The 922,746-nt window shown below is 63.1% G+C and carries 816 protein-coding genes, 3 tRNA genes, 3 rRNA genes, 3 pseudogenes and 2 riboswitches (2 of these 827 cut by a window edge); of the genes and pseudogenes, 508 read left to right on the top strand and 317 right to left on the bottom strand.

Translation table 11 applies throughout. From position 1 onward, the window contains the following. On the top strand, window positions 1-194 hold the end of the coding sequence (locus tag SJY18_RS07490) for an LLM class F420-dependent oxidoreductase (protein WP_396667099.1). The gene continues 793 nt to the left of window position 1, outside the view; the window shows 194 of its 987 coding nt (coding positions 794-987); the start codon falls outside the window, past its left edge; the stop codon is at window positions 192-194. A gap of 25 nt (window positions 195-219) precedes the next feature. On the opposite strand, the gene SJY18_RS07485 is transcribed toward SJY18_RS07490, so the two are convergent. Further along, window positions 220-579 (bottom strand): hypothetical protein, encoded by a 360-nt coding sequence (locus SJY18_RS07485; RefSeq protein WP_396667098.1) that lies wholly within the window; start codon window positions 577-579, stop codon window positions 220-222. 97 nt (window positions 580-676) lie between these two features. Then, window positions 677-1,297, bottom strand: a complete 621-nt coding sequence (locus tag SJY18_RS07480) for a TetR/AcrR family transcriptional regulator (protein ID WP_396667097.1) — start codon at window positions 1,295-1,297, stop codon at window positions 677-679. A gap of 101 nt (window positions 1,298-1,398) precedes the next feature. Between SJY18_RS07480 and SJY18_RS07475 the strand changes: the two genes are divergently transcribed. Together SJY18_RS07475 and SJY18_RS07470 are read left to right on the top strand one after the other, a co-directional pair. After that, window positions 1,399-3,669, top strand: coding sequence for a glycoside hydrolase family 3 C-terminal domain-containing protein (locus tag SJY18_RS07475; protein WP_337336438.1), 2,271 nt, complete (start codon window positions 1,399-1,401; stop codon window positions 3,667-3,669). Window positions 3,670-3,787: 118 nt separating this feature from the next. After that, entirely contained in the window at window positions 3,788-5,350 is a 1,563-nt protein-coding gene (locus tag SJY18_RS07470) for an SLC13 family permease (RefSeq protein ID WP_396667096.1), read from the top strand. Here SJY18_RS07470 and SJY18_RS07465 read toward each other — a convergent pair. Further along, the gene (locus SJY18_RS07465) at window positions 5,347-6,768 is read right to left on the bottom strand and encodes a DUF2252 domain-containing protein (protein ID WP_396667095.1); all 1,422 of its coding nucleotides are present in this window, start codon (window positions 6,766-6,768) and stop codon (window positions 5,347-5,349) included. The genes SJY18_RS07470 and SJY18_RS07465 overlap by 4 nt on opposite strands. A 54-nt stretch (window positions 6,769-6,822) precedes the next feature. Further along, window positions 6,823-7,293 carry an Lrp/AsnC family transcriptional regulator gene (locus SJY18_RS07460; RefSeq protein WP_337336435.1) on the bottom strand — a complete coding sequence of 157 codons (471 nt, stop codon included), beginning with the start codon at window positions 7,291-7,293 and terminating at the stop codon, window positions 6,823-6,825. A gap of 154 nt (window positions 7,294-7,447) precedes the next feature. Between SJY18_RS07460 and ald the strand changes: the two genes are divergently transcribed. Next, the gene (ald, locus tag SJY18_RS07455) at window positions 7,448-8,533 is read left to right on the top strand and encodes an alanine dehydrogenase (RefSeq protein WP_337336434.1); all 1,086 of its coding nucleotides are present in this window, start codon (window positions 7,448-7,450) and stop codon (window positions 8,531-8,533) included. A gap of 62 nt (window positions 8,534-8,595) precedes the next feature. Here ald and SJY18_RS07450 read toward each other — a convergent pair whose 3' ends face one another. Continuing rightward, window positions 8,596-9,999, bottom strand: a complete 1,404-nt coding sequence (locus tag SJY18_RS07450) for an aspartate aminotransferase family protein (protein ID WP_337336433.1) — start codon at window positions 9,997-9,999, stop codon at window positions 8,596-8,598. A 293-nt stretch (window positions 10,000-10,292) separates the two neighbouring features. Between SJY18_RS07450 and SJY18_RS07445 the strand changes: the two genes are divergently transcribed. The 4 genes from SJY18_RS07445 (at window position 10,293) to SJY18_RS07430 (ending at window position 19,693) form a co-directional block, all read left to right on the top strand. Beyond that, entirely contained in the window at window positions 10,293-12,008 is a 1,716-nt protein-coding gene (locus SJY18_RS07445; RefSeq protein ID WP_396667094.1) for a sensor histidine kinase, read from the top strand. Then, the gene (locus tag SJY18_RS07440) at window positions 11,996-12,643 is read left to right on the top strand and encodes a response regulator (RefSeq protein ID WP_396667093.1); all 648 of its coding nucleotides are present in this window, start codon (window positions 11,996-11,998) and stop codon (window positions 12,641-12,643) included. The genes SJY18_RS07445 and SJY18_RS07440 overlap by 13 nt, the downstream gene beginning before the upstream one ends. 277 nt (window positions 12,644-12,920) lie before the next feature. Beyond that, entirely contained in the window at window positions 12,921-19,049 is a 6,129-nt protein-coding gene (locus tag SJY18_RS07435) for a ThuA domain-containing protein (RefSeq protein ID WP_396667092.1), read from the top strand. Between the two features lie 77 nt (window positions 19,050-19,126). Next, window positions 19,127-19,693, top strand: coding sequence for a hypothetical protein (locus SJY18_RS07430; protein WP_396667091.1), 567 nt, complete (start codon window positions 19,127-19,129; stop codon window positions 19,691-19,693). 102 nt (window positions 19,694-19,795) lie between these two features. Here the strand turns inward: SJY18_RS07430 and SJY18_RS07425 are convergent, their stop codons facing one another. Both SJY18_RS07425 and SJY18_RS07420 read right to left on the bottom strand, forming a co-directional pair. Next, window positions 19,796-20,845 (bottom strand): ABC transporter permease, encoded by a 1,050-nt coding sequence (locus tag SJY18_RS07425; RefSeq protein ID WP_396667090.1) that lies wholly within the window; start codon window positions 20,843-20,845, stop codon window positions 19,796-19,798. Continuing rightward, window positions 20,842-22,359: a sugar ABC transporter ATP-binding protein gene (locus tag SJY18_RS07420; protein WP_396667089.1), complete on the bottom strand. Its 1,518-nt coding sequence runs from the start codon at window positions 22,357-22,359 to the stop codon at window positions 20,842-20,844. The genes SJY18_RS07425 and SJY18_RS07420 overlap by 4 nt, the downstream gene beginning before the upstream one ends. A 229-nt stretch (window positions 22,360-22,588) precedes the next feature. Between SJY18_RS07420 and SJY18_RS07415 the strand changes: the two genes are divergently transcribed. The 4 genes from SJY18_RS07415 (at window position 22,589) to SJY18_RS07400 (ending at window position 27,258) form a co-directional block, all read left to right on the top strand. Then, on the top strand, window positions 22,589-23,638 hold the full coding sequence (locus SJY18_RS07415; RefSeq protein WP_337338934.1) for a substrate-binding domain-containing protein: 1,050 nt from the start codon (window positions 22,589-22,591) through the stop codon (window positions 23,636-23,638). A gap of 117 nt (window positions 23,639-23,755) precedes the next feature. Then, window positions 23,756-24,913, top strand: coding sequence for a Gfo/Idh/MocA family protein (locus tag SJY18_RS07410; RefSeq protein WP_396668893.1), 1,158 nt, complete (start codon window positions 23,756-23,758; stop codon window positions 24,911-24,913). 48 nt (window positions 24,914-24,961) lie between these two features. After that, window positions 24,962-25,966, top strand: coding sequence for a sugar phosphate isomerase/epimerase family protein (locus tag SJY18_RS07405; protein ID WP_337338935.1), 1,005 nt, complete (start codon window positions 24,962-24,964; stop codon window positions 25,964-25,966). Between the two features lie 17 nt (window positions 25,967-25,983). Next, complete coding sequence (locus tag SJY18_RS07400) at window positions 25,984-27,258, top strand: ROK family protein (RefSeq protein WP_396667088.1); 1,275 nt, start codon at window positions 25,984-25,986, stop codon at window positions 27,256-27,258. On the opposite strand, the gene SJY18_RS07395 is transcribed toward SJY18_RS07400, so the two are convergent. Then, window positions 27,247-28,425, bottom strand: coding sequence for an ROK family protein (locus SJY18_RS07395; RefSeq protein WP_396667087.1), 1,179 nt, complete (start codon window positions 28,423-28,425; stop codon window positions 27,247-27,249). The genes SJY18_RS07400 and SJY18_RS07395 overlap by 12 nt on opposite strands. A gap of 110 nt (window positions 28,426-28,535) precedes the next feature. Here SJY18_RS07395 and xylA point away from each other — a divergent pair, with 110 nt between their 5' ends. From xylA to SJY18_RS07360, 7 genes are all read left to right on the top strand, one after another. Next, window positions 28,536-29,723 carry a xylose isomerase gene (gene xylA / locus SJY18_RS07390; RefSeq protein ID WP_396667086.1) on the top strand — a complete coding sequence of 396 codons (1,188 nt, stop codon included), beginning with the start codon at window positions 28,536-28,538 and terminating at the stop codon, window positions 29,721-29,723. Window positions 29,724-29,771: 48 nt separating this feature from the next. Continuing rightward, window positions 29,772-31,079 carry a xylulokinase gene (xylB, locus tag SJY18_RS07385; protein WP_396667085.1) on the top strand — a complete coding sequence of 436 codons (1,308 nt, stop codon included), beginning with the start codon at window positions 29,772-29,774 and terminating at the stop codon, window positions 31,077-31,079. 43 nt (window positions 31,080-31,122) lie between these two features. Continuing rightward, on the top strand, window positions 31,123-31,959 hold the full coding sequence (locus SJY18_RS07380) for a transposase (protein WP_396667084.1): 837 nt from the start codon (window positions 31,123-31,125) through the stop codon (window positions 31,957-31,959). Window positions 31,960-32,003: 44 nt separating this feature from the next. Further along, window positions 32,004-32,756 (top strand): GTP pyrophosphokinase family protein, encoded by a 753-nt coding sequence (locus SJY18_RS07375; protein ID WP_337338941.1) that lies wholly within the window; start codon window positions 32,004-32,006, stop codon window positions 32,754-32,756. A gap of 51 nt (window positions 32,757-32,807) precedes the next feature. After that, on the top strand, window positions 32,808-34,010 hold the full coding sequence (locus SJY18_RS07370; protein ID WP_396667083.1) for a cation:proton antiporter: 1,203 nt from the start codon (window positions 32,808-32,810) through the stop codon (window positions 34,008-34,010). A gap of 11 nt (window positions 34,011-34,021) precedes the next feature. After that, on the top strand, window positions 34,022-34,516 hold the full coding sequence (locus tag SJY18_RS07365; protein WP_396667082.1) for a glutaminase: 495 nt from the start codon (window positions 34,022-34,024) through the stop codon (window positions 34,514-34,516). Window positions 34,517-34,589: 73 nt separating this feature from the next. Further along, window positions 34,590-35,396 (top strand): TspO/MBR family protein, encoded by an 807-nt coding sequence (locus SJY18_RS07360; protein ID WP_396667081.1) that lies wholly within the window; start codon window positions 34,590-34,592, stop codon window positions 35,394-35,396. Here SJY18_RS07360 and SJY18_RS07355 read toward each other — a convergent pair. Next, the gene (locus tag SJY18_RS07355) at window positions 35,350-36,117 is read right to left on the bottom strand and encodes a GMP synthase (protein WP_337338945.1); all 768 of its coding nucleotides are present in this window, start codon (window positions 36,115-36,117) and stop codon (window positions 35,350-35,352) included. The two genes, SJY18_RS07360 and SJY18_RS07355, sit on opposite strands and share 47 nt — an antisense overlap. A gap of 97 nt (window positions 36,118-36,214) precedes the next feature. Here SJY18_RS07355 and SJY18_RS07350 point away from each other — a divergent pair, with 97 nt between their 5' ends. Genes SJY18_RS07350 through SJY18_RS07335 form a run of 4 tightly spaced genes read left to right on the top strand, consistent with a single transcriptional unit; the run spans window position 36,215 to window position 41,405 of the window. Further along, the gene (locus SJY18_RS07350; RefSeq protein ID WP_337338946.1) at window positions 36,215-36,826 is read left to right on the top strand and encodes a sigma-70 family RNA polymerase sigma factor; all 612 of its coding nucleotides are present in this window, start codon (window positions 36,215-36,217) and stop codon (window positions 36,824-36,826) included. After that, the gene (locus tag SJY18_RS07345; RefSeq protein ID WP_396667080.1) at window positions 36,816-37,277 is read left to right on the top strand and encodes a hypothetical protein; all 462 of its coding nucleotides are present in this window, start codon (window positions 36,816-36,818) and stop codon (window positions 37,275-37,277) included. The genes SJY18_RS07350 and SJY18_RS07345 overlap by 11 nt, the downstream gene beginning before the upstream one ends. 21 nt (window positions 37,278-37,298) lie before the next feature. Then, window positions 37,299-38,900 (top strand): S8/S53 family peptidase, encoded by a 1,602-nt coding sequence (locus SJY18_RS07340; protein ID WP_396667079.1) that lies wholly within the window; start codon window positions 37,299-37,301, stop codon window positions 38,898-38,900. Window positions 38,901-38,909: 9 nt separating this feature from the next. Next, window positions 38,910-41,405, top strand: coding sequence for a CHAT domain-containing protein (locus SJY18_RS07335; RefSeq protein WP_396667078.1), 2,496 nt, complete (start codon window positions 38,910-38,912; stop codon window positions 41,403-41,405). 194 nt (window positions 41,406-41,599) lie between these two features. On the opposite strand, the gene SJY18_RS07330 is transcribed toward SJY18_RS07335, so the two are convergent. Then, complete coding sequence (locus tag SJY18_RS07330; protein ID WP_396667077.1) at window positions 41,600-42,205, bottom strand: LysR family substrate-binding domain-containing protein; 606 nt, start codon at window positions 42,203-42,205, stop codon at window positions 41,600-41,602. Window positions 42,206-42,390: 185 nt separating this feature from the next. Here SJY18_RS07330 and SJY18_RS07325 point away from each other — a divergent pair, with 185 nt between their 5' ends. Further along, window positions 42,391-42,789 (top strand): DUF1304 domain-containing protein, encoded by a 399-nt coding sequence (locus SJY18_RS07325; protein WP_337338951.1) that lies wholly within the window; start codon window positions 42,391-42,393, stop codon window positions 42,787-42,789. Here SJY18_RS07325 and SJY18_RS07320 read toward each other — a convergent pair. The 4 genes from SJY18_RS07320 to SJY18_RS07305 form a co-directional block, all read right to left on the bottom strand. Further along, the gene (locus tag SJY18_RS07320; RefSeq protein ID WP_396667076.1) at window positions 42,786-43,391 is read right to left on the bottom strand and encodes a thermonuclease family protein; all 606 of its coding nucleotides are present in this window, start codon (window positions 43,389-43,391) and stop codon (window positions 42,786-42,788) included. The genes SJY18_RS07325 and SJY18_RS07320 overlap by 4 nt on opposite strands. Window positions 43,392-43,427: 36 nt before the next feature. Then, on the bottom strand, window positions 43,428-43,835 hold the full coding sequence (locus SJY18_RS07315; RefSeq protein WP_337338953.1) for a transferase: 408 nt from the start codon (window positions 43,833-43,835) through the stop codon (window positions 43,428-43,430). Between the two features lie 127 nt (window positions 43,836-43,962). After that, the gene (locus SJY18_RS07310) at window positions 43,963-45,321 is read right to left on the bottom strand and encodes an aspartate aminotransferase family protein (protein WP_396667075.1); all 1,359 of its coding nucleotides are present in this window, start codon (window positions 45,319-45,321) and stop codon (window positions 43,963-43,965) included. Between the two features lie 33 nt (window positions 45,322-45,354). Beyond that, window positions 45,355-46,842: a CoA-acylating methylmalonate-semialdehyde dehydrogenase gene (locus SJY18_RS07305; RefSeq protein WP_396667074.1), complete on the bottom strand. Its 1,488-nt coding sequence runs from the start codon at window positions 46,840-46,842 to the stop codon at window positions 45,355-45,357. An 89-nt stretch (window positions 46,843-46,931) separates the two neighbouring features. Here SJY18_RS07305 and SJY18_RS07300 point away from each other — a divergent pair, with 89 nt between their 5' ends. Next, window positions 46,932-48,596: a PucR family transcriptional regulator gene (locus SJY18_RS07300; RefSeq protein WP_337338956.1), complete on the top strand. Its 1,665-nt coding sequence runs from the start codon at window positions 46,932-46,934 to the stop codon at window positions 48,594-48,596. Between the two features lie 8 nt (window positions 48,597-48,604). Here the strand turns inward: SJY18_RS07300 and SJY18_RS07295 are convergent, their stop codons facing one another. The 11 genes from SJY18_RS07295 to SJY18_RS07245 form a co-directional block, all read right to left on the bottom strand. Continuing rightward, complete coding sequence (locus SJY18_RS07295; protein WP_396667073.1) at window positions 48,605-48,955, bottom strand: cupin domain-containing protein; 351 nt, start codon at window positions 48,953-48,955, stop codon at window positions 48,605-48,607. Further along, on the bottom strand, window positions 48,952-50,388 hold the full coding sequence (locus tag SJY18_RS07290) for an NAD(P)/FAD-dependent oxidoreductase (protein ID WP_396667072.1): 1,437 nt from the start codon (window positions 50,386-50,388) through the stop codon (window positions 48,952-48,954). The genes SJY18_RS07295 and SJY18_RS07290 overlap by 4 nt, the downstream gene beginning before the upstream one ends. 129 nt (window positions 50,389-50,517) lie before the next feature. Continuing rightward, entirely contained in the window at window positions 50,518-52,173 is a 1,656-nt protein-coding gene (locus tag SJY18_RS07285; RefSeq protein WP_396667071.1) for an amidohydrolase, read from the bottom strand. 78 nt (window positions 52,174-52,251) lie between these two features. Further along, window positions 52,252-53,160: an ABC transporter permease gene (locus SJY18_RS07280; protein WP_337338960.1), complete on the bottom strand. Its 909-nt coding sequence runs from the start codon at window positions 53,158-53,160 to the stop codon at window positions 52,252-52,254. Next, window positions 53,157-54,095, bottom strand: a complete 939-nt coding sequence (locus SJY18_RS07275) for an ABC transporter permease (protein ID WP_396668892.1) — start codon at window positions 54,093-54,095, stop codon at window positions 53,157-53,159. Before SJY18_RS07275 ends, SJY18_RS07280 begins: the two co-directional genes overlap by 4 nt. Further along, on the bottom strand, window positions 54,085-55,269 hold the full coding sequence (locus SJY18_RS07270) for an extracellular solute-binding protein (RefSeq protein ID WP_337338961.1): 1,185 nt from the start codon (window positions 55,267-55,269) through the stop codon (window positions 54,085-54,087). Before SJY18_RS07270 ends, SJY18_RS07275 begins: the two co-directional genes overlap by 11 nt. Window positions 55,270-55,318: 49 nt before the next feature. Further along, entirely contained in the window at window positions 55,319-56,485 is a 1,167-nt protein-coding gene (locus tag SJY18_RS07265) for an ABC transporter ATP-binding protein (protein WP_396667070.1), read from the bottom strand. Between the two features lie 272 nt (window positions 56,486-56,757). Beyond that, the gene (locus tag SJY18_RS07260) at window positions 56,758-57,573 is read right to left on the bottom strand and encodes a DNA-formamidopyrimidine glycosylase family protein (protein WP_396667069.1); all 816 of its coding nucleotides are present in this window, start codon (window positions 57,571-57,573) and stop codon (window positions 56,758-56,760) included. Continuing rightward, window positions 57,566-62,299, bottom strand: coding sequence for an ATP-dependent helicase (locus SJY18_RS07255; protein WP_396667068.1), 4,734 nt, complete (start codon window positions 62,297-62,299; stop codon window positions 57,566-57,568). The genes SJY18_RS07260 and SJY18_RS07255 overlap by 8 nt, the downstream gene beginning before the upstream one ends. 121 nt (window positions 62,300-62,420) lie before the next feature. Further along, entirely contained in the window at window positions 62,421-63,089 is a 669-nt protein-coding gene (locus SJY18_RS07250) for an alpha/beta hydrolase (protein WP_396667067.1), read from the bottom strand. A 40-nt stretch (window positions 63,090-63,129) separates the two neighbouring features. Then, window positions 63,130-63,756 carry a hypothetical protein gene (locus SJY18_RS07245; protein WP_396667066.1) on the bottom strand — a complete coding sequence of 209 codons (627 nt, stop codon included), beginning with the start codon at window positions 63,754-63,756 and terminating at the stop codon, window positions 63,130-63,132. A 95-nt stretch (window positions 63,757-63,851) separates the two neighbouring features. On the opposite strand from SJY18_RS07245, the gene SJY18_RS07240 reads away from it, so the two are divergent. Continuing rightward, a complete protein-coding gene (locus SJY18_RS07240) occupies window positions 63,852-64,436 on the top strand; it encodes an NUDIX hydrolase family protein (protein ID WP_337338968.1) in 585 nt (194 codons plus the stop codon). Between the two features lie 147 nt (window positions 64,437-64,583). Then, on the top strand, window positions 64,584-66,182 hold the full coding sequence (locus tag SJY18_RS07235; RefSeq protein ID WP_396667065.1) for a hypothetical protein: 1,599 nt from the start codon (window positions 64,584-64,586) through the stop codon (window positions 66,180-66,182). Here the strand turns inward: SJY18_RS07235 and SJY18_RS07230 are convergent. The 3 genes from SJY18_RS07230 to SJY18_RS07220 form a co-directional block, all read right to left on the bottom strand. After that, on the bottom strand, window positions 66,175-67,242 hold the full coding sequence (locus tag SJY18_RS07230; protein WP_337338970.1) for a low specificity L-threonine aldolase: 1,068 nt from the start codon (window positions 67,240-67,242) through the stop codon (window positions 66,175-66,177). The genes SJY18_RS07235 and SJY18_RS07230 overlap by 8 nt on opposite strands. Window positions 67,243-67,356: 114 nt before the next feature. Beyond that, a complete protein-coding gene (locus SJY18_RS07225) occupies window positions 67,357-68,025 on the bottom strand; it encodes an SDR family NAD(P)-dependent oxidoreductase (protein WP_396667064.1) in 669 nt (222 codons plus the stop codon). Continuing rightward, window positions 68,018-69,442: a DUF6421 family protein gene (locus SJY18_RS07220; RefSeq protein ID WP_396667063.1), complete on the bottom strand. Its 1,425-nt coding sequence runs from the start codon at window positions 69,440-69,442 to the stop codon at window positions 68,018-68,020. Before SJY18_RS07220 ends, SJY18_RS07225 begins: the two co-directional genes overlap by 8 nt. A 104-nt stretch (window positions 69,443-69,546) precedes the next feature. Between SJY18_RS07220 and SJY18_RS07215 the strand changes: the two genes are divergently transcribed. Beyond that, complete coding sequence (locus tag SJY18_RS07215) at window positions 69,547-70,026, top strand: Lrp/AsnC family transcriptional regulator (protein ID WP_337338973.1); 480 nt, start codon at window positions 69,547-69,549, stop codon at window positions 70,024-70,026. Between the two features lie 90 nt (window positions 70,027-70,116). On the opposite strand, the gene SJY18_RS07210 is transcribed toward SJY18_RS07215, so the two are convergent. The 8 genes from SJY18_RS07210 to SJY18_RS07175 form a co-directional block, all read right to left on the bottom strand. Further along, on the bottom strand, window positions 70,117-71,298 hold the full coding sequence (locus SJY18_RS07210) for an ABC transporter substrate-binding protein (protein ID WP_396667062.1): 1,182 nt from the start codon (window positions 71,296-71,298) through the stop codon (window positions 70,117-70,119). Window positions 71,299-71,350: 52 nt separating this feature from the next. Then, window positions 71,351-72,115, bottom strand: coding sequence for an ABC transporter permease (locus tag SJY18_RS07205; RefSeq protein ID WP_396667061.1), 765 nt, complete (start codon window positions 72,113-72,115; stop codon window positions 71,351-71,353). A gap of 17 nt (window positions 72,116-72,132) precedes the next feature. After that, window positions 72,133-72,939 (bottom strand): ABC transporter ATP-binding protein, encoded by an 807-nt coding sequence (locus SJY18_RS07200; protein ID WP_396667060.1) that lies wholly within the window; start codon window positions 72,937-72,939, stop codon window positions 72,133-72,135. Next, entirely contained in the window at window positions 72,936-73,907 is a 972-nt protein-coding gene (locus tag SJY18_RS07195) for an ABC transporter permease (RefSeq protein ID WP_396667059.1), read from the bottom strand. Before SJY18_RS07195 ends, SJY18_RS07200 begins: the two co-directional genes overlap by 4 nt. After that, window positions 73,904-74,920 (bottom strand): TIGR03842 family LLM class F420-dependent oxidoreductase, encoded by a 1,017-nt coding sequence (locus tag SJY18_RS07190; RefSeq protein ID WP_396667058.1) that lies wholly within the window; start codon window positions 74,918-74,920, stop codon window positions 73,904-73,906. Before SJY18_RS07190 ends, SJY18_RS07195 begins: the two co-directional genes overlap by 4 nt. 96 nt (window positions 74,921-75,016) lie before the next feature. Continuing rightward, window positions 75,017-76,453 carry a dihydropyrimidinase gene (gene hydA / locus SJY18_RS07185; RefSeq protein ID WP_337338978.1) on the bottom strand — a complete coding sequence of 479 codons (1,437 nt, stop codon included), beginning with the start codon at window positions 76,451-76,453 and terminating at the stop codon, window positions 75,017-75,019. Between the two features lie 17 nt (window positions 76,454-76,470). Next, the gene (locus SJY18_RS07180; protein ID WP_337338979.1) at window positions 76,471-77,319 is read right to left on the bottom strand and encodes a nitrilase-related carbon-nitrogen hydrolase; all 849 of its coding nucleotides are present in this window, start codon (window positions 77,317-77,319) and stop codon (window positions 76,471-76,473) included. Window positions 77,320-77,568: 249 nt separating this feature from the next. Continuing rightward, complete coding sequence (locus SJY18_RS07175; RefSeq protein ID WP_337338980.1) at window positions 77,569-78,078, bottom strand: hypothetical protein; 510 nt, start codon at window positions 78,076-78,078, stop codon at window positions 77,569-77,571. A gap of 65 nt (window positions 78,079-78,143) precedes the next feature. On the opposite strand from SJY18_RS07175, the gene SJY18_RS07170 reads away from it, so the two are divergent. Continuing rightward, the gene (locus tag SJY18_RS07170) at window positions 78,144-78,818 is read left to right on the top strand and encodes a 2-phosphosulfolactate phosphatase (protein WP_396667057.1); all 675 of its coding nucleotides are present in this window, start codon (window positions 78,144-78,146) and stop codon (window positions 78,816-78,818) included. Here SJY18_RS07170 and SJY18_RS07165 read toward each other — a convergent pair. The 3 genes from SJY18_RS07165 to SJY18_RS07155 form a co-directional block, all read right to left on the bottom strand. Next, window positions 78,815-79,303, bottom strand: a complete 489-nt coding sequence (locus SJY18_RS07165) for a SprT-like domain-containing protein (RefSeq protein WP_396667056.1) — start codon at window positions 79,301-79,303, stop codon at window positions 78,815-78,817. The genes SJY18_RS07170 and SJY18_RS07165 overlap by 4 nt on opposite strands. A gap of 61 nt (window positions 79,304-79,364) precedes the next feature. After that, entirely contained in the window at window positions 79,365-79,892 is a 528-nt protein-coding gene (locus SJY18_RS07160) for a hypothetical protein (RefSeq protein WP_337338983.1), read from the bottom strand. Between the two features lie 92 nt (window positions 79,893-79,984). Beyond that, the gene (locus SJY18_RS07155; protein WP_396667055.1) at window positions 79,985-80,851 is read right to left on the bottom strand and encodes a spermidine synthase; all 867 of its coding nucleotides are present in this window, start codon (window positions 80,849-80,851) and stop codon (window positions 79,985-79,987) included. Between the two features lie 61 nt (window positions 80,852-80,912). Here SJY18_RS07155 and SJY18_RS07150 point away from each other — a divergent pair, with 61 nt between their 5' ends. The 5 genes from SJY18_RS07150 (at window position 80,913) to SJY18_RS07130 (ending at window position 91,709) form a co-directional block, all read left to right on the top strand. Beyond that, entirely contained in the window at window positions 80,913-81,668 is a 756-nt protein-coding gene (locus SJY18_RS07150; RefSeq protein WP_396667054.1) for a 5-oxoprolinase subunit PxpA, read from the top strand. A 21-nt stretch (window positions 81,669-81,689) separates the two neighbouring features. Next, window positions 81,690-83,243, top strand: coding sequence for a 5-oxoprolinase/urea amidolyase family protein (locus SJY18_RS07145; protein ID WP_396667053.1), 1,554 nt, complete (start codon window positions 81,690-81,692; stop codon window positions 83,241-83,243). Between the two features lie 291 nt (window positions 83,244-83,534). Further along, a complete protein-coding gene (locus SJY18_RS07140) occupies window positions 83,535-87,029 on the top strand; it encodes a DNA-directed RNA polymerase subunit beta (protein ID WP_337338987.1) in 3,495 nt (1,164 codons plus the stop codon). 41 nt (window positions 87,030-87,070) lie between these two features. Then, a complete protein-coding gene (rpoC, locus tag SJY18_RS07135; protein WP_337338988.1) occupies window positions 87,071-90,937 on the top strand; it encodes a DNA-directed RNA polymerase subunit beta' in 3,867 nt (1,288 codons plus the stop codon). Window positions 90,938-91,067: 130 nt separating this feature from the next. After that, a complete protein-coding gene (locus SJY18_RS07130; protein WP_396667052.1) occupies window positions 91,068-91,709 on the top strand; it encodes a hypothetical protein in 642 nt (213 codons plus the stop codon). Between the two features lie 15 nt (window positions 91,710-91,724). Here SJY18_RS07130 and SJY18_RS07125 read toward each other — a convergent pair whose 3' ends face one another. Next, window positions 91,725-92,336, bottom strand: a complete 612-nt coding sequence (locus tag SJY18_RS07125; RefSeq protein ID WP_396667051.1) for a hypothetical protein — start codon at window positions 92,334-92,336, stop codon at window positions 91,725-91,727. 174 nt (window positions 92,337-92,510) lie between these two features. Between SJY18_RS07125 and SJY18_RS07120 the strand changes: the two genes are divergently transcribed. The 49 genes from SJY18_RS07120 (at window position 92,511) to SJY18_RS06880 (ending at window position 145,037) form a co-directional block, all read left to right on the top strand. Then, window positions 92,511-93,578, top strand: coding sequence for an ABC transporter (locus SJY18_RS07120; protein WP_396667050.1), 1,068 nt, complete (start codon window positions 92,511-92,513; stop codon window positions 93,576-93,578). 14 nt (window positions 93,579-93,592) lie between these two features. Next, window positions 93,593-94,087, top strand: a complete 495-nt coding sequence (locus tag SJY18_RS07115) for a hypothetical protein (protein WP_396667049.1) — start codon at window positions 93,593-93,595, stop codon at window positions 94,085-94,087. A 58-nt stretch (window positions 94,088-94,145) separates the two neighbouring features. After that, on the top strand, window positions 94,146-94,802 hold the full coding sequence (locus SJY18_RS07110; protein ID WP_337338993.1) for a spermidine/putrescine ABC transporter substrate-binding protein: 657 nt from the start codon (window positions 94,146-94,148) through the stop codon (window positions 94,800-94,802). A gap of 151 nt (window positions 94,803-94,953) precedes the next feature. Continuing rightward, window positions 94,954-96,093, top strand: a complete 1,140-nt coding sequence (locus tag SJY18_RS07105) for a serine/threonine-protein kinase (protein WP_396667048.1) — start codon at window positions 94,954-94,956, stop codon at window positions 96,091-96,093. Then, the gene (locus tag SJY18_RS07100) at window positions 96,093-102,047 is read left to right on the top strand and encodes an Ig-like domain-containing protein (protein WP_396667047.1); all 5,955 of its coding nucleotides are present in this window, start codon (window positions 96,093-96,095) and stop codon (window positions 102,045-102,047) included. The genes SJY18_RS07105 and SJY18_RS07100 overlap by 1 nt, the downstream gene beginning before the upstream one ends. Before the next feature lie 32 nt (window positions 102,048-102,079). Continuing rightward, window positions 102,080-103,045 (top strand): MoxR family ATPase, encoded by a 966-nt coding sequence (locus tag SJY18_RS07095; RefSeq protein WP_337338996.1) that lies wholly within the window; start codon window positions 102,080-102,082, stop codon window positions 103,043-103,045. Continuing rightward, a complete protein-coding gene (locus SJY18_RS07090; RefSeq protein WP_396667046.1) occupies window positions 103,042-104,415 on the top strand; it encodes a DUF58 domain-containing protein in 1,374 nt (457 codons plus the stop codon). The genes SJY18_RS07095 and SJY18_RS07090 overlap by 4 nt, the downstream gene beginning before the upstream one ends. After that, entirely contained in the window at window positions 104,412-106,919 is a 2,508-nt protein-coding gene (locus tag SJY18_RS07085) for a transglutaminaseTgpA domain-containing protein (protein WP_396667045.1), read from the top strand. Before SJY18_RS07090 ends, SJY18_RS07085 begins: the two co-directional genes overlap by 4 nt. Then, window positions 106,916-108,208 carry a DUF5684 domain-containing protein gene (locus tag SJY18_RS07080; protein ID WP_396667044.1) on the top strand — a complete coding sequence of 431 codons (1,293 nt, stop codon included), beginning with the start codon at window positions 106,916-106,918 and terminating at the stop codon, window positions 108,206-108,208. Before SJY18_RS07085 ends, SJY18_RS07080 begins: the two co-directional genes overlap by 4 nt. Beyond that, window positions 108,205-108,732 carry a hypothetical protein gene (locus SJY18_RS07075; RefSeq protein WP_396667043.1) on the top strand — a complete coding sequence of 176 codons (528 nt, stop codon included), beginning with the start codon at window positions 108,205-108,207 and terminating at the stop codon, window positions 108,730-108,732. The genes SJY18_RS07080 and SJY18_RS07075 overlap by 4 nt, the downstream gene beginning before the upstream one ends. A gap of 295 nt (window positions 108,733-109,027) precedes the next feature. After that, window positions 109,028-109,396, top strand: a complete 369-nt coding sequence (gene rpsL / locus SJY18_RS07070; RefSeq protein ID WP_017201609.1) for a 30S ribosomal protein S12 — start codon at window positions 109,028-109,030, stop codon at window positions 109,394-109,396. 5 nt (window positions 109,397-109,401) lie between these two features. Next, complete coding sequence (gene rpsG / locus SJY18_RS07065; RefSeq protein ID WP_337339001.1) at window positions 109,402-109,872, top strand: 30S ribosomal protein S7; 471 nt, start codon at window positions 109,402-109,404, stop codon at window positions 109,870-109,872. 107 nt (window positions 109,873-109,979) lie between these two features. Further along, entirely contained in the window at window positions 109,980-112,091 is a 2,112-nt protein-coding gene (gene fusA / locus SJY18_RS07060; RefSeq protein ID WP_337339002.1) for an elongation factor G, read from the top strand. 209 nt (window positions 112,092-112,300) lie between these two features. Next, window positions 112,301-113,494, top strand: coding sequence for an elongation factor Tu (gene tuf / locus SJY18_RS07055; RefSeq protein ID WP_337339003.1), 1,194 nt, complete (start codon window positions 112,301-112,303; stop codon window positions 113,492-113,494). Window positions 113,495-113,650: 156 nt separating this feature from the next. Continuing rightward, window positions 113,651-113,866: a hypothetical protein gene (locus SJY18_RS07050; RefSeq protein ID WP_337339004.1), complete on the top strand. Its 216-nt coding sequence runs from the start codon at window positions 113,651-113,653 to the stop codon at window positions 113,864-113,866. A 361-nt stretch (window positions 113,867-114,227) separates the two neighbouring features. Further along, entirely contained in the window at window positions 114,228-121,751 is a 7,524-nt protein-coding gene (locus SJY18_RS07045; protein ID WP_396668857.1) for a VWA domain-containing protein, read from the top strand. Window positions 121,752-122,056: 305 nt separating this feature from the next. Then, complete coding sequence (locus SJY18_RS07040; protein WP_396668856.1) at window positions 122,057-124,264, top strand: hypothetical protein; 2,208 nt, start codon at window positions 122,057-122,059, stop codon at window positions 124,262-124,264. A gap of 402 nt (window positions 124,265-124,666) precedes the next feature. Then, complete coding sequence (gene rpsJ / locus SJY18_RS07035) at window positions 124,667-124,975, top strand: 30S ribosomal protein S10 (protein ID WP_013584016.1); 309 nt, start codon at window positions 124,667-124,669, stop codon at window positions 124,973-124,975. Between the two features lie 8 nt (window positions 124,976-124,983). Then, entirely contained in the window at window positions 124,984-125,643 is a 660-nt protein-coding gene (gene rplC / locus SJY18_RS07030; protein ID WP_337339007.1) for a 50S ribosomal protein L3, read from the top strand. Between the two features lie 4 nt (window positions 125,644-125,647). Beyond that, window positions 125,648-126,310: a 50S ribosomal protein L4 gene (gene rplD, locus SJY18_RS07025; protein ID WP_337339008.1), complete on the top strand. Its 663-nt coding sequence runs from the start codon at window positions 125,648-125,650 to the stop codon at window positions 126,308-126,310. Beyond that, window positions 126,307-126,606: a 50S ribosomal protein L23 gene (rplW, locus tag SJY18_RS07020; RefSeq protein WP_337339009.1), complete on the top strand. Its 300-nt coding sequence runs from the start codon at window positions 126,307-126,309 to the stop codon at window positions 126,604-126,606. The genes rplD and rplW overlap by 4 nt, the downstream gene beginning before the upstream one ends. A gap of 24 nt (window positions 126,607-126,630) precedes the next feature. Then, window positions 126,631-127,470, top strand: a complete 840-nt coding sequence (gene rplB / locus SJY18_RS07015) for a 50S ribosomal protein L2 (RefSeq protein WP_337339010.1) — start codon at window positions 126,631-126,633, stop codon at window positions 127,468-127,470. Window positions 127,471-127,482: 12 nt separating this feature from the next. Beyond that, window positions 127,483-127,764 carry a 30S ribosomal protein S19 gene (gene rpsS / locus SJY18_RS07010; protein WP_396668855.1) on the top strand — a complete coding sequence of 94 codons (282 nt, stop codon included), beginning with the start codon at window positions 127,483-127,485 and terminating at the stop codon, window positions 127,762-127,764. Window positions 127,765-127,789: 25 nt separating this feature from the next. Beyond that, complete coding sequence (gene rplV / locus SJY18_RS07005; protein ID WP_337339012.1) at window positions 127,790-128,185, top strand: 50S ribosomal protein L22; 396 nt, start codon at window positions 127,790-127,792, stop codon at window positions 128,183-128,185. Further along, window positions 128,185-128,946: a 30S ribosomal protein S3 gene (gene rpsC / locus SJY18_RS07000; RefSeq protein ID WP_337339013.1), complete on the top strand. Its 762-nt coding sequence runs from the start codon at window positions 128,185-128,187 to the stop codon at window positions 128,944-128,946. The genes rplV and rpsC overlap by 1 nt, the downstream gene beginning before the upstream one ends. Continuing rightward, on the top strand, window positions 128,946-129,365 hold the full coding sequence (gene rplP, locus SJY18_RS06995) for a 50S ribosomal protein L16 (RefSeq protein WP_363585067.1): 420 nt from the start codon (window positions 128,946-128,948) through the stop codon (window positions 129,363-129,365). Before rpsC ends, rplP begins: the two co-directional genes overlap by 1 nt. Next, window positions 129,365-129,679: a 50S ribosomal protein L29 gene (rpmC, locus tag SJY18_RS06990; RefSeq protein ID WP_337339014.1), complete on the top strand. Its 315-nt coding sequence runs from the start codon at window positions 129,365-129,367 to the stop codon at window positions 129,677-129,679. Before rplP ends, rpmC begins: the two co-directional genes overlap by 1 nt. Continuing rightward, window positions 129,679-130,074, top strand: coding sequence for a 30S ribosomal protein S17 (gene rpsQ, locus SJY18_RS06985; RefSeq protein ID WP_396668854.1), 396 nt, complete (start codon window positions 129,679-129,681; stop codon window positions 130,072-130,074). The genes rpmC and rpsQ overlap by 1 nt, the downstream gene beginning before the upstream one ends. 34 nt (window positions 130,075-130,108) lie before the next feature. Continuing rightward, a complete protein-coding gene (gene rplN, locus SJY18_RS06980; protein ID WP_337339015.1) occupies window positions 130,109-130,477 on the top strand; it encodes a 50S ribosomal protein L14 in 369 nt (122 codons plus the stop codon). A 2-nt stretch (window positions 130,478-130,479) separates the two neighbouring features. Continuing rightward, window positions 130,480-130,839: a 50S ribosomal protein L24 gene (rplX, locus tag SJY18_RS06975; protein WP_337339016.1), complete on the top strand. Its 360-nt coding sequence runs from the start codon at window positions 130,480-130,482 to the stop codon at window positions 130,837-130,839. Continuing rightward, the gene (gene rplE, locus SJY18_RS06970) at window positions 130,839-131,429 is read left to right on the top strand and encodes a 50S ribosomal protein L5 (protein ID WP_337339017.1); all 591 of its coding nucleotides are present in this window, start codon (window positions 130,839-130,841) and stop codon (window positions 131,427-131,429) included. The genes rplX and rplE overlap by 1 nt, the downstream gene beginning before the upstream one ends. A 109-nt stretch (window positions 131,430-131,538) precedes the next feature. After that, a complete protein-coding gene (rpsH, locus tag SJY18_RS06965) occupies window positions 131,539-131,937 on the top strand; it encodes a 30S ribosomal protein S8 (protein WP_337339018.1) in 399 nt (132 codons plus the stop codon). A 6-nt stretch (window positions 131,938-131,943) separates the two neighbouring features. Then, window positions 131,944-132,480 carry a 50S ribosomal protein L6 gene (rplF, locus tag SJY18_RS06960; protein ID WP_396668853.1) on the top strand — a complete coding sequence of 179 codons (537 nt, stop codon included), beginning with the start codon at window positions 131,944-131,946 and terminating at the stop codon, window positions 132,478-132,480. 2 nt (window positions 132,481-132,482) lie between these two features. Next, the gene (rplR, locus tag SJY18_RS06955) at window positions 132,483-132,842 is read left to right on the top strand and encodes a 50S ribosomal protein L18 (protein ID WP_337339020.1); all 360 of its coding nucleotides are present in this window, start codon (window positions 132,483-132,485) and stop codon (window positions 132,840-132,842) included. 35 nt (window positions 132,843-132,877) lie between these two features. Continuing rightward, on the top strand, window positions 132,878-133,564 hold the full coding sequence (gene rpsE / locus SJY18_RS06950) for a 30S ribosomal protein S5 (RefSeq protein ID WP_396668852.1): 687 nt from the start codon (window positions 132,878-132,880) through the stop codon (window positions 133,562-133,564). Continuing rightward, a complete protein-coding gene (gene rpmD, locus SJY18_RS06945; RefSeq protein WP_337339022.1) occupies window positions 133,564-133,749 on the top strand; it encodes a 50S ribosomal protein L30 in 186 nt (61 codons plus the stop codon). The genes rpsE and rpmD overlap by 1 nt, the downstream gene beginning before the upstream one ends. Next, window positions 133,749-134,318 (top strand): 50S ribosomal protein L15, encoded by a 570-nt coding sequence (gene rplO / locus SJY18_RS06940; protein ID WP_337339023.1) that lies wholly within the window; start codon window positions 133,749-133,751, stop codon window positions 134,316-134,318. The genes rpmD and rplO overlap by 1 nt, the downstream gene beginning before the upstream one ends. A 101-nt stretch (window positions 134,319-134,419) precedes the next feature. Then, entirely contained in the window at window positions 134,420-135,742 is a 1,323-nt protein-coding gene (secY, locus tag SJY18_RS06935) for a preprotein translocase subunit SecY (RefSeq protein WP_337339024.1), read from the top strand. Next, window positions 135,739-136,332 (top strand): adenylate kinase, encoded by a 594-nt coding sequence (locus SJY18_RS06930; protein ID WP_396668851.1) that lies wholly within the window; start codon window positions 135,739-135,741, stop codon window positions 136,330-136,332. The genes secY and SJY18_RS06930 overlap by 4 nt, the downstream gene beginning before the upstream one ends. Window positions 136,333-136,338: 6 nt before the next feature. Beyond that, window positions 136,339-137,178, top strand: a complete 840-nt coding sequence (gene map, locus SJY18_RS06925) for a type I methionyl aminopeptidase (RefSeq protein WP_337339026.1) — start codon at window positions 136,339-136,341, stop codon at window positions 137,176-137,178. Window positions 137,179-137,196: 18 nt separating this feature from the next. Further along, window positions 137,197-137,880, top strand: coding sequence for a DsbA family protein (locus tag SJY18_RS06920; protein ID WP_396668850.1), 684 nt, complete (start codon window positions 137,197-137,199; stop codon window positions 137,878-137,880). Between the two features lie 158 nt (window positions 137,881-138,038). Then, window positions 138,039-138,260 carry a translation initiation factor IF-1 gene (infA, locus tag SJY18_RS06915; protein WP_017201569.1) on the top strand — a complete coding sequence of 74 codons (222 nt, stop codon included), beginning with the start codon at window positions 138,039-138,041 and terminating at the stop codon, window positions 138,258-138,260. A 74-nt stretch (window positions 138,261-138,334) separates the two neighbouring features. Further along, complete coding sequence (gene rpmJ, locus SJY18_RS06910; RefSeq protein ID WP_005050492.1) at window positions 138,335-138,451, top strand: 50S ribosomal protein L36; 117 nt, start codon at window positions 138,335-138,337, stop codon at window positions 138,449-138,451. A gap of 133 nt (window positions 138,452-138,584) precedes the next feature. Then, complete coding sequence (gene rpsM, locus SJY18_RS06905; protein ID WP_337339028.1) at window positions 138,585-138,959, top strand: 30S ribosomal protein S13; 375 nt, start codon at window positions 138,585-138,587, stop codon at window positions 138,957-138,959. Between the two features lie 37 nt (window positions 138,960-138,996). After that, a complete protein-coding gene (gene rpsK, locus SJY18_RS06900) occupies window positions 138,997-139,395 on the top strand; it encodes a 30S ribosomal protein S11 (protein ID WP_337339029.1) in 399 nt (132 codons plus the stop codon). A 151-nt stretch (window positions 139,396-139,546) separates the two neighbouring features. Then, a complete protein-coding gene (locus SJY18_RS06895) occupies window positions 139,547-140,539 on the top strand; it encodes a DNA-directed RNA polymerase subunit alpha (protein ID WP_337339030.1) in 993 nt (330 codons plus the stop codon). Between the two features lie 74 nt (window positions 140,540-140,613). Next, window positions 140,614-141,180 carry a 50S ribosomal protein L17 gene (gene rplQ / locus SJY18_RS06890; protein WP_396668849.1) on the top strand — a complete coding sequence of 189 codons (567 nt, stop codon included), beginning with the start codon at window positions 140,614-140,616 and terminating at the stop codon, window positions 141,178-141,180. 150 nt (window positions 141,181-141,330) lie between these two features. Beyond that, a complete protein-coding gene (locus SJY18_RS06885; protein ID WP_396668848.1) occupies window positions 141,331-142,407 on the top strand; it encodes a GNAT family N-acetyltransferase in 1,077 nt (358 codons plus the stop codon). Between the two features lie 170 nt (window positions 142,408-142,577). Then, window positions 142,578-145,037 (top strand): metallophosphoesterase, encoded by a 2,460-nt coding sequence (locus tag SJY18_RS06880; RefSeq protein WP_396668847.1) that lies wholly within the window; start codon window positions 142,578-142,580, stop codon window positions 145,035-145,037. A 215-nt stretch (window positions 145,038-145,252) separates the two neighbouring features. On the opposite strand, the gene SJY18_RS06875 is transcribed toward SJY18_RS06880, so the two are convergent. Beyond that, window positions 145,253-147,535, bottom strand: coding sequence for an acyltransferase family protein (locus SJY18_RS06875; RefSeq protein WP_396668846.1), 2,283 nt, complete (start codon window positions 147,533-147,535; stop codon window positions 145,253-145,255). A 135-nt stretch (window positions 147,536-147,670) separates the two neighbouring features. Here SJY18_RS06875 and SJY18_RS06870 point away from each other — a divergent pair, with 135 nt between their 5' ends. The 3 genes from SJY18_RS06870 to SJY18_RS06860 all read left to right on the top strand — a co-directional run bounded on the left by SJY18_RS06870 (window position 147,671) and on the right by SJY18_RS06860 (window position 150,456). Further along, window positions 147,671-148,687 (top strand): GNAT family N-acetyltransferase, encoded by a 1,017-nt coding sequence (locus SJY18_RS06870; protein WP_396668845.1) that lies wholly within the window; start codon window positions 147,671-147,673, stop codon window positions 148,685-148,687. 27 nt (window positions 148,688-148,714) lie between these two features. After that, entirely contained in the window at window positions 148,715-149,590 is an 876-nt protein-coding gene (gene truA / locus SJY18_RS06865) for a tRNA pseudouridine(38-40) synthase TruA (protein ID WP_396668844.1), read from the top strand. Between the two features lie 131 nt (window positions 149,591-149,721). Continuing rightward, a complete protein-coding gene (locus SJY18_RS06860; RefSeq protein WP_396668843.1) occupies window positions 149,722-150,456 on the top strand; it encodes an endonuclease/exonuclease/phosphatase family protein in 735 nt (244 codons plus the stop codon). An 81-nt stretch (window positions 150,457-150,537) separates the two neighbouring features. Here SJY18_RS06860 and SJY18_RS06855 read toward each other — a convergent pair whose 3' ends face one another. Both SJY18_RS06855 and SJY18_RS06850 read right to left on the bottom strand, forming a co-directional pair. Then, a complete protein-coding gene (locus SJY18_RS06855; protein ID WP_337339038.1) occupies window positions 150,538-151,098 on the bottom strand; it encodes a cell wall protein in 561 nt (186 codons plus the stop codon). 13 nt (window positions 151,099-151,111) lie between these two features. Continuing rightward, window positions 151,112-152,887 carry a DUF4012 domain-containing protein gene (locus tag SJY18_RS06850; protein WP_396668842.1) on the bottom strand — a complete coding sequence of 592 codons (1,776 nt, stop codon included), beginning with the start codon at window positions 152,885-152,887 and terminating at the stop codon, window positions 151,112-151,114. A gap of 471 nt (window positions 152,888-153,358) precedes the next feature. Between SJY18_RS06850 and SJY18_RS06845 the strand changes: the two genes are divergently transcribed. Further along, complete coding sequence (locus tag SJY18_RS06845) at window positions 153,359-153,742, top strand: VanZ family protein (RefSeq protein ID WP_396668841.1); 384 nt, start codon at window positions 153,359-153,361, stop codon at window positions 153,740-153,742. A gap of 37 nt (window positions 153,743-153,779) precedes the next feature. On the opposite strand, the gene SJY18_RS06840 is transcribed toward SJY18_RS06845, so the two are convergent. The 5 genes from SJY18_RS06840 to SJY18_RS06820 form a co-directional block, all read right to left on the bottom strand. Further along, a complete protein-coding gene (locus SJY18_RS06840; RefSeq protein WP_396668840.1) occupies window positions 153,780-154,676 on the bottom strand; it encodes a hypothetical protein in 897 nt (298 codons plus the stop codon). 109 nt (window positions 154,677-154,785) lie between these two features. Continuing rightward, on the bottom strand, window positions 154,786-155,706 hold the full coding sequence (locus tag SJY18_RS06835) for a sulfite exporter TauE/SafE family protein (protein WP_396668891.1): 921 nt from the start codon (window positions 155,704-155,706) through the stop codon (window positions 154,786-154,788). 156 nt (window positions 155,707-155,862) lie between these two features. After that, window positions 155,863-156,399, bottom strand: coding sequence for an RrF2 family transcriptional regulator (locus SJY18_RS06830; RefSeq protein WP_396668839.1), 537 nt, complete (start codon window positions 156,397-156,399; stop codon window positions 155,863-155,865). Between the two features lie 203 nt (window positions 156,400-156,602). Then, window positions 156,603-159,647 (bottom strand): hypothetical protein, encoded by a 3,045-nt coding sequence (locus tag SJY18_RS06825; protein ID WP_396668838.1) that lies wholly within the window; start codon window positions 159,645-159,647, stop codon window positions 156,603-156,605. 480 nt (window positions 159,648-160,127) lie between these two features. Continuing rightward, window positions 160,128-161,411, bottom strand: coding sequence for a DUF222 domain-containing protein (locus SJY18_RS06820; protein WP_396668837.1), 1,284 nt, complete (start codon window positions 161,409-161,411; stop codon window positions 160,128-160,130). A 150-nt stretch (window positions 161,412-161,561) separates the two neighbouring features. Between SJY18_RS06820 and SJY18_RS06815 the strand changes: the two genes are divergently transcribed. The 3 genes from SJY18_RS06815 to SJY18_RS06805 are packed head-to-tail and all read left to right on the top strand — an operon-like array spanning window position 161,562 to window position 164,613. Then, window positions 161,562-163,379 (top strand): thiamine pyrophosphate-requiring protein, encoded by a 1,818-nt coding sequence (locus SJY18_RS06815; protein ID WP_396668836.1) that lies wholly within the window; start codon window positions 161,562-161,564, stop codon window positions 163,377-163,379. After that, a complete protein-coding gene (locus SJY18_RS06810) occupies window positions 163,376-164,236 on the top strand; it encodes an alpha/beta fold hydrolase (protein WP_396668835.1) in 861 nt (286 codons plus the stop codon). Before SJY18_RS06815 ends, SJY18_RS06810 begins: the two co-directional genes overlap by 4 nt. Beyond that, window positions 164,233-164,613: a hypothetical protein gene (locus SJY18_RS06805; protein WP_396668834.1), complete on the top strand. Its 381-nt coding sequence runs from the start codon at window positions 164,233-164,235 to the stop codon at window positions 164,611-164,613. The genes SJY18_RS06810 and SJY18_RS06805 overlap by 4 nt, the downstream gene beginning before the upstream one ends. Here SJY18_RS06805 and SJY18_RS06800 read toward each other — a convergent pair. Beyond that, a complete protein-coding gene (locus tag SJY18_RS06800) occupies window positions 164,610-166,613 on the bottom strand; it encodes an ATP-binding protein (protein ID WP_396668833.1) in 2,004 nt (667 codons plus the stop codon). The genes SJY18_RS06805 and SJY18_RS06800 overlap by 4 nt on opposite strands. A gap of 91 nt (window positions 166,614-166,704) precedes the next feature. On the opposite strand from SJY18_RS06800, the gene SJY18_RS06795 reads away from it, so the two are divergent. After that, entirely contained in the window at window positions 166,705-167,070 is a 366-nt protein-coding gene (locus tag SJY18_RS06795) for a response regulator (protein WP_337339049.1), read from the top strand. Window positions 167,071-167,196: 126 nt separating this feature from the next. Here SJY18_RS06795 and SJY18_RS06790 read toward each other — a convergent pair whose 3' ends face one another. The 4 genes from SJY18_RS06790 to SJY18_RS06775 all read right to left on the bottom strand — a co-directional run bounded on the left by SJY18_RS06790 (window position 167,197) and on the right by SJY18_RS06775 (window position 172,736). Next, window positions 167,197-168,984, bottom strand: a complete 1,788-nt coding sequence (locus SJY18_RS06790; RefSeq protein ID WP_396668832.1) for a hypothetical protein — start codon at window positions 168,982-168,984, stop codon at window positions 167,197-167,199. A 188-nt stretch (window positions 168,985-169,172) separates the two neighbouring features. Continuing rightward, window positions 169,173-169,517: a hypothetical protein gene (locus SJY18_RS06785; RefSeq protein ID WP_337339051.1), complete on the bottom strand. Its 345-nt coding sequence runs from the start codon at window positions 169,515-169,517 to the stop codon at window positions 169,173-169,175. Between the two features lie 160 nt (window positions 169,518-169,677). Then, the gene (locus SJY18_RS06780) at window positions 169,678-170,988 is read right to left on the bottom strand and encodes a UDP-glucose dehydrogenase family protein (protein ID WP_396668831.1); all 1,311 of its coding nucleotides are present in this window, start codon (window positions 170,986-170,988) and stop codon (window positions 169,678-169,680) included. A 95-nt stretch (window positions 170,989-171,083) separates the two neighbouring features. After that, on the bottom strand, window positions 171,084-172,736 hold the full coding sequence (locus SJY18_RS06775; RefSeq protein ID WP_396668830.1) for a DUF222 domain-containing protein: 1,653 nt from the start codon (window positions 172,734-172,736) through the stop codon (window positions 171,084-171,086). Window positions 172,737-173,646: 910 nt separating this feature from the next. Between SJY18_RS06775 and SJY18_RS06770 the strand changes: the two genes are divergently transcribed. Together SJY18_RS06770 and SJY18_RS06765 are read left to right on the top strand one after the other, a co-directional pair. Next, a complete protein-coding gene (locus SJY18_RS06770; RefSeq protein ID WP_396668829.1) occupies window positions 173,647-173,802 on the top strand; it encodes a hypothetical protein in 156 nt (51 codons plus the stop codon). Beyond that, window positions 173,799-175,079: a hypothetical protein gene (locus tag SJY18_RS06765; protein WP_396668828.1), complete on the top strand. Its 1,281-nt coding sequence runs from the start codon at window positions 173,799-173,801 to the stop codon at window positions 175,077-175,079. The genes SJY18_RS06770 and SJY18_RS06765 overlap by 4 nt, the downstream gene beginning before the upstream one ends. Window positions 175,080-175,992: 913 nt before the next feature. Here the strand turns inward: SJY18_RS06765 and SJY18_RS06760 are convergent. From SJY18_RS06760 to SJY18_RS06695, 14 genes are all read right to left on the bottom strand, one after another. Next, entirely contained in the window at window positions 175,993-177,819 is a 1,827-nt protein-coding gene (locus SJY18_RS06760; RefSeq protein WP_396668827.1) for an amidase family protein, read from the bottom strand. A 53-nt stretch (window positions 177,820-177,872) separates the two neighbouring features. After that, window positions 177,873-178,625, bottom strand: coding sequence for a cohesin domain-containing protein (locus SJY18_RS06755; RefSeq protein ID WP_396668826.1), 753 nt, complete (start codon window positions 178,623-178,625; stop codon window positions 177,873-177,875). A 388-nt stretch (window positions 178,626-179,013) separates the two neighbouring features. Further along, on the bottom strand, window positions 179,014-180,450 hold the full coding sequence (locus SJY18_RS06750) for a sugar nucleotide-binding protein (protein ID WP_396668825.1): 1,437 nt from the start codon (window positions 180,448-180,450) through the stop codon (window positions 179,014-179,016). After that, window positions 180,447-181,445 (bottom strand): dTDP-glucose 4,6-dehydratase, encoded by a 999-nt coding sequence (gene rfbB / locus SJY18_RS06745; RefSeq protein WP_396668824.1) that lies wholly within the window; start codon window positions 181,443-181,445, stop codon window positions 180,447-180,449. The genes SJY18_RS06750 and rfbB (SJY18_RS06745) overlap by 4 nt, the downstream gene beginning before the upstream one ends. Next, entirely contained in the window at window positions 181,445-182,314 is an 870-nt protein-coding gene (gene rfbA / locus SJY18_RS06740) for a glucose-1-phosphate thymidylyltransferase RfbA (protein ID WP_396668823.1), read from the bottom strand. The genes rfbB (SJY18_RS06745) and rfbA (SJY18_RS06740) overlap by 1 nt, the downstream gene beginning before the upstream one ends. Before the next feature lie 551 nt (window positions 182,315-182,865). After that, window positions 182,866-184,152: a hypothetical protein gene (locus SJY18_RS06735; RefSeq protein WP_396668822.1), complete on the bottom strand. Its 1,287-nt coding sequence runs from the start codon at window positions 184,150-184,152 to the stop codon at window positions 182,866-182,868. Window positions 184,153-184,156: 4 nt separating this feature from the next. Then, on the bottom strand, window positions 184,157-185,371 hold the full coding sequence (locus SJY18_RS06730) for a polysaccharide pyruvyl transferase family protein (protein WP_396668821.1): 1,215 nt from the start codon (window positions 185,369-185,371) through the stop codon (window positions 184,157-184,159). After that, window positions 185,368-185,970 carry a nitroreductase family protein gene (locus SJY18_RS06725; RefSeq protein ID WP_396668820.1) on the bottom strand — a complete coding sequence of 201 codons (603 nt, stop codon included), beginning with the start codon at window positions 185,968-185,970 and terminating at the stop codon, window positions 185,368-185,370. Before SJY18_RS06725 ends, SJY18_RS06730 begins: the two co-directional genes overlap by 4 nt. Before the next feature lie 505 nt (window positions 185,971-186,475). After that, window positions 186,476-186,895 carry a hypothetical protein gene (locus SJY18_RS06720; RefSeq protein ID WP_396668819.1) on the bottom strand — a complete coding sequence of 140 codons (420 nt, stop codon included), beginning with the start codon at window positions 186,893-186,895 and terminating at the stop codon, window positions 186,476-186,478. Window positions 186,896-187,515: 620 nt separating this feature from the next. Next, window positions 187,516-188,619 carry a glycosyltransferase gene (locus SJY18_RS06715; RefSeq protein ID WP_396668818.1) on the bottom strand — a complete coding sequence of 368 codons (1,104 nt, stop codon included), beginning with the start codon at window positions 188,617-188,619 and terminating at the stop codon, window positions 187,516-187,518. Between the two features lie 52 nt (window positions 188,620-188,671). Next, complete coding sequence (locus SJY18_RS06710) at window positions 188,672-190,225, bottom strand: sugar transferase (RefSeq protein ID WP_396668817.1); 1,554 nt, start codon at window positions 190,223-190,225, stop codon at window positions 188,672-188,674. 180 nt (window positions 190,226-190,405) lie between these two features. Further along, complete coding sequence (locus SJY18_RS06705) at window positions 190,406-191,344, bottom strand: hypothetical protein (RefSeq protein WP_396668816.1); 939 nt, start codon at window positions 191,342-191,344, stop codon at window positions 190,406-190,408. Beyond that, entirely contained in the window at window positions 191,344-192,816 is a 1,473-nt protein-coding gene (locus tag SJY18_RS06700; RefSeq protein WP_396668815.1) for a polysaccharide biosynthesis tyrosine autokinase, read from the bottom strand. Before SJY18_RS06700 ends, SJY18_RS06705 begins: the two co-directional genes overlap by 1 nt. A 30-nt stretch (window positions 192,817-192,846) precedes the next feature. After that, window positions 192,847-193,461, bottom strand: coding sequence for a low molecular weight phosphatase family protein (locus SJY18_RS06695; protein WP_396668814.1), 615 nt, complete (start codon window positions 193,459-193,461; stop codon window positions 192,847-192,849). Window positions 193,462-193,495: 34 nt separating this feature from the next. On the opposite strand from SJY18_RS06695, the gene SJY18_RS06690 reads away from it, so the two are divergent. The 4 genes from SJY18_RS06690 to SJY18_RS06675 all read left to right on the top strand — a co-directional run bounded on the left by SJY18_RS06690 (window position 193,496) and on the right by SJY18_RS06675 (window position 196,553). Continuing rightward, window positions 193,496-194,320, top strand: coding sequence for a lysostaphin resistance A-like protein (locus SJY18_RS06690; protein WP_396668813.1), 825 nt, complete (start codon window positions 193,496-193,498; stop codon window positions 194,318-194,320). Between the two features lie 184 nt (window positions 194,321-194,504). Next, a complete protein-coding gene (locus tag SJY18_RS06685) occupies window positions 194,505-195,059 on the top strand; it encodes a hypothetical protein (protein ID WP_396668812.1) in 555 nt (184 codons plus the stop codon). Window positions 195,060-195,094: 35 nt separating this feature from the next. Continuing rightward, complete coding sequence (locus tag SJY18_RS06680; RefSeq protein WP_396668811.1) at window positions 195,095-195,847, top strand: type II CAAX prenyl endopeptidase Rce1 family protein; 753 nt, start codon at window positions 195,095-195,097, stop codon at window positions 195,845-195,847. A gap of 103 nt (window positions 195,848-195,950) precedes the next feature. After that, on the top strand, window positions 195,951-196,553 hold the full coding sequence (locus SJY18_RS06675) for a hypothetical protein (protein ID WP_337338459.1): 603 nt from the start codon (window positions 195,951-195,953) through the stop codon (window positions 196,551-196,553). On the opposite strand, the gene SJY18_RS06670 is transcribed toward SJY18_RS06675, so the two are convergent. From SJY18_RS06670 to SJY18_RS06660, 3 genes are read right to left on the bottom strand one after another with little or no spacing between them, the layout of a single operon-like run. Beyond that, window positions 196,540-197,736 (bottom strand): hypothetical protein, encoded by a 1,197-nt coding sequence (locus SJY18_RS06670; protein WP_396668810.1) that lies wholly within the window; start codon window positions 197,734-197,736, stop codon window positions 196,540-196,542. The two genes, SJY18_RS06675 and SJY18_RS06670, sit on opposite strands and share 14 nt — an antisense overlap. Continuing rightward, complete coding sequence (locus SJY18_RS06665) at window positions 197,729-199,369, bottom strand: sensor histidine kinase (RefSeq protein WP_396668809.1); 1,641 nt, start codon at window positions 199,367-199,369, stop codon at window positions 197,729-197,731. Before SJY18_RS06665 ends, SJY18_RS06670 begins: the two co-directional genes overlap by 8 nt. Then, window positions 199,369-200,460 carry a hypothetical protein gene (locus tag SJY18_RS06660; protein WP_396668808.1) on the bottom strand — a complete coding sequence of 364 codons (1,092 nt, stop codon included), beginning with the start codon at window positions 200,458-200,460 and terminating at the stop codon, window positions 199,369-199,371. The genes SJY18_RS06665 and SJY18_RS06660 overlap by 1 nt, the downstream gene beginning before the upstream one ends. A 209-nt stretch (window positions 200,461-200,669) precedes the next feature. Between SJY18_RS06660 and SJY18_RS06655 the strand changes: the two genes are divergently transcribed. Next, window positions 200,670-202,178: a glycosyltransferase gene (locus SJY18_RS06655; RefSeq protein WP_396668807.1), complete on the top strand. Its 1,509-nt coding sequence runs from the start codon at window positions 200,670-200,672 to the stop codon at window positions 202,176-202,178. On the opposite strand, the gene SJY18_RS06650 is transcribed toward SJY18_RS06655, so the two are convergent. Together SJY18_RS06650 and SJY18_RS06645 are read right to left on the bottom strand one after the other, a co-directional pair. Next, window positions 202,175-203,143 carry a response regulator transcription factor gene (locus tag SJY18_RS06650; protein ID WP_396668806.1) on the bottom strand — a complete coding sequence of 323 codons (969 nt, stop codon included), beginning with the start codon at window positions 203,141-203,143 and terminating at the stop codon, window positions 202,175-202,177. The genes SJY18_RS06655 and SJY18_RS06650 overlap by 4 nt on opposite strands. Window positions 203,144-203,248: 105 nt before the next feature. Further along, window positions 203,249-204,205 carry a glycoside hydrolase family 6 protein gene (locus SJY18_RS06645; RefSeq protein WP_396668805.1) on the bottom strand — a complete coding sequence of 319 codons (957 nt, stop codon included), beginning with the start codon at window positions 204,203-204,205 and terminating at the stop codon, window positions 203,249-203,251. A 196-nt stretch (window positions 204,206-204,401) separates the two neighbouring features. On the opposite strand from SJY18_RS06645, the gene rplM reads away from it, so the two are divergent. Genes rplM through glmM form a run of 3 tightly spaced genes read left to right on the top strand, consistent with a single transcriptional unit; the run spans window position 204,402 to window position 206,725 of the window. Continuing rightward, window positions 204,402-204,848, top strand: a complete 447-nt coding sequence (rplM, locus tag SJY18_RS06640; RefSeq protein WP_337338466.1) for a 50S ribosomal protein L13 — start codon at window positions 204,402-204,404, stop codon at window positions 204,846-204,848. Between the two features lie 28 nt (window positions 204,849-204,876). Next, entirely contained in the window at window positions 204,877-205,359 is a 483-nt protein-coding gene (rpsI, locus tag SJY18_RS06635; protein ID WP_337338467.1) for a 30S ribosomal protein S9, read from the top strand. Window positions 205,360-205,366: 7 nt separating this feature from the next. Next, window positions 205,367-206,725 (top strand): phosphoglucosamine mutase, encoded by a 1,359-nt coding sequence (gene glmM, locus SJY18_RS06630; RefSeq protein ID WP_396668804.1) that lies wholly within the window; start codon window positions 205,367-205,369, stop codon window positions 206,723-206,725. A 202-nt stretch (window positions 206,726-206,927) separates the two neighbouring features. Here the strand turns inward: glmM and SJY18_RS06625 are convergent, their stop codons facing one another. Further along, window positions 206,928-207,659 carry an LPXTG cell wall anchor domain-containing protein gene (locus SJY18_RS06625; RefSeq protein WP_396668803.1) on the bottom strand — a complete coding sequence of 244 codons (732 nt, stop codon included), beginning with the start codon at window positions 207,657-207,659 and terminating at the stop codon, window positions 206,928-206,930. A gap of 461 nt (window positions 207,660-208,120) precedes the next feature. Between SJY18_RS06625 and SJY18_RS06620 the strand changes: the two genes are divergently transcribed. Next, the gene (locus tag SJY18_RS06620; RefSeq protein ID WP_396668802.1) at window positions 208,121-213,976 is read left to right on the top strand and encodes an SdrD B-like domain-containing protein; all 5,856 of its coding nucleotides are present in this window, start codon (window positions 208,121-208,123) and stop codon (window positions 213,974-213,976) included. A gap of 192 nt (window positions 213,977-214,168) precedes the next feature. Here the strand turns inward: SJY18_RS06620 and SJY18_RS06615 are convergent, their stop codons facing one another. The 4 genes from SJY18_RS06615 to SJY18_RS06600 are packed head-to-tail and all read right to left on the bottom strand — an operon-like array spanning window position 214,169 to window position 218,453. Continuing rightward, on the bottom strand, window positions 214,169-215,410 hold the full coding sequence (locus tag SJY18_RS06615; protein WP_396668801.1) for a Dyp-type peroxidase: 1,242 nt from the start codon (window positions 215,408-215,410) through the stop codon (window positions 214,169-214,171). Further along, window positions 215,407-216,153: a hypothetical protein gene (locus SJY18_RS06610; RefSeq protein WP_396668800.1), complete on the bottom strand. Its 747-nt coding sequence runs from the start codon at window positions 216,151-216,153 to the stop codon at window positions 215,407-215,409. The genes SJY18_RS06615 and SJY18_RS06610 overlap by 4 nt, the downstream gene beginning before the upstream one ends. Then, window positions 216,150-217,460 carry a right-handed parallel beta-helix repeat-containing protein gene (locus tag SJY18_RS06605; protein ID WP_396668799.1) on the bottom strand — a complete coding sequence of 437 codons (1,311 nt, stop codon included), beginning with the start codon at window positions 217,458-217,460 and terminating at the stop codon, window positions 216,150-216,152. The genes SJY18_RS06610 and SJY18_RS06605 overlap by 4 nt, the downstream gene beginning before the upstream one ends. Before the next feature lie 48 nt (window positions 217,461-217,508). Then, window positions 217,509-218,453 (bottom strand): Ppx/GppA phosphatase family protein, encoded by a 945-nt coding sequence (locus SJY18_RS06600; protein ID WP_396668798.1) that lies wholly within the window; start codon window positions 218,451-218,453, stop codon window positions 217,509-217,511. Window positions 218,454-218,493: 40 nt separating this feature from the next. Here SJY18_RS06600 and coaA point away from each other — a divergent pair, with 40 nt between their 5' ends. The 6 genes from coaA (at window position 218,494) to tsaE (ending at window position 229,164) form a co-directional block, all read left to right on the top strand. Then, window positions 218,494-219,447, top strand: coding sequence for a type I pantothenate kinase (coaA, locus tag SJY18_RS06595; protein ID WP_337338475.1), 954 nt, complete (start codon window positions 218,494-218,496; stop codon window positions 219,445-219,447). A 53-nt stretch (window positions 219,448-219,500) separates the two neighbouring features. Beyond that, window positions 219,501-221,354, top strand: coding sequence for a glutamine--fructose-6-phosphate transaminase (isomerizing) (gene glmS / locus SJY18_RS06590; RefSeq protein ID WP_396668797.1), 1,854 nt, complete (start codon window positions 219,501-219,503; stop codon window positions 221,352-221,354). Window positions 221,355-221,563: 209 nt separating this feature from the next. Beyond that, window positions 221,564-226,891 carry a metallophosphoesterase gene (locus SJY18_RS06585; protein ID WP_396668796.1) on the top strand — a complete coding sequence of 1,776 codons (5,328 nt, stop codon included), beginning with the start codon at window positions 221,564-221,566 and terminating at the stop codon, window positions 226,889-226,891. A gap of 248 nt (window positions 226,892-227,139) precedes the next feature. Beyond that, entirely contained in the window at window positions 227,140-227,505 is a 366-nt protein-coding gene (locus SJY18_RS06580; protein ID WP_337338478.1) for a holo-ACP synthase, read from the top strand. Continuing rightward, complete coding sequence (gene alr / locus SJY18_RS06575; protein WP_396668795.1) at window positions 227,502-228,626, top strand: alanine racemase; 1,125 nt, start codon at window positions 227,502-227,504, stop codon at window positions 228,624-228,626. Before SJY18_RS06580 ends, alr begins: the two co-directional genes overlap by 4 nt. 34 nt (window positions 228,627-228,660) lie before the next feature. Continuing rightward, a complete protein-coding gene (gene tsaE, locus SJY18_RS06570; RefSeq protein WP_396668794.1) occupies window positions 228,661-229,164 on the top strand; it encodes a tRNA (adenosine(37)-N6)-threonylcarbamoyltransferase complex ATPase subunit type 1 TsaE in 504 nt (167 codons plus the stop codon). 190 nt (window positions 229,165-229,354) lie between these two features. Here the strand turns inward: tsaE and SJY18_RS06565 are convergent, their stop codons facing one another. After that, window positions 229,355-230,326, bottom strand: coding sequence for an alpha/beta fold hydrolase (locus tag SJY18_RS06565; protein ID WP_396668793.1), 972 nt, complete (start codon window positions 230,324-230,326; stop codon window positions 229,355-229,357). A gap of 65 nt (window positions 230,327-230,391) precedes the next feature. Here SJY18_RS06565 and tsaB point away from each other — a divergent pair, with 65 nt between their 5' ends. Genes tsaB through SJY18_RS06545 form a run of 4 tightly spaced genes read left to right on the top strand, consistent with a single transcriptional unit; the run spans window position 230,392 to window position 233,175 of the window. Next, window positions 230,392-231,072 carry a tRNA (adenosine(37)-N6)-threonylcarbamoyltransferase complex dimerization subunit type 1 TsaB gene (gene tsaB, locus SJY18_RS06560; RefSeq protein ID WP_337338482.1) on the top strand — a complete coding sequence of 227 codons (681 nt, stop codon included), beginning with the start codon at window positions 230,392-230,394 and terminating at the stop codon, window positions 231,070-231,072. Then, entirely contained in the window at window positions 231,069-231,560 is a 492-nt protein-coding gene (rimI, locus tag SJY18_RS06555; RefSeq protein WP_396668792.1) for a ribosomal protein S18-alanine N-acetyltransferase, read from the top strand. The genes tsaB and rimI overlap by 4 nt, the downstream gene beginning before the upstream one ends. Then, window positions 231,557-232,621: a tRNA (adenosine(37)-N6)-threonylcarbamoyltransferase complex transferase subunit TsaD gene (gene tsaD / locus SJY18_RS06550; protein ID WP_396668791.1), complete on the top strand. Its 1,065-nt coding sequence runs from the start codon at window positions 231,557-231,559 to the stop codon at window positions 232,619-232,621. The genes rimI and tsaD overlap by 4 nt, the downstream gene beginning before the upstream one ends. Further along, window positions 232,618-233,175 carry a hypothetical protein gene (locus SJY18_RS06545; RefSeq protein ID WP_396668790.1) on the top strand — a complete coding sequence of 186 codons (558 nt, stop codon included), beginning with the start codon at window positions 232,618-232,620 and terminating at the stop codon, window positions 233,173-233,175. The genes tsaD and SJY18_RS06545 overlap by 4 nt, the downstream gene beginning before the upstream one ends. A 9-nt stretch (window positions 233,176-233,184) precedes the next feature. On the opposite strand, the gene SJY18_RS06540 is transcribed toward SJY18_RS06545, so the two are convergent. Beyond that, window positions 233,185-234,381 carry an SAM-dependent methyltransferase gene (locus SJY18_RS06540; protein ID WP_396668789.1) on the bottom strand — a complete coding sequence of 399 codons (1,197 nt, stop codon included), beginning with the start codon at window positions 234,379-234,381 and terminating at the stop codon, window positions 233,185-233,187. A gap of 210 nt (window positions 234,382-234,591) precedes the next feature. On the opposite strand from SJY18_RS06540, the gene SJY18_RS06535 reads away from it, so the two are divergent. The 4 genes from SJY18_RS06535 to SJY18_RS06520 all read left to right on the top strand — a co-directional run bounded on the left by SJY18_RS06535 (window position 234,592) and on the right by SJY18_RS06520 (window position 239,859). Continuing rightward, window positions 234,592-236,016 carry a hypothetical protein gene (locus SJY18_RS06535; protein WP_396668788.1) on the top strand — a complete coding sequence of 475 codons (1,425 nt, stop codon included), beginning with the start codon at window positions 234,592-234,594 and terminating at the stop codon, window positions 236,014-236,016. A 115-nt stretch (window positions 236,017-236,131) separates the two neighbouring features. Beyond that, entirely contained in the window at window positions 236,132-236,395 is a 264-nt protein-coding gene (locus SJY18_RS06530) for a hypothetical protein (protein WP_337338488.1), read from the top strand. A gap of 60 nt (window positions 236,396-236,455) precedes the next feature. Further along, complete coding sequence (locus SJY18_RS06525; RefSeq protein WP_396668787.1) at window positions 236,456-238,354, top strand: dynamin family protein; 1,899 nt, start codon at window positions 236,456-236,458, stop codon at window positions 238,352-238,354. Continuing rightward, the gene (locus SJY18_RS06520) at window positions 238,351-239,859 is read left to right on the top strand and encodes a dynamin family protein (protein WP_396668786.1); all 1,509 of its coding nucleotides are present in this window, start codon (window positions 238,351-238,353) and stop codon (window positions 239,857-239,859) included. The genes SJY18_RS06525 and SJY18_RS06520 overlap by 4 nt, the downstream gene beginning before the upstream one ends. On the opposite strand, the gene SJY18_RS06515 is transcribed toward SJY18_RS06520, so the two are convergent. From SJY18_RS06515 to SJY18_RS06500, 4 genes are all read right to left on the bottom strand, one after another. Next, window positions 239,800-240,384, bottom strand: a complete 585-nt coding sequence (locus SJY18_RS06515; RefSeq protein WP_396668785.1) for a hypothetical protein — start codon at window positions 240,382-240,384, stop codon at window positions 239,800-239,802. The two genes, SJY18_RS06520 and SJY18_RS06515, sit on opposite strands and share 60 nt — an antisense overlap. Before the next feature lie 5 nt (window positions 240,385-240,389). Further along, complete coding sequence (locus SJY18_RS06510; protein WP_396668784.1) at window positions 240,390-241,331, bottom strand: IniB N-terminal domain-containing protein; 942 nt, start codon at window positions 241,329-241,331, stop codon at window positions 240,390-240,392. A gap of 97 nt (window positions 241,332-241,428) precedes the next feature. Further along, window positions 241,429-243,948 carry a LuxR C-terminal-related transcriptional regulator gene (locus SJY18_RS06505; RefSeq protein WP_396668783.1) on the bottom strand — a complete coding sequence of 840 codons (2,520 nt, stop codon included), beginning with the start codon at window positions 243,946-243,948 and terminating at the stop codon, window positions 241,429-241,431. A 30-nt stretch (window positions 243,949-243,978) separates the two neighbouring features. Next, entirely contained in the window at window positions 243,979-246,051 is a 2,073-nt protein-coding gene (locus SJY18_RS06500; protein WP_396668782.1) for an Hsp70 family protein, read from the bottom strand. 284 nt (window positions 246,052-246,335) lie between these two features. Here SJY18_RS06500 and groES point away from each other — a divergent pair, with 284 nt between their 5' ends. Next, entirely contained in the window at window positions 246,336-246,632 is a 297-nt protein-coding gene (groES, locus tag SJY18_RS06495; protein WP_337338495.1) for a co-chaperone GroES, read from the top strand. 860 nt (window positions 246,633-247,492) lie between these two features. Continuing rightward, window positions 247,493-248,431, top strand: coding sequence for an EamA family transporter RarD (gene rarD / locus SJY18_RS06490; RefSeq protein WP_396668781.1), 939 nt, complete (start codon window positions 247,493-247,495; stop codon window positions 248,429-248,431). A gap of 7 nt (window positions 248,432-248,438) precedes the next feature. Here the strand turns inward: rarD and SJY18_RS06485 are convergent, their stop codons facing one another. From SJY18_RS06485 to SJY18_RS06475, 3 genes are read right to left on the bottom strand one after another with little or no spacing between them, the layout of a single operon-like run. Beyond that, complete coding sequence (locus SJY18_RS06485) at window positions 248,439-248,753, bottom strand: metal-sensitive transcriptional regulator (RefSeq protein WP_396668780.1); 315 nt, start codon at window positions 248,751-248,753, stop codon at window positions 248,439-248,441. Continuing rightward, window positions 248,753-251,044, bottom strand: a complete 2,292-nt coding sequence (locus SJY18_RS06480) for a heavy metal translocating P-type ATPase (protein ID WP_396668779.1) — start codon at window positions 251,042-251,044, stop codon at window positions 248,753-248,755. The genes SJY18_RS06485 and SJY18_RS06480 overlap by 1 nt, the downstream gene beginning before the upstream one ends. After that, a complete protein-coding gene (locus SJY18_RS06475) occupies window positions 251,044-251,253 on the bottom strand; it encodes a heavy-metal-associated domain-containing protein (RefSeq protein WP_396668778.1) in 210 nt (69 codons plus the stop codon). The genes SJY18_RS06480 and SJY18_RS06475 overlap by 1 nt, the downstream gene beginning before the upstream one ends. A gap of 240 nt (window positions 251,254-251,493) precedes the next feature. Here SJY18_RS06475 and SJY18_RS06470 point away from each other — a divergent pair, with 240 nt between their 5' ends. Continuing rightward, entirely contained in the window at window positions 251,494-252,762 is a 1,269-nt protein-coding gene (locus SJY18_RS06470; protein WP_396668777.1) for an ABC transporter substrate-binding protein, read from the top strand. Window positions 252,763-252,888: 126 nt separating this feature from the next. Here the strand turns inward: SJY18_RS06470 and SJY18_RS06465 are convergent, their stop codons facing one another. Genes SJY18_RS06465 through SJY18_RS06450 form a run of 4 tightly spaced genes read right to left on the bottom strand, consistent with a single transcriptional unit; the run spans window position 252,889 to window position 257,004 of the window. After that, window positions 252,889-253,626 (bottom strand): ABC transporter ATP-binding protein, encoded by a 738-nt coding sequence (locus tag SJY18_RS06465; protein ID WP_337338501.1) that lies wholly within the window; start codon window positions 253,624-253,626, stop codon window positions 252,889-252,891. After that, window positions 253,623-254,639: an ABC transporter ATP-binding protein gene (locus tag SJY18_RS06460; protein ID WP_396668776.1), complete on the bottom strand. Its 1,017-nt coding sequence runs from the start codon at window positions 254,637-254,639 to the stop codon at window positions 253,623-253,625. Before SJY18_RS06460 ends, SJY18_RS06465 begins: the two co-directional genes overlap by 4 nt. A 49-nt stretch (window positions 254,640-254,688) precedes the next feature. Continuing rightward, entirely contained in the window at window positions 254,689-255,672 is a 984-nt protein-coding gene (locus SJY18_RS06455) for a branched-chain amino acid ABC transporter permease (protein WP_337338503.1), read from the bottom strand. Between the two features lie 9 nt (window positions 255,673-255,681). Continuing rightward, window positions 255,682-257,004: a branched-chain amino acid ABC transporter permease gene (locus tag SJY18_RS06450; RefSeq protein ID WP_396668775.1), complete on the bottom strand. Its 1,323-nt coding sequence runs from the start codon at window positions 257,002-257,004 to the stop codon at window positions 255,682-255,684. 262 nt (window positions 257,005-257,266) lie between these two features. Here SJY18_RS06450 and guaB point away from each other — a divergent pair, with 262 nt between their 5' ends. The 6 genes from guaB to SJY18_RS06420 all read left to right on the top strand — a co-directional run bounded on the left by guaB (window position 257,267) and on the right by SJY18_RS06420 (window position 266,898). Then, window positions 257,267-258,769, top strand: a complete 1,503-nt coding sequence (gene guaB, locus SJY18_RS06445) for an IMP dehydrogenase (RefSeq protein WP_396668774.1) — start codon at window positions 257,267-257,269, stop codon at window positions 258,767-258,769. Window positions 258,770-258,827: 58 nt separating this feature from the next. Further along, complete coding sequence (locus SJY18_RS06440; RefSeq protein WP_337338506.1) at window positions 258,828-259,106, top strand: DUF2277 domain-containing protein; 279 nt, start codon at window positions 258,828-258,830, stop codon at window positions 259,104-259,106. 72 nt (window positions 259,107-259,178) lie between these two features. Further along, window positions 259,179-260,297 carry a GuaB3 family IMP dehydrogenase-related protein gene (locus SJY18_RS06435; RefSeq protein ID WP_396668890.1) on the top strand — a complete coding sequence of 373 codons (1,119 nt, stop codon included), beginning with the start codon at window positions 259,179-259,181 and terminating at the stop codon, window positions 260,295-260,297. A 5-nt stretch (window positions 260,298-260,302) separates the two neighbouring features. Beyond that, window positions 260,303-261,355: an SURF1 family cytochrome oxidase biogenesis protein gene (locus tag SJY18_RS06430; protein WP_396668773.1), complete on the top strand. Its 1,053-nt coding sequence runs from the start codon at window positions 260,303-260,305 to the stop codon at window positions 261,353-261,355. Window positions 261,356-261,632: 277 nt separating this feature from the next. Next, window positions 261,633-263,618 carry a fibronectin type III domain-containing protein gene (locus tag SJY18_RS06425; RefSeq protein WP_396668772.1) on the top strand — a complete coding sequence of 662 codons (1,986 nt, stop codon included), beginning with the start codon at window positions 261,633-261,635 and terminating at the stop codon, window positions 263,616-263,618. 1 nt (window position 263,619) lies between these two features. Next, window positions 263,620-266,898 (top strand): metallophosphoesterase, encoded by a 3,279-nt coding sequence (locus SJY18_RS06420; protein WP_396668771.1) that lies wholly within the window; start codon window positions 263,620-263,622, stop codon window positions 266,896-266,898. Window positions 266,899-266,969: 71 nt separating this feature from the next. On the opposite strand, the gene SJY18_RS06415 is transcribed toward SJY18_RS06420, so the two are convergent. After that, the gene (locus tag SJY18_RS06415; RefSeq protein ID WP_396668770.1) at window positions 266,970-267,746 is read right to left on the bottom strand and encodes a siderophore-interacting protein; all 777 of its coding nucleotides are present in this window, start codon (window positions 267,744-267,746) and stop codon (window positions 266,970-266,972) included. Window positions 267,747-267,918: 172 nt separating this feature from the next. Between SJY18_RS06415 and SJY18_RS06410 the strand changes: the two genes are divergently transcribed. The 3 genes from SJY18_RS06410 (at window position 267,919) to SJY18_RS06400 (ending at window position 273,333) form a co-directional block, all read left to right on the top strand. Next, window positions 267,919-268,422 (top strand): DUF3817 domain-containing protein, encoded by a 504-nt coding sequence (locus SJY18_RS06410; protein ID WP_396668769.1) that lies wholly within the window; start codon window positions 267,919-267,921, stop codon window positions 268,420-268,422. Beyond that, a complete protein-coding gene (gene guaA / locus SJY18_RS06405) occupies window positions 268,419-270,002 on the top strand; it encodes a glutamine-hydrolyzing GMP synthase (RefSeq protein WP_396668768.1) in 1,584 nt (527 codons plus the stop codon). Before SJY18_RS06410 ends, guaA begins: the two co-directional genes overlap by 4 nt. A gap of 1,462 nt (window positions 270,003-271,464) precedes the next feature. Beyond that, window positions 271,465-273,333, top strand: coding sequence for a glycosyltransferase (locus tag SJY18_RS06400; protein WP_396668767.1), 1,869 nt, complete (start codon window positions 271,465-271,467; stop codon window positions 273,331-273,333). A 284-nt stretch (window positions 273,334-273,617) separates the two neighbouring features. On the opposite strand, the gene SJY18_RS06395 is transcribed toward SJY18_RS06400, so the two are convergent. Next, the gene (locus SJY18_RS06395) at window positions 273,618-274,535 is read right to left on the bottom strand and encodes a Bax inhibitor-1/YccA family protein (protein WP_396668766.1); all 918 of its coding nucleotides are present in this window, start codon (window positions 274,533-274,535) and stop codon (window positions 273,618-273,620) included. A gap of 155 nt (window positions 274,536-274,690) precedes the next feature. Between SJY18_RS06395 and SJY18_RS06390 the strand changes: the two genes are divergently transcribed. From SJY18_RS06390 to SJY18_RS06380, 3 genes are all read left to right on the top strand, one after another. Further along, window positions 274,691-275,701: a glycerophosphodiester phosphodiesterase family protein gene (locus tag SJY18_RS06390; protein ID WP_396668765.1), complete on the top strand. Its 1,011-nt coding sequence runs from the start codon at window positions 274,691-274,693 to the stop codon at window positions 275,699-275,701. A gap of 205 nt (window positions 275,702-275,906) precedes the next feature. After that, window positions 275,907-276,887 carry an ABC transporter ATP-binding protein gene (locus SJY18_RS06385; RefSeq protein ID WP_396668764.1) on the top strand — a complete coding sequence of 327 codons (981 nt, stop codon included), beginning with the start codon at window positions 275,907-275,909 and terminating at the stop codon, window positions 276,885-276,887. Further along, complete coding sequence (locus tag SJY18_RS06380) at window positions 276,884-277,981, top strand: ABC transporter permease (RefSeq protein ID WP_337338517.1); 1,098 nt, start codon at window positions 276,884-276,886, stop codon at window positions 277,979-277,981. Before SJY18_RS06385 ends, SJY18_RS06380 begins: the two co-directional genes overlap by 4 nt. Window positions 277,982-278,037: 56 nt before the next feature. Here the strand turns inward: SJY18_RS06380 and SJY18_RS06375 are convergent, their stop codons facing one another. The 6 genes from SJY18_RS06375 to SJY18_RS06350 are packed head-to-tail and all read right to left on the bottom strand — an operon-like array spanning window position 278,038 to window position 283,698. Further along, a complete protein-coding gene (locus SJY18_RS06375; RefSeq protein WP_396668763.1) occupies window positions 278,038-278,793 on the bottom strand; it encodes an ABC transporter ATP-binding protein in 756 nt (251 codons plus the stop codon). Next, entirely contained in the window at window positions 278,790-279,602 is an 813-nt protein-coding gene (locus SJY18_RS06370; RefSeq protein ID WP_396668762.1) for an ATP-binding cassette domain-containing protein, read from the bottom strand. Before SJY18_RS06370 ends, SJY18_RS06375 begins: the two co-directional genes overlap by 4 nt. Beyond that, a complete protein-coding gene (locus tag SJY18_RS06365) occupies window positions 279,599-280,390 on the bottom strand; it encodes an ABC transporter permease (protein WP_396668761.1) in 792 nt (263 codons plus the stop codon). Before SJY18_RS06365 ends, SJY18_RS06370 begins: the two co-directional genes overlap by 4 nt. 59 nt (window positions 280,391-280,449) lie before the next feature. Then, complete coding sequence (locus tag SJY18_RS06360) at window positions 280,450-281,412, bottom strand: ABC transporter permease (RefSeq protein ID WP_396668760.1); 963 nt, start codon at window positions 281,410-281,412, stop codon at window positions 280,450-280,452. 52 nt (window positions 281,413-281,464) lie between these two features. Then, a complete protein-coding gene (locus tag SJY18_RS06355; protein WP_396668759.1) occupies window positions 281,465-282,955 on the bottom strand; it encodes an ABC transporter substrate-binding protein in 1,491 nt (496 codons plus the stop codon). Window positions 282,956-283,002: 47 nt separating this feature from the next. Beyond that, the gene (locus tag SJY18_RS06350; RefSeq protein WP_396668758.1) at window positions 283,003-283,698 is read right to left on the bottom strand and encodes a DUF1684 domain-containing protein; all 696 of its coding nucleotides are present in this window, start codon (window positions 283,696-283,698) and stop codon (window positions 283,003-283,005) included. A 204-nt stretch (window positions 283,699-283,902) separates the two neighbouring features. Between SJY18_RS06350 and SJY18_RS06345 the strand changes: the two genes are divergently transcribed. The 3 genes from SJY18_RS06345 to SJY18_RS06335 all read left to right on the top strand — a co-directional run bounded on the left by SJY18_RS06345 (window position 283,903) and on the right by SJY18_RS06335 (window position 284,828). Continuing rightward, window positions 283,903-284,076, top strand: a complete 174-nt coding sequence (locus tag SJY18_RS06345; RefSeq protein ID WP_337338524.1) for a hypothetical protein — start codon at window positions 283,903-283,905, stop codon at window positions 284,074-284,076. A gap of 136 nt (window positions 284,077-284,212) precedes the next feature. Next, window positions 284,213-284,668 carry a DUF6325 family protein gene (locus SJY18_RS06340; protein WP_337338525.1) on the top strand — a complete coding sequence of 152 codons (456 nt, stop codon included), beginning with the start codon at window positions 284,213-284,215 and terminating at the stop codon, window positions 284,666-284,668. Window position 284,669: 1 nt separating this feature from the next. Next, window positions 284,670-284,828 (top strand): hypothetical protein, encoded by a 159-nt coding sequence (locus tag SJY18_RS06335; RefSeq protein ID WP_337338526.1) that lies wholly within the window; start codon window positions 284,670-284,672, stop codon window positions 284,826-284,828. A gap of 146 nt (window positions 284,829-284,974) precedes the next feature. Here the strand turns inward: SJY18_RS06335 and SJY18_RS06330 are convergent, their stop codons facing one another. The 4 genes from SJY18_RS06330 to SJY18_RS06315 form a co-directional block, all read right to left on the bottom strand. Beyond that, window positions 284,975-285,358: a YciI family protein gene (locus SJY18_RS06330; RefSeq protein ID WP_396668757.1), complete on the bottom strand. Its 384-nt coding sequence runs from the start codon at window positions 285,356-285,358 to the stop codon at window positions 284,975-284,977. A 111-nt stretch (window positions 285,359-285,469) separates the two neighbouring features. Further along, window positions 285,470-286,696 carry a type II toxin-antitoxin system HipA family toxin gene (locus tag SJY18_RS06325; RefSeq protein WP_396668756.1) on the bottom strand — a complete coding sequence of 409 codons (1,227 nt, stop codon included), beginning with the start codon at window positions 286,694-286,696 and terminating at the stop codon, window positions 285,470-285,472. After that, window positions 286,693-286,932: a helix-turn-helix domain-containing protein gene (locus SJY18_RS06320; RefSeq protein ID WP_396668755.1), complete on the bottom strand. Its 240-nt coding sequence runs from the start codon at window positions 286,930-286,932 to the stop codon at window positions 286,693-286,695. The genes SJY18_RS06325 and SJY18_RS06320 overlap by 4 nt, the downstream gene beginning before the upstream one ends. A 411-nt stretch (window positions 286,933-287,343) precedes the next feature. Continuing rightward, window positions 287,344-287,419 (bottom strand) — tRNA-Met (locus SJY18_RS06315). Between the two features lie 137 nt (window positions 287,420-287,556). Between SJY18_RS06315 and SJY18_RS06310 the strand changes: the two genes are divergently transcribed. Further along, a complete protein-coding gene (locus tag SJY18_RS06310; RefSeq protein WP_396668754.1) occupies window positions 287,557-290,580 on the top strand; it encodes a hypothetical protein in 3,024 nt (1,007 codons plus the stop codon). A gap of 108 nt (window positions 290,581-290,688) precedes the next feature. Here the strand turns inward: SJY18_RS06310 and SJY18_RS06305 are convergent, their stop codons facing one another. Both SJY18_RS06305 and SJY18_RS06300 read right to left on the bottom strand, forming a co-directional pair. Further along, window positions 290,689-291,696, bottom strand: a complete 1,008-nt coding sequence (locus tag SJY18_RS06305) for a LamG-like jellyroll fold domain-containing protein (protein ID WP_396668753.1) — start codon at window positions 291,694-291,696, stop codon at window positions 290,689-290,691. Between the two features lie 104 nt (window positions 291,697-291,800). Continuing rightward, on the bottom strand, window positions 291,801-292,193 hold the full coding sequence (locus tag SJY18_RS06300) for a YccF domain-containing protein (protein WP_337338562.1): 393 nt from the start codon (window positions 292,191-292,193) through the stop codon (window positions 291,801-291,803). A 111-nt stretch (window positions 292,194-292,304) separates the two neighbouring features. Here SJY18_RS06300 and SJY18_RS06295 point away from each other — a divergent pair, with 111 nt between their 5' ends. From SJY18_RS06295 to ligD, 3 genes are all read left to right on the top strand, one after another. Next, on the top strand, window positions 292,305-294,788 hold the full coding sequence (locus SJY18_RS06295; RefSeq protein ID WP_396668752.1) for an ATP-dependent helicase: 2,484 nt from the start codon (window positions 292,305-292,307) through the stop codon (window positions 294,786-294,788). An 89-nt stretch (window positions 294,789-294,877) separates the two neighbouring features. After that, entirely contained in the window at window positions 294,878-296,005 is a 1,128-nt protein-coding gene (locus tag SJY18_RS06290; RefSeq protein ID WP_396668751.1) for an SseB family protein, read from the top strand. A 47-nt stretch (window positions 296,006-296,052) separates the two neighbouring features. Beyond that, on the top strand, window positions 296,053-297,078 hold the full coding sequence (gene ligD, locus SJY18_RS06285) for a non-homologous end-joining DNA ligase (protein WP_396668750.1): 1,026 nt from the start codon (window positions 296,053-296,055) through the stop codon (window positions 297,076-297,078). Window positions 297,079-297,095: 17 nt separating this feature from the next. Here ligD and SJY18_RS06280 read toward each other — a convergent pair whose 3' ends face one another. Beyond that, window positions 297,096-298,139 carry an ATP-dependent DNA ligase gene (locus SJY18_RS06280; protein WP_396668749.1) on the bottom strand — a complete coding sequence of 348 codons (1,044 nt, stop codon included), beginning with the start codon at window positions 298,137-298,139 and terminating at the stop codon, window positions 297,096-297,098. 51 nt (window positions 298,140-298,190) lie between these two features. Continuing rightward, on the bottom strand, window positions 298,191-299,366 hold the full coding sequence (locus SJY18_RS06275) for an AI-2E family transporter (RefSeq protein WP_396668748.1): 1,176 nt from the start codon (window positions 299,364-299,366) through the stop codon (window positions 298,191-298,193). A 157-nt stretch (window positions 299,367-299,523) separates the two neighbouring features. Here SJY18_RS06275 and SJY18_RS06270 point away from each other — a divergent pair, with 157 nt between their 5' ends. Together SJY18_RS06270 and SJY18_RS06265 are read left to right on the top strand one after the other, a co-directional pair. Further along, window positions 299,524-300,294, top strand: a complete 771-nt coding sequence (locus tag SJY18_RS06270) for an SDR family oxidoreductase (RefSeq protein WP_396668747.1) — start codon at window positions 299,524-299,526, stop codon at window positions 300,292-300,294. A 27-nt stretch (window positions 300,295-300,321) separates the two neighbouring features. Further along, the gene (locus tag SJY18_RS06265) at window positions 300,322-300,906 is read left to right on the top strand and encodes a TetR/AcrR family transcriptional regulator (protein ID WP_396668746.1); all 585 of its coding nucleotides are present in this window, start codon (window positions 300,322-300,324) and stop codon (window positions 300,904-300,906) included. A gap of 44 nt (window positions 300,907-300,950) precedes the next feature. On the opposite strand, the gene SJY18_RS06260 is transcribed toward SJY18_RS06265, so the two are convergent. From SJY18_RS06260 to SJY18_RS06250, 3 genes are all read right to left on the bottom strand, one after another. After that, on the bottom strand, window positions 300,951-302,165 hold the full coding sequence (locus SJY18_RS06260) for an acyl-CoA dehydrogenase family protein (protein ID WP_396668745.1): 1,215 nt from the start codon (window positions 302,163-302,165) through the stop codon (window positions 300,951-300,953). Then, window positions 302,165-303,199, bottom strand: coding sequence for a phosphotransferase family protein (locus tag SJY18_RS06255; protein WP_396668744.1), 1,035 nt, complete (start codon window positions 303,197-303,199; stop codon window positions 302,165-302,167). Before SJY18_RS06255 ends, SJY18_RS06260 begins: the two co-directional genes overlap by 1 nt. Window positions 303,200-303,342: 143 nt before the next feature. After that, window positions 303,343-304,017, bottom strand: a complete 675-nt coding sequence (locus SJY18_RS06250; RefSeq protein WP_396668743.1) for a TetR family transcriptional regulator — start codon at window positions 304,015-304,017, stop codon at window positions 303,343-303,345. A gap of 163 nt (window positions 304,018-304,180) precedes the next feature. On the opposite strand from SJY18_RS06250, the gene sucC reads away from it, so the two are divergent. The 3 genes from sucC (at window position 304,181) to SJY18_RS06235 (ending at window position 306,811) form a co-directional block, all read left to right on the top strand. Further along, a complete protein-coding gene (sucC, locus tag SJY18_RS06245; RefSeq protein WP_396668742.1) occupies window positions 304,181-305,344 on the top strand; it encodes an ADP-forming succinate--CoA ligase subunit beta in 1,164 nt (387 codons plus the stop codon). Window positions 305,345-305,374: 30 nt separating this feature from the next. Then, window positions 305,375-306,277 carry a succinate--CoA ligase subunit alpha gene (gene sucD, locus SJY18_RS06240; protein ID WP_337338574.1) on the top strand — a complete coding sequence of 301 codons (903 nt, stop codon included), beginning with the start codon at window positions 305,375-305,377 and terminating at the stop codon, window positions 306,275-306,277. A gap of 93 nt (window positions 306,278-306,370) precedes the next feature. Beyond that, the gene (locus SJY18_RS06235) at window positions 306,371-306,811 is read left to right on the top strand and encodes a nitroreductase family deazaflavin-dependent oxidoreductase (RefSeq protein ID WP_337338575.1); all 441 of its coding nucleotides are present in this window, start codon (window positions 306,371-306,373) and stop codon (window positions 306,809-306,811) included. Between the two features lie 5 nt (window positions 306,812-306,816). Here the strand turns inward: SJY18_RS06235 and SJY18_RS06230 are convergent, their stop codons facing one another. Continuing rightward, on the bottom strand, window positions 306,817-308,292 hold the full coding sequence (locus SJY18_RS06230; protein WP_396668741.1) for an NCS2 family permease: 1,476 nt from the start codon (window positions 308,290-308,292) through the stop codon (window positions 306,817-306,819). 51 nt (window positions 308,293-308,343) lie between these two features. Between SJY18_RS06230 and SJY18_RS06225 the strand changes: the two genes are divergently transcribed. From SJY18_RS06225 to SJY18_RS06205, 5 genes are all read left to right on the top strand, one after another. Further along, window positions 308,344-309,621 carry a DUF6350 family protein gene (locus tag SJY18_RS06225; protein WP_396668740.1) on the top strand — a complete coding sequence of 426 codons (1,278 nt, stop codon included), beginning with the start codon at window positions 308,344-308,346 and terminating at the stop codon, window positions 309,619-309,621. A gap of 4 nt (window positions 309,622-309,625) precedes the next feature. After that, window positions 309,626-310,225 (top strand): phosphoribosylglycinamide formyltransferase, encoded by a 600-nt coding sequence (gene purN, locus SJY18_RS06220; protein WP_337338578.1) that lies wholly within the window; start codon window positions 309,626-309,628, stop codon window positions 310,223-310,225. A gap of 30 nt (window positions 310,226-310,255) precedes the next feature. Then, complete coding sequence (purH, locus tag SJY18_RS06215; RefSeq protein WP_396668739.1) at window positions 310,256-311,860, top strand: bifunctional phosphoribosylaminoimidazolecarboxamide formyltransferase/IMP cyclohydrolase; 1,605 nt, start codon at window positions 310,256-310,258, stop codon at window positions 311,858-311,860. Between the two features lie 114 nt (window positions 311,861-311,974). Next, window positions 311,975-313,480 (top strand): DNA-3-methyladenine glycosylase 2 family protein, encoded by a 1,506-nt coding sequence (locus SJY18_RS06210; protein WP_396668889.1) that lies wholly within the window; start codon window positions 311,975-311,977, stop codon window positions 313,478-313,480. Then, window positions 313,477-313,986: a methylated-DNA--[protein]-cysteine S-methyltransferase gene (locus SJY18_RS06205; RefSeq protein WP_396668738.1), complete on the top strand. Its 510-nt coding sequence runs from the start codon at window positions 313,477-313,479 to the stop codon at window positions 313,984-313,986. Before SJY18_RS06210 ends, SJY18_RS06205 begins: the two co-directional genes overlap by 4 nt. Here the strand turns inward: SJY18_RS06205 and SJY18_RS06200 are convergent. Then, window positions 313,983-315,401 carry a dihydrolipoyl dehydrogenase family protein gene (locus tag SJY18_RS06200; protein ID WP_396668737.1) on the bottom strand — a complete coding sequence of 473 codons (1,419 nt, stop codon included), beginning with the start codon at window positions 315,399-315,401 and terminating at the stop codon, window positions 313,983-313,985. The genes SJY18_RS06205 and SJY18_RS06200 overlap by 4 nt on opposite strands. Window positions 315,402-315,763: 362 nt before the next feature. Between SJY18_RS06200 and SJY18_RS06195 the strand changes: the two genes are divergently transcribed. Together SJY18_RS06195 and SJY18_RS06190 are read left to right on the top strand one after the other, a co-directional pair. Next, window positions 315,764-317,587, top strand: coding sequence for an ABC transporter ATP-binding protein (locus SJY18_RS06195; protein ID WP_396668736.1), 1,824 nt, complete (start codon window positions 315,764-315,766; stop codon window positions 317,585-317,587). After that, entirely contained in the window at window positions 317,584-319,398 is a 1,815-nt protein-coding gene (locus SJY18_RS06190) for an ABC transporter ATP-binding protein (protein WP_396668735.1), read from the top strand. The genes SJY18_RS06195 and SJY18_RS06190 overlap by 4 nt, the downstream gene beginning before the upstream one ends. 73 nt (window positions 319,399-319,471) lie before the next feature. Here SJY18_RS06190 and SJY18_RS06185 read toward each other — a convergent pair whose 3' ends face one another. After that, window positions 319,472-319,924, bottom strand: coding sequence for a GNAT family N-acetyltransferase (locus tag SJY18_RS06185; RefSeq protein ID WP_337338584.1), 453 nt, complete (start codon window positions 319,922-319,924; stop codon window positions 319,472-319,474). Between the two features lie 145 nt (window positions 319,925-320,069). Between SJY18_RS06185 and SJY18_RS06180 the strand changes: the two genes are divergently transcribed. Next, complete coding sequence (locus SJY18_RS06180; RefSeq protein ID WP_396668734.1) at window positions 320,070-322,289, top strand: NADP-dependent isocitrate dehydrogenase; 2,220 nt, start codon at window positions 320,070-320,072, stop codon at window positions 322,287-322,289. Between the two features lie 60 nt (window positions 322,290-322,349). Here SJY18_RS06180 and manA read toward each other — a convergent pair whose 3' ends face one another. The 3 genes from manA to SJY18_RS06165 all read right to left on the bottom strand — a co-directional run bounded on the left by manA (window position 322,350) and on the right by SJY18_RS06165 (window position 325,665). After that, the gene (gene manA / locus SJY18_RS06175; RefSeq protein WP_396668733.1) at window positions 322,350-323,552 is read right to left on the bottom strand and encodes a mannose-6-phosphate isomerase, class I; all 1,203 of its coding nucleotides are present in this window, start codon (window positions 323,550-323,552) and stop codon (window positions 322,350-322,352) included. Between the two features lie 63 nt (window positions 323,553-323,615). Continuing rightward, complete coding sequence (locus tag SJY18_RS06170; RefSeq protein ID WP_337338587.1) at window positions 323,616-325,064, bottom strand: L,D-transpeptidase family protein; 1,449 nt, start codon at window positions 325,062-325,064, stop codon at window positions 323,616-323,618. A gap of 109 nt (window positions 325,065-325,173) precedes the next feature. Beyond that, complete coding sequence (locus tag SJY18_RS06165) at window positions 325,174-325,665, bottom strand: hypothetical protein (RefSeq protein WP_396668732.1); 492 nt, start codon at window positions 325,663-325,665, stop codon at window positions 325,174-325,176. Between the two features lie 114 nt (window positions 325,666-325,779). Between SJY18_RS06165 and SJY18_RS06160 the strand changes: the two genes are divergently transcribed. The 6 genes from SJY18_RS06160 (at window position 325,780) to SJY18_RS06135 (ending at window position 332,197) form a co-directional block, all read left to right on the top strand. Beyond that, a complete protein-coding gene (locus SJY18_RS06160; protein WP_337338589.1) occupies window positions 325,780-326,973 on the top strand; it encodes an ROK family transcriptional regulator in 1,194 nt (397 codons plus the stop codon). Window positions 326,974-327,052: 79 nt separating this feature from the next. Then, window positions 327,053-328,333: an extracellular solute-binding protein gene (locus SJY18_RS06155; protein ID WP_337338590.1), complete on the top strand. Its 1,281-nt coding sequence runs from the start codon at window positions 327,053-327,055 to the stop codon at window positions 328,331-328,333. A gap of 188 nt (window positions 328,334-328,521) precedes the next feature. Beyond that, entirely contained in the window at window positions 328,522-329,487 is a 966-nt protein-coding gene (locus SJY18_RS06150; protein WP_396668731.1) for a carbohydrate ABC transporter permease, read from the top strand. Next, the gene (locus SJY18_RS06145; RefSeq protein ID WP_337338592.1) at window positions 329,484-330,455 is read left to right on the top strand and encodes a carbohydrate ABC transporter permease; all 972 of its coding nucleotides are present in this window, start codon (window positions 329,484-329,486) and stop codon (window positions 330,453-330,455) included. The genes SJY18_RS06150 and SJY18_RS06145 overlap by 4 nt, the downstream gene beginning before the upstream one ends. 43 nt (window positions 330,456-330,498) lie before the next feature. Then, on the top strand, window positions 330,499-331,425 hold the full coding sequence (locus SJY18_RS06140; protein WP_396668730.1) for an ROK family protein: 927 nt from the start codon (window positions 330,499-330,501) through the stop codon (window positions 331,423-331,425). After that, on the top strand, window positions 331,418-332,197 hold the full coding sequence (locus SJY18_RS06135; protein WP_396668729.1) for a glucosamine-6-phosphate deaminase: 780 nt from the start codon (window positions 331,418-331,420) through the stop codon (window positions 332,195-332,197). Before SJY18_RS06140 ends, SJY18_RS06135 begins: the two co-directional genes overlap by 8 nt. Window positions 332,198-332,933: 736 nt before the next feature. On the opposite strand, the gene SJY18_RS06130 is transcribed toward SJY18_RS06135, so the two are convergent. The 7 genes from SJY18_RS06130 to SJY18_RS06100 form a co-directional block, all read right to left on the bottom strand. Next, window positions 332,934-333,368, bottom strand: coding sequence for an NUDIX domain-containing protein (locus SJY18_RS06130; protein ID WP_337338595.1), 435 nt, complete (start codon window positions 333,366-333,368; stop codon window positions 332,934-332,936). Then, window positions 333,365-334,750 carry an FAD-binding oxidoreductase gene (locus tag SJY18_RS06125; RefSeq protein ID WP_396668728.1) on the bottom strand — a complete coding sequence of 462 codons (1,386 nt, stop codon included), beginning with the start codon at window positions 334,748-334,750 and terminating at the stop codon, window positions 333,365-333,367. The genes SJY18_RS06130 and SJY18_RS06125 overlap by 4 nt, the downstream gene beginning before the upstream one ends. Next, entirely contained in the window at window positions 334,747-335,133 is a 387-nt protein-coding gene (locus SJY18_RS06120) for a YrdB family protein (RefSeq protein ID WP_337338597.1), read from the bottom strand. The genes SJY18_RS06125 and SJY18_RS06120 overlap by 4 nt, the downstream gene beginning before the upstream one ends. A 57-nt stretch (window positions 335,134-335,190) precedes the next feature. Then, window positions 335,191-337,083, bottom strand: a complete 1,893-nt coding sequence (locus SJY18_RS06115; RefSeq protein WP_396668727.1) for a sigma-70 family RNA polymerase sigma factor — start codon at window positions 337,081-337,083, stop codon at window positions 335,191-335,193. Between the two features lie 376 nt (window positions 337,084-337,459). Then, window positions 337,460-338,593: an N-acetylglucosamine-6-phosphate deacetylase gene (nagA, locus tag SJY18_RS06110; protein ID WP_396668726.1), complete on the bottom strand. Its 1,134-nt coding sequence runs from the start codon at window positions 338,591-338,593 to the stop codon at window positions 337,460-337,462. Continuing rightward, window positions 338,590-340,140, bottom strand: a complete 1,551-nt coding sequence (locus tag SJY18_RS06105) for a beta-N-acetylhexosaminidase (protein ID WP_396668725.1) — start codon at window positions 340,138-340,140, stop codon at window positions 338,590-338,592. The genes nagA and SJY18_RS06105 overlap by 4 nt, the downstream gene beginning before the upstream one ends. A gap of 178 nt (window positions 340,141-340,318) precedes the next feature. Further along, a complete protein-coding gene (locus SJY18_RS06100; protein ID WP_396668724.1) occupies window positions 340,319-341,338 on the bottom strand; it encodes a LacI family DNA-binding transcriptional regulator in 1,020 nt (339 codons plus the stop codon). A 144-nt stretch (window positions 341,339-341,482) separates the two neighbouring features. Here SJY18_RS06100 and SJY18_RS06095 point away from each other — a divergent pair, with 144 nt between their 5' ends. The 7 genes from SJY18_RS06095 (at window position 341,483) to SJY18_RS06065 (ending at window position 351,139) form a co-directional block, all read left to right on the top strand. Continuing rightward, complete coding sequence (locus SJY18_RS06095; RefSeq protein ID WP_396668723.1) at window positions 341,483-343,501, top strand: beta-galactosidase; 2,019 nt, start codon at window positions 341,483-341,485, stop codon at window positions 343,499-343,501. Further along, entirely contained in the window at window positions 343,498-344,427 is a 930-nt protein-coding gene (locus SJY18_RS06090) for a sugar ABC transporter permease (RefSeq protein ID WP_337338603.1), read from the top strand. The genes SJY18_RS06095 and SJY18_RS06090 overlap by 4 nt, the downstream gene beginning before the upstream one ends. Next, window positions 344,424-345,320, top strand: a complete 897-nt coding sequence (locus tag SJY18_RS06085; RefSeq protein ID WP_337338604.1) for a carbohydrate ABC transporter permease — start codon at window positions 344,424-344,426, stop codon at window positions 345,318-345,320. Before SJY18_RS06090 ends, SJY18_RS06085 begins: the two co-directional genes overlap by 4 nt. 71 nt (window positions 345,321-345,391) lie before the next feature. Further along, window positions 345,392-346,732 carry an ABC transporter substrate-binding protein gene (locus SJY18_RS06080; protein WP_396668722.1) on the top strand — a complete coding sequence of 447 codons (1,341 nt, stop codon included), beginning with the start codon at window positions 345,392-345,394 and terminating at the stop codon, window positions 346,730-346,732. 7 nt (window positions 346,733-346,739) lie between these two features. After that, window positions 346,740-348,800: an alpha-galactosidase gene (locus tag SJY18_RS06075; RefSeq protein WP_396668721.1), complete on the top strand. Its 2,061-nt coding sequence runs from the start codon at window positions 346,740-346,742 to the stop codon at window positions 348,798-348,800. A gap of 47 nt (window positions 348,801-348,847) precedes the next feature. Next, window positions 348,848-348,932: riboswitch (ZMP/ZTP riboswitch) on the top strand. A 38-nt stretch (window positions 348,933-348,970) separates the two neighbouring features. Continuing rightward, window positions 348,971-350,245 carry a serine hydroxymethyltransferase gene (glyA, locus tag SJY18_RS06070; protein ID WP_337338607.1) on the top strand — a complete coding sequence of 425 codons (1,275 nt, stop codon included), beginning with the start codon at window positions 348,971-348,973 and terminating at the stop codon, window positions 350,243-350,245. Window positions 350,246-350,257: 12 nt separating this feature from the next. Beyond that, window positions 350,258-351,139, top strand: coding sequence for a bifunctional methylenetetrahydrofolate dehydrogenase/methenyltetrahydrofolate cyclohydrolase (locus SJY18_RS06065; RefSeq protein ID WP_396668720.1), 882 nt, complete (start codon window positions 350,258-350,260; stop codon window positions 351,137-351,139). Window positions 351,140-351,193: 54 nt separating this feature from the next. Here SJY18_RS06065 and SJY18_RS06060 read toward each other — a convergent pair whose 3' ends face one another. From SJY18_RS06060 to SJY18_RS06025, 8 genes are all read right to left on the bottom strand, one after another. Continuing rightward, a complete protein-coding gene (locus tag SJY18_RS06060; RefSeq protein WP_396668719.1) occupies window positions 351,194-351,745 on the bottom strand; it encodes a hypothetical protein in 552 nt (183 codons plus the stop codon). A 41-nt stretch (window positions 351,746-351,786) separates the two neighbouring features. Then, complete coding sequence (locus SJY18_RS06055; RefSeq protein WP_396668718.1) at window positions 351,787-352,584, bottom strand: transglutaminase family protein; 798 nt, start codon at window positions 352,582-352,584, stop codon at window positions 351,787-351,789. A 90-nt stretch (window positions 352,585-352,674) separates the two neighbouring features. Then, a complete protein-coding gene (locus SJY18_RS06050; RefSeq protein ID WP_396668717.1) occupies window positions 352,675-353,478 on the bottom strand; it encodes an HpcH/HpaI aldolase/citrate lyase family protein in 804 nt (267 codons plus the stop codon). A 33-nt stretch (window positions 353,479-353,511) separates the two neighbouring features. Further along, window positions 353,512-354,297: a 2-oxo-hept-4-ene-1,7-dioate hydratase gene (gene hpaH / locus SJY18_RS06045; protein ID WP_396668716.1), complete on the bottom strand. Its 786-nt coding sequence runs from the start codon at window positions 354,295-354,297 to the stop codon at window positions 353,512-353,514. A gap of 20 nt (window positions 354,298-354,317) precedes the next feature. Continuing rightward, window positions 354,318-355,469 carry a 3,4-dihydroxyphenylacetate 2,3-dioxygenase gene (hpaD, locus tag SJY18_RS06040; RefSeq protein ID WP_337338613.1) on the bottom strand — a complete coding sequence of 384 codons (1,152 nt, stop codon included), beginning with the start codon at window positions 355,467-355,469 and terminating at the stop codon, window positions 354,318-354,320. A gap of 81 nt (window positions 355,470-355,550) precedes the next feature. Further along, entirely contained in the window at window positions 355,551-357,071 is a 1,521-nt protein-coding gene (hpaE, locus tag SJY18_RS06035) for a 5-carboxymethyl-2-hydroxymuconate semialdehyde dehydrogenase (RefSeq protein ID WP_396668715.1), read from the bottom strand. Between the two features lie 21 nt (window positions 357,072-357,092). Then, window positions 357,093-357,776, bottom strand: coding sequence for a GntR family transcriptional regulator (locus tag SJY18_RS06030; protein ID WP_396668714.1), 684 nt, complete (start codon window positions 357,774-357,776; stop codon window positions 357,093-357,095). Then, on the bottom strand, window positions 357,773-359,272 hold the full coding sequence (locus tag SJY18_RS06025) for a fumarylacetoacetate hydrolase family protein (RefSeq protein WP_396668713.1): 1,500 nt from the start codon (window positions 359,270-359,272) through the stop codon (window positions 357,773-357,775). Before SJY18_RS06025 ends, SJY18_RS06030 begins: the two co-directional genes overlap by 4 nt. 116 nt (window positions 359,273-359,388) lie before the next feature. Between SJY18_RS06025 and SJY18_RS06020 the strand changes: the two genes are divergently transcribed. After that, complete coding sequence (locus SJY18_RS06020; protein WP_396668712.1) at window positions 359,389-360,777, top strand: MFS transporter; 1,389 nt, start codon at window positions 359,389-359,391, stop codon at window positions 360,775-360,777. Between the two features lie 38 nt (window positions 360,778-360,815). Continuing rightward, window positions 360,816-362,705 (top strand): FAD-dependent monooxygenase, encoded by a 1,890-nt coding sequence (locus SJY18_RS06015; RefSeq protein WP_396668711.1) that lies wholly within the window; start codon window positions 360,816-360,818, stop codon window positions 362,703-362,705. Between the two features lie 10 nt (window positions 362,706-362,715). Here the strand turns inward: SJY18_RS06015 and SJY18_RS06010 are convergent, their stop codons facing one another. Next, a complete protein-coding gene (locus SJY18_RS06010; RefSeq protein WP_396668888.1) occupies window positions 362,716-364,368 on the bottom strand; it encodes a thiamine pyrophosphate-binding protein in 1,653 nt (550 codons plus the stop codon). A gap of 180 nt (window positions 364,369-364,548) precedes the next feature. On the opposite strand from SJY18_RS06010, the gene SJY18_RS06005 reads away from it, so the two are divergent. Beyond that, the gene (locus SJY18_RS06005; protein ID WP_337338619.1) at window positions 364,549-364,848 is read left to right on the top strand and encodes a hypothetical protein; all 300 of its coding nucleotides are present in this window, start codon (window positions 364,549-364,551) and stop codon (window positions 364,846-364,848) included. A gap of 132 nt (window positions 364,849-364,980) precedes the next feature. Next, window positions 364,981-366,453: an NAD-dependent succinate-semialdehyde dehydrogenase gene (locus SJY18_RS06000; protein ID WP_396668710.1), complete on the top strand. Its 1,473-nt coding sequence runs from the start codon at window positions 364,981-364,983 to the stop codon at window positions 366,451-366,453. Window positions 366,454-366,515: 62 nt separating this feature from the next. On the opposite strand, the gene SJY18_RS05995 is transcribed toward SJY18_RS06000, so the two are convergent. After that, the gene (locus tag SJY18_RS05995; protein WP_396668709.1) at window positions 366,516-366,887 is read right to left on the bottom strand and encodes a DoxX family protein; all 372 of its coding nucleotides are present in this window, start codon (window positions 366,885-366,887) and stop codon (window positions 366,516-366,518) included. 104 nt (window positions 366,888-366,991) lie between these two features. Between SJY18_RS05995 and SJY18_RS05990 the strand changes: the two genes are divergently transcribed. After that, entirely contained in the window at window positions 366,992-367,405 is a 414-nt protein-coding gene (locus SJY18_RS05990) for a winged helix-turn-helix transcriptional regulator (RefSeq protein ID WP_396668708.1), read from the top strand. A 10-nt stretch (window positions 367,406-367,415) separates the two neighbouring features. Here the strand turns inward: SJY18_RS05990 and SJY18_RS05985 are convergent, their stop codons facing one another. Further along, window positions 367,416-368,852, bottom strand: coding sequence for a helix-turn-helix domain-containing protein (locus SJY18_RS05985; protein ID WP_396668707.1), 1,437 nt, complete (start codon window positions 368,850-368,852; stop codon window positions 367,416-367,418). Window positions 368,853-368,968: 116 nt separating this feature from the next. Here SJY18_RS05985 and SJY18_RS05980 point away from each other — a divergent pair, with 116 nt between their 5' ends. After that, window positions 368,969-370,840: a phosphoenolpyruvate carboxykinase (GTP) gene (locus SJY18_RS05980; RefSeq protein WP_396668706.1), complete on the top strand. Its 1,872-nt coding sequence runs from the start codon at window positions 368,969-368,971 to the stop codon at window positions 370,838-370,840. An 18-nt stretch (window positions 370,841-370,858) separates the two neighbouring features. Here the strand turns inward: SJY18_RS05980 and SJY18_RS05975 are convergent, their stop codons facing one another. The 8 genes from SJY18_RS05975 to SJY18_RS05940 all read right to left on the bottom strand — a co-directional run bounded on the left by SJY18_RS05975 (window position 370,859) and on the right by SJY18_RS05940 (window position 379,349). Beyond that, the gene (locus SJY18_RS05975) at window positions 370,859-372,787 is read right to left on the bottom strand and encodes an ABC transporter ATP-binding protein (RefSeq protein ID WP_396668705.1); all 1,929 of its coding nucleotides are present in this window, start codon (window positions 372,785-372,787) and stop codon (window positions 370,859-370,861) included. A 44-nt stretch (window positions 372,788-372,831) separates the two neighbouring features. Continuing rightward, entirely contained in the window at window positions 372,832-374,181 is a 1,350-nt protein-coding gene (locus SJY18_RS05970) for an ion channel protein (RefSeq protein WP_396668704.1), read from the bottom strand. A 78-nt stretch (window positions 374,182-374,259) separates the two neighbouring features. Further along, window positions 374,260-374,613: a Fe-S protein gene (locus SJY18_RS05965; protein ID WP_337338627.1), complete on the bottom strand. Its 354-nt coding sequence runs from the start codon at window positions 374,611-374,613 to the stop codon at window positions 374,260-374,262. 53 nt (window positions 374,614-374,666) lie between these two features. Then, window positions 374,667-375,149: a 6,7-dimethyl-8-ribityllumazine synthase gene (ribH, locus tag SJY18_RS05960; protein WP_396668703.1), complete on the bottom strand. Its 483-nt coding sequence runs from the start codon at window positions 375,147-375,149 to the stop codon at window positions 374,667-374,669. After that, window positions 375,146-376,423 (bottom strand): GTP cyclohydrolase II, encoded by a 1,278-nt coding sequence (gene ribA / locus SJY18_RS05955; protein WP_337338629.1) that lies wholly within the window; start codon window positions 376,421-376,423, stop codon window positions 375,146-375,148. The genes ribH and ribA overlap by 4 nt, the downstream gene beginning before the upstream one ends. Further along, the gene (locus tag SJY18_RS05950) at window positions 376,420-377,064 is read right to left on the bottom strand and encodes a riboflavin synthase (protein ID WP_396668702.1); all 645 of its coding nucleotides are present in this window, start codon (window positions 377,062-377,064) and stop codon (window positions 376,420-376,422) included. Before SJY18_RS05950 ends, ribA begins: the two co-directional genes overlap by 4 nt. Continuing rightward, a complete protein-coding gene (gene ribD / locus SJY18_RS05945) occupies window positions 377,064-378,086 on the bottom strand; it encodes a bifunctional diaminohydroxyphosphoribosylaminopyrimidine deaminase/5-amino-6-(5-phosphoribosylamino)uracil reductase RibD (protein WP_396668701.1) in 1,023 nt (340 codons plus the stop codon). Before ribD ends, SJY18_RS05950 begins: the two co-directional genes overlap by 1 nt. A gap of 309 nt (window positions 378,087-378,395) precedes the next feature. Further along, entirely contained in the window at window positions 378,396-379,349 is a 954-nt protein-coding gene (locus SJY18_RS05940; RefSeq protein ID WP_337338632.1) for a sugar-binding domain-containing protein, read from the bottom strand. A 182-nt stretch (window positions 379,350-379,531) separates the two neighbouring features. Here SJY18_RS05940 and SJY18_RS05935 point away from each other — a divergent pair, with 182 nt between their 5' ends. The 3 genes from SJY18_RS05935 (at window position 379,532) to glpK (ending at window position 383,689) form a co-directional block, all read left to right on the top strand. Further along, window positions 379,532-381,226, top strand: coding sequence for a glycerol-3-phosphate dehydrogenase/oxidase (locus SJY18_RS05935; RefSeq protein WP_337338684.1), 1,695 nt, complete (start codon window positions 379,532-379,534; stop codon window positions 381,224-381,226). A 123-nt stretch (window positions 381,227-381,349) separates the two neighbouring features. Next, the gene (locus SJY18_RS05930; protein ID WP_337338685.1) at window positions 381,350-382,081 is read left to right on the top strand and encodes an MIP/aquaporin family protein; all 732 of its coding nucleotides are present in this window, start codon (window positions 381,350-381,352) and stop codon (window positions 382,079-382,081) included. 93 nt (window positions 382,082-382,174) lie between these two features. Further along, a complete protein-coding gene (gene glpK / locus SJY18_RS05925; protein WP_337338633.1) occupies window positions 382,175-383,689 on the top strand; it encodes a glycerol kinase GlpK in 1,515 nt (504 codons plus the stop codon). Window positions 383,690-383,712: 23 nt separating this feature from the next. On the opposite strand, the gene SJY18_RS05920 is transcribed toward glpK, so the two are convergent. The 9 genes from SJY18_RS05920 to sdhC all read right to left on the bottom strand — a co-directional run bounded on the left by SJY18_RS05920 (window position 383,713) and on the right by sdhC (window position 392,033). Further along, entirely contained in the window at window positions 383,713-384,585 is an 873-nt protein-coding gene (locus SJY18_RS05920) for an Fpg/Nei family DNA glycosylase (protein ID WP_396668700.1), read from the bottom strand. Between the two features lie 37 nt (window positions 384,586-384,622). Beyond that, window positions 384,623-385,186 carry a GNAT family N-acetyltransferase gene (locus tag SJY18_RS05915; RefSeq protein WP_396668699.1) on the bottom strand — a complete coding sequence of 188 codons (564 nt, stop codon included), beginning with the start codon at window positions 385,184-385,186 and terminating at the stop codon, window positions 384,623-384,625. A gap of 34 nt (window positions 385,187-385,220) precedes the next feature. Further along, a complete protein-coding gene (trpS, locus tag SJY18_RS05910; RefSeq protein ID WP_337338636.1) occupies window positions 385,221-386,225 on the bottom strand; it encodes a tryptophan--tRNA ligase in 1,005 nt (334 codons plus the stop codon). A 73-nt stretch (window positions 386,226-386,298) separates the two neighbouring features. Further along, on the bottom strand, window positions 386,299-387,156 hold the full coding sequence (locus tag SJY18_RS05905; protein ID WP_396668698.1) for an exodeoxyribonuclease III: 858 nt from the start codon (window positions 387,154-387,156) through the stop codon (window positions 386,299-386,301). A gap of 43 nt (window positions 387,157-387,199) precedes the next feature. After that, window positions 387,200-388,441: a YihY/virulence factor BrkB family protein gene (locus SJY18_RS05900; protein ID WP_396668697.1), complete on the bottom strand. Its 1,242-nt coding sequence runs from the start codon at window positions 388,439-388,441 to the stop codon at window positions 387,200-387,202. Window positions 388,442-388,509: 68 nt separating this feature from the next. Beyond that, window positions 388,510-389,298, bottom strand: a complete 789-nt coding sequence (locus tag SJY18_RS05895; RefSeq protein WP_396668696.1) for a succinate dehydrogenase iron-sulfur subunit — start codon at window positions 389,296-389,298, stop codon at window positions 388,510-388,512. Beyond that, window positions 389,298-391,103, bottom strand: a complete 1,806-nt coding sequence (sdhA, locus tag SJY18_RS05890) for a succinate dehydrogenase flavoprotein subunit (protein WP_337338640.1) — start codon at window positions 391,101-391,103, stop codon at window positions 389,298-389,300. The genes SJY18_RS05895 and sdhA overlap by 1 nt, the downstream gene beginning before the upstream one ends. Before the next feature lie 46 nt (window positions 391,104-391,149). After that, window positions 391,150-391,599 carry a succinate dehydrogenase hydrophobic membrane anchor subunit gene (locus SJY18_RS05885; RefSeq protein ID WP_337338641.1) on the bottom strand — a complete coding sequence of 150 codons (450 nt, stop codon included), beginning with the start codon at window positions 391,597-391,599 and terminating at the stop codon, window positions 391,150-391,152. Continuing rightward, entirely contained in the window at window positions 391,599-392,033 is a 435-nt protein-coding gene (gene sdhC, locus SJY18_RS05880; protein ID WP_337338642.1) for a succinate dehydrogenase, cytochrome b556 subunit, read from the bottom strand. Before sdhC ends, SJY18_RS05885 begins: the two co-directional genes overlap by 1 nt. A 227-nt stretch (window positions 392,034-392,260) precedes the next feature. On the opposite strand from sdhC, the gene SJY18_RS05875 reads away from it, so the two are divergent. The 8 genes from SJY18_RS05875 (at window position 392,261) to SJY18_RS05840 (ending at window position 401,732) form a co-directional block, all read left to right on the top strand. After that, on the top strand, window positions 392,261-393,376 hold the full coding sequence (locus SJY18_RS05875; RefSeq protein WP_337338643.1) for a mannose-1-phosphate guanylyltransferase: 1,116 nt from the start codon (window positions 392,261-392,263) through the stop codon (window positions 393,374-393,376). A 214-nt stretch (window positions 393,377-393,590) separates the two neighbouring features. Then, window positions 393,591-394,646, top strand: a complete 1,056-nt coding sequence (locus tag SJY18_RS05870; RefSeq protein WP_337338686.1) for a BMP family ABC transporter substrate-binding protein — start codon at window positions 393,591-393,593, stop codon at window positions 394,644-394,646. Between the two features lie 130 nt (window positions 394,647-394,776). Next, window positions 394,777-396,294 carry an ABC transporter ATP-binding protein gene (locus SJY18_RS05865; protein ID WP_396668695.1) on the top strand — a complete coding sequence of 506 codons (1,518 nt, stop codon included), beginning with the start codon at window positions 394,777-394,779 and terminating at the stop codon, window positions 396,292-396,294. Continuing rightward, entirely contained in the window at window positions 396,291-397,601 is a 1,311-nt protein-coding gene (locus SJY18_RS05860) for an ABC transporter permease (protein WP_396668694.1), read from the top strand. The genes SJY18_RS05865 and SJY18_RS05860 overlap by 4 nt, the downstream gene beginning before the upstream one ends. A 20-nt stretch (window positions 397,602-397,621) precedes the next feature. Then, the gene (locus tag SJY18_RS05855) at window positions 397,622-398,878 is read left to right on the top strand and encodes an ABC transporter permease (protein ID WP_337338646.1); all 1,257 of its coding nucleotides are present in this window, start codon (window positions 397,622-397,624) and stop codon (window positions 398,876-398,878) included. Between the two features lie 3 nt (window positions 398,879-398,881). Then, window positions 398,882-399,283 (top strand): cytidine deaminase, encoded by a 402-nt coding sequence (locus SJY18_RS05850; protein ID WP_337338647.1) that lies wholly within the window; start codon window positions 398,882-398,884, stop codon window positions 399,281-399,283. After that, window positions 399,280-400,572: a thymidine phosphorylase gene (locus tag SJY18_RS05845; RefSeq protein ID WP_396668693.1), complete on the top strand. Its 1,293-nt coding sequence runs from the start codon at window positions 399,280-399,282 to the stop codon at window positions 400,570-400,572. The genes SJY18_RS05850 and SJY18_RS05845 overlap by 4 nt, the downstream gene beginning before the upstream one ends. Before the next feature lie 44 nt (window positions 400,573-400,616). Beyond that, on the top strand, window positions 400,617-401,732 hold the full coding sequence (locus SJY18_RS05840; RefSeq protein ID WP_337338649.1) for an adenosine deaminase: 1,116 nt from the start codon (window positions 400,617-400,619) through the stop codon (window positions 401,730-401,732). Window position 401,733: 1 nt separating this feature from the next. On the opposite strand, the gene SJY18_RS05835 is transcribed toward SJY18_RS05840, so the two are convergent. From SJY18_RS05835 to SJY18_RS05785, 11 genes are all read right to left on the bottom strand, one after another. Continuing rightward, window positions 401,734-402,693, bottom strand: a complete 960-nt coding sequence (locus tag SJY18_RS05835; protein ID WP_396668692.1) for an SDR family oxidoreductase — start codon at window positions 402,691-402,693, stop codon at window positions 401,734-401,736. Continuing rightward, the gene (locus SJY18_RS05830; RefSeq protein WP_396668691.1) at window positions 402,690-403,667 is read right to left on the bottom strand and encodes a bile acid:sodium symporter family protein; all 978 of its coding nucleotides are present in this window, start codon (window positions 403,665-403,667) and stop codon (window positions 402,690-402,692) included. The genes SJY18_RS05835 and SJY18_RS05830 overlap by 4 nt, the downstream gene beginning before the upstream one ends. Continuing rightward, window positions 403,664-405,016: a flavin-containing monooxygenase gene (locus SJY18_RS05825; RefSeq protein WP_396668690.1), complete on the bottom strand. Its 1,353-nt coding sequence runs from the start codon at window positions 405,014-405,016 to the stop codon at window positions 403,664-403,666. Before SJY18_RS05825 ends, SJY18_RS05830 begins: the two co-directional genes overlap by 4 nt. Before the next feature lie 105 nt (window positions 405,017-405,121). Then, a complete protein-coding gene (locus tag SJY18_RS05820) occupies window positions 405,122-405,844 on the bottom strand; it encodes a TSUP family transporter (RefSeq protein ID WP_396668689.1) in 723 nt (240 codons plus the stop codon). A gap of 60 nt (window positions 405,845-405,904) precedes the next feature. Then, a complete protein-coding gene (locus tag SJY18_RS05815; RefSeq protein WP_396668688.1) occupies window positions 405,905-406,696 on the bottom strand; it encodes an alpha/beta hydrolase in 792 nt (263 codons plus the stop codon). 21 nt (window positions 406,697-406,717) lie between these two features. Continuing rightward, entirely contained in the window at window positions 406,718-407,872 is a 1,155-nt protein-coding gene (locus SJY18_RS05810) for a mannitol-1-phosphate 5-dehydrogenase (RefSeq protein ID WP_396668687.1), read from the bottom strand. Then, entirely contained in the window at window positions 407,872-408,309 is a 438-nt protein-coding gene (locus tag SJY18_RS05805) for a PTS sugar transporter subunit IIA (RefSeq protein WP_396668686.1), read from the bottom strand. Before SJY18_RS05805 ends, SJY18_RS05810 begins: the two co-directional genes overlap by 1 nt. Window positions 408,310-408,394: 85 nt before the next feature. Next, window positions 408,395-410,077, bottom strand: a complete 1,683-nt coding sequence (locus tag SJY18_RS05800; RefSeq protein ID WP_337338657.1) for a PTS mannitol transporter subunit IICB — start codon at window positions 410,075-410,077, stop codon at window positions 408,395-408,397. Beyond that, a complete protein-coding gene (ptsP, locus tag SJY18_RS05795) occupies window positions 410,074-411,747 on the bottom strand; it encodes a phosphoenolpyruvate--protein phosphotransferase (protein WP_396668887.1) in 1,674 nt (557 codons plus the stop codon). The genes SJY18_RS05800 and ptsP overlap by 4 nt, the downstream gene beginning before the upstream one ends. Window positions 411,748-411,752: 5 nt before the next feature. Continuing rightward, window positions 411,753-412,028 (bottom strand): HPr family phosphocarrier protein, encoded by a 276-nt coding sequence (locus tag SJY18_RS05790; protein WP_396668685.1) that lies wholly within the window; start codon window positions 412,026-412,028, stop codon window positions 411,753-411,755. A 35-nt stretch (window positions 412,029-412,063) separates the two neighbouring features. Next, the gene (locus tag SJY18_RS05785) at window positions 412,064-412,429 is read right to left on the bottom strand and encodes a PTS sugar transporter subunit IIB (RefSeq protein WP_396668684.1); all 366 of its coding nucleotides are present in this window, start codon (window positions 412,427-412,429) and stop codon (window positions 412,064-412,066) included. A gap of 158 nt (window positions 412,430-412,587) precedes the next feature. Here SJY18_RS05785 and SJY18_RS05780 point away from each other — a divergent pair, with 158 nt between their 5' ends. After that, complete coding sequence (locus SJY18_RS05780; RefSeq protein WP_396668683.1) at window positions 412,588-414,507, top strand: BglG family transcription antiterminator; 1,920 nt, start codon at window positions 412,588-412,590, stop codon at window positions 414,505-414,507. A gap of 3 nt (window positions 414,508-414,510) precedes the next feature. Here the strand turns inward: SJY18_RS05780 and SJY18_RS05775 are convergent, their stop codons facing one another. From SJY18_RS05775 to SJY18_RS05760, 4 genes are all read right to left on the bottom strand, one after another. After that, window positions 414,511-415,095 carry a GNAT family N-acetyltransferase gene (locus SJY18_RS05775; protein WP_396668682.1) on the bottom strand — a complete coding sequence of 195 codons (585 nt, stop codon included), beginning with the start codon at window positions 415,093-415,095 and terminating at the stop codon, window positions 414,511-414,513. Window positions 415,096-415,132: 37 nt separating this feature from the next. Next, window positions 415,133-416,527, bottom strand: coding sequence for an MFS transporter (locus tag SJY18_RS05770; RefSeq protein ID WP_396668681.1), 1,395 nt, complete (start codon window positions 416,525-416,527; stop codon window positions 415,133-415,135). Window positions 416,528-416,634: 107 nt separating this feature from the next. Further along, a complete protein-coding gene (locus SJY18_RS05765) occupies window positions 416,635-418,356 on the bottom strand; it encodes a phospho-sugar mutase (RefSeq protein ID WP_396668680.1) in 1,722 nt (573 codons plus the stop codon). Then, window positions 418,353-419,186 carry a purine-nucleoside phosphorylase gene (locus SJY18_RS05760; RefSeq protein WP_337338663.1) on the bottom strand — a complete coding sequence of 278 codons (834 nt, stop codon included), beginning with the start codon at window positions 419,184-419,186 and terminating at the stop codon, window positions 418,353-418,355. Before SJY18_RS05760 ends, SJY18_RS05765 begins: the two co-directional genes overlap by 4 nt. Window positions 419,187-419,287: 101 nt before the next feature. Here SJY18_RS05760 and SJY18_RS05755 point away from each other — a divergent pair, with 101 nt between their 5' ends. Further along, a complete protein-coding gene (locus SJY18_RS05755) occupies window positions 419,288-420,736 on the top strand; it encodes an NAD(P)H-quinone dehydrogenase (protein ID WP_396668679.1) in 1,449 nt (482 codons plus the stop codon). A gap of 34 nt (window positions 420,737-420,770) precedes the next feature. Here the strand turns inward: SJY18_RS05755 and SJY18_RS05750 are convergent, their stop codons facing one another. Together SJY18_RS05750 and SJY18_RS05745 are read right to left on the bottom strand one after the other, a co-directional pair. Next, entirely contained in the window at window positions 420,771-422,537 is a 1,767-nt protein-coding gene (locus SJY18_RS05750) for a biotin carboxylase N-terminal domain-containing protein (protein ID WP_396668678.1), read from the bottom strand. Window positions 422,538-422,615: 78 nt separating this feature from the next. Continuing rightward, entirely contained in the window at window positions 422,616-423,296 is a 681-nt protein-coding gene (locus SJY18_RS05745) for a Maf family protein (RefSeq protein ID WP_396668677.1), read from the bottom strand. 23 nt (window positions 423,297-423,319) lie between these two features. Between SJY18_RS05745 and SJY18_RS05740 the strand changes: the two genes are divergently transcribed. Genes SJY18_RS05740 through SJY18_RS05725 form a run of 4 tightly spaced genes read left to right on the top strand, consistent with a single transcriptional unit; the run spans window position 423,320 to window position 427,609 of the window. Next, complete coding sequence (locus SJY18_RS05740) at window positions 423,320-424,657, top strand: class I SAM-dependent RNA methyltransferase (protein ID WP_396668676.1); 1,338 nt, start codon at window positions 423,320-423,322, stop codon at window positions 424,655-424,657. Window positions 424,658-424,666: 9 nt separating this feature from the next. Next, window positions 424,667-425,329 carry a response regulator transcription factor gene (locus SJY18_RS05735; RefSeq protein WP_337338668.1) on the top strand — a complete coding sequence of 221 codons (663 nt, stop codon included), beginning with the start codon at window positions 424,667-424,669 and terminating at the stop codon, window positions 425,327-425,329. Beyond that, window positions 425,319-426,566: a sensor histidine kinase gene (locus tag SJY18_RS05730; RefSeq protein ID WP_396668675.1), complete on the top strand. Its 1,248-nt coding sequence runs from the start codon at window positions 425,319-425,321 to the stop codon at window positions 426,564-426,566. The genes SJY18_RS05735 and SJY18_RS05730 overlap by 11 nt, the downstream gene beginning before the upstream one ends. Continuing rightward, window positions 426,563-427,609: a hypothetical protein gene (locus tag SJY18_RS05725; RefSeq protein WP_337338670.1), complete on the top strand. Its 1,047-nt coding sequence runs from the start codon at window positions 426,563-426,565 to the stop codon at window positions 427,607-427,609. Before SJY18_RS05730 ends, SJY18_RS05725 begins: the two co-directional genes overlap by 4 nt. 240 nt (window positions 427,610-427,849) lie before the next feature. Here the strand turns inward: SJY18_RS05725 and SJY18_RS05720 are convergent, their stop codons facing one another. Further along, a complete protein-coding gene (locus SJY18_RS05720; RefSeq protein ID WP_396668674.1) occupies window positions 427,850-428,077 on the bottom strand; it encodes an acyl-CoA carboxylase subunit epsilon in 228 nt (75 codons plus the stop codon). After that, window positions 428,074-429,663, bottom strand: coding sequence for an acyl-CoA carboxylase subunit beta (locus tag SJY18_RS05715; RefSeq protein ID WP_337338672.1), 1,590 nt, complete (start codon window positions 429,661-429,663; stop codon window positions 428,074-428,076). The genes SJY18_RS05720 and SJY18_RS05715 overlap by 4 nt, the downstream gene beginning before the upstream one ends. Window positions 429,664-429,766: 103 nt before the next feature. Between SJY18_RS05715 and SJY18_RS05710 the strand changes: the two genes are divergently transcribed. The 7 genes from SJY18_RS05710 (at window position 429,767) to SJY18_RS05680 (ending at window position 437,928) form a co-directional block, all read left to right on the top strand. Then, window positions 429,767-430,564: a biotin--[acetyl-CoA-carboxylase] ligase gene (locus SJY18_RS05710; protein WP_396668673.1), complete on the top strand. Its 798-nt coding sequence runs from the start codon at window positions 429,767-429,769 to the stop codon at window positions 430,562-430,564. 138 nt (window positions 430,565-430,702) lie between these two features. Continuing rightward, a complete protein-coding gene (locus SJY18_RS05705) occupies window positions 430,703-431,296 on the top strand; it encodes a PH domain-containing protein (RefSeq protein ID WP_396668672.1) in 594 nt (197 codons plus the stop codon). Window positions 431,297-431,344: 48 nt separating this feature from the next. Beyond that, entirely contained in the window at window positions 431,345-432,481 is a 1,137-nt protein-coding gene (locus SJY18_RS05700; protein WP_396668671.1) for a 5-(carboxyamino)imidazole ribonucleotide synthase, read from the top strand. A gap of 111 nt (window positions 432,482-432,592) precedes the next feature. Continuing rightward, window positions 432,593-433,060, top strand: a complete 468-nt coding sequence (gene purE, locus SJY18_RS05695) for a 5-(carboxyamino)imidazole ribonucleotide mutase (protein WP_337338688.1) — start codon at window positions 432,593-432,595, stop codon at window positions 433,058-433,060. After that, window positions 433,057-434,496 (top strand): LCP family protein, encoded by a 1,440-nt coding sequence (locus tag SJY18_RS05690; RefSeq protein WP_396668670.1) that lies wholly within the window; start codon window positions 433,057-433,059, stop codon window positions 434,494-434,496. The genes purE and SJY18_RS05690 overlap by 4 nt, the downstream gene beginning before the upstream one ends. Before the next feature lie 4 nt (window positions 434,497-434,500). Next, on the top strand, window positions 434,501-435,625 hold the full coding sequence (locus SJY18_RS05685; protein ID WP_396668669.1) for a glycosyltransferase: 1,125 nt from the start codon (window positions 434,501-434,503) through the stop codon (window positions 435,623-435,625). A 50-nt stretch (window positions 435,626-435,675) separates the two neighbouring features. Beyond that, on the top strand, window positions 435,676-437,928 hold the full coding sequence (locus tag SJY18_RS05680; RefSeq protein WP_396668668.1) for a cell wall-binding repeat-containing protein: 2,253 nt from the start codon (window positions 435,676-435,678) through the stop codon (window positions 437,926-437,928). Between the two features lie 83 nt (window positions 437,929-438,011). Here SJY18_RS05680 and SJY18_RS05675 read toward each other — a convergent pair whose 3' ends face one another. Continuing rightward, a complete protein-coding gene (locus SJY18_RS05675; protein WP_396668667.1) occupies window positions 438,012-439,448 on the bottom strand; it encodes a sugar nucleotide-binding protein in 1,437 nt (478 codons plus the stop codon). After that, window positions 439,445-440,443, bottom strand: a complete 999-nt coding sequence (rfbB, locus tag SJY18_RS05670) for a dTDP-glucose 4,6-dehydratase (protein ID WP_396668886.1) — start codon at window positions 440,441-440,443, stop codon at window positions 439,445-439,447. The genes SJY18_RS05675 and rfbB (SJY18_RS05670) overlap by 4 nt, the downstream gene beginning before the upstream one ends. Before the next feature lie 415 nt (window positions 440,444-440,858). Here rfbB (SJY18_RS05670) and SJY18_RS05665 point away from each other — a divergent pair, with 415 nt between their 5' ends. The 4 genes from SJY18_RS05665 (at window position 440,859) to SJY18_RS05650 (ending at window position 446,321) form a co-directional block, all read left to right on the top strand. After that, on the top strand, window positions 440,859-441,452 hold the full coding sequence (locus SJY18_RS05665) for a hypothetical protein (RefSeq protein ID WP_337339068.1): 594 nt from the start codon (window positions 440,859-440,861) through the stop codon (window positions 441,450-441,452). 24 nt (window positions 441,453-441,476) lie between these two features. Beyond that, entirely contained in the window at window positions 441,477-442,349 is an 873-nt protein-coding gene (gene rfbA / locus SJY18_RS05660; protein ID WP_337339069.1) for a glucose-1-phosphate thymidylyltransferase RfbA, read from the top strand. A 97-nt stretch (window positions 442,350-442,446) separates the two neighbouring features. Further along, window positions 442,447-444,402, top strand: coding sequence for a rhamnan synthesis F family protein (locus tag SJY18_RS05655; protein WP_396668666.1), 1,956 nt, complete (start codon window positions 442,447-442,449; stop codon window positions 444,400-444,402). Continuing rightward, a complete protein-coding gene (locus SJY18_RS05650; RefSeq protein ID WP_396668665.1) occupies window positions 444,399-446,321 on the top strand; it encodes a rhamnan synthesis F family protein in 1,923 nt (640 codons plus the stop codon). Before SJY18_RS05655 ends, SJY18_RS05650 begins: the two co-directional genes overlap by 4 nt. Here SJY18_RS05650 and SJY18_RS05645 read toward each other — a convergent pair. From SJY18_RS05645 to SJY18_RS05630, 4 genes are all read right to left on the bottom strand, one after another. Beyond that, window positions 446,318-447,322 carry a glycosyltransferase domain-containing protein gene (locus SJY18_RS05645; RefSeq protein ID WP_396668664.1) on the bottom strand — a complete coding sequence of 335 codons (1,005 nt, stop codon included), beginning with the start codon at window positions 447,320-447,322 and terminating at the stop codon, window positions 446,318-446,320. The two genes, SJY18_RS05650 and SJY18_RS05645, sit on opposite strands and share 4 nt — an antisense overlap. Before the next feature lie 76 nt (window positions 447,323-447,398). Beyond that, window positions 447,399-448,619 (bottom strand): ABC transporter ATP-binding protein, encoded by a 1,221-nt coding sequence (locus tag SJY18_RS05640; protein ID WP_396668663.1) that lies wholly within the window; start codon window positions 448,617-448,619, stop codon window positions 447,399-447,401. 1 nt (window position 448,620) lies between these two features. Further along, window positions 448,621-449,538 carry an ABC transporter permease gene (locus tag SJY18_RS05635; protein WP_337338916.1) on the bottom strand — a complete coding sequence of 306 codons (918 nt, stop codon included), beginning with the start codon at window positions 449,536-449,538 and terminating at the stop codon, window positions 448,621-448,623. Window positions 449,539-449,635: 97 nt separating this feature from the next. Continuing rightward, a complete protein-coding gene (locus SJY18_RS05630) occupies window positions 449,636-451,036 on the bottom strand; it encodes a glycosyltransferase family 4 protein (RefSeq protein ID WP_337338915.1) in 1,401 nt (466 codons plus the stop codon). 132 nt (window positions 451,037-451,168) lie between these two features. On the opposite strand from SJY18_RS05630, the gene SJY18_RS05625 reads away from it, so the two are divergent. Continuing rightward, the gene (locus SJY18_RS05625) at window positions 451,169-453,988 is read left to right on the top strand and encodes a hypothetical protein (RefSeq protein ID WP_396668662.1); all 2,820 of its coding nucleotides are present in this window, start codon (window positions 451,169-451,171) and stop codon (window positions 453,986-453,988) included. A 36-nt stretch (window positions 453,989-454,024) separates the two neighbouring features. On the opposite strand, the gene SJY18_RS05620 is transcribed toward SJY18_RS05625, so the two are convergent. Together SJY18_RS05620 and SJY18_RS05615 are read right to left on the bottom strand one after the other, a co-directional pair. Then, window positions 454,025-454,957, bottom strand: a complete 933-nt coding sequence (locus SJY18_RS05620) for a lysylphosphatidylglycerol synthase domain-containing protein (RefSeq protein ID WP_337338913.1) — start codon at window positions 454,955-454,957, stop codon at window positions 454,025-454,027. Further along, complete coding sequence (locus tag SJY18_RS05615) at window positions 454,954-456,048, bottom strand: glycosyltransferase (protein ID WP_396668661.1); 1,095 nt, start codon at window positions 456,046-456,048, stop codon at window positions 454,954-454,956. Before SJY18_RS05615 ends, SJY18_RS05620 begins: the two co-directional genes overlap by 4 nt. 228 nt (window positions 456,049-456,276) lie before the next feature. Here SJY18_RS05615 and SJY18_RS05610 point away from each other — a divergent pair, with 228 nt between their 5' ends. The 5 genes from SJY18_RS05610 to SJY18_RS05590 all read left to right on the top strand — a co-directional run bounded on the left by SJY18_RS05610 (window position 456,277) and on the right by SJY18_RS05590 (window position 462,039). Next, a complete protein-coding gene (locus tag SJY18_RS05610) occupies window positions 456,277-458,154 on the top strand; it encodes a glycosyltransferase (RefSeq protein WP_396668660.1) in 1,878 nt (625 codons plus the stop codon). 88 nt (window positions 458,155-458,242) lie between these two features. After that, the gene (locus SJY18_RS05605; protein WP_396668659.1) at window positions 458,243-459,346 is read left to right on the top strand and encodes a glycosyltransferase family 2 protein; all 1,104 of its coding nucleotides are present in this window, start codon (window positions 458,243-458,245) and stop codon (window positions 459,344-459,346) included. A gap of 2 nt (window positions 459,347-459,348) precedes the next feature. Next, the gene (gene glf / locus SJY18_RS05600) at window positions 459,349-460,485 is read left to right on the top strand and encodes a UDP-galactopyranose mutase (RefSeq protein WP_396668658.1); all 1,137 of its coding nucleotides are present in this window, start codon (window positions 459,349-459,351) and stop codon (window positions 460,483-460,485) included. Window positions 460,486-460,507: 22 nt separating this feature from the next. Beyond that, entirely contained in the window at window positions 460,508-461,299 is a 792-nt protein-coding gene (locus SJY18_RS05595; RefSeq protein ID WP_396668657.1) for an ABC transporter permease, read from the top strand. Beyond that, the gene (locus tag SJY18_RS05590) at window positions 461,299-462,039 is read left to right on the top strand and encodes an ABC transporter ATP-binding protein (RefSeq protein WP_396668656.1); all 741 of its coding nucleotides are present in this window, start codon (window positions 461,299-461,301) and stop codon (window positions 462,037-462,039) included. The genes SJY18_RS05595 and SJY18_RS05590 overlap by 1 nt, the downstream gene beginning before the upstream one ends. Before the next feature lie 26 nt (window positions 462,040-462,065). Here SJY18_RS05590 and SJY18_RS05585 read toward each other — a convergent pair whose 3' ends face one another. From SJY18_RS05585 to SJY18_RS05575, 3 genes are read right to left on the bottom strand one after another with little or no spacing between them, the layout of a single operon-like run. Beyond that, complete coding sequence (locus SJY18_RS05585; protein ID WP_396668655.1) at window positions 462,066-463,067, bottom strand: glycosyltransferase; 1,002 nt, start codon at window positions 463,065-463,067, stop codon at window positions 462,066-462,068. Between the two features lie 47 nt (window positions 463,068-463,114). Beyond that, a complete protein-coding gene (locus tag SJY18_RS05580; protein WP_396668654.1) occupies window positions 463,115-464,422 on the bottom strand; it encodes an O-antigen ligase family protein in 1,308 nt (435 codons plus the stop codon). Beyond that, a complete protein-coding gene (locus SJY18_RS05575; RefSeq protein ID WP_396668653.1) occupies window positions 464,419-465,819 on the bottom strand; it encodes an O-antigen ligase family protein in 1,401 nt (466 codons plus the stop codon). Before SJY18_RS05575 ends, SJY18_RS05580 begins: the two co-directional genes overlap by 4 nt. A gap of 190 nt (window positions 465,820-466,009) precedes the next feature. Here SJY18_RS05575 and SJY18_RS05570 point away from each other — a divergent pair, with 190 nt between their 5' ends. The 3 genes from SJY18_RS05570 to SJY18_RS05560 all read left to right on the top strand — a co-directional run bounded on the left by SJY18_RS05570 (window position 466,010) and on the right by SJY18_RS05560 (window position 470,681). Further along, window positions 466,010-466,336 carry a WhiB family transcriptional regulator gene (locus tag SJY18_RS05570; RefSeq protein ID WP_396668652.1) on the top strand — a complete coding sequence of 109 codons (327 nt, stop codon included), beginning with the start codon at window positions 466,010-466,012 and terminating at the stop codon, window positions 466,334-466,336. Between the two features lie 77 nt (window positions 466,337-466,413). Then, entirely contained in the window at window positions 466,414-469,266 is a 2,853-nt protein-coding gene (locus tag SJY18_RS05565) for a glycosyltransferase (RefSeq protein ID WP_396668651.1), read from the top strand. Continuing rightward, a complete protein-coding gene (locus SJY18_RS05560; RefSeq protein ID WP_396668650.1) occupies window positions 469,263-470,681 on the top strand; it encodes a DUF5719 family protein in 1,419 nt (472 codons plus the stop codon). Before SJY18_RS05565 ends, SJY18_RS05560 begins: the two co-directional genes overlap by 4 nt. A gap of 9 nt (window positions 470,682-470,690) precedes the next feature. Here SJY18_RS05560 and SJY18_RS05555 read toward each other — a convergent pair whose 3' ends face one another. Continuing rightward, window positions 470,691-471,128, bottom strand: a complete 438-nt coding sequence (locus SJY18_RS05555) for a metallopeptidase family protein (protein ID WP_337338900.1) — start codon at window positions 471,126-471,128, stop codon at window positions 470,691-470,693. Window positions 471,129-471,206: 78 nt separating this feature from the next. On the opposite strand from SJY18_RS05555, the gene SJY18_RS05550 reads away from it, so the two are divergent. Both SJY18_RS05550 and ahcY read left to right on the top strand, forming a co-directional pair. Continuing rightward, on the top strand, window positions 471,207-471,413 hold the full coding sequence (locus tag SJY18_RS05550; protein WP_337338899.1) for a DUF3499 family protein: 207 nt from the start codon (window positions 471,207-471,209) through the stop codon (window positions 471,411-471,413). Between the two features lie 73 nt (window positions 471,414-471,486). Continuing rightward, window positions 471,487-472,962 (top strand): adenosylhomocysteinase, encoded by a 1,476-nt coding sequence (ahcY, locus tag SJY18_RS05545; RefSeq protein WP_337338898.1) that lies wholly within the window; start codon window positions 471,487-471,489, stop codon window positions 472,960-472,962. 3 nt (window positions 472,963-472,965) lie between these two features. Here ahcY and SJY18_RS05540 read toward each other — a convergent pair whose 3' ends face one another. Then, a complete protein-coding gene (locus tag SJY18_RS05540) occupies window positions 472,966-473,808 on the bottom strand; it encodes an RDD family protein (protein WP_396668649.1) in 843 nt (280 codons plus the stop codon). A 16-nt stretch (window positions 473,809-473,824) separates the two neighbouring features. Here SJY18_RS05540 and SJY18_RS05535 point away from each other — a divergent pair, with 16 nt between their 5' ends. The 3 genes from SJY18_RS05535 to katG are packed head-to-tail and all read left to right on the top strand — an operon-like array spanning window position 473,825 to window position 477,647. Beyond that, the gene (locus tag SJY18_RS05535) at window positions 473,825-474,820 is read left to right on the top strand and encodes a stage II sporulation protein M (protein WP_396668648.1); all 996 of its coding nucleotides are present in this window, start codon (window positions 473,825-473,827) and stop codon (window positions 474,818-474,820) included. A gap of 52 nt (window positions 474,821-474,872) precedes the next feature. After that, on the top strand, window positions 474,873-475,301 hold the full coding sequence (locus SJY18_RS05530; RefSeq protein ID WP_337338895.1) for a Fur family transcriptional regulator: 429 nt from the start codon (window positions 474,873-474,875) through the stop codon (window positions 475,299-475,301). A gap of 30 nt (window positions 475,302-475,331) precedes the next feature. Then, the gene (gene katG / locus SJY18_RS05525) at window positions 475,332-477,647 is read left to right on the top strand and encodes a catalase/peroxidase HPI (RefSeq protein WP_396668647.1); all 2,316 of its coding nucleotides are present in this window, start codon (window positions 475,332-475,334) and stop codon (window positions 477,645-477,647) included. Window positions 477,648-477,708: 61 nt separating this feature from the next. On the opposite strand, the gene aqpZ is transcribed toward katG, so the two are convergent. The 6 genes from aqpZ to SJY18_RS05495 all read right to left on the bottom strand — a co-directional run bounded on the left by aqpZ (window position 477,709) and on the right by SJY18_RS05495 (window position 484,035). Further along, on the bottom strand, window positions 477,709-478,494 hold the full coding sequence (aqpZ, locus tag SJY18_RS05520; protein ID WP_337338893.1) for an aquaporin Z: 786 nt from the start codon (window positions 478,492-478,494) through the stop codon (window positions 477,709-477,711). 120 nt (window positions 478,495-478,614) lie between these two features. After that, a complete protein-coding gene (locus SJY18_RS05515) occupies window positions 478,615-479,916 on the bottom strand; it encodes a DUF58 domain-containing protein (protein WP_337338892.1) in 1,302 nt (433 codons plus the stop codon). Between the two features lie 3 nt (window positions 479,917-479,919). After that, window positions 479,920-480,912, bottom strand: a complete 993-nt coding sequence (locus tag SJY18_RS05510; RefSeq protein WP_337338891.1) for a MoxR family ATPase — start codon at window positions 480,910-480,912, stop codon at window positions 479,920-479,922. After that, window positions 480,909-482,081 carry a DUF4350 domain-containing protein gene (locus SJY18_RS05505; protein WP_396668646.1) on the bottom strand — a complete coding sequence of 391 codons (1,173 nt, stop codon included), beginning with the start codon at window positions 482,079-482,081 and terminating at the stop codon, window positions 480,909-480,911. Before SJY18_RS05505 ends, SJY18_RS05510 begins: the two co-directional genes overlap by 4 nt. Then, window positions 482,078-482,767, bottom strand: a complete 690-nt coding sequence (locus SJY18_RS05500; RefSeq protein WP_396668645.1) for a DUF4129 domain-containing protein — start codon at window positions 482,765-482,767, stop codon at window positions 482,078-482,080. Before SJY18_RS05500 ends, SJY18_RS05505 begins: the two co-directional genes overlap by 4 nt. Further along, window positions 482,758-484,035 (bottom strand): glycerophosphoryl diester phosphodiesterase membrane domain-containing protein, encoded by a 1,278-nt coding sequence (locus tag SJY18_RS05495; RefSeq protein WP_337338888.1) that lies wholly within the window; start codon window positions 484,033-484,035, stop codon window positions 482,758-482,760. The genes SJY18_RS05500 and SJY18_RS05495 overlap by 10 nt, the downstream gene beginning before the upstream one ends. A gap of 217 nt (window positions 484,036-484,252) precedes the next feature. On the opposite strand from SJY18_RS05495, the gene mtrA reads away from it, so the two are divergent. The 5 genes from mtrA (at window position 484,253) to hpf (ending at window position 489,910) form a co-directional block, all read left to right on the top strand. Continuing rightward, window positions 484,253-484,933 (top strand): MtrAB system response regulator MtrA, encoded by a 681-nt coding sequence (gene mtrA, locus SJY18_RS05490; protein ID WP_337338887.1) that lies wholly within the window; start codon window positions 484,253-484,255, stop codon window positions 484,931-484,933. Between the two features lie 7 nt (window positions 484,934-484,940). Then, window positions 484,941-486,674 carry an MtrAB system histidine kinase MtrB gene (gene mtrB / locus SJY18_RS05485; RefSeq protein WP_337338886.1) on the top strand — a complete coding sequence of 578 codons (1,734 nt, stop codon included), beginning with the start codon at window positions 484,941-484,943 and terminating at the stop codon, window positions 486,672-486,674. After that, complete coding sequence (locus SJY18_RS05480; RefSeq protein ID WP_396668644.1) at window positions 486,671-488,356, top strand: LpqB family beta-propeller domain-containing protein; 1,686 nt, start codon at window positions 486,671-486,673, stop codon at window positions 488,354-488,356. Before mtrB ends, SJY18_RS05480 begins: the two co-directional genes overlap by 4 nt. Before the next feature lie 95 nt (window positions 488,357-488,451). Continuing rightward, window positions 488,452-489,150, top strand: a complete 699-nt coding sequence (locus SJY18_RS05475; RefSeq protein WP_396668643.1) for a ComF family protein — start codon at window positions 488,452-488,454, stop codon at window positions 489,148-489,150. Window positions 489,151-489,250: 100 nt separating this feature from the next. Beyond that, the gene (gene hpf, locus SJY18_RS05470; protein WP_337338883.1) at window positions 489,251-489,910 is read left to right on the top strand and encodes a ribosome hibernation-promoting factor, HPF/YfiA family; all 660 of its coding nucleotides are present in this window, start codon (window positions 489,251-489,253) and stop codon (window positions 489,908-489,910) included. Window positions 489,911-489,968: 58 nt separating this feature from the next. Here hpf and SJY18_RS05465 read toward each other — a convergent pair whose 3' ends face one another. The 3 genes from SJY18_RS05465 to SJY18_RS05455 all read right to left on the bottom strand — a co-directional run bounded on the left by SJY18_RS05465 (window position 489,969) and on the right by SJY18_RS05455 (window position 493,854). Then, on the bottom strand, window positions 489,969-491,315 hold the full coding sequence (locus SJY18_RS05465; protein ID WP_337338882.1) for a hypothetical protein: 1,347 nt from the start codon (window positions 491,313-491,315) through the stop codon (window positions 489,969-489,971). A 133-nt stretch (window positions 491,316-491,448) separates the two neighbouring features. Further along, on the bottom strand, window positions 491,449-493,200 hold the full coding sequence (locus tag SJY18_RS05460; protein ID WP_396668642.1) for a DEAD/DEAH box helicase: 1,752 nt from the start codon (window positions 493,198-493,200) through the stop codon (window positions 491,449-491,451). 57 nt (window positions 493,201-493,257) lie between these two features. Continuing rightward, a complete protein-coding gene (locus tag SJY18_RS05455) occupies window positions 493,258-493,854 on the bottom strand; it encodes a PadR family transcriptional regulator (RefSeq protein ID WP_396668641.1) in 597 nt (198 codons plus the stop codon). A 189-nt stretch (window positions 493,855-494,043) separates the two neighbouring features. Here SJY18_RS05455 and secA point away from each other — a divergent pair, with 189 nt between their 5' ends. Then, window positions 494,044-496,863, top strand: a complete 2,820-nt coding sequence (secA, locus tag SJY18_RS05450) for a preprotein translocase subunit SecA (protein WP_396668640.1) — start codon at window positions 494,044-494,046, stop codon at window positions 496,861-496,863. A gap of 131 nt (window positions 496,864-496,994) precedes the next feature. Then, on the top strand, window positions 496,995-498,221 hold the full coding sequence (locus tag SJY18_RS05445) for a pyridoxal phosphate-dependent aminotransferase (RefSeq protein WP_396668639.1): 1,227 nt from the start codon (window positions 496,995-496,997) through the stop codon (window positions 498,219-498,221). Here the strand turns inward: SJY18_RS05445 and SJY18_RS05440 are convergent, their stop codons facing one another. Then, entirely contained in the window at window positions 498,222-498,662 is a 441-nt protein-coding gene (locus tag SJY18_RS05440) for an Rv3235 family protein (protein WP_337338877.1), read from the bottom strand. It abuts the gene before it with no gap. 132 nt (window positions 498,663-498,794) lie between these two features. Between SJY18_RS05440 and SJY18_RS05435 the strand changes: the two genes are divergently transcribed. After that, a complete protein-coding gene (locus SJY18_RS05435; RefSeq protein WP_396668638.1) occupies window positions 498,795-499,403 on the top strand; it encodes a hypothetical protein in 609 nt (202 codons plus the stop codon). A gap of 10 nt (window positions 499,404-499,413) precedes the next feature. Here SJY18_RS05435 and SJY18_RS05430 read toward each other — a convergent pair whose 3' ends face one another. Continuing rightward, window positions 499,414-499,695, bottom strand: a complete 282-nt coding sequence (locus tag SJY18_RS05430; protein ID WP_337338875.1) for a DNA-binding protein — start codon at window positions 499,693-499,695, stop codon at window positions 499,414-499,416. A gap of 99 nt (window positions 499,696-499,794) precedes the next feature. Here SJY18_RS05430 and SJY18_RS05425 point away from each other — a divergent pair, with 99 nt between their 5' ends. Genes SJY18_RS05425 through SJY18_RS05415 form a run of 3 tightly spaced genes read left to right on the top strand, consistent with a single transcriptional unit; the run spans window position 499,795 to window position 503,179 of the window. Next, window positions 499,795-500,421: an SAF domain-containing protein gene (locus SJY18_RS05425; RefSeq protein WP_396668637.1), complete on the top strand. Its 627-nt coding sequence runs from the start codon at window positions 499,795-499,797 to the stop codon at window positions 500,419-500,421. Next, window positions 500,418-501,674 carry a CpaE family protein gene (locus tag SJY18_RS05420; RefSeq protein ID WP_396668636.1) on the top strand — a complete coding sequence of 419 codons (1,257 nt, stop codon included), beginning with the start codon at window positions 500,418-500,420 and terminating at the stop codon, window positions 501,672-501,674. The genes SJY18_RS05425 and SJY18_RS05420 overlap by 4 nt, the downstream gene beginning before the upstream one ends. Window positions 501,675-501,697: 23 nt before the next feature. After that, on the top strand, window positions 501,698-503,179 hold the full coding sequence (locus SJY18_RS05415; RefSeq protein ID WP_337338872.1) for a histidine kinase N-terminal domain-containing protein: 1,482 nt from the start codon (window positions 501,698-501,700) through the stop codon (window positions 503,177-503,179). Between the two features lie 2 nt (window positions 503,180-503,181). On the opposite strand, the gene SJY18_RS05410 is transcribed toward SJY18_RS05415, so the two are convergent. Next, window positions 503,182-503,430 carry a WhiB family transcriptional regulator gene (locus SJY18_RS05410; RefSeq protein ID WP_337338871.1) on the bottom strand — a complete coding sequence of 83 codons (249 nt, stop codon included), beginning with the start codon at window positions 503,428-503,430 and terminating at the stop codon, window positions 503,182-503,184. Window positions 503,431-503,680: 250 nt separating this feature from the next. Here SJY18_RS05410 and SJY18_RS05405 point away from each other — a divergent pair, with 250 nt between their 5' ends. After that, window positions 503,681-504,073, top strand: coding sequence for a histidine kinase (locus SJY18_RS05405; protein WP_337338870.1), 393 nt, complete (start codon window positions 503,681-503,683; stop codon window positions 504,071-504,073). Here SJY18_RS05405 and bcp read toward each other — a convergent pair. Genes bcp through aroA form a run of 3 tightly spaced genes read right to left on the bottom strand, consistent with a single transcriptional unit; the run spans window position 504,070 to window position 506,966 of the window. Next, the gene (gene bcp, locus SJY18_RS05400) at window positions 504,070-504,537 is read right to left on the bottom strand and encodes a thioredoxin-dependent thiol peroxidase (protein WP_396668635.1); all 468 of its coding nucleotides are present in this window, start codon (window positions 504,535-504,537) and stop codon (window positions 504,070-504,072) included. The genes SJY18_RS05405 and bcp overlap by 4 nt on opposite strands. A gap of 9 nt (window positions 504,538-504,546) precedes the next feature. Then, window positions 504,547-505,596, bottom strand: a complete 1,050-nt coding sequence (gene rsgA, locus SJY18_RS05395) for a ribosome small subunit-dependent GTPase A (RefSeq protein WP_337338869.1) — start codon at window positions 505,594-505,596, stop codon at window positions 504,547-504,549. Further along, window positions 505,593-506,966 carry a 3-phosphoshikimate 1-carboxyvinyltransferase gene (aroA, locus tag SJY18_RS05390; protein ID WP_396668634.1) on the bottom strand — a complete coding sequence of 458 codons (1,374 nt, stop codon included), beginning with the start codon at window positions 506,964-506,966 and terminating at the stop codon, window positions 505,593-505,595. The genes rsgA and aroA overlap by 4 nt, the downstream gene beginning before the upstream one ends. A 154-nt stretch (window positions 506,967-507,120) precedes the next feature. On the opposite strand from aroA, the gene SJY18_RS05385 reads away from it, so the two are divergent. Both SJY18_RS05385 and SJY18_RS05380 read left to right on the top strand, forming a co-directional pair. Then, the gene (locus SJY18_RS05385) at window positions 507,121-507,717 is read left to right on the top strand and encodes a sigma-70 family RNA polymerase sigma factor (RefSeq protein WP_396668633.1); all 597 of its coding nucleotides are present in this window, start codon (window positions 507,121-507,123) and stop codon (window positions 507,715-507,717) included. Then, on the top strand, window positions 507,714-507,956 hold the full coding sequence (locus tag SJY18_RS05380; protein ID WP_337338866.1) for a zf-HC2 domain-containing protein: 243 nt from the start codon (window positions 507,714-507,716) through the stop codon (window positions 507,954-507,956). The genes SJY18_RS05385 and SJY18_RS05380 overlap by 4 nt, the downstream gene beginning before the upstream one ends. Window positions 507,957-508,046: 90 nt before the next feature. Here SJY18_RS05380 and SJY18_RS05375 read toward each other — a convergent pair whose 3' ends face one another. After that, on the bottom strand, window positions 508,047-511,721 hold the full coding sequence (locus tag SJY18_RS05375; protein WP_337338865.1) for a multifunctional oxoglutarate decarboxylase/oxoglutarate dehydrogenase thiamine pyrophosphate-binding subunit/dihydrolipoyllysine-residue succinyltransferase subunit: 3,675 nt from the start codon (window positions 511,719-511,721) through the stop codon (window positions 508,047-508,049). Window positions 511,722-511,893: 172 nt separating this feature from the next. On the opposite strand from SJY18_RS05375, the gene SJY18_RS05370 reads away from it, so the two are divergent. The 8 genes from SJY18_RS05370 to SJY18_RS05335 all read left to right on the top strand — a co-directional run bounded on the left by SJY18_RS05370 (window position 511,894) and on the right by SJY18_RS05335 (window position 520,462). Next, window positions 511,894-513,345, top strand: a complete 1,452-nt coding sequence (locus tag SJY18_RS05370) for a GuaB1 family IMP dehydrogenase-related protein (RefSeq protein ID WP_396668632.1) — start codon at window positions 511,894-511,896, stop codon at window positions 513,343-513,345. Window positions 513,346-513,463: 118 nt separating this feature from the next. Continuing rightward, a complete protein-coding gene (locus SJY18_RS05365) occupies window positions 513,464-514,792 on the top strand; it encodes a hemolysin family protein (RefSeq protein ID WP_396668631.1) in 1,329 nt (442 codons plus the stop codon). Beyond that, the gene (locus tag SJY18_RS05360) at window positions 514,789-515,850 is read left to right on the top strand and encodes a hemolysin family protein (protein WP_396668630.1); all 1,062 of its coding nucleotides are present in this window, start codon (window positions 514,789-514,791) and stop codon (window positions 515,848-515,850) included. Before SJY18_RS05365 ends, SJY18_RS05360 begins: the two co-directional genes overlap by 4 nt. 63 nt (window positions 515,851-515,913) lie before the next feature. Continuing rightward, window positions 515,914-516,744, top strand: coding sequence for an NAD(P)H-hydrate dehydratase (locus SJY18_RS05355; protein WP_396668629.1), 831 nt, complete (start codon window positions 515,914-515,916; stop codon window positions 516,742-516,744). Window positions 516,745-516,797: 53 nt separating this feature from the next. Beyond that, a complete protein-coding gene (locus SJY18_RS05350; protein WP_396668628.1) occupies window positions 516,798-518,018 on the top strand; it encodes a hypothetical protein in 1,221 nt (406 codons plus the stop codon). A gap of 14 nt (window positions 518,019-518,032) precedes the next feature. Beyond that, window positions 518,033-518,359, top strand: coding sequence for an MTH1187 family thiamine-binding protein (locus SJY18_RS05345; RefSeq protein ID WP_396668627.1), 327 nt, complete (start codon window positions 518,033-518,035; stop codon window positions 518,357-518,359). Window positions 518,360-518,461: 102 nt separating this feature from the next. Then, window positions 518,462-519,646, top strand: a complete 1,185-nt coding sequence (locus tag SJY18_RS05340; protein ID WP_396668885.1) for an MFS transporter — start codon at window positions 518,462-518,464, stop codon at window positions 519,644-519,646. A gap of 48 nt (window positions 519,647-519,694) precedes the next feature. Next, window positions 519,695-520,462: an NUDIX hydrolase gene (locus SJY18_RS05335; RefSeq protein WP_396668626.1), complete on the top strand. Its 768-nt coding sequence runs from the start codon at window positions 519,695-519,697 to the stop codon at window positions 520,460-520,462. Here SJY18_RS05335 and SJY18_RS05330 read toward each other — a convergent pair. The 3 genes from SJY18_RS05330 to SJY18_RS05320 form a co-directional block, all read right to left on the bottom strand. Further along, window positions 520,459-521,664 carry a homoserine O-acetyltransferase gene (locus SJY18_RS05330; protein WP_396668625.1) on the bottom strand — a complete coding sequence of 402 codons (1,206 nt, stop codon included), beginning with the start codon at window positions 521,662-521,664 and terminating at the stop codon, window positions 520,459-520,461. The two genes, SJY18_RS05335 and SJY18_RS05330, sit on opposite strands and share 4 nt — an antisense overlap. A 73-nt stretch (window positions 521,665-521,737) precedes the next feature. After that, entirely contained in the window at window positions 521,738-522,160 is a 423-nt protein-coding gene (locus SJY18_RS05325) for a hypothetical protein (protein WP_396668624.1), read from the bottom strand. A 170-nt stretch (window positions 522,161-522,330) separates the two neighbouring features. Beyond that, complete coding sequence (locus SJY18_RS05320) at window positions 522,331-523,653, bottom strand: bifunctional o-acetylhomoserine/o-acetylserine sulfhydrylase (RefSeq protein WP_337338855.1); 1,323 nt, start codon at window positions 523,651-523,653, stop codon at window positions 522,331-522,333. Window positions 523,654-523,799: 146 nt separating this feature from the next. Here SJY18_RS05320 and SJY18_RS05315 point away from each other — a divergent pair, with 146 nt between their 5' ends. Next, window positions 523,800-524,582 (top strand): SDR family oxidoreductase, encoded by a 783-nt coding sequence (locus tag SJY18_RS05315; protein WP_396668623.1) that lies wholly within the window; start codon window positions 523,800-523,802, stop codon window positions 524,580-524,582. 5 nt (window positions 524,583-524,587) lie between these two features. Here SJY18_RS05315 and SJY18_RS05310 read toward each other — a convergent pair whose 3' ends face one another. Further along, window positions 524,588-526,093: an MFS transporter gene (locus tag SJY18_RS05310; protein ID WP_337338853.1), complete on the bottom strand. Its 1,506-nt coding sequence runs from the start codon at window positions 526,091-526,093 to the stop codon at window positions 524,588-524,590. Window positions 526,094-526,157: 64 nt separating this feature from the next. Here SJY18_RS05310 and SJY18_RS05305 point away from each other — a divergent pair, with 64 nt between their 5' ends. The 3 genes from SJY18_RS05305 to SJY18_RS05295 are packed head-to-tail and all read left to right on the top strand — an operon-like array spanning window position 526,158 to window position 527,955. Next, window positions 526,158-526,640 carry a phosphoribosyltransferase gene (locus tag SJY18_RS05305; protein WP_337338852.1) on the top strand — a complete coding sequence of 161 codons (483 nt, stop codon included), beginning with the start codon at window positions 526,158-526,160 and terminating at the stop codon, window positions 526,638-526,640. A gap of 3 nt (window positions 526,641-526,643) precedes the next feature. Further along, complete coding sequence (locus tag SJY18_RS05300; protein ID WP_337338851.1) at window positions 526,644-527,336, top strand: uracil-DNA glycosylase; 693 nt, start codon at window positions 526,644-526,646, stop codon at window positions 527,334-527,336. A 10-nt stretch (window positions 527,337-527,346) separates the two neighbouring features. Further along, entirely contained in the window at window positions 527,347-527,955 is a 609-nt protein-coding gene (locus tag SJY18_RS05295) for an N-acetyltransferase family protein (protein WP_337338850.1), read from the top strand. Window positions 527,956-527,963: 8 nt separating this feature from the next. Here the strand turns inward: SJY18_RS05295 and SJY18_RS05290 are convergent, their stop codons facing one another. From SJY18_RS05290 to SJY18_RS05255, 8 genes and pseudogenes are all read right to left on the bottom strand, one after another. Then, on the bottom strand, window positions 527,964-528,299 hold the full coding sequence (locus SJY18_RS05290; protein ID WP_337338849.1) for a protealysin inhibitor emfourin: 336 nt from the start codon (window positions 528,297-528,299) through the stop codon (window positions 527,964-527,966). Beyond that, on the bottom strand, window positions 528,280-529,347 hold the full coding sequence (locus SJY18_RS05285) for a M4 family metallopeptidase (protein ID WP_396668622.1): 1,068 nt from the start codon (window positions 529,345-529,347) through the stop codon (window positions 528,280-528,282). Before SJY18_RS05285 ends, SJY18_RS05290 begins: the two co-directional genes overlap by 20 nt. Before the next feature lie 46 nt (window positions 529,348-529,393). Next, window positions 529,394-530,183: pseudogene (locus SJY18_RS05280) on the bottom strand (ABC transporter ATP-binding protein). A gap of 5 nt (window positions 530,184-530,188) precedes the next feature. Continuing rightward, on the bottom strand, window positions 530,189-530,977 hold the full coding sequence (locus SJY18_RS05275) for an ATP-binding cassette domain-containing protein (protein ID WP_396668621.1): 789 nt from the start codon (window positions 530,975-530,977) through the stop codon (window positions 530,189-530,191). Then, window positions 530,974-531,879 carry an ABC transporter permease gene (locus tag SJY18_RS05270; RefSeq protein WP_396668620.1) on the bottom strand — a complete coding sequence of 302 codons (906 nt, stop codon included), beginning with the start codon at window positions 531,877-531,879 and terminating at the stop codon, window positions 530,974-530,976. The genes SJY18_RS05275 and SJY18_RS05270 overlap by 4 nt, the downstream gene beginning before the upstream one ends. Then, window positions 531,879-532,829 (bottom strand): ABC transporter permease, encoded by a 951-nt coding sequence (locus SJY18_RS05265; protein ID WP_337338844.1) that lies wholly within the window; start codon window positions 532,827-532,829, stop codon window positions 531,879-531,881. The genes SJY18_RS05270 and SJY18_RS05265 overlap by 1 nt, the downstream gene beginning before the upstream one ends. Then, window positions 532,826-534,337 (bottom strand): ABC transporter substrate-binding protein, encoded by a 1,512-nt coding sequence (locus tag SJY18_RS05260; RefSeq protein ID WP_396668619.1) that lies wholly within the window; start codon window positions 534,335-534,337, stop codon window positions 532,826-532,828. Before SJY18_RS05260 ends, SJY18_RS05265 begins: the two co-directional genes overlap by 4 nt. A gap of 135 nt (window positions 534,338-534,472) precedes the next feature. Then, the gene (locus SJY18_RS05255; RefSeq protein ID WP_396668618.1) at window positions 534,473-535,435 is read right to left on the bottom strand and encodes an alpha/beta fold hydrolase; all 963 of its coding nucleotides are present in this window, start codon (window positions 535,433-535,435) and stop codon (window positions 534,473-534,475) included. Window positions 535,436-535,496: 61 nt separating this feature from the next. Between SJY18_RS05255 and SJY18_RS05250 the strand changes: the two genes are divergently transcribed. The 3 genes from SJY18_RS05250 to SJY18_RS05240 are packed head-to-tail and all read left to right on the top strand — an operon-like array spanning window position 535,497 to window position 537,235. After that, window positions 535,497-535,997: a carboxymuconolactone decarboxylase family protein gene (locus tag SJY18_RS05250; RefSeq protein WP_337338841.1), complete on the top strand. Its 501-nt coding sequence runs from the start codon at window positions 535,497-535,499 to the stop codon at window positions 535,995-535,997. Next, window positions 535,994-536,722: a tyrosine-protein phosphatase gene (locus SJY18_RS05245; protein ID WP_396668617.1), complete on the top strand. Its 729-nt coding sequence runs from the start codon at window positions 535,994-535,996 to the stop codon at window positions 536,720-536,722. Before SJY18_RS05250 ends, SJY18_RS05245 begins: the two co-directional genes overlap by 4 nt. Before the next feature lie 51 nt (window positions 536,723-536,773). After that, complete coding sequence (locus SJY18_RS05240; protein WP_337338839.1) at window positions 536,774-537,235, top strand: SIP domain-containing protein; 462 nt, start codon at window positions 536,774-536,776, stop codon at window positions 537,233-537,235. Between the two features lie 7 nt (window positions 537,236-537,242). Here the strand turns inward: SJY18_RS05240 and SJY18_RS05235 are convergent, their stop codons facing one another. The 4 genes from SJY18_RS05235 to SJY18_RS05220 form a co-directional block, all read right to left on the bottom strand. Beyond that, complete coding sequence (locus SJY18_RS05235) at window positions 537,243-537,701, bottom strand: Fe-S oxidoreductase (RefSeq protein WP_396668616.1); 459 nt, start codon at window positions 537,699-537,701, stop codon at window positions 537,243-537,245. Then, on the bottom strand, window positions 537,698-538,519 hold the full coding sequence (locus tag SJY18_RS05230; protein WP_396668615.1) for an arginase family protein: 822 nt from the start codon (window positions 538,517-538,519) through the stop codon (window positions 537,698-537,700). The genes SJY18_RS05235 and SJY18_RS05230 overlap by 4 nt, the downstream gene beginning before the upstream one ends. A gap of 68 nt (window positions 538,520-538,587) precedes the next feature. After that, window positions 538,588-539,349 carry a PspA/IM30 family protein gene (locus SJY18_RS05225; protein ID WP_337338836.1) on the bottom strand — a complete coding sequence of 254 codons (762 nt, stop codon included), beginning with the start codon at window positions 539,347-539,349 and terminating at the stop codon, window positions 538,588-538,590. Between the two features lie 56 nt (window positions 539,350-539,405). Continuing rightward, window positions 539,406-541,409 (bottom strand): TPM domain-containing protein, encoded by a 2,004-nt coding sequence (locus tag SJY18_RS05220; RefSeq protein WP_396668614.1) that lies wholly within the window; start codon window positions 541,407-541,409, stop codon window positions 539,406-539,408. Window positions 541,410-541,563: 154 nt separating this feature from the next. On the opposite strand from SJY18_RS05220, the gene SJY18_RS05215 reads away from it, so the two are divergent. The 10 genes and pseudogenes from SJY18_RS05215 to SJY18_RS05170 all read left to right on the top strand — a co-directional run bounded on the left by SJY18_RS05215 (window position 541,564) and on the right by SJY18_RS05170 (window position 549,321). Continuing rightward, window positions 541,564-542,403, top strand: coding sequence for a DUF3097 family protein (locus tag SJY18_RS05215; RefSeq protein WP_396668613.1), 840 nt, complete (start codon window positions 541,564-541,566; stop codon window positions 542,401-542,403). Window positions 542,404-542,493: 90 nt separating this feature from the next. Continuing rightward, entirely contained in the window at window positions 542,494-543,159 is a 666-nt protein-coding gene (trmB, locus tag SJY18_RS05210) for a tRNA (guanosine(46)-N7)-methyltransferase TrmB (protein ID WP_337338929.1), read from the top strand. 31 nt (window positions 543,160-543,190) lie between these two features. Next, window positions 543,191-544,087 carry a CPBP family intramembrane glutamic endopeptidase gene (locus SJY18_RS05205; RefSeq protein ID WP_396668612.1) on the top strand — a complete coding sequence of 299 codons (897 nt, stop codon included), beginning with the start codon at window positions 543,191-543,193 and terminating at the stop codon, window positions 544,085-544,087. A gap of 42 nt (window positions 544,088-544,129) precedes the next feature. After that, window positions 544,130-544,194, top strand: a riboswitch (guanidine-III (ykkC-III) riboswitch). A gap of 9 nt (window positions 544,195-544,203) precedes the next feature. Beyond that, entirely contained in the window at window positions 544,204-544,524 is a 321-nt protein-coding gene (locus SJY18_RS05200) for a DMT family transporter (RefSeq protein WP_396668611.1), read from the top strand. 236 nt (window positions 544,525-544,760) lie between these two features. Beyond that, a complete protein-coding gene (locus SJY18_RS05195) occupies window positions 544,761-546,320 on the top strand; it encodes a carbohydrate-binding domain-containing protein (protein WP_396668610.1) in 1,560 nt (519 codons plus the stop codon). A gap of 95 nt (window positions 546,321-546,415) precedes the next feature. Beyond that, window positions 546,416-547,270, top strand: coding sequence for a PhzF family phenazine biosynthesis protein (locus SJY18_RS05190; RefSeq protein WP_396668609.1), 855 nt, complete (start codon window positions 546,416-546,418; stop codon window positions 547,268-547,270). A 127-nt stretch (window positions 547,271-547,397) separates the two neighbouring features. Continuing rightward, window positions 547,398-547,490: pseudogene (locus SJY18_RS05185) on the top strand (alpha/beta hydrolase); the annotation flags it as partial. Between the two features lie 28 nt (window positions 547,491-547,518). After that, window positions 547,519-548,259 (top strand): EI24 domain-containing protein, encoded by a 741-nt coding sequence (locus SJY18_RS05180; RefSeq protein WP_396668608.1) that lies wholly within the window; start codon window positions 547,519-547,521, stop codon window positions 548,257-548,259. Window positions 548,260-548,297: 38 nt separating this feature from the next. Next, the gene (locus SJY18_RS05175; protein WP_396668607.1) at window positions 548,298-548,669 is read left to right on the top strand and encodes a hypothetical protein; all 372 of its coding nucleotides are present in this window, start codon (window positions 548,298-548,300) and stop codon (window positions 548,667-548,669) included. A gap of 115 nt (window positions 548,670-548,784) precedes the next feature. Beyond that, a complete protein-coding gene (locus SJY18_RS05170) occupies window positions 548,785-549,321 on the top strand; it encodes an RBBP9/YdeN family alpha/beta hydrolase (RefSeq protein WP_396668606.1) in 537 nt (178 codons plus the stop codon). 856 nt (window positions 549,322-550,177) lie between these two features. On the opposite strand, the gene SJY18_RS05165 is transcribed toward SJY18_RS05170, so the two are convergent. The 3 genes from SJY18_RS05165 to SJY18_RS05155 form a co-directional block, all read right to left on the bottom strand. Beyond that, complete coding sequence (locus SJY18_RS05165; protein WP_396668605.1) at window positions 550,178-550,735, bottom strand: type IV toxin-antitoxin system AbiEi family antitoxin domain-containing protein; 558 nt, start codon at window positions 550,733-550,735, stop codon at window positions 550,178-550,180. 820 nt (window positions 550,736-551,555) lie between these two features. Beyond that, on the bottom strand, window positions 551,556-552,182 hold the full coding sequence (locus SJY18_RS05160; RefSeq protein ID WP_396668604.1) for a LuxR C-terminal-related transcriptional regulator: 627 nt from the start codon (window positions 552,180-552,182) through the stop codon (window positions 551,556-551,558). Then, entirely contained in the window at window positions 552,179-553,366 is a 1,188-nt protein-coding gene (locus tag SJY18_RS05155) for a sensor histidine kinase (RefSeq protein WP_396668603.1), read from the bottom strand. The genes SJY18_RS05160 and SJY18_RS05155 overlap by 4 nt, the downstream gene beginning before the upstream one ends. Window positions 553,367-553,529: 163 nt before the next feature. Here SJY18_RS05155 and SJY18_RS05150 point away from each other — a divergent pair, with 163 nt between their 5' ends. The 3 genes from SJY18_RS05150 to SJY18_RS05140 all read left to right on the top strand — a co-directional run bounded on the left by SJY18_RS05150 (window position 553,530) and on the right by SJY18_RS05140 (window position 555,532). Beyond that, entirely contained in the window at window positions 553,530-554,600 is a 1,071-nt protein-coding gene (locus SJY18_RS05150) for an FtsX-like permease family protein (RefSeq protein ID WP_396668602.1), read from the top strand. After that, window positions 554,597-555,292 carry an ABC transporter ATP-binding protein gene (locus SJY18_RS05145; RefSeq protein WP_396668601.1) on the top strand — a complete coding sequence of 232 codons (696 nt, stop codon included), beginning with the start codon at window positions 554,597-554,599 and terminating at the stop codon, window positions 555,290-555,292. Before SJY18_RS05150 ends, SJY18_RS05145 begins: the two co-directional genes overlap by 4 nt. A gap of 81 nt (window positions 555,293-555,373) precedes the next feature. Continuing rightward, window positions 555,374-555,532, top strand: coding sequence for a hypothetical protein (locus tag SJY18_RS05140; protein ID WP_396668600.1), 159 nt, complete (start codon window positions 555,374-555,376; stop codon window positions 555,530-555,532). 1,371 nt (window positions 555,533-556,903) lie between these two features. On the opposite strand, the gene SJY18_RS05135 is transcribed toward SJY18_RS05140, so the two are convergent. Both SJY18_RS05135 and SJY18_RS05130 read right to left on the bottom strand, forming a co-directional pair. Further along, window positions 556,904-556,976 (bottom strand) — tRNA-Arg (locus SJY18_RS05135). 44 nt (window positions 556,977-557,020) lie between these two features. After that, on the bottom strand, window positions 557,021-557,833 hold the full coding sequence (locus tag SJY18_RS05130; protein WP_396668599.1) for an SGNH/GDSL hydrolase family protein: 813 nt from the start codon (window positions 557,831-557,833) through the stop codon (window positions 557,021-557,023). Window positions 557,834-557,956: 123 nt separating this feature from the next. Between SJY18_RS05130 and SJY18_RS05125 the strand changes: the two genes are divergently transcribed. The 10 genes from SJY18_RS05125 to SJY18_RS05080 all read left to right on the top strand — a co-directional run bounded on the left by SJY18_RS05125 (window position 557,957) and on the right by SJY18_RS05080 (window position 570,119). After that, window positions 557,957-558,802: a transglutaminase-like domain-containing protein gene (locus tag SJY18_RS05125; protein ID WP_337338819.1), complete on the top strand. Its 846-nt coding sequence runs from the start codon at window positions 557,957-557,959 to the stop codon at window positions 558,800-558,802. 49 nt (window positions 558,803-558,851) lie between these two features. Then, the gene (gene argS / locus SJY18_RS05120; protein WP_337338818.1) at window positions 558,852-560,519 is read left to right on the top strand and encodes an arginine--tRNA ligase; all 1,668 of its coding nucleotides are present in this window, start codon (window positions 558,852-558,854) and stop codon (window positions 560,517-560,519) included. A 6-nt stretch (window positions 560,520-560,525) separates the two neighbouring features. Further along, window positions 560,526-561,338: a DUF2993 domain-containing protein gene (locus SJY18_RS05115; RefSeq protein ID WP_337338817.1), complete on the top strand. Its 813-nt coding sequence runs from the start codon at window positions 560,526-560,528 to the stop codon at window positions 561,336-561,338. A 179-nt stretch (window positions 561,339-561,517) separates the two neighbouring features. After that, a complete protein-coding gene (gene lysA, locus SJY18_RS05110) occupies window positions 561,518-562,909 on the top strand; it encodes a diaminopimelate decarboxylase (protein ID WP_396668598.1) in 1,392 nt (463 codons plus the stop codon). Continuing rightward, window positions 562,906-564,222 carry a homoserine dehydrogenase gene (locus SJY18_RS05105; protein WP_337338815.1) on the top strand — a complete coding sequence of 439 codons (1,317 nt, stop codon included), beginning with the start codon at window positions 562,906-562,908 and terminating at the stop codon, window positions 564,220-564,222. The genes lysA and SJY18_RS05105 overlap by 4 nt, the downstream gene beginning before the upstream one ends. Before the next feature lie 2 nt (window positions 564,223-564,224). After that, complete coding sequence (gene thrC, locus SJY18_RS05100) at window positions 564,225-565,313, top strand: threonine synthase (RefSeq protein ID WP_337338814.1); 1,089 nt, start codon at window positions 564,225-564,227, stop codon at window positions 565,311-565,313. Continuing rightward, a complete protein-coding gene (gene thrB, locus SJY18_RS05095; protein ID WP_337338813.1) occupies window positions 565,310-566,266 on the top strand; it encodes a homoserine kinase in 957 nt (318 codons plus the stop codon). The genes thrC and thrB overlap by 4 nt, the downstream gene beginning before the upstream one ends. Window positions 566,267-566,425: 159 nt before the next feature. Next, window positions 566,426-568,531, top strand: coding sequence for a transcription termination factor Rho (gene rho / locus SJY18_RS05090; protein WP_396668597.1), 2,106 nt, complete (start codon window positions 566,426-566,428; stop codon window positions 568,529-568,531). 18 nt (window positions 568,532-568,549) lie between these two features. Next, window positions 568,550-569,629, top strand: coding sequence for a peptide chain release factor 1 (gene prfA, locus SJY18_RS05085; RefSeq protein ID WP_396668596.1), 1,080 nt, complete (start codon window positions 568,550-568,552; stop codon window positions 569,627-569,629). 85 nt (window positions 569,630-569,714) lie between these two features. Continuing rightward, a complete protein-coding gene (locus SJY18_RS05080; RefSeq protein WP_337338810.1) occupies window positions 569,715-570,119 on the top strand; it encodes a hypothetical protein in 405 nt (134 codons plus the stop codon). Between the two features lie 63 nt (window positions 570,120-570,182). Here SJY18_RS05080 and epsC read toward each other — a convergent pair whose 3' ends face one another. Further along, window positions 570,183-570,794, bottom strand: a complete 612-nt coding sequence (epsC, locus tag SJY18_RS05075) for a serine O-acetyltransferase EpsC (RefSeq protein WP_396668595.1) — start codon at window positions 570,792-570,794, stop codon at window positions 570,183-570,185. Window positions 570,795-570,799: 5 nt separating this feature from the next. Next, window positions 570,800-571,738, bottom strand: coding sequence for a cysteine synthase A (cysK, locus tag SJY18_RS05070; RefSeq protein WP_337338809.1), 939 nt, complete (start codon window positions 571,736-571,738; stop codon window positions 570,800-570,802). Window positions 571,739-571,868: 130 nt separating this feature from the next. Between cysK and prmC the strand changes: the two genes are divergently transcribed. From prmC to SJY18_RS04970, 20 genes are all read left to right on the top strand, one after another. Beyond that, window positions 571,869-572,747 (top strand): peptide chain release factor N(5)-glutamine methyltransferase, encoded by an 879-nt coding sequence (gene prmC, locus SJY18_RS05065; protein WP_396668594.1) that lies wholly within the window; start codon window positions 571,869-571,871, stop codon window positions 572,745-572,747. Window positions 572,748-572,800: 53 nt separating this feature from the next. Beyond that, window positions 572,801-573,472 carry an L-threonylcarbamoyladenylate synthase gene (locus SJY18_RS05060; RefSeq protein WP_396668593.1) on the top strand — a complete coding sequence of 224 codons (672 nt, stop codon included), beginning with the start codon at window positions 572,801-572,803 and terminating at the stop codon, window positions 573,470-573,472. Continuing rightward, window positions 573,469-574,623 (top strand): MraY family glycosyltransferase, encoded by a 1,155-nt coding sequence (locus SJY18_RS05055; RefSeq protein WP_337338806.1) that lies wholly within the window; start codon window positions 573,469-573,471, stop codon window positions 574,621-574,623. Before SJY18_RS05060 ends, SJY18_RS05055 begins: the two co-directional genes overlap by 4 nt. Next, the gene (locus tag SJY18_RS05050) at window positions 574,620-575,159 is read left to right on the top strand and encodes a hypothetical protein (RefSeq protein WP_337338805.1); all 540 of its coding nucleotides are present in this window, start codon (window positions 574,620-574,622) and stop codon (window positions 575,157-575,159) included. Before SJY18_RS05055 ends, SJY18_RS05050 begins: the two co-directional genes overlap by 4 nt. A 106-nt stretch (window positions 575,160-575,265) precedes the next feature. Beyond that, complete coding sequence (atpB, locus tag SJY18_RS05045; RefSeq protein WP_337338927.1) at window positions 575,266-576,081, top strand: F0F1 ATP synthase subunit A; 816 nt, start codon at window positions 575,266-575,268, stop codon at window positions 576,079-576,081. 45 nt (window positions 576,082-576,126) lie between these two features. Then, window positions 576,127-576,360 (top strand): ATP synthase F0 subunit C, encoded by a 234-nt coding sequence (gene atpE, locus SJY18_RS05040; protein WP_045274135.1) that lies wholly within the window; start codon window positions 576,127-576,129, stop codon window positions 576,358-576,360. 30 nt (window positions 576,361-576,390) lie between these two features. Continuing rightward, window positions 576,391-576,951: a F0F1 ATP synthase subunit B gene (locus SJY18_RS05035; protein WP_337338804.1), complete on the top strand. Its 561-nt coding sequence runs from the start codon at window positions 576,391-576,393 to the stop codon at window positions 576,949-576,951. Next, the gene (locus SJY18_RS05030) at window positions 576,951-577,742 is read left to right on the top strand and encodes a F0F1 ATP synthase subunit delta (RefSeq protein WP_337338803.1); all 792 of its coding nucleotides are present in this window, start codon (window positions 576,951-576,953) and stop codon (window positions 577,740-577,742) included. The genes SJY18_RS05035 and SJY18_RS05030 overlap by 1 nt, the downstream gene beginning before the upstream one ends. A 78-nt stretch (window positions 577,743-577,820) precedes the next feature. Beyond that, on the top strand, window positions 577,821-579,458 hold the full coding sequence (gene atpA, locus SJY18_RS05025; protein ID WP_337338802.1) for a F0F1 ATP synthase subunit alpha: 1,638 nt from the start codon (window positions 577,821-577,823) through the stop codon (window positions 579,456-579,458). A 20-nt stretch (window positions 579,459-579,478) separates the two neighbouring features. Continuing rightward, entirely contained in the window at window positions 579,479-580,375 is an 897-nt protein-coding gene (locus SJY18_RS05020) for a F0F1 ATP synthase subunit gamma (protein WP_337338801.1), read from the top strand. A gap of 21 nt (window positions 580,376-580,396) precedes the next feature. Continuing rightward, window positions 580,397-581,845 (top strand): F0F1 ATP synthase subunit beta, encoded by a 1,449-nt coding sequence (gene atpD, locus SJY18_RS05015; protein WP_337338800.1) that lies wholly within the window; start codon window positions 580,397-580,399, stop codon window positions 581,843-581,845. A 1-nt stretch (window position 581,846) separates the two neighbouring features. Beyond that, entirely contained in the window at window positions 581,847-582,107 is a 261-nt protein-coding gene (locus SJY18_RS05010) for a F0F1 ATP synthase subunit epsilon (RefSeq protein WP_337338926.1), read from the top strand. A gap of 68 nt (window positions 582,108-582,175) precedes the next feature. Continuing rightward, window positions 582,176-582,925, top strand: coding sequence for a YaaA family protein (locus SJY18_RS05005; RefSeq protein WP_396668592.1), 750 nt, complete (start codon window positions 582,176-582,178; stop codon window positions 582,923-582,925). 131 nt (window positions 582,926-583,056) lie between these two features. Beyond that, complete coding sequence (locus tag SJY18_RS05000) at window positions 583,057-583,803, top strand: large exoprotein (protein ID WP_337338798.1); 747 nt, start codon at window positions 583,057-583,059, stop codon at window positions 583,801-583,803. Between the two features lie 71 nt (window positions 583,804-583,874). Further along, on the top strand, window positions 583,875-584,867 hold the full coding sequence (locus tag SJY18_RS04995) for an aldo/keto reductase (RefSeq protein WP_396668591.1): 993 nt from the start codon (window positions 583,875-583,877) through the stop codon (window positions 584,865-584,867). 140 nt (window positions 584,868-585,007) lie between these two features. Next, the gene (locus SJY18_RS04990; RefSeq protein ID WP_396668590.1) at window positions 585,008-586,741 is read left to right on the top strand and encodes an ABC transporter ATP-binding protein; all 1,734 of its coding nucleotides are present in this window, start codon (window positions 585,008-585,010) and stop codon (window positions 586,739-586,741) included. Then, the gene (locus SJY18_RS04985; RefSeq protein WP_396668589.1) at window positions 586,738-588,771 is read left to right on the top strand and encodes an ABC transporter ATP-binding protein; all 2,034 of its coding nucleotides are present in this window, start codon (window positions 586,738-586,740) and stop codon (window positions 588,769-588,771) included. Before SJY18_RS04990 ends, SJY18_RS04985 begins: the two co-directional genes overlap by 4 nt. Before the next feature lie 54 nt (window positions 588,772-588,825). Next, window positions 588,826-589,617 carry a PP2C family protein-serine/threonine phosphatase gene (locus SJY18_RS04980; RefSeq protein ID WP_396668588.1) on the top strand — a complete coding sequence of 264 codons (792 nt, stop codon included), beginning with the start codon at window positions 588,826-588,828 and terminating at the stop codon, window positions 589,615-589,617. A 160-nt stretch (window positions 589,618-589,777) separates the two neighbouring features. Continuing rightward, the gene (locus SJY18_RS04975) at window positions 589,778-592,681 is read left to right on the top strand and encodes an FtsK/SpoIIIE domain-containing protein (protein ID WP_396668587.1); all 2,904 of its coding nucleotides are present in this window, start codon (window positions 589,778-589,780) and stop codon (window positions 592,679-592,681) included. Window positions 592,682-592,690: 9 nt separating this feature from the next. Further along, on the top strand, window positions 592,691-594,193 hold the full coding sequence (locus SJY18_RS04970) for an APC family permease (RefSeq protein WP_396668586.1): 1,503 nt from the start codon (window positions 592,691-592,693) through the stop codon (window positions 594,191-594,193). 48 nt (window positions 594,194-594,241) lie between these two features. Here the strand turns inward: SJY18_RS04970 and SJY18_RS04965 are convergent, their stop codons facing one another. After that, the gene (locus tag SJY18_RS04965; protein WP_396668585.1) at window positions 594,242-595,231 is read right to left on the bottom strand and encodes an asparaginase; all 990 of its coding nucleotides are present in this window, start codon (window positions 595,229-595,231) and stop codon (window positions 594,242-594,244) included. A 52-nt stretch (window positions 595,232-595,283) separates the two neighbouring features. Between SJY18_RS04965 and SJY18_RS04960 the strand changes: the two genes are divergently transcribed. After that, window positions 595,284-595,769 carry an OsmC family protein gene (locus SJY18_RS04960; protein ID WP_396668584.1) on the top strand — a complete coding sequence of 162 codons (486 nt, stop codon included), beginning with the start codon at window positions 595,284-595,286 and terminating at the stop codon, window positions 595,767-595,769. Here SJY18_RS04960 and SJY18_RS04955 read toward each other — a convergent pair. Then, window positions 595,738-596,454, bottom strand: a complete 717-nt coding sequence (locus tag SJY18_RS04955; protein ID WP_337338925.1) for a lysophospholipid acyltransferase family protein — start codon at window positions 596,452-596,454, stop codon at window positions 595,738-595,740. The genes SJY18_RS04960 and SJY18_RS04955 overlap by 32 nt on opposite strands. A gap of 236 nt (window positions 596,455-596,690) precedes the next feature. Here SJY18_RS04955 and SJY18_RS04950 point away from each other — a divergent pair, with 236 nt between their 5' ends. Next, on the top strand, window positions 596,691-597,635 hold the full coding sequence (locus SJY18_RS04950; RefSeq protein ID WP_337338789.1) for an FKBP-type peptidyl-prolyl cis-trans isomerase: 945 nt from the start codon (window positions 596,691-596,693) through the stop codon (window positions 597,633-597,635). Window positions 597,636-597,663: 28 nt separating this feature from the next. Beyond that, entirely contained in the window at window positions 597,664-598,755 is a 1,092-nt protein-coding gene (dxr, locus tag SJY18_RS04945; RefSeq protein WP_396668583.1) for a 1-deoxy-D-xylulose-5-phosphate reductoisomerase, read from the top strand. A 13-nt stretch (window positions 598,756-598,768) separates the two neighbouring features. Here the strand turns inward: dxr and SJY18_RS04940 are convergent, their stop codons facing one another. The 3 genes from SJY18_RS04940 to SJY18_RS04930 form a co-directional block, all read right to left on the bottom strand. Beyond that, window positions 598,769-600,424, bottom strand: coding sequence for a Mur ligase family protein (locus SJY18_RS04940; RefSeq protein ID WP_396668582.1), 1,656 nt, complete (start codon window positions 600,422-600,424; stop codon window positions 598,769-598,771). Window positions 600,425-600,523: 99 nt separating this feature from the next. Continuing rightward, a complete protein-coding gene (locus SJY18_RS04935; RefSeq protein ID WP_396668581.1) occupies window positions 600,524-601,276 on the bottom strand; it encodes a DUF1775 domain-containing protein in 753 nt (250 codons plus the stop codon). A gap of 77 nt (window positions 601,277-601,353) precedes the next feature. Further along, a complete protein-coding gene (locus tag SJY18_RS04930) occupies window positions 601,354-601,956 on the bottom strand; it encodes a hypothetical protein (RefSeq protein WP_337338785.1) in 603 nt (200 codons plus the stop codon). A gap of 75 nt (window positions 601,957-602,031) precedes the next feature. On the opposite strand from SJY18_RS04930, the gene SJY18_RS04925 reads away from it, so the two are divergent. Next, entirely contained in the window at window positions 602,032-603,351 is a 1,320-nt protein-coding gene (locus SJY18_RS04925; protein WP_396668580.1) for a M50 family metallopeptidase, read from the top strand. A gap of 19 nt (window positions 603,352-603,370) precedes the next feature. Here the strand turns inward: SJY18_RS04925 and SJY18_RS04920 are convergent, their stop codons facing one another. Further along, window positions 603,371-605,317, bottom strand: coding sequence for an anthranilate synthase family protein (locus SJY18_RS04920; protein ID WP_396668579.1), 1,947 nt, complete (start codon window positions 605,315-605,317; stop codon window positions 603,371-603,373). Between the two features lie 242 nt (window positions 605,318-605,559). Here SJY18_RS04920 and ispG point away from each other — a divergent pair, with 242 nt between their 5' ends. The 5 genes from ispG to SJY18_RS04895 all read left to right on the top strand — a co-directional run bounded on the left by ispG (window position 605,560) and on the right by SJY18_RS04895 (window position 611,741). Beyond that, window positions 605,560-606,690, top strand: coding sequence for a flavodoxin-dependent (E)-4-hydroxy-3-methylbut-2-enyl-diphosphate synthase (gene ispG / locus SJY18_RS04915; protein WP_396668578.1), 1,131 nt, complete (start codon window positions 605,560-605,562; stop codon window positions 606,688-606,690). A 4-nt stretch (window positions 606,691-606,694) separates the two neighbouring features. After that, complete coding sequence (locus SJY18_RS04910) at window positions 606,695-607,573, top strand: phosphotransferase (protein WP_396668577.1); 879 nt, start codon at window positions 606,695-606,697, stop codon at window positions 607,571-607,573. Between the two features lie 73 nt (window positions 607,574-607,646). Further along, the gene (locus tag SJY18_RS04905; protein ID WP_396668884.1) at window positions 607,647-608,804 is read left to right on the top strand and encodes a benzoate/H(+) symporter BenE family transporter; all 1,158 of its coding nucleotides are present in this window, start codon (window positions 607,647-607,649) and stop codon (window positions 608,802-608,804) included. A gap of 25 nt (window positions 608,805-608,829) precedes the next feature. Next, on the top strand, window positions 608,830-610,626 hold the full coding sequence (locus tag SJY18_RS04900; protein WP_396668576.1) for a proline--tRNA ligase: 1,797 nt from the start codon (window positions 608,830-608,832) through the stop codon (window positions 610,624-610,626). A gap of 59 nt (window positions 610,627-610,685) precedes the next feature. Next, a complete protein-coding gene (locus tag SJY18_RS04895) occupies window positions 610,686-611,741 on the top strand; it encodes a TIGR00730 family Rossman fold protein (protein ID WP_337338779.1) in 1,056 nt (351 codons plus the stop codon). 41 nt (window positions 611,742-611,782) lie between these two features. Here SJY18_RS04895 and SJY18_RS04890 read toward each other — a convergent pair whose 3' ends face one another. Beyond that, window positions 611,783-613,294 (bottom strand): alanine/glycine:cation symporter family protein, encoded by a 1,512-nt coding sequence (locus SJY18_RS04890; protein WP_396668575.1) that lies wholly within the window; start codon window positions 613,292-613,294, stop codon window positions 611,783-611,785. Window positions 613,295-613,449: 155 nt separating this feature from the next. On the opposite strand from SJY18_RS04890, the gene nusA reads away from it, so the two are divergent. From nusA to rbfA, 4 genes are all read left to right on the top strand, one after another. Beyond that, complete coding sequence (gene nusA, locus SJY18_RS04885; protein ID WP_337338777.1) at window positions 613,450-614,439, top strand: transcription termination factor NusA; 990 nt, start codon at window positions 613,450-613,452, stop codon at window positions 614,437-614,439. A 29-nt stretch (window positions 614,440-614,468) separates the two neighbouring features. After that, complete coding sequence (locus SJY18_RS04880) at window positions 614,469-614,741, top strand: YlxR family protein (protein ID WP_337338776.1); 273 nt, start codon at window positions 614,469-614,471, stop codon at window positions 614,739-614,741. Window positions 614,742-614,797: 56 nt separating this feature from the next. Beyond that, window positions 614,798-617,644 carry a translation initiation factor IF-2 gene (gene infB, locus SJY18_RS04875; RefSeq protein ID WP_337338775.1) on the top strand — a complete coding sequence of 949 codons (2,847 nt, stop codon included), beginning with the start codon at window positions 614,798-614,800 and terminating at the stop codon, window positions 617,642-617,644. A 92-nt stretch (window positions 617,645-617,736) separates the two neighbouring features. After that, window positions 617,737-618,252, top strand: a complete 516-nt coding sequence (gene rbfA, locus SJY18_RS04870) for a 30S ribosome-binding factor RbfA (RefSeq protein ID WP_396668574.1) — start codon at window positions 617,737-617,739, stop codon at window positions 618,250-618,252. 25 nt (window positions 618,253-618,277) lie between these two features. Here the strand turns inward: rbfA and pcp are convergent, their stop codons facing one another. After that, a complete protein-coding gene (pcp, locus tag SJY18_RS04865) occupies window positions 618,278-618,910 on the bottom strand; it encodes a pyroglutamyl-peptidase I (RefSeq protein ID WP_396668883.1) in 633 nt (210 codons plus the stop codon). A gap of 55 nt (window positions 618,911-618,965) precedes the next feature. Continuing rightward, window positions 618,966-619,826, bottom strand: coding sequence for an A/G-specific adenine glycosylase (locus tag SJY18_RS04860; protein WP_396668573.1), 861 nt, complete (start codon window positions 619,824-619,826; stop codon window positions 618,966-618,968). Window positions 619,827-619,898: 72 nt separating this feature from the next. Between SJY18_RS04860 and truB the strand changes: the two genes are divergently transcribed. From truB to SJY18_RS04825, 7 genes are all read left to right on the top strand, one after another. Further along, the gene (gene truB, locus SJY18_RS04855) at window positions 619,899-620,792 is read left to right on the top strand and encodes a tRNA pseudouridine(55) synthase TruB (protein ID WP_396668572.1); all 894 of its coding nucleotides are present in this window, start codon (window positions 619,899-619,901) and stop codon (window positions 620,790-620,792) included. Further along, window positions 620,789-621,157 carry a hypothetical protein gene (locus SJY18_RS04850; protein ID WP_337338772.1) on the top strand — a complete coding sequence of 123 codons (369 nt, stop codon included), beginning with the start codon at window positions 620,789-620,791 and terminating at the stop codon, window positions 621,155-621,157. The genes truB and SJY18_RS04850 overlap by 4 nt, the downstream gene beginning before the upstream one ends. A gap of 50 nt (window positions 621,158-621,207) precedes the next feature. Next, on the top strand, window positions 621,208-621,636 hold the full coding sequence (locus tag SJY18_RS04845; RefSeq protein WP_396668571.1) for a hypothetical protein: 429 nt from the start codon (window positions 621,208-621,210) through the stop codon (window positions 621,634-621,636). After that, on the top strand, window positions 621,633-622,607 hold the full coding sequence (locus tag SJY18_RS04840) for a bifunctional riboflavin kinase/FAD synthetase (protein WP_337338770.1): 975 nt from the start codon (window positions 621,633-621,635) through the stop codon (window positions 622,605-622,607). The genes SJY18_RS04845 and SJY18_RS04840 overlap by 4 nt, the downstream gene beginning before the upstream one ends. A gap of 122 nt (window positions 622,608-622,729) precedes the next feature. Next, window positions 622,730-623,761 (top strand): deoxyribose-phosphate aldolase, encoded by a 1,032-nt coding sequence (gene deoC / locus SJY18_RS04835; protein ID WP_396668570.1) that lies wholly within the window; start codon window positions 622,730-622,732, stop codon window positions 623,759-623,761. A gap of 11 nt (window positions 623,762-623,772) precedes the next feature. Further along, window positions 623,773-625,212: an aldehyde dehydrogenase family protein gene (locus SJY18_RS04830; RefSeq protein WP_396668569.1), complete on the top strand. Its 1,440-nt coding sequence runs from the start codon at window positions 623,773-623,775 to the stop codon at window positions 625,210-625,212. After that, on the top strand, window positions 625,209-626,066 hold the full coding sequence (locus tag SJY18_RS04825; RefSeq protein WP_337338767.1) for an aldehyde dehydrogenase family protein: 858 nt from the start codon (window positions 625,209-625,211) through the stop codon (window positions 626,064-626,066). Before SJY18_RS04830 ends, SJY18_RS04825 begins: the two co-directional genes overlap by 4 nt. Before the next feature lie 10 nt (window positions 626,067-626,076). On the opposite strand, the gene SJY18_RS04820 is transcribed toward SJY18_RS04825, so the two are convergent. Continuing rightward, window positions 626,077-626,796 carry an NRDE family protein gene (locus tag SJY18_RS04820; RefSeq protein WP_337338766.1) on the bottom strand — a complete coding sequence of 240 codons (720 nt, stop codon included), beginning with the start codon at window positions 626,794-626,796 and terminating at the stop codon, window positions 626,077-626,079. A gap of 50 nt (window positions 626,797-626,846) precedes the next feature. Here SJY18_RS04820 and coaBC point away from each other — a divergent pair, with 50 nt between their 5' ends. The 3 genes from coaBC to SJY18_RS04805 all read left to right on the top strand — a co-directional run bounded on the left by coaBC (window position 626,847) and on the right by SJY18_RS04805 (window position 631,645). Beyond that, window positions 626,847-628,064, top strand: coding sequence for a bifunctional phosphopantothenoylcysteine decarboxylase/phosphopantothenate--cysteine ligase CoaBC (coaBC, locus tag SJY18_RS04815; protein WP_396668568.1), 1,218 nt, complete (start codon window positions 626,847-626,849; stop codon window positions 628,062-628,064). Window positions 628,065-628,340: 276 nt separating this feature from the next. Then, complete coding sequence (locus SJY18_RS04810; RefSeq protein WP_396668567.1) at window positions 628,341-630,497, top strand: DEAD/DEAH box helicase; 2,157 nt, start codon at window positions 628,341-628,343, stop codon at window positions 630,495-630,497. Between the two features lie 119 nt (window positions 630,498-630,616). After that, a complete protein-coding gene (locus tag SJY18_RS04805; RefSeq protein ID WP_337338763.1) occupies window positions 630,617-631,645 on the top strand; it encodes an ATP-dependent 6-phosphofructokinase in 1,029 nt (342 codons plus the stop codon). 60 nt (window positions 631,646-631,705) lie between these two features. On the opposite strand, the gene SJY18_RS04800 is transcribed toward SJY18_RS04805, so the two are convergent. Continuing rightward, window positions 631,706-633,805, bottom strand: coding sequence for a S9 family peptidase (locus tag SJY18_RS04800; protein WP_396668882.1), 2,100 nt, complete (start codon window positions 633,803-633,805; stop codon window positions 631,706-631,708). A gap of 211 nt (window positions 633,806-634,016) precedes the next feature. On the opposite strand from SJY18_RS04800, the gene SJY18_RS04795 reads away from it, so the two are divergent. The 5 genes from SJY18_RS04795 (at window position 634,017) to SJY18_RS04775 (ending at window position 638,677) form a co-directional block, all read left to right on the top strand. Then, the gene (locus SJY18_RS04795; protein ID WP_363581048.1) at window positions 634,017-635,189 is read left to right on the top strand and encodes an inorganic phosphate transporter; all 1,173 of its coding nucleotides are present in this window, start codon (window positions 634,017-634,019) and stop codon (window positions 635,187-635,189) included. Between the two features lie 41 nt (window positions 635,190-635,230). Next, a complete protein-coding gene (locus SJY18_RS04790) occupies window positions 635,231-635,515 on the top strand; it encodes a peptidase (protein ID WP_396668881.1) in 285 nt (94 codons plus the stop codon). 35 nt (window positions 635,516-635,550) lie between these two features. Beyond that, window positions 635,551-636,459, top strand: a complete 909-nt coding sequence (locus SJY18_RS04785; RefSeq protein WP_396668566.1) for a phosphodiesterase — start codon at window positions 635,551-635,553, stop codon at window positions 636,457-636,459. 123 nt (window positions 636,460-636,582) lie between these two features. Further along, window positions 636,583-638,076: an aspartate ammonia-lyase gene (locus SJY18_RS04780; protein WP_337338760.1), complete on the top strand. Its 1,494-nt coding sequence runs from the start codon at window positions 636,583-636,585 to the stop codon at window positions 638,074-638,076. A 73-nt stretch (window positions 638,077-638,149) separates the two neighbouring features. Beyond that, window positions 638,150-638,677: a DUF4190 domain-containing protein gene (locus SJY18_RS04775; protein WP_337338759.1), complete on the top strand. Its 528-nt coding sequence runs from the start codon at window positions 638,150-638,152 to the stop codon at window positions 638,675-638,677. A gap of 52 nt (window positions 638,678-638,729) precedes the next feature. Here the strand turns inward: SJY18_RS04775 and SJY18_RS04770 are convergent, their stop codons facing one another. Next, window positions 638,730-639,596, bottom strand: a complete 867-nt coding sequence (locus SJY18_RS04770; protein WP_337338758.1) for a fumarylacetoacetate hydrolase family protein — start codon at window positions 639,594-639,596, stop codon at window positions 638,730-638,732. Between the two features lie 65 nt (window positions 639,597-639,661). On the opposite strand from SJY18_RS04770, the gene SJY18_RS04765 reads away from it, so the two are divergent. The 3 genes from SJY18_RS04765 (at window position 639,662) to SJY18_RS04755 (ending at window position 642,124) form a co-directional block, all read left to right on the top strand. Then, the gene (locus tag SJY18_RS04765; protein ID WP_337338757.1) at window positions 639,662-640,879 is read left to right on the top strand and encodes a PrsW family intramembrane metalloprotease; all 1,218 of its coding nucleotides are present in this window, start codon (window positions 639,662-639,664) and stop codon (window positions 640,877-640,879) included. A gap of 163 nt (window positions 640,880-641,042) precedes the next feature. Further along, complete coding sequence (locus SJY18_RS04760; RefSeq protein ID WP_337338756.1) at window positions 641,043-641,411, top strand: FKBP-type peptidyl-prolyl cis-trans isomerase; 369 nt, start codon at window positions 641,043-641,045, stop codon at window positions 641,409-641,411. Between the two features lie 152 nt (window positions 641,412-641,563). Then, window positions 641,564-642,124, top strand: coding sequence for a YceI family protein (locus tag SJY18_RS04755; RefSeq protein ID WP_396668565.1), 561 nt, complete (start codon window positions 641,564-641,566; stop codon window positions 642,122-642,124). 6 nt (window positions 642,125-642,130) lie between these two features. Here SJY18_RS04755 and SJY18_RS04750 read toward each other — a convergent pair whose 3' ends face one another. After that, window positions 642,131-643,129: a DMT family transporter gene (locus tag SJY18_RS04750; protein ID WP_337338754.1), complete on the bottom strand. Its 999-nt coding sequence runs from the start codon at window positions 643,127-643,129 to the stop codon at window positions 642,131-642,133. A gap of 207 nt (window positions 643,130-643,336) precedes the next feature. Here SJY18_RS04750 and rpsO point away from each other — a divergent pair, with 207 nt between their 5' ends. After that, window positions 643,337-643,606, top strand: a complete 270-nt coding sequence (gene rpsO / locus SJY18_RS04745; RefSeq protein ID WP_337338753.1) for a 30S ribosomal protein S15 — start codon at window positions 643,337-643,339, stop codon at window positions 643,604-643,606. A 91-nt stretch (window positions 643,607-643,697) separates the two neighbouring features. Here the strand turns inward: rpsO and SJY18_RS04740 are convergent, their stop codons facing one another. Next, window positions 643,698-645,821 carry a RecQ family ATP-dependent DNA helicase gene (locus tag SJY18_RS04740; protein ID WP_396668564.1) on the bottom strand — a complete coding sequence of 708 codons (2,124 nt, stop codon included), beginning with the start codon at window positions 645,819-645,821 and terminating at the stop codon, window positions 643,698-643,700. Continuing rightward, window positions 645,818-647,002 carry an acyltransferase family protein gene (locus tag SJY18_RS04735; RefSeq protein ID WP_396668563.1) on the bottom strand — a complete coding sequence of 395 codons (1,185 nt, stop codon included), beginning with the start codon at window positions 647,000-647,002 and terminating at the stop codon, window positions 645,818-645,820. The genes SJY18_RS04740 and SJY18_RS04735 overlap by 4 nt, the downstream gene beginning before the upstream one ends. A gap of 111 nt (window positions 647,003-647,113) precedes the next feature. Here SJY18_RS04735 and SJY18_RS04730 point away from each other — a divergent pair, with 111 nt between their 5' ends. The 4 genes from SJY18_RS04730 (at window position 647,114) to SJY18_RS04715 (ending at window position 652,195) form a co-directional block, all read left to right on the top strand. Beyond that, window positions 647,114-648,265, top strand: a complete 1,152-nt coding sequence (locus SJY18_RS04730) for a N(5)-(carboxyethyl)ornithine synthase (RefSeq protein ID WP_396668562.1) — start codon at window positions 647,114-647,116, stop codon at window positions 648,263-648,265. Window positions 648,266-648,342: 77 nt separating this feature from the next. Then, window positions 648,343-649,431 carry an LLM class flavin-dependent oxidoreductase gene (locus tag SJY18_RS04725; RefSeq protein WP_396668880.1) on the top strand — a complete coding sequence of 363 codons (1,089 nt, stop codon included), beginning with the start codon at window positions 648,343-648,345 and terminating at the stop codon, window positions 649,429-649,431. Further along, the gene (locus SJY18_RS04720) at window positions 649,428-650,072 is read left to right on the top strand and encodes a CE1759 family FMN reductase (protein WP_337338749.1); all 645 of its coding nucleotides are present in this window, start codon (window positions 649,428-649,430) and stop codon (window positions 650,070-650,072) included. The genes SJY18_RS04725 and SJY18_RS04720 overlap by 4 nt, the downstream gene beginning before the upstream one ends. Window positions 650,073-650,227: 155 nt before the next feature. After that, on the top strand, window positions 650,228-652,195 hold the full coding sequence (locus SJY18_RS04715) for a glycosyltransferase (RefSeq protein ID WP_396668561.1): 1,968 nt from the start codon (window positions 650,228-650,230) through the stop codon (window positions 652,193-652,195). Between the two features lie 7 nt (window positions 652,196-652,202). Here SJY18_RS04715 and SJY18_RS04710 read toward each other — a convergent pair whose 3' ends face one another. Together SJY18_RS04710 and SJY18_RS04705 are read right to left on the bottom strand one after the other, a co-directional pair. Then, complete coding sequence (locus SJY18_RS04710) at window positions 652,203-652,862, bottom strand: hypothetical protein (protein WP_396668560.1); 660 nt, start codon at window positions 652,860-652,862, stop codon at window positions 652,203-652,205. Window positions 652,863-652,875: 13 nt separating this feature from the next. Continuing rightward, entirely contained in the window at window positions 652,876-653,058 is a 183-nt protein-coding gene (locus SJY18_RS04705; RefSeq protein WP_337338746.1) for a DUF5302 domain-containing protein, read from the bottom strand. Window positions 653,059-653,361: 303 nt separating this feature from the next. Here SJY18_RS04705 and SJY18_RS04700 point away from each other — a divergent pair, with 303 nt between their 5' ends. The 3 genes from SJY18_RS04700 (at window position 653,362) to SJY18_RS04690 (ending at window position 657,647) form a co-directional block, all read left to right on the top strand. After that, window positions 653,362-655,653, top strand: coding sequence for a polyribonucleotide nucleotidyltransferase (locus tag SJY18_RS04700; RefSeq protein WP_396668559.1), 2,292 nt, complete (start codon window positions 653,362-653,364; stop codon window positions 655,651-655,653). Window positions 655,654-655,918: 265 nt separating this feature from the next. Then, a complete protein-coding gene (locus SJY18_RS04695) occupies window positions 655,919-656,959 on the top strand; it encodes an aldo/keto reductase (protein ID WP_396668558.1) in 1,041 nt (346 codons plus the stop codon). An 85-nt stretch (window positions 656,960-657,044) separates the two neighbouring features. Next, window positions 657,045-657,647, top strand: coding sequence for a histidine phosphatase family protein (locus SJY18_RS04690; protein WP_337338743.1), 603 nt, complete (start codon window positions 657,045-657,047; stop codon window positions 657,645-657,647). Here SJY18_RS04690 and SJY18_RS04685 read toward each other — a convergent pair. Continuing rightward, the gene (locus SJY18_RS04685) at window positions 657,644-658,123 is read right to left on the bottom strand and encodes a GNAT family N-acetyltransferase (protein ID WP_396668557.1); all 480 of its coding nucleotides are present in this window, start codon (window positions 658,121-658,123) and stop codon (window positions 657,644-657,646) included. The two genes, SJY18_RS04690 and SJY18_RS04685, sit on opposite strands and share 4 nt — an antisense overlap. A gap of 57 nt (window positions 658,124-658,180) precedes the next feature. Between SJY18_RS04685 and dapB the strand changes: the two genes are divergently transcribed. Together dapB and SJY18_RS04675 are read left to right on the top strand one after the other, a co-directional pair. After that, window positions 658,181-658,999 (top strand): 4-hydroxy-tetrahydrodipicolinate reductase, encoded by an 819-nt coding sequence (gene dapB / locus SJY18_RS04680; RefSeq protein ID WP_337338741.1) that lies wholly within the window; start codon window positions 658,181-658,183, stop codon window positions 658,997-658,999. Further along, the gene (locus tag SJY18_RS04675; RefSeq protein WP_337338740.1) at window positions 658,996-659,445 is read left to right on the top strand and encodes a tetratricopeptide repeat protein; all 450 of its coding nucleotides are present in this window, start codon (window positions 658,996-658,998) and stop codon (window positions 659,443-659,445) included. Before dapB ends, SJY18_RS04675 begins: the two co-directional genes overlap by 4 nt. An 8-nt stretch (window positions 659,446-659,453) precedes the next feature. Here SJY18_RS04675 and SJY18_RS04670 read toward each other — a convergent pair whose 3' ends face one another. From SJY18_RS04670 to SJY18_RS04660, 3 genes are all read right to left on the bottom strand, one after another. Next, window positions 659,454-660,368 (bottom strand): TIGR01777 family oxidoreductase, encoded by a 915-nt coding sequence (locus tag SJY18_RS04670; protein WP_396668556.1) that lies wholly within the window; start codon window positions 660,366-660,368, stop codon window positions 659,454-659,456. Further along, a complete protein-coding gene (locus SJY18_RS04665; protein WP_396668555.1) occupies window positions 660,361-660,786 on the bottom strand; it encodes an OsmC family peroxiredoxin in 426 nt (141 codons plus the stop codon). Before SJY18_RS04665 ends, SJY18_RS04670 begins: the two co-directional genes overlap by 8 nt. A 104-nt stretch (window positions 660,787-660,890) precedes the next feature. After that, window positions 660,891-661,328, bottom strand: a complete 438-nt coding sequence (locus SJY18_RS04660) for a thioredoxin family protein (RefSeq protein ID WP_337338737.1) — start codon at window positions 661,326-661,328, stop codon at window positions 660,891-660,893. A 71-nt stretch (window positions 661,329-661,399) separates the two neighbouring features. Between SJY18_RS04660 and SJY18_RS04655 the strand changes: the two genes are divergently transcribed. The 16 genes from SJY18_RS04655 (at window position 661,400) to dapF (ending at window position 676,822) form a co-directional block, all read left to right on the top strand. After that, window positions 661,400-662,209 (top strand): thymidylate synthase, encoded by an 810-nt coding sequence (locus tag SJY18_RS04655; protein ID WP_337338736.1) that lies wholly within the window; start codon window positions 661,400-661,402, stop codon window positions 662,207-662,209. Next, window positions 662,206-662,727: a dihydrofolate reductase gene (locus tag SJY18_RS04650; RefSeq protein WP_396668554.1), complete on the top strand. Its 522-nt coding sequence runs from the start codon at window positions 662,206-662,208 to the stop codon at window positions 662,725-662,727. The genes SJY18_RS04655 and SJY18_RS04650 overlap by 4 nt, the downstream gene beginning before the upstream one ends. After that, complete coding sequence (locus SJY18_RS04645; protein WP_396668553.1) at window positions 662,724-663,488, top strand: SDR family NAD(P)-dependent oxidoreductase; 765 nt, start codon at window positions 662,724-662,726, stop codon at window positions 663,486-663,488. The genes SJY18_RS04650 and SJY18_RS04645 overlap by 4 nt, the downstream gene beginning before the upstream one ends. Before the next feature lie 23 nt (window positions 663,489-663,511). Then, on the top strand, window positions 663,512-664,489 hold the full coding sequence (dapA, locus tag SJY18_RS04640) for a 4-hydroxy-tetrahydrodipicolinate synthase (RefSeq protein WP_337338733.1): 978 nt from the start codon (window positions 663,512-663,514) through the stop codon (window positions 664,487-664,489). Window positions 664,490-664,567: 78 nt separating this feature from the next. Next, on the top strand, window positions 664,568-666,244 hold the full coding sequence (locus tag SJY18_RS04635) for a ribonuclease J (RefSeq protein WP_337338732.1): 1,677 nt from the start codon (window positions 664,568-664,570) through the stop codon (window positions 666,242-666,244). A gap of 30 nt (window positions 666,245-666,274) precedes the next feature. Continuing rightward, entirely contained in the window at window positions 666,275-666,769 is a 495-nt protein-coding gene (locus SJY18_RS04630) for a GNAT family N-acetyltransferase (protein WP_396668552.1), read from the top strand. 85 nt (window positions 666,770-666,854) lie between these two features. Beyond that, window positions 666,855-669,557, top strand: a complete 2,703-nt coding sequence (locus SJY18_RS04625) for a DNA translocase FtsK (protein WP_396668551.1) — start codon at window positions 666,855-666,857, stop codon at window positions 669,555-669,557. Between the two features lie 21 nt (window positions 669,558-669,578). Beyond that, window positions 669,579-670,148 carry a CDP-diacylglycerol--glycerol-3-phosphate 3-phosphatidyltransferase gene (pgsA, locus tag SJY18_RS04620; RefSeq protein WP_337338730.1) on the top strand — a complete coding sequence of 190 codons (570 nt, stop codon included), beginning with the start codon at window positions 669,579-669,581 and terminating at the stop codon, window positions 670,146-670,148. Further along, complete coding sequence (locus tag SJY18_RS04615) at window positions 670,145-670,621, top strand: CinA family protein (RefSeq protein ID WP_396668550.1); 477 nt, start codon at window positions 670,145-670,147, stop codon at window positions 670,619-670,621. Before pgsA ends, SJY18_RS04615 begins: the two co-directional genes overlap by 4 nt. Window positions 670,622-670,805: 184 nt before the next feature. Next, complete coding sequence (locus tag SJY18_RS04610) at window positions 670,806-671,114, top strand: helix-turn-helix transcriptional regulator (protein ID WP_337338728.1); 309 nt, start codon at window positions 670,806-670,808, stop codon at window positions 671,112-671,114. A 12-nt stretch (window positions 671,115-671,126) separates the two neighbouring features. Continuing rightward, window positions 671,127-671,351: a DUF3046 domain-containing protein gene (locus SJY18_RS04605; protein ID WP_396668549.1), complete on the top strand. Its 225-nt coding sequence runs from the start codon at window positions 671,127-671,129 to the stop codon at window positions 671,349-671,351. A gap of 252 nt (window positions 671,352-671,603) precedes the next feature. Next, window positions 671,604-672,656: a recombinase RecA gene (gene recA, locus SJY18_RS04600; RefSeq protein ID WP_337338726.1), complete on the top strand. Its 1,053-nt coding sequence runs from the start codon at window positions 671,604-671,606 to the stop codon at window positions 672,654-672,656. A gap of 2 nt (window positions 672,657-672,658) precedes the next feature. After that, complete coding sequence (locus SJY18_RS04595; RefSeq protein WP_396668548.1) at window positions 672,659-673,285, top strand: regulatory protein RecX; 627 nt, start codon at window positions 672,659-672,661, stop codon at window positions 673,283-673,285. Between the two features lie 98 nt (window positions 673,286-673,383). Continuing rightward, on the top strand, window positions 673,384-674,934 hold the full coding sequence (gene miaB, locus SJY18_RS04590) for a tRNA (N6-isopentenyl adenosine(37)-C2)-methylthiotransferase MiaB (RefSeq protein WP_337338920.1): 1,551 nt from the start codon (window positions 673,384-673,386) through the stop codon (window positions 674,932-674,934). A gap of 5 nt (window positions 674,935-674,939) precedes the next feature. Then, complete coding sequence (gene miaA, locus SJY18_RS04585) at window positions 674,940-675,884, top strand: tRNA (adenosine(37)-N6)-dimethylallyltransferase MiaA (RefSeq protein ID WP_396668879.1); 945 nt, start codon at window positions 674,940-674,942, stop codon at window positions 675,882-675,884. 68 nt (window positions 675,885-675,952) lie between these two features. Next, on the top strand, window positions 675,953-676,822 hold the full coding sequence (gene dapF / locus SJY18_RS04580) for a diaminopimelate epimerase (RefSeq protein WP_396668547.1): 870 nt from the start codon (window positions 675,953-675,955) through the stop codon (window positions 676,820-676,822). A 7-nt stretch (window positions 676,823-676,829) separates the two neighbouring features. Here dapF and SJY18_RS04575 read toward each other — a convergent pair whose 3' ends face one another. After that, a complete protein-coding gene (locus tag SJY18_RS04575) occupies window positions 676,830-677,471 on the bottom strand; it encodes a class I SAM-dependent methyltransferase (RefSeq protein WP_396668546.1) in 642 nt (213 codons plus the stop codon). Between the two features lie 84 nt (window positions 677,472-677,555). Between SJY18_RS04575 and hflX the strand changes: the two genes are divergently transcribed. Further along, window positions 677,556-679,073, top strand: a complete 1,518-nt coding sequence (hflX, locus tag SJY18_RS04570) for a GTPase HflX (RefSeq protein ID WP_337338721.1) — start codon at window positions 677,556-677,558, stop codon at window positions 679,071-679,073. Window positions 679,074-679,085: 12 nt separating this feature from the next. On the opposite strand, the gene SJY18_RS04565 is transcribed toward hflX, so the two are convergent. Further along, the gene (locus SJY18_RS04565) at window positions 679,086-681,014 is read right to left on the bottom strand and encodes a prolyl oligopeptidase family serine peptidase (RefSeq protein WP_396668545.1); all 1,929 of its coding nucleotides are present in this window, start codon (window positions 681,012-681,014) and stop codon (window positions 679,086-679,088) included. 233 nt (window positions 681,015-681,247) lie between these two features. On the opposite strand from SJY18_RS04565, the gene SJY18_RS04560 reads away from it, so the two are divergent. After that, window positions 681,248-682,186, top strand: coding sequence for a methylenetetrahydrofolate reductase (locus tag SJY18_RS04560; protein ID WP_396668544.1), 939 nt, complete (start codon window positions 681,248-681,250; stop codon window positions 682,184-682,186). Window positions 682,187-682,248: 62 nt separating this feature from the next. On the opposite strand, the gene SJY18_RS04555 is transcribed toward SJY18_RS04560, so the two are convergent. Next, on the bottom strand, window positions 682,249-683,715 hold the full coding sequence (locus SJY18_RS04555; protein ID WP_396668543.1) for a hypothetical protein: 1,467 nt from the start codon (window positions 683,713-683,715) through the stop codon (window positions 682,249-682,251). Window positions 683,716-683,761: 46 nt separating this feature from the next. Beyond that, on the bottom strand, window positions 683,762-684,442 hold the full coding sequence (gene lexA / locus SJY18_RS04550) for a transcriptional repressor LexA (RefSeq protein WP_337338717.1): 681 nt from the start codon (window positions 684,440-684,442) through the stop codon (window positions 683,762-683,764). Between the two features lie 284 nt (window positions 684,443-684,726). Here lexA and SJY18_RS04545 point away from each other — a divergent pair, with 284 nt between their 5' ends. The 6 genes from SJY18_RS04545 to SJY18_RS04520 are packed head-to-tail and all read left to right on the top strand — an operon-like array spanning window position 684,727 to window position 689,077. Then, a complete protein-coding gene (locus SJY18_RS04545; RefSeq protein ID WP_396668542.1) occupies window positions 684,727-685,119 on the top strand; it encodes a LysM peptidoglycan-binding domain-containing protein in 393 nt (130 codons plus the stop codon). A 14-nt stretch (window positions 685,120-685,133) separates the two neighbouring features. Continuing rightward, window positions 685,134-686,228: a histidinol-phosphate transaminase gene (locus SJY18_RS04540; RefSeq protein ID WP_337338715.1), complete on the top strand. Its 1,095-nt coding sequence runs from the start codon at window positions 685,134-685,136 to the stop codon at window positions 686,226-686,228. After that, the gene (gene hisB, locus SJY18_RS04535; RefSeq protein ID WP_337338714.1) at window positions 686,225-686,845 is read left to right on the top strand and encodes an imidazoleglycerol-phosphate dehydratase HisB; all 621 of its coding nucleotides are present in this window, start codon (window positions 686,225-686,227) and stop codon (window positions 686,843-686,845) included. Before SJY18_RS04540 ends, hisB begins: the two co-directional genes overlap by 4 nt. Beyond that, window positions 686,842-687,492, top strand: coding sequence for an imidazole glycerol phosphate synthase subunit HisH (hisH, locus tag SJY18_RS04530; RefSeq protein WP_337338713.1), 651 nt, complete (start codon window positions 686,842-686,844; stop codon window positions 687,490-687,492). Before hisB ends, hisH begins: the two co-directional genes overlap by 4 nt. Window positions 687,493-687,546: 54 nt before the next feature. Beyond that, window positions 687,547-688,293 (top strand): bifunctional 1-(5-phosphoribosyl)-5-((5-phosphoribosylamino)methylideneamino)imidazole-4-carboxamide isomerase/phosphoribosylanthranilate isomerase PriA, encoded by a 747-nt coding sequence (gene priA / locus SJY18_RS04525; protein WP_363580947.1) that lies wholly within the window; start codon window positions 687,547-687,549, stop codon window positions 688,291-688,293. Next, window positions 688,277-689,077 carry an SseB family protein gene (locus tag SJY18_RS04520; RefSeq protein ID WP_396668541.1) on the top strand — a complete coding sequence of 267 codons (801 nt, stop codon included), beginning with the start codon at window positions 688,277-688,279 and terminating at the stop codon, window positions 689,075-689,077. Before priA ends, SJY18_RS04520 begins: the two co-directional genes overlap by 17 nt. Here the strand turns inward: SJY18_RS04520 and SJY18_RS04515 are convergent. Further along, window positions 689,070-689,471 (bottom strand): DUF1844 domain-containing protein, encoded by a 402-nt coding sequence (locus tag SJY18_RS04515; protein ID WP_396668878.1) that lies wholly within the window; start codon window positions 689,469-689,471, stop codon window positions 689,070-689,072. The two genes, SJY18_RS04520 and SJY18_RS04515, sit on opposite strands and share 8 nt — an antisense overlap. 263 nt (window positions 689,472-689,734) lie before the next feature. Here SJY18_RS04515 and infC point away from each other — a divergent pair, with 263 nt between their 5' ends. The 25 genes from infC (at window position 689,735) to SJY18_RS04390 (ending at window position 718,518) form a co-directional block, all read left to right on the top strand. Further along, window positions 689,735-690,385 (top strand): translation initiation factor IF-3, encoded by a 651-nt coding sequence (gene infC / locus SJY18_RS04510; RefSeq protein ID WP_337338709.1) that lies wholly within the window; start codon window positions 689,735-689,737, stop codon window positions 690,383-690,385. 70 nt (window positions 690,386-690,455) lie between these two features. Next, window positions 690,456-690,650, top strand: coding sequence for a 50S ribosomal protein L35 (gene rpmI, locus SJY18_RS04505; RefSeq protein ID WP_337338708.1), 195 nt, complete (start codon window positions 690,456-690,458; stop codon window positions 690,648-690,650). Between the two features lie 32 nt (window positions 690,651-690,682). Then, complete coding sequence (gene rplT / locus SJY18_RS04500) at window positions 690,683-691,063, top strand: 50S ribosomal protein L20 (RefSeq protein WP_337338707.1); 381 nt, start codon at window positions 690,683-690,685, stop codon at window positions 691,061-691,063. A gap of 76 nt (window positions 691,064-691,139) precedes the next feature. Next, window positions 691,140-691,940 carry a TrmH family RNA methyltransferase gene (locus tag SJY18_RS04495; RefSeq protein ID WP_396668540.1) on the top strand — a complete coding sequence of 267 codons (801 nt, stop codon included), beginning with the start codon at window positions 691,140-691,142 and terminating at the stop codon, window positions 691,938-691,940. Window positions 691,941-692,027: 87 nt separating this feature from the next. Next, a complete protein-coding gene (locus SJY18_RS04490) occupies window positions 692,028-692,825 on the top strand; it encodes an amino acid ABC transporter ATP-binding protein (RefSeq protein ID WP_337338705.1) in 798 nt (265 codons plus the stop codon). A gap of 78 nt (window positions 692,826-692,903) precedes the next feature. Continuing rightward, window positions 692,904-693,773: a glutamate ABC transporter substrate-binding protein gene (locus SJY18_RS04485; protein WP_337338704.1), complete on the top strand. Its 870-nt coding sequence runs from the start codon at window positions 692,904-692,906 to the stop codon at window positions 693,771-693,773. 72 nt (window positions 693,774-693,845) lie between these two features. Beyond that, entirely contained in the window at window positions 693,846-694,493 is a 648-nt protein-coding gene (locus SJY18_RS04480) for an amino acid ABC transporter permease (RefSeq protein WP_337338703.1), read from the top strand. Next, a complete protein-coding gene (locus SJY18_RS04475) occupies window positions 694,490-695,425 on the top strand; it encodes an amino acid ABC transporter permease (RefSeq protein WP_396668539.1) in 936 nt (311 codons plus the stop codon). The genes SJY18_RS04480 and SJY18_RS04475 overlap by 4 nt, the downstream gene beginning before the upstream one ends. A 45-nt stretch (window positions 695,426-695,470) precedes the next feature. Continuing rightward, entirely contained in the window at window positions 695,471-696,511 is a 1,041-nt protein-coding gene (gene pheS / locus SJY18_RS04470) for a phenylalanine--tRNA ligase subunit alpha (protein ID WP_396668538.1), read from the top strand. Next, complete coding sequence (gene pheT / locus SJY18_RS04465; RefSeq protein ID WP_396668537.1) at window positions 696,511-699,039, top strand: phenylalanine--tRNA ligase subunit beta; 2,529 nt, start codon at window positions 696,511-696,513, stop codon at window positions 699,037-699,039. Before pheS ends, pheT begins: the two co-directional genes overlap by 1 nt. Before the next feature lie 314 nt (window positions 699,040-699,353). Beyond that, window positions 699,354-700,406 carry an N-acetyl-gamma-glutamyl-phosphate reductase gene (gene argC, locus SJY18_RS04460; protein ID WP_396668536.1) on the top strand — a complete coding sequence of 351 codons (1,053 nt, stop codon included), beginning with the start codon at window positions 699,354-699,356 and terminating at the stop codon, window positions 700,404-700,406. After that, window positions 700,403-701,560, top strand: coding sequence for a bifunctional glutamate N-acetyltransferase/amino-acid acetyltransferase ArgJ (gene argJ, locus SJY18_RS04455; protein WP_396668535.1), 1,158 nt, complete (start codon window positions 700,403-700,405; stop codon window positions 701,558-701,560). Before argC ends, argJ begins: the two co-directional genes overlap by 4 nt. Beyond that, the gene (gene argB / locus SJY18_RS04450) at window positions 701,557-702,456 is read left to right on the top strand and encodes an acetylglutamate kinase (protein ID WP_337338697.1); all 900 of its coding nucleotides are present in this window, start codon (window positions 701,557-701,559) and stop codon (window positions 702,454-702,456) included. Before argJ ends, argB begins: the two co-directional genes overlap by 4 nt. Next, on the top strand, window positions 702,453-703,667 hold the full coding sequence (locus SJY18_RS04445) for an acetylornithine transaminase (RefSeq protein WP_396668534.1): 1,215 nt from the start codon (window positions 702,453-702,455) through the stop codon (window positions 703,665-703,667). The genes argB and SJY18_RS04445 overlap by 4 nt, the downstream gene beginning before the upstream one ends. Further along, the gene (gene argF / locus SJY18_RS04440; RefSeq protein WP_396668533.1) at window positions 703,664-704,587 is read left to right on the top strand and encodes an ornithine carbamoyltransferase; all 924 of its coding nucleotides are present in this window, start codon (window positions 703,664-703,666) and stop codon (window positions 704,585-704,587) included. The genes SJY18_RS04445 and argF overlap by 4 nt, the downstream gene beginning before the upstream one ends. After that, window positions 704,584-705,702, top strand: a complete 1,119-nt coding sequence (locus SJY18_RS04435; protein WP_396668532.1) for a heparan-alpha-glucosaminide N-acetyltransferase domain-containing protein — start codon at window positions 704,584-704,586, stop codon at window positions 705,700-705,702. The genes argF and SJY18_RS04435 overlap by 4 nt, the downstream gene beginning before the upstream one ends. A 48-nt stretch (window positions 705,703-705,750) precedes the next feature. After that, window positions 705,751-707,181: an argininosuccinate lyase gene (gene argH / locus SJY18_RS04430; protein WP_396668531.1), complete on the top strand. Its 1,431-nt coding sequence runs from the start codon at window positions 705,751-705,753 to the stop codon at window positions 707,179-707,181. Between the two features lie 57 nt (window positions 707,182-707,238). Continuing rightward, window positions 707,239-707,883 carry a SatD family protein gene (locus SJY18_RS04425; protein WP_396668530.1) on the top strand — a complete coding sequence of 215 codons (645 nt, stop codon included), beginning with the start codon at window positions 707,239-707,241 and terminating at the stop codon, window positions 707,881-707,883. Continuing rightward, window positions 707,880-708,614, top strand: coding sequence for a hypothetical protein (locus SJY18_RS04420; RefSeq protein ID WP_396668529.1), 735 nt, complete (start codon window positions 707,880-707,882; stop codon window positions 708,612-708,614). The genes SJY18_RS04425 and SJY18_RS04420 overlap by 4 nt, the downstream gene beginning before the upstream one ends. A 42-nt stretch (window positions 708,615-708,656) precedes the next feature. Then, on the top strand, window positions 708,657-709,961 hold the full coding sequence (gene tyrS, locus SJY18_RS04415) for a tyrosine--tRNA ligase (protein ID WP_396668528.1): 1,305 nt from the start codon (window positions 708,657-708,659) through the stop codon (window positions 709,959-709,961). 22 nt (window positions 709,962-709,983) lie between these two features. Further along, window positions 709,984-710,811, top strand: a complete 828-nt coding sequence (locus SJY18_RS04410) for a DUF4184 family protein (protein ID WP_396668527.1) — start codon at window positions 709,984-709,986, stop codon at window positions 710,809-710,811. A gap of 538 nt (window positions 710,812-711,349) precedes the next feature. Beyond that, window positions 711,350-712,871, top strand: a 16S ribosomal RNA gene (locus tag SJY18_RS04405). Between the two features lie 436 nt (window positions 712,872-713,307). Next, a 23S ribosomal RNA gene (locus SJY18_RS04400) occupies window positions 713,308-716,413 on the top strand. 98 nt (window positions 716,414-716,511) lie between these two features. Further along, window positions 716,512-716,628: ribosomal RNA gene (gene rrf, locus SJY18_RS04395) — 5S ribosomal RNA — on the top strand. The 16S, 23S and 5S rRNA genes sit together here, the layout of an rRNA operon. 90 nt (window positions 716,629-716,718) lie before the next feature. After that, window positions 716,719-718,518: a primosomal protein gene (locus SJY18_RS04390; protein WP_396668526.1), complete on the top strand. Its 1,800-nt coding sequence runs from the start codon at window positions 716,719-716,721 to the stop codon at window positions 718,516-718,518. A gap of 104 nt (window positions 718,519-718,622) precedes the next feature. Here the strand turns inward: SJY18_RS04390 and SJY18_RS04385 are convergent, their stop codons facing one another. Then, the gene (locus SJY18_RS04385; protein ID WP_396668525.1) at window positions 718,623-719,735 is read right to left on the bottom strand and encodes a hypothetical protein; all 1,113 of its coding nucleotides are present in this window, start codon (window positions 719,733-719,735) and stop codon (window positions 718,623-718,625) included. A 276-nt stretch (window positions 719,736-720,011) separates the two neighbouring features. Between SJY18_RS04385 and SJY18_RS04380 the strand changes: the two genes are divergently transcribed. The 17 genes from SJY18_RS04380 to SJY18_RS04300 all read left to right on the top strand — a co-directional run bounded on the left by SJY18_RS04380 (window position 720,012) and on the right by SJY18_RS04300 (window position 738,111). Then, complete coding sequence (locus SJY18_RS04380; protein WP_396668524.1) at window positions 720,012-721,052, top strand: HAD-IIA family hydrolase; 1,041 nt, start codon at window positions 720,012-720,014, stop codon at window positions 721,050-721,052. A gap of 42 nt (window positions 721,053-721,094) precedes the next feature. After that, window positions 721,095-721,262, top strand: a complete 168-nt coding sequence (locus tag SJY18_RS04375) for a hypothetical protein (protein WP_337337671.1) — start codon at window positions 721,095-721,097, stop codon at window positions 721,260-721,262. Continuing rightward, a complete protein-coding gene (locus SJY18_RS04370; RefSeq protein WP_396668523.1) occupies window positions 721,259-722,059 on the top strand; it encodes a TlyA family RNA methyltransferase in 801 nt (266 codons plus the stop codon). The genes SJY18_RS04375 and SJY18_RS04370 overlap by 4 nt, the downstream gene beginning before the upstream one ends. Beyond that, window positions 722,056-723,000, top strand: coding sequence for an NAD kinase (locus SJY18_RS04365; protein ID WP_396668522.1), 945 nt, complete (start codon window positions 722,056-722,058; stop codon window positions 722,998-723,000). The genes SJY18_RS04370 and SJY18_RS04365 overlap by 4 nt, the downstream gene beginning before the upstream one ends. Beyond that, window positions 722,997-724,694 (top strand): DNA repair protein RecN, encoded by a 1,698-nt coding sequence (recN, locus tag SJY18_RS04360; RefSeq protein WP_396668521.1) that lies wholly within the window; start codon window positions 722,997-722,999, stop codon window positions 724,692-724,694. The genes SJY18_RS04365 and recN overlap by 4 nt, the downstream gene beginning before the upstream one ends. A gap of 39 nt (window positions 724,695-724,733) precedes the next feature. Then, a complete protein-coding gene (locus tag SJY18_RS04355; protein WP_396668520.1) occupies window positions 724,734-726,425 on the top strand; it encodes a CTP synthase in 1,692 nt (563 codons plus the stop codon). Beyond that, window positions 726,418-727,053 (top strand): NUDIX domain-containing protein, encoded by a 636-nt coding sequence (locus SJY18_RS04350; protein WP_396668519.1) that lies wholly within the window; start codon window positions 726,418-726,420, stop codon window positions 727,051-727,053. Before SJY18_RS04355 ends, SJY18_RS04350 begins: the two co-directional genes overlap by 8 nt. Beyond that, the gene (xerD, locus tag SJY18_RS04345; protein ID WP_396668518.1) at window positions 727,050-727,988 is read left to right on the top strand and encodes a site-specific tyrosine recombinase XerD; all 939 of its coding nucleotides are present in this window, start codon (window positions 727,050-727,052) and stop codon (window positions 727,986-727,988) included. Before SJY18_RS04350 ends, xerD begins: the two co-directional genes overlap by 4 nt. A 123-nt stretch (window positions 727,989-728,111) precedes the next feature. Beyond that, complete coding sequence (locus SJY18_RS04340; protein ID WP_396668517.1) at window positions 728,112-728,996, top strand: ParA family protein; 885 nt, start codon at window positions 728,112-728,114, stop codon at window positions 728,994-728,996. After that, window positions 728,980-729,816: a segregation and condensation protein A gene (locus SJY18_RS04335; RefSeq protein ID WP_396668516.1), complete on the top strand. Its 837-nt coding sequence runs from the start codon at window positions 728,980-728,982 to the stop codon at window positions 729,814-729,816. The genes SJY18_RS04340 and SJY18_RS04335 overlap by 17 nt, the downstream gene beginning before the upstream one ends. Continuing rightward, entirely contained in the window at window positions 729,806-730,384 is a 579-nt protein-coding gene (scpB, locus tag SJY18_RS04330; RefSeq protein WP_337337680.1) for an SMC-Scp complex subunit ScpB, read from the top strand. The genes SJY18_RS04335 and scpB overlap by 11 nt, the downstream gene beginning before the upstream one ends. Then, a complete protein-coding gene (locus SJY18_RS04325; RefSeq protein WP_396668515.1) occupies window positions 730,381-731,178 on the top strand; it encodes a pseudouridine synthase in 798 nt (265 codons plus the stop codon). Before scpB ends, SJY18_RS04325 begins: the two co-directional genes overlap by 4 nt. After that, complete coding sequence (locus tag SJY18_RS04320; protein WP_396668514.1) at window positions 731,179-732,306, top strand: prephenate dehydrogenase; 1,128 nt, start codon at window positions 731,179-731,181, stop codon at window positions 732,304-732,306. Continuing rightward, window positions 732,299-733,000 carry a (d)CMP kinase gene (gene cmk / locus SJY18_RS04315; RefSeq protein WP_396668513.1) on the top strand — a complete coding sequence of 234 codons (702 nt, stop codon included), beginning with the start codon at window positions 732,299-732,301 and terminating at the stop codon, window positions 732,998-733,000. Before SJY18_RS04320 ends, cmk begins: the two co-directional genes overlap by 8 nt. Then, window positions 732,990-734,525: a ribosome biogenesis GTPase Der gene (gene der / locus SJY18_RS04310; RefSeq protein ID WP_396668512.1), complete on the top strand. Its 1,536-nt coding sequence runs from the start codon at window positions 732,990-732,992 to the stop codon at window positions 734,523-734,525. The genes cmk and der overlap by 11 nt, the downstream gene beginning before the upstream one ends. 151 nt (window positions 734,526-734,676) lie before the next feature. Continuing rightward, window positions 734,677-737,157 carry an FAD-dependent oxidoreductase gene (locus SJY18_RS04305; RefSeq protein WP_396668511.1) on the top strand — a complete coding sequence of 827 codons (2,481 nt, stop codon included), beginning with the start codon at window positions 734,677-734,679 and terminating at the stop codon, window positions 737,155-737,157. 48 nt (window positions 737,158-737,205) lie between these two features. After that, entirely contained in the window at window positions 737,206-738,111 is a 906-nt protein-coding gene (locus SJY18_RS04300) for an NUDIX domain-containing protein (protein ID WP_396668510.1), read from the top strand. Here the strand turns inward: SJY18_RS04300 and SJY18_RS04295 are convergent. Beyond that, complete coding sequence (locus SJY18_RS04295; RefSeq protein WP_337337686.1) at window positions 738,108-738,497, bottom strand: RNA-binding S4 domain-containing protein; 390 nt, start codon at window positions 738,495-738,497, stop codon at window positions 738,108-738,110. The two genes, SJY18_RS04300 and SJY18_RS04295, sit on opposite strands and share 4 nt — an antisense overlap. 12 nt (window positions 738,498-738,509) lie before the next feature. Next, window positions 738,510-739,232 carry a lysoplasmalogenase family protein gene (locus SJY18_RS04290; RefSeq protein ID WP_396668509.1) on the bottom strand — a complete coding sequence of 241 codons (723 nt, stop codon included), beginning with the start codon at window positions 739,230-739,232 and terminating at the stop codon, window positions 738,510-738,512. Window positions 739,233-739,374: 142 nt separating this feature from the next. Here SJY18_RS04290 and SJY18_RS04285 point away from each other — a divergent pair. Beyond that, a tRNA-Pro gene (locus SJY18_RS04285) sits at window positions 739,375-739,448 on the top strand. Window positions 739,449-739,700: 252 nt separating this feature from the next. On the opposite strand, the gene SJY18_RS04280 is transcribed toward SJY18_RS04285, so the two are convergent. From SJY18_RS04280 to SJY18_RS04270, 3 genes are all read right to left on the bottom strand, one after another. Next, on the bottom strand, window positions 739,701-741,641 hold the full coding sequence (locus SJY18_RS04280; RefSeq protein WP_396668508.1) for a hypothetical protein: 1,941 nt from the start codon (window positions 741,639-741,641) through the stop codon (window positions 739,701-739,703). Next, window positions 741,638-742,630, bottom strand: coding sequence for a tyrosine-type recombinase/integrase (locus tag SJY18_RS04275; RefSeq protein ID WP_396668507.1), 993 nt, complete (start codon window positions 742,628-742,630; stop codon window positions 741,638-741,640). The genes SJY18_RS04280 and SJY18_RS04275 overlap by 4 nt, the downstream gene beginning before the upstream one ends. Window positions 742,631-743,639: 1,009 nt before the next feature. Then, entirely contained in the window at window positions 743,640-743,990 is a 351-nt protein-coding gene (locus tag SJY18_RS04270; RefSeq protein ID WP_396668506.1) for a hypothetical protein, read from the bottom strand. Between the two features lie 959 nt (window positions 743,991-744,949). Between SJY18_RS04270 and SJY18_RS04265 the strand changes: the two genes are divergently transcribed. Further along, window positions 744,950-745,348 carry a VOC family protein gene (locus SJY18_RS04265; RefSeq protein ID WP_396668505.1) on the top strand — a complete coding sequence of 133 codons (399 nt, stop codon included), beginning with the start codon at window positions 744,950-744,952 and terminating at the stop codon, window positions 745,346-745,348. A 245-nt stretch (window positions 745,349-745,593) separates the two neighbouring features. Beyond that, window positions 745,594-746,175 carry a PH domain-containing protein gene (locus SJY18_RS04260; RefSeq protein WP_396668504.1) on the top strand — a complete coding sequence of 194 codons (582 nt, stop codon included), beginning with the start codon at window positions 745,594-745,596 and terminating at the stop codon, window positions 746,173-746,175. A 511-nt stretch (window positions 746,176-746,686) separates the two neighbouring features. Here SJY18_RS04260 and SJY18_RS04255 read toward each other — a convergent pair. Further along, on the bottom strand, window positions 746,687-747,118 hold the full coding sequence (locus tag SJY18_RS04255; protein WP_396668503.1) for a hypothetical protein: 432 nt from the start codon (window positions 747,116-747,118) through the stop codon (window positions 746,687-746,689). Window positions 747,119-747,336: 218 nt separating this feature from the next. Further along, on the bottom strand, window positions 747,337-747,801 hold the full coding sequence (locus SJY18_RS04250; RefSeq protein WP_396668502.1) for a peptidoglycan-binding protein: 465 nt from the start codon (window positions 747,799-747,801) through the stop codon (window positions 747,337-747,339). A 377-nt stretch (window positions 747,802-748,178) separates the two neighbouring features. Here SJY18_RS04250 and SJY18_RS04245 point away from each other — a divergent pair, with 377 nt between their 5' ends. Together SJY18_RS04245 and SJY18_RS04240 are read left to right on the top strand one after the other, a co-directional pair. Next, on the top strand, window positions 748,179-748,577 hold the full coding sequence (locus SJY18_RS04245) for a hypothetical protein (protein ID WP_396668501.1): 399 nt from the start codon (window positions 748,179-748,181) through the stop codon (window positions 748,575-748,577). 251 nt (window positions 748,578-748,828) lie between these two features. Continuing rightward, window positions 748,829-749,020 carry a hypothetical protein gene (locus SJY18_RS04240; protein WP_396668500.1) on the top strand — a complete coding sequence of 64 codons (192 nt, stop codon included), beginning with the start codon at window positions 748,829-748,831 and terminating at the stop codon, window positions 749,018-749,020. Between the two features lie 189 nt (window positions 749,021-749,209). On the opposite strand, the gene SJY18_RS04235 is transcribed toward SJY18_RS04240, so the two are convergent. Together SJY18_RS04235 and SJY18_RS04230 are read right to left on the bottom strand one after the other, a co-directional pair. Continuing rightward, window positions 749,210-749,863, bottom strand: coding sequence for a hypothetical protein (locus tag SJY18_RS04235; RefSeq protein WP_396668499.1), 654 nt, complete (start codon window positions 749,861-749,863; stop codon window positions 749,210-749,212). 280 nt (window positions 749,864-750,143) lie between these two features. Next, window positions 750,144-750,362 (bottom strand): hypothetical protein, encoded by a 219-nt coding sequence (locus tag SJY18_RS04230; protein ID WP_337338531.1) that lies wholly within the window; start codon window positions 750,360-750,362, stop codon window positions 750,144-750,146. Between SJY18_RS04230 and SJY18_RS04225 the strand changes: the two genes are divergently transcribed. Next, complete coding sequence (locus SJY18_RS04225; protein ID WP_396668498.1) at window positions 750,349-750,504, top strand: hypothetical protein; 156 nt, start codon at window positions 750,349-750,351, stop codon at window positions 750,502-750,504. The genes SJY18_RS04230 and SJY18_RS04225 overlap by 14 nt on opposite strands. Window positions 750,505-750,579: 75 nt before the next feature. Here the strand turns inward: SJY18_RS04225 and SJY18_RS04220 are convergent, their stop codons facing one another. Next, window positions 750,580-751,329 carry a hypothetical protein gene (locus SJY18_RS04220; RefSeq protein WP_396668497.1) on the bottom strand — a complete coding sequence of 250 codons (750 nt, stop codon included), beginning with the start codon at window positions 751,327-751,329 and terminating at the stop codon, window positions 750,580-750,582. Then, window positions 751,326-751,652, bottom strand: a complete 327-nt coding sequence (locus tag SJY18_RS04215; RefSeq protein WP_396668496.1) for a PadR family transcriptional regulator — start codon at window positions 751,650-751,652, stop codon at window positions 751,326-751,328. Before SJY18_RS04215 ends, SJY18_RS04220 begins: the two co-directional genes overlap by 4 nt. 131 nt (window positions 751,653-751,783) lie before the next feature. Here SJY18_RS04215 and SJY18_RS04210 point away from each other — a divergent pair, with 131 nt between their 5' ends. After that, on the top strand, window positions 751,784-752,731 hold the full coding sequence (locus tag SJY18_RS04210; RefSeq protein ID WP_396668495.1) for a hypothetical protein: 948 nt from the start codon (window positions 751,784-751,786) through the stop codon (window positions 752,729-752,731). 123 nt (window positions 752,732-752,854) lie between these two features. On the opposite strand, the gene SJY18_RS04205 is transcribed toward SJY18_RS04210, so the two are convergent. Continuing rightward, window positions 752,855-753,064 carry a hypothetical protein gene (locus SJY18_RS04205; RefSeq protein WP_396668494.1) on the bottom strand — a complete coding sequence of 70 codons (210 nt, stop codon included), beginning with the start codon at window positions 753,062-753,064 and terminating at the stop codon, window positions 752,855-752,857. A 242-nt stretch (window positions 753,065-753,306) separates the two neighbouring features. Between SJY18_RS04205 and SJY18_RS04200 the strand changes: the two genes are divergently transcribed. From SJY18_RS04200 to SJY18_RS04185, 4 genes are all read left to right on the top strand, one after another. Continuing rightward, entirely contained in the window at window positions 753,307-753,897 is a 591-nt protein-coding gene (locus SJY18_RS04200; protein ID WP_337338533.1) for a sigma-70 family RNA polymerase sigma factor, read from the top strand. Further along, the gene (locus SJY18_RS04195) at window positions 753,881-754,636 is read left to right on the top strand and encodes a hypothetical protein (RefSeq protein WP_337338534.1); all 756 of its coding nucleotides are present in this window, start codon (window positions 753,881-753,883) and stop codon (window positions 754,634-754,636) included. Before SJY18_RS04200 ends, SJY18_RS04195 begins: the two co-directional genes overlap by 17 nt. 170 nt (window positions 754,637-754,806) lie before the next feature. Next, a complete protein-coding gene (locus tag SJY18_RS04190; RefSeq protein ID WP_337338535.1) occupies window positions 754,807-755,268 on the top strand; it encodes a hypothetical protein in 462 nt (153 codons plus the stop codon). Between the two features lie 9 nt (window positions 755,269-755,277). Continuing rightward, complete coding sequence (locus SJY18_RS04185; protein ID WP_396668493.1) at window positions 755,278-755,727, top strand: hypothetical protein; 450 nt, start codon at window positions 755,278-755,280, stop codon at window positions 755,725-755,727. A gap of 493 nt (window positions 755,728-756,220) precedes the next feature. Here the strand turns inward: SJY18_RS04185 and SJY18_RS04180 are convergent, their stop codons facing one another. Beyond that, window positions 756,221-756,532, bottom strand: coding sequence for a CYTH domain-containing protein (locus tag SJY18_RS04180; RefSeq protein ID WP_396668492.1), 312 nt, complete (start codon window positions 756,530-756,532; stop codon window positions 756,221-756,223). A gap of 13 nt (window positions 756,533-756,545) precedes the next feature. Between SJY18_RS04180 and SJY18_RS04175 the strand changes: the two genes are divergently transcribed. Both SJY18_RS04175 and SJY18_RS04170 read left to right on the top strand, forming a co-directional pair. Then, window positions 756,546-757,031, top strand: coding sequence for a tetratricopeptide repeat protein (locus tag SJY18_RS04175; RefSeq protein WP_396668491.1), 486 nt, complete (start codon window positions 756,546-756,548; stop codon window positions 757,029-757,031). A gap of 70 nt (window positions 757,032-757,101) precedes the next feature. Next, window positions 757,102-757,767, top strand: coding sequence for an SDR family oxidoreductase (locus SJY18_RS04170; RefSeq protein ID WP_363581633.1), 666 nt, complete (start codon window positions 757,102-757,104; stop codon window positions 757,765-757,767). A gap of 685 nt (window positions 757,768-758,452) precedes the next feature. On the opposite strand, the gene SJY18_RS04165 is transcribed toward SJY18_RS04170, so the two are convergent. Next, a complete protein-coding gene (locus tag SJY18_RS04165; RefSeq protein ID WP_396668490.1) occupies window positions 758,453-759,061 on the bottom strand; it encodes a hypothetical protein in 609 nt (202 codons plus the stop codon). Between the two features lie 448 nt (window positions 759,062-759,509). Here SJY18_RS04165 and SJY18_RS04160 point away from each other — a divergent pair, with 448 nt between their 5' ends. Next, the gene (locus SJY18_RS04160) at window positions 759,510-760,289 is read left to right on the top strand and encodes a hypothetical protein (protein ID WP_396668489.1); all 780 of its coding nucleotides are present in this window, start codon (window positions 759,510-759,512) and stop codon (window positions 760,287-760,289) included. Window positions 760,290-761,349: 1,060 nt separating this feature from the next. On the opposite strand, the pseudogene SJY18_RS04155 reads toward SJY18_RS04160, so the two are convergent. After that, window positions 761,350-762,012: pseudogene (locus SJY18_RS04155) on the bottom strand (hypothetical protein). 2,348 nt (window positions 762,013-764,360) lie between these two features. Between SJY18_RS04155 and SJY18_RS04150 the strand changes: the two are divergent. From SJY18_RS04150 to SJY18_RS04140, 3 genes are read left to right on the top strand one after another with little or no spacing between them, the layout of a single operon-like run. Continuing rightward, the gene (locus SJY18_RS04150) at window positions 764,361-764,774 is read left to right on the top strand and encodes a TIR domain-containing protein (protein WP_396668488.1); all 414 of its coding nucleotides are present in this window, start codon (window positions 764,361-764,363) and stop codon (window positions 764,772-764,774) included. Continuing rightward, entirely contained in the window at window positions 764,767-765,726 is a 960-nt protein-coding gene (locus SJY18_RS04145; protein ID WP_396668487.1) for a caspase domain-containing protein, read from the top strand. Before SJY18_RS04150 ends, SJY18_RS04145 begins: the two co-directional genes overlap by 8 nt. Continuing rightward, complete coding sequence (locus SJY18_RS04140) at window positions 765,726-766,208, top strand: hypothetical protein (protein WP_396668486.1); 483 nt, start codon at window positions 765,726-765,728, stop codon at window positions 766,206-766,208. The genes SJY18_RS04145 and SJY18_RS04140 overlap by 1 nt, the downstream gene beginning before the upstream one ends. A gap of 284 nt (window positions 766,209-766,492) precedes the next feature. On the opposite strand, the gene SJY18_RS04135 is transcribed toward SJY18_RS04140, so the two are convergent. Next, entirely contained in the window at window positions 766,493-766,666 is a 174-nt protein-coding gene (locus SJY18_RS04135; protein WP_396668485.1) for a hypothetical protein, read from the bottom strand. Window positions 766,667-767,082: 416 nt separating this feature from the next. On the opposite strand from SJY18_RS04135, the gene SJY18_RS04130 reads away from it, so the two are divergent. Next, window positions 767,083-767,262 (top strand): hypothetical protein, encoded by a 180-nt coding sequence (locus SJY18_RS04130; protein WP_396668484.1) that lies wholly within the window; start codon window positions 767,083-767,085, stop codon window positions 767,260-767,262. Between the two features lie 171 nt (window positions 767,263-767,433). Here SJY18_RS04130 and SJY18_RS04125 read toward each other — a convergent pair whose 3' ends face one another. Then, window positions 767,434-767,877 carry an AAA family ATPase gene (locus SJY18_RS04125; protein ID WP_396668483.1) on the bottom strand — a complete coding sequence of 148 codons (444 nt, stop codon included), beginning with the start codon at window positions 767,875-767,877 and terminating at the stop codon, window positions 767,434-767,436. A 401-nt stretch (window positions 767,878-768,278) separates the two neighbouring features. Between SJY18_RS04125 and SJY18_RS04120 the strand changes: the two genes are divergently transcribed. Continuing rightward, a complete protein-coding gene (locus SJY18_RS04120; protein ID WP_396668482.1) occupies window positions 768,279-769,052 on the top strand; it encodes a hypothetical protein in 774 nt (257 codons plus the stop codon). A gap of 90 nt (window positions 769,053-769,142) precedes the next feature. Here SJY18_RS04120 and SJY18_RS04115 read toward each other — a convergent pair whose 3' ends face one another. Further along, window positions 769,143-769,784 carry a hypothetical protein gene (locus tag SJY18_RS04115; protein ID WP_396668481.1) on the bottom strand — a complete coding sequence of 214 codons (642 nt, stop codon included), beginning with the start codon at window positions 769,782-769,784 and terminating at the stop codon, window positions 769,143-769,145. A 227-nt stretch (window positions 769,785-770,011) separates the two neighbouring features. Between SJY18_RS04115 and SJY18_RS04110 the strand changes: the two genes are divergently transcribed. After that, window positions 770,012-770,920 carry a response regulator transcription factor gene (locus SJY18_RS04110; RefSeq protein ID WP_396668480.1) on the top strand — a complete coding sequence of 303 codons (909 nt, stop codon included), beginning with the start codon at window positions 770,012-770,014 and terminating at the stop codon, window positions 770,918-770,920. Window positions 770,921-770,935: 15 nt separating this feature from the next. On the opposite strand, the gene SJY18_RS04105 is transcribed toward SJY18_RS04110, so the two are convergent. Beyond that, a complete protein-coding gene (locus tag SJY18_RS04105) occupies window positions 770,936-771,511 on the bottom strand; it encodes a DUF4395 domain-containing protein (RefSeq protein ID WP_396668479.1) in 576 nt (191 codons plus the stop codon). A gap of 363 nt (window positions 771,512-771,874) precedes the next feature. Between SJY18_RS04105 and trxA the strand changes: the two genes are divergently transcribed. The 10 genes from trxA to SJY18_RS04055 all read left to right on the top strand — a co-directional run bounded on the left by trxA (window position 771,875) and on the right by SJY18_RS04055 (window position 781,524). After that, window positions 771,875-772,264 carry a thioredoxin gene (gene trxA, locus SJY18_RS04100; protein WP_396668478.1) on the top strand — a complete coding sequence of 130 codons (390 nt, stop codon included), beginning with the start codon at window positions 771,875-771,877 and terminating at the stop codon, window positions 772,262-772,264. A gap of 173 nt (window positions 772,265-772,437) precedes the next feature. Next, the gene (locus SJY18_RS04095) at window positions 772,438-773,850 is read left to right on the top strand and encodes a rhodanese-like domain-containing protein (protein ID WP_396668477.1); all 1,413 of its coding nucleotides are present in this window, start codon (window positions 772,438-772,440) and stop codon (window positions 773,848-773,850) included. A 21-nt stretch (window positions 773,851-773,871) separates the two neighbouring features. Further along, window positions 773,872-774,660 (top strand): sulfite exporter TauE/SafE family protein, encoded by a 789-nt coding sequence (locus SJY18_RS04090; protein ID WP_396668476.1) that lies wholly within the window; start codon window positions 773,872-773,874, stop codon window positions 774,658-774,660. A 46-nt stretch (window positions 774,661-774,706) separates the two neighbouring features. After that, window positions 774,707-775,081: a rhodanese-like domain-containing protein gene (locus SJY18_RS04085; protein ID WP_396668475.1), complete on the top strand. Its 375-nt coding sequence runs from the start codon at window positions 774,707-774,709 to the stop codon at window positions 775,079-775,081. A gap of 162 nt (window positions 775,082-775,243) precedes the next feature. Then, a complete protein-coding gene (locus SJY18_RS04080; RefSeq protein WP_396668474.1) occupies window positions 775,244-776,965 on the top strand; it encodes an AMP-binding protein in 1,722 nt (573 codons plus the stop codon). Window positions 776,966-777,086: 121 nt separating this feature from the next. Beyond that, window positions 777,087-777,893, top strand: a complete 807-nt coding sequence (locus SJY18_RS04075) for a universal stress protein (protein ID WP_396668473.1) — start codon at window positions 777,087-777,089, stop codon at window positions 777,891-777,893. Between the two features lie 58 nt (window positions 777,894-777,951). Beyond that, the gene (locus tag SJY18_RS04070) at window positions 777,952-779,613 is read left to right on the top strand and encodes a GAF domain-containing protein (RefSeq protein ID WP_396668472.1); all 1,662 of its coding nucleotides are present in this window, start codon (window positions 777,952-777,954) and stop codon (window positions 779,611-779,613) included. Next, window positions 779,610-780,254 (top strand): response regulator, encoded by a 645-nt coding sequence (locus SJY18_RS04065; RefSeq protein ID WP_396668471.1) that lies wholly within the window; start codon window positions 779,610-779,612, stop codon window positions 780,252-780,254. The genes SJY18_RS04070 and SJY18_RS04065 overlap by 4 nt, the downstream gene beginning before the upstream one ends. 110 nt (window positions 780,255-780,364) lie before the next feature. Further along, window positions 780,365-780,805, top strand: a complete 441-nt coding sequence (locus tag SJY18_RS04060) for a pyridoxamine 5'-phosphate oxidase family protein (protein ID WP_396668470.1) — start codon at window positions 780,365-780,367, stop codon at window positions 780,803-780,805. Between the two features lie 86 nt (window positions 780,806-780,891). After that, entirely contained in the window at window positions 780,892-781,524 is a 633-nt protein-coding gene (locus SJY18_RS04055) for a pyridoxamine 5'-phosphate oxidase family protein (protein ID WP_396668469.1), read from the top strand. Window positions 781,525-781,586: 62 nt separating this feature from the next. Here the strand turns inward: SJY18_RS04055 and SJY18_RS04050 are convergent, their stop codons facing one another. Genes SJY18_RS04050 through SJY18_RS04040 form a run of 3 tightly spaced genes read right to left on the bottom strand, consistent with a single transcriptional unit; the run spans window position 781,587 to window position 784,029 of the window. After that, on the bottom strand, window positions 781,587-781,979 hold the full coding sequence (locus tag SJY18_RS04050; protein WP_363583975.1) for an HsmA family protein: 393 nt from the start codon (window positions 781,977-781,979) through the stop codon (window positions 781,587-781,589). A 44-nt stretch (window positions 781,980-782,023) separates the two neighbouring features. Continuing rightward, the gene (locus SJY18_RS04045) at window positions 782,024-783,670 is read right to left on the bottom strand and encodes a SulP family inorganic anion transporter (protein WP_396668468.1); all 1,647 of its coding nucleotides are present in this window, start codon (window positions 783,668-783,670) and stop codon (window positions 782,024-782,026) included. Next, window positions 783,667-784,029, bottom strand: coding sequence for an ArsR/SmtB family transcription factor (locus SJY18_RS04040; protein WP_396668467.1), 363 nt, complete (start codon window positions 784,027-784,029; stop codon window positions 783,667-783,669). The genes SJY18_RS04045 and SJY18_RS04040 overlap by 4 nt, the downstream gene beginning before the upstream one ends. 110 nt (window positions 784,030-784,139) lie before the next feature. On the opposite strand from SJY18_RS04040, the gene SJY18_RS04035 reads away from it, so the two are divergent. From SJY18_RS04035 to SJY18_RS04000, 8 genes are all read left to right on the top strand, one after another. Further along, a complete protein-coding gene (locus SJY18_RS04035; RefSeq protein ID WP_396668466.1) occupies window positions 784,140-784,499 on the top strand; it encodes a DUF2200 domain-containing protein in 360 nt (119 codons plus the stop codon). A gap of 101 nt (window positions 784,500-784,600) precedes the next feature. Beyond that, window positions 784,601-785,512, top strand: coding sequence for a L,D-transpeptidase (locus SJY18_RS04030; RefSeq protein WP_396668465.1), 912 nt, complete (start codon window positions 784,601-784,603; stop codon window positions 785,510-785,512). A 19-nt stretch (window positions 785,513-785,531) separates the two neighbouring features. Beyond that, window positions 785,532-786,524, top strand: coding sequence for an aldo/keto reductase (locus SJY18_RS04025; protein ID WP_396668464.1), 993 nt, complete (start codon window positions 785,532-785,534; stop codon window positions 786,522-786,524). A gap of 97 nt (window positions 786,525-786,621) precedes the next feature. Next, window positions 786,622-786,921, top strand: a complete 300-nt coding sequence (locus SJY18_RS04020) for a DUF1905 domain-containing protein (RefSeq protein WP_396668463.1) — start codon at window positions 786,622-786,624, stop codon at window positions 786,919-786,921. Between the two features lie 60 nt (window positions 786,922-786,981). Continuing rightward, complete coding sequence (locus SJY18_RS04015; RefSeq protein WP_396668462.1) at window positions 786,982-787,722, top strand: prepilin peptidase; 741 nt, start codon at window positions 786,982-786,984, stop codon at window positions 787,720-787,722. Between the two features lie 120 nt (window positions 787,723-787,842). Beyond that, window positions 787,843-788,883 (top strand): YihY/virulence factor BrkB family protein, encoded by a 1,041-nt coding sequence (locus SJY18_RS04010; protein WP_396668461.1) that lies wholly within the window; start codon window positions 787,843-787,845, stop codon window positions 788,881-788,883. Then, the gene (locus SJY18_RS04005) at window positions 788,880-789,635 is read left to right on the top strand and encodes an NAD(P)H-hydrate epimerase (protein ID WP_396668460.1); all 756 of its coding nucleotides are present in this window, start codon (window positions 788,880-788,882) and stop codon (window positions 789,633-789,635) included. The genes SJY18_RS04010 and SJY18_RS04005 overlap by 4 nt, the downstream gene beginning before the upstream one ends. Before the next feature lie 99 nt (window positions 789,636-789,734). Continuing rightward, window positions 789,735-792,221 carry a glycogen/starch/alpha-glucan phosphorylase gene (locus SJY18_RS04000; protein ID WP_396668459.1) on the top strand — a complete coding sequence of 829 codons (2,487 nt, stop codon included), beginning with the start codon at window positions 789,735-789,737 and terminating at the stop codon, window positions 792,219-792,221. 15 nt (window positions 792,222-792,236) lie between these two features. On the opposite strand, the gene SJY18_RS03995 is transcribed toward SJY18_RS04000, so the two are convergent. Continuing rightward, a complete protein-coding gene (locus SJY18_RS03995; protein WP_396668458.1) occupies window positions 792,237-792,968 on the bottom strand; it encodes a glutamine amidotransferase in 732 nt (243 codons plus the stop codon). Between the two features lie 110 nt (window positions 792,969-793,078). Here SJY18_RS03995 and SJY18_RS03990 point away from each other — a divergent pair, with 110 nt between their 5' ends. Together SJY18_RS03990 and SJY18_RS03985 are read left to right on the top strand one after the other, a co-directional pair. Then, entirely contained in the window at window positions 793,079-793,312 is a 234-nt protein-coding gene (locus SJY18_RS03990) for a response regulator (RefSeq protein WP_337337709.1), read from the top strand. Then, the gene (locus tag SJY18_RS03985; protein WP_337337710.1) at window positions 793,299-793,943 is read left to right on the top strand and encodes a CYTH domain-containing protein; all 645 of its coding nucleotides are present in this window, start codon (window positions 793,299-793,301) and stop codon (window positions 793,941-793,943) included. Before SJY18_RS03990 ends, SJY18_RS03985 begins: the two co-directional genes overlap by 14 nt. A 69-nt stretch (window positions 793,944-794,012) precedes the next feature. On the opposite strand, the gene lpdA is transcribed toward SJY18_RS03985, so the two are convergent. After that, a complete protein-coding gene (gene lpdA, locus SJY18_RS03980; protein WP_396668457.1) occupies window positions 794,013-795,413 on the bottom strand; it encodes a dihydrolipoyl dehydrogenase in 1,401 nt (466 codons plus the stop codon). A gap of 10 nt (window positions 795,414-795,423) precedes the next feature. Beyond that, window positions 795,424-796,089, bottom strand: a complete 666-nt coding sequence (locus tag SJY18_RS03975) for a copper resistance CopC family protein (RefSeq protein ID WP_337337712.1) — start codon at window positions 796,087-796,089, stop codon at window positions 795,424-795,426. Between the two features lie 172 nt (window positions 796,090-796,261). On the opposite strand from SJY18_RS03975, the gene SJY18_RS03970 reads away from it, so the two are divergent. The 3 genes from SJY18_RS03970 to SJY18_RS03960 all read left to right on the top strand — a co-directional run bounded on the left by SJY18_RS03970 (window position 796,262) and on the right by SJY18_RS03960 (window position 798,056). Next, window positions 796,262-796,726: an FHA domain-containing protein gene (locus SJY18_RS03970; protein ID WP_337337713.1), complete on the top strand. Its 465-nt coding sequence runs from the start codon at window positions 796,262-796,264 to the stop codon at window positions 796,724-796,726. Further along, entirely contained in the window at window positions 796,726-797,415 is a 690-nt protein-coding gene (locus SJY18_RS03965) for a MerR family transcriptional regulator (protein WP_337337714.1), read from the top strand. Before SJY18_RS03970 ends, SJY18_RS03965 begins: the two co-directional genes overlap by 1 nt. A gap of 95 nt (window positions 797,416-797,510) precedes the next feature. Then, window positions 797,511-798,056 carry a MerR family transcriptional regulator gene (locus SJY18_RS03960; protein WP_337337715.1) on the top strand — a complete coding sequence of 182 codons (546 nt, stop codon included), beginning with the start codon at window positions 797,511-797,513 and terminating at the stop codon, window positions 798,054-798,056. Window positions 798,057-798,141: 85 nt separating this feature from the next. On the opposite strand, the gene SJY18_RS03955 is transcribed toward SJY18_RS03960, so the two are convergent. Continuing rightward, window positions 798,142-798,951 carry a ParA family protein gene (locus tag SJY18_RS03955; RefSeq protein ID WP_337337716.1) on the bottom strand — a complete coding sequence of 270 codons (810 nt, stop codon included), beginning with the start codon at window positions 798,949-798,951 and terminating at the stop codon, window positions 798,142-798,144. A 73-nt stretch (window positions 798,952-799,024) separates the two neighbouring features. On the opposite strand from SJY18_RS03955, the gene SJY18_RS03950 reads away from it, so the two are divergent. Genes SJY18_RS03950 through def form a run of 3 tightly spaced genes read left to right on the top strand, consistent with a single transcriptional unit; the run spans window position 799,025 to window position 804,409 of the window. After that, the gene (locus SJY18_RS03950) at window positions 799,025-802,432 is read left to right on the top strand and encodes a pyruvate carboxylase (RefSeq protein WP_337337717.1); all 3,408 of its coding nucleotides are present in this window, start codon (window positions 799,025-799,027) and stop codon (window positions 802,430-802,432) included. A 46-nt stretch (window positions 802,433-802,478) separates the two neighbouring features. After that, the gene (locus SJY18_RS03945; RefSeq protein ID WP_396668456.1) at window positions 802,479-803,912 is read left to right on the top strand and encodes a MinD/ParA family protein; all 1,434 of its coding nucleotides are present in this window, start codon (window positions 802,479-802,481) and stop codon (window positions 803,910-803,912) included. 5 nt (window positions 803,913-803,917) lie between these two features. Further along, window positions 803,918-804,409 (top strand): peptide deformylase, encoded by a 492-nt coding sequence (gene def, locus SJY18_RS03940; RefSeq protein ID WP_396668455.1) that lies wholly within the window; start codon window positions 803,918-803,920, stop codon window positions 804,407-804,409. Between the two features lie 105 nt (window positions 804,410-804,514). Here the strand turns inward: def and SJY18_RS03935 are convergent, their stop codons facing one another. Next, a complete protein-coding gene (locus SJY18_RS03935; RefSeq protein ID WP_396668454.1) occupies window positions 804,515-806,341 on the bottom strand; it encodes an AMP-dependent synthetase/ligase in 1,827 nt (608 codons plus the stop codon). Window positions 806,342-806,510: 169 nt separating this feature from the next. Between SJY18_RS03935 and SJY18_RS03930 the strand changes: the two genes are divergently transcribed. The 3 genes from SJY18_RS03930 to SJY18_RS03920 all read left to right on the top strand — a co-directional run bounded on the left by SJY18_RS03930 (window position 806,511) and on the right by SJY18_RS03920 (window position 809,542). Beyond that, window positions 806,511-807,446 carry an ROK family glucokinase gene (locus SJY18_RS03930; RefSeq protein WP_337337721.1) on the top strand — a complete coding sequence of 312 codons (936 nt, stop codon included), beginning with the start codon at window positions 806,511-806,513 and terminating at the stop codon, window positions 807,444-807,446. A gap of 3 nt (window positions 807,447-807,449) precedes the next feature. Continuing rightward, window positions 807,450-808,136 carry a lysophospholipid acyltransferase family protein gene (locus SJY18_RS03925; protein ID WP_337337722.1) on the top strand — a complete coding sequence of 229 codons (687 nt, stop codon included), beginning with the start codon at window positions 807,450-807,452 and terminating at the stop codon, window positions 808,134-808,136. Between the two features lie 68 nt (window positions 808,137-808,204). Then, entirely contained in the window at window positions 808,205-809,542 is a 1,338-nt protein-coding gene (locus SJY18_RS03920; protein WP_337337723.1) for a class II 3-deoxy-7-phosphoheptulonate synthase, read from the top strand. A 10-nt stretch (window positions 809,543-809,552) separates the two neighbouring features. Here the strand turns inward: SJY18_RS03920 and pknB are convergent, their stop codons facing one another. Continuing rightward, window positions 809,553-811,493, bottom strand: coding sequence for a Stk1 family PASTA domain-containing Ser/Thr kinase (gene pknB / locus SJY18_RS03915; RefSeq protein ID WP_396668453.1), 1,941 nt, complete (start codon window positions 811,491-811,493; stop codon window positions 809,553-809,555). Window positions 811,494-811,575: 82 nt separating this feature from the next. After that, the gene (locus SJY18_RS03910; protein WP_396668452.1) at window positions 811,576-812,613 is read right to left on the bottom strand and encodes a LysM peptidoglycan-binding domain-containing protein; all 1,038 of its coding nucleotides are present in this window, start codon (window positions 812,611-812,613) and stop codon (window positions 811,576-811,578) included. A 202-nt stretch (window positions 812,614-812,815) separates the two neighbouring features. On the opposite strand from SJY18_RS03910, the gene SJY18_RS03905 reads away from it, so the two are divergent. Further along, window positions 812,816-813,166, top strand: a complete 351-nt coding sequence (locus SJY18_RS03905) for an Rv2175c family DNA-binding protein (RefSeq protein WP_396668451.1) — start codon at window positions 812,816-812,818, stop codon at window positions 813,164-813,166. 33 nt (window positions 813,167-813,199) lie between these two features. On the opposite strand, the gene SJY18_RS03900 is transcribed toward SJY18_RS03905, so the two are convergent. Then, window positions 813,200-814,249, bottom strand: a complete 1,050-nt coding sequence (locus tag SJY18_RS03900; RefSeq protein WP_396668450.1) for a polyprenyl synthetase family protein — start codon at window positions 814,247-814,249, stop codon at window positions 813,200-813,202. Window positions 814,250-814,369: 120 nt separating this feature from the next. On the opposite strand from SJY18_RS03900, the gene SJY18_RS03895 reads away from it, so the two are divergent. The 10 genes from SJY18_RS03895 (at window position 814,370) to SJY18_RS03850 (ending at window position 825,192) form a co-directional block, all read left to right on the top strand. Continuing rightward, window positions 814,370-814,744 carry a DUF3040 domain-containing protein gene (locus tag SJY18_RS03895; RefSeq protein ID WP_337337728.1) on the top strand — a complete coding sequence of 125 codons (375 nt, stop codon included), beginning with the start codon at window positions 814,370-814,372 and terminating at the stop codon, window positions 814,742-814,744. A gap of 202 nt (window positions 814,745-814,946) precedes the next feature. Then, window positions 814,947-815,378, top strand: coding sequence for a division/cell wall cluster transcriptional repressor MraZ (gene mraZ, locus SJY18_RS03890; protein ID WP_337337729.1), 432 nt, complete (start codon window positions 814,947-814,949; stop codon window positions 815,376-815,378). Window positions 815,379-815,481: 103 nt separating this feature from the next. After that, window positions 815,482-816,435: a 16S rRNA (cytosine(1402)-N(4))-methyltransferase RsmH gene (rsmH, locus tag SJY18_RS03885; protein WP_337337730.1), complete on the top strand. Its 954-nt coding sequence runs from the start codon at window positions 815,482-815,484 to the stop codon at window positions 816,433-816,435. Next, window positions 816,432-817,025 carry a hypothetical protein gene (locus SJY18_RS03880; protein WP_396668449.1) on the top strand — a complete coding sequence of 198 codons (594 nt, stop codon included), beginning with the start codon at window positions 816,432-816,434 and terminating at the stop codon, window positions 817,023-817,025. The genes rsmH and SJY18_RS03880 overlap by 4 nt, the downstream gene beginning before the upstream one ends. Before the next feature lie 4 nt (window positions 817,026-817,029). Next, on the top strand, window positions 817,030-818,808 hold the full coding sequence (locus tag SJY18_RS03875; protein WP_396668448.1) for a peptidoglycan D,D-transpeptidase FtsI family protein: 1,779 nt from the start codon (window positions 817,030-817,032) through the stop codon (window positions 818,806-818,808). Window positions 818,809-818,833: 25 nt separating this feature from the next. Further along, entirely contained in the window at window positions 818,834-820,246 is a 1,413-nt protein-coding gene (gene murF / locus SJY18_RS03870) for a UDP-N-acetylmuramoyl-tripeptide--D-alanyl-D-alanine ligase (protein ID WP_396668447.1), read from the top strand. After that, a complete protein-coding gene (mraY, locus tag SJY18_RS03865; protein ID WP_396668446.1) occupies window positions 820,243-821,346 on the top strand; it encodes a phospho-N-acetylmuramoyl-pentapeptide-transferase in 1,104 nt (367 codons plus the stop codon). Before murF ends, mraY begins: the two co-directional genes overlap by 4 nt. After that, the gene (gene murD, locus SJY18_RS03860) at window positions 821,343-822,881 is read left to right on the top strand and encodes a UDP-N-acetylmuramoyl-L-alanine--D-glutamate ligase (protein ID WP_337337735.1); all 1,539 of its coding nucleotides are present in this window, start codon (window positions 821,343-821,345) and stop codon (window positions 822,879-822,881) included. Before mraY ends, murD begins: the two co-directional genes overlap by 4 nt. Then, the gene (gene ftsW / locus SJY18_RS03855; RefSeq protein ID WP_337337736.1) at window positions 822,847-824,097 is read left to right on the top strand and encodes a putative lipid II flippase FtsW; all 1,251 of its coding nucleotides are present in this window, start codon (window positions 822,847-822,849) and stop codon (window positions 824,095-824,097) included. The genes murD and ftsW overlap by 35 nt, the downstream gene beginning before the upstream one ends. 9 nt (window positions 824,098-824,106) lie before the next feature. Further along, window positions 824,107-825,192 carry a UDP-N-acetylglucosamine--N-acetylmuramyl-(pentapeptide) pyrophosphoryl-undecaprenol N-acetylglucosamine transferase gene (locus tag SJY18_RS03850; RefSeq protein WP_396668445.1) on the top strand — a complete coding sequence of 362 codons (1,086 nt, stop codon included), beginning with the start codon at window positions 824,107-824,109 and terminating at the stop codon, window positions 825,190-825,192. Between the two features lie 32 nt (window positions 825,193-825,224). Here SJY18_RS03850 and SJY18_RS03845 read toward each other — a convergent pair whose 3' ends face one another. Continuing rightward, complete coding sequence (locus tag SJY18_RS03845) at window positions 825,225-825,596, bottom strand: GntR family transcriptional regulator (protein WP_337337738.1); 372 nt, start codon at window positions 825,594-825,596, stop codon at window positions 825,225-825,227. Further along, complete coding sequence (locus tag SJY18_RS03840) at window positions 825,593-826,528, bottom strand: hypothetical protein (RefSeq protein WP_396668444.1); 936 nt, start codon at window positions 826,526-826,528, stop codon at window positions 825,593-825,595. The genes SJY18_RS03845 and SJY18_RS03840 overlap by 4 nt, the downstream gene beginning before the upstream one ends. Before the next feature lie 116 nt (window positions 826,529-826,644). Between SJY18_RS03840 and murC the strand changes: the two genes are divergently transcribed. The 9 genes from murC to SJY18_RS03795 all read left to right on the top strand — a co-directional run bounded on the left by murC (window position 826,645) and on the right by SJY18_RS03795 (window position 834,121). Continuing rightward, the gene (gene murC, locus SJY18_RS03835) at window positions 826,645-828,063 is read left to right on the top strand and encodes a UDP-N-acetylmuramate--L-alanine ligase (protein WP_396668443.1); all 1,419 of its coding nucleotides are present in this window, start codon (window positions 826,645-826,647) and stop codon (window positions 828,061-828,063) included. Window positions 828,064-828,069: 6 nt separating this feature from the next. After that, on the top strand, window positions 828,070-829,038 hold the full coding sequence (locus tag SJY18_RS03830; RefSeq protein WP_396668442.1) for an FtsQ-type POTRA domain-containing protein: 969 nt from the start codon (window positions 828,070-828,072) through the stop codon (window positions 829,036-829,038). 159 nt (window positions 829,039-829,197) lie between these two features. Beyond that, on the top strand, window positions 829,198-830,346 hold the full coding sequence (ftsZ, locus tag SJY18_RS03825; protein ID WP_337337742.1) for a cell division protein FtsZ: 1,149 nt from the start codon (window positions 829,198-829,200) through the stop codon (window positions 830,344-830,346). 1 nt (window position 830,347) lies between these two features. Beyond that, window positions 830,348-831,037 (top strand): YggS family pyridoxal phosphate-dependent enzyme, encoded by a 690-nt coding sequence (locus SJY18_RS03820; protein WP_396668441.1) that lies wholly within the window; start codon window positions 830,348-830,350, stop codon window positions 831,035-831,037. Between the two features lie 32 nt (window positions 831,038-831,069). Then, window positions 831,070-831,531, top strand: coding sequence for a cell division protein SepF (locus tag SJY18_RS03815; protein ID WP_337338398.1), 462 nt, complete (start codon window positions 831,070-831,072; stop codon window positions 831,529-831,531). Between the two features lie 3 nt (window positions 831,532-831,534). Continuing rightward, on the top strand, window positions 831,535-831,837 hold the full coding sequence (locus tag SJY18_RS03810) for a YggT family protein (RefSeq protein WP_337337744.1): 303 nt from the start codon (window positions 831,535-831,537) through the stop codon (window positions 831,835-831,837). 132 nt (window positions 831,838-831,969) lie between these two features. Further along, window positions 831,970-832,590, top strand: coding sequence for a DivIVA domain-containing protein (locus SJY18_RS03805; RefSeq protein WP_396668440.1), 621 nt, complete (start codon window positions 831,970-831,972; stop codon window positions 832,588-832,590). A 9-nt stretch (window positions 832,591-832,599) separates the two neighbouring features. Beyond that, window positions 832,600-833,196 carry a signal peptidase II gene (gene lspA, locus SJY18_RS03800; protein WP_337337746.1) on the top strand — a complete coding sequence of 199 codons (597 nt, stop codon included), beginning with the start codon at window positions 832,600-832,602 and terminating at the stop codon, window positions 833,194-833,196. Between the two features lies 1 nt (window position 833,197). Next, entirely contained in the window at window positions 833,198-834,121 is a 924-nt protein-coding gene (locus SJY18_RS03795) for an RluA family pseudouridine synthase (RefSeq protein WP_337338399.1), read from the top strand. Between the two features lie 2 nt (window positions 834,122-834,123). Here SJY18_RS03795 and SJY18_RS03790 read toward each other — a convergent pair whose 3' ends face one another. Beyond that, window positions 834,124-834,597: an NUDIX hydrolase gene (locus tag SJY18_RS03790; RefSeq protein WP_396668439.1), complete on the bottom strand. Its 474-nt coding sequence runs from the start codon at window positions 834,595-834,597 to the stop codon at window positions 834,124-834,126. 110 nt (window positions 834,598-834,707) lie between these two features. On the opposite strand from SJY18_RS03790, the gene dnaE reads away from it, so the two are divergent. The 5 genes from dnaE (at window position 834,708) to SJY18_RS03765 (ending at window position 842,182) form a co-directional block, all read left to right on the top strand. After that, complete coding sequence (gene dnaE, locus SJY18_RS03785) at window positions 834,708-838,178, top strand: DNA polymerase III subunit alpha (RefSeq protein ID WP_396668877.1); 3,471 nt, start codon at window positions 834,708-834,710, stop codon at window positions 838,176-838,178. An 88-nt stretch (window positions 838,179-838,266) separates the two neighbouring features. Further along, window positions 838,267-839,295, top strand: coding sequence for a hypothetical protein (locus SJY18_RS03780; protein WP_396668438.1), 1,029 nt, complete (start codon window positions 838,267-838,269; stop codon window positions 839,293-839,295). Further along, the gene (gene hisD / locus SJY18_RS03775; RefSeq protein WP_396668437.1) at window positions 839,295-840,596 is read left to right on the top strand and encodes a histidinol dehydrogenase; all 1,302 of its coding nucleotides are present in this window, start codon (window positions 839,295-839,297) and stop codon (window positions 840,594-840,596) included. The genes SJY18_RS03780 and hisD overlap by 1 nt, the downstream gene beginning before the upstream one ends. A gap of 12 nt (window positions 840,597-840,608) precedes the next feature. Next, entirely contained in the window at window positions 840,609-841,097 is a 489-nt protein-coding gene (gene nrdR, locus SJY18_RS03770; protein WP_337337751.1) for a transcriptional regulator NrdR, read from the top strand. A gap of 65 nt (window positions 841,098-841,162) precedes the next feature. Then, window positions 841,163-842,182 (top strand): quinone-dependent dihydroorotate dehydrogenase, encoded by a 1,020-nt coding sequence (locus SJY18_RS03765; protein ID WP_396668436.1) that lies wholly within the window; start codon window positions 841,163-841,165, stop codon window positions 842,180-842,182. A 48-nt stretch (window positions 842,183-842,230) separates the two neighbouring features. Here the strand turns inward: SJY18_RS03765 and SJY18_RS03760 are convergent, their stop codons facing one another. Further along, window positions 842,231-842,815, bottom strand: coding sequence for a DUF3043 domain-containing protein (locus SJY18_RS03760; RefSeq protein WP_337337753.1), 585 nt, complete (start codon window positions 842,813-842,815; stop codon window positions 842,231-842,233). Window positions 842,816-842,864: 49 nt separating this feature from the next. On the opposite strand from SJY18_RS03760, the gene SJY18_RS03755 reads away from it, so the two are divergent. The 5 genes from SJY18_RS03755 (at window position 842,865) to SJY18_RS03735 (ending at window position 847,984) form a co-directional block, all read left to right on the top strand. After that, on the top strand, window positions 842,865-844,256 hold the full coding sequence (locus tag SJY18_RS03755) for a dipeptidase (protein ID WP_396668435.1): 1,392 nt from the start codon (window positions 842,865-842,867) through the stop codon (window positions 844,254-844,256). A 118-nt stretch (window positions 844,257-844,374) separates the two neighbouring features. Continuing rightward, window positions 844,375-844,740, top strand: a complete 366-nt coding sequence (locus SJY18_RS03750; protein ID WP_337337755.1) for an iron-sulfur cluster assembly accessory protein — start codon at window positions 844,375-844,377, stop codon at window positions 844,738-844,740. Window positions 844,741-844,898: 158 nt separating this feature from the next. Next, entirely contained in the window at window positions 844,899-845,783 is an 885-nt protein-coding gene (coxB, locus tag SJY18_RS03745) for a cytochrome c oxidase subunit II (RefSeq protein WP_337337756.1), read from the top strand. A gap of 2 nt (window positions 845,784-845,785) precedes the next feature. After that, window positions 845,786-847,549 carry a cytochrome c oxidase subunit I gene (gene ctaD / locus SJY18_RS03740; protein WP_337337757.1) on the top strand — a complete coding sequence of 588 codons (1,764 nt, stop codon included), beginning with the start codon at window positions 845,786-845,788 and terminating at the stop codon, window positions 847,547-847,549. Then, window positions 847,550-847,984 (top strand): cytochrome c oxidase subunit 4, encoded by a 435-nt coding sequence (locus SJY18_RS03735; RefSeq protein ID WP_337337758.1) that lies wholly within the window; start codon window positions 847,550-847,552, stop codon window positions 847,982-847,984. A 79-nt stretch (window positions 847,985-848,063) separates the two neighbouring features. Here SJY18_RS03735 and SJY18_RS03730 read toward each other — a convergent pair whose 3' ends face one another. The 5 genes from SJY18_RS03730 to SJY18_RS03710 all read right to left on the bottom strand — a co-directional run bounded on the left by SJY18_RS03730 (window position 848,064) and on the right by SJY18_RS03710 (window position 852,995). Continuing rightward, a complete protein-coding gene (locus SJY18_RS03730; protein WP_396668434.1) occupies window positions 848,064-848,483 on the bottom strand; it encodes a rhodanese-like domain-containing protein in 420 nt (139 codons plus the stop codon). 151 nt (window positions 848,484-848,634) lie between these two features. Continuing rightward, on the bottom strand, window positions 848,635-850,461 hold the full coding sequence (locus tag SJY18_RS03725; RefSeq protein ID WP_337337760.1) for a ubiquinol-cytochrome c reductase cytochrome b subunit: 1,827 nt from the start codon (window positions 850,459-850,461) through the stop codon (window positions 848,635-848,637). Next, a complete protein-coding gene (locus SJY18_RS03720; protein WP_396668433.1) occupies window positions 850,461-851,540 on the bottom strand; it encodes a Rieske 2Fe-2S domain-containing protein in 1,080 nt (359 codons plus the stop codon). Before SJY18_RS03720 ends, SJY18_RS03725 begins: the two co-directional genes overlap by 1 nt. A 35-nt stretch (window positions 851,541-851,575) precedes the next feature. Then, window positions 851,576-852,376, bottom strand: coding sequence for a cytochrome c (locus SJY18_RS03715; protein ID WP_337337762.1), 801 nt, complete (start codon window positions 852,374-852,376; stop codon window positions 851,576-851,578). Window positions 852,377-852,395: 19 nt separating this feature from the next. Then, window positions 852,396-852,995 (bottom strand): heme-copper oxidase subunit III, encoded by a 600-nt coding sequence (locus tag SJY18_RS03710; protein ID WP_337338400.1) that lies wholly within the window; start codon window positions 852,993-852,995, stop codon window positions 852,396-852,398. 220 nt (window positions 852,996-853,215) lie between these two features. On the opposite strand from SJY18_RS03710, the gene trpD reads away from it, so the two are divergent. From trpD to SJY18_RS03690, 4 genes are all read left to right on the top strand, one after another. Continuing rightward, the gene (trpD, locus tag SJY18_RS03705; protein WP_396668432.1) at window positions 853,216-854,283 is read left to right on the top strand and encodes an anthranilate phosphoribosyltransferase; all 1,068 of its coding nucleotides are present in this window, start codon (window positions 853,216-853,218) and stop codon (window positions 854,281-854,283) included. Window positions 854,284-854,384: 101 nt separating this feature from the next. Further along, a complete protein-coding gene (locus SJY18_RS03700; RefSeq protein ID WP_396668431.1) occupies window positions 854,385-854,894 on the top strand; it encodes an aromatic ring-opening dioxygenase LigA in 510 nt (169 codons plus the stop codon). Window positions 854,895-854,914: 20 nt separating this feature from the next. Next, window positions 854,915-855,910 carry a PHP domain-containing protein gene (locus SJY18_RS03695; protein WP_396668430.1) on the top strand — a complete coding sequence of 332 codons (996 nt, stop codon included), beginning with the start codon at window positions 854,915-854,917 and terminating at the stop codon, window positions 855,908-855,910. A 40-nt stretch (window positions 855,911-855,950) separates the two neighbouring features. After that, complete coding sequence (locus SJY18_RS03690) at window positions 855,951-857,288, top strand: CynX/NimT family MFS transporter (RefSeq protein WP_396668429.1); 1,338 nt, start codon at window positions 855,951-855,953, stop codon at window positions 857,286-857,288. Here the strand turns inward: SJY18_RS03690 and SJY18_RS03685 are convergent. The 3 genes from SJY18_RS03685 to SJY18_RS03675 all read right to left on the bottom strand — a co-directional run bounded on the left by SJY18_RS03685 (window position 857,285) and on the right by SJY18_RS03675 (window position 859,540). Next, entirely contained in the window at window positions 857,285-858,208 is a 924-nt protein-coding gene (locus tag SJY18_RS03685; RefSeq protein ID WP_396668428.1) for a 5'-3' exonuclease H3TH domain-containing protein, read from the bottom strand. The two genes, SJY18_RS03690 and SJY18_RS03685, sit on opposite strands and share 4 nt — an antisense overlap. A gap of 61 nt (window positions 858,209-858,269) precedes the next feature. Then, window positions 858,270-858,965, bottom strand: coding sequence for a hypothetical protein (locus SJY18_RS03680; protein WP_396668427.1), 696 nt, complete (start codon window positions 858,963-858,965; stop codon window positions 858,270-858,272). A 101-nt stretch (window positions 858,966-859,066) separates the two neighbouring features. Continuing rightward, on the bottom strand, window positions 859,067-859,540 hold the full coding sequence (locus SJY18_RS03675; RefSeq protein WP_396668426.1) for a hypothetical protein: 474 nt from the start codon (window positions 859,538-859,540) through the stop codon (window positions 859,067-859,069). A 390-nt stretch (window positions 859,541-859,930) separates the two neighbouring features. Between SJY18_RS03675 and SJY18_RS03670 the strand changes: the two genes are divergently transcribed. Continuing rightward, a complete protein-coding gene (locus tag SJY18_RS03670; RefSeq protein WP_396668425.1) occupies window positions 859,931-860,359 on the top strand; it encodes a YchJ family protein in 429 nt (142 codons plus the stop codon). A 34-nt stretch (window positions 860,360-860,393) separates the two neighbouring features. Continuing rightward, the gene (locus SJY18_RS03665; protein WP_396668424.1) at window positions 860,394-861,443 is read left to right on the top strand and encodes a zinc-dependent alcohol dehydrogenase family protein; all 1,050 of its coding nucleotides are present in this window, start codon (window positions 860,394-860,396) and stop codon (window positions 861,441-861,443) included. Window positions 861,444-861,450: 7 nt separating this feature from the next. Here SJY18_RS03665 and SJY18_RS03660 read toward each other — a convergent pair whose 3' ends face one another. The 3 genes from SJY18_RS03660 to SJY18_RS03650 form a co-directional block, all read right to left on the bottom strand. Beyond that, a complete protein-coding gene (locus tag SJY18_RS03660) occupies window positions 861,451-862,485 on the bottom strand; it encodes an aromatic acid exporter family protein (RefSeq protein ID WP_396668423.1) in 1,035 nt (344 codons plus the stop codon). A gap of 37 nt (window positions 862,486-862,522) precedes the next feature. Then, window positions 862,523-862,942 (bottom strand): DUF3054 domain-containing protein, encoded by a 420-nt coding sequence (locus SJY18_RS03655; RefSeq protein WP_396668422.1) that lies wholly within the window; start codon window positions 862,940-862,942, stop codon window positions 862,523-862,525. Between the two features lie 78 nt (window positions 862,943-863,020). Then, the gene (locus tag SJY18_RS03650) at window positions 863,021-864,025 is read right to left on the bottom strand and encodes a lytic transglycosylase domain-containing protein (protein WP_396668421.1); all 1,005 of its coding nucleotides are present in this window, start codon (window positions 864,023-864,025) and stop codon (window positions 863,021-863,023) included. A gap of 167 nt (window positions 864,026-864,192) precedes the next feature. Between SJY18_RS03650 and SJY18_RS03645 the strand changes: the two genes are divergently transcribed. Both SJY18_RS03645 and rpsA read left to right on the top strand, forming a co-directional pair. Next, window positions 864,193-865,719: an MFS transporter gene (locus SJY18_RS03645; protein ID WP_396668420.1), complete on the top strand. Its 1,527-nt coding sequence runs from the start codon at window positions 864,193-864,195 to the stop codon at window positions 865,717-865,719. A gap of 198 nt (window positions 865,720-865,917) precedes the next feature. Beyond that, a complete protein-coding gene (rpsA, locus tag SJY18_RS03640) occupies window positions 865,918-867,378 on the top strand; it encodes a 30S ribosomal protein S1 (protein WP_337337775.1) in 1,461 nt (486 codons plus the stop codon). Window positions 867,379-867,596: 218 nt separating this feature from the next. Here rpsA and SJY18_RS03635 read toward each other — a convergent pair whose 3' ends face one another. Continuing rightward, window positions 867,597-868,370: a response regulator transcription factor gene (locus SJY18_RS03635; protein ID WP_396668419.1), complete on the bottom strand. Its 774-nt coding sequence runs from the start codon at window positions 868,368-868,370 to the stop codon at window positions 867,597-867,599. 403 nt (window positions 868,371-868,773) lie between these two features. Between SJY18_RS03635 and coaE the strand changes: the two genes are divergently transcribed. Next, window positions 868,774-869,376: a dephospho-CoA kinase gene (gene coaE, locus SJY18_RS03630; RefSeq protein WP_396668418.1), complete on the top strand. Its 603-nt coding sequence runs from the start codon at window positions 868,774-868,776 to the stop codon at window positions 869,374-869,376. A 48-nt stretch (window positions 869,377-869,424) separates the two neighbouring features. After that, window positions 869,425-871,506, top strand: coding sequence for an excinuclease ABC subunit UvrB (uvrB, locus tag SJY18_RS03625; RefSeq protein ID WP_396668417.1), 2,082 nt, complete (start codon window positions 869,425-869,427; stop codon window positions 871,504-871,506). A gap of 24 nt (window positions 871,507-871,530) precedes the next feature. Here the strand turns inward: uvrB and SJY18_RS03620 are convergent, their stop codons facing one another. Next, a complete protein-coding gene (locus SJY18_RS03620; RefSeq protein WP_396668416.1) occupies window positions 871,531-871,800 on the bottom strand; it encodes a hypothetical protein in 270 nt (89 codons plus the stop codon). Between the two features lie 96 nt (window positions 871,801-871,896). On the opposite strand from SJY18_RS03620, the gene uvrA reads away from it, so the two are divergent. From uvrA to SJY18_RS03570, 10 genes are all read left to right on the top strand, one after another. Then, entirely contained in the window at window positions 871,897-874,794 is a 2,898-nt protein-coding gene (uvrA, locus tag SJY18_RS03615) for an excinuclease ABC subunit UvrA (RefSeq protein WP_337337779.1), read from the top strand. 2 nt (window positions 874,795-874,796) lie between these two features. Beyond that, window positions 874,797-876,713: an excinuclease ABC subunit UvrC gene (uvrC, locus tag SJY18_RS03610; protein WP_396668415.1), complete on the top strand. Its 1,917-nt coding sequence runs from the start codon at window positions 874,797-874,799 to the stop codon at window positions 876,711-876,713. Between the two features lie 21 nt (window positions 876,714-876,734). Then, window positions 876,735-877,616: an RNase adapter RapZ gene (rapZ, locus tag SJY18_RS03605; RefSeq protein ID WP_396668414.1), complete on the top strand. Its 882-nt coding sequence runs from the start codon at window positions 876,735-876,737 to the stop codon at window positions 877,614-877,616. A 57-nt stretch (window positions 877,617-877,673) separates the two neighbouring features. Then, window positions 877,674-878,651, top strand: coding sequence for a DNA-binding protein WhiA (gene whiA, locus SJY18_RS03600; RefSeq protein ID WP_337337781.1), 978 nt, complete (start codon window positions 877,674-877,676; stop codon window positions 878,649-878,651). 120 nt (window positions 878,652-878,771) lie between these two features. Further along, the gene (locus tag SJY18_RS03595) at window positions 878,772-879,398 is read left to right on the top strand and encodes a superoxide dismutase (RefSeq protein ID WP_337337782.1); all 627 of its coding nucleotides are present in this window, start codon (window positions 878,772-878,774) and stop codon (window positions 879,396-879,398) included. 105 nt (window positions 879,399-879,503) lie between these two features. After that, window positions 879,504-880,514 carry a type I glyceraldehyde-3-phosphate dehydrogenase gene (gene gap / locus SJY18_RS03590; protein ID WP_396668413.1) on the top strand — a complete coding sequence of 337 codons (1,011 nt, stop codon included), beginning with the start codon at window positions 879,504-879,506 and terminating at the stop codon, window positions 880,512-880,514. 9 nt (window positions 880,515-880,523) lie between these two features. Then, window positions 880,524-881,738, top strand: a complete 1,215-nt coding sequence (locus SJY18_RS03585) for a phosphoglycerate kinase (protein WP_337337784.1) — start codon at window positions 880,524-880,526, stop codon at window positions 881,736-881,738. Further along, window positions 881,729-882,517, top strand: a complete 789-nt coding sequence (tpiA, locus tag SJY18_RS03580) for a triose-phosphate isomerase (protein WP_396668412.1) — start codon at window positions 881,729-881,731, stop codon at window positions 882,515-882,517. Before SJY18_RS03585 ends, tpiA begins: the two co-directional genes overlap by 10 nt. A gap of 105 nt (window positions 882,518-882,622) precedes the next feature. Next, window positions 882,623-882,868, top strand: coding sequence for a preprotein translocase subunit SecG (gene secG, locus SJY18_RS03575; RefSeq protein WP_337337786.1), 246 nt, complete (start codon window positions 882,623-882,625; stop codon window positions 882,866-882,868). Next, on the top strand, window positions 882,868-883,224 hold the full coding sequence (locus tag SJY18_RS03570; protein WP_337337787.1) for an RNA polymerase-binding protein RbpA: 357 nt from the start codon (window positions 882,868-882,870) through the stop codon (window positions 883,222-883,224). The genes secG and SJY18_RS03570 overlap by 1 nt, the downstream gene beginning before the upstream one ends. A gap of 72 nt (window positions 883,225-883,296) precedes the next feature. Here the strand turns inward: SJY18_RS03570 and pgl are convergent, their stop codons facing one another. From pgl to tkt, 6 genes are read right to left on the bottom strand one after another with little or no spacing between them, the layout of a single operon-like run. Then, window positions 883,297-884,076, bottom strand: coding sequence for a 6-phosphogluconolactonase (pgl, locus tag SJY18_RS03565; RefSeq protein WP_396668411.1), 780 nt, complete (start codon window positions 884,074-884,076; stop codon window positions 883,297-883,299). 6 nt (window positions 884,077-884,082) lie between these two features. Then, entirely contained in the window at window positions 884,083-885,048 is a 966-nt protein-coding gene (locus tag SJY18_RS03560; protein ID WP_337337789.1) for a glucose-6-phosphate dehydrogenase assembly protein OpcA, read from the bottom strand. Further along, a complete protein-coding gene (gene zwf, locus SJY18_RS03555; RefSeq protein WP_396668410.1) occupies window positions 885,045-886,595 on the bottom strand; it encodes a glucose-6-phosphate dehydrogenase in 1,551 nt (516 codons plus the stop codon). The genes SJY18_RS03560 and zwf overlap by 4 nt, the downstream gene beginning before the upstream one ends. A 13-nt stretch (window positions 886,596-886,608) precedes the next feature. After that, complete coding sequence (locus tag SJY18_RS03550; protein WP_396668409.1) at window positions 886,609-888,225, bottom strand: glucose-6-phosphate isomerase; 1,617 nt, start codon at window positions 888,223-888,225, stop codon at window positions 886,609-886,611. After that, window positions 888,222-889,337 carry a transaldolase gene (gene tal, locus SJY18_RS03545; protein WP_396668408.1) on the bottom strand — a complete coding sequence of 372 codons (1,116 nt, stop codon included), beginning with the start codon at window positions 889,335-889,337 and terminating at the stop codon, window positions 888,222-888,224. Before tal ends, SJY18_RS03550 begins: the two co-directional genes overlap by 4 nt. After that, entirely contained in the window at window positions 889,334-891,430 is a 2,097-nt protein-coding gene (gene tkt / locus SJY18_RS03540) for a transketolase (RefSeq protein ID WP_396668407.1), read from the bottom strand. Before tkt ends, tal begins: the two co-directional genes overlap by 4 nt. A 297-nt stretch (window positions 891,431-891,727) precedes the next feature. Between tkt and SJY18_RS03535 the strand changes: the two genes are divergently transcribed. After that, window positions 891,728-892,666, top strand: coding sequence for a heme o synthase (locus SJY18_RS03535; RefSeq protein WP_396668406.1), 939 nt, complete (start codon window positions 891,728-891,730; stop codon window positions 892,664-892,666). A 131-nt stretch (window positions 892,667-892,797) separates the two neighbouring features. Here SJY18_RS03535 and SJY18_RS03530 read toward each other — a convergent pair whose 3' ends face one another. Both SJY18_RS03530 and SJY18_RS03525 read right to left on the bottom strand, forming a co-directional pair. Then, entirely contained in the window at window positions 892,798-893,289 is a 492-nt protein-coding gene (locus tag SJY18_RS03530) for a dinucleotide-utilizing enzyme (RefSeq protein WP_396668405.1), read from the bottom strand. Between the two features lie 96 nt (window positions 893,290-893,385). Beyond that, a complete protein-coding gene (locus SJY18_RS03525) occupies window positions 893,386-894,327 on the bottom strand; it encodes a COX15/CtaA family protein (RefSeq protein ID WP_337337796.1) in 942 nt (313 codons plus the stop codon). Between the two features lie 261 nt (window positions 894,328-894,588). Between SJY18_RS03525 and sufB the strand changes: the two genes are divergently transcribed. The 6 genes from sufB to SJY18_RS03495 are packed head-to-tail and all read left to right on the top strand — an operon-like array spanning window position 894,589 to window position 899,842. Further along, a complete protein-coding gene (gene sufB, locus SJY18_RS03520) occupies window positions 894,589-896,007 on the top strand; it encodes a Fe-S cluster assembly protein SufB (RefSeq protein ID WP_337337797.1) in 1,419 nt (472 codons plus the stop codon). Beyond that, on the top strand, window positions 896,008-897,195 hold the full coding sequence (sufD, locus tag SJY18_RS03515) for a Fe-S cluster assembly protein SufD (RefSeq protein WP_396668404.1): 1,188 nt from the start codon (window positions 896,008-896,010) through the stop codon (window positions 897,193-897,195). Then, window positions 897,192-897,518: a non-heme iron oxygenase ferredoxin subunit gene (locus SJY18_RS03510; RefSeq protein ID WP_337337799.1), complete on the top strand. Its 327-nt coding sequence runs from the start codon at window positions 897,192-897,194 to the stop codon at window positions 897,516-897,518. The genes sufD and SJY18_RS03510 overlap by 4 nt, the downstream gene beginning before the upstream one ends. Then, complete coding sequence (gene sufC / locus SJY18_RS03505; RefSeq protein WP_396668403.1) at window positions 897,518-898,288, top strand: Fe-S cluster assembly ATPase SufC; 771 nt, start codon at window positions 897,518-897,520, stop codon at window positions 898,286-898,288. The genes SJY18_RS03510 and sufC overlap by 1 nt, the downstream gene beginning before the upstream one ends. 9 nt (window positions 898,289-898,297) lie before the next feature. Next, the gene (locus SJY18_RS03500) at window positions 898,298-898,627 is read left to right on the top strand and encodes a metal-sulfur cluster assembly factor (protein WP_337337801.1); all 330 of its coding nucleotides are present in this window, start codon (window positions 898,298-898,300) and stop codon (window positions 898,625-898,627) included. 54 nt (window positions 898,628-898,681) lie between these two features. Continuing rightward, complete coding sequence (locus SJY18_RS03495) at window positions 898,682-899,842, top strand: MalY/PatB family protein (protein WP_396668402.1); 1,161 nt, start codon at window positions 898,682-898,684, stop codon at window positions 899,840-899,842. 46 nt (window positions 899,843-899,888) lie between these two features. Here the strand turns inward: SJY18_RS03495 and SJY18_RS03490 are convergent, their stop codons facing one another. The 5 genes from SJY18_RS03490 to SJY18_RS03470 are packed head-to-tail and all read right to left on the bottom strand — an operon-like array spanning window position 899,889 to window position 904,743. Next, the gene (locus SJY18_RS03490; protein ID WP_396668401.1) at window positions 899,889-900,794 is read right to left on the bottom strand and encodes a siderophore-interacting protein; all 906 of its coding nucleotides are present in this window, start codon (window positions 900,792-900,794) and stop codon (window positions 899,889-899,891) included. After that, a complete protein-coding gene (locus SJY18_RS03485) occupies window positions 900,784-901,629 on the bottom strand; it encodes an ABC transporter ATP-binding protein (RefSeq protein ID WP_396668400.1) in 846 nt (281 codons plus the stop codon). The genes SJY18_RS03490 and SJY18_RS03485 overlap by 11 nt, the downstream gene beginning before the upstream one ends. Continuing rightward, window positions 901,626-902,651 carry an iron chelate uptake ABC transporter family permease subunit gene (locus tag SJY18_RS03480; RefSeq protein ID WP_337337805.1) on the bottom strand — a complete coding sequence of 342 codons (1,026 nt, stop codon included), beginning with the start codon at window positions 902,649-902,651 and terminating at the stop codon, window positions 901,626-901,628. Before SJY18_RS03480 ends, SJY18_RS03485 begins: the two co-directional genes overlap by 4 nt. Continuing rightward, a complete protein-coding gene (locus SJY18_RS03475; protein WP_396668399.1) occupies window positions 902,648-903,694 on the bottom strand; it encodes a FecCD family ABC transporter permease in 1,047 nt (348 codons plus the stop codon). Before SJY18_RS03475 ends, SJY18_RS03480 begins: the two co-directional genes overlap by 4 nt. After that, on the bottom strand, window positions 903,691-904,743 hold the full coding sequence (locus SJY18_RS03470; RefSeq protein WP_396668398.1) for an iron-siderophore ABC transporter substrate-binding protein: 1,053 nt from the start codon (window positions 904,741-904,743) through the stop codon (window positions 903,691-903,693). Before SJY18_RS03470 ends, SJY18_RS03475 begins: the two co-directional genes overlap by 4 nt. A gap of 200 nt (window positions 904,744-904,943) precedes the next feature. Here SJY18_RS03470 and SJY18_RS03465 point away from each other — a divergent pair, with 200 nt between their 5' ends. After that, complete coding sequence (locus SJY18_RS03465) at window positions 904,944-906,542, top strand: ABC-F family ATP-binding cassette domain-containing protein (RefSeq protein ID WP_363584193.1); 1,599 nt, start codon at window positions 904,944-904,946, stop codon at window positions 906,540-906,542. On the opposite strand, the gene SJY18_RS03460 is transcribed toward SJY18_RS03465, so the two are convergent. Genes SJY18_RS03460 through SJY18_RS03450 form a run of 3 tightly spaced genes read right to left on the bottom strand, consistent with a single transcriptional unit; the run spans window position 906,543 to window position 908,031 of the window. Then, window positions 906,543-907,415: an SURF1 family protein gene (locus tag SJY18_RS03460; RefSeq protein ID WP_396668876.1), complete on the bottom strand. Its 873-nt coding sequence runs from the start codon at window positions 907,413-907,415 to the stop codon at window positions 906,543-906,545. It abuts the gene before it with no gap. A gap of 23 nt (window positions 907,416-907,438) precedes the next feature. Continuing rightward, entirely contained in the window at window positions 907,439-907,657 is a 219-nt protein-coding gene (locus SJY18_RS03455; protein WP_337338406.1) for a hypothetical protein, read from the bottom strand. An 8-nt stretch (window positions 907,658-907,665) separates the two neighbouring features. Next, window positions 907,666-908,031, bottom strand: coding sequence for a DUF3099 domain-containing protein (locus SJY18_RS03450; RefSeq protein ID WP_396668397.1), 366 nt, complete (start codon window positions 908,029-908,031; stop codon window positions 907,666-907,668). Between the two features lie 87 nt (window positions 908,032-908,118). On the opposite strand from SJY18_RS03450, the gene fabG reads away from it, so the two are divergent. Next, the gene (gene fabG, locus SJY18_RS03445) at window positions 908,119-908,829 is read left to right on the top strand and encodes a 3-oxoacyl-ACP reductase FabG (RefSeq protein WP_337337809.1); all 711 of its coding nucleotides are present in this window, start codon (window positions 908,119-908,121) and stop codon (window positions 908,827-908,829) included. Here fabG and serB read toward each other — a convergent pair. Both serB and SJY18_RS03435 read right to left on the bottom strand, forming a co-directional pair. Further along, the gene (serB, locus tag SJY18_RS03440) at window positions 908,826-909,467 is read right to left on the bottom strand and encodes a phosphoserine phosphatase SerB (protein ID WP_337337810.1); all 642 of its coding nucleotides are present in this window, start codon (window positions 909,465-909,467) and stop codon (window positions 908,826-908,828) included. The genes fabG and serB overlap by 4 nt on opposite strands. A 40-nt stretch (window positions 909,468-909,507) precedes the next feature. After that, the gene (locus SJY18_RS03435; protein ID WP_396668396.1) at window positions 909,508-910,752 is read right to left on the bottom strand and encodes a glucose-1-phosphate adenylyltransferase; all 1,245 of its coding nucleotides are present in this window, start codon (window positions 910,750-910,752) and stop codon (window positions 909,508-909,510) included. Window positions 910,753-910,799: 47 nt separating this feature from the next. Between SJY18_RS03435 and glgA the strand changes: the two genes are divergently transcribed. From glgA to SJY18_RS03420, 3 genes are all read left to right on the top strand, one after another. Further along, window positions 910,800-912,014 (top strand): glycogen synthase, encoded by a 1,215-nt coding sequence (glgA, locus tag SJY18_RS03430; protein WP_337337812.1) that lies wholly within the window; start codon window positions 910,800-910,802, stop codon window positions 912,012-912,014. Window positions 912,015-912,024: 10 nt separating this feature from the next. Further along, a complete protein-coding gene (locus SJY18_RS03425) occupies window positions 912,025-912,810 on the top strand; it encodes an ABC transporter ATP-binding protein (RefSeq protein ID WP_337337813.1) in 786 nt (261 codons plus the stop codon). A gap of 124 nt (window positions 912,811-912,934) precedes the next feature. Next, window positions 912,935-913,183, top strand: a complete 249-nt coding sequence (locus tag SJY18_RS03420) for a type B 50S ribosomal protein L31 (protein ID WP_337337814.1) — start codon at window positions 912,935-912,937, stop codon at window positions 913,181-913,183. 74 nt (window positions 913,184-913,257) lie between these two features. Here the strand turns inward: SJY18_RS03420 and SJY18_RS03415 are convergent, their stop codons facing one another. Continuing rightward, window positions 913,258-913,989, bottom strand: a complete 732-nt coding sequence (locus SJY18_RS03415; protein ID WP_396668395.1) for a 3'-5' exonuclease — start codon at window positions 913,987-913,989, stop codon at window positions 913,258-913,260. A gap of 75 nt (window positions 913,990-914,064) precedes the next feature. Here SJY18_RS03415 and SJY18_RS03410 point away from each other — a divergent pair, with 75 nt between their 5' ends. Beyond that, window positions 914,065-914,964, top strand: a complete 900-nt coding sequence (locus SJY18_RS03410) for an alpha/beta hydrolase (RefSeq protein WP_337337816.1) — start codon at window positions 914,065-914,067, stop codon at window positions 914,962-914,964. On the opposite strand, the gene SJY18_RS03405 is transcribed toward SJY18_RS03410, so the two are convergent. Continuing rightward, complete coding sequence (locus SJY18_RS03405) at window positions 914,924-915,478, bottom strand: CGNR zinc finger domain-containing protein (protein ID WP_396668394.1); 555 nt, start codon at window positions 915,476-915,478, stop codon at window positions 914,924-914,926. The genes SJY18_RS03410 and SJY18_RS03405 overlap by 41 nt on opposite strands. 74 nt (window positions 915,479-915,552) lie before the next feature. Here SJY18_RS03405 and SJY18_RS03400 point away from each other — a divergent pair, with 74 nt between their 5' ends. Further along, window positions 915,553-916,560: an EamA family transporter gene (locus SJY18_RS03400; protein ID WP_396668393.1), complete on the top strand. Its 1,008-nt coding sequence runs from the start codon at window positions 915,553-915,555 to the stop codon at window positions 916,558-916,560. Here SJY18_RS03400 and SJY18_RS03395 read toward each other — a convergent pair. Continuing rightward, window positions 916,532-917,005, bottom strand: a complete 474-nt coding sequence (locus SJY18_RS03395; RefSeq protein WP_396668392.1) for an Lrp/AsnC family transcriptional regulator — start codon at window positions 917,003-917,005, stop codon at window positions 916,532-916,534. The genes SJY18_RS03400 and SJY18_RS03395 overlap by 29 nt on opposite strands. 172 nt (window positions 917,006-917,177) lie before the next feature. On the opposite strand from SJY18_RS03395, the gene pdhA reads away from it, so the two are divergent. The 3 genes from pdhA to SJY18_RS03380 are packed head-to-tail and all read left to right on the top strand — an operon-like array spanning window position 917,178 to window position 920,688. Then, window positions 917,178-918,302 (top strand): pyruvate dehydrogenase (acetyl-transferring) E1 component subunit alpha, encoded by a 1,125-nt coding sequence (gene pdhA / locus SJY18_RS03390; RefSeq protein ID WP_396668391.1) that lies wholly within the window; start codon window positions 917,178-917,180, stop codon window positions 918,300-918,302. Continuing rightward, window positions 918,299-919,309, top strand: coding sequence for an alpha-ketoacid dehydrogenase subunit beta (locus SJY18_RS03385; protein ID WP_396668390.1), 1,011 nt, complete (start codon window positions 918,299-918,301; stop codon window positions 919,307-919,309). Before pdhA ends, SJY18_RS03385 begins: the two co-directional genes overlap by 4 nt. Then, on the top strand, window positions 919,306-920,688 hold the full coding sequence (locus SJY18_RS03380) for a dihydrolipoamide acetyltransferase family protein (protein ID WP_396668389.1): 1,383 nt from the start codon (window positions 919,306-919,308) through the stop codon (window positions 920,686-920,688). The genes SJY18_RS03385 and SJY18_RS03380 overlap by 4 nt, the downstream gene beginning before the upstream one ends. Here the strand turns inward: SJY18_RS03380 and SJY18_RS03375 are convergent, their stop codons facing one another. Further along, window positions 920,689-921,285 (bottom strand): TetR/AcrR family transcriptional regulator, encoded by a 597-nt coding sequence (locus SJY18_RS03375; protein WP_396668388.1) that lies wholly within the window; start codon window positions 921,283-921,285, stop codon window positions 920,689-920,691. A gap of 104 nt (window positions 921,286-921,389) precedes the next feature. Between SJY18_RS03375 and SJY18_RS03370 the strand changes: the two genes are divergently transcribed. After that, on the top strand, window positions 921,390-922,746 hold the 5' portion of the coding sequence (locus SJY18_RS03370; RefSeq protein ID WP_396668387.1) for a carboxyl transferase domain-containing protein. The gene runs 218 nt beyond the window's last position; only the first 1,357 of its 1,575 coding nucleotides appear in the window; it begins with the start codon at window positions 921,390-921,392; its stop codon lies off the right edge, out of view.

Below are 922,746 nucleotides of genomic sequence, written 5' to 3'. Positions count from 1 at the left end.
AAGAGCGCGCGAACGACATCGAGCGTCAATACCTCGACTCCCCGGGATTCGGCGCGGTAGAGCAGGTCATCGAGCGTCTCGCCGAGCGAGAGCGCCGGGGCCTCGGCTATGCGATTCACTATTTTCCCGAAGCGGCCTACGACACCACTGGCATTCAGCTGTTCGAGCGCGAGGTCATCGGCGCGCTGGCGTGACGATGCCGCGGCGGTGAGCCGCGCGTTAGGGCTTTCGCGTGTCGCCTTTGCGCTCGGCGGCCAGACGCGTTCGCACGTCTCGCGTTGTGGACCCGCGGCCTCGCAGCATGTAGACGCCGGTGGTTGCAAGCGCAACCGGAATCAGGATCGCGGCGACGAGATAGCCGGCAGCCTGAGTGTCGCTGTACGCTCCCAGGCCGATCGGAACCCACATCGCGGCCATCGCGAGCACGAGGTAGCCCATCCATCCGGTGCCGAACGGAGCCGCGAAGCGGCGGCGTGCTGGGCGCTTGTCGCCTGACCACCGCGAACCATCCCAGTACTTTGATCCGCCCGTGCGGGTGTCTGCATACCAACCAGGGATCGTAGGGACGGGCTCGATCATCTTCTCCTCGTTTCGGCTCAGGTGAACGCCGCGGGCTCACCCTAGCGCGCGTGCCGCCCAGAATCGGAGGCGGTGATGCCGGACCCGAGATGGGGCATCATGAATTCTTGCTGCCCGCGCTGGCCAGCGCACCCAGCAGCTGCTCGATGATGTCAGCCATATCGATGTCGGGTTCGAGGAGCCATTGCAGCTGCAGACCGTCGGCGACTGCCTGCAGGATTCGAGCGAACGTCTCTGGGTCGAGGTGTTGAGTGACGCCGTCCAGCGTGGGGTTGTCAGCAGCCGCGTCGGCGACGCCCTCACGCAGCCCGCGGCTGCGCGTGAGAAAGTAGTCGTGTGCGGGATGGCTGGGGTCGGTCGCTTCGACAGAGAGACGCGCGTACAACTGCACCAGGCCAGGAACCTCGGCGTTGTGTTTCATCACTTCGATGAATCCGTCGCGGATGTCACCCGCACCACTGTCGGTTGCTTCGTGGCTGTACGTCGCCACATCGACGGCGTCGCGCTTGCGCAGAATTTCGACGAAGAGTTCTTCCTTGGAGTCGAAATAGTGAAGCAGACCGGCCTGGCTGAGCCCCACCGAATCGGCAATCACTTTCACAGACGCACCGCGGTAGCCCTCGCGAGCGATCACCTCTAGAGCGCTCTGAAGAATCTCTTCTCGCTTCGCGATGCCTTTTGCATAAGAGCCGCGGGGGGCTGCAGTTCGTTCTGCCATACATGAAGTAAACCCGATGACGCTTGTATCTCAAAACCAAATGACATAAGGTTTTGACATGCTCGGTGGAGAGCACAGGAAAAAACAGGCAAAGGAGCCCAATGAACGACGAGATCTCAGTCGCGGATCTGACCCTTGAAGAGAAGGCGTCGCTCACGAGCGGGTCGACCTTCTGGAACACCCAAGCGGTGGAGCGCGCTGGCGTTCCGGCCGTCATGGTGACCGATGGCCCCCACGGTCTTCGCAAGCAGCGCGAAGGCGGCGACCACCTGGGTATGGGTGACAGCGTGCTCGCTACCTGCTTCCCGCCCGCTGTCGGGCTCGGCTCGTCGTGGGATGTCGACCTTGTTGAGCGTGTCGGCGAGGCGCTCGGCACCGAAACCTCGATCGAGAACGTTGCGGTTCTGCTCGGACCGGGCATCAACATCAAGCGCTCCCCCTTGTGTGGCCGCAACTTCGAGTACGTCTCTGAAGACCCCATCGTCTCAGGGGTGATCGGTGCGGCGCTGGTTCGCGGCATTCAGTCGATGGGTGTTGGCACATCGCTCAAGCACTTCGCCGCGAACAACCAAGAAGATGACCGCATGCGCGCGTCGAGCGATGTTGACGAGCGTCCGCTGCGCGAGATCTATCTGCGAGGCTTCCAGCGCGTCGTCGAAGACGCCCAGCCGTGGACGGTCATGTGCTCGTACAACCGCATCAACGGCGTATACGCCTCGGAAGACCCGTGGCTGCTGACAAAGGTGCTGCGGGATGAGTGGGGCTTTGAGGGCCTCGTCGTTTCGGACTGGGGTGCGGTCAACGACCGCGTACCGGGGCTCGCAGCAGGTATGGATCTCGAAATGCCCGCCAATGGCGGTGTCACCGATGCTCAGATCGTCGCTGCGGTTCATGACGGCTCACTGGCTGAGAGTGTCGTCGACGTCGCGGCAGGCCGAGTGCTCGACCTCGTCGCCAAGTCGCAGGCGGGCGCGGGTGCGGCTAGCGGTCCGCTCGATGTTGAGGCGCATCACGCTCTGGCGCGTGAGGCCGCGGGTCGCTCGATCGTGCTGCTCAAGAACGACGACGCCGTGCTGCCGCTGAGCAAGGATTCGAACCTCGCCGTCATCGGCGCCTTCGCCGAGACCGCGCGCTACCAGGGTGCGGGTTCGTCGATGATCACGCCGACCAAACTCGACAACGCGCTCGATGAGATTCGCGCGCTTTCACACGCCGAGGTCGTATACGCCGCGGGCTTCAGCACCGCGGTCGACGTTTCGAGCGAACAGGCCGCAGCGCTGCGTGAAGAGGCCGTTGCCGCGGCATCCGCCGCCGACGTCGCCGTCGTGTTCGCGGGTCTGCCCGCACGACTCGAGTCAGAGGGGTATGACCGCGATGACCTAGATCTGCCCGCGGATCAGCTCGCACTGATCAATGCGGTGGTCGCCGCTAACCCGCAGACGGTAGTCGTGCTGTCGAACGGCGGCGTCGTGGCATTGCCGTTCGCTGATGCGGTGCCCGCGATTCTTGAGGGCTGGCTGCTCGGCCAGGCTGGTGGCGGCGCCACCGCCGATGTGCTGTTCGGCGACGTCAACCCGTCGGCCAAGCTGACCGAGACGATCCCGCACCGTCTCGAGGACACCCCGGCGTATCTCGATTTCCCCGGCGACTTCTCGCACGTTCGCTACAGCGAGGGCCTCTTCGTGGGCTACCGCTGGTACGACGCGCGCCGCTTCGACGTCGCCTACCCGTTCGGACACGGTCTCTCGTACACGACGTTCGAGTATGGGGATGCGACGGCGGCGGTCACGGCAGATGGCGACATCGAAGTGCGGGTGAGCGTCACCAACACCGGCGAGCGCGATGGGCGCGAGGTCGTGCAGGTTTACACCGGCCTTCCCGCGGGAGCCGTGCAGCGACCGGAACGCGAACTGAAGGCGTTTGCTGTGCTGAGCCTTGCCGCGGGCGAGAGCCAGCAAGCAGTCATCACGGTGCGCCGCCAAGACCTCGCCTATTGGGACATTCGCGTCGACCAGTGGATTGTCGAGGGCGGCGAATACGTCGTCGACGTGGCAGCGTCGAGCCGCGACATTCGCTCAACGGCGACGGTCACGCTGGAGGGCGACCCGGTCAGCTTGCCGCTGACGCGCACGACTTCGCTCAGCGAGGCGTTCGCGCACCCGGTCGCGGGGCCCATCTTGCAGGCCACGATGGCTCAGATGATGGGCGGCATGGAGGGTGCGTCCTCGGTTATGCCCGAGGGGGTAGACATGATGAAGATGATCGGCTCATTCCCGATCGGTCGCCTCGGAATGATGATGTCGATGGCCGGTGGTGAGGCAGACCCCTCGATGATCGATGGACTCATCGCGGCGGCCAACGCCCCGCAGTAGTCTTCACGGCACGAACGCCCCGATGCGAACGCTCGCACCGGGGCGTTCGTGCGTGTAGCGACTTCTCGGCCTCCGCTCGCGGCGGCCGACGCGCGAAGCTGCCGCTACGCTGGGCCGCGTGGACCCCGTCATAACGACACTCATCGTTCTCGTGATCGCGATCATCGCGTTCGTGAGCAACCGGGTGCCGTTGGAGATCGTCGCGGTCGGCGTTGCTCTCGCGCTGTGGGCAACGGGCATCCTCACGCTGCCCGAGGCACTATCAGGGTTCGGCGATCCCACCGTCATCTTCATCGCGACACTCTTCATCGTGAGCGAGTCCCTTGATTCTTCGGGGGTGATGGCCTGGGCCGGCCAATGGGTGATCGGACGAGCCGGAACGAAGCGCAGCAAGATCGTCGTCGTGATCAGTCTTCTGGTAGCCGTGGTTTCGGCGTTCATCAGCATCAACGGTGCCGTCGCCGCGCTGTTGCCTCTCGTTGTCGTTGTGGCTGCGCGGGCAGGGATCGCAGCATCCAAACTGCTCATTCCCCTTGCCTTTGCCGCGTCGGCGGGCTCGATGCTTACGCTCACGGGCACACCCGTCAACATCGTCGTGTCAGACCTTGCCGCATCGAGTGGTGGTCGAGCATTCGGCTACTTCGAGTTTGCGCTCGTCGGCATTCCGCTGCTGATGGGCACCATCGCTATCGTGCTGTTGCTCGGGCCACGGCTGCTGCCCGATCGCCCGGCGGTCGCCGTGCCGGTCGATCTTGTGCGTCACGCCCGACTGCTGCGCAGCCACTATGAAGTGACTCTCGACACCGCAGCGATCATCAATGCAACCGATGGCGTGAGCGAGATTGTGGTGCCTCCTCGTTCGCCGTTGATCGGTCAGCGGGTGGCGCCCGGAATGGCGGTGCCCGGCGAGGCACTGGTCGTGCTGGCGGTGCGGCGCGGAGACGACGTCATCAAAGACAAAGAGGTCGTCGTGCGCGCTGGGGATGCGTTGCTGATGCAGGGCACCTGGGATGAACTCGTGCGCAATTCAGAACAGCCAGGGGTTCTCAGCGTTGACCCACCGCGTGCGCTGCGCCGCTCGGTGCCGCTGGGCAGAGGTGCGCGCCGTGCTCTGCTGGTTCTTGCTGGCATGGTGCTGCTTCTTGCGACAGGTTGGGTGCCGCCAGCAGTGGCGGGCCTGCTCGCGGTGGGCATGCTGATCCTTACCCGCACCATCACGTTTCCCCAGGCATATCGCTCGGTGTCTTGGACCACGGTTGTGCTGATCGCCGGCATGATGCCACTTGCTGCCGCCGTCACGGTCACCGGCACGGCTGACCTCGTCGCTGACTCGCTCATCAGCTGGCTGGGCGGGGCCAACCCGTACCTGTCGCTGCTGGTGCTGTGTCTGCTGACTCTCGCGCTCGGTCAGCTGATCAGCAATATGGCGACGGTGCTGATCGTTGCGCCGATCGCGGTCGCGCTGGCGGGCATTCTCGACCTGTCGGTCATGCCCTACATGATGGCGCTCACGGTCGCGGGCGCGGCTGCGTTCTTCACGCCCATCGCCACCCCCGCGAACCTGATGGTGATGGAACCCGGCGGCTACCGCTTTGGTGACTACTGGAAGCTAGGGCTTCCACTCGCCATCTTCTTCATCGCGATGGCTGTGCTCTATGTGCCACTGATCTGGCCCTTCTAGCTGCTGTCTTCGCCTGTCGTCGGGTTCCACGCCTCACACGCGCTTTCGTAGTCACGCATCGAGAGATCTGCGTATGCCCGTGACCACGCCACGATTGCTGCGCTCGCCGACTCGGGGTTGCCGATATAGCCGACGACACGCCCCGCGGTGAAGCTCTGCGCGTGCGACCTGCCGAGCACGGCTGCGCAGCCGAGCACGTAGTCGTGAAACGCCTCGTACGAGAGCCCTTCAAGCTCGATGGAGCCTTTCATATCGTGAAACTGCCGCACGTAGTAGTCGCGATTCGGTCCGCCGAGATAGCCGAGGAACGGGTCGGAGACGGCCTGCAGAATGCGCTGCAGGCCGACGACGCGAAAGCCGTGCCCATGCGTCGCGACACCTCGGGTGAGGCGTTCGGGTTGCTTCATCAGGCCGTGCAGGCTCAGCACCGATTCGCCCGCCTCTTTGATCTGCAAGACGATCGCGTCATCGTCGGCGCCCACGAGAAGTTGCAGATAGCACCGTGTGCCGACGCTCCCCACGCCGACAACGCGGCGCGCGAGGTCTCGGGGAAGATACTGCGACAGCACGATGTCGATGTCGATCGGCACGCTTTCGCGGTACTGCCGAAACAGATAGCCGACTTCGTGGTCGGAGTGCGCGCTGCCTCCAGCAGCCTGTGCGTCGTCAAGACTGATTCGCTTCATCGTGGGTGGCTGATCGCGAAACCTCAGCGTGCCGTCTTCGGCGTGTTCGGTCAGTCGCTCCAGCGCCCGCGATCCGGTTCGCCGCTCGGCTGACGCAATGGCTGCCTTCGCCGCACGTTTGCCCTGTTTGCTCATGTGCTGGTTGGCGAACTCGCTGTTGAGGTGCATGAAATAGCGTTCCAGCGCACTCATGCTGTTGCTCGCGCGCAGCGAGCTGACGTAGGCGCGCACCGCGGCGTCTGCCGTGACTGTGATGAGTTGGTCGTCGTAGTTTGCGTGCCGGCCACCGATGACCACGCTCGTCACCAATCGCTTCACGTCCCATTCCCACGGCGCGATCGCTGCTTCGTCGAAATCGTTGAGATCGAATACCAGTCGCCGTTCGGGGGAGGCATAGAAACCAAAGTTGGTGATGTGCGCGTCTCCGCAGGCAGCAACCGGAATGTTCGAGCTGGGAGCATTGGCGAGGTCGGCGGCCATCAGAGCTGCCGTCCCCCGATAGAACGCGAAGGGGTTCGCGAGCATTCGTTGCATGCGCAGCGGAACGAGCTCTGCGACGCGATCAGCGTTCTGCTCACGAAGGTGGGCGACTGCGTCACGGCGGGGCAGATCAGTCAAGACGCCGAGCGATCGCCGTGGCACAGCTTTGCGCTGCTTTTGACCGAGTGCGCGAGCGTCAGCGCGCGAGACGATCGGCAGATCCCATGCGGGACGAAGATCATGAACGGCCATGATCAGATCATGGCCGACAACCGGTGGTTCCGCCACGCCTCGCCGAGAGGTCGACTACGAAAAGTCAGCGGCCACAGCGTTTCGGTGGTACTCGAAGATCATGCTCGTGCGGGTGGATGCGACACTCGCCCGCGCAGAAAGGTGATCGACGACGAAGCGACGCACCCCCGACGAGTCTTGTACCGCGATGTGCACCAAGAAGTCGTCGGTGCCGCCCACGAAAAAGAGTTGGATGACATCGGGGAGGCCTCGCACCTCGTCGGCAAACAGCCGAATGTTCTCTTGCCGAGCGCCAGGGCGAAGCGTCACGCCGATCATCGCCTGCAGCCCGCGACCGAGTGCCGCGTAATTCTGTGCCGCGTGTACTCCGGTGATGAGCTTTCTGTCGATCAACGCGCGCACGCGCGTGTGTGCGGTAGACGGCGCGATGTTGAGCGATGAAGCGATGTGGGCGATGGTCGCACGCCCGTCGGCTGACAAGATCTCGATGATCTGTTGATCTAGCTCGGTGAGCTCGGCAGGCATAGCGAAGATCCTTCATGCAGGGGCCTCGCGGTAGAGGCCGCAGTGACTATTCATTGGAGAAAAGACCTATTTGCCGATGAATCTATCAAGGTATGACGCACTAGCGAATGAATCTGGAAATGTGGGCCCTCTCAACACAATGAAAGAGTGCCCCATGCGTATTGGCGTCCCCACCGAGATCAAGAACAACGAGAATCGCGTCGGAATGACCCCCGCCGGAGTAGACACGCTCGTGCAGGCAGGCCATGAGCTGATCATTCAATCCGGTGCGGGGCTCGGCAGCAACATCACCGACGAGAGTTTTCGCCGCGCGGGGGCCGAGATTGTGACCACCGCAGACGAGACATGGGCGCGCGCCGAAATGGTGGTGAAGGTGAAAGAACCCATCGCCGCCGAGTACGCCCGACTGCGCTCAGATCTGACGCTCTTCACATACCTGCACCTGGCCGCAGACCGCCCGCTCACCGAGGCGCTGATGGCCGCGGGAACAACCGCGATCGCATATGAAACGGTGCAGACGCCCGACCGCGCGCTGCCGCTGCTCGCGCCGATGAGCGAGGTCGCCGGGCGCCTCTCGATCGTGGTCGGCTCACACGCGTTGCTGAAGGCGCAGGGCGGTCGCGGGATGCTCATGGGTGGCGTTCCCGGTACCCCGAAAGCCAAGGTGCTGGTGATCGGCGGCGGCGTTGCGGGAGAGCACGCTGCGGCAAACGCGCTGGGTCTGGGAGCAGACGTCGCAATCGTTGATGTGTCTCTGCCTCGCCTGCGTCAACTGGAGACTCGTTTTGCGGGCGCTGTGCAGACCCGAGCCTCAACCCGATACGAGATAGCCGAACAGCTCGCTGACGCTGACCTGGTGATCGGATCGGTACTCATCCCAGGGGCTGCTGCCCCCAAACTCGTTACGAAAGAGATGGTCGAAGCGATGAAGCCGGGTTCGGTTCTGGTCGATATCGCTATCGATCAGGGTGGATGCTTCGAAGGCTCGCGCCCGACAACGCACGATGACCCGACGTTCGCCGTGCACGACTCGCTGTACTACTGCGTCGCGAATATGCCTGGAGCCGTACCGCACACCTCAACCCGCGCGCTCAGCAACGCCACACTGCCTTACATCGCGTCGATCGCGAATCTGGGATGGGATGCCGCGGCCGAGGGCAACCCCGCGCTCGCCTCGGGGCTGAACGTTCGAGACGGTGTCGTGACCAACGCAGGTGTGAAAGCCGCACTCAGCCTGTAGAGACGATAAACGCGCGGGATCGCATGAGTAGTGCGATCCCGCGCGTGTGCCGTTGCGTGCGGCTACAGCTGGTTGGAGGCTTCGGTGAGGACGCTGCGGAGGATCTGTTCGATCTCGGTGAACTCGGCTGGTCCGATCGTCAGCGGGGGAGCGAGTTGGATGACGGGGTCGCCGCGGTCGTCGGCGCGGCAGTAGAGGCCAGCGTCGAACAGTGCCTTCGAAAGGAACCCACGCAGCAGTCGTTCGGCTTCGTCGTCGTTGAAGGTCTCTTTGGTCGACTTGTCTTTGACGAGTTCGATTCCGAAGAAGTACCCGTCGCCGCGAACATCGCCGACGATGGGAAGATCGGTGAGCTTCTCGAGTTCAGACCGGAAGATGGGCGAGTTCTCTTTCACACGTGCGAGCAGTCCCTCTTCTTCGAAGATGTCGAGGTTCTCGAGCGCGACGGCGGCAGAGACGGGGTGTCCGCCGAACGTGTAGCCGTGGTAGAACGCGGTGTCTCCGTGAGCGAACGGTTCGTAGATCTTGTCGCTGACGACGGTTCCACCCAGGGGGGAGTAACCGCTGGTGACAGCCTTCGCGAAAGTGATCATGTCGGGCTTATAGCCATATGCGTCGCAAGCGAACATGTGGCCTACGCGGCCGAATGCGCAGATGACCTCGTCAGAGACGAGCAGCACGTCATACTTGTCGCAGATCTCTCGTACCCGCTGAAAGTAGCCGGGGGGAGGGGGGAAACAGCCACCTGAGTTCTGCACCGGCTCGAGGAAGACCGCGGCGACAGTGTCGGGGCCCTCGAACTGGATCATCTCCTCGATGCGGTCGGCCGCCCAGACACCGAACTCCTCGAGGCTTTCGGTGGGGCCGCCCATTTCAGCCGCGCGGTAGAAGTTCGTATTCGGCACGCGAAACCCGCCGGGAGTGACCGGTTCGAACATCGACTTCATCGCGGGGATGCCGGTGATCGCCAGCGCGCCTTGCGGGGTGCCGTGGTACGCGACCGCGCGAGAGATGACCTTGTGCTTGGTCGGCTGCCCCTGAAGCTTCCAGTAGTACTTCGCAAGCTTGAACGCCGTCTCGACGGCTTCGCCGCCGCCGGTCGAGAAGAAGACCTTGTTCAAATCTCCTGGCGCATAGCTGGCGATGCGATCGGCGAGCTCAATGGCCGCGGGGTGCGCGTACGACCAGATCGGAAAAAACGCGAGCTGTTCAGCCTGCTTTGCCGCGGCCTGCGCGAGGCGCTTGCGGCCGTGGCCCGCGGCGACGACAAACAGCCCAGAGAGACCGTCGATGTATTTTTTGCCCTGTGAGTCCCAGATGTGGTGGCCTTCACCCTTGGTGATGATGGGCACTCCTGGCCCCTCTGTCATCACCGACTGGCGCGCGAAGTGCATCCACAGATGGTCTTTCGCCATCTCCTGCAGTTCAGTTTCGGTGCGCGCGGCGCGCTCGGACGATGTCGACATGGAAACTCCGCTCTAGGCCTTCTGATCGACATTACTCGCGAGACGCTCCGCCGAACCACGGCGGTTCGTCCGATTCAGCGGCCGCGAGCGCCGGACCGTCCGGAGCAGATGCGGGCGAAGGATACGTCCCCAGTTTTTCGCATCCTGCGCCCGCAGGATCAACCGGCGCCTCATGGCCCTGCTGCGGATCACATCCACTCTGTCTGAGCCGCCCGGTCCGCGCTATAGACCTAGGTCTATAGCCGCAACAAGACTGCGCGAAGATAGTGGTCACAACGGTGAAAGCGAGAGGCATGCGAGCGCAGCAACGGCAAGCAGCGCCGCGCGTTGCGCGTGCAGCATCCTTCGTTCGAGCTCTGTGGCTGATTGGCCTGATCGGCCTTTTCGGGGGGCTCATCGAGCTGGTACTGGTATTCCCAGGCGCTGAGTATCCCGGCGTGATGGTGCTCTACACCGCGGTGTTCTGGGTGTACCTCGCGGCGGGCCTGGTCGCCTGGTACCGCCGGCCCAGCAACCCGATGGCTGCCCTGATCCTGGCGGGTGCTCTGGTCGTGTACCTGTCAAACCTGGGCAACGCGTCGCAGCCGATACTGGTGGGGATCGGGTCAGTATTCGCCACCACGATCTTGGCGGTGATCGTTCACCTGCTGCTCGCCTTTCCCTCTGGGCGACTTGGGAACAACGTTGCTCGTGGGGTTGTCGCCGGCGCCTACTTCGTCGCGGTAGTGCTGCAGACGCCGCTGTACCTCGCGACGTCTGAGACGGTGCTCGAGACGGCCATCACTACGCAGCGCGTGTGCGGCTTCGCGGTGATGGGAGCAACGTCGTTGATGCTCGCATTGCGCGTGCGTGCGGCTGACCCCGCGCACCGCAGGGTGCTCTTGCCGCTGTTCTCCTACGGGATGTTCGTGGTGCTGGGCGTCCCGTTCGCGTCGCTGCTGTTCGACGCGTTTGCCCCGCCGACGCGCGAAGTGGTGCAACTCGTATTGCTGATGGGCCTCCCCGTCGCTTTTGTATTCGGGATGCTGCGCGGTGGTTTCACGCACACCGGTGAGCTCACCGACCTGGGGGCGTGGCTGAGCGTCGATGTGGCGACAGGATCGCTCCAAGACGCGCTGGCGCTGACTCTCGGCGATGACACCGTGCGCCTTGGGCTCCGCGGCGGCGCCCCAGGCGAGTTCGTTGATGAGACTGGCGCGGCAATGAACGTCGCCGCGCGAGCATCCGGCCGCGAAGTTGTTGAAGTGACGGTGGCGGGGGCGAGCATCGCCGTCATCGAATATGACTCCCGCATGAACGGCAACGCCGAGCACGTGCGCCGGGCGGGTCAGGTGCTCGCCGTCGCGCTGGATCGCACGCGGCTGTCAGCAGAACTTCTCAGCAGCCAGCGCAAGTTGCGCGAGTCCCGAACTCGCATCGTTGATGCGGCCGATCACGAACGACTGCGCATCGCTCAAGACTTGCACGATGGATTGCAGGTGCAATTGGTGCTGCTGGCCCTTGAAGCCCAACAGATCGCGGGCATTGCTGACTCCTCGCCAGCGACCAAGGCTGCCGCGACCACACTGCGAAAGCGCATCGACTCGGCGGCAGCTGATCTTCGGCGACTCGTGCACGACGTCTTGCCCCTTACTCTGACAGAGCGAGGCCTGAGCGATGCGGTCGAAGACCTGGTTGACCGCATGCCGATCCCGACCACCTTCGAGGTGCACCCGCCCGATCTGCACCTGTCAGAGCCGGTGAGCAACACCGCATACTTTGTCGTCGCTGAAGCTTTGGCCAATACCGTCAAGCATGCTGATGCAAGCTCGGCGCGGGTGACGCTTGTTCAGACTGCGCACGCACTGCACATTGACGTTACCGACAGTGGGCGCGGCGGTGCGATTGTTGCGGGTCGTGGGTTGCGGGGGCTTGCTGACCGCGTCGATGCGCTCGGTGGAACCATAGACCTGCGTTCACCCGATCGTGCAGGACTGACCCTTTCGGTGGAGTTGCCATGCGAGTCGTGATTGCAGAAGATGAAGCGCTGCTGAGGCAGGGTCTCGACCTGGTCTTGGCGCAGGATGGCTTCGACGTGGTAGCGGTCGTTGCCGACGCCGTGCAGCTTGACGCTGCCGTCGTTCAGCATGAGCCCGAACTGGTCGTCACCGACATTCGCATGCCACCGACGTTCACTGACGAGGGGCTTGCCGCCGCGGTGCGCATCAGGAAGCGCTGGCCCCAGACCGCGGTCGTGGTGCTCTCGCAGCATGTGCAACGTCGCTACGCCGAAGAGCTTCTCGGCGATGGGCGCGGAGGGGTGGGCTACCTGCTGAAACAGCGGATCGCCGATGTCGAAACCTTTACTCAGGATCTCTGGCGGGTCGCCGCCGGAGGCACCGCTCTCGATCCTGATGTGGTCGAGATCTTGGTTTCTCGTGCGCGGATGCTCGGAGGCGGCGTCGAGCGCCTCACGCAGCGGCAGCGAGAGGTGCTCGCGCTGATGGCCGAGGGTCGCAGCAACACCTGGATTGCTGCGAGCCTAGGCTGCTCAGATAAAGCAGTGGTGCAGCACACCTCTCGCATCTACGACGCCCTCGGGCTTCCTGTCGATGCCGATGATCACCGTCGGGTGCTTGCGGTGCTGCACTATCTCACTGAGTGATCCGCCTCACTGAGTGGTCCGCGCGGATCGACCGGCTCGGTCCGACAGTCAGCAGTGGCAGTTAGCGCTGCTGAGCAGGATATTTTGTGGCGCCTTCCCCCAAATATCCGGATCTTCGCGCTGCCGGGGGTAGTCAGGGTGAGAAATCCGGCAATTAAATCTTGACAAACAACAAACAGGGTCTCTACTCTCGCAAGAGTAGAGAACCGTCGCGACGAGGTGGCGGTTGTGCAATCCGAGCAAGGTCGCATAGTTGCGACGCGCCGAGAGGATTCCCGTGTACAAAGCAGTACGAAGCGGCCGATCGAAAGCCCTCGCGCTTTTGACCAGCGCCGCAATCGCCCTCCCCCTGACCATGATGTCGGTCGCGCCCGCACAGGCCGATGAGGTGACACTCGTGGGCGTAGGTGATGCGCTCACCGCCGCCGTCGAGGAAACGCCCGAATTCAGTGCGCTCCTCTTCACCAAGACCGCCGCCTTCCGGCACGGGAATATCCCGACGGCGGTTGCGGCGGTCGAGCAACTTGGAGTCGAGCACAATTTCACCGTTGAGGCCACCGAAGACGCGGCGGCCTTCACCGATGAGAACCTCGAGCAGTACGACGTCGTCATATGGCTCTCCACGACCGGAGACGTTCTCGACACGACCCAACAGGCCGCTTTCGAGCGCTACATTCAGGCGGGCGGTGGCTACGCGGGCATTCACGCGGCAAGCGACACCGAGTATGGCTGGGAGTGGTACGAGGGTCTCGTCGGCGCATACTTCGAAGGCCACCCCGCACAGCAGAATGGGGTCATCGAGGTCGAAGACCACGCGCACGAATCCACCTCTCACCTCGGAGACACCTGGGCGCGCTTCGATGAGTGGTACGACTTCCAGACCAACCCGCGCGACGACGTGCACGTGCTGCTCTCGCTGGACGAGTCGTCTTACAACAACGGTGGCATGGGAGATGATCACCCCATCGCGTGGTGCAACGTCTACGACGGCGGTCGATCCTGGTACACCGCCGGCGGTCACACCGACGCAGCCTTCGCGGAGCCGGACTTCCTCACGCACGTGCTCGAGGGCGTGCGCACCGCGGCCGGTGTCGTCGACTCAGACTGCAGCGCATCGCAGTCTGACAGCTATGAGCTGGTGACCCTTGCGGACGACACCGGAAACCCGATGTCACTTGAGATCGCAGACGACGGCACCGTGTTCTACGTCGAGCGCAACGGTCGCATTCAGCGGATTGACGCCGACACTCAGCAGCGCACCACAGCGCTGACCCTGAGCGTGACTCTCGGCAACGAAGATGGCCTGCTCGGCGCGGTGCTCGACCCCGACTTCGCCGAGAACGGCTGGATGTACGTCTACTGGTCGCCGTCTTCGGTGTCGGCAGAAGATGGCCCGCACAACCGTATCTCGCGCTTCACCTATGACGGTGCGATCGACGCTTTCGATCCCACCTCGGAGCAGACGCTGCTGAAGATCACGACGCAGCGCGACGAATGCTGCCACGCCGGTGGCGACATGGTCTTCGATCTCGACGGCAACCTCGTGCTGGCGACGGGCGACAACACCAACCCATTCGCTTCGAACGGCTTCTCGCCCATTGATGAGCGCGACGGGCGCTCGGCGTGGGATGCCCAGCGCACCTCGGGAAACACCAACGATCTTCGAGGCAAGGTCATCCGCATCACCCCGCAAGACAATGGAACCTACACGATTCCGGCGGGGAACCTGTTCGATGAGGCCGCTGATACCAACGATCAGACTCGCCCCGAGGTCTATGCGATGGGTTTCCGCAACCCGTTCCGCATCGGACTGGACCCCTTCAGCGGCAACATTCTCGTCGCTGACTATGGCCCCGACTCGGGCAGTTCGAACGCCAGCCGCGGGCCAGCTGCAACGACGGAATGGAACATTGTCGATGAGCCCGGCAACTATGGCTGGCCGTACTGCACCGGTGAGACCTGCTACATCGACTACGACTTTGAGACATCTACGTCTGGCGAACGGTTCGACCCCAACGCGCTCGTCAACGACAGCCCGGGCAACACTGGCCTCAGTGAGCTGCCCCCGGTGATCACCCCTGAGTACTGGGGTGTGCGCAACGCCAACGACAACCCGTTCCCCGAGATTGGCGCGGCCGGCTACACCGGTGCTCCCATGGGCGGACCGGTTTACGCCTACGATCCTGAGCTCGACTCCGACACGAAGTGGCCCGAGTACTGGGATGGCAAAGCATTCTTCGGCGACTGGAACCTCGGTGAGGCTTTCAGCATCACGATGAATGAAGACACCGCCGAAGCGCCGCTGCACTCCGAAATCGTCGGGGTCACGCGGATGCTTCCCGGGATCCTCGATCCTGACCACGGGTTCTATCGCGTCATGGACGCACAATGGGGACCCGACGGCTCGCTATACGTGATCGACTGGGGCCAGGGATTCGGCGGCAACAACTCGAGCTCGGGCGTGTACCGAATCGACTATGTCAAGGGCAACCCGTCGCCGATCGCTCGCGCAACGGCCGACAAGACAAACGGGTCGGAAGAGACGCTCACCGTGCAGTTCTCGTCGGAAGGCTCACGCCACCCCTCAGGTGAAGCGATCACATACCTCTGGGACTTTGGTGACGGAAGCGCCACGACTGACGAGCAGAACCCGCAGCACACCTACACCGGCTACGGCGAGTACACCGCGTCGCTGACAGTGTCGGATGCTGAAGGCCAGTCTGCGATCGCTTCGATCAACCTCGTGGTCGGGAACGTTGAACCGACGGTGAACATCGTGTTCCCCGAGAACGGCGGATTCTTCGAATGGGGCGACGAAGTCGCGTACCAGGTCGTCGTTGACGATCCTGACGGCAGTGGCGAGATCGACTGCTCGCAGATCGAAGTGCTGCCGGCACTGGGGCACGACTCTCACCAGCACCCGATGGGCCAGCTCAGCGGCTGTGAGGGAAGCATCCCGACAGGTCGCGATGGTGGCCACGGCATCACCGAGAAACTGTTCTGGGTCGTCGACGTGCGCTACACCGACGACGGTGGCGCAGCGAATGTTCCGCTGACCGGGTATGGCACCAACCTGCTGACGCCCAAGTACCTCGAGGCTGAGTTCTTCGCAGATACCGCAAACCTCGACGGCAGCGACGGTGTTCGTACCGAGACGACCGAAGATACCGGCGGCGGAATGAACCTTTCCTACGTCGATGTCGGCGACTGGTGGTCGTACGAGCCGATCAACTTCAAGGGCATTGACTCCGTGCGCGCACGGTTGGCTATTCCCAACGGTTCGGGCAGCATCTCGATGCGCTGGAACGCCCCTGATGGCGAAGAGCTCGCGACGATTCCGTTCACTTCGACAGGCGGATGGCAGAGCTACCGCTACTTCGACGTCGACCTTGAAGACCTGCCGACTGAGACGGGCACGCTGTACTTCGTGCTCACAGCAGGCAAGGTGAATGTCAACTACTTCGAGTGGGTGGGCGCTGGGGTTGACGCCAATGGTCTGCCCGTCATCACCCTTGACGCAGATCAGACCACCGGCAGTTCGCCGCTGACCGTCAATGCGACGGCTTCAGCGATTGACCCTGAAGGTGGTGAGGTCACGCTCGAGTGGAACGCAGGACTCGGCGACGGTTTCTTCGAAGGTGACGGCGAGCAGCAGTTCGTCTACACGCAGGCCGGACAGTACGTTCTGACCGTTCGGGCAACCGACGACACGGGGGCCACCAGCGAAGAGTCGGTGACGATCACCGTTGAGCAGCCTGCCGTGGGCGTATGTTTCTCGGGCCGCTCGGATGACTTCCTCGGTGAAGCGCTCGACACGGACCGGTGGGACAGCAACGTTCGCCTCAACCAGGAAGCGGTTGTTGAAGACGGGCACTTGGTCATCCCCGCGACGAAGACCGATATCAACGGGGCAGGCGGAGACGCATCGAACATCATCCTGCAGGAGCTGCCTGACGGCGCTTGGCAGGCGACCGCCAAGGTCACCTTCGAGGCTACGGCGCAGTACCAGCAGGCTGGCCTGATCGTCTACGGCGACGATGACAACTACGCGAAGATGGTGCTTCAAGCCCGAAACACCACCGGCACGCGCATCTTCCAGTTCATTCGGGAAGAGGCGGGCGTGACCAACGAGGTCGCAGCGTCCAACACAGGCAACCTTGGTGCGGCGTTCCCCGAGACCTACTTCGTGCGGTTCACGAGTGACGGCACCAGCCTTAACGCGTGGTACTCGGCAGACGGCATCGACTTCACGATGATGTCGCAGACGAAGCAGTTGGCGGGCATCGAGAATCCGCGCATCGGCCTCGCCGCGTTTGCAAACTCGAACTCGCCACGCGAGGTCGTCGACGCACACTTCGACTGGTTCCACATCACCCCCGACGACACCGCAAGCGCAGCCACACCGAACGACGAGTTCGACGGCGACGCACTTGACACGTGCCGCTGGACAGTGGTGGATCCGGAGCCCGAGGGGTTCCGAGTCTCGGATGGACACCTGGAGATCGACACCACGCCGGAAGACATCTACACCAGCGCAACCGGCGCGCCGAACTTCATCGTGCAGGATCAGCCGGGTGAGGAATGGACGGTTGAGACGAAGGTTGATGCTTCGGCACTCGACCGCCGGTATCAGCAGGCAGGATTGATCGTCCTCGGCGATGACGACAACTACGTCAAGATCGACCTCGTGTCGACCAACGCTGGTGGTTCGGCAGTCGTGCGCAATCTAGAGATGCGAAGCGAGATCGGCGGCGCGATTCAGACCCCGCAGGCTACTGTCACCGGCTTGTCCACTGACGGAAACGTGTGGCTTCGACTCTCGAAGGCAGGCGACACGTTCAGCGGCTCGTACAGCACCGACGGAGACACCTGGATCGAGATGTCAAATGTCATGACCAACGCTCCCGCAGCGGAAGGACAGGTCGGCGTATACGCGCTGGGCAACTCCAGCCAGGGGACAGTGTCGCGCACTGCACGCTTCGACTACTTCCACGTAGTCGAGGATGCTGCGATCGACCCGCTGGAGATCAGTTCGACGCTCGCGCCGGCTGAGGCTGGCGGCGCTGACGGATGGTACACCGGGCCCGTGACGGTTGAAGTATCTGTCACTGGCGGCGGCGAGAGCAGCGTCTACCGCGAGGTGAACGTCAACGGCTCGGGCTGGGTGGAATACACCGCTCCCATCGAGGTCACGGATGACGGCGAGCACACCGTCGAATACCGCGCATCGAGCCCCGAAGTCGACCCGGTCGACGATGAGGTCTCGTTCAAGATCGACGCGACGTCTCCCGAGATCGAAGCGTCAACGGATCTTGATGCGCAACCGCGCACTATCGGTCTCGTTGCTGAAGATGCCACCAGCGGCATCGCCTCGATCCAATACCGCCTCGACGATGGCGAATGGATCGAGTATGACGCAGTCGTGGAACTCAGCGATGACGCGCAGACGATCACCTACCGCGCCACGGACGAGGCTGGAAACACCTCAGACGAGGGCTCGATCGAGGTGCCAGAGGTCGCCGAGGTTGATACTGAGCGTCCGGTGGTGGTGTTGGTGTCGCCTTCGACGGCTGGTCCGTTCCAGGAGTTGTCGGTGAAGGTGGATGCGACCGATAACGCGGGGCTGCATCGTGTTGTCGCGAACATCTATAAGGATGGGTTGCTGGTGAAGAGCACGCAGTCTGTGGCGGATGGGGCGACGGAGTTCTCGCACTCGGCGACGGTGTCTTTGCCGGATGGTTCGTATTCGATGAAGTACAACGCGTCGGATGTGGCGGGGAATGTCTCGTCGACGGGTGTGGTGTCGTTCACGATTGATGCCACGGTGCCGACGGTGACGGTGAAGTCTGGTGATGCGTTCACGATCGGTGATGCGGCTTCGGGGTATGAGAAGTTGAGCCTGAAGTTGTTTGATGCGGGTCTGGTTGATCGGGTGGAGATCAACGGGACGGTGAAGGATCTCACTAACGCGAAGTGGTCGGATGTGAACGGTATTGTTCCGGGCGCGTTTGGTGCGGTGTTGGGTGAGAACACTGTGGTGGTGTTCGATGTGGCGGGCAACACCACCGAGTTGATGTTCACTCTGGTGGAGCCTGCTCCGGCAGCGCCGGTGTGGGATGCGAGCGTGGTCTACAACACCGGTGACGAAGTCACGTATAACGGGGCCACGTATGTGGCGCAGTGGTGGACGCGCAACAGTGAGCCGGGTACGTCAACGACGGGTTCGTGGATGCAACAGGGTGACCTGGTGCCGGCAGCAGGCACGGGTGTTCGTGAGTGGACCGCATCGTGGGTGTACACCGGCGGTGAGGTTGTTGCTCACAACGGTCACGTCTGGAAAGCGAAGTGGTGGACCCGCAACGCAACTCCCGGCGCGAGCGTCTGGCAAGACCTCGGCAGCTACTAACACCTGAACGCAGCGTATAGCCGGGTCGCATTATGCGACCCGGCTATACGCGTCAAAGAACCTATGGAGGACAGTCGATGACTCTATCCCTTTTCACACGACGCATCGCTCTTGTGCTGATCGCGGTGTTGATCATAGCAATCGCGGTGCTCCCCACCCGCGCTGCAGCCCACGGCGGGCCCTACGAGCTCAAGGTGTCTCATGATGGAGCTGGGGGCTTCACGGTATCTGCGCGTTACACGCGCGACGCGCATGTTGTCGAGGCCATCATGGACGCCGTGGTGACGGCCGTGGCTGCCGACGGTACGACGGTGGGGCCGGTATCACTCGTGTCATCCAGCGAAGGCATCGGGCGGTGGGTCACTCCTGAGCCAATCCTCGAAGAGGGCGAGTGGACCGTGACGGCAAAGACGACCACTCCCCAAGTGGCGCATGCCGTGATCGAGGTCAACGTCGAACCGCTGGCGGCACCGATTGGCGCCGAGCCGGCGGACGTCGAGACGAGTGCTCCTGTCGTCGAAGCCTCAGACAGTGCCGACGGCGCCGGCAACAACGCCCTGCTCATCATCTCGGTTCTCGGCGGCCTGCTGGTCGCTGGAGTCGCCGCTGTGCTGTTAATGGTGCGGGTGCGGCGGCGTCACTGAGAGCCGACCGCGCCCTGTTCAAACGGCCTGTAGCAAGTACGAGAAAGCGGCGCCGGTTGCGAGATGACTCTCGCAACCGGCGCCGCTTTCGTCGGCGCGAACCTATTCTCGAGCGCCCCGTGCTGCGAAGCGCTGCTGCAGCAGCACCGCCACGACGATGATGATGCCCTTCGCTACCGCCTGCACCGAAGACGACAGGTTGTTCTGAACGAACACGTTCGACAATGTGGCGAAGATGAGAACGCCGAACACCGTGCCGACGATGGTTCCGCGGCCGCCGATCAGCAGTGTTCCACCCACAACGACCGCAGCGATCGCGTCGAGTTCATAGAGCGTGCCATGGGTCGAGGTGCCAGCGGTCGTGCGTCCGAGGATCATGACCGCGGCGATGCCGGCGCTCAGACCCGCAATCGCATACAGCCATACGGTGTGACGCTTGACATTGATTCCTGCCAAACGCGCCGCCTCGCGGTTTCCTCCGATTGCCACCGTGCGCCGCCCGAAGGTGGTGCGGTTGAGAACAAGCCAACCCGCGAGCGCGACCAGCGCGAACATCCAGATGAGAATGTCGACGCCGAGGAAGTCAGCGTTCATGAAGTCGATGAAGTCACGGGAGTCAACAGTGAGCGTACGACGTTCCGCGAGAATCTCGGCGAGGCCGCGGGCGGCCACCAGCATGGCGAGCGTCGCCATGAACGCGACGACGTTGCCATAGGCGATCACCACTCCGTTGATGATGCCGGCAACGATGCCCACCGCGATAGCGACGACGACCATGAGGATCCAATGCGTCTGATCGACGAAGTGCTGCATCACGTCGAGGGTCGCCACCACCGAGGCCAAACCCATCACCGAGCCCACCGACAGATCGATGCCTCCCGAGATGATCACAAAGGTCATTCCGATGCTGATCACTCCGATGATGGAGGCTTGTCGAAGGATGACAAGAATGTTGTTCACGCTTGTGAAGCTGTCTCCTGCGGTGATTGCTCCCGTGACGAAGATGAGCGCGAGCGCCACGATCAGGCCGATGTTGCGGCCGGTGGAGCTTCCCAGCACCTTTCGCCAGATCGGTGTGTCCTCGGTTGTGGTGACCGTGGTGGTGGTCGCCGGGTCGGTGGACTCCACGCCCGGGGGTGTCTGCTGACTCACGCGGCAGTTCCTTTCATAACAAGGTCGAGCACTCCGTGCTCGTCGATTTGTGAAGCGGGGATCGTGTCGAGCACGCGCCCTTCGGCGACGACGAGCACGTTGTCGGCCAAGCCGAGCACCTCGTCGATCTCGCTCGAGATGACAACGATGGCGTTGCCTGCGGCTGCGAGGCGACGGATGAGTGCGTAGATCTCGGTGCGCGCACCCACGTCAACACCCCGGGTCGGTTCATCCAGCAGCAGCACTTCGGTGCCGTGGACGAGCCAGCGCGCCAACAAGATCTTCTGCTGGTTTCCACCCGACAGCGTGATCGCAGCGCGATCGGGGTCAGCGGGGCGCAAATCAAGCGCTTCGATCTGTTCGCGCGCCACGTTGCGTTCGGAATTTTCTCGCAGCCATCCGTTCTTGGCGAACCGGCTGATTGACGACAGCGTCACGTTGACATAGATGGGCTGTTCGAGCACAAGCCCCTGGCTCTTTCGCTCTTCGGGCGAGAGCCCGATTCCCGCGTTGACCGCGGCTACGACCGAACCGCGTCGAAGCTGCTTGCCTCCCACATGCACTGTTCCGGATGTCGCTCGCCGGGCCCCGTAGATGGTCTCGACAATCTCGGAGCGGCCTGATCCCACGAGCCCGGCGAGGCCGACGATCTCACCCGCTCGGACGCTGAATGACACATCTTCGAAGCATCCTTCGAGCGCGAGGTCGCGCACTTCCAGCACCACGGGCGCGTCAGCGGCGATCGGGGTGGCAGGGGGGAACACGTTCTCTACCGTGCGGCCGGTCATCAACCGGATGAGCTCTGTTGTGGGGGTATCTCCGACCGGCAATGATGTCGCTGTGGTTCGTCCGTCTTTGATGACTGTGATGCGGTCACCGATCTCGCGAATCTCTTCTAGCCGGTGCGTGATGTACACCACCGCGATTCCGGCGGAGGTCAGTTCGCGAACGACGCTGAAGAGATTCTGTACCTCCTCGCTGTCAAGCACCGCTGAAGGTTCGTCCATGATGATGAGCTTCACATCGTGAGAGAGCGCGCGCGCCATGCTGACGATCTGCTTGTTGGCCGCGCTCAGCGTTCCCACTTCGGTGTTGGGCGATAGTGAGCTGTGCCCGAGCCGCTTCATCAGCTCTTTGGCCAGCCGGTTGGCTTGGGCGCGCTTAGTGAACCCCGCGCGCTGCAGCTCGTGCCCCAGGAAGATGTTCTCCGCCACGGTCAGCCCGTCGACGACATCGAGCTCCTGGTACATCGTGGCGATGCCAAGGCCGAGAGCGTCGAGTGGAGACTCGATCTGCGTCTCTTTTCCCAGCCAGATGATCTCGCCGCTGGAAGGCTGATGCACGCCTGCCAGCGTCTTGATGATTGTGGACTTGCCCGCACCGTTCTGGCCGAGAATGCAATGCACTTCGCCAGCGCGTACTTCCAGGTCTACATGTTTCAGAGCGCGCACGCCTGCGAAGGACTTCGACAGCCCTCGGACGTTGAGGACTACCTCGTGGTCGACTTTGATCATTCCCGCAACATAACAGATTGGGGGCACATCCGCACCCGTTTCTTCGGGTTGTTGCCGCGTCGTTACGCGGATTGCGCGCAAACACGCGGCGGCGGAAAAACGCTAGACATGGCAACTGAAGTGATGTTATGTTGTGGCGAACGCCAATTCGAGTGAACCGTTCCCGACGGATCGCCGGCGACACAGCACCACACTCATGCAACATTGCATCACCTCAAAGGAGAGATTCATGGCAATCAAGAGTTCCCTCGCGCGACGAATGGTTTGGGGCGCCACAGCCTCGGTAGCGGCGATCGCTTTGCTGGCCGGCTGCACCGGTTCCACGGCCGAAGACGAGTCAGTCGTAGACCAGGGCACCACTACCGAAGAAAATGCTGAGGCCGGCGAGACCGTCACCATCGGCTTCTCGGGTCCGGCTGCCGACCACGGCTGGCTCGGCGCCATCAACTCTGGCGCCATCGCCGCAGCCGACAGCTACTCCGATGTAGAGCTGCAGCTCGCAGAAGGCACCAACGATGTGACGGCTCAGATTGCCGCTGTCGAAACGTTCATCAACGATGGCGTCGACGCAATCGTGCTGCTGCCCAGCGATGGCGCGGCGCTGACCGAGGTGGCCATCAAGGCGATGCACGCCGGTATTCCGGTGATCAACGTCGACCGTGAGTTCTCGAGTCCCTTCGCCGCTCGCACCACCGTGCTCGGCGACAACTACGGAATGGGAGTCAGCGCTGGCACCTACATCTGTGAGCAGCTCGGGGACGACCCCGACGCAATCGTTGCTGAAATCGCTGGCATCGACTCCCTGCCCCTGACCCAGGATCGCTCCGAAGGATTCGCAGCGGCTCTTGATGACTGCGGCCTTGAAGTCTCGGCTCGCGTTGCCGCAGACTTCACGGTTCAGGGTGGCGAAACTGTGACCTCTCAGCTGCTGTCGGCCAACCCCGAGATCGATGCCATCTGGAACCACGATGATGACCAGGGCATCGGCGTCCTCGCCGCGATCAACTCGGCAGGTCGTGACGAGTTCTTCATGGTCGGTGGTGCCGGCTCGCGCGACGCGATGGAACTCATCGAAGCCGATGACTCGGTCCTCAAGGCCACCATCATCTACCCCTCCACTCAGGCTGCTGACGGTATCGCCCTTGCGCGTCTGATCGCACAGGGCAAGACGATGAGCGATCTGATCACGCCGAGCGTGCCAAACCGCATCGTGCTCGACGCACCGGTCGTTACGAAGGAGAATGTCGACCAGTACATCGATCTCGCGTTCGCTTCCTGACCCGACGATAGTGGGGGCCGCGGTCAACGCGGCCCCCACTATGCTGGGCACTCGCCCAGTGCGATGAAACCCCAATACTCGATGGAGAGAAACGTGACTGAGAGACTTCGCGTCGCCATGATTGGCTACGGCTTCATGGGCGCCGCCCACTCCCAGGGGTGGCGAGTGGCGCCCCGATTCTTCGATCTGCCAGCGCAGCCCGAGATGGCCGTTCTGGTTGGGCGCAACGCTCAGGCCGCCCAGGCTGCCGCAGACAAGTGGGGGTGGAACGAGGCTGCCAGCGACTGGCGTGAGGTCATCACCCGCGACGATATCGACATCATTGATATCGTCACCCCGGGCGATTCGCACGCCGAGATCGCCATTGCCGCGCTCGATGCGGGCAAACACGTGATGTGCGAGAAACCGCTCGCCAACACCGTCGAGGAAGCGCTGGCGATGCGAGATGCCGCCGAGCGCGCCGCCGCGAAGGGCGTTCGGTCGATGGTCGGGTTCACCTATCGGCGCGTTCCTGCGACCACGTTCGCGCGCCAGCTTGTTGCAGACGGGCGGTTGGGAGATATTCGCCAGGTGCGGGCCGCCTATCGCCAAGACTGGCTGATGGATGCCGACGGGCCCATGACGTGGCGCCTGCAGAAAGACCGCGCCGGTTCCGGATCCCTCGGCGACATCGGGGCCCACGCAGTCGATCTCGCTGAGTACATCACGGGACTGAATGTGGAGAAGGTGTCGGGCCTGCTCGAGACCATCGTCACCGAACGGCCCCTGCTGGGCGAAGGCATCGGGCTGTCGGGCACCGCATCGACCGAGCGCGGCACCGTTGACGTCGACGACGTCGCCGTGTTCTCGGGGCGTTTCGCAGCTCCCGAGGGTGGCTTCTCTGCGGTTGGCAGCTTCGAGGCAACCCGTTTCGCCACCGGCCGCAAGAACTCGCTCACCATCGAAGTCTCTGGGTCGCTGGGCGCACTGGCTTTCGACCTCGAGCGCCTTAATGAGCTTGAGTTCTATGACGCGACCTTGCCCTCCACAGAGCAGGGTTTCCGCACGATTCTCGTCACTGAGAGCGAACACCCATATCTTGCGCCATGGTGGCCAGCCGGGCATATGCTCGGCTACGAGCACGGCTTCTCGCACCAGGTCGTCGACTTCGTGACAGCCGTTCACGATGGCGTGTCACCGTCGCCGTCGTTCGACGATGGACTTCACGTTCAGCACGTTCTTGACGCCGTGACGCGCAGCTCTGATGACTCCGGCCGTTGGACTTCCGTCGGCTGACCGCCGGCTACTCTCCTGTCACTGATTCGACGACGAAAGGCAAGCGACATGGCTCGACCGATTACTCTTCTTACCGCGCAATGGGCGGATCTTCCCTTCGAGGAGGTGGCTCGACTCGCTGGCGAGTGGGGTTACGACGGCCTCGAGATCGCGTGCTGGGGAGATCATCTTGATCCTTCGCGGTGGGATGATGACGAATACGTCCAGGGCAAGCTCGACACGCTCGCGCGAAACGGGCTTTCGGTGTACGCACTGGCCAACCACCTCCAGGGGCAAGCGGTCTGCGACGATCCGATTGATCAGCGCCACCGCGACATCCTGTCGGATGAAGTCTGGGGGGACGGCGACCCAGAAGGCGTTCGTCAGCGCGCAGCCGAGCAGATGAAGAACACCGCGAGGCTCGCCGCCAAGCTCGGAGCGAAGATTGTCACGGGTTTCACCGGATCGTCGATCTGGAAGTGCGTGGCGATGTTCCCACCCGCGTCTGATGCGATGATCGACGCCGGATACCAGGACTTCGCCGATCGGTGGAACCCCATTCTCGATGTGTTCGACGAGGTGGGAGTGCGATTCGCGCACGAGGTGCACCCGTCTGAAATCGCGTACGACTATTGGACGACTGTTCGCGCGCTCGAGGCGATCGGTCACCGGGAAGCATTCGGCCTCAACTGGGACCCCTCCCACATGGTTTGGCAGCAGATCGACCCCGTGGCCTTCCTCTGGGACTTCCGCGACAAGATCATCCACGTGCACTGCAAAGACACCAAGGTTCGCCTGAGCAACGGTCGCAACGGGCGACTTTCTTCGCACTTGCCGTGGGCCGACCCGAGGCGTGGGTGGGACTTCATCTCGACCGGGCACGGAGACGTGCCGTGGGAGGACTCCTTCCGCATGCTGAACGCGATCGGATACGAGGGCCCGCTTTCGGTTGAGTGGGAGGATGCTGGCATGGATCGACTGGTCGGAGCGCCAGAAGCACTCTCATTCATGCGCCGACTCTCGACGTACGTGCCTTCGGAAGCTGCTTTCGACGCAGCCTTCTCGCAAGCCTGACTTCGGTTCATCAGACAGTGCCCGAGCGTGATGCGGTGCATGAGGAGGGCAAAGTTCCCTCCGGCACCGCATCACGCACGATGGTCGACGAGATCCGGCGCCAGAACCTGCGGCAAGTGCTCCTTCTCGCGCACCGCTCTGGACCCCTCTCTCGCGCGGAGCTCACTCGTGCAACCGGTCTCAATCGCTCCACGATCGGCGGTCTGGTAGCAGAGCTTCAGGAGCGCGGACTGGTGCACGCGCACGCCGCCACACCGACCCGCAAAGTGGGACGTCCGAGCGCCGCGGTGTCTGCGTCGACACAGACCGTTGCGATCGCGGTCAACCCCGAAGTAGACACGATCGACGTGGCGCTCGTGTCGCTTGGCGGGCGCGTGGTGCATCGCGTGCGCTACGCAAACGACCACATCCCGACTCCTGCTGAGTTCGTGAACATCGTCGGCGCGATCATCGAGGGCATGCGGCCCGACCAGCTGGGATTGCGCTCGGTGGGCGTCGGCCTGGCAATTCCCGGCCTCGTGCGAGAAGCTGACGGGCGGGTGCTATTGGCACCACACCTCGACTGGCGCGACGTGCCCGTCGCCGCGATGCTCGAGGCGAAGATCGGTCTACCCGTGGTAGGGGCCAACGATGCAAACTGCGGCATCTTGGCTGAGGTGGCCTTCGGTGCGGCGAGCGGCACGGGCGTGATCGTCTACCTGAACGGCGGCGCGAGCGGCATCGGCAGCGGCATCGTCATCGACGGGCAGCTGATTCGCGGCAGTGGCGGGCACGCGGGAGAGTTCGGGCATACGCTCGTCAATTCGATGGGTTCGAGCTGCCACTGCGGTGCCGTGGGATGTCTCGAAACCGAAGTTCGACTGGACCGCCTTATCGCTGCCGCTGGCGCCAGACCCTCCACCGCAGCCGAGATGAACGCGCTCGTCTCTGACGCGTGGCACCATCCACAATCGGCGTGCGGGCGTGAGCTTCACCGCCAGCTTCCGTATCTCGCGACAGCGTTTCGCACCATCATCAATGCACTGAACCCGGTTCAACTGGTGCTCGGTGGATACCTGGCGGCGATTCTTCTTGCCGCGGGCGAGACGGCGCTGACCGACCGGATCGGTCCGTCATTGCCCGGGGCGCGCGAAGAGGTGAGTCTCGCGGCGACGCAACTTGGCGATGGGCTGTTGCTGATCGGTGCGGCGGAGTTGGTGTTCGCACCGCTCGTCGACGACCCCGCCAGTCAGCAGCGCGTGGACGGGGCGATTGCGTCGGACCTTGAGAGTCGGCCGGCTCTAAAGCTCTGAAGCTAGCGCGGCGGGGTCAGACAGCAAAGGTGCAAAGGCAGCTTCGGCAGCGCCGATGAGCAGACGATCCTCGCCGAGACCAGCAACTCTGAGCTCGAAATCGTCTCCGATCTCGTTCATCGCGTGGGAGCGCACCAACGTCGCCAGTCCCACGGTGTCGGTCGAAGCCAGCGTAGCCAGGAACCCGCCCAAGACGACCACTTGCGGGTCGAGCACGTTCACCGCGTTCGCCAGCGCGGTAGCCAGAATACGGCGTTGTCTTGCAATCTCATCGCCGGCCGCGTCGCCGATGGCGTGCGTGAGCACGTGTGCAAGCGTGGGTTCATCGGCGCTGCTGAGGCCGGCAACACTGAGCAGGCGGGCACGACTGACCTCGTCTTCGAGCACTCCGTTGGGTGCCCTTCGGTCGGCGTCGGCCAGAATGCCCGGTCGGTTCTGGCCGAACTCGCCCGCGTAGCCGCTCGCGCCGCGTACGGGCAGTCCGTGCACAACGATCCCACCACCGATACCACTCGCGCCGCCGTTGAGATATACGACGTGAGCCACGCCCTTGGCAGCGCCGAAGAGGTGTTCCGCGACGAGACCGAGGGTCGCGTCGTTGTCGATCACGGTCGGCAACTGTGTGAGCTCGCCGACGATATCGCGCAACGGCACGTCATGCCAGCCCAGGTGGGGCGCGTTTCTGACAAGTCCGTCATGGCTGCGAACGAGGCCTGGTACGGCGATGCCGATGCCGACGATTCGTGCGTCGGCGAGCGGCCCGGCCTTCCACAGCTCGATCTGCTCGTTGATCATGCGCGCGGTGGCTTCGGGTGTGGGTGCTCCTGCGACTTCGATACGCTCGCGAGCGATCACCACGCCGTTGAGCGCTACCGCACCAAAGGTCACAGCGTCGATCTCGGGGTTGACGGCGATCGCCATCCAGTTTCCGCGCGTACGCACGACGAGTGACGGACGACCCACGCGATGAGCACCCGTGGGTGCTTGCTCCTCCACCACGCCGCGGCGGCTCAGCTCGCCTACGAGGTCGGCGATGGTCGACCGATTGAGGCCGGTAGCTTCGGTCAACCGCGACCGCGAGGTCGGTCCCTCACGGTGCAGCAGTCGCACTAAATGCGCGAGATTCTGTCGGCGTACTTCCTCGCCGTTCAGCCCGATCTCGCTCATGATCTCACCATAGATGAACCGGCTGGGAGGATTTGTCGTTTGACTCGCGAATCTGGGGTTCGTACGATAGGTTGTATCGAACAACTTATTACGTTCAATGAGGAGCACCCATGAATCACCCCACTCGCGCCGACAGGTTCTCCTTCGGTCTATGGACGGTCGGCTACAACGGAACCGATCCCTTCGGCGGTCCCACGCGCCCAGCGCTTGATGTCGTGCACGCCGTCGAGAAACTGTCGGAGCTAGGTGCCTATGGTTTGACTTTCCACGACGACGACCTCTTCGCGTTCGGCTCAACCGACTCGGAGCGTCAAAAGCAGATCGATCGCCTCAAGGGAGCTCTCGCCGACACCGGCCTGGTTGTGCCGATGGTCACGACGAACCTGTTCTCGGCGCCGGTCTTCAAGGACGGTGGCTTCACTTCGAACGATCGCGACGTTCGCCGCTTCGCCCTGCGCAAGGTGCTTCGTCAGCTTGACCTCGGAGCCGAGCTGGGCGCCAAGACATTCGTGATGTGGGGAGGTCGTGAAGGCGCAGAGTACGACTCTGCGAAAGACGTCCGCCAGGCGCTGGAGCGCTACCGCGAAGCCGTCAACTTTCTCGGTGACTACGTCACCGAGAAGGGATACGACATTCGCTTCGCCATCGAGCCCAAGCCCAACGAGCCGCGCGGAGACATCCTGCTGCCGACCCTGGGACACGCGCTGGCTTTCATCGACTCGCTTGAGCGTCCCGAGCTCGTTGGCCTCAACCCCGAAGTCGGTCACGAACAGATGGCGGGACTCAACTTCGCGGCGGGCATCGCCCAGGCGCTCTATCACGGCAAGCTTTTCCACATCGATCTCAACGGTCAGCGCGGCATCAAGTATGACCAGGACCTCGTGTTCGGTCATGGTGACCTCTACAACGCGTTCGCCCTCGTGGATCTGCTTGAGCATGGCGGTCCTGACGGCGGACCGGCCTACGACGGACCGCGCCACTTCGACTACAAGCCCAGCCGCACCGAAGACGAGAAGGGTGTGTGGGAATCTGCAGCCGCGAACATGCGGATGTATCTTTTGCTCAAGGAACGGGCAGACGCCTTCCGCGCCGACCCCGAGGTGCAAGAAGCGCTGGAGGCAGCCAAGGTGTACGAGCTCTCTGTGCCGACTCTTGGCGAGGGTGAAACCTACGACGATTTCGTCGCGGATCGCTCCGCCTACGAAGACTTCAACGCAGACGAGTATGTCGGCGGCAAGGGCTTTGGCTTCGTGCGCCTGCAACAGCTCGCTGCAGAGCACCTGCTCGGCGCGCGCTAGCGGCACAACCAGGGCCTCGCACGCGCTACCGAAGTGAAAGAGAGAGCCATGGCGCTCGTATTGGGAGTAGATTCGTCGACCCAGTCCTGCAAGGTGCTTGTGACCGACACCGTGACGGGCGAGATCGTGCGCCACGGACGGGCTTCGCACCCTGACGGCACCGAGGTCGATCCATCAGCCTGGTGGGAGGCGCTCGGCTCGGCTGTCGCGGATGCGGGCGGTCTGGACGACATCGCCGCATGGTCGGTGGGCGGACAACAGCACGGCATGGTTGTTCTTGACCACGAGGGAAACGTCATCCGGCCTGCTCTGCTGTGGAATGACACGAGATCGGCAGACGCCGCTCGCGATCTGATCGCTGAATTTGGTGCCGACGCCCTGGCCCAACGCACCGGGTTGGTGCCGGTGGCGTCGTTCACCATCACGAAGCTGCGCTGGCTGCGTGATCATGAACCCGAGAACGCCGCCCGAGTGGCCGCCATCGCCTTGCCGCACGACTGGCTCACGTGGCGACTGCGAGGATACGGCCCGGCGGCGGAGTCAGAACTCGGCCCGGTGCTCGAAGAGCTTGTCACCGATCGCTCGGACGCCTCAGGAACCGGATATTGGAACCCGGTCACCGACGGATACGATCGCGAACTGTTGACGGCAGCGCTCGGACGCGACGCCGTGCTTCCTCGGGTGCTCGGCCCGAAAGAGTTCGTGGTGGATGCCGCGGGACGCCGGGTGGCTCCCGGCGCGGGAGACAACGCGGGCGCAGCGCTCGGTCTCGGCGCGGGCGTGGGCGACGTCATCGTATCGATCGGCACGAGCGGCACCGTCTTTGCGGTGAGCGAGCAACGCACGATCGATGCCACGGGCACCGTCGCGGGCTTCGCCGATTGCACCGGACACTTCTTGCCCCTCGTCGCAACGTTGAACGCGGCGCGCGTGCTGGATGCGATCGGTCGGCTGCTCGCCGTTGATCACGCTGAGCTCAGCCGGCTGGCTCTGCAGGCAGAGCCGGGCGCTGGCGGCTTGGCGCTCGTACCGTATTTCGAGGGGGAGCGGACTCCGAATCTTCCCGATGCGACAGCGCAGCTTTCTGGTATGACGCTGGCATCAACCACCCGCGAGAACCTCGCCCGCGCGGCCGTTGAGGGAATGCTCACGGGCCTGGCTGGCGGCTTGAATGCCCTGCGTGCACTCGGCGTGCCACTTGAACGCGCGCTTCTTGTCGGCGGAGGCGCACAGTCGGAGGCGGTACGGCAGATCGCACCGCTCGTGCTGGGCCTCGAAGTCGAGGTGCCCGATCCCGGCGAGTATGTCGCACTTGGTGCTGCGCGGCAGGCGGCCAACGTGTTGGCGTCCAGCTGAGACGCGCACCTTCTTGCGAGGCAGTTCGAGGCACAATAGGGCCATGTCATCCGACAGCGGCCTCGATGACGTCGCCGCAGAACTCTACGCGTTGCGGCCTGACCAGTTCACCGCTGAGCGAAACGCTCGCGCGCAGACGGCTCCGAGGGCGCTTGCGCGAGCAATCAAGGGGCTTCGCAAGCCCACGGTGGCCGCGTGGGCCGTCAATCTGCTCGTCGGAGCCGGCCAGCTCGATGAAGCGTTGGCACTCGCCACCGCCCTTCGAGAAGCTCAAGATGATCTGGATGCCGCCGAGCTTGCGCTGCTCGCTCCGCAGCGCCGTGCGCTGGTGGCTGCTCTGGCCCGCAGCGCGGTCAATCTGGCTCAGCAACAGGGAGTTTCGGTAAGCCCTGCTGCTCTTGCCGACATCGAGAAGACCATCAACGCCGCAGTTTTGGACGCCTCCGCCGCAGCTGCTGTGAGCACCGCGCGATTGGTCACGCCTCTTGAAGCAGGCGGCGCAGCACCCTCAGTCGATTCGGTGGGTGGTTCACTTCCCGGCACCGCGCCAGCAGCGTCGGCGGTCGTCGATGACCTCGCCGAGCGACGCGCGCGCAAAGCAGCAGAGAAAGCGGCACGAGATGCCGACCGGGTCGCGAACGAGGCCGCGCGAGCGCTCGGCCAGATTGGCGCGCGACGGGTTGAAGCGCGCCAGCGCGCCGATCATGTTCGCGAGCGAATCGACGACCTGCGTGCAGATATCGCGAAGCGGGAAGCAGAGGCCGGCCTGATCGCAAAGACGATCGAAGAGCTGGAGCACGAGTATGCGGCCGCCGCCGAAACCGCTCTCACCTCGAAGCGCATCGCAGACCGAGCCCGAGCGTCCCTCGACGATCTGTAGTCGACTCACAGCGCTCTCGTAAGCGCATTGCCTAGCGTTGCACCATGCCGATTCCCTCGACGCTGCCGCAGATTCCTCCTGAATCAGACGAGATCACCGTTTCGCCTGCTGCCCTGCGAAGCCTGCGCGACGACCTGCAGCGTTTTTTGCTCGAGTACCGTTTCGGGCTGCAGGAGATCGAGACGAAGATCAGCATTCTGCGCGACGAGTTTCAGCTGATGCATGACTACAACCCGATCGAACACGTCTCAAGCCGCGTGAAGTCTGCCGACAGCTTGGTCGAGAAGGTTGCCCGCAAGGGCATCGAAGCTGACTTCGACAGCATCCGTGATCATGTGCATGACGTGGCCGGGGTACGAATCACCTGCGCGTTCGTGGCTGACGTATACCGTCTGTTCGATCTGCTGACGGCGCAAGACGACATCCGATTGCTCTCGGTGAAGGACTACATCGCTGTGCCCAAGCCGAACGGATACAAGAGCCTGCACGCAATCGTCGAGGTGCCCGTTTTCTTGTCGACGGGGCGCATTGACGTGCCGGTCGAAGTGCAGTTTCGTACTATCGCGATGGACTTCTGGGCGAGTCTCGAGCACAAGATCTATTACAAATACGACAGCAACGTGCCCCAAGAACTTCTCGATAACCTGCGAGACGCTGCCACCACTGCCGCGGAACTCGACAACCGCATGGAGGGGCTCCATCATGAGATTCGAGGTGGTGGCATGCCGGCAGCGACCGAGGAGCCGCCGCCGATGACTTCTCCGCTTCGGATGTCGGCCCGCGCGACCCGCGTCTGAAAAACCGCTCGTACGCAAGCGCGCAGCGCACTCACCGGTACGCTGAACGGCGTGAATGACGTCGATACCTCGTTTGTGGTCGTAACCTTTCTTGCGGTCATGGCGCCCCTGATGGCACGAGGCCTGGGGCGGTGGGTGCGCATTCCATTGGTCGTTTTCGAACTGCTGCTCGGCATCCTGATGGGGCCGAGCCTGCTGGGCTGGATTCAGGAATCTGAGCTGATCTCGGCGCTGAGCAATTTCGGTCTCGCCATGCTCTTCTTCGTCGCGGGTACCGAAATACAGGCGGGAACTCTGCGTGGCAGAACGGGCCGAATGGCATGGCTGGGTTGGATTATGAGCCTTGCTGTGGGTTTCGGTCTTGGATGGGTTCTGATGCCCGGTGAGGGCGCGATGATCGTCGCGATCGCGCTGTCGACCACTGCGCTGGGCACACTACTGCCGATTCTGCGTGATGCTGGTGAGCTCAAGACGCCGTTTGGTATGGCGGCAAGCGCTCTCGGAACTGTCGGTGAGTTCGGCCCGCTGATCGCGATCTCCATTTTTCTCGGCGGCAGGGAGCCCGGGCTCTCGACCGTCGTTCTGCTCGGCTTCGCCATCATTGCGGCTCTCGCCGTGTGGTGGGCGATGAGGGTGCCGCAGGGCAGACTGCACGAGTTCGTGAGCTCGTCGCTGCACACATCCGGCCAGTTCGCAGTCAGGACGGTGCTGTTGATCCTCAGCGCCATGGTCGCACTGAGCATCGCACTAGACATCGACATGCTTCTCGGAGCCTTTACCGCGGGCGTGCTGTGGCGCCTCATCATGCGCGAAGCGAGTGAATCAGACCGCCATGCCGTGGAAAGCAAGATCGAGGGACTGGCCTTCGGCTTCCTGGTGCCCATCTTCTTCATCTACACAGGGGTCACGTTCGATCTGGAAGCGCTGATCGACGACCCCACACTCGCCCTGCTCGTGCCGGTCGCGCTGCTGGTGCTGTTTGCTATTCGCGGCCTGCCGTCGATGCTGGTGGCACCGAAGGGCGCCAAGTTCTCTGAGCGACTCTCGATCGCCCTGATGGGAGCGACAGGGTTGCCGATCATCGTCGCTGTCACGGCCATCGGCGTCGATGCCGAGATCTTGTCAAGCGGCGCAGCGTCGGTGCTCGTCGGCGCTGGCATGCTCTCTGTGCTGCTGTTCCCTCTTATCGCGATGACGATGCACGGCGACCGAGTGTCGCGCGACGCCGATGCCCCTGTTGAGAACGAAGCCTGAGAGCAGACGCGGTGAGTGCGACACCTGATGAGCTGCTCACCGGTGCACGCCGGGCTCTGATCGATGCTCCCAAGGAGGCTCTCGGCGAGATCGTCGTGCCGCGACGCATACTGGGTATCGCGCGCGCCCCCAAGGTCATCGCACGCGGAACCGCGTGGCACTTGGGGGTGCTGCTTCTGACCGACGATGCACTGCTGGCTACCGGCGAGATCGTGCGCTCACGCCACGACGCCCCCCGCGGCTACACAGCGGAGTCTCAGCGGCACCGCTCGGAGCTTGCTGCGGCCGCCTACCGCGGTGGATTCAGCGAGGGCACGCCGGTGCATCTCGGGTGGAGTGCGCTAGAACTCAACGCACCGACGGCTGAATCAGCATCCTCAATTCTCGCGCTGGTCGACGGCGTCATCAGCGTGCGATGGAATCCGCGCGGCGGGTGGATGCCACTGCACAGATACCTCGACGAAAGGGTCGATCTGCTGATCAACCCGCCGGGCGGAGCGACGTAGCGCGCGAATGCCACGCTCCACTCGGAGTGTCAAGCGGGTGGCATGCGGCCAGCGGCGTTTGTACGGTGTAGTCATGGAGAGTTCGGCGAAAGACCTTGTGCGGCAGATTTCCGTTATCAGCGCTGCTGTTTTCATGATCATCGCGGCCATGGTCGGGGTCGGCGTTTTCGGGGGCACCCCGGTGCAAGAGCTGCAAGACGGCGCGCTCGCCGCTGATGCGACGTATCTTGCTCCGGCGAGCTCCGCGTTCTCAATCTGGACGGCCGTGTACGTCGGTCTGTTCGCCTACACGGTGTGGCAGGCGCTGCCCTCGCAACGAGCGAATGAGCGCCAGCGAGTTCTCGGCTGGTGGATCGCTCTGACGATGGTGCTCAACGGAGTGTGGTTGGTGCTCGCCCAATTCACCACTCTTGTGCTCACCGTGATCGGAATCGTGGCGCTGCTGGCCGCGCTCGCGGTGACGTTTCGACGGGCGATTGTCTTGTCGCCTTCGACGGGTTGGGTGGATCGCATCCTGATCGATGGCGTCACCGGATTGCACCTGGGCTGGGTCACGCTCGCCACGGTCGCCAATGTCACCGCCTGGCTGACGGTGAACCTTCCGGCGAGTTGGGAAGACCACGCCGTGGTGTGGGGTATGACTGTTCTGGCCGTCGTCGCGGTGATCGGGGTGGCGATCTCATGGGCGGGCAAGCGCCTTGCACCGTCGCTCGCTCTGGCCTGGGGGCTTTCCTGGCTTGCGGTCGCCCGCATCACAGATCAGCCCGAAAGCCTCGCGATCGGCTACACCGCCGCGGTGGTTGCCGCAGTGATTCTCGTGGTGGGCATCGCGTTCACTGTTCGGGGTCTGCGAGAGCCGCGCTCGGTCCAAACTGCTTAGCGAAGGTTCGCAGCAAGCGCACCGGTTCGGTGATCGACGCTGACAGCACCCGTGCCGCGATTTCATCGAAGGCGCTGGCATCGAAGTAGCCATCATCGCGATATACGGCCATGCGTTCCGTGAATGCCTTTGACGTTGGCTCTGGGTGAAACTGTGTGGTGTACAGGCGTTCGCCGACGCGGTAGGCCTGTACAGGGCATGCGTCGTTCTGTGCCAACAGAACCGCCCCGCCTGGAGCCGCTGACGTGCCTTCTTTGTGCGCGGTGAGAGCGGTGAAGCGATTCGCCAGCCCGCCGAACACGGGGTCGGTTCGGCCTTCTGCGGTCAACTCGACAGAGACAGGTCCGGTGTCTTCAGGAAAAGCGCGAGTCACGTCGCCGCCCAACATGCGGGTGACGACACCTATGCCGTAGCAGGTGAACAAGGCGGCAGGGCCATCACCGGCGGCGGTATGAGCGGCGAGGTGCTCGAGGTCTTTCTCGAGCCGTAGCTGCACTTCGGTTTTCGTCGGCTCGGGATCAGCGACATTGAACGGGCTGCCACCGACGACAAAGCCGCTGTAGCGATCGAAGATGTCGTGCGAAAACGGAGTGCGCACCAGGTCATGCTGGTGAAGCTGCGAGGGAGCAAGTTGCATAGCGCTGCGAAAGGATTCGTATTCGGCGGCAGCGGCTCCCTGCTGCGGCCGGACACACACATACAGCAACGGCGCGGACGTCATGGGGGCCAGTCTAAAACGTCGAAGACCAATCCGTTTGCGCGTCATGTATCACGATGCCTCTTCCATGCTCATGCAAGGTGTGGACACAATGGGCGCTATGACACATCCCGACGTGCCCGTCGACGCCGCCGAGCCAGCGAGGTGGGAGCGTGCTGCGTCACTCTTTCTGCGGTGGCGCGGCGGTGACACGCGAGCGATGGACGAGCTGGTTCGGCTGATGACGCCGACCCTGTGGCACGTGGCGCGCGCATATGGGCTCGACTTCGCACTTGCTCAAGACGTCGTGCAGACAACGTGGATGACTCTGGTGCGCCGGCACGAATCGATCATGGATGCCCGCGCCGTCTCGGGATGGCTGACCATGTGCGCGCGTCGGGAGGCGTGGCGAGTCGGCAAACAGCACAGACAGGCCGACGCGACCGAGTCAGCCGCTCTTGAAACACAGCTTCCGGTTCACGAATCCGCCGAACACGATGCGGTAGCCGCAGACGAATCTCGCCGACTGTGGTCTGCCGTGACGATGCTCAACGAGCGCTGTCAGCGACTGTTGCGCGTGGTCGCCTTCGAAGAACGACCTGACTACGCACGAATCGCCGAAGACTTGGCTATGCCCGTGGGCTCGATTGGCCCCACGCGCCAACGCTGCCTCGGCAAACTCCGCGCCCTGCTTGAGGGTGCCGGATGGGAAGGAGCCCGTGATGGCCGCTGAAAGCTTCGGAGTGGATGCTGCACTCTTTGCGCGCTTGCGTGTGCTGTGGGCTGAGCACGACCCTATGCCGGCGGAGCTGATCGATCAGATGGTCGCCGCTGTTGCGTCGTCAGATCTGTCGCGTGAGTATGCGATGTTGACCCTGGTCGAAGGATCGCGCGCCGCCGTGCGCAGCGACACCGACACGGCGACGCTGCAGTTCAGCGATGGCGTCACCAGCGTGCTCGTGCACGTCAGCACGACCGAGAACGGTGGGCGCCGGGTTGACGGCTGGGTGGATGGCGCGGTGAAAACCATTCTGCTGGTGCAGAAAGACCGCCAGTGGGAGGCCGACCCGGGCGAGCAGGGTCGGTTTGCCTTCGGTGAAGTGCCGGCAGGGCTCTGTCATCTTCGCCTCGTCGTCGAGAGCGATCACAGCCACGATTACCGCACACCCCAGTTCGAGGTGTGACCCTACGGCAAGGAGAGCGCGATGGCACGACCGATCGACCAAGATGGCGAAGGCGACCACAAAGTGGAGCACGAGAGCGGAGCAAGCTGGCAGCGGCGAGAAGAGGCGATCAAACCCCTCGGAGTGGTGCTGAATCCGTCGGCTGACTCGGGCGACAAAGACGTGTTTCCCACGGTTTATGTTCCCGATCGCCTCTTGGTCGCTGCGGGTCGGGATCCCAAAGAAGTGGCCGAAGCACTCGGCGCGGTGATGAGTGACACCGGGGTGGAATTCGTGCCGCGGCTCGGTGTCGTGAGTTTTGCGCGGACCGCGCGCCGGCGTGCTGCGACGGACCAGCCCGCCGTAACCCGACTGGCGATTGTGGCGACCGGCAGCGCCGAAGCTCCCGATGCTTGGACGGTGCTGCGTGCCGCGGCGGCGGCGGGCGTAGACCTGAGCGGCGTGAGCCTTGACCACCTGCTTACCGTGGGCCCCATCGGCATGAACCCCTTCACGTCAACGAACCCGTTTACCTCGACGAACCCGTTCACGTCGACGAACCCGTTTACCTCGACGAATCCGTTCACGTCGACGAACCCGTTTACCTCGACGAATCCGGCCAGCACGGGGCTTGGCAGTTATTCGCTGCCCGGATACGGCGGGCGTCAGCCGGTCGCCTGGGTAGGGCAGCGCCCAGCACGTGCACGCTCGCGAAAAATCGCTCGCCCAACCGTCATGGTGCTCGACACCGGGTGCGGTGAGCACGACTGGTTCGAGGGCGGCGTCGTTGAGCGCCGGGTCGAGGTAGACGGCGTGGCCGTGGGAAAGACGGCTGCCGCCGATGACCCAGAGGTGAACGCCGACCTCGTCGGCCCCCTCGACGGTCAGATCGATCCGATCTCGGGCCACGGCACCTTCATTGCGGGAATCATCCTGCAGGCGTGCCCCGAAGCAACCATTCTCACCCCGCGCATCGCTGACAGTCTCGGACGCGTGATCGAGTCCGATCTCATTGACGCACTCGATCAAGTCGCCGAACTGGTACTGCGCGATGCCCAAGGCATCGCGGGAGGTCGCCGAATTGACGTGCTCAGCCTGTCGTTGGGGTATTACCACGAGACGCCCGACGACGTGCTGTTCAGCGATGGTCTGCGCGCGCTGCTGCTGGAGATCAACGCCGCGGGCTGTGCGGTGATCTGCAGCGCGGGCAATGACGCGACGGATCGTCCCATGTTCCCTGCGGCGTTTCCCGGCGAAACCGGGCTGGCGCCGCTCGTATCGGTCGGCGCATGCAACCCGAATAGGCGCACCGTTTCGCTGTTCAGCAACACCGCGAAGTGGGTCGACCTCTATGCGCGCGGCGCTGCGGTCATCTCGACATTCCCTGCTTTCAACGGCGGCGCGCAAGCGGTCACACGGCGAGACGCACACGGTCAGGAGCGGGAGTGCATCGATCCCGATGACTTCACGGGCGGGTTCGCCGTGTGGAGCGGCACTTCGTTCGCGGCACCGCTCGTGGCCGGAGCCTTGGCAGCTCGCCTCGACGCGATCGCGAGCACTTCGGGCTGGTCTGCGGATGCCACGGATCGCGCTGCGTTCGCCACGAAGACCATTGACGCGATAGCGGCGGAGAAGCCCTTGTAGATTCAACCTATGGGACTGAGCGCAACGCAGCTCTACACGCGCGGCGTCGAACACGGCAACGCGGGTCGCAACGCGGCAGCCCGCCGTGACCTGCGCCTCGCGCAGGCGCGCACCGTCGACCCCGACCTGCGCGCCAGGATCGCGGGAACTCTCGCCTACATTGCTTCGCGCACCGGCGATCCAGCAACCGCTGAGGCGTTGTGTCGCGAAGCAATGGACGACACCGGTGTGGGTGGTGAGACGCGGGCTATTCTCTTTGGTCAACTCGGCGTGCTCGCGTTGATGCGCGGCGAGAACAGTGAGGCGCGCGAGCTGCTCACCCAGGCGCTGGATGGCGTCGTCAACGTCACTCTCGAAGATCGTGCCCGCGCCGGACGCATGCACATCAACCGCAGCGTGGCGGCGATGCTCGGGGGCGACCTCACAATGGCCCGACACGATCTGAACCACGCGGCCGCGATCTTCGCTGACCTCGGCGAGCCGGTCGAGCGGGCGAAAGCGCTGCACAACCTCGGCTACGTCGAACTTCTCGCAGGAGACCTCATCGCCGCGCTTGCGCATATGGAGGCTGCTCGACCGACCTTTGAGCAGGAGTCGCCGGCGGCGGCGGCGCAATCGGATCTCGATCGTGCCGAGGTGCTGCGTGATGCCGGACTCACGACCGAAGCAGAGCAGCTACTGGCGAGAGTTGCTCGAGTGTTCGGTGCCCACCGCATGCGTCAAGCTCGCGCAGAAGCAGAACTCGGCTTGGCCAGATCGCGGCTCTTGCACGACCCGCGAGATGCGATGCGCCTGGCTCGCGCCGCGGCGAGGCGCTTTCATTCACTGGGAAGCCACACGTGGGCCCTGCGTGCCGAAGCCACCGAGGTGCGCGCTGCGCTCGCAGATGACGTCTATGGCGCCACCGGCGAGCGCCGAGTCGTTTCTCACCGCGCTACCGCGATGGCGCGCGTTCCTGCTCTTGTGGGAGGGCTGCAACGAGCGGGGCTTAACTCTGCGGCAACGGCGGTGAAACTCGCCGCACAACTGCGCTCTGACGACGGCGCCGTCGTGCCACCGGGCGCGCGGCGCGCGATCCGCGTGCCGCGAGACTCGTCGCTGGCAACCGTTCTGCTGGCCGAACAGGCGCGCGCTCGTCGCGCGGAAAGCGATGGCGATGCGGCTGCGGTGCGTCGCTACTGCGCCCGCGGCCTCGACGAACTCGTGCGCCGTCAAGCGGCTTTCGGAAGCCTCGACCTGCGCACGTCTGCGGCCGTGCATGCCACGCCATTGATGGTGGCGGGCTTGCGCGCTGCGGTGGCTTCGAGACGAGCGGACGTTCTGTTCGACTGGTCTGAACGTGCACGCCACCTCAATCAGAGCGTTGTGCCGCTGCGTCCACCGCCCGATGCCGCACTCGCCGCAGACCTGGCAGAACTCCGTCAGATTCGGCAGGATGCACTCGGCGACAGCTGGCTTGCCGACCCCCGGGCCGAGGTGCTGCGCGACCGCGTGCGCGAACGTCAATGGCGTGACACCCGCGGCATTGAGATCGAACAGCGCGCGACGCTGAGCGCCGTGCGGGCTGGACTCGATGGTGACACCGCGTTGCTGTCATATGTGTGGAGCGGCGACGATGTGCTCTGTGTCGTGGTCACTGCGACACGCACGCGCGTCATCGATGTGGCGAGTTGGCCGACGGTGAGCGCGCTGATGGCCGGTTTGCGAGCCGATCTCGACGTTTCAGCGTCGATGGTCTCCGGACCGATGGCGCGCATTGTTCGCAGGTCTCTAGACGAGCGTCTTGCCGCACTGTCCAAGGCGCTGCTTGACGTGCCCGCAGCGTGGGCTCGCGCGCGTCGCCTTGTGATCACGGCGCCCGGCGTGCTCAATGGCATTCCCTGGGGGATGCTTCCCGGAATGCGCGGGCGCGTGTTCACTCTTGCGACCTCAGCCACCAGCTGGGTGACCCGTCGCGGCGGCGCCGTTCGCTCGGGGGTCGGTTTCGTCGCGGGACCCCGAGTGCCGCGAGCGCGCGAAGAGGTGAATAGATCGGCTGCTTTCCGTCCCGCCGCGCATCTCGTCACGGGCGAAGCGGCAACCGTAGACGCGGTGACTGAGCTTGCAGGTCGATCGGGCACGCTTCACGTGGCCGCCCACGGTCGGCACGCGGTCGACAACCCCATGTTCTCGGGCCTCGAGCTCGCCAATGGCACCTTGTTCGGCTACGACATCGACCTCATTCCCCGGGTGCCCGACGTTGTGGTGCTCTCAGCCTGCGAGGTTGGCCGCTCGTCGGTGCGCTGGGGGGAAGAGGCGATCGGGATGACACGAATCTGGCTGCACGCGGGAGCCCGATGTGTGATCGCCGCACCGGTCATGGTCGCCGACGACGAGGCGTGTGAGCTGCTCGGCGCTATGCACGAGCAGCTCGCCGCAGGCTCGCAGCCCTCGGACGCGCTCGCCGCAGCATCCGAACAGACAGGAATCATCGCGCCGTTTCAAGTGCATGGCGCTGGATTTTGAGAAACTTCAAAAAAGCTTCGCCCGCGATGTATCACCGCGCTTCTGTCGTGCTCTTGATCATCGGAACGGGTGGCCACCAAACGGGCTGGGGGTTGTGACCAACGCGAAGACGTTTTCGGGCACGCATGGGGGCGTGGTCTTCGCACCCGAACCACGGGGGATGTCGCAGAGACCCAGGTTGGCGACATCCCCCGCTACGCGCGCGACGACTGAGCCGTGCGTCCGCGCACGATGCCGATGAAGGCGTTGATGGCGGGGTTGTCGGAGTCAGCGAGCCACGCGACGCCCACGGGCGAGGCAGGCCCGTCGCTCAGCACACGGTAGGCGGTGTCTTTGCGGCGATTCGCCCGTGCGATCGACATCGGAACGATGACGATGCCGACACCGGCGGCCACGGTTTGGATCGCCTCTTCGATGTCGGCAGGTGCTGCGAAACGCGGCGCCACCGCACCAGGAACGTCGAGGTCGAGCACATCGTCATCGGGCACGATGAGCACCTCGCCGCTCAAATCCTCGAGCGACAGTTGTTCCGCTGCCGTCAGGTGAGAGTCGATAGATGCGATGACGACCGGGTCTTCTTCGTAGAGCTCGATGACATGAAGCCGGTCTTTGCTGATCGGCAGGCGCACGATCGCCGCGTCTACCTCGCCGCTGGCCAGCGCCTGATACTGATCTGCTACGGAAAGGTGCACGAGATGAAGCGGGGTTCGAGGCATGCGGGAGTTCCACACGTCAATCCATTTTCCGGGCGTAGCGCCGGGAATGACTCCGAGCGTGAAGCGCGGCGGCAGATCCACCACGGGGGGCGCAATCTCGATGGCAGTTTTGGGTTTGCTCGGGCGAGGTGATTTCGGCGATCCTGCGCGACTAGTGGGCTTGCCTTGCCGCCGGGGTGCGGCATCGCGCCCGCTCTTGCGCGGGCGTCCGCGCGACCCGCCGCCCTTAACCATGACGCCAAGCGTAGCCGTGGCGCTAGGGTTCGAAGATGCTCGCCATCATTGCTACCGTCTTCGCCGCGCTCGCCGCGCTGCTTCACGTCTACATCTTTGTGATGGAGAGTGTGCAGTGGACGCAGCCGCGGGTGTGGAAGATCTTCGGAATTCGTTCTCAGGATGCCGCGGAGATCACCAAGCCGATGGCCTACAACCAGGGTTTTTACAATCTGTTCCTGGCGATCGGCGTGATTCTAGGCCTCGCGCTGTTCTGGGCGGGCGGTCCAGATACCACGGCCGATGTCGCAGGCCGCACGCTCGTGCTGTTCAGCCTGGGGTCGATGGCCGCGGCGGCAATGGTTTTGATCACCACGGGAGCGAAGTACCTGCGCCCGGCGCTCATTCAGGGAACTTTTCCGCTCGTCGGTTTCGTCGTGTTCCTCTTCGCCTAGAACACGCACGCGCCCCATTGACCGGAGCCGATTGCACGCGCATCAGTTTCGGCTCGTGCGAAGAGCTCAGCATGCAGATCGTTCGGTCGCACGACGAGGGAACGCGCATCACCGGCCGCCATCAACTCATAGTTGACGAAATCGCCTGACTCGTTCCACAGGTACATAAGGGCGCGGTCGTAGCGGTCGTACCATTCCTGGTCGGGCGCCACCCAGACGATAGAGCCCTCGGGCAGCAGCGCGCTGAGGTGATCGGTCGCCTCTTGTGACCAGCACTCCGGTTCGGGTCGCAGCTCGGGGGTGTCGATCCCAATCAGCCGCACCGAGACGCGTTCAGAAGTGGGCATTACGTCGTTGGCGTGAGTTGCCCGTGCCTTGACGGTGTCACCGTCGATGACGTATTCCACGGTCATGGCGAAGGCGTCGTCGGGACGCTCTGGGACGCCGCCCGCCGAGGTTTCGGCTCTTGAGTCGTCGTTCGAATCGGCGGTACCCAGGTTGTCGATCACGGGTGGCAACGCGAAGAAAGCCAGCGTCAAGACGATGCCGACGCCCACGGCAGCCACGCCCCATCGCGCTTGTCGCCCGGAACGATTGGTCACTGCGACAGGCTAGCGGCAACCCCCGACCGTCTGTTGCTAGGCGGCGAGGCGGAGTCCCCGCTGGTCGGTGGCGACACGCTCGCCATCGCTGATGGTCTCATCGTCGCCAATCAGCGATCCAATCGCCACGCGTGCACCCGTTCCCACTTGAGTGCGCACGCCGATTTTGGCGCCCGCACCGATCGCGGCACCTGAGCCGATATGAGCGTGCGGCTCAATGCGTGCTTCTGGTCCGATCACAGCATCTGTCTCAACCCACACGCCGCGACCCACATGGGCTCCCGCGGCGATCTGAACTCCGGGTTCGACATACGCTCCAGCTTCAACCACGGCGCTCGGGTGCACTTTCGCCCCGTGCGCGATCAGCCCTCGACCGTTGACGTGCTTGCGGTAGCGCAGTGTTTCGCCAAGATCGTTCTCGATGTCGATGTAGTTCTTACCCACGAGCCCCTCCTACGGCAATTTGCCGACTATCGACACCAACGACTCGGTGGGATCATTCATTCCCATACCCAGATGTTTGTGTCTCAGGAGTGATTCGTAGCCTGAAGCGAAGCGGATTGCTTCGCGTTCAGTTCACATATTCGTCAGCCTGCGACAGGGCACGGTCGATGATGCCGAGACCGCGCACCAGGTCGTCTTCGTCGATCACCAGCGGCGGCGCAACGTGCACTCGGTTGAAATGCACGAACGGCCACAGCCCGTCTCTCTTGCAGGCCGCTGCGACGGCTGACACGGGTGCGGCGTCGGCGCCTGCGGCGTTGAACGGAACGAGCGGTTCGCGGGTCTCACGGTCTTTGACCAGCTCGATAGCCCAAAACATGCCGATCCCGCGCACATCACCCACCGAAGGGTGACGCGATGCGATTTCATGCAGGCGCGGCGCGATCACGCGTGAGCCGAGATCGCGCACACGCTCGAGAATTCCGTCGCGATCGAACACTTCGAATGTCGCCAGGCCCGCTGCGCATGCCAGCGGATGACCCGAGTAGGTCAGACCGCCCGGGAACATCACGGTATCGAAGTGCGCGGCAATTCGCTCTGAGATCACGACGCCGCCGAGAGGCACATAACCGGAGTTGATTCCCTTTGCGAAGGTGATCAGATCGGGAACGACGTCGAACTCTTGGAACGCAAACCACTGACCGATGCGCCCGAACCCGACCATGACTTCGTCGGCAATGTACATGATGCCGTAGCGGTCGCATAGCTCGCGCACACCGTTGAGATAGCCGGGCGGCGGGATGAGCACGCCGTTGGTTCCGACGACCGTTTCGATGATGATCGCCGCGATTGTCGACGCACCCTCCAACACAATGGTCTGCTCAAGGTGTTCCAGGGCCCGTTGCGCCTCTTCTTCGGGTGAGGATGAGTGAAACGGTGAGCGGTAGGTGTACGGACCGAAGAACTTGGCCACCGACCCGTCACCGGGCTCGTTCGCCCACCGCCGGGGGTCGCCAGTGAGCGAAATCGCCGTCGAGGTGTTGCCGTGATAGCTGCGGTACATCGACAGCACCTTGCGCTTGCCTGTCACCAGTCGAGCCATGCGCACGGCATTCTCGTTCGCGTCTGCGCCGCCATTCGTGAAGAACACCTTCTCGAAGCCGTCTGGAGCGACCTCTGTGACGCGCCGAGCCAGCTCGCCACGAACATCATTGGCCATGGCAGGTGCGATCGTCGCGAGGCGACCGGCCTGCTCTTGTATGGCGGCGACCAGGTCAGGATGCTGATGGCCCAGGTTCAGATTGACCAGCTGCGAGCCGAAGTCAAGAAACGAGTTGCCCTGGTAGTCCCAGAATGTCGCTCCGCTTCCCCCGGCAACGGGCATGGGATCAATAAGCGCCTGTGCGCTCCACGAGTGGAACACATGTGCGCGATCATCAGCGCGTACCCGCGCTTCAGTGTCGAGATCGATCGAAACGTCAGTCATCGGTGTGTCCTTTCGGGTGCGCAGCGCTGAGGCTCAGTGGTTGCTCGGGAAGCCCAGGTTGACCTGGGTGGGGGTGTGGTCGGGCCAACGCGTCGTGACAGCCTTCGACCGGGTGTAGAAGTGGATCGACTCGGGGCCGTAGATGTGCGAGTCGCCGAACAGCGAGTTCTTCCACCCGCCGAACGAATACGCACCGACGGGCACCGGGATCGGAACATTGATGCCGACCATTCCGACCTCGATGTCGACCTCGAACTGGCGGGCGGTGCCGCCGTCGCGGGTGAACATCGCAACACCGTTCGCGAACTGGTTCGCGTTGATCAGCTCGACAGCCTCGGCATAGCTTTCGACGCGGACCACCGACAGCACCGGGCCGAAGATCTCATCGTCGTAGACGTTCATACCGGGCTTGACGTGGTCGATGAGGCTCACTCCGGTGAAGAAGCCGTCGCCGTCGAACTCCTGCTGAGTGCCGTCGACGACCACGGTCGCGCCCTCGCCCGCAGCGCCCGTCACGTACGACTCGACCTTGTCGCGGTGTTCGCGCGTGATGAGAGGTCCCATCTCAGACGCCGAATCGGTGCCATCGCCGATGATGAGCGACTTCATGCGGGAGGCGACCTTCTCGACGAGTGCGTCTGCGACGTCGTTGCCGACCGTGACAAGCACCGAGACAGCCATGCAGCGCTCGCCGGCCGAGCCGTAGGCGGCAGAAACCGCCGCGTCGGCAGCGCCGTCGAGATCAGCATCCGGCATAACGACCATGTGGTTCTTAGCACCGCCGAGTGCCTGCACGCGCTTACCCTGCTCACTGGAGCGCTGGTAGATGGAACGCGCAATCGGCGTGGAGCCGACGAAGCTCACGGCGCGCACATCGGGCGAGTCGATGATCGTGTCAACGGCAACCTTGTCGCCGTGCACGACGTTCAGAACTCCCGCGGGCAGTCCTGCTTCTTCGAACAGCTTCGCGAGGAAGATCGATGCGCTCGGGTCTTTCTCGCTGGGCTTGAGTACGACCGTATTGCCGCACGCGATTGCCGAGGCTGTCATCCACAACGGCACCATGACCGGAAAGTTGAACGGTGTGATGGCGCCGACGACGCCGACGGGCTGCTTGGTCGAATGAATATCGACTCCGCGGGCCACTTGCTCGCTGCGCTCGCCTTTGAGCAGGTGCACAAGCCCCGCGGCGAACTCCACGTTCTCGAGGCCGCGGCTGATCTCGCCCTTTGCGTCTGAAAGCACCTTGCCGTGCTCACTGGTGAGAATCGCGGCCAGTTCATCTTGGCGCTCAATCAACAGCGAACGCAGCCGGAAGAACACGTCTGCGCGTTTGATCAGACCGGTGGCGCGCCAGCCCGGAAGTGCGGCCTTTGCCGCGGCGATCGCTTCAGTGACCTCGTCGACGCTGGCGAATGCCACCTCGTGCTGGACGGCTCCGGTGGCGGGGTTGTAGACATTGCCGGTGCGCTCGGCCGCGCCCGTTGCCTGACCGTTGATGTGGTGCTGGATGAGGCTCATGAGATCTCCTTGCGCTGGTCGGACAAATCGACCGGGCATCATCTATGGTGGATTTGTCCCAGTTTGTCAGAGGAATAGAGGCGGCAAGAGTGGCCGAACGTCGCGAAGATCACTCCATTCGCACGGATCGTCCGACAGGTCGCTCCGCAAGTGAGACTCTTCCCACCGTGCGCGACGTGCTCGCTCTTGACGTGCTCGCACAGGGCGTGCCCGAGGTTCTCGTCGGCGATAGCGCCCTCGAGAAGCGGGTTCGCTGGGTCTACGCCTCTGACAGCGGTGACGTGGCACGATTGCTCAACGGCGGTGAACTGCTGTTGTCAACAGGATCATCGTGGCCGACCGATCCCGCCGACATGCGTCGGTTCATCGATGCGCTCGCCGACGCTGAAATCGCCGGGCTCGTGCTCGAGCTTGGCGCCCACTATCGCTACACGCCCGCCGTGGTGGCGCAGGCCGCCGAGGCACGCGGCCTGGCGCTCATCGTTCTTCACCGTGAAGTGAAGTTCGTGGCGGTCACCGAAAGCGTCCACAGCGTGATCATCACCGGGCAGCACGACGCGCTCCGAGCGCGAGACGAGGTGCGAGAGCGGTTTACTTCGCTCGTGCTGCGCGGCTCACCGGCCGACTTCATTGTGAAGCAACTGGCGCAGACGCTGAGCGCGCCGATCGTGCTCGAGAACCTCGCGCACGAGGTCGTTGCGGCAGAAGTGCCGCCCGCGATGGAGGAAGAGCTCTTCGTCGAGTGGGAGCTTCAGTCGAGGGCGGCGCAACGTCGCGCCGAGCATCGGTCGCAGCGCGGCGCTGCCCCGACGCTCGACGATTGGCTGGTGGTGCCGATCGAGGCGCGTGGAATTCGCTGGGGGAGCCTCATCGCACTTCCTGGGCCCGAGCATGCCGCTGGTCGATCCGCAGTCTTAGAGCAGGGTGCCATCGCTCTCGCGGTTGGCCGTCTGGCAGACGGTGACTCTGATGAGTGGGGGCGCATCGGACGGCGCCGACTCATCGATGGGTTGCTCACTGGAAGGTTCGCAGGCGCGAGAGGCGCAGCCGCGAGGCTTGAGGCCGCCGGACTGCCGGTGCACTCCGCGTCGGTGCATGGGGTCGTTTTCTCGGGAGCGCCAGTCACTCCTGAGAGGGTGGATGCTGCAGCCCGCGCGGTGGGCGGCAAGGTGCTCATGGGCTCGGCCCCCGAGGGTGCGGCTGGTCCCGCTGCGCTCATGCTGCTTTCTCTGCCTTTAGGCGCTGTGTTCGATGATGAGACCGCCCGCACCTTCGCGAGGGAAGCGGCAGACTCGCCGGCTGACGCTGAAAGACTCGTTGTCTCGATCGGGCGCGCAGCGGCAGGCCTTGATGATGCGCTGTCGTCGCTGCACGACGCGGTCGATCTGTCGCGGGGTCGTCGTCGGCGCGCGCTGAAAGGGCTGCAACTTCGCCGCGCGGACGACCGACCGCTCGTGCATCTGGTCACGTCGCTCCGCGACGACCGGCGCGTGCTCGAACACGGTGAGCGCATGTTGGCACCGTTGATCGACTACGACCTCGCGCGCGGCGGTGATCTGCTCGATGTTCTCGAAGCTATGCTCGCGCACCCGGGTAACCGCACGGCCGCGGCATCCGCCTCTCATCTATCCCGTTCGGTCTTCTACCAGCGCATCGCGCTCATCGAAGAACTCCTCGGTCTCGACCTCGATGACGGCGAGACGCAGACCGCACTGCACCTGGCGTTGCTGATTCGACGAAGCGCTGGGCGCTGAGACGGCGTCTAGCTGGCGAAATAGATCTTGCGCAGGGGTTCGCGAACAGTCCACACTGTCTTCATCCCCGCTGTCAGCCTGACCACCGACCCCGGCGCCAGCTCGATCGCCGGCAGCTCGGGATCGACAACCTCTAGCGTTGCTGCTCCGGCAATCACCACGAAGGTTTCGTCGACTTCCACGTCGCTCATCGCGCCGATCGACATCTCCCACACGCCGATCTCGAGCGCGTCCGATTCATCGATCGTGGCATAGCCGGTCGTGGGCATGCCGGCAACGACCTGCTCGAGCGGCACTGCTTCGTGGGTGAGCAACAGCGTCGCGGCATCGGCCAAAAGGCCAGCGGTCACTGAGCTCATGAGTCGAATCCCAGGCCCAGCGAGTCAAGCGTCTTCAGCAACAGGTTGCGCTTGCCGTTGTTGTGGTCGGCGCGGTTGAGTGACCAGCGAGTCGCGTTGATGCCGATAGCGGCAGCAGGCTCTGGCGGGAACGGCAACGGGCGCTTGCGCACCATTTCAAGCTCGGTGCGTTCAGTCTTCTCGCCCGAGAGCAGATCGAGCATGACATCGCCCGCGAACCTCGTTGCGGTGACTCCCAATCCGGTGAAACCGGCGGCGTACGCCACACGACCGCGACGAGCGGTGCCGAAGAAGGCGCAGAACTGTGTGGACGTATCGATCGCGCCCGCCCACTTGTGAGTGAACTTCACCTCTTCGAGCTGGGGGAAGGTCGTGTAGAAGTGGCTAGCGAGCGACTGCCAGGTTTCGGGTCGGTTCTCATACTGCGAGCGCACCTTGCGGCCGTAGTGGTAGACCGCGTCGTAGCCGCCGAACAAGATCCGATTGTCTTTGCTCATGCGGTAGTAATGGAACTGGTTCGCAAGGTCACCGATTCCCTGGCGGTCATTCCATCCGATCGCCTGCAGCTGCTCACTCGACAGAGGTTCCGTCATGAGTACGTAGTCGTACACCGGCACCGTCATCAGTCGAGCGCGCTTGAGCAGTGCAGGAAAGACGTTGGTGGCAAGCGCCACCTGCGATGCCACGATGCGGCCGCCAGCGGTCACCACGGCGATCGAGTCCGCGGCGTCGTCGAGCGACCTGACGGGCGACGACTCGTAGATGACGACGCCTGCTTCTTCTGCAGCGCGCGCGAGTCCGCTGGCCAGTTTTCCGGGGTGCACGAGCGCGGTCGTGCGGGTCTCCCACACCGCGCCCAGATACGTCGGTGATGCGACAGACGCCTGCACTCGCGTTTCGTCGAGCCGTACGAGAGACTCGTCGCCGCGCGAGCGCGCGTCTTGTTCCCATTCGTCGAGCCACTCGAGCTGGTGCGGCTCGGTCGCCACCGACAGCGCACCGACACGTTCCCAATCGGCATCAATGCCGTGCGAGGCGATGTCTTCGCCCATTCCGTCGAGGTTTGCAAGCCCCATTTCATCGAGCTGATCGATCTCGTCAGGCCAACGAGTCACTCCGTTCTCGCGACCGTGCGTGAGACTAGCTTCGCAAAAACCGCCGTTGCGGCCAGAAGCTGCCCAGCCGGCAGTGCGCGCTTCGACGACCACCACACGCTTTGACGGGTCGCGACGCTTGGCGAGCAGCGCAGTCCACAGCCCGGTGTAGCCGGCGCCGACGATCGCGAGGTCGGCGTGAACGACCCCCGATAGTGACGGGCGGGCGGGGGTGGCAGGCAGATCATCGAGCCAGAACACGCTGTGCTGCGTGTCTGCAAGGCCACGCTGGATTGCCGCGGCCGGTGGCCGACGTCGTTCGAAGACAGTCGTTCCCACGGGTATCACCCTTTCAGGGGTTTCGTTCATTCAATCTTCGTGTCATGGCGGTGTGCCCGCCACATCTTGGTGTCGCGAGTCCGGCCGCGCTCGTACGAGTTGTCCGAGCAGTCGCCATGGCGAAGGCGGCTATGCGTCGGAGGCCGCGTACACGCGCTCACCTTCGACAAAGGTCTGCAGCACTCTGGTGTGCCCGATCTCGTCGCTGGGCGCATCGAAGGGATCGCGATCGAGCACGGCGAGGTCTGCGTACTTGCCGACTTCGATGGTGCCGGCGTCAGCATCGAGATGGTTCACCCAGGCCGATCCGGCGGTGTACGCAGTGAGCGACGTTGCCAAGTCGATGGCTTGTTCTGGAAGGAACGGCTCGTAGTCGCCTTCTTCATAGCCGGGACCAGCCAGGCGGTTGACGGCCGTGTGGATGGCGGCAAGGGGATCCGGCGATGAAACGGACCAGTCGCTGCCCGCTGCCAGCACGGCGCCTGAGCGCAGCAGATCGCCGAACGGATACTGCCAGGCGCTGCGGGTGGCGCCGAGGAACGGCAGGGTGAGATCCACCATCTGCGGTTCAAGCGTTGCCCACAGCGACTGCATGTTGGCGGCCACATCGAGGCGCCGAAAGCGTGGGATGTCTTCGGGATGCACGACCTGTATGTGTGCGATGTGGTGTCGGTTGTGGCCGCGGCCGTTGCGGTTTATCGAGTGTTCGACAGCATCCAAGCATTCGCGCACGGCGCGGTCTCCGATGGCGTGAAAGTGAACTTGAAAGCCGGCGGCATCGAGCAACGGCACCGCTTCGTTGAGGATCTCGGGCGCTACAAACGAAATCCCGGAGTTGTCGGTGAAGTGGCCGTGGCCGTCGCAGTAAGGCTCGATCATGGCGGCGGTGAAGTTCTCGGCGACCCCGTCTTGCATCACCTTGATGCTGGTCGCCGCGAAGCGGCCGGCGCGAAAGCGTTCGCGTCGCTCGATGAGAGACGGAATCTGCTCGAGGCCTTTGGTCCGGTCCCACCAGAGCGCGCCGATCACCCGGGCAGTCAGAGTGCCGTCGGCGGCAGCTTTCATATACGCCGGCGCTGGATCACCGGCGTCACCATAGCTGCCTACGATCGCATCTTGCCACGCAGTGATGCCGTACGAATGCAGGTATCGCTGACCGACGAGAAGCGCTTCAGTGAGGCGATCAAGTGGCTCTTCGGGCAACAGGCGATTCACCAGACCCATGGCGCCTTCGTGGAGTGTGCCGGTGGGGGTGCCATCGGGGGCGCGCTCGATTCGCCCGTCCGAAGGATCCGGCGTATCGCGATCGATGCCTGCAAGTCGCAGCGCTGCCGAGTTCACCCAGGCGCCGTGACCATCGCGGTTCGGCAGAAACGCGGGACGATCGGCGACTGCAGAGTCGAGAGCGGTGGCCGTCGGCGTGCCACCCGCAAAGGCCGACATCTGCCACCCTCCGCCCAGAACCCACTCGTCGTCGGGGTTCGCCGCCGCGAAGCGAGAGATCGCGTCGAGGTAATCGGGGGCAGTGCTGTAGCCGGCCAGATCGCAACGCAGCATGTCGAGGCCACCCCACACCGGATGCACGTGCGCATCTTGAAAGCCCGGTGTCAGCATGCGCCCAGAGAGGTCGACTACCTCGGTCTTCGTGCCGATCAGTTCTCGCACTTCGTCGCCGCCGACGGCGATGATCCGCCCTCCTGAAACGGCAACCGAGTGTGCGCGTGAGCGAACGGCGTCAGCCGTGAACACAGCACCACCGGTGAAGACAAGCTCTGCGGAGGGCATGGGGATCCTTCTGATGGAACGAATGCGGACAGACGCTGGAGTGGATGCTGCGCCACGGCGAAGCATCCACTCCCAGAATCAGCCGCCGGTCATGGTGCGGGCGATCTCGGTAGCCGAATCGCCTGCGCGCTTGAGCACGAGCGCGACGAGCGCGAGTGCCACGAGGGTGAGCAGCAACATGATCGTCGATACCGCAGCGATCTCAGGGCGAAGGCCCGATCTCACCGCGCTCAGTACATACACCGGCCACGGCGTTGAGCCTGAGACCTGCACGAACGCCGCCACGATGGTGTTGTCGAGGCTCAGCGTGAACGCCAGCAGGAAGCCGGCGAGCACCGCGGGCATCGCCAGCGCGAGGGTGACTTTGCGGAAGGTCGTGAACGGCTTGGCGTACAAGTCGCTCGAGGCCTCTTCGAGGTTGGCGTCTTGGCCGATCAACCGTGCGCGCACGATGTACGAGACCACCGCCGTCGCGAACAGCGAAGACCCGACCGACAGGCGCACCAGGCCGTTGTTGAACATTCCGATGCCCATGTCTTGGCCAAGCCAGACGAACCACGGCAGCAGGGCAACGGCATCGACGATTTCGGGGGTGACCGAGACCATGAGCAGCAAGCCAAGGAACCACCAGGTCCATTTGCCCGGGTGGCGAGCCATCGCGATGCCGGCAAGCGTGCCGAGCGCGGTCGCGATCACAGCGGCGAACAGTGCGGTCTGCAACGAGACGACGACGGCACTCTGAATCGCTGGCTTCACCAGGATCGTGGCGAAGGCGTCGAAGCCGAAGCCGTCCCACGATACGAGCAGGCGCCCGGTGTTGAACGAGTAGATGACGATCACAATGATCGGCGCGAACAAGAAGAGCATCACGAGCACGCCCCACACGTTGAACGCGATGTCTGACCAGGTTCTCTTCAACTTGCGCTCACGAGGGGCGCCGGGAGCCTGCTGCGCGCGCAGCATGGTCTCAGTAACTGTCTGGGTCACGTCAGCACCTCCGTGCGCTCGGCAGGGGCAGCATCCGTCTTCTCGTCATCAACCGGGCCGAGCACCAACCGCGTGCGGTGGCGGTACGGCAGCGTGACCAGCCAGATGAGAGCGGCGCCCGCGGCGATCGTCAGTGTGATGACGAGCATCAACAGCACAGCCATGGCTGAGCCGAGCGCCCAGTTCTGCGCGGTTTGGAACTGACTCGCGACGAGCTGTCCGATCATGTTGCCTTTGGCCCCACCCAGCACCGTCGCCGTGATGTAGTCGCCCATCAGCGGGATGAACACCAGCAGCACGCCCGCGATGATTCCGGGCTGGGCGAGTGGAAGTGTGACGCGCGCGAACGTGCTCACCTTGCCCGCACCGAGATCTTTCGACGCCTCTCGCAGCGCCGGTCCGACGCGGTCGAAAGCGACGAACAGCGGCAGAATCATCAATGGCAGGTAGTTGTAGACCACACCGATGACCACCGCCGTTCGGGTATAGAGCAGATCAAGCGGGCCGTCGAGCAACCCCGCCGCCTGGAGGCCCGAAGACATCCAGCCTTCCGGTGACAGGATGATCTGCCAACCGATCGTGCGGACGAGAAAGTTCGTCCAGAACGGCACCAGCACCAGTGCGATGAGCAATCCACGCCGTGACGGCTTCACTTTGAACGCCATCCAGTACGCCACCGGCGCACCGATCAGAAAGCACAGCACTGTTCCGACGACGCCCACCCACAGGGTGTTGATGAACGTCGCCAAGAACGTCGGAGTCAGCGCTTCGACATAGCGATCGAACGACAGGATGTCATTCGCGTGGGTGCCGAAGATGCCTGGTTTGTAGCCGAAACTGAACCAGATGACCATCCCCACGGGGGCCACGAAGAAGACGAGGAACCACGCCCACGCAGGAACCGCGAGCGCGGCACCGGAGGTTTTACGCACCAGCGGCGGCCTTCATTTCGTTCCAGATCTCCACACGAACCGTCTGCGAGTCGTTGAGCACCTGTTCCTTCATGGTGGCGAGCTGCTCGTCGCTGAAGAAGATGAAGTCGGTCAGCTCGATGCCGCCGTCGATCGCTTCTTGTTCCATGTCTTTTCCGCCGACGTTGTAGCCGATGTAGTCAAGGTTCAAGAAGAGGTTCTCGGGGGTCATCGAGTCGTTGATGAACGCGTGGGCAGCCTCGGGGTTCGGCGCACCTTCGGCGATCGCCCAGTTGTCCATCCACAGCTCGGTGATCGGGCCAGGAAGAACCCACTGCCAGCGGTCGGGTTCGCTTGATTCCATCAGGCCCAGTCGAGCGTCGCCGTTCCACGCCTGCATGAGCGCTTGAGTGCCCTGCGGGATCGCGTTGGTGCCCGGGTACGAATCGAACGCCGAGATGTGGGGTGCGATGGTGTTCACGAGGTACTCGCGGCACGCCTCGAGCTGTTCGGGATCTTCGGTGTTCCAGTCAGTGTCGTTCGCCCAGAAATAGGCGCCAACGACACCGGCCGGGTCATCAGACATCGCTGTCTTTCCGCTGGCCTCGTTCTGCGCAGCGTCGAAGAAGTCGCCCCATGTCGTCAGCTCGCGGGTGATGATGTTCTTGTCGTAGACGAAGCCCGTGGTTCCCCAGGCCTTGCAGATCGAGTAGTCGTTGTTCGGATCCCACGCGCGGCCGAGGTAGGCCGGGTCCATGTTGGAGATGTTGGGCAGCAGGTCTTTGTTGAACTTCGTCAGCAGACCGTTCTCGATCATCTGTGGAATGAACACGCCCGTGGGCACGACGATGTCGTAGCCAGACGTACCCTTCGCGGCGATCAGCTTGGCGATGAGCTCTTCGTTCGACGAGTATGAGTCGAGCGTGACTGTTGGGCCCAGGTTGGCAGTGAACGACGCGATCACGTCAGGGGAGTCGTAGTCGCCCCAGGTGTACACCGACAGGCTCGATTCGAGTTCGCCGCCGGTCGCCTGGGTCGATGGGGTGCTGTCGCCGCTCGGGGAGCAGGCGGCGAGCACTGCTGCGCCGCCGGTGATCGCCGCAACGCTGAGAAAGCGTCGGCGCGAGATCTCGCGCGCGATCGTGGGCACGGCTTCTTGCGGGGCAAGAATGCGGAGCGGGTTGCTGGATTCGGTCATCAGAGACTCCTGGTTCGGGTTTGGCGCCGGTGGCTGGTGTGGCGACGGATCAGGCTGTAGGTGGAGCGACGTAGCCGCCCTCGGCGGCGGAGTCATCGGCGGGGAAGAGCAGAACGTGGCGGGCTTCCCAGGTGCAAAGAACCGAGTCGCCGATGCGAAGAGAGGGAGCGTCGGGTGTGGGACGGCGCACGACCAGGCTCTGGTCATCACCGAGGCTCACCAGGAACTGCATCGTGTCACCGAGGTGCGAGACGCCGAGAAGCTTGCCGCGCGCGGTGTTCGCATCGTCGGTGCTGCCAGCGGTGATGCCGTCCTTCTCGATCTTGATGAACTCGGGTCGCACAGCGGCCTCGCCCTGCGAAGCATCTGCCAACGACGCTGTCGCGCCGCGCACCAGCGCGTGAGCAGAGGTCACAGCAGCACCAGATTCGGTCACGCTGCCGCGAAAGAAGTTCTGCTGCCCGACGAAGGCGGCGACGTAGGCGGAGGCGGGGTGCGCATACACGGTGTCTGAGTCTGCGAGCTGCTCGATGCGGCCCGCGCGCATGATGGCGATGCGGTCACTCATCGACAGCGCTTCGCCCTGATCGTGCGTGACGAAGACAAACGTGATGCCGAGGCGCGCCTGGAGCAGCTTCAGCTCCATCTGCATCTCTTCACGCAACTGACGGTCGAGTGCGCCGAGCGGCTCATCGAGCAGCAGCACGGCGGGGCGGTTCACGAGCGCGCGAGCGAGCGCGATGCGCTGCTGCTGGCCACCCGAGAGCTGAGTGGGGCGGCGGTCGCCGAACGTGCGCATCTGCACCATGTCGAGAGCCGCGGTCACGCGCTCGCGCACATCGGACTTGGAGGTGCGTCGCTGGTGCAGCCCATAGGCGACGTTCTCGGCCACCGAGAGATGCGGGAACAGCGCGTAGGCCTGAAACACCGTGTTGACATCGCGGCGGTACGGCGGCGCGTTGAGCACCGAGGCTCCTGAGATGAGGATGTCGCCGGCATTGGGCGTTTCGAAGCCGGCGATCATGCGCAGGGTGGTCGTCTTGCCGCAACCCGAGGGGCCGAGGAAAGAGATGAACTCGCCAGGCTCAATGGTCAACGAGAGGTTGTCGACGGCGGTCTGATCGCCGTACCGCTTCGTGATGCCCTCAAGGCGGACGCCGCCGCGGCCGTCAGCCGCGCCAGAGTTTGTCGTTGCGGTCGAGTCCGCATCGGTCACCGTTGTCACCTGGTGGAGTCCTTCGGGTCGAGGGCTGCGCAACGCTGCGAAGCCGGTGTGATGTTTTGAGAATTACATATCGCCGAGCACGGGCGTGCAACGCACAGCGACGCGAACCGGACGATTAGGGACGAGAGGCGACGATGCCAAACACTATGTCCGGAGTTATGTAACAGGCAGAAAAACGCGGGTTTCGTAAGGGTAGCGGTCGGTGCGCATCACGGCAATGTCCGCTGGTGCTTACAGAACGTCCGTATCGATAACGATTTGGGTCAGCGCCCTCGCACGCTGCTGTCTCTCTCGGGCTGACAGCGCGGACACCAGAACACCAGGCGTTCGCTCGTCGCGGCGGCGCCCAAGGCGCCGCGCCGAAGGGTCTGGCCGCAGCGTCGGCACGGCTTTCCTTCGCGCCGGTAGACCCACGTGGTCTGACCGGGGCGGTTGTCTCCGGTGAAGGTGCGGTCTCGACGATCACGGTTCGCTCGGATCATGCGCGCGCCCAGATCTATGATCGCGGCGACGTCGGTCAACTGCGCTGGCGTCTCAGGATGCACACCGCGCACGAAGAGAATCTCGTTCACGTACTCGTTTCCGAAGCCAGCGATGTTTCGCTGATCTTGCAACGCCACGTGGATGCTGCGTGTGTCGGCCCCCAACCGAGTTGCCGCATCTGTCGGGTCCCAATCTGCGCTCAGCGGATCAGATCCGAGATAGTCGACGAGAGTGTGCTCGTCGCGTGCAGGAACGAGAGAGATATCGGCGAGGTCGAATCCGACACTCTCCCACCTCGTCGCATCGCTTGCGGTGACTCCGATCACCGCGCGAGCGGTGTAGCCAGGCTTTCGCCAGCGATCACCGCGCCCATAGACGTGCCACTGGCCCTCCATCTTCAGATGCGAATGCAAGGTGAAGTCGCCGATGCGATGCAGGATGTGTTTGCCACGAGCGGCAACCCCATGCACAACCTCACCGCGCAGATCGGCGGTCGCGGCTTGCGGCACGCGAAGCTCGAAGCGGGTTACCGTGCCGCCGGCGAGCGCGTCGTTGAGGCGCCGCGCGGTTCGAAAGACGGTATCGCCCTCAGGCACGAACGCTCGCCTTTCGCAGCGTCAGCCCCTTGGGAGATTCGACGAATCCGGCCGCCCGAAGCGCGCGTCCGACCGGCGTCGTGTAGACGAAGACGCCGTTCACCTGCTCGATGGTGAGGGTGTCGAGCCGGTGCCGCTTGCTGGTTTCGGCAAGGCCGGCGGCGGCCGCGGCCAGCCTCGCGTCGTCATCGACGAATGCCAGCGCTGACTTGCCGCCGCGTTCGAGATAGAGCGTCAGTTCGCCATCGACGAGCACGACCAGTGCCCCCGCTTTGCGACCGGGACGGTGTGCGACGCCTTCGAGCGCGGGCCACCCCAGGGCCGCGCCGTAGGGGTTGGCAGGGTCGGTTGCCGCGAGCGTCACCGCCCGCAGGGGCGGGGTATCGGGCACCGAGGCGAACTCGCGGAGTCGGTCGACCGTGGCGGACGCAGCGAACTGCGCGGCGCCGAGCTTCTCCACCACGTAGCCACGGCGGCAATGGCCGGCATCTTCGAACCCTGCGAGCACGCGATAGGTCTGCGCGAACCCGCCGGGAACGCCCTCGGCCTGCACCGAGCCGCGGGTCACGACTCCGTAGCGGTCGAGCAACAGGCTCGCGGCAGCGGTAGCGCGAAGAGTGGGATCGATTTCGGCAGGCGGCAGCAGCGACCAACGACCGCCGACCGAGGGTGAACGCGCGGGAACTGACGAGGCAACGGTGCGTGCTGCGGCCCCTCGATACATGCGAGCTCGCGGAGCCTTGCGCGCCACGCGGTGCGCCTGCGAGCCGCCGCTGACGAGCGTGCGCACGGGCGCAAAGGTGTCGTTGGTGACTCGGCCCGACCAGGTGAGACGCCAAAGGGCCTCAACGAGGGATTTTTCGTTCTCGGCGCCGGTGAGCGCGCGAAGCTGCGCGGCGAAGTAGGCCCCGCCACCGTCGAGCGTTGCGAGCAGCTGGGCGTCGAGGCTTCCGGGCGCTACCTCGTCTTCGGCGATCGGCAATGACAGGCTGACGGTGTCTGCCGGGTGCAACGCGATCCATCCGTCACGCCCGGCGAGGCTGCCGTGTCCCGACCAGACGATCTCGCCGGTTGAGCTGAGTTCGTCGAGCATGCTCGGACTGTAATCAGACACGCGTGCGGGCAGGATCAGCGACTCCCACGCGCTCGCCGGGATGGGCACACCTGCAAGCTGATCGATGACGGTCGCGACGCCGTCGATGCCCTCGAGCGGGCGAGCAACGTGTTGCCACACCGGCAGAAAGCGCGCGAACGCGTCTTGGGGCACCGGTTCGACGCTGCCGCGAATCGCCGCGAGTGAGCGCATGCGCAGCCGGCGCAGCACTTCGGTATCGCACCACTCCAGGTCTTCACCGCGGGCGCCGGTGCCTTCCGGCAAGAAGTAGCCGCTGGTGACCCGGCCTTGCGAATCGAGTCGTTGCAGCGTCAGCCGCGCAACGGCGATGCCGATGCCGAAGCGCTGAGCGACAGCATCTGAGGTGAAAGGGGCGTGAGTGCGAGAAAAGCGCGCAACGAGGTCGCCCAATGGGTCGGCGAGGGGCTCAAGGAAGGCGTTCGGGATGCCGACCGGCAGCGCGACTCCCACGGCATCGCGCAGCCGGCCGGCGTCTTCGATCGCGGCTACCCGGCGCACCCCCGCGATCGTCACTTCGATAGCGCGGCGAGCCTCTACGAGCGCGGCTAGATGCGACGCCGCCGCAGCAGCGTCTGCGGCGATCGTCGGGTCGTCGGCGGCTTGCAGTCGTGCCGCGACCTCGGCAGCGTCGAGCGGGCCGAGCACGCGCAACAGATCGGCAACCCCCTCGACCCCCTTAGCGCGGCGGTCGGCGTCGAGCCGCTGCGCTTCGCACTCGAACTGTGCGATGACCTCAGGATCGAGCAGCTCGCGCATCTCGATCTTGCCGAGAAGTTCGCTGAGCAACGCGGGATCGACGGCCAGTGCTGCTGCCCGGCGCTCGGCGAGAGGCGAGTCGCCCTCGTACATGAATGCGCCGACGTAGCCGAACAGCAGATCGCGCGCGAACGGCGACGGTTGCGCGGGAGCGGTCTCGACCAGGCGGATGCGGCGATCGGCGATCGAGCGGGAGACCCGCAGCAGAGCGGGCACGTCGTAAACGTCTTGCAGCACCTCGCGCAGCGTCTCGAGGATGATCGGGAAGGTCGGGTGACGGCGGGCGACTTCGAGCAATTGCGCCGATCGCTGGCGCTGCTGCCACAGCGGGCTGCGCTTGCCGGGGTTCAAACGGGGCATGAGCAGTGCGCGTGCTGCGCACTCACGAAAGCGCGAGGCGAACAGCGCTGAGCCGCCCACCTCTTCGGTGACGATCTGGTCGAGCTCATCCGCGTCGAAGATGAAGAGATCTGCGCCCGGCGGCTCGGCCGCAGCATCCGGAATTCTGGCAATGATGCCGTCGTCACTGGCTACCGCCGAGCCTTCGACGCCAAGGCGCTCACGAATGCGGGCATTCACGGCCAACGCCCACGGCGCATGCACCTTCATGCCGTAAGGGGAATGCAGGATCACACGCCAGTCGCCGACCTCGTCTCTGCCTCGTTCGACCGTGAGTTGGCGATCGGTGGGCAGCGTGCCGGTAGCCTCGCGCTGCTCGGTGAGATACGCGAGCAGATTGTCGCGGGCGTAGTCGTCGAGACCCGCAGCGCGCAGTCGCTGTTCTGCCTGCTCGGGCTGCGCCGCCGACAGTTCGCGCGAGAACTTTCCGAGGGCTTCGCCCAGTTCTGCGGGTCGGCCGAGACCATCACCATGCCAGAAGGGCACTTTGCCGGGCTGGCCGAAAGCCGGTGTGACGTTGACCCGGTCGTGGGTGATCTCGACGATGCGCCAGCTTGTGGTTCCGAGGGTGAAGACGTCATTGACGCGCGACTCGTAGACCATCTCTTCGTCGAGTTCTCCGACCCGAGCGTTCTGCGATTCGCCCGCGATGAAGACGCCGAACAAGCCGCGGTCTGGGATCGTGCCGCCGCTGGTGACGGCGATTCGCTGCGAGCCCGGCCGACCGGTCAGAGTGCCCGCGTCGCGATCCCAGATGAGACGGGGGCGAAGCTCTGCGAACTCATCGGAGGGAAAGCGGCCCGCGAGCAAATCGAGGGTCGCTTCATATGCTGATCGAGGCAGCGAGCGAAACGGTGCGCTGCGCTTGAGGGTTTCAAACCAACGCTCGACGTCGATTGCACCGAGCGCTGAGGCAGCAACGGTCTGCTGAGCGAGAATATCGAGCGGGTTCTGTGGCACCTTGATCGCCTCGATCTGGCCAGCCAACATGCGCTCGGTGACGATCGCGGTGTGAAGAACATCGCCGCGGTGCTTGGGAAACAGTGCGGCGCGGCTCACTTCACCCACTTGGTGGCCGGCGCGACCGATGCGCTGCAGCCCTGATGCGGCGCTTGGCGGTGCCTCGACCTGAATCACAAGGTCGACGGCGCCCATATCGATTCCGAGCTCGAGGCTGCTGGTGGCAACCACACAACGCAGCGTGCCTGATTTCAGTTCGTCTTCAACCTGCGCGCGCTGCTCCTTCGACACCGAACCATGGTGGGCTTTTGCGAGCACCGGATCGGCACCGCTGGTGGCTCCTGCCTGCGCCATCATCGCCGCGGGTGGCGCTTTCAGCTGCGCAGGTTCAGCACCGAGCCGCTCGGAGTAGATCTCATTGAGTCGTCCGGTGAGTCGCTCTGCCAACCGTCGGGAGTTGCAGAAGACGATGGTCGATCGGTGCTGCACGATGCGATCGACGATCGCCTCTTCGACGTGGGGCCACACCGAGCCGGTGATCTCGGTCGAGCTGTCGCTGTGGGGTCCGCGAGAACCGTCGGCGAACCAGTCTTCATCGATCGCAGGTTCTTCGTCAGGCGTTGCTGGCGTTGGAGGCGTCGCTGTTGGCGCGCTCGCATAGGCGCTCGGTGCTGCGGGCGGGTTCATCATGTCGTCGATCGGCACGACCACGTGCATATCGAACGCTTTGGTCGCGCGGGGCGCGACGATCTCGACGGGGAGTGCGCCACCCAAGAACCGGGCAACCTCGTCGATCGGCCGCACCGTGGCCGACAGACCGATTCGCTGTGCGGGCTTCGAGGTGGGCTCGAGCGTGGCGCGCAGGTCATCGAGCCGTTCGAGGCTCACCGCGAGGTGCGCGCCGCGCTTGGTGGCGGCAACGGCATGCACCTCATCGATGATCACCGTGTGAACGTCGCGAAGTGTTTCACCAGCCTGGCTGGTGAGCATGAGGTACAACGACTCGGGGGTGGTGATGAGAATGTCGGGCGGCGCCGACACGAGTTTGCGGCGGTCGCTCGAGGTGGTGTCTCCCGACCGCACGCCCACGGTCACCTCGGGCAGGGCGACTCCGAGTCTGCGTGCAGACTGCGCGATGCCGATCAGCGGAGAGCGCAGGTTGCGTTCGACATCGACGCCCAGGGCTTTCAGCGGCGAAATATAGAGGATGCGCGTGGTCGAGGCCGGGGTGCCACGCTTGCGCTTCGACGCCGCCGCGGCCGCGGGTTCAGGCAGCTTCTTCTCTCGGAACACCCGGTCGATCGCCCAGAGAAAGGCCGAGAGGGTTTTTCCCGACCCAGTCGGGGCCACGACAAGCGCGTGTTTTCCTGCTGAGATCGCGTCCCACGCGCCCAGCTGCGCGTTCGTGGCGCCCTCGAAGGCGCCACGAAACCAGTCCTGCGTGGCAGGACCGAATCGCTCAAGCACATCGGCCACCACTCCATCTTGGTGCGTACCGGCGACACTGGCGCTTTCAATGGTCGGCTATTGACACGGCGCGGACGCGCACCCACTACTTCACGCACAGCCCCACTGGCACCAAGCCATTCGGAGCGGGCTAGCTGTTGCGCTCTGCGAGACGCTCGCGCTGCTTGTCGATGAAGACGCGCAGATCGGCCAGTTCTGCCTCCGACACGCTGTGTGCCATGTCTTGATAAACGCGGCCACTCAGCTCGACTCGCTCGGGCAGCCACTGGGTCGTGTGCAAGACGAGTGCAGCAGGAATCACCTCGTCATGAGAGCCGCGTCCCCAGAACACCGGCGGCTTGAGCTCTGCGAGCTCTTCGTCTTTGGGGAGCGCACCGGGCGTCACATAGCCACTGAGATTGACGACGTAGTCGATGCGTTCGGGAGCGAGTCGCAGCGATTGCAGCGACACCGCGGCGCCCTGCGAAAAGCCCAGCAGTCCAATGGATGCTGCGCCTTGCGCGTGCTCATCGAGCCACGCCAGCACGGCTTCGGCTGCGGCGGTGATGCCGGCAGCATCCCGAGTATCGAGTCCTTCAATCGGGTACCACGAACGCCCGGGAGCTGGCCACGGCGGTGTCAGTGGTGCAGCGAGTGCCGCGACGACAAGATCTTGCGGAAAGTACGTGCGCAGCGCGAACAGGTCATGCTCATCGGAACCGTACCCGTGCAGCACCACAAGAAGATCATGGCCCTTCAGGTCGTTGCGCTCGGCAGACCAAAGCACGGCCTCGGCATCAAGAATCAGTGACTCAGGCATCTTCTTATCCTGCCATCGTGCACCGCCCAGCCCGATGCGGTCAGATGCGAACCGGCAGGGTCATCAGAATGCCGATGCCGACGATGGCTACGACGATCGCCATGCCCAGGAAGGCTCGACCGATCCAGGTCTTCACATCGCGTTGCGACATCGCGGTGAGGAACAGCACGAGGGCGAACAGCACGGTAAGCAGTGAATAATTGTCGCCGCGCTGATTGTTCTCTAGCGCCTCGGTGAACTTCTGGTCTGCTCTGGCTGAGAGATCCGCTGCTTCGAGTGCGGCTGGCAACACATACGCGTCGGTGGCGAATGGCCCGTTCTCTGCCATGCCGTCGGCTTGCCAGGCATCGAAGGCGACCGCGAACTCAGGCGCGAACCGCTCTTCGATGTAGTCGGCCAGCTGATCGTTGCCGTCAGCGACCGCAACGACCCACTGGCTGTAGATGGTGAGGTCGAACTGGCGCTGGTCACGCGCTTCGCCCTCAGCAGCCACCGACTGGATTCGCGCAGAAGATGCCTCGCTGAATGCGATGGACATCTCGCCGCCCCACTTCGAAGATTCGAAACCACACCACGCGGTGAGAACAGCTGTTATGGAGAGCACGAAGACGGCAACGACATCTTGAATAATGCTGATGCGGCTCTGGTGCTGGTCGGTTTCGGTCATGGCGAGGCCTTTCTGCGCTGAGATGAGAATACTTACTTCTGCGCATCCCGTCGGCCAGTCGGGCATCGACGCGCCCGAGAGGGTATACAGGAAGCATGTCCGTTCGCACTCCAGACCCAGAGCCCACCGGAGACGAGCCATTCGGCCAGAGCGCGGGAAGCTCCAACCCGGGCTGGCTGAGCGAAGTCGAATTAGCCGAAGCCCGGCGCCGCATGCCCATGCTGTACGTCGAAGGCGTGCCGGTGCGAGTTGATGGCATGGGTCAGGTCACCGAGATCGGGATTCTGCTGCGAGCTACTCCAATGGGGGAGATGACCCGCACGATCGTGTCGGGTCGAGTTCGCTACGGCGAAACTGTGCGCGACGCGCTGTTTCGCCACCTCGAGAACGACCTCGGACCCATGGCCTTTCCGCTGCTTCCCCCGCAACCGAGCCCGTTCACCGTCGCCGAGTACTTTCCCATCCCCGGCGTCAGCGCGTTTCACGACGACCGCCAGCACGCGGTGTCGCTTGCCTTCGTCGTGCCGGTCTCTGGCACGTGCGAGCCTCGGCAGGATGCGCTCGAAGTGACGTGGATGACGCCCGAGGAAGCAGCGACCGACGCGCTCGCCGACGAGATGGAAGGCGGCCGCGGAACACTCATTCGGCTAGCCCTCGCGAGCGTCGGTGCACTTCGCTGAAACAGCGTGCGCATCCTTGCGCAAGAGCGGTGTTTCGCCGCTGTGAATATCAGTTGAATCCGTGCTCATTCACATAGTGAGCCCGGGTAGTGTCGGGGTACCGACGCGCAGTTCTTCCGCTGCGCCTACCTCCGTGAAAGAGGCGCCATGGCTGATCGTGCCGATTCTGACAGCTCGAACGTCGATGAGAACGCGAAGTCGTTCGACGAACTGATCGTCGCGCCGATGCGCACGGCGAACGCGCCGACGTTCACGACCGCGTTCCGCGGCTATGACAAAGACGAAGTCGACACCAATGTCGCCGAACTCAACGAGCGACTGCGCGTGCAGGCCGAGCAGGTTGAGGTGCTCAAAGAGCGCCAGCGCCGTGCCGGGGCGATGAACGCGCAGAGCGAATCTGAGATTGAACGCTTGCAAACAGAATTGGATGCGGCGAACGAAGACAACCGCACGGTTGCAGAGCGCACCAAGCAAGAGGCCGACGACGCCGCCGCTGAGATTCGCGACCGCGTAGAGCAGCTTGAAGCCGAGCTGGCCGCCGCCCGAGCCCAGGTCACGGATTTTGAGAACCGCATCCAAGCGCTGAGCGATGAACTCGTGTCTGCGCCCGAAGACACCTCGAATCGGCACCAGTTCGAAGAAGTTCTGCGTGTGGCCGAAGACCAGGCCAGCGTGCTGCTGCGCAATGCGACCGTGCAGGGCGAGCGTCTGATCGCCGCCGCCCGCGAAGAGATTGAAAACCGCCAGAAAGAGACCAAAGCTGAGGCCGAGGCGCTCCTCTCGCACGCGCACCACGACGCTCAGCAGGTGCGGTTGCGCATCGACACCGAGTTCACCGCACACCAGACGCGCATAGAGCGAGAAGCCGCTCGTGCGGCCGAACAGGTATCGCAGGCCGAGCAAGAGGCGGCCGTGATTCGCACCGAGGCGGAAAAGGGTGCGGCTGCGTTGCGCTCGATGGTGGCTCGAGAGACCGCCGAGGCTCGAGCGGAAGCCGAAGACGCGGTGCGTGAGTTGCGGGTGCGTGCCCTTGAATTCGAAGAGTCATTGACCCGCCGCCAAGACGACGCGCAGCAGGAGTTTCTGCTGCTGCACAATCAAGCGGTGGCCCACGCTGATCGCATCACCCAAGACGCCAATGAACAGGTCGCCGCATCGCTGGAACACTCTCAGCGCGTCGCCTTGAAGGCTGACGATTTTGAACGACTGATGCGTGCGCAGGCTCAGCAGATCGAAGCTGATGCGCAAGTGCGTGCCCACGCGACGCTTGAGCGAGCGCACACGAAGGCTCAGAGCATCATCGACACCGTGACGGAGCACTCGCAGTCGGTGCTTCGCGACGCAGAAGATCGCACGCGCCAGCTGCGCTGGCAGCAGCACCAGCTGACGAGCTTCATGTCAGAGGTGAAAGAGCTGATTCGCCCGGAGGGAGCCTTCGGTGGCGCCGGCGACTCAGGGCCCGTGACTGACGAGTCGGCCGCCGAGAGCGCCGACCGCGCCGAGCGGACCGACGCCGAGCAAACCGACGCCGAGCAAACCGGCGCCGACCAGGCCGAGAGCGACGGCGAAGACGCGCAGCCCGAGGTCGTCGAGAACGAAGAGCACACCGAGGTGGAAGCCACCGAAGTGCACGGCGAAGACGACGAAGCCAGCGACGACGGCGACGAAGCCAGCGACGACGAAGACGACGAAGACGACGAAGCCAGCGACGACGGCGACGACGAAGAGGCGCGGCCGGCTAGCTAGTCGTTTCGCGGGCGATCGCGGCGATGAACGCGTCGATGTCGTCTTCGGTGGTGTCGAACGAGCACATCCAGCGCACTTCGTTGCGCGCAGCATCCCAGTCATAGAAACGGAACGACTCACGCAGGCGGTCGGCCACTCCCTCGGGAAGCGTCGCGAACACGCCGTTGGCCTGTGTCTGCTGGGTGAAAGCGACCCCGCGGATCGTGCCGTCGGCGAGTCCCGCTTCGACTCCAGAGCGCAGCCGCTGTGCCATGGCGTTCGAGTGTGCGGCGTTGCGAAGCCACAGGTCGCCCTCGAGCAACGCAATCAGCTGTGCCGACACGAATCGCATTTTGCTGGAGAGTTGCATGTTGAGCTTGCGCAGAAACAGCAGGCCCTCTGAGGCTGCCGGGTCAAGCACGACAACTGCCTCACCGAGCATGGCGCCGTTCTTGGTGCCGCCGAAGCTCAGCACGTCGACACCGGCATCGCGGGTGAACTCACGCACCCCGACCCCGAGCGCGGCTGCCGCGTTTGCGATGCGAGCACCGTCCATGTGCAGACGCATTCCGCGGGTGTGGGCGTGATCGGCGATGGTGCGCACTTCGTCGGGCGTGTACAGGGTGCCCAGCTCGCTCGACTGGGTAATCGATACAACGAGTGGTTGCGCACGGTGCTCGTCGCCCCAACCCCAAGCCTCACGGTCGATGAGATCGGTAGTGAGCTTGCCGTCGTCGGTCGGCACGGTCAGCAGTTTGATGCCGGCGACACGCTCGGGGGCGCCGCCCTCGTCGACGTTGATGTGAGCGGTGGATGCAGCAATGACCGCGCCCCAGCGGGGGAGCATCGACTGCAGTCCGATGACGTTCGCGCCGGTGCCGTTGAACACCGGGAACGCCTCGACGCCCTTGCCGAAGTGCTGCGTGAAGACGTCTTGCAGTCGTGCGGTGTAAACGTCTTCGCCGTAGGCGACCTGATGCCCCTGGTTCGCCGCGGTGATAGCGGCAAGCACCTCAGGGTGGATGCCGGAGTAGTTGTCGGAAGCGAATCCGCGGATGTTGGTGTCGTGGAGCGTGCTCACAAAGGTCCAATCTAGTGCTGATGATGCCTAATTCAGTCGGGGCGTACGAGTGCCGCAGCGCGAACTCGCGCGCCCTTGGGGCTGCGCCTCGGCTGGCCTTGCGCGCAGATCAAGTCAGGTGCGCGGAAGGGTGATGACGGTGTCGTTGATGTCGGCAGCGGGTGAGTCGAACAGCGAGACGACGGCATCGGCGAGGCCTTCTTCGAGGCCGGCGAGTGATTTGACCCTGAAGATCACCGATGCTGCGCTCAGGGGCACCTGCGCATCTCGTGCCGTCTTGGCGAACCCCTGTGCAACGGCGCGCGCCCATGCCTCGCTCGCGGCTTTGACGGCGGCGTAGTTTGCTCCGCCCGCGAGTGGTCGTGCCGTGGCAGTTGACGACACGATCGCAAGGCGACCGGCCGACGACGTGCGAAGGCTGTTGTCGAATGCCCGGCTCACATGGCGAAGTGCGGTGAGGCCAGCCTCGAGGAATCGATAGTCTGCGTCGTGCTGCCCCTCGAGGCCGCCGCCGCCGCGCCAGCCGCCGACGAGATTGACCACGCCGTCGATCGGGCCCACGCGCGCAGCCATAGCCATCACGGCTGCTTCGTCGGTGAGATCGCACGCCTCGGTCGAGACCCCCGGAATGTCGGTGGCCATCTGATCGAGCCGAGCCTGATCACGCCCGACAACGATCACAAGAGCACCGCCGCGAAGCAGGGCGCGCGACACCGCACGCCCTGCTTCGCTCGTGCCGCCAGCGATGACGACCGTGCGACCGGCCACCGCGGATTCAGGCATCCGACGCTCGGATGCCCTCGGTGGACTCGATCACCGGTCGCATCTTCTTCTCAAGAGCTTCGAAGAACATCGACAGCGGAAACTCATCGTCAAGCACCTGATCGGTGTAACCCTTGGGCGCGCCCGCGAGCACGTCGATGGGCAGTCCTCGAGCCCACGCAGAAGCAGGGTGTGGTGTGAGCGTGGTGCTGACCAGCTCGTACGCGGCGAGCCAATGGGCCACCTTCGGGCGGTCGATCGACTTCCAGTACAGCTCGTCGATCGCGTCGCCGAGCGCGACCACCGCGGCGGGGATCTCTGCCCAATCGAAGGTCAGCGCGGTGTCGGTCCAGTGCAGCACGTCGCGCTGATGAAGCCAGGCGAAGAGCAGCTGACCGCCGACAGCGTCGTAGTTGCGCACGCGAGTGCCGGTGATCGCGAAGCGGAAGATGCGGTCGAAGATGACGGCGTACTGCACGAGCACCGCCTGCTCAAGCGTCTCGGCTTCGGCAGCATCCAGCTCTTCGCCCGCCTCAACCCGTGCCCGCAATCGCTGGGTGATTGCGACGCACTCGCGGAACGCCGTCAGGTCGCAGCGCAACTCTTCGAGCGAGTACAGAAAGTACGGCATGCGCTGTTTGATCATGAACGGATCGAACGGCAGGTCGCCGCGCATGTGGGTGCGGTCGTGGATGATGTCCCACATCACGAAAGTGCGTTCGGTCAGCTGCTGATCGTCGAGCATGCGGGCGGCGTCTGCGGGCAAGTCGAGCTTCGTGATGTCAGCGGCAGCTCGCACTACGCGGCGGTAGCGTGCGGCCTCGCGGTCTTGGAAGATCGCTCCCCACGTGAACGTGGGAATCTCGCGCATCGCGACGGTTTCAGGAAACAGCACCGCCGAGTTGGTGTCATAGCCGGGCGTGAAGTCGATCAGACGCAGCGAGACGAACAGACGGTTGGTGTATTCGGTTTCGAGCTGCGCGATGAACTCGGGCCAGATGACCTCAACCAGCAGCGCCTCGACGAAGCGGTTGCGCGAGCCGTTCTGGGTGTACATCGGAAAGACGACCAGGTGTTGCAGGCCGTCGATGCGATGCTGCTGTGGTTGAAACGCGTTGAGCGAGTCGAGAAAGTCGGGTACGCCGAAGCCTTCTCGTGCCCAGCGGTCGAAGTCGACGATGGATGCTGCCAGGTACGCGGCATCGTGCTCGAACGACGGTGCCAGTGTGGCGATAGCCGAAGTGATGGCGCTGACGTGCTCGTGTGCGGCGGGGTGGTGCGCAGCATCCGGAATCGAACCGTCTTGGGTTTGCAGCGACTGCAGCGCGGTGGCGGCTTGCTTGAGGCTCTTCCACGCGGTGCTGCTTTCGATGGCGTCTTCGACGACCTCGGGTTCGCCGACGATTTCTTGCGTGGTGAGCGCGGTGATGCTGGGCATGCTGAACCTCCGTTCGTCTGAGTTGGGGGAAGTCTACGGGAAGTTATCTCGCCGCAACACCTTTTAGCAGGAAAGTATCCGGCCATGCCTGGTACTCTCAACTCATGACGTCGATCGAACGCCCGGGCGCATCCCGTCTCGAAGATCAGACCGACCTGCGCATTGTGCGAGAGGTGTCGAGTAACGGCCGTGCCACGCTTGCGGAGCTTTCGGAGGCGACCGGTTTGTCGACGTCGGCGGTGCAGGCGCGGCTGCGGCGGTTGGAATCCCGCGGAGTGATCACCGGCTATCGCGCGACGGTCGACGCCGAGGCGGTCGGGCGGCCGCTGTCGGCATTCATTGAGATCACGCCGCTTGATCCGGCACAGCCCGACAACGCGCCCGAGCTGCTTGAGCACCTGTCGGCCATCGAGGCGTGCCACTCGACGGCGGGTGACGCGAGCTACATGCTGTTCGTGCGGGTGCCGACTCCCCGCGACCTCGAGGTGCTGATTCGCGATATCCGCGTCGCCGCGTCGGTGAACACGCGCACCACCGTGGTGCTGCAGACCTTCTACGAGAACCGCCCCATCCTGGCGGAATAGCGGGCCGCGCCGCGCGCGAACGCAACCCTCCGCCCACGCAAACAGCGGGCCGGGCGCCCCGAAGGTGCCCAGCCCGCCGAAGGGATGCTGCTACTGGCCGCCCTCGGTGAGGGTGACCTCGATCGGGGTGAAGTCGGCACCCTCGACGTCGACACCGTCAGCGGCAAGCGCCTCGAGCGCCGCTTCGATGTAAGTGTTGTCGTATGCCGATGCCGGGGGCTCAGCGGTGATCAGGTTGAGACCGTCCTGGTTGGTGGCGGCAAGTGCGCCGGCAACCGTCTGGTCCCACGCGGCCGAGTCGATGACGCCGATGCCGGCGGCAGCGGGCCAGATCAGCTTGTTGGTCTCGTTGGTCTGCCACAGCTGGTGCGTCGGGCCGACCGGGAAGGCGGCTTCTGCGTTCGAGGCGACGTCCCAGACGAGGGATGCCGCGTCTTCGGTGTTGTCGCGGGCGTAGACCCATCCCTTGACGACAGCCTTCAAGAAGCGCTCGGCTGCGTCGGCGTATGCCGGGTCGCTTTCGAGACGCTCGGTGTCAGCCCAGATGGCGTCCTGCAACATGGCGCCCGCGGTGTCTTCATACGACACGATCGACAGGTCGTCCATCGTGTAGAGCTCGCCGGTATCGGGGTCAACCGTCTCGAGCACCTGAGCGAGCTCGTTGTAGGTCATCGCCTGCGCAGCATCCACATCTCCGTCAAGAAGAGCGTTCATCGAGAAGTCCTGCGTCGTGATCGACACGCTCTGCGAGTCGAGTCCTTCGTCGGCCATCGCCGCGAAGATCTCCCACTCGTTGCCGAAGCCCCACGAGCCGATGCGCTTGCCCTCGAAGTCAGCGACCGACGTGATGTCGTCGTCTGCCCACGACACCTGGAGCGTGCCCGAGCGCTGGAAGATCTGCGCGATGTTGGTCAGCTCGACACCGGTGGCTTCGATGGTTCCGAGAACCTTCGGCACCCACGCGACGGCGAAGTCGACGTCACCTGCGATGAGAGCATCCTGCGGCACGATGTCACCACCCGAGGGGATGATCTCGACCGAGTCGAAACCCTCTTCTTCGAAGTAGCCGAGCTCTTGGGCCGCGTAATAACCGGCGAACTGTGCCTGCGGCAACCACTGCAGCTGCAGCGAGAGGTCGGTGATCGGCTCGAAGTCACCCGAATCGGTGGAGTCGGTCGACTCGGAGGTTGATGCACTGCACGCCGATAGCGCGAGAACGGTTGCTGTTGCTGCTGAAGCGAGCAGGAGCCCGCGCCGTTTGCTGTGTCGCATGGTGTTTCCCTTCGTGATGGTGGGTGGTGCAGGGTGTACCGCTGTTTCCGGGTTACCCCGGGATCCGCCTAGCCGTCAGGCGCTCGAGCAGCACCGTGGCCAGGAAGAAGATGAGGCCGATCACAATGCCGGCAAACACGTAGGCCCACGCGAGTGCGGCATTGCCGCTTTTGGCCATGGTGGCGATCGCGGTGCCGATACCGTCAGCGGGGCCGCCGAAGTACTCGGCGACGAGAGCCGAGATGACGGCGAGCGAGCTCGCGATGCGAATGCCGATGGTCAGATACGGCAGTGACGTCGGCAGGGTGAGTTTGCGAAACGACTGCGATCCGCTCGCCGCGTACGCGCGAAACAGGTCGCGCTGCACGGGCCGGGCCTGCCGCAGTCCGCGCAGCATGTTCAGATACACCGGCACGAACGCCGCGATGCCGGCGATGGCCTGGCGGCCGAACTGGCTGGACGCTCCGAACATCGTGTTGAACAGGGGAGTGAGGGCAACAATGGGCACCACCGCGATCGCCGCAACTACAGGGGCCGCCATCGCATCGATCGGGCGCGCCCACGCGGCAATGCCCGCCGCGATGATGGCCAGGATGCTGCCGCACACCAGTCCGACGAGCGCGTTGCCGCCGGTGATGATCGCGTCTTCGAAGATGATGCCCCAGTGTGTGATGAGCGCGTCGACGATCGCTGTGGGGCTGGGGAGCATGCGCGGGGTCACCTGAGCGACTTCGACCAGCAGCTGCCAGAGGACGAGCACGAGCACGCCGAAGGTGATGGGCGCTGCGATGCGCAGCACCTGATCTCGCGTGCGCATCGGCGCTTGCTGCATGCTCACCGTTCGTTCGCCCGTTCAGTGGGTGCGCCGTGCAGCGCTTCGCGCACCGCGGTGACTCGTTCGAAGAATTCGGGTGCTTCGCGCAGCGACTCGGTGCGCGCTTCACCGAGAGGCACGTCGACGATCTCGGCGATGCGACCGGGTCGCGCCGACATGACGACGACACGCTCAGAGAGGAACACCGCCTCGGGAATGGAGTGCGTGACGAAGACGACGGCGGCGCCGGTGTCGGCGGCAATTCGGGCAAGCTCCGTCTGCATGCGCTCGCGTGTCATCTCGTCGAGTGCGCCAAAGGGCTCGTCCATCAGCAGCAACTTCGCGTCTTCAGCGAGCGCACGCGCAATCGCAACGCGCTGCTGCATTCCGCCAGAGAGCTGGTCGGGGTAGTGCTCGGTGAAGTCCGAGAGTCCGACCATTGCGGCAAGCTCTGCCACGCGCGCCTTGCGCTTTGCCGGAGCGATTCCATGCAATTCGAGGGGCAGCGCCATGTTCGCTTCCACTGTGCGCCAGGGCAGCAGACCCGCCTGCTGAAACGCGATGCCGTAGTCCTGATCGAGCCGGGCGCGAGCGGCTGGCTTTCCGAACACTTCGATGGTGCCCGCGGTCGGCTGGTCGAGGTCGGCGATCAGGCGCATCAGCGTCGACTTGCCGCATCCAGACGGGCCAATGAGCGAAATGAACTCACCCGCTGCCACATCGAGGTCGACCCCGGCGAGAGCGTGGACAGTGGCGGTCTTGGTGGCGAACTCACGTGTGACGCCCGCGACGTGAACGGCTGGTGCGGTAGCGATGGGGGAGGTCATGTGGTGGCTTCTCCTCTGCGGTATGGCGTCAGGCTCGCGCCGAGCAGGGCGACGGAGCCGGCGGCGATGAGTCCGAGAAGGACGGCGCCGAAAATGGGTGCCCACGGAATCGCGGGATCGCTCGAGGCTTGACCGGCGAACTGAATGAGCATGCGGCCAAGGCCGCCGCGCATACCGATCGAGACCTCTGCGACCACGGTGCCGACGACCGCGTTGGCAGCGGCAAGACGCAGAGCGGGCAACAGATAGGGAACGGACGCGGGCAGGCGCAGTGACGTCAATGTCGCGCGATAGCCCGCGCCGTAGCTGCGCATCAGGTCGACGTGAATCGCGTCGGGTGAGGTCAAGCCGCGCAGGGCACCGATCGCGACGGGGAAGAATGCCAGGTACGAGGCGATCACCGCGATCGAGAGCCATTGCGGCCACGGAAAACCGCCGCGATCGATCTGGGTGCCGATGCTCGCCACCAGCGGTGCGAAGGCGATGAGCGGCACGGTCTGCGACACGATGATCCAGGGCAGCAGCCCCCATTCCGCCAGGCGCCAGCGCTGCATGACGAGCGCGAGCGCGAGGCCGACCACGACCCCCATCAGCCAGCCGACCGCCGCGATTCCCAAGGTCACGAGGGCCGCGCCCGCGACGGCGAACCACAACGGCGGGGTATCGGTGCCGCCGGTGGGCTCAAACAGGCGTTCCCACATCGTCCAGATGTGGGGCATCGCCCGGTCATGGGTGCGGGGAAGAATGCGCAGACCGCTCTGGTCATCACCCGCGACCCCGAAGATGATCACACCGTCGTCGGGGCCGAGCCACTTGTAGAGCTCCCAGATCGCCATGACGGCGATGATGCCGAGCGCCCCCCATGCCCACCTCGACGCCGGAAAGGAACGCCTGGGCTTCGCCGGGCGCGCGATCGCGGTCGCGGATTCGGCGAGAACCGCGGTATCGCCCGGTGGGCCCGCCGTCATGCCTTGGCCGTCACGTGGCTCGAAAGAGCCGGAATCACGGTTTCGCCGTAGACCCGCATGGTCTCTTCTTTGTTGTCGTGCTGCAGATAGCCCGCGAATTGGGTGACTCCGAGCGCTTTGAGCTGCTCGAGCTTCGCGATGTGCTCTTCGGCGGTGCCGAGAATGCAGAAGCGGTCGATGATCTCGTCTGGCACGAAGTCGGTGTGCTCGTTGCCTGATTTGCCGTGCGAGTTGTAGTCATAGCCGGTGCGCCCGGCGATGTAGTTCGTCAGCGCTTCGGGAACGTCGCCGTGCATGCCGTACTTCGCGACGATGTCAGCGACGTGATTGCCGACCATTCCGCCGAACCAGCGGCACTGCTCGCGCATATGCTCGACGTCGTCGCCGATGTACATCGGGGCGGCCACGCAGAAGGCGATCGATTCGGGGTCACGCCCGGCGGCAGCCGCGGCATCTTTGACTGTCTTGATCATCCACGCCGCGATGTCGACGTCTGCCAATTGCAGAATGAAGCCGTCGCCGACTTCACCGGTGAGCTTGAGCGCCATCGGTCCGTACGCGGCGACCCACACCTCAAGCTCGGAACCGCGGCTCCACGGAAACTGCAGCGTTGCGCCCTTGTATTCCACGGAGCGAGAGTTGGCCAGCTCGCGAATGACGTGAATCGACTCACGCAGCTCGCTCATGGTGACCGGCTTGCCGTTGGTGACGCGAACGGCCGAGTCGCCGCGGCCGATGCCGCACACCGTGCGGTTGCCGTACATCTCGTTGAGGGTGGCGAAGATCGATGCCGTGACGGTCCAGTCACGCGTGGCGGGGTTCGTGACGAATGGGCCGACGGTGACGCGGTTCGTCTCGGCGAGGATTGCCGAGTAGATCACGTAGGGCTCCTGCCAGAGCAGGTGCGAGTCGAACGTCCAGACGTGGCTGAATCCGTGTGCTTCGGCGAGCTTCGCCAACTGCACGGTGCGTGCAGCGGGCGGGTTGGTTTGGAGGACGACTCCGAAATCCATGGTGTGTTCCTTAAAGGTCTGCAATGCGGATGCTGCGAGTGCCGCCGTGACGTGCACCGCTGGTCGAGTAGCGCCGAAGCGCGGTGGTGACGCGGTTTACGTCAGATACTGCGACAAGCCCCGCTTGAGGAACTGTCCATCGCCCTTCTGCCCCAGGTACTGGCCATCGTTGACGACGACCTTGCCTCGCGAGATGACCGTGTCGACGTGACCGTCGACCTCATAGCCCTCCCACGCGGAGTGATCCATGTTCATGTGGTGCGTCTTGCCGTAGCCGATCGAGGTGTGACCGTTCGGGTCGTAGACGACCACATCGCCGTCGGCGCCGGGGGCGATGACACCCTTCTTGCCGTACAGGCCGAACATGCGCGCGGGCGTGGTGGAGGTGAGTTCCACCCAGCGCTCGAGTGTGATCTTGCCGGTGACAACGCCCTGATACATCAGGTCCATGCGGTGCTCCACCGAGCCGATGCCGTTGGGGATCTTGCGAAAGTCGCCGAGCCCGAGCTCTTTCTGATCCTTCATGCAGAACGGGCAGTGGTCGGTGGAGACCATCTGCAGGTCGTTCGTGCGCAGCGCCTGCCACATGGCGTCTTGATGCCCCTCTTCGTGTGAGCGAAGCGGGGTCGAACAGACGAACTTGGCGCCCTCGAAGTGTCCGTACTTGTCGCTCGTAGCGCCGAGCTGGTCTTCCAATGACATGTACAGATACTGCGGGCAGGTCTCGGCGAAGACGTTTTGCCCGGCATCGCGAGCCCACGCCACCTGGCCGACCGCTTGTTTCGCGCTCACGTGCACGATGTACAGCGGCGCGCCGGTGAGTTTGGCCAGCATGATGGCGCGGTGGGTGGCTTCCTCTTCCATCTCCCAGGCGCGCGCGACCCCGTGGTAGAACGGGTCGGACTTGCCCTGTTCAATGAGCTGAGCGGCGAGCACGTCGATGGCTGGGCCATTCTCGGCGTGCATCATCGTCATCATGCCGGTGTCGCGAGACAGCTGCATGGCCTTGAGGATCTGCGCGTCGTCGGAGTAGAACACTCCGGGGTAGGCCATGAAGAGCTTGAAGCTCGAGATGCCTTCGTCGACGAGTGAGCGCATCGCCAGCAGCGACTCGTCGTTGACATCGCCGACGATCTGGTGAAAGCCGTAGTCGATCGCGCAGTTGCCCGCGGCCTTGTCGTGCCACGCGGCAAGCCCGTCTTGGATCTTCTGCCCGTACGTCTGAACGGCGAAGTCGATGATGCTCGTCGTGCCGCCCCACGCCGCAGCGCGGGTGCCGCTTTCGAAGGTGTCTGATGCCTCAGTGCCGCCAAACGGCAGCTGCATGTGCGTGTGTGCGTCGATGCCGCCGGGGATCACGTACTTTCCGGTGGCGTCGACGACCGTGTCGACCACCGCAGAAATATCGGTGCCGAGCAGGGCTGAGCCCGGCTGCAGCACCGCGATGATCTTCTCGCCGTCGATCAGAACGTCAGCGTCTCCGCGACCTGTCGCCGAAACGACCGTGCCGCCCTTGATGAGTGTGGTTGCCATGGTGTCTGCTCCCTTGTCTACAGCGCGCTGATCTCGCCGTAGCCGTCAGGTCGACGATCACGGTAGAACTGCCAGTCGTCGCGCATCTGGCGTACGAGGTCCATCTCAAGATCGCGAATGAGCAGCTCTTCGTGCTCACCCGAACCGAGCTCTCCGACGTAGTTGCCGCGAGGATCAACGATCTGGCTCTTGCCATAGAAGTTGACGGCCTCGTCGCCATACTCGTTGTCTTCGAGTCCTACGCGGTTGGGCGCGAGTACGAAGTAGCCGTTCGCGACCGCAGCTGCGGGCTGCTCGACTTCCCACAGGCGGTTGGATAGACCGGGCTTTGTTGCGTTCGGGTTGAACGCCAGGTGGGCACCGTTGAGTCCGAGCATGCGCCATGCCTCTGGAAAGTGGCGGTCGTAGCAGATGATCACGCCGACCTTGCCGACAGCGGTGTCGAAGACGGGGTAGCCGAGGTTGCCGGGCTTGAAGTAGAACTTCTCGTAGAACTTCTCCACCTGTGGAATGTGCTGCTTGCGATAGCTGCCAAGCACGGTGCCGTCAGCATCCACCACGACGGCTGTGTTGTAGTACACGCCGGTCTGCTGCTCTTCATAGATCGGCAACACCATCACCATGTTGAGCTCTTCAGCGAGGGCTGCGAAGCGGGTGACGGTCGGGCCATCGATGGGCTCGGCGTAGTCGTAGTACTTCTTGTCTTGGGTGATGCCGAAGTAGGGCCCGTAGAAGAGCTCTTGAAAGCAGATGACCTGTGCGCCTTGGGCGGCGGCATCCCGAGCGAACTGCTCGTGTTTGTCGAGCATCGACTGTTTGTCGCCAGTCCACTTTGTCTGCGTAATTGCCGCACGTACCGTCGTCATTGCGTCTCCGTCCATGCTCGAGCGAGCATTTGTATCTGCCGCCGAGAGGGAGGGTCGGGATTGCCTCTCTGCTACCCCGATCAAACAGCCCCCACATTTCACTGTGGTTTCGGCCTGTGTCGTGACAGTAAAGCCTGCAAGCAGGGCAGGGCAAGACCCCGGGTGTGATCGATACTCGAACGGATGCTGCGCCCGAAGACTCAATCCCGGGGGATGCTCACCGCGCTCGCCGCCGCCCCGGGCAAACGATCAGTCCTGTGGTGTGGGCGCCGGATCGTGAGCCCAGCTTGGTGCGAGGGCGCGAATGCGCGCGGCGCGCCACTGCCACGTTGCCCACAGCACCGGCCAAAGCAGAGGCGCAGACGCCCCGCCGATAACGAGGCGATCGCGCCACAGCGTTTTGGATGGATCGCCCGGAGCGGGCGAGATCGCCATCTGGTGATCCCACACATCGAGCGAGGCAAGAGGACCGGTGAGGGGAATGCCGGTGTCGCGGAAGATCCGCACCCGGCCCGCAGGCTCATCGACGAAGCGCTCGCTCACGCTGATGAACTGGCGGCCCATGGGAATCTCGCCGAAGGCGGCGAGTTGCACGGCAACGTCGGCGCCCGGTTCCCACGTCGTGGGGAGTCCCTGAGGCTCAAGCGGCGACATGTCGACCACGGGGCCATACAGTTCAGCCACCGCGCGCGGGGAGTGCAGCGCGCGCCATGCGGCATCTGCATCGCAATCGATGACGAGCTTGAGCATGATCCGCATGCGTCCAGTGTTGCACTTCGTTCACTGTCTTCGATCGCACGCACGCGACAGATTAGGCTCGGTAGGTGCAAGAGTCTGAGACGCCGGGGGCCGCTTGCGAGAGCTCCTTCTTCGATCAACATCGCTACCAGGTGCGGTTTGAGTGGGGTGTTGAGGGGCTCGCGCACCTCGACCCGGCGGATGTCGTCATCGTGGTCGACGTGTTGCGTTTCTCGACCACGACTACGCGCGCCATTGAGGCTGGTGACACCGTCTCGCTCTCCGCAGCCCGTGCCAACGCACTGCATGGTGTCGCGGTGGCGGATTTGGCAGCGGCAACCGGTGCCCTTGTCATTCTGGGCTGCCTTCGGAACGCATCGTCGGTCGCGCGCGAGGTCGCCGACGAACAGCTTCGTCGAGGGGCGCGCACGAGCATTGCGGTCATCGCCGCGGGTGAGCGAGTTGCTGGCGAGACCGGCTTGCGGTTCGCGGTCGAAGATCACCTCGGAGCAGGTGCGATCATCGGTGCGCTCACCGACCTGGGTCTTGACCATACGTCGCCCGAGGCGGCATGCGCAGCAGAGGCGTTCCGAGGCATGCGCGGGGCGACGCGGCACCTTCTTTCGGCATCGGGGTCAGGTCAGCAGCTCATCGCAGGGGGTTCGCGGGGCGACGTACTCGCCGCTGCTGACGTCGATGCGTCTACCGCGGTGCCCGTGTTGCGTGAGGGCGTTTTTGTCGGCGGCTCGGTTGCCGACTAGCGGGGTATTTGCGCCGCCAGCCGGGTTGCGGGCGTGATCTCTCGACGCGCCCACGCGAACAGGTAGCGCTCGTCGTATCGCGGCGCGCACTTCACGCACGACGCGGCTCTGGTGGGCTTGCGGTGGCGATACGCGACGTGCCCTGCCGGACAGGTGCCCACCCATGGCGCCAGATCGGTCGCCGTTTCGCCGTTGTGCGTGGTGCCGCCCACATAGCCCAGATCGCGCGCGACTCGCTTCCACGCGGCACCATGCCCGGCGCTCGGGCCGGCGAGCGCGTGAGCGACCTCGTGCAGCAGCGTCTGGTGATTGGTGTCGTCGTCGTAGCGCGCCGTGAGGTAGCGAGACAGGGTGATGCGTTTTCGCGTGTAATCGCAGAGCCCTGCTCGCCGTTTCGCATTGTCGAAACTGAACGACCACGAGTCATCCAGGTGAAGGGCAATCAGCGCCTCAGCCCAGTGGCGCACACGGTTTAGATCCGACATGGGGTGAGACTAGAACATACCTACGACACTCAGCGGGCGACCGGTGCGTGCGGGCGTCGAATCAGCTGGCGACCGACTCAGCGGCGCGGCGACGCTCTACCGTGTCGATGGCGAGCAAGGTCGATTCGAGTTGATCGTCGGGGGCGCCAGCGTCCTGGCGCAAGAAGAGCGCCCGCTTGAAGTCGTGGCGTGCCGACTCGAGGCTTCCCTCGTCGAAGTGCACCTTGCCGCGGTGCTGATACGCGAAGGCGGCGATGCCTGCCCACCCGTGCCCCTCAGCTTCTTCTGCGCAGGTGCCGAGCTCTTGTTCGGCAGCGGCATAGGCGCCGCGCACCTGCTGCACCGAGGCGTGCAGAATGCGTGCCCTCAGCAGATCTTTGCGCGTTCCGGCCATGCGAGCCACGCGAACAGACTGCTCAGAGATCACGAGAGCGTCGTCTGCTCGACCGAGAACCTTCAACAGCCACACTCGCTCGAGAAGAGCGGGCAGCGAGCGCTGCTCGCCGATTTCGTCAAGGCGTTCCTGGCACTGAGCGGGGTTGACCTTCTCGCGCAGGGTTTCTGGGTCGTACCCGAGGATGTAACTCACCCTGACCTCCTTTGCAGTGCTGTGAATCGCCATTCAAGTGTGACCCGTGGGTCACAAATTGCCGGCTCGGCACGCCGATCTGCAGCATCCGATCATCGTTCGAACAGCGTCGATGAGGGCTTCGGTGAGTCGGTCGCATCACCGTCAGCGGCAATGCGTGCACCCCGGGCGAACTCCTCGACCTCGCGTCCCTCGGCGACCTTGGCAGGATGCGGGCCCGCAGCCATGAGTCGTGGCAGCCACGCGGTGGGCAGCGCTGCGTGCGAGGCGGCAACAACGAGGTTTCCGAATCGGCGCCCCTTAAGGGTCTGCACCTCGGCGAGGATGATCACGTGTTCGAGCACGCGCGACACCGTCGCGACCTGACGCCGAGCGAACGCCAGACCGGCACCATCGGCGATGTTTATGAGCAGCACTCCGTCGGGCGCAAGAAAGCGTGCGGCCTCGGTGTAGAACTCCACGGTCGTCAGGTGCGCGGGCGTCTGCGCCCCCGAGTACACGTCAGACACCACCAGGTGTGCCGCGCCGATCATGCCCGCAGGCAGTCGCCCGAGCCCTTCACGCGCGTCGCCGATGCGTACGCGAATTGACGCGCCGCGGGGAAGGGGAAGGTTCTCACGCACGAGATCCCACAGAGCGGGCTCTAGTTCGATGACCTGCTGGCGTGACCCCGGCCGAGTGGTCTCGATGTAGCGCGGAATCGTCAGCGCGCCGGCGCCGAGGTGCACCGCGGTGATGGGCTGGCGCGGCATGCGCAGCTGATCGATCACGGCGCCCATGCGAGCGACATATTCGAAGTGCAGGTGTGTCGGGTCGTCAAGGTCAACGTGCGATTGTGGAGTGCCATTGACATCGAGTTCCCACCCGCCGGCGTATTGCGAAGGAATCACCCGTGCGATGGTGCCGTCGAGCAGCCGCGCCTCTGGCGGAGGAGGGGCGTTGTTTCTCGAACGGGCCATGACTCAACGGTAGCTGTGGCGTGCTCGCCCGCCACGCGCCTGACCCCGCTAGCGTGGAGGCATGATCGCGATCGACCTCAACGCCGACCTGGGTGAGACGGTCGACGGTCGACCGACCGCCGATGATGAGTCGATGTTCGCTGTCATCTCGAGCGCCAACATCGCCTGCGGGGGGCATGCCGGCGACACCGCATCGATGCGCGAAGCTGTCGAACGTGCCGCACGATTCGGGGTTGCTGTCGGCGCGCACCCCTCATTCCCTGACCGCGCCAACTTCGGGCGCAGCGCTCTGATCATCGAGCCCGCAGCGCTCGCCGCAAGTGTGGCGGCACAGCTGGCCGCGCTCGTCGCGGCGGGCGCCGAGATTCGCTACGTCAAACCGCACGGGGCCCTCTATCACGCGGTCATCTCCGACAGGGAAGTGGCGGATGCTGTCGCTCGCGCGATCAGCGACCTGTCATCCACGCTCGGGCGTGCCCTGCCTGTGCTCGGTCTCGACGGTGAGATTCGCGGCGCTGCAGAAGCAGCGGGACTTCCGTTCGTGCGTGAAGCCTTTCTTGACCGCGGGTACCGCGCCGACGGCTCGCTGGTGCCGCGCGGGGAGCCAGGGGCGCTGCTTGACGATCCCGTGCACGTCGCGGCTCGCGCGGTGAGACTAGCTCGCGAGGGTGTTGTCGAGACGGCAGGTGGCACGCTCATCGACGCAGACGCGGCATCGCTCTGCGTTCACGGCGATTCGCCGGCGGCGGTCGAGATGGCGCGTGCGGTGAGGGCGGCGCTTGACGCTGACGGCCTGGCAGTGCGTGCGCCATGGTGAGCGGGCCATGGTGACTGGGCCATGGTGACCGCGCGCGCCCTGCCGATGGGCGAGAGCGCTTTTCTGCTCGAAGTCTCGACGCTCGACGAGGTGCTCGCCACGCACGCGTCGCTCGCCGCCTCGCGCCCCGAGGGTGTCATCGACCTCGTGCCCGCGGCACGCACGGTGCTCGTGCGCGTAGACCCGCGCGTGCTGAGTGTTGCCGCCGCACGCGCGTGGGCGCTCGAGAGCGCCCAAGCGGCAGACACTGCCGCCGAAAAACGGGGCGAGCTGCAGCAGATTGACATCGTCTACAACGGCGCTGACCTCGCCGGCACCGCCATGCTGCTCGGTGTCACGGTGGAGCGGTTGATCGATGATCATCTGAGCGCCGAGTGGCGGGTGGCGTTCACCGGCTTCGCCCCGGGTTTTGGCTACCTGGTGAGTGCTGATTGGCCCCACGACGTGGCGCGCCTCGATGCGCCGCGCACCCGGGTGCCGGTAGGGGCTGTCGGGTTGGCAGGCGGTTTCTCGGGAGCGTATCCGCGTGAGACTCCCGGGGGGTGGCGGCTCATCGGCACCACCGATGCGCCGCTGTTCGCGCCCGAGGCCGAGCGCCCTGCGCTGCTTGCTCCCGGCATGCGCGTGCGCTTTCGCAGGGTCGACGATCTCGCGGGGGATGTTCTCAACCCTCCTGCGGGTGTCGCCACCGCGCGCGTCGACGATCCCGGCGCGGCCATTCGAATCGTTGAATCGGGATTGCTCGCAACCCTGCAGGATCTGGGGCGGCCGGGCGCGGCTTCTCTCGGCGTAGCCCCTTCAGGGGCGCTGGATCGCCGCGCCTTGCGCACCGCCAATCGGCTGCTCGGAAACGCCGAGACTGCCGCCGCGATCGAGGTCACGATGGGCGGGTTTCGCGCGACTGCCCATCGTGACCTGTGGATCGCGCTCACCGGCGCATCGGGCTCGGTGACACTCGACGGTCACCCCGTCGACCCCTATCGACCTGTGCAGTGGCGCCGTGGTCAGGAGCTATTTCTCGACTGGTTCACGCGCGGCGCGCGCGCCTATCTCGCCGTTCGTGGCGGCTGGGCTGGCCCCACCATTCTGGGTTCACGCTCGAGCGACGTGCTCGCTGGCCTGGGGCGACCGCCGCTGCGCGCCTCGCAACAGATGACAGTGAGCGAAGAGCATGCCGGCCCGATTCCGCCCGTCGACCTGAGCCCATGGGATGCGCCGCACGACGGCGACCTCGACATCGAGCTTGCGGAGGGGCCGCGCGCTGAGTGGTTCGGGGCGAGCGCACACGCTGCGTTCTTTGACACGGTGTGGACGGTGTCGAACAACGCCGACCGAGTCGGCATCCGCCTCGACGGACCCCCGCTCGAGCGGGAGCACGCCGGTGAGCTGCCGAGCGAGGGGATGGTGCCGGGCGCGATTCAGGTGCCGCCGAGCGGGCAGCCGACGGTGCTGATGGCTGACGGTCCGGTGACCGGCGGCTACCCGGTTATCGCTGTGGTGACGGATGCTGCGCTCTCGCTGCTCGGCCAAGCGCGGCCAGGCACCCGGATGCGGTTTCGGCATGCGCCGCACTGAGCCGCGATAATCCGGGGTTTTCGCGGCCGAAGGCGCGTCTTGCGCGCAGTTATACCGCAGCATCCCACCCTCGTCAAGAATCCGGCTGGACATGGCGCGTCTTCCCGCCTATAGTTGGTAGTTGCGCTCTTGGAATCCCCCTGCCCTCATATGGTGGTCGGCTGTGTCTGCGCGCCCCCCGCTTGATTTTCGGATCTGTTGCGGAGTGGGGCGAGTTGATTTTGGGGAAACAGAGCCTTCACCTGACGACAAGGAAACGAGCCCTTACCCGGGCCCACGGAGGTAATCCCCTTGGCTGCTGCGCGTAACGCATCCACCACCACCCTCAAGAACGGCCGCGGAGTATCGCGGCTTTCGTTCGCCAAGATCTCCGACACGCTGACGGTCCCTGACCTGCTCGCGTTGCAGACTGAGTCATTCGACTGGCTCGTCGGCAACGAAGCATGGACCGAACGTGTCGCGGAGGCCAAGCAGGCGGGACGCACCGACGTTCCCGAGATCAGCGGTCTGGAGGAGATCTTCGAGGAGATCTCGCCAATCGAGGATCTGAGCGAGACGATGCAACTCTCGTTCACCAACCCCTACCTTGAGCCCGAGAAATACTCGATCGAAGAGTGCAAGGAGCGCGGCAAGACGTACGCCGCCCCCCTCTACGTCGAGGCCGAGTTCATGAATCACCAGACCGGTGAGATCAAGACTCAGACCGTCTTCATGGGTGACTTCCCCCTGCAGACCGGCAAGGGCACATTCATCATCAACGGCACCGAGCGTGTCGTCGTCTCGCAGCTGGTGCGTTCGCCCGGTGTGTACTTCGACAAGACGCCCGACAAGACGAGTGACAAAGACATCGTCTCGGCACGCGTCATCCCCAGCCGTGGTGCATGGCTTGAGTTCGAGATCGACAAGCGCGACCAGGTCGGTGTTCGTATCGACCGCAAGCGCAAGCAGTCGGTCACCGTCTTCCTCAAGGCTCTCGGCCTGACCACCGAAGACATCCTCGCCGAGTTCGCTGGCTTCGACTCGATCGAAGAGACGCTGTCGAAAGACACCATCCTCACGAAGGAAGATGCGCTTCGCGACATCTACCGCAAGCTTCGTCCGGGCGAGCAGGTTGCTGCCGAGGCTGCGCGCGCGCTCCTTGACAACTTCTACTTCAACTCGAAGCGCTACGACCTGGCAAAGGTTGGTCGCTACAAGATCAACCACAAGCTGGGCATCGACAAGCAGCTGAGCGACTCGGTTCTGAGCGTCGAAGACATCGTCGCCACGATCAAGTACATGGTTCGCCTGCACCGCGGTGACTTCGCGTATGACGGCATTCGCAGCGGCAAGCCCGCCGAGATCCGTCTGGCTACCGACGACATCGACAACTTCGGCAACCGCCGTATTCGCGCCGTCGGCGAGCTCATCCAGAACCAGGTTCGCACCGGTCTTTCGCGCATGGAGCGCGTTGTGCGTGAGCGCATGACCACGCAGGACATCGAAGCGATCACCCCGCAGACCCTGATCAACGTGCGCCCCGTCGTCGCGGCGATCAAGGAATTCTTCGGCACCTCGCAGCTGTCGCAGTTCATGGACCAGAACAACCCGCTCGCGGGTCTGACGCACAAGCGTCGCCTTTCGGCGCTCGGGCCCGGCGGTCTGTCACGTGAGCGTGCCGGCGTTGAGGTTCGTGACGTTCACCCCTCGCACTACGGCCGTATGTGCCCGATCGAGACGCCTGAAGGCCCGAACATCGGTCTGATCGGCTCACTCGCATCGTTCGCGCGCATCAACTCGTTCGGTTTCATCGAGACGCCGTACCGCAAGGTCATTGACGGCAAGGTCAGCGAGCAGATCGACTACCTCACCGCCAGCGAAGAGAGCGACTTCATCGTTGCTCAGGCCGGTGTCGAGCTCAAGGCTGACGGCGCATTCGTCGACGAGCGTGTGCTTGCTCGTCGCGGTCAGGGTGGCGAGGTCGACCTCTTCCACGCGAGCGAGATCGGCTACATGGACGTCTCGCCGCGCCAGATGGTGTCGGTTGCTACGTCGCTGATCCCCTTCCTCGAGCACGACGATGCGAACCGCGCACTCATGGGCGCCAACATGCAGCGTCAGGCTGTGCCGCTGCTTCGCAGCGAGTCGCCTGTCGTCGGAACCGGTATGGAGGGCTACGCAGCCATCGATGCTGGTGACGTCATCACCGCTGAGAAGGCCGGTGTGGTCATGGAGGTGTCGGCAGACGTCGTCACCGTTCAGCTCGACGAGGGCGGCACGCAGGAGTACTACCTGCGCAAGTTCGACCGCTCCAACCAGGGCACCAGCTACAACCAGCGTGTGATCGTCTCTGCAGGCGACCGCGTTGATGTTGGCGAAGTTCTTGCCGATGGTCCCGCGACAGAGAATGGCGAGCTCGCGCTCGGCAAGAACCTGCTCGTGGCGTTCATGACGTGGGAAGGTCACAACTTCGAGGACGCGATCATCCTCAGCCAGAACCTCGTGAAAGACGACACCCTCTCTTCGATTCACATCGAGGAGTACGAGGTTGACGCCCGCGACACGAAGCTCGGCAAGGAAGAGATCACTCGCGACCTGCCTAACGTCAGCCCCGACCTGCTGAAGGACCTCGACGAGCGAGGCATCATCCGCATCGGTGCCGAGGTTCGCCCCGGCGACATCCTCGTCGGCAAGGTCACGCCCAAGGGTGAGACCGAGCTCAGCGCCGAGGAGCGTCTGCTCCGTGCCATCTTCAACGAGAAGAGCCGCGAAGTTCGCGACACCTCGCTGAAGGTTCCTCACGGCGAGCAGGGCACGATCATCGCCGTCAAGGAGTTCAACGCTGAAGACGGTGACGACGAGCTCGGCTCGGGTGTCAACCGCCGCGTTGTCGTCTACATCGCCCAGAAGCGCAAGATCACCGAAGGTGACAAGCTCGCTGGTCGTCACGGCAACAAGGGTGTCATCGCCAAGATCCTTCCGATCGAGGACATGCCCTTCCTGCCCGACGGCACACCCGTCGACGTCGTTCTCAACCCGCTCGGTATTCCGGGTCGAATGAACTTCGGCCAGGTGCTCGAACTTCACCTCGGCTGGATCGCCAAGCAGGGCTGGAAGGTCGAAGGCAACCCCGAGTGGGCGGCCAAGCTGCCAGAAGAGGCTCGCGAAGCTGCACCGAACACGAAGGTCGCCACTCCGGTGTTCGACGGCGCGTTCGAGCAGGAAATCGCCGGTCTTTTGGACTCGACCACGCTTACGCGTGACGGCGAGCGTCTGGTCGACTCCTCGGGTAAGACGATGCTGTTCGACGGCCGCTCCGGCGACCCGTTCCCGGCACCCGTCTCGGTGGGTTACATGTACATCCTGAAGCTGCACCACCTTGTCGACGACAAGATCCACGCACGCTCGACGGGCCCGTACTCGATGATCACCCAGCAGCCGCTCGGTGGTAAGGCTCAGTTCGGCGGACAGCGCTTCGGTGAGATGGAAGTGTGGGCGCTTGAGGCCTACGGTGCCGCATACGCGCTGCAGGAGCTCCTCACGATCAAGTCCGACGACATCCTCGGCCGCGTCAAGGTGTACGAGGCCATCGTCAAGGGCGAGAACATTCAGGAGCCCGGCATTCCCGAGTCCTTCAAGGTTCTCCTCAAGGAGATGCAGTCGCTGTGCTTGAACGTTGAAGCACTTTCGGCAGACGGCACCCCTGTCAACCTGCGCGACACCGACGACGAGGCCTTCCGCGCTGCGGAAGAGCTCGGCATCAACATCTCGAGCCGCTTCGAATCCTCGTCAATCGACGAGATCTGATCCGGCCAGGCAACGAACGAATTTCCGACACAGGAGAACTAGTGCTCGAATCAAACTCTTTCGACCAGCTTCGCATTGGCCTGGCCACCGCCGACGACATTCGTCGTTGGTCATTCGGTGAGGTCAAGAAGCCCGAAACAATCAACTACCGCACGCTCAAGCCCGAGAAGGACGGTCTCTTCGGAGAGCAGATCTTCGGACCCTCGCGTGACTGGGAGTGCGCGTGTGGCAAGTACAAGCGCGTGCGCTTCAAGGGAATCGTCTGCGAGCGCTGCGGCGTCGAGGTCACCAAGTCCTCGGTTCGTCGTGAGCGCATGGGCCACATTGAGCTCGCGGCTCCCGTCACCCACATCTGGTACTTCAAGGGCGTTCCCTCGCGCTTGGGATACCTGCTCGACATGGCGCCGAAGGACCTCGAGAAGGTCATCTACTTCGCCGCGTACATGGTCATCTCGGTCGACGAAGACGCTCGTCACCGCGACCTGGCCACGCAAGAGAACAACATTCGCCTTGAGCTGAAGACTCTCGGTGAGCGTCGCGACTCACGCGTTGCCAACCGTCTGCAGAAGCTGGAAGAGGAGCTTGCTGCTCTCGAAGCCGAAGGCGCCAAGGCTGACCAGAAGAAGAAGCTCAAGGATGCTGCCGAGAAAGAGATGGCAGCAACCCGCAAGAACTTCGACGAGCAGATCATTCGTCTCGAGAAGGTGTGGGAAGACTTCCGCACCCTCGAGGTCGGCCAGCTCAAGGGTGAAGACGAGATCTTCCACGAGCTTCAGGACCGTTTCGGTCAGTACTTCGAAGCTCACATGGGTGCGGAGTCGATCAAGCGTCGCCTGTTGACGTTCGATCTCGCTGCCGAAGCCGACAGCCTGCACCTGCAGATCTCTGAGGGCAAGGGCCAGCGCAAGATCCGTGCGATCAAGCGTCTGAAGGTCGTCAACTCGTTCCTGTCGACCGGTGCTTCGCCCGCGTCGATGGTGCTCGATGTCGTTCCGGTCATTCCGCCGGAGCTGCGCCCGATGGTTCAGCTCGACGGTGGCCGCTTCGCAACAAGCGACCTCAACGACCTGTACCGCCGTGTGATCAACCGCAACAACCGTCTTCGTCGTCTGATTGACCTCGGTGCCCCCGAGATCATCGTCAACAACGAGAAGCGCATGCTGCAGGAGGCCGTCGACGCACTGTTCGACAACGGTCGCCGCGGCCGCCCCGTTACCGGTACCGGCAACCGTGCCCTCAAGTCCCTCAGCGACATGCTGAAGGGTAAGCAGGGTCGATTCCGCCAGAACCTGCTCGGAAAGCGCGTTGACTACTCGGGCCGTTCGGTCATCATCGTCGGTCCCCAGCTGAAGCTGCACCAGTGTGGTCTGCCCAAGCAGATGGCTCTCGAGCTGTTCAAGCCGTTCGTGATCAAGCGTCTTATCGACCTTGGCCACTCGCAGAACATCAAGGCAGCCAAGCGTGCCGTCGAGCGCACGCGCCCCGAGGTGTGGGACGTTCTCGAAGAGATCATCCGCGAGCGTCCGGTGCTGCTCAACCGTGCACCTACGCTTCACCGTCTCGGCATCCAGGCGTTCGAGCCTCAGCTCGTTGAGGGCAAGGCAATCCAGCTTCACCCGCTCGTATGCGCAGCGTTCAACGCTGACTTCGACGGTGACCAGATGGCCGTGCACCTGCCGCTGTCGGTCGAGGCTCAGGCTGAAGCGCGCATTCTGATGCTCGCGTCGAACAACATCCTCAAGCCCTCTGACGGCCGTCCGGTCACCCTGCCTTCGCAGGACATGATCATCGGTCTTCACCACTTGACCACGGTCAAGGAAGGCGCAGCGGGAGAGGGGCGTGCATTCGGGTCGGTCAGCGAGGCGATCATGGCTAAGGACGAGGGTTCCCTCGACCTGCAGGCCAAGGTGCGCATTCGCGTTCCGGGCCTCACGTTCCTCGAGGGCGAAGCGCCCGAGGGCTACGAGAAGCACGGCCTGCTTGACGCATCACTTGGTCAGGCGATCTTCAACGACACCCTTCCCAAGGGCTACCCGTTCGTTCGCGAGCAGGCAGACAAGGGCAAGCTGTCGCAGATCGTCAACAAGCTCGCCGAGGAATACCCCAAGGTTGAGGTTGCTGCATCGCTCGACCGCATCAAGGACGCCGGCTTCTACTGGGCTACGCGTTCGGGTGTGACCGTTGCACTCAGCGACATCCTCACCCCGCCGAACAAGGCTGAGATCGTTGGCGGCTACGAGAAGCAGGCCGCGAAGGTTCAGGGTCAGTTCGAGAAGGGCCTCACGACAGACGCCGAGCGTCGTCAGGAGCTCATCAAGATCTGGACCGAGGCCACCGACGAGGTTCAGAAGGCGATGCGCGCCAACTTCCCGGCAGACAACACCATCAACCGCATGGTGTCGTCGGGTGCTCGTGGTAACTGGCTCCAGATCCGCAACATCGCGGGTATGCGAGGCTTGGTGAACAACCCGAAGGGTGAGATCATTCCTCGCCCGATCATCTCGTCGTACCGCGAGGGCCTGTCGGTTGCGGAGTACTTCATCGCAACCCACGGTGCTCGTAAGGGTCTGGCTGACACCGCCCTGCGTACGGCTGACTCGGGCTACCTCACGCGTCGTCTCGTCGATGTGTCGCAGGACGTCATCATTCGCGAAGAAGACTGTGGCACCCGCAAGGGCCTCGACTTCACGATCGCTGAAGTCGTTGATGGCGCGCTCGTCAAGGATGCCAACGTCGAGAACTCGGTGTTCGCACGTACGCTCGCCGCTGACGTGGTCGATGGCAAGGGCGAGGTTCTCGCCGCTGCTGGCGACGACGTGGGTGACGTTCTCATCAACAAGCTCGTCGAGGGTGGTATCGAGACCATCAAGGTGCGCTCGGTGCTCACCTGTGACTCGGCCGTCGGTGTGTGCGCGCGCTGCTACGGTCGTTCACTCGCGACCGGCAAGATCGTCGACATCGGTGAGGCCGTAGGCATCATCGCTGCGCAGTCGATCGGTGAGCCCGGAACCCAGCTGACGATGCGTACCTTCCACACCGGTGGTTCGGCGTCGGCAGATGACATCACCCAGGGTCTTCCCCGTGTGCAAGAGCTCTTCGAGGCGCGTACCCCCAAGGGCGCGTCGCCCATTGCCGAGTCCGCCGGTCGCATCACGATCGACGAGACCGACAAGGCGAAGAAGGTCATCCTCACGCCCGACAACGGCGACGAGCCGCACGTCTACCCCGTGCTCAAGCGCGCAACCCTCCTCGTTGAGGACGGCGACCGCGTTGAGGTCGGCCAGCCCCTTCTGGTCGGCACGCTCGACCCCAAGGAGGTCATGCGTGTCATGGGTGCCCGCGAGGTGCAGCAGTACCTCGTGAACGGTGTGCAGGGTGTCTACCGCTCGCAGGGTGTGCCGATTCACGACAAGCACATCGAGGTCATCGTTCGCCAGATGCTGCGCAAGGTCACCGTGGTCGACCACGGCGAGACCACGTTGCTGCCGGGTGAGCTTGTTGACTTCAAGCGCTACCAGATGATCAACCGCGAAGCGGTCGGTTCAGGCAAGCGTCCGGCTTCGGGTCGCCCCGAGCTCATGGGTATCACGAAGGCGTCGCTTGCGACCGAATCGTGGCTCTCGGCCGCATCGTTCCAGGAGACCACGCGAGTGCTCACCCAGGCAGCGATGGACGGCAAGAGCGACCCGTTGATGGGCCTCAAAGAGAACGTCATCATCGGAAAGCTCATTCCTGCCGGAACGGGACTCACCAAGTACCGCAACGTCACGGTCGAGGCAACCGAAGAAGCAAAGAGCGAGCGTTACCCGCACCGCATCTTCGCTTCCGACGGCGCGTACACCGATGCTGACCTGAGCTATGTCGATTTCGACAGCTTCACGACCGACGACTTCACGAGCTACAACTAGTCAACGTCTGAAGTGAGCGAAGTGCCCCGGGCCTCCCGGGGCACTTCGTCGTTTTCGCGGCCACTTGGGCACCCGATGCCGTGCCGTGGCAGGACATTCGCGAGATGCGATTAGCGTGGAGCTTGGAGGCATGACGATGGCACGAGTCGGTGGGCGCAACGCCTGGCTTGCCGTGCCCATCGGCTTGATCTGTGCGGCGATCGTGGCAGCCCTGGTCTGGCTTGCAGCGCCAATGACTCCCATTCTCAGCCAGTGGGGCGGCGACATGCTTCGCGAGGCCTCGACGGCAGAACCTGTGCCGTCCGAACAGCCCAGCCCGACCGAGCTGGCGGCGGAAGAAGGTGACTTCGACTGTCGCGCGATGTACCCCGACTCGTTGTGGGCAGTGATGGCGTGGCAGGCCGGTGCCTTGCTCTCGCAGACAACAGCCGCACCTGCCAGCGAAGCCACCGCGCTCACCGATGCCCTGCAGCCTGTCGTTCGGGTCACGTGCGACTGGAGGTGGCACGAGGGTCATACCGTGGTGTCAACCCTCTCGCGAGTGGGCGAAGACGCCGTCGCTATCGCCGAGGCGTCGCTCGAGGGCGAAGGCTTCACCTGCGCCGAGGTCGATGCGGGCGTGAACTGCACACGAACCAGCGGTGACGTGCGCGAGACGCAGACGGTACGCGATGGCTGGTGGCTCTCAAGCGTCGAGTCGGCGTGGCATCCTGAATCGTATGGCTCGCGTCTCAGTGCTTTCGTGTGGGGCGAGGCGGAACCAGCCGAATAGCGGCGAGAGGCGGGGCTATTCGTAGATGCTGGCGACGAGCGCGTCGGTGTAGCCACTCGGGGCAAGGTTCGAATAGCGAGTATCGATCAGCACGCCATCGCGCCAGAACACCGTTCGACCGTCGATGACCGGGTAAGTGGCGTTCTCCCATGTCTTCTCGCACCGCGTGCCGCCGCTCGGGGTGTAGCACGTGAAGTCTTGATCATCGACGAGCTCGTTGAGCATGTCGAGTGCGGGGCCACGTGACATATACGAGATCGTGGTGGTGAGATTTGTCGTGTCGGCCGCGGGGTCTGCCCAGATGCAGATCAAGCTGCCGTCGGGTTGCGACCCTGAGGCGCCGAAGGCGGGGTCGTTCAGCGGAACGCCATCGAGCTCCTGAGCCACCGCTGGCGTGAGCAGTCCGCCGCAGTCCTCAGGGATCTCAGCCTGCGCTTCTGCGGTGGCACTCGGCGTCGCATCCGGTGTGATGGTGGCTATCGGAGTGGGGCTCGGCACCAGCGTCGCGGTCGCCGAGTCGGTGGGTGAGGGGGTGGACTGAGACTCCGACGCGCACCCGGCGAAAACGGCCACGATGGCCAGAATGGATGCTGCCAGCGCGACCCGCGGCGAGGAGTGTCGTCCCATGCGGCAACCCTAATCGTCTTTGCCGACAGTCAGCGAGGACTCTCAGCGCACTTGCGGTGACAAAAAACACCGCGACGCGCCCACGCTCATCCACGGCACGCCTAAGGGAAACATTGCTTGCAGGACGTTATTGTCGGCAAGGCGGGGAAGAGCCCTGCGTGAGGAGTGCCTTCGATGAGTGATCCCAAGTCTTCATACGGCGAGCCGGTAGACGAACCGACGTCTGTCGACGATGTCGTCGGGCGCGCCAACGAGGGTCTTGCCGACGCGGAAGCCGCTCGCGGCGACGCCGTGAACGACGAGACCAGTGCCCCCGAACAAGCCCCGGCCTACGACGGCTCGCCGTCAGCCGCTGACGAGGTGCCGGCGCACGAAGCGCCGATCGACCCGGACGCCAATGTCGAAAAGGCGTGGGCGCAAGAGTATTCGTCGCTTGGCGGCGACCCGATCGCCGAGGCGGCGCCCGTTGCCGATGCGCCAGAGAGTGCGGTTTCGGCTGACGCCACGAATGGTGCCCCGGCCGCATCGGAGCCGGTAACCACGGCGTATGCGCCATCTGACGACGCCGTCACCACCGCCTACGCGCCCGCAGACGCCCCCACGCAAGTTGCCCCCGTCACGCCCAGCGAGCCAGCGATTGAATACGCAGCCCCCGCCGCGACGGCCTACGCGCAGCAGCCAATCTTCGTTCAGGCCCCCGACGCACCTCACCCTCGAGGCAATCGTGCCGCTGCCGGTGCGATCGGCCTGCTGGCAGCGATCGCGTTCGGAGTGCTGTATCTCGGGGCGTGGCTCGGCTTCGGCGCGATCACCGGAGCGGTGACCATTGACAACGTCGGTACGGCCGCGTTGGAGGCACTGGCTACCTGGTCGCTCTGGGTTCCCATCGTCGTCTTCTACGTCGCGTTCTGGCTGCTGGGAGCGATCATCAATCGCGGACGTTGGGGAGCGTGGGTCATCTTCGGCCTGCTCGTCGGCGTCGCATCCTATGCTGGCCACATTCTCGGCGCACTCTTCCAGGCGCCGTTTTGGACTCTCACCGCAAGCGAGGGTGCCGCGCTGGCGGAATCCGAGCTGCTTGCCCCGCTCGCCATCGCAGCGTTCGTGATCGGACGCGAGCTCACCATCTGGTTCGGTGCCTGGGTTGCCGCCCGCGGCAAGCGAGTAACCGAGCTCAACGTCGAGGCCCAGCGCGAGTACGAGCGCACGCTCGAGGCGGGCCCGCAGCTCACTCAGCAATAGCCCCGGCAACACACATGACGTCTGAACGCGGCGGTCAGGGCGGTTCCAACCGCTCGACCGCCGCGTTGGTGTTTGCGTCGATGGGCTACGTCGCGCTGGTGATCTTCGGCCTCGGCATGACGAGCCTGGTGCTCGACCAAGACGTCATCGCGGTGACAGGTCTCGGACAGGCGCCCGCTATCGTGGGGCTCTTGGCGTCGCTGGCAGCGTTTGCCCTCGTGCTGTGGGGAGCAGTCCGTCGAGAGCGCCCCTCGTATTGGGCGTCTGCGACGACAGCGGCGACGGCGTACGTTACCTACGTTGTCGTGCTCTGGCTGACGGCGCTCGTCACCAGCTCAGATGTCGCACGCGCGACGAGCGCGGCCACGTCGATTGCGACGACGTGGTTTGGTGCGGTGATCGCGGCTTCAGCGTTCGTGTGCGCATGGGCGGGTGTTGCGCTGGTGCGCACGCAGGCCTCGCAGCCTCGCTGGCCGTGGGAAGAAGAAGAGCGCGACGACGAAGAATAGTGCCGCGCAGAGGGCACGTCACCACCCATTTCGGCGATGCGGCGCTACCGTGGGGAGGGTGGAGCGGTCAATCGAGACCCAGGTGAGCCAGGCAGTCGACGCCTGGCTGCTTTGGCTGCCTCGATGGGAACCGGCAACGCATCGCGGCCGCGTCGCTCCGTGCCGGCGTTGCTTCGGGTCGCCGGTGCTGTCTGCGGCGGGACTGGGCGCAGATGTGCCGCACGGAGTGCAGCATGGGCTTTCGACGCGGATCAAGACAATCGTCGATCGCGCGGTTGCGGAGTACACCTCGGTGAACCTGCCGATGCTTCAGGCAGAGCTCGACCAGCAAGCCACGCGCAACAGAGCGCGCAGCTATCGGCCCGCCGAGGGACTCGAACCAGAGTTCGAAGGCCTGCCGCTGGATCCCGACCCGGTGCCAGGAGCGCCCTTCTTGTTCACGATCTCAGGCCTGGCCGAAGAGGTCGACTCAGCGGTGCCCGATCTTCCCCCGTTGAGCGCCGAGGCGAAGGCCGCGTTGCGTCAAGAAGTGGGCCTGGCTGACGACTACGCGAACATGGTCGGACGCGAAATCTGCGCGGTGATGTTGCACCATCGCCTTCGCATCCAAACCGCCATTCAGGAGTTCGTCGAGCCGCAGATCGAGGCGATGCTCGAAGAACTAACGCGGTCACTCGATGCCCCGTTCGACCCGAATGATCCGCTGAACGGCTGATCTCAGCATCCACTGTGTCTGATGGCTTTACACAGCCGAATCAAGAGGGTCAGGAACCCTCGGCGGAATTTGTTAGCATGACCGAGTTTGCGGTGCTTATGCAGCGCTCAGACATCACGAAGCGAACAGCGGAAACAGCGGGGGTTGGCGCATGGCAAGTCGTCTTCCTTCAGCGCCCCCGATCCTGCCTGGCCTCGCCTACATTCGGCCGCTCGGCTCGGGCGGATTCGCCGACGTGTTCTTGTACGAGCAGGACATGCCTCGACGAAGCGTTGCGGTGAAGGTGCTGCCGAGCGACGTGCGCGATGCAGACCTGCGTCGTATGTTCAATGCCGAAGCCGATGTGCTGGCCCGTCTGTCTGCGCACCCGTCGATCGTCACCGTCTACCAGGCGAGCATCTCTGCGGATGGCCGCCCCTACATCGTGATGGAGTACTGCCCGGGCTCACTCGCGCAGCGCTACCGACTGGAACGCATTCCGGTCGAGGAAGTGCTGGTCACGGGCGTTCGCATGGCCAGTGCGCTGGAATCGGCGCACCGTGCCGGTCTCGTGCACCGCGATGTGAAGCCCAGCAACATTCTCATCACGACCTTCGGCACCCCCGTGCTCGCGGACTTCGGCATCTCGTCGTCGTTGCTGAGCCGGAGCGCTGATGAGATGCTGGCGATGTCTATTCCTTGGAGCGCACCCGAGGTGATCTCGGAGTCGACCGCTGGCACCATCTCGAGCGAAGTGTGGAGCCTCGGCGCAACGGTCTATTCACTGCTGGCTGGCCACAGCCCATTCGAGCGCCGTGAGCGCGGCCAGAACACCAAAGAGCTGTTGCGTCGCCGCATCGCGCGAGCGAGCTACACCGAGATATCGCGCGATGATGTGCCCGCCTCGCTTCAGGCGGCGCTGGCCAAAGCAATGTCTCGAGACCCCGAGCGCAGGTACGCTTCTGCGCTCGACTTTGCGAACGCCTTGCGAATCGTGCAGGCCGAGATGGACCTCTCGCCCACGCCCGTTGAGGTTCCCAATGCAGAGTGGTCGCCCGCTTCTGCGCCGGTCGATTTCGCTGACGCTGAGCTGCGGGGCCCGGCGCGGTCGCGAATTGAGCGAGACGTGACACGCAAGCCCCGCGGCGAAACGGGCATGTCAATGCTGGCCCGTGATGAAGACACCGAGTTCTCGGCACCGTCAGGCTCATCGCGCCCACGCTGGCACTGGCTCGCGGGCGGTGTCGTGGGCGCCGTCGTCGCGGTCGCCATCGGCGTCGTCGCCACCCTGCTTGCAACAGGCGCACTCTGATGCGCCGCAGCACGACCGCGGGCATCATCGCCGCATCGGCGGTCGCGGCGGTGGTCATCGGCATCAGCGTGGTGTGGCCAGGTTTGGATGCGCAGGACACCCCCGAGGTCGACAACGCAGTGTGGGCATTGCAAACCGGCGAGGGGCGACGCTATGCGCGGGTGAACACCGCCATTGACGAGCTCGACACGGTGCGCGACATCAGCAACCCGGATCGCGTGGTGCAGACAGCAGACGCGGCCTATCTGTTCAGCGATAGCCTGAGCAGAGTCACACGAATCGACGAAGCGCAGCCGGTTGACCTCGATGAGACGGCGCTCGCGAGTGCCACTCCAACTCCGGCGGGCACCGTCGCCGTCGTCACGGCCGGTGACTATGTCGCCTACCGCACCGATGCGGGCAGCGTTTTCTTCGGCATGCTCTCAAGCGGCACCACGAGCCAACTCGACCCGCTATCAGACGACGAGAATGCCCAGCAATACGCGGCTGATGCGATCGCGATCGATGAGCGTGGCCGGCTGTTCGCGTATTCTCGCGCCGACGCGGCGGTGCTGACCTATGACATCCCCTCCGATGATGTGCGAGCGCGCGACGAGTTGACTGCCGAGGGGCTAGGCACCCCGACGATCACGGCGGCTGGCGATCAGTGGGCATTGGTTGACGTTGAAGACGGCGAAGTGTGGCTGGGCGACGGCGGGCGCGCGGTTGTCGCCACGACGGGAACCGTTGTCGTTTCTGCTCCAGATGCTGAGGCCGACGCCATCTATGTGGCCGACGAGACATCGCTCATCGCCGTGCCGACCGACGGATCAGAGGTGACCACGCTGGTGGGCGACGGCACCACAGTGAGGGGCGTGCCCGCCGCTCCCGTCAGCAGAGACGGTGCGCTGTACGCTGCCTGGCTCGGGCAGGCCGATACCGGGGGTGTGCTGTGGACTCGCGGCGCGGGCGACGTATTGCTCGACTACGGCGGCGAGAGCCTGCCCGATCAGCGTCGGCCAGTTTTGGTGCTGGGTGAGAGCACGGCCATCCTCAACGACACTCGCTCGGGTTGGGCGTGGAACGTGCCCACCGGCGAACTGCTGGCTTCGAGCCAGGATTGGTCGCTCGACGACCGCACAGATCCAGAAGCCGTGCCCAGCGACGAAGAACGCGAGGTGGTGCTCGAGCCGAAGCCGCCCATCGCCGAGCCGGATGCGTTCGGCGTGCGTGCCGATCAGTTGGTGACGCTCCCCGTGCTGATGAACGACCATGATCCGAACGAAGATGTGCTGACGATCGTTCCCGATTCGGTCACCGGGCTCGATGAGGCTTTCGGCACGGTTCGCATCACCGACGATGGCCAGCGGCTGGCTGTCTTCGTCGCCCCCGGAGCGAGCGGCAGTGCCGAGTTCGCCTACGCGGTGCAGGACGGCACGGCAACAGACGGACTTCGCTCGAAGTCGACATCCGTCATACTCACCGTGCACAGCGAGAGCGAGAACGCTGCGCCGCAGTGGTGCGGTGTTGAGGGCTGCTTGCTCGAGTGGCCTCAGCCCGAAGTTGCCCGCGGCGGCACGGTGACTGTGCCGGTGCTGCCGGGCTGGGTCGACCCCGACGGCGATCCGCTGCTGCTGCTCGCCGTACACAACCCCACGCAGATCGGCAGCGTTGCGGCCACGCCAGCGGGCGAAGTGGTCTACCAGCACAGCGACAGCGGTGGCGGCAGTGAAGAGCTCATTGAGCTCACGGTGACCGTGGCCGACACCGCCGGCGAGCAGACCGAACGCCCGCTTGCCATCAGAGTCTCTTCGCAGCCACAACTCACCGTGCAGTCGTTTTCGACCATCGACCTTGCTGGCGGACGTACCACGATCGATGTCGCTGGGCACGTCACCGGCACCACGGGTGCGCTGTCGCTCGAATCGGTGCGGGTGCTCGATGACGCGAGCGCGACAGCCACCGCCGTGGGCGGCACGACGCGGTTCGACTTCACTGCGACTGATCCTGGAACGTACCGCGTTGACTTCACCGTGACCGATGGCCTGAGCGATGAGACCGGCACGGCGCTCATCACACTGGTGCCCGCTGACGCCCCGGCACAGCTGTCGACGTCACCCGTCGTTGCATTCGTATACCCCCAAGAAGACGCCACTTTGGACGTATTCACCGCGGTGTCCAATCCCACGCGGCGCGTGTTGCTGCTGAGCGATGCGATCGCCACGGCAGAGCCGGGTGCACAGCTGTCGGTGGATGCTGTCGGGCAGAACAACCTTCGCATTTCAGGCACGACAGCAACCGGCGCGGCAGGCCGCCTCGGCACGGTGTCATACGTGGTGAGCGATGGAACCGAAGATTCCGGCGCACGGATCGAAGGCGAAGCGACGGTCTATCTGCTGCCGCCGGCACCTGAACTAGCGCCCATTGCCGTGGACGATTCTGTCGTCGTGCGGGCGGGTGGCCAGATAGACATCCCGGTGCTCGAGAACGATATCGCCCCTTCGGGCGGTGCACCCACGCTGAATCCTGCTTCGGTGGTGTCGTCGGCGTCTGATGCGCTCGCTTTCGCTTCGGCAGACACCCTGCGGTATCTGGCGCCCACGACGCCCGGCGACTACACGATCGACTATGAGGCCTACTCAACGGGAGCGCCCTCGCTTGCAGACAGCGCAACCGTGCGTGTGCGTGTGCTTTCGGCCGACACCAACCGCGCGCCAGTGCCCGAGACCCTTGAAGGTCGGGTGCTGAGCGGCCAGAGTGTGGCGATTGACTTCGACGACTTCGGCATGGACCCAGACGGCGATACCGTCACGCTGGAACGAATCGTGACCCAGCCTGAGCGAGGCGCGGCGACGGTAGCCGCTGACGGGCGCTCGATTCTCTACAGCAGCGTGCCGGGGGATCGCGGGCAGGCGACGTTCCGCTATCAGGTGGTAGATGAATTCGGCGAGCAAGCCGAGGCAATAGCGCGCGTCGGCGTGCTCGACGCTCAATCGAACCCGAGCCCGGTTACCTTCTCGGACTACGTGCAGGTGCAGGTGGGTGAAGCCAATCAGATCAGGATCAGCCCTCTCGCCAACGACATCGACCCGACCAACGGCTCACTCACGCTGACCGCGGTGCGCCCCGATCTTCCCGAACAGTTCGCCGATGGCACCGATAACCCTGAGTACGAGCGCCTCGCTGGCCTCATCGAGTCGATGGATGACTCGACGATCGTGATCAATGCGGGCGCTGACACCGGCACGAAGTCGTTCCTGTACGACCTCGAATCCGACTCCGGCAACACCGCGCGCGGACTCATCGTGGTGAGAGTCGTGCGCGACAGGGTTCCCGATTTTCCTATCGTGGACGACACCGTGTTGACCGTGGAAACTCGCGACGAGTTTGTGTCTGGAGTGGATGTTCTCGACGGCAAGGTTGCGTGGTCGGGGGGCGCTGTCGGTGATCTTGAGCTGTCACTGTGGCAAGACCCGACCGATGTCGAGGTCGAGGGGCGGATGCTGAGTGGTGACCTTCCCGCACAGAGCCGCCTCATCCCCTTCGCCGTCACGGGAGAGGGCGCGTCGGGCGAGGTGACGACGTACGCGTTCCTGCGCGTGCCAGGCGATGAGGATTTGGCGCTCGCGCTGCGCGCAGGCATGCCCGCGCTCGAGGTGACCGAGCTGGAGTCGGTCACCTTCGATATGGCGGAACTGGTCGCGATTCCTCGCGGCACAACGATGCAGGTGGGCAGCTCCGTGACCGTGTCAGGCGCGCGCAGCGAAGCGAGCTGTGCCCGAGACGGCGCGACGAGCGTCACCTATGTGGCAGGAGCGAGCGCGCCGTGGACTGACGCTTGCGTGGTTCCCGTGCGCCTTGAAGGACAAGAGGATTGGACGTACCTCTCTGTTCCGCTCGCCATTCAGGCTCTTGACCCTCAGCCGGTGCTCAGGGCCGGCTCGATGACGGTCGGACCGGGCGAGACCGCCAGTTTCGATCTTCGCGATCTGACGACATGGCAGCTGCGTGAAGACTGGAACAGCATCGAGTATTCGGTGGACTACTCGGGTGCGTCATTCATGGTGACCCAGAGCGGGTCAGAGGTCATCGTCACGGGTCGAGATGCCGCGGTGCCCGGCGCCGAAGAGGCTGCGGTCGTCGCAGTTGTGAGCCACCCGGCGGTGAGCGCAGTGCGGCTCATCATGCGCGTCGGCGCGGCGCCGTCGACGCTTCCGCAGGGCGGATCGATCACCCAACAGTGCTCGCAGTCGAATGGCTCCTCGTGCACGTTCGACGTCATCGGGGCATCCGGCGAGGTCAATCCACTGCCGGGCACACCGCTCGAGGTCGTCGCGGTGCGCGGCACTGGGGCGTGTGTGGGGGTGAGTTTCGCCGTGGCAGGGCCGACCTCGGTCACCGCGAGCTGGACGGATGAGGCGCCGGGCGCCACCTGTGCGGCGAGGTTCTCTGTGAGCGACGCGCAGCAGCGGGTGACGAGCGCGCAACGCGACGGCCGAATACTGCTCGACCTTCTCGGCTATCCCAAAGCTCCCGCCAGCGTCGTGCAGAGCGCATACGACAGTGGCAGTGTCACGCTGCGCGTCGACCCCGGCGACGCTCGTTCCGCGTATCCGGCTTTGACCGGCTTCATCGTGCGTGTCGACGGCGAAACGGTCGCGCGGTGCGCGGCAAACGGAGCGTGTGGTGCTATCCCCGCCCAGAGCGGCCAGAAGCGCACCTATGTCGTGACAGCCGTGAGCGATGTGGGCGAGTCGAAGTCGAGTGTGCGAATCGTTGCGTGGGCGTATGACCCGCCAGCGGCACCGACAAAGGTCGCAGCGACTCCGGTGATCACCTCGGGCGAGGGGGGAGTGGTATCGCTGGTGATCGATGGCATCGACGCCGACCAGACCGGCAGCCTCGAGATCACGAGTGCCGCCGGTGAAACGGTGCGCGTGCCCGTGGTGCGAAACCAGTCCACGATCGAGGTGGGCTCGTATCGAGTGGGCACCAATGTGGCCACGCCCGTGACCGTCACCCCGTACTCTCGGTTCGAGATTCCTAACGGCCTACCTGGCGATCCCTCCGGGGCGTCAGCCAGAGTGACGACAAATGGCATCGGCGCGCCGCGCAATGTGCAGCTCTCGTTGACGGCCACTTCTCACTCAGACGGTACGGCCAGCGTCGAGGCGCGGGTGTCGGCAACGGCGAACGGCACCGGTTCGACGTTGCGGTACGGCGTCGTTCGACAGGGTGAGCCCTGCACGGTCAGCACCGCCGGACCGGTCGTCGTCTTCGAGGGCTTGGCGACCGGCGACGCGTACTCTTTCACCGCGTGTGTGGAGTCGTATCGCAGTGACACCTCATTTGGGCGAAGCGAAGCGCAGCAGACTGTGCGCGCGTACCAGAACCGCACCGCGCCGCAGAACTGGACTTTCGTCGTTGACGCGACCCCCAATGTCGCCGGCCAGCGCGCCGAGTGGATTATTCGCAACCAGCCGACGACCACCGAAGACCTTCCCCGCCGCACTCACGCCGAATTCAGTGGCGGTCCCGCCACGAGCGTCTTCGGTCAAGATCCGGGAATGCGGGTGAGATACGTGCACGACGATTGGCAAGACTGGTCAACACCGTGGGCAGCGGTCAGTCCGCGCGCGGGCAGCGCTCCCTATCAGCTGCAGGTGAGCTGGAACATCTCCACGTGTGTGGGTGGAGCCGAGCTGGCGACCAGCTGGCAGTCGTCGAAGGCGCCCGACGGCTCGGGGGCCAACGTGACCTTCGGCAACAGCGCAGTGCGCTACTACGACGCCTCCGGCGCGCTGCTCGCCCATCCGGCGAACACGTGGACGGTTCCGGTGGGCGCAGTGCTGGTCGAGGGCGTCAGCGTATCGGCGGGCTGGAGTGCGCAAGGGTGGGGGCTTTCCCCCGCGTCGAGCACGCTTTCGGCTACGTGCGACCCCAACCTGCCGATCACACCCGAACCGACACCCTGAAGACGTGCGGCACCTATGACGAAGGAATCACAATGACGCTCACCCAAGAGCAAGCGACCTGGTTTGCGCAGACGTTCGATCAGATCGCCGACAACGTCGAGCGCGCGGTATTGGGCAAACGCCACGTGGTGGAGCTCGTGCTCACCGCGATGCTCAGCGACGGTCATGTGCTTCTCGAAGACGTTCCAGGCACCGGAAAGACATCGCTGGCTCGAGCGGTCGCCCAGTCGGTGAAGGGAACGAATACACGCATCCAGTTCACCCCCGACCTCCTGCCCAGCGACATCACCGGCGTGAGTGTCTATGACCAGAAACAGGGCGTGTTCGAGTTTCACTCCGGGCCGATCTTCGCGAACATCGTGCTCGCGGACGAGATCAACCGCGCCAGTCCCAAGACGCAGGCCGCGCTGCTGGAAGTCATGGAAGAAGGCAGCGTCACGATCGACGGTGTCTCGCGTCAAGTTGGCGTGCCGTTCCTGGTGCTTGCCACCCAGAACCCGGTGGAGCAAGCCGGCACCTATCGCCTGCCTGAGGCCCAGCTTGACCGTTTCATGATGCGCACCTCGCTCGGCTACCCCGACCATGCCGCGACGGTTCGCATTCTCGACGGAGCTGCCGTGGCAACCGATCAGCTCCCCCCGATCATCGCGCCCGAAGTCCTTGTCGGCATGGCTGATCTCGCTGCGTTGGCGTATGTCGATTCGCTTGTGCTGGATTACATAGCTCGACTCGTCGAGGCAACGCGCAACGCCGACGAGGTGCGCTTGGGCGTGAGCATTCGCGGCGCGCTCGCACTCACGAAGGCATCACGCTCGAGGGCGGTGTCGCAGGGGCGCACATACGTGACCCCCGACGACGTGAAGTCTCTCGCCGTGCCGGTGCTCTCGCACCGACTGATTCTGCATCCCGAAGCCGAATTCGACGGGGTCACTCAAGAAGCCGTGATCTCGCAAGTGCTTCTCGACGTGGTGCCACCCAGCAAACACGAGTCTGCATGAGCACGACCGAGTCGCGCCTCACCCGCACATCCGCTGCCACCAGCGCCGGGGGAGCGACCCATGTCACGTCGACGTCGGTGACGTCGTCGGGGCGCGGCCGCGCGTTGGTGCGCGTGGTGGTGTGGTGGTCTCGGTTCTGGCGCAACACGGGAGTGGCCGTTCGCCGCGCCGCGCAGTGGAGTGCGCGAACCGTGCGGCCCGCCGGCGTGGTTGTGGCTGTTGCAGCATCCATAGGTCTTGTGCTCGGCATCGCTTTCGGTTGGGTTGAGTGGATGGTCGCCGGCGTGATCGCGCTGGTGCTGCTGCTGGCCAGCATTCCGTTTCTCTTCGGCGGGCGTTCTTACCAGGTCGACCTGAAACTGCAGCACGAGCGCATTGTTGCCGGCAACGGGCTGATGGGCGAGATTCTGGTGCGCAACGACGGCAAGCGAACGGCGCTGCCCGGCCGGGTCGACATTCCCGTAGGCGCAGGCTTGGTGGAGTTCGGCGTGCCGCTGCTCAGACCGGGGCACTCGGTCGGGCAGCCCCTAGAGATTCCCGGGATGCGTCGAGGAATCGTGACAGTGGGCCCGGTCACAACAGTGCGCAACGACCCGGTCGGCCTGCTGCGGCGTGAACACGCATTCCGTGACGTGCATGAGGTCTTCGTGCACCCCCGCACGGTGACCCTCCCGTCGACGAGCGCAGGATTGATCCGCGACCTGGAAGGCAGCGCCACCAAGCGGGTGGTCGATGCAGACATCACCTTCCATGCCATTCGCGAGTATGTTCCCGGCGACTCGCGCCGCCAAATCCACTGGCGTTCAACGGCCAAGACCGGCCGCCTCATGGTGCGCCAATACGAAGAGTCTCGTCGCTCGCGCATGGCGATCGTGTTGGCGTCAGCGCAACAGGAGTTCGCAGACGCCGACGAGTTCGAGCTTGCCGTGGAATGCGCGGCATCGCTGGGGCTGCGTGCAGTGCGCGACGCTCGCGATGTGGTGATCGCAACCGGTTCTGAGGTGCCGCGTGCGGTGCGCGGTCGCCTGCGCTCGATTGCCCGCATTCCCGCTGCTTCGCCGCGTGTGCTGCTCGACGGCTTCAGCGGGGTGGAACGGATTGAGAACGCGTCGTCGCTTGCAGATACCTGCCGCCTCGCAGCGGAATCGGGCGCCCAGCTTTCGGTTGCGGTGATCGTTGCCGGCTCGTCGGTTCCGCTGGTACGGCTGCAACAGGCGGCGCTTGCGTTCTCGATCGACACCGCGGTGATCGCGGTGCGTTGCGACGAGCGCGCGCACCCGCGAGTTCAGCCCATCTCGGGCGTCACCGTGCTCACTGTGGGCACACTCGACGACCTGGCAGGACTGCTGTTGCGGGGTGCGACCGAATGAAGGCTCTTCGAGACGATGCTGCGCCGCGCACGCCGTGGGTCACGCGGCGCGTCGTGGCGGGATTGCTGTTCGCTCTGGCAACCGTGCTGATCTCGGCTGTGGCTGCGTGGCCCATCTACCGTTCGACGCAGTTCGTTCTGCTGGTGGCTGTGGCGCTCGCCGCTGCCACCCTGATCGCGGCGGTATCGTGGCGCCAGCAGTGGCGCGGCTGGCTGGTCACGGCGGTGCTGGTCGCCGCTCTGCTCGTACTGGGAGTGACACTCGCGGTTCCTGCGCAGCTGGGCGCGCCCTCGGGGTGGGGTGAGAGCCTAGCCGAGGTGGTGGCGGGGTTCTTCTTCGCCTGGAAAGATCTGGTCACCGTCGAATTGCCCGTCGGCTCGTATCGCAACCTGCTGGTGCCGGCACTGGTGTTGTTCCTCGTGGGGACGTGCGTGCTCTTGCGGCTGTCGTGGCGGCCGGACCGCCTGGCGTATCTGGCGGTTCCGCTGGCTATCGCGATGGCGTCTTTCGGACTGTTCTTCGGGCGCACCTCGGTGAGCATGCCGCTGCAACTCGGCCCGGTGGTGCTGTACGCGCCCGTCGAGACCGCGAGTGGTGCGGGCATTCTGGTGGTGTGTCTGGCGTGGCTCGCATGGCGCACGAGCGACGAGCGTGTGCGCGCGCTGCAACGGGCAGCCGACTCCAGTGGCATTCGCACACCGCGCCGTTTCTCGCAGGCAGATCGACGCCGCGCTTCGCTGGGGGCGGGCATGGTTGCCGTGGCGGTGCTGATTGGCATTGTCGTGGTGCCGCTGAGTACCCACGACGCTGATCGCCAGGTGCTGCGCTCGTCTGTCGGGCCCGACATCGATTTGGCTCAGGCGGCGAGTCCGCTGTCAGAGTATCGCGCCCTGTTCGCCGACGAACGAGCCACCGACATCATCTTCACGGTGACGTCTGACGGAGCGCTGCCCGCAAGAGTTCGCATCGCCACTCTCGACGCATATGACGGAGAGGTGTATCGAAGCGGTGGTGCGCAGCAATCGGCTGAAGCTGCGCAGTTTGTGCGCCTGCCATCGACGATTGATGCTGGCGAGGGCGCTCAGGTCGAGGCAGAGATCACAATCGGCGCTCTCGGCGGAATCTGGATGCCCACCTTGAGCGGACTCGAAGCGGTCGAGTTCGCCGGCGCTCGAAGCGCTGATCTCGCAGACAGCTTCTACTACAGCGTGGATGCGGCAGCAGGAGTGCAGACCGCTGGCGGCGGTCTCAGCGCGGGCGACACCTATACGGTCCGGGCGGTCGAGAAGCCGACGCCCGCACTCGCTGAGATCGAAGCGGCGGGCGCGGTCAACGACGGTGCAGCCGTTCCGGAGAATCTGACGAGGTGGGTCGAAGAACACGCGCAAGGCACCGAAGGTGCCGCGCTGCAATCGCTCATCACGCTGCTGCGCGAGCGGGGTTATCTGAGTCACGGGTTGGGTCTCGCCGACGAGGAAGAACCCGCCTGGGCGAGTGAGCTGGTTGACTACACCGTTCAGCCCAGCGCTTCTGGTCACTCACTCGCACGAATCGATACGCTTTTCGAGCGGCTGCTCGAACGAGAGAACGACCCGCGTGCGCAGCAGACGGGCAACTACGTCGCAGCGATCGGTGATGACGAACAGTTTGCAGTAGCCGCGGCGTTGATCGCGCGTGAGCTCGGGTTCTCTTCGCGTGTCGTCATGGGTGTGCGGATCGGTGACGCGCCCGCTGGACTAGCGGCGTGCGATAACGGCAACTGCGAAGCGCAGGACGTATCGGTGTGGACCGAGGTAGCGGCGGCTGACGGCGAATGGGTGCCCATCGACGTCACGCCACAGCACGCCAACACGCCCAGCCTCGATGTGACCGAACTGCGCGACCCCGAGAACGTGACCGAAGTTCGCCCCGACGCCGCCGAACCGGTGCTGCCCCCAGATCCCGTGCAACAAGACGCCGCCCTGCCCGATGACGACGGTGATTCGAACGGCGTCGATCTGGCCTGGCTCTGGGCAGCCCTGCGGGTTGTGGCAATTATCCTGCTGGTGCTGTTGATCGTTCTCGGCCCCTTCCTGGTGGTGGTCGCGGCCAAAGCAGTGCGGCGCCGTACACGTCGACGTGCCGCCACGCCCGCCGATCGTGTCGCGGGTGCGTGGGAGGAATACGTGGATGCAGCGGTTGATGCTCGTTTCGAAGCGCCCGCAAGACTCACCCGCCGCGAGCTCGCCGTCGCATTCGGCGCCCCCGAGGCTGTGCGTATCGCCGACGCCGCAGACCGCGCGGTATTCTCAGGAACGGCGGTCACCGACAGCGATGTCGAAGCGGTCTGGTCGCAGGTCGCGCGGCAGAGCGCTGCGCTTCGCGCTGATCTTTCTGCTGTCCGCCGACTGGCGGCATCCGTATCGTTGAGATCGTTCATTCGTCGGCTCGAGCCCAACAGGGGCACTCGCTCCCCGAACGTTCAGAAGGGACGGCGCGCCTCGCCCGCGCGCTCCACGCTATGACCCTCGAAGCATTCACGCTCGGGCTCTTCGGCCCGATTCCGCTCGTTGCCGCGATCGGCATTTACGTGTGGACGGCCCTCGCTCTGGGTGCCGTGTTTCGCAAGTCTGGTAACCACGCCTGGAAGGCATGGGTGCCGTTCTACAATCAGGCAGTCCTGTTTCGACTCGGCCACCTCTCGCCCTGGCTGCTGCTGCTCTGGCTTGTGCCGGTGCTCGGCTGGGCGGCGGTGTGGATCGCGCAGGTGCTTGCGTGCCACCGCATCAATCTTGCTTTCGGTGTGAACGCTGCGATGACGGCGCTGGCGGCGCTGCTGTTCCCGGTGTGGGCATCAGTGGTTGGCTTTGGCAGTGCTCGCTGGCTCGGAGCGAGTGAGCGTCGAGCGCTCGACCCCAGCGTGCCGCGACCCGCATACGCGCGACAGAGTTATGTGGATCATGAAGAACTATCCACTCAGCCCAGTTCAGTTGACAAATCCGTCACGGATGCGCACAGTTCAGTAGACTCACCACCTCCTACCCTCAGCTGGGCGCCCGAACCAGAGGACGCCAAGGAAGAACCTATGATCGACGACGAATCCGACTGGGAAGACGTTCATTCAACCTCTGACGCACCGGCTCCCATGCCGGCGATGAAGTTTGCGCCAACAGATCCCGCGAGCATTCCCGATGGTGTTCTGCGGGGTCGAGGGGGAGCGATCCTGCCCACGGGCGAGACCACCGATCAATCCACCCACCCGCCGGTTACCCGGGTGCCAGCGGCAACGGCCGACGCAGAGCGTGACCCTTGGGCGCCGAGCGATCCTGAGGCCTTCCCCGAGACATCGGGACCGGTCTCGGCGGTCGTGGGAGCGCCCGAAGCAGGCACGCCCCGCTCAGCACGCACCTCGGTGTCGTCGTTTCACACCCGCCCCGAGATTCCCGAAGATGTACTCGACGAGACGATCATCGCGCGCCGCAGGCGAACGAACTGGTCGCTGGTGCTGCCGACGGGTGAGCCGGTCGCGCTCGGCTCCACGACGGTGCTGCTGGGTCGGCGTCCCGCCGCCGACCCAGACCATCCGACGGCCCAGCTCGTCTCGGTCGACGATGGCACCGTTTCAAAGACCCACGCCCGGCTCGAGTTGAAGAACGATCGCTGGTACATCACCGACCTTGCCTCCACGAACGGTGTGGTGTTCGCCACGCTGGTCGGGCCCGAGATCGAAGCGACTCCGGGCGAAGAGACGGAGGCAGGCGACCGTTTTATGCTCGGCGATGCTGAGGTGCGGTTGGTGCGGACTGATCGGTGAGCGGATTCGACGACCCCGCTGAGCTTCCTGACGACGGCCCCGCTGAGCTTCTTGACGAGAGCACACTGCCCTCACGCCGTCAGAGCGCCAACGAACAACCCGCCCCGGCTGAGACCGCCGTCAGCGCGCGCCGCAGATCGGGCGCTGAAACGTCGCCGAGCATCGATCCCGATGACGGGTCGACGATCGTTGTGCGGCGGGGCGCGCGTCAGACCGCGCCGACCACCGGTTTTGCTGCCGAGCAGTCGAAGCTCACACCGACTGCGCAGCGCGAAGAAGCCGCACGCACCCTCAAAGCGCGCTCGAACGATGTGCAGATCTACGCCGTGCGAAATGCTCCCCCCGCCCGCATCGAACGGGCGGCTCCGGCCGCCCGCAGCGAGCATCGGCCGGTAGACGGCAACGCCGTCAGGCGGGCCGTCGGGCGCCGGCGTATGCGCGCAGCAATCGTGATCGTCGCAGCATCCCTCGGACTCGTGCTCGCCATTGCCGCTCTCACCGCACTGCTCTCGCTCAACGCTTGACCCTCGTTTGCCGCGACAGCCGATCCCGCGTATCATTGACCGGGTGTGTGCTAGTGCACGCCGTCTGCCGTGCCTCGGTGCGGACTCGGTGTGTCGCAACACACTTCAGGGAGAGGCCTGCGAACAGGTCGCCCCCACGGCATACCCACCACACAAATCGCGATGACTTTTGTTGCGCCGGTGGGTTTGTGGTGAAACCACGAAGCTGTCACCGTGCAGCACCTGTGCGGAACCAACAACACCGTGCAGCACCTGTGCGGAACTAAAGAACCGTGCAGCACAACAAGGAGAGAACGTGCCAACCATTCAGCAGTTGGTTCGCAAGGGTCGCTCGCCCAAGGTCACCAAGACCAAAGCGCCAGCACTTAAGTCGAACCCCCAGCAGGCAGGCGTCTGCACTCGCGTGTACACGACCACGCCTAAGAAGCCGAACTCGGCGATGCGCAAGGTCGCTCGTGTCAAGCTTCGCAACGGCACCGAGGTCACCGCGTACATTCCGGGTGAGGGTCACAACCTTCAGGAGCACTCGTTGGTGCTCGTCCGTGGTGGTCGTGTTAAGGACCTTCCCGGTGTTCGCTACAAGATCGTCCGCGGTGCACTTGACACCCAGGCAGTCAAGAACCGTAAGCAGGCTCGTAGCCGCTACGGCGCAAAGAAGGGTTGAGTTAGATGCCTCGTAAAGGACCAGCCCCGAAGCGCCCCGTCGTCAACGACCCGGTATACGGCGCACCTATCGTCACCCAGCTCGTCAACAAGATTCTTGTTGACGGCAAGAAGTCCATCGCCGAATCGATCGTGTACACCGCCCTTCGTGGCGTTGAGGCGAAGAACGGCCAGGACGCAGTCTCGACCCTCAAGAAGGCACTCGACAACGTGCGCCCCACCCTTGAGGTCAAGAGCCGCCGCGTTGGTGGCTCGACCTACCAGGTGCCGATTGAGGTCAAGCCTCACCGCGCCAACACGCTCGCTCTTCGCTGGCTCGTGAGCTACGCCAAGGGCCGTCGTGAAAAGACAATGACTGAGCGCCTCCAGAACGAGATTCTGGATGCCTCGAACGGCCTGGGTGCCGCGGTCAAGCGCCGCGAAGACACTCACAAGATGGCTGAGTCGAACCGCGCCTTCGCGCACTACCGCTGGTAAACAGCGGCGGTGGCGACTTCGCTGCTCACGCAGCGAAGTCGCCACCTCCCACACACGTCTGATCGACATAATCGATTTACCTGGATTCCAAAAGTAAGGAACACCCCGTGGCACAAGAAGTGCTCACCGACCTCACCAAGGTCCGCAACATCGGCATCATGGCGCACATCGATGCCGGCAAGACGACGACAACCGAGCGCATCCTGTTCTACACGGGTGTCAACCACAAGATCGGTGAAACGCACGATGGTGCGGCGACCACCGACTGGATGGAGCAGGAGCAGGAGCGTGGCATCACGATCACCTCCGCTGCTGTGACGTGCTTCTGGGACAAGAACCAGGTCAACATCATCGACACCCCCGGTCACGTTGACTTCACGGTCGAGGTGGAGCGTTCGCTCCGCGTGCTCGACGGTGCTGTTGCCGTCTTCGACGGCAAGGAGGGCGTCGAGCCCCAGTCCGAGACCGTGTGGCGTCAGGCTGACAAGTACGACGTTCCTCGCATCTGCTTCGTCAACAAGATGGACAAGCTCGGCGCGGACTTCTACTTCACCGTCGACACCATCATCAACAAGCTCAAGGCCAAGCCGCTCGTTCTGCAGCTGCCCATCGGCTCTGAGAGCGACTTCATCGGGGTCGTCGACCTCATTGAAATGCGCGCACTCGTGTGGCCCGGTGACTCAAAGGGTGACGTCACCATGGGCGCCAAGTACGAAGTTCAGGAGATTCCTGCTGACCTCGCCGACAAGGCTGCCGAATACCGCGAAATGCTGCTCGAGACGGTCGCCGAGTCCGACGAGGCGCTTCTTGAGAAGCACTTCAGCGGCGAAGGCCTGACAGTTGCCGAGATCAAGGGCGCCATCCGCAAGATGACGATCAACTCGGAGCTGTACCCCGTGCTTTGTGGCTCGGCGTTCAAGAACCGCGGCGTTCAGCCCATGCTTGACGCTGTTGTCGACTTCCTTCCCTCGCCCCTGGACGTGGCCGCTATCGAAGCGCACGACCCCAAGGACGAAGAGATCGTCATTCCCCGTCACGCTGACCGCGAAGAGCCGTTCGCGGCGCTCGCGTTCAAGATCGTGACGCACCCGTTCTTCGGTCGTTTGACCTACATCCGCGTCTACTCGGGTCACCTCGACTCGGGTGCCCAGGTGATCAACTCCACCAAGGGCAAGAAGGAGCGCATCGGAAAGATCTTCCAGATGCACGCCAACAAAGAGATGCCGGTTGATGCGGTTACCGCAGGTCACATCTACGCGGTTATCGGCCTCAAGGACACCACCACGGGTGACACTCTCTGCGACTCGCAGCACCAGGTTGTGCTTGAGTCGATGACGTTCCCCGAGCCGGTTATCGAGGTTGCCATCGAGCCCAAGACCAAGGCTGACCAGGAGAAGCTGGGTCTTGCGATCCAGAAGCTCGCCGAAGAAGACCCGACGTTCCGCGTCGAGCAGAACGGCGAGACCGGTCAGACCGTCATCAAGGGAATGGGTGAGCTTCACCTCGACATCCTCGTTGACCGCATGAAGCGCGAGTTCCGCGTCGAGGCCAACGTGGGCAAGCCCCAGGTCGCGTACCGCGAGACCATCAAGCGTGCCGTTGAGCGTCACGACTACACGCACAAGAAGCAGACCGGTGGTTCGGGTCAGTTCGCCAAGATCCAGTTTGCGATCGAGCCGCTCGAAGTCACCCCCGACAAGATCTACGAATTTGTCAACAAGGTGACCGGTGGTCGTATCCCGCGCGAGTACATCGCTCCGGTCGACCAGGGCTTCCAGGACGCCATGAACGTCGGCGTGCTCGCCGGCTACCCGATGGTGGGCGTGAAGGCCACCCTGATGGATGGTGCTTCGCACGATGTTGACTCGTCTGAAATGGCGTTCAAGATCGCTGGCTCGATCGGTTTCAAGGAAGCGATCCGCAAGGCGCAGCCCATCATCCTCGAGCCGATCATGGCCGTCGAGGTGCGTACTCCTGAGGAGTACATGGGCGACGTCATCGGCGACCTGAACTCGCGTCGTGGACAGATCCAGTCGATGGAAGACGCTGCCGGCGTCAAGGTGGTTCGCGCGAGCGTTCCGCTTTCCGAGATGTTCGGATACATTGGCGACTTGCGCTCGAAGACTTCGGGCCGTGCCGTCTACTCGATGGAATTCGACAGCTACGCCGAGGTTCCCAAGGCCGTCGCTGAAGAGATCGTCCAGAAAAAGGGCGAGTAATACTTCGGATGCCACACCCCGAGCAGCAGCGGAGGGTGTGGCATCCGGTCACAACTGCATATTGTGTGTGGAAGCTTGGTCGAAGGTGGCGTGAGCAGACACACAGTTTCATCTAACGCGTCTCTACTAAGGTGGAGACAATCCCTCGTAGAGAGCCGGTCGCAAACCAGCGCCCGGAACTTCTACACGACAGTCCTGAGGAGGACCCAGTGGCTAAGGCCAAGTTCGAGCGGACCAAGCCGCACGTAAACATCGGAACGATCGGTCACGTTGACCACGGTAAGACCACGCTTACCGCTGCCATCTCGAAGGTGCTCGCCGACAAGTACCCGTCGGCCACCAACGTGCAGCGCGACTTCTCGTCGATTGACTCGGCTCCTGAAGAGCGTCAGCGCGGCATCACGATCAACATCTCGCACGTCGAGTACGAGACCCCCAAGCGTCACTACGCACACGTTGACGCCCCGGGTCACGCCGACTACATCAAGAACATGATCACCGGTGCTGCCCAGATGGACGGCGCAATCCTCGTGGTTGCAGCGACCGACGGCCCGATGGCACAGACTCGCGAGCACGTTCTGCTCGCTAAGCAGGTTGGCGTTCCCTACCTGCTCGTCGCACTCAACAAGAGCGACATGGTCGACGACGAAGAGATCCTTGAGCTCGTTGAGCTCGAGGTTCGCGAACTTCTTTCGTCGCAGGACTTCGACGGTGACAACGCACCTGTCGTCCAGGTCTCGGGCCTCAAGGCTCTCGAGGGTGACGAGAAGTGGGTTGAGAAGATCGTCGAGCTCATGGACGCCGTTGACGAGTCGATCCCCGACCCGGTACGCGACAAGGACAAGCCGTTCCTGATGCCCGTTGAGGACGTCTTCACGATCACCGGTCGTGGAACCGTTGTCACGGGTCGCGCCGAGCGTGGCACCCTTGCTATCAACTCCGAGGTTGAGATCGTCGGCATCCGCCCGACGCAGAAGACCATCGTGACCGGTATCGAGATGTTCCACAAGCAGCTCGACGAGGCATGGGCCGGCGAGAACTGTGGTCTGCTTCTTCGCGGCACCAAGCGTGACGACGTTGAGCGTGGCCAGGTTGTTGTCAAGCCCGGCTCGGTTACCCCTCACACCAACTTCGAGGGCACCGCGTACATCCTTTCCAAGGAAGAGGGCGGCCGTCACAACCCGTTCTTCACGAACTACCGCCCGCAGTTCTACTTCCGCACCACCGACGTCACCGGCGTCATCACGTTGCCCGAGGGCACCGAGATGGTCATGCCCGGCGACACCACCGACATGTCGGTTGAGCTGATTCAGCCCATCGCCATGGAAGAGGGCCTCGGCTACGCGATTCGTGAGGGTGGCCGCACCGTCGGCGCCGGCACGGTCACGAAGGTGCTCAAGTAGCATCTGCCGCTTCAAGAGAGGCCCCCGGGGATTCCCGGGGGCCTTTTTGTGTGCGCAAGAATCGCCCAGGATTGGCCGGAGGTGCTGTTGCTGGTCTGCGAACGCCGCCACAATGGCTGTGACGGGCCGCACCGCGCGCCGGGAGGGAAGACAACTATGGGTTTCGGAGATCTCGTAAATCAGGGCAAAGGCCTCTACGAGCAGAACAAAGAGCACGTCGATGGGTTTGTGAAGTCTGAACAAGCAGAAGACATCAGCGACAGCCTGTTGGACGGAGCATCGAGTGCAGCCAAGAAGGTGGCGCCCGAGTCTCACCATGGCACCGTCGACGATGTGCGCGGCAAGATCGACAAGTCGGTAGGCGACGAGTAGTCAGTCTCACTAGCCCCGGGTGCTGCTGCCCGGGGCTTTGTCGTGCGATCGAGCAGCACACGAATCATCTCGATAACAACTAGCTCAGTTTTTGCTCAGTTCCACCATCACGTTGTCGGTTTCGATTGCCGCGCCGCTCCGCGCCGGGTTACGTTCGAGGTGGGACGAGACGTCCGCGACGATCAGCTTGGGGAAGCGTGATGACTGCGGAAGCTCGAACTGGGGAGTCCCAAAACTGGGGGACACCTGTCGTTGATGACAGAGGTGAAAAGCGGTGTTTGGCGTGCGCAATTTTGGGGAAAGCGGCCAGTCGGTAACGCGACGTAGTTTGCGAGCGAAGCGGGAGAATCAGCGAAAGCTGGTGACGCGTCACCGCTGGTATGCAGGCGGCATCGCAACGATTCTGTCGGCGGCACTGGTCTTTACGGGCATGACACCCGCGCTGGCTGAAGACGCGACACCGACAATGGCCCCGACACCCACAGCGACCAGCGAGGCGACTCCTGCGGCGACTCCCACCGCCACGCCCACGCCCACCCCCGCGACGAAGGCAACGGAAGAGGCGCTCGTTCCCGGCAATGCCGACGAGACCGAGATCCAACCGCTTGCGCTGATCGCCGAAGACTGCACCTCGAACTGCGCCGAGCTCACGCTCAGGGTCGTCGTTTCAGGCGGCAGCGCCACAGCCGCAGACTGGTCGCTGCTGGCCGTGCGCGACAACAACGCTGGCGATGAATACGCGTTCACGTCGGGCCAGAAGCGCGACGTGCCACGCAACTCCACGTACGCGCTCTCGGCCACGCCCGCTGGCGGTGTCACGGACGGCTATGAAACAGCGTTCAGTTGCACGACCAGCAACAACAACATCGACACCACCGGACTGCCCAACCCCTCGGTGGAGTTTCCCCAAAGCGACAACAGGTCTGCCACATGCACATTCACGCAGACAAAAGCAGAGCCTGGCGTGATCACAGTGCAAAAGGGCGGGTTTCGTACCGGCGACCAGGCGGTAGCGGGTCTCGGGGGAGCCACGTTCGAGATATACAGCGGTGGCACGAACAGCGCCCCTGACACAGCGCCTGCCAATCTGGTCGGCAGCTGCGAGACGGCTCCCGCAACCGGACGCTGCTCGGTAGACGTTCCTTCGGGGCAGCGCTACTGGATCGTTGAGAAGACCGCTCCAACAGGTTGGGCGCCCATCTCTGAGCTGAGCGCTGGGGATCCGGCATCCAACATCGCCTACAGCTTCCGTACCGCAGAGATCGGTTCGGGCTCCAACACCACCTACCCGCAGGTCGGCACGGGCGACGGTGCGAAAACGTCCTCGGGCTACTGGGCAGACATCTTCGACAACCCGGAAGCGCTGCAGGCTTGTGGCATCCGTGTCGGACTGCTGATCGATCTTTCGAATTCGATCAGTTCTGACGAGCTTCTGGAGCTGAAGACTGCCGCGAACGGCTTTGTGGATGCGCTCGAAGGCACGCCCTCGACACTCGCGCTGTGGACGTTCGCGACGAGCGCGCCGGCGCTCGGAGCAGACAACGGAGCACTTGGGTTGACGTCGGTCGCGACGGGTGCTGGCGCGACCACCGTGCGAAACAAGATCGACGGACTCACCCGTCCCGGTGGCGAGAACGGTGGCACGAACTGGGATCAGGGACTTTGGCAGGTCGCTGAAGACGCTGCGAATCAGGTTGACGTGCTGCTGATGCTTACCGATGGCACTCCGACCTTCTATGGTCCTAGCGCTGACGGCCCTGGCGACTACTCACGATTCCGCGAGGTTGAGAGTGCTGTCTTCTCGTCGAACGCGGTGAAGGATCTAGGCACACGGGTGATTCCGGTCGGCATCGGTGTCGACGCGGTAGCCAACATTCAGGCGATCTCAGGTCCGACTGCCGATAGCGACTACTTCCTTGTCGACAACTATGAAGCACTCGCCCTCTTCTTGGAAAACCTCGCGAAGGGGCAATGCGAGAGCACGATCAACGTGACAAAGCTGACGATTCCCGTGGGCGGAGACACTTCTGACGCCGTCGCAACGCCAGGGTGGGCTTTCGATGCGGAAAGCGCCAACACGGTGACCCCGGGCAGCGGCGTGACGAACGATTCTGGAGCAATCAGTTTCAAGGTTGACGCTCTGGCGGCTGGCCAGTCCGCCGAGGTCACGATCACAGAAGAAGACCGCACCGGGTACTCGCTGGTGCAGCAGAACGGCAAGAACGCTGTCTGTGAGAATGACCGCGGAAATGCGGTGAGCGTCACCAACGACGGCGCCTTCGGCTTCAAGGCCGACGCGACGGGCGGACAGATCGTTACGTGCACGGTGTACAACCAGGCGCCAAACCCGCAGGTCAAGTTGCAAGTCGTCAAGAAATGGGTGATCAACGGCGAGAACTACGACAATGATGACTCCAGCCGTCCCTTTGGCTCAGCGACACTGAAGCTCGATGGCAGCAATGCCGTCTTCGGAAACCAATACACCTACAACACGGGCGACACTGTCGCGATCACCGAGACGGTGACGGGCCTTCCGGCGTTCTGCACCAACGTGGCTACTGGCACTGGGCCACACACCATGACCGTAGACCCGAACCCGAATGTCGTGACAATCACGAACACAGTGACGTGCACCACGCAACTGCAGCTGTCGAAGAAGGTGCTGGGCGACGCGAGCCCTAGCTCGTGGACGCTCACGGGTACCGGTCCCGAGAGCGCATTGAGCGGGCCGACCGGCTCGGCGCCCACATCGCTCACAGATGTCACTCCCGGCGCTCGTTACGTGCTCGCAGAAAACGGCGGTAGCCCGTTGTACACGCAGGAGGTTGTCGACGGGGCCAATCCCGTCGATGGCTCGACAGGGTCATGGCACTGCTACATCCTCAACGAAGACGGCACTCGCGGCAGCGAAGGTGCGGGCGGACTCAACGGCTGGGTCGAGGTGCAGTTGGGCCAACACGTCGACTGTGAAGCAATCAATGAAACAGCCACGCTCGTATTGCGCAAGCACGTCGTCAACGACAACGGTGGCGACCTTTCTGCAAACGCTTGGCAGCTGACTGCAGACCCCGGCGACACCGTGACGGGACTGACGCCCACGACAGTCGATGGCAATGAGAACATGGTTCCCGCGAACACCATCGCGGTGCGACCGAACCATGACTACACGATTTCGGAATCGACATCGGAGGGCTACGAGCAGGTCAAACTCCAGCAGTTGATCGGCGGCGTATGGACCGATGTCGATGGCTGGACCGTGAGTGTTCCCGAGCGGTCAACGGTGAACTATCGAATCGTCAACGACGATATCGCGCCCACACTCACGCTCGTCAAACGGGTCGACAACAAGAACGGACTGGGTACCCAGCTGGCGACCGATTGGACGCTGACAGCTGCCGAGAACGGCGAGACCGCGGTCATCGACGCAACGGGAACTACTTCCGACGGCGGCGTCACCGCAACGACTGCTACGGTCGCCGTCGAAGCCGGCGTGGCCTATGAGCTGTCAGAAGCGGGCCCCGACGGTTACGACGCCAGCGAGTGGGTGTGCGACGGCGGAACATTTGCCGATGGCGCAGCGACGCTCGGGCTGGGCGAGGACGCCGTGTGCACGATCACCAACACCGCGAAGGAAGCGACGGGATACCACGAGAAAGAGGTCGTGAGTACGACTCAGGCGGCAGACGGCACATGGACGGTCGTCTACGACGTCACCGTGTACAACACATCTGAGGCGTCCACCCTCATCTACGATCTGGATGACACCCTTCGTTTCGGGTCGGGGATCGTGGTGACGAGCGCAAGCTGGGTCGGCCCCGCCGGTGGGGGTGCTGTGGACTTTGAGTCAGAGTGGGAGACGTCACTTGCCGCAAACGCGTCACTTCCGCAGAACGATGAAGGCAACGCGCAAGCGGTCTACACCGTAACGGCAACGGCGACGATCGCCGAGTTCCCTGCGGGCAACGACTCCTGGCAGTCATGTTCAGACCCAGTAGGCGACACTGATGGCGGCTTCCTTAATGAAGCTTCGCTGACGATCGGCGACTCTGAAAACGACGAATACGCCTGCTCGGAGCCTTCGTTCCCCACCATCGTGAAGACGGGGCAACAATCCGTCCAGGATGGAACTACGGGCGAGTGGACTGTGTCATGGGAGATTCTGGTTGCCAACCCGGGCGAAGTGCCGGTTGAAGCGTCTGTAACTGACGTGCTTCCTGAGGCTCCCGATGACTGGACGCTGACGGGGGGCGAGTGGACGGTGCTCAACGGCGCTGATACTCCGGCAGTGAACTTGTCGCTAGCTCCCAGCGCTTCGCCTCAGCTGATCTGGGAGTCGACGGACGGGGACTCCTTGATTCCCGCGGGCGAGACCTACACCTTCGTGGTGTCGGGAAAGCTGACGGCATCAGCACAGGCGACATCAATCGGCTCGTGTGACCCCCAAACCGGCACTGGCGGGCTGATCAATACGGTCACCGTCAGTTCCGGTGAGGCGACTGCGAGTGACACCGGGTGCGTCGAGACCGAAACCGTTCCCGCCACTGCGTCGAAGTCAGTACACAGCACTGAGCAGCTCGCCGACGGCACCTGGTCGATCACCTATCTCGTCACAGTTGAGAACGAGACCGATCTGGTCGCGACCTACGATCTGGCCGACGCGCCGTTGCTCGACGGCACGCTCATCGTGCCTGGCGCTGCCCGATGGGCGACCAGTGATAACGCTGGGGTGCCGACGAGCGCATGGACGAGCTTCGATGCGGCTAGCGGCACGGATCTCGCCACAGACAAAGTGCTGGTCGCGGGAGGCGTCGACTACTACGTCGTGGAGCTGAACGCGGAAGTCACCGAAGCCGCCTGGGAAGACGGCGCCATCACGATGTGCGCTGCCGAAGGCTCGCTCGAAGAAGGCGGATTCCTGAACTCGGTGACGCTGACCTCCAACGGAGAGAGCGACACAGCCGACGCGTGCTCGACCCCGGCGCTTCCGACAGTGGAGAAGACGGGCGTGAGCGCGATGCAGAACCCCGAGAACCCAGATGCATGGATCGTCACCTATGAAGTGACGGTGACCCCCAGCGGGTACGACACGTTCTACACGCTGAACGACGAGCCCGGATTTGCCAATGGTCTGAGCCTCGGCACGGGGACAGCCCAACGCGCAGGTGACGACACTGTGTACCCGATCACCGCGGGAGCTTCGTTCCCACCCGAGCCGGTGGCTCTTGGTGCAGCTGCTGAGCACAAGTGGACAGTGACGTGGAACGCCACAGTCACCGCGGACGTGCCCGCTTCAGACCGCGTGTGCAACAGCGATATCGGCGCGGGCAAGGGTCTGTACAACCACGTTGACCTTCTCGTCGGCGACAGCGTCGTTGACGAGAGCGATGCATGCATTCCGGTCACAGAGCGCGTGTATCCCTCGATCGACAAGACGGTGACGTCGAGTCAGCAGGATGCCGAGACCGGCAAATGGACCATCACATACAGCGTCGTCGCGACGCTGCCCGCCGACGGCGAATTGAACCCAGAGGGTCTTTCTGCCAGGTACGGCTTGAGCGACGAGCTCATGTTCGGCGGAGATATCTCGGTTGACAGTGCAACCTGGCGATTCGAAGATGGCGACGAGAATCCGTTTGCCGCAGACGGCACCGCGGTGCTCGCGGTTGCGAAGACCATACCGGCCGGCGCAACGCACACCTACACGGTGACCGTGGTGGCGGATGTTGCCGCTGAAGCTATCGAAGCTGGCACGACAGTGTGCTATCCGGATAGCTCAGATCCCGCAGGCGGCTTCTTGAACACGGCGACTCTGTCGACGATTGGTCAGACGACCATGGTCGACGCGTGCGCCGAGCCGGTCTTCCCTGAGATCTACAAGATCGGAAGCACCAGCACCCAGAACGAGAACGGTTCTTGGAACATCTCGTATGACGTGACGGTGAGCTATCCGCAAACGGATGCAGATCCGCTGCCCTCGCCGGTAGGTTTCACTCTCACCGACGAGCCCGTGCTTCCGGCCGGTGTCACGCTTGCTGACGGCGCGTCGTGGACAGCAACGGCGACCGACGGTGGTCCGCTCGACAACGCCACCTGGAACGGAGAGGGCACCTGGACGCTCGTAGAAGCGGGCGAACTGATTGTCGATGGCGATCAATTCCCCTCGTACACCTACGAGGTGAGCGCCGTCGTCGACGTGGTTACGTCTGACGAGCAGGTGCTTGAAGCCTGCGGCGATGTCTATGAGCACGGCATCGTGATCTGGAACGACGCGACCGTGACATCGGGTGCCTATAAAGACACCGACGACGGCTGCACGGTCGTTCACGTTGACGACGTGGGCATCGTGAAGACATCTGAGCTGCCTGAAGGCGAAACCTCGGTCGCACCCGGTGATGTGTTCGACTACGTGCTCACAGTCACGAACTACGGCACGCGAACCGCCTACGGTCTGCAGGTCACCGATGACGACCTCAATGACCGTCTCGAGATCGTCGGCTTGGACGTGGAGGGTGCCGGCTGGAGCCCGAGCCCCGGCTATGAAGGCAACGTCGTTGACCTCACGCTCGACGCCTTGGGAGTCGGCGAGTCAGCCACGATCACTCTGACGGTCGAGTTCCTTCCTTACGAAGTTGCGTCGCCGTTGCCGTACGTCATTCATGGCGAAGCGACGCCCACGGTGCCGACACCGCTCGAGTCGCTCGACAACACGGCGTGTGTGCAGCTGACCGGTCAGGTTGAAGACGAGCAGTTCAACGGCCCCGACAACAACGAGTCGAACAACTGTGACGATGAGAACATCCCGACACGAGACGTCGTGGCGTCTGTTTACACGAGCTGCTTGAACGACGCTGCGTTGCTGGGGTGGACCGTATCGAAGTCGGAGCTGCTCGTTTCAGAGCCGATCGACTTCGTGTGGATGCCGACCAATGGCGATGTGACTCCGGAAACATCGCCCTCGCAGGTCGCGATGACTCAGCCGGGCGGCACGGCAACCTGGTCAGACGAGATTCCGTGGCCGGGTGCGGAGTTCAATCCCGCGGGCATTTCAATCGACTACCCGGGATGGCGCGCCATCGAGCGATCTGATCTCGCCGGCGACGGGCAGTACTACCTGCCCGGAACGACGACGATCATGACGCCCGAAGAACAGGCCCAGAACGTGTTCAACGGATTGATTCTCGACCCGAGCGAGCTTGACTTCGCCTGGCGAGGACTGACCACGGGCACGTTCAGCGTGAACCCCGAAGTGACGTTCACCACCGAGTACCCGACGGCAACGCCCGAGTGCGCAGTGGCTCGTCACACCGAGGTGGAGGTGGACAAGACCGCCAGTGTTGACAAGAGTGAGCCCGGCGAGTCGTTCACGTACGACATCGCGGTAGCGAACGTCAGTACCGACTCGGCAGCGGAGGGCGTTGTGGTGACCGACTCGATCCCCGCAGACCTGAAGATCACTGATGTGAGCTGGCCAGGCGAAGACGACGACACGACCTTCCCATACTGGGAGACGTGTGAAGTCTCGGGTGCTGACAGCGCTGGCTACGGCGGTTCGCTCGAATGTGTGCTCACGGGGCCACTGCAGCCACTGGGCAGCGACAACGGCGGGCCGACGACCGCGCCGACGATCACGCTGACCGCTCTGGTCAACGCGTCGTCGACCGCGAGCGTCATCACCAACGTCGCCGTTGTGGACTACTACACCTTCGGCGACCCTGAGGACTCAGGACGTGACAGCGACGATGCGATCGTGCTGCTGTCGGCGCTGCCGGTGACAGGTGGTGGCCCGTTGGCCGCGATCGTGATGTTGGGCTTGTTGGCTGTGTTCGGCGGGGGTGTGACGGTTCTGGTGATTCGCCGTCGCCGCAACGCAAAGCTGCTGCTCTAATCGCGTGGAAGGAGCGTCGTCCCCGCGGTCGCTCCTTCCGCCCCGCGCCATGTGCGCAAAAACTCCCCTCGTGGCCGGCCGCGAGGGGAGTTTCTTCCGTGTCGATCGCGCGTCTGATCGCGCGCAAAACGCGCATCCTCAGAGCCATCAGCGGCATAGCCTCAGCTTCGGCCAAGCATTGACTTGATCAGCACTTTTGTGTGGTGAGCGCAGGAGGTTCTCTGGCTATCGTTGGCCGCGAACACTTGTTCACACGGCGACCCGAATCGTCGTGGAATCAGATGGGATGCCGCTGTGGCATGGGGATGCTGCAGCGAAAAAGCGACCCGTCGAGCCTGGTGCTTCGTGCACCGTCTGGGGAGGTCATCGTGCGATATTTGCGCACCGCGCTCGCAACCACACTTGCGTGCGCACTCGTTCTCGGTTCAAGCGCGGGTATCGCGACCGCCGCGTCTGCAGACCAGGGCGCGCAGCAAAGACAGACGACCTTCGTGTCGTCGGGCGCCGGCGCCGCGAATCCGATCCAGCACCTGTCCTGCGATGAGATCACCGTCGACTATCGTCGCAGCCTGGTGAACGGCGATCACATCAACCTGGAGTACCGCGCGAGCGGCGAAGCATCCACCACCCAAGTGAATGCCTACGTCGACCGGAACATCGCCGGGGGGTACAACACCCTCGGCCTGCGTTTCTCGAATGGCACCACGCGCCCGCTCACCGAAGTCGAAGTTGTCTCGGGCGTGATCACCTTCGACTACCCGGCATACATCGGCACGGTCACGGGCTTCACCGTGACCTTCGTGCAGACGAACTCGACCGACACCTGGCCGCTGCTCGAGTGCGAGCCCCCGACACCGACCCCGACCCCGACACCGACCCCAACCCCAACCCCGACCCCGACACCGACCCAAACCCCGACCCCGACCCCGACCCCGACCCCAACACCAACCCCGACTCCGACTCCGACTCCAACACCGACCCCCACCCCAAAACCGACGCCGACCCCGACCCCGACGCCGACCCCGACCCCGACACCGACGCCGACACCGACACCGACACCGACACCGACGCCGACTTTCGTCGATCTGGGCATCGAGAAGACCCACTCCGACCTCGGTGAACAAGACTCCGTCGAGTACGGCACCGAATTCAGCTACTTCCTCACCGTGACCAATTACGGCACGGCTGCAGTTGCCGACGGCGTCGTCACCGACGAGGTTCCCGAAGCTCTGATCGTGCAGTCGGTCATCGTGCCTGAGGGCTGGTCGTCTGAGGTTGACGGCAACCTGGTGACCGTTTCAGACGTCGCCCTCGCAACGCTGGCCAGTGGCACAGTCGAGGTGAAGGTGAAGGTCAGCGCCTCTCCCGACTACACCGCGGCGCAGGTCGATACCGGCGACGCTGATCCCGCACCTGCGCTCGCCCTATCGGGCACGCTGACGAATGAGGCCTGTGTTGATGCGCCGTTCGACGCGAACCCCGACAACGACTGCGACTCCGTCGACATCACTCGCGACGAACTTGTCGCCAACGTCTACGCGCGGTGCATCAATGACGCCCCATACCTCTACTACTCAGTCGAGACGAGCGATTCGCTCGTCGGGCAGCCGATTACGATGACCTGGTCACCTGATGCGCAGCCCGCGGTGCCCGCGTCTGAGACCAAGACGCTCGTATCGGGAGATTCTGGGCGCATCGCATGGCCGGGCGCCGCCTTCGCGAGCAACGGTGACAGCATCCAATGGCCTGGCTATCGTCCGCTCGCCGAGCAGGACTACAACAGCGATGGATCGCTCGCGGTGGATGCGTCTCTGGTCTACAACGGCCTCGTGCTCGATACCGAATACGAAACCTATCCGTGGCGGGGGTCGTCCACAGTCACGTTCACGGTGAACCCCACCCTCGTCGTCACTACGAGCTATCCGGCCGCGACGCCGAACTGCGCGGTTGAGCGAAGCGCCGACCTGCGGATCACCAAAACCGCGAGCGTCAATACCGTCGTCGCCGGCGACACCTTCGACTACTCGCTCGCAGTGCAGAACGTCAGTGTGAACTCGACAGCACAGCCGGTGGTGATCACCGACGTCATTCCCGCGAGCATCCGCGTAGATCAGGTCACCACAGATGCCACGGCCTTTCCCCGGTGGGAAGACTGCGCGGTGACCGGTGCTGACGCCGACGGATTCGGCGGAGTGCTCGAGTGCAGTCTGCTCGGCGCACTCGCGATCGGATCCGCAGCCCCTGACATCACTCTTGGTGTCACCGTTGCCAGTGATGTGACCGACAGCACCATCAGCAATACCGCAGAGGTCTGCTGGGGCGGTGCCGACGATGCAGGAGAGATCGCAGCCTGCAACGACGACAGCGCAACGGTTGCCGTCGCGCAGCCGCTCGCGGTCACAGGCGGCCAAACGCCGGCGATGATCGGCTTCGGTGCGATCGCTGCGCTGCTCGTGGGACTATCACTGCTGGCCTTGTCGAAGCCCCGTCGCCGCGTACCCGCGAGCGGCTAACTGGGAGTGGGCTGAGCAAGCAAGAATCCGACACGCCCGAGTTTGCGACACGCCCGGGCTGCACGTAGACTAGTGAGGTTCCACATTCCGGCGGGCCCTTTTGGGTGTGCGCTCGGATCACTACCAGGGCAGTGCATAGGCGGCGCCGACTTTTAGAAGGCGCAGGGTCCTAGGCCGCGGGTAGTTAGAACATCCAAACCAAAACCCACCCAGAAATGGGCAGCGCGTTCGCGTGCGCAGACTTTGGTTCCGGATGCTGAAGCATCCGGATTGACATGAGAACAGTGGTGCAGCAAAACCAGTGAGAACTGGTGGAAGTGCCCATGGCGCAACAGCGTCACCGGGCGTCCAATGCCCCCGGCACCCCGGGTAGGTAAGACGCGTTAGAGAGAGAGACAGACAATGGCGGGACAGAAAATCCGCATTCGCCTGAAGTCGTACGACCACGCCGGTCTTGATTCATCGGCGCGCAAGATCGTCGACACCGTGACCCGTGCGGGCGCGACGGTAGTAGGCCCCGTGCCGCTGCCGACCGAGAAGAACGTCGTGTGCGTTATCCGGTCGCCCCACAAGTACAAGGACAGCCGCGAGCACTTCGAGATGCGCACCCACAAGCGCCTGATCGACATCATCGACCCGACGCCCAAGGCTGTCGACTCGCTTATGCGTCTCGACCTGCCGGCAGACGTCAACATCGAGATCAAGCTCTGAGGTTCGACATGGCTGACATCAACAACAAGATTTCCAAGGGTCTGCTGGGCACCAAGCTCGGTATGACTCAGGTTTGGGACGAGAGCGGCAAGCTCATCCCCGTGACTGTGATCGAAGTGGCCCCCAACGTGGTCACCCAGGTTCGCACGCCCGAGAAGGACGGCTACCAGGCTGTTCAGATCGCGTACGGCCAGATCGATCCCCGCAAGGTCAACAAGCCCCTGACGGCTCACTTTGAGGCTGCAGGCGTGACCCCCCGTCGCCACGTCACCGAAATCCGCACCGCGGACGCCGGCGACTACTCCCTCGGCCAGGAGCTCACCGTTGACGGTGTGTTCGAGGCCGGCCAGCTGGTCGACGTTGTCGGCACCAGCAAGGGCAAGGGCACCGCGGGTGTTATGAAGCGTCACAACTTCAAGGGCATGGGCGCCTCGCACGGTGCTCACCGCAACCACCGCAAGCCTGGCTCGATCGGCGCATCGTCGACCCCGAGCCGCGTTTTCAAGGGCATGCGCATGGCCGGCCGTATGGGTGGCGAGCGCGTGACCGTTATGAACCTCAAGGTGCACGGCATCGACGTCGAGAAGGGTCTGCTGCTCGTCAAGGGCGCCGTCCCCGGCGCTCGTGGCCGCATCGTTTACGTCCGCAACGCAGTGAAGGGGGCTTGAGCACATGACTGACTCGACTCTCGCGCTCGACGTGCTGAAGGCAGATGGCAAGAAGGTTGGCTCGGTTGAGCTTCCCGCCGAAGTCTTCGACGTCAAGACGAACATTCCGCTGATCCACCAGGTCGTTGTCGCGCAGCTCGCGGCAGCTCGCCAGGGAACCCACTCGACCAAGCGTCGCGGTGAGGTCTCGGGTGCAGGTCGCAAGCCCTTCAAGCAGAAGGGCACCGGTAACGCCCGTCAGGGCTCGATCCGTGCGCCTCACATGACCGGTGGTGGCATCGTCCACGGCCCGAAGCCGCGCAACTACTCGCAGCGCACCCCCAAGAAGATGATCGCTGCTGCCCTTCTGGGTGCCATCAGCGACCGTGCTCGTGGTGGACGCCTGCACATCGTTGACTCCTTCGAGATCGACGGTGCGCCGTCGACCAAGGCCGCCGCAACCGTGCTTACCGGCTTCGGTGCTGTCAAGAACGTGCTCGTGGTCATCGACCGCGCAGACGAGCTGACCGTGAAGAGCGTGCGCAACCTTGCGTACGTGCACGTGCTGACGTCTGACCAGCTCAACGCATACGACGTGCTCGTCTCAGACGACATCGTCTTCACCAAGGCCGCTTACGACGCATTCGTTGCTTCGAAGGCTGGCGCTTCCGAGGAGGTCTCGGCATGACCGCCGTGAACAAGGACCCACGCGACATCATCCTGAAGCCGGTCGTTTCAGAGAAGAGCTACGGTCTCATCGACGAAGGCAAGTACACGTTCCTCGTGGACCCGCGTGCCTCCAAGACTGAGATCAAGCTTGCTATCGAGAAGATCTTCGACGTCAAGGTTGCAGCGGTCAACACGCTCAACCGCGTCGGCAAGGCCCGTCGCACCCGCTTCGGCACGGGAAAGCGCAAGGACACCAAGCGCGCCATCGTGACCCTGAAGTCGGGCACCATTGACATCTTCACGGCTGTCGGCTGACGGTCGGAATAGAGGACTAGAGATATGGCTATTCGCAAGTACAAGCCCACGACCCCGGGTCGCCGCGGCTCGTCGGTGGCCGACTTCGCCGAGATCACACGATCGACGCCTGAGAAGTCGCTCCTCCGCCCGCTGTCAAAGACCGGTGGTCGCAACAACCAGGGTCGCATCACGACCCGTCACATCGGTGGTGGCCACAAGCGCCAGTACCGCGTGATCGACTTCCGTCGCAACGACAAAGACGGCGTCAACGCCAAGGTCGCTCACATCGAGTACGACCCCAACCGCACCGCGCGCATTGCGCTCCTGCACTACTTCGACGGCGAGAAGCGATACATCATCGCGCCGAACAAGCTGGCTCAGGGCGACATCGTAGAGTCGGGCGCTGGCGCTGACATCAAGCCCGGCAACAACCTGCCGCTGCGCAACATCCCTACCGGTACCGTGATCCACGCGATCGAACTCCGCCCCGGCGGCGGTGCCAAGATGGCTCGTTCGGCTGGTACCTCGGTTCGCCTCGTAGCGAAAGAGGGCCCCTACGCTCAGCTGCGTCTCCCCTCGGGCGAGATCCGCAACGTTGATGCACGCTGCCGCGCGACGATCGGCGAGGTCGGCAACGCCGAGCAGTCGAACATCAACTGGGGCAAGGCCGGTCGCAACCGCTGGAAGGGCATCCGTCCGACCGTTCGTGGTGTTGCAATGAACCCCGTCGACCACCCGCACGGTGGTGGTGAGGGTAAGACCTCCGGTGGTCGTCACCCTGTTACGCCGTGGGGCCAGGCCGAAGGCCGCACCCGCCACGCGAACAAGGAAAGCGACAAGTACATCGTTCGCCGTCGCAACGCCGGCAAGAAGCGCAAGTAGGAGTAGAGGAAGATGCCACGCAAGCTTAAGAAGGGCCCCTTCGTCGACGAGCACCTGCTTCGCAAGGTTGTCTCGCAGAACGAATCCGGCTCGAAGAACGTCATCAAGACCTGGTCACGCCGCTCGATGATCGTCCCCGCAATGCTGGGTCACACGATCGCCGTGCACGACGGCCGCAAGCACATCCCCGTGTTTGTGTCCGAGACCATGGTCGGCCACAAATTGGGCGAATTCGCGCCCACCCGCACCTTCCGCGGCCACGTGAAGGACGACAAGAAGGGCCGTCGCCGCTAACGCGGGGACGATAGAGGAGAGAGAAATGGTGGAGTCCATCGCACGCGTGCGACACATCCGCGTGACCCCTCAGAAGGCTCGTCGTGTCGTTGCGCTCGTAAAGGGCAAGCAGGCTCAGGAGGCTTTGGCCATCCTGAAGTTCGCTCCCCAGTCCGCGAGTGAGCCGATTTACAAGCTGGTCGAAGCTGCTATCGCGAACGCTCGCGTCAAGGCAGACAAGGACGGCGAGTACCTCGCTGAGGCAGACCTCTACATTGCTAACGCATACGTAGACGAGGGCACGACGCTCAAGCGTTTCCGCCCCCGTGCACAGGGTCGCGCCTTCCAGATCAAGAAGCGCACCAGCCACATCACTGTTGTGCTGTCGACCCCCGAGGTTGCTGAGGCAGCCCCCGTCCAGACCAAGAAGGCGAGCAAGTAATGGGCCAGAAGGTAAACCCGTACGGCTTCCGCCTGGGAATCACCACCGACCACGTGTCGCGTTGGTTCTCGGACTCGACGAAGCCGGGTCAGCGTTACGCAGACTACGTAGCTGAGGACATCAAGATCCGCAAGCTGCTGCAGACCCAGCTCGACCGAGCCGGCGTCAGCAACATCGAAATCGAGCGCACCCGTGACCGCGTTCGCGTCGACATTCACACCGCCCGCCCGGGCATCGTGATCGGTCGCCGTGGCGCCGAGGCTGAGCGCATCCGCGCTGACCTCGAGAAGCTCTCGGGCAAGCAGATCCAGCTGAACATCCTCGAGGTCAAGAACCCCGAGGCTGACGCACAGCTCGTTGCACAGGGAATCGCCGAGCAGCTTTCTGCTCGTGTCGCCTTCCGTCGCGCAATGCGCAAGGGCCTGCAGGGCGCTCAGCGCGCTGGCGCCAAGGGTATTCGTATTCAGGTCTCCGGCCGCCTCGGCGGCGCCGAGATGAGCCGTTCGGAGTTCTACCGCGAAGGTCGTGTGCCCCTGCACACGCTCCGCGCGAACATCGACTACGGCTTCTACGAGGCAAAGACCACCTTCGGCCGCATCGGCGTGAAGGTTTGGATCTACAAGGGCGACCTCACCAACAAGGAACTCGCTCGCGAGCAGGCAAACGCTCCGAAGGCACCCCGTGGTCGCGATGACCGCGGTGGCGACCGTCGTCGCGCCCCTCGCACCGAGGCCCCCGTCGCAGAAGGAGCGTCAGCCTGATGCTTATTCCCCGTAAGGTCAAGTACCGCAAGCAGCACCACCCCGGCCGTTCCGGCCAGGCAAGTGGTGGCACCAAGGTCAGCTTTGGTGAGTACGGTATCCAGGCCCTCACCCCGGCATACGTGACCAACCGTCAGATCGAGTCCGCTCGTATCGCGATGACGCGTCACATCAAGCGTGGTGGAAAGGTGTGGATCAACATCTACCCCGACCGTCCGCTTACCAAGAAGCCTGCTGAAACCCGCATGGGTTCCGGTAAGGGTTCGCCGGAATGGTGGGTCGCAAACGTCAAGCCGGGTCGCGTTCTCTTCGAGGTCGCTGGCGTCGATGAGACACTCGCTCGCGAGGCTCTGACCCGTGCAATTCACAAGCTGCCCCTTAAGGCACGCATCATCAAGCGCGAGGAGGGCGACGCGTAATGGCGATCGGCACCAAGACGCTCGCACCGAGCGAGCTCGATACGTTCGAAGACCAGCGCCTCGTTGAGGAGCTGCGCAAGGCCAAGGAAGAGCTGTTCAACCTGCGCTTCCAATCGGCCACCGGCCAGCTCGAGAGCCACGGTCGCATTCGTGCGGTCAAGCGCGACATCGCGCGGCTCTACACCGTGATCCACGAGCGCGAGCTCGGCATTCGTGCCACGCCCGCTCCTGTTGAGGTTGCGACGAAGGCGAAGAAGACGAAGGCCAAGAAGGCGGATGCCGCTGACAAGGCCGTGAAGGAAGAGGCCGAGTAATGGCTGAGACCACTGAGAAGAAGGCCCCTGCCAAGAAGGCGGCGGCTAAGAAGCCTGCCGCTGCCAAGGCAGCCGAGGTCGAGACCCCCACGGTCGCTGCTGCAGGTCACGAGAGCAGCGAGCACGATGTGCGCGACGCTGAGGCTCGCGGCTACCGCAAGTCGCGTCGTGGCCTCGTCACCAGCGACAAGATGGACAAGACCATCGTTGTTGAGGTTGAAGACCGCGTGAAGCACCCGCTTTACGGCAAGGTCATCCGCCGCACCTCGAAGGTCAAGGTTCACGATGAGGCCAACTCGGCTGGCATCGGCGACCTCGTCCTGATCAACGAGACCCGTCCGCTCAGCGCTACGAAGCGCTGGCGCCTGGTCGAGATCCTCGAGAAGGCCAAGTAAGCCCTCGGCTTACTTGGAACCCAAGGAGTAACAAGTGATTCAGCAGGAATCCCGCATCAAGGTTGCCGATAACACCGGCGCCAAGGTCTTGCTCACGATCCGCGTGCTTGGTGGCTCGCAGCGTCGGTACGCCGGCATTGGAGACATCATCGTCGCAACGGTCAAGGACGCAATTCCGGGCGGAAACGTCAAGAAGGGCGACGTCGTCAAGGCGGTTGTCGTCCGTACCGTTAAAGAGACCCGTCGTCCCGACGGCTCCTACATCAAGTTCGACGAGAACGCCGCCGTCATCCTGAAGACCGACGGGGAGCCTCGCGGCACCCGCATCTTCGGACCGGTCGGTCGCGAGCTTCGTGACAAGAAGTTCATGAAGATCGTCTCGCTCGCCCCGGAGGTCATTTGATCATGGCGAACATTAAAAAGGGCGACCTGGTTCAGGTCATCACCGGTAAGAAGCAGGACAAGGGCGGCGACCGAGGCAAGCAGGGCAAAGTCCTGGATGTCTTGATCGAGCAGAACCGCGTGATTGTGGAGGGCGTGAACTACGTCACCAAGCACAACCGCGTGGGTCAGTCCCAGCGAGGCACCAAGACGGGCGGCATCGAAACGATGGAAGCCCCGATCCACATTTCCAACGTCGCAGTCGTAGACCCCTCGACCAAGAAGCCGACCCGTGTCGGTCACCGCGTCGAGGAGCAGACGAAGGACGGCGTGAAGCGCACCGTTCGGGTTCGCTACGCAAAGACGTCAGGTAAGGACCTCTGATGACCACCACCGCTGCCGCGCCGGCTGGCAAGATCCAGCCGCGCCTGAAGCAGAAGTACAAGTCCGAGATTCAGCAGGCAATGCAGGAAGAGTTCGGTTACACGAACGTCATGCAGATCCCTGGCCTGGTCAAGGTAGTCGTTAACACCGGTGTCGGCGAGGCAGCTCGCGACTCCAAGGTGATCGACGGTGCGGTCGAAGACCTCACCAAGATCACCGGTCAGAAGCCGGTCGTCACGAAGGCTCGCAAGTCCATCGCACAGTTCAAGCTGCGTGAAGGTCAGGCCATCGGCGCACACGTCACCCTCCGTGGTGACCGTGCGTGGGAATTCGTCGACCGTCTTGTCAACCTCGCTCTGCCCCGTATCCGCGACTTCCGCGGGCTCTCGGGCAAGCAGTTCGACGGCACCGGAAACTACACCTTCGGTCTTCAGGAGCAGTCAGTGTTCCACGAGATCGACCAGGACAAGATCGACCGTGTCCGCGGATTCGACATCACGATCGTGACGTCGGCGAAGACGGATGACGAGGGTCGCGCACTTCTGCGTCACCTCGGCTTCCCGTTCCGCTCCGAGGACGCACAGGCCTAGTCATACCCCGGTCCCTCACCTCGCTCAGGCGCGGTGAGGGACCACCCCACCACAGGTCGACGTCTGCGAAACAGGCGGCGAAACCTGGTGAACAAAGGAAACAATCCACATGACAATGACAGACCCGGTCGCAGACATGCTGACCCGTCTGCGCAACGCGAACTCGGCGCACCACGAATCTGTGTCGCTGCCGAGCTCCAAGCTCAAGACTCACATTGCAGAAATCCTCGAGCGCGAGGGCTACATCGGCAGCTGGGAGACCAGCGACGCACGCGTCGGTCAGACCCTCACGCTGACGCTGAAGTACGGCCCGAACCGCGAGCGGTCGATCGCCGGCATCAAGCGCGTCTCGAAGCCCGGCCTCCGTGTATACGCGAAGTCGAACGAGATCCCCACGGTTCTCGGTGGCCTCGGCGTTGCCATCCTTTCCACCTCCTCCGGTCTTCTCACTGACCGTCAGGCCGAGCAGAAAGGTGTAGGTGGGGAAGTCCTCGCCTACGTTTGGTGACCTGATATGTCGCGTATTGGACGTCTTCCCATCGACATTCCCGCCGGCGTGACCATTGAGGTCGTAGGCCAGGATGTCGCAGTAAAGGGCCCGAAGGGTGAGCTCAACCTCACCGTTGCGAACCCCATCCGTGTCAAGCTCGAAGAGGGACAGATCGTTGTCTCTCGCCCCGATGACGAGCGCGAATCGCGTTCGCTTCACGGCTTGACCCGCACGCTCATCAACAACAACATCATCGGCGTCACCCAGGGTTACACCAAGGGCCTCGAGGTTGTTGGTACGGGTTACCGCGTTGCTCAGAAGGGCAGCTCGGTCGAGTTCGCTCTTGGCTTCTCGCACCCCGTGCTGATCGAGCCACCCGCAGGCATCACCCTCACGGTTGAAGGCAACAACAAGCTCACCGTGAGCGGCATCGACAAGCAGGCCGTCGGTGAGGCAGCTGCCAACATCCGCAAGATCCGCAAGCCTGAGCCCTACAAGGGCAAGGGTGTGCGCTACGCCGGCGAAGTTGTACGGCGCAAGGCCGGAAAGGCTGGTAAGTAATCATGGCTGTGAAGTCGAAGTCAGTCGCACGTTCGCGTCGCCACGCCCGCCTTCGCAAGAAGGTCGTCGGCACCGCCGTGCGTCCCCGCCTGGTCGTAAACCGTTCCGCGCGTCACGTATTCGTGCAGCTTGTAGACGACAGCCAGGGCCACACCGTGGCCTCGGCGTCGACGCTTGAAGCCGATCTTCGTGATTTCGAGGGCGACAAGACCGCCAAGGCTCGCAAGGTTGGCGAACTCGTCGCCGAGCGCGCCAAGGCTGCTGGCGTCTCTGACGCCGTTTTCGACCGCGGTGGCAACCGCTACGCGGGACGTGTCGCGGCAATCGCCGACGGCGCCCGCGAGGGAGGTCTGAACCTGTGAGCGAAGCAACGAATAACAACAAGGTGGAGTCCGAAGTGACCGAGCAGGAAAAAACTGCCGCCGCTGAAGCACCTGCCGCTGCCGAGGCTACGGCTGTTGCCGAGGCACCGGCCGAGCGTGAGCGCGAGCCGCGTCGCGGTGGCCGTGAGCGCAACCAGAACCAGCGTGACCGTGGCGGTCGCGACGACAAGAGCCAGTTCCTGGAGCGCGTCGTTACGATCAACCGTGTGTCGAAGGTCGTCAAGGGTGGTCGTCGCTTCAGCTTCACCGCACTCGTCGTCGTCGGTGACGGTAACGGTTTGGTCGGTGTCGGCTACGGCAAGGCACGCGAAGTTCCCCTGGCGATCGCCAAGGGTGTTGAAGAGGCCAAGCGCAACTTCTTCCGCGTTCCCCGCGTCGGTGTGACCATTCCTCACCCCGTCCAGGGTGAAGCTGCTGCCGGTGTGGTGCTCTTGCGCCCCGCGTCGGGTGGTACCGGTGTTATCGCCGGTGGTCCCGTGCGTGCCGTGCTTGAGTGCGCTGGTATTCACGACGTGCTGTCGAAGTCGCTCGGTTCATCGAACACGATCAACATCGTCCACGCGACGGTTGCAGCCCTGAAGCAGCTTGAGGAGCCTCGTGCGGTTGCCGCGCGTCGTGGCCTCGAGTTCGACCAGGTTGCTCCTGCGCGTCTCGTCCGTGCCGAGGCTGACGCCGCGGCCGCTGCGAAGGTAGGTGCCTGATGGCCGCGCGTCTCAAGGTCACACAGATCAAGTCCAAGGTGAGCGAGAAGCAGTACCAGCGTGACACGCTGCGTTCGCTCGGGTTGAAGCGGATCAACGACTCTGTCGTTCGTCCCGACGACGCGCAGACGCGCGGTTACGTCAACACCGTCGCACACCTCGTCAAGGTTGAGGAGATCGACTAATGGCTGACAAGGCTGAAAAGAACGACGCCGTCGAAGCAGAGGCCAAGAAGGCTCCTGCAAAGAAGGCTCCCGCGAAGAAGGCTCCCGCGAAGAAGAAGGCTGCTCCGAAGGCAGATGCTCCGGCATCGCGCCCCGGTGTGCTGAAGGTTCACCACCTGCGTCCCGTACCGGGCTCGAACACGGCGAAGACCCGTGTCGGCCGTGGTGAGGGCTCGAAGGGTAAGACGGCAGGCCGTGGTACCAAGGGTCAGAAGGCTCGTTACCAGGTCAAGGCCGGCTTCGAGGGTGGGCAGATGCCTCTGCACATGCGCACCCCGAAGCTCCGTGGCTTCAAGAACCCGTTCCGCGTCGAGTACCAGGTTGTGAACCTGGAAAAGCTCGCGGAGCTCTACCCGAGTGGTGGCTCTGTCACCATCAGCGACCTGGTCGCCAAGGGTGCGGTTCGCAAGAACGAGAAGGTCAAGGTGCTTGGCACCGGCGACATCTCGGTGAAGCTCGAAGTGTCGGTCGACAAGGTCTCGGGTTCTGCCGAGCAGAAGATCGTCGCCGCAGGCGGTACCGTCAAGTAGCACTCACAATGGGGGCCGGAGCAATGCTCCGGCCCCCATTGGGTTACCCTGAATGCTGGTCGTCGTTTGCGCGACCGGCATCCCTTCTTGGAGGAATCCTTTTGTTCAGCGCCATTGCGCGGGTCTTCCGCACACCTGATCTACGTCGGAAGATCGGTTTCACGTTGGCGATTATCGCCTTGTACCGTCTCGGCGCACACGTGCCAGCTCCGTTCGTGGACTTCCCGAACGTGCAGTCCTGCCTCGATCAGTCGGCAGGCACAGACGGTCTGCTCTCGCTCGTCAACCTGTTCTCAGGTGGCGCGCTGCTGCAGCTGTCGATCTTCGCGCTCGGCGTCATGCCGTACATCACGGCGACGATCATCACCCAGCTTCTGCGCGTGGTCATTCCGCACTTTGAGACTCTCCACAAGGAGGGCCAGGCGGGCCAGGCCAAGCTCACTCAGTACACCCGTTACCTGACGATCGCTCTTGCACTGCTGCAGTCGACGACGCTGGTCACGGTAGCCCGCAGCGGACAGCTGTTCGGTGTCACCGGCATTCCCGAGTGCGAGCAGCTCCTCACCAACGACGTGTGGTGGGCACAGCTGCTCATGATCATCACGCTGACCGCCGGTACCGGCCTCATCATGTGGTTCGCCGAGCTCGTCACCGAGCGCGGCATCGGCAACGGCATGTCGCTGTTGATCTTCACCTCGATCGCCGCATCGTTCCCCTCGTCGCTCTGGGCCATCTGGCAGACACGCGGCTTCGAGGTGTTCCTGCTCGTGCTGGCCGTCGGTGTCGTCGTGATCGCGCTCGTCGTGTTCGTTGAGCAGTCGCAGCGTCGCGTTCCCGTGCAGTACGCCAAGCGCATGGTGGGCCGCCGCACCTACGGCGGTACCAACACGTACATTCCGATCAAGGTCAACATGGCCGGTGTGGTGCCCGTCATCTTCGCCTCGTCGCTGTTGTACATCCCCGCCCTGATCGCGCAGTTCAACCAGCCGCAGGCTGGCGAAGAAGTGCCGGCGTGGGTCGCGTGGATCCAGCTCTACCTCGTGACGGGCGACCACCCGTTCTACATGGCGCTGTACTTCTTCCTGATCGTGGGCTTCACGTACTTCTACGTCGCCATCACGTTCAACCCGGTCGAGGTTGCAGACAACATGAAGAAGTACGGCGGCTTCATTCCCGGCATCCGTGCTGGTCGACCGACTGCCGAATACCTCGACTACGTGCTTACCCGCATCACGCTCCCGGGCTCGATCTACCTCGGTCTGATCGCGCTCATTCCGCTCATCGCACTGGTGACGGTGGGTGCCAACCAGAACTTCCCGTTCGGTGGCGCATCGATCCTCATCATCGTCGGTGTCGGTCTTGAGACCGTGAAGCAGATCGACGCTCAGCTTCAGCAACGCCACTACGAAGGGCTGCTCCGATGACCCGTCTTCTGATCGTTGGCCCGCAGGGCTCAGGAAAGGGCACCCAGGGTGTGCGCATCGCCGAGGAGTTCGGTGTTCCTGCTATCTCCACCGGCGACATGTTCCGCGCCGCGGTCTCAGGCGATTCCGAACTCGGCCAGCAGGTCAAGTCGATCATCGAAGCCGGCGACCTGGTTCCCGACGAGGTCACCAGTGCGGTCGTTCGCGATCGTCTTTCGCAGGCGGATGCTGCGGGTGGCTTTCTGCTCGACGGCTACCCTCGCAACGTGGGCCAGGTTGCGCACCTCGACGAGTTTCTCGAGGATCGTGACGAGGCGCTCGACGCCGTGATCGAGCTGAGCGTGCCGCGCGAAGAGAGCATCGCTCGTCTGACGCTGCGTGCGCAGGAGCAGGGCCGCACCGACGACACCGAAGAAGTCATCGCGAACCGTCTTGCCATCTACGAGCGCGAGACCGCGCCGATCCTGGGCGTCTACCACGCACGTGGCATCGTCGACAAGATCGATGGCGTGGGCTCGCTTGACGAGATCGCCGCGCGCATCGTCGCTGCCCTTGAAGCGCGCGGTCTCACGCGCACCGCTGGCGTCTGATTCTCTGTGGCGTTTCGGCGATCCATCTATAAGACCCCCGCGCAGATGCGGGCGATGGTCGAACCGGGCCTGATCACCGCGGCTGCGCTAGAGGCGGCGCGCTCGCTCGCGGCTCCCGGGGTGACGACTCTCGAATTGGATGCTGCAGCATCCGCCGTCATCACTGGGCGAGGCGCGAAGTCGAACTTCCAGATGGTGCGCGGCTACCGCCACTCGATCTGCACCTCGGTGAACGAGCAGGTTGTTCACGGCATCCCCGGCGACCGAGTGCTCGAGGCGGGCGACATTCTGTCGGTTGACGCTGGCGCCGAGTTCAAGGGCTGGAACGGTGACTCGGCATTCTCGATCGTGATCCCCGATCCAACGCGGCCCGAGGTGGTCGCCGAGCGACAGCTGCTCTCTGACGTCACGCAGGGGTCGCTCTGGGCCGGTATTGCGGCGATGGCGTCTGCGGGCTATATCGCCGACATCGGCGCCGCCATTCAGGACTACATCGAAGCGAACGCTCCCGAGGGCGGTTACGGCATTCTGCGTGACTATGTCGGTCACGGCATCGGCCGCAAAATGCACGAGTCGCCGTCGGTGTTCAACTATCGGGTGAGCGATCCCGGAGCCGAGGTTCGCCCCGGTCTGGTGCTCGCGATTGAGCCGATGGTCGTCATCGGCGATCAAGAGACGCTCATCGAAGACGACGACTGGACCGTTTCGACGGTCGACGGCACCGCTGGTGCTCACTGGGAACACAGCATCGCGCTGCACGATGATGGCATATGGGTGCTCACGGCGCCCGACGGGGGAGCGGCCGGTCTCGCACCGTTCGGCATCACTCCCCAACCGATCGCATAGCAATCACAAGGAGTAACGGTGGCCAAGCAAGCACGAAAGACGAACTGGTTCGCGATCTGGATCAGCGTGGGCATCCTGATCGCCATCGGACTGCTGGCATGGCTGGTCGTCGCGATGAACAACCAAGCCAGCGCTCCGGGTGAACAGCCTGTCGCGGCGAACATCGAGACCGATACCGGTGCGATCCTCGTCGGTGACGCAGAGAACCGCTTGGACACCTACGTCGACTTCATGTGCCCGGTCTGCGGTCAGTTCGAATTGAGCTACGGTCCGTCGATCGAAACGCTCGTTGACGAAGGCACCGCGACCCTCGGCATCCACCCGATCTCGATCCTTGACCGTGCGTCGCAGGGCACCGAGTTCTCGACCCGCTCTGCCAACGCCATGTACTGCGTCGCCGTCGCCGACGCCGATGCGGCACTGCCGTTCATGCAGACGATGTTCACGAACCAGCCCGACGAGGGAACCACGGGGCTGACCGACGCAGACATGCTGTCGATCGCAGAGCTGGTCGGCGTCACCGGCATCGACTCATGCGTCAACGACGGCACGTATATGAAGTACGTTGCCGAGATCACCGAGCTGACTCCGATTCAGCCAGGATCGACCGGCATCGGCACGCCCACCGTGGCGGTCAACGGCGAAGCGATCTCGAACTCTGATCTGCCAGCACCCGACGAACTGGCCTCGCTCTTCAACTAGCGAGACCGAAGCTCGGGGCAGCGACACGCCCGAGTTGCCGCGAGGGCACATATCACCTATGATTGCTCTTTGGTGCGTTGCGCCTTCATTGGCGTGTCGAGGCACCAAAACCCCCATTCACCGCAGACCGACCGGTCTGCTGAAGCGATAGCGAGTATATGGCGAAGAAAGACGGCGTCATCGAGATCGAAGGCGTGATCTCCGAGGCTCTGCCCAACGCGATGTTCCGCGTTGAGCTCAGCAACGGGCACAAGGTTCTCGCAACGATCTCAGGCAAGATGCGGCAGAACTACATCCGCATCATCCCCGAAGACCGCGTGGTTGTGGAGCTTAGCCCCTACGACCTCACCCGCGGTCGCATCGTCTACCGCTACCGCTAGTCCGGTCGAGAAGTAACGGCTGTGTGCCGGGCTATGCCTGCGCGCAGCACGAAGACAGCGATAAGGAAAGAACCATGAAGGTCAACCCCTCAGTCAAGCCCATCTGTGACCACTGCAAGGTCATCCGCCGCCACGGCCGCGTGATGGTCATCTGCAAGTCGAACCCGCGTCACAAGCAGCGCCAGGGCTGAGTTTCACAACTCACAGTTTTACAACTTCACACGAAACGGCAGCGTCAGAACCCGTGAAAACGGGGGACACCTCGGGCTGGAGGCCCGGGCACCGACTCTGCTCCACACCTCCACCAACTCCTAGGAGATTCGCATGGCACGTCTTGCCGGCGTTGACATCCCGCGCGACAAGCGCGTGGTGATCGCCCTTACGTACATCTACGGTGTCGGCCGTACCCGCTCGGACGAGATTCTCGCCGCTACGGGCATCGACGAGAACATCCGTGTCAAGGACCTGAGCGACGAGCAGCTCGTTCAGCTTCGTGACTTCATCGAAGGCACTTACAAGGTAGAGGGCGACCTTCGCCGTGAGGTTGCCGCCGACATCCGCCGCAAGGTCGAGATCGGTTCATACGAGGGAATCCGCCACCGCCGCGGTCTCCCCGTGCGCGGTCAGCGCACCAAGACGAACGCACGTACCCGCAAGGGTCCGAAGCGCACCGTCGCCGGCAAGAAGAAGGCGCGCTAGGCCACCGCCGGCGTCACGGATTTAGGAGACTACGAACATGGCACAGGCCAAAACCGCAGCGCGCAAGCCGCGCCGCAAGGATAAGAAGAACATCGCGTTGGGCCAGGCCCACATCAAGTCGACGTTCAACAACACGATCGTTTCGATCACCGACCCCTCGGGCGCAGTCATCAGCTGGGCATCTTCGGGTGGCGTGGGCTTCAAGGGCTCGCGTAAGTCGACCCCGTACGCCGCCGGTATGGCTGCCGAGTCGGCAGCACGCCAGGCTCAGGAGCACGGTGTCAAGAAGGTCGACGTTTTCGTCAAGGGACCCGGCTCAGGCCGCGAGACCGCGATCCGTTCACTTCAGGCCGCTGGCCTCGAGGTCGGCTCGATCAACGACGTCACGCCCCAGGCTCACAACGGCTGCCGTCCGCCGAAGCGTCGCCGCGTCTGACTTTTGCAGCCGGGCCCCCTCAGGAAACTGGGGCGGGCTCGGCTACAGCAGGTTTACCGGGATGGTGCTTGGCAGCATCCCAAGAATAAAACTCAACACCTCATTCACCGCACGTGTCATATAGCGGTCACGTGATCGAAAGGAACACATAGTGCTCATTGCACAGCGTCCCACTCTTACCGAGGAGAAGATCGGGGAGTTCCGCAGTCGCTTCATCATCGAGCCGCTGGAGCCTGGCTTCGGCTACACGATCGGAAACGCCCTGCGTCGCAGCCTGCTTTCATCGATCCCCGGTGCAGCAGTAACGTCGATTCGCATCGACGGCGTTCTCCACGAGTTCAGCACCATTCCTGGTGTTAAAGAAGACGTCACCGAAATCATCTTGAACATCAAGCAGCTCGTTGTTTCGAGCGAGCGCGATGAGCCCATCACCGCTTACCTTCGTAAGACCGGTGCTGGCGAGGTTACGGCCGCCGACATCTCCGCTCCCGCGGGTGTTGAGGTTCACAACCCCGAGCTCGTCATCGCGACGCTCAACGACACCGCGAAGTTCGAGCTTGAACTCACCATCGAGCGTGGCCGTGGCTACGTGTCGGCGACCCAGAACCGCAACGAGTACGCAGAGGTCGGTCAGATTCCGATCGACTCGATCTACTCGCCCGTGCTCAAGGTCACCTACCGCGTCGAGGCAACTCGTGCCGGTGAGCGCACTGACTTCGACAAGCTCGTGCTTGACGTTGAGTCGAAGGCATCGATCGACCCTCGCGACGCAGTCGCGTCGGCTGGTCGCACGCTGACCGAACTCTTCGGCCTGGCTCGCGAGCTCAACGTCGAGGCTGAGGGCATCGAGATCGGCCCCGCGCCGGTTGAAGCTGTTCTCTCGAACGAGCTGTCGATGCCGATCGAAGACCTCGATCTGTCGGTTCGCTCGTACAACTGCCTCAAGCGCGAGGGCATCAACACCGTTTCGGAGCTTGTCGCCCTTTCGGAGACGCAGCTCATGAACATCCGCAACTTCGGTCAGAAGTCGGTTGACGAGGTGCGCGACAAGCTCATCTCGCTCGGCCTCTCGCTGAAGGACTCGGTTCCCGGGTTCGACGGTGCACACTTCTACGGCGGATACGAAGACGAGACCACCGTCTGAGCTGTGTCCGATGTTCGCACCGGCTTGAAGCCCGGCGCGACCCCGAATCGACCTTCACACTGGAGTAATTGACAATGCCTAAGCCCACTAAGGGTCCCCGCCTCGGAGGCGGCCCCGCACACGAGCGTTTGATGCTGGCAAACCTTGCCGCAGCGCTCTTCACACACAAGTCGATCAAGACGACCGAGACCAAGGCCAAGCGTCTTCGTCCGTACGCTGAGCGACTGATCACGTTCGCCAAGCGTGGCGACCTTCACGCACGCCGTCGCGTGCTGTCGGTCATCGGTGACAAAGAAGTTGTGCACGTTCTCTTCACCGAGATCGCACCGCTCGTCGCCGAGCGCGAGGGTGGCTACACCCGCATCACCAAGGTCGGCAACCGTAAGGGCGACAACGCTCCGATGGCTGTCATCGAGCTCGTACTCGAGCCGGTAACCCCGAAGAAGTCGAACAAGAAGGCTGCCGCCAAGGCTGCTGACGAGGCTCCTGCTGAAGAGGTTGTCGAAGAGACCGCAGCTGACGAGACTGCAGCTGACGACAGTGCCGCTGAGGCGGGCGCCGAGTCGCAGGCCGAAGGAGAAGCCGCTGAGGCTGCAGCCGAAGACGCTGTTGAAGCTCCTGCAGAGGAGAAAGCCGAGTAATCGGTTGCCGGGTTCTGCCCGGCAGGTCGCAGCATCCATTTGCTCGACCAACCTTGCACCGCGAGACCCGCGTGCTCCTTCGGGAGGCGCGGGTCTCGTTTGCGTTAACTGTTCTAGAGCGCAGGTGCGCGTCGCGCGTAGGGTGATGGTGTGACTGAGTCGATGGATGCTGCTGGGGCTGGGGCTGGGGCTGGGGCCGGTGCTTTGCCGCTGGCTGATCGTGTGCGGGCGGTGTGTGGTGATGTGCCAGCCGCGCAGCTGCCATCGCATGCCGATGTGGCTATGTGGCGGCATCCGACCGTTGACGATATCGACGGAATGCACCAGGCGCAGCGCGCGGCCGATCTGGCAGACCACCCCTCGTGGACGACGCCGCGCGAAGATATTGCGGATTCGTTCGACCTGCCCGAGATCGACCCGGAACGCGACATGGTTGTCGCACTCGGCGACGATGGGGCGGTGATCGCGCTGGGAACGACCATGCGGCATCCCGATTCTTCTGAGCGTGTGAAGGTGTACATGACGGGGGCCGTGCATCCGCACTGGCGTCGTCGCGGCATCGGCACGGCGCTCGCTAAGTGGCAGCACGCGCGGGCGCTTGAGCACCTGGTGTCGATCGACACGACTCTGCCCGGCGAGATCGACATGTATGCCGGTGAGGGCAGCGGCGCGGTCGTCATCGCGGAGCGCTATGGGCTGAAGACGGCGCGGTGGTTCATGAGCATGGTGCGCGACATGTCGATCGAGATTCCCGAGCTTGAGGTGCGCGACGGCATCGAGTTCGTCGCATACAGCGCCGACCGGGCCGAAGAGGCACGCCTCGCACGCAACGATGCCTTTCGCGATCACTGGGGCAGTTTGCCGTCGCAACCCGAGCGGTGGAAGCAGTTCGTCGGCGGCCCGTTCATTCGCCCAGACCTGTCGACTCTCGCCCTTGCGGATGGCCGCATCGTGGGGTTCTGCCTCGCGTCGGTCAACGAAGAAGACTGGGTGACGCTCGGCGCCAGCAACTCCTACATCGACCTGATCGGGGTGGTGCGGGATCATCGCGGCAAGGGGCTCGCGCCGCGAGTGATTGCCCGCACGCTGGCGGCGATCCGGGCAGCAGGGCTCGAAAAGGCGGTGCTCGACGTCGACACCGACAGCCCGACCGGCGCCAACACCCTGTATGAACGCCTAGGCTTCGTAGCCACCGAGCGCGAGCAGGCGTTGACTCGCGAGTTCTGAGCTGGCGCGGGCGCGCGGTGCGGGGGCAACTGTCTACATGGGTGAAAGCTATCGTTCAGCTAGGAGCCACCTGAACGCAGGCTGAGCTCGGGAGGCTGGGAGTCCGACATCCCCCGACGTGTGTGCGGCCGGATACGGCGTGCGCGCGGCTGATATGAAGGTTCCCCCAAATGCCTCGAAATCGAACGCGCTTCGCGATGGCCGCCACTGGCGTCGTCGTCTGCGCAAGTCTTGCGCTTCCTCTTCTACCTGCTTCTGCGGCGACCGCTCCTGCCGCGGTCGACCTCGCGGCCGCATCCACCGACAGCAGCGGAACCTTGCCACTGCTCAGCGACCCGTTCCTGCAACTGCCTGGCGCAGATGACGTATACGTCGTTTGGAATACCGAGTACGCCGGTACGGCCAACGTCACCTTGATCGGATCGGGCGTTGCAGCACTCACCGATGCCGAGGCGCGGGCGGCCGCGACCGGCACGCCATTCCCGAACGTGACTGCGTTCGCTGCGGCAACTGCCGCATACTCACGCATGGCTGAAGACAGCTCATCGCGTCTCGTCGACGCCCCGGCCGCCGAAGAGGGCATCGTCGCTCGCGACGTGTGGCGCCACGAGGCGCACGTCACCGGCCTCACGCCCGGTGAGACCGTGGCATACCGAGTTGTTTCGGTCGACGGTGCCGACATGGCAGTGTCTGGCACCTTCAGCCTCGCGCCCGCCCCGCAGGCTGGCGACGATCTGCGCGTGCTGCTGACCAGCGACCACCAGGCCATGGCGAACACAGCCGCCAACCTGCAGATGGCGGCCAAGACGATCGGCGACATCGACGCGGTGTTCCTCGCCGGCGATCTCGTCAACCACCCCGACCGTGCGTCCGAGTGGTTCGATGACACCCGCGGCAGCGCCTTCTTCGCAGCTCTGCAGGGCAACGGCGGTCGCTTCGACAACAACGGTGTGCAGGAGTACTACGGTGGCGAGATCGTGCAGAACGCACCGCTGTATCCCGCCGTCGGAAACCACGAGGTGCAGGGCCGTATCGACGGCATGACCAGCATCGGCACCAGCTTCAACTCGCCGGTGCCGGTTTCGGTCGCCGAAGCGGAGTACGAGAAAGTCGCCACCGAGGTCAACCCGTCTGCCGACCCCGAAGTGAAAGCGCAGTGGATCGAAGACAACTCGTTCAGCACGACCACCTATGAAGAGGTGTTCACGCTTCCTGAAGACTCACCGGGTGGCGAAACCTACTACGCAGTCTCGTTCGGTGACATCCGCCTCATCTCGCTGTACTCCACGCGAATCTGGCGCGGCACCACGGCTCAAGCAGATGCTGAAACACGCACCTCGAGCTCTCGCTACCAAGAGAGTGCGGCCAGCCTCGACGATCCGCTCATGCAGGGTTATGGCGAGCATGTCTTCGAGTCGTTGGCTGTGGGCTCAGAGCAGTATGACTGGCTGGCCGACGAGCTCGCCAGCGATGAGTACACCGACGCACGTTTTCGCATCGTGATGCTGCACGAGAGCCCCCAGGGTCTCGGCGACAACGTCATGCCCCAGTTCGGCGACCCGGTGCGCATCGAAGAGACCAACGACGCTGGCGAGGTCATCGGCGTGCGGTACGAGTATCCGACTGAGAACAACATGCTGCTGAACGACTTGAGCCCGTTGATGGAAGGCGCAGGCGTCGATCTGGTGCACAACGGTCACTCGCACCTGTGGAACCGCTTCGTCTCCGAAAACGGTGTCAACTACCTCGAAACCTCGAACACCGGCAACTCGTACGGTGCCTACCACGAGCTGAGCGGCCGCACCCGGCCGCTGCCGCCCGAGCCTTGGGATGCGTCAAACTACCTGTCGCAGGGCAACCCCGGCGGCCTTGAGCCGGTTGTTCCCAACGTCGCACCGTTCACTACCGAGGATGGCACCGCGCAACCCTTCGTGCAGAGCAACGACCTCGCCGTCTTCGCGATGCTCGACACCGGCGCCAACGAGGTCGTCTCGTACGCGTATGACGTGCGCACGCCCGAGGTTGACCCGTGGGTTATCGACCGCTTCGAGCTTGGACGTCTGGCGGACGAGACCGATGGTGGGACCGATGGTGGGACCGATGGTGGCACTGATGGTGGCACTGATGGTGGCACTGATGGTGGCACTGATGGTGGCACTGATGGTGGCACTGACGGCGGTACCGATGGTGGCACTGATGGCGGCACCGATGGTGGCACTGATGGCGGCACCGATGGCGGTGCGAGCGTGGCGATCTCGGCATCGACGGTCGCTGCCGGCGGATCTCTGACAGTTTCGGGCGAAGGGTTCGCGGCCGGCGAGTCGGTGTCAGTTGAGCTGCACTCCACGCCGGTGACGCTCGCGACGGCCACAGCGAGCGCGAGCGGCATGCTCGAGCTGACGGTGACCATTCCGGCAGACACCGAGGCCGGAGAGCACCAGATCGTGCTGACTAGCGCATCGGGGCTTGAGGCATCGGCGCCGATCACGGTGACTGCGGTGACCGATGGCGCGCTTGCTGTGACTGGTTCCGACGCTGCGCCGATCGTCGGGCTGAGCGTTCTCGCGCTGCTGGCCGCCGGTATCGGCGCCGCGGTGTTGTGGATGCGACGCCGCGCAGCACAGAGCTGATCTCGGAACGCCAGGCCCCGCATGCCTTCGGGCGTGTGGGGCCTGGCGTTCGCCGTTCACGGCCTGCTGTGCAGTGCGGTCAGACCCGACCCGCTGCGTCGAGACATGAGCTGGTGCGTGAAACGAGTGGTGGTGCGCCTTGTTTCGGGCACGAGGGCTTGTTTCGAGGGTGGGGCGGGCGGCCAGCGCGCACAGCGCAGCGGGCGGGCGGGCGGCTAGCCCAGCGGGGCGCGCGAAAGGGGCACCGGGGCGGGCGCCGGGCCGGCGTAGGGCGTGTCGCCCGCGAGCCACGTCATGATGCGCATCTGCAGGTCACGCTGAGCCTCGACCCGCGCCAGGCGCTCAGCCTCAACCTGCTCGATGACGCCAGCCACCGTGTCGGCGAAGACGCGTCCGCCCGGCTCGCCGGGGTGGATCTGGTCACCCGCCAGCATCCCCGTCTTGTCTTCAATCGCACTCGACCAGTCGGCAACCATCACGTTCGGACGTTCCTCCGCGACCTTCGCGAGGTCGGCGTTGACGCCCGGTATCCAGTCACGTGGAGCGAACGCGTTCACGAGAATCACGTGCCGATCGGGGCCAGCGATATCGAGCATCTCGTCGAGCGAACCGGCGTCGATAGGTCCGTTAGTGCCCAGCGCGAGCACCACGTAGTCGCGCAACTTGTGCTGCTTCGCCAGCTTCTGCAGAATTCCCGGCCCCGCCCACGTCGACCGCGACACCGCGGCGTCGATGTCGATGCCCGGCAGCCGCTCCAGCAGAGCGGGCGCCGAGGCCAGCATGACCGAGTCGCCTACGGCCGTGACGTTCGCGCCGTCGATCACCGGTTCAGCGGGATCAGACGTTGTGGTGGCGGATGCTGCTTCTCCCGACCCAGCAGCCCCTGCCCCGCCAGTGCCTGCTCCGCCAGCACCTGACGCACTGGAACCTGACGCGCCAGCAGAAACGGTCGCCGCAGCGTCGGCGGAACCAACGCCGCCACTCGCGCCCGCCAGCGAACTTGCGCTCTCTGTTGCCCGTCCACCGGACTGCGCCATGCGCTGCGAGGCATCGGGCATCGCTCCGCTCGGCCCAGGCGCCGGCGCGGACGACCCAGACGGGCCCATCGCGCTCGTGAGAGTGCCGTCGCTCGGGCGGTCCACCTCGGCACTAGAAGCACCAGCCCCCGAAGCACCCGCCCCCGAAGCCCCGGCCGCGGCGTCCTGCGCGGCTTTCAGCGCGGCGGCGCCGGCCTGCACGTACTCCTCAGCGCTCGAGCCCTGCGGCGCGGCTGCGATCGCCGCCGAGGTGCCGCCAAGCGCGATGCACACCGCAGCGGTAGCGCCGAGCGCGCGCATGCGCGAACGAGAGCTGGTGCCGAACGCCCGGCGCATGCGTGCCAACGCTCCGCGATACCCGAGCACCCGTATCGGCATCTCGATGTAGCGGTACGACAGTGCCGAGACGACGAGCGTGACGCCCAGCACCCACACGCTGATCCACAGTGGCACCCCGGCGCTCAGTCCCGTGCCCTGCGCCGCAGCGACGGCCAGCACGAGCAGCGGCCAGTGCCACAGATAGATGCCGTACGAACGGGCGCCGATCCATCGCAGCGGCGCGGCGTCGAGCCGGGGCCCCACCCACGATCGCGGCCACGCCCCAGCAATCACCACCGCGACGCTGCACAGGCTCGCGGCAAGAAGCGTTCCGGGAAAGGTCACCAGGTCTTCGGTCGGCGCCATCATCGCCAGCGCGACGATGCCCGCAAGCCCCAGAATCGCAGCCGCTGACGTCACGCCCAGCGCCCAGTTGGTGCGGGCCCACGCAGCATCCATTCGCCTCAACTGCGCCATGGCGAATGCGGCGGCGATTCCGATCAGCAGACCGAACGCGTGCGTATCGGTGCCGAAGTAGGCGCGGGTGAGCTCGCCTGCGCCAGACGACACCATGACGCCCATCCAGACCGCAGACGCGGCCGCCAGAACGAGCGCCATGCCCACGCGCGCCCACGTGCGCGGCAGCAGCAGAAACAGCGGCAGCACGAGGGGCCAGAGCAGGTAGAACTGCTCCTCGACGGCGAGCGACCAGAAGTTGCGAAAGAGTTCGGGGGTGGATGCTGCGAAGTATCCGCTGTCGCCGGCGAGCGATATCCAGTTGTAGCTGAAGGTCGCGGCTCCGAGCACCTGCGCGCCGAGGCGGGTGAGCACGTCGCCGCCGACCATCCACGCGAGGGTGGAACAGACCGTCACGACGACCGCGAGCGCTGGCAGCAGGCGTCGCGCGCGACGTTGCCAGAACGGCACGAGCGCGATCTTTCCGCTGCGCGAATGTTCTCGCAGCAGCAGACTGGTGATCAAGAAACCGCTGATCACGAAGAAAACGTCTACCCCGATGAACCCGCCAGGCAGGGCATCGGGGGGAAACAGGTGATACACCACCACCAGAATCACCGCGATCGCACGTAGCCCATCGAGCCCGGCGAACCGAGTAGGGGAGTGCGCGGGCGCGTGAGTAAACATGGAACTTTCGGTGATGACGGGCGAGCGCGAAACGTGGCAGAAAGCGCGGTCAAGTCTACGTCGCGCGCCTGAGGTTTGACCTTGGAATAGACCGCGAACTCGCACCGCATAGCCGCCGCGGCATAGCCTGGAGTAATGTCATCGCAGCTGTCTGACCGCATTAGTGCGCCTGAAACCGCTCCTGTCGCCCCCCATGAGGCCATCGCGGTGTGGCGATCGCCCACCCGTGACGATATCGACGCCATTCACGCGGTGGTGGCCGCGGCCGATCAGGTTGATCATCCGACGTGGGTGACGACCCGCGGATCGATCGCTGACCTGTTCGATATGCCCCACGTCAGCGCTGACGATGCGCTCGTGGGCGAGAATGCCGACGGACAGATCGTCGTGGTCGCAGCGGTCGTGCGCGAACAAGACGTCACCGTCGAGGTGCAGGTCTCGCTGCGCGGTGCGGTGCTGCCCGAGTATCGGCGCCGTGGCATCGGCACCAGCGTCGGTGCGTGGCAGTACGCGCGTGCCCTGCAGGTGCTGGCCGAAGTCGACGTTGAGGTAGAGGGCGTCATCGAGCAGTACGTGCACGAGGGCAACCCCGGTGCTGAGAAGATCGCCCTCGCGAACGGCCTCGCCGGCGAGCGGTGGTTCGTGGTGATGGAACGTGACCTCTCGGGCCCCGTCGAACAGCTCGACGTCGACGCCCATGTCACCCTGCAGGCGCTCACGCCCGACCGTGACAACGAAGCGCGACTTGCGCGCAACGACGCGTTTCGCGACCACTGGGGCAGCGTTCCCTACAGCCGCGAGACCTGGGGCAAGCTCACCGGTGGCGATAACTTTCGTCACGACCTGTGCACCGTCGCCGATGTTGACGGCCGCGTTGCGGCGTTCTGCCTCGTCAGCGTCAACGAAGCGAACTGGGTGCACCGCGGTGCGCGCTATGGCTACATCGAATACGTCGGTGTGGTGCGCGACCACCGCGGGCAGGGTCTTGCGCCGCGCGTGCTCACCAGCACGCTGGCATCGATGCGCGCAGCGGGTCTCGAGAAGGCACAGCTCGACGTCGACACCGCCAGCCCCACCGGCGCAAACTCGCTGTACTCGAGCCTGGGCTTCGTCGAGCGCGAGCGCGAGCAGGTGTTCACCCGCCGCTTCTGAGCGAGCGCTGCTCGATAGGATTGTCTGATGCGCATTCGGCTCGACATCGCCTACGACGGCACGCATTTTCGCGGCTGGGCCGTGCAGCCGGTGCTTCGCACGGTGCAGGGCACGCTTGAGTCTGCGCTCTCTCTCGTGCTGGGCGGCGAGCCGCGCCTGGTGGTCGCCGGTCGCACCGACGCGGGTGTGCACGCGACCGGTCAGGTCGCGCACATCGATCTTGACGAAGACCAGCAGCGTCGTCTGCGCAATGTGCGCGGTAGGGGAGTGAAGAACGCGACGGATGCTGAATCTCTCACCGACTACGCCGTGGGCGCGCTCGCCGCGCGGCTGACCGGTGCCGGCGGTGCCTACCCCGACGTGGTGGTGCGCCGCACCTCGCTCGCGCCCGAAGGCTTCGACGCTCGCTTCTCAGCGGTGTGGCGTCGGTACGAGTACCGCATCGCCGACCGCGTTGCCGGCTACAACCCGATGGAGCGGCTGCGCACCACGAGCGTTCGATCGACTCTTGACGTCGAGAAGATGGATGCTGCAGCGAGCAGCCTGATCGGCCTGCACGATTGGGCGGCGTACTGCCGGCCGAAAGAGCGGGCGACGACGATTCGCACGCTGCTCGAGTTCGACTGGCATCGCGATGAGCATGGCATTCTGATCGCCAACGTCAAGGCCGATGCGTTCTGCCACTCGATGGTGCGCGCCCTGGTGGGTGCCTGCGCTGCCGTGGGCGACGGGCGCCTCGATGTGGCAGATGTCGCCGAGATTCGCGATGAGCTGCAGCGGGTTCCCGAGACGAAGGTGCTCGCCGCGCGGGGACTTACGCTCACCGCGGTGGGCTACCCGAGCGACGAGCTGCTCGCCCTGCGCGCTGAGCAGACCCGGCGTCGCCGCAGCGACGAGCAGTGAGTATCGAGCAGTAGCAGCACCGGGTATCGAGCAGTGACGCGGCCGGGTATCGAGCTGTTCGCTATGAGTGTGCGCAGAGGTAGGACACAAGTCACCGCAGCGACACCCGACAGGAATATGCTGGCACCACCATGAAGGTCATCTCGTACAACCTGCGCAAGCACCAGGCCGCTGGAGAACTTCCCCGCCTGGTGGAGCAACACGAAGCCGACGTGCTGTGCCTGCAAGAGGCCGACACCACCGACATCCCTGACACGATCAACGGTCTCAGGCTCGCTGACTCGACACAGCGGAACCGGCTCGGGCTCGCGGTCTACTACCGCGAGAGCACTTTTCGCGCCGTTGACGTGCGCGCACTCGCGCTCAAGAAGTCACTGCACGACCGGGTGTTGAAGCCCGCAGAGGAACGTCTGCTCGGCGTGCGGCTGTATGACATCGACCACGGCCACGAAGTGATCGTCGCGTCGTTTCACGCGGCGCCGCTCACCGCGCTCAACTCGCTGCGGCGCCACCAGATCCGCACCGCTCTCACCGAACTGCAGCACCTGGGCGACGGCCTTCCCGCGCTCATGGTCGGCGACTACAACTACCCGGTCTTCAAAGAGAACCTGGGCCAGACGATTCGCGAGCACGGCTATGAGCTGAACCTCAGCGACTCACGCACGTATACGCGCTACAAGTTCTTCCGTGGTCACTACGACTTCGCCACATCAGTGGGCTTCGAGATCGACCGCGTGCGCACCCTGCCCCAGGGCTTGAGCGATCACCTGCCGATTCTGGTGACGGCACGCGTGCACGACACCACGGCGACGGCAGCAACCGCGGCGCCCGCAGAAGCTCCCGTTATCGCTGCGCCCGTAACCTAAGCGCCAGCAACCTAGGCGCCAACAACCTAGGCGCCAGCAAACTAGGCGCCAACCTGAGCGCCTATGAGCGAGGGCTGAGGTTCAGTCGTCGCTCTGGCGGCGACGGACCAGGGCGGTTATGCCGACCGCAGCGCCCGCGAGCACGAGGGCTCCGCCGCCGATCCACAAGCCGGTCAACGTGCCGCTGTCGAAACCGGTGACCGGTAGGCCGTCGGTGCCGGTGGTGACTGTCACGCTGGCGGTGGCGCCAGCAGATGTCGCCGAGACTGCGGCGATGTTGTAGATGCCCGAGGCATTCGTGGGAAGCGTGATGGTGACCGCGGGCAATGCGCCAGAGTCATCTGAGGTGACCTGGCCGCTCGCGGTGGTGACCGCTGTGCGCACCATGCCGATGCTGGCACCCGCGCCGTTTTCGCCGGTCACAGTGATCGTCACTGACTCGTTCGGCGAGAACGTGGCGCCGTTGCAGCCGAACTGAAAGCCCCCGCCTGCCTGCACTGTGCTGGTTGCAGTCGTGCATGACTCAGCGGGAGGGTAGATCGTCGATGCTTGGGCGGCCAGAGGCGCCGCAACCACCAGCGAAGCAGCGAGCATCGCTGCCGCGGATAGGCGGGCGATGCGAGGTGCGAGTGTCGTGGTCATAACACGCGCAAGTCTACGCGCAGAAATCTGCTTCGGAGTACGCGTCGCCAATCGTGGGAGTCTGTCTGACCAGGAGTTCTGCTCCGGTGGGCACCGTCGAGCGCGCGGTCACGGTGGCGGTGAAAGACTCGCCCGACGCGAGGTCCGTCGAAAACGACAACACGCGACGGCCGTCGTGGCTGGCTCCGCCGAAACCCTTCTCATTTGTGCTGACAGCATCCATCAGTTCGAAGTGTTCGGGAACGTAGAGATATCCGACCGTGCGGGCAATGCCTGCCGGCACCCCGAACGAGCCTCCGCCGGTGATGTAGTCGGGCAGTGAGGCGGCATCTGCCGGTGCATTGTTCGTGACGGTCAGCGTCATCGTGGCGGTGCCCGAGGCCAAGCCCGACTCGTCGAGCGTGCAGGAATCCCACTGCACGGCAACGTCGGTGTCGAGGTAGTAGTCCATCTTCGAGCCGGTGCCGTCGTTGACGTACGCACCAAAGGTGGTGGTGACCTCGTCGGTGATGGGCAGTCCGCCCGCCAGGGTGGTTTCGGCGATGAGAGTCTGCTCGGATTCGACGGCGCTCCACATGAGCAGACGGTTCTCGCTGCCAGCCTTGGTGAGCGCGGCAACCAGCTCGACCGGGTCGGAGCTGCCGTCTGAGAGTGCCTCGAAAACACTTGCGGCCGCGAGGGCGAAGAACGCGTCTTGCTCGGCAGGCACGGTGTAGCGAAGGTAGACGTCGTTGAGCAGCAGCTGCACGGCGTTCTCGCTCGTGAGCACATCGCCGGTGGGCAGCTCAATCGGCCCGGTCGCCTCAAGCAGATATGACAGGGCCACCGGGTCAAGGGCGATCACGCCATCCACCTCGTCGCCGTTGTGCTCGAGGGCCCACATCTGACGGGCAAGCTCACCCGAGATGCTGAAGTCGGCCACCTGGGTGACGTTCTGAATCCACTTGCCGGGATGGTCGGTGTAGATCGCCAACACATCGTCGTCGAGGGGAAGCACCGATTCTTCGTATTTGGGGTAATCGCTCGAAGACTCTTGCCCAGCCAGACTCATCTCGCCGTCGTCGGTGTGGATGAGGGCCATCGCACCGGGAATGCCCCCGAGCGAACGCCACTCGGCGTTGTTTTGAAACAGCACGAGGTAGTCGCGCGCGTCATCAGCGCCAAGCATCGAGGGCAGCAGCACCGTGGCGCGCGCGAGTGCGCTGGTCGCCTCGGTGGCTTCGGTGAGCACGTCGGCGACCTGCGTGACCGCGTCGCCGACGGGGGCGAGCAGCGGGGCGGTGTCGATGTTGTCGATGGATGCTGATGCCGCCGCAATACCCGCCGCGCTGATCGTGGCCGGTGCTTGCAGTTCTTCGAACAGCGCCAAGTCGATGCGTCCGTTCTCGGCACGCAGCGCGTCGAGTTCGAACGAGGAGGCCACTTCGGTCAGCGGGGTGAGCGAGGTGTTGACCACCTGGTTGGCGGCCGCGGCGACGGTAGATACTGCTTCGAGCTGCGGTCCCACCCACGGCAGCGACTCAGCGAGCTGCCAAATCGGGTCTGATGTCAACGACTCGGCTGCGCGGGTGTCGACCGAGATCTCGTCGATCGCCGTTGTCGCAGCCGCCGGGTCGGTCAGGTCATCGCGAACCGAGCTCGCTTCGGCCTGCACATCGCTGAGGTGGGTGTAGGCGAGCAGACCGCGAACGCCGACCCACGCGGTCATGGCGATAGCCGCGATCAGCACGGCGCCGAGCACCCAGGCGAAGGTGCGGCCCGCGACGCGGAAAGCAGTGGAGTTAGTCATAGGTCCGTGGGGAAGCTCGGGCGTGGGGCTCCAGTGCGCAGCCACCTCACAGCAAACAGTGAAGGCCAGGCTATCGAGAATTGCCGTACGTCTGCTGGTAGGCCGCGGAGTACACTCACTTCAACATGCGCGGCAATGTCGCAGCGCGCCAGGGGAGCGCGAAGGACAGCTTTGGTGCACGAGAATTCGACCACGGTCGCAGACACGACGGATGCTGCGGCGCCCATCACTGCTGTGCCCGCGGTCGATTCAGCGCCTCAACCCGGAAGCATCCCGCCGCCGCCGCCGCCCCCGCCCGCTCAGCCGTTGCCGGTAGCCCATACGCCCCCGCCGACTCCACCGCCCGGATACCTCTTGGTGCCCCCGCGCCCACCCCTTGCGTTGGCGCCCGAATGGCGCCCGAGGGCACCGCGAACCCGCCCCGCTCGTAATAGCTCCCCCGGGATCCCGCGCGACCCACGGGCCTCGCTCGTGCGCGACCCACGCGCCTGGCTTGTCGCCTATGGGGTGCTCCTCGCACTGATCGCGTTCTGGCCGACGCCGGTGGACCGCAACGCTGCCGGCCTGCTGCACGCGATCAGCGCCGCGATTCCGTGGCTGAGCTACAACCTGATCGAGTTCACCGCGAACATTGCGCTGTTTGTGCCGCTGGGAGCCCTGGGAGCCATGCTGTTGAGGCGCCGCCCGTGGCTGGTCATCGTCATCGCCCTCGGCGTCACGATCGTGATCGAGTCGGTGCAGGCGCTGCTGCTCGCCCAACGCACACCGAGCGGCCTCGACATCATCGCCAACACGCTCGGCGCGGCTGTGGGGCTGGCGATCGTATTGCTCGTGCGTCGCCGCCGCGAGAGCTGAGCCCGCGCTACGCCTGCGGCTACCCCTACCCCTACCCCTACGCCTGCGGCTGGGCCTGCGGCTGGGCCTGCGGTTGGGGCTGCACTCGCGACGCGGCGGGGTCGGGTTCGTCCCACAGCTCGACGCACTGCACGATCCAGAAGGCGCCGAACAGTGCGAGAGCGACGGTCTCAGCGATCAGCGCCACCGGAAAGTCGATGCGCTCGACATAGCCGTTCAGCTCGGCGTATACATACACGCCGAGCACGAGAACCAGCATGAAGGCGATCAGAATGTACGCAGCTTTGAACGTGCGCCGCGGCGGCGCACCAAGCCTCGGGAACGCTCCCCGCACAGCCACCGCGGCGAACAGTGAGAAGAACGCGACCGTTGCAATGGCGTGGCCCTGATCAAGCACGAAGTCGCGAAAGAAGATCCAGCCGATGGCGAGCGTCAACAGGACGATGATCGCGAAGGTCAGCGAAACCGACACGGCGCCCAGCGACACCTGCCGTCGCCGCGCCAGGATCAGCACCAGAATCACCGTCAGCACACCCATCACCAGGTAGGTGATGACGCCCGCCGCGGCTATCGCCTCGTATTCGGGCGGAAAGCACCGGAACTCGCACGGCACCACAATGCGCGCGATATTGCCCGGGCCGAGCGTCGTCGGAATGAAGGCGATCAGCGGGGCGAACAGCGCGGCCGCGTCGAGCAGAGCGCGCTCGACTCCGCGCCCAGACAGGGCAAAGAGGGCGAGGGATGCTGCAATCAGTGCACCGACGAACGCGTCACGCGCGGGCGTGAAGTAATAGTTGCTGAGCGACGGCAGCAGACCGACCTGCGTCGCTGAGATGCCCACGGAGACGAACAACGCGATGATCGTTCCCGCGATGCCGATGCGCAGATACCGGTAGGTGCGCATCAGCGACGTGGTGGGAGTCGCAGTTGCCATGCGGCTACGTTAGACCCCCGCGGGCATGGTGCGGCGCTCTTTTCTAGGTGTGGTAACTGGGTTTTCTAGGTGCGGTAGCCGGGATTTCTGGGTGTGGTAACTGGGTTTTCTAGGTGCGGTAGCTGGGCGCAGCATCCGACTCGTTTGAAATCTCTTCGCGGGCTGAAACTGCCTGTTCGCGGCGCCATGCGCGCCATGAGATGACCACCGCTGCCGCCCAGATCACCGCGATGGTGCTGAGCGTCCAGGCGACGACGAACCCCGGGGCCTCGAGCACGATCAGCAGCGTGCGGACGTTGGTGAAGATGATGATTCCGCCGACGAGTGAGCCGAGCAGGCGCGGGGGCAGTTTGCGCACCAGCCAGGCGGCGATCGGTGCAGCGATCACGCCGCCGATGAGGAGCGCGGCCACCCACGCGAAGTCGAAACCCTGGGTGCCGAGCGCGAGCAGAAAACCCACGCTTGCGGCGAGCGAGACGAGAAACTCGCTCGTGTCGATGGAGCCGATGACTTTGCGGGGTTCGATGCGTCCGCTGGCGAGCAGTGCGGGAGTGCCCACCGGACCCCAGCCGCCACCTCCGGTGGCGTCGAGGAATCCACCCGCGAGGCCAATCGGTGCGAGAAAGCGCAGCCGCAGTGGCTTCGAGCGGTCGACGCGCGGGAGTGAGCGAAACGTGAAGCGAATGAGGATGTAGATGCCGAGGCTCAGCAGAATGAGGCTCATCAACGGACGCGCCGCGTCGGTCGACAGGTTCGACAGCACGGTGGCTCCGGCGAAGGCGCCGATGGCTCCGGGAATGCCGATGCGCAACACGACCTTCCAGTCGACGTTGCCGAATCGCCAGTGCGAGAACCCCGAAGCCAGCGTCGTGCCGATCTCGGCGAGGTGCACTGACGCACTCGCCGCGGCGGGGTTCGCACCGATGGCAAGAAGCAGGGTGGTCGAGGTGACGCCGTAGGCCATACCCAGTGCTCCGTCGACGAGCTGCGCGCCGAGGCCCACGAGGGCGAGGAGTACGAGAGTGTGCATGGCCACCTATTCCGGCTAATTCCGACTGGATAGGTAGGTAATCAATCAGAGCCCGCGGGATGCCGCAATAAACGTGTCGCAATGTGTCGGGGGCAAGTCGGTCGCGGCCGTCAGGTGCAGCGGGCGGCCGCGGCGCGCGCAGCGGCGTTCAGGCGCTTAGCGCCCGCTGATCCAAGACGACGGGTCGTCGGCGAGCGCGCGAACTTCGGCGGGCAGGTCACCCGTCGCGAGCTGCTCGAGTGAGGTGTCGTCGAGCACGCGGCGCACGCTCGCGCGCAGCGCGACCCACAGCGTCACGAGGTCGCTATCGGCGGCGGGGTACTCGAGCTCGCTCGGTCGCTCGTCGCGCACGAACACCAGGGGGCCATCGACGGCTCGAATGACGTCGGCGACCGAGATCTCGCCGGCGGGTGCTGCCAGCCGGTATCCGCCACCCGCACCGCGTCGACTCTCGACGATGCCCGCTTTGCGCAGCGCCGACAAAATGCCCTCAAGAAAGCTCGCCGGAATGCCCTGTTCGCTGGCGATGCGCTCGCCGGAGATGCGTTGTGGGGGTACCTGCTTAGCCGAAACCCGCTCACCCGGCACCCGCGGGCCAGACCCCTGTTCGTCCGAACCACGCTCGTCGAGCGAGCCGCGCGCGAGAAAGACTGCTGCGCGAACGGCGTAGTCAGCTCGTGCCGAGATGCGCATAGAGTCCTTCGGTTGCGGTAGACGCAGTCAATAGTCGCGTGGCCAGCAGCTCGAGAAACGGTTGCTCGCGTTGATGGTTCGGATGCCTTCCATTCTGCCCGGCAAGCAGGATGTTCGAGGCCACAGACAAAACGAACGTCCCGCCCCCGATTGCTTGGGGACGGGACGTTCGTTGGGGAGGCGGCTAGCGCTGGGGAGGCGTGCTAGCCGACGTCGTGTCCTGCACGCTGACGACGAATCATCAGTGCGCCGACACCAACGGCGATCAGGATCGAGGCAAGAGCTGCCCAGCCCATCACGATGCCGGTGTCAAGACCCGTCACGGGCAGTGACGACACCGACGAACCATCCGACGCCGTTGCGCCGTCGGTGTCAGTGTCAGTGTCGGTGTCGGTCGAACCCGAATCGGTGCCTGAACCCGAGTCGGTGCCCGAGTCAGGGTCAACCGGGTCAGTCGGGTCGGTCGGGTCGACCGGGTCAGTCGGGTCGACAGGGTCAGTCGGGTCGACAGGCTCTTCTTCGATCGCCACGGTGAACGCGGAGGTCGATTCGGATCCTGAGCCGTAGCCGGCGGCGACGAACTCGTGCTCGCCCAGCTCGGCGTCGTCAGGAACAATGGCCGTGAACGATACCGAGCCGTCGTTCGAGACGACCGAGCCCAGGTCAACCGGGTCGGAGTACATCGTCAACGACACCGACTCGCCGGTGCGGAAGCCGCTGCCGGTCACCGTGACGGTGTCGCCGGGAGCCGCCGAAGCGGGGCTGACGGTCAGCGTGCCGGGTGCTCCGGTCGCTTCGAGGCAGGGGTCGCCCTGCACGCCAACCTCGGGCACCGGGGTGCCGTCGGTGACGCCGTCATCTTCGCGAAGCGTGATCCATGCGAACGAGTCGCCGATCGTGACGCCACCAGCGGTGGTTGCCACGTTCGCCGTGTAGTTCGTGGTCGCGCTGCTGCTCTCTTCGGTGTCTCCGGTGTAGGGAACTTCAACCGCGGTGCAGGTCTCGCCGGGAGCGAAGGTGACCTGCTGCACGACACCGGCGATCTTCGCGGAAGCGAAGCTGACGGCACTGAAGTACATGGTCGAGGTCTCTTCTGCGGGGCGCGACAGGTAGATCGGCACCTGCAGCGTTGACGGGCCAGCACCCTCATCGACGATCACGTCGCCAACCGAGACAACTGGTCGAGTCGATACCTCGGCGGTGCCGATGCTCGCGGGCTCAAGCAGAGCCAGGTCGCTCAGCATGACGCCACCGTCTTCGTCGGGAGCGATGAAACGCACCTGGCGAACGTCGGTGAGGTCGATGCCGGTGAAGTCGCCGACAGGAATGGTGATCTGCTGCAGCAGCACCTTGCGCAGCGGGTTGCCGCTGCCCGGAAGCACCGTGAGCGCGTCGCCGTACTCTGAAGCAACAACCGATGCCTTCGCACCTGAACCGTCGACCAGCTGGATCGTGATCTCGGTGCTGGTGGCTACGGTTTCGTCGGGCGAGATGCGCAGCGAGAGGTTCTCGAATGCGGTTGCGTCAACCGAACCGCCGGGCACCGTCACACCGAGCTCTGCCGGGTTCGACGAGCTGGTGTAGGTGAAGTGCATCGCGGTGGTCGACGGCACGCCAGGCGTCTTCGGGTTCGACGACGTGCGTGTCACGCTGCCCGCGTTGCCCCAGTCAGGAGCCTGCGCGAAGCCGAGCTCGTTGATGCAGTAAGGCAGCACTCCGGGTACCGGTGTTGACGAGATGCCCTCACAGGTGACGTAGGTGCCACTGCCGCGCAGGTCATAGGTCGTTCCCGGCACATCGAAGTTGTCGATGTCGAAACGAGTGGATGCTGGCTGGGTTGCGCTCACACGGATGTCAGCGAAGTCGAGGTCAGCCGGCTTCGCGTCGGTGCCATCGAACATCGGCAAGAACTCGTCAGCGCCACCGAGGGTGAGGCGGAAGAACGCAGCCATGTAGGCGTTGCCCACGGCGTACTGCTCTGCAGCATCCAATCGAGTGTCTGAGACGGTCGAGCCGCAGGTCGCGTCAGTCTGCGAGCGGTCGTAAATGCCCCAGTCATCGCTCACGTTGTAGGGGTACAGGCCCGGGGTCCAGATGGTGTTGAAGTAGTTGTGGTTGGTGCCCATGATCAGCACCGATGAACGAAGCACGTCGTCGTCGTACGAGTGACGCGAGTCGTTGATGTACTTCTGGCCCATCTGGTCTTCGACGTCGCCATCGCAGTAGGGAAGCAGGGTCGCGGTGATGACTCCGGGTACCGCGATGCGGCTGTAGGAGGTCGGCGCGATCGGGAGCACGGAGTTGATGCCGAAGGGCTCGTCTTGCTCAGCGTTCAGCACCGCTGCGCGCATGATTCCTTCGCCGCCGCGCGAGTGGCCCATGAGGCCCACGTTGTCGAGGTCGAGGCGGCCCGCGAGCGATGCCGAGACGGGAACAACAGCGTCGTCGGGGGAGACGAACGTGCCCGCGTTGGCGTCACGCAACAGGTCGAGGTGGTCGATGACGAGCTGGCCACGAGCAAGGGCACCGGTGTCGTCAGAGAGCGAACCGTCGAGCGCGTTGACCGCGTTGGCCGAAACCGACACAACCGCGTAGCCCTGGCTGGCGAGGATCTCTGCGGCGTCGTTGTAGCCGAGGTAGCTGGGGATCTCGTCTTGGTCTTCACCACACGGCCAGGCGAGCGGGTTGCGCGTGCCGTTGGCGCAGGTGGAGTGGCGACCGTGGAGGAAGACAACCACGGGCAGTTCGCCAGTAGCGCCCTCGGGCATGAACACGGCGGCGCGCATTTCGCCGAGACGGTCGAAGCCCGAAAGCTCTACAGCTTCGTCGCCGAGGTCGTAGTCGAGGCGCTCGACCGCATAGTCACCCATGGCGCTCGGGTCTGCGGCCAGTTCGGGTACCTCAGCGGCGAGCGGAGCGAGCAGCGACTTCATCGCGAAAGTATCGACGTCGACATCGACTGATTCGCTTGGGTTGCCCTGCCCTGCCCAGCCCTGCAGCACGTCGTCGGTGCTGACGACTTCGGGGTCGGCGGTGGTTGCCGAGAGCGTGAGGCCGTCGAGGGACTCGGTGGCAAACCCGAGGTCGAGGTCGTCGGCCCACAGGGTGGGGACGTCGGCCGTGATCTCGAGCGGCTCGTCGAGGGTTTTGACTACTTCGTAGCCACCGGCGACTTCGGTGATCGTCCAGTCGTCGCCTTCGGCGACGACGCCGGTCTCTGCCGCAGACGCGGGCAGGGCGACGAACATGGATGCAACGGTTGTACAGGCGGCAGCGGCAAGGACCGCTTTGGTTATTCGCGTGCGAAACACAGTTCTCCTGGGGGGAGGGATGGGAAGGGGGAGTGGAGCAAACCGACGTCTCGCCCGCCCAGTGCCAGCGGCGGTGAGCCTACGCTGGCTCGTCCAAGCTAGCGGCGCAAATGGTTCTCATCACGAGTGGAAACAAAATAGAAACGTTTCGCAACGATTGTGAAACGCACCCGGAATTACGGGTGGGATGCGCTTTCCGCCATGACGCTCGTGCCCTGCCGAGAATTACGCTGGTGAGGCGCGAAATTCGCCGCAGCGCGCGAATGAATCGATACAGCAGAACCCCTCTGCAACACCCGTGCACGCTGCGCCAGCCCGAACGGCTCAGCAGAAACGGCTCAGCGCGAGCTGGAAGCGACTCCGCGCCAGCCCGAACGACTCACCCCGACGACTCACCAACCGACGACCCTGCGCCCGCTAGAACGGTGCGGTGCCTTCGTCGCTCGGGCGGAACGCCACCACGCGGCGCTCGGGGTAGACGTCATACTCCCGCCCGGTGGGCGAGGTCCACTGCAGCGCGCCGCCACTGTCGGCGATCTGGGTGACCGTCCAGCCGCCATGATGCTTGACGCGATGATGCCCTCGGCAGATCGGACTCAGGTTGTCGAGTGAGGTGCCGCCGCCGTCTTCCCATGCGACCGTATGGTCGATTTCGCATCTGGCGGCGGTGAGTCCGCACCCCGGTGCCATGCATCTGTCGGCTCGCCACCTGACCAACCGCCTCAACGAAGCGGGTGGTCGGTATTGATCTCGCCCGACCGAGAGAACCATTCCGGTCTCTGGGTGGGTGAGCACCCGCATCCACCCGCCGTCTCCACCGCACAGCTGCTTCGCCCGCTCGAGTGGGATAGGCCCGATGCCCTCGACCTCGGCCGGTGCGAGCCCGGCGGCTGCGCGAGCGTCTTCGTCGTCGACCAGCAACGCGAGCGCGGGCACAGTCACCGTGACGTTCGCTCGAATGCCCCGCGTGACCGGTGAGCCATCAGTGACCTCGCCGTCAATGAGCAGGTCGCACAACACGTCGGACCGCAACTGATCAAGGGTGCGGTGTTCGCCCTCTGCCTCGAGCATCGCCTTGGCCATCGCGGTTGCGCGCCCGTATGCGGCGTGAACCTCAACGGCAGGAGCCAGAATTGCCAGCCAGGCCATGCCGTCATCGCCCGGCGACACGTACGCACGCCGTTGCTCAAGGGCTTCTTCGTGTCGCTGCGGCAACGTGACCGACCGCGCAACCTCAACCAGCCGGTTCACCTTGCGACGAAACGTTCCCACGGGCTCGGCCTCGGCGAGGGTGATCGCCCGCGGCAGCAGGTCATCGCGCAACTCGGGCTCTGCCTTGTCGACGGCGTCAACCAGAATCTCGGCGTGCTGCTGCGTCATGCGCGCTGCGCGCATCGAGTCGAGCACCGTCGGGTAACGCACTACGACCGCATCGGCGAGATGCAACAGGTTGCTGGCTGCCGTTTCGGTGACGCGCAATGCGGCAGCGAGTTCAAGCCGAATGCCACGCTCGACGACGTCGGTGAGTTCGCGGCCGTGCCGCGCAGCATCCGCCAATGAAACCTGATGCACTGTGACGAGAGCTTCGAGCTGAGCTGCCGCGATCTGCGTGATCTGCTGGGCGAAGCCGACCACGTCGTCGATGCCATCCGCAGCGCGCTCGGCGTCTTCGGGAGTGGGGCTCGAACTGTCGATCGACATAGCTAAAGACTAGAACATACCTACGACACTCGGCCTGGTGGCGTGGTCGCTGTGGACAGGAGCTCAAAGAGCCGAGTTGGGGAGGATAGCGCACCCCCAAGCGCTGTCAAGTGGCTTGGAATCGGCTCGCCATCGGCCTTGACTGGAGGCATGCCTACAGTCAGCGACTTCATCATCGATCGAGTGCAGGAATGGGGTGTCTCGCGGGTCTTCGGTTACCCCGGTGACGGCATCGGAGAGTTCGACGGGGCCCTCGGGCGCGCCGAGAAAGCGGGCGAGGGGCTGGAGTACATCCGCCCCACGCACGAAGAGCTCTGCTCACTCATGGCCACCGCGCATGCCAAGTTCACCGGAGAGGTGGGCGTGTGCATCGCCACCTCGAGCCCCGGGGCATTCCACCTGATGAACGGTCTTTATGACGCGCAGATGGACAACCAGCCCGTCGTTGCCATCGTCGGCCAGCAGGGTCTCGCCTCGGCCGGCACTGCCACACTGCAAGAGAACAACCTCGAGCGGGTGTTCGCCGACGTTGCCGCCTACGTGCAGACGGTGACCACTCCGCAACAGGCGCAGGTCGTCGTCGACACCGCGTTTCGAACCGCGATCGCGCGGCGCCAGCCCACGGTCATCGTGCTGCCCCACGACGTGCAGGCGCTTGACGCCGAGGCTCCGCAACCTGAGCACTGGGTCTCGCGCTCGAGCGCGAAGCCCGCATCTATCGAGATCACACCACCCGCAGATGAGATCGCACGCATGGCGAAGATCATCAACGAGGGTGAGCGTGTGACGTTCTTCGTGGGCGCGGGCGCGCAGGGCGCCACCGCAGAGGTGCTCGAGGCCGCCCGACTGGCGGGTGCCGGCATCATCACCGCGCTTCGCGGCAAAGACGTGATCAGCTCCGATGTTGCCCATCACACGCAGCAACTCGGGCTGCTGGGTTCGCTGCCGAGCCTGCATCAGATGCAGCGATGCGACACGCTCGTGATGCTCGGCACGAACTACCCCTACGGCGAGTTCATGCCCGAGACCGGCCAGGCGCGCGCGGTGCAGGTCGATCTGCGTCCCGAGCACCTGGGCACGCGGTACCCCACCGAACTCAACCTCTGGGGTGATGTCGCCTCGACCCTGCGCGCCGTGATTCCGCAGCTCACCGAGAAGACCGACCTGTCATGGCAAGAGAAGGTCGCCGAAGAGATGGTCGGCTGGGAGCGCGAGATGCAGGCGCAGGCGATGGTGGACTACTCCGACGGGGTGAACCCACGCCGGGTGTTTTACGAACTCAACGAGCGCCTGCCGCACGGCGCGATTGTCACGGCCGACGCGGGCACCTCGGCCGATTGGTATGGCCACCACATTCGGCTGCGCGAGGGCATGCGCGGAGATCTGTCGGGCCGCCTCGCCACGATGATGGCGGCGATGCCCTACGCGCTCGCCGCGAAGTTCGCCTACTCTGACCGCACCGTGGTGTGCACGATCGGCGACGGCGCCTTTCAGATGCTCGGCATGAACGAACTGATCACGATCAAGAAGTACATGCAGCAGTGGCAATCGCCGCAGCTGATCATCGTCGTGTTGCACAACGACGACCTTGCGCAGGTGTCGTGGGAGATGCGCACTGAAGACGCCAACCCGCTGTGGGAGGGCTCGCAGAACGTCGAGTCGGTCGACTATGCCGGCTGGGCCGAACTGGTCGGGTTTCAGGGCATTCGGGTGAAGAGCGACGATGAGGCCGCGACCGCGATGGAAGCGGCTCTCGCGCACCGCGGCGTCACGCTCATCGACGCCTACGTCAGCAAGAACGTTCCGCCGCTGCCGCCCCACATCACCGCGGAGTTCGCGAAGAATACCGGCATGGCGCTGCTGAAAGGCGACCCGTCGGCGGTGAACGTGATCCGCGATTCGGCTGAAGCGCTCGCCACCCAGACGGCGGAGCGGGTCAAAGGCGCACTGCATATTGGCGACCGATGACGGCGCGACAGGTCACGCTGCGCGACGGCCGCAGCCTGGGAATGTCAGATCTCGGCGACCCCGTCGCTCGGCGACTGGTGCTGCTGTGTCACCCCTCGCCCGGCGCGAGCGAGTTCGACCCCGATCCGCTCGTCACTACGCAGTGGGGAGTGCGCGTGATCGCGCCCGAGCGGCCGGGGTATGGCGCGAGCGACCCGTGGCGTCGCGATGCCGATGCCTCGTTCGCCCGTCACGCCGACGATATCTCGAGCTATCTGCACGGCGTCGAACGGCAGGCAGCGATGCTCGAAGGCGTCGACTACGGCTCGATCGGAGTGGTGGGATGGGGTGCCGGCGGTCTTGTGGCGCTCGCGCTGGCGGCGCAGCATCCTGAGCTTGTCGATCGGGCGGTGCTGGTTGATACGCCCGCTCCCGAGCATTTTCCTGACGAGGTGTCGGCCGATGAGCCGTTCACGCCGTCGATGTTGGGAATCTCAGAGAGCGAGCCCAGTTGGACCGCGGCGAGCAGTCGTGTTGAGCGGATGCTGACACTCGCCGCGCGGCAGGGCGGTGCCGGCGTTCGTGGTGATCAGCTCGCATTCGACCAGCGCGACTGGCTGGCTCGGCTCGACCGCGTGCGCGCCGAGACCCTGCTCGTGTATGGCGAGGATCACCCGGAGGTGAGCACCGACATCGACGGGCGCTGGTTTCGCCAACGGCTGCTCGACGCTCGCACGGTGCGAGCCGAGGGTGCGGGGCTTGCGATCGCGACGCACTGGCGCAAGATTCTTGCGCACGTCGCACCGCAACACGGAGACGTGCCGCGTTCGCTGCGGGGGCGCCGCCGAAAGGCGCGCTCCGCTACGCTCACCGCATGACCACTTCTGCGCCTGGATCCACACCGCCTTCTGCGAACGACGCCGCTTTCAGCGAGCAGACGGCTGCATCTCAGCCTGCTACGCGAGGGCGCTCAGGGCTCGGGCTGGCCGCCGTGATCGTCGCCGCGGTTGCGCTCTCGCCCGCTGTGCTGCTGGTGTTGATCTCGCTGATTCCGGGAATGAACGCGGTGCTGTGGCTGCTGATCGTCGTGCTGCCCGTTGTCGGGCTGCTCGGGTTGGTGGCGCTGATTCTCGGCATCATCGCCCTGGTGAAAGCACGCCCCGGCGTCTCGAAGACGCTGCCCATTGTCGGCACCGCACTCGGCGCGTTCGCCGTGCTCGCACCGGTGAGCCTGGTGTTCGGGTGGTGGGCTTAGGCGCCGATCACGTCGATCGTGGTGGTGGGCGTTCGAATCGGAAACCGCACCGTCGCGATCGTGCCGCGCTCTTCGGGTGATTCGAGCGAGACCGTGCCGCCATTGCGGTGCACGAGCTCTGCCGCGATCGCGAGACCCAAGCCGGTGCCGGGGGTGTTGTTGCGCTCAGCGTCGGGTGCGCGATAGAACCGCTCGAACACGTGCGCCAGCGCTTCTGCGGGAATGCCCGACCCGGTGTCGGTGACCTTGATCACGGTCGCGGCATCTGCGACGAACGATTCGATGGTGACCTGGCCGCCGTCGGGCGTGAACTTGATGCCGTTCGACACCAGGTTGCCGATCGCACGAGCAAGATCGCTGCGCACGCTCGTCACGCTGCCGTCGAGGGCGCCGACCTGCAGTGCCACGCCGCGGTTCGCGGCGAATGGCGACTGAATGCGCACGACGTCTTGAACGATCTCAGCGATCTGCACCTGCTCGCTGATGCCCTTCTCATAGGGCGCCTGCGCAGCACGGCTCAGTGACAACAGGCCCTCGACGAGCTCGATAAGACGGTCGGCGTTGCGGGCGATGATGTCGACCCACTCGCGTTCGGTGCCGCGCAGCTCGGTGGAATCTTGCAGCATCTCGGTGTAGCCGGCGACACTCACGATGGGGGTGCGCAGCTCGTGGCTGGTGGTCGCGACGAAGTCTTCGCGCTGGCGTTCGAGCTCGATCTTCGCCGCGAGCACGGCGCTTCGCTCGCGCTCGGCGGCGAGCTGTTCATCGGCTGCCCGCACGGCTTCGCTGACGTCAACGATCTGCACTGCGATGCGGCTGCCGTCACCATCGACCGCATTGGCGACGACGTTGATCGTCTCTCGACCCGCAATGCGTTGAAACGACACCACGTCGCCGCACTCGAGTGCTGCCTTCGCCTGGTCGGCCAGCTCGCCCTGCCAGCGGCTGTCGGCACTCACCTCGTCGGCGAGCACCGCGGCGGCAGCGCGGTTCGTCCAGCGCACGACCCACTCGTCGTCGACCACGTCGGCGAGCACCAGGGCTACCTGTGAGTCGACGAAGCCCGACGACAGCAACTGCGAGGCATTCTGGGCCGCGCGGCCGGCGAGAATCACCTCGGTGCGCCCGCCCGCCAACAACAGGGTGAACGCGGCCAGCACGAGCAAGAACGTCACGATGACGGCCGCCTGCTCGTCGGGATGCAACGAGTCGTCTACGAAGGGACCGAAGCCGGCCACACTGACCAAGATGACGATGATCGACGTGGTCAGCACCTGCGCGATCGCGATGCTCGCAGGAAAGCGGAACGCCGCCCACGAAAGAAATGCCAGCGGAACGAAGGCGAGGGGCAGCTGATTCTCGACGCCGAAAACAATCACGAGCGACAGCAACAGCAGCACTGATTGCAGCGCCACTTCGCCCCATGGAGCTCTCTCGCTGGTGAGAGGGGGGAGCACGGCGAACGGGGCGATCATCATGATCGCCGCCGAGTGCGACATCGCTGCATGGAGTCCGCTGGTGACGAATGATCCGCCGTCGAACGTCATGATGGCGAGGCCCGCGAGCACTCCGATCACGCAGCCGCCGACAACAGCAGCGATGATGAATCGCAGTGCATCTGAGACCGTGCGCAGCACGAACCGCCGGCGCCCTAGTTCGAGGATATATACGAACATTCCGGCTTCGGCGGCGTTGCCGATGCCGAAGACGAGAGAGATGTCGATGTCGCGGCCGCCGACCATATTGGCGAGTACCGTCGACACGAATATGAGGGTGATTGCACCCCAACGACGGTGGCGCGGATTGGCGAGCACGAACGCTGCCGAGAAGCCGGCGGCGGGCCACCACACCGCGATGTTGGTGCCCTCGGGGCGCAGATAAACGCCCAGGGTAGCGAGCCCGAAAACGGTGAGCGCGGCGCCCACCCAGATCCACCAAGAGGTGACCCAACCGGGGCCCTCGCCACCATCAAGCCGTTGCGATGGCAAGAGCGGTTGCATGATGCGACCGTAGTGCGGGAGTGGCTACTGTCGCAAAACGGGCTCAAGGTCGTATGATTACGCTACCCACTCTCCCCGAGGAAGGACCTCCATGGCCGCTATTCTCGTGGTTGAGGATGACCCCGATGTCGCCGGGCTCATTCAGATGAAGCTCTCACTCTCAGGTCACGATGTTCACGTGGCCGTTGACGGTGAGTTCGGGTTGCAAGCCGCCGCTGAACGACTGCCAGATCTGATCATTCTCGATTGGATGATGCCGCGAAAGAACGGGCTCGAAGTGTGCCTCGAATTGCGCGCAACAGAGCGGTACGCGCAGACGAAGATTCTCATGCTGACCGCGCGTTCTGAAGACATCGATCGTCAACGGGCGATGGATGCTGGCGCTGACGATTACTTCACGAAGCCGTTCTCGCCGCGTGCGCTCGCCGCCCGCGTCGATTCGCTCATCGCTGCCTGATCGCACAGTTAGCACCGGCCTCACCTCGCCCAGCCGCACAATTGACGCGGTCGAACGACTAGCCCAGTCCCACGACTAGCCCAGCCGCACAGTTGGCCCGGTCCCATGACTAGCCCGGTCCTATGACTAGCCCAGTCCTACGACGAACACGGCTCCGTCGACTGCGTCGCCGGTGACGGCGTTGCCGCTCAGCGTGATCAGGGCGGTGAGCCGGTCGACGTCGATGAGTATGCGCGCCTCGGTGTCGTCAGCGATGACCTCGAGAAAGTCGCGGACGAAGGTGTTGGGAATCGCGTCGATGATCTTGTCGAGCGCGACGGGAGTGGTTGCCTGCCAGCTGGGGCCGCCGATCCACCAGTTGTTCGCATCGAAGTCATCAGCGTTGTGGCCCTGACCGATGCACGTGGTGATGGGGTCGTTGTTGAAGCTGCCGCCCTGTGGGGTGAGGTCGCCGCACACCGCGAAGTTCAACTCAGACGGGCTGGCGGTTCCGTTCTGCGTGCCCGCACCGATCATGGCGCCGCTCGCGATTTCGCCGGTGAACCAGTCGGCGACGTCAGATGAGGCATTGCGGCCAGCGGTCGCGTTGATGCTCATGTTGTTCATCGCCAGGTTGTCGAGACCCGCGTTCCACAGCAGCCCGTCGTAGTCGGTGGTGGAGTGAAGCCCCGCCCACAGCTGACCAGAAGTGATCGAGTAGTCGTCGGTGTCGGTGCACGAGTCGGCGCAGCTGAACTCCCACGACGAGGGCGAGTTGAGCACGAGCGGCACGCCGGCTGGAACCTTCGCGTCGATTGCGTGAGTGATGGCCGTGGTCTGTGCGTTGGTGAGCACGCCGGCTGAGTTGAGCTTTTCGACCACGCTGTCGAGCGCGGTTTGCAGTTCGGTGTTGACGACGGTGAGCTGCTCGAAGCTGTAGAACGAGAGAAAGTTCGAGTGTGTGCCGCCCGAGTCGACGGCGAACGTGTCTGACGAAATGTCGGGATTGATGCACGCCACCGCACTCGCGCCCATCGCCCCGACCTCGTTGGGGTTGATGTAGCAGATCTCGCCGTCGTGAGTCTGGTAATCGCTGCCGCCGACCCACCAGTTGTTGTCGATGCCCCATTCGCCCTGACCGAAACAGGTGGAGGTGCTGGCGGCACCGAAGGCGGTGAAGTTGAGGTCGCCGCAGAACGCGTAGTGCAGCTCGTCTGGTTCGTCGCCGTCAGATGACAGGGTGTGCACCGTCTTCTGGTTCGTGTTCGTCGAGAAGTATGTTGCCGGAGTGGTTGAGCTGTCGTGGGTGGCACTCACGTCGAACTGCAGCTGATCTGAGTTGTTCCACGAGGTGCCCTGCCAGTCGAACGAGTCGCCGCTGCCGACCGAGTAGCTCTCGTAGTCGAAAGTAAGGGTGCCGACGCTCGAGTTGAGGTACACCGAGTCGTCGTGCGAGATCGCAAGCTCAGGGTCGACATCACTGTCGCTATCGGAACCGCCAGTAGCACCGGAGCCCCCACTGCCACTCGACGAACCGCTTCCACTACTACTGCCGCTCGAAGTACCGCCGCCACCCGTAGCAGTGCCGGCACCAGTGTCGCCCGACGCCTCGCCCGGCACCGCGTACGGCGCAGTGTAAGGCGCCGCATACGGAGCACTGTAAGGGGCGCTGTACGGCGCAGGAGCAGCCTCGGGATAGGTCGATGCGTCATTGGCCGCACCGTCGGTTTCATCGCTTTCAGCGCCGTCGGCCTGCGTGGTGTCGTCGTCACTCGGCGCGGGCGTAGCCGTCGCTGTCGCGGCGGCGCCGGTGTCGGTCGGTTCGGGGGCGCTTTCGGCCTCTGGAGTGGCAACAGTGCAACCGGCGAGCAGCAATACGGCAGCCGCCGCGACGGCGACGGCGCGCGTGCGCCTAGAGAGTGTCGTGGTCTGCATAAGAACCCCAGGTTCGTCGGCCAGCGATCATCGATGGTGTCGGCGTCAGCGCCGGGAATGCGCCGTTGTCGAGCGTTCGTTTCAGGCTATCGATCATGTGAGCGGCGGTCGCAATTTGTGAGGTGACAGTTGGGCGTCAGCATCCTATGAATCCCATGAACGACCACTGGCTGGGTGGGCACTCCCGCTTACTGCCAGGAGGCGAGGGGGATGCGGTCGATGGACGTCTGGGGTGCGTCGGGCTGCTGGCGTGTGCGGAGCAGGCGGGCGACGATCAGTCCGGCGACGATGGCGGTGCCTCCGGCGACAACGGCGGTGATCAGCTGCCACCACTCTTGGGCGGCGCCGCCGACGGTTGCGCCGAGCACGGCGAGAATGAGCAGTCCGGTGGGGCCGACGAGCTTGTCGGGGCGGTCGGCGGCCAGTGCGATGAACACGCCCACTGCGGCTACGAGGGCAAGGCAGAGCCCGACGGTAGCGATGCCTGAAGCGGTGACGTGCATCAGGGAGAGCAGTTCGAAATTGTTCAGCATGTGGCGGGATTCCTTGGTGACGTCTTGAGGGGTCTACTGAAGAGACGTCGAACCAAGTGATTCATTACGCGACTTGCCGAAATCAACCGGGTGAAGTTTTCACCCGGTTGATTCAGTAGCGCGGTGCCGCTGTGTGCACCGCGCGGATTGGTGGTGAAGGTTAGGGGCGGCCCATGCCGTAGTAGGTGAAGCCGGCGTCGCGGTAGGCGGCGGCGTCAAGGCAGTTGCGGCCGTCGACGATGACTTTGTTGGCGACGAGTTCGCCGACGTGGGCGGGGGTGAGTTCGCGGCGGTATTCGTCCCACTCGGTGACGACGATGACGACCTCGGCGCCCTGCAGGGCGTTGTCGCGTCCTTCGACGTAGGTGAGTTGGGGGTGCACGCGGGAGGCGTTTTCGATCGCGGCGGGGTCGGTGACGGTGACCTTGGCGCCGAGGCCGTGCAGGCGCACGGCGACGTCGAGGGCGGGCGAGTCGCGGATGTCGTCGCTGTGGGGTTTGAAGGCTGCGCCGAGCACGGTGATCTTCTTGTCGTAGACCGTGCCGCCGGCGGCGGTGACGGCGAGTTCGACGGCGCGTTCGCGGCGGCGCAGGTTGATGGCGTCTACTTCGCGGAGGAAGCCGACGGATTCGCCGCGGCCGAGTTCTTCGGCGCGTGCGGCGAAGGCGCGGATGTCTTTGGGTAGGCAGCCGCCGCCGAAGCCGATGCCGGCGCCGAGGAAGCGGCGGCCGATGCGGGCGTCGTGGCCGATGGCGTCGGCGAGTTGGGTGACGTCGGCTCCGGTGACCTCGGCGATTTCGGCCATGGCGTTGATGAACGAGATCTTGGTGGCGAGGAACGCGTTGGCTGAGACCTTGACCAGTTCGGCGGTGGCGAGGTCGGTGACGATGAAGGGGGTGCCCTTGGCGACCGCGGGGTGGTAGACCTCGCGCAGTACGTCGGTGGCGGTGGTACCGGCGTCGGTTGCGGGCACGCCGACGACGAGGCGGTCGGGGTCGATGGTGTCTTGCACGGCCCAGCCTTCGCGCAGGAACTCGGGGTTCCACACGAGGGTGGCGCCGGTGGCCTCGACGCGGGGGGTGAGGCTTGCGGCGGTGCCGACGGGCACGGTCGACTTGCCAGCGACGATGTCGCCTTCAGAGAGGTAGGGCACGAGGCCGTCGACGGCGGCGTTGACGTAGGTCATGTCGGCCGCGTAGCCGTCTTTTTGCTGCGGGGTGCCGACGCCGATGAAGTGCACTTTGGCGCCGGATGCTGCAGCCATGTCGGTCGTGAACGTGAGGCGCCCTGATTCGATGCCCGCGGTGAGGATCTCTTGCAGTCCGGGCTCGAAGAACGGCGCGACACCCTTGGAGAGTGAGGCGACCTTGCGCTCGTCAACGTCAATACCGACAACCTCGTGACCGATCGATGCCATCGCTGCCGCGTGAACGGCTCCGAGGTATCCGCAGCCGATAACCGAAAGACGCATGAAGCTCCAAAACTAAGGGGAGGGGCAAGTCGTGTGGCATCAATCGTATTCGCTATATACCAGGTTGATTTGCACACGAGTGGTCGGCACCGAATTCAACCGGCCGAACGCAGCCACGGGGGTTCGTCGTCGGGGTCGCAGGCGGTGGACCAGCCTTCGAGCTGAGTCGGTGTTGTGGGGTCAGCGTCGAGCGGTGCGTCAGCGTCGAGTGGGGCGTCAGTGTCAAGTGGGCGGTCGGGTGCATCGTCATGTGAAGCATTGGCGTCGAGCGGATGGTCCAGCGCATCGGCGAACCCGGGCGATTCACCCGAATGGTCATCGGGATGAACGTGGTCGTCTGGAGGTGATGGTGAGAACATCACTCCGGGTGGTTTGTCGGTGTAGATGCGGCCGGCGGGCGAGGTCCATTCGAGTACTCCGCCGGCATGCTGCACCACCCGCCAGGGTGTGGCGTGTTTCAGGGTGTGATGCCTCCGACACAGGTGAGCGAGGTTTCGCGCTTCGGTTGCTCCGCCGAGGGCCGCATCGATGGTGTGATCGATGTCGCATCGCACGGCCGCGGTGCGACACCCGGGAAAGCGGCAGTGCTGGTCGCGGGCACGCAAGTGGCGTTTGAGCGCATCGCTTGGGCGGTAGCGGTCGACGGTGAGCACTTCGCGAGTGATGGGGTGGGTGAATACGCGATCCCATCCGGAGGCGCCGCCAGCAAGTGTTCGCGCCGTCTCGGGATCGACGGGGCCGAACCCGGCGAGATCGGCGGGGATGTTTGCCGTGCCCGCGAGGGTTGCGGCAGGAACGGTCACCTGCACGACCGCGCGGATCGCGCCGAGCGTGCCGTCACCATCAGCTTCGTTGGGCTCAGCCGCGGGCACAGAGGTCAGCAGCATGTCGGCGAGAAGGTCTGCGCGAATCTGATCGATGGTGCGCACGTCGCGATCGGCGGCACCCGTCGCGCCGTCAAGCTCTGCGCCAGCGCGCGAGGCGTCAGGCGAGGTGTCGGATGGTGAATCGGCAGCGGGCGAGGCGCCAGGCGAGGCGTCGGTGGGCGAGGCGTCGGATGGGGCATTGGCGTCGGGGGAGGGCGCAGCATCCCGAACATTCTTGATCAGGCGTGCTTGTTGCGTGATGCGGTCGAAAATGCCGTGCGCGAGAATTCCCGGAAGGCGCGCCTCGAGTTGGGCCATGCCGTCGGGGAGCGCAAACACTCGCACCGAGCGCTCTTCGCGGGCGTCGAGGTGGCGTTCGTTGAGGGTGCGTGGTTGGGCTGTCTCGGCGAGGGCATCGGCAAAGCGGCGCAGACGCCCGGCGGTCTCGACTTCGGCGATCTTGACTACGTCGTGGTCGAACTGGGCTCGTGCTTCGGCGCCTTCGAGGGGTGCGCCCGCGTTGAGGATCGTGTTGACATGGCTGCGCGAGATGCGTCCCTCGTGCAGGGCGGTGAAGGTTTCTGGGTAGTCGTCGACGAGACTCATCGCGTCGTTGATCTGTGCTTGGGCCGTGCGGTCGGCGACGTGCATGGCGGTGCCGAACTCCGCGGCGATAGAGCGGATCGGCATTTCGCGTTCGAGGGTTGCGCGAGCAGACAATCGCGCCGAGCGGGCTGCTCCGATGTGGCCCGCCTGGGCGAGTGCGGCGGCTTCGATGGCCTGGTGCTGGGCAATCAGTCGGCGCGATTCGGTGACCGTGTCGAGCAGCTCGGTCAAGATCGCGGTCTCGCGAATCTCGAGCTCTATGTCGTTGTTGGTCATGCCTCTATTGTCGCTCATACCTCCGACATTGACAGTTGCGTGATCAGCATCTGTTAGAAACTATGAACGAGAGGATGCTGGGCAATTGCGCCGCTTTTGCTTGCAGGCTCAGGATTGTCTGCGGCTCTGCGCAGGTTGCCGATGCGGCCGATTTCGCGGGCTTAGGCTCGCTTTATCACTTTCGACGAGCTCCACATAAACGAACAGACCTGCTTCATGGATACCCTTTCTGCCCTCGCCCTGCTTCTGGGTGTTCCCGCGCTGTTGAGCGTGATCGCGCTCTGGCGCATTCGTCGCAACCCCCGCTGAGCGCGTTCGCCGACCCAACGAAAATTCGCCGACCCCACGAAAAAGGGCGTAAAAGAACCGGGGTGGTGCGGTGTTCAGTTGCCTGCTCGAAGGCGTAGGTGAGACCCAGCAGGGTTCCTTCGCTGAAGTCGCGCCCGAGGAATTCGAGGTTGACGCCGGCGCCGGTGGTGGTGTCGTCGGCTTCGACTGCCTGACCCATCGGCACGGTGACCGCCAACCAATGCTGCGAGGCTCTTCCTCCGGCGAGGATTCTGACGAATGACTTCTCCGCAATGGATCTAGTCGCCTTCATGCTCCTCCAGTCTTGGATACCAAATCCCGCGTTCTGATACGCGGCGAGCCCCGACCTCTGGCGTTCGTGGTGCGAAGCGTTGTTCTACCGAGTTTTTCTAAGGCTGGCTCGTGCCGCGATCGTCGCATTGGCCTCGCCGTTCACGCATCGAGGGCTTGTCCGATGGGTCGTTATGACCTCCCGCCTACGCGATTCCTTGAACTCCTCATCGGCGTCGTAGTGGGATTTCTTTTGGTGAGGTGGCGCAGGATCGGGATGCCTGCCTATCCACTAGCAGCGCTTGCGATATCCCGCGCTATGATCGCGGGTATGGATTGGGTAATTGCCGGACTCAGCGTCGTCGCGACTGTGGTCGTCTTCCGCTGGTGCGTGCAATCCGTCCCCACCGTCTGTGACATTCGCGGCCACGTCCCCAACGAGGTAGCCGGAATCGCTGACGCCGAGTGGGATCACGCGATCAAGTGACCACGCTGGCAGTCGCAGTTGCCTGGCTCGCAATCTGTTTCGCCCTGGTGCTCGGGCGCTCCTGGACTCTGCTCGCCGGATTCGCTGTGCTTTGCGGGTTCGCGCAGATGCCTTTGATTTCGCTATTCGAGTCGAACGCGGTTCAGTTCATCGATGACATCCCCGCGGCGGTTCTCATCCTTGTCGGCGTGGCTCGCCTCCTATCCAGCCGAGAGCGGCGCGACCACCTCGCCCTCACTGTTGTCGCCATCACACTGATGGTTGTGGCCTACGCTTTCGTGCGGTCCCCAGACCTGGTAGTTGGTGTCGCACAGGCCCGGCAGGTGCTCCTGCCGTTCGCTCTTGCCGTTGCGGGGTTCGCTCTTCGGGACATGATTCATTGGCGAAAGCTGTGGAACGTGGTGCTCGTTGTGGCTGTGCTTACGGCCATCTGGATGATCTTTGAGGAGATTCAACAGGCGCCGCTTGTTAGCCCAGTCTGGTACTACCTTGAGACAGTGGGCGGCACTCAAGTGTCCATGCGAAATGATCTCCCGCCCGCTTATTACGCCGATGTCGCGGGAGGCGTGGTGTTCCGCCCCGGTGGACCATTCATGAATCCACCCGTGGCGGGCTTCATTCTTGGAGCGGGTGCATACGCAGCCATGCGCAATACGCTTGGCTTCGCGCGTATCTCCCTGTTGCTGATCATCGCGGTTGCTCTTGCCTTCGCAACCGCTCGCGCGGGCATCGTTATCTTCACCGTGGTCACGGTGGTATTCCTGGCGTGGAACAAGCTGGGGAAGTTCGCGGCGGTGATCATCTCCGGAGCGTTTGGTGGCTATGCTCTGTCCATTTTCATCGAGCAAGGGAACACAGCGAGCCATACCGAGGGCCTCTTGAGCGGCGTGATGACGGCGCTCCGGGCGCCGCTCGGCGTCGGGTTCGGCGTGACCGGCTACCAAGCTTCCCTTGCGGGCGCGGAGGTCGGTGCCGGATCGGAGTCGCTGCTCGGCCTGTATTTCGCGTGGCTGGGTCTGCCAGCGCTGTTGGCAGTCATCGCGGTAGCGTTCGGGCTCATACGCGGGTTGACGAGGGTCCCGCGGGGAGAGTCGCTCGATATCTGGGTCGCGATCGCGATGATTACGACGGCGGCGGTTTCCGAGTCGGCGTCCTCCGCCGCGTCTACGACCGCACTATGGCTCGCGGTCGGGTACGCGCTCGCCCGTTGTGGAAAGATCGCTCAGCCCGCTCCGAACGACGTCCGTGCCAAACGTGGGAGTCTGGCAGCCCACTGAGGGTGGGATGCTCACCGCTCGTCGGATTGACGCTCTTCGCATGGCCGTTACCGCGGTGACGTAGCAGAGCTCCGACTGATGTCCGAAGAAGGCCAGACAACAGCCGATCGGTGCGTAGGAAACGCAAATGCTGACGTGTGCCGCGCGGCATGCGTGCTGGGCATGGGCGCTAGCCTCGCGCGAGACTCATTAGCTCCAACAGTCCAGTTCGACCACCGAGTCATCTTGAAGGGCGTCACCGGTTGCGAACATGCTCAGCGTTGCCTATTTTTTGCGGCATTTCGCCAACTGCGCGCGGAGACAATGCGCGAGATGTTCCCCGCCGTGGTTCCCGCCATTCGCGTACGCTCGCGACCGAGCGCGATGGCAACCGCTCGCAGGACGCTCTGCGTGAACGCACACAAACGTATTCTTGCTCGCCGCCCCACCCGCCCATCCGAAGGCGGCGGAGCTCTGTGGGAAGAACTCCGCCGCCGTTACGCTCGCGGCTTCGCCCTGGATCTTCTGCGAGTTGTAGTTCGTCGCTGTTGCCGTTTACTCGGAGCAGAAGGTCTTGTCCGCTGTCGCATGCGCCGATGAACCGTAGCTCGATCCGCCTCGCCTCCGACGGCACGGTCAACGTCGCAGACACAGGCCAGGAGCCGACGCTGATCGCTTTGCACGATCGAGGTGACGGCGCAGTTCAACGTGTGACGGAACAGTGCAGGCGTGGCCCCTAGCTTTCAATAGCAGGCGGGATGCGGGAGGGGCAACATTGCTGACGACTGCACGGTGTCACAGCATCGGTTGGCAGCGCAGCGGACGTGGCGTAGGGCCCGAGCGCGCCGGTCGTCCTTTCTGCCGTGCCCAACGGAAAAGGGCGGAAGCCCGCGGAGCCCTACTCCGCAAACTTCCGCCCTGACTAACCGGGGGATCAGTCGACCAGTGCTCCGTAAAGAACCGGGGTGGTGCGGTATTCAGTTGCCTGCTCGAAGGCGTAGGTGATGCCCAGCAGGGTTCCTTCGCTGAAGTCGCGCCCGAGGAACTCGAGGTTGACGCCGGCGCCGGTGGTGGTGTCGTCGGCTTCGATGGCCTGACCCATCGGCACGGTGACCGAAGGCATGCCCGTGTTGGGGCTCAGGCGCAGGTTGGTGCTCTGCGTGCGGTAGGGGTTTCCGCTCGGGTACACCAGGGTGTCGAGGTCGTAGTCGTCCATCATGTCGTGCACGAGCACCTTGCCGGCAGCGAGCTGCAGGGTGTGCGAGCCTTCTTCTCCGGCCCATGCGTCGTACGTTTCTTCGGTGACCGCGGCGCGACTCTCGTAGGTGCCCTGACGCGAGACCACGAAGTTGCCGGTTTCGACGATCTCTTCGATGGTGCGTGCTGTTACCTCGGGTGCGAGGTAGGCGTCAACGTACTCTTCGAGGTCGTGACGGAACTCGTTCGTGCTTCCCGAACCTTCGCCGAGAACGTCGCCGAAGCCTTCAGGAGCTTCAACCTCGACGACCGTGGCGCCAGCTGCTTCGAACGTGGCCACTGCGTCTGCCCAGAGGCGAAGCGTGGTGGTGTTCGAGCCGAGCATCGATGCGACGTATCCGATGCGAACGCCCTCAAGCGAGTCAGCATCCAGATAAGAGGTGTATGACTCGGGCACAAGACCGGCCTGGGTCGAGGTGATCGGGTCACCCGCGTCGACGCCAACAACAGCGTCGAGGGCTACGGCTGCGTCAAGAACGCTGCGAGCCATGGGGCCACCGGTGTCTTGCGACAGTGCGAGCGGAACGATTCCGTCGCGGCTGGCAAGACCGACCGTCGGACGAACGCCGACGAGCTGGTTGTATGACGAGGGAACACGGATCGAGCCACCGGTGTCGGTGCCGAAGCCGATGCCGGCGAGGTTGGCGGCGATTGCCGCACCCGTGCCACCACTCGAACCACCCGCGGTCTGCGTGGTGTTGTAGGGGCTGGCGATGTAGAGCGATTCGCCGACGGGCTGGAACGCCGAGAACTGCGACGTGAAGCCGTAGGCGAACTCGTCAAGACTGGCCTTGGCGAGAATGATCGCGCCGTCTGCGCGCAGACCCTCGACCATGGTGGCGTCGGTAGCGGTCTGGTTGAGGTTCCAGCAGCCACAACCGGCCGTGGTGACCATGTCGTAGGTGTTGTAGTTGTCTTTCAGCGCGATCGGCACACCGAGCAGCATGCTGGTCATGCCGTCGGCGGCGCGCACGGCGTCGGCCTCAGCGGCAGCGGCAAGTGCGGCGTCGCTGACGGTGATGATCGAGTTGAGCGGGCGACCGCCTTCTTGATCGTCAACCAGAGCGGTGTCGTAGAAGTCGATGCGATCCATGTATTCCTGCGTGATCTCGACCGAGGTCGTGACGCCGGCATTCATGGCGGCCTGCATGTCGATGGTCGACGCTTCGATCAGGTCGAACTCGCCGTCGTCATAGATCATGCGCTGGGCCAGGCCCGCGACGTCGCTGACGGTGATGTCGCCCGATGCGTCGAGGTCGATGACCGAAACGCTCGACCACGCGGCGTCATCTGCCGTGGTGCCAAGAGCGTCGGCGGCAACACCGAGGTCGTCGGTGGTGACCTGTGCGTCACCGGTGAGGTCGAGCTCGGTGTAGAACGGTGCGAGCATCGACGCGGTGGTCGGCTCAACTGTGTCGAGTGCGACGGCGGGAGTTGCCACTGCGCCAGCGGCGACTGTTCCCAGTACCGCGATGGTGGCGATGGCTCGCTTGGTGTTGGTCACCGGGAGTCTCCTTTGTGGACGAGCGAACGCTGATGTAGAAGGAACGGTGGCGGTCATGACTTCACCGCCTTGCGACGCAGCACGAGCACGGCGCCTGCGGCGAGTGCAACGAACGCGATGATGCCGAGAACGACCCAGACGGTTGCGTCTGAACCGGTGACAGCGAGGTCGCCGTCGGTGCTCGACGCGTCGGTCGAGTCAGAGATGTCGGTTGCGTCATCGGTGGGCGTGGCGGTTGCCGAGGCTGAAGCCGAAGCAGTGGGGGTTGCCGTCGGGGTGGTTGCGACTGCGTCGATGGTGGTGGTGACCGAGTCGACGTCGCTCAGCAACGTCGTGTCGCCAGCTGAGCCGACGAGCGTGAGGCTGCTGATGGCGATGTCTGCCGAGCCATCGGTCAATGCGGTGAAGCTGAAGCTGACGAGCGTCTGACCAGCTTCGAGACCCGGTGAGGTGCCGAGGCGGGTGCTGGTGAAGGTCACTTCGTCGGTGCCTTCGGTGACGGAGTCGAAGCCGCCATCGGGGAACGTGGAGGAGTCAGCGTCGAACTCGAGCAGGGTCGAGTCGTAAGAGACAGTGACGTCGTAGGCGAACAGGTCAGAGGTGGCTGAAGCGTCAATGCTGACCTCAACCGTGTCGCCGGCGGTGACCGACGAAGGCGCCGTGATGGCGACGTCGCCAGCCTCGGCGGCGTTTGCCGCGGGTGCCAGGGCGAGCGATCCGCCGAGCATTGCGGCGATCGCAGCCAGAGTCGCTAGCGCACGGCCGCGGGGGCGGCGTGCTCGCGATGTGGGTGTGAGCTGGGGCATGGGGGTGCCGGTTCCTTTCAGGGGAGACGGACCGCCAGCGCGAATGCCGTCGGCACCCACGCACCGACGCGTCCAAAGGGAGTGACGCCAACCTTTCACGGGTCAGATTTCGCAGATGTCTCGGATCGTTTCGAGTTTGTTTCGCACGCCTCGCAATAGCCGATCAAACACCAGAAAAAACATCAGAGGAATTGTGGATGCTGCTGAATGCGCGACCTGACGAACGCCAGATGATCGCTCGTGCGAGTGCAGAGGGCGCTCAGCTAACGATGGCCAGCAGCGGTCGCGAACGCACGGCTACTTCACTGGGTATGAGACTTCGCCATCGGGCGCGGACGCTACCTAGCAGCCGGACAAGGAAGGGCCTCTCCCGCGCGACGCTCCGACTCTAAGCGTGTGTGTTGCGGATGTAGTTTTCGAGCTGTGTGGCCTGTGCGGCGGGGGTGAAGCCGGTTGTGGTGAGTTTTTCGATCGCGAGTGTGCTGTTGGTGGGGCGGGGTGCGACCGCAGCGGTGGCGTTCGCGAAGTATTCAGCCGTGGTGGTTCCGGAGACTCTCTCGGGGTCGTGACCGGCAGCAGCGAAAGTCATGCGTGCGATGTCTGCCCAAGAAGCGGGTTCACCAGACGCGGTGAGGTTGTATGTCCCGTAGGGGGCGTTGGTGTTGATGAGGTGTTGGATGCCGGTGGCAAGGTCGGTGGTGAAGGTGAGGCGGCCGGTTTGGTCGTTGACGACGGCGGGGTTGATGCCGCGTTCGGCGAGTCGGAGCATGGTGCGTACGAAGTTTTTGCCTTCGCCGATGACCCATGAGGTGCGCAGGATGTAGTGGCGGGGCACGGTGGTGACGATCGCGTCGCCGGCGGCTTTCGTTTGTCCGTAGATGCCGAGGGGGCTGATCGGGTCAGTTTCGAGGTAGGCGCCGGTTTTGGTGCCGTCGAAGACGTAGTCGCTGGACACGTGTACGAGGGTGATGTCGTGTGCGGTGGCGATGCGGGCAAGCGAAGCAACGGCGGTCACGTTGACGTTCCACGCGGCTGCGCGTCCTTCGGGTGTTTCGGCGGTATCAACGGCGGTGTATGCGGCGGCGTTGATGATGGTGCCGTAATCGCGCCAGTGTTTCGCGGTGGCCAGGTCAGGATCGGTGAGATCTAGTGTGTGGCGGGTGGCGTATTCGACGTTGCTGTCGCCGAGCACGTCACGCAGCGCACGGCCGAGTTGGCCGTCTGCGCCGAGAACGAGTGTTTTGCGTGGTGGCATCGGCACCACAGCGTCCAAGCGGGGGTGGGCGAGGTCTTTCGCGGAGATCTCTACTTCGCTGAGCGGGATGGGCCAATCGATCGCGGCGGTCTCGTCAGCAAGGTTCAAGAAGGTGTAGCTCGCCGCGGGGGACCAGTGATCGTTCACCAAGTACACGTACGCGGTGTCTGCGGCGAGGGTTTGGTAGGCGTTGCCGACACCGCGGGGAACGAAGATCGCCCGGGACGGGTCGATCTCGGTCGTATACACGGCACCGAACGAGGGGCCCTCGCGCAGATCCACCCACGCGCCGAAGATCCGGCCGGTCGCGACCGACACCCATTTGTCCCACGGTTCGGCATGAATGCCGCGCGTGGTGCCGACGGCGTCGTTGAACGAAATGTTGTTTTGCACCGGGCCGAAATCAGGCAACCCGGCAGCGACCATCTTCTCGCGTTGCCAGTTCTCTTTGAACCACCCACGCGCATCACCATGCACGGGCAGATCCCACACCACCAACCCCGGAATCGCCGTCGTGGTCGCCGCGAGCGGCTTGCTGAACACGATCGCGGACTCGTCGGTCACGGTCACTGACCCTTCGATGCGTAAAACGCTTCGGTCGCGTCTTTCGCGGGAGCCCACCACGCCTCGTTATCGCGATACCACTGGATGGTCGCGGCGATCCCTGACTCAAAATCGCTGTACTGCGGCATCCACCCCAACTCATCACGCAACCGTGCTGAATCGATCGCGTAACGCATGTCATGACCGGGACGGTCCGTGACGTGATCGTACGCGTCGGCAGGTTGACCCATCGTCGACAAGATCAGCTCAACAACATCCTTGTTGTTCTTCTCACCATCCGCACCGATCAGATACGTCTCACCCATCACACCGCGATCCAAAATCGTCAACACCGCACTGGAATGATCATCCGCGTGAATCCAATCACGCACGTTCTCACCCGCACCATACAGTTTCGGGCGAATCCCGCGGATCACGTTCGTGATCTGACGCGGAATGAACTTCTCCACATGCTGATACGGACCATAGTTGTTCGAACAGTTCGAGATCGTCGCCTTCACACCAAACGAACGCACCCACGCCCGCACCAACAAATCCGAACCCGCCTTCGTCGACGAATACGGTGACGACGGGTTATACGGCGTCGACTCGGTGAAACGCTCCGGATCGTCCAACTCCAAATCCCCATACACCTCATCGGTCGAGATGTGATGAAAACGCCGGTCATGCTTACGCGCAGCCTCAAGCAACGTGTAAGTGCCGATGATGTTCGTATCCAAAAACGGACGCGGGTTATCCAAAGAATTGTCGTTATGCGACTCCGCAGCGTAATGCACCACCGCATCCACCTCAGCGAACAACCCGTCTACCAACCCGGCATCCGTGATGTCACCCTTCACGAACCGCACCCGGTCCTCAGGCAACCCAGCCAGGGACTGCACATTGCCCGCATACGTCAACTTATCCAGCACCGTGACATGGTCATCCGTGTGCTCAACCAAATGATGCACAAAGTTCGAACCAATGAACCCGGCACCGCCGGTAACGAGCAACTTACGCATCAGAGCCCGCGCTCCAAAATCTCGAGCAAATACGCGCCGTAGCCACTCTTGACCAGTTTTTCGCCGCGTTCTCGCAACTCGCCATCGGTGAGGAATCCTTGACGCCACGCGATCTCTTCGGGACTGCCGATCTTTAAACCAGTGCGCCGCTCGACGGTGCGCACGTACTCGCCGGCATCAGTCATTTGATCGAACGTCCCCGTGTCTAGCCACGCGGTCCCCCGTGGCAGCACCTCGACCTGTAGCGCGCCTCTTTCGAGGTAGGCCGAGTTGATATCGGTAATCTCGTATTCTCCGCGCGCGCTCGGGGCAAGCCCACGAGCGATCTCAACAACGTCATTGTCATAGAAGTACAGCCCGGGCACCGCGTAGTTGCTTTTCGGCGCGGATGGCTTCTCTTCCAGTGATACCGCTCGTCCTGCATCGTCGAACTCAACCACCCCGTAGGCTGTCGGCTCCCCGACCCAGTAGGCGAAGATCGCGCCGCCTTCAACATTCTCGTAGCGCTTTAGTTGAGAACCGAGACCTGGGCCGTAGAGAAGGTTGTCTCCAAGAACCAGTGCAACTTTGTCATCGCCAATGAAGTCGGCACCGATTGTGAACGCTTGCGCTAGGCCATCGGGCGAAGGCTGCTGTGCGAACGAGAGGTTCACACCAAACTGGGATCCGTCGCCCAACAGGCGCTCGAAAGATGGAGCGTCATGCGGGGTAGTGATCACCAAGATGTCGCGAATGCCCGCGAGCATCAATGTAGACAGAGGGTAGTAGATCATCGGCTTGTCATACACCGGCACTAGTTGCTTGGACACTCCCAGCGTGATGGGATGCAGCCTCGTGCCGGAACCGCCCGCAAGAATGATGCCTTTCAAGATTCTCCTTCTACCCAATGTGGCTCTTGAGCGATCGCCGACTGATTCGAATTCACCACGCGCAAGATACTGGTCCGTTGTCGAACCACGAGGCTTCAATGTTAGCGATGGCGGAAGACTGTCGACGCCAATGGAGTCAACCGAGACGGCATGCTTGCTGACCCCCACGGGAAAAGGCGCTTTGTGGCACTCCCAGGGCGAACGGATACTGCCAACTGTCCTGAAAGCCAGACATTGCAGTAGGAGCCATCAGAAAGAACGGCAGTTCGGCAACACGTTTGCGGGTACCAGCCCATATGCGACGAGGTCGCAACAAAGCACCCCCGGCGCGAGGTATGGCATTCCGGCCGACCCTGTCGCGGCGGACACAATGAATATGGCTAGAGTGGCAGAAAAGTAGATCCAGGTTTATGGGATTATTTCCACGTACCAAACTGCAGCCTCGTGGGAAACCCAGCCGTCTTGCCGTCGCTTCATTCGGGTACGACCGGTTCTACCGTCAATATCGTTTTTGGCATTCACCTCACGCATGCTCGAGGTTCGGACTCCGACTAGTTGCTCGCGACAGCTCCCAATATTGCGTCGGCGCCAAGTACCAGTCCACAAACGATCGTGGTTGACACGAGTGGCAGCATGACCATCCGTAGGTTGACCACTTCTCTAAGCCCCAACATCATGACCGACATCGAGAGAAGTTCGCGGAAGAGAGCAATCCAAACCGCGGCGGCAAGCGAATACTGGACCGCCCAGCCCACACCGATTGACAGCGCAAGTCCTGCGAGGCGCGGTGCGGTTGCCCATCTCATTCGCTCGTAGTACAGGAGCGCGGGAATCAAGCAATAGCAACAGAGGGAAGGTAGCGCTGTTGCACTCATGAGTGGTACAACTGCGAGCATAGTGTTCCACTCTTCGCCCAGTATGAGGGGGGCGATGAACCTAGCGGCTACCCAAACCACACCGACGGAGGCCGCACTCATCGCTAGGGCGTGTGGCATTGCGCCCATGATGACGGCGCGAATCTCGGCTGGGCTCTTTTGCCGAGCGTCGATCGTGCGGGACTGAATGACGCTGAGAGTGCTTGTTGACAGTGAGTCGGTGATGCTGCGGGATAGAGACCACCCGAGGTTGAAGGCGCCGAGCGCGGCTGGTCCGCCGAAGAATCCAACAGCCAGTCGGTCTAGCATGTACTGCCCTTGCATGCTGACGATAAACGTGCCCGCGGATCTGAATTGGCTAAAGTAATTTGCACCACTTGCTTTTTCCACCGCATTCACGCCGAGGACGGAATGAGCGATTCGGTGCACGCCGACCGCGAAGATGGCTTCAGTAAGGACGAGTTGGATCACCGAACCGAGCGCATTGTGCAGGGTCAGTACGAGCGGGAACCCTACCAACAGCGAGAACGCCGCCGCGGACCCGGACAGCAGCGACACCTGTTTCCACATGCCAGCCCGCTGAAGGCGGGCGAGCGGGACAACGGTCTGCCCCATGATTGCAGGAAGCACCAGTAGCGGCGTGAGGGTTGCGACGTCTGCGATTGGCGCGCCCCAAAGCCAGACCACGACGAGCACGATAAGCATGAATAGGGTGCCGCCGTACCCGTACCAAATTCGGTACTTCCTTAGGAACTCAATCCCGTCACCTGTAGCAACCGCTGACGTGGCTATCCGCTTCGCCGCCCCATCTGTTACCGCTTGTAGCACGGTATAGCCCGTCATAGCGGCGGCATAATATCCAACTGTCGTCGGGTCGCTTGTCGCGGCAAACGCGAGCATCAACAATGCAGTACCCGCGCGCGGTGCCATCCGCTCCATGAACGCCCAGATCAGGGTGATCATTGTTCTACTCTCCGATACGAGGCTGCCTGGATGCGCCAACGATGTCGTTGAGGTACTCGAGTCCGCTGGACCGCATGGCCTCGATCTTGTCTCTCACCATCTCGTAGCGGAGAGGCTCTAGCTGAGCGTAGCCGACTGAGTCTGGCATGAAAGCGCGTTCAAGCAATCCAGTCTGCGTCAGCAGTTCGTTTAGGCGCTGGGCAGTTTCCGGTTCCGTTGCTACTGCAAACTCACGCTCGAAGAGAAGCGAAAATACCGTGGCATGGAAAGAGTTGCTCACGACGAAACTGGATTCCGCTATGTACGAAATGAAAGCCCCCGGAGACAAGTTACTGGGGCGGGTAACTGGAAACGGCCACTGGGAGGGATCCAGGGAGAGATCGATGACCACGTATGACTGCTTTAGAAGCAGGCCCTGAACCAATCGCGCGACGACCGGAATCGTCGCTTTCGTCCGGACCGCGTAAATGACGATGTACGGGCGCTGCGGCCGATCAATCTGCGATCGATAGCGTGAAAAGTCGTCAGCGGTCATCAGGAGCACCGGATCTGCGACTATATCGATAGGTTTTTGGGAGATTACCCCAATTTCGGCCTTCAGATCAGATTCTCGCAATGAGACGGAATCCATGTTTCTGGTGAGGTTCTCGAGGTGTTGGCGGTGAAGAGCGACGTCTAGCTCGCAGGGGCTTGCTGCGTAGCTCGCTCGGTAAGTGTCTGATCGCCCAAATGCCAAGAAGTAGACGGGATCCACACCACCAGTGTTTCCGGGATTCCAGATTTGGTCGCTTCCTGATACGTACAAGTCTGCGGCCGGGGGATCGCTACGCAGCGCGCGGAGGGACGTGTAGCGTCGTGTCAAGGGGAGATGCTCAGTAACGTAGCGGGTGAAGAGATCGTCCCGCGTTCTCCGAGCTTCGTGGTCGCGCCACTGAAGGATAGACCGAAGGCCGCGAGACAGAGCGCGTTTGGCGGATGACACAATCCCGTGGCCGGTCGCGCGAGAACCGCGGTACTTCCACCATCCGCTCGCAATAGGGTCAGGGAAGACCGCGTACTGCTGGGCGTGCCCTCGCGGGCGATAGTCAATTGTGCGCACCGAGCACCCGAGTGCTTGCAGGCGGTCTTGAAGCGCCAATGCTTGAAGTACGGCGCCGTGATTGTGTGCGAAATGAAAATTTACTATCGCTACCGTGGTGGTGTCGTCGGTGCTATTCATGAAGTTTCTCGACTCTGCCCTTGCTGGGCTCTCTCGTCTCGAGACGCGTGCACGGTAGTGATCGCCTCAACACTCGCGCGCTTGGACAAGGGCACGGTTGCGCCCTGTGAAACTCGGCCTACCGCGATAAAGGTGACGAAGCATTCGGATGGCGGCACTAGGAGCAGATCTCTCACAGCCTTCTCATGCTTTCTCCAGAGCATGGCGGTAAGAGCACATGTACCTAGACCTTCGTCTTCGAGAGCGTAGATCAATGACATAGCGAAGAGCGCGCCATCGACGTACGGCTGGTTGCGTTCAGTCGCCTCAACATATGAAGAGGCGTCGCCGGTGATCAGAATCAGCATCGGAGGGCGCGGGTATCCGCCCAATCCCGCCTGGATTCGCAAGATCGAATCGATAATCTGCGGGTCCGTTACCAGATGAACACGCGCTGACTGTCTGTTGCAGGCGGATGGCGCGAGCGAAGCGATTCCGATCGCTTCGCGTACGTCGTCGTAGCTAACGGGTGCATCACTGAACTCACGGATGCTCACCCGCCTTGAAGCGACGTCGCGGAACGAGGCGGTGTGGGCTTCGTGCTTCGGCAGCGCCCTCACGCCACCTCCTTGAGGCGCGTCCATGATCTCTCGTTGAACTGCTCTAGAGAACTGGTTGAGTCTTGGGCTCACGTCAACCGCAAGTGCGCTGTGTCTGTCGAAGTAAGCTCTCATGGTTTCGCACGCTGCGACGAAAAACTCGTCCTGCACGTCGAGCCCGCGAACATGCCAATCGTTCATGGATCGGGCAAGCAAACCAATCGCACGCTCCCCGAAGCCAGGGCGAAAGTCGCGACGAGAGAGACCCTTCTCGACTGAGTGTGTGTAGTACATCACCAGCGCACGCAAATTTTGATCGCTCTGCGAATATCCCGCAGGAGCAGCGTAGCGCTGGTATCGGTGGTGATCCGCCCAGGCCAAGCCGAGCGCTCTCATACGGTGGACGCCCCTTCGAGCGGTCGCATATCCGCGCTGTCGAAAAGTGTGTTGTCGTGACATGCCTGATTCCTGTGCAGTAGCGGTCGTAGATTGTGCTCATATCGCCGAATGCCGACGGAGAATGTGGTCAGTTCCCGAGCGGCCCATGATTCGCCCAGGCTGCCCAATCCGCAATCGCGCGATCGTGCCACGATGACGCGATCTGCGCCATGGGCGCACGGCCCGTTTCAAGAGCGAATCGGACTGCGCTAGTCCACGGTTGCCCGGGGGCCACGAGCAACCGTGAAGTCTTGCCAAGGAGAGGATCCAGACTCGTATTTGTTGGACCGACGATCGGGGTACAGCTTTCGAGGGCTCGAATTGCGATACCGCTTTGGTAAAAGCGACGGTACGGAATCACTATGCAGTCGGCAGTGTCGATGAGCACGTCCAGCTCAGACTCGCTCACAAACTCGTCACGAACATTCCAGCCCTCAATCGGCGGCCAGCCGCGGCCGATCGCCTCGTAGCGCACATTCTCGAGTGGCAGAGCTGCGATTGATCGCATCGCATCTAGGTCGCGGTCAGGCTTGAATTGGCCAAGGACGCGAACAACCCGCTCCCCGCGGGTTGGGGGGTGGCTTGATCGGTTGGGCTCCAGCATGGGGTGCGGCAGGAGTACAGAGGACTTGCGCAGGCGAACGTCCGAAATGTCTGAGACAGCTTGTTCGGAGTGCAAGATAATCTGGCCAGGTACGCCCAGAACCCGCGCAAGACGCTGAGCGGTCGGCCCGTATCCTAGAGAGCGTACGAGTGGCACGGTGTCGTGAACGACGAGTGACAGCGAGCACCGTCGCACCATGAGGGCTGCAAGGGCTATATCTAGAAAACCAGCTATCGGCCAGGTCACAATAATCCGGCCGCCACTTTTCCTGGCACGCCGTGCGGAGCGAGCGAGGATCTTCGAGTACGACACGAGCCAAGCAACCTTGCCGCGCCCGCTTGCGGACGGTTCATCTATCGAAATCGATTCGACTCTACAACCCGCCCGTGCAAGCACCTCAGCAAGTTCCCTCGTGTAGTGATGGAGCGCCGCGCCGAGGGGGTTGACTAGATAGATGTCGCGTTCGGCGACTGCTTGCGCACCTTGCAAGCTACCCGACTCCCGGAATTTCCGCATGAGACGACTCACCGGCGCGCAAGAAGTTCGCCGAGGGACTCGTCATACTTAGCGTTGACCGAATCCCACGTATAAGTTCCGACTCGTCTAGCTAATGCATTCTGGGCGGCCTCTGTTTGCGAAGTCTGGCTAGCCAGCATGCCCAATAGCGAGCCGGCAATGTCGGCAGCGACTGGTTGGGCGTAGGTGCCCCCGGCTCCCAGGACCTCACGATTGTATATCGTGTCTCGCGCGACGATAGGTGCAGCGCAGGCCATAGCTTGAACCAACGCAGGATTCGTCCCGCCGACGCTATGCCCATGAAAGTAGGCTCCCGAGTGTTGCCAGAGGCTGTTAAGTCGGCGATCGTCACTGACGTGTCCCAACCAGTGAACACGAGGCTTTCGTGAAGCCAACTTTTGTACCTGGTCGTCCAGATCACCGCCGTACCCAGTTGAACCCACAATGACAACGTCGTGGGTTTCGCTGATCGCGTCAGCGGCGTCGAGGAACTCCGGCACAGTGTTCTCAGGAACGAATCTCGCTACCATAAGCGCGTATGAACGGTGAACGAGACCAGGTTCGACGGGGAGTGCCTCCTCCGGTACCTCGCCACCGTACGGGATGAATACTCCATCGCGGCTAAAGTCAACGGCCCACCTTCTCGCAATTTCCTCGGAATCGAACACAAGTCGGTCGCCATGTCGCGCGGTCCACGTCGCGCCTGTGCGAAAGACCCACTTCGCTACGCGGCCCCACTTTTCCCGATCCCACTCAATCCCGTCTACATTGACGAGCGTTGGGATTCCCGCTCTCTTCAGTATCGGCAGCCAATAGCCATTTGCAACATTCATGACGAGTGCAACGTCCGGTTTTGCCCGAGCCGCATGTAGTGCAGCTGTTAGCCCATAGGAAAGGGTGCTGATTGACTTGCGCTCAAAGCCTTTTGTCGTGACGACGTGCACGCGTTCGTCGCGGGTTGGATCGGACTTGTTCGTCGCACCCGGCCTGCTGTAGACCGTTACATCCCAACCCTGATCGACAAGATATGGGGCGAGCTTTCGAACTGCCGTCTCGAACCCGCCGTAGTAGCTAGGGTATCCGCGGGTTCCAATTATGGCGACAGAGGGCATTGATTGAGTCCTTGGTGAGAGAGTGCGCGGAAGCGGTGGAGGGCTGTGATTACTAGTGCGCGGCCGAGCCGGGCAAGAAAACAGCGCGAGCGGTCTTGATGAGAATGGCGATGTCACCTAGCAGGGACCAATTCTCGACGTACGAAAGATCCAGCCGTACCGAGTCATCCCAGGAAAGACTCGACCGGCCACCTACCTGCCAGGCCCCTGTCACGCCAGGCTTGACAAGAAACCTGCGGTGGACGTGGTCTGCGTACAGAGCGACTTCCGAGATCAGCGGGGGTCGAGGACCAACCAAGGACATCGAGCCGCCGACTACATTGAAAAGCTGCGGTAGCTCGTCCAGGCTGAAACGGCGCATGATGCGGCCGATTGAGGTAACGCGGGGATCGTCGCGGATCTTGAAAAGCACCTCGTTGCCAGCATCACGCTTGCCCTGCAAATCCGTCAGCATGGCTTCGGCATCGACAACCATCGAGCGAAACTTGAGCATAGTGAACTCTTTGCCGCGCAAGCCGACTCGTTTTTGTCTGAAGAGAATAGGCCCCGGCCCAGACAACCGCACGAGCAGCGCGAGCACCAAGAGAATCGGACTGATCAGTATGACGCCCACTAGCGATGCGATCACATCGACCCCGCGCTTAAGGAATCGCTGTCCCCCGCTAAAGCGCGGGGTCTCCACGTGCATCAGTGGCAGCCCCGAGACAGGGCGAATATGGATCCTTGGCCCCGCAATGTCGATGATACTCGGAGCTAACACGAGGTGCTGCTTGCCCCCTTCGAGCCCCCAAGAGATCTGTTTCACTTTCTGGGGCGGCAAGTCATCGGTACTAGTGATTGCGACGGTGTCAGCATTTGTCACAGCCATGGCTTGCTCAATAGCATCGACGTTGCCCATGATGGGAACTTCGGTGCCTGGGATGGTAGCAGCGACTATTCCGCTAGGCACACACGCCCCGACGACATGATAGCCGGCGCTAACGTTGCGGTGGAGTTCGGTTGCGATGAACGCTATAGAGGACTCTGAGCCGACGAGAAGCACCCGGGCGGAGTAGCCACCCATAGTTCGATGCGCGATAAGCCACTGGCGCCATAGCCAGCGCTCGAGAATCAGGACCAGTACCCCGACCGGCAACGCGATGAGAAGGTAGCCGCGCGCGATGTCGACCTGGAACAAGAATGCGAAGATCGCGAGAAACCCGAACAGGCGGAAACTGCCGGTTGCTACTCGCACGTACTCTGCGCTTCCCGCGCCGATGACGCGATAGTCGCGAGAGTCAGTGAACCGCAAGGCCCCGTGCCAGAGCAGTACGAGAACCGAGGAGACGATCCAGTAGGACAGTTCGGTGATGCGAACGTCACTACGCATGGCCAGGTCGGCGTTTCCCATACCGAACCAGGCGATCTGCGTTCCAAAGACCACCCAGACGAGAACTAGCAGGTCAGATATGTACAGGCGTAGCGCGTATCGCTTGCGCCAATCGCGCGCGGGAGCTGCAGTTGCATGGACGGTCGCGCCAGTCGGCGCACGGTCCACGGCACCAGTCTGCGACTTATCCGCTGAGAGCGACGTCGGTGTCGCGTCGATATTTAGATTCGACGTCACTTGTATTGCTCCTGTAGATCATGGCCCCGAAAAGAGATTAGCAGGCGGGGGGAGACGCTCTTGACCAGATCGGGAGGCATTTCGGGGCCGCGTTTCGGGAATGTTAAGTTGCTCGAAACGGACTGTTTCCAGAGAGCGTGACCCATCGCGACAGATGCTGCGTGACGCGCTATGGGCGTACTAGCCGACATTGACGGGTGAGTCTCCTGACCACAGTGTGTAACCCTCGGGTGAGTCGATGGTTAGCGCGGTCGGGATAGCAATATCTACGCCCGCGACGCACTGGCTCGGTTCGGTAGCGATGCCTTCGGCTGAGAAGTTTGTCACCGTCAAGCCGTCGCATGATTCAGTCACGTGCGCTACTGCGATGGAGCCTGATGAGGCGGCGATGGTGACGGCATAGTTCGCGTCGACGGCGAGCCAGTCATCTGGACCGGTCTCGCTTGGCCGGACGGCGCTATGCACGTAAACCGCGCCATCACAGATCAGCGCGGTGTTTCCGTCAGTCGTGCGCAACCCGCGAGGCTCGTCGCACGGTGCCTCGACCTCCACACCCGCGAGGACGATGACGCCAGAGTCGTTCGGTGAGATGTAGGTCGCGCTGGCCAGTGCTTCGGGATAGGGCTCCCAGAACTCGCCCTGAGTGAAGGTGCGGAGCGCCTGTGGCTCGCAGCCGGCGCCCACGAGGGCAACGGCTTCAGCCTGGCCGTCGGCGAATGGCTCGAGAGAGAGGAGCTGACCGATCTCGCGATAGGTCGGAGTGACATCGACCCAGGTCACTCCGACGTCGGTCGAGCGCTCGATGACCGGGGCGGTCGTTCCGCACTCACCAGCGACACCGCGCCACATCACACCGGAATCGACGGCGAGAAAGCGTTCTTCGGCGGGCGCGAACACCGGCACGGTTTGCGCCGTGGCGGAGGGAGGCGCCGTCGCGGCGTCAGCATTTACCCCGAGAGTGAACGTCGGCACCGGGTTGACGAGCGCCGTCGTGGGCTCTGGTTTGGACTGCGTCAGCGCCATCATCGCAAGCGCCGCAACGCCGATGGTGAGCACGATGACCGCGACAATCGCCGTGACCTGCGCGGCGCGGCTTCGGTGGTGCGTGCGCGCAGGCATCAGCCTTCTGCGCGACTCGCGGCGCGCGTGGGGGTTTCGCCCGTGTTGCTAGCAGGGGGAGCCTGGACAGGCGTGGAACCCTTCTTGCCCTTGGCTTTCTTCTCGGGCTTCTGGTCGGTGTAGCCGTACCCGTACCCGTAGCCGTAGGAGTAGTAGGAGTCAGGCCCGCGGGTCGGCACCATTGACAGCACGACACCGGCGATCTTTGCGTCGACCGTGTCGAGCGCGTCGACGGCGCCCGAGAGCTGGTGGGTCGTGGTCGAACCGGCAGACACCACGACGATTGCGCCGCTGGTTGCGCGGGCAAGGATTGCGCCGTCGGTCACCGGGAGCAGCGGGGGAGCGTCGCACAGCACAACATCGAAGTCGCGCTCAAGCACTTCGAGCAGCGTCTTCATCTGCGTCGAACCAAGCAGCTCGCTTGGGTTCGGCGGAATCTTGCCCGCAGGTAGCACAAACATGCTGCGCCCACCCCACGGCAGCATGACATCGCCGACGCGCGCGCGACCGATCAGTACGTCAGTAAGACCCGCACCACCCTCGATGCCGAGGTATTCAGCGACCTTGGGCTTGCGCAGATCGGCGTCGATCAGAGCCACGCGCTTGCCTGCATCGGCGAGTGCGATCGCGAGGTTGATCGCGGTGGTCGATTTGCCCTCACTTGGCAGGCTTGAGGTGACGACAAAGCTTGAGCGCCCTCCCATGTCGAGAAACTGCAAGTTGGTGCGCAGGGCGCGGAACGACTCGGCCCGCGGGCTCAGCGGGTCGGCATGCACAATCAGCGGTCGCGTCTTCGCCTTGGGATCGAATGCGACTGCACCGATGATCGGCGTATCAGTGACTGTTGCCACATCACGCGATGAGCGGATGCGGGTGTCGAGCACTGCGCGCAAAACGGCGATACCCACACCGACGGCGAGACCAACCAAGAAGCCGAGCGCGAGGTTGAGCGGCACGTTTGGGCTCGACGGCGAAAGCGGCGGAATCGCGTCTTCGACACGAGTCAGGCTTACTGGGCTGGTGTCGCTGCCCGCGGGGGTCTCGATCGACTCAACCGCGCTCGTCAGGCTGGCGCCGAGAGCGTTCGCGATGTCGGCGGCCTGTATGGGATCAGCATCCGTCACCGTGATCGTGATCAGGCTGGTGTTCAGCGGGGTCGAGGCCGAAACCTGACCAGAAAGCTGGGCGGCAGTCACATCAAGGCCGAGCTCAGCGATCACCGGGTTCATCACGATCGGCGTGGTGACGAGGTTGGTGTACGTCGTCACGCGCGACTCGGTGAAGCTAGAGCCTTGCTGCAGTTCGCTGATCGTGACGCCACCCTGTGACGACACGAACACCGTGCTCTGCGCTTCGTAGAGAGGAGTGCGGGTGAGTGAATACGCGGCAGCGGCACCGACCCCCACCAGGGTTGCCACAACGATCAGCAACCAGCTCTTGCGCAGAATGCGCAGGTAGTCAGAGAGTTCCATGGTGCCTTTCGGTGCCGGTAAGTCTGGGGACTATCTTGCCACGACAGAATTCGGTGCCAGAGCCACGGTGATCGCATCGACCACGGAGTCGATCGCTGGAACCAGCTGGTCGGCCGACAATTCGTAGGTCTTCCACGAGCGGCGGTAGGGATCGATCACGTCGTCGTCGGCAGGATCGTCGGGCGGAAAGGCCAGACCCCGTTGCCCAGCAACGTGCGCGGCCATCGCGCGAACGCGGTCGGACGCGGCCGGGCCGGCGGCGTCGGCAGCGGCGCGAATCTGCTCGGGCGTCGTCGATGCGTAGAGTCGCGCGAACTCACGCACGGTGAAGGTTGATCGCAGTCGCGACGGTGCCAGTTCGGCGATATCGCGGCGGTGTTCGCGGGTCATCGCGAGAATCAGGTCGGGGGAGATGAGGTGCTGTTCGGTGAGGAAGCGCGAGCGGTGCGCGGCAGCATCCACTTCGGGAACACCACGCTCTGTTGCAAGGCGCTGCGCCTCGGCGGTCATCTCGGCCGCTGAAAGGCCCCGCGTGCCGGCGCTCGTGACTTGCGGCGAAAAATCGGCGAGCCGGGTGCGCAGCAGTTGCTCTGCCAGGGGGGAGCGGCAGATGTTTCCCGTACAGACCGTCAAGATCTCAAACACGGCGGAACCTTTCGAAGATCGGTAGGTTGGGCGGGTGCCAGATCACTCTATCGACGTCGAGCAGCCCCTCACGCGCGCAGAACTGCGCGCGCAGGGAGGCGCTGCCGAGGCGGAAGCCGCGGCAATGGGCGGCGACTACCGCAGGGCGGCACGCACCGACTGGCGCGAAGGTGGGCGTTCGGTGCGCCGCTGGCGCGAAACCACGCTCGCCGTGGCGTTTCTGTCGTTGGGATTCTTCGCGCTCGGTGCCGCTGCCATCGACACCCTTGTCGACGCGCCGTGGGCGCCGCTCGCATCGGGCGTGCTGCTGTGGGTAGGCATGGCCGTGCCGATCGTGTGGACATTCAGTCGATCGCGGCCGGCGGGGCTGCTGCGCTTTCGTGCGGTCGATCTGCTGTATGCGGTGGTGCTGGGGGTTGCGCTGCGCGTGGTGGCTGGGTGGATCGAAGTGGCGCTCGGCGGCAGCGGGGCTTTTCCGCGCTATACGACCCTTGACGGGTCGCTGGGCAGCCAGTGGCTGGTGACCGATCTGCTGGGCCCGGTGCTCGTTGCGCCGTTGCTCGAAGAGTTCTTCTTTCGCGCGGTGCTGCTGGTGAGCGTCTACACGGTGTTGCGAAGGCCGGTCGGTCGGGTCGCCGCCGGGGTGACCGCCGTGATCGTGAGCAGCGCTGTGTTCATGCTCGTGCATGCGTTCACCGCGCAGCTGGGCACCGGCGTGATTTTGTCGATCGGACTCGTCGGACTGGTGTGTTCGCTGCTCGTAATGCTGACCGGACGCATCTGGGGCGCGGTGCTCGTTCACCTGGTGTTCAACGCGAGTTTCGTGGTTCTCGCGCTCGTGGGCACTTTCTGGACGTGATCTGCATATTCGCGTAGATTCGCGGTTGCGAGCCAAACCCCAAAACGTAACAATCTAGAAACCTTGGCGATTCGCTTTAGTCAGGGGTTTCTCTGTACAGTTGCACAGGAGATCCCCAAGGTCTTGATAGCAGCAGTCAACCCGCGCCGCACCCGGTTTTGCTGATCATTTGGAGCACACATACATGAAAAAATCACTCACCGCCCTGGCAATCGCCGGCGCCCTCGTCTTCTCTGGCGCAGCCGCAACCTCGGCTGCCGCTTACACCCCCGTTGGCCCCTCGGCCCCGGGAATCATCTCAGTCGGCTCTCCCGTCACCTTCACCTTTGACGGCCTGGCTGACTTCAACGGACAGACCCTGACCTTCGTCTTGACGGGTGAGAACGCCAGCGGTGCCACGCTCGCGTCGATGGTCTTCACCTCGACGACGTCGGCTGGTGTCGCCAAGACCGTCGTTGACGGCTCGGTCGACGTCACCGTCACCGTTGCAAGCGAAGGCTCGTACACCCTCACCGGCTATGACGCAGACGGCAACGCTGTTGCAGCCGCGTCGTTCGCTACTTCTGGCGTCGGAACCGACGGCTCAGAGCTGCCCGCAACCGGTGACGAAGACGCGCTGCCCGCAACGGGTGGCGACGCACCGCTCGGCGCTCTCTGGCTCGGCGCTGGCGCACTCGGCCTCGGCGGCATCGCCGTCGCAGCCGGTGTTGCACGTCGCCGTTCGGCTTCGCAGGTCTGAACATAACGAACCACCGAGAAACCCCGGGCACCCAGGTGCCCGGGGTTTCTCGCGTTCGTGCGGGTACTGCTGAGGCGGCGCACGCTGCGTATGCGCGACCGGCTCTCGCCCTGGCGATCGCCGTGGCCGGGTTCACGCTGACGGCGGCGCTGATCGCGTGGTGGCCGTCAGTGCGGCTGCGATGGCAGGTTGATGCCTCTCTTATAGCGATCGCCGACGTTGTTGTGCTGAGTGCGCCGATGATCGCGGCCGCGGTGCTCGCGGGGCGCGTTGCAGCATCCACCCTCTTGTCTGCTCTTGGCCTGCGCCAGTGGCGCGCGCTCGACCTCGTTATCGGCGCCGCGATCGCGTTGGCCGCGCGCGCGGCGGTAGAAATCGTGGCGCCGACCGTGCCCGGCTCATCGGGGTTCTTCAGCGCCGGGCCACTCGGCGCGCCCGTCAACGTGTTCGCTATTGTCGTTGCGCTGACGACAGCCGTGCTGATCTCGCCCGTGGTTGAAGAGGTCTTCTTTCGCGGCCTGCTGCAACGATCGCTCGGCGACCTGCTCGGGTCGCGCGGCGTGATCGCTGGTGTTGTGGTGGTTGCCGTCTCGACCGTCAGCTTCGTCGCGATTCACGCGATCGGGCCGATTGTCGCCGGCGCGACGATGCCGGTTGGAACACTCGTCGGCACCGCGGCGGTGGGAATCGGGTGCGCCACACTCGTGTTCGTCACCGGGCGACTGGGCGGAGCGCTGTGCGCGCACATACTCTTCAATACGCTCGGCGTGGCCATGCTGCTCGCCTGAGCGGCCGGCTCGTCAACGCGCCAGACCGTTGCACGTCTACTATGGCCAAGAGAAAGATCCCGGCTGTGACCCCCAAACCTCCCCACCGATCAAGGGCCCGCATATGACTCGCACGACCCGCGCCACCGTTCGAACCACCGCTGTGCTGGCGGCGCTCACGCTCGGACTGACCGGATGCAGCTCGTTCACCCCGCCCTGGTCTGAACCCACCGCCACGCCCACACCGACACCCACGGCAACAGCCGAGCAGCCGGTGCCGAACGATCTTTCTTCAGGCTCGACCGCGCGTGAAATGGTTGCCGGCCCGCTTGACGTCAGCATCGACTACTGGTCAACGCTGTCGATGGATCAGTGGAATGCGGGCGTGCTCAAGCCGGTGTCGGTGTCGCTCACGACAGAGATCACCCCCGACGACGGCCAGTCGGTGTATCTGCAGCGTGCCACCATGATCGCCACGCCCGCATCGGCCACCGAAACCTTCGACCCGCTCAGCGCACAGATCGACTCGGCCACGACCAGCCCCGGCTATCTCGTGATCGACCCCTACAGCTATACGCAGACCTTCATGGTCGGTGCGGTGCCCGAGGGCGCCACCTATGTGACCCTGCAGTTCACGTATGAGTTCTTGGTGCAGTCGACGCCGACCTCAAGCGACTATGCGAAGCAAACCGCCTCAGAGACGCTCACCGTCGCTATCGCGCCGTAGCGGGTGGCTGTATCGCAATCGTCGTCGTAGCGGGTGCCTGTCGGCTGTCGCGCGGGGGCAGGCGCACCCACCGGTCGCCACCCTGACCCTGCGCCTCGAGCACGGCGTCGTGAGCGAGCGCAGTGAGTTCGTCGTAGGTGTCTGTGCCGACCACCACCGGCACAATGCCAGCGCTGGCAGAGACACGCACGTTGGCGACGCCCGAGGCTTCTTCAGACAGCCGGTTGATCACCAGGCGCACGCGCTCGCGGGTCGACGCGGCCGACTCTGCCACCAGAATCTGCACCCGACCGGGCACCACGCGGCTGAGGTCAGCCTCGGCGCGCACCTCTTGGATGATGATCGTCTCGAAGGTCGAGACGAGTGCGCGGAATGACCAGCCGTTGCTCGCATCGCGCAGATCGTCAAGATCGTCAAGACACAGTTCGATGAAGGTCCAGTCGCTTTCGTCTCTGTGCCTGGCACGAGCCAACCGTTCACGCGCCACGCCCCGCATGAGCGGTTGGGGCATGAATGCGTCGAGCGCCTCGAGAGTGTCAAGCGCCCCAGGGCGCCGATTGGCGTAGAAGAGCAGCGTGACGGTCGCCGTGATGATGAACATCGTCCAGATCATCATGCTGACACGGGTGAATACGACGTCGCCCAGCTCGACGAGAGTGTTGCCCGTCACCAGCGGAAGCACGAAGCCGACAGTGGCAAGGAAAAAGACCAGCCCGCACGCCGCGACGAGAGGCGGAGTATAGAGCGAACCGCGGGTGTCGCCGCTCATCGCTTCGATGGCGAGCACGGCGAGCGCGATTCCGGTGGCGAAGAACGCCGTGCGGAAGGCGAATGCGCCGAACTCAGAGCCGGCGGTCGCCATCAGTACCGCGAAGGTCACAAGGGCTTGCGCGGGGCCCGCCCACGAATAAGCGCGTTTTCGATGCAGTGCGCGCAAACCCGACCACAACAGCAGCGGCATGCCACAGCCGAAGGCCTGGCCCATGGGCAAGACGACAGTATCGAGACCCAGAGCAGTGCCCGCGTACGAGGCATAGACGCCGAGCAGAGAGAAGAACAGCCCGAGCGTCCACAGCATGGTGGGGCGGCCAGAGCGACCGACCAGACCGAGCCAGGTCATCAGGATCACGCACGTCGTGACCACGGTGGTCTGCGCGATGGCAAATTCGCCAGAATTAAGCACTTTGCACACCTGCCTCAGTGGTTGCCGGTGCTGGTTTCAGTGATGCGGTCATCGTTGTGCCGCGCATGGGCTCACTCTCGATCGACAGGCTGCCGCCGTGCTGCTCAATCAGCGACTTGACGATGCCCATGCCCAAACCGGTGCCCTGTACTTCGCTCGTGACGGCTCCCGGCGCCCGGTAGTAGGGGTCGTAGATGCGGTCGACCTCTTCGGCGGTCATGCCCGAACCGGTATCGCTGATGCTCAGCAGCACCTCGTCGTCGGTGGTGGTCACGTAGAGCATCACCTTGCCGCCCTTCGGGGTGTACTTGATGGCGTTGCTCAGCAGGTTGTCGACCAACTGACGCAAGCGGAAGGCATCACCCAGCACGAAGGTCGTGGCGTGCGGGTACCACTCGACAGCGACCGCTTTCGACCCCGCCATCGGCTCGAACGAATCGACCGATTGCGTGACGACCTTCGACAGGTCGGTGGGCACCATCACCAACTCGTCTTTCTGCGCAGAGGCACCCGACTGCAGAATGGCCTCAGACAGCGTCAGCATGCGCTGGCCCGCCATGCTGATCTCGTTGATCTGCTTGTGCGCACGCGCTGGCAGGTCTTCGTCATCGAGCAGAATCTCTGAGAACCCGAGAACCGTGGTGAGTGGGTTGCGCAGTTCATGTGAGATGCGCGCCGTCAGCGTCTGTCGCAGGTTCTCGGCGCGCAGCATCGCGGTGATGTCGTGAGCGATCAGCAGGGCACCGTGTCGGGTGTCTGAGCCGTCATCGCTCGGCACCGAGCGCGCCGTGAGCGAGAGGGCGTGCCACACGCCTGACGCGGTGAACAGCCAGGTGCGGGCATCGTCGAACTGCTCGCCGCGCATCGCACGCTGCAGCGGACGGTTCGCCGCCGGCACGGGCGCACCCCGCAGCGCGTCGTATTCGACCGACGAGGGCGGGGCCGTCAGGTCGGAGGCACGAATGCCGTACAGCGAGCGGTAGGTGTCATTGAACTCGTCGACTTCGCCGTTAGCCGAGATTCGTGCGATGCCCACGTCGATGGTCTCGAGCATCTGTGAGGCATTGCGTTCTTGCCGCTTCGCGCGCGCCAGTGCGTCGTTGAGCTTGCTTGCCTCTCGCACCAGCAGCCTCTTGAACGCTCTGGTCTGCTGCGCCGCGAGGCGGGTGCTGATCGCGATGAACGTGAGCGTGAGGGTGATAACGCTCACCCGCAGCGTGGCATCGGCCGTGCCGGGGGAGCCGATCTCGCTCATCACGACGGTGATGGCGATCACGCCGAGGGCCGAGCCGATTGCGACGAATCCGTAGTGCGTCGCGATCCAGATCACCGGAAAAGCCCACAGGTAGGCGAGGTCGATCGTGGTCTGCGCCGACATCGTGCCTACGGCGATGATGTCGAGAAACGGAATGCTGAGCGCTGCCCACGAGGGCAGCAGACCCCACGGCACGATGAGCGCCAGCGCGGTGATGATCACCATCGCCGAGACGCCCACCGAGAACGTCCACTCGCCCATCGTCTCGGGTTCAACGGCTTGCACGAGCAGCACGATGACGACCACCACGACAGCGAGCAGCAGCTGCGACAGCCAGATGGAGTTGGTGCGTGACTCAAGACGCCGAATTTCTGCCACTATCGCGCTCTCTCAGAAGACATGGCGCGACGAGTGATGGCTCGTGACTGCCGGGCGAAGCGCCGCAACTCTGCAGACGACGAAAAGACCGCGCGCTCGACCACGAGCTCGGGTGGTCGTGTGGGGGCGGTGGGCGGCATCATCTCAGCGTAGGACTTCTGCAGCCGCTCTCTGATCACATCAACATCGAGTGTGGTGCCGCCGAAGTGCAAGACGACGAGCGTGTTCGGTGCCACTCGGCCGATGATCGCGCCCGAGGGCATGACCTCGAGCGTCGCGGTCGTCGCCGCGTGGGTGATGGCCAGCGCCCAGGGGCGGCCGAAAGCGGTGCGGTGCAGTTGGGCGTCAGGAATAGAGATGCCGATGGTGGTGACGGTCGGGCTCATCGCCAGCAGCGCCTCCATCCAATCCGTCAAGGCGCGCGTGTTGACGATGCGCGTTGCGTCGTCGGGGTTCACACCGCGAACGATGAGAATCATGCCCGCGGCCGAGACCGCGACCGTGATCGCAGCGACGATCGTCGCGGGCCCTTGCGTGAGCAGCAACTGCACGTAGAAGTCATCGTTGCCGACGTAGAGCGGCACGATGAGGCGGGCGGCGCAGTACACGCCGTAGACCGTGACCGTGATGCCCACCAGCAGTGCGCCAAGTCGCGGCAGGTGTTCTCGACCCTGATAGCAAGCCGTCGCCGCGATGAGGCTGAACGTCGACAGCGCGACCAGCTTGACGTAATAGCTGGCGTCGACCGAGACATAGACCGTCAGCGCACCGACGCCCAGCGAGACCAGCAGAAACCACATCGCCCAGGTGTGTGTCTTTGCGGTGGCGCGGCGCATGGCGGCGGCGAGCAGCCCGACCGAAAGCGGCATCGTCACGTCGGCAATCACGAGCGGCAGCAGATTCTGCGAGTTCTCGTCTGCCATGGCGTAGGCGAGCGTTGACAGCGTCGCCGACGTGCCGGCGAGCAGAGCGAGCGTGGAAACGCTGACCCACGATGAGCCGACGGGGCGGGCGCCACGCTCAGAAATGACCACCAGCGCCACCGCGGCGCAACAAGCCGCAGTGAGTGCGATCGTGTAGATCGTGACCATCGACGCCCCCGCGCGGTCTCAATTGGCGCCTGACCCGAAGCGCCTTGAGGAAACCTTGGGGGTTTGTTGGGGGCGTATCGGCGAAAAACGAATGCTACGTGCACGTCAGCATAGCAAGATCGTGGTCAGCGGCAATTTCTGCCGCGACACACTTTTCTGAACAGCTGGCTTCCCCAAGGCGCTGGCTTCTCTAACCGAAAGATCACGTCATGACTGACAACATCACCACGAATGCGGTTGCTCCGAAGAACGAGTTGGCGTTGCGTTCACGATCGAGCTCACGTCACAAGGCGACACCGCCGCCGCCGCCGGTCGAAGAAGACGATCACGCTTTTCCCGAAGACTTCGAATCAGTCTTCGATCACGCGTCGACGCAGCGCTCGACCATTGGCTGCGTGATTCCCGCGTACAACGAAGAAGAGTCAATCGCCGAGGTGATCGAAGGCCTGCTGGCGCAGACCCGCGTGCCCGACGTGATCCACGTGGTGGTCAACAACACCAGCGACCGCACGGTTGCCATCGCGGCTAAGTATGCGGGGCCCCACGAGGTCTCGACGCCGCTCGGTGAGCAGTTCACCGAGGTGTTCGTGCACGACATCGGAAAGAACCCCGACAAGAAGGTCGGTGCGCTCAACTACGGCTACGCGCTCGTCGAGGGTTACGACTACCTGCTCGGTGTCGACGGTGACACCATCGCCGAGATCCACGCGGTAGAAAACCTCGAGACCGAGATCATCGCAGACACCCGCATCGGCGGCATCTCGGCGATCTACAGCATCGACAACTCGAAGTTCAAAGGCCTCGCGTCGTTTCTGATCACCGGGCAGCGCTCGCAGTTCGCCGCGTTCAACCTGCAGAACCTGCTGCGCGGCCGCAACATGGCCGTTCTCGGCGGTCAGTTCTCGCTGTTCGCCACCCAAGCGCTGCGCGAGGTCATGGTCGAGAACCGCCAGTCGACACCGTGGGTGAAAGACAGTGAGGTCGAAGACTCGCTGCTCTCGCTGCAGATCAAGAGCGCGGGCTACCTCACGAAGATCAGCCCCGTGTCGCGCGCCGACGTGGGTGGCATGACCACGCTTCGCGGCCTCGACGCCCAGCAGGTGAAGTGGACGTACGGCGCAATCGAGCTGATGTGGCCGGGGCAGCGCGGCGACACCAAGGGACAGCCATTCCACCCCAACCTGCGCATTCGCTGGTTCGAGAACCTCGGCATGCTCACGAACATCTTCGTTCGCTTCGCGTTCGCGCTGCTGCTCGCTGGCTCGCTCTCACTGAACGCCTTCGTCTTCTCGCCAATCTGGCTGATTCCGGTGATCGTCGCGATTCTGCTCAACCTGCGCATGGCGATGACCATGTATTCGCGCACCTACAAAGACATACTCTTCGCGCTGCTGTTCGTGCCGGCCGAGATGTATATGTGGATCAGAATGGCGCACTTCATTCGCGCATGGACCAGGTTCTTGTCAAAGAAGAAGGTCGACAACTGGGCCATGCAGGCCAAGGCTGAGAAGGGCTCGGGCGGACTCGGGCACTGGATGCCGCTGTTCATCGCCATCGCCGTGCTGGCCGCCGTCGCCGCGGTGTGGATGATGCTCGGCCCGGCTGCGCAGTCGACCCTGCTATGGATCGGCTGGCCGATCGTCGGAGTAGTCACGGTGCTGCAGACGCTGCAGATGTTCCTGCGCCTGATCCGCCGCCAGCACGGCTACAAGGTCTAAGCGCCCAGTTGGCCGTCGCGCTGCGGTGATGCCTGTTCGGCCGTGAGCCGATAACCGACGCCCCGCACGGTCTCGATGTATCGAGGCTGTGTGGGGCTGTCGCCGATTTTGCGCCGCAGGTTGGTCATATGCGCTTCGATGGCGCGCTTATCAGCATCCCCCACGAAATACGACGTGACATAGGACTCACCGCGCAACAGCAGCGTGAGATCTGCTTTGCTGCGCACGCGGCGACGCGAATGAAGCAAAGCAGCCAGTAGATCGAACTCGGTGCGGGTGAGATCGATCTCTCGGTTGTCGATCAGGACGATGCGGCTATCGACGTCGAGCTGCAGATTGCGGTGCGTGAGCCAATCGCCCTCGGCCAGATGTGCGCCGTTGGCGTCAGCTGCTGGCGACTCATCGCCCTCCCACACGGCATCGGAGGAGTCTTCGGCAATCACCCACTCCGCGTTCTCGTTCGCCACCGGCGCGGCGGGTCGTGTGGGCGCTGGGGGTGCGGTCGGCGCAGTGCGTGGCGTGGGGAAAGACGGGCCAGCCGTCTCCTGGGTGCGAATCGACGGCGGCTGCACCGCAAGCGTCGCCCGCGGGCGACGCATGAGAGCCTCAACACGCGCGCGAAACTCACGTGGACGGAACGGCTTGATCAGGTACTCGTCAGCGCCAGCGGTGAGACCCATGACGATGTCGGCCTCGTCGCCAAGGCCCGAGATCATGATGATGTGCGTTTCGCTCTGCTCGCGAATGCGGCGGGCAGCCTCGATGCCGTCCATGCCGGGCATGTTCACGTCGAGCGTTGTGATCATCGGCTTGTACGAGAGCACGGCACGAATGCCGTCGATGCCGTTACCGACTGAGACGGTTGAGAACCCTGCGGCTTCGAGCACCTCACTCAATAGGTGGCGCAAGCCGGGATCATCTTCGATGATCACAGCTGTGCGTGTTTCTGAAGGAACTTCAGTCATTCGCGGGGGTCCTATCTCACCGTGGGGATCGGCAGAGTTTTCGAGAAACATGACAGTTGTTCGAGGTTGAATTGTTGCACAGACCAGGAACTGTCTGGGGCGTCATCATGGAACTACCTGGCGAGTCAGCTCGACGGCGGCTGCCGGCCACCAGTCTCCGGCGGCCGGGCCGCCGTTGCACGTGCCGTCGCTTTCGCCAGGGGGCTTCACCCACAGATTGGTGTCGACGACGTCGTCGCCGTAAGTCGCAGGCGCCTCGCCGATGAGCCGGCGGGGAGGGTTGCACCACGCGCCGGTCGATCCCGCTCCGCTTCGCGAGGTATCGACCACAGCGTGTGCGCCATCTAAGAGCGCCGACAATTCTGCGGCGTAGCGCACCTCGTCATCGAGGCTGTTGTAGTTGGAGACGTTCGTGGCGAACCCGCGCACGCCATCACTGCCGATCTGACTGATCATGGCTGCCATCTCAGACGCCGGCAGCCAATTGGAATGGCCCCCGTCGACATAGAGCCATACGTTCTCGCCGATGAGAACGTCGGTCGCGCCACTCAGCTGCTCGATGCGCTCGGCAACATTGCCACACTCGGGCGCGAGAGCCAGCGAATCGGGCTCGAGCACGATGATCGTCTTCACCTCGGGAGAGTCAGCCAGCGCGAGCGCGATCTGCTCGGTCCACAGTGCGTAGTCTTCGGGGTCGAGGCCGCCCGCCGAGTACTGACCGCAATCGCGCTCGGGCAAACCGTAGATGACCAGGGTGGCGGCAGCATCCGCCCGCTTTGCCTCGCCGAGTAGCTCTGAGGTGAGCTCGCGCACCGACTCGAGCGGATAGCTCTCGGGCGTGAGCCAGATCGCAGTGGGCACATCGGCAAGATAGGTGGCAGCCGCCACCGCATCAGGATCGCTCTCGAGCATCGACGCAGTTCGCGCTTTGCTGTCTTCGTCGACCAGCAGCGCTTCGCCCGGCGACGGTGGTGCGGGCTCAGTCAAGTTGGCCACGCTGATGCCCAATCCGATCAGCATCACGAGCACAGCGGCGATCACCGCGCCGATGATGATGCTCACGCGCGGGCGTCGCTCGCGTCGCGGTTTGGCCGTGGCGTGCATATAGCGTAAGCTCTCCCTTTGGTGCCTTTGTCATGCTGGCTAGGTGCCGCGAACGTGAGCCCTCCACTGGTGCGTTTACCCTCGTGCTTCGAGCGTAAACCCCCCGGAGTGGGATTCACGAACCTCTCCGTTCGATCAAGAAAGCAGCACTACTGTGACGCGCACTTATACCCCCAAGGCTGGCGAGATCCAGCGCGAATGGCTCATCATTGATGCACAGGACATCATTCTGGGCCGTCTCGCATCGCACGCCGCCACGCTTCTGCGTGGAAAGCACAAGCCCACCTTCGCAAACCACGTTGACACGGGTGACTTCGTCATCATCATCAACGCTGAGAAGGTCGCCATGTCGGGCCAGAAGCTCGAGCAGAAGAAGGCGTACCGCCACTCGGGTTACCCGGGCGGCCTCTCGTCGGTCACCTACGGTGAGCTTCTCGAGAAGAACCCGGTTCGCGCTGTGGAGAAGGCCGTTCGCGGCATGCTCCCCAAGAACAGCATCGGGCGCCAGCAGCTGACGAAGCTGAAGGTCTACCGCGGTGCTGAGCACCCTCACGCGGCTCAGCTGCCCAAGACGTACACCCTCGACCAGGTCGCCCAGTAAGCGCCGAAGACTGACTAAGGACTAACTCGTGGCGAAGATCGAAGAAACCACCGAAACCAACTACTCGACCGAGACCCCGGTTGACGAAACTGCCGAAGCAGCTGCAGCACGCCCCGTGCTCAGCGTTCCCGGTGCAGCCGTCGGCCGTCGCAAGCAGGCCATTGCCCGCGTGCGCATCGTTCCCGGCTCGGGCACCATCACCGTCAACGGGCGCACGCTCGAAGACTACTTTCCGAACAAGCTCCACCAGCAGCTGATCAACGACCCGTTCACGGTTCTGCAGCTCGGCGGCGCGTACGACGTGATCGCACGCATCTCGGGTGGTGGCCCCTCGGGTCAGGCCGGCGCACTGCGTCTTGGCATCGCCCGTTCGCTCAACGGAGTTGACGAAGAGAACAACCGCGCCACCCTCAAGAAGGCTGGCTTCCTCTCGCGTGACGCACGCGTCAAGGAGCGCAAGAAGGCTGGACTCAAGAAGGCGCGTAAGGCTCCTCAGTACTCGAAGCGCTAAGCGCTCGATGCCGCTGTTTGGCACGGACGGCGTGCGGGGGCTGGCCAACGGCCCCCTCACCGCCGAACTCGCGCTTTCCCTGGCCCAGGCGACTGCTGTCGTGCTGGGCCAGGGTCGTTCCGCCGACGCACGTCGCGCTGAAGGCAAACGCCTCACCGCCGTCGTCGCGCGCGACCCCCGCATTTCGGGCGAATTCATCTCTGCCGCAGTCGAAGCAGGGCTCGCCTCATCAGGTGTCGATGTGTTGGATGCTGGTGTCTTGCCGACCCCTGCCGCCGCGTACCTGATCGCAGACATCGACGCCGACTTCGGTGTGATGGTCTCTGCCTCGCACAACCCCGCCCCCGACAACGGGATCAAGATCTTTGCCCGCGGCGGTGTGAAGCTCCCCGACGTGGTTGAGCAGCGCATCGAAGCCGCCATGGGCGGCGACAAACTGCAGCCCACCGGCGCCGCAGTCGGACGCATTCGTCGCTTCGCTGACGCAGAAGACCGCTACGTCGTGCACCTGCTCGCATCGCTGCCACACAGCCTCGACGGGCTGCACGTCGTGCTTGACTGCGCGCACGGCGCCGCATCGGGAGTGTCACCCGAAACCTTCCGCGACGCAGGCGCCCGCGTGACCGTGATCGGTGCTGACCCCGACGGCCTCAACATCAACGACGGTGTCGGATCGACCTATTTGAATGTGCTCTCAGAAGCCGTCGTTGCCGCGGGAGCCGATGTCGGCATCGCCCACGACGGCGACGCCGACCGCTGCCTGGCCGTTGACGCTGCCGGCAACGTGGTCGACGGCGACCAGATCATGGCAATTCTCGCTGTCGCGATGAAAGAGCGCGGCGCGCTTGTCGAAGACACGCTCGTCACCACGGTGATGAGCAACCTCGGATTGCATCGCGCCATGCAGGCCCACGGCATTCGTGTCGAGACGACCGCGGTCGGTGACCGCTATGTGCTCGAGCGCATGAACGAAGGTGGCTACTCGCTGGGCGGCGAGCAGTCTGGGCACGTCATCATGAGCGAGTTCGCCACCACCGGCGACGGCCTGCTGACCGGGCTTCACCTGGTCGCAGAGATGGCCCGCACCGGCAAGACGATGGCAGAGCTCGCCTCGGTCATGACGGTGTTTCCGCAGGTGCTCATCAATGTGCGCGACGTCGACCGCGACGGAGTGAAGACAGATGAGGTCGTGCAAGACGCCGTAGCGCAAGCCACGGCACGCCTCGGGCTGACCGGCCGCGTGCTGTTGCGCGCTTCGGGCACCGAGCCACTGGTGCGCGTGATGGTCGAAGCAGAATCGGCTGAGGTTGCCGCCGAAATCGCCGAGGGCCTCGCCGCTATCGTGGCGGACCGACTCGCGCTGTAGGTCGGTCGCGCTGTGCGGCGCTGGTCGCTGTAGGTCGCTCGCGCTGTTGAGCGCTGGTCGCTGGGGGCGGGTGCTCTTTGGCCATGACTTGACGCTGTTGGGTTGTACGCCGTTCGGCGCGCGCTCGTGTCGGCGGTGTCGAGTAGCAACGACGAAGGGCACGCTCTCAGTAGAGAGCGTGCCCTTCGACTATCGCGTCAGACTATGCGCGGCGCTTGCGAGAGGTCACGAGCATCGAGCCGCCGGCGAACAGGCCGACCGCTGCCAGCGCGCCAAACGGCACCAGCCAGGCGTTGTCACTGCCCGTGGCGGGCAAAACGCCGCTGGTGGGCGTCGGCGTTGCGGTGGGCGTCACCGATGACGTCGGTGTCGGTGTGACCGTCGGGCTCACCGTCGGAGTCGGCGTGACCGTCGGGCTCACCGTCGGAGTCGGAGTCGGAGTCGGAGTCGGAGTCGGCGTGGGTGTCGGCGTCGGCGTGGGAGTCGGTGTTGGCGTCGGTGAGGGTGTCGGGCATCCGATCACGGTGATCGCCGGATTGGGGTAGGACACCAGACCAGAGGTCCACTCGGGCTCACCCTGCGGAGTTGTCGAGGCGTACGCGATTGCGCTCGCCAGGGGGAGGTCGTCGCAGTCGTAGCCCTGCAGGGTGGTGGAGTAGGTCCACGTCTCACCCGGGTAGTAGGTGCGCGGGCCGAAGTCGTAGGGAGTGCCATCGGGGGCATTCACCGTTGCCCAGCCATAGACAGTCACGTCAGAGGTGTTCTGGGTGTTTACCGTGACGTCAACCGAACCCGAGTTGGAGAAGTCAAGTCGCACGGTGGCAACACCGCTGACCTCGTCAATACCGGCTGCGAGAGCCGGAGCGGCGATAAGTGCGCCGACGCCAAGCGCAAGAGCGGCCGTTGCGGCAACGTATTTGACCCGAGTTTTCATGCGATCTCCCCAAAGATGATGACGGAGAAATCGTGATGGCTTGCAGGACTGCGCGGCAGGGCGCATCACGACGGCGACAGCGCCCTCTCCTGCCCACCACGCTAGCAGATAGCGGCACAGCAACTCGACGAAGGGCGCTGCGGAGGCAGTCGAGCGAACTTTAGCCCCTCGACCGGCGCGCACGAATCGCTTTGGCGCGGGTTTGTCCAAGGTTTCGCTCAGTTTGAGCACAATGCTCAGTAAAGATGGGGTGCAGGCGAACAATACAGTGTTTCGCTCGGTATTTTGGTTTGCATTCTGAGCAATTTGGCAAGTATTCTGCTCTGGTGGCAGTTCCAGGCCACCGGGGCGGGGGCGGGTCAGTCATGCAGCATGCAGCAGGCGACCGCGTTCACAACAGGATCGCTCGTGCCCGAACACGAGCGATCCGTTTCTATTCAGAGTGAACTAAGGGGATTTGCGTGAGCAATCAACGCGAGCAACAGACTTCAGCGATACGCAAGGTCGTCGCCACGAGCGCGGCTGCCGCGCTCGCGCTTACCGGCGTCGTGGCATCTGCTGCGCCCGCGCTCGCAGCGACCGGCGCCATCAGCGGTGTCGCATATCGCGACTTCAACGGAAACGGCGTGCGCGACATTGGCGCTCCCGAAGACGGCGAACAGACTGACGTCGGCATCGCAGGCGTCAGCGTCGTCGCTTACGACGTTTATGGCACCCAGCTCGGTGACACCGTCATCACTGATGATGCTGGTGAATACACGCTCGACACCTCAGCGGTCGCCGACGGCACCGCCGTGCGGGTTGAGTTCACCGAGCTGCCCGAGGGCTACGCTGCATCGTTCGCTGGTGACGACAACGGCACCACGGTGCAGATGACAGTGGCCGGCGCCGAAGACGTCGACCTGATGATCAACCACCCCGACGACTTCGCACAGGCGAACGCCCCCACATTCACCGCGATTCAGACCGCGGGCCTTTCCAGCGGCCAGACCTCAGGCGACGCGGCGATCGTCGGCTTGCCCTGGGGGGCGGCCAACAACAACGCTCCGAGCTACCCCGACCGCACGACGGTCGCCACCATCGGGCAAGTGGGATCAGTGTGGGGCTTGGCCTTTGACCAGACCGCGAACGAACTGTATGCCTCAGCGACATACAAGCGCCAGGCAGGTCTCGGACCGCTGGGTATTGACGGCATCTACAAGATGACGAACATCCTCACCGAATCGGGCGAGATGACCGGCGCCACCACGGTGGAAAACTGGCTCGAGCTTGCCGACCTCGGCATTGACGTAGGTGCCGTGTCGAGCGACAGCGATCGTGGCCTAGGGGAATCGAATCTGCCCAGCGCAGACGTCGACGCGTTCGCAAACGCTGGAAAGGTGGGCATTGGTGGCATCACCGTCGCCCCTGACAACAACAGCCTCGTGATCGTCAACCTTTACGATCGCGACCTCTATGTCTTGGATATCACCGACGGGTCGACTCCGACTTCGGCAGTTGCTGTGGACTTCTCGTCCGTTCTTGACGACGACCAGCGTCCCTGGGCGATTTCGTCCTATCGTGGCGACATCTATGTGGGGTACGTCGACACCACCGGCGACGCGCTCGGTCAGTCTGCAGCCGAAGCCGAGCTCAACGCGTATGTCGTGAAAGCGCCATTTGAAGACGTCGTCGCCGGAACCGCCACGTGGAGCAACGTGCTGACCGCTGACCTTGGGTACACCAAGGGCAACGTGGCAACGGGCTGGGGAGGCGGCGGCAGTTGGCCGACCACCGAGCCGCAGATCATGCGGTGGAACACCTGGACAGACCAGTGGACATGGGACGGAACGACGAACCCGACCGCTGACGCTTCAGTAGGGCTCACGAGCAACTGGGGCAACGTGCAGCTCTACCCGCAGGCTGTTCTGACCGGGCTGGCATTCGACACTGAAGGCTATCTCTCGCTCGGTTTCACGGACCGTACTGCGATCCAAAGTGGCAACCGCAACTATCCGGCCATCGATGGCGTTACCGGCCAGTACTTCGAGACGTTGGCGAGCGGTGACTTGTTGATCGCAGCACCAGAAGACGACGGAACCTTCACGCTCGAGGATGACGGATTCGTGGGCGACCGCGAATCCGTCACGCCTGACTCGAACACCGAAGGGCCGTCAGGTGACGACACCCGCGAGTTCTTCAACGACGGCCAAAACCTCGGTGCAGCCTCTTCGATCCACAAGGACGCTGCTCTCGGCGCTGTCGTTACCTACCCAGGTGTTGCTGAGGTGCAATCGACGATGTATGACCCGCTGGACGGCATCCGCCTGGCCGGCGTCACGTGGTTCGATGCGATTGACGGCAGCGCCGACCGCGGATACGAGCACACCGAAGACACCGCCTCAACGCGGACATCGAGCACATTCCAGAAGGGTGGCGGTCTTGGTGGACTCGCCATCGCTCTGCTGCCGCCGCCCGCTGAAATCGGCGACCGTGTGTGGTTTGACGCCGACCAGAACGGCCGCCAAGACGCTGACGAGCCCTCGATCGCCGGCGCTCCGGTATCGCTCTACCTCGCAGACGCCAACGGCAACCCGACCGGCGACGCGCTCTCGAGCACAACGACCGATGAGTTCGGCGAGTACTACTTCAACAGCGCACTGTGGGCAGACCGCTTCACCGACCCGGCAGCAGACCTCGTGGTCGTGTTCGGTCAATTGGACGCTGATGCTGACGTGGACTTCGTCTGGGGCGACGTGCCCGAGATCGACGCGATCACCGGGCTGACCTGGAGCGACCTGACGTTCACCGATCAGAGCACCGACGTCGCCACGACGTTGAACGACTCGAACGCCGACACCACGACCGGTGAAGCGCCGGTCAGCGTGCTGGGTGCAGGCATGAACGATCACACGATCGACGCCGGATTCGTCTCTGACGTGACGATCGGTGTCGCCAAGGAGCTTTCGGAAGACAGCGCTGCGGCAGCATCCGGTCAGACATTCGAGATCTCAGTGACCGTCGAGGACTTCCGCGGCGACGCACTGCCAGACAGCCCGTATGTGTTCGACCTTGCCGCCGATGGCTCGGATGAATTCAACATTCCGGCATTCGGAACCATCACGAAGGTCACCGAGACCAACGGTGCCGAGTTCGACTTCGCGGTGAGCCCCACCCTGCCCGCGGCGGGCGTCGATGGTCTCGACATCACGGTTACCAACACGATCACCACGTACGCCGTGGGTGACTATGTGTGGATTGACGAAGATCGCGACGGTCTGCAGGATGACGGCGAGGCGCCGCTTGCCGGCGTTGCCGTTCGCCTGCTCGATGGCGAGGGCAACCCCGTGCTCGATGCCGATGACGAACCCGTTGTCACCACGACCGACGCCGACGGTTTCTACCTGTTCGACGACCTCATGGCCGGCGACTACCAGGTGGAGTTCGCGCTGACCGAAGAGCAGTCGCAGAGCTACATCTTCACGCAGCCTGCCGCGGACGGCATCGCCGAGAACTCCGACGCGACGCCCACCGAAGCCAGCCGCTTCGTCGGCCGCAGTGACGTCTTCACGCTCGACGCTGACAACGAGCAGCTCGTGGCGTCGGACGACTACACCACCGCAACTGTGAACGCGACGGCTGGAATCGACCCGACGTGGGATGCCGGTGTGATCACCCGCACCTACGCCGTCGGTGACGTCGTATGGCTCGACAACGACCGCGATGGGTCACAGGGCGAGAGCGAAGCGCCGGTTGCCGGCGTGTCGGTTGCACTGCTTGACGGCGAAGGCGAGCCCGTGCTCGGCGCCGACGGCGAACCGCTGATCGCGGTCACCGACGACGACGGTCGCTACCTCTTCGACGAGCTTGAAGCGGGCGAGTACCAGGTGCAGTTCACGCTGACTGAACAGCAAGAGCAGACCTACCGCTTCACCACTCAAGACGCCGACGGCGTTGCCGACAGCGACAACAGCGACCCTGTGGTGAGCACCGGCCGCACCGCGCCGTTCACGCTGGGCCCCGACAGCACCCTGGTGCCTGCCGCGTCGTACGAGTTCGGTGACGTTCTTGCCACTGAGGGTATTGACCCGACGTGGGATGCGGGGTTGTTCTCGAAGACGTATGCCGTGGGTGATTACGTGTGGATTGATGAGAACCGTGATGGTGTGCAGGATGCTGATGAGCTGGTGCTCGAAGGTGTCACGGTCAACCTGTATGGCGTAGGCACTGAGGTGCTTGCCACGACGACCACCGACGAGAACGGTCTGTATCTGTTCGACGCGCTGGCGCCGGGTAGTTACCGGGTGGAGTTCGTGCTGACGAGTGATCAGGCTGCGATCTATACGTTCACCACTGATGTGGCGGGCGATGACGTAGCCGCAGACTCGAACGCGAATGACACGGCGGGTGCCGACTTTGGCTTCAGCACGTTGTTCACGCTCGGTGACGACAACGAGCAGCTGGTTGCCAGTGCTGCGTATGTCGATGCTGATCTCATCGCCACCGAGGGTATCGACCCGACGTGGGATGCGGGTGTGGTGCGCAAGAAGGTCTCGGTCGGCGACTACGTGTGGCTCGACGCTGACGGCGACGGCGTGCAGGGAACCAGCGACGCGGAGACCCCGATCGAGGGCGTCAAGCTCGTGCTGACCGGTCCTGACGGCAACCCTGTCGTCGACATCGACGGCAACGAGGTTGCGCCGGTGTTCACTGACGAGAACGGTTTCTATGAGTTCGTGAACCTGCCGGCATTGCCTGAGGGCGAGTCATACACGGTCACGATCGATCAGGACGACGCATCCACGATCGAGGCATTGACTGAGCTTCGCCCCGTACCGGCTGGTGCTGGTGACGATTCGGCGCTTGATTCGAGCACGTGGACCGAAGACTCGGGCGATCTGGTCAACAACGGTGATCGTGACAGCACGCTCGATTTCGGTTTCATGCCTCGCACCTATGCGATCGGTGATGTGGTGTGGATTGATGAGAACCGTGATGGTGCGCAGAGCGATGGTGAGCTGCCTCTTGCGGGTGTGACGGTGACGTTGCTTGATGCGATCGGCATGCCTGTCGAGGGTGTGGACCCGGTTGTGACTGACGAGAACGGTCTGTACCTGTTCGACGAGCTGGCTCCGGGCGAGTACCGCGTCGAGTTCACGCTGACCGACGACCAGAAGGCGCTCTACACGTTCACTGAACGTGAAGCAGCAGTCGGTGGCGTGGAAGGCGACTCGAACGCTGACGCAGAAGGACGCTCGTCGACCATCACCCTGGGTGAGGGTTCGGACGCACTCGACCCGCAGTACGGTGACCAGGAATTCGTCGCTACCGAGGGTGTTGACCCGACGTGGGATGCCGGTGTGATTCGCAAGAAGGTCTCAGTAGGTGACTACGTGTGGCTGGATGCTGACCGCGACGGCGTGCAGGGAAGCAGCCCACTCGAAACCCCCATTGAGGGTGTGAAGCTGGTGCTGACCGGTCCTGACGGCAACCCTGTTGTCGATATCGACGGCAACGAGGTTGCGCCGGTGTTCACCGACGAGAACGGTTTCTATGAGTTCGTGAACCTGCCGGCGCTGCCTGAGGGTGAGTCATACACAGTCACGATCGATCAGGAAGACGCATCCACCATCGAGGCGTTGACCGAGCTTCGCCCGGCACCGGCTGGTGCTGGCGATTCGGCCACGGACTCGAGTGACTGGACGGCAGCTTCGGGCGACCTCACCGACAACGGCGACCACGATGGCACGCTCGATTTCGGTTTCATGCCCCGTACCTACGCGATCGGTGACATCGTATGGATCGATGCCGATAAGGATGGCGAACAAGACAGCAACGAGCACACCCTTGATGGGGTGGGCGTGACGTTGTACAACTCCGAGGGCACGGTAGTGGCAACCACCACGACCGATGACAACGGGTTGTACATGTTCGACAACCTGATGGCTGGTGAGTACACGGTGAAGTTCACGCTGACCGATGCTCAGCAGAAGATCTACGCGTTCACCACGCAGGGCACCGGATCGGCAACGGACTCCGATGCTGATATCTCTTCGGGGCTGACTGCCACGATCGTGCTCGGTGAGGGCAACACCTCGCTGACGCTCGATTACGCAGCAGGTACCGTGATGGCCACCGAGGGTATCGACCCGACGTGGGATGCCGGAGTGATCGTGCTCGACGTCGCAGAAACGCCCGACACCCCGACGATCGGCGAACTGCCGCTGACAGGTTCAACGTTCGCAGCGTGGGGCCCGATCGCGCTGGCGCTGTCGATCCTGCTGTTCCTCGTCGGTGGATGGATGCTGCTGCTTCGCCGCCGCACCCACACCGCCTAGCCGGTGACAGCCGAGAGGCCGTGACGCAAAACCGGGCCCGTGCATCATGCACGGGCCCGGTTTGCTGTTGGTGCGGCGTGGTTCGTGTCTGGGAAAGTGCGCGAATGCTCGGCGAGTTCGCGCAGCTTGGCCCACATGAGTGGGTGGATGCTGCGCAAGGGCGGGGCTCGCGGGGCGGCGGCGCCTCGTTGGCTAGGAGAAGAGAGTCGCGCCGAGCGGGGTTCTCGCGTCGTAGCCCGGGAGGATCGCGAAGGCGCCGCCCGCGGTGGCGTGCATATAGACGAAGAGGTCGTCGATCTCTTCCATGCGCACCATTGTTTTGGCGAACGCGTCGGTGTTGATCGAGTAGCTCAAGAACACGTGGCCGACGTCATCGGCGGAGTTGACGTAGTTGTAGCTGCGGCGCAGCATCAGCAGGCTGCCGGTGAACGAAGGGTGCGCGGCGCGGGCGTGTGCGCGTGCGGGCACGAGAAAGTCGCCCTCGGGTGACTTCGACAGCAGGTTGATGTCGTCGTCACGCTCGCCGCCCGACAGCGGCACCCCCGTAGCGCGCTCGCGGCCCATCACAGCGTCTTGCTCGCTCAGCCCGAGGGCAGCGAACGCTGCGGTATCGAGCTCAAAATGTCGGGCAACACAGATAGTGCCACCGGCGAGCGGGCCAGACGAGATCCACACATCAGACGCGAGGTCTTCTGGGGTTCGCGGCACGGTGATGCCGTCAAAGTAGCCGAACGGGTTGCGGCTCACGCCGTCGCCCGCGGCGGCGTAGCCGCGGAAGCTCAGTTGCGACCAGGCGAGCGTGACGCCGCCGAGCGCTTCGGTCATCGCGCGAAGTGACGCGTCGAGCACGCCCGGGTCGGTCGCGTTCACACTGATGAACACGTCACCGCTGAGCGCGGCCTCGGGCAGGGCATCATCGCCAGAGAACATCGGGATGGCAACGAGCTCAGCCGTTGACGGGTCGTCGCTGAGCTCAAGTGGTCGAGCGCCGAGACCGATCGTGATCGTCAGGTCGCCGGGGCCGTCGGGCGTCACCGTGTCATCGCCCGGAGGGGTGCAGAGTGTGAGAATGCGCAACCCAGCGTTCGCCAGTGCTGCGCCGATCGCCTCGTGGGCTGCGGCGTCGTCTGCCGCGGCGTCAATCACGTCAAGAAAGCCGACGGCAATCAGCGCGTGAGCCTGGCGCACCGCAGGTCGGGTAACGCCTGCTTGTTCTGGGCCGGCAGCATCTACGGGTTGGCCCTCGGGCGCCGCAGTTGCGGTCGCGACCGGAGCAGGTGTTGTCGAGTCAGCGAGGGCTCGCGTTGCGGCGACGCCCGCTGCCGCGCCCACGCCGATGCTGGCAATGCCGCCGAACAGCGCGGCGCGGCGCGAGATGCCGGTGCTCTGTTCTGGCTCGTCGGGCTGTGCGGTGCCCGAGGTGTCGCCGGTCATTCGGCGACTCCGAGGCGGGTGCCGTCAGGCGCGTCAAAGTCGACCGTGCTCCACGACGCGCCCACGCGCACCTCGGCGCGCCACATCGTGCCTTCTTCATCAACCCACAGGCGCAAACCCGACTCATCAGCGCTCGGCAACTCAGATACCGCGTCATCGCTGGGGGGAGCCACGAACACCGACACCTCGATGCCGTCGACGGCATCGTTGCGCAACCAGAGTGCTCCCGACTGCTGCACGAGCAGCGGGTTGTCGGGGCGATCGCTGCCCAGGGCGAGCGTCGTTGCGAGCACGGCGTCGAGAGCGCTCGTTGAGATGTCGACGGGGCGCGCACCCCACGACAGGTCGGCTTCTGCCTCGGCAAGCGTCGGCGCCGGCAACGGCGGGAACTCGCCGGCGGCCAGATCAGCGCCGGTTGCGGCGGTGGTCTCGTGGTTCCAAACGACCACACCGGATTCACCGCTGTCGCTCGCCACTGCCGCGTAGCCCTCACCCGAGACCCAGTCGACCCAGCCGGTGATTGCGAGCTGCTGACCTGACTCTTCGACGGAGGTCTGAAACGGACGACTGGTGTCGTCGTAGTTGCGAAAGCGGGTGATCGCGAGAATCTGCGCCTGCTCGGTGGTGACACCGATCGCGGTCGCCGTAGGCGCGTTGCCCTCGCCCGAGGCGGTGCATGCCGCAAGCGACATGCATAGCGATGCCGTAAGCGCCGCGGCGAGAATTCGACGTCGGATGCTCATCGGGTTCCGATCCGATCGGCGAACAGATCGGCGCTGGGAACGGGGTAGGTGGTGATGTCTGGCATCACGATCTCGTCGGGCAGCATCCCCGCCGCTGAAGAGAACTGTGGCTGGTCTACGGGGGCCGCGACCTTCAAGAAGCTGACCCCCTGCGGCGCTTCGACCTGCGGGAGGTCGGCGGTGGTGGCTGCCGGGTCATCACCTTCGCTGCACGCAGTCGCTGCCTCGAGCAACGCTGCGGGCAACGCGGTGAACGTCTCATCGATGCACGTGCCGGTGGCAGGTGCACGTTCGGCAGAGACATTTGCGACGTCGACGCCGTTGTTCGCAAACTGCGTCAGTTGCAGGGTCAAACCGATCGTGGCGAGGTCTTCGGTATTCGAGATCAACAGCCCCGCGCGCGGGTTGCCGGTGACGCGGTTGTTGATGAAGAGGTCGTCAACGCCGCCCGAGACGCCGATGCCGATGCCAAAACCGCCGTCGGCTTGCGAGGGGGAGTCGGCCGAGACGTTGTCGCTGACCAGGTTGCCTGCCACTTCGTTGTCGCGTTGTGGGCTGAACGCCTCAACGTAGTTCGACAGGAACGTCATGCCGACACGGTTGCCTGAGAAGCGGTTGCCGACGACCGTGAGTCCCGAAGCGTTGGCGTTCTCGAAGCCCACCGCGTTGCGCTCGGCCACATTGCCCTCGACGAGAATGTTGCAGGTTTCGCACTGGCCGACATAGAAACCGCTGTCGGCCGAACCCGAAGCGTATGAATCACTGATCACACCGTGCTGTGCATTGAAGGCATAGATGCCATAGAGGCCGTTGTTGTGTGCGGTGACGCCCTGGATAGCAAATCGCTGCAGGGGCGGAAAGGCATCGGGGTCAAACGGCTCGTAGGCGCCGGCGCCGTGGGCGGCAGGGCCTGCTTCGTCGTGCAGTCCGGTGACGAGCACGCCGTAGAAGGTGGCGCCCGTGACGGTGAGGTTCTCGATGCGCACGCCGTCGGCGATGCCGACCACGCCATAGGGGCGTAGCCCTTCACCGTCGATGATCGTCGCGTTGCGGTCGGCTCCGCGAACGGTGACGTCTGGGGTTGAGACGAGAAGTTGCTCGGTCCAGACACCTGCGCCGATTTCGATGGTTCCGCCCTCGGCGACGAGCTCAGACGCTTCGGCGAGCGTTTCAGCGTCACCGGGCACCTGCACCAGGTCGAGAGCGGTGGGGGTCTCGGGTGCGGGCGTCGCAGCGCAGCCCGCGGTGACCGTCAGAAACGCGGTGACCACGAGCGCCAGAGAGGCCAATCGGCGTCGTACCCGCATGGGGGCAAGTCTATCGGGTGAGTGTGGCGCGGCACTTGGCGCTAGGCGCTAGGCGCCCACGGCGTTCCACGACAGCGACTCGATGTAGCGCAGCAGCACTCCTTCACGCAGCGCCCACGGGCACACCTCGAGCTCGTCGATGTCCATCGCCTTCATCGCCTGGTGCACCACAACGGCAGCCGCAACGATCTGGAACGTGCGGTCGGGAGTGATGCCCGGCAGCTCTTGTCGCGCTTCGGCGGGAATGCGGGCGAGGCGGGGAATCCATGCTTTGAGCGCCTGGCGGGGCAACACCATGCGGTCGATACCCGACCATCCGGGCATCGGGTAGCCAGCCAGTTTCGCCAGCGAGCGGATCGCCTTGCTCGTGCCGACCACGTGGTCGGGGCGGGGGAGCGACGCGAAGCGCTCGGCCACCGGCGCAAGAGTGGATGCCGCGTGCTGCCGCAGTGCGTCGATCTGATCGTCGCTCGGGGGATCGTTCGGCAGAAACTGCACGGTCGTGCGCCCGGCGCCCAGCGGCACCGACTCGGCGAGGTCGGGCAGCTCATCGCCGCCGCCGGCCAGTTCGAGCGAACCGCCGCCGATGTCGAACAGCAGAATCTGGCCCGCGGCCCAACCGAACCAGCGGCGTACCGCCAAGAAGGTATAGCGCGCCTCGGTCTCGCCGCCGAGCACCTGCAGCTGCTGACCGAGCGCCTCTTCAATGCGCGCGATCACCGCCGCACCGTTCGTCGCATCACGCACAGCCGAAGTCGCCGTCGCGAGCAGCTCGTCGACCCTCTCGACGGCAGCGGTCTCGCGCGCTTGGCCGACGGCGGCGACCAGAGCCTGAACACCCTCTTCGCTGATCGAGCCATCCGCTTCGAGGTAGCGCATCAGCCGCAACACGGTGCGCTGGCTCGTGGTCGCCAATGGGCGCCCCCCGGGCCTCACATCGGCGACGAGCAGGTGGACGGTATTCGAACCGATGTCGAGAACTCCCAAGCGCACGGCTTCAGGGTAGCGCGTGGGGGGTTATACGATGAGCGGGATGTCCATTGACGCAGCATCCACCACCTCTGCCGCGCACTCTCTCTATCGCGAGATCGACCGCGGTGAGTGGGCGCGCCTGGCCGGCGGGCTTTCGCAGCCCCTCGCCGAAACCGAGGTCGTGCAGATTCGAGGCATCGGTGACCGCCTCGACATGGCCGAGGTCAGCGAAGTGTATCTGCCGCTGTCGCGCCTGCTGTCGCTCTATGCCGAGACGACCAAGCGCCTGGGCGCCGAAACCAGTGCGTTTCTGAGCGAGCCCGATTCGACCACTCCTTTCGTGGTGGGTGTGGCCGGATCGGTCGCTGTCGGCAAGTCGACGATCGCCCGTCTGCTGCGCGAACTGATGAGCCGCTGGCCGGGAACACCCAGGGTCGAACTCGTCACGACCGACGGCTTCTTGTACCCGAACGCCGAACTCGAGCGCCGCGGCATCATGGACCGCAAGGGCTTTCCTGAGTCATACGATCGCCGCGCGCTGGTGGATTTTCTCACGCGCGTGAAGAGCGGCGACCCCGAGGTGCACGCGCCGTTCTACTCGCATATGCGCTACGACATCGTTCCCGAAGCGCGCGTCACGATGCGTCGCCCCGACGTGGTGATTGTCGAGGGGTTGAACGTGCTGCAGCCGCCGCCGTCTCCGAACGAGGTTGCCGTGAGCGACCTGTTCGACTTTTCGATCTATGTGGATGCTGACACCGACAACGTCGCCGGATGGTTCGCCGACCGCTTCTTGGCGTTGCGCCGCGGCGCATTCAGCAACCCGAACTCGTTCTTCAACGTATTCGCCGAGCTGAGCGACGAAGAGGCGCTCGAGATGGCAATGGGGTTCTGGAACGACATCAACCTGCCGAACCTGGTCGAAAACGTCGCCCCCACCAAACACCGCGCCACGCTGGTCTTGCAGAAGGGGCAAAACCACGCGGTGGAGCGCGTGCTGCTGCGCAAGGTTTAGCAGCATCCATTCGTTCAGACCCCTCGCATACCCTCGCGCCTACCATTGGGTGCATGTGTGGAATCGTCGGATACGTGGGCCCGCGCCAGAGCCAGCCCATTCTTATTGCGGGACTGTCGCGACTCGAGTACCGCGGATATGACTCCGCTGGCGTAGCGGTCATCGACGGCGAAGGTGACCTGGGAATGCGCAAGCGCTCGGGCAAGCTCGCCGTGCTGCGTGACGACCTCGCCGCCCACCCGCTCGCCGATGGCACGACCGGAATCGGCCACACGCGCTGGGCGACGCACGGCAGTCCCACCGACGAGAACGCGCACCCGCACCTTGCCGACGACGATGAGCTCGCGGTCATCCACAACGGCATCATCGAGAACTTCGCTGAGATCAAAGCCGAGCTCGTGTCTGAGGGCTACACCTTTCGCAGCGAGACCGACACCGAAGCAGCCGCCGTGCTGCTGGGCCGTGAGTACCGCAACAGCGGCAACGACCTGGTGGCGGCTTTTCGCGCGGTGGCAGCACGCCTCGAAGGCGCCTTCACCCTGCTCGCGATGCACAAGAGCCAGCCCGGACTCGTTGTCGGCGCTCGCCGCAACTCGCCCCTGGTGATCGGCCTCGGTGAGGGCGAGAACTTCTTGGCCTCAGACGTCGCAGCCTTCGTCGAGCACACCCGCAACGCGCTGGCGATCGGGCAAGACCAGATCGTCGCGATCACCCCGACGAGCGTTTCGGTCACCGATTTCAACGGAAACCCGGTCGAGGTCGAACCGTTTGAAGTGCTGTGGGATGCTGGCGCCGCCGACAAAGGCGGATGGTCATCGTTCATGGCCAAAGAGGTGTCAGAAGAGCCCGAAGCTGTGGCCAACACGCTGCGCGGTCGCTCGCACGACGGTGTCGTCACGATTCCCGAGCTCGAAGGACTCGACGATCTGTTCGCCGGCATCAACCGCGTGATCATCGTTGCCTGTGGCACCGCCTCATACGCCGGCATGACGGCGAAATATGCGTTCGAGCAGTGGACTCGCATTCCGGTCGAGGTCGAACTCGCGCACGAGTTTCGCTACCGCGACCCCGTGATCGGACCGAGCACGCTCGTCGTGTCGATCAGCCAGTCGGGCGAGACGATGGACACGCTCATGGCGGTCAAGTTCGCCCGCGAGGGCGGCGCGAAGACCGTGTCGATCTGCAACACGCAGGGCGCCACGATTCCGCGCGAGTCAGATGCGATCGTCTACACCCACGCAGGCCCCGAGGTCGCTGTCGCTTCAACGAAGGCGTTCGTCGCCCAGATCACGGCGCTGTATCTGCTCGCGCTTCACGTATCGCAGGTGCGCGGTTCGCAGTCGAAGCTGGCGATTGCCGACGCACTGCGCGAGCTCGAAGCGATCCCCGCGAAGATCTCGCAGATTCTCGAACGCGAGCAGGCTCACATCGAACAGTTCGCCGGGTGGATGGCTGACACGCGTTCGGTGCTGTTCCTGGGGCGTCACGTCGGCTACCCGATTGCACTCGAGGGTGCACTGAAGCTGAAAGAGATCTCGTACATTCACGCCGAGGGCTTTGCTGCGGGTGAGCTCAAGCACGGACCGATCGCGCTCATCGAGCCCGGCCAGCCGGTGTTCGTCATCGTGCCGTCGCCGCGCGAGTCAGCTGAGATGCACAAGAAGGTCGTCTCGAGCATTCAAGAGATTCGTGCGCGCGGCGCGCGGGTGATCGTCGTTGCCGAAGAGGGAGACGCCGCGGTGCTTCCCTACGCCGACGAGGTGCTGCGCATTCCGCTGGCCGGTCGGTTGTATGAGCCTCTGCTGGCGGTCGTGCCCCTGCACATCTTTGCAATGGGTCTCGCGACGGCGAAGGGGCTCGACGTCGACCAGCCGCGCAACCTCGCGAAGTCTGTCACCGTCGAGTAGCGAGCGCCGCGGGCGCGCGGGCGCGCGGGCGCGGGAGCACGACGCCGGGCACGTAGCGCGCAGGCGCCGCGAGCGCGGCACTGTGGGAGCGCGGCGCGGCGGAAGCGCAATCGGTCAGGTGGCGTTCAGCATTCGTTCACTGACACGAAGCCTTGCGGCATTCAAAGGCTCTAACTTCAGGCTGTTCCCCCACGACCTGAAAGTTCTTGATGATTGTCGCGCCTGCTCGCCTTCGCCCGTCCGTTCTCGTTGCTGCGTCTGCAGTACTCGCGCTAGGAGTCGGGCTACTCGCGCCGACCACGGCCACCGCTGCTGAAATCGCTGAGGCGCCGGCTCTGCTCGTAACAGAAATCGTTCCCGACAACGTCGGATACGACGACTTTGAGTATTTCGAAGTGCACAACACCACCGATGATGCGATTGCTCTCGACACCGCGGGCATCACATTCGCATACGTCTACGGCGACACCGATGACCGAGACCGCGACGTTGCGCTCAGCGTTCCCGCGGGCACCGTGATCGATGCCCACGAGACGGTCGTGTTCTGGCTGAACTACACCACATCAACGGTCGACAGCTTCGCTCGTTCAGCGGAAGAGTTTCGCGAACACTTCGAAGCCACGCAGCCTGATTTCGACTACGACGTCGTGCGTGTCGAAGGCCAAGGGGGCATGGCGAACAGCGGAGATCGCGGAATTCGCGTCAGCGACGAAAGCGCCGAGATCAGCCGCTCGATCTACCCGGCGGGATCGGTGTCAACCGACCTCGGTGCCAGCTTTCGGGTGACCACATCGAGCACGAGCATGGACATGCTCGAAGCGACGACCGCCCCAACCCCCGGCGTTCTGGCGGAGAACACCCTGGTGGTCGCAGAGCCAGAAGCGCCCGGCGAAACGCTTCCACTCGATGCAAGAGAACTACTGATCACAGAGTTCGCGCCGAACAACGTGGGCGCTGACGCATACGAATACGTCGAGATCGTAAACACCACCGATCGCGACATTGATCTGGCTGAATCAGACGTCACTTTCATCTACGACTACCTCTCTGGCGAAAAAGCACTCGACTACCCGGCTGACAGCACCGTGCCCGCCGGTGGTACGGCCGTGCTGTGGTCGCAGTACTCGCCCAACACCGATGGCCTCAGCGACGCAGACTTTCGGGCGTTTTACGCCACCGCTGACGACTACACGATCATTCCGATCACCGGTCAAGCAGGTTTCGCGAACACCGCCGACCGTGGGCTGCGCATCGAATCTGGCGACACCGTTGTGTCGGTCGCGCACTACGCCGGCTCTGAGGTGGGCAACGGGCTTGGTGTCGACTACCGGTTGCCCACGCGCACGGCCGACGTGACCATGGCTGTGCTGCGCGCACTTGCCGACCCAACGCCGGGAACAGTGAGCGCTGAAGCGTTTGTCGCGCAGCCGTTCGTCGCCACGCCCGATCCCGACCTGGTGACCTCGCCGCTACAGGTGACTGAGATCGCACCTGACACCGCAAACGTCTCTGGCTCAGACGCCTACGAATTCATTGAGGTGTACAACTCGACAAGCGCGCCGATCGACTTTCGCGACTACACGCTGAAGTACCTCTACCCGTTGGCTGACCTGACAAACTCTGCGACCGCACTCTGGCCGGCCACGAATCGGAATGCCATCATCGAGCCCGGCAAAGCAATCGTCTTCTGGGTGAAGAACGGCGCGAACGACGCGCTCACCGCAGACGACTTCAACGCCCACTTCTCGAGCAACCTCGTCGCCGACAGCACGCTGTTCGAAATCGAATCCGCAGGAATGGCGAACACCGCTGCTCGCGGCATTGAGATCGTCACCAACACGGGGTTCAGCGTGAACCGCGCCTACTACAACCTCGGTGGTGTCGACGACACTACGCCCGACATGCCCGTGCAATACGCAGTGAACGCCGCCGACACCACGCTTCAGACCAAGCTCGGCACTGCGGTCGCAACACCGGGATCGATCTACCCTGAGCAGGTCGAGGCAGGGTTGATGATCGTTGCACCAGACGCTGTGCTGCCGGCGATCGTCGATGCCACAGAAACCGAGATCACGCCCGGCGAAGACTTCGCCATGGCCTTCACCGCGAGTGACGACGTGCAGGTGAAAACGTTCATTCTGTCGGTGCGCAACAACCTCGAAGAGCGCTATACAGACGTCGAGCTGCTGGCCGACGGTGACCACTACAGCCACGCAATCAACGCCGTCGACCTCACCGGCAAGAAGTGGTTCGAGTACTACGTCACTGTGCGCGACGGATCCAATGAGGTCGTCACCGACGTGCAACGCGCCACCGTGATCGGCGCAGACACCGCGGCGTTGCGCCTCAACCTCGAAGATGGCGCGTGGGTCAACGGAGTGGTCGACGTGGTTGCTGGCACAGATCAGCATCCATCGAATGTCGAACTGCGCGTCGATGATGTCGCGGTCGAGAGCGTCGACCAGCTCGAAACTGAGCCCGTCTTCGCGTTCGAAGCGAGCGGTGTCGATACGTTCTTCCGCAATGGCGTGCGTATCGGAGACGACGTGCTGCGCATATTCGACGACGGAATCTATTCGGGCTGGGAGACGATCTCGACTCCCGTGCCGCTGTCGTACTTGGCAGGAACAGATCAAGTCACCCTCAGCGTGTGGGCAGGCACCAAAGCTGCCCCAGAGATCAACCTCGACGAGAACAACGACGATTTCACCATTCGCAATCTGCGGTTGATTCTGCCCGACGGGCGGGCGCTGTATCCCGCAGGGTACGAGGACGCCACCGCGATTCTCGCGATGGGCGACAGCACCGGAAAACTCGACTTCTACGACGCCGAGTTCACCATTCCTGCCGATGCGAACACCGCAGCAGGCTACAGCTGGGACACCGCGGCTGCAGCCGACGGCACCCACGTTGTACAGGCCAGCACTGAAGGGCTTGTGGCGGCAGCATCCGTTCTCGTTGACAACACTGAACCGTCGATCGTGACCGACCTTGTCGAGGGAACCCGCTACCAAGGCGAGTTCGTGATCGACGCGACCGCGACAGATGAAGGCTCAGGCCTCGAATCGATGACGGCGAGCCTCGACGGCAAGGCAATCGAATTGCCATTCGCCACCTCGTCAATCACGCTGAGCGATGGCGATCACACCGTTGTGTTCTCAGCGAAGGATGCTGTGGGCAACACGACTGAGTTGTCAGTCGCATTCACCACTCCGGTAGAAGAGCCCGGCAACGAGTTGATCTCGCCCGAAGACGGCGCGATCGCGACCGAGGGCGAAGACATCACCCTGACCGCGCGAGCAACTGACCCGACCGGCGATGCGCTCACCGTGACCTTCGCCGAGGCGTACCGCCTCTCACTGGGAGAGCAAATCGACGTGACCACGGGCACCGTGACCACTGCCGACACTCTTGAACGAGCCGAAGGGCGAGCGCTGACCGCTGCGGAGATCGAGCAGATCGGCCGAATCGACGAGGTATCGCTGAGCGAAGCGAGTGACACCGCGTTCCCGTATCAAATGTTCGAGGTGACCGTGCCAGCTGAGGCTGGCACGGACTCACGGGTTCGGCTGCGCTGGGATGGTTCGGCCAACTCCGAGGCGAAGGTGCTGCTCTACGGCCTTGGCACCGATGGTGACTGGCATGAGCTTGATCGAGCGCTGACGACCGACGGCGCCGAGACGTCGTTCACGCTGAACGCGCTGGTCGACTCGGCAGACTATGTCATCGACGGCGCCGTGACGGCGCTGGTGCAGCACTCCGAAGGCTTCGCTGGCACCGATCTCTCGAGCCGGGAGTCGGTCATCGAGCCCAACAACGTTGAAGACACCCCGCGGTCGGAGTATGACTTCACGCTCGCGTGGGAATCAGACACGCAGTACTACAACGAAGAGTTTCACCAGCACCAAACCGCAATTCACGACTACCTGTTGCAAGAGCGCACCGACTTGAACCTGCAGTACCTGTTTCACACCGGCGACATCGTGGATGACTATGACCAGCTGTGGCAGTGGGACTATGCCGTGCCCGAGTACGACAAGCTCGACGCGGCAGAACTGCCCTACGGCGTGCTCGCCGGAAACCACGACGTGGGACACAAGGAGATCGACTACACCAACTACGGCACTTTCTTCGGTGACGAACGCTTCGCCAGCAACCCGTGGTTTGGCGGCAGCTATGAGAACAACCGTGGTCACTACGATCTGATGACCGTCGGAGGCATCGACTTCTTGATGCTCTACGTGGGCTGGGGACCAGGTGACGCCGAGATCGCGTGGATGAACGAGATTCTCGCGCAGTACCCCGAACGAATCGCCATGATCAACCTGCACGAGTACATGTTGACCACCGGCGGGCTCGGACCGATTCCGCAACAGATCTATGACGAGGTCGTCGCGGCCAATGCCAACGTGCGAACCGTGTTCTCTGGCCACTATCACGATGCCTTCACTCGCATCGACGCTTTTGATGACGACGGCGATGGCACCGACGACCGCCAGGTGTATCAGATTCTGTTCGACTACCAGGGCTTGCCCGAGGGCGGCCAGGGCTACCTGAGACTGATGCACTTCGACAACGTGGGCGAGCAGATCATCTCTCGCACCTACACACCGTCGTACGACGACTACAACTCAGACGACCCTTCGCTGGAGCTGCAGCACCAGGACTTCACCATCTCGTATGAGGCACTCGGGATCGTGCCTCAGCAAAAGGTGTTGGCCACTGACGCATTCAGTGCTGAGGTGCTGGCATCTGCAGCCATTTCGACTGTCGAAAACGTCGAAAGCGGCACTGAAGTGAGTGCCCAATGGCAACCCGGGCTCGGTGTGCACGGCTGGTACGTGACCTCGTTTGACCCGTACGGCGCGACCGCCGACTCAGAGGTTCGCGTGCTCACCGTCGAAGAAGCCAGCACGGTTGATCCCGGCGACGGCGACGGCGATGGTGATGGCGAGGGCGATTCGGGGGAAGACAACGGATCAGGCGACGGCTCGGGTGATGGTGGTGCCGGCAACGGCGGCCCCGCGACGCCTTCGCTGCCCGTGCCGCTCGATGAGCTCGACCCCGCACTTGAGGGAGCGATCTCGACGACGTTACTGCGGGTCGGCGAAGCGTTCACCGTGCAGACGAACGACAGCAACGCAGGGGCCTGGGCGCAGCTTTGGCTGCACTCGACGCCGACTGCGCTCGGTGGGTGGACGCAGGTTGCGGACGACGGCAGAATTTGGGGCGTCGTTCCCTCGACGGTCGAGCCCGGCGTTCACACGCTCGTCGTGCAAACCGAAGAAGGAGTTCTGGGATGGGCGTCGGTGCAGATTGAAGCTGCGACCACCGAGGCGCCCGTCACCGAGATTCCCTCGAGCGGGGTCGGCAGCCCGGCTGCAAACGACGCAGATGACGCCGACGCCGGGGCGCTGCCCGCAACCGGCGCAACCACAGCCTGGATGTCAGGCGCTGCCGCTGCGGCAAGCCTGATGCTGGCGTTGGGAGTCATGCTGCTGCTGGTTCGGCGGCGGCGCGTAGCGCACGGAGGCTGAGTGCTGTCACGAACTGCCGCTCGCGCGCTCGCGCGGCGGCAGTTCGTGACACCTGGTTGAGCCGCGGGTGTGAGTTGAGGTCGCAGCTGGCCGGTTCGATGGGAAGGGTGCTGCGGTGCCGCGAGTGCCGCGCGCTGCGGGTAGCTCGCGCAGGCGCCGCGCGCTGCGGGTAGCTCGCGCGGGCGCCGCGCGCCGGACGCCGCGATAGTCTGGCTCGTGCCGCGACCGCGGCGCGAGAGGAGCACAGGGTGATCGTCGGAATCGGCGTCGACCTCGTCGACATCGCGCGCTTCGAGCAGACGATTGAGCGCACTCCACGCCTGCTCGAACGCCTCTTCTCGCCAGCGGAACGCGTGCTCAAGCACCGCTCGCTCGCCGGACGCTACGCCGCCAAAGAGGCCCTCATCAAAGCGCTCGGCGGTTCAGACGGTGTCTACTGGAGCGAGATCGAAGTGACTCCCGAAGAGTCGGGGCGCCCGTGGTTCACCCTCAGCGGCTCGACCGCTGATGTGGTGGTGGAGCGGGGGATCAGCAGCATCCACCTGTCGATGTCTCACGACGGCGGTTTCGCGACCGCCTACGTGATTGCCGAGAGTGCGGAGAGCACTGCATGAGCCGACTGCCTGCTGGCGTGATGCGCGAAGCGATCATCGACGTCGATGCGATCGAAGACAACGTGCGACACCTGCGCCGACTTACCGAATCTGAACTCATCGCCGTCGTCAAAGCCGATGGCTACGGCCACGGTGCCGTGCGCGCGGCTGTCGCAGCGCTCGCCGGAGGTGCCTCTCGACTGGGAGTAGCCGACATCGCCGAGGCCCTCGCGCTGCGCCGTGCCGGCATCGACGCGCCGATCATGGCGTGGCTGCACGCGCCGGGAACCTCGTTTGTCGAAGCAGCGTCGGTCAACATCGAGATCGGCGTATCGAGCTTCGAACAGCTGCTGCAGGCGGCTGAAGCATCGACCGCGGGTCGAGCAGTCGCCGTGCACCTGAAGCTCGACACCGGACTTTCGCGCAACGGCATCGCGCCCGACGAGTACCGGGTGGTGTTCGCCGAGGCCGCGCGGCTGCAGCGCCTCGGGCGTCTGAACGTCGTCGGACTGTTCAGCCACCTCTCGAATGCCTCGCCCGACGAAGACCGAGCGCAGCTCGCGCGCTTTCACGAAGGTGTGGCCGCGGCCGCGCTGGTCGGTGTGAACCCGCACCTGCTACACATTGCCGCCACCGCAGCGGCCATCGACCTGCCAGAAGCGCGCCTCGGCTGCGTGCGCGTCGGCGTGGGCATCTATGGTCTTTCGCCGTTCGACGACCGCAGTTCGGCTGACCTCGGGCTTCGACCCGCCATGACGCTGCGCGCAGCCGTGGCGGCAACGCGGCGCGTCTCGGCGGGAGCCGGAGTGTCGTATGGCTTCGACTACCGCACCGCGGCAGACACCACACTCGCGCTCGTGCCCCTCGGCTACGCCGATGGTGTGCCGCGCCAGGCGTCGGGCGCCGGCACCGTCACCATCGGCGGCCAGCGGTTCACCGTAGCGGGGCGGATCGCGATGGACCAGTTCATCGTCGATGTGGGAGATCACGCCGTTGCGGTGGGCGACGAAGTCACGCTGTTCGGCGACCCGACGCTGGGCGCACCCGCCGCCGATGACTGGGCGCGCGCAGCGTCGACCATCAACTACGACATCGTCACCCGCATCGGCCCCCGCGTCGCGCGCAAGCAGGTGTCGACGTGAGTGGCAGCATCCATTCGTTGAAAAGGGCATGAGCATGGCAGGACTTGACCCGCTTGTCGGCACGCGCGAGATCGTCTCGCCGGGCGATATGGAAGCGCTGGGCGAAGAGATCGGGCGGATGCTGCGCCCCGGCGAACTGGTGGTGCTCACCGGTCCTCTCGGCGCAGGCAAGACCACGCTCACCCGCGGCATCGGTGCCGGTCTTGGAGTGCGCGGGCCGGTGCAGTCGCCGACATTCGTGATCGCACGCACCCATCCCTCGCTCGTCGGGGGAGCCCCCCTCGTGCACGTCGACGCCTATCGGCTGGGCTCGGGTGCTGAGATGGACGACCTCGACATCGACTTTGACAAGTCGGTGGTGATCGTCGAGTGGGGCAGAGGAATGGTCGAGGGCCTTCGCGACGAGTGGTGGGAGATCGAACTTGACCGCGAATGGCACGGGCGCGGTGTCGACACCGCATGCGGCACGTACTCGCGCGCCACCGAAGCGCTCGACGCAGACAGCCCGCGAATCGCCACGATCAGCCGGCGACCCTAGCGCACCAGCCCGAAACTCGGCGTGCCCCTCAGACTGGGGAGCTGAGGGGCACGCGGTCCCCGCGCAAGAAAGTGCGGGGCGCAATGACATCGTCGCATGGGGGTTGACGAGTCACTTCGGTCAATTCTAGCGAGCCATGTGGGCCGTGTCTGTCCCCCATTCTGGGGACAAATAGGATTTTTTTTGAGTTTTATCGACTGTTGTGATGACTCATCGATGCGAGCACGGCGTCGGGGCGCTCGATATTGGCGAAGTGGCCGGCGTCAGGCACGCGCACCTCGTGAAAGTCGCGGATCAGCTCGGTGAGCTGCGCAGCATCGCGCTCGCCGGCGAACACATCACGTGAACCGCGAACCGATCGCACCGGGCAGACGATTGCCGTCCAGGTGCGCATTTCATATTCGGCAGCGATCCGCGCCGCGTGAGCGAACGATGCGGGGCGCACCTCTTCGGGGAACGCCGCAATCACGGAGTCGTCAACGTTCGAGGCGAACAGCGGTGCGGTGAACGCCCGCATCAGCCCGGCGCGGTCAACGCCACGCACGACGGCGCGACCGGCGGCATCCCAGGCGCTCAGCAGGCGCATCACGGCCAGCATTCCCGCGAAGCCCGGCAATGCGAGCCCGCCGCGAACCGGGTGACGGATCGCGTCAATCACGCCGATACCGCTGGCCGAGATCAGTGTCACCTCGCGGGTCTGCTCGCTGAACCGTGCCGCGATGTCGAGCGCGATGAAGCCGCCGAGCGAATGACCGACGAGCGACCACTGCGAGTACCCGAGCGCAGCCGCGACCTCGACGATCGCATCAGACAGCTGCTCGACGTCGGCGATTCTGCGAGCGTCACCGCTCTCGCCCCACCCGGGCAGATCGATCAGTATCGCGTTGGTGAGGGGGCTCTCGCCGCGATCGGATGCCGCCAGCAGCGGCGTCCAGGTGGTCCACGAACCGGCCGCACCGTGCAGAAAGATGGCCGCCACCGCTTCGGCTGCAGGCGTTGAATCTACGCCGGTCTCGCGCCCGGTGCGCACCACGATGTTTCCCACGCTCGTCGGCACGACCAGACGGCGCAGCCCCAGCTGTGCGGCATCGGTGTGCAGGGGATAGGGCGTTGACGCCCGAAGGTGCGTTGCGCGACGGGCGCGCGTCGATGAGGTGCTCACGAGTGTTATTCGGTGCCGACGGCAGATCGGATCGAGTTTCTCGAGAGCGCCAGTAACCTGGGGGAATGATTCTGGCAATCGACACCTCTCTCGGCACAGCCGTCGCGGTCGTCGAGCCCGACGGTGTTGTTGCCGCTCACGCCGCGAGCGCTGATTCCCGCGGGCATGCTGAAGTGATCGGCATGCTCATCGAATCGGTTTTGCACGAGGCCTCTGCCACCCCAGCAGACTTTTCATATGTCGCTGCGGGCATGGGGCCGGGGCCTTTCACTGGGCTGCGGGTCGGCATTGCCGCCGCGCGCACGTTCGCCCTGGGGCGGGGCATTCCCGTCGTTGCGGTGCCGAGTCACGACGCGGTCGCGCTCGAACTGCTGCTGCACGACGCCCTGACCGGCGGTTTCGAAGAGGCGGCCGACGAAGCTTTCGCAGTGGTCACCGACGCCCGCCGACGCGAGTTCGCTTACACCGTCTATCGCGGCCTTGACAGTGACGGGCTTCCGATCCGCCTCGCCGAGCCAGCTCTCGCACCCCGCGACGACCTCGACGACATTCTCGCCGCGCAGGGAATCATCCGGCGTGATGCCGAATCGATTCCCGCCGGATTGCTTGGCCTGGCGGCATCCCGAGCATTGGCCGCTGGTCGTGAGCTCACCTCGGCCGACGCCCTCTACCTGCGCTCACCCGACGTGACTCTTCCCCATGGGCCGAAGAAGGTCACCCCGGCTCACGAGGGGCGGCGGTCATGACACTGCGCGGCGCAACGACCGGTGATCTCGACGCGATCATGGCGCTCGAGCGCGCATCGTTCCCCTCGGACGCGTGGTCTGAAGCGATGATGGCAGAAGAGCTCTCATCGCCGCACGGCTGGTACATCGTCGACGAAGAAGACGACGCGCTTGTCGCCTATGCCGGACTCAGAGCCGCGAAAGGGGCGAAGGATGCTGATGTGCAGACGATCACCGTCGCCGAGTCGGCTCGGGGTCGAGGCCTGGGCCGAGTGATTCTGCGTGCGCTGCTCGACGAGGCAATGCGCCGCGACGCACACGACGTGTTTCTCGAGGTGCGCGCTGACAACCCGGTCGCCCAGGCCCTGTATGTGTCGGAAGGGTTCGTCGAACTCGGCAGACGCCCCCGCTACTATCAGCCAGACGATGTCGACGCCGTCGTGATGAAACTCGATCTGCGCGCCCGTCGCAGCGCGGACGTCACCAGTGACGCGGGAGCACACGCATGAACCGCACCGAACCACTCGTGCTCGGCATTGAGACGAGCTGCGACGAGACCGGCATCGGCATCGTGCGGGGACGCACTCTGTTGAGCAACACGATCGCCAGCTCTATGGACGAACACGCCCGCTACGGCGGCGTCGTGCCCGAAGTCGCGGCACGTGCGCACCTGGAAGCCCTGCAACCGTCGATCGAAGCCGCACTGGCAGAGGCAGATGTTGCGCTGGCCGACATCGACGCTGTCGCGGTGACCTCGGGGCCGGGCCTTGCGGGCGCCCTCATGGTGGGGGTCGGCGCAGCCAAGGCGCTCGCCGTTTCGCTCGAAAAACCGCTGTACGCCGTCAACCACCTCGTCGGGCACATTGCGGCAGACATTCTCGATGCGGATGCTGAGCCGCTCGAGTACCCCACGGTCGCCCTGCTGGTGTCGGGCGGTCACACCTCGTTGCTGCTCGTGCGGGATCTGACCAGCGACGTCGAGATGCTCGGCGAAACCATGGACGACGCCGCGGGCGAAGCATTCGACAAGGTCGCCCGGTTGCTGGGCCTGCCGTACCCCGGCGGGCCGCAGATCGACCGCGCCGCGCTTGAGGGTGACCCGAAGGCAATCCCATTTCCGCGCGGACTCTCGCGGGCCTCCGACATGGCTGCCCACCGCTACGACTTCTCGTTCTCAGGGCTGAAGACCGCCGTCGCTCGCTGGGTGGAGCAGCGCCAGGCCGCCGGCCAAGAAGTGCCGGTCGCCGACGTTGCCGCGTCGTTCCGCGAAGCGGTTGTCGACGTTCTGGTCACAAAAGCGCTGAACGCCTGTCGCGACTACGACGTGCCGCGACTGTTGCTCGGTGGCGGAGTCATCGCCAACAAGCGTCTGCGCGACGTCGCTCTCGAACGCGGCGAAGCAGCCGGTGTCACCGTTCGCATTCCACCGCTCTCGCTGTGCACCGACAACGGCGCAATGATCGCTGCCCTCGCCGCAGAGCTCATCATGTCGGGCCATGAACCCTCTACGCTCGCCTTCGGCGCCGACTCCACTCTTCCCGTCACTGAGATTCACGTTGCGCCGTCATGAGTGACAACGGCCGGTTCGAGGCGGCGGAATCACAGCCCCCGGCCGCGGATGCAGCGGGTGCAGGCTCGGGCGTGGGTGCTGTGCCGTCTGACGTGGCGGGCTCGCAGTCGCTCGCGGCGCACCTCGAAGCACCGTCACCCGATGTCGCCGAAGCAGGAGCCGCATCGAGCATGCCCGGGGCGCATCGCGGCGGGTTCTCCCGCCTGCCCACTGCCCCTACCGATATTCAGTCGCAGACCGCACCCGCCGAGCCGGGCACCGAAACCAATCCGGTTCCGTTCGCGCAGTGGGTGATGCCCCCGCCCGCGGAGCCGTATCGGGGCTTGGCCGCGTGGGCCTTGGCTTTCTCGATCATGGGACTGATCGTCTCGATGTTCGTCGGCTGGGGCTTTCCGATCGGTGTCGTCGGCATCGTGTCGGCGATCATGGCGCTGTTTCGGCCGCTTGAACCCCGCGCCGTTGCGATCTGGGCGTTGGCGCTGGGCATTCTGTCGGTGCTCTACAGCGTCGGCTGGTTGATCTTCGCGGCATACGTTGCGAACATCTGGGGCTGACGACGGTACCTAGGCAGCAGCGACCCGATCCGCGAGAATGGCGACGCGCTTGTTGCCGATGCGCGCGAGGATCAGCGTTGCCGACGCATCGCCTCGCAAGGTCAGCGTGCGCCGGAACGCGGCTGGATCGACATCGACGCCCCGCTTCTTGATCTCGAGCGTGCCGATGTTCTGCGTGCGCAGCGCTGAATTGAGTGCCTTCGTTTTGATCGGCAGAACTTCGCGCACGCGAAAGGACTGCACGAAGGGACTGGTCACAGCGGCATCGGAGGTCAGGTAGGCGATGTGCTCGTCGAGCATTCCCGCGTCGAGCGAACGTGCCACGTCGCCGATCAGGCGCGCGCGGATCACCGCACCATCGGGCTCGTGCACGAATGCGCCGAGCTCGCGGGCGGGTTCGTCTTCAGCATCTGCCCCGCTCGTCATCTCATGTGCCGAGTCGCCCCGCATCACCAGTGCTGAGCGGCGCACGCCCTCGCGGGCAAGCGCACCCGACCACAGCACCAACTCGAGGGTGGAACCGTCTGCGCTCACCCACTGCGCTTCGACGTCGTCGGGAATCAACGTGCGATCAAGGCCAGGCCCCAGCTTCACGCCGACGGGCAGACGAGTCGCGAGGTCGAACACCCAGTCGAGCGACGGCGACCAGTCTTCGGGCCGAGTGCGCGAGGTTTCGCTGTGGCCGGCGGTGCGGCGTGCGGGGTCGAGCCAGGCAGCATCCACTTCTTTGAGATCACACGATTCCGCTGAGCCGTGGCGAACGGTCACGGCATCGCCGAACGGGGCGAGGTTGTACGCGGCGACGGCGGCCGTGATCTCGTCCATGTCGACGGCATCGACGCGCAGACCGAGAGCGGCAAGGCCGAGGGCGTCGCCGCCGATTCCGCAGCCGAGGTCGGCGACCCGGGTCATGCCCGCATCGCGAAACCGCGCCGCATGACGGCCAGCGATCGCGAGGCGCGTGGCCTGTTCAAGGCCCGCTCGAGTGAACAGCATTCGCGAAGCGAACTCGCCGAACTTGGCCTGTGCTTTTACTCGCAGGTGTGCCTGTGACACGACAGCCGACACCAGGTCGGGGGAGTGACCTGCCTTGCGCAGCTGCGACACCGCGCGAAGCGCCTCGTCAGACGATGACACCTCGCCCACCTCATCGAGCAGTCGCAGGCCCTCGGGCGTGAGCAGGGCAGTCAGCTCGGCGATTTCCATCGGCCCAGCCTACGGCGCGCGCGCCGGTTGACAGCGTTGCGACCAGCCGCTGTTCCCGGCGGCAACCCCGGGGTGCCCCACCGAATCCCCTAGTGATTGGGGGGAGGGTGGGGGGAATTTCCCCGATGCCGGTCAATGAGGCGCAGCCATAACGTGAGTCTCGATACCGGCAATAGGGCCATAGGCCCACTCACAGATAGGGATCAGACCATGGCCAACGACAACACCCTCACCGTCGACGACTCGTTCAACGACGACAACTCGATCGACGTTGAGACCGAAATCGACACCGATGTCGACATCGAAGACTCGGGCAATGACAACTCAGACAACTCGACAGACCTGGACCTCGACGTCGAGGACTCGCTGAACGACAACTCGAACAACCTTGACATCGAAGACTCGGGAAACACCGACAACTCGAACGAGGCCGACGACTCGTTCAACTCTGAAGTTGAGACCGAGGTTGACGACTCGTTCAACTCTGAAGTTGAGGTTGATGACTCGTTCAACACCGACAACTCGAACGAGGCTGACGACTCGTTCAACACCGACAACTCGAACGAAGCCGAAGACTCCTTCAACGACAACTCGACTGATGTCGACCTCGAGGTTGAGATCGAAGACTCGCTGAACGACAACTCGAACAACTCGACGAACGTGGGGATCGCTGACTCGGGCAACGACAACTCGGTCAACACCGACAACTCGAACGAGGCTGACGACTCGTTCAACACCGACAACTCGAACGAAGCCGAAGACTCCTTCAACGACAACTCTGAGGTTGAGACCGAGATCGACGACTCCTACAACTCTGAGATCGAAGACTCATACAACGACAACTCTGAGGTTGAGACGGAAGACTCCCACAACGACAACTCCACCGATGTGGATCTTGACGTTGACGTGGATGACTCGTTCAACGACGACCACTCGACGAACACCGACCTCGAGGTTGATGTCGACATCGACGGCTCGTTCAACACGCAGACGTTGAACGACAACTCGATCAGCACCGGCATGCGGCAGTACCAGACGGGCTTCCGTGACCTGAACATCAGCGGTGCAGCCGGCGGCGGCGCAGCTGGAGTGATGGGTGCCAGCGGCATGGGCGCGTCGTTCGTCGACAACCGCACCACAATCACCGACCAGTCGGTGAACCAGAACATCTGGAGCGGTGGCGGCGACGTGGGTCAGACGATCAGCAACAGCGCGGTCGTGGCCTCGGGTGACGAAGCGATGGCTGCCGGCGACGACATTCGGATCGACAACTCGATGAACATGCGCATTGAGGACTCGTTCAACCCGGTGCAGGTCGAGATGAACGATGCGTTCAACAACGACACGCGCTTCGAGGTCGACGTCGAGCTTGACGACTCGTTCAACACCGACAACTCGAACAACCTCGATGCTCGGTTCGAAGATGCCTTCAACACCGACAACTCCACGGAGTTCGACACCGAGATCGAGGTCGAAGACTCGTTCAACACCGACACGTCGACTGAGATCGAAGACTCGTTCCAGCAAGACAACTCGGCAGAGTGGGACACCGACGTCGACGTAGACGACTCGTTCAACGACTACGAGAACAACGGACTGATCGACAGCGAAGTAGAAGTCGAACTCGAGTTCTGATGTTCACGCGAGTGCACCCGATCGAAGCGACGGTCGGGTGCACTCGCACACCCCTTATGCGGCGGGGCTCACAGCCGTAAACTGACCAGCACATCGCAAGGAAGCGGATAAGACGATGGCACACACACCAGATCGAGACGGGGCAGGCTCGCCCACCCCGATTGATGCTGCGAGCGGCGACTCGTTCGGCCAGTATGTGGATGCCTCGTTTGATGAGATCGCAGACGGTTATCGTCTGATGACCTCGTTCGCCGAAGAGATTGAGAACGTCACAGCGTCTGACTGGGACCTCGATGCCGATGAACTCTGGGGTGGCGTCGAGGACCCGGCAGATTTCGGTCCCGAGCCCGGCGGTTCAGCCTTCGACTTTGAGATGTAGCTCGATTTCTGATGCAACAGGGGCACGGCTGCCGTGTCGGGCGAGGGAGCTGAAGTTTTTTTGACACACGCAACGAGCAACACCGCATCATCCGCTGGATCGCTCACACGTGCGGCGGATGCTTCTGCGCCAGGCACCGGCGTCGCTCTCGTTGACCAGGTGGCGCGCGTGCGCCAGCTCGCCGAGCAATCGGGGCGCAACGACCTCGCAAAGCGACTCGTGCACACCAGAGCGCGGCTGCTCGACCCGCACATTCGAGTGATCGTCGTCGGTGAGTTCAAACAGGGCAAGAGCAAGCTGGTCAACGCCCTGGTGAACGCGCCGGCGTGCCCGGTTGACGACGACATCGCCACTACCGTGCCCACCACCGTCGGCTATGCGTCTGAACCATCGGCGACGGTGTTGGTGCAAGCAGAGGGAGACAGCGCAGGCAACGAGGCGCACCGCGAACCGATCTCGCTCGACGAACTGGCTGAACACATCACCGGCCAAGCCAGCGAAGAGAATCATCGGCGCATCGTCTCGGCCGAAGTGCTGCTGCCTCGCGAGCTGCTGCGCAGCGGACTGCGCCTCGTCGATTCGCCGGGCGTCGGCGGGCTCGACTCGGCGAATGCGATCGCGACGCTCTCAGCGCTGTCTACGGCTCACGCCGTCATTCTCGTCTCAGACGCATCTCAGGAGTACACCGAGCCCGAGATGCAGTTTCTGCGTCACGCGATGCGCGTGTCACCGAACGTCGCCGCGGTGCTGGCCAAGACCGACCTCTATCCCGAGTGGCGCCAAATAGAGCGCATCGATCGCGGTCATCTGCAACAGATCGGCGACGTGCCCATGTTTGCCGTCTCAAGTGACCTGAGACTGCTCGCCGCTGAAGAGCGGGACCGCGAACTCAACGAGGAATCGGGTTTTCCCGCCTTGGTCACCCACCTGCGCAGCGAGATCATCGAGCGCGCCGAGGTGATTCACGAGCGCAGTGCCGTGCACGATCTGGTCTCGGTGCTCGATCAACTCACGATCGCGCTGCGCTCCGAACTGTCAGCGCTCGCCGACCCCTCTGACACACCTCGGCTCATCGCGCAACTCGAAGAAGCCAAGAGCCGCGCCGACGAGTTTCGGGGCCGCTCCGCGCGCTGGCAGCTCACCCTGACCGATGGGATCACCGACCTCATCGCCGACATGGAACATGACCTGCGCGATCGGCTGCGCAAGGTGCAGCGCGAGGCAGAAGCATCCATCGACGAGAGCGACCCTGGTCCGATCTGGGACCAAACCACCGAGTGGCTCAACCAGCGCATCTCGGCGGCCGTCTCAGAAACGTTCGTGTGGACCGACGAGCGCGCACGCTGGTTGTCGGAACAGGTTGCGGAGATGTTCCTCGAGGGCGAGCAGAGCATTCCCGCAATCGACGTAGCCGACGCCAGTGGCGTGCTTGATCCGGTCGATGCGATCGGCAATCTGGATGCTGGGCAGATGGGCGCGGCCGAGAAGATCTTCATCGGGGTTCGCGGCTCGTACGGCGGTGTGCTGATGGTCGGACTCGCGACGGGGCTGGTGGGACTTCCGCTGATCAACCCGCTCTCGTTGCTCGCGGGTGTGTTGGTGGGGCGTCGCGCCTACCGAGAAGACATGAGTTCAAGGTTGCTGCGTCGTCAGCACGAAGCGAAGAACCTGGTTCGGCGCCACGTTGACGAGGTGATCTTTCAAGCGGGAAAGCAGCTCAAAGACCGCTTGCGGCTCGTGCAACGCGCCGCACGTGATCATTTCGGGCCGATGGCCGATGAGCTGCACCGGTCATTCGCCGAAGCCGTCGCCGCCGCGAAGCGTTCGGCCGGCGCCGACACGGCGCAACGCGAACAGCGCATGACCCAACTGCGCACGCAGCTTGGGCAGCTGCAGAGCGTGCGGGCGCAGATTCCCGGCATCGCCGCGGCGCGGGTGCCTGAGGCGGTCACCTCATGAGAGAGCCCGCGCTCGACGACGCCCGACGTGTCTCTCGGCGAGCGCTCGATCTCTACGCCGACGACCCGCTCGTCGCGGAAGCGCTCGCGTCATATGATCAGCGCTTGCAGGGGCCGCTGCGGGTCGCTCTTGCGGGCATCGTCAAAGCGGGCAAGTCGACACTGCTCAACGCTCTGCTCGGCGAATCGATCGCCGCCACTGACGCGGGGGAGTGCACGCGGGTTGTGACCTGGTATCGCCGCGCTGAGACGCCCACGATCACCTTGCACCCGCACGTCGGGCCGCCACGCCGATTGCCGTTTCGCCGAGAAGACGGGCGGGTGGTGCTGAGCCTCGACGGAATGAGCGCCGATGACGTGGCCTGGATCGACGTCGGGTGGCCGTCAGAGAGCCTGCGCTCACTCGTGGTGATCGACACCCCGGGAATCGCCTCACTCTCGGCAGAGGTCTCAGAGCGCTCAACGAGCTTTCTCACGAAGAACACCAGCGCATCAGCGGCAGACGCGGTGATCTACCTGATGCGGCATCTGCACGAATCTGACCGCAAGTTTCTCGAAGCCTTCAGAGACACCGCCGTGGGTGAATCGCTGACGGTCAACGCGGTGGCCGTGCTATCGCGCACGGATGAGATCGGCTCAGCGCGAATCGACTCGTTGCTCTCGGCGGCGAAGGTTGCTGACCGGTACGGCCAAGACGGCGATCTGCACTCGTTGGTGCTGGATGTGCTGCCAGTCGCGGGTCTGTTGGCGGAGGCGGCGCGAACGCTGCGCGAGAAGGAATTTCGTGCACTCGTGCAGATCTCTGACATGGAGCGACGCGAGCGGGAACGCTTGTTGATGTCGGCGGATCGTTTCGTGCGACCCAACGACTCCACGTCGCTCAGCCCGAAAGAGCGCAAAGAGCTGCTGTCGCGGTTTGGCCTGTTCGGGGTAAGGCTTTCGTCGGCCCTGATTCGCGGCGGTGCCCGCACGTCAACCGAGCTTGCCGATCAGCTGGTGCAGCAGAGTGGACTGAACGCCCTGCAGAGCTTCATTCGCACGCAGTTTCGGGCTCGAGCTGCCACCCTTAAAGTGCACGGAGTTCTTCCGGGACTCGAGAGCATCATTCGCGAGAACCCACGCGAGGGGAGTGCTGAGCTGCTCATCGAGATCGAGCGCATCATCGTGACGACGCACTCGTTGCGTGAGCTGTCGGCGCTGTCGCGCACCCGCGCCGGGGGCTACCGGCTGCCCGAGGCAGACCTCGCCGAAGCCGAGCGCATCGTCGGCGGCCATGGCGCCGAAGTTGTCGATCGCCTGGCGATTGCCGGCGCGTCAGGTGAGGCTTCGACAGCAGATATCGACGCGCTGCTGGCCAAGTGGCATGGCATCGCCGAGTCGCCGCTCACGGAACGTGCGGCCGTTGAGCTGTGCCGCACCGTGATTCGCAGCCTTGAGCAGATCGCGTCAGTCGAGCGAGCCAGGTCCGTCGGCGCCCAGGCGAACCACATCGCGCTTCCGCGCTGACCATCGCATCGCGCCGGGCACGACGCTGAACAACAGGGCGAGCAACACGAGAGCGCACTGTGCGACAACGAGATAGCGCAGCGGCTGTGCTTGTTCACCGGTGATCACCAGTTCGATGCCGAGTGAGAAGGTGGCAACCTGCACGCAGAACGTCAGCAGCTGCCACCACCTCACGTTGGGCTTTCGCGCCATGAACGAGACCAACAGGGTGATCTGAACGAGTATCACCGCCACCATGAGGGCGAACATCGACCAGTAGATGATGTCAGCCGCCGCGGTGTACGTGCGATCGTCTCGATCGGCGTCGACGGTGCGAGCCAGATCGGCGATGAGCGGCAGCTGTGTCTCGCGAATGATGAATGAGTACACCACCGCCGAGCCGCCGACGATGAAGCTCAGAATCCAGAACAGCTGGCTCACGCGCACCGAGAAGGGCGGCGTGAGCTTGGCAAGGATCGGAGGGGCGTTCTCGCTCTCGAGGGAGGGACGTGCGGGCGGTTCTGGTCGAGACATGATTTCCGTCACGGCGGTTACTGCTCCCCAGTCATGTCTTCTTCGTAGAGACCGTCATCTTCGACCATGCCGCCATCGCCAGCATCCCAATCAGATTCTTCGACCACGGGCTCGACATACTCGACCACCGGCTCGACATACTCAGCGACAGGTTCGACGTATTCGGCGACGGGTTCGGTCGCAGCAGGCTCGGCGGCTGCCTGAGCCGCGGCGGCTTCGGCGCCGGCCGCTTCGGTCTCGGCAACCGGAGCCGTCGCTGCGCCGTCTTCGTAGGCTTGCGTAGCGCTGTCGACCGCATCAGACACCTGACCGGCAGCATCTTCTGGCAGCCCCTCGAGAAGCGCTTCGTCGAGCACTGCCTGGTCAACAGGCGTGTCGGCACCGTCCGCCGTGGCAGCGTCGTCACCCTCAGCGGGCGTCAGATCTGCCGCATCAGGATCGCCAGCGAGTTCAGCGGCCGCTTCGGGAGAAAGCGGCGTGGCCGTGTCTCCGGTCGGAAAGACGCCATTCTGCGGCGCATTCGTGTTGGTGCCGCCAACGACACCGATGTCGTCGCCGGCTGCCAGAGCCGCATCACCCGACGCGACACCCGCAACCTGGTCGAAGACCTGATCGACGTCGCCGCCCTCGGTCCAGATGTTCTGGTTGGTGGACTGGTCGACGATCGTGGCGCGGTTGTCGAGCCAGGTGAAGGTCTGCGCCATGTTGGAGTATTCGCGAACGATCTCGTTGTGGTGCGTTGAGGCAGGCGGAATGATCGGCTTGACGGCCACCTCGGGGCGGTCGTAGACGACGGGGGCGGCCGCGCGAATTGCGCTGACATCGACGCAGTCAAGGCCGTTGCTGGCGAGAGTGCCCTCGGGGTCTTGCTCGAACTGTGCCAGGGCATCAGGGTCGCGCAGCAGGCTCAATATGAAGTCGATAATCGCGTTGGCGACTGTGGCTAGCGGTGTACTCATTCGTCGACTCCTCCACGTGCGGTGTTATCAGGGTAAGCAGGTAGGACCCTGCCGGCATCGGGGAAATCTCCGATACCAATAGGGGGTGAGTAAGGGGTCATGCGGCACCATCCTCAAGAATGATCCGCAGCTTCGACAGCAGCTCGGAGCGAGACGTGGCATTCACGCGTCGACGGATGTGTGCGATGTGGTGTTCTGCGGTGCGAGGTGAGATGAAGATCGCCTCACCGATCTCGGCATAGGTCTTGCCCTGGATGACCAGCTCCGCGACTTCGCGTTCGCGTTCGCTGAGCACTTCATCGGTCGAGACGTCTGCGGCGGAACTCGCGGGTGCTGGCGATTCAGCACGCGGCGTTTCTCGCGGATGCAGCTCACGTGCACACGCGAGCAGGCGCGCGATGACCTTTCGGTCGTCGGATCGCCCCGCGCCATGGCCCGCGAGACGGGCGCCGTCCCACGCGAGACCTACCGACGCCAGACCGTGAGCGGCTACCTCGACTGCTTCAGGGTCGACATGCCCTGAGAGCACCGCCGTCCACACTCGACCCGCTTGCGCCATCATGGCGGCCAGACGGTTATGGGCGGCGGCAGTCACCAGCGCTTTCGCGTGAGGAGCCAGATCGGCAGGCCGATTCAGCAGGATGCCGCGCTGGATTCCGGCCCAGTGCAACGGCGCGCTCCACAGTGGCGGATCACCGAGATCGGCAACAATGCGCAGGCCGTTGTCGAAGGCGCGCTGCGCCCAGGCGATATCGCCGACGCGTGCCGCCGAGATGATGAGCTCGCCCAACGGCAAGAGGGTGTACAGGTCTGGTTCAGTGCGCTGCAGACGCGCCTTCACCGATTGCCACGCGCTCGCAAGCCCCGCAGAGTCTTCGTGGCGGCGCGCCAAGCCGACGGTTATCGCCGCGGCAAGCGCGTCGTCTCGTGGCGACAGCGTGTGGTCATTGGCGGTCGCGCGAGCCAATGCCTCGCGGGCGTCTGCGGGTCGTTCGCGCTGCAACGAGACCCAGGCGCACCACAGGTACAAGTGCGGCTGTTGGCGAGGGCCGCCCTGCTGGTCACGGATTGCATCGTGCACGACCGAGTGCGCAGCCGTCAGGTCGCCGACGCCGATTGCGGTGATCGCAGCGATAACGGCGGGCAACTCGGGTATCGGTGTCGAAGTGCGCGAGGCGGTGTACAGCTCTGAGGCTCGCGGCAGCTCGGTCAGCGCCGTCGTGGGAGCGTCATTGGTGAGCGTCGAGCGCAACCCACGCTCGAGCAGGTTCATCGTGATGGCGATTGTGGATGGCGCGGCGGCAGACTCAGGCTGCGCGTTGGTGTTGGTGTTGGTGGTGGTGTCGGTGCTGGTTTCAGTGCGGTGCGGCTGCGCTGAGAGGCGTCCGCTGCCGGCGGCTGCGAGAAACGCATGGGTGCGGCTGATCTCGTCGGTGAGCGCGAACGCGCGGTAGGTCTGATCGGCGAGCGGCATCATTCCGCGTTCCACCCACGATGACGCGGCGACATCAGCAACGAGCTGGCGTTGCGGGCAGTCAGAGGGGAACTCGCGACCATCGAGCAGCGTGCCGACGTCATCGAGCCGGCCAGCCGCCCACGCCGCGTAGACCCTGCCCGGCAGTGTTTCGGCATCGTCGGCGCCGCAGGCAAGCGCGCGGTCGTACAGCGCGGCGGCAAGATCGGGGTCGCTAGAGATGGTGCCGAGCGCGCGGGAAGCAAGCGCTTTCGCGAGTTCAGCGTCACGCACGCCCTCGAAGCCGACGGCGAGACCGGGATCGGGTACGTAGTCGATCGCGCCAGTTCGCACCAGCTCGACGAGCCGATGTGCTGGCATGCGCCGCCGCGCCGCCGCGGCCACCAAAGGGGCGAGCAGTCCGTTGCGAAGCAGCAAGCCTTCGGCGCAGCCATAAGCGATCAGTTCGGGCGGCACCTCAGCGGCACCTCCGACGGCCAGGTCTTCAATCAGTCGGCTGAGCTCTGGGCTGACCAGGTCGAGCATGTGGGAAATTCGAAGCTCGATCGCGCGGTCGATTTCGTCGTGGTCTTCGCCGCCGCGACACGCGACACTCTCGTGTGCGGTTATGCAGGCGTGCGCAAGCCACGCTATTGCGCCGGTGTCGTGAATGACACGGTCTTCGCACCTCGCGGTGCCAGCGAGGCTTGCACGCACATCGCCAGGCATGGCGTCAGACAGCAACACTGTTTGCCCGGAGTGCTCGAGGCTGCGAACCAGCTCGGTGAGCTCTGCCGATGCGGGCCACGAACGGGCAGCGACAACGAGTGCAGAATCAGGATCTTCGGCGCGCGCAACCAGCTCACGCAACACCTCGTCGCCGAGCAGATGTGCATCGTCGACGAGAAGAACGTCAGCTGGGGGGATCGTGCCAATGTTCGTGTCGGCGCGCAGCCGCATGCTTGATCGCCCCCGCGCTGCGAGAAGTGAACGCACGCGCCGCAACGCGACAGACTTGCCAGACCCGGCGTTGCCCGAGAGCACGCCGCGCACTGCCGTCTCTTCGTCGACGGCGGTCAGAGCCACGATCGCTCGTTCGACGGAGGCAAACCGCAAACTCGTCGAAAGCACCGCCGTCGGTGCCGCCGGTGCGATGGTGCTCATCGCAGAACCTCGCAGGTGATGGCGCGCACGTCACTCACCGCCGGTGGGAGCGGGGGTTGACTCTGGTGCGGCGGCGGTCGGTGTGGCCGACGGCGTGGGATCTGGCTCAGGTTCGGGGGTCGGAGCAGGTTCCGGATCGGGGCTGGGTGCCGGTGCGGGGGTGGTCGGTGCCGACGTAGGCGACGGAGCGGGCACCGGGTCGGGTGCTGACGTCGGTTCTGGAGCGGGTTCCGGTGCGGGTGTGGTTGGTGATGGCGCCGTGGTCGGTGACGGAGTCGGCGGTGCGGGCGCCGTGGTCGGTTGGGGAGCCGGGGCGGCAGTCGGTTGCGACGGCGTCGCGGGTGACGAGGTTGACGGAGACGATGTCGACGGCGACGAAGACGACGAGGATGACGATGGCGAAGTGCTCGAACCCGAAGACGCCGCCCCCGTGGGGGAGGGAGACGAGGGCGACGACTTGGGAGAACTGGACTTCGCGGGGGCCGTGGGTTGAAGTTCTGGAATCTGAGCGCTGGAGTTCGTGGTGCGCGGCGTCACGCGCGACGTCGGCGTCGTGCTGGTGACCGGCGCGTCGTTCGACTGCGGAGTGCGGGCTCGCGGCGGCCGCGCTGGTGAATCGGCGCTGGTGTCTGATTTCGCCTCGGCGCTGTCTTCGCTGCCTTCGCTGTCGGTGTCACTCGCATCGTCGCCCTCGAGCGACGCCGCACCGGCACTGCTGGCGAGCTGCAGGCCGAGCCACTGTGGCAGCGACTCGGTCGATGTGTTTCTATCTGCCAGATCCGCGCTGCCGAGGCCGGTCGCGCTCACCACGACCATCGAGCTCGCAAGCAACAGCGAACCCGCGGCAATACTCACTGTGGCAGGAAGCCGCCTGAGCCAGCCGTACCCGGCGGGCTCTGCGACAGCGGGCTCCGCGGTGGCGGATTCGCTCGCGCCGGCCGGCGCAGCATCCATTCCGGTTGATACCATCGCGCCCGACGAGATCAGCGCTGCCTCTGCCGAGATCTCGGCGAGCGAGCGGTGCTCTGCCAATGCGCGGGCAGCGCCCAGAGCGACGATTGCTTTCGGGTCGGTGTCGATGGCGATGGGTCGGTCGAACTGCTCAGAGAGCATTTGTGCGATGCGTGGAATGCGCGAAGAGCCGCCCGTCAGCAGAACCGCGTCAAGGTCGTCGGCTGCGAGCTGTGCGGTTTCAAGCGCATTCGCAAGAGTGTCGGCGGTGCGAGAGATTCCCGCGTCGATCATGTCTTCGAACTCGGCGCGGGTGATGCGCACGGTCGACGGGGACTGCCCGACGAGCACTGGCACGACGGCTTCAGAGTCGAACGAGAGTGCTTCTTTCGCCTCAATGCACTCTCGGCGCAACGCCGCTAGCGCGATACGGGCATCGGCGTTGCTTGAGAGCTCAGCACTCGACAAAGCCGCCGCCGCAATCACATGGCGCAACACAAGGTCGTCAAAGTCGGCGCCGCCGAAATCTGAGATGCCGCCGGGCTCGCCCACCAGGCGAACTTTGCCGCTTGGTTCCTTGCGCAAGATCGCAAGGTCGAATGTTCCGCCGCCGAGGTCGTAGACGGCGATCGCACGGCCCGTGTCGAGGGGAGAGGTCGACTCATAGTGATGAGCCGCCGCTTCGGGCTCGCTGATGAGCAGAATGTCGGCGGTGATCTCGCGACCCAGAGCGGTCGCCACGAGCTCCGAGCGGTATTCTCCCCACGTCGCCGGCACTGTCACACAGATCGCGGTGGGGTGGCTTCCTTCTCGTTCGGCCACAGCGTCAACGACCCATGCGACCGTGCGGGCGTAGAGATCTTCGGGAGCGAATCGCTCGCCACCGGCGACGATCGGCACATCGTCGCCGATGCGCCGTTTGAACTCGCGGATCAGCCGTTCTGGCTGCACCAGGCCGCGTCGTTCGGCGGCTTCGCCAAAGAGCAACTCACTATCAGTGACAAAGATCGCACTGGGCGCGCTGTCAGAATTGCGGCCGAGCGGAAATGATCTCGTGCGAACTTCTTGATCACCCTTGCAAACGGGCGCAATCGAAGCTGCTGTCCTGCTGGTACCTACATCAACGCCGAGTAGATAACCTTTGGTGCTCATGGTCCTCTCCCCCAGAGATCGGACGTGGGACTCCCCCCAACGCCTTTTCTACCACTTCGTTGTGCGCTTGACCAGGGTGGTCGAGCTTCTGCACGGTAGGAGTGTGATATTCGCCCACTGATACATCTCGCAAGACATTGATGTCGGTGGGGGAGTCGAAAGAGAGGGGCCAAGAGTTGGCACTCGCGTTGCAAGAGTGCCAACGGTTCCCTAGACTTACCGTTAGCACTCTCAGTGTGTGGGTGCTAACGACTCTTTAGTCTCAAGGAAAGAAGAGGTAGACCGTGTCGGTTTCCATTAAGCCGCTCGAAGACCGCATCGTCATCAAGCAGGTCGAGGCCGAGCAGACCACTTCCAGCGGTCTGGTCATCCCCGACACCGCCAAGGAGAAGCCCCAGGAGGGCGAGGTCATGGCAGTGGGCCCGGGCCGCATCGACGACAACGGCAACCGCGTCCCGATGGACGTAGCCGTTGGTGACCGTGTCATCTACAGCAAGTACGGTGGCACCGAGGTCAAGTTCGGCGGAGACGAGTTCATCGTTCTGTCGGCTCGCGACGTTCTCGCAGTCGTCGTTCGCTAACTTCTCGCCTCGCGAGATCAGAGGGTCGGATGCTTCGGCATCCGGCCCTTTTGCGTGCGCGTGGTGCGGGGATACTCGCCACAACGCGCCGGGCGGCCGGGGTGGCGAAGCGGCCGGGGTGGCGAAGCGGCAGGGGTGGCGGAGCGGCCGGGGTAGCGGAGTGGCCGGGGTAGCGGAGCGGGCGGGGTGGCGAAACGGCCGGGGGTTTTGCCGACGCGCCGCGCTGCGGCATCCAATTGCCCGGATTCGGGTAAACCCCCGGCCGGTTTGTGCGGCGGCGGGGCGGCCGGCGAACGCGAGGGGCCGGCACACGCGACGGGCCGGCGAAACGGCCGGGGTGAGACACGTCCGGGCTAACGAAACGGCGGGGGTAGCGACAGGTTCGGGGTAGCAAGCGGGCGGGCTGGCGAAGCGACCGGGCTGGCGAAACGGCCGGGGGTTTTGCCGACGCGCCGCGTTGCGGTATCCAATTGTCTGGATTCGGGCAAACCCCCGGCCGTCTTGTGCGGCGGCGGGGCGGCGAAGCAAACGCGAGGGGCAGGCGAAGCCGCTGCCATCGAAACGTCCCGGGTGGCGGAGCGGCCGGGGTGAGGACATGACCGGGCAGCGAAACGACCGGGGCTGAGACACGCCCCGGCTAGCGAAACAGCGGGGGTAGCGACAGGTCGGGGTGGCGAAGCGGTAGGGGCACGTCCCGTGGTGGTGGAACGGCCGGGGGTTCTGGCGACGCGCCGTGTTGCGGCATCCAATCGCCTAGGTTCGGGCAAACCCCCGGCCGTTTTGTGCGGCGGCGGGCCATCCGGCCGGGGGTGAAGCGGCATTGGGCCCGGCGGAGCAGCAACGGCGCATAGGCTGACCCAGTGACACCTGATCCCGCCCGCGAACGCAGCCTCGGCGGGCTGTACGGCGTCTCGGCCTACCTGCTGTGGGGGCTGCTGCCGCTCTACTTTCTGCTGCTCGTTCCGACGGGGCCGTTTGAACTCGTCGCGTGGCGGGTCGCACTGTCGCTCGCCTTCTGCGCCTTGCTGATCGCGGTCACTCGCCGATGGTCGATGCTGTGGGCAATCATGCGGCAACCGCGGCTCATGGCTTTGACCGCGCTCGCCGGTGTGCTCATCTTCGTCAACTGGCAGGTGTTCATCATCGGAGCCTTGACCAACCACGTGATCGAGACGAGCCTCGGCTACTTCATCAACCCGATCTTCACCGTACTGCTCGGTGTGCTGGTGCTGCACGAGAGGCTGCGCATCACACAATGGATAGCCATCGGCATCGTCGCCCTCGCCGTCGTTGTGATTGTCGTCGGCTATGGCACCGTGCCGTGGATCGCGTTGCTGCTCACGGTGTCGTTCGGCTGCTATGGCTTCGTCAAGAAGAAGATCGGCCCCTCAGTGGATGCTGTCAGTGGCCTCACGCTCGAGACGATGTGGCTGATGCCCGTTGCCATCGTCATGCTCGCCGTCGTCGCGGCAACCGGCGGTTGGACGATGGGGGCATACGGCTGGGAGCACGCCGCGCTGCTGAGCCTCGCCGGCGTCGTCACCGCAGTACCGCTGCTGCTCTTCGCCAGCGCCACACGTCGGGTGCCGCTCTCAGTGATCGGGCTGCTTCAGTTCATCACACCGATCATGCAGTTCTTGACCGGATGGCTGCTGCTGGGCGAGCCCATGCCGCTCGAGAGATGGATCGGGTTCGGCCTGGTGTGGCTCGCCCTCACGCTGCTCACCATTGACTCATTCGCTGCCGGCCAGCGCTCGCGGCGGCGGCCCGCTGCCGCGCCGGTGGGAGAAGTGATCTGACGCAGGCTCAGCGCACGAGGCGGGCGATCGCCTGCGACGCTTCGGTGATCTTCGCGTCGGCTTCGGCGCCGCCGACTTTGGCAGCATCCACTACACAATGCCGCAGGTGATCTTCTAGCAAGCCCAGCGCGACGGCTTCAAGAGCGCTCGTCATCGCACTCACCTGCGTGAGGATGTCGATGCAGTACTTCTCGTCATCGATCATCTTGTGAATGCCGCGGGCTTGACCCTCGATGCGCTTCAGCCGGTTGAGGTACTTGTCTTTGTCAGTGATGTAGCCGTGGTGAGCATGGGCTTCGGCGGACGTCTGCGTATCGGTCATCATGCAGTCCTTTTCTCAGGGTCTGTCAGGGCGCGGCTGCGAAATGAACGCAGCCGCAAGCTGTTGCCCACGACGAACACGCTCGAGAGAGCCATCGCGGCTCCGGCGATCATCGGGTTGAGCAGGCCGAGCGCCGCCAGCGGAATCGCGGCCACGTTGTAGGCGAAGGCCCAGAACAGGTTGACCTTGATCGTGCCGAGCGTCGAGCGTGACAGCCGAATCGCGTCGGCTGCGCTTCGCAGATCGCCGCGAACCAGAGTGATGTCAGACGCTTCGATCGCCGCGTCGGTGCCGGTTCCCATCGCGAGCCCCAGATCTGCCTGAGCGAGCGCGGCAGCATCGTTGACTCCGTCGCCGACCATCGCCACCACATGCCCCTCGGCCTGCAGCGACTTGACCACGTCGACCTTGTCTTGGGGCAGCACTTCAGCGGTGATGCGGTCGATCCCCACCTGGTCGGCCACGCTTTGCGCCACGGCCGCATTGTCGCCGGTCAGCAGCACCGGGGTGAGGCCGAGCGCCTTCAGCTGCGAGATCGCCTCGCGGCTCGTGGGCTTGAGCTGGTCGGCGACCGTCAGCATCCCTCGCGCTTCACCGTCCCACCCGACGAGTACGGCAGTCTTGCCGTTGGCTTCTGCAGACCGCTTCGCCTCGGCGAGATCCGCGGGAATCTGCATCGACCAGTCGGCCAGCAGCGCGGCAGTGCCGACGATAACCGCGTGCGAGTCGACGACACCCGAGACGCCCTTGCCGGCCGCGCTGTGGAACGACTCGACGCCGGGCAGAACTCCGGTCTCGTCTTCGGCTGCGCGGGCGATGGCGCGAGCGATCGGGTGCTCTGATGCGTTCTCGAGAGCACCCGCGAAGCGCAACAGTTCACTTCGAGTGGATGCTGCGCCCTCACCCGCCAGCACGACATCATCGAGCGCCATGCGGCCCGACGTCACCGTGCCGGTCTTGTCGAGCACGATGGTGTCGACGCGGCGAGTTGATTCGAGGATCTCGGGGCCCTTGATGAGGATGCCCAACTGCGCACCGCGACCAGTGCCCACCAGCAACGCGGTCGGCGTCGCCAGGCCCAGCGCACACGGGCAAGCGATGATCAGCACGGCGACTGCGGCGGTGATCGCCATCGAGGCAGAGAAGCCGAGCAGCATCCATGTGGCAAACGTGCCGGCCGCAATTACGAGCACGATCGGAACGAAGACACCCGAGATGCGGTCGGCGAGGCGCTGCACGTCTGCCTTGCCCGACTGCGCCTGTTCGACGAGCCGAGCCATCTGTGCGAGTTGGGTGTCATTGCCCACGCGCGTTGCGCGAACGACAATTCGACCACCGGCGTTGACCGTTGCGCCGACCACCGCATCGCCAGGGGTGACCTCGACCGGCATCGATTCGCCGGTGACCATCGACGCGTCCACAGCCGAGGTGCCGGCAGAAACGACGCCATCGGTGGCGATCTTCTCACCGGGTCGCACGACGAACTCATCGCCGACGCGCACCTCCGCAATCGGGATGCGCACTTCGCGCTGCGCGCCATCGGCCGCCGTGCGCAGCACTGCAGCATCCTTCGCCCCGATATCGAGCAGAGCGCGAAGCGCGGAACCCGCGCGCCGCTTGGAGCGCACTTCGAAGTACCGACCCGCGAGCAAGAACATGGTGACGCCGGCGGCAACTTCGAGGTAGATGTCGCCCGCCCCGTCGGAGGGCTGAATCGTCCACTCGAAGGTGTGGGTCATGCCCGGCATGCCGGCGTCGCCGAAGAAGAGGGCATAGAGCGACCACAAGAATGCCGCCGAGACGCCAATCGATACGAGGGTGTCCATCGTGGCCGCGCCGTGTCGCAGATTGATCCACGCGGCTCGGTGGAAGGGCCATGCGGCCCACACGACGACGGGTGCGGCGAGCGCCAGTGATGCCCACTGCCAGTACGTGAACTGCAGCGCCGGAATCATCGCCAGAGCGATCACGGGCACGGCGAGCACCACCGATCCGATCAGCCGCTGGCGCAGACTCTCAAGCTCCTCGTCGCGCGGCGTCTCATCGGGGTTCACGGGCGCAGCAGGAAGCGTCGCGCTGTAGCCGGTCTGTTCGACCGTGGCGATTAGCGCCTGCGGGTCGAGGGCACTGTCAGCGGTGACCACCGCCTTCTCGGTTGCGAAGTTCACCGAGGCGGTCACGCCGTCGATGCGATTGAGCTTCTTCTCGATGCGGTTGGCGCATGAGGCGCACGTCATTCCGCCGATCTCAAGCTCGACACGGGTCAGGGGAGCACTTGACGGGCTCGACATCAGCTGCGCGCGGCTTCGTAGCCCGCCTCGTCTACGGCGGCGATCACGGCAGCGTCATCTACGGGCGCGGAAGATTCAACAGTCAGGATGCCGCTGGCCGCGGTGACCTCAACGGCCTGAACTCCAGCCACCTTGGCCACTTCTTCACGAACCGCTGCTTCGCAATGACCGCAGGTCATGCCGGTCACGCTGTACTCAGTCGTTGTCATTGGGGACTCCTTTCGCACGTGGTTACCCTAGGGGGGTATCTACGTCTGTCAACACTACGCGCGTAGCGGGCATTCCCTGCCGAAAGGTGAAAATTCCATTTGATCTCGGCGTTGTAACGATTGGCACGCGAAACACATCGTTAACGAAAGGCAACATTGCGGAAGCCTTAGCGCGGCTAGGTTTGACTGCACTGGGTGTGCGCCCGAGTCGCGCCCGAGTCAAACACAGCAAGGAGCAACATGAGCGTCTTCATTCGTTCGCGTGCCGGCAAGGTCCTCGGCGGCATCGCCGCGGTCGGCGTCAGCGCCCTCTTCCTGGCAGGCTGCTCGAGCAGCGCGGAAGAGACCACAGACCCGGCGACTCCCTCAGAGTCGCTGAGCCTCAAGATCGGTACGGCACTGCCCCAGACCGGCAACCTCGCCTTCCTCGGCCCGCCCGAAGAAGCAGGTGTCGCATACGCGATGTCGGAAATCAACATGTCGACCGAAGACACCGGTCTCGACCTGGACGTCGTCTACGGTGACTCCGGTGACCTCGACAACAAGGCATACGAGGTTGAGATCCCGCGTCTGCTCGGTGAGAACGTCTCGGCGATCCTCGGTGCAGCATCTTCGGGTGTCTCGCTTCAGTTCATCGACCAGGTCACCGGCGCTGGCGTAATCCAGTTCTCGCCTGCCAACACGTCAGACGCGTTCACCACGTACGACGACGGCGGCCTGTACTTCCGCACCGCGCCTTCGGACGTTCTGCAGGGCGAGGTTCTCGGTAACCTCATCGCTGAAGACGGACACCAGACGCTCGGCATGATCGTGCTGAACGACTCGTACGGCACCGGACTCGCCAAGTACGTCACCGAGGCTTTCGAAGCCGCCGGCGGCGAGGTTGTCGCGCAGCCCACCTACAACACGGGTGACACCACGTTCGACGCTCAGATCTCTGAGGTTCTCGCAGCCGACCCCGACGCGATCGCGCTGATCACGTTCGAAGAGGTCAAGACGATGCTCCCGAGCGTCATCGCTGACTTCCCGGCTGAAGACCTCTACTTCGTCGATGGCAACCTGGCCAACTTCGGCGACGAGCTGCCCGAGGGGTCACTCACCGGCGCGAAGGGCACCCTGCCCGGTCTGACGATCGACACGCTCGGTGACTTCACCAGCGCGCTCGACACGTTCCTGACCGACGAGGGTGGCGAGCCGCTCACCGAGTACAGCTACGCGGCAGAGTCCTACGACGCCACCATCCTGCTGGCACTTGCCAGCCTGGCTGCAGGTTCGACCGACTCCGCAGCGATCGCCGAGAAGCTCATCGAAGTTTCTGGTGGTTCGGGAGACGGCGAAACGTGCACCAGCTTCGCTGAGTGTGCAGAGATCATCGTCGGAGGCGGCGTTGCTGACTACGATGGCGTTTCTGGCCCGATCACGTTCGATGAGGCCGGCGACCCGACCCAGGCATCGATCGGTATCTACCAGTTCGGTGACGACAACAACTACGCAGGCTACGAGGGCTAATACCCCCTCGCAGGCTGAAGGGCCCCGAGTCTTCGGACTCGGGGCCCTTTGTCGTGCGGCGCGCTGTTGGACGGGCAAAGCAATGGGGTGGGATGCCGCAGCATCCCACCCCAAAAAAACGTCGGCTCAGGCGCCCAGGGTTCCGAGGTACAACTCGGTGACCTTCGCGTCGTGCAATAGTTCGCGCCCACTGCCCGTGTAGGCGTCGCGACCCTGGTCGAGCACATAGGCACGGTCACAGATCTGCAGGCAGCGGCGAGCGTTCTGCTCGACCATGATGCAGGTCACGCCTGCCTTGTTGATCTCAGACACGCGGATGAACGCTTCGTCCTGGCGGACGGGAGACAACCCGGCGGAGGGCTCGTCAAGCAGGAGAACCTTCGGATCCATCATGAGCGCGCGGCCCATCGCCACCATCTGGCGCTCGCCACCCGAGAGCGACCCGGCGCGCTGTTTGAGACGCTGACCCAGCTCGGCGAAGATTCCGGTTACGAACTCAAGGCGCTCATCGTAGATCTTGGGGTTCTGGTACAACCCCATCTGAAGGTTCTCTTCGATCGTCAGGCTGGGAAACACGTTGTTTGTCTGCGGAATGAAGCCCACTCCGCGCGAGACCAGCTGGTTCGCCCGCAGGTGCGTGATGTCTTGGCCATCAAGCAACACCTCGCCGCTGCGGATGTTGACCTGCCCGAACATCGCCTTCAGCAGCGTGGACTTGCCCGCGCCGTTGGGGCCGATGATGCCGATCAGCTCGCCCTGGTTCGCGACCAGGTTGCAGCCGTTGAGAATGTTGACACCCGGAAGATAGCCCGCGTGCACATCTTTGATGAGTACAACAGGGGTTTCGGTGGCGGTCGTGCTCACTTCGAGTCCTCCTGGTTGTGAGAGCTGGACGGTTCGGCGGGCTTTGCCGCTGCGCCTTCCTCTTCAGCAATGCCGTCGGCCACCAGAGCGTCAGCGCTTGCTGACGCCGAGGCCTCGGGGCTCGCGGAGGGATCAGCATCCTGAATGTCGATACGACCAGTGACCACACCCAGATCGAGCTCTTGGTGGGCTCCGAGGTAGGCGTCGATCACCGCGGGGTTCTTCATCACCTCGTGCGGGTCGCCTTCGGCGACCACGCGGCCTTCGGCCATCACGACCACCCAGTCGGCGATGTGTCGAACCATGTGCATGTCGTGCTCGACGAACAGCACGGTCATGCCGTCGTCCTTGAGGTTCAAGATGTGATCGAGCAGCGACTGCGTCAGCGCCGGATTCACACCAGCCATCGGCTCGTCGAGCATGACCAGCGTGGGCACCGTCATGAGAGCGCGCGCCATTTCGAGAAGCTTGCGCTGCCCGCCCGAGAGCGATGCGGCAAAATCGTCTGCCTTCGCGTCGAGTTTGAATCGCTGCAGCAGTTCCATGGCCTGGTCTTCAAGCTCGTCGTCTTGCTTGCGCCACAGAGCCGGGATCAGGCTCGCCCAGAACTTCTCACCCTTCTGGTTCTTCGCACCGAGCTTCATGTTCTCCATGACGGTGAGAAGGCCCAGAGCCTTGGTGAGCTGGAAGGTGCGCACCAGACCCATGCGAGCGACCTTGTAGGCCGCGACGCCAGAGAGGTCGTGGCCGTCGTAGCTCCACTTGCCCTCGTTGGGCTGGTCGAAACCCGTGAGCAGGTTGAACAGCGTGGTTTTGCCCGCACCGTTCGGACCGATCAGAGCCGTGATCGCGCCACGGGGAATCTCGAGATGATCTACGTCGACAGCGTGCACGCCGCCGAACGAGCGGCGAACGTTGTCGGCGATGATGATCGGATCGACCTTGGCGCAGCCGGGAGCGGCCTCGCCAACGTGCAGGCCCGTGGTTTTCGCGCGGGCGACAGGGGCAGTCATCGTGCTTTCAGTGGGAGCGCTGTCTTCGCTTGGTCCACCTGGCATCTGATCACTTGACAAAGGTCAGCTCCTTCTTGTTGCCGAGGATGCCCTGCGGCATGAAGATCACCAGGAGCATGAGCGCTATACCCACCAGGATGTAGCGCACCGTACTTGCCTGAATCTCGGTCATGAACGGAAGGTAGCCCGCCTTGACCATTGCCGGAAGAACGTTGCTGAGGAACGTCTGCAGCGCCCAGAAGATCAGCGACCCGAGAACCGGCCCGAAGACCGTCGCGGCGCCACCGAGCAGAAGCGCGGTCCAGATGAAGAACGTCAGCGAGGTGACGTACACGCCGGGGCTGACCGCTCGTTCGAGCGAGATGATGATGCCACCCGCCGCGGCGAGCATGCCACCCAGAACCAGCGACTGCAGCTTGTAGGCGAAGACGTTCTTGCCGAGCGAGCGCACGGCGTCTTCGTCTTCACGGATGCCGCGGAGTGCACGACCCCAAGGGCTGCGAACCAGCAGCCACACGATCAGCACACCGATCGCGAGCGTGATGATGCCGACGATGCGCACCCACCAAGCGGTGCCGTTGTATTCCCAGGGGCCGAAGCCGTAGGTCTTCGTCGGGTCGAGCGGGTTGAAGTCCTGGAAGCTGCCCTGGTACCCGCTGAGACCGTCGGCAGAGCCGGTGACGTCATCGAACGCGGTAGTGAGGAACAGCAGCCTGACAACCTCGGCCGCTGCAATCGTGACGATCGCCAGATAGTCACCGCGTAGTCGGAGGGTGGGTATACCCAGAATCAACGCGAAGACACCCGAGGCGATGAGTCCGGTCAGTGCCGCGAGCCACCAGGGGAACGCGAACATGAGGCTCGTGATTGCGAAGCCGTAGGCGCCGACGGCCATGAAGCCGGCGATGCCCATGTTGATAAGGCCGGTGTAACCGAAGTGCATCGCCAGTCCCAGCGCGGCAAGGGCGTACCCGAGCGTGGCAGGGCTGATGATCGATGACGCGGTGTTCGAGAGAATCTGTATCCAGTCCATGAATCGCCCTTAGCCTATTCTCTCGCTGCGACCCAGGATGCCCTGTGGTCGGAACAGCAGAATCACAATGAGGATGAGGAGCGCGCTCGCGTACTTGAGATCGGCGGGAATCCAGAGGCTTGACGTCTCTACCAGGATTCCGACGATCAGTGCGCCAACCAGCGCGCCGTAGGCGGTGCCGAGGCCACCCAGAACCACCGCGGCGAACATGAGCAGCAGCAGCTGGGCTCCCATGTCCCACTTGATGCCGGGGCGGTAGTAGGCGAACAAGATTCCCGCGAGGCCGGCGAGCGATCCAGCGACGATCCAAACCACGCGAACCACGTGGTCGACGTCAATGCCAGAGGCTGCCGCGAGCGACGGGTTGTCTGAGATGGCGCGCGTTGCCTTGCCGAGCCGCGAACGGTTCAACCAGAGAGCGAAGATCACGATCACCACGATCGAGATGGCGATAGACACCATGTCGATGACGCTCATCGAGACGGAACCGAACAGGTCGAATCTCGGTGCATTGCCTCCGGGCAGCTGAACTGTGCCGCCGCCGATCATGTACTGGAAGATGTAGCGAAGCGCGAGCGACAGGCCAATGCTGACGATCATCAGCTGCACTACGCCGACCCTTCGTCTTCGCAGGGGTCTCCATATGATCATGTCGAGCACGAGGCCGAACACACCGCTCAGCACGATCGCGAGCGGATAGCCGAGCCACCAGGGCAGCGCCAAACTGGCTGGCCCCACGATCAAAAAGCCCGCTATCGCGCCGAAGGTGACCATCTCGCCGTGCGCGAAGTTGGAAATACCGGTCGTGCCGTACACGAGGGTCAGACCAACCGCGCCGAGAGCGAGCATCAGTCCGAACGAGACACCCTGCACGAGGCGTTGCACCAACTGGTCGAAGAAGCTGGTGACGTTTCGTTCACCCTCGCCGATGAAGAAGTTGACGCTGAGACGGCCACCCTGCCCCATCTCGGCTTCTTTGATGTTCGGGGTGTCGCTCTCTTCGTCGACAACCGCGATGCCTTCGGGCAGCGTGTTCTCGTCGAGCGTGACGGTGTAGACCTCGCCGCGCTCGGGAACTTGGGCGCTCCATTGGCCGTTCTCATCGGTTTCGACTTCTTGAAGACCGCCAGGGCCGTCAACAGTCAGCACGATCCCTTCGAGTGGCTCGCCGTCGAGCTGCACGTTTCCGCTGATTCGATATGGATCGTCTTCCGCCGCCAGCGCGGGCGCTGAGGTGACGAAAATGCCACAAAAGACAATGAATAAAGCTATGAGTGCAGATATGGCGCGGATGCGACTTAGACGCGATCCGGCCTCAATCGTTGGCCTCACTGAACCTCCCAGTCCGGCTCATGCATGCCGACGCTCGGGTCGCTTCGGCCATGAATGACGACGCTACGACCCTAATGTGTCCTGAGTGTTTCGTGCACGCACCTTTCGAGAACCTTGCCAAATCGTGATGAGACCTTGAATAAGTTCACGAGCGCAGGAATAATCGCGCGTTCGCACGGTTTATGATCGGTACTGGCGCGCAGAGGCGCAACCGGCACTCGCCGACACCCTCGATATTGCGCCAACGAGCGCGGGAGAACCTATGGAGCACAACGACCCGTTCGGTTTCGTCGGATTGACCTATGACGATGTCTTGCTCCTGCCGGGGCACACTGACGTCATTCCCAGCGAAGCGGATACGTCGTCGCGTGTGACTCGCCGGATCACCGTGGCCACACCGCTTATCTCGAGTGCCATGGATACCGTCACTGAGACCCGCATGGCGATCGCTGTTGCTCGCGAAGGCGGACTCGGAATCATCCACCGCAACGTGTCGATTGCCGACCAGGCGTCGATGGTTGACCGCGTGAAGCGCAGCGAGTCTGGCATGATCACCGACCCCATCACAACAACGCCAGAGACGACGATCGAAGAAGTCGACAACCTGTGCGCCACCTACCGCATCTCGGGGCTGCCGGTCATCGACGATGACGGCATTCTCGTGGGCATCGTCACCAACCGCGACATGCGATTCGTCTCGGGATTTGAACGACAGACAACGCTCGTCAAAGACGTGATGACCACTGAGGGTCTCATCACGGCCAAGGTTGGTATCGGCGCGAACGATGTGCTTGCGACCTTTGCCAAGCACCGGGTCGAGAAGCTTCCGCTCATCGACGACGACGGCAAGCTCGCCGGTCTGATCACGATCAAAGACTTCGACAAGAGCGAGAAGTACCCGCTTGCCACGAAAGACGAGCAAGGACGCCTTCGCGTTGGTGCCGCCATCGGGTTCTTCGGCGACGCGTGGGAGCGTGCCGAAGCGCTGCGTGATGTCGGGGTAGACGTACTGGTCGTTGACACCGCAAACGGTCAGTCAGCAGGAGTCATCGATCTGGTGACGCGGCTGAAGGCAGACTCGAGCTTCGAGCACATCGATGTGATCGGCGGCAACGTCGCGACGCGCGAGGGCGCTCAAGCACTCATCGATGCGGGCGTTGACGCGGTCAAGGTCGGGGTTGGCCCGGGATCGATCTGCACGACGCGCGTTGTTGCAGGCGTGGGTGTGCCCCAGGTCACCGCCGTCTACGAAGCGTTCCTCGCCGCGCGGGAGGCCGGAATTCCGGTCATCGCCGATGGCGGATTGCAGTACTCGGGCGACATCGCCAAGGCGATCGTTGCGGGCGCCGATTCCGTCATGATCGGCTCGCTGTTCGCTGGCACCGATGAAAGCCCCGGCGAAGTGGTCTTCGTAGGGGGAAAGCAGTTCAAGCAGTACCGAGGCATGGGGTCGCTCGGCGCGATGCAGACTCGCGGTCAGAAGACCTCGTATTCGAAAGACCGCTATTTTCAAGCGGATGTGCCCAACGACGACAAGCTGATTCCTGAGGGCATTGAAGGTCAGGTCGCCTACCGCGGCCCGGTGTCGGCTGTCGCCTATCAGCTCGTCGGTGGGCTTCGTCAGTCGATGTTCTACGTGGGCGCTCGCACCATCGAAGAGCTCAAGGCGAAGGGCAAGTTCGTGCGCATCACCGCTGCCGGGCTCAAAGAGTCGCACCCGCATGACGTGCAGATCGTCGTAGAGGCGCCCAACTACCGCAAATAGCGGATGGTGGGGGCCCAAGAGGTAGCAGATGTCGGCCCCCGGGCGTATCGTCTGCCGCATGTGCCGGAACATCCACACCCTTCACAACTTCGAGCCCGCCGCGACGGACGAAGAAGTGCACGCCGCCGCGCTGCAGTACGTGAGAAAGATCGCGGGAACCTCGAAGCCCAGTCAGGCCAACCAAGAGGCGTTCGACAAGGCGGTGCACGAGATCGCGCACATCACACAGCATCTGCTCGATGACCTCGTGACAAATGCGCCACCGAAGAATCGCGAAGAAGAAGCGGCGAAGGCCCGCGCGCGGGCGGTGGCGTCGGGTCGCTACTCGGCCGCGTAGCGCCAGTGGCTGCAGCATCCATCGTCTGGTGGTCTGTGTTTTTGAGGAGCCGACTAGGCTGAGAGGGTGAGCATGGAGATCGAAATCGGCCGCGCTAAGCGCGCGCGACGCGCATTCACCTTCGACGACATCGCGGTGGTGCCCTCGCGGCGCACGCGAAACCCCGAAGACGTATCGACCGCGTGGTCGATCGATGCGTTCCAATTCGACATTCCCGTGATGGGCGCGCCGATGGACTCGGTAGTGAGCCCGCAGACCGCCATCATGCTCGGTCAGCTCGGTGGGCTCGGGGTGCTCGACCTCGAAGGACTGTGGACGCGCTACGACGACCCCACGCCGTTCCTCAGCGAGATCGCTGCGCTCGATAAGGCTGCGGCGACACGTCGCATGCAGGAGCTCTACGCCGAGCCGATCAAACCCGAGCTCGTGCGCGACCGACTGGCCGAGATTCGGGCCGCGGGCGTCACCGTTGCCGGTTCGCTCACCCCGCAGCGCACGCAGGACCTATACGAAACCGTGGTCGCCGCTGGGGTCGACCTGTTCGTGATCCGTGGCACGACAGTGTCAGCCGAGCATGTCTCATCGGTCGACGAGCCATTGAACCTCAAGAAGTTCATCTACGACCTCGATGTTCCGGTGATCGTCGGCGGGGCCGCGACCTACACCGCAGCCCTTCACCTGATGCGCACTGGCGCGGCGGGTGTGCTCGTCGGATTCGGCGGAGGCGCAGCATCCACCACTCGCGTGACCCTCGGCCTGCATGCGCCGATGGCGTCCGCGGTGGCTGACGTCGCTGGTGCTCGTCGCGACTATCTCGATGAATCGGGCGGGCGCTACGTGCACGTCATCGCCGATGGCGGCGTGGGAACTTCTGGCGACATCGTCAAGGCCCTCGCCATGGGCGCAGACGCGGTCATGCTCGGCGTTGCGCTCGCTCGGGCTACGGATGCTCCCGGCCAGGGCTACCACTGGGGACCAGAAGCTCACCACGCACAGCTGCCGCGCGGTCGCCGAGTGGCAGTGGACCAGGTGGGCACGCTCGAAGAGGTGCTGTATGGGCCGGCTCCCGTCGCCGACGGCACCGCAAACCTCATCGGCGCGCTTCGCAAGTCGATGGCCACGACCGGGTATTCCGACCTCAAGGAGTTCCAGCGCGTCGAGGTCGTCGTCGCGCCCTACGCCAACCGGTGAGTCCGGTGAACGGTGACCCCGCGGCGGGTGCTGGTGGTGCGGATGCTGGTGGTGCGGACGCTGGTTTGGGCGGCCCGGGTAGTGCTGGCGTAGACGCTGGTTCGGGGCGTTCGGATGCTGGTGCAGACGCAGGTTTGAGCGGCCCCGGTAGTGCTGGCGTAGACGCTGGTGCGGGTTCCGTTGACGGTGACTTGAGCGGTTCCGCTTCGACGAGCGCAGAACCAGCAGCAGTGCCAAGCGGCCTTCCCATCCCGGAGGTCTTTCCGCCGACTCTGCGTGAGGTCATGCTGCGGCGGGAGTGGCTGGGTCTGCTCGCACTGTGCCTCATCGTGGCGGGAGTTTTCGCGTGGCTCGGCCAATGGCAGCTCGATCGGGCGATTGATACGAATCCTCCGCCGGCGGGTGCGACCGAAGAGATCTTGCCGCTCGACGAGGTTGCGGGCCCAGGGGAGTATCTGCCAGAACCGCTCGTTGGGCAGCGAGTCGAAACGCAGGGCGTGTGGGTGCCCGGCGACTTTCTGATCATCTCGTCGCGTTTCAACGATGGCGCGGAAGGCTATTGGGTCACCGGGCAGTTGCGGCTGGCCAACACTGATGTGGCCACTTCGGTTGCGGTGGCGATTGGCTGGGCTGCCAGCGAAGAAGAAGCACTCGCGGCGGCGGAAGAGCTCGAAGAGGATGCCGCGGTGCCCGCCTCATACGTCATCACGGGACGGCTGATTTCAGATGAAACGCCCGCGTTGCCCCCGCACGACGGCGATCCGCAAGCAATGTCATCGCTGTCGACGGCCGCACTGCTAAGTCAGTGGCACGACCTTGAAGGCCTCGACGTCTATCGCCAGTACATCGCATCTGTCGAGCCGCTCGCTGGGCTGGTAGCGATTTCGTCGCCTGCGCCAGAGCTGGCCAACCCGATCAACTGGCTGAACATCTTCTATGCCGCGGAGTGGGCGATCTTCGGCGGCTTCGCCTTCTACCTCTGGTATCGCCTCGCGAAGGACCAGTGGGAGAAAGAGGTCGAAGACCTCGAAGACGCCGCCGCTGCAGTTGCTGGGTGACGCGAGCGTTTGCTCGATCGAGGTAGCAGCGAGGCGACAGGTGAGATGGCTCACAGGTGAACGCGCGGGAGCGCTTGAGTAGACGCGCGGCGACCGCGAGCTGTCGCTTTGAGCAGGTCGCAGGCTCGGGTTTAACAGCGGGATAAGCCTGCACAAACAGACGCTTTTTGCCTGGATGCCTCGACAGAATCTCCTATGGGCCTGCCGTGTGGCGGGCTTGCGCTCTGTGCGCTGACTGAGCCGCCCCCGAAGCGGCTCCCTCGAAAGGTGATCCCGCGTGCCTCGATTCGCTCGTGCCGGACTTCTCACGGCAGGCGCTCTCGCCGTGACCGTCGGACTTAGCAGTATGGGTGGAGGAGTTGCCGTCGCCACGGGCGGCGGTCTCGCCCCACCAGCTGTCGACCCGGCAACCGTCCATATGCCGACCGCTGTTCCCGACCGCGTCATCTTGACGCCTACTGCCACACCGTCCGTCAGCCAGTCAGTGACATGGCGCACGTCGGATTCGGTAACTTCGCCGCAAGTGCAGTGGGCGCTCAGCGGTCCCACCGTAGTCAGCGATGCAGCGACGATGGGCGCGGCATCCACCGTGGAGTTTGATGCCAATCTCGGCTATCGAGTGGCCCATCACACGGCGACTGTGGACGGCTTGAACCCGGAAGAAACCTACGTGTACCGGGTCGGAGATGGCGAGACGTGGAGCGAATGGCTTGAGTTCACCACCGCCGCAGAGAAGTCGGGCGGCTTCAGTTTTCTCGTGCAGGGCGATGCTCAAAACGACAACAAGGCGTACACCTCACGGGCGTTCCGTGCTGCCTTCGAGGCGCGGCCGTACGCCCGTGCTGTTGTTCACGCGGGTGACTTGATTGACACCGAGACTAGCGATTCCGAGTGGGGTGAGTGGCACGAAGCAGCGGCATTCTCCAACCAGTACCTCAACGTGATCGCGTCTACAGGCAATCACGAGTACTACCCAGGGCCGGATCTATCGCGTTACTGGGGCGCGCAATTCGAGTACCCCATGAACGGGCCCGCGGGGGAGGACACTCTTGCCGAGACCGTCTATTACGTCGACTACCAGGGTGTACGGTTCATCAGTCTGGACAGCACCCAGGCGATGCGAACTGACTCGCGCGAGGCGCAGACCCAGTGGTTGCAGGGAGTGCTCGCCGACAACCCGAACGATTGGACAGTGGTCAGTTTCCACCACCCGATCTTCTCGGTGACAAGCGGTCGCGACAACGCGGCGCTGCGCGAAGCATGGCTGCCCGTGTTCGAAGAGCACGACGTAGACCTCGTCGTGCAAGGGCATGACCACGCCTACGGTCGCGGAAACCTCGTCGCCAACGAATCAGGTCTTCCCGAGGGCGCCGATGCGGCAACCAGCCACGTCGGCCCGGCGTATCTCGTCAGCGTCGCAGGCCCCAAGATGTACATCCCGGACCCCGCCGAGGACAACAACTGGACCGCAAATGATGCGAACCTGCGCGTCGTCGGCCGCGATGTACAGCTGTTCCAGACCGTTGACGTGACCGAAGACGGACGGATGCACGTCGAAGCACGCACCGTCGACGGTGCCTTGTTTGACGCGTTCACGATTACCAAAGATGCCGCGGGTGAAAAGCTCGTCACGGACGACGTGCTGTGGGCGGGCGGCCCGGGCTCGAGCCGAGACGGTGTCGCGCCGCCGGCTCTTCCCGGGGACCCTGATACCGACCCTGGCACGGATCCGGGCACCGATCCTGGTACGGATCCTGGTACGGATCCTGGTACGGATCCGGGCACCGATCCTGGCACGGATCCGGGCACGGATCCGGGTACCGACCCTGGTACGGACCCTGGCACCGATATCGGCTCGGAATCACCGACGCTCTCGCTCAGCGACAACAGCATCGCGCCGGGTGGTTCGCTGTCGATCACGGCGGCAGGATTCCTCGGTGGCGAACGAGTCGCAATCGAGCTTCACTCCACCCCCGTGACGCTCGCGCTGTCAACAGCCTCTGAGTCCGGCGCCGTGCAGGCGACCGTGACGATTCCCGCAGATGCAGAGGCAGGGGAGCACTCGATCGTGCTGCGAGGGCTGGAATCTGGGCGCACAGTGAGCGTCGACATCATCGTGACGAAATCTGAGACGGCGACCGCCCCGCTTGCCGCAACTGGAACCGAGCTTCCAATCGGTTTGATCGCGCTGGGCGGCCTACTTACCGCTGGCGGTGCCGTGCTCATCACTCGTACCCTCACTCGTACCCGAAAGGTCTCCTAACATGTCTCGCCTTCGTAACTCCCAACGTGTGTTGGCGGCAGGCGTCACGATCGGCATGCTGGCTGGAGCTGGAGCACTAGTTGCGCCGGCTTCGGCGAGTGCCGCGTCGCTGCCGGCTGCAGAGCGCTACGCACCATCGCGCATCCCCGACCGCATTACCCTCACCCCGGGCACGGACCCTACGACTCAACAGCTGATCTCTTGGCGAAGCTCAACGGATGTCGAAGAGGCCGTCGTCGAGTACCGCACTTTCACGGCTGAGTCCTACCCAGGAGGAGTGCTTCGTGTGGTTGCGCAGCAACGCGCTGAGCAGGCCACGGACCTTGGCTACACGCAGGCCATTCACACGGCCGAACTGTCGGAACTTGCACCGGGCGCGTCTTACATGTACCGCGTCGGTGACGGCACGAACTTCAGCGAATGGCAAGACTTCGAGACCTCGTCTGCCACCAATGATGCGTTCTCGTTCGTCTATCTGGGAGATATCCAGAACGGCATTCTCAGTGATGCATCGCGGGTCATTCGAAACGCATATCGCGATCGGCCAAACGCTGATCTAGTGCTGCAGATCGGCGACCTGGTGAATGATGCGGAATCAGAAGAGCAGTGGGGTGAACTCTACGACGCCTTCTCGTACACTCTCGGCACTCAAAACATTCTCACTACTCCTGGAAACCATGAGTACGAAGGAGGGCTGTCCACCCAGTGGCAGAACCAGTTCACCTACCCCGATAACGGCCCCACTGGCGAGGGTGACGTATATGACGAGCTCGAGGGCTCCGTCTACTACACCGATCATCAGGGAGTTCGATTCGTCGCTCTCAACAGCAATATTGTCGACACCGAAGGATTGAGTGTTCAGGCTGCGTGGCTTGACGAGGCGCTGACAAACAACCCCAACCAATGGACCGTTGTGTACTTTCACCACCCCGTGTACTCGCTCGATGAGGGTCGAAACAACCTCGGCATCCGGCAGGCTTGGGGGCCGATTCTCGAAGAGCACAACGTCGACCTAGTGCTGACGGGGCATGACCACGCGTACGGCAGGGGCAATCTCTTCGCAAACGAGGAGAATCTGCCTGTCGGGGCAGACCCGGAACTAAGCCACACAGGCCCGGTGTATGTCTCTTCGAGCGTCGGGTCTAAGTTCTATGAAGCGGGTCCCCGTCACTGGAATGAGAATGATGGCCACTTGAGACGACTTGCCAGCGGAATGCAGACGTATCAGGTAGTCGACATCGCAGACGGAGTGTTGCGGTTCGAATCACGCACCGCGGACGGCAAGTTCTTCGACGGGTTCACGATCGACAAGACAGGCGAGCAGAAGTTGGTCGTCGATGGTGTCGAACCGCAGGTCATCGACCCGGGAACACCGGCGCCCTGTCTCGGTTGTGAGCCCAACCCGGACCCAGATCCAGGAACAGGCGATCCAGACGAAGAAGGCCCTTCGGCCGACTTTGCGTACGAGCGAACGGCCGACCTCTCATCGGTCAACCGCTCGAACGCCGCATTGCCGGCGGGCGTCGCGTATCACGAGGGCCGCGATGTGCTCTACCTCGGTGACCAGAACGGCAAGACCATCTTCGAGATGGACCCAGACACCGACGAAGTGCTTCGCACCATGACGTTGCCGGAGAACATCCGCGACATCGGCATCGATGAGACAAACGAGCTCATCTATGTTGGGCAGCAGAACCGAAACTGGCTCGTCGCATCCATCGCTGACGACACGTTCGGGGAGATCGTGCGTGGGTCTTACCCCATTATCGAATCGAATCGTTCAATCGACGTCGATCCTGTGAACGACTATGTGTATGTCGCCGTACCCGCGCGCGGCGTTGAGGTCTTCCGAGCGTCGACCGGCGAGTCGCTGGGCGTAATCAATGGTACGGCTGACGCATACTATGTCGCTGCTGATCCAGAAACGGGAATCGTCGTCACCACGAAGTTCCAGAGCGTTGCAGGAAATCCTGACGTCCACGCTTTTGACGCGGTGAACGGCTTCTCGCTTCTGTGGAGCAGGGAAGTGCGAGCAGGCGCTCGACAGGTCGATATCGATAGCACCAACGAGTTGCTCTACGTGGGCTACACCGGCACCAGCGAAACAAGCGGCGGATTCTCAGTGCACGAGCTGAAGAGCGGCCGCCTGCTGGCTGACGCGGTCGGCCCCGAGCATGGCAAAGATGGGTACGGCATCGCGATCGACGAACAACAGCAACGCGTGTTCGTGGCGAACCGCGACTTCCGTCTGAACCCGCCTGGAGAGGAGCTGGAAGCGATCGCTGTCACCGTCAGCACACGCGTGACGAATCCCACGGATCCCACGGATCCCACGGATCCCACCGATCCCACCGATCCCACCGATCCGACCGATCCGACGGACCCGACGGACCCGACCGACCCGACCGACCCAACGGAGCCTTGGGTCGCGCGAGCGTTGGGCGCGATTGTTACCGAGCCCACTGACCCGGAGATTCGTCCGGTCGGTTCGGCCATCGATCCAGAAACGGGGTTCGTGTATCTAGCTGATGAGATGAGGCCAGCCCGAGTGCACGTCATCGACCCTGCGAACGATCAGGTTGTGCGAACCATATCGGTTCCCACAATTGACCCCGTCGACGACGGACTGCGCGATCTCGCATACGACCCGGGCGCGGGACTGCTGTATGTCGCGTTCGGCAGCAACTGGGTAGTTGTCGATGCGGTGACAGCTGAACGAGTGGCCGGACCGTTCGCCTTCTCTGGCGGAGTGCGAGGCATGGACGTCGACTTCGAGTCAGGTCGGGTCTTTGCCGCAGTGCGTGCTGGTGGATTCGATGTCGCGGACGCTGTCACGGGCGAGCTGCTTCAGTCGGTCGCGGGCCCCGCGGACTCTGGTCCGTGGCGCTCACACGGGGTGGCGTATGACGAGGTCAACGATCTCATCTACCTCAGCAACAGCGACGCGGGTGGGTCTACCGAGGGAATACGCGTGTACCGGGGCAGCGACTACGCGCTCATCGATCAGCTCGACTACGCCGATGCGGACTTCCGCTCCATAGCGGTCGATGCAGGTGCGGGTGTAGTGGTCGTTGGCCATCAGGACATTGCCTATGACGACTCAGGTGCGAGCATCTACGCCGCGGCGGATCTGTCACTGGTGAAGCGGCTGAATCAGTACGAGTATGGCAACAAGGTCTACGGGGTGTCGATTGACACCGACAGAGATCTGCTCTACGTCTCTGCTCGTGATCGGTACCCGGCAGGGGTCATTCAAGTGACGCTGCCGAGCGCCGAGTAACGTCACAGCAAAGGTGCCCTTCCACGGACTCGGGGAAGGGCACCTTTGGTGTCGGAGTGGGGGGGGTCGGGCTAGAGGATCTGGCCGATGGGCTCGCGCTTTTCGGCTTGAAAGCGGTCTTCGGTGCGGCCGCGGGCCCAGTATCCCGACAGCGAGACCTGCTCGCGAGGGAGCGCCCGCTCATCGAACAGCGCGCGGCGCAGCGCCTTCATCGACTCGCGCTCACCGTGCACGAATGCGTCAACCCGACCTTCGCGCCACTCAAGCGACCGCACCGCGTCGGCCAGGCACTCGACCTCGTGGGCCGCGTTGGTGATCCAGCGCACGTTCACTCCCGCTGGCGCAGCCAGCTCGAGCGCGGCATCATCAGCATCCACTTCGATGATGGCCTCACCGATCGCGTCAGCAGGCAACGACTCAAGTGCGGCAGCGATTGCGGGCACCGCCGATAGATCGCCCACGAAGAGGTGCCAATCAGCGTCGACGTTCGGAGTGAACCCACCGCCCGGGCCAATGAAGCTGATCTTCTCGCCGACTTCCACATTTGATGCCCAAGGGCCAGCAAGCCCCTCGTCGCCGTGCACGACGAAGTCCACCTCGAGTGTTCCCGCCTCGGCGTTCACCCGCCGCACCGTGTAAGTGCGGGTGACGGGATGCGACTCGGGCTCGGGCGTTGTGAACTTGAACTTGAGGTACTTGTCGGTTTCTACGCGGTCGTGAAACTGATCGAAGCCGTCACCCCCGAGGGTGATTCGCACGAGGTAGGGCGAAAGCCGCTGGGTCTCGATGACCACAAGTTCGATCGACGGTCGCGGAGCGCGGGGACTGGTACGAGATGCAAGAGCCATTGCCTCCACGTTACCCGCCAGTCCTGGGCGAAGGATGCTTCAGATTGCGCCATCAGCGAAGGCGCGCTGTTGCAGGGCCGCAACAACGCGAGACGGGTGCTCGCGCACCGCGCCTCGAATGCAGCATCCACCCGAGGCGAGCCCCAACACGCACGCGGGTAGACTGGACCGCATGCCCCGTGCCCCGAAACTCGCTTCTTTCCCGGCGATTCGCGGAGCCCTGAAGTTCTATCAGGTGTGCTCCGTCATCACGGGTGTCGGTCTGCTGCTGCTCTGCGCCGAGATGGTGCTGAAGTACACGCCCCTTCGCGTTGAGCTTTTCCTAGGCGGATCAGGCGGATTCTTGTGGTTCGCGCCGGTTGTCGAAGGCGTCGACGGCCTCGTCTCGACGGGTGACGGTCTCAACCTCTCGCTGGGCATTCTGGTCGTACACGGCTGGTTCTATGTCGTCTACCTGTTCGCCTGCTTCCGCATGTGGAGTCTGATGCGCTGGAACATCGTGCGCCTCGCCACACTCGCCGCGGGTGGCGTGATTCCCTTCCTCTCGTTCTTCATGGAGGCCAGAGTCGGCCGCGAAGTGAAGACCTACCTCGACGAGCGTGAGGCTGCTGAGCACCACACTCGTTCCGAGCACTCCTCTCTTACCCACGCCATCCCGACGGAGAACAAGCGTTGACACAGCAGACTGAAACCGAACAGCGGCCCGTTCTTGTCGTCGACTTCGGCGCGCAGTACGCCCAACTGATCGCACGTCGCGTGCGCGAAGCGGGCGTCTACAGCGAAATCGTGCCGCACACGGCGACAGCGGCAGAATTCGCCGCGAAGAACCCGGTCGGCATCATTTTGTCGGGCGGACCGTCGTCGGTCTATGAAGAAGGCGCCCCCTCGCTCGACGCTGGTGTCTTCGAGCTCGGCGTTCCCACGCTCGGTATTTGCTATGGCTTTCAGGTCATGGCACAGGCTCTCGGCGGAGTGGTTTCGCAGACCGGCCTTCGCGAGTATGGGGCGACGGATGCTGTCGTCTCGGGCGACGGCGGAATCTTGCTCGCCGGTCAGCCTGGCACGCAGAACGTGTGGATGAGCCACGGCGACCAGGTCTCGAAAGCCCCCGAGGGGTTTGAGGTTCTCGCATCGACCTCGGCCACCCAGGTTGCAGCCTTCGGCAATGACGTGAAGCGCTTCTATGGTGTGCAGTGGCATCCCGAGGTGAAGCACTCCGACCACGGGCAGGCCGTGCTGGAAAACTTCTTGCACCGCGCAGCGGGGCTTCCTGCCGACTGGAACAGCGGCAACGTCATCGCCGAGCAGGTCGCAAAGATTCGCGAACAGGTCGGCACCGGCCGTGTGATCTGCGGGTTGTCGGGCGGCGTCGATTCGGCGGTCGCAGCCGCGATCGTTCACGAAGCTGTCGGTGACCAGCTGGTCTGCATCTTCGTTGACCACGGGCTGCTGCGAAAGGACGAGCGCGAACAGGTCGAGCAGGACTATGTCGCATCCACCGGTGTGCGGCTCGTCACCATCGACGCCCGCGAGCAGTTCTTGAATGCACTTGCCGGCGTCAGTGACCCCGAGCAGAAGCGCAAGATCATCGGGCGCGAGTTCATTCGCTCGTTCGAAGCGGCAGAGAAGGCACTGATCGCTGAGGCTGCCGCCGACGGTGAGCCGATCCGCTTCTTGGTGCAGGGAACGCTGTACCCCGACGTCGTCGAGTCTGGCGGCGGAACCGGAACGGCGAACATCAAGAGCCACCACAACGTGGGTGGGTTGCCTGAAGACCTCCAGTTCGAGTTGGTAGAGCCGCTGCGCACTCTGTTCAAAGATGAGGTGCGGGCGATCGGTCGCGAGCTCGGTCTTCCTGAGGTGATCGTCGGGCGTCAGCCGTTTCCGGGGCCAGGTCTTGGCATCCGGATCGTCGGTGAGGTTACCGCTGACCGTCTCGCGATTCTGCAGGATGCCGACGCGATCGCCCGCGAAGAGCTGACCAAGGCAGGCCTCGACAACGAGATCTGGCAGTGCCCGGTCGTGTTGCTTGCCGACGTGCGCTCGGTCGGCGTGCAGGGAGACGGTCGCACCTACGGGCACCCGATCGTGCTTCGCCCGGTGTCGAGCGAAGACGCGATGACCGCCGACTGGACGCGCCTGCCTTACGACGTGCTGTCGAAGATTTCCAATCGCATCACCAACGAGGTGCGCGACATCAACCGCGTCGTGCTCGACGTCACGTCGAAGCCGCCGGGAACCATCGAGTGGGAGTAGTCGCGCGGTAGCGCGACGTGCGCGGCGTTGTGCTCGTGCGCGGCGTTGTGCTCGTGCGCGGCGTTTGCGTGGGTCGTGCTTGCGCGGGGTTGACGGGGGTGTGCAACACCCGAGGGTGTAGGCGACAGTAGCGCGACGTGCGGATGTTGCACGACCGACGTGTGCGGTGTCGCGCGACGTGTGCGGCGCTGCGAGTGCCTCACGCTGCTCGACCGAGCGCGCCGGGTCATGGTCTGTGCGCGGTCGCAGCCGACGCGCGCGCAGCGCCAGCCGTGCGTGTGTCGCGGGGTAGCGGACGACCGAACGGCCGGGGCGTGCGGCGCTTTGTGGTCACGGACGACCGAATGGCCGGGGGTTTACGCGGCGCGCCGCCGCCCGGGTCGAATGTCGGTGTTTCGGGTGAAATGCCCGGCCGTTTCGCGTGGGTAGCTGGCGCGGGTTGGTGTGCGGTGGTGCTCGCGAGGGGGCGTTGCCGTGTCTTGTGTCTGGGCAGGTGTGGAACGGCCGGGGGATTGCGTGACACGCCGTGGGAACGGGCCGCTTGGTGGTGTTCTTTCGAAATGCCCGGCCGTATTGCGTCGCCGATGTGCCGCGCGACCGGTGTGCCTGCGGGCGGGTGGGTGTGCGGTGCCGCTCGCGCGAATGGGTGTGTGGTGGTGCTCGCGAAGGGGTGTTGCCGTGTCTTGTGTCTGGGGGAGGTGTGGAACGGCCGGGGGATTGCGTGACACGCCGTGGGAACGGGCCGTTTGGCGGCGTTCTTTTGAAATGCCCGGCCGTTTTGCGTGGCCGATGTGCCGCGCGACCGGTGTGCCTGCGGGCGGGTGGGTGTGCGGTGCCGCTCGCGCGAATGGGTGTGCGGTGGTGCTCGCGAAGGGGCGTTGCCGTGTCTTGTGTCTGGGCAGGTGCCGAACGGCCGGGGGATTGCGTGACACGCCGTGGGAACGGGCCGCTTGGTGGTGTTCTTTCGAAATGCCCGGCCGTTTTGCGTGAGCAGCTGACGCGGGTTGGTGTGTGGTGGTGCTCTCGCGAGGGGGTGTGCGGTGGTGCTCTCGCGAGGGGGTGTGCGGTGGTGCTCTCGCGACGGGGTGTGCGGTGGTGCTCGCGAAGGGGTGTTGCCGTGTCTTGTGTCTGGGGGAGGTGTGGAACGGCCGGGGGATTGCGTGACACGCCGTGGGAACGGGCCGTTTGGCGGCGTTCTTTTGAAATGCCCGGCCGTTTTGCGTGGCCGGCGCGCTTGTGTGCGGGTCGCGAGACCGAGACCGGACCCAGACCGCGCGGCGAAGCATGGCGCCGGGTTTCGCCCGCGCGGGTGATGCTACGCACGGGGTGTCGGCCGCGCCGGGTGATGCTACGCACGGGGTGTCGGCCGCGCCGGGTGATGCTACGCACCGGGTGTCGCCCGCGCCAGGTATTGCTGCGCGCGGGGTGCAGGCAGCGCGGGGCGAACAGGCAAGATGGAAGCGTGACCGCAATCGCTGACGCTGCCTACCTTGTGCTTTCGAGCAGGCTCGTGCCCGGACTCGACGGTGGGTATACCGTGGCGACGCTGGCGCGCGCTCGTTCGATTCAGGATGCTGGCGCTACCGCCCCGCTGCTGTTGACGCTCGACCCGGCAGCGCCATCGGCGCATGCCGAACACCGCCGGGTTTTTGCCGATCGCGGTGAGATCGCATCGGTGGACCGGATGCGCAACCTTTTCGACGACGCACTCGCCGACCCGTTGTGGTTGCGAGCGGCAGCGGTGTCGGGCGAACCTGCCATTGGTGTGGAATATCGTGAGATCGCGGGTGAAAATACCGGCCCCGTGCTCTCGATTCCCGTGATCGCCGGTGACCCCGACTGGCATCTGACCGACGCCGCGGTGGTGGTCCACGGATACGGAGTGATTCCCGGCGGTTTTGGTGCGCTCTATCTCACTTGGCTACAACACGTCGTGGCCGGGTTGCGCGCAGAAGACCCAGAACGAATCGTGGTGGTCGTTTGCGAGTCGCGACAACTAGGGGAGCTGATCGCCGGGTGGAGCGACCCGCACGTGCGCATCATCCACACGGTGCACAACTCGCACCTAGAGCCGCCGTATGAAGACCCCAACGGTGCGATAAACGGCCTGTGGACCCGCTGGTTTGACGTGATCAATCGTTTCGACGCCGTACTGTGGCCGACCGCGGCGCAGCGCGCAGACGTTGAAGCACGGTTCGGCGCTCGCGACACGTTCGCGGTCGTGCCGAACCCCGTCGAGCAGATGCACAGCCACGGCGCTGGTGCGCACGTGGAGCCCGGCGTTGGCGCCAATGCGCATCGCGGCACGACCGCAAACGCGGAGCACGGCGCTGGTGCGGATGCGGAGAACGGCACGACCGTACACGCGGAGCACGGCGCTAGTGCGCACGTGGAGCACGGCGTTGGCAGGACCGCGAATGGGGTGGATGCGGAGAACGGCACGAACGCACCCGCGGAGCGCGGCGCTGGTGCGCACGCGGAGCACGGCGCTGGTGCGGATGCGGAGAACGGCACGACCGTACACGCGGAGCACGGCGCTGGTGCGGATGCGGAGAACGGCACGACCGTACACGCGGAGCACGGCGCTAGTGCGCACGTGGAGCACGGCGTTGGCCGGACCGCGAATGTGGGGCACCGTGCTGGGGTGGATGCGGAGAACGGCGCGAACGCACACGCGGAGCACGGCGCTGGTTCGAGCGCTGCTGACTTGCTCCAACCCCGCGCTGGCGAGATCGATCCGCGCACCGCTGCCACTGACCTGCAACGAGGCGCCACCGATCCGCACCGAGTAGTGATGCTCGGCCGCATAGCGGCGCAGAAGCGGGTTGACCTCGCGGTTCATGCATGGGCTCGGGTGATTGTCGAGGTGCCCGACGCGCACCTCGACATCTACGGCGATGGCCCGCTGCGAGAGCAGATCGTCAAGCTGATCGACGAGCTTGGCCTGGCAGCATCCATCACTCTCCACGGACACGTTGACGATCGCGACGCTGCTTTCTCGCGTGCCGCGCTGATGCTCGTCTCGACGGCATATGAGGGACAGGGGCTGTCGATTGCCGAAGCGCTCGTTCGGGGGCTTCCCGTGGTCTCGTTCGACGTTCGCTACGGTCCGCGCGAGACGATCGGCGATGCGGGAGTGCTGGTGCCGCCCGGCGACGTGGCAGCACTCGCTGACGCCGTCATCGCATTGCTGAGCGACGACGAGCGCCGCAGGACTCTGGCCGTTCGTGCAATCGAGGAGGGTCGACGGTTGGCGCCGGAAGCCGTGACTCGTGCGCTGGTCCCCGTGCTGGAGCGCGTGCTCGCGACGCCCTCGCGGCGCGCACCCTGACGACCCTGGTGACGCGCGGAATGAGGCTCTCGCGTCGCGCTGACTGAGGCTCTCGTGTCGCCTCAACTGCGACTGCTGCGCCTCGCTGGCTGAGGCTCTCGTGTCGCGTTGACTGCGAGTGCTGCGGCTCGCTCGCTGATGACCCTCGTGTCGCGTTAGCTACGACTGCTGCGGCGCGCTGACTGACGACCCTCGCCGCGCCCATGCAGCCCGCATCAGCGAGCCCGATACAAACGACGAACGGCCGCCCAGAAGCTGGACGGCCGTTCGTATGCGGTGCTAGATCAGTTGCTGCCGCGGATGATCGCGATCATGCGAAGCATCTCGACGTAAAGCCACACGACGGTGACCATGATGCCGAAGCCACCCATCCAGCCGTACTGGCGGGGTGCGCCGTTGCGAACACCGCGCTGAATCGAGTCGAAGTCGAGTACCAGCGAGTATGCCGCCATGATGACCACGAAGACGCCGATGATGACACCCCACGGAATGCCGAGGATGAAGCTGGGCTCGCTGCGAAGGCCGAAGGCGCTGTCGGTGGCACCGAAGAACATCATGCCCAGGTTGACGAGCGAGAAGACCAGGTAGCCGATCATCGCGATCATGAAGACCTTGGTGGCCTTCTTCGACGCGCGGATCTTGCCGCTGGCGAAGAGCGCCAGGGTGACACCGACAACCGAGAAGGTTGCGAGCGACGCCTGAACGACGATGCCGGGGAAGAGCATTTCGAAGTACGCCGAGATCCCACCGACGAAGAGACCCTCAAGAGCGGCGTACGCGAAGATCGCGCCGGGGCGGATCTTCTTGCGCGAGCCGAAGATGACGACCATCGACATCACGAAGCCACCGAGACCGCCGATGACCCACGGGAGCACCGAAGGGTTCGGGTTCTGTGCGGTGACGGGGGCCATCGTCCAGATCCAGCCGACAACGGCCGTCATGAGCAGAACAGCGAAAAGGCCAACCGTCTTGGCGACAGTGTCTTCGACGGACATGCGCTGGGTCTCGATCGATCCAGCGGAGGGGGCTGCGTACATGCCCTCCATGTGAGCCTGGGCTGCAGCGTTCGTGCCCGCGTGCTGCGTCGCAGCGAACTGAGTCTGGATGCCGAGGTTAGCGGCGCTCGAGCCGCCCGGGTAAGTCTTCACAGCGTTCTTGTCTTGGAACGCTGGGTCATTGAATGCGGGGTTGTTGAGGGCCACTGCTCTCACACTCCAAAGTTGTGGGATAGACGCCAAAAAGGTGCTGAAGTCAACGATATCGGACTATGGCGTGTGTATCACCCGTATGGCTGGGAGTGCGCTATGAGCGCACAGCCAGCATCAGACCGGGGCTGCGCGCCAGCTAGCCTTGACGGGTGCCTCGCCGCAACCCGCTCGTGATCGGACACCGCGGCGCGCCCGGATACCGCCCCGAGCACTCCCGCTCGTCGTATGACCTTGCCCTCGCGATGGGGGTGGATGCTGTTGAACCCGACGTGGTGCTCTCTCGTGACGGGGTGCTGGTGGTGCGGCACGAGAACGAGATATCGGGCACAACCGACGTCGCCGACCGCGCCGAGTTCGCTGACCGGCGCACGACGAAGAGCATTGACGGGGTGGCGCTGACAGGTTGGTTCACCGAAGACTTCACCTGGAATGAACTCTCAACCCTGCGCTGCCGGGAGCGGCTCGCCGAGATTCGCCCCGCCAGCGCCACCTTTGATGATTCGCAACCAGTGCTCCGCCTGCGCGATGTGCTCGACCTGGTGCGCGCTGGCTCGCGCGAGCATGGGCGCCGCATCGGGGTGGTGCTCGAGGTGAAACATGCCACCTACTTCGCATCGCTGGGGTGGAATATGGGCGAGGTTGTCGCAGCAGAACTCGCCGACGCTGGCTGGGCAAGTGGAGAGTTGCCCCTCACCATCGAGTCGTTTGAGTCGACGGTGTTGTTCGACCTGCAGCGGCGGGGCGTCGCGGCATCCTTCATATATCTGCTCGAATCATCTGGCCGACCGTTCGACCTGGCGTCGACCGAGGGAAAGTCTGCGATCACCTATCAGCAGACTGCCGCACCCGAGGGACTCGATGCGCTCGCCGGCCGGGTTGACGGCATCAGCGTCGACAAGCGCATGATTCTGGCGCCCGACAAACTCGGGCGACTGAGCGGCCCGACAAATGTTGTCAGCGACGCGCACGCGCGTGGCTTGCTCGTGTTCACGTGGACTTGCCGACCCGAGAACAAATTTCTCGCGCGTTCGGTGCGCACCAAGGGCGGGCCTGCCGACTTTGGAGACTATGAAGCTGAGTGGGCGATGATTCGGGATGCTGACATCGACGGTGTCTTCGTAGATCATCCTGATCTGGGAGTTTCGTTCTTTCGTCGTTGAGCCGTAGGTCGACGTTTTCCGCTCGTTCACCTGCCCTCGCCACGATGGGGGCATGTTTCGCAAGACGTTTGCTGGTCTCTTGGCCGCGATAGGTGCCGGTCGGCGCCGTCAGCGTCGCTCGACCTGGCGCCCGGCGAGCATCCAACCCGACGCGTAAAGCTTGTTGCGCTGTGCCATTCGCGCCCACTCGTCTTAGGGTGAGACGGTGACGATTCCAGGCATAGTGGCCCACAGCATCAGGCGCTCGTTCGGCGAGGTGGCCGCGGTGCGCAACGTCTCGCTCGAGGTGCACCCGGGACGGGTAACGGGCCTTGTGGGCCCCAACGGCTCTGGCAAGACGACGTTGATGTTGATGTTGTCTTCGCTGCTGGCGCCCGACGCGGGAGAGATTCGCATCGAGGGCATGGACCCCATCGCGGACCCCCAGGGAGTCAGGGCCATTCTGGGTTGGATGCCCGACGCACTCGGCGCCTGGAACTCGCTGAACTGCACCGAGACGCTCGAAGTGACGGCGCGACTGTATGGCATGACGAAAGAGCAAGCCACAACACGAGCAGAAGCGCTGCTGACCGAAGTCGGCCTCGACGACCTTGCTACCGCCCCGGCGCGCGTGCTGTCGCGCGGCCAGAAGCAACGGCTCGGATTAGCCCGCGCCCTGGTGCACAACCCGCGGGTGATGCTGCTCGATGAACCAGCGTCGGGTCTCGACCCGCAGGCGCGTATCGACCTGCGGGTGCTGTTGCGTCGCTTCGCTGCCGAGGGGCGAACCATCCTGGTGTCGAGCCACGTTCTCGCCGAGCTTGAAGAGGTCGTCGACGACGCGGTGTTCATGCTCGAAGGCGAAACGGTCGACTCGCGCCGGGTTGCCGCTGCCGCGAAGCGTGCTCGCACCTGGCGGGTGCGCCTCGCCGACGTTGAGGCCGGCGTAGCGCGGGACCGCATCGCTGCAGCGCTTGACGCCGACCCCGCCATGGTGGTGACAGAGCGCAAGGACGTGCTTGTTTCCTTCATCTCTGATGATGCCGCGGCAGGGGCATTGCGGCGATTGGTCGAAGCCGGACTGCCGGTGGCAGAGTTCGCAGCTGCTCAGGGCAGCCTCGAGCACACCTTCTTGGACTTGGGCAAAGGGGTGCCACCCGCGCAAGGGGCAGCATCCACCGATTCTGGTGAGGAGCGCTCGTCATGAATGCTGCCCGACTCGGCACGATTATTCGCCTGGAACTGATTCAACGCACGCGCAGCGTCGCCTGGTATGTCTTGCTCGGCATATTCGCCGCAGTGCTGCTGATTGTCACACTGCTGTCGTTCGTCGCTCTGGCGTGGGCGCCCGAGCCGGGCCAGTGGATCTTCTCGACAATCGTCTACATCACGCTGCTTCTGGTCGTGCTCGTCTCACCGACGCTGAGTGGCAACGCCATCAATGGCGATCGGGATGCTGCCGTGCTTGCCCCCGTTCAAGTGACGCTCGCAACCACCGGCGAGATTCTGATCGGCAAGTTCTTAGCGGCGTGGGTTGCCGGCCTCGCGTTCGTGCTGGTCTCGGTGCCGTTCTTGATCATCGCCACCCTGATAGGCGAGTCGCACCCGCTGACCGTTATGGTGTCGCTCGCGGTGATGATTCTCGAAATCGGCGTGGTCGCGGCAATCGGCGTCGGGCTCAGCGGCATTCTGGCGCGGCCGCTGTTCTCGGTCGCGGCGACCTATCTCGTCGTCGCTGCGCTCACCGTGGGAACCCTCATCGCGTTCAGCCTGGTGGGATTCGCGGTGCAGTCCGAGGCCACCAACTCGAGTCGTTACGCCGAATACCCGCAGCCTGACGGCGACGAGTTTCCCTGCTATCCCGGCGAAGTGCCCAGCGAGGCATACCCGTGCAACCCTGACATCGGGGAAGTCTGTTCGGAGTGGGAAACTTACACCTACAGCGTGCCGCGCTTTGACCGCGTGTGGTGGATGCTGGCGGCGAACCCATTCGTGATCCTTGCCGATGCGACGCCGACGACGTTCAACGCGCAGGGCTACCCAGAAGACCTCTTCGGTCAGGTCAAGCTCGGAGTGCGTTCGGCGCAGCAACCGCCAGAGCTCGAACATGTCTGGGATGGGTGTGCGCCCTATCAAGACGAGTATTACCCCACGCCCGAAGAGACCATCGAGGGCAGCACGCCGAGCTGGTTTGTCGGGTTGTCATTGCAGATGCTGCTGGCCGCCGCGCTGCTGTGGTGGGCCTGGGCGCGCACGCGCACACCCGCGCGCAAGCTGCCGCCAGGCACGCGCATCGCGTAGTTCGCGAGCCGCCGCGCCGTGTCGCAGGTGCCTGCGCAACGCTCTCGCAGCTGTAATCAGACCGGAAGCCGCGGAACTGCGGCGATAAGCGTGCGGGCGTAGTCGCTCTCGGGATCGCTCAGCACCTTAGCCGTTGCGCCCTGTTCGACGATGCGACCGCCGCGCAGCACTGCGGTGCGCTCACACACGGCAGCTACCGCGCTGAGGTCGTGCGAAACCATGACGAGCGCGAGGCCGGTTTCTGCGCGCAAGCTGGCGAGCAGATCGATCACCTGCACGCGGGTGGTCAGGTCGAGCGCCGACACCGGCTCATCTGCCAACAGCACACGCGGGCGTGACACGATCGCGCGCGCAATGGCGATGCGCTGGCGTTGCCCACCCGAGAATTCGTGGGGGTATCGCCGCTGCGCGTCGGCGTCGAGGCCGACAGACGAGAGTGCCGTCGTCACGGCGTCTCGCGCCGCATCGCCCGAAGAGATGCGCAGCGAGCGCAGCGGTTCGCTCACGATCCGGTCGACGCGCTGGCGCGGATCGAGCGACGAGTAAGGGTCTTGAAACACCGGCTGCACGCTGCGCCGAAACTGGTGCATGAGGCGACGGTTGCGCCGATCTAGTGACTCGCCATCGAAGATGACTCGTCCGGTATTGGGGGAGTCGAGGCCGAGGAGCAGTCGCAGCGCTGTCGACTTTCCGGCGCCGGACTCTCCCACAAGACCGACCGCCTCTCCCGGGGCTATGGCGAGCGAGACGTCATCGAGCACCGGTGTCTTCGCGTACGAGAAGCCGACCGATTGCAGAGCGAGCAGGGTCATTGCGTTGCCTCCCCGGTTGTTGAGCGAGGCACGTCAAGAGCGGCGTCGAGATAGCGCGCACTGTCGACGAGCGCACGGGTGTAGGGATGCTGAGGCGCGCGAAGCAGCTGAGTGACCGCACCCTCTTCGACCACCACACCCTGCCGCAGCACGAGCGCCTGTTCGACCATGCGCGACACGACAGCAAGGTCATGGCTGATGAACAGCAGCGCCATCCCACGCTCTGCCACCAGTCGCTCAAGCAGCGTCAGCACGCCGTCTTGCACAGTGACGTCGAGAGCCGTTGTCGGTTCGTCGGCGATCAGCAGCCTCGGGTTCGCCGCGAGGGCGATCGCGATCGCGACACGCTGGCGTTGCCCGCCCGAGAGTTCGTGTGGGTACGAGCGAGCGATGCGCGGGTCTTCCAATGCCACATCGGCGAGGCCTTGGGTAACTGCCGCGCGCAGAGCATCACCGCGAAGACCCAGGTGCCGCCGCAGCGGCTCGGCGATCTGCTTGCCGACACGCATGAGCGGGTTGAGCGCAGTGAGCGGCTCTTGAAACACGATGCTCGCCACCGAACCGCGCAGGCCACGAACAGCAGCATCCGAAGTGCCGACGAACTCGTGACCGTCAAGAATGACCGAACCCCATGCCGTCACCGCGTCAGGCAACAGTCCTAGCGCCGCAAGCGCGGTCATCGACTTGCCCGAGCCTGACTCGCCGACCAGGCCGAGGCGCTCGCCGGCGCTGACGGTGAACGACACATCGTCGACGAGCGTCGTAGACCCGGCGCGCAGGGTGAGGTGACTGACCTTCAGCAAGCTCATCGACTTCGCCTCCTCGTCGGGTCGGTGAAGTCGCGCAGACCGTCGGCGAGAAAGTTGACGCCAAGCACGAGCACAATCACCGCGATGCCGGGCGCGATCGCGCCCACTGGGGCGGTGAGCACGGTGCCCTGGGCTTCTTGCAGCATGCGCCCCCAAGACGCGTTGGGCGGCGGCGCCCCCAAGCCCAAGTACGAAAGACTCGCCTCGGCGAGCACCGCGACACCGAACTGCAGCGCGAGGCTCACGGCGAGCGTAGGGGCGATGTTCGGCAGAATGTGGTGCCACACGATTCCGCTCGTGCGGGTGCCGCTGGTGCGCGCGGCGGTGACGTACTGCTCCTGTAGAACACGACGCGCCAGAATGCGGGTGAGGCGAGCGATCACCGCTGACATCGCCAGGCCGATGGCCAGTATGGCTGAGCCGAGCGACGGACCCTGCACGGCGACGACCAGCATCGCCAGCAAGAGCACCGGAAAAGCGATCACGACATCAAGGCCAGCCGAGAACGCATCGTCAAGCCACGGCCTAGCGAACGCTGAAGCGAGGCCGAGCGCGGTGCCGAGCACTGCCGCAATGAGCACTGCACCCGCACCGACAGTGAGGGCAATGCGAGCGCCGACCATGAGCTGCGAGAGCAGGTCTCGGCCCAGACGGTCGGTGCCGAGCAGATGCTCGGCACTGGGTGCGCTGAGCCTGCCGCCGCTGATGTCGGTGAGCGAGTAGGGCAGCCAGAACAGCGATATCGCCGCCATCACGACGACGATTGCTGTGAAGACGATGCCGATCATCAGCGTTGGTCTGCGCCGACGCCGAGATGGCGCGGCGGTGGGCACTTCGATCGCGGCGGTCAACGCTGGCCCGCAATGCTCGCGCGCAGCCGAGGATCGACCACGCGTTGCACGATGTCGGCGGCGAAGCCAACCAAGACGACGAAGAGGGTGCTGATCACCAGCACGCCCTGAATGTTCGCGAAGTCGTGCTGTTCGATTCCGGTGAGAAGCATGCTGCCCAGACCGGGAAGTGTGAAGACACTCTCGACAACGACTGCACCCAGAAGCGTGGTCGACAGTTCGATGCCGAGCACCGCGATCACCGGCACAGAACCGTTGCGCACACCGTGCCTCAACAGCGCCTCGTTCATGCTTGCCCCGCCGGCGCGGGCGGTGCGCAGGTAGTCGCTGCCCAATACGTCGATGGTGGCCGAGCGCACGTACCGTGCCAGAGAGGCACTCATCACGATGGCAATCGTGATGATCGGGAGCGCGAGTGAGCGCAGCGCATCGGCGGGGTCTTCCCAGTCGTCTCGCGGGAACCCGCCAGATGGCAGCCAGCCGAGCTGGAGTGCGAAGATCCACACCAGCAGCACACCCACCCAGAACACCGGTACAGCGACGCCCAGCTGCGAGAACCCAGAAAGCGCGACGCCGTACCAACGGTCGGCTTTCACCGCGGCGGTGATGCCGATCACGAGTGCCAGCACGAGCGCAAGAGCGAAGGACATCAGGGTGAGGGGAATCGTGACTCCCAGGCGGGCGGTGATCTCTGGACCGACCTCGCGCGAACTGATGTATGACTCGCCCAGGTCGCCGCGCAGCAGCTGACCGGCCCACGTGGCGAACTGCTGCCAGACCGGTTGGTCTGAGCCGACCTGTGCGCGCGCTGCGGCGATCTGCTCGGGTGTCGCGTCGATCGACAGGAGCGCGTTTGCGGGGTCGCCGGGCAGCAGTCGAAGCAGCACGAAGATGACGACCATCGCCACCACGAGCGAGAGCACGAGGAAAGCTGATCGGCGAAGCAGGTAGGCGCGCATAAGGAAGAGGAGTTGGGGTGGGCAGCGTGTGGGCTGCCCACCCCGACACTAGCTAGGAAGTGACGATGTCGTAGACGTAGAACTGCGAGTTCAAGCCATTGACCGGGTAGCCACTCAAATCGCTGTCGGCGACGACGATCTGCGGGTAGAGGTAGAGCCACACGCTGGCGGCGTCTTCGGCGATCTGACGGTTGACCTGCATCAGCAGCTCGGTCTGGCCGAGCATCGTCTCAGACTGCTCAGCTTCAGCAACCCACTGCTGCACATCGGCGTTGTCATAGCCCCAGTAGAAGTCGGGGTTGCCATACCAGACGACATCGCGGTCGTTCACGTGCTCTTGCAGGGTCGCGTCGAAATCGCGCTCCTGGAAGATCTTCGTGTACCACTCGTCGGCGCTGATCGTGTTGATCTCTACGGTGATGCCGACCTCTGCCAGCTGTGACTGCAAGAACTCCGCGACGACCGGGTGCGGGTCGTAGTTGGGAGTGTCGAGCGTGAAGGTGAAGCCGTCTTCGTAACCCGCTTCGGCGAGCAATTCGGCCGAGAGCTCGGGGTCGTAGGGGTTCACGTCGGTCAAGTCGAGGTACCAGGGGTCGGTCGGGGGCACCATCGAGCCGATGAGCGTGCCGTAGTCACCCCACACTGCACTGAGCAGCTGTTCGGTATCGATCGCCGAGTAGACAGCCTTGCGCACCAGAGCGTCATCGAACGGTGCCACGCGGTCGTTGAATGCGAGCAGCTCCTTGGTGGTGGAGGTGCCCTCGCTCACCGTGAAGTCAGAGTTGTCTTCGAACTGGGCGAGTGCGTCAGGGCTTTGAATGCTGGTGACGATGTCGACCTCGCCGGTGAGCAAGGCGTTGTTCTCGGCAGTGGCGTCGGTGAAATAGGTGAAAACGACCTCGGCGTTCGAGGCGGGCTCGCCGGCATAGTCGTCCCAACGATCGAGCGTCAGCGTCGAGCCCTGTCGCCACTCATCGAGGGTGTAGGGGCCGGTGCCATCGGCAGCATCCACACTCGCTTCAGGACCGACGATCCACACATAGGTGAGGTTGTACAGGAACGAGATCGAACGCTCTGACAGCGTGAACACGACAGTCTGATCGTCGGGGGTGGTGATCTCGCTGATCGGGCCGAAGCTCGACTTGCGGGCAGACTGCGAGTCTTCAGCGATGACAGCTTCAACGCTCGACTTCACGTCAGCCGAGGTGAGCTCAGCGCCAGAGTGGAAGGTCACGCCATCGCGCAGGGTGACCGTGTAGGTGAGGCCGTCGTCGCTGACTTCGACGCTGTCGGCCAGCAGAGGCTCGGTTTCGCCACCGTCGGTGAGCTTGTAGAGGCCTTCGTAGACGTTGCCGTTGAGCGCCTCGGTCACACCCTGGCCGCCGCCCTGGGTGTTGCTGAGGTTCTGCGGCTCGTAGAGCGAACCGACGAAGATGGTGGCGTCATCAGAAGCGGCGTCGGTGGTGCCGCCAGACGAGCTGCAACCGGCCAGCACGATGGCTGACACGGCGAGGGCAGACACAGAAAGCAGAGATTTTTTCATGCGGGTACTCCAGTAGTGGTGCGGGGGAGGTCGAAATGCGTGATCGATCAGGCGGTGTAGATGTCGAAGTCGTCACCGAAGACGACGTTCTTCTCGCCCGCGCGAATCGGGAAGGGGAACCGATTGGATGCTGGGGGCAGCGGGCAGTTGAACTGTGCCGAGAAGCCGCATGGCGGCACGAACGCACGGTTGAAGTCGAGCTCGACAAACCCGGTGTCGCCCGCAGGACGGTCAACGAACAGAAAACGTCCGGGCGCGTAGGTCTCGGAGCCGTTGGTTGCATCACCGAAGACCAGCAACAGTTTTCCACCATCGTCGAAGGCGGCGACGGTGAACTGCTCGCCAGCGATCTCTACGGTGATGTCGCCCGGAACGACAAGTTCGCGGGTGCTGCCGTTGTCGCGAATGTGCTCGAACGGCACGGTGCGTTCGCCCGAGACGGGAACGAACTCGCCGCTGATCACCCAGGCCTCGTCGTACTCAAACGTGTCGATGCGCTCGAACGCATGGATCGCCGGCGAATCAGCATCCCAACGACGAAGCCCGTGCTCGATCTCACCGCTCTCGAGCGAGGTGCGCTTGAGCTCGGTGACTGTCACGGTGGCTGCCGAAGCGGCTCGTTCTGCGGCGAGATCGGGCTTTGCGCCAGTCCAGCGGGTTTCGATAAGCGCCAGGTTTCCGGTCGGAGCGGTGACCGCGCGTGCGCGCTGTTCGCGCCAGGCGGAGTGAGAGGTGGCAGGCATGGTGAAAGCAATCTATTGGTGGGCGGGGTGGACGGCGCAGCGACCATCACGCAAGCAAAGGCGCTGGGCAAGGCGCGTATTCCCGAGCAATGAAATCTTTCGTCACATAAGGCGACAGCGCGGCCCTTGCAATGCGAGCGCAGAACCAATCCCAGCTGCCGATGACCGCCTCTCGGCCTCACATGCGAGTGTTAGCGTGATGCCATGCCTACCCCCGAGGAGTCCGCAGCTGCGCGCAAGCAACGCGCAGAAGAGGTGATGAAGGCAGTGGCCGACGGCGCAAACGTGAGCGACGAGACTCTCAAACTGTCGAACGAGTTCACCGACGAATGGACGAGTCGTATCGTCGCCCGACTGAAGCGCACTTTTCGGCGCTAGGTTCGCGCTCGCTTCGAGGCCGCCCTGGCTTGGCGGTGTCACGACGCTACCTTCATGTTGATCGCATGATGCCCTCGTTGGTGTGCGCCCGTAGGGTCAGAACCACACCGCACGGCTACATATGAGGAGCTTTTCGATGACCGCCAGCGAGCTGGACCAATATGGGCCCGTCGACTACCTGATTATTGAGTTTCCGGAAGGCAGCTCAAGCTTCAACGGAGAGATGGCAGACGAGCTCGTCAAGCTCGTTGAAGCAGGAACGATACGCGTCGTAGACATGCTGGTGCTGACCAAAGATGAAAACGGCGAGATTGACGCCGTCGAGCTGTCGGATATTGAGAACCTCGGGCCGCTGGTGCAGATCGAGGCGGAGCTTGCAGAACTCCTGGCCGCTGACGACGTTGCCCACTTGGCAGCGGCAATGGATCCAGGAACTGTCGCTGGCGTGCTCGTTTACGAGAACCTTTGGGCTGCACCGTTCGCATCGGCTGCACGTCGCGCGGGCGGACAGCTCATCGCTGACGGCCGTATTCCTATCCAAGCCATCATTGCTTCGATCGAAGCAGACACCCTCGAGACAGCAGGAGAATGACATGCTCAGAGCCGCACGAGTAGGACGTCGTCCAGTTATCGGCGCACCCGTCGCCAAAGCCGCCGTTGTCGGCGCTGCAATCAAGCCGGGCCCGGCGCCCGTTGCCAAGGCTGCCGTTGTCGGCGCCGCGGTGACCCCCCGCCGACGTCGCCGCTTTTAGTAGGCGGCCGTAGTAGGTCAGCGAGGTAGCAAGAGGGCTAGGGCGGCGAGGCTCTAGCCCTCTTCGCGAGCGGGCGAGATCGCCGACCAGCCGCGCCTACTCCTCGCCATGGGCGCGCGTGATCGCATCCTCGACGGCGGACTCGGTCACGACTCCGATGCGTGCCGTTCGACGATCTCCGCGATGTCGGAGGGGAACCGGTGCACCTCTTGCGGCCAGTCCAGCGAGACGGCCAGCCGTCCGGCCCAGTACCGCGCGGCTTCATCGTCGGCGACCTCCACGACGGTGAAGCCGCCGAGGTGCTCCTTGGACTCGACGAACGGCCCATCGGTGAAGACCGCCTTCCCGTCCTTGCTCACGACGCTGAAAACCGCCGTCGAGGCATCGATCCCTCCATCCGCATAGAGGAAGACACCGGACTCTTTCATCTCCTCGAGCAGTGCAGACGAGGCCTCGCTCTTGCTGCGCAGCTGGTCGGGGGTGTGCGCGGGCACCCACTCATCGTTGAATGCGATCAGATACTTCGGCAATGTTCTCTCCTCATCGGAACGAGAGCCATGTCGCGGCTCTTCGGCTCACCTAACGGACAGACCATACCGCCAGTCGCGCAAAATCTGATCTTAACCCCAGCCGAAGCGTGCTCACTCGCCTCCGACGGCGCGACCCTCAATCAAGTTGCGAGTGAAGCGGAGGACGTCCTCTCGCAATGGCGGGTGCGCACCTTCGAGCGGGTGCTCACGCTCGGCGGTCTCGAACAACTGCTCGAGTGTGGTCTGCACGAGTTGCTCTGGTCGGCGTACCCCCCAAGTTTGCATCTCCGCTATCAGGTCGTCTTGAGTGACTTCCGAGTGACGGTACTTCTTGTTGACTGCCAGCGCCATCTTCCCGTCTGAATCGCGGTGGTGTGCCATGGGCACAACGTCATACGCGGGCGCGAGCGTCACATCGCCGGAGGCAGGGTGAAGCAGTCCCAAGTTCTTCGTGTGCATGTCGAGGTCGCCGACCGCTACGGCGAGTGTCGTCATTTGAGCGAGCTTGTCGATGTCGCTGGTGGTCGCGTACCGGTAGAGAGTGTCTGCGACGCGGCGCAGGCTCACGACGCCGCCAATCTCCTGGTACTTCTGGTTGCCGGCCGCACCGAGCGCCTGGTTGAAGTCTTCTTGATGCACCCGCAATCCGTGAGCGCGATCAAACCGCTCGACCACCAATGCTGGCAGTCCGTCAAACTCCTCAACCCGGGTGTCGAAACGCGCGAGGTCTAGTCCGCGAGCGATGCGGGCACCATACTCTTCGTCGAAGATGACCGTCGGCTTCTTCTCGATCTGTGGCTTGAGGATGTGAGTCGATGGGTATCCGCCAAGGGCCTGATGCCAGGCATCGCTGGCCCACGCCAGGACGATCTTGGGCTGTATACCCCCGAGCGACGATTTCCCTGCGCCCGGTGCGTTAGCAAGCGGCGCACCAAGCGGATCTTGAAGAAGCTCCCGAATTCGGCGTGCGTCTACCGGGAGGATGTCTGGCGTTCGTGGCTCTGTAGGGTCATCCAGGTCCCAAATTTGCAGGGCGCCGGCGACATCGCGTCCATACCTGGCCAAGAAAGTTGGCACGTCGCCACGTCGTATCGCGCTCTGCGCGAGCATGTAGTCCAGCTGGTCACCCTCTGGCAACAGTTCGGCGAACCAATTTCGACGGCGTCCCGCGTGCTGACGCGAAACCGTCTTTGTCAGGGGCATAAGGACAGAAAGAACCCGACTATTCACGCCGAAGGCTGCGGTTGCGTCGCCTGTCGCAACGAAGTCGAACGTCCGAGCGTCCACACCTTCCAGGTGGCCAACGTTCACGCCGTATAGATCCAAGGCGAGCTTCATTCGGCACTCCCGTTATCCCACTTCGCGCTGAGCTCGACTCCTGTGGCTCGAAGCATGTCGAAGACCTTGCGCATGTAGATGGTGGGTTTCCCCGATTCGATCTCGCTCACGGAGCGCTGCGAGATGCCGAGCTCTCGGGCTAGGGCATTCTGCGAGAGTCCGCGTTCGAGTCTCGCTTGCTGGAGAGCAAGGCCGATGTCTCCCGGCGATCGAAGTGTCGTTGTTTGAGTACCCACGCGGCGAACCTCCTATTACATTTTCCGGATAGTATTTCGCTATTACATTTTCCGGATAGCGCTACTATATTACGATTTCCGGATAAGGGAAGGCTATTACGAATTCGTAATAGCCGTGCCTCGAGTCAGTCGATCGAGGATCCCGCCCGACGTCTACAGAGTCGGCCTTCGGCAATGCTGTCGACAAGCCCGGGGCCGCCGCGGATGCCGACGCGGCACGCCGACGAGTGAAGGGCTGGGCTCGAGTACGCGGCTGCCACAGGAAGGTTCGAAGTTGCAGCGCTCGGCCTCGCTGCTTCTGCACAAGCGTGCCCACAAAAAGTGTGGGCAAAATGTGGCAAATCGCCTTTTCAAACCTCCGCGGGGAAGTCGGAAATACCCTTTGACCCCAGAATATGTCGCCCGCGCTGATGGACGCGACGGCGGGAGTCGAACCCGCACCGCTTCCGGGTATGAACCGGAGCCCGGGACCACCCGGATCGCCGCGATAACTCCACGCTACGACGGAACGCGCCGCCGTGGGGATGAATGACGTGGGATTTCGGAATGCGACGATCTGTGACGTCGTCTCGCGCCGCGAATGGGTGCGCAAGTCGGCCTGACACAGACCGTTATGCTTCATCCATGGCAACGGCGACAAGACGCGGGATCTTCGCCGCGGTCGCAGTCGTCGTTCTTCTCGTTCTAGGTCTCGGAGTGAGCAGCGTTGTCGCTGATGAACTGGGGATTCGCACAGAGCCGTCCGCGCAGATGCAACCTGCCGCTCCGGTTGTGGCGACCGCAGCTGAGCCTGTCGACCCGCCGAAGTTGACCCTCGTCGATGCGCCGGATTCGTCGCGCGTTGCCGCTGCTACTGCCTATTTGATGGATGCTACGGCAGCCGTCGAAACTGAGGGATCAGCATCCGTCGCCTTCGATGTTGTCGACGATGGTGACCTCGATGACGACTCTTACACGCTCACCGGGTCGGACACGGAGCTGACCATCGACGCAGCGAGCCCCGCGGGAGCCGCGCGCGGTCTTTATGACATGGCGGCGGCGGTGCGAACCGGCAAGCCGATCACCGCCGCCCTCGGCGAAGAGATGAGGTGGCGGCTTCCGTTGCGCATGGTCGATTCCGGCTCAGTGGGCATTGAGGCCAACCCGGAAGAGTGGGAATCTGGCACCAACTATTCCCACGTGGGCGGTTCATACCAAGACGCTCTTATTCCGGAAGCGCCATATGTCGACCAAGACCTGCTCGACGAGTATTACGCCGAGTGGGATGCACACCTGAGACACGTCGTGGCTCTTGGCTACAACGGCATGACGTGGGGGCGTTTTATCGAGTACGTCACTATGCAGACTGCTCCGTATGGCCCGGTGTATGACGATGACGATTCACACGTCGAGCGTGCTCTCGCGCTGCGTGAGGCTTTCACCCCGTTCTGGGAACGTGCCGAAGAGCTTGGCGTGAAGCTATTCCTCTCGACCGACATGCTTTCGTTGACACCCGAGCTGGCCGACTACTTCGATGAGCACTACGGCGGCACCGACGCCGAGAACCCAGCCATGTGGGATGTGTACACCGCTGCACTCGACGAGATGTACCAAGCGGTGCCCGCCCTCGAAGGCGTGCTCATTCGCATCGGTGAGGCGGGCGCGATCTATGACGCCGAGGGCTGGGACTACTATTCCGAGCTCGGCGTGACGAACGTCGACGAAGCGCGCACGATGCTCACCGCCTTCACCGACCACGCAGAGACGCGCGGTAAAGAAGTGATCTTTCGCACCTGGTCCGTCGGCATCGGCGAAGTCGGCGATATGCACACCGATGTCGACTCGTACGAGAAGCTACTCGGTGGCCTCGATTCGCCGGCGCTGATCGTGTCGACCAAGTACGTGCTCGGCGACTTCTACAGCTGGCTGCCGCTCAACAACACGCTTGAGCAGGGCGAGCAACGCCGCATCGTCGAGTTTCAGAGCCGTCGCGAGTTCGAAAACTACGGCGCATTCCCAAACGACCTCGGGCCGCAGTTTCAATGGGCGATGCAGCAGCTGCTCGAAGCCAACCCGAAGATCGAGGGCGTGTGGGTCTGGGCGCAGGGTGGCGGTCCGCTGCGCGCGGGCCCGATGACGCTCTACGGCAAGGCGGGCTTCTGGGAGCTGTATGAGCTCAATACGCTGCTGGGCGCGGCGATTGCTCGCGACCCTGGCACTGACGTCGCTGAGGTCACCGCGGACTGGGCGTATGAGTACTTCAGCCATGATCCCGCGACCATCACAGCGATCAGCGAAGCGATGACACATTCGCGAGATGCCATCGAGCAGGGGCTCTACATTGAGCCGTTCGCCGACCAGCGAGGCTTCGCCATCGGCCTCGAGCCCCCACCCATGATGTGGATCTTCGAGTGGGACATCCTCACCGGTGACACCGCGGTGCTCGACGTCATGTACTCCATCGTGCGCGACAGCGAAGTCGGAATCGATGGAGCGATCGTGCTCGGCGAGCAAGCAGTTCTCGCTGTCGAGCAGATGCGCGAGATCGTGGCCGCCACGGTTCCTGCTTCTTGGCATGACCCTGCCATGCACTCTGACCTTGTCGACACCCTCGACTATGAGAGCAACACGCTCCAGATGCTCGCGGCATATCGCGCTATGTTCCTGCATCAGGCCGAGTGGCACGACACTCTCTCTCAAGAGTCGTACGACGCCTGGGTCAGCGATCGCGCTCAGTTCACCGCGCTCGCCGATCAGCACCTCGCCCTATACGAGGGAAACATCGACTACCCGTCTTACAACGTGACGCCGGCGCAACTCGGTGTCGAGCGCGGCGAGCGTGACCCGGCTATGGCGTGGACTGCGCGCATCCTGCTTCTGCTCGCGTTGCTTTGGGTATTCATCGGCATTCTTGCCGCTCGCACGCGGCTTGTTCGGCGCCCCGGAGCGGCGGCGGCTCGTGCCTCGTGGCTGGCGTCGACCAGGCCCTGGCGAGCGCGTGAGTCGACCCTCGGCATGTTGCCGCTTGACCGCTGGCTGATGATCGGGGTTCCGGCCGCACTGCTCGTGGCCACGCGTCTGGTGCAGACCTCGTTCCTGTCGTGGACGCACCCCGCGATCGTGCTCGGCGCGTGGCTGGTTTTTGCGCTGGTGGTGCGGATTCTCGTCGGCAGGCGTTCACCGTGGCCGGTGATGGCGGCCGTCGGCGGCGCGATCGTGTTCCGCTGCGCGCTCACGCTGTTCGCGCTGTCATTCAGCGGGCCCGGTGGCTACTGGTTCACATTCTGGACCGATCCCACGTTGCGCACCGTGTACATCTGCATCGCGTTCGCGCTGTTCGGCTGGGTATTCATCGCTGGCGGCTGGGCGCTGGTCGCTCAGATCGGAGCACGTCGTGCCACCGGCGCAGTCGTAGCCGCCATGGGTGCCGGACTGATGATTCCCGCGTCGGTGGTTGCCTTCGTCGGCGTCGAGACGGCATTGACCGTCTGGAACGACGAACTTGGGCTGCTGCCCTGGGCGCTGTCTCGCATTCTCGGCATCACAACGTTCCTTGAGATCCCTCTCGACTCCGCATGGTGGGTCGCCGGAATCGGCGCGGGATTGTTCGCCGTCGGGTTGCTGCTGTCGATTCATCGCCGTGAAGGGCGCCAGACGCCTAGTAGATAGCGCGCGGGTCAAGCCGAAGCAAGCTCGAAGTGACGTTTTCGGACCTCCAGCGGCGTAGGAAAGTGGTATGTCCCGATGCCATCGCGTCGGGACACACCACTTGGCTGCCTACACCTGCGCTCGGCGGCGCATCACAGTCAACAGAACAGCTCCGGCAATGATCACTGACATTGCCATTGCACCGATGGTCCAAAAGACTGTGGCATCTGTACCCGTGACAGCGAGGTCGTCTGAGCTGTCGGCGGCTGGGTCGGCCTGGGCTGCGTCATCTGGCGACTCGCCAGCATCGGCAGGATCCGAAGGATCGGTCGGTGTGACCGGTTCGCTCGGGTCGACCGGAGCCTCCGGATCGACAGGCTCAGTCGCTGGTTCTGCGATCGCGAAGTTCACGATCGTCGGAAGCGCCGCTCGGCTTCCCAACGACTGGGTGAGCGTGACAGAGTGTTCGCCAGCGGTCAGACCGGAAGTCACTTCAATCTGCCAGCTGCCATCGGCCTCAACCACGGTCGAAGCACCGCTGAGATCGCCCGCTGACCGTACTGACATTCCCGAACTCACCACCAATTCGGCGACTGTCACGTCGGCTCCCGGGAAACCCGTTCCCGCAAAGAGCACTGAGTCAACGTCCGCCTGAAGCATGCCTTCTGGAGCAGTGCCGACGGTCAGGTCGCTAAGGTCAGCGCGCTGTGTCAGCCATTCCTCAGGAGTCGTCGGGCGATCGATGATGCGGGTCTCGCCGATACATCCGTTCCAGCCACCGGTGGCCGCATCATCGACCCAGTCCGCACCGAGAATCCACGGCATGTCTGAGTTGAATGCCATGCCCGCGGTGTCGGTGGCGTTGCGCAGCACAGGTGCGCCGTCGACGTACATCGTCGTGGACATCGTCGCTGGGTCATTCACGAGCGCCACGTGTGCCCATGAACCGGTAAGGATCTCGCCCGACCAGTTGGTTTTGTCGCCCTTAGGGGTGTCGGCCGGGATGCTGGTGAACTGGAACTCGCGCAAGTTCGAGATACCAAGCGCGGTTGGTGACGAGGTGTAATCCCACCGCGACCACGGCACGCCTTCGATTGGGTGACCGTGGCCGCGGGTGAAACCTGGGTCGATACTCACGACATGCCCGTGCGCAGCGCCGAACTCGAGCAACTCGTTCGCTGGAGTGACGAAAACTACCGGGGAGTGATCTTCACCGGTGTGCGACCTACCGTGGTGGGCGGCTAGTAGCCTGCGCGCATCGAATCGCTCGGCACGATCTCTTTGCCGAGCGGCACGAGCGACACCGGCACCATCTTGAAGCTCGCGATGCCCAGCGGAATGCCGATGATCGTGATGCACATGGCGATTCCGGTGGTGATGTGTCCGAGAGCGAGCCACCAGCCCGCGAGGATGATCCACACCACGTTGCCCAAGAACGAGCCAACGCCAGCGGTCGGCTTCGACACGACGGTCTGTCCGAATGGCCAGAGCGCATACACGCCGATGCGGAACGATGCGATGCCCCACGGAATGGTCAGGATCAGAATGCAGAGCACCACGCCCGCGAGCATGTAGCCGAGGAACATCCAGAAACCCGACAGAACGAGCCAGATGACATTGAGGAGTGTGCGCACGGGTCGATTCTCTCAGGAAAACCCTGTGTGTTCAGTGGCGGTGCGGGAAGCGCCAACCGTCAGGCCGCGGGCGTGGGCAGTGTCAGGGCAGGCACCTAGACTTGTCGGGTTATGACCGACGCCTCTGCGGCCGCCTCTCGCGCGGCATCTGTTCCTGTCGTTGTCGACCCCTCGGCCGGCGCCTCGGGCGGTCGTCGAGACGACGATTTGCTTGCCGGGCTGAATGATCCTCAGCGTGAAGCGGTCACCTATCGCGGGCCTGCCCTGCTGATCGTCGCCGGTGCCGGTTCGGGTAAGACCAGCGTGCTCACGCGCCGGGTGGCATCGCTTCTCTACAGCCGTGAGGCCTGGCCCAGCCAGATTCTGGCGATCACCTTCACCAATAAGGCCGCTGGCGAGATGCGTGAACGAGTCGAACAGCTGGTGGGCGATTCGGCCCGTGGCATGTGGATTTCGACCTTCCACTCGGCATGCGTGCGCATTCTGCGCCGTGAGGCTGAGCAGTTCGGTTTCACGAAGGCCTTCACGATCTACGACTCGGGCGATTCGCGGGCTCTGCTCAAGCGGTTGGTCAAAGAACACGAGGCCGACGCCTACGGGTTGACTCCCGCAGCCACACAGTCGCGTATCTCGAAGCTCAAGAATGAATTGGCGGATGCTGATTCTTATGCGCGACAAGCGAATATGAGCGATCCCGCCGAGCGCATCTTCATCGAGGTCTTCGCCGCGTACCAGCGCGAGCTGCAGAAGGCGAATGCCTTCGACTTCGACGATCTCATCGGTCAGGTTGTCTATCTGTTTCGCGCTTTTCCGCACGTGGCAGATGTCTATCGTCGGCGGTTTCGGCACATTCTGGTTGACGAGTATCAAGACACCAACCACGCGCAGTACGCCCTGATTCACGAGCTGACGCGACCGGTCGGCTCTGATGCTGCGCCCACCGAGCACTCCAGCGGCATGATGATCTTCGAGCCAGAACCAGCCGCGAGCCCCGACACGGCGGGCGCATCGCTCACTGTCGTGGGCGACTCTGACCAGTCGATCTATGCGTTCCGTGGCGCTGATATTCGCAACATCAGCGAATTCGAACGTGACTACCCGGGCGCCAAGGTCGTGCTTCTCGAGCAGAACTATCGCTCCACCCAGAACATTCTCTCGGCGGCGAACGCCGTCATCGGCCACAACTTCGATCGAAAAGACAAGAAGCTGTGGACCGACGTCGGTGAGGGTGAGAAGATCATCGGCTTCACCGGCTATTCGCAGCATGACGAGGCGCAGTTCATCGCCGACGAGATTGATCGCATCCACCGCGCCGGTGTGGACTATTCCGAGATTGCCGTGTTCTATCGCACGAATTCGCAGTCACGTGCGATTGAAGAGATCTTCATCCGTTCGGCGTTGCCGTACAAGATCATGGGCGGCACGAAGTTCTACGACCGCGCTGAGATCAAAGACGCGATGGCGTATCTGGTTGCCGTGGCAAACCCCGCTGACGAGATGGCGATGCGGCGTATCATCAACCGACCTCGGCGCGGTATCGGCGACGTCACGGTCGAGACCATCGCGAGGTTCGCGGCAGAACAGCAGATCACGTTCCGCGACGCCCTCGCCAATTCCGCCTCTCTCGGTGTAGGACCGAAGATTCAGAAGGCGATCGCACATCTCGACGAGGTGCTGGCCGAAGCCGCCGCGCTCATGCTTCCCGCCTCGGGCGAACTTGCCCCGCCGACGGCAGTGGCCGCCGGGTTGCAACTCTTGCTCGCAAAGAGCGGCTATACCGATGCGCTGCGTGCCACGAAAGACGCGCAAGACGAGGCGCGTGTTGAAAACCTCGACGAGCTCGTGGCGGTGGCGCGTGAATTCGCACGCAACAACCCCGAGGGCACTGTGATCGACTTCCTCTCTGAGGTTGCGCTCGTCGCCGACACCGATGACCTCGAAGACGCGTCGGGCACGGTGTCGCTCATGACGCTGCACACCGCCAAGGGGTTGGAATACGACGCCGTGTTCGTCACGGGCGTCGAAGAAGACCTCATTCCGCACCGCATCTCGGCAGGTGAGCCGGGCGGGCCGCAAGAGGAACGCCGCCTCTTCTATGTCGGCATCACGCGTGCGCGCAAGCGTCTGTATTTGTCGCTCGCGATGACGAGGGCACAGTTCGGTGAAGTGACCGTAGCGATGCCAAGCCGTTTTCTGCAAGAGATTCCGGCTGAACTGCTGCACTGGCGCCAGTCACCAGGCGACGTGAACTCGCGCGGCGGAACGCAGTCTCGCGCACTCAACGCCCGTCGCCCCGGTGGCGGCTTCGGCGGTTCGGGCGGCGGTGGCGGCCGCTATGGCGACGACCTCGTGCCGTTGCCGAAACGTTCACCCAGCCCGGGCATCGAGAAGTTCGCCAACCGCATTCCCGCGAAGGTGCGAGACAACGGCGATATGGTGCTCGGCTCGGGTGACCGCATTCGCCACGAAGACTTCGGTGAGGGTCGCGTCGACGCCGTCACGGGTGAGGGCGCCAAGCGCGTCGCGCACGTGCGATTCGACAAGGCCGGACCCAAGAAACTGCTGATCAAGATCGCACCAATCGAAAAGCTGTAGCGCCCGGCCGCACCACCATGCTCGTCACACGAAGACGTCAGGATCGCAAGCGCAGTGCGAACTCGTTGTCGTGCGCGTAGGCTCAAACTATGGCACTCTTCTCGCGCCGTCCCAAGGACTCCGCTGACCAGACCAATGCTGAACCCGAAGTGAATGGCGTCGAAGACGCGAATAGTTCAGCCGAAGAACCAGCAACAGGTGAAGCGACCGACGCACCCGAAGCGGGTGCAGAGGCAGCCGCCGCTGGCACCGATGCCTCCGGCGACGAGGTGAGCACAGACATCGGTGAGCCCACCGCATCGGTCGGTATTTCTATGTCTTCGTTCGGTGGATTCGGTGCTACCAAGGCTGCCGCGCCTGCTGAACAAGATGCCGCCGCCGCGCAGCCGCAGGCCGCACCACGCCCGTCTGCGCCCGAAACCGCACCGCCGCCAAACGAGTCGATTCCGGGGTTGCGCGACAATGTTCTCGTTCGCGCCGCGCTCGCTCAGGTCAGTGCACCAGCCACCGCCACCGAAGTTCTCAACGTCGTACGGCAGATGCTTCAAGGACACCTCTACCTGCGTGTGAAAGGCGATGCCCGCGCGCTCATCGCTGAAGGCAAGCCGCTGCCGCTCGCAATGGCCACCATCGGTGAGAAGAACTACGCCCTCGCATACAGCAGCGGTGCGGCGCTCCAAGAAAGCGTGCGCGCCGATGGCGACACCGCGACGTCGGCGATGGGTCAGCCAGTGCTGGGCGTCATTCGGCACGTGCTGTCGGGCACCTATGCGGGTGTGATCATCGACCATGCCTCGGGTCAGGCGCGTGTCACCCTGCCTCGCGAGCTGCTCGAGAAGGTCACTGCGCAGATGGACCCCAAGCTCGCGCTCAAAACTCTGCTGGCCGCTGAGCGCACCGACGAGACGGGTGCTGCGGTCGTGGCAGCGCTCGGCGAGGCGCCGCTGTGGGTTGCGATCGGCACGACGGCAGACGATCGACCCGGCGTTGCCGAGGGGCGTTCTGAGGATGGCTCGCGCTACCTCGAGGTGTACTCGCACCCGCTCGAGGTTGCCGCCGTGGGCCGTGGAGACAAGTCAGCGAAGATCACGACAGCACAGTTGGCCAAAGCGATTCAGGGTGACCAAGGTCTCTCAGGAATCGTTGTGGACCCGGCGGGGCCGTGGATTCGCGTGACACGAGACGAGCTCGCGCCGTTGCTGACCGTCGAGGACTGACCGAATATCACTCACACCCGGTCGAGCATCGGCCCTAAAGTCGAGACATGGCTTCCGAGCGAACGACGTTGACAATCGCCGGGCCCGACGGTGACCGCAAAGTGGGGTTGTCGAGCCCGAATCGAGTGCTGTGGCCCGAACTCGGCATCACCAAACACGAGCTCGCTGAGTATCTCATCGCCGTCAGCGAGCCCTTCCTCAGCGCCAACGGCAACCGGCCGGTGTCGTTGGAGCGGTTTCCTGGCGGTGTCGATGGCGAGCGTTTCTACTCGAAGAATCCTCCCAAGGGTGCCCCAGACTTCATCGAGTCGGTGACGGTCAAATACAACAGCGGCCGAAGGCACCCGCAGTTAGTGCTCACCGAAACGGCGGCGGTCGTCTGGGCTGCGCAGATGAACACGATTGTCTTTCATCCTTGGGCATCGCTGGCCACGAACACCGACAACCCGGTGGAATTGCGCATCGATCTCGATCCCCAACCCGGAACTGACTTCTCGGATGCGGCAGCGGTGGCTCCTGCGCTGCGCGAGGTGCTGGCCGAGGCGGGCCTCGATGCCTTCGTCAAGACGAGCGGCAACCGCGGCATCCACATTTTCTGCCCCATCGAGCCCAGCCACGAGTTTCTCGACGTTCGCCACGCGGTAATCGCGGCCGGCCGCGAACTCGAGCGCCGAATGCCCGACAAAGTCACCATGAACTGGTGGAAAGAAGAGCGAGGCGAGCGAGTCTTCGTCGACTTCAACCAAGCCAACCGCGACCGCACGATGGCGGGCGCATACAGCCCGCGGGCGCTGGCGGGGGCAACCGTGTCAACACCATTGAGCTGGGATGAGCTTTTCGACATCGACCCGGCGAGCTTGACCGTGCGCTCGGTGCCGGCGCGTCTCGCAGAGGTCGGTGACCCTTGGGCCGCGATGCCAGCGAACCCTGGGCGCATCGACACTCTGCTGGAGTGGTGGCAGCGCGATCTCGATGACGGCCTGGGCGAGTTGGCCTTTCCCCCGGAGTTTCCGAAGATGCCCGGCGAACCCCCGCGGGTGCAACCTAGCCGAGCAAAGAAAGCTGACGGCTGAACGCGGCGACGCGGTGCTCAGTAGAGCACATCGCCCAGATCGTAGGCGGCAACGCGGTCCAGCTGCTCGTAGGTGCACGAGCGGGCGTCGCGATCCGGACGCCACCGCTCGAACTGCACGGTGTGCCTGAACCGGCGGCCCTCTAGCTGGTCGTAGCGCACTTCGAGCACTCGCTCCGGCCGTAGCTGCACGAAGGTGACATCTTTCGAGCCACTGAATCGCGAACGATCGGTTGCTCCTTTCGCTGCCTCACCCTCAGCATCCCGATCAACCAACGGCTCAAGCTCATCGATCAGCTCGAGCCGGCGCTTGTCGCTGAAGGCAGAGACCCCACCCACCGGCACCAGCGTGCCGTCTTCGTCGTAGAGGCCCACCAACAGCGACCCCACGCCCCGACCAGACTTGTGCACCCGGTATCCGAATGCGACGACGTCGGCTGTGCGGTGGTGCTTGATCTTCAGCATGGTGCGCTTGCCCGGGGCGTATGGCAGGGTGAGTGGTTTCGCGATCACCCCGTCAAGGCCTGCGCCCTCGAACTGCTCAAGCCACTGCGTCGCGATAGCGGGGTTGTCGGTGGTGCGAGTGACATGCAGCGGGTGGGGCACGGCACCGAGCAGATCCACAAGCTGGCTTCGGCGCGCGGTGAAGGGCTCGTTCTGCAGGTCGCGGTCACCCCGCGCGAGAAGGTCAAAGGCGATGAACATAGCGGGCGTCTCTTCGCTCAACCTGGTGATGCGCGACGCTGCGGGATGGATGCGCTGACTCAGCGACTCCCAATCGAGCTTCTGCGATCCAGCGGCACCGATCGGCACGACGATCTCGCCATCGATCAGACACGGTTCTGGCAGAATCTGCGAGAGAGCGCCCACGAGCTCGGGAAAGTAGCGCGTCAGCGGCTTTGCGCCGCGGCTGGCGATCTCAACGGTCTCGCCGTCCCACGAGATGAGGGCCCGAAACCCATCCCACTTCGGCTCGAAGCTCAACCCGCCGGGGGTCTTCGCGGGATCAGGAATAGCCGGTACCGCCTTCGCGAGCATCGGTGCGGGAATCTCGTATGGCATGAGACCATCTTGTCGTTCCGCGCCGTTGCGCAACAGGTTCGGTTCGTCGACCTACGTGGCTATTCGATCTTTCTTGCGCGCCCAGCGTGCCGGCAGATGCGGGCCATCCCACACTTGCACGACGCCCCACGCCGCCGCGGTGATGGGCACGGCGAGAATCGCGCCGAGGATGCCGCCGACCACGGTGCCGACCGTCAGAGCCACCAGAATCACGAAGGCGTGCAACTTCATGGTGCGGCCCATCAGCACCGGTTGCAAGAAATTGCCTTCGAGCTGGTTCACCAGCACGACAACTCCGATCACGAAGAGCGCGTTGACCCAGCCGTTCGAGACCAGGGCCACGAGGGCTGCCAGGGTGCCGGCCAGCGTGGCGCCGACGAACGGGATGAAGGCGAGCACGAAGACCAAGACAGCCAGGGGGAGCGCCAGCGGAACCTGCAAGATGAGCAAGCCGATCAGAATACCGATGGAGTCGGCCAGGGCAACGGTTGCCGTGCCTCGCACGTACGAGCCCAGCACGGTCACGGTCTTGTCGCCGATGCGGCGAGCTCGCTGGTAGTTCGTGCCGCGGAATGGACGAAGGATGAACTCCCACATGATGCCGCCGTCCTTCAAGAAGAAGAACAGAATCGTCACCATCAGAATGAAGCCGGTGGCGAAGCTCGCCACCGCGCTCACGCCCGCGATGGCACCGGAGCCAAACTGCGCGCTGGTGACGAAGTCGAGCACAGTGGCAGTCCACTCGTCGATCTGTTCGGCAGTGAGGAATTCGAACGGGAGAGTCTGCACCCAGGCGAGCACGTCTTGGAAGCCCGCCTGAGCCTGCTCAGAGAGTTCGTCCCACTGATCGCGCACGGCCCAGACGATCAACCAGCCGAGCAGACCGAGCACGATCACGATGCTCAGCATCGTCAAGATCGTTGCGGGAAGCCGCGGCATTCCGCGTCGAGTGAGAAACGCCATGAGGGGCGCGAACGCGCTGGCAAGAATCAGTGAAAGTGCGAGCGGGATGGTCACAAGAGTGACCTGCTGCAAGCCGATCACAATCGCAGCCACGACGACGACGACAACGATGATCTGCAGCGCGCGAACGCTGAGCCGACCGAAACCGTCGGTCCACAGGCTCCACGGAACATGCGTCGCCTTCGGCTCGACGTCCCCCAACTCCCCCGGGGGTGCGTCGGACTCAAGACGAACGGTCTTTGGTGTACGGCGGAAGAGGCCCATAGAGCGAGAGTAATGCGCGAGAAGAGGATCTGCAGAGTGTGGTCAGCGGTCGGGGTAGCCGTGTACTCTGGCGCTGCATTTGCTGCCGATCCAGCGCTGTCGCATGCTAAAGTGACGAAACCGACCAGCCGGTATGTCGCAAGGAGGCGCCACCGCTATGCAGAGTTCCCCCAAGCCTGGGCTCGAAACCGTTCGCCGATTCGAAGGCACGGTCAGCGTGATCACCGGCGCAAGTCGTGGCATCGGTCTCGCGATCGCACAACGGCTGGTCGATGAGGGCGGCTCGGTGGTCATCACCGGGCGCAAACAGGACTCACTCGACGCTGCTGTCGCACAGCTAGGGGACGCCGCTGTGGGAATCGCCGGACGAGTCGACGACGCCGAACACCGCGCCGATGTCTTCGCCCATGTGACTCAAAAACACGGTCGGCTCGACCACCTCGTCAACAACGCGGGAATCAACCCGGTCTATGGCCCCATTGTCGATGTGGATGCTGCGGCTGCCCGCAAGATTCTCGAGGTGAACGTCATCGCTGGGCTCGAATGGACGCGGGCGGCAGTGACCGGCGGGCTCTCGAAGTCAGTGGTCAACCTCGCTTCGGTAGCGGGACTCGGCGCGAGCCCCGGCATTGCGTTCTACGGAATCTCGAAGGCGGCCGTCATCAATATGACTATGCAGCTCGCATTTGAGCTCGCCCCGGCAATTCGCGTGAACGCGGTGGCTCCTGCAGTCATCAAGACAGACTTCGCTCGGGCGCTCTATGAAGGTCGAGAAGCAGAGGCATCCGCCGCGTACCCGTTGGGTCGCTTGGGCGAGACCGCCGATGTCGCAGGGCCGGTGGCGTTTCTGCTCTCCGACGATGCGGCGTGGATCACCGGTCACACCTTGCCGATTGACGGCGGCGCGGGCATTCGTCCGTTCTTGTGATCCGTGAAACGGGTGAAAGATGAGGGTATGAAGGATTCCCATGTCGCGGTCGACGTCAAGCGCGCCGCCGTCGACCTCTTTTCCACTCGCGGGTATGCGAACACGAGCGTTCAGCAGATTGTCGAGGCCGCCGGCGTCACCAAGGGCGCGATGTATCACTACTTTGAGTCGAAAGATGATCTGCTGTTCGGCATCTACGATTCACTGCTCTCGATGCAGAAGGCTCGCCTCGACGAGATCATCGCCCGCGAGGGTCTTGTTGAAGACGTGCTTCGGGCCGTCTGCATCGATGTGATCGAGTCTTCGATCGACCACTTGGCTGAAGCAACAGTCTTCTTTCGTAGCGTGCACATGCTATCGACCGAGCGTCAACGTGAGGTCACGCTGCGCCGACGCGAGTATCACGACGAATTCGCGGGTCTTATCGCGCGTGGCCAGGCAGAGGGGCGCTACCGCACCGACATTCCGCTCGCGGTGCTCGCGGCCCATTTCTTCAGCGACGTGCACTACCTTTCGCAGTGGTATTCGCCCGATGGTGCAGAAAGCAAGTCGCTGGTCGCGCGCGAGCTGACAGATCTATTTCTCGCCAGCCTGAGTCCGGCTGCGACCTAGCGCACTCGGCACCCGGCGACGGCGTCCGCAACCGGCGACCGCGTTCAGCGGCGCAGTTCGTTTCGGCCGAGGGTCGCGAGATGCACCTCGTCGGGTCCGTCAGCGATGCGCAACGAGCGAATCCCGGCATACAGTTCGGCCAGGGGAGTATCTGAAGAGACGCCCGCTCCACCGTGCACTTGAATGGCGCGGTCGATGATCGTCTGCACAGCGACGGGAACAGCGATCTTGATCGACTGAATCTCGGTCATCGCTTTGCGATTGCCGACGGTGTCCATGAGCCACGCAGTCTTGAGCACAAGCAGCCGCAGCGCTTCGAGTTGAATGCGTGATTCGGCCGCCCACTCGCGCACCACACCCTGCTCGGCGAGAGAACGCCCGAACGCATGCCGTTCGTTGGCGCGGCGGGTCATCAGCGAAAGTGCTCGCTCGCCCATGCCAAGCGCCCTCATGCAGTGGTGGATGCGGCCGGGTCCAAGCCGCGCCTGTGCGATAGCGAACCCGCCGCCCTCTTCGCCGATGATGTTGCCAGCCGGCACCCTCACGTCGTCGAACGCCACCTCGGCGTGTCCACCATGATCGCGATCGTCGTAGCCGAAGACGGAGAGCGGCCTCACGATGCGCACCCCGGGTGTGTCTCTGGGAACGAGGATCATCGACTGCTGTCGGTGGCGGTCAGCATCCGGATCTGTCTTTCCCATCACGATGAAGATCGCAGCGTCAGGGTTCATCGCCCCCGTCGACCACCATTTGCGGCCCGAGATCACATACGAGTCGCCGTCGCGGCGAATGCGGGTGCCGATGTTCGTTGCGTCTGAAGAGGCGACATCGGGCTCGGTCATGCAGAACGACGAGCGGATCTCGGCGCGCAATAGCGGCGCGAGCCACTGCTGCTTCTGAGCGTCGGTGCCGAACTGGCTCAGCACTTCCATGTTGCCGGTGTCGGGAGCTGCGCAGTTGAAAGCGGCGGGCGCAAGCTGCGGGCTCCACCCGGTCACCTCTGCAACCGGTGCGTACTGCAGGTTGGTCAAGCCGGCAGCCCCCGTCGCTGCCGGATCGCCCGGCAGGAACAGGTTCCACAGCCCCTCAGCGCGAGCTTTCTGCTGCAGATCGCGCACGATCGGGCGGGTAGACCATTCCTGTGGGCTTGCCGCGAGCTGTTCTTTGAGGGTCAGCTCGGCGGGGATCACGTGTTGATCGACGAATGCGCGGGCTCTGGCGGTGATCTCTTCGGTAAGAGCGTCGGGCGCGAAGTCCATCAGCGAACCTCCAGTCCTTTGGATGCGAGTGGTGCCACGAGCGCGCCGATGCGGTCGAAGCCTTCGCCGACGGTGTCGCCGGCTTGGTAGCGAAAGTGGATGCCCTCAAGAATCACGGCGAGCTTGTATGCCGCGAAAGCGCGGTACCAGCGAAGATCGGGAATGCCGATGCCGGCCCGCGCCGCGTAGACCTCGACGAGCTCCTCGAACGAGGGGTAGCCCGCAGCGCTATCGACTGCGCTGGGCACAGTGCCGCCGGTATCGGGCAGATCGGCAATCTCCCAGTAGAGCGCGAAGATGCCCAGATCGACGAACGGGTCGCCGAGCGTGGCCATCTCCCAGTCGAGGATGACTGAGATGCGTGGAGCGTCACCCTCGCCGACGACGAGGGCGTTGTCGAGGCGATAGTCGCCATGAACGATCGACGCGCGGGTGGCAACGGGGATGTCGGTGGCGAGCGAGGCCTGCAATGCATCGAGCTCGGCGGTGCCTCGTGATCGGGATGCAGCGAGCTGCCGTCGCCAGGTCGAAAGCTGACGCTGAAGGTACCCATCCGGCCGGCCGAAGTCGCCGAGGCCGACAGATGTCGGATCGACAGCGTGCAGGTCGGCGAGATCACCGATGAGCTCGATGCTGAGCGAGCGAAGACCCGCGGGGGAGTAGTTGGCGTTCTGTGCGGGGTGCGCGAGCACTCGACCAGGCGCGCGCTGCATGACGAAGAACGTGGTGCTCGTCACGAGATGTTCGTCGGTGTCGTCGACGACGTCGATCGCCGTCGGGACGGGAACAGCGGTGCCGGCGAGGGCAGAGATCACCCGATGTTCGCGGCGCATATCGTGAGCGCTCGAGAGCACGTGGCCGAGTGGCGGGCGTCGCACGATCAGGGGGATGGCCGCGCCCTCAACCGCGTACGTGAGATTGCTGCGACCGCCCGCGATGACGGTGGCGGTGAGTTCGTCGCCCGCGAGGTCGGGGTGCGTTTTGGCCAGCCACGCGGCAAACCCCGACACGTTCAGTCCAGGAACCTCGGTCATGTGCGACTGCCTCTCTTGCATCCCGACGCTGGGTGCCCGCACAAGCATACCGGATGGTCGGTTTGCGAACCAGGAGTGAGGACCGGGTCGCGCACGAGCGCGCAGGCGCTACGCGGCGGGATCGCGCAGCCGACGGCAACGCTCTACTCGGCGTCGAGCTGCTCTCGCAGGCGACGTGCGACCTCGGCCGTGGGCATCGTGCGCGGAAAGGTCGCGACGACGAGATCATCCGGCGCGCTGGCGTCTGTGTCGGCGACGCCAAATCGCAGCATGGCGTCGTCGAGTGCTCGGCGCAGCACCGACACCGGCACATGTTTGTCGCCGCGAAGAAGCTGGCGCAGCACGTGGTTGTGAATGGCAGTGACTAGCGCCGCGAACCCCACAGCGTCAAGGGGGTCGATTCCCGGCAGCGCATTGCGCAGATACTGATCGAACAGCCGTTCGTACCGCACTATCGTCACGATCTCGCGCTCACGAAGTGCCGGCACTTCTCGCACTACTGTGTAGCGACGCCGCGCGAGCTCGGGGTCGGCGGCGAAATGCTGGTAAACCCGCAGCGACGCTTCTCGCACCGCGACCCACGGGTTGTCGTGCTTGCCGGCAAGAAAAGCGCGCAACTGGTCGAGAACCACCTCGTGATCGGCGAAGATCACGTCGTCTTTGCCGCCGAACTGTCTGAAGAAGGTCGACCGAGAGACCCCAGCGGCCGCGGCGATCTGCTCGACCGAGGTCTGGTCGAAGCCTTGGGTTGCGAACAACTCCAGTGCCGCCGCGACAACGGGTGTGCGTGCGGCAGATGAAGTGGATGGTTCGCTCATGGCAGTTGAGCCTACCGATCGGGTGGCGAACCGCGGCGCAACACCCGTCGTCATGAGCACTTCCTCAGCGGTAGTAGGCTTGGGTGTCGGTTGAGATTTCTCTCGACATCAAGACGTTTTTGCGTCACCCACCACCACATCGCCCCCAGCGAAGGAATGCACTGTGGATCTGTACGAGTACCAGGCACGAGACCTTTTCGAGAAGTACGAGGTGCCGGTTCTCGCCGGTATCGTCGCGGATACGCCGGAGGAGGTGCGGGCAGCGGCCGAGAAGATCGGCGGAGTTGTCGTCGTCAAGGCGCAGGTCAAGGCCGGCGGCCGCGGCAAGGCCGGTGGCGTGAAGGTCGCCAAGACCCCCGATGAAGCCTATGAAGCCGCACAAGCGATCTTTGGCCTCGACATCAAGGGCCACGTCGTCAAGCGAGTAATGGTCGCTCAGGGCGCCCGCATCGCCAAGGAGTACTACTTCTCGGTGTTGCTTGATCGAGCGAACCGCTCTTACCTGTCGCTGTGCAGCGTCGAGGGCGGCGTTGAGATCGAAGTTCTCGCCGTCGAGCGTCCGGAGGCGCTTGCTCGCATCGAGGTGAACCCGAATGCGGGGATCGACAAGCAGAAGGCCGTCGAAATCGCCGAGGCCGCAGGCTTCGACACTGACCTCGTTGACAAGGTCAGCGACGTCTTCGTCAAGCTCTACAACGTCTACAAGGGCGAAGACGCCACGCTCGTCGAGGTCAACCCCCTCGTGCTGACCGAAGAGGGCGAAGTCATCGCACTCGACGGCAAGGTATCGATCGACGAGAACGCTGGCTTCCGGCACTCCGAGCACGAAGCCCTCGAAGACAAAGATGCTGCTGACCCCCTCGAGGCGAAGGCTAAGGCGAACGACCTCAACTACGTCAAGCTCGACGGCGAAGTCGGAGTTATCGGCAACGGAGCAGGCCTCGTGATGTCGACTCTCGACGTTGTCGCATATGCCGGCGAGAAGCACGGCGGCGTGAAGCCCGCCAACTTCCTCGACATCGGCGGCGGCGCATCGGCGGCAGTCATGGCTGCCGGTCTTGACGTCATTCTCGGCGACCCGCAGGTAAAGAGCGTTTTCGTCAACGTCTTCGGTGGCATCACCGCATGTGACGCTGTCGCCAACGGTATTGTCGGCGCCCTCGAGACGCTCGGCGACGCCGCATCGAAGCCCCTGGTTGTGCGCCTCGACGGCAACAAGGTTGAAGAGGGTCGCGCGATCCTCAGCAACGCCAACCACCCCCTCGTCACCCTGGCTTCGACCATGGATGAGGGTGCCGACAAGGCCGCCGAACTGGCCCACGCCTGATCGCCCGCGAGAAACAAGGACTGTAGAGAAATGTCGATCTTCCTCAACAAGGACTCCAAGGTCATCGTCCAGGGCATCACCGGCGGCGAAGGCACCAAGCACACGGCACTCATGCTGAAGGCGGGCACCAACGTCGTCGGCGGAGTGAACGCGCGCAAGGCAGGCACCACGGTGTCGCACATCGCAGCCGACGGCTCGAGCGTCGAACTTCCGGTGTTCGCCTCTGTCGCCGAGGCGATGGCGGCGACAGGTGCCGACGTATCGATCGCGTTCGTGCCCCCGGCCTTCACCAAAGACGCGATGGTCGAGGCTATTGACGCCGAGATCGGTCTGCTCGTGGTCATTACCGAAGGCGTTCCCGTCGGTGACACCGCTGAGGCATGGGCGTACGCGCAGAGCAAGGGCAACACGACCCGCATCATCGGGCCGAACTGCCCCGGCATCATCACCCCCGGTGAGTCGCTCGTAGGCATCACCCCGGCCAACATCGCCGGCACCGGCCCGATCGGCCTCGTGTCGAAGTCGGGCACCCTGACCTACCAGATGATGTACGAACTGCGCGAGATCGGCTTCTCGACCGCAATCGGCATCGGCGGCGATCCGGTTATCGGCACCACGCACATCGACGCACTCGCTGCGTTCGAGGCCGACCCCGACACCAAGGCCATCGTCATGATCGGTGAGATCGGTGGCGACGCCGAAGAGCGTGCCGCTGACTTCATCAAGGCGAACGTCACCAAGCCTGTCGTCGGCTACGTCGCTGGCTTCACCGCCCCCGAGGGCAAGACCATGGGCCACGCTGGCGCCATCGTGTCTGGCTCAGCGGGAACTGCGCAGGCGAAGAAAGAAGCGCTGGAAGCTGCGGGCGTCAAGGTCGGCAAGACGCCGTCTGAGACCGCCGACCTCATGCGCGAAATCATCGCGGGTCTCTAGCCGCAAACAGAAAGAGGGGTGGATGCGGCGGCATCCGCCCCTCTTTTCTGTTGAGGCAGCCGCTGCGACCCTCGTCGCAACTAACATGAAGACATGCCGCTGACCGGAGAATACAAGCCGTCCACATCTGAATGGGCTCGCACCCAGGCCGAGAAATTCGAAGCATCGGGTGGCACAGAAGCCAACACCATGCGTGGTGTGCCCATCATCGTTCTGACCACCGTCGGTGCCAAGAGCGGTGCACTGCGTAAGACCGCGCTGATGCGCGTTGAGCATGAGGGTCAGTACGCCGTGGTCGCCTCGATGGGCGGGGCGCCCAAAGAGCCGGCATGGGGCGGAAACATGCGCAAGCAACCGCATGTAGAACTGCAAGACGGCGCTGATCGCCGGGACTACACAGCGCGAGAGCTCGAGGGCGATGAGCGTTCGCTGTGGTGGCAGCGCGCTACTGCGGTCTGGCCTGACTACGACGAGTACCAGGCGAAGACGGATCGACAGATTGCTGTCTTCGTGCTCGAGCCGCGCGACGCGTAGTCGGTCTAGATGATCCCCATCGCGGATTCGATCGGGCCGCGGGCGAAGTAGACCACAAAACCGGCCGCCACGATCCATAGCAAGGGGTGCACGCGCTTGGCCTTGCCGGCGAAGGTCTGCAGGACCACCCCGGCGATGAACCCGGCGCCGATGCCGTTCGCAATCGAATAGGTGAATGGCATCACAGAAATCGTGAGAAAGACGGGAATGGTCACCGTCATGTCGGTGAGATCGACGTGACGAATCTGACTCATCATCATCGCCCCGACCAGCACGAGAGCTGCGGCCGCGATCTCTGAGGGCACCATGGCGGTCAACGGGGTGAAGAACATGGCAAGCAGGAAAAGCCCGCCCGTTACAAGACTGGCAAGCCCGGTACGTGCTCCTTCGCCGATTCCCGCTCCAGACTCGATGAACACGGTGTTCGAACTCGATGAGGTGGCGCCACCGGCGACGGCGCCGACTCCCTCGACGATGAGGGCTGCCCGCAGGCGGGGAAAGTTGCCCTTTGCGTCGGCGAGTTCGGCTTCGCGTGAGAGTCCGGTGAAAGTGCCCATCGCGTCGAAGAAGTTCGTGAACAGCAGGGTGAAGACGAGCATGACCGCCGCGAGCGCGCCGATACGGCTGAACGCCCCCACGATGTCGAACTGACCGATCAGGCTCAGGTCGGGCAGCGCGATCAACTGTGACGGCAGTTCGGGAACGGTGAGACCCCAGCCGCCGGGGTTGACGGCGCCGTCGGCACCGAACTTGGGCCCGATGTTCCAGATTGCTTCGACAATCACCGACAACACGGTGCCGGTAGCGAGACCGATTAGCAGCGCTCCTCGCACCTTGAGGGCAAGGAGTACCCCGGATAGCAGGAGAGTCACAATGAACAACAGGGTGGGGACGGTCGCGACCGACCCGTCGATCCCCAGTCCGACCGGGGGAGAGGCCACGCCGGTTGATGTCACAAAGCCCGCATCGACGAACCCGATGAAGGCGATGAACAGGCCAATGCCCACGGTGATGGCTGTCTTCAGCTGCATGGGCACCGCGTTGAAGATCAGGGTTCGAAGGCCGGTAGCCGCGAGGAGCACAATCAGCAGTCCGTTGACGACAACCAGGCCCATGGCCTCGGGCCACGTCACTTGCCCGACGACCGACACCGCCAGAAACGAGTTGATGCCGAGCCCCGCAGCGAACGCGAAGGGCAGCCGAGCGACCAGGCTGAACAGAATGGTCATTGCTCCGGCAGTGAACGCGGTGACTGCGGCCACCTGGGTGAATTCAAGGCTGTTGCCGTCGACGTCGGGGCTGCCCGAGAGAATTATCGGGTTGAGCACGACGATGTACGCCATCGCGACGAAGGTGACCAGCCCGCCGCGCATCTCGTTTGAGACGCGCGAGCCACGTGCACTGATCTCAAAGAATCGATCCAGACCACCCTTTGCAGGTGTGGCTTCTTCGACGGGGACGGGCGACGCGGTGTTGCTCATTGTGTGGACCTCCGAAGATGACCATAGCGGCAGAGGTAGGGTCGTTGAGGCATGAATCGACTGATCGTCCTCCTCCTCGCCGCCGTTGATGCCACCATCGCGGTGGCCGTTGGCATTGCGGCGATACTGGCACCGCTCACGGTGCTGTGGGTCGTGGCCCTACCGGGTGCCGACTGGGCAGCGCTTTGGCCTGCGACCGCGTCGATCTGGCAGTTCGCGATGCTGGCACCGCTCAGCATCCAACTGCCTGCTGAGTACTTGACTGCCACCGGCATCGATGCTGCAGCAGCCTCGTTCACCCTGTCGCTCGCACCGCTCGCCTTTGCCGCCTTCGTTGTGGTCTTCGCTGTCCGCTCGGGAGTGCGCGCATCGAACGCAGAAGCGTGGATCACCGGTGTCAGCAGTGGCAGCGTTGCCGTTGCCGCGCTCGCCAGCGTGATCGCACTGACGTCGGTGAATGACACTGCCGGTGTCGAGGTATGGCAGGCAGTGCTGTTTCCTACGCTGCTGTTCGCGCTGCCCGCTGTTGCTGGCGCGATCGCGACAGAGTGGCGCGACGCCGGCAACGGTGCGATTGCATCAGTGCGCGAATCGTGTGCGCGCAGCGGCGAAGAGTGGGCGCAGGTTCCCGGCCTGATCGTGCGCGGCACCGCGGTCGTTATCGTGGGTTTGGTCGGCGCCGGAGCGGTGCTGACCGCTGTCGCACTGACTCTTCGAGCGGGCGAGATCGTCGCCCTTTACCAGTCAAGCAACGTCGACGCTCTGGGCGCAGTCATGCTGACTCTCGCGCAGTTCGCGTATCTGCCGACGCTGATCGTCTGGGCGATCGCCTTCATCGCGGGTCCCGGCATCACCCTCGGCGTGGGCTTTGTCGTCGCGCCAGCGGGAGTGACGTCGGGAATCGTGCCCGGGGTCCCGCTCTTCGGGGTGCTGCCCGACGAGGTCTCGGGCTGGCTGCTGCTACTGGCTCTGATCCCGGTCGGGTTCGGTGTCTTTGCCGGATGGCTCGCGCGGTCTCGGCTGGTCGTGGCGCACGACAGCTTCAATCATGCGGGGGAACCTTCGCGTGAGCAGATGGGCCCGCGGTTGGCGATCGCTGGCGGTATTGCGGTGCTGTCGGCGGCTAGCTGCGCAGCACTGGCGGCGGCGGCGTCGGGATCATTCGGGCCGGGCGCTCTGGCTCAGCTTGGTCCCGAAGTCGGGCCCGTTGCCCTTGCGATCGGACTGGAGGTCGCGCTGGGTGTGAGCATTCTGCTGTTGTCACCTCGCCGCGAAGCCACCGATGACCTGCCCTGGAATGAAGCGCAACTCACCGCGCCGCTAGACTGAAGCCGTGCTCACGGTCGCCGTTCTTATCTCGGGCACAGGGTCGAACCTTCGCGCCCTGCTCGATGAAGCCGCCGACCCCGATTTTCCCGCAAGAGTGGTTGCTGTCGGCGCCGACCGCGAGGCGCCAGGTTTCGCACATGCCGAGGCGTACGGCATTCCGACGTTCTTCGTACCGTGGGTGCAGTTTGACTCACGCGAAGCGTGGGGAAGAGAGCTCGGTGAGCAGCTCAAGGTCTGGCAGCCTGATCTTGTTGTGCTGAGCGGGCTCATGCGCTTGCTGCCGTCTTCGTTGGTGGATGAATGGTCGCCACGCATCATCAACACCCACCCGGCATACCTTCCCGAGTTTCCCGGTGCCCACGGCGTGCGCGATGCCTTGGCAGCGGAAGTATCGCAGACCGGAGCCAGCGTGATCGTCGTTGACAACGGCGTCGATTCGGGACCGATTCTCGCGCAGGAACGTGTTCCCGTTCTTCGTGGCGATGATGAGCACGCGCTGCACGAACGCATCAAGCCTGTTGAGCGCCGACTGCTGATTGATGTTGTTCGTCGTGTGGCCACCGGTGACCTAGATCTCGCCACCGCTTCGACCAACCACTCCTGATTTCCACTCGTCAACCCTGAGGAGACCTATATGGCCGGCCCGAGCCACGACCCAGCCCTTTACCGCCACCGTGATGCCGTGCGTATCTCTCGCGCACTGGTCTCGGTCAGTGACAAGACGAACCTTCTTCCCCTCGCAAAGGCGCTCGCTGAGGCGGGGGTAGAGATCGTCTCGACCGGCTCGACCGCCGCGACCATTCGCGAGGCTGGCTACGACGTGACCGACGTCGCGAGTGTCACGGGCTTTCCCGAGTCGCTGGGCGGAAGGGTGAAGACACTGCACCCGGCTGTGCACGCGGGGCTGCTGGCAGACCTGCGCCTCGAAGACCATGAAGCGCAGCTGAACGAGCTGGGCATCGCGCCGTTCGAGCTGGTGGTCGTCAATCTGTACCCGTTCGTTGAGACCGTGCGCTCGGGCGCGCAGGGCGACGACGTTGTTGAGCAGATTGACATCGGCGGGCCCGCGATGGTGCGTGCCTCGGCCAAGAACTTCGCGAACGTGGCCATCGTGGTCTCGCCCGAGTCGTACCCCGCGATCATCGAGGCAGTGTCGGCGGGCGGCACCACGCTCACGCAGCGCCGCGACCTTGCTGCGCGTGCTTTCTCGCACACGGCCGAATACGACAGTGCCGTTTCAACGTGGTTCGCCGAAGAGACGCTCGAAGGCGAAGGTCTTCCCCAGCACCTCACCATCAAGGCCGAACGGCTCGAGACCCTTCGCTACGGCGAAAACTCTCACCAGCGCGCCGCGATCTACTCGCGCGTGGGTGGCCACGGCATCGCCCAGGCCACGCAGTTGCAGGGCAAGAGCATGTCGTACAACAACTACGTCGATGCAGATGCCGCCCTTCGCGCCGCATTCGACATGGTCAAGCCCGCCGTCGCGATCATCAAGCACGCGAACCCCTGTGGCATCGCGGTATCGGCCCCGAACGCTCTCGACCCGATCGCCAGCGCGCACCTTCGCGCCCACGAGTGCGACCCGGTATCGGCTTTCGGCGGCGTCATCGCGGCGAACCGAACGGTGACGTTGAAAATGGCAGAGAATCTGCGTGACATCTTCACCGAGGTGATTGTTGCGCCAGACTTCGCGCCTGAAGCACTCGAGGTGTTCAAGCTCAAAAAGAACCTGCGCGTGTTGCAGCTGCCCACGGACTGGCAGCAGGAGCGCATGGATGTGCGCCTGGTTTCTGGTGGCCTGCTGCTGCAAGACGCAGACCGCTTTCCCGACGACATCGAATCGGTTGCCAAAGACTGGGAGCTCGTCTCGGGCGAACGGCCATCCGAAGAAGACATGACCAACCTCATCTTCGCGTGGAAGTCGTGCCGTGCGGTCAAGTCGAACGCCATCGTGCTCGCCCACGGTTCGGCCACCGTCGGAATCGGCATGGGTCAGGTGAATCGTGTCGACTCGTGTCGCCTGGCCGTCGAGCGAGCGGGTGAGCGTGCGGCGGGCTCGGTTGCAGCATCCGACGCTTTCTTCCCCTTCGCCGATGGCCCCCAGGTGCTTATCGACGCCGGCATCAAGACGATCATTCAGCCGGGCGGATCTGTTCGTGATGCAGAGGTAGTGGATGCCGCGAAGGCGGCCGGTGTGACGATGTTCTTCACCGGAGAGCGTCACTTCTTCCACTGATCCATCACGGCGCGGTTGCGCGGCCGCGCGCCAGACTCGCGCAACCGCAATGTCCGATTTCCGCGAGTGCACGCGGCGTGCTCGTGTCAGGCTAGACACGTGAGCATCCCGAGCATGACGTTTGATGAGCGGTACCGCGCGATTGACGCGCGCGATACTCGCTTCGACGGGCAGTTCGTCACGGCGGTGAGTTCGACCGGCATCTACTGCCGCCCGAGTTGCCCGGCGCGCACGCCGAAGCCGTCAAACGTGTCGTTCTATCCCACCAGCGCGGCGGCCCATGAGGCCGGATATCGGGCTTGCAAGCGCTGCCTCCCCGAAGCAGCGCCGGGCTCGCCACAGTGGAATCTGCGAGGCGATACTGCCGGGCGTGCGATGCGGCTCATCGCGGACGGGGTGGTGGAGCGTGAGGGGGTGCCCGGTCTCGCAAACCGCCTCGGCTATTCGTCACGCCACCTCACCCGGCTGCTGACGACAGAGCTCGGCGCCGGCCCGCTTGCTCTTGCCCGCGCGCACCGCGCTCACACGGCCCGGTTGCTGCTGGTCGGCACTGATCTGCCTACCGCTGACGTTGCGTTTTCTGCGGGATTTGCGAGCGTGCGGCAGTTCAACGACACCGTGCGTGAGGTGTTCGGCATGACGCCCAGCGAGTTGCGCGCTCGGCGCTCGCGTCGGCAGACTGCCGCACAAGAGATGGCGCCCGGCACCATTGATCTTGCGCTGGCACACCGGGGACCGCTCGATTCAAGCGGAATCTTCGCGTGGATGTCGGCGCGCGCGGTGCGTGGCGTTGAGACATCAACGGCCACTTCCTTCTCACGCACGCTGCGGCTTGCGTCAGGGCCCGCGTGGTTTGAGATTCGCGTCGATTCAGAGCAGCGAGTGCGCCTGCGCGCGAGAGTCACGCAGCTCAAGGATCTGCCGGTGATCGTCACGCGCGCCCGTCGCCTGTGCGACCTGGATGCTGACCCGATCGCGATTGATGCCGCATTGGCGCAGCATCCCGAACTCACTACCGCGGTCTCGCGAGTGCCCGGCATTCGTGTTCCGGGAGCGGCGGATCCGCACGAGATGCTGATCCGGGCGATGATCGGACAACAGATCACGGTGGCTGCCGCAACCACCGCGTTGACAGCACTCACCTACGCGTTGGGAGAACGCATCGATGACGGGTTTGGGAACACTCGGCTGTTTCCCACGATGGCGGCGATCGCCGAACACGGGCACGAGGTGCTGCGCGGGCCGGCGGCCCGGATTCGTGCCGTTACCGGGGCGGCGGCCGCACTCGCCGATGGCACGCTCACGCTCACCACGGGTGATGACGGCGCTGACCAGCGCGCAGCGTTGCTCGCGATGCCGGGCATCGGACCGTGGACAGCCGACTACGTGCGCATGCGCGTATTGGGCGATCCCGATGTGACGCTACCCGGAGACGTTGCTGTTCGAGCGGGCGCTGCCGCGTGTGGCATTCCTGCCGAGCCAAAGCCGTTCGAGGCCTGGGCTGCGCGAACGGCGCCCTGGCGCAGCTATCTGACCGCGCATCTCTGGCGCAACGCCCCGCTGCGTCCCACACGCAAAAAGCCGAACCTTCAACCGCAATTGATCAAGGAGTCCGCATGACTACCGCAACCCGGCAGACGATCGACACTCCAGATGGACCGTTCACGATCATCGCGGATGCTGACGCGGCGGTCATCGCTTCGGGCTGGACCGCTGACGTCGAAGCTCTTCTCGCGCGGCTCGCGCCATCGGCTCGACCAACGGAGCTGGTCGAGGGAGAAACGGATGCTGCATCGGCCGTCGCCGCGTACTACGGCGGTGACCTCACTGCCATCGAATCGGTTGCGGTGTCGCAGACCGGCACCGATATGCAGCGCGCTGGCTGGGCGGCGCTTCGCGAGATCACCCCGGGGCAGCCGTTGACCTATGCGGAGTTCGCCGCCGCGCTCGGCAGCCCGAGCGCGGTGCGAGCGGCAGCATCCATCTGTGCCAAGAATGCTCCCGCCTTGTTTGTGCCCTGTCACCGTGTGCTTCGCACCGGGGGAGCGCTCGGCGGGTTCGCGTGGGGTGTGCAGGTCAAGCAGGCCCTTCTCGATCGTGAAAGCGGCCGCTCGCTGGTCGGCTAGGGGCGACCGTATGCCTCGAGCCAGCGCAGCCAGACTTCGCTGATCGTCGGATATGCGGGCACCGCGTGCCACAGGCGAGAGATGGGAACCTCGCCCACGATGGCGACCGTTGCGGAGTGCAGCAACTCGGCGACGTCGGCACCGACGAACGTTGCGCCGATGATCACGCCGCGGTCTTCGTCAACGATCGCTCGCGCCATCCCCTCGTAGTTGTCGGAGTACGTGCTGGCGCCGGCCACCCACGCCAGGTTGTAGTCGAGAACACGAATGCTGCGCCCGGCCTTTCGCGCGGCGGCTTCGGTCAGGCCGACCGAAGCGACTTCAGGATCGCTGAAGGTCACCTGGGGAACGTGGGAGTGATCTGCTGTTGCGACATGAGCGCCCCACGGTTGATCGTCTACCGATTCGCCCTGCGCTCTCGCTGCGATGACATCTCCTGCAGCCCTCGCCTGGTACTTGCCCTGGTGGGTGAGCAGTGCTCGGTGGTTCACATCGCCGACGGCATAGAGCCAATCGGTGCCGTGAACCAGCATTGTGTCGTCGACGCTCAACCAGTCGCCAGCGGTGAGGCCGATGTTCTCCAAACCGAGGTCGCCAGTGCGAGGAGTGCGGCCAGTTGCGACGAGAACCTGCTCTGCGCTCACCGCGCTGCCATCAGAAAGCGTCAGCGTCGCGGAATCGCCCTCGCGCACGGCGGCGGTAGCAGAGACGCCTGCGCGAACGGTGACGCCCATTTTCTTGAGGGACGCTTCAACCATCTCGCCTGCAAACGGTTCCATGCCGCCGAGCAGTTCAGATCGAACGATCATCGTAACCGCGGTCCCGAGGCTGGCGTAGGCGGTTGCCATCTCAACCGCGACCACTCCGCCGCCGATCACCGCCAGCGAGTTCGGAATCTGCTGAGCGCTCGTCGCCTCGCGGCTCGTCCACGGCTCGATCTCTTTCAACCCCGGAACATCGGGCAACAGCGCCGCTGATCCGGTAGAAACCGCGACGGCGTATCGCGCGACCAGAGCGGTGACGGTGCCGTCGTCGGCAGTCACCCGCACGCGCTTTTCGCCAGTGAATTCAGCGTGTCCGCGTACGAGATCGATGCCCGCGCCGTCGAGCCACTTCACTTGCGAAGAGTCGTCCCACTCGTGGGTCATCGCGTCGCGTCGCCGCAACACACCTGCCGCATCGAGGGCTCCGGTGACGGCCTGTTTCGCGCCGTCGAGGTCGCTCACCGCGCGCAGGGCTGCCGCGCTTCGCAGCAGTGCCTTCGACGGCATGCACGCCCAGTACGAGCACTCACCGCCGACAAGTTCCGCTTCAACGATCACGGTTCGCAACCCGCGCTCCACCGCGCGTCCCGCGACGTTCTCGCCCACCGCGCCTGCTCCGATAACGATGAGGTCGTACTCGAGTTCACCCATCTCTTCACCGTATGCCCACAGCGCACTGTCGTGGCGAAAAATCAGACCTTGCTTTCGTGGAGCTCTCGGGCCTACTCTGGAGGGCTGTCGCGTTCGCGCGCAGCCCCGTCCACGCCCACCCTCAGGAGGATGTCATGAACCAGGTCGCTATTTTCGCGAAGACCGCAGCCATCCTCGGTGCGCCCGGACTGCTGACGCCGCGTCGTCGTCGGTAGCTCACCCCTCGATCCGGCACTCACCGCCCGGCGCTCACCGCCGGTCAACTGAGCGTTCTTCTCTCGCAACGTCCGTTGCGCCATCGCGCTCTGGCCGAAACTCGGTCAGCACGCATCGCATTCGTCATCTCAGCTCCCACAAGGATCATGGCTACCACCCCAGAAACACCCCGGCCCCACCTCTCAACTGCGAGGGCACTGGGCAGGCTCCTGCCCTTCGCCCGACCTGTGCTGCCACGCCTCGCGCTTGGTGCGCTCAGCGCGTTGGCAGCCAGCCTGCTCGCGCTGACCATTCCTCTCGTTCTCGAAGTGATCGTGGGCGGCCCCATCGCTTCGGGCAACCTCACCGCAATCGCGTGGGGCGCTGCAGCGGTGCTGGCTCTCGGCCTCGCCGAAGCGCTGATGGTGTGGTTGCGCCGCTGGTTCGTCTTGGGGCCGGCGACAATGGTCGAATACGAGATACGCCACACGTTCTACCAGCGCCTGCAGCGGTTGCCCGTCGCGTTCCACGACCGGTGGCAGTCAGGCCAGCTGCTCAGCCGCATGATGCAAGACATCAGCATGCTGCGTCGATGGATGGCGTTCGGGCTCGTCTTGCTCGTCGTGAACGTGCTGACCATCGCCGTCGGCACGCTGCTGCTCTTTCGCTGGCACTGGCTGCTCGGCACCATCTTCCTCATCACGTCTGCACCGCTGTGGTACACGGGCTACCGATTCGAGAAGAAGTACGGCACGCTCGCCCGCCAGAGTCAGGACCAAGCGGGCGACCTTGCGACTTCGGTCGAAGAGAGTGTGCACGGAATTCGGGTGCTCAAGGCGTTCGGCCGCGGTTCGCATGCACTGCAGAAGTTCGCCGCACAGGCCGAGACCCTGCGCGAGACCGAGATCAACAAGGCGCGCGCGGTGGGTTCCATCTGGTTCTGGCTGGTGCTGCTGCCTGACATCGCCTTCGCGCTGTGCCTCGGCGCAGGCGTGTATCTGGTCGCGCTCGACCAGCTGGGCGTCGACGAGCTGATCGCGTTCTTCGCGATGGCGACCGTGCTGCGGTGGCCCATGGAGTCCATCGGCTTCTTGTTCTCGTTTCTCCTAGACGCGCGCACCGCGACCGATCGCATCTTCGAGGTGTTCGACGAAGAGAACACCATCGAAGACCCCGCAGAGCCTCAGACGATCGCATCGCCGCGCGGCGAGCTCGTGTTCGAGGGCGCGCGCTTTCGGTATCAGGATGCTGCTGCCCACGAGCGCGATCTGCTCGACGGCATCGATCTGGCATTGCGACCGGGTGAGACCATGGCGCTGGTGGGTCTTACCGGAAGCGGCAAGACCACGCTCACCACGTTGCCCACGCGACTGTATGACGTGACGGGTGGGCGTGTGACGCTCGACGGCGTTGACGTGCGCGACCTCACGCTGAAAGAGCTGCGCACCCACATCGGAATGGCGTTCGAAGACGCGACGCTGTTCTCGCAGACCGTGCGTGAGAACGTGCTGCTGGGTCGAGAAGACCTGGTGCCCGGCAGCGACGACGCAGAGGCTGTGCTGCGCGAAGCGCTCGGCGTCGCGCAGGCGACGTTCGTCGACGACCTGCCGAACGGCGTCGACACGGTCATCGGCGAAGAGGGCATGAGCTTGTCGGGCGGGCAGCGACAGCGGCTCGCGCTCGCGCGTGCCGTCGCGGCACGCCCCGCAGTGCTGGTGCTCGACGACCCGCTGTCGGCGCTCGATGTCGACACCGAGGCCCTCGTCGAAGATGCGCTGCGAGAGGTGCTCAAAGACACGACCGCGCTGGTGGTCGCTCACCGTCCGTCCACGGTTACGCTGGCCGATCGAGTCGCCCTGCTCGAAGCCGGGCGCGTCACGGCGATCGGGCCGCACAGCGAACTGCTGCGCACGAATGCGCACTACCGGCACGTGATCTCGAGTCTCGAAGACGACGAAACCCGCATGCGGGAGAGGGAGGTGAACCTGTGAGCACCACGGTCACCGGAACCAGCGGCGAAGACCGCTCCGACTACACGCGCGAAGAGAGCAAAGCGATCCGCAGACGCTCGCTGCGGCTACTCGGGTCGCTTCTCGGCCCCGTCAAGGCGCAGCTGTGGCTCGCCGGCATCGTGCTGGTCGTCTCGACCGCATTGCGTGTCGCTGGCCCCGCTCTGATCGCCTACGGCATCAACACCGCGCTACCCGCGGCGGTCGACCGCATGGACTGGCTGCCCACCATCGGTGTGGTGGCGGTGTACCTATTCACCGCCCTCGGCGGCGCCGGCCTCATCGGCTGGTATGTCGTCGTCACCGCCCGGCTGACGCAGGCGATCATGCTCGATCTGCGCAAGCGCATCTTCTTGCACACGCAGCGGCTCAGCCTCGAGTTTCACGAGTCATACACGTCGGGTCGCATCATCTCGCGACAGACGAGCGACCTCGACACGATCCGCGAGTTGCTCGACGGCGGTCTCAACGAGCTGGTCTCCGGGGTGCTCTACGGCCTGTTCACCCTGATCGCACTGCTGCTGATCGACCCGCAGTCGGGGCTCATTCTGCTGGCCATGGGCATTCCACTGTTCTTCTTGATGCGCTGGTTCTATCTTCGCTCGCAGGCTGTGTATCGCGAGTCGCGCGTTGTCAGTGCTCAGGTGATCGTCAAGTTCGTCGAGACGATGACAGGCATCCGTGCGGTCAAGGCATTCCGCAAGGAAGAGCGCAACGACGGTGAGTTCGGCACGCTGTCGCTGCGATACCGCGACGTCAACATCCGCTCGATCCGTCTGTTCGGCACGTTCGAGCCGGGTCTCATGGCCATCGCATCAATCACGCTGGCCATCATCGTCTTCTGGGGTGGTGTTCGCGTCGTCGAGGGGACGCTTCTGCTGGGAACCCTGCTGTCGGCCGTGCTGTACGTGCGCAACTTCTTCGCTCCGCTGCAAGAGGTGGCCTTCTTCTTGAACAGCTACCAATCGGCCACGGCTGCTCTCGAGAAGGTGTCGGGCGTCCTCGAAGAGGAACCGACCGTTCCCGACCCTGGCGAACCGGTCAACCTGTGGACCGCACGCGGCAACGTTCGGTTCGACGACGTGCTGTTCGGCTACTCAGAAGACCGGGTGATCCTGCCGGACTTCTCGCTCGACATCCCGGCAGGGCAGACGATTGCGCTGGTCGGCACGACCGGGGCCGGTAAATCGACGCTCGCCAAATTGGTCTCGCGCTTCTACGACCCCACGCGCGGCGCCGTGTCACTCGACGGTGTAGATCTGCGCGCGATGCACCCGAAGGATCTGCGACGTGCGATCGTGATGGTGACGCAAGAGGCTTACCTGTTCAGTGGCACGGTCGCCGACAACATCGCCCTCGGAAAGCCCGATGCCACGCTCGACGAGATCAAGCGCGCAGCCCGTGCGGTAGGCGCCGAATCGTTCATCGAAGCGTTGCCTGACGGCTATGCCACTGACGTGAACAAGCGCGGCGGCCGCGTCTCTGCGGGCCAGCGCCAGCTGATCTCGTTCGCGAGGGCCTTCCTCGCCGACCCAGCGGTGTTGATTCTCGACGAGGCAACGGCATCACTCGACATGCCAAGCGAGCGGCTGATTCAAGACGCATTGCAGACGCTCCTGGCTGACCGCACGGCGATCATCATCGCCCACCGGCTTTCGACCGTCGCGATCGCCGACCGTGTGCTCGTGATGGAGCACGGTCGCATCATCGAGGATGACACTCCGGCGGCATTGATCGCGGGTGAGGGAAAATTCGCCCAGCTACACGCTGCGTGGCAAGACACACTGGTCTAGACGGAGGGCGACGAGGTCTCGGTGGGGGAGGGGAATCCGAGACCCCGCCGCCGGTCTGAGTGCGCCGAGTCCGTTAGAGGCGAATCTCTGCGATGACCTCACCGTACTCGGTCTCGCCCACGGGCGTGAAGCCCACGCGCTCGAAGAACGCGGCGGGGCCACCCTCGCCGGCTTCGTAGATCACATAGACGCATTCCATGCCGCGACTGCGCGCTTCGTCGAGCAGTGACGAAACCGCAAAGCTGCCCACACCCTGGCGCTGATCGTCTGCGTCGACGTTGATGCGCCACAGCACCGAGCGGAAGTGCTTCTCGGGCTCTTCTTCATCGAAGTTCGCGCTGACGAATCCGACGACCTCGTCGCCGGAGAGCACTACGCGTTGCCATGTCGATTGAGGATTGACCACCGTGGCAGCGATGCCATAGCTGACCGGTGCGAGGAACTGCTCCTGCCCCGGCTTGAGGGACAGGTTGTTGACCGCGACGATAGTGGAGGCGGACAGCTCGACCAGACGAAGTTCTGACATATCTACACGGTACCCGTGATCGTCAAGTTGCGGCAGAGAAAACGTCTGGGGTTAACACGAACTTCACGTGCAGAGATATCTTGACGTCGAGATACTTTGCGCTCTGCGATAGGCTGGATGCTGACTTGTGAACGGAGAGCCACGCATGAACGACTCGACCATTATCTACACCCACACCGACGAGGCGCCAGCATTAGCTACCGCCTCGTTTTTGCCGATTATCGAGGCCTTCGCGGGGCAGGCGGGCGTTGCTGTCGAAACGCGTGACATCTCGCTAGCCGGTCGTATTCTGGCGGCGTTTCCGCAGCGCCTTTCGCCCGAGCAGCAGGTAGGAGATTCGCTCGCTGAACTGGGTGGCCTCGCCACCGTGCCCGAGGCGAACATCATCAAGCTGCCCAACATCTCAGCATCCATCCCGCAGCTCAAGGCGACGATCGCCGAACTGCAGGCGCAGGGCTTTGACGTTCCGAATTACCCCGACGAGGCAACCTCGATCGAAGACAAAGATGTGCGTGCTCGTTACGACCGCATCAAGGGATCGGCCGTGAACCCGGTTCTGCGCGAGGGAAACAGCGACCGTCGTGCGCCGCTGTCGGTCAAGAACTACGCACGCAAGCACCCGCACCGCAACAAGGCATTCTCTGAGGGATCAAAGACACGCGTCGCGACGATGCGCGCCGGTGATTTCAAGAGCAATGAGAAGTCGTGGATTGCCGCACACGATGACGTTCTGACCATTCAGCATGTCGACGCTGATGGCACGGTGACGGTGCTGAAGAACGACCTCAAGGTGCTGCCGCGCGAGATCATCGACGCGACGTTCCTCTCGGCCGATGCGCTCGACGCATTCCTGGCCGAAACGCTTGAGCTCGCACAGCGTGACGACGTGCTTTACTCCGTACACCTCAAGGCGACGATGATGAAGGTCAGCGACCCGATCATCTTCGGCCACGTGGTGAAGGCGTACTTCGCCGACGTCTTCGAGCAGTACGGCGACGCGATCGCCGCGGCGGGCCTCACCCCCAACAACGGACTCGGATCGATTCTGTCAGGGTTGTCCGCTGTCGAGAACGGCGACGCGATTTCGAAGGCGTTCATCGAAGGTCTCGCGAGCGGTCCCCGTCTTTCGTACGTCAACTCTGACAAGGGAACGACGAACCTGCACGTGCCCTCTGACGTGATTGTCGACGCATCGATGCCTGCCCTGGTGCGCAACGGCGGCAAGATGTGGGGCGTCGACGGCGGCGAAGACGACACCCTCGCGGTCATTCCTGACTCTTCATATGCGGGTGTCTATCAAGCTGTCATCGAAGACGTGATCGCCCACGGCCCGCTCGATCCCGCCACCATCGGCACTGTTCCCAACGTGGGGCTGATGGCACAGGCTGCCGAGGAGTACGGCAGCCACGACAAGACGTTCGAAATTGCGAGCCCCGGAGTCGTTCAGGTTCTCGATGGCGACGGTGTCGTCATTCTTGAGCATGACGTCTCGACGGGCGACATCTGGCGTGCGACGCAGACCAAGCACATTCCCGTGATGGACTGGGTGAAGCTCGCCGTCACCCGTGCTCATGCGACGGGAGTGCCCGCGGTGTTCTGGCTCGATGTCAACCGCGCACACGACGCGCAGCTGATCGCCAAGGTTCACCAAGGCATTGCGCTGCTAGACACCGACGGCATCGAGATCAAGATTCTCGCTCCCGCCGAAGCGACGCTCTACACGCTCGATCGCCTGCGCAAGGGCGAAGACACCATCTCGGTGACCGGAAACGTGCTGCGTGACTACCTCACCGACCTGTTCCCGATTCTTGAGGTCGGCACCAGCGCCAAGATGCTCTCGATCGTTCCGTTGCTTGCTGGCGGCGGTCTCTTCGAGACGGGCGCGGGCGGCTCGGCGCCCAAGCACGTGCAGCAGCTGGTCGAGCAGAACTACCTGCGGTGGGACTCGCTCGGCGAGTTCTTCGCGTTGGCCGCTTCGCTCGAGCACCTCGCCACATTCACCGACAACAGTCGCGCCAAAGTTCTCGCCGACACGCTCGACGCCGCGACGGGCACGTTCCTTGAGAACGACAAGTCGCCGGGTCGAGCGCTGGGAACCATCGACAACCGCGGCAGCCACTTCTACCTCGCCCTCTACTGGGCGCAAGAACTGGCTGCACAGACCGACGATGCCGACCTGGCCGCTGCCTTCGCGCCGGTTGCCGAGACGCTGGCCGCTGATGAAGACAAGATCGTGGCCGAACTTATCGCCGTGCAGGGCTCGCCCGCCGAGATCGGCGGCTACTACCGCCCCAACAGCGATCTCGTGACTGCCGTGATGCGCCCTTCGGCGACGTTCAATTCGGTGATTGACGCCCTCGCGTAGACCTTGCGATAGCAAAGGCGGTGTGGATGCAGCAGCATCCACACCGCCTTTCTTTATCAGCTACTCGTGTGCGACTGCCACCCAGGCGCGACCCGGGCCGGTGACGCTGACGGTGTCGACGTCACCCGAGACGAAGGCGGCATCGCCGCGACCGATAGTGGTTGTCGATCCAGATGGATCGGTTACGGTGATCTCGTCGCTGTCGGCGAGAATGATCGACGGGCCCTCGAGAGCGACCTCTGCGCTGGTGCCGCTCGGCGAGACAAGCGCGAGCGAGAACGGTGCAGGGGGCGAATAGAGCGTCACGGGGCCGGTCTCAACCGGCACGAGCAGATCTGCCGGGGCCTGTTCGAATGAGAGCAGACTCCGCAGCTCCGCGGTGTCGATGTGCTTAGGTGTGAGGCCACCGCGCACGACGTTGTCGCTCGCGGTCATCAGCTCGATGCCGAGTCCTGAAAGATACGCGTGCAGCAGCCCCGCCGGCGCATAGAGTCCCTCGCCGCGCTTCAGGCACACACGGTTCATCAGCATCGCGACGACGATGCCGGGGTCGCCGGCATAGTGCGTGCTGATCTCGCGTGCCGTTGCGAAGGTGTCGGCTATGGGGGAGTCAGCGGCAGTCGGAGCGGATGCGAGTTGAGTGACGGCAGCGACGCACGCGCCGACCTCGGTGGATCCGGCAAGCAGCCAATCCAGGGCGACGGCGATGTTGGTCGGGTCGCTGAGCAGGTCAAGCAGCGGAGCAAGAGCAGGCTCGGTCGCCGCACTCAGGGCGTCGACGATCTGCGCAACCTCGGCTGCTGGTCGGAATCCGCAGAGCGCGTCGAACCGTTCGCTGACGGCCACGATGATTTCGGGCTTCGGGTAGGGATCCTTGTAATTGCGGGCAGGATCAGATAGCGCGATGCCCTGCTCTTGTTCACGGGCGAACCCTGCTTTGGCTTGTTCGGGGGTCGGGTGCACCTGCAACGACAGCGGACTGGCTGCTGCGAGCACTTTGAGCAGAATCGGCAGATCGCGGCGCTCTGCGCTGAGTGCATCGCCAAGCAAGCTGGGGGTGGAATCAATCCACTCCGCGAGCGTTTCGTAAGCATCTTGGGCGGGAGGAACCGTGGCGGTTGCCTGGGTGGGGGAGCCGGGGTGTGTGCCGAACCACAGTTCCGCTTCTGGATCGCCGCTGGGGGTGGTGCCTCGAAACTCGGCGATTGCCTCGAGAGATCCCCAGGCATAGTTGCGGGGCGCGTTCGTCAGCTGGATGTACATCGGATCCTGTTCTACCCGGCGAACGGGTGTCAAACGTTGCCGTGCGAGCACCAGGTTCAGTGCTTAGGCGTGTACCCACACCTCGGTGCCGGTCGGTGCCCAATCGTATACATACTTGGCCACGTCGACAGGCATGTTCACGCAGCCATGGCTCATGGGAGTGCCGAAGTTGTTGTGCCAGTAGGTTCCGTGAAAGCCCTGGTCTCCGTTGAAATACATGACCCACGGAACGTCTTCGGTGCAGTACTCGGCGCCGTCGAAGCAACCCATATCTTGAATGGGCACGTGAGCGAAGATGCGGTAGCTGCCCGTGTGCGTGACCGTTTCACCCGGAAGCCCAGACGAGATCGGCCACGAGTTGACAACACTGTCGTTCTCGAAAAGGTAGGTCGTCTGCGCGCCGAGATCAACTTCGATGCGACGCTCGGTGGCAGCTGTGGTGAAGTCCGTCGTTTCGACAGGGAGCTCGTACACCGCTTCGCCCGCGGCAAGCTGCGCGGCGAAGGCTGCTGCGATGCCAGAGGTGTCGCCCAGCTCGCGTCCGCTCACTCCAGCAGTGATTTCACGCAAGACGCCACCGCCAGAATCGGTGATGACCACCGCGTTGACGGCGTCACGGTTGATCTGTTCGGGAAGTGTGTCGACGATGGCTTGGATCGCCTCGGCGTTTGCGCTGATGTCGAAGCCGCCGGGAACGGGGGCAACAGTCAGCAGCTCTGCGGTGTCAGCCCGGCTGAATGGCACGACGCGCTCATCGCCGATGTAGAAACCCGCGCGCGATAGGACCGCGTTGAGAGACTCTGCCGTTGCCTCGGCCACCTCAGTCGTGGTCTCTGCGCTCACGGGCGCCGCGCTGATCTCAATCTCGGCGCTTTCCTCGCCAGCGAGGAAAGCCTCCTCAAGCGCAGCGACTACAGCGGCAGGGCCCACACCGGTGCCGTCAACGGCGGGGGTAGCTACGTAGGCCTTTGAATCAGCGTCATATGCGATCGTCGCGTTGGTCGGGTCTGCATAGAGTCCGGGGAGCGCCGCACGCAAGGTCGATGACGCGGCAGCCTCGTCGACGACGATGGTGGCGTCTGCCGATTCCGAGAACCAGGCGGTGACATTCCACAGTGGGTTTTCGGCATATGCCTGATCGGCAAGAGCGCGAGCGTCGACCGATGCGCCGAGATCGGCTCCGGTGACAACCGCATCTGCGCCCTCGCCGGTGAGAATGACGGTGGTGTCGCTCAATTGCTGTTGAATCGCGTCTGCAGCGGCGCCCACGGTGAGAAAACCGACGGGTACGCCCGCCACGGCGGTGCCGGGAGCGATCAGCACGAGAGAGGTTGCGACAAGTGAGACGGCGGCCGCCGCGGCGCCCACGCCGATCCACAGCCCTGCACGGCGCTTCTTCTTGGGCTCCGCGGGAGCCCATTCGTAGACCGGAGTATCTTCGCTTGCGGGCGCGTCGGAATTCTCACCCGGCGAGGTCTCATCAGAACCTGGTTTGGTTGCGAGATCCGTCACGTGGCACCCCCGTACAGTCAGCGACGTTTGTACCTATGGTAAGGGACGCATGCGTGTGAATGTCCCGTGCAACGTCTGGGAACAAGCAAGTGTATGAAATGGCCTCCGATCAGGGAGTGCAGAGAGCTTGAAACTCTGCGATCGTGGCCTGATAGTCACCGCCGAGCTGGTCAAGCTCTTCGAGGCTCTCGGTGTCGCCGTTCAGAATGTCGTTCATCGACTCGCCGATTTGACGGAAGAGCGTCTCAAGCGAAGGCACGAGCGCTGCCACCTCGTCGTTGGTCACGGCGGGGGTGAGTTCGGCAAGCTGATCGGCGGCGGCCTGCATCGCGTCAGCAACAGCGCTCGGGTCATCTTCGCTCGCGACATCGAAGTCGTCAGTGGCCGAGGTGATGGTGTCTTGAACCAGAGCGCAGGCGTCGTCTGTGGACTGGCCTTCGTCGCCCTGAGCGTCGACCCAGTCGCTCGTCGAACCGTTCGAATTGGTGGATGCTGCCGAGTCAGCTTCTTCGGGTGTTGCGGTGCACGCCGTGGCGCCGAACACGAGGCTTGTGGCTACCGCCAGCACTGCGAAGCGCCGGGCGAGGGAGAGCGTACGCATGCGTCCACCCTACGATCTGTCGAGCTCGCGCGGAATGTAACAGTTTTGTAAATACGCCACACAAAATCGAGATGAGGGTTGCGGTAGTTTTGTTCGTAAGGTTCACTAACAAACATGTCAACCGAAGCGCATGGCAATTCCACTCTGGATTCGCCGCAGCACCCGCTCAGCGCACGTTCTCGCGCTTTCGTTCCCGGTCGCGCACTGCGCCAAGGAGCGAAGGTGCTGCCAGAGCACGCACGCGGGCACAACCGTTCGCTGCTTCTGCAGACCTTGTTTCATCAGGGAGCAATGAGCCGAGCCGATCTCTCACGTGAGACGGGCCTGACTCGCGTCACCATCTCAGATCTCATCGCCGAATTGATTTCCGACGGGTTTGTCGCCGAAATCGGCATGCGCGAGGCATCCGGCCCGGGCAAACCAGCGATGCTGGTTGATCTTGACCGTGCGGGCCATCGCATCGTCGGCATCGACCTGTCTGGAAGCGACGTGATCATCGGCGCGGTGCTCACGCTTGACGGTGACGTCGTCGTTCGCAGCGAGGTTGCCCTGCCATCCGCCGAGGCCGTTGTCGACACTGTGATCGAACTCGCTCGTTCGCTTGTCGCTGATTCACACGCTCCCGTGCTCGGCGTAGGTGTAGGCGCGCCGGGTGTCGTCGACGGCCGCGGCGTAGTCCTCGCCGCCCCCAACTTCGGCTGGGTGGGATTCGACCTCGAGGGCTCGCTTCAAGAAGCTCTCGGGCTTTCCGTTCTCGTTGCCAACGATGCGAATGCCGCAGTGCTCGCCGAGTACACCTTCGGCGGATCGGGTGCCGACGTGCTGTTGGTGAAAGTCGGTCGCGGTGTGGGCTCCGGCCTGCTCTCAGGCGGGCAGCCCATGCGCGGCGCACACTTCGCTGCGGGCGAGATCGGCCACGTCACTGTCGGCACCGATGGTGGGCCGGCCTGCGTGTGCGGCAAGATCGGCTGCCTCGAAGCGTGGCTATCAGTGCCCGCCCTCACGGCGCGACTAGACGCAGCGGGCACCGACGCCGAACGTGAGGGCGTGCTGCGTGATGCGGGGGAGAGGCTCGGTATTGCTCTGGCTCCTGTTGTCGGGGCGCTCGACGTATCAGAGATCGTTCTCTCTGGTCCCCCTGAACTTCTTGACGGTCCGCTTGCGGAACAAGCCGTCGAGACCCTCCGCGCACGAACTCTCGCCCAGTTCCATGACGGGGTGCGTGTGCGGATGACGGAGCAGGGCCAGGACATCGTCCTGCGCGGTGCTGCCGTCATGGTCCTGTCTGGACAACTCGGGGTGTCATAGCACGAGGCCCCAAAATCCCCCCCCCGGATGGGTCACCCGACCCTCCCGGAATCCACCAAGGAAACGAAGGAACACACCCATGAACAAGAAGCTCGGAGCCATTGCGCTCGTAGGCGCTTCGGCCGTCGTTCTCGCCGGTTGCTCCGGCGGCACCGCTGCCGCCCCTGAAGAGCCGTCCACTGGCGAAGTGACGGTTTGGCTGGTCGGCACCGACACGCCTCAGACTGCTCGTGACTACCTGGTCGACACGTTCGCCGAAGAAAACGATGGCTGGACCATCAACATCGAAGAAAAGACGTGGGCAGACGTTTCTGACACGTACACCGCAGCGCTGTCGTCGAATGACGCACCGGATGTCGTCGAGGTCGGCAACACCCAGGCGCTCGGATTCGCAGACGCTGGTCTGTTCGCAGACCTGAGCGACATCGAGGGTGAACTCGGAGACATGGTGCAGGGGCTGGTTGACGCTGGCACCTACGACGGCTCGCTGTACGCAGCGCCCTACTATGCCGGCGGACGCATCGTCTTCTACACGCCTCAGATCGTAGGTGACACGCTGCCTGCCACGCTCGATGAGTACGTTGCACAGGGCACCGCCATCACCACAGACACCGTCTCGGGCATCTTCGCGCCGGGCAAAGACTGGTACAACGCGCTTCCCTACGTCTGGGCGAACGGCGGCGAGATTGCTGTTCAAGACGGTGATGTCTGGGACGCACAGTTCTCGAGCCCCGAGAGCATCACGGGCCTCGAAATGCTGCAGGACGTCTACGAGAACGCATCCGTTGCGCCGGTTGACGGCAACGAGCGTCTCGGAAACATCGCGTTCTGTGCGGGTGAGGTCGGATTCCTCTCGAGCCCCGCGTGGGCAGAGGGCAACCTCACCGGCGCATGGCCGTGGGGTGACGAGGCTGCTGGTGAAGAGGTTTCCGAAGGTTGCCCCGACACCTACGCATCTGACCTTTCTGCATTCGCGCTCCCGGGCATGACCGCTGGTGAAACCGCTCCGATCTTCGCGGGCGGATCAAACCTCGGTGTCGCGTACAAGAGCGATTCGCCTGAAAAGGCGAAGGCCGCTCTGGCCATCATGCTGTCGGACGGCTACCAGGAGCTCCTGGCTGCGCAGGGGCTCGTTCCCGGACTGCTCTCGGCTGCTTCGGCGCTGCCTGACACCGCTTCAGCGAAGGCGCAGGGTGAGGCTCTTGCAAACTCGAAGGGCACGCCGGCAAGCCCCCAGTGGTCTGAGGTTGAAGCAGCGCAGCTCATCCCCGACGCGCTCGTGAAGATCGCACAGGGTGGCGATGTCGCGGCTATTGCGGCCGAGCTCGACACCGCTATCGAGGCAATCCTCAACGACTAGTCACGTCTCGTGACACGGGGCCCCGGCTTACGGGCCGGAGCCCCGTGTCAGGACCGATCCCTCGGTCAGGAGCAGAAGCGCGATCACGCGAAAGCTGAGCTTGACCTGGAGAGCGGTCTTGTACCAACCACCTATCCCACCGAGCACGTTTCGACGTGCCCAGAGACATCCGTAGAGAGGAGGCGAACATGAGTGAAACTCAGACCGCGGTCCGTGCAGTGAAGCCCGGTGCGAAGCCTGAGAGCGGCCGAGAGAAGTTTCGCGCACGTCGCGAAGCGCGAGGTGCATGGAGCCTGCTTGCCCCATCGCTCATCATCCTTGGCGTGATGGTTGGCTACCCTGCTGTGCTGATGGTGATCCAGTCGTTCAGCGACTACACCGTCAAGAACAAGGTGCAGGGCACCCTGCCCAACTTCGTCTGGTTCGAGAACTACGTCGACCTGTTCACCAAGAGTGACTTTCCCGCCGTGCTGGTGCGCAGTCTCGCTCTGATGGTCGTGTTGACCGTGCTGATCGTTGTCATGGGCACGCTGGTGGCGGTTCTGATGACGCGACTGAGCCGTGGCTGGCGCATTCTGGTGTCGGTCGGGCTGCTGCTTGCATGGGCGATGCCGCCGCTGACGGCAACCGTCGTGTGGGGCTGGATTTTCGACACGCAGTACGGCGTCGTCAACTGGGCTCTCAACACGATCACCGGCACCAGCGACTGGACGAACCACTCGTGGCTGCTCAACCCGCTCTCGTTCTTCTTCGTGTTGACCATCATCGTCGTGTGGCAGGGCATTCCCTTCGTGGCGTTCACCACCTACGCCGGCTTGGGTCAGGTTCCCAGTGAGGTGCTCGAAGCAGCATCCCTCGACGGAGCCAACGGCTTCAAGCGATTCCGGCTCGTCGTATTTCCATACATCCGAAGCATCATGACCGTGGTTCTGGTGCTGCAGATCATTTGGAACCTGCGCATCTTCACGCAGGTCTACGCGCTGCAGACACGTGGTGGCATCGCCGCCGAGACCAACGTGCTCGGAACATACCTGTTCCGCCAGGGCGTGGGCGAGTTCGGCGCAACCGCGGCCATCGGTGTCGTGATGGTCATTCTGCTGCTCACCCTCTCATGGGGCTATGTGCGCACCACCTTGAAGGAGGAAGAGCTGTGAGTACTCAAGTCACTGCTGGCACCCAGCTCGGCACGATCGGGGTCGACGACCTCGTCGGCGAAGTAGGCAACACCAAGACGCCCAAGCGTCGCTCAATCGACGCCCGTCGCCCCTCTGGCAAGCGCATTGCGTACCGCACCGGCCTCAACATCGCCGCGGCGATCGTCTTCGCCATGTCGGTGTTCCCCATCTACTGGATGGTGAACATGTCGCTCACGCCGAACAACGAGATTGTTTCGCGTACGCCGAGCTTTTTGCCCTTCAACCTCACGGTCAACAACTACATCACCGCGTGGACGCGTGAGGCAGCACCCGGGCAAACGGACTTTCCCCACGCGTTGATGACGTCAGTCACCGTCACCGCTGGTGTGCTGATCGTCACCCTGTTGTTCGCATTCCTCGCGTCGATCGCGGTCGCACGCTTCCACTTCAAGGGGCGCCGCGGGTTCATCGTCTCGGTGCTCATCATCCAGATGATCCCCGGCGAGGCCATGATGTTCACGATTTACGGGATGATCGATGACTGGCGGCTGATGAACACGATGCTCGGACTTGGCATCGTCTATGTGGCGATGGTCATTCCCTTCACGATCTGGACGCTGCGCGGCTTTGTCGCCGGCGTGCCCGCAGACCTTGAAGAGGCCGCGATGATTGATGGGTGCACCAAATCGCAAGCATTCTGGAAGGTCACCTTCCCGCTGCTGGCCCCCGGCCTCGTATCGACAGGAATCTTCGCTTTCATTCAGTCGTGGAACGAGTTCACAATGGCGCTGCTGCTCATGAAGGGCTATAACCTCACCCTGCCGACGTGGTTGAACGCATTCCAGTCCTCAAGCGTCGGCGGACAGGTGGACTGGGGCGCCATCATGGCAGGTTCAACAATGATCGCGATTCCTGTTGTCATCTTCTTCCTGTTCGTGCAGGGGCGCATGACCGGTGGTCTCGTCGCTGGAGCGGTCAAGGGCTGATGCACGCACGACTATTCGCCACCTCCCGTCGGGAGGGCGGCAAATGAGGGTTGGGCTTGACGTCGGCGGAACGAAAACCGATGCGGTCGCAATTGACGATGCTGGCACTGTGGTGTCGCGGGTGCGGATCGCCACCGGATGGGGCCCAGACGCTGTTGTAGCGACAGTCTTCGAAGCGGTGCGAGCTTTGCGCGGACAGATGGATGCTGCATGGCCTGAGTTTCGGTCGGTAGGCATCGGCATTCCCGGTCAAGTGGTTCCCGGCACGACTCGTGTGACCCATGCGGTCAACCTCGGGGTCGATGAACTCGACTTGGCGGCTGCGGTGTCGCCCACCCTGGGCGTGCCAGTGCACGTTGAGAACGACGTGAAGGCTGCGTCACTGGGCGGTTATGCTCTGCACGGCGCGACGGGCCGCATGGGCTATCTCAATCTCGGCACGGGCATCGCGGCGGGAATCGTAGAAGACGGTGTGCTCATGCGTGGTCGTCACGGCACCGCTGGCGAGGTTGGCCACATCTCGGTCGATCCGAACGGCCCGCTGTGCCGTTGCGGGCAGCGCGGCTGCATCGAAGCTCTCGCCGGCGGCCGCTCAATCGCCGAGCGATGGGGTCGAGTGTCGGCACTTCCCGTGCTCGACGTATTCGATGCCGCTGACGCCGGCGATCCTCTCGCGACCGAGCTTCGCAACGACCTCGCGGCGGGGGCCGCAGCGGCCGTGCGAGTGCTCGTGCTCACCGTTGATGTCGACACCGTGGTACTGGGCGGTGGGGTTACCAACCTCGGCACGCGGTTGCTGAACGACATCGCCGCAGACCTCGACGCAAGCGCGACTGCGTCGCCGTTCATGCGTTCGCTCTCGCTGTCGGCTCGAGTGTCGCTGCTGCCCGCCGGTTCACCCGCGGCCGCACTCGGCGCTGCGCTGCTCGGTGACGCCCGAAACACAGAAGGAGTTCTTGCTCATGGCTGAGGTCATCATCGTCAATGACAAGGCAGCTGGCGGCGAGATCGTCGCCCGTGAGATTGCGCGCCTGGTACGCAGCAATCCCGAAACCGTCTTGGGACTGGCCACCGGCTCAACGCCCCTGCCCGTATACGAAGCGCTGACCAAGCATCTCGATGGCGTTGATGTGTCGCAGGTACGCGGGTTCGCTCTCGATGAGTACGTCGGTATCGCCGCGGGCCACCCCGAGAGCTACCGCGCGGTCATCACCCGCGAGGTTGTCGAACCCCTCGGTTTAGACGCCGCGCGCATTCACACGCCCGACGGTTCAACCGATGGGATCGAGCACGCGGGCGAAGACTACGAGCGCGCCATCGAAGCATCAGGCGGCGTCGATCTTCAGATTCTCGGAATCGGCACTGACGGACACATCGGCTTCAACGAGCCCGGTTCGTCGTTCGCCTCGGCCACCCGGGTCAAGACGCTGACCGCACAGACGCGTGAAGACAACGCACGCTTCTTCGCCTCGGTAGATGAAGTGCCGCGACACTGCATCACCCAGGGGCTCGGCACGATTCTTCGCGCCAAACACCTGGTGCTGCTCGCTTTCGGCGGCGGCAAAGCCAAGGCTGTCGCCGCCGCCGTTGAAGGTGCGCTCACCGCATCTGTTCCCGGTTCGGCCATCCAGCTGCATCCACACGTCACTGTGGTGGTTGACGAAGCTGCGGCATCCGAGCTCTCGAACGCGGACTACTACCGGTACACCTTTGCGAACAAGCCCGCCTGGCAGGGGATCTAGTTCGCTCGGCGCAATCGGGCGAAACGGCCGGGTCTTTGGTTGCGAAACGGCCGGGCCTTTGGTTGCGAGACGGCCAAACCCGCGTCGCGCACGGCGTGTCGCTGGAACGCCCGGCCGTTTTGACGGGGCGCACGGCGTTTCGCTGGAACGCCCGGCCGTTTCGCTGGGGCGCGCGGCCGTTTCGCTGGGGCGCGCGGCGTTCGCTGGAACGCGCGGCGTTCGCTGGGGCGCGCGTGTTCGCTTTCGCTTGGCGCAATCGGGCGAAACGGCCGGGTCTTTGGTTGCGAAATGGCCGGGCCTTTGGTTGCAAGACGGCCAAACCCGCGTCGCGCACGGCGTGTCGCTGGAACGCCCGGCCGTTTTGACGGAACGCGCGGCGTTTCGCCGGAATGCCCGGCCGTGTGCCGGGGCGCGGCGTTCGCTGGAACGCGCGGCGTTCGCTGGGGCGCGCGTGTTCGCTTTCGCTTGGCGCAATCGGGCGAAACGGCCGGGTTTTTGGTTGCGAAATGGCCGGGCCTTTGGTTGCAAGACGGCCAAACCCGCGTCGCGCACGGCGTGTCGCTGGAACGCCCGGCCGTTTTGACGGAACGCGCGGCGTTTCGCCGGAATTCCCGGCGTGTCGCTGGAACGCCCGGCCGTTTTGACGGAACGCGCGGCGTTTCGCCGGAATGCCCGGCCGTGTGCTGGGGCGCACGGCGTTTCGCTGGAACGCCCGGCCGTTTTGCTGGGGAAGTCGTCAGCGCCAGGCGAAGCGGATGAGCTGGTTGCGGCTCAGCGGAGCGAGGGGAGTGTCGGCAACCTCGTGCTCGCGAACCCATCGCAGCTCGGCGATTTCTGCGCTGGCTGCGGCGTTGACCCCCTGCACTTTCACGGCGAATGCTTGCGCAACGACGGAGTGCCCGGGTTCGTTGGCGGCGATGTCGGTGAAGGTGCCCAGTGCTTCGACATTCGCGGCGTCGACAGTGATTCCTGTCTCTTCTTGCAACTCGCGAAGGCCCGTCTCTAGCGCAGTCTCGCCGGGGTCAGGTTTTCCGCCTGGCTGTTGAAAGACGGATGCTCCAGCTTTGCGAACGACGAGAGCCCGCCCATGCTCGTCGCTGACGACCATGGCACTCACGTGTACGACCCGGTGGGGCCCGCTGCTTTCGGTGCTTCGGGTGTCGTCGATCACGGGGCGAATACTTTGCCGGGATTGAGAATGCCCTGCGGGTCGAACACTCGAGTGAGCTGGCGCTGCAGCTCCCACTGGTCGTCGCCAATCTCGTCGGCAAGCCAACGCCGCTTGAGTACGCCGATACCGTGCTCGCCCGTGAGCGTGCCACCCAGCTTCAGCGCGGCGGTGAACAGCTCGTCGGCTGCCTCCCAGATGTATTCCGGCACATCGACGATCCCCGCAACATTCGGTTTGGCGTCGAAGATGAAGTTCGGGTGCAGGTTGCCATCGCCAGCATGAGCCACGGTGGGAATCACGACACCGCGTTCGCGTTCGATGCGCGCGATCTCGTCGAACATCGCCGGCATGGCGCTGCGCGGCACCGAGACATCCTCGATGAGAGTCGTGCCCAGTCGCTCCATCGCGGGGTGCATCGACCGGCGGATGGCCAGCAGGCGCTCGCCCTCCTCAGCGTCGTGTGACACTGCGACGGTGCCGCCCGCTGCGCGCAGTATCGCCGCGATCGCTTCGGCATCGGCAACCGCGGCGACGCCGTCGGTTTGAATCGTCAGTTGGGCTACCCCCGGCGCAGGAGCGCCGAGGTCGAGCAGATCGTGCACGGCGGCAAGCGAGGCAGCATCCATCAGCTCCATAATGGCTGGCTGCACTCCCGAAGCGGTGACGGCTGCCGATGCCACGGCCGCAGCTCTGACGTTCACGAAAGTCGCCGCGAGAGTGCACACCTGGCCAGGTATCGTGCGCCTCAGTTTCAACGTCGCGCCGACGATGACGCCGAGAGTGCCCTCTGAGCCGATCATCAGCGATGTCAGATCCAGTCCCGTGACGCCCTTGACAGTACGGTGTCCGAGTCGAAGCAGGCGTCCGTCAGCGAGCACGACGTCGACGCCCAGCACCGCATCTCGAACCACGCCGTACTTTGCGCAGAGCAGCCCGCCCGCTCCGGTCGCAATGTTGCCGCCGACGGTTGAGATCGCTCGACTAGCAGGGTCGGGTGCCCACCACATGCCGTGTTCGGCGAGCGCCGTGTTGAGGTCGGCGTTTAGGATGCCTGGCTCTACAACGGCGACGAGGTCGTCGGGGCGCACTTCGAGAATGCGATCCATGGTGCGAACAGACAGCGCGATCTCACCTTCGCCGGCGTTCGCGCCGCCGGCCAGGCCGGTACGTGCGCCCTGCGTGACCACAGGAGTGCCGGTCGCCGAGGCGATGCGCAGCGTTTCTTGAACGTCTGAAACACTGCGCGCGTGCACGAGGGCGAGGGGGAGTCCGTGCGCGGCGTGGCCTGATTTGTCTGCGCGTGCCGACTCTCGTGCTGTCTCAGTGATGTCGACGGCATCGCCAAGGGCGGCGATGAGCTGGTTGACGACCGCCGCGCTCATGCGAAGCGGCGCCGGCCCGCCAAGACTCCGACCGTGACGGCCACGATGCCGAAGCCCAAGCCGACCCAGGCGAAGTCCATGCTCCACCAGGCGAGAGTCGCCGAGGCGTAGACGAGGATCTCGACGAGCGCCCGAATGAACGGGTGCACGAGGAAGACTGCTCGCGGTGACACGAACAGCGCCCACACCACGATGGCCAGCGCGGGCGCGCCGATACCGGCGACGATGTTCCAGGGGAAGGACCACGAAGCGAAACCCCAGATCGCGAGCGTTGCGAAGGCGGCAAGCTCGGTCAGAAAGGCAAGAATGTCAATCGCTGCGAGTGGCGCGCGGGTTCCCGGCGCGGGCTGCGCGGCAGACTCGGAGGCAACGGACTCAGGCATGGTTTCCAGTCTAGGAGGTTCTCTCGACTGCTGTTGCGGGGCGCCGGACGGTTGTGGTTAGGCGCGAATCGCCGCAATAAGGTCTCGCAGGCTGACGATATCGCCGAGGCTGACCGAGTTTGACGCTCCCACCTCGTCGCCGGCGACGTAGCTCACAACGACGCTCGAGTTGGCCAGCAGCTGGGCGAGACTCGGTCGAATGGTGACGGTGGCGCTGCCATCGGCGTCGAGCACGAGGTCGCCCAGAGACGAACCTGCGAACGAGACTCGCGCCGTCGCATCAGGCTCACCCGTGACGGGAATCTGCAATGTGAGGCGCGTGCCGTTGAAGCTCGCCGTTGCAGCGCCCACTGACGGAGTGCCATCCGGCAGCGTGGACTCGTCCTCGCCGGTCCCGGGGTCAGGTGTTGGCGTCGGCTCTGGTGTCGGTGTCGGTGTCGGTGTCGGTGTTGGCGTCGGCTCGGGTGTTGGTTCGGGTGTCGGCGCTGGCGTGGGTTCGGGCGTCGGCGTCGGCGTCGGCTCGGGTGTGGGTTCAGGCGTCGGCTCGGGCTCAGGCGTCGGCGCGGGTGTCGGCTCCGGCGATGGAGTGACCATGGGCGGCGCGGCGGGCACCATCGTCTCAGGCGCGATAGCTTCTGGCGTCACTGGTTCAGTGTCGAGCACCGGCGCACCGTCCGGAGGTGCGGTATCGGGTGACGCTGCGTCTGGCGTGGTCGATTCTTCGGTTTCGACCGGCGGGTCAGGAACCGTTGGTGCCAGCTCATCGAGCGGCTCAGTTGCGGCTGCCTCCGGGGCGTCTTCGTCAGACAGCGTGATGGACGGCAATCCGCCGGCAGCCTGTTGCTCTTGCTGGGCTGCCGACGATGCCGCGTTGGTGGAATCTGCGAGCTGCGGCAACGCGATAGCGGCGGTCATGGCGGCGGCCGCGACGACCACGCTGGCAGCCACCAGACCGACCGCTCCGCCGACGCTCGAGAACGCACCAGCGCTCGCCGCCGCTCCAGCCGCCCCGCTCGTGCTGGAGCCGCCCGCGGTGGCGGAGCCCGCGGTGGTGGAGCCCGCGGTGGCGGAGCCTGCGGTGGCGGAGCCTGCGGCGCTACCCGCCACAGACATCGGGGCGCCCGCGCTCACTGCGCCCTCGATGACCGAAGAGGGCATTGCAGCCAGCGCGAGCACCGGAACTCCGGCGCCCTGCAAAGAGGCCAGGTAGCCAGCAGTGCCGGCAACGCCGACAGTCAACGGCAGCAGCACCAGCGCCAAGCGGTTGCCGACGTCTTGCGCCTCGCCTGCGACGATCGCACATCGAGGGCAGTCTTCTAGGTGCTTGTCGATCTTGGATCGATCCCGGATGCCGACATTGTTGCGGGCGTAGGCGCCGAGGCGCTCAATCGTCCATTGGCAGTCGGATCCGTCGGCGACCGACTGCAGGTGCGCTTGAATCCACGCCTCGCGAAGCCCTTCTCGAGCGCGGAAGGTCAATTGCGCGACAGCGGTCGCCTTCATGCCGAGCAACGGAGCGATCTCGGCAGGCTTCATCTGCTCGATCTCGGAGTACCAGAGCACTTCTTGCCAGCGGGAGGGCAGACTGCGAAAAGCGCGATGAGTGAGCCCGCGGTCTAACGCCTCTGAGGTGGCCTGTTCGGTGCTCGCCGGATCTTCGACCAGCTCCAGAGTGTCGAGGGCGGTCTCGCGATTCGAGCGGCCCCACGCAGCGGCGGTGTTTCGAATGCTGGTGAAAAGGTAAGCGCGAAAAGACCCGCTCGGGCCGCCCCCCGCGATGATCGACTTGTAGATGCGCGTATATGCCTCTTGCACGAGGTCATCGGCGTCGGTGCCCGGTGAGATGTTGCGCGCGACGGTGATGCCGGAACGATAGTGGCGTCTCCAGAGTTCACCGAACGCATCGGTATCACCCGAGCGGGCGCGCAACACGAGATCCGCGTCGGCCATTGCGGCTGCTCCGCGGGGTCTGATTGCTTCGTCTTCGGGCACTGATATCTCCGGTCGTCGGGGGGACGCTGCGTTATGTCTGTTCGACCAAGAGACGGTGAATACGGCGTCGTATCACGCAACCTTTCCATTCTTACGGCTATTGCTCAGTTTCGCCAGGCGGGTGAGCAACGGGAGCATCCAGATTGTTTTTTCCAAAGTCGCGTAATAAAACGGCTGTTACGTCGTCTCATATGTCAGGAGAAGGTTGTTCGGTACCCGGGGGTACACCCGAGCAGCCGATGGTGAGATCAGAAACTCGGGGGAGGGACTGAGCTCACCGCCACTCCGGGGGGTCGGCGGCCGTCGCGTTGGGGATGCGGCGGCCGCTCCGACGTCAACGAATAACCTCTTGCGCGGCGACCCAGACTCGCCTGACCGTCAGATCAGTATCGAGCAGCACCGCGTCACCTCTAGCGCCCGTCTCGAGGTGGCCGAGGTCCGGTCGCCCGATGCTCCGTGCTGGAGTAGAGGTCAGGGCTCGGATCGCCTCGACGACGGGCACGCCGGCATCGACGGTGCGCCGAAGGGCTTCATCTTGGGTGAGAGTCGACCCCGCAATCGCACCGTCGCTCGCGAGACGAGCAACACCGGCTGAGACTTCTACCTGAAGACCGCCGAGGTCGTAGCATCCATCACCGACGCCGGTGGCTGCCATCGCGTCCGTCACGAGCGCCACTCGGCCAGGGGCTGCCGAGAACACGACCGCGATCAAGCTCAGATCGACGTGAACCCCGTCGGCGATGATCTCAAGTGTCACGCGAGGGTCGCGAAGAGCAGCGACGATCGGGCCGGGTGCGCGATGATGAATGCCACGCATCGCGTTGAACGTGTGGGTCATCAGGGTTGCCCCGGCGTCGTAAGCCCGCTGTGCGGTGGCGTAGTCAGCATCGGTGTGTCCGATCGAAACAGCCACCCCAGCCTCGATGAACTGCTGGATCGCATCGTCAGCGCCGGGCAGCTCGGGTGCGAGCGTCACCTGGCGGATCGTCCCGCGTCCCGCTTTCAGGAGCCGTTCGATGGATGCTGCATCGGGCGCCCGCAGGAGCTCAAGCGTGTGCGCCCCTTTGTGAGCCGGATCGAGGAATGGTCCTTCAAGATGCGAGCCGAGAATCGACGAATCACGTTCTGCCAGATCTGCGATGATGCCAACGCGGGTGACCAGATCGTCGATCGAGGTTGTCACCAAAGAAATCAGGGCGGCGGTGGTGCCGTGCTCGCGGTGCACAGCGCGCCCGGTGGCGATCGCATCCGCGCCACCGTCATAGCTTGCGCCGCCGGCTCCATGGCCGTGGATATCGATGAACCCGGGTGAGAGGATGCATCCCGAACCGTCGACCACTTCTCGCGCGGTCGGGTAGCTGGTGCCTTCGCCCCGCGACGAGACGCGGCCGTCGTCGAAGAGCACCCAGGCGTTGTCGATCTCGGTGCCACCGTCGATGAGGCGCACCGAATGGATCAGTGTGCTCATTCCTGGGACCAGTCGATCTCTTCAGATGCCGAGAATCGAATGCCCTGGCTTTTCCACAGTGGACCCAAGCGGCCGACCCGCGCACGGAACGAGTCCCATGTTCGCAGTTTGCTGTGGCCAGTGGGCGGCGACCACGCGGCTTCGGCGGCCGCCGCGATGCGGGGGAAAGCGAGCGCGTCGATAGCGTCGAGGTCGCGCACCGTTTCGGTCCACAGGGGTGCTTCAACGCCGAGAATGTCTGCGTCGGTGATGCCAGCGATGACTGTCGCAGGCTCCCACGAGTAGGCCCGTTCTACGCTTGTTGCGCCATTGGCCCAGGTGAGTCCGAGCGGGGCGTCGGCGGTCGGCTTCATATCAAGGTAGATCGCGTCGGCAGGAGAGAGGATCAGCTGTCCGCCGTTGCGTACGAACGCGCGCGCCTTGTCATCCATGCCGTCGATCGGGGTTACAAAGCCCCAGTACTGGCCCACCGTGCTGTCGTGCAGACCTGCGGCGGCGCCAGCTTCGTGCCATGCGACGGGAATCTTGTCGAGGTCAGCGATGAGTTCGCTGGCTCGTCGTATGAACTCGGCAAAGTCTGCAGGCTCGGTGCCGAGCGCTTCGTCGCCGCCGAGGTGCAGGTATGGCCCTGGCGTCATGCCGGCGAGTTCGCCGAAGACATCCGCCAGAAAGTCGTAGGTCTTCTCATCGTGAATCTTGAGCGACGAGAACCCGACCGCTAAGCCGTCATAGGGGGTGCCGCTCTGTGGGAGCGAGCCACCATACTCGTGCACGACTTCGTGAATGTGCTCGCTCAGCACAGGTTCTTCGACGAGCTCGGGGTACGCGAGCCCTACAGCGTGAGTGTGCCCCGGCACATCGACTTCGGGCACGACCGTCATGTGGCGCGACGCTGCATAGTCGACGATCTCTCGGTAGTCGGACTTCGTGAAGAATCCGCCGGGGTGCCCGCCCACCGAAGTGCCGCTGGCCATGGCGGTCAGCTCAGGGCGCGAGTGCAACTCGATGCGCCAGCCCTGGTCATCGGTGAGATGAAGGTGAAGCACGTTGAACTTGAGGCTGACGGCGCGATCAATGTACGCCTTAACCGTCTCGACGCTGTGGAAGTGACGCGCAACGTCGAGCATCACACCTCGGTATGCGAAGCGAGGGGCATCTTCGATCAGCACGGAGGGAATGCTGAACTCGCCGTCGCGGCCCTGCACGAGTTGAGACAGGGTGTGGATGCTGTAGAAAAGCCCCGCTTCGTCGCTCGCCGTCGCTTCGATGCCGTTGTCTCTGACCCGCAACCGGTACGACTCAGCAGGTAGCCCCGGAGTCAATGAGAAGTCGATGTGCACAGGGTTTGGCGCGAACGCGTCTGGCGCCTGGCGGTGCCGGAGAGCAACAGGCATGGCAACCCCGGTTCGGCGAACCAGCAGCGTCGCCGCCAGCGCGGTGGCATCCGGATCGCCTGTCAGGACGGTCGAGCCACTGAACGTGAATGGCGGATCACCTTCGGCAATTTCGATCGTGGAGGGGGCGGGGACGACGGACGGAATCGGCACGATGGCTCCAAGCTTGCTGACCGAGGAGGGCTGCCACATCACGGTGATCGGAGCATGAAGGCGAGTCCGCTAGTTTCATGTAAAGCCCCCTAACAAAATGTTGACGCAAGCCTACCAGGGCGCTCCCGGCGAAGCGAGAGACCGCCGGGAGCCGCGGCGGCGAGAGAGCGAAAGGCGCCTACGCAGAGCCACGCCAGACAATCGGGCACTCGAGTTGGCGCCCTTCGGATTCATCGCTGACGCCGCGCAACTGTCTCAGTACTGATTCGGCGGCTGCGCGGCCGAGTTCGGTTGCTGGCTGGTGCACAGTTGACAACGGGGGATCGCACCTCATTGCCCACGAGCTGTCATCAAAGCCCACAATTCCCACATCGTCGGGGATGCGACGGCCTTCGCTTTGGAGCACGTCCATGGCCCCCGCGGCGACAGCATCGCTCGAGGCGAATATGCCATCGACGTCAGGGCATCGCGCGAGCAGGGTGCGCATGCCCCGTTGGCCGTCGGAGTAGGAATACAGGGGCACGCGCTCGACAAGCTCCGCGTCGAAGCGACCGCCCACCGCGTCAACGAAACCTGCCAGTCGATCAGCGCCTGAGTCTCGGTCGAGCGCGGCGGCGATCATGCCGACACGTCGGCGGCCGGTAGCGAGAAGGCGGTTCGTTATCCTTCGAGCTGAATCCCGGTTGTCAATCGCCACTGACGCAGCGCTGCCAATGTCGCGCGGGCGGCCGACGAAGGTCGCGGGGAGATCTAGCCTCGCAACTGCTTCGGTGATGGGGTCGCCCACACGGGCAGAAACGATGATGACGCCGTCGATGAGGCCACCGCTGAGGTATCTCGCCAGCCGGTCGACGTCTCGAGGAGTGTCCGCGATGAGGGTCGACATCTGGTAGTCGGCTTCGGAGAGCGCTGCATTCGCACCCATCAGAATTGACCCAATGTTCGGGTCTTCGACGAAGAGTGAATGGGGCTCATGCACGATGAGCCCGATCGCTTGGGAGCGTTGCAGGACCAAGCTACGCGCCGCACGGTTTGGGATGAACCCGACCTTGGCGATAGCGGCGTCGATAGCGGTCCGCGCGTCTTCAGAAACGTATGGCTGCCCGTTCAGTACCCGGCTTACCGTGCCGCGGGAAACGCCCGCCTCAAGAGCGACATCTTTTACGGTTGCCCGCCGGCGACGATTCCTTGCCTCCACGCTGCTCATCGTATGTGCACGCGCACAGTGTTTGCGAATTTGTTGACAAGTCCTCGGTCACATGTAAGTCTGTACACGTTCACAGACCCTCGATGCAGAGGAAAGCTTTACGGATCTGTGCACGTTCACAGATCCGAGGAGACCATGACCGACCTGTCGCGCCGCAACTTCGAACACGACGGCATCGCGTTTGGCTGTGACTACAACCCTGAGCAGTGGGATCCCGAAACGTGGGACGAAGATATTGCGCTCATGGGAGACGCGGGCGTCGATCTAGTCGCGATCAACATATTCGGTTGGTCTCACGTTGAGCCTCGCGCTGGAGACTTTGACTTCGCGCGCTTGGACGACGTGATCGGTCGCTTGCATGCCGCGGGCATCAGAGTGAATCTGGGTACAGGAACGGCCTCGCCGCCGGCGTGGCTCACGACCGCTCACCCAGAAATTCTGCCAATGGCCGCAGACGGGACGCGACGTTATCACGGCGGCAGACAGGCATGGTGCCCCAGCTCACCAGACTTTCGCCGGGCTGCACTTGGTCTGGTGACGGCAGTAGCGAACCACTATGCGCAACACCCCGCGGTCGCGCTGTGGCACGTGTCAAATGAACTTGGGTGCCACAACGCTCTTTGTTACTGCGATGAAAGCGCGATCGCCTTCCGGCGTTGGCTGCAGGACAAATACGGCACCCTCGAGTCGCTCAACGCAGCCTGGGGTACGGCGTTTTGGAGCCAGACCTACGGGGCGTGGAGCGAAGTGCACACGCCGCGCGCGACACTGTCCACATGCAACCCCGGTCAGGAGCTCGATTTTCACCGCTTCAGCTCTGACGAATTGCTCGACCATTACAGAGCCGAGGCTGAAGTTCTGCGCACGCTCACCGACATCCCGGTGACGACCAACTTCATGGTTGCCGCGCATATCGAGAACATGGATTACTGGTCGTGGGCGGGCGATGTCGACATCGTCGCGAATGATCACTATCTTGACCAGCGCTTGGCCGCCCCCGCCATGGAGCTCGCATTCGCTGCGGACCTCTCGCGTGGACTCGCTCAAGGCGCCCCGTGGCTTCTGATGGAACACTCCACGGGCGCGGTGAACTGGCAACCGCTGAATCTCGCGAAAATGCCAGGCGAGATGACAAGAAATTCACTTACACACGTCGCTCGCGGCGCAGATGGCGTGTGCTTCTTTCAGTGGCGCGCATCGGTGCAGGGGAGTGAGAAGTTTCACTCGGCAATGTTGCCGCACGCGGGCGTAGACACCGACCTGTGGCGTGAAATGACCGCGCTCGGAGCCACGATCCATCAGCTCGAAGAAGTTGCCGGAACGCGCGTGGAAGCGCACGCCGCCATCATCTTCTCTTGGGAGTCATGGTGGGCGACCCAGACCGAGTCAAGGCCGAGCCAATCGCTTGGCTATCTCGACCAAATTCACGCGGCATACTCCGCAATACGCGCGCTCGGCATCACGGTCGATATTGTCCCGCCCGGAGCATGCCTGTCGCCGTACCGGATGGTCGTCGTTCCTGGCCTACATCTTGTGGGCGCGAGTGATGCAAAAGTGATCACCGATTGGATCGCGGATGGCGGTATCGCGCTCATCACCTTCTATAGCGGCACCGTCGACGAGAACGATCGCGTGTTCACTGGTGGATACACGGGCCCCTTTCGTGAAGCCCTAGGTATTCGCATCGAAGAATTTGCGCCCGTGGAGCCTGGCGAAGTGCTCACGTTGTCAGATGGAAAACGTTCGCGGCTGTGGTCAGAGCGCGGTCGTGCAATCACGGCCCTCACCCACGCAGAGTTTTCTGACGGTCCGTCGAATGGGCATCCCGCCATCACCAGCAACGCGTGGGGGAGCGGCACTGCGTGGTACGTGGCGACACAACTGGAGCCTGCGGGCTACCAGAACGTGATGGCTGAAATGGCCGCAGCGGCGAACGTTCGCCCGGCGGCAGTCGCCAATGGAGACTTCTCACAACTTGAGGTCGTCAGGCGGGTTGGCGCCGACCACTCGTATCTATTCGTCATCAACCACGCCGACGAGGCGATCGCTGTGCAGAGCCAAGGAAACGAAATCATCACGGGCAGCCCGGTCGTCGGTCACATCGATGTACCCGCCGGGGCGGTTCGCATCATCAGAGAGGGGGCGGCTGTATGACCGCCACAGAGTTGCTCGTTACGCGAGGCAACAAGAGGTCGACGCCTCGTTTACCACGACCGAAGATTCAGCATCGCGGCTCCATCGCGTTGTTCATGGCTCCCTTCAGCGTCTTGTTCACGCTTTTCTACTTGATTCCGATCGGCTATGCCATCTGGCAGTCGTTGCTGGTCGTCGAGCGCGATGGAACCTACGGCGAACCGCGGCAGGTGTTCGGCGGACTCACCCAATATCTCCTGGTGTTCGAGAACGGTCCGTTCTGGGAATCAGTGGGGCGGGTGTTGCTCTTCGGCATTGTGCAAGTGCCGGTCATGCTTGGTCTCGCGTTGCTGTTCGCGTTGCTCCTTGATTCGCCAGTACTGAAGGGAAAGCGGTTCTTTCGGCTCGCATTCTTCGCACCGTATGCCGTGCCGGGGGTCATTGCGGCGATCATGTGGGGGTTCCTCTACTCGCCCAATCTCTCGCCTTTCACCGATGTCACTCGCAGCATCGATTTTCTTTCACCCGAGCTCGTGTTGTGGTCGATCGCGAACGTAGTGACGTGGGTCTTCGTGGGTTACAACATGCTCATCATCTACTCGTCGCTGCTGGCCATTCCGAGCGAAGTCTACGAAGCAGCTCGGCTGGACGGTGCCGGTCAGGTGCGCATCGCGTGGTCTATCAAGATCCCTATGATCACTCCTGCCATTGTGCTCACCGCAGTCTTCTCGATCATCGGCACCTTGCAGCTGCTCGCTGAACCCCAAGTGTTCCGGTCATTCAGCTCGGCCGTGTCAAGCACGTTCACACCGAACATGACCGTGTACGCCACTAGCGCGATCCCCAATGTCAACCTCGCGGCAGCCTTCTCAGTGGTGCTTGCCGTCGCAACGTGTGTGCTGTCGTTCACGTTCCTTCGACTCACGCAGCGAAAGGCAGAACGATGAGCATGCTGACTCGCACGCGTGGCGCTACCGCCGACGATCTCTCCCCCCGCGGGCCACGCGAGAGTGTGGTGTCGCGCACCGTAGCACTGGTCGTCATGGCCGTGTTCACGCTGTACTTCTTGGTACCCATCTGGTGGCTGTTCATCGCAGCAACCAAAGATCGTGGTGAACTGCTCACCACGAATGCACTGTGGTTCGCCGACTGGAACTTCGTGCAAAACGTGCAAGACCTCTTTGCTTATGGAGACGGAATCTACCTCCGGTGGCTGGTGAACTCTGCCGGGTATGCAGGCATCGGCGCGCTATTGGCTACCGTCTTCGCCGGCATGTGCGGTTACGCTCTCGCGAAGTATCAGTTTCGCGGTCGCGAAGCCTACTTCAACGTGGTGTTGGGTGGCGTGCTCGTGCCCGCAACCGCGCTCGCGCTGCCGCTGTTCTTGATCTTCAGCCAGGTCAATCTGACGAACACGTTCTGGGCAGTGCTGCTGCCGAGCATCGTCAGCCCATTCGGGGTGTACCTCAGCCGCATTTATGCGGGGGCAAGTGTTCCCGACGAACTCATCGAAGCCAGCCGGCTTGACGGCGCGGGCGAGGTTCGTACGTTCTTTACAGTATCGATCCGTCTCATGATGCCCGCTTTGATCACCGTGTTCCTCTTTCAGTTTGTTGCAATTTGGAACAACTTCTTTCTGCCGCTGATCATGCTCCGCAGTGAAGAACTGTTCCCCGTCACATATGGCCTCTACGCGTGGAACACGCAGCTCAATCAGATTCCTGAGCTGCGCACCTACGTTCTTGTCGGGTCCTTCATCTCGATCATCCCGCTCATCATCACTTTCCTCTTTCTTCAGCGCTTCTGGCGCAACGGACTCGGCACCGGCTCCGTGAAGTAAGTCCCCGCCGTCGGTGTTCAACCGACGCTCAGCAGCAAGTCCCTCCACCACACAACGAAGTAAGGAAGATCATGCAGATAACCAAGAGAGCAGTCGTCACCGGCGTCGCCTTGCTCAGCGCGATGACGCTGGCAGGGTGCGGCGCCAGTAGCACAGGCGACTCCGACGGCACCGCCGCAGGCGCCACGGCGTGCGAGCCCGCGGGCAGCGATGTGACGCTCGAATTCACGTCGTGGATCCCGGGCATCGAGGAGACCGTCGCCACCTGGAATGCGGAGAACCCCGATATTCAGGTAGAGGTTCAGACAGGCCCCAACGGCAACTCTGGTACCTACCAGAGCTTCTTCAGCCAGCTCGAAGCAGGCAACGCACCCGATCTCGGTCAGATCGAGTACGACGCCCTATCGAGCTTCCGCGTACAGGATGGCCTCGAAAACCTCGCGGGCTGTGAAGATGTTGTCGCGGCCGAGGCTGAGTTCATTCCGTGGACCTGGGGTCAGGTAACGCTGGGCAGCGAAGACGGCGTCTACGGCATTCCGCAGGACTCCGGGCCGATGGCGTTGTTCTACCGCTCCGACCTGTTCGAAGAGAACGAGATTCCTGTTCCTACGACCTGGGACGAGTACAAAGAAGCGGCTCAAACGATCCGTGATCTTGGTGGCTACATCACCAACTTCTCCACAGCTGACATCAACCAGTTCGCTGGATTCGTGTGGCAGGCAAACGGCGACTGGTTCAGCAACGACGGCGACGCGTGGACAGTTGACCTTACCGCCGACGAGTCAGCCGTGGTCGCTGAATACTGGCAGGAGCTTCTTGACGAAGATCTTGTCTCGACCTACCCGGCATGGACCGAAGAGTGGAACAACGCCTACAACTCTGGCGAAGTTTGGAGCTGGAACTCCGCGGTTTGGGGCGCAAACTCCATCGCGAGTGGCGCACCCGACACCGCCGGAAACTGGTCAGTCGCTGCAGCACCGCAGTGGGAAGCTGGCGGCGAAAGCTCCGGAAACTGGGGCGGCTCGTCTGTCGCTGTGTTCAAAGGAACCGACCACCTCTACGAGGCGACCAAGTTTGCACTCTGGCTCAACACCTCCGACGAGGCGTTGACCGCGCTCAATGAGTCGGCAAACATCTACCCGGCAACGACTGCGGGTCTTGACCTGCCCTCGCTTCAGGAAGGCGTGGAGTTCTACGGCGGACAGAAGATCTACGACGTCTTCGCTGATGCAGCCGCTCAGGTCAACCCCGACTTCGTCTGGGGGCCGACCATGACGCAGACGTACGCCGATGTGTCCGACGGTTTTCAGCAGGCGGTGACCGGTCAGGGCACTCTCTTCGACGCTTTGGAATCGGCACAAGCTTCGACAATCTCGACGCTTGAGGCTCAGTCCATTCCGGTGGCAGAGTAGGCGAATAGTGATTCACCACCTTCGTGCCGCGGGCGTCAGTGTTCTCCTCGACTCTCGCGGCACGGAGGTGCCCGCCCTTCTTCACTGGGGTGAAGATCTGGGCGAGATTTCAGACGCTGATTGTGTTTCATACGCTGAGGCATCGCTGCCAGCAACGGCGCCCAGCTCCATCGACCGGCCTTTCCGGCAACACCTGGTGGCATCTCTCAGCAACGGATGGAGCGGGATGCCCTCGCTCACCGTCGCGGGGGGCGCACCCACGCTGCATCACCAGGGCACTATTCGACGCGACGACACTCTTGAGATCGTGGTCGCGAGCGGCGATGCTCGCATCGATCTGAAGCTCACGCTCACCCGCGACGGCGTATTGCTGGTTGAACAACGAATAACGAATGCCGGGAATCAAAGCCTACGATTGCGCGACAGCGCGATCGTGTTGCCCATTTCTGCTAACGCAACGGAAGTTCTCGACTTCGCAGGCAACTGGACCCACGAGCGTGCGCCTCAACGTATTCGTCCGGGCCGAGGCGTCTGGTCACGTGAATCGCGCCATGGTCGGGGCGGCCATGACGACGCGTTCCTCATGATGGCGGGCACGGCGGGATTCGACTTTCGGCATGGTCAGATTTGGTCAACGCACGTTGCCTGGAGCGGCGACACACGCCAGTGGTATGAGCGCTCGCCCCTTGGCTCGACCACGCTCGGAGCAGGCGAGCGTTTTTCGGAAGTGACCATCGCACCAGGCGCGCAATACAGCGCTCCTCAGGTAGTCGCGACATATTCCGATGCGGGCATCGACGGGCTTTCCGACCGCCTACACCAGTACGTTCGCCGCTGGGCGGGTGCGCGCGGCGCCCGGCCGCTCACCCTCAACACATGGGAGGCCGTGTACTTCGACCAGTCGATCGAACGTCTCGAGCCGCTCGTCGAAGCTGCCGCATTGGTGGGTATCGAGCGCTTTGTGCTTGACGACGGTTGGTTTCACGGGCGCACAGACGACAAGCGCGCATTGGGCGATTGGACCGTGGACGCTGCGCGCTGGCCTGACGGTCTCGGGCCGTTGACTGATCGCGTAATCGCCGCGGGAATGCAATTCGGGCTGTGGGTGGAACCGGAAATGGTCAGCCTCGACTCTGATCTTGCCAGAGAACACCCGGAGTGGTTACTCACCAATGACGTCGCACTTACCTGGCGCTGGCAACACGTGCTTGACCTTTCCCTGATTGAGGTGCGCGACTACCTCTTCACGCGCCTGCACGCATTGCTTTGCGAGTATCCGATTTCCTATCTCAAATGGGATCACAACCGCGACTTGCTTGTCGACAACACCAGAGATCAAGTCGCAGGGCTGTACTCCTTGCTCGATGAAATACGTGCAGCTCATCCACGCGTAGAAATTGAGTCATGTGCATCAGGCGGCGGCCGCGTCGACCTCGGCATTCTTCGTCGTGTCGACCGGTTTTGGCCCAGCGACTCGAACGACCCACTCGAGCGCCAGCGCATTCAGCGGTGGACTGGCGTGCTGATTCCGCCGGAGTTCTTGGGATCGCACGTGGGCGACGCGCGCGCACACACCACCGGCCGAGTTTCTGAGCTTTCCTTTCGCCTTGCGACAGCACTCTTCGCCCACGCAGGAATCGAAGCTGACCTGACCAGAATCTCCGATGTTGACCGCTCGGCACTCGCCCGTTGGGCTGAGATTTACAAGGAGCATCGCCATCTTCTGCACTCCGGCCGCGCGGTGCGGACAGACGAGGCGGACGATTCGGTCCTCGTTCATGGCATAGTCAGCCGCGACCAGCGCGAAGCGCTCTATTCGTACGCGGCGATGGCGGGCTTCGGGGCGGCGCTAGCGCCCACGATGAAGTGCGCCGGTCTCGATGCCTCGCGGCGATACCGAGTAGAAGTCGTCGATTTCGGAGTCACACCCACGAGCATCCAAGATGCCCCGCCGCAATGGCTTGGGGCGGGAACAACCCTTCCAGGCAGTGTGCTTCTCGCTGGCGGTCTTGCGATGCCGCTACTCGCGCCGGGAAATGCGATCGTGCTGTCGGTTCGCGCCGTGTGACTGCACGGTCGGATTGCTAGGGTGCGCGCCGCCGCCATCCGTTATGCTCAAAGAGTCGCGACTGGCGTTCAGGTGGGCACCCACCGGGGAGCGGCTGACAATGGCATTCGACCGTACGCCTGGGCCGATGTGGACTTCCGCTATCCGAAACGCCGTGTCAGGAGATCGCTATGACCGATCAGTATTTCAACGCCCCTCTCTCCGAGGTAGACCCCGAGATCGCTGAGGTTCTTGAAAAGGAGCTCAACCGTCAGCGCGGCTATCTGGAGATGATCGCATCTGAGAATTTCGTGCCCGTGTCGGTGCTGCAGTCGCAGGGCTCGGTACTGACGAACAAGTACGCCGAGGGCTACCCCGGCCGCCGCTACTACGGTGGCTGCGAAGAGGTTGACGTCGCTGAAGAACTTGCGATTTCGCGCGCGAAGTCGCTGTTCGGTTCTGAGTTTGCCAACGTTCAACCGCACTCCGGCGCATCGGCCAACGCCGCGGTGCTTCACGCCATTGCACGCCCCGGCGACACGCTGCTCGGGCTTTCGCTCGACCATGGCGGTCACCTCACCCACGGCATGAAGATCAACTTCTCGGGTCGACTGTTCAACATCGTTGCCTATGGCGTCGACGCTGAGACCAGTGAAATCGACATGGTCGAGGTTCGTCGCCTGGCCGTCGAGCACAAGCCCAAAGTCATCATCGCTGGCTGGTCGGCGTACCCGCGACAGCTTGACTTCGCGAAGTTCCGTGAGATCGCCGACGAGGTGGGCGCGCTGCTCTGGGTAGACATGGCGCACTTTGCCGGACTGGTCGCTGCCGGACTGCACCCGAACCCGGTTCCCCACGCGCACGTGGTCTCTTCGACCGTGCACAAGACCATCGGCGGTCCCCGCTCTGGTTTCATCCTGACAAACGATGCCGACATCGCGAAGAAGATCAACACTGCGGTCTTCCCCGGTCAGCAGGGCGGTCCGCTCATGCACGTGATCGCGGCGAAGGCGACCGCGTTCAAACTGGCTGCGACCCCCGAGTTCAAAGAGCGCCAAGAGCGAGTCCTGCGCGGCGCACATATTCTTGCCGAGCGCCTTTCGCAACAAGATGTGAAGGATGCTGGCATCGCGGTGCGCTCTGGCGGTACTGATGTGCATCTTGTGCTCGTCGACCTTCGTGACGCTGAGATCGACGGAAAGCAGGCCGAAGACCTGTTGCATGAGATCCAGATCACCGTCAACCGCAACGCGGTGCCCAACGACCCACGGCCGCCGATGGTCACGTCGGGGCTGCGTATCGGAACGCCCGCGCTTGCAACGCGCGGCTTTGACGACGCGGAGTTCACCGAGGTCGCCGACGTCATTGCGCTGGCGCTCCTGCCGGGCGCTGACGTCGATTCGCTGCGCGCACGCGTGGCGAAGCTCACCGAGGCTTTCCCGCTCTACCCGGGCCTTGAGCAGTAAGGCACCGCGGGCATGACTGCACTCAAACTCGATGGGCGCGCAGCAGCCGCGGCGATCAACGAAGAGCTTCGCGAGCGCGTTGCGGCGTTGAAAGCGCGGGGCATCGTCCCGGGCATCGCCACGGTGCTGGTGGGCGCTGATCCGGCATCTCAGCTGTACGTCGGCATGAAGCACCGCCAGTCTGAAGCGATCGGAATGAACTCGATCCAGCGTGAGCTTTCAGCCGATGCCACCCAGTCCGACGTCGAGGCGCTGATTGACGAGCTCAACGACGACCCAGGCTGCCACGGGTACATCGTTCAGCTGCCGCTTCCCAAGCACATCGATACCGATGCCATCTTGGAGCGAATCGATCCTGCGAAGGATGCTGACGGTCTGCATCCCACAAACCTGGGCAGGCTCGTTCTGAACGTGAATTCGCCGATCACCTCGCCGCTGCCGTGCACGCCGCGGGGCGTGATCGAACTGCTGTTGCGCAACGACTATGACCTCCATGGCAAGCACGTCGTCGTCGTGGGTCGTGGCGTCACGATCGGCCGTTCGATCGGGCTGCTGCTGACTCGTCGCGAGATCAACGCGACCGTGACGCTCACACACACCGGAACGACTGATCTGGCACATCACCTGCAACAAGCTGATGTCATCGTCGCCGCGGCGGGCGTTAAGCACATCGTGCAGGCGGCGCACGTCAAGCAGGGTGCGGCAGTGCTCGATGTCGGTGTCACCCGCGAGATAGACCCTGAGAGCGGCAAATCGAAGGTGTTCGGAGACGTGCATCCCGATGTTGCAGAGGTCGCGGGCTTCGTCTCGCCGAACCCCGGCGGCGTGGGCCCGATGACGGTTGCTCTGCTGATGACCAACGTCGTCGAAGCAGCGGAGCGAATGGCCGGTTAGCAGAAACGCTTGTCGAGGGGGTGCCGCGCGGGTCGCAGCATCCCCTCGCACGTCTCAGCTCTTGCCGAGGTCGTCGAGCATCTTTCGCTGCTCGGGAGTGAGGCCGTCGTGCAGTTCTTGGTGCGCGGCGGCGGTATCGACGCGCGTGGTGGCCGGGGCAGCTTCAGCGACACCGGGCTTTGGCCCCATTGCGCGGTCATAGATGGCGCCGGCTTGTTCTTCGAACTTCTTGTTGACGCGCGAGTAGATCCACCAGCCGATCGTGATGAGAACCGGGGGGAGCACCCACGCCCAGAACCAACTGCCGCCCGCGTTCACGTTAGACAGCAGCATGACGATCACCCAGATGATCGCTGCCACGGCGAGCACGATCAACGCTTGAACAAAGCCTTCGGCCACACGCGTGCGCTGTGCTGCAGACTTGGCCGCTGATTTGGCGAACATCTTCAGCACGAACGGCTTCACGAGAATTTCGGCGAGCACCATGATGACGGCGGCCCAGAAGACGTGGAAGCCCACCTTTGCGGGCGTGAGCAGGCCGATGACCAACAGCACGGCGATGTTGTAGACATACAGCGCCGCAAAGCGCACGACCCAAGCTTTCATACGCCTAGATTGTCATGGCTTCGGCGGCCACGCACCTTGGGCTAGGAGATGGACACGAGTTTGTCGAGGTCGTCGGTGGGCAGTTCGTCTGCGGTGGCCATGACATCGAGACTCACGAGGTTGGTGCGTCCCGACATGATGTTGAGAAATGCCGTGTCGGCAGCATCGCGGCCGGTCGCAATACGCACGAGCGATGATCTCGGTGCGAGCGTGGTGGCATCGACGACGCACCAGGCGCCGTCGACCCACGCCTCGGCGACAGCGTGGAAGTCCATGGGGTCGAGCCCAGGCGCATATACGGCCGCCAGTCGCGTAGGGATTCCCTTCGACCGCAACAGCGCGACCGTCAAGTGTGCGAAGTCGCGGCAGACGCCCTGACGAGATAGCAGAGTGCGCACCGCTCCATCGGTCGGCAAGCTGGAGCCGCTCACGTAGGCCAGATGTGTACCCACCCACGACGACACCGCTTTGAGCAGCTTGGCGGGGTCATCGATGCCCTCGAACTCGGCAAACGCCGTCGCGGCGAGTGCGTCAGACTCCGCGTAGCGGCTGGGCCGTGAGTAGACGAGCAGGTCGGTATCGGTGGGCTCATCGGCTGCCCCAGCACCCGAGATCTCGGCGTGGTAATTCATCTCAAGGCGACCCGCACCTGGTCGCACTCGCTTCAATCGAGTGCCCGACACATCAGCGAGTTCCTCGCTGTCGATAGCGGTGCCGTCGACGGTGACCTCGAAGCTTTCAGTCACCGGCTGGTAATGGTCTGAGACGGCGACTGCGAAGACGAGATCGGCGGCTTCGGTGACATCGAGCACAATGCGGCTGGTGACTTCCCTATTCATGCGGCAAGCATCCCACGGACTCACCGTCACCGTGTCTCGGTTGCGTAACTGCGCCGAGTGTGGTTGGCGAGATCGGCCGCGTGACGCCAGCTAGTACGACGCTCGCTTCTCGGCAGATGCCGCTGGCGTCCATCGAAGCGCCAACGATTCTGAAGCGCGAGCCAGCAGCGAGACGTCGGCGGCGACGGCGATAAAGTCCGCGCCCGCATCGACGTACGCCTGTGCCTGTTTTTCGGCGAAAGCATTCACTCCCACCGGCTTGCCCACAGCACGCACCGCAGCAAATGTCGATATGACGGCGGCAACGACATCAGGGTGAGTCTGCCGGCCGAGCAACCCCATAGATGCGGCGAGATCACTCGGACCAACGAACACTCCGTCAACGCCATCTACGGCAGCGATCTCGGCCGCCGCATCCACCCCTGCCGAAGTCTCGATCTGCACAAAGAGCGACACATGATCATCGGCATTCTCGAGATAGTCGTCGACACGATTCCAGCGCGCCGAGCGTGCCAGCGCGGATCCCACGCCGCGCTTGCCGCGAGGCGGATATCGCACCGCGGCAACTGCAGCGTGCGCTTCGGCGGCCGAAGAGATCATCGGCACGAGCAGGTTCTGTGCGCCAAGGTCAAGCACCTGCTTGATGGTCACCGCATCGAGGCTCGCGACACGCACCACGGGTGTGATCGGATAGGCAGCGACTGCGTGCAGGATGGCGAGCGTGGAGCCCAGATCGAGGGGGGAGTGCTCGCCGTCGATCAGCAACCAGTCCATGCCCGAGCCCGCGCAGATCTCGGCCGACACCGGCGAGGCCGAGCACACCCAGATGCCCGCGAGCGGGTGGTCGGCGTTCGCTAGAGCTTCGCGGAACGTAGGGGCTGGTCGAAGCGGCATGTCAGTCCTGTCTTTGGCAGAGGCAAACGATGATCAGACGAATCTGCACGTGATGGTGCCCATCGGGCCGTAATCGCACAGCACGCTGTCGCCACGCTTCACCCACATCGGGCGGGTGAACGAACCGGCGAGGATTATCTCGCCAGCCTCAAGTCGCGCGCCGTGCTGGTGCAACTTGTTCGCCAGCCATGCGACGCCCGCAGCGGGATGATTGAGAACGCCCGCGGCCACGCCGGTCTCTTCGATCGTCTCATTGCGGTAGAGAAGCGCCGACACCCAGCGCAGATCGATCTGATCGGGGCGCATGGGGATGCCGCCGAGCACCATGCCGCCGTACGCGGCGTTGTCGCTGATGGTGTCGACGATCGTGCGACCCTCAAGCTCAATGTGAGAGTTGAGCACCTCGAGCGCGGGCGTCACATATTCCGTCGCGCGCAGCACGTCGAAGAGGGTGCAGTGCGGTCCGGTGAGGGCTTCTTTCAGCACGAACGCCAGCTCTACTTCGATTCGCACGTTCGAGAAGTCGTCGTAGGGAATCACGGAACCGTTCGCCCACACGGTGTCGTCGAACATCACACCGTAGTCCGGTTCGCTGATGCCCGTAGCCTGCTGCATCGCCTTCGAAGTGAGACCGATCTTGCGCCCGACGAGGCGGCGCCCCGAGGCGATCTGCTGATCGCGCCACACCCCTTGGATGGCATACGAATCGTCGATTGTCGCATCGGGGTATCGCGAGGTGATGCGTGGCATCACGGTGCGCGAGTCGGCGGCATCGGCGAGCTCGATCGCGAGCGCGGCGATCTGGTCAGCTGTCAGCATGTGGTCTCCTGGCTTCGACGTTACAGCTGGTGGCCGAGCTTGTACTCGCCCTGTTTGTACTCGGGCATGGAGTCTTCATCAGGACGCGTGTAGCTGAAGCCATCGGCGCCGATCGTGACGGCCATCTCGCTGCTATCGGTGCGTGCCACCACGGGCTGTGGATTGCCATCGAGATCGAGCACCAGCGATGCTTCGGTGTACCAGCTCGGAACGACGGGGTTGCCCCACCAATCGCGACGCTGGTTGTCGTGCACGTCCCAGGTGATGACGGGGTTGTCGGGGTCGCCGGTGTAGTAGTCCTGCGTGTAGATCTCTACCCGGTGTCCGTCAGGATCGCGCAGATAGAGGTAGAACGCGTTCGACACACCGTGGCGGCCGGGTCCACGCTCGATCGCGTCGGAGCGACGCAGGGCGCCCAATTTGTCGCAGATGGCGAGAATGTTGTGCTTTTCGTGCGTCGCGAAGGCGACGTGGTGCATGCGAGGGCCATCGCCGCCGGTCATGGCGGTGTCGTGCACGGTGGGCTTGCGTCGCATCCATGCCGCATAGACGGTTCCCTCGTCATCCTGGATGTCTTCGGTGACGCGAAAGCCGAGATCCTGCATGAACTTCACTGCCCGGGGTACGTCCGGGGTGACCTGGTTGAAGTGGTCGAGACGCACCAGCTCTCCCGGGGTGTGCAGGTCATACCGCCACGAGAGCCGCTCCACATGCTCGGTCTGGTAGAAGAACTCGTACGGAAATCCGAGCGGATCGGTCACGCGCACCGAGTCGCCGATGCCGCTTACGAAGCCTTGCTCGCGACGTTCGATGCGGCATCCCAGTTCTGAATAGAACGCGACTGCCTTGTCGAGGTCTTCTGGGGCGCGCACGCGGTATGAGAATGCGGCGACGGCGGCGATGTCGCCCTTTCGCAGAATGAGATTGTGGTGAATGAACTCTTCCGTGGAGCGCAGGTAGACCGCTGAGTCGTCTTCTTCGGTGACATAGAGCCCGAGCACATCGACGTAGAACTCGCGAGAGGCGGCGAGGTCAGTGACGATGAGCTCCATGTAAGCGCATCGCAGAATGTCGGGCGGCGAGGCCGCGGGGGTCGCCACCGGGTTGGCCGAGTGGATCGGCGCCTCTTGCGAGACATAGAAGCCGGAGGAGGTGAGGGTCTTGTCGGTCATATCAGCGTCCTTGCGTGAGAAAACGAGAAGGGGAGGGATGCTGCGGCGGGATGAGTCGGCGCAGCATCCGGTTTTTGCGGCTTAGCCTTTGCCGAAGGTCGGGTTGTGCACTTTGCCGAGGGTGATGTGCACCGCTTGCTGGTCGGTGTAGAAGTCGATGGAGCGGTACCCGCCTTCGTGCCCGAGGCCCGACGCCTTTACTCCGCCGAACGGGGTGCGCAGGTCGCGCACGTTGTTCGAGTTCAGCCACACCATGCCCGCTTCCACCGACTGCGAGAAGTTGTGAGCCCGCTTCAGGTCGTTGGTCCAGATATAGGCGGCCAGCCCGTACTTGGTGTTGTTGGCCAGCGCGAGCGCCTCTTCATCGGTATCGAATGGCGTGATCGCGACGACGGGCCCGAAGATCTCCTCTTGGAAGATTCGCGCGTCGGGGGAGACATCGGCGAACACCGTCGGTGACACGAAGTTGCCTTCGTCAAAGCCGGCAGCGCGCCCGCCGCCGGCGACGAGGCGTGCCTCACCCTTGCCGATCTCGATGTAACTCATCACCTTGTCGTAGTGCTCGGGGTGAACCAGCGCGCCGACTTCGGTTGCGGGGTCATGCGGATAGCCCACGACAACGCGCTTTGCCTGGGCGGCATAGCGTTCGACGAACTCGTCGTAGATCTCGCGCTGCACAATGATGCGGCTGCCAGCAGTGCAGCGCTCGCCGTTCAGAGAAAACACTCCGAAGATCGTCGCGTCAATGGCCGCGTCGAGATCAGCGTCGGCGAAGACTACTGCGGGGCTCTTGCCGCCGAGCTCCATCGACAGACCCTTGAGATATGGCGCCGCGTTGCCGAAGATCAGCTGCCCCGTGCTGCTTTCACCGGTGAACGAGATGAGCGGAACGTCAGGGTGCTTCACGAGCGCATCGCCAGCGTCTTCGCCAAGGCCATTGACAAGGTTGAAGACTCCCTGGGGCAGGCCCGCTTCTTCGAAGATGCCGGCCCACAGCGATGCCGAGAGCGGGGTGAACTCGGCTGGCTTCAACACAACGGTGTTGCCGGTGGCGAGAGCGGGCCCGAGCTTCCATGACTCCAGCATGAAGGGGGTGTTCCACGGGGTGATGAGGCCCGCGACACCGATCGGTTTGCGGTTCACGTAGTTGATCTGGCGGCCGGGCACCTTGTAGGTATCATCGGCCTGCGCCACGATCAGGTCGGCGAAGAAGCGAAAGTTCTCCGCTGCGCGACGAGCTTGGCCGAGCGCCTGCGTGATGGGCAAGCCCGAGTCGAAGCTCTCGAGCTCGGCCAGACGGGCGTCGCGCGCTTCAACGAGGTCGGCGATGCGGTGCAAGACACGACTGCGCTCGCGGGGCAGCATGCGTGGCCAGGGCCCCTCGTCGAACGCACGGCGTGCGGCAGCGACCGCAAGGTCGATGTCGCTCTTTTTTCCCGCCGCCGCGCGCAGGTAGGGCTGGTTCGATACCGGGTCGAGTACTTCAAAGGTGTCGCCGTCGACAGAGTCGACAAACTCGCCGTCAATGTAGTGCTGAATGCGGGTGGGAAGATCCGCGGGCACATAGCGCGCTGCGTCGTGCGCTGTCGTGGTGTCAGTCATGATTTCCTCCGGGGGAGATGGTTAGAAGGCCGGCAGGCCGAGGGTCTCGTCGGGATGCTCGTGGATCATGTAGGCATCGAGGGTCGCCGATCGGTGACGACGGGCGGCCTTCTCGATCTCGCCGAGCGGTGCGCTGTTCTCGATGAGCTGCAGGATGTTCTCGTGCTCGCGCACCGACTCGGCAGCGCGACCGGGCACAAAGCTGAAGGTGGAATCACGCAAGTGCCCGAGTCGGCCCCACTCTGCTTCGACCAGCTCAAGCAGCCGGGGGTTCGCGCAGGTGGCGAAGAGCGTGGCGTGAAACTCTTGGTTCAGTCGGGTGAAGGCGCGCGGATCGAAGTGGTCGAGCGTCTCGACCATCAGATCGTTGATGTCTCGTGCGCGACGGATGTCGTCCACCGTGAGGCGACGTGCGGCTAAGGCAGTGGCGGCGCCTTCGAGGATGCTGAGCGATTGCATGCTGAAGCGATACTGAGTGTCGTCAACCATCGATACGCGTGCACCGACATTGCGTTCGAAGGTGACCAGTCCCTCAGCTTCAAGCTGACGGATCGCCTCGCGCACCGGAACGACACTCATATCGAGCTCGCTGGCGATGCTGCCCAACACGAGTCGGTAGCCGGGAGTGAACTCCTGGCTCGAGATGCGCTCCTTGACCCAGTGGTAGGCCAGCTGGGATTTGCTCTTGGTGGATGCCGCGTTCATTGCGGCTCCTCGGTGTGAGCAGCTTCAAAGCGTGCCCGCCACTCAGCGTTCATCGGGAACAGGCCATCGAGTGGGTTGCCCTCCGCGACCCGTTCGGCAATCCACGCGTCTTCGCCTTCCTGCGTGAGGGCGGCATCCACGACCTCTTCGACGAGGCTTGGGGGAATCACGATGACGCCATCGCGGTCGCCCACGATCACATCGCCAGGCTGCACCGTGGTGCCGCCGCAGCCGATGGTGACATCGAGATCCCACGGCACATGGCGCCGACCCAACACCGCCGGGTGCGCTCCCGCGGTGTATACCGGGATGCCCACCGCGGTCACTGCGTCGGCATCACGCACGCCGCCATCGGTGATGATGCCCGCGGCGCCGCGCGCGTGCGCACGGATCGCCAGGATGTCTCCTAGCGTGCCTGACCCGGTCTCGCCGCGCGCCTCGATAACGATGACTTCGCCGTCGCCAACAGAGTCGAACGCGCGTTTCTGAGCGTTATAGCTACCGCCGTGCGATGCAAACAGGTCTTCGCGGTGAGGAACGAAGCGAAGCGTCTTCGCGGTGCCCACCAGTTTGGCTTCGGGGTGCAGGGGGCGCACGCCATCGATGGTGACGTTGTTCAACCCACGCTTGCGCAGCTGAGCAGACAACCCGGCGACCGGCACGCGATGGAGTTTCTCGCGCAATTCGGCTGTGAGTGCTGGAGCCGGCGCAACCTCCGCGACGCCCGCAGCCTCGGCGGAGCCCCACGCTTCGACGCGTTGCTTTTCATCGACCGAGGGCAGCGAACCGAGAGATTCATCAAATGCAGTCTCGCCCTGCACTACTCGGGTCACGAGTCGCCCCGAGCTTGCGCCGGCCGCGTCGACACTCACCTCGACGATGTCGCCTGGTACGACCACCGACGAGCCTGCCGGAGTGCCAGCCAGAATCACATCACCCGGCTCGAGAGTGAAATGCTGCGAGAGATCGGCGATGATCTGCGTCAGCGGAAAGATGAGGCCCGCAGTCGTATCGTCCTGAGCCAGCTCGCCGTTCACCCACGTGCGTACGCGCACGGCTTCGGGGTCGACATCGCGGGCATCGATCAGCTGTGGTCCGATCGGGGTGTAGCCGTCGCCACCCTTCGATCGAACGTTGGAACCCTTGTCGTTTGCGCGCAGGTCGTAGAGCCCAAAGTCGTTGGCTGCGGTGATCGCAGCGATGTGGTTCCATGCCTCGGCGGTGCTGACATGACGAGCCGCGGTTCCGATGATGAGCGCTACCTCGCCCTCGAAAGCGAGCAGCTCGGTGCCCGCAGGGCGCTCGATCGTGCTTCCTGAGGCGGCGACGGAACTCGATGCCTTGAAGAAGTAGGACGGCGAAGCGGGTGTGCGGCCGCGCTGATCTGCTCGGGAGCTATAGCTCAGGTGGACGGCGATGATCTTGCCCGGCCGCTGGGGGAGCGCGGCGAAACGGGCATCGTCGGATGTGGGCTCGGACGGTGTGGTTTCGTTCATGAGCTCCCTCGCTCTTGCGTGATATCTGAAATCGTATATGATCGACGGCAGGCGAGCAAGTGCTCATTCTTGACCGCCCACACCGCTGGTTCGAATGACGAAGGAGTCACCGTACGATGTCCGCTTCACCCTCCGCGCCACAGGGCTTCACCCCCACGGGCACCATTGCCACATCAGCCGACAGGCGACGCGTGGTGTTCGCGACAGTCGTCGGAACCACCGTCGAGTGGTACGACTTCTTCATCTATGCCGCGGCCGCTGGTCTGGTCTTCAGCCAGATCTTCTTTGAACCACTCGGCGCGCAGGCGGCATTGCTGCTCTCGTTCGCCACCGTGGGCCTGAGCTTCTTGTTTCGCCCGCTCGGTGCCTTCCTTGCGGGTCACTTCGGCGACAAGTACGGCCGCCGTGTCGTGCTTGTCTTCACGCTGGTGTTGATGGGCGGAGCGACCACTCTGGTTGGTCTGCTGCCTACATACGCTCAGATTGGTGTCGCGGCACCGATCCTGCTCGTGACCCTGCGCATCCTGCAGGGAATCTCGGCCGGTGGCGAGTGGGGCGGCGCGGTGCTGATGGCCGTCGAGCACGCCCCGAAGGCCAAGCGCGGAATGTTCGGCGCCTCGCCGCAGATCGGCGTGCCGATCGGTCTGCTGCTCGCATCGGGAATCATGGCGCTGATGGCCGTGATCGCTCCGGGTGACGCGTTTATCGAGTGGGGTTGGCGCGTGCCGTTCCTGCTGTCGTTCATTCTGATCATCGTGGGCTACTGGGTGCGTCGTCACGTCGAGGAGAGCCCGGTGTTCACCGAGCTCGCCGAGCGCAAAGAGAAGACACGCATGCCCATCGTGCAGCTGTTCAAGAAGCACACCCTTCTCGTGATCATCGCGGCGCTGGTCTTCGCCGGTAACAACGCGGTCGGCTACATGACGACCGGTGGATACATTCAGAACTACGCAACAAACCCCGACGGACCGGTTGGGCTCGAGCGCGGACCTGTACTGTGGGCGGTTGCTGCCTCGGCAGTCACCTGGTTGATCTCCACGTTCTTCGCCGGCTGGATCTCCGACAGACTGGGCCGACGCAACACCTACATCATCGGGTGGATTCTGCAGCTTGCGGGTGTCTTCCTGCTGTTCCCGCTTGTCAATGCCGGCAACATCATGTCGTTGTTCTTCGGGCTGGCGATTCTCACCGTGGGCCTTGGTTTCACCTATGGACCGCAGGCAGCGTTGTACTCAGAGCTGTTCCCTGCATCGATCCGATTCTCGGGTGTCTCGATCTCGTACGCCCTTGGTGCAATCCTCGGTGGAGCATTCGCTCCGACCATTGCCACTGCTCTCGTGCAGGCAACAGGATCGACCGACTCGGTGACGTGGTATCTCGCTGGGATGACCTGCATCGGGCTCGCGGCAACCCTGCTGCTGCGTGACCGTTCGGGCATTTCGCTCGGTCCGGATCACGAAGCTGAGCAGACCAAGAGCCCGATATACGGGATGTCGCGGGCGTAGCCCCCGGCACCCGAGTCAAGTCGACCGAAGAAGGCAGCATGCAGTTTCACCACCACGGGTATGTGTCAGGCGATCCGCGCCTCCAGCCGGCCGCGGCGATCGGCACCGATCGCCCCGACCAGCTGCCGACCGAGATCGACGTACTCATCGTGGGCTCCGGCCCCGCGGGCATGCTGCTCGCAGCCCAGATGTCGCACTTTCCGTCCGTCTCGACGCGCATTATCGAGCGTCGAGACGGGCGGTTGCCGCTCGGCCAGGCTGATGGGATCCAACCGCGCAGCGTGGAGACGTTCCAGGCCTTCGGATTCGCCGAGCGCATCGTGGCCGAGGCGTACAACATCGCCTACATGAACTTCTGGGGGCCCGACCCCGAGAATCCACAGAACATCGTTCGCACCTCGCGTACCCCGGACTACGCCTACTCGATCAGCGAGTTTCCTCACCTGATCGTCAACCAGGCGCGGGTTCTCGACTACTTCGCAGAAGCAGCGGCGCAGGGTCCTGGGCGCATCGTGCCCGACTATGGCCTCGAGTTCGTCTCGCTCACCCGTCACGACGGCGAGGAGTACCCTCTCGAGGTGCGTGTGCGCTCTACCGCGGGTGAGCGAGAGGGCGAGGAGCACACCGTTCGGTGCAAGTACGTTGTCGGCTGTGACGGCGCTCGCAGTGGCGTGCGCGAGGCGATCGGTCGAAAGCACACCGGCAACAGCGCGGCGCATGCCTGGGGTGTGATGGATGTGCTGGTGAATACGGACTTTCCCGATTGGCGTACGAAATGCGCGATCAACTCTGCCGCGGGGAACATTCTCCACATTCCGCGAGAGGGCGGATACCTCAGCCGCATGTACATCGACTTGGGTGAGGTCGCAGCAGATGATGACCATCGCGTGCGCCAGACTCCGATTGAAGACGTCATAAGCAAGGCCAATGCGATTCTGCACCCGTACTCGATTGATGTGAAGCAGGTCGCGTGGCACAGCGTCTATGAGGTTGGCCACCGGGTAACCGACAAGTTCGACGATGTGCCGATGGGAGATGACCGCTCGCCGCGCGTGTTCCTGGCAGGTGACGCCTGCCACACGCACAGTGCGAAGGCCGGGCAGGGCATGAATGTGTCAATGCAAGATGGCTTCAACCTCGGGTGGAAGCTCGGCTCGGTGCTTACCGGGCGCAGCCCCGAGACTCTGCTGTCGACCTATTCCGCGGAGCGGCAACCGGTCGCGCAGCAGCTGATCGACTTCGACAAAGAGTGGTCATCGCTCATGGCGCGCAAGCCAGAAGAGATCACCGACCCGCAAGACCTCGCCACGCACTACCTCGCTACGGCGGAGTTTCCATCGGGGTTCATGACCCAGTACGGGCCGTCGGCAATCGTGATGGATGCTGCGCACCAGCATCTGGCTGAGGGGTTCCCTCTCGGCAAGCGCTTCAAGTCGGCACGGGTGTCGCTCGTGTGCGACGGCAATGCGATTCATCTCGGCCATCACGCCACCGCCGATGGTCGTTGGCGCATCTATGCGTTCGCCGATGCGCCAGCCGCGGGGGAGAGCTCTCAGCTCTCGCGCTGGGCGGAGTGGGTTGCGACCGCGCCCGAGTCTCCGCTGAAGACGTTCACGCCTGCGCACGGCGATGTCGACGCGATCTTTGACATCAAGGTCGTCTATCAGCAGCCGCCCGCTGCGGTCGACTGGAATGCCGTACCCGAACTGTTTCGCCCGTGCACGGGTCCACTCGGCCTCACCGATTGGGAGAAAGTCTTCGCAGCCGGAAAAACCGACTGGAACGACGCAGACATCTTTGCCGAGCGCGAACTGTCGCGAGACGGCGTCGTCGTGGTCGTGCGCCCTGATCAATACGTCTCAGCGGTTCTTCCGCTGAGCGATCCTGCCGCACTCGCAGACTTCTTCGCGCCGGTCTTCGAGGGATGAATCCCCGCGATCAGGAGTTCACTCGGATGATCTCCTGCTGGTAGGGCGCGATCACGTCGCCTGAGATTCGACAGTCGAGCACGAGGAATCGTCGGGATGCCTCGGGCTCCGCCGACCACGTGGCGAGCCTTTCCAGGTCGGCCATCGTGCGCACCACAACGCCCTCGGCGCCGACGCCGGCGGCCAGTGCCGCGAAATCAACCTCTGGGATCATCATCGGCTCGCGGGCAAGGCCCTTCAATCCGTAGAGGTTGATCTCGGCCCCGTACGCGGCGTCGTTCCACACCACGGCGATTCCGCGACCAGCAGCAACGCGCACGGCCGATTCGAGGTCAGCAAGCGCCATCAGGCCGCCGCCGTCGCCCGTGGTCAAAACGATCGTCGACTCGGGCCTGGCGAGAGCTGCACCGGGCACAGACGGCCAGCCGAGGCCGATCGATTGAAATGCGGTGCCGATCATCATCAGGCGGTCGGGCGAGGCCACCGGCCAGTACATGTTCGCCCAGCCGATGAAGTGGCCACCGTCAGACACGACGACACGGTCCTGCGGAAGAAGTTCACCAATGCGGTTGGCCACGGTGCGGGGATCCAGGCGGCCGTCAGCGGCAACCGAGTCGCCCTGTTCGTAAGCCCGCAACGCGGCGATATCGATCGATTCGCGCCAACCACTCGGCTCAGACTTGGCCTCGATGAGTTCGGTCACGAGTGTTTCAGCGACGCTGGCAGCATCCGCCCGAACAAACCCGGCAACGTGCGGATGGGTCGCTGTCGGCGCCACATCAACTTGGAAGACGCGTGTGCCGGGAGCGAATAGGTCGCCGAAGCGCATGGTGAACTGATTGAGCGACGCACCAAACACCACAGCGACGTCGGCTTCGCGCACGAGTTCCATCGCACCCTCAGCGCCGAAACCTCCGGTGACTCCGAGATCGAACTCGGGCCGCGGAAAGATGCCGCGGCCCAGCGCGGTAGAAGCGGTCACAGCCCCAGTGACGTCGGCGAGGTGTCCGAGAGCGTCTCGGGCACCTGAGATCCACGCGCCGCGGCCCGCGAGCAGGAACGGGCGGCTCGCGGTAGCCAGCGCATCAGCGAGTTCGCGTACCGAGGCTTCAGCAAACGCTCCGCGCGGGGCAAGGGGCGTAGGCACGCGAGGCTCGGGAGCGGCGGGAACGGGGCCGGCGTCGAGGGCGGCAACGTCGTAGGGGATCGCGAGAACGGTGGGAACGCGGTAGGTCAGCGCGTGCTCGATGGCGATCACAGTCGTGGCGGCGGCATCGGCGCGCCCCACCGTGTAGGTGCGCGCGCCGACGGCAGATGCCATTGCGATCTGGTCAACATCCCACGCGCGCGGGCCTGAGGTCGGTTCATCGCCGACGACCAGCACCAGGGGGACGTGAGCCTGCACCGCTTCGGCGAGTGCGGTCAGCGTGTTGGTGAAGCCTGCACCGTACGTAGCGGTGGCCGCAGCCAGTCGCCCCGACGCTCGACAGAACGCGTCTGCCGCAACAACGCCGCCGGCTTCATGGCGCACGGCGGTGAACTGCGCTCGAGTCGATCGCTCCAGTGCGTCGAGAAAGTAGGCGTTGCCGTTGCCCATCACACCGAAGACATGGTCGACGTGGCGGCCGAGGGTGAGAGCGACGTGCGCAGAAACGGTGGTCATAGGGACAGCGGGCATGACAAAGCCTTTCGAGACGACGGAGCAGAGATTCCGTATGTGTCTCGCGTTCGCTTTCAAGCGTCGGCTGCGTGCCCCTTTTCCGAGCACCGGCGGGGGAATACACCGCTGGACACTTTGAGTATATGCGCGCGAGCCGATGCGTGTCGCTGGCATGATCGAAGAATGAAGACGATTCAGTTGCGACGCTATGCCCTTGTTGACGGAGAGTACGACGCATTCGTCGCCTGGTGGCAGGGTTGCATGCCCGAGGTTCGCCCCGCGGCGGGCTTCACCATCGAGTTCGCCTACGGACTGCGCGAATCGAACGAGTTCGTGTGGGCGGTGAGCATCGAGGGAACCAAAGAAGAGTTCCTCGCGCTCGAAGAGGTGTACGTCGCTTCCGCAGCTCGAGCGGCGGCATTCGAGGGCGTTCCGCAGCGAATCGCCCACTACGACATTGCGCTCGTTTCTGAGTCGTACTAGTGGCCTCCGCAGAGGCGAACGGGTAGCGCCATCTGTACATCACGTATATCGGGGTGAGTGCGCAATCCCGGCAGAATGGGACCGTAGGCGACCGCCGTTCGCTGCGGCATCCGATTGATGAAGGGGTCTCGAATGACTGACAACCGTGAAACCGATCTGCTGGCAGCCGTTCCCGACTCGCTGTTCATCGGCGGAGACTGGCGGCCAGCCGCTAGTGGCAACACACTCGAGGTCGTTGACCCGGCGACGGGCCTCGTCGTCAAAGAGATCGCCGATGCCGGTGTCGACGACGGCAAGGCGGCCATGGATGCTGCTGCCGATGCCTTCCCAGCGTGGGCGGCGACACCCGCGCGAGAGCGCGGCGAGATTCTGCGTCGTGCGTTCGACCTGCTGCAGGAGCGCAAAGAGGACTTCGCCCTTCTCATGACCATCGAGATGGGCAAACCGCTGGCAGAAGCCCGAGGTGAAGTGGCCTACGGCGGCGAGTTCCTGCGTTGGTTCAGCGAAGAGGCAGCGCGGGTGCAGGGCAGGTACGCTGCAAACCCCGAAGGCACTGGTCGCATGATTGTGACGCAGCATCCGGTCGGGCCGTGCTTCCTCATCACGCCGTGGAACTTTCCGCTGGCCATGGCTACCCGCAAGATCGCGCCGGCGCTCGCGGCAGGCTGCACGGTCGTGATCAAACCGGCCGAGCTGACACCGCTGACGACCCTTTACTTTGTGAAGCTGCTCGAAGATGCCGGTCTGCCCAAGGGGGTTGTCAACGTCTTCACGACCTCGACATCGGGCGCTGTTTCGGAGCCCATCATTCGCGACCCGCGGTTGCGCAAACTGTCGTTCACCGGTTCGACGGGTGTCGGTCAGAAGCTGCTCGAACAAGCTGCCCATGGGGTGCTTCGCACCTCGATGGAACTTGGTGGCAATGCACCGTTCGTGGTGTTCGACGACGCCGATCTCGACAAAGCGGTAGAGGGCGCGATGCTCGCCAAGTTCCGCAATATCGGTCAAGCCTGCACTGCGGCAAACCGCTTCATCGTCCACCGTTCCGTTGCCGAAGAGTTCGCGCGACGTGTCACCGAACGAGTCGAAGGTTTCGCAATCGGCCGAGGTACTGAAGAGGGCGTCACCATTGGTCCGCTGATCGATGACCGCGCGGTCGCAAAGGCGAAATCGCTCGTTGAAGACGCCGTCTCACGCGGCGCACAGCTCAAGACCGGCGGCAAGGCAGTCGACGGCCCGGGCACCTTCTATGAGCCGACCGTTGTGACAGATGTGCAGCCCGGCAGCGACATTCTGCGTGAAGAGATCTTTGGGCCGGTGCTGGCGATTGTGCCTTTCGACACCGAAGATGAAGCCGTGAGCATCGCGAACGACACGGAGTACGGCTTGGTGTCGTACGTCTTCACCGAAAGCCTGTCGCGTGGACAGCGCATGATCGACAAGCTCGAGACCGGCATGATGGGCCTCAACGTCGGCGTGGTGTCGAATGCCGCAGCGCCCTTCGGGGGCTGGAAGATGTCAGGCCTCGGGCGCGAGGGCGGGGCCGAAGGCATTCACGAATACTTGCAGACCAAGTACACGCTGACACCCAACCCGCACGCCTAGCTGTGCACGTCTGACGCAGGCGCACCGCGTTCGCCGCGGTGCGCCTGCGAGGACTGCCGTCGTCAGCCGAGGACGACGACGAACCCGAGGATCGCACTCGCGATCGTGAGCACTGTCAGCACCAGCGTCGGGGCAACCTTCTCGTGGCGGCGTGCATGCGTGACCGTAGCCCCGATCATGAGAATCGCGAGCGCGGTGGCAGCGATCGGCGTAAGGATGGGCGCAATGCCGGTGAGAAGCGGCAGGATGAGTCCGACCGCGCCGAGCACTTCTGCGACGCCAATCAGACGAATTGCGGTCGGGCTGAAGCCGTCGACCCATTCCATGCCGCCGCTGGCACGCAGAGCGTCTTTTGAGCGCAGCGCCTTCATGGCGCCGGCCGCGAGAAATGCGAGGGCGAGTATGCCGTTCAGAATCCACAGTGCAATGATCAAGAAGTTCCCCTTGAGTAGGTCGGTTACGATAAGTAAGTAACCTCATCATGAGTCATTGATGACGGTGTTGCAAAAGGCACACGAGTGTAAGTGAGGAACACGTCATGACGTTGAACGACCCGATCGAGGTAACCCAGACGGCATATGAGAATTCCTGTGGGCGAGCGAGCGATCCGGAGGTGGGAGGTCGGGCCATCCGCGAGGTGCTCGACCGGGTGGGTGACAAATGGTCGCTGCTGCTGATCGCGACACTGCGCGGCGGACGGCTGCGCTTCAGCGAGCTGCAGCGGCACATCCCCGGGATCTCGCAGCGCATGTTGACCCGCACGCTGCGACAGCTCGAGCGAGACGGGCTGATCAGTCGCACCGTGCACGCAGAAGTTCCCCCGCGCGTCGAGTACGAACACACTCAGCTCGGCGGCACGTTCATCGCCATCGCGGAAGCCGTCGGTCAGTGGGCCATTGAGAACCATGCCGCGGTTGAAGCCGCGCGCGCCGCCTACGACGAGCGCGGCTAGCGGCCTTTGGTCACGCGTGACGGTCGAGGAACGAATAGACCTCGTTGTCGTCTACGCCGGGAAACGTCCCGCGGGGCAGCGGCGAGAACATCTGCATATGTACGCGGGCACTTGGCCACGCCTTGCCCGCCCAGCGTTCGGTGACTTCGGCCGGGGGCCGACGGCAACAGGTCTCATCGGGACAGTGCGAGGTCGCGCGCTTCTGGGTTTCGCGTCCGCGAAACCAGCGAGCATCGTCGAACGGCACGCCGACGGTGATCGAGAACTCCCCGTCAGAGGTAGAGCCGGTCTGCGTCGAGCACCAGAACGTGCCGGCGGGGGTATCGGTGTACTGGTAGTGCTCGGTGGTGCGGTTCTGCTCGGCGAAGGCAGCCCGTGCTGAGAACCTCTTGCACGCGATCTGACCGTCGACCGCACCCGTCACATCGGTGGGCAGGGGCAGATCGTCGTTTTCGTAGACACGCGAGATAGCTCCCGAGCCATCCACCCGCAGAAAATGAAGACGGATGCCGAGGTGAACCGTCGCGAGGTTGGTGAGTCGCATAGCGGCTGCTTCGTGCGTCACGCCGAACGCGTCACGAAAGTCCTCGACGGCGAGGTTGCGGTCTTTCTTCGCCTGCGAGAGAAAAGCGCCCGATGCTGTTTCAGGCATCAAACAACATGCGGCGTAGTAGTTGATCTCGAGGCGCTGCTGAAGAAAATCGGCGTAGTCGCTCGGCCTGGTGTGACCGAGCAGTCGGTGGGCCATCGCCTGCAGAGCCATTGAGCGAAGTCCGTGACCACCGGGGATGGATGCTGGTGGCAGGTAAATGCGACCGTTCTCCAAATCCGTGACGGAGCGCGCGGAGTGAGGAAGATCGCTCGCGTAGATGAGTTCGAAGCCGAGCTGCTGAGCCATGACGCTCACGGTGCGGTGGGTCAGTGCACCAGAGACATGACCGGCCGCCTTGAGCTGCTTTTCAGCGAGTTTCTCGATATCGGGAAGGTAATTGTCAACCGCACGCATCTTGTGGCGCAGGTCTGTATTTGCTCGACGTGCTTCTTCGGGGGTCGCAATCGCTTCGCTCTCGCGGCGCTGCAGCTCGCGATGCAGGCCGAGCACCGACTCGATGGTCTCGTCGCTCGTGCTCTTGGTGATCCTGACCGGCGGAATGCCGAGCTGACGAAAGACGGTGCTCGACTGCGCCCGCTCCAATTCGATCTCGAGTGCTGCTCGGCGATTCGGAGGCTCGGTCGAAAGCAGCTCGGTGACGTCGACTCCGGTGGCACCGGCGATGGACTGCAGCAGCGAGAGCTTCGGCTCGCGCTTGCCGTTCTCAATGAGGCTCAGCTGGCTGCCTGCCACTCCCACAAGAGCCCCCAGCTCGTCGAGGGTGTACCCCCGCGACACGCGCTGGTGCCGGATGCGATGGCCAAGAGTGGACAACTCGATTGCGCTAGGTGCCATTCCTTCAGAATAGCGAAAGAAATCAAGTTCTTGACGCCATATTTCTTAGAAATTCCCATTGATTCTGGCGCAGTCTTGAGGAACAGAACCGATTTGCTACGCAGAGGAGCGCAACCATGGCAATCGCAGACATCGTCCCGCAGACCACCAGGCCGACCATGAAGACCGTGCCGACATTCGGTGAGATGCCCGCGGTGTATGGCGAGGGGATGGCAGATCTCGTCGCCTGGGTAGACAAGGTCGCGGCGTTGACCACGCCAGACCGAGTGCACTGGGTCGACGGATCGCGTGCCGAGAACGATGCCCTCTTGCGCGAGATGGTCGACGAGGGCAAGATCATCAAGCTCAACCCGGAATGGCGACCAGGCTCGTACCTCGCGCGCTCTCACCCGAGCGACGTTGCTCGCACGGAGGCGCGTACTTTCATCGCCTCGCAACGCGAGACCGACGCTGGCCCGACGAACAACTGGGCTGAGCCCGAAGAGATTCGCGCCACGATCAACCCGCTGTTTGAAGGATCGATGCGTGGCCGCACCATGTACGTCGTGCCGTTCTCGATGGGTGCGGTCGGGGGCCCGCTCTCGCACATTGGCGTTCAGATCACAGACAGCGCGTACGCCGTAGCCTCAATCGGCATCATGACCCGTGTCGGCACCGATGTGCTGCGTCAGATTGCAGACGGCGCGCCCTGGGTCAAGACGGTTCACTCGGTGGGCGCTCCGCTGGCGCCGGGCGAACAAGATGTCGCATGGCCCTGCAATGACGAGAAGTACATCGTGCACTTTCCCGACACGCTCGAGGTGTGGTCGTTTGGCTCTGGCTACGGCGGAAACGCCATTCTTGCCAAGAAGTGCTTCGCATTGCGCATCGCCTCGGTGATCGGCCGCAACGAGGGCTGGCTGGCCGAGCACATGCTGCTGATCCGCGTCATCTCGCCCGAAGGCAAGGCGTACCACGTGGCCGCTGCCTTCCCCTCGGCCTGTGGCAAGACCAATCTCGCGATGCTTCGCCCCACGATTCCCGGCTGGCGTGTAGAAACCATCGGTGATGACATCGCGTGGCTGCGCCCGGGCGACGACGGACGTCTGTGGGCGATCAACCCGGAGGCTGGGTTCTTCGGCGTCGCTCCCGGAACTGGGGAGTCAACCAACGTCGCTGCGGTCGAGACGCTCTGGGGCAACACCATCTTCACCAACGTTGCCTTGCGTCCTGACGGTGATGTCTGGTGGGAAGGGCTCACAGATACCCCGCCGGCCAAGCTCACCGACTGGGAAGGCAAGCCGTGGACGCCAGATTCGGGACGCCCTGCCGCGCACCCCAACTCACGCTTCACCGTTCGCGCATCACAGTGCCCGCAGATCGCCGCCGATTGGGATGCTCCTGAGGGCGTGCCGCTTGACGTGATCCTCTTCGGTGGGCGCCGAGCGACCAACGTTCCGCTCGTCGTCGAGGCAACCGACTGGACGCACGGAGTCTTCATGGGCTCTAACATCTCTTCCGAGCGCACTGCCGCAGCCGAGGGCACCGTCGGCGAGCTTCGCCGCGACCCGTTCGCCATGCTTCCGTTCTGCGGCTACAACTTGGCCGACTACTTCGGGCACTGGCTGCGCATCGGTCAGAAGCTGCGCTTCGATCGCGCCCCGCGCATCTTCCAGGTCAACTGGTTCCGCAAGGGCGATGATGGACGCTTCCTGTGGCCGGGTTTCGGCGACAACGCCCGCGTGATCGACTGGATCATTCGCCGCGTGGAAGGCTCGGTCGGCGCGGTGGACAGCCCGGTCGGTCGACTGCCCAAGACCGACGAGCTGAACTTGGACGGTGTCGAAATCTCGGACGCCGACCTTGAGGCACTGTTCTCGATTGACCGCGACTCGTGGATGCGGGAGTCTGAGCTGACCGAAGATTTCTACCGCACCTTCGACGGACGAGTGCCGGCGCCGTTGTGGGCCGAGCTTTCGGCACTGCGCTACCGCCTGCAACGCGCCTAGCCGGGGCGCGCCCGCCGGTCACACCAGCAGCTGGTGCTTGGCGAGATCTCGGTAGAGCGGGGTAGAGGCGATCAGCTCGGAGTGAGTGCCCTGCCCGACGACCTTGCCGCGATCAAGCACCACAATGAGGTCGCTGTCGACGACGGTTGACAGCCGATGCGCGATGACGATGAGCGTGCGCCCCGCAGCGACCGCATCGATGGCTTCGCGCATGCGCTGTTCGTTGAGCCCGTCAAGCGATGATGTCGATTCGTCGAGCAGCAGGATGGGCGGAGCCGCGAGCAGCGCGCGCGCAATCGCGAGTCGCTGACGCTCGCCACCCGAAAGCTTGACGCCCGATTCCCCCACCGGGGCTTCGAGTCCAAGGGCGCTTCGATCGAGAACGTCTCCAAGATTGACCGCGCGCATCACCCGTTCACACTCGTCGTCAGACGCGTGTGGCGAGGCGAGGCGAAGATTCTCGCCAAGCGTGCCAGCGAGCGTGGGTGCATCTTGTTCGACATAGCCCAGCTGCGCGCGAAGAGCATCGCGCTCAAGGGTGCGCACATCTTCACCCGCCAGCAGAATCGCGCCTGAAGTGGGGTCGTAGAAGCGCTCGATGAGCGAGAGCGTTGTGCTTTTGCCAGCACCGGAAGGGCCGACGAGTGCGACACGCGCGCCCCGCGGCACCGAGAACGAAACGCCCTGCAGCACACTCTCGGTTTCGTCTGTTCTGGAGTTCGCCGTTTCGTCGCCAACGGTGACCGCGGACGCCTCGACGTGCACGCTTTCGAGCAGTGCACGTGCTTCGGCTTCGGCCTTGCGCCGGGCTTCGACCACGGTTTCGGGGTAGGCGAAGTGCACGTCGCGAAATTCAATAGCCGCCATATCGGCGCTAGTCGGGACAGCCTCTGAACGCACGGTCGCAGCCAGCTGCGCATCTTGCTGCGTCTCCGTGGGCAGGTCGAGAACCTCCTGGATGCGCCCGAGCGCGCCCAAAGCCTGATTCACCGAGGTGATCGCACCGAAGAATGTTGCGAGCGGCTGGATCAAGAAGAAGAGGAACATCACGAACGTCACGAGGCTCGCGATAGTGATGGCGCCGGATGCCACCCGGAACCCGCCCACGCCGAGCACAGCGAGAAGTGAAAGTTGCAGAGCCACGCCAGCGATCGGCACGACGAGGGCCGAGGCTTTCGCCACTTTCACTCCGGCGTCATAGGCATCGGTGGCCGTTTCGGTAATCGCGGCCTGCTCGCGAGCGGCTGCACCAGCCGCACGTATCGTGCGAATTGAACCGACCGCTCGCTCAACACCCGAAGCTAGCTCACCGACCTTGGCCTGCTGCACTTCGGTCGCACGGCGAATGCCGCCGCTGATGACCGTCACGATGCCGACCGAGACGCCGATGACGACCACGATGAGCAGCAACAGCAGCGGGTCGATCACCGCCATGGCGATCAGCGCGCCGACGAAGATCAGGCCGTTGCCGACGGCGTCGGCAAGGCCTTGCGTCAGCACGGCGTAAAGGAGCGTGGTGTCGGTTCCGACGCGCGACACCAGATCGCCGGTTCGGCGCGAGTCGAACTCACTGATCGGCAGGTGAAGAATCCGCGAGATGAGGCGACGTCGACTTGAGAGCACCACGGCGGTTCCGGTGCGCTGAAGCAGATAGTGCTGATAGCCCGAGATCAGCGATGCCACGACCACGAGTGCCGCAATGACCCAGGCGAGCGAGCCGAGCGGGTCGCCAGCCTGCACCAGAGAGATGACCTGCCCGACCAGGAGCGGCTGCGCGAGCGTCGCGATGGCCCCGAGCACGCTGAGGATCGCAACCACGATCAGAACACCGCGGTGTTCGAACAGAAACGGCAGCAGCTGTCTGAAGCTGGCGCGAGGCCCTTCTTGCTTGCGGCGTCGACCACGCGGCGGGCGGGCAGTCGTGGCGGGGGTAGCGGGGGAAGACACGGCGGAACCTACTTTGTGAGACGGGACTATATAGAACCGTACTTCTACTGTGCGGCTTGTTTGCTATTCGTGTCGTGTGCGGCCGCGCCGGGCTCGGTGATCTGCATCTGTGGCAGTCGAGCGACAGCGAGCCAGCAGGGCAAGACCACCATGCACAGAATCGGCAGCAGCGTGGCATCTCCGACGACGACGGCGGCGATGAACAGCGAAAGCCATCCGTCTCTCACCACCACGAGGCAGATCCCGAGCACACCAGCGCCGATCGCTACCGTCAGCGAAATACTGGGGAAGATGGCGTAGGCGAGCACACCGACGGCCACTCCGATGAACACCGTGGGAAACACCCGTCCGCCGCGGAAGCCCGCTGCGCCTGCGATCAGAAGCGCGGCGAGTTTGATCACGACGATCATTCCAACCTGCCATGCTTCGACATCGTCGGCCGCTGCTGCCAGCTGTGCCATCTGATCCACGCCCTTGAAGAGGGTGACCTCGCCACCGAGCGCTCCGAGCGCACCCAGCAGCACCCCGGCGACCGTCAGCGGTATGACCGGGCCGCGCCACCGGTGAAACAGCCGGTGCACGTGTGGAAACAGCAACAGCAGGCACAAACCTGCGCCCATTGCGGCGGCAGCCACCGCCAACGCGACACCGAGATCAGCGAACACCGCGGGGGTGTATTCGGGGAGGGTAAGCGACATCGTGTGGCCGCTGAAGACCATCATCACCAGTGAACCCGACGCCGCAGATACCAGCGGAAGGAACAGGCGATCCCACAACAGCGCTTTGGAGGCTGTGGCCGCCGCCACTGAGGTCGCCAGAAGCGCAGCGCCCAGGGGAGATCCGAAGAGTGCGCCGAAGGTGCCGGTAACCACCATGAGGATGATCAGCTTGGTGGGAACAGCCGGGATGACCTTCTTGCAGACCCAGACGGCAAGAGCAACATTCAAGGTGATGATCGGCGCCTCAGGGCCCAGACTCACACCCGTGGCAAGAGTGATGATGGCGGCCAGGGCAAGGCCCGGGAGAGTGATGAGCGGAACGGCGGGAGGAAAGAACGACTCGGTCGCGGGATCGGGGCCTGCGTGCCCCGGGGCGAACCGCACGATCAGACCGGTGGCGAAGCCAGCCAACGTCAGCACGACGAGAATCCACCACGGTGCGTATTGGTCGAATCCGATAAGAGCCGGAAGCCCGTCCCACAGCAGGTTCTCCAACGCCTCCGCGATGAGGTCAAGCACTATGAGCCCGAGGGCGCTGGCGATGCCGATGAGCAGCGCTGGCCCCGACAATATCAAGAGCCGACGCGTGGGCGACGGGTCTGCGGGTACTGCCTGAATATGGCTACGCCCGAACTCCGTGGTCGGCCCAGCGTGGTCTGGATCGTTCGCTGTCATGTGCAGCCTTCCCTCTGATCTGCTTGCCAAGCCTCATGGCAAGGATAGAAGGAGCTCTGCGATGCGGTGTTCGAGCGATCAGCGCCAGATCGTGGCGATCGCCGCATTGGCTGCGGTCAGAATGCCGATCGACCAGAAGATGCCAGGGGGTACCGAGCCGGACTTGCGCTGACGGCCGGAACCGATGCCCAGCAGTGCACCGATGACGATAAGAATGACGAGCTTGGTGCCGATCTTCGCGTAGTTGAGGTCGTAGTCGATTCCCCAGGGTGCGGCAAGCGCGAGGCCTGCCACAGCGGCGAGCGCCAAGCCCCAGCTCATCAGTCGGGTGATTCCCCGGTGGCCGTTGACCGCCTCTACGGCCCATGCTCCGAAGAGCACAGCAAAACCAATCAGGTGAACGAACAAGACGATGTGGCGCAGGGTCTCCATAATCGTCAACCTAGGCGCAAACGCGCGCTCGCGCTAGCAAGGCCGTCCTCACCTCAGCGAGTGGCTCGAAGCTCGCGCAGCAACACGGCGGTGCGCACCGCAGCATCCGCCGCTTCGAAGCCTTTGTCTTCCTTCGATCCTTCGAGACCCGCGCGGTCGATTCCCTGGGCTTCGTCGTCGAGTGTGAGCACACCGAAGCCGACCGGCTTGCCGGCGTCGAGGGCGACCCGGGTGAGGCCATCGGTTGCGGCGGACGATACGAATTCGAAGTGCGGAGTGCCACCGCGAATGATCACGCCGAGCGCGACGACGGCATCGGCGCCGGCGTCAAGCGCGGTCTTCGCGGCGACCGGAAGCTCGAATGAGCCGGGAACGCGAACCAGCCGCCACGTCGCCGCGTATTGCTTCAGGGCGCGCTCCGCGCCGGCGATCAGTCCGTCGGTGATCACGTCATGCCATGTGCCGGCGATGACCGCGACGTTCAGGCCCGTGGCGTCGACGTGACCGCTGGGCGTGGGTGCTCCGGTACCGCTCATCGTTGGGCTCCTTCGTGCATTTTCGCGACCGCATCTGCCAGGTCGTCGGAATTGATGATGTGCCCCATGCGGTCTCGCTTGGTGGCGATGTACTGGTGGTTGTTGGGGCCTACTCCGACGAGAAGCGGAACCTGCTCGACGATGTCGAGGCCGAAGCCGCGAAGCTGGGTCACTTTGTCGATGTTGTTGGTGAGCAGTCGGATGCTGTCAATCCCCAGGTCAGCAAGAATTCCTGCCGCAGCGGCATAGTCGCGGGCATCTGCCGGCAGCCCTAGCGCGAGGTTTGCGTCGACGGTATCGAGTCCGCGCTCTTGCAGGCTGTAGGCACGCAGCTTGTTGATCAGCCCGATGCCGCGGCCCTCATGCCCGCGCATATAGATGACGACGCCGCCCTGCGTGGCGATAGCGTCAAGCGCAGCATCCAGCTGTGGACCACATTCGCATTTGAGCGAGTCGAAGGCCTCGCCCGTGAGGCACTCGGAGTGCACGCGCACGAGAGGCGGCTCAGAGCCGATCTCACCAGCGACAACCGCGACGTGGTCGGTGCCGGTCACGCGATCTTTGTAAGCCAAGAAACGAAACTCCCCGTGCGCGGTCGGCACATTCGCCTCGGCGCGAAGGCTGACCCGGCGACGATGCGCTGGCTGGACGGCCGCATCCAGAGGCTCGATCTCGTTCAAATACGCGATCAGCTGCTCGATGGTGATCACGTGAACGCCATCGCGCTCTCCGAGATCCATCAGGCCGGGCAGTCGCATCATCGAGCCATCTTCGTCAACGACCTCGGCGATCGCACCGACCGGCTGAAGGCCGGCAAGGCGCATCAGCTCGACGGCGGCTTCGGTGTGTCCTCCGCGCTCGCGCACCCCACCATCGACCGCACGCAGTGGCAGCACGTGCCCGGGGCGGATCACGCTGGTCGGCCCGGAATCCGGGTTGGCAAGCACGTTGAGCGTGTGGGAGCGATCGGAAGCACTGATGCCGGTGGTGACGCCCTGCGCAGCATCCACACTCACGGTGTAGGCGGTGCCGCGGGCGTCTTCGTTCGCCTCAACCATGGGCGGCAGATTGAGCCGATCTGCCCAGTCCGCGGGCATCGGCGCGCAGATGAAGCCGCTCGACCAGCGAACGGTCCATGCAATCCACTGGGGAGTGGCGAGTTCGGCCGAGATGATGACGTCACCCTCGTTCTCCCGGTTCTCATCGTCAGCGACGATGACGGGTCGGCCGGCAGCGAGGGCTGCTAGCGCCTCAGGGATCGTGGCAAGGCTCATCGCGAGCCTCCTTCCGTGTTTGCGGCCGATGCCGCAGAAGAAAAAGCGAGTAGGCGCTGTACATGACGCGCCAGAATGTCTGTTTCGAGATTGACGCTTTCGCCCAGCTGGCGCGTGCCGAGCGTGGTGGCGACAAGCGTTTCGGGGATCAACGAGACCTCAAACCATTGGGCGCTATCGGCCGCGTCGCTCACCGCGCTGACGGTGAGCGAGACGCCATCGACAGCGATGGACCCCTTGTCGACGACTAAAGGGGCGAGTTGAGGAGCGAGCGAAATGCGAATGACCTGCCACTGCGCACCGGGGCGCACTTCGAGAACTTCGCCGGTGCCGTCGATGTGGCCTTGCACGATGTGTCCGCCCAGGCGTCCGTGTGCCGCGGTTGCTCGTTCGATGTTGACCGCGCGACCCGCGCAGACGCCCGCCAGGGTCGACATATCGAGGGTCTGTTGCATGACGTCGGCGGTGAACCAGTCCTCGCCCTGATCCACAACCGTGAGACACACTCCGCTTACCGAAATCGAGTCGCCGTGCTCGGCGTCTGAGATCGCTTTGGGCGCCTGCACGGTTACGCGTACGCCGTCGCCCGACGGTGCCACGGCAGTGACGCGACCGATCTCTTCAACTATTCCGGTGAACATCAGTTCTCGCTTTCGCCGGTGGGATGGGCGATGACCAGCAGATCATCACCGAGGTTCTCAATGGATGCGACGGCAAGTCGCCGTGCCTGCGAAATCGTGGCGACGCCGATGTCGTCGACTGCGAGGCGATCGCCGCCGAGCAGCACGGGGGCGACATAGGCGAGTACTTCGTCGGCGAGCCCTTCGCGCAGGAACGCGCTCGCGAGCGTCGGGCCGCCCTCTACGAACACACGGTGAACACCACGACGAGCGAGGGCGTCGAGCGCCTCAGCCGGGTTGGCATACTGCTCGAAGGAGTGCGGATGCCGACGCAGGGCCGCGGCGTCGGGAACGGCGCGCGAGCCGATCACCACCGGCAGTGGCTGGTGCCCGAACAGCTCACCGCTCTCGTCTCGTGCGGTCAGGGCGGGATCATCGGCCAGCACGGTACCGGTGCCCGCGACAATCGCATCCGTCTGGGAGCGGCGACGGTGCACATCGGCTCTCGCCGCGGGTCCTGTGATCCACTTGCTCGTACCGTCGGCGGCTGCGGCACGCCCGTCGAGGCTCTGCGCCCACTTGACGGTGACGTGTGGCCGGCCGAGTCGTTGCACGGTGAGCCAGGAATCGAGCAGCTGCGCAGCATCCTCTTCCAAAACGCGTGCGTCGACGTCGATGCCCGCGTCGCGAAGACGTTGCGCGCCGCCGGCCGAGTGTTCGCCCGGGTCTGCGACGGCATAGACCACGCGCGCGATGCCCGCGGCGATGAGGGCCTCAGAGCAGGGGCCGGTGTGGCCGGTGTGGTTGCAGGGCTCGAGAGTCACAACCGCGGTCGCTCCGCGAGCGGCATCCGCCGCGAGTTTCGACAGCGCATCGACCTCGGCGTGTGCGGTGCCGATGCCGCGATGCCAGCCGTCAGCGAGTATCTCGCCGCCGGGCGAGAGGATGACGGCGCCGACCTGCGGGTTTACTCCACGCGGGCCGTTGAGGGCGATAGCCAGCGCGCGGCGCATTGCGCCGCGCTCGATGTCGGTGACCGCCATCTCGTTCGTCCTTACCCTCGGTTCTCCGGGGTTGCAGACGCAACGGTGCAGGTCGCACCGCCATGCTTCCTCTCATCCGGACTAGCGACGAATTCTCGTCACATCACCGTCGGTTCTGGAATTTCACCAGATCAACCGCAGCGGCACCTAAGAGATGCTGGTGCTTTGGTTCGCGGACTGTCACCGCCGGTTCGGATTCTCACCGACCCCGGAGCATGCTAATGCTCACAAGTCTACCCAACGCCGCGCCAAAGGTTTCATTCCCGGTCAGTGGCTTGCGCTGGCCTGACGGCTCTCGAGCACCGTGAGCTAACGCGGTGTGCCTCGCACGAGTGTGGCCGCCGTGGGTTCGTCGATGACGAGGTCTGTCACGGCGCCGGCGCGCAGTGCCGCCCGAAGTGGCACGACCTTGGCGTCGCCTGACACGACGCACACACGTCGATCGATCGCCTGCAGCTGCCGCGGCGTGGGGCCCGTCGCCCGCTTGTTGATCGCGATGTCTTCCCATGATCCGTCTTCACGCAAGAAGACGGTGCAGACGTCGCCGACGACCCCATCGGCAGCGAGCGCCGCTTGGTCGGTCGATTCGAGGTATCCCGAGATGTAGACGCGAGAGGGCACAGGGGCAGCCAGTGCCCCAACGCCGAAGACGGCAATATCTGCGCGAGCTTGAACGCTCAGCACATGCCGCACGCTCCGTTCGCGCCACATCAGATCGCGCGTCTCGGCCAGATCGAAGAAAGCCGGGACGGGAAAGTGCTGGGGACTCGCGTCGAAAGCTTGGGCGAACTGGGTGACGAGTTCTGATCCGTGCGCAAGCCCCGAGGTCGATGTGTTGGTCGCTCCGTTGAGCTGCACGACCGTCGCCTCGCGGAGCGGGGTGTGGGTGAGGTGGGCTGAGACGGCGGCCACCGTGGTTCCCCACGCGAGTCCAAGCGTCATGCCGTGGGTGAACCAGCTCTGCGTCAGCTGGGCGGCGTAGCGGGCGACATTGTCGAGGCGGCTGTCTTCGGTGAGCGCCGTGCGAACCGGCACCACGTGCGCACGCACGCGAAACAGCGACGACACCTGGCTGGCGATGGCGCCACCTGCCCCGGGCGGGCGCACTTGCACTTGCACCACGCCGCGGTCGCGCGCGAGCTTGAGCAGCCTGCTCACCCCGGAGCGAGAGATGCCGAGGTGGCGGCCGATCGACTCCATGGTCTCGTCTTGCAGGTAGTACAAGGTCGCTGCCTCGTGCATCATTTCGTCACGATCGTCCACTCGAACTCCTCACCTGCTGCACGTTTGTGCACCACTATTGCGCATACGTGCCGACGCACGCAAAGTAGAGATCGGGCCGCTATTGAGGCCCCCCGCCACATCGGACGGGTCGAGCACAACGCGCAGGAGGAACTGTGACGAACGCGATCACCGACCAGACCAGAGCCGAGGCCCTCGCCGCTATGAGCGACGACGCGGGGCTCGACATCCTTGTGATTGGTGGCGGCGTTACCGGCGCGGGCGTCGCACTCGATGCCGCAACCCGAGGACTGCGAACGGGCATCATCGAGGCACAGGACTGGGCGAGCGGAACATCGAGCCGGTCGAGCAAACTCGTGCACGGCGGCTTGCGCTATCTGCAGATGCTCGACTTCTCGCTCGTACACGAAGCCCTGACTGAACGTGATCTGCTCATCAAAGAGATCGCGCCGCACCTCGTCGAACGTGTTCCGTTCCTCTATCCGGTGGTCAAACACTGGGAGCGGCCCATCGTGGGTGCGGGAATCGCGCTCTACGACGTGCTCGCGACAATCGGCAGCCGCAAGGGACGCGCCATGCCGTTTCACAAGCACCTGTCGAAGAAGGCGCTGCACCGCGCCTTTCCCGATCTGAGCGCCGACTCGGCTCTTGGCGCGATTCAGTATTGGGATGCTTCGGTCGACGACGCCCGCCTCGTGCTCACGCTCGTGCGCACCGCCGTCGATTACGGCGCACTGGCGGCGCCGCGCACGCAGCTGATCGAACTGACCAAGTCCGATGCTGGCCAGGTCAACGGCGCGGTCGTTCTGGACCTTGAGACCGGCACTGAGCACACCATCAAGGCCGCTCGCGTCATCAACGCCACCGGAGTGTGGACGGAAGACACCGAAGCGCTCGCCGGCACCGAGGGCGGGCTCAAGGTGCTCGCGTCGAAGGGCATTCACATTGTCGTGCCCCGCGAACGGATTCGCGGCAGCGTAGGACTCATTCTGCAGACTGAGAAGTCGGTGCTGTTCGTCATCCCGTGGTCGCGGTACTGGGTAATCGGCACGACCGACACACCATACGAGCGCGACCCCGTGCACCCCGTCGCGACGGCGTCCGACATCGACTACGTCATCGACCACGCGAACGCCGTATTGGCAGAACCCATTTCACGCGATGACGTGATCGGCACCTGGGCGGGGCTTCGTCCGCTGCTGCAGCCGGGCACCAAAGAGGGAACGTCGTCGGCGAAGGTGTCGAGAGAACATACCGTCGCCTCGCCCGCGCCCGGACTTGTCGTGATTGCCGGTGGCAAGCTCACGACTTATCGGGTGATGGCGAAAGATGCGGTTGACTTCGCGCTCGGCAACCGCGCCACGACGCTGCCATCGATCACAGATCGCATTCCCTTGCTCGGAGCCGTCGGGCTTGATGCGATGAGACGTCAGGCGCCTCGGCTCAAAGAGCGCTTCGGGTGGTCTTCGGTGATGATTCACCACCTGTTGCACCGGTATGGGTCGGGCATACGCGACCTGATCGACGCGATCGAGTTGAAGCCCGATCTGGCCGCTCCGCTCGAGCATGCGCCGGCATACCTGCGTGCCGAGATCCATTTCGCAGCGACCCACGAACAGGTGCTCCACCTGGAAGACGTGATGCTGCATCGCACCCGCCTCACGTACGAAGTGGCTGACGCCGGGCGAGCAGCCCTCGATGAGATCGCCGCAATCGTCGGAGAGGTCGCGGGGTGGGATGACGCGAAGATCGCCGCAGAGAAGGCGTCGTACATCGCCCGCTGTGAAGCAACAGATGCTGCCGCGCGCACCACCACCGACGCCGAAGCAGAAGCGGAACGACTCGCCGCGGGCGATATCGCCCCGCTCCAGCCACTCACGGTTCACGCACAGTCATAACCTGCCCGGTGCGGATCAACGCCTTCCCGGTGGGGGAGACGTTGATCCGCACCAAACCCTGGTGGCGCGCCAGTGTCACCATCACAATGAAGTGAAGAGAGGTCTTTTGTGAGCACCATATTCATGTCCGAGTTTGTGGGTACCGCACTACTCATCCTGCTCGGTGGCGGCGTCGTCGCCAACGTCGTGCTGAAAGGCACGAAGGGCTTCGGCGGCGGATGGCTGTTGATCAACTTCGGTTGGGGTCTCGGTGTGTTCGTCGGTGTGTATGCGGCATTCAAATCCGGCGCGCATATCAATCCCGCTGTGACGGTGGGTCTCTGGGCCAGCGGCAACGACTTCTTCGCGGGCAATCCCGAGCTTGGACTCGCTGCGATTCCCGCCACACCGCTGAACGCGCTCATCTACATCGTGGCGCAGGTGCTCGGCGCGATGGCGGGTGCGGTGCTGGTCTATCTCGTCTACAAGCAGCACTTCGATGCCGAAGACGACGCCGGCGCAAAACTCGCAGTGTTCTCGACCGGCCCGGCCATCCGTTCGTACGGATGGAACCTCCTCACCGAGATCGTCGGCACTTTCGTGCTCGTGTTCACCGTCATCGCGTTCGGCAGTACGCCATCCGGACTCGGGCCTCTCGCCGTTGCGCTATTGGTGGTCGGCATCGGCGCGAGCCTCGGTGGCCCGACCGGCTATGCGATCAACCCAGCCCGCGATCTCGGACCGCGAATCATCCATGCCGTGTTGCCGATCAAGGGCAAGGGCACCTCAGACTGGGGCTATTCGTGGGTGCCGATCGTCGGCCCCCTCGTGGGAGGTGTGATCGGCGGCATCGCTGGCGCCGCTCTCGTCGCCTGATCTGTCGATCTGAACCAACGACTCCTTCATCCCCACAGAACATCCCACCCGCACAATTACTCCACCCCACACAACGCAGTGAAAGGAAACATCGTGGCCGACTACGTACTCTCCATCGACCAGGGAACCACCAGTTCTCGCGCGATCATCTTCGACAAGACAGGAAACATCGTCGCTTCCGGGCAGAAGGAGCACGAGCAGATCTTTCCCAAAGCAGGCTGGGTCGAGCACGACCCGGCTGAGATCTGGACCAACGTTCGCGATGTGGTCGGCTCCGCGCTAGGAAAGGCGAGCCTGCAGTCGACCGATATTGCCGCGGTGGGCATCACCAACCAGCGTGAGACCGCGGTGGTTTGGGACAAGAACACCGGCAAGGCCGTCTACAACGCCATCGTCTGGCAAGACACTCGCACGCAGAAGATCTGTGATCGCCTCGGCGGCGATGAAGGCGCCGACAAGTACAAGGCGAAGGTCGGCCTGCCGCTCGCGACCTACTTCGCGGGCCCGAAGGTCACCTGGATCCTCGAGAACGTCGACGGCGCAAAAGAATCAGCCGAAGCCGGTGACCTGCTCATGGGAACGATCGACACGTGGGTGTTGTGGAACATGACCGGCGGCACGCAAGGCGGAGTGCACATCACCGATGTCACGAACGCGTCGCGCACCCTGCTGATGAACCTCGATACGCTCACCTGGAACGAGGATATCGCCGCTGACATGGGAATTCCGCTGTCGATGCTTCCCGAGATCCGGTCGTCGTCCGAGGTCTACGGCGAAGGCCGCCCCAAGGGAATGCTGCCCAAGGTGCCGATCGCGGGCATTCTCGGCGACCAGCAGGCTGCCACGTTCGGGCAGGCGTGTTTCGAAGTCGGCATGGCCAAGAACACGTACGGCACCGGCAATTTCATGTTGCTCAACACCGGCACCGAGATCGTACCGAGCGAGAACGGTCTGCTCACCACCGTTTGCTACAAGATCGGCGACCAGCCCGCAGTGTACGCACTAGAGGGATCAATCGCGGTGTCAGGATCGCTCGTGCAGTGGCTGCGTGACAACCTCAAGGTGATCTCTGCGGCGCCCGAAATCGAGAAGCTCGCCGCGACGGTCGAAGACAACGGCGGGGCGTACTTCGTGCCGGCGTTCTCTGGTCTGTTCGCACCGCACTGGCGCAGCGACGCTCGCGGTGCCCTTGTGGGCCTCACCCGGTTCGTCAACATCGGCCACATCGCCCGCGCCTCGCTCGAGGCCACAGCGTTTCAATCGGCCGAAGTGCTTGAAGCGATGAACGCCGATTCGGGGGTGAACCTCACCGAGCTCAAGGTAGACGGCGGCATGGTAGCCAACGACGTGCTCATGCAGTTTCAGGCAGACCTTCTCGGCGTCGACGTCGTGCGCCCGAAGGTCGCCGAGACCACCGCGTTGGGCGCCGCCTACGCTGCGGGTATCGCTGTCGGTTTCTGGCAGGGTGAGCAGGATGTCATCGACAACTGGGTCGAAGACAAGCGCTGGACTCCGGCGATGGACGACGCGGAGCGAGGACGACTGCTGCGCAACTGGAAAAAGGCCGTCACCAAGACCTTGGACTGGGTCGACGACGATGTGGAGTAAACCGCCCCGTGCGGGGCGCTGCGCTACTTGAGCAGTCGCGAGAGTCTGCGGTCAGCGAGCACTTTGCCGCCGGTCTGGCAGGTCGCGCAGTATTCCAGTGAGTTGTCGGCGAAGAAAACACTGCGAACGGTGTCACCGCACTCGGGGCAGCTTTCGCCGCGGCGCCCGTGCACGCGCATTCCGCGCCGCTTGGCATCTTTGAGCGCGGCGGGAGGCTTGGTGGATGCTGCCGCGACGGCCTCGGTGAGGGTGGCGGTGAGCGCGGCGAACAGATTGTCGATCTCGTCATCGCCGAGATTGGTGGCAAGCGCATACGGTGACATCTTCGCCACGTGCAGAATCTCGTCGGAATAGGCGTTGCCGATCCCCGCGATGATCGACTGGTCGCGCAGCACGCCTTTGATCTGGGTGCGGCGGCCCGCCACGATCTGTGCGAGCGTGGCGCGGGTGAAACGGGCATCGAGCGGATCGGGACCCAACCGCTCGATGCCCGCGACATCGACAGAGCTGCGAGCGACGTAGAACGCCAGAGATTTTTTAGTGCCAGCTTCGGTGAGATCGAATCCTGAGCCGTCAGAAAGCGCAATGCGCAGCGCGATCGGCGTCTTGCCAGGACGAATGATGGTTTGGGGGAGCGTGTCGTACCAGCGCAGCCAGCCCGCCTTGGCGAGGTGGAAGATGAGGTGCGGGGCTGCATCCGGAGTCTGCGTGTGCACGTCAATGAACTTGCCGTGACGCTCAACGCCCGTAATCGTGGCACCGATGAGAGTTTCGATTGGTGGATCGAAGGTCTTGAGCGCAGCGATGTTCGCCACCGCCACGCTTGTCACGCTCACGCCGACAATGCGGCTCTGCAGAAAGGCAACGAGCCCCTGAACTTCCGGCATCTCCGGCATGTGCCCATTTTGGCACGCTGGCGGATCGTACGGGCAGCTAGTCCTCGAGAACAGGCCATGCCTTGGGGGCACGGTCATCGCTCGACAACAAGCCTGCAACCCAGCCGTCGTCTCGGCCCCGAGGGCTCGCCAGGGCTTGGCGCAGCATCCCCTCGAACTGAAAACCCAGTCCTCGTGCCGTCTTGGCCGAAGCGATGTTGCCAACCACCGCGCGCCACTCGATGCGCTTGAGGCTGACAGCATCAGAGAAGCCGAAGTCAATGACCGCGCGCGCCGCTTCGGTGAGAATGCCTTTGCCGCGCGACGACGGTGACATCCAGAAGCCGATCTCGCCAGATCCCGCTCGCACCATGCGGTACATGCCGATCACTCCCGCGAGCATGCCTTCATGGTGAATAGCCCAGGTGTACTCGCTGTCGGCGAGCCACCACTCAGCGGTCTTGGCGACGAAGTCCTCGGCGTCGGAGCGAGCATACGGGCTCGGCACGGTCGTCCATCGTGGAATCTCGGGGTCTTGACAGGCTTGGTAGATCGCCTCGATATCGGCTTCGGTCGGCGCGGCGAGTGTGAGGCGCGGGGTGCGCAGCACGACGGGTTGCATTCGGATACTTTACGTGAGCGGTGGCGTGAGGCCGCTACTTGCGGCGGAGCAGGCCGACTTTGTCGTAGACGTCGCCAAGAGTCTTATTCGCGACGGTCTCGGCTTTGGTCGCGTTGTGCGCCAGCACGCGGTCGAGTTCTGCGGGATCGTCAAGCAGTTCGAGGGCTCGTTCGCGCACGGGGCCGAACTCGTTCACCACGACCTCGGCGAGACCCTTCTTGAAGTCGCCATAGCCGCGACCGGCATATTCGTCTTCGATCGCGGGGATCTGGCGACCCGAAAGCGCCGCATAGATGACGAGCAGGTTCGACACACCGGGCTTGTTCTCTCGGTCGTATCGAACCGAACCCTCGCTGTCGGTGACAGCGCGCATGACCTTCTTCGCGCTCTTCGCCGGGTCGTCAAGCAGCCAGAGCACACCCGCGTCGGACTCGGCAGACTTCGACATCTTGGCCGTGGGGTTCTGCAGATCATAGATGCGGGCGGTGTCTTGCTGGATCACGGGAGTCGGCACGCGAAATGTCTGGCCGTAGCGGCTGTTGAAACGCTCTGCGATATCGCGCGTGAGCTCGACGTGCTGCTTCTGGTCGTCACCGACCGGGACGAGGTCAGTCTGGTAAAGCAGAATGTCGGCAGCCATCAGCACCGGGTAGGTGAACAGGCCCACCGAGGTGACATCGCTGCCGTAGCGTGTCGACTTGTCTTTGAACTGGGTCATGCGGCCGGCTTCACCGAAACCGGTCACGGTCGAAAGCACCCACGCGAGCTCTGCGTGGGCCGAAACGTGCGACTGCACGTAGAGGGTCGACTTCGAGGGCTCGATGCCAGCGGCGATGTACTGCGCGGCCGTGCGGCGCGTCTTCTCGCGCAGCTCGGCCGGATCGTTGGGGGTGGTGAGGGCGTGCAGATCGACAACCGAGAAGAACGCGTCGTAGGACTGCTGCATATCGCGCCACTGCATGAGCGCGCCGATGTAGTTGCCGACCTGCAAAGAGTCGGCAGAGGGCTGCATTCCGGAATAGAGGCGCGGTTTGTTCACCCGTCAATCCTACGGGCGATGGATGCTGCGCCCGCACGAGCGAAGCGGGCGCGGGGGGTCGTCGCGTGGGCTGTCAGCCAGCGGTGGTTCCGAGTGCGTAGTCGACGATCACTGGTGAGTGGTCGCTCCAGCGGGTGTCCCAGGAGTCGGCTCGCACGACGGTGTAGTTGGAGGCGCGCTCCGCGAGCGGCGCGGTCGCCAGGTGGTAGTCGATGCGCCAGCCCGTGTCGTTGTCGAAGGCACGCCCGCGCATCGACCAGAACGTGTACGGACCATCAACCTCACCGTGGTGGCGTCTCCCGATATCAACCCACCCCATGCCGACTCCCACGGTGCCGTCGGCGCAGCTGACCGGTTCACCCAACTCGCCCAGCATTCGATCGAGGTAGGCGCGCTCACGCGGAAGGAAGCCTGCCTTCTTGCTGTTGGCCTTCCAGTTTCGAATGTCGAGTTCGCGATGGCCGACGTTGATGTCACCAGTGACGACGGTCAGCGGCGTTTCGGCTGCGATCTGCGGCATCCGTTCTTGCATCGCGTCAAGAAAGCCCCACTTCGCATCTTGCTTTGCGGTGCCGACCTCGCCACTGTGCACGTAGGCGCTGATGACGGTGAGCGTCTCTCCGTCAATGTCGAACGAAGCCTCAACCCAGCGGCCAGTGGCGTCGACGGGTTCGGGAGCCAGTACCTTTCGCACGCTCGCAGCTGGCAGACGTGACGCGATGGCGACGCCGGCGCGACCTTTGGCGAGCGCTTCGTCGTTCACGATCTCCCAACCCGGGAGCGCCAGGCGCAGCTCAGCTTCTGGGGCGCGAACTTCTTGCAGCGTGAGGATGTCGACGTCGGCGTTCTCGAGCCATTCGAGCATGCCCTTTCGGGCGGCGGCGCGAACACCATTGACGTTGACTGAGGCAATACGAACTCGACGAGACACGCCCGCTAGCCTAACCGGCGGCATCGACACCCGACGGTGGCGCCTATTCGAACAGTGTTCCGGGCTTGCCCGCGACAGGCGGAGCTGAGGCCTCGACTTCGGAGAGCTCCCGTCGTGCCGCTCGGATGGCACGTTCGGCCGAGGGCTTGCGGTACCAGGGCGCGGCGTCGAGTGCGCTCACCGCGGTGCGCACGCGTACGTGGGCGGCAACGAGCAGTGCTTCGTGCTCAGCGCGCGCGCGGTCTTCAGCGGTCTGCGGCACCAGAGCGACGTTTCGATCTGCGGTGGCCACCGCGACCCACGCGGCCGCCACCAGAATCACGATGCCGTTCAGCCGGAACCACAGCAGCAGACCGATGAAAATAGCGAAGGTCGCGAGCAACGGATTCGACGGCGTGTAGCCGAGCAGCAGGCCGGCGCCGAGAAGCAGCACCGTGAGTGCAGCGCCGCCGACGAGGGCGCCGGGCCATGCTCTGCGCCAACGCAGTGTCGTGCCGGTGAGGTATTTGAACATGGCCGCGAGAGCGGCCGAGTTGATGGCAAAAGAGACCAAAGCAGCTGCGACGCGCGCAATGCCGTTGTACAGCGGAGAGTTCGTGCTCCAGTCAGCCATGGAGAAGACCAGACCCAAGCCCCACGTGGCTGCCTGGCTTGCGACCGCTCCAGCGACGAGCGCGGCACCGAACACGACGGCGCCGAGAAGGTCACGGGCTTTCAGCGCGAAGTAGTTTCGACGATCGGGATCGAGTCCGAAGATGTCCCGAACCGCGCGTCGGGAAAATGTGACCCAGCCGATCGCGGTCCAGATGACGGTACCCAGCGCGATCAAGCCGGTGACGCCGAGTACGCCGGCCGTCTGGGCGGCGATTTCTTGTACCTGATCGGGGGTCACAATGCCGCCGGTGGGTGCGATCAGTCCCGGAATGTAGCCGTTGATCAAGTCGATCATGGCTTGGACTGACTCTGGGCTGCCACCGAGCCAGATTCCCGCGATAGCGAAGGCCACGTAAATCGCCGCGAAGATCGCGAACAGGGCTTGGTAACTCACACCGGCGGCGAGAAGAAAGCCATTTCGCTGCAGAAAGTGGCGCCACACGCGCACCGGAAACCACGCGAGAGTTTGCTGCGTCAGCCTCGTTGCTCGCGAGATCGGCTCATCAAACCTCACCCGCAGCGATGCTTGAGTTGCCTCCCACCGCGCGCGCAGCGTCTCTTCTTCGCGCGCCGCTGCTTCGGCAATCGACCGTTTGGCGTTATGGTCGTCGGCAGCCACTCTTTTGCTCACCACGTCAGAGTACCGAGCGATTCGCATCGGCGAGACGCAAACGCCCCGCAACCTGCGTCGACAGGACCTCAGGCCTTGCCGCGGAGCACAGCCTGCTTTACCTCAGCGATAGCCTTGGTCACTTCAATGCCGCGCGGGCATGCCTCGGTGCAGTTGAAGGTGGTGCGGCAGCGCCATACGCCCTCTTTGTCATTGAGGATGTCGAGTCGCACATCGCCAGCATCGTCGCGCGAGTCGAAGATGAAGCGGTGGGCGTTGACGATAGCGGCGGGGCCGAAGTACTGCCCGTCGGTCCAGAACACCGGGCACGATGAGGTGCACGCGGCGCAGAGGATGCACTTGGTGGTGTCGTCGAAGATCTCGCGATCCGCGATCGTCTGCACCCGCTCCTTGCCCTTTTCGGGCGTCGAGTTGGCGATGAGGAACGGCTGCACCTCGCGGAATGACGCGAAGAACGGCTCCATATCGACGACGAGGTCCTTCTCCAACGGCAAGCCCTTGATGGCCTCCACGTAGATGGGCTTCGAGATGTCGAGGTCTTTGATGAGCGTCTTGCACGCGAGACGGTTGCGACCGTTGATGCGCATCGCGTCAGAGCCGCAGATGCCGTGAGCGCACGAGCGACGGAACGTGAGCGAGCCGTCGACTTCCCACTTGATCTTGTGCAGCGCATCGAGCACGCGGTCTGTGGCGTACAGCTCGACGTCGTAGTCAACCCAGCGCGGCTCTTCGTCCACCTCGGGGTCGAAGCGTCGGATGATGAAGGTGATCAGAAACGACTGGATGCCGGTGTCTGCCGGAGTCTCAGACTCTTGCGCCGAAGTTTCGGGCGCATCGACTGCCGCGAGCGACGTCATCAGTACTTCCTCTCCATCGGCTGGTAGCGGGTAACCACGACGGGTTTCCAGTCCAAACGAATATGGTCTTCGGGGTGCGATGACTGCGCATCGCCCGACAGGTACGCCATCGTGTGCTGCATGTAGTTCTCGTCGTCGCGCTTGGGGTAGTCGTCGCGCATATGTCCGCCGCGGCTCTCTTTGCGGTTGCGGGCGGTCACGCAGACGACCTCGGCGATGTCGAGCAGGAAGCCAAGTTCGACAGCTTCGAGCAGGTCGGTGTTGAAGCGCTTGCCCTTGTCATCGACGTGGATGTTCTTGAAGCGCTCGCGCAGTTCTTGAATCACCGTCATCACTTCGCCGAGTGACTCGTCGGTGCGGAACACCTGGGCTTTGCGGTCCATCTCGTCTTGCAGCGTCTTGCGAAGCACGGCGATGCGTTCGGTGCCTTGGTTGTTGCGCAAGCCCTCGATGAGAGTGCGCACCTCTTTTGCCGGGTCTTCGGGCAGGTCGACGAACTCAGCCGTCTGAACGTATTCCACGGCGTTCTTGCCCGCGCGCTTGCCGAACACGTTGATGTCGAGCAGCGAGTTGGTGCCGAGGCGGTTGGAGCCGTGCACCGAGACGCACGCGCACTCACCGGCGGCGTACAGACCCGGGACGATGGTGGTGTTGTTGCTCAGCACCTGGGCGTCGTTGTTCGTCGGGATGCCGCCCATCGCGTAGTGCGCGGTCGGCATGACGGGCACGGGCTCGACGACAGGGTCGACGCCGAGATAGGTGCGCGCAAACTCGGTGATGTCGGGGAGCTTGGTTTCGAGCACCTCGGCACCGAGGTGGGTGCAGTCGAGAAAGACGTAGTCCTTGTGTGGGCCGCCGCCGCGGCCTTCGGCGACCTCTTGCACCATGCAGCGGCTGACGATGTCGCGCGGTGCGAGGTCTTTGATGGTGGGGGCGTAGCGCTCCATGAAGCGCTCGCCTGAGGCGTTGCGCAGAATGGCACCTTCACCTCGGGCACCCTCGGTCAACAAGATGCCGAGTCCGGCGAGCCCGGTCGGGTGGAACTGGAAGAACTCCATGTCTTCGAGCGGCAAGCCCTTGCGCCACAGAATGCCGACGCCGTCGCCGGTGAGGGTGTGAGCGTTCGAGGTGGTCTTGAAGATCTTGCCGAAACCGCCGGTGGCGAAGATGATCGCCTTGGACTGGAAGACGTGCAATTCTCCGGTGGCGAGCTCATAGGCGACGACTCCCGCGACCTCTTTCGAGCCGTCTGCTTTATCCACGGTGAGCACATCGAGCACGTAGAACTCGTTGAAGAAGTTGATGCCGAGCTTGACGCAGTTCTGGAACAGCGTCTGCAGAATCATGTGGCCGGTGCGGTCAGCCGCGTAGCACGCGCGACGAACCGGCGTCTTGCCATGATCTGCGGTGTGACCGCCGAAGCGGCGCTGGTCGATCTTCCCCTCGGGCGTGCGGTTGAACGGCAGGCCCATGTTCTCGAGGTCGATGACCGCATCGATCGCCTCTTTCGCGAGGATCTCGGCAGCATCCTGGTCGACGAGGTAGTCGCCACCCTTGACGGTGTCGAACGTGTGCCACTCCCATGAGTCTTCTTCAACGTTGGCGAGCGCCGCGGCCATGCCGCCCTGCGCCGCGCCCGTGTGCGAGCGGGTGGGGTACAGCTTGCTGATGACAGCGGTCTTCGCGCCGGGCCCAGCCTCGATAGCCGCGCGCATGCCAGCTCCGCCAGCACCCACGATCACAATGTCGAACTGGTGATAATGGACGCCGTCTTTGACGTAGCTGTCGATCGTTTCGGTAGTCACTCTTGGCGCTCTCGGTTTCTTGATTTCTCGTCGGGGGAGCGGGCGCCTACGCGCACTGCTCCAGCAGCCAGTCGGCGCTCGTGTCGCTGAGGCCGAGGCACGGGTCGAAGGTGAACACGACCAGCGTGCCGAGCACGATGAGGAATCCGGCGGAAAGCCAGAGGGCCCAAATCAGCACGCGGCGCGTGGTCTCAGTGGCGACGTAGTCGTTGACGATCGTGCGCATGCCGTTGGCGCCATGAATGAGCGCCAACCAGAGCATGAGAACGTCCCACCACTGCCAGAACGGTGAGGCGAGCTTTCCCGCCACAAACGCGAAGTCGATGCCGTGGATGCCTTCGCCGAGCATCAGGTTGACGAAAAGGTGGCCGAAGATCAGCACGACCAGCACGACGCCCGAGACGCGCATGTAGATCCAGCCCGCTTTCTCGAGGTTCGGGCCCTTGCGGCGAACGGCGGCTTGCGGTGCGCGTGGGTCAGCGATTGCTGTACTCATCAGTGGCCCCCCGCCATCTCAGAGAACACGTTGATCAGGTGGCGCGGTGTGAAACCAGCCATCGTCACGACCCAGAGGCCGAGAACACCCCACCAGAGCTGGCGCTGATGGCGGGTTGCCCAGGTCCATGAGTCAACCGCGATGATGCGCAACCCGTTGTACGCGTGGTAGGCGATGGCGCCAACGAGGGCGACCTCGCCGACGCCCATCAGCGGGTTCTTGTACGTGCCGATGACCGCGTTGTAGGCCTCAGGCGACACGCGAATCAGCGCGGTGTCCAACACGTGGACAAGCAAGAAGAAGAAGATAGCGATGCCGGTGATGCGGTGAAGCACCCATGACCACATTCCTTCGTTCCCGCGATACAGCGTGCCGCGGGGCGCCTTGGAAGTGGTTTCGGATACCGACGGTATGACGCGTGCTGGTGCAGACACGGTCGTCCTCCCTGGATCGAAACATGGTGGGGGCGAAGTTCGATGCCCCGAAGGGTGGTTCCAATTGAAACCTGGCGTCACACGGGCGCTTGTTCAATACTATTGCCCGCTTCGCGTACCGGGCGACGAAGGCCTGCCTAACTTCGCTTGTCTTGACATCGAGACAAATGTCGCCATTCTTCTGCGGTGTGCACGAGCACGTGATCTGCCCCCGTTACCCTGGGGCCATGGCCACGGCGATTGATGACTTTTATGCAGTGATTCCAGCGGGCGGCATCGGCAGTCGGCTGTGGCCGCTGTCTCGAGCGGATGCACCGAAGTTCTTGCACGATCTGACCGGTTCGGGTCACACGCTGCTGCGCGACACGTGGAATCGCCTTGAGCCACTCGCCGGCGAGGGGCGCATCGCCGTAGTCACGGGTCGCGCGCATCGCGCGGCCGTCGAGAACGAGCTGCCCGGCATCCCCGACATGAACGTGATTCTCGAGTCGGAGCCCCGCGACTCGACGGCGGCGATCGGACTTGCGGCGGCGATTCTCGTGCGCCGTGAACCTGAGGTCATCATCGGCTCGTTTGCTGCAGACCACGTTATTCGCGTTCCTCATCTGTTCGAGTGGGCAGTGCGTCAAGCGGTAGAGACCGCGCGCAAGGGCTACATCTGCACCATCGGCATCCAGCCCTCTGAACCGTCGGTGGGATTCGGATACATCAGAAAGAGCGGAGAGCTCGTCATCGACGGCGCCCCTGAAGCGGCGCTGGTGGGCAGTTTCGTTGAGAAGCCCGACCTGGACACCGCGAAGGCCTACTTTGCCGATCGCTCGTATCTGTGGAACGCGGGCATGTTCATCTCGCGAGCTGATGTGCTGCTTGCCGAGATCGCCGAACAAGAGCCCGAACTGCACGCAAGCCTTTTGGAACTTGCCGCCGCATGGGACGACCGCGAAGCTCGTGGGCCCGCCGTCGATCGAATCTGGCCGACCATCAAGAAGATCGCGATCGACTACTCGGTGGCAGAGCCGGCGGCAGCCAAAGGTCACCTCGCGGTGATCCCGGGCCACTTCGACTGGGACGACGTCGGCGATTTCGCCAGCCTCGCGAAGCTCAATTCTCACGGCCGCAAGAACGATCTCGCAATTCTCGGCGAGAACGCCCGCGTGCTCTCAGACGCGGCCAGCGGCATCGTGGTCAGCCAGACGAGCCGTGTGATCAGCTTGGTAGGCGTGCGCGACATCGTTGTTGTCGATACCCCCGACGCGCTGCTGGTCACCACGAGCGAGCATGCGCAGCGTGTCAAGGGAGTTGTCGACGCTCTGAAGCTCACCGGGCGCGGAGACGTGCTCTGACCCGCAACGATCGCTCGACATTGCGTCCAAGGACCTGAGACATTGCGTCTTTGTAACCATTCGCCAGTTCGCGGCCTTCGCGTCACATAGTCGGCGTCATACGGGGTAACTTTTCTCCAGCACCCGCGAGGTACGCGGGTCATTGCACGTGGAGGCTGAGTTGACCACCATTTCGACCCGTAAGCGTTTGCTCGGCGGCCTGATCGGCGCCGGCATGATCGTCGCACTCGCAGGCTGCTCTGAAGCACCGCCCGAGGAAACCGCCGCCCCCGAAGAAAGCGGCATCACCGCGATCGACGGTTTCAAGCCCTGCATGGTTTCTGACGCAGGTGGATTCGACGACAAGTCGTTCAACCAGCTCGGCTTCGAGGGACTGACGGCTGCCTCTGACGCACTGGGCGTGGAGCCCGTCACCGTTCAGTCCGACTCTGAGTCCGACTTCGCACCCAACCTGACCGCTCTGATCGACCAGAACTGCACGGTCATCATCACGGTCGGCTTTGCGCTCGCCTCGGCAGCCGGCGAGTCGGCAGTGGCGAACCCCGATGTCGAGTACGTCTCGATCGATGACGTCGTCGACAACGACTTCGACGGCGAAACCGACGCTCCGAACATCAAGCCCATCGTTTTCGACACCTCGCAGGCCGCGTTCCTTGCGGGCTACGCCGCGGCGTCGTACTCGACCGCCGAGAAGGTCGGCACCTTCGGCGGAATGAACTTCCCGACCGTCTCGATCTTCATGGACGGCTTCAAGCAGGGCGTGGAGTACTACAACGAGGCAAACGACGCCTCGGTTGAGGTTCTCGGCTGGGACGGCACCGACGGTGTCTTCACCGGTGGCTTCGCCGCCAACCAAGACGCCATCAACGCAGCCCAGGGTCTTGTCGACCAGGGTGTTGACGTGCTGCTGCCCGTCGGCGGTCCCATCTACCAGAGCGCCGCTTCGGTGATCCGCGACTCGGGTCGCGAAATCGCGCTCGTGGGTGTTGACGCTGACCTGTACGAGACCGACCCGACCGTCGCCGACCTGCTGCTGACCTCGATCCTCAAGGGCATCGACGTCGGTGTTGAAGACGCAGTTCTGGCCGCCGGCCAGGGCGAGTTCGACGCGGCGCCGTTTGTCGGCACGCTCGAAAACGACGGTGTCGGCCTCGCGCCGTTCCACGATTTCGAAGACAAGGTCTCACCTGAACTGCAGGCTGAGCTCGACGAAATCGCCGCAGGAATCGTCGACGGATCGATTCCGGTCGCGTCGTACCTGGCTAGCTGACCTATTCAGTGACGCGTGTGGGGAGGCCGGGTTCCCGGTCTCCCCACACGCGTGTTCATTTTGGCGCTGCATTGGCAGACCTCGGGCTTGGCTCGTGTGTTGACGCAGCGTCCTCAGTAGGATCTGAAACATGAAGCTCGAACTCCGCGGCATCACCAAGCGGTTCGGCAGTCTCGTCGCCAACGATCACATCGATCTTGTGGTTGCGCCCGGTGAGATTCACTGCCTGCTCGGTGAGAACGGTGCCGGCAAGTCGACCCTGATGAACGTGCTCTACGGCCTCTATCGCGCCGACGAGGGCGTGATTCTGCTCGAAGACAAGGTACAGAATTTCCAAGGGCCCGGTGACGCCATGCGCGCCGGCATCGGCATGGTGCATCAGCACTTCATGCTGATTCCTGTTTTCACGGTCGCCGAGAACGTGATGCTGGGGCACGAGTCGACGAAGGCCGGTGGCATTCTTGATTTGGAAGCCGCCCGCACCCGGGTGCGAGAGATCTCGGCCCGCTTCGGGTTCGACGTCGATCCCGACGCTCTGGTGGAAGATCTTCCCGTCGGAGTGCAGCAGCGGGTTGAGATCATCAAGGCGCTGTCTCGCGACGCCAAGGTGCTCGTGTTCGATGAGCCCACGGCAGTTCTCACACCCCAGGAGACTGACGAGTTGATGGAGATCATGCGCCAGCTGAAAGATGCGGGCACATCGATCGTGTTCATCACCCACAAACTTCGCGAAGTGCGAGAAGTCGCCGACCGCATCACTGTGATCCGCCTCGGGAAGGTGGTGGGCGAAGCATCGCCCACCGCGACGAATGCCGAGCTCGCCGAACTCATGGTGGGGCGCGCTGTTGAGCTGACCGTGCACAAAGGCGAACCGGCTATGGGCGAGCGGTCGCTCGTGGTCAACAACCTTCGTGTGGTCGACGCGAAAGACCAGATTGTCGTCGACAACGTCAGCTTCGATGTGCGTGCCGGTGAAATCGTCGCAATCGCGGGAGTGCAGGGCAACGGCCAAACCGAGCTGACAGAAGCGCTCGTGGGCTTGCAAGAGCGCGTGAGCGGATCGATCACCCTCAATGGTGAGGAACTCGTGGGCGCGTCGGTGCGAAGCATCCTTGATGAAGGAGTGGGTTTCGTCCCTGAAGACCGCAAGGAAGACGGGCTGGTCGGCAAGATGACGATCGCCGAGAACCTGGTGCTTGATCGCACCACTGGCCCGCCGTTCGTCAAGCGTGCCGGACTTCGGCTGGGGTACATCGCCGATTTTGCTCAAGAGAAGTTCACCGAGTTCGATGTGCGCGCGCCGGGTATCGACGCGGCTGTCGGCACGCTCTCGGGCGGAAACCAGCAGAAAGTCGTGCTGGCTCGTGAGCTCAGTCGCGACCTCTCGCTGTTTGTCGCAGCGCAGCCCACTCGAGGCGTCGACGTCGGCTCGATCGAGTTCATTCACAAGCGCATCGTTGAGACGCGTGACTCGGGTATTCCAGTCATCGTCGTGTCGACCGAGCTTGACGAAGTCACCGCCCTCGCTGACCGCATCATCGTGATGTATCGAGGCAGAATCATTGGCATTGTGCCAGGAGACACCGCGCGAGGAACGCTTGGCCTGATGATGGCTGGCGAAGCCCCAACCGGGGAGGAAGCGGCATGAGCGTCGACCTGACCGCCGGGGGAACACAACCAGATCCCCCCATCGAAGCGCGCAAGTCCACCACGCCTGAGACGGCCGAGCCCTCGAAGTGGCATCAGACATTTCTGAAGATCACCCAGGGCAACGCGCTCATCTCTGTGCTCGCGGTGATCCTGGCGCTCTTGGTCGGCGGCATCATGATCGCATTCACCGACCCGACTGTGCAGGCAGCCTCGAGGTACTTCTTCGCTCGGCCTGGTGACTTGATCGTCGCAGTGTGGCAATCGGTCACCGGCGCATACATCGCGCTCTTCCAAGGCTCGATCTACAACTTCGGCGCACCGACATTTGCTCGCGCGATTCGACCGCTGACAGAGACGCTCACCTTCGCCACCCCGCTGATCGCCGCGGGGCTCGGTGTGGCTCTCGCCTTCCGCGTCGGAATGTTCAACATCGGTGGCCGCGGCCAGATGCTCATGGCATCGGCAGCTGCCGGCTGGGTCGCCTTCTCGCTTGATCTGCCGTGGGGCATCCACATGATCGTGGCGCTGGTGGCTGGATTGGCTGCTGGTGCACTGTGGGCGGGTATCGCCGGTTTGCTGAAGGCTCGCACCGGAGCACACGAAGTCATCGTGACGATCATGCTGAACTACATCGCGTTCTATTTCGTCTCGTGGATGCTGCGCACCCCGGGCCTGCTGCAGGCACCGGGCTCGAACAACCCGAAGACACCAGCGATGGCTGACACGGCAGTGTTCCCGCTGCTGCTGGGTGACCAGTACAACCTGCATTTCGGCTTCGTCTTGACGATTCTCGCCACGATTCTGGTGTGGTGGATCATCTCGCGCTCGAGCCTTGGCTTCAAGTTCCGGGCGGTGGGTGAGAACCCACACGCGGCCCGTGTTGCCGGCATCAACGTGAAGAGCATGTACGTCTACGCCATGCTCATCGCGGGTGCGCTGGTTGGTCTCGCGGGAGTGAGCCAGGTGCTCGGCACCATCACGACCGGTTTCTCTGCCGACATCGACGCGGGCATCGGCTTCGATGCGATCACCGTTGCGTTGCTCGGCCGATCCACCCCGTGGGGAACCTTCGCTGCGGGCATTCTGTTCGGCGCGTTCAAGGCCGGTGGCTTCGCAATGCAGGCTGGCGAGGGCGTGCCGATCGAGATCGTGACTGTTGTGCAAGCGCTGATCGTTCTGTTCATTGCGGCGCCGCCTCTGGTGCGCACGATCTTCTTCTTGCCCTCGCCCGAGCGTGACCAGCGCAAGCGAGACAAGGCACGAGCCAAAGAACTGAAGGCCGAGATGATGGGTGTGACGAAGTGACCGCGGCTACCGAAGGCGCGATGGCTACCCAGGCGCTTGAAAAGGCGGAAGTTCGCAGCTGGAAGGCGCCGATTGCGCTCGCCGTGTTCGCCGCACTGTACACGCTGATGATCGCCGTAGCACCGCGTGAGGGCAGCACGACCTTCCGGTTGTCGACAGCTGCGGATCCGGTGCAGCTGGGTGAGATCACAGTGCCGGTGACCCTGACGGTGTGGGTGGTGTGCGCGCTCCTGGTGGTGCTCACTGCGCTGGCTGCGCTGCTGGTTCAGCGCGCAGGCAAGACCCCGCTTTGGCTTCTCGCCGCGTACATCATCATCATGATCTACGGCTTTCTGGCGTGGGCGGCAGCCGGTGCCACGATTCCGGTAACCGGCTTGCTCGCTGGCGCGGTAGCGCTCGCCATTCCGCTCATCTACGGTGCTTTGACGGGTGTGATCGGCGAGCGGGTGGGCGTGGTGAACATCGCCATCGAAGGTCAGTTGCTTGCGGGTGCTTTCACCGCCGCCGTGGTCGCCTCTCTCACCCGCAGCCCCGTGCTCGGCCTGATCGCCGCCATGGTGGCCGGCATGCTCGTTGCGTTCGTGCTCGCCGCGTTCGCGATCAAGTACCTCGTCGAGCAGGTCATCGTCGGTGTGGTGCTGAACGTTCTTGTCGTCGGGCTTACGAGCTTCTTCTACTCGCAGGTGCTGCAACCCAACGCGGCGCTGCTCAATTCACCCCCGCGCTTCGACCGCATCAACATTCCGCTTCTCAGCGACATCCCCGTGATCGGGCCGGTGTTCTTTCGCCAGACGATCATCGTCTACCTGATGTACATCGCTGTGGCGGTCGTGTGGTTCGGGATGACACGCACCCGTTGGGGCTTGCGCCTGCGGGCAGTGGGAGAACACCCTCAGGCCGCAGACACCGTGGGAATCCGTGTGAACCCCACCCGCTTCTGGAACGTGCTGCTCGCCGGTGCAATCGCAGGTCTCGGCGGGACGGTGTTCACCATCGGAAACGGCATCGCCTTCAACAAAGAGATGACGGCTGGCGCGGGCTTCATTGCGCTCGCCGCCGTGATCTTCGGTCAGTGGGATCCGATCAAGGCGACCCTCGCGGCGCTGCTGTTCGGATTCGCGTCAAGTCTGCAGAACACGCTCAGCGTGATTGGCTCACCTGTGCCCAGCGAATTCATGTTGATGTTGCCCTACGTGGTGACGATCTTCGTTGTGGCCGGAGTTGTGGGTCGTTCTCGAGGGCCAGCGGCTGCTGGCCAGCCATATGTGAAGGGTTGAGGGATGAACGCCATCGACTGGGACGAGCTGCGCGCCGCAGCAACGGAAGCCATGGAGCACGCGTACGCGCCATACTCGCACTACAAGGTCGGCGCGGCAGCTCTCGTCTCTGACGGACGAGTGGTGACTGGGTGCAACGTCGAGAATGCCTCATATGGGGTCGGCCTGTGCGCGGAATGCGCGCTGGTGGGTGATCTGCACATGTCGGGCGGAGGCGAGCTGGTTGCCTTTGTCTGCGTGAACGGCAACGGCGAGACGATCATGCCGTGCGGGCGCTGCCGTCAGCTGCTCTACGAATTCGCTCTTCCGGGAATGCTGCTTGAAACGGTCTCGGGCATTCGCACCATCGACGAAGTGCTACCCGACGCCTTCGGTCCGCGCGACCTCGAGCAGGCTGCACGATGACGGCCGTGGAGGCATTCGATGCCGTTGACGTGATTCGCATGAAGCGAGACGGCGGAGCGGTCAGCGAACCGGCATTGCGCTGGATGGTCGACGCCTACACTCGCGGCTACGTCGCCGATTCGCAGATGGCATCGTTTGCGATGGCCGTGTTGCTCAACGGCATGGAGCGCGACGAGATTCGCGTGATGACCGACGCGATGATCGCTTCAGGTGAGCGGATGAGCTTCGCCGGCCTCGGCAAGGTGACCGTCGACAAGCACTCCACCGGGGGAGTGGGAGACAAGATCACGCTGCCATTGGCGCCCCTGGTGGCGGCCTTCGGTGTTGCGGTCCCGCAGCTTTCGGGCCGTGGCCTCGGCCACACTGGCGGCACGCTCGACAAGCTCGAGGCTATTCCTGGTTGGCGCGCTGCGCTGTCGAACGACGAGATGTTCGCTCAGCTGCGAGACGTGGGCGCGGTGATCTGCGCCGCGGGCTCTGGCCTCGCACCCGCCGACAAGAAGCTCTACGCGCTGCGTGACGTCACCGGAACCGTCGAGGCGATTCCGTTGATTGCATCCAGCATCATGTCGAAGAAGATCGCCGAGGGCACCGATTCGCTGGTCCTCGACGTGAAGTTCGGGTCGGGCGCGTTCATGCGCGACGTCGACAAGGCGCGCGAGCTGGCGAGAACGATGGTGGCACTCGGCACCGATTCCGGGGTGTCAACCACTGCGCTGCTCACCGACATGAACACCCCGCTCGGGCTGGCGATCGGCAACGCCAACGAGGTGCGCGAGTCGGTCGAGGTGCTCGCCGGTGGCGGTCCCGCCGACGTCGTCGAGCTGACCATCGCGTTGGCGCGTGAAATGCTTGCGCTTGCTGGTCGCCCCGATGCGGATGTTGAAGCCGCCCTCGCCGATGGACGTGCCATGGACGCGTGGCGCCAGATGATTCGTGCGCAAGATGGTGACCCAGACGCAGCTCTGCCTGCCCCCAACGAGACCCACACGGTCACCGCTGCGCAGGCGGGATATGTCACGCGTCTTGAAGCGCTGCCGTTCGGCATCGCAGCCTGGCGACTGGGCGCTGGTCGTGCGCGAGCACAAGACCCTGTACTGCACGCAGCGGGTATCGATCTGCACGTGAAACCGGGCGATCGCATTGAAATCGGACAACCATTGTTCACCTTGCTCGGGCAAGATGGAACACGCTTCGAACGTGCTCTTGATGCAGTTGAGGGTGCGTGGGAGATTGGTGCCGAGGCGCCAGCATCCACTCCGCTCGTTCTCGAGCGCATCACGGCCTGATTGATTCCCCCACCTCCACCCTTTTATCTCTCGAGGAGATCCACATGGCCATTGATCAGCACGGCGACGCCGTACTCGAGGGGCTGTCGATTCGCTCACTGCCGAAGGTGTCGCTTCATGACCACCTAGACGGTGGAGTGCGCCCCGCCACGATCATCGAGTTGGCCGATGAAATCGACCTGGAAGTGCCCGAAGACGACGCCGATGAACTCGCTGACTGGTTTGCAGACAAGAGTGATTCGGGTTCGCTTGTCGAGTATCTGAAGACGTTCGATCTCACCACCGCCGTCATGCAGACCCGCGAGGGGCTGACGCGCGTTGCCCGCGAGTTTGTTGAAGATCTCGCCGCCGACGGCGTGATCTATGGCGAAGTGCGCTGGGCGCCGGAGCAGCATCTTGGCCGTGGGCTATCGCTTGAAGAGGTTGTTGAAGCGGTGCAAGAGGGCATCGAAGAGGGCGAGGATGCTGCCGAGCAGGCAGGCCAAGACATCCGCGTCGGTCAGCTCATCACGGCCATGCGCCACACCGATCGGTCGCTCGAGATCGCACGCCTCGCGGTCGATTGGCGCGAACGCGGAGCGGTCGGTTTCGACATCGCTGGCCCCGAAGACGGTTTTCCGCCCTCCAAGCACAGAGCAGCGTTCGACTATCTCGCCTCGCAGTTCTTTCCGACCACGGTTCACGCGGGCGAAGCGGCAGGTCTCGACTCGATCCGCTCGGCCCTGATCGACGGCCGTGCACTGCGACTGGGGCACGGGGTGCGCATCGCTGAAGATCTCGACGTGGTTTCGCGCGCCGGTGAAGACGTGCTGGTGCAGTTCGGCGACCTTGCTCGATGGGTGCGCGACCGTGAGATTCCCCTCGAGCTCTCACCGTCGTCCAACCTGCAGACCGGCGCGGTCGCCGCGTGGGGCGACACGCTCGAAGATCACCCGTTCGACCTGCTCTACCAGCTGGGCTTCTCAGTGACGGTGAACGTCGACAACCGCACAATGAGCCGCACCTCGCTCACTCGTGAGCTGGCGCTGCTCGTCGAGACCTTCGACTACAGCCTCGACGACCTTGAGGCGTTCCAGCTCAACGCCGCCGCCGCCGCCTTCTTGCCGACTGAAGAGCGTGAAGAGCTCATCGAGCTGATCGCAGACGGATTCGAGCGCTGAGTCAGCGCACGGCCACGCCGGGGTGAGTCTCGAGGTACGCCTCGAACACCTCGGCGCTGGTCATCGACGGGGTGAAGCCGAAATCACGTTTGAGTGACGCATTGTCGAGCACGGGGCGATACTGCAGAAACACGACCTTCTCGGGGCCGTGCACGGTGAGTCGAAGCGTCTGGCCCACGCGCAGAGCAAGGGCGAGCGCCCACGCAGGAATGCTCAGCAACCGTTTGCCCAGACGGTCGGCAATCTGTTGAACGGTCAGTCGCCCGTCGCCAGCGACGTTGTAGATGCCTGCGGGCCCGTCGGTAGCCGCGCGCGCCATAGCGGCGGCGACATCGTCAACCCAGATGAACACAAACGGCGACGCTGATCCCTTGATGGCAAGCAGCCGCTTCGAGTCCCAGAGTTGAGTGATCTGGTTCTGCACGGTCGGTCCGAGGATCGTGCCAATCCGAAAGACTACCTGCTCGAGCTCGGGATGCGTCTCGCGGTATGCGCCGAGCAGCTGCTCCACCAATCGCTTGTGCTTTGAATAAGGAAAGGCGTCATTGCCACGCAGCTGGTCGGTTTCGGCGAGCCACTGCGGGTTGTCGCGGTGGTAGCCGTACGCGGCTCCCGAAGACGACACCACGATGCGTTTCACCCCGGCAGCTACGCAGGCTTCGAGAACATTGCGCGAGCCATCGACATCGACGCGGTACTCCATGTCGTGGTCACGACCGGGGCTGACGATCGCCGCGAGGTGCACGACAACGTCAATGTCGTGGCGTTGCAGCAAGGGGGCGACCGAGCCCTCCCGGGTGACGTCGCAATCGTCGTAGACGACCGAGTCGATGGGGTGCTCGGGGCGGCGTACGTCGCCGGCGACGACCAATGCAACGGCGGGATGTGCGACCAGTGCCGCAGCGACGTGCGAACCGAGAAACCCCGCACCGCCCGTGATGAGAACACGCGCGCCGCTCATGCCGCACCCTCAGCGTTGGAGTCACTGCCGGTCGCGCTCAGAGCATGGCGGCTCGCGTCGCCCTTGGCTGAGCCCGTGCGGCGCTTCGTGTTGACCGCCCACAGGCTGGCGACGATGAGCCCCGCAATGATGTCCCAGATTCCCCACCAGCCAGCAACGATTGCCATGCCGCCGAGACCGCCGAAGAAGGCGAAGATCAGACCGAGTCCCAGCCCGGCGTTTCGAATGCCGACTTCGAACGTCATCGCCTTGCGCTCCCGGGTGCCGAGGCCGCCAGCGACAGCGGTGCCGTAGCCGATGGCAAGGGCGACGGCGTCGTGAATTGCGACGACGACCAGAATGATGCCGAGGAAGGCGACGAAGTAGGTCCAGTTGCCGATCAGTGCGGCGACGATGAAGCCGACGAGTGCGAGCAGCGAGAACCACTTCACGAACGGCTGCACTGTGCGGGAGAACTTCGGGAATCTGTTGCGGATCACGAGGCCGAGCACGAACGGCAACCCGATGATCAAGAAGATGTCGAGCAGCATCTGCCACGGGTTGATCGCCACCGTCTCGAGCAGAGTGCTCGCCGTGGGATGCAGCGAACCCCAGAACGCGATCGACAGCGGCAGCATGAAGATGTAGATGACGTTGCCCACCGCTGTCATCGACACGGAGAGAGCCACGTTGCCCCCCGAGCGGTGAGTCAGCACTTGTGAGACGTTCCCCGGCGGGCAGCATGCGACCAGCAGCATCCCGAGCGCCATTGACGGTGTGACCGGAAGAATGAGCGTCAGGCCGAAAGTGACGGCCGGCAGAATCACAAGCTGAGCGAGGATCGCGACCACAAAGGTCTTGGGCTTCTTGAGCACGATCTTGAAGTCGTCGACCGTGGTGTCGAGCGCGATGCCGAACATCACCAGCCCCAACACCACGTTCAACAGCAGCAGTGAGCCCGGGTTGAAGTTCAGCAGGACGTCGTCAGGATTCATGCCTTGACTCGCTTCGGCTGCACCTTGACGAGCGGAGTGCGGGTGCCGTGATCGTCTGGCGCGCGAAGGGCGGAAACTGCCGAGCGCACCGCGCCGCGATAGGCATCTTTGTTTACGTAGAACGACATACGCTCAAGGCCCAGATACTTATAGCCGCCGGTGAGATCCGGCCACGGCTCGGTCGTCACCCGCGCGCGGAAGTGCTCGGCACGCTCGGGCGCGTCTTCGCACGCACGCAGATACTCGGCGATGAGCTCAGCCTGCTCGTACCGCCCCTGCCACCCGATGCCGGAGGCCTCGATCATGCCCATGACGTAGAGACCGTTGAACGATGGGGGGAACACGTTGAGGAACAGCTTGGGCGACCACCCTGTCCAGTTCAGTGCCTCGCGAGCGACAAACGGGTAGTCGAGGGTGTAGCCGGTGGCAAGCAGGATCAGGTCATACTCACCGCTGGATCCGTCGCGAAAGTGCACGGTGCTGCCGTCGAAGCGGTCGATGTCGGCGCGGATCTGAAGGTCGCCCTGGCCCAGGTGGTTGAGGATCAACGTGTTCACGATGGGATGCGACTCGTAGATCTTGTAGTCGGGCTTGGGAAAGCCGAAGTTCACCGGATCGCCGGTGAACGCGCGCAGTACTCGCTTGTCAACGAACTGCTTGATGCGTGCCGGGAGCGGCTTGCCCTGGTTGAGAGTGTCGGCCGGCTTTCCGAAAAGGTAGCGAGGCACGAAGTAATAGCCGCGTCTGACGCTCATTTCGACGGATGCTGCGTGGTGCACACCGTCGACCGCGATATCGCAGCCGGAATTGCCCGCGCCGATGATCAGCACGCGCTTTCCGGCGAGCTGGTTGGCGCTCTTGTACGCGCTGGTGTGCATGATCTCGCCGGAAAAATCGCCCTTGAAGGCGGGGACGTGAGGCTCCGCGAGTGTGCCGTTGGCGAGGATCACGCCGGTGTAGCGCTCGGCGATCGCACCGTCAGGCGTGTCAGCGCGCAGCATCCATCGTCCGTCGTCTTCTCTTTCGACGGCGGTGACCTTCGTCTCGAAGCGGAAGTGCTCGGTGAGGTTGAAGTGGTTGGCGAAGTCGCGAAAATACTGCACCAGTGTGCGGTGGCTCGGGTAGTCAGCAGTGGAGTTCATCGGAAACTCTTTGAACTCGGTGGTGGTCCGCGATGAGATCAGATGAGCCGATTCGTACATCGTGGAGCGAGGGTTCTCAATGTCCCAGAGGCCGCCAACGCTCTTGGAGGCCTCGTAGGCGTCGAAAGCGATACCCGCTTTCTGTAGCGCACGGGCGGCAGAAAGGCCCGAGGGTCCTGCGCCGATGATGGCGTAGCGGTGCTCCATATGTCCTCTTTCGCACGACAGTGTGACGGTGGCGGTGTCCGCCAGCGAACAATGCTAAGGGTTAGTTGGTATTAACTGAAATTCGCGAGGCGTTCGATTGCTGTACTAGAAAACCAGAGCGAGGATGCCTCGCGCTAGCACCACTGTCGCACCGACCCACGCAATGCTGAGCATTCCGAGCCGCGCGATGCGCGGCGAAACAAAGCGCGTGAGCAAGGTGCCGATGATGATTCCTAAGACTGTTGCGCCGATGAGCGACCAGACATCGCCGACGGGCGACGTCGGCAGACCACGCAGCAGCACCGACACCACGCTGAATACGGCAAAGATCACCTGCACGCTCGCGGCGAAGTTGCGCTGCTCCCACTTGTTTCCCACAGCGTAGGCAGCGAGCGGCGGCCCGGACAGGCCACTGGCGACATGCATGAAACCTGCCGCCGAGCCCGCTACGACGGCACCAGTCTTACCCTGCAGCGACGCGGCGAGAAGGGGAATCCAGCCGGCAACGAGCGCGAAGTATGCCATTGCTGCAATGAGAAGCAGCAGTGCGGCCTCTGGCAGCGCGTTCACGAGCATCGCACCGAACGGGGCGGCGATGAGACCGGGCCAGATGAGCCACCAGGCGCGCTTCCATTCCACCTGGCGCCATACCAGCGGAATAGCCGCGAGCGAGGCGATGAGTGCAAGCAGCACCCCGATGGTGATGCCTTCGAGCGGTCCGTAGAGCAAGACGATCGGGCCGACCAGCACCAGCACGAAGCCGAGCCCAGTGATGCGCTGGATGACGGCGGCGATGAAGGCCGCAAGAAGGGCGAATACCAAAGTCACGGGGGGAGAGTCTACGTGCAGGGGTGGTGACGCTCGAATCTCTTCGAAACGCGTCGTTGGCTAGTTCACCGTTTCGTCAGCGAACGCAGTCAGCCACTCGGTGATCTCGTCGCGCATATCGTCGTCAGAGATCGATGCGATGCCGTCGCCTGCTTGCGGGCCGTAGTCGCCGAAGGATGCATGGTTTGCTCCTGCGATTTCGTACATCGTCGCATCCTGCGGCAACAGCGATCGAGCGTCATCGACTTTCTCGGGTGTCGAAAGGCCGTCTTCGCTGCCACTGAGGCTGAGCACGCTCAACTCAGATTGCGCGAGATCTGCCGCGCAATAGGAGCCGAACAGCGCCAGCGCGTCGGCGTCAGACGCGAGCATGCAGGCACGCACACCACCCAAAGAGTGCCCGCCAACCGCCCAGGCGTCGACCTCGGGTGCGAGCTCAGTAAACGCAGAGAGTGGACGCAGATCGAAAAAGGCGAGGTTGAGCCACGGCTTGGTGATGACGACGGTGATGCCCTCTTCTTCGACGACTCCCGACATCTTGAAAGCGTAGGCGGCTGCTTCCACCTTCGCGCCCGGAATATAGACAAGCCCTAGCTCTGCGTTGCCTTCGGCGGGTGCCATGATGATGGCCGAATCGGTGTCGGTGAATGTGACCGCGGGGTTGGCCTTCACCGCGGCCAGCGGCTGTGGCTCGGCTTGATAGACGCCAACTTGGCTCCAGATAACCAGGCCGACGATGCCGGCCACGACCAGCGCACCGAACGATGCGAGCACCCACCAGAAGACTCGCCGCCCTCGGGGACGGCGAGTCTTGCTGACGTTCACGTTCTCGTTGGGGTCTGGCGCGCTCACATAGTGAGCGTAGCCCCGCCGTCAGCCGGCGAGGGCAGCTTGGCGTGCGGCGACTACAGTCTCGATCTTCGAGAACAATGGATGCTGCGGATCAAGGCCAGTGGTCGTTGCGGTGAAGGAAGCCGCATCGTGTTGTCGGATCATCTGCTGCAGTTCTACGGACTGCGCGTCTTCGGCATCGTCGAACTCGAGTGCCGCGCCGATGGCAGAGACGAGCGCGTCGACGCTGAGCCCGCGTTCGGCGGCTTCAGCAGCTGGACCGACGAAGCGCTCGTGCCGCGAGATCTTGCGCAGCGGCTGCCGGCCCACACGCCACACCGTGTCTGGCAGTTCGGTGTTGCGAAAGCGCTGCAGGATCTTGGCGCGGTAATCGGCCTGAGCGTCGGGATCGAGCCCGTGCTTGGCCACAAGCAGCGATGACGTTTCTTCGAGCACAGCAGCTACGTGGTCGGCGATAGACGGTTCCGCGAGTGCTCCGGCGATGGTGTCGATGCCTGCCTGCGCGCCGAAGTACGCCGTCGTTGCGTGTCCGGTGTTCACCGTGAAGAGCTTGCGCTCGATGTATGGTCCCAGCTCGTCGACGAAATGTGCGCCGGGAATGTCAGGCAGGTTGCCGTCGAAGGGCGGGCTCTCGATCGCCCACTCGAAGAACGGCTCAACGGTGACGTCGACGCCAGCACCTTCCGGTTGCCCAGGAACGATGCGGTCAACCGCAGTGTTCGCGAACACGGCCCGAGACTCGAGCGATGCCCAGTCCTCGCCAGCAAGCTCGCGGATCTGTTCACGGAGCAGATCCGTGGCATTGATCGCGTTTTCGCAGGCCATGATCTGCAACGCGGGCAACCCGGGGTCTCGCTGCGACAGGCCCTGCACGATGTGGGGGGCGACGAACTTCAGAATTGTCGGACCGACAGCGGTCGTGACGATCTCGGCGGTGGCGATCTCAGCGACGACCTGTTCAGGATGCTCAGCGCTGTTGATCGCGTGAAAACCAGTCACGACGGTATCTGTGCCGCCCTCGCCCACTTCGTGGACGGTGTAGGAATCGGCAGCGTTGATCGCGTCGACCAGCGAGGCGGCGACGTCGGAGAAGACGAGATCGTAGCCACCCTGGTGAAGCAGCAAGCCGACGAAGCCACGCCCGATGTTGCCGGCGCCGAAGTGGACGGCTTTCATCAGACCCCTGCCTCCGAGACGAGAGCGAACAGCTCTTCGGCGGTCGCAACAGCCTTCAGCTTGGCGACTTCGTCTTCGTCCGAGAACAGAATGGCGATCTTCGAGAGAATCTCAAGGTGCTCGTCGCCCTTGCCTGCGATGCCCACAACGAACACAACGGGCTCCCCGCCCCAGTCGACGCCACCGTCGTAGCGCACAACTGACAGAGCCGACTCGAGAATCGCTTCTTTGGTCTCGTTGGTGCCGTGCGGAATCGCAAGTTCCATGCCCATGTAGGTCGAGACTGTCTGCTCGCGCTGTTGCATCGCGTCGAAGTAAGCGCTGGTCACCGAGCCGACCGCTTCGAGGATGTCGGCGGCTTCTTTCATCGCCTCTTCGCGGGTTGCGCTGCCCGAGTGAATGCGAACCTGACCGATGCTGAGTACTTCACGTGCCATTTCTTTGCCTTTCGATGTGAGTAAAAGCGCCGCAGGACCGGAGGCGTCGCGCCGTCCAGCCCTGCGGCGGTCTCGTGGTCCGCTGCTAGGCGGTGGGGTGCTGGTCGCGCACGATCGCCACGACCTCGTCGTACTTGGGCGAGTTCATGAAGTTGTCCACCGATACATGAATTGCATCCGGTGCCTGCTTCTTGGCCCGATCAGTGAGCTGGTTCTGAGTGATGATCAGGTCGGCAGAGCCGTCGAGATTCGCAATCGCCTTGTTGACGACGGTCACATCTTCGACACCGAGCTTCTTGATCTTGTTGCGCAGCACGCTGGCACCCATGGCCGACGACCCCATCCCGGCATCGCAAGCGAACACGATGTTCTTGATCTGCGTGGTCGTCAGTGCCCCACCGCTGGCAAGGCCAGCAGTCTCCGCTTCGGTCTCGAGCATGTCCACTGCCTGTTCGGCATCGCGCACCGCGGTGCGGTCGTTGCCGTCAGATGCGCGCAGCGCATCCATGGCTGCCGACGACTTGCCCTTGTTCGCTTCGGTCTGCGCGATAGCAGCGCCGAACGTGTCAGCCTCTGCGAGGAGGTCACGCTTGCGCGAGGCGCGCAGGATGATGCCGGCGACGAGGAAGGTGACGAGCGCGGCCAGTGCGACCGACAAGTACACCACCATCAGGTTGCCGAAACCAGGTCCGATTGCTGCTGCGGTGACGGCGATGATGCTGCCAGGCGCCGCGGGGAAGGCGAGACCGCCACCGAGGAGCATGTTGGTTGCGACACCGGTGGCTCCACCGGCGATCAGAGCGAGAATCGTCAGCGGCTTGCTGAGTGCGTACGGGAAGTAGATCTCGTGAATACCACCGAAGAACTGGATGATGATCGCACCCGGAGCCGACGCCTTTGCAGCGCCGACGCCGAAGAATGTGAACGCCAGCAGCAGACCGAGGCCGGGGCCAGGGTTCGCTTCGATGAGGAACAGGATCGACTTGCCGGTCTCTGCGGCCTGCTCGATGCCGAGCGGGGTGAATACGCCGTGGTTGATGGCGTTGTTCAAGAACAGCACCTTGGCAGGCTCCACGATGATCGACAGCAGGGGCAGCAGGTTCAGCGACACAAGCCATGCGACCGCAGCACCGAGAACGGTGCTGATGCCGAGCATCAGCGGACCGAAGACGAAGAAGCCGACGATGGCGAGAATCATGCCCAAGATTCCAGCCGAGAAGTTGTTGATCAGCATTTCGAAGCCGGGCTTGATCTTGCCGTCCCACAGCTTGTCCATCTGCTTGGTGATCCAACCCGCAATCGGGCCCATGATCATCGCGCCGAGGAACATCGGGATGTCGGTACCCACGATGACACCCATGACGGCGATCGTGGCGACCACGCCGCCGCGTTCGCCGTAGACCATGCGGCCAGCGGTGTTCGCGATCAGTAGCGGAAGCAGGTAGATCACCATCGGGCCGACTAGACCGACGTAAGTGAAGATGTTGCCACCGTCGCTCTCAGAGAGCGAGAGCATCGCGCCTTCCCAGCCGATGGTACCGGCATCGCCGCCACCGCCGATCATCTCGGAGACGGGGTACCAGTGCCAGCCGAAGGGGCTAGCGGCACCGAAGAATCCCGCCGGAATGAAGAGCATCGTGATGAAGCCCCACGCGATGAAGGCTGCGATGTTGGGCATGATCATGCCCGAGAGGAACGTGCCGAAGCGTTGAACTCCGACTCGCGCCTTATTCAACCCGCTCGAAGCGGGTGCTGACGTCGTCGTCATGGCTGTGTCTCCTTTTTGGGTGCCGCGGCTTGCTGTGCCGCGATTCGGGCGCCATCCGCACTGTCGGCGGTTAGCGCGGCTTCGGCGATTGCTCGGGCATCGTCGAAGTTGTACTGAAGCAGGGTGGCGCGCACATCAGCGAGCGCTGTGGGTGCCATCGACAGGCTGGTCGCGCCGAGTCCGACGAGCACCACTGCGAGTAGCGGATCTGCAGCTGCTTCGCCGCAGATGCCGACGGGCTTGCCGGTGGTCTGACCGGCGGTGCCCACCTCACGGATGAGTCTCAGAACCGCGGGGTGCCACGGGTCTTGGAACCCGGCCGTCGATCCCAAGAGGCGATCGGCGGCCATGGTGTACTGCGTGAGGTCGTTGGTGCCGATCGACGCGAAGTCGCTGACAGCGAGCACCCGGTCGGCGAGCAGCGCGGTCGCGGGGACCTCGACCATCACGCCGGCGGTCTTGATGCCATAGTCTCGCGCGATCTCGGTGAAGTACGACGCTTCTTCGACGGTGGCCACCATAGGCGCCATCACCCAGAGGTCGGCAGCTGTTGCCGCGTCTGCCTGGGCCAGCGCGGTCAGCTGCTCGCGCAGAATGTCTTCGCTCGCGCGAAGCGCACGAATGCCGCGCACACCAAGAGCTGGGTTTTCTTCGTGGCTGTCGTTGAGGAAAGCGAGAGGTTTGTCGGCGCCAGCGTCAAGAACTCGAACGACAACTTTCTTGCCCGGAAAAGCCTCGAGCAGCTCAGTGTACGAGGCGCGCTGCTCTTCGACAGTGGGTGCCTGCGAAGAACTCAGGAACAAGAACTCGGTGCGAAACAGTCCAACCCCCTCGGCTCCGAGAGCCACCGCGTCAGCGGCGCCGGCAGGGTTTCCCAGGTTGGCCAGCAGCGGCACCGGAGTGCCGTCGCTCAGGGCGCCGTCGGTGATGGGAGCGGATGCAGCTTCGGCGCGGTCGGCTGCGCGATTGGCGGCTCGCTTGAGGTCTGCGTCGGACGGCTGTGTGGTCACAACGCCAGCGGCCGCATCGACGATGACCGTTTCGCCCTCGACGAGCGAGCCCGCTTGCACCGCACCTACTACGGCGACGATCGACTTCTCTCGAGCGAGGATTGCCGTGTGAGAGGTGGGGCCCCCGTCGGTAGTGATGAGCGCCAGCACCTTGTCAAGGTCGAGAAGAGCAGTGTCGGCCGGTGCGAGGTCTTTTGCCACGAGGACGAACGGGTAGCCGGGATCGGGAACACCCGGGGCGGGCACGCCCCGCAAGTGTGCTATCACACGCTGGGCGACATCGTCGAGGTCAGCGGCGCGCTCGCCGAGATAGCCGCCAACGGCGGTCAACTGATCGCGAAAAGCCGCGAAAGCGTCGAAGACTGCCCACTCGCCGGTCTTGCCCTGAGCGAGTCGGGCGGTGATTTCATCGGCGAGCATGGGGTCTTCAGCCATCATTGCCTGCGCTTCGAGCACGTCTTGCGCCGCGCCACCCGCTTGAGCACCGCGCTGTTCGAGCTCACGCGCAACCACCGCTACAGCGTCGGCGACTCGCGCGGCTTCTTCGGTTTGCGACGACGTGCTCGGCGCATCGCTGGGAGCGGGCAATGGCTCGGCCATGCGCGCGACCGGGCCCTGTGCGACGCCCAGGCCGATTCCTACACCACGGATCTCTGTCATGGCGCTCATGCCTCGTCGTGATCGGTCGTGAGCAGTTCGCTCAATGTGTCGAGCGTGGCTTCGGCGCCGGCACCCTCGGTCGACAGTGTCACGTAATCGCCATACTCGACCCCGAGTGCGATCACGCTGAGAATGCTCGCAGCGTTGACCGGCTGTCCGGAGCCTTTCGAAATGGTCACCGGCGAGCCCGCGGCCTTTGCTGCCTGGGTGAACAGCTTGGCCGGCCGTGCGTGCAACCCGTGGGATGAGCCAATCCGTACCGTTCGAGATATGGCGGACATTGGGGTGACCTCTCTGTCGTGTCGTGCGGCGTGTGTCATTCGAGTGAGCTGATGGGTTCGGGTGCGGCGGTGCTGGCGGTCGGCGTGACTTCCTGCGAAACGCCGACCGCGTCGCGAACGAGCTGGAGCGTTCGCGTGCCATCGTGATCCGTGTAGATATCGGTCGGCAACAGCACCACCGTCGTTCCACGGGATTCCGCCGCGCGCCGAATGTGCTCGAGCACTGACGCGAGGTGGTTTCCCACGAGAACGACGTCTGCGGCATCGAGGTCGATGGGGAGCGACTGCTCGGTGCCAGCGGAGGCTGTCCATGCGAATCCGTGGTCTTGCGCAGCGTGCCGCAGACGCTGCGCCACAAACGTGCTTGACGCACCTGCCCCACACACCACGAGAATCTTCATCGACTCGCCTCCTGATAATCATTCTGGTGAGCCAAGCGCAACGCGACAACCAATCATTTTTCCGCAGGGGCGGAAACGCACTGCGGAGGGCTGTGCATGGTTGACTGGAGTTGGCCGCGCGTCCGCCCATGCGCTGGACGCAGTCGAAGGAGAATCGAATGACCCGAGCGCGACAGGATCGGGTGCTCAGCCTGCTCGTCCGCGAGGGCGACTGGGTCACTGCCGCGACCTTAGCCGATGTGCTCGGCGTCACTCCGCGAAGCGTGCGCTCTTATGTGACAGCAATCAATGCACGCGTTGAAGGCATCGCGGTTGAATCTGGCCCGCTCGGCTATCGGCCAGGGCCGCACGTCGCCGATGCGCAGCAGGCCGGCGGAGATGCCGGTACCCCGCGTGATCGACTGCACACCGTCATTCGCGAACTCTTGGATTCGGCCGATGGGCTCGACGTGTACGAGATGTCAGATGAGCTTCATGTGAGTTCGGCGACTCTCGATGCAGACCTGGCTCGAGTGCGGGGCCTGCTTGGCGGAACGGAGCTCACGCTCGAGCGTTCCGCATCTCGTGCTCGGCTCGTAGGAAGCGAATCAGCGCAGCGACGCTTGCTGAGCAAACTTGTGCATGACGAGATGGATGCAGGCTCGTTTGACCTCGCCGCGCTTCGACGAACCCTGGGCGACAACGCCGCCGGGGCCGATACCCTCGCTCTGTTCAAGACCGACCTGGTCGCGAGTCTCGGAGCAGCGGGATGGTTCGTCAACGAGTTCGGCATCGCCGACGTCGTCACTCATTTCGCCATCGCGGCAGATCGCGTCTCGCGCGGTCGATCGCTAGACGCCGTTGCAGCGACACCGACGTCAGACCAGCAAGAGGTTGCCGCCGTCATCTCCAATCTCGCAGAGAAGCATCTCGGCGTGCGATTGGGCGACGGCGACCTGCAGCATCTCGCGAGGCTCGTCTTGACGAGGGTTGTCGCACCCGGCTCACGCCCTCCGAGTGGCGAGCCGGCAGCATCCATCGACCAGCGGGTTGAACACGCGGTGCGCGAAGTGGTGCAGCAAGCGGCATCGGAGTTTCTCGTCGATATCGCCCACGACGACTTCATCGAGCGGCTCGCGTTGCACACCGAGAACCTGCTGCATCGATCGAAGGAGCAGGCGTGGTCACGTAACCCGCTCACTCGCTCGCTGAAATCCACGTTTCCGATGATCTTCGAAGTCGCGGTGTATATCGCCAACGGTGTGCACGAACGCCTCGGAATTCCCCTGTTCGATGACGAAGTGGCCTACATCGCCATGCATATTGGCGGTCGTCTGGAGCGGATGCGACTCGCTGATCAGCACCTTACGGCGACGATCGTCTGCCCGGGTTTCTTCGAATTGCACGAACTATTGCGCTCGAGCGTCGATCGCTCACTCGGCCAGACCATCGAGGTGGTCGGCGTCGAGACGCGCGTTGACCCCGACTGGGCCGCCATGGGCACCGACCTGGTGCTGACGACAATCGATCCGCCGATATCGGCAGATCGAATCGTGCGCATCCAGCCCTTCCTGACCGAGTCTGACGTCGAACACGTGCAGGCAGCGGTCGCCCGAATCAGGCGCACGAAACGCCTTGCGCGGTTGCGGTCTGAGATCGAGGGTTACTTCGTTCCCTCTGCGTTCGTCAGGGGGGTGGATGCTGCCCCCGGCGCCGAGGGAGTCATTCGCGAACTCGGCGACAAGCTCGTCAGCGAAGGCGTGATCGACAACGACTACGTTGAGCGTGCGATTGACCGCGAGCGGCTGTCTTCCACCGCATTTACGGATGCGCTTGCCGTGCCGCACGCACTAGGAATGACAGCGACGCGTACGGCGATCGCGATCGGCATCGCTGATCCGTCGATGAAATGGGGTGACACGCGCGTTCAGGTGGTGGCGCTCGTGGCCTTCTCTGAATCCGACCGCGAAGCATTCCAGACCGTTTTCGAGCAGCTGGTAGAAGTCTTCAGCGAGCGAGACAGCGTTCAGCGGATTCTTCGGCGTGCTTCTGACTTCAGCGGGTTTCTCGACGAACTTGTCGCCGTCATCGACGGCTAGCACTCAGCTGCGAAGTAGTCGTTGTTGAAGTCCCAAGCGCACGGTGGCCCACTCTCCCGGCAGAATTGAGAACACGACCGTGTCACGAAGTGTGCCGTCGGGGCCGAGGCGATGGTTGCGCAGCACACCGTCTTGCTTCGCCCCGAGGCGGGCGATGGCTGCACGTGACTGAGAGTTGTGCCAATGAGTTCGAAACTCGACCGCGATCACGTCGCACGTTTCAAAGGCATGGGTGAGCAACAACAGCTTGCACGCAGTGTTCACCGCGGTGCGCTGGGAACCAACGCCGATCCAGGTATGGCCGATTTCGACGTGACGGTTCGCGGTGTCGATATTGCAGAACGTGGTCACGCCCACCACTGCGTTCGTATCAAGTCGTCTCACCGCCCATGCGTTCATGTTCCCGTTCGCCTGCCACTGCAGCCGTTGGGCGATGTCAGCCGTCATTGAGTCGGCGGTAGGAACCGTGGTGTACCAGGCGTGCTCTAGACCCGCTGCTGCTCGCGCCAGGTCATCGGCGTGAGCATAATCGAGCGGCTCGAGCCGCACGTACTCGTTCTCCAACACGGTGGGAGTGGTGAGCAACATGTGATGAGCCTACGACCGCGCACCGGTCAATCGTGCGCTAGAGCTCGTCGTCGTTCATGACGGCCTCGACTGTTTGAGCCACCACGGCAGGGTCGGCTGAATCGAATTGCGACGCAGCGCGGGCGGCGGCGATTGCGCGCTTGCCGGCAGGGAGCCATATCGCCGCGCCGACCACGATGAAGGTGATGATCCCCGAAGCGACCAACAGCGTTTCGATCGACACAACGTCTGCGAGCGGGCCGAACACGACCATCCCGAGCGGCATGGCAACGGCCATCACGATGCCCAAGAATCCGAAGACGCGACCCTGGCGCTCGGGCTCGACGGTTTCTTGCAGCAGCGTCATCGACGGAGTTGCAAAGAACGGCACGGCGAGTCCTACCAAGAACATGAATGCGAAGAACACCCAGATATTGGGGGACAGGCCCAGCCCGATGGCGAGGATGCCGAAGACCAGCGAAGAACCAACGATGAGGCCGATGCGACTGCGTTTGGCGAAGAATGACGCTACCAGGATTCCGCCCAGCATCATGCCCACGCTGAAAGCGACTTCGAGCACGGCAAGGTTGATGACATCTTGCTCCTCGCCTGCCGGGAACGAGCGCACGAGCATGAGGGGGGTGAGGTTGGACGGCGCCACGGTGAGCACAAAGATGATCGCGAACAGCACCAGCACCCAGCGGACGAACGCGTGGTGAGCGACGTAGCGAACGCCGTCGGCGAGATCTGCGAAGTAACCGGTGTGCGTGTCGGCGGCTCGACGAATGGTGGGCACTGGGATGAACGCCAGAATCCCCACACCGATCACGGCGGTGGCGACATCGACGAAGAAGATCGGTATGAGCGATGCTGCCGAGCCGCCTGCTTCAGCTGAAGCCCAGGCATAGATCGCGCCCGCCGCTGCCGGCGCTAGCAATGCCATGGCGCTCTGGATCGAACCATTGATGCCGTTCACCCGAATGAGGTTGCGTTTCGGAGTGATCTGGGGGATCAACGCCGAGACGGCGGGCATTTGGATACCGGCACCAGCCGAGCGGATCGCGAGTGCAGCGTAGATGAGCCACACGTCGTCGTACCCGGTCATCATGATGAGGGCGAGCGCAAGGGTCGTCAGCGCGATGGCCGAATCGGCACCCATGATCAGGAACTTGCGATTGTGTCGGTCAGCCCATACGCCGCCGAAGATCGAGACGACGGCCTGCGGGAGAAAGCCGAACACCGCGGCGAGCATCATGATCCACCCCGACTGGTAGGTGATCGTCAGGTACCAAAACACCGCGAACTGCACGACCATCGAACCGAACAGGCTGACTGTCTGCCCGCTCAGGAACAGAACGACCTTTTTGAGCCAGTGGGGTGGATCGTGTTCCGCGCTCACGCCGTGGCTGGCGGCGGGGTCGGGCGAGGCTTCGTCTCTTGGGCCGTCGACCATGACTTCTCCTCGCTCAGGGATCAGCGCGCACGGCTGCCTGCCAGCGACACGCGTGAGATCGCGACGCTGACATTATCACGGCGTTCAGACACCGCTGGCTGAGGGAATCAGCTCAGCTTGCCGAAGAGCTTTCGCACACTCTTCGCAACCGCAGCGACGCGCTCATTCGCGGCATCCTGCGAGTCGGCACGCACGTCGAGGTAGGCCTTCAGCTTGGGCTCGGTGCCACTCGGGCGCACAATCACTCTTGATCCATCATCGAGCCAGAATCGCAATACGTCGCCACTGGGGAGCGAATCCACTCCGGTGAGCAGATCATCGACTCGAACCACTCCGGTTCCAGCGATTTTGCTTGGATGCTCGGCGCGCAGGGCCGACATGATGCGAGCGATCGTCGACACGTCGTCGACGCGGATTGACACTTGGTCGCTGGCGAACCACCCGAAAGTCTCGCCAAACTCGGTGAGCAGATCAGCAGTACTCCTGCCTTCGCCGCGAGCCTCGGCGGCCATGCCCAGCATTGCCACCGCCGCCGAGATGCCGTCCTTGTCACGCACAGTGCCGGGATTCACGAGGTAGCCGAGTGCCTCTTCGTAGCCGTAGATCATGCCCGGAGCGCGCGAGATCCATTTGAAGCCGGTCAGCGTCGTGTGAAAGTCGAGTTGGTAGTGCTCGGCTACAGCGCCGAGGGCCGGTGAAGAGACAAGCGAACATGCCAGCGACTCGCCCTCGGCACCGCTTGCATGCTTGGCGGCGCGCCAGCCGAGCAGCAGCCCGATCTCGTTGCCGCTGAGACGTCGCCAACGGCTCTGAGCGGTCGGATCGGGAATAGCCACCGCGAGCCGATCGGCGTCGGGGTCGTTCGCGATAATGAGTTCGGCCTCTGAGTCGCGCGCCGCTTCGAACGCAAGATCCATCGCGCCGGGCTCCTCAGGGTTCGGGAACGCGACGGTAGGAAAGGTGCCGTCTGGCTCGAGCTGGGCCGGAACAGGAGTAGGGGCGGGGTAGCCAGCGGCATCGAGAACCCGAGAGAGCGTCTCCCACCCGACGCCATGCATAGCGGTGTACACCCAGCGCATCCCCTCGGCGCCGGGAGGGGCGGTTGCGACCGTTGCCGTCGCAGCAACGTAGGCGTCGATGAGTGACTCTGGCGCGGTCTCGACCGCAAGAGAGCGAGGGAGATCTCCTACGGCAGTGGTGTCGGCAACTCGCTGGATATGGGCAGCGATCTCAGCATCCGCTGGCGCCACGATCTGAGACCCGTCACTTTCGCCGCCCAGATACACCTTGTACCCGTTGTCATTCGGCGGGTTGTGACTTGCAGTCACCATTACTCCCGCGGCAGCGCCTACCGCGCGCACCGCGAAGGCGAGCACCGGAGTGGGAAGCATGCGCGGCAGCAGCATCACACGCAGGCCCGCGCCCGCGAAGATCTCTGCAGAATCTCGCGCGAACACATCGGAGTTGCGGCGTCCGTCGTAGCCGATCACAACCATGGGCGCCAGGGCGGCATCAGCATCCGTCCCTGCCTTTTCGAGGATGTACGCGGCCAGCCCCGCGGCGGCTTGGCTGACAAGCACACGGTTCATGCGGTTGCTGCCAGCGCCGAGTTCTCCGCGCAGTCCTGCGGTGCCGAATGCCAGCCGCCCATCAAAACGATCAGCAAGGTCAGCGGTGGCCGCGGCATCGCCGGACTCGACGGCGGAGATGATGCCTCGCAGTTCTGCGCGAGTCTCGCCGTCAGGGTCTTGCGCGAGCCAGGCAGCTGCGCGTTCGAGAAGTTCCGGGCCGTCGATGCTCGTCGGTTCGCCAGCCCCCGAGTCGCTCACAGCGCACCGATCACACGTGCGAGCAACGACGAGATAACGGGTTCTGCTTCACGGCCCGCATCGATGACTTCCTGATGGCTGAGTGGAGTCGTCTGGATGCCTGCGGCCATATTCGTGATCAGCGAGAACCCGAGAATCTCCATGCCGGCCTGTCGCGCCGCGATGGCTTCGAGTGCGGTTGACATGCCGACGATGTGGCCGCCGATCGTCTTCGCCATGCGCACTTCTGCGGGCGTCTCGTACTGCGGTCCGCGGAACTGGCAGTACACGCCTTCGTCGAGGCTCGCGTCGACGGTGCGTGCGAGGTCGCGTAGCCGAGTCGAATAAAGGTCGGTCAAGTCGATGAAGGTGGCGCCCTCAAGGGGAGAGTCGCCGGTGAGGTTGATGTGGTCGCTGATGAGAACCGGCTGACCGGGATTCCACGCGGGTTTGATTCCGCCAGCGCCGTTGGTCAGCACCATGGTGCGCGCGCCGGTTGCGGCCGCGGTGCGGACGCTGTGAACGACCCGGCGGACGCCGTGGCCTTCGTAATAGTGGGTGCGGGCGCCGATGACGAGCACGTGCTTGCCCTTGGGTGTCGTGACGCTGCGCAGGGTGCCGGCGTGGCCGGCAAGTGCGGGTGCGCTGAAGCCCGTCACCTCGGTGGCTGGGAACATCGCATTGGTCTCGCCGATGAGATCGGCGGCTTTCCCCCATCCACTGCCTAGGGTGAGCGCAATGTCGTGGCGCTCGATGCCGGTGAGGCGCGCGATGTCACTCGCCGCCGTCGCAGCAACCTCAAAAGGGTCGGTGTGAGGGTCGTCGAGCGGGTGGCTGAGGATGTCGGACATGCCCCCACTTTAGGAACTGTGAGCGGCCTAGGCCAGCACGACGCGCAATTGGGTGGGCATGCTGGTTCACGAGCCCTGCCCGACGGGGGAGAATAGGGGGCATGTCTTTGAGCTTCGAGCGCACACAGAGCGTCGCGATCATCGGTGGCGGCCCCGGCGGCTACGAAGCAGCACTCGCTGCTGCTCAACTGGGAGCCGAGGTGACGATTGTCGAACGGGCGGGCATCGGCGGGTCTGCGGTGATCACCGATGTGGTGCCGTCGAAGACATTGATTGCAACAGCCGATGCGATGGCATCCATCATGGGTGCCGGTGACCTCGGCGTGCAGCTGTTCGCGAAGGGCAGCGACGGCAGGCCGCTCAAGCCTGAGATTGCGATCAACCTCTCAGCGGTCAACAAGCGACTGCTCTCACTTGCTCGTCAGCAATCCGACGACATGCGGGCATCGCTCGCTGAGGCGGGTGTGCGGATCGTGTCGGGCTACGGCCGCATCGAAGACGACAACGCGGTAGTCGTTTCGACAGAGCGCGGCGGAACTGATTTCGACCGGATCGAAGCTGACACGCTCGTGGTTTCTGTGGGCGCGTCGCCGCGCGAGCTAGACAGCGCAATGCCTGACGGTGAACGGATCCTCACCTGGACTCAGCTGTATGACATGAAATCCGTTCCTGAGCATCTCATCGTCGTCGGCTCCGGCGTGACCGGCGCCGAGTTTGCCGGGGCATACATGAACCTCGGTTCGAAAGTGACGTTGGTATCGAGCCGTGACCAGGTTCTGCCGGGAGAAGACAAGGACGCAGCGGCGGTCATCGAGCGCGTGTTCAAGCGCGGTGGCATGACGCTGCTGTCGAAGTCGAGGGCAGACAAGGTCGAGCGGCAGGGCGACGGTGTTTTGGTCACGCTCAGCGACGGCCGTCAGATCGAAGGCAGTCACTGTCTGATGGCAGTCGGCTCGATCCCGAACACCGCGGGCATCGGGCTCGAAGAAGCGGGCGTTCAGATGACTTCCTCGGGTCACATCCAAGTCAACCGCGTTGCGCGCACCTCGGTGCCCAACATCTACGCCGCCGGTGACTGCACAACTTTCGTACCCCTCGCTTCGGTCGCCTCGATGCAGGGGCGCACAGCGGTGTTTCACGCCCTCGGCGACGTCGTGATCCCGCTGGAGCGGCGACGGATCACCTCGAACATCTTCACCGCGCCAGAGATCGCCACTGTCGGCTGGCAAGAGAAAGACATCGAAGACGGTCTGATCAATGCCGTCGTGCACAAGCTTCCTCTCGCGGCGAATCCGCGCGCGAAGATGATGGGCATCAAAGATGGCTTCGTCAAGCTGATTGCTCGCCAGGGCAGTGGCAGCGTGGTCGGCGGGGTCATCGTCGGCCCGCGCGCATCAGAGATGATCTATCCGGTCGCTATTGCCGTTGAACGGCGTCTGACCGTCGATCAAATGTCGAGGGTCTTCGCCGTCTACCCATCGCTTTCGGGCAGCATCACCGACGCCGCCCGTGCCATGCACGTGGTGGATCACGCGATATACGGACCGTGAGTGCGGCGGCGGACCGCCGCGACGCGTTGCGCGGTCAGCTGATCGTGAGCAGTTGGTGTCCTGCTGCCACCGTGGTGCCAGCAGCCGCGTTGATGGCGCCGATGACGCCGTCTTTGTGCGCTTGAATCGGCTGTTCCATCTTCATCGCCTCAAGGACGATGACAAGATCTCCCTTGACAACCTGTTGGCCGTCTTGAACGGCGATCTTGACGATGGTCGCCTGCATCGGAGACTTCACGGCGTCGCCGGACGCGCCAGCGGTGGCAGACTTCTCGTGTGATCGCCGCGAGGGCGGCACCGCAACCGGGCGGCCTGGCGCTGCGCTCGCCGTCACGACGCGATCAGGCAGGCTGACCTCTAGCCGCTTACCCGACACCTCCACCACAACCGTGTGCCGTGCTTCGGCGGGTTGGGGGGCCTCGAGCTCGCCGTCCCAAGCCGGAATGTCATTGACGAACTCTGTTTCGATCCAACGGGTGAACACACCGAACTGGCCAGCTTCTGCCGTGAAAGCGGGGTCGCGGACGACCTTGCGGTGAAACGGCAAGACCGTCGGCATGCCGGCTACTTCGAACTCGTCCAGTGCTCGACGTGAGCGTTCCAGCGCTTCGGCGCGGGTGCGTCCGGTGACGATGATCTTGCCGAGCAGTGAGTCGAACGCGCCGCTGACAGAATCGCCTGCGGTCACTCCTGAGTCAAGACGAATGCCGGGCCCACCGAATGTCTTGAATACATGGATGGGACCGGGCTGGGGAAGGAACCCTCGGCCGGCATCTTCGCCGTTGATGCGGAACTCGATGGAGTGTCCCTCAGCGACTGGATCGCCGTAGCCGATCTCTTCGCCCTCGGCAATGCGGAACTGCTCGCGTACGAGGTCGATGCCGGTGACCTCTTCAGAGACAGGGTGCTCCACCTGAAGTCGCGTGTTGACCTCTAGGAATGAGACGGTGCCGTCGGCGCCGATGAGGAACTCGCAAGTGCCCGCGCCCACGTAGCCGACCTCGCGCAGGATCGCCTTTGACGATTCGTAAAGCAGGGTGTTCTGTTCGTCGGTGAGGAAGGGGGCTGGCGCCTCTTCCACCAGCTTCTGGTGGCGACGCTGCAGCGAGCAGTCGCGCGTCGAGATCACGACGACTTTGCCAGCGGCATCTGCGAGGCACTGGGTTTCAACATGGCGGGGCTTGTCGAGATATTTCTCGACAAAGCACTCGCCGCGTCCAAAGGCGGTGATCGCCTCACGGGTTGCGGACTCGAACAGTTCGGGCACTTCTTCGATTTTGCGGGCAACCTTGAGGCCGCGACCGCCACCGCCATACGCGGCCTTGATCGCGATTGGAAGACCATGTTCGGCGACGAAATCCAGTACTTCGGATGCATCGGCGACAGGCCCGGGAGTGCCGGGCGCGAGCGGGGCACCCACCTTTTCGGCCACGTGGCGGGCAGTGACCTTGTCGCCGAGTGATTCGATCGCCTCGGGGGAGGGCCCGATCCACACCAGGCCAGCGGCGATCACCGCGCGGGCGAAGTAGGCGTTCTCAGCCAGAAAGCCGTAGCCAGGGTGAACGGCGTCTGCGCCAGAGCGCCGAGCGACCGAGAGGATCTTCTCTACCGAAAGGTAGGTTTCGGCGCTGGTGCTGCCGTCAAGTGCATATGCTTCGTCCGCGAGGCGGGCGTGCATGGCGTCGCGATCCTGATCGGCGTAGACGGCGACCGAGGATTTGCCCGCGTCGCGGGCGGCACGGATGACACGGACGGCGATCTCGCCGCGGTTTGCGATGAGCACCTTGGCGATCTGAGGCATGATTGCCAGCCTACCGAGGGTATGCCGCTCGTTTTTCACTGGTTCGTACAAGAAGCGGCAGATAACCTTTGCGGGTAGCTACAACTCGGCGTGTCCCTGGCGCACCGAAGGGTCAACGGTGTGCCAGAGGTCAGTCCACGACACTCCCAGCTCGCGCACGAGCGCTCGAAGGGTCGAAACCGACATGCCGACGACCGTCGAGGGGTCACCCGCGATGTGAGTGATGAACGCGCCGCCCAGACTGTCCACCGTGAACGCTCCAGCGACCTGGAGTGGCTCTCCGGTCGCGACGTAGGCGTCGATTTCGTCGTCGCTCACATCCGAGGCGAACGTGACAGCGGCTTCGGCGACCGCGTGTACTTCGTGTGGTGCCGAGTCTGGTGTGATGCGCACGACGGCGTGGCCGGAGTGCAACACGCCGGTCTGCCCGCGCATGGCAAGCCAGCGTTCGCGTGCGCGAGCAGCAAGGTGTGGTTTTCCGAGTACCTCGCCGTTCAACTCGAACATTGAGTCCCCCCCGATCACAATGCCGTCGAAGTCGGGAATGTCATCGGCCAGACGAGCGGCAACATCGGCTGCTTTGCGTCGAGCGAGAAGCAAGACGTGCTCGTCGGGGGCAAGAATGCGGCCTTCGCTCGCTTCAACGGCGGCGATCACGGCTTCTTCGTCGACGTCGGGAGCCACCGTCAGCGGTCGAATGCCGAACTGCTGCAACAGCATCAGGCGAGCAGGCGAGGTGGAAGCAAGGCATACACGCATGTGACCCACCGTAGGCTCTAGTCGTGACTGAATCGACAAAGAACGCTGGCGACCTTATCGACCTTGATGTGTCGGGCGTCGCCCACGGCGGCGTTTTCGTCGCCCGCCATGAGGGGCGAGTCATCTTCGTTCCCGACGCTCTTCCCGGCGAAAGGATTCGTGCGCGACTTGTCGACACTCGTAAGAAGTCGTTCTGGCGGGCAGAAGCGCTTGAAGTCTTGGATGCTTCGCCGCACCGCCAGCCGCACGTGTGGCGCCAGGCAGACATCGAGTTCGCCCCCGAGCAGCGCCCGGGTGGCGCTGATTTCGGTCATATTGAGCTCGCTCATCAGCGCGAGTTGAAGCTCGAGGTGCTCACCGATTCTCTGAAGCGTTTCGGGGGGCTCGACGTGCCAGCGTCGATTGTTCCCGCTACCCCCGTTCTCGATGGCGACGGTGCCGTGCGCGACGAAGAAACCCCCGATGGCACTCGGTGGCGCACTCGCGTGAGCCTGCATGTCGATGCCGACGGGCGCGTAGGGCCGTACGCGGCGCGCACCCACAGCGTTGTGCACGTCGATTCATACCCCCTCGCCACCGAAGCGATCGAGCAAGCGGCCAAAGAACTGTCGGATGGCGCACCGGGTCGCATCGATCTGATTCAGGCCGCAGACGGGCGGGTGCGCGTTGTGGCACGCCCCGATGAGCGAGCACCCCGACCCCGTTCCGGGGCCAACGCACGCGCCGTGCGCGAAGTCGTCGTCGAGAGCGTCAACGGCAAGGACTTCAAGGTCGACGCGGTCGGGTTCTGGCAAGTGCACCGGCTGGCGGCGCACTCGCTGACATTGGCGTTGCAGAACGCCCTGCGCAGCATCCAACCCGAAGGCGCAGCCATAGACCCTGACGCGCATCACTTGGACCTTTACGGCGGCGTGGGACTGTTTGCCGCGACCCTCGCAGCTCTCGGCGGAAAGTCAACTCGGGTGACCACGGTTGAATCCAGCGCGCGTGCCACTGAACATGCCGCTGCGAACCTCTCGGGACTCTCTCGCGCGCGCGCCGAAACCGGCCGGGTGGATCGCTGGCTCAAAGCCCTTCAGGCCAGCGCCACCGCCGCCGACCGCGAGCAGCTCTCGCGGGGCGTCGTGGTGCTCGATCCGCCGCGTGCGGGTGCTGGACGCGAAGTCGTGCAGCGAGTGGCCGACCTTTCGCCGGCAGCAATCGTCTATGTTGCGTGCGATCCAGTGGCACTCTCTCGTGATCTCGCCACCTTCCGTGAAGCGGGCTACGAGACCCCGCGCGTCGACGCGCTCGACCTGTTTCCGAACTCGCACCACGTTGAGGCGATTGCCACGCTCACGCGCACTGCCGCGCCTCGATAGAGTGACCGCATGACACGCGTTGCACTCATCGACGATCACGAGTCCGTGCGACTCGGGCTTGAAGCCGCCTGCGCGCGCGGTGGTACCGAGCGCGTCGTGTTCTCGGGCAGCTCTGTGCCCGAGTATCTGCGCTGGTGCGAGAGCCACACCGCCCTACCCGCCGACGTGGTGGTGTTGGATCTCACCCTGGGCGACGGCACGACGGTGACCGAGAATGTGCGCCAACTTGTCGGCGACGGGTCTCACGTCATCATCCACAGCGTGGCGGATCGCCCTGCCGCAGTTCGCGAGGCGCTGTCCGCGGGCGCCGCGGGCATTGTCAGCAAGTCGTCGCCCATTGACGACGTCACTGCGGCGATTCGCGCAGTCGCCCTGGGTGAGCTTCTCCACAACGTGGAATGGGCAAGCGCGATCGAAGGTGACATCGATTTTGCTGACGCTCAACTCTCAGCGCGCGAACGTGATGTGCTGCGCCTCTACGCCGCCGGGTTGCCGTTGAAAGCAGTGGCCGATCGTCTGGGGATCGCCTATTCGACGGCGAAAGAGAACATCACGAGAGTGCGGGTTAAATATGTCGAAGTGGGTCGCCCCGCACCGACGAAAGTCGACCTGCTGCGTCGCGCGATGGAAGACGGAATACTGATGGATTCTGAGGCCGCGAGTGGCCGCTGACACTTCATCATCGATGCTGGACGGTGCGTGGGAGCAGATTCCCTCGACACGCGAAGCGACGCAGGGGATCGGGTCGTTCACACGCACCCGTGTGGAGCGAATCATCACATTCGCCGCCGGTCTTGGGTCGCTCGTACTGGGTTTGCAGTCGTTTCTGTTCGCGATCGATTCGACAGATCAGCTTCCCCAGTGGCATTTGCCCTTGATGCTGCTGGCATTCGTCCCGCTCGCGGTGCTGATTCTCACCTGTTTGATCGGCCGAGGCATGCGGGTCGGTGGCGCCCTGTTCGCGGTGGCCTACGTCGTGCTGCTGGCTCTGTGGCCGGTAGCGACTGACGGCATCGTTCCACCGCCTACGGTGCAGCCGTGGATTTGGTTTCTTGTGAACGTTGCGACGCTGGCCGCGGTGATCGCCTTTCCGCTCCCACTCCAGATCGTCTGGACGATTCTGGTGCCGCTGATGTTCGGCGTAGTGCGCGTGATCGAGGGCGAATTCTCGCGCGAGAATTTCTTCGCCACCAGCCTTGACGTATCGTTCGCACTCATTCTTGGTGGGGTGCTGCTCGCGCTCGGATGGTTGTTTCGCTCCATGGCCGCGAATGTCGATGAGACGAGGGCGCGCGCCGTGTCGTCATACGCCGATGCTGCGGCGACCGAAGCCGTCGAGCAAGAGCGAGCCGAGCTCGCCGCCCTCATGCACGACAGCGTGCTTGCGGCATTGATCGCCGCTGAGCGCGCACACACGCCCCGCGAGCAGACACTTTCAGCGGGTATGGCGCGCGACGCCCTCACGCGCTTGGCGAACACCGAGCAGGATCCCCGCGAAGGAAGCGACGCTCCCGGAGATGCCGCGACGATCGCGCACGATCTCGAAGCTGCTGTGAGCGATCTTGGCGCCAATGTACCGGTGACACTCATTGCCGCCGAGAACCCCGAGCCGGTGCCTGGCCGCATCTGCCGAGCGCTCACTCTCGCCGCCACTCAGGGCATCGCCAACGCTCTGCAGCATGCTGACGGAGTAGGCCTGGCGGTGAGCGTGCAAGACCGCAAGGGCGAGATGCAGATCTCGGTGCATGACAACGGCGGTGGCTTTGATCTTGACAACGTCGCCAATGATCGATTGGGCATCAAGGCCTCGATCATCGCGAGGGTGGCCGCGGTCGGCGGTCGCGCGGACATCCATTCGACCGAAGAAGGAACTTCGGTTCTCATCACCTGGCGGAGGGGCGTCGCATGATCAGCGTGCGCAATGTGCTCACGACGCTCGGGCTGGCGTTCACCGTGTATCTGGCTGTGCGCGGAATGTGGTGGACGTCGACACCTGCCGAGCCGATTCTCGCGATCGCCGTGTTGGCGTTCTACCTCGCGACAGCGTTGCTCTGTATTCTGTGGATGCCTCGCTCGTCGAGCAAGCTCTCGCGCTCGGGTCGATCGATTCCTCCGAACCGGCTTCCGCTGCTGGCAAGGGTGCTTGCGCTGACCTGCGCGGGAGTGGTTCCGACTGCCGTGGCGGTGGCAGCGGGGCCTGACCTGGTGACAGCATCTTTCGCGACCTGGTACCTCGGTGGCATTGGTGCGCTGATGACGGTCGTGATGTCTCGGCACAGCCCTTGGGTTGCTTGGTTCGGGATTGCGTTGCTCGCGGCAGGATCCATTGCGTGGATGGGCGCGCCAGCGGCGCTGGGCCTGGGGCTGGTCGGCTCGATCGTCTGGGTTGCTGTCGCGCAGCTTCTCGTGCGTTCCCTGGACCGTGCCGCCCGTGACACTGATCGGCTCGCGCAGTTGCAGCGTGCAGCGTCAGCGTGGCAGACCTCGCACCTCGTGCGGCAGCGCGAGCGACGTGTGCAGGTGCAGCGGGCTCTCGCCGTTGCGGGCCCGGTGCTGGGTCGCACGGTGAAGACCGGCGGAGATCTCAGCGAGGAAGAGCGCGTGGAAGCTCGTGTGGCAGAGGGCCGGCTGCGCGATGAAATGCGCGGTCCGCGACTGATCGATGACGCTGTGCAGCAGGAGCTTGAGCGCGCACGGCGCCGGGGCGCGACCGTGACTGTGCTTGACGAGGGTGGTCTCGATGCACTTGACGAGACCGCACTGCAGGCAATTCGAGCGCAGCTCGCGACGATCCTGCACACATCGACGTCTGATCGCCTGTACGTGCGCACCTCTCGAAACGCAACGGTTGCCGTGACGGTGGTGGGCCGTTCCGCGTCTGATCAAGGCCCGAGCGACGAAGACGCTGTCGACCTCTGGCACGAGATCCTGCACGCTGACGCCACGCGTTAGAAGAGCAACGAGCTAGAGAGAAAGATGAGGGGCGGCGAAGCCGCTCGCCCCTCATCTTGAGAGCAGACAGTTACCCGAAAACCGTCTGCAAGGGCCGAACCTGGGCTTCACGCAGTGCGGTGAAGCAGGTCGGCCGAACGCAGAAGCGTTCCAGCAATTCAAGTATGACCCGGCCGCTGGGTATTTGTATGTAGGTACTTTGGGGGACAAATCGGTTCGATTTCGACCGATTCGGCGACTTCAGCCCCGCGCCCACCCCCACTCGCGGCGCAACGGCTCTCGCAGGCCACGCTGAGAGAGCGACCAGGCGCTGCGGGCGGGCTCGTCGTCGACGACTGCTGCCGCGGCTTCCGAAGTGTAAGCCTCGCTCACGACGGCCATCAACGCTGCAAGCTCAGCGTCATTCGGCGTGCCTCGAAGAATGTCGATCGTGAGACCGGTCTCGGCTGCGGCTTCGCGCTCGGTCACAGCGGAATGTTTCCGTGCTTCTTGGGGGGAAGGCTCGCGCGCTTGCCGCGAAGGGAGCGCAGCGCCTTAGCGACTGACACGCGAGTCTGCGCGGGTTCGATGATCCCATCGAGCTCGCCACGCTCGGCTGCCAAGAACGGGGATGCGACGTTGTACGTGTACTCGTTCGCAAGGCGGGTGCGCACTGCCGCGACGTCTTCACCGGCTTCTTCGGCCTTTTTGATCTCGCCGCGGTACAGAATGTTCACCGCGCCTTGCCCGCCCATGACCGCGATCTCGGCGGTGGGCCACGCCAGGTTGATGTCTGCGCCCAACTGCTTTGATCCCATGACGATGTAGGCGCCGCCGTATGCTTTGCGCAGAATCACCGTGACGAGGGGCACTGTTGCTTCCGCGTACGCGTAGAGCAGCTTTGCGCCGCGGCGAATCACGCCGGTCCATTCCTGATCGGTGCCGGGAAGGTAGCCGGGCACGTCGACGAGCGTGACGATGGGAATAGAGAACGCGTCACAGAACCTGACGAAGCGGCTTGCCTTCTCGCCCGCCTCGATATTGAGGGTGCCCGCCATCTGCGACGGCTGGTTGGCGATGATTCCAACCGAACGACCTTCGACGCGGCCGAACCCGATCACGATGTTGGGCGCGAACAGCGGCTGCACCTCAAGGAAATCTTCGGCGTCGACAATCCCGCGAATGACCGTGTGAATGTCGTAGGGCTGATTGGCAGAGTCGGGGATGATTGAGTTCAGTGCGCGATCAGCATCCGTCGTTTCGAACTCGAAACCGTTCTCATAGACGGGCAGCTCAGCCATGTTGTTGTCGGGAAGGAACCCGAGCATGGTGCGCACGTAGTCGATTGCATCGTCTTCGTCGTCGGCAAGGTAGTGCGCAACGCCCGAGCGGGTGTTGTGGGTGTAAGCGCCGCCGAGCTCTTCCATGCCGACGTCTTCGCCGGTGACGGTCTTGATGACGTCGGGTCCGGTCACGAACATCTGGCTCGTCTTGTCGACCATGATGACGAAGTCGGTGAGTGCGGGTGAGTACACGGCGCCGCCCGCGGCAGGGCCCATGATGATCGAGATCTGTGGAATCACGCCCGAGGCGCGTGTGTTGAGCCGGAAGATCTCGCCGTACTTGCCGAGCGCAACAACGCCCTCTTGAATACGGGCACCGCCGGAGTCGAGGATTCCGATGATCGGGATGCCGCTGCGCAGCGCGTATTCCATGACCTTGATGATCTTCTCGCCGGCGACCTCGCCGAGCGAACCGCCGAAGGTGGAGAAATCTTGCGAATAGACCGCGACGGTGCGTCCGTGGATCGTGCCGATTCCGGTGACGACCGAGTCGCCGTAGGGGCGCGAACGATCCATGCCGAACGCTGTTGTGCGGTGTCGCACGTACTCGTCGAGCTCGACAAAGCTGCCGGGATCGACGAGCAGCTCAACCCGCTCGCGCGCGGTGAGCTTGCCTTTGGCGTGCTGCTTGTCGTGTGCCAGCTTCTCGGCGTCTACGACCGCCTCTTGATAGCGAGCGCGGAGGTCGGCGATCTTGCCGGCGGTGGTAAAGAGGTCGGGCTGATCGGTCACGCGTTCCACACTATCGGCGGTGACGCCGGATGACTTGGAGATATTCAACAAGGGCTGGTGCATCCGGCTGTGGATGGCCTAACCCGCGAGTAGCGTGGGGGCTATGTCAGATGGCGTTTCGTCGTATCCGCGCACTGCCGCGATCAGCCCACGTGTCGAGGTGCTGCCCTTCAGCGCGTCGACCAATGCGGAGTTGGTTTCAGGGGTGATCGCGGCGCCCGGCGAGTGGCCGCACCTCGGCGTGCTGCTGACGACAGATCAGCGCGCCGGTCGCGGCCGGCGGGGTCGGCAATGGTCCGCTCCCGCGGGAACAGCATTGGCGATCTCTACTCTCGTGCGCGTGGCAGACATTCCCGCAGCGGCACGGGGGTGGGTGCCGTTGCTTGCTGGCGCCGCGATGGCGAGGGCCGTCGCAGCTCAGCTGCGGGGCAGCACTCATACCGCCGGACTCAAATGGCCGAACGACGTTCTGGTCGATGGAGCGAAGATCAGTGGCGTTCTGGCTGAAGTCGTTCTCGGCGACCCTGATTCGATCGTGGTGGGGGTCGGAGTGAACACGCTCATGGCGCGTGATGAGCTGCCCGTACCGAGCGCGACCTCTTTCGCCGTGCTTGGAGTCGACTGCGACGACGACGCGCTGGTCGCGGACTACCTGGCTGCTTTGAATGAAACTCTAGGCGCACTGGCAGCGGCTGCGGGCGATGCGGGTGCAGCCGGCATCGTGGGGCAGGTCGAGGCGCTGTGCACGACGCTCTCGCGTCAGGTCGCGGTGTCGCTGCCAGATGAATCGGTGTTGCGCGGACGAGCGCAACGGATCGCGTCAGACGGGTGTCTCGTCGTGGTGACGAGCGACGGCGCTGAGACGGCGGTGGCAGCGGGCGACGTCGTGCATGTGCGCTGACGACGTGGTGCACGAGCGCTGACGAAGTGGTGCACGAGCGCCGACGAAGTGGTGCACGAGCGCCGACGACCGGTTTCTGCTCGGTCGCGTTCGGGCGTGGCATCGGGCGGTGTCGCCGGGGGCCGCCACAATGGGAGCATGACGCAACCGGTGAGCTACGGCGGACGGCCCTACCTTCCTGCCCCTGGCGCGCCTGCGACCGCTGAGATGCGCATTGCGAAAATGCGCTCACATGCCCGGCGGCTCTTCTGGTCTGCCCTCGTGCTCATCGCGGTAGCGGGGGCCTGCGGCTACTTCTATTCGAATCTTCCAGCCGGTCTAGAAGACTGGATGCTGTTCACTGCTGCGGGCACGGTAGTGTTCTTCTTCGTTCTGGTGCCATTTCTTCACTGGCGATCGCGGCTGTACACCGTCACCACGCAACGCGTTCTTGAGCGCTCCGGGATGCTGCGCCGTCGCCGCCGCGAGTTGTCTCACGTGCGCGGCTACACGATCCAAATGAAGCGGGGACTCATTCAGCGGATGTGGGGGACCGGCACCCTGACGCTGTCAAATGGCGCCGATGCGCCGATGCGGCTGGTCAACGTGCCCAACGTGCTCCTCGTGCACGAGACACTGGTTGATCAGGTGGAAGTCAGCCAGATTCTCGCTCACCGCGATGCACAGTCAGGCCCCAGCGAGCCGCAGATTCCGCCTGTTCCCCCGCTCCCGCCGCTTCCGCCGCAGGGCTGACGCGCCTGCCCGGCGATGTCGTCGGCACGTGTGAGAGAAGATGGAGTCATGTCATTGAAAGTCGGAGTCGTCGGTGGCGGCCAACTCGCCCGAATGATGATCGCGCCTGCCGTTGAACTCGGTATCGAGATCGAGGTGCTCGCCGAGCAGGAGAGCATGTCGGCCTCGCTCGCAGCAACCCAGGTCGGCGACTATCACGATGCCGAAGTCGTGCTGAGCTTTGCACGCGACGTTGACGTCATCACCTTCGATCACGAGCACGTTCCCCAAGACGTGCTCAGCGCGCTTGTCGACGCCGGTGTGGCGGTTCACCCGGGGCCGGCCGCTCTCGGTATCGCCCAAGACAAGCTCGTCATGCGCGCACGACTGGCCGAGCTCGGCATGCCGCAACCTGATTGGGCTGCGGTTTCGGGCACCGCCGAATTGCAGGAGTTTCTCGACGCGCACGGTGGTCGAGCCGTGGTCAAGACGCCGCGTGGTGGCTATGACGGCAAGGGTGTGCGTGTCATCAGCGCGGCGACCGAAGCCGAGGACTGGTTCGCTGCACTCGCCGAAGACGCCCGTGGTGGTGCTTTGCTGGTCGAGGAACTCGTCGATTTCTCGCGCGAACTCGCGCAGCAGGTGGCCCGGCGCCCTTCCGGAGAGATTGCGGTGTATCCCGTGGCCGAAACCGTGCAGCGAGAGGGCGTGTGCGCCGAAGTCATCGCACCGGCGCCGCACGCCAGCGACCGGCTGTCATCGGTGGCGGGTGAGATCGGTCGCGCGATCGCTGAGGGGCTTGGTGTGACGGGGATGCTCGCGGTCGAGCTCTTCGAAACCACGGACGAACGGCTGCTCATCAACGAACTCGCGATGCGACCGCACAATAGCGGGCACTGGTCACAAGACGGCGCCGTGACCGGACAGTTCGAGCAGCACCTGCGGGCGGTGCTTGATCTGCCGCTCGGTGACACCTCGGCCCGTGCCGGCTGGTCAATGATGGTGAACATCCTTGGCGGCCCGCAACGTGACTCACTCGAGAGCAGGTTCGCTGCGGTGATGACTGAACACCCCGCGGCAAAGATCCACACCTACGGCAAAGAGCCGCGGCCCGGTCGCAAGGTCGGTCATGTGACAGTGAGCGGCGACGACCTTGACGACGTCGCGTATCAGGCGCGAGCCGCAGCATCCCACTTCGAAGACTGACTTGTCACGCAGGCAAGCGCGCCGTTGCGGGGTTCTTACAGTCTTGCGACCTACCCTGGACGGGTGACTGTGCCACTGCATGCTTCCGACGCCCCGCTGGTGGGCGTAGTGATGGGTTCTGACTCTGACTGGCGCGTCATGAGCGACGCCAGTCAAGCACTGACAGATTTCGGAATTCCTCACGAAGTCGAGGTGGTTTCGGCTCACCGCACTCCCGACAAGCTGCTCAGCTATGGTCGTGAGGCTCGTGGCCGCGGCCTCAAAGCGATCATCGCGGGCGCAGGCGGCGCCGCTCATCTGCCGGGCATGCTCGCGTCGCTGACGTCGCTGCCCGTGATCGGAGTGCCCGTGCAGCTGTCGACGCTCGACGGGCTCGACTCGCTGCTGAGCATCGTGCAGATGCCAGCGGGTATTCCTGTTGCGACGGTCTCGATCAACGGTGCGAAGAACGCTGGATTGTTGGCGGCGCGCATTCTCGGCGCCTCCGACGAATCGGTTGGCGACGCTGTGGAGGCCTACGCTCGCTCGCTCGAGGGGCAGGTCGAAGAGAAGAACCGGCGGCTCAAGGAGTCGTTGTGAGTGTCGCAAGCCCACCCCGTGAGAGCGTGGGAAGCTCATCGCGTCAGGGGCTGATCCAAGAGCAGCCGATGCGGTATCCCGACTCGTCGGTGCCCGCGGTCATGTCGCGTCGCGGCTGGTGGCTGGTTCTGCTCAACTTCTTGATCCCCGGCTCGGCGCAAGCTCTCGCGGGCAACCGTCGCCTCGGTCGCATCGGCCTCGGCGCAACGCTCGGCATGTGGGTTGCGCTCGTGCTGGTCGCGCTGGTCGCACTGCTGTGGCAGCAGGTGTTTTTGACGCTGGCAACGAACTGGTTCGTGCTGCTGCTCGCGCAGGCTGTCTGCGTTGCCTACGCAATTCTGTGGCTCGTGCTGACGATCGACACGCTGCGGCTCGTGCGCCTCGTGAAGGCAAAAGCCTTCGCGCGTGTCGGCATCGCCGCGCTGGCTGCAGCCCTTCTCGTGCTCTCCAGCGGAGGAGCGGTATATGCAGCCTCGGCAGCGGGCACGGCCCGCGAGACGCTGGGCGCGATCTTCGGCGCGAGTGCCGCCTCGGTGCCCCCATCAGACGGCTACTACAACATCCTGCTGCTCGGCGCTGACAGCGGTGAAGGTCGCGACTCGATGAGATTCGACAGCATTTCGGTGGTGTCGGTCAACGCCGAAACTGGGGCAACGACAATCACCGGCATCCCGCGAGATATGCCCGGCTTTCCGTTTTCGGCGGGCCCGATGCAAGATCTGTACCCCGACGGACACACCGGCTACGCCGATTCCAGCTGTGGCTGGGGCAGCGGCATCAACCAGTTGCAGACCGAGGTAGAGGTGTGCCGTGATGGTGACGCGCTTTATCCCGATGCGGCCGCCAGTGGCTCGGCGCCGGGAATCGAGGCGACGAAGGATGCTGCTGAGGGCATTCTCGGCATCGAGATTCCGTACTACGTGTTCATCGACATGCACGGCTTTGCAGCTCTTATCGATGCGCTCGGCGGCGTGACGATCACCGTCGATGAGCGGCTTCCCGAGGGGGGTGGCCCGGCCTATGAAGGTCAGCCCGCCGATGACTGGGCGATTGGCTGGATTGAGGTCGGTGAACAGCACATGGACGGCGAGACGGCGCAGTGGTACGCGCGCTCTCGCTACACGACGAGTGATTTCGACCGGATGGAACGTCAGCGCGAACTGCAGGCGGCGATGCTTGCTCAGTTCACCCCGCAGACCGTGCTGACTCGTTTCCAGGAGGTCGCTGAAGCTGGCGCCGACATCGTCGAGACCGACCTGCCTCAGTCACTTATTCCCACGCTGGCCGATCTTGCCCTCAAAGCGCAGGACCAGCCGATCAACACGATCGAGTTGACGCCCGAGGGCGGCGTTGACGAGTACGCCCCGGACTTCGATTTCATTCACGAATTGGTGAATTCGGCGTTGCACCCGCCGACACCGTCACCGGAGGGCTGATCAGATGGTCGCCACATTGCGGGTAATGCTCGACCAGGTCGTCGCGCCCACAGACCCCATTCTCGGGGAAGCATCGCGAGAGCTTGCGGCAGCGCTCGTGCGGCGTGCCCCTGAGGGCTGCGTCGTTGAAGCGATAGCTCCAGCGGGCGGAAGCGGAGACCTCGAAGACGTGTCGGGACTTGTTGGAGCGCAACGCACAGCACTTGCGCGACGCGAGCTCGCAGCGGCGCTGCAACTGGGTGTCGGCACGGGGATTGGGGGCGGCATGATCCACTCGCCGACCCTTTTCGCGCCGTTGGTGCGCCACAGTCGCACCCACGACAACGATCAAACGGTCGTCACACTGTGGGATCTGGGCCCGTGGGAGTCACCCGATGAGTACTCACGCAACACGGTTGCGTGGCACAAAGCGATGTTGAAACGGGCTGTAAAGCACGCTGACGCCGTCGTTGTGCCCACTCATGCGATTGCAGACCGGCTGGCAAGCATCGCGAAGCTCGGCAAACGCATTCGGGTGATTTCTGGCGCGGCGCCGCAGAACTACCGGGTGCCGTCCGACGAGATCGGACGGCGGCGTGTTCTGAGTCTGCCCGAAGGGTTTCTCTTGATGTCGGGTGGGCCCGGCGAATCCGCAGCTCTTGACATCGGCTTCGGTGGCATCGCTGCGTCTGGAATCGATCTTCCCGTCGTGGTTCTCGATGTGGCTGACGGCGCTGAACCGGCGATCGCGGATCTTGCCTCGGCTGCGGGGGTGCCTGAGCACCGACTGCATGTGCGCGGTTCGCTCGATGTGGCCGACCGGGCTGCCGTCTTTGGGGGAGCGCTGGCGTTCGTTGCGCCTTCCCGCAGAACGGCCTTTCCCTGGCGAGTGGTTGAAGCGCTCGCGCTCGGTGTGCCGCTGGTGGCCGTCGAGTCACCGGTGCTCAGCGAAGTCGTTGCCGACGGCGGCATCATCATCTCGGGTGCGGATGCACCGACGCTTCGCGATGGTCTGGGCGAGGCGCTGTCTACCGCCCTGGAATCAACCGATAGCGCTGACCGACTGGCCGTGATGGCGGCCGACCGGGGGCGTTCGTTCTCGTGGAACGAGGCGGCGGAGAGAGTCTGGCAGTTGCACGCGGAACTGTAGGTTCTTCATTCGGACTGGTGCACGGCTTTCACATCCGCCACAATGGCCACATGCCTACCCTGCTCGAGAGCACTCTCCCCGCGCGCGCGAAAGCTCTCGCCGCCCTCCTCACAAGTGTGCTGATCGCCGCGCTGCTCGTCGTCGCCCCGACGTCAGACGCCGAAGCGGCCGATCTGCCTGGATCGATTCTCGAGGGCGGGTACATCATCAGCGACGCTGCGTTCTTCGACGGCGATTCGATGAACGCTACGCAGATTCAAACTTTTCTGAACAGCAAGGTGAGCAATTGCGCATCGGGCTACACCTGTCTCAAGTCATACAAGGCCGACATCGCAGCCAAGTCGGCGGATAAATACTGCTCAGCGTTGAGCGCGCAGACGGGGGTGAGCGCGGCCACCATCATCAACAAGGTTGCGCTCGCTTGCGGTATCAGTCCCAAGGTATTGCTGGTGATGTTGCAAAAAGAGCAGGGCCTCGTGACGTCGACCGCTCCATCGTCAACAATGTATGGTGCCGCGATGGGGCAGTCCTGCCCCGACACCGCGGCCTGTGATCCGCGCCAAGCGGGCTTCTTCAACCAGATGTATGGCGCTGCCCGCCAGATGCAGGTGTACACACAGAATCCCTCCTGGTACAACTACAAGGCTGGCCAGATCAACACGATTCAGTGGCACCCCAACAGTTCGTGTGGCACTTCGAAGGTGTATATCCAGAATCAGGCCACCGCGAACCTCTACATTTACACGCCCTACCGAGCGAACGTCGCGGCGCTTTCAGCGGGTTGGGGCACTGGTGACACGTGCTCAACCTACGGAAACCGCAACTTCTACAACTACTACGTCGCGTGGTTTGATCCGGGCGCGTCATCGTCGACTGGCGCCCCTGCACAGACCCCAGCGTGCCAGCTGCCGCTCACCGCGGACATCTCCAGCCGAACTGGTACCGCGACCGTAAAGATCGACAACCTGAACGTGCGCTCGGCCCCCACGCTCGTTTGCACGACGGGCATCACACAGATCGATAAGGGAGCGACGGTCTCGATCACCGGACAGTATGGCGCCTGGACGCGAGCGACGCTCTCAGGAAAAACCGTATGGATCTCCTCGCAGTACCTCACGCTACCGTCGACGGACACCCCGACCGGCGGCACAGACGCTTGCGCGCAACCGTCGGAGTCGAGCGTCGTGCCAGCAAGCGGGTCAGTGTATGTCACCGTCAGCGCGTTGAACGTGCGCACAGCGCCCACCACCGCTTGCGACACCGGTCGCATACAGCTTGGCCAGGGTGACACCGCGACGCGCACCGGGGAATACGGCGTGTGGTGGCGGATCACGGTGTCGGGAAAGTCCTACTGGGCACACAGCGACTACCTGTCGACCTACGACCCGGTGACCTTCCCCTCGACTAGGATTTCTGGCGAGTCGCGGTACGACACTGCGGTGGCAGTGTCGAAGAAGGCGTATCCGTCCGGCACCGACACGCTCTTCATCGCCAGCGGTGTTGACTACCCAGACGCGCTCGGTGCTGGCGCTGCTGCGGGAGTCACCGATGCTGCTCTGCTGCTCACCGAGCCCGACCAGCTGCGTGATTCGGTTGGAAAAGAAGTTCAGCGCCTTTCCCCAGCGACGATTTACCTGATCGGAGGCGAGGACCGCATCTCTGGGGCACTCGCTCAGGCGATCGCGATCATCGCGCCGACTGCCAAGATTGAGCGGGTCGCTGGTGTCGATCGCTACGAAACCAGTCGCATGATTGCGGGGATGTTCTTCGAATCGGCAACGACCGCGTACGTTGCTACGGGGGCAAACTTCCCGGACTCTGTTGTTGCCGCAGGTCTCGGCGGCGCGTTCAACAGGCCTGTCGTTCTCGTAAACGGCGCGGCCTCATCTGCTGATCCGGTGACGGTCTTGGCTATGAAGGACTGGGGCATCACACGCGTCATTGTTGCGGGAGATGAGAAAGCCGTCAGCACAGGCATCCGCTCGGGAATAGCGAACGCAGGCATCGCGGTCGACAGCAAATACGGCGGAATTGATCGCTATGACACCGGCCGGATGTTGGTCGCAGAGGCGTACCCTCAGGGAGCTTCAGGTGCGTACCTGGCCAGTGGGGAACTGTTCCCTGACGCGCTCACGGGCGCCGTGCTCGCCGCACAGCAGGGATGGCCGTTGCTGACAACACCCAAGACGTGTATTCGATCGTCGACGAAAGACTGGCTCGTGAATGCCAACGTTAGCGGCCTCACCCTTTTGGGAGGGGAGCCAAGCCTGACAAGCGCGGTTGCCTCATCGACGCGCTGCTGAGCCCGTGCCAGCCGTCACGGTGGTCGTGGCGGCTCATTTGAGCGAGCTCCGTCAGGACTCAAGTGAGCGCGCTCGGTCTGGACTCAGGCGAGTGCGTCGTGGATGTATTGCTTGAGTTGATCCAGTTGGTCGGCGGGGGTGAAGCCGGTTGCGGTGAGTTTTTCGATCGCGAGTGTGCTGTTGGTCGGGCGGGGTGCGACTGCAGTGGTGGCGTTGGCGAAGTACTCGGCCGTGGTGGTTGCGGAGACTCTTTCGGGGTCATGTCCGGCAGCGGCGAAAGTCATGCGTGCGATGTCTGCCCAGGATGTGGGTTCGCCTGCTGCGGTGAGGTTGTATGTCCCGTAGGGGGCGTTGGTGTTGATGAGGTGTTGGATGCCGGTGGCGAGGTCGGTGGTGAAGGTGAGCCGGCCGGTTTGGTCGTTGACGACGGCGGGGTTGATGCCGCGTTCGGCGAGTCGGAGCATGGTGCGTACGAAGTTGTTGCCTTCGCCGATGACCCATGAGGTGCGCAGGATGTAGTGGCGGGGCACGGTGGTGACGATCGCGTCGCCACCGGCTTTCGTTTGTCCGTAGATGCCGAGGGGGCTGATCGGGTCAGTTTCGAGGTAGGCACCGGTTTTGGTGCCGTCGAAGACGTAGTCGCTGGACACGTGCACGAGGGTGATGTCGTGTGCGGTGGCGATGCGGGCAAGCGAAGCAACGGCGGTCACGTTGACGTTCCACGCGGCTGCGCGTCCTTCGGGGGTTTCGGCGGTATCAACGGCGGTGTATGCGGCGGCGTTGATGATGGTGCCGTAATCGCGCCAGTGTTTCGCGGTGGCCAGGTCAGGATCGGTGAGATCTAGTGTGTGGCGGGTGGCGTATTCGACGTTGCTGTCGCCGAGCACGTCACGCAGCGCACGGCCGAGTTGGCCGTCTGCGCCGAGAACGAGTGTTTTGCGTGGTGGCATCGGCACCACGGCGTCCAAGCGGGGGTGGGCGAGGTCTTTCGCGGAGATCTCTACTTCGCTGAGCGGGATGGGCCAATCGATCGCGGCGGTCTCGTCAGCAAGGTTCAAGAAGGTGTAGCTCGCCGCGGGGGACCAGTGATCGTTCACCAAGTACACGTAGGCGGTGTCTGCGGCGAGGGTTTGGTAGGCGTTGCCGACACCGCGGGGAACGAAGATCGCCCGGGACGGGTCGATCTCGGTCGTATACACGGCACCGAACGAGGGGCCCTCGCGCAGATCCACCCACGCGCCGAAGATCCGGCCGGTCGCGACCGACACCCATTTGTCCCATGGTTCGGCATGAATGCCGCGCGTGGTGCCGACGGCGTCGTTGAACGAAATGTTGTTTTGCACCGGGCCGAAATCAGGCAAACCGGCAGCGACCATCTTCTCGCGTTGCCAGTTCTCTTTGAACCACCCGCGCGCATCACCATGCACGGGCAGATCCCACACCACCAACCCCGGAATCGCCGTCGTGGTCGCCGCGAGCGGCTTGCTGAACACGATCGCGGACTCGTCGGTCACGGTCACTGCCCCTTCGATGCGTAGAACGCTTCGGTGGCATCTTTCGCGGGAGCCCACCAGGCCTCGTTATCGCGATACCACTGGATGGTCGCGGCGATCCCTGACTCAAAGTCGCTGTACTGCGGCATCCACCCCAACTCATCACGCAACCGTGCTGAATCGATCGCGTAACGCATGTCATGACCGGGACGGTCCGTGACGTGATCGTACGCGTCGGCAGGTTGACCCATCGTCGACAAGATCAGCTCAACAACATCCTTGTTGTTCTTCTCACCATCCGCACCGATCAGATACGTCTCACCCATCACACCGCGATCCAAAATCGTCAACACCGCACTGGAATGATCATCCGCGTGAATCCAATCACGCACGTTCTCACCCGCACCATACAGTTTCGGGCGAATCCCGCGGATCACGTTCGTGATCTGACGCGGAATGAACTTCTCCACATGCTGATACGGACCATAGTTGTTCGAACAGTTCGAAATCGTCGCCTTCACACCAAACGAACGCACCCACGCCCGCACCAACAAATCCGAACCCGCCTTCGTCGACGAATACGGTGACGACGGGTTATACGGCGTCGACTCGGTGAAACGCTCCGGATCGTCCAACTCCAAATCCCCATACACCTCATCGGTCGAGATGTGATGAAAACGCCGGTCATGCTTACGCGCAGCCTCAAGCAACGTGTAAGTGCCGATGATGTTCGTATCCAAAAACGGACGCGGGTTATCCAAAGAATTGTCATTATGCGACTCCGCAGCGTAATGCACCACCGCATCCACCTCAGCAAACAACCCGTCTACCAACCCGGCATCCGTGATATCGCCCTCCACGAACCGCACCCGGTCCTCAGGCAACCCAGCCAGAGACTGCACATTGCCCGCATACGTCAACTTATCCAGCACCGTGACATGGTCATCCGTGTGCTCAACCAAATGATGCACAAAGTTCGAACCAATGAACCCGGCACCGCCGGTAACGAGCAACTTACGCATGACACCAGCGTATCTGGCAAACGTGGCGTCCGCTGAGAGTGGTCCCTGCCACTTATATGGTTGATGGATGACGCATCTAGCTCCCGGCACGATGTTCGGGCGCGTCCGCCGGGGGTTACGCACCGCAGCGGAGACATTCGGCGGGTTGCCGCATTCCGCAGGCACGGTTGACAGTCCGCCGCCTGAAGTCGCTCGAGATATCGCGACTCTCTGGAGAAGCAACAGCGACCCTCGCGCGCGAGAGAAGGTGGTCGACGCGTCGTGTCCCGTGACCGTCACGATGACGACTCACGGAAGACGCACCCGAGATGTCTGGTTGGCCCTGGAGTCGATCGGGCGCGGGACCATGCGTCCGGGGCGATTGATCTTGTGGCTCGATTCGCCGCCCAAGAGGCAAAATTGGCGGCTACGTCGGTTGCAACATCGGGGCCTGGAAATTCGGTACTGCCCGCCAGGGTTCGGAGTTCACACCAAGTACTGGCCCTATCTGCTTGAATCAGCGCTCGACGTTCCGCTCGTGCTGAGTGATGACGACATCGTCTATCCCGCGACGTGGCTTGAAGGGTTGATGCGCGTGCATCTTCAGCACCCGGAGCACGTCGTCGCGTACCGGGCGCACGTCATCGGAATGAGTGACGATAGCTTTCTCCCGTACGCCACCTGGCGCTCGTGCGACGATGATGAGCCGAGCTTCGCACACTTCGCTACGTCGGTTTCAGGCCAGATTCTGCCCATTCCGCTTCAGCAAGCCCTCCTCGACCAGGGCGACGTCTTTCGCTCGCTCACTCCGTCAGCGGACGACGTTTGGCTGCATCGCACCGCCGTCATCAGCGGTTACCGCACCCGACAGGTGGCGGCTGGTCAGCAGCATTGGTGGTTTATTCCGGGCTCGCAAGTGTCGGGATTGAACGCTCTCAACGTCGGTTCGGGTGCCAACGACGTGCAGATTGCGGCAGCGCATACGACACTCTCGCGAGAGAGAATCGCTGCTGACCTGTTTGGTGGCTGACCCGCGGTAGGGGAAACTGGTTGTATGCGCGGAATCATTCTCGCGGGCGGGACTGGATCCCGGCTGCATCCCATCACCCTCGGCTCATCGAAGCAGCTGGTGCCCGTCTACGACAAGCCGATGATTTACTATCCGCTTGCCACGCTCATCTTGGCGGGAATTCGCGATGTTCTCGTCATCACGACGCCGCACGATGCAGATCAGTTTCAGCGATTGCTGGGCGATGGAAGCCAGTTCGGAATCAATATCACCTACAAGATGCAGCCCTCACCGGACGGACTTGCGCAAGCATTCATCCTCGGTGAAGAGCACATCGGCTCTGAGAGCGTCGCACTCGTGCTCGGTGACAATATCTTCTACGGTCCAGGGCTCGGAACGAGGCTAAGGCAGTACAACGAGCTCACCGGTGGGGTGGTCTTCGGCTACTGGGTAGACGATGCGACCGCGTACGGCGTCGTCGAGTTCGATCGCGGTGGCAAAGTCGTTTCGCTTGAGGAAAAGCCTGCGAAGCCAAAGAGTCACTACGCGGTCCCGGGCCTCTACTTCTATGACAATGACGTAGTGGAGATCTCGAAGCAGCTGAAGCCATCACCGCGCGGCGAGCTTGAGATCACCGATGTCAACAAGGCCTACCTTGATCGGGGCGATCTCAAGGTCGAGATTCTCCCGCGCGGAACAGCCTGGCTTGACACGGGCACGTTCGATTCGTTGAGCGAAGCGACCGAGTTCATCCGCACGGTGCAGAAGCGTCAAGGATTGTCGATCGGCTGCCCCGAAGAAGTCGCGTGGCGAATGGGCTTTTTGTCGGACGAGGAACTGCGCGCACGGGCGGAGCCACTGTTGAAGAGCGGCTACGGTCGATACCTGCTCACAGCACTTGAGCAGGGAAAACACTGACCACTGACTCTAAGATCAGTGACGACGCGCTACTTCGTGTCACGGTCGATGTGGACCATTGGTCGTCGGTTGTGGTGTCGGGGGAGGTGTCGGGGTTGTGAGTGAGGTTTCTGGGGTTTTGGCTCCGTCGGTGTTTCCTGATGGTGGTCGTCGGCTGGTTGTGTATGTCGTTTATGACCGGCGTGGCGAGGTAGAGGATTTTGTTGTTCACGCTTTGGCTGCGTTGCGTGAGCATGCGGCGCATGTGTTGGTGGTGGCGAACGGTTCGTTGAGTGCGGCGGGGCGTGAGAAGTTGGCGCCGGTGTCGGATTCGGTGTTGGTGCGTGAGAACGTCGGGTACGACATTTGGGCGCATAAAGAGGCGTTGGAGTTCGCGGGTGATCTTTCGTCGTATGACGAGATCGTGCTGGCGAACGACACTTGGTACGGTCCGGTGCGTCCGTTTGGTCCGTTGTTTGAGCGGATGGATGCCCGTGAGGTGCACTTTTGGGGCATGACCGATCATGCTGAGGAGGTGCCGAACCCGTTTACGGGTGAGGGGCGTCTGGCGTATCACTTGCAGTCGTTTTGGATTGCTGTGCGTCGTGACATGTTCTTGTCGGAGACGTGGGCATCGTACTGGCGGGATCTTCCGGCGATGCCGGACTACTTTGATGCTGTGTTGAAGCACGAGGCGGTGTTCACGGAGCATTTCACGGATCGTGGTTTCACTGCGGGTGTTGCGTTCGGGTTTGATAAGTATCCGACGACGCACCCGGCGTTGTTCAACGCGGACTTGTTGATCGAGGACGGTTGTCCGCTGTTGAAGCGCCGACCGTTGTTCCACTATCCGCCGTTCTTGGATCGTCACGCGGTGATCGGTCGGTGGACGTTGCAGACCGTGGAAAAGCACGGTTATCCGATGCCGTTGATTTGGGACAATTTGGCACGCAACGTTCCGCCACGTGTGATGAACGCGGACGCGGCGATGCTCGAGGTTCTTCCTGACGTCGATATCTCCTACGACCCCACCAAACCCTTCCGCATCGCGGCTGTCATACATATACGCGATATCGCGCAGGTTGACGAGTTGCTGGATCGATTCTGCATGCTCCCTTCTGGCGCAGATCTTTTCCTCACGACGGTCGGCATCGAAGACACTGAGTATGTGCGCGATCGGATCGCACGCCGGGATGATCTCGATGAGGCGCGCTGTGAGGTGCGCATGCTCGCGTCCGGTCATGGCCGTGATATGGCGGCATTTTTCATCGCTTGCCGAGACGTGATCGACAGCGAGCGCTATGACCTCGTCGTGAAGCTTCACTCAATGAAAAGAGCTGGACGGGACTTCAACTCGCGGCGCTACTTTCGGCGGCACCAAATCGAAAACATCGTCAGCTCAGCAGGCTATTTTGCCAACCTGCAGTCGTTGTTTCAGCGGGAGCCGGGACTCGGCGTCGTTTTTCCTCCGATGGCCCACATCGGTCGTTCATCGATGGGTCGCGGATGGGCCGGTCTTAAGCATCCGGTCTCCGAACTCTGCAAGCAGCTTGGTATCCGAGTGCCCCTCGATGATCCTTCCCCGTTGGCCCCTATCGGGGGTATGTGGGTGGCGCGCCCCGATGCGCTGGGCATCATTGCGGGGCAGCGTTGGAGCGTCTCGGACTATCCGAGTGCTCAGGCGCGAGGTCCGCGCGACCTTGCGCGAATGCAGGAGCGGCTGATTCCCTATGCCGCAGGCGAACGCGGGTACCATTGCCGCACCGTGCTGAACCTTGAGCACGCGGCGATCAGCCACACCGCGCTGGAAGACAAAGTCGACCAGATGTTCTCAACTACTCCGGGCTATCCCGTCGAACAGATCCAGTTCTTGCACCGGGCTGGTTGGGTCGGCCACGGCGGACCGATCAGTCTCTCGCGCATGTATTTGAGGATGAACCGGCCCCGTTTGAGTCGCATGCTAGAGCCGATCTTCGGCCGGGCGTGGACGTTGTTGGAACGCTACCGGCGTGTACGCGTTCGTCTTCGTGGCAAGCCGTCGGTTGTGGTGTCGGGGGAGGTGTCGGGGTTGTGAGTGAGGTTTCTGGGGTTTTGGCTCCGTCGGTGTTTCCTGATGGTGGTCGTCGGCTGGTTGTGTATGTCGTTTATGACCGGCGTGGCGAGGTAGAGGATTTTGTTGTTCACGCTTTGGCTGCGTTGCGTGAGCATGCGGCGCATGTGTTGGTGGTGGCGAACGGTTCGTTGAGTGCGGCGGGGCGTGAGAAGTTGGCGCCGGTGTCGGATTCGGTGTTGGTGCGTGAGAACGTCGGGTACGACATTTGGGCGCATAAAGAGGCGTTGGAGTTCGCGGGTGATCTTTCGTCGTATGACGAGATCGTGCTGGCGAACGACACTTGGTACGGTCCGGTGCGTCCGTTTGGTCCGTTGTTTGAGCGGATGGATGCCCGTGAGGTGCACTTTTGGGGCATGACCGATCATGCTGAGGAGGTGCCGAACCCGTTTACGGGTGAGGGGCGTCTGGCGTATCACTTGCAGTCGTTTTGGATTGCTGTGCGTCGTGACATGTTCTTGTCGGAGACGTGGGCATCGTACTGGCGGGATCTTCCGGCGATGCCGGACTACTTTGATGCTGTGTTGAAGCACGAGGCGGTGTTCACGGAGCATTTCACGGATCGTGGTTTCACTGCGGGTGTTGCGTTCGGGTTTGATAAGTATCCGACGACGCACCCGGCGTTGTTCAACGCGGACTTGTTGATCGAGGACGGTTGTCCGCTGTTGAAGCGCCGACCGTTGTTCCACTATCCGCCGTTCTTGGATCGTCACGCGGTGATCGGTCGGTGGACGTTGCAGACCGTGGAAAAGCACGGTTATCCGATGCCTTTGATTTGGGACAATTTGGCACGCAACGTTCCGCCACGTGTGATGAACGCGGACGCGGCGATGCTCGAGGTTCTTCCTGACATCGATATCTCCTACGACCCCACCAAACCCTTCCGCACGGTTGTTATCACGCACATCTACTACGTCGAGATGACGGATGAAATCCTCGATCATGTCGACACGCTTCCTGGCGGATATGACCTGGTAGTCACCACGCCCGAGGAAGAGCGAGCGGTTGCTATTCGTGAGATTCTCGACCGGCGCGACGGCGGAGCGCGATCACACGAAGTGCGAGTGGTTGAGAACGATGGCCGTGACCAAAGCGCATTTCTCGTGGGCTGCCGCGACGTATTACTCAGCGACAAGTATGACCTCGTCGTCAAACTCCACTCGAAGAAAACTCCGCAAGACGGCTTCAACGTCGGCCGCCATTTCAAGCGGCAACAGTTCGACAACCTGCTCAACAGCGAGGGCTACTCGGCCAATCTGATCGCCTTGTTTCAGAGAGAACCGGGCCTCGGCATGGCATACCCGCCAACGATTCACATCGGCTACCCGACGATGGGTCGTGGGTGGTGGTCGAATAAGCCGGGCTATGAGCGCATCGCTGAGACGCTCGGCCTCCACGTGCCGCCGGACGAGATCTCTCCACTTGCTCCGTACGGTTCGATGTTCATCGCGCGCCCGGCGGCTCTGCGATTGCTCGTTCAGCATCCCTGGAAGTACGAGGACTTCGGCGGAGCGGAGGCCTATCGTGATGGCGGGCTCGCTCACGTGCTTGAGCGGGTGCCGTCATATGCCGCTGGCGAGCTCGGATATCACACGCGTACCGTTTGTACCACTGAGTATCTCTCGATCAGCCACACTGCGTTCGATTACAACCTCGACCAGATGTCAACGACGATTCCGGGCGATACCGTCGAGCAGATACATTTTCTCAAGCGTGCAGGATACGTCGGGTCAGGAAGCTGGCGCGATTTTGTGAATATGTACGCGCGGCTGAATCCGGCTGATCGTTCGCTACCGAGGCGCGTGCTTCGCAAGGTACGCACATTGCTGAGCGGTGCTCGACGCCGCGTAGCTCGCGCAGTGCGCCACTGGCGCCATAGCTAGGAGCGGCGCTTGCGGTTGAACGGGCGCCGGACGGCAGTGGTAAGGCTTCGAACCAGGTTGGCGCCTGCACCCGCCACACCCTGGGTGCCCAACCATCGCTCCTGCCAAATCCCGACATCCACGAGCTGTTCGTGGAATGATTCTTCTAGCCGCTCGCGTTCCGTTTCGGCGCCATGCAACTGCGCACCCAGCTCTGCCAGCTCGGTGTTGAGCCTTGCGACCGTCATCTCATCGAGCGGTTCGAGGCGGGCGGATAGTTGATCGACTTCCCTCTTTGCACGTCGAAGTTCAGCGAGGAGCGGACCTGAGGAATACGGACTCGCCTTACCCTGCGCCACCTTGCGCGATGCGATTACGGGCCACTCGTGATATTCCGAACTGAAGTTGTCGATGTCGAGTTTCCGGTACGGCAAGTCGATCTGATCGAGGGCTACCAGGATCGACAGCTGGTCACGGCGTGAGTATCGCAGCACATGTTCGTACCAACGCTGCATCGCAAGATCGACCTTTTCGTCGCGCCGACGTGCCATCATGCCCGTCCACAAGGGTTTTGCTGTCAGGCAGTCTGGATGCGCATTTGAGTACGCGAGGAGCTGTTCATGCACTCGTTCACCGTTGTCGTAGTTGAGGCGCACAACCTCGTCGAACTCGTCGAGCAACTGCTCGCGATAGCTATGCTCGGCCAGGGCAAAGACCTCGTCATCATCCAACCACGCCGCAATGATATTTTCTGGCGGCTGCCGAAGGCGCACCGAAGCATCGATGCAAAGGGTGGCATCGTACTGTCGCAAGCGCTCGTGACCGAGGATCTTGAGCGCTCGAGCGCTACGTACAGTGTCGGTCGGAAAGCGGGGCTCTACAAGAACGATCTCCCAGTCATCGCTGCGCAACGAGGGGTCGTCTGTGAAGCAGAGAAAGTCTGCTGTGCTGTCGGCAGCGACGGGTTGCGCGAGAAGTCCGTCATAGTTGCCGATGAGGTAGGTATAGACGCAAGTCTTCACTCGGTCGCCTTCCATGGTGATCGGGTGCGGTTCAGGTAACCGAACTCACCCTATCGGTTCGCCCGGCCGGGTGCTTCTACGAGAGCGACACCTGTGCCTGTGCGTATAGTGTGCCCGTCTGGCGCGGGTCGAACGGCACCGCGAAGGTTGCACCCTGCCAAAGCACAGCCTGTTGAGTTCCGTTTTCGTCGGCGACTTCCGCATTGACAAAGTACTGTCCCCCAGCGAGTCCGAGGGTCGGAAGCACATATGTGACCGTCCTGGGCCCGGCGGGTGTGGCCTCGTGCGGCTCGCTCAGACGACGAGAGCCGGTACCGAAAACTTGTTGACCGTGCGGAGTGTCGATACTGAACCCGGTGTTCCACTTGGCGACGGATTGCTTGTGGTTTACATGGATCTCTATCGTGAGAGCCTCACCGGGAGCCACGGTTGTTTCACCGCTCGCGGTCCTCAGGGTGATGGCGGTGATCTCGGGCTTCATGTCCTCGACTTCGACAGCTTCTTCCGCAATCGCGTCGCGTCGCTTGCCCTCGAGCACTTCACGGTGCACCTTTGCTGCCTCATCGACGGGTCCGATGAAAACCACCTCGCCGGCGGAAAGCACGACGCCTTCGTCGCACACTTCCATCACCTGACTAGCTGAGTGGGACACGAGAATGATGGTTCGTCCTTCGCGCTGAAACTCGCGAATCTTGTCGAGGCACTTGCGTTGGAATGCCTCATCGCCGACCGCCAGAACTTCGTCAACGAGCAATATGTCAGGGTCCGTGTGGATCGCGACCGCAAAGGCAAGGCGAACGTACATACCCGACGAGTAGAACTTCACCTGCGTATCGATGAAGTCAGCAATCTCAGAGAAGGCGACGATGTCATCGAACCTGGCGTCGGTTTCTTCGCGTGAAAGTCCGAGTATCGACGCATTTAGATAGACATTGTCTCGCCCCGACAGATCAGGATGGAACCCAGCCCCCAGCTCGAGGAGCGCCGCAAGTCGGCCACGTCGAGCGATCTTTCCGGAACTTGGTTCGATGATCCCGCCGATGAGCTTCAACAGGGTGCTCTTGCCGGAGCCGTTGGGGCCCATGAGTCCTACCGTGGTTCCCGCGCGGATGCTGAACGAGACATCGTGCAGCGAGTCGAAGACCTCGCGGTGTGTGCGCCCGCGGCGACCGAAAGTGACAACGCGTTCTTTGAGCGAATTGTCTTTTCGAATGATGAAGCGTTTTGACACTCCCTCAATGGTGACAACCTCAGGGGATTGCTCGTCGGGCGAGGTTGCGGCGTCTTGGATGCTCATGTCACAGCTCCTGTGCGAAATTGCCCTGCATGCGTGTGAAGGCTCTTTGGCTGAGCCAAAGCAGCACAATGCCGATGGCTCCGACAATCAGCATGCGCAGCAAGAGGTGTGAAGGATAGTCGGTCGGTTCGCCGGCGATCCAGAAGGCCTTGTGGAAACCCAGCACGGCCAGCGTGAGCGGGCCGGTCGAATAGACCTCAATAGCCCAGGAGGGAAATCCGAACAGTGCAAAGCTGTCGCGCACCATCGTCCAGCCGTAGACGATCGGCGATGACCACATCGACAGCATAAGAAGAATCTGTGTGAGGTACTGCATATCCCGTAGGTAGACGTTCAGCGCAGACAGAAGCAGCGCAAGGGCGGTGCCATAGATGAGAACGAGAAGGACGGAAGGTAAGAAGTACAGCAAATCGATGGTGAACGGCGGTGCGCCGAGGATGACGCACGCCAGGGTGAGTACCGCGACCTGCATAGCGAATGTGAATGACCCCGAGCCGACGGAGGCGAGTGGGAAGATCTCGCGCGGAACATACACCTTCTTCACGAGGCCCGCATTGTTGACGATCGAACCCGTACCACCAGAGACGATCTCAGAGAAGAGGACGAAGATCGTGAGTCCCGAGAAAATGTACAGCGCGAAGTCTTCGATCCCGCGGGCAGCACCGAGAAACTGGCCCATCACCGTGTAGTAGACGATCAGCTGAACGATCGGGTTGATGAGGGTCCACAGCAGGCCGAGCGCACTGTCTTTATAGCGTGACTTGATATCGCGTCTCACCAGAAGACCGAGCAGGTGGCGGTGCGCGAAGATCTCTCCGATGGAACGGCCGACCCCTGGGAGTCCGGTCTTTGCCGCCGTCACGGGGATCAACGGTTCGGATGCAAGGCGCGCGTATCGCTCGCTCGGGCGTTCGCTCACGCGGTTCCTCTGTTTCTTGCGGGTGATATCAACAGCGTCACACTATACAGTCGCTCGTCTGCGACCTAGCCGAGAGCACACGTGGCGCTCCGCCTGCTCATCGCCGTCGCGCTCGGCCCCAACGCTCTCGGGCTTTGCCGAAGGTCTTGCTGAGACCTCCAGTGCGAAGGTAATAGACCAGCAGAGCCGTATCGCGCCGCGGTCCCTTGGGCATTGCGAGAATTCTGCTGAACGGATCCGATCCACCTGTGCTACGCGAGCCTTTGGCGGCGCCTCGATCAGGTGCTCGAGTCGGGTTCTCGCAGAAGTCGCGTAGGGGCGCGACCGCGCGTTCCCACGTGAAGTCCTCACGCACCTGCTGAACGTTGCTCAAGATGCTCTCGCGTCGAGCGTCGTCGAAGAGCACCTCGATAATCGCCCGCGCAAGGGCCTCAGGGTCTTGCGGGGGGACAACGGCACCGAGATCCCGATCACGAACGAGATCGGCGAAGCTGTCTCCGTCAGTGGTGATGATGGGCAGCCCTGCCCAGAGATAGTCGAGAATTCGTGTTCGAAACGAGAATCGGGTTTCGAGATGCACGGGGTGGGTGCTCACACCGACATCGGCATCCATCAAGAAATTGATGCGATCTTCATAGTCGACCCAGGTGTCGTTGAAGAACACCGATCGATCGGTGAGACCTAGCTCGTCGGCGACCTCAACAGTCTGCTGGAGCACCTGCATCTCAGGAACGTCGGGGTTGAAGTGCCGTGCACTCATGAAGAAAAGCTTGACCTCGGGGTGCGCGGCAGCCAGCAGTCCTACAGCACGCACCAATGTGACCGGATCGAACCAGTCATAGATGCCACCGCCCCAGATGAGTACTTTGTCGTCTACGGAAATGCCGGCTCTTTCGCCTTTGAGAGCATGACGAGACTGCACGGGGTCGTCGGAAGGAAGCCCGAACGGAACGATCCGCACGAAGGAATCAAACGAGGCATCGGCCGAATATGTTGCAGGGTTGATGCGCCCGGCGACGGAGAGCGCGCCGAGCCAGAGTGTTTGCTGACGTTCAGAGGCGCAGATGAATGCGTCCGCGCGGGCCAGCTGTTCGTTGAGGAGTGACACCGCTTTGAGGACTTCTTCGTTCCAGGTATCGGCGTCGCGGTGCTTGTTCTGTTCGAGCTGCTCGAGGTGGAACGGGTCGTACAGATCGGCGACGAGAATCTTGTCTGATTGAGCGATACACGGATACATGCGCATCGAGATGCCCTGCACGATGATGACGTCGGCCCATTGCTCATGCTCTCGCATCGACCGATCGTCGCCGTCATTCACATAGAACAACGCGAAGATGTCGGATTGACGATCGATCTTCGCCCACGACACGACCCGTACATCGCAGGTCGCAGCCAACTGGTCGGCCATGTTCCACACCCGGATCGCAGGGCCTGCCATGCGCGGTCCGATAATGTCACCGGTGATCAGCAGGACGCGGGTGCGGGAATGGTGATTCACTCGCCGATTCTAGCCGACAGGCAGCATCGCGATGCTATGCAGCGGGCGGAACGAGGAACGCTGGCGACCACCCTGGGTAGACTTGCCGGAGCCCGCGGCGAGAGACGCCCTTTGAGTATGTAGGAGTGCAGTGTGACTCATGCCCCCGGCGAGGATGTGGCTGATGCCTCTATAGCGACCGATGACGGCTCAGTTGAGCCAGTCATGAACAAAGCGCTCTTGCGGTGGTGGCGTCGACGTCCGGATGTGTTTGGCGCCCTTGTTGCGCTGACCGGACTGCTTGCGGTCATCGCCGTACATCTCGGGCCAGCGTTGATCGGTGTCAAGTCGTTTAGCGCTATGGATCGGCTGGCGTCAGTCGCGCCATGGTGGGACGGAGGCATGCGTCCGAGCGTGCTCAATCCGTTCTTGGGGGACAGCATCGACTCGTTGCTGCCTAGCTATATTCAGATGCACGAGCGTCTCTTCAGCGGGGAGTGGCCGCTGTGGTCATCGCTCGGCGGGCCGGGAACCGAACTCTTAGCAAGCACCAACAGTCCAGCGCTTACGTTGTCGACGATCTGGTTCTTGGTGTTGCCCACTGTCTATGCGCCCGGCTTTGTGAAGCTGGTTGAGATAGCGCTCGCCATGGGCGGCATGTACCTCTGGATGCGTCGAATTGGCATGGGTCGCGCAGCCGGCGTCGTCGCAGGAATTTTCTACTGTGGTTCTGGGTTCTTTGTCGGGTGGGCTACCTGGTCTGCGCAGTCATCCGTCGCGGCCATGATGCCCGCACTATTTTGGGCCATCGAACGATATGTGCGTCGGCGCACGTTGCGGTCTTCGCTGCCAATCGCCGGAGTGGTTGGCTTGCTCATGCTGAGCGGCTTTCCCGCAGCTGCGGGCCACGCCCTGTACGCGGGCGGCATCTACTTCATTGTGCGGATTGTGGCAGAACGAGCACGCCACAGTGTGTCTGGCAGCCTCCGCACGTTCGCTATCGGTGTAGCAGCCGTGGCCTTGGGTATAGCGCTCGCCGCGGTGCAGCTCATCCCGTTCGCAATTGGGCTATCCGATGTCGACCTGAGCGTGAGAAGCGGACAGTTTTTCTCGCAGCAGCCCATTCGATCGTTTCTCTCGGTCTTCTACCCTGAGACGTTCTTCGAGGTGGGGTTCGGCGGTGGGACGAATCCGATCGAGGCGTACGCGTTTCTCGGTATCGGAGCGGTGTTCTTCGCTCTAGTTGCGCTGCTGAGTCCACGCATGGTCGGTCAAGCGCGCGGCGTTGTGCCGTTTCTGGCTGTCGGTACAGCACTGGCCGCAGCCGTGGTATGGCAGCAAGGGTGGTGGACACTGTGGCTCGCTGATCTGCCCATTTTCTCTGGCAACAACTCCGGCCGATTGCGTGACCTGGTAATGCTGTTTGGGTCGGCGCTCGCCGGCATCGGAGTTGAGCGCGTGTTCCGACAGTCGGCACGGCCTCGTACTCGGATTCTCGTCATCGCCGCGGCGAGTACAGCCCTGCTGGGAGCACTCACAATTTGGGTGTGGCAACGCATCCCGGAGGTTACAGCCGAACATCTGTTTTGGGATGCCGCACCGGGATTCGGGATCATCGTGCTTGCGGTGGTCGCGGTCCTGGCAAGTTCGCGTGCAGCATTGCGCGCGGGTGCGTTCGCCGGCGTCGTGGTGCTTGCGGCTCTGCAGATGAGTAGCTCCGTATCGAACTATTGGCCGCTCACAGATGCGGAGGACTTCTATCCGCAGCTCCAGCTGATCAGTGAACTCGAAAGCGCGACGGAAGGCGAGAGGCTGGCGACCTCTGGCTCGTTCATGGGGTCAACCGCGTCGGCCTACGGCTTGCGGTCAGCAACCGCGCACACCTTCCAGCCGACTACGTGGCGGGAATATCTGGTCGCGCTCGATCTGGGCGCATTTGGCGAGGGCCAATCTCCGACCAATCCAAGTCTTACGTTCCCCGGGGTGGAAACCGCTGAACAAAGAGCGTTGCTCGACAGGCTGTCAGTGGCCGCTTGGACAACACCAGCCGGAGCGGAGACTCCCGGAAAGCTAGTTGACGCGTCGGGCCAGCCTCACAGCGAGGTGATATCAGACAACACCATCGTTTCTGAGGCAGGCCAGCCCCTTGTTCGCGATGTAGCCAGCGCGTCGCTTCGTGCGGTGACGTTTTCGGTTGCTGAGCAGGCGCTGGGCAACGAAGACGGCGTCAGCGTGCAGATCTCTTTGCGAAATGCGGCCGGCGAGGTGGTAGCGACCAGTGCACTCCAGCGGCAGCTATTGAACCCCGGCCCCGTTCTTGTTCCCATCGCGGCCGAGGAGCTTGCACCCTCCGCTGATGGCTTCACGGTTGAGATTCACACCAACGTAGACGTCGTATTGGTGGCAGACACGGGCGGTGAGCCCGCCTTAGCGATCACGGAACCAACCGACGATGGTTTGCTATTGAGCTTTGCCGACGCGAGCGGAACCGTATGGGAGAGACAGAATGCACTTCCGCGGGTGCGTTGGGCCTCGTCGAGCGAAGTTGTGACCGACAGTTCCGATCGGCTGGCCCGCCTGCAGGAGCCAGGCCTCGCATCCGACACGGTGGTGCTGAGTGAACAAGGTCCAACTGCTGAGGGACAGAACGCGACCGTAGAGGTCATCACTGATTCTGGCGATGAGGTGGCCGTGGAGGTGGTGGCGGAAGGCGGCGGCTATTTGGTTGTCGCGGACTGGATGCACCGGGGATGGAGTGTGTCGATCGATGGCGACGAAGCTGACGTCGTAGAGGCCGACCATGCGATGAGTGCAACCTTCGTTCCAGCCGGGACACACACCGTATCTTTCGTGTATCAAGGAGATGGACTGGTAGCGGGCGCAGCGGTCTCAGCGACAGCCTTCGTTGCGGCGGGCTCGATTCTTGTCGCTTCTCTTTACTGGAAGAGGCGAGATGGAACCTTTGAACGGTGACGAATGGCTAGCCGCCGGGCGAGAGGACAAAGCCGTCTAGTCTCTGCCTCGGCGCGATAGTATTCTGGCGTCGACGACTCCGACGCCCGCGAGACTTAGGTCAACTGCCGTGAGAAGCACGCGGCTGACTAGGACAATAGCCACGGCCGCGCCCGGGTCAACAGTTCCAGCGAGCGAAGCCGCAAGTACTACTTCGCGCACGCCAGCGCCGGCGGGCGCGACGATGAAAAGGAACCCTGCGGTCCACGCGAGTGCGTACCCGCCGATGCACTGCGCAATCGTGAGCAAAGTGAGGGGCGCGCCCATGCCGATCGCGAGCGCGGCAACGGCCATCCCTGCGGTGATCCATGCCGCAACCGACCATGCGATTGTCGCCGTCAAGCCGCGGGTCGAAATGGAAGTATCGAGAGGCTCAAGCTTGGCAAGTTTCCACGCGACTGAGATGACGCGATTCATGATCGCGGGCACGAGTAACACCAAGAGCGGTACAGCGACCCAGATGACCCAGCCCCACTGCTGAAAGAGCGGGCCAGGTGAGACTGCGAACGCGATAACGCCGACTGCTACTCCCGAAATGATGGAGACAAGAAGCGTGATCGACATCGCAGCAACTGAGTGTCGTCTCGGGATCCCGTGGGCTCGTCCGAGTTCGGCCGCTGCCGCGATGTTCCACACTCCGCCGGGGATGTACTTTCCGAGTTGGCTGATACCGAACAACGGCACCGATGAACGGAATCCCAACGGGTTGCCTAGATCGCGCACGACGGATCGCCAGGCCTCGAGCGTGAACAAAACATAGATGACGCTCGCAAGCGCTGAGAGAGCGAGTGCAACGAGTGACAGTTCAGCGAGTGCATCAGCGATCTCTGTCCAGTTGTTCCAGACGAACCAGACAATAAACACGAGAGCAACAGCCAAGAATCCCCACCGTACGGCAGGCGAGCGCAGTACCTTCAGCAGATGCTTCATGCGCGACGTGCCAATGCCGTGAGCAATGGCGCCACGACACGTGCCGCGCGGAACTGTTCGGCGGCCTCCCTCGCGCGGATGCGCGCTGCCTTGGTCTCTGCACCGGAGGATGTGAGCTTGACGAGCGCGGAGGCTAGCGCGCGGGCGTCTCCCGGTGGCGCATATATCGCACCGTCCCCCAGCAGTGCCCGCTGAGGCGGTGTGTCAGAGGTCAGAACGGCACACCCAGCTGCTGCTGCTTCATAGACCTTGTTCGGAACCACCCGCAGTGCCTTGGGTCCGGTGCCGAAAATACCGAGCCCCACGTCGTGGCCAGCGACCAGCTTGGGTAGCTCGCTTGCTTCTACCCAATCGATCCAGGTAACGCCTTGCCGATCTCCTAGCAGCGACCGAGCTTCATCCCAGTCTTGCCCTGTTCCGATCATCGTTGCCGTGAACTTAGCGCCGTCGTCGAGTGCCTGCGCAATCGCGGCGGCGATCACTGGCGCTCCCTGAAGCGGCGTGAACAGTCCGAAGAACACGACTGAGGGCAGCGGCACTAGCTCATCGTTCGAAGGCCGTGCAACGAACCATTCCTCTCGGGCTCCGACAGGAATGACCAGACTTTCAACCCCCGCGGGCAGCATTGCTTCGTGTTCGGTTGTGTCTACGAGCACGAGGTCTGAGGAACGAATTGCTGCGCTGTCGAGCCAGCGCAACATTCGCACGCGAAGACCTTCCGTGCCCCTGTCTTGAGCGGTGTCGCCAGCGAAGATCAGGTGATCGAGCACGATCGTGGAACGACGAAACACGCGTCTTGCCAGGATGACATCGAAGTGGCCGAGATACCCGACGAGGACCACCGACGGCTCGGCACCCTCGCGACGCAGTGCGCGAGCATCCTTGATCAGCGAAATCCATCGGCTCAGCAGTCGAAACCCGAAGGCAGGCAGCCGCCAGGGCTCACGTAGCATTCGGACTCGCTCTGAGGTAGTGAATCCGAGTGGTCGGTTGAGCTCGGTCACATCAACGCCGTTCGCCCGCAAGCCATCGATGATTATGCCTACCCGAGGGTGGCGTATCGAGTCATAGGTGCCGAATGCGACAATCACGCGTGGTTCTTTCGTCTTGTTGATGTGTTCATTGTCTTCTCGGCGCCGCTCTAGGGTCCGCCGACGGGGTCTAGACTCGGGTCGGCCCGCTTGTTGCGTCCAGCGCGATGATAGCTGATAGTGCAGAGGAGCTTGTCGCAGGGCACTTTGGGGGTGCTGACATCGAGATGGCAGAATTAGCGCGAGTCCGTGCTTATCAATTCACGGCTGACAGCCAGAGACTAGCAAATGACCCAGATTCTTCAGCAAGTCATTTTCCCCGACGTCGTGGACAGCGAGGTTCATCCGCTCTATGTCGATCGGCGGCCCGATCGCGTGAATATCGTCGATCGGACGTCGGTCTGTGTTGCATCTGGCACGATCGCATCTTTCGCGACCTACTTCAACGCATTTCCCGCGAGCTACTGGCGCCACTGGACGACGGTCGATCGAGTCGAACTCAGCATCCGGTGTGACGGTGTCGGTGAAGTCAGCATGCACGGCTCAGATGCCGCTGGCTCGTCTTATCTGATCGACACGCAGAACACCGTTAGCGGTCACGTTCGCTTTGCGGTCGACCTAAATTCCTTCGACGCCGGCGGTTGGCTATGGTTTGAAGCCTCAGCCACAACTGAGCTCACGATCACCGACGCGCGTTGGCAGACGGACGCAGTGCCAGTCATTCAACCACAAGCCGCACTCGGCATCACGACGTTCAACAAACCCGGCTATTGCGCGAAGACCTTGGCAGTCTTGGCAGACTCGAATGAGCTGTTCTCGGTGCTAGACCAAATCTTCGTCATTGACCAGGGCGATCAGCATCCGTCGGATGACCCGCGTTTCGCTGCCGCGGCAGCCACGCTCGATGGCCGGCTCACCGTGATCTGCCAACCCAACTTTGGCGGGTCAGGAGGCTACGCGCGCGCGATGCTCGAGACGCTCGATAGGTCGACAGCGAACTTCGTGATGCTCATGGACGACGACGTTGAGATCGAACCTGAGTCAATTCGTCGCGCCGTGGTCTTCGGCTCTTTCTGCAAAGAGCCCACGATCGTTGGCGGTCATATGTTTGATTTGCTCGATCGCACGAAGCTTTACGCGTGGGCGGAGGTCGTTGACGAAGAGCCCTTTATGTGGCGCACGCTCGACGACGAAAAGATGCCCGTGGACTTCGCGACAAACGATCTCGCCAACACGCCCTGGCTGCACGAGCGCAAGGATTCCGACTACAACGGCTGGTGGATGTCGCTGATACCAAGACAAGCAATCGAGAGCGCGGGTCTCCCTCTGCCGGCATTCATCAAATGGGATGACGCAGAATACTCGTTGCGAGCACGCAACCACGGGATCCCTACGCTTTCGCTCCCCGGTGTAGCCCTTTGGCACGTGTCTTGGGTGGGTAAAGACGACTTGATCGATTGGCAGGCCTATTTTCACGCGCGTAACCGCACCGTCGCCGCGCTACTTCATTCTGAAGCGCCTCGCGGCGGCACACTGCTTTCGCATAGTTTCCGAGTAGATCTGAAGCACTTCATGTCGATGCAGTATTACCCCGTTGATCTGCGGCATACCGCTTTGCGCGCGGTGCTCTCAGGCCCTGAACATATGCACCTCGGCCTGCCCACGGTGCTCAACTCGGCGCGATTGCTCGCCAAGAACTACTCCGAAACGCAGCCGGTGTCGGGGGACGTTCGCGGGGCTCCCCTCACGACGCGCGAGGTTGAGGCGCAGATGCCGTCCGGCATGTCGTTGCGTTTCTTTCTGTTGCGGTCGCTGGTATTGCAGTGGTTGCGTCGCCCGCGCAGCCGACCGAAATCTGACGTCGCGGAGGTGTCGATGACTGCAGCGCAAGCGCGCTGGTGGCGGCTGGCGCGCCACGACAGCGCAGTTGTGGAACTGGCAGCAACCGGTCGACAGCATGTTTACCAACGCGACCGTGCGCAGTTTCGCGAACTCATTGTCGAGAGCGTGCGTTTGCATCGGGAGTTGCGTCGGCGTTGGCCCGAACTCGTAGCTCAGTATCGAGCGTCACCGCTGACATCCGAAGGGCAGTGGCGAGCGACCCTTTTTGCACGCAGTGCGGATTCCAACGGCGAGGTGGGCGCGTCGGGCACTTCCCAGGTTTAGCGACGTCGCTGGGTTAGAATTTCGGAGATCGCGCCGTATTGCGCACCCGTTAGCCGGTGCCGAGCGCACATGATCTGAGAGGAAATCTATGCGCCTGTTCATTCAGGTTCCGTGCCTGAACGAGGAGGAGACGCTTCCGCTCGTCCTTCAGAGCATCCCGACCCAAATCGACGGGATCGATGAGATCTTCGTGCTCATCGTTGATGACGGATCCAGCGATCGCACTGTCGAGGTCGCGCGAGAGCACGGCGTAGAGCACTTTGTGTTCCACACACGCAATATGGGGCTTGCCCGATCTTTCCGAGACGGAATCGACTACGCGCTCCAGCACGGTGCCGACATCGTCGTGAACACCGACGGCGACAATCAGTATCCGCAACAGCGCATCGCTGACCTCGTGCAGCCACTCGTGCGAGGCGAGGCCGACATCGCGATCGGAGACCGGCAGACAAAGACGATTGCGCACTTCTCTCCCTTCAAGAAGATGATGCAAGCAGTGGGCAGCAACGTCGTGAATTTCGCTGCAGGCACCGATCTGCCCGACGCAGCGAGCGGGTTTCGTGCGTACTCGCGCGAGGCTCTCATTCGTTTGAACGTGGTTACTCAGTTCAGCTACTGCATGGAGACGATCATCCAGGCGGGCAACAAGCGGCTTCGCATCGCGAGCGTGCCGATCACGACCAATGCGAAAACTCGCGAGTCGCGGCTCTTCAAGAACATCTTCCAGCACATGGGTCGCTCTGGGCAGGCGATCATGCGCAGCTACATCATGTTCAAGCCACATGTGGTATTCCTGACGCTCGCTATTCTGTTCCTGATCGGCGCAGCCATTCCATTCGTGCGGTTTCTGGTGCTCACAGTTGCGGGCGTCGCCGGCGATCATATCCAGTCGCTCGTTCTAGGAAGCTCGCTGCTTGTCGGCGCACTCTTGTGCTTCGCGCTGCTCGTGATTTCTGACATGCTCCACACGAACCGCACGCTGCTGGAGGACTCGCTCGAGCGAGTCAAGCTCCTGCAGTACTCCCCAGACCGAATTGTTGACCCGACCGAGCCTCGTCCTCAAGAGCTGCTGAGTCATCCATCGACGCCGCTGATCGAGCACCCGACGAAGCTTCCTCCCAAGCCGCCGCTGCCCCCGGATGAGCTTGAGATGGCGCCCGGGCATGCTCCGTCCGATTCTGGGATGCGATAGAAGTGGATCTGCTGGTCGTTGGGTCGGGTTTTTTTGGCCTGACCGTCGCTGAACGTGCTGCCGAGGCAGGTCGACGAGTCACCGTCATCGATCGCCGCGAGCACATCGGTGGCAACGCCTACAGTGAGAATGATCCTGAAACGGGGATCGAAGTGCACCGCTACGGTGCCCACCTGTTTCACACCTCCAACCCCACCGTGTGGGAGTATGTCAACCGCTTCACGGACTTCACCGATTACCAGCACCGTGTGTATACCAACCACGCGGGCGTCGTGTATTCCATGCCGATCAACCTCGGCACGATCAACCAGTTCTTCCGCGCAAGTCATTCGCCTGCCGAGGCGCGAGCGCTCATCCGCGAACTCGCGGGCGAATTCGATGTGAAAGCAGCGGCGAATCTCGAAGAGAAAGCGATCGCGCTGATCGGCCGGCCGCTCTACGAGGCGTTCATTCGGGACTATACGGCGAAGCAATGGCAGACCGATCCGAAGAACCTCCCTGCCTCAGTCATCAGCCGGCTACCAGTGCGGTACAACTACGACAACCGGTACTTCAACGACACGTGGGAAGGGCTGCCCCGCGACGGCTATACGGCGTGGATCGAACGGATGGCTGATCATCCCAACATCGACGTGAAGCTCGGCGTCGACTTCTTTGATTCCGCGCAGGCGCTGAACAAAGGCGCGACTGTCGGTCAAGTGCCGATCGTCTACACCGGACCAGTTGATCGCTACTTCGACTTCGCCGAGGGTGAGCTGAGCTGGCGCACTCTTGACTTCGAGACCGAGGTTCTGCAGCTCGCCGACTTTCAAGGCACGCCCGTCATGAACTACGCCGATGCTGACATTCCCTACACCCGCATCCACGAGTTCAAGCACTTTCATCCCGAGCGCGCAGACCGATATCCGACTGACAAGACCGTGATCATGCGTGAGTATTCACGGTTCGCGTCGCGGCAGGATGAACCGTACTACCCCGTGAATACGGCTGACGATCGTGCCATGCTGCTTGCGTATCGCGAACATGCTAAGGGTGAGCGCGACGTGCGCTTTGGCGGCCGGCTGGGCACGTACCAGTATCTGGACATGCACATGGCAATCGGCGCGGCGCTTTCGATGTGGCACAACGAGATTGCGTGAACGTCCACATAGACTCAGTATCGTGACCACCACTGCCGTCGGCGCCGCAGGGTCGAGCCGGCGCTACCTTCACTCGCTGTGGTTGCTCTCGGCACGCGATCTGCGCGTGCGCTACGCGACCAGCGCGCTGGGATACCTCTGGTCGGTTCTTGATCCGCTCGTGATGAGCGGCATCTACTGGTTCGTGTTCACGCAGGTGTTTCAACGGTCGGTCGGTGAAGAGCCTTACATGGTGTTTCTCATCACAGCGCTGTTGCCGTGGGTGTGGTTCAACTCCGCGGTCACCGACTTCACACGTGCCTTCAACAAAGACGCCCGGCTTGTGCGCTCAACATCGATTCCTCGCTCTATCTGGGTGACTCGGATCGTGCTGAGTAAAGGCATCGAGTTCATACTGTCGCTGCCGGTGCTCATCCTGTTCGTCCTGGTGACAGGTGCACCCGTGACATGGAACCTGCTGTGGTTTCCGGTCGGCGTTTTGCTCATGACGTCTCTGCTCGTCGGGCTGGGGCTATTGGTGGCGCCCCTCTGTGTGCTTTGGGGCGACCTTGAGCGCACGACGAAGCTCATTCTTCGAGCATTGTTCTACGCATCTCCAATCATTTACGGCGTCGCCGATCTGCCAGGCGTATTCAGCGAGCTCGCTGCGTTCAATCCGCTGTCCGGAATCTTCACCCTGTTCCGCGTCGGCTTTTTCCCCGACCAGTGGGACACACTCACGGTCGTAGTCGGGGCCATGATGAGCGTGGCGTTTCTGGGGCTGGGAATGCTCGTGTTCCGTAGTCTTGAGCGCCCGGTGTTGAAGGAATTGTGATGGATGCGTCTGAGCTTGCAATGGAAGCACGCAATTTGGGTGTGCGCTTTCGCCGAAATCGTCGCGGCCGTCGAAATCTCAAAGACCTGTTCTCCGGTTCGTCGCGTCGCTCTCGGCCAGACGAGTTCTGGGCGCTTCGCGATGTCAGCTTTTCTGTCGCCCCCGGCGAGTCGATCGGCGTCGTTGGACGCAACGGCCAGGGCAAGAGCACGCTTCTCAAGCTCGTGGCCGGCGTGCTGATTCCAGACCAAGGAAACATGATGGTGAACGGGGGAGTCGCCCCGCTCATTGAGATCACGGGCGGATTCGTCGGCGACCTCACCGTGCGTGAAAACGTGCGACTAACATCAGGCCTGCACGGCATGCCTCGCGCTGAGGTCGCCCGTCGATTCGACAGCATGATCGAATTCGCAGGGCTGGGCGACTTTCTTGACACGCCCTACAAACATCTCTCAAGCGGCATGAAGGTGCGTCTTGCTTTCGCAGTGGTCTCACAACTCGATGAGCCGATCATGCTTGTCGATGAGGTTCTGGCAGTCGGCGACAAAGCCTTTCGTGAGAAGTGTTACCGTCGCATCGACGAACTGCTCGCAGAAGGACGCACCCTCTTCTTTGTGAGTCACAGCGAACGAGATCTCAGGCGCTTCTGCACGCGAGGGCTCTACCTCGACAAAGGGCAGCTCGTGATGGACGGGCCGATCGCCGAGGTGTTGGACCGCTACAACTCAGACCAGAGCTAACCTCGGCACTTGCAAGTCAGTCCCGCTCAGCCAGCAGCAGGCACAGCAGCAAGCGGCGGCATGGGGCGCCATGAGGCGTCGTTCGCGATCTTGCGGCCGTCCCTGAGTCCGCGGAACAGATTGCTGGTGCCGCGGAAGGTGCGCTCGACGAAGACGAGCCGGATGAGCTCCTTGGCGAAGGTCAGTGCGGTGCCCAGCGCGAACAACACCGGGTTGTACACGCCCAGCGAGCGGTAATACTGCTTGATGTGCCCGCGGTTTCGCATGATGTAGTACCGGTAGGCGTTGCTTGAGGCATTCATGTGGCGAACACCCATGTCCCACTGCTTGATCTCGCGCGTTCTGCGCAAGACGAACTCGTCCACGATCACTGAGGGCGTCTTGCGCGACGCGAGCCACCCATACGTCTGGTCATCCCAGTAGATGAAGAACCTCGGGTCGGGCAGGCCGATCTGCTGCACGACTTCACGATTGATGAACATGCCCTCGAAGCATCCCGAGTTCATCGGCTTGAAGCCTGACTCATCGAAACCTGCTGGCGCGAATGGAATGGGAATACCCATGCGTTCGGCGATTCGGTACTGCCAGTAGAACTCGCTGCCGTCGTAGTCGTAGCGGCGTCCTTGAATGCTCTTGAAGCGGGGCGCCCACTTGCCCATTTTCGCCAGGCCATCGGGAATCACCTCGACGTCGTCATCCATCAGCCAGATCCACTCGGAACCGAGCTCGTAGGCGACACGCATGCCCTCGCTGAAGCCGCCGGAACCGCCCGTGTTGGTATCGAGCCGGCGGTACACAAGCTGGGTGCCCAGCCGTTCCCGGAAGCCCTCGACGACCTCTGTGGTGTCGTCGCTCGACGCGTTGTCGACGATGACGATGTGCCCCGGCTTGGGATCCATCTTCTCGACGCTCTCGAGCAGTCGGGTGAGTAGGGCTGAACGGTTGAAGGTGACAACTGCAATCGTCGACGATGCGGGATCGAAGTCAGTGGACGATTCGATTGCGGGGTTGTGGTCTGCAGTGGGCATGGCTTCAAGAGCTTACCGCGCGCCGCTGTGAACGCTGACGCAGTGGCTCAGAGTGATGCCGAACTCGCAGGAGGCAATGAGATCGTCTCGGTCTCAAGGTTCTCGCGCCACGACCTCGATTGTCCGGCTCGCACCGCGCACAAGACCAGCATGAGCCACCCGAGGCCTGTCAGAGTGAAGCTCTCGAATATCGAATCGATGAGCAGCGTCACCAAGATGAGGGGCGTCCACGCATAGACGACGGAGCGCCGCTCGCTCGCCACCATCCACGCCCTCACAAGCGCAATCCCGGCGAACGCGGCGAATAGAATCACCCCGACCCACCCCAGTTGCAGCAGAACATCGAAGTAGGCGTTGAGGCCGGTGGCGTGTGTTTCATCGAGCTGCACATTGATCGCGTTGAAGGGAAACTCGGTCTTGGCCCACGGGCCGAACCACCCCCAGCCTTCGACCGGGTGGAATCGAACGAGATCGACCATCAGATTCCATAGGTCGACGCGCAGCGAGAAGTCAGTTCCCGCGCCGAGAAACCGGATGATCGGGTGACGCGCGAAGTATCCGATCAGGAGCGCGAGCACTACCGCCGCCCCCAAGCTCAATTGCACTGCGGTTCGATGTTCTGGGCGCGTGTGCCGCACGAGCGCCAGCGCCCCCACGGCCGCGCCGGTTCCGATCGCGATCGCGAAGACCGTGGGCGAGTCGCTGAACGCAGCCAGGGTGCCAGCGAGAATCACCGAATAGAGCGACAGCCCGACTCGAACTGACTGGGTGCGGTACTCGATAAGAAAGGTGATCACCGCGAGCACGGCGACGAAGCCGAGCATGTTTCGGGTGCCGAAAATCCCTTGGATCGGACCGAGTTGCGCGAGGTTGCCTTGAACACCGATGAAGCTGAAGGGGGTGTCGAGAAGCACCCCAGAGAGCACTTCGGTCGCGAGCGACAGCGACAGCAGCACCCTCAGTACGTCGCCCAGTGCGCGCACGGTCTGAAGCGTGTCGCGAATGTGCCCGATCACCACCGCCAGCAGGGCGATTGCCGCCAACGACACCCAGTTCACGAAAGTCTGTGTGCCGTCGGTGCTCCAGTAAGTGCTGGCGAGCGCCCAGCCCAAGAACAGCAGCAGCGTGGTCGGCATGAGGCGCAGGATCGATAGTTCGCGGCGACGAGCCACCATCACCGCGATGCCAATTGCGCACAGGCCGACGATGATGGTGACGTAGGTGACCCTTCCGGCAGTGTGTTCAATCAGATACGACGCGAACACCGAGCCCAGCACGGTCAGGCTGTAAGCACGGGCGAAGCCGGGCGACGCGAGAAAATCGCCGATGGATGCTGCCCGGGGCTTCGCGCTCATTGCCGCAGGCCGACCACATCGCCGCGTTCAATAGCGGCGCGTCTCTCGGCGGGGCCTTCACCGACGAGCGGGGATTGCTTGACCTTTGACGCGAGCATCACGACCAGCATCCAACCCCACAGCATGAGGGGGTTCGATTCGGCCACTCCCTGCACGAGCAATACCGTCGCCAGCAGCGTCGGCAGCAGCGTGATCGTCGAGTATGGCCGGTTCGCCTCGAGGTCCCAGCGGGGGCGGTCGACAGCAAAGAACCAGGAGCGCCAGATGAACGCAAGATAAATGCCCGCCATCAGGATGAGTCCGATGATGCCAAGCTGCATCGACACATCTACCCACATGTTGTGCGCCTGCATCACGCTCTCACCGTGATCGATGATCCACCCATCGAAGGCGGCTTCGGTCGGCACCCATGGCGTAGAAAATCCCCATCCGATCCACGGGCGCTCGCCCGTGCGACTGAGCACGGCATCCCAAATCGCCTCGCGCCCAGTGAGGTCTGCGGTGCGGCCCAGGGCGCCGAAGATCGCATCGCGGATAACCCAGAGCCCCACAGTGCCGCCGACGGCGAGTGCGGCGTAGATGACGTAATAGCGGGTGCGCTCGCCGGGCTTCGACGCCGTGCGCATCAGCAGCACCGTGGCCAGCACAAGAAGCACGGCCGCGGCGGCCACCACGGCCGTGGCAGACCCCGCACGGACGAACATGTAGACCGAGAGCGCAAGCCACGCGATTGGCCATCCGCGACGCTGTGGGCTCATCGTGATGAGGATTGCGAAAACGATGATGGCCACCAGCGCGATGGCGCCGAGCAGATTGGCGTTTCCGACGATGCCCTGAATGCGACCGCCGTCGAACAGGTTGTTCCTTGACCAGTAGAGGATCGGGTCGACGGATTCGGTGCGGGCGACAAAGCCCGGCAGCACCGGCGCTTTGACGAAGACAGACACCCAGAGTTCGAAAACCAGCGAGAGGCCGATGACCCATTTGAGCCCTGCCCCGACTGCCCGCACCAGTTCGTGCCACGACAGCACGCTGCCGACGAACAGTGCCTGCAGGGTCGTGACGTAGAGCAGAAGCAGTGTCAACCACGTTGCCGCCGGCCACGCAGACCAGACGACAGACAGCGTGGCCCAAGCGAGGTAGGCGAGTATTCCCCATGGCAATCGCCGCCACTGCAAAGGCGGGCGCACGATCACCCACAGCACCGCTGACAACAATCCCGCGCCGAGGGTGATGACGATGCTGACCGGAAGGCCGAACGCGTTTACCCACGCTGTGCCGGCGAACGCGCTGAACAGCACAAATACGCACCACGCACGCAGCATCACGTGCCCCGTCTTCTCGCGGATGGGCGGGGCAGGTGGCGCTGACGCAGGGTGCTTGGAGTAGACGGCCATCGTGGATTCAGGGTACCGGGCGGAACTGGCTGTCGTTATCACCTTGCGACACGCCGTCGGCGCGTCGCAAACGTTCAAGAGGTGCTTGAGGCTTTAGTATCCGCGACTTGACCTTCGCGAACTACACGAGTGTAATTACTGGTAGCCGCGGACAGCGGGCACCGGGGGACCCACGGGGGGAAGAAGAGAAATGACGGCATCGCCATACAACTCAGGCGTTCCTGACGACTGGTTCGTCGATCCTGTGCAGCTCGGTGTACCTGGAGTGCGCCGGCAGATCCAGGTCGAAGAAGACAACCCCCTCTCATGGCAGACAGACGCGCTGTGCTCTCAAACCGACCCTGAGGCGTTCTTCCCCGAAAAGGGCGGCTCAACGCGCGACGCCAAGCGCGTGTGCGGCACGTGCGATGTGCGGGCGGAATGCCTCGAGTACGCACTGCAGAATGACGAGCGCTTCGGTATCTGGGGCGGTCTGAGCGAGCGCGAACGCCGCAAGCTCAAGCGCCTGGCTAGCTGAGCATCTGGATACGAATCACCCAGGTTGGCGCGTGGCGGCGCGGCCATGCGGGCATCTCGGCTTAGTCTGACCACGCTATGCCCGCCCGAGTTCACGCAGTCGTCGTTGTACGCCCTGATGGGCGCACCCCCGCAGCCCTCCACCTGCGACGAACTCTGACGGCGATCGCGGCGTTGCATCGTCCGGTCGACGCGCTGACGATAGTGCTGTGCGGTGCGGACGAAGAGCTTGATCGCATCGCGCGAGATGCAACCCCCACTCATATCCGCACGCTCTCGCTGAACACCGGCTATGCCGCAGCCGTAGCCGGCGCCATCAGTGACATCGACGAAGACGCTCTCTGGCTGTTGGCGCAGGATACGGCGCCAGAGACAGACGCCCTCACGCACCTCGTCTCGGCGCTTGAGCTCGCGCCCTCGCTGGCGTTCGTCGCGCCGAAGCTGACGCGTTGGAATGATCGCTCAGAGCTGGTGTCGATGGGCGCGACGATGACCCGGTTCGGCCGCACGGTCATGCACGCCGAAGGCCAGCTCGATCAGGGCCAGCACGACGGTCGAGAAGACATTCTTGGCGCTGACATTCGCGCGATCTTGGTGCGCACGGATGCCTGGCGCGACCTTGGTGGTCTGGATGCGGCATTGCTCGGCGCTGACCAAGGACTCGACCTCGGCGTGCGTGCGCGCCTTGCCTCCTCTCGAGTGTCGATCGTGCCACGAGCGCGTGTCGCGACTGCGGGCGACGGTGTGGCAGGCGTTCCCGCGCCCATCTCGCCTCAGCGGCGGCAGCGCGCGGCGTACATCTCCCGCACCGCGCAGCTGCACCGTCGCCTGGTCTATGCAAACCCCGTCGCCGCTGTGCTGCTGTGGTTGTCGATGCTTCCGCTCGCAGCGTGGAACACGGTGTTGCTGCTTCTGCGCAAGCAGCCTGAGCTGATCGGCCCGGAATGGTGGGCGTCGCTCACGGCGCTCGGGCGGCCTCTCGCCATCTTGCGTTCACGGCGCCGCCTCGCCGAGGCCAAGCGCGTTCCATGGTCGCAGCTGGCACCGCTTCGCGTGACGGGTTCGCAGCTGCGCGAAGTGTTCGGCACCGATGAAGCGGGAGAGTCGCCGACTGTGCCGACGCGCCGCGATCTGAGGTTCTTCACTGGCGGTGGCGCATGGCTTGTGCTGGCAGCTCTTGTCACTTCGGTGGTGGCATTCCCTGCCCTGCTTGCGTGGCCGGTGCTCGGTGGTGGCGCGTTGCAGCCGCTGCGAACAACCGTCAGCAGGCTGTGGGCAGACGCATCCTATGGTCAGCTCAGCCTGGGCTGGGACGTCGTTGCTCCCGCTGACCCTTTTTCGACGGTGGTGGCGCTGATCGGTTCCACGACCCCATGGCAACCTTCGCAGGCGATTGTGGTGTTGTGGATTCTCGCCCTGCCGCTGGCGGCTCTGGGCGGCTGGTTCATGGCCACGCGGGCGACCGAACGCTCTGTGCTGCGTATGACGGCGGGAATCGCGTGGGCGCTGGCGCCCACGTTCCTCATTGCGCTCGTCGATGGCCGGCCGACCGCTGTCATCGTGCACGTGCTGCTGCCGTGGCTGTTCGTTGCGGCGTCGGTGGCGCACCGCTCGTGGGCCGGCGCCGGCGCAGCATCCCTGATTCTCGTGGCCGTGATCGCTGCCTCGCCGTCGCTGGCGCCGGCGGTTGTGGCGCTGTGGGTGATGATGCTGCTGCTCGTGGTGGCGATGCGCGGCGGGCGAGGCGCTTCGAGGCTGGTTTGGCTGCTTGTTCCCACCGCAGTTTTTTTCGCTCCGTTGATCTGGCACGCGATTGCCACAGGCGACGGGTGGGTGCTGCTCGCCGATCCTGGCGTGGCATGGGCCGGTCCGCAGGTTGCGGCAGATGCCGCGGGGCGCTCGTTGCTCGCGGCTGGCATTCCCACGCCAGATATCGCGGGCTGGGCGACCCTGCTGCCCGAGGGCAGCGTGTGGTGGGTGCCACTGCTCGTGGTGCCACTCGCGCTCCTTGCGCTCGCCGCTCCGCTTTCGCAGCGATGGGCTTCAGGGATTGCACTGCTCGTTGTCGCAGCCGTCGGGTTGGGAACGGCATTCGCAGCCGTCGGCATTGCCGTGGTGTTCGACGAATCCGAGGTCGTCGCACTCTGGCCGGGGGCCGCGCTGAGCCTTGCCTGGCTCGGAGTGCTGGGCGGGGCGCTGGTGACGCTCGACGCGGCGCTTGCCCCGCGGCTTCGTGCCGCTCGCGCTGCGGGTGCGGTCGTCGTCTCACTCGCGATCATCGTCTTAGCGTTGCCGTCTCTCACCGCCATGGCTCGAGGCACCGCTTACCTCGACAGAGGCGATGCCTCGACGCTGCCCGCCTATATTGCAGCCGAAGGCAGAGACGACGCCAATGTCGGAACCCTGGTGCTGACTCCTCAAAGTGGCGGGGGCCTTGTCGCACAGTACGTCTGGGGCGGCAGCGAAACGCTGGGCGGCCAGTCGACGGTCATCGCAACGCAAACCACCGCGACCGAGCAAGACGAGCTGACGGGCACCCTCGCCGCAGACCTCGTCACATCGACGGATAGCGCGGCGATCGAAGAGCTCGCCGCCCAAGGCATCAGCTTCGTGCTGCTCGCCGTCGACGACGGTGACGAGACTCCTGCGGCGCGCGCTCTTCGACTATCGGCGACGACTTCGCTCAACCAGCGCGACACGTTGGAGGGTGTGGGCGAGACGGCCAAGGGCGAACTCTGGCGAGTGGTCGCAGAGGTATCGGAGCGCGCCGCACCGAGTGAAGAAACACAGACGATGACGACGATTGTCGCCATCAGCCAGCTCGCCGTCGTCGGTATCGCGGTGCTGCTGGCCATTCCGACCGCTGCGACCCGGCGAGCGGCGCGTCGAACCCCGCGCGTCGTCGGACCCTACTGGCAGGAGGGGCGATGAGCGATCGACGCCCGTTTCGACTCGCCACGTCGAGCACTCGCATGCTCGCAGGCACCCTGGTCTCTATGGCAGCGGTGGTGGCCGTAGTGACAGCGATCTCGCTACCGTGGCCAACACTCGCGCACGAACCCGTGCAGGTTGAGGCGCTTCCGGCAGCGTCGGATTCGGTGCTGGTATGCGATGGCGGTTTGGTGTCGATCGGGGTTGATGCCGCCGATGCTTCAGGGCTCGCCCTGTCAGCGACGCAGAGCGTAACCAGCGGCGTCTTGGCGGGCTCGCCCGAGCCCGTGGAGGAATCGCTCCAGTCCAACGTTTCATCGGGCGAGAACGGCCCCCTCGCCTTCACCGCTGAGCCGCAGAACCGTGTGCGCACCGACGTCGCCGCCTCAGGCTCTACGACGGTGGCCACCGAAGATCTCAGCGGCTACACGGCCTCTGCGTGTCAGCCGGCACTTCTTGAGTCGTGGCTGGTCGGAGGATCGGCGTCAACGGGCGCCGCGGATCTCGTCGTCGTCTCGAACCCGGGCGATGTCGCTGCGACGGTCGAGCTGACAGTATTCGGTGCAGACGGCATGATCACCCCGCCGGGCGGAACCGATCAGGTGCTTCCTGCCAAGACCCAGCGGGTGTTTCCCCTCGCCGGCCTGCTACTGGGCGAAGAGAGTCCTGTCGTTCGCGTGACGGCGGTGGGAACTCCGGTGCATGCATCCCTGCAGACCAGCCTCACCCGCACTCTCGTCGCGGTAGGAGTCGATCAGGTCGGCTCGATCGCGCAAGCTGCGACGCAACAGCACATCGTCGGCGTGCAGGTGGCTGCAGCCCCGGGCGAGGGCGGAACGAGCGGCAGCAGCTCGATACTTCGAGTGTTGGCGGCCAGCGACTCGGCCACAGCAACGGTGACGGTGACGCAGTCGGGCGCGATCGACCCGTACTCCGAAGCGCAGACGGTTCCTCTCAGCGAGGGCGTTCCTGTCGAAGTCGACCTCGGCGACCTCGCTGTCGGCACATACTCGGTCGCCGTCGCTGCTGACGCCCCCGTGGTCGCGGCCGTACGGCAGGCCACCGGAGAGGACGAGGGCGATGACTTCGCCTGGTACGCCTCGGCGCCGCTGATCGAGACGCCGAGCTTGTTTGCGGCGCCGACGGGGCCCACGCCCGTACTGACGCTGGTGAACGATGCCGCCGAAGACGCCACGGTCTCAGTCGGCTCGAACGATGGCGAGTTTCGGCTCGAGCTGGCCGTGCCAGCGGGATCCTCGCGGAGCACGAGCCTTGAGGCTCGCACCGTCTACCAGCTCGACCCGGGCGAGGCGAGCGTGCGTGCGGGGCTATCGATGAGCGGTGACGGTGCGCTCGCGGGCTTTCCGATTTGGGCGGCGGATGCTGCGGCTCTTCCGATCACCGTCTACCCGTAGCGCGGGCGGCTAAAAGCGGAAGCGATCCGGTCCGAGATCCCACGGATCGCGTTCGAGATACTCGGCGGACGCACGAAACACGCAGCCCTCGATCATGATCCGCTTGTGAAGGTCATCGTTGCGGTGCAGATGGCTGAGGCGCTCGATCGGCAGCCGATACAGAATGATGCGCTTCGCGTCGCGCAGCACCGTCCAGCGCGGAATACCGTGCTCGGTGCTCGCCTGCGGCATGTCAGCAACTTCGAACCGCACTTCTCGCAGTTCGGGCCACGCCGAACGCAGAAACTCCGCCGATGTGCCCACGGCCAGATCGAACCGCTCCATGCGGGTTTCGAGCGGTGGCAACGGCGGCCGAATGACAGGGCTGCGGCCAAGTCGGCCGTGGCGGCCATGACGAGACATGCGCCGCGGCTCGGGCTCAGGTTCGCGAGTGCGCCGCCACATCATGACCCCATCCTAGGCGCGAGGCGGCGCCGTCGGCGCGGCACCCCGGTGGCGCACCGCTCGCACGCTAGCGTGGTGCCAATGCGCGCGAGATTGTGTTCCAAAGTGGGTTGTGCCCGTGAGGCTGTGACGACCCTGACTTACGACTATCCCGATCAGATGGCAGCGCTGGGACCTCTCGGTCTTGAGGCGAACCCTCACGCTCACGACCTCTGCGCGATTCACACCGAGCGGCTCTCGGTTCCCAAAGGCTGGACCGTCGTGCGCCACGAGACGCTGCGCGCCTGAATCACCTCACGCGCGCGGACTGCTTCGCGCGCGCAGGTGGCTCATCGACGTCGCCAGGTGAAACAATGGGGGAATGCCGAACACCTCTGCCACCGTGGCGCCTGTCCGCCCATTTGCTTTCGAGATCGCCGATCTGGCGCTCGCCGAGGCGGGCCGCCACCAGCTGCGCCTCGCTGAAAACGAGATGCCAGGACTCATGTCGCTGCGCGAAGAGTTCGGCGCTGAGCAGCCGCTGAAGGGTGCCCGCATCGCTGGGTCGTTGCACATGACCGTGCAGACCGCGGTGCTGATCGAGACTCTGGTGGCGTTGGGTGCGCAAGTGCGCTGGGCGAGCTGCAATATCTTCTCGACTCAAGACGAGGCCGCAGCCGCCGTGGTCGTCGGCCCGCACGGCACCGTGGATGCTCCCACGGGGGTGCCGGTATTCGCGTGGAAGGGCGAAACGCTCGAAGAATACTGGCGGCTCGCCGACCGAATCTTCGACTGGAGCGACGAGGGTTTCGACGGCCCCAACCTGATCCTCGACGACGGCGGCGACGCCACGCTCTATGTGCACAAGGGCGTCGAGTTTGAAAAGGCCGGCGTGGTTCCCCAGACAGCGCCGGATGATTCAGAGGAGTACGGCATCGTGCTGGCCTCGCTGCGCGCCAGCCTCGCGAAAGACTCCCAGCGCTTCACCCGCATGGCCGAGGGGCTGATCGGTGTGACCGAAGAGACAACGACCGGCGTACACCGACTGTATGAACTGGCTGCCGCGGGATCCCTGCTTTTTCCGGCGATCAACGTGAACGATTCGGTAACCAAGTCGAAGTTCGACAACACCTACGGAATCCGCCACTCGTTGCCCGACGGACTCAACCGCGCAACCGATGTGCTCATGGGCGGCAAGGTCGTTTTCGTCGCAGGCTACGGAGACGTGGGCAAAGGCTCGGCTGAAGCGCTGCGCGGTCAGGGAGCGCGAGTGATTGTCGGCGAGGTCGACCCGATCTGTGCGTTGCAGGCAGCGATGGACGGGTTTCAGGTTGCCAAGCTCGAGTCGGTGATCGCAGACATCGACATCATCGTCACGGGTACCGGCAACACGCACGTCGTCACCGCTCAGCACCTGCTGTCGCTCAAGCACCTCGCCATCGTCGCGAACGTCGGGCACTTCGACGATGAGATCGACATGGCAGGACTGGCGGCGATCGAGGGCGCCGAGCGTGTTGAGATCAAGCCTCAGGTGCACGAGTGGCGTCTGCCGACGGGGCGCAGCGTACTCGTACTGAGCGAGGGTCGCCTGATGAACCTCGGCAACGCAACGGGTCACCCGTCGTTCGTGATGAGTGCGTCGTTTACCAACCAAGTTCTGGCCCAGATCGAACTCTTCGTGCGCCCTGAGGCCTATCCCATCGGTGTCTACACCTTGCCGAAGGCGCTTGACGAGAAGGTCGCGCGGCTGCACCTCGACGCTCTCGGGGTGGAGCTGACCACGCTCACACCGCACCAAGCTGCCTACATCGGCGTTCCGGTCGACGGTCCGTACAAGCTCGATCACTACCGCTACTGAGCGTCAGCGTTGCGGAAAGCCCCTGGGAGTTGTGGGGGCTGAGTCGAGCATCCCGACTCGCGCCGCTTCGAGCTGCAGCGCGCGCAGTTCACGGTCGTGTCTGAGCGCGCTCACGGCACGCAGGAATGTCTCGGGATCTGCCTGCGGAACGGGAGAGACGAAATTCGAAGCTTCGTCGGCGAGTGATGCCGCCAATCGCTGCCGCGCACCAGGGTCGAGCCGTTCGCAAGATGAGATGAACTGAGCGATGCGGCGCGAGAGCCGGTCAGGCAGCCGGGCGACATCGGCGAGCGTCGCCCACCCGGTAAGGGCGGCTGGCACATCAATCTGTGGCGCGGTCAACTGCGGGGTGCGGGTGCGCTCAGAGTACGTTCCCGCGAGCAGGTCGCCTAAGCGTTGCGACCGCGGCGTGAACGCCCCGACGAGGGCGGCGACAGCGCCGAAGGTCATCCACAGCTCGAGCACTCCCGCGAGTGCGCGAATGAAAGCGTGTCTGAAGCTGGCTGCGCCACCATCGGCGCGCACGATGCGACCGCCGACAGCGAGACGACCCAGGCTGCGGCCTCGAGAGACAGTCTCGATAACGGTGGGCAGCACCACCAATACGAGCACAGCCATCACGATCGACACGATCGGTATGACGGCATCCGTGATCATGCCCGCAGACGACAGCCCCGTTGCCAGCAGCACGAACAGCAGGATGATCGCCAGGCTCACAGCCATGTCGATGATGACCCCGAGTGCTCTCATGAAGAATCCGAGCGGTTGCACGTCAAGAGCGACTGCTTCGCCCGTGAGCACTTCGTCTTGATGGATCTGGACAATCGAGACGTTGGCGGCGGGCATGGGTACAGTAAATCAAATGGATCCCGATGCGCTTACAGCCGCGCGCCGGCACGAGTGGGAGCGGCTCGACGAACTCAGCCGCACCCGCCAGCTCGATGGCGCGGAGATTGACGAGCTGGTCACGCGCTATCGGTCGGCGGCCGCCGATCTTGCCGAGGTGAAAACGGCTGCGGGACGCAGCGCCGTCGGCGACCACATCTCAACGATGCTGGCCCGTGCCCGACTTCGGCTGACACGAGCGCCAGAGAACGTGCTCCGACAGATTCCGCGATTTTTCGCCCTGCAGCTTCCGGCGGCACTGTACCGGCTGCGCTGGCTGACGCTGATCATCGCCGTGTTCTTCGTCGCAGTGGTCGCAATCGTGGCCGTGTGGATCTCAGCCGACCCCGCACTGGTTGCGAGCCTCGGCGGTCGCGCACAGCTTGAGCAATACGCCGAGAATGACTTCACCGCCTATTACAGCGAGAACCCTGCGGCAGTGTTCGCAGGCACCGTGTGGACGAACAACGCGTGGATTGCGGCGCAGTGCGTGCTGTTCGGGATCACTGCTATCTGGCCCATCATGGTGCTGGTGCAAAACGCCGTGGGTGTAGGAACCGCCGCCGCCGTGCTCGCAGCCTTTGACCGAGCTGACGTGTTCGTGCTGTTCATCCTGCCCCACGGATTGCTTGAGCTGACATGTATCTTCGTCGCTGCCGCCGCGGGGCTGCAGATCTTCTGGGCATGGGTCGCGCCGGGGGCCCGACGCAGGGGGGAGGCGCTGGCGAGCGCCGGACGTTCGCTGGCGACTGTCGCGATCGGACTCGTGTTCGCGCTCGCTGTTGCGGGTCTGCTGGAAGGGTTCGTGACCGCGCAGCCGTGGCCGTGGGCGGTGAAGATCGGGATCGGAGCGACGGCGCTGGGGCTGTTCGTGTTCTACATGGTGTGGGTCGGCGGCCGCGCGCATCGGCGCGGCGAGACTGGAGACCTCGATGAGTGGCAAGCGGGAACGCCAACCCTGATTGCCGGGTAATGTTCAGCATCCGTTTGTTTTGGATCATTCAAAATAACGGTAGTGTTGAGGCATGACCTCGACCCCGGCTTCCGCCGAACTGATTCGCCACGCCGGCTTGCGCGTGACAGATTCACGACGCGCTGTGGTCGACGCCTTGGAGTCGCATCCGCATGCCAGCGCCGACGAGCTGTTTCAACAGGTCAGCGCCCGCCTGCCGCAGACGAGTCTGCAGTCGGTCTACAACGCGCTCGCCGACTTTGTCGCTGCGGGACTCGCGCGTCAGATCGAACCCGCGGGTCGCCCACGGCTGTACGAACTGCGTGTGAGTGATAACCACCATCACCTCGTCTGCTCGCAGTGCGGCAAGGTCGAAGACGTTGACTGCGTCGTCGGTGCGGCACCGTGTCTTCACCCATCCGAGACGCACGGCTTCGCCGTCGAGGCCGCAGAGGTCACCTTTTGGGGCGTCTGCCCTGACTGTGCAGCATCCCCGCTTTAAATAATCGCCCACCCGAGAGGAAGGAAAGACATGAGTCACGATCACGAGGGAGCCGAGCAAATCGGCACCAACCCGACCGATATTGATCAGGCTGTCACCCCCATCGACACCCCCGTCAACGAGCGCGAAGACGGCGAAACTCGCCCCCGCCCAAACGAAGATGCGGGCTCGTGCCCGGTCATCCACGGCGATCAGCCGCACCCCACCACGGGCTCAGCCAACCGCGTGTGGTGGCCCAACCAGCTCAACCTCAAGATCCTTGCGAAGAACCCCGCGGTCTCCAATCCGCTCGGTGAAGACTTCGACTACGCAGCGGCGTTCAACACGCTTGATCTCGCTACCGTGAAGAAAGACATCGAAGACACGCTGACCACCTCACAGGACTGGTGGCCCGCCGACTTCGGTCACTACGGCCCGCTGGCGATTCGTATGGCATGGCACAGCGCGGGAACCTACCGCGTCACCGACGGCCGCGGCGGTGGCGGTGCAGGCCAGCAACGCTTCGCGCCGCTGAACAGCTGGCCCGACAACGTGGGCCTCGACAAAGCGCGTCGCCTGCTGTGGCCAGTCAAGAAGAAGTACGGTCAGAACCTGTCGTGGGCTGACCTGATGATCCTTGCCGGCAACGTCGCGCTCGAGTCGATGGGCTTCAAGACGTTCGGCTTCGCAGGCGGACGCCCCGACGTGTGGGAGCCGGACGACGACGTGTACTGGGGTCCCGAGAGCACCTGGCTCGCCGACGAGCGCTACTCGGGGGACCGCGACCTAGAGCGTCCACTCGCCGCGGTGCAGATGGGGCTCATCTACGTCAACCCCGAAGGCCCGAACGGCAACCCTGACCCGCTGCTGTCGGCGCGCGATATTCGCGAGACGTTCAGCCGCATGGCGATGAACGACGAAGAAACCGTCGCTCTGATCGCTGGTGGTCACACCTTCGGCAAGACGCACGGCGCCGCTCCCGACACCAACCTCGAAGACAATCCTGAGGCTGCAGGCCTTGAGATGCAGGGGCTTGGCTGGAAGAACAACAACGGCACGGGCAAGGGCGACGACCAGATCACCTCGGGTCTCGAAGTGACGTGGACCTACCACCCCACCCGCTGGGACAACGAGTTCTTCCACATCCTGTTCGCGTACGAGTGGGAGCTCATGACGAGCCCCGCGGGTGCCCACCAGTGGCGTCCGAAGGACGGCGCAGGTGAGGACATGGTGCCGATGGCACACGACCCCAGCACCCGCCGCGAGCCCCGCATGCTGACGAGTGACTTGGCGCTGCGCTTTGACCCGGTGTACGGCCCGATCTCGAAGAAGTTCTCCGAAGACCCGGAGGCCTTCGCCGATGCTTTCGCACGTGCGTGGTTCAAGCTCACACACCGTGACATGGGCCCGATCGCGCGCTATCTCGGCGCCGAAGTTCCCGCAGAAGAGCTCATCTGGCAAGACCCGGTTCCAGCCGTGGACTACGAGCTCATCGATTCTGCCGACGCGGCCGCGCTCAAGGCGCAGATTCTCGGGCTCGGGCTGAGCGTGTCGCAGCTTGTCAGCACCACCTGGGCGGCGGCCTCGTCATTCCGCGGCAGCGACAAGCGCGGTGGCGTGAACGGTGCGCGCATTCGACTCGCTCCTCAGAAGGACTGGGAAGTCAACAACCCAGCCCAGTTGCAGACCGTGCTGAGCGCGCTCGAAGGCGTGCAGCAGAGCTTCAACGCTGACCGCGTCGATGGCAAGCAGGTATCGCTTGCAGATCTGCTCGTGCTCGCGGGGAATGCTGCCGTCGAGAAGGCCGCCCAGGATGGCGGTGTTGACGTGGAGGTGCCGTTCCACCCGGGCCGCACTGACGCTACGCAGGAGCAGACGGACGTGCTCTCATTCGAGTACATGGAGCCGGTGGCTGATGGATTCCGCAACTACTACGGACCCAATGCCTTCTTGCCGCAGGAACACCACCTCATTGACCGGGCGAACCTGCTCACGCTGAGCGCTCCCGAGATGACCGTGCTCGTCGGCGGACTGCGCGCCCTCGGTGCGAACTGGGATGGCTCGATCCACGGTGTGTTCACCGAGCGCGTCGGCGTGCTCACGAACGACGTGTTCGTGAACCTGCTCGATCTCGGCACCACCTGGAAGAGTGTCGACCCCGGTGCGCACGCGTTCGCGGGCACCAAGGAGGGCAGCGGCGAGATGGTCGGTATCGGCACGCGCGTCGATCTGCTGTTCGGCTCGAACTCTGAGCTGCGCGCCCTCGCCGAGGTGTACGCGAGTGACGACGCCAGCGAGAAGTTCGTGCGTGACTTCGTCGCCGCGTGGACCAAGGTCACCGAGCTCGATCGCTTCGACCTCGTCTGATCCGCACACAGCAGAACGCCCGTTCCCACTCGGTGGGAACGGGCCGTTCTGCGTGAACGCGTTACTTCACGCGGGCTTCGGCCTGCGCTTCTGGAAGCGCGGGCGACTCAAACAGTGCGCGATGCAAGAAGCCACCGAGCAGTCCACCGACCAGTGGGAAGACGATGAAGACCCACAGCTGCGCGAGGGGCAGTGCGCCACCATAGATTGCCGTCGCGATCGAGCGCGCCGGGTTCACCGACGTGTTGTCGATCGGGATAGACGCGAGGTGAATCAGCGTCAGGGTGAGGCCGATGACGAGACCCGCCATGGCGGGGGTGCCCCGCTTGCTGTTGGTGACTCCCAGAATGATGACGACGAAGATCGCGGTGAAGAGAATCTCGGCCGTGATCGCGGCGCCGAGACCGAAGCCGCCGGGCGAGCCTTCGCCGAAGCCGTTGCTGGCGAAGCCGCCGTTCTGCGCGTCGCTCAGCCAGCCGTCAGGCCCGAAGGTGCCGATCAGCACGAGCAGGGTGGTGGCTACGGCGCCACCGACAATCTGCGCGATGATGTAGGCCGGAACGTCCTTCCAGGCGAAGCGGCCGGCCGCAGCGAGACCGAAGGTCACCGCCGGGTTGAAGTGGCCGCCTGAGATGGCTCCCCACGCGTAGATGCCGGCCATGACGGTCAGACCGAACGCGAGCGATACGCCCAGGAATCCGATTCCCAGCGAGGTGCCGTTGGCTCCCGTACCGAAGTCGGAAGCGAATAACGCGGCTCCAATTGACCCGAAGACGAGCAAGAACGTGCCGAGGGCCTCGGCGACAAGCTTGTTCGCCGTGCTCGGCGTGGTAGTGGTATCCGACATGGCGGACTCCTTTCCTCGACTGGAGCATAGCGGTTCGCACAGCAAATACTCAGGTACGCGGGCAGATGTCTTTCGAAGTGCCGCGTGCACGGCCGGGGGCGCCGCGACGGCCCACTCGGTTCAGAGCCGTCCCTGCGCCTTGAGATCCAGATAGCGGTCCGCGATTCTTGGGGGCAGGCCCTCGGGCGAAGCGCTGATGGCCTCGGCCCCGGCGCGTGCGATTGCCGAGACCACGCGTGCAGCATCCAATCCCGTGCGCTCATGTGCGGCCTGGCGGTAGATGTCTTCTGCGGTAGCGCGAGCCGACAGGGCAATCTCTTCATCGCTGGCCGCCCCGACGAGCACGTGACTGCGCTGTGCCAAGCCGGGTAGCGACCCGAGAAAACCCCTTGCGGCTTCGGTCGCATCTTGAGCCGTGAGCACCACCACGAGCGACGGGCGAGAGGTGAGCGCGCGAACGGCGGCGAATGCGGCGTCCCAATCCGTATCGATCAATTGGGCTTCTACGGGTGCCATGGCGTCGACGAGCGCGGGCAGAAGCGCGGCGCCGTCGACACGGGTTACACGGGCGCGCGCGACGCGGTCGAACATCACCAGATGCACGTGATCGCCGGCGCGCGTGGCAAGCGCGGCAAGCAGCAATGCCGCCTCCATCGCGGCATCCAGGCGAACGCCATCACCCACCCTGGCCGCTGAGGTACGCCCGGTGTCGATGAGAATCACGACGTGCCGGTCTCGCTCTGGGCGCCAGGTGCGCAACATCGTGGTGCTTGAGCGCGCCGTTGCTCGCCAGTCGATAGAGCGAACGTCATCGCCGCGCACATACTCACGCAAGCTGTCGAACTCGGTGCCCTGACCGCGAACCTGCACGCTCGTGTTGCCGTCGAGTTCACGCAGCCGAGCCAAACGAGACGGCAGATGCCGCCGCGAAGTGAACGGTGGCAACACTCGAATTGCCGCGACAGAATCGAGTCGACGTTGTCTGCCCGCCAACCGGAGCGGCCCATCAGAGCGCACCACCACGAACTGCGAAGTGAGTTCCCCGCGGCGACGCGGGCGCAATGCGACGGTGATGGTGCGGCTTTCGCCCGCAGGAATCGTGAGTCGGTATCGCTCGGCGGGGGCACCGGCGGTCGGCTGCCAAGCATCGCGCAGCCGGCCGCGCAGCGCGCGCGTGGCGAGATTTGTCACAGTGACCGTGGTCACCACCGATTCGTCGAGTCGTGCTTTAGGTGGCGCGGAGCGCGACACCCTGACCCGCTCCGGGTTGGTGGCCAATGCGGCATCGGCGACGCCAAGCGCCGCACAGAGCACGATCCACCCGGCGCAGGCCGCCCACGCGCTGATGCCCGCGAGCGAGAGCAGCACGACGGGCAGCGCGCCGAGAGCGACGAGCAGCGGAAGACGGCCGGTGAGATACATGGTTTAGATCGGCACCCGCGTCTGTTGCAGCACCGAACCGAGCACCGCGTCAACCGAGACGCCCTCGAGTTCGGCGTCGGGTCGCAGGCGAATGCGGTGGCGCCACGTGGGAACCACCATCGTCTGAACGTGATCTGGTGTGATTGCGGGGTAGCCGCCGAGCCATGCCCACGCTTTTGCCGCCGACAGCAGAGCGGTTGACGCGCGCGGGCTCACCCCCAGTTGCACTGAAGGGCTTTGGCGTGTGGCCTGTGCAAGATCCACCACGTAGCCGAGCACATCGTCAGAGACCGTCACCGCTGCGGCCGCTTTGCGAGCGGCGCGAATCTCGTCGGCGCTCGCGACGGCCTGCAGTCCGGCACCGGCCAGATCGCGCGGGCTGAAGCCATCGGCGTGGCGCCGCAGCACCGCAAACTCGGCGTCGCGAGCGGGCAGATCGATGATCAGCTTGAGCAAGAACCGGTCGAGCTGCGCTTCTGGCAGGGTGTACGTGCCTTCATGCTCAACGGGGTTCTGAGTAGCGGCGACCAGAAATGGATCAGGCAGCGAACGTGTCACGCCGTCGGTAGACACTTGACGCTCTTCCATTGCTTCGAGCAGGGCAGATTGCGTTTTGGGGGGCGTGCGGTTGATCTCATCGGCGAGCACGATGTTGGTGAAGATCGGTCCCTCGCGAAATTCGAACTCACCAGCCCGAGCATCGTAGATTAACGATCCCGAGACATCACCGGGCATGAGATCCGGAGTGAACTGAATGCGCTTGGTGCCAAGACCGAGAGCGGTGCTGAACGATCGCACCAGCAGAGTCTTGGCGACTCCGGGCACTCCCTCGAGCAGCACGTGGCCGCCAGCGAGCAGGGCGATCAGCAGGCCGGTGACCGTGCCGTCTTGGCCGATAACCGCCTTGCCGACTTCAAGGCGCACGCGATTCATCGACTCGCGAAGCGCATCATCGGTGGCGGGGGTATCTGCAGACGTCGCAGTGGGGTCGCTCATGAAGAGTTCCTTTCTGGGCGGACGGCCGTGTGCACGGCGCTTTCAAGTTGGCGAAGCTGTTCACTGAGCGACACGAGCTCGGCGTCGGTGGTGGGCACGTCATCGAGGAGGATCCGGCGAACGTCGACACGATCGCTTTCGGTGATGGATGCTGCCGCGTCGGCGACATCGCGGGCGTCCGCGTGTGCGCCCATGCGCAGGGCATGCGAGAGGCGCCCGATCGCCGCGATACGCAGTTGGTCAGCCGCGTGGCTGGCATCGCGTGAGGCGGCGTACATGCGAGCGCGGCCCTCGGTGGTTTCGGAGGCGCGCACGGTGACCGGCAACCGCTCTGCGACGAGCGGACCGAAGCGGCGCCCTCGCCAAATCGCCGCTGCCAGTCCCGACACGAGCAGAAGCACGATGACCGGGCTGACCCATGGCGGAGTCAACTCGCCCAAGGTGGGATCAGTGTTGGCGAGGTCGGTGTCACCGGGGCCCGGGATGTACCAGACCAGTCGGTCGTTGCCGCCCATCAGGTTGATCGCGAGTGCTGCATTGCCGTTGTCGGCGAGGTGCTGGTTGGTGAACAGCACCTGCGCGTCGACGGCCACGGCCACGCCGTCGGCATGCGCAGCGCTCACGAGCGCCCATCCGTCGCCGACCGGGTAGCAGCTCGCGCCGCTGATCGACGGAGTGAACAGGGCGCCCGGGGCGATCGGGCCTGATCTTTCGGCGGCGCCGAAACTGCATGCCGGTGTGACCGCCTCGTCTGGGGCGTAGCCTGCCGGTGTTGATCCGTCCACCAGCAGATCGAGGGTTCGAGACCGGGGGTCTACGAGCACGATGTCGTCGGCGGCGCCCGCGATCTGCTGCAGGCGCTCGTCTGACAATCCGGGGGTGTCGAGCAGTACCAGCGTGGCGGGTGCAGCATTCAACTCGCGTTCCGCAGCGGTGTGATCTCGAACCACCTGAACATCGACGCCGTGATCACGGAGCACCTCGACGACGGCTCTCGTTCCGTTCGGGCCGCTCGAATCGGGGTCGAGCAGTCCGCTTTGCGTCCATTCGCCGATTCCCGACAGCGTTGCGCCGATCGCGCCCAGGGCGACGAGGCCGAGACCGATGGCCGTCCAACCTGCTAGTCGAGTGCGCAATGAGGTCGGCGGCGTGCCGACGGTCACGCTCACGCGAGTGCTCCATCGGCAATGGCGGGCCGGGCGGCGGCCAGCGCATCGTCGGTGGCGACTACCTGCCGGTAGAGCTCTGCTGTTCCGCGGCGGCGCAGATAGCGCACGTCGTCGAACGCGGTTGCGGCAGTTTCAAGCGCATCGGCTGAGGCAGGAAAGACGGGGGCGGCGGCACGAGCGAATGTATGGACTGTGGCGCCGGGAGGAGTGTTGACGACACCGCGTTCGATGCACCCCCGAGCGATCGCGCGGAAACGCAGCACGATGGCCTCATCCCACTCCGCGGATGTCGCTTTGGCGTGCGCGTCTCGACGAAGCTGCGCCGCAGAGCGCGCATCGCTCTCACCGAACAGTGCGGGCGGGTTTCTTCGTGCACGGCGAATTGCGCGTGGCGCGCCCCAAATGGCGAAGGCGGCAGCGATCAGAACGACGACGACGATCGCGGCGACCACGGCGGCGATCGGCCCGAACTCGCCGGGCAATTGAGGTGAGAACAGATTGGCGATGAACTCACCCACCGCCTGCGCGACACGGTCAAACAGCGTCGGCTCGGCGATGTCGTAGATCGGGTTCGACAGTTCTTCTTCTGCCCAGCGTCGCGCCGTTTCTTCGTCTGGGATCAATGGCGGAGCATCCATCGGAGCAAGGGGTGCAGCGATGGACGTCGTGAAGCGGGCTAGCTCCACGACGATTTCGGCTCGGCGGACTTGTCGCCAGACGGTGCTGAGGCGCCGGGAGCCGCCCACGTGGTGGGAGAGGTGGGCGCAGGCGAGGCGGGTGTAGCCGGGGGTGCGGCTGGTTGCGGTTGCTGAGGTGGCGCCGGGTAGGGCGGTTGCGGGGGATACGGCTGGGCGCCATCACCGGGCGCGTAGTCAGCTGGCAGGGCGTACGGGTTCACGGCGACGCGCGGTTCAACCTCGCGGCCGATGTGCTGCCGGTACGGATCTGTCAGCCCGGTTGCACCCGCATCGCGGTGCTCGATGTACGCGAGAAGGTCAAGGTCGAGACCTTCACGCCGCATACGCGCATCGATGTAGATGATGGCGGTCGCCGTGGACTGCACTACAAGCGCGACGGATTGGATCAGCAGCGTGAGGATCTGGGCGAACAGTGTGATCACCACGATGGCGATGATGGCGGAGGCATCGGGGTCGCCGGTCGGCGCGATGATCGATGTGAATGCTGAGCTGAGCAGACCGAGTGGAAAGCTGATCACCTGACTGACCGTGCCAAAGATCAGCGACACGACCAGCAAGAGACCGAGGGTGCGCCAAAACCGCCCGCGGATGAGCAGCCATGACCGTGACAGTGCCTTGCCGATGCTCTGATGCTCGATGATGATTGCCGCGGGAACCAAGAGCAGCTTGATCCCCAACCACCATGCGAGTGGGATCGTGGCGAGGGCGACAAAGATCCCCAACACCACCGCGAGAGGTACGGCGACGAGGCCGAGCGCGAAGATCGCACCGCCGAGCACCGCCAGTAGCACCAGCACCGCGACCACCATCAACGCGGTGTACGCGATAAGCCGTCCGACGACGGGTTTGATCTGCCGCCATAGTGCGCCCAGCGTGAGCTTCTCTGCGACAGCGGCGTGCGCGACCTCAGCGATGACGACCGCCTGCACAACGATGGTGAGCGCGCCCACGGCAAGTCCGAGCAGCAGGCCGGCGATAGCCGTGATCGTGATGGATCCGGCGAGAATGGCGTTGAAATCGTCTGAACCGGGAGTCACGGTGTCAAGACGAGAGAACGTCAGCCACGCCACACCTCCGACCGCCACGGTCAGCACGATGTACGCAACGGCCTGGGCAACGAGCGCGAATCCCAACAGCACTCGCGGGTTCTGGCGCAGCGCGGCGAACGAACGGCCCAGGATCGTGCCAAAAGTCAGCGGGTGCAGCGGAATGATTCCCGGTCGAGAGGCGGGCGTCCATGCGGGATAGGCGGTCATCAGTCTCTCCCCTCGGCGCAAGCTGGAAAAGCGCCACGCAGTGTCCACTATCGTCGCACAGGCATGCCTTGACCTTGCAGTTGAAATCGTTCGGTTTCTTTGCCATCGGCCCTGGTTCAGCACATGCTGACCAGTCGTCGACTACTCTGTGTGGAGCGCATGGGGACGGCGCTGTTTCTGCGGTCCCTGCCGAACGCAAAAAAGGAAGACGCGTTAGATGACTTCACGCATCCTGGTAGTCGACGATGACACCGCTCTGGCCGAGATGATCGGCATTGTGCTGCGCACAGAAGGATTCGAGCCACTCTTTTGTGCCGATGGAGCCGTTGCCGTCGATGCTTTTCGCAATGAGCGGCCCGACCTGATTCTGCTTGATCTCATGTTGCCCGGCATGGATGGTGTTGAGATCTGCACGCGAATCCGCGCGGAATCGGGCATTCCCATCATCATGCTGACCGCCCGCACCGACACCGCTGACGTGGTGAAGGGTCTCGAGTCTGGTGCGGACGACTACATCGTCAAACCCTTCAACCCGAAAGAACTGGTCGCACGCATCAAGACGCGACTGCGCCCCGGGGGTCAACCGGCGAGCGAGACGCTGCGCATCGGCGACCTCAGCGTCGACGTTGCCGCTCATGAGGTGCGGCGCGGCGACACGCCCATCGCGCTGACGCCATTGGAGTTCGAACTGCTCGTGGCACTCGCTGCTAAGCCGCAACAGGTGTTCTCACGAGAGATGCTGCTCGAGCAGGTGTGGGGCTACCACTACAAAGCTGACACGCGACTCGTGAACGTGCACGTGCAGCGGTTGCGGGCCAAAGTCGAGCTTGACCCCGACAACCCGAAAATCGTGACCACGGTTCGCGGCGTGGGCTACCGCGCCGGCGCCGTGGTCTGAGGCAGCGGTGGCTTCTGCCCACGCAGGGGGTGAAGCATCCCGCGCGCGGCTGACCGGCTGGCGCGAAATACGCTCCTGGCCCGCGAACCTCGCACGATTGTGGCGTCAGTCGCTGCGGTTCAAGACGATCCTGGTCACCCTCACGCTGACCGCGGTCGCCGTGGCGATCGCCTGTGTGTGGATGGCGCTGGCGATTCAGAACGACCTCTTCGTCTCGCGCAAAGACCAGGTGCTCGTCGATGCGCAACGGGCGACGGAAGCGTCGCAGACGACTCTGGACAGCGCAGCGGTGCAGGGCGACGTTGTTCAGATTCAGAATCTGATGACGCGCGTGCGACTCACGCTCGGTCAGCAGTCTGCCAGCGACGAGTGGGCCGTTTTTCGCATCGGCCCGTTCTCGGCGATCGCCCCGCAAGATATCGCCACCGACCCGGCACTCGAAGAGATCATCACGCCCGAGCTACGGGCGAGTGTGCGAGAAGACTCGCAGCACCAGTACTGGCAATCGGTGGCTCTACCCGCCGGTGATGACGGCTCCGTGCCAGGCATCATCGTGGGCCAACAGATTGACGTGCCAGAAGTCGGACCCTACGAGCTTTACCTTGCCTACGACCTGGCAAGTGCGCCCCAGACTCTCGGCTTCGTGCACAGTACGCTCTGGATTGTGGGCATCGGGCTGGTGCTGCTGATCGGCGGAATCGCGTGGTTCGTGCTGCGCTCCGTCACCCGTCCGATCGGCGAGGCGGCCGACACGAGCGCAATGCTCGCCGCGGGGGAGCTTGGCGTGAGACTGCCCGTGCGGGGTGAAGACGAGCTCGCCACGCTTGGGCGCTCGTTCAACGCGATGGCCGACAGCATCGAATCGCAGATCAAAGAGCTCGCAGAGCTGTCGCTGGTGCAACAGCGCTTCGTGTCAGACGTTTCACACGAGCTGCGCACCCCACTGACGACCATTCGGCTCGCGGCAGACATGATCAACGATCAGCGGTCCGAGTTCGAACCCGCCACAGCTCGTGCCGCCGAGCTGCTCAACGCGCAGGTGCAGCGCTTCGAAACGCTGCTGACCGATCTGCTTGAGATCAGCCGGTACGACGCGGGGTCTGTGCAACTCGAGCTTGAGCCGACCAGCCTGGCGGCGCTCGCCGAAGATGTGATCGAGTCGATGGCGCAATTGGCCGAACAGCACGGCACTGACGTTCGCCTGGTGGCCCCCGGTGGCTATTCACCGGTCGACATGGACCCTCGACGAGTGCGCCGAGTCGTGCGCAATCTGCTGGGCAATGCGATCGAACACGGTGAGGGGCGCCCGATCGTCGTCACCGTTGACAGCGACCAGCAGGCCGTCGCTATCGGCGTACGCGATTACGGCCTTGGAATGACGCCGACCGACGCCGAGCGAGTCTTCGACCGATTCTGGCGTGCCGACCCATCCCGCAAACGAACTATCGGCGGCACCGGGCTCGGGCTCTCGATTGCCCTCGGCGACGCGCGTCTGCACGGCGGTGAGCTGGCCGTGTGGTCAGAGCTCGGCCGCGGCACGAACTTCGTGCTGACGCTGCCACGTGCGGCGGGCAAACTCACCGCTTCTTCGCCCGTATCTGCCGACCCGGGCGATGACTCGGTTGCCGCCGTGGATGACCTCGGGCTCACCCAGCCGCTCGAGGTTCTGAGCACCGGATCGGTGCGCACAGACGCCGTCGAGCGAGCTCGCAAGCCTCACCGCAAGGGAGACAAGTCATGACGCGGTTGCGCAGCATCCTGACCCTCGTGCTGGCGATGTGCATGAGCATTGCACTCTCCGCGTGCAGCGGGTTGCCGACGAGCAGCCCCGTGCAAGAAGGCCTCGAGCCTGAAAGTGCTACCGGGGTGCAGGATTTCTCTTTCTTGCCGGATCTTCCCCAGCCGGGAGCCTCGCCCGCAGAGATCGTGGAGGGGTTCATTCGGGCCGGCTCCGGTCCGGGCGCCCTCGGGCGGTGGGACAGAGCACGGGAGTTCCTCGCCCCCGAGTTTGCTGAAGTCTGGCGCCCCGACACCGGGGTGACCATCGACAGCCCAGGAGACCGCGTCTACACGACCGACGACGACGGCAGCATCACCGTGTCGGTCGTCGCGGTGGCGACAGTCGACGACAAGGGCTCATACCAGCGCGCAGAAGTGGGCCCCACCGACTTGCCGTTCACCCTTGAGCAGCAAGAAGACGGCGAATGGCGCATCACTTCTGCTCGCGACGGCGTCGTGCTCGATCGCGACATCTTTCCCAGCGTCTTTCACGAGTACGCGGTGGCCTACTTCGATCCATCGTGGCAGTACCTCGTACCCGATGTTCGCTGGTTCCCGATCTCGAACGCGGCGACGCGGGTAGCCGATGCGCTCGTGAACAAGGCGCGAAGCACGTGGCTTGAAGATTCCGTCGTCACGGCGTTTCCTGAGAATGTGACGATGCTGGCGTCCGTGCCCGTGATTGACGGGGTGGCCGAAATCGATCTGTCAGATCAGGCCCTGGATGCCGACAGCACCGCTCTGGATCGAATGCTCACCCAGCTTGAAGCGAGTCTTGCAACGGCTGGCGCGACGTCTGTCTCGCTGACGGTGGGATCAAGTCCGATCGCTGCCGAGGCTGTCGCGACGCGCAGCACTCGCATTGCCGCCGCACCGCTGGTGCTCACTGACGACGGCTTTGGCTTTCTCTCGGGCGAATCGTTCGAGCCCATCCCAGGGCTGTCAACAGCGGTAGTGGATGCTGCGCCGACGGCCATTCAGGTTTCGGCAGACCGTCAGCTTGCCGCTGTCACTCAGGCTGATGGCGCCGTCGCTCGCGTAGGTGCCGATGGATCCAACCTCGTGATCGATGAGCGCGCCGATCTTGTGGATCCGACGATCGACCCGTTCGGTGTGGTCTGGACGGTGCCAGAAGACCGCCCGAGCGACGTTCACGCCGTGAATCGCGATGGCTCTGTCGTGACGATCGACGAAGCATGGCCAGATGCCTCAACCATCTCAGCCATGGCGATCTCGCGCGACGGAACCCGCATGGCGGCCATCGTGATGTCGGGTGAGCGTCAGATGGTGTGGGTCGCCGGCGTGACGCGAAGCGCTGACGGACAACCCGCGCGGCTGGGAGCACCAATCACAATCGGCGCTGTCGCGGGTTCAGGAGTGAATATCACCTGGCTCGATGACACGACCGTGGCGGCGCTTTCGAGCAGCGACGACACGTCGTCGGTGCTCGAGCAGGTCATCGGTGGCCCGTCTGCGGTCACCTCAGCCGCCGAAGGCATGACCTCGATCGCTGGTGGCGCAACAGCGGCGACGCTGCGCTTGCACGGCGCCGATGAGGCGGTGTACTCGAAGCGCGGCACTAACTGGGAGCAGACCGCGACCGGCGTCATCGTGCTGGCCACGCAGCAGGGCGTGCCGCAGTAGCGACGCGATTCCTCCCCGCGGTGTGCTGACGCTCGCGTCTGCACAGCAGGCGGGGATCTGCGTTACGCGTCGCGTCTGCGTCGCAGGCTGTCGCAATGCCCCTCACACTCTTCGACGATCTCGTTCGACCCGCACTCGCTCAAGCTCTCACCCTGGTGATGCCCGTGGAATGCGGCGGATGCGGTGCCGCCGACGTCAACCTCTGCGAACGATGCGTCGACGAGCTGCGCCCGCACCCGAGCCGGCGCGCGCTCGCGGGTGTCGACGGCGACGTGCCGCTGTGGAGCGGCCTTCGCTTTGAGGGCGTCGCGGCTCGCGTGATTCGCGCGGTGAAAGAGGACGGACGTACGAGCCTCATTTCGTCGCTCACGCCGGCACTGAACGCAGCCGTTGCCAAGGTGTCGCCCCCTGCTGACACGGTGGTCGTGCCGCTGCCCACCTCACGAGCGGCGTATCGCCGGCGAGGCTACCGAGTGCCAGACCGCCTCGCGGCGCGTACGACACTGCCCGTGGCTCGCTTGCTGCGCACAGCTCGGCGCACCGCCGACCAACGAGGGCTGACGATCATACAACGCCGTGAGAACGTGTCACTGAGCATGCGGGCGATGGATGCTGCTGGGCGACGTGTCATCGTCCTCGATGACGTTGTGACGACGGGCGCAACCCTCCAAGAGGCGATCCGGGCATTGCGATCAGCCGGAGCCATCGTACTGGGTGCCGCCACAGTTGCCGCGACACCGCGACAGGCTTTGAGCGAATATCAGACCTCCGCTAAGAGCGAACGACGCATTTGATACTCACAGGTGACATGTCGGTGTCGCGGGGGCTACGGTGGGGGCACAAGGCGACTGAGGTCCGCCCTTGACCCGGCGGACCGGAACATGGAGGTCAGGGATGGAAACCAGCATCGTCGGCGTTGGCGTGGGAATCACGGATCGATTTCGCGCAGTAGTCGAAGAAAAGGTAGCCCGAATTGAGCACCTCGCACCCCGCGCGCAACGCGTCGAGGTCAAGGTAACGCATCGAGCCCATCACAACGGTCGGATGGAAGACGACACCGTTGAACTCACGGTTGTGGGCAAAGGTCCAATCGTGCGGGCAGAGGCGAAAGATGGCGACAAGTTCGCGGCCCTTGATCTCTCGGTCGACAAGCTGTGCGAGCAGTTACGCAGGGCGAAGGACAAGCGCGTAGATGCGCGAAACCATCCTCGAGGCGCCAAGTTCGAAAAGGGGAGTGGCGAGATCTCCGGCCTCGATGTGCAGCCAGCCTCAGCCGAAATGCTGCGTGCAGTCGCGACGGGCGAAGTGCCCGTGCAGGCTGGCGACGAAGAAGAGCCCGACTACACACCCGTCGTCATCCGAACGAAAGAATTCCATCCTGAGTGGATGACGGTGGAAGAAGCGGTTGATCGGATGGAGCTCGTCGGACACGACTTCTTCCTGTTTGTCAACGCAAGCACCGACCACCCCAGCGTGGTCTACCGCCGCAAAGGCTGGGACTACGGAGTGATTTCCCTCACGACGCAGGCGGCGCCCGAAGCGGTGGCTTCCTGACAGTCTGAGCGAGAAACGCCCCGATCAATCGATCGGGGCGTTTCTTTTTCGTTCGCGCTCAGTCGAACATGCCGTCCAGCAGGCTTCCGATCACGAATCCGCCGAGCAAGCCGCCCATCAGGTCGCTTCCGCCGCCGCGGCGGCCGCCGCCCGGTCCTGGCGGTCCCCACTGGTCGCCACCGGACGGGCGAGAAGAATTGATGTCGCGCTGCGCGAGTTGCAAGGCTTCGCCCGCGAGGAACGCCACGCGTCGAGCGAAGGTCAGCGCTTGCTCGCGGTGATCGTCGTCGATGGTGATCGCCGTCGATGCCGAAGTCCCCAGAAAGTGATCGAGGTTTGTGCGCAATCGCTCTGCTTCAGCGAGACGGGTGCGGGCATCGGCCCCGATCCAGCCGCGGTGCCCGGCAATCACACTGCGCGCCACGGCCAGCTGCTGGTCGGCATCGTCGATGGCATGGCGAACGTGAGCCATGTCGGGAATCACTCGCGCTGCGCGCTCACGCGCGGCGCTGATGGCGGCATCCAGTTCGCTGTTCGCGTCTCTGAGGCGTGAAAGCAGAGCGAACGGGTCGGTGTTGACCCCAACTGCTGGCAGCGTCTTGAGGGCCGCTTGCAAGTTCGACATCGCTGTCGTGACGGCGGGCACCTGGGGGGCGGAGCGCGCAGCCATAAGGTCTTCTCGTGACTCTTCAACCACCGCGGCGAGTGTGGACTCGGCGCGCAGCGCTTCCACTTCGAATGTTTCCACAGCGTCGATCAGTGTCGCCGCTCGTCTCGCTGCCTCGGTAGAGGCTTCAAGGGCGAGATTGGCCTGCTCTCGCTGGCCGGCTTCACGTCGCCGCTCGGCCACCGTGGCGCTGTGCTCAGCGAACCCGAGAAGCTGGTCGGCTTCGGAGGGATTCGACTCGACCTGCTCGAGCGCTTCGGGCGCATACCGCGCAGCGAGACGCTGGACTGTCTCACGCGCGTGCGGCACGCGAGTGCGCAACCGTGCGGTGTCCGCCCGCACTCGAGCAATGATCTCGGGGGCCCGGCGCGCGCGTTCGATCGGTTCGGCCAATGCCGCTGTGCGGTCATCGAGCAGCTCTTCGGCCCACTCACACAGTTGAACAATGCGCGCGTTGCGCGTGCGCAGCTCTTCGGGAGTGTCGGGAATATCGTCGTGATTGAGCTGATGAAGATGAAACGCCTCAGACATGTGCGTACGCACCGACTCGAGTGCATCGCGCAGGTCTTTCGTCGAAGTTGGGCCTAGCTCGGCATCGGCGAAAGCCAGCTCATCGGTGGTGACGCGAATGCGTTCGTCAGTTGCGACCAGCGCAATCTGCGCGCGGCGCGCGACATCAGCATCCTGAGCATGAAGCTCTTCTTGCTCGCGTTTACGTTTGCCCCAGAATCCGGCCATAGCTTCGATCCTAAGGTCGCAAACCATGCGTCGGCTGACCATCGGTGCTGTGCACTCGGGTCAGCGGCCGTCACGCGTGCTCGAGTCGTTGATGGATGCCGGGGTCAGCATCCATCAACGACTCACGACAGTGTCAGTACTCGCGCTTCTGGCGGGGCTTGCGCTCGCCACGGCTGGGACCGCCCGAGTCGAGACGGATCTCGATGAGCTGACCCGAGATGCGCGTATCAGAGAGTCGGCTGAGCGTGTCGCTGGAAAGGTTTGCCGGCAGTTCGACCAGCGAGAAGTCAGGGCGAATCTGGATCGCGCCGAAGTCACCACGGCTGAGGCCGCCCTCGTTGGCGAGTGCACCCACGATCTGGCGCGGTTCGACCCGCTGGCGCTTGCCCACGGCGATGCGGTAGGTCGCCATATTCGGGTTGCTGGGGCGCTGACGGCGCTCGCGCTGGCCATCGCGGCTGTCGCGATCAAAGCTGCTGCGGCGGTCGCTACGGTCCGCGAAATCGCGCTTGGGGCGTTCCGCCTCGGCGTCGAGTAACAGGGGCGACTCGCCCTGGGCGACGACGGCCAGTGCGGCCGCAACGTCTACTTCAGGTACGTCGTGGTGGCGCACGTAGTGGGCGATGATGTCGCGGAACCGCTCAATGCGGTCGCCTTCGCCAAGCGCCGCAGTGATGCGGTCGTCGAAGCGTGACAGTCGGGTCACGTTGACTTCGTCGACGCTCGGCAGGCGCATTTCGGTGAGCTCCTGGCGGGTTGCCCGCTCGATAGCGCGCACCAGGCCACGTTCACGCGGTGTGACGAAGCTGATGGCGTCACCTGAACGACCGGCGCGTCCGGTGCGGCCGATGCGGTGCACGTAAGACTCGGTGTCAGTGGGAATGTCGAAGTTCACCACGTGCGAGATGCGCTCGACGTCGAGGCCGCGCGCAGCAACATCGGTGGCCACGAGAATATCGAGCTTGCCCGACTTCAGCTGGTTGACGGTGCGCTCGCGCACTGGCTGGGCAACGTCACCGTTGATGGCGGCCGCAGAGTATCCGCGGGCGCGAAGCTTCTCGGCGATCTCTTCGGTGACGCTCTTGGTGCGACCGAAGATGATCATGCCCTCGAAGTTCTCGACCTCGAGAATGCGCGTCAGGGCGTCCATCTTCTGCTGGAACGACACGATGAGGTAGCGCTGCGTGATCGTCGACGACGTCGTGGTCTTGGTTTTGACCGTGATCTCTTCGGGGTCGTGCAGATACTGCTTCGACATGCGGCGGATCGTCGCCGGCATGGTGGCTGAGAACAGGGCGACCTGTTTGGTCGACGGGGTGTCTGCGAGGATCGTCTCGACGTCTTCGGCGAAACCCATCTTGAGCATCTCATCGGCCTCGTCGAGTACGAGGTACTTGAGCTCTGAAAGGTCGAGGGTGCCCTTGTCGAGGTGATCCATGATGCGGCCGGGTGTTCCGACGATCACGTGCACGCCACGGCGAAGCGCTGACAGCTGCACGCCATAGCCTTGGCCGCCGTATACCGGAAGAACGTGAACGCCCTTCACGTGCGAGGCGTACTTCTCGAAGGCCTCGCACACCTGCAAGGCGAGCTCGCGAGTCGGTGCAAGCACGAGTGCCTGCGGGGTCTTCTGCGACACGTCGAGGCGGTCGAGAATGGGCAACGCGAATGCGGCTGTTTTGCCGGTTCCGGTTTGGGCAAGACCTACAACGTCACGTCCCTGAAGAAGCGTGGGAATGGTGGCAGCCTGAATAGCAGAGGGGGTCTCGTAACCGACGTCACGCAGTGCTTTGAGCACCGATTCGCCCAATCCGAGGTCAGCAAAAGTTGTCGCGGTGGGCTCGGTCTGAGCCTCGGCCTGGGGGTTCGTTTCGTCTGTAGACACAGTTAAGAGTAGTGTGCCGAGGCTGTGAAGCGACAGGGCGCCGCGCCGAGCCCGCGCTCAGCGGCTGGCATCTCTGGCAGGTCTGCCGCGTTTGGGGCGCTCTTCGGAGAGCTCGAAGGCCATCGATCGTTCAGGATGCTGCGCCAAACGCCGCTCGGCACGGTCGAGCCAGCGCAGTTCGGCTTCGGCAGTGCAGATCATCGAATCGACGACGATCGAGCGAGCGAGAGCCCGCGGGTCGTTGGTTCCGGCACCTTCAGGCTGTGTGCGCTGCAGCTCGTCGAGCTGAGCAAGCGAAACCTGCCGTTGCGCTTCGATAAGCGTTGCGACGTCGACTCCTGGCAGCGTGGCAGCGAGCGCGAGTTTTATCGCGAGCTCGTCTCGTGTTCCGCCGGTGCGACGTACCGGAGTGCCTAACCAATTGTCGACCTCTGAAGACCCCGCGTCGGTGATCTTCCAATAGACGTGACCCTGCTCGTCGAGGTCTGCCTTGGTGACAAGGCCATCGCGCTCCAGGCGGTCCAAGGTGTTGTAGATCTGCCCGACGTTCAGCGGCCAGGTTGAACCGGTGCGCCGATCGAACTCAGCGCGCAATTGGTAGCCGTAGCAAGGGCCTTGATTGAGGATGGCCATCAGACCCTGCCGCACCGACACGTGAAACGCTCCGTTCTTCGCATACTGAGTATGTAATTGCCGAGTATAGGCACGCCTGGATTTCGCGACAGTCTGATACCCAGCACACGCCAAGGTCACAGACAGATAACATGGGCAGGTATGCCTGGGCGCAGCTTCCGGGCGGCATGGGCGCCAAACGCGTCGAACCCGACAAGATGGAGACACTTCGTGGCAAACCCCCTCGAGAAACTGCTTCGTGCCGGCGAGGGCCGAATCCTTCGTCGTCTGAACCAGGTCGTCAAAGCGGTCAACGCCCTCGAAGAGGACTACGCACAGCTCACCGACGAGGAACTGCGCGGCGAATCCGCAGAACTTCGCGCACGCCATGAGGCGGGCGAGACGCTCGATCAGCTCATGCCCGAAGCGTTTGCAGCCGTTCGTGAGGCGGCCAAGCGCACCCTCGGTCAGAGAGCGTATGACGTTCAGATCATGGGTGGCGCCGCGCTTCACCTCGGCAACATCGCCGAAATGAAAACCGGCGAAGGAAAGACTCTGACGGGTGCATTCCCGGTTTACCTCAATGCGATCGCCGGCAAAGGCGTGCATGTCATCACGGTCAATGACTACCTGGCGTCGTACCAGGCAGAGCTCATGGGGCGCATCTATCGCACCCTTGGCTTGACCACCGGCACGATCGTCGCCGGACAGACGCCCGAGGTGCGTCGTGCGCAGTACGAGTGCGACATCACCTACGGCACCAACAACGAGTTCGGCTTCGACTACCTTCGCGACAATATGGCGTGGCGAAAAGAAGACCTCGTTCAACGAGGTCACTTCTTTGCGATCGTCGACGAAGTCGACTCCATCCTGATCGACGAGGCTCGCACCCCGTTGATCATTTCTGGACCCTCCTCCGGCGAGGCCAACCGCTGGTTCGTAGAGTTCGCGAAGATCGCCAAAACGCTGGATGCTGGCGTCGACTACGAGGTTGACGAGAAGAAGCGCACAATCGGTGTGCTCGAGCCCGGCATTGAAAAGGTTGAGGATTACCTCGGCATCGACAACCTGTACGAATCGGCCAACACGCCACTCATCTCCTTTCTCAACAACTCGATCAAGGCGCTCGCACTTTTCAAGCGCGACAGCGACTATGTCGTGATCAACGACGAGGTGATGATCGTCGACGAGCACACCGGCCGCATCTTGGCAGGCCGACGCTACAACGAGGGCATTCACCAGGCCATCGAGGCCAAAGAAGCGGTTCCCGTGAAGGCTGAGAATCAGACTCTCGCGACGGTGACACTGCAGAACTACTTCAGGCTGTACGACAAGCTCGCGGGTATGACCGGTACGGCAGAGACCGAAGCCGCCGAATTCATGTCGACCTACAACCTCGGTGTGGTTCCGATTCCGACCAACCGCCCGATGGTGCGCAAAGACCAGTCTGACCTCGTCTACAAGAACGAGCAGGCCAAGTTCGCCCAGGTCGTCGAAGACATCGCGGTGCGCCACGAGGGTGGTCAGCCCGTTCTCGTCGGCACGGTGAGCGTCGAGAAGAGCGAATACCTCTCACGGCTGCTCGCGAAGAAGGGCATCAAGCACGAGGTGCTCAACGCGAAGAACCACGCACGTGAGGCAGAGATCGTTGCCCGTGCGGGCCGCTTCGGCGCGGTGACGGTGGCCACCAACATGGCCGGTCGCGGTACCGACATCATGCTCGGTGGAAACGCCGAGTTCCTCGCGGTGCAAGAGCTCAAGTCAAAGGGCCTTGACCCGGTTGAGACGCCCGAAGACTACGAGGCCGAGTGGGACTCGGTCTACGAGTCGATGCGCGAGAAGGTCGCTGAAGAGAGCACCAAAGTTGTCGAAGCCGGTGGGTTGTACGTCCTCGGCACCGAGCGGCATGAATCGCGTCGAATCGACAACCAGCTGCGCGGCCGCTCTGGTCGTCAGGGCGACCCCGGCGAGAGCCGCTTCTACCTGTCGCTCACCGATGACCTGATGCGGTTGTTCCAGTCGGGCGCAGCCGAAGCGATTCTCGCGCGCACGAACTTTCCCGACGATGTCGCGATCGAGTCGGGAATGGTCTCACGGGCCATCAAGTCGGCACAGAGCCAGGTGGAGAGCCGCAACGCCGAGATCCGCAAGAACGTTCTGAAGTATGACGATGTGCTCAACCGGCAGCGCGAGGCAATCTACTCGGATCGTCGCCACATTCTTCAGGGCGACGACATCGCAGACCGCGTGCAGCACTTCATCGAAGACGCCATCAACGCGGTCATCGATGACCACACCGGGTCGGGTCACACCGAAAGCTGGGACTTCGACGCGCTGTGGACCGAACTCAAGACGCTTTATCCCGTCAGCGTGACCATCGACGAGGTTGTCGCAGAAGCCGCGGGGCGCCGGGGCGGTATCAACGCGGAGGGGCTCAAGCGCGAGATCATCTCCGACGCACGAATCGCGTACAGCGCCCGCGAAGAAACTCTTGGCGACGCGGCAACGCGTGAGCTCGAACGACGCGTGGTGCTGCAGGTGCTTGATCGCCGCTGGCGCGACCACCTCTACGAGATGGACTACCTCAAAGATGGCATTGGCCTGCGTGCCATGGCCCAGCGTGATCCCTTGATTGAGTACCAGCGCGAGGGCTTCCAGATGTTCCAGTCGATGATGGGACAGATCAAAGAAGAGTCCGTCGGCTACTTGTACAACCTCGACGTCGAAGTGCGTCGTCAAGGTGAGGGCGAAGCTCAGGTGGAGGCTAAGGGGCTCAGCGCCTCGGCACCCATCGAGGGCCAACGACTGGAGTACTCGGCCGCCAACGATGCTGGCGAAGTCGAGGTGCGCAACGAACGCGGCCAGGTGCAGCAGTCGGCGACATCGCGCATGCGTCAGGCCGCCGCGACCGCGGCGGCGCAGGGGCAGCCGCAGACGGCCCCGCCCGCTGAGGCGCCTCGTGGTGCGTTCGGTCAGAAAGCGGATGCCGGCAATGCCGCCCCGGCCGCACAGAACCGCGCACAGCGCCGCGCTGCAGACAAGAGCAAATAGAAAACGACGCACGCAGAACGCGCGTTCGCGGCAGGCTTTGCTCTGCCTCGAACGCGCGTTCTTTGTTGCGCCCGGGCGCGGCTGCCCGACGATGTCGATGGGCTCCCGCTCGACCCCGATATCCTGGTGCGATGAGTCAGCTCCGCCCCCTCGATCAGTCCCGCAAGCTCAAAGACGTGCTCTATGAGATTCGTGGGCAGGCGCTCGTTGCGGCGGATCGCCTCGAAGCCGATGGTCACACGATTTTGAAGCTCAACACGGGAAACCCCGCCACGTTCGGCTTCGAAGCACCGTTTCAGATCGTTCGTGACATGATCGACGCTGTGCCGCAGGCGCACGGCTACAGCGACAGCCGTGGCATCATGTCGGCCAGACGCGCCGTGGTCTCGCGATATGAAGAAGACCCCACCTTTCCGTCGTTCGATCCCGATGACGTGTATCTGGGCAACGGTGTATCTGAACTGATCACGATGGTCATGCAGGCGCTGCTCGATGAGGGCGACGAAGTTCTCATTCCTGCACCGGACTATCCGCTCTGGACGGCGATGACGAGCTTGGGTGGCGGAACACCCGTGCACTACGTCTGTGATGAAGAGAATGGCTGGCAGCCTGATCTCGAAGACATCCGCTCGAAGATCACTCCGCGCACCAAGGCGATCGTCGTCATCAACCCGAACAATCCAACGGGCGCGGTGTACACGCGGGAAATACTCGAGGGAATCGCCGACACTGCACGAGAGCACTCGCTGCTGGTGCTGTCAGATGAGATCTATGACCGCATTCTCTTCGACGACGCGGTGCACATTCCGATGGCATCCGTAGCGCCAGACCTTCTCGTGCTCACCTTCAACGGGCTGTCAAAGACATATCGTGTCGCCGGCTACCGATCGGGTTGGTTGGTGATCACCGGCCCGAAAGCCCACGCCGCCGGGTTCATCGAGGGCGTGACGCTACTGGCATCCACCAGGCTCTGCCCAAACGTTCCCGCACAGTTCGCGGTGCAGGCCGCTCTTTCTGGCGTGCAGTCGATTGACGCGCTGATCGCGCCCACCGGCAGGCTGCACGAGCAACGCGACGCTGCGTGGAAAACACTTGAGTCGATTCCCGGTGTCAGCTGCGTGAAACCGCAAGGAGCGCTCTACGCGTTCCCGCGATTCGATCCGAACGTGCATGAGATCCACGACGACGCGAAGTTCGTCTACGACTTCTTGATCGCAGAGCATGTGCTGCTGGTGCAGGGAACCGGTTTCAACTGGGCGAGCCCAGATCATGTGCGCATCGTGACCCTGCCCGAAGCACGTGTGTTGACCGAAGCTATCGAGCGGCTCGGCAACTTTCTCGCGTCGTACAAGCAATAGCTAGAGAAGAGCGAGCGACGTCGCTCGCCAGCGACCGTCCATGCCCTCGAGACGGGCTGCAACGGCACGAACTCGCGTCGGGATCTGCACGATCACCGTGCCCTCGACGACACCGTCGGTGGGCGCTGAACAGTGCACGCTGAGGATCTGATGAACCGGGCGCACGGCGGGAACGCCTCGGGCGCTTCGGGCTCGGGTCGCAAGATTTGTGCGAGTGACGAGCTTGCGAAACGGATCTTCGGTGAGCCAGCGTGCCAGTTGATCCACTTCGCGCACGCCCGCGAACACCTCGAGAACTCCTCGAGTGAGGTTGCGGAGGAAGACTTCTGGGTCGGGGAGCTCAACGGCTGAGGTTCGCTGTGGGGCGAAGAATTCAGAAAGCTCCAGCGCTTCATCAGAGGCGCGGTATGCGCGGGCGTGGCCCGTCGGCGGCGTTGCCATGGGGTACCTATCTCAACAGTGGGGGGTTATCCGTGAGCTAGTAGAACACTTGTGAGGCCCGTAGGAAAAGGCGAAACCCCAGGTTGTGGATAACTTCTCATCGAGTCCTAATGCATCGCCTACTCTCGGCACGTGCGTTGGGACCGCTTTTTTGCCGATCTTGAGGATCAGCTTGCCTCTGAGTGGGAGGCCGAGCGTGCGGCGCTCGACACCGAAGCCGAACGGCTGCGTCTTTCACGCGTCGCGCTCCGAGATCGCCTTGGTGCGCTGGCATCGCGCGAACGCACGACCTCGGCTCTCGCATTCGAAATGTCTGACGGGTCGACTCTGCACGCCGAGGTATCAGGCGTCGGCGCTGACTGGGTCGCGCTTGAACCGACACAGCCGCTTGCCGGTGCCGTGCTGGCTCCGCTCGAGGGCATCGTGTCTGTGCTCGTGCCCCATGTTGACGTCTTACGCAGTGCGCGCCCGGTCGCCGAGCGATCTTCACTCAGCGACCGGGTCACCTTTGGTTTTGTGCTGCGCGATCTCGTTCGGCGACGGGTTGGCGTCGGGGTGACCCTCGCTGTGGGCGTGCGTCACCTCACGGGTACGATCGACCGCGCCGGCGCGGATCACTTCGATCTCGCGCTGCACGATAGCGGGCAGCCCCGCAGAACCACCGACGTCACGGGGCATCGACTGGTGCCGTTCGCGGCGGTGTCGTGGATTCGGCTCGACGCAGACGCTCCACTGATCTAACAACAACGAGTCATTCAGATTGACGAATGATTCCGCCGCCCCAGAGCTCAGGAAAACTGGCGGTATTCGACTGCCGCCACAGCGCCATCCGGCGAGCTTCCTCGGCTTGGTCGTCGAGATAGCCACTCACACTCGCCTCTTCGATGCGCCAGCGCGGCGGCGCGCCTACCCGCATTCCGCGAATCTGACCGCTCATCACGAGCGCCATGACCTCGTCGACCGAAATGCTGAGAAGCTCGCCAACCTGGGCCGGGGCGAGCAAGCGCACCTCAGGCACGGAGTTGTCGGGCATGCCCCCATTATGGCGGCGGCCTGTGCAAGGCGCGCGGAGGGGCACGCCCCTGTGGATAACCGAAGCCGCAGATTTGCTCGGTGAGCGACTATTGACGACATGACGGTCGCAGATTCAGTTCGCTCACCACGACGCCGAGTGTGGGGCGACGCGCGATTCCTTCTCGGGATTGTGCTCATCGTCGCATCCATCGCGGGGGTCTGGCTTGTTGTCGCGACGGCTCGGCAGACGTCCCCTGCCTACGCCGCAACGCGCGCCATCGTTCCCGGAGAAGCCATTGCGGCCGGTGACTTGCGAGTAGTCGAAGTCGCGCTCGGTCAGCTGGGCGACTCGTATGTCGCCCCTGACGATTTGGCCGAGGGCGCAGTAGCCACCCGCACGATCGCCGCGGGGGAGCTGCTGCCGGCGTCTGCCGTTGCCGACCCGGTGACGGTGAGCACGACAAGCGTCGTCATCCGCACGAGCGCTGATGTTCCAGCCTCTATCGATGAAGGTGCAACCGTGGAGCTGTGGGCGGCGCCGCTTCTCGAGCGAGGCACGTACGACACCCCGCGAATTCTGGTGGCAGATGCTGTCGTTGCGGCGGTCACAAGGGACGATTCTGCTATCGGAGGCGGCTCCGCGGCACTCGAACTGGTGATCGCGCGCGCCGACGTCGCGGCAACCCTTGCCGCGATCGCCGATCAGTCTGCCCTGTCGGTGGTTTCTGCTGGAGCAGGCTCGTGAACGTGGTTGTTGCCGTTGATGGCGGTGAAGCGCTGTCGGCTGGTCTCACTCGTGAAGGCTACGAAGTCACGACGACAGCCGAAGCGCGAGCGCTCGCCGAGGTTGCTGGCGACGCTCTGTTAGGAGACGAATCCGAGAGCCTGCTGCGGGCGGTGCTGGCTGCAGACGCGGTGGTGTTAGAGGTGCGGCGAGACTCGCTGACGGCCGAAGTAGTGGCACTGTGCGATCGGGCAGCAACACGTATTCTGCCCCTCTGTGCAGATGATTCCGACGAAAGAGTCGCCGCGGTCTTCGGCCTGGAACAATCCCTCGGCGCCAATGCAACTCCGCGACTTGTCGCTGAAGCCCTCGCGGCTCAGCCGCGCAGCGTTGTGGAGACGGCCGATGCGCGTGAGGCTCCACGCGTGATCGCGGTGTGGGGCGCTCCGGGAGCGCCAGGTCGCTCTACGGTTGCCATCGAACTCGCGACGGAGCTCGCGCGAGGGGGCAAGCATGTCGCACTGGTGGATGCTGACACTCACGCGCCGTCGATCGCCTTGACGTTGGGTATCGCCGATGAGGGCCCGGGATTTGCCGCAGCATGCAGGCAGGCGGAACTCGGCGGACTCGATGAGAAGGAGCTCACGCGAATAAGCATCCCGCTTGGGCGCACCGGAGTCGACGTGCTCACCGGGCTGAACCGGCCGTCGCGATGGCCGGAACTCAGCGAGAAACGAGTGGCGAAGGCTCTCGAGCTTTGCCGCAGCTGGGCGGACTTCACCGTGGTCGACGTCTCTTCGTCACTCGAACGCGACGAAGAGATTGTCAGCGACCTCGAGGGGCCCAGGCGCAACGCCGCCACGCTCGCGGCGTTGCGTTGCGCAGACGTCGTCGTGGCCGTCGCAGGTGCTGATCCGATCGGGATCTCACGCTTTCTGCGGGCACACGCCGATCTTCGCGCGACCATTGGGGGCACGACCGTGCGGGTGGTTGCGAACAAGGTGCGGCCCGGCGCGCTGGGAATCGACGCGCGCGGACAGATTCGTCGCACCCTAGAGAGGTTCGGCGGCATCAGAGACGTGTGGTTCTTGCCACTCGACGCCAGAGCGGCGGATGCTGCTTTGCTCGCATCTCGCACAATTGCCGAGCAGTCTCCCAAGTCTCCGCTCGTGCTCGGGGTGCGGCGTTTCGTCGGCGACGTGCTTGTGCCGCCGCCTGCCACCGTTGCGGCATCGCGACGGGTCACGCGGCGTTACACCAAAACGGCAGCATGACAAACCCGCTCTAGGCTGGAGGGGTGTCGACCCTCAGTGATCTTGTCTACGCCCAAGGCCGTGCGAGCGAAGAAGACGTCGAGTGGCTGCATCGCCTCGCTGGCGACGGGCAGCTACTCGCCGACCTCGCCTTCGCAGACATCGTGCTCTGGGTGCCCACGCCCGACGATTCGTTCGTGGCGGTCGCGCACACTCGGCCCGGGGGAGCAGCGACGCTGTTCTATCGTGACATCGTCGGCGGTCGGGTTCGACCGCAGTGGAACACTCAAGTGCGCGAGGCCTTTCAGACCGGGCGCATCGTCGATTCGGCGTCGCCTGATTGGTTTGAAGAGACGCCCACTCGGGTGCGTGCAGTGCCGGTCGTACGGGCACAGGGCACAGACGCCCCGCAGACCCTTGGTGTGGTGACTCGCCACACCAACCTCGGCGAGACCCGCACGCCCTCTCGACAGCAGATCACCTTCAACGATTGTGCCGACGACCTTTTCGGCATGGTGGCATCGGGAGAGTTCCCGGATATGACCGCCCCGACTTCTCCGCGCAGAGGCGCTCCGCGCGCATCCGACGGGCTCATCCGGCTCGACGTTGACGGCATCACAACGTTCGCGAGTCCGAACGCGCTGTCGGCTTTCAACCGGCTGGGTTTCGTCGATGAGCTCGAAGGCGAATCGCTTGTCGAAGTGGTGACGACGATCCTGCCCGACAAGCGGCAGTTCGACGAGTCGTTGCCCGTCGTGGTTACCGGGCGGGCACCGTGGCGCGCAGATATGGAGTCGCGTGGCGTCACCGTGTCGTTGCGCACTATCCCGCTTCGCGATCATGGCACGCGCATCGGCGCGATCGTGCTGTGTCGCGATGTCACGGAGATACGCCACCAAGAGCAGGAACTGATCACCAAAGACGCGACGATCCGCGAGATTCACCATCGGGTCAAGAACAACCTGCAGACAGTCGCGTCATTGTTGCGGATTCAAGCTCGGCGCTCGCATTCCGAAGAGGCCCGCGAAGCGCTCACGCATGCCATGCGTCGCGTTGCCGCCATTGCGGTCGTGCACGACACGCTTTCTGAGGGGCTGGCGCAGAACGTCGAGTTCGACGAAGTCTTTGCACGTGTGCTCAAGCTGGTCGCGGAGGTCGCCGCGGCACCCAACACGCGCGCGCGCACGCGGTCGTCTGGACGGTTCGGCACCTTGCCCAGCGAATACGCTACGCCGCTAGCGCTGGCGTTGACCGAGCTTGTCACCAACGCTGTCGAGCACGGTCTTGCCGGCCAAGAGGGTGACGTCGAGATCATTGCAGCGCGCAACGAGGAGAAACTCGAAGTTCGCGTCCGCGACACCGGCTCAGGGTTGCCAGAGGGGCAGGTGGGAAACGGTCTCGGCACGCAAATCGTTCGAACGCTGATTCAAGGTGAGCTCAGCGGCACAATCGATTGGCACACGTTGACCGGCAGCGGCACCGAAGTGACTATCGAGATTCCGATGCGCTATATCGCGCAGGCATAGGGTCAGCTCGCTCGGCGAGCGCGGGCTGCGCGCCGCTTGAGAGCGCGGCGCTCGTCTTCTGACAGACCGCCCCATACGCCGGAGTCTTGACCGCTTTCGAGTGCGTACTGAAGACATACCTCGGTGACGGTGCACTTTGCGCAGACCGTTTTGGCCTTTTCAATCTGGTCGACGGCCGGGCCCGTGTTTCCTACGGGGAAAAACAGCTCGGGGTCGACAGTCAGGCAGGCCGCCTTATCGCGCCAATCCATGGTGGTGCTCCTTGATACGAGGTTGGGGTTGAGTGACGTGGGTATGGTTTCGGGTCCGATACCCTAAATGAGTGCGAGAGAATGCTCGCCCCACGTCGCTGTGGGAGCACACGGCTTTGTCAATGCTCCCATAGGCGATATCGCGAATCAAGAGATGAACGTAGGGTTTCTGTCTGGTTACCTGAGTATTCCCTTGACTCTGTGTCGGAATGTCACATGAGTGCGTGGTTTTGCGGAAGGGAATTGGCGAATGTCTACAAGCAAGCGTGAGCGCGTGGCAGCCGTTTTGGTGGGCCTCGAGGGCGTCGCGGTCGCCGGATTGGTCGCATGGCAGGTGCTGGCGCTCCTGGCAGGAGACACCGGGGTGCTGTCGACGGCCTTGGCTCTCGTCGTGCTCACCGCGGTGGGCGCCGCGGCTGTGCTGGCATTTTCGGTGGCCATTTGGCGCAATGAGTCGTGGGGTCGATCCGGCGCAATCGTCACTCAGCTGCTGATCCTTGCGGTCGCGGTTGGCGCAGCAACTGGCGAGTTCGCGCACCCGATGGCGGCAGCGGCGCTTGCACTGCCGGCAGTTGTGACGCTGGTTCTTCTGGTGCTGGCGGTTCGTGCTGCCGCCATCAGAGAACGCGGCGAGACACGCTAAACCTCGAGCGTCTTGCGCAACCGTGCGACATGGCCGGTGGCGCGAATGTTGTACAGCGCGTGACTGACGAGACCGGCCTCGTCAATGACGAATGTGGAACGGATCACACCCATGAAGGTCTTGCCGTAATTCACCTTCTCACCCCAGACGCCATACGCATCGTGAATGCTGTGGTCGGGGTCGCTGAGCAGGTCATAGGTGAGGCCATCGCGCTCGCGAAAGCGACGCAGCTTCTCGGGCTCGTCGCGCGAGATGCCGAGCAGCGTGTAGCCGGCTGCCTGCAGAGGCGCCAGGCTGTCTCGAAAGTCGCATGCTTCTGTCGTGCACCCTGGCGTCATAGCTTCGGGATAGAAGAACACGATCACGCGCCCTCCGCGCAGTGCGTCTAGCGAGACGACGGCATCATCTTGGTTCTTGAGAGCAAAGGAGGGTGCGGCAGAACCGGCTTCAAGGCGATTGGTCACCGCCCCAGACTACTTCTCTGCGAACGTCGCGAGCAGCCTTTGCAGTGAATCCAGTCGCTCCGCGCCTCGATCTCCGAGCCGTCCCTCTGCAACGGCGACCGGTAGCGCGCAGTCGGGTGCCGTTGCCAGGTGCGTGCATCCTCGGGGGCATTCGAGGGCGATCTCGGCCAGGTCGGTGAAAGCTCTCAAGATATTGGCGGTCTTGACGTGTCCGAGGCCGAACGACCGCACGCCCGGCGTGTCAATGACCCATCCGGTCTTGTCTGCGCTCTGATAGCGCAGCGACACGGTAGAGCTCGATGTGTGCCGGCCGCGACCGGTGACCTGATTCACGTGCCCTGTCGCACGGTGTGCGTCTGGGACAAGAGCGTTCACGAGCGTAGATTTACCGACGCCCGAGTGGCCGACGAACACGGTGGAATGACCGACGAGCGCCTCGCCGATTGCTTCGAGCGGCATCCCGCCTGTGCTCATGCCGCTTGTGAAGATCTGGAGGTCATCGAGCGCTTCGAAATGCCGCAGGAACGCTGTGGGATCGGCGATATCGGTCTTGGTGACAACGAGAAGCGGACGCATGCCCGCATCGAGGGCGGCGATGAGATAGCGATCCACCAGACGTGCGCGTGGTTCCGGATCCGCCGCTGCGACCACGACAAGCATCTGATCAGCATTCGCCACGATCACGCGCTCAACTTGATCTGTGTCGTCTGCGCTGCGTCGCAGCAACGACGTGCGCTCCTCGATGCCGATGATGCGTGAGAGCGTGCCCGCGTCACCGGAGCGGTCGCCTACGACTCGCGCACGGTCGCCCGTGACAATCGGCATCTTGCGCAGCTCTCGCGCGCGCGTGGCCAGCACGAGACGCTCATCGACGCCGCCTTCGTCAGCGAGCACGGTGTAGCGCCCGCGGTCTACCCCAAGCACGCGCGCGATCTGCGCGTCGGCGTGAGCGGGGCGTCGCTTGGTGCGGGGACGGTTGGCTTTGGGGTTTGGACGGACGCGAATGCTGGACTCGTCGAACTCGAGCACGTCATCGTCGTCATCATCGAGCCAGCTCACAGTGAATGCATCGCCTCGGCAGAGTCGACGCGATCGCTGTCATCGAGCATCCGCTGCCAGATGGTGGGGAACTGCGGCATGGTCTTCGCCGTTGTACCGATGTCATCGACCTCGACGCCATCCACAGCAAGGCCGATGAGAGCTCCGGTCGTCGCTAGTCGGTGGTCATGATGCGCACGCCAGCCGCCCTCGTGCAGCGGTTGAGGCACGATGCGAATGCCGTCTTCGAGCTCGTGCGCTTCTCCACCGAGCGCGCGAAGTTCTCCGACAAGCGCAGCGATGCGGTCAGTCTCATGGCCGCGAATGTGCCCGATGCCGTAGAGCGTCGTGGGGGCATCAGCGAATGCCGCCAGCGCAAAGATGGTCGGGGTCAACTCGCCAGCAGCCGAGAGATCAAGATCGACTCCATGGATGCTGCTGCCGGCGGTCACAGTCAACGCGCCGCCGCGGCGCACGACACGCGCACCCATCAGCGAAAGAATGTCCGAGAGCATCGCTCCGGGTTGAGTGGAATGAGCCGGCCAGCCGGTCACCGAAACTGACCCGCCTGCGATCATCGCGGCGGCCAGGAATGGCGCGGCGTTTGAGAGATCGGGCTCGATGGCAACATCTTTGCCGCGAATGCTGCTCGCGGGCACGATCCACTCGCCGACAGCGGGACGCTCGACGTGCACGCCGCGATGCGCGAGGGATTCAACGGTCATGTCGATGTGCGGAATGCTCGGTAGGCGATCACCGCAGTGCCGCAAATGCAATCCCACGTCGAACCGGGGAGCAGCCAGAAGCAACCCTGAGACGAACTGGCTCGAGGCGCTGGCGTCGATGGTGATCTCGCCACCACGCACGTGGCCGCGACCACGCACTGTGAACGGAAGGGTCCAGCGTGCGCCATCGTCGATGTCGACACCAACATCTCGCAGCGCGGAGATCATCGCACCCATCGGCCGGTGCAGGGCGCTCTCGTGGGCGGTGAGCGTGACATCTCCGTGCGCGAACCCCGCGAGGGCAGCCGCGAACCGCATAACAGTGCCTGCCTGACCAGAGTCGACGACGGTGTCACCACGGAACGGCTTGGCGGGAGTGACGAGAAAATCATCCCCGTACAGGCCATCGCCGCTCTCGAGTTCGATTCCCACACCGAGCGCGCGCAGCGCATCCACCATGCGGGCGGAGTCATCAGAGTGCAATGGCGCGGTGAGTCGACTCGGCGAGTCGGCGAGCGCCGCGAGAATGAGCTCTCGGTTCGTGAGGGACTTTGACCCCGGCACGGTGACAGTGGCATTCAGCGGGCCGGCAGCAGTGGGGGCTCGCCAATGACCGCTTCGTTTGGGAGCGGTCTGTGAATTGGGGGAATACCCGTCGACTGTCATCGCGTTCTACCCTACTGAACCGGTGACGCAACGCCGGCAGCACGCGAGGAAGGACATCGAGCAGGTGATTGCAACTCTTGAGAGATCTGGCGCCGAGGTGTCGGGCGACGACTTCACCAGAAACACGCAAGACATCGCCGTAGACTTGCGCCTGATGACCGAGCAAGAGGATTCAGCGGCCGCGGCCCGACGACAGTTTGAAGAGCAAGCGCTGCCCTTCATGGACCAGTTGTATGCCGCCGGTATGCGCATGACCAGAAACCCGGCCGACGCAGCCGACCTCGTTCAAGAGACCTTCGTCAAAGCGTTCGCTTCTTGGAAGTCGTTCACTCAGGGAACGAATCTCAAAGCGTGGCTGTACCGGATTCTGACCAACACGTACATCAATACCTATCGCAAGAAGCAGCGTGAGCCGTATCAGGGCACGATTGACGAGCTCGAGGACTGGCAACTCGGTGGTGCCGAGTCAACGACCGCTTCAACGACGCGATCGGCCGAAGCTGAAGCGATCGACCACATGCCGGCCTCCGTCGTCAAAGACGCGTTGCAGGCGATCCCCGAAGACTTCCGGCTCGCGGTCTACCTGGCAGACGTTGAGGGATTCGCCTACCAAGAGATCGCCGACATTATGAAGACCCCTATTGGCACAGTCATGAGCCGCCTGCATCGAGGCCGGCGAATGCTCCGTGAGCTGCTTGCCGACTATGCGAAAGAACGCGGCATCGAGTCCGCTACGAGGAGCGCGAAATGACTGATTGCGGCTGCGAAAAGGCGCGGCGTGACCTTGAGGAGTACCTCCGCAACGAGGTCTGCAAGACGCAGCACAGCGACATCACAGAGCATCTGCGGCAATGCCCCGAGTGTCGCGATGAGGCGCTTGTTGCCCGTACGCTCACCGACGTGGTTGCACGAGCGTGCAAAGAGGCTGCTCCCGAAGAGCTGCGCGACTTGGTAATGGCGAAGCTGCGCGAGGCGCAAGCGAGTCACTAGCGACCGAGGCGTGCGGCGAGTTTTCCACTACAAATGCTGAGGGTCCAAGATGCCATTGCATCTTGGACCCTCAGCATGTGACAGGCTGGCTCAGCTAATCGTCAGCGCCTTCTTCATGATCTCGGCGTGCTCCGCAGCGTGGACCTTGGGCGAACCGGTTGCCGTTGATGCGGCGGCGGCACGCGAGACGCGACTGATCGTGCGCCCCTCCATGTGCTTCACGAGCTCAAGCGCTACGAAGGGCCACGCGCCCTGGTTCTCTGGCTCGTCCTGTACCCAGACCAATTCAGCGTTCGGGTACAGCTCGACAACCTTGTTCAACTCGACCGCGGGAGTCGGGTAGAACTGCTCGAGACGCACGAGCGCGATCTCGGGGTTCGGGTTCTTCTCCAGCTCGGCCCTGAGGTCCCAGTGGATCTTGCCCGAGTGCAGCAGAACCCGCTTGACGGCGCTGCGGTCGAGGCCGCGATCGTCGTCGAGAACGGGCTCGAAAGTGCCGGTGAGGAAGTCATCAACGGGGCTGGTTGCACCGCGCAGTCGCAACATCGCTTTCGGCGTGAACACCACCATCGGGCGGCGCGGACGTGAGTACGCTTGACGACGCAACAGGTGGAAGTACGATGCCGGTGTCGACGGACGCGCAACAACCATGTTGTCTTGTGCGCACATCTGCAGATAGCGCTCAATGCGTGCGGATGAGTGGTCTGGTCCCTGGCCTTCGTAACCGTGGGGCAGAAGCAGCACGACACTCGACTGCTGGCTCCACTTCTGATCTGCTGACGAGATGAACTCATCGATGATCGACTGCGCACCGTTCGCGAAGTCACCGAACTGCGCTTCCCAGAGCACGAGAGCATCGGCGCGTTCTACCGAGTAGCCGTATTCGAAGCCCATGGCGGCGTATTCGCTGAGCAGCGAGTCATATACCCAGAAGCGTCCCTGATCGTCGTTCAGGTTCGACAGCGGAATCCATTCCTGGCCGTTTGCGCGATCGTGAAGCACCGCGTGGCGCTGCACGAAGGTTCCCCTGCGTACGTCCTGGCCGGCCAAGCGCACGTTCGTCTTCTCGAGCAGCAGCGATCCGAATGCGAGAAGCTCGCCAAACGCCCAGTCGATGTTTCCGTTGCGGCTCATATCGGCCCGCTTGTTGAGCAACTGCTGCAACTTGGTGTGAACGGTGAAGCCATCCGGCTTGTTCACGAAGGCGTCACCGATCAGCTGAACGACCTCGCGGCTGACGCCCGTGGTGTCGGGGGCGCCCACGACGGGTTCTTCAGACGCGTCGATCTCTACGACGTTCGATGTGCCGGTCTCTGCCGCATGCGTTTCTGCGAAGGCGATCTCGAGGCGGTTCTGGAAGTCACGCTTGGCTTGCTCGTACTCTTCTTCGGTGATGTCACCGCGACCGACGAGCGCTTCGGTGTAGAGGCGGCGAACCGAGCGCTTCGCTTCGATCAGATTGGTCATCAGCGGCTGGGTCATCGAAGGATCATCGCCCTCGTTGTGCCCGCGTCGGCGGTAGCAGACAAGGTCGATGACGATATCGCGGTGGAACTTCTCACGGTAAGCGAATGCGACCTGAGCTGCGCGGTTGACCGCTTCGGGGTCATCGCCATTCACATGAAGGACGGGAGCCTGGATGGTTTTTGCCACGTCCGTCGAGTAGATCGACGAACGGCCGTCTTGCGGAGTCGTCGTGAAGCCGACCTGGTTGTTGACCACCACGTGGATGGTTCCACCGGTGCGATAGCCCCGCAGCTGCGACATCTGCAGCGTCTCGACGACCACGCCCTGACCGGCGAAAGCGGCGTCGCCGTGCACGAGAATCGGCAGCCACGAGAACGTGCCGATTGGCTTGCGATCTTGCTTGGCGCGAACGATACCCTCGAGAACGCCATCGACGGTCTCAAGGTGGGAGGGGTTGGCGGCGAGGTAGACCGGAAGCTCCTTGCCTCGATCGTCAACGAACGTGCCCTCGGTGCCGAGGTGGTACTTCACGTCGCCGGAGCCGCGCTTGGAGCCGACCGCGACGGCTCCTTCGAACTCGCGGAAGACCTGTCCGTACGTCTTGCCTGCGATGTTGGTGAGCACATTCAGGCGTCCGCGGTGCGCCATGCCGATGGCCGCTCCGTCGAGGCCCGCTTCGGCTGCTCCCTGCAGAATCTCGTCGAGAAGGGGAATCAGCGATTCTCCGCCTTCGAGGCTGAACCGCTTCTGGCCGACGTACTTGGTCTGCAAGAACGTTTCGAACGCCTCAGCCTGGTTGAGCTTGTCGAGAATGCGCATCTGCTCGTCGTGCACGGGCTTCTGATACTTCACTTCCAGCAGCTCCTGGAACCAGCGACGCTGTTCAGGATCTTGAATGTGCATGTACTCGATGCCGGTCGTGCGGCAGTACGAGTCGCGCAGCACTCCCAGAATCTCGCGCAACTTCATCACGCGTCGACCACCGAAGCCGCCGGTGACGAATTCACGATCGAGATCCCAGAACGTGAGCCCGTGTTCTTCGATCTCAAGGTCGGGGTGTGTGCGCTGCATGTACTCGAGCGGATCGGTGTCGGCCATCATGTGACCGCGCACGCGGAACGAGTTGATCAGTTCCTGCACCCGAGCCTGCTTGTCGACGCGCTCTGCGAGGTCGACGTTGATGTCGGCAGCCCAGTGAATCGGGGCGTAGGGAATGCGCAGTGCCGCGAAGATGTCGTCGTAGAAACCGCGCTGACCGATGAGCAGTTCGTGAACCTTCTTGAGGAACTCGCCCGAGCCAGCGCCCTGAATCACGCGGTGATCGTAGGTGCTGGTCAGCGTGATCGTCTTGCCGATCGCCAACTCGCTGAGCGTCTTGTCGCTCGCGCCCTGGAACTCCGCCGGGTACTCAAGCGCACCTGCGCCGACGATGCAACCCTGCCCCTTCATCAAACGGGGTACCGAGTGCACGGTGCCGATTCCGCCGGGGTTTGTCAGCGAGAGCGTAGTGCCCTGGAAGTCTGCTCCGGTGAGCTTGCCGGCGCGAGCGCGAACCACGAGGTCTTCGTATGAAGCCAGGTACTCCTCGAACGACAGAGAGTCGGCGCGCTTGATGCTCGGCACCATGAGCGCGCGCGTGCCGTCAGGCTTGGGCAGGTCGATAGCGATACCCAGGTTGATGTGCGCCGGGGCGACCACCGAGGGCTTGCCGTCGATCTCGGCGTAGAAGACGTTCTGGCTCGGGAACTCTTTGAGTGCCTGAATGAGGGCCCAGCCGATGAGGTGGGTGAAGCTGATCTTGCCACCGCGGGTACGTGACATGTGGTTGTTGATCACGATGCGGTTGTCGATCATCAACTTCGCTGGCACGGTGCGCACGCTGGTGGCGGTCGGCACGGTGAGCGACTCGTCCATGTTCGATGCAAGAGCCTTGGGCATTCCGCGAAGAACGGTGACCTTGTCTTCGACGGGTTCATCTGCCACGACGGGGGCAGCCTTGGGTGCCTGTGCGGGCACCGGTTGCGGTGAAGCGGGGCGGGCGGTCGTGCGCGCTACTGGCTGGGCGCCGATCACGGGGATCGGAGCGGTGACCGGGTGCGCCTCGCTCGAAGATGGCTGCGTCGGGCTAGGGGGCGCGTCTGCCGTCACGGGGTGGTAGGCCTCAAGAACTGGCCACCAAGCCTTGTCAACGGAGTTCTTGTCGACCTTGAACTGTTCGTACAGCTCATCGACGAGCCATTCGTTGGCCCCGAACTCTCCCTCACTCGAAACTCCGACGCCCGACACCTGGCTGGACACGCTCGATTGCCTGCTTTCATCGATGAAGAATGAACCGCACGGGACGTAGTGCCCTCGCATGCGTCTGTTAAGCGTAGCCCAGTATCTGCATCAGGTATGGGTATCTGCGATGGGCTGGCTGTAAAGATCATGGGTGCGCGCGGGTACGTCAGCGGGTCAGTAGCGTTGAGGCATGGAGTTCTACGGAGAGACACCCACTGTTGATCTGACGTATTCAGATGTATTCCTCGTTCCACGACGCTCGTCGGTGACCAGTCGTCTCGACGTCGATCTGTCACCGGGCGACGGATCAACAGCCACGATTCCGCTCGTTTCGGCGAACATGAATTCCGTCACCGGCCCACGCCTTTCAGCGACACTTGCTCGAAGAGGTGGGCTTGGAGCGCTGCCCCAAGACATGGCGTTGCAAGACCTTGACGCCGCGATTCGTTGGGTGAAAGCGCAGCCCGTCATCTGGGATACCCCGCTTGTGCTGCCGCCGCATGCCACCGTCGCCGAGGCATCGCTGCTTCTTCCGGCGACCGAGGGCTATGGCATCGTCGTCGCCGACGCGGACGAGCCGATGATCACCGATGTGCTCGGCATTGTTCCTGCCAGCAGGCTGGGCACCGCGCTTCCTGACGCAAGACTGGGAGATCTTGCTCGCGGTCGTGTCATCGCCATCGACGCGCACGACATCGAGAGCGCTCGCCACGCGTTCGACGTGATCGTCGCGGCCGGCGCCGAGACGGTGTGCGTCGTCGATCACGGGCGAGTCGTCGGCACCTTGTCGAAGCGCAGCGCATTGCGCTCCACGCTCTACCGACCGGCGGTGGACTCGTCGGGTCGCCTTATCGTGGCTGCCGCGGTCGGCATCAACGGCGACGTGGCGGCGAAAGCGAAGGCGCTCGCCGCTGCCGGCGTCGATGTGCTTGTCGTCGATACCGCGCACGGGCATCAAGAGGGCATGTTGCGAGCGCTCGGCGCCGTCGCGAGTCTGGATCTGGGCATTCCGATCGCGGCGGGGAACATTGTCACTGCCGACGGCGTAGACGATCTTGCACGCGCCGGGGCCACCATTCTGAAGGTTGGGGTGGGTCCTGGAGCGATGTGCACGACGCGCATGATGACCGCGGTGGGGCGACCGCAGTTCTCTGCCGTTCTCGAGACGGCTGAAGCGGCGCGAGCTCACGGTGCACACGTGTGGGCCGACGGGGGAGTGCGCTACCCGAGAGACGTGGCGCTCGCACTCGCGGCGGGAGCAGCATCCGTCATGATCGGGTCATGGTTCGCTGGAACGATCGAGGCGCCGGGACAGCTGCAGACCGACTCCGACGGTCGCGTCTACAAAGAATCGTGGGGAATGGCGTCGACGAAGGCGGTGCACGACCGCTTCGGGCGCCTAGACCCGTATGACCTCGCCCGCAAGGAGCTCTTCGCCGAAGGCATCTCTTCGTCGAAGATCTACCTCGATCCGCAGCGGCCCGGAGTCGAGGATCTCATCGACATGATCACCTCGGGTGTTCGGTCATCGTTCACCTACGCGGGCGCTGCGAGCGTGCCGGAGTTTCGTGAACGGGCGCGGGTGGGATTGCAGTCAGCGGCGGGGTACGACGAGGGCAAGGCGCTGTCGGTCAGTTGGTGACAAACGACGAGCCGAATCGTCTGCGCCTGCTTTAGGATATGAGGACGATGGACGACCCTCCCAGTTGTAGACGCTTGCCCCACCGACCCGCCTCCGCAATGAATGGGGGTGATGCGTGATGGATTACGTCATGCTGGGCGTGGGGCTGCTGCTCACTATCGGAACCGGCCTGTTCGTCGCTTCTGAATTCGCGCTGGTCAATCTCGATCGCGCCGATCTCGAAGCTCGCCGCGACGCGGGTGAGACCCGGCTTGCGCTGACCATCAGCGCGCTGAGGATCACATCGACTCATCTTTCCAGCGCGCAGCTGGGGATCACTCTGACGACGCTGCTCACGGGTTACACGATGGAACCGGCCATCTCGAACCTGCTGACACCGGTTTTCGAAGCGTGGAACTTGCCATCAGGGCTTATCTCGCCGCTCGCCGTCATCATCGCGATCACGGTTGCCACGGTCTTCTCGATGATCATCGGTGAGCTCGTGCCCAAGAACTTCGCGCTCGCCGTGCCGCGCCAGACCGCGAAGCTTGTGATCCCGTTTCAGGTGGCATTCACCACCGTGTTCAAGCCCGCGATCGTCGTGCTCAATGGCAGTGCAAACGGCGTTCTGCGCGCGATGGGGATTGAGCCCAAGGAAGAGCTGTCGGGCGCCCGCAGCGCCGAAGAGCTCTCGAGCCTCGTGCGCAGATCAGCCCTCGCCGGTGTTCTCGAAGAAGACACCGCCTCGTTGCTCAACCGCACACTCACTTTTGCTCGCCACACCGCCGCCGACGTCATGACGCCGCGCCCCAGCATCCACGCGCTCGCCGCTGACGATTCCGCTGAAGCGGTCATTCAGCTTGCTCGGCGCACCGGCCACAGCCGCTTTCCGGTCTATGACGAATCGATGGATGACATCACCGGTGTTGTGCACCTCAAAGCAGCGGTCAGCGTGCCTCGCGAGCGTCGAAGTGACGTTCCTGCCGCTGCGCTCGCCACCGACCCGCTTCGCATTCCTGAAGCAGTGCACCTCGACGTGCTGATGTCGGAACTGCGAGCCAAGGGATACCAAATGGCGATCGTGGTCGACGAATACGGCGGCACGGCCGGTGTCGTAACTCTCGAAGACCTCGTGGAAGAGATCGTGGGTGAGGTTCTTGACGAGCACGACCGTCGGCGCGCCGGCGTCGTGCGCGCCGAAGGCAACGTCGTCTTTCCGGGCGAGCTTCGTCCCGACGAAGTGCTCGACCGCACCGGCATTCGCATTCCCGAGGGCGACGTGTATGACACCGTCGGTGGCTACATCATGAGTCTCCTCGAGCGCATTCCGCGAGTCGGTGACACCGTCGATATCGAAGACGGCCGACTCGAGGTGCTGCGCATGGATGGTCGCCGTGTCGACCGCGTGCGATTCACCGGGGTGACTCTGCAGGCCGAACCGGCCGCGGCGGAAGGAGGCGAGCGATGAGCGACTGGGCAGGAATTGCATGGCTCGTTGTCCTTCTGATCTTCAACGCCTTCTTCGTTGGTGCAGAGTTCGCCGTGATCTCGGCGCGCCGCTCGCAGATCGAGCCGCTCGCTGAGAAAGGCTCGCGTTCGGCCAAGACCGCGCTCTACGCGATGGAGCACGCCACCCTGATGCTGGCTACAAGTCAGCTCGGAATCACCATCTGCTCGCTGCTCATCTTGAACGTGTCTGAACCCGCGATTCATCATCTGCTGGCCGAGCCACTGGGCCTGACGGGGTGGGCCGAGGGCGTCGTTGATGCTGTGGCATTCTTCATCGCGCTCTTGGTGGTGTCGTACCTGCACGTGGTGTTCGGTGAAATGGTGCCGAAGAACCTCGCGTTCTCGGTGCCCGATCGTGCCGTTCTCATGTTGGCTACGCCGCTCGTGTGGTCGTCGAAGCTGTTCTACCCGGTGATCGTCACCCTGAACTGGATCGCCAACCACGTCGTGCGTCTGTTCGGGGTGGAACCCAAGAACGAAGCAGCGTCGACCTTCACGCTCGAAGAAGTCGCGACGATCGTCAATCAGTCGCGCATCGAGGGCGTGCTCGATGACTCGTCGGGAGCAGTGGCAGCTGCCGTTGAGTTCACCGACAAGAAAGCGATTCAGGTCGCGGTGCCACTCGCGCAGCTGGTCACGCTCAGCCACACCACCACGCCGCATGAAATCGAGCGGGCTGTGGCAAAGCACGGCTTCTCGCGATACGTGATCGTGGATGACGACGCAGAGCCCATCGGCTATGTGCACCTGAAAGACATCCTGCGCGCGGCGGAGGGCCGTCATGCGGTCACCGATGTGGCCACGCCGATTCCGTCGAAGCGCATTCACCATATGGTGCCGGTGCTCGAAACCACAGACCTCGAAGACGCGCTCGCGTCGATGCGTCAGGCCGGGCGTCACCTCGCTCGAGTCTGCAACGTCGACGGCGACACCACGGCGGTGCTGTTCCTCGAAGACATCATCGAAGAGCTGATCGGTGAGGTTCAAGACGCGACGAGACGGGGTCTGCGCCGATAGTCGTATCGGCGAGTTCTGCGGTGGCTTCCGTGTCGGATGGGCTCCGCGAGTAGGGTGGCGCCCATGGATCGCACATGGACCGTGACCGATGTGGCGCGCAACGTCAGGATGCCTTCTGGTGCCGACGACAAGTACTCTCGCGGCGTTGTGGGGCTTCGTACCGGATCAGAGGGCTTTCCCGGCGCAGCCGTTCTTGGTGTCGAGGCAGCGTGGCGAACGGGCGTGGGCATGGTGCGCTACCTCGGCCCGCAGTCTGCGCACTCGCTGGTGCTCTCACGGCGTCCAGAGACCGTGATCTCAGACGGTCGCGTGCAGTCATGGGTGGTGGGATCGGGAATGGATGCTGCGACGCGCGGCCGTGGCGAGACGCACGCGCTGCGCACCATCTTGTCGGGCGAGCAACCCGTGGTCGTCGATGCTGGTGCGCTCGATCTGGCTCGAGGAGCCACCACCATGGTCGTGGTGACGCCTCATGACGGCGAGCATGCTCGAATGCGCGAGGCGCTTGGTCTTCACCCGCGCAGCGATCGTGCCAGGGCCGCACACGAGACAGCGAGCGCGCTCAATGCGGTGGTGCTCCTCAAAGGCTCAGTGACCCTTGTCGCGTCGCCCGAGGGCCAGTTGATCAGGGTGGATGCGCCAACCGCCTGGCTCGCGACTGCCGGCACGGGTGATGTGCTGGCGGGCGCTGTGGGAGCTCTCGTGGCCTCAGCAGTTGCGGCAGGCGAGGTGCGAAACCTAGCCGCGCTCGCTGACATTGCCGCGAGCGCGGCCTGGCTTCACGGTCGCGCCGGCGAGGTGGCGTCATCGCAATTCGGCGGTGGCCCCATCACTGCGCTAGACGTCGCGCAAGCGCTGCCGCGCGTCGTGGCAGAAGTGCTCGCATCGCGCTGATCGCACGCGCCGCCTCGCCACGTCACCGCCAGCTGCGCACCTAGGATGGCAGGGTGTCGACGCGGGCAGGGCTATGGGTTTCGTTCGTATTGGTGCACGTCATCGTCGCGGCTCTCGGCTTTGTGTGGCCGAGTCAGCCCATGGGAGATGTCTACTTCGTCTACGAACCGTGGTCGCTGAACGCGCTCGCAGGCAGATCGATTGTCGGAATCACCGAGGCATGGGTTTATCCGCAGTGGGCCTTGCTGCCCATGGTTCTCGCGCACGCCTTCGAATGGATTGCCGGCTACGAGATCGCTTGGGCCTTGCTGGTCACCCTCGCCGACGCACTCGCCTTTGCTGTGTTGCTAGGAAACGGGCGCTCTCGCGGACGCGTCACCGCCGCTGCATTCTGGCTGGCATTCACTCTGCTGCTGGGGCCGGTGGGAATGTACCGCCTCGATGCGATCACGGTGCCGCTGGCGATCGCGGGATGCCTCTGGTTGGTCGGCAGACCTGCACTTGCTTCTACCTTGCTCGCGATCGCCACCTGGATGAAGGTGTGGCCGGCCGCCCTGCTGGCAACTGCCGTGATCGTGCTGCGAAGCCGACTGACCGTGATCGCCGGTGCGCTGGTGGTGACGGGTGCGACCATCCTCGTCATTGTGCTGGGTGGCGGCAGCTCGTTTGTGTTCGGGTTCGTCGCGGGCCAGACAGAGCGGGGTCTTCAGCTTGAGGCTCCCGTCAGCGCGTACTATCTGTGGCGGGCTGTGGCGGGAATCGAAGGTTCATTCATCTTCTACGACCCGACGATTTTGACGTTTCAGGTGACCGGTCCGCAGGTAGACACCGTCATCGCAGTGATGACTCCGCTGTTGGTGGTCGCTGCGCTGGCTGTGGCGGCGCTGGGAGCGTTCAAGGCATGGCGCGGTGCAGGTTTTGCCGCCCTCTTCGCCCCACTTGCGCTCGCGCTTGTGCTGACCTTCTGGGCGGTGAACAAGGTGGGGTCGCCGCAGTTTCTCACCTGGATCATCGCGCCGATCGCACTGGGGCTCGTGATCAATCGAAAGCGCTGGTTCGGCATTGCGATCACCGCTCTGGTCGCAGCCGGGCTCACTCAGATCGTGTATCCCTTGCTCTACGACAAGCTGCTGACTGCCGCCCCTATCGCTGCGGCTGCCCTCACTGCGCGCAATGCGCTGATGATCGCACTCCTCGTATGGTCGGTCGTACTCGTGGCGGGCGTTCCCGTGGCTGCGCAGCGCAGACTCTCTTTCTTGCCACTTCAATCCTGAACCCGGAGGTTCTCATGCTCGTTGCTTTCTCAGTCTCCCCGGCCGGAACCGGCAATGCCGACGGCTCGGTGCACGATGCGGTGGCGGCCGCCGTAGCCGTGGTGCGCGGCAGTGGCCTGCCCCACCGCACGACTTCGATGTTCACCGAGATCGAGGGGGAGTGGGACGAAGTGTTCGACGTTGTCAAGCGCGCAACCGAGGCCGTGCAGCCGTTCGGGTCACGGGTGTCGCTCGTGTTGAAAGCAGATATTCGACCCGGCTACTCGGGCGAACTCGATGGGAAAATCGATCGGTTGGAAGCCGCAATCGACGCGCATAGGAACAGCGAGAACCACTCTTAGCGGTGCGCCGAGCCGGCAAGTCGAATCGATTCGACAGTCGGCACGTTCGCGCGCTATTGTTACGCGGTGACCTCCTCGACTTCAGTTTCGAGGGGTGCGGCGATGTGGGCGCTCCTCTCTCTCGCCGTCGGCAGTTTCGGCATCGGCATGACCGAGTTCGTCGTCATGGGCTTGCTGCCAGACATCGCGGCGGATCTGCTGCCCGAGGTGTGGGCAGCCAATCCCGAGCAGGCGATCGCGCAGGCTGGTTGGCTTATCTCGCTCTACGCGCTGGGCGTCGTGATCGGCGCGCCCACGATCGCGGGAAGCGTAGCGAGGTTTCCGCGCCATCGAGTGATGATCGTATTGGCACTCGCCCTCGCCATATTCAACGCGCTGACCTTCATTCTTCCGACGTTCGAGTTGGTGGCAGCATCGCGTCTTCTGGCTGGTCTGCCGCACGGCGCCTACTTCGGAATCGGCGCGCTGGTCGCCGCTGATGTGATGGGGCCAGGAAATCGGGCAAAGGGTGTGGCGTTCGTATTGACGGGGCTCACACTCGCGAACGTCGTCGGGGTGCCGCTGGGAACATATCTAGGGCAACAGGTGGGGTGGCGCTCCGCATTCATGGTCGTCGCGGCGATCTTCGCCGCGGCGACTGTGCTCATCGGCCTCTTCGTTCCGGCGCATCCGGGTGAACCCGGCCGCACGTTCTTGCAAGAGCTCGGGGTGTTCAAAAGCGGGCAAGTGTGGCTCGCGCTCGCTGTCGGCTCCATCGGCTTTGGTGGATTCTTCGCGGTCTACAGCTACGTAGCGCCGGTGGTTACCGAAGTGACGGGCTCAGCAGAATGGGTGGTTCCTATCGTGCTGGTGCTGATGGGCATCGGCATGACCATTGGCAACCTCGTCGGCGGACACCTCGCCGACGTGTCGCTTCGACGCACGCTCATCGGCGGTTTCATCGCTCTCATCGTGGTGCTCGCGCTCTTGGCGCTGACTGCCCAGTGGCTGTGGGCGTTCGGCTTCTTCGTCTTCGCCACCGGCTTCGTGGCGGCCGGGCTCAGCCCGACGATCCAGACTCGTCTCATGGATGTGGCGGGCGACAACCAGTCGATTGCGGCGGCGCTCAACCACTCTGCGCTCAACATCGGCAACAGCATGGGCGCGCTGCTGGGTGGCGCGGTCATCGCGCTCGGCTGGGGCTATGTCGCTCCTGCGTGGGTGGGCGTCATGCTCGCGGTGGGCGGCCTCGCGGTAGCGATGCTCAGCTTGGCGTCTGATCGTCGTGTGCAGCCTGTCACGGCGTGACAGGCCCGGTACGAACTGCATCGGCTCGAGCAGGCATACGCTGAGGCTATGCCGCAATCAAAGAGGCCTGCAGATTCAACCTTCGCCGCCCTCGCGGCGACTCTAGGCGACGCGCTGCCGCGTCGACCCGAAGATGCTTCCGACCCCACCACCCCGGTTGCAGCCACGGTGGTCATGGTGCGCGATAGCGATGACGGTCCTGAAATCCTGCTGATCGAGCGGCCCGATCGCGGCTCGTTTGCCGGCGCCTGGGTGTTCCCCGGGGGCAAGCTCGACAGTGATGACCATCGAACAGACGACGATGCAGAGGAACTGCCTGCGCGCCGCGCGGCCGCGCGCGAAACGTTTGAAGAAACGGGTCTCATCGTCGATCCCGACTCGCTGATCCCGCTCTCGACCTGGGATCCGCCGCCCGGTCTTCCCCTGCGCATTCGCACGTGGTTCTTCGTCGCTCACGCGCACCAGGGCACCGTCGCACTCGCCGCCGATGAAGCCGTTGACTCCGAGTGGCTTCGGCCACTCGAAATGCTCGAGCGCCACAGCAACGGAGAGGTCACGCTCTATCCACCGACGTGGATAACTCTGCACACGCTCGCACACCACCCCGATGTGAACTCGCTCGTGGCAGCGACCCGACTGGCGGGCCCGCAACAGTTCGAAACGATGGCGCGCCTCGGCGACGACGGACCCATCATGCTGTGGCAAGAAGACGCGGAGTATCACGGCGATGCAACACCCGAAGCATCCCGAGCCCGACACCGAATCACGCTGGGCGCCTTGCCCTGGGTCTACACGCGCGAAGTGAACGAACGCTAGAGCTCAAGTAGGCGACGCAGGTGTATCGCCACGGCTGGTGTTTCAATCAAGAATCCGTCGTGCCCGAAATCGCTCGACAAGACCACGGCGCGATCGCCGTCGAGGGTGTTCGGGATGCTGCGCGCGATGCGATGCTGCCCATCGATCGGAAACAGCCGGTCGCTGTCGATTCCCAGCACGAGCGTGGTGGCGGTGACCCTGGCGAGCGCTTCTTCGACGCCGCCGCGGTCTCGACCCACATCGTGCGAGTTCATTGCTTCCACGACAGTGATATAGCTATTGGCGTCGAACCGGCGAGTGAATTTGTTTCCGTGAAAGTCGAGGTAGGACTCAACGGCGAAGCGACCACCGTGGCCTAGCGGGCTGACGCCAGACTGCCATGAGCGTTGAAAACGCTGGTTGAGCTCGGTGGGGGAGCGATAATTCAGCAGCGCCATGCGGCGGGCAAGGGCGAGCCCGCGGGTAGGTCCATCGCCGTCTGCGGCGTCGTAGTACTCGCCACCCTGAAACCGAGGATCGATACGGATGGCTTCGATCTGCACCGAGTTGAGCGCAATCTGGTCGGCGGTGTTCATCGGCGGGGCAGACAGCACCGCGAGTCGCGCGACGCGCTCCGGCATGCTGGCTGCCCACTCGAGTGCGTGCATGCCGCCCATCGATCCGCCGACGACCGCCGCCCACACGTTGACGCCGAGCTGGTCAGCGAGCTGAGCTTGCGCCGCCACCTGGTCGCGAATGGTGAGGAACGGAAAACGCGCCGCCCATTCGTAGCCAGATGGAGCGATGCTTGCGGGTCCCGTTGATCCCTGACAGCCGCCGAGCATATTGGGGGCGATGACGAACCAGCGGTCGGTATCGATGGCTGAACCGGGACCGACGATATCTTCCCACCACCCCGATGTGGCGTGGCCTGGACCAGCGGGCCCGCTAACGTGCGAGTCGCCGGTCAGCGCATGCAACACCAAAACGGCGTTGTCTCGCGCTTCGTTGAGGGTGCCCCACGTCTCGTAGGCGAGGCGAAACGACGGCAGCAATCCGCCGCTCTCGGTGTGAAACTCTCCAAACGATGCGAACTGCCGGTTTCCTGCGGGGTCACCGTCGCGCCAAGCGCCCGTGGCGGGCGGACGCCCCAACAAGAACCGTGCATCGGCCTCGGTGACGGGCGCCGACGGCACGGTGTCTTCGGAGGTCTGCCAATCCATTCGTCTATTCTCTCGTGTTCACGAGACCTCACCGAACTGTTACGAGGTGCTGGCTAGGCCTCGTGCATTAGTCCTACGAGAAGTCTTGACCACCGAGGTACTCGACGTCTGGGTCAAGGCTCGTGCCGCTGATCACGCAGGTCGTTCTCAGGCCCACGGTCTCGTCCTTTGAGAGGAAGCCGACATAGACCAACCAGCTGCCGTCGTCTTGTGACATCACACTGTCGTCGGCGTAGTCCATTGCGATGAAGTAATCGCTTGGCACGTCTGTCTCTGACACGGCAACGCACAGGGCCCATGCGTCGTAGGCGCTGATCGGCTGTTCCGACTCTTCGATCTCACCAAAATCGACGTCGTCGGCAACCGGCGCTTCCGGTGTGGGGGTGACGGTGACCGTCACGGTGGGTGCTGGTTGAGCATCCGCGGCGGACGCACATGCCGTGAAAAGTGCTGCTACGGCGACGAGCGCAGCGGCTGTGGTGGTGCGTCGGATCATGAGTTGATTCACTGTGGCCCCCCAGGGCGTCGTTCGCGGATTCGCTGTGACTAAACCTAGCGGAAATCAGCCCTGCGGAACGGCGCGCAGACGCGTGGGCGTGGGGCGACCGAAATGCAAGATGCCTCGACCCGTGAGGGGCCGAGGCATCTTGCATCCCTTGCACAGGGTTAGAGGCGCGCAGCCTCCGAAACCTCGCGCGCGGCGGCTAGCGCCTGCTCGAGGTCTGCCTTGAGGTCATCGATGTTCTCGAGTCCCACCGACAGGCGAACGAGACCGGGGGTGACCCCCGACGTCAGCTGCTGCTCAGGAGTGAGCTGGGAGTGGGTGGTAGACGCTGGGTGGATCACCAGCGAGCGCACGTCTCCGATGTTGGCGAGGTGGCTGAACAGGCTCAGCGAGTTGACGAATGCGCGGCCCGCCTCGACGCCGCCCTTGAGCTCGAACGAGAGCACGGCGCCGACGCCCTTGGGCGCGTACTTGTTGGCAGCGGCATACCACGGCGACGACGGAAGGCCCGAGTAGTTGACCGACGCGACATCGTCGATGTTCTCAAGCCACTCTGCGATCTCTTGAGCGTTCTGCACGTGGCGTTCAATGCGCAGCGAGAGCGTCTCGATGCCCTGGATCAGCAACCACGCGCTCATCGGAGCGATTGCTGCGCCGAGGTCACGCAGCAACTGCACGCGCGCCTTGATGATGTAGGCGAGGCCGTCGCCGACAGCGGTCGTGTAGCTGGCGCCGTGATAGCTCGGGTCGGGCTCGGTGAGGCCGGGGAACTTCTCGACGTTCTTGGACCACTCGAACGATCCGCCGTCGACGATGATGCCGCCGATCGTGGTGCCGTGGCCGCCGAGGAACTTGGTGGCCGAGTGCACGATGATGTCGGCGCCGTGCTCGAAAGGCTTGATGAGGTAGGGCGTCGCGATCGTGTTATCGACGATCAGGGGCACACCGGCCTCGTGTGCGACGTCGGCGACCTTGCGAATGTCGAGCACGTTGATCTGCGGGTTGCCGATGGTTTCGCCGAAGAACAACTTGGTGTTCGGTCGCACTGCGCGGCGCCATTCCTCAGCGTCATCTTGGTTCTCGACGAAAGTTGTCTCGATGCCCAGCTTTGCAAGCGTGTACTTGAACAGGTTGTACGTGCCGCCATAGATCGACGACGACGACACGATGTGGTCGCCAGCACCCGCGATGTTGAGCACCGCGAAAGTCTCGGCAGCCTGACCACTGGCAACCAGCAACGCCCCCGTTCCGCCCTCGAGCGCGGCGAGACGCTGCTCGACGACGTCTTGAGTCGGGTTCTGGATGCGCGTGTAGATGTTGCCGAATTCAGCGAGCGCGAAGAGATTCGCCGCGTGGTCGGTGTTGTCAAAGACGTATGAGGTCGTCTGGTAAATCGGCGTAGCGCGAGCATTGGTCACCGGGTCTGGCTGCGCGCCGGTGTGAATCTGCTTCGTCTCGAACTGCCAGTTCTCGGGTGTCGACATGGCTTACTCCTGCGGGTCTGAGCGCCGAGAGCGGTCACCCTCGAACCACACCGACAGTACGGCTGCGGTGGCAAGTTGCCAAGCAACGAGACACGCGACGTAACGTACGGCGCGCAGCGCGGCTTTGTCGTCGGTACCGTGGAGGCATGACGACCAGACGTGCAGTGGTGACCGGAGCGAGCTCAGGAATCGGTGAAGAGACGGCGCGCACGCTGCGTGCAAGCGGCTGGGACGTCGTTGCAGTGGCTCGTCGCGCCGATCGGCTCGCCGCGCTCGAGGCCGAAACCGGCGCCGTGGCATTTGCCGCAGACCTCACCAGAGCCGAAGACGTCGCCGCGCTCGCCGAATGGCTCGAGGGTTCTGGCCCGGTGCACTCGTTGGTTCACGTTGCCGGTGGCGCGCGTGGTGCTGATCGCGTCGAAGATGGCAGCGCGGCGGACTGGACCTGGATGTTTGAAGTGAACGTGCTGTCAGCTCAGCGCCTCGTTTCGGCCTTGCTGCCGCAGTTGCGCCGCGCCGCGGCATCCGATTCTCACGCCGACACACTTTTCGTGACTTCGACGGCGGCCCAGACCGCTTATGCGGGCGGTGGCGGCTACAACGCGGCAAAAGCGGGCGAGAGCATGCTCGTCAGCGCGTTGCGCCTCGAGCTGAACGGTGAGCCGATTCGCGTTGTCGAGGTGGCACCGGGAATGGTTCTGACTCCCGAGTTCACGGTGAACCGGCTCGGCGGCGATCAGGCTGCCGCGGAGCGCGTGTATGACGGGGTGGAAGCACCGCTTACGGCAGTCGACGTCGCCGACGTGATCTCATACGCGTTGAACGCGCCTGGCCATGTGAACCTCGATCTGATCACTATGCGGCCCGTGGCACAGTCAGCACAGCACCTGCTGGCGCGCGGCCCGCTGCGCCCGCGTCAGAACGACTGAGCGGATCAGAGGATCGTCGGCTGGGCGGCGACCTCGTCGCCGGGAGCCTCATCGGCAAACGCGACCTTCGGCACGAAGAACAGCAACACGGCCGCGAGAAAGCCGCCAGCGGCGCAGATCGCCCACACCGCCAGATACCCACCGAGCGAGGCGGCCGTCTGGCTGGCCACGGTGCCCACTCCGGCAGCAAGCACCACGCCGAAGATCGCCGAGGCGAATGTGCCGCCGATCGTCTTGGTGGTGTTGGTAAGCGCGGAGGAGATGCCGGTTTGACCGGCCGGCGCGGCGGCGGCGGCTGCTGCAGGAAGCGCACCGACGAGTGCGCCTGAGCCGATACCCGCGATCGAGAGGTTGAGCAGCACCTGCCAGAGTTCTTGATGGAAAGGCAAGAAGAGCGTGTAGCCGATGCCCACGAGAGCGGCTGCGGCGATCAGAATGATGCGTGGACTTGCCCGGCGCGACGTGAGCGCGAAGATGATCGCCCCGACGATGAGCGAGACGAGGTAAACCCCGATCACATTCGATCGGGCTGATGCGTCGAGGCCCAGACCATAGCCGAGAGACGAGTCGGTGCCCGCGTAGGTCGACAGCGGTCCTTGCGCCCCGAGCAGGCTGATGCCCACCAGGAAGGCAGTGATCTGCACCGGCCACATCTCGGGCCGTCGCAACACTCGAATGTCGATCGCCGGGTCTTTCTGGCGCAGTTCGAAGCGCGCAAACCAGACGAACACCAATATGCCGGCGATGAGCAACACCGCGACCCAGGCCCATGAACCAGCACCGAGTTCCAGCTCGTTGATCATGCGCATATACACGAGCGCACTCGTGATGAGCAGAAGACCCCATGCCAGAATCACGAAACCCCAGGTGTCGAGTTGGCGGCCGGGCATCGGTTTCGAATCGGGCACTGCGAACCAGATGACGAAGACCGTCGCGGTGACCGCGATGGCGGGGAAAATCAGGGTGAAGGTGAGGTCGCCACCGCTCGCGTCGAAGATGCGGCCTGCGGCAAGTGCGCCGAGAATCGCGCCGGCCTGCAGCCCGACGACCAACAGGCCAGCAGCGCGGCGCGTGATCGAAACGCCGTGGTTCTGACGACGACCGCGTTCGAAGATCAGCGCGATCTCAAGCGGCAGCCAGACCACATAGAACCCCTGCAGCGACCACGCGATCAGAAAGCTCCAGAAGTCGCCGGCAAAGGCGAGCCACCACGTTGCGGCGGCCGTGAGGATGGCCGCGGCGAGCAGCACCTTCTTGTGCCCGTACATATCGCCGAGCTTCGCCATGATCGGCACGACGAGCGCCGAGAGCAGAAGCTGAGCAGCTTCGAACCAATTGACGTCGGAGTCGTGCACGCCGAGTGCGATCACGATGTCGCTGAACAGGGGCACGTAATAGCCCTGCAGAATGCCGCTGGTGATTTCGACGAACACGAACCAGCCGATGAGACCTGCGGTGATGCCGAGTGCGGAACCACGAAGCCTGTCAGCGGCAGCAGAGGATCGAGACATCGGCTGAGCGTAGCACCGCCGCGCGCCTAGGCTAGAACCGACGGACCAACGAAAGGCACAGTCAATGTCTGAGCGCGAGACACTCACCTGGGATGGCTTCGGAGAATCCTGCCGTCAGCTGGCTCGCACCATCCTGGCCGACGGGTTCGTTCCTGATGTCGTGGTGGCGATTGCCCGTGGCGGCTTGCTGCCGGCTGGCGCGATCGCGTACGGGCTGGGTGTGAAGAACTGCGGCGCGATCAACGTCGAGTTCTACACCGGCATCGGCACTGTTTTGGACGCACCCGAGATTCTGCCACCCGAACTCGACATGACGTACCTCGGTGGAAAGCGTGTGCTGCTGGTCGATGACGTCGCCGACAGCGGACGAACTCTGGCACTCGCGGTCAGCTTGCTGACAGATCGCGGCGCGGACGTTCGGTCGACGACGATCTATACCAAGCCGACGACCATCATTCACCCTGACTACGTCTGGAAAGACACGTCGCTTTGGATCGACTTTCCATGGTCGTTCCAGGGAACCGTCGCTGAAGAAGACGCCTCCTGATCGATGGCGCTGTCGCTCGACGAACTCGCCGCTGCGGGGCTGATCGACCAGGGGTGGGCCCGGGCGCTCGCTCCGGTTGCGGGCGATCTCGCGGTGCTCGGCGATCGGCTGCGATCTGAAGTCGCTGCTGGCCGCCCCTACCTGCCGGCGGGCGACCACGTGCTTCGCGCGTTTGAACGGCCGTTGGCTGAAGTCAAGGTGCTCATCGTCGGGCAAGACCCTTACCCGACACCTGGTCATGCGATCGGGCTGTCGTTTGCGGTCGACAGAGCTGTGCGACCGTTGCCGCGCAGTCTCGGCAACATTTACACAGAACTAGAGGCTGACCTCGGAATCTCCCCGCCCGATCATGGCGATCTCTCTGCCTGGAGTGATCAGGGTGTGATGCTCTTGAACCGAGTGCTCACCGTGCGCGAGGGTGAGGCGGGCAGTCATCGCAGGTGGGGCTGGGAAGCAATCACCGAACGCGCGATCGGCGTGCTTGTTGAGCGCAACGCCCCGCTGGTCGCAGTGTTGTGGGGCAAGGATGCTGCATCGCTGCGCCCCATGCTCGGTGAAACACCGATCGTCGAATCGGCCCATCCGTCACCGCTTTCTGCCCGCCGGGGATTCTTCGGCTCGCGACCGTTCTCTCGCGTGAATGAACTGCTGATCGAGCAGGGCGCCACGCCGATCGACTGGCATATTGCCGCGTAGGCTAGAGCGCATGCTGGAAGAGGAGTACGACAAAGATCGACGCGTTCTTCCGGCACGTTTGCGCAAGAAACCCGCACCAGAGTTGCCGTTCTCGTATGAGATCAGGCCGATCGTCAAAGCCGATCTGCCCTACGTGCGCGAGATCTACAACTACTACGTCACCAACTCCGTCGTCACCTTCGACGAGAAGAAGTGGACGCTTGCCCAGTGGCGTGAAAAGCTCGAATATCTGCGCAAGCTCGACATGCCGTTTCTGGTGGCCCAATCGCCGAGTGGCCAGATTCTGGGCTACGCCTTGGTGCAGCCCATGTCGTCGAAATCGGCGTACCGGTATTCAGTAGAGAACTCGATCTATCTGGGACAGGCTGCCGCGGGAAAGGGTCTCGGTCGCGCACTGCTTGAAGCGTTGATCGATGCGTGCGAAGACAGCGGCATCCGCCAGATGGTGGCGATCGTCAGCGACCGAGGCGCCGATGCCTCGGTTGCCCTTCATGAGAAGCTCGGTTTCGTCGAGGTGGGGCGCATGGGGCGCGTCGGCCGCAAGTTCGGTCGCTGGTTGGGCACGATCTACCTGCAGAAGAGCCTGAAGTCGAAGAAGCGTTCGCGACGACGAAAGTAGTCCCGCAGCTACCGCCCGGCAGATCCATCCCACGATCGCACCGCGTCGATCAAGCGACGCCACGCTCCCGTGGCTTCAACTTCGGGCAGCACCGCCCGCTGATCGGGCGTGCCCGCGCATTGCGCGTGCACGAGCCACACAAATCGGTCTGCCCCGCGCTCGCGTATCGCGTCGCCTGCAACACGCTCTGTCTCGGGCCACGGGCATTGCTCGACCAGCGACACGAGCTCTGCGGCGTTCTCGTGTGTCGCTGTGATGTGCCAGTGGCGACTCAGCCCGGCAAACCCGCCTGTGCGGGTCACCGAGATGCTGATTTCGCTCGAGTCAATCGGCGGTTGGCTCATCGTTCATGACACCTACGCCCACCCATCCTGAGTGAACCGCGGCGGCCTCCTCTGAGTTCTCACCGTACTCCGCAGCCGCTGCGGTGAGTGTCGCCGCGGCGAAGGTCGCGAAGTCAGCCGAAGGGGCAAGAGTGTGCGCTGTCAGAGTCCGGTACCAGATGAGCCCCGCGCGTTCCCACGCATGGCCACCGAGCGCCATCGCGGTGAGGTAGAAGGCGTGATTGGGAATTCCCGAGTTGACGTGCACTCCACCGTTGTCGCTCGCTGTGACAACGAAATCGCGCATGTGCGCCGGCTGAGGATCACGGCCGAGTACATCGTCGTCGTACGCAGATCCGGGTGCTGACAGTGATCGAAGCGCATGGCCTTCGACGTGCTCGCTGAAGATGCCTTCGCCTACGAGCCAAGATGCTCGCTCGGTCTGGTGTCCGCGAGCATGCTGTTCCGCAAGCGTTCCGAACACGTCAGAAATGGACTCGTTCAGCGCTCCGGATTGTCCCTCGTAGTTGAGACCACCCTCAGTGTCGACGACCCCGTGACTCAGCTCGTGAGCAACGACAGACAGGCTGTGTGCGAAACCGACGAAGATCTCTCCGTCTCCATCGCCGAACACCATGCGCTCGCCGTTGTAGAACGCGTTGTCGTATTCGCGGCCATAGTGCACCGTCGCCAACAGGTTGCTGCCGACGCCATCGAGGCCGTTGCGGGCGAAAGCGTCCCAGAAGAAGTCGAACGTTGCTCCCAGTCGGTCGAAGGCATCGTTGACGGTGACATCTGAAGACACGGGACTCTGTTCGGTGCGCACCACCACGCCCGGCAGGATCTCGCGGCTTTGAGCGTCCGAGATCTCGCGGCGGGGTGCGGGCGCCGTCTCGGCGATAAGGCTGCCACCCTCGTCAATAGACAGCCGAAGGCGTGAGCGAGGTGAGTGCCACTCGTGAGCGATCGCCAGGGTCGAGCGCGCCGCATGTGCGGCACGGGCCCAGCCCGGTTCTTGCACGGAGGCAATGCGAGCCAGCAGATACGGCGGAACGATCGCAGCTGTCATGGCTTGAGGCTAGTGGTCGCTTCAGACCTCGGCTGGGATATTGCTGCTACTGATGCGGGTTGATAGTGGGTATCGATGCGAGCAGGCGGCGCGTATAAGACGCTCTGCGGTTCGAAGAGCACCTTCTCGGTGGGGCCCTCTTCGACGATGCGACCGTCTTTCATCACGACAACCTCGTCGCACAGGCTCTGCACCACACCGATGTCATGAGACACCATCACGATCGTCAGACTGTCGCGCACGCGCAGTTCCCCGAGCAGCTCGAGAATCTGTGCGCGCACGGTCACATCGAGTGCAGAGAGCGGCTCATCACCGATGAGCAAACGGGGTCGATGCGCAATCGCGCGTGCCAGGGCAATGCGTTGGCGTTGTCCACCCGAGAACTCATGTGGATAGCGGCTGACCATATCGCTGTCGAGACCCACCTCTTGGAGTACCTCGTTCACGCGGGCACGGTGGTCGGTGTCTATTTGCAGGGCCCACAGCGGCTCGGCGACAATGCGCCCGACGCTCATGCGCGGGTCTAGCGAGGCATAGGGGTCTTGAAACACGATGCCGGTCTGGCGACGCAACCAGTGCAGCGACCGCGCTTTCGCGCTGGCATCGACGAGCTGGCCATCGAAGTGGACTGAGCCCGCGGTCGGCTTGTCGAGTCCGAGGAGCAGACGCACGAGCGTCGATTTTCCCGATCCTGATTCGCCGATGATTCCGACAGCGGATCCTTCTCTCACATCGACATCGGCGTCTTCGAGCGCGGTCGACGTCGACGCGCGCGCGAAGAGCTTCTCAGCCGGGGTGCGATACGTGCGCGTGAGACCCCGTCCTTTCAGCAGCACATCGCTCACTGCGCACCTCCGGGACGCCACAGTGTGGCGGTGGCGTCGCGCAGCAGCGCTTGAGTGATCGGCGAGGTCGGCGTGCTCAGCAGGTCTGCAACCGGAGCGGCCTCCACCACACGGCCACATTCGAGCACCACCCCATGCGTCGCAATGCGTGAGAGCACGGCGAGGTCGTGGGTGATGAACAGCAGCGACATACCGTCGTTGGCGACCAGAGATTGAAGCAGGTCGAGTACTTCCGCCTGAATCGTGACGTCGAGGGCTGTGGTGGGTTCGTCGGCGATCAGAAGACGCGGACGGCAGGCCAGGGCCATTGCGATTGCTACCCGCTGACGCTGCCCGCCCGAAAGCTGGTGTGGGTATCTCGCCACGATAGTCTCGGGCTCGGGGAGTGCAACTCGGGATGCTTCGAGGATCGCGCGTGCTGCGGCGTCTCTCCTCGAGAGCCGTTCGTGAATGCGCACTGACTCGGCAATCTGTCGGCCCACGGTACGGATCGGGTTGAGGGCCGTTTGCGGCTCTTGGAACACCACGCCGATTTCGTCGCCGCGAATGCGGGCGAGCTCTCGGTCGGGTAGTCCCAGCAGTTCCCGGCCATTCCACTGCACGCTGCCGGTGGCATGCGCGCCGTCGGGCAGCAGACCCGCGATCGCGAGTGCCGTCATCGACTTTCCTGAGCCTGATTCCCCGATCAGGCCAACACGGGCACCGTCATCGACGCTGAACGACACGTCATCGACCACGCGCTTTCCGTCGATCTCGACGGTGAGGGAGTTCACGGCGAGACTCATGCCACGACCTCCGGCATGTGGGTGCGCGAACTGCGGGCTGGCCCCGATGTGGCGCGCAATGTCGGGTCGGTCACCTCTCGAATTCCATCGCCGAGAAGGTTTAGCCCGAGCACAGTGAAGGTGATCGCCAGGCCCGGAGCCAGCACCGCCAGGGGATACACCGTCAGATATGCCTGCAGCTCTGCCAGCAGAAGACCCCATGACGGATCGGTTACCGGCGCCCCGAAGCCGAGGTACGACAGTCCAGCCTCTGCGAGAACGGCGACGGCCATTCCCCAAGACAGCTGCACGATGAAGACCGGGGCGACGTTGGGCAGCAGATGGCGCAGCAGATTCTGCGAGGGCGTCAGCCCGTACGCCCGGCCGGCGACCACGAAATCGCTCTGCTGCACGCGTCGGAGTTCGGGTCGGGTGACTCGAGCGATGTTGACGCCGAACCCGATTCCCACCGACCAGATCACGACCCACAGCGATCCTCCCCAGACCGCAGAGATCATCATGGCGATGATGAGCACGGGAAACGCGATCAGAATGTCGACGAGCACCGCGACCGACTCGCGCAGCCAACGCACGGTGAGCGCCCCCAGCGCGGCGAGCAAGACGCCGATCACCGCGGCAATAGCGCTTGCGCCGATAGCCACGATCACCGTGGTTCGCGACCCCGCCATGATCAGGCTGAGAATGTCGCGACCTGAACCGTCTGTGCCTAAGAGATGTGGCCAGCTGGGGGAGAGCCAGCGGTTCGCGATCTCGACGCGTTGCGGATCGAACGGGGTCCACAACAAGGAGACCAGTGCGGTGATGACAACGAGCGCGACCACGATCAGTCCGAACCGGCTGGTAGACAGCCGCCACAGACGGGAGAGCCAATGTGCGCGCGCGGGGCGCTCGGCAGCATCCATCACTCCGCCTCCCGCTGTCGTGGGTCGATCACACGATGCACGATGTCGACGACAAAACCGACGATGAGCACAAAGCCGGTGAGAGCCAGCAGTTCGCCCTGTACTTTCGGCAGGTCGCGCGCACTCACGTCTGCGACGAGCATTCGGCCAATGCCGGGCAACGAGAAGAGCTGTTCGATGACGACTGCGCCGACGATGATTCCCGCGACCTGCAGACCCAGCACCGTGATGATCGACAGCCCGACCACCGGAAGTCCGTGGCGCACGAGCGCCGCGTTGCGGGTGAGACCTTTCGCCGCGGCGGTGCGGACAAAATCTTGGCCAGCTGCCTGCAACGTGGCGCTGCGCACGAAGCGCATCAACATCGCGCCTTCGATGATGCCGATGGTCAGCGCAGGCAGAATGAGGGCGCTCAGCGCCGCCCAAGGGTCTTGCCACCCGGCGCGAGGAAATCCCTGAGCCGGCAACCATCCCAGCCACACCGCAAAAACGACGACCAGCATCATTCCTGCCCACACCACGGGCACGGCGGCGATTGCTTGCGCGCCAGCACTCAGTGCCGTGCCGGCAGCGCGTCCGCGGCGCATGGCTGACAGCACGCCCAGCGGCACACTGAACAGCACCGCGATCATAAGAGCCATGATGCCGAGCGGCACCGTCACCTGGGCTTTCTCAGCAAGCTCACTTGCGACGCTCGAGCCGGTGAGCAGCGAGGTCCCCAGTTCGCCGCGAAAGATGCCACCAATCCAACTGAAGTACTGCTCGCTGAGTGAGCGGTCGAGCCCCAGCTGCTCGCGCAACGCCGCGACCTGCTCGGGAGTGCTATTCGTTCCAGCGATGAGCTGCGCAATATCTCCCGGCAGCACGCGCAGCGTCAAGAAGATCAACACACTGGCAACGAACAGCCCTACCAATAGGAGGGCGGTGCGCGTCAGCGTGTATCGGATCACCCGTTGCTCTTGCCGAGTTCGGCTACGTTCAGTCGCTCATTGACATTGGTAGAGGGCATACCCGAGATGTTAGTACCGACGGCAACGACTGAGGCCCCGGTGTAGAGCCAATCGGCGGCCGAGTCTTCTGACACAATCCGAGCGGCCTCCTGAAGCAGAGCCGCAGCTTCTTCTTCATCGGTTGCTGCAAGCGACTCAGCATACAATTCCTGCACCTCTGGGTTGTCGTAGGTGAAGTAGTAGTCCGGGTTCGCCCAGTTCTCGAAGTCTCGCGCCTCGGTGTGCAGCACGAAGCTCAGATCGTAGTCCTGGTTGACGTACACGCTGTTCAGCCACGTGGAGAAGTCGACCGACTCCACCTCTAGCGTGATGCCAACCTCGTTGAGGTCCGAGACCAGAATCTGCGGCACCGTTGTGGAGTAGAAGTTCGGGATCGTCAGCGTGAGTGTGAGGTCTTCTGCGCCGGCCTCTTCGAGGAGTGCGCGGGCCGCAGCGGGATCGTAGGGTGCAACGTCTGACAGGTCTTCGTACCCGGGATCGAGCGCCGGAATCGGCCCGTACTGCACCTCGCCCGAGGCCTGCGCTTCGATAAACGACTCGTTGTTGATTGCCTGGCGGATCGCCTGGCGAACACGCTGGTCGTCGAGCGGTTCAGCATTGCTGTTGAAGGCGAGCGTGCCTTTGTCGGTTGACTGGCCAAGCACGAGGGCGAAGTCGCCCGTCGCCTCGATCTGGTCTTTGAGGTTGGCGTCGAAGCCTGTCAGAACGTCAACTTCGCCGGCGAGCGCCGCATTGAGTGCTGCTTGGTTGTCTGGAATGTAGGCAAACACCACCTCGGCGACCTGCGCAGCATCGCCCCAGTACTCGTCATTTCGCGTGAGAGTGATGCTGTCGCCCTGGCGCCAGCTCGTCATCGAGAAGGGGCCGGTGCCGTTGGCCGCAGTTTGATAGTCGATCTCGTCGCCCTCTTTGAGGATGACGCCGGCGCGGCCGGTGAGGTTCCAGAGCAGGCTCGAATCTGGTGCGGCGAGGGTGAGGACGATGTCTTGTCCGTCAGCGGTGATCGACTCCACGTTGGCGAGACGGGCTGAGTCGGTCCATTCGGCGCTTTCTTTCCTCGTGGTCAACGTCCACACCACGTCTTCGGGTGTCAGTTCCTGGCCGTCGTGGAATGTCACCCCCTCTTGCAGGGTGAATGTGTAGGTGAGGCCGTCGGGCGAGACGGTCCAATCACTCGCGAGGGAGGGCACGATGTCTTGGTCGGGCGTGCGTGAGACGAGGCCCTGATAGACGTTGTCCATCAGCACCTGGTCGAGCGCCGAGCCCGAGGTCTGGCGAATGTCGAGGTTGCCTGGTTCGAGAACGAGGCGGATTGCGGCGGACGCTTGAGGATCAGCCTCGCCGGTTGCTGTCGGAGACGGCGCGGGGGTGCCGGAGCACGCGCTGAGCGCGAGGGCGCTGGCGGCAATCAGTGAAATGACCGCGGCAGTGGGGGTACGACGTGACATGGGGGCCTTTCTCAGCTGTGCGCATCGGGCGCGCGGGCACCGGGTTTGCAGACAAGAAACCACCGGCGCGAAAGACAAGCCTAGAGAACTTGTCGCTGCCAGAGCGTTCTGCATGCGACAAATGCAACGAAACTGTTAGCCTGCCGAAATGCGTTTTCTCATCTGATCTGCAAGTTCTCTCGGAATCTCTTCTTGCGGGTTGTGCCCAGATGGCATCGAAACAATGGATGCTCCGGGCACGCGCGCCACGAACTCCGCGAGGTTCGCTTCGCTGATGTAGCCGTGCTGACCACGCAGAAGCGAGATCGGCGCTGTGACAGCGGCTAGATCGGTCCAGCCAGTTTCGCCCAGCGAAGACGCCGTGGGCGGTGACGGTGCGGTCTGGTCTGCTGTGGTTGCGCTCGCCGCGACCATCGCGGCGGCGAGATGAGCGAAGTGGTGCTTCCATTCGACTCGCCCATCGTCGCGGATGCGCGAATTGAAGTAGACGCCACGCTCCACCTTGGCCCGCGAATCACCGCCGAAACCGAAGCTGATCGCACGATCGACGAGTTCATCTCTGCTCGCCCAGTCGGTCGGCCCAGCGAAGAACGCACTCAGCTCAGACGGACCTCCTTGAAGCGAAACCCCCGGCGTGATGTCGACGATCATCAGCTCGTGCACCAGATCGCTGCGTTCGGCGGCGAGTGCCGCAGCGGTCAAACCGCCCAGTGAGTGGCCCACCAGCAGCTGCGGCCCATCGGTCCACGCGTCTATTGCCGCGGCAACATCAGGCCACAAGGTCGCGGCGACGTAGGTTGCGTCGCCTCGCCACGATGAGTCACCGTGCCCTGGCAGATCGATTGCGAGCACAGGCAGGCCGAGCGCAACGATGGTGGTATCCCACGTGTGAGCGTTCAGGCCTGCTCCGTGCAGCAACGTCACTGCGGGGGAGGGTGATTCGCCACCAGGGGGCATATACCGAAGCGCACTCAGCGTTCGACCATCGGCGAGCTGCAGACTCACTCGCTCACCGTGCGGCGGCGCGCCGGTGATGCCGGCGGCGAGTGCCTGGTCGCTGAGAAAGGAGAACTCGTCGTTGGGTTCGTTCACTCTCATAGTCTGACTCACTCGGCACTTGTTCGCGACACGCGAGTGTGGCTCTAGCTAGGCTGGCGGCATGAGCGAAGAATCCCGGGTGCACCTATCGAGATCGGCGCCCAAGGCGTATCAGTCTCTCGCCGCGTTCTCCAAGACCGTCGGCGCGCTGGCAAGCGATGCGGCAATCGACGCGCGGCTCAAAGAGCTCGTACAGATTCATACCTCGCAGATCAACGGCTGTGCCTTCTGTGTGCGGGTTCACGTGGATAGCGCGGGTCGCGTGGGTGTCTCAGCTGACGAGATCGCTCAGATTCCAGTGTGGCGAGAGTCCGGCGTGTTCAGCGCTCGCGAGCGGGCGGGGTTGGAGCTTGCCGAAGCGTTCGCGCATATTGATCGAGGTGGCGTGCCCGATGACGTCTACAACCGGGTCGGCAGTGTCTTCACAGAGGAAGAATATGTCGCGCTGAGCTGGATTCTGGTTGCGATCAACGCCTTCAACCGCGTCGCGATCGCGGGCCGCTATCCTGTGCCGCCGATCGCAGTTGCGGCCGAGGGTGCTACTGCGAGCGAGAGCGAGTGACTTTGGTGAACGGCGCTCCGCTTGTCGCGGGTGCAATGAATTTTCGAGACACCGGCGGTCTGGCCGCGGGCTCGGGCTTCACGCGTCGAAGCATTCTGTTTCGCTCGGGAAATCTGGCGCGTCTCGAACCGGCCGGCACGCGTGCGCTCGGCGAGATGGGGCTGCGTCGCATCATCGACCTGCGTTCCGACGCCGAGGTCACACATGAGCCAAGCCGAATCGAGGGGCTTTCGCTCACGACGCAGCGTGTGCCGCTGTTCTTAGGCTCCGTCGCATCGATGTTCGCAAACGACATCAGCCTCGATGAGATGTATCAGCTGCTGCTCGATGATTCCGCGCTCGGCGTGGTGGCGGCTGTGCGTGGGATCATCTCGGATCAACCCGTGCTGGTGCATTGCACAGTCGGCAAGGATCGCACCGGTGTAGTTGTGGCACTCGCGCTTGCCGCAGCGGGCGTCGACATCGAGGCAGTCGTGAGCGACTACGCCCGCACCGAGAGCCTGCTGCCCTCGCAGCGAAACGAGTATGTCGTGGCGCAGCTGCGTCAACGTCATCCCGAGGCGCGATACATCGAAGACCTCGCAACGCGGTCGCCCGCGCCCGTGATGAGCGCGCTGCTGTCGAGGCTGAGCGAGACCCACGGATCGGCCGGCGACTATCTGCGCGCGCATGGAATCGCCGATGACGAACTCCTCGAGCTGCGCCGAGTGCTCATCGAGCCGTAGCTCCAGGTGAGGTTAGGCAACCCTTTGCTCACGCGGTATAGTGAGGGGACCATGAACTCTTCCACCGAGCACAGCGCGCGAGCATGTCGCGCATCGCGGCATACGCGAGTGCAGCACCTCATCACCGCAGATGAGTCATCGTTGGCAGAGCTAGAGGCGCTCCTGGCGACGCTGCCGATCTGTTCGACCGGACGCGTGTTCGTAGAGATTCCTGACCCGAGCTGGCAAGGCTCGATCAACGCTCCCAGCCGCATGGTGGTCACCTGGCTCGATCGCTCCCAGCGGTCGGGCGCCCCGGGAACAGGCCGTGGCTGTGCCAGCGGTGAAGCGCTGTCACGGGCCGTGACTGCATGGGCCGACGAGATGCTCTGCGAAGAAAACAACTCGACCCGCGTTCACCTGCTCGGCGGCTATCTCGGCACCGCCGACATCGTCGATCACCTGATCGAGATGGGCACAGCGGCCGACTCGATCTACAGTCCGGCGCGCTACGGCCTCACTGCTTCGCGCTAAGCAGCCGTCACCCGTTGCCGCGAGGAACGTAGTTGCCGTCTTCGAGACCTGCTTCGATCTCGAAACGATTGCGAAGCGCATTGCGCCCGGCGAACTGGTAGAGAATCGGCATCAAGATGCCGTAGCGCTCCCACTGCCGCTTGTGAACCGCTTCATGCCGCAGTACTTCATTCGTCACGGGGCGGTCGCCGGTCAGATAGCACCCACCCGCGCAGACACCACCCCGGGGGAAAGCCCACTTCGGCATGCCCTGAAACACCCACAGGCCTTCGCGGTTCTCCACCCGGCCCGTACTCCACATAGAGCCCCAGATCCATCCCACCGCGTGCCCGTAGAGATAGCCGAGTCGGCTGATCGGCGAGTCGAGAAGCACGCTAGGAATCATGCGGTCGAGGCGCCGACCGCGATCGATCGCCGATGCGGCGTGCTCGCGCCAGTCGGCAGGAGGCTGCGCGATGGGGCTCATGCGAGGCTTCCCACGAGGCGCAGAATCGAGCCGAGGTCGTTTACGGCGGCAGCGGGCGAGGCCGGAGCGAAGCCGCAGATGCTGCTGCCGACGAGTTCAACGCGCGAGCGCAGCTGAGATATCGACGCGACGACGTCGGCGACTTGTGCTCCGAATGGCACCGGAGCCGTCACGCCAGAAATCGCGGAGGGGTCGAGCACATCGAGGTCGATGTGCACGTAGACCTTCGTGGCGCCCAGGGCAGATACCGCGTCGGCGAGAGCGTCGGGCTCCGCAAGCTGAGCGGGATCGATGACGGTGATCGGCACGCTGCCGACGAAGGCCCGCTCGCTGTCGTCGTATTCGCGCACGCCCGCCATCACGACCTGCGTCGGCGAAAGCGCGTGTGCGTTCAGTCTCAGTGATTCGGTTCCCTCGCCGAGCGCTGCGCGCAGCGCCATGCCGCCGAACGCGCCAGAAGGAGAGGTTTCAGGCGTGTGGAGATCGGCGTGAGCGTCGAACCACACCAGCACGAGATCGGGATGCCGCGAAGCCACGTGCTCAATAGCCCCGACGGCAGCGCCGCAATCACCACCGATCAGCATGGTCGGGTCATCGCTTTGTGCAAGTGCTTCGCGCAGTCGGTCGCGCGTGCGCGCGATCGCGCTATGACGTCGCACCCCAGTGTCTTGCGCATCGCCGGCCTCGGACGCCACATCAATCGTCGTGCACGATGCGCGAGGCAGATCTCCCGCGATCGACTGCGCGCCGTCGATGAGCCGCATCGCGCGCGGTGAATCAGAACCTTGCCACTGCGGCACAATCATGAAACGCGTCATAGTTCCAATCCCTGCGGTGGAGTGACGAGAGGCCCCGATCCCGCGGGACCGGGGCCTCTCATGCATTACTACGGAGTGTACGGCTGGCTGGGGGCGTTGATCGCCGCCGCCGGTGGGGTGCCGCCCGTCTTGATCGCAGCTAGACGCGCCTCGACCTCGGTGAGTTCGCCGACATCTTCGAGGGCTTCAAACTGCGCATCGAGCGATGACGCAGCCAGTTCCTGCTTGCCGGCGGCAAGGGCTTCCTGGCGACGTACCTTATCTTCGAAACGACCGAGTTCGCTCGTGGGATCAAGCACATCGATCGACTTGACTGCGTCGTGCACCTTGTTCTGAGCCTCGGCCGTCTTCGCGCGTGCGAGCAGCTCAGAGCGCTTCGACTTCAGCTCTTCGAGCTTCTGCTTCATGCCGTTCAGGCCGTCTTTGAGCTTGGCAACGACCTCGGTCTGCGACGCAATCGTCGGCTCGACAGCGCGGGCTTCGTTCTCTTCGCTGATCTGGCGTTGCAGAGCGATCTTGGCAAGGTTGTCGAATTTGTCGGCATCGGCGGTGTTGCCCGCGCCGCGCAGCTCGTCAGCCTTGCGGCTGGCAGCGAGCGCTTTGTTGCCCCACTCGGCTGCGGCCTGAATGTCTTCCTGGTGGTCGCGTTCGAGCAGGCGCAGGTTGCCGATGGTCTCAGCCACGGCCGACTCTGCGTCAGCGATGCTGTTGCTGAAATCGCGCACCAGCTGATCGAGCATTTTCTGCGGGTCCTCGGCGGAGTCGAGGAGCGCGTTGACGTTTGCCTTCATGAGAGTCGAGATACGACCGAAGATGGACTGTTTCGCCATGGGATTTCCTTCCTAGTGGACTGAGAGTGAATGAATGAGGTGAAAAAGAGCGCAGCTCAGAAACGACCACCGCCTCGGCGACCCCGCGAGCCGCCGCCGCCGAAGCTGCCGGTGCTTCTGCCTCGCGAGCCGCCTCGTGAGCGCCCCATGCCGCCGTAACCACGCGATGAGCGTGCACCGCCGCCCAAAAGCGAGTTGATCACGATGCCACCGAGCATGGCTCCCATCATGTTGTTTCCGCCGCCACCTTGTCTATGGACAGAGTTGGTCTGAAAGGTGCCGACATCATTTTGGGCGAGCTGGGCGGCATGCGCCGCGAGCTGATTGGCGCGTTGGGCGTAGCCGAGAGCCTGCTCGGGATCGCTGTTGTGCAAACCCTGCGCGCGCACGAGCGAGGCACCAGCTTCGGCGAGCCGCGTGCGCGCTTCGGCACCAACGGCTCCTCGGCGTGCCGTAATGAAGTCCTCGGCTGCTGACACCTGCGCCTGTGCTTGCAGGATCTGCTCGCTCACCTGTGCGCGAGCGCGCTGCGCATTTGCCGCGGCGTCGCGCACCTGCTGCACAACCGAGTCGATTTCGTTGTTCGCAGCTTCGAGGCTTCGCATCGCCACCAGCGGGCGCTTTGCACTGTCGCCCAAACTTGCGCGAGCTGCAGCGATCTGTTGGCCGGTGGCGGCGATGACTGCGGCGACGTGCCCGTTGCTATCAGGAAGCGTCGCAGCGGTGCGCATATCGCTTTCGAGTTCGGCGATCAGCGCGACAGAGCGCTGCTCGGCGGCGGCCAAATCTGCGGTCAGCTTCTCGATGGCTTCTTCGAGAAGTGCTGCTTGGCCGATCGCTTCCTCGGCAGCGCGTATTCCCACCGCCGCTTCGCCACCGTCGCCGCGAGTGAGCGCGGCAGAAGCCGCGGCGATCTGCTCGTCGGCGAATGCGATGCGTGTGCTTGCCTGCGTGGGGTTGTCGGCGATCGTCGCGAGCGCCTCGGGTGCATAGCGCGATTGCAGCGAGGCAAGGTGCGCGGCGGCCGCGTCCAGCGCCCCGACTGCAGCGTCGCGAGACTTCTGCACCCGCGCGAGTGCGTCAGGGGCGTTCTGCTCCAGCTTGCGAAGGCTGTCGAACTCATCTGCCTTGGCATCAAGCGCCTCGTTCGCTTCGTTGCAGAGCTCGATGATGCGGGCGTTCCACGAGCGCACGTCAGCGGCAGCGTCTGGAACCTCGTCGTCGAGTTGCTGTTTCAGCGCGAATGCGTCATCGAGCTTCTGTTTAGCCTCGGCGAGTGTCTGCTCGAATGATTCCGTCGCGTCATCGCCGAACTGTGCCCTCGCGAATCCCAGTTCTTGAGCGCTCGTCTTAATTGCGTCATCGGTCTCAATCAGACTCGACGCGGCTTGTTGCTGGAGTTCTTCGATCGACACGGGCGGCTCGACGCGTGATCGAGCACCAGCGCCAGCCGGTACCGCTGCTTTTTTGCGTCGGCGCGCGAACCAGACGACGAGATAGATGATCCCGCCAACCACCACGATCCCGAGCAGCAGCGGAAAGAACCAGCCGCCGGATCCGTCTGAGGTGCCGCTCGAGCCAGTTCCGTTAACGGCTGATGTGAATCCGTCTGCGGCCGCGTCGATTGCCCCAACCCAGTTTTCGTCTGCTAGTGCGGGCTGCACATCTTCTTGCTCGATGGTGGCGAGCTGTTCGAACGAGACGGGCCCTTCGGAATCGCCTGAGATGTAGTACTGCCGTGTATCAACAGCCACGGCCATCAAATACTGCGTCGGCCCGAGTCCGTTGGCTTGTGCCGTTTCGTTCGCCCAGTCAGCAGAGTCGGAAGGATTGGTGAACTCATCGACGTAGACAACCCATAGGTCGACACCGGTGTCACTTTTCAGCTCCTCCAGCCGCGACTGGCCATCGGCAGCGTCGCCACTGGAAAGCACTCCCGCGTCGTCCAGTACGTAACCTGAGCTGAGCGGGACCGGATCGGTCGCGCTGGCTGCTCCCGCTGCCAAGGTGAGTCCAACCGCTACCGTTGCTGCCAGCATCGCTGCCCATCGCGTGCGCATCCAGGTCCCCTCCGGGCGCATCTCCTGCCCCCAAAAGTCGAGTCTATTCAGCGATGGGGGTGGCGTGGTAGCCCGGCCGCCAGTCAGCTGAGGTGCGCGCGTCGCTGGCGTCGTTGGCTTCGCGGCGCGCTATGGTTTCGCCTTCGGAGGATTGATGGACGATCGGTATGGCGCAGACGTGTTGGCGTCTGGTTGGCGCACGCGCGGGCAGCGCGAGATTCCCCGTGTGCAAGCGCAACGAGATCTCGTAGTCGAAGTGGTCGAAGACGGCTTCTGCGGTGCGGTGGTCGGTATCAGCTCGGGAATGGTCGAGCTCGAAGATCGCCGACGCAAGCGGCGACTCTTTCCGCTCGGTGGCGGATTTCTCGTCGACGGCGAACCAGTAACGCTCATCGTTCCGCAACGTGCCGCTGACCGGCCGCGCCGCACTGCGTCGGGCTCTTTTGCCGCCCCCGAAGCGCGAGCGCGCGTAGCGCGTGCCAGCCGCATTCTCGTTGAGGGTCGACACGACGCTGAACTCGTCGAAAAGGTGTGGGGCGCAGACCTGCGTGCCGAAGGCGTCGTTGTGGAGTACTTGCAGGGGATCGATTTGTTGCACGACTTGCTCGAGGCGGAGCCACCGTCAGCTGAGCGACGCTATGGCGTGCTGGTCGACCACCTCGTTCCCCACTCGAAAGAATCACGTGTCGCGCAGCAGATCGAGCGCGGAAAGCACGGTGTGCACCTGCGCATCGTCGGACACCCGTGGATCGATGTGTGGCAGTGCGTCACGCCTAAAGCGATGGGAATCGCTCGTTGGCCAGAGATCCCTCGCGGTACCGAATTCAAGGTCGGCATCTGCCGCGCGTTCGGATGGCCCGCAGAAGATCAGGCCGACATCGCCCATGCGTGGCAACGCATTCTGTCGCGGGTGAGCACCTACCGCGACCTGGAACCCGCGCTTCTTGGGCGCGTTGAAGAGCTGATCGATTTCGTGACGCAAGAGGGTAGATAGCCTAGAAGGGTGACCGACCTGCCCCCTGCCATTCCGGAACCTTCGACTTATCGTGACCGCCCGGTCTCGTTTGTGCGCCGTGGCGGACGCATGTCAGACGCGCAGGAGCGCGCGTGGGCAGAGCTGGCGGACTTCTATGTCATCGACCCGCCGCGTGATGCGGCTGCCACCAGCATCCTTCCCGGTTCGGCTTTTTCTCCCGCGGACGTCTGGGAACGAAGTGCGCGCCTGGTCGCCGAGATCGGGTCGGGCCAGGGCCACGCGATCATTCACGCTGCGACCGAGAACCCTGACACCGACTTTCTGGCGATCGAGGTCTTCCGCTCAGGTCTCGCTCGCACCATGCTCGCCGCCGAGCAGGGCGAGCTGCGTAACATCCGCCTCGTCGAGGCGAACGCTCCAGAAGTGCTCATGCATTTGATCCCTGCTGCGGCTCTTGACGAACTGTGGGTCTTCTTTCCTGACCCGTGGCACAAGAACAAGCACACCAAGCGTCGAATGGTCACTGATGAGTTTGCTGGCCAAGCGGCCGAGGCGATCACTAACGGCGGCTTGCTGCGCCTGGCAACCGACTGGGAAGACTATGCCCTGCAGATGCGCACCGTGCTTGATGCATCCGCTGATTTCGAGCGGGCCTTCGAGGGTGCGTGGGCGCCTCGATTCGAGGGGCGAGTGATCACCGCCTTCGAGCGGAAAGGTGCGCGAGTCGGGCGCGACATTCGTGACCTCGCCTACCGCCGCCGCGACCGCGCATGAGTGCGTCGTTGATCGCTAGCTCGGAACTCTGATGCCCGCCGCTGACGTGATTCTTCCGGTCCGCTCGGCTCGCTCGTGGGCGCTGCTCCCGGCGTTTCTTGTGTGTCTGGCCGCGCCCGCGTTCTTCGTGGTGCGCATTCCGTGGTTGGGCTGGCTGTTGCTTGCCGCAGGGCTCGCAGGAGCGCTCTGGCTTTCACGAGGGGATGCTGCCGCGCAACCCGCAGCTGCCGAACAGTCGGCCAGCACGGGTGCCATCAGCGTCCGCCCGCCGAGCCTGGTACGCGACCTGTCTTTGGTGGCCCTTGGGATGCTCATCGTCAGCGCAATCCCTTTGAAAGCCGAACTCGACAACTGGGCCATGGTGCGGTTCAGCCTCGTGCTCGGGGGAGCGGTCGCGGTGCCGTACCTGATCTCACGGTACGTCTTTCGAGATCATGCCACCCGGTTTCCCTGGCGCGGCGGTGGCCGATGGACGTCGTTCCAGTGGGGCTGGCTCGTGCTGGTTCTGGTGCTCGGGTGGCTGATTCTGCCGTTCTATTTCATCACTTCTGGCGTTTACCTCAACTGGCCTGTGGTCGATACTCCCGAGATGATTGCGCGCCTCTTCGTCGGAGTCGGAGCGGTGGGAATCTGGGACGAGCTGTTCTTCATCTGCACTGTTTTCGCGCTGTTGCGACGCCACTTTCCGGACTGGCAGGCCAATCTGCTGCAGATGGTGGTATTTGTGTCGTTCCTCTGGGAGCTCGGCTACCAGGCGTGGGGTCCGCTTCTGACGATTCCGTTCGCGCTGCTGCAGGCATTCATCTTCATGAAGACCCGTTCGCTCGCGTACGTCGTCACGGTGCATCTGCTGTTTGATGCTGTGGTTTTTCTCGTTCTCGTGCACGCGCACAATCCGGGAGCGCTTGACGGACTCTTTCTCGTGTGACGGTGCCCAGGCCGTGATCAGCGACCCTCGCTAGAGTGGGCCGCTGGAACCCGAACTGGTTCCCCGGACGACGGATCAGTACCCGGTGTGCGACAAGACTGGCCAGGAGCACAGTCATGTCGTGGGTCATTCTTGTTATCTCTGGTGTTCTCGAAGCCGTATGGGCGACAGCCCTCGGCAAATCTGACGGGTTCACGAAACTCTGGCCGAGCATCGTGTTCGCCATCGCGCTGGTGGCAAGCATGGGCGGACTCGCATGGGCCATGCGCGATATCTCGACGGGCACTGCCTACGCGGTGTGGGTCGGCATCGGTGCAGCGTTGACGGTTGCGTATGCGATGGTTACCGGCGATGAGGCGTTCTCGGTTGTCAAGATGCTCTTGCTTTTCGGGCTGGTGGGGTGCGTTGTAGGGCTGAAGATGGTCGGCAGCGAGTAGACGTCGCGCCGGTGATCGCACTGCCGATCGCCCATAGGAACTTCATTGACTGCGCAAAGGTCCGTGGTAGCGGCGCCCTGAATAGTGTCCCTTATGGAGATCACACAGCCCCGCGCGAATGTTGTTCGCGACGCGATGTGCGGTGTCGGCACTCTCCTTCCCGCGAAACCGATCGGGGTGGCGTTTGCGCCCGAGGTCGGGCGAGTTTTGCGTCGACGAATCACAAGGAGCACAAAATGAAAAACAAGAAGTACACGCTCACCGCAGTAGCAGGTTCGTTCTTGATCGGTGGCCTCATTCTTGCGGGATGCGCGTCGCCCGAGACTGCTACCGAAGTATCGCCGGTAGTGACTACCGAAGTGGCGACGACACCCGTTGAGGTCACCGAGTCGATCGGAGCGGTCGCCGCAGAGGTTCTCGCAGCCAACGCGAACACGACGACGGTGAACAGCGACGAGTGGAGCATGGACAGCGCGGTGCCTATCGCGCTTGACGGAACCACTGCGTCGGCAGAGGGCGAGGGGGTCGCCGTCGCTGACTCCACGGTCACCATTTCTGCGGCCGGCACCTATGTGCTGAGCGGCCAGTTCGACGGTCAAGTCGTTGTTGACACTGAGGATGAAGACGTTGTCGCTCTCGTGCTCGACGGGGCGGAGATCTCCAACTCGACGAGTGCTGCCATCAACGTCGTGAACGCAGAAGACGTCGTCGTTTCGCTGAGCGGCACCAACGTGCTCACCTCTACCGGCGACGATGAAGAAGCCAACGCCGCGCTGTTCAGCGACGCGGATCTCACGATCACGGGCGATGGTTCGCTCACAGTGAGCAGCGTGAACGACGGCATCACTAGCCACGACGATCTCGTGGTGCTGTCGGGCACCATTGATGTCACTGCGGGCGACGATGGTCTTCGAGGCAAAGACTCACTCGTCGTCGAGGGCGGCACCATCACGGTGGATGCGGCCGGCGACGCGCTGAAGTCAGACCAAGAAGAAGACGACACTCGCGGGTTCATCCACATTGCCGGCGGCACGCTCGATCTTGCGGGTGGCGATGACGGCCTGCAAGCGCAAACTGACCTCGTCATTACCGGCGGCGAGATGACAGTGGATGCTGAGGACGACGGGCTGAAATCAGAGGTCTACATCGTTGTCTCCGGGGGAGAAACCTCGGTGGTCAACTCATATGAGGGCGTCGAGTCGTACTACATCACGATCGAGGGCGGTGCCCTGGGCGTGCAGGCGAGCGACGATGGGATCAATGCCACCAGCGGAACCAGCACGACGACTGACGTCGGGGGAGTGGTGGAAGAAGACGACGGTGCAATGCTGACCGTCACCGGCGGCGAGACCATCGTCTCTGCTGAGGGCGATGGCGTCGACACGAACGGTTCTGCGCTGATCACCGGCGGCACCCTCACGGTGTTCGGATCGTCGAGCGATCGAGAAGGCGCGCTCGACGCCAACGGGTCGATCGTGGTCGACGGTGGCACTGTGCTCGCAGTCGGAACAACAGGCATGGCGGTTTCGCCCGATGCGTCATCGGCGCAGGGGTGGTTCTCGGCTTCTCTCGACCAGAGCTTCGGCGCCGGAGAGACGGTGCAGGTTCTGGATGACAGCGGTGAACTGATCGTTGAGTTCACCTCGGTGAAGACGTTCCAGTCGGTCGTTCTGTCGGATGCTGCGCTCGAGCAAGACGCAAGCTACACGATCACGGTCGGGGGCCAGAGCGCCGGAACCGCGGTAGAGGGCGTTGAAGCTGCCGGCACAATGGGCGGCGCTCCAGGGCGACCGTAGCAACGAGCGGGCCACCGCTGAAGAAGAGAAGATCGCCGTCCGAGAGCGGGCGGCGATCTTCTTGTCGCCGCGCCTTGTCGCTGTACTCTTTCAGAATGCTCGAGCCTGAGGTTCTCAAATACGCAGCATTCAGTGCACTACCCGACGGCGGCAATCCTGCCGGCGTGGTTCTGTCGGCAGGCGAATTGGATGAGCCGGCGATGCAAGGAATCGCAGCCGAGGTTGACTTCGCTGAAACGGCATTTGTCACGGGAGTGAGAGGCGACGGTGCGCTCAGAATCCGCTACTTCTCCCCGATTGCCGAGGTTCCTTTTTGCGGACACGCAACGGTAGCGACCGCCATCGCGTTCGCTGAGAGGAACGAGTCAAGCGGCAACGAGCCGATTACATTCGCGACCCCGGTAGGTGATGTGGTGATCGCGGTATCTCATGAGGAGCAGGGGATCCGGGCGGCATTCACAAGCATCCCCCCGTCAGTCCGCGAACTCACCGGCGGCGACCTCGCGGCGATCCTCCGACTCATTGGGCTCACGGCCGACGACATAGATCTTGAGCTGCCACCACGTATCGCTCACGCGGGCAACCCGCACCCGGTTCTGGTGCTCGCCGATCGTGAGACTTTCGACAAATTCACCTTCGACCCTCACGAGGCCCGCGCACTCATGGATGACCGAGGGTGGCCCGCAACGATCACCATCGCGCACCGCGTTGCGCCCGACCGGTTCGGTGCACGCAATCTGTTCCCGGTTGGACGGATCACCGAAGACCCGGCCACCGGTGCCGCGGCAGCGGCATTCGGCGCCTATCTGCGAGACCTCTCAGCAGTACCGGTGCCCAGCAGAATCATGATTGAGCAGGGCTCTCACGTCGGACGACCCGGGTTTCTCACCGTCGACATCCCGATGGCCGGCGGCATCGTCGTCTCAGGTCACGCCGTGCCCATCGATTGAGTTCCCGCCTACCTCGACTTGGGTCCGTAGCCGCCAAAATCCCGTGAGCTCCATTCATCGGCACGAAGCTTGCCTAGGTCGCGCGAGGAGATCGTGGCCCCGGTTATCGTGACGCGAGCACACCGCACTCGACTTGGTCGATCTGCCGACTGGACACTGGCCGATGTGGTCACGACCGGCGGAACTCGTTGAGCTGATCGCCCGCGCTGCGGGCCGCTGACGACGCGGCCACCCGTAGGCTGGAGCCGATGCGCGAGTTCATCCGTGGTGCGGGCCTGCTCTTTCGGGGATTCGCCCATTGGCGTCGACGCCCGGGCGCGATGGCGCTCGGCCTTATTCCGGCAGCGATCGTGGCTGTGCTGTTCGCCGCCGGTCTCGTCGCCCTCGGCTTGCTGCTACCCGGACTCACGAGCACGCTGACTCCGTTCGCAGATGGCTGGTCGCCCGTCTGGGCGACGATCATCCGCGTCACGCTCGGCACGGCGGTGTTCGGCGCGGCCCTGGCCATCGGAGCGGTGTCATTCACCGCTCTCACCCTGCTGATTGGCGAACCGTTCTACGACCGCATCTGGCGTTCTGTCGAAGCGGCCGAAGGCGAAGGGCCCCTCGAGGCGGACTATGGCTTCTGGCGCGCGGCACGTGACAGCCTCACGCTGATTGCGCGTGGAATTCTGATCGCACTGATCGCCGTGCTCATCGGGCTGGTGCCGGTCGTCGGTTCGATACTGAGCGGCGCAGTTGGCGTCACGCTTACGGGTTGGCTGCTCGCTGACGAGCTGACCTCCCGTGCGCTCACCGCACGGGGCCTGCTCGGTCCCCAGCGACGCGCGGTGCGGCGCGGTCAGCGGGCACGAGTGCTGGGCTTCGGCGTCGCCACGCAACTGTGCTTCCTCGTGCCCCTCGGGGCGGTTGCGACGATGCCGGCGGCTGTCGCCGGCTCGACACTCCTCGCACGTTCTCTCCTCGCGGAGGCAGCCGACGCACCCTGAGCGGCGCTGCGCAAACACGTGTGGCTATATTGGGCTCCATGCCTTTCGCTATCGCGCTCAGCGGACTGCTTGGCGTGCTCGCTCTGTTCCAACTTGCACTCATCTTCGGCGCCCCACTAGGCGCTTTCGCCTGGGGCGGCCAACATCGAGTGCTACCCACGCGGCTGCGGATTGGAAGCGCGGTGTCGATCGTTATCTACGCGCTGATCGTGGTCGTCGCCTGGGATTGCGTAGGTGCCGTCGACATCTTTGATGAGTCGGTTGCAGAGGTCGCGATGTGGGTGATCTTCGCCTACTTCATGCTCGGCATCGTGATGAACGCGGTTTCGCGCAGTAAACCAGAGCGCTACACGATGGTGCCGACGTGTGTTGTTCTTGCAGCGCTGTCGTACTTCATCGCCGCGGGATAAAGCGAAATCGCGGTCCGATTCGGACGAATGATCCGCCAACCCGCTGCTGCGTTGAGGAGAATCACCAACCAGCTGCTGCCGCTGTGCGCGCTGTCGTTCTCACTATCATCGTCTCGTGACCAAGAACGCGATCATCTTCCACGGCACGGGTGGCAACCCTGACGTAGCGTGGTACCCGTGGCTTGACCGTCGACTGAGCGAGCGGGGATATCGGGTGGAGCGCCCACACCACCCCGGCATCAATGTCGAGCCGATCGCCGAGCTATTGCCGAAGGTGCTCGCGGCCCACGACTTCGACGCCGACACCGTGCTCGTCGGTCACTCTGGTGGTGCCGCGCTTCTGCTCGCGGTGCTTGAGAACCTCGAGTGTGCTGTCGCCCAGACGATCCTCGTTGCCGGATATGCCACGCGGGTCAATGGGTCAGAGGAGCCAGTGCTCAAAGACACCTACGACTGGGATCGGATCGGCGCTCACGGCGGAGACCTTTACTTCATAAACTCCGTCACTGATCCGTATGGTTGCGATGCCAGCCAAGGCCGACTGCTCTTTGACCATCTCGGCGGCACTCAGATAGTTCGTGATGACGGGCATTTTGGTGACTACAACCAACCGTTCGACACCTTCGAGCTCTTGGAACGACTGATCCGCTGAGGAGTAGCAACGAGCGCTGCTCGTTGCTGAAACCAACCGGGGCGCTCAAGGATGAACGCACCCGGGCCGGCGACGAGCCAGTGAGAAGAACGTTGTCCAGGTGTTCGAGACGATAGCGAAGATGGACGAACGGTAGTGCTCTCGTCGCAGCTTCGACACGCTCGACGAGACGACGGAAAGCGCATTGCCGAGATCGTCCGTTCGGCGGCTTCCTGACGGCATCGAATCGACCCGACAGCATCGATTCGGCGCTATCGGGGCGGCTCGCCTGTAAAACGATCGTTGCGCATCTGTAAAACGAGCGTGATCACTTCGAGGAGTGATCACGCGAACAAAAAATCGCGGGTCGTGAAGAACCGCGATTCCTTGTGTCTGCTGTGCCCCCGGCGGGAATCGAACCCACGACCTTTGGTACCGGAAACCTAAACCGGCTGCGACAACCGTCTGCAGTCGCCTACAGAACCCGCGTAATTACGCGGATTTTCGGGGTACTGACTACGTGCGAATGCATTCGGATTCAGCCATATTCACGTGAAATGTTGTCAGAATGTTGTCACGGATGCCGGGGAGAGAGCGGCGGAAGTCCCTACTGAGGGCGGCGGGCGAAGACCGGGTCGAGGTAGGACGCGACGAGGGCGACCTGGTCCTCGAGTCGGCCGGCGCACTCCATACGCAGCGAGCAGGATGCCGCCTTTGAGGACGAAGTCCCTGTTGTGGACCGTCCGCGTCAGTCGCTCAAGGAACGACTCGATGAGGTGTCGGGTGAGGTACTCCTGTGTGGGCGTGGCGACACCCGATTGCGCCGATGCCGAACGAGCGATTGCCTGGAGGCGCCGGAAGGTCTCATCGCCGTCGCTCATGAGAGAACGTCCAGCGCCTGAAGAATCGGACGCTTTGCTCTCGGCAGACGCGTCGCCATCTCCATCAGGGCAGACGGTTTCCCGCCACGCCGCAGCCACTCCTTGAGGGCATCCCGGGCAAGCTCGTACCCGACGTCACCTCGCAATCGGAAAGCATCCGCGATGGACCGTTCTGCTGAGTACAGTCCGATCGTGTGGTCACTGCCAGGGATCTGCACCTGATCGCGCCCGAGGTCGAACGTGCCCCGGTCGAAAGAATGCCAGGCGATTGACGCTGCTGTAGCGGGGAGGCGGGATCCGCGCGGGATCGCCACATCGAGCGCCTTCGGAATCGCATCGGTCAGGTCGTGGTGCGCGAGCGCGGAAGTGAGACAGATCGTCGAGTCCGAGCGACGGGATGCCGCTTCGACCCAATCCCAGTCGGCCGCTGTGGCGTCGACGGGGAGGTAGATGCCTCGCCCGATGCGTTCGTAGTGACCCTCCTTGGCCGCGCGATAGAACGCGCTCCGGGACAGGCCCTCCTGCGCTATCGCGCCGGGCGTGATCGTCTTCACTGCGCCACCGCCAAACTCTTGACACGAAATGTTTACAGCTAAGCATATCTGATGACATTTCGTCCCAACCAGCGGGTGCCGCCGATCAGCTTGTTCGCTTGCTGAGAGCCTGCCTGCTGAGCCCGGTGCGCGAGGATAGTGATGCCCACGATTCTCCTTCGCGGCGCAGCTGCGCTACCAGGTGGTCGCGTTCGCGAAGGAGGGACTGCTCCTCATGATGAAGCTTCTGGAGCTCACGAGATAGAGCCTTCAGTCGCTGGAGACCGAGCAGCCTCGAATCGCGTGCACGGCCCAACCGCGACGAGGACTGACTGACTGGCGCGAGGGCGGGTTTCGCGGGTTGAATCTTTGTGCGGTCATCAAGCTCAGCAGCGGCGGGCGCGAGAGGCCGTTCTCGGTAGACACGATTCGCCGCGGGTAAGCCGAACGCGGATCCCTGCGTAGCGCTGGGGCGGCCCGAAGCCTCGTCGGGTCGGCTCACGTTGGCGTTGGTGGCCAAACCCTGCAAACCGCCATTTGTCGCAGTTTGCTTCGCCTTGCGACGCTTCGTCATGCAACAAGGTTGACATGCGATCCCAGTGTTTTCAACGCCTCCGGGGCGATCACCTTTTGGTGCCTGCGTGCATTGCTGCTTGTCTTGGAGTTGGCGACTCGCGCTCGTTCGTTGGAGAGTCCCCGTCGCTCGGTTCGATTGAGCTCGGCGCATCAGACATTGTGGCGTGCCAGTCTTTTGCGCCGGAGGGATGCGTGGGTGAGCGCGGGTGTCGGTCACCGGTGCGACTTGCCAGACCGGTGAAGAATCGAAGATCGCGACGCAGGTTCAGCGGAGGATGCCGCGTTGTCTGGCTGCGGAGACGGCTGCCGTTCGTGAGGTGACCGCGAGCTTGGTAAAGATGTGGGCGAGGTGGGATTTGACGGTGGTCTCGCTGACGAAGAGTTCTGTCGCGATGTCGGTGTTCGAGTGGCCGGCTGCCACGAGCTTGAGTACTTGCATCTCGCGACTGCTGAGGCTCGCTTGGGGGGCTCGCATGCGGTTCAGGAGTCTTGAGGCGATGACGGGCGCGAGGGCGCTTTCGCCTGCGGCGGCGGCACGGACGGCTGCTGCGAGCTCGTGGGGTGGAGCATCTTTGAGGAGGTAGCCGCTGGCGCCGGCTTCGACGGCTCCCAGGATGTCGGCATCGGAGTCGTAATTGGTGAGTACGAGAACATAGGGGGCTGCGTCGAGGGCGCGGATACGCCGTGTGGCGTCGGCTCCGGTGGTTGCGGCGTGAGCGCCGAACTGGAGATCCATCAGGACGACGTCAGGGTTGCTGTGTTCTGCGGCGGAAACCGCTTCGTCGGGTGTGGCAGCTTCTGCGATGACGTCTATGTCTCCTTCGAGGGCGAAGAGAGCCACGAGTCCCGCGCGGACGATGGGGTGGTCGTCGGCGATCAAAAGCCGGATCATGTGGTCTGCTCCAAGCTCAGCTCGATGGTCAGTTGCGTTCCTCCGCCGGGGTGTGTGTCGATGGTGAGGCTGCCACCGAGTTGTTCTGCGCGTTCGCGGGTCGCCTGGAGCCCGAACGAATCTGAGTGCCCGCGCGATTCTATGGTCGCGAGGTGGGGGTCGAAGCCTTCGCCGTCGTCGGCGATGGTGAACTGAAGTCGCTCGTGATCGGCGGCGAGAGTAATGGTCGCGGTGGTGGCATGCGCGTGCTGAATGACGTTGGCGATGGCTCCCTGCGCGATTCGTAGGAGCGCCGTCTGGACGTGCATGGGTAGATCCACCGTATCGGATACCCGCACGTTGACGAGAAGCCCTTGCGCTGCCCATTGTGAGTCTGCGAGTCTCCGCAGTGCCCCGCCGAGTCCCCGGTCGTCAAGGTCGGGTGGGGTGAGTTCGCGGATGAACCGGCGTGCATCGGCAAGATTGTTGGCTGCCGTGTCTCGGGCAAGTCGGATGTGTTCGGCGCCAGGGCGTTCGGGGTCAGCCTGTTCGGCGGCGTAGAGGAGCATCTGGATGCTGGAGAGCCCCTGCGCGACGGTGTCGTGAATTTCGCGCGCCAGCCGGGCGCGTTCGGCGAGGACTCCGGATTCGTGTTCGGTTGCGGCGAGCTGTCCTCGGGTCGCGAGCAGCTCGCCCATGAGGGTCTCGCGTTGTTCCGCCTCGCGGGCCAGAGCCTGGTAGCCGAGACCGATCAGGAGGGCGACTCCTGCGCCGATTAGTGGGCCGACGACTCCCGCGAGACTCCATCCGTTGTGGATGCCGAGCGCACAGATGGCAGTCACGGTAGCGACGACGATCGCTGCAGCGCCCCACCAGGAGCCGAGGAGATGGAGGTAGAGGAAGAACAGGGGGAACACGAGGTACGCGGCTTCGGGTGTCAGCCACAATAGGACCACCCACTCGAGCGTGAGCGCCGCCAACCACAGCAGGCGCAGGGTGCGGGCACTCTGGACTGTGGTCCTGGTCTTTATCGCCCCGACCCCGTATGTAGCGATCATCACCAGCGTGAGGACGATGACGGCGACGCTGCTCTCCGTCGGTGAGATCACCGCGCGGACGATGACCAGAACGGCGAGAGCAGCGAAAAGTACATGCAGCCCGGTGCGCAAACCCACGAATACGGGGGTGAGCGCAGTGTGGGGCATGGACCGAATCTTACGCATCGATAGGGCGACGGCATCGTCCGAAAGGATGACTTCCCCAGCCACCCTTCAGTCGGCAAAGCCTGTGCGGGCGGGCGATGAGATCGCAGGTCGAGAGAGGAAAAGTGGTACGTGTCCCCAGCTCGGGTGACCGGAAAGGAATCTCATGTTCGTCGCGCTCCGCGACCTACGCTTCGCCCGCGGCCGATTCGTCTTGATCGGGTCCGTCGTTGCCCTCATCACCGTTCTCGTCGGGTTCCTCAGCGGCCTCACCGGCGGCCTTGCCACCCAGAACATCTCCGCCGTCCTGTCGATCCCGGGAGATCGGGTTGTCTTCTCGGCGCCCACCACGGACGGCGCGGCCGCAAGCTTCTCCGACTCCACCATCACCGAACAGCAGACCACCGCCTGGGACACCGCGGCCGGCGTCACCTCGGCAGAACCGATCGGGATCAGCCAGACCCGGGCAGAGGCAGGCGACGCCCGCATCGCGATCGCCATCTTCGGCGTACAACCCGGATTCAACGCCACCGCCCCCTCCCAGGATGGTCGGGTGAGCCTGTCCGCTCCCGCAGCCAAAGACCTCGACGTCGCTATCGGCGATGACGTGACAATCGCGGGGACCACCTACACGGTCGAAACGATCGCTGGCGATGCCTGGTACAGCCACACCCCCGTTGTGGAGATGACCCTGTCCGACTGGCAGGCCTACTCGGCATCCACCGGCAACCCCGACGCTTACGCGACGGTCCTCGCCGTCACGGGGTCGCCGGACTGGGAGACTACAGACACCGCGACTTCCACCGTCTCCCAAACCGTCCTCGGGTCGTTGACCGCGCTCAGCGCGTTCCGCTCCGAGATCGGGTCGCTTCTGCTGATGGTCACCATGCTGTTCGGGATCTCCGGCCTCGTCATCGGCGCGTTCTTCACCGTCTGGACCATGCAACGCAAGGGCGACATCGCCGTGCTCAAAGCACTCGGCGCCAGCACATCCTCGCTGGTCCGGGACGCACTGGGTCAGGCGCTGATCGTTCTGCTCCTGGGGATAGGAATCGGGTTGGGACTGGTCACCCTCTTCGGCACCCTCGCCGGTACCGCCCTTCCGTTCCTCCTCAACCCCCTCACGACACTGCTGCCCGGCGCGATCATGATCACGCTCGGCCTCGCTGGAGCCGCGTTCGCGCTCCGCTCCGTGACCTCCGCCGACCCCCTCACCGCCCTCGGGAGCAACCGATGATCCGCCTCGACAACATCACCCTCACCTTCCCCGACGGCGACAATCGCGTCACCGCCGTCAACGAGGTCAGCCTCACCGCTCACCCAGGAACCGTTATCGGCATCACCGGTCCCAGCGGCTCCGGGAAATCCAGCCTCCTCGCCGTGGCGGCGACCCTCATCCGCCCCGACTCCGGGCAGGTCATCATCGACGACATCGATGCCACTCGCCTCACTCCCGGCGAAGCCACTGAGACCCGCCGCAACAAAATCGGCATCGTCTTCCAGCAGTCCAACCTCATCCCGTCCCTGACCGCGCTCGAGCAGCTGTCCGTCATGAACGAGCTCGGCGCACGCCACTCCCGCCGAAACCGTGGCAATGCGGCCAAACGAGCCGAGACACTTCTGGACGCGGTCGGACTCGCCGACCACCGAGACAAACGACCCCACCAGCTCTCGGGAGGCCAACGCCAGCGAGTGAACATCGCCCGCGCCCTGATGAACGACCCCAGCGTGCTTCTCGTTGACGAACCCACCAGTGCGCTCGACCAGGAACGCGGCGCCAGCATCATCGAGCTGATCCTGCGCCTCACCGACGAGCTGAACACCTCGACGCTGCTCGTGACCCACGACCTCGTCCACCTTCCCCGGATGCACGGCGTCGTCAACCTTGTCGACGGCAAACTCGTCGACACCGTCTCTGCCGTCGCGTAACCACCCGCCGCCCCCGGCAAAGGAATACTTCTTGGACCTTCTCTCCCCACACCCTGGGTTCTGGGCTCCCTCAACTTGTATGTGATCGCCGCTGCCCTCACGCTCGGGATCGTCGTCCCCACATACCTGCACCCGGAACGGCGGGGAACGAAGCAGCGCTACACGGGCGTTGTAGTCAGCTTGGGCATCGCCGCTATAAGCCTGGTCGCCGTGGTCGTCTTCATGGTGTGGAAGCCCTGACACCCCGCCGCGAACGCCGTGACCCCGTCGCGTAAGCGGATCGACGTGCGTACATAGCACGAGGAGAAGTTCCGGCGTACCGTAGGCGTTATGGTCGAGCGCTCCGCAGATCGCGTCACGGTGCCCGACGTCGTGGGATCGCCCTTTCACATCGGTCGCGATGTTGCGTCTGACGCCGGCGTTGTGCTGGCGAACCCCGATCCAGATGGTGCGCCAATCGCAGCGCTCACGCGCCCGGACTGTTTTACATCACGTCGCAAAGACCCGCGGCCGGCTCTACCGCCTTTCGATGGGATTCCGTCGGGGTGCAGACCGCGCCTTTCGGTGAATCTCAATCCGAGGCCGAGCGCACCGCGCCCAAGCCCCCCATCTCGGACATCGATCATGTGTCGCCGGAACGTGAGTCTTTCATTGACCTCATTGACGAGGGCACACCGAACTTTTGATGACAGTCATTCGTAAGCATCGCTCGGGGGAGTGCTGATGGGGAGCGTCTACCCCTACACAACGGCCGGCGGCGCGAAGCGTTACCGGATCAGCTACCGGCGCCCCGACCAGGCGCAGACCACCGAGCGCGGGTTCCGGACGAACCGCGATGCGGAAGCGCGTCTCGCTGAACTCGAAGTGTCGAAGAATCGCGGCGAGTACGTCGACCCGGCGAGCGCCGAGGTCACGATCGCCATGCTCGGCAAGGAGTGGCTACAGCAACGCGAGGGCGTGTTGAAGCCGTCGTCGATGCGGCCGCTGCAATCGGCGTGGTCGAAGCACGTGAAGCCGAAATGGGGCGCCCGAAAAGTCGGCGGCATCCGTCATTCGGAGGTGCAGACATGGGTTTCGACGATCCCGGGCGGATCCACGACGATCCGACGCGCGCACGGAGTGCTCGCTGGCATCCTCGACACGGCTGTCCAAGATCGTCGTCTGGTGCGCAACGTCGCCCGCGACATCTCTTTCCCGCCGAAGAGCCGCACGGCGCGCAGGCACTATCTCGATCACGCGCAGGTGCAAGCCCTCGCCGATAACGCCAGACACCCGACCCTCGTCCTGTTCCTGGCGTACACGGGCCTCCGGTGGGGTGAGGCGACCGCCCTCCGCATCCGGCACGTCGACACGCTCAGGCGGCGCGCAAAGGTGGAAGAGAACGCCGTTCTCGTCTCGGCGGAGGTCCACGTCGGGTCACCGAAGACGCACCGCTCGAGGTCCGTCCCGTACCCGGAGTTCCTCGTTCTTCCGCTCGCGCAACTCGCCGAAGGCAAGACGCCGTCGCTGCCGCCCTCGACCTGGCAAAGCGCGACGCAAATGTTGTCAGAATGTTGTCACGGCAGTGAAAAGGCGGGGCCCGAAGGCCCCGCCATCCCAGTGTTTTCTAAGTGCCCCCGGCGGGAATCGAACCCACGACCTTTGGTACCGGAAACCAACGCTCTATCCCCTGAGCTACGGAGGCGCACCGATCGAGATTACCACCCATGCGGCTTCGTCTTCGCCGGGTTAGGGCGTAACGGCCGGTTCGGCATCGCCCGGCGCATCGGCGACAACTTCGGTTGGGGCGACGATGTCGGCAAACGCCGTCATCACGCGCTCAGCAAGGTACGCGTGTCCCTCGGTTGACGGGTGATCCCGCCCGGCGCCGGTGTCGATCACATCAAGGTAGTTCGACGCAATGATCCACGACTCGGCGATCGGCGAGATGTACCACCAGCCACGCTCCGTGGCGAGCGCCGCGAGCTCTTGATCGATCTGCTCGGTTGCCGTCTCGACCGGCAGCACCTGAGGGGCGGGTCCAAGAATGACGATGGATGCGGCAGGGTACTTCGCCGCAAGCTCATCCCACGCGGCGTTGACCGCTAACCGATAGTCAACCGACTCATAGAGGCGACGGTCGTTGATTGAACCCTGCACGATGATGAGGTCGGGGGAGACAGCAGCATCCATTGCCTCGATTCGGGTGCCATATGCGGGCCCGTCGATTCCCGGCTTGAGATATCCGCTGCCACGCACACCGTCAACGCGCACCTGCCAGCCGAGGTCTGCGCCGAGTCGGTAGGCAAAACCTAACTCGGGAACGATCGCTGCGGACCCATAAACCCACGAATCGCCGAACACCAGCACGCTAGGCGAGGTCGGAAGAACAAGCGCTTCAGCGGTCGCGCCGACCGGCTGCGACTGCGCACCAGCGACCGGCGCCGACGTCTGCAACCACGGGCGCCATAGCGCCGTAGCGCACACCACAGCGAGAGCGAAACCGACCGCCATCACCGCCCACCACGGGCGTGACACCCGGGTTGCAGAATGCGATGTCATGCTTCGAGGCTACGCGACGATGAGGCGGGGCGACCCCTTGGCTTCGAGACGGAAGCGCATGCGCGACGAGTGGCCCGCCGACGCGTGGCGCCGGGCTGGTATTTCACGTGCGAGGATACTTCGATGCACCGCTTCGTCACCGCTGAACTGGACCTCGATCTGGGGGCATCCATCGACCTGATTTTCCAGATCACTGCGGCGCAGTCGATGCCCCTTTCGAGCGAACAGCTGACCTTCACCCAGGGTGACCGCGTGTACACGCCGACCGAGATCGTCGACCAGTCTGGCAGCCGTCTGCATCGCCTCACAGGCGAGGCTGGCCGACTCGAAGTGCGCTATGAAGCCGTCGTTGAAGGGCGGGCGACCCACGCCCGCACGAGCGACCTCGAAGCGATTACCTACCTGCGCCCCAGTCGTTACTGCCAGTCCGATGAAGTGTTTCAGCAGGCACGACGGCAGTTCAAAGGTCTGCAGGGCCACGAACTGATCGCCGCAGTGTCAGAGTTCGTCTTCACCAGCACGACCTATACCCCCGGACTGAGCCAGGGCACCGACAGCGCCGTGACGACGCTGATGACCGGTCAGGGCGTATGCCGTGACTACGCGCACGTCGTCATTGCGCTGCTGCGCGCCATGGACATGCCGGCGCGCTACACCGCCTGCTTCGCCCCTGGCCTCAGCCCGATGGACTTTCATGCTGTGGCGGAGGCTTACTTCGATGGTGCCTGGTACGTCATTGACGCGACCCGGCTGTCGAACCGAAACTCGCTCGTGCGCATGGCCACCGGACGCGATGCGTCAGACTGCGCTTTCTTGAGCTACCACGGTGGATTCGTCGGGCTTGAGCGCATGCGTGTCGATGCGTGGGTGTTGCCAGACGACCATGAAGATGCCGTGCGCGTGGGGGCTCCGGCCGATGTCGCCGACCCCGCCGCGGATGATTTCTTCGAACTTGTGCAGATCGCCTGAGCGATACGGCGGAGTTGAGCTCAGCCGCCACAACTAGACTGGCACGGTTATGAATCCTGATGCCCTCTCTGCCGCTCTGCTCGCCGTCATCGCCCCGCTCATCGAGGCGCGACGCCCGGGCTCGAGCGACGGTCTGACGTCGGCCGACGTTCCGCTCGAGCGTCCCAAGAACCGCGACCACGGCGATTGGGCATCGAACGCGGCGCTCAAGCTGTCAAAGGCGGTAGGGGCGAATCCTCGAGAACTCGCAGCTGAGATCGCCGAGGCGCTCGGCGCGATCGATGGCGTCGCCAGCGTCGAGGTTGCCGGGCCCGGGTTCATCAACATTCGATTGGATGCTGCCGCTGCAGGCGCCCTCGCCAAGACCATCGTCGAGGCTGGCGCTGCCTTCGGCACCAACGAGACGCAGTCCGGTCGCACCATCAACCTCGAGTTCGTCAGTGCAAACCCGACCGGTCCTCTTCACATCGGTCACACTCGATGGGCAGCTCTGGGCGATTCCATCGCTCGTCTGCTGCTCGCCAGCGGGGCCACCGTCGATCGCGAGTTCTACATCAACGACGCCGGCGCCCAGATGGAGCGTTTCGGTCACTCCGTGCTTGCGGCGGCGCAGAACAAGCCGACCCCTGAGGGCGGCTATGCCGGTGCCTATATTGACGAGCTGGCGCGCCGCGTGCTGGCCGCAGAACCGCGACTTCTCGAGTTGAGCGACGATGAGCAGCTCGAACGTGCGCGCGAGCTGGCTTACCGATTCCAACTGGCTGAAGTGCAGTCGTCACTGTTGCAGTTCAACGTTCACTTCGACGTGTGGTTCTCGGAACGCACGCTTCACGCCCCCGGTGCAACGGGCGAACCGAGTCTGGTCGACGAGGCAGTAGACCGGTTGCGCGAGCAAGGACACGTCTTCGACGACGGTGACGCGGTGTGGGTTCGCACGACCGACTTCGGTGACGACAAAGACCGTGTTATTCGCCGTTCGAATGGTGAGTACACCTACTTCGCCGCCGACGCTGCCTACTACCTCAACAAGGGCGACCGCGGCTTCGCGCACAAGATCTACCTGCTCGGTGCTGACCACCACGGCTACGTGCATCGTCTGAAAGCGCTCGCCGGTGCCGCAGGAGACGACCCCGAGAAAGACATCGAGGTGCTGATCGGTCAGCTCGTCTCGGTGAATGGTGCGCGTCTGAGCAAGCGCGCCGGCAACATCATCGAGATGGACGATCTGCGCGAATGGCTCGGCACCGACGCTCTGCGCTATTCGCTGGCACGGTATCCCGCCGATTCGCCGCTCACCCTCGATCCAGAGCTGTTGCGCAAGCGCACGAACGACAACCCGGTCTTCTACGTGCAATATGGCCACGCGCGTACGCACAATGTCGGACGAAATGCGGCAGCATCCGGCGTTGACCGCAGCGAATTCGCTCCTGAACTGCTCACTCACGAGACCGAGTCAGCGCTCCTCGGTGCGCTGCAGGAGTTCCCGCGCATCGTCGCGTTCGCCGCCGAGGTTCGCGAGCCGCATCGCGTCGCGCGATACCTCGAAGAGCTCGCAGGCCTGTACCACCGCTGGTATGACAATTGCCGAATCATTCCGCTCGGCGACGGTGAGATTGAAGCGGTGCATCGCACGCGCCTGTGGCTCAACGACGCCACCGGTCAAGTGCTGCGCAACGGACTCGACCTGCTCGGGGTTAGTGCACCAGAACGGATGTAAGAGCCGATGAGCCTGAACGATACGCAGCCGACAACGGTCATTCCTGACTGGGGTTATGCAGAGCCGCCCAAGAAGCGACGCTGGCCGTGGATCGTGATTCTGGTTCTCGTCGTGGGCGGAGCGATCGTGGCGTGGTTCGCCGCCGAGGCCGCCGCGCGCGATATCGCCGAGAAGATGATCAGCAACGGTGTGGCAGAGCAGCTCGATCTTCCCGCGGATCATGAGATCGATGTCGACATTGAGGGCACTGTGATTCCGCAGCTCATCGTGGGGCGACTCGACACCGTCGTGGTCTCATCCGACGACGTGCCGCTCGGTGATGTCGTCGCCGATGTCAGCGTGACCGCGCACGATGTACGGGTGCGTGAACCGCAGGGCATGAGCGGGGCGATGGCAACGGTCGCTCTGAACGAAGAGCAACTGCGCGGATTGATGTCGACGGTCGAAGGATTTCCCGCTGAGACAATGGGCCTTGATGACTCAACCATCACGATGAACATGGAGCTGTCGCTTCTCGGCATCGGCGTGCCGGTCGGCGCCGCCCTCACACCTTCTGCGGTCGAGGGCGAGCTCGTGCTCAGTCCCGATTCGGTGGAGGTGGCGGGCGCTGAGCTCACCGCCGACCGGTTGCGGGATCAGTTCGGAGTCGTTGCCGACGTCGTGTTGCAGGACTGGCCGGTATGCGTGGCGGAATACCTGCCGACCGGAGTCACGCTGACCAGCGCCGAGGTGAGCGGTGGCAAGCTCATCGCTGACTTCACGGTCGACAGCGCCCTGCTCACGACCGACGCACTGCAGCAGAACGGCACCTGCGAGTGACACCACGCCATCGGGCGTCACACGTCACGGGCTCGGCATACACCGTGCCGTAGACTCAGAAACTGCCCGGCGTGTGCGCCTGCCGGCCGCGGCTTCTTGCCGCCTTGGCTGTTCTGGCGGCACCGCAACCCAAGTTCCCACCGATTGGTCTTTCTGTGTCCGCCGCTTCGCCCTCTTCCGTGTCGACACGGCCGGATGCTCCCGACGACGCCAACGAACTTGTCGAGACCGTATGGCCGAGTAGCGCGACCCGCGACGAGCGTGGCGAAATCGTGCTCGGCGGCATCACAGCTTCTGCGCTGCGCGAAGAATTCGGCACCCCGCTGTGGGTCGTCGACGAAGACGCCATTCGTGCTCGCGCACGGCAGGCCTTCGCTGCATTCAACTCGGCGGCAGGGCGTCACGGCGTAGACGCCCGCGTCTACTACGCCGGCAAGGCGTTGCTGACTGCTGAGGTCGTGCGCTGGGTTACCCAAGAAGGCCTCGCCGTCGATGTGTGCACGGGGGGCGAGCTGGCTCTTGCGCTTGCCGCAGGGGCAGAACCTGCGCGCCTCGGCTTCCACGGAAACAATAAGAGCGCTCACGAGCTCGAAGCCGCTGTCGCCGCCGGAGTTGGCTCGATCGTCATCGACAGTCCGATCGAGATCGAGCGTCTCGCAGCAATTGCTGAGCGCCTTGGCATCAATCAAGCGGTGCTGATCCGTGTGAACAGCGGCGTGCACGCTGAGACTCACGACTTTCTTGCCACCGCTCACGAAGACCAGAAGTTCGGCTTCACCCTGGCGGATGCTCCAGCCGCCGTCGCGCGCATCCGCGAACTCTCTTCGCTGACCTTCATCGGCTTGCACTGCCATATCGGCTCGCAGATCTTCGGTACCGCTGGCTTTGAAGAGTCAGCCGCGCGACTCATCGAACTGCACGCCGAGCTCGCCGAAGCTGCGCCGGTGCCGGTACTCAACCTCGGCGGCGGATTCGGCATCGCCTACACCGCGTCAGACCAGCCGACCCCGATCGAAGAGCTCGCGGCAGGTATCGCCGATGCCGTCGCTCGAGAGTGCGAGGTGCGCGGCATCGCTATGCCCAACCTGGCATTCGAACCAGGCCGCACGATCGTCGGCCGCGCTGGTGTCACGCTGTATGAAGTGGGCACCACCAAGACTGTCAACCTCGAAGACGGCGCGACGCGTCTCTACGTGAGCGTTGATGGTGGCATGAGCGACAACGCGCGCCCGGCGCTGTACGGCGCGCAGTATTCGGCGCGACTCGCTTCACGCATCAGCGACGCCGACCCCGCGCTCGTGCGCGTCGTCGGCAAGCACTGTGAGTCTGGTGACATCGTGGTCGACGCGGAGTACCTGCCCGGTGACGTCGCCCCTGGCGACCTGCTCGCGGTGCCGGCCACCGGCGCCTACTGCTTCTCGCTGGCAAGCAACTACAACTTCGTTCCCCGGCCGCCCATGGTGGCGCTGCGCGGGGGAGAGGCGCGGGTAATCGTTCGCGGCGAGACGATCAACGATCTGCTCTCGCGTGATGCCGGCCTCACCGAATCTCCGATGGAAGGGATCGCATGACCGATTACCGCCGCCTCCGCGTCGCACTTCTGGGTGCTGGCTCCGTGGGCTCTCAGGTTGCTTCGTTGCTCCGACAGCACGGTGACGAACTCGCCGACCGCGCGGGAGCAACACTCGAGCTCGTTGGCATTGCCGTGCGCGACGTCAACGCACCGCGCGAAGTCGATCTGCCTCAAGAACTGCTCACCACCGACGCGAAGACGCTCATTGTCGGTGCAGACATCGTCATCGAACTGATGGGCGGCATCGAGCCCGCACGTGAGTACCTGCTCGAAGCGATCAACTCTGGTGCAGACGTCGTCACGGCCAACAAGGCGCTGCTGGCAACCCACGGGCCTGAGCTGTTCGCCGCTGCAGACCAGGTGGGCGCCCAGGTGTACTACGAGGCCGCGGCCGCCGGTGCGATCCCCATCATCCGCCCGCTGCGCGATTCGCTTGCTGGCGACAGGGTGCAGCGCATCATGGGCATCGTCAACGGCACGACGAACTACATCCTCGACCGCATGGACAAAGAGGGCGCCGAATTTGCCGACGTTCTCGCCGACGCGCAAGCTCTGGGATACGCCGAGGCTGACCCGACGGCTGATGTCGAGGGCTACGACGCGGCTCAGAAGGCCGCGATTCTGGCGAGCCTTGCGTTCCACACGACGATTCCGCTCGAGTCCGTGCACCGCGAGGGCATCACTCAGATCGATAAGTCGATGATGGATGCTGCCCGCAAAGCGGGCTACGTCATCAAGCTGCTCGCCGTGTGCGAGCGGCTGAACGACGACGCCGGCGGCGAATCCATCTCGGTACGGGTGTATCCGGCGCTCGTCGACCGTGAACACCCGCTCGCTTCGGTGCACGGTGCGAACAACGCTGTCTTCGTGCAGGCAGAGGCTGCCGGAAACCTCATGTTCTATGGCGCGGGAGCGGGCGGCGTGCAGACCGCATCGGCCGTGCTCGGCGACGTCGTTTCGGCGGCACGTCGTCATATCGCAGGCGGTGTCGGTGTCGGCGAGTCAACCCTTGCCAACCTGCCGATCGTGCCGATCGGGCACGTCACCACGCGCTATCAGATCACGCTCGAAGTGAACGATCGCCCCGGAGTGCTCGCAACGGTTGCCGGCACACTGAGCGATGGCAAAGTGTCAATCGCGACCGTCGAACAGACAGTGATCGACGCAGACGACACCGACGCGGCCACGGCGCGCTTGGTGATCGGCACGCACAAGGCACGTGAACAAGATCTCAGCGACACCGTAGACACACTCGCCGCAAGTGGCGTGGTGGCGCGGGTCGTATCGGTATTGCGGGTAGAAGGAGACTGAAAATGGCACACCTTTGGCGCGGAGTTCTCCGCGAATATGCAGATCGTCTTGGCGTCACTGACGCCTCGAGTGTCGTCACCCTCGGCGAAGGTGGCACGCCGCTGCTGCCGGCGCCATCGTTGTCACGCCGCACCGGCGCCGACGTATGGGTGAAGTTCGAAGGAATGAACCCGACGGGGTCGTTCAAAGACCGCGGGATGACAGTGGCGCTCTCGCGTGCCGTCGAACACGGTGCCAAGGCGGTTATCTGCGCCTCGACGGGCAACACCTCAGCATCCGCCGCCGCGTACGCGGCGCACGCTGGAATCACCGCCGCCGTGCTGGTGCCGGAGGGCAAGATCGCCATGGGCAAGCTCAGCCAGGCGGTCGCGCACAACGGTCGTCTGATTCAAGTGCGCGGAAACTTCGACGACTGCCTCGAGATCGCACGCGAGCTTGCCGACAACTACCCCGTGCACCTCGTCAACTCGGTCAACCCCGACCGCATCGACGGCCAGAAGACGGCCGCCTACGAGGTCGTCGAGGTGCTCGGCGATGCTCCCGACTTCCACTTCATTCCGGTCGGCAACGCGGGCAACTACACCGCATACTCGCGCGGCTACACCGAAGAAGCCGAGCGCGGCGTCTCAACTCGCGTGCCGCGGATGTTCGGCTTGCAGGCCGAGGGCTCAGCGCCGTTTGTTCGTGGTGAGGTCGTGAAGAACCCCGAGACGATCGCCAGCGCGATTCGCATCGGCAACCCTGCTTCGTGGGACCTCGCGCTTGCCGCGCGTGAAGCCACCGACGGCTGGTTCGGCGCAATCGATGACGAGCGCATTCTTGCCGCGCAGAAGCTTCTCGCCTCTGAGGTCGGCATCTTTGTCGAGCCCGCATCTGCGATCAGCGTTGCCGGTCTGCTCGACCGCGCTGAAGCGGGAATCATTCCTGCCGGCTCACGCGTCGTTCTCACTGTCACCGGTCACGGCCTCAAAGACCCGCAGTGGGCGTTGCGCAACGCTGACGGCACCGACGTGACTCCCACGGTTGTTGACGCAGCTACCTCAGAGGTCGCATCGGTCCTCGATCTTCAGCCGGTCCAGGCCTCGGCGTGAACGCGGCGCTTTCGCCGGCGCCCGGGCGGAGTGTCGTCGTCAGGGTGCCGGCAACCAGCGCCAATCTTGGCCCCGGGTTTGACACTCTTGGACTAGCTCTGAGCGTGTACGACGAACTCGTGGTCACCGCCCTTGCGGAGGGCGAACTCGACATCGAGCTCACCGGCCAAGGCATCGACGACGTTCCCCGCGATGCCTCCCACTTGGTTGTGCGCACCATCGCGTATGCGTACGAGGCTGTGGGTCGGCGTATGCCCGGCCTGCGACTGGAAGCACACAACGTCATTCCGCACGGCCGAGGAATGGGCTCCTCTGGTGCGGCCGTTGTGGCCGGCTTGCTCGCAGCCAAGGGTTTGCTTGCTGGCGATGTTGAACTCGGCGACGAAACCCTGCTGCGACTTGCGACGGAACTCGAAGGCCACCCCGACAACGTTGCCCCCGCGCTGTTCGGCGGGTTGACGATCGCGTGGGTCGATGAGACCGGACCGATGCACAAGAAGCTGCTCGTACACCGTGGCGTCTCGCCGCTCGTGTTCGTTCCCGAGTTCACGATGTCGACCAGCGTGGCTCGTAGCCTGCAGCCGTTGCACGTTCCGCGTGAAGACGCCGTTTTCAATGTGTCGCGCTCGGCGCTGCTGATCGCCGCGCTCACGCAGAGCCCTGAGCTTCTGCTCGCCGCAACCGAAGACAAGCTGCACCAGAACTACCGCGCGCAGGCGATGCCCGAGACCACGCGACTCGTGTTGGAGTTGCGCGCACAGGGATTCGCGGCTGTTGTGTCTGGTGCCGGGCCGAGCGTTCTCGTTCTGGCTGACGGGCCAGGGCAGCGGCTCGCTGCCGCCGAGTTCGTGGCCACCCAGATTGACACCCCGTGGGAGGCGCTGATGCTGGCTGTCGACTTCAAGGGTGGTACAGTGAAGGAGTACGCGGAGGGTTCCACGCAAACAGCGTGACTCTGGCCTCCGTCGCAAATCTGCGAAATTTCCGCACGGCCGTCTGTTGACGAACTCTGACCATCACTTGGGTATCCGAACCCGTCTTCAGCAGGTGTCTGCCCCGCAAACATCCCGTGCGAACGTGCATATTCCAATCGTTTTGACAAGGGAGAACTCGTGGAGTCCATCTCCGAGATCCACACCACCGACAATTCAGCTGAAGAGCGCGTAGACGCACCTCAGAAGGCTGAGTCAGTGGAGACCACTACCGACGCCGCGGCATCAGCACCGGCTGAAGCGCCAGCGAAGGCGCCACGCAAGCGCGCCCCTCGACGGGCCAAGACTGCAGATGTCGAGGCAGCAGCAGCAGCTGACGCCGCAAGCGCCCAGCAGAGTGCGCCCGCTGCGGCAGCGCCTGCTGAGGCAGACAGTGCGACCACCGCGCCGGCTACCGCGGAGTCGCCAGCTGCGCCTGACTCGTCTGACGCTGCTGCTTCGGATGACGCATCGAGCGCACCGGTCAAGAAGCCCGTGCGCAAGCGTCCGACCAAGGCTGCTGCTGCGAAAGCTGCTGCGGAAAAGGCAGCCGCCGCAGAAGATGCGAACAGCGCCGCGGCTGGCAACGAAGCGCCAGTCGCTGCCGATGACGCGCCCGCGGCGGCCCAGAACGACGGCGCCGTGAAGAACGACAACGCTGCGAAGAACGACGACGCCGCGAAGAACGACGACGCCGCGAAGAACGACGACGCTGCGAAGAACGACAACTCGGCCAAGAACGACAGCGACGCGAAGAACGACGGCGACAACGCGAGCGACACCGGCGCGCAGTCTGACGGCGACGACTCAAGCGAAGGAACTCCTTCGCGTGGGCGCAACCGCAACCGCAACCGCAACCGCAACCGCAACGCACAGGGTGGCCAGAGCAACGGTCAGAACGCGCAGGGCGGTCAGCAGAACAATGGCCAGAGCGGGCAGGGCCAGCAGAACAACGGGCCGCAGTCCGACAGTGACGATGATCAGTCGCAGTCTGGTGGCCGCGGCCGTCAGCGCAACAAGCGTCGCGGCCAGCCGGGTGACGAGTTCGAAACTGAGATCAACGACGACGACGTTCTGATTCCGATCGCGGGCATTCTCGACGTTCTCGACAACTATGCATTCGTGCGCACGTCGGGCTACCTGCCCGGCAACAGCGACGTCTATGTGTCGCTCGGTCAGGTCAAGAAGTACAACCTGCGCAAGGGTGACGCTGTCGTGGGCGCGATCAAGCAGCCACGTGAAGGCGAGCAGTCGGGCCGACAGAAGTACAACGCTCTGGTGAAGGTCGACGCGGTGAACGGCTTGTCGGTTGACGATGCCGCAGCGCGCGTCGAGTTCAACGAGCTTACACCCCTGTACCCTCAGGACCGCTTGCGCCTTGAGACCGCTCCTGAGAAGCTCACGCAGCGAATCATCGACCTGGTGGCACCGATCGGCAAGGGCCAGCGCGGGCTCATCGTCGCCCCGCCCAAGGCTGGCAAGACGATCGTGCTGCAGCAGATCGCCAACGCGATCGCTACGAACAACCCCGAGGTGCACCTCATGGTCGTCCTCGTGGATGAGCGCCCCGAAGAAGTGACCGACATGCAGCGAACGGTCAAGGGCGAGGTCATCGCCTCGACCTTCGATCGTCCGGCAGAAGATCACACCACGGTCGCTGAGCTCGCCATTGAGCGGGCGAAGCGTCTCGTTGAGCTCGGTCGCGACGTCGTCGTGCTCCTCGACTCGATCACTCGCCTCGGCCGTGCCTACAACATCTCGGCTCCCGCTTCGGGCCGTGTGCTCACTGGTGGTGTCGACGCTTCCGCGCTCTACCCGCCCAAGCGGTTCTTCGGCGCTGCACGCAACATCGAAAACGGTGGATCGTTGACCATTCTGGCGACGGCACTCGTAGAGACCGGCTCGAAGATGGATGATGTCATCTTCGAAGAGTTCAAGGGCACCGGCAATAGCGAACTTCGTCTGTCCCGCCAACTCGCCGACAAGCGCATCTTCCCCGCTGTTGACGTCAACGCTTCAAGCACACGTCGCGAAGAGATGCTGCTGTCTAACGACGAGGTCAAGATCACGTGGAAGCTGCGTCGCGCCCTCGCGGGCCTTGACACCCAGCAGGCGCTCGAAGTGGTGTTGGGTAAGCTCAAAGAGACACAGTCCAACGTTGAGTTCCTGGTTCAGATGCAGAAGTCGATTCCGGCGCCAGCATCTGGCAACGGTCACGGCCACACAAACGACAACAGCATTCGCTGAGCGACGGGGGAGCACCACGTGTTCGACTCCGTAAAAACGCTGGTCGAAGAGCACCAGGCCCTTCAAACTGAGCTTTCCGATCCCGCTTTGCACGCTGATGCTCGGCGTGCGAAACGAGTCAATCGGCGTTACGCCGAACTGAGTCGCATCGTCGCCGCGCATGATGCGTGGCTTGCAGCTGCAGACGATCTTGAAGCGGCCAGGGAACTCGCGAAAGAAGACGAAGTCTTCGCCGAAGAGGTGCCGGCTCTTGAAGAGCTAGTGGAGCAGACGCAAGAGAAGCTACGACGTCTGCTCATTCCACGCGACCCCGACGACGCGCGCGACGTGATCATGGAGATCAAGGGCGGCGAAGGCGGCGCGGAAAGCGCGCTGTTCGCGGCTGACCTGTTGCGCATGTACATGCAGTACGCCGCCTCGAAGGGGTGGAAGACCGAACTGCTCGAGCGCAACGAATCCGATCTGGGCGGCTATAAAGACGTTCAGGTCGCGATCAAGGGCTCGTCGAGTGACCCCGCGCAGGGTGTGTGGGCACACCTCAAGTACGAGGGTGGCGTGCACCGCGTGCAGCGTGTGCCAGCTACCGAGTCACAGGGGCGCATCCACACCTCGACGACAGGTGTTCTCGTCTTTCCCGAGGTCGATGAGCCAGACGAGGTCGCGATCAACCCCAACGACCTGAAGATCGATGTGTTTCGGTCTTCCGGTCCGGGTGGGCAATCGGTCAATACGACCGACTCCGCCGTGCGCATCACACACCTTCCGACAGGCATTGTGGTGTCGATGCAGAACGAGAAGTCACAGCTGCAGAACCGCGAAGCGGGAATGCGCGTGCTGCGCGCGAGGATCCTGGCGAAGCAGCAAGAAGAGATCGACGCAGCAGCCTCTGACGCTCGCAAGTCCCAGATCCGTGGGATGGACCGTTCCGAGCGGATCCGCACCTACAACTTTCCCGAGAACCGCATTGCCGACCACCGAACGGGGTACAAGTCGTACAACCTCGATCAAGTGATGGACGGCGCGCTCGACCCGATCATCGAGTCCGCTGTGAGCGCTGACGAAGAAGCGCGATTGGCCGCACTCGGCTCGGAGTCTTAGGCTCCGCCTTTCTCGGCCGCTCGCTAGCGTTCACTGAAGCGTGTCGACGTTGGGCGCGCGATCTTTGCAACGCTATGCTCGCGGCATGATCATGTTTCTCATTCGCGCGCTGATTTTCGTTGCTTCGGCGGCACTGGGCATTCTGGTAGCTGACTGGGTCCTTGAGGGATTCGTCATTGACTGGAGCGATTGGTGGGGCTTTGTGCTCGCCGTGCTGATTTTCGCGGTGCTGCAGAGTGTTCTTGCGCCCTGGATCACGAAGGTTGCCCGTCGAAACGCACCTGCTCTTCTGGGCGGCATCGGAATCATTTCGACCCTCGTGGCGCTGTTGATCGTCGTGTTGCTGCCCATCGGCGGCATTCGCATCACCGACGCCCTCTCATGGGTTCTTGCTCCGGTCATCGTGTGGGCGGTTACCGCCTTGGCCACATTGCTGCTGCCGATGATCTTCATCAAAAAGAAGGTAGAAGACCGCCGCGACGCGAATTAGCCGCAGAGACGACAAAACGGCCCTGTCTTCGCCAATCGGCGAGGACAGGGCCGCTGTCGTTATTCAGATGCTGTAATCGGGTGCGGTCAGGATCGCTCGCGTGTCTTCACGCTGGCGCCGCGCGCGCGCCTTCGCCGGAATGCCGACCAGCACGCTGTCCGCAGGAGCGTCACGTGTGACCACGGCGTTCGCGCCGACGACGCAGCCGGCTCCAAGTGTGATCGGTCCGAGAACCTTGGCGCCAGCGCCCACTGCTACACCGTTGCCCAGCGTGGGGTGGCGCTTGCCGCCCTCGCGCTGGCGGCCGCCGAGCGTGACACCGTGATAGAGCATCACATCGTCACCGACTTCAGCTGTCTCGCCGATCACGACACCCATCCCATGATCGATGAAAAAGCGGCGACCGATCGTCGCGCCCGGATGGATCTCGATTCCGGTCAGCCAGCGGGTGAGCTGCGATCCCGCTCGCGCGAGAAAACGCAACCGTCGAGTCCACAAGGCATGCCAGACCCGATGCGCCCAGAGTGCGTGAAGTCCTGGGTAGAGCAGCGCAATCTCGAGCGAGCTACGCGCGGCGGGGTCGCGCAGCTTTGCGGCGTTGAGATCCTCGCGAAAGCGCGCAACGACATCTGACGAAGCCACCGCAGCGAGTCCGCGTGGTGAAGCGTTAGGCACAGCGATTATTCAGCGCTGAGGTTCTCGAAGAGCACGGTCGACAAGTAGCGCTCACCGTTCGACGGGATCACGACCACGATGTTCTTGCCCGCGGCCTCGGGGCGTGCGGCGATCTGCAGAGCCGCCCACACCGCGGCACCCGAAGAGATGCCAACGAGAATGCCGTCCTTCGTGCCTACGGCACGCGCGGTCTCGACAGCATCTGACAGCTCCACATCGATGACCTCATCGATGACGCTCTGGTCGAGGATCTCGGGAATGAAGTTGGGGCCGATGCCCTGGATCTTGTGGGGGCCTGGCGTTCCCTTGGTCAAGAGCGGCGAGTCAGCGGGCTCCACGGCGATGACCTTCGCGTTCGGCGCCTTTTCTTTCAAAACCTGTCCGACGCCGGTGATCGTGCCGCCAGTGCCAATGCCCGCGACGAAGTAGTCGACCTGACCATCGGTGTCGCGAAGAATCTCTTCGGCAGTGGTGGTGCGGTGGATAGCCGCGTTTGCCTCGTTCTCGAACTGACGAGCCAGCACCGCACCGGGGGTCTCGGCGACAATCTCGGCAGCCTTGTCGACCGCACCGCGCATGCCCAAGGCGGGCTCGGTGAGAACAAGCTCAGCGCCGTAGGCCTTGAGCAGCAGGCGACGCTCAATCGACATCGACGAGGGCATCGCGAGAATCACGCGGTAGCCGCGAGCGGCTCCGACCATTGCCAGGGCGATACCGGTGTTTCCACTGGTGCCCTCGACGATGATTCCGCCTGCCTTCAATTCGCCTGACGCTTCAGCAGCATCGACGATGGCGATGCCAAGCCGGTCTTTGACGCTCGAGGCGGGGTTGTAGAACTCCAGCTTTGCCAGCACGTTGCCTTCAACGTCTTCTGCGACGCGGTTCAGGCGAACCAATGGAGTGTTGCCAAAAGTGGAGGTGATGTCGGGATAGATACCGGGCATGTGTGAGCCTTTCACGGGTGGTAGTCGCGTGCGATGGCTAGCCTAAGGGAGCGATCCCGAAAGGGGCCTTGTATGACGATTCAATTCATTTCGCCTGGATTTGACGCCGGGCGTATTGTTTATAGCGCTTATGGCTCCCGTTCATTCCCCCCAGGCGATTTCGCCGTCACTTCGGCGCGCGTCAGCGGCGCTTCAGAGCGCCGGCATCACTGACCCCGACGTTGATGCTGAGCTGCTCGCAGCGTTCGTTCTGGGGTCGAGTCGCGGGGGAGTGCAAGCCAGCGCCGTGCGCGGCGACGATTTCACTGCAGAGCAGACCGCTCACTTTGAGCAGCTTGTCGCACGACGCCTCACCCGCGAGCCTCTTCAACACATCACGGGCTTGGCGCCGTTTCGGCACCTAGAGCTACGCGTTGGCCCAGGAGTGTTCGTGCCCCGCCCCGAGACCGAGATGGTCGCCCAGCTGGCCATTGACGCGCTCGGCGCGGTGGCGTCGCCTGCCCCTATCGCCGTTGATCTCGGCACCGGTAGTGGGGCGATCGCCTTGGCGATGGCAACGGAAGTGACGCACGCTCGCGTTTTCGCGGCAGAGAACTCGGTCGAAGCGTTCTTGTGGACGAAAGAGAATTTCGCGAGGGTGGATGCTGAAAACGCCACCCTGGCATTCATCGACCTCGCGCAGGCCTTTCCTGAACTCGATGGCACAGTTTCGGTCGTGGCATCCAATCCGCCGTATGTTCCCGACGATGCGATTCCGCGGGATCCCGAGGTGCGCTTCTTCGATCCCGAAGTAGCCCTGTACGGCGGCGCAGACGGGCTCGACGTCGTGAGAATTCTCAGCCAGGTCGGTCTGCGACTCGCGCACCCCGGCGGCACCATCGTGATCGAGCATGGCGAATGGCAGGGCGCGGGTATTCGCGAGATCCTGGCCCGTGACGGTTGGTTAGGTGCGGCAACTCACCCCGACCTCACGTTGCGTGACCGCGCCACCACCGCTTTGCGGCCGTGAACTCCCGTTCGATTCGAGCTGCGCTCAGCAGTCACAATTAGACTGTGGCCGACATGTCTGAGATCTTCGATTGCCGTGATGCGGCGCAGGTGCTCTCGGGCATGCGCCAAGCTCGCCAGGCCATTGGCCGTGGTGAACTCGTTGTCCTTCCCACCGACACCGTCTACGGGGTCGCAGCAAATGCCTTCGATGCCGCGGCAGTGCAACGGCTTCTCGACGCGAAAGGCCGCGGACGCCAGTCGCCGCCCCCGGTTCTCGTGGCGGGCGTCACCACGCTGCGCGCTCTGGTCGCCGAACTTCCAGAAGCCGTGGAGCGGCTCGTGGAAGCGTTCTGGCCGGGTGGGCTCACCATCGTGTTGCCAGCCCAGCCCTCACTCACCTGGGATCTCGGCGAGACGCGCGGCACTGTCGCGCTGCGCATGCCCGCACACCGCATTGCGCTCGAACTTCTCGAAGAGACCGGCCCGCTCGCGGTTTCGAGTGCGAACCGAACGGGCAAAGCGGCCGCGATCACGGCAGAAGAAGCGCAGGACATGCTTGCCGACAGCGTAAAGGTCTATCTCTCGGACGGCATGGCTACCACCGGAATTGCGTCGACGATTGTTGATGCGACCGGATTGATCGGCACGGACGAGAAGATCGTCAAAGTGCTGCGCGAAGGCGCGGTGAGCCGTGTGCAGCTGCGAGAGGTTCTCGGAGATCTGTTAGAGCCGGACGTCGCGTGAAGCAGTACGTCTTCACGATTCTCTTCACCGCCACGCTGGCCTTCGTTCTTTCGTGGGTCGTATGGCGCGTGAGCATCCGCTACAAGCTGTACCCAGGCATCCGTGAGCGCGACGTGCATAAGACGCCGACTCCACGGCTCGGCGGGGTGGCGATGTTTCTCGCGGTCACCGCAGCCATACTGCTCTCGTCGCAGAACCCATTCTTTGCGATCGTTTGGGCTGAACCGCAGCGCGTATGGGCGATCTTGGGCGCGACCGCGCTGATCGTATGCGTGGGACTGGCAGATGACCTGTGGGATCTGGATTGGACCATCAAGCTCGGCGCCCAGTTCCTTGCCGCTGGCATCATCGCAGGAATCGGCCAACTGCAGATTGTGTCGCTCCCTATCGGCGGCCTCGCGGTGGGCTCGAGTTGGGTGAGCTTCACCCTCACGGTGTTCTCGATAGTGATCGTGATGAACGCGGTCAACTTCATCGACGGTCTGGACGGTCTGGTCGCAGGCGTCTGCCTCATCGCAAACTCCGTGTTCTTCGCCTATTCCTACCTGCTCGTGCGCGACATCGGCGCCAGCAGTTACTTCAACCTCGCCTCATTCATCGCCGCGGTACTCATCGGAGCATGCATCGGCTTTCTTCCACTGAACTGGAGCCCGGCGAAGCTGTTCATGGGTGATTCTGGTGCGCTGATGCTCGGTCTGCTCATGGCATGCTCCGCCATCGCCATCACCGGGCTTGACCCAGCGCTGATCGGTGACAACGATCAGTTCGGACGCTCGCAACTGCTCGGTGCCTTCATTCCGATCATCTTGCCCGTCGTCGTTGTGCTCTTGCCGTTGCTTGATTTTGCGCTGGCCGTGATCCGACGTATGGCTGCCGGAAAGTCACCGTTCTCGCCAGACCGCAAACACCTGCACCACCGCATGCTCGACATGGGTCACTCCGACCGCGACGCCGTGCTGATCTTCTATGCCTGGACCGCCATCTTCAGCCTCGCCGTGCTGCTGATGTACATCGGAACGCAGCAGGAGTGGCCGGGCAACTACTTGATCGGTGTCATCTTCGGCGTCGTGGGCATCATCGCCTGCCTCGTCGTCACCTTCCTTCCCTCGCGCCGACGTGCGCCCGCGCCCGCACTGGAGAACGCCCCATGACCAATTCGCCCGTCTCAAGCACACCGATTCTGCGAACTACCCTCGTGTGGTCGGCAGCCGTCACCGCCGCTCTTGCTGTGATCGGCGCGATCATCGGCTACGTCGTAGACGGCACCACCGGAATGCTCAGCGCGCTGACCGGGGTGCTGATCGCCGCGGTGTTCCTCGCGATCACAGGCGTCAGCATCCTGATCGCGAACCGATGGTACGGCGACGACCTCTACGTGCCGATCTTCTTCGGAGTGGTCTTGGGTGGGTGGATTCTGAAATTCGTCCTCTTCTTGGTTGCCATGCTCGTGCTCAGGGATCAGCCGTGGATCAATCCGACCATCTTTGTGCTTGCCGTGATCGCGAGCGTTCTCGCCTCGCTCGTGGTCGATGTCGTAGTGCTCACTCGCATGCGTGTGCCCCACGTGAGCGATGTCTCACTGCCTACCGACCCCGATGAGGGCGACAAGGTGGACGAGAAGCCTGTGAAAGACGAACTCTCTAAGAATCAGAAGCCGTCTGCGGCGGCAGAGGGCCCGGGAGTTTGATAGGCTCAATCTGCGCCCGCCCGCTTGCCTCGCAAGTACTGCGGCGTGACGCTCATCGACCATCGTCGCAACGGTTTACGCCGGTGCCCCGAAGCTGGAGTCAGCGCTGTTTACTCATGCTGCGACCCTGATCGCCCACGCCACTGCCGACGGAGGGGCCGAATTCCACGGACCCTCGGTCAATGAGTTCTTCCCTGAAGTTCTCTTCGACGCATTCGGTGTCGTTCCGATCACGCGAATTCACCTCATCCAGTTCTTGGCGACGCTCGCCGTCGTACTGATCTTCTGGCTCGGCACGCGCCGCATGAAGGTCGTCCCGGGACGTTTCCAGAGCCTGGTAGAGATGGGCCTGGACTTCGTCCGGGTCAACATCGGTGAAGACCTCCTCGGCAAGAAAGACGCCCAGCGTTTCTTGCCCATCCTTACGACGATGTTCTTCATGATCTTGTTCATGAACATCACGGGAATCATCCCGTTCTTGAACATCGCCGGTACCAGCATCATCGCTGTGCCGCTCACGCTGGCCATCGTGAGCTACGTGACATTCATCTATGCGGGAATCAAGAAGAGCCCGAAGAACTTCTTCAAGAACGCGTTGTTCCCCAGTGGCGTGCCGTGGCCCATCTACATCATCGTCACGCCGATCGAACTCATTTCGACGTTCATCATTCGCCCCGTGACGTTGACGTTGCGATTGCTGATGAACATGATGGTCGGTCACTTGCTGCTGGTGCTGTTCTTCGCGGCTACCCAGTTCTTCGTCGTCGACCTTGGCGGTTGGTGGACGCTTCTCGGCGCCGGCAGCCTCGCCTTCGGGTTCGTCTTCACACTCTTTGAAATCCTCGTGGCCGTACTCCAGGCTTACGTCTTCGCCCTCCTCACCGCGGTCTACATTCAGCTCGCGGTAGCGGAAGAGCACTAAGCGGGTCGGCTGCACGCCGCCCATAATCGAAAGGAAACACAACCCGTGGACGCAACTACGGTTCTCGCAGAGCTCAGCGGCAACGTCGCAACGATGGGCTACGGCCTCGCCGCCATCGGCCCCGCCATCGGCGTGGGTATCGTCGTCGGCAAGACCATCGAGGGTGTTGCTCGTCAGCCCGAGCTGGCTGGTCGCCTCCAGGTCCTCATGTGGATTGGTATCGCCTTCACCGAGGCGCTCGCCTTCATCGGCATCGCGACCTACTTCATCTTCGTCTGATCCGTTGACACTCAGCCTTAAGGAGACAGGATGCTAAACGCTCTTGTCGCGTACGCCGCGGAAGAGGGTGAAGTGACTAACCCACTCATCCCCGCTTGGTACGACATCATTTGGTCGACGGTGTGCTTCGTCGTCATCCTCGTCATCTTCTGGAAGGTCGCCCTTCCCAAGATGAAGGCGCTCCTCGACGAGCGTGGCGCGGCTATCGAGGGGAACATCGCCAAGGCTGACGAAGCGCAGCGCAAGGCCGAAGCCGCTCTCGAGGAATACACCGCTCAACTCGCCGACGCACGCAAAGAAGCCGGTGAGATCCGCGACGCTGCCCGTGAGGATGGCAAGAAGATTCTCGCCGAAGCCAAGGACTCTGCGACGGCTGAAGCCAGCCGTCTCACCTCCTCCGCTCATGCACAGATCGAGGCAGAACGACAGACAGCGTTCGTCTCACTGCGCAGCGAGGTCGGCACACTGGCACTCGACCTTGCTGGTGGAGTCATTGGTGAGACACTCTCAGACGATGCGAAGGCTCAGGCTGTCGTAGACCGCTTCCTCGCTGACCTTGAGGCATCTGAGGCAGAAAAGGCATCGAAGTAATGGGGAGCGCGACCACTCAGGCCCTTGCGGCAACGACGCGGGCACTTGATGCCGCGTCGGGCGTCAACCTCGACGTTGCTCGCGAGCTCTTTGCCGCGGCCCGCGCCGCAGGAGAAACGTCACAGCTGAGCGGCGCGCTTGCCGACTCCGCAGCCCCGATCGAAGCGCGACGGGCTGTCATTGCGTCGGTGTTCTCGCCGACATCAACGGCGACAACGAGCGCCCTGCTGAACGCTGTCGTCGATCAGCGCTGGTCTTCGGCTGCCGACCTCGTTGACGGTATCGAGGAGCTGGCGATCCGCGCGGCAGCGGTAGCAGAGCCTCAGGTCGACCTCGGCGCAGAGCTGTTTCAGTTCTCGCGGACCGTCGCAGAGAACCCTGAACTGGAGCTCGCTCTTGGCAGCCGCCTCGGCGATGTTGCGGCGAAGGGTGCACTCGTGCAGAACCTCCTCGGCACACGCGCGAGCGAAGCAACGACTGTGATCCTCGCCTCGATGGTGCAAGCACCGAACGAACGGCGCGTCCGCGAGCTGATCGCTCGTGCGTCACATCTTGTTGCCGATCAGCGCGGGCGCAGCGTAGCCACTGTTTACACGGCTGCACCGCTCTCGGCCGCGCAAGCCGAACGATTGGCTGCAACGCTCTCTCAGCGCTACGGCAACGCCGTAACGCTGAACACGGTTATCGACCCGTCAGTCGTTGGCGGACTCCGCGTCCAGATCGCGGATGACGTTATCGATGCAAGCGTGTCGGCACGACTGGCGGACCTGCGTCAGCGACTCGCTAGCTAGTACAGACTTCCCGCCCGGGTGGCGGAGAGATTTTGGGGCCACGCCCCACCGAGAAATATTGATTACAAAGGGAAGACAATGGCAGAAATCTCAATCAGCCCCGACGTCATCCGTGACGCGCTGAAAGACTTCGTAGCCGCCTACGAGCCCACCGGCGCTGCGGCTACCGAGGTCGGCACCGTCATCGACACTGCAGATGGCATCGCTCACGTCGAGGGTCTCCCCGGCGTAATGGCAAACGAACTTGTTCGTTTTGCCGATGGCACCGAGGGCCTGGCCCTCAACCTCGACCAGGATGAGATCGGTGTCGTCGTGCTCGGCGACTTCTCCGGCGTTGAAGCCGGCCAGCAGGTCACGCGCACCGGCGAGGTTCTCTCTGTAGCTGTCGGCGATGGCTACCTCGGCCGCGTTGTCGACCCGCTCGGAAACGCCATTGACGGTCTCGGCGAGATCGCGACGAACGGCCGTCGTGCGCTCGAACTCCAGGCTCCTGGTGTGATGCAGCGCAAGAGCGTGCACGAGCCCATGCAGACTGGCATCAAGGCAATCGACGCCATGATCCCGATCGGCCGCGGCCAGCGTCAGCTGATCATCGGTGACCGCCAGACAGGCAAGACGGCGATCGCGATTGACACGATCATCAACCAGAAGGCCAACTGGGACTCGGGTGACACCAACAAGCAGGTGCGCTGCATCTATGTCGCTATCGGTCAGAAGGGCTCGACCATCGCTTCGGTGAAGGGCGCGCTCGAAGACGCCGGTGCGATGGAGTACACCACCATCGTCGCCGCTCCCGCGTCTGACCCTGCCGGCTTCAAGTACCTGGCTCCCTACACTGGCTCGGCCATTGGACAGCACTGGATGTATGAGGGCAAGCACGTCCTCATCATCTTCGATGACCTTTCGAAGCAGGCCGAGGCCTACCGTGCAGTATCGCTGCTGCTGCGCCGTCCGCCGGGTCGCGAAGCATACCCGGGTGACGTGTTCTACCTTCACTCCCGTCTGCTTGAGCGTTGCGCAAAGCTCTCCGACGAGCTCGGTGCGGGTTCGATGACCGGCTTGCCGATCATCGAGACAAAGGCCAACGACGTTTCGGCCTACATCCCGACGAACGTGATCTCGATCACCGACGGTCAGATCTTCCTGCAGTCCGACCTCTTCAACGCCAACCAGCGTCCCGCCGTCGACGTGGGTATCTCGGTGTCGCGTGTTGGTGGTGACGCCCAGGTGAAGTCGATCAAGAAGGTTTCGGGAACGCTCAAGCTCGAGCTCGCGCAGTACCGCTCGCTCGAAGCGTTCGCAATGTTCGCTTCCGACCTCGACGCAGCTTCGCGCCGTCAGCTTGCTCGCGGCGCCCGCTTGACGGAGCTGCTCAAGCAGCCGCAGTACTCGCCTTACCCGGTCGAGGAGCAGGTTGTTTCGATCTGGGCTGGCACGAACGGCAAGCTCGACACGATCGAGGTTGAGGACGTTCTCGACTTCGAGCGTGAACTGCTTGACTACCTACGCCGCAACACCTCGGTGCTCGACTCGCTTCGTGAGTCGAACGTCCTTGACGACGAGACCGTGGCGACGCTGAGCGCAAAGACCGATGAGTTCATCCTCGAGTTCCAGGCCGGTAAGGGCCAGGCAATCTCGAAGCCCGGCCACGAAGAGGTCGCGGCGGCTGAGGCGGATGACGTGAACCAGGAGAAGATCGTCAAGGGTCGCCGCTAAGGCGACACCGGACAGAGACAATGGGCGCACAACTCCGGGTCTACAAGCAGAAGATCACTTCTGCTCAGACGACCAAGAAGATCACGAAGGCGATGGAGCTGATTGCTGCTTCGCGCATTCAGAAGGCGATGACGCGCGTGCGCGCATCATCACCTTTTGCGCGAGCAGTGACGAGGGCCGTTTCTGCCGTGGCGACGCATTCGAACACCGATCACCCGCTCACTCACGAACGCGAGACGATCCTGCGTTCTGCCGTCGTGATTTTCACGTCGGACCGTGGGCTCGCGGGCGCATTCAACTCGCAGATTCTGCGAGAGGGATTGCAGCTCGCTGAGCTGCTTCGCTCGCAGGGCAAAGAGCCGGTGTTCTACCTCGTGGGTCGCAAGGCTGTCGGCTACTTCCAATTCCGCCGCATTGCAAGCGCGGCCGAATGGACGGGCGACACTGACACCCCCCACTTCTCCACAGCGGAGGAGATCGCAGCGGTTCTGCTCGACTCCTACGATCGCGGTGGTGCTGACGGTGGCGTCGATGAGATCAACCTCGTCTACAACCGCTTTGTCAGCATGATGACGCAGTCACCCGAGACAGTTCGGTTGCTGCCACTCGAAGTCGTCGAATCAGACGAGCAGGAAACTGCACAGGTGTACCCGCTCTACGAGTTCGAGCCGGAAGCCGAAACCGTTCTAGACGCACTCTTGCCGGTGTACATCCAGAGTCGTGTCTTCAACGCTCTTCTGCAGTCGTCCGCAGCAAAGCATGCGGCAACTCAGAAGGCGATGAAGTCAGCCTCAGATAACGCCGACAAGCTCATCACCGACTACACCCGCCTGCGCAACAACGCGCGTCAGGCCGAGATCACGCAGCAGATCGCCGAAATCGTCGGCGGCGCCGACGCTCTGGCATCGGGCAAGTAGAAAGACGAAAGAGAAGAAGCCATGAGCCTCACCGAAGAGAAGACCGTGTCAACGGGCGTCGGGCGTGTTGCCCGCGTGACCGGACCCGTCGTCGACATCGAGTTCCCGCACGACTCGATCCCCGAGATCTACAACGCGCTCAAGACCACCATCACGATTGATGGTGAGTCGAACGAGATCACGCTCGAAGTTGCACAGCACCTCGGTGATGACCTCGTGCGCGCCATCTCGCTGAAGCCCACCGATGGCGTCGTTCGCGGCCAGGAAGTGCGCGACACCGGCGGCCCCATCACGGTGCCCGTTGGAGACGTCACCAAGGGCAAGGTGTTCAACGTGATCGGCGAGGTGCTCAACGCAGCCCCCGACGAGAAGATCGAGATCACCGAGCGATGGGGCATCCACCGCAAGGCGCCGAGCTTCGACCAGCTCGAGTCGAAGACCGAGATGTTCGAGACCGGCATCAAGGTCATCGACCTTCTGACGCCGTACGTGCTCGGTGGAAAGATCGGTCTGTTCGGCGGTGCTGGTGTCGGAAAGACGGTGCTCATCCAGGAGATGATCCAGCGCGTCGCACAGGACCACGGTGGTGTGTCGGTGTTCGCTGGTGTCGGTGAGCGTACCCGTGAAGGTAACGACCTCATCTTTGAAATGGAAGAAGCCGGCGTCTTCGAGAAGACCGCCCTTGTGTTCGGTCAGATGGACGAGCCGCCGGGAACGCGTCTTCGCGTTGCGCTGTCGGCGCTCACCATGGCTGAGTATTTCCGTGACGTTCAGAAGCAGGACGTGCTGTTGTTCATCGACAACATCTTCCGCTTCACCCAGGCCGGGTCTGAGGTTTCGACACTCTTGGGTCGTATGCCTTCGGCGGTGGGCTACCAGCCGAACCTCGCGGACGAGATGGGTGTGCTCCAGGAGCGCATCACGTCGACGCGTGGTCACTCGATCACCTCGCTGCAGGCGATCTACGTGCCCGCCGATGACTACACCGACCCAGCTCCTGCGACCACATTCGCTCACCTCGACGCGACAACTGAGCTCTCGCGAGAGATCGCATCGAAGGGTCTTTACCCGGCCGTCGACCCGCTCACCTCGACCAGCCGTATCTTGGACCCGCGCTACATCGGTGCTGACCACTACCGCGTGGCTACCGCTGTCAAGCAGATTCTGCAGAAGAACAAGGAGCTCCAGGAGATCATCGCGATCCTCGGTGTCGATGAGCTCTCTGAAGAAGACAAGATCGTTGTCTCGCGCGCGCGTCGCATCCAGCAGTTCTTGTCGCAGAACACCTACATGGCTAAGAAGTTCACGGGTGTCGAGGGCTCCACGGTTCCGATCAAGGAGACCATCGAGTCCTTCGACGCGATCGTCAAGGGCGACTTCGACCACGTAGCGGAGCAGGCGTTCTTCAACGTCGGCGGTATCTCTGACGTGGAAGAGCAGTGGGCGAAGATCCAGAAGGAGAATGGCTGAGATGCCGCTCCACGTAAGCCTGGTCTCCGCTGACGCAGAGGTCTGGACCGGAGAAGCTTCGCTCGTCGTCGCCAAGACGGTCGTCGGCGAGATCGGCCTCATGCCGGGTCACGAGCCGATGCTGGCGATCCTCGCCGAGGGACAGGTGCGCATCACACAGCTGTCTGGCGAGAAGATCATCGCCAATGCTCAGGATGGCTTCGTGTCGATGGAAGGCAACGAGCTCACCATCGTCGCCGGCAACGCAGCGTTGATCTCCTAGCGATCAGTCATTTCAGAACGGCCAGCCCCTGCGGGCTGGCCGTTCTGCGTCTCAGGAGAATACTCTGCATGCTGGTCCTGTTACCGCCCTCTGAAACGAAGCGCTCAGGCGGGTTCGCGCAACCGCTCGATCTTGCTCAGATGTCGTACTCATCGCTTACTCCGCAACGCGAGGCGGTGGTGCGATCGCTCGTTGCACTCTCTGACGATCCCCTCAGCGCGACGCGGGTTCTGAAGCTGGGCCCGAAGCAGATCGGTGAGATTGAAGTCAACGCCACGCTGCGAGAGTCGCCAACGATGCCGGCCGCCGATCGGTACACCGGCGTGCTCTTCGATGCGCTCGATGCTGTCTCGCTAGATGGTGCGGCACGACGATGGCTCAGTTCTCACGTTCGTATTCAGTGCGCTCCTTTCGGTCTCGTCGGCGCTCTTGAGAAGATCCCCTCCTATCGACTGGGCGCCAGCGCGTCACTGCCAGGACTGCCTTCTCTCAAGCGAGTGTGGGCCGATGCCGTCTCGGCGGCTCTCCACGAGGCGTCGCCGCGTCTGCTGCTTGACATGCGGTCTGAGGCATACGTGGCGCTAGGGCCCGTGCCTGCGACGGTTCCGTCGGTGTACGTTCGCGTCGTGAGCGATAGCGGCGAAGGAGAAGTTCGCGCGCTGAATCACTTCAACAAGCATGCAAAGGGTGCGCTTGTTCGCTTGTTGGCTACCTCGCGCCCGCGGGTTTCTACGTTGCCCGGACTCTTGCGCTGGGCATCGTCGGAGGGCGTGAACATGCGGGTGACCAATGACACCGAGGTGCTCCTGATCGTCTGATACCGGAACGTCATTCTTCAGGAATGCTTGTTGGCGAGGAACGTGAGTCGCTAGCATGTAGCACGCGGGCCGAAAGGGTCTGATTCGTATTGGGCTTCGGGCTCGAACAATCCATGGGGGAGCGCTTCACCGTGAACACCACTTATTACGACTACGACGACGCCAGCGGACTGCTGGCGTTCTACCTGGTCCTTATCCCGTTTCTGCTGATCCTCGCCCTTGCCGGCTACATCATCTTCTCAATCTTCCTGATGAAGATCTTCGAAAAGGCCGGGGTGAAGGGCAAGTGGCGTGCATGGGTGCCCGTGTACAACACCATGATCTTCAGCAAGCTGGGCGACCTGAGTCCATGGTTGATCCTGATCGCTGCCGGTGCCGCGATCTTCTTGAGCTGGATCCCCGTAATCGGCCAGCTCTTCGGCCTTGCAGCGTTCTTGGTCACGTTGCTCGCCGCTTGGCGGGTGGGACTCAAGCTGCAGAAAGAGGCAGTTTGGCTGATTCTCTACTTCTTCCTGAGCATCGTCTGGTACGGCATCAACGCGTTCGACAAGTCGCGCTGGAACACCGCGATTCCCGCAGCACCGTGGGCGAGCAACGGGTTCCTCTCTGACAAGACCGTGTGGGATGCAGTGCCCAGCCAGGTTCCCGCCGGTGGCTTCCCGCCCAACCCGACGACCACTCCTGGCGCATACCCGCCCGCAGCTGGCAACACCCCGCCCGCGGCGCCCCCGGTCTACCAGCCGCCGGCAGCACCTGCCGCTCCTCCCGCAGCGGCACCGACACCGCCGCCCGCAGCTCCGACACCTCCGCCGGCAGCAGCTCCGGAGCCACCGGCAGCGACTGAGCCCCCCGCGGCGCCTGAACCGCCCAAGGCCTGACACCTTAGCTGAAGCCCCTCGCCACGCGGTGAGGGGCTTCAGCTGTCGTGGGGGAGAGATAGCGTGGAGGCATGAGCAACTCAGTTCCCCTGCGCCGTGTCGGCGCCTCCGGTCTTCAGGTCTCGGCTGTTGGTCTCGGCTGCAACAACTTTGGGCGCCCAGGCACTCGATCAGAGTCGCTGGAAGGCACCCGTGATGTGCTTTTCGCTGCGATAGACGCTGGGGTGACCTTTCTCGATACCGCCGATATGTACGGCAAAGACCCTGGACTTTCGGAGTCGTTGATGGGGCAGGCGTTGAAGGGGCGACGCGACGAAGTCACGTTGGCCACCAAGTTCGGCCATTTCGGCCGCGACATGGGCTATCCGCCCTCGGGCGCTAAAGCCTCGCGCAGCTACATTCGACGGGCCATTGACGGGTCGTTGTCGCGGTTGCAAACGGATTGGATCGATCTCTACCAGCTTCACACGCCCGACCTTGAGACGCCCGTTGAAGAGACACTCGACGCTCTGAGTGATCTGGTGCGTGAGGGCAAGGTTCGCTACATCGGCCACTCCAATTTGTCAGGTTGGCAGATCGCCGAAGCGCACTATGCAGCGCTGCAGCGGTCGAGTGTTCCGTTCGTGTCGGCGCAGAACCACTACAGTCTGCTTGCACGTGCGGCCGAGCGCGAAGTGATTCCCGCTGTTGCCCGCTTTGAAGTGGGACTGTTTCCTTATTTCCCGCTGCACAACGGGTTGCTGACAGGCAAGTTCAGCCGCGACCACGCGCCAGAGGATTCGCGCATCGCAAGGCAGCGTCCTCACATCTGGCAAGACGCTCCCTGGGACGCCCTCGAGCAGTATCAAGCGCTGTGTGATGAATGGGGCATCACGATGCTCGAGGCGACATACGGGTGGATGCTGGCACAACCGGCGATTTCCAGCGTGATCGCCGGCGCCACCAGCCCCGAACAAGTGCGCGCGAACGCCGCGGCCGCTACCGCATGGACACCGACAAGCGACCAGCTCGAGGCGATCGACGCGTTGTTCCCGTTGCCGGAGGACCCGGGCGCGAAAACGTAGGGTTCTTGGCGCCAGATATTGGCGCGAGATATCGCCCACGGCGTACGTCCCGAGTCGCCGCATGCTCAGTGTCGGGCGTAGCGTAGCTGTGGGTGTGTGTCGCGCGAGCGGGTTGAGATCACGCTCTAGAAAGGACCGTCGTGCTCGGCAAACTTCTCGGACGCTATTTGCGTCCCGCCTGGCTGTTGATCGTCGCTGTAGTGATCTTCCAGCTTGCGCAGTCGATTGCTTCGCTGCTGTTGCCGACGCTCAATGCCGACATCATCGACAACGGTGTCGTCGTGGGCGACATCCCATACATTTGGTCGACCGGCGGCGTGATGCTGGCGATCAGTTTCGTGCAGATTATTTGCGCCATTGTCGCGGTCTATTTCGGGTCGCGATTGGCGATGGGCATCGGCCGCGATCTTCGCAACGACCTCTTTCACCGCGTTGTCGCCTTCTCACAGCGCGAAGTGGGGCAGTTCGGGCCGCCTTCGCTGATCACTCGAAACACGAACGATGTCTACCAGGTGCAGATGCTCGTGCAGGGTTCTGCGGCCCTGATGATCTCTGCGCCAATGCTGGCCATTGGCGGCGTGATCATGGCTGTCCGGCAAGACGCCGGACTCTCCTGGCTGATGGTCGTGTCGATCCCTGTTCTCCTCGTAATCGTCAGTCTTATCGTGTGGCGGATGGTGCCTGCCTTTACCCAGATGCAGAAGCGCATCGACCGGGTCAACCAGATCATGCGCGAGCAGCTCACCGGCATGCGAGTGGTGCGTGCGTTCGTGCGTGAACGTGAAGAGCGGGTACGTTTCGCCAAAGCCAGCGACGATGTGAAAGACACAGCGCTGCGGGCGGGCAACCTGATGGCGATCATGTTCCCCGCTGTCATGCTCGTGATGAACCTCTCGAGTGTCGCTGTGATCTGGTTCGGTGCCTATCAAGTGCAAAACAGCGGTGTCGAGATTGGCACGCTGTTCGCATTCCTTACCTACCTCATGCAGATCCTCATGGGTGTCATGATGGCGACGTTTATGTTTGTGATGATTCCCCGCGCCGCGGTGAGTGCTGCTCGCATCGGTGAGGTGCTCGATACTGTGCCTTCTGTGGCAGCGCCAGCGTCAGCATCCACACCCCCGCCTGTCTCAGGTCGTATCCAGTTCGAGAACGTTGATTTCTCTTACCCGGGCGCCGAAGACGCAGTGCTCAAGGGCCTTACTTTCACGGTGGAGCCTGGTACGACGACAGCCATTATCGGCTCAACGGGTGCGGGCAAGACCACGCTCATCGGACTCGTGCCTCGCTTGTTTGACGCAACGGCGGGCTCGGTGACGGTCGATGGCCTCGATGTTCGCGCGTACGACCCCGACGAACTGTGGCGCCGCGTGGGCCTGGTGCAGCAGCGCGCTTTTCTCTTTACCGGCACGGTCGCCGACAACCTTCGTTACGGCGACCCCGGTGCGACCGACGACGAATTGTGGCGAGCGCTCGATATCGCGCAGGGACGCGAGTTCGTTGACGCTCTGGCTGAGGGACTGCAAGCTCCGATCGCGCAGGGCGGATCTAACGTGTCTGGTGGACAGCGGCAGCGCTTGGCGATTGCCCGCGCACTGGTGAAGAACCCTCCGATCTATATCTTCGATGACTCCTTTTCGGCGCTCGACCTCAGAACCGATGCCGCGCTGCGACGAGCTCTCGACGAGAAGCTGCCAGGTGCGACGCGACTGGTTGTTGCTCAGCGGGTTTCGACGGTGCAGCAAGCCGACCAGATTGTCGTGCTGGATCACGGGCGAATGGTCGGAATAGGCAAACACGACGAGCTCGTTGCGACGTGCGGGACGTATCGAGAGATCGTGGAATCCCAGTTGGCAGCGGAGGCAACAGCATGAGCGGCCCGTCACGTCCGGGGCCCGGTCCTCGGGGACCAGGCGGAAACACCGCACCGGTAGTCAAGGCTCAGAACTTCGGTCCGAGCGCGAAGCGCCTGCTCGGCACGCTGCGCACAGACACGCCCAGGCTGATTGTGGTGCTGCTCTTCGCCGTGCTGTCAGTGGGACTGTCAGTGCTCGGCCCGAAGATGCTCGGCGAGGGCACCAACATCGTCTTCGCTGGCTTCGTTTCACTTCAGGTACCTGCTGATGCGACCCAAGAGCAAGTTGTGGAGGGACTCGTCGCCTCCGGGCAACAAGAGCAGGCTGACATGCTGTCGGCGATGGACTTCACGCCGGGGGCTGGTATCGACTTCGAGAAGCTCGCCGGGATTCTCGTCATCGTGTTGGCGATCTATCTGTTCTCTGCCCTCTTCGGCTGGCTGCAAGCACGCATGCTCAACGGCATCGTGCAACGCGCCATGCATCGCCTGCGTCTGCAGGTCGAAGACAAGGTGCAGCGATTGCCGTTGTCGTACTTTGATCGAGTGCAACGCGGCGACCTTTTGAGCCGGGTCACGAACGACGTCGACAACATCGGACAAACGATGCAGCAGACGGTATCGCAAGTGGTGATCTCACTGCTCACGGTCGTGGGCGTACTCGTGATGATGTTCATCATCTCCCCGCTATTGGCGGTGATCGCGCTCGTGACCATTCCGTTGACGATCGTCATCACGGTGCTCGTCGCCCGTCGCTCGCAGAAGCTGTTCGTCGCACAGTGGAAGAGCACCGGAGTGTTGAACGCGCGGGTCGAAGAGACCTATTCAGGGCACGCGATCGTCAAGGTCTTCGGTCACCAAAAAGAGGCTGAGGCGGCGTTCAGAGAAGAGAACGAAGAGCTCTACCGGGCCAGCTTCGGCGCACAGTTCATTTCTGGCATCATCATGCCCGCGATGATGTTCATCGGAAACCTCGTGTACGTCGCGATCGCCGTCGTAGGCGGGCTTCAGGTGGCAGCCGGAATCATCTCAATCGGTGACGTTCAGGCGTTCATTCAGTACTCACGTCAGTTCACGCAGCCGCTCAGCCAACTCGGCTCGATGGCAAACCTGTTGCAGTCGGGTGTAGCGAGCGCAGAGCGAGTGTTCGAGCTTCTCGACGAGCCTGAGCAGACGATGGATGCTGATCCCGCCGAGACTGCGCCGGCTGACGCGAGCCACCTTGAGTTCGCGAACGTTTCGTTCCGGTACTCGGCTGACAAACCGCTGATCGAGGGGCTGAGCCTGAAAGCAGAGCCGGGAAGCACGGTAGCGATCGTCGGCCCGACTGGAGCCGGGAAAACTACGCTGGTGAACCTCATCATGCGTTTCTACGATGCCGACAGCGGACGCATCAGTCTTGACGGCGTCGACATTCAGACGATGACGCGCGATGATCTGCGTGCCCGCACCGGTATGGTGCTGCAAGACACGTGGCTGTTCTCGGGCACGATCCGCGAGAACATCGCCTACGGTCGGCCGGGGGCGTCAGAAGCTGACATTGTGCAAGCGGCGACCGCGGCGTATGTTGACCGATTCGTGCACGCATTGCCAGATGGCTACGACACCGTGCTGGACGACGATGCGACCAACCTCAGCGTGGGCGAGCGGCAGCTGATCACGATCGCGCGCGCGTTCCTGGCGGATCCGCGCATCTTGATTCTCGATGAAGCGACCAGCTCTGTCGACACCCGCACTGAACTGCTCATCCAACGTGCGATGTCACGGCTTCGCGCTGACCGCACCGCGTTCGTGATCGCGCATCGGCTCTCGACCATCCGTGATGCTGATCTCATCTTGGTCATGGAAGAAGGCGCGATTGTCGAGCAGGGCAGCCACGATCAGCTGCTGCGCGCGCGCGGTGCGTACTGGAACCTCTACAACGCACAGTTCGAAGCACCTATGGAAGAAGAACCCGAAACCGGCGCGGTCGCAGTGGTCACCGGCGCGATCGACGCGCCGCCGGGGGATGGCGATGATGGTCTGAACCGTTCAGCTACTAGTATGTGATGACACGGCAGGCTGAATGGTCTGGAGTGAGAGAGTCTATTGGGAGGACACGGCGTGCCCGAGGTATCCGCCCATTCTGCGACGGTGAGCACTCCTGATGGCCAGGTGAAGTTGAACTGGGCTGGCGTCACCGATACCGGCCGTCGTCGCGAGATCAATCAAGACGCGTTCTTCGCTGAGTATCCGCTTTTCATCGTGGCCGACGGCATGGGCGGCCACATTGGGGGCGAGATCGCCAGCGCGAGCACAGTCGCCCGCATGCAAGCTATCGCAACGGGCGCGAAGATCACGCCCAAGGTCATCGACAAGGCGCTTGCACTCGCTGTGAAGGACATCGCTTCGCACCCTGAGACCACCGATGAGGGAACGGGAACAACGCTCACCGGCGTCTATCTCGATACCAGCGGCAGCGAGCCCCACTGGGTGACGATGAACATCGGTGATTCGCGTGTCTACGTGCTTCGCGATGGCGCCATCGTGCAGATCACCACTGATCACTCGGTCGTTCAAGAACTGATCGCGGCCGGGCGGCTCAGCCCCGAAGAAGCCGAGAGCCATCCATATGGCAACGTCATCACGCGAGCGGTAGGTCCGACTGAGGGTGCGACTCCCGACTATGTTCGCCTCGATGTCATCGATGGTGACCGCTTCGTCATCTGTTCCGACGGTCTGACCAAAGAACTCACCGACTACGGAATTCGACACTTTCTCGAAGAGAACGCTGACCCCGCCGACGCGGTCCGCGCGATGCTCGCCGCTGCTCTCGAGAACGGCGGGCGCGACAACGTGACAGTCATCGTGCTCGACGTCGCAGACGAGCGCTCCCGAGCTGCCAGCGACGACTGAGCCGACGTTCGGCTCGACGACGACTGAGCGCAACGACTGAGCCGACGTTCGGCTCGACGACTGAGCGCAACGACTCCTCCCCAAGCGCTCGCACAGCGCACGCCAGCACATGACGATTGTGCTCCCGGGGGTGTAGGGCTTTGTACGCTGAACTCGAGGAGTGCCACACACCTTCCTCGCCGAACCGATCGCTCGCGTGCCCCGTCACCTTTCTCGGGGGGTGCCTTCGTCGAGCGAAGCTCCCGAGGAGCTGCCTCACGCACCCGCGGGACACGAGGCCATCGACGAAGACGCGCTGAGGCTGCCTGCGAAGTGGACGGCACCTGCGCGACCGCCGATCCCGGTGGTGGCGTCTGTCGTCCCGCTGATGGGCGCCGTTGTGCTCTGGCTAGTCACGGGATCTCCGATGATGCTGTGGTTCGCACTGCTCGGCCCGCTGATCGCTGTCGGGTCGATGATCGATGGCAAGCGCGCAGCGCGTCGCGGGCGCCGCCAGGCAGAAGCGGATGCCGCACAGCAACGCGAACGTGTGGCCGACACCATCACCAAGTGGCAGTCTCGCGAACGTACGAAGCTCTGGGCGCGCCACCCCGATGTTGCGCTGCTGATGCGACGCGACGCTGAAATCTGGCGGGCAGCGTCGGGGCGAGACGATGCGCTCGTACTGGGCGCGGCCAGTGTGCCGAGTGGTCTGCGCGTCACCGGCGGAGACGGAGACCCGCTCTCCACGCGGCTGCGCACCGAAGCGGCGTGGATCCCGCAAGCACCTCTCGTTGTGAGAGCAAGCGGTGGCGCAGTGGCCGTTGGGCCACCCGTGCTCGCCAGCGCGGTACAGCGCGCGTGGGCCATTCAGCTGTGCGCGGCCCTCCCGCCGGGTGAGCTGCGCATCGTGGGACCGCTGCGAGGAGATCTCGAGTGGGCAGCAGAGCTGCCTCACCGCAGGTCGACGGCGGGCATGGCGCTTGCGCTCATCGGCCCTGGCGAGCAGCCACCTGTCGAAGCAGAGATCGTGCTGGCGCGCTCACTGGCAGGTGAGCCACTTCCACCGCGGTGCGCCGCAGTGCTCGAGCTGGAGACGCTCTCCCGCGCACATCTCGACCTCGCAGGGGAGCGGTTCGCAATAGAGGTAGAGGGCATTGCTCTGGAGCAGGCGAAAACGATTGCCAGCATGCTCAATCGCCGCGCTGCCGGCGCATGGGGTTTTTCGAGAGACGAGACACCGCTGTTCTTGCGGGAGCTCCCGACCCTGTCGCCGGCCGTGACCTCGAGTGGCTTGGCTGTCTCGATCGGCGCGAATGCTGGCGAAGCGGCTGTCGTCGATCTGGTCTCGGACGGTCCACATGCGGTGGTGGCGGGGGTGACAGGTTCGGGCAAGAGCGAACTGCTCATCACGTGGATAGTCGCCCTGTGCTCCAGCCGTTCGACGACGGAAGTCAACTTCCTCCTCGCCGACTTCAAAGGCGGCACCGCGTTTGACTGCCTCAAGGGCGTGCCACACGTCACGGGCGTCATCACCGACCTCGATGGCGCAGGGGCCAGACGGGCCATTCAAAGCCTGCGCGCAGAGGTGCGCTGGCGCGAGGCGGCGATCGCGAGTGTGGGCGCGCGCGACATTCTCGACCCGCGCGTGGCCCTGCCACGGCTGGTGGTGGTGGTCGACGAGTTCGCTGCGCTGCTGGGGAACCACCCAGAGTTGCATGCAGTGTTCACCGATGTCGCCGCACGCGGCCGTGCTCTTGGGATGCACCTCATCTTGGGCACGCAGCGTGCGGCTGGAGTGGTGCGCGACAGCCTGCTTGCCAATTGCCCGCTGCGTATCAGCTTGAGAGTTACGGACGGAGCGGACAGCCGCGCACTCATCGGCGTCGAAGACGCCGCCATGCTGCCCGGCGGCGTTGAGGGCCGAGGAATTGCCCTCATCCGTCGCGCGTCTGACTCCCGCCCTTGCAAGGTGAGAATCGCGCTTTCGCAGCCGAGCGATGTCGCGCTGGCGCGTGATGCCACAGCGACGCTTCCGCGGCGTCCATGGCTTCCCGCGCTTCCCACTCAGCTCACCCTGAAAGAACTGGTGCCTGGTGGCGAGAGCGCAGCAATAGCGCTCGGTCTGCTCGACGAGCCTGAACGGCAGCGTCAACGCCCCATGACGCTCGATGTGACAGATAGAGCCATTCTCGTGATCGGGGGCGCAGGAAGCGGCAAAACGAACACCCTCGAGGTGATCGCCGCCCAAGCTGAGGGTCGGCTGGTTCGAGTTCCGAGCGATCCAGAGCGCGCATGGGATGCGCTGGTCACTCTTGCTGAGGGGCGCATTGAACCCGGCACGGTGATCGTCATTGACGACCTCGACATGGTTCCCACGCGGTTCGGTGCCGAGTACGCGCATGCCGCGCTCGAGTGCGTCGAAGACCTCGTGCGCACGGCTGGCGCGCGCGGGGTTCTGGTCGCCGCGTCTGCGCAGCGGCTGGTTGGATCGGTGACCCGAATTGCTGAACTCTTTCCTCGGCGCATTCTGCTCTCGCTGCCATCGCGGGCAGAGCATCTGGCGGCCGGCGGATCACCCGAGCACTACGCGCCCGATGCCCCGGCAGGACGTGGCCGCATCGATGGCGTGATGGTTCAAATCGCAACTGTCCCAGAGCCCGAACCTGCTCCGACCGCGCCACCGAGACAAGAATGGATGCCAGCAGTCAACCTGACCGGCTACGTTGCGCGCCGCTCGCCTGCCGCTCGCAATGCCATCTCACGCTGGCAGTCAGGTGGAGTTCGAGTGGTCTCGCTCGACGACTACGTCGCGCACCCCGAAGTCACCGCCGATGCGTGCGTCATTGTTGCCGGAGAACCCGACGAATGGCAACGGCACTGGCGCATGCTGTCACAGATCCGGGGCGATCATGATCTTGTCATCGATGCTTCGTGCTCCGCAGAGTTTCGTCTGCTGACCGGGTGGCGATCGCTTCCGCCCTACATCGAACCGGGCCGCGGACGTGCCTGGTTGACGGCGTCAGGCGGTGATCCTGAGCGAATCGTTCTGCCGACTATTGACCCGCGACCACCACACCCATAACGTCAGGTTGTGGCTACATCCCCAATCGAACTTGATCACCCGCAGGGCAAAGGTCTTGCAACCGGCACGCTCGGTTTGTGGGGGTCGACTGTCATCGGTCTCGCGTCGACGGCGCCCGTGTATTCGCTGGTGGCGACGCTGGGCTGGGTCGTGCTGGCAGTGGGCGCTCAAGCGCCGATCGCGTTTGTGCTCGCATTCATTCCGATGCTGTTCATCGCATTCGCATACCGTGAGCTGAACAACGCCGTGCCAGACTGCGGAACAACGTTCACCTGGGGAACGAAAGCGTTCGGCCCGTGGGTGGGCTGGATGGGCGGCTGGGGTGTTGCCGTTGCGGGAATGGTCGTTCTCGCGAACCTCGCGCAGATCGCGGGCATCTACTTCTGGTCGCTCTTCGGCGACGGCTCCTTGGCAGACAACGCGCCGCTCGTCACCGCGACCGGGGTGGTCTTCATCGCATCGATGACGTGGGTGAGCTGGCGAGGGGTCGAGATCGGCGAGCGCATTCAGAACATCTTGCTCGGCATCCAGTACCTGGCTCTGGCGATCTTCGTGATTGCGGCCCTGTGGCAGTACTTCGACGGGTCGGCGCCCAACCCGACCCCGTTCAGCTGGGAGTGGTTCAACCCGCTGGGCTTCACCGACTGGAGCGCATTTACCGAGGCTGTGTTGCTCGCGCTATTCATCTACTGGGGCTGGGACACCTGTCTCGCCCTCAACGAAGAGACCAAAGACCCCAAGCGCATCCCGGGACGCGCGGCGCTTCTGACCACGGTCATTCTGCTGTTCACGTATGTGGGGGTGACCGTCGCAGCCATGATGTACGCGGGCCTCGGTGATGATGCCACCGGCCTGGGAAACGAAGCGATCGCTGATGACTTCTTCCTCGCGGTCAAAGACGGACTCTTGGGTCCCTTCGGGTGGGTGCTGCTGGTTGCTGTCATGATCTCTGCTGTTTCTTCAACCCAGACGACCATCCTTCCAACCGCACGGGGCACCCTGTCGATGGCCGCCTACCGGGCGTTGCCGAAGCGGTTCATGACGGTGCACCCGCGCTACAAGACCCCCTCATTCTCGACTCTCGTGATGGGCATCGTCGCGAGCCTCTACTACATCGGCATGACGCTGATCAGCGACAACATCTTGCAAGACTCGATCCTCTCGCTCGGCCTCGCAATCGCTTTCTACTACGCGATCACCGGCTACGCCAGCGTGTGGTTCTTCCGGCGAGAACTCTTCCGTTCCGGTCGCAATCTCGTCTACAAGGGTTTGCTGCCGCTACTCGGCGCGTTGATGCTCACGCTGGCGTTCGTGCAATCCGCGATCGATATGTTCGATGTCGATTACGGCTACACCGTGCTCTTCGGGGTAGGAGGAACCTTCGTTCTCGGTGTCGGCTCGCTTGCCTTCGGCGTCGTGCTCATGCTGGTGTGGTTCATGTTCTCCCACTCCAAGCCATTCTTCCGGGGCGAGAGCCTCAACGCAGACACCGAGGTGCTCGTGCCCGAGTAAAGGCGATCGGCTTGGAAGAGCCGGCGCCGGCTCCTCCTGGGGGCGTGCCTAGAAGGTGGGGCGGATGGCCCCGACACTTTGGCCGCCACCGGCAATCGACAGCGAAAGATGCGCAATGGTGTCATCGACTGCTGATTTTTCCAGAGCGCCAGAGCGCTCGAGCAGGCGCAGCGCGACTGCGGTCGCTGCGCGGCCGTTGCCATCGAGGATCTTCGCAGCCACTGTCGATCCGTCGGGCGCGACCATCACCATGACGCCCTCGGCGCCGTGTTTGGTGAACACGCCCAGCCGTTCGGTGGCGATGGTGTCTGGCAAGCCAGGGCCTTGGATCGTCCAGGGATTCTGCCGCACGGCTTGAACGAGAGCACCAGCGCTGCGGTGCAGCGCAAACGGCGACGTGACAGCAGAATTGCCCAGGCGGTGGATGGCCCGCGCTAGACCGAAAAGCGTGGTGGCGTACACCGGTGCGCCGCATCCATCGATCGCAGTGGCGGCGGCCTTCTCGCCGACGAGTCGTTCGACCACTTCGCGAATATGCGCCTGCAGGGGGTGATCCAGCTCAAGATAGCTCGCGGTGTTCCAGCCGTTCGTCGTGCACGCCAGCAGCATTGCCGCGTGCTTGCCCGAGCAGTTCATTCGGATCGACGCCTTATCGCTGTGCTCACGCACCATAGCGTCGCGCGTTGCCCGGTCACCCGGCCACGCGGCGGGGCAGGCGAGATCGTCCTCGCCCAATCCCGCCGAACCGAGAATCTCGCGAACAACGGCAACATGTCGATCGGTGCCGGCGTGACTGGCCGTTGCCAAGCCGAGGCGTTCGCCCTCAAGTGGCGCTCCGGCTGCCAAACAAGCAAGAGCCTGCAGCGGCTTCATACTTGAGCGAGGCAGCACCAGCGCGGTGGGGTCGCCGAGCTTGTGAACGATCGTGCCGTCGGGCGCGAGCACGATTGCTGCACCCGCATGTCGGGACTCGATGAACCCGCTTCGTTCGACGACGGCGAGTTCCACAGCATCGGCTACGGCAAGGGTCTGCGGCACCCCGCTAGCCTACCGCCGCGAGCGCCCGCTGTGTCGTGGCAGACTGTGCATCATGTTGGGTGAGCATCGATACTCCGTCCGAACCACCTGGACCGGCGATCGCGGGTCGGGTACATCTGGCTATCGCGATTACGACCGCTCAGTCACCCTCACCGTTCCTGGTAAACCCGAGTTGCTGGCCTCGGCTGACAAGCCGTTTCGGGGCGATGCGACCAGGTGGAATCCAGAAGACCTATTGCTTTCGGCCCTCAGCGAATGTCATCTGCTGTCGTATCTGCACGCCTGTGTGAAGAGCGGAGTAGTGGTGGTGGCCTATGAAGATACCGCGCTTGGAATCCTCGAAGAAGACGGCCGCGGAGGAGGGGCGTTTCGCGAAGTCGTGTTGCGCCCCCACGTGACGATTGAAGCGGAGTCGATGAGGGATGCTGCCACAGCCGCCCATGCGCAGGCCAACGAGTGGTGTTTCATTGCGAACTCGGTGAATTTTACGGTTCGCCACGAGGCGACTATCTCCGTTCGTGCGGAAAAGCCTGCCTGATTCTCTCAATCGGCGTGTGAGCGGGAGCCTCGTTGTAGGCGTTCGCAAGTTCCTGGCCCGACAGCGAGTGGATCGCCGCCATAATGTCATCGGTTGCCAGGCGGCGCGCGCGACCTGACGTCGACGGACCATGGTGGGCGAGCTCAAGCGGTTCGCCGAAGCGAACGGTGATGCGGTGCTTCACAGAAGGCATCTTCGCGCCCACGGGCATCACAAGATCGGTGCCCACCAGGCCGACAGGAACAACGGGAGCGCCCGTCTGCAGGGCGAGAAAAGCAACTCCGGTGCGCCCCTTATACAAGCGACCGTCGAGGGAGCGGGTGCCTTCTGGGTACAGTGCCACTGCGCGGTCTTGATCGAGCAGCCGACGTTGCTGGTCGAGGGCATCAAGGGCCGCTTTTCCTGCTCCTCGCTGCACCGGGATCGCGCCGATTGCACTGAAAAACTGGTTCGATACCCAGCCTTTGAACCCAGGCCCGTCAAAGTAGCTCGATTTGGCGAGAAAATGCACCGGGCGGGGTGCTGCAACGGGAATGGCGATCGAGTCGATAAACGACAGATGATTGCTCGCGAAAATCACCGGCCCCGACTTCGGAACGTGACTGCGGCCTTCAATGCGGGGTCGGTAGATAAGCCTCGCCAAGGGCGTGATGACCATTCGGCCCATGGCGTAGGTCGCGCCCATGCGCGTTACCTCGGCGTCAGTTTCGACTGCTTCTTCTTGTTCGGGATCGGCGGCGCTGACCGGCTCTTCGGGGGCCGACGATGCACCCGAATTCTCGGCCTCGGCGGAAGAGTCAGGAGTCACCCATCGAGGCTACATGCGATTTCATTCCTATTACGGCACGTATGTATTCAGCGGAGAGATAGAAACGTGCGAGACAATGAGGTTTCACCCCTAATTGACTATGAGGTTTATTCGTGCGTATTCGCCCGTTCGCCGCCGCGTCTGTTGCCGCACTATCCATTGTGCTGCTCGCCGGATGTACATCGACCACCGACGCTGACACCGATGCGTCGCCTTCGACCGATACCGCGACTGATTTGTGCAGCGCCGCCGTGTCTTCGGGGTCTGCCACCGACGCGCTCGTCGTTGAAGGCGAGGTTGGTGAAGAATCGACGCTGGTGTTCGACACTCCGCTCGAGGTGGACGAGCTGCAGAGCTCCGTTGTCGAGGAGGGCTCAGGCGACCCGGTTGCTGATGGCGACCTCGTCGTATACGCCCTCTCAGCGTTTGACGCCGAGACCGGCGAAAGCCTGGGAGCGTTCGGCTACGACACTTCCGCACTGCCCCAGCAGATTTCCGCAGATAACCCGCTCGGTCAGCTGCTCGGCTGCGCTACCCCGGGAACCCGCGTTGTCGCCGCATTCCCGGCAGCAGCGGACGGCACCACGACTGCCGAGGCCTACATCATCGACCTCATCGACGTTGTGCCCAGCGCTGCCTGGGGCGAGCCCCAGGACCCAGTAGACGGCATGCCGACCGTCGAGCTCGCTGAAGACGGTGCGCCAACCATCACCGTGCCCGATGCCGATGCTCCGACCGAGGTGCAGATCGAAACCCTGAAACTCGGCGACGGCGCGGTCGTTGCTGAGGGCGACACGGTGCTCGTGCACTACACCGGTGTGAAGTGGTCTGACGGGTCTGTCTTCGACTCGAGCTGGGAAAGCGGCACACCCGCATCGTTCCAGACCACGGGCGTTGTGGCGGGATTCCAGCAGGCGCTGGAGGGACAGACCGTCGGTTCCCAGGTGCTCGTAGTGATTCCACCGGAATTCGGCTACGGCGCGTCGGAAGGCCACGAGCTTCAGGACGAGACTCTCGTGTTCGTGGTTGACATTCTGGGCACGCAACCCATCCTCTAGGACATCGCTGGCTGATTAGGCTGAGGTCATGCGACGCATCCTCATCCTTGGCTCCACGGGTTCGATCGGAACGCAAGCGCTCGATGTCATTCGAGCGAATGGGGGACGGTTCGAAGTCGTGGGGCTGGCCGCGGGCTCCAAACACGCTGCCGTTCAGGCCCAAGCGGCAGAGTTCGGGGTAGAGCATGTTGCTCTCGGCGCGCTCGAAGCTGAACAGCTGGTGCGTGACGTCGAGGCCGATGTGGTGCTCAACGGCATCACCGGATCTGTGGGGCTCGGACCGACGCTGGCGGCACTCGAGTGCGGACGCACGCTTGCCTTAGCGAACAAGGAATCGTTGATCGTCGGTGGCGATCTCGTCACAGCCATCGCCGCACCGGGCCAGATCGTTCCGGTCGACTCTGAGCACTCGGCGATCGCGCAGGCGCTTCGTGCCGGTGATCATTTTGAGGTTCGACGACTCGTGCTCACGGCATCTGGCGGCCCGTTCCGTGGTCGTAGCTACGAATCGCTGGCGGCGGTGACACCCGCCGAGGCGCTTGCTCACCCGACCTGGGATATGGGGCGTGTCGTCACGACCAACTCGGCCACGCTGGTCAACAAGGGCCTCGAAGTGATCGAAGCACACCTGTTGTTCGACGTCGCCTACGGCGATATCGATGTGGTGGTGCATCCGCAGTCGATCGTTCACTCCATGGTCGAGTTCAACGACGGTTCGACGATCGCACAGGCGTCTCCGCCTGACATGCGTCTGCCGATCTCACTTGGCCTCGATTGGCCGCACCGCGTCTCGGGTGTCGGGCATCCTTTGGACTGGACGACAGCCAGTGCCTGGACCTTCGAGCCGCTGGATGAGGTGGCGTTTCCGGCAGTTCGGCTCGCCAAGAGCGTGGGGCGTGCGCGCCGCACTTTTCCCGCCGTTTTCAACGCGGCGAACGAGCAGGCGGTCGATGCGTTTCACGACGGCAAACTTCCGTTTACCGGGATCGTCGAGACCGTGCAGCGCGTGGTGGACGATCACGAGGCACCAGCGGAACTCACTCGAGATTCGCTCGCTGAGGCCGAACGCTGGGCGCGCGAGCACGCCGACGCCGCCATCGCCGCGTTCGCCACTCGGTAGCCGCGCCGAGCGGCTAGTACAGCGGGCGCGTGGGATCAGACAGTGGGGTCTCATCGGGAGGATAAGGAACCGGCCATGCCGAGTCCGGAACATCCCACCCAGCGGCTTGGAGCGCGCGGCGTGACAACTCACGCGCCGAATACGGTTGTCGCATTCCGCGCACATCGCGGTAGTCCTGGTGGCCCGGTCCAGCCCACAGGATGGCGTCGCCGTCACTGACCAGCGCGATTGCTTCGAGAATTGCGCGCTCGGGCGGCGAATACTCGCGAATATCCGCGTCTGGACGAGCCCGACGGGCGCCTTCGATGAGAGTGGCGCGTATCGAATCGGGCTCCTCGTTGCGTGGGTGATGGTCGGTGACGATCAGAATGTCACTGCCCTGCACCGCCGTTCGGCCCATGTCATACCGCTTCGTCGCGTCTCGATCGCCATCAGCGCCGAACAGCATGACAACTTTGCCGGGAGTGACACGACGCACCGCGGCAAGAGTCTTCTCGAATGCATCGGGGGAGTGCCCGAAGTCGACGTACACCGCCGGACCTGCGTCACCAGACACGCGCTGGGTGCGGCCGGGAAGGTAGGCGTCGATACGTGACTCATCGAGCGCCTCGACCAAACGTTCCCACGCGTAGCCGCCCTCAAGAATCATCACAATCGCGAGCCCCGCGTTGGCCGCCATGTGGCGACCGATGACGGGAACGGTCGTGGTGAGCGTGCGACCGTCGCGACAGGTCAACGTGAACTCGGTGCCGTCCTGTCGCTCTTCGCGGATGTCGACTATCCAGTCGGCGTTGCTCGCAGCATCCACATTCTCGGCGATAGCGGGGGTGCCGACCGAGACCGTCGGCACTTCACTGCGTGCGAGGATCTCGACGCCGGATGGCGCGTCGATGCAGACAACGGCACGGCGTGAACGATCAGAGCGAAACAGCGGAATCTTGGCTTCGAAGTACTCGCGCATATCGGCGTAGTCATCGAGATGATCATGGGTCAGATTGGTGAAGCCGGCAACGTCGAACATGATTCCATCGACGCGGCGGCGCGAAAGAGCCTGTGCACTCACCTCGACGGCGACGGCCTCGACACCTCGCTCTCGCATCAGCGCGAGCAGAGCGTGCATTTCGTAGGCCTCGGGGGTCGTCAGACGCGAAACGATTACTTCACCGGCGATATGACGCTCGGCGGTGGAAGACAAGCCCGTCGTGGCGCCTAGCTGGGCGAGGATGCCCTCGAGCAGATGAGAGACGCTTGTCTTGCCATTCGTGCCCGTGGTCGCCAACAGAATTGGCAGGTCGTTCGCCGGCCCGGTCGAGTAGACCCATGCCGACAACTCACCCAAGATGCCCCGCGGGTCTTCTACCAGCACGACGGGCAACCCTGACTGCTCTGCGATGTCGGCGCCGCTTGAATCCGTGACGACGGCAACAGCTCCTCGCGCTGCAGCCTGTGCGGCGAACTCAGCGCCATGGCGGTTTACGCCTCTGACCGCGACGAACACATCGCCGGGGCGAAGATCTGCGGTGGCGAGAGTGATGCCGCTCAGTGTGACACCCGCAACGTTTCCACGAACTTCGGTGCCGAAGTGCGCGGCAAGGTCGCTCAGCTCGTGCGTGGGAGGTGAGGCCGGGCGCAGCACCGGAGGCAGGTTCGAGGGAATGTCATTCGGCATGGCCCGTCTATTCTCTCACCCTCCCCGCCGTGATTCTGATCAAGATCACGGTGGGGAGGGCGCCCGCTTTCGGACGCTCCTCCCACCGTGTTTGTGGGTCTAGCTCTTGCTGGGGCGGGTGCGCACGATCGCTACGATCAGGCCGGCGAGGCCCGCGGCGAGACCCCCGATGCCGAGCCACAGCGCGGCGATGGCGAGCGATGAGCCAGGCTCGGTCTCGGTGCTGGCATCTTTGGCATCAGCATGATCGCTGTGCTCATCGTCAGTGTGCTCGGCGCCTTCAGCGCTCTCTTGGTCGGCCGCGTCGTCATGGTCGTGTGAGCTCTCTTGAGCCAACTCGCCGACGCTCACCACGGGTGCGGGCGAATCGAGATCGTGAGAGTCGGCGCCGTCTTCGGCTACCTCAATCCACGCATTCTCGCCTTCTTCGCAGAGCTGGGTTACCGGAAAGGCGATGTCGGTGTTGGCGGTCGCCTCTTCGAAGAGCACAGCCATGCTCATCGTTGCCTTGAGCCCGTCTTCGATGGGCGCCAGCGCGGTGTATGTCACCTGTGTGGCGATGCCGTCGCTTCCAAGTACACGCGAGATTGAGTACGCGCCGTCAATGACAGGGGCGACCGAGGTGACACCTTCGGGAATGTCGACGACGAAAGCGGTGGTCGGTGAACCATCGCAACCGTGCGACGACGAGAATGTCAGCGTTTGACTCGACCCGGCGGCGACTTCACCCGGATCGACGTGTACGTGGGCCGAAGCCATCAGCGGCGTGGCCACAACGAGGGCGATGCCGGTGGCAACGCCAGCGAGAGTCAGCGTTCGACGGCGTGCAGGAGAGTAAGAAACAGCGTTCATGAATATGTCTTTCGTCAAGAGCGCGCGAGAGCGCGCGGTGAAAACTACGGATGCAAGCAGATCCGGTGTGGATGCGGCTAGAGCGCCGCGCTGACGAAAGCTGGGGGTCCCCGGCGTGAGACATCGCTCAGCAGGGTGATTGCACGCAGCGTGGGCAACACGCGCGCTGCCGGGTGCGCACAAGGCAGGGAGTCGAGCGGAATGAGCGCGTGTGCGCGCGCGAATATCGACCGCACGCCGCGCCCGAGAGTTCGCAGCATTCGGCCGCCGAAGTAGAGCCCGGCGACGGTGACGATAGCTGCGGTGAGGTGGCCCGCGAGCATGGCAGCATCCGGAAAGATACCCGCAACGCCCGCTGACGAAAACGATCCGAGAACGTGGTGCGCGTGCGTTGAGGTTGCAGCCTCGACAGTCCCGGACGAAGCCGAGGCTCCGGAGGTCATGGCGAACGCGAGATGAAACACCATCTGGCTCGCGAGCACGGTTGCCGTCATGCGCCAGAGCGCGAGGCGTCTGCCGGCGATAGCGACAGCAACGGGCGAAAGCAGAATCGCCAGCGCGACCACAAGAAGAGGATGGGGTGCCCCGCCGCCAGACAGCGTGTGGGACGTCGCGGCGATGATCGTCGCCACCCACGCGGCTGTCGCGCCGCGCAGAGCGCGGTAGTGGCGTGCGGTCATGGCAGTCCCTCCCCGCGTAATCCTAGAACACACGCGCACGGCCAACTCGTAGGTTTGTGCGGGTAGCGTGAGCGTGTGGAAGTCATTGCGTTCATCATCGGCGTTGTTCTCATGGTCGTGGGCCTCGCCGTGTCGATCGCGTTGCACGAGATCGGCCACCTGGTGCCGGCAAAGAAGTTCGGCGTGCGGGTCGGGCAATACATGGTCGGCTTCGGGCCGACGCTGTGGTCAAAGCGCAAAGGCGAAACCGAATACGGGCTCAAGGCCATTCCGCTCGGCGGGTACATCTCGATGGCTGGTATGTATCCGCCATCGCCACACTCGGCACGCACGGGTCGCGCGGGCGGCGGGTTCTTCGCCACGATGGTGCAGGACGCCCGGGCCGCCAATGACGAAACTCTGGTCGGCGACGATGACCAGCGAGTGTTCTACAAGCTTCCCGTCTACAAACGCGTGATCATCATGCTCGGCGGGCCGTTCATGAACCTGGTGCTGGCGATCGTCTTGTTCACGATTCTGCTCTCGGGCATCGGGGTGCAAACCGCAACCACGACGATCGCTTCGGTGAGCGAGTGCATACCCGCAGATAGCACCCGCACCGAATGCGTGGACTCTGATCCGGCGGCGCCCGCGGCGCAGGCAGGACTGCAGGCGGGCGATGAGATCATCGCTATCAACGGTGCTGAGATCTCGACATTCACCGAGGTGTCGACTGCGGTTCGAGACGCCCCAGATGAACGCATCGAAGTCGTTGTGTTGCGAGACGACGCCGAATACACGATGGCGCTGACCCCCGCCGCCGTAGAACGTCAAGTGGTGGATGCTGATGGCCTCCCCGCGGTTGACGCAAACGGAGAACCCGAGGTCGCGGTCGTGGGGATCGTGGGAATCAGCCCGGTCGTTGAATTCGAGCGTCAGCCAGTGTGGAGCGGAGCCCAGACCGCGGCCACCAATGTGAGCGCGGTTGCAGGCATCATCTGGCAGCTTCCGGTCAAGGTCTGGGAAACCGGAGTTGACACTGTCACGGGCCAGGAAAGAGATCCCGACGGACCGCTGAGCGTGGTGGGCGCGAGCGTGATCGCGGGTGAAGTCGCCGCGGCGGATGCCCCAATTCTGAACCGGGTTTCTGCGCTGCTGTCGTTGCTCGCCTCACTGAACATCGCCCTGTTCGTGTTCAACCTGGTGCCGCTGCTGCCACTGGACGGCGGCCACATCGCGGTAGCGCTGTGGGACGGCGTCAAACGCGTGTGGGCAAAGCTCTTCCGGCTGGCGCCGCCCAAGCCGGTCGATGCGACAAAACTGGTGCCGGCGACGTTCGTGGTGGTAGTGGCGTTGATCGCGATGGGTGCCGTGCTGATTCTGTCTGACCTGATCAACCCGATGTCGTTGTTCTAAGCGACGCGTCTAGTCTCAGCTAGGCGGTGATTGGCTCGAGAGCCTGGGCGACCAGCCGTTCGAGGGTAGTCATGCCATCGCGCGACAGGATCGATTCGAGGTGACCCTGCACCGAGGCGAAAGCTGGCCCACGCAACGCGTACACGGCCCCGGTTGCGTCGGCCGCGATCTCAGCTTCTTGAACGACGGCGGTGCCAGGCGCCACTCGCGCGGTGAACGTGTTGTAGAAGCCGATTGAGGCGTTCACACCGAAGATGTCGACCGACTTCTGAAGACCCTGGTGCGGAGCAGCGAGCGGAGCGAGTTCGACTCCGAGCGAGTCGGCCAACACCTGGTGGCTCAAGCAGACCGCGAGAAGCGGGGAGTGATTCTCGCGCCGGCGCGCCACGATCTCGCGCACTCGCTGGATACGTGCGCTGTCCGGGTCGCGAGGATCGCCCGGTCCGGGGCCTGAGACCACCAGCTCCGCAGCATCGATCTGCTCGTTGGTGACGCTTCCCCATGGTGCAATCTGCACGCTCAGACCGAGGTGGCGCAGCTGATGAGCGAGCATAGTCGTGAAGCGGTCTTCGGCATCGATGACCAGGGCGCTATGCCCGGCGAACGGGCCGGCACCGTCGCGGCCTTGGGGGTTCAGCCAGAACGCTGCGAGTCGAGAGTTGCGTGAGGCGAGCAGCGCGCTGATGGTTGGATCGTCAGCGAGGCTTCGGGGTTGGGGGGCGGGAGCGTCCTCGTCGATCACGTCCCCGCTGGCGGCTGCGGACGCGCTGATTGGCGACCTGGCGGTGTCGAGCTCGATCGCTCCGATCGCGCCGAGAACGCCCGCCGCTTTTCCGTGCGTCTCGCCGACCTCGCCGTATGGATCGGAATGACGCACGAGCGTAGCGCCCACGGGCACCCGCAGACGCCCGTCTTCGAGGTAGGCGGTACGAATCAGAATCGGCGCATCGAGATCGTGGGTTGCTTCATCTGCGGCGGGACTCTCGCGAGGCGTGAACAGCGCAGCGACCCCAGAATAGTAGCCGCGTGCGGTTGACTCGTGGCGGGCGATGACTGTGCACGCGTTCTGCATTGGCGAACCGGTCACGGTCGGGGCGAACATCGTCTCGCGCAGAATATCGCGAGGGTCGAGCTTGCTGCGTCCTCGCAGTACATACTCGGTGTGCGTCAGTCTTGACATCACCTTCAGCTGTGGGCCTGTGATGCGCCCGCCGTCCGAGCAGACGGCGCTCATCATCTTGAGTTCTTCGTCGACGACCATGAAGAGCTCTTCGGTCTCTTTCGTCGACTCGAGAAACTCTGTCAGCGTTTCGGCGGTGGCCCCGCCGGCGGGGTGGCGGAACGTTCCCGAAATGGGGTTCATCGTCACGACGCCGCTTTGAGCGCTGACGTGGGCTTCGGGGCTGGCGCCCACCGCAACATGACCATCAGTCACGATCGCAAACGTCCAGTACGCGCCGCGCTCATGCTCGAGCAGTGCTTTGAACCAGGTGAGTGCCGCTGTTGCGGCGTCAGCATCGACGGCCGCGACAAAGTCTCGCCGAATGACGAAATTGGCGCCTTCCCCCTGCCCGATCTCCTCTGAGATCACCCGGCGCACGATGTCGGCGTAGTCGTCATCGCCGATATCGAAACCTGCGTCGGTGAGCGCGATGGCTGCCGAGGGAAGAACTTCGATGACGTCGGCACGATTGAGTGTGATGTGATCCGTCACCACGATGCAGCGCAATGGGGCGCCATCGTCGTGGCACTCGAAACCGCGTTCGCGCACCTGGCGAAACGGCACAAGCGCGAGGACTTCTCGCGGCGTGCCCTTCGCATCGACGAGAGGAACGTCGGCGAGCAGTTCGACGTCGACAACGTCGCCTAGGAGGAGTTCGACGGTGGATTCATCGCGAGAGATGAGCGCGAATGGCGTGCCGTTTGCTGCCAGCTCGCGCAGAGAAGAGGGGGTGTACCCGGTCATCGTCGGTCTTTCGTCGTGGGGGCGGCCGCCCTACGAAAAAGACCGCCCGTGGGCGGTCTGTAGTCACACATACCCACCGCCTATGCGGTGAGCCACCAGGAAGTGTGCGCGGACATGGGCCGAACTTACCACAAGCGTGCGGGTCGGCACGTTTGCCACAAATGTGCAAGACAAGGTGCGCTTCCCAGCACGCACGCCGTTGCGCGGCGTAGGCTGGGGGAGTGCCAGCCGTGAATCTTGGGATGCCTAAAGCTCCCGTAGTCCTCGCCCCCCGCCGTAAGAGCCGACAGATCAAGGTCGGCAAAGTACTGGTGGGTGGCACCGCCCCCGTGAGCGTTCAGTCGATGACGACCACGCCGACGACCAACATCAACGCCACTCTGCAGCAGATCGCCGAGCTCACCGCTTCTGGATGTGAGATCGTGCGCGTCGCGGTGCCGACTCAAGAAGACGCCGACGTGTTGCACATCATTGCCGCTAAAAGTCAGATTCCGGTGATCGCAGATATTCACTTCCAGCCGAAGTACGTGTTTCAGGCGATCGACGCCGGGTGCGCTGCGGTGCGGGTCAATCCCGGAAACATCCGCAAGTTCGACGATCAGGTCGGCCAGATTGCCGCCGCGGCCAAGGCTGCCGAAGTGTCGCTGCGTATCGGAGTGAACGCCGGCTCGTTGGACCGGCGCATTCTCGAGAAGTACGGCAAGGCGACTCCCGAGGGGCTCATGGAGAGCGCCGTGTGGGAAGCATCCCTCTTCGAGGAGCACGATTTTCACGACTTCAAGATCTCGGTCAAGCACAACGACCCGGTTGTGATGGTCAAGGCCTACCGGCTGCTCGCAGAGCGCGGTGAGTGGCCCCTCCACCTCGGTGTCACCGAGGCAGGCCCCGCGTTTCAGGGCACGATCAAGAGCGCGACCGCTTTCGGCATTCTGCTGGGAGAGGGCATCGGAGACACGATTCGTGTGTCGCTGTCGGCACCGCCCGCCGAAGAAGTCAAGGTGGGGCACCAGATTCTGCAGTCGCTGAATCTTCGCGAGCGCAAGCTCGAGATCGTTTCCTGCCCCTCGTGCGGTCGTGCCCAGGTCGACGTGTACACGCTGGCCGAAGATGTTACTGAGGGTCTCAAAGACATGACGGTGCCGCTACGTGTCGCTGTCATGGGCTGTGTCGTAAACGGTCCTGGCGAGGCGCGAGAGGCAGACCTCGGTGTTGCTTCCGGCAACGGCAAGGGCCAGATCTTCGTCAAGGGTGAGGTGATCAAGACCGTTCCTGAGTCTGAGATCGTCGCCACGCTCATCGAAGAGGCGCAGCGCATCGCCGCTGAGATGGGTCCAGAAGCCACACCAGGAACCGCGCAGGTGATCACCGCTTAATTTCATGTCTGCACCAGATCCTCTCTTTGCTGTTTCCCGCTCCACGCGTCTGTCGCCCCGACAGCGCACACTGATCGAGCAGTGGGAGCCCACCGCTGAACTGGTCGCAGACCTCAGCTGGAGGTTAGGTGGCACCACGGTGCTGCTTGCCCGAGCCGGAGACACTGAGATCGTGGTGAAGGCTGGCGAGCGCGGCGATCTCAACGTCACGCGCGAGATCGAAGGGCGCGAGCACTGGGCAGGCGTATGGGTAGAACTTGGCGTCGCGGCCAAGACGCTTCATGCTGACAGTGACGCCAACATCCTGCTTCTCGAGCATCTTCCCGGCGATCTCATCGCGGGCAGCGAAGCAGCGATTGATCCAGAGGTGCACCGACGCGCGGGCGAGCTGCTGCGAGTTTTTCACGACCAGCGTGCAATCGACCCAGCCGACAGCGACGAAGAAGAGACCCGGCGCGCCTCAGCGTGGCTGGACTCCGCACATCGCATCGATGCCGACGCGGTGCAGCGTCTGCGATATGCGCTCAGCGTGCTTCCCGGAGTCACCGCACCCCTGGTGCCGACCCATGGCGACTTTCAGCCGCGCAACTGGCTGCTCGACGACGGCGAGGTGCGCTTCGTCGATTTCGGACGGTTTGGGCACCGCGCCGCCGCGACAGATTTCGCTCGAATGGCCGCGCAGGAGTGGCTGCAGAATCCTGCCTGTGAGACGGCATTCATCGAGGGGTATGGCATCGATCCTCGCGACAACCAGGAATGGCTGATGATCCGCCTGCGTCAGGCGATCGAAACCGCGGCTTGGGCCTACCAGGCAGGCGACCCCGCCTTTGAGCAACAGGGGTTGCGCATGGTCGATGAGGTGCTCGAAGACCTCGAGCTGTAGGACCGCGCACGCGGCCGTCGCCAGGCACCGCATCCACTAGCGTTGTCGGGTGAGTGCACCTGCCGCAGACCCGATGTCGCGCCCCGTCGTCGCCGGCATCGTCACCGCGCTGGTCGGATTCACGAGTTCATTTGCTGTTGTGCTCACCGGCCTCGCGGCCGTGGGCGCCTCGCCCGCGCAGGCAGCGAGCGGCCTGCTGGCGCTGAGCCTGCTGATGGGGCTGTCGTGCATTGTTCTCGCGTGGCGTTATCGCATGCCGATCACGGTGGCGTGGTCGACTCCGGGCGCGGCGCTGCTGGCTGCGACGGGGCTTGTTGAGGGCGGCTGGTCGGCCGCCGTCGGCGCTTTCATCGTTGTCGCCGGTCTGATTCTGCTCACCGCTGTGTGGCCGCAGCTCGGTCGCCTGATTGCTCGAATTCCGCCGTCTATCGCCCAAGCCATGTTGGCCGGTGTTCTGCTGCCCCTGTGTCTGGCTCCGGTGAGCGGGGTTGTGACGAATCCGTGGGGCGTGCTGCCGGTGATCATCACTTGGCTGGTCTTCCTCCGGCTTGCGGCGCGATGGGCAGTGCCGCTCGCGTTCGTCGCAGCATCCATCGTTGTGGGGATTCACCTTGCGACCAACCAGACCGTGATCGACCCGACCACGCTGATCCCGGCGTTCGAACTCACTGTGCCGACGTTCACTGTCGGGGGCATCGTCGGTATCGCGCTTCCGCTGTTCTTGGTGACGATGGCGTCGCAGAACGTGCCAGGCGTCGCGATCATGCGCAGCTACGGGTATGAAGTTCCCTGGCGCCCCGCGATGTTCGTCACGGGAATCGGCACCGCGGTGGCTGCACCCTTCGGCGGTCACGCCATCAACCTTGCGGCCATCAGCGCTGCGCTCGCCGCCGCCCCCGAGGCTGATGCAGACGCGAAGCGTCGTTGGGTTGCGGGCGTATCGACCGGTGCGACTGCCGTGTTGCTCGGTGCGGCGTCAACGCTGTTTGTGGCTCTGGTGCTGCTGGCGCCGGCGGCCGTCATTCCCGCCGTTGCAGGTATCGCCTTGTTCAGCGCCTTTGGCTCAGCGGTGCAACAAGCCATCGACGACCCGGGTGAGCGCATGCCCGCGGTCGTTACTTTTCTCGTCGCCGCATCCGGAGTGGCGATCGCGGGCGTGAGCGCCGCATTCTGGGCGCTTGTCGTCGGGCTTGTCGTGCGTCTGGCGTTGCACGCTGGCCGCCGCGGTTGAGTCCGCACAACTAGGATGGACGATCGTGGTCACACGTCTTTCGAACTTCTTCCTCCGCACACTCCGCGAAGACCCGGCTGATGCCGAGGTCGCGTCGCACCGACTGCTCGTGCGCGCGGGCTACATTCGACGACAGGCGCCCGGCATCTTTGCGTGGTTGCCGCTCGGACTGCGCGTCAAAGCCAAGCTCGAGACCATCATCCGCGAAGAGATGGCGAATGCCGGCGCGTTCGAAGTTCATTTTCCTGCCCTGCTGCCTCGCGAGCCCTACGAGGTGACGGGCCGGTGGGAAGAGTACGGCGATGGGCTGTTCCGCCTGCAAGACCGCAAGGGCTCTGACATGCTGCTTGCGCCCACCCACGAAGAAGTCTTCACCCTGCTGGTGAAAGACCTCTACTCGTCGTACAAAGATCTGCCTCTGACGATCTTCCAGATTCAAGACAAGTATCGCGACGAAGCCCGCCCTCGCGCGGGACTGCTGCGCGGTCGTGAGTTCACAATGAAAGACGCCTACTCGTTCGATGCATCAGATGAGGGCCTCGACGCGAGCTATATGGCGCAGCGCGATGCTTACGAGCGCATCTTCCAGCGGCTCGGGCTCGAGTACGTCATCGTTCAGGCAGACGCCGGAGCCATGGGCGGCTCTCGCTCAGAAGAGTTCCTGCACCCGACCGTCGTCGGCGAAGACACGTTCGTGCGATCCGCGAACGGCTACGCGGCAAACGTCGAGGCGTTCACCACCGTGGTTCCCGACGCCATCGACTTCGAGGGACTGGGAGCGCCGGTGATCTTCGACTCGCCGAACACCCCCACGATTCAGACTCTCGTTGACCACTGCAACTCAGAGCTTTCTTCCCCGGCCGCAGGCATCGCAGGCCCTGCCACGACGGATGCAAGTGAGTGGACCGCGGCACATACCCTGAAGAACGTGGTGCTCGCGCTCACGCAGCTCGATGGAACCCGCGAGCTTGTCGTTGTCGGACTGCCCGGCGACCGCGACGTCGATGACAAACGCGTGGAAGTCGCTTTCGCCCCCGCCACCGTGGAGGCGGCGAACGAGCAAGACTTCGCCAAGCACCCGCAGCTTGTCAAGGGATATATCGGCCCCTGGTCAGAGTCGGGAGCCGTCCTGGGCGAAGAATCGATCACGGGGATCCGCTACGTTCTTGACCCGCGAGTGGTCGCTGGCACCGCGTGGGTCACCGGAGCGAACGTCGATCAGAAGCACGTGCACTCGCTGGTGGCTGGCCGTGATTTCACCGCTGACGCCGTCGTTGAGGTCGCCTCGGTGCGCGCCGGTGACCCGGCACCCGACGGCTCGGGCCCGGTAGAGCTTGCCCGTGGCATGGAGATCGGACACGTCTTCCAGCTTGGGCGCAAGTACGCTGAGGCGCTCGGGCTCAAGGTGCTCGACGTGAACGGCAAGCTCGTGACGGTGACGATGGGTTCGTACGGCATCGGCGTCACTCGCATTCTCGCGATCATCGCAGAGCTGAACAACGACGAAAAGGGTCTCATCTGGCCTGCCTCTGTCGCACCGTTTGACGTGCACGTCGTTGCCGCTGGTCGGGATCAGGTGGCTTTCGAAGTCGCTGATTCCCTGTCACGTGAACTCGAAGCCGCGGGCATTGACGTGCTCTATGACGACCGGCCCAAGGTATCGCCCGGCGTCAAGTTCGGCGACGCCGAACTCGTTGGCGTCCCTTACATCGTGATTGTGGGCCGCGGTGCCGCGGACGGCCAGGTCGAGCTGTGGAATCGTCACACCGGTGAACGCGAGAGCATCGCGGTGGGCGATGTGTTCGGTCGTCTGCCGCGCTAGATTGCCGATCGTTCACGCGTCGTTCGCCGAGAGGCCGTTGGTCATGACACGCTGGGTGCATGCCCGATAGCGCATCCGTTCCAGCCGACGCCACCGACGACCTACGCACGCTCATCGACGACGCGGGGATCACCCGCAACGCCGACCTGGTCGCGCGCATTCTGGCGACCGGCGTGGGCCTCGGACTCGACGAAGCCGATCGACTCGACCTCAAGATCACCTCGGCTGCGCTGACTGAGATGCGGGCGGCATTCAGCCTGTTCGCGCCGTACGCGGGCATTCCGAAGGTCACGATCTTCGGTTCAGCTCGCACGAAATCGCACGATGCGCAGTATCAGCAGGCATCAGCCGTCGCCGCTGTGCTTGCTGACCAGGGATGGATGGTCGTCACGGGAGCAGGTCCGGGAATCATGCAGGCCGCTGCCGAGGGTGCTGGCGCAGACCGGTCAATCGGCGTGTCGATTCGGCTACCCTTCGAAGACAAGCCGAACGCGATCATCGCAGGCGGTGCCAACGTCGCGATGAAGTACTTCTTCACGCGCAAGCTCATGCTGGTGAAAGAGTCGCGCGGCTTTGTCTGCGTGCCCGGCGGGTTCGGCACTCTCGACGAGATGTTCGAGCTGCTCACCTTGCAGCAGACGGGCAAGGCAGAGCCGACGCCGATCGTGCTCTTGGATGCACCTGGCGGAACGTTCTGGAAAGGGCTGGAAGCCTTCATCGACGAGCATCTCATTGCCTCGGGGGTCGTTTCGCCGAACGACTTCGACCGTGTGTTTGTAACAGATTCTGTGGATGCTGCTGCCGCCGAGATCACCGGGTTCTGGCGCAACTACGATTCGCTGCGCTGGGTGGACGGTCGGCTGGTGCTGCGGCTGAGAGCCGAGCCGACAGATGCAGAGATCGATGGGCTCAACGACTCGTTCGCCGACTTGCTGGCGGAAGGTCGTATCGAAAGAGGTGCACCACACCGTCACGAGATCACAGACGGTGACAAAGTCGAACTGCCTCGACTGGTGCTGACGCTCAATCAGTTCAAGATCGGCGCGCTGCACACGCTGATACGCGGCATCAATTCGCTTGAGACGGCGCCACAGATCGACGCCATCGACGGCTGACTCCTAGCCACGCAGCGCCTGGCTTCGCGATGCCTACGGCGTCACTCGGCGCGTGGGGCACCGTGCAGGTGGTCGCGGTGCTTGTTGGCTTGGCGCTTCTTCGTCGGCAAATCGATCGGACCGGTGACAGAGAGCGCGTCTTCCCAGACTTCCACTCCCTTGACCTCGGGCAGTCGGTCGCTCGTGAAGACGGGATCCAGTCCTGCACGCCGCTGCTGTGAGTAGTCCTTCAGCAGTTTGAACGCCACCCCCGACAGCAGAGCGATCGCGACGAGGTTGGTCAGCGCCATGAATCCCATCACACCGTCGGCGAAGGTCCACACGACGCCGGCCGAAATGAGCGCGCCCGCGAAGACCGAGACGATCGCCACAATGCGGTAGCCCAAAAGTACGGCGCGGCTCGAAGTGATGAACTCGATGTTCGACTGCCCGTAGTAGTAGTTGCCGAGGATCGAAGAGAAGGCCAACAAGAAGATGATGATGATCAGCAGCACGTTCGCCCAGTCGCCCAGGGTGCTCGTGATCGCATCCTGAGTGAGACCGATTCCCTGCGTTGCTGTGGATAGATCGGGTACCGAGACCAAGATTATGAATGCCGTAATGGAGCAGACGAGAAAGGTGTCGAAGTAGACGCCGAGCGTCTGCACGAGACCTTGCTTCACGGGGTGCGTGACCGCAGCTGACGCGCCTGCGTTGGGGGCAGAACCCAGTCCGGCCTCGTTTGAGAACATTCCGCGCCGAGCGCCGGTGAGAATGATGTAGCCGAGCGCGGCGCCAACGACCTCGTTGTAGCCGAAGGCATCGGCGAAAATCGAGCCGATGACGGCAGGAATGCGATCGACGTGCATCGCCACGATTGCAATTCCGATCAGCAGGTACAGAACGGCCATCGCGGGCACCAGAGCCTGGGTTACTGAGGCGATGCGCCGGACGCCACCGAACACGACGAGACCCATGAGCAGCGCAAGCCCCACGCCCGTTGCGGGAGCGAGCCAGTCGGCAGCGCTCCCGCCCATGCTTCCGGCGATCGTGGCTTGAATAGTGTTGGCCTGCAGCGACGAGAAGGCGATCGGAAAGCAGACGATCAGGATGATCGCGAAAACGATGCCCATCCAGCGGGCGCCGAGCCCTCGTTGCATGTAGTAGGCGGGCCCGCCACGGAACCCGTCTTTGTCGCGGGTCTTGTAGAGCTGGGCGAGCGAAGATTCAATGAAGCTGGATGCTCCGCCAATGAGCGCCATGAGCCACATCCAGAAAACGGCTCCTGGGCCGCCCAGCGCGATCGCGGTGCCCACGCCAGCGATGTTTCCCACGCCGACGCGCGACGCTGCCGAGATCGTGAACGCTTGGAACGCAGATACCGATTGAGGTTCGCCATTCGCGTCTCGTGGAGTCTTGTCTGTCAGCGTCCTGAACATCTCTGGGATCAGGCGAAACTGCACGCCTCTCGAGCGGATCGTGAAATAGAGCCCGAGCCCCACCACCACCGGCAGCACAATCCACGTCCAGAGGTTGTCGCCCCACACTGCCATCCACTCGGTCACTGCATCCATCCGCTCAGTATGGAGGCGAGATGCCGATTTTCACCAGCACGACGTGAATATTGCGCGTGTCGATATCTCTCAGGAAGCGCAGCCCTCTGATCCTGTAACGTTGTAGGGTTCCGGCGGCCCGAATGCGTCGGTAAGAGCTGAATATGGAGGCACCTGTGGACATTGATCTGGGACTGTTGAGGACCGTCGAGCGGGAGAAGGAGATTCCCTTCGAAGAACTCGTACGGATCATCGAGCAGGCGATTCTTACCGCCTACGCCAAGCACACCACTCCCGATGGTGAACTGCACGAAGGTGCGCGCGCGGTACTCGACCGCAAGACCGGCCACGTTGCTGTTTTCATTCCGCTGCTCGACGAAGAAGACGTCGTCATTGGCGAAGAAGAAAGCACACCCGAGAACTTCGGTCGCATTGCTGCTTTCGCCGCTAAGCAAGTGATCAGTCAGCGCCTGCGCGATATCGCAGATGACGCAGTGCTCGGCGAGTTCAAGGGCAAAGAGGGCGACATCGTCGCCGGCATGATCCAGCAGGGCCCCAACCCGCGTATGGTGCACGTCGATCTAGGCACCGTCGAGGCGATCCTGCCACCCGAAGAGCAGGTGCCCGGCGAGGAGTACACGCACGGTTCGCGGCTGCGCGTGTACGTCACCGGCGTGACAAAGGGCACCAAGGGTCCGCAGATCACGGTCTCTCGCACCCACCCCGGTCTGGTGCGCAAACTCTTCGCGCTCGAGGTTCCCGAAATTGCCAGCGGCGTCGTCGAGATTGTTTCGCTTGCCCGTGAGGCCGGTCACCGCAGCAAGATTGCGGTGAAGGCGAACGACCCGAGCATCAACGCGAAGGGTGCCTGCATCGGCGAGCTGGGGCGCCGCGTGCGAGCGGTGACCGAAGAGCTTGCCGGCGAGAAGATCGACATCGTCGACTACGACCCGGAGCTGGCGAAGTTCGTTGCCAACGCGCTCTCGCCCGCCAAGGTCACCTCATCGTTCATTCTGGACATGTCGAGCAAAGCGGTGCGAGCGCTCGTTCCCGACTACCAGCTGTCGCTCGCGATCGGCAAAGAAGGCCAGAACGCGCGCCTCGCGGCCAAGCTCACTGGAGCCAAGATTGACATCCAACCTGACAGCATCTTGGAAGACAGCTGACAATCGGCCGGTGGCTGTCGGGGTGTAGGATGGGACCAGTACGAACGTGTGTCGGATGCCGCACGCGTGAGTCTCGGGCTGCTCTTCTCAGAGTGGTATCAATCAACTCAACGCTCGTTGTTGACGAGCGCGCAGTGATGCCGGGACGAGGCGCGTGGGTGCATGAGACAAGCGAATGTGTGGAGGCCGCGATCCGGCGCCGCGCTTTCGTGCGTGCATTACGTGTGTCAGCGCCGCTTGACACGCAGACCATCGAGAAACGGCTGAATGGCTATGGAAACAAAGTGAACGGCTCGAAATGAGACCCGTCCGCGACTAACGGTCTGCCCTGTCTGGGGAGACCTCAGACAGGAGAATTGTGGCAAACGCCAAACCACGCGTACACGAGATCGCTTCAGAACTCGGTGTTGACAGCAAGGTGGCTCTCGCGAAGCTGAAGGAACTCGGAGAGTTCGTCAAGAGCCCCGCGTCCACCATCGAACCCCCCGTGGCGCGCAAGCTGCGCGCCGCACTCCAGGCGGACGGTGAAGCAGCATCCGCTGCCGCCGATTCAAAGCCTGCTGCGTCGGCGAAGCCAGGCGCAAAGTCTGCTGCGGCCAAGCCAGGCGCAGCCAAGCCTGGTGCTGCGACGCCGGCTAAGCCTGGTGCAGCGACCCCGGCGAAGCCGGGTGCGCGACCCGGCCCTGCCAAGCCGGCCGCGCCGGCCGAGCCGGTTGCGGCTGAACCTGCAGCTACTCCGTCGCCCGCTACTCCCTCGGCAGCTAAGCCGTCTGCTGCAAAGCCAGGCGCGCCGACTCCGGCTCCCGCCCCGGCGGCGCCCGAGGCTGCTGCTCCTGAAGCACCGTCCACCGATGGCGCGTCACCCGCTCCGCGCCCAGGCGGCGCAGCACCGCGTCCGGGCAACAACCCCTTCGCATCTGCTCAGGGCATGGGACAGCGTCCGGCAGGTCCGCGTCCGGGCAACAACCCCTTCGCATCTGCTCAGGGCATGGGTCAGCGCCCGACACCCGGCAACATTCCGCGTCCGCAGGCACCTCGTCCTGGATCCCCTCGTCCCGGAGCTCCTCGCCCCGGTGGCGGAGGTCGTCCCGGTGGCGGTCGTCCCGGTGGCGCTCCGTTCCAACAGCGTCCGGGCGGTCCTGGCCGTCCCGGCGGTGGCGGTCGTCCCGGCGGTGGCGCTCCTGGCGGTCCTCCCGCAGGTGGTTTCGCCGGACGCCCAGGTGGCGGTGGCGGCCGTGGCCGTGGTCCTGGCGGTGGCACCGCGGGTGCCTTCGGCAAGGGCGGCGGCAAGTCGAAGCAGCGCAAGTCACGTCGGGCGAAGCGCCAAGAGTTTGAGATGAGAGATGCGCCGACCGTAGGTGGCGTAAACGTTTCGCGCGGCAACGGTGAAACCATCCGCATGCGCCGCGGCGCGTCGATCTCGGACTTCGCAGACAAGATCGAGAACTTGACCGGCTACACAGTGCAGCCAGGAACGCTCGTCACCATCTTGTTCAACCTGGGTGAGATGGCGACGGCTACTGAGTCGCTCGATGAGGCCACTTTCGAGGTGCTTGGTGAAGAGCTCGGCTACAAGATTCAGATGGTCTCGCCGGAGGACGAAGATAAGGAACTCCTCGAGACGTTCGGTCTGAATCTTGACGCAGAACTGGAAGCTGAAAACGAGGAAGACCTCGAGATCCGTCCTCCAGTTGTCACTGTGATGGGTCACGTTGACCACGGTAAGACGCGTCTTCTCGACGCGATCCGAAATGCGAACGTCGTCGCGGGTGAGGCCGGCGGCATCACCCAGCACATCGGTGCGTACCAGGTCTGGACCGAACATGAGGGCATCGAGCGAGCGATCACGTTCATCGATACTCCGGGTCACGAAGCGTTCACCGCGATGCGTGCCCGTGGTGCGCAGGTCACTGACCTCGCGATCCTGGTGGTTGCAGCTGACGACGGCATCATGCCGCAGACGGTTGAGGCTCTCAACCACGCGCAGGCAGCGAACGTGCCGATCGTGGTTGCGGTCAACAAGGTCGACAAGCCAGATTCGAATCCCGCCAAGGTTCGTCAGCAGCTCACCGAATACGGTCTGGTGGCCGAGGAATACGGCGGAGACGTTATCTTCGTCGACGTCTCAGCTCGCGATGGCTTGAACATCCAGCAGCTGCTGGACGCTGTTCTGCTTACCGCCGATGCTGGCCTTGACCTCACGGCGAACCCGAATAAAGCTGCTCGTGGCGTTGCCATTGAAGCCAAGCTCGACAAGGGTCGCGGTGCTGTTGCTACCGTGCTCATCCAGTCGGGAACGCTCCGCGTGGGCGACTCGATCGTGGCTGGTACGGCATACGGCCGCGTGCGTGCCATGGCAGATGAGAACGGCGAAGCTGTTCTCGAAGCCTTCCCGTCGCGTCCGGTTGCCGTGCAGGGTCTGAACTCAGTGCCTCGCGCCGGTGACACATTCATCGTCACCGACGAAGACCGACTGGCACGCCAGATCGCTGAGAAGCGTGAAGCGGCTGAGCGCAACGCGCAGCTGGCCAAGGCTCGCAAGCGCATTTCGCTTGAAGACTTCACCCGTGCACTGCAAGAAGGCAAGGTCGAATCGCTCAACCTCATCATCAAGGGTGACGTGTCGGGTGCCGTTGAGGCGCTCGAAGAATCGTTGCTCAAGATCGAGGTCGACGACTCCGTTCAGCTGCGCATCATCCACCGCGGTGTGGGTGCGATCACCGAATCCGACGTGAACCTGGCGACGATCGACAACGCGATCATCATCGGCTTCAATGTTCGTCCCGACCCGAAGGCTCGTGAGCGCGCGCAGCGTGAAGGCGTCGACACCCGTTTCTACTCGGTCATCTACAACGCGATTGATGACGTCGAGCAGTCGCTTCAGGGCCTGCTCAAGCCAGAGTACGAAGAGGTTCAGTCCGGTGTCGCCGAGATTCGCGAGGTGTTCCGCTCCTCGAAGTTCGGCAACATCGCGGGTGTCATCGTTCGCTCCGGCACGATCACACGCAACGCGAAGGCTCGCGTCATCCGCGACGGCGTCGTCGTCGCAGATGGTCTCGCCATCGAGTCGCTGCGTCGTTTCAAGGATGACGTCACTGAAGTTCGCACGGACTTCGAAGCCGGTATCGGCCTCGGCAAGTTCAACGACATTCAGGTCGGCGACGAGGTCGAAACAACCGAAATGGTAGAAAAGCCCCGAGGCTGAACCTCGTAGCATCGGTTCAGGATGCCCCAGCAACAGCCGGGGCATCCTGAACCTTCGCGGTCACCTCAGACCGCACAGAGAGAGAGTTTGATATGGGCAGCGAACGTCAGGCGCGACTGGGTGACCGAATCCGAGTGATTCTTGCCGAGCGCCTCGAGAAGGGTCTTCGTGACCCCCGTCTTGGCTTCGTAACGATCACGGACGTGCGCGTCACGGGCGATCTTCAGCATGCATCGGTGTTCTACACCGTTTATGGTTCCGACGAAGAGCGTGCGAACTCGGCTGCAGCGTTGAAGGCCGCCACTGGCATGCTTCGCTCCGAGGTGGGAAAGCATTTGAATGTGCGACTCACGCCTTCGCTCGAGTTCATTCTCGACGCACTGCCCGATAACGCGGGCCACATTGCTGACCTGCTGCGCGAAGCGCGCGAGCGGGATGACGCGGTTACCGCAATTGCCGCTGGCGCAGCCTACGCGGGCGAAGAAGACCCCTACATCAAGCCGCGCACGTTTGACGAAGACGACGAGCTGCAAGCCACTTCTGCTGATGCTGATGCTGAAGCTGAAGCTGAAGCGGCTGACGAGTCAACACCCACCGAAAACAACTGACACCGGCTCGGCTTGGCGATGATCGTCAGCTGAGCGATCCGCCCACCGAGTGCCGATCTTCGTCATTGTCGATGCTCGTGCGCATAGCGACGTTGAGCGCCCGAGCGATATCAGCCAGCGGCAGTTCAGGTTCGCTCGTGGACTGCCCGGTTGCCCACGGCACGTGGATGAAGCCGGCCTTGCGGTCGCTGCCGCGCCTTGCCCACGTCGCTGCGCGGTAGAAGATGTGATTGCACACGAATGTGCCAGCGGTCGTTGACAACGACGAAGGAATACCCGCCGCTGAGAGCTCGTGGGCGATCGCTTTCACCGGCAACGATGAGAACACCGCTGCTGGAGCATCGGCAATCGAAGACTCGTCGATGGGCTGCGCACCGTCGTTGTCTGGAATCCTGGCGTCGACGAGGTTTACGGCGACGCGTTCAACTGAGATCGTGGAGCGACCGCCTGCGAGTCCTACGGCGATGACCACCTGCGGCTGATGCCGCGTCAAGAGCTCTTCGAATACGGATGCTGCGCCGTCGAATGTGACCGGAAGCACCGCGGTGACGAGAACCTCTGGCCCCTCCCACAGTGCGGCGGCCAGGTGTACGGCTTCGCCGCTGGGGTTGCTGGAGTCGCCCGCGAACGGCTCGAATCCTGTCATCAGTACGGTCATCACCGATCCAGCGTATGGCGACATGCGCGGTCGTGGCGCTCGATCGAAGGTGCACTCAGCGGGGGAGTTGCAGCATCCCATCAAAGACCTCGGCGAGACCGTCGGCTATGAGTGAGTCAATCGCTCGGTGACGTTGCGCAGCGTCGGGCCAGTCGGCGATGACACCCTCTAGAGCGACCACGTGGGTTGCCGCATCCCTCAGCTCTTTGAGCACCGCACCCCGCGCCTGTCGGTCGCTGCCCTCATATCGTGCCTGCTTGCGTCGGTCGTCGCCGGTATCTGGGTAGCCCGCCGCTCGCCACGCACAGATATCGGCGAGCGGACAGACCTCGCATCGCGGAGCGCGAGCGGTGCACACCACGGCACCGAGTTCCATGGCTGCGGCGTTGACGATGGCAGCTGACTCGTCGTCGGCCGGCAGGATCGACGCCATGTCGTCTAGATCGCGACGTGAGGCATTGCCCGGCTGCGAGCGTCCGCCGACAGCGCGCGCGAGCACGCGGCGAGTGTTGGTATCGACCACTGGGTGGCGCTGGCCGTAGGCGAAGACCGCAACCGCACGCGCGGTGTAGTCCCCAACCCCGCTGAGCGCGAGCAGCGCGGACACCTCGGTGGGGACCTCGCCGCCGTGCTGGTCGCGAATCTCGACCGCTGCCTGATGCAACCACAGCGCGCGGCGCGGGTAGCCGAGGTTCGCCCATTGGCGTACCGCATCGGCGGGTGAACTATCGGCGAGTGCGGTAGCAGTGGGCCAGCGCTTCAGCCACTCTTCGAGACGCGGAATCACACGGTTGACCGGCGTCTGCTGCAACATGAACTCGCTGACGAGCACGCCCCACGCCCCGAAGTCAGGATCGCGCCATGGCAACTCGCGCGCGTTTTCGCCGTACCACTCGATGAGGGGGAGCGCGGGCATCGCACCAGCCTAATCGCGCCCGACACGCACTTAGGCTAGAGGCATGCTTTTCACGATCGCGTCCGACAGCTGATGCCGACGGGAATTCTTCTCGTCGACAAATCGGGCGGTATGACCAGTCACGATGTGGTCTCTCGTGCACGCAAGGCGCTCGGCACACGCAAGATCGGCCACGCAGGCACTCTTGATCCGATGGCAACGGGGCTATTGGTGCTGGGCGTAGACGCTGCGACCAGATTGCTGACCTTCATCGTCGGCCTCGACAAGACGTACGAAGCGACGATCCGACTGGGGATGAGCACCGACACCGATGATGCCGAGGGTGAAGAAACCGCTCGCGCGCCTGAATCCGCCGTGGCCGGCATCACCGCGTCACAGACCGACGCGGGAATCGCAATGCTGACCGGGGAGATCTCGCAGGTGCCGAGCACTGTTTCGGCTATCAAGGTGAACGGCAGGCGTGCCTACGACCTGGCTCGTGCTGGCGAAGAGGTCGTGCTCAAGTCTCGCAACGTCACCGTGGCGCGCTTCGAAGTTGTCCGCGAGCATCGCGTGGCTGGGTTCATCGATCTTGACGTGATCGTCGACTGTTCAAGCGGCACCTACATTCGGGCACTGGCACGCGACCTCGGAACCTACCTCGGTGTCGGCGGTCACCTGACCGCGTTGCGGCGCACGCGAATAGGGCCTTTCGAGGTTGCAGATGCAACCGGCACCGACAACCTAGGCGACGCTGCGCTGGTCGCACCCGCAGAGGTAGCGGCGGAAGTGCTGGGCAGAATCGATGTCACCGAAGACGAAGCACGAGACCTGCGCCACGGCAAGAAGCTGAAGGGCGCGGCCTCACGCTTGGTGCGCACCCCAACCGCCGCAGTTGATCCGGCAGGTGTGCTCGTCGGCGTCGTAGAAAAGCGCGGAGATGACGTCAAGAGTGCAATGAATATGCCCAAGGAGATGCCCGCATGATCATGTGGTTCACGATCGTCCAGATCGCTATTGCTGTCGGCGGCGGGCTCTTCTCTGTGATTGCCGGTCTTGCAGGTCGCCGGCCGAGTGATTTCACCGTGGGCGCTGTTGCTCTTGTCGAGTTGCTGCTCATCGTGCAGATCGTGATCGCGATCGTCGCGCCCTTCGCAGGCAACGAGCCCACCGGCAGCTTGCTTGAATTCTGGGTCTATCTCGTCTCGGCGGCGCTGATCCCGCCGGCCAGCGTGTTCTGGGCTCTGCTCGAGCGCAGCCGTTGGAGCACCGTGATCATGGGTGTCGGCGCCTTGTCGGTAGCGGTGATGCTGTGGCGTATGCAGAGCATTTGGACGCTGCAGATAGCCTGAGCCCGTCGCGGCGGCTCATCTCGTCGCTTCCCGCTTAAGATTGATCAGTCATGACAACTCCTACCCGCCCCCGTATGACCGGAATCGGCCGTGTTCTCGTGATCGTCTACGCGATCATGGCACTCGCCGCAACGGGACGCTCGTTCGTGCAGATCGTGAGGGAGTTCGACGATGCGCCGCTGGCTTACTCCTTGTCAGCACTGGCGGCGGTGGTCTACATCGTCGCCACTTTGGCGCTCGTCTTTGCCGGCTCACGCGGCTGGTACTTGGTCGCGTGGATTGCCATCACATTCGAGATGCTCGGCGTCATCGTTGTCGGCACACTGAGTTTGGTATGGCCCGAGCTGTTCGGCCACCCCACCGTCTGGTCGTGGTTTGGGATGGGCTATGTGTTCATCCCGCTGGTTCTGCCGTTCTTCGGAATGTGGTGGCTGGTCGCACACAAACCTGCCGATCGCCCTGTATTGGCGGCGGCATGAACGTCTTTCGTGAACTGTCTGAGGTGCCGTCGAGTTTCGGCCCCTCCGTGGTGGCGATCGGAAAGTTCGACGGGGTGCACAGCGGCCACCGGGCGGTGATCGATCGAGCTCGAGTGGATGCTGCTTCGCTCGGCGCGCGAGTGGTTGCGGTCACGTTCGACCGCAACCCGCTGGCCTATCTGCGGCCAGAGCTTTGCCCGGAAGAGCTCGTCGGAGTCGATCAGAAGCTTCGCCTGTTGGCCCAGGCAGGTGTCGATGCGACGCTCATGCTGCATTTCGATGAAGACCTCGCCACTGTCGCAGCGGAGGATTTCGTTGCGCAGATCTTGGTCGAGGCGCTTGGCGCGGTGGCCGTGCTCGTCGGCAGCGACTTCAGGTTCGGCCACCTCGGCCGCGGCACGCCCGAGCTATTGCGTGCATCCGGCAAGCATCATGGTTTTGGTGTTCAGGTGATTGATGATGTGCGCGCCATCGACGCGGGTCGTCGTGTGTCATCAACTTGGATACGCGAGGCGCTCAGCGAGGGCGATGTTGAGACGGCGTCTCGACTCTTGGGCCGGCGTCACGCCGTGAGCGGCGAGGTCGTTCACGGGCAGAAGCGAGGGCGCGAGTTGGGTTTCCCCACCGCGAACCTCGCCACAGACCTCAACGGTTTCGTGCCCGCAGAGGGCGTTTATGCGGGCTGGCTCGTAGATCACGGCGCAGGCGGAACCGCTCGCAGGGTCGCTTCGGCGGACCGCAGCGTTCGATACCCGGCGGCGATCAGTATTGGCACCAACCCGACCTTCGGTGACGTCGTCGTGCGTCAAGTCGAGGCGTATGTGCTCGACGAGACGGACCTTGATCTCTACGGTCATGAGGTGTCTGTCGAGTTTGTTTCGCACATTCGCGGAATGGTCACCTTCGACGGGATTGAACCTCTGATCGCTCAGATGTCGGACGATGTCGAGCGAGTGCGCGCTCAGCTCTAGCAGACTCACGGTGATGTTCGACGCGATCAAGACGTAGACCGACGGGCCTTGCCCGCCTACGATCGAAGCGAGTGCATCGACGGCGAATCCTCATCGGTGTGCGGGGAGCATCGAGGAGGACTATGAGTGCGACAACCGCCACTGCGCGCCCGACGCGCAATATCGAATCTCTGACTGAGCGTGCGGCTGCACTGCTGGGCGGAACACCCGATGACGAAACACTGCGGCGCTACCTCAACGGCTTGTCGGGCGTCGACGCGGTAGGACTCGAGGCACGCGCTGCCGATCTCGGAACCCGCTCGATCAAGACCACCTCCAAGGTGTGGGCCCTCGACAAGATCGTCGAGTTGATCGACCTCACCACGCTCGAAGGAGCGGATACACCGGGCAAGGTCCGCTCTCTCGTCGCGAAGGCACTCAACCCTGACGCTTCGGATCAGTCCTGCCCAAGGGTTGCCGCGGTCTGTGTCTACGGTGACATGGTCCCGATAGCTATTGAAGCGCTCGGATCAGCTCACGGTGACCCTGACGACGGCGGGGTCAGCGTCGCGGCAGTAGCCACCGCCTTCCCGAGCGGACGAGCCTCGCTGGCGGTGAAACTGGCTGACACCGCTGACGCCGTGAGCAACGGCGCTGATGAGATCGACATGGTGATCGATCGAGGCGCATTCCTCTCTGGCCGCTACGGGGTAGTTTTCGAGCAGATCACGCAGGTGAAGGCCGCGTGCGTGCGCGCTGATGGTACGTCGGCCTCGCTCAAGGTCATCCTTGAAACCGGCGAGTTGCACACCTACGACAACATCAAGCGTGCTTCGTGGCTTGCAATTCTGGCAGGCGGCGACTTCATCAAAACGTCGACTGGAAAGGTGCAGCCAGCTGCGACCCTGCCGGTCACCCTGCTGATGCTCGAGGTCGTGCGCGATTGGTACCGCGCGACCGGCGAGAAGATCGGTGTGAAGCCCGCGGGCGGCATCCGAACCTCAAAAGATGCGATCAAGTACGTTGTCACCGTCGCCGAGACCGCGGGCGAGGAGTGGCTGCAGCCGCATCTGTTCCGCTTCGGCGCGTCGAGTTTGCTCAACGATGTGCTTCGTCAGCGCCAAAAGATATCGACCGGTCACTACACCGGCGCCGACTACGTGACGATCGACTGAATCGAGACACTGTGACTTTCCTCGAGTACGCTCCTGCACCCGAGTCTCGCGCCATTTTGAGCCTGCGCGACGAGTATGGACTCTTCATCGACGGGCAGTTCCGGCCCGGCACGGGGGAGAGCTTCGCGACGATCTCGCCGGCCGATGAGTCGCACATCGCCACTGTGGCAGCGGCGTCTGAGGCAGACATCGACCAGGCCGTGGCAGCAGCTCGGCGCGCGCACGATAAAGTCTGGGCCAAGATGAGCGGTCGCGACCGCGGCAAGTATCTGTTTCGAATCGCCCGACTGGTGCAAGAGCGTGCGCGCGAACTCGCCGTTGCGGAGAGCCTCGACAACGGCAAGCCGATCAAAGAGAGCCGTGATGTCGATGTGCCGCTGGTGGCGGCATGGTTCTTCTACTACGCGGGCTGGGCAGACAAGCTCGACTTCGCGGGTCTTGGGGCGAACCCGCGGTCGTTGGGTGTCGCTGCACAGGTGATCCCGTGGAACTTTCCGCTGTTGATGCTCGCGTGGAAGGTTGCCCCCGCGCTCGCCGCGGGCAATACCGTGGTGATCAAACCGGCCGAAACGACGCCCCTGACGGCACTGATCTTCGCCGAGATCCTGCAACAGGCTGACCTGCCCGCGGGCGTCGTAAACATTGTCACCGGTGCCGGATCGACCGGTGCCGCAATGGTTCGGCATCCCGACGTCAATAAGGTTGCCTTCACCGGATCCACTCCGGTCGGACGCGAGATAGCGAAGGCGGTAGCTGGCACCGACAAGAAGCTCACGCTCGAGCTCGGAGGCAAAGCAGCCAACATCATCTTCGAAGACGCCCCCATCGAGCAGGCAATTGACGGCATCGTCACGGGAATCTTCTTCAATCAGGGGCAAGTGTGCTGCGCGGGCAGTCGCTTGATCGTGCAGGAGTCGATTCATGACGAAGTCGTGGAGCGGCTGAAACGGCGGCTGTCAACCCTTCGCATGGGTGACCCATTGGACAAGAACACCGACATCGGTGCGATCAACTCGCTTGAGCAGCTCAACCGGGTGCGCGAGCTCAGCCAGATCGGTGAAGAAGAGGGCGCGCAGCGCTGGAGCGCGAACTGCGTCATCCCCGAAAAGGGATTCTGGTTCGCGCCCACGATATTCACCAATGTGCAGGCAAGCCACCGCATCGCTCGCGACGAGATCTTCGGACCCGTGCTTTCGGTGCTGACCTTCCGAACGCCAGCCGAAGCGATCGCGAAAGCCAACAACACGCCGTACGGACTCTCGGCGGGCATCTGGAGCGACAAAGGCTCGCGCATCCTGGCTGTTGCCGACAAGCTGCGTGCGGGTGTGATTTGGGCCAACACGTTCAACCGTTTTGACCCAGCGAGCCCATTCGGCGGCTACAAGGAGTCGGGCTACGGGCGCGAGGGCGGCCGGCAGGGGCTGCTCGCGTACTTGAAGGGGGCAGCATGAGCAAGCGACTGACCGTGCCGAAGACCTACAAGCTCTATATCGGCGGCAAGTTCCCCCGCAGTGAATCAGGGCGAATCTACCCGGTGACGACGGCCAAGGGTGCGTTCTTGGCGAACGCGTCGCGGGCTTCACGCAAAGACGCGAGAGATGCCGTATCTGCCGCGCAGGCAGCTGGTCGATCATGGGCAGGTGCGACACCGTACAACCGCGGTCAGGTGCTCTATCGGGTCGCCGAGATTCTCGAAGGTCGGCGGGCTCAGTTCATCGACGAGATCTCGGCGCAGACCCAAGCCTCGGCCTCGGTCGCGAGTGCAGAGGTCGACGAAGCGATCGACACGTGGGTGTGGTACGCGGGCTGGTGCGACAAGTTCGCTCAGGTCGCGGGCAATGCCAACCCCGTCGCCGGTCCGTTCTTCAACATCTCGCTGCCGGAACCGACGGGCGTTGTCGCGATCATCGCACCGCAAGAATCTGCTCTGTTGGGACTGGTATCGGCCATTGCCCCGGCGCTGGTGACGGGCAATTCGGTCGTGGCCGTGGCCTCGCAGCAGCATCCACTATCGGCGATATCTCTGTCAGAAGCGCTTGCCACAAGCGATGTGCCCGGGGGTGTGGTGAATGTGCTCACTGGTTCGCCGGCAGAGATCGCGCCGTGGTTGGCCTCGCACCCTGACGTGCACGGGCTCGATCTTGTGGGTGCGGGCGAGATCGATTGGGTCGAATTGCAGATCGCAGCGGCCGAGACGCTCACTCGAGTGCTCGGGCCAGAAAGCGCGGCAGCGGCCCCCAGCCTCCACCGCATCGCGGCGTTCACAGAGACAAAGACCGTGTGGCACACCAAGAGCCTCCTCTAAGCGGGGCGCACTAGGCCAGATCGATCCCGCTGCCCCACTTGCCTGGTTCCGCGAGTTCCCCGTAGCGAGCGTCGACACCCGATGCAGATACCGACACTGCGCACGCGAGAAGCGACAGTGTCGGGTAGCCATGCGGGCGGTTGTCGCGGATGATCGCACGGTCATCGGTGCTGTCAAGCGTGGTGGAGCTGTCCAAGATCTCCACCCACGATGTCCACCATTTCGGATCGGCACTGAGGGGTGCCGATCGAAACTGATCGAGCCACCGCGCAATGCGCGGAGTGCTCTCATCATTGATGCCGTCATGAGCGATCATGTGGGTGCCGGGCGAGAGAGCGGTCTCGGTGAGAGCTACACCGTCCCATGTGAAGACCCTGGCGATGCCATCCGCTACCGTCACGAGGTTGAACCCGTGTGTTGCCACCGGCGCCGTCGGCAACACGCCAGAAGCGGCGTCGAGCACGATGTTGCCGCGAGAGTGCAGTTCTGATTCGGGGAGCGACGCGAGGTCGGCCCTGTTCAGCAACACCGCGAATCGCGACGACGTCGCCTGCGCGGCAAGCCACGCGCCGCCTGCGCGCGCATCACGCACTCCGGCGATGCCGTGGTGAGTGTCGGGCCACCACTCACCGAGCCGGTCCCATGGGCGGTGCGGATCTTCGTCGCGAATCGCGAGCACGCGCACGGCGTCGTTCGGCTGAACGGGAACGCGAATGATGACTGTGCACACGCGTCAAGTCTCTCGTGCTTGAGCGAGGCCTGGCGTGCAATGATCGGAACGTGTTCATTGTGGTAGCAGTCACCGGAGGTATCGCCGCATACAAGAGCGTTCACCTTGTGAGACTTCTCGTGAAAGCAGGCCACGAGGTTCACGTGGTGCCGACTGATGACGCGCTGCGCTTTGTCGGCTTGCCAACGTGGCAAGGGGTGAGTCGCAATGCGGTGACAACATCAGTGCACGACGACGTCGCCAGCGTCAGGCACGTCGCACTTGGGCAGTCCGCAGACCTCGTGATCGTCGCGCCGGCGACGGCGAACAGCCTCGCGAAGATGGCTGTTGGCATCGCGGACAACCTTGTGGGCACGACGCTGCTCGCGACGCGCGCGCCAGTTGTGGTCGCGCCAGCCATGCACACCGAGATGTGGCAGCATCCGGCCACCGTGAACAACATCGAAGTTCTCCGCTCACGTGGTGTGGTCGTGGTCGGTCCAGAAACCGGCGAACTCACCGGCGGCGACAGTGGAGCGGGCCGAATGTCGGAGCCGGAGACGATCGTGGATGCTGCTCTTTCGGCGGCAGGTGCGGGGCGCGATCTCGCGGGGCTTCGAGTTCTCGTCAGCACCGGCGGCACGCGAGAACCGATCGACCCGGTGCGATTTCTCGGCAACCGCTCAAGTGGTCGTCAAGGGGTCGCGGTGGCGCTCGCCGCAGCCCAGCGAGGCGCGGCAGTCACGTTGGTCGCCGCACACACCGACGAGGGTGTGCTTGCTACGGTTTCAGGCCAGCGACACATTGCTCTTGAGCGCGTGAGTACGGCGCGTGAGCTCGAAGAGGCCATGCACACGCGTGCGGCCTTGAGCGACGTCATCGTGATGGCCGCGGCCGTAGCCGACTATCGGCCGGTGGAGGTGTCGTCGCACAAGCTGAGCAAGGAAGCCGCGGGCGACGGGGTGCGGTCTCTCGACCTCGCAGTCACCCCAGACATCTTGCGGGCGCTGGTTGCTGATCGCGCGAACGGGCAAACGATAGTCGGCTTTGCGGCCGAGACTCCGCAGAACGGAGAAACGCTCGTAGATCGGGGGCGTCGCAAAGCAGCGCGCAAGGGCGTCGACCTGCTGGCTGTGAACGAGGTGGGATGGTCGCAGGGCTTCGAAAGCGAAGCGAACGCGCTCACGATCATCGATCGCGCTGGTGCGGTGGTGAACGATGTCAGCGGCACGAAACGACAAGTGGCCGATGCCCTTTGGGACGCGATTGTGGTCACGCGCAGCCGGTGAACCCGCGGTGTGTGTGAACCGTAGACCGAGCATTGCGAGGCGGACCGCCTGACGCTCGAGTGATCGCCGTGGGTTGTTTTGCCGAGTTTCCGCTAGACTGAGCGTCGAAGCTATACCCGGCGATGTCGCTGCTCGCAGAAGTGAGTGCCCGCGGCCGTTGGTACAGGTTTCACCCTTCGCGTTCGCGACGGCGACCGTGTCGCCCGCGGAACAGACAGCACAACCGGCTCTGGCCGGTCCTCGCCGGACTTTCCGGCACTCACGCTCAGGAGGAGCATGCCGACCACGGCGTCCGCCCAGTCGTCCGCACAGCGACGCAGAAGGCCTTCATCGTCTCGTCGAGACGACGAAGCCCCGATCATCCCGATTCTCGCCCGCAAGGTGCGCGAGGTCGAAGCGAAGTCGCAGCGCGGCAAGCTCGGCCCCACGAACCGCGTGAAGTTCCAGGTGATTGCCTTCCTGGTGCGCGAAGAGCGCGCCAGAGTCAAAGCCGACGCAGACATCGCTGAAGGGTCGCGCGCTGAGCTGCTCAAGCGCCTCGACGGCGTTGCAACGATTCTCGCGAAGACCGCAGCCCGCGACACTTCGCTTATTCAGCTGTTGGAAGCAGACCAGGCCACGTCTCCGGTGGCCCGGCGCATGCGACGAGACTGGTTGATCGAATCCGGCGCCGAGTTGGCTCCCGATGAGCTCATCATCACTGATGCCAAGCCTCAATCAGCGCCCGTCGTTCCCGCCGCGCTTGCCGAGCGCCAGGTGATTCCGCCGCAGGTTGAGTCGCGCCAGATGGCGAACCCATTCCTCGCGCCAGATCTCAGCGCTCCGGCGTCGAAAGAGACGCCACGCCGTCGCCTCGACGGATGGGAGCTGATGGGTCCGCTCTACAAAGCATTTGAGATGGGCGCTGGCGGCACCAGCGCGTCGATGGATCTGCCCCCGGTGCCCGAATACGACCGTCTCTCGCCCAAGGGGCTTGAGGTCATGGTGCATCAGTCTCGATTCCTCGAGTCGGTGCGTGGCGGACACCGCACGTTCTTGCTCGCCGACGAGCCAGGTCTGGGAAAAACCGCGGAATCTGTGCTGGCAGCATCGGTGGCTGAGGCCTACCCGCTGCTGGTGGTCGTGCCGAACGTCGTCAAGATGAACTGGGCCCGCGAGGTCGAGCGTTGGACGCCGAACCGGCGGGCGACGGTCATTCAGGGCGACGGCGAAGATGTCGACGCCTTCGCCGACGTGTTCATCGTGAACTACGAGATTCTTGATCGGCACCTCGCGTGGCTGTCGTCGCTCGGGCTCAAAGGGATGGTTGTTGACGAGGCGCACTTCATCAAGAACCTCACATCTCAGCGCTCGAAGAACGTGTTGGCTCTGGCAGGTCGCATTCGCGAGCAGGTGCGCAATCCATTGCTGTTGGCGCTGACAGGCACGCCGCTGATCAACGACGTCGAGGACTTCGACGCAATCTGGCGCTTCCTCGGCTGGACTACGGGCGAAAAGCCCGGTTCGACGCTGATGGCGAAGCTCGATGAAACGGGGCTGACCCCGGCCGACAAAGCCTTCTATCCCGAAGCGCGCGACGCAGTCATCTCGATGGGGATCGTGCGCCGCAAGAAGAAGGACGTTGCCGCTGATCTGCCCGACAAGCTGATTGCCGATCTTCCCGTCGAACTCGATGATGACTTCGGTCGCTCAATCCGACAGGCTGAGCGCGAGCTCGGCGAGCGATTGGCAGCGCGCTACCGGCGCATCATCGAGGCTCGCGGCGACCGCGGTCTCGACGCCAACGAGATCGATACCGACATCGTGCGCCTCGTCGCTCAGAACGAGCTCGAGGAATCGAAGGCTGCCGGAACCGGGTCAGAGAACGTCTTCACGATGGTGCGCAAGATCGGCCAGGCGAAGGCGACCCTCGCCGCCGACTACACCGCGCAGCTGCAGCGTTCCGTGGGCAAGGTTGTCTTCTTCGCCAAGCACATCGATGTGATGGATGCTGCTGAGCAGCACTTTGCTGCCGCCGGAATCTCCTCGGTGTCGATTCGTGGTGACCAGAGCACCGCTGCGCGTCAGCAGGCGATCGATTCCTTCAACAACGATCCCGACGTGGGAATCGCGGTGTGCTCACTCACCGCCGCCGGCGTGGGACTGAACATGCAGGCAGCATCCAACGTCGTATTGGCGGAGCTTTCGTGGACAGCCGCCGAGCAGACGCAGGCCATCGACCGCGTGCACCGTATCGGGCAGGACGAACCGGTCACGGCGTGGCGCATCATCGCCGCACACACGATCGATACCAAGATCGCTGAGCTGATCGACTCGAAACAGGGGCTTGCTGCTCGTGCGCTCGATGGCGAAGCGGTCGACCCGCAGTCGAGCGACTCCGTGCAGCTTTCTGCACTCATGCACCTGGTTCGCCAGGCGCTGGGCGGCGAATAGTCCAAATGGGTGGGGCTGCGTGACCGACGCACGTCGTGTAGCCACAACTGGCGGTGAGCGCTAATGTCGGTGGAGGCAGCGTCGCCGACTCTACCCCCGACACTAGCGAGGACCACAGCATGAAGATCGGCATCCTGACCAGCGGAGGCGACTGCCCCGGACTCAATGCGGTTATTCGCGGCGTGGTGCTGAAAGCCACGACCGCCTACGATATCGAGTTCATCGGGATTCGCGATGGGTGGCGCGGTGTCGTTGACGGTGATTTCTTTCCCCTCACGCGTCACGATGTGAAGGGCCTGTCGAAGGTCGGCGGCACGATCCTCGGCACAAGCCGTACAAACCCCTACGAGGGACCTCGCGGTGGCGCTGAGAACATCGCCAAGACCCTCTACGGCCACCGCATCGATGGCATCATCGCCATCGGCGGCGAGGGCACCCTCGCCGCTGCCAATCGGCTCGCAAACGACGGCATCAACGTTCTTGGTGTTCCCAAGACGATCGACAACGATCTGCGCGCCACCGACTACTCATTCGGTTTCGACACCGCCGTGAACATCGCCACCGATGCCATGGATCGTCTGCGGACCACAGGCGACTCGCACCAGCGATGCATGGTTGCCGAGGTCATGGGGCGCCACGTCGGCTGGATCGCGCTCCACGCGGGAATGGCGGCCGGCGCGCACGCTATCTGCATCCCCGAGGTGCCCATGTCGATCGACGAGGTCGCCGACCTCGTGACGAGTGCCCACGACCGCGGCCGCGCCCCGCTTGTCGTGGTATCTGAGGGTTTCACCCTCACCGGCATGGACGAAGCCTTCAGCGATAAGGGGCTCGACGCCTTCAACCGCCCACGTCTTGGCGGAATCAGTGAAGTGCTGGCTCCCGAGATCGAGCGCATCACGGGAATCGAGACGCGTGCGACGGTCTTGGGCCACATTCAACGCGGCGGCTCACCCTCCGGGTTTGATCGCGTTCTTGCAACGCGTCTGGGACTGCACACGGCCGACGCCATCATGGACGGCGCGTGGGGGCAGATGGTCGCGATGCGCGGCACCGATATCGTTCGTGTACCGTTCGCCGAAGCTCTCGGCGAGTTGAACACCGTGCCGCGCTACCGCTACGACGAAGCTGCAGCACTGTTCGGATAGCTGATCGGCTGGGTCGCCGAGCCGTGGCGCTCACGGCCAGTGACCGTGAGCGCCCGCCCATCAACGGTCAGCGACTCCGAGTACGTCCAGCAACCACGCGAGTTCGAAAGCTCGTTCCTGCCAAGCGTTGTAACGACCGCTGACGCCACCGTGACCGGCAACCATCTCGCATTTGAGCATTGCGTCTGCGCCGACCTCGCGTAGGCGTGCAACCCACTTCGCCGGTTCGACGTACATCACGCGAGTGTCATTGAGCGAGGTCACCGCAAGAATTCGCGGGTAGTGCACTCCAGGCCGCACATTCTCATACGGTGAGTACGACTTCATGTACTCGTACACGTCGGAATTGTGCAGCGGGTCGCCCCACTCATCCCACTCGATGACGGTGAGCGGTAGCGTCGGATCGAGGATTGTGGTCAGCGCGTCGACAAACGGAACGTCAGCGAGCACGCCCGCAAACAGCTCGGGCGCCAGGTTGGCGACGGCGCCCATCAGCAGGCCACCCGCGGATCCGCCTTCGGCGACGAGCCGGTCTGCGCTGGTGTAGCCCTGGTCGATGAGGTGTCGTGCGCAGTCGACAAAGTCAGTGAACGTGTTGCGTTTAGCAAGCAACTTGCCGTCTTCATACCATTGGCGCCCCATTTCGCCGCCGCCGCGCACGTGAGCGACCGCGAAGATAACCCCTCTGTCGAGCTCCGATAGCCGCGCGATCGAGAACCCCGGGTCGATCGAGTGCTCATAGGAGCCGTAGCCGTAGAGATGAAGCGGTCGCGGCTCCGATCCCGCTTCGCCGAACGCTCGCTTCCATACCAGCGAGAGTGGAATCTGTGTTCCGTCCGCGGCCGGTGCCCACACACGTGCTTGGGCGTAGTCTTCTGGGTCGTAGCCGCCAAGCACAGGCTCACGCTTGCGCAGATAAAGCTCTCGCGATGCGATGTCCAGGTCGTACACGGTGCCCGGGGTGACGAACGAGCCATAGCCGAGGCGCAAGAGTGGGGGAGCCCACTCTGGGTTTCCGCCGCCGCCGACGGCATAGAGAGGCTCATCAAATTCAAGTTCGTCGACCGCGTTGGTCTCGTAGTTCAAAAGACCCATGCGTGCCAGGCCATCGCGCCGATAGCCGACGACACCCCAGTCGCGGAAGGTCGAGATTCCTAGAAGTCGCTGACCCGGCTTATGGGCGATCACGCGGGTACGAGAACCAGCAGGATCGGCTGCTGAAACCTGAACCAGCTCGAAGTCGAGTGCATCTTCGTTGTGGAGGATGTAGAGCACGTCTTCGCCATCGATGACGGCGTGCTCCGACTCATACTCAATGCCTTCTCGCCGTGGCCACACGACCTGAGGCTCCGAGCGCAGGTCGTTGGCATCGATGAGCCACTCCTCAGAGCTAATCGACGAGCCCAGGCCGATAACCAGATAACGGTCGCTTCGAGTGAAGCCCGCGCCGACCCAGTAGCGTTCGTCTGGTTCGTGAAACAGGGTGACATCGTCTTCTACCGGAGTGCCGAGTTCGTGCAACAGCACGGTGTCGGGCCGCCACGCGTCGTCCACCGTCGAGTACACGATGAACCGGCCGTCAGGCGAGAACCCGGCTCCCGCACTGGTGCCTGCGATCTGGTCGGGCAGCTGTGCTCCAGTGATGAGGTTGCGCACCTGAATGGTATAGCGCTCATCACCGGCGAGGTCGACGCCGAACAACATCAGTGTGCCGTCGTTTGACACCTCAAAGCTGCCGAGAGAGAAGAAGTCATGGCCTTCTGCCTCCTTGTTTCCGTCGAGCAAGATCTGCTCGCCATCTATGACGGTGTCTGGTGACAGCTCCGGCGGTGTCCAGTCGTCAGGGGAGGCGAGCGGTGCGCGACACTGAATGCCGTATTGCGATCCCTCGACGGTACGACCGTAATACCACCATTGGCCACGCCGGGTGGGTACTGACAAGTCAGTTTCAAGGGTGCGTTTTTTGATCTCATCGAAGATCGTGCCACGAAGACCTTCAAGATGCTCGCTGCGTTTTTGGGTGTACGCATTCTCGGCCTCAAGGTGTGAGATCACCTCTGCGTCATCTTTGGCTCGAAGCCACTCGTAGCGGTCTTCGACCGTGTCGCCGTGATGGCTTCGAGTGGTTGGCCGCGGAAGCGCAACGGGCGGATTGGGCACAGTGGTGTTGTTGTCAGCGGTCACGTCTCCACGCTAGCCGAGCGTCGTCGTGCAGCGGCATGAAACTGGGGTCCTGTTCTGAGTTGACCGCGAGCCCTGGCGGTGTCAGGATTCTTGATGGCCGGTTGCCGGTTGCTTAACTCTCGGTGAACTCTTCGTTCGCGCGCCGATCCCGTCGGCACCATTTCATCTCACTTATGGAAAGCGGCCGGTGGAATTCGCAACCCTCATCATTGTGCTGGTCATCGTGCTTGCGCTGTTCTTCGACTTCACGAACGGCTTTCATGACACCGCGAACGCAATGGCTACGCCCATTGCGACGGGCGCTCTAAAGCCGAAGACGGCGGTGCTTATCGCCGCTGTCCTCAACCTGGTGGGTGCGTTTCTGTCCACAGAGGTGGCGAAGACGATCTCCGGTGGAATCATTCACGAGGATCAGATCTCAGCAGCGATATTTCCAGCGATCATATTCGCGGGTCTGATCGGTGCAATCACCTGGAACATGCTGACCTGGCTCCTTGGCCTCCCGTCCTCGAGTTCTCATGCCCTATTCGGTGGGCTTATTGGAGCGACGATAGTCGGGGCAAGCGCGCAGGCGATCGACTTCGGCGTTGTCATGAGCAAGGTGATCTTGCCAGCCGTGATCGCACCTCTGACAGCGGGACTCATCGCTTTCAGCGTCACCAAGCTCGCCTACGCAATGACACGCCGGTATGACAGCAAACCGGATGGGCGCTCTGGCTTTCGCGTCGGCCAAATCTTCACCTCGTCGCTCGTCGCGTTGGCGCACGGTACCAACGACGCGCAGAAGACGATGGGAATCATCACTCTCGCGCTCATCACCGTCGGCTGGCAGACGAGCGCGGAGCCTCAGACGTGGGTGATCTTCGCGTGTGGTGTGACGATCGCACTAGGCACGTATATGGGTGGCTGGCGCATCATTCGTACCCTCGGTAAGGGACTCACCGACGTCAAGCCCGCTCAAGGGTTCGCAGCGGAGAGCGCCACGGCCTCGACCATTCTCGCGTCCAGCGCGCTTGGGTTCGCGCTCTCAACAACACAGGTGGCCTCAGGTTCGGTAATCGGTTCTGGACTTGGCCGACGGGGTGCTCAAGTGCGTTGGGGGACGGCCGGGCGGATCATGGTCGGTTGGCTGTTCACGCTACCCGCAGCTGGCGCGGTGGGCGGGCTGGCAGCATTCGCTGTGAACTTGTGGGGGGTGTGGGGCATCGTGATCGACGCGATCCTGGCGGTTGTGGTGGTCGCCGGTCTCTTCTTGCGCTCACGTCGCGATGCGGTCACTTACAGCAACGCAATGAGCGAGGTCGCTGATTCGGGTGCTGCCGTCAAGGTCAAGAAGTCCAAAAAGGGAGCAAGCTCGTGACTATCGACTGGGTTGCCTTCCTTCAAGTTTTCGTCGCTGCGATGATCGCATCCTTGGTGCTGGTCGGCTTCTACTCCCTGGGGCTCAGGCTCCTCGTACGCGCGGGGCGCTCGCCGGTCGTGGCGCCTGCGGAGTTCACCGACGCGATCACGATCATCAGCCAGAAAGAAGCGCAGCGCGCAGAGAAAGCTGCTGCAAAAGCGGCCAAGAAGAGTCCGCTCACTGAAGCGCAGAAGCGGGTCGCGCTGGTAGCCGCGTACGCCTGCTTCGTCGTGTGCGCGGGAGCTGTCGTGTTCGGACTGCTTCTTATTCTCTTCAACCACTGAGCATCGTCGGGCCTTCGTCGTAGGCTGAAGCTGTCATGGATGCTGAAGCAACTCGATTCGGTCAATACTCGCCCGCGGTGAGAACGCTGTTGCATTTGAGCGACACGCATCTGCTGGCAGGAAACCCATTGCTGGGAGACCGGTACGACACGATGGCGAATCTCGCGAGAACGCTCGAACGTGTCGAAGAGATGCGGCTTTCGCCCGACGCCATTGTCTTCACGGGAGATCTCGCTGACCGCGGCGAACCCGAGGCCTACCGCACTCTGCGAGAGATGGTCGAGCCGGTGGCTGAGCGAATGTCGGCACCGATCGTGTGGGTGGCAGGCAATCACGATGAGCGTTCCGTGCTTCGTCGCGAGCTACTGGGCGCTGAGCCGACCCAGGCGCCCGTCGTGTCTGTGCACGACGTGGCTGGGCTGCGTGTGATTGCGCTCGACACAACGGTGCCCGGGTGGCATCACGGCGACTTCGATGACCATCAACTGCAGTGGCTGAGCGACGTGCTCTCGACTCCCGCGCGACTGGGCACTGTGCTGGCGATGCATCATCCTCCGTTGCCTTCGCACATCCCGTTCTTCGACATTCTCGAGCTTCGCGAGCAGAAGCGGCTTGCTGAGGTGGTCGAGGGAACAGACGTCCGCGCGATTCTCGCCGGCCACCTGCACTACTCGACCAGCGGCACCTTCGCCGGGATTCCGGTGAGCGTCGCGTCGGCAACCTGCTACACGATGAACCTCGCGCGCCCCGCGACTTCGGTCAACGGCATGGACGCAGGTCAGTCGTTTCACCTGGTGCATGTATACGACGAGACGATCACGCACTCGGTCGTGCCGGTGGTCGACGCCTCGACCGCTGACTTCTTTTCTGCGGATTGGGTGCGTGAAATGAGCGCGCTCACCCCACAACAGCGGCTTGAGGCCTTTTCGCGCAAGCGCCAGTAGCAAGTCCGCGATGTATAGAACGCAGCGCCCGCTGGCCGCGATGTACACGGCCGACGGGAGCCGCACGAAGGTAGGCTCGGCACAACATCACCCGCCGAATGAAACTCACGAGGATTCAGCATCATGGCAATGGACGCAACGACGCGTACCCGTACCGAAACCGACTCTCTTGGCTCCGTCGAGATCCCTGAGGACGCGTATTGGGGGGTGCACACAGCTCGCGCGCTTGAGAACTTTCCTATCTCGATGCGACCGATCTCGGTGTACAAAGATCTTGTCGCCGCGCTCGCGATGGTGAAGCAAGCCTCCGCCAGGGCGAACCGTGAGATCGGCGTGCTCAGTCCATCGAAGGCCGATCTCATCGATCGTGCCGCGCAGCTCGTCATCGACGGCCAGTTTCACGATCAGTTCGTCGTAGGGGTCGTTCAGGGCGGCGCCGGTACGTCAACCAACATGAACGCGAACGAGGTGATCACCAATATCGCGCTTGAGCTTGCGGGTCGTGAGAAGGGCGACTATGCCTATCTGTCACCTATCGATGACACCAACCGCAGCCAGTCGACCAACGATGTCTACCCGACGGCGATCAAGCTCGGTCTCAGCCTTGATCTGCTGACTCTGCTCGAAGAGCTCGACCTTCTGCGTGGCGCCTTTCTGGCTAAGGCCGTGGAGTTTCACGACGTGCTGAAGGTCGGGCGCACCCAGTTGCAGGACGCCGTGCCGATGACCCTGGGGCAGGAGTTCCACGGTTTCGCGACAACCCTGGGCGAGGACTATCACCGGCTCAGAGAGAACGCGTACCTGCTTTACGAGATCAACATGGGCGCGACGGCAATCGGCACCGGCATCACTACGCATCGAGACTACGGCGAAGCCGTGCTCCGTCATCTGCGCGAGATCTCGGGCCTCGACCTCGAGACAGCCACCGACCTCGTCGAGTCGACGAGCGATACCGGCGCATTCATGTCGTTCTCTTCGACACTCAAGCGAAATGCCATCAAGCTGTCCAAGATCTGCAACGACCTGCGACTGCTCTCGTCTGGTCCGCAGGCAGGCTTTGGCGAAATCAACCTGCCCGCCCGCCAAGCGGGCTCCAGCATCATGCCTGGAAAGGTCAATCCTGTGATCCCCGAGGTGGTCAATCAGGTTGCCTTCTCGGTCGCTGGAGCAGATCTTACGGTGACGATGGCGGTCGAAAGCGGTCAGTTGCAGCTGAACGCCTTTGAACCGATCATCGCCCACTCCATATTCCAATCGATCACGTGGATGCGTCGCGCTATGCGCACTCTTCGCGTGAACTGCGTCGACGGCATCTCGGCGAATCGCGAGCGACTGGGCGCGATGGTAGGGGCTTCGGTGGGCGTGGTTACCGCGCTGACGCCGTTCATCGGCTACGCCGCATCGGCGGCGCTCGCGAAGACTGCGCTTCTGACCGGCCGTAATGTTGGCGACCTGGTCGTCGAGGCGGGTCTGATGACTCGTGACGCGGTCGACAAGCAACTTTCACCGGCACGTCTATCTGGACTCGAAACGGCGACCGCGGCGATACCGGTCATGTTTGTGGATGAAACAGGCTTCGCCACCGTTCCTGAGGGGCGCACTGGCGCGCAGGCCTGATCGAGGCAGTGTTCTTTGCGCAGAACCGACTGAGACCGATACCGTCGTGTCGTAGTCCGTTGAAAGGAATGCCATGACCGATCCGCAGAGCCCTGATTCGACGCCTCGTCCAGCTGAGGGAGAGGCATCGGTTCCGCCAGCGCCTGCCCCGCCGGCATATGTGCAGCCGCCACCGGCCTACAACCCGGGTTCGGTTCCGCCCTACGGCGCGCAGCCAGGTTCTGGCCAGCCCTATGCGGCTGCGCCGCCGGCTGCATACGGACCCGCCGCAGGCGGTGCCGTTCCCGGAAAGACACTCGGCATCGTCGCCTTCGTGCTGTCGCTGCTGCTCTTCCAGCTGATTGCCTTGATTCTTGGAATCGTGGCACTCGTGCAGAGTAAGAAAGCCGGCGCGAAGAACGGGTTCGCGCTCGCGGCGATCATCATCAGCTCTGTGACGATGGTGCTCGGGTTGATCTTCTTGGCGATCTTCCTGGCGGTCGTGCTGCCGACGCTTGCCATGGGAGCAGAGGAGTTGTATTCATTCTGCTTGGCGAACGGCCCAGGTGTTTACGAGACGAACGGCATCGAGATCGACTGCGGCGAGATCCTCGATCAGTAGCCGATCACTCGTGACAACGGCTGCCCGCACTGCGCGGGCAGCCGTTGTGCGGTTAATCCGTGACCCGACAGTGTGTGGTCAGCGACCCGATGCCGTCGACACCGACCGTCACCGTAGAACGGTCGCGGATGAAGACTTGCGGATCGCGCGAGTAGCCTGCGCCACCCGGACTTCCCGTCGAGATCAAAGTGCCTGGAAGCAACGTCGCCGATTCTGACAGGCTTGAGACGAGGGTCGCGACCGAGCGAACCATCTGCGCGGTTGATCCGTCTTGCATCGTCTTGCCATCCAGAACCGTCCAGATGTGCAGATCTTGCGGGTCGGGAACTTCATCGGCTGTGACGACAAAGGGCCCTGTCGGCGTGAACCCGTCGAATGACTTGCACCGAGACCACTGAGCTTCGGAGTACTGGATGTTGCGCGCGGTGATGTCGTTGACCACCGTGTAACCCCACACGTGCGATAGCGCTTCTTGAGCTGAGACGTTCTTCGCGGGGCGCCCGATGATGACCCCGAGTTCGGCTTCGTAGTCCACCGCCTCGCTGAGTGAGCGTGGCCAGGTCGTGGTCGCGTCGTGGCCGGCCAGCGAATTGGGCCAGAGTACGAAAACCGTCGGCGTCGCATCGGTTTTGAGGCCAAGCTCGCTCGAGTGTGCGGCGTAGTTCAATCCGATAGCCAGAATGACCGGGGGAGTAAGGACGGCCGAGGCGAACTCGACGCCGTCCAGGCTGAAGCGATCGGAATGGGATGACGCAGCACTTCCCACGCGCTCGAGCAACTCATCGCCACCAGCGATCAGCTCTTCGAGCACACGTGGTGCCCCGTCGAAGAGCTCGTGCACGAAGATGCCTTCGCTCCCAAGCACCAGAACGAGCTGGGGGGCCGCCGCGGGGGTGGGGACGACGTGGGCGAAGCGCATGATTCAAATCTACCCGGGGGCGAAGCCAGCGAGGTTGCATGTGTCACGCGCATAGGCTGAAGGCTATGACGAGTGATCTGGGTGGCGAACGTTCGCGCCCGTCTTTGACACCGCCCGATTATCCTTCTGCGCTGGCTGGCCCGGGTCCTGGCCACCCCGCCCACATCCCGCGCCCAGAACACGCGCCGCTCGAAGTGCCGGTTGCCCCGCGTGCAGGCCGCACCGCTCCGCTGTGGATCATCGGTGTGCTGGTGCTGATTTCTGTCGCGCTCGTTGGCTACTTTCTGACCAACCTCGGCGCGGTCTCATCGATCATCGGCATGGTGCTTGCGCTGATCCCGCTGGTGGTTGTGCTCTTTGCTGTGCGGATCATCGACAAATGGGAGCCTGAACCGTTAGGGCTGTTGATCCTGGCCGTCGCGTGGGGTGCGATCGCGGCCGTGGGCATGGCGCTGGCAGCCGACTTCGTGATCACCTTGCTGATCGGATACGACGGTTCTGCACTTCGCGAGGCCTTCTCGACGGTCATCCAAGCGCCTGTGGTGGAAGAGTTTGCCAAAGGGCTCGGGGTGTTCCTGATCTTCCTCACGGCTCGCCGAGCGTTCGATGGACCCGTCGACGGCATTGTCTACGGAGCGCTCGTTGGCGCCGGCTTCGCCTTCACTGAGAACATTCAGTACTTTGCGATCAGCTTCATTGAAGGTGGTGTGGTCGATACTTCGGCTACGTTCTTCATTCGCGGCATTCTCTCGCCGTTTGCTCACGTCATGTTCACGAGCATTACCGGCTTCGCCCTTGGTCTTGCCGCGAGGCGAGGCGCCGCGCTCGGGCCGGCGGCCGGAGCCTGGGTGATCGGAATGATGGGTGCCACCGCGCTGCACGCGCTGTGGAACGGTTCCGCCATGTTCGGCGATTTCTATGGCCTTTATCTCACCCTGCAGGTGCCGTTGTTCGTCATGTTCATTCTGGGAATCATCGCCCTGCGCAAAGAAGAGACACGTCTCACACGGCGCCGCCTTGGCGAATACGCCGCGGCGGGGTGGTTCACCGAGCAAGAGGTCGACATGCTCGCTACGCCTCCGGGGCGCAAGGCAGGTCTTGAATGGGCGAAGACGCTGAGAGGCGATCGCACCGCGTTGATGGAGAGGTTCATCCGGGATGCTACGGCGCTTGCAGCTGCCCGCCAGCGTGCCCTCTCTGGACGCGATCCGCACGCTGATCAAGACGAACGCGCGCTGCTGGCGAGCACTGCCGCGTCGCGTGCGGCATTGTTTGCGCTGTGAGGTCTTGACACGGGCGCACAGGCTGGGCATCCTGGAAACAGATCAACTCAACGCTCGGGCGACACGCCGGCTATGCCGCGGCCCCGAGCGTTGAGTCTTGTTCGGGGCTGTTCGTTGATGTCAGCGACTACGCAAACCGGTGATCGCGTGCTTGGATAGACACATGACTGACGACCGCACCAAGCCCGAATTCGACGCACCCGAGGGCCCTGCCCCCACAGAACTCGTTGTTCGCGACATCATCGTCGGCGACGGCGCTGAAGCAAAGCCCGGCGACACTGTCACCGTGCACTACGCAGGAGTCGAGTACGAATCCGGAGAAGAATTCGATTCGTCCTGGAACCGCGGCGAGACAATCCAGTTTCCGCTTCGCGGCCTGATCCAGGGCTGGCAGGACGGTATCCCAGGAATGAAGGCTGGCGGACGCCGTGAACTCGTCATTCCTCCCCACCTCGCCTACGGTCCCGCAGGTGGGCACTTCTTGGGTGGCAAGACTCTCGTCTTCATCATTGACCTGATCTCGGTCGGCTGAGCCCAACACGTTTCAAAGAGAAGGGTGGATGCTGCGGCATCCACCCTTCTCTTTTCGAGTTTTTTTCATTCATGGGAATAGATGTCTTGGCGTCTTGTTGGGGCAAGGGAGCGCAAGCGCGCCACACCCCAAAACTGTGAAGGATTACCACCATGGCAGAAACAATGATCGACGTTCCCGGGTACAAAGCTGGCACCTGGGTGTTGGACCCCGCTCACAGCGAGGTGACCTTCAGCGTTCGTCACATGATGATCTCGAAGGTGCGCGGCAGCTTCGGAGTAAAGAGCGCGACGATCGTCGCGCCCGAGAACCCGCTCGAAGCCCGGGTCGAGGCGACTGTTGATGCGTCGTCGATCGACACGAACGACGAGGGTCGCGACACACACCTGCGCTCGGCTGACTTCTTCGACGTTGAGACCTACCCCACGATTGAGTTCCGTTCGACCGCTACTCGGGTCGAAGCTGGCGACCTTTTCGTTGATGGCGATCTCACCATGCACGGCGTCACCAAGCCCGTCAGCTTTGAGCTAGAGCTGGGAGGCTTCGGTGTTGACCCGTGGGGAAACTACAAAGCAGGCGCCACTGCCACGACCGTGGTCAACCGCGAAGACTTCGGCCTCACCTGGAACGCGGCGCTCGAGACCGGCGGAGTGCTCGTAGGCAAAGACATCACCATCACGCTTGACTTGCAGGGATCGCTCGAGCAGTCCTGATCGCGGTTAGGAAGCGGGTGTCGGGCGCTCGGCACCCGCTTTCTTCGTGTCGGACGGCATCGATCGAGAGCTGCCAAGTCGCAGGCGATTCTGTGCGAGCAGAATGCCGACGAACACGATCACTGCGCCGGCCGGCTCGTTCCAGGTGAAGTGTTCGCCAAGAATGAGCACGCCCAGCAGCACCCCGACAAGCGGTGTGATGTATGTGACGGTGGATGCGCGTGTGGGACCCCAGGCGCGCACGGTGTTCTGGTTCCACACGTACACCACGCCGGTTCCCAATACCCCCAACAACAGCACGCAGACGATGATCCACGGGGTCAGCTGCACTGGCGTGAGAATCAGCACCGGAGAGAGCGCGAGCATGATCGCTGCCGCGATGCCGATGTTGAGAAATGAGAACATCACCGCGCTCATGCCGGTGTTCGCAACGAAGCGGCGCATGTAGGCGAGGCTGAATCCGTAAGACGCGGTCGCGCCTAGCGCGGCAAACTGAGCCACGATGCTCTGCGACAGATCGAGGCCTTGCCAAGGTGCGATGATCACCACTACCCCAGTGATTCCGAGCGCGATGCCAGCAACTTGCGCGGGCTTGAGCTTCTCCACGCGAAGCACGAGCCCGGCCATGACGGCCGTCATGATCGGCGTGGTGGCGTTGTAAATGCTCGCCAACCCTGATGTGACATGCTGCTGCGCCCACGAGAACAGCAAGAACGGCACCACGCAGAACGTGATCGCGAGCACAAACATGTGGCCCCAGATCCGCAGAACGCGCGGAAGCGGCTCGCGGCGGATGAGAACGAACAAGCCCAGTGCGAGTGCGCCCAGCACGAGTCTTGACCACACCACCTGTGCGGGTGAGAGCCCGTCGAGGGCGACCTTCATAAAGAGGAAGCTCGACCCCCACACCAGCCCCGCGAGCACGAACTGCACCGCCACCGAGACCTGGAGTCGTGACGGGGCATCAGGCAGGGGCGTAGGGCGGGAGACGCTGGGGGTGGGCACGTGCAGACTCTAGTCGTGCGTGAGTGCGTGCTGGCGCGTGCCGCAGTGCAACGACCGAAATCCGCTGAGGTATGACTGTTCGCCGCGTGTTCGGGGATCAACTCTCGGGCTGGTAGACTCTTGAGGTTGCCGTTTGATCGGCCGCGGATAAGAGAGCTCACGCATCAGGCGATGGGCGCCGCGCAACGAACAGAGAGGGGATCACCTATGGCACTGGAAGCAGACGCTAAGAAGGCGATCATCGAAGAGTACGCGACGCACCCCGGTGACACCGGATCCCCCGAGGTGCAGGTCGCGATGCTGACGCAGCGCATCAAGGACCTCACCGAACACCTCAAGGAGCACAAGCACGACCACCACTCGCGTCGTGGTTTGTTCCTTATGGTCGGTCAGCGCCGTCGTTTGCTCGGCTACCTCCAAGACGTCGACATCAGCCGTTACCGGTCGTTGATCGAGCGTCTAGGACTGCGCCGCTAGTCGCACCAGCGTTCAATCGCCTTTTTCAAGAAGTCGTCCCACGGTGTGGGGCGACTTCTTTTTTTGCGTGATGATCGCCGGCAGCCCGCCGCTACGCGCGAACGGCAAGGGCGAAGGGCAACACGCTCTCGGCGCCTGCGGCACGAAGCAAGCGGCCGGCGACCGTCAGCGACCAGCGGCTGTCGACGAAATCGTCGACCAGCAACACGGGCCCGGGTTCGAGGGTGTGAAGGCGCTCGACGAGTTCGTTGCTGACCCTGAAGCTGCTGGCGACGCCGGCAAGGCGGTAGGCGCTATTGCCATTGCTGTTTTTCGGGCCGTCTCCGGTGAGTTCTAGAGCACCAAGCCAGGGAAGTCTGCCGATGTGCGAAATCTCTCGAGCCAGCGACGCAACGAGTCGTGGGCGCGAGCGTGACGGCATCGACGCGACAGCGATAGGTCGCGGCCCCCAATCCCACTCGGCAAGCACTCGAACAATTGCCTGGGTTAGTGCTGGCGCGATATCGCTGTCAGGCGTGCTCGGCTGCAACAGCTCGCGCAGCGGACCGCCCCAACCAAGATCGGTGAGTCTCGCGAGCGCTCGTCCCGCGGCAAGTCGCTCGCCGACGGCGATCTTTCCGCGCAGGTCGACCCCCAGCGCAGACATGCCGCTTGGCCACTGTGCCCGCGGTTCGATAAGAACCCCGACCCGGTTCAAAGCCTCGTCGGCGCTGGTGGTGGCCGATGTGGCGATCTGAGTCGGGTACCACGGCGCCGTGCAGTTGTCGCATCGGCCGCAGGGCCGGGCTGCGGGGTCGTCGAGCGAGCGCTGCAGAAACTCCATCCGGCAGGCGCTCGTGGTCTCGTAGTCTTTCATCGCCCGCTGCTCGCTGCTGCGGGCGGCGCCGATGCGGGCGTAGCGCTCCGCGTCGTAGTGCCAGGGTGTGCCAGTGGCTCGCCAGCCGGACTGCACGCGCTCGACTGCGCCATCCACATCCAGCACCTTCAGCAGCAGTTCGAGCCGACTGCGACGCAGGTTGACCCGAGACTCCAAGGCGATTGTCGAGACAGTGCCACCGTCATGCTGCAACTCATCGATCACCGCGGCGGCTTTGGCCTCGTCAGGCATCGACGAAGAAGCAAAGTACTGCCAGATGGCCTCGTCTTCGGGCCCGGGCAACAGCAGCACATCGGCGTTCTGAGTCGCACGTCCGGCGCGCCCGACCTGCTGGTAGTAGGCCACCGGCGATGACGGTGCACCGAGATGCACCACGAACCCCAGATCAGGTTTATCAAAGCCCATCCCCAGCGCACTCGTCGCGACCAGGGCTTTCACCTCGTTGGCTTTGAGCTGTTGTTCCGCAGCTTCTCGTTCAGTGGGGTCGGTTTGCCCCGTGTAAGCGAGTACCGAATAGCCCGCTTCGCGAAGAAGCCTGGCGGTGTCTGCGGCTGCGGCTACGGTCAGGGTATAGATGATGCCGCTGCCGGGGAGTGAATCGAGGTTGCTGAGCAGCCATGCCAGCCGGCTCGCCGCGTCAGGCAAGCGCAACACGCCAAGCCTGAGGGATATGCGCGCGAGCGGCCCACGAATGGTGATCACGCCGCTCGTCAGCGAGCCGAGTTGTTCTTCGACGTCGTGCACTACACGCTCGTTCGCAGTCGCGGTCGTGGCCAGAACCGGAACGCCAGCCGGCATCTGCGCGATCAGGTCGCGTAGGCGACGGTAGTCGGGTCGAAAGTCGTGTCCCCAGTCTGAGATGCAGTGCGCCTCGTCGACGACGAGCAGCCCGACGCGGGCGATGAGGGCAGGAAGCTGCTCGTCGCGAAAGCGCGGGTTGTTCAATCGCTCTGGGCTCACCAGCAGCACGTCGACTTCGTCGTTGCCCAGACGCGTGAGAACCTCGCCCCACTCGTGTGCATTGCCAGAATTGATGCTGACCGCTCGAACGCCCGCGCGCGCAGCAGCAGCTACTTGATCTCGCATGAGTGCCAGCAGGGGTGAAATGAGAATGGTCGGGCCTGCTCCGCGGCGACGCAGCAGCAGCGTCGAAATGAAGTAGACGGCCGACTTGCCCCAGCCGGTGCGCTGCACGACGAGCGCTCGCGAATGGTCACGAACGAGCGCATTGATTGCCTCGAACTGGCCCTCGTGAAAGCGAGCATCGGCGTGCCCTACGAGGGTGCGAAGAACATCGAGCGCTTCGTCGCGAACATCGCCGGTCGGCTCGCCGCTCACGATTGCTCTCGATGCGATGGCGACTCCCGCGGGCGTCGTGAGCCAGTGGGGTCAGCGCGTCGACCTTCTCGAGCGGCGAGCGACGAATCGGAGAACAGCCATGTAGGTCGGGGCTCGACGAGTGGGCGAAAGACTCTTCGAACGGGCTTGGTAGCGAGGCCCAGCGCGATGAGCACCGATGCCACGATCACAAGCGGCAGCCAGATCCAGGTCGGCTCCAGGTTTCTGAGCACTCCTGACTCTCGCAGCGGATAGAGCACGAACGAGTGCAGCAGATAGACGTACATCGTGTACTGGCCGAAGTGAGTCCACCAGGTGCTGCGCAGCGGAACGAGAACAAAGAATGCCAACGACAACACCAATGCAATGCCCATGAGCGCCAGGCGCACACCGCCCGCCCACCACTGCGTGCCGCCCATGTCAGCGTACGAGTCGTCGTAGAAGAGCCAATGCCGAAGATTCACCGCGTTCCAGAGCTCCACGAAATTCCACGCTGCCCACCCGGCGATGGCGAAAACGCCGATCGCCGTGACGTACGTCCACCATGGGCGGCGTTCGAGCAGGCGGAGTCGATCAACGATCTGGTGCTCGCTCAACCACCATCCCAAGGTGAAGAACGGCAGCAGCCCCAGAGTGCGGGCGAGTGAGAACGTGTCACCGAGGTTGGTCAGGTAGCCGGCGCCGACCGAGATCGCGATGGTCCACAGCAGCGGCCAGCGAAGCAGTGCGAGATATGGCAGCACGAGGCGGAAGATACCCAAGGCGAGCAAGAACCAGAGCGTCCATGACGGCTTGGTGATGTTGGGGTCAGCGCGGCCCTCGACGAACCATTTGGTGACCGTCCACAAGAACTCGAAAATGACGTAGGGCACCAAAATGTCAGTGATGACACGCGCCATCTGTCTCTTGGTAGGTGCGGCTGACTTTGAGAAGTAGCCGGCGATGATCGCGAAAGCGGGCATATGGAATGCGTAGACGAGCAGGTACAGTCCGAGCGCTATATCGGAGTCATAGGTCAACCGCTGAACGGCGTGCCCTAGAACCACCAGCACGATGCAGGCGAACCGGGCGTTATCCCAGAAGGGCATCCGGCGCCTCGTCGACATGGCGGTGGCGCCCGTGTGAGGCGGGGTGGTTGCCACCGGGCCGGTCGGAGAGGGGGAGTGCGCGGATTCAGTCATAGCCGAGGCCACCATATCCCGCCACACGAGTGTGCGCAGGTGCTGAAATGGAGGTGTAGCGTCAAGGCTCCCGGGGCTGGCTTCTGCCCGGTCCACGGAACGAGGGACATAGTGTCCGCTGCAAGTCCAGTCCTCGGCGTTATTGGCGCCTCCCGCAAGCCCGACGAGCGACGGGTTCCCATTCATCCGGGTCACCTTGAGAGAATCCCCGTCGAGCTGCGGCCTCGAGTCTTGCTGGAGCAAGGTTACGCGGAGCGCTTTGGCATCGGCGACGAAGCCCTACGGCCCTTTGTCGGAGCCATACTGCCGCGAAGCGAGATCATCGCGAGTTCTGACACGATCCTGTTGCCCAAGCCCCAGCTGCAAGACCTTCGCGAGCTCCGCGACGGTCAGACACTCTGGGGGTGGCCTCACCTTGTTCAAGACGAAGCCATGACGCAGCTCGCTATCGACAAAGGTTTGACGCTCATCGCGTTCGAAGCCATGCAGCACTGGGGTGCAGATGGCGCCTTCGGGCTCCACGTCTTCCACATGAACAACGAGCTCGCGGGCTACTGCTCGGTACTGCACGCGCTCGAGCTGTGTGGGTCCACAGGTGATTACGGACGAAGGCTCACCGCGGTTGTCATCGGCTTTGGCGCCACAGCGCGAGGGGCGGTAACCGCGCTGCGCGCCCACGGCGTTCACGACGTGCGTGTGCTGACCAACCGTCGCACCGCATCTGTCGCCTCGCCCATCCATTCCGCGCAGATGATCCAATTCGATCACGATGACGGGCCATATCTGAGCGAGGTCATCACTGACGAAGGTCGGCTGCCACTGGCGCCGTTCCTTGCCGAGAGTGACATCGTCGTCAACTGCACGTTGCAAGATCCGAACCAGCCACTGCTGTACCTGCGAGAGCGGGACCTCGACGCGTTCCGGACGGGAAGCTTGATTGTCGATGTGTCGTGCGACGAGGGCATGGGATTCGAATGGGCGAGACCCACAAGTTTCGCTGACCCGATGTTCACCGTGCACGGCCGCGTGAACTACTACGGAGTAGACCACAGCCCGTCACACCTATGGAACTCGGCCAGCTGGGAGATCAGCGAGGCGTTGCTGCGCTTCGTCCCGACCGTCATGAACGGCCCGCAAGCCTGGAGTCAAAGTGAGACGATCAGAAGGGCGATTGAGATTCAAGATGGGGTGATCATCAACCCCGCAATTCTCGAGTTCCAGGGTCGCGCAGCGAAGCATCCACACGCACGAGGAATATCCTGACGCAAGCCGCGTTGCATGAGATACATTCAAATGCATAGAAAATGCGAGGAGCGATCATGAGCGACGTCACATCCCAGATGCAGTTCGGCATCTTCACTGTCAGCGATATCACCGAAGATCCAACGACCGGTGCAACGCCGACCGAGCGTGACAAGATTCGTGACACCGTCACGCTCGCTAAACACGCTGAAGATGTCGGACTCGATGTGTTTGCACTCGGCGAACACCACAATCCGCCGTTCTGGTCCTCATCGCCCACCACAACACTCGCCTATATTGCGGCGCACACTCAGAACCTCGTGCTCTCTACGGCCACGACACTGATCACGACCAACGATCCTGTCAAGATCGCCGAAGACTTCGCCATGTTGCAGCACCTGTCTGACGGCCGAGTCGATCTCATGCTCGGGCGCGGCAACACCGGGCCCGTCTATCCGTGGTTTGGCAAAGACATTCGGCAGGGATTGCCGCTGGCGATCGAGAACTACAACCTGCTGCACCGGCTATGGCGCGAAGAGGTGGTGGATTGGGAAGGCAAATTTCGCACGCCACTGCAGGGTTTCACATCAACGCCCAGACCCTTGGACGGCGTTGCACCGTTCGTATGGCACGGTTCCATTCGCACCCCTGAGATTGCCGAGCAGGCGGCCTATTACGGTGACGGATTCTTCGCCAACAACATCTTCTGGCCAAAGGAGCACTACCAGCGCCTGATCGCACTGTACCGTCAGCGCTACGCCCACTACGGGCACGGTACGCCTGAACAGGCGATCGTGGGCCTCGGCGGCCAGGCGTTCATGGCGGCGAAGTCGCAAGACGCCGTGACCCAGTTCCGTCCGTACTTCGACAACGCACCGGTGTACGGACACGGTCCCTCACTCGAAGACTTCAGCGAGATGACACCGCTCACGGTCGGCTCGCCCCAGCAGGTCATTGATCGCTACGCCTCGATGCGCGAGTACTACGGCGACTACCAGCGGCAACTGTTCCTGATGGATCACGCGGGCCTTCCGCTCAAGACGGTGCTTGAGCAACTCGATATCCTCGGCGGCGAGGTTGTGCCTGCGCTGCGCAAAGAGTTCGCCAAGAATCGACCCGCCGATGTGCCAGATGCGCCGACACATGCGCAGCGCGTTGCGACGGCGAACGTCGAGGTGGCTCGATGAGCGCTCGCCGTATCGCGGTAGTGTCTGCCGGCTTGTCCAGCCCGTCCTCCACTCGCATGCTCGCCGATCGCTTGGCGGCCGCGACCATCGCGGCGCTGGGGGAGCAGAACGTAGCTGCCACCACTGATGTGTTCGAACTGCGCGACTTCGCGCACGACATCACGAACAACCTGCTGACCGGGTTCGCTCCCGCCTCGCTCGATTCGATGATCAACACCGTGGTATCAGCAGATGCCGTGATCGCGGTGACGCCCATCTTCTCAACCAGCTATTCCGGACTCTTCAAGTCGTTCATCGACGTGCTTGAACCGAATGCACTGGCGACCAAGCCCGTGCTGCTCGGTGCCAACGCCGGTACAGCTCGGCATTCACTGGCTATCGACTACGCAATTCGGCCGCTGTTCACCTACTTGCACGCCGAGCCGGTGTCGACGGGGGTGTTCGCGGCGTCGAGCGATTGGGGCACCAGCGGCGATCAGGTCGCCCCGTTGAGCGAACGGATTCAGCGCGGAGCGCGGGAGCTTGCCGGGGCTATCCTCCGCCACGAATCCACGCCGAACGCCGACCCTTTCGATCCGTCGGCCTACTTGGGTGGCGGGCAGTCGTTTGGTCAGCTGCTCGGCGGCTCGGCCGGCGAGTAGCTTCGGGTTCAGTCGAGCCCAATCAGGTGAACGCAGTGCGAACGGATGGCGTTCAGTCGCACTCCCGGTGACGTGCGGGCAAGGACTGTATGAACACTCGTGCGCGATGGCCGGTTTGAAGCACATGCACGCCAACATGGCCTCACCCTGGAGACGTGAGAGTCGCACTGCTCGCCGAATCGTTCCTGCCGCACATGAATGGCGTCACCGGGTCTGTGTTGCAGGTGCTTCGCCACCTTGCCGCAGGTGGCCACGAAACGCTCGTGATCGCGCCGCGATCAGGGGAGGTGGATGCTGATCTGCATGGCGCGCAGACGGAGCTGTTGCGATCAGTGCCGCTGCCGAGCTATCCAGAGGTGCGGGTGGTTTTCGCTCGCGCTGCACGGTTGACGAGCATCCTGCGGGCGTTCAACCCTGATGTTGTGCACCTGGCGTCGCCGTTCGTTCTTGGCTGGCAAGGCGTGGCCGCAGCCGATGCGCTCAAGATTCCCACGGTGGCTGTCTATCAGACCGACATCGTCGCGTACGCGCAAAAGTACGGGCTGCCGAAAGCGACTGCTCTCGTCAGCGGTCACGTCGCTCGACTGCACCGCCGCGCCACGCTCACGCTCGCACCGTCATCGGCCTCGCAACGGCAACTCGAGCAACTGGGCGTGGACCGCCTGCGGCGGTGGGGTCGTGGCGTCGACATCGAACGCTTCTCGCCTTCGCGGCGCAGCGAGCAATGGCGCTCTCGCGTAGCGGGGGAGCGCACGGTGGTTGGCTACGTGGGGCGTCTGGCCCCCGAGAAGCAAGTGGAAGATCTGCGTGTGCTCACCGACCTTGAAGGTATTCAGCTCGTCGTCGTAGGCGATGGCCCTTCGCGCGCCACGCTGCAGCGGATGCTTCCGCAAGCGGTATTCACCGGGCACCTGTCGGGTGCCGACTTGGGTGAAGCGATAGCGAGCTTTGACGTCTTCGTCCACACCGGCGAGAGCGAGACCTTCGGCCAGACGATTCAGGAAGCGCTCGCCAGTGGTGTGCCTGTCGTGGCTCCCGGCGTCGGAGGGCCTGCAGACCTGGTGCGATCGAGCGTTGACGGATGGCTCTACCGTCCGGGTGATCTCGACGAACTGCGAGCGCGAGTGTCTGATCTCGTCGGCGATGAGAGCAAGCGTCGGGCTTTCGCCCGAGCTGCTCACGAATCGGTTCAAGAGCGCACCTGGAGTGCTGTGTGCGCGCAGCTGGTTGAGTACTACGAAGAGGCGCGGGCGCTGCGGCCTCTTGACGATGCATTGCTCGCCCGTGCAGCGACGCGCCCGACGATCCCCGTCGTCGGTCTTGCGCCGCGATGGTCACGATACGTGGCCCTAGGGGACTCGCTTACCGAGGGGCTGTGCGATACCTCACGAGTTGAGGATGGCAGCCACCGCGGCTGGGCAGACCGACTCGCGCAATTGTTGGCCTTCAGGCGTGCCGATGCGCCTGCGTTGCACTACGCCAACCTGGCCGTACGCAGTCGCAGGGTGCGCGACCTTGCCGGTTCGCAGCTGCCGCAGGCGCTGCGGTTTCGGCCAGACCTCGTGTCCATCCTGATGGGGGGCAACGACCTGGTCAGTCACCGTACGGATCCCTGTGTGCTGGCTCGCGAACTCGAACAGGTTGTACGAGTGCTGCGAGACGAGGGTATCGATGTGCTCCTGGTGACTCCGTTTCTCCCGCGGCGTCTCACCGCGAAGCCGTTTGCCCGGCGCTTCGCGATCTACGCATCTGAGCTGCGCCGCATCGCTGCCGATACGGGCGCGATCCTGCTGGATCTGGAGTCATCGCCAGCAATTGGCGATGTGACCCACTGGGCCGAGGACCGAGTGCACTTGCGCTCGAGCGGTCACCGATTCTTGGCCTATCGCGCTGCGGAGGCACTCGGCGTGCCCGATGCCGAAGCGCTCGGAGGCCTCGACGCCGCGCTGCACGAAGACCGTGAACAGCCGACACACGGCACCTGGTTCGTTCGCGACGTGTTGCCGTGGATGTGGCGCCGAGTGCTCGGAAGAACCGCGGGCGACGGGCTGTCGGCAAAGCACGATTCCTGGACGCTCGTCGGTGGACGCGACGACGAGCGTTCGAATGCGCCGGTGAGCTAGATCCCTCTCACTCGAGCGGGATTGCTCGGCGCGACAGGATGGCGGCGAGAAAGAAGCAGACCGCGCCGATTGCGGTGCCGACGGTGGCCCAGAACGCGCTGAGCAGATCGCCGCTCGAGGGCAGCACATACGCGCCCACTGCTGAAACGCCGAAGGCAACCGCCCCGAGCGCATTGAGCCACGTTCCGTGCCACGTTCGCGCGTCCGTGTCCCAGAGCTGTCCTCGTCGCTGAGTCGCGATCAGCGCAAAGCCGCTGGCGATGAGGAAGGCCAACGAACCCCACGCGTCTGGACGCCACCCGACGCCCACCGCATCGGGCTCGCGAATAGACGCAAGCAGGGCGAGAATCGTTGAGAGGTTGAACAGCAGCGTCCCGACGAACTGCACGGCGGCACCGAACCAGTCGGCGCGATCAGCTCGGTTCATTTTCGCGTGCGGCACATGGCGGCCACTCAGGCTCAGTTGAATGAAGCCGGCGAGTGTGAAGAACACCGACCCGACCACGAACGTGACGTTCGTCGCAACGATGCCGACGGCGTCAGCGTAGAACGGGAGCGCACCGACGAAGAACAGTGCCGAACCCACCGCAAACCCCCACGCCTCGCGACGTAGACGTCTGACTGTGGTGGCGGCGCCGTTTGTCTCTGAATCCACGGGAAGCGTCACGGTGTCAATCGTATTAGCCGCTTTTGCGGCGGAACTCGCGCTTGGTCACCGCGCCGTGAGTGCCGTGCACGGCTGAGTCTCCATCGAGGTGTGACTCGCCCTCGCGCTGATGCGAGTTCTTCTTGTCCAGCGCCGCTTTGAACTTGCGCTTCATCTCATCTGACGCCGCGCCTGCCGGCTGATCCTCGGTACTCATAGACCAACCATACGGCGGCTGGCCGGATCGCGCCCAGGATAGGGGTCAAATCGCCCCTCGCTGATACCCTTAGGAAGGTTGCCCGTGTGGCATCCGCTCAATTCAATATGAGCTCCCGGAGCAGGCTGGCAGAAAGCTGGTCCCCTGTGGTGGACTCCCATCGACTGATGGTGCTCTTCTACTGGTGGCCAGCGCAGGCGGTACGCAGAAGATTCGCACGCCCATATCTGCCTGTTCCTGCTCCTTCGCATGCACTCGCGCGCCATACGGGCGCGCGAGTCAAAACAAAGAAGGAGAGACCTCTTGGAAGGTCCTGAAATCACCGCTGCTGAAGCTGTTCTCGACAACGGCCGCTTCGGCACTCGCACAGTCCGGTTCGAAACCGGACGCTTGGCACAGCAGGCGCAGGGCGCCGTTGCTGCCTACCTCGACGAGGAGACAATGCTCCTCTCGGCTACCAGCGCAGGAAAGCACCCGCGCGAAGGCTTTGACTTCTTTCCGTTGACAGTCGACGTCGAAGAGCGGTCGTACGCAGCTGGCAAGATCCCCGGCTCGTTCTTCCGTCGTGAAGGTCGCCCCTCGACCGAGGCGATTCTCGTGTGCCGTCTCATCGACCGGCCGCTGCGCCCGTCGTTCGTTTCGGGCCTTCGCAACGAAGTGCAGATCGTTGTCACCGTGCTCTCGATCGCGCCCGGCGAATTCTACGACGCCCTAGCCATCAACGCGGCGTCGTTGTCGACGCAGATCTCTGGTCTGCCGTTCTCGGGCCCCATCGCCGGTGTGCGCCTCGCGCTGATCCCCGGCCAGGGCGAGACCGCTGACCAGTGGATCGCGTTCCCCACCGTCGGCCAGCTTGAAGAAGCTGTCTTCGACCTCATTGTCGCCGGTCGCGTCGTGACCGACGCTGACGGTAACGAAGATGTCGCGATCATGATGGTCGAAGCCGAAGCAACTGAAGGTTCGTGGAACCTCATCAAGGGCGGCGCCGTCAAGCCCAATGAGCAGGTTGTCGCTGAAGGTCTCGAAGCATCGAAGCCTTTCATCAAGCAGCTCGTTGATGCCCAGAGTGCTGTCGCAAGCACCGCAGCGAAGGAGATCAAGGACTTCCCGGTCTTCCCGCCCTACCAGCAGCAGACGTACGACTTTGTTGCGGGCCGCGCCTACGACGAGCTCGTTCCGATCTACCAGATCGCCGACAAGCAGGAGCGTCAGTCCGCTGATGACGAGCTCAAGGATGCTGTCAAGGCTGAGGTTGCCGCCGCCGTTGAGTCCGGCGAACTGCCTGCCTCTGCAGCGGCTGAGTTCAGCGCTGCCTACAAGTCCGTCACGAAGACGATCGTTCGCGGTCGCATTCTTGCCGAGGGCGTCCGTATGGATGGTCGTGGTCTTGCTGACATCCGCCCGCTCGACGCGGAGGTGCAGGTCATCCCGCGCGTTCACGGTTCGGCGATCTTCCAGCGCGGCGAGACCCAGATCATGGGCGTCACCACGTTGAACATGCTCAAGATGGAGCAGCAGATCGACTCACTGTCGCCGATCACGAGCAAGCGCTACATGCACCACTACAACTTCCCGCCGTACTCGACTGGTGAGACCGGTCGAGTGGGTTCGCCGAAGCGTCGCGAGATCGGGCACGGCTTTCTTGCCGAGCGCGCCCTCGTTCCGGTTCTACCGAGCCGCGAAGAGTTCCCCTACGCGATCCGTCAGGTTTCCGAGGCTCTCGGTTCAAACGGTTCGACGTCGATGGGTTCTGTCTGCGCCTCGACGCTGTCGCTGCTGAACGCTGGTGTGCCGCTGCGCGCACCCGTCGCCGGTATCGCCATGGGTCTGGTCTCGGACGAGGTCGACGGCCAGACGCGCTACGCCGCGCTGACCGACATTCTCGGTGCCGAAGACGCTCTGGGTGACATGGACTTCAAGGTCGCAGGTACGAGTGAGTTCGTGACCGCGATCCAGCTCGACACCAAGCTCGATGGCATTCCGTCATCGGTGCTCACGGCGGCGCTCCAGCAGGCACGTGAGGCTCGCCTCACGATCCTGGGTGTGCTCAACGCCGCGATCGACACGCCTGACGAGATGGCTCCCACGGCGCCTCGCGTCATCAGCGTCCAGATCCCCGTCGACAAGATCGGTGAGCTCATCGGGCCCAAGGGCAAGACGATTAACTCGATCCAGGACGAGACGGGCGCTCAGATCTCGATCGAAGAAGACGGCACTGTCTACATCGGTGCTGTCGACGGCCCGTCGGCTGAGGCTGCTCGCGCGCAGGTCAACGCGATCGCCAACCCGACCAACCCCGAGGTCGGCGAGCAGTTCCTCGGAACGGTCGTCAAGATCGCTACGTTCGGTGCGTTCATCTCGCTCCTTCCCGGAAAAGACGGACTGCTGCACGTCAGCGAAGTCCGCAAGCTCGCCGGTGGCAAGCGTGTTGAGAACGTCGACGACGTGCTCGGTGTAGGCCAGAAGCTGCTCGTGCGCATCACGAAGATCGACGACCGCGGCAAGCTGTCGCTGGAGCCGGTTGTCGAAGAGGCCGCAGACCAGGAGGGCCGCGCTGCTGCCAGCGAGGGTCCTGAGGCACCTGCCGAGGGATAGTCCTCTCTCGCTTCGAACGCAGATGCCCGTCTCCCCACTCGGAGGCGGGCATCTGCCGTTTGCAGAAGGCGTTCAATGTGTCCTCCGTTTGGGGGACACATTTGTATTTGGCCACTGGTCTGCCTAAAAGCGTTATCGAATGTTTATAGCTATCTCGCCGTTTCATCCGAGCAAACCGGCACTAGGCCCTAGCCTCGAAGTATCGCACCGGGGGGTGTGTGTCAGTCACGAAGCCTCTTCCAGGGCCATCGTGAGGGGGTAGGGCATGGCTTTTTTTAGCGTAGGTTCGACGCTCTCGTCAGCGGGAGCACACCCTTCGCCGGCGAGCAACGCCGCCGAACATCCCTCAGCCCCCATCCCTGTTCAGGGGGCGCCGCTGGGCAGCGCACTTCGCGTGCCGTTCGGTGAGACAGGCGAAGAGATCTTCCCGCTGATTCTGGGCGGAGCTGAATTCGGGTGGAACGTCGACCTTGAGTCAAGCCACGAGATCCTCGACGCGTTTGTCGAGCGAGGCGGCAATGCGCTTCACACCGCCGACAGTTACTCCAGCGGCCGTAGCGAGCACATCATCGGCCGGTGGTTGAGCGCGCGGGGACTACGCGACGAGATGGTGTTGGGCGTGAGGGTGGGCGGTCACGCCGACAACCCTGGTCTCGGGTCGGTGAACCTGGTTCGTGCCGTCGAAGCATCCCTCACACGCTTGAACACCGACGTGATCGACGTCCTCTATCTCGATGCCGTTGCCGATTCGAAGACCCCGCTTGAAGACACCCTTGCCACCACCGAGTGGCTGGTTGAAAGCGGAAAGGTGAAGAGCATCGGGGCTGTGGGCTACACCGCAGAGCAGCTGGTGGAAGCGAGGATCCTGTCTTCGGCAGGTTTTCCGCGGCTGAAGGTGCTGGACGTGCCGTTCAATGTCTTGCGCCGCCACGAGTTCGATCCCGACCTACGTCTTGTCGCCGGCGCTCAGAACATGGCCGTAACACCGTCTCACGCGCTCGAGCACGGTTTTCTTGCTGGCCGCGCGCGCACTCGTCGCGCGGGAAGCCTTTCGGTGCGAAGCGCGCAACTTGCCGCGAACCTGAATCGTCGGGGCAGTCGCACCCTGCGCGCGCTGGACGCCGTTGGTGCCGAGCTCGGTGTGCCAGACGCGGCCATCGCCGTCGCCTGGCTGCTCGCTCAGAAACTGGTTACCGCACCGATCATCAACGCATTCGCGTCGGGGCACATCGAAGAGCTGGTTCAGGGGGTCGGCGTGCCTCTGAGCCGCGCCCATCTCGCCGATATCGCCCGCGCCGCAGACTGACAGGACGGTCGCGTCCGTGGCGTGACGTAGGGTGGAATGGTGCTCGAATCGGGCACCCGATCCCCTCAACAACGGAGTGAGTTGCGTGACGCACTATATCTACCTCGTGCGGCACGGCGAGCACCAAGACGCGGAGTACGGCCTCTCGGATGGCCCGCTGTCGGCACGTGGTCGCAGGCAGGCCGAGGCTGTTGCCGATCGTCTGTCGGGCATTCCATTCGACCGCATGTGGCATTCACCGCTTGAGCGTGCAAGCGAGACGGCTCGCGCGGTGGCAGAGCGCATGCCGTCGTTGAATCCCGAACCATCGGCGCTGCTGTTCGACTGCGTGCCCACGGGTATGACTGACGACACCCCGCCGGCCTTCGAGCCGTTCTTCGGTTCGATCACCGAAGCAGAAGTCGACGCGGGACGTGCCCAGATGGCCGATGCCGTGAGTGAATTTCTGATCCGCAAGAACGGTGAGGTGCATGATCTGCTGATCACCCACAACTTCGTCATCTCGTGGTTTGTGCGAGAGGTGTTGCAAGCTCCAGATTGGCGCTGGATGACGCTCAACCAAGCTCACTGCGGGTTGAGCGTCATCGCCCAAAAACAGGGTCGGCCCTGGACGCTGCTCTCACACAATGATCTGGCGCACCTGCCGAAGGAGCTTGAGACAGGGCTGCCCGATACCTACCCGTTCTAGCCGACGAGCGACTTGACGTACCAACGCGTTGCGTTGGGATTGTCGTTGTATGGGTCGGTGAGCATATAGCCAGCATTGGCATAGAGCGCGCCCGCTGCGGTCAGCGAGTGATGGGTATCGAGCACCAGCTCACTGGCGCCGAGGGCTTGTGCGTGGCTCTCTAGAGCGCTCAGCAGGTTTCGACCCCACCCGCGGCCGCGCGTCTCGGGACGCAGATAGAGGTGCTTCAGCTCGTAGCGAGTGCCGTTCTGCCCGCTGGGAACGCGGCGAATGCCCCCGCACCCCACGGCCCTGCCGCTCTCGTCACGCGCGATTACGAAGACCCCCGCGGGTGCGGTGAATGCATCGACCGCCGGGAACGCGATCGAGTACACGACGTTCTGGTTTGCGAAGCCCAGTTCGCGCGAGCGGAAGTACTCCTCCAGCAGTGAAAGCGCTTCCGGCGCGTCGACCGCAGATTCTTGAATCGTCACCACGCCTCCACGATATTGCACCGGGGATGCTCGTCCGGCGGCGCACTTAGGATGGAGGCCATGACGACGCGCGTGGCGATAGTAGGCGGCACCGGCAAACTCGGCGGAATAATCCGATCCGTGGTTGAGGCTGAAGACGAATTCGAGGTTTCGGCGGTGCTCACTTCGCGCTCCGACCTTTCCGAGATTGCGGGCGCCGATCTGGTGGTGGATGCTTCCACTCCCGCGGTGTCGATCGATGTGGTCCGTGCAGCGATCGATCTCGGCATCAACGTGCTCGTGGGAACTTCCGGTTGGTCCGCCGAGCGAATTGCGCAGGTGCGGCCTCTCGTCAAAGCCGCCGAGACGGGCGTCGTCTTCATCCCCAACTTCTCGCTCGGATCGGTGCTGGGCTCTGCACTCGCAGCCGCGGCAGCGCCGTTCTTTCCTTCGATTGAGATCGTCGAAGCCCACCGTGAGTCAAAGATCGATTCCCCCAGTGGCACGGCTGTGCGCACCGCCGAGATGATCGCTGCCGCGCGCACATCGGTAGGGCCGGTGGAGTCACCGCACGTTGACCAACGCGCGCGCGGACAGCAGGTGGCGAGCGTTCCGATTCACTCCCTTCGCCGACCGGGGGTTGTCGCCAAGCAAGAGACGGTTCTGTCGGGGGCAGGAGAGTCACTCACGATCGTGCACGACACCGTAGAACCGGCTCTGGCCTACGCGCCTGGCATCCGGTTGGCACTTGCCGCTGCGCGCGATGCGAGCGGAGTCACGGTCGGACTCGATAGCTTTCTTGACATCGGCATCCGCCCGCCCGGCTCGCGCAGAAGCGACGCGAAGCCCTTTGACGACGGCGGTGTCCCCGGCCAGGTGGCGCAGGCAACGAGCACATGAGCGCACGCATCGGGGTCGCCGTCATGGCGGTGCTGTTGTTGCTGTACGTACTCCTGGTGGGTCAGCGTGCGTGGCTCTTGCTCATCTCTGCAGACCCCGTCGGCATCCTGATGGGCGCAGCGCTGGTCGTGCTGCCGCTCATCGCGCTTTGGGCGCTGGGGCGTGAACTGTGGTTCGGGGTTCGTGCAGACCAACTCGGTCGTCGGTTAGAGGCAGCCGGGGCCCTCCCTGACGAACCGGTCTCTGTCCGTCCCAGTGGCCGTGTGGTGCGCGAAGACGCAGACGCGTTGTTCCCCCACTACCGCAGCGCCGTCGAGCAGAACCCCGACGACTGGGCTGGATGGTATCGCCTGGGCATCGCTTATGACGCGTCGGGTGATCGCCGTCGGGCTCGCGGTGCGATCAGACGCGCGATCATCCTCGAAGCGCGACAGCGGCGCGGCTGAGATCAGACCTATGCAGCCGGTAGCGCAGCGGCGACCGCCTCATCGACGGTGGCATGAGTGAACGTGAATCCTGACTCGCTCAGTACCTCGGGCACGACGTGAGCGTCGCTGGTGAGCAACGACTCGACGGCGTCAGAGCCCAGAGCCGCTTTCATCGCCCACACCGGTGCGGGCAGAACAAACGGACGGTTCATCCTGACCGCCAGCGCGAAACCGAGATCGTTCGCGGTGGCGCGGGTGGGCCCTGATAGGTTGACGGCGCCAGATATCTCGGAGTCGATCACGTGTCGAATCGCGCGAACTTCGTCATCGAGCGAGATCCATGGCCACGCCTGCGTCCCGCGGCCGATCTTTCCGCTCACGCCCGCCTTGGTGAGCACAATCATGGGTTTGAGCACGCCTTCGCGGTGGACAATCGGAGCGGTGCGAAGGAGCGCGACTCGCGCGGCGTCGCCGGCACCGAGTGCAGCTGTCTCCCATTCACCGCAAAGGTCGGCGAGAAACGTTTCACCTCGCCCAGCACGCTCGGTGAGGACGACTCCGGGCGCCGAGCCGTAAAAACCCACCGCGGATGCACTCAAGAAGGCAGGCGCATCCGCTCCGAGGGCTCTGATCGCCTGAGCGATAGCCCGCGTCGGCGCAATGCGCGACCACAGCAGAGTGTTGCGGTAGGAACTTGTCCACGGGACGCGTCCGATGCTGGCGCCGTTGAGGCTCACCACAGCGCTTGCCCCGGCGAGAACGTCAGGGTCGAGGCTCTCAGTATCGGTGAGCCACTGCACTTCGTCTGCGCCGGTCGCGGGTCGCCGCACGAGAGTGGTGACGTCGATGCCATCTGCTCGCAGGCTGTCGACAAGAGCGGTGCCAACCAGGCCAGAGGCTCCGGCGACAACGACTCGGGAATCGGGGCGTGCTTCAGGCAAGCGTCGCCTCGAGCGTGATCTCAATTCCTGCGAGCGCCTGCGAGACCGGGCAACCGGCTTTCGCATCTGCGGCGAAACGTTCGAAATCCTCGGCACTCAGCCCGGGGACCACGGCGTTGACGTTGAGGTGGCTGCCGGTGATTCCGGTGCCGGGAGTGAACGACACCGACGCTGTCGCGTCGATGCGTTCTGGCGGTGTGCCATTCTGACCGAGGGCGTGAGACAGCGCCATGCTGAAGCACGACGCGTGCGCGGCAGCCAGCAACTCTTCGGGGGTCGTCATCGACGTCGAGCCTTCGCTGCGCGCCTTCCAATTCACATCGAAACTGCCAAGACCCGACGACACCAAAGTGACGGCGCCTGATCCGGTTGCGAGGTCACCCTCCCAGGCGGTGGTTGCTTCGCTCGTGACTGTCATGGGTAGCCTCCTGTTTCACGCGCCGGGGGAGTCCTTACGCGTCGCGGTCAGCCTAACCGGCGACCGCGATCTGCGCGAGAGATTCCGTCGAACCAGCGCGCTGATCAGGCGTGTGGTATCTCGGCGCCGAGGCGTGACAGCTCAAGCTCCAGCACGTGGCGGCCCGGTGTTCCCCCGAAGCGTGTCTGCACGGCGCCATCGCGGTCCAGCACAAGCGTGGTGGGCGTCTGCAGTACCTGAAAGTGTCGCGCGATGTCGGGGCGGTGAGTCAAGTCGATGTCGAGGTGGCGAACTCCCACGTGGTCCGCGGCGACGTCAGCGAGAGTCTTGTGCACGCTCGGGCAACGAGCGCCTGCTTCAGTGCTGAACTGCAAGAGGGTCGCGACGTCGCCGAGCGCATCGGCGCCAAGTCGCTGAGGTTGAATCACCTCGTGGTCGATGCTTCGCCTCGGGCGCGATTGCATCCAATGCAGTACCGCCACTACGGCCGTTGTCAGCGCGAGCAAGGCGGCGATGACAATAAGGACGTCGACGAGGTTCACAACACGCAAGGGTATCCCCTTTCACGGTGATCGTCGCCACACGCCCCAAAGCCGGCGGTAAAGTGGGCGCCGTGACGTCGCCAACTCCCACTCCATACGAAGACCTCTTGCGGGATGTGCTGCAAAATGGCACCCACAAGGCAGACCGCACCGGGACGGGGACGACGAGCGCTTTCGGTCGCCAGATCCGATTCGATCTCTCGCAGGGCTTTCCGCTGATCACCACCAAGCGGGTGCACTTCAAATCGATCGCCTATGAACTGCTGTGGTTTCTGCGTGGCGAATCCAATGTGCAATGGCTCCAAGAAAACGGTGTCACCATTTGGGACGAATGGGCCGATGAGCGCGGTGAACTCGGCCCCGTTTACGGCGTGCAGTGGCGCTCATGGCCCTCACCGAACGGTGCGCAGATCGACCAGATCACAGAAGTGATCGAACAGATCCGCGTCAATCCCGACTCGCGACGCCTCATCGTCTCGGCGTGGAATCCTGCAGATATTCCCAACATGGCGCTCGCTCCGTGTCATGCGCTGTTTCAGTTCTACGTAGCCGACGGAAGGCTGTCGTGCCAGCTCTATCAACGCAGCGCAGACCTCTTCTTGGGGGTTCCCTTCAATATCGCCTCCTACGCGCTGCTCACGCTGATGGTCGCGCAGCAGACAGGACTCGAGCCGGGGGATTTCGTCTGGACTGGCGGAGACTGCCACATCTATGACAATCATCGCGAGCAAGTCCGCGAGCAGCTGAGCCGAGAGGCCTATCCTTACCCGACGCTTCGATTCGGCCGCCAGCCTGACTCCGTTTTCGACTACGCGTTCGAGGACTTTGTCGTCGAGGATTACCAGCACCATCCCGCGATCCGAGGCGCCGTGGCGGTATGAGCGTTCTCATTGGTCTGGTTTGGGCTGAAGCCGAAGGGGGCGTGATCGGCGCTGATGGCGGAATGCCGTGGCACGTTCCCGAAGATCTCGCGCACTTCAAAGCGGTGACCATCGGCGCCCCGGTGATCATGGGGCGTCGCACGTGGGAATCGCTGCCCGAAAGATTCCGTCCGTTGCGCGACCGCCGCAACATCGTGGTCACTCGAAACGAGAACTGGACAGCCACTGGCGCGGAACGCGTGAGCTCACTCGAGAGCGCGATCGCGCTGGTTGATGACTCGAGCACGGATTGGGCGTGGGTGATTGGCGGCGGAGCGTTGTTTGCCGAGAGCATGCAACACGCAACAAGGCTCGAAGTGACGCAGCTCGATCTCGCCACTGCAGGAGACACCTTCGCCCCGTCGCGGTCGGGATGGCACACGACCACCGAGGATCCTTCTGCCGGCTGGCATCTATCGTCGAGCGGGATTCGATATCGCTTTGTGACGTGTGAACGTGACGACAGGAAGAACGAATGAGCAAAACCGCTTTGATCACCGGCGCCAGCTCCGGACTCGGCGCCGAATTCGCACGCCAACTCGCTCAGCGCGGCGCAAATCTCGTTCTTGTCGCCCGCGACCATCCGGCCCTTGAATCCCTCGCGACGCGACTGCGCTCCGCCCACGGCGTGAACGTGGAGGTCATGGCGATTGACCTTCTGAAGACGCACCAGCGTGAGAAGGTCGAGCGGCGGGTCGCCGACACAGATCACCCCATCGAGATTCTGATCAACAATGCCGGTTTCGGGTTGCCGCTGGAGTTCGACAAGAACGACATCGAAGACGAGGTACGTCACCTCGACCTGCACGTCGAAGTTCCCATGCGCCTCACCCATGCGGCGCTAGGAGCCATGCTCGAGCGCGGCCACGGCCGCATCGTCAACGTTGCCAGCGTTGCGGCGTACACGCCGCGCTCCACCTACGGCGCGTGCAAGCGCTGGCTCGTGAGCTTCAGCCAGTGGGCCAACGGAGCTTACGCGCGGCGCGGCGTGACAGTCACAGCGGTGTGTCCCGGGTTCACTCACACCAACTTTCACGAACGAATGGGTCTGGCTCCCGGAAACGAGGGGGTCGCTGGGTGGATGTGGCTGGATGCTGATCGAGTCGTCGGTGATGCGCTGCGCGACGTTGCTCGAGGCAAAGCTGTGTCTGTCCCCTCGAAGCGGTACTCGCTGCTTGTCGCTCTGACGCGGTTTGTGCCAGCGGTGCTGGCTGCACGCGTGGGGGAATCGGGCAGATAGCACGCACCCGGTACTGTTGAGGGGTGGCTCATATTGGCAATCCCTTCGGTCAGGTAATGGTCGCGCTCGTCACTCCGATGACGGCGGACGGCGAGGTTGACTGGGCCGGGGTGGAAAAACACGTCGACGACGTGATCACCGCCGGTGCTGACGGCATCGTCGTCACGGGAACGACCGGCGAGACCTCGACGCTTACCGACGCAGAGAAGCTGCGGCTGGTCGAGGTCGGCAAAGATGTTGCGTCTGGGCGCGCGAAGATCATCACGGGCGGCGGTTCGAACGAGACTGCCCACGCGATAGAGCTCTATAAGGCGAGTGAGCGCGCGGGCGCTGACGGCATCATGATCGTCACCCCTTACTACAACAAGCCCACACAGGCGGGCATTCTGACCCACTTCCGGCTGGTGGCCGATGCCACCGATCTGCCCGTGATCCTTTACGACATTCCCGGTCGCACCGGTGTGCCAATCAAATACGAGACGATCCTGCGGCTGGCAAAGCACCCCAATATCGTCGCGGTGAAAGATGCGAAGGGCGACTTCAGCGAGGTGAGCCGCGTGCTCAACCAAACTGACTTGTTGTACTTCTCCGGTGACGACGCCAACGTTCTTCCGCACCTGTCGATCGGTGCGAGCGGCATGATCGGCGTAACCGCCAACATTGCCGCGCAGCCGTACCGCGAGATCGTCGACGCTGTGAACCGCGGCGACCTTGCTGCTGCGACTGCCGCGCACAAGCAGCTGGAACCGCTCGTGCGCGCAGTGATGACGCATGTTCCGGGCACGGTGTCGGCGAAATACATCCTGCACGGGCTCGGTCGGATCGCGAGCCCCCGCGTGCGCCTGCCCCTTGTCGGCCCAGAAGAGTGGGAAGCGGCGGCAATCGAAGACGAGCTTGCCCTCGTGACCAACGTCCCGAGTGTCGATTTCTCGAATTTCCGACCTGACCGCAATGCCGCCGCCGGTGGCGCTTTGCCGAAGGTGTCGGGCACCACGCGATGAAGTACTTCAGTCCGCGACACGCACTTCGCGCGCGGACCCATTGGATATTGGATGCTTCGGCATCCTGAGGAGATGACCATGCCCCGCACCGTCTACGACCCGCCCGCACTCGAGCCCGGAACGCTGCGGGTCACCCCGCTCGGCGGTCTCGGTGAGATCGGTCGCAACATGACCGTATTCGAGTTCGAGGGCAAGCTGCTCATCGTGGACTGCGGGGTGTTGTTCCCCGAAGAGCACCAGCCGGGTGTCGACCTGATCTTGCCCGACTTTGAGCCCATCAAGGGTCGCCTTGACGATATCGTCGCGGTCGTGCTGACGCACGGCCACGAAGACCACATCGGCGCCGTGCCGTACCTGCTGAAGATGAAGAAGGACATCCCACTCATCGGCTCGGGCCTTACTCTTGCCCTCATCGAGGCAAAGCTCAAAGAGCACCGGATCCGTCCCTTCACTTTGACCGTCGCCGAGGGGCAGAGCGAGAAGCTGGGACCCTTCGATCTCGAGTTCATCGCGGTCAACCACTCCATTCCCGATGCGCTCGCTGTCGCAATCCGGACCCCTGCTGGTCTCGTTCTCGCCACCGGCGACTTCAAGATGGACCAGCTGCCGCTGGACGGCCGCCTCACCGACCTGCGCGCCTTCTCGCGCCTGGGCGAAGAAGGCGTTGACCTTTTCCTCGTCGACTCGACCAACGCCGACGTTCCCGGATTCACTCCGCTTGAACGCGACATCGGCCCTGTGCTGGAGCAGGTCATCTCAAAGGCTCCGCGCCGCGTGGTGATCGCCAGTTTCTCAAGCCACGTTCACCGCGTGCAGCAGGTGCTCGACGCAGCGCATGCCCACGGGCGTCGTGTCGCGCTGCTCGGGCGGAGCATGGTGCGCAACATGACGATCGCTGCTGATCTCGGCTACCTCAAGGTTCCCGAGGGTGTGCTGATCGACTATAAAAAGGCCAAGGACCTCCCCGAAGACAAGATCGTCTACATGTCGACGGGCTCGCAGGGCGAGCCGATGGCGGTGCTCAGCCGCATGGCGAATCTCGATCACGCGATCGAGCCAGGGCCTGGCGACACGGTGATTCTGGCGTCGAGCCTTATTCCGGGCAACGAGAACGCCGTGTATCGGGTGATTGATGGTCTTACCAAGCTCGGTGCCCATGTCGTCCACAAGGGCAACGCGAAGGTTCACGTTTCCGGGCACGCTGCTGCCGGTGAGCTGCTGTACTGCTACAACATCCTCAAGCCCAAGAACGTCTTGCCGATTCACGGCGAATACCGACACCTGATCGCGAACGCCCAACTCGCTCAAGACACCGGCGTTGAATCTGACCGCACGATCATTGGCGAGAACGGCACGGTCATCGACCTCCGTGACGGCGATGCGCAGGTCGTGGGGCAGCTCGACCTCGGTTTCGTGTACGTCGATGGTTCGACCGTAGGAGAGATCACCGACGCGGATCTGAAGGATCGTCGCATCCTGGGCGAAGAAGGCTTCATCTCGGTGATCGTGGTGGTTGATGCCGCAACCGGGCGCATCATCTCGGGTCCCGAGATTCACGCGCGTGGTTTCGCAGAAGACGACAATGTGTTCGAGAGCGTCAAGCCGAAGATCGCTGCGGCGCTTGAAGAAGCCGCACGCTCAGGTGTGCGTGACTCGCACGCGCTGTCGCAGGTTGTTCGTCGCACGATCGGCAGATGGGTGAACCAGGCGCTGCGTCGACGTCCGATGATCGTGCCGCTCGTCATCGAGGCGTAGACCACCTGCTCGGCTGGGTACACTCGCGACATGTCTTCCGCTTTCGTGTTGCGACCAGCTACACAGCCGGACGGCGCGTTCCTGGGTGACATGTTGGTGGAAGCAGCAAACTGGCAGCCCGCAGGGGCACGTCCGAAGCATGAGGTGCTTACCTCAGCGGTGCAGCTGCGCTATGTCACCGGTTGGATGAGGCCGGGAGACACCGGTGTGATCGCAGAATCGAGCAGTGGTGAAGCGATCGGCGCGGCCTGGTATAGAACGTTGCCTCGCAACGAACCCGGATTCGGCTATGTCGACATTGGCGTGCCCGAGCTGATCATCGGTGTTCGTCCGATCTGGCGCGCGCGCGGCGTCGGCAGGGCCCTGCTGCGCAGCCTCACTGCCACCGCGCAGGCGGCCGGGTATGCACGGTTGAGTCTGAGCGTGGAGCGCGAGAACTACGCGACCACGTTGTATCGCTCCGAAGGTTTTGCCATGACCGACCAGGGTGCCACTCGCGTCACGATGGTCAGGCGACTGCGCTGATTCTTACCCGGCTCGCCACTGACGCGTCTTGTCGGGCGCCGCGTCGTTCCGCGGAATTGTCGGTGCCGCGGCGTAGCGTGGAGGAATGGCCAGGACTACAAGCCCGACCACCAAAGGTGGCGCGCCCGCGAAAGCATCGAACTCGCGCGCGGCGAAGCCTGCCCCCGCGCCCAAAAAGTACGTAGGTGAACCCGAGAAGCCCCCTGTTGCGGTGCGCGCTTGGCTGGGTCTCGCTCACGCCACAGGTGGACTGTTTCGGGCTTTCGGCCCTGAGTCGCTGGAGAAAGACCAACGCCGCGACGGGTTCCCGTTCCTGCTGGTGCTCCTCGCGATCGTCGGCAGCACGGTCGAGTGGTTCTTCATCGGCAATGAGGTCGCGACGACGATCAGCGCTTACACGGTAGGCGGTCTGCTCGGGCGCGAAGCGTTCATTCTGCCGGTGCTGCTCTTGCTCCTTGCCGGGTGGATGTTTCGGCATCCATCGTCGGTGCACGACAACGGTCGGCTCGGGATCGGCTTCGGCCTGCTCATACTCACGATCGCCGGTTTCTGCCACGTTGCAGGTGGTCGCCCCCAGCCGAGCGAAGGGCTTCCCGCGCTCAGCCAAGCCGGCGGATTGTTCGGGTGGATGATCGGCGAGCCACTCGCCGTGGTGCTCACTGATATCGGCGCATACATCGTTCTCAGCCTGCTCGCGTTGCTCAGCGTGCTCATCATCACCAAGACCCCGCCGAACCGCATTGGCCGACGACTTGGTGAGCTCTACACCTGGGCATTCGACGCGCAGCCAGATGAGAAGTCCGACATGAGCTCACAGGGCAAAGACGCGGTGCCTTCTGACGAAGACGACTCCGTGGACGCTTCACTGCCATGGTGGCGCCGCAATCGCACGGGTCGTGAGCAGGACGACGAGAGTGAGCTGGGCTCGCAGGATCTCACCGAACTGCTGTCCGTCGGCACGACTGACGGTGGCTTCGAGCAGGCCATCGAACCGCCCGTAGCCGCACCGGCGCCCACCGCCGCACCCGATGCCCTCACCGAGGTCTTCGACGCAACGGCGCTCGCTGGCGTGGCCGCGGGCCAGCCGTCGGGAGTGTCGCTTCGCGATGACTACGATCAAGACCCCACCGCAGATGGTGAGCTTCCTGGGGTGGCCGGCATCGGTGCGGATACACCGCGAGATGCGCCGCCATTGCCCTACCGACTGCCCTCGGTGAACGCGCTGGGCGAGGGAACACCGCCCAAGGCGCGCTCGCAGGCCAACGACGACACCGTGCGGGCCATCACCAGCGTCCTCGAGCAGTTCGGGGTGAACGCGAAGGTCACGGGGTTCTCGCGCGGGCCCACGGTTACGCAGTACGAAATCGAAGTCGGGCACGGCGTCAAAGTCGAGCGAATCACCGCCCTTCAGAACAACTTCGCATACGCGGTCGCTTCCAACGAGGTCAGAATTCTCGCTCCTATTCCGGGCAAGAGCGCCATTGGCGTCGAGATCCCGAACGCTGATCGCGAGATCGTGACGCTCGGCGATGTGCTGCGTTCGCAGAACGCCACGCAGTCGACTCACCCCATGACGATCGGCGTCGGAAAAGATGTCGGTGGCGGGTTCGTGGTGGCGAATCTCGCGAAAATGCCTCACCTCTTGGTGGCTGGCTCCACAGGCTCGGGCAAGTCGAGCTTTGTGAACTCGATGATCACGAGTCTGCTCATGAAGGCCAAGCCGAGCGATGTGCGCATGGTGCTGATCGACCCGAAACGCGTCGAGCTGACCTCCTACGCTGGGGTGCCGCACCTCATCACACCCATCATCACAAACCCCAAGAAGGCCGCCGAAGCGCTGCAGTGGGTCGTGAAAGAGATGGACATGCGCTACGACGACCTCGCGTCGTTCGGCTACCGCCACATCGACGACTTCAACAAAGCTGTGGTCGCTGGCGAGATCAACCTGCCCGAAGGCAGCGAGCGCGTCCTGAAGCCGTACCCCTACCTGCTGGTGGTAGTCGATGAGCTCGCTGACCTCATGATGGTCGCTCCTCGTGACGTGGAAGATTCGATCGTGAGGATCACGCAGCTGGCGCGAGCAAGCGGCATCCACCTGGTGCTCGCGACTCAGCGGCCTTCCGTCGACGTGGTCACCGGTTTGATCAAGGCCAATGTGCCCTCGCGACTCGCCTTCGCTGTCACCAGCGTGACCGACTCTCGCGTCATTCTGGACCAGCCGGGCGCCGACCGCCTGATCGGCCAGGGCGACGGGCTGTTCTTGCCGATGGGTACGTCAAAGGCGATCCGCGTGCAGGGCGCATGGGTGAGCGAAGCGGAGATCGAGCGGGTCGTCAAACACGTCACACAGCAGGCGCGGCCGGAGTATCGGAATGATGTCGATGCGGTCGTGGAGAAGAAGACCATCGACGCAGACATCGGCGATGATCTTGAACTGCTGCTTGCCGCCGCAGAACTGATCGTTTCCACACAGTTCGGATCCACCTCGATGCTGCAACGCAAACTCAGGGTCGGTTTCGCGAAGGCGGGTCGGTTGATGGACCTTCTCGAAGCACGCGAGATCGTGGGACCGTCTGAAGGCTCCAAGGCGCGTGACGTGATGGTCACCGCCGAGCAGCTGCCCGAAGTTCTCGCCCGCCTCCGCGGCGACGACGCGCCCGCTCCGGCGCCCGCCCCGGCTGCCGACGGCTACGGCCCAGATGCCGTTGCCGCCCAGTATGACGGTGTGCCGGTCGTTGAAGTCGCCGACGACTCTGAAGACGCCTGGGGTCTGACGGGCCGCGACTGATCCGACCGATAGGCTCTGCACATGGCTGTTCCTCGTCAACTTCCCAACGCGATCACGATCGCGCGAATTCTCTGCGCACCGGTGTTTCTATGGATGCTGCTGGCAGATGGGGGAGCCGACGGAGCGCTGCGCTGGTGGGCGGCCGTGCTTTTCATCGTTGCTATCGCCACCGATGGCATCGACGGGTACATAGCCCGCAAGTACAACATCGTCACCGACCTCGGCAAACTTCTTGACCCAATCGCCGACAAAGTCCTCACCGGCGTTGCTTTTGTCGGTCTGTCGATTCTGCTCGAGTTGCCGTGGTGGGTGACCGTTGTCGTGCTGATCCGTGAAATCGGCATTACGGTCTATCGCTTCGTGGTCGTCAGCGACCACGTGCTGGCTGCGGCGTGGATGGGCAAGCTCAAGACAGTCGCGCAGGGTGTTGCGCTGTCACTGGCTCTGCTGCCGCTGTGGACCCTCGTGGGCGAGTGGATCTGGTGGGTGAACGGCGTCACCATGGCTATCGCGGTTGCACTGACGATTGCCAGCGGGATCGACTACATCGTGAGCGAAGTCCGCGCTTCTCGAAAGGCGAAGACCAGTTGACCCAAGGTCGGGCCGCTGAGGTGCTCGAAGCGCTCTCGAAGCGCGGATGGTCTATTGCGACTGCGGAATCGCTCACCGGCGGCTTGCTGGCCGCCGAGATCGTGGGCATCTCGGGAGCATCGACGCATATGCGTGGGGGAGTAATCGCCTACGCCACCGACGTCAAAGAAACGGTGCTCGGCGTCGATGCTCACCTCCTGAAGGAGAGCGGGCCGGTGCATCCTGATGTCGCGGAGCAGATGGCCGTGGGCGTGCGGCGTGCGCTTGACTCGGATGTTGGCCTCGCCACCACGGGGGTCGCTGGCCCCCTGGAGCAAGACGGTCACCCGGTGGGCACCGTTTACGTCGCGGTGTCGACTCCCGACGGCTGTTCCGTGGCCGCGCTCGATTTGGATGGTGACCGCGCCGAAATTCGCGCCCAGAGCGTTGATCATGCGCTTGCACTGTGTCTTTTGGCGTTGCAGGCGCCCTGAGCCTGCGCAGCTTGCGAGAATTCTGGTGCGAGACGGGAACAATTTATGTTTCGTGTCGGTTACTTTCTGCGATTCCCGCCATATGCCCAGCTCACGGGTTTAGATTGTCACCAAGAACGGTGATGTAAAGTTATCCATCCGGATGGCTCTCAGAGCCCGGGAATCAGAAGTGAGGAGGGGGCCCATGATCCTGGTTCGTCAAGAGATCGGCGAAGTCCTTCGTGACTTTCGCCAACAGAAGGGACGCACCCTCCGCCAGGTTGCGAGCCGCGCAAGCGTCGCGCTCGGTTACCTGAGTGAAGTGGAGCGTGGCCAGAAAGAAGCATCGAGCGAGATTCTCGCGTCTGTCGCAGAAGCGCTTGATGTACCCATATCCACCATCATGCGTGAGGTCGGAGATCGGCTTTCGGTGATGGAGGGTCTACAGACATTCCCTGACGTCGTACCCGATGATCTGCTCGCCGAGGTCGACGCTGAACTCTCGCTTCGCTGAACCAAACGGCTGATGCGTCGCAGTGAATTTGAGCGCGCAGTCTCAGACGAGTTCGGCGCGCGCAGTGGGCCGGTGCTCAACGACCTCGTGTTGACTTCTCTCGGCGATCGGACCGCATCTGAAGCGATGGAAGCTGGCCTGCCCCCGAAAGACATCTGGCTGGCGCTGTGCGTCGAGATGGATGTCGCCCCTGAGCGTCGTTATGGCGCGGGGCGACTTGAGCCCAAAGGGCGCTAAGAGATCCGAATGCAGTGGATGCTGCGAGCGGCGTGTCGTCGAATATCCGTTCGATACCGGCGTAGGCTCCTCCACAGAAGGTGACGGTGCAACGTCATCCACCGCGAGGGGCGTGCCGACGATCGATGTCGGAGGCCACCCGTAGCGTGAATGACGTCACATCGACACCTCATGCCTTGCCGTAGCACCCGTCTTGTGAAGGCGGATCGCGGCAGCCTACAGGCGACGGAACTCATATCTAAGGAGCACGCTATGCCCTCACCCGCTGACCGCGAGAAGGCCCTCGATTCGGCCCTCGCACAAATCGACCGGCAGTTCGGAAAGGGCTCGGTGATGCGTCTTGGCAGCGACGAGCGTGCTCCCGTCGAAGTCATTCCCACCGGCTCCGTCGCGCTGGACGTCGCTCTCGGCGTCGGCGGCCTGCCCCGCGGTCGCATCATCGAGATCTATGGTCCCGAGTCCTCCGGTAAGACGACGCTGACGCTCCACGCCATCGCCAATGCCCAGAAGGCCGGCGGTATTGCGGCATTCATCGATGCCGAGCACGCTCTCGATCCTGACTATGCGCAGAAGCTTGGCGTTGACATTGACGCCTTGCTGGTCTCGCAACCCGATACCGGAGAGCAGGCGCTTGAGATTGCCGACATGCTCGTGCGTTCCGGAGCCATTGACCTCATCGTGATCGACTCCGTGGCCGCGCTGGTGCCCAAGGCCGAGATCGAGGGTGAGATGGGTGACACTCACGTCGGACTTCAGGCTCGACTGATGTCGCAGGCCTTGCGCAAGCTCACCGGTGGCCTCAGCCAGACGAACACCACGATGATCTTCATCAACCAGCTGCGCGAGAAGATCGGTGTGTTCTTCGGGTCCCCTGAAACGACCGCTGGCGGTAAGGCCCTCAAGTTCTATGCCTCGGTGCGTCTGGACATTCGCCGAATCGAAACGTTGAAAGACGGCACCGACGCGGTCGGAAACCGCACTCGCGTCAAGATCGTCAAGAACAAGATGGCTCCGCCCTTCAAGCAGGCCGAGTTCGACATTCTCTACGGCGTCGGCATCTCGCGCGAGGGAAGTCTTATCGACTTCGGCGTTGAGCACGGCCTCGTGAAGAAATCGGGCGCGTGGTACACGTACGACGGTGAACAGCTGGGCCAGGGCAAAGAGAACGCGCGAAACTTCCTCCTCAAAAACCCCGATATTGCCGCTGACATCGAAGGCAAGATCAAGGTGAAGATGGGAATCGGGCAGCCGAAAGAGACGGAAGCCTCAAAGGCTGACGAGCTGGCGGCACGCCGCCCGGCCTGATCATGGTTCGTTTTACAGACGGCGGGGGCGACGATACAGCTGTCGCGGCTTCGGATCTCGCCCCCGTCATCGAGCTCTTCCCCGGTTCGTCGGCTTCGTCGGCTTCGCCGTCTTCGCTGGTCGACACTCGCAGCGAAGACGAGGTGTGCGAAGCAGCGGAGAACCAGCTTCTGCGAAAGTTGCGTTCACGATCTCTCTCCGTGGCTGAAGCGCGGGCCGTCCTTCGCGATCACGAGATCAGCGAACACCACGTCGAAGAGCTGATCGAGAAGTTCGAGAGGCTGAGTTACCTCGACGACACCGTCCTTGCCGAACATCTCGTGTACATGGGCGCGGAGCGCAAAGGCCAAGGTCGTGGCGCTATTGCGCAGACCCTCAGCAAGCGAGGCATCGCGCGCGACGTCGCAGAAGAGGTGCTGAGCACACTCGGCGATGACGAGGCCGAGCGTGCGTTGGAGTTCGCTCGAAGTCGCGCGTCGCGAATGTCATCGCTTGAGGACGATGTTGCCCTGCGACGACTACACGGCCAGCTGGCCAGGCGAGGATTCGGCGGCCACGTTGCGATGACCGCCGCTCGCACCGCGCTAGACGAGTTGCGACGCGCTTCCTCGGGCGTTCGATTCAGCTAGCTTCGTCGCGTCCTTTGCCTACGTTCTAGGGCAGATAGTCGCCACCGGGTGCGGGCCTCAGCCGGTACACACTCTCGGCTCGTAGAATGGCATACATCATGTCGACCCCATCAAGTTCCCCGACGTTGATCGCGCCTTCCGAGGCAGCTGTCGGCGTCGATGGCCGAACCCGCACCTATGAAGTGCGCACCTTCGGTTGCCAGATGAATGTTCACGACTCCGAGCGGCTTTCCGGCTCGCTCGACAGCGCTGGTTATGTGCGAGCAGATCCAGGCGTCGAGGCAGACGTCATCGTCATCAATACCTGCGCAGTGCGCGACAACGCGGCGGGCAAGCTCTATGGAACGCTCGGCCATTTGAAGTCCCGCAAAGACAAGCACGAGGGCATGCAGATCGCCGTTGGCGGCTGCATGGCTCAGATGGACAAAGATGCCGTGCAGACGAAAGCACCCTGGGTTGATGTGGTCTTCGGAACACACAACATGGGTTCGCTGCCGAGTCTGCTCGAACGCGCCCGCCACAACGGAGAAGCCGAATTCGAGATTCTCGAGTCGCTCGAGGTGTTCCCCTCGACTCTCCCCACCAAGCGTGAGAGCGTCTACAGCGGCTGGGTATCGATTTCCGTCGGATGCAACAACACTTGCACGTTCTGCATCGTTCCCAGCTTGCGCGGAAAAGAGAAGGATCGCCGCCCCGGCGACATTCTCAACGAGATCCGCCTGCTTGTCGAAGACGGTGCTACCGAAGTGACCCTCCTGGGGCAGAACGTCAACTCCTACGGAGTCGAGTTCGGTGATCGCCTGGCATTCGGCAAGCTGCTCCGCGCGGCAGGCGCAATTGAGGGGCTCGAGCGTATTCGTTTCACCAGCCCGCATCCTGCGGCCTTCACAGACGACGTGATCGATGCGATGGCCGAAACGCCGGCCGTGATGCCCCAGTTGCATATGCCGCTGCAGTCTGGCAGCGATCGGATTCTCAAAGCGATGCGCCGCTCCTACCGCAGCGACAAATTCCTCGGGATCCTTGATCGGGTGCGAGCCCAGATGCCTGACGCTGCCATCACCACCGACATCATCGTCGGGTTCCCCGGCGAGACCGAAGAAGACTTCAACGAGACGATGCGGGTTGTCGAAGCCTCACGCTTCACGAGCGCCTTCACCTTCCAGTACTCGATTCGTGAAGGTACTCCGGCAGCGACAATGCCCGATCAGGTTCCCAAGGAGGTCGTTCAGGAGCGCTACGAGCGTCTGCTGGCCCTGCAGGACCGCATCTCAACCGAAGAGAACCAGAAGCAGGTCGGCCGCGAGGTGCGCGTGCTGGTCTCCACATCAGATGGCAAGAAGGATGCGGCGACGCACCGTCTCACAGGTCGTGCCGAAGACAACAGGCTCGTGCACTTCGAGCTGCCCGAGGGATCGGAGCGCCCGCGGCCGGGCGACGTTGTCACCGTCGTCGTGACCCACGCGGCTCCGTACCACCTGCTGGCAGATTCACCCGATGGTGCCCCCCTGCGCATCCGCCGCACACGATCCGGCGACGCGTGGGATCGCACCCAAGCAGAGTCCTGCGGCGTGCCGTCTTCTGCATCCGCTGACGCGGCGCCCCGCGCGGTGTCGCTCGGTCTTCCCTCGCTGCGCGTGGGGGAGTGAGCGGCCTGCCGTCCGCGCCCAACGCGCTCCAGACCACCTCGGTTGCAGTGTGGGGTGTTGTCGGTGCAACAGGCACAGGCAAGACTGCGCTATCGCTGAACCTGGCTGAAGCCCTCGCGCGGGCCGGAAGGCCGGCCGAGATTGTGAACGCCGATGCGATGCAGCTGTACCGCGGAATGAATATCGGTACGGCAAAGCTCCCGCCTCACGAGCGCCGCGGAATCGCCCATCACCTCTTCGACTCGCTCGCTGTCACCGAAGAGGCTGCCGTGGCCTGGTACCAGCCGACAGCACGCGAAGCAATCACTGACATCCACGCGCGAGGTGCGGATGCGATCTTGGTTGGCGGCTCGGGGCTCTACGTTTCGAGCGTCATCTTCGATTTCCAGTTTCCCCCGCACGACGAAGCGTTACGCGCCGAACTTGAAGCCGAGTTGACGACGCACGGCCCTGGGGTGCTTTTTGCGAGACTCCGCGCGGCCGATCCCGTGACCGCCGCACGAATAGATCCCAAGAACGGCCGCCGCGTCGTGCGCGCACTCGAAGTGCTCGCTCAAGGCTCCACAACTCACGGAGCAGCCCTTCCCGAGGCTCCGGCGCTCTGGCATGAACACACGCGCCTTATCGGCGTAGCGGTGCCACGCGAAGAGCTGGTACCGCGTCTCGACGCGCGGGTCGAGGCGATGTGGCAGCACGGGATTCTCGACGAGGTGACGAAGCTTCGTGAGCAAGGGCTTGAGCAGGGGGTTACCGCGCGGCGCGCGATCGGCTACGCGCAGGCTCTTGCACAGTTGCAAGGCGAACTCACCCAGGCCGAGGCGATAGCGCAGACGCAGGCGCTCACGCGGCGCTATGCCCGCCGCCAGGTGTCATGGTTCAAACGGTACTCGCAGCTCCAGTGGGTACAGCCCGAGCACCCGGTGCAACGGCTGCTTGACGACGCGTCATAGCGAAGCCCCGCCAGATAGCGAGTAGGCGGGCGACCGGTATCCGCCCGGCGACTGCCTAGACTTGAGCCATGCCATCCATCGCGTTTACCAAAGGTCACGGCACCGGCAACGATTTCGTGATCGTCTCCGATCCCGATGGGCAACTGTCGCTGAGCGACGACCAGATTGCAGTGTTGTGTGACCGCCGATTCGGAATCGGTGCCGACGGCATTCTGCGAGTAATCCGATCTCGCGCAATCGACGAGGGTGCGGAGGCTGCAGCATCCGGAGCCGAGTGGTTCATGGACTACCGCAACGCCGATGGATCCAAGGCGGAGATGTGCGGTAACGGCATCCGCGTGTTCGTCCACTACCTGGTGCAGGCAGGGTTCGTGACGCTCGGTGCCGAACCGCTCGAGATCGGCACACGCTCGGGCGTCAAGGCCGTCACACGCGCGGACAACGGCTATGAGGTCGACCTGGGTGCGTGGACGGTCGACACCGCTGAGGTGCTCGTACGCGTTCGCGGTGGGGGAGCGCCTCGCCCCGGCCTTGGCATCGATGTCGGAAACCCACACGTCGTGGTCGCATTGCCCGACGAAGATGAACTCACTGGCATCGACCTTGCGGCGCAGCCGCAGATGCACCCAGAACCGGCGCACGGGGCGAACATCGAGTTCGTGGTGCCGGGCGATCCGCTGGTGCACAACGGCGTCGCGTCGATCACCATGCGCGTCTTTGAGCGCGGTGTCGGAGAGACTCTGAGCTGCGGCACGGGGGTGGCGTCAGCGGCGCTCGCCGTGCGGCACTGGGCGGGTCCGGCGGCGCCCGACCACTGGAGCGTCACGGTGCCCGGCGGCACCCTCGGGGTTCGCATGTCCTACGTCGGAAGCGAGCAGCATGTGCTGCTCTCGGGACCAGCGACCCTCGTGTATTCAGGTGAGGTCGCGCTCGCGTAGCGATCAGCTACGGCAACGCGATTGGTTCGCTCACCGGCGAGCCATGGTGCCTGACCTTCAGCACTCTGAAGCCTTTGGCGGTCGACGAGCGGTGCACGCTGAAGCCGGTTTCGAACGTCGCTGCGAGCCAGCGCTGCAGTGAGTCTGAGCCGAGGTTTCGCTGTACCACCAGCCAAGCATCCGATCGCTCTTCCAAGCGTGGAATCCACCGCTTCATCAGGGCGTGCAATTCGTTCTTTCCCACACGGATGGGTGGGTTCGAACGGATGGTGCGAAAAACGACGTCATCGGGAACATCGTCGGGCAGCACCGCGTTGACATTCGACAGACCGTGTTCTTGGGCGTTCTGACGAACCAGATCAAGGGCACGTTCATTCACATCCACAGCCCACACTGTGGCGTGCGGCGCTTGCATTGCGAGCGTTAGCGAGATCGGCCCCCACCCGCACCCAAGATCGAGCAGATTGCCCCCGGGCGGGGGAGGCGGGGTGTGCGAAAGCAACACCGCCGTACCGGTATCGACGTGGTCGGGACTGAAAATTCCCCCGGCTGTCGTCACGGCAACCTCGTGGCCGTCGAGCGTCACGTTGATGCGGCGAAGTTTCTCAGCACTGCCGGGTGACGCGCTGAAGTAGTGGTCACTGCCCATGGCTTCAGATCGTAGCGGAGGTAACGCTCAGTGCGGGAGGCTAGAGTTACGGATGCTACTGGAGAGGCACAACGAAAGGAACCCATGACCGATACCACCGCACCGACAGACACAGACGACACCACGATTGATCCGGTGGACCGAGTGCTGGCACGCGCCGAGGCGCGTTCGGGTGTGCGAGTGTTCGGTGGGGCGCAGGCGCTGCAAGACGACGCCACGGTCGGTCACACCTCCAACGACGGAGACCAGTGGGATCGAGAAGAACGGGCTGCACTTCGTCGCATTCCTGGCCTTTCCACCGAACTCGAAGATGTCACCGAGGTCGAGTACCGCCAGCTTCGACTCGAGAACGTCGTTCTCGTCGGGGTCCATCCCCAGGGCGACCAAGAAGACGCCGAGAACTCGTTGCGTGAACTCGCGGCGTTGGCCGAAACAGCGGGGGCTGTGGTGCTCGACGCAGTCCTTCAACGCCGGCCCCACCCCGATCCAGCGACGTATATCGGCAGCGGCAAAGCTGAAGAGCTGCGCGGCATCGTCGCGGCAGTGGGAGCTGACACCGTCATCGCCGACACGGAGCTAGCACCAAGCCAGCGTCGCGCGCTTGAAGATGTCGTCAAGGTCAAGGTGATCGACCGCACCACGGTGATTCTTGACATTTTCAGCCAGCACGCGAAGAGCCGGGAGGGCAAAGCTCAGGTCGAGCTTGCGCAGCTCGAGTACCTGCTCCCGCGTCTGCGCGGTTGGGGAGACTCGATGAGCCGCCAGGCTGGTGGCCAGGTGGGCGCCGGCGGCGCCGGTATGGGCTCTCGCGGCCCCGGCGAGACCAAGATCGAGCTCGATCGGCGTCGGATTCGAACGAAGATGGCGCAGCTTCGGCGCCAGATCCGAGATTTCGCACCGGCTCGCGATGCCAAGCGTGCTGAACGCAAGCGCAATACGATCCCTTCCGTTGCAATCGCCGGCTACACCAACGCCGGAAAATCTAGCCTGCTCAACCGCCTGACCAGCGCCGGTGTCTTGGTAGAGAACGCGCTGTTCGCGACTCTGGATGCAACAGTGCGGCGTTCTATCACCGCAGACGGGCGCATCTACACCCTCACGGACACGGTGGGATTCGTGCGCAACCTGCCGCATCAACTGGTCGAAGCATTCCGTTCAACCCTCGAAGAAGTGGGCGCATCCGATGTCATTGTGCACGTGGTCGACGGCTCGCACCCCGACCCTGCCGCTCAGCTCGCCACCGTGCGTGACGTTATCGGCGACGTCGGGGCACGTGACCTTCCCGAACTTGTCGTCTTCAATAAGGCCGACCTGATCGATGAAGACACGCGGCTGGTACTGCGTGGTCTGGAACCGAAATCGGTTTTCGTCTCGTCGCGCTCTGGCGAGGGAATCGACGAACTGCGCGCAGCAATCGAAGCCGCGCTGCCGCTACCGGCCGTCGAACTGAACCTTCTCGTTCCTTACGACAGAGGAGATTTGATCTCGGCTATTCACGAGCACGGCATGATTCTCGACCAGCGTCACGAAGAGACCGGTACCGCGATTCACGTGCGCGTGGGAAGTCACCTCGCCGCGCGGCTCGCCGAATTCGTGCAGTAGTCCGGCGCGAACCTAGTCGAGTTCGATCGGCGGAACATCGGCCGGCGCGAAGTCAAAGACAGCACCGATGAAGGCGATCTCGGCTTCGAGGGTCGCCTCGATGGTCTCGGCGCGGCGGAAGCCATGGCCTTCTCCCTCGAAGGCGAGGTAAGCGTGCGCGATACCCGCGGTGGCAAGAGCATCACGCACTGCCTCGGATTGAGACGGTGGCACCACGAGATCATCCAGTCCCTGCTCGATCAGCAGCGGCGTCGTGAACTGGTCGAGGCGCGACAGCGGCGAGCGATCGATGTACAGCTGCTCAGCTCCGGGCAGCGGTCCGACCATGCTGTCGAGATAGCGCGCTTCAAAGTCGTGAGTGTCTTCGGCGAGACGGCGCAGGTCGGCAACGCCGTATCGGCTGATCCCCGCCCCGAAGACATCTGATTGCGCGAGCGCGCACAGCACTGTCCACCCACCCGCGGATCCGCCCGCGATAGCAAGCCGATGCGGATCGGCAATGCCCGCTTCGGCGAGCCCTTGAGCGGCCGCGATCACATCCTCCACGTCTACGACGCCCCACTGCCCGAGTAGTCGTTCTCGATACTCACGCCCATAGCCCGTAGAACCGCCATAGTTCACATCGAGCACGCCGATTCCGCGGCTGGTCAAGTAGGCGATCTTTCCGGATGCTGCTCCACCCACATGGCTTGTCGGACCACCGTGCACGAACACGACGTATGGTGGTCGCTCGTTGACTGGCGCGAGCACGTTCGGGTTGGTCGGCGGAAAATCGAAGGAGTACACCGGGCCACGTGCGCCCTCAACGACGAATGGGCGCGCGCGCGGCATCCACTCTTTGACCCACGCCGGTGCGCCACCGGCAACTCGCTCGGCGCGCTCTGGCTGATCGACGTCAACGCGCCAGATGGTCGCGCTGCCGTCGGCTCCCGACGTCGAGATCAGCACTTCATGGCCTCGGGCCGCTTCGATGACCGTGTTGGCCATGACATCGATTGGCAGGGCAGTCGCGGTGCCGTCGGGGTCGATCACCACTACTTCGTCGCTGCCGTTGGTTCGAATGGCCACTATGCGGCCATCAGCCAGCACCCCAAACCAGCGCAGCCCCAGTACCCACAATCCGCCGCCGGTGTCGGCGTTCGCCGGCGCGAGCGCACGAGCAGCGGCGCCGTCTGGGCCCGGGGCGACGCGCATGAGGTTCCAACGCCCTGATTCGTCGTCGGTGTAGGTGAGTTCCGCGAGAGAGGTCCATACGGGCTGCAGGGGCGCGCTGCCGTTTCCGCCCGCAACCGTGATGAAATCGTCGAGGCTCGCCGCCAGCTGCTTCACCCGCAACTGGGTTTCGTCCCACGGCATGTGGGGGTGATCCCACGCGATCCATGCCAGCATCGTGCCGTCTGGTGACAGCGCGGGTTGCGCAACGAACGTGCTGTGGCTCGCGAGGACTGTGACAGCGCTTCCGTCGCGATCCGCAGAGGCATCCATTGAGATCTCTACGATGTCGCGCAGCGGAGTGGGTGAATCACCGTGCGTTTCACGGATTGCCAATAGCCGGCCGTGCTGCACGCTCAGTCCGCCGAAGCGATAGCCTCCCGACTCTGGCGTGAGGGCTCGCGGGTCGCCGCCCGGGCGCACGAGCCAGACACGCTGATCCGTCTTCTCTACGAACACGAGCACACCGTCTTCGCACGCCGCCCAGGCGCCACCGCCGTACTCGTGCACGCTCGAGCGAGCATTCCATGGTGCAACGAGCAACGATTCTGGGGGCGTTGTGGCCGTTCGCCGCATCACCGTCGTGCGTCCGCCTTCAGCCGCGACGGACTGCCCCCACCACACGTCATCGCCGACGTACTGGGCGCCTTCAAGGCGCGGAGATGCCGTCGAGACAGAAGCTGCGGTGAGCGGAGACGGCCAAGTGCCGTAGGCGAGCGAAGTAGTCACTCTTCCACGGTAGGCGAAAGCGAAACACGGTGACACATGCCGCGACGCACGTCATCCCGTCCGCTACCTTGGAACCATCGTCGCCTGACGTCTTCTTCCCTGGAACGCCGACGGCAATGGAGCGACAGCCGAGCCCGGCATCCGCCCGCGATGGCACAGCTCGGCGGCTTTCGCTCGGGTGTATGTCCGCGGCCGTCCGGCCCGTAATCGTCCTCTTACCCGAAGATCACCCCATGTCAATCGACCTGAGCGCACCACCCGTGCCGATATCTTTTGAGGTGTACCCGCCCCGCTCCGAGGCGGCGTGGCCGAAGCTTCATCAGACGATTCAACGACTGGCTACGGTCAACCCGCGGTTCATCTCAGTCACCTATGGCGCCGGGGGCACGACGGGTGGGCGTTCGCTCGAACTGCTGAGCCACATCCTCAATGAGACGCATGTGGAGCCGCTCGCCCACCTGACCTGCGTAGGCAGCACATACGAGACGACGAACGCCCTGATTCGCGAATTTCTCGATGCAGGAATCGGGAGCTTCCTGGCATTGCGGGGTGACCCGCCCCCGGGCGTCAGTGAAGACGATCAATTCTTGGGTGACCTCGAAAGCGCAGCGCAGCTTGTGCAGCTCATCGATCGGGTGCAGGCAGAGCGCACGCCGTATCGCGAAGAACCTGTGCCTGGCGTACCTGGTGCCGCGCGAGTCGCTCGTCGCGACAACATCGACATCGCTGTGGCAGCGTTCCCGAATGGGCACCCACGCTCGCGCTATGCCAACGAGCACATCGAGGCTCTCCTTGCAAAGCAAGCGGCGGGAGCAACTCTCGCTATTACGCAGCTGTTCTTCCACGCTGATGACTACCTCTCTTTCGTTCAACGTTCGAGAGCAGCTGGCGTGACCATTCCGATCCTGCCGGGCATCATGCCGGTTACTACGCCGGCTCGGCTGCGCCGCACCATCGAGTTGAGCGGCGAACCGATGCCCGCTGAACTGTCCGTTGCGCTCGAGGTCGAGCCGACGCCCGAAGGGCAGCAGCAGATCGGGATTGCGCATGCATCAGCTCTGGTGCGTGAGGTGCTCGCAGGCGGAGCGCCGGGGATTCACCTCTACGCGTTCAACAATCACGACACCGTGCTCGCAGTGCTTCGCGATGCCGGCGTGACCACCGACGGCTGAGTGACCAGAAAAGAGGCGGATGCTGCAGCGTCTAGGCTGCGGCATCCGCCTCCTTCGGCTTGCTACGACAGCTTCTGAGTCTGAGCGTCGCTCGGCGTGACGGTGGCCAGCTCTGCGCTCGCAGCGTCTGGCACGGTGTCGTCGAGGACCAGAGTGTCGCCCTCTCCGGCAGGATCGTCGAGGCCAGTCGGCAACGACGCCACCGCGTCATCGGGGGTTCGCTGCACCAGTGTCGCGGCGAGCCAGGCTGCAAGTGCGAGCACCACTACCAACACGATGTCGCCGATCGACAGCGGTCGCAACGCGAACACAAGCAACACAGCGAGTACGAGGATGATGGCGCGCACCAGCAGCCGCTGCTGGTACATCCACTCGCCGAATCGGCCGGTATTCATACCGCTGCGCTGCAGCGAACCGCGTGCCGAAGTCGAGAGGGTCGCGCTGAAAGCGCGGGCTCGTGCGGCGTGACGCGATCGTCCCGCCATCCAGCCTGACAAAGCGATGATGACTCCGAGGAAGGTAAGAACGACAGCCGTGTCTTGCATCGCCCCGACCACGGCGTAGAAGATTGTGCTCAGCGTGGTGCTCGGAATGCCCACGGCAGAGGCGTTGAGGTCCAGCACGGCATTTGCGCCGGCGAACCCGGCGGCGAGAAGGCCAGAGCCGATCGCAATCGCGATGCCCGTGCCCAGCACTGCGACCGAGCGATGGCGGGCAAGCGCAATGCCGATCGCGAAGAGCGCGAGGCAGATCACCGGCAGCCACCAGCCCACTGCGACAGCGATCGCATATATGGTGCCTACCAACACCAGTGCATCGCTTTGCACGATATCGATTGAGGTCGAAATCGCGGGAATCAAACTTGCGACACCGATTCCCTGGTCGATCATCTGCGACTTGAGCTCTTCGACGATGGGACCGAGCTGAATGGCGAGGGTGCCATCGTTGGCGATCGTGACGACGCCATCAGTATCGTCTGCCGTGGCGGTCGCTATCAATGCACGGTGGCTCGCTACCAGAGCCGTACGCCATACGTTCGCGAACGCGTCTGATTCGACGGCTCTCGTCACCCCGGTCTCTATCAGGCTCTCGACGCCGGATGCTGCCGGGGCACGAAGCAGATCAAGCGCGGTGAGCGCGGCAGGCGGAAGGTCGAGGGTCGCGATCCCGTCGAACAAGCTATCGGTGTAGGTCTCGACGTCGATCGAGGCATCGATGGCGGTGACCGCTTCATCGATGATCAGAGCCTGCACGCCTGGGTCATCGGCGAGTGGTGCAAAGGTGGCAACGAAAGCATCTTCGCTGACGAGTTCCACGCGCGCCCAGCTGGCCACGACCGACACCGGCACCATGAAGCCGGCGAGGATGATGCAAAAGGCCGACAGCGCAGCGCGCCACCATCCCGCTCGCGACCTGGCAGGCTTCGCCGGCCCCGTGGCAACGGGTTCTGATGATGCTGTCTTGAGAGCTGCGTTCTCTTGACGCAACTCCTCTAACTCAGCGCGTAGCTTCTCGACCTCTGATGCCATGGCGTGCCCCCTAAGAATCTTGGTGACGCCAGACTAGTGGAGGGGGTTAGACAGCGCGTAACACCGCAACCACTTTGCCGAGAACGACGGCATCGTCGCCCAAAATCGGTTCGAACGCGGAGTTGCGTGGCAGCAGCCACGTGTGGCCGTCTCGCTGACGAAAGGTTTTGACGGTTGCCTCATCGTCCAGCATGGCGGCAACGATGTCGCCATTGTCTGCAACGTTCTGCGAGCGCACGACTACCCAGTCGCCGTCGCAGATGGCGGCATCGATCATCGAGTCGCCTGAAACCTTGAGCATGAACAGCTCGCCCTTGCCGACGAGCTGACGAGGAAGAGGGAAGATCTCTTCGACGTGCTGTTCGGCGGTGATCGGCACGCCTGCCGCGATGCGCCCGACCAGCGGAACCATCGCGGCGTCACCGACAGTAGGTGCGCTGTCGGCGGGATTCTCGGTGGCGGTGCCGGGCAGGTCGATGAGCACTTCCATCGCGCGGGTCTTTCCGGCATCGCGACGCAGGTATCCGCTCAACTCCAGCTGGTTGAGCTGGTGGGTGACGCTAGAGAGCGATTTCAGGCCGACGGCGTCGCCGATTTCCCGCATGCTCGGCGGATACCCGTTGCGCGCGATCGCACGCTGGATAACTTCGAGGATCGCCATCTGCTTGTCGCTGAGGCTCTTGCGCCGACGGGTTTGCGGCTTCTCGCGCCCACTCGCATCGCTCATCTTCGGCTCCTGTCTGGTTTCTCCGGCAGCCGTGACCAGCATCGGTCTTCGAATGTCGGAGGGTCGTGGTGGGGTTCTCCTATCGAAACCGTATCCGGATTTAGCCCCCGAACGCACGAGCACATGCGCGTGTCGCGTTCGAGAGTCGCAAATCAGAAACGGCACTTGACACCCAATTAGATCGAAGATACGTTCGGAATATAGATTCACATCATGACCACTTGGTCGATCCGCTCCTGCGAATCTTCCACCAGTCGAATCTTCCTGAGTCGAGGAGACCCGCCATGACTACTATCGCCATCACAGCCTTTTCGCCGACCGCGTCAGTCTCAGCGCCGCGAACGTCGAGCCAGCCCACCAAGCTGCGGTTGACCGTGCGTGGACGGCGAGTGTTCGCTGCCATGGCGGCATTGCCGCTCGTGATCGCTTTGAGTATCGCGGTCATCAGTGGCGGTGCGGCAATGGCGTCTCGAGATTCCGGCGTGGCGTCGATCTCTTACGAGAGCGTGACCGTCGGAACCGGCGACTCGCTCTGGTCCATCGCCGAAGAGGTGGCCCCGGCGGCAGACCCGCGCGACGTGGTTGATGCCATCGTGCGGTTGAATGCCCTCGACAGTGCCAACGTTCTTGTCGGTCAGCGACTGGCGGTACCGGCTGAATACTCATCCGGCTCCTAGCCACACGGCCTACGATGGGCCGAGTGAGTGTACGTCTGGAAGATCTGCCCCTCCGCGATGATTTACGCGGCTTGACGCCCTATGGTGCACCGCAGGCGCCGTTGCCGATAGCGCTGAATGTGAACGAAAACACCCATCCCGTGCCGCAAGAGGTCGCGGACGACATCATGGACTCGATCGCGTTAGCACTGCGCGAAGTGAATCGTTATCCCGATCGCGATTTTGTCGCATTGAGAGAAGGTTTCGCGGACTATCTCGGTCACGGATTGACAGCCGAGAACATCTGGGCAGCGAACGGTTCCAACGAGGTGCTGCAGCACGTTCTCCAAGCCTTCGCTGGTCCGGGGCGCAAGACCTTCGGTTTTGCGCCGACGTATTCGATGTATCCGCTGCTCAGTCAAGCCGTCGGGGCGACTTGGCTCGCGGGCAGGCGGGAGGTGGACTATTCGATTTCGGCGACCGACGCCGCCGTTCAGGTGCGCGAGGCGCAACCTGACGTTGTCTTTCTTTGTTCGCCGAACAATCCCACGGGCACACCCGTGAGTCTCGATGTGATCGAGGCGGTGTACGAGGCGTCAACCGGCATCGTCGTGGTCGATGAGGCGTATCACGAGTTCGCGCCGCAAGGGGAGCGCTCTGCGCTTACGCTGCTCCCCGGTCGGGAGAGGCTCATCGTTTCGCGCACGATGAGCAAAGCGTTTGCTTTTGCAGGTGCTCGGGTCGGCTACCTCGCCGCTGACCCTGCCGTCGTCGATGCGTTGCGGCTGGTTCGGTTGCCTTATCACTTGAGCGCTCTTACTCAAGCAGCCGCGAGTGCGGCGCTTCGTCACGCACCGACGATGCTGCAGATGGTTGATGAGATCGTTGCGCAGCGGGATCGAATCTCAGCGACCATCGAAGCACTCGGGTATCGCCCCTACGAATCCTGGTCGAATTTCGTTCTGTTTGGCGATGTCGCTGATCCCGCAGCCCTATGGCAGTCGCTCTACGACCGTGGCGTTTTGATTCGCGACGTCGGGATCCCTCACCACCTGAGAGTTTCGGCCGGCACCGAAGAAGAGACCACCGCGTTCTTGGACGCGTTGGCGTCGATAGGATCAGCGTCATGACCGAAGCTACTTCTCGCGCCCCACGCACGGCATCCATCCGGCGCTCCACGAGCGAGTCATCCGTTGAGCTCGAACTCAACCTCGATGGGAACGGCCGCAGTCACATCGATACGACCGTGCCCTTCTTCGACCACATGCTGACGGCGTTCGCCAAGCACTCGCTCACCGATCTCACCGTGCGCGCATCAGGCGACACTGACATCGACGCACACCACACGGTCGAAGACATATCGATCGTGCTCGGGCAAGCAATTCGCCAGGCACTCGGAGACAAGTCCGGAATTTCTCGCTACGGCGATGCACTCGTTCCGCTCGACGAGGCGCTGGCGCAAGCGGTTGTCGACGTCAGCGGCCGCCCCTACCTGGTGCACACCGGCGAGCCCGTCGGATTTGAGCACCACCTCATCGGCGGCCACTTCACCGGCTCACTCGTGCGCCACACCTTCGAAGCGATCTCGTTCCAAGCGGCGTTGACCGTACACGTTCGGGTTATCTCGGGGCGTGACCCACACCACATCGCCGAAGCGGAATATAAGGCTTTCGCGCGCGCTTTTCGCCAGGCCAAGGCTCTGGACCCGCTCGTCGATGGTATTCCCAGCACGAAGGGCGCTCTGTGACTTCGAAGCCGGTGGTTGCAGTGCTCGACTACGGGTCGGGCAACGTTCACTCCGCGGTGAAAGCGCTGGACGCTGCGGGTGCAGACGCACGGCTGACGTCGGACCGTTCCCTCGTGCTCGAAGCGGACGGATTGCTTGTGCCCGGGGTCGGGGCGTTCAGCGCCGTAGCGAACGCACTTCGCGCGACCCGCAGCGACGAGCTGATCGGTCGTCGGCTCGCCGGAGGGCGTCCTGTACTTGGGATCTGCGTCGGAATGCAGGTGTTGTTCGAACACGGCGTCGAGCGAGGGGCCGACTCCGAGGGCTTAGGGGAGTGGCCCGGTGCGGTAACCGAGTTAGACGCCCCCGTGCTGCCACACATGGGGTGGAACACTGTCACTCCTGATGAGGGGACGCGGCTGTTTCGGGGCATCGAAGACGAGCGCTTCTATTTCGTGCACTCGTTTGCCGCGCAAGAGTGGACGCTCGACGTGCAACCGCCGTTTCCGAAACCCACCTTGACCTGGTGTGACTATGGGGCGCCGTTCCTTGCCGCGGTGGAGAACGGGCCGCTTTCTGCGACCCAGTTCCACCCGGAGAAGTCGGGCGATGCAGGCATCCAATTGCTCTCCAATTGGCTCGACGGGCTCAGCAGGACTACCCTCTGAAATCGTGCCGTCTGCGCAGGTAAATGCCTCCGCGATTTTCCCGCACAAGGAGCCATGAACGATTTCTCGTCAACACCCGAGTTGATCCTGTTGCCCGCTGTTGACGTTGCCGGTGGCAAAGCCGTGCGTCTTACCCAGGGGGAGGCCGGCAGCGAGACCAGCTACGGCGACCCCGTGGATGCCGCCCTCGAGTGGGCACGCAGCGGTGCCGACTGGATTCACCTGGTCGACCTCGACGCCGCATTCGGTCGCGGCACGAATACTGCGATCATCCGCAAGGTGATCAAGCAGGTCAGAGGCGTGCAGGTCGAGGTATCCGGCGGAATTCGAGACGATCGCACCCTCGAAGCGGCCCTCGAGAGCGGCGCAGCGCGCATCAACCTCGGCACGGCCGCGCTCGAAAACCCCGAGTGGGCAGCCGACGCGATCAGTCGCTACGGCGACGCGATCGCAGTGGGGCTCGATGTGCGTGGAACGACCCTCGCGGCGCGCGGCTGGACGCGCGAAGGTGGCGATCTGTGGACGGTGCTCGATCGCCTCGAAGAGGCAGGTTGCAGCCGCTACGTCGTCACCGACGTGACGAAAGACGGCACCTTGCAGGGCCCCAACATCGAGCTGCTGCGCGAGCTGACCGCTCGAACGCCCAAGCCCGTCGTGGCGTCGGGAGGCGTTTCTAGTCTCGATGACATCATCGCCCTGCGCGAGCTCGTACCGCTTGGCGTCGAAGGGGTCATTGTGGGCAAGGCCCTCTACGCGGGCGCTTTCACACTGGCCGAGGCGCTGGATGTCGCCGGGCACTGACGGTCATGACCCACTTGGCAACGATCCCCACGCGGATTCAGCCGGTGTGCCATGGGAGGGGAGGGGCTTCAGCGCCAACCCGCACTCGGGCGACGATGGTTCCGCCGATCCCGCGCTGCTGAGGGCGCTTGAGGCCTTCCATGCCGGCGTCGGCGATCAGGTAGCTGTCGTCGACGCGTATCGCGAAGCCCGATTGCTGATCCCGTTGATCGCAGAGAAGGGCGACGAGGGCATCGGCGCTCACGGGCTTGCGGTCGACAAGACGCAAGAGCTTTCCATCGTCACCGTCGCTGCTCCGGACGGCCGCCGGGTGTTGCCCGTGTTCAGCTCGGTCGAGGCGATGAAACGATGGGATGCGACGGCACGACCCGTTCCAGCGGAAGGTGTGCGCACCGCTCTGGCAGCATCCGCCGAAGACACTGACCTGATCGTGATCGACCCAGCCTCAGAAACCGAGTTTGTGTTGCGCCGCCCCGCGGTGTGGGCCATCGCACAGGGTCACCCCTGGGAGCCGAGCTTCGCCGCACCCGAAGTCTTTCTGGCGTTGCAATCGAGCATCGGCACCGAGTTGACGGTGCTTGACCTGAGCGTTGCAGCGGGGGATCCGTCCGCACGGCTGCGGGGACCCGAACTTGTTGTACGCCTGGAGCTAGTCGCCGGACTGGAGCGCGATCAGCTTGACGCGGTGCTCTCTCGCCTTGCGACTCGCTGGGCCGCCGACGATCGCATCGCGGTTCTTGTCGATTCGCTGAGCGTCAAGCTTCTTGGAGGAGCGGCTACGTAACCGGTCCGGTCCATTTTTCGCCCGGACCTTTGCCGATCGGGTCTTCAACGAGCGACGCTTCACGAAACGCCAGCTGCAGTGAGCGCAGGCCGTCGCGTAGTGAACGCGCGTGCATGTCGCTGATCTCGGGTGCCCCCGCCGTGATGAGCCCTGCCAGCGCGTTGATGAGCTTGCGCGCTTCGTCGAGGTCGCGCTGGTTGTCGGGGTCATCGGCAAGTCCGACTTTGACGGCGGCGGCGCTCATGAGATGCACCGAGGCTGTCGTGATGACCTCGACAGCGGGCACGTCGGCGATGTCTCGGGTCGCGGACGCTGCCGCGCGTTCCTGCTCTTCCCAGTGGGCGTGCCGATCATCATTGTGAGCGGCTGCCGGCGACGTGTCGGGGCCATCAATCTGGCCGTTGTTGTCTCGAATCGTGTCCACGCCACTCTCTCTGCTAAACTCATGAAGGCTCTGGAGCGTTCTGCTCCAGACTGAAAGAGGATTTCATCCCACCCGCGCTTGCCGTTCAAGGCTACCGGGTCAAGCACTCCGCCCCGACCGTCATGCGGCCGGGGTAGCCATGTGGATACATATGGGTCCGGGTGCAAGCTCGCGCAGAAGCGTCGAGTGGGTGGAGTGAACCCTCTTTCAACCACATCACAACCGTGCTGTGGTTGCCTTCACAGTACGAAGAGGAGTTCCGCATCAGCGATCCCCGCACCAATGACCGCATCCGCGTCCCAGAGGTCCGCCTCGTAGGACCCGCGGGTGAGCAGGTCGGCGTCGTCCGCATTGAGGTCGCGCTGCGCCTCGCTCAGGAGGCCGACCTCGACCTGGTCGAAGTTGCCCCCAACTCGAAGCCCCCGGTTGTCAAGATCATGGACTACGGGAAGTTCAAGTACGAGGCCGCGCAGAAAGCCAAAGAGACTCGACGCAACCAGGCGAACACGGTCCTCAAAGAGGTTCGGTTCCGTCTGAAGATCGAGGCTCACGACTACATAACCAAACTCAAGCGTGCCGAGGGCTTCTTGCAGGCTGGCGACAAGGTCAAAGCGATGATCCTGTTCCGTGGCCGTGAGCAGTCACGACCCGAGCAGGGTGTGCGTCTGCTTCGCAAGTTCGCAGAAGACGTCGCTGAGTTCGGAACGGTCGAATCGAACCCCACGATCGATGGTCGCAACATGGTCATGGTCGTCGCCCCGCACAAGAACAAGTCCGAGGTGAAGACCGAGCAGAACGCCCAGCGTGCTGCAAACAAAGAAGCGGCACGCTCTGCGCGCACCGCTTCTCCCACAGACACACCCGACTCAGCTCCCGCCGAGTAGGGCCCCACACTCCCGCGATGCGGGATCCCGACTCCCGCTCGCGCGGGAAGTGAAACGAAGGAAGAAAGAGATGCCGAAGCAGAAGACCCACTCGGGTGCCAAGAAGCGCTTCAAGGTGACCGGTAGCGGAAAGCTGATGAAGCAGCAGGCTGGTATGCGCCACAACCTCGAGGGCAAGTCGAGCCGTCGCACTCGTCGCCTCAACCAGGAGCAGGTTCTGGCTCCCGGCGACGCGAAGACCGCCAAGAAGCTCCTCGGTCTCTGAGCACCGACGCACACATTTAGGAAGTAGAAGAAATGGCTAGAGTCAAGCGGGCGGTAAACGCCCACAAGAAGCGTCGCGTCATCCTCGAGCGCGCATCCGGTTACCGCGGACAGCGTTCGCGTCTTTACCGCAAGGCGAAGGAGCAGGTCACTCACTCCCTCGTTTACGCATACCGCGACCGCCGCAAGCGCAAGGGCGACTTCCGCCGCCTCTGGATCCAGCGGATCAACGCGGCTGCACGTCAGAACGGCGTCACCTACAACCGCTTCATCCAGGGTCTCGGCCTTGCAGGTGTGCAGGTTGACCGCCGCATGCTTGCTGACCTCGCAGTCAACGATCCGGCGACCTTTGCCTCGCTGGTCGAGACCGCGAAGAGCGCACTTCCCGAGAACGTCAACGCCCCTAAGGCGTAAGTTTTCACGAAAGGCGTCCTCCCATCGGGAGGGCGCCTTTCGCATTGCCGACACCCGTGCGCGATAGGGTGATCGTGTGCTGGAAAACCCCCGTTCCCCGCGAGTGCGCGCCGTCGCAAAGCTCACCAAGCGCAGCGCGCGCCACGAGACCGGACTGTTCCTGTTGGAAGGGCCGCAGGCTGCACGAGAGGCTCTCGCATACCGACCAGAATCAGTCGTCGAGCTGTTTGCCACTCCGGCCGCCATGGAACGACACGCCGACGTTCGAGATGCCGCGCGCGACGCGGGCTTTGAGGTCGTTCTCACCACGGAGTCGGTGCTCGACGCGATGGCTGACACCGTTACCCCACAAGGCATAGTCGCAGTCGCCCGACAGTCGCCCACGTCGGTGCGCGATGTGTTTGCCGCGTCGCCCCAGCTGATTGTCATCTGCGAAGAGGTACGCGACCCCGGCAACCTGGGAACGATCATCCGCGCCGCTGACGCCGTCGGCGCCGATGCCGTCGTGCTCACGGGCCGCACGGTCGACCCGCACAACCCGAAAGTTGTGCGGGCCACAACGGGATCGCTCTTCCACCTTCCCGTCGCGGTGGGCGTCGAGCTTCCCACGGTGATAGAGCGTGCTCGTGCAGCGGGGATGCAGGTCATTGCTGCCGACGTCGGCGGAGACGACTTCCTCGCCGCGCGCGGGCGATTGGCCAGGCCGACAGCGTGGCTGTTCGGAAACGAGGCTCGCGGTCTCGAAGCCGACCATCTCGAGATGGTCGATGTGTCGCTGCGCCTGCCCATCTACGGTGCAGCAGAGTCATTGAATCTCGCCACCGCGGCCAGCGTGTGCCTTTACGAGACCGCGTTCGCCCAGCGCTCCACTGACTGAATCCTCACGTTCCACGCCTGTTACAACTCGGTAAAGGTCGCGTCCACCAGGGGTGTGTAGACCCTGGTTCACCCCTAGGGTGAACTTATGGCGACACCTGAATCTGCGGCGCCTGCGCCTCGTACATCGAATATCAACGTTCGACGAGGCGAGCCGCTCGTCGTAATCGAGCACGTCGACAAGCACTACGGTGACTTGCACGTGTTGAAAGACATCAACACCACCGTCAATCGCGGCGAGGTTGTCGTGGTGATCGGGCCTTCCGGGTCTGGCAAGTCCACGCTTTGTCGCGCGATCAACCGACTCGAGACGATCGACTCTGGTGTGATCACCATCGACGGCGCCAAGCTGCCAGAAGAAGGCAAGGCCCTCGCGCACCTGCGCGCGGATGTCGGCATGGTGTTTCAGTCTTTCAACCTCTTCGCACACAAGACGATCCTTGAGAACGTGACCCTCGGTCCGATCAAGGTCCGCAAGATGAAGAAGAAGGCCGCTGATGAAAAGGCCATGGCGATGCTTGATCGCGTCGGCATTGCCAACCAGGCGCAGAAAATGCCCGCACAGCTCTCCGGCGGCCAGCAGCAGCGCGTTGCGATCGCCCGATCACTTGCGATGGACCCGAAGCTGATTCTGATGGACGAGCCGACGAGCGCGCTCGACCCAGAAATGATCAACGAGGTGCTCGACGTCATGGTCGGCCTCGCGGCCGAAGGGATGACGATGATTGTCGTCACTCACGAGATGGGTTTTGCCAGAAAAGCAGCCGATCGTGTGCTGTTCATGGCAGATGGCGCGATCGTGGAAGAAGCGACTCCCGAAGAGTTCTTCACCAACCCCCAGAGCGAACGGGCCCAGGACTTCTTGTCGAAGATCCTCGAGCACTGAGAACGCTCAGCCGTTGCCAGCGGCTGAGAACCGAGAGGCGGACTGCGAAAGCGGTCCACAACAGCAAAGGACGAAGAGATGAAGCGATCGAGACTCCCGCTTATTGCGCTGGCGATGACCGGCGCACTCGCACTCACAGCGTGCGCGGGCGACACCAGTGATGCCGAAGACACTACGGTCGAGGCTGATACCGAAATGGTCGAATTCGAGGAAGGCACCACCATGGCCGACCTCAGCGAGGCCGGCACGATCACCATCGGCACGAAGTTCGACCAGCCGCTGTTCGGCTTGAACGGACTTGACGGCCCCGAGGGCTTCGACGTTGAGATGGGTAAGATCATCGCCGCGAACCTCGGAATCGACGAAGAGAACATCGAGTGGGTCGAAGCGGTCTCGGCAAACCGTGAGCCGTTCATCGAGAACGGTGAAGTTGACATCGTCATCGCCACGTACACGATCAACGACTCCCGCAAAGAGGTCGTCTCTTTCGCCGGCCCGTACTACATGGCTGGCCAGTCGATCCTCGTGCTCGCTGACAACGACGACATCACCAGCGAAGAAGACCTCGTCGGTCAGCCCGTCTGCTCGGTCACCGGTTCAACGCCAGCCGAGAAGCTGGCCGAGATCGGCGCAGAGCCGGTTCTCACCGACACATACACGAACTGCCTCGAACCGCTTCGCAACGGTGCCGTGGTTGCCGTCTCGACCGACAACGTGATCCTCGCGGGTCTTGCTGCCCAGAACGAGGGCGAGTTCAAGGTTGCCGGTGAGCCCTTCACCGACGAGCCCTACGGAATCGGTCTGGCGCTCGATGACACCGAGTTCCGCATGTGGATCAACGACGTTCTCGAGGCTAGCTACGCAGACGGTTCGTACGAAGCTGCGTGGGATGCCACGGCAGGAACGGTTCTGCCGTTCATCGAGCCGCCGGCAGTCGATCGCTACTGATTGATCGGATGCCTCGGCTCTGCACAGCGCAGAGCCGAGGCATCCCCCTACTGACACGCGAGAGGATCACCAGTGGATCAGTACCTGAGTCTGTGGCCTACCTTCTGGGAGGGCTTTCGAATGACCCTTCTGCTGCTCGTAGCCTCGGGGATTCTGTCGCTCCTGGCCGGCACCTTGGTTGCCGCCATGCGCATCTCGCCGGTGACAGCGCTCAACGCGTTCGCCGCTCTGTATACCGAGATCGCACGAAACACTCCGCTCACGCTGGTCTTCTTCTTCACGGCATTCGTGCTTCCGTTTCTCGGATTGCGTTGGGCATTCGTGCCGCTGGCGATTCTCGCCCTCACCTACTACACCTCCCCGTTCGTCGCAGAGGCGCTGCGCTCGGGGATCAACGGGGTTCCCGTCGGGCAGGCCGAAGCGGCGCGAAGCATTGGTCTCGGCTTCGGCCAGTCGGTGTCGCTCATCGTCTTGCCGCAAGCCTTCCGTATGACGATTCCACCGCTGATCAACGTGTTCATCGCCCTGACGAAGAACTCGTCTGTCGCAGGCGGATTCTTCGTGCTTGAACTGTTCGCCGTCACGCGTGCGCTCGCAAACTCGAACGGCAATATGGTGATTCCGATCCTGCTGACTGCGGCTGGACTGTACCTCGTGATCACGGTGCCGCTGGGCCTTGTCGCGGGTCAACTCGAGAAGCGTCTGGTGGTGCAGCGATGAGCTCTGCAAATGTTCTCTTCGACGCCCCGGGGCCGCGCGCGCGTCGGGCCTCGCTGATCGGTTCGATCATTGCCGGAGTGCTGATTCTCGGCGCTGTCGTCTGGCTCGTCTTCACGCTGGCCGCTGAGCGCCAGTCTGGTGGCATCACCCTTCCCGGCATGTTCGATTCATCGCGCTGGGAGGCATTAGCGCAGCAACGATTCTGGGAGATCGTCGGCGAAGGTGTCATGGCGACTCTTGCCGCGGCCGCCATCGCCGCGGTCGGCGCCATTGCCCTCGGCATGGCCTTCTCGTTGATGCGAAGCTCAGAGATCGCGTGGGTTCGCATCCCGACCGCCTGGCTCATCGAATTCCTTCGCGGCATGCCCGTTCTGCTGATGATGCTGTTCATCTTGCTCGTCGCGTCGACCGGTGCATTCTGGGCTGTGGTCGTCGCCCTCGTGCTGTACAACGGCACGTTGATCGGCGAAGCGCTGCGAGCCGGCCTGGCCTCGCTTCCGCGCGGTCAACGTGAAGCCGCCCTCAGCGTCGGTATGGGCGTATTCCAGTCGAAGATCCTGGTCGAGTTTCCACAGGCGTTCCGGCAGATGCTCCCGATCATCGTGGCCCAGCTCGTCGTGCTGCTCAAAGACACCTCTCTCGGCTACATTGTCGGCTACCACGAACTCATTCGCTCGACGATGAACCAGCTGTCGGCGGCATTGGGCAACCGCTATCTGTTCACCCTGTTCGCCGTCACGCTGGTGATCTATCTCGTCATCAACCTGTCGCTGTCATGGTTCGCGCGCTGGCTGTCTCGACGCACATCATCGGGCTACGGGTCTTCGCGCAAGGCAAAGCGCGCAGCTGGCGACGTCGATCCGGATCAGGCGATCCTCGTCGCAAAGGCCAATGCGGCCGCACGCGAGTCCGAGACGAACTCAGGGCGATAGCGGTCTCGTCGGAGAGGCGCGTGAGTCTCGGTAGACTCGACTCTCGTGTCTGACGTTCCCGAAATCACTCCCGAAGCGGTTGCCGAAGCGGTGGATGCTGCACTGGCAGCGATCACCGCAGCATCCGATTCCTCCGCATTGAAGACCGCCCGCGCTGCCCACAGCGCCGACGGATCGCCGCTCGCGTTACTCAATGCCCAATTGCGTAACGTGCCCAATGAGAAAAAGGCTGAATTCGGCAAGCTCGTCGGTCAAGCCCGTGGTCGCGTGAATCAAGCGTTCGCGGCTCGAGAAGCTGAGATCGCTGAGGCTGAGACCGCCGCGAAACTCGAGGCCGAGCGAATCGACATCACCGCCCTCGCCGCTCGAAGCCGGGTTGGTGCGCGGCATCCGCTGACTCTCTTGCAGGAACAGATCGGCGATATTTTCGTCGGCATGGGGTGGGAGATTGCCGAAGGCCCCGAACTCGAACACGAGTGGTACAACTTCGATGCGCTGAATTTCGATGAAGATCACCCCGCGCGTCAGATGCAGGACACGTTCTTCGTTGACCCGGTGGCGCGTCACCTGGTGATGCGCACTCACACCAGCCCCGTGCAGGTGCGCTCGATGCTTGAGCGTGAGCTGCCAATCTTTGTGGTGTGCCCCGGCCGCGCGTACCGCACCGATGAATTCGACGCCACACACCTGCCGGTCTTCAGCCAGTTCGAGGGCCTCGTGATCGACAAGAACATCACGATGGCTCACCTCAAGGGGACCCTTGACCACATCGCCAAGGCGCTGTTCGGCGCTGAAGCGAAGACACGCTTCCGCGCAAACTTCTTTCCGTTCACCGAGCCTTCGGCGGAACTAGACCTATGGCACCCCACCTTCAAAGGGGGTGCCCGCTGGATCGAGTGGGGCGGTTGCGGCATGGTGAACCCCAACGTGCTGCGTGCGGCAGGCATCGATCCAGAGGAGTACTCGGGCTTCGCCTTCGGCATGGGGATTGAGCGGACCTTGATGTTCCGCAGCGACGTGAAAGATATGAGAGACATGGCAGAGGGCGACGTTCGCTTCAGCGAGCAGTTCGGGATGGTGGTCTGATGCGCGTTCCGCTCTCATGGCTTCGTGAATACGTCGATGTTGCGCCCGAGGCTACGCCCGAAGACGTCCTTGCTGCCTTGGTGTCCGTCGGCTTCGAAGAAGAAGACGTCTTTCGTTTCGAGCTTCACGGTCCCATCGTGGTGGGCGAGGTGCTCGAGTTCCTCGAAGAGCCGCAGAAGAACGGCAAGACCATCCGCTGGTGCCAGGTGCGCGTCGCCCCCGAGGGTGAGAACGCAGCAGATGGTGGCGAAGCAGTGCACGGCATCGTGTGCGGCGCCGGCAACTTCTTCCCCGGCGACAAGGTTGTTGTCACCCTGCCTGGGTCGGTGCTGCCTGGCCCGTTCCCCATCGCCGCTCGCAAGACCTACGGGCACATATCTGACGGCATGATTGCGTCTGCTCGCGAGCTCGGCCTCGGCGACGAACACGACGGCATTCTGCGGTTGGTCGAACTTGGGATCGATGCTCCCGCGGGAGCCGATGCGATCGCCCTTCTCGGTCTTGACGACGTCGCGGTCGATGTGAATGTCACGCCCGACCGTGGCTACGCGCTGTCGGTGCGAGGCATTGCGCGAGAGTACTCCCACGCCACGGGTGCCGCTTTTCGCGATCCGGGCCTTCGCGCCGAAGCCGAACTCGCTGCGGGAACGGGTTTCGCCGTCGCGGTGAACGATGAAGCCCCCATCCGTGGCCGCGTGGGTGCTTCCGAGTTCATTGCACGTGTTGTGCGTGATGTCGACCCGACGAAGCCGACGCCGGCCTGGATGATTGCTCGGCTGACCCTCGCGGGTATTCGCTCACTCGGAATTCTCATCGACATCACGAACTACGTGATGATCGAGCTGGGCCAGCCGATTCACGGCTATGACCTCGACACACTGCAGGGCGGCATCGTTGTCCGTCGCGCGAACGCGGGCGAGACGCTGGAAACACTCGACGGCAAGCTGCGCACGCTCGACCCCGAAGACCTGCTGATCACCGATGACTCCGGGGCCATCGGTCTTGCGGGAGTCATGGGTGGCGGTCGCACTGAAATGTCGGCATCGACGCGCAACGTGCTGATCGAGGCAGCGACGTTCGACACCGTCACGATTGCTCGCAGCGCCCGTCGCCACAAGCTTCCATCGGAAGCATCGCGACGTTTTGAACGAGGCGTGGACCCCGCGGTAGCAGCCGTGGCTGCGCGTCGTGTTGCAGACCTGATGGTCCAGTACGCCGGCGGAACGCTTGATGAGAATTTCGGGGGCTCGCTCGGCAACGACATCACGCGCACCCGCATCGCGTTGCCGCGGCTGTTCGTGAACGGACTCATCGGAGTCGACTACACCGATGAGCAGGTTGCTACTTCGCTCGCGCTGATCGGCGCTGAGGTGGCGGGTGTGGATGCTGGGTGGAGTGTGCTGACGCCGACGTGGCGCCCCGACCTCACAGACAAGTGGACACTCGCTGAGGAGGTCGCGCGGATTCAGGGCTACGAGCGCATTCCCTCGGTATTGCCGGTTCCGCCATCGGGACGGGGATTCACCCCCGCTCAGCAGGGTCGCCGTCGCGTGTCCAACGCGCTCGCCGCTGCGGGGTTCGTCGAAACGCCGTCATTCGGCTTCACAACAGCGGAGCAGAACAACCTGCACGGCTCCGCCTCGGGCGGATCAGTGCCGAGCATGAAGCTCGCCAATCCGCTTGACGGGCAGGCGCCCTTCTTGCGTCGTTCGCTGATTCCGGGGCTGTTGCAGATTGCTCACCGCAACTTGTCACGTGGATTCACCGACCTCGCTCTGTTTGAGTCCGGCTCCGTCTTCTTGCCGAAAGAGGGAGTGCAGTACGGCACTGCCTTTATTCCGCCGCTCGCTGTGAGGCCCTCTGCGTCGACGCTTGCGGAGCTCGACGAGTCGATCCCGCCGCAGCCTCGTTTTGTCGCGGTGCTGCTCGCGGGAAACATCGTGGCCAAGCAGCCCCGACAGCCCGCCGTCGGCGCTGACCTCGGCCATGCTCTCGACGCGGTGCACACCATCGCCTCGGCGGCAGGGGTGAGCATCGAAGTCACGCAGACGCAGCGCGCGGCGCTGCATCCCGGCCGCGCGGGCACGCTCACTGTAGAAGGTCGCGAAGTCGGCTACATCGGCGAGCTGCTTCCGGCGGTATCAGAGGCGGCAGACCTGCCCGGTCGCGTGGTCGTGGCGGAGCTCGATCTCGATCTGGTGATTTCGCTGGCTGGCGAGAAGGTTGTCGCCGGGTCGCTGTCTGGTTTTCCCGCTGCAACCCAAGACGTTTCGCTGGTCGTCGACTCGGGTGTTCCGGCAGCCGAGGTGCGCGCAGCCTTCACAGACGGCGCAGGGGAGTTGCTCGAGGCAATTCGCCTGGTCGATGACTATCGCGGTCAGGGCGTGGCTGAGGGTGCCAAGAGCCTGACGTTTGCGTTGCGCTTTCGCGCGAGCGATCGCACGCTCACAGCGGCCGATGCGACCGAAGCAAAACTTGCCGGTGTCGCGGCCGCCGCCGAGCGGTTCGGGGCGACGCTTCGCGAGTAGCACCAGCGAAGGGTGAACGATCCGCACCCCCGGCGTGCGGATCGTTCGCTGATTTGCGGTTGTGGAGAGATCGCGGCTATGGTCGGCGCATGCCCTCGGCCCCGCTGCGCCTCTCGACGCGTGCTCTGCGCGTCGCCCCCGCACGCCGACGCCGCAACCGCCGACTTTAGGCGACCTCGCCTTCAGTTCCCGCGTGAAACGAGCCTTCACCTCCCGCGCCGAACGAGTGAGCGTCGCCGTCTCTGGCCCATTTGCGGGCCCTTGAGCGGACTTGCGAGCCAGCCAAGGGCCAACCAGACCCTAAGGTGGAATCCATGACATATTCGGTCGCCGTCTCCGGTGCGTCCGGCTATGCGGGCGGTGAGATCCTACGGATACTCGCCGCGCATCCCGATGTTGAGATCCGCACCGTGACCGCGCACTCCAACGCAGGACAGCCGCTGATCGCGCATCAGCCGCACCTGCGCTCGCTCGCGCATCTCACACTGAGCGAGACCACCCCTGAGGTGCTCTCAGGTCACGACATCGTGTTTCTTGCGTTGCCGCACGGCCAGTCCGGCCAGTACACCGATGCACTCGGCGCGACTCCGCTCGTCATCGATGCAGGCGCAGACCATCGCCTCGAGTCGGCGGCTGCGTGGAACAGGTTCTACGGGGGCGAGTTCCATGAACCATGGAGTTATGCCGTGCCAGAACTTCTGGTAAACGGCGTGAAGCAACGCGAACGGCTGGTTGGAGCGTCTCGCATCGCCGCGCCAGGCTGCAACGCCTCCACCGTGAGCCTGAGTCTCGCGCCTGGGGTCGCAGCGGGTGTGATCGACTCGGCTGACATTGTCACCGTGCTTGCGGTAGGTCCTTCAGGGGCGGGCAAGGCTCTAAAAGCCAACCTGCTGGCGAGTGAGATTCTCGGCTCGGCAACCCCCTACGCCGTAGGCGGAACCCACCGCCATATCCCGGAGATCCAGCAAGCGCTCGCCGCCGCATCCGGTCAGGAGTCAACGAGCATTCGAATCTCCTTCACCCCCGTGCTCGTGCCCATGGCCCGTGGCATTCTCGCGACATCGACGGCACCGATCGCGCATGGCGTGAGCGATGATGACATTCGCCAGGCGTGGGAAGCAGCATATGCCGATGAGGCGTTCGTGCAGTTGCTGCCCGAGGGGCAATTCCCTCGGACGGCGGATGTCATCGGTGCGAACACCGCGTTGATCGGGTTGGCAATCGATCGAGACGCGAACCGTGTTGTCGTGGTCACCGCGGTCGACAATCTCGTCAAAGGGACAGCCGGAGCAGCAGTCCAATCCATGAACATCGCGCTGGGGCTCAGTGAAGCAACAGCGCTCTCGATGAACGGAGTCGCGCCGTGAGCGTCACCGCACCAGCAGGTTTCGAAGCAGCCGGGGTTGCTGTCGGACTGAAATCCAGCGGAGAACCCGATGTCGCCATGGTCGTCAACCGCGGCCCACTGAAGGTGGGCGCGGCTGTGTTCACGAGCAACCGCGCCAAAGCGAACCCGATCATGTGGTCGGAGCAGGTGATTCAGGATGGCGTCGTCGAGGCGATCATCCTCAACTCCGGCGGTGCGAACTGCTTTACCGGCTCTTTCGGATTCCAGACGACGCATCAGACGGCGGAAAAAGTCGCCACCGAACTCGGCGTCAGCGCGGGGGATGTTCTCGTCTGTTCCACGGGTCTGATCGGCACCGGCGACGAACTGTTTCGTTCGCGGGTACTTGAGGGTGTCTCGCAGTCCGCGGCGTCGTTGAGCGTTGACGGGGGAGTGCAGGCGTCTGAGGCGATCATGACGACCGACTCCAAGGCGAAGAGGTCAGTGGTTACTCGCGATGGCTGGTCGATCGGTGGAATGGCGAAGGGCGCCGGGATGCTGGCACCTGGGCTCGCCACGATGCTCGTCGTCATCACGACAGACGCGGTGCTTGACGCTTCCCAGGCCGACGCGCATCTTCGCGATGCGACGCGAGTGAGTTTTGATCGTTTGGATTCGGACGGCTGCATGTCGACCAACGACCAGGTCACGCTCATGGTGAGCGGTGCCAGTGGCGTCACACCGTCTGCGACAGACTTCGGTGCGGCGCTCGCCGAGGTCTGCCTCGACCTCTCGCGTCAGCTGCAGGGCGATGCCGAGGGCGCCAGCCACGACATCACCATTGAAGTCGTCAATGCGGAGTCTGAACAAGACGCGGTGGAAGTTGGCCGCTCGGTCGCCCGAAACAACCTGTTCAAGGCTGCGATCTTCGGCAATGACGCCAACTGGGGCCGTGTGCTGGCGGCCATTGGGACCACCGATGCTGCCTTCGACCCCTATGACGTCGATGTATGGATGAATGGCGTTCGCGTATGCACAGCTGGTGGCCCTGACCGACCGCGCGAAGACGTCGACCTCACTCCGCGCGCCACCCACCTTGCCATCGACCTCAAGGTGGGCAGCTCGACCGCCACCATTCTCACCAACGACCTCACTCACGACTACGTTCACGAGAACAGTGCATATTCCTCATGACTGATATTCAAGACACCGATCCCGCTGAGGCGAGCAATAAGGCCGTCACGATGATCGAATCGCTGCCCTGGCTGCGCCGCTACAGCGACCAGATCATCGTGATCAAGTACGGCGGCAACGCGATGGTGAGCGAGGAGCTGCAAGATGCTTTCGCCGCTGACATCGCCTATCTGCGATACGTCGGTGTGAAGCCGGTTGTCGTTCACGGTGGCGGGCCGCAGATCTCTTCAATGCTTGATCGCCTGGCTATTCCGAGCGAGTTCAAGGGTGGCTACCGCGTAACGAGCACTGAGGCGATCACGGTCGTTCGAATGGTGCTGACCGGGCAGATCAATCCCCAGTTGGTCAGCAAGATCAACGCGCACGGCCCGGTGGCTACCGGACTCAGCGGTGAGGATGCCGGTCTGTTCGGGGGGCGTCAGCGTGGCGTCACGATCGACGGCATCGAGCACGACCTTGGCCGTGTCGGCGATGTCGTCGAAGTCGACCCACAGCAGGTGCTCGACCAGCTGGCAGCCGGTCGGATTCCGGTGATTTCGAGCATCGCACCTGATCTCGACCACCCCGGGCACTCGCTCAACGTGAACGCCGACGCGGCAGCATCCGCTCTCGCCGTCGCTCTGGGCGCTGTCAAGCTGGTCGTGTTGACCGACGTCGCCGGCCTGTACGCAGACTGGCCGAATCGTGACTCGCTGGTGTCGCACCTCACCTCCAGCGAATTGCACGCACTGTTGCCCTCGCTGGAGTCGGGCATGATTCCGAAGATGGCGGCATGCTTGCAAGCGGTCGAAGGGGGAGTGGAGAAAGCCGCGATCATTGATGGTCGTGTTCCCCATTCGGTACTGGTGGAGATCTTCACCAGCAAAGGAATCGGAACTGAGGTGGTAGCCGGATGAGCTGGCAAGATGACGCGGGACGCGATCTCGTTCGAAGCTTCGGCCCGCGAATGGCCATGTTCACACGCGGTCAGGGCGCCTACCTCTGGGATGACCAAGGCAAGCAGTATCTCGACTTTCTCGCCGGTATCGCGGTGAACTCGCTCGGTCACGCACACCCGATCTTCGTGAACGCGATCACCGAGCAGGCGGCTACCCTCGCTCACGTCTCGAATTACTTCGCGACTGAACCGCAACTCGCCCTCGCCGCCACGCTCAAGCGCCTCGCCGGTACGGGTGATGACGGTCGTGTCTATTTCGCAAACTCGGGAGCCGAAGCGAACGAGGCTGCCTTCAAGTTGGCACGGTTGCACGGTGGTGCCGATCGCCCGCGTATTCTGGCGTTCACCAACGCATTCCACGGGCGCACGATGGGCACACTCGCGTTGACCGGTAAGCCAGCAATGCAGGAGCCCTTCCTGCCGATGGCGCCGGGGGTGGAGTTCATCGACACGACCGTTGCAGCGCTCGAGTCGGCTCTTGATGATCGCGTCGCTGCCGTCTTCGTTGAGCCGATCAAGGGCGAAGCCGGGGTGATAGATCTTCCCGAGGGTTTCCTTGCGGCTGCCCGCGCGCTCACAGAGCAGCATGGCGCGCTCCTGATCATCGATGAGATTCAGACTGGCGCTGGGCGAACGGGCGAGTGGTTTGCATTTCAGCACGACAGCATCACTCCTGATGCGATCACGGTCGCCAAAGGGATCGGCGGTGGCTTCCCCATCGGGGCGCTCATCACTTTCCCCGCGGCGAGTGACCTCTTCTACCCCGGCACGCACGGTTCGACGTTCGGCGGAAATGCGCTTGGCACGGCTGTCGCCGACGCGGTGCTGGGCGAGATCGAAGATGCCGAACTGGTGAGTAATGCGGCCGAGCGAGGTGCACAGCTGCGTGCTGCGATCGACGCGATCGAATCCGAGCTGATTGCAGGTTGTCGCGGGCGCGGACTGCTCGTGGGCATCGCGCTCGCGCAGCCTGTCGCCAAGGCGCTGGTCGAAGCTGCCCAAGTGCACGGGCTTATCATCAACGCTCCCAACGACGAGACGATTCGCCTCGTGCCCGCGCTCACCATCGGTGACGTCGAGATCGACGAATTCATTGAGCTATTCACGGCGTCACTGCGCACGGTTGAACACGCGCTGCTGATTGACACCCCGACGGAGGACACCGCATGACCCGCCACCTGTTGCGTGACGACGATCTGACCACGGCAGAGCAGTCCGAGATCCTCGATCTCGCGATCGAGTTGAAGAAGGATCGCTTCGCCGTCAAGGCCCTCGAAGGCCCACAGACTGTCGCGGTGATCTTTGACAAGTCATCGACCCGCACAAGGGTTTCGTTCGCGGTGGGAATCGCCGACCTTGGCGGATCGCCTCTGATCATCTCGACAGCCAACAGCCAGCTCGGCGGCAAAGAGACACCGGCCGATACCGCGCGGGTGCTTGAACGTCAGGTCGCGGCAATCGTGTGGCGCACCTACGCCCAGGCGGGCCTAGAGCAGATGGCACAGGGCACGACAGTTCCCGTTGTCAATGCGCTGAGCGACGACTTTCACCCTTGTCAGCTGCTGGCTGACCTGCTCACCATCCGCGAGCACAAGGGTGACCTGAAAGGCCTGACGCTCACCTTCTTCGGTGACGGCAAATCGAACATGGCGCACTCGTACATTCTGGCTTGCGTCACGGCGGGTATGCATGTGCGCGTCACATCACCGGAGTCGTACTCGCCGCGTGCGGATGTGATTGCTGACGCCGATCGTCTCGCGGTCACGACCGGTGGCTCGGTGACTCTGTACACCGACGCGAATGAAGCCGCGGCGGGAGCGGACGTCATCGTGACCGATACGTGGGTATCGATGGGCAAAGAAGAAGAGAAGCTGTCGCGACTTCGTGACCTTGGCGCCTACAAGGTAACGGGGGAGACGATGACGCTGGCGAAAGACGACGCGATCTTCATTCACTGTCTGCCGGCTGATCGCGGCTACGAGGTCGATGCCGAAGTCATCGACGGTCCGCAGAGCGTCGTCTGGGACGAAGCAGAGAACCGTCTGCACGCACAGAAGGCACTGCTCGTTTGGCTGTTGCGCCAGAAGTGACTGCCCGGCCAGGGTGGCTTGAGAGCCGTTGGATGCGGCTCAACGGTCCGAGCCGCATTGCTGGTGTCGATCTGGCTCGCGGCTTGGCGATTCTCGGCATGCTGGCGGCCCATCTACTGTGGATTCGCGAACCCCTCGCACTGACTGACCCCTTCACCTGGATCGCAATCGTCGAAGGTCGTTCATCGATCCTTTTTGCGACGCTCGCTGGTATATCGATCGCGCTGGTAACCGGCGCGCGCGTGCCGCTCGCCGGCGAGGCTCGACAACGGGCGCAGCTGCGTCTCGCTACCCGAGCCTTCGCGCTCTGGCTCCTGGGCTTGGCGCTGATCTTCACGGGAGTGCCGGTCTATGTGATCCTTCCGGCGTACGCACTTCTGTTCTTGCTTGCGACCATGCTCGTTCCGCTGCGCGCACGCTCACTTCTGTTTGTCGCTCTCGTGTTGGCCGCAGTGATGCCGTTCGTTCAGGTTGTGCTCGATGCGCTGCCGATCTGGACAACCCCCATCGGCAACGATCTCTCGCTCGCCATCGGTTGGCACTATCCCTTCACCACTTGGATCGCGTTCGTTGCGGCTGGTATGGCTGTGGCTCGAGCGGGCATCACGCGCTTGAAGGTTCAGGGGTGGATGCTGGTGGTGGGCGCCGCGTTGGCCGTCGTGGCTGCGGCGCTTGACGCCATTTCAGGCGCCAGCGGTCTGCCGACGTCGTTTTGGCAAGCGTTGTGGACGGGCGAGGCGCACTCGACCGGCCTATTGGAGGTATGGGGCTCGGGTGGCTTCGCGATGTTCGTGATCGCGCTGTGTCTGCTCGCCTGTCGCACCGTTCTCACGTGGGTGGTGTTGCCGCTGCGTGCGCTCGGAGCGATGCCGCTCACGGCGTACACCGTGCAGATTGTCGCGTGGGCGATCGCAGCGACCGTGCTGTTGGGCAGCCCTGGCGATCTGGCGGCGTTCCGCGCACTCGAGCCGTTCGTGCCGCTCACCCTCGGAACGATCGCGGGATGCACGGCATGGGCTCTATTGGTTGGCCGCGGCCCGCTGGAGTGGGCGCTCGACCGCTTGGCCAAGCTTGCCGTTCCCTCGACGCCAAACGACGCGGCGCGCAGTCGCTGAGGTGTGAGCGCGGCGGTCACCACGCACGTGCTCCCGTAGGCTGGACATGTGAGTGACAACAAGGGTGACGGTACAAACGAGGGCGCACTTTGGGGCGCCCGTTTCGCGACGGGACCGTCGCCTGAACTGGCCGAGCTGAGTCGTTCGACGCACTTCGACTGGGATCTAGCGCTCTACGACATTGCGGGTTCTCACGCCCACGCCAAGGCGCTGGCTTCGGCAGGCTACTTGAGCGAAGACGAAGAACGCACGATGCACGACGGCCTCGACACTCTCGCCGCCGGCATCACTGACGGCTCACTGTTGCCGACCCCCGCCGATGAAGACGTGCACGGGGCGCTGGAGCAAGCGCTCATCAGCGTTGTCGGTGCAGATGTCGGCGGAAAGCTTCGTGCAGGCCGCAGCCGGAACGATCAGATCGCAACCTTGGTGCGGTTGTACTTGATTGACCATTCACGCACGATAGCGCGGGAAATTTTGCGCGTCATAGACGCACTTGTCGCTCAGGCGGAGGCGCACCCCGAGGCGATCATGCCCGGCCGCACTCATCTGCAGCACGCGCAGCCAGTGCTTCTGGCTCATCACCTACAAGCCCATGCGTGGCCTCTCGTGCGCAACCTTGAGCGGCTTGTCGACTGGTCAGTGCGCGCCAGCGTGTCACCGTATGGCGGTGGCGCGCTCGCCGGATCGACGCTGGGACTTGACCCGCAACTCGTCGCATCCGAACTAGGACTTGCCCGGCCCTCTGAGAATTCTCTCGACGGCACGGCGGCGCGCGATGTGGTGGCTGAGTTTGCCTTCGTCACGGCCATGATTGGAATCGACCTGTCGCGATTCTCGGAAGAGATCATTCTGTGGAACACGCGTGAGTTCGACTTTGTCACGCTCGACGACGGCTACTCCACCGGCTCAAGCATCATGCCGCAGAAGAAGAACCCAGACATCGCCGAGTTGGCGCGAGGAAAGGCGGGTCGACTGATCGGAAACCTCACCGGTCTGCTCGCGACGCTCAAAGCGCTGCCGCTCGCCTACAACCGTGATCTGCAAGAAGACAAAGAGCCGGTCTTCGATTCGGTTCGCACGCTTGAAACGGTGCTGCCCGCCTTTGCAGGGATGGTGGCCACGCTCCGCTTCAACACCGCACGCATGGCTGAACTGGCGCCGCAAGGATTCTCCCTCGCGACAGACGTGGCCGAGTGGCTTGTGAAGCAGGGGGTTCCCTTCCGCGATGCGCATGAGATCTCGGGCCACCTCGTTCGCGTCTGCGAAGAGAACAACATCGAACTCCACGAGGTCACCGATGAGCAGCTTGCCGGAGTTTCGTCGCACTTGACCCCCGCGGTGCGTGGAGTGCTCACCATCGAAGGATCGGTCGCAAGTCGAACGGGTGTCGGTGGCACTGCGCCGGTGCGGGTTGCCGAACAGCGCTACGAGCTCGTTCAGCGGGCACAACGGGCAGCTCACTCTCTCGGCTTATAACCTGCTCAAATAAGAATGTGACTTATATTCTGGCAATATAAGGGGTATGATCGCGATATGAGCGTCGCAGTGATCGCAGACATCGTGGGCTCGCGGCGCCTTGTCGATCGGGAGGCTGCACAACGTGCGCTCGAAGAAACGATCGCGCAAGTAGAGCAGGACTATCCGGTTGCCACGCAGCCCCTGCGGCCCACAGTGGGCGATGAGCTGCAAGCGCTGTTCCCCACGGTCGAAAAGGCGCTCAGCAGCATCCTGCTGCTGCAGCTCGCTCTTCCAAGCATGATCCAGTGTCGTTTCGGAATCGGTATTGGCGAAGTCGGAACCGTCGCGTCCACGAACGGAAAACTCGCTGATGGTCCTGGCTGGTGGGCAGCGCGTGAGGCCATCGACAAGGTGCACGCGCTCGAACAGCGCACCGCGCCGACGGCCCGGGCATGGATTGTCGCAGCTCAGGGGCACCATGAAAGCGTGCACTCTTCGACCGCAATGGCAAACGCCTATCTGCTCAGCCGCGACGAAATCGTCTCGTCAATGAGTGAGCGCGCACGTCGGTTGACCTATGGCCGATGCATCAAGTCAACGCAAAGCGAGCTTGCCCGAGCTGAAGGCATTTCGCAGCCCGCCGTATCGCAAGCGCTCACGGCAGCAGGTGCCGCCGCAGTAGTTGAGGGCTTTTTTGTGCTGTCTGGATCAGTGTCGTGATCGTCGCTTCGCTCTCGTTGATTGCGGTGGGCGCCGCGGACTTGGTGCGGCAGTTCTTTCCAGCCCAAAGGCGCTGGATCGGCTATGCGATGCTCGCGCTGTTGACGATCGTTCTCGGTGCCGGCGTGGAGGGCGGAGTAGCGGCCTTTGTCGCGATCTCGGTCGCCGCGCTGTGGCCGTTGACGATGCCCGCCGATGGCACCGGTCGAGGCGGCTTCTGGCCCGTTGCCGCACTCGCCGTGCTGTGCTCAATCGCAATCGCGGCGTTCGCACCTCGGATCGGTGCCGGCTACTTCGCGGATCTTTTCATATCGAGCGGCGCATTCGAAGGCGTCGGCGTAGACCTCGCGTTGCTTGTCGTCGGAGTCGTGGTGTTCTTGCTCGAATCGAGCAACGTCATCGTACGTACCGCGCTGCGCAGCGAGGATGCCCCGCCCCGCGAAGCAGCCCAGTCCGTAGCGACCGCAGCCGCAGCGCCGACTTTGAAAGGCGGACGACTCATCGGTCCGCTCGAGCGGATACTGGTGTTCGCCCTGACGCTGGCCGGCGCCTACACCCTGCTGGCCGCGGTGCTCGCGGCGAAGGGAATCGTAAGGTTTCCTGAAATCTCCCGCGACACCGATACCGGCGGCCGCGCCGAGTACTTTCTCGTGGGCAGCCTCGTCAGCTGGGTCATCGCACTTGCGTGCGCCGCGCTGGTGTGGTGGGCGAGCGGTATCACCCCCGTCTAGTGGCGGCGGATGCAGCATCCACTCGCTGATAACCTGGCAGGCGTGTCAAATGCCCCACTGAGCACGACCGTGCCCGCCAATGATTCATCATTCGACAACGTCTGGGATGAGATCGTATGGCGTGGTCTCGTGCACGTCTCCACCGACCAAGAGGCGTTGCGCACGCTGCTAGCTGGGGATCCGATCACGTATTACTGCGGGTTCGACCCGACGGCGCCGAGCCTGCACCTGGGAAACCTCGTGCAGCTGTTGCTGTTGCGTCGGCTGCAACTTGCCGGCCACAAGCCGCTCGGCCTCGTTGGCGGATCGACCGGCCTCGTCGGCGACCCGCGGCCGTCGGCAGAGCGGACCCTCAACACGCCCGAGACAGTGGCGAAATGGGTCGGTGACCTGCGCGCACAGGTAGAACGCTTTCTCAGCTTCGATGGCGACAACGCTGCCCGCATGGTCAACAACCTTGACTGGACCGCACCACTGAGCGCCATCGATTTCTTGCGTGAAATCGGCAAGCACTACCGGGTTGGCACGATGCTTAAAAAAGACGCCGTTGCCGCTCGCCTCAACTCGGAAGCAGGCATCAGCTACACCGAGTTCAGCTATCAGATTCTGCAGGGCCTCGACTTTCTCGAGCTCTACCGTCAGTACGACTGCGTGATGCAGACCGGCGGAAGCGACCAGTGGGGCAACCTGACCAGCGGCACGGATCTCATCCATCGAGTCGAAGGCGCCTCTGCGCACGCCATCGGGACCCCGCTGATCACTAACAGCGATGGCACAAAGTTCGGCAAGAGCGAGGGCAACGCCATCTGGCTGGATGCTGAAATGTGCAGTCCGTACCGCATGTACCAGTTCTGGCTGAACACCGATGACGCCGATGTGATCTCGAGGCTGAAGGTCTTCACCTTTCTCACGCGAGCTCAAATCGAAGAGTACGAACAGCTCGTCGAGAACGAGCCATTCCGTCGCGCCGCGCAAAAGCGACTGGCGCTCGAGGTGACGGCCTTCGTGCACGGGCCGGAAGCAACTTCGGCGGCCATTGCAGCATCCGACGCGCTCTTCGGTCAAGGTGATCTCGCGGCTCTCGATGCGGCAACGTTGCAGACAGCACTTGAAGAACTGCCCAACGCGACGATTCCCGTTGATACCGGCATTCTGCAGGCCCTCGTCGATACGGGTCTCGTTGCGAGCATCTCAGAAGGGCGACGCGCAGTCGCTCAGGGCGGTGTTTCGCTCGACGGGGTAAAAGTCGCCGATGAGTCGACTGTTGTCACGGGTTCGCTGCCCGGGGGAGTCTCGGTGCTGCGTCGCGGCAAGAAGACGCTCGCTGGCGTGTTCATTGAGCGATGACTGTGGACACTGACCTCTAGCCATGCCGTTTACGCCGAGTCACGCGGTGGTCGCGTTGCCCTTCGTGCGCACGCCTCTCGTGCCCGCGGCTATCGCCATCGGCGCGATGACGCCAGATCTGCCGTTGTTCGTGCGGGGGTTCCCGCTGCATTACGGCAGAACTCACGATCTCGTGTGGCTGCCGGCCACTATGTTGCTGGCGCTCGCCTTGCTGCTGGTCTGGCGCTGCGCGCTGCGCCCCGCGGCACGCGAACTGTCACCCCGTTGGCTGGCAGTGAGGCTTCCCGCACAGTGGGACGCCGGCGCTTTGGCGGCTCTACGCGAGACGTTCTTTGTGACCGTGCGCGACGGTCGGCGTCGCACGTCTGGCGTTGGCATGCTGATGCTCGCCGTGTCGTTGGGCCTCGGCGTGCTGTCGCACGTTGTGTGGGATCTCTTCACACACGAAGGTCGCAGCGGTGTGAACGCCATTCCCGCTCTTGACGAGCAGTGGGGGCCGCTTCTCGGCTACAAGTGGTTGCAGCACGGATCGAGCTTGGTTGGCCTGATCGTCATTGCGATTTGGATGCTGCTCTGGTTGCGCCGCGCCGACGTGTCATCCGCACCTGCGCTGATGGCTCCCTGGATGCGTTGGGCATGGTGGCTTTCGCTACCTGCTGTGATGCTCGTCGCGTGGCTTGGCGGGCTGCAGCTGTGGGGACCACTCACGGCGGAATTCACCGTGGCGCATCTTGCCTACCAGGTTCTGCCTCCCGCATGTGCAATCTGGGGGATGGGCACGCTTGTGCTCGCGGTCTTGGTTCAGGTGTGGCGCCGAACCCAAGCGCGCCGATCGAGGGCAGTGCCTTGAGTTCCGCGACTTTCCGCGGAAAGTAAGCGCGACACGCCCGGGGGGTTGCTGTGATTTGCCGGATGCAGAATCCCCGCGTAAGTTATTACTTGTTCGCCCCACAGGGAAGAGCAGAGGCCGAGAGCCTCAGCCCCCTCAAGCGGAGAACAAACCTCCTTCCTTCTACTCTTTCACTTCGGTGTTTTTGTGTCTAGGATGGTGGTCTTCCCTTCGTGGACCGCGGTCGTTGATTGCTGCTGAGTTTTGCTCGGCGAGTCGATTTGACAGACGGAACGTCGGGGATAAGATAGTGAAGTTGCCCTTCTGGCGAGGCTGTGAAGCTGAGTGGGAGGTGCGTCCGATCCTTGAGAACTCAACAGCGTGCACTTGTCAAATGCCAAATAACCTCTACTCAACTTCGGTTGGGTGAGATTCCTTTGGATCAAAGTCCAATCCTTCTTCCGGAGGGGTTGGCGTATGGATTGTCAGTATTGACATCCTTTTGGTCAGTTCAAACTCGCTGCTTTCAGCCTATTCCGGTTGTTGGTAGCAAATTTCTTTTACGGAGAGTTTGATCCTGGCTCAGGATGAACGCTGGCGGCGTGCTTAACACATGCAAGTCGAACGGTGAAGCCCAGCTTGCTGGGTGGATCAGTGGCGAACGGGTGAGTAACACGTGAGCAATCTGCCCCTGACTCTGGGATAAGCGCTGGAAACGGCGTCTAATACCGGATATGAGCTACGGCCGCATGGTCGGTAGTTGGAAAGAATTTCGGTCAGGGATGAGCTCGCGGCCTATCAGCTTGTTGGTGAGGTAATGGCTCACCAAGGCGTCGACGGGTAGCCGGCCTGAGAGGGTGACCGGCCACACTGGGACTGAGACACGGCCCAGACTCCTACGGGAGGCAGCAGTGGGGAATATTGCACAATGGGCGCAAGCCTGATGCAGCAACGCCGCGTGAGGGATGACGGCCTTCGGGTTGTAAACCTCTTTTAGCGAGGAAGAAGCGAAAGTGACGGTACTCGCAGAAAAAGCGCCGGCTAACTACGTGCCAGCAGCCGCGGTAATACGTAGGGCGCAAGCGTTATCCGGAATTATTGGGCGTAAAGAGCTCGTAGGCGGTTTGTCGCGTCTGCTGTGAAAACTGGAGGCTCAACCTCCAGCCTGCAGTGGGTACGGGCAGACTAGAGTGCGGTAGGGGAGATTGGAATTCCTGGTGTAGCGGTGGAATGCGCAGATATCAGGAGGAACACCGATGGCGAAGGCAGATCTCTGGGCCGTAACTGACGCTGAGGAGCGAAAGGATGGGGAGCAAACAGGCTTAGATACCCTGGTAGTCCATCCCGTAAACGTTGGGAACTAGTTGTGGGGTCCATTCCACGGATTCCGTGACGCAGCTAACGCATTAAGTTCCCCGCCTGGGGAGTACGGCCGCAAGGCTAAAACTCAAAGGAATTGACGGGGACCCGCACAAGCGGCGGAGCATGCGGATTAATTCGATGCAACGCGAAGAACCTTACCAAGGCTTGACATATACGAGAACGGGCTAGAGATAGTCAACTCTTTGGACACTCGTAAACAGGTGGTGCATGGTTGTCGTCAGCTCGTGTCGTGAGATGTTGGGTTAAGTCCCGCAACGAGCGCAACCCTCGTTCTATGTTGCCAGCACGTAATGGTGGGAACTCATGGGATACTGCCGGGGTCAACTCGGAGGAAGGTGGGGATGACGTCAAATCATCATGCCCCTTATGTCTTGGGCTTCACGCATGCTACAATGGCCGGTACAAAGGGCTGCAATACCGTAAGGTGGAGCGAATCCCAAAAAGCCGGTCCCAGTTCGGATTGAGGTCTGCAACTCGACCTCATGAAGTCGGAGTCGCTAGTAATCGCAGATCAGCAACGCTGCGGTGAATACGTTCCCGGGTCTTGTACACACCGCCCGTCAAGTCATGAAAGTCGGTAACACCTGAAGCCGGTGGCCCAACCCTTGTGGAGGGAGCCGTCGAAGGTGGGATCGGTAATTAGGACTAAGTCGTAACAAGGTAGCCGTACCGGAAGGTGCGGCTGGATCACCTCCTTTCTAAGGAGCATCTGGCATTCTTCGGGATGTCCAGGCGCCAGATTGAGAACGTATGTTTCTCACTGGTTAGCTCATGGGTGGAACATTAGACAAGATGCCGTTCGGGACTTCCTGAACTTAGTACGCTGCTTGCAGCTGGAACGGTTTTGGTGGAAGCGCCGGCATATGCACGCTGTTGGGTCCTGAGGGACCGGATGAACTTGATGTCTTTGGATGTTGGGTTTTGACGACTCTCTGGACCTTTTGCTGTTGCCGGCTTTGGCTGGTTTCGGTGGAGGGTACCGCCCGTACTTTGAGAACTACACAGTGGACGCGAGCATCTTTGAGATGACACCTTTTGGTGTTGTCTCATGAAAGATGATCTTAAAGATCATTAGTCAATTTCAGATTCCCATGCCTTCGGGTGTGGGGTCGAGTTTTGATTCAACTCATGTGATTTCAAGTCTTTAAGAGCAAACGGTGGATGCCTTGGCATCTGGAGCCGAAGAAGGACGTAGCAATCTGCGATAAGCCTCGGGGAGTGGATAAGCACACTTTGATCCGAGGATTTCCGAATGGGGAAACCCCGCTGGGCAGCGTGCTGACCTGGTGACTCCCGCCTGAATATATAGGGCGGGTAGAGGGAACGTGGGGAAGTGAAACATCTCAGTACCCACAGGAAGAGAAAGCAACCGCGATTCCGTTAGTAGTGGCGAGCGAAACCGGAACAGGCTAAACCGAGTACGTGTGATATCCGGCAGGAGTTGCGTATTCGGGGTTGTGGGACTTTTCTGACTGGTCTGCCGATCAGTCGGCGTTACAAGAAGGTATAGACGAACAGCTTTGAATGGCTGGTCATAGAGGGTGCGAACCCCGTAGTCGAAATGCTTCTCTTGACGCGAAGAGTATCCCAAGTAGCACGGGGCCCGAGAAATCCCGTGTGAATCTGTCAGGACCACCTGATAAGCCTAAATACTCCCAGATGACCGATAGCGGACAAGTACCGTGAGGGAAAGGTGAAAAGTACCCCGGGAGGGGAGTGAAATAGTACCTGAAACCGTTTGCTTACAAACCGTTGGAGCCTCCCTAGTAGGGGTGACAGCGTGCCTTTTGAAGAATGAGCCTGCGAGTTAGCGATATGTGGCGAGGTTAACCCGTTGAGGGGTAGCCGTAGCGAAAGCGAGTCTGAATAGGGCGATTCAGTCGCATGTCCTAGACCCGAAGCGAAGTGATCTATCCATGGCCAGGTTGAAGCGACGGTAAGACGTCGTGGAGGACCGAACCCACTTAGGTTGAAAACTGAGGGGATGAGCTGTGGATAGGGGTGAAAGGCCAATCAAACTTCGTGATAGCTGGTTCTCTCCGAAATGCATTTAGGTGCAGCGTTGCGTGTTTCTTGCCGGAGGTAGAGCTACTGGATGGCCGATGGGCCCTAAAAGGTTACTGACGTCAGCCAAACTCCGAATGCCGGTAAGTGAGAGCGCAGCAGTGAGACTGTGGGGGATAAGCTTCATAGTCGAGAGGGAAACAACCCAGACCACCAACTAAGGTCCCTAAGCGCGTGCTAAGTGGGAAAGGATGTGGAGTTGCTTAGACAACCAGGAGGTTGGCTTAGAAGCAGCCACCCTTGAAAGAGTGCGTAATAGCTCACTGGTCAAGTGATTCCGCGCCGACAATGTAACGGGGCTCAAGCACGCCACCGAAGTTGTGGCATTGATATTTATTGGTAGGCCTTCGTGGTCCAGCCGTATTGATGGGTAGGAGAGCGTCGTGTGGCCAGCGAAGCGGCGGTGTGAACCAGCCGTGGAGGCTACACGAGTGAGAATGCAGGCATGAGTAGCGAAAGACGTGTGAGAAACACGTCCTCCGAAAGACCAAGGGTTCCAGGGTCAAGCTAATCTTCCCTGGGTAAGTCGGGACCTAAGGCGAGGCCGACAGGCGTAGTCGATGGACAACGGGTTGATATTCCCGTACCGGCGAAGAACCGCCCAAACCAATCCAGTAATGCTAAGCATCTGAATCCCCTAGATGGATCCCTTCGGGGTGAAGCGTGGGGCCTAGCGTGCGACCCTATGCTGGGGCGGTTAGCGTATTAACAGGTGTGACGCAGGAAGGTAGCCCAGCCCGGCGATGGTTGTCCGGGTGCAAGTGCGTAGGCCGAGTGGTAGGCAAATCCGCCACTCATTAAGGCTGAGACACGATGCGGATAATAAGTGGGTGATCCTATGCTGCCAAGAAAAGCATCGACGCGAGGTTCTAGCTGCCCGTACCCCAAACCGACTCAGGTGGTCAGGTAGAGAATACTAAGGAGATCGAGAGAATCGTGGTTAAGGAACTCGGCAAAATGCCCCCGTAACTTCGGGAGAAGGGGGGCCTTCGGCGTATAGGGACTTGCTCCCAAAAGCGTTTGGAGGCCGCAGAGACTAGTGGGTAGCGACTGTTTACTAAAAACACAGGTCCGTGCTAAGTCGCAAGACGATGTATACGGACTGACGCCTGCCCGGTGCTGGAAGGTTAAGAGGACCGGTTAGCCGCAAGGCAAAGCTGAGAATTTAAGCCCCAGTAAACGGCGGTGGTAACTATAACCATCCTAAGGTAGCGAAATTCCTTGTCGGGTAAGTTCCGACCTGCACGAATGGCGTAACGACTTCCCAACTGTCTCAACCGCGAACTCGGCGAAATTGCAATACGAGTAAAGATGCTCGTTACGCGCAGCAGGACGGAAAGACCCCGTGACCTTTACTATAGCTTGGTATTGGTGTTCGGTGTGACTTGTGTAGGATAGGTGGGAGACGTTGAAGCAGGGACGCTAGTTCTTGTGGAGTCATTGTTGAAATACCACTCTGGTCATTCTGGATATCTAACTTCGAACCGTAATCCGGTTCAGGGACAGTGCCTGGTGGGTAGTTTAACTGGGGCGGTTGCCTCCCAAAAAGTAACGGAGGCGCCCAAAGGTTCCCTCAACCTGGTTGGTAATCAGGTGTCGAGTGTAAGTGCACAAGGGAGCTTGACTGTGAGACTGACAGGTCGAGCAGGGACGAAAGTCGGGACTAGTGATCCGGCAGTGGCTTGTGGAAGCGCTGTCGCTCAACGGATAAAAGGTACCTCGGGGATAACAGGCTGATCTTGCCCAAGAGTCCATATCGACGGCATGGTTTGGCACCTCGATGTCGGCTCGTCGCATCCTGGGGCTGGAGTAGGTCCCAAGGGTTGGGCTGTTCGCCCATTAAAGCGGTACGCGAGCTGGGTTTAGAACGTCGTGAGACAGTTCGGTCCCTATCCGCTGCGCGCGCAGGAAATTTGAGAGGATCTGACCCTAGTACGAGAGGACCGGGTTGGACGAACCTCTGGTGTGTCAGTTGTTCCGCCAGGAGCACCGCTGATTAGCTACGTTCGGGATGGATAACCGCTGAAAGCATCTAAGCGGGAAGCCGGCCTCAAGATGAGATTTCCATGCCTTCGGGCGAGAGGCTCCCAGCCAGATTACTGGGTTGATAGGCCAGATGTGGAAGCGTGGTAACACGTGTAGCTGACTGGTACTAATAAGCCGATGACTTGATAACACACCGTTTAAGGTGCTGCGTCCACTGAGTGGTTCTCGATGTACGGTCGAGAACCGCATAACAATTGATTGTTATGCTGATTGAAACATCAATAGTGTTTCGGCGGCCATAGCGTGAGGGAAACGCCCGGTTACATTCCGAACCCGGAAGCTAAGCCTCACAGCGCCGATGGTACTGCAGGGGGGACCCTGTGGGAGAGTAGGACACCGCCGGACTTCTTTTAGTGAATTGGCCACCCAATGTTGGGTGGCCTTTTCGCGTTAACAATCGTTGTCCCCCACCCGGGGCTGCGGGAGGATCACGACATGCCCGACAACACCCCCCGAGACAACAACCACGACCACGACCGCGACAAGCAACACAAGTCGCACCCACCCCGCAACGGGCAACGCAAGCCGGATTCGTCCCGTAACGGCGAACGCAGGCCGTACCCGGCCCGCGACGGAGAACGCAAGCCGTACCAGCGTGATGGGGAACGCAAGCCTTACTCGTCCCGCGACGGGGAACGCAAGAGCTACCCGCCCCGTGACGGGGAACGCAAGCGTTACTCGTCCCGCGACGGGGAACGCAAGAGCTACCCGCCCCGCGATGGAGAACGCAAGCCGTACCAGCGTGATGGGGAGCGTAAGTCGTACCCGCCCCGTGACGGGCAGCGTAAGTCGTACCCGCCTCGCGACGGGGAACGTAAGAGCTACCCGCCGCGTGATGGCGAACGTAAGAGCTACCCACCTCGTGACGGGGAGCAGCGTAAGTCGTACCCACCCCGCGACGCGGAGCGCAAGCCGTACCAGCGTGATGGCGAACGCAAGCCGTACCCACCCCGTGACGGGGAACGCAAGCCGTACCAGCGTGATGGGGAACGCAAGTCGTATTCGTCCCGCGATGGGGAACGTAAGAGCTACCCGCCCCGTGATGGGGAACGCAAGCCTTACTCGTCCCGCGATGGGGAACGTAAGAGCTACCCGCCGCGTGAGGGGGGCAATCGTGGGAGCAGGCCCACCCGCGGCGGAGCAGACCGCCCCGACCGCGCCACCCGCGACGAAGAAATCCGCCCCGTCCGCCCCCACCACAACGACCCCGTCATCCCCGACGAGATCACCGCAAACGACCTGCACCCCGCCGCACGCAACGAACTGAAAACCCTCACCAAAGAAAACGCAGACTGGGTCGCCCGACACCTCGCAATGGCCGCGAACCTCATCGACACCGACCCCGAACTCGCCCACCAACACGCCATCAGCGCCGCCCGCCGCGCCGGCCGCATCGGCATCACCCGCGAAACCCTCGCCATCACCGCATACACCCTCGGCGACTACGCCCTCGCACTCCGAGAAATCCGCACCTACCGCCGCATCACCGGCCGCGACGACCTCGCAGCCCTCATGGTCGACTCAGAACGCGGCATCGGACGCCCCGACAAAGCCCTCGAAACCGGCCGCGCCATCAACCGCAACACCCTCCCCACCACCGTCCGCGTCCACCTCGCCATCGCCCTCTCAGGCGCACACCTCGACCAAAACCACCCCGAAAAAGCCCTCCGAGAACTCGACATCCCCGAACTCGACCCCACCACCGCCCACGAATACTCACCCGCCCTATTCACCGCCCGCGCCACCATCCACGAACAACTCGGCCAAACCACCCACACCCAAAAATGGGCCCACCACGCCCAACAAGCCCAACACGCCCTCAACCAACACCACAACACCCACCACCACGAAACCATCGAGATCATGTCGATCGATGACGACGAAGATGAACTTGACGTCGCACCAGATCAAGCCGCGCGCACAGAACGCTCTGCACGTTCAGCCGGCTCGGATGACCTCTCGTCAAGCGAAGTCGCGGTGGACGAAGAAGTTGCAGTGGTTGCTGGTCACGCAGACCACGAGGTAGGTGAAACGGCGCACGAGTCTGCCGGCGAGGCACACGCACAAGAAGCGCAAGATGTTGAGCTGACCGAACCTCTAGCGAACGACGATTCTGCGTCTGACATCGCCCCGGTCTTCACTCCGGATGCGACGCAGGTCTCAGTGGAAGACGAAGTCGCCGAGATCCTGATCGAAGCAGGCATCGACGAAGCCCCCGAATCATCCGGCGACTAGCAGCCGCCAATTCTGCTGCGCTGTCCAAGGAATTGAAACGCCCCGAGTGACATCTGGAGATCAGATGTCACTCGGGGCTTTCTGCGAGAGCAGGTCTCGACGACCTAGTGCTCGTGCGCGCCGGCTGCTCCTGTAACAACAACACCGGTAGGTGCCTGATCGAGTGCTTGTGTCGCAAGCACAGTCGAGTCGTGCGCATCGAAGATCACGAGATGTTCGCCGTGAAAGTCCGCGATGATGACGTTGTCGCCCGCCACGGCAATAGTGGGAAGCTCCATAGCGTGGCCTTCGGGCAAAGCGAACGGATCGATCACTTCGGTGCTCGAGATCACTTCTCCATCTGCGGTCAGCATGCTGAGCACGCCATCTGTGGTGAGCACTGCGACATCACTGCCGAGTCGTGCGACCGTGCCGATGTCTGCACCGACTGAAATGGTCGAGGTAGTTCCGCTCTCGAGATTCAGAGCGAGCAGCTGATCGGTACCCCAGTTGCCGATCATCGGTTCACCTGCGTAGAACGAGCCAACTCGGTTGTCTCCGGCGCCGTCTGGGTACGCGACGGTCGAGGTCGTGTGTTCGTCGGTATCGATGACTGCGACGAAGTCCGTGCAGCCGAACAGCGCAACGCCATCAGTTGTTGCCTCACCATGAAGGCCGGGGCAGACTTCGTCGTAGCGGGCGACTTCGGACCCGTCTATCGCGACCTGAACCACGGTGTCAGGCAGCCCGCCATCGGGCGTTTCGGTGATCAGCAGTTGGTCCTCGAGGGGCACAGCAACCCCGTGATGGGGAGCATTGGTTTCGAATAGATTCGTCTCGAATCCGCCTTCGGAGATCGTCGCTTCCGACAGCGTGGTGATGGAGCCTTCGCCATCGTCGAAGATTGCGACGAGACCGTCATCATTTCCGACCACGTGAACAGGGCTGGTGCCGTCGATGGTCTGTTCGACCAGTGTTGGCTCAACGGTGTAGTAGTGGTCGTGATCGCCATGAGGCTCGGCGTAGGTTCCGGTGTCGAGCAGGGTGGTTTGGCCGCCTTCATAGTCGACAAGGTAAACGTAGCGGCTGCCAGCTCCCGACTCGGCGCGCGAACCCTCAGCGACGTCGAAGGTGCTGAGCAAAGTTAGTTCATCGTCGTCGAACGCGAAGACTTCGACACCGGTGGCGGTAGTGACCGCGATGCGTGTTTGTAGCTGGTCTTGCTCAGTGACCGGCATTTCGTCGATCGGAGTTGCCGTTGCTGATGTGCTTGGGGTAGACGAGCACGCGGCAAGAAGGGGTAGAAGGGAAACGGTAGCGATAACAGGAATCATTCTCAGTTGCACACCAGGAAACGTAGGCTAACTGAGAATGATTGTCAATTAGAACAGACGGGCTCTCGTTGCATCCCGCCGACGCGGAGTGGGTTCCGGCATTGTGGAAGAGTAGAGGAGCACCTCCGTCTTGGGCGGCACAGCGTGCGGAAATACGCACCCGAAAGACAGAGAATCTCGATGGCACTTTTCACTCGACGTACTAGCCGAAACTCGACCCCGCTTGAGGGGGTCGACACCGTTCTCGCGGACCTCGATGGCGTCGTCTACGCGGGAGCGCGAGCGTTGCCGTACGCGGTAGAGAGCCTGAATCGGGCCCGCGATGGGCGCACCCTCGCCTACATCACTAACAACGCCTCGCGCACCGACATTTCGGTAGCGGCGCATCTCAGCGACCTGGGCTTGCAGACGGCCGCAGATGAAGTAGTAACAAGCCCGCAAGCGGCCATGCGCCTGCTCGCTTCGCTGGTGCCTCCGGGCTCCGTGATCCTCGTAGTTGGCGGCGAAGGCCTCGTGAATGAAGTTGAGAAGGCTGGGTTCGTCGTCACACGCAGCGCGGACGATGCGCCCGCTGCCGTCGTGCAGGGCTTTGCGCCCGAGGTTGGCTGGGCGCACCTGGCGGAGGCGGCATTCGCCCTGAAGCTGCCCGAAGCTGAGGGCGGCATTCCTTGGATCGCAACCAACACGGATTGGACGATCCCGCAGGCTCGTGGGATCGCGCCCGGAAACGGCACGCTGGTGTCAGCCGTGCACACCGTGATTGGTCGTCTGGCGACCGTCGCTGGCAAGCCCGAGGTGCCGATCTTCGAAGAGGCGGTGACACGCTTCGGCGCGCAGCATCCACTGTTTCTCGGTGATCGTCTCGACACTGACATCCTCGGCGCCAATCGCGCCGGCATCGCATCAGCGTTGGTGCTGACAGGAATCGATCGGCCCAAGCACCTGCTTGCTGCGCCACAAGGTTCTCAGCCGACCTACATTCTGGGCGATCTGCGAGAGCTCCACGAGCCTTACCCGAGTGTCGACGTCTCTGACGGCGTCGCGACCGTCCGTGGTGCGCGCGTCGCGATTGATGGCGCCGACGTACGCATTCTTTCGGTGGGGGAACGACCCGTCGATCTCGTTCGTGCGGGCACCGCCGCAATCTGGTCGACTGGGCGCGCCATTTTTGGGTTCCGCGTTCCAGAAGAGCTCTATGCGGATTCATTCCACAAGCCGTGACATTGAGCGCCGCTGCGCGCACACGCACGTATTCTGGGGAGCATGGACACCTCACGCGATTCGGTCTCGAGCGATTTGCTATCTGACCTTGAGGTGATCGAGGCGCAACCCCTGCCGTCTCGTTCTGCTGCCTACGACTCACTGCACGATTCGCTCGCCCGCAAGCTCGAGTCAGCCCCCACGACATCCGCGTCCGCGGGCACACCGTGACGGTGCGCCTCGATACGGCGCTTTCGGCTAGGGGGCTTGCGCGTTCGCGCACGCAGGCAGCATCCCTCATCGCTGATGGACGAGTGAGCGTGAACGGGCGAATCGCCGTCAAGGCTTCGGTCACCGTCGACGACGACGACACCATCGATGTCGCCAGCAACGACCACTACGTCAGCCGTGCCGCGCACAAGCTGCTTGCTGGCGTTGACGCCTTTCGAATTGATGCGACAGGCAGACTTGCGCTCGACATGGGTGCCTCTACTGGTGGCTTTACTCAGGTACTGCGCGAGCGTGGCGCGAGCCGGGTGATCGCGGTCGATGTCGGTCACGGGCAGTTGGCTCCCTCGATCGCCGCAGATAGTTCCGTGGTGAGCGTCGAAGGCTACAACGTGCGGTACATGACCCGCGAGAACCTGGCACAGGCAAGCGGCATCGGCGAGCAGCCGTCGCTGATAACGGGCGATCTCTCGTTCATCTCGCTCGGCCTGGTGCTGCCCGCCATCGTGGCGGTGGCAGCGCCTGCGGCTGATGTGGTTCTGCTGGTCAAACCGCAGTTTGAAGTTGGGCGAACGGCGGTCAAAGGCGGTCTCGTAACCAACCCCACGCTTCGGGCAGACGCGGTCGCACGCGTGCTGTGGTCGGCCTGGGACGCAGGACTAGGCACAGCGGGCATCGTGGCATCGCCGATAGCAGGAACCCACGGAAACTCTGAGTACGTCGCCCACCTTGTGCCGGGAGGCGGTAGCAATCCGACAGAATGGTTGGCGACAGTGAACCAACTGACGGGGAGCGCATGAACATCGCGGGATCGCACTCGGAGCGCAACATTCTGGTTGTCGCCCACGCTCAACGAGCCGACACAGTCGATGCCGCCGAACGAGTGGTCAGTGCGCTTCGCGCGGCAGGCGCGACGCCCGTGCTCGCACCTGGCGATGCTGGTCCTCTCGCAGCCGAGCGTGCAGTCTTCGCCTCAATTGCCACGCTGGGTGACGACGTCGATGTCAGAGACCTAGAGTTGGCGATCGTGCTGGGCGGCGACGGCACGATCTTGCGAGCGGCTGAACTCGTGCGCGACGGCACCGCTCCGGTGCTGGGGATCAACATGGGTCACGTGGGTTTTCTTGCCGAAATCGAACGCGATGATATGGACGCCGCCGTGGGGCGAGTGATCGACCTCGACTATGAAGTCGAAGAGCGTCTGGCGTTGCACGTCGAGGTTCGGGATGCTGCTGACGCAGTGATCTACGAGACCTGGGCGCTCAACGAAGCAACGGTCGAAAAAGCCAGCCGCGAGCGCATGCTCGAAGTTGTGATCGGCGTCGATGGTCGCCCGCTTTCTTCTTTCGGATGCGACGGCGTTGTCGTGTCTACCCCTACAGGTTCGACGGCGTACAACTTCTCGGCGGGAGGGCCGGTGATCTGGCCGAGCGTGCAGGCGATCTCGGTCGTGCCGCTGTCAGCGCATGCACTTTTCGCTAAACCGCTCGTCGTGGGACCGGATCACACCGTGTCGATAGATGTGCTCGAGCGAACGGCAGGAGTCGGAATCCTTTGGTGCGATGGTCGTCGTTCCCACGAGTTGCCTCCTGGAGCGCGCGTGGTCGTTTGTCGGTCGGAGCGGCCGGTTCGGCTTGCGCGTCTGCACCCCACGGCGTTCACAGATCGACTCGTGCGGAAGTTTCAGCTCCCGGTGGCAGGTTGGCGTGGTCCCACGATCGCGAGCGGTGACGCACCGTGATCGAGGAGATGCGTCTTCGAGACCTTGGGGTGATCGCCGAAGCGACTCTGCCGATCGGGCCAGGGTTTACCGCGATCACCGGCGAAACCGGTGCCGGAAAGACGATGGTCGTCACGGGCCTCGGCCTGTTGATGGGTCAGCGGGCAGACTTCGGCGCCGTGCGTTCGGGCGCGACGCAGGCGACAGTCGACGGCGTCTGGCTGGTTCCTGGCGAAGGTGCGGTAGTCGAACGTGTGCGCGACGCGGGTGGTGATGTCGATCCCCTGCCCGACGGCACTGCCGAACTGCTACTCGGGCGATCGATTTCGCGCGAAGGGCGCAGTCGCGCCTCGGTTGGAGGTCGTTCGGCCCCCGCGGGCGTGCTGGCGGATCTTGCGGATGAGTTGGTGGTGGTGCACGGTCAGTCCGATCAGCTTCGCCTGCGCTCTGCCGTTGCGCAGCGCGATGCCCTCGACCGCTTTGGCGCAGACCCCTTGGCGCAGGCCTTGGGCGACTACCGCGCCGAGTATGAGGGCTACCGGGCGCTGGCAGGTGAACTCGAGCGGTTAGTCACCGAGCACGACGCGCGTGCATCCGAAGCCGAAAAGCTCCGAGCCGCGATCGCTGAAATCGAGCAGATTGCTCCTGTCGCCGGTGAAGATGCCGAGCTCACTCAGCGCGCTGCGCGTCTCGCGCACGTCGAAGAGCTTCGCGGAGCGGCGATGATCGCTCATGGCGCGCTGTCGAGTGAACCTCATCTTCCCGACGTGACCTCGCTCATCGCAGATGCTCGCCGGGCCCTGGAGCGTGCCGGTGCCACCGACCCGGCGCTTGAAGAGTTTGCCGGCCTTGCCGCTGATATCGGCTACCGCGCCAGCGACCTTGCTGCGGGGCTCGCCGGGTACCTTGCCGATCTCGATGAAGCCGGCCCGCACGAGCTCGCTGCACTCGAAGACCGCCGCGCGCTGCTGGGCGGCCTGATACGCGAGCACGGTTCGCTCGATGCTGCGATCGAACTGCTCGACTCCGGCTCAGCCCGACTTGTCGAGCTTGACGGTGACGACGATCGAATTGCGCGCCTCACCTCAGAAGTAGCCGCGGCTGAGGCAACCCTTGACGCTGCCGCGACCGCGCTTACGGCAGCACGCAAGAGCGCCGCTGTCCGACTCGGTGATGCCGTGACTGAAGAGCTGCGCGCGCTCGCTATGCCCGACGCGCGAGTCGAAGTCGACGTCACGCCGGGCGCCGAGACAGCCGCCGGTCGTGACGATGTCGCGATCCTGCTCGCCCCGCATCCTGGCGCCGATCCGCGTCCGGTGTCCCGCGGCGCATCGGGGGGCGAACTGAGCCGTGTGATGCTTGCCATCGAGGTCGTTATCGCGGGCGTCGATCCGGTTCCGACTTTCGTGTTTGACGAGGTCGACGCAGGTATCGGCGGCGCCGCGGCGATTGAAGTCGGTCGACGGCTCGCGCGCCTGGCCGAAGCATCCCAAGTCATCGCGGTCACCCACCTCGCCCAGGTCGCTGCGTTCGCCGGCAACCATCTCTCGGTGGTAAAAGAAAGCGACGGCTCGGTGACGGCGTCGAGCGTGCGACGACTCGAGGGAACCGAGCGCGAGGCTGAGATGGCGCGACTGCTTTCGGGGCTTTCATCTTCGGATGCTGCTCTTGAACATGCTCGCGAATTACTCGCCCTCGCATCCGCCGGGAATTGATCAGCTAACTCTCCAAGACGTGGGATAGGATAGAAGCCCGTGACGGACTCTTCTGCAGCGGAACCAACGAACGACACCACCAAACACATCTTTGTGACCGGAGGTGTCGTTTCTTCGTTGGGTAAAGGCCTGACGGCAGCAAGCCTCGGCAACCTGCTCACAGCCCGCGGACTGCGGGTGGTGATGCAGAAGCTCGACCCATATCTCAACGTCGATCCGGGAACAATGAACCCGTTCCAGCACGGCGAGGTCTTCGTGACCGACGACGGTGCAGAAACCGATCTCGACATAGGGCACTACGAGCGATTCCTCGACATCGAGTTGAGCCAGGCCGCCAACGTCACCACCGGTCAGATCTACTCGCAGGTGATCGCTAAGGAACGTCGTGGCGAGTACCTCGGCGACACGGTGCAGGTCATTCCTCACATCTCAGATGAGATCAAGCGCCGGATGCGTCTGCAGGCCGACGAGACGCCGAAGCCCGACGTGATCATCACCGAGATCGGCGGCACGGTCGGCGACATCGAGTCGCAGCCCTTCATCGAATCGGCGCGCCAGATTCGCCACGAACTCGGCCGCGGCAACGTCTTCTTCGTTCACGTTTCGCTGGTGCCCTACATGGGAGCATCTGGTGAGCAGAAGACCAAGCCCACCCAGCACTCCGTCGCCATGCTTCGCTCCATCGGCATTCAGCCCGATGCGCTGGTACTTCGCAGCGATCGACCCGTCACAGAGTCGAACAAGCGAAAAATTGCGCTCATGTGCGACGTCGACGAAGATGCGGTCGTCAACGCCGTCGACGTGCCCAGCATCTATGACATTCCCACCATGCTCAACAACCAGGGACTCGACGACTACATCGTTCGCTCACTCGGGCTGACCAAGGCCGGCGAAGTTGACTGGTCGCGCTGGCAGAAGGTTCTTCAAGCCGTCCACAACCCCAAGCATGACGTCACGATCGGGCTCGTCGGCAAGTACATCGACTTGCCAGACGCCTACCTGTCGATCACCGAAGCGCTGAAAGCCGGTGGCTTTGCGCAGGAGACGAAGGTCGCGATCACGTGGATTCCCTCGGATACGTGCGAAACGCCCGAGGGGGCGGCCAAAGCGCTCGGTGCCGTCGACGGCATTATCGTGCCCGGCGGCTTCGGTATTCGTGGCATCGAAGGAAAGCTCGGTGCGCTGAAGTTCGCCCGCGAACAAGGAATCCCGACGCTCGGAATCTGCCTGGGCCTGCAGTGCATGGTCATTGAGTACGCACGCAACAAGGCTGGGCTTGAAGGCGCCTCGTCAAGCGAATTCGATCCCGAAACCGAGTTTCCTGTCATTGCGACGATGGCCGAGCAGGTCGATATTCTTGCCGGCGGAGACCTGGGGGGAACAATGCGCCTGGGACTCTACGACGCGGCGCTGGCTGACGGCTCGCTCGCGGCAGAGTTGTATGGTTCGAACCGTTCGCAAGAGCGGCACCGCCACCGCTACGAGGTCAACAATCGCTTCCGCGATCAGATCGCCGAAGCAGGGATGGTGTTCTCGGGTCTGAACCCCGAACTTGATCTCGTGGAGTACGTGGAACTCCCGCGCGACGTGCACCCGTATTACATCGCCACTCAGGCACACCCTGAGCTGCGTTCGCGCCCGACCGATCCGCACCCGTTGTTTCGTGGACTGATCGGCGCGGCTCTTGACCGTCATCGCTCGAGCGAACTGTTTGACGTTGACAATGGCTGAGCTTCGCGACGATCAGCTTGAGGTCGAGGTCACTCGATCTGAAACGGTTTTCGAAGGCCGAGTGTGGAACATTCGGCGTGACGAGTTCACGTACAACGACGACACGATCGTGCGCGAGTACATGGACCATACCGGTGCTGTCGCGATTCTCGCCCTCGACGAAAACGATCGAGTGCTGTTGATCAAGCAGTACCGCCACCCGGTGCGCGCCAGGGACTGGGAGATTCCCGCAGGCTTGCTTGATATCGACGGCGAGCCCCCGCTCGAGAGCGCGAAGCGCGAGCTAGCCGAAGAAGCAGACCTCGTCGCCGATCGTTGGGATGTGCTCTCGGAGTTCTACACCACACCCGGCGGCAGCGATGAGGCAATTCGCATCTACCTTGCTCGCGATTTGCGACCTGCCGCCGAGACCTTTGCGCGCACCGAAGAAGAGGCAGACATCGAAGTGCGGTGGGTGCCGCTTGACGAGGTTGTCGCCGCAGTTCTTGATCGTCGTGTGCAGAACCCCTCGCTCGTGGTCGGGGCGATGACTGCACACGTCTCGCGGGCAGGCGGATGGACTAGTCTCGGCGCGGCGGATTCCCCTTGGGAGCGCCGCTCGCGCCCGGTGGGAGCGACGACGGCGTGAAGCTTGATCGGGCGGTGGACGCATACCTGCGGCACATCTCGATTGAACGCGGTCTTTCTGAGAATACGGCCGCGGCATATGCCCGAGACCTCGCGGTTTACCTCAACTGGTTGGCAAGCGAAGATATCGACGACTCGAGTGCGGTCACCCCAGAAGTTGTGGCGCGCTTCGCCGCGACGCGTGCCTCGATCGACCCCCCGATTGCAGCATCCAGTCTGGCTCGACTTCAGTCTTCGGTGCGAGGGCTGCACCGCTATCTCGCTCGCGAGGGCATCGAACCGACAGACCCCTCTGACCGGTTGAAGCCGCCGAAGCTGCCCAAGACGCTGCCGAAAGCTCTCACAATCGAGCAGGTGGAGAGTCTGTTGGATGCTGCTGGCCCGGCTCCGTTCACCGACAAAGGGGAAGGCGGCCTCGCGGTAGAACTCACGGCGATCCGAGATCGCGCGCTGCTTGAGATGCTCTACGCCACGGGTGCGCGAGTGTCAGAGATCATCCAGCTTGATGTTGACGATGTTTCGCACGGCGATGTTTTGCGCGTACGCGGCAAAGGCTCAAAGGAACGCATCGTTCCGATCGGCTCGTATGCGCGGGCCGCTGTCGACGCCTACCTCACGCGGGTGCGCCCCGAGCTCTCGCGGCGAGGCCGCGCCACCCCCAAACTGTTTCTCGGCGCTCGAGGTGCGCCCCTTTCTCGGCAGAGCACATGGCTGCTGATTCAGTCTGCAGCTGAGCGAGCGCAGTTGACGGCGCATGTGTCTCCGCACACGCTGCGTCACTCGTTCGCGACCCATCTGCTTCAGGGCGGCGCTGACGTGCGAGTCGTGCAAGAGCTGCTCGGTCATGCCTCGGTCGCGACGACGCAGATCTACACGCACGTGAGTGTAGACGCGCTGCGTGACGTGTACGCCACAGCGCATCCGCGCGCTCGCTGAGCGCGGTGCGCGGGGGATTCGCACCAATCTGGTGACCACTTAGTCCAACGCCGCTGAGCCGCGCTGGCCAAACCGTCTGTGGTGACTAGAATCGAGCGAACGTACGTGAAGGCAGGAGAGTCCGTGGCGGGCACCAAACAGGGCAGCAAGACAGCCCCGACCGACGACACCCCACTGGGGCCGACAGGTCGTCCCTACCGCGGATTTGCGACACCTCCGAAGCTCGATTCTCACGGTCCCGCACGCATCATCTCGTTGTGCAACCAGAAGGGCGGGGTCGGCAAGACGACCACGACCATCAACCTCGCGGCATCGTTGGCAAGCTACGGCCGCAAGGTGCTTGCGGTTGACTTCGATCCTCAGGGCGCGCTGTCGGCAGGCCTCGGCATCCAAACCCATGAGATTCCCACCATCTACGACCTGCTCGTCGATTCCAAGCGTGATCCACATGAGGTCATCGTGCCCACGCGCGTCGAGAACCTCGACATCATCCCGGCGAACATCGACCTGTCGGCGGCCGAGGTGCACCTGGTCAACGAGGTGGCCCGCGAACAGACGCTCTCGCGAGCTCTGCTAAAGATCACAGCCGAATATGACGTGATCCTCATCGACTGCCAGCCGTCGCTTGGGCTGCTCACCGTCAATGCGCTCACCGCGAGCCATGGAGTGCTGATTCCGCTCGAGTGCGAGTTCTTCGCGCTGCGCGGCGTCGCGATGCTCATAGAGACCATCGACAAGGTGCGCGACCGTCTCAACCCGTCCATCACACTCGATGGGGTGCTGGCGACGATGTATGACGCTCGAACTCTTCACTCGCGCGAGGTGCTCGAGCGTGTGGTCGACGCGTTCGGCGACGACGTTCTCGAAACGGTGATCGGCCGCACCGTGAAGTTCCCCGATGCGTCGGTGTCGGGAATGCCCATCACTGATTTCGCCCCCGAACACGCAGCCGCCCAGGCTTATTTGCGGTTGGCGCGGGAGCTGGTCTCGCGTGGCGCCGTCGCCTGACGGAGCCGATTCGGTCGACTCGCTCGCTGCTGCCGAAGCCGCGGGCTTCCGGGTTTCTCTCGGGGTCTTCGACGGTCCGTTCGATCTGCTGTTAAGCCTGATCTCGAAGCACGAACTCGACATCACCGATGTCTCACTTTCGAAGGTCACTGACGAGTTCATCTCGTATCTCAGGCAGCTCGGTCCTGACGAAGAACTCGACGAGGCCTCCGAGTTTCTTGTGATCGCAGCGACGCTGCTCGATATGAAGGTGGTCGGCCTGTTGCCGCAGGGCGAGCTCGTTGACGCTGAATCTGTTGCGCTGCTTGAAGCACGCGATCTGCTGTTCGCGCGTCTGCTGCAGTACCGGGCGTTCAAAGAAGTGTCAGCGTGGTTCGCTCGCTGTCTTCAGCGCGAGGAGAAGCGACACACTCGCGCTGTGCGCCTCGATGAGAAGTACCGCAAGGCGGTGCCCGACCTGGTCTGGACGCTGAGCGCCGAAGACTTCGGTGCACTCGCGATGCTCGCGATGACGCCGCAAGAGATTCCGCACGTCGGTCTCGACCATTTGCACGCACCGCTGGTGAGCATCCGCGAGCAGGCCGCTATCGTCGTTACGCTGCTCAAGGCGGCGGGAACATTGAACTTTCGCGAACTCGTCGTTGGCGTCACCCAGCCAGGCATCGTGGTCGCACGGTTCATCTCTGTGCTGGAGCTCTACCGCCATGCGGCGTTGTCTTTCGAACAGCTTGAACCGCTCGGCGAGCTCACCCTGCGGTGGAGTGCGCAGCGCTGGTCAGACGAAAATCTTGCGACTCTAGGAGCCGACTATGACCGATGACGATGTGACGCCAGCAGCAGTCGCCCGCCGGCTTGAAGCAATTCTGCTGGTAATCGAAGAGCCACAGTCGCTCGTGAGCCTCGCCGCGGCAGTCGCTGCACCCGTGCCTACCGTTCGGCAAGCCATCGACGACCTGGTCGCGGACTATGACGGCGCTGACGGGGGTACCGTTCGTGGTTTCGAGCTGCGGGAAGTCGGTGGCGGCTGGCGACTATACGTCCGGGAAGACTACGACGACCTTGTCAGCGAGTTCGTCAATCAGCAGGCACCGTCACGCCTATCTCAGGCCGCTCTTGAGACGCTGGCCGTGATCGCCTACAAACAACCGGTGACGCGCAGCCAAGTGGCATCCATTCGCGCTGTGAACGTCGACTCGGTCGTGCGTACCCTGGTGGCACGCGGGCTGATCACCGAACTCTTTGCCGACAGCGAGACGGGCGCCATCAACTACGGCACCACCGACGCGCTGCTGGTCAACCTCGGCATCAACTCGCTTGACGAGCTGCCCCATATTTCCCCCTTGCTCGATGACGGAGCCGATGGCTTCGCAGAGGAGATCCACCGATGAGCTTTACCGATACTCCCGCCGAGGGGGCCCCAGAGGGCGTGCGCCTGCAAAAAGTGCTCGCCAACGCGGGTGTGGCCTCACGCCGCGTCGCCGAAGAGATGATTCTCGACGGTCGCGTGCGCGTGAACGGCGAGGTCGTCACCGAGATGGGCTCACGTATCGACCCTGAATCCGATCTGGTTGACGTTGATGGCACCGCAATTCAGCTCGACCAGTCCAAGCGCTACGTCGTCTTGAACAAACCCACCGGTGTCGTCAGCTCGATGAACGATGACCGTGGGCGGCCTGACCTTCGCCGCTACACGAAAGACTGGGAAGAGCGGCTTTACAACGTCGGTCGATTGGATGCTGAAACCAGCGGCCTGCTCGTGCTCACGAACGACGGCGACCTCGCTCACGTGCTCGCCCACCCGTCGTTCGGAGTAACGAAGGTATATATCGCCAAGGTCGAAGGCAAAGTCACCCCTCAGACCATCCAGACTCTGACGCGCGGCATCGATCTTGAAGACGGGCATATCGCCGCCGACAAGGCTCGCCTGCTCTCCAGTTCCGCGGAAGGTGGTGGCTCGCTGGTCGAGTTGACGCTGCACTCAGGGCGCAACCGCATCGTGCGTCGAATGCTTGACGCCGTCGGCCACCCGGTCGTCGATCTGGTGCGTCGTCAGTTCGGTCCGCTCCACCTGGGAACACTGCCAGCAGGACGAGCCCGCGAGTTGACTAAAGTAGAGCGGGGCGCTCTGCTTACTCTCGCGCGCCGTGCGACGGATGAACCGTCGGGGGACCAGGAGACATAAGTGACCGATTCGACGGCAACGCCCGTGCGCGCCCGTAACGCTGCGCGCGTTTCAGGCACCGTGCGTATCGTTGGTGCGGGTCTGCTGGGATCAAGTATCGGTCATGCGCTGCGAAACCTCGGCGTCGATGTCGCACTTGAAGATGCTTCACCGTCACAACTGCGTCTCGCTGTTGACTACGGAGCCGGGCGCCAAGCGACAGGCGACGATGACCCGACGCTGATTGTCGTGGCTGTGCCGCCCGACGTGACCGCCGACGTCATCGAACGCGAACTTCGGCGCTACCCGAACGCCGTGGTCACTGATGTTGCGAGCGTGAAGCTCGAGCCGCTCAACGCACTGCGCAAACGTGGCGTTGATCTGACCCACTACATCGGGTCGCATCCGCTGGCTGGCCGTGAGCGCGGCGGCGCGATATCTGCTCGCGCAGACATCTTTGTCGGCCGACCCTGGGTGGTGTGCCGTGACGAAGAGACTCCGACCGCCGATCTCGCCATTGTTGAAGCCCTCGCTCTCGATGTGGGTGCCACCCCGATTGAGATGACACCCGCTGACCACGATCGTTCGGTCGCGCTGGTCTCGCACGTGCCCCAACTCGTGGCCAGTCTGCTCGCGGGGCAGTTCGTGAACGCCGCCGACGAGTCGTTGCGGCTTGCCGGTCAAGGAGTGCGCGACACGACGCGCATCGCCGCGTCTGCCCCCGAACTGTGGGTGCAGATTCTTGACGCGAACGCCGCGCCTGTCGTCGAAGTTCTGGATGCCCTGGCTAGCGATCTCACCACGGTCGCCGATGCGCTGCGCGCGCCTGAAACACCGGGCGCTCGACGCTCCGTTGCCGACACGATTCGCCGTGGCAACGATGGCGTCGGTCGGTTGCCAGGCAAGCACGGCCAAACCGGTCATTTCGAGCAGGTCGTCGTGATGGTCGACGACACCGCCGGACAGCTGGGCCGCCTGTTCGGCGAGCTCGGCGAACTAGATGTGAACGTAGAAGATTTGCGCCTTGAGCATTCTCCGGGCGCGCAGTTCGGCCTTGCCGAAATCAGCGTCGTGCCCTCAGCGGTGCGGCGTGCTGTAGATGGCCTCGAAGAGCGAGGCTGGAAGATTGCGAGCACCACCAATGACTGAATCGACGATTATCGTCGCCATCGATGGCCCCGCAGGTAGCGGCAAATCCAGCGTGTCAAAGCAGGTTGCCCGGCGACTGGGGTTTGGCTACCTCGACACGGGCGCCGCTTACCGAGCCCTTGCCTGGCATGCGCTCGAGCACGACGCCGACACCTCAGACTCAGCATCCGTCATCGACCTTGCGGGTTCTTTCGACTATGCGATCTCGCTCGACCCCGACGACTACTGGGTGCGAGTCGGTGAAACCGACGTCACCGAGGCCATCAGAGACCCCCGCGTGACTGATGCCGTCAGCGGCGTCGCTCGGGTGCCTGTCGTTCGCAAGACCGTCAATAAGATGTTCCGCCGACTCGCTGAAGACTCGGGTCGTCCCGGCGTCATCGTTGAAGGGCGTGACATCACGACGGTCGTTGCCCCCGACGCGCCGGTGCGCATTTTGCTTACCGCTGCTCCAGAGGTGCGTGCCTCACGCCGTAGCGCTGAAGTGACAACCCAAGACGCTGCGGCTGTTGCCGCCGCACTGCACAAACGCGACGCCTCTGATTCAGCGGTCGTTGACTTTCTTACTGCTGCCCCCGGAGTCGACGTTGTCGACTCGACCCACCTTGACTTCGATCAGACCGTGGACGCCGTCCTCGATCTGATCCGTACGACTGTGCCTACCGCACAGACAGGAGCGCCTCATGGCCGCTGACGACCGTTCACAAGAAGAATTCGAAACTGGTCCTGACCGACTGCTTGAGAATCTTGCCGCCCTCGATGACGAACTCGTAGAGAAGCGCTCCGCTGCCCTGCGTGTTGGCCTCGATGACTACGACCTCGAAGAGGATGACGCCGAACTGCTCGAGGGCATTGTTCGTGGCGAAGACGGTATCGAATACCTGCCGGCGCTTCCCGTCGTCGCCATCGTGGGTCGACCCAACGTAGGAAAGTCAGCGCTGGTCAACCGAATTCTCGGGCGTCGTGAGGCTGTGGTCGAAGACACCCCGGGTGTCACCCGCGACCGCGTGACGTACAAGGCTGAGTGGATGGATCGTCGATTCTCGATCGTCGACACGGGCGGCTGGGAGCCTGACGCTCGCGGCATCGACGCCTCGGTGGCTGCTCAAGCCGAGATCGCCATCGACCTGTGCGATGTCGTGATGTTCGTCGTCGACGCAATGGTCGGCGCCACCTCTACCGACGAGCACGTCGTGCGATTGCTTCGAAAGAGTGGCAAGCCCGTCTTCCTCGTTGCGAACAAGATCGATGACGCCCGCCACGAACCTGAAGCCGCCGCCCTGTGGGCGCTTGGGCTCGGCGAACCGCACCCGGTGTCAGCGATTCACGGTCGTGGCGTGGCGGATCTGCTCGACAAAGTCATGGAGAAGCTCCCCGAGATCTCCGCGGTCGCCCAGCACGAGATCGGTGGTCCTCGGCGGGTCGCGATTCTTGGCCGCCCGAACGTCGGCAAGTCGTCGCTGCTCAACAAGGCAGCCGGCGAGGAACGCGTTGTTGTCAACGAGCTTGCTGGTACCACTCGCGACCCGGTCGATGAGATCGTCGAAGTGGGCGGCAAACTCTGGCGGTTCGTCGATACCGCCGGTATTCGCCGCCGGGTCCACCTTTCCCAGGGCGCTGACTTCTACGCTTCGCTGCGCACGTCCGCTGCGCTTGAGAAGGCAGAAGTCGCCGTTGTCGTGCTCGATGTTAGCCAGCCGATCAGCGAGCAAGACATTCGCATCATCGACCTCGTGCTCGAATCAGGCCGCGCCTTGGTGCTCGCGTTCAACAAGTGGGACCTGCTCAACACCCCCGCGCTCGAAGACAGTGAACGTCGCCGGTACCTCGAGCGAGAGATCGAGCAAGACCTCGCCCACGTCGCATGGGCCCCGCGCGTCAACATCTCGGCACGAACGGGTCGACACCTCGAGAAGCTGGTGCCGGCTCTTGAAACGGCGCTTGAATCGTGGGATCGCCGCATTCCTACCGGCAAGTTCAACGCGTTCCTGTCGGAGCTCGTCGCCGAGCACCCGCACCCGCTTCGTGGTGGAAAGCAGCCGCGCATTCTGTTCGGCACGCAGGCGACGACCCGCCCGCCGACATTCGTGCTGTTCACCACGGGCTTCCTCGATCCCGGCTACCGCCGTTTCATCACGCGTCGCCTGCGTGAGGTGTACACGTTTGAAGGAACGCCCATCGTGATCAACATGCGCGTGCGCGAGAAGCGTCAGCGCTAGCCACGCTCTGCGTATCGGCCCGGTCAGCGATCTTGCTGGCCGGGCCGATTTGTTTTTTGGGGGATGCGGCTGCGACAGGCACCCCTGTTGCTTTCGCATTCGGGGCAGTACGCTGGCTATGTGGTCAGACCACAGGAAAGGTGTGCCGAAAATGAAGATCGTAGTCGTTGGTGGTGTAGCCGGAGGCGCCTCTGTCGCTGCGCGTGCGCGCAGGTTGGATGAGAGTGCAGAAATCGTCGTTCTCGAGCGAGGCGAACACGTATCGTTTGCGAACTGTGGGCTGCCGTACCACATCGGCGGTTTGATCACGGATCGCAGTCGGCTCTTGTTGCAGACGCCCGCCAGTCTTCGTGAGTCGTTGAACATCGATGTTCGAGTCGGCGCCGACGTGATTGGTATCGATCCAGCAGCCCGCACCGTTATGGTGCGCGATGTCAATACTGGGCGAGAGTACGCGGAGTCGTATGACTCGCTGGCGCTGTGCCAAGGCGCTGATCCGGCAAAGCTGCCGCTAGCGGGGGCGGACCTCCCCGGCATTTACGTTTTGCGCAACGTGCATGACATGGATGTCATCAAGGAGCGCTTGGATGCTGCCCTGACCAAAGCAGCTTCGTCACCGTCCGCCGTGCGCGCGGTCGTCATCGGTGCTGGCTATATCGGCCTCGAGATGGCTGAGAACATGCGACACCGCGGCGCGGACGTGACAGTTGTTGAGCTGTCGGACCAGATCATGCCGCCGCTCGACAAAGAAGTTTCAATTCCCGTCGAGCAGCATCTTCGCAGCCGCGGTGTAGAGCTGATTCTCTCGACTGCGGCCGTCGCGTTCACACAGAGCCGCGATGGTGGGCTCCGTGTCGAACTCAACAGCGGAAAAACGATCGACGCTGATTTGGTCATCTTGTCTGCGGGAGTGCGTCCGAACGTGTCGCTGGCGCGAGCGGCAGGTCTTGAGCTCGGCGAACGTGGCGGCATCACCGTCGATACGCACATGCGCACTTCTGATGCCCACATTTGGGCTGCCGGAGACGCCGTTGAAACCCCTCACACCGTGTTGCCGGGTGCGTGGCTGAACCCCCTCGCGGGGCCAGCGAATCGGCAGGCGCGCGTCGCTGCCGAGAATATGTGCGGGCGCGAGACTGAGTATTCGTCAACGCAGGGTACGTCCATCGTGAAGGTCTTCGACATGACCGCCGGGGGCACTGGCGCGACAGAGCGACAACTTGAGCGAGAGGGAGTCCCGTATCGCACAGTGCACCTTCATCCTTCTGGGCATGCAGGTTACTACCCCGGCACGTCGATGATGCATATGAAGGTGTTGTTCGCCCCTGACAGTGGCAAGCTGTTGGGCGCTCAGATCGCCGGTTTCGATGGAGTCGACAAGCGGCTTGATGTGCTGGCCACCGCGATTCGATTGGGCGCGACCGTGCATGACCTCGAGACTCTCGAGCTCGCGTACGCGCCGCCCTTCGGCTCTGCAAAAGACCCGGTGAATATGGCGGGCTTCGTTGCCACGAACGTGTTGAACGGCGATCTGCGCCTGTGGTACGCCAAAGACTTTCCGCAAGCAGTCGAAGGTGCCCGCATCGTCGATGTGCGAACGCCTGATGAGTACGAAATCTGGCACATTCCGGGCGCGGTGAATGTGCCGCTGGGCACCCTCCGCGAAGCATCCGAGAAGTGGGACGTCAGCGTGCCGATCCGGTTGTACTGTGCGGTCGGCTTTCGCAGCTACCTTGCCTACCGGCTTCTGGTGCAGCGAGGCTTCAACGACGTTCGTACGCTCTCGGGAGGGTCGCACACCTTCCGCTTCTGGCATGACGTCGCGCCGGTGGATGTAGACGGAAAGACGCCCGAGATCGCGTATGCCGAGGCGGCAGACATCGTCAGTGCCGCGCAAGGCAGCGGCGAGATGGTCGAACTCGATTGCACTGGCCTAGCCTGCCCGGGACCCATCATGCAGTTGGCGAAGGCAATGGATGGGCTGTCATCGGGCGGCGAAGTCATCGTGAGCGTGTCTGACCCAGGATTCGCGACCGACGGCCCAGCATGGGCTGCTTCCAAGGGTCACGAGCTGAGGTCGATGACACCGCAGGGCTCTGGATTTGTTGCTACTTTCCGCAAGCACGACTCGGCGTCTGCTGCTGTCGCGCCGGTCCAAGATCTCGACCAAGTGTCGTTCGTTGTGTTCTCGGGTGAACTAGACAAGGTGCTCGCGGCCTTCATTATTGCAAACGGTGCGCTTGCGATGGGGCAGAAGGTGTCGATGTTCTTTACCTTCTGGGGTTTGAACGCGCTCCGGCGTGAAGACCCGCCACGGCGCGAGCGCAAGTCGCTCGACAAGATGTTCGGCATGATGATGCCATCGGGCCCGGCAAAGCTCCCACTGTCAACCATGAACATGGCGGGCATGGGGCCGGCCATGATCAAGAAGGTCATGCATGAGCATTCTGTGCAGACATTGCCTGAGCTGATGAACGCCGCGCGTGACAGTGGCGCACGGCTCATTGGCTGCACGATGACGATGGACCTGCTGGGCATCGCCGAGTCAGATCTGCTCGAGGGCATCGAGCTGGGTGGTGTGGCCACGTTCCTGGGTGAAGCGCAAAAATCTGGAACGACGCTCTTCATCTGATGCTGGCTGGCGGCCGGTGACGAGCCGTTCGTGTGGAAAGCTGGACGGGTGAGGATCGAACCGCTTGTACCGGGGGAGCCGCGTCGCCCGCATGGGCCCCGCGATCCTGGTGACGCCTGGGTGGTGGCCCCCACGGGCGAGCGCTACTGGGGCCGTTTCGGCGCGGCAGGGTTGCTTGCGCTTGACGGGGACCGCGGTGTGCTTCTGCAACACCGGGTGTCGTGGAGTCACTTTGGCGGAACCTGGGCGCTGCCAGGCGGAGCGCGTCATCAGGGCGAATCAGCGATCCTCGGTGCGCTGCGCGAGTCTGAAGAAGAGGCTGGCGTTCCGGCTGTCGCGGTGCGACCGCGTTTTGTGAGTGTGTTCGATCTCGAATATTGGTCGTACGCGACTGTTGTGGCCGATGTCATTGTTCCGTTCGAGCCGGTCATCAGCGATCCTGAAAGCTACGAGCTGTCGTGGGTTGCGATCGACGACGTTGCTTCATACCCGCTGCATCCCGGATTCGAACTGTCTTGGGCAAGGCTTCGCCCCTTGTTGGCGCTGCGGCCGACCGTTGTGGTCGACGTAGCCAACGTGATGGGTGCGGTGCCCGATGGCTGGTGGCGCGACCGCGCGGGTGCCGCTCAACGGCTGGTTGGGCGTATCGGCACGCGTACCCGTGGTGGTGTACCTGGCGAATCTCTCGGATTGCCTGAACGCAAGTGGTTTCCGTCGTGGGTGGCCGTCGTTGAGGGGCAAGCGCGCGGCACAGCTGGCAACGATGAGGTGGCGGTGGTTGCCGCGGCAGCCTCTGGCGACGATCAGATTGTTGCCGAGGTGGCGCGCAGGGTCGGGATGGGTGAGGTTATCACCGTGGTTACAAGCGACCGTGAGCTTGCCACACGAGTGATCACCCTGGGCGCCTCCGTTCATGGCGCACGTTGGCTGCTAGACCAGCTTGAGATTGGCTAGACACCCTCGTAGTCGTCGTACCGGCCGCGAAGCTTCTCGATGTTTCGGCGGTCGCGCTTGGTAGGTCGGCCAGCGCCTCTGTCGCGGGTGGGAACGAACGCGGTGAGTTCACGAGGCGGCGGTGGGGGAGTCTGATCGTCGACGGATGCTGCCACTAGCGCCGCGCCGACCCGCTTCGAAATTGTCTGGCGCACCACCAGAATCTTGTCGAATCCATTGATGCGCACGCGCACCTCATCGCCCGGCCTCACCGGCTGGGCTGCTTTCGCTTTCTCGCCACCGACGCGCACATGCCCCGCGCGGCACGCTGCGGTAGCGAGCGAGCGGGTCTTATAAATGCGCACCGCCCAAAGCCAGGCGTCGACGCGCGCGGTGGCATCTGACATGCATTCAGCCTGTCATAGCGAGCGTGGGGTGAGCGCACGGTCAGCGATGATGACGCCCGCGGCGATGAGACCTTGGCCTGTGCAGTAGGTGAGCATCACGAGGGGGTCGCTCCAGGCGGGCATGGCGTCGGGTGTGAAGAGAAGAAAAGCGAGAAGGGTGTCAGAGGCCAGAAAGAAGGCCGCACCGGTCGCGATGACTGGATTGCAGCGAGACGCGGTCGCAGCTGTTGCACCGAGCACGACGCCATAGGCTCCCAGCGCCGCGACCCAGGCGCCGCCGCCAGGTTGCGCGAGCAGCGCGGGCGAGAGTATCGCGAGCGTGACGATCCACCAGAGCAGATAGATCGCCGACCAACGCGGAAATCGGCGCACCGCAAGCCGCTTCGCGAAGAGCCAGATATAGCAGAGGTGCGCCAGGCCGAAGAAAAGCAGCATGAGCGGCAGCGTGGGTGCGTCAGGAAAGAAGAAGCCAGCACCGTCGCCCAGCCAAGACAAGGCCAGAGCTGCGAAGAGCAGCGTGTAGGAGACGCCCCAAGTCGATCCGCGCCCGCCCCACAGCACCGCGATGATGAGAGCGGGCATGAGCACAAGCTTGGTCGGCGCGGCGATCTCGTCGGCGTTCAGGGTTAGCGCGACGATATGTACGAGTGAGACGAGCAGGAACGGCACGAACCCCCACCACCAGCGGGCAGGAAGCGTTGCGCTGTCAGAAACGTCGGGCTGAGTTGCAGACACAGCACTCCCTCGTGATGTTGTTCCTCGTCGTGAGGATGCCGCCCCATCGTACGCTGACAACGCGGACATATCGTGGAACGGTTCGCGAGCATCAATTCGAGCGGGTAGGATAGTGGAGTTGTCCGGATGCGAGTCTGGGTAACGGGATGTGGCGCAGCTTGGTAGCGCACTTGACTGGGGGTCAAGGGGTCGCAGGTTCAAATCCTGTCATCCCGACAGAAGGGCTGTTGGCAATACTGATTGCAAAACGGTCTGAGAACGTCGGAAAAATGAGAAGGGCTCCTGCTATTTGCAGGAGCCCTTCTCGTTTTCTTTCTGTTGTGTGGTGATTCTCGGTACGTATGTGTGTGGGCACCCTGTTCTTGGGGTGTCGGGCATGATTGTGGCGTTTTTTTGGCGCGCCGGATTTGCCTTGCGAGCGGTGGATTTGCCGGTATCGTCGCCGGCTGGTGTCAGGAGCCGGCGGCTCTAGGTCCGCATTGGTGCGAGTATGTCTGAACTTGTTGCCAGCGGGCTGGCGTCGATGTTTCGTGGCTTGCGGCCCGGGATGCTCATGTCGCCGTCACCTGTTGTGCGGGTGTAGCGGTTTGCCCAAGCGCGGTCGCGTCGTCGAAGTATTGGTACCCGCGGTGTGGTGCGGGCCTTGTCGCGTTCTTTGTCGCTAAGGAATGCGGCGATTTTGCGAATGTTGTGTGTGACCAGCAGGAGGGTGACGATTATCTGGGCGGAGGCGAGACCGCGAACTTTTCGGCGCGCGGCGGTAGCGATGTCCTCGTCGCCGGAGGCTTTGAGTTGTTGGTTCTCAGATTCGACAGAGTTGCGGGCGTGGTCGTGGAAGACTTCCCACTCTTCACTCCCGTAGTCGAATGCCTGCGGTGGAGACTGCATCTGGGTGAGGTCGAATGCTGCAGAGTGTTGCTTGCAGATTGTGTCGATGAATTCCTCTTCGAGAGTTTCCGGTTCAACGTGCGGTCGTGCCTTCTGTGCGGCGTTAAGGGCGAGCTCGCGGAGTGGGCAGGTGACCGTTGGGCTTGGGCCCATGGCGGGGCACCGCAGCATGGTCTTTCCATCGCCCTTCGCCTTCTGTTTGACGTGGAGACGAAACGCCTTCCGTTCTTCGCGTCGGGCCCGGAATGTCGCGGCATCAATCTCGTTGCTCAGGAAGTCTTTCGAGACGCTGAGGAGGGGCGCTGGGGTGTTGGGGCAGTAAACGTCACCTTCGACGAACAAGCCTCCATGCTCGCCACCTTTTACGCCCATACGGTCTACTCTGTAGTCGGTCGAGGGAGTGAAGCCAGCTTTTAGTGCCGGCTTGAGGAGGCGGAAAGGTTTACTGTTCGCGAAGTATTGCTTGTCGGCATCGGCGATGCCGGGCTTCAGACCGAGTCGCGCGGCGGATTGGAGCAGGTGCACGGCTTCTTCTGCCACTTCCATGTTCGGAATGCTGAGCGACGCTGCCACGACGAGCGTGGGGAACCGCTTGGAGCCGGGCTCTTCCGCATCGACGCGAACAGCAAGGTTTGCCTCCCAGCCCCAGTCGTAGCTTGCGAACTCACCACGCCCTGGAGTGGTCTGGTCAACCTCGCCTTTTTCGTTATCGACACGTTCCGCCTTCCCGCTTTTTACATGCCAACCGGCGAACGCATCCACGGGCCCGGGAGTGCGCTCACCCAGGCTCAGAGCAGCTTGCTCCTCGGCTACCCGATGTTTTAAGTTCTTGCGGGAGTAGCCTTTGGTGGTTGGAGTCCCGATGTAGGTCTGGTCGAACGACACATCGAGCTGATTCGAGACGCGGCGAACGTGTCGTGGCTGATTCATGAACGTCATTTGCAGGAACAGACGCGTGTACTCGTTCAAGCGTGCTTTGTACTTTTCCTCGCGGTCCGGGTCATGTGCGGCGAGGATTTCTTGAATCTGCTCGTAGGTCTTGGCGGTGTAGCGCTCTTGCGGGAATGGGTCCATGAGGTCCTTCATGCGGTGAAATGCGCGAATTGTGTTGGTGTACCAACGCCTGTTCGAGGCAACGTGGGACGCGAAGCCGGAGTATGCGTGCGGCAGGTCGAGTAAGTCGCGTGACTCCGGCGCCAATCGGTGCTGAAGAACGAGAGCAGCACGGCTGATGTGCAGTGGTGAACCTTCGTGAGCGAGCAACAGCAGCGCGGTAAGTAGTGCACGTAAGGAGATCATGACGGGGCGACCTCCTACTCCGTCGACGGCTCCGTCCTCTTTTGCCCACTTCTCGAATTGCTCCAAGATTCGGGCCTGGCGTACACGTGATTCGATGAGCGCGACGGTGGCAGGGTCGAACATCTGAAGATTGCGGCCTCTCGCCACAATCTCGTTTTCGGTAATGCCGCCCCACTGCTCGCTGTGTCCAGACTGGTAGTAGTCGACGTCTTCGGCGCTCATCGAGCCGCCTCCGCCCCGACGAGCATGCTCGTGTAGTCGCTGAGCTTGCGTGCTTGTGCGTGTTCGTAATAGCGGCCTAGGGTTTGGAAGCAATCGAGCCCAGAGGCTTCCATCAGCGCCTGTGGTGGAACGTCGTTGTTGATGTGGTGCAATATCCAGGAGTTGCGCAGCAGCGAAGGAGTGGGGCGCACTTTCGCAGGGTGGTCAGTGAGGAAGGTCTGGATGGTTCGGGGTGGATATTCTTCGAATCGGTGTCCACGGAACAGGTGCTCGTTCGTGTGCTCGCGTCCTTCGATACTTCGCAGCAGAACACGCGCCCAGGCGTGTCGGACGGGCACCAGTCGCGATTTTCCTTCGCGCACATTGATGAGCACAACGTTGTCGACGCGGATGATGTCGGTAACGCGGGTTTCGACGATTTCTGCTGCAGTGAGCCCTGCGCCACCGGCGAGGCCGAGGAGCGCGTGCGCGTTCTGACGCTTCTTCACCGTGGTGAGGGCATTCGCCCAGCTGTGCATCGTGGCGATTTGCTTCGGAGCGAACGGGGCACGTACCTTGCCGTTCGGAGCAGGGAGTGCGATGAGGTCGGCATCAGCAAGCTCGCGCCCAACCTTGACAAGTTGACGAGACACACCCCACCGGTGATGCGGGGAACGGTGCTTCAGATGAGTGCTGAGGAAGCGGTCGATGTTGTTCTGCGTATACACGACTGGGACGTTCAGCTGCGTGCCTGTTCGCGACCATGCCCAGATATGGAACTGAGCAGTCATCGTCATGAGACGGCGCGACACGTCGAACGTGTCCGGGGCCATCTCAGCGGCCGTGGTGATGGTGAACGGGCGAACCTCCGCCCATGCACCAGCCAGCGCAGCACTATTTGGCTTGTATCGAAGGATGATGCTGCAGGGGGCTTCTCGCAGTTGAGGGTGGGCCGCGCGAAGGCTTGAGAGCTCGGCGGAAATGTCTGTGAGTCGGATGTTTTGGTTCATACCGACCGTGTACGCGGCGGGACAAAAAAGCCCGCGCGTGAGGTTGCTTATCCGTCGCAGCATCGAACGCCATCGTTGTCAGCAACAGTGTCTGAGACTCAGGCCCGAGGCGGATTTGGCGCTCGCGGCGGCAGGAATCGCCTCAGGCGGTCAAGCGCTGCAAGATGCTCCAAACCGGCAATCCGGAGGAGGTCCTGTGGTGGAGTGCCCGACTGCAAATGTGTGAGCATCCACGTCGTGCGCATCCGAGCAGGACGAACATCGAGCTCGGTGGTGTGGCCGCGGTGGAGAAAATCGGTCACCTGCGCGGCTCGCACTCCTTGCCGGCCAGGTCGAAACAGCCACCCGTTCGCGTCTTGGCCGTTGGTGGCGTTTCGTATGGCGTGCTCCCACGCGGGCAGTACCGGAACCACGCGCGGGCGACCGTCCCACACCATGACATATGCACTGTTCCCCTGTAAGTCCACGTCGCCGATTCGTACGGACAGGAGCTCACGAGTGGCGAGACCGCTACCGAACCCGAGAGCGAGCAACACCCACGCGTCCTTGCGACGTGCTGCGCTGCCTTGACTGTGAGCCCAACTGCGAAGCGAGGCAATTTCCGCTGGTGTGTAGGGTGCCGTCGGCGTGGACCGCGGAATAGGAAACGGCCGATCTGCCGGAGGTGTGAGCACATCTACGATCGCAAAGAGCTTGGACCGGTAAGTCGCACGGCTGCCACGCGTATAGGAACCCATTCCGCGGTGCACGAACTCGCTCACGAGAGGGCGTCTGAAAATGCGATTCACACTCAGCTCCAGACCTTTTGACTGCCACGCCCACAACACAAACGCTGTCGCCACCGGATACAGCCCACTTGCATCACGACCAGTCATTCGCGCCGCTTTCGATACGGCTGCCACCACCACCGGCTCGAGCACATCCCAATACGGTGCCGCCTTCACCGGGGAGAAAGAGGCCGCTCCCGTTTCGCCTTGATCGCCTGATTCCTTTTCAGGATCCCGAGTTGTCATCGCGTAATCCGTCTTGGCGGCGTGCGCAGCGACGCATCGACGGCATCGATGTGTCGAACGTTTGCAGTGGCGCGGCGTGTGAACCACACCCCGGGAATACCGCGATCGATGAGCAACACCATCGGGACACCGAGCCGGCATGTCGCGACCGTCAGAAGCTTGGCGGGCGCTGCGTCAACCACCACCCGGGTAGCCGGATCTGCGGCTGCGGCCGCGGCCGCGGACGAAGCGATCACGAACCGATGGTGCAGGTCTAGCTGGTAGGTCGTGCCGTCGTCGGTGGCAACGATGAACAGCCCCTCCATCTCATCCGAGATCTGGACCAGTGCGCCTTTCACGCTCGGCATCGCGGCCCTCCCTCTGTTGCCGCAACGCTACAAACCCAGCTGGGCGGGAGTCCACCGACTCAACGACAGTGCGGGCGGCGCGCCGGGTGGCCACCACGCGAACAGGCACCGCGCATAGGTCCATGTGGACGCACCTTCAGCGCCCCGAAAGGATCCTGTGGCCATCTCAACCTCAGCAGAACTCCACGCGCAAGCCGACCTGCTCTGGCGATCTATCGCACCAGACGACGCCGAAGCCGCACGCTCCGCCGCGGCCATCGAGAGCATTCTTCTCGGGAGGCAACCCGTTCATTTCCGAGCAACGAACTGGGGCCTAAAGCTTCATAGGTACGAGGGATATTGGTTCCTGCACGGACGGACACCGCGCGAGAACACCCGAAACCGGGACACACTCCCCGCGACCGAACGGAACCTCGGCGAATGGGCGCGCTATCAGCGCCGATTCGAGGACCAACTCAACGAGTACCAGCACGCTCGCCTCGAGGTTTCTCCGGCGTTCCGCTGGGATCCTTGGTCCTCCGTGTGGCAAACAAATCTGGCTGCCTGCATCGTCCATCGAGAGCGGGCGGGCAGCCTGCCACGCCTGACTAGTGCAGATTCGGTCGAGTTTGCTCTGGCCCGCTGGCTCGGCCGCCAGTTGTACCGCCTTCAACGAGGCCACTTGGTGGCGGAGCGTGCGGAGTTGTTGCAAACATTGCTCCGATCCGAGCACGGGAGCTGGTGGCGCTGACAGAACGGCGTCACGCCGGCTGGCTTGGAAACCTCACCGACTATCGTCGCGAGGTTAGAAAACGTGATCTATGCGTTCGCGGCCGGTCACATTGTCTTGCAACCCTAGGGATATGGGGCGTCTTGCCAGTCCCTGCGGTGACACACCGCTGGGACGCGACTTTGTTGCATCTCATGCGTTACGAGACATCGAGGTTTCGAGACACCGGCTTGCCTGAAAGAATCGGGAGATGCCAGGTTTCCATCACGTCGAATTGTGGGTTGCAGATTTCGCGGAGGCGCAAGCGGAGTGGGGCTGGCTGCTGAGCAGATTAGGTTTCGCGCTCGATAGCACTTGGCCCGAAGGGCAGTCCTGGAGCGCCGGCGCAGAATATCTCACCATCACGACTTCGCCCAATCTGTCGACGCCCGTGCACGACCGTCGTCGGGCGGGAGTGAATCACTTGGCGTTTAAGGCCGAGTCTGCGTCGGAGGTCGACGCAATCATCGAAGACGCGCCCACACACGGTTGGCACCTGCTCTATCACGATCGCTATCCGCATGCGGGAGGCGAGGACCACTACGCAGGCTGGATCGAAAACTCCGCTGGGTTCAAAGCCGAGGTCGTCGCCACCGCCTCGCCGGAGTGAACCAGAGCGCATGCACAGCCCGAGGGCCGAGCCTTCGCCCGCCGCGCACTGTCGCGTATCACATGGGTTTCGAGACACCTTGGGTTACGAGACAGTTTGACGCCGCGGATCGCCCGTACACGGATCCCTGTGCGCTAAGAACGCTGCCGCGGTGGCCGACCGGCTTGCGGGGCATGGGTTCGGTTGTAACTGCTTTGTACGATGACTTCATGATGGGCAGTCAGCGCGGATCATCCTCCTCGGCCATGAGTTCTCGCAACAGTGCAGCCACAACGCTCAGCATCATTGCGCCCATTGGTGTCGCAGCCATGTTTGCTCTGGCGCTGTTTGCGCCGGAGGACTGGGCGGCATGGAGGATGTTCGGACTCGTGTCAGTCGTGCTCTGGCTCGCGTGGGCAATCTGGAGTTGGCCCAGAATTGACGTCGATGAGACGACTGTCACCGTGCGAAATGCGTTGGCGACATGGCGGATACCGCTGCACGAAATTCGCGACGTTGAAGGTGGACGCAAGTTCACGCTCACGCTCACGGGCGGCAAGAAAGTCACCGCCGCCGCTATATCCGGTGACGGGATTGCTGTAGAAGCGTGGCGCCGCACAGACGCCGCAACCCAAGGCGGTCATTTTGTTCGCAGCGCTGATGACGCACGAATCTCACAAGGCTCCCAATCAGCGGCAGCCAGCTGGGCAAAACAGTTGCGCGTCCGCGTGCGTGAGGCTCCGGACACTGCGCGAGGGCCTGTTATCCGACACACAAACTGGGTGATTGTCAGCGTGAGTTTCCTTGTGATCGCCCTGTTTATCGCGTCGATAACAATCTTTCGCTGATGTTCAGGCCGTAGTTCATACGAGGTAGCCACCGACCGCTCTGGGGCCTACTTTGCGCCCGCAAGCCGGTCCTTCAGTGCGACAGTCTGCGGCCCTCAGATCTTTGAGTGAGCGAGCGTCCCCTGAGTTGGTTGGGACAAAATGTTGCAGAGGTGCGATGACGATGAGGTTGAAGGGTCGCCGCCGTCAGGTAGCGCGCGTTGTGGATGCGATCAGAACCTGGGCGGAGGAGTCGACAGACGTGCGCGCGGTTGCCATCGCCCGATACTGGTGACGACTACGTACCGGCGGATGCTCACGGCCTGATACTGCCCCGACCGAAACGACGATGTGCCCTGCTAGTAGGCCATGCCAGCCGTTGCCAGTACGCGGCGTGAACAACAAGGTGCCCGCGGTCATTCGCTTCGGGCCCCTTTGTCTCGAGAGACACACAACCCCGGCAGGACAACCGCACACACCTCACCCCTCACCCCGCGGCACTGGGTCGACCGGCTCGGCTACTGACGTGCGGTCAGTGAGTGATTTCCAACGGGACTTGGCTCTCAAGATAATCCGTGTCCGCTACCGCAGCCAGGCGGGTCGAAAGCTTTTCCGCCGTTACCCGGGCAGAGTCACTCGGTTGGGCCTTCGCCGGCAAAGAACCCGTCCGCGACACCGTTATCGTCAGGCCCGAAGCGCGAACGATGACAGTCTGCTCGTAGTCGGCGCCGATCACTTCCATCTGTGTCGACCCAGTCGCCAGTTTGGCCGCCGTCATCTCTCCAGCAGCAGCGATTTCCTGAAGCGAGGCAGGCACTTTCGGGCGCTGAATGCTGATGTTGTATGCGTTGCCATCGTCGGCGTAGGTCGCCAGAGCGGCGTTTAGTTCTGGGAACTCTTGCACTCTTACAAGCTTGGCTCCAGCCGGAACGAGCTTGACGCTCAATTCCTTGATCGTCTCCACGAGGTCACCTTTTGATTCTGCGCGTGGCGCGCGCTGGTCAACACCCTTGACTGGAGGTACCGGCTTCATGGTGGGAGACTCCGTCGCGGTTGGGGTCGGCTTGAGGGCGTGGGTAGTCAGCGCGGCTGGTTGCAGAGCAGTTGCTGCCGCCCCACCGATCAGCCCGGCACCCAGAACCGCTGCGACCGTCAGCAGGCCAAATCGAACTGTTCGCTTCATCATGACAACCCACACGTCCACGCGCTCATGAATGCCCTCATCGTTATGTATTGCTTCTGCGGCTTAGAAAGAACGAGCCAGGTGTTTGAGTACACCTGAAACCGGGCGCCGTCTAGGCCGACGTTGTAGTACGAACCGTTCTCGTTTGTTACTCCGCTCCAACTCAGGTACTTCCGTGCTTGAGCCCATGACTTCGGCCCGACCACGCCATCCGCGGTCAGTCCATTGGCCTGCTGCATCCGGGTAGTAGCGCCGCGGGTGTTCTGCCCGAACCCGCAATCCACCCGACCTGGGGCAAAGCCCTTGGCCGCAAGTATGAACTGGAATCCTCCGACATTGGATCCGTATTTCATCCATGTGGTGCCCAGCCAGCACTCATCGTCGCCCCACGATCCCCTGACGGTGTCGGAGCAAGAGCTTGAGTTCGGGATGTTGGCCGATGCCGCTTGTGGAACGCCTAGCACCAGGCCTCCAACGGCAGCTGCGCCCAGAACCATTGCCAGGGTCTGACGTCTCCATTTCGAGATACCTCTTCTGCGCAAAGGAGCCTCCAGATCCAATCCCCAGATTTCAACCTGGAATGCATGTGTGATAACGGATATTCCTGACCGATAGGTAAGAACTACCACATGCGCTGACGCTGCGTCCAGCAACTGTCTGTGACAGTTTGGTTGGGTACCACCGTGACGGTCTGATCTGGACCCACCTTGGTGGTTGTCGGTGTGTTGTGACGGTCTGATTCGGGACCACTTGGACGGTTGTTTCAGATTTTGATGTCAGGGGCGCCGGGAGGATCGGAACGTCCGGATCTGCCCTGCAGGCCTTGCCACGAACGTGCGCGATGTCAGCCGCAGATGTCGAACGTATCTGGCAGGGTGCGATCCATGAGATGCTCACCCACTCCCGCAGCTTCGGGCTCGTGCGCACGAGCCCGATCGAGCAGAACAATGAGCGGCAGCATGGTGTGCTGATCGCGGCTGGCGTCGCCCGCGAGCACATCATTGCCGAGCGGGGTGTCTCCGGTCGGGCTGCGCGTCGTGCGGGGCGTGACGGGCTGCTCGATCTGGCCAGGCCCGAAGACGCAACAAAGTCAATGAGCTCAGTCGCCTGGGAAGGCGGACCCGTGAAGTGTTCGAGCACGTCTCGGACCGGTCCGGCAGCGTGGCCACCGTGCAGTGCATCTCCTCCCTCTGTCCTCACGCTCGACGAGAGCCGCTCAGTAACCTACTGGTCGCGGTGATGGCCGCGATCAGCGAACTCGAGGTCGAGACTCTTTGTGGTCGTCGTCGCCGACGCGCAGCCGCAATACGCAGGCCTGCACGACGCAATGGAGCAGCGTTCTGGGGTGCGCAGCCCAGCCGGTCCGCTTCGGATCCGCGTTCGTCAAGGTCGTCGACGCTGAAAAGCGCCGCTACGCGTGTTCTTCGGCGAGCAGCCCACACGCATCGCCCCCCACATTTACAGCAGCGCCTGACCGAGTGGGCTCCCGAGTTGGTCGCGCACATTCTGCGAATCCTCGACTCGTATGGCGAACAGTTCGGCACTATGAAGGTCGGCGCCGAGAGCGCGAATCCCTCCGTTCTCTTGCGACACGCGCTGTCGCCTGAGAATGCGTCTACCTCCGCTATGGGCGTTGCCCCTCGCGAGCGCTCGGTGCCCCGCCATGCGATCGCGGTGGCGTAGTCGCCGTCCACTTTAGGGGCACTGCTCTGCTCCGGGTGCCTAGGTGCCTGAGATTTTTGGCGGCCCCGTGTCCTAGATCCCATGTGTTTAGAGACAGTTCGGATATGAGACAGTTTGACGCCGCGGATCGTCCGTACACGGATCCGCTCGTGCGACAGGCGGTGATTCGCAACCGGTGCTGCGGTCGCGTCAGAACTCTTCGTTGAGGACCTTGTCTGAGCCCTTCACTGCGTATGCGTCGAGGTTCGGGTCTGCGAGGATTCTCTGCGCTGAGACCTCGGAGCAGCCGACGATAAGGCTTCGCGCGTAGATGTCGTGGCCGAGGAGCCAGCGAAGATCCGAGGGCCACCAGTACATCGGCACGCGGCCAGTCGCGGTGGTCGGCAGGAGCGGAGAGTCGTCCTCATCGACCAGGTTGCCTGTGTAGAGCACCATTTCACGGTGATATGGGGAGAATTCGACGGTTGGTTCTTGTATCTCCGTGGCGTACCCGGCCCATGAGGCGAAGTAGTGCGTGCTCCGATCCGGTTGCAGTGCTTCGATGAGGTGCCGAACGAGACTGATTGGCGGGTTTCCCATTTCGGGTTCCCTCCAGAAATCAATTTGGTTGCTGGCTTTGAATTCGGGCCACTGCATCCAGGCGTGAGGCTTGAACCCGTTTCTGCTCACGGTCTCGGTCCAGGAAATGGTGGACCCGTCTCTGAGTTCAATCGGGTTGAGAATGCGAACGTACGATTCGTAGCCGGGTGGGATCACCGATGTGACCCTGTCTCCCCGCGGGTCGAGCAAGTTGGCGACGGCCTCAGCGGGACGTATGTCGACTTCGTGACGCAATGGGGGCATGTACGGAGACTACGCAGACAGGCGCGTCCGAAGGGCGGTCGCCCAGCGGACATTCCCGCACGGTCACTGGTATCTACAGGTCGAGGTGCCGGAGGGTGTCGCGTATGCCCCGCCCGTTGAAGATTCGCGCTCAGGTACCTCTTACGCAACACCAGCTCGCCGCTGCCGGCTGTCTCGAATCCCTATGTGTTTAGAGACAGTTCGGTTATGAGACAGTGTGACGCAGCAGATCGCGCGCAAGTCGATCGGTCAGCGTGCAGCAAGCTGTGGCGTGATCGCTTCAAGTTCGGTGGCCGCACGGGGCGAGGGAGGGGAGGGTCACGGCGTCGATCAGTCCGAGGATCGCGGCGAGCTGCGTCACGACGCGATAGCCGCCGCAGCGAGCCATGAGGTCCCAGAGCGGAGCGAACCGGGCTTCGAGGCCGTCCACAGTTGAGCGCCCGCCGCGTTGGGCCGCACGTGTGAGGTCGCGCAAGGTGCCCTCCATGGTGATCAACATCCGAGAGAATACCGCAGCTCGTGACGACGTGGTCGAAGATCTCGACTACACAGGGGCCCCTGTCGTAGTCCTTTCAGACCAGGACCACTGGAGCGGCTTTCAACCCGACCAGATCGACCGACTTGTCAAACGGCTCGCCTGAAACCCAGCGATGGGCCCCCGCCGGCAGAATGTCTGGCGGGGGCCCATCGTGTGACGCTGGGCGAGGTTTTGGTGGTCAGGCGAGTTCGCGTTGCTCTGCGCCGAACAGCGTGGTGCCGCTTCCCTGGCGGGCTGAGCGGATGGTGAGCCAGAGGAGGACACCGCCGGCAGTTGCGGCGACGATTCCCGCGAGTAGGCCGAGGTAGAGCGGAATTGCGCCGACGAACCCGGCGGCGAATCCGACGGTGAGGGCCCAGTCTTTGGACATCCCACCGCGCTGGAAGCTCGGCGCGGCTGCTACGGCGACGGCGATACCGATGAAGGCGGCGCTGAGAGCACCGACCGCCCATAGGCTTCCGACGCTCGGAATGATTCCGGTGCCGTCGCGAAGGATGGCGATGTTCATGGTCGTGAGGAGTGCCAGGGCAGCGAACGCGGAGGCGAGTGCAGGAACAACGGTCTGGACGCTCCACCGTCCGTCGTGGGAGGCGCGGAGGCTCCATAGGGAGAGGCTTAGCAGGAGCGGGCCGGCGAAGAGCCACAAGGGGTTGCCGATGGCGTTGTTGCCTCCGAGCGCGAGAATGTACCCGACCACGATGGCGGCGGTCCCGAGTGCAGCGGTGATGATGGGAAGGGTATGGCGGGTGCGCTCGAAGAGTCCCGCCGCGCGCATGGCCGCTTGATCCTCGGGGCTGAGTTTGGCTGCGTCGCCGGCTTCCTCGGCGCGGTCCATGTGCAGGCCGATGAGTGCGTCCCCGTGCTGCTGACGCCAGCGCCGCGGGTACCACCGCAGCATTCGTTCGACATCCTGCTCGAGAGTGGTCATGCGGTGGCCGCCTTCCCGGTTGCGTTTCGGAGTCGCTCGTGCGCGAGGCGCGCCTGCGACTCCAGCTGGTCCGCGCGTGCTTCCAAGGTCTGCGCTCCCGTAGGGGAGAGGACGTAGTAGCGGCGGGTGCGGCTCTGGACGACTTCCTCACCGTCGGGGGTGATCCACCCCTTGCTGACCATGACCTCTAGCGCCGCGTACGCGGTGGCGACAGGCAAGGACTTCTCGAGCTGCTCCTCTGCGTCGCGCAGCAGACCGTAGCCGTGGCGGCGGCCTGCTGCCAGCGAGGACAGGACCGCGAACTGCAGATCAGTGACGCTCATGCGCTCATGGTAGCAGTTCTATATTCTATCCAATTGGAATATATGGAGAAGCGGAGCTTTGGTTGATTAGAGTGATGCTGAGTTCTCGCCGAGAGTCGGCGAGTAGGGCAGATGGGGGTTGGTTTGTGATGATGAGACGACTGCGTGTTGGAGTGGTCGCTACGGCCGTTGGGGGTCTTCTTCTGGCGTCGTTGGGGGCGACGGCTGCCGCTGCAAGCGAAGACGACGGCGACGTTCTGGCCGCATTGGCGGTGACGGCTCAGACTGACGAGGCGCCTGATGTCCTCTCTGACAACGCGGACCCGGCCTCAGTGGGGGTGACCGTCCCGGGTAACTCCGCGGACCCTGTGGTGATCGATTCTGGTGCGGTCGAGATCGGGGTGACTCTTCCTGGCACGGCAGCCGATGCAGTCACAGTCGGAGGGGGCCTCGTTGGCTTTGATGGCGGGGACGGGTCGACGGCAGTGCCGGTGGTGAAGGACGACGGTTCGGTGCAGTTGATCTCCGTCATCGACGGCGCGTCGAGTCCGACGGAGTACCGCTATGAGCTGGATCTGCCCGCCGGTGCCACGCTCGAATCCGTCGACGATGGTGGCGTGGCAGTGACCGCCGCCGATGGCAGCGTTCTTTACGCGATCCTCGCTCCGTGGGCGGTGGATGCCAACGGTGCTGCGGTGACCACCACCTACACGGTCGACGGCAACGACCTCGTCCAGCATGTCGCTCACGATGCATCAAACGCCTACCCAGTTGTGGCAGACCCGTGGCTAGGCGGCACGTGGACAGAGTCGTGGGCTTGGTACACCGGTATCACGCGCATTGCGATGACGCCGACACTTTTTGCCAAGGCTGCATGCCCCGGCAACGTTGTTTGCGCGGCGGCTTGGCAGGGAGCGGCGCAAACAGAGCTTGCGAACGCCCAGGTGAACTCGACGAATAAGGCGAAGATCAACAAGTCCACTACCCGCAACCAGATCGGCTGCCACATGGTCGGCGGGGCGCTCAAGTCCCCGTGGAACCTGGAGACGAGCGCTGCCGACAAGGGGCTGGCCGGGTTCATCGCCTCCGCCTGCAACTAATGACTGGGGTGCTCATCGCCTGACGATCTGAGAGGCCCCACCGGCGAACCCGGTGGGGCCTCTTGTGCGCCCAGGCCCGGTTGAGATTGAACGAGGCTCGGCGTTCTTCGGGACGCCGACTTGCTATGCGGCGAGTATGAGTCGCGCCGTGGTGTCCGTCGCCGGTGAGAGGAACACCGGCCCGGCGAGCGACCACGAAAGCCGCAGACCGGCCCCGGCCACGGACAGCACTGCTCGGGCGCGCAGCGTGGGCAAAATCCATCGCCCTGCGATGAGTACGAGCACGGCCAAAGTGTCCAGTGCGCCGACCAAGTTGATGAATATCGCAACCACCAATATCGTCTCTCCGCCAGTCAAACAAGCGATATTGCCATCTGATGCAAAGGCATGACAATCGAATCGGTGACAATTAGCTTGCCCACCTGTTGGGTTCCAGAGTCGGTTGCCCTCAGAGTCATGCCGCGGACTCGAAGCTTACGTCTTCACCTTCGGAATCCATCTGAGTCGGCCTCCAATGCGCGTTGACGCTTGTGGTCGCCGTGTAACGCTTCCTACATCTACGGACATTTCAGAGTATGAATGGCGAACTAGACGACGAGTCAGCGCTGTGGGCGCTCTCGCGCAAAGGCGATGAGGGGTCGTTCGCCCGATTGTTCGATTTGCACCGGAACCGGGTCTACCGCCACACCGTGTGGCACCTCGGCACACGCGAAGACGCGGAGGATGCTACCGCGGGGGCATTTCTTGAGCTGTGGCGGCTTCGAAACCGTGTGGTCCTCGTCGACGGGTCCGTGCTGCCGTGGTTGCTGGTGACGGCGACTAACGTCGCACGGAACCTTGGCCGCTCTCGCCGCCGGTACCGCGCGGTGCTGGATCGGCTCCCGCGGGAAGCCCCCACAGTCGACGAGGTGGAGGCGCTCTCCGTCGCACGCCTTGACGCGCAACGGAGACTATCGACCGTAGTCCCATCGCTGCGGGCGCTGTCGTCGTCCGATCATGCACTCCTGATGCTCACCGCCGTCGAAGGCATGCCCGTCGCGACTGCCGCGACTGCGGTTGGCTTGACACCCGGCGCGGCGAGGACGCGATTGCACCGCATCAAGTCCCGTCTCCGTGACCAGCTCGGATCGATTCCTTTGGAGGTGCCCGATGAGCTCCGCTCTTGAACTCAACTCTGCGTTCGGTGCCGCTCTCCGCGGCGAGCTCGTCGACTTCGTGCGGCTACCGCCGCGGCGCAGCCGACGGTGGAAGCTTACTGCCGCGACGTTCACGGGTGTCTTGATTCTCTCGGGCGTTGGTGTCGCGACTGCCGCAATCCTTGGACTGCCCGGTGCGCCGGTTGTGGTCGCGCTGAGCGAGGAGATGACCTTCACGGGAACCGGGCCCGCTGACACGCAACTTGGGGCTGTTCCGGACAACACAACAGACCTGGCAGTCGAGTTCAAGTGCACTACGCCCGGGGCGTTCACTATCGCAGACATAGCGATCACCTGCGATGGCAGCGATATTCAGTCTGCCACCACCTTCGACCTTCCGATCGCGGCCGTGCCAGGCGGTCGCCTCACCGTTCAAGTCAACCCACCGGACGGTGGGTGGGAGTTGCGCGCGGCGTACGTCAACAAGAACACGAGCCCGTGGGCGACCAATGAGAACGGCGACACCTACGGGGCCATCAACGATTTGGGGGCTCCGGACCTCGTTGCAGTGGAAGCGACCAATGGGAAGAACGGCTATGCGTACGCAACCGACATCGCCTACGCGGACGGTGACCCGAACGCACACGGCTTTGATTCCCCGGCGGACGCGCTCGAGTGGCAGAAGGAGATGCGCGGAACGACAGTGACTATTCCCGTATTCGAGTCGGACGGCACTACTCAGATCGGTGGTTTCGATATCACCCGGTAAAAATCTCCCATGGTGTCAACGCCTCTCGCAAACCCTTCAGCGAAAGGTTTGCTTTTGGTGAATAAAAGCCTGATCAGACCTGCAAAACGTCCCTTGCGGAACTTTCGATTCCGCTGCTACCGTCCGGTGACGGGCAAATTCGTCCTCACAGATCAGCGGAAGAGGAAACGATGGAATCAGCAGTTTCACCTCAATCAGCAGCTCGGCGCCGATTGGTGCTGGTAGCACTCATCATGGCGATGTTCGGCTTCGCCACCGCGTACGCTCCCGTTGCGGCCAACGCGGGCACAGCCTCCAGTAGCTACGGCTACTACACCGACGGTGGAGTGAGCTACCGAAACCAGGCCACGATCAGCACCTCAGCCGGAAAAGCTGTCGCCGGCACAACTGTCTGGGCCACAAGCGGCTCAGTGCCCGGCGGCTGGATCGGTCTCCGCGCACGCCTGTTCAGTGGGTCAACTCTCATTCAGGAGGGCGGGACGCAATACAACGGCGGGTCGGCGACTTCCATCGGGACCGGAACGACCAGGTACTCATCAGGCACTTGGAAAAGCTATGGGGTTACCTATGGCTGGAACGGATCCGGGTACAACGCGCACTATACCTTTCAAAGCCCCAACCAGACCTCTTAGGAGCAGATCATGACGCGAATCAGCAAAATCATCCTCGCTGTCGGCGTCGCGCTCGGTGCACTCACCGTCGGATCGGTCGGGGGTGCAGCGGTCGCGCAGACCAGCGGAATACTCGCCCCGTGGGGAGTCACCACCGAAGATGGCGACGAGCAGACGATGCCGAAGCCGGACTACAACACAAACCATGCCGGGCAGACTTACGGGTCCGCTGCACTCGCACCGACCCCCGAACTCGAACCTGACCTGATTGAGGCGATGGCCACGAACGGCAAAATCGGCTACGTCATAAAGTCGGAGCTCGATATCGCTACCGGCGCAGCTGCGGTAGCCACGTTCAAGTCGCCGGAGGAAGCGCTCGCATGGCAAGAAGCACGGAGCGCGGAGCCGATCCCGGTCACTGTCTACGAGCAGGACGGGAGAACGGTCGTGGGGACATTTCTCGTAGACGGGCGTAAATAGCAAGGAGGCTTGCCTCCGGCGGCCGACTCGCGGTCGCCGGCGGCAAGCTCTCCTCTCTCCTGACACAGCAGAGCGGGACTGGTCAAAGTGCAGCAAGTTGGTCGGCATCGGAAACGCAGAGACTGACGCTGAAATCAAGGGATAAGTTCGCTCGATCCGCCCCGCGCAATACTGCGCCAACCTCACCGAAGAGCAGCGGACGCAGCTCGCCTACGACCTGGCGCACACCTCGATGTCCGACGTCGTCGACACTTCTGTCGAAGTCCTCAACACTCATGAGCGTCGGCCGATGTCACATGGCGGGGCAATTGTCCCGTATCCCATGGGTTTCGAGACGCTTGGGTTGCGAGACAGTTTGACGCGGCGAATCGTCCCTGCGCGGATCGGTCAGTGAGATGGCCCTGTGATCGAATAGCGACGCTCGATTGACGCCGTCATCCGGCCCCACTCGCTGCTTGCGACACGCTCTTAACGCGCCCGGAAAATGCACGGCCTATCGGGAGTCTTTGGCGAGGTCGACGTAAGCGGTCGAGACGAGCTGGGACGACTCGATGCCGAGAGTCGCCATGATTGACTGCGCCTCACTAGTTGCACCGTCGATGTCTGCAGGGTCGTCGATCGCCACTTCTAGTTCGATGAAGTCACCAAGGTCTTCGACGCGATCCAAATGGATGCGGGTTCGACCGGCGATAAACGCAACGCGGTGCTTACGAACTCGGCCAGCCGCCGCATAGGGGCAGCGTCCGTGGGTGGGCATGGTGCGCGTGAACACTGCGATCACGCCGGTATGAGTGAGTGCGGTCAACTATCATTGCCACGTGAATGAAAAGGCTGAGTGGGATTCCCGGGTTGAGGCGTTCTGGGAGACTTTCGATGACAGCAAGCCTCAGGACATGCTGGCCGGCATGCGAGCGCTCGTTGAAGAGCGCCCCGAGGGAGACGCACGAGCGCTGGCCGAGTGGGGCGGCGTTCATGATGCGCTCGATCTCAGCGCCCAAGCTGTCGAACCATATCGCCGTGCGCTGGACGCTGGTTTGGGGCTTGAGGAACAACACCAGGTCACGCTTCAACTCGCGAGCACGCTGCGAAACCTCGGCTTCGTCGACGAGTCGATCGGCCTGCTCGAGCAGCTCGATGCTCCCGAGCTCGGTGATGCACCTGCCGCATTCCTTGCTCTTGCGCTTCACATCGCGGGTCGGCCCAACGACGCGTTGCGGACCGCGCTGACAGCCCTTGCCCCGCATCTGCCGATGTACGGTCGCGCTGCTAGCGACTACGCCGCGGAACTGGCGCCCGACGTATAGTCCGAGGCTGTCGACGATCCGCTTGCGCGCGTGAAACACCGGCGCAGGAAGCTGAGGATAGAGTGCGGTCATGGTCCTTGTTCTCGTTACCGGCGCGGCACGCGCCAACAGCATCGCCGCCGGCGTAGTCCCACGCCTGATCGCCGACGGATGGGAAGTCGTGACCAGCGACCTCCACGCCGGAGACTACCCATGCGATCTATCAACTTCTGAGGGCCCATCCGAACTCATCAAACGGGTAACCGAAGAGCGTGGCAAACTGAGCGGCCTCGTACTCAGCCACGCCCATGACGTCGAGTCAGGCATCCTCGACACGACGGCAGCGAGCTTCGATGCCCACGTCGCAGTGAACGCCCGAGCATCCCTCCTCCTGATCGCCGCCTTCGCACGACAGGCCTCACAGAGCGGCGGAGCCATCGTGGCATTCACGAGCGATCACACAACCGGCAACCTGCCCTACGGCGCCTCCAAGGGTGCACTCGACCGGATCGTCATCTCCGCCGCGCGGGAGCTTGGACCGATCGGCATTTCCGCGAATGTGGTCAACCCCGGGCCGATCGATACGGGATGGATGGATGATGACCTGCGCGACGGCATGACTTCCCATCACCCGCTCGGCAGGATCGGCACTCCCAAAGACATTGCCGCGGTGACATCGTTCCTTCTCTCGGAGGAGGGCCGATGGGTCTCAGGCCAGCTACTCAAAACGGACGGCGGTTTCTCCGCCAGATACTGACGCCGAGTGTTCTGAGCCTGCGATGAGGGATCCCTCGGTGATCGGACTTCAAAGTTTCCGTGACCAACCAGGTCAGGTCGATCGGTTGAGTGACAGGGAGGTCGATGTCAGTGGGGTCTGGCTCATGCATCCCGTTGCCCCGCCTCCCTGTTTGACTCGATCGTCGCTCGAATCGCCCCCCTCGCCACTACCAGCCGTGAGTGCGAGGTAGACGGCTTCCTCACGTTGGAACTGTGTGCCTCGCACCCCGTCTGTTTCCCGCTTGACCCGCCCGGTTCGGATTCGCTCACCCTGCGTTACACGCGACTGAGCGTCTCGAAACCCTAGAGTTTCAGGACTTTCCAGAATCGACTGAGCAACCGCGGCGCCTCCAGCGACTTTCTACGTGATCGTGAGTCCCGTAACTATGTGTCACAAGCTAGTGCTTGGATTCGAGTACTCACCATTAGTTATGGGACACCAAGGCAGCACGTATCGGGAAGCTGATTGATACGCGCGAGTAGCAACGCGTCCGCAGTCGACGGACCGGCAAGAAGCAGACCTGCTCGTGGCCGGGGTCGGGCGCGATGACCTTTGAATGGTTCCCATAACTCCGCAGAGTCGGCGCCGCCTCGCAGATACACGATCTCAGCACACGAAATGCGAGGAGACGTCCGCGTAGTCCGCTCCGCAAGACGCTCTTGCGTCAGACGCGCGAGAGTGCGGCGATGATCGTAAGAACGGCGTCGTCGTCACCGCCGTGCTCAAGCCATTGACGAGGAGACTTCCCTGCGAGTTCGGCAACAGGCGTCGTCATCATGTGTTGGATATCTAAGGCGTGAAAGTCGGCGGGGAAGGCGGCGAGAATCGAGCGCAGTTGAGGAAGAACTCTGTTGTCGTCGGTGAGCTGCCAGGCGGGGTACGCGGGGTGATGATTGAGTGTTCCGGCGGTCATTAACTCGCCGCGTGTGCGAAGATTCTTGACCGTAGCGGTGTCTATGCCGAGGCGGTCTGCGACCTGTCGCCTGCTGAGTAGCGTCGAAGTCAACTCGGTCGTGATCGACATTTCAGATTTCGCCTCGTACCGGGCGTTATCGATGGCGGCCTGCTTGCTGAACACGCTGGCCGCTATTCCTGATGCCTGTGTGAACGCGTACTCAGATTCGGTGAGGACCACAGTTTCCGGGCGTGGTATGAGTTCCATGATGGCGTCGAGGGCGTTGGTGGTGACTTGTCGAGGCACCCCATCTTTCAACAGGGGCTCCTCGGCTTGAGCGTTGATGTCATGCTCAGATTCGTCGTCAGGAGCGCTCACGAGACTCAAGTTATCGCGAAGGTGCGGCGCCGCCCAGGGTTCGTCGTTGAGTCGGTGGATGTGCCCGAGCGACTCTAGGTGGATTCGTCGATCGGAGCGACGGTTGATAGCGGTCGGAGTGTAAGAAATTGGTTCTGTTCGCTCAATCGATGATGCCTACGTTCGTGGCGTTGGGTGCGCAGTTTGGCTGAAAGATTGTTGGTTTGACGCAAGCTCCTCCCTGGTTGCTGCCATCGGTCGCATGCGGCGGAACCAGCGAGGTTCCGGCGCTCGCGCTGGATTGGTAGGTGGAGACCGGCGGCAAGCGGAAAACTAGCGAGGAGGAACGACTGCGGTGAGCGATCCACTACACCAACGAGTAGTGGCGGTCGATCTTGACGGGGTGCTGCGCCTTCCAACTCCCAATGGTCCCGAGGAGCAGGACGACTTGTGTGCCGTGGAGCTAACAATGCGCAGGCAGGGATACCCCACATATCTGCACCGCGAACCGGAGTGGGACGAGAACGAACAGTGGACGACGACCCACTGGCTATCCAACAGCGGTGGAGCGTGGTTGCGGGATTTGCTGGCGCGCGGCATTGATGTCGTATGGGCAACGACGTGGCAGCACGCCGCGAATGAGCATTTCGCCGTTCCGCTCGGGTTGCCCGAACTGCCAATCGCGGTATCTGGCGAGGGGAGCCGGTTGCTCGGCTCATCCTCATGGAAGTCAATTCAGCTTTCCAGGCAGTTCGATCATCGACCGTTGCTGTGGGTGGATGACAACCCTGTACCCTCGCCGTCGCTGGCGCTTCCTGCTCTTCGTTTGCGGAGCGATCGAGTGTTGACGCGGTTTCACTGGATCAGGAACTGGGATATCGGAATCACTGAGCATGACGTCCGTGACATGAACGAGTGGCTTGAATTGACTCGCACCGGGCACGGACATGAGGAATTGCGGGAGCGGCGACGACGAGAGCGCGACCGGAGTCGTGCGACCTTCCGTCGAAGTAGGTGGGGGAATGAAGCTGAGTACCAACGTTGGCGCGCCATCCACGGGCGCCTCGAAATCGCGCTCGGTGTCAACCAATCGCTACCGCATGTGCTCGCCTGGTACGCCTTCGACCACCCGAATGGCCTTGACCCAGTTGAGGTTACTGAACTGGTCGTGGAGTGGGGCAATGCGGAAACCCCGCTCGCGGCCGAACTCATTCGAATCATTCGCTGTGGAAATGCCATGGGCGCGTAGACCTCTACAGCGGGTTGTCGTGGTCGGTGCGGCCTGCTCAGGATGCGGCAGCGACGACGGTGCGGTTATCCGGTAGTACAAGACTGCTCGGCGGAGCGTGGTCGAAACCTTGCTCACTTTTCGCATCGGAATCACCACAGCGTTGCACCGTGACGATTTTTGAGGGCAGCCGCGTACATACAGATCATGACAAACAACACTGTTCCTACTGCCCTGACAATCATTCACGCCGACCCCACAGTCGCTTCGGCGGCGTTCGCGAATACGCCCCCAACCCCACACCCGCTTACCCGCCGCACGGTACGGAATCGAACTTTTCTCGGCGCCGCGTACATCTCAGATATGACTAACAACACTGTTCCCACCTGCCCATCACCCATCCACGCCATCACATGGCTCCGACGCATCCCCACTGCCGAACTCAACGCCTCGGCCGTCGCTTGCCCGAAGCGCAACCACCTGCCGCAAAGAATTCTCCGTGATCCTTCACTGGATTCCACAGCCCGACGTATTTGCCTACTGGGCGTGTCTCGACAGTTCGTGATGGTTGCTCCCACGGTCCGTTCGAAATGCCGTGTACTGGCCGAGATGCCGAGCAAAGCCGTGGCTCCAATCCGCCCGCTTGGGCACGTGGCGGCATGTTCGAACTTGGCGACCTTGAAGGCGAAGCAGCAGCAACTGCTACGCTGCCCCGCATTGCCCCACAGAGACTCCGATGGCGTCCGCTCGGTGGAGCGGCTGGTGGCTGCGCACCGAGTTATGCGAGCGGTCGTGCGCCCTCAAAGTTAGCGACCAAAGGCTGCTCAACGGTGTCTATCCGAAGATGCGCTCTCCCACGCTAAAGGCAGCGTGGGAGAGGACCGTTACTCACAACAGGTACTACCAACAGCCCACAAAAGACTCGGGTAGGAATCAAATTCCTGCCCGGGTTCTTTCTGTTCTAGGGGCAATGCGACCGCAAGAGTGACCGCTGGATTCTGAGAACCCACTTAAAGCTGCTAGCTGGGGTGGCTCCGCGGTTGGCATGCGAGTCGATTGACCTCGCACCCTCCACGCCCGGCTATGGTGTAGTTCCTGCAAGCCCGAAGAACCGTTCAAAGAAGTTGCTCAACTTCTCGATGACACGCTGCTTCTTGTCGCCGTGGCCACCGTCGGCAGCGAACCGCGACACCGGGGGGGGGGGGGGGGGGGAGAGAGCTTTGGTGATCGCCGTGCCAGTTGTGCGGAGCGCGCAATCTCGAAAAACCGACGCGACAAAAGCACGCGCGGCCTCACCACGCAGTCGCTCTTCAGCGATGATCGATTCCAGCTCGGCCTAGCGCGCAGCCGCGATGAACTTCTGCCACTCTTCGTCAACGGAACCGTCGACAGATACAGAATCAACAAACGCCTCGATGAGGTCTTTCTTGTTCCGCAGGTTCGGGCCGGCGTCAACGGCACGGGAGATCTCAGCATGCACTTCTTCGTCTTCGCCATCGCCGTGCTGGCTGCGGTAGTTCTCAACGAGCATCAGGATGTAGTCGACGTTGATCTCGATCTGTTTGACGAGCTCCCTTTCAAACACGACGTCGTCGTTGATGAGTTCCTTGTCCGCGGCGGAGTCGGGGCGGAACTCGGCGTAGAGGTTGAGGTAGATGCTGCGGTAGTCGTGTTGCTGCCGATCTGTGAGCTTCTCGTGCCCAGCGAGATCGTCGAACGAGGTCAGGTTGTTCTCAAGCCGCAGAACCTGGCCGAACAGTTGAATGAACTCTTTCTGCGCCGCAGTACGGATGGTGTGGGACCGCTGTGTTGAGCGGCGCGTCGAGGCTTCTCACTGTTTCCAGGTCGCGGCAGCGTGGCGTGCTTCAACGACGACTGCGTCGATGTCCCCGGTTAGCAGCGCGTCGAGGCGGCTACGTTCCCTTTCCCGCGGGCGCACTCCGAGCCATTGCGCCCACGTCCAGGGGCTATCCACCCCAGCGCGTAGCTCAATGAGAACTGATCGGAGCCCCGGCACGAGTGCACCGTCAACGACCTGCCATGCGGGGAATACCGCGACCCGGTCAGAGGTGTTGAGCTGGAGTGCACGTAGGTCTTTCACCGCGTCCGCGAGTGCCGCGGGCTCTAACCCGAGTTCTCTTTCCATGGACCGCCGGCTGTAACACGGGCCGACTATCGTCGCCCAGGGGTTTGGCTGCGATCTTGCGCCATTCTCAGGCTCGTCAGCGCCGAGTGCGGTGGTCACGCGCCCCTCAACCAAAGTCGATGCCGACTTGCGCAGGCGTCACCTGATGTGGGTCGGATCGGCACGCGAAGCTGGCACGCTCCGACGCCCTGATTCGAGACTGTAGCCGCTCTCATTGAGTTCGGTCGGGTCATTTTTCTTGGCATCTCCGCCTATATCGTGACAACGAGCTATGTGGTCGTGAGAGTAGTTGGTTGACTTTCGCCATTGCCCATTCCCGCCAAGGCGCGTTTCACGGATGCTGTGCACTGGGCGGGCTGGCGGATGATCCCCGACGGTCACATGATCGGCCTAAGCCCCAGCACGCGCCGAACGCCTCCCGGCCTTCGGTCGGTTTACTCCGCCCGCGCCCGGGGCTCCACGGTGCCGCACTGTGACCATCCGCGCGCCTCTCCTGGCTGCTCTTGACGCTTTGCCGACATCCGACTCGTCGTCCTGCGTGCTTACAACACTCAAGATATCGCGCGCGCGGAGCCTGGCCCAGGTTTCGTCGTTGAGTCGGTCATTGTGAAGCCCATTGCTGATGGCCACGCGGTCATTTCGCCGGTCTGCCGAGGCTTCACTACCAAGCCGGGGCGAACGGCGAGAAGGATCCGGCTCGATGAGGTGCAGTGGGGGAACGCCGCCAACAATGCCGGATCTAAGCGTTCGTTCGTAGCAACGGAGGCGCGGACATTGAGGACGGAGTCCGCTGACAGCAGCGTGAGTGCCTTGGCGGGCGCGCTGGTATTGCCGGGCACGGCGTTGCGCACGAGGTCGTCGGTGCTCCGGGAGTGACGGAGCAGCGTGCCAGGACTGGCGCGCTGGTCTCCGGCCACGATGCGTCAACATTCGGCTCACGACAGTTCTAGGTCGGGATCCACTCTGTGACCTCGGAGGGGCCCCCGACCCCGCCGGGCGTGCAGAGTTCGGGCGCTTCCGGAGACGAACCGACTTCCCTGGGCATCGAAGAAGTGCGTTCCAGGAAGTGAGCGAATGAGCGGTTCGCCGTCACGTTCTCGACGCCCGAGATCGGGATACAGCAGTCGCATCTCGGCAGTTGCCGTGGTGAACAACGTCGATCCGGTTCTCGCCATCCAACGCTCAAGATGGTCCCGACGTATAAAGAGCACGTCTGGACCACAATGCTCTCGAACGCCGAAGTTGGCCGCGACGACACCGTGGCCGGCAGCGGACCACAGAAAGTCGTCGAACCGTCGAAGACCGAGGGCTCTTGCAAAGGCAGTTGACAGAACTAGGCCACGGACGTGCCGATTCTTGGACGCGTCCCAGTCGCTGCCCGTTCCGCCATATCTTGTTGACGGCATCTCAAACGGGACAGGAATGGAACTTCGATCGTGTTCGTCGAGTGGGCCAAGCGTTGGCCAGCGGCTCCCTAGCGGATGCTCACCGCGCGATGAGGGCTCCGCGCGTACGGGCTTCATTCCGGTCGTTGCCAGTTGATTGCGCGCGGCACGGAGGAGTGGCCCGTCGGTCCGACTCGACCGCTCCAGTCCCGAGTTGCTAGCACCCGTGCCCCGATCAGCGAGCATCACGCGACGATTCGACGAGCCTCACTTGCCGAATACGTTCGAGATCGCTTCTCGATGCGCTCGACGCGATTCGGCGAACGATCGAAGTCGTCGCCGAGAACGAGAACTCCGCGCTTATGGCCTCGGCCCGCGCTTTGAACAGTGGCTCGATCGGCTCGTCGGTCCTCCGGGTCACCGAAGGACTAGATTGCTGAACTGGTAGGCACGTCAGCCGCACCGGAACGGCCGTGTCGTGGGCTGCCGCTACGATCAGGGTGAAGTCATGAATCGGCTACCGCCGGTCCCCGAGTGGGGAAATCTAACAAAGGAGTTGCCATGGCAGAACCGCGTGCATTTATCAGTTTTGATTTCGATCACAACGAAGAGTCGCGGCGACTCTTTGCCGGGCAGGGCAAAGAGAATTCGCCCACGCCTTTCATCATCCAGGATTGGTCGTCTAAGTCCGCGCTGGAGGAGGACGAATGGGAGGAGAAGATCGCGGCCAAGATCTCTGCCTGCAACATGGTGATCGTGCTCGTCGGCCGATCGATGGGCAGCGCCTACGGAGTGGCGGCGGAGATCGCCATGGCGAAGGACAAGAACGTGCCAGTGTTTGGCGTGTACGTCGACAACGCGACGACGAGCAGCACACTTCCTTCCGGCCTGGCACGTAACCGTGTGATCTCGTGGACGTGGGCTGGCGTCGCCGCCGCGATCAACCAGATGATGGGCGAAGGCAAGAATGCCTAATAGGCGTCGTGCCCTAGTCATCGGAATCGACGACTACCCCGGTTCGCCGCTCTTCGGCTGTGTCAACGACGCGAAAGCGATTGCCGCGCTTCTTGAGGCGCATCATGATGGTTCGCCGAACTTCGAGGTAGTCCTTCGGACCTCTGATGTCGACTCGATCACTCGTGGGAGCCTTCGCGAGGATATCCAGCGACTGTTCGTGCCGCGTGACGCCGACGTCGCGCTCTTCTATTTCGCCGGCCATGGGACAGAAAATGATCTTGGCGGCTACATCATGACGCCCGACTTCGCGTCCGGGGACGAAGGCGTCAATCTGTCGGAGATCCTGAGTCGAGCCAACGCTTCTCCCGCCAAGGAGAGCGTGATCATTCTCGACTCGTGCATGAGTGGCGCGCTCGGGGCTTCACCGTCGGCGAATAACAATGCTGCGGCGGTGAGCGAGGGCGTCTCGATTCTTACTGCGGCGCGAGCCGGGCAGGCCGCCGCCGAAATCAATGGCAACGGCATGTTCACTGAGCTGGTGTGTGCAGCACTCGACGGCGGCGCGGCTGACGTTCTGGGGAACGTGTCGGCGCCGGCCATTTACACGTACGTCGAGGAAGCGCTCGGCGCATGGGACCAGAGGCCTCTCTTCAAAGCTCATCTCGGACAAGTCGAGTCACTCCGCAAGGCATTACCTGCGGTTTCCGTAGAAACACTGAGGCAGCTGCCGTCATGGTTCCCGGCGCCCGACCACGTGTTCCCCCTTGACCCTGAGTACGAAGACACCGAGCTGGGCCACGACCCGGCCAAGGTGGCAATCTTCAAGAAGCTCCAGAAGTGTCGTGACGCCAAGCTGATCGAAGCGGTGGATGAAGACTTCCTCTACTTCGCCGCCATGAACAGCACGGGCTGCAGCCTCACCCTGCTGGGTCAGCGCTACCGAAAGCTAGCTGCGGAGCGACGGATCTGATGGCGGGCGCGGAACGCATCGGCTTCACCGGGCACCAAGGGCTCACACCAGACACGGAGGTTCGCGTCCGTGGAGAACTCGACGCGGCAATCTCCTCCGCGTCGGGTTTGATCGGGCTGTCGTCGCTCGCGGAGGGCGCGGACCAGATCTTTGCGGAGCTCGTGCTCGAACACGGGGGGGAGCTGCAGGTTGTCGTTCCCGCGCTCGACTACGAGTCGACATTCGACGATGTGGGGCTCGCGAACTATCGACGACTCCTTTCCATGGCGGCTGCGGTCACTTGCCTCGACCACCAAGAGTCCAACGAACAGGCTTACTGGGCTGCCGGACAATACGTCGTCGAACATTCGGATCGAGTGATCGCAGTCTGGAACGGCCAACCGGCCGTAGGACTCGGAGGAACGGCTGACGTAGTGCGACACGCCGAAGAGCTCGGACGGATCGTGACGATCGTCTGGCCGCCGGGATCAGCGCGAAAGTAGGGGGTTGGCGACTTGACGGTTCGACCCAACAGGCTCTCAACGAGTCGCACCCATGCCGGCTGACGTCCCATCGATACGTCGACTTCATGCACGCCAGGCAGCAGCCGCAGGAGCGCCCACACCGCATCGTCCAAATGTTGTGACTGCGGCGCCCCGAGACGAGAGCCAAGAAACCGAATGTCGCAGCCCGGCTCTTCTGACACGCCCGACAGGAGTCGCACCCGCGACTTGGTGCTCTGTCGACGGTCGGCCGCGCGCGCAAGCAGGTCCCTACACGGGCAAATTTATTCGACTTGAGCTTTTTTCGGGCCGGGGTGCCAGCCGTCCGGTGAACTCCACTCTGCCTGGGCGCGGGTCGTGGTGAGCTCGTCGCTGCCGATCGTGGCGTCATCGCTCGTAGACGACACGAAAGTGTTCACCGCGGTTGCCACCGCTTCGCTCGATAATTCCCTGATCATCGATGCCGAATCGTGGACGACTCGCTCAGTCACCAGGGACGTAGTGTGTGTTCAAATGCCCAAAAGTTGATATCCGAGGACGTGGCTCTCTGCATAAAGTGAGCTGCGGAGATGCCAGTTGTCACCCCAGGAACGTGAGGCAGGCACTGATCCGAAACGAAGGAGAGGGCATTGAATATTGGGTATGGAGAGTCCATCTCGCGTGATGCGCAGCGGGCATGGATGAAGTCACTGCGACCGAGGACCGCGCATATCGAATTTACCTTCAATAACGGGGACGACGGTCACCCCCTGATCGCACAGCTGGCGCATCTGGAATCGATGAGGACTGTGGTGTTGGGCCGGGGAACGGCTACGAGCGGAAGCGTCCGACCGCAGTCAAACGGCGGTTCGCCTACGACCGCGACATCATTCAGGTGATCGACGGTCTCGGCGGCTTCTTCCCCGATGCGGCGAGCACTGCGCCGTGGACAGGTCTGGGAGACGTTGATGTCGTATTCCTCGACAAGCACGGCAAAGTACTTGGTGCGACAGTGACGCACGAGGGGATGATCATCACGCCGGTTGATAGCGGAATCCTTGATCACCGCAAGTGACGTTGTTGCTTGAAGCGACGTGTTTCCATGTCGAATCAACGCGCTCAACTGCTAGGTGTCGCTCGGGGAGATCGAGCGCTTCCCTTCCGCATGCTCAAGTTCGAATAGGCAGATGGCCGGGCGATGACCGCTACGCCGTCGCCCGCAAGCCGGTCCTGTTCTGTTCGGTAATCAGCCGCGGGCAAGCGGTTCAATGGCGTCAGCGAGCTCACTGATTGGTGCGCGCCCGGCGAACGTGTGCGTCGCGCCCGCGCCCAGCAGCAGCTCAACAGTCAGCACATAACCGCGGATCTCATTCTGATCCTGTGGCGAGCTCCCATACGGGTTGTCCGTCCGTCGAGCGACACGATCGAGGAGAACGTCGACGGATGCGGTGAGGAGCACGACAGCCGAGAACCGATCGTAGAAGCGAGTCTGGATCTCGACAGTGCCCACCACGAACACGGAGGATTCCGCGGCCAGCAGCGCCGCCATTCGGGGCTCGTCCCATCTTCCGTCGGATAGCACCCAACCGTCGTAATCGCTGTTCAGGGTTCGGCATCCGCGACGTTCGAGCTCGGCGAGCACCGTCGACTTACCAGCACGTGATATGCCGGTGATCAGGACGTGCGCCACAGGCGAAAGGATAGTCAACGCCGCCAGCCCACCCAGCAAGCGCGGCCCGCATGGCCGGTCGATGAGCGTGCGTATGACGGGTCCCTGGGTGAGTTTGGCGCCGCCGGCGCGCGGTGCTGGCGTCGCGAGGTCGCCCGAATAGCAGGCGCGCGCCGGTGCTCGGTAGGCGAGCGCTATTTGACGTGTAGTCGCGGGAACACTGCAGGAAAATCTCCCGCGTCTGGCAGGAAAGGCGACTAGCGGGAGGTGCCGTGATCCGCACCACAACAGGTTCTGCCAACAGCCCACAGAACGGGCTGTTGGCAAGACTGTCCGAGAAGGTCGGAAATCAGAGAAGGGCTCCTGCGAATCGCAGGAGCCCTTCTCTTTTCACTGGTTTGGCTCGCGTGGGATCATTTCTCATGCCGTCCAGACTCGAGAGCCTCCCTGCCGCACCGAGCCGTGAACCAGACCTCGATGACGACTTCAGCGCGGGCCTGAGCTCGCAACGGTGGGTTGCGAGCTATTTGCCGCAGTGGACGACCCCAGAGCGGTCGCGCGCGCACTACGACATCGTTGCTGACGGAATTGAGTTGCGGATCGACTCTGACCAGCTCGATTGGCGCATAGAAGATGCTCCGTTGCGCGTTTCGAACCTGCAGACCGGTGTCTATTCAGGGCCGGTCGGTTCCGCGCTCGGTACGCATCGCCACCGCGGCGATCTCGCCGTTCGCACCCAGACGCCACAACGTCTCCTGTTCGCACCCTCACGCGGGCGAGATGAGATCACGCTGTCTGCGAGCCGGGACCCGAACTGCATGGCCGCTGCATGGCTGGTCGGAACCGAACATCGTTCCCCGACAGAATCCGGCGAGATCTGCATCTTCGAGATCGACGCCGAAGCCATCGGAGAGGCCACCGTGGCCCGCACCGGAGTCAAAGCGCACCACGATCCGCACCTGACCACCGACATGATCGAAGTCAGCGTCCCTGTGGACGCATCCTCACCCCACACCTGGACGGTGATCTGGGGTGAGGGCGAGACCGTGATCGGATGCCAAGGCCGCCAGCTGCGGAAGATTGCTCAGGCTCCTGACTATCCGCTCTTTCTCATGATCGATCTCTTCGAGATCGGACCCCGCGAAGGCGGCTACCCCAAGTCCGCGACGATCCACAACGTGCGCGCATGGCGATGAAGCGATGAAGCAATGAAGCGATTCAGCAACAGGCTTGAGCTCGCAGAAGTCTGGCGCGTCGTCGCTACTCACTCTGCTCAGGGTGCGCGGCTAGAAGGTGTTCTGCAGTTCGCAGACGATGTCTGCGTCGATTGCCGTGCCGTCTTCAAAGGTTCCCGCAAAGCGCACTTCGACGATGTCGCGACTGCCGTCTGCGGTTCGCGGACTCTGTTCTGTCATCGTGGTGATTTCGCCCTGTGCGGTGTTGCCCACGCCGGCTGCACCCACAAGGTCGCGGAATCTAAAGCTCTCTTCATTGAGCGCGATGTAGTTCATAGAGGTGTCTTCGTGCAGGCCGGTGTTGTCGACGGCAATGATCGCGACGATGTCGCCGTCGTTGAGATCGCCCACGTCTTCGGTACCGTGACCTCGACTAATTTCGCAGTCGCCGGTGAAGTCCGGAAACTCGACACCGCCGATGTAGAGAGTGGCGTTTCCGACGTCGTCAGAGGTGTAACTGCCAGCCGCGGGCGCCGCTTCTTCGTCGTCGTCAGCAGCGCTCTCTTCTGATGACGTGGAGTCATCCGTCGTGGTGTCGTCTGCGACCGAGGTTGCCGTGTCAGAGCCGGCGGTGTCGTCGTCAGCAGTCGTCGAGCATGCCGCGAGCGTCGCGCTGAGCGCGAGAGCAACAACCGTGACCAGGGTTGTGCGAGCCCAGGTAGGGGAAATAAAGACGAAGGACGGATGCGGCATGGTCATACGTTCAAGGTTGCCTACGGGGTGAGCGCTTCGGCAATACGCCTTTCGGCGTACACGCGCGGGTAATGTGTCACAGCATGGGCCTGAGCGATTCCGATGCGCAAGCGGTTCTGCGCGTCGCAGGGAGGCTCACGCAACACCCACCTTTAGAGTTCGCGGAGGTTCTCGAGGCTCTACGCGAGTTGATTGACTGCGACAGCGCTTCCTTCAACGACATGGTGATGGCAACACGTGACTTTCGGTACGAGATGGCACCGGAGAGCGAGGTCGCGATCGCGGTGCGCCTCAAGCCTCAGTACGACAAGTACTTTCATCAGCATCCACTCAACAAAGCCGCTCAATCTACGCCGGGGCTTGGAGCAATCCGACTCTGCGACGTCGAGGGCGGCGAGAGCTTCACAGACACTGACCTATTCCGGCATTTCTACGCTCCATTCGATGTGCGCTTTCAGCTGGTGGTCGAGCTTCCCTCGCCGCCGGATGTTGTCGTCGCCTATGCGCTCAATCGCAGCGCGAGATTGGGGGAGTTCAGCGCTCGTGACGTCGCCGTCATGAACGCCCTGAGCGGCCATCTCGCCATGCACCACCGGCTCGCACTCGACGGTGAACGTGCCCGTCTTGTGGATGCCGAGATGGATCGGCACGCGTGGGCCGTAGCCTCGGTGCGTTCAGACGGCATCGTCGAAGCGTCGTCTTCCAGCGTGCTGACGGTAGGAATCCGAGTGCCTGAGAGCCTCGCTTCGATCATCGGTGAATCGGATCTGGCGTCCGGCGAGGAGTCTCGCCACGACCTGACTATCGGCACACAGCGCTGGCAGTGCATCGTGCATCCGGTACGGCTTGGCCCGACAGTGCTGCTTCTTCGCAGGCAACAAGACGGTGCCACGGACAGTGTCACGCTTATGGAAGCAGGTCTGACCCGTCGCCAAGCCGAGGTTGTGATTGCCCTCGCACGCACGGGAGGATCGAACAGCGAAATTGCCCACGAGCTGGGTATGTCAGCGTCGACCGTAAAGAAGCATCTCGAAGGTATCTTTCGCACGCTTCAGGTCACCAGCCGTGCAGCCGCAGTTCTTCGGCTCCGTGAGCTCACCGAGGCGGGATCTCACCAATCACCGGCGGGCAGCTGACCCGCAGCCCATCGATTAGTCGCGAGCGTCGCCACGCACCGAGTGCTGCTCTCCGCGCGCGGGAGGCGTGTAGCTGCATGTGTCGCCGGGGCACAGCTCAGGCTTGCGGCGAGCAAAGCGTTGTGCCAGGACGCAACCGAGACAGATGCCGAACGCCGTTTCGAGGTAGATCAGTAGCAAGCACATGCCGCAGATCACCTGAGCGATGATTGCTGGCATCCCGAGCCACCCCAGGCTAAGACAGCCCGCGAGCGACATGGCGAGCCCCAAGCTCCAGGCCAGCACCTTCGACTTGGCTTCCACCCATTCAGGCCGCTGCGGGCGCGTGATCAGAGCGCCAAGCACGAGCGTGGGAGTGAACGCTGTTCCGACAAACAAGCGCAACATCATTTCCACTACGAAGAGGATGCCGAACATGCGCATCGGCTGCAGGTCGCCGGTGGCAACACCCCACATCCATGCCGAAAACCCCAGCAGAAAGAGAATTCCCGCTGATGCGCGTACCGCGCGCTCATTGATCACTGGCATGTCGAGGCCGTCAACCCATTGGCCAATGACGGGTCGCTCGCTTCGTTCTGCTGACGTCTCCACGGTCCGATAATACTCCAGGGAGTATCACCCGGATGAGCAAGCGATGCGGGCGGCGCGCGAGCGTGGAGTTGACAAATCAGATACCCCTAGGGGTATAGTGAAGGCTATCCCATTGATACCCCTAGGGGTATAACCAGACGTGAAAAGGAATCTCATGTGCCGAGCTGTCAAATGCCAAACCTGCGGCAAAACCACTTGGGCTGGCTGCGGTCAGCACATCTCGTCGGTCAAGTCGAGCGTGCCGGCATCGCAGTGGTGCAACGGAAAGCACACACCGGCCGAGATTGAGGCCGCGAAAGCTGAGCGCGGCGGTTTCTTCGCGCGAATGTTCGGGCGCTAAGGGCCATCGAAAGGAACGACCTGATGGCAACCACGAATCTCACCCAACATTCGTTCGACGAGGTAGTGAAGAGCGATGACATCGTGTTCATCGACTTCTGGGCCGCATGGTGCGGACCGTGTCGCTCGTTCGCTCCCGTCTACGAACGAGCTTCAGAGCAAAACCCGGATCTCGTTTTCGGCAAGGTCGATACCGAAGCTGAGACGCAACTCGCTTCAGAGTTTCGCATCTCGTCAATTCCAACACTGATGGTCTTCCGGGAGGGCGTCCTGTTGTTCTCGCAGCCGGGTGCGCTCGGTCCCGCACAGCTCGATCAGCTCATTGAGGGCGCACGCGCGCTCGATATGGATGACGTGCGCAAGCAGATCGCTGAGCGCACCTCTCAATCGCCCGATTCATCAGCCACCGTCTAGACCTCAAAGGAGCACCACATGTGCGCACGAGTTACCTGCAACCAATGCGGAAAGCAAACCTGGGCCGGATGTGGCCAGCACGTCGAAGAAGCGCTGCAAGGCGTACCACAGTCTGAGCGCTGCACCTGCTCGTAAACACCCACGCCGAATCGCAACGTACCTGAAAGGCAATCATGCTGCTCGAACGCATTTATGACGAGGACCTCGCTCAGGCGAGCTATTTCATTGGATGCCAGGTGAAAGGAGAGGCAATCGTCGTCGATCCGCGCCGTGATCTCGACGTTTACCTCGAGCTGGCTGAAAAGAACGGCATGCGAATCGTCGCGGTCACCGAGACTCACATTCACGCCGACTACCTTTCAGGAACCCGCGAGCTCGCCGCCAAGACCGGCGCCCAGATGTACGTGTCTGATGAGGGTGGCCCTGACTGGACCTACGGCGCTGACTTCGACGAAGCAACTCGAATGAAGCACGGCCATCAGATCGTGTTGGGCAACATCACGGTTGAAGCCGCTCACACTCCAGGACACACGCCTGAACACATGTCGTTCCTTGTGACCGACGGTGCGCAGGCGACTGCTCCGGGCTTCATGCTCACCGGAGACTTCGTTTTCGTCGGCGACCTTGGTCGCCCCGACCTTCTTGACGAAGCCGCGGGTTTTGTCGACACGCGCTTCGGGGGAGCGAAAGACCTCTTCGCCAGTCTGCGCGATCAGTTTCTGCCCCTGCCTGACTATGTACAAGTGCTGCCCGCGCATGGTTCGGGTTCAGCATGTGGCAAGGCGCTTGGCGCAATCGCTTCGTCAACGGTCGGCTACGAACGCAATTTCTCGTGGTGGGCGAAATACCTTGAGAACAATGACGAGCAGGGGTTCGTCGACGAACTGCTCAATGGTCAGCCCGATGCCCACGCATACTTCGCGCGCATGAAGAGGCAGAACAAGCTCGGCCCTGCGGTCATGGGAACAGTCCGTGAGCTGCGTGAATACTCTGTCGAAGAGCTGACATCGGCGCTCACCGCTGACAGCGCTATCTTCGTCGATACGCGAGCCAACAGCGCGGTACACGAGGGCACCGTAGAGCGCTCACTAAACGTGCCGGGCGTAGCAAAAGCGGCGAGCTACGGCGCCTGGGTGTATGACCCAGAGCATGAGCAACGTCCGCTTGTATTGCTCGCTGATTCCCGCGAACAGGCCGAGCAGATGCGCGACCATCTCGTGCGAGTGGGCATCGACACCGTCGACGGCTACGTGCTTTCGCTGGCCGGACTTGAGCTTGTGAAGCCGGCGACCGTTGAGCCAGAGAACCTTGACTCGGTGGATGCTGCCCTGCTACTCGACGTGCGAAACCGTACTGAGTATTCCGAGGGACACCTGCCAGGCGCTGCGCAGCTATCGGGCGGTCGCCTCATGTGGCACCTCGATGAATTGCCTGAGGAAGGCACGATCGTCACCTATTGCCAGAGCGGCGTGCGCAACAGCGTTGCAGCCAGCGCACTGCGTCGTGACGGCTACGACGTGGTCGAGCTCGAGGGCAGCTATCTTGGCTGGCTCGCGGTGCCGGGCAACACCCCTGTTGCTGCATAGCGTGCCTGGTCACCGACGCTGATGGAGTCGCTAGTAGTTGTTGCGCTGCTCCTCGCCGTGCTGGTGGGAGTGTCGCTGGGTCTGCTCGGCGGTGGTGGGTCGATTCTCACCGTCCCGATCCTCACCTACGTGCTGGGCATGCCACCGAGAGAGGCCATCGCTGCGTCACTGTTCATCGTCGGAACGACGAGCGCGGTGAGCGTGATCTCTCACGCCCGAGCAGGCCGCGTGGTCTGGCGAACCGGCATCATCTTCGGCCTCGCGGGCATGGCGGGTGCCTTCGCCGGAGGACTGCTCGGAGGGTTCATTGCCGGGGTGGTGCTTCTCATCCTCTTCGCTGGGATGATGATCGTCACCGCAATCGCGATGATCAAAGGGCGCAAGCCGCGCGCAACAGGCGAGTCTGATGGTGCGCATCCGTTGCCCGTCATGCGCATCGTGATCGATGGGTTGCTGGTAGGCATCGCCACTGGGCTGGTCGGAGCCGGCGGGGGATTTCTGGTTGTTCCCGCTCTGAACCTGCTGGGTGGGCTCCCGATGGCAGTTGCTGTTGGAACGTCGTTGCTGGTCATCGCGATGAAGTCTTTCGCGGGGCTCGGCGGCTACCTGTTCTCCGTGCAGCTCGACTGGCCAGTCGTCTTGGGCTTTACCGCTGCGGCGGTCGCCGGTTCGTTCGTTGGCGTTGCACTCGCGGGCAAGATTCCCGAGCGTGCGCTTCGACGAGCATTTGGGATCTTCGTCCTGGCGATGGGTGTCTTCATCCTCGTGCAAGAGGTTCCACAGCTGTTCAAGTCGCTCGCCAGCGCGTGACCGAAATCAGATTTAGATCCAATCATCTCTACCGAAAGGAACGCTCATGCGTCGCTCTATTCCCCTTGCCATCTCGGCCGTTTTTCTCACGCTGGGTCTCGCTGCTTGTACGTCGACGACGTCGGCGAGCGACGCCACCACTGAGCTGAGTGAGGACACAATCATTCTCGATGTGCGCACGCAGGAGGAGTACGACGCGGGTCACCTTGAGGGTGCCCAGTTGCTCGACTTCAACGGCGGCGAAGTCGCGGCGGCCATTCCGACGCTAGACCCCGACGCCGAGTATCTCGTCTACTGCCGCACGGGCAACCGAGCGGGCCAAGCTATCGCGCTGATGGAAGAGGCTGGCTTCTCCGACCTCACCAACCTGGGCTCGCTCGAAGAAGCAGCCCAGACAACGAGCATCGAGATCGTCCGCTGAGCGTGGCCGGGCGATGGGCGCAGCCGATCAGGTGCGACTCGAGAGCTAGGTGAGGACCGACACCAGCGCGGGTCCTGACGCTCTCGTGGCAGCGAGGAGTGTTCACGCCGGCCCCCGAGCGTGACGTCATGCGATGCTGTTACGTGGCTTAGGGAGAACTAGATGACATTCGTGCCCCGTCAGGCAACAGCAGCGACAACGGCGATACTTGAGCAGCGCGAGGCGCTGTTCGCGAGCTCGCATGACTACGACACGGCGGTTTCAGGCTTCCACTGGCCCCAGTTGACGGAGTTCAACTTCGCACTTGAGTGGTTCGATGTCGTCGCTGGCGAGCACCCTGATCGTGCGGCGGTCACGCTGGTATCGGCCGATCTGAGCACACGATCGTGGTCATATGCCGACCTTTCTTCTCGCAGCGATCAGGTGGCTAACTGGCTGACCGAGATAGGCGTGCGCCGCGGCGACCACGTGATCGTGATGCTCGGCAACACCATCGAACTATGGGAGGTGATGCTCGCCATCACAAAGATCGGCGCGGTCGCGGTTCCCACCTCGACGCTACTATCGGCCACAGACCTTGAGTACCGTGTCGAGCACGGCGCCATTCGTGCCATCGTTACCGAGTCGAAGCTCGCACCCATTGCCGAAGCGATTGACGCGCAGGTCATTCGCGTGGGAACGGGACACGGCGCTCCCGAAGGATGGAACGCCTGGGTCGACTCCTACGACGCTCAGCCCACATTCACGCCGGATGGGCCCACGCCCGCTGGAGATGCCGCGCTGCTATATTTCACGTCAGGGACCACCTCGCAGCCCAAGCTCGTGCGCCACACCCATGTGTCCTATCCCGTGGGACATCTGTCCACTATGTGGTGGCTCGGCGTCAGACCGGGCGACATCCACCTGAATATCTCATCGCCTGGCTGGGGCAAGCACGCATGGAGCAACTTCTATGCGCCTTTTCTTGCCCAAGCCACGGTGTTTATCTTCACCTACGAGCGCTTTGACGCAGCTCAGCTGATGCACGTGATGCAAACACACGAGGTGACGACTTTCTGTGCACCCCCGACCGTCTGGCGAATGCTGATCCAAGCCGACCTCAGCCTGCTGAGCACTCCGCCGAGGGAGTTGGTGGGGGCGGGTGAACCGCTCAACCCCGAAGTAATCAGTCGTGTTCGGGCGGCGTGGGGTGCCAGCATCCGTGACGGCTACGGACAAACCGAGATGACGTGTGCGATCGGAAATGCACCAGGCCAGCCCATTAAAGACGGGTCGATGGGCAAGCCGATGCCCGGCTATCCGATCGTGCTCGCTGATCCGGTCACTGGCGAGGTGCGCGACGACGAGGGCGAGATCTGCCTCGATCTTTCCGTGCACACCCTGGGTCTTATGGACGGGTACCACAACGACCTTGCGCGCACCGCCGAGGCTTGCCGCGAAGGCCTGTACCACACCGGTGACATCGCTTCTCGGGATGCTGATGGCTATCTCACCTATGTGGGTCGAGCCGACGATGTTTTCAAGGCCTCCGACTACAAGATCTCGCCGTTCGAAGTTGAGTCGGTGCTCATGGAGCACCCGCTCGTCGTCGAAGCGGCGGTTGTGCCAAGCCCCGACGAGCTTCGTCTCGCCGTGCCGAAAGCTTACGTGCGACTCACCGACGCTGGCCGCGACCATGAGGCGGCGGCACGGAGCATTTTCGCTCACTGCCGCGAGCGCCTATCCGCCTGGCAGCGCGTGCGCATTCTCGAGTTCACTGAAGACTTGCCCAAGACCATTTCGGGCAAGATCCGGCGCGTGGAGTTGCGTGACTGGGAGGCGCAGCGTGTTGCCCAAGGCGGCGACACTGCCGATCAGCACTTCGAGCGCGACTACCGCGACTGATCATTCTTGGCGCCGCCGGGCTTGTGCCACGGGACCTTGGGCCCTGTGGCATCGCCTCTGGCTTCTCTAGCGTCGGTACTAGCGGTAACGCCGTCGCTAGCGCCAATGAGGGGAGTCGTTCGTGGACACCGTGGTGGTTGGATTCGATGGCACTGCGCCCAGCGTGAACGCCCTCGAATGGGCGGCGCACCGCGTGGCGAAACATGTCGCGCAGCTGAGAGTCGTCACGGTTGCCGTCGCCGACGATGATCCGCTGCTCGATGTTGGCGCCGGAGGCGTGCAGCAGGCGCACGCGATCGCACCATCAGCCGAGATCGTCGCGTCGCGTGTGATTGGCAAGATGCCGCAAGCGCTATTGGCTGCTGCAGCGGGCGCCACCCTTCTCGCAATCGGTGCTCACCGCCAACGTCCAGTACGGGCAGCCCTTGCTGGCTGGCCGCCACTGCATCTGGCCTCGAGGTCGCAGGGCCCGGTTGTGGTGGTGCCTGAAGACTGGTCAGATTCTGCCGGCCCGGTGCTGGTGGGAATCGATGACGATGATTCTTCAGCAAGCGCCGTGCGATTCGCCGCGGCTGAGGCTGAACGGCTCGGCCTGCGGTTGTTGCTTCTGCACGCCTGGCAGATGCCGTCCCCAACGACGGATGGGGCATTCGCCTACCTGGCATCGCCGCTGGAGCAGAAGGCCGTTCATCGCCGCATCCTCGATGACCTTCGCAGCGAGGTGCGAGCGCAGCATCCAGAACTGAATGTCGAGGGAGCCCTCGTGCAAGGAGCACCCAGCAGCGCGCTGCTCAGCGAGGCCAGGCGATGCTCGCTGATGGTGATCGGCACTCATCGCCGCAGCTTGCTTGAGGGTGCGCTGTTGGGATCGGTCGCCCAAGATACGCTGATGGGGTCACGCATTCCGGTTGGCGTAGTTCCTTCGTAGCGAAGAGCAACCCGAAGTTGGCATGGCGTGACAACACTCGTCCGACGGGAGACGCGGAATGTTCGAGAGCGGCGACACGCCCCTGCCGACGCCGCGCGAGGCTGAGCCTGAGCAGTACCGCCGCCGCATGCAGGACCTACTGCGAGCGAGCACTTCCGTAGTCGAACGGCTCGACCTTGATGTCGTGTTGCGGCGCATCGTCGAGGCGGGGATGAGGCTGGTTGACGCGAGGTACGGCGCGCTCGGCGTGATCGGTTCGGACGGAGCCCTTGAGCGTTTCATCCATGTCGGCATGAACGAACACGTGGTTGCGCAGCTGGGTCACCTGCCCACGGGCAAGGGGGTGCTTGGCGCTGTGATTACCGCCGGCGAGCCGATCCGCTTAGAGCATCTGTCATCGGACCCGCGCTCGGCTGGCGTGCCCGACCATCACCCTCAGATGGAGTCCTTCCTCGGTGTGCCAGTGAGAGTAGGTGATCAGGTCTACGGCAATCTGTATCTCACCGACGGAAAGAACGGCCCGTTCAGCGCAGACGACCAAGAACTGATCGTTGCCCTCGCTGCTACCGCCGGCATCGCAATCGAGAACGCTCGCCTCTACGATGCAGCGCGCACTCGCGAGGCCTGGCAGGCGGCTATTGCTGACGTGGTCACCGCCATGCTCGACGTCAGCGGCGAGAACGTGTTGGACGTCATCGCCGATCGAGTGGCTGCAGCAATCGAAGCCGACCTTGTGGCGGTTGCTACTCCTCACGGCGACGACGATCTCGAGCTGTCGGCGGTACACGGCCTCAACGCCGAGGCATTGCGCGGTCGGGTGTATCCCGCTGAAGGAACGTTGACCGCTCATGCGCTGAATACTCGTCGTGCCGTGAGCACCGACGCGCAACGTGGCGGCGAGATGTTTGAGTGGCAGCCGAGCCTGGGGCCCTCTGTTGCTATCCCATTGTTCGTAGGTGATGAGCCGCTGGGTGCTCTCGTCGTGTCTCGCACATCCGGAGGGCCCGGCTTCACCGCGGCCGACCTCGAGATGGCTTTCACCTTCGCCGCGCAAGCGAGCATCGCGCTCGAGGTGGTGCGCGCGCGAGACGAGCGCAGCCGCACCGCGACCGACCGCGACCGCGCCCGCATCGCCCGCGATCTGCATGACCATGTCGTACAGCGGCTGTTCGGTGCTGGTCTGTCGCTCCAGGCGGTCTCAGCGAGTGTCGATTCGGCTGCATCCGATGCCATCGAAACGCAGATTGACGTGCTCGATGCGACCATCAAAGACATTCGCACCATCATCTTCGCGCTGAGCAGAGGCGACCGAAAGGGTGCCAAGCAGTTGCGCGATCGCCTGCTCGATGTCGTTTCGGGTGTGACGGGCACGTGGACGACGCCACCTCACCTGTCGTTTGCCGGACCGGTAGACAGCCTGACGTCGTCGGCGCTCGCCGATGATGCCGTTGCGGTGCTTCGCGAGTTGCTCACTAACGTGGGCAAGCATGCGCACGCGACGGTCGTTTCGGTACGTGTCGCTCTCGTCGACGGCTGGATCGAGCTCGGAGTGCAAGACAACGGGAGAGGCATCCCTGAAGGTGAGGCTCGCAGTGGGCTGGCGAATATCGCAGACCGGGCGTTGCTGCGCGGCGGACAGTGCGAGATTGTCAGTGAGCCAGATGGTGGCACCCACGTGCGGTGGAAGGTGCCTATGGACGACCGGAGCCACGAATCATGATCCGCGTATTTCTCGTCGACGACCATGAAATCGTGCGGCGCGGTATCGCACAGCTCGTCGACACTCAGCCTGACCTCGAAGTGGTGGGCGAGGCAGGTACAGTCGCGGAGGCGCTTCGCAGAGTTGAGGCGTGCTCACCCGATGTAGCAGTGCTCGACGTGCGGCTTCCTGACGGAAACGGCGTAGATCTGTGCAGAGAGATCCGCTCTTCGCATCCAGCCGTTGCATGCTTGATCCTCACCGCGTACGACGACGACGAGGCGTTGCGCTCTGCCGTGCTTGCCGGGGCGAGCGGATATGTGTTGAAAGACATTCGCAGCGGCATGCTTGTCGAAGCGATTCGCCGCGCCGCTGCCGGAGGCACGATCCAGGCACCCGAGGTCATGCAGCGCGCGGCCCGCGGGCTGCACTCTGATCGCGAACGCCGCGATGAGAACAGCGCTCCAGCCCTGTCACTTCGGGAGAGCCAGGTGCTTTCGCTGATCGCTGAAGGGCTCACCAACCGAGAGATCGGCGCACGGTTGGGCCTTGCCGAGAAGACGGTCAAGAACTACGTCAGCGCTCTGCTCGCAAAGCTCGGCATGGAGCGGCGCACGCAAGCGGCGGTATATGGTGCGGAGCGCAAACACCAGTCCGGCTGATGCTCACGTGCTCACGTGCTCACGGGACCTTCGGCCCTTTACTCTCGGGCGATCGAGGAGTTGAGTAGGGATAGCACGGCACCAGCCGTACCCAGTCGAAGGGAGACGCCGTGGACTCCGCGATCGAGAACGTTGTCGAGCAGCTCAGCGCCGAGACATGCTGGGAATTGCTCACCCGTGCGCAGCTGGGCCGTCTTGCGCTCGCCGTTCACGGCGAGATCGACATCTTTCCGGTGAATTTCATCGTGCACGAGGGTTCGCTTCTGTTTCGCACTGCGCCGGGCACGAAGCTGTTCGAGCTGTCGGTGAATCCGCGCGTCGCGTTCGAAGTGGATGAGTTCGACGATGGTGTCGCCGCGAGCGTCGTGCTGAAGGGCGAGGCCGAACGGGTGGAGGCTCAAGACGAGGTAGATGAAGCCGACACCCTTGGCCTGAAACCGTGGATTCCCACGCTCAAGTACCGGTGGGTGCGAATCACGCCCACCTCGCTGAGCGGTCGTCGCTTCGTACGAGCACCTGAACCGGACAGATACGAAGTGATAGACGACTAAACCGGCGACATATCGTCCCATCGACAAGAAAGCCCAGCAGCACCCCGACCCACAGCAGCCACGTTCGAGGAAAGGAGCCGCACATCATGACCAGTTCCACACCCGCTCAAAGCGACGGTGCACAACAGACATCTGCGTCGGAAGTCCAGCCACGCACTGATGCACCCAACCCCTATCTCATTGAGCCGCACCACGAACCCAGTGCCGCACGCCTCGGTGTCCAAGAGATTCCCGTTGATGAATGCTGGCGGCTGTTGGAATCGGTCGGTCTTGGCAGGCTGGCGATCGTCGCCGCTGACGGGCGCCCCGACGTGTTTCCGATGAACTTTTTGGTCTACGACGGCAGCGTTGTCATCCGCACTGCTCCCGGCGGAAAACTGCAGGCGCTGCACTCGAAGCCTGCGGTGGCGTTCGAGGTAGATGGATCGGACGTGTGGCGACACTGGAGTGTCGTCATCCGCGGAGACATTGTGCGCATGGATGCTGACGAGCTGATCGAAGCGTCTGGTGCGCTGGAGCTCTTCTCGTGGAGCCCGACCGCCAAGCACAACTTTCTGCGCCTGAAGCCAGACTCTATTTCAGGTCGTCGCTTTCGCAAGCGTGGGCCCACGGCCGCCGGAGAAGTGGAACGCGAGGCCACCGGAGCGGGGGAAGACGAGCAAGCTCGTCTGCACGACGAGAAGCCATCGCCAATCCCGCACTACGCCCCGCTCGAGTGACACGTCTCGCTCGAGTGATACGTCCTGCCTAGCGTGGCGAAAGGGCAAGCGCCATCGGCATCTCAGCCGATCATTGCGCCCGCCGCGCCCGCCACGTAGGGGATCAGCCAGATCACCCACACTACAACGCTGAACCGGTGGAACGTGTGAATCTCTTTATCGCGACCGCGTAGCAAGACGATGACTGCCCACACCAGGTGGAAGGCCATCAGTGCAATCGCGATCAGGCCGCTCCACGCCATCACGGTGTCTAGAGCGCTTGCCTCAACGCCCGCGGCGCGGCGTTCGTTCGCGATGCTGCTCATCATGAGCGTGCCGGTGGTGTCGGCAGCGAGCCCGAGAGCGAAGAACGCGACGTGCCACCATTTCAGCACCTTCTGGATGCGCTCAGCCCACACCCCGATGGTGTAGAAAACGAGTGCGAGCGTGATGGTGACGATGGCGGCAGGCAGCATAGGGAACCTTTCTGGACTGCTGCGAGCCTATCGGTGCGGCGCGGCTAGTTGCCCACGGCAGATCGCGCCACGTGTGATCTCGCATGCTCGATTGCTGGTTGCAGTTCGGCGAACAGATGGTTGGGATGGCGGAGGGAGTCCACCGTTCCCAGTCGCTCGAGCACCTGCATGTGCTCGGTCCTGATGCCTTTGATCAAGACGGTCACACCACGTTGTTCCAACGTGTTGACGAGCTCGGTCAAGGTGCGGGCTCCTGTCGCATCGATCAACTGCAATTGCGAGAGGCGCAGGATCACCACCTCAATACCCTGCTGATCGCTGATGCGATCACGCAACCGCTCTGCTGCGCCGAAGAACAGCGAACCGTCAATTCGGAAGAGCCCGATTCTCTCGTCGCCCGGCATCGCAGAGCCAGGCAGCTCCTCTCGACGCACGCCGCTCGCTTCGCTGAGCGCACGCAGAGCGAAGAATGCGGCGACCACAATGCCGATGCCGACCGCAACGATGAGATCGAAGCTCACCGTAATCACCGCGGTGATGACAAACACGACGGCATCTGCTCTGGTTGAGCGCAGCACCAGGGCGATCAGTCGCGGAGACATCATGCGTGCCGCGGTCACCATGAGAACACCCGAGAGTGCGGCCAGCGGGATCGTTGCGACAACCGTTGCGGCCGCATACACGACCGCAAGCAACGCGAGTGAATGCACGAGCGCAGAGACTCTCGTGCGCGCCCCCGAGCGCACGTTGACCGCCGTGCGCGCGATAGCTCCGGTAGCAGGCATCCCACCGAAGAAACCGGAGGCGATAGACGCGAGGCCCTGCCCGACGAGTTCACGGTCGGCATTGACCGGACCGGTATCGGCCATTGACGCCGCCACACGCGCTGACAGCAGCGATTCGATCGCGGCAAGAGCGGCCACCGCGAATGCTGGGCCGATCAGGCTCAGCGTGGTCTCCACGGTGAACAGCGGCAGGGTTGGCGCTGGCAGAGAGCGCGGCAGCTCGCCGATCGTCGCGAGCGGCAACGCAAAGATGGCCGTCGCGAGTGTCACGACAACGATGGCGATGAATGATGCCGGCAGGCGGCCGCTCACCCGGCTGAGCAGCACCATGATCAGAGCCACGGCAATCACGGCGGCGACAGGTAGCAGGGCGGCAGGCCATTCAGCATCCATCACTGATTGAACCGCCGCGACCAGCGCGTTCGTGCTGTGGCCCGTGCTGGCGACCCCGACCGCAGCGGGAACCTGCTGGAGAAAAATGATGATGCCGATGCCAACGGTAAAGCCTTCGATGACTGGCCAGGGGATATAGCTCACGGTGCGGCCGAGTCGCAGAGCCCCGGCCACCAGCACGATCAACCCAGCGAGAATGCTGACGATCACCACGGCTTCGACACCGTGCAGTACGACGATAGGCGCCAGCACGACGACCATGGCGCCGGTGGGCCCAGAGACCTGCACGTTCGATCCGCCGAACACTGCCGCCACGATGCCAGCAACAATCGCGGTGATCAGTCCCGCTTCAGCGCCGACACCCGAACTGACGCCAAAAGCCAGAGCCAGAGGAAGGGCAACGATACCTACGGTGATTCCTGCGGCGACGTCACCTCGCCAGCTTCGGCGTAAACCTCGGTAGTCACCGCGACTCGGCAACAGTGCGCGCAGCGACCGTGACGAAGCGCTCATCGTGCCGGGGAGATCGAAGGGAGCGTGTCGGCAATTGCTCGCTGGTCGGCAGACGCGTGCAACAACTGGTCGAGCAGTTGGCGAGCAACCATCAGCAGATCCGCAACCTGCGGGTACGCCAAGCGGTAGTAGACCACGCTCGCGCGGCGCTCAGACACAACCAGTCCGTAGCGACGCAATACCGACAGATGCTGCGAAAGGTGCGAGGCCTCGAGTCCGGTCTGAGTGAGCATCTCTGAGACGGATGCTTCATCGGCACTCGAGAGAATCTCGAGCACGCGAATGCGATACGGATGCGCGAGCCCCTTGAAGAGATTGGCTTTGATCTCGTAGAGCGGGCGCTCATCATTGTCGAACACTGGGTGACTCCGGACCCTAGAGAATAATGAATTGATGGATTCATCATATCGCCACTGAACGATCGCGATATCGTGAAGGCGGTCAGTTCGCGCGTCAACAGGAGTCAGTCATGCCAAGCCATCGCATTCTTCGCATGTCTTTCGCGAGCATTTACGTGCTCTACGTGCAGAAGGTCGAACGCAAGGGCAAGTCCAAAGCAGATGTCGATACGGTTATCGAGTGGCTGACCGGTCACGACGACGAGAGCCTCGCTAAGGCAGTCGCAGATGAGGTCAACCTCGAGACGTTCTTCGCCGAGACGCCCGCTTTCAATCCCGACGCGTCGCTCATCACGGGTGTGATCTGCGGCTACCGTGTCGAAGACATCGAAGACCCGCTGATGCAGAAGATTCGCTACATGGACAAGCTCGTCGACGAGGTTGCACGTGGTAAGAAGATGACCTCGATCCTTCGAACGCCTGCGGCCTGACGGGTTCGCTATAGGGCATGCACGCCCCGCGTCACCTGCCAATGCGCTGAGCAGCGCCGGTCTGCCTTGCGGCGTGCGGCCACGCACCCGACGATGGAGGGGTGACGACCCCTGACGAGACGACTGCGCCCCCGCGCCGCTGGCCGTGGATCGTCGCAGCCAGTGCCCTCGCAGCCATCGCGGTAGTGGTCTTTTCGATGTGGATGCTGCGCCCCGCCGAAACGGCAGCATCCACTCCCATCGCTACGCCAACGGCGACTCCTACACCGACTCCTACTCCTACTCCGACTCCCACCGGCTTTCCGGCCAACACGGCGACGTACGACGTGACGACGCTCGAGCAGGTGAGCGTGTTCTCGGTGCTTGAGAAACTTCCGGTGGATGATGAGCCAGCGGCATCCTTCGTGGGAGAAACCGCTCTTGCTCTCGGAATCGGCGCGCCCGTCTTCGCGGATCCTGAGGGTGAGCCCGTTGCGTATGTACCGCGGGAGTTCCCCTACGACGGCACCTTGCTTCCGGTGATCGAACGCCAGACCAATTGGGTGCACGTGCTGCTCACTGGGCGTCAGGCTACTCCGTCGACGGGCGATCCCGCCCAGGTCACCGGATGGCTGCGCATGCAAGACGTCGAGCTTGCGCCAAACGACACCGTGGTCAAAGTCGATATCTCAGACCGCACCCTCGACATCGTGACCGACGGCGAAGCGGAGCGCATCGCCAACGACTTCGCCTGGGGCACCGACGCAACGCCCACTCCACTCGGGCGCACTTTCATCATGACCACCCGTGTGGTGGAAGAGTTCTGGTACACCCGCGGGCACCCGATCGTGTATCTCGCAGTGCAATCGCCCACGCTGGATGGTTTCGGGGGAGCGGACGTTGCAATCACCGCATTCCATTACCACGACCAAAGCTCGGGCGCTATTTCCAACGGGTGCATTCGACTGGATGCAGATGCCATAGATACGCTCGCAGAGTTGCCGATCGGCACCCCGGTCGTCATTGAGCAATAACCGTCACACAAGGAACCTCATGAACCAGCGCCCCCTCGCTCGTACCGGTCGAAACGTCTCCACTATCGGCCTGGGAACTTGGCAACTAGGAGCAGACTGGGGTTCGGTGAGCGAAGAAGATGCGACCGCAGTTCTCGCAGCGTCGGCCGACGCCGGCGTGACGCTCTTCGATACCGCCGATGTCTACGGCGATGGCCGCAGCGAGTCGATCATCGGCGCGTTCCTTGCATCGCGTCCAGGGCATGGCATCACCGTCGCCACCAAGATGGGCAGGCGCATGGCGCAAGAGCCCGAGAACTACGTGCCCGAGAACTTCCGCGCGTGGACCGATCGCTCCCGCAACAACCTCGGCGTTGACACCCTCGACCTCGTGCAACTGCACTGCCCGCCCACCACGGTCATCAACAGCGACGAGACGTACGACGCGCTTGATGCACTGGTCACCGACGGTGCGATTGCTGCCTATGGCGTTTCGGTGGAAACGACTGCGCAGGCGCTCGCTGCTATTTCGCGTCCGAACGTCTCAAACGTGCAGATCATCTTCAACCCGTTCAGGTTGAAGCCGCTGGATGAGGTGCTGCCGGCGGCCGAGGCCGCAGGCGTCGCGGTTTTTGCTCGGGTTCCGCTGGCCTCGGGGCTGCTCTCAGGCAAGTACACGGCCACCACGACGTTCGCCGAGAACGACCACCGCACGTACAACCGCCACGGCGAAGCCTTCGACCGCGGCGAGACGTTCTCGGGCGTGGACTTCTCCGTGGGCCTCGAGGCAGTAGCGGAGCTGACTCGTGCTCTGCCCGACGGGGTCTCGCTTCCCGCGGCGACTCTCGCGTGGATTGCCTCACGCACTGGCGTGACATCGGTTATTCCGGGTGCACGCAACGTTTCGCAAGCGCGGGCAAACGCTGACGCGGGCGCCCTGGCCGAGGGCGAGTTTGACGTAGATCTGTTCGATTCTGTGATCCGAAACGTGTATGACCGGTTGTTGCGAGATGTGATTCACCCACAGTGGTGATACGCGGTCTTGTCTGAACTGTGCGTGCCGAGCTGTGCCCGCGCAGGGGTGTGGAGAAACAGCATGCGGGTGCGCTGGGCTGTGGTGGACTACGTGCATGATCATCGAGTTCGAGAGCGAAGTCTTTCTGTGGGATGCGCGCGCCGATGTCGCCATGCACCTCACCTCGGTCCCACCTGAACTGAGCGAAGACATTCGTGAGATTCCTCGGCCGCACCGCGGTTTCGGGGCGGTAAGAGTGATTGCGCGAGTCGGCGGTTCCGAGTGGAAGACGTCGATCTTTCCCGACAAGAGAACTGAGACCTACGTGCTACCTCTGAAAAAGGCGGTTCGCAACGCAGAAGGTCTCGTCGAGGGCGGGCCTGTTCGGGTGCGTCTTGAGGTGCTGGATGCCTAGCCGTTCGCGGGGGCACCGGGCCGATGTTGAGCGGGTCGCCGGAACGCTGCCGAGACGGGTATGACACCCGCCACTGCGATCCTGCTAATTTTCCTCACGGCAGCTGGACTCGCCGTCGGCTATCTGCTCAACGGCGTCGTTGCGCGCGTGCAGCCGTGGCTTGAGCCATCGCCAGAGCGCACTCGCCTTCGACCGGCCGCTCATATGCACGCAGGGCCGCGCCGCACCGCAGTCATGCTGCTCACACCGCTCTCATTTGTGGGCGTGACATGGTTCTTTGTTTCAGATGCTGACCCGAGCCGTGCCAATGAAGTGTGGTCCCTTGCGGTCACGATTGTTGCGTTCCTCTATTTCGCCGCCGTCTCGATCGCGCTTACGTTCATCGATCTCGCAACCCATCGTTTGCCGAATGCTCTCGTCTTGCCGTGCTATCCCGTAGGCGCTGCGCTCCTGGGCTGCGCGTCCTTGCTGGTCGGTGACTGGCAGGCAGTGCTCACTGCAGTGGCGGGGATGGTGATTCTATTCAGCTTCTACTTCATGCTCCGCTCTCTGCAGCCCAGGGGCATGGGCGGCGGTGACGTCAAACTCGCCGGCGTGATCGGAATGTATCTCGGGTGGCTGGGCTGGACCGCGCTCGCCGTCGGGGCTTTCGCCGCCTTCCTGCTTGGAGGTGCGGTCGGCGTTGCGCTCATTCTGGGTGGCCGAGCGAGTCGAACGACGGCATTGCCGTTCGGCCCATGGATGTTGGCAGGGGCCTGGGTCGGCATCGCGCTGAGCGACAGCACGCTTCTTGTCTCCTGACGCTGACTTCTGCAGGGTGCGCGACCGGTGCGTAGCGAAAGATCTCGGGGTTGCATAGCGCTGAACGACGGGTCTGTCCAACCCAGTTGTCTGGAGCGTCAGGCTCGCTATCGTGGCGGTATGAAGGAGTTCATCGCGAAAGCCATTGCTTGGGTGCTGTCGCTCAAGCTCGTACGATCGGCGTTGCTCTACGTAGAGCGACGCGGTCCCATGCTGGCAGACAGCGTCACATACCGTGCGCTGTTCAGCGTGTTCGCGGGCGTGCTGCTGGGCTTTTCGATCGCGACGATCTGGCTGGCGGGAAACCCGGTCGCGTGGCAGGCGCTCATCGATGCAGTCAACAACTTCGTTCCGGGCCTCGTCGGACCCGATGGCATCATCGAGACCGACGAAATCGACGCACCCGCCGGACTGACCGTTGCGGGAACGATTTCTCTCATCGCCCTGGTCGCGGCGGCGATCGGAGCGATTGCCACGCTGCGTTTGGCGATCCGGTCCATCGCTGACTTCGCCCAACAAGACGGGTTCTTTCTGTGGGTCATGTTGCGCAACCTGCTGCTGGCCATTGGAATCGGGCTTGCACTCGCGGCCTCGGCGGCCATCACCTTCATCGGAACTGCAGGGCTCGATCTGGTCGCAGGTTGGCTCGGCATCACCGAGAGCTCGGCATTGATGGAGTTCGGCTCGCGTGCGCTGACGCTCATCGTGGTATTCGCGATGGATGCTGCGATTATCGCGGTGCTCTTTCTCACGCTTTCCGGTGTAAAGCCGTCAGCACGTTCGCTGTGGAGCGGTGCGTTGCTTGGCGCGGTCGGCCTGACCGTATTGCAACAACTGTCATCGTTGTTCGTGGGTGGTGCATCGTCTAACCCGTTGCTCGCTTCTTTCGCATCGCTCATCGCGTTGCTGCTGTGGTTCAACCTCTCGGCACAGGTGATTCTCATCGCTTGCGCCTACATCGTCACGGGAATCGAAGAGGAGCGCGACCGGGTTCGTGCAAAGTTCGGGGCGTCGACCTTCGCTCAGCGCAGAGTGCGGCGCGCCGAGAACGAGGTGCGTTTCGCGGCCAAAGAACTGCGAATAGCCCGAGAGGCTGAGGCAGCAGAGCGCGAAGGTGACGAGGGTAAACAAGACACCCCTGAGGCAAAGTCGGGTTCATGACGACCTGGGCGACCACCTACACTGCGGCGCAGGTGCGGGCGGCGGAGGCACCACTGCTGGCTGCGGGGGTTCCCTTGATGTTGCGCGCTTCAGCCGCTCTCGCCGAGGAGCTGAGAAGAGAGCTGACTGAAGTCCACGCCCCACGAGTGCTTGTTCTCGCGGGCAGCGGCGACAACGGTGCGGATGCCTTATTCGCCGCCGCCGAACTGGTTTCGCAGAGTGCCGCCACCGTCATGGCGGATGCTGATCCCTTCGCGCCCGTGCAGACGGCCGATAGAGCGATAGCCGTCGACGTGCTGCTCGTATCCGAGCGCTTCCATGTCGCGGCCCTCACCGAGGCGGTCTCGGCAGGCGCGCGGCGGATCGACCTGGCCAGGCTGCGAGACAGCGCAGCGAGCTACGACCTCGTTGTAGACGGCATTCTCGGCATTGGGGCGGGTGCGAAATCCGCGTTGCGCGGTAGTGCGCGCGAGGCGGTGCAGGCGCTCTTGCACGCCGCACGAACCGGCGCGTTGCGCGTAGTGGCAGTAGATCTTCCGAGCGGCATTCACCCCGACACTGGCGAGGCAGACGAGGTGGTGTTGCCCGCTGCGGTCACCGTCACGTTCGGCGCAGTAAAGGCTGGACTGGCCATTGACCGCGGTCCCGAGCTGAGCGGCGATATCGTGTTCGTCGATCTCGGTCTTACGCCCGGCCTCAGAGCGGAAGCGCCGGCGGGCGAGGCTGAGATTGCGCGTGTTGTTCGGGCGTAGCGCCTCGCTGGGGCGAGACAGGTGACGGGCAAGTAAAAAATTGGACCTCGACGCCTAGAGAGCGCTGTTAACCGCGGGGGACTCGGTAGTTTCGTACTCATGCCTGATCACTTGCATCCCACACACCCGCTTGCGCTTGCGCCGGTCGCCGCGCCGCCGAGCACGGTCGATGGATTCGTGCGGGAATTTCTGTTGAACCTCAACTCCGGCCGCGGAGTCACGCTTTCGAATGCCAGCGCGACTGACAAGTATTTCGCGCTGGCACACACAGTGCGCGACTATCTCATGGCGCGCTGGCTGGAAGACCTCAGACGTCAGCGCGAAGTGCAAGACAAGGGAGTCGCGTACCTCTCCGCTGAGTATCTTCTTGGCCGCCAACTCGACAACAACCTGCTCGCTTCCGGCCTGAGCGAGATCGCCGAAGAGGCGCTCGCCGCCTGTGGCATCGATCTTGACGACCTGCGTCAGCAAGAGGTCGAACCAGGACTCGGCAATGGCGGTCTCGGTCGCCTCGCCGCCTGCTTCATCGACTCACTCGCCACGATGGGGGTTCCCAACGTCGGCTACGGCATTCGATATGAGTACGGCATCTTCCGCCAGACATTCGTCGATGGGCAGCAGGCAGAACAGCCCGACGCGTGGCTGTCGCTCGGGTCGCCGTGGGAGTTCGCACACCCTGAAGGAGCGCAGACGATCGCATTCGGTGGCCACACCGAGACCTACGACGACGAGGGAGTGCAACGATCTCGCTGGATTCCGGCATGGAACGTGCAGGCGGTGCCCTACAACTACATGGTTCCCGGCTACCAGAACGGACGCGTCAACACGCTTCGGCTTTGGAGCGCGGTGGCCACAAACTCGTTTGATCTTCGGGTGTTCAACTCGGGAGATTACGAAGAGGCAGTACGTGCCCAGACCTATGCCGAGAACATCTCGAAGGTGCTGTACCCCGAGGATTCGACCCCCCAGGGCAAAGAGCTTCGACTGCAGCAGCAGTATTTCTTTGTGGCGGCATCGATCAGAGACGTCTTCGATGTCATGCTCCCGGCTGATTTCGAACTGACCAACCTGCCAGAGCGGATCATCTTCCAGCTCAACGACACCCACCCGGTGATCGCGGTTCCCGAGTTCATGCGCGTGTTGGTCGATGAGAAGAAGATGGATTGGGATGCTGCGTGGGCAGTCACGCAGCAGTGTTTCGCGTACACATGTCACACTCTGTTGCCAGAGGCACTGGAAGTCTGGCCCGTCGAACTGCTGGGCCGGCTGCTGCCGCGACACCTCGAGATCATCTACCGCATCAACGAAGATTTTCTCGTCGCCGTCCGCGAGAAGTTCGGCGATGACGAGATGCGCATTCGCGACATGTCGATTATCGGCGAGCATCCGGTGCGCTCAGTGCGCATGGCATATCTCGCGACCGTTGCCGGCGCAAAGGTGAATGGTGTCGCTGAGCTGCACTCCCAGTTGCTGCGCGACAAGGTGCTGCCCGACTTCAACGAGTTCTACCCGGGAAAGTTCATCAACGTCACCAACGGCGTGACGCCTCGACGGTTCGTACGCCTCGCGAACCCGTCGTTGTCAGGGCTCATCACCGACGCGCTGGGAACCGGCTGGGTCACTGATCTTGAGCGGTTGCGAGAACTCGAAGCCTACGCTGAAGACCCCGAGTTTCGCACACAGTTCGCCGAGGTGAAGGCAGCCAACAAGCGCCTGCTCAGCGATGTGCTGCGCGAACGCGACGACTTCGAAGTGAGCGACGGACACATGCTCGACGTCATGGTCAAGCGGTTGCACGAGTACAAGCGTCAGATGCTGAAGGTGTTGCACATCGTCACCACGTATGAGGGGATCATCTCAGGTCGCGTCTCGGCCAGCGACGTTCAGCCGCGCACGTTCATCTTCGGTGCAAAGGCGGCGCCCGGCTACGCCATGGCGAAGCGCATCATCCACCTGATCAACGCGGTCGGCTCTGTCGTGAACAATGACTCGAGGGTTGAGGGCAAGCTCAAGGTGCTCTTCCCGCCGAATTACAACGTCACCCTGGCGGAGCGAGTTATCCCTGCCGCCGACCTGTCAGAGCAGATCTCGCTCGCGGGCAAAGAGGCATCTGGAACGGGCAACATGAAGTTTGCTCTCAATGGGGCGCTCACCATCGGCACCGATGATGGTGCCAATGTCGAGATTCGGGAGCTGGTCGGTGACGACAACTTCTTCCTGTTCGGAATGAGCGAGCCCGAGGTGGAATCGCTATGGGTGAAGGGATACAAGCCGAGTTCGTTCTACAACGCCGACAGCGGCTTGCGCCGTTCACTCGATCTGATCGCATCCGGTGCATTTTCGGGTGGGGATCGCTCAATGTTCGAGCCCATAGTGTCGAATCTGCTCTACGACGACCGCTTCATGGTGCTGGCCGACTACTCGGCCTACATCGGGGCTCAGGCCAAGGTAGACGCGGCATACGCCGACCAGGACGCCTGGACGCGTTCGGCGATCCTCAATGTGGCGCGGTGCGGATACTTCTCGTCGGATCGCTCCATGCGCGACTACATTGAGCGCATCTGGCACACCGCGCCGTCGTTCTAGTGCGCTCTGGGGCGTTCAGCGCGCGTAGCGCTGTACGAAGGCGCGCAGGATCCGGCTCGGGTGCGAGACAGATGCGGCCCGCACCGCACTGAGCGTCAGTTCAAGCTCGTCAGCCGCGAAGTAGCCGTGCTCTGCGTAGGCATGAATGCGAGTGGTGATGCCTTCGACATCGAGTTCTGGATGAAACTGCGTCGCGTACACGTTCTCGCCAACGCGGAACATCTGCACGGGGCACGTCGCCGACGAGACGAGCAGGGTTGCACTGTCGGGCAACTTCGAGATGGCCTCTTTGTGCCCCACGAACGCGCCGAAGGTAGACGGCATATCGTGCAGCAATGGGTCGGCAGCTCCGGCGTCTGTCACGCTGAGTGAGACGACGCTGATCGGCTCGGAATAGGTGCGATCAATCGTGGCTCCGAGAAATGCGCCTACCGTGCCGACGCCGTAGCAGGCGCCGAGGAATGGAAAGTCTCGCGCAACAACTTCGGTGAGCACCGTGTGAAAGTCGGCTTCCACACGGTGTTGCACAGGCGACTTCTGGTCGGGGGGATCGGACGCGTTAAACGGTCCGCCACCGACGAAGATGCCCGAAAGGTCGTCGAGGTTCAGCTCGGGCATCGGCCCCGCCTCGAGTCGCACGCGGATGAGCTGTTCGGGCGCGAGTCCGGTGTAGCGAAGGAAGAGTTCGTACTCTTCGTCAGCCGGCAGATCCTCGGCGCGGGTGGCGAGCAGAACGAAAGGTTTCACACCTGCCATTATCTCGCGACCGGGCGAGCCTGCGGCGCCAGCTCATTATCGCTCCTGATGCCGAAGTCAAGTTCGAAGACAATGGTGTTGGCCGACGCTAGGCTCGGATCATGGCTATCGCACGATTGCACGGCGGCCCGCTCGACGGGCAGATTCTTCCCCTCGACGATCCCGCTATGGAACGGCTCATCGTCCCCTACAGCGAGACGCAGGTCGTTTACGCACGAAAAGGGCAACCCGAACATACCGGTCAGGGTGATGGGCCCACCGAGTCGGCGTTCTGGTTCGTCGAGTCGCAGGACGACATCGATCCAGACCCAGATGCCCCGCGTGACCGCCGCTGATTCCACAGCAGGTGCCGCAGCGCCGCGGCGGTCTGTCGAGGTAGAGCTCAAATTCGACGCCGACACCGAAACGTCGTTGCCGAACTGGATCAGCGTGCCCGGCATCGCTTCCGTCGGCGCTGGTGAGGTGCGAGAGCTTGACGCCCGCTACCTCGACACCACCGAGTTTGCCCTCGCCTCCGCGGGCTTCGCGTTGCGTCGTCGCACGGGCGGAGGCGATGCCGGATGGCACATCAAGGGTCCGCGCGTCGGAAATGGCCGTGTCGAGTTGCACTGGCCGCTGGGCAGTGCAGGGGAGGTTCCGGCCCCGGCGCTCGAGGTGCTGGCCGACGTCACTCAAGATCCGCTATTGCCACTCGCCCGAATTCAGAACTCCCGCACCGCGTACGCACTACGCGATGCCGCCGGAGGCGTGCTCGCAGAGTTCGCCGACGATGTCGTCTCGACGCTCGATGAGCGCTCCGGGGTCGAGCGCTCGTGGCGCGAGTGGGAAGTGGAACTCGGTCCTGCCGCACCCGATGACGCCGAGTGGCGCGCAGCGTTCTTCGCTGCCGTCGAGACGGCGGTCATCTCCGCTGGCGGCAAGGCCGCAGCATCCGAATCAAAACTGGCTCGAGCTCTGGGCTACTGAAGATCCACCCAGGCGCACGAAACAGCCCCGAGACTATTCAGTCCCGGGGCTGCTTCGTTGTTGTACGAATCACATATTGATCATGTGACCGGCGAGGCCGTGGAAGGCCTCTTGCACTGCTTCAGAAAGCGTCGGGTGGGTGTGCACGTTGCGTGCACCTTCGAGAGCGGTGAGGTCCCACTTCTGGGCCAGCGTCAGCTCTGGCAGAAGCTCTGATACGTCGGGGCCAATGAGGTGACCACCAAGAAGCTCGAGGTGCTCGCCGTCGGCGATGAGCTTTACGAACCCGATCGGCTCGCCCAGGCCGTTTGCCTTGCCATTCGCCGAGAACGGAAACTTCGCTACCTTGACGTCGTAGCCTTCATCGCGGGCCTGCTGCTCGGTGAGGCCGAAAGAGGCTACCTGCGGCGAGCAGAAGGTCGCACGGGGCATCATGCGGTAGTCGCCGAGGGCCATGGTCTCGGCCTTGCCGATGGTCTCAGCGGCTACAACACCCTGCGCTTCAGCGACGTGGGCGAGCTGCAGCTTCGCTGTGACATCGCCGATCGCGTAGATGTGCGGAACAGAGGTGTGCATGTAGTCATCGATTTCGATGGCGCCGCGTTCGGTCAGCTTCACACCGGTCTTTTCGAGACCGAAACCCTCGACGTTCGGTGCGAAGCCGATCGACATGAGAACCTTCGAGGCGTCGATCGACTGAGTGTCGCCGCCCGCGTTCGGTGTGTAAGTCACCGTGACATGGCTGCCGTGGTCGGTGACCGTCTCCACCTTCGTAGAGGTGAGCAGCTCAACGCCGTACTTCTTGTACTGGCGCGCGATCTCTTTCGACACGTCTGCGTCTTCGTTCGGAAGAGCGCGGTCTAGGTACTCGATGATCGTGACCTTGACGCCGTAGTTCACCAATACGAAAGCGAACTCCATGCCGATCGCGCCAGCACCGACGACGACGATCGATTCGGGCAGATCACGCGTCATGATCTGCTCTTCGTAGGTCACGACGTTGTCGCTCAGGGTGACGCCGGGGAGCAGCCGAACTGTCGAACCAGTAGAGATGATCGCGTTATCGAAGGTGAGCTCTTCGCTCGAACCATCTGCCTTTGCGACGGTCATGCCCTTGGGGCCGGTGAACGTTCCGCGTCCTTCGTACTCGGTGACCTTGTTCTTCTTCATCAAATAGTGGATGCCCTTGACGTGGGTCTCAGACACCTTGCGGCTGCGGTCCCACGCGGTGCCAAAGTCGAACGACACGTCGCCCGACATGCCGAAGAGCTCCGCTTTGTGGTTGAAGATGTGCGCGAGGTCGGCGTTGCGAAGAAGAGCCTTGGAGGGGATGCAGCCTACGTTCAGGCACACACCGCCCCAGTACTTCTCTTCGACGATCGCAACAGAAAGACCGAGCTGAGCGCTGCGGACCGCTGCGACATAGCCGCCGGGGCCCGCGCCAAGGATGACGACGTCGTAGTGAGGCATGACTAAAACCTTATCGTTTGGTAGTGGGGTCGGAATCAGCGAGAGACTTCTTCTGGCGCGAGCGTGATACGAGCAGGTAGATGACCGCACCAACAAGACCGAGAACGACGATGCCACCGACTATCCAGGGCCACACGGTCCCCGACGCGTCGTCAGCGTCCGCCGCTTCTGCAGTAGCGGTAGCAGAAGGCTCAGCGGTGGTTGCCGCGGTCGGTTCGACGATCGGCTCTTCGGTAGCAGTCGGCTCGGGCTCGGCGGTTTCGGTGGGGATGGGCGCGGTGACCGTAAAGGCATACTCGCCAGATATCGGGTGCCCATCGCTTGAGACAACCTTCCAGAGCACTGTCACTTCACCGATCGCCTCGCCTTCAATGGGCTGGATCAGCACGTTGTCGGTGACAGCAGGATCCGCAGCGACAAGCGAGATGCCCGACGCATCGGTGACCTCAATCTCAGAGGCTCCCTCTTCTTGCGAGATCGCGTCGCTGAAGGTCAGCCTCACCTCGCTTGGCAGCACATCGAGTGTCGCGTCTGCCGCGGGTTCGGAGCCGGTGAGCTCGTCGTGCGCGTGCGCTGGCGAGGCGAACATCAGCGTTGCGAATGCCAGGAGCATGGCTGCCAGAATGGCGAGCAGGCTTCGAGAGAGCACGGTCACTGATTTCGCTGAAGTACGCATCACCTCCAGGCTACGCCTGTCGACGAGGTTGCGATTGCGTGCGTCATACTTGCTCGGTGCCCTGCCGCATCTCTCGTGGCTATGTGCTCGCCATGAATTCATGATCGCCAAGGATCTGGCCTCGTGTAGCGAGGGATCGATCGGCTAGGCTTGCACCTCAAAGGAGGACCCCGTGGAGGAATATCGCCGTCCTGACGATTCCAGTCGCCCGGTTGACGTCACGCAGACGTTTGGGCACGACTCGGATCTGTCATTTGTACCGTTCGGAAGTGAGCTGGGCGACGCTGAACTTGAAGCCATCGAGGCTCTTCCCTCCGGGGCGGCTCTGCTGATCGTTCGCTCCGGTCCTGCAGCCGGTGCTCGCTATCTGCTCGACACCGATGTGACCACCGTCGGACGCCATCCTGAAGCAGACATCTTTTTCGACGACGTCACCGTATCTCGGCGTCACGCGGAGATCACACGCACCAATACCGCCTTCGAGCTGGTTGACCAGCGTTCGCTGAACGGAACCTACGTCAATGGTGAGCGCGTCGATCGCGCGGCTCTCGTAAATGGCTCTGAAGTGCGAGTTGGAAAGTTCCGGCTCAACTTCTTCGGTTCGCCCGCTGACCTGCCACAGACACCCGAAGCCTGATGGCGGCTGCTTCTGCCCGCGAACGCGCTGCGTCGTCGGGCCTGCTCAGTATTGGGCAGGTGCTTGCGAGGCTGTCGCCAGAGTTCCCCTCGCTCACTTCGAGCAAGCTGCGCTTTCTCGAAGTGCAGGGAATCATCACCCCGCTTCGCACCGAATCTGGCTATCGAAAGTTCTCGCCGGATGACCTCGAGCGGCTGAGGCTTGCCCTCACCCTGCAACGCGATCACTACCTGCCGCTCTCGGTGATTCGGGAGTATCTGCAGGATGTGGATGCTGGGCGTGATCCGGTGACACCGGCATCCGTGCCGCCACCATCTATTGTCCCCGCGCCGCGCCGTTACCGCCGGGAAGAGCTGTTGGCGGCCTCAGGGGCCGCTCCACAGTTGCTCAATGACGCGATCAGCACCGGCGTGCTGGGGGCAGACGTCTATACGGATCAGTCTGTCGCGCTCCTGCGTGCCCTCGTGGCGCTAGACCGCCATGGAATTGAGCCGCGACACATGCGCACACTGCGTCAAAGCGCGGAACGTGACGTGTCACTGATTGAATCCGCCCTCGCGCCTCTGCTGCGACGTACTGACTCGTCATCGCGCGGCCGAGCGGGGGAGTTGGCGCCTCAGCTGGCCCAGCAGCTCGAAGAGGTGCGCGCCATTTTCGTGCGCGCGGCGCTCGAACGACTTGTGGACTGAATCATCCGACACGCCGACCGCGCAGGTCGGATGTCATTGCCGCAGGCGTCTGCCTGTTCTACCGTGGGACTAACGAAGGCGGAGGGGGAACGCGCGTGAGCGATCGCGACAATGTAGACGGTGGTGCGTTCACTGCTGACCTCCTTTTCACCGACGGGCTTCCCGAGATGGACGACGAAGTCGGCTACCGCGGTGCCGTAGCAGCACGAGCAGCCGGCATAACGTACCGCCAGCTGGACTATTGGGCACGTACCGAACTCGTAGAGCCCACCGTGCGCGGCGCTAGTGGTTCTGGATCGCAGCGTCTCTACGGATTTCGAGACATTCTTGTCCTGAAACTCGTCAAGCGCCTTCTCGACACTGGAATCTCGCTTCAGCAGATTCGTACTGCAGTGGACCAGCTTCGGGCGTCAGGAATCCGCGATCTTGCCGGTACCACGCTCATGAGCGACGGCGCATCGGTCTACCTCTGCACCTCGAACGACGAGGTCATCGACCTGGTCAGTCGCGGGCAGGGCGTGTTTGGCATCGCCGTCGGCAAAGTGCTGCGCGAAGTGGAATCCACTCTTGTGGACTTCGACCCACAACTGCCCGATGCGGCTGATGAGCTTGCCGCACGCCGCGCTGCACGCTCAGCCTGAGATACCTCTGCGATAGTGCCTGACGTACCTCTGCGGTAACAAGAGTCTCAACGCTTCATTGCCCCGACAGGTGGCGCTGAGCGAGCTACGTGGGTGTTTCGTTGGGCACCGGCACGCGCCCGGTGCGAATGATGCGGTCAAGCAGCGCATCGAAGTCAGCCGCGAGTTCCTGCGCTGAATCGCCAGGCCAGATGTGCAGCGGCTTGGCGGCGCCCTGTGCCTGTTGCAACGAGGTGCGTTCGGGCAGCTGAGGACTCAGCACCAAGGGTCCGAACATATCGCGCAGCTCTTTGATTCGGAACTGGTGTTCGATCGACTGCGGGCGAACACGGTTCACCACGATGCCCAGAGGCTGAAGGCGGGGAGAGAGGCCGCGACGGATCTCTTCGATTGCGCGAAGCGCACGGTCGGCTGCCGCAACCGAGAACAGGCCCGGTTCGGTGACGACGATCACGCGGTCGCTGGCAGCCCATGCAGTTCGGGTGAGCGCGTTGAGAGACGGGGCGCAGTCCACCAGCACCAGGTCGTAGTCGGCCTCAATGGTGGCGAGTGCTTCTTCGAGCTTCCAGACGTCTCTCACACTCGGGTGAGGGCCGTCGAAGTTGATCGCAGACGGACTGCCGATCATCACGTCGATCGTGCCAGGGTGAACCTTCGCCCAACCACTCGACGTAATCGCTTGCCGAACGACCTTGTCTTTCGGATTCGCCAACACATCGGCGATGTTCAAGCGACCTGCCACCTGAATATCCAGCCCCGTAGAGACGTCGGACTGCGGGTCGAGGTCGACGACGAGCGTACGGACACCTCGGGCGAAAGCCGCCGATGCGAGTCCGAGAGTTACGGTCGTTTTGCCGACTCCACCCTTAAGCGAGCTGACGGAGAGGACGTGCACAAGGCTCTACGTTACAGTCCTCTAGGCTGAGAACGCACTCAGGTCCGCCAGCATTGCCGCCCTCGGAGGTCGAATGTTCCGTAAGATCCTCGTCGCTAACCGTGGAGAGATCGCTATTCGCGCTTTCCGCGCTGCCTACGAATTGGGTGCGCGCACAGTCGCCGTGTATCCACACGAAGACCGAAGCTCGCTGCATCGCCTCAAGGCAGACGAGGCATATCTGATCGGTGAGGTTGGTCATCCGGTCCGCGCGTACCTGAGCGTGGATGAGATCATTCGCGTCGCGCGCGAAGCTGGCGCCGATGCCATCTATCCGGGCTATGGGTTCCTCTCAGAGAACCCTGAGCTCGCGGAGCAGGCCGCAGCTCACGGCATCGCCTTCATCGGTCCGCCGGCATCGGTGCTTGAGATGGCCGGAAACAAGGTGACCGCCAAGCACCATGCGATCGCGGCCGGTGTGCCGGTGCTTCGCTCGACCGAGGCGTCCGACGATGTCGATGCTTTGCTCGCGCAGGCCGAAGACATCGGATTTCCGCTCTTTGCGAAAGCCGTTGCCGGTGGTGGCGGCCGTGGCATGCGCCGCGTCGACACCGCTGACGAGTTGGCACCCGCGCTAGCCGAAGCGATGCGAGAGGCGGGCAGCGCGTTCGGCGACGCCCGCATGTTCCTTGAGCAGGCCGTGCAGCGTCCGCGCCACGTGGAGGTGCAGATCCTGGCAGACACCGCTGGCAACACCGTGCATCTCTTCGAGCGCGATTGTTCTGTGCAGCGTCGTCATCAGAAAGTCATCGAGATTGCGCCCGCGCCGAACCTCGAGCCCGAGGTACGTGATGCGCTGCACTCGTATGCCATCGCGTTCGCCGAGTCGATCGGCTATCAGAACGCCGGAACCGTGGAGTTCTTGCTTGAAACTGCCGGACCTCGCACTGGCGAAGTCGTCTTCATCGAGATGAACCCTCGAATTCAGGTAGAGCACACGGTGACCGAGGAAGTCACAGACGTCGACCTTGTGCAGTCTCAGATGCGTATCGCTGCCGGTCAGACCCTGCCCGAGCTCGGACTTGAACAAGATCAGATCCAGCTGCGCGGCGCGGCGCTGCAGTGCCGTATTACGACAGAGGATCCCACCCAGGGCTTCCGTCCGGACACAGGAAAGATCACCACCTACCGTTCACCGGGCGGAGCGGGTATTCGACTCGACGGTGGAACGACAGCGGCCGGCGCCCAGATCTCGCCTCACTTCGACTCGATGCTCTCGAAGCTCACATGCCGTGGTCGTGACTTCGGCGCCGCAGTGCTTCGCGCTCGGCGGGCGCTGGCGGAGTTCCGCATTCGTGGCGTGTCGACGAACATTCCGTTCTTGCAAGCAGTGCTCGACGACCCGGCATTCGTGTCGGGGGATATCGCCACGTCGTTCATCGACGAGCGCCCGCATCTGCTCAAGGGCCGCGAGTCGAAAGACCGCGGAACCAAGGTGCTCAGCTGGCTGGTTGACACGACAGTCAACAAGCCGAATGGCGACAACCCGCTTTCCATCGAGCCGCGGGTGAAGCTTCCTGAGCTCGATCTCACCGCTGCGGCTCCTGCCGGCTCGCGACAGCGGCTGCTCGAACTTGGCCCGGCAGGCTTCGCGAGATCGCTGCGTGAGCAGACCGCCCTGGCCGTAACGGAAACCACTTTCCGCGACGCGCACCAGTCGCTGCTCGCGACGCGCGTTCGCACGAAAGATCTCGCCACGGTTGCACCGTATGTCTCACGGCTCACTCCCGAGCTGCTGTCCGTCGAGGCGTGGGGCGGCGCTACCTACGATGTTGCGCTGCGATTCCTCGGTGAAGACCCGTGGGAGCGCCTTGATCGACTTCGCGCGGAGCTGCCGAACATTGCGATCCAGATGTTGCTTCGCGGTCGCAACACCGTCGGCTACACCCCGTACCCGACCGAGGTCACCGACGCCTTTGTGCAAGAGGCTGCGGCGAGCGGGATTGACATCTTCCGTATCTTCGACGCCCTCAATGACGTGGCGCAGATGCGTCCCGCCATCGATGCCGTGCTGGCATCGGGGACCGCTGTTGCCGAGGTCGCGCTCTGCTATACCGGCGACCTGCTCAATCCCGCCGAAGATCTCTACACGCTCGACTACTACCTCGGTCTTGCTGAGCAGATCGTCGACGCTGGCGCGCACGTTCTCGCGATCAAAGACATGGCAGGGCTGCTGCGGCCCGCTGCGGCATCCCGTCTCGTGAGCGCCCTTCGCGATCGTTTCGACGTGCCGGTGCATGTGCATACACACGACACTGCCGGTGGCCAGTTGGCCACCCTTCTTGCCGCGAGCGCTGCCGGAGCCGATGCAGTGGATGCTGCGGCTGCGCCGATGTCAGGCACGACGAGTCAGCCGTCACTGTCGGCGCTCGTTGCTTCTCTCGCGCACACCGAGCGCGACACCGGCATCGATCTTGATGCGGTATCGAGCCTCGAACCGTACTGGGAAGCGATGCGCCACATGTACCGTCCGTTCGAGTCGGGCTTGCCTGGTCCCACCGGTCGGGTCTACCACCACGAGATTCCCGGTGGTCAGCTGTCGAACCTGCGACAGCAGGCGATCGCCCTGGGACTCGAGGAGGACTTCGAGCTGATTGAAGACATGTATGCGGCGGCCAACAACATCTTGGGTCGCGTACCGAAGGTGACGCCCTCGTCCAAGGTGGTGGGTGACCTCGCTCTGCACCTCGCCGCTGTCAAGGCCGATCCTGCTGACTTTGCCGAGAACCCGCAGAACTACGACATCCCTGACTCGGTCGTTGGCTTCATGGCTGGCGAGCTGGGAGACCTCCCGGGCGGTTGGCCTGAGCCGTTCCGCACGAAGGTCCTGGCGGGACGCGACATCTCGATCGAAGTGAAGCCAATCAGCGAAGCCGATGGCGCCGCGCTTGGCGCAGACTCGCTCTCACGTCGTGACGCGCTCAACCGTCTGCTGTTCCCAGCTCCGACACGCGAGTTCACTGCAATGCGTGAGCTGTTCGGCGACCTCAGCGTGCTCGACACCACCGACTACCTCTACGGTCTCGTTCAAGGCTCAGAGCATGTCGTCGAGATCGAACGCGGCGTGCAGCTGTTTGTCGGGCTTGAGGCCATTGGCGAGGCTGACGACAAGGGGATGCGCACGGTGATGACCACGCTCAATGGCCAACTTCGACCCGTGTTCGCGCGGGATCGCAGCATCACCGTGGAGGCGCGGCAGGCAGAGCGTGCCGATACCTCCAAGCCGGGTCAGATCGCGGCGCCGTTCTCGGGAGTGGTGACGCTCAAGCTAGAGCCGGGCGCGACTGTTGCCGCGGGCTCTCCGGTTGCCTCCATCGAGGCGATGAAGATGGAAGCTGCGATCACCTCTCCCATCGACGGCGTCATCGAGCGGCTCGCGATCGGCTCGCCTCAGCAGGTGGAAGCGGGCGACCTTTTGGTCGTAGTGCGCCCCGCCCAGTAATCTGGAGGATGGCCCCAGATCTATACCGCCGCAGGAGAAGTGACTAGTGACGCCCGAACGCACCGAACACACGCCCGATGACGCTGAGCACGGCGTGCTGTCCGACTCTGGAAGCCTCGACACCTCGGGTCTTGGCATTCTCGGTGGCGGCACCGCTCAGGTGAACGTCGCAATGCCTGCCGCAAACGACGACGACGACTTCGTCGACGACGAGGAGAGCATTGCTAACCGCCCAGAGCAGCGATCTGCAGCCTCGGCAGAAGAGGCTGCTCGGGCCAAGGCATTCGACGCCTTCTTGTCTCAGCCGGTTGAGCCCGAGATCGCCGAGCCAGCTGCCGGCGAAACGTCGGTAGCCGCCGAGGAGACCGGCGACGTCGAAAACACTGTCGCCGATAGCGATGATGACGACCCGCGCAGCCAGATCGAAGACGCGGATGTGTTCTCGACCGAGATTGAGTCAGAACGATCAGCGCTCGTTGCCCCCGCGCCGGTCACGCTCACCTCGAAGCGTCTGGGCGAGATCGAGGCCGACCGCGAGACAGCAGATCTGCTTACCGCGGATCGATTGCTAGACCCTAGCCATGTCATTCGCTCAGAGCCTGAAGGTGCGTGGCAGCACCTCGTCTATTCGCTCTCGCTTCGCCGGATCAACCTCGGTGACAGCAAGCGCGCGAAAGCTCGCAAAGAGCTGGACCGTCGCATCGCTGCGCCGCTTGCAGGCGGCGCTCGCTTTGTTCCGGTGCTGTCGCGAAAAGGCGGTGTCGGCAAGACCACAGTGACCACGCTTTTGGGAATGGCCCTGGCCGACGCTCGTGACGATCGCGTGATCGCGATCGATGCAAACCCCGACAGGGGCACGCTCTCAGATCGTATTTCTCGCCCCGGTGGCAAGACCGTGCGAGATCTCGTGCGCATGAGCGGCGAGGTTGTGGGGTTCAACGACCTTTCAGCGATGGTCGCTCGCGATGAGACCCGTCTTGACGTGGTGGCGTCCGACGCCGATCCGAGTGTTTCAGAGGCGTTCAGCGACACCGACTATCGTGACGTGGCCAGGCTCGCTGCTCACTACTACTCGCTCGTGCTGACCGACACAGGTACCGGGATCGTGCACTCCGTGATGGAAGCGACGTTGCAAGCGGCTGATCAACTCGTCGTTGTGGCAGGTTTGAGCGTTGACGAAGCACGCTTGGCGTCAGAGACCCTGACGTGGCTCGAGACCAACGGCTATTCGTCTCAGGTGCGCAACGCAGTGGTGGTCATCAACAGCGCACGCCCCGGTTCACCGGTGGTGCAGCTCGACCAGCTGGAGTCGCACTTCAAGACGCGCGTGCGCGCGGTGTTGCGAATGCCCTACGACCCACACATCGCCGCGGGCAGCGCGATCACCTTCCGTGATCTCGAGCCCGAAACTCGGCGCGCGGCACGTGAACTCGCCGCGACTGTTGTCGAGGGCTTGCGTTCGCTCGCCTCGGCAGCGTAGTCGCTATGGCTGTTCGTGCCATCCGGGTGTTCGGCGACCCCGTTCTGAAGTCCGCGTGTGCGCCGATTGAAACCATCGACGCTGGTGTGAGAGCGCTCGTTCAAGATCTGATCGACACGGTAGAGCTGCCGGGGCGAGCTGGCGTCGCTGCTCCCCAGATCGGCGTCGGTCTTCGCGCCTTCAGCTACAACATCGATGGCGACATCGGCTACGTGCTCAATCCCGTGCTCGTTGCTGTGTCGGGAGAGCTTCAGCCGATCGGGGAAGGCTGTTTGTCAGTGCCAGGTCTCTGGCACGACACACCGCGCTATCCCTGGGCGAAAGTTGTCGGCATTGACGTCGATGGCAATGAGGTGGTGCTCGAGGGCGACGGGTTGATGGCTCAGGCGCTTCAACACGAGACCGACCACCTCGATGGCAGGCTGTATCTTGACAAGCTCGAGCCCGCGAATCGTCGAATCGCGATGCGCGAGGTTCGCGAATCCGACTGGTTCTGAGCCGCTCCACTCACGCTGCTGGCGCGCCGCAGCCGACGCACAGCACGCGCGAACAAGCCCCAGACCGCGGTTGGTCTGGGGCTTGTTCTGCTTTGCAAGCGAGCGCTACGAGAGTGAGACGTTTGTCGTGTTGACAGGCACGTCGTAAATGTCTGCGATTTCATCGGCGAAGTCATCCATGATGACGTTGCGCTTGATGCTCATCTTCGGTGTGAGGTGCCCACTGCCCTCGGTCCACTCGGTAGAAAGGATGGTGAACTTGCGGATCGACTCGGCACGCGAAACTTTGGCGTTGGCGATGTCAATTGCTCGCTGCACCTCGGCACGCACCGCGGGATCCTTCGCGGCCTGCTCGAGGCTCATATCTGCGGGCTTGCCGTTGTTACCCAACCAGGTCGGCAGCATCTCGGAATCAAGGGTGATCAGAGCACCGATGAAAGGCTTCTGGTCGCCGACGACGACAACCTGGCCTACGATCGGGTTGGCACGAATCGGGTCTTCGAGAGCCGCAGGAGCGACGTTCTTGCCGCCAGCGGTGACGATGATCTCTTTCTTGCGTCCGGTGATCGTGAGGAAGCCCTCATCGTCGAATGAGCCGATGTCGCCCGTCTTGAACCACTCGCCGTCGAACGTCTCGGCGGTGGCCTCAGGGTTCTGCCAGTACTCCTTGAAGACGTTGATGCCGCGCACCTGAATCTCGTCATCTTCGCCCAACCGAACAGCGACACCGGGAAGAACGGGACCGACAGTGCCGATCTTGGACTTCGTGGCGAGGTTGACTGTCGCCGGCGCTGTCGTCTCGGTGAGGCCATAGCCTTCGAGAATCGTCACGCCCAGGCTGTGGAAGAAGTGGCCCAGACGCGGGCCCAGGGGCGCCGAACCCGATACTGCGTGCTTGATGTTGCCGCCCATGGCTTCGCGCAGCTTGCTGTAGACGAGCTTGTCGAACAGAGCGAACTTGATCTTCAGTCCGAGCGAGATCTTCTTTCCGTCCTGCAGACGGGTCGAGTGCTCGACTGCTGCGGCGGCGGCAGCGCGGAAGATCTTGCCCTTGCCGCCGGCTTCGGCCTTCTGCTCTGCAGAGTTGTAGACCTTCTCGAAAACGCGGGGTACCGCCAGCAGATAGCTGGGCTTGAACGAGCCGAGCGCCGGCAGAAGCTGCTTGGTGTCTGGCTGGTGTCCGGTCTTGACTCCGGCTTCGACGTTCAGCAATGAGATGAAGCGCGCGAAGATGTGCGCAGTCGTGATGAAGAGCAGTGTGGATGCTCCGGGTTCAGCGACAACTTCACTCAAAGCGCGGTGCGAGTTGCGCGTGAGTTCGACGAAGTTCGAGTGCGTGAGCACGCAGCCCTTCGGGCGACCGGTCGACCCTGAGGTGTAGATCAGAGTGGCGATATCGGAACCATTGGCGATCGTGCGTCGGCGCTCGATCTCGTCATCGGTGACGTCAGTGCCCGCTGCGGTGAGGGTCTTGAGGTCATCGGTGTGCATGTTCCACACATTGCGTACGAGAGTGAGCTCGTCGCGAACGGACTCGACGCGCTCGGTGTGGTCGGGAAGCTCGGCAATGACGCCGACTGCACCCGAGTTGTTGAGAATCCAGCTGATCTGCGCGGGGGAGCTGGTTTCGTAGACGGGCACCATTACAGCACCTGCGAAGAAGAGCGCGAAATCGACCAGCGTCCACTCGTAGGTCGTGCGCGCGATGAAGCCGATCTTGTCGCCGGGCTCGATACCAGCGGCGGCGAACCCCTTTGCGAGAGCGACCACCTGCTTGTGGAACTCTGCGGTAGAGATATCGCGCCAGCCTTCGCCGTCAGGAACGGCGAACAACGCGAGGTTTGGAGTCTTCTTCAGGCGATCTACGAGCAGGTCTGTAACATTTGCCTGCGGATCGGCGGGGACAATTGCGGGAACTTCGAACTGAACCACGGCAGCTCCTTCGGTACCGGTATGAGTTTCGGGCATTGGTGCGGGTCCAAGTCTAATCGGACGGTGCCGCAGCGCATGACTATTCGCGTCGAAGCCCTAGTTGTGCCGTCGGGGAGCGTAGATAGACTTCAACTCGCCGTCGCGAGTGCGATGGCCGGAAGGGAATGCGGTGCTAAAGGTCGGTATCGACATTGGTGGAACGAAGATCGCTGGAGGGGTGGTCGACGAACACGGCCGCATTCTCGAGAAGCTGCGGGTAGACACACCGGCCGATACCGCCAACCTCGCTGATGCCGTGGGCGACATGGTTCGCCACTTCGCTGCCGCGCATGACATCAAGGCTGTGGGGGTCGCTGCCGCAGGCTTCATCGACCGCGACCGAGCGATTGTCATTCACGCGCCCAACATCGCCTGGCGCAATGAGCCGTTGAAAGCTTCGCTGGAATCGCGCATCGACATGCCGGTCTTCATCGAGAATGACGCCAATGCCGCAGGCTGGGCGGAGTTCCGCTTCGGGGCTGGACGCGACGTCAGCCACATGGTCATGCTGACAATGGGCACCGGGGTGGGCGGCGCAATCGTGATCGACGGCGAGCTTTTCCGTGGCGGACACGGCATCGGCGCTGAGCTTGGCCATACGCGTTTCGTTCGAGACGGTCTGTTGTGCGGTTGCGGACAGAACGGATGCCTCGAAAAGTATGCGTCCGGCCGCGCGCTGCAACGTGAAGCCAATTCCATTGCCGATCAGCACGAGATCGGCAGTGCACTCGCGGCGATCCGAGCTGAAAAGGGCACGATCTCTGGCCCAGCCATCTCTCGACTCGTTCTCGCGGGCGACGCGGGAGCCACCGAAGCACTGCGCCGTGTCGCGACAGCGTTGGGCGAAGCCTGCGGCGGGTTTCAGGCGGTTCTCGATCCCGAGCTGTTCGTGATCGGCGGGGGAGTTGCCCAACTTGGCGACAATCTCTTGGCGCCCGTGAAACGTGCCTACGAGACCTCGCTGCCCGGCTATGGGGACCGTCCGGTTGCCGAATTTGCGATCGCGAAACTCGTGAACGATGCCGGGCTCATCGGCGCCGCGGATCTGGCGCTGGCCGAGGGCTGATTGATGTTCTACTGGCTCATGAAGTACGTGGTCATCGGGCCACTCGTGAAGGGGATCCTGCGCCCGTGGATTGTGGGCCGCCGCAACATTCCCGCGACCGGTGGTGCGATCTTGGCCAGCAACCACCTCTCGTTCGGAGACTCGATCATCTTGCCCTTGATGATCGATCGACCAATGGCCTTCCTTGCCAAGAGCGACTACTTCACCGGAAAGGGACTCAAGGGCTGGGCGACGCGGTTCTTCTTCAAAGCGAGCGGCCAGATTCCCATCGATCGCTCGGGAGGTAAGGCCTCAGAAGCGTCGTTGAACACCGGCCTGCAAGTGCTCGGTGGCAGCCAGCTTTTGGGCATCTACCCCGAAGGCACGCGCAGCCCCGATGGCCGGCTGTACCGGGGTCGCACTGGCATCGCACGGATGGCACTTGTCGCGCGCGTTCCTGTGGTGCCGATTGTGATGGTCGACACCGATGTGATGTGGCCGATTGGCCAGCGGCTGCCGAATATCGTGCGCGTCGGGGTCGTCGTCGGCGAGCCGCTCGACTTTTCGCGCTTCTACGGAATGGAGGGCGATCGCTACATTCTGCGATCGATCACCGACGAGATCATGATCGCCCTGCAGCGGTTGGGTGAGCAGCAATACGACGATGTCTACGCCTCTACGGTGAAAGACCGACTCACTTCCCGCAGCTAGCGCTGGCCGCAACCCGCGTGAGGTGTCACGCGTCCTCCAGGACCCGCACACGCCACTAGACTGGCCTGATGCCTCAGCACCAGGACGCACTCGACCACTGGCGGACATTGCCCATCAAGCAGCAGCCACAGTGGTATGACGCTGCGGCCGTCGCAGAGGCCTCGGCCGAGCTCGCCATCCTGCCACCTCTCGTCTTCGCAGGTGAGGTCGACAATCTGCGTGATCGCTTGGCCAGCGCAGCATCCGGCAACGCATTTCTCCTGCAGGGGGGCGACTGCGCTGAAACCTTCGCTGGCGCCACGGCGGAACAGATTCGCAACCGCGTGAAGACCGTATTGCAGATGGCAGTGGTGCTCACGTACGGCGCGTCGATGCCGGTCGTGAAGATGGGACGCATGGCGGGGCAATTCGCCAAGCCGCGTTCCAGTGACACCGAGACTCGCGGTGACGTCACGTTGCCGGCGTACCGCGGCGACATCGTCAATGGCTACGACTTCACCGCTGCGTCGCGTCTTGCCGACCCGCAGCGACTGCTGAAGGGTTACCACACCGCGGCATCAACGATCAACCTGATCCGCGCGTTCACACAGGGCGGCTTTGCTGATCTGCGAGAAGTTCACTCGTGGAACCGCGGCTTTGCCCAGAACCCGGCAAACCAACAGTACGAGCGTCTCGCGACCGATATCGACCGCGCGATCAAGTTCATGGAGGCGGCCGGAGCCGACTTCGAAGAGCTGCGCCGCGTCGAGTTCTACACGGGGCACGAAGGCCTGCTGATGGACTACGAGCGCCCGCTGACGCGAATCGACTCGCGAACGAGCACGCCATACAACACTTCGGCGCACTTCCTGTGGATCGGTGAGCGCACACGCGACCTCGACGGTGCGCACGTGGACTACTTCTCGAAGATTCGCAACCCTATTGGTGTGAAACTCGGTCCGACAACGACGCCCGAAACTGCGCTCGAACTCATCGACAAGCTTGACCCAGAGCGTGAGCCTGGGCGTTTGACGTTCATCACGCGTATGGGCGCGGGCAAGATTCGCGACTCGCTGCCACCGCTGCTCGAGGCGGTCAAGGCTTCCGGCGCGACCCCGCTTTGGGTTACTGATCCCATGCATGGCAATGGCATCACCACGCCGACTGGATACAAGACGCGTCGCTTCGATGATGTCGTAGACGAGGTTCGCGGCTTCTTTGAAGCGCACCGTGCGGTGGGTACGTTCCCCGGCGGCATCCACGTCGAGCTCACCGGCGACGATGTGACCGAGTGCCTTGGTGGATCAGAGCACATCGACGAGGCAACGCTTGCTACGCGCTACGAGTCACTGTGCGACCCGCGCTTGAATCACAAGCAGTCGCTTGAGCTGGCGTTCCTCGTGGCAGAGGAACTAGAGAAGCGCTAGCGTCTGCTGTCTAGCCCTGCGCGGTCATCTCGACTTCAACGCGGGTTCCTTTGACGCGGTACTCGCCAGCGGCCGGATTCGAATTGGTCACTGAGGTGATGGCGTCAGGAAAGGCATCCCAGTAGAACCCATAGTCAACTTGGAAGCCTTCAGCTTCTAAGGTTGCGATCGCCGAGTCGCGTGTCATTCCCACCACGTTCGGTATGGGAAACAGTGGCGGGCCAGACGACACGATCAGCGTGACAGCGTCGCCCGGGCGCCACCAGCCTCCGCCCTCTCGCTCGGTCGTGGCGATCACGATGCCGGCGTCGACCGTTTCGCTCGACTGTGAGATGACGTCAGCCGCGACTTCAAGCCCCGCGTTGTCAAGGGTGGTGCGAGCGTTCGACTCCGACATTCCTTCGACCGACGGCAATGAGCCAAGCGACACCAGAAGTCTGGCGCTGTCTCCCTGGTGAGCGCTGCATCCGTCCCCACACTCGATGTCGTCACCGCCCGCTTGCGGAGTGATGACAACCCCGACTACGGCATTGTTTGCGGCTTGCGTGTAATAGGTGGCCTCGCCGACGACCTCGATGCTCTCATTCGCGAGTTCAGCTGTTACCTCGTCCCGCGATAGACCGTTCAGCACCTCGAAGCTCACCGCGGCAGGGCCGGTCGAGACAAACACCTCGACTTCGGTGTCTTGGTCGACACGTGCACCCGGCTCGGGGTCGCTGCGGATCACCCTCCCCGCCTCGATCTCGAGGCTGCTCTCATCGCGTTGCACCGCGACCAAGGTATGGGCGCTCAGCGCGGACTGAGCTTCTTCGAACGACATGTTCGCCACGTCGACGACCTGAACTTGAGATCCGGGCCCGGTGCCGAACCACCACCCGGCCCCAGCGGCGAGACCAGCCAGCAATAGAACGAGAAAGACGAGCCAGCCGCCCTTGGCTGCGCGTCGCTTTGAGGCCCGCTGCAGTCGGGTCGCATTGTCGGTCGTCTCGATCGTCGCGGTCGGCATAGTGGTGGCAGCAGGCAGCACCGCCGTGAGATCTCCCGATGCGATTCCTTCGTCCGGGGTGTATGCGGCCGTGGTAGCCCGCGCGACGACCGGCGAAATGCCAAGGTCTTGTTCGATGTCGCGTAGGCGGTCGAGCATTTCGCGGGCATCCGACGGGCGGTCATCCGGATTGCGCTCTGTCGTCCACAGCACCAGCTCGTCGAGCTGCTCTGGAACGCCCGGGTTCTTCACGCTTGGACGAGGGACGGAGTCAGTCGCGTGCTGAAACGCGATCTGCATGGGCTGTTCGCCCTTGTACGGCTGTTCGCCGGTGAGCATTTCATACAGCATGATCCCGAGCGAGTAGATGTCGCTGCGAGCATCTGCGGTGCCACGGGTCACGAGCTCGGGCGCGAGGTAGGCGATGGTTCCAAGCAGCTGTGAGCCAGTCGCTGTGTTCGCTGTCGTCGCACGCGCGAGCCCGAAGTCGCCGATCTTGATTCGGCCGTCTTCCGCGAGCAGTACGTTCTCGGGTTTCACATCCCGATGCACGATGCCTGCACGGTGCGCGGCAGCAAGCCCCGAAAGCACGGCGTCCATGATTGAGACCGCTTGCGGCAGGGTGAGCCGTTTCTGCTCGCGAAGGAGCTCTCGCAAGGTGATGCCCGGGAGGTACTCCATCACCAGGTAGGCGATATCGCCGTCCTGGCCTTGATCAAAGACATTGACGACGTGTGGATCGGCGAGCCGCGCTGCTGACCGGGCTTCTTGAATGAAGCGACTCTGAAATACCGTGTCGTCGCTCAGATGCGAGTGCATCACCTTCAGCGCGACCCGTCGTTCGAGTCTCAGGTCGGTAGCGACATAGACCGTCGCCATTCCGCCCCGCGCGATGCGCGCACGAACCCGGTATCGGCCGTCAACGAGACGGCCGATCAGCGGGTCCGTCTGCTGACTCGTGCTCACTCTGAGAGTCTACGGATGAGTAGTGAGTACTCCGCGGAGCGGCTCACCGAGCGCGGCCCATTGGCCGCGTTATCTTGCACTTTCAGCCAAGGGCAGCGAGCCAGGCGTAGGCCGGTGCCTCCCACTGGGCGTAGCGGTCTGGATATGCAGAGATCTGCACGGCCTGTGCGGCCTCGGCAAATGTCATGCTCTGCCAGCCAGGTATATCGAGCAGACCCCGGGTGTTGTACCCATTGGGATCGCTCGGCCCTCCGAAGAATGTCTTGATCGAGCGCACTGGATCGCGCACTTGGTCGGCAGTTCCCCAGCCGGTACTCGGGCGCTGTTGGAACAGACCGAGTGAGTCTCTGTCTCCCCAATCGAGGTTGCGGATCCAAGACTCTTGCATCGCAGTGCCCAGAGCGATCGCGATACCACGATCCGATACGCCGAGCTCACGTCCTACTTGAATGATCAACTTCGCGTTGGCTGTCTGCTCGGCGTCGAGGCTTGACGCCACAGCGCTGCTGCTCGTGCTCGTGCTCGTGCTCGCCGCGGGCGTAGCGGAGATAGCGGAAGCTTTTGCGGGGATCTGTATCGTTTGGCCGGGGTAGATGATCGACGACGTGCTGAGGCCGTTGGCGGTGAGTATCGCGTTGGTTGTGGAGCCGTGCCGCGAGGCGATCGCACTGATGGTGTCGCCTGCCTTGATCTCGTAGCTGCCTGCGGCGCTCGACGTCGAAGTCGAAGTCGAAGTCGAAGTCGTTGGAGTGCTGGGCTGCGGAGTCGTCGTCGCGCCCGGGATCTGTATCGTTTGGCCGGGGTAGATGATCGACGACACGCTGAGGCCGTTGGCGGTGAGTACCGCGTTGGTTGTGGAGCCGTGCCGCGAGGCGATTGCACTGATGGTGTCGCCCGGCACCACCGTGTAGGTAGTCGGTGTCGCCGCGGCAGGTTTGATGGCCGAGACCGTGACGGCAGGTATAGAGATTGCGTTCGCCGCTGGGATGGCAGGCAACGCACGAAACGAACGCTCGTCGGCGCCTACCGCAGAGGCCGCGCGCTCATCTGCATACGCGGGCGAAGCGCTCAGTGCGAGTGCGACCGCACCGGCGATGGCCGTCGGGATGCCAACGGCCATGTTGCGTGATTTGCTCCCGTTGCGGAAGCGAGTTTCGGGTGGCAAAAGCATTCCCCTATCTGCGAACTTCCAAAAACCGTGTCACGGATGTAAATGCATGTCAACTGGTGATACGCGTGTGACCAATGTGACTGGCGGGGTTTCGCTGCGAACGTGACGCACTTCGTCGTCGCCATGGTGATTGAGGTGGGATAGTGGGGGAGTGACTGCTGAAGCTTCCCCGCGCATCGAGACTGAATGGCTGACCCTTCCCGACATGGTCGAGTTGACGGGCGAGTCGTTGGGGCGTGTGAAGCGCTATCTCGATGAATCCAACATCGTCGGAACGCGCCGCAATGATGTCTTCGTCGTCCCGTCGGTCTTCTTCGTCGACTCGGCACCGCTTTCTTCGCTGCGAGGAACGATCATCGTGCTCCAAGATGCGGGCTTCAGCGACGACGAGGTCATCGATTGGCTGCTCAGCACCGAAGAGTCCATGGGACGCGCGCCGATAGAGGCGTTGACCGCGGGGCATAAGAGCGAAGTTCGACGCATCGCTCGCACCCTCGCCTGACGCGAGCGCGTTCAGTTCGCCCGACCCGCGCGTCTAAGCGGTGCGCACCGTCGCGGCGCGCGCGAGGTCGCGCAAATCGCCCACGGCGCTGTTGCCCAGTCGTGCGCCGTTGAGCGAACGCTCCGCTTCGAGCGCATACTGCGCGATGAGCTCTTCGACGCGTTCGAGTGCGCCCGAGTCGACGATCGTTCGTTGCAGAGCCGCGATCTGTTCAAGGTCGAGCGTCGGATCGCCGACCAGCTCGTTGAACAGGCGGGACATATGCGGATCCAGACCTTCTTGGGCATACGCGATCAGCACGGTGCGTTTTCCCTCGCGCAGGTCATCGCCCGACGGCTTTCCCGTGCTGCGCTCATCACCGAATACGCCCAGCACATCATCACGCAGTTGAAACGCCATTCCCAGCGGGTGGCCGAACGCCGAAAGGGCGTTCATCTGTTCTGCGTCTGCGTCTGCAAGAGCGGCACCGATGCACAGCGGTTGCAAGACGCTGTATCGGGCCGACTTTAGCGACGCGACGCGAAGCGCGCGACTGGCGTGTGTGTGCGCAGGCGCCGCGCGGAATGCCGACTCCTCAGCGACGTCGAGAAACTGGCCGAGCGTGACTTCGCGCCGCATTTTCGAGTACTGGTCTCTTGTCGCCCGTGCTCGCTCGAGCGGTACTGAATGCAGCCCTTCTTCGAAAAGGTCATCGCTCCATGCGAGCAGAAGGTCTCCGAGCAGGATTGCGCCGAAACGGCCGAAGGCTTCGGCGTCGCCTGCCCAGGCTGCCGCGCGATGCTGGGCCTCCAGGGCCCGGTGCGCTGCCGGCTGGCCACGTCGAGTGTCGGAGTTGTCGATCACGTCGTCATGCACGAGTGCAGCGGCGTGGAAGATTTCAAGGGATGCTGCGGCAGACACAACTTCGGCGGGCGGGGTGAGGCTGCTCGTCGAGGGGACATCGTGCTCAGCCACCGCGCGCCAGCCGGCAAGCGCAAACCGGCCGCGCAGTCTCTTTCCACCGCTGACCGCGCGAGCCCCAGCCTCGACCAGGAGTTGTGCTTCGGCGCCGAATTCCTCGTTTAGGCTGAGTTGCGACGCCACGAATCTTTCTACTCGCTGGGAAATTGCTTCGATCGGTTCAGGCGAGGGCTTCACAGGCCTAGCCTAGTGATTGATTGCACGCGTAGAATCAGAGCAACGAAGTCTTTTAGAGGGGGACGCATGCCACTCTCCGAACAGGAGCAGCGCCTGCTGGATGAGATGGAACGCCATCTCATGCGAAACGACGCCGATGTCGTGACCGCGCCACAGGATGGGCGTGGCCTGAGCTACCGCAACATTGTCTACGGAACAGTGCTCGTGCTGCTCGGTCTCGGCAGCCTCATCGTCGGCGTGTCTATCCAGCTGGTTGTCGTCGGCGTCATCGGGTTCGTCATCATGCTTGCTGGCGTGATCCTGGCAGTTACGCCGTCGAAGCAGAACGGATCATCTCCCACCCCGACAGAAGCGCCGCGCAAAGCCAAAGCCCCCTCGTCGTCGGCATCCTTTATGGATCGCATGAACGATCGCTGGGACAAGCGACAGGAAGACCGCTGATCTGAGCTGATCAACACCGGCCTCGGCCACAGGTAGAAGCACCGACCCTTGGGTCGGTGCTTTTTCTTTTGCCTTCGTGCTTCGCTTTTCTGCCCGTTTGGTGGCCTAGGGGAGCATTGACTCAGAAAAGAACACCAAAGTGGAGGAAAGTGGAGTAAAGTGGCGCATATCCGGAGGCTGGCGGAAGGGGGTGGTGGGTCCGATGTTGTTGGGCACGCATACTCCCAAGCTCGACGACAAGGGTCGCGTCATCCTTCCGGCAAAGTTCCGCGACGACCTCGGCGCTGGCGTGGTCGTTACCAGAGGCCAGGATCGCTGCCTCTATGTCTTCAGCACTGAAGAGTTCGAACGCGTTCATGAGCGCATTCGCGAAGCACCACTTGCCAACAAGCAAGCGAGGGACTTTCTGCGCATGTTTCTTTCGGGCGCAAGCGCCGAAAAACCCGACAGCCAGAACCGCATAACCCTCCCACCTTCGTTGCGCAGCTATGCGGGTCTTGACCGTGAGCTTGTCGTGACCGGTGTGGGGGCTCACGCCGAAATTTGGAACGCGGATGCGTGGAACAGCTACGCAGAAAGCAATGAAGACACGTACGCCGAGCTGGAACAGGAGGTGATTCCGGGACTGTTCTGATTCCGGTGGTTTCGACTCCCAGCCGCTCCCGCCCTGACACACTTCCCCGGTGTCAGGTCAGAGCGGATGGGGATCAAAGCCACCGGGTCGGTCCCTGAAGATCATGAGCCTCCGCGATATTCACACTCCCGTGCTTCTCGACCGCTGCGTCGAGCTGCTTGCTCCCGCTCTCACGCGTGAGGGAGCGGTCTTCGTCGACGCAACGCTCGGCATGGGCGGGCACTCTGAAGCATTCCTGGAACGCTTTGAGAACGTCCACCTGGTGGGATTGGACCGCGACCACGATGCTTTGCGAATTGCAGGGGAGCGGCTCGCTCGATTCAAAGACCGCGTCACTCTCGTGCACACCGTCTACGACGGCATCGCCGATGCGCTGAAGAAAGCGGGCGTGCCGGCAGCAGACGGCATTCTGTTCGATCTCGGCGTCTCATCACTGCAATTGGATGTCGCCGACCGCGGGTTCGCCTACTCGCAGGATGCGCCTCTCGATATGCGCATGGACCAATCGGCGGGCACCACCGCAGCAGACATCATCGCCACGTACGGCGAAGGAGACATGCGCCGCATCTTCGAGCGCTACGGCGAAGAGAAGCTGGCTGGACGCTACGCGCGCGCAATCATTGCGGCGCGCGCCGAAACACCCATTGAGCGCTCGGGGCAGCTCGTCGAAATCCTCATTGCAGCTACCCCCTACGCCGCTCAGCGAAGCGGTCACCCGGCGAAGCGGGTCTTTCAAGCACTGCGCATCGAGGTGAACCGCGAGCTCTCAGTGCTCGAACGCGCGATCCCCGCAGCGATGCAGACGTTACCGGTGGGCGGGCGCATGGTCGTGCTCGCATACCAGTCGCTCGAGGATCGACTGGTAAAGCGTGAGTTCGTCAAGGCAGCGGCCTCGACAACTCCTGCCGGATTGCCGGTTGAGCTTCCTGAGCATGCGGCAAAATTCAAGCTGCTTGTCAAAGGCGCAGAACTGGCAAGTGAAACAGAACGAGAGACCAATCCTCGGGCGACGCCGGTTCGTCTGCGCGCAGTCGAGCGGTTGCGGAGCGCGAAGTGAGCGCAGCCGACGGTTCGCTCGCATCATCATGGCCGGTCGCACCGGTACGCTCTCCCGCTGTCGAACCGAGAAGGCGCCTGCGCGCGGTCGAAACACCAGCGCCACGTCGGCGACCCAAGCTTCTGTACGGCGTGGTCGCGGTGCTCGGTGCTTTTCTGATCGCAGGCTCGCAGATGGTGCTGTCGATCATGACCACGCAGACCTCATACGAACTCTCGACCCTCGAGAAAACCCAGCGGGCACTCACCTACGACAAGCAGATCCTCTACGACGAGGTCGCCGGACTGAGCTCTCCGCAGTACCTCGCCGCGAACGCCGCGGCCCTCGGGATGGTCATTGACGAATCACCGAGCTACGTGCGTCTGAGCGACGGCAAGGTGCTCGGGGCCGAAGCGACCTCAAACGGGTCGACATCCATCGATGCGATCGGGCGCGGTGTCGTGCCGAACTCGCTCGTCGAGTCGACGCCGCTCGTCACCGCACCTGACGCCACCATTGAAGGAGCACCAGTGCTAGCCGCCGATCCGTCGGCAGTCTCAGACACTCCGCTTCCGGTGACCGACGGATTGCCGACCCCGAGCACACACTGAGTTCATGACCACGCAAGCTACACGCAGTCCGCGCCGACGCACCGTCGTCGCGCTTGCGGTCGTGCTGGCTGTTCTGATCGCATTCATCGTGCGATTGGTCGACATCCAAGTCGTCAATGCTGACGATCACATTGCAGACTCGATGGACCGCGCCTTCGGCAGCAGCCAGCCGCTGTATGGCAGCCGTGGTTCGATCGTTGACTCAGAGGGCGAAACGCTCGCGGGCAGCATCCTTCTTTATGACTGCCAGCTCGACCCCTTGCTCATCACCCAGATCGACGAAGACATCGTCGCGGGCGAATCGACCGCCCGCAGTTGGGACGAAGTATCAGCCGATGCAGCTGCCATCGTCGAGCTGCCAGTGGACGACGTGCGCGCGATCGTCACCGATGCCTTGACCGAGAACGCCGAATCGCGCTTCGCTTACCTCAAACAGAGCGTCACGACAGAGCAATTTCGAGATCTCGCCGATCTGGCTGTTCCGTACATCGCCTGTCTACAGCATCCAGCCCGCTCTTACCCCGATGGCGCTGTGGCCGGAAACCTGGTCGGCTTTATCGGCACCGACGGGCCGCTCGAAGGCCTAGAACTTTCTCAGAACGACTGCTTGACGCCCACCGACGGCACGCGCACCTTCTCGCAGGGCAAAGACGGCGTTGTCATTCCCGGAACGGAACGCGAGATCTCGGCGGTCGACGGTGGCACCCTGCAATTGACGATCGATCGAGATCTGCAGTGGTATCTGCAGCAGCTCATCGGTGAGCAGGTGATCGACATGCGCGCTCAAAGCGGCGCGATCATGGTGACAGAAGTTGCTACCGGAAAGATTCGCGCCGCAGCCGAATACCCGACAGTCGACCCCAACGACGTGACAGCGACTGATAGTGAAGACCGCGCGAGTCGAATCTTTCGCAGCTGGTTTGAGCCGGGATCCACTTTCAAGGGGCTCACGGCCGCGATTGTGATGGATGCTGGTGGGCAGACTCCTGCCTCCACGGTTACCGCCTCAGGCCAAGAGACATTCGCCAACGGTGCTTCAGTACGCGACTCGTTTCAGCACGAGACTTTCAATTACACGCTGACGGGGGCCCTGATCGACTCATCGAATGTGGGCATCTCAAAGTTCAGCGAAACGGTGTCAGCTGAAACTCGCTACGACTACTTGAAGGACTTCGGCATCGGCGAGGGCAGTGCGGTTGGCTTCCCCGGTGAGCAGTCTGGCTTGGTCAGGCCCGCCGCCGATTGGGACAATCAGACGCTGTACAACACGGCGTTCGGCCAGGGGCTGACAACGACCATGCCGGAGCTTGCTGGCGCGTACGGGGCGATTGCCAACGACGGCGTTCGCATGCCACTTTCGCTCGTAGAGTCATGCACTGCCGCGGATGGCACGGTCAGCACACCGGAGCTTCCTGATCCGGTTCAGATCGTGAGCGAAGAAACTGCCACTCAGACGCAGGCGATTCTCGAGAACGTCGCCATGCAGGCGCTTTATGCCGACGATGTCGAGGTGCCCGGCTATCGCATCGCCGTCAAGACGGGAACTGGCGAGAAGTCAGAGAACGGCGTCTACAAACTGGACGCGTACTACACGACAATGATCGGGTTCGCACCAGCCGACGACCCCGAGTACCTCGTGGTCGTCACCCTTGACGAGCCGCAAAAGGTAAAGTCGTCAGCGGCTAACGCGACGGCGTTCCAGAAGGCCATGACGCAGGTTCTCAAGACCTTCCGAGTGATGCCCTCAACGTCGACGCCCGAGGAGTTGCCCAAGTTCGGGTGACCCTGGCGATCTTGCCGGAGACCACATGATTGCTCTTTCCCTCGCTCACATCGCGCGCGCCATCGGCGGCGACCTTCAGCTCAGCTCTGATGACACTCCCGAGACCGTGGTCTCGGGCGCAGTCGACACTGATTCTCGGCTGATGATGCCCGGCGGCATTTTTGTCGCGAAGCCGGGTGAGACAACCGACGGACACGAGTTCGTCGACGCTGCAGTCAGTGCGGGCGCCGTTCTTGCGATCGTCGAACGGCCGGTGGCCGCATCGGTGACACAGATCGTGGTGACAGACGTCGTGCTGGCACTCGCAGACCTCGCCCGTGAAGTCGTCGCCCAGGCGCGGGCGCGTGGCGACCTCAGGGTTGTCGGCATCACGGGATCGAACGGAAAAACGACGACCAAGAACCTTCTCGCACGCATTCTCGAGGGCGAAGGCGAGACGGTTTCGCCGAAAGCGTCATTCAACAACGAGGTCGGCGCACCTCTGACGATGCTGCGTGTCACCGAGCAGACACGTTTTCTCGTGAGCGAGTTCGGGGCAAGCGCTCCGGGCGAGATCGCACGACTTGCCGGGCTGGTTACTCCCGATGCCGGAGTGGTGCTCATGGTCGGCATGGCGCACGCCGGTGGTTTCGGCGGCATCGAGGCGACCTTCCACGCAAAGTCGGAACTGGTGCGCGCGCTTCGCGCCGACGGCGTCGCACTGCTGAACATCGACGACCCGCGTGTGGCTGCAATGGCCCCGATCGCGGGTGAGGTCGGCGCCTCAGTTCGTTGGTTTGGTCGTGGCGCCGACGCTGAGGTGCGAGCAGACAACGTCGCGGTGGCGGCGGACGGAACCCGGTGCACCGTCACTGTCGATGGTGTGAGCGCCCCCCTTCATCTGCAGGTGCTCGGCGAGCACCACGTGTCTAACGCCCTGGCAGCGATTGCTGCAGCCACAGCGTGGGGCGTGTCGCTCGCTGACTGCGTCGCGCGCCTTGAAACCGTAGAGATCGCGGAACGCTGGCGCATGCAGCCCATGGGATCGCAGCGCGTGCGCATCATCAATGACGCCTACAACGCCAGCCCGGACTCGATGGCGGCTGCTCTGCGCACGCTCGCGCAGATCACCAGCGCCGACGAGCGCAAAGTCGCCGTCTTGGGGGCGATGAGCGAGCTCGGTGAGTACGCCGAAGAGGAGCACGATCGGGTGGGTCTGCTCGCAGTTCGGCTCGGTATTCAGCGCATCGTCGTGGTAGGGACGCCTGCGCGCCGCATGTTTCTCGAAGCGGTTGCACAGGGATCGTGGGATGCTGAAGCGGTGTTCTTCGAAACCGCTGATGAGGCGTACGACTACCTGGTAGGCGAATTGCGCGACGGTGACAGAGTGCTCGTGAAGTCGTCGAACTCTGCTGGACTACGTCATTTGGGCGATCGTCTGGGAGAATCCTTCTCGTGAGATCACTTCTGACGGCAGCGGCGATCTCTATGGCCTTTACCCTCTTTCTCACCCCCGTCTTCTTGCGATCGTTTCGCCGGTGGGGTTGGGGACAGGTCATCCGCACGCCCGAGAGCATCAACAACCCGAGCCACCACACGAAGCGCGGCACCCCGACGATGGGGGGAACGATCTTCATCACCGGCACGATCGTGGGCTATCTGATCGGTGCGTTCACTGGGAATAATCCGCCGACGATTTCGGGCCTGCTGGTTTTGTGGATGATGGTCGGCTTTGGGATCGTGGGCTTCATCGACGACTTCCTGAAGGTTCGGCAACAGCGCAGCCTTGGTTTGTCGGGCTGGCGAAAGATCGTTGGCCAGATTCTTGTCGTGATTCCGTTCGGCATTGTCTCCCTGAACTATCCCAATGCGCTTGGCCAGACACCCGCGTCGCCCTATATCTCCGTCTTCAGAGACGTGCCAGTGCTGTCGTTCATGGTTCTCGGACCCATTATCGGCTGGATCCTGTACCTCACATGGGTGTCGTTCATTGGCGTCGCCTGGTCGAACAGCACCAACGTGACAGACGGCCTAGATGGCCTCGCTACCGGCGTCGGGATCTTCGTTGTCGGCGCGTACAGCCTCGTGGTGTTCTGGCAGTTCAATCAGTCGTGCGCATCGGTCATCGCGGAGTTGAGTACCGGGTGCTACGCCACTCGTGACCCATTCGACTTGGCGATTGTCTCGGCCGCATTCGTGGGCGCGCTCGTCGGCTTCTTGTGGTGGAATGCTCCGAAGGCCGAGGTGTTCATGGGCGACGTCGGCTCTATGGCGATCGGTGGAGTGATCGCCGCGATGTCGATCCTCTCGCGCACCGAAGTTCTCGGCGTGATCATTGCCGGCGCATTCATCATCGGGCCCGGCTCGGTGATACTGCAGCGTCTGTACTTCAAAGCCACCCGTGGCAAGAGGCTGTTCTTGATGAGCCCGTTCCATCACCACCTCGAGATGCGCGGATGGTCTGAAATCTCCATCGTTGTGCGCATGTGGATCATCGCAGGCCTGCTCGCGGTCACCGGCATTGGGTTCTTCTACGTCGAGTGGCTCGCCAGTACATGAGTGCCCCGCGCCTCGATACGCTCACCAGTTGGCATTCTGACTGGAAAGGTCTGCGAGTAGCCGTTCTCGGGCTTTCAGTGACCGGTTTCTCGGTCGCCGACACCTTGGCCGAATTGGGCGCCACCGTGCTTGTGCTCACCGAACATGCGGCCGAGGAATACGCCACTTTGATTCCTGTCATCGGTGCCCGACTCTGGGTGGGCCCGCTTGATGCGGCGCCGCAAGAGCTGATCGACTTCGCCCCCGAAGTGGTAGTCGCTTCACCCGGGTTCTCGCCCACTCATCCGCTCATCGAATGGGCGCAGTCCTCGGATGCTGCGCTGTGGGGTGACATCGAACTGGCTTGGCGGGTGCGCGACAAGGTCGCGCGACCAGACGGCACTCCCGCGGACTGGGTTCTGATCACCGGCACCAACGGCAAGACCACCACCACGCGCCTTACGGCAAGCATGCTGGCGGCGGGCGGATTGCGCGCAGCTCCGGTGGGCAACATCGGCACTCCAGTGCTCGATGCGGTGCGTGACCCCTCGGGTTTCGACGTGCTCGTTGTAGAACTGTCGAGTCACCAGCTCTGGTACCTCGCTTTGCAGCAGGGCAGTAATCGACTGTCTCCCTATGCCGCGGCATGCCTCAACCTCGCCGATGACCACCTCGAGTGGCACGGCTCCGCTCGGGCATATCGCGATGCGAAAGCGCAAGTGTATGACCACACCCGCGTCGCCTGCGTCTACAACAAAGCCGACACCGCAACGCGCTCGATGGTAGAAGACGCGGATGTCGTCGAGGGTGCGCGCGCGATTGGATTCGATCTTGGCGTCCCGGGTCCGAGCGATCTCGGCATCGTGGACGGCATTCTGGTCGATCGCGCTTTTCACGAGGAACGCCGCACCAGTGCTTTCGAGCTGATGACGCTCGCAGACCTCGAGGTGGCAGGTCTTGCCGCTCCGCACATGGCGGCTAACATTCTTGCCGCCGCTGCGCTGGCGCGATCCCTTGACGTGCCACCGGCGGCCATTCACGACGCGGTGCAGGCATTCACGCTCGACCCTCACCGCATCCAGGTCGTCGCGCGAAGCGGTGGCGTCACATGGATCGATGACTCCAAAGCAACCAACCCGCACGCCGCGGCCTCATCGCTCGCTGCATACCCGGGCGCGGTCTGGGTAGTCGGCGGGTTGCTCAAAGGTGTCGACATCTCTGAGCTGGTGGCGACATCGGGCGCGCGCGCCAAGGCGGCAATTGTCATCGGCGTCGAGCGCGACGCTGTGGTGGCCGCGTTCGAACGACACGCCCCAACGGTGCCAGTGTTCGAGGTAGATACGACTGAGACTGAACAAGTCATGGTGCAGGTGGTTGAACTGGCAGCCGGGATTGCCCGCGACGGGGACGTTGTTCTACTTGCTCCCGCCGCAGCATCCTTCGATCAGTTCGCCTCTTACTCAGACCGAGGCCGCAGGTTTCACGCGGCTGTGACAGACAGAGTTGGAACGGGGGGCGCGGGTGACGACGACTTCGCCGCGTCCGACGGCCACTGAGAACGGTGATAGACACGGCCTTGCCGCGCGAGTTTCGCTAGGCCGCATTTTCGCGCCAGTGCCGAGCGAGTTCTTTCTGATCGCGTCGACTGCGCTGATGCTGACGATCTTCGGCCTCGTCATGATTCTGTCGGCGACGTCTGCCGTGGCGACGGCCGCAGGCGAGCCGCCGTATGACTCGGTGATGAAGCAGTTCGTCTTCGCACTGATCGGTGTGCCGCTGATGTTCGTCGCGAGCAGGCTGCCGATCAAGTTCTGGAAGCGGATCGCGTGGCCAGCCCTGATCGGTGCCACGATCTTTCAGCTGCTGGTGTTCACTCCGCTCGGTGTTTCCGCTGACGGAAACCGAAACTGGATCAACATCGGTGGGCTGCAGGCTCAGCCCTCGGAGTTCTTGAAGCTCGCACTCGCGCTGTGGATCGGCTACGTGCTGTTCCGCAAGCGCACCCTGCTGGGTTCGTGGAAGCACGTGTACATCCCGCTGGTTCCCGTGACCGTGCTCGTGATCGGAACGGTGCTTGCGGGTAAAGACCTCGGCACGGCGATGATTCTCGTGCTCGTCGCTCTCGGCGCGCTGTTCTTCTCGGGCGTGCGACTGCGCGTGTTCGTGCTGCCAGCGATTGGCGCGGTTATCGCGGTCGCCATCTTGGCGGTCACGAGCCCTGACCGCATGCGCCGGTTCATGAGCTTCTTGAACCCTGACTGCCTGGCTGACTACTACAACGACTGCTATCAGCCGCTGCACGGAGTATGGGGACTCGCCGGGGGCGGAATCTTCGGCCTGGGCCTCGGCAACTCGCGCGAAAAGTACGACTGGCTGCCCGCAGCGGCCAACGACTACATCTTCGCAATCGTCGGTGAAGAGCTGGGCTTGATCGGCTGCGCTGTCGTGCTCGGATTGTTTGCGCTGTTCGCAGTCGGAGCCTTCCACATCATCCGCAAGACCGATGACCCGTTCGTGCGCATCGTCGCGGGCGGTATCACCGTCTGGATCGTCGGGCAGGCGCTCATCAACATCGGCGTCGTGTTGCGCGTGTTCCCGGTGCTCGGTGTGCCGCTGCCGTTCTTGTCGCAGGGCGGGACGTCACTGGTCTCGGTGCTCGTGGCATCGGGTGTGTTGCTCGCGTTCGCACGCACGTTGCCGCAGAAGCGAACGGTGGCGCCGACGGCGCCCGGTCGCAATGCGCGTCAAAACGCAACCGCTTCGCGCCGCTAAACTCGGCGAGTGACGACCTATCTTCTTGCTGGCGGTGGCACCGCTGGCCACGTCAACCCTCTGCTTGCTGTGGCCGATGTGCTTCGCGAACGCGACCCGGAGGCAGAGATTCTGGTGCTCGGCACCCGCGAGGGTCTCGAAGCGCGGCTCGTACCCGAACGCGGCTACGAGCTGCTTTTCATCGAGAAGCTGCCGTTCCCCAGGCGGCCCGATAAGTCAGCGGCTGCTTTTCCCGGACGCTTCCGGCGTGCTGTCGCTGCCGTGCGCGAGTACATCTCCGAGCGCAACATTGACGTCGTCGTCGGCTTCGGAGGCTACGCCTCAGCGCCCGCGTACGTCGCAGCGCGAGGTGTGAAGGTTCCCGTGGTCATTCACGAAGCGAACGCCAAGCCTGGGCTTGCCAACGTGCTCGGTGCCAGATGGGCCGCAGGCGTAGGCGTCGCGTTTGAAGGCACAAGAATCAAGGGCGGTGAGTTCGTCGGGATGCCGCTTCGACGGGAGATCGTCGAGCTTGACCGAGACGCGCTGCGCGCAGAGGCTGCCGCGTATTTTGGCCTTGATGCGCAACAGCCGACCCTGCTGGTGTTCGGCGGCTCGCTCGGCGCACTGCGGCTGAACATTGCATTCGGCGAAGGTCACGACGGCGCGTGGCGCGATATCGTCGATGCCGGCTGGCAGCTGGTGCACGTCACGGGGGAGCGAAGCGAACTGCCCGATCCTGGCGCAGACGGTTATGCTCTGCGTCGCTATGTCGATCGCATGGACCTCGCGTTTGCTCTCGCTGACGTGATCGTCTCGCGCGCCGGCGCAGCGACGGTGAGCGAGATCAGTGCGCTCAGAATTCCCGCCGTCTATGTTCCCTACGCGGTGGGCAACGGCGAACAGGCACTCAACGCGGCGTCGGCAGTGCGCGCGGGAGCGGCCGTGATCATCGCTGACGGTGACTTCACCGGCGTTCGGGTGCGTAGTGAAATCCTGCCATTGTTGGCTGACGACGCACGCCAGAAGGCCATGGTGGATGCTGCGGCAACCGTCGGCACGCGCACTGGTGCCGAGAACGTCGTGGCGATGATTGACGCGGCGCTCGCGCAGTAGAACCGCTGCGATGTGTGAGGGGCGGCCAAGGGCTAGGTGAGCGCGGTGTCTCCACCGCGCAGAGCGGCTGTCACGAGGGTGAGCGCTTCGTCTGCGTCGAAACTCAGCGCGCGGATCTGTTCCGCGAACGCGGCCGCCGCGCGTTGCACCTGTTGGCGGCTAGGGTCGCCGGTGGCCGAGACGAATGTGCCGTTGCGTCCGCGCGTTTCGATGATTTCGGATGCTTCGAGCTCCCGGTATGCGCGCGCGACCGTTCCGGGCGCGATCCCGAGGTCTTCTGCCAGACGTCGAACCGTTGGCAGGCGTTGACCGGCAGCTAGTTCGTTCGACGCGACGGCAGCGAGCAAGCCGGCGCGCAATTGCTCGAACGGCGGTACGTGCGATTGCGGATCGATGACGATCACTTCGCTATCTCCTTTGGCACAGACAGATCAGCTTGCGGGGAGTTCAAGTATTCGGGAAAGAGCGCAGGTGAGAGCCGACCCGCGCCGAGCACATACATAACCTGCAAAAGCGGAATGCCCCACCATGGAAACAGCCCAGCAAACTGTTCGAGGTCGGTTTGACCGCGAAAGATCCAAGCGTTGGTGAGTGCGGTCAGCGCAATGCCAAATGGTAGCCACGCTGTCATCGCGGCGACCATTCTGAGATTGTTGAGCGAATCTGTGCGGAAGAGATCATCCCAACCGAGCTCAAGGGTGTTGGTTGCGGGCTGCGGGCAAGCGAGAATCTGCTGTTCTGCGACTCGGCAGATCCACGTCGCCACCAATGCGAGCGCGAGACTGGCCGCCGATCCCGCGATCACTGGGATGCTGATCTCTTTCCAGAAAGCGCTGAGGCACAGCACGGTGAATGCCACACCGGCGGCGATGAGTAAGACCCGTGGCGTGTATTGACGCACGGATGACAGATAGTCCGAGACATCAAGCTCGCGCGCCCGCGCAATGCGCGCGGCCTGCGGAGCGGGCGAGAAGAGGCGTTCACGCGTGCTGGCGAGGGTTGACGTCACCGCGGTTACAACGAAGATCATGAGCACCAGGATCCAGATGAAATACGGGCTCGACTTCAGCTGAGTGAATGCAAAAAGCGTGCCGACGATTGCCACCGCGATCAACAAGCCCCACATACTCGCACGAGTTTCATTTCGCGAGCGGCGCCGAATGCTCCACCACATCTCATCCGACGTGATTGGTAGCCGAGCCCGCGTCGAAGCCTTGTACACGTGGGTGATGCCCCAGTTGGGCCTGCGCAGTGAGATGAGGACACCTATCGGTACAGCAGCGATAGCGACCAAGAAGATCGCGCTGAACACCTCCATCGACATGTAGAACTCCATGGCCCGATTGTGTCTTGCAATGTATCAATGTGTCAACACATACGAGGCAGCCTCACAGCCACATGCCAGCGCGCCGGGGGTGCAGCATCCAATCGCCAACTTAGGATTGAGAGGTCATGATCAGACCCGACCTCACCCTGCCCATCCCCGAGAACATCGAGGCCGCCCACTTCATCGGAATCGGTGGTTCCGGCATGTCGGGGCTTGCGCGCATGTTCCTTGAGCGTGGCATCAAGGTGTCGGGCTCTGACCGCGCCGACAGCAAGTACCTCCAAGAGCTCGCCGCGCTGGGCGCGACTGTCTACGTGGGTCACGAAGCGTCGAACCTCGCTGACGACGTCGACACGGTCGTGCACACGGGCGCGATCTGGCCAGAGAATCCGGAATTCGTGCTGGCCAAGCAGCGCGGATTGCACGTGATTCACCGTTCTCAGGCGCTGCATTGGTTCATTGGCGCTCGGCGACTTGTTTCGGTGGCGGGTGCCCACGGCAAGACCACGTCGACCGGCATGGTCGTTACCGCTCTTCAGGGGCTGGATGCTGATCCCACCTTCGTGAATGGTGGAGTGATCGCGCATCTCGGCGTTTCAAGCGGCAACGGATCAGGCGATCTTGTCGTCATCGAAGCCGACGAGTCAGACGGCACCTTCGTGCTGTACGACACCGCGGTCGCGCTCATCACCAATGTCGACCCCGATCACCTCGATCACTGGGGAACCCGTGAGAAGTTCTACACCGCGTTCGCCGAGTTCGCCAACAGCGCCAGCGAGGCCGTGGTCATCTCGTCTGATGACGCCGGCGCAGTGCGGGTAGCGCGGGAGATCTCACATCCCCACATGGTCACGTTCGGCCAAGCGAGCGATGCCACGTTCCGTGTGCATGACATCCGCACAGACGGCCCCGTCTCGTTCTCAATCACTCATGGCGACCAGACCGCGCACGCTCAGTTGGGCATTCCGGGAGTTCACAACGCTGTCAATGCGACCGGAGCGGTTGCCGTGCTCGTCACGCTGGGATACGACTTCGAAGCAGCCGTCGATGCTGTGCAGGCCTTCGGCGGCACGGCCAGACGCTTTGAGCTCCACGAGACCAGACGTGGGGTCAGCGTGTACGACGACTATGCGCATCACCCCACTGAGGTCGCGGCAGCGCTCTCTGGCGCTCGAACTGTCGTCGGCGAGGGGCGCATCATCGCGCTCCACCAGCCCCATACCTATTCGCGAACGCAGGACATGTTCCAGGAGTTCGCCGACGTACTCGAGTCGCTGGCCGACCACACGGTCGTGCTCGACGTCTACGGTGCGAGGGAAGACCCCGTGGCCGGCGTGACCGGAGCCCTCGTGAGCGAAGCGTTCTCGGATTCTAGCAAGGTCCACTTCGTCGCTGATTGGCAGGAGGCCGCTGACTACACGGCTTCCGTCGCTCGCGACGGGGACTACATCATCACCTTGGGATGTGGCAACGTCAACCTCATCATTCCGCAGGTGCTTGAAGCACTTGAAAGCTCTGACGCTGTGACGGGCCAGGGGGAGTAGCGGCGCATGCGCCGACCCCCGCCGTTGCCGCCGCCTCCGGCGAGACCCGCGCCGTCAGGCGAGGAAGAGTCGTTTGAGGGCGACGAGACAACGGCAGATCGCTACGGGAACCCCACTGCGCCGGTCATCGCGCTCGCGCCGCAGGCGGGGGCGGACGGCCGGGTTGCGCCGCTGCCCGCGGGCGACGACGGCAATGCTGCCTACGAGGGTGACGTGGGCATGCGCGACGTCTGGCGCGCCTCCCGTGCAAGGCGCAAAGCGTTGCGCTCCGAGGTGCGCCGTTTCACGGGTCGACAGCGGCGACGGCGCATGGTGTGGATCGGCTCGCTCGCTTCGCTGGCAGCGCTGGTGGTCGTGACGCTCGGTGCGGCGTACAGCCCACTTCTTGCGGTTGAAGACATCGTCGTCGTCGGCGCAGAGCGCCTCGACGCAGAGGAAATCTCGGAGGCGCTCTCGTCTCAGCTGAACACGCCGCTGCCACTTGTTGACGAGAGCGCCGTCAAGGCCGCGCTCGTGGCGTTTCCGCTGATCGAGTCGTACACGCTCGAGGCTCGTCCTCCGCACGAACTCGTCGTGCAGCTTGTTGAACGAACCCCGGTGGGACTGATCGAGTCGGCCGCCGGGTACACGTTGGTCGACGCAGCCGGGGTTGCGCTCGCGACCACCGAGAATCGCGAGAGTGACGAGCCGATCATCGAGGTGACAGGTGGATCTCGTTCTGACGCGTTTCACGCCGTCGGTCAGGTGATTCGATCGCTTCCCGACAGCATCCTCGAACGCGTCACCAGCGTGTCTGCGTCGTCGCCCAACGACGTTACTCTCACCTTCGGCGGCACCAATACGGATGTCGTGTGGGGGAGCGCGGAGGACTCCGCACTCAAAGCCTTCGAACTCGAAAAGATCATGCAGACGCGTCCTCCCGAAGATGTGCTCAGCTATGACGTCTCATCGCCCGCGGCAATTGTCGTGCTCTGATGTCTGATCGCTCCAATCTGGGGCGGAGATGTGACGACACGCCCACGGCCTTCCGCCGCCACGTCAACCCGCGGCATACCTTCAATTCAGGAATTGCATACCGAGCAATTCTTTAGACCTCTACTAGAGGTTGAAGGTTACCCAGGTCCGGAGGCCGGCATGAGCCAGAACCAGAACTACCTCGCCGTCATCAAGGTGGTCGGCGTTGGTGGAGGCGGCGTTAACGCCGTCAACCGAATGATCGAGCTCGGCCTGCGTGGCGTGGAGTTCATTGCGATCAACACCGATGCGCAAGCGCTGCTGATGAGCGACGCCGACGTCAAGCTCGACGTTGGCCGCGAGCTCACCCGTGGCCTCGGCGCCGGAGCCGACCCCGAGGTTGGGCGTCGTGCCGCAGAAGACCACACTGAAGAGATCGAAGAAGCGCTTCGTGGCGCTGACATGGTCTTCGTTACTGCGGGCGAGGGTGGCGGAACCGGCACCGGTGGAGCCCCCGTCGTCGCGAAGATTGCCAAGTCCATCGGCGCATTGACCATTGGTGTCGTCACCAAGCCGTTCTCGTTCGAAGGTCGTCGCCGGCAGAGCCAGGCTGAAACCGGCGTGTCGAAGCTGAAAGAAGAGGTCGACACTCTCATCGTCGTTCCGAACGACCGTCTGCTTGAGATCAGCGACCGTGGCATTTCGATGATCGAAGCTTTTGCCACTGCCGACCAGGTGCTCTTGGCCGGTGTGCAGGGCATCACCGACCTCATCACGACTCCTGGTCTGATCAACCTCGACTTCGCAGACGTGAAATCTGTGATGCAGGGCGCGGGCTCTGCCCTGATGGGCATTGGCTCGGCGCGAGGCGCGGATCGTGCAATCAAGGCAGCCGAACTGGCGGTGGAATCCCCTCTGCTCGAAGCGAGCATCGAGGGCGCGCACGGCGTGCTCCTCTCGGTGCAAGGTGGGTCGAACCTCGGCATATTCGAGATCAACGATGCGGCGCAGCTCGTCAAAGAAGCCGCGCACCCCGAGGCGAACATCATCTTCGGAACGGTGATCGACGACACCCTCGGAGATGAGGTGCGCGTCACGGTCATCGCCGCTGGCTTCGATGGCGGAGAGCCGCAGTCGCGAGTGGATCCCGTCACCACCGCTCGCGTCGCGCCAGCTCTTCCTACGGCTGCTGCTAGCGACGTTGCAGACGAGCAAGCGCCTGTCGCCGCACGCGACCCCGAGCCGGTATCGGTGAGCGCCAACGTCGAGTCGAACTATGGCTCTGCCTTCGGCGACGACGATCTCGACATTCCCGACTTTCTGAAGTGACGTGAACGCCGACTTAGGCGCTCGCCTCACCGAGATTGACGCGAGAATCGCGGATGCCGCTCGCTCGGCAGGCCGCGACCCCGCGTCAATCTCGCGCATTGTCGTGACGAAGTTCCACCCACCCGAGCTCGTTGCAGCGCTCTACGCGCTCGGCGTTCGGGATGTGGGCGAAAATCGTCAGCAGGAGTTCTCAGAGAAATCGCTTGCGCTGGCTCACCTCTCGGATCTGCGCTGGCACTTCGTTGGCCAGGCCCAGACCAACAAGGCACGAGCAATCCGATCTACGGCCGCGATGGTGCACTCGGTTGATCGCGCCAAGTTGGCCAACGCGTTCGACAGCGCAGCGGAACCTGGTTCCTCGACTCTCGATGTGCTTTTGCAAGTGAACCTCACCTCCGACACGGGCCGCGGCGGAGTCGCGCCCGAAGACCTCCTTGCCCTGGCTGAACATGTCGCAGCGAAAGACAGTCTTCGCGTACGAGGCGTCATGGCAGTCGCCCCGCTCGAAGAGCAGCCGGCGCGAGCATTCGAACGACTGCGTGGCTGCGCCGACATCGTTCGCAGCGTCGTGCCAGACGCCGAGTGGATCTCAGCCGGCATGAGCGCAGACTTCGCCGAAGCGATCGCAATGGGCGCGACACACCTGCGCATTGGCTCGGCAATCACGGGCCTTCGGCCCCAACACGGTTAACCTCAGAACAGATGAGCACTACGGAGGATGCAATGTCGAACCCGCTCAAGAAGACCATGGTCTACCTAGGTCTCGCCGACGAAGAAGCAGAGGCGTACGAAGAGCCTCAGCCGATGAGCCGCAAAAGCAGCCCGCAGAGTGTGGAAAAGTCCGCACCTGTGACGCCGCTGCACCGTCCGACGGTTGTGCGCCAGCCCACGCCGACGGCGGTGAGCGAGATTCTTACGGTGCACCCCAAGCAGTACCGCGACGCTCAGGTGATCGCTGAGAACTTCCGCGAGGGAATTCCGGTGATCATCAACCTGTCGCAGATGAGCGACGCAGACGCGCGCCGTTTGATCGACTTCGCCAGTGGACTGTCGCTGGGACTTTACGGGCGTATCGAACGCGTGACGAGCAAGGTATTCCTGCTCTCGCCCGAGAACGTTGCAGTATCGGGCGATGGATCAGTCGTACAGGCTGACCCTGACGCCGTGCCCTTCGCGCAGCAGTAGATCGTGGCAGTTCTCCAACTCATCGCATCAATTCTCAACACGCTACTGCTGCTCTATGTCTTCGTGTTGATCGCACGGCTGATCCTTGAGTGGATTCCGGTCTTCAACCGTGAGTGGCGACCCAAGGGCGCTGGTCTGGTTGCTGCTGAGATCGTGTACTCGATCACTGATCCGCCCATCAAGCTGTTTCGGCGGCTCATACCGCCGTTGCGGGTGGGAGCAGTCGCCATTGACTTTGGCTTCGCGCTCACCATGCTGCTGTGCTTCATCTTGCTGAGCGTCACGCGCGCGCTGGCAAGTGCCTGATAAGTAGTAGACCGTCGACGAACTGCTTCGACAGTCACCTGAACCCGCGGCTATGCTTGCTAGATACGGCCCCGTCAGGGAGAGTATTTCTGACATACGCCAGCGACCGGAGCGCTCGAAAGAGGAATCACCATGGCATTGACCCCCGATGACGTCGTCACCAAGCAGTTTCAGCACGTACGTTTCAAGGAAGGTTTCGACCCGGATGAGGTCGACGACTTCCTCGACGAGATCGTCGTTGAGTGGCGCAAGACTATCGCCGAGAACGAGCAGCTGAAGGCTAAGGTCGCGGAGCTCGAGTCCGGCGACGCCGCCGCAGCTCCTGCCGCAGAGTCCGCGCCTGTTGCCGCCGAGGCTGAGCCCGCCGCCGACGAGACCGAGTCAGCCCCAGCAGCCGCGCCTGCGACCGCTGCCACAGGCGGAGGTGCCGCGGCTACCGCTGGCATCATCGAGCTCGCACAGCGCCTTCACGACGAGCACGTCGCTGAGGGTGTGGCCCAGCGCGACCAGCTGATCGCTGACGCCAAGGCTCAGGCCGCGTCGATTATCGATGACGCTGAAACGCGTGGCCGTGAAGCCCGCGAGAAGCTCGAGCGCGACCGCACGGAACTCGAAGGTCGCATCACGGAGCTTCGCAGCTTCGAGCGTGACTACCGCGCACAGCTGCGTGGCTACATCGAGGGCAAGCTGCGCGACCTGGAGACCACAGCCACTTCGTCGGGTGCGACCCCGGTCTCGGCTGTCGGCCTTTAAGCCGGACTTTTGACAGTCCGTCCTCCCCTTCGACAGGCGGCGGCCGGCTCGATCATCGCGATTCTCGCGGCGATCGTGCTGGCCGCCGACCAGTTTACGAAGTATCTCGCGCTTGAGAACCTGCCCTATCAGGAGTCGGTTCACATCATCGGCGACTTCCTGATCTTCTATCTCACCAAGAATCCTGGTGCTGCCTTCTCGCTCGGCGAAGAAGTGACGTGGGTCTTCACCATCGCACTTGCCGGCGTTGCCATCACTATCGTGTGGCTCGCCGCCACACGAGTGAAGTCGAGGCTGTGGGCTGTCGGTCTTGGCTTGCTGCTCGGCGGTGTGCTCGGCAACCTCACTGATCGACTGGTGCGTGAACCGGGCTTCGGTGTTGGGCACGTGATCGATTTCATCAACACCCCCTGGATGATGCCAGCGATCTACAACGTCGCCGACATGTTCATCGTGACGATGATGATTGGCGTCGCCATCATGGTTCTCGTGGGGTTGCGATTCGATGGAACCCGCGAAGGTGCGGTCGCCAAGAACGAGTCGGCTGATGAACGTGAAGCAGACGACAATCCGGATGCAGCAGCATCCATTTCATCGGTCGACTGACGTGGAATCACGCTCGCTTCCCGTTCCCGATGGCCTCGACGGAGTTCGTGTAGACGCAGCGCTCGCAAAGATGCTGGGCTTCTCGCGCACATTTGCCGCCGAAGTCGCCGAAGCGGGCGGGGTCACGATGGACACCCGGGTGTTGGCAAAGTCGGATCGGCTTCACGGCGGATCATGGCTCGACGTGTCGTGGACGCCGAAAGAGGAGCCGCGCGTTGTGCCGGTCAACGTGCCAGACCTCGGCATCGTCTATGACGACGACGAGTTCGTTGTCGTCGATAAGCCGACCGGCGTCGCGGCTCATCCGTCTGTCGGTTGGGAGGGTCCTACCGTGCTCGGCGCGCTTGCGGGCAGCGGGTATCGCATCGCGACGACGGGGGCGGCCGAGCGCCAAGGCATCGTTCATCGCTTGGATGTCGGCACCAGCGGCCTCATGGTGGTCGCGAAGACAGAACGCGCGTACTCCGTACTCAAACAGGCGTTCAAGGAACGCACCGTCGAGAAGATCTACCACGCGGTCGTTCAAGGGCACCCTGATCCTCTTGCCGGCACCATCGATGCTCCCATCGGGCGCCACCACTCCCACTCGTGGAAGTTTGCGGTGACGCCGACCGGCAAAGACTCGGTGACTCACTACGAAACGATGGAAGCGTTTCCCGGCGCATCTCTTCTCGAGATTCATCTCGAAACCGGTCGCACTCATCAGATTCGAGTGCACATGGCTGCGCACCGCCACCCCTGCGTGGGCGATCCGCTCTACGGCGCCGACCCCACTATCGCCGCGCGCCTCGGACTCACCCGTCAGTGGCTGCACGCGCGAGAGCTGTCGTTCTCACACCCGGCGACGGGGGAGTGGATGACGTTTCGCTCAGAGTATCCCGAGGATTTGGGCCACGCACTCGAGCTGTTGCGCGATCCCGCCTGATCTCAACGACCGCCTGAGAACGAGGCAGGATCGTCTTCGGCGAGAGCGAGCGCAATCTTGCGTACGTGTGCCTGCTCCATGTCGCCGAGCTGACCGAGCGCGAACCAGCCGACTTCGGTGAGTTCGCCGTCTGCCGGGTGTGGGTCACCCGAGACCCAGTCGCAGCGGAACACGAGATCGAGATAGTCGACCTGATCACCGTTGTCATAGGTGATTCGCGGAAGCTGCTGCACGAGAGCAAGGCGAGTCGCGCGCACCACCACGCCTGCTTCTTCGCGGCACTCTCGCACCGCAGCATCGGCGGGCTCCTCGCCCGGGTCTACGATTCCCGAGACGCACTGCCATTGACCGTTGTCTGCGCGCTTGCCAATCAGCAGCTTCTCGTCTTTGAACACGACGGCGGTTACCCCTACAAGCGGGAGTGGGGAATGACCGAGCTTCTCACGAAGCGACAGGACGAAATCTGGAGTTGCCATGAGAACGAGCCTATGGGGCGCGCAACGACGACCACGTCGTGACCCGAAGGTAGTCTCGTTGAGTGGCATCCGACTCCTTCGTACATCTGCACGTACACAGTGAATACTCGATGCTCGACGGGGCAGCGCGCATCAAGCCGATGATCGATGAAGCTGTGCGCCTTGACATGCCAGCGATCGCGGTCACCGATCACGGCAACACCTTCGCCGCGTTCGAGTTCTATCGGACCGCCAAAGACGCGGGCATCAAGCCGATCATCGGCATCGAGGCCTACGTCACGCCCGGAACCCATCGCTCAGACAAGTCACGAGTCAAATGGGGCTCGCCGGAGCAAAGCCGTGACGACGTCTCGGGTGCGGGCGCATACACCCACATGACACTGCTCTCTGAATCGACCGAAGGCATGCACAACCTGTTCCGGTTGTCGTCACTTTCGTCGCTCGAGGGCTACTACTTCAAACCCCGCATGGATCGGGAAATTCTGCAGAAGTACTCCAAGGGACTCATCGCCACCACTGGCTGTCCCTCCGGTGAGGTGCAGACCAGGCTGCGACTCGGCCAATACGATGCGGCGCGGGCCGCAGCGGCAGAGTTCCAAGACATCTTCGGCAAAGAGAACTACTTCGCCGAGATCATGGACCACGGACTCGACATCGAACGTCGAATCATGAGCGATCTGCTGAAGATCTCCAAAGACCTCGATATTCCGCTGGTCGGCACCAATGACCTGCACTACACCCATCAGCACGACGCCTCTGCCCATGCCGCGTTGCTGTGTGTGCAGTCAGGGTCGACGGTCGATGACCCCAAACGCTTCAAGTTCGACGGCGATGGCTACTACGTCAAGTCTGCGGCCGAGATGCGGCAGGTCTTCCGCGACAAGCCCGAAGCCTGCGACAACACGCTCCTCATCGCCGAACGCTGTGACGTCGAATTCAACACCAGCGCGAACTACATGCCACGATTTCCGGTGCCAGAAGGCGAAACCGAGGAGTCTTGGTTCGTCAAGGAGATCGAGACTGGGCTGCACTACCGCTACCCGAGCGGAATCCCTGACGCGGTGCGCGCACAAGCAGAGTATGAGACCGGCGTCATCATCCAGATGGGTTTTCCCGGTTACTTTCTAGTCGTTGCCGACTTCATCAACTGGGCCAAGGCCAACGGTATTCGTGTCGGGCCCGGACGAGGCTCGGGTGCGGGCTCCATGGTCGCCTACGCGATGAAAATCACCGACCTAGACCCGCTGCAGCACGGCTTGATCTTCGAGCGATTCCTCAACCCCGACCGTGTCTCGATGCCTGACTTCGACGTCGACTTCGACGACCGGCGCCGCGGCGAGGTCATTCAGTACGTGACAGAAAAGTACGGTGATGAGCGCGTCGCTCAGATCGTCACCTACGGAACCATCAAGGCCAAGCAAGCTCTGAAAGATGCTGGTCGAGTGCTGGGCTTTCCCTTCAGCATGGGAGACAAGCTCACCAAGGCGATGCCTCCCGCGGTGATGGGAAAGGACATGCCGCTCGAGGGAATGTTCGACAAGAGCCACGTGAGATTCAAAGAGGCGGCTGAGTTTCGAACCCTCATTGAGACCGACCCTGAGGCCAAAACGGTCTTCGACACCGCCGTAGGGCTCGAGAACCTCAAGCGGCAGTGGGGCGTGCACGCGGCGGGGGTGATCATGTCGAGCGAGCCACTCATCGACATCATTCCGATTATGCGCCGAGAGCAAGACGGGCAGATCGTCACGCAGTTCGACTATCCGTCGTGCGAGTCGCTCGGACTGATCAAGATGGACTTCTTGGGGCTTCGAAACCTCACCATCATCAACGACGCCCTCGACAACATCGAAGCCAACCGCGGCCATCCCCTCGTGCTCGAAGACCTCACTCTCGACGACAAGGGCGCCTACGAACTGCTCTCGCGTGGAGACACGCTCGGCGTCTTCCAGCTTGATGGCGGCCCGATGCGGTCGTTGCTGCGTCTGCTCAAGCCCGACAACTTCGAAGACATCTCCGCCGTGATCGCGCTCTATCGTCCCGGGCCGATGGGGGCGAACTCGCACATCAACTACGCGCTGCGAAAGAACGGCCAGCAAGAGATCACTCCGATCCACCCCGAGTTCACCGAGTCGCTCGCCGAGATTCTCGACACCAGCTATGGCCTGATCATCTATCAAGAACAGGTGATGGCGATCGCACAGAAAGTTGCCGGCTTCAGCCTCGGACAAGCCGACATTCTGCGCCGCGCGATGGGCAAGAAAAAGAAGTCGGAGCTCGACAAGCAGTTCGAAGGCTTCGAGGCAGGCATGCACGCCAATGGCTATTCGGATGCTGCCATCAAGATGCTCTGGGACATCTTGCTGCCCTTCTCCGACTATGCGTTCAACAAAGCCCACTCGGCGGCCTACGGACTGGTCTCGTATTGGACGGCGTATCTCAAAGCCCACTACCCGGCCGAGTACATGGCAGCACTGCTGACGAGCGTCGGTGACTCTAAAGACAAGATGGCGGTATACCTCAACGAGTGCCGTCGCATGGGCATCAAAGTGCTGCCGCCAGATGTCGGCCAATCAATCCGATTCTTTGCCGCTGTCGGCGAAGACATCCGCTTCGGGCTGGGTGCGGTGCGCAACGTCGGCTCGAACGTTGTGGATGGCATCGTGTCATCGCGCGCCGACGAGAGCTTTGTGAGTTTCCACGACTTCCTCACCAAGGTTCCGATGCATGTCTCCAACAAGAGGACGATTGAATCGCTGATCAAGGCGGGGGCGTTCGACTCGCTCGGCTCCACGCGCAGAGCGCTCATGGAAATCCACGAGGATGCCACCGAAGCCGCGGTCGAGAGCAAGCGAAAAGCGGCTACGGGAGCCATCGGGTTCGATTTCGACAGCCTGTACGACGAGACCGAAGAGATTGCGCCGGCGAAGGTACCAGAGCGCCCCGAGTGGACGAAGAAAGACAAGCTCGCATTCGAGCGCGAGATGCTGGGCCTGTATGTCTCTGACCATCCGCTCGCCGGGCTCGAGGTGCCGCTCGCGAAGCATGCCTCGATCAGCATCCATGATCTTCTTGCTTCGGACGACCTGAGCGACGGTGATCAGGTGACCGTCGCGGGACTTGTCACCAGCGTGCAGCATCGGGTTGCAAAGGCGAGTGGCAACCCGTACGGCATGATCACCATCGAGGACTTCAACGGCGAAGTGACGGTGATGTTCATGGGCAAGACGTATGCCGAGTTCTCATCGATGCTGATAGCCGACTCGATCCTCGCGGTGCGCGGGCGGGTGTCGCGACGCGACGATGGCTTGAACCTCCACGCCCAGGCGGCATTCACGCCAGATCTGGGTGCATTGGATGCTTCAGGCCCCCTCACCCTCTTGGTTCCCGAGCATCGGGCCACTCAACAGCTGGTCGAAGAGCTTGCGCAAGTGCTCAACCGCCATCACGGCACCACCGAGGTCACGCTGCGACTGCATAAAGGCGGCGTTGCGAAGGTATTCGAAGTGCCGATGCCGGTTTCGGTGACGGCCGACCTCTTCGGCGAATTGAAGGGGTTGCTCGGGCCGCAGTGCCTCGGGTGATCTCATCAACACCTCATCTCGATCCGGCCACGCGCGGTTAGGATCGAACAAGACTTACGCTGCGCTCGCGCGGCAAGAAGGGAAGATTGTGACGGACGACAAGCTCGCAGAAAACTCCGATGTGGAGGCGCTGGTTTCCACCGACGCTGCGGCAGAAAGCACGGCCGACGGCGACGACGATGCCACCACGCCGGAGCATGCCCCGCAGTACGGCGTAGGGCCGTTCTCCATCCGCGAGGTTGCGCTGATGGGCGTGTGGGCGGTGGCCTTCATCGTTTCGTTCTTCTCACTCAGCACCTTGCGCTTCGATTCGGTGTGGACGTCGGGTCTGCAGTGGATTCTCACTATCGGTGTTCCGACCGCTGCGGTGTTCCTGATCGTATTGCGGCGCCTGTCGCCACTCGGCATTCGCAGAGTCGGATCGCTGGGTATCGACCAGTTCGCCTCGGTCGCATTCAGCGTGTCGAGCGTGCTGTGGGCTCAGTCAATCTGGGAGACGGTCGCGTTTGCTGGCAGCACCGGACAGTGGGTGCGCAGCTGGGTGATCTGGGTGTCATTCTTCTTGATGATGGCCGGGGTCTTCCTCACGGTGTTCGCGCCGTTCATCTCGCCGATCGACGAGGACTTCGTCGGTCGCGATCAGGTTCCCGCGCACCGCAACGCGCGTCCGATCAGGGCCATTTCGCCACGCCCGGCCCCGGTCGCAGCCCCTGTCGTTGACGATTCCGGTGCTCTTGAAGACAGCGCCGATGCGCACGAGCCAGTCGATGCCGACGCCGAGATCGCGACCGACGACAGCGTCACCGGCGCGTACTCGGCCGAGGAGATTGCAGTGGTTGATGCGGGCGAGAGCGCAGAAGCTGACGGTGCCGCGGCCGAGTCGGCCGATGCCGATGCCGACGGTGCCCCTGTTGCTGAGCCCGTGCGCCAACAGGCCTTCTGGGCACTCGCACCCGAAGAGCGAGATGTGGTCGATGAACTGGGCATGCCCCTCTTCCGCGTCGGTCCCACTGCGTGGGCGCTCGTGATTGAAGATCGTGGCGAGAGCTTCGTCGTACGTCACGAAGATGGGCGTACTGGCATTCTCAACGACGTATCGGGAGTGACCCGCGGCTAATGCTTCGCATCATCGATCTGCGCGGGCGCACTATGACGCCCGTCGAGCTGCTGGCCACCGTGCCCCGCGCGAGCGCGGCGCGAAACGATGCCCTCACTGTCGCCGCCGAGATCGTCGCTGACGTCGAGGCGCGCGGCGAGGTTTCGCTGCGCGAGCAAGCAGAGCGGTTCGATCATGTGTCAGGTCACGAGCTGCGCGTGCCCGCGTCTCATCTTGATGAGGCGCTGGCGGGGCTCGACCACGCTGTGCGCAGCGCGCTAGAGGAAGCAATTGCGCGCGTGCGGGCAGCATCCGCCGCGCAGGTTCCCCCTCCGGTGGTGACCGAACTCGGCTCAGGTGCTCGCGTCACTCAGCGGTGGCAGCCGGTGCGCAGAGTCGGACTCTATGTGCCCGGTGGTAAAGCTGTGTACCCCTCCAGCGTGGTGATGAATGTGGTACCGGCACAGGTAGCTGGTGTCACGCAGATCGCTCTCGCTTCGCCGCCCCAATCGGAGTTTGGCGGACGGGTGCACCCGGTGATTCTCGGCGCTGCACGTTTGCTCGGTGTCGAAGAGGTTTACGCCATCGGGGGAGCGGGAGCCATCGGCGCGTTTGCGCACGGGGTGCCCGAACTCGGTCTTGAGCCGGTTGATGTGGTGACGGGTCCCGGCAACAACTTCGTGGCAGCGGCAAAGCGCGCTGTCGCAGGGCTTGTCGGCACGGATTCTGAAGCCGGGGCGACCGAGATTCTGATTGTCGCTGACGATGCCGCCGACGCGCGGCTGGTAGCCGTTGATCTGATCAGTCAGGCCGAGCACGACGAACAGGCTTCTGCGGTACTGGTTACGACCTCCGTTCGTCTCGCTGAGGCAGTGCAGGCTGAGATCACAGCGCGAACCCCGGGCACTCGACACGCCGATCGCATCACGGCCGCGTGCGAAGGAGTGCAGTCCGCGATCGTGCTGGTAGACGACATCGAAACGGCGACAGCTTTCAGCAACGCCTACGCGCCCGAGCACCTTGAGCTGCACCTTGAAGACGCTCGTCCAGAAGATTTCGTTCATGCCGGCGCAGTGTTCGTCGGTCCGAATTCACCAGTCAGCCTGGGAGATTATCTCGCCGGCAGCAACCACGTGTTGCCGACAGGTGGTCAGGCTCGCTATTCGGCAGGGCTATCTGCGTCGACTTTCTTGCGTCCTCAGCAGGTCATTGAGTACGACCGCGACGCGTTGCAGGCTGTGCACGCCGCTATCGTGACACTGGCTGAGGCAGAAGCTCTTCCTGCGCACGGCGAAGCGGTGACGGCGCGGTTCGAGGCGTAGTCTGGCCCTCTTATGCATTGCCCGTTCTGCCGCCATTCCGATTCTCGCGTTATCGACTCGCGCACCAGCGACGACGGTCTGAGCATTCGTCGCCGCAGACAGTGTCCGCAGTGCGGGGGCCGGTTCACCACGGTTGAAACGGCGAGCCTCAACGTCATCAAGCGCTCCGGGGTCATTGAGCCCTTCAGCCGCGAGAAGGTCATGTCGGGCGTGCGAAAGGCGTGCCAAGGGCGTCCTGTCACCGAAGGCGATCTCGCGGTGTTGGCGCAGACGGTCGAAGAATCGATTCGTCAGACCGGCACGTCGCAGCTGGATGCGAACGAGATCGGTTTGGCAATTCTGCAACCGCTGCGCGAGCTCGACGAAGTCGCCTACCTTCGGTTCGCGAGCGTGTATCAGGCCTTTGATTCGCTTGAGGATTTCGAAGCGGCGATCGCTCAGCTTCGGTTGGACCACCCCCGTGCCCGCGGGGAACGTGCCGCAGCATCCATTCTCGAGTAGATTCCTCGCGCACGAACGGCTCAGCGCGTGCTGAGCTCCGCCTGCTAACGGCTAGCCTGGAGACGATGTATCCCTTCATCTTTCGCACCGTGTTCGCGCGTATGGACCCCGAAACGGCACATCACGCCGCAATGCTCGTCATTCGTGCGCTTGGTGTTGCACCGCTGTCATGGGCGGCCCGTCGTCTGACCGCACCTGCACCGGAACTCGCCACAACTGCGCTCGGCCTCACGTTCGATTCGCCATTCGGTGTCGCGGCGGGGTTCGACAAAGATGTGAAGGGAGCAGCGGGTCTCTACTCGCTCGGCTTCGGGCACGTCGAGGTGGGTACTCTTACCGCGATAGCGCAAGGCGGAAACCTGCGACCACGACTGTTCCGTTTGATTCCCGATCGCGCGGTGATCAACCGCATGGGTTTCAACAACAACGGCGCTGAGCGAGCTGCCGTGCGCTTGAAGAAACTTCGCAAGCGGTCGAAGCGCGCGGTGCTCGGCGTCAACATTGGCAAGAGTCGAGTGGTCGACGTCGAGAACGCGACCGCCGACTATGTGCAGAGCGCTTTGCTGTTGGCGCCGTTGGCTGACTATCTGGTGGTCAATGTCTCGTCTCCGAACACTCCGGGCCTGCGCGGATTGCAGGCAGTTCAAACGCTGCGCCCGCTGCTGAGTGCGGTGCGTGAAGCGGCCGGTTCGGTTCCGCTCTTGGTGAAGATCGCGCCTGACCTCGAAGACGACGAGGTCACCGCCGTTGCGCAGTTGGCTGTCGACCTCGGCCTGGCCGGATTGATCGCGACAAACACGACGATCGCTCGTGACGGGCTTATCTCCGACGACGCAGTGGTGCGGGCAGCAGGTGCCGGCGGCCTGTCGGGAGCACCGCTGAAAGCACGGTCGCTTGAAGTGCTGCGCCTTGTGCGTGCCGCTGTTCCCGCGGACTTCTGCGTGATATCGGCCGGGGGAGTTGAAACTGGCGCCGATGTCGAAGAACGTCTCGAAGCGGGCGCGAACCTGGTGCAGGGCTACACCGCATTCCTCTACCGCGGACCGCTGTGGGCGCGTCAGATCAATCAGGCGCTGGCAACGTAAAAGGCGCGCACTGAGAAATCAGCACGCGCCCTTCTTGGAGGACCTGGTCTATGAGACCGGGCGTCCGCCGATCTTGACCTGCGGCTTGGGTAGACGCAGGAATCGCATCTGGATGCTTCGCATTGCGGAGTACCATCCGAGACCCTTTTCCACCTTGCCTTCGCCGAACTTCTCTTTTGCGGCGCGCTTGACGCGGATCGACGTGATGACCATGTCGCCGACTACGAAGAAGATGAAGATCCAGAGCGCGACGAACGAATAGAACTGCACCTCGGTGCTCGGAATGAAGGTGGCGAAGATCACCACAACCATGGCGGGCATAACGGCCTCGCCCAGGTGGAACCCGCGGTCTACGAAGTCACGAACAAACTTGCGCTGCGGGCCCTGGTCACGCGCGGGGAGGTAGCGGGGGTCGCCGGCGGCCATGCCGACACGTGCTTTCTCACGCTGAGCGGCGAGCTCAGCCTTGGCGCGAGCTTTCGCCTCCTTGCTGTCGGGCACGAGGGGGCGCTTGCGGGCAGCCTCTTGCTCGGCACGGCTCGGGGTCGGGCGACCCTTGCCGGTCGCTGACGACTCGGCCGAAGAATCGGCCGGAACGTCGTTCGGTGCGGGGGCGGCGGGTGTCTTAGCCACGGGTGAATCCTCGATGATTGTGAACAGGTGTGGGCTTAAGATTACCCGCATGACCACTGAGCTTTCTCGAAAAGACGCTGTGCGCGCTGCCGCAGCGTCTGGAATCCCCGTCGCCCTCGCCGATCTCGGCGCTCTCGTGCGCATTCCCTCGATCGCATTTCCAGGCTTCGACCCTGGCGCTGTGGCACAGAGCGCCGAGGCAGTCGCTGAGTTGGTTCGCGGGCTCGATCTGTTCGATTCTGTGGAGATTCGCAACGCCGTCATCGCTGACACCGGCGAAGCCGGCCAGCCGGCGGTGCTGGCCACGCGTGCTGCCCGCAATGGTCGCCCGACCATCTTGCTCTATGCGCACCACGACGTTCAGCCCGTCGGTCACGAGTCGCTCTGGGAGTCGCCTCCTTTCGAGCCGACGTTGCGACAAGGACGCTTGTACGGTCGCGGCGCAGCCGATGACAAGGCCGGGATCATGGCGCACGTCGCAGCGCTACGTGCGCTGAAGCAAGCTTTGGGAAACGATTTCGATCTGGGTGTGGTGCTGTTCTTCGAGGGAGAAGAAGAGGCCGGCTCTCGTTCTTTCGCCCAGTTTCTCTCTGACAACGCTGAGGCGTTGCGTGCTGATGTCATCGTTGTTGCAGACTCTGGCAACTGGGATGCGACCACACCCGCTCTCACGGTCTCGCTGCGAGGCAACACCCGGTTCACCCTGAAGGTGCGCACGCTCGAGCACGCCTCACACTCCGGGATGTTCGGGGGCGCAGTGCCTGACGCGATGCTCGCGACAGTAAAAATGCTCTCAACGCTCTGGGACGACGACGGGGCTGTGGCCGTTCCAGGGCTTTCAGAGCGGGATGCTGAGACGCCCACCTACAGCGAAGAGACGTTGCGTGATGAGGCAGGGCTTCCCGAAGGGGTCTCGCCGATTGGACGCGGCAGCATTCTCAGCCGAATCTGGAACAAACCATCGATCACGATCACGGGGATCGATGCACCGAGCGTCGCGAACGCCTCGAACACGTTGACCCCGGAGGTGACCGTCGTGATCAGCGCGCGGGTGGCCCCCGGCCAGCCCGCACGCGAGGCGTATGCCGCCGTAGAGGCGCATCTGCGCGCCAATGCGCCTTTTGGCGCGCAGCTGGAGTTCGTCGATCAGGACTATGGCGACGCGTTCCTTGTCGACACGAGCGGCTGGGCCGTTGCGGCTGCGCGCGACGCACTTCACGAGGGCTATGGCGTTGAGCCGGTTGATATCGGCGTGGGCGGGTCGATTCCGTTCATCGCCGATCTCGTCAGGGAGTTTCCCGGCGCACAGATTCTTGTGACGGGCGTCGAAGACCCCCACGCGAAAGCGCACAGTCCCAACGAATCGTTGCATCTCGATACGTTCCGCAACGCTGTCGCGTCAGAAGCTCTCCTGCTCGAAGCGCTCGACTCTCGAGCGTGAAGAACGGACTCGTGTGGCAGCGGTTGTGATCGAATAGAGCTGTTCCAGGCTGGCTGCCAAGCAGCGGGCGTACAATCGACACATCCAGCCGCGCGAGCGGCCCGTCCGGAGGAGTGCCATGACAGACACCGCGCTGACGACCGATGCAACCACCCGCGAGCACGGCGTCTCATTGACCAACGAGGCTGCGCTGAAGGTGAAGAGCCTGCTCGGGCAGGAAGGCCGAGATGATCTGCGATTGCGAGTTGCCGTCCAGCCCGGCGGCTGCAGCGGTCTGATCTACCAGCTGTATTTCGACGAGCGCTATCTTGATGGCGATAAAACGGTTGATTTCGACGGGGTCGAAGTCATCATCGACGACATGAGCGTGCCGTATCTTGACGGTGCGACGATCGACTTCAAAGACACGATCGCGGAGCAGGGGTTCACTATCGACAACCCCAACGCCGCCGGCAGTTGCGCGTGTGGAGACAGCTTCCACTGATCGAGCAATTTTTGACAGGCCCGAAGTGCTCCGAGAGCACGTCGGGCCTGTTTTTTGTGGCGACATATCTTTGATCAAACTGGGTGGATGGCCTGAATCGCCTGGATGCTTGCCATAGACTGATCTACAGTCCTGTCCGCGAACTGGAAAGGTGCATTGTGCCCTCGAAACGCCGCCTCCGCTGGGCCGTACTCCCTGTGGGGATTGCTACGGCCGCAGTACTTGCCGGGTGCACCCCCACTGAGCTCAACGGTTACCTCCCCGGGTTCACCGAGGACGGTGTCGCCACAACGAACCGAACCGAGATGGTTTCGGGTTTGTGGGTGAACTCTTGGATCGTGCTGCTCGTTGTGGGCATCGTCACGTGGGGCCTCATGGGATGGGCGGCGATTGTATACCGCCGTCGTCGCGGGCAGTCGGGTCTTCCCGTTCAGCTTCGCTACAACATGCCGATCGAGATTTTCTACACGGTGATTCCACTGATTCTTGTGATCGGCTTCTTCGCCTTCACCGCGCGCGATCAGACGATTCTCGAGACTCAGTACGAAGATCCCGACGTCGAAATCACCGCCATTGCCAAGCAGTGGGCATGGGACTTCCAATACACCGCCGACAATGATGCCGACACGGTGTGGACCATGGGCGTGCAGGCTCAAACAGACGAGCAGGGCAATGTCCTCAATGAGCTGCCCACGCTCGTGCTTCCGGTAGACCAGGAAGTGAAGATCACTCTGCAGTCGCGCGACGTGATCCACTCCTTCTGGATCATTGACTTCTTGTACAAGAAGGACATGTACATCGGCAAGGACAACTACTGGTCCTTCACGCCGACCCGCGAAGGCGAGTACGCCGGCAAGTGTGCTGAATTGTGCGGTGAGTATCACTCGATGATGCTCTTCAACGTCAACGTCGTCAGTGAAGCCGAGTACGAGAGCTACCTGGCCTCGCTTGAAGCAGCGGGTCAAACCGGCGACATCACTGACGAATACGATCGTTTGCAGAACCTGCCGGGCACCGGCGCCAGTGAAGACGGAGAACAGTAATCATGGCGACGACACTTCCTCTTGAAGACGCCTCGGCTGGGCGCCCCACGACGCTCCCGCCCCGGCAGGCTTCGCTGATGAGTTCCTCACGCGTTGAGGAAAAAGGCAACATCATCGTCAAGTGGATCACCTCCACTGACCACAAGACCATCGGCTACATGTATCTCATCGCTTCGGTGATTTTTTTCATGCTCGGCGGTGTGATGGCGCTGCTGATTCGTGCTGAGCTGTTCGAGCCCGGGATGCAGATCATTCCGACCAAAGAGCAGTACAACCAGCTGTTCACAATGCACGGCACGATCATGCTTCTCATGTTCGCCACCCCGCTGTTTGCTGGTTTCGCCAACGCGATTCTGCCGCTGCAGATCGGTGCGCCTGACGTTGCCTTCCCGCGTTTGAACGCGTTCGCATTCTGGCTGTTCCTCTTCGGCTCGACGATTGCGGTCTCTGGCTTCCTCACACCGCAGGGAGCAGCAGGCTTCGGCTGGTTTGCCTATCAGCCGTTGGCGAATGCGTCGTTCTCGCCAGGTGTCGGCGGAAACCTGTGGATGCTCGGCCTCGGTATGAGCGGTTTCGGAACGATTCTTGGTGCCGTGAACTTCATCACCACAATCGTGACGATGCGCGCGCCGGGTATGACGATGTGGCGCATGCCGATCTTCACCTGGAACACTCTCGTCACCAGCATCCTGATCCTGATGGCGTTTCCCGTGCTGGCAGCAGCGATCCTCGCCGCCGCATCCGATCGCATTTTGGGCTCTCATATCTATGACCCGGCAAACGGTGGTGTGATTCTCTGGCAACACCTGTTCTGGTTCTTCGGTCATCCCGAGGTGTACATCATCGCGCTGCCGTTCTTCGGCATCGTCTCGGAGATCTTCCCGGCCTTCAGCCGCAAGCCGATTTTCGGATACAAGACGCTCGTTTACGCGACCATTGCCATCGCTGCACTGTCCGTAGCAGTGTGGGCGCACCACATGTACGTGACCGGCGCTGTACTGCTGCCCTTCTTCGCCCTGATGACAATGCTCATCGCGGTGCCAACGGGTGTGAAGATCTTCAACTGGATCGGCACGCTGTGGCGAGGGTCGATCACGTTTGAAACGCCGATGGTTTTCGCCCTGGGCTTCTTGGTTTCGTTCGTTTTCGGTGGCCTGACCGGTGTCATCTTGGCGTCGCCGCCGCTGACGTTCCACACCTCCGACTCGTACTTCGTTGTCGCGCACTTCCACTATGTGGTGTTCGGCACCGTCGTATTCGCGATGTTCGCTGGCTTCTACTTCTGGTGGCCCAAGTGGACCGGCAAGATGCTCAACGAGCGCATCGGCATGATCCACTTCTGGATGCTGTTCATCGGTTTCCACATGACCTTCCTCATCCAGCACTGGTTGGGCGTCGATGGCATGGTTCGCCGGTACGCTGACTACTCCGCTGCGGATGGCTGGACCTGGCAGAACCAGGTGTCGACCATCGGCGCGATCCTTCTCGGCGCATCGATGATTCCATTCCTGTTCAATGTCTGGATTACCGCACGCAAGGCGCCGAAGGTCACGGTCAACGATCCGTGGGGTTACGGAGGCTCGCTTGAGTGGGCCACGTCGTGCCCGCCGCCGCGCCACAACTTCACCTCGATTCCGCGTATTCGCAGTGAGCGTCCCGCATTCGATCTGAACCACCCGGAGGCTGCTGTGCCTGTGGGAGTCGGACCGGCGAAAGATGCTCCCGATACCCCGGTTGTTGATGTCGAGACAGGAGAGGTCAAGTAGATGCGCACCAATACGGGTCTCTGGTGGCTGCTCACGGTCTTCTTCTTTCTCGTGGCAGCGATGTACACGGTCTGGAATATCGTCGCTCATGCGGATCGTCCCTGGTACAACGCCATTGAGTGGGTCGGCACGATTGCGCTGCTCTTCACCGGCCTGATGGCGGCACTGATCGCGTTTTACATCGGTCGCGTTCACGCCGCACAGGGCGGCGAGCTGCCAGAAGACAACTTGATGGCCGATATCGACGACGGTGACCCTGAGTTGGGCGAGTTCAGCCCGTGGTCCTGGTGGCCGATTGTGCTGGCCGCCTCAGCTGCCCTGGCCATGATGGGTCTCGCGGTTGGAGCCTGGATGATGCCCATCGGTATCGCTGTGTTCGTCGTGGCGATCGTCGGCTGGGTCTACGAGTACTACCGCGGGTACTTCGCGCGCTGATCAGCTTCTGAGAAAAGGTGTGCCTCCCAACCCGGGAAGCACACCTTTTTTGCTGGCTATCTGAGCTTTGGTCGCGACTTCACAACTGTTCGGCACGAACGGCCATGACTCGCGCATCGAAGGTACGAGGCAGCGAGCCCTCGTCGTTCACCAACGGCTGACCCTCGCGACCCCAGTACTCGTAGCCACCAATCATCTCGCGCACGGAGTAGCCCAGCTTGGCGAATTCGAGAGCTCCCTTGGCGCCGGCGTTACACCCCGGGCTCCAGCAGTACACGACGACGGGAGTAGCGATGTCGATCTCGTGTGGCGCACGCTCAGCAATTTGACGGTAGGGGATGTGTACGGCCCCGGGAATCCGTCCCTGGGCCCACGCTTCGGCGCTGCGAACGTCGACGAGCACGAAGGAATCGTCACCCGACTCTTGCGCCGCATAGACGTCTGACGGGTCTGTCTCGTGGCTGAGTTTGTCGGTGAAGAAGGCCATAGCGTCTGTCATGGTTCCACGCTAGGTCGCGCAGCGGAACCGAGCCAGATTCCAAAGCGTCAGCATACGCAGGATTACTGCCGCGTTGTCGGCGCCAAGCCAAACGAATAGCCCCCGCCGCGCCCCGCAAAACGGGGGAGCGACAGGGGCTATTGCGTTAGTGCTACTTCTTGTCGTCCTTGTTCTTGTCCTTCGATTCCTGGCCAGGTTCAGGAATGATGACGTTTGACGGGTGCACCGAGGTCTCTGACTGGTGACCGTCGTCGATCGGAACGTGCGGAGCATCCGGAACACCGGCACGCTCATGAGCGCCCTGGATCTCGGCGTGCTCTTCTTCAGCGATGTGATCGAGAGCGTGGTGCTGGTGGGCGCGCGCAGCTTCGAGCTCTGTCTGCGTCATAGGCGTGAGGCGGTCTTCGAAGAACCACCGCGAGAGCGAAGCGCGAACATTCTCGGTCCAGGGGATGTTTCCCTTAGCGTTCGGTCGCACTACGAGAGGTTCGTACGCCTCGACATCGACGAGCTTGAAGAGCTCGTACTCATCCACGGGTTGGTGAACTTCGATGAACTCGCCGCCGGGAAGACGCACGATACGTCCGGACTCGTAGCCATGCAGGGCGATCTCACGGTCCTTCTTCTGGAGCGCGATGCAGATGCGCTTCGTGACGAAGTAGGCGATGATCGGGCCCAGAATGAGCAGAGCCTGCAAGGTGTGGATGACACCTTCCATCGTGAGCCAGAAGTGCGTCGCAATGATGTCTGATGACGCTGCAGCCCACAGGACCGCATAGAAGGTGACGCCAGCAGCACCGATCGCCGTACGCGTCGCCGCGTTGCGTGGTCGCTGAGCGATGTGGTGCTCACGTTTGTCTCCCGTGACCCACGCTTCGATGAACGGGTAGATGAGCACCAGCACGATGAACAAACCGAGCACAGCGAGGGGAGCGATGATGTTGAACGACCAAGTGCGCTCGAACAGCACGAACTCCCAGCCCGGGGGAACCAGGCGCAGCGCACCGTCTGCGAAGCCGATGTACCAGTCAGGCTGCGTACCAGCCGAGACAGGCGACGGGTCGTAGGGGCCGTAGTTCCAGATCGGGTTGATCGTGAACAGCGACGCCACCAAGACGATGACTCCGAACGTGATGAAGAAGAAGCCACCCATCTTCGACATGTACACGGGGACCATCGGGTAGCCCACGACGTTGTCGTTGGTGCGAGCGGGTCCGGCGAACTGCGTGTGCTTGTTGATGATCATCAACATGAGGTGGGCCGCGAGCAGCGCGACCAGGATCGCCGGCAAAAGCAGGATATGGAGCGAGTAAAGACGTCCAACGATCTCGGTTCCGGGGAACTCACCGCCGAACAGCAGGAATGAGATCCACGTTCCGACGATTGGGATGCCCTTGACCATGCCGTCGATGATTCGCAGTCCGTTGCCCGACAGCACGTCATCGGGAAGCGAGTAGCCGGTGAAGCCCTCTGCCATCGCAAGGATGAAGAGGATGAACCCGATCACCCAGTTGAGCTCGCGCGGCTTGCGGAACGCGCCGGTGAAGAAGACGCGAAGCATGTGCACGCCGATACCGGCGACGAATACAAGGGCGGCCCAGTGGTGAATCTGGCGAACGAGCAATCCGCCACGCAGGTCGAACGAGATCTCGAGGGTCGACGCCATAGCGGCCGACATCTCGATTCCTCGCATCGGCAGGTAGGCACCGTAGTAGTGCGTCTCAACCATCGATGCGTCGAAGAAGAACGTCAAGAACGTTCCCGACATCAACACAACGACGAACGCCCACAGTGCAATCTCGCCGAGCATGAACGACCAGTGGTCGGGGAAGATCTTGCGACCTAGCTCTTTGACGATGCCAGAAAGACTCGTGCGCTCATCGAGATAGTTCGCGGTGGCGCCGATGAACCGACCGCCGAGAGGCTTCTCTCGTGGTTCAGCTTCGGCCTGGTTCTGAGGCTCGGTGACGGTACTCATCAATGGCGCTCCCAGAAGCTCGGGCCTACAGGCTCGTTGAAGTCGCTCGTCGCAATGAGGTAGCCCTCATCGTCAACGGTGATCGGCAGCTGCGGCAATGCGCGCGCAGCGGGCCCGAAGATGACCTTTGCCTCGTCAGTCACGTCGAACTGCGACTGGTGGCATGGGCACAACAGGTGGTGAGTCTGCTGCTCGTACAGCGCAACAGGGCAGCCGACGTGCGTGCAGACTTTCGAGTACGCAACGATGCCGTTGTACGACCAGTCCTTGCGCTCTTCGGACTCGATCAGCTGGTCTGGCAGAAGACGCATCAGCAGAACGATCGCCTTCGCCTTCTCTTCGAGGTAGCCGTCGTGGTGCGAGAGCTCTGCGAGTTCCTGCGGAATCACGTGCACGGCCGAACCGAGGGTGAGGTCAGCGGCACGGATCGGCTCACCGGTGGGGTCGTGCGCGAGGCGCGATCCTTCTTTCCACATGGTGTGGCTGAGAAGGGCGACGGGGTTTCCGGCGTCGGGGTGCTCAGGAGAGTCGAAAGGTGCGAGACCGCGGAACAACACGATACCGGGTGCGACGGAGGCCACGAGAGCGGCGATCATCGAGTTGCGGATCACCGTGCGACGGCCGAAGCCCGACTCCTCGTTGGCTTCGTCAAACACCTGAATGGCGGCCGCGCGCGTGACGTCACGGCCACGAGTGGCGTGTCGGGGTTCGATGAACTCCTTGTCCGACATGATCGCCTTCGACCAGTGGATCGCTCCGATACCAATCGCCAGCAACGCTAGCGCGATGCCCAATCCGATGAAGAGATTGTTGTGACGGATGTCGATGATCCGGCCGCTCTCGATCGGGAAGAGCATGTAGGCAGCGATCGCCCAGATGCTCGCCGCGACCGAAACATAAAACAGCGTGTAGACCGTGCGTACGGCGCGTTTCATTGCCGCTGGGTCCTGGTCGGTCATCCGCGTGCGGTGCGGAGGCAAACCCGGGTTCTGCACTGGGTCGGTGACCGCGACCGCGAGCCCGGGGGACGGCTTCCATGAAGCCCTCTCGTGCTCGAGGGCGTCGTCCTCGTGTGCCATGCTGCTCCTCGTCAGTGCTTACGTGAATCGATAAATCAGTTGGATTTCGCCGTGATCCACACGGTGATGGCGATCAGCGAGCCGATGCCGAATATCCAGATGAACAGGCCCTCAGAGACAGGACCGAGTGAGCCGAGCGAGAACCCGCCGGCTGACTCATTGTCTTGCAGATAGAGGAGGTAGGTGATGACGTCACGCTTCTCTTCGGTAGTGAGAGTCATGTCGTTGAATACGGGCATGTTCTGCGGCCCAGTCACCATTGCCGCGTACATGTTCAGTTCGCTGGTGGTGTGAAGCGCGGGGGCGTACTTGCCCTCGGTGAGTGCGCCACCAGCGCCGGCCACGTTGTGGCACATTGCGCAGTTGATGCGGAAGAGTTCTCCACCATGCGATTCGTCGCCTTGACCGTCGAGAACCTCTGCGTCGGGAAAGCTGGGCCCAGGGGCGGCGTCCTGAATGTAGGCGCCGATTGCGGCGATCTGCTCATCGGTGAACTGCACCGGCTTCTGCGGAGCCTGCGGACCCTGCATCTGCAGCGGCATGCGTCCGGTGCTCATCTGGAAGTGAACGGAAAGCTCGCCGACTCCGTAAAGAGCGGGGCCCTCTTCCGAGCCTTGCAGGTCGAGACCGTGGCAAGTTGCGCAGTTCGCCTGGAACAGCTTCTGGCCGTCTTCAACGGTCAGCGTCGAGGCGACGGCGGTCGGTTCAGTCGAGGCCATTGCCGCCGATGCTCCGGCGTATACGCCGCCGGTGATCAGAAGGCCGATGCCAATGAGGGCAGCGGCAGCCCAAGGGCTGCGGCGGCCGGAGGAGCGGCGCGGGGTGTCACGTGCCATGTCGGGAATCAGCTCCGCTCTATTTCAGGAAGTAAATGACGGCGAACAAGGCAATCCACACCACGTCAACGAAGTGCCAGTAGTAAGACACGACGATTGCGGTGGTCATTTCCTTGCGGCCGAAGTTCTTGACGGCGTATGCGCGGCCGATCGTGAGGAGGAATGCGATGAGTCCGCCTGTCACGTGGATTGCGTGGAAGCCGGTCGTGATGTAGAACGCCGAGGCGTAGGAGTCAGCGGCGATCGGCATGCCCTCTGCGACGAGCTGTGCGTACTCCCATACCTGACCCGAGACGAAGATCGCGCCGAGGATGAAGGTGAGCCAGAACCACTCCACCATGCCCCAGCCGAGCCACCCGCGCTTCTTCGTGCTGTAGGGCTGGAAGCGCTCTGCCGCGAACACGCCCATCTGGCAGGTCACCGATGAGAGAACCAGGATGATCGTGTTTACGAGGGCGTACGGCACATTGAGTAGCTCGGTGCGCTCCGCCCACAGCTCCGGCGATGCGTTGCGAAGCGTGAAATAAATGGCGAAGAGGCCCGCGAAGAACATAACTTCGCTGCCGAGCCACACGATGGTTCCGACAGCGACCGGATCCGGCCGCTTGACGGACCGCATGGCCTGGGAGTAGGTCGCTGTAGAGGTCGTCACAGATCCATTATGTCGGATGATGAGCGATCGTATTCCCATCCGGGCTCACTGTTTTGTCTCAATGCCGTCTTAGGGCGGCCTAAGAATGCGCCGTGAGTTGCCCAGGAAGTACCGATGCACGCAAACGAGTACTCGCTCGTCATGGCGCGGATCGTGGCGGCGCAGCATCCGGATAGGCTTTGGCGTTATGGCGGAGCTCTACAACTGGTCTGAAATTCTCACCGATCTGCTGAAGGATCGTGACCTCAGCGTGTCGCAATCGACATGGGTGATGCGCAAGATCATGTCGGGTGAGGCGACGCCTTCACAGCTGGCTGGATTTCTCATCGCGCTGCGTGCGAAGGGGGAGTCCGTTGACGAGGTCGTCGGCTTCCGTGACGCGATCCTCGAAGCAGCGTTGCCGTTGCCTGTGAACTCAGCCGTGCTCGACATCGTGGGAACTGGCGGCGACCGCTTTGGCACTGTCAATATTTCTACGATGGCCGCTCTGGTAGCAGCGGCATCTGGAATTCCGGTAGTAAAGCATGGCAACCGCGCGGCGAGCTCGGCGTCGGGATCGTCAGACGTGCTGAGTGCGCTCGGCCTCGACCTCACACTTACGCCTGAGCAGGTTGCCGAGACTCTTGATCAAGCGGGCATCACGTTCGCGTTCGCATCAGCGTTCCACCCAGGTTTTCGCCACGCGGGACCAACGCGGGCCGAACTGGGTGTTCCCACCGTTTTCAACTTTCTCGGGCCGCTCTGCAACCCCGCGCGTGCTGAAGCCAACGCGGTCGGTGTCGCCCAGCTCGACCGTGTACCGCTGATCACGGGGGTCTTTCAAACTCGCGGCGCCACCGCTCTCGTCTTCCGCGGTGATGACGGTCTCGACGAATTGACGACTACCGGACACAGCCGATTGTGGGAGGTCAGTCGTGGTGACGTGCACGAGCACGACCTCGATCCTCGAGATCTCGGCATTCCGCTCTCGCAGATCGACGATCTGCTCGGGGGAGACCCCTCGCACAATGCGGATGTCGTTCGGCGTGTCTTGAGTGGCGAAACGGGAGCAGTGCGCGACATCGTGCTGCTGAATGCTGCGGCGGGAATGGTGGCGTATCGGCTGTTCCTCGACTCAGCGCAAGTGCAGCGGCCCATCGTCACGCGTCTCGGCGAGGCGCTTGCCGACGCTGCTGCTGCGATTGACAGCGGTGCTGCATCCACTGTTCTTCGCGACTGGGTGAGCGCCACTCAAGCCTTCGGCGGCCACGCGTAATTTCTCATTTCGACCTCTTCCGTCGACTGTGCCCACACCGATAGCGTGATCGGCAGGAGCGCACACCGCGCCAGCACACAGCGAAGCCACGGAGGGCGATCATGACCGAGTCAACCTCGAACTCAAATACTTCTGATTCCCAAGCCGCAGCAGTTGAGCCACCAGCCCGAAGCCTAGGCGGGGTCAAAGTCGTCGGAACCCTGGGCATTCTCGCCGGGATCTTGCTCATCGCGGTTGGTCTTACCGCGTGGATCATGGTGTCGTCTCAGTTGCGCGCTGAGAACATCATTGTTCCTGATGACGCCTCGGCCTTCGCTGGGCAGCAGGTAGCGGGGCCGCTCACGGCGTACGTGCAAGCCGAGACGATTCAGCACCATGCGCTCGAGGCGTCTGGGGGCCAGACCTATGCCGAGTTGCCGATGGATGACCCGACGCGCGCGACCGTGATGAACGCCTCGTTCCTTCGCGCGTCGCTGTTCACATCGGTGGTGGCGTTCGGGGTGTCGGCGTTTGCGATCGGAATCGGCATTTTGTCGATCATGTTCGGGTGGTCTTTCCGCCGCATGGCGAGCGCCCCCGTGGTTGTCAAGAAGGCGACCTTCGCACCCTGACGGAAATGAGCTGATCGGCGATGCACCCGCACGAAGCCCTCGCTGAGATTGCCGCGCTCCTCGAGCGGGAGCGGTCGTCGAAGTATCGGTCGAAGGCGTTTCGAGCGGCAGCAGACGCCATCGCTGGCCTGAGCGACGAAGAGCTGCGCGATACGGCGCGGGTGCGAAGACTCAAGGGCGTCGGAGATTCGTCTCTCGCTGTGATTCAAGAAGCCCTGCAAGGCGGTGTGCCCACGTATCTGCTCGATCTGCGCGAGCGAGTGGGGGCTGAGAAGCAATCGTCTCTCAGAAGCTTGCTGCGCGGAGACCTGCATTCGCACAGCGACTGGTCAGATGGGCTCACCCCGATCGATTTGATGGTGGATGCTGCGCGCTCCCTCGGTCATGAATACCTTGCGCTCACCGATCACTCGCCCCGGTTGCGTGTCGCGAACGGGCTCAGCCCTGAACGGCTGCGCGCGCAGATCGAGATGGTGCGCGGCCTGAGCGCTCCTGGCTTCACGCTGCTGACCGGCATCGAGGTCGACATTCTCGATCACGGCGACCTCGATCAAGAACCCGAACTGCTTGACGAACTCGATGTGGTCGTTGCATCTGCGCACTCGAAATTGCGAATGGAGCGTGCGCCGATGACTCGTCGGCTCATCGCTGCGGTCTCAGGACCGCACATCGATGTGCTCGGCCATGTGACGGGAAGGCTCGTGGAAGGCTCCCGTGGCACGCGACCGCCGTCTGCATTCGACGCGAAAGCCGTGTTCGACGCCTGCGCCGCACACGGCGTGGCGGTGGAGATCAATTCTCGACCGGAACGTCAGGACCCGCCAGATGAGTTGATCGCGCTCGCGCTGCGAGCGGGGTGTCTGTTCGCGATCGACTCTGATGCGCATGCCCCGGGACAGCTGTCGCTGGTCGACCACGGAGCGGCGAGAGCCGAAGCGGCAGGCGTGCCACCAGAGCGGATCGTCACGACCTGGCCGTTGGAGCGGCTGCTGGAGTGGACTAGACGGAACAGGTGAGCCAGCGGGGCGAGACGCCGCTGGCTCCTAGACTCGGGTGGTGAACTCCGACACTCGCTCCCGCGTCGGACGAGGGATGCCATGGCTGGTCGTGGCGGGCGTCCTGCTCGCAGCGATGAGTCTTCGCGGCCCGATCGTGGCGCCTACCGCAGTGCTGAGACTCATCGAGCAAGACTTCGGCATCGGCGCGGCCACTGCGGGATTGCTGACAACCGCGCCCGTGCTGATGTTCGCTGCCCTGACACCGCTGGCTGCGCTCGTGATTCGCAGAGCGGGTGCAGAACTCGCGCTGATGCTGTCGCTTTCGGGTGTGCTCGTGGGGACCTTCGTGCGTGCGCTGCCCGGATTTGGCTGGATGCTCGCCGGGATGTTCATCATCGGCGCCTTCATCACCGTCGGAAACGTCGTCATTCCCGTCGTGATCCGACGCGACGTGCCGCCCGACCGTGTCGCTCTGGTGACTGCGGCGTACGCCGCCACTCTGAACGTGGGATCTCTCATCACCTCGCTCGGCACCGCACCTCTGGCCGAAGTGATCGGATGGAATGCGGCGCTGCTCAGCTGGTCGGCGCTCACCGTCGCGGGCATCGCGCTCTGGGCGGTGCACATTCGCCGCTCGCGCCGTGCCTTCCGTGACGGTGACGGGCTCTCGGGCGAACCCACGCAGACGGCGGCGCTCGACACCACCCAACCTACTTCGCCCGTTCTACGAGCCAAGGTTGTGCGCGACAGCGCTGGCAACGAGCTCGACAGCGCGGCAATCACTGGTCCGTTGCCCGTCATCGGCGGAGGCCGTGATTCGCGATCACTTCTGAAGCGGCCTGTCGCCTGGTTTCTCGTCGCTTCGTTCGCGTTGCAGTGCACGATCTACTACGGGCTGACGACGTGGCTGCCATCGTTCGCGGCCGACGAACTGAATCTGGATGCTACGTCGGCGGGGGCCGTGGCATCCATCTATCAAGGCGTGGGAATCGCTGGAGCGTTTGTCGTGCCGTTGCTGAGCCGCTTCGCCCCGCGCTGGGTCGCGCCCTTCGTGATCTGTGTTTCGTGGCTGACCGTGTCGATCGGCCTGCTCGCCGCGCCACAGCTCTTGTGGGTGTGGCTTGCTGTCGGCGCGGTAGGACACGCGGGTGGCTTCGTCGTGATCTTCAGTGCACTCGTCGCCGTGTCGCGAAGCGATGGTGAGGCTGCCGGGCTGTCTGCCATGGTTCAGGGTTTCGGCTATGCCATCGGCGCCCTTGGCGGGCCGGCTATCGGTTTGCTGCACGAGCAATCTGGTGGCTGGTCGGCGCCGTTGACCCTCGTGCTCGTGCTCTCTTCGCTGTATTGCGTTGCGCTGGTCAGCGCGGTCGTCTTTGCGAGGCGTGCGACTCGCTAGCGCTTGTTCAACGCTGTTGTTATGCGCGACATTGCGGTGCCCAGCGACCACTGCTCACCAAGCGCCTGAGCGGTGTCGAGTTCGGCGGATCCGAGGGGCGCGAGGCGAGAATCGACGTCAGCGAGTTCAAGGTCGCGCACGACTTCAACGACCTTAGGGGCGACGTCAAGGTAGTCCGATGCGGCGAGGATCTTGTTGCGCACGCCCGGCGTCATGCCAATGCCCTCGGCGGCGGCGGATCGAATCCCCACGAGATTGCTGTGTGCGGCCAGGAGTGTGGCGGCGGTCTTCTCGCCGATGCCAGGCACGCCGGGCAGTCCGTCGGACGAGTCGCCGCGCATCGCCGCGAAATCGGCGTACTGCTGCGGAGTCACGCCATACTTCGTCGTGATCGTGGCGTCAGTGACGACCTCGAGATTGCTCATGCCGCGCGCGGTATAGATCACTCGCACGTCGCTAGCGTCGTCGACGAGTTGAAAGAGATCACGGTCACCGGTGACGATGTCGGCGGGAATTGTCGAGCGCGTGGCCAGGGTGCCGATGACGTCGTCGGCTTCGTGGTCGGCGATTCCGACGATCGGGATGCCGAGCGCGCCGAGAGCAGCGCGGATGAGGGGAATCTGCGCCTCGAGCGGATCGGGCACTTCTTCGACGTCAGCACCCGTTTCGACGACCTCAACGACGCGGTGCGTTTTGTAGGTCGGAATCAGGTCGACACGCCACTGCGGGCGCCAGTCGTCGTCCCAGCACGCAATGAGGTGTGTGGGTTCGTACAGCGTGATGAGTTTCGTGATGATGTCGAGAAAGCCCCGCGCGGCGTTCACCGGCGTGCCGTCGGGGGCGCGCACCGTATCGGGCACCCCGTAGAAAGCGCGAAAGTAGAGGGAAGCACTGTCAAGCAACATCATCCGGTCGGTCACGATCTCATCCTGTCACGCGGCATCGACATGTTGTGGGGCGCTGAGGGATGCGACAGCCTGGCTAGCAGCCAGGGCCGTCAGGGTCTTGATTGCAGGTTCGATCGACGAGAGCCGTGCGAGCTTCGACGATCTGCACCGAGTACGTCGGCGCTCCGGCGGTGATCGTGCCAGGTACGCGATACCAGTTGGTGCCAGTGTCGAGGCGAACTTCGGGTGCGAAGTGCACCGTGAGTGAGATGGGATAGTTGCCGGTCGTCAGGTAAGTGTGAGACGTGTCAGTGGGGCTGAACTGGGGCGCCCCGAGCGACTCCCACGAGGCGCCGCCCGTTGCTGAAGTGGTGGTGGAGCCGTCGCCGTTGTCGAACACATAGGTGGCGGGCGTGAAACGCACGACGACGTCCATGTCAAGAATTGTCGCCGCGAACTCGCTCGACTGTGCTTGAGCTACACGGTTTGTCGGTGCGCCCAGAAGACCAAAACCGAGCGGCTCACCGCTTAACGATGGAGCTGGCGGTCGAAACGACGCCAGATCTTCGAGAGTGATGTCACTAAGACTCACGATCGTGAACTGGCCGTTGCAGAGGACGTACTGCGTCGAACAGCCAATGAAGACATCTTCGTCATCTCCCGGCGCAGGGCTTTCGGGGGATTGGTTGTCGCCGCCGCCTCCCGATGAATCGGACCCACCGGAACCGCCGCCACCCGGAACCGTCTCGCTGGCCGAGATGTCGAGTTGGGTGTTGTCGTTTGAAATCACGGTACAGAGGCCAGCACTCGCCAAAGTCGGATTGCAGTCGTTGCTCAAGGGGACGTGACCGGTCAACGCTAGAGACAGCACAATGGGGGCGATGGCGAGTGTCAGCACTGATCGACCGCCACACTTTTTGAGATTGCAGGCACTTCATCCAGCTCAACAACAGTGGTTTGAAGTAGGACGGTCTCCTCGCGCCCCACGGGCGTCTGGTCCGCCCCATCAGCATCCACGATCCGGGTTGCTGAGACATCCAGGCAAACGAGGATGGACATCGAATCCCCTGGCGAATCCGCACCAGCGGTGATCCAGACAATTCGAGTGTTGCCCTCGACTCTAAGCTTGGCATCGTCGAAGGCGCGTTCAGTCTGGTTGTGAGATTCGAGCGCGTCCCCGACGAGAAAATTTGCTGGGTCCAATGCATCGACATCATCGCTCGCTACTGCGTTGAGCGCATCGACGTAGGCACGGTACGTGGCCTCGGCGGCGGCGAATGCTTCTTCATCGCTCGAGAACACCGCTGTCGGCGTCGCGTTGGGGTCAGGCTGGGCGGTGCAGCCGACCAGCACAGCTGTCAGCACCGCGCCGACGGCGGTAATGCGAGCGAGACGGTGGATCACGCCACTACGGTAGCCGCGATTGAGCGCTACTGATCGGAGTTATCCACACCCCGTATTTTGCCTCGGGGGCAGCGAATGCCGCAGTCGCTCCGAGACACAGAGCCGGCAATCATTGGGGGAAATGATCGCCGGCTCTGAGCGGATCGAACACGCCACTCTCTGCGCCCCAGGGGGAGTGAGAGCGTCGATCGACGATCCGCGTTTCGGGTATCGCGCGTCTCCGCGGGGGTTCGGTTTCGCGAGTACGACACCTACAGTGCGCGTGTGACCTGGGAGGATGCTTTGGCTGGGCCGTACGCCAGCATAGAAGCACGCCTGTGCTTGCTATACCTGCCGCTTAGGAGGGCGACGATGTCATTCGGACCAGCAGTTTCGCCAACAGGCAATGGGTTTATGGTCGTTGTGCCATCGGCGGCGTGCCCGTGTGCAAGTGGCAGCCGGTTCGCAGAATGCTGTCAGCAGCTGCACAACGGCGAGATCGCGCCTTCGCCTGAGCGATTGATGCGCTCACGGTATGCCGCCTTCGTTGTTGGGAACGAGCACTACCTTCGCGCGACATGGCACCCCCTCACAAGACCCGAAGATCTCGAGCTCGACCCGCAGCTGCGCTGGAACAAGCTCGAGATCATCGACGCAGGTGAATCAGGTGATGAAGGTTTCGTGGCGTTCCGTGCTGCTTGGCACATCGGCGACGAATCGGGGCAGCTCAGCGAGCACAGCAGGTTCCGACGCGCGTACGGCCGGTGGTACTACGTTGACGGCGATGTAGCACCCTCATAGCCCGTTGACCGTCGCGCGCGCCTATGCTCGACACATGCTTGCCACCGTTATTCACGCTACCCGAGACATCCGCGTTGAACAGGTTGCTGATCCAGCGCTGTCGACCGGAGCCGATGCGATCGTTCGCGTCGTCGCTGCCTGTGTGTGTGGATCGGATCTTTGGCCGTACCGCGGCGTGACAGAAACCAACGAGCCTCATCGAATCGGTCACGAGTTCGTGGGAATCGTCGAAGAAGTCGGCCCAGATGTTGCGAAGGTCAAAGCCGGGGATTTCGTCATCGCGCCGTTCTATGTCTGCGACAGCACCTGCGTCAACTGTCGCAACGGAGTCAGCACCTCGTGCACACAGGGCGGGTGGTGGGGCAGCGACGATCGCCTCGGCGGCTTCGCCGATGGAGCGCAAGGCGAGCGCGTGCGAGTTCCCCTTGCTGATGGCACGCTCGCCGTCGTTCCTGGCCCGGTCGGTGATGACGAGATCGCAGGGCTGCTGACCCTGAGCGACGTGATGGGCACCGGCCACCACGCTGCAGTTTCGGCGGGCGTGAGCGCCGGCGATTCGGTCGCCGTGGTCGGTGACGGTGCAGTGGGTCTCTGCGCGATCATCGCGGCCAAGCGACTTGGTGCGACCACGATCATCGCGATGTCGCGGCACCCCCAGCGTCAAGCGCTCGCTCGAGAGTTCGGCGCCACCCACATCGTCGAAGAACGAGGGGATGCTGGTGTCAAAGCTGTTCGAGCACTGACCGACGAAGTCGGAGCCGATCGGGTGCTCGAATGCGTGGGAACCAAAGAGTCGATGGACCAAGCGCTTCGCTCCACGCGGCCAGGTGGAATGGTCGGCTACGTAGGCGTGCCCAACGGTGGACCAGAGTTGCCGATCGGCGCCATGTTCGGCCGCAACGTCGGAGTGAACGGGGGAGTTGCACCCGTGCGCGGCTACATCGAAGAGTTGCTGCCTGACGTGCGTTCGGGGGCGATCCAGCCGGGCAAGGTGTTCGATCTCGTACTGCCGCTGGCAGAGGCCGCCGAGGCGTATGCCGCCATGGACGAGCGTCGTGCGACCAAGGTCATGTTGCGGCCCTAGCAGACGATCAGCTGCGGCCGGCGAGTGCGTCGTGAATGCGCCGCAGATCTTCGAGCAGCGATCCGACGAGAATCCAATGCTCCGAAGGAGCGACGATCGCAAGGGGTGCGGTGAGCGCCGGAATCGGCGAGGTGAGGTCAGAGACACCGTCCACGTTTCGTGCCTTGGCAAGCCCAAGGCGAACGTCATGCGCCGCGCGGTGCAACTGCTCTGAGATCGCCTTCACCGAAGCATCCTCCGCGATTGCGCGATCGTAGTGGTCGTAATACGCACGAGTCATGCCGATGACCTGGGTCACGATCGGGCCGTACCGATCAAGCAGCTCTTGAACGGTCGTGAGATCAGCGCGATGCCGACCAGCCCGAGGATTGAGAGTCAGCGATTCGGCACCATCTGCGATTGCGGTCTCGGCAGCATCCCTCATCGGCTTCATCAACCTCGCAGTAAGCAAGAGCTCTTCGAGGCTGGCGTTGGTCTGTTCCTGCTGAAGCGCGTCGCCAAGTCTGTCGAGGGATGCTGCCAATTCCGCTCCGAGGTTATTCACGGCGATCGCCGCGGGCGCGACCACGACAGGCGGAACAAGCGCAAGATTCACGATGACGCCAATGACCGCGCCGATGAGTGTCTCAAGAATCCGGTCGAACGCATAGCTCGGTGACGTCGTTGCCAGGGCAAGCACGAGAATCGCGCTGATCGCGATCTGATTCGCCGTGCCGGCGGTCATCTTCAGCGCCCACGCAAGTAGCAGTGCGATCACGATGGCTGTCACGACAACCCACGTCTCGTCGCCGAAGACGATCCCAAGAGTCGAGGCGATCACCACGCCTGCGATCACACCGACACTGCGTTCAATCGCTTTGGCGAGCGACTGATTGAGGCTCGGTTGCACCACAAGCAGCGCGGCGATCGCTGCGAAGACCGGGGGCTGGCCGGGGACCAGCCACCCGGCGATGATCCATGCGGCGGCCGTTGCGATCGCGGACTTTGCCACTTGAAGAAGTGGCGCACGTCGGCTCGCCCGCAGGGCACTTGTCATGCGCATGAATCCACCGTAGAGCGCGGCCGGCTGAGGCGCGTGGTCAGCCCGGTCGGTGCTGGGCTCGCCGCACGTGCACCAACGCGGCAACTGCGCGCCACCCGACCAAGAAGACCAGCAACGTGACTGACGCGACGACCACGAAGGCCATGGCTACACCCTGGTCGCTGACCGCGCGCAGCAGCATGCCGCCGGACACCGCTATCGCCCAGACCGGAAGCCCGGTGCGGAGTGGCGATGAGGGGTTCAGCCAGGCACGTGAAATGAGCCATCCGAGCGCGAGGGAGGCCAAGAACGGCCATGCCGTTTGCCACAGGCCCGACCCCCACGCGCCCAACACACCTTCGTCGTGGCTGGCGCGTCCGATAGCGGCAAAGGTGACGACCAAAGCGGCGTCGAGAGCAAACGCGCCCAGAATCGCGCGAGCGCTGATGGGCAGGCTGCCGGATTGATCGGTGCTCATGATGCAGTCGATTCTGCCCGACGGCGACCTGCCATCTTTTCAGCCGCGTGACTCAGTCCATCGCGCCTGGCGCCGAGATCAGTACCAGCCGACAGACTGCGAGTGCGACCACGCGCCACACGGCGTGCCGTAGCGACCCGAGATGTAGCCGAGTCCCCACGAGATCTGGGTGGTCGCGTTGGTCTGCCAATCGGCGCCGGCGCTGGCCATCTTGCTACCGGGCAGCGCTTGCGGAATGCCATAGGCACCGCTTGAGCCGTTGTGGGCCTGCGAGTTCCAACCTGATTCCTTGTTCCACAGCGACACGAGACACGCGAACTCTGCGTCGCTCCAGCCACGGCTCGCGACCATTCCCTTCGCAATGGCCTGAGCCTCGCCAGCGCTGGTGCTTGCGCTCGCGTACGACGGGGAAGGAACCGAGGTTGATGACGATGATGACGATGCTGACGACGATTCCTCAGCGACGGCTGCCGCGGCTTCTGCCGCCTGAGCAGCTTCGGCGGCTGCAGCTGCTTCGGCAGCAGCCTTCGCCTTGGCTTCGGCCTCTTTGCGGGCCTTCTCAGCAGCCTCTTCGGCTGCTTTCTTCGCCTTTGCCTTGTCAAATGCCTCTCGCAGCTCGCTGACCTCGGCACTCACTTCGTCAGCCTCAGTGGCGACGTCGTCGGTCAGGTCGGGAATGAGCGGAGCAGGCAGCTCGCTGGCGCCTTCGAGACGTTCAGCCGACGCTTCGAGATCCAACGTTTCGATGGAGAGTTCGGTGTCGCCCAGATCGAGATCTGACTCTTCGATCTCTGCCAAGAGCTCTTCGGCTGCGACGATTGCTGCATTCGCGTCGGTCAGTGCGGCGCGGGCATCCATCGAGATGTCATCGCTTGCATCGGGACCCAGATTGACAACCGGTTCAACTGACGTGCTGAACGACGCGAGTGCGAAGCTCGGGGTTTCGCTTGACGCCTCTACCGATGCCGCGGGGGTCGATGCGAGTCCGGCGATCGCGATGATTCCAAAAGCGGTACCCGCGGCCAGAATCGCGGTGCGACGCCGAGTGGTGCGGGCAGGGGCAGTAGAGGTATTCGAGAGCATGTAACCGAGTTCCGTATAAAGGGTCGGCGCCGATGACACGGCGCTTCACATCCCGCACAAGCGGGCACAAGAAGCCGATTCTGCCCACTCCTCCTGAACACTACCCGTGTAAACGCTGGGTGTGTGTATCGGTCGCCGCTCGCCCAGCGAGGTCTAGCCTGTTCCCAATGAGCGATGAGACACAGCAGCAGCCCCGAACCCGGAGCGGTGCCGGCGCGCTGGCCGAGACCCGTGAGATCCCGCTGCCGTCACATGCGCACCAGTGGCGGGCATTCTGGGTGTGCGTGTCGGTTGCGGCGCTGACCATCCTCGATCTCACCAAGGTGAACGTTGCGCTCCCCTCAATCGAAGACGCTTTCGGCTCAGGCTCGACGGCGCTCGGCTTTATCGTGTCGGGCTACGTGCTCGCCTTTGGGCTCGTGCTCGTGCCGATAGGACGTTTGGGAGACCAACGTTCGCGGCGCGCCCTTTTCATCGTCGGGCTCAGTCTGTTCACACTGATGAGCTTGGTGTGCGCGCTCGCGCCCACGATCGAGATTCTGCTGGTAGGCCGTCTGGTGCAAGGCATAGCTGCGGGCATACAGATGCCTCAGGTGCTGGGCATCATCCAGGAGCTCTTTCGTGGTGCAGATCGCGGGAGGGCCTTCGGGCGGTTCGGCGCGATCATCGGCATCTCGACTGCGCTCGGGCCGACGATTGGCGGACTCGCGATTGCCGTTGGCGGTGCGGCTGACGGGTGGCGCCTGATCTTCTGGATGAACGTTCCGCTCGGCCTCATCGCGATTGGGTTGGCCATTTTCTTGCTGCCGAAGCTTCACAAGCGCTCGCGCAAGCCGCTCTCGCTTGATCCGTTCGGCATCGTCTTGTTTGCCCTGGCGGTGTTGTCGCTCATGCTCCCGTTCCTGTTCACTACGGGCTCACCCGACGACAACCCGTTGCGCTGGTGGCTACTCGTCGTCTTCGTGCTCTTCGCCGCGTCGTTCATCACGTGGGAGCGGCACTATGAGGCATCCGGTCGGGCCCCGCTTATTCCGCTCAAGCTGTTCCGCATCACCTCGTATCGCAACGGCACTCTGATCGTCGCGACGTACTTCACAGCCATGCCCTCTATGTTTCTGCTCACCACGCTCTATCTGCAGGGCGGGCTAGACCTAGAGCCTGTCTACGCCGGCATGGTGACGATCGGTTTCGCGCTCGCAAGTGCGGTGACGTCTTGGATCGGGGGGAGTCTCGTCAACAAACTCGGCAGACCGCTCGTCGTCGGGGGCATCGCCACGGTGCTCGTGTCGCTGATCGGTCTTGTGGTGATCGCCCTTGTGGCCCCTCCAGAGTGGATGCCGTGGTTGATGGCGGCCACAATGACAGTGGGTGGGTTGGGCGGCGGGTTCGTTATCTCACCGAACCAGACGCTGACTCTCGCGGAGATTCCGGTGAAACAGGGCGGCGTCGCAGGATCAGTGGGCCAACTCGGGCAGCGGATCGGAACGGCGATCGGCACCGCGGTCGCGATCTCGTTGTTCTACGCCACGATCTATCGTGAGTCGGGTTCGCGGCCAGATCTCGTGGTTTTCCACGACGCATACGCCTTCGGAATGCTGTCAGCGGCTCTTTTTCTCGCGGTCGCCTTCTTGATAGGGCTCATTGATATGTCGTCGCGGCGCCGAGGTCGCCGCCCGCGTAAGCAGGCCCGCTGAGCGCTGGGCTACGTTCGGGGCACGCGCACTGAGGTGCGACCCCAGGTCTTGCCAGGATTCTGGTAGCCTGAAGTGTCATGCGTATGAGCCTTTCGCCGTGCGCGCGACACTCGCAATCAAATCCATTCGCTTCACCTCGAGGTATTTCCATGCCCGCGGCGAAGCCTGACACCCAAACCCACAAGGACAATCCACTACATGACTACCGCAACGACCGCCCCGGCCACCAAGCAGGTCGCAATCAACGACATCGGATCTGCTGAGGACTTTCTGGCCGCGGTCGAACTGACTCTTAAGTTCTTCAACGACGGCGACCTCATCGAAGGAACCGTCGTGAAGATCGACCGCGACGAGGTTCTTCTCGACGTCGGCTACAAGACCGAGGGTGTCATCCCCTCGCGTGAACTTTCCATCAAGCACGACGTCGACCCCAACGAGGTCGTCAAGGTCGGCGACGAGGTCGAAGCCCTTGTTCTTCAGAAGGAAGACAAAGAAGGCCGCCTCATCCTCTCCAAGAAGCGCGCACAGTACGAGCGTGCCTGGGGAGACGTCGAGAAGATCAAGGAGACCGACGGTGTTGTCACCGGTTCGGTCATCGAGGTCGTCAAGGGTGGACTCATCGTCGACATCGGGCTTCGTGGGTTCCTTCCCGCGTCGCTGATCGAGCTTCGTCGCGTTCGCGACCTCACGCCGTACCTCGGTCAGGAGATCGAAGCGAAGATCCTCGAGCTCGACAAGAACCGCAACAACGTTGTGCTTTCGCGTCGTGCGCTGCTGGAGCAGACGCAGTCCGAATCGCGCACCACGTTCCTCAACAACCTCCACAAGGGCCAGGTCCGCAAGGGCACCGTCTCGTCGATCGTCAACTTCGGTGCGTTCGTCGACCTCGGTGGCGTTGACGGTCTCGTTCACGTCTCGGAGCTCTCATGGAAGCACATTGAGCACGCATCTGAGGTCGTCGAGGTTGGTCAGGAAGTCACCGTCGAGATTCTTGAGGTTGACCTTGACCGCGAGCGCGTTTCGCTCTCGCTGAAGGCAACGCAGGAAGACCCGTGGCAGGTCTTTGCCCGCACCCACGCCATCGGCCAGGTTGCACCGGGCAAGGTCACCAAGCTCGTTCCGTTCGGCGCGTTCGTTCGTGTTGCCGACGGCATCGAGGGTCTCGTGCACATCTCGGAGCTTTCGGGCAAGCACGTTGAACTCGCTGAGCAGGTCGTGTCGGTCGGCGAAGAGGTCTTCGTCAAGATCATCGACATCGACCTCGAGCGTCGCCGCATCTCACTGTCGCTCAAGCAGGCCAACGAGTCGGTTGACCCCAACGGAACCGAGTTCGACCCGGCCCTGTACGGCATGGTTACGGAATACGACGAGAACGGCGAGTACAAGTACCCCGAGGGGTTCGACGCCGAGACCAACCTGTGGAAGGACGGCTTCGACGAGCAGCGTCTCGCTTGGGAAGCAGAATACGCCGCTGCCCAGGGTCGCTGGGAAGCTCACAAGGCAGCTGTTGCCAAGGCCATCGAGGCCGAAGCAGCTGCGCCCAAGGAGACCAGCACCAGCTCGGCTCCGGCCGGCTTTGCTACCGACAGCAGCTCGGCGGGAACGCTGGCTGATGACGAAGCACTCGCAGCACTTCGTGAGAAGCTCTCAGGTCGTTGATTCAAAACGCATGAGTTGAAGGGCCGGAACCGCAGGGTTCCGGCCCTTCTTCGTTCCCGATGGTGCCTGGGCAAGACAGATCTCGCGAACCGACCGCAATGCCGGTGATGAGATGGGTCGCTCGCGTTCTTGCGCGACGCACGCGATGATCTGCTGCGGCAGCTCGAGGCGGCAGGTGTCGACAGCGCAGGCTGAATCAGCTGACAGCGCAGGCTGAATCAGCTGGGGGACGGTTCCGGGTGGGTCAGGCGGTAGCCCACGCCCCGCACGGTCTCTATCCAGCGCGGGTCTGCCGGTGACTCGCCCAGCTTGCGACGAAGGTTGGCCACGTGCACTTCAATAGCGCGCGCGTCGCTTTCGCTGACATACTCCACTCCCGTGGAATTCTCCCCGCGAAGCATGAGCGCCAATTCGCTCTTGCTTCGCACTCTTCTTCCAGAAGCCAGAAGATCCGCAAGAATATCGAACTCGCTGCGCGTCAATTCGAGGTCGTCGCCGTCTCGCGTCACGACACGGGTGGATTCGTTGAGCACAAGACCTCGGTGCTCATGCACGACGCTTGAGTCGTCCGTCTTGGTCGTCGCGGACCCAGAACTCGCAGCCGCGGTGGTACTGGCGTGCTGACGAGGTCGACGCAGCATCGCATCGATTCGGGCTCGCAACTCGCGAGGCCGAAACGGCTTCGCGATGTAGTCGTCTGCACCGGCTTCAAGACCTTGAAGTGCATCGATTTCTTCGGTGCGAGCGCTCAACATCACGATGTACGTTGAAGACTCCGCCCGAATGCGCTTAGCTGCCTCGAAGCCGTCCATCCCGGGCATATTCACGTCGAGTGTGGTGACGAGCGGATTGTGTGCCCGCACAAGCTCTAGGCCGTGGGTCGCGTTCGCCGCACCGTGAACATCAAACCCGGCCTGCTCGAGCACAGCCGTCAGCAAGGCTCGAATATCGTCTTCGTCTTCGACGACGACAGCGATTCGCGCTTCGTCCACAGAAAAACCCTCCCGTTGCGGCAGGGAAAGAAGTCTTGCCGGAACCTCGGTCATGTTACCCCAGAACGCTGTTTCGAACATGCCGTGTGCGCCGTTCACTGCGAAGCTTGCTTCGAACGCGTGGTCGGGGCGACGGTATCCCCAAGATAGGTCGCCCCGCCACGCCCACGAACTCGCTCGGGTTGCAGTGCGGGTGTGCAACGCGATCTGTTGGTGACGAGTGACACCGGTGCTGTTCTGCCAATCTCGGTGGCCATCGTCCGCCTCCCCAGACACGCAGGTGCGGGTTCGTGTGGTTTTTCGGGTGTGTACGACGTTAGTGTGACTTCCTCAGGTGGGCCTCAAGAACGACTTAGGAGATGCCAAGGTTCGCCCCGGTGGCATCTCATGGCATTCTCGTTTCATGGCTATTGTGGCGCTCACCGGCGGAATCGCATCGGGAAAATCGACGATCGCACGCTTTCTCAGAGAGCGTGGCGCGATTATCGTCGATGCCGATCAGATCGTGCGAGATGTGCAACAGCCTGGGGCACCCGTGCTCACCCGAATCGCTGAAGAGTTCGGCGACGAGATGATCAATGTCGATGGGACTCTCGATCGTGCACGTCTCGGCGCGGCCGTGTTCGGCGACCCCGACGCCGTTGCGCGGCTGAACGAGATCGTGCACCCAGCGGTACGCACCGAGGCAGCTCGCCAGTTCGAGGCAGCCTTCGCCCAGAGCCCTGATGCGATCGTGGTCTACGACGTGCCCCTGCTGGCCGAGACCAGAATCGACGAGCCATGGGATCTCGTGATCGTCGCGCACGCTCCCGCCGCCATGCGGCGGCAACGACTGATCGCTCAACGAGGCATGAGCGAAGCCGCCGCTGATGCACGAATCAATTCGCAGGTGTCAGATGGCGCTCGACTCGCAATCGCCGACGTCGTTGTAGACACCACCGGCACGATGGAGGCAACCGCGGCGCAAGTCGCGCAGGTCTGGAACCAGTTGACCGCGTCGGCGTGATCACACCGGATCGACTCCGGTGTCGGTGACCACACGTACGCTTGAGTGATGCAACCTACTCGATCCGTCCGGCCATTCGAGGTCGTCAGCGAGTTTGAACCCTCAGGCGATCAGCCGGCAGCGATTGCCGATCTTGCTGGCCGCATCAACGCGGGCGAAACTGATGTCGTCTTGCTGGGCGCAACCGGTACCGGAAAGTCAGCGACGACCGCGTGGCTTGTCGAAGCGGTGCAGCGTCCCACGCTGGTGCTCGCTCACAACAAGACTCTCGCCGCGCAACTGGCCAATGAGTTTCGCGAGCTGATGCCGAACAACGCGGTGGAGTACTTCGTCAGCTACTACGACTACTACCAACCCGAGGCATACGTTCCGCAGACCGATACCTTCATCGAGAAAGACTCGTCGGTGAACGCTGAAGTTGAGCGGCTTCGCCACTCGACGACAAACTCGCTGTTGAGCCGTCGTGACGTGGTCGTGGTGAGCACCGTCTCGTGTATCTATGGACTCGGAGCGCCCGAAGAGTACATGCGCGCGATGGTCGCGTTGCAGACGGGCGAGCGCTACGACCGTGATGCGCTGATTCGCAAGTTCATCGCGATGCAGTACAACCGCAACGACGTTGATTTCTCGCGCGGCAACTTCCGTGTGCGTGGCGACACAATCGAGATCATTCCGGTGTACGAGGAGTACGCGATCCGCATTGAACTCTTCGGCGATGAGATCGAAGCGCTCTACATGCTGCACCCGCTCACGGGTGACGTGATTCAAAAGCTCGATGCCGTGCCGATTTTTCCTGCCTCTCACTACGTCGCGGGCAATGACACCGTGCAACGCGCTATCGGCACTATTGAAGAAGAACTGATCGAACGACTGGCGGATCTAGAGCGGCAGAACAAGCTGCTCGAAGCGCAGCGCCTGCGCATGCGAACGTCGTTCGATCTTGAGATGCTGCAACAGCTCGGTTTCTGCTCGGGAATTGAGAACTATTCGCGTCACATGGACGGTCGCGCGGCCGGTGAGCCACCCCATACCCTGCTGGACTTCTTTCCAGACGACTTCTTGATGGTGATCGACGAGTCGCACGCCACCGTTCCCCAGATCGGCGCCATGTACGAGGGAGACGCATCACGAAAGCGCACGCTGGTCGAGCATGGCTTCCGGTTGCCGAGCGCAATGGACAACCGACCACTGCGGTGGGACGAGTTCAAAGAGCGCGTGGGTCAAACGGTGTATCTGTCTGCCACGCCCGGCCGCTACGAGATGGGTATCGCTGACGGCGTCGTAGAACAGATCATCAGGCCGACCGGTCTTGTGGATCCCCGCATCATCATCAAACCCTCCAAGGGACAGATCGACGATCTGCTCGAAGAGATCAGAATGCGCGCGCAGCGCGATGAACGCGTACTCGTCACGACGCTCACCAAGAAGATGGCCGAAGAGCTCACTGACTTCTTGGGCGAGCATGGCGTACGGGTGCGCTACCTGCACTCCGACGTCGACACGTTGCGTCGCGTTGAGCTGCTCAGCGAGTTGCGCGCCGGGGTCTACGACGTGCTCGTCGGTATCAACCTGCTTCGTGAAGGTCTCGATCTGCCCGAGGTCTCGTTGGTGGCGATTCTGGATGCTGACAAAGAGGGGTTCTTGCGCAGCGGAACATCGTTGATTCAAACGATAGGCCGTGCCGCGCGAAACGTTTCGGGTGAGGTGCATATGTATGCCGATCGAGTCACCGACTCGATGGCGAAGGCGATCGAAGAGACAGATCGCCGGCGCGAGAAGCAGATTGCCTACAACCTTGAGCGCGGTATCGACCCCCAGCCGCTGCGCAAGAAGATCGCTGACATCACTGAAGTGCTGGCGCGCGAAGCCTCCGATACCCAAGAATTGCTATCGCGCAAGGATTCTGCCCGCGCCAAGTCGGGCAAGGGCAAGTCGCCGACGCCGCGGTTGAAACGCGAGGGAATCGCCGCGGAGGGTGCGCAACAGCTGGAAGCGACGATCGCCGACCTGAGCGATCAGATGTTAGCCGCTGCTAGTGAGTTGAAATTCGAACTCGCTGCTCGGCTGCGCGACGAGGTGCAAGATCTGAAGAAGGAATTGCGCGCGATGGAACGCGCGGGCCACGCCTGACGTTGTGCGTGTTCGCGGCGCACGTCAATGCGCGCTTGCCCTGGGGCACACCATGACGGGCTTGTCGCGTGATCGGTCGAAAGCATGCGCTGTGATGGGCGCTCCGCACAGCGGGCACGGGCGTTCAGCGCGCTGCGCTTGGCTCGGAGGCGGAGTCTTCTCATACGGCCCCACCGATGCCGGCCCGCCCATCCGAATCAACGAGGCGTTGACCCACGCATACCAGCCACCCGCTGCACGCACACGTTCGCGAAGCGACGTGGGGTTCTCAGCGGCAGCATCCGATTCGCTCATACTCGTCAGTCTACGAACGATTGGTGTGGTTTAGCACAGCACACCGAGAGCGGCGCCATCGACGCCAGTGTCGGAGGCCCCGCCTACACTTGACTGGTGCCTATTGTGCCTGTCGATATCCCCGGAAACACGAGCGGAAAGCTCAGCGTTCGCGGCGCCCGCGTTCATAACCTCAAAGACATCGATCTCGATATCCCGCGTGATTCGCTCGTCGTGTTCACCGGCCTTTCGGGGTCGGGAAAGTCGAGTCTCGCGTTCGACACGATCTTCGCCGAAGGACAACGGCGTTACGTCGAATCGCTCAGCGCCTATGCGCGACAGTTTCTCGGCCAGGTCGATCGACCAGACGTTGACTTCATCGAGGGATTGAGCCCGGCGGTTTCGATCGACCAGAAGTCGACCAACCGCAACCCGCGCTCCACTGTTGGAACGATCACCGAGATTCACGACTACATGCGACTGCTGTGGGCGCGCATCGGTATTCCGCACTGCCCGCAGTGCGGCGAAGTCATTCAGCGGCAGACCGTGCAGCAGATCGCAGACCAGCTCATGGAACTGCCTGAGCGCACGCGCTACCAAGTCGTCGCACCCGTTGTCACACAGAAGAAGGGCGAGTTCGTCGACCTCTTCAAAGAGCTCGCCGCCAAAGGATTCGCGCGCGCAGTGGTCGATGGCGATCTCATTCAGCTCGCAGAGCCCCCGACGCTCAAGAAGAGCTACAAGCACGACATCGCCGTCGTGGTCGACCGTTTGGTGGCAAGCGACGACATCTTGAGCAGGGTGACGGATTCCGTCGAGACTGCACTCAACCTCGCCGGTGGTGTGGTGCAAGTGAATTTCGTGGACGAAGAGGGGGATGCCGCGTGGCAGTCGTTCTCAGAGAAGCTTGCCTGCCCGAACGGGCATCCGCTGCAGCTCACTGAGATCGAGCCGCGCACGTTCTCATTCAACGCACCTTTCGGAGCCTGCCCCACGTGTTCAGGCTTGGGTACGCGCATGTCGGTGGATGTCGAACTGATGCTGGGAGACGAGTCGCTCTCCATCCGCGACGGTGTGCTGATTCCGTGGACGACCCAGGGCAAGGGACTGTTCCAGTACTACGAACGACTGCTCGAAGGCCTCGCTCGCGACCTCAACTTTTCGCTTGACACCCCCTGGCAAGATCTGCGCGTTGACGTGCAAGACGCTGTGCTGCGCGGCGAGAACTACAAAGTGACCGTGAAGTGGAAGAACCGCTACGGCCGCGAGATGCGCTACGCCTCTGGGTTTGAAGGCGTCGTGCCGTACATCGAACGCCAGTATCTGCAGGCCGAAAGCGACACGCAGCGCCAGCGCTGGGCTGCGTACCTGCGTGAGGTGCCGTGCTCGGATTGCGACGGCGACCGGCTCAAGCCTGAAGTGCTCGCCGTCAAGGTGCACGAGCACTCGATCGCTGAGGCATCACGCATGAGCCTCGCTGATGCGCAGGCCTACTTTGCTCAATTGGAACTGACACCTCGCGAGGCGAAGATCGGTGCCCAGGTGCTGCGCGAGATCCGCGCGCGCCTCGACTTCTTGCTTCAGGTTGGGTTGAGCTATCTCAGTCTGAGCCGCGCCGCCGGATCGCTTTCGGGTGGCGAGGCGCAGCGCATTCGATTGGCGACACAGATCGGATCGGGCCTGACGGGCGTGCTGTACGTGCTCGATGAGCCATCGATCGGTTTGCATCAACGCGACAACCGCCGCCTCATCGACACGCTCATCAAGTTGCGTGATCTGGGCAACACGCTCATCGTTGTAGAGCACGACGAAGAGACCATTCATGCAGCGGACTGGGTTGTTGACATCGGTCCGCGCGCGGGTGTCGATGGCGGTCACGTGGTGCATTCTGGGCCGTTGTCGGAGCTGCTCGAAGATCCAGAGTCGATCACGGGGGACTACCTCGCCGGCCGTCGCTCGATTCCCACGCCAAAGAAGCGGCGCAAGATCGACAAACAGCGTCAGATCTCGGTCGTCGGCGCGCGAGAGAACAACCTTCGCGACGTCACGGTGAACTTTCCTCTTGGTGTGCTCACGGCAGTGACCGGGGTGAGCGGCTCGGGCAAGTCATCGCTCGTCAACGGCATCCTCTACGAAGTGCTCGCGAACCGTCTCAACGGCGCCCGTCGAGTTGCGGGCAAGCACACTCGCGTCACTGGTCTCGACAACCTCGACAAGGTCGTGCACGTCGACCAGGCACCCATCGGACGCACGCCGCGATCGAACCCCGCCACCTACACGGGCGTTTTCGATCGGGTGCGCACATTGTTCAGTGAGACGCCAGAGGCGAAGGTGCGCGGCTACCAGCCAGGACGCTTCAGCTTCAATGTAAAGGGCGGGCGTTGTGACGCATGCTCTGGTGACGGCACGATCAAGATCGAGATGAACTTCTTGCCCGACGTTTACGTCGATTGCGAGGTGTGCCATGGCAAGCGATACAACCGTGACACTCTCTCTGTGCACTACAAGGGCAAGAACATTGCCGAAGTGCTCGAAATGCCGATTGCAGAAGCGGCCGAGTTCTTCGAACCTATCCAAGCGATTCACCGCTACTTGAAGACGCTTGTGGATGTCGGGTTGGGGTACGTGCGACTAGGTCAGTCGGCAACAACCCTGTCGGGTGGAGAAGCACAGCGAGTCAAGCTCGCGACCGAGCTGCAGCGCCGATCCAACGGTCGTAGCATCTATGTGCTCGACGAACCGACAACAGGGCTCCATTTCGAGGACGTCGCTCGGTTGCTTGAGGTCTTGAACAGCCTCGTAGACAAGGGCAATACGGTTATCGTCATCGAGCACAGCCTCGATGTCATCAAGTCAGCTGACTGGGTGATCGATCTCGGCCCCGAAGGCGGCTCCGGTGGAGGTCAGGTCGTAGCCACCGGCACGCCCGAGCAGGTCTCGCGTGTCGAAGCCAGCCACACTGGTTCGTTCTTGGCGGAGGTGCTCGGCACGGTGCCCGCCCGCAAGGCTGGCTAGCCGTGGCATCCACTGGCCGCGTTTCTCGTCCGGAACTTGCCTACAAGCCGAAGCAGGGCGAGATTCCTACGAACCCGGGTGTCTATCGGTTTCGCGATGCCGAGGGACGAGTGCTCTACGTCGGCAAGGCTAAGAATCTTCGCTCGAGACTGTCGAACTATTTTGCGCCGCTACATACTCTGCACGAGCGCACTCGGCGCATGGTCACGACGGCAGCGTCGGTTGAGTGGACTGTCGTCGATAGTGACATTGACTCGTTGCAGCTTGAATACATGTGGATCAAAGAGTTCGATCCACCGTTCAACGTGCGCTACAAAGACGACAAGTCGTATCCCTTTATGGCGATCACGCTCGCCGATGAAGCGCCGCGCGTGATCGTCACGCGCAACCGTCGCATCGCAGGGGCTCGATATTTCGGTCCGTACCCGAAGGTGTGGGCGGTGCACGACACGATCGACCTGATGATCAAAGTCTTTCCCATTCGCACCTGCAGCGATGCGTCGTACAAGAAAGCGATGGCCACCGGCCGCCCCTGTTTTCCCGGACAGATCGGTCGATGCGGCGGCCCATGCTCGGGCAAAGTGAGTGTTGAAGAACATCGTGCGATCGTCAACGATTTCATGGCGTTCATGTCTGGAGGCGACCAGAGATTCGCCAAAGAGTTGACGACTCGAATGCGCGAGTCATCAGCGGCAATGGATTATGAAGCCGCCGCGCGCTATCGCGACCGGCTGCAGGCAATAGACGCTGTGCTCAGCAAGAGCGCGCTGGTGCTCGACGACGACATCGACGTCGACCTGTTCGGTATCGCTGAAGACGAACTTGCGGCGGCGGTGCAGCACTTCGTCATCAGAGGCGGACGGGTGCGCGCGGTGCGCGCGACGACGATCGAGAAAGAACTCGACATCAGCGGCGGTGAGCTCGTCGACCAGATTCTGCAGCGCACGTACGGCACTGCTCGCGGGTCAGAGGTGCCACGCCAAGTGCTCGTGCCGGCGCTCCCCGATGATACGGGGGATCTCGAGCAGTGGCTTCAAGAGCGTCGCGGCAAAAAAGTGACCATTCAGGTCGCGCAACGCGGGCAGAAAGCTGATTTGATGCGCACCGCGGCCCTCAACGCCCGGCAGGCGCTGATGATTCACAAGACTCGCCGTACGAGTGACTACGTGGCTCGCACCCAGGGGCTCACTGACCTGCAGAATGCTCTGGGCCTCCCAGACGCCCCGCTGCGAATTGAGTGCTACGACGTCTCACACCTGAGCGGAACGAACGTCGTCGCATCGATGGTTGTGTTCGAAGACGGGTTGCCACGCAAAGATCAGTACCGCTCGTTCTCGATCGCCGAGACAACAGACGACACCGACTCCATCGGCCAGGTGCTGACGCGTCGCCTCGCTTATCTGGATCGGCCCGAGCCCGAGACGGCCGCAGAGACCGTCAATGACGACGGCACGGTCGTGACCGAGCGTAGAAAGCCTCGCTTTGCCTACCCACCGCAGCTGCTCGTCGTCGATGGCGGTCAGCCTCAAGTTGCCGCCGCGGCGCGCGCCCTGCGAAACGCCGGGCATGAAGAGATCGCCCTGTGTGGCATCGCGAAGCGTCTGGAGGAGGTCTGGCTGCCCGGTGAAGAGTATCCGGTCATCTTGCCGCGTACCTCAGAAGCCCTCTACCTGCTGCAGCGTCTGCGCGACGAGGCGCACCGATTTGCCATCACCCATCAGCGCAAACGCCGACGCCGCGACATTCAGAGCGTGCTGGCCGAGGTGCCAGGGCTCGGCGAAGCTCGCATCAAAGCACTCTTGCGTCACTTCGGTTCGGTCGCGGCGCTCAAGCGCGCCTCTGAAGAAGAGATCGTTGCGCTACCCGGAATTGGTCCGTCGCTCGCGGCGGCGATTCGCACCCATCTGACAGATGGGTAGGGTGGTTGCCATGAGGCGCGCATGACTGAAACACAGCGACAAGACGCAGGTGAAGTGCTCATTGTCACTGGCATGTCTGGCGCGGGCCGTTCAACTGCGGCCAATGCGCTTGAGGATCTCGGTTGGTATGTGGTCGACAACCTGCCGCCTCAGATGATGCGCCCCCTCATGGACCTCACCGAGCTTGCAGGTGGAGCGCTGCCACGAGTGGCGGTGGTGGTCGATGTGCGCGGTCGCGACCTCTTCGCTGAGCTGCCGGCTGCGCTCGAAGCATTGCGCGAGCGCCGCCAGACAAGAATGATGTTCCTGGATGCTTCAGACGAGGTGCTGGTGCGTCGGTTCGAGTCGGTGCGCCGCCCGCACCCGCTGCAGGGCGACGGGACCATCGTCGATGGGATCCACCGCGAGCGCGAGGTGCTCGCACCCATGCGTGAGAGCGCAGACGTCATTATCGACACGTCGTCGCACAACATTCATCAGCTTTCCACCGAGGTCGCCGAACTGTTCACCATGAAGGGTGCTGCGCGGCACACGGTCACCATTTTGAGCTTCGGCTTCAAATACGGCATGCCGCCCGACGCGGACATGGTCGCTGACATGCGGTTTCTGCCGAATCCGTTCTGGACCGAATCGTTGCGTTCGCTCACGGGCAAAGACGAAACGGTGCGTGAGTTCGTGATGGCGCAGACGGGTGCCGAAGAGTTCATCGATGCGTACGCGCAAGCGCTGCATCCGGTGCTTGACGGCTACCAGCGTGAGAACAAGCGTCATTCTGTGGTTGCGATTGGATGCACCGGCGGCAAACACCGCTCGGTCGTTATGGCTCGGCAGTTGGCCGCGCGGTTGGATTCGGTTCCCGAGGTCACGGTCCGGGTGAAGGATCGCGATCTGGGACGTGAATGAGCCATTGCGCGAGTAGGCTGGACGATCGTCCCTAAGACTGAACCGCAAGGAGATCCGTTGTCGTTGACCGCTGATGTAAAGGCTGAGCTGATTAGCGTGCGCGACCCGCGCCCGACAGCTCGGGTTGCGGAGCTCACCGCGTTGCTCCGTTTCTCTGGCGGACTGCACTCCATCGCGAATCGGGTAGCGGTCGAAGCAGAGCTGGACTCTGACCTGCTGGCACGCCGTACCGCTCGTGAGCTGGTCGAACTTTACGGTGTGCGCCCTGAATTGGTTCTCGTGCAGGGCTCTGGTGGTCGTGTAGGCAGTTCATACGCGGTCCGCGTCATCGAGGGTGGCGAAACCCTTGCTCGTCAAACGGGCCTTCTCGACCAGCGCCGACGGCCCGTGCGCGGGCTTCCCAACAAGCTCACCACCGGGTCGCGTGGCGACCTGACGGCGGTGTGGCGCGGCGCGTTTCTCGCGGCAGGCTCGCTGAGCGACCCTGGCCGCTCAGCCGCGCTCGAAATCACCTGCCCCTCATCGGAAGCTGCCATGGCACTCGTGGGCGCGGGCCACCGCATCGGTGTGGCAGCAAAAGCACGAGAGGTGCGCGCGGTGCCGCGCGTTGTCGTGCGCGAAGCTGAAGCAATTCGTGCCGCCCTGTCTGCAATGGGCGCCGAGCATGCAGCGAGTCAGTGGGACCAGCTTCGCCAGCGCCGCGAGGTTCGCGCTGGCGTGAACCGCTTGGTGAACTTCGATGATGCCAATCTGCGCCGCTCCGCACAGGCCGCGGTCGCCGCGTGCGCGCGCGTGGAGCGGGCAATGGAGATCCTGGGCGACGAAATTCCCGACCACCTGCGTGAAGCTGGAGATCTGCGCCTTGCACACCGTGACGCAAGTCTCGACGAACTAGGCCACCACGCTGACCCGCCGCTCACGAAAGACGCCGTCGCGGGTCGCATCCGCCGCCTGTTGGCGATGGCCGACAAGAAGGCCGACGCTGAAGGTCTGCCTGGTACGGAATCGGCTGTTCCCGCTGGTATCGAAGACTGATCCATCACATGTGACGAAGTATCGCAACCCCTGCCAGTCAGGCCTTGTGCGTCACTAGGATGGGACCGACACCCCGCCGCGTCCGGGAGTTTCGGCGCGGCATCGATCGGAAGAGAGAACATGGCCTCCTACACGTTGCCCGAGCTCACCTATGACTACTCCGCGCTGGCGCCTCACATCAGTGCGTCGATCATGGAGTTGCATCACTCGAAGCACCACCAGGCGTACGTAACCGGCGCAAACACCGCACTTGAGCAGCTCGCTGAAGCCCGTGAAAGCGGCAACTTCGCTTACGTCAACAAACTAGAGAAGGACCTCGCCTTCAACCTGGGCGGGCACACCAACCACTCGATTTTCTGGACCAACCTCTCGCCAAACGGTGGCGACAAGCCGACCGGTGACCTGGCGTCGGCGATCGATGACCACTTTGGCTCATTCGACAAGTTCCAAGCACACTTCACCGCGGCCGCGTTGGGCGTTCAGGGTTCAGGCTGGGCGGGCCTGTTCTGGGACTCGATCGGGGAGAACCTGATCATCCAGCAGTTCTTCGACCAGCAGTCCCAGTTCGCGGCTGGCTCCGTGCCGCTGTTGCTTCTCGACGTCTGGGAGCACGCGTATTACCTCGACTACAAGAACGTGCGAGCGGACTACGTCAAGGCGTTCTGGAACATTGCCGACTGGGGCAACGTTCAGTCGCGCTTCACCACCGCCCGTGAGAAGACTGCAGGCCTGCTGGTACTGTCGTAGCAAGCGTGGGCGTCCCGGCGGGTATGCCTGCCGGGACGCCGATGTCCATAGTCTGAATCGCACTAAACCGCGCACACGCGCACGACACATCTCAGGAGAGAATCCGTGGCTGTCAAGATCGGTATCAATGGCTTCGGCCGAATCGGACGTAACTACCTCCGCGCGGCTCTCGCGCAGGGGGCAGACATAGAAATCGTGGCGGTGAACGACCTCACCGACAACAAGTCGCTTGCGCACTTGCTCAAGTACGATTCCGTCGGCGGTCCGCTGTCGGAAGACGTTTCATACGACGAGGACTCGATCACCGTCGGTGGAAAGACAATCAAGGTTTTTGAAGAGCGCGACCCGGCCAACCTTCCGTGGGGCGAGCTGGGTGTCGACATCGTCATCGAGTCGACGGGTCGCTTCACCAAGGCAGAAGACGCCAAGAAGCACATTGCGGGTGGTGCCAAGAAGGTTCTGATCTCGGCGCCGGCCACCGGCGACGACGTGACGATCGTCATGGGCGTCAACGAGGGTGACTACAACCCCGACACCGACGTCATCATCTCGAACGCATCGTGCACCACGAACTGCCTTGCACCGCTTGCCAAGGTCTTCAACGACGCATTCGGTATCGAACGCGGCTTCATGATGACCGCTCACGCGTACACCGCTGACCAGAACCTGCAGGATGGCCCGCACGGCGACCTCCGCCGCGCACGCGGCGCAGCGATCAACATCGTTCCCGCGTCAACTGGTGCGGCGAAGGCTATCGGTCACGTGCTGCCTGAGCTCAACGGCAAGCTGAGCGGTTCTTCGTACCGCGTGCCCGTACCCACCGGCTCGATCGTCGACCTCACGATCGTCACCCCGACCGAGGGACTGACTGCCGAGCAGATCAACGCGGTCTACAAGGATGCTGCCGCATCTGGCGCTCTCGCCGGATTCCTGCAGTACACCGAAGACCCCATCGTCTCCAGTGACATTCAGGGAAATCCGCACTCGTCGATCTTCGACTCGGAGCTCACGAACGTCAGTGGCAACCTGGTCAAGGTGTCGGCCTGGTACGACAACGAATGGGGCTACTCCAACCGTCTCGTCGACCTGACCGAGTACGTTGCCGAGACGCTCTAAGCGATAACCATGCCACTGCGCACCCAGGAATCGCTCGGGTCGCTCGCAGGCAAGCGCGTCATCGTCCGTTGTGACCTCAACGTTCCCTTGCGGGACGGGGTTATCACGGACGATGGCCGCGTGCGGGCCTCTCTTCCCACGCTGAACGCTCTGATCAACCAGGGTGCTCGTTTGGTCATCTGCTCGCATCTCGGTCGCCCAGCGGGCGCGCCTGATGAGAAGTACTCTCTCGCGCCGGTGGCGCAGCGGCTCTCGGAGCTGCTGGGCAAGCCCGTCGCCTTCGCTCGCGACACCGTCGGTGAGTCCGCTCACGACGCCGTTGCGGCGCTCGAAGACGGTGAGGTTGCAGTCATCGAGAACCTGCGCTTCAACCCGGGCGAAACAGCGAAAGATGACGCTGAGCGTCGCGCCTTCGCTGAGCAGCTCGCACAGCTCGGTGACGCACTCGTTTCCGACGGCTTCGGTGTTGTGCACCGCAAGCAGGCGTCGGTTTACGATCTCGCAGAGATTCTGCCGTCTGCGGCAGGGTTGCTGATCGCCAAAGAGCTCGATGTTCTCGACCGGCTCACTGAGAAGCCCGAGGCGCCTTACACGGTGGTGCTCGGAGGATCGAAGGTCAGCGACAAGCTCGGTGTGATCGCACACCTGTTGCCGCGCGTTCAGAAGATCTGTGTCGGTGGCGGGATGATGTTCACGTTCCTCGCTGCGCAGGGCTACAAGGTCGGCAAGAGCCTTCTCGAAGAAGACCAACTCGACACCGTTCGCGGTTACATCGAGACGGCTGAGGAACTGGGCGTCGAACTCATTCTTCCGGTGGACGCGGTCGTCGCGGCCTCGTTCGGTGCAGATGCCGCACACGAGGTCGCCGCGGCAGACGAAATCGAGAACACGCCATTCGGCGCAGACGGATTGGGGCTCGATATCGGGCCGCAGACTGCCGAGCTGTTCGCTGTCGCAATTCGTGAGTCGAACACTGTCTTTTGGAACGGACCCATGGGTGTGTTCGAGATGGCAGCTTTTGCTGCTGGAACAAAGACCGTTGCCAAAGCCCTCACCGAGGTCGGTGGCCTGTCGGTCGTCGGCGGCGGCGATTCGGCGGCGGCGGTTCGTCAACTTGGCTTCTCCGATGACCAGTTCGGTCACATCTCGACGGGCGGCGGCGCAAGCCTCGAGTTCCTCGAGGGTAAGAAGCTCCCCGGACTGGAGGTCCTCGGATGGCAGTAGCAAGAACCCCGCTCATCGCGGGTAACTGGAAGATGAATCTCGACCACTTGCAGGCGGTCGCGTTCGTGCAGAAGCTGCACTGGACGTTGAAGGACGCAGCGCACGAAGACGGCTCGGTGGAGGTAGCAGTTTTCCCGCCCTTTACCGACATCCGCACGGTGCAGACGCTCATTGACGCAGACAAGATTCCGTTTGCGCTCGGCGCGCAAGACATCTCGTCACATGATTCGGGCGCATACACCGGAGAGATCTCGGGCGCGTTCCTGTCGAAGCTCTCTTGCGGCTACGTCATCATTGGTCACTCCGAACGTCGTGAGTATCACGCCGAGTCTGACGAGGTCGTTGCCGCCAAGGTTCAGGCTGCGTTGCGCCACGGCGTCGTGCCGGTGATCTGCGTCGGTGAAACAGCCGAAGACCTCGAGAAGTTCGGAGCCAGTGCGGTTCCGGCAGGGCAGCTCGAAGTGGCACTTTCTGGAGTCGCCGCGGATGCCGAGATCGTGGTTGCATACGAACCTGTATGGGCAATCGGCTCCGGTCAGGCGGCAACTCCGCAACAGGCTCAAGATGTGTGCGCCAAACTGCGCGAGGTCATCGCCAGCAAGATGGGTGCGGACGCTGCGGCGAAGACCCGCGTGCTGTACGGCGGTTCTGTGAAGTCCGCCAACATCGCGAGCTTCATGCGTGAGCCTGATGTTGACGGTGCCCTGGTGGGTGGGGCGAGTCTCGTTGCTGACGAGTTCGCCGCGATCATCCGGTTCCAAAAACACGTCGGCGTGTGACTTGTGACGAGGGATGCTGCGGGTCTTCCGTAGCATCCCTCGTCTCGTCGTATACTTGACCCTTGTGCGATCGGTGATTGATCGCCACGAAAGGCTTCAAAGACAGTGGATATCCTCGAGTTCGTCCTGCAGGTGCTCCTTGGCATCACGAGTCTCCTGCTGACCCTCCTCATCTTGCTCCACAAGGGGCGCGGTGGTGGCTTGTCTGACATGTTCGGTGGAGGAATGACTTCGTCGCTCGGCTCTTCCGGGCTCGCAGAGCGAAACCTCAACCGGTTCACGATCGTTCTTGCGCTCATCTGGTTCGTCGCGATCGTTGCGCTCGGCCTCATCACGAAATTTCAGGTCTAATGGCTACTGGCGGTAACGCAATCCGGGGCACTCGTGTAGGTGCCGGTCCGATGGGTGAGCAGGATCATGGCTTCCACGCCGATCGCGTGACGATCTCGTACTGGGACGCCCTTGGCAACGAGACGGTGCGCCATTTCGCCGCAGGAATTCCAGAAGAGGAGATTCCCGAGACGATCGACTCACCGCACTCGGGACTTCCCGCAGGTCGCGATAAGGCGAACCCGCCAGCGCTTGCGAAAGCTGAGCCGTACAAGACGCACCTCGCGTATGTGAAGGAGCGCCGTTCCGACGAAGAGGCTGACACGCTTCTCGATGACGCGCTCACGCAGCTGCGCGACCGACGCGGTCAGGTGTAGTCACCGAATCTGTGTAAGAAGAAAGCGGATGCCTAATGGCATCCGCTTTCTCTGTCTCTTGCGTCCGCGAGATCAGTACTCGCGGTCAATCAGCTCGTGTGGCACCTTCTCTGCAGCCATCTCGTCAACGAAGAAGACCGTGCGCTTGCGCCCTTTGGCGCCAGCGGCTGGAACGTTGGAGTAACTCGCCCCTGCGAGCGCGAGCCCTAGCGCCGATGCTTTGTCTGCGCCAGTGAGCACCATCCACACTCGTTTGGAATCGTTGATGACCGGCCGGGTCATCGAGACGCGCTCCGGTGGCGGCTTGGGAGAGTCGCGGACGACGACTGTTGCCGCATCGGTGATATGGATCTCGCCGCGGTCGGGAAAAAGTGAAGCGATATGGCCGTCGGGGCCTACGCCGAGGAAGCAGATATCGAACGACGGCCAAAGTCGTCCATCGCGACCGAATGACGCGAGCTCACTGGCATAGGCAGCCGCGGCATCGTCGAGGGTGCCGCCCTCATCGGCGGCTGCGATGGCGTGAATATTCTCGGCAGGAAGATCGAGACTGTCGAGCAGAGCTTCACGCGCCTGCTTCTCATTGCGGTCGGTGTCATCGCGGCTGACGAAACGCTCATCACTCCACCAAAAATGAACGAGAGACCAGTCGATCTTGCTCACTTCGGTGCTGCGCGACGCAGCGGAAAGCACGGCGGCACCCATTGAGCCGCCGGTGAGCGATACGTGGACCGTCTTGCCTTCGCCGGCACGTTTGCCGACGCGATCAAGGAATCTATCTGCCACCGATGCGGCGAGCGACGCCGGGTCTGGGCCGATGACCACAAACTTCTCGGCCCACGCTTCGACCATATTCGCCTACTCCTGTGTCTGGCCGGACGGGCCAACCACCGTCGGCGGGCCCAGCAACTTCCAACCTTCGCTGATCACTCGACCATACAGGAGGTCTGGATCGAGACGCCGCAACTCCTCGGCAAGACACTCACGCAACGTGCGTCGGGGGAAAGAAAGATCGTGAACTGGTTGGCCAGGCTGGGTCAGGATTGCCACTCCCGCACTGGGGCGCTCCAACAGCACCTCACCGCTCTCGCGAACCAGGCTGACTGACTTGATGCCGTGCGGCCACTCGGATTCGTCGAGGTAGCCCCAGTCGACTTCCACATCGAGCGCGAGACGCAGCCATGCGGCGAGCAGAGCAGTCGAGGGAGAGTCGGCGGCGCCGCGCACCCGAACCGCTGTCACCGTCTCGTATGGCGGCTGGTCGAGAATCGCCGCCAGCTGTTCTCGCCACCTGGTGAGACGGGTCCATGCCAGATCCGTATCGCCCGGAGCGTAGCGATCACCCAGCGATGACACCCACTTGGACGGATCGGACTTGGTGGCAGCATCGGTGATGCGGCGCTGGGCGATCTTGCCGATCGAGGTTTTCGACGGAAGATCGGGCGTGCGGTTCGGCCACCATACGACGACGGGAGCGTCAGGAAGCAGCAAGCCTGTCACCAAAGACTCGAGGTTGCGGTCGCCGACCTCACCCTGAACCTTCAGAGTGACAACCTCGCTCGCACCGGCATCTCCGCCAACACGGATCTGTCCGTCGAGGCGCGATTCAGCATCGCCATCGGCGATCATCAGCACGATGACGCGCATCGGGTGCTCGCGAGACGCATCGTTCGCCGCCTCGATGACCTCTTCGAGCGCGCCGTGTCGCGTGAGGATGATGAGGGTCAGAACTCGGCCAAGGGCGACAGCGCCACCCTCTTCGCGCACATTGACGAGTGCTCGGGAGATTTTACTGACGGTGGTGTCGGGCAGATCAACGATCATGGGCGCCTCCAGACGCGTCCATCGCGGGCGAGCATTTCGTCCGCGGATGCCGGACCCCAAGACCCGGGTGAGTATTGTTCGAGTGCACCATCCTGGGCTGACCAGAATTCCTCAATCGGGTCGAGAATCTTCCACGACAGCTCGACTTCTTCGTGACGGGGGAACAGCGGCGGATCACCGAGCAGCACGTCAAGAATGAGCCGTTCATAGGCCTCTGGGCTCGCCTCGGTGAACGCATGCCCGTAGCCGAAGTCCATGGTGACATCGCGCACCAGGTTTCCCGCGCCGGGAACTTTTGAGCCGAACCGGATCGTCACGCCCTCATCGGGCTGCACGCGGATGACGAGCGCGTTCTGCCCCTGGCCGGAGGTCTGACTGCGGGAGAATAGCTGCTCAGGTGAGCTCTTGAAGACGACGGCGATCTCAGTGACGCGGCGGCCGAGTCGTTTGCCGGTGCGCAGATAGAACGGAACTCCGGCCCAACGGCGGGTGTTCACCTCAAGCGTGATCGCCGCGTAGGTCTCAGTAGCGGACGCGGGATTCATGCCGTCTTCCTCGAGAAAGCCGAGCACCTTTTCGCCGCCCTGCCAACCGCCCGCATACTGTCCGCGAGCCGTGGACAGCGTGAGATCGTCGGGCAGTGTGACTGCCGCGAGTACTTTCTCCTTCTCAGCACGCAGATTCGCGGCGTCGAATGAGATCGGCTCCTCCATCGCGGTCAACGCCATGAGTTGCAGCAGGTGGTTCTGAATGACGTCACGTGCGGCGCCGATGCCGTCGTAGTAGCCGGCGCGTCCTCCGACGCCGATATCTTCGGCCATCGTGATCTGTACGTGGTCGACGTAGTTGCGGTTCCAGATCGGTTCGTACAGTTCGTTGGCGAACCGCAACGCCAGAATGTTCTGCACGGTTTCTTTGCCGAGGTAGTGGTCGATTCGGAATATGGAGTCGGCCGGAAACGCGGAGCGCAGCGCGTCGTTGAGCGATTGTGCGGTGTCGAGGTTGTGCCCGAAAGGTTTCTCGATCACCACACGGCGCCAGCGGTCGGGTTGGTCTGCAGTGTCATCCACTAGCCCAGAAGACTTCAGTTGCTCTGCGACAAGGGGAAAGTCTTTCGGAGGAATTGACAGGTAATAGGCATGATTGCCCATCGTTCCTCGTTCGACGTCAAGTTTCTCGACCGTGGTGCGCAGGCGTGCAAACGCCTCGGGATCACCGAATTCGCCGGAGACAAACCGAATGCCCTGGAGCAGCTGCTGCCAGGTTTCGTCTCGGAACTCGGTGCGCGCATGTTGGCGCACTGCGTCGTGAACAACCTCAGCGAAGTCTTGATCCTCCCAGTCGCGCCGTGCAAACCCGACTAGCGCGAACCCGGGGGGCAACAGTCCGCGGTTCGCGAGGTCGTACACCGCGGGCATGAGCTTTTTACGCGAAAGATCACCGGTAACCCCGAAAATGACCAAGGCGCTCGGGCCAGCGATGCGGTTGAGTCGGTCATCGCCGGTGTCGCGAAGCGGGTTGTTGCCTCGCGATATGTCGATTGTCATTGAGTGAAGACTCCTATTGCGCCGCTTCGAAGAGCGACAGAATTTCGAACTGCGGGTCGGTGAGTGTGAGCGTCACGACAGGGCGGCCATGCGCGGCGAGCACGCTCGCATCTCCGGCAGCTTGTGCAGCGATGAGCTGACCGAAAGTGAATGGACGCTCGGGGATCTCGAGATCGAGATCTGTCGCTTCGAGAATCTGAAGAAAGACTCCGGTCGCGGGACCACCCTTATGGAACTGTCCGGTGGAGTGGAGGAAGCGCGGGCCCCAGCCGAATGTGGTTGGCCGGCCGGAGTCGGCGGCTACCAGCTCGCGAAGACCCTGCAACTGGTGCATGGTGAGTCGGTTGACATAGGCCTGCACCGAGACGTATCCATCTGCTGGCAGTTGAGCCCACAGCGCGTCGAGCACGCCAGCGATCGTGCCAGACGATGCCAGCGCAGGGTCTGAGACTCGCACTTCGACACCATCAGCGACGAAGGCGGGTGCGGTAGCTTCCGGGCGCGCGTCGAGCAAACCGCGCGTGGCGACCTTCGCTGACTCGACGTCGGGCTGATCGAACGGATTGATCCCGAGCATCTGACCGGCGATCGCGGTGGCGTACTCCCAGACGATGAATTGCGCGCCCAACGAGCCGCTGATGACGATTTCACCCTCGTGGTGCTCGAAGAAGTGAAACTCGTTCGCCTCATCGACAATTCGAACGATCTGAAGGTCGGCGGGGCGCGACTCGACCTCGGGAGATACCGGCAGGAGCGGCACGGGCAGAATGCCGGTGCCCTTCTTGCCGGTCGACTCAGCGACCAGCTGCTCGATCCAATCCGGCAGACCCATGATATGGGTTCCGTCAGTGATCAGAGCCAGTTTGTCCCGTCGGGGGTTACCTCCGGCGATCGCGGCGGCGAGCACGAGTGCGGGGTTATCGGGGCTGTCGATCGCGACTTCGAGCAGAGACGCTTCCGCTTCGTCGAGTAGTTCGGTGATGTCTACGCCGGCGAGCCCCGTAGGCACCAGCCCGAATGCGGTCAGCGCCGAGTAGCGGCCCCCCACATTGGGGTCAGCGTTGAAGACGGTGTAGCCATCCGCGCGAGCGGCCTGATCCATCGGCGACCCCGGGTCGGTGACCACGATGATTCGCTCCACCGGATCGATACCGAGATCGCGGAAGGCTGACTCGAATACCCGCTTCGCGGAGTCTGTCTCGACAGTAGCGCCAGACTTCGAGGAAACGACCAGGGCGGTCTGCGAAAGATCGCCGCCGGCGCTTCCATCGATGGCGGCGAGCACCTGGCCGGGAGCAGTCGTGTCGACGATCACCAGCGGCACACCCGAGGTCTGAGCGATCACCTCCGGTGCCAGCGACGACCCTCCCATGCCCGCGAGCACGATACGATTCACGCCCTTGGCAACGAGGGTTTCACGAAGAGCGAGAATCTCGTCGACCAGGGGTCGCGAGACACTCACGGCATCCACCCACCCGAGCCGCTTCGTGGCTTCTTCCTCGGCGTCGGCACCCCAAAGGCTCGAATCGCCCGCGGTGATTCCCGAAGCGACGAGAGAGCCCACCAGGGTGGGCAATGTCTGTTCTACAACCGACTTCACGTGGCCGCTCAGGTGGATGGCGAAGGTCATCGGGCTGCCGCATCCTTCAGGGCCGCGTCAACGGTGCCTTGCAGATCGTGCCACGAAGCGATGAACTTCGACACGCCCTCATCTTCAAGCAACTGGGTGACGTCATCGATCACGACGCCCACCGCTGCGAGCCCATCGATAACGCTGTGCGCGTCGGCATAGTTGCCCGTGATGGTGTCTCCGCCGATCACGCCGTGGTCGAACGTTGCCTGCAGGGTCTTCTCGGGCATGGTGTTGACCGTGCCAGCCGCTACCAGCTCCGTCACGTAGAGGGTATCGGGCAGCGCGGGGTCTTTGACTCCGGTCGATGCCCACAGTGGGCGCTGGACGTTGGCGCCGAATCCTACGAGGTCTTGGGCACGTTTCTCGGCGAATTTCTGCTCGAACAGTTCGTAGGCGAGACGTGCGTTGGCGATGCCAGCCTTCGAGAGAAGAGCGGTCGCTTCGTCGGTGCCGATCGACTTGAGCCGGTTGTCGACTTCGGTATCAACGCGTGAGACGAAGAACGATGCGACCGAGTGGATGCCGGTCAGGTCGATGCCAGCGCTGTGGGCACGTTCCAGGCCCTCAAGGTATGCGTCGATGACGTCGGCGTAGCGTTCGAGGCTGAAGATCAGCGTGACGTTGACGCTGATCCCAGCAGCAATCGTTTCTGCGATGGCCGGAATGCCCGCTTTGGTCGCCGGGATTTTGATCAGCACGTTGGGGCGGTCAACTGCCTCGTATAGAGCTTTGGCCTGTGCGATCGTCTCTTCGGTGTCGTGGGCGACGACAGGGGAGACCTCAATGGATACGCGGCCGTCCACGCCGTTGCTCGCATCGTAGATCGGGCGGAAGATGTCGCATGCGTCACGCACATCAGTCGTGGTGAGGGAGAAGATCGTCTCGTCGACCGTTGCGCCCTTGCTGGCCTGAGCTGCGATGGCTTCTTCGTAGCCGATGCCGGCCGAGATTGCACCCTGGAAAATCGTCGGGTTGGTCGTCACACCGACGACGTCTCGGGTCGAGATCAGTTCGCTGAGGTTGCCCGAGGCGATGCGGTCGCGCGAGAGGTCATCGAGCCAGATGCTGACGCCCGCGTGTGAAAGGTCGGCGGTGGGGGTGGTGCTCATGCGTTCTCCTTGAGGGTTTCGCGCGCCGCTTCAACAACGGCTTCGGCGGTGATGCCGAACTTCTGGAACAGGGTCTTGTAGTCAGCCGAAGCGCCGAAGTGCTCGATTGATACCGAACGGCCGGTGTCTCCGACGATGTGGCGCCAGGTGAGGCCGATGCCAGCCTCGACCGAAACGCGCGCCTTGACAGCTGCGGGAAGCACAGACTCCCGGTAGTCCGCGTCTTGCTCGTCGAACCACTCCAGCGACGGCACTGACACGACGCGCGCACCAATGCCTTCGGCCGCTAGCGTTTCGCGTGCTTGGACTGCGAGCTGCACCTCGGAGCCGCTCGCGATGAGCAGCACGTCTGGTGCGCCGTTGGCAGCATCCACCAATACATAGGCGCCCTTGGCCACACCCGCCGTCGAAGCGAATTCGTCGCCCGAGGCGTCGCCTTCGCGCCGCGGGAACACCGGAATGTTCTGGCGGGTCAAAGCGATACCCGAGGGGCCCTCGTTGCGGCGCAAGATCTCGAGCCAGGCAGCCGCGGTTTCGTTTGCATCGGCGGGACGAACGACAGCGAAGTTGGGAATCGCGCGAAGCGTGGCGAGCTGCTCGATCGGCTGGTGCGTGGGACCGTCCTCGCCCAGCGCCACCGAGTCATGCGTCCAGACGAACACCGACGGGATGTTCATCAGCGCAGCCAGACGGACCGCGGGGCGCATGTAGTCGCTGAAGATCAAGAACGTGCCGCCGAACGCACGTGTAGGACCGTGAAGGATGATTCCGTTGACGATCGCGCCCATCGCGTGCTCGCGGATGCCGAAGTGCAGCACGCGGCCGTAGGGGTCACCAGACCATTCGCTCGTCGACCACTCGGCTGGGATGAACGACTTCGCACTCTTGATGGTGGTCAGGTTTGACTCTGCCAAGTCAGCCGAGCCGCCCCAGAGCTCAGGGAGTTCGGCAGCGAGAGCATTGATGACCGTACCTGACGCGGCACGGGTCGATACCTCCTTGCCGGCTTCGAATGCGGGCAGTGCGTCATCGATGTTCGAGGGAAGGGTCTTGGCCTCGAGCCGGTCAAGCAGCGCCTTGCGCTCGGGGTTCGACTTCGCCCACGCATCGAAAGAGTTCTGCCATTCGGCACGCGATTCAGCGGCACGGTCCTTGAGCGCGCGAGTGTGAGCAATCACATCGTCGGCGACGACAAACGACTGCTCAGGGTCGAAGCCGAGCACCTTCTTGGTTGCAGCGAGTTCATCGGCGCCGAGCGCGGAGCCGTGAATCTTGCCGGTGTTCTGCTTTCCTGGGGCAGGCCACCCGATGATCGTCTTCAGGATGATGAGCGACGGCTTGGCCGACTCGCTCTTTGCGGCCTCGATTGCCGCGTGCAGCTCGGCGACGTCTTCGACGTAGTCGCCGGTCTTCTTCCAATCAACCGTCTGCACGTGCCAGCCATAGGATTCGTAGCGAGCAGCGACGTCTTCGGTGAACGCGACGTTGGTGTCATCTTCGATCGAGATCTGGTTGGAATCGTAGATGGCGATCAAATTGCCCAGGGCCTGGTGCCCAGCGAGCGACGATGCTTCGCTGGTTACGCCCTCTTGCAGGTCGCCATCACCCGCGATGACATAGATGTTGTGGTCGAAGGGCGAGGTGCCCGCCGCAGCTTCGGGGTCGAACAATCCGCGCTCATAGCGCGCGGCGTAGGCAAAACCGACCGCCGACGCCAGGCCCTGACCCAGCGGGCCGGTGGTGATCTCGACACCGTCGGTGTGGCCGTACTCAGGGTGTCCGGGAGTCAGCGACCCCCACGTGCGCAGTGCCTTCAAATCTTCGAGTTCGAGACCGAACCCGCCCAAGTAGAGCTGCACGTACTGGGTAAGAGATGAATGGCCGACCGAAAGAATGAACCGGTCGCGTCCCAGCCAGCCGGTGTCGGTTGGGTCATGGCGCAGCACGTGCTGGTACAGCAGATATGCAGCGGGAGCGAGGCTCATCGCGGTGCCAGGGTGGCCGTTGCCCACCTTCTCGACGGCATCAGCCGCAAGAACGCGGGCGGTATCCACCGCACGCCGATCGATTTCATCCCAACGCAGTTCCGACACAAAAGGCCTTTCTCGAGGAGCGCCCGCTTTCCGCCAGATCCCAGCCCGCGTTCCGGGCAGCAAGAGGGGATGAGGCACGAGACGCGCGTGCAGTCTCAGCATAGCGAAGGGGCATGCCGAGGGCCTCATGTGACCGGTTGTGTGTCAAAGTCTTTCGCCAGGGTGCGATATCGCCCCTGGGCACCGGCGGCATTTTCACCAGATTCACACCGTCGCGGCAGTCTCGCTCGAGCAGAAGTGCACCTCGCCCAATGCCATAGACTTGACCCGGCTCACAAGATTTCGATAGCGGGGGCGATGGACATTTCGACGACGGCTTCTCAGGCGTCCGTTTCTGCACCCCAGGGGGCGAGCCAGAGCTTCGGCACGACGGTTCGCGCTTACATCGCGTTGACGAAACCTCGCGTTCTCGAACTCCTGTTGGTGACAACCGTTCCGGTGATGATCCTCGCCGCTGGCGGTCTTCCCGACTTGTGGCTCGTTCTTGCCACCGTGATCGGTGGATCACTGAGCGCCGGTTCTGCCGCAGCGTTCAATATGTACCTCGACCGCGACATTGACGCGCACATGAAGCGTACGGTGAACCGACCGCTCGTGACCGGCGAGGTATCGCCGCGTGCTGCGCTGATCTTCTCGTGGGTGCTCGCCATCGGCTCGACGGTCTGGCTGTGGGTTACGACGAACTGGTTGGCAGCCACGCTGTCGGCAGTGGCAATCTTCTTTTACGTCGTCATCTACACGATGATTCTCAAGCGCCGCACCGAGCAGAACATCGTTTGGGGCGGAATCGCCGGCTGCTTCCCCGTGCTCATCGGCTGGACAGCCGTCACAGGTTCTCTCGCATGGGCGCCGTTCATTCTCTTTGTGGTGGTGTTCCTTTGGACGCCGCCGCACTATTGGCCGCTGTCGATGAAGTACAAGGATCAGTACGACGACGTGCACGTTCCGATGCTCGGAGCCACCCGCAGCAGCTCGCAGGTGGGCTTGCAGGTCATTCTTTATGCCTGGGCCACGCTGGTGTGCTCGTTGCTGTTGATCCCGGTTGCAGGTATGGGCCTGGTCTACAGCGTGTCTGCGCTGGTGTTCGGCGGCTGGTTCATCTATGAATCGCACCGACTCTACAATCGGTCAGTTCGCGGTGAAGAGCCCAAGCCGATGAGGGTTTTCCATGCCTCGATCAGCTACTTGACGCTGCTGTTCATCGCTATCGCCGTCGACCCGTTGTTGCCCTTCTGAGCTCAGCGCCGCTGGCAAACAAGCAACGCCCTCCCGCATGGCGGAAGGGCGTTGCTTGTTTACACCGTGGTTCAGCTGCTCGAATCAGGTGTTCGAGGCCATGCGTTTCGACGGAAAGGCTCTTCGAGCGTTCAGCTCTTTGAGGACTCCGCGCCATTGGCCTGCTCAGCAGCTGGCTCAGCCGGCTCTGCCACGATTACCTCATCGGCGGTCTCCGCAACGACGACAGGCTCTGCCTCAGTGACAGGCTCGACAACCTCGTCAACCGATGCAGGCTCGTAGGCTGCGGGTGCGGGGGCGTCGACCGCAACTTCGTCCTGGTTGTCCCAGTCGATCGGCTCGACAACCTCGACGGGCGGGTGTGCGCGAAGGGTGGATGCTGCGGCGATCGCGAGCGCGATGAGCAGACCGAGTACGCCGACTCCGATGAGGATCGAACCGAGAAGCGCGATGGACTGGCCGACGTAGACCTCGACACCGGTCGCGGTTCCCTCGGTCAGCGTCACGGTCATGACGGCGATCTTGTCGGTCACGAGCGAGACGCCGTAAGCGAGTGAGGCAAGGGAGGCAACGATAAGTGCCCAGAACGGGATGCTGCGGACCAAAGCGGGGCGAGTGTTCATGGTGATGGGAGGACTCCTTCTAGATGGCGCGGTCGAAACCGCAGTACGGATAGCCTGACGTGGCTCACCGACGGGATGGTATGTGAATTCGATGAGTTAGCTATGAAGTGGAGCCCTCAATTTCATCACGACGACCGTCATCGCCGCGACCAGGGCGACAGCCAACGTCATGTGGATGTTGACGAGAATGATCGGCAAACCTGTGCGTGCCTGCCACAGGCCGATGGCAATCTGCAGCAGTTCCGTCGCGAGCAGCAACCCGGTCCATACCGGCATGCGCTGCGCAGATGGCATCTGCCACGCTGCGGCGAACAGCACGAGTGACAGGCCGAATGTGACGTACGCCGGCCATGAATGCACATGCTGCAACAGTTCGGCATCCAAGCCATTCCGCGCGGCTCCGCCATCTCCAGCGTGAGGTCCGGAGCCGGTCACAAGAATGCCGACCACAACCGTCACCGCGACGCCGACAGCAGTGAGATAGGCGACGATCGCGTACCAGAGCGGCACGACGCGTGTGCGTGCTCCGGGCTGCGCGTAGACGCGCACGAGCAGGACCGCTGCCAGCGAAACGAGCACCGCAGACGCGAAGTAGTGAAGACCAACGACGTAGGGATTCAGGTTCGTGAGAACCGTGATGCCGCCGATGATCGCCTGCAACGGCACATACAGCCCGATCACTAGCGACAGCCAAAACAGATCGCGGCGCTCTCGCCGCATGCGCACCACGAACAAGAACATCAGAATCGCCACGATCACGAGCACGAAGGTCAACATGCGGTTGCCGAACTCGATCACACCGTGAATGCCCATCGCCTCGGTGGCGACAAACGAATCCTCGGTGCATCGAGGCCAGGTGGGGCAGCCGAGCCCTGATCCGGTCAGGCGGACGAGCCCTCCGGTCGCGACAATGCCAATCTGCACAACGAGGGTCGTCCACGCCATCGCGACCACACGCCGATCGACGGTGTGGGGGAGCCGGGACCATAGCCGGCGAATGAGTCCCGGCTGAGGGGTTGTGGTCGTGTCGATCGACATCGAGGTGAGCCTCCTGGGCTGTTTCTTTGTGGGGCGCGCTTAGTTTTAAACGTCACACCGTGACCTGTTACACAGGTGAACCCTGTAGAATCGAGCAAGTCGGGCGGCCGCGTTCTGCGCGAAATCACCACCGACAGTCTAGGCGCGATGGCCAGCGCCGCTTGAGCAGGGCCCACCAGCGGCATCCCCCTTCGGTAACTCCATCGAAGGAGCAGGAGTGCCGGGGCGGATCACACCGCCGGGGCTCGGAGGAGAACGTGAATGTCTGATGTGCTGATCGATCGACCCGAACTCGATGGCCTGGGCCAGTACGAGTTCGGCTGGCACGATGCCGACGCCGCGGGAGCGAGCGCGACACGTGGAATCAACGACAAGGTCGTGCGAGACATTTCGGCGCTTAAGAGCGAGCCGGAATGGATGTTGAAGGCTCGGCTGAAGGGTCTTGACCTGTTTGGTCGCAAGCCGATGCCGACATGGGGAGCAGACCTCAGCGGGATCGACTTCGACAACATCAAATACTTCGTGCGCTCTACTGAGAAGCAGGCGCAAACCTGGGAAGATCTTCCCGAAGAGATTCGTGCCACATACGAAAAGCTGGGCATCCCCGAGGCAGAGCGCCAGCGCCTGGTCTCTGGTGTGGCAGCGCAGTACGAGTCTGAAGTCGTGTACCACCAGATCCGGGAGGACCTTGAAGAGCAGGGTGTCATCTTCATGGACACCGACACGGCGTTGCGCGAGCACCCCGAGTTCTTCACGGAGTACTTCGGAACGGTGATCCCCTCGGGCGACAACAAGTTCGCTGCGCTCAACACCGCTGTGTGGTCGGGCGGTTCGTTCGTCTACGTGCCTCCGGGTGTGCACGTCGACATTCCACTGCAGGCCTACTTTCGCATCAACACCGAGAACATGGGCCAGTTTGAGCGCACGCTCATCATCGCCGACGAAGGCTCGTACGTTCACTACATCGAAGGCTGCACGGCCCCGATTTACAAGAGTGACTCGCTTCACTCGGCTGTGGTTGAGATCATCGTGAAGAAGAACGCCCGCGTTCGCTACACGACGATTCAGAACTGGTCGAACAACGTCTACAACCTCGTCACCAAGCGTGCGGTCGCGCACGAAGGCGCGACGATGGAATGGGTCGACGGCAACATCGGCTCGAAGGTGACTATGAAGTACCCGTCGATCTTCCTTGTCGGCGAACATGCCAAGGGTGAGACCTTGTCGGTAGCGTTCGCCGGTCCGGGCCAGCACCAAGATGCTGGCGCCAAGATGGTGCACATGGCCCCGTACACGCAGTCGTCGATCGTCTCGAAGTCGATCGCGCGCGGCGGCGGTCGTGCCGGCTATCGCGGTGAGATCAGGGTAGATGCCAACGCCCATCACTCCGCCAACACCGTGAGATGCGACGCGTTGCTGGTTGATTCGATTTCACGCTCAGACACCTACCCGGCCATCGACATCCGTGTGGATGACGTTCAGCTCGGGCACGAGGCGACGGTTTCAAAGGTCAGCGAAGAGCAGCTTTTCTACCTGCAGTCCAGAGGCATGCCAGAAGACGAAGCGATGGCGATGATCGTCCGCGGCTTCATCGAGCCGATCGCGCGAGAATTGCCGATGGAATATGCACTTGAACTCAACAAGCTCATTGAAATGGGCATGGAAGGCAGTGTCGGCTAGATGACGGCAACAACTCAGGCGCCCGCTGTGGTGCCAGGTTCTCGCGCGCACACCGACGGGGCTGGGGCAGTCGTTCCTGTTCAGACCCGTTCCGCGCGCCCCACCTCGTACTCACCCGAAGACTTCGGCGCGCCTTCGGGGCGCGAAGTCAACTGGAAGCACACGCCGGTAGATCGAATCACAGGCGTTCTCGACTTGGCTGCTGCCTCGACCGACGCATCGGTGACGATCACAGCGCCAGACGGCGTAGAGATCACCACGAAGGCGATCGGTGAAGCCCCGCGCGGCGAGGCTTTCGTTCCCGAGGACCTGTCGGGCGCGCTTGCGTGGCAGCGTTCGAGCGAGGCATCACACGTTCGCATCCCCGCTTCGCTTGAGCTTTCGGAGCCAGTGCTGATCGACGTGACCGGTGTGACGGAACTCACCCACCAGCACCTCGTCATCGAAGCTGCCGAAAACTCGCACGCGACAGTGCTTCTGCGTCACTCCGGGCCCGCTCTGTTTGCACAGAACGTTGAGATCATCGTGCGTGACGGGGCAAACCTCAAAGTCGTCTCGGTGCAGCAATGGGATGACGAGGCTGTTCACGTCGCCGCCCATCAGGCACGTGTCGACCGCGATGCCTCATTGCGCCATGTTGTCGTCAGCTTTGGGGGCGGCGTTGTGCGAGTCAACCCGAGCTTGGAGCTTTCGGGTGCGGGATCGCACGGTGAGATGTTCGGCCTCAGCTACGCCGACGCCGGGCAGCACCTCGAGAGCCAGGTGTTCTTGCACCACAAGGGTGCCGAGACATCCGGTGACGTTCTCTACAAGGGCGCGTTGCAGGGCGAAGGCGCGCGTAGCGTCTGGATCGGTGACGTGCTCATCGGACCGGATGCGACGGGCACCGACTCCTACGAAGCGAACCGCAACCTGGTGCTCACCGATGGTGCGCGCGCGGACTCGATCCCCAACCTCGAGATCCAGACCGGCGACATCCGCGGCGCAGGGCACGCGAGCGCCACTGGCCGATTCGATGACGAGCAGCTCTTCTATCTGCAGGCACGTGGAATCAGCGAAGACGAGGCTCGTCGTCTTGTCGTGCTCGGCTTCCTGACCGAGATCGTTCAGAAGATCGGCATCGACTCGCTTGAGGCGGAATTGATTGCCGCTGTAGAGGAAGAGCTCGCCCAGGAGGGAACCCGATGACCGCGCAACGCGCCTGCGCACTCAGCGAGCTCGAACAGGATGCTGCGAAGCGCGTTGAAGTCGACGGCGTCGCCATTTCGGTGGTTCTCGATTCCAACGGCGATGTCCACGCTATTGGCGATACCTGCACCCACGGCGATGTGTCGCTGTCCGAAGGCTTTGTCGACGGCGACACGCTGGAATGCTGGGCCCACGGCTCGGCGTTCTCGCTGATCACCGGCAAGCCGCTCAATCTCCCTGCATTCGAGCCCGTACCGGTATTCGTCGTCACTATTGACGGCGACGACGTGCTCATTGACCCGAACGTGAAGAAGGAAATCTGATGTCTGTTCTTGAGATCCGCGACCTGCATGTCACGGTCGAAACGGAAGAGGGAACCACCCCCATCCTCAACGGCCTGTCGCTCACCCTGCGCAAAGGCGAAACCCACGCGATCATGGGCCCCAACGGCTCGGGCAAGTCGACACTTGCCTATACGATTGCCGGTCACCCCAAGTACACCGTCACCGGCGGTTCCATCACGCTTGACGGCGAAGATGTACTTGAGATGACGGTTGACGAGCGCGCACGCGCAGGGCTGTTCCTCGCGATGCAGTACCCCGTGGAGATTCCGGGCGTCACTGTGACGAACTTCTTGCGCACCGCAAAGACCGCTATCGACGGCGAGGCGCCAGCTATTCGCACGTGGACCAAAGAGGTCAAGCAGTCGATGAAGGATCTGCGCATGGACCCTAAGTTCGCAGCGCGCAATGTGAACGAAGGCTTCTCTGGCGGCGAAAAGAAGCGCCACGAGATTCTCCAGCTTGAGCTGCTCAAGCCCCAGTTCGCCGTCCTCGACGAGACTGATTCGGGTCTTGACGTCGACGCGCTCAAGGTCGTGTCTGAGGGCGTTAATCGTGCGAAGGAGACCACCGGCCTCGGTGTGCTGCTCATCACGCACTACACACGCATCCTTCGTTACATCCACCCAGACTTCGTGCACGTGATGGTCGCCGGTCGAATCGTCGAGGAGGGTGGGCCCGAACTGGCTGATCGCCTCGAAGATGAAGGATATGACCGCTATCTCGAGCCCGCAGTCGACACTGAGGCGTAGAGTCAACCTATGACAGCAACGCTCAGTCCCGAGAAGTTCGATGAAGTCACCGAGGCACTTAAAGACGTGATGGACCCCGAACTGGGGATCAACGTCGTCGACCTCGGTCTCATCTACGACCTCAGCTGGGACGACGAAAACGATGCTCTCGTCATTCACATGACTCTGACATCAGCTGGCTGCCCGTTGACAGACGTTCTTGAGGAGCAAACGGCTCAGTCGCTGGACGACGTCGTAGACCAATTTCGGATCAATTGGGTGTGGATGCCGCCGTGGGGACCGGAGCGCATCACCGACGACGGACGCGACATGATGCGGGCGCTCGGCTTCGCTATTTGACTTCGTATTTCGTCGTCGGTCCCCTTGGCGGGGGCCGGTCGGTAGGGTCGAGGGGTGAGCGCCATTCCCCTTGAAGCATTGCCGATCGATGAGTTGCGTCAGCGCTCCAGCACGAAATGGCGGCGATATCCGGCAGACGTGCTGCCTCTTTTCGTGGCCGAGACAGACTTCGCTCTGGCGCCTGCGATCTCGCGCGCACTCGTGCGTGCGGTCGAACGTGGCGACACCGGATACACACCACCTGAACCGGGCATTCGTGATGCCTTCGTCGGCTTTGCGCAGCGCAGATACGGGTGGAGCGTCGAGCCCGCGGGAGTGCGCTGGACGTGCGACGTCATCATGGGGGTGGTCGAACTGCTCCGCGTGGTCACGAAGCCCGGCGATCGCGTGATTGTCACCCCACCGGTGTATCCGCCGTTCTACGACACTGTCGTCGAGGCCGGCGCCGTGGTTGAAAAGGTGCCGCTGCTCCACGGCGATGCAGGCTGGCCGCTTGACCTTCCTGGTATCGAGGCCGCATTGGCTGCCGGTGCTCGTTGCGTGTTGCTGTGCAACCCGCACAACCCCACTGGCACGGTGCACTCCCAGGCGAGCCTCGCGGCGCTCGCTGATCTGGCTGAAGCCTTCGGGGCAGCCGTGATCAGCGACGAGATTCATGCTCCACTCGTGCAGTCCACGGTGACGTTCACTCCCTTCCTCAAGGCTTCGGCGGCGGCCGCACGGGTCGGGTACATCGTCACGAGCGCCAGCAAGGCCTTCAACACAGCCGGTCTCAAGTGCGCGCTGATGGTCGCCAGCGACCCGGCGACGATTGGTGTGGTGCAGGCGCTGCCCGCTGAAGTGGAGTGGCGCACCGGCTTGTTCGGGGCGATGGCAGCGGTCGCGTCGTTTTCACCCGAAAGCGACGAGTGGCTTGACTCGCTTCTCGCCCGGCTTGACGAGAATGCCCGACTGCTTGCGGACCTGCTCGCCGAGCACGTGCCCGAAGCAAAGTACGAGATTCCGGATGCTGGCTTCTTGGCGTGGGTCGATCTGTCGGCGCTCGGCTGGGGGGTGAACCCCGCCGAGAGGATCTTGCACGAGGCGAGAGTGGCATTGAATGCTGGCCCGGACTTCGGTGAGCAAGGGTCAGGGCACGTGCGCATCAACTTCGGCTGTTCACCCGACGTGCTTCGCGATGCAATCGAGCGAATCGGTGTGATGACCCGATCGTGAGCGGGGTTGTATCTGCTCGAAGCGATTCTGGTCGCTCAGCCGGTTGTCAGACCTCAGCCCGGCCGAGTCGCCAATAACCCATGAACGCGACCGCGCGACGGTCGACGCCGCAGTCTGACACGAGGTGGCGGCGCAAGGTCTTGATCGCACTGGCTTCACCGGCAAGCCAAGAATAGAGCGGTGCGCTCTTGAGCGCCGCGCCGCCTTTCGCTGTGCGCGGCACCTCCCACAGAATCTCGGTGTCAACGTCGATCTCTTCGACGTGGCCGCCTCGACCCTCAGGGGCGAGACGCGCGACGGCAGCCTCAACAGATTCGACGAGGTACTCGTGCCGACTGGATTCGGCTGTGCGCGCCTGCACACGAATGTCGAAGCCCGGATGCGAAGGCAGATAGGCGGTGTCGCCGAGCTCGGGAACCTCGAGCACCACCATGCCGCGTGCCTGGGTCGGGAGCTGCTCGAGAATCACAGCAATGGCGGGCGCGGCCGTCTCGTCGCCGGCAAGCAGAATGTGATCAGTCGTCGCGGGCGGCACGAAGTCGACACCGAAGCTGACATCGGCGTGCGCGGTGGTCGGGGCAAAGATCAGCACCTCATCACCCACCGAAGCTCGAGCGATCCAGGCGGATGCGGGCCCAAGAACGTCGTGCGCGACCATGTCGATGTCGACTTCGCGCTGAGGGTTGCGCACGGCACGCGTTGTGTAGGTGCGAAATGGCGGACGGTGATCTTCGGGCAGCGCGCGCCATGCGGAGTACCAATCGTCGCCCATCGGCATCGCATCGATGCTCGTGGTTGGGGTCGGGAACACAATCTTCACGCGCTGGTCGAAGCCCGGATCTCCGTATTGCTCCAGGTCGTCGCCGGTGAAGGTGAAGCGTCGAAAACTGGGTGTGAGTTGTGTGATTGCGCTCACGCGGGCGCGGAAGAAACGACTCGTCTCAGCTGACATTCGGGGTTCCTTTGCTATCGGTCGAGTCGGGGCGAGCGAGAATATGGTGACGTCCGCGTGGGAGCACGATAGGTGTTCCTGAGACCGGGTCGGTGATGATCTCTGACTCGATGTTGAAGACGTCACGAATCAGGCCGCTGGTCATCACCTCGCTCGGCGCGCCGTGTGCGATGACGCGACCGCCGCTGAGAGCAAACACGTAGTCGGCGTAGCGCGCAGCCATGTTCATGTCGTGCAACACCATCACGATGGTTGATCCGAGGTTGCGGTTGAGATCGGTGAGCAGATCGAGCACTTCGATCTGGTGTGCCACGTCAAGGAACGTGGTCGGCTCGTCGAGCAGCAGAATGTCGGTCTCTTGCGCGAGTGCCATGGCGATCCACACGCGCTGACGCTGCCCACCAGAGAGCTCATCGACAGGCCGGTCTGCCAGGTCTTCGACCCCCGTTGCGGCCAACGACTGCGCCACGACCTCATAGTCGTGTTCGCTCCACCGGGCGAGCAGTTTCTGATGTGGATGCCGACCTCGGCCGACGAGGTCGGTCACGACGATGCCTTCTGGAGCGACAGGGCTCTGGGGCAGGAGTCCTAGCGTGCGGGCCACCTCTTTGGAAGGGCGGGTGTGCAGATCCTTGCCGTCTAAGATCACGTGTCCGGTTTTGGGGGCGATCAGGCGTGCGAGCGCGCGCAGCAACGTCGACTTGCCGCATCCATTCGCGCCGATGATCGCTGTGATCGCACCAGCCGGAATCTCGAGATCGAGACCCTCGATGATAGTTCGATCGCCGTAGGCGAGCGTGATGCCGTCAGCACGCAGTCGATGAGATTCGGTCACAGCGAGGCTCCTGAACGGTTGGTTCTGATGAGAAGGAAGATGAGATACGGCGCGCCGAGCACGCCGGTGATCACACCCACCGGGTAGCGGTTGTCGAAGGCGAACTGGCCGACGAGGTCGGACGTGCTCACGAGAAGGGCGCCGATGAGCCCTGCGGGAACCAATAGCGATGCGCCACCACCCATCACACGGGCCGCGATCGGGCCGGCCATGAATGCGACGAAGGCAATCGGCCCCGTGGCCGCTGTAGCGAAGGCGAGCAGTGCTACCGCGGTGAGAATCAGAATGATTCGCGTGCTGCTCACCCGTACGCCCAGCCCCGCGGCAGAATCATCGCCTAACCGCAGCATGCCGAGGTTTCGCGACTGCGAAAGCAACGCCGGCACGAGGACGGCACTGGCGAGAGCAAAAGGCAACACAACCTGCCAGCTTGCACCGTTGAGGCTGCCCGTAAGCCACCGCATCGCCGCCTGAAGATCCCACGCTGGTGCCTTGGACAGAATGTAGGTGATGACACTGTCGAGCATGGCTGCGACGCCGATGCCAATGAGAATCAGGCGCGTGCCTGAGAGTCCGCCCTTGTTCGAGAGCAGATAGATCGCGATTGCGGTGGCGAGTGCGCCGCCGAGAGCAAAGACCGAAACGAGCGTCTCGCTGAGCGAAAGCACCACAATCGCGAAAACGGCTGCCACGCTCGCACCCGAACTGATGCCGATGATGTCGGGCGAAGCCAGGGGATTGCGCAACATGGTTTGAAAAGTCACCCCGGCCATGCCGAAGGCAAACCCCGCCAGAACAGCAAGAACGGACCGGGGGAGTCGCAACTCGCCGACGGTGAAGGACGCTCCCGGCACAGACTCGCCGAGGACCACACGAATCACTTCACCAGGACCATAGAACGTGTTGCCGATCATCAGGCTGATCGCAAACACTGCCGACAGCGCGGCGGTCAGGGTGATGATCACGGCGATGTTGCGGCGCGCACGGGAACGCCTTCCGGCGCGCACGACAGTGGCGTTCACAGCTCGCGCACCTTTTGGTGACGAACGATCCAGATGAAGAACGGTGCGCCGATGAGTGCGGTGATGATGCCCACCTCGATCTCGTCGGGGCGCGCGATGACACGGCCGATGACGTCAGCGGCCACCAGAAGACTTGCGCCCGCGATTGCAGAGAAGGGCAGCAACCAGCGGTGATCGGTGCCAATCAGAAGACGGCACAGGTGTGGGATGACCAGACCCACGAAAGCAATCGGGCCAGCAACCGCCGTCGCCGCACCGCACAGAATGACCGCGCCCGCCGAAGCGATGATGCGCGTTCGGGCGACGTTCTCGCCGAGGCCGCTAGCGAGGTCATCGCCGAGCGCGAGCGAGTTCATACCCCTTGCGCAGGCAAAGCAGATCAACGCGCCCGCGGCGAGCACCGGCGCTACGAGCATGATGCGATCCCAGGTTGCGCCGCCGACGCCACCGATCTGCCAGAAGCGAAATGTCTCCATGATGTCGACGCGGGGGAGGAGGATCGCGCTTGTCAGTGAGGCGAACGCAGCAGCCGTAGCAGCACCGGCAAGAGCGAGTTTGAGCGGAGTCGCACCACCGCGGCCCAGTGACCCCACCGAATAGACGAATACGGCTGCTACCGCTGACCCGGTGATCGCGAGGGCCATCGTGGGGTAGGGGCTGCTGATGCCGAAGAAGGCCAGTCCGATCACCACTGCGAGCGCCGCACCGCCCGACACTCCAAGGATGCCGGGGTCAGCCAGAGGATTGCGGGTTACCGCCTGCATCGTTGCTCCAGACACAGCGAGGGCAGCGCCGACGAGTATCGCGAGTACAGTGCGTGGGACGCGAGCGACGACTGCGGCCTCGGGCACACCGGAGGTGTCGCCACTGAGGCCACGGACTATTTCGTCGACCGTCACCCAGCGCACTCCGAAAGCCACGGAGGCCGCGCACAGCAGTGTGAGCAACACGACGCCGCCTGCAAGCCATGCCCAGCGAACCGCTGTCGAGCGCCGCGCATGGGCGGCACCCGACAGCGGTTCGGGAGCTAGCGGTGCGCTCAACCTTCCGGCGTGAGAGCCCCAGCAAGCAGAGCGAAGTAGTCGTCGATACCCCAGCTGATGGAGAGCGGGGATGGGTTGGCGGATGCAGCGAGCGGGGTTCCGTTTTCGAGCACAGCGATCTGACCGGCCGCCACCGAGGGAATCTGCGAGAGCAGCGGGTCGGCCTGAATCGCGTCGACGATCGCACCGTCCGCTTCGCCATACGTGACGAAGACGTCGACGTCATCAAAGCGTTCGGCTTGCTCAGCACTGACCGTCATGAAGAACTGGTCTGAGAGGGCTGACTCTTGATCGACGGCTGTGGGCGAGGGCAATCCCAAGTCGGTGAGAAAGCTGGCGCGGGTGTCGTGGCTGCTGTAAAAACCAATCTCGCTGAGGTCGGCTGGATTGATGTACGAGAACATCACTGTCGACTCTGCGAGTTCGGGGTAGCCAGCGAGCGCGGTCTCCACTTCGATTTGCAACTCATCGATGAGGGCATCGCCCTGTTCAGAGAGCCCGAGCGCCGCAGAGTTCATCCTGATCATGTCTTGATAGGTGGTGCCCCAGGCGAAGTCGGGGTAGGCAACGACGGGGGCGATCTTCGATAGCGTGTCGTACTCTTCCTGTGTCAGTCCGGAGTATGCCGCGAGGATGACGTCGGGGGCGGTGTCGGCGACGGCTTCGAAATCGATCCCGTCGGTCTCATCGAAGAGCACCGGCGTCTCTGCATCAAGGTCAGCAAGGGCATCTTCGACCCAAGGCAGGATGCCGTTGTCGTCGTCATCTCCCCATGTGACCTTCGCCATGCCCACGGGAACGACTCCGAGGGCAAGAGGCACTTCTTGGTTTGCCCACGCGACAGTGGCGACCCGCTCTGGTTGAGAGGGAATGACAGTCTCGCCATACACGTGCTCGACGGTCACCGGGAAATGCTCGTCAGAAGAGACGCTCGCGGCGCTCGCGGAGTCAGCAGTTGTGCTGGGGCTGGGGCTGGCGCAGGCGGTGAGCAGAAGGGTGGCAGCGGCGGTAACAGCGATTGCGGTTACGGCTGAGCGGTTGCGGGGCACGTTTCCTCCGATTAGTTAGGCAAGCCTTACATTACTTGCTGCAGCGGTCATGCGCGAACTCACTGTCGTCACTGCGAGGTGAGGCGGTGGGCTGCAGGCCGTCCGACAGATCCTCAGGCGGCGCACTCTATACTTGGGGGTCGGCTCGATCGCTCGATCACTCTGGCCATCACTCACCCCAAAGGAACGGACGTTTCGCTGTGCTCTCCGTGCACGACCTCGAAATCCGCGTAGGCGCGCGCATACTGATGTCGGACGTCTCGTTCCGCGTCTCGAACGGCGACAAGGTAGGGCTCGTCGGACGAAACGGTGCGGGCAAGACCACGCTGACGAAAGTGCTGGCCGGAGACCTGATCCCGGCAGATGGACGCGTCGACACCTCCGGAGAGCTCGGCTACCTGCCCCAAGACCCTCGCACCGGCGACCCTGAAATGCTGGCGCGTACGAGAATCCTCGATGCTCGCGGCCTTGGCACGCTTTCTCTGGGTATGCACGAAGCTTCGTTGGCGATGGGGGATGCTGACCCCGAGGTGGCCGCGCGCGCGATGCGCAAGTACAGCAACCTCACCGAGCGCTTCGAAGCACAGGGCGGTTACGCCGCCGAAGCCGAAGCCGCATCGATCGCGCACAACCTCTCGCTCCCCGATCGCATTCTCGACCAACAGCTGAAAACCCTTTCGGGCGGTCAGCGTCGCCGTATCGAGCTCGCGCGAATCCTTTTCTCGGACGCGGACTCGATGATCCTGGATGAGCCCACCAACCACCTCGACGCCGACAGCGTCGTGTGGCTGCGCGAGTTCTTGAAGGGCTACAAGGGCGGACTGATCGTGATCAGCCACGATGTCGAGCTTGTCGGCGAGACAGTCAACCGTGTCTTCTACCTTGACGCCAATCGCCAGGTCATCGATGTCTACAACATGAACTGGAAGAACTATCTGCGCCAACGTGTGGCCGACGAAGAGCGCCGCAAGAAAGAGCGAGTCAACGTAGAGAAGAAGGCCACCCAACTGCAGATGCAGGCGGCACGCTTCGGCGCAAAAGCATCTAAAGCCGCCTCCGCGCACCAGATGGTCGCGCGTGCGGAGAAGATGCTGTCGGGCCTTGACGATGTTCGCCAAGAAGAGCGCGTCGCCAAGCTCCGCTTTCCGAAGCCCGCTGCATGCGGAAAGACGCCGCTCATGGCGACGGGGCTGTCAAAATCCTACGGCTCGCTCGAAATCTTCACCGATGTCGATCTCGCGATCGACCGTGGCTCCAAAGTTGTCATTCTAGGGCTGAACGGTGCGGGAAAGACCACCCTGTTGCGAATTCTCGCTGGCGTCGATCAGCCCGATACCGGTCAGCTCGAGCCCGGTCACGGACTCAAGATCGGCTACTACGCACAGGAGCACGAGAACCTCGACGTCAATCGCTCAGTGCTTGAGAACATGATGTCTGCCGCTCCTGACATCAATGCCACCGAAGCGCGCAAGGTGCTCGGCTCATTCCTGTTCACGGGCGATGATGTGCTCAAGCCCGCGGGCGTGCTTTCTGGTGGCGAGAAGACACGACTGTCGTTGGCGACGCTGGTCGTTTCAAGCGCGAACATGCTGCTGCTTGACGAGCCGACGAACAACCTCGATCCGGCGTCGCGCGAAGAGATTCTCGGAGCACTCGCGCACTATGAGGGTGCGGTAGTGCTCGTGTCGCACGATGAGGGTGCCGTTTCGGCCCTCAACCCCGAGCGGGTGCTGATCCTGCCCGACGGCGTCGAAGATCTGTGGGGTCGCGACTACATCGACCTGATCACGCTCGCGTAGTCAGGGCCGGTAGCCGATCGCATCGATCAGGGCATCTTCGTCGTCTGAGTCGCGATCGCGCCTGCGGGAAGGTCGGGGAGTGGCAGATTTCGACGTATCGCCCGAACTATCTGCTTCGTCCTCCTCATCCTCGCGCCGGTACTGACGCTCGGTGCGAATAACGTAGCCAATGAAGACGAAGCCCATGACCGCGAACAAGATCCACTGAATCGCGTACGACAGGTGCGGTCCCGGATCTTCTGAGGGTTTGTCCAGCGCTGCGGGCGTTGTTGCCATGGCCGGATCCTCAGACGACATCAGGCCGTACACGCTGCGGTCCATCATGGCTCCCGCGTCGGCCGCAATGGTGGCAGCGACCAGGGGCACGTTGATGGTGGGCACCTGCCCCTCAGGTGCGGAGCGCCCAGATGAGGGGAGCGCTTCGCTGGGGCGCAAGCGCGCAACGACAGTCACCTCGCCGGTGGGTGTAGCGGGCACGACGTCTGGATCTGGTTGGTCTTCGCCCGGCGCAACCCAGCCGCGGTCGATGAGAATCACTCTGCCATCGTTCGTTTCGAACGGAACGAGAACTTCGAAGGCTGCGGTTCCACCGTGCGGGCGATTGCGCACGAGCAGTTCGTCGTCAGAAAGATACTGCCCCACCAGCTCGACAGGCCGCCATTCGTCTTCGGCGAGCAAATCGCTGCCCGCTGGAATCAACTCGGCCAGTGCGACCGGCGCAGCATCGTAGTTCTGCTCGACGAGCGCAAGCTGTTCCGCACGACTCTCGTTTCGCGTGAACTGCCAGTACGACAAGAATCCGCACGCGATCGCGAACACGATTGCGATAGCGATGTAGATCGTCCACCGGCCCGCACGCGGCAGGTTCTGCATGCTCACCCCGTTGCGCGACCGACTCACTTGGTCGTCTCCGTGGCTGCAGCATCCAGCGGATGGACCGACACAGGAAAGTCTCGGGCTGCGAGGTAGTCGCGCAGAAAACCCCGGTGCTCATCGCAGGCGACCCAGGTCTTCACGCGATCAGCGGCGTGAATTCGAGGATTTCGCCAATCCACGCGCCACTTCGCCGCGGCGCGGCAGCCAGCCCGCGAGCACACCGCTCGCTCAGCATCCATCTCCATCACTATCCATCGCCCCCGGGCTCAGAGCGACCAGGAGACTTGTTCTCTTCAATTCGAATCACGGTCGAATCGGCTGGTGCCGGCTTCGGGGCGGTAGCAGCCGACGGAAGTGCACGCTCGGGATTCTGCGCACTGCTGCCCAGATCTTCAGAGTTGTTCGCATTGACCACTGCAATGTATGGCAGCAAAATCGCCGCTATGCCGAACAGCCAGGTCTGCCAGCCGTAGGGAGTGATGAGAACCATCAACAGGAAACACACCATGCGGATGGCCATCATGATCAGATAGCGCCGCGAACGCGCGCTTGCATCGTCGCGCGGAGCGCGCGGCAGCGAGGTCGCAGATTGTGGCTGATGTGGTCTCTTCACGGTGCCTCCAGCCTACGCCGCGAATGGGCAGACTGGCGGTCGCAGGTAGGCTGGGGCAGTTCCGTTCGCAACCCTGGGAGTGCCACCATGTCCGCTGATCGCGTCGTCGTTGTTACCGGTGGAAACCGCGGAATCGGCAGAGCCATCGCCGAGAGGTTCGTCGCAGCGGGCTACAGGGTGGCCGTCACTGCTCGATCGGGTGAGGGCCCCGAGGGAACGCTCACTGTGCGCGCGGATGTGACGGATGCTGCCGCGGTCGACGCGGCGTTCACTGAAGTGGAATCCAAGCTCGGTCCCGTCGAGATCGTCGTTGCCAACGCGGGTGTCACCAAAGACATGCTCCTTCTTCGCATGAACGAAGACGACTTCGACAGCGTCGTCGCCACGAACCTCGGTGGCACATTTCGGGTTGTGAAGCGCGCATCGAAGGGCATGCTGCGTGCCCGCTGGGGCCGAGTGATCCTCATATCGAGTGTCGTCGGTCTATACGGCTCAGCCGGTCAGATCAACTATTCCGCTTCGAAGAGTGCCCTCGTCGGCTTCGCACGCTCACTCACTCGCGAACTCGGCGGCAGGGGGATTACCGCAAACGTCATCGCCCCGGGATTCATCGAAACGGATATGACGGCCGCTCTGCCGGAAGAGACCCAAGCCCAGTACAAGAAGACGATTCCGGCGGGTCGTTTCGCGACGCCCGATGAGGTTGCTGGTGCAGTGGTGTGGATGGCCTCAGATGATGCCGCCTACATCTCAGGTGCGGTTATTCCCGTCGATGGGGGACTGGGCATGGGCCACTAGGGCAGCAGCGCGATAACCTCGCTCAAATCTACCGCCCCGACCACCAGGTCGGCTTTTGCCCGCACGGCTGGCTTGGCGTTGAACGCGATGCCCAGTGCAGCGGCCTGCATCATGACCAGGTCGTTGGCACCATCGCCGATGGCAAAGGTGAGTTGACGTGGCACCCCCGCATGCGCGGCCCATTCGATCAGGGTGTCGGCTTTCGCCTGCGCATCGACGATCGCGCCGTCGACGGCACCTGTCAACACGCCATCGCTGACAGCGAGGCGATTCGCTCGCCAGATGTCGACGCCGAGAGCCGGCGCAATGGTGTCGAGAATCTCGTGGAAACCGCCCGAAACCACGCCCACGACGCCGCCGCGTGCGTGCACGGCGCTGATGAGCTCTTCGACGCCGGGCGTCGGCTCGATGCGCGAAAGTACGCGTTCGAACGATGACACCTGAACCCCAGCCAGCGCAGCCACGCGCGATCGAAGGCTCGCGGCGAAGTCGACCTCGCCGCGCATCGCGGCCTCGGTGGCTGCTGCGACCTCTGGTCCTCGTCCTGCTTCGTCAGCGATCAGCTCGATGACTTCGTTGCGAATGAGGGTTGAATCTGCGTCGAGCACGACGAGGAAGCGTGAAGCAAGGGCGGGCATCCTTCCACGCTAGTGCGAGCCGCGCGGCTGTGCGCACACGTCAGCGCTCGACGTGGATGCCCTTACCCACCACGGTGATCCCTGACTCGGTGATCGTAAAGCCCCGCTCAAGGTCGCGTGTGCGGTCGACGCCCACCGTAGCGCCGTCGGCGAGCACTACATTCTTGTCGAGAATGGCGCGATGTATTCGTGCGCCGGCGCCGACGCGTACCGAATCGAAGAGCACGGATTGGGTGATTGTCGACCCGCCTGCCGCGAGCGTCCAAGGACCCACGACGCTGAGTTCCAGGTGAGCACCCGAGAGCACCGACCCCAGTGACACGATCGAATCAATCGCGTTGCCAATGCGATGAACATCGTCGCGCACGAACTTCGCGGGAGGGGAGTTCACCGCTTGGGAGTGGATGGGCCACAGCATGTTGTAGAGATTGAATATCGGCAAGGTCGAGATGAGATCGCGATGTGCGTCGTAGAAAGAGTCGATCGTTCCGACGTCACGCCAGTAGTAGCGGTCGCGGTCGGTCGACCCCGGAACGTCGTTGCGCTTCATGTCATAAACGCCCGCCTCGCCTCGCTCGACGAAGTAGGGCATGATGTCACCGCCCATGTCGTGGTTAGACGTGGGAAGCTCACCATCTGCCTCAACCGCTTCGATGAGGGCGTCGGTGTCGAAGATGTAGTTGCCCATCGACGCGAGCACTTCGTGCGGCGAATCGACCAGCCCCTCAGGGTTTTCTGGCTTCTCGAGGAACTGCTTGATACGAGTGGGATCCGTCTTGTCGACGTCGATGACGCCGAACTGGTTCGCCAGTCCGATCGGTTGACGAATTCCGGCCACGGTCGCGCGCGCGCCCGACTCGATGTGCGCGGCGAGCATCTGCTGAAAGTCCATGCGGTACACGTGGTCTGCGCCGACCACGATCACGATGTCGGGCTTCTCGTCGTTGATGAGATTCAAGCTCTGCAGGATCGCATCGGCTGAGCCGGTGAACCAGCGCTTGCCGAGGCGCTGCTGCGCGGGAACAGAGGCCACGTACGAATCGAGCAAGGCCGACATTCGCCAGGTTTGAGAGATATGCCGGTCGAGACTGTGCGACTTGTACTGCGTCAAAACGACGATCTGCTGCAAGCCGGAGTTGATCAGATTCGAAATAGCGAAGTCGATCAACCGGTACTGCCCGCCAAACGGAACAGCAGGCTTTGCACGGTCTGCCGTCAGTGGCATGAGGCGCTTGCCCTCGCCGCCAGCGAGGATGATTCCGAAGACCTTCGGTGCAGGTTGCATGCCACAACCATAGAACCTGTTGGACCGGGTGTACTAGCGTTCGTCACATGCGCGTCGACATAATCACCAAGGAATACCCACCCGAGATCTATGGAGGGGCAGGAGTGCACGTCGCAGAGCTCGTGCGTGCCCTGCGAGATGGGTCTGCGGAATCTGAGGCGAACCTCGATGTGCGGGTGCACGCGTTCGGTGCTGAACGCGACGAGAGCGGCACCAAGTCCTATTCGGTGCCTGCTGGTCTCACCGCTGCGAATGCGGCCGTTCAGACGATGGGAACCGACCTGGAGATCGTGGAACAGGTTGCTGGCGCCGATGTGGTGCACAGTCACACTTGGTACGCCAACTTCGCAGGACACCTGGCGTCAATGCTTCACGGTATTCCCCACGTGGTCAGTGCGCACTCGCTCGAGCCGCTTCGCCCGTGGAAAGCCGAGCAACTGGGCGGGGGCTACGCCGTCTCGAGCTGGATTGAGAAGACTGCCTACGAGAGCGCGTCAGCTGTCATCGCCGTGAGCGATGGAATGCGCAACGACATCTTGCGCAGCTATCCCGATCTCGACCCGGCCCGTGTGCGAGTTATCTACAACGGCATTGACGTTGAGGCGTGGCACCCCACTGAGAACGCTGCCTTCTTGGCAAGCGAGGGCATCGATCCGACCAAACCCTCTGTGGTGTTTGTGGGTCGCATCACGCGACAGAAGGGACTTCCCTACCTGCTGCGCGCGGCTGAGTTGCTCCCGCCCGAGGTGCAGTTGGTCTTGTGCGCCGGTGCTCCCGACACCCCGCAGATCATGGCCGAGGTGGAAGAACTCGTGCGCGGCTTGCAAGCCAGTCGAGACGGTGTCATATGGATCGACCGACTCTTGCCGCGCCACGAACTCAGTGCCATTCTCACCGCTGCCACAACGTTTGTATGCCCCTCGGTGTACGAACCGCTGGGAATCGTAAATCTTGAGGCTATGGCCTGCGGAGCGGCAGTCGTAGGCACCGCAACCGGCGGTATCCCCGAGGTTGTCGTCGACGGTGTGACAGGTCGCCTCGTGCCGATCGAACAAGTGCAGGACGGCACTGGGACGCCCATTGACCCCGACGGCTTCGTAGCAGACCTTGCTCGGGTGCTGACGGAGGTTGTCAGCGACGTGCACAAAGCGGCGCAATACGGCGCGGCGGGACGGGCGCGTGCCACTGAGAGTTTCAGCTGGGCAAAGATTGCCGAACAGACGTCGGCGCTTTACGCCGAGGTCCGCGCAAGCGGCCGATAGGCTGGATCACATGCCGCAGGTCCTTCAGTTTTCTGACGTTGTCGTTCGCCGAAATACCCGGGAGATCATCGACCACCTCGATTGGTCGGTCAATGACGATGAGCGCTGGGTGATTCTCGGCCCGAACGGTGCGGGAAAGACCACCGCTCTGCAGCTTGCAGACACGATGCTGCACCCGACTTCGGGAACAGTGACGATTCTCGGTGAGCAGCTCGGGCGAACCGACGTGTTCGAACTGCGGCCACGAATCGGGTTCGCGTCGAGCGCGATGGCCCGCCGAATCCCGGTCGACGAAACCGTGCTGAACGTGGTGCTCACCGCCGCGTTCTCGGTGCTCGGTCGCTGGCGCGAAGATTACGAAGACATCGATGAACGACGGGCGCTTCGTGTTCTTGCCGAGTGGAAGCTCGACCACCTCGCGGATCGTCATTTCGGAACGCTGAGTGATGGCGAGCAGAAGCGAGTGCAGATTGCTCGAGCGATCATGACCGACCCTGAACTGCTGCTTCTCGATGAACCTTCGGCGAGCCTCGACCTGGGCGCACGCGAGGAACTTCTCGGATTGCTGAGCGGGTACGCGACCGCGCCGACCACGCCGGCCATGGTGATGGTCACCCACCACGTCGAAGAGATTCCGGTGGGTTTCACTCATGTTCTGCTGCTGCGTGATGGCAATTCCGTCGCGGCGGGACCGCTCAAAGAGAACCTCACGGCGGCTTCGCTGAGCGAGACTTTCGGTGTCGACATTCTGCTCACCGAATCAGACGGGCGCTACGCCGCACGAGCTGCTCTGTAGGCTTGCTGAGCCTCAGGTTCCATGACGGGCCGTAGGCCTGGTAGGATTGCTCTTTGGTGCGCCCGCACCCCAGACTTTGACCGCACTGGCAAAATCCAGGGCCCCCCTTCTCAAAGGACTTCTCATGCAGACCGACATCCACCCCGTTTACCAGGACATCGTTTTTCGCGACCTCGGTACCGGCGATACGTTCCTTACCCGCTCGACGGTGACCAGCGACAAGACCATCGACCTCGACGGCGTCGAGTACCCGGTCATCGACGTTGAAATCTCGTCGGCTTCGCACCCGTTCTACACGGGCAAGCAGCGCATCATGGACTCGGCCGGTCGCGTCGAGAAGTTCAACCAGCGCTTCAAGAACTTCGGCAAGTAATCTGCCACACGAAAAAGGCCCCGCAGTGTGCGGGGCCTTTTTCGTGCGCGTGACACGACAGCTGCAGCCGCGTGTTAGCGAATCGGCCAAGCGCCATCGACGGTGGCGTCAGGCTCGATGCGGCCGATTTTGATGAAATACTCCGTCAAGCTCAGTGCCTGAGAGCGTGCCCAGCCGACCTGCTGTGTGTGCAGTTCCGCGAGGGTGCCCGGCAGCTGCGACGCGAAACGCCCGGCGATTGCCTGAGCGACGCGTCCCGCTGCGATGGCATCTGCCGATGCGTTGTGAGCGCCATCCAGACGGACGGCGTAGTGCTGTGCGACCACCTCTAGGGTGCGCTTGCCGCGTCGGTATCGATCGAAGGCTTTGTCGACCACCAACGGATCGATCACAGGGGAGGGGTCGGTGATCGGCTCGATGCCGTGGCGCTGTGCTTCGAACTTCAACAGCGAGAAATCGTAGGGCGCGTTGTACGCGACGACGGGAATGCCGGCGTCAAGCAGGGTGCGCAGCTCTTGGACGACCTCGGCGACGACCTGGGGTGCTGGGCAACCCTCATCACGCGCGTGTTGGGTGCTGATTCCGTGGATAGCGGCTGCCCCCTCAGGAATCTCGATACCGGGATCTGCCAGCCAATCGCGGGCGCGCACGACTCTTCCGGTCGCGTCGAGCAGTCCGACGTGAGCAGTGACGATGCGATCAGTCGAAACATCGATGCCGGTTGTTTCAAGATCGAAGACACCGACGACATGTGCCCACTCCGGAACGTCGAAAAGCGCAAGCTGCTCGGGCTGACACGACTGCATGACCTTACGATATGGGCGAGCTCCGACAGTGACAGCCAGGCGCACCGCGGCGACGAGCACTCGTAGACTCAGACGGTGACCTCAGCAAATCCCTACTCGAGTCGACTAAGTGAAGTGCCGGTACGTCGACACGAGGTCTCCGTTCTCGGCGGCGACACGGCGTACTGGGTATACGGCCCCGATCAGGCCGAGACCACCATTATCGTGGTGCACGGCTTCCGGGGAGAGCATCATGGACTGGAGCCCGTGATCGCGCACCTGCCGGGAACACGCATCATCTCGCCCGACCTGCCCGGATTCGGTGAAACGGCGGCGCTGACGGGTCGCACCCACGACCTGTCGACCTATTCTGCGTGGCTCACCGAGTTCGCGGCATCGGTGGCCCCGGGCGCCGTGATCCTCGGTCACTCCTTCGGCTCGATCGTCGCTGCCGACGCAGTGGCGAAAGGGCTGGATACGCCTCGCCTCGTGCTGGTGAACCCTATCGGTGCTCCGGCGCTCGAAGGCCCGCGAGGGATCCTGACCCGAATGGCTGTCTTTTACTACTGGGCGGGTGCGAAACTGCCGCGCCCTCTCGGCGACGCGCTGCTGCGCAACGGCATCATCGTGCGGGTGATGAGCGTATCTATGGCGAAGACCAGCAACAAAGAGCTGCGACGATTCATTCACGCCCAGCACGACGCATACTTTTCGCGGTTCGGTGATCGCGATGTGCTGCACCAAGCTTTTGTCGCGTCGGTGTCAAACGATGTGCGAGCGAGCGCACCGGCGATCAAACAGCCCACGCTGCTCGTGGCAGCGGTGCGCGATGACATCACCCCAATCGAAGCAGAGCGGCATCTCGCCACGCTGTTCGCTGACAGTGAGCTCGTCGAGATCGACGATGTGGGTCACCTTATTCACTACGAGACCCCCGCAGAGGCAGCCGACGCAATCACGCGTTTTCTTGGGCCTTCCGTGCCCGGTACGCAATGACGTTCATGCGATTGCCGCAGTTTCCGGTATCGCAGTAGCGCTTCGACTGATTTTTCGAGTAGTCGATATAGACCGCATCGCAGTCGTCGGCGTCGCAGACGCGCACGCGTGAGTACTCGTCGGATCGTATGACGTCGACGAACGCCATCGCCGACTCTACGAGCATCCTCCTCGCGAGAGGGGCGTCGTCTGACGTCGCGTGGATGTGCCAGTCGTATCCCTCGTGTCTGACCAGGCGCGGCAGCGCGTTTCCATCGGCGAGCATCTGATTGATCAGCTCGACTCCGCCATCGCGGTCGGTGTTCCACAGCGCACGCAGGCGGGAGCGCACATCGCGAATGCTATCGACGGTCGTGTGTGTGTACTCAATATGCCCGGTGTAGGGGTGTTGTTCAAGGAGGGATTCGAGGTCATTCGTCGTCGTGAACATGTCGTCGCGGTCGAAGCCCGGCAGCGTGTTGACCAGGTCGACGGCCATCATCAGCGTGCGTTTCGTGTCATGAATAAATACCATCTTGACTCCTGACATTGTCGAGCAGTACTGTCACCACTGTACCTACATTTCGCTCCTGACCAACGGATGTCGCCATGACCGCTCCAACCGCGCCGATTCCCGTAATCGCATCGACCATCGCAACGGGCAATCACCGTGCGCTCGGCCTAGGAATGGCGGTGATCTCGGCCCTCGCGTTCTCAGCGAGTGGACCGGTCATGAAGCCGCTGTTCGAAGCGGGGTGGTCCCTGAGCGCCGGGCTCTCGGTGCGCATGGGGCTCGCCGGCCTGATTCTCGCGCCTGCCCTCGTCGTTGCAGTCACGCGACAGCGTCACTTTCTGCGTCGCCACGGATTCCTTATCGCCGCGTTCGGCCTCACCGCGGTGACAGGCTGTCAATTGCTGTTCTTCGCCGCGATGCAGCGGATGCCGGTCGCGGTAGCGCTGCTCATTCAATATCTCGCGCCCGTGATCTTGGTGGGCTTCGTCTGGTGGAGCACTCGTCGGGCCCCCTCAAGACTGGTGCTGGTTGGATCGGGGGTGGCGCTGGTCGGCCTCGTGCTTGTCGTCAACATTGCAGGCGCGCAGTTCGATGCGCTGGGCACCCTGATGGCGCTCGGAGCCGCGGTATGCATGTGCGCGTACTTCGTGATCTCAGAGAAGGCAGGCCCCGATCTGCCCCCGCTCGCGCTGGCATCAGGCGGACTGCTCTTCGGCGCGGTATCGATACTGTTTCTCGGCGTCAGCGGAGTGCTGCCGTTTCATGCCCCCGCCGTATCGGTCGAACTAGCGGGCGTGACGGTTGCGTGGTTTGTGCCGCTCGTGATCGTGGCGTGCATCTCGACGACTTTGGGGTATGCGCTTGGGGTCGGTGCGGTGCCGCGTATCGGATCGCGCGTTGCGTCGTTCGTGGGACTGTCTGAGGTGCTGTTCGCGCTCGGCTTCGCGTGGTTGCTGCTGGGTGAAGCGCCCGCACCGGTGCAGTTCGTGGGTGGAGGCCTGATACTTCTGGGTGTGGTGCTGGTGAGGTTGGATGCTGACGTGACCCGGCCAATAGGCGGTGGGCCAGAGAGCCCTACGCTTCCTGCTGTGCCAGCTCCATAAGCGGAGCGACCCGATGCTGGATCACTTCGCCCATCACCAGTGAGGTTTCGGTGCGCTCAACGCCCTCGATCCCGAGGATGCGCGCGTCTGTGTCGAACAAGTGTTGCGTGTCTCTGCACGAGACCCGCGCAAGCAGGTCGACCTGACCAGACAACCCGTGCGCCTGCACAATCTCGGGAATACGCTCGAGTTCCGCGGCGATGCGGGGAAGATCGGCTTGGCGCACTGTCACGCTGATAAAGGCATCGATAGGAAATCCCAGAGCCCGCGTAGATATTGAGCGCTCGTACGAAAGCAACGCGCCTGACTGTTCCAGACGCGCCATGCGGGCCTGGACTGTGTTGCGTGAAAGCCCTAGCCGGTCAGACAGTGCCACGACTGTCGCACGCGGATCGGCTGACAGTGCCTTCAGAAGTTCCAGGTCTACGCGATCGAGATTCCCCATAGTGCGCAAGATTAGCATGCGCATATCGGGCCTGATTGGCAACATGCTCAGTGTTGAAAGGGTTGCTTGAGCGAGGTGCGTCATCCACGTAGGGTCAGGGATATCGGCAAAGCCGCCGATACGCCTACGACACGGTGGCCTCACGAGGGCAACCGTAAGAGGAGGGATGACGATGACGTACACCCAGACGACAGACCCCGATACCGCAGACGACACAGAGCGCGTGCTGCGCCTGCTCGCACCCGATGGTTCACGAGTGCACGATCCCATCCTCGAGCCCTGGGCGGCGAAGCTGCCAGCCGACGTGCTGCGGGGGATGTATCGCGACATGGTGCTCACGCGTCGAATCGACACCGAGGGCGTGGCACTGCAGCGGCAGGGGCAGCTGGGGCTCTGGGCGCCGTGCCAGGGACAGGAAGCAGTCCAGATCGGCACCGCACACGCGATGAATGCCGACGACTTCGCCTTCGGCAGCTACCGCGAACTAGGGGTCATCGTTTCGCGCGGCGCACGAGCCGCTGACTTCGTGCTGTCGTGGCGCGGTGAAGAGCACTCCGCCTACAACCCTTACGACCTCAACGTCGCGACACCCCAGATCATCATCGGCGCTCAGACGCTTCATGCGGTGGGCTACGCCATGGGCATCCAGCGCGATGGCACCGATCAAGCAGCCGTGGCGTACTTCGGTGACGGCGCAACGAGCCAGGGCGACGCCAACGAGGCATTGGTGTTCGCCGCGTCGTTCGAAGCACCCGTGGTGTTCGTGTGCAGCAACAACCAGTGGGCGATCTCTGAACCCGTATCGCTGCAGTCGAAGTTCCCGCTCGCGGGCCGAGCCCCGGGGTTCGGCATTCCCAGCATGCGGGTTGATGGCAATGACGTGCTCGCATGCTTCGCGGCCATGAAGTGGGCCCTTGAGCGCGCACGTTCGGGAGCTGGTCCCTCGTACATTGAGGCCGTCACATACCGGATGGGGCCGCACACCACCTCGGATGACCCCACGCGGTATAGAACGCGCGATGAAGTCGACCTCTGGCGCAGCAGGGATCCGCTGACGCGCTTCGAGACATTTCTGCGCGCTGAAGACGTGATCGACGCTGGCTTTGTCTCTGAGGTCAACGATCAGGCCGATGCTCTCGCCCGAGAAGTACGAGAAGCAACGCTCGGCGCGCCGCGCAGAGCCCCGATTGGCGTCTTCGATCACGTCTACGACGAGCCTCACAGCGGGCTGGACGAGCAACGTGCCTGGTTTGCGTCGTACCTCGACGGCTTCGACGAACAGGAGCAGCAGCGATGAGCACTCTCACCATGGCGAAGGCCATCAATGAAGGACTGCGACGCTCGTTGGCGGACGACCCCAAAGTTGTGCTGATGGGCGAAGACATCGGCAGGTTGGGCGGGGTCTTCCGGGTAACAGATTCGCTTCAAACCGAATTCGGCCCCCAACGCGTTATCGACACCCCGCTCGCGGAGTCGGCAATCATGGGCACTGCGGTGGGACTCGCATTTCGCGGCTATCGCCCCGTTGTAGAGATTCAGTTCGACGGGTTCGTGTACCCCGCGTTCGACCAGATCGTCTGCCAGGTGGCCAAGCAGCACTACCGCACCCGAGGCAATGTGAAGATGCCGATCACCATTCGCATTCCCTGGGCCGGGGGCGTCGGGGCCGCGGAGTTTCACTCTGAGTCGCCCGAGGCGTACTTCGTGCACACTTCTGGCCTTCGCGTTGTTGCTGTCTCGAACCCTCAAGACGCCTATACGTGCCTGCGGCAGGCGATCGCCAGTGATGACCCGGTGGTGTTCTTCGAGCCGAAGCGTCTCTATCACTCCAAGGGAGAGGTAGACCTCGATGGCCAACTCGACGACGCGGCGCCAATGGGGCTTGCGAGGGTGGCCAGAGTGGGAAGCGACGTTACCGTCGTCACATATGGCGCTCAAGTAGAAACGGCGCTGGATGCGGCCACAGCGGCCGAAGACGATGGTGTGTCTATCGAGGTCATTGATCTTCGTTCGCTCTCGCCGGTCGACTATCGCACCGTCACCGCATCCGTGCGCAAGACCGGCCGCGTAGTGGTGACGCACGAAGCAGCCCGCGAGGCTGGTGTCGGCGCTGAGATCGTCGCGAGCATCACTGAGCGCTGCTTCAACTACCTGGAGTCGTCGCCGGTTCGAGTGACAGGTCACGACATTCCCTACCCCCCAGCCAAGCTGGAGCGACTGCACGTTCCTGACATCGATCGCATTCTTGATGGCGTCGACCGCGCGCTTGATCGTCCTAACAGCCTGACGGGGGTGGAATTGTGACCGAGGTATTCCGATTGCCTGATCTAGGCGAAGGTCTTCCCGAAGCGGAACTCGTGCAGTGGCATGTGGCTGAAGGCGACGAGATCGCCTTGAATCAGACGCTGGCCGAAGTCGAGACGGCGAAAGCGATCGTCGAGTTGCCCTCGCCCTTCGCGGGACGAGTCGGGGCGCTTCACGCGGCCGCCGGTGACGTGATCGCGGTGGGCAGTCCTGTCATCTCCATTGAGACAAACGCAGAGCCCGCCACGCAGACTGATGCCGAGACCGAGTCTGCGGCGGCAGATTCTGCCAGCCACCGTGGGGCGGTGGATGCGGCGGCTCTGCCGAATCTCGTCGGCTATGGCGCTGCGGCGAGGAGCTCAGAGCGACCCCGGCGACGCGCTCGTCGCACCGTATCGAGTGGAGCAGCCGCTGCAGACACCGCCGTGCTCGAAGCGGCGCCACACGACGCTATTCATACTCCCGCGGTAACTGCTCCCGCTCATGAGCGGCCGCGATCAACGCCTCCGGTGCGGGCGTTGGCGCGACGCCTGGGTGTTGATCTGGCACTGGTTGCTGCTGCAGGCGCATCTGAGATCATCAGTCGCGATGACGTCGAAGCCTATGCCGAACGGATGGGCTTGACTGCCGATGCCGCAGAGGACGCGGTCACTGTTCCCGAAACGTCGTCCGCGACGGAACGGGCCACGCGCTCACCTATCCGCGGGGTGCGCAAGCACACGGCGGCTGCGATGGTGGCGAGCGCATTCACCGCCCCACATGTGACGACGTTCCTCACCGTCGATGTCACCGCCACGAGCGAGATGCTCGCGTCGTTCAAGAGCGACAGATCGCTCGTGGACCACCGCATCGGAATTCTTGCGGTCGCCGCCAAGGCCGTGTGCGTCGCACTTGGGCAGCATCCGTCATTGAATTCGAGATGGGATGACTCGGCCAACGAGATCATCGAGTTTCAGTATGTGAATCTTGGCATCGCCGCTGCTACTGGACGTGGCCTGGTCGTGCCGAACATTCGTGATGCTGACCAGATGACTCTCGCGGAGCTGGCTGATGCGATTGCGGCGCTTGCCGATGTTGCACGGTCGGGAAAGACCGCTCCGGCCGACATGTCGGGTGGCACCTTCTCGATCACGAACGTCGGTGTGTTTGGCGTCGACGCCGGCACTCCGATCATCAATCCAGGAGAAGCCGCAATTCTGGCTCTCGGCGCGGTGCGGCGTCAGCCGTGGGAGCACCGCGGTGAGATTGCGTTGCGCGACGTGATGACCCTGTCGTTGAGCTTTGATCACCGACTCGTCGATGGCGAGCAGGGAGCGAAGTTTCTGCGGGACGTCGGGGGTGTGCTCGAGATGCCAGGACGCGCGATGCTGCTCCGCTGATCACACCGCGAGTGCGGCGTACGCCATTGATTCGAGTGTGCGCCGCACGTCGACGGAGTTTGGCTCAGCGCGCGCACCGCGCAGTGCGTGCGGGGTGGAGTTGATGAGGCCAAAACAGGCATGGGCGCGCACGCGCAGATCATCGCCGTCGCGTTGGGGGTGCAGCGTCGAGAGAATCCCGACCCAGACCTGCACGTACTCGCGCTGCAGTCGACGAACGGTGCGTTGGTCGCCGTCGGTGAGACTGGCAAGATCGCGGTCGTGAACGCGAATGACGTCGGCATCGTTGAGAGCGAAGTCGACGTGAAAAGCGATGAGCGAGCGAAGCTGCGTCTCGGGTGTGGTCTCGTCTTGCGATACCGCGAGGCCGCCAGCCAACAGGCGTTCGCTCACACCGATCAGGATCGCTCCTAGGAGCGCTTGCTTGTTGGCGAAGTGCCGATAAAGCGCGGGACCGCTGATGCCGACGGCGCCGCCTAGATCTTCGAGGCTCACACCGCCGAATCCACGTTCTGCGAACAGTCGAGCGGCTTCGCGAAGGATGGCCGAATAACGATCGGCCTTTGCTCGATCGCGGTCGGTGACACCACTTGTCATCTCAGTTAATCCTCGCTAACCTGGAGTCCGGTTAATGAACACTAACCAATACCGGTGTGCGCCGACAACGAGCGTAATCGGATTGTGACGTCGATGGAGATGACATGAGTGTGTCGAGCAATGCGGCCGACAGCCAGGCGCAGCTTGCTGAACAGCTGCGCGAGCGACTCGAAGCCGCCGCGCTTGGAGGCCCGGAATCATCTCGGCAACGGCACACTGCCCGAGGCAAGCTGTTGCCCCGAGATCGAGTGAATCGCCTGCTCGATGAAGGCAGTCCGTTCATTGAGATCGCACCTCTCGCCGCCGAAGGCCTCTACGGGGGAGAAGCCCCAGCAGCTGGCGTCATCGCAGGCATCGGACTGGTGCATGGCCGACACGTCATGGTGGTCTGCAACGATGCCACCGTCAAGGGCGGCACGTACTTTCCGATGACAGTGAAAAAGCACCTCCGAGCCCAAGAGATAGCGCTAGAGAATCGGCTGCCGTGCCTCTATCTGGTCGATTCCGGCGGCGCGTTCCTTCCCCTGCAAGACGAGGTGTTTCCCGACCGCGATCATTTCGGGCGCATCTTCTACAACCAAGCCCGATTGTCCGCCGCTGGCATCGCTCAGATCGCCGCTGTGATGGGCTCGTGCACAGCAGGTGGCGCGTACGTGCCGGCGATGAGCGACGAAACGGTGATCGTGCGCGATCAGGGCACGATCTTTCTCGGCGGACCTCCGCTCGTAAAGGCTGCCATCGGCGAGATCGTCACCGCAGAAGAGCTCGGCGGCGGAGCGATGCACGCAAAGCGCTCAGGAGTGGTCGATCACTTGGCTGACGACGACGAACACGCGCTCGAGATCGTGCGCGACATCGTTGCGACGTTGCCGCCACCTGCAGCGCCTGCCTGGGCGGTCGCGACACCTCGTGAGCCCGCCGTCGCAACGAGCGATCTGTACGACGTCGTGCCTGTTGACGTGAACCAGCCGTATGACGTGCACGAGGTGATCAGACGACTCGTCGACGGCAGCGACTTTCACGAGTTCAAGAAGGAGTACGGTGACACACTTGTCACCGGCTTCTCGCATATTCACGGTCATCCTGTGGGCATTATCGCCAACAACGGTGTGCTCTTCAGCGAGTCCGCTCAGAAGGGTGCTCACTTCATCGAATTGTGCGATCAGCGCGGCATCCCATTGCTCTTCTTGCAGAACATCTCGGGCTTCATGGTGGGCAGCGATGCCGAAGCCGGGGGCATAGCAAAAGACGGCGCGAAGATGGTCACCGCCGTCGCGACGACCCGGGTGCCCAAGCTCACCGTGGTGATCGGGGGCTCGTTCGGCGCAGGCAACTATTCGATGTGCGGGCGCGCGTACTCGCCGAGATTCTTGTGGACGTGGCCAGGTAGTCGCATCTCGGTGATGGGCGGAAACCAAGCAGCCTCCGTGCTCTCGACGGTGAAACGAGACCAAATCGAGG

The sequence above is a fragment of the Microbacterium sp. R86528 genome (genome assembly GCF_044596335.1).
GTDB lineage: Bacteria > Actinomycetota > Actinomycetes > Actinomycetales > Microbacteriaceae > Microbacterium > Microbacterium marmarense.
The sequence above is the reverse complement of the archived record's forward strand: the minus strand, read 5'-3'. Positions and strand labels throughout refer to the sequence as shown.

What these genes read in the sequence shown, in the direction of transcription:
- SJY18_RS07485 (WP_396667098.1), bottom strand. Translation starts at nt 579, where the DNA reads ATGATCGAGCCCGTCCCTACGATCCCTGGTTGGTATGCAGACACCCGC.
- SJY18_RS07480 (WP_396667097.1), bottom strand. Translation starts at nt 1,297, where the DNA reads ATGGCAGAACGAACTGCAGCCCCCCGCGGCTCTTATGCAAAAGGCATC.
- SJY18_RS07475 (WP_337336438.1), top strand. Translation starts at nt 1,399, where the DNA reads ATGAACGACGAGATCTCAGTCGCGGATCTGACCCTTGAAGAGAAGGCG.
- SJY18_RS07465 (WP_396667095.1), bottom strand. Translation starts at nt 6,768, where the DNA reads ATGGCCGTTCATGATCTTCGTCCCGCATGGGATCTGCCGATCGTCTCG.
- SJY18_RS07460 (WP_337336435.1), bottom strand. Translation starts at nt 7,293, where the DNA reads ATGCCTGCCGAGCTCACCGAGCTAGATCAACAGATCATCGAGATCTTG.
- ald (WP_337336434.1), top strand. Translation starts at nt 7,448, where the DNA reads ATGCGTATTGGCGTCCCCACCGAGATCAAGAACAACGAGAATCGCGTC.
- SJY18_RS07450 (WP_337336433.1), bottom strand. Translation starts at nt 9,999, where the DNA reads ATGTCGACATCGTCCGAGCGCGCCGCGCGCACCGAAACTGAACTGCAG.
- SJY18_RS07445 (WP_396667094.1), top strand. Translation starts at nt 10,293, where the DNA reads ATGCGAGCGCAGCAACGGCAAGCAGCGCCGCGCGTTGCGCGTGCAGCA.
- SJY18_RS07440 (WP_396667093.1), top strand. Translation starts at nt 11,996, where the DNA reads ATGCGAGTCGTGATTGCAGAAGATGAAGCGCTGCTGAGGCAGGGTCTC.
- SJY18_RS07430 (WP_396667091.1), top strand. Translation starts at nt 19,127, where the DNA reads ATGACTCTATCCCTTTTCACACGACGCATCGCTCTTGTGCTGATCGCG.
- SJY18_RS07420 (WP_396667089.1), bottom strand. Translation starts at nt 22,359, where the DNA reads ATGATCAAAGTCGACCACGAGGTAGTCCTCAACGTCCGAGGGCTGTCG.
- SJY18_RS07415 (WP_337338934.1), top strand. Translation starts at nt 22,589, where the DNA reads ATGGCAATCAAGAGTTCCCTCGCGCGACGAATGGTTTGGGGCGCCACA.
- SJY18_RS07410 (WP_396668893.1), top strand. Translation starts at nt 23,756, where the DNA reads ATGATTGGCTACGGCTTCATGGGCGCCGCCCACTCCCAGGGGTGGCGA.
- SJY18_RS07405 (WP_337338935.1), top strand. Translation starts at nt 24,962, where the DNA reads ATGGCTCGACCGATTACTCTTCTTACCGCGCAATGGGCGGATCTTCCC.
- SJY18_RS07395 (WP_396667087.1), bottom strand. Translation starts at nt 28,425, where the DNA reads ATGAGCGAGATCGGGCTGAACGGCGAGGAAGTACGCCGACAGAATCTC.
- xylA (WP_396667086.1), top strand. Translation starts at nt 28,536, where the DNA reads ATGAATCACCCCACTCGCGCCGACAGGTTCTCCTTCGGTCTATGGACG.
- xylB (WP_396667085.1), top strand. Translation starts at nt 29,772, where the DNA reads ATGGCGCTCGTATTGGGAGTAGATTCGTCGACCCAGTCCTGCAAGGTG.
- SJY18_RS07380 (WP_396667084.1), top strand. Translation starts at nt 31,123, where the DNA reads ATGTCATCCGACAGCGGCCTCGATGACGTCGCCGCAGAACTCTACGCG.
- SJY18_RS07375 (WP_337338941.1), top strand. Translation starts at nt 32,004, where the DNA reads ATGCCGATTCCCTCGACGCTGCCGCAGATTCCTCCTGAATCAGACGAG.
- SJY18_RS07360 (WP_396667081.1), top strand. Translation starts at nt 34,590, where the DNA reads ATGGAGAGTTCGGCGAAAGACCTTGTGCGGCAGATTTCCGTTATCAGC.
- SJY18_RS07355 (WP_337338945.1), bottom strand. Translation starts at nt 36,117, where the DNA reads ATGACGTCCGCGCCGTTGCTGTATGTGTGTGTCCGGCCGCAGCAGGGA.
- SJY18_RS07350 (WP_337338946.1), top strand. Translation starts at nt 36,215, where the DNA reads ATGACACATCCCGACGTGCCCGTCGACGCCGCCGAGCCAGCGAGGTGG.
- SJY18_RS07345 (WP_396667080.1), top strand. Translation starts at nt 36,816, where the DNA reads ATGGCCGCTGAAAGCTTCGGAGTGGATGCTGCACTCTTTGCGCGCTTG.
- SJY18_RS07340 (WP_396667079.1), top strand. Translation starts at nt 37,299, where the DNA reads ATGGCACGACCGATCGACCAAGATGGCGAAGGCGACCACAAAGTGGAG.
- SJY18_RS07335 (WP_396667078.1), top strand. Translation starts at nt 38,910, where the DNA reads ATGGGACTGAGCGCAACGCAGCTCTACACGCGCGGCGTCGAACACGGC.
- SJY18_RS07325 (WP_337338951.1), top strand. Translation starts at nt 42,391, where the DNA reads ATGCTCGCCATCATTGCTACCGTCTTCGCCGCGCTCGCCGCGCTGCTT.
- SJY18_RS07310 (WP_396667075.1), bottom strand. Translation starts at nt 45,321, where the DNA reads ATGACTGACGTTTCGATCGATCTCGACACTGAAGCGCGGGTACGCGCT.
- SJY18_RS07305 (WP_396667074.1), bottom strand. Translation starts at nt 46,842, where the DNA reads ATGAGCCTCATCCAGCACCACATCAACGGTCAGGCAACGGGCGCGGCC.
- SJY18_RS07295 (WP_396667073.1), bottom strand. Translation starts at nt 48,955, where the DNA reads ATGAGCTCAGTGACCGCTGGCCTTTTGGCCGATGCCGCGACGCTGTTG.
- SJY18_RS07285 (WP_396667071.1), bottom strand. Translation starts at nt 52,173, where the DNA reads ATGCCCTCCGCAGAGCTTGTCTTCACCGGTGGTGCTGTGTTCACGGCT.
- SJY18_RS07270 (WP_337338961.1), bottom strand. Translation starts at nt 55,269, where the DNA reads ATGACCGAATCCAGCAACCCGCTCCGCATTCTTGCCCCGCAAGAAGCC.
- SJY18_RS07250 (WP_396667067.1), bottom strand. Translation starts at nt 63,089, where the DNA reads ATGCCTGAGTCACTGATTCTTGATGCCGAGGCCGTGCTTTGGTCTGCC.
- SJY18_RS07245 (WP_396667066.1), bottom strand. Translation starts at nt 63,756, where the DNA reads ATGACCGAAACCGACCAGCACCAGAGCCGCATCAGCATTATTCAAGAT.
- SJY18_RS07240 (WP_337338968.1), top strand. Translation starts at nt 63,852, where the DNA reads ATGTCCGTTCGCACTCCAGACCCAGAGCCCACCGGAGACGAGCCATTC.
- SJY18_RS07235 (WP_396667065.1), top strand. Translation starts at nt 64,584, where the DNA reads ATGGCTGATCGTGCCGATTCTGACAGCTCGAACGTCGATGAGAACGCG.
- SJY18_RS07225 (WP_396667064.1), bottom strand. Translation starts at nt 68,025, where the DNA reads ATGCCTGAATCCGCGGTGGCCGGTCGCACGGTCGTCATCGCTGGCGGC.
- SJY18_RS07220 (WP_396667063.1), bottom strand. Translation starts at nt 69,442, where the DNA reads ATGCCCAGCATCACCGCGCTCACCACGCAAGAAATCGTCGGCGAACCC.
- SJY18_RS07215 (WP_337338973.1), top strand. Translation starts at nt 69,547, where the DNA reads ATGACGTCGATCGAACGCCCGGGCGCATCCCGTCTCGAAGATCAGACC.
- SJY18_RS07210 (WP_396667062.1), bottom strand. Translation starts at nt 71,298, where the DNA reads ATGCGACACAGCAAACGGCGCGGGCTCCTGCTCGCTTCAGCAGCAACA.
- SJY18_RS07205 (WP_396667061.1), bottom strand. Translation starts at nt 72,115, where the DNA reads ATGCGCACGCGAGATCAGGTGCTGCGCATCGCAGCGCCCATCACCTTC.
- SJY18_RS07200 (WP_396667060.1), bottom strand. Translation starts at nt 72,939, where the DNA reads ATGACCTCCCCCATCGCTACCGCACCAGCCGTTCACGTCGCGGGCGTC.
- SJY18_RS07195 (WP_396667059.1), bottom strand. Translation starts at nt 73,907, where the DNA reads ATGACGGCGGGCCCACCGGGCGATACCGCGGTTCTCGCCGAATCCGCG.
- SJY18_RS07190 (WP_396667058.1), bottom strand. Translation starts at nt 74,920, where the DNA reads ATGGATTTCGGAGTCGTCCTCCAAACCAACCCGCCCGCTGCACGCACC.
- hydA (WP_337338978.1), bottom strand. Translation starts at nt 76,453, where the DNA reads ATGGCAACCACACTCATCAAGGGCGGCACGGTCGTTTCGGCGACAGGT.
- SJY18_RS07180 (WP_337338979.1), bottom strand. Translation starts at nt 77,319, where the DNA reads ATGACGACGGTACGTGCGGCAATTACGCAGACAAAGTGGACTGGCGAC.
- SJY18_RS07175 (WP_337338980.1), bottom strand. Translation starts at nt 78,078, where the DNA reads ATGCGGATCATGCTCAAGCTCGTCATCGATTGCGATGCAGATGCCGCA.
- SJY18_RS07165 (WP_396667056.1), bottom strand. Translation starts at nt 79,303, where the DNA reads ATGTCGGATCTAAACCGTGTGCGCCACTGGGCTGAGGCGCTGATTGCC.
- SJY18_RS07155 (WP_396667055.1), bottom strand. Translation starts at nt 80,851, where the DNA reads ATGGCCCGTTCGAGAAACAACGCCCCTCCTCCGCCAGAGGCGCGGCTG.
- SJY18_RS07150 (WP_396667054.1), top strand. Translation starts at nt 80,913, where the DNA reads ATGATCGCGATCGACCTCAACGCCGACCTGGGTGAGACGGTCGACGGT.
- SJY18_RS07145 (WP_396667053.1), top strand. Translation starts at nt 81,690, where the DNA reads ATGGTGACCGCGCGCGCCCTGCCGATGGGCGAGAGCGCTTTTCTGCTC.
- SJY18_RS07130 (WP_396667052.1), top strand. Translation starts at nt 91,068, where the DNA reads ATGACGATGGCACGAGTCGGTGGGCGCAACGCCTGGCTTGCCGTGCCC.
- SJY18_RS07125 (WP_396667051.1), bottom strand. Translation starts at nt 92,336, where the DNA reads ATGGGACGACACTCCTCGCCGCGGGTCGCGCTGGCAGCATCCATTCTG.
- SJY18_RS07120 (WP_396667050.1), top strand. Translation starts at nt 92,511, where the DNA reads ATGAGTGATCCCAAGTCTTCATACGGCGAGCCGGTAGACGAACCGACG.
- SJY18_RS07115 (WP_396667049.1), top strand. Translation starts at nt 93,593, where the DNA reads ATGACGTCTGAACGCGGCGGTCAGGGCGGTTCCAACCGCTCGACCGCC.
- SJY18_RS07105 (WP_396667048.1), top strand. Translation starts at nt 94,954, where the DNA reads ATGGCAAGTCGTCTTCCTTCAGCGCCCCCGATCCTGCCTGGCCTCGCC.
- SJY18_RS07100 (WP_396667047.1), top strand. Translation starts at nt 96,093, where the DNA reads ATGCGCCGCAGCACGACCGCGGGCATCATCGCCGCATCGGCGGTCGCG.
- SJY18_RS07095 (WP_337338996.1), top strand. Translation starts at nt 102,080, where the DNA reads ATGACGCTCACCCAAGAGCAAGCGACCTGGTTTGCGCAGACGTTCGAT.
- SJY18_RS07090 (WP_396667046.1), top strand. Translation starts at nt 103,042, where the DNA reads ATGAGCACGACCGAGTCGCGCCTCACCCGCACATCCGCTGCCACCAGC.
- SJY18_RS07085 (WP_396667045.1), top strand. Translation starts at nt 104,412, where the DNA reads ATGAAGGCTCTTCGAGACGATGCTGCGCCGCGCACGCCGTGGGTCACG.
- SJY18_RS07080 (WP_396667044.1), top strand. Translation starts at nt 106,916, where the DNA reads ATGACCCTCGAAGCATTCACGCTCGGGCTCTTCGGCCCGATTCCGCTC.
- rpsG (WP_337339001.1), top strand. Translation starts at nt 109,402, where the DNA reads ATGCCTCGTAAAGGACCAGCCCCGAAGCGCCCCGTCGTCAACGACCCG.
- SJY18_RS07050 (WP_337339004.1), top strand. Translation starts at nt 113,651, where the DNA reads ATGGGTTTCGGAGATCTCGTAAATCAGGGCAAAGGCCTCTACGAGCAG.
- SJY18_RS07040 (WP_396668856.1), top strand. Translation starts at nt 122,057, where the DNA reads ATGCTGCAGCGAAAAAGCGACCCGTCGAGCCTGGTGCTTCGTGCACCG.
- rpsJ (WP_013584016.1), top strand. Translation starts at nt 124,667, where the DNA reads ATGGCGGGACAGAAAATCCGCATTCGCCTGAAGTCGTACGACCACGCC.
- rplC (WP_337339007.1), top strand. Translation starts at nt 124,984, where the DNA reads ATGGCTGACATCAACAACAAGATTTCCAAGGGTCTGCTGGGCACCAAG.
- rplD (WP_337339008.1), top strand. Translation starts at nt 125,648, where the DNA reads ATGACTGACTCGACTCTCGCGCTCGACGTGCTGAAGGCAGATGGCAAG.
- rplW (WP_337339009.1), top strand. Translation starts at nt 126,307, where the DNA reads ATGACCGCCGTGAACAAGGACCCACGCGACATCATCCTGAAGCCGGTC.
- rplB (WP_337339010.1), top strand. Translation starts at nt 126,631, where the DNA reads ATGGCTATTCGCAAGTACAAGCCCACGACCCCGGGTCGCCGCGGCTCG.
- rpsS (WP_396668855.1), top strand. Translation starts at nt 127,483, where the DNA reads ATGCCACGCAAGCTTAAGAAGGGCCCCTTCGTCGACGAGCACCTGCTT.
- rplV (WP_337339012.1), top strand. Translation starts at nt 127,790, where the DNA reads ATGGTGGAGTCCATCGCACGCGTGCGACACATCCGCGTGACCCCTCAG.
- rpsC (WP_337339013.1), top strand. Translation starts at nt 128,185, where the DNA reads ATGGGCCAGAAGGTAAACCCGTACGGCTTCCGCCTGGGAATCACCACC.
- rplP (WP_363585067.1), top strand. Translation starts at nt 128,946, where the DNA reads ATGCTTATTCCCCGTAAGGTCAAGTACCGCAAGCAGCACCACCCCGGC.
- rpmC (WP_337339014.1), top strand. Translation starts at nt 129,365, where the DNA reads ATGGCGATCGGCACCAAGACGCTCGCACCGAGCGAGCTCGATACGTTC.
- rpsQ (WP_396668854.1), top strand. Translation starts at nt 129,679, where the DNA reads ATGGCTGAGACCACTGAGAAGAAGGCCCCTGCCAAGAAGGCGGCGGCT.
- rplX (WP_337339016.1), top strand. Translation starts at nt 130,480, where the DNA reads ATGGCGAACATTAAAAAGGGCGACCTGGTTCAGGTCATCACCGGTAAG.
- rplE (WP_337339017.1), top strand. Translation starts at nt 130,839, where the DNA reads ATGACCACCACCGCTGCCGCGCCGGCTGGCAAGATCCAGCCGCGCCTG.
- rpsH (WP_337339018.1), top strand. Translation starts at nt 131,539, where the DNA reads ATGACAATGACAGACCCGGTCGCAGACATGCTGACCCGTCTGCGCAAC.
- rplF (WP_396668853.1), top strand. Translation starts at nt 131,944, where the DNA reads ATGTCGCGTATTGGACGTCTTCCCATCGACATTCCCGCCGGCGTGACC.
- rplR (WP_337339020.1), top strand. Translation starts at nt 132,483, where the DNA reads ATGGCTGTGAAGTCGAAGTCAGTCGCACGTTCGCGTCGCCACGCCCGC.
- rpmD (WP_337339022.1), top strand. Translation starts at nt 133,564, where the DNA reads ATGGCCGCGCGTCTCAAGGTCACACAGATCAAGTCCAAGGTGAGCGAG.
- rplO (WP_337339023.1), top strand. Translation starts at nt 133,749, where the DNA reads ATGGCTGACAAGGCTGAAAAGAACGACGCCGTCGAAGCAGAGGCCAAG.
- SJY18_RS06930 (WP_396668851.1), top strand. Translation starts at nt 135,739, where the DNA reads ATGACCCGTCTTCTGATCGTTGGCCCGCAGGGCTCAGGAAAGGGCACC.
- infA (WP_017201569.1), top strand. Translation starts at nt 138,039, where the DNA reads ATGGCGAAGAAAGACGGCGTCATCGAGATCGAAGGCGTGATCTCCGAG.
- rpmJ (WP_005050492.1), top strand. Translation starts at nt 138,335, where the DNA reads ATGAAGGTCAACCCCTCAGTCAAGCCCATCTGTGACCACTGCAAGGTC.
- rpsM (WP_337339028.1), top strand. Translation starts at nt 138,585, where the DNA reads ATGGCACGTCTTGCCGGCGTTGACATCCCGCGCGACAAGCGCGTGGTG.
- rpsK (WP_337339029.1), top strand. Translation starts at nt 138,997, where the DNA reads ATGGCACAGGCCAAAACCGCAGCGCGCAAGCCGCGCCGCAAGGATAAG.
- rplQ (WP_396668849.1), top strand. Translation starts at nt 140,614, where the DNA reads ATGCCTAAGCCCACTAAGGGTCCCCGCCTCGGAGGCGGCCCCGCACAC.
- SJY18_RS06880 (WP_396668847.1), top strand. Translation starts at nt 142,578, where the DNA reads ATGCCTCGAAATCGAACGCGCTTCGCGATGGCCGCCACTGGCGTCGTC.
- SJY18_RS06875 (WP_396668846.1), bottom strand. Translation starts at nt 147,535, where the DNA reads ATGTTTACTCACGCGCCCGCGCACTCCCCTACTCGGTTCGCCGGGCTC.
- SJY18_RS06870 (WP_396668845.1), top strand. Translation starts at nt 147,671, where the DNA reads ATGTCATCGCAGCTGTCTGACCGCATTAGTGCGCCTGAAACCGCTCCT.
- truA (WP_396668844.1), top strand. Translation starts at nt 148,715, where the DNA reads ATGCGCATTCGGCTCGACATCGCCTACGACGGCACGCATTTTCGCGGC.
- SJY18_RS06860 (WP_396668843.1), top strand. Translation starts at nt 149,722, where the DNA reads ATGAAGGTCATCTCGTACAACCTGCGCAAGCACCAGGCCGCTGGAGAA.
- SJY18_RS06855 (WP_337339038.1), bottom strand. Translation starts at nt 151,098, where the DNA reads ATGACCACGACACTCGCACCTCGCATCGCCCGCCTATCCGCGGCAGCG.
- SJY18_RS06850 (WP_396668842.1), bottom strand. Translation starts at nt 152,887, where the DNA reads ATGACTAACTCCACTGCTTTCCGCGTCGCGGGCCGCACCTTCGCCTGG.
- SJY18_RS06840 (WP_396668840.1), bottom strand. Translation starts at nt 154,676, where the DNA reads ATGGCAACTGCGACTCCCACCACGTCGCTGATGCGCACCTACCGGTAT.
- SJY18_RS06835 (WP_396668891.1), bottom strand. Translation starts at nt 155,706, where the DNA reads ATGCACACTCTCGTACTCCTCGCCCTCGTGGGCCTCGGCGCGCAGCTC.
- SJY18_RS06830 (WP_396668839.1), bottom strand. Translation starts at nt 156,399, where the DNA reads ATGCGCATCTCGGCACGAGCTGACTACGCCGTTCGCGCAGCAGTCTTT.
- SJY18_RS06825 (WP_396668838.1), bottom strand. Translation starts at nt 159,647, where the DNA reads ATGTTCGTCGCCCTGCCCGCGTCTGCGGCAGAGACCGGCGTCGTCGCC.
- SJY18_RS06820 (WP_396668837.1), bottom strand. Translation starts at nt 161,411, where the DNA reads ATGTCGATCGACAGTTCGAGCCCCACTCCCGAAGACGCCGAGCGCGCT.
- SJY18_RS06815 (WP_396668836.1), top strand. Translation starts at nt 161,562, where the DNA reads ATGCCTACAGTCAGCGACTTCATCATCGATCGAGTGCAGGAATGGGGT.
- SJY18_RS06810 (WP_396668835.1), top strand. Translation starts at nt 163,376, where the DNA reads ATGACGGCGCGACAGGTCACGCTGCGCGACGGCCGCAGCCTGGGAATG.
- SJY18_RS06805 (WP_396668834.1), top strand. Translation starts at nt 164,233, where the DNA reads ATGACCACTTCTGCGCCTGGATCCACACCGCCTTCTGCGAACGACGCC.
- SJY18_RS06800 (WP_396668833.1), bottom strand. Translation starts at nt 166,613, where the DNA reads ATGCAACCGCTCTTGCCATCGCAACGGCTTGATGGTGGCGAGGGCCCC.
- SJY18_RS06795 (WP_337339049.1), top strand. Translation starts at nt 166,705, where the DNA reads ATGGCCGCTATTCTCGTGGTTGAGGATGACCCCGATGTCGCCGGGCTC.
- SJY18_RS06790 (WP_396668832.1), bottom strand. Translation starts at nt 168,984, where the DNA reads ATGCAGACCACGACACTCTCTAGGCGCACGCGCGCCGTCGCCGTCGCG.
- SJY18_RS06785 (WP_337339051.1), bottom strand. Translation starts at nt 169,517, where the DNA reads ATGCTGAACAATTTCGAACTGCTCTCCCTGATGCACGTCACCGCTTCA.
- SJY18_RS06780 (WP_396668831.1), bottom strand. Translation starts at nt 170,988, where the DNA reads ATGCGTCTTTCGGTTATCGGCTGCGGATACCTCGGAGCCGTTCACGCG.
- SJY18_RS06775 (WP_396668830.1), bottom strand. Translation starts at nt 172,736, where the DNA reads ATGACCAACAACGACATAGAGCTCGAGATTCGCGAGACCGCGATCTTG.
- SJY18_RS06770 (WP_396668829.1), top strand. Translation starts at nt 173,647, where the DNA reads ATGGATTGGGTAATTGCCGGACTCAGCGTCGTCGCGACTGTGGTCGTC.
- SJY18_RS06755 (WP_396668826.1), bottom strand. Translation starts at nt 178,625, where the DNA reads ATGCCCCAGCTCACACCCACATCGCGAGCACGCCGCCCCCGCGGCCGT.
- rfbB (WP_396668824.1), bottom strand. Translation starts at nt 181,445, where the DNA reads ATGCGTAAGTTGCTCGTTACCGGCGGTGCCGGGTTCATTGGTTCGAAC.
- SJY18_RS06735 (WP_396668822.1), bottom strand. Translation starts at nt 184,152, where the DNA reads ATGATCACCCTGATCTGGGCGTTCATGGAGCGGATGGCACCGCGCGCG.
- SJY18_RS06730 (WP_396668821.1), bottom strand. Translation starts at nt 185,371, where the DNA reads ATGAATAGCACCGACGACACCACCACGGTAGCGATAGTAAATTTTCAT.
- SJY18_RS06720 (WP_396668819.1), bottom strand. Translation starts at nt 186,895, where the DNA reads ATGCGATCAATCGCAGCTCTGCCACTCGAGAATGTGCGCTACGAGGCG.
- SJY18_RS06715 (WP_396668818.1), bottom strand. Translation starts at nt 188,619, where the DNA reads ATGCCCTCTGTCGCCATAATTGGAACCCGCGGATACCCTAGCTACTAC.
- SJY18_RS06705 (WP_396668816.1), bottom strand. Translation starts at nt 191,344, where the DNA reads ATGCCTGCGCGCACGCACCACCGAAGCCGCGCCGCGCAGGTCACGGCG.
- SJY18_RS06700 (WP_396668815.1), bottom strand. Translation starts at nt 192,816, where the DNA reads ATGGAACTCTCTGACTACCTGCGCATTCTGCGCAAGAGCTGGTTGCTG.
- SJY18_RS06685 (WP_396668812.1), top strand. Translation starts at nt 194,505, where the DNA reads ATGAAAAAATCACTCACCGCCCTGGCAATCGCCGGCGCCCTCGTCTTC.
- SJY18_RS06675 (WP_337338459.1), top strand. Translation starts at nt 195,951, where the DNA reads ATGACTCGCACGACCCGCGCCACCGTTCGAACCACCGCTGTGCTGGCG.
- SJY18_RS06660 (WP_396668808.1), bottom strand. Translation starts at nt 200,460, where the DNA reads ATGGTCACGATCTACACGATCGCACTCACTGCGGCTTGTTGCGCCGCG.
- SJY18_RS06655 (WP_396668807.1), top strand. Translation starts at nt 200,670, where the DNA reads ATGACTGACAACATCACCACGAATGCGGTTGCTCCGAAGAACGAGTTG.
- SJY18_RS06650 (WP_396668806.1), bottom strand. Translation starts at nt 203,143, where the DNA reads ATGACTGAAGTTCCTTCAGAAACACGCACAGCTGTGATCATCGAAGAT.
- glmM (WP_396668804.1), top strand. Translation starts at nt 205,367, where the DNA reads ATGCCGCTGTTTGGCACGGACGGCGTGCGGGGGCTGGCCAACGGCCCC.
- SJY18_RS06625 (WP_396668803.1), bottom strand. Translation starts at nt 207,659, where the DNA reads ATGAAAACTCGGGTCAAATACGTTGCCGCAACGGCCGCTCTTGCGCTT.
- SJY18_RS06615 (WP_396668801.1), bottom strand. Translation starts at nt 215,410, where the DNA reads ATGACCGGCGACACCTCGGGCACCGCACAGCCCGACGAGCCAGAACAG.
- SJY18_RS06610 (WP_396668800.1), bottom strand. Translation starts at nt 216,153, where the DNA reads ATGAGCATCCGACGTCGAATTCTCGCCGCGGCGCTTACGGCATCGCTA.
- SJY18_RS06605 (WP_396668799.1), bottom strand. Translation starts at nt 217,460, where the DNA reads ATGCGGGTACGACGCCGATTGGCCTCTCTGGCGCTCGTGGTCACCGCG.
- coaA (WP_337338475.1), top strand. Translation starts at nt 218,494, where the DNA reads ATGTCCATTGACGCAGCATCCACCACCTCTGCCGCGCACTCTCTCTAT.
- glmS (WP_396668797.1), top strand. Translation starts at nt 219,501, where the DNA reads ATGTGTGGAATCGTCGGATACGTGGGCCCGCGCCAGAGCCAGCCCATT.
- SJY18_RS06585 (WP_396668796.1), top strand. Translation starts at nt 221,564, where the DNA reads ATGATTGTCGCGCCTGCTCGCCTTCGCCCGTCCGTTCTCGTTGCTGCG.
- alr (WP_396668795.1), top strand. Translation starts at nt 227,502, where the DNA reads ATGAGCCGACTGCCTGCTGGCGTGATGCGCGAAGCGATCATCGACGTC.
- tsaE (WP_396668794.1), top strand. Translation starts at nt 228,661, where the DNA reads ATGGCAGGACTTGACCCGCTTGTCGGCACGCGCGAGATCGTCTCGCCG.
- tsaB (WP_337338482.1), top strand. Translation starts at nt 230,392, where the DNA reads ATGATTCTGGCAATCGACACCTCTCTCGGCACAGCCGTCGCGGTCGTC.
- rimI (WP_396668792.1), top strand. Translation starts at nt 231,069, where the DNA reads ATGACACTGCGCGGCGCAACGACCGGTGATCTCGACGCGATCATGGCG.
- tsaD (WP_396668791.1), top strand. Translation starts at nt 231,557, where the DNA reads ATGAACCGCACCGAACCACTCGTGCTCGGCATTGAGACGAGCTGCGAC.
- SJY18_RS06545 (WP_396668790.1), top strand. Translation starts at nt 232,618, where the DNA reads ATGAGTGACAACGGCCGGTTCGAGGCGGCGGAATCACAGCCCCCGGCC.
- SJY18_RS06540 (WP_396668789.1), bottom strand. Translation starts at nt 234,381, where the DNA reads ATGGAAATCGCCGAGCTGACTGCCCTGCTCACGCCCGAGGGCCTGCGA.
- SJY18_RS06535 (WP_396668788.1), top strand. Translation starts at nt 234,592, where the DNA reads ATGGCCAACGACAACACCCTCACCGTCGACGACTCGTTCAACGACGAC.
- SJY18_RS06530 (WP_337338488.1), top strand. Translation starts at nt 236,132, where the DNA reads ATGGCACACACACCAGATCGAGACGGGGCAGGCTCGCCCACCCCGATT.
- SJY18_RS06520 (WP_396668786.1), top strand. Translation starts at nt 238,351, where the DNA reads ATGAGAGAGCCCGCGCTCGACGACGCCCGACGTGTCTCTCGGCGAGCG.
- SJY18_RS06510 (WP_396668784.1), bottom strand. Translation starts at nt 241,331, where the DNA reads ATGAGTACACCGCTAGCCACAGTCGCCAACGCGATTATCGACTTCATA.
- SJY18_RS06505 (WP_396668783.1), bottom strand. Translation starts at nt 243,948, where the DNA reads ATGAGCACCATCGCACCGGCGGCACCGACGGCGGTGCTTTCGACGAGT.
- SJY18_RS06500 (WP_396668782.1), bottom strand. Translation starts at nt 246,051, where the DNA reads ATGAGCACCAAAGGTTATCTACTCGGCGTTGATGTAGGTACCAGCAGG.
- SJY18_RS06485 (WP_396668780.1), bottom strand. Translation starts at nt 248,753, where the DNA reads ATGACCGATACGCAGACGTCCGCCGAAGCCCATGCTCACCACGGCTAC.
- SJY18_RS06480 (WP_396668779.1), bottom strand. Translation starts at nt 251,044, where the DNA reads ATGTCGAGCCCGTCAAGTGCTCCCCTGACCCGTGTCGAGCTTGAGATC.
- SJY18_RS06475 (WP_396668778.1), bottom strand. Translation starts at nt 251,253, where the DNA reads ATGACAACGACTGAGTACAGCGTGACCGGCATGACCTGCGGTCATTGC.
- SJY18_RS06470 (WP_396668777.1), top strand. Translation starts at nt 251,494, where the DNA reads ATGAGCGTCTTCATTCGTTCGCGTGCCGGCAAGGTCCTCGGCGGCATC.
- SJY18_RS06460 (WP_396668776.1), bottom strand. Translation starts at nt 254,639, where the DNA reads ATGACTGCCCCTGTCGCCCGCGCGAAAACCACGGGCCTGCACGTTGGC.
- SJY18_RS06455 (WP_337338503.1), bottom strand. Translation starts at nt 255,672, where the DNA reads ATGGACTGGATACAGATTCTCTCGAACACCGCGTCATCGATCATCAGC.
- guaB (WP_396668774.1), top strand. Translation starts at nt 257,267, where the DNA reads ATGGAGCACAACGACCCGTTCGGTTTCGTCGGATTGACCTATGACGAT.
- SJY18_RS06440 (WP_337338506.1), top strand. Translation starts at nt 258,828, where the DNA reads ATGTGCCGGAACATCCACACCCTTCACAACTTCGAGCCCGCCGCGACG.
- SJY18_RS06435 (WP_396668890.1), top strand. Translation starts at nt 259,179, where the DNA reads ATGGAGATCGAAATCGGCCGCGCTAAGCGCGCGCGACGCGCATTCACC.
- SJY18_RS06420 (WP_396668771.1), top strand. Translation starts at nt 263,620, where the DNA reads ATGTCTCGCCTTCGTAACTCCCAACGTGTGTTGGCGGCAGGCGTCACG.
- SJY18_RS06415 (WP_396668770.1), bottom strand. Translation starts at nt 267,746, where the DNA reads ATGGCTCTTGCATCTCGTACCAGTCCCCGCGCTCCGCGACCGTCGATC.
- SJY18_RS06410 (WP_396668769.1), top strand. Translation starts at nt 267,919, where the DNA reads ATGCCCCGTGCCCCGAAACTCGCTTCTTTCCCGGCGATTCGCGGAGCC.
- SJY18_RS06380 (WP_337338517.1), top strand. Translation starts at nt 276,884, where the DNA reads ATGAATGCTGCCCGACTCGGCACGATTATTCGCCTGGAACTGATTCAA.
- SJY18_RS06375 (WP_396668763.1), bottom strand. Translation starts at nt 278,793, where the DNA reads ATGACCCTGCTCGCTCTGCAATCGGTCGGCTTCTCGTACGCGAAGACA.
- SJY18_RS06370 (WP_396668762.1), bottom strand. Translation starts at nt 279,602, where the DNA reads ATGAGCTTGCTGAAGGTCAGTCACCTCACCCTGCGCGCCGGGTCTACG.
- SJY18_RS06365 (WP_396668761.1), bottom strand. Translation starts at nt 280,390, where the DNA reads ATGATCGGCATCGTCTTCACAGCAATCGTCGTCGTGATGGCGGCGATA.
- SJY18_RS06360 (WP_396668760.1), bottom strand. Translation starts at nt 281,412, where the DNA reads ATGCGCGCCTACCTGCTTCGCCGATCAGCTTTCCTCGTGCTCTCGCTC.
- SJY18_RS06355 (WP_396668759.1), bottom strand. Translation starts at nt 282,955, where the DNA reads ATGAAAAAATCTCTGCTTTCTGTGTCTGCCCTCGCCGTGTCAGCCATC.
- SJY18_RS06350 (WP_396668758.1), bottom strand. Translation starts at nt 283,698, where the DNA reads ATGCCTGCCACCTCTCACTCCGCCTGGCGCGAACAGCGCGCACGCGCG.
- SJY18_RS06345 (WP_337338524.1), top strand. Translation starts at nt 283,903, where the DNA reads ATGCCTACCCCCGAGGAGTCCGCAGCTGCGCGCAAGCAACGCGCAGAA.
- SJY18_RS06340 (WP_337338525.1), top strand. Translation starts at nt 284,213, where the DNA reads ATGACCGCCAGCGAGCTGGACCAATATGGGCCCGTCGACTACCTGATT.
- SJY18_RS06335 (WP_337338526.1), top strand. Translation starts at nt 284,670, where the DNA reads ATGCTCAGAGCCGCACGAGTAGGACGTCGTCCAGTTATCGGCGCACCC.
- SJY18_RS06325 (WP_396668756.1), bottom strand. Translation starts at nt 286,696, where the DNA reads ATGAAGCTCGCCTTGGATCTATACGGCGTGAACGTTGGCCACCTGGAA.
- SJY18_RS06310 (WP_396668754.1), top strand. Translation starts at nt 287,557, where the DNA reads ATGGCAACGGCGACAAGACGCGGGATCTTCGCCGCGGTCGCAGTCGTC.
- SJY18_RS06295 (WP_396668752.1), top strand. Translation starts at nt 292,305, where the DNA reads ATGACCGACGCCTCTGCGGCCGCCTCTCGCGCGGCATCTGTTCCTGTC.
- SJY18_RS06290 (WP_396668751.1), top strand. Translation starts at nt 294,878, where the DNA reads ATGGCACTCTTCTCGCGCCGTCCCAAGGACTCCGCTGACCAGACCAAT.
- ligD (WP_396668750.1), top strand. Translation starts at nt 296,053, where the DNA reads ATGGCTTCCGAGCGAACGACGTTGACAATCGCCGGGCCCGACGGTGAC.
- SJY18_RS06280 (WP_396668749.1), bottom strand. Translation starts at nt 298,139, where the DNA reads ATGCCATACGAGATTCCCGCACCGATGCTCGCGAAGGCGGTACCGGCT.
- SJY18_RS06275 (WP_396668748.1), bottom strand. Translation starts at nt 299,366, where the DNA reads ATGGGCCTCTTCCGCCGTACACCAAAGACCGTTCGTCTTGAGTCCGAC.
- SJY18_RS06270 (WP_396668747.1), top strand. Translation starts at nt 299,524, where the DNA reads ATGCAGAGTTCCCCCAAGCCTGGGCTCGAAACCGTTCGCCGATTCGAA.
- SJY18_RS06265 (WP_396668746.1), top strand. Translation starts at nt 300,322, where the DNA reads ATGAAGGATTCCCATGTCGCGGTCGACGTCAAGCGCGCCGCCGTCGAC.
- SJY18_RS06260 (WP_396668745.1), bottom strand. Translation starts at nt 302,165, where the DNA reads ATGGACTTCGCGCCCGACGCTCTTACCGAAGAGATCACCGCCAGAGCC.
- SJY18_RS06255 (WP_396668744.1), bottom strand. Translation starts at nt 303,199, where the DNA reads ATGACCGAGGTTCCTGGACTGAACGTGTCGGGGTTTGCCGCGTGGCTG.
- SJY18_RS06250 (WP_396668743.1), bottom strand. Translation starts at nt 304,017, where the DNA reads ATGAGCGAACCATCCACTTCATCTGCCGCACGCACACCCGTTGTCGCG.
- sucD (WP_337338574.1), top strand. Translation starts at nt 305,375, where the DNA reads ATGTCGATCTTCCTCAACAAGGACTCCAAGGTCATCGTCCAGGGCATC.
- SJY18_RS06235 (WP_337338575.1), top strand. Translation starts at nt 306,371, where the DNA reads ATGCCGCTGACCGGAGAATACAAGCCGTCCACATCTGAATGGGCTCGC.
- SJY18_RS06230 (WP_396668741.1), bottom strand. Translation starts at nt 308,292, where the DNA reads ATGAGCAACACCGCGTCGCCCGTCCCCGTCGAAGAAGCCACACCTGCA.
- SJY18_RS06225 (WP_396668740.1), top strand. Translation starts at nt 308,344, where the DNA reads ATGAATCGACTGATCGTCCTCCTCCTCGCCGCCGTTGATGCCACCATC.
- purH (WP_396668739.1), top strand. Translation starts at nt 310,256, where the DNA reads ATGGCCGGCCCGAGCCACGACCCAGCCCTTTACCGCCACCGTGATGCC.
- SJY18_RS06210 (WP_396668889.1), top strand. Translation starts at nt 311,975, where the DNA reads ATGACGTTTGATGAGCGGTACCGCGCGATTGACGCGCGCGATACTCGC.
- SJY18_RS06205 (WP_396668738.1), top strand. Translation starts at nt 313,477, where the DNA reads ATGACTACCGCAACCCGGCAGACGATCGACACTCCAGATGGACCGTTC.
- SJY18_RS06200 (WP_396668737.1), bottom strand. Translation starts at nt 315,401, where the DNA reads ATGGGTGAACTCGAGTACGACCTCATCGTTATCGGAGCAGGCGCGGTG.
- SJY18_RS06195 (WP_396668736.1), top strand. Translation starts at nt 315,764, where the DNA reads ATGGCTACCACCCCAGAAACACCCCGGCCCCACCTCTCAACTGCGAGG.
- SJY18_RS06185 (WP_337338584.1), bottom strand. Translation starts at nt 319,924, where the DNA reads ATGTCAGAACTTCGTCTGGTCGAGCTGTCCGCCTCCACTATCGTCGCG.
- SJY18_RS06180 (WP_396668734.1), top strand. Translation starts at nt 320,070, where the DNA reads ATGAACGACTCGACCATTATCTACACCCACACCGACGAGGCGCCAGCA.
- manA (WP_396668733.1), bottom strand. Translation starts at nt 323,552, where the DNA reads ATGTACATCCAGCTGACGAACGCGCCCCGCAACTATGCCTGGGGATCT.
- SJY18_RS06165 (WP_396668732.1), bottom strand. Translation starts at nt 325,665, where the DNA reads ATGCGTACGCTCTCCCTCGCCCGGCGCTTCGCAGTGCTGGCGGTAGCC.
- SJY18_RS06160 (WP_337338589.1), top strand. Translation starts at nt 325,780, where the DNA reads ATGTCAACCGAAGCGCATGGCAATTCCACTCTGGATTCGCCGCAGCAC.
- SJY18_RS06155 (WP_337338590.1), top strand. Translation starts at nt 327,053, where the DNA reads ATGAACAAGAAGCTCGGAGCCATTGCGCTCGTAGGCGCTTCGGCCGTC.
- SJY18_RS06150 (WP_396668731.1), top strand. Translation starts at nt 328,522, where the DNA reads ATGAGTGAAACTCAGACCGCGGTCCGTGCAGTGAAGCCCGGTGCGAAG.
- SJY18_RS06140 (WP_396668730.1), top strand. Translation starts at nt 330,499, where the DNA reads ATGAGGGTTGGGCTTGACGTCGGCGGAACGAAAACCGATGCGGTCGCA.
- SJY18_RS06135 (WP_396668729.1), top strand. Translation starts at nt 331,418, where the DNA reads ATGGCTGAGGTCATCATCGTCAATGACAAGGCAGCTGGCGGCGAGATC.
- SJY18_RS06125 (WP_396668728.1), bottom strand. Translation starts at nt 334,750, where the DNA reads ATGAGCGCGGCGGTCGTCAACCAGCTCATCGCCGCCCTTGGCGATGCC.
- SJY18_RS06120 (WP_337338597.1), bottom strand. Translation starts at nt 335,133, where the DNA reads ATGCCTGAGTCCGTTGCCTCCGAGTCTGCCGCGCAGCCCGCGCCGGGA.
- SJY18_RS06115 (WP_396668727.1), bottom strand. Translation starts at nt 337,083, where the DNA reads ATGGCCGACGCGGATCTCGTGTTGCGCGCCCGCTCGGGTGATACCGAT.
- nagA (WP_396668726.1), bottom strand. Translation starts at nt 338,593, where the DNA reads ATGAGCACACTGATCCATTCGGTGCGCCTCATCGACGGTGGCACCGAG.
- SJY18_RS06095 (WP_396668723.1), top strand. Translation starts at nt 341,483, where the DNA reads ATGACCGACCTGTCGCGCCGCAACTTCGAACACGACGGCATCGCGTTT.
- SJY18_RS06090 (WP_337338603.1), top strand. Translation starts at nt 343,498, where the DNA reads ATGACCGCCACAGAGTTGCTCGTTACGCGAGGCAACAAGAGGTCGACG.
- SJY18_RS06085 (WP_337338604.1), top strand. Translation starts at nt 344,424, where the DNA reads ATGAGCATGCTGACTCGCACGCGTGGCGCTACCGCCGACGATCTCTCC.
- SJY18_RS06080 (WP_396668722.1), top strand. Translation starts at nt 345,392, where the DNA reads ATGCAGATAACCAAGAGAGCAGTCGTCACCGGCGTCGCCTTGCTCAGC.
- glyA (WP_337338607.1), top strand. Translation starts at nt 348,971, where the DNA reads ATGACCGATCAGTATTTCAACGCCCCTCTCTCCGAGGTAGACCCCGAG.
- SJY18_RS06065 (WP_396668720.1), top strand. Translation starts at nt 350,258, where the DNA reads ATGACTGCACTCAAACTCGATGGGCGCGCAGCAGCCGCGGCGATCAAC.
- SJY18_RS06060 (WP_396668719.1), bottom strand. Translation starts at nt 351,745, where the DNA reads ATGAAAGCTTGGGTCGTGCGCTTTGCGGCGCTGTATGTCTACAACATC.
- SJY18_RS06055 (WP_396668718.1), bottom strand. Translation starts at nt 352,584, where the DNA reads ATGAATAGGGAAGTCACCAGCCGCATTGTGCTCGATGTCACCGAAGCC.
- SJY18_RS06050 (WP_396668717.1), bottom strand. Translation starts at nt 353,478, where the DNA reads ATGCCGCTTCGACCAGCCCCTACGTTCCGCGAAGCTCTAGCGAACGCC.
- hpaH (WP_396668716.1), bottom strand. Translation starts at nt 354,297, where the DNA reads ATGCTGACAGCTGACCAGATCGCCGCGCTCGCGATCGAGCTCGCCGAT.
- hpaD (WP_337338613.1), bottom strand. Translation starts at nt 355,469, where the DNA reads ATGACCGACAAGACCCTCACCTCCTCCGGCTTCTATGTCTCGCAAGAG.
- hpaE (WP_396668715.1), bottom strand. Translation starts at nt 357,071, where the DNA reads ATGACTGACACCACGACAGCGCACGACGCAGCGCGCTATGTGCCCGCG.
- SJY18_RS06030 (WP_396668714.1), bottom strand. Translation starts at nt 357,776, where the DNA reads ATGAACGCGGCATCCACCAAGAGCAAATCCCAGCTGGCCTACCACTGG.
- SJY18_RS06025 (WP_396668713.1), bottom strand. Translation starts at nt 359,272, where the DNA reads ATGAACGAAACCACACCGTCCGAGCCCACATCCGACGATGCCCGTTTC.
- SJY18_RS06020 (WP_396668712.1), top strand. Translation starts at nt 359,389, where the DNA reads ATGTCCGCTTCACCCTCCGCGCCACAGGGCTTCACCCCCACGGGCACC.
- SJY18_RS06015 (WP_396668711.1), top strand. Translation starts at nt 360,816, where the DNA reads ATGCAGTTTCACCACCACGGGTATGTGTCAGGCGATCCGCGCCTCCAG.
- SJY18_RS06010 (WP_396668888.1), bottom strand. Translation starts at nt 364,368, where the DNA reads ATGACCACCGTTTCTGCGCACGTCGCTCTCACCCTCGGCCGCCACGTC.
- SJY18_RS06005 (WP_337338619.1), top strand. Translation starts at nt 364,549, where the DNA reads ATGAAGACGATTCAGTTGCGACGCTATGCCCTTGTTGACGGAGAGTAC.
- SJY18_RS06000 (WP_396668710.1), top strand. Translation starts at nt 364,981, where the DNA reads ATGACTGACAACCGTGAAACCGATCTGCTGGCAGCCGTTCCCGACTCG.
- SJY18_RS05990 (WP_396668708.1), top strand. Translation starts at nt 366,992, where the DNA reads ATGACGTTGAACGACCCGATCGAGGTAACCCAGACGGCATATGAGAAT.
- SJY18_RS05985 (WP_396668707.1), bottom strand. Translation starts at nt 368,852, where the DNA reads ATGGCACCTAGCGCAATCGAGTTGTCCACTCTTGGCCATCGCATCCGG.
- SJY18_RS05980 (WP_396668706.1), top strand. Translation starts at nt 368,969, where the DNA reads ATGGCAATCGCAGACATCGTCCCGCAGACCACCAGGCCGACCATGAAG.
- SJY18_RS05970 (WP_396668704.1), bottom strand. Translation starts at nt 374,181, where the DNA reads ATGACAGCGAACGATCCAGACCACGCTGGGCCGACCACGGAGTTCGGG.
- SJY18_RS05965 (WP_337338627.1), bottom strand. Translation starts at nt 374,613, where the DNA reads ATGGAGACCCTGCGCCACATCGTCTTGTTCGTTCACCTGATTGGTTTT.
- ribH (WP_396668703.1), bottom strand. Translation starts at nt 375,149, where the DNA reads ATGAGCGGTACCGGAGCACCCACGCCCAGCGGTCACGTCGACGCCACG.
- ribA (WP_337338629.1), bottom strand. Translation starts at nt 376,423, where the DNA reads ATGAGCCTTGCCACGATCCCTGAGGCGCTAGCAGCCCTCGCTGCCGGC.
- SJY18_RS05950 (WP_396668702.1), bottom strand. Translation starts at nt 377,064, where the DNA reads ATGTTCACCGGAATAGTTGAAGAGATCGGTCGCGTCACTGCCGTGGCA.
- ribD (WP_396668701.1), bottom strand. Translation starts at nt 378,086, where the DNA reads ATGGCGGTCACCGACATCGAGCGCGGCGCAATGCGCCGCGCGCTGGCT.
- SJY18_RS05935 (WP_337338684.1), top strand. Translation starts at nt 379,532, where the DNA reads ATGAGCGACGACGCGGGGCTCGACATCCTTGTGATTGGTGGCGGCGTT.
- SJY18_RS05930 (WP_337338685.1), top strand. Translation starts at nt 381,350, where the DNA reads ATGTCCGAGTTTGTGGGTACCGCACTACTCATCCTGCTCGGTGGCGGC.
- SJY18_RS05920 (WP_396668700.1), bottom strand. Translation starts at nt 384,585, where the DNA reads ATGCCGGAGATGCCGGAAGTTCAGGGGCTCGTTGCCTTTCTGCAGAGC.
- SJY18_RS05915 (WP_396668699.1), bottom strand. Translation starts at nt 385,186, where the DNA reads ATGCAACCCGTCGTGCTGCGCACCCCGCGCCTCACACTCGCCGCGCCG.
- SJY18_RS05895 (WP_396668696.1), bottom strand. Translation starts at nt 389,298, where the DNA reads ATGACGTCGCTCGCGGCAGTCGATGCGCCCGAAACTTCGGCGCAAGAG.
- SJY18_RS05885 (WP_337338641.1), bottom strand. Translation starts at nt 391,599, where the DNA reads ATGAGTACAGCAATCGCTGACCCACGCGCACCGCAAGCCGCCGTTCGC.
- SJY18_RS05875 (WP_337338643.1), top strand. Translation starts at nt 392,261, where the DNA reads ATGGCCACGGCGATTGATGACTTTTATGCAGTGATTCCAGCGGGCGGC.
- SJY18_RS05870 (WP_337338686.1), top strand. Translation starts at nt 393,591, where the DNA reads ATGATCGTCGCACTCGCAGGCTGCTCTGAAGCACCGCCCGAGGAAACC.
- SJY18_RS05865 (WP_396668695.1), top strand. Translation starts at nt 394,777, where the DNA reads ATGAAGCTCGAACTCCGCGGCATCACCAAGCGGTTCGGCAGTCTCGTC.
- SJY18_RS05860 (WP_396668694.1), top strand. Translation starts at nt 396,291, where the DNA reads ATGAGCGTCGACCTGACCGCCGGGGGAACACAACCAGATCCCCCCATC.
- SJY18_RS05855 (WP_337338646.1), top strand. Translation starts at nt 397,622, where the DNA reads ATGGCTACCCAGGCGCTTGAAAAGGCGGAAGTTCGCAGCTGGAAGGCG.
- SJY18_RS05850 (WP_337338647.1), top strand. Translation starts at nt 398,882, where the DNA reads ATGAACGCCATCGACTGGGACGAGCTGCGCGCCGCAGCAACGGAAGCC.
- SJY18_RS05845 (WP_396668693.1), top strand. Translation starts at nt 399,280, where the DNA reads ATGACGGCCGTGGAGGCATTCGATGCCGTTGACGTGATTCGCATGAAG.
- SJY18_RS05840 (WP_337338649.1), top strand. Translation starts at nt 400,617, where the DNA reads ATGGCCATTGATCAGCACGGCGACGCCGTACTCGAGGGGCTGTCGATT.
- SJY18_RS05835 (WP_396668692.1), bottom strand. Translation starts at nt 402,693, where the DNA reads ATGAGCGGCGCGCGTGTTCTCATCACGGGCGGTGCGGGGTTTCTCGGT.
- SJY18_RS05830 (WP_396668691.1), bottom strand. Translation starts at nt 403,667, where the DNA reads ATGAATCCTGACGACGTCCTGCTGAACTTCAACCCGGGCTCACTGCTG.
- SJY18_RS05825 (WP_396668690.1), bottom strand. Translation starts at nt 405,016, where the DNA reads ATGGAGCACCGCTACGCCATCATCGGCGCAGGACCCTCGGGCCTTTCT.
- SJY18_RS05810 (WP_396668687.1), bottom strand. Translation starts at nt 407,872, where the DNA reads ATGAAAGCCGTCCACTTCGGCGCCGGCAACATCGGGCGTGGCTTCGTC.
- SJY18_RS05805 (WP_396668686.1), bottom strand. Translation starts at nt 408,309, where the DNA reads ATGGCACGTGAAGTACTCAGCATCGGTCAGGTTCGCATTCACTCGGGC.
- SJY18_RS05800 (WP_337338657.1), bottom strand. Translation starts at nt 410,077, where the DNA reads ATGACGACGACGTCAGCACCCGCTTCGAGCGGGTTGAATAAGGCGCGA.
- ptsP (WP_396668887.1), bottom strand. Translation starts at nt 411,747, where the DNA reads ATGACAGAGATCCGTGGTGTAGGAATCGGCCTGGGCGTCGCACAGGGC.
- SJY18_RS05790 (WP_396668685.1), bottom strand. Translation starts at nt 412,028, where the DNA reads ATGTCCGCCATATCTCGAACGGTACGGATTGGCTCATCCCACGGGTTG.
- SJY18_RS05785 (WP_396668684.1), bottom strand. Translation starts at nt 412,429, where the DNA reads ATGAAGATTCTCGTGGTGTGTGGGGCAGGTGCGTCAAGCACGTTTGTG.
- SJY18_RS05780 (WP_396668683.1), top strand. Translation starts at nt 412,588, where the DNA reads ATGACCCGAGCGCGACAGGATCGGGTGCTCAGCCTGCTCGTCCGCGAG.
- SJY18_RS05775 (WP_396668682.1), bottom strand. Translation starts at nt 415,095, where the DNA reads ATGTTGCTCACCACTCCCACCGTGTTGGAGAACGAGTACGTGCGGCTC.
- SJY18_RS05770 (WP_396668681.1), bottom strand. Translation starts at nt 416,527, where the DNA reads ATGGTCGACGGCCCAAGAGACGAAGCCTCGCCCGACCCCGCCGCCAGC.
- SJY18_RS05760 (WP_337338663.1), bottom strand. Translation starts at nt 419,186, where the DNA reads ATGTCCGACATCCTCAGCCACCCGCTCGACGACCCTCACACCGACCCT.
- SJY18_RS05755 (WP_396668679.1), top strand. Translation starts at nt 419,288, where the DNA reads ATGTCTTTGAGCTTCGAGCGCACACAGAGCGTCGCGATCATCGGTGGC.
- SJY18_RS05750 (WP_396668678.1), bottom strand. Translation starts at nt 422,537, where the DNA reads ATGCCTCAGATCGCCAAGGTGCTCATCGCAAACCGCGGCGAGATCGCC.
- SJY18_RS05745 (WP_396668677.1), bottom strand. Translation starts at nt 423,296, where the DNA reads ATGCGTGTATGCCTTGCTTCCACCTCGCCTGCTCGCCTGATGCTGTTG.
- SJY18_RS05735 (WP_337338668.1), top strand. Translation starts at nt 424,667, where the DNA reads ATGACACGCGTTGCACTCATCGACGATCACGAGTCCGTGCGACTCGGG.
- SJY18_RS05725 (WP_337338670.1), top strand. Translation starts at nt 426,563, where the DNA reads ATGATCAGCGTGCGCAATGTGCTCACGACGCTCGGGCTGGCGTTCACC.
- SJY18_RS05710 (WP_396668673.1), top strand. Translation starts at nt 429,767, where the DNA reads ATGTCAGATGGCGTTTCGTCGTATCCGCGCACTGCCGCGATCAGCCCA.
- SJY18_RS05705 (WP_396668672.1), top strand. Translation starts at nt 430,703, where the DNA reads ATGACGCAACCGGTGAGCTACGGCGGACGGCCCTACCTTCCTGCCCCT.
- SJY18_RS05700 (WP_396668671.1), top strand. Translation starts at nt 431,345, where the DNA reads ATGTCATTGAAAGTCGGAGTCGTCGGTGGCGGCCAACTCGCCCGAATG.
- purE (WP_337338688.1), top strand. Translation starts at nt 432,593, where the DNA reads ATGGGTTCTGACTCTGACTGGCGCGTCATGAGCGACGCCAGTCAAGCA.
- SJY18_RS05685 (WP_396668669.1), top strand. Translation starts at nt 434,501, where the DNA reads ATGGTCGCCACATTGCGGGTAATGCTCGACCAGGTCGTCGCGCCCACA.
- SJY18_RS05680 (WP_396668668.1), top strand. Translation starts at nt 435,676, where the DNA reads ATGCCTACCCTGCTCGAGAGCACTCTCCCCGCGCGCGCGAAAGCTCTC.
- rfbB (WP_396668886.1), bottom strand. Translation starts at nt 440,443, where the DNA reads ATGCGTAAGTTGCTCGTTACCGGCGGTGCCGGGTTCATTGGTTCGAAC.
- rfbA (WP_337339069.1), top strand. Translation starts at nt 441,477, where the DNA reads ATGCGCGGAATCATTCTCGCGGGCGGGACTGGATCCCGGCTGCATCCC.
- SJY18_RS05640 (WP_396668663.1), bottom strand. Translation starts at nt 448,619, where the DNA reads ATGAGCATCCAAGACGCCGCAACCTCGCCCGACGAGCAATCCCCTGAG.
- SJY18_RS05620 (WP_337338913.1), bottom strand. Translation starts at nt 454,957, where the DNA reads ATGAAGCATCTGCTGAAGGTACTGCGCTCGCCTGCCGTACGGTGGGGA.
- SJY18_RS05610 (WP_396668660.1), top strand. Translation starts at nt 456,277, where the DNA reads ATGACCCAGATTCTTCAGCAAGTCATTTTCCCCGACGTCGTGGACAGC.
- SJY18_RS05605 (WP_396668659.1), top strand. Translation starts at nt 458,243, where the DNA reads ATGCGCCTGTTCATTCAGGTTCCGTGCCTGAACGAGGAGGAGACGCTT.
- SJY18_RS05590 (WP_396668656.1), top strand. Translation starts at nt 461,299, where the DNA reads ATGGATGCGTCTGAGCTTGCAATGGAAGCACGCAATTTGGGTGTGCGC.
- SJY18_RS05585 (WP_396668655.1), bottom strand. Translation starts at nt 463,067, where the DNA reads ATGCCCACTGCAGACCACAACCCCGCAATCGAATCGTCCACTGACTTC.
- SJY18_RS05580 (WP_396668654.1), bottom strand. Translation starts at nt 464,422, where the DNA reads ATGAGCGCGAAGCCCCGGGCAGCATCCATCGGCGATTTTCTCGCGTCG.
- SJY18_RS05575 (WP_396668653.1), bottom strand. Translation starts at nt 465,819, where the DNA reads ATGGCCGTCTACTCCAAGCACCCTGCGTCAGCGCCACCTGCCCCGCCC.
- SJY18_RS05570 (WP_396668652.1), top strand. Translation starts at nt 466,010, where the DNA reads ATGACGGCATCGCCATACAACTCAGGCGTTCCTGACGACTGGTTCGTC.
- SJY18_RS05565 (WP_396668651.1), top strand. Translation starts at nt 466,414, where the DNA reads ATGCCCGCCCGAGTTCACGCAGTCGTCGTTGTACGCCCTGATGGGCGC.
- SJY18_RS05560 (WP_396668650.1), top strand. Translation starts at nt 469,263, where the DNA reads ATGAGCGATCGACGCCCGTTTCGACTCGCCACGTCGAGCACTCGCATG.
- SJY18_RS05555 (WP_337338900.1), bottom strand. Translation starts at nt 471,128, where the DNA reads ATGATGTGGCGGCGCACTCGCGAACCTGAGCCCGAGCCGCGGCGCATG.
- SJY18_RS05550 (WP_337338899.1), top strand. Translation starts at nt 471,207, where the DNA reads ATGCGCGCGAGATTGTGTTCCAAAGTGGGTTGTGCCCGTGAGGCTGTG.
- ahcY (WP_337338898.1), top strand. Translation starts at nt 471,487, where the DNA reads ATGCCGAACACCTCTGCCACCGTGGCGCCTGTCCGCCCATTTGCTTTC.
- SJY18_RS05540 (WP_396668649.1), bottom strand. Translation starts at nt 473,808, where the DNA reads ATGCCCGCCGCCAACGTCTCGATTGTCCAGATCCATCAAGACGAAGTG.
- SJY18_RS05535 (WP_396668648.1), top strand. Translation starts at nt 473,825, where the DNA reads ATGGATCCCGATGCGCTTACAGCCGCGCGCCGGCACGAGTGGGAGCGG.
- SJY18_RS05530 (WP_337338895.1), top strand. Translation starts at nt 474,873, where the DNA reads ATGACCTCGACCCCGGCTTCCGCCGAACTGATTCGCCACGCCGGCTTG.
- katG (WP_396668647.1), top strand. Translation starts at nt 475,332, where the DNA reads ATGAGTCACGATCACGAGGGAGCCGAGCAAATCGGCACCAACCCGACC.
- aqpZ (WP_337338893.1), bottom strand. Translation starts at nt 478,494, where the DNA reads ATGTCGGATACCACTACCACGCCGAGCACGGCGAACAAGCTTGTCGCC.
- SJY18_RS05515 (WP_337338892.1), bottom strand. Translation starts at nt 479,916, where the DNA reads ATGTATCTCACCGGCCGTCTTCCGCTGCTCGTCGCTCTCGGCGCGCTG.
- SJY18_RS05510 (WP_337338891.1), bottom strand. Translation starts at nt 480,912, where the DNA reads ATGAGCGACCCCACTGCGACGTCTGCAGATACCCCCGCCACCGATGAT.
- SJY18_RS05495 (WP_337338888.1), bottom strand. Translation starts at nt 484,035, where the DNA reads ATGACCGCCTATCCCGCATGGACGCCCGCCTCTCGACCGGGAATCATT.
- mtrA (WP_337338887.1), top strand. Translation starts at nt 484,253, where the DNA reads ATGACTTCACGCATCCTGGTAGTCGACGATGACACCGCTCTGGCCGAG.
- SJY18_RS05480 (WP_396668644.1), top strand. Translation starts at nt 486,671, where the DNA reads ATGACGCGGTTGCGCAGCATCCTGACCCTCGTGCTGGCGATGTGCATG.
- SJY18_RS05475 (WP_396668643.1), top strand. Translation starts at nt 488,452, where the DNA reads ATGCCCCTCACACTCTTCGACGATCTCGTTCGACCCGCACTCGCTCAA.
- hpf (WP_337338883.1), top strand. Translation starts at nt 489,251, where the DNA reads ATGGAAACCAGCATCGTCGGCGTTGGCGTGGGAATCACGGATCGATTT.
- SJY18_RS05465 (WP_337338882.1), bottom strand. Translation starts at nt 491,315, where the DNA reads ATGGCCGGATTCTGGGGCAAACGTAAACGCGAGCAAGAAGAGCTTCAT.
- SJY18_RS05445 (WP_396668639.1), top strand. Translation starts at nt 496,995, where the DNA reads ATGAGTCAGCTCCGCCCCCTCGATCAGTCCCGCAAGCTCAAAGACGTG.
- SJY18_RS05440 (WP_337338877.1), bottom strand. Translation starts at nt 498,662, where the DNA reads ATGGCAACGCCGCCGACGGGCCACGCCCGCGCATACCGCGCCTCTGAT.
- SJY18_RS05430 (WP_337338875.1), bottom strand. Translation starts at nt 499,695, where the DNA reads ATGCCCGACAACTCCGTGCCTGAGGTGCGCTTGCTCGCCCCGGCCCAG.
- SJY18_RS05425 (WP_396668637.1), top strand. Translation starts at nt 499,795, where the DNA reads ATGACGGTCGCAGATTCAGTTCGCTCACCACGACGCCGAGTGTGGGGC.
- SJY18_RS05410 (WP_337338871.1), bottom strand. Translation starts at nt 503,430, where the DNA reads ATGGATTGGCGCGATAAGGCGGCCTGCCTGACTGTCGACCCCGAGCTG.
- SJY18_RS05405 (WP_337338870.1), top strand. Translation starts at nt 503,681, where the DNA reads ATGTCTACAAGCAAGCGTGAGCGCGTGGCAGCCGTTTTGGTGGGCCTC.
- aroA (WP_396668634.1), bottom strand. Translation starts at nt 506,966, where the DNA reads ATGACAGTCGACGGGTATTCCCCCAATTCACAGACCGCTCCCAAACGA.
- SJY18_RS05385 (WP_396668633.1), top strand. Translation starts at nt 507,121, where the DNA reads ATGACCGAGCAAGAGGATTCAGCGGCCGCGGCCCGACGACAGTTTGAA.
- SJY18_RS05380 (WP_337338866.1), top strand. Translation starts at nt 507,714, where the DNA reads ATGACTGATTGCGGCTGCGAAAAGGCGCGGCGTGACCTTGAGGAGTAC.
- SJY18_RS05370 (WP_396668632.1), top strand. Translation starts at nt 511,894, where the DNA reads ATGGAGTTCTACGGAGAGACACCCACTGTTGATCTGACGTATTCAGAT.
- SJY18_RS05365 (WP_396668631.1), top strand. Translation starts at nt 513,464, where the DNA reads ATGGATTACGTCATGCTGGGCGTGGGGCTGCTGCTCACTATCGGAACC.
- SJY18_RS05360 (WP_396668630.1), top strand. Translation starts at nt 514,789, where the DNA reads ATGAGCGACTGGGCAGGAATTGCATGGCTCGTTGTCCTTCTGATCTTC.
- SJY18_RS05355 (WP_396668629.1), top strand. Translation starts at nt 515,914, where the DNA reads ATGGATCGCACATGGACCGTGACCGATGTGGCGCGCAACGTCAGGATG.
- SJY18_RS05345 (WP_396668627.1), top strand. Translation starts at nt 518,033, where the DNA reads ATGCTCGTTGCTTTCTCAGTCTCCCCGGCCGGAACCGGCAATGCCGAC.
- SJY18_RS05340 (WP_396668885.1), top strand. Translation starts at nt 518,462, where the DNA reads ATGTGGGCGCTCCTCTCTCTCGCCGTCGGCAGTTTCGGCATCGGCATG.
- SJY18_RS05335 (WP_396668626.1), top strand. Translation starts at nt 519,695, where the DNA reads ATGCCGCAATCAAAGAGGCCTGCAGATTCAACCTTCGCCGCCCTCGCG.
- SJY18_RS05330 (WP_396668625.1), bottom strand. Translation starts at nt 521,664, where the DNA reads ATGGATTGGCAGACCTCCGAAGACACCGTGCCGTCGGCGCCCGTCACC.
- SJY18_RS05325 (WP_396668624.1), bottom strand. Translation starts at nt 522,160, where the DNA reads ATGATCCGACGCACCACCACAGCCGCTGCGCTCGTCGCCGTAGCAGCA.
- SJY18_RS05320 (WP_337338855.1), bottom strand. Translation starts at nt 523,653, where the DNA reads ATGTCGACACCCGAGAACTGGCAGTTCGAGACGAAGCAGATTCACACC.
- SJY18_RS05315 (WP_396668623.1), top strand. Translation starts at nt 523,800, where the DNA reads ATGACGACCAGACGTGCAGTGGTGACCGGAGCGAGCTCAGGAATCGGT.
- SJY18_RS05310 (WP_337338853.1), bottom strand. Translation starts at nt 526,093, where the DNA reads ATGTCTCGATCCTCTGCTGCCGCTGACAGGCTTCGTGGTTCCGCACTC.
- SJY18_RS05305 (WP_337338852.1), top strand. Translation starts at nt 526,158, where the DNA reads ATGTCTGAGCGCGAGACACTCACCTGGGATGGCTTCGGAGAATCCTGC.
- SJY18_RS05300 (WP_337338851.1), top strand. Translation starts at nt 526,644, where the DNA reads ATGGCGCTGTCGCTCGACGAACTCGCCGCTGCGGGGCTGATCGACCAG.
- SJY18_RS05295 (WP_337338850.1), top strand. Translation starts at nt 527,347, where the DNA reads ATGCTGGAAGAGGAGTACGACAAAGATCGACGCGTTCTTCCGGCACGT.
- SJY18_RS05290 (WP_337338849.1), bottom strand. Translation starts at nt 528,299, where the DNA reads ATGAGCCAACCGCCGATTGACTCGAGCGAAATCAGCATCTCGGTGACC.
- SJY18_RS05285 (WP_396668622.1), bottom strand. Translation starts at nt 529,347, where the DNA reads ATGACAGCTGCGATCGTTCCGCCGTATCTGCTGGCTCGCATTGCCTCC.
- SJY18_RS05275 (WP_396668621.1), bottom strand. Translation starts at nt 530,977, where the DNA reads ATGAGTCTCGCCGTGAACTCCCTCACCGTCGAGATCGACGGAAAGCGC.
- SJY18_RS05270 (WP_396668620.1), bottom strand. Translation starts at nt 531,879, where the DNA reads ATGGATGCTGCCGAGCGCCCCGCGCGCGCACATTGGCTCTCCCGTCTG.
- SJY18_RS05260 (WP_396668619.1), bottom strand. Translation starts at nt 534,337, where the DNA reads ATGTCACGTCGTACCCCCACTGCCGCGGTCATTTCACTGATTGCCGCC.
- SJY18_RS05255 (WP_396668618.1), bottom strand. Translation starts at nt 535,435, where the DNA reads ATGAGAGTGAACGAACCCAACGACGAGTTCTCCTTTCTCAGCGACCAG.
- SJY18_RS05250 (WP_337338841.1), top strand. Translation starts at nt 535,497, where the DNA reads ATGAGCGAAGAATCCCGGGTGCACCTATCGAGATCGGCGCCCAAGGCG.
- SJY18_RS05240 (WP_337338839.1), top strand. Translation starts at nt 536,774, where the DNA reads ATGAACTCTTCCACCGAGCACAGCGCGCGAGCATGTCGCGCATCGCGG.
- SJY18_RS05235 (WP_396668616.1), bottom strand. Translation starts at nt 537,701, where the DNA reads ATGAGCCCCATCGCGCAGCCTCCTGCCGACTGGCGCGAGCACGCCGCA.
- SJY18_RS05230 (WP_396668615.1), bottom strand. Translation starts at nt 538,519, where the DNA reads ATGACGCGTTTCATGATTGTGCCGCAGTGGCAAGGTTCTGATTCACCG.
- SJY18_RS05225 (WP_337338836.1), bottom strand. Translation starts at nt 539,349, where the DNA reads ATGGCGAAACAGTCCATCTTCGGTCGTATCTCGACTCTCATGAAGGCA.
- SJY18_RS05220 (WP_396668614.1), bottom strand. Translation starts at nt 541,409, where the DNA reads ATGCGCACGCGATGGGCAGCGATGCTGGCAGCAACGGTAGCGGTTGGA.
- SJY18_RS05215 (WP_396668613.1), top strand. Translation starts at nt 541,564, where the DNA reads ATGGACGATCGGTATGGCGCAGACGTGTTGGCGTCTGGTTGGCGCACG.
- trmB (WP_337338929.1), top strand. Translation starts at nt 542,494, where the DNA reads ATGTCAGACGCGCAGGAGCGCGCGTGGGCAGAGCTGGCGGACTTCTAT.
- SJY18_RS05205 (WP_396668612.1), top strand. Translation starts at nt 543,191, where the DNA reads ATGCCCGCCGCTGACGTGATTCTTCCGGTCCGCTCGGCTCGCTCGTGG.
- SJY18_RS05200 (WP_396668611.1), top strand. Translation starts at nt 544,204, where the DNA reads ATGTCGTGGGTCATTCTTGTTATCTCTGGTGTTCTCGAAGCCGTATGG.
- SJY18_RS05195 (WP_396668610.1), top strand. Translation starts at nt 544,761, where the DNA reads ATGAAAAACAAGAAGTACACGCTCACCGCAGTAGCAGGTTCGTTCTTG.
- SJY18_RS05190 (WP_396668609.1), top strand. Translation starts at nt 546,416, where the DNA reads ATGCTCGAGCCTGAGGTTCTCAAATACGCAGCATTCAGTGCACTACCC.
- SJY18_RS05180 (WP_396668608.1), top strand. Translation starts at nt 547,519, where the DNA reads ATGCGCGAGTTCATCCGTGGTGCGGGCCTGCTCTTTCGGGGATTCGCC.
- SJY18_RS05175 (WP_396668607.1), top strand. Translation starts at nt 548,298, where the DNA reads ATGCCTTTCGCTATCGCGCTCAGCGGACTGCTTGGCGTGCTCGCTCTG.
- SJY18_RS05160 (WP_396668604.1), bottom strand. Translation starts at nt 552,182, where the DNA reads ATGATCCGGCTTTTGATCGCCGACGACCACCCCATCGTCCGCGCGGGA.
- SJY18_RS05155 (WP_396668603.1), bottom strand. Translation starts at nt 553,366, where the DNA reads ATGCCCCACACTGCGCTCACCCCCGTATTCGTGGGTTTGCGCACCGGG.
- SJY18_RS05150 (WP_396668602.1), top strand. Translation starts at nt 553,530, where the DNA reads ATGTTCGTCGCGCTCCGCGACCTACGCTTCGCCCGCGGCCGATTCGTC.
- SJY18_RS05145 (WP_396668601.1), top strand. Translation starts at nt 554,597, where the DNA reads ATGATCCGCCTCGACAACATCACCCTCACCTTCCCCGACGGCGACAAT.
- SJY18_RS05130 (WP_396668599.1), bottom strand. Translation starts at nt 557,833, where the DNA reads ATGACATCGCATTCTGCAACCCGGGTGTCACGCCCGTGGTGGGCGGTG.
- SJY18_RS05125 (WP_337338819.1), top strand. Translation starts at nt 557,957, where the DNA reads ATGCACCGCTTCGTCACCGCTGAACTGGACCTCGATCTGGGGGCATCC.
- argS (WP_337338818.1), top strand. Translation starts at nt 558,852, where the DNA reads ATGAATCCTGATGCCCTCTCTGCCGCTCTGCTCGCCGTCATCGCCCCG.
- SJY18_RS05115 (WP_337338817.1), top strand. Translation starts at nt 560,526, where the DNA reads ATGAGCCTGAACGATACGCAGCCGACAACGGTCATTCCTGACTGGGGT.
- SJY18_RS05105 (WP_337338815.1), top strand. Translation starts at nt 562,906, where the DNA reads ATGACCGATTACCGCCGCCTCCGCGTCGCACTTCTGGGTGCTGGCTCC.
- thrC (WP_337338814.1), top strand. Translation starts at nt 564,225, where the DNA reads ATGGCACACCTTTGGCGCGGAGTTCTCCGCGAATATGCAGATCGTCTT.
- SJY18_RS05080 (WP_337338810.1), top strand. Translation starts at nt 569,715, where the DNA reads ATGATCATGTTTCTCATTCGCGCGCTGATTTTCGTTGCTTCGGCGGCA.
- cysK (WP_337338809.1), bottom strand. Translation starts at nt 571,738, where the DNA reads ATGCCCGGTATCTATCCCGACATCACCTCCACTTTTGGCAACACTCCA.
- prmC (WP_396668594.1), top strand. Translation starts at nt 571,869, where the DNA reads ATGGCTCCCGTTCATTCCCCCCAGGCGATTTCGCCGTCACTTCGGCGC.
- SJY18_RS05060 (WP_396668593.1), top strand. Translation starts at nt 572,801, where the DNA reads ATGTCTGAGATCTTCGATTGCCGTGATGCGGCGCAGGTGCTCTCGGGC.
- SJY18_RS05050 (WP_337338805.1), top strand. Translation starts at nt 574,620, where the DNA reads ATGACCAATTCGCCCGTCTCAAGCACACCGATTCTGCGAACTACCCTC.
- SJY18_RS05035 (WP_337338804.1), top strand. Translation starts at nt 576,391, where the DNA reads ATGCTAAACGCTCTTGTCGCGTACGCCGCGGAAGAGGGTGAAGTGACT.
- SJY18_RS05030 (WP_337338803.1), top strand. Translation starts at nt 576,951, where the DNA reads ATGGGGAGCGCGACCACTCAGGCCCTTGCGGCAACGACGCGGGCACTT.
- atpA (WP_337338802.1), top strand. Translation starts at nt 577,821, where the DNA reads ATGGCAGAAATCTCAATCAGCCCCGACGTCATCCGTGACGCGCTGAAA.
- SJY18_RS05020 (WP_337338801.1), top strand. Translation starts at nt 579,479, where the DNA reads ATGGGCGCACAACTCCGGGTCTACAAGCAGAAGATCACTTCTGCTCAG.
- atpD (WP_337338800.1), top strand. Translation starts at nt 580,397, where the DNA reads ATGAGCCTCACCGAAGAGAAGACCGTGTCAACGGGCGTCGGGCGTGTT.
- SJY18_RS05010 (WP_337338926.1), top strand. Translation starts at nt 581,847, where the DNA reads ATGCCGCTCCACGTAAGCCTGGTCTCCGCTGACGCAGAGGTCTGGACC.
- SJY18_RS05005 (WP_396668592.1), top strand. Translation starts at nt 582,176, where the DNA reads ATGCTGGTCCTGTTACCGCCCTCTGAAACGAAGCGCTCAGGCGGGTTC.
- SJY18_RS04995 (WP_396668591.1), top strand. Translation starts at nt 583,875, where the DNA reads ATGAGCAACTCAGTTCCCCTGCGCCGTGTCGGCGCCTCCGGTCTTCAG.
- SJY18_RS04985 (WP_396668589.1), top strand. Translation starts at nt 586,738, where the DNA reads ATGAGCGGCCCGTCACGTCCGGGGCCCGGTCCTCGGGGACCAGGCGGA.
- SJY18_RS04960 (WP_396668584.1), top strand. Translation starts at nt 595,284, where the DNA reads ATGTTGGGTGAGCATCGATACTCCGTCCGAACCACCTGGACCGGCGAT.
- SJY18_RS04955 (WP_337338925.1), bottom strand. Translation starts at nt 596,454, where the DNA reads ATGGGCGCGACCTACGCCATGGGCCGAATGGTCATCACGCCCTTGGCG.
- dxr (WP_396668583.1), top strand. Translation starts at nt 597,664, where the DNA reads ATGCGACGCATCCTCATCCTTGGCTCCACGGGTTCGATCGGAACGCAA.
- SJY18_RS04940 (WP_396668582.1), bottom strand. Translation starts at nt 600,424, where the DNA reads ATGCCGAATGACATTCCCTCGAACCTGCCTCCGGTGCTGCGCCCGGCC.
- SJY18_RS04935 (WP_396668581.1), bottom strand. Translation starts at nt 601,276, where the DNA reads ATGAACGCTGTTTCTTACTCTCCTGCACGCCGTCGAACGCTGACTCTC.
- SJY18_RS04930 (WP_337338785.1), bottom strand. Translation starts at nt 601,956, where the DNA reads ATGACCGCACGCCACTACCGCGCTCTGCGCGGCGCGACAGCCGCGTGG.
- SJY18_RS04920 (WP_396668579.1), bottom strand. Translation starts at nt 605,317, where the DNA reads ATGACCGGGTACACCCCCTCTTCTCTGCGCGAGCTGGCAGCAAACGGC.
- ispG (WP_396668578.1), top strand. Translation starts at nt 605,560, where the DNA reads ATGCCTAAAGCTCCCGTAGTCCTCGCCCCCCGCCGTAAGAGCCGACAG.
- SJY18_RS04910 (WP_396668577.1), top strand. Translation starts at nt 606,695, where the DNA reads ATGTCTGCACCAGATCCTCTCTTTGCTGTTTCCCGCTCCACGCGTCTG.
- SJY18_RS04905 (WP_396668884.1), top strand. Translation starts at nt 607,647, where the DNA reads ATGTCGCGCCCCGTCGTCGCCGGCATCGTCACCGCGCTGGTCGGATTC.
- SJY18_RS04895 (WP_337338779.1), top strand. Translation starts at nt 610,686, where the DNA reads ATGCCCGATAGCGCATCCGTTCCAGCCGACGCCACCGACGACCTACGC.
- SJY18_RS04890 (WP_396668575.1), bottom strand. Translation starts at nt 613,294, where the DNA reads ATGGATGCAGTGACCGAGTGGATGGCAGTGTGGGGCGACAACCTCTGG.
- SJY18_RS04880 (WP_337338776.1), top strand. Translation starts at nt 614,469, where the DNA reads ATGGGACCAGTACGAACGTGTGTCGGATGCCGCACGCGTGAGTCTCGG.
- rbfA (WP_396668574.1), top strand. Translation starts at nt 617,737, where the DNA reads ATGGGCAGCGAACGTCAGGCGCGACTGGGTGACCGAATCCGAGTGATT.
- pcp (WP_396668883.1), bottom strand. Translation starts at nt 618,910, where the DNA reads ATGACCGTACTGATGACAGGATTCGAGCCGTTCGCGGGCGACTCCAGC.
- SJY18_RS04860 (WP_396668573.1), bottom strand. Translation starts at nt 619,826, where the DNA reads ATGCCCGCGCTCCCCCTCATCGAGTGGTACGGCGAAAACGCGCGCGAG.
- truB (WP_396668572.1), top strand. Translation starts at nt 619,899, where the DNA reads ATGCCGACGGGAATTCTTCTCGTCGACAAATCGGGCGGTATGACCAGT.
- SJY18_RS04850 (WP_337338772.1), top strand. Translation starts at nt 620,789, where the DNA reads ATGATCATGTGGTTCACGATCGTCCAGATCGCTATTGCTGTCGGCGGC.
- SJY18_RS04845 (WP_396668571.1), top strand. Translation starts at nt 621,208, where the DNA reads ATGACAACTCCTACCCGCCCCCGTATGACCGGAATCGGCCGTGTTCTC.
- SJY18_RS04840 (WP_337338770.1), top strand. Translation starts at nt 621,633, where the DNA reads ATGAACGTCTTTCGTGAACTGTCTGAGGTGCCGTCGAGTTTCGGCCCC.
- deoC (WP_396668570.1), top strand. Translation starts at nt 622,730, where the DNA reads ATGAGTGCGACAACCGCCACTGCGCGCCCGACGCGCAATATCGAATCT.
- SJY18_RS04825 (WP_337338767.1), top strand. Translation starts at nt 625,209, where the DNA reads ATGAGCAAGCGACTGACCGTGCCGAAGACCTACAAGCTCTATATCGGC.
- SJY18_RS04810 (WP_396668567.1), top strand. Translation starts at nt 628,341, where the DNA reads ATGCCGACCACGGCGTCCGCCCAGTCGTCCGCACAGCGACGCAGAAGG.
- SJY18_RS04805 (WP_337338763.1), top strand. Translation starts at nt 630,617, where the DNA reads ATGAAGATCGGCATCCTGACCAGCGGAGGCGACTGCCCCGGACTCAAT.
- SJY18_RS04790 (WP_396668881.1), top strand. Translation starts at nt 635,231, where the DNA reads ATGATCGCATCCTTGGTGCTGGTCGGCTTCTACTCCCTGGGGCTCAGG.
- SJY18_RS04785 (WP_396668566.1), top strand. Translation starts at nt 635,551, where the DNA reads ATGGATGCTGAAGCAACTCGATTCGGTCAATACTCGCCCGCGGTGAGA.
- SJY18_RS04780 (WP_337338760.1), top strand. Translation starts at nt 636,583, where the DNA reads ATGGCAATGGACGCAACGACGCGTACCCGTACCGAAACCGACTCTCTT.
- SJY18_RS04775 (WP_337338759.1), top strand. Translation starts at nt 638,150, where the DNA reads ATGACCGATCCGCAGAGCCCTGATTCGACGCCTCGTCCAGCTGAGGGA.
- SJY18_RS04770 (WP_337338758.1), bottom strand. Translation starts at nt 639,596, where the DNA reads ATGCGCTTCGCCCACGTCGTCCCCACCCCCGCGGCGGCCCCCCAGCTC.
- SJY18_RS04765 (WP_337338757.1), top strand. Translation starts at nt 639,662, where the DNA reads ATGACGAGTGATCTGGGTGGCGAACGTTCGCGCCCGTCTTTGACACCG.
- SJY18_RS04760 (WP_337338756.1), top strand. Translation starts at nt 641,043, where the DNA reads ATGACTGACGACCGCACCAAGCCCGAATTCGACGCACCCGAGGGCCCT.
- SJY18_RS04755 (WP_396668565.1), top strand. Translation starts at nt 641,564, where the DNA reads ATGGCAGAAACAATGATCGACGTTCCCGGGTACAAAGCTGGCACCTGG.
- rpsO (WP_337338753.1), top strand. Translation starts at nt 643,337, where the DNA reads ATGGCACTGGAAGCAGACGCTAAGAAGGCGATCATCGAAGAGTACGCG.
- SJY18_RS04735 (WP_396668563.1), bottom strand. Translation starts at nt 647,002, where the DNA reads ATGACTGAATCCGCGCACTCCCCCTCTCCGACCGGCCCGGTGGCAACC.
- SJY18_RS04725 (WP_396668880.1), top strand. Translation starts at nt 648,343, where the DNA reads ATGCAGTTCGGCATCTTCACTGTCAGCGATATCACCGAAGATCCAACG.
- SJY18_RS04720 (WP_337338749.1), top strand. Translation starts at nt 649,428, where the DNA reads ATGAGCGCTCGCCGTATCGCGGTAGTGTCTGCCGGCTTGTCCAGCCCG.
- SJY18_RS04705 (WP_337338746.1), bottom strand. Translation starts at nt 653,058, where the DNA reads ATGAGTACCGAGGATCAGCCGGCAGGCGCGGCGTCAGATGAGATGAAG.
- SJY18_RS04695 (WP_396668558.1), top strand. Translation starts at nt 655,919, where the DNA reads ATGGCTTTTTTTAGCGTAGGTTCGACGCTCTCGTCAGCGGGAGCACAC.
- dapB (WP_337338741.1), top strand. Translation starts at nt 658,181, where the DNA reads ATGACGACGCGCGTGGCGATAGTAGGCGGCACCGGCAAACTCGGCGGA.
- SJY18_RS04675 (WP_337338740.1), top strand. Translation starts at nt 658,996, where the DNA reads ATGAGCGCACGCATCGGGGTCGCCGTCATGGCGGTGCTGTTGTTGCTG.
- SJY18_RS04665 (WP_396668555.1), bottom strand. Translation starts at nt 660,786, where the DNA reads ATGACAGTCACGAGCGAAGCAACCACCGCCTGGGAGGGTGACCTCGCA.
- SJY18_RS04650 (WP_396668554.1), top strand. Translation starts at nt 662,206, where the DNA reads ATGAGCGTTCTCATTGGTCTGGTTTGGGCTGAAGCCGAAGGGGGCGTG.
- SJY18_RS04645 (WP_396668553.1), top strand. Translation starts at nt 662,724, where the DNA reads ATGAGCAAAACCGCTTTGATCACCGGCGCCAGCTCCGGACTCGGCGCC.
- SJY18_RS04635 (WP_337338732.1), top strand. Translation starts at nt 664,568, where the DNA reads ATGCCCCGCACCGTCTACGACCCGCCCGCACTCGAGCCCGGAACGCTG.
- SJY18_RS04630 (WP_396668552.1), top strand. Translation starts at nt 666,275, where the DNA reads ATGTCTTCCGCTTTCGTGTTGCGACCAGCTACACAGCCGGACGGCGCG.
- SJY18_RS04625 (WP_396668551.1), top strand. Translation starts at nt 666,855, where the DNA reads ATGGCCAGGACTACAAGCCCGACCACCAAAGGTGGCGCGCCCGCGAAA.
- pgsA (WP_337338730.1), top strand. Translation starts at nt 669,579, where the DNA reads ATGGCTGTTCCTCGTCAACTTCCCAACGCGATCACGATCGCGCGAATT.
- SJY18_RS04610 (WP_337338728.1), top strand. Translation starts at nt 670,806, where the DNA reads ATGATCCTGGTTCGTCAAGAGATCGGCGAAGTCCTTCGTGACTTTCGC.
- SJY18_RS04605 (WP_396668549.1), top strand. Translation starts at nt 671,127, where the DNA reads ATGCGTCGCAGTGAATTTGAGCGCGCAGTCTCAGACGAGTTCGGCGCG.
- recA (WP_337338726.1), top strand. Translation starts at nt 671,604, where the DNA reads ATGCCCTCACCCGCTGACCGCGAGAAGGCCCTCGATTCGGCCCTCGCA.
- SJY18_RS04595 (WP_396668548.1), top strand. Translation starts at nt 672,659, where the DNA reads ATGGTTCGTTTTACAGACGGCGGGGGCGACGATACAGCTGTCGCGGCT.
- miaB (WP_337338920.1), top strand. Translation starts at nt 673,384, where the DNA reads ATGTCGACCCCATCAAGTTCCCCGACGTTGATCGCGCCTTCCGAGGCA.
- dapF (WP_396668547.1), top strand. Translation starts at nt 675,953, where the DNA reads ATGCCATCCATCGCGTTTACCAAAGGTCACGGCACCGGCAACGATTTC.
- SJY18_RS04575 (WP_396668546.1), bottom strand. Translation starts at nt 677,471, where the DNA reads ATGGGCAGTGACCACTACTTCAGCGCGTCACCCGGCAGTGCTGAGAAA.
- hflX (WP_337338721.1), top strand. Translation starts at nt 677,556, where the DNA reads ATGACCGATACCACCGCACCGACAGACACAGACGACACCACGATTGAT.
- SJY18_RS04560 (WP_396668544.1), top strand. Translation starts at nt 681,248, where the DNA reads ATGTCAATCGACCTGAGCGCACCACCCGTGCCGATATCTTTTGAGGTG.
- SJY18_RS04555 (WP_396668543.1), bottom strand. Translation starts at nt 683,715, where the DNA reads ATGGCATCAGAGGTCGAGAAGCTACGCGCTGAGTTAGAGGAGTTGCGT.
- lexA (WP_337338717.1), bottom strand. Translation starts at nt 684,442, where the DNA reads ATGAGCGATGCGAGTGGGCGCGAGAAGCCGCAAACCCGTCGGCGCAAG.
- SJY18_RS04545 (WP_396668542.1), top strand. Translation starts at nt 684,727, where the DNA reads ATGACTACTATCGCCATCACAGCCTTTTCGCCGACCGCGTCAGTCTCA.
- SJY18_RS04540 (WP_337338715.1), top strand. Translation starts at nt 685,134, where the DNA reads ATGGGCCGAGTGAGTGTACGTCTGGAAGATCTGCCCCTCCGCGATGAT.
- hisB (WP_337338714.1), top strand. Translation starts at nt 686,225, where the DNA reads ATGACCGAAGCTACTTCTCGCGCCCCACGCACGGCATCCATCCGGCGC.
- priA (WP_363580947.1), top strand. Translation starts at nt 687,547, where the DNA reads ATGAACGATTTCTCGTCAACACCCGAGTTGATCCTGTTGCCCGCTGTT.
- SJY18_RS04520 (WP_396668541.1), top strand. Translation starts at nt 688,277, where the DNA reads ATGTCGCCGGGCACTGACGGTCATGACCCACTTGGCAACGATCCCCAC.
- rpmI (WP_337338708.1), top strand. Translation starts at nt 690,456, where the DNA reads ATGCCGAAGCAGAAGACCCACTCGGGTGCCAAGAAGCGCTTCAAGGTG.
- rplT (WP_337338707.1), top strand. Translation starts at nt 690,683, where the DNA reads ATGGCTAGAGTCAAGCGGGCGGTAAACGCCCACAAGAAGCGTCGCGTC.
- SJY18_RS04490 (WP_337338705.1), top strand. Translation starts at nt 692,028, where the DNA reads ATGGCGACACCTGAATCTGCGGCGCCTGCGCCTCGTACATCGAATATC.
- SJY18_RS04485 (WP_337338704.1), top strand. Translation starts at nt 692,904, where the DNA reads ATGAAGCGATCGAGACTCCCGCTTATTGCGCTGGCGATGACCGGCGCA.
- SJY18_RS04475 (WP_396668539.1), top strand. Translation starts at nt 694,490, where the DNA reads ATGAGCTCTGCAAATGTTCTCTTCGACGCCCCGGGGCCGCGCGCGCGT.
- pheT (WP_396668537.1), top strand. Translation starts at nt 696,511, where the DNA reads ATGCGCGTTCCGCTCTCATGGCTTCGTGAATACGTCGATGTTGCGCCC.
- argC (WP_396668536.1), top strand. Translation starts at nt 699,354, where the DNA reads ATGACATATTCGGTCGCCGTCTCCGGTGCGTCCGGCTATGCGGGCGGT.
- argB (WP_337338697.1), top strand. Translation starts at nt 701,557, where the DNA reads ATGACTGATATTCAAGACACCGATCCCGCTGAGGCGAGCAATAAGGCC.
- SJY18_RS04445 (WP_396668534.1), top strand. Translation starts at nt 702,453, where the DNA reads ATGAGCTGGCAAGATGACGCGGGACGCGATCTCGTTCGAAGCTTCGGC.
- argF (WP_396668533.1), top strand. Translation starts at nt 703,664, where the DNA reads ATGACCCGCCACCTGTTGCGTGACGACGATCTGACCACGGCAGAGCAG.
- SJY18_RS04425 (WP_396668530.1), top strand. Translation starts at nt 707,239, where the DNA reads ATGAGCGTCGCAGTGATCGCAGACATCGTGGGCTCGCGGCGCCTTGTC.
- SJY18_RS04410 (WP_396668527.1), top strand. Translation starts at nt 709,984, where the DNA reads ATGCCGTTTACGCCGAGTCACGCGGTGGTCGCGTTGCCCTTCGTGCGC.
- SJY18_RS04390 (WP_396668526.1), top strand. Translation starts at nt 716,719, where the DNA reads ATGCCCGACAACACCCCCCGAGACAACAACCACGACCACGACCGCGAC.
- SJY18_RS04385 (WP_396668525.1), bottom strand. Translation starts at nt 719,735, where the DNA reads ATGCCGGTCACTGAGCAAGACCAGCTACAAACACGCATCGCGGTCACT.
- SJY18_RS04380 (WP_396668524.1), top strand. Translation starts at nt 720,012, where the DNA reads ATGGCACTTTTCACTCGACGTACTAGCCGAAACTCGACCCCGCTTGAG.
- SJY18_RS04375 (WP_337337671.1), top strand. Translation starts at nt 721,095, where the DNA reads ATGGACACCTCACGCGATTCGGTCTCGAGCGATTTGCTATCTGACCTT.
- SJY18_RS04365 (WP_396668522.1), top strand. Translation starts at nt 722,056, where the DNA reads ATGAACATCGCGGGATCGCACTCGGAGCGCAACATTCTGGTTGTCGCC.
- SJY18_RS04350 (WP_396668519.1), top strand. Translation starts at nt 726,418, where the DNA reads ATGGCTGAGCTTCGCGACGATCAGCTTGAGGTCGAGGTCACTCGATCT.
- scpB (WP_337337680.1), top strand. Translation starts at nt 729,806, where the DNA reads ATGACCGATGACGATGTGACGCCAGCAGCAGTCGCCCGCCGGCTTGAA.
- SJY18_RS04325 (WP_396668515.1), top strand. Translation starts at nt 730,381, where the DNA reads ATGAGCTTTACCGATACTCCCGCCGAGGGGGCCCCAGAGGGCGTGCGC.
- cmk (WP_396668513.1), top strand. Translation starts at nt 732,299, where the DNA reads ATGACTGAATCGACGATTATCGTCGCCATCGATGGCCCCGCAGGTAGC.
- der (WP_396668512.1), top strand. Translation starts at nt 732,990, where the DNA reads ATGGCCGCTGACGACCGTTCACAAGAAGAATTCGAAACTGGTCCTGAC.
- SJY18_RS04305 (WP_396668511.1), top strand. Translation starts at nt 734,677, where the DNA reads ATGAAGATCGTAGTCGTTGGTGGTGTAGCCGGAGGCGCCTCTGTCGCT.
- SJY18_RS04295 (WP_337337686.1), bottom strand. Translation starts at nt 738,497, where the DNA reads ATGTCAGATGCCACCGCGCGCGTCGACGCCTGGCTTTGGGCGGTGCGC.
- SJY18_RS04280 (WP_396668508.1), bottom strand. Translation starts at nt 741,641, where the DNA reads ATGAGCGCCGAAGACGTCGACTACTACCAGTCTGGACACAGCGAGCAG.
- SJY18_RS04275 (WP_396668507.1), bottom strand. Translation starts at nt 742,630, where the DNA reads ATGAACCAAAACATCCGACTCACAGACATTTCCGCCGAGCTCTCAAGC.
- SJY18_RS04270 (WP_396668506.1), bottom strand. Translation starts at nt 743,990, where the DNA reads ATGCCGAGCGTGAAAGGCGCACTGGTCCAGATCTCGGATGAGATGGAG.
- SJY18_RS04265 (WP_396668505.1), top strand. Translation starts at nt 744,950, where the DNA reads ATGCCAGGTTTCCATCACGTCGAATTGTGGGTTGCAGATTTCGCGGAG.
- SJY18_RS04260 (WP_396668504.1), top strand. Translation starts at nt 745,594, where the DNA reads ATGAGTTCTCGCAACAGTGCAGCCACAACGCTCAGCATCATTGCGCCC.
- SJY18_RS04245 (WP_396668501.1), top strand. Translation starts at nt 748,179, where the DNA reads ATGTCAGCCGCAGATGTCGAACGTATCTGGCAGGGTGCGATCCATGAG.
- SJY18_RS04235 (WP_396668499.1), bottom strand. Translation starts at nt 749,863, where the DNA reads ATGCCCCCATTGCGTCACGAAGTCGACATACGTCCCGCTGAGGCCGTC.
- SJY18_RS04225 (WP_396668498.1), top strand. Translation starts at nt 750,349, where the DNA reads ATGGTGATCAACATCCGAGAGAATACCGCAGCTCGTGACGACGTGGTC.
- SJY18_RS04230 (WP_337338531.1), bottom strand. Translation starts at nt 750,362, where the DNA reads ATGTTGATCACCATGGAGGGCACCTTGCGCGACCTCACACGTGCGGCC.
- SJY18_RS04220 (WP_396668497.1), bottom strand. Translation starts at nt 751,329, where the DNA reads ATGACCACTCTCGAGCAGGATGTCGAACGAATGCTGCGGTGGTACCCG.
- SJY18_RS04215 (WP_396668496.1), bottom strand. Translation starts at nt 751,652, where the DNA reads ATGAGCGTCACTGATCTGCAGTTCGCGGTCCTGTCCTCGCTGGCAGCA.
- SJY18_RS04210 (WP_396668495.1), top strand. Translation starts at nt 751,784, where the DNA reads ATGAGACGACTGCGTGTTGGAGTGGTCGCTACGGCCGTTGGGGGTCTT.
- SJY18_RS04200 (WP_337338533.1), top strand. Translation starts at nt 753,307, where the DNA reads ATGAATGGCGAACTAGACGACGAGTCAGCGCTGTGGGCGCTCTCGCGC.
- SJY18_RS04195 (WP_337338534.1), top strand. Translation starts at nt 753,881, where the DNA reads ATGAGCTCCGCTCTTGAACTCAACTCTGCGTTCGGTGCCGCTCTCCGC.
- SJY18_RS04190 (WP_337338535.1), top strand. Translation starts at nt 754,807, where the DNA reads ATGGAATCAGCAGTTTCACCTCAATCAGCAGCTCGGCGCCGATTGGTG.
- SJY18_RS04185 (WP_396668493.1), top strand. Translation starts at nt 755,278, where the DNA reads ATGACGCGAATCAGCAAAATCATCCTCGCTGTCGGCGTCGCGCTCGGT.
- SJY18_RS04170 (WP_363581633.1), top strand. Translation starts at nt 757,102, where the DNA reads ATGGTCCTTGTTCTCGTTACCGGCGCGGCACGCGCCAACAGCATCGCC.
- SJY18_RS04160 (WP_396668489.1), top strand. Translation starts at nt 759,510, where the DNA reads ATGCGCAGGCAGGGATACCCCACATATCTGCACCGCGAACCGGAGTGG.
- SJY18_RS04150 (WP_396668488.1), top strand. Translation starts at nt 764,361, where the DNA reads ATGGCAGAACCGCGTGCATTTATCAGTTTTGATTTCGATCACAACGAA.
- SJY18_RS04145 (WP_396668487.1), top strand. Translation starts at nt 764,767, where the DNA reads ATGCCTAATAGGCGTCGTGCCCTAGTCATCGGAATCGACGACTACCCC.
- SJY18_RS04140 (WP_396668486.1), top strand. Translation starts at nt 765,726, where the DNA reads ATGGCGGGCGCGGAACGCATCGGCTTCACCGGGCACCAAGGGCTCACA.
- SJY18_RS04135 (WP_396668485.1), bottom strand. Translation starts at nt 766,666, where the DNA reads ATGATCAGGGAATTATCGAGCGAAGCGGTGGCAACCGCGGTGAACACT.
- SJY18_RS04120 (WP_396668482.1), top strand. Translation starts at nt 768,279, where the DNA reads ATGCCGTCCAGACTCGAGAGCCTCCCTGCCGCACCGAGCCGTGAACCA.
- SJY18_RS04115 (WP_396668481.1), bottom strand. Translation starts at nt 769,784, where the DNA reads ATGCCGCATCCGTCCTTCGTCTTTATTTCCCCTACCTGGGCTCGCACA.
- SJY18_RS04110 (WP_396668480.1), top strand. Translation starts at nt 770,012, where the DNA reads ATGGCAACACGTGACTTTCGGTACGAGATGGCACCGGAGAGCGAGGTC.
- trxA (WP_396668478.1), top strand. Translation starts at nt 771,875, where the DNA reads ATGGCAACCACGAATCTCACCCAACATTCGTTCGACGAGGTAGTGAAG.
- SJY18_RS04095 (WP_396668477.1), top strand. Translation starts at nt 772,438, where the DNA reads ATGCTGCTCGAACGCATTTATGACGAGGACCTCGCTCAGGCGAGCTAT.
- SJY18_RS04090 (WP_396668476.1), top strand. Translation starts at nt 773,872, where the DNA reads ATGGAGTCGCTAGTAGTTGTTGCGCTGCTCCTCGCCGTGCTGGTGGGA.
- SJY18_RS04085 (WP_396668475.1), top strand. Translation starts at nt 774,707, where the DNA reads ATGCGTCGCTCTATTCCCCTTGCCATCTCGGCCGTTTTTCTCACGCTG.
- SJY18_RS04080 (WP_396668474.1), top strand. Translation starts at nt 775,244, where the DNA reads ATGACATTCGTGCCCCGTCAGGCAACAGCAGCGACAACGGCGATACTT.
- SJY18_RS04070 (WP_396668472.1), top strand. Translation starts at nt 777,952, where the DNA reads ATGTTCGAGAGCGGCGACACGCCCCTGCCGACGCCGCGCGAGGCTGAG.
- SJY18_RS04065 (WP_396668471.1), top strand. Translation starts at nt 779,610, where the DNA reads ATGATCCGCGTATTTCTCGTCGACGACCATGAAATCGTGCGGCGCGGT.
- SJY18_RS04055 (WP_396668469.1), top strand. Translation starts at nt 780,892, where the DNA reads ATGACCAGTTCCACACCCGCTCAAAGCGACGGTGCACAACAGACATCT.
- SJY18_RS04050 (WP_363583975.1), bottom strand. Translation starts at nt 781,979, where the DNA reads ATGCTGCCTGCCGCCATCGTCACCATCACGCTCGCACTCGTTTTCTAC.
- SJY18_RS04045 (WP_396668468.1), bottom strand. Translation starts at nt 783,670, where the DNA reads ATGAGCGCTTCGTCACGGTCGCTGCGCGCACTGTTGCCGAGTCGCGGT.
- SJY18_RS04035 (WP_396668466.1), top strand. Translation starts at nt 784,140, where the DNA reads ATGCCAAGCCATCGCATTCTTCGCATGTCTTTCGCGAGCATTTACGTG.
- SJY18_RS04025 (WP_396668464.1), top strand. Translation starts at nt 785,532, where the DNA reads ATGAACCAGCGCCCCCTCGCTCGTACCGGTCGAAACGTCTCCACTATC.
- SJY18_RS04020 (WP_396668463.1), top strand. Translation starts at nt 786,622, where the DNA reads ATGATCATCGAGTTCGAGAGCGAAGTCTTTCTGTGGGATGCGCGCGCC.
- SJY18_RS04015 (WP_396668462.1), top strand. Translation starts at nt 786,982, where the DNA reads ATGACACCCGCCACTGCGATCCTGCTAATTTTCCTCACGGCAGCTGGA.
- SJY18_RS04010 (WP_396668461.1), top strand. Translation starts at nt 787,843, where the DNA reads ATGAAGGAGTTCATCGCGAAAGCCATTGCTTGGGTGCTGTCGCTCAAG.
- SJY18_RS04005 (WP_396668460.1), top strand. Translation starts at nt 788,880, where the DNA reads ATGACGACCTGGGCGACCACCTACACTGCGGCGCAGGTGCGGGCGGCG.
- SJY18_RS04000 (WP_396668459.1), top strand. Translation starts at nt 789,735, where the DNA reads ATGCCTGATCACTTGCATCCCACACACCCGCTTGCGCTTGCGCCGGTC.
- SJY18_RS03990 (WP_337337709.1), top strand. Translation starts at nt 793,079, where the DNA reads ATGGCTATCGCACGATTGCACGGCGGCCCGCTCGACGGGCAGATTCTT.
- lpdA (WP_396668457.1), bottom strand. Translation starts at nt 795,413, where the DNA reads ATGCCTCACTACGACGTCGTCATCCTTGGCGCGGGCCCCGGCGGCTAT.
- SJY18_RS03975 (WP_337337712.1), bottom strand. Translation starts at nt 796,089, where the DNA reads ATGCGTACTTCAGCGAAATCAGTGACCGTGCTCTCTCGAAGCCTGCTC.
- SJY18_RS03965 (WP_337337714.1), top strand. Translation starts at nt 796,726, where the DNA reads ATGGCGGCTGCTTCTGCCCGCGAACGCGCTGCGTCGTCGGGCCTGCTC.
- SJY18_RS03950 (WP_337337717.1), top strand. Translation starts at nt 799,025, where the DNA reads ATGTTCCGTAAGATCCTCGTCGCTAACCGTGGAGAGATCGCTATTCGC.
- def (WP_396668455.1), top strand. Translation starts at nt 803,918, where the DNA reads ATGGCTGTTCGTGCCATCCGGGTGTTCGGCGACCCCGTTCTGAAGTCC.
- SJY18_RS03925 (WP_337337722.1), top strand. Translation starts at nt 807,450, where the DNA reads ATGTTCTACTGGCTCATGAAGTACGTGGTCATCGGGCCACTCGTGAAG.
- SJY18_RS03920 (WP_337337723.1), top strand. Translation starts at nt 808,205, where the DNA reads ATGCCTCAGCACCAGGACGCACTCGACCACTGGCGGACATTGCCCATC.
- SJY18_RS03910 (WP_396668452.1), bottom strand. Translation starts at nt 812,613, where the DNA reads ATGGCCGTTGGCATCCCGACGGCCATCGCCGGTGCGGTCGCACTCGCA.
- SJY18_RS03895 (WP_337337728.1), top strand. Translation starts at nt 814,370, where the DNA reads ATGCCACTCTCCGAACAGGAGCAGCGCCTGCTGGATGAGATGGAACGC.
- mraZ (WP_337337729.1), top strand. Translation starts at nt 814,947, where the DNA reads ATGTTGTTGGGCACGCATACTCCCAAGCTCGACGACAAGGGTCGCGTC.
- rsmH (WP_337337730.1), top strand. Translation starts at nt 815,482, where the DNA reads ATGAGCCTCCGCGATATTCACACTCCCGTGCTTCTCGACCGCTGCGTC.
- SJY18_RS03875 (WP_396668448.1), top strand. Translation starts at nt 817,030, where the DNA reads ATGACCACGCAAGCTACACGCAGTCCGCGCCGACGCACCGTCGTCGCG.
- murF (WP_396668447.1), top strand. Translation starts at nt 818,834, where the DNA reads ATGATTGCTCTTTCCCTCGCTCACATCGCGCGCGCCATCGGCGGCGAC.
- murD (WP_337337735.1), top strand. Translation starts at nt 821,343, where the DNA reads ATGAGTGCCCCGCGCCTCGATACGCTCACCAGTTGGCATTCTGACTGG.
- SJY18_RS03840 (WP_396668444.1), bottom strand. Translation starts at nt 826,528, where the DNA reads ATGGAGTTCTACATGTCGATGGAGGTGTTCAGCGCGATCTTCTTGGTC.
- murC (WP_396668443.1), top strand. Translation starts at nt 826,645, where the DNA reads ATGATCAGACCCGACCTCACCCTGCCCATCCCCGAGAACATCGAGGCC.
- SJY18_RS03830 (WP_396668442.1), top strand. Translation starts at nt 828,070, where the DNA reads ATGCGCCGACCCCCGCCGTTGCCGCCGCCTCCGGCGAGACCCGCGCCG.
- ftsZ (WP_337337742.1), top strand. Translation starts at nt 829,198, where the DNA reads ATGAGCCAGAACCAGAACTACCTCGCCGTCATCAAGGTGGTCGGCGTT.
- SJY18_RS03815 (WP_337338398.1), top strand. Translation starts at nt 831,070, where the DNA reads ATGTCGAACCCGCTCAAGAAGACCATGGTCTACCTAGGTCTCGCCGAC.
- SJY18_RS03805 (WP_396668440.1), top strand. Translation starts at nt 831,970, where the DNA reads ATGGCATTGACCCCCGATGACGTCGTCACCAAGCAGTTTCAGCACGTA.
- SJY18_RS03790 (WP_396668439.1), bottom strand. Translation starts at nt 834,597, where the DNA reads ATGGCAACTCCAGATTTCGTCCTGTCGCTTCGTGAGAAGCTCGGTCAT.
- dnaE (WP_396668877.1), top strand. Translation starts at nt 834,708, where the DNA reads ATGCTCGACGGGGCAGCGCGCATCAAGCCGATGATCGATGAAGCTGTG.
- hisD (WP_396668437.1), top strand. Translation starts at nt 839,295, where the DNA reads ATGCTTCGCATCATCGATCTGCGCGGGCGCACTATGACGCCCGTCGAG.
- nrdR (WP_337337751.1), top strand. Translation starts at nt 840,609, where the DNA reads ATGCATTGCCCGTTCTGCCGCCATTCCGATTCTCGCGTTATCGACTCG.
- SJY18_RS03765 (WP_396668436.1), top strand. Translation starts at nt 841,163, where the DNA reads ATGTATCCCTTCATCTTTCGCACCGTGTTCGCGCGTATGGACCCCGAA.
- SJY18_RS03755 (WP_396668435.1), top strand. Translation starts at nt 842,865, where the DNA reads ATGACCACTGAGCTTTCTCGAAAAGACGCTGTGCGCGCTGCCGCAGCG.
- SJY18_RS03750 (WP_337337755.1), top strand. Translation starts at nt 844,375, where the DNA reads ATGACAGACACCGCGCTGACGACCGATGCAACCACCCGCGAGCACGGC.
- ctaD (WP_337337757.1), top strand. Translation starts at nt 845,786, where the DNA reads ATGGCGACGACACTTCCTCTTGAAGACGCCTCGGCTGGGCGCCCCACG.
- SJY18_RS03735 (WP_337337758.1), top strand. Translation starts at nt 847,550, where the DNA reads ATGCGCACCAATACGGGTCTCTGGTGGCTGCTCACGGTCTTCTTCTTT.
- SJY18_RS03730 (WP_396668434.1), bottom strand. Translation starts at nt 848,483, where the DNA reads ATGACAGACGCTATGGCCTTCTTCACCGACAAACTCAGCCACGAGACA.
- SJY18_RS03725 (WP_337337760.1), bottom strand. Translation starts at nt 850,461, where the DNA reads ATGAGTACCGTCACCGAGCCTCAGAACCAGGCCGAAGCTGAACCACGA.
- SJY18_RS03720 (WP_396668433.1), bottom strand. Translation starts at nt 851,540, where the DNA reads ATGGCACACGAGGACGACGCCCTCGAGCACGAGAGGGCTTCATGGAAG.
- SJY18_RS03715 (WP_337337762.1), bottom strand. Translation starts at nt 852,376, where the DNA reads ATGGCACGTGACACCCCGCGCCGCTCCTCCGGCCGCCGCAGCCCTTGG.
- SJY18_RS03710 (WP_337338400.1), bottom strand. Translation starts at nt 852,995, where the DNA reads ATGCGGTCCGTCAAGCGGCCGGATCCGGTCGCTGTCGGAACCATCGTG.
- trpD (WP_396668432.1), top strand. Translation starts at nt 853,216, where the DNA reads ATGGCGGAGCTCTACAACTGGTCTGAAATTCTCACCGATCTGCTGAAG.
- SJY18_RS03700 (WP_396668431.1), top strand. Translation starts at nt 854,385, where the DNA reads ATGACCGAGTCAACCTCGAACTCAAATACTTCTGATTCCCAAGCCGCA.
- SJY18_RS03695 (WP_396668430.1), top strand. Translation starts at nt 854,915, where the DNA reads ATGCACCCGCACGAAGCCCTCGCTGAGATTGCCGCGCTCCTCGAGCGG.
- SJY18_RS03670 (WP_396668425.1), top strand. Translation starts at nt 859,931, where the DNA reads ATGTCATTCGGACCAGCAGTTTCGCCAACAGGCAATGGGTTTATGGTC.
- SJY18_RS03665 (WP_396668424.1), top strand. Translation starts at nt 860,394, where the DNA reads ATGCTTGCCACCGTTATTCACGCTACCCGAGACATCCGCGTTGAACAG.
- SJY18_RS03660 (WP_396668423.1), bottom strand. Translation starts at nt 862,485, where the DNA reads ATGCGCATGACAAGTGCCCTGCGGGCGAGCCGACGTGCGCCACTTCTT.
- SJY18_RS03655 (WP_396668422.1), bottom strand. Translation starts at nt 862,942, where the DNA reads ATGAGCACCGATCAATCCGGCAGCCTGCCCATCAGCGCTCGCGCGATT.
- SJY18_RS03650 (WP_396668421.1), bottom strand. Translation starts at nt 864,025, where the DNA reads ATGCTCTCGAATACCTCTACTGCCCCTGCCCGCACCACTCGGCGTCGC.
- SJY18_RS03645 (WP_396668420.1), top strand. Translation starts at nt 864,193, where the DNA reads ATGAGCGATGAGACACAGCAGCAGCCCCGAACCCGGAGCGGTGCCGGC.
- rpsA (WP_337337775.1), top strand. Translation starts at nt 865,918, where the DNA reads ATGACTACCGCAACGACCGCCCCGGCCACCAAGCAGGTCGCAATCAAC.
- coaE (WP_396668418.1), top strand. Translation starts at nt 868,774, where the DNA reads ATGGCTATTGTGGCGCTCACCGGCGGAATCGCATCGGGAAAATCGACG.
- uvrB (WP_396668417.1), top strand. Translation starts at nt 869,425, where the DNA reads ATGCAACCTACTCGATCCGTCCGGCCATTCGAGGTCGTCAGCGAGTTT.
- SJY18_RS03620 (WP_396668416.1), bottom strand. Translation starts at nt 871,800, where the DNA reads ATGAGCGAATCGGATGCTGCCGCTGAGAACCCCACGTCGCTTCGCGAA.
- rapZ (WP_396668414.1), top strand. Translation starts at nt 876,735, where the DNA reads ATGACTGAAACACAGCGACAAGACGCAGGTGAAGTGCTCATTGTCACT.
- SJY18_RS03595 (WP_337337782.1), top strand. Translation starts at nt 878,772, where the DNA reads ATGGCCTCCTACACGTTGCCCGAGCTCACCTATGACTACTCCGCGCTG.
- SJY18_RS03585 (WP_337337784.1), top strand. Translation starts at nt 880,524, where the DNA reads ATGCCACTGCGCACCCAGGAATCGCTCGGGTCGCTCGCAGGCAAGCGC.
- tpiA (WP_396668412.1), top strand. Translation starts at nt 881,729, where the DNA reads ATGGCAGTAGCAAGAACCCCGCTCATCGCGGGTAACTGGAAGATGAAT.
- SJY18_RS03570 (WP_337337787.1), top strand. Translation starts at nt 882,868, where the DNA reads ATGGCTACTGGCGGTAACGCAATCCGGGGCACTCGTGTAGGTGCCGGT.
- pgl (WP_396668411.1), bottom strand. Translation starts at nt 884,076, where the DNA reads ATGGTCGAAGCGTGGGCCGAGAAGTTTGTGGTCATCGGCCCAGACCCG.
- SJY18_RS03560 (WP_337337789.1), bottom strand. Translation starts at nt 885,048, where the DNA reads ATGATCGTTGATCTGCCCGACACCACCGTCAGTAAAATCTCCCGAGCA.
- zwf (WP_396668410.1), bottom strand. Translation starts at nt 886,595, where the DNA reads ATGACAATCGACATATCGCGAGGCAACAACCCGCTTCGCGACACCGGC.
- SJY18_RS03550 (WP_396668409.1), bottom strand. Translation starts at nt 888,225, where the DNA reads ATGACCTTCGCCATCCACCTGAGCGGCCACGTGAAGTCGGTTGTAGAA.
- tal (WP_396668408.1), bottom strand. Translation starts at nt 889,337, where the DNA reads ATGAGCACCACCCCCACCGCCGACCTTTCACACGCGGGCGTCAGCATC.
- SJY18_RS03535 (WP_396668406.1), top strand. Translation starts at nt 891,728, where the DNA reads ATGGACATTTCGACGACGGCTTCTCAGGCGTCCGTTTCTGCACCCCAG.
- SJY18_RS03530 (WP_396668405.1), bottom strand. Translation starts at nt 893,289, where the DNA reads ATGAACACTCGCCCCGCTTTGGTCCGCAGCATCCCGTTCTGGGCACTT.
- SJY18_RS03525 (WP_337337796.1), bottom strand. Translation starts at nt 894,327, where the DNA reads ATGTCGATCGACACGACCACAACCCCTCAGCCGGGACTCATTCGCCGG.
- sufB (WP_337337797.1), top strand. Translation starts at nt 894,589, where the DNA reads ATGTCTGATGTGCTGATCGATCGACCCGAACTCGATGGCCTGGGCCAG.
- sufD (WP_396668404.1), top strand. Translation starts at nt 896,008, where the DNA reads ATGACGGCAACAACTCAGGCGCCCGCTGTGGTGCCAGGTTCTCGCGCG.
- SJY18_RS03510 (WP_337337799.1), top strand. Translation starts at nt 897,192, where the DNA reads ATGACCGCGCAACGCGCCTGCGCACTCAGCGAGCTCGAACAGGATGCT.
- sufC (WP_396668403.1), top strand. Translation starts at nt 897,518, where the DNA reads ATGTCTGTTCTTGAGATCCGCGACCTGCATGTCACGGTCGAAACGGAA.
- SJY18_RS03500 (WP_337337801.1), top strand. Translation starts at nt 898,298, where the DNA reads ATGACAGCAACGCTCAGTCCCGAGAAGTTCGATGAAGTCACCGAGGCA.
- SJY18_RS03490 (WP_396668401.1), bottom strand. Translation starts at nt 900,794, where the DNA reads ATGTCAGCTGAGACGAGTCGTTTCTTCCGCGCCCGCGTGAGCGCAATC.
- SJY18_RS03460 (WP_396668876.1), bottom strand. Translation starts at nt 907,415, where the DNA reads ATGCAGAACCTGCCGCGTGCGGGCCGGTGGACGATCTACATCGCTATC.
- SJY18_RS03455 (WP_337338406.1), bottom strand. Translation starts at nt 907,657, where the DNA reads ATGGATGCTGAGCGAGCGGTGTGCTCGCGGGCTGGCTGCCGCGCCGCG.
- fabG (WP_337337809.1), top strand. Translation starts at nt 908,119, where the DNA reads ATGTCCGCTGATCGCGTCGTCGTTGTTACCGGTGGAAACCGCGGAATC.
- serB (WP_337337810.1), bottom strand. Translation starts at nt 909,467, where the DNA reads ATGCCCGCCCTTGCTTCACGCTTCCTCGTCGTGCTCGACGCAGATTCA.
- SJY18_RS03435 (WP_396668396.1), bottom strand. Translation starts at nt 910,752, where the DNA reads ATGCAACCTGCACCGAAGGTCTTCGGAATCATCCTCGCTGGCGGCGAG.
- glgA (WP_337337812.1), top strand. Translation starts at nt 910,800, where the DNA reads ATGCGCGTCGACATAATCACCAAGGAATACCCACCCGAGATCTATGGA.
- SJY18_RS03425 (WP_337337813.1), top strand. Translation starts at nt 912,025, where the DNA reads ATGCCGCAGGTCCTTCAGTTTTCTGACGTTGTCGTTCGCCGAAATACC.
- SJY18_RS03420 (WP_337337814.1), top strand. Translation starts at nt 912,935, where the DNA reads ATGCAGACCGACATCCACCCCGTTTACCAGGACATCGTTTTTCGCGAC.
- SJY18_RS03415 (WP_396668395.1), bottom strand. Translation starts at nt 913,989, where the DNA reads ATGCAGTCGTGTCAGCCCGAGCAGCTTGCGCTTTTCGACGTTCCGGAG.
- SJY18_RS03405 (WP_396668394.1), bottom strand. Translation starts at nt 915,478, where the DNA reads ATGGTATTTATTCATGACACGAAACGCACGCTGATGATGGCCGTCGAC.
- SJY18_RS03400 (WP_396668393.1), top strand. Translation starts at nt 915,553, where the DNA reads ATGACCGCTCCAACCGCGCCGATTCCCGTAATCGCATCGACCATCGCA.
- SJY18_RS03395 (WP_396668392.1), bottom strand. Translation starts at nt 917,005, where the DNA reads ATGGGGAATCTCGATCGCGTAGACCTGGAACTTCTGAAGGCACTGTCA.
- pdhA (WP_396668391.1), top strand. Translation starts at nt 917,178, where the DNA reads ATGACGTACACCCAGACGACAGACCCCGATACCGCAGACGACACAGAG.
- SJY18_RS03385 (WP_396668390.1), top strand. Translation starts at nt 918,299, where the DNA reads ATGAGCACTCTCACCATGGCGAAGGCCATCAATGAAGGACTGCGACGC.
- SJY18_RS03375 (WP_396668388.1), bottom strand. Translation starts at nt 921,285, where the DNA reads ATGACAAGTGGTGTCACCGACCGCGATCGAGCAAAGGCCGATCGTTAT.